This window comes from Pandoraea communis (assembly GCF_902459745.1).
Lineage (GTDB): Bacteria > Pseudomonadota > Gammaproteobacteria > Burkholderiales > Burkholderiaceae > Pandoraea > Pandoraea communis.
In genome coordinates this window covers 171,885-965,636 of the sequence record NZ_CABPSJ010000002.1, presented here as the reverse complement: position 1 = coordinate 965,636, position 793,752 = coordinate 171,885, and the positions used below count along the sequence as shown (strand labels likewise).

The 793,752-nt window shown below is 61.6% G+C and carries 710 protein-coding genes, 13 tRNA genes and 12 pseudogenes (1 of these 735 cut by a window edge); 430 read left to right on the top strand and 305 right to left on the bottom strand.

All coding sequences use genetic code 11. The annotated features are described in order from the left end of the window. Positions 1-479: pseudogene (locus PCO31110_RS10800) on the bottom strand (allantoicase); the annotation flags it as partial. 86 nt (positions 480-565) lie between these two features. Then, entirely contained in the window at positions 566-1,897 is a 1,332-nt protein-coding gene (locus PCO31110_RS10795) for a C4-dicarboxylate transporter DctA (RefSeq protein WP_010805280.1), read from the bottom strand. A gap of 368 nt (positions 1,898-2,265) precedes the next feature. On the opposite strand from PCO31110_RS10795, the gene PCO31110_RS10790 reads away from it, so the two are divergent. From PCO31110_RS10790 to PCO31110_RS10765, 6 genes are all read left to right on the top strand, one after another. After that, a complete protein-coding gene (locus tag PCO31110_RS10790) occupies positions 2,266-3,027 on the top strand; it encodes a FadR/GntR family transcriptional regulator (protein WP_010805279.1) in 762 nt (253 codons plus the stop codon). A 194-nt stretch (positions 3,028-3,221) separates the two neighbouring features. Next, positions 3,222-4,367, top strand: a complete 1,146-nt coding sequence (carA, locus tag PCO31110_RS10785) for a glutamine-hydrolyzing carbamoyl-phosphate synthase small subunit (RefSeq protein ID WP_010805278.1) — start codon at positions 3,222-3,224, stop codon at positions 4,365-4,367. A 45-nt stretch (positions 4,368-4,412) separates the two neighbouring features. Further along, positions 4,413-5,081: a leucine efflux protein LeuE gene (gene leuE, locus PCO31110_RS10780; protein WP_010805277.1), complete on the top strand. Its 669-nt coding sequence runs from the start codon at positions 4,413-4,415 to the stop codon at positions 5,079-5,081. An 18-nt stretch (positions 5,082-5,099) separates the two neighbouring features. Then, entirely contained in the window at positions 5,100-8,342 is a 3,243-nt protein-coding gene (gene carB / locus PCO31110_RS10775) for a carbamoyl-phosphate synthase large subunit (RefSeq protein WP_010805276.1), read from the top strand. A gap of 289 nt (positions 8,343-8,631) precedes the next feature. Next, positions 8,632-9,108: a transcription elongation factor GreA gene (gene greA, locus PCO31110_RS10770; protein WP_010805275.1), complete on the top strand. Its 477-nt coding sequence runs from the start codon at positions 8,632-8,634 to the stop codon at positions 9,106-9,108. Continuing rightward, positions 9,092-9,607 (top strand): DUF4149 domain-containing protein, encoded by a 516-nt coding sequence (locus PCO31110_RS10765; RefSeq protein ID WP_010805274.1) that lies wholly within the window; start codon positions 9,092-9,094, stop codon positions 9,605-9,607. The genes greA and PCO31110_RS10765 overlap by 17 nt, the downstream gene beginning before the upstream one ends. 136 nt (positions 9,608-9,743) lie before the next feature. On the opposite strand, the gene yhbY is transcribed toward PCO31110_RS10765, so the two are convergent. After that, positions 9,744-10,244 carry a ribosome assembly RNA-binding protein YhbY gene (gene yhbY / locus PCO31110_RS10760; protein ID WP_150690395.1) on the bottom strand — a complete coding sequence of 167 codons (501 nt, stop codon included), beginning with the start codon at positions 10,242-10,244 and terminating at the stop codon, positions 9,744-9,746. Positions 10,245-10,383: 139 nt separating this feature from the next. Between yhbY and PCO31110_RS10755 the strand changes: the two genes are divergently transcribed. From PCO31110_RS10755 to phoR, 11 genes are all read left to right on the top strand, one after another. Then, positions 10,384-11,034: an RlmE family RNA methyltransferase gene (locus tag PCO31110_RS10755; RefSeq protein ID WP_150690394.1), complete on the top strand. Its 651-nt coding sequence runs from the start codon at positions 10,384-10,386 to the stop codon at positions 11,032-11,034. A gap of 119 nt (positions 11,035-11,153) precedes the next feature. Beyond that, positions 11,154-13,028 carry an ATP-dependent zinc metalloprotease FtsH gene (ftsH, locus tag PCO31110_RS10750; RefSeq protein WP_010805271.1) on the top strand — a complete coding sequence of 625 codons (1,875 nt, stop codon included), beginning with the start codon at positions 11,154-11,156 and terminating at the stop codon, positions 13,026-13,028. A 421-nt stretch (positions 13,029-13,449) separates the two neighbouring features. Further along, a complete protein-coding gene (gene folP / locus PCO31110_RS10745; RefSeq protein ID WP_010805270.1) occupies positions 13,450-14,229 on the top strand; it encodes a dihydropteroate synthase in 780 nt (259 codons plus the stop codon). A gap of 193 nt (positions 14,230-14,422) precedes the next feature. Beyond that, positions 14,423-15,766: a phosphoglucosamine mutase gene (gene glmM, locus PCO31110_RS10740; protein ID WP_150690393.1), complete on the top strand. Its 1,344-nt coding sequence runs from the start codon at positions 14,423-14,425 to the stop codon at positions 15,764-15,766. Positions 15,767-16,242: 476 nt separating this feature from the next. Further along, entirely contained in the window at positions 16,243-17,277 is a 1,035-nt protein-coding gene (gene pstS / locus PCO31110_RS10735; protein ID WP_010805268.1) for a phosphate ABC transporter substrate-binding protein PstS, read from the top strand. A 136-nt stretch (positions 17,278-17,413) separates the two neighbouring features. Continuing rightward, positions 17,414-18,388: a phosphate ABC transporter permease PstC gene (gene pstC, locus PCO31110_RS10730; RefSeq protein ID WP_010805267.1), complete on the top strand. Its 975-nt coding sequence runs from the start codon at positions 17,414-17,416 to the stop codon at positions 18,386-18,388. Then, a complete protein-coding gene (gene pstA, locus PCO31110_RS10725; RefSeq protein ID WP_010805266.1) occupies positions 18,389-19,285 on the top strand; it encodes a phosphate ABC transporter permease PstA in 897 nt (298 codons plus the stop codon). 60 nt (positions 19,286-19,345) lie between these two features. After that, positions 19,346-20,128 (top strand): phosphate ABC transporter ATP-binding protein PstB, encoded by a 783-nt coding sequence (gene pstB / locus PCO31110_RS10720; protein WP_010805265.1) that lies wholly within the window; start codon positions 19,346-19,348, stop codon positions 20,126-20,128. 22 nt (positions 20,129-20,150) lie between these two features. Next, entirely contained in the window at positions 20,151-20,858 is a 708-nt protein-coding gene (gene phoU, locus PCO31110_RS10715) for a phosphate signaling complex protein PhoU (protein WP_010805264.1), read from the top strand. A 36-nt stretch (positions 20,859-20,894) separates the two neighbouring features. Then, positions 20,895-21,596, top strand: a complete 702-nt coding sequence (gene phoB, locus PCO31110_RS10710) for a phosphate regulon transcriptional regulator PhoB (RefSeq protein ID WP_010805263.1) — start codon at positions 20,895-20,897, stop codon at positions 21,594-21,596. Positions 21,597-21,687: 91 nt separating this feature from the next. After that, positions 21,688-23,028, top strand: a complete 1,341-nt coding sequence (phoR, locus tag PCO31110_RS10705) for a phosphate regulon sensor histidine kinase PhoR (protein WP_010805262.1) — start codon at positions 21,688-21,690, stop codon at positions 23,026-23,028. A gap of 179 nt (positions 23,029-23,207) precedes the next feature. On the opposite strand, the gene ppk1 is transcribed toward phoR, so the two are convergent. After that, positions 23,208-25,325 (bottom strand): polyphosphate kinase 1, encoded by a 2,118-nt coding sequence (gene ppk1, locus PCO31110_RS10700; RefSeq protein ID WP_051126321.1) that lies wholly within the window; start codon positions 25,323-25,325, stop codon positions 23,208-23,210. A 152-nt stretch (positions 25,326-25,477) separates the two neighbouring features. Here ppk1 and ppx point away from each other — a divergent pair, with 152 nt between their 5' ends. Continuing rightward, positions 25,478-27,004, top strand: a complete 1,527-nt coding sequence (gene ppx / locus PCO31110_RS10695; protein ID WP_010805260.1) for an exopolyphosphatase — start codon at positions 25,478-25,480, stop codon at positions 27,002-27,004. 120 nt (positions 27,005-27,124) lie between these two features. On the opposite strand, the gene PCO31110_RS10690 is transcribed toward ppx, so the two are convergent. After that, positions 27,125-27,952: a GNAT family N-acetyltransferase gene (locus tag PCO31110_RS10690; protein ID WP_036663018.1), complete on the bottom strand. Its 828-nt coding sequence runs from the start codon at positions 27,950-27,952 to the stop codon at positions 27,125-27,127. Between the two features lie 187 nt (positions 27,953-28,139). After that, positions 28,140-28,616, bottom strand: a complete 477-nt coding sequence (locus PCO31110_RS10685; protein WP_150587144.1) for a SixA phosphatase family protein — start codon at positions 28,614-28,616, stop codon at positions 28,140-28,142. Positions 28,617-28,795: 179 nt separating this feature from the next. Here PCO31110_RS10685 and PCO31110_RS10680 point away from each other — a divergent pair. After that, a tRNA-Pro gene (locus PCO31110_RS10680) sits at positions 28,796-28,872 on the top strand. A gap of 268 nt (positions 28,873-29,140) precedes the next feature. Here PCO31110_RS10680 and PCO31110_RS10675 read toward each other — a convergent pair. The 4 genes and pseudogenes from PCO31110_RS10675 to PCO31110_RS10660 all read right to left on the bottom strand — a co-directional run. Continuing rightward, positions 29,141-29,443, bottom strand: a pseudogene (locus tag PCO31110_RS10675) (integrase core domain-containing protein); the annotation flags it as partial. A 31-nt stretch (positions 29,444-29,474) separates the two neighbouring features. Beyond that, positions 29,475-30,740: a beta-ketoacyl-ACP synthase II gene (gene fabF / locus PCO31110_RS10670; protein WP_036662243.1), complete on the bottom strand. Its 1,266-nt coding sequence runs from the start codon at positions 30,738-30,740 to the stop codon at positions 29,475-29,477. Between the two features lie 44 nt (positions 30,741-30,784). Beyond that, a complete protein-coding gene (locus PCO31110_RS10665; RefSeq protein WP_150690392.1) occupies positions 30,785-31,984 on the bottom strand; it encodes a multidrug effflux MFS transporter in 1,200 nt (399 codons plus the stop codon). Next, positions 31,984-32,805 (bottom strand): thioesterase family protein, encoded by an 822-nt coding sequence (locus tag PCO31110_RS10660; protein WP_150690391.1) that lies wholly within the window; start codon positions 32,803-32,805, stop codon positions 31,984-31,986. The genes PCO31110_RS10665 and PCO31110_RS10660 overlap by 1 nt, the downstream gene beginning before the upstream one ends. Positions 32,806-32,879: 74 nt before the next feature. Here PCO31110_RS10660 and PCO31110_RS10655 point away from each other — a divergent pair, with 74 nt between their 5' ends. Together PCO31110_RS10655 and PCO31110_RS10650 are read left to right on the top strand one after the other, a co-directional pair. Next, complete coding sequence (locus tag PCO31110_RS10655) at positions 32,880-33,887, top strand: GlxA family transcriptional regulator (RefSeq protein WP_150690390.1); 1,008 nt, start codon at positions 32,880-32,882, stop codon at positions 33,885-33,887. 71 nt (positions 33,888-33,958) lie between these two features. Further along, positions 33,959-34,529 (top strand): annotated as a pseudogene (locus tag PCO31110_RS10650) (transposase). Between the two features lie 23 nt (positions 34,530-34,552). Here the strand turns inward: PCO31110_RS10650 and PCO31110_RS10645 are convergent. Further along, positions 34,553-36,337, bottom strand: coding sequence for a sensor histidine kinase (locus tag PCO31110_RS10645; RefSeq protein WP_174979476.1), 1,785 nt, complete (start codon positions 36,335-36,337; stop codon positions 34,553-34,555). 176 nt (positions 36,338-36,513) lie between these two features. Then, positions 36,514-37,236, bottom strand: a complete 723-nt coding sequence (locus PCO31110_RS10640) for a response regulator transcription factor (protein ID WP_150690388.1) — start codon at positions 37,234-37,236, stop codon at positions 36,514-36,516. A 327-nt stretch (positions 37,237-37,563) separates the two neighbouring features. Between PCO31110_RS10640 and PCO31110_RS10635 the strand changes: the two genes are divergently transcribed. Then, on the top strand, positions 37,564-43,674 hold the full coding sequence (locus tag PCO31110_RS10635) for an autotransporter outer membrane beta-barrel domain-containing protein (RefSeq protein WP_150690387.1): 6,111 nt from the start codon (positions 37,564-37,566) through the stop codon (positions 43,672-43,674). A 60-nt stretch (positions 43,675-43,734) separates the two neighbouring features. Here the strand turns inward: PCO31110_RS10635 and PCO31110_RS10630 are convergent, their stop codons facing one another. Further along, positions 43,735-44,760: a serine hydrolase gene (locus PCO31110_RS10630; protein WP_150690386.1), complete on the bottom strand. Its 1,026-nt coding sequence runs from the start codon at positions 44,758-44,760 to the stop codon at positions 43,735-43,737. Between the two features lie 327 nt (positions 44,761-45,087). On the opposite strand from PCO31110_RS10630, the gene PCO31110_RS10625 reads away from it, so the two are divergent. From PCO31110_RS10625 to PCO31110_RS10590, 8 genes are all read left to right on the top strand, one after another. Further along, complete coding sequence (locus tag PCO31110_RS10625) at positions 45,088-45,540, top strand: MarR family winged helix-turn-helix transcriptional regulator (RefSeq protein ID WP_010804654.1); 453 nt, start codon at positions 45,088-45,090, stop codon at positions 45,538-45,540. Between the two features lie 28 nt (positions 45,541-45,568). Then, positions 45,569-46,132: an isochorismatase family protein gene (locus PCO31110_RS10620; RefSeq protein ID WP_150690385.1), complete on the top strand. Its 564-nt coding sequence runs from the start codon at positions 45,569-45,571 to the stop codon at positions 46,130-46,132. A 2-nt stretch (positions 46,133-46,134) separates the two neighbouring features. After that, positions 46,135-46,464 carry a hypothetical protein gene (locus PCO31110_RS10615; protein ID WP_010804652.1) on the top strand — a complete coding sequence of 110 codons (330 nt, stop codon included), beginning with the start codon at positions 46,135-46,137 and terminating at the stop codon, positions 46,462-46,464. 5 nt (positions 46,465-46,469) lie between these two features. Continuing rightward, a complete protein-coding gene (locus PCO31110_RS10610) occupies positions 46,470-47,714 on the top strand; it encodes an MFS transporter (RefSeq protein WP_010804651.1) in 1,245 nt (414 codons plus the stop codon). A gap of 272 nt (positions 47,715-47,986) precedes the next feature. Next, a complete protein-coding gene (locus tag PCO31110_RS10605; RefSeq protein WP_150690384.1) occupies positions 47,987-48,706 on the top strand; it encodes a secretin and TonB N-terminal domain-containing protein in 720 nt (239 codons plus the stop codon). Further along, complete coding sequence (locus PCO31110_RS10600) at positions 48,703-49,215, top strand: RNA polymerase sigma factor (protein WP_010804649.1); 513 nt, start codon at positions 48,703-48,705, stop codon at positions 49,213-49,215. The genes PCO31110_RS10605 and PCO31110_RS10600 overlap by 4 nt, the downstream gene beginning before the upstream one ends. Before the next feature lie 117 nt (positions 49,216-49,332). Then, positions 49,333-50,334: a FecR family protein gene (locus PCO31110_RS10595; protein WP_150690383.1), complete on the top strand. Its 1,002-nt coding sequence runs from the start codon at positions 49,333-49,335 to the stop codon at positions 50,332-50,334. 239 nt (positions 50,335-50,573) lie between these two features. Further along, entirely contained in the window at positions 50,574-62,816 is a 12,243-nt protein-coding gene (locus PCO31110_RS10590; protein ID WP_174979474.1) for a filamentous hemagglutinin family protein, read from the top strand. A gap of 93 nt (positions 62,817-62,909) precedes the next feature. Here PCO31110_RS10590 and PCO31110_RS10585 read toward each other — a convergent pair whose 3' ends face one another. Continuing rightward, positions 62,910-63,842, bottom strand: coding sequence for an aromatic alcohol reductase (locus PCO31110_RS10585; RefSeq protein ID WP_010806339.1), 933 nt, complete (start codon positions 63,840-63,842; stop codon positions 62,910-62,912). Between the two features lie 37 nt (positions 63,843-63,879). Between PCO31110_RS10585 and PCO31110_RS10580 the strand changes: the two genes are divergently transcribed. The 8 genes from PCO31110_RS10580 to PCO31110_RS10545 all read left to right on the top strand — a co-directional run bounded on the left by PCO31110_RS10580 (position 63,880) and on the right by PCO31110_RS10545 (position 82,540). Next, positions 63,880-64,365, top strand: coding sequence for a winged helix-turn-helix transcriptional regulator (locus PCO31110_RS10580; RefSeq protein WP_150690381.1), 486 nt, complete (start codon positions 63,880-63,882; stop codon positions 64,363-64,365). A gap of 187 nt (positions 64,366-64,552) precedes the next feature. Further along, positions 64,553-65,284 carry a TonB family protein gene (locus tag PCO31110_RS10575; RefSeq protein WP_150690380.1) on the top strand — a complete coding sequence of 244 codons (732 nt, stop codon included), beginning with the start codon at positions 64,553-64,555 and terminating at the stop codon, positions 65,282-65,284. After that, positions 65,281-65,787 carry an RNA polymerase sigma factor gene (locus PCO31110_RS10570; protein WP_150586899.1) on the top strand — a complete coding sequence of 169 codons (507 nt, stop codon included), beginning with the start codon at positions 65,281-65,283 and terminating at the stop codon, positions 65,785-65,787. The genes PCO31110_RS10575 and PCO31110_RS10570 overlap by 4 nt, the downstream gene beginning before the upstream one ends. A gap of 127 nt (positions 65,788-65,914) precedes the next feature. After that, positions 65,915-66,907, top strand: coding sequence for a FecR family protein (locus PCO31110_RS10565; RefSeq protein WP_150690379.1), 993 nt, complete (start codon positions 65,915-65,917; stop codon positions 66,905-66,907). Between the two features lie 305 nt (positions 66,908-67,212). Further along, the gene (locus tag PCO31110_RS10560) at positions 67,213-79,854 is read left to right on the top strand and encodes a filamentous hemagglutinin family protein (protein WP_150690378.1); all 12,642 of its coding nucleotides are present in this window, start codon (positions 67,213-67,215) and stop codon (positions 79,852-79,854) included. Positions 79,855-80,127: 273 nt separating this feature from the next. Further along, complete coding sequence (locus PCO31110_RS10555) at positions 80,128-80,757, top strand: hypothetical protein (RefSeq protein ID WP_150690377.1); 630 nt, start codon at positions 80,128-80,130, stop codon at positions 80,755-80,757. A 938-nt stretch (positions 80,758-81,695) separates the two neighbouring features. Further along, positions 81,696-81,908: a 30S ribosomal protein S21 gene (rpsU, locus tag PCO31110_RS10550; RefSeq protein ID WP_010806331.1), complete on the top strand. Its 213-nt coding sequence runs from the start codon at positions 81,696-81,698 to the stop codon at positions 81,906-81,908. A 158-nt stretch (positions 81,909-82,066) separates the two neighbouring features. Continuing rightward, positions 82,067-82,540 carry a WbuC family cupin fold metalloprotein gene (locus PCO31110_RS10545; protein WP_150690376.1) on the top strand — a complete coding sequence of 158 codons (474 nt, stop codon included), beginning with the start codon at positions 82,067-82,069 and terminating at the stop codon, positions 82,538-82,540. A gap of 255 nt (positions 82,541-82,795) precedes the next feature. On the opposite strand, the gene PCO31110_RS10540 is transcribed toward PCO31110_RS10545, so the two are convergent. Further along, positions 82,796-82,870: transfer RNA gene (locus tag PCO31110_RS10540), tRNA-Arg, on the bottom strand. Between the two features lie 170 nt (positions 82,871-83,040). Between PCO31110_RS10540 and PCO31110_RS10535 the strand changes: the two genes are divergently transcribed. The 4 genes from PCO31110_RS10535 to PCO31110_RS10520 all read left to right on the top strand — a co-directional run bounded on the left by PCO31110_RS10535 (position 83,041) and on the right by PCO31110_RS10520 (position 86,647). Next, entirely contained in the window at positions 83,041-84,102 is a 1,062-nt protein-coding gene (locus tag PCO31110_RS10535) for a site-specific integrase (protein WP_150690375.1), read from the top strand. Positions 84,103-84,514: 412 nt separating this feature from the next. Continuing rightward, a complete protein-coding gene (locus PCO31110_RS10530) occupies positions 84,515-85,459 on the top strand; it encodes an endonuclease/exonuclease/phosphatase family protein (protein WP_150690374.1) in 945 nt (314 codons plus the stop codon). Beyond that, on the top strand, positions 85,452-85,889 hold the full coding sequence (locus PCO31110_RS10525; RefSeq protein WP_150690373.1) for a hypothetical protein: 438 nt from the start codon (positions 85,452-85,454) through the stop codon (positions 85,887-85,889). Before PCO31110_RS10530 ends, PCO31110_RS10525 begins: the two co-directional genes overlap by 8 nt. 410 nt (positions 85,890-86,299) lie before the next feature. After that, on the top strand, positions 86,300-86,647 hold the full coding sequence (locus PCO31110_RS10520; RefSeq protein WP_150690372.1) for a hypothetical protein: 348 nt from the start codon (positions 86,300-86,302) through the stop codon (positions 86,645-86,647). A gap of 114 nt (positions 86,648-86,761) precedes the next feature. Here the strand turns inward: PCO31110_RS10520 and PCO31110_RS10515 are convergent, their stop codons facing one another. The 10 genes from PCO31110_RS10515 to PCO31110_RS10470 all read right to left on the bottom strand — a co-directional run bounded on the left by PCO31110_RS10515 (position 86,762) and on the right by PCO31110_RS10470 (position 94,506). Beyond that, entirely contained in the window at positions 86,762-87,034 is a 273-nt protein-coding gene (locus tag PCO31110_RS10515; protein WP_150690371.1) for a hypothetical protein, read from the bottom strand. Between the two features lie 263 nt (positions 87,035-87,297). Next, positions 87,298-87,531 carry a hypothetical protein gene (locus tag PCO31110_RS10510; protein WP_150690370.1) on the bottom strand — a complete coding sequence of 78 codons (234 nt, stop codon included), beginning with the start codon at positions 87,529-87,531 and terminating at the stop codon, positions 87,298-87,300. A 1-nt stretch (position 87,532) separates the two neighbouring features. Beyond that, positions 87,533-88,312, bottom strand: coding sequence for a rolling circle replication-associated protein (locus PCO31110_RS10505; protein WP_150690369.1), 780 nt, complete (start codon positions 88,310-88,312; stop codon positions 87,533-87,535). Positions 88,313-88,466: 154 nt separating this feature from the next. Next, on the bottom strand, positions 88,467-90,134 hold the full coding sequence (locus tag PCO31110_RS10500; protein ID WP_174979469.1) for a type II secretion system protein GspD: 1,668 nt from the start codon (positions 90,132-90,134) through the stop codon (positions 88,467-88,469). Beyond that, on the bottom strand, positions 90,131-91,189 hold the full coding sequence (locus PCO31110_RS10495) for a zonular occludens toxin domain-containing protein (RefSeq protein WP_150690368.1): 1,059 nt from the start codon (positions 91,187-91,189) through the stop codon (positions 90,131-90,133). Before PCO31110_RS10495 ends, PCO31110_RS10500 begins: the two co-directional genes overlap by 4 nt. A 5-nt stretch (positions 91,190-91,194) precedes the next feature. Next, positions 91,195-91,494 (bottom strand): DUF2523 family protein, encoded by a 300-nt coding sequence (locus tag PCO31110_RS10490; protein WP_246189794.1) that lies wholly within the window; start codon positions 91,492-91,494, stop codon positions 91,195-91,197. Between the two features lie 7 nt (positions 91,495-91,501). Further along, positions 91,502-93,076, bottom strand: coding sequence for a hypothetical protein (locus PCO31110_RS10485; protein WP_174979467.1), 1,575 nt, complete (start codon positions 93,074-93,076; stop codon positions 91,502-91,504). 266 nt (positions 93,077-93,342) lie between these two features. Then, positions 93,343-93,591 (bottom strand): hypothetical protein, encoded by a 249-nt coding sequence (locus tag PCO31110_RS10480; protein WP_217427237.1) that lies wholly within the window; start codon positions 93,589-93,591, stop codon positions 93,343-93,345. A 47-nt stretch (positions 93,592-93,638) separates the two neighbouring features. Beyond that, the gene (locus PCO31110_RS10475; RefSeq protein WP_150690366.1) at positions 93,639-93,914 is read right to left on the bottom strand and encodes a hypothetical protein; all 276 of its coding nucleotides are present in this window, start codon (positions 93,912-93,914) and stop codon (positions 93,639-93,641) included. 283 nt (positions 93,915-94,197) lie between these two features. Continuing rightward, complete coding sequence (locus PCO31110_RS10470; RefSeq protein ID WP_039374511.1) at positions 94,198-94,506, bottom strand: hypothetical protein; 309 nt, start codon at positions 94,504-94,506, stop codon at positions 94,198-94,200. Positions 94,507-94,623: 117 nt separating this feature from the next. On the opposite strand from PCO31110_RS10470, the gene PCO31110_RS10465 reads away from it, so the two are divergent. Continuing rightward, the gene (locus PCO31110_RS10465) at positions 94,624-94,902 is read left to right on the top strand and encodes a hypothetical protein (RefSeq protein WP_052241018.1); all 279 of its coding nucleotides are present in this window, start codon (positions 94,624-94,626) and stop codon (positions 94,900-94,902) included. A 417-nt stretch (positions 94,903-95,319) separates the two neighbouring features. Here PCO31110_RS10465 and PCO31110_RS10460 read toward each other — a convergent pair whose 3' ends face one another. The 3 genes from PCO31110_RS10460 to PCO31110_RS10450 all read right to left on the bottom strand — a co-directional run bounded on the left by PCO31110_RS10460 (position 95,320) and on the right by PCO31110_RS10450 (position 97,629). Further along, positions 95,320-95,568 carry a hypothetical protein gene (locus tag PCO31110_RS10460; RefSeq protein WP_150690365.1) on the bottom strand — a complete coding sequence of 83 codons (249 nt, stop codon included), beginning with the start codon at positions 95,566-95,568 and terminating at the stop codon, positions 95,320-95,322. 434 nt (positions 95,569-96,002) lie between these two features. After that, complete coding sequence (locus PCO31110_RS10455) at positions 96,003-97,040, bottom strand: nucleotidyl transferase AbiEii/AbiGii toxin family protein (protein WP_150690364.1); 1,038 nt, start codon at positions 97,038-97,040, stop codon at positions 96,003-96,005. Further along, the gene (locus PCO31110_RS10450) at positions 97,033-97,629 is read right to left on the bottom strand and encodes a DUF6088 family protein (RefSeq protein WP_150690363.1); all 597 of its coding nucleotides are present in this window, start codon (positions 97,627-97,629) and stop codon (positions 97,033-97,035) included. The genes PCO31110_RS10455 and PCO31110_RS10450 overlap by 8 nt, the downstream gene beginning before the upstream one ends. Before the next feature lie 2 nt (positions 97,630-97,631). Here PCO31110_RS10450 and PCO31110_RS10445 point away from each other — a divergent pair, with 2 nt between their 5' ends. Beyond that, a complete protein-coding gene (locus PCO31110_RS10445) occupies positions 97,632-98,078 on the top strand; it encodes a hypothetical protein (protein WP_150690362.1) in 447 nt (148 codons plus the stop codon). Positions 98,079-98,721: 643 nt separating this feature from the next. On the opposite strand, the gene PCO31110_RS10440 is transcribed toward PCO31110_RS10445, so the two are convergent. After that, a complete protein-coding gene (locus PCO31110_RS10440) occupies positions 98,722-101,904 on the bottom strand; it encodes a DEAD/DEAH box helicase (protein WP_174979465.1) in 3,183 nt (1,060 codons plus the stop codon). 735 nt (positions 101,905-102,639) lie between these two features. Between PCO31110_RS10440 and PCO31110_RS10435 the strand changes: the two genes are divergently transcribed. From PCO31110_RS10435 to PCO31110_RS10425, 4 genes are all read left to right on the top strand, one after another. Next, positions 102,640-103,944, top strand: a complete 1,305-nt coding sequence (locus tag PCO31110_RS10435; RefSeq protein WP_150600356.1) for an SIR2 family NAD-dependent protein deacylase — start codon at positions 102,640-102,642, stop codon at positions 103,942-103,944. A gap of 555 nt (positions 103,945-104,499) precedes the next feature. Beyond that, a complete protein-coding gene (locus PCO31110_RS25655) occupies positions 104,500-104,673 on the top strand; it encodes a hypothetical protein (protein WP_174979461.1) in 174 nt (57 codons plus the stop codon). Positions 104,674-104,986: 313 nt separating this feature from the next. Further along, positions 104,987-105,268, top strand: coding sequence for an amidase family protein (locus PCO31110_RS10430; protein WP_370855821.1), 282 nt, complete (start codon positions 104,987-104,989; stop codon positions 105,266-105,268). Between the two features lie 265 nt (positions 105,269-105,533). Further along, positions 105,534-105,974, top strand: a complete 441-nt coding sequence (locus PCO31110_RS10425) for a universal stress protein (protein WP_306439158.1) — start codon at positions 105,534-105,536, stop codon at positions 105,972-105,974. Positions 105,975-106,188: 214 nt separating this feature from the next. On the opposite strand, the gene PCO31110_RS10420 is transcribed toward PCO31110_RS10425, so the two are convergent. Genes PCO31110_RS10420 through PCO31110_RS10410 form a run of 3 tightly spaced genes read right to left on the bottom strand, consistent with a single transcriptional unit; the run spans position 106,189 to position 107,932 of the window. Then, entirely contained in the window at positions 106,189-107,034 is an 846-nt protein-coding gene (locus PCO31110_RS10420) for an MBL fold metallo-hydrolase (RefSeq protein WP_150690360.1), read from the bottom strand. A gap of 18 nt (positions 107,035-107,052) precedes the next feature. Beyond that, positions 107,053-107,379 carry a hypothetical protein gene (locus tag PCO31110_RS10415; RefSeq protein ID WP_150690359.1) on the bottom strand — a complete coding sequence of 109 codons (327 nt, stop codon included), beginning with the start codon at positions 107,377-107,379 and terminating at the stop codon, positions 107,053-107,055. Between the two features lie 7 nt (positions 107,380-107,386). After that, complete coding sequence (locus PCO31110_RS10410; protein WP_150690358.1) at positions 107,387-107,932, bottom strand: sugar ABC transporter; 546 nt, start codon at positions 107,930-107,932, stop codon at positions 107,387-107,389. A gap of 165 nt (positions 107,933-108,097) precedes the next feature. Here PCO31110_RS10410 and PCO31110_RS10405 point away from each other — a divergent pair, with 165 nt between their 5' ends. From PCO31110_RS10405 to PCO31110_RS10340, 14 genes are all read left to right on the top strand, one after another. After that, on the top strand, positions 108,098-108,997 hold the full coding sequence (locus PCO31110_RS10405; protein ID WP_010806324.1) for a LysR substrate-binding domain-containing protein: 900 nt from the start codon (positions 108,098-108,100) through the stop codon (positions 108,995-108,997). A 259-nt stretch (positions 108,998-109,256) separates the two neighbouring features. After that, positions 109,257-110,054: a GntR family transcriptional regulator gene (locus tag PCO31110_RS10400; RefSeq protein ID WP_010806323.1), complete on the top strand. Its 798-nt coding sequence runs from the start codon at positions 109,257-109,259 to the stop codon at positions 110,052-110,054. 20 nt (positions 110,055-110,074) lie between these two features. Then, positions 110,075-111,286, top strand: coding sequence for an ABC transporter substrate-binding protein (locus PCO31110_RS10395; RefSeq protein ID WP_010806322.1), 1,212 nt, complete (start codon positions 110,075-110,077; stop codon positions 111,284-111,286). A 4-nt stretch (positions 111,287-111,290) separates the two neighbouring features. Continuing rightward, the gene (locus PCO31110_RS10390) at positions 111,291-112,163 is read left to right on the top strand and encodes a branched-chain amino acid ABC transporter permease (protein WP_010806321.1); all 873 of its coding nucleotides are present in this window, start codon (positions 111,291-111,293) and stop codon (positions 112,161-112,163) included. Between the two features lie 16 nt (positions 112,164-112,179). Next, positions 112,180-113,196 (top strand): branched-chain amino acid ABC transporter permease, encoded by a 1,017-nt coding sequence (locus PCO31110_RS10385; RefSeq protein WP_150690357.1) that lies wholly within the window; start codon positions 112,180-112,182, stop codon positions 113,194-113,196. Next, positions 113,189-113,947: an ABC transporter ATP-binding protein gene (locus tag PCO31110_RS10380; protein WP_150690356.1), complete on the top strand. Its 759-nt coding sequence runs from the start codon at positions 113,189-113,191 to the stop codon at positions 113,945-113,947. The genes PCO31110_RS10385 and PCO31110_RS10380 overlap by 8 nt, the downstream gene beginning before the upstream one ends. After that, positions 113,944-114,654, top strand: coding sequence for an ABC transporter ATP-binding protein (locus tag PCO31110_RS10375; RefSeq protein WP_036661642.1), 711 nt, complete (start codon positions 113,944-113,946; stop codon positions 114,652-114,654). The genes PCO31110_RS10380 and PCO31110_RS10375 overlap by 4 nt, the downstream gene beginning before the upstream one ends. Before the next feature lie 4 nt (positions 114,655-114,658). Further along, complete coding sequence (locus tag PCO31110_RS10370) at positions 114,659-115,927, top strand: 3-isopropylmalate dehydratase large subunit (protein WP_150690355.1); 1,269 nt, start codon at positions 114,659-114,661, stop codon at positions 115,925-115,927. Positions 115,928-115,949: 22 nt separating this feature from the next. Continuing rightward, positions 115,950-116,498, top strand: coding sequence for a LeuD/DmdB family oxidoreductase small subunit (locus PCO31110_RS10365; protein ID WP_150690354.1), 549 nt, complete (start codon positions 115,950-115,952; stop codon positions 116,496-116,498). Beyond that, entirely contained in the window at positions 116,492-118,186 is a 1,695-nt protein-coding gene (locus tag PCO31110_RS10360; RefSeq protein WP_010806315.1) for a hydantoinase B/oxoprolinase family protein, read from the top strand. The genes PCO31110_RS10365 and PCO31110_RS10360 overlap by 7 nt, the downstream gene beginning before the upstream one ends. Then, the gene (locus PCO31110_RS10355) at positions 118,183-120,255 is read left to right on the top strand and encodes a hydantoinase/oxoprolinase family protein (protein WP_150690353.1); all 2,073 of its coding nucleotides are present in this window, start codon (positions 118,183-118,185) and stop codon (positions 120,253-120,255) included. The genes PCO31110_RS10360 and PCO31110_RS10355 overlap by 4 nt, the downstream gene beginning before the upstream one ends. A 22-nt stretch (positions 120,256-120,277) precedes the next feature. Then, a complete protein-coding gene (locus PCO31110_RS10350) occupies positions 120,278-120,895 on the top strand; it encodes a cysteine hydrolase family protein (protein WP_150690352.1) in 618 nt (205 codons plus the stop codon). Further along, a complete protein-coding gene (locus PCO31110_RS10345) occupies positions 120,892-121,101 on the top strand; it encodes a hypothetical protein (protein ID WP_246189809.1) in 210 nt (69 codons plus the stop codon). The genes PCO31110_RS10350 and PCO31110_RS10345 overlap by 4 nt, the downstream gene beginning before the upstream one ends. Further along, the gene (locus PCO31110_RS10340) at positions 121,101-121,961 is read left to right on the top strand and encodes an isocitrate lyase/PEP mutase family protein (protein ID WP_150690432.1); all 861 of its coding nucleotides are present in this window, start codon (positions 121,101-121,103) and stop codon (positions 121,959-121,961) included. Before PCO31110_RS10345 ends, PCO31110_RS10340 begins: the two co-directional genes overlap by 1 nt. 109 nt (positions 121,962-122,070) lie before the next feature. Here the strand turns inward: PCO31110_RS10340 and PCO31110_RS10335 are convergent, their stop codons facing one another. Continuing rightward, positions 122,071-123,294, bottom strand: a complete 1,224-nt coding sequence (locus PCO31110_RS10335) for a CaiB/BaiF CoA transferase family protein (protein ID WP_010806310.1) — start codon at positions 123,292-123,294, stop codon at positions 122,071-122,073. A 245-nt stretch (positions 123,295-123,539) separates the two neighbouring features. Between PCO31110_RS10335 and alaS the strand changes: the two genes are divergently transcribed. From alaS to PCO31110_RS10310, 5 genes are all read left to right on the top strand, one after another. After that, a complete protein-coding gene (gene alaS / locus PCO31110_RS10330; RefSeq protein ID WP_150690351.1) occupies positions 123,540-126,164 on the top strand; it encodes an alanine--tRNA ligase in 2,625 nt (874 codons plus the stop codon). A 360-nt stretch (positions 126,165-126,524) separates the two neighbouring features. Further along, complete coding sequence (locus tag PCO31110_RS10325) at positions 126,525-127,781, top strand: YbfB/YjiJ family MFS transporter (RefSeq protein WP_150690350.1); 1,257 nt, start codon at positions 126,525-126,527, stop codon at positions 127,779-127,781. Between the two features lie 92 nt (positions 127,782-127,873). After that, positions 127,874-128,644 (top strand): class II aldolase/adducin family protein, encoded by a 771-nt coding sequence (locus tag PCO31110_RS10320; protein WP_150690349.1) that lies wholly within the window; start codon positions 127,874-127,876, stop codon positions 128,642-128,644. Positions 128,645-128,758: 114 nt separating this feature from the next. Beyond that, a complete protein-coding gene (locus PCO31110_RS10315) occupies positions 128,759-128,953 on the top strand; it encodes a 4-oxalocrotonate tautomerase (RefSeq protein ID WP_150690348.1) in 195 nt (64 codons plus the stop codon). A 90-nt stretch (positions 128,954-129,043) separates the two neighbouring features. Then, positions 129,044-130,159, top strand: coding sequence for a threonine aldolase family protein (locus tag PCO31110_RS10310; RefSeq protein ID WP_150690347.1), 1,116 nt, complete (start codon positions 129,044-129,046; stop codon positions 130,157-130,159). A gap of 31 nt (positions 130,160-130,190) precedes the next feature. Here PCO31110_RS10310 and PCO31110_RS10305 read toward each other — a convergent pair whose 3' ends face one another. Then, positions 130,191-131,486 carry a chloride channel protein gene (locus PCO31110_RS10305; protein WP_150690431.1) on the bottom strand — a complete coding sequence of 432 codons (1,296 nt, stop codon included), beginning with the start codon at positions 131,484-131,486 and terminating at the stop codon, positions 130,191-130,193. 237 nt (positions 131,487-131,723) lie between these two features. Here PCO31110_RS10305 and PCO31110_RS10300 point away from each other — a divergent pair, with 237 nt between their 5' ends. Together PCO31110_RS10300 and PCO31110_RS10295 are read left to right on the top strand one after the other, a co-directional pair. Beyond that, the gene (locus tag PCO31110_RS10300; RefSeq protein ID WP_010806303.1) at positions 131,724-132,254 is read left to right on the top strand and encodes an NUDIX domain-containing protein; all 531 of its coding nucleotides are present in this window, start codon (positions 131,724-131,726) and stop codon (positions 132,252-132,254) included. Positions 132,255-132,343: 89 nt separating this feature from the next. Next, entirely contained in the window at positions 132,344-132,571 is a 228-nt protein-coding gene (locus tag PCO31110_RS10295) for a sulfurtransferase TusA family protein (protein WP_010806302.1), read from the top strand. A gap of 75 nt (positions 132,572-132,646) precedes the next feature. Here PCO31110_RS10295 and galU read toward each other — a convergent pair whose 3' ends face one another. Both galU and PCO31110_RS10285 read right to left on the bottom strand, forming a co-directional pair. Beyond that, complete coding sequence (gene galU, locus PCO31110_RS10290; protein ID WP_010806301.1) at positions 132,647-133,531, bottom strand: UTP--glucose-1-phosphate uridylyltransferase GalU; 885 nt, start codon at positions 133,529-133,531, stop codon at positions 132,647-132,649. A 29-nt stretch (positions 133,532-133,560) separates the two neighbouring features. After that, positions 133,561-136,422, bottom strand: a complete 2,862-nt coding sequence (locus PCO31110_RS10285) for a valine--tRNA ligase (RefSeq protein ID WP_010806300.1) — start codon at positions 136,420-136,422, stop codon at positions 133,561-133,563. Positions 136,423-136,533: 111 nt separating this feature from the next. On the opposite strand from PCO31110_RS10285, the gene PCO31110_RS10280 reads away from it, so the two are divergent. Continuing rightward, positions 136,534-138,855 carry a UvrD-helicase domain-containing protein gene (locus tag PCO31110_RS10280; RefSeq protein ID WP_150690346.1) on the top strand — a complete coding sequence of 774 codons (2,322 nt, stop codon included), beginning with the start codon at positions 136,534-136,536 and terminating at the stop codon, positions 138,853-138,855. A 78-nt stretch (positions 138,856-138,933) separates the two neighbouring features. Here PCO31110_RS10280 and PCO31110_RS10275 read toward each other — a convergent pair whose 3' ends face one another. The 3 genes from PCO31110_RS10275 to PCO31110_RS10265 all read right to left on the bottom strand — a co-directional run bounded on the left by PCO31110_RS10275 (position 138,934) and on the right by PCO31110_RS10265 (position 141,246). Then, positions 138,934-139,743, bottom strand: coding sequence for a BPSS1780 family membrane protein (locus tag PCO31110_RS10275; protein ID WP_150690345.1), 810 nt, complete (start codon positions 139,741-139,743; stop codon positions 138,934-138,936). 31 nt (positions 139,744-139,774) lie between these two features. Beyond that, entirely contained in the window at positions 139,775-140,746 is a 972-nt protein-coding gene (locus tag PCO31110_RS10270) for a homoserine kinase (protein WP_010806297.1), read from the bottom strand. 128 nt (positions 140,747-140,874) lie between these two features. Next, positions 140,875-141,246, bottom strand: coding sequence for a hypothetical protein (locus tag PCO31110_RS10265; RefSeq protein WP_246174911.1), 372 nt, complete (start codon positions 141,244-141,246; stop codon positions 140,875-140,877). A gap of 364 nt (positions 141,247-141,610) precedes the next feature. Here PCO31110_RS10265 and PCO31110_RS10260 point away from each other — a divergent pair, with 364 nt between their 5' ends. After that, complete coding sequence (locus PCO31110_RS10260; RefSeq protein WP_010806295.1) at positions 141,611-142,846, top strand: YeeE/YedE family protein; 1,236 nt, start codon at positions 141,611-141,613, stop codon at positions 142,844-142,846. A gap of 124 nt (positions 142,847-142,970) precedes the next feature. Here PCO31110_RS10260 and PCO31110_RS10255 read toward each other — a convergent pair whose 3' ends face one another. Beyond that, positions 142,971-143,705: an LOG family protein gene (locus tag PCO31110_RS10255; protein WP_036661637.1), complete on the bottom strand. Its 735-nt coding sequence runs from the start codon at positions 143,703-143,705 to the stop codon at positions 142,971-142,973. Here PCO31110_RS10255 and polA point away from each other — a divergent pair, their 5' ends adjacent. From polA to PCO31110_RS10235, 4 genes are all read left to right on the top strand, one after another. Next, positions 143,706-146,444, top strand: a complete 2,739-nt coding sequence (gene polA / locus PCO31110_RS10250) for a DNA polymerase I (RefSeq protein WP_150690344.1) — start codon at positions 143,706-143,708, stop codon at positions 146,442-146,444. A 209-nt stretch (positions 146,445-146,653) separates the two neighbouring features. Next, positions 146,654-148,027: an NAD(P)/FAD-dependent oxidoreductase gene (locus tag PCO31110_RS10245; protein ID WP_010806292.1), complete on the top strand. Its 1,374-nt coding sequence runs from the start codon at positions 146,654-146,656 to the stop codon at positions 148,025-148,027. Between the two features lie 228 nt (positions 148,028-148,255). Beyond that, the gene (locus PCO31110_RS10240; protein WP_010806291.1) at positions 148,256-149,131 is read left to right on the top strand and encodes a dienelactone hydrolase family protein; all 876 of its coding nucleotides are present in this window, start codon (positions 148,256-148,258) and stop codon (positions 149,129-149,131) included. A gap of 197 nt (positions 149,132-149,328) precedes the next feature. Further along, entirely contained in the window at positions 149,329-150,138 is an 810-nt protein-coding gene (locus PCO31110_RS10235; RefSeq protein ID WP_246189793.1) for a ZIP family metal transporter, read from the top strand. Positions 150,139-150,254: 116 nt separating this feature from the next. On the opposite strand, the gene PCO31110_RS10230 is transcribed toward PCO31110_RS10235, so the two are convergent. The 3 genes from PCO31110_RS10230 to PCO31110_RS10220 all read right to left on the bottom strand — a co-directional run bounded on the left by PCO31110_RS10230 (position 150,255) and on the right by PCO31110_RS10220 (position 153,529). Next, positions 150,255-151,139 (bottom strand): sulfurtransferase, encoded by an 885-nt coding sequence (locus PCO31110_RS10230; protein ID WP_150690343.1) that lies wholly within the window; start codon positions 151,137-151,139, stop codon positions 150,255-150,257. A gap of 158 nt (positions 151,140-151,297) precedes the next feature. Next, positions 151,298-152,152 carry a DMT family transporter gene (locus PCO31110_RS10225; protein WP_150690342.1) on the bottom strand — a complete coding sequence of 285 codons (855 nt, stop codon included), beginning with the start codon at positions 152,150-152,152 and terminating at the stop codon, positions 151,298-151,300. A gap of 261 nt (positions 152,153-152,413) precedes the next feature. Further along, positions 152,414-153,529: an aromatic ring-hydroxylating oxygenase subunit alpha gene (locus PCO31110_RS10220; RefSeq protein ID WP_010806287.1), complete on the bottom strand. Its 1,116-nt coding sequence runs from the start codon at positions 153,527-153,529 to the stop codon at positions 152,414-152,416. A 227-nt stretch (positions 153,530-153,756) separates the two neighbouring features. Between PCO31110_RS10220 and PCO31110_RS10215 the strand changes: the two genes are divergently transcribed. The 4 genes from PCO31110_RS10215 (at position 153,757) to folE2 (ending at position 158,148) form a co-directional block, all read left to right on the top strand. Continuing rightward, entirely contained in the window at positions 153,757-154,026 is a 270-nt protein-coding gene (locus tag PCO31110_RS10215; RefSeq protein WP_150690341.1) for an exodeoxyribonuclease VII small subunit, read from the top strand. Between the two features lie 97 nt (positions 154,027-154,123). Continuing rightward, entirely contained in the window at positions 154,124-155,029 is a 906-nt protein-coding gene (locus PCO31110_RS10210) for a polyprenyl synthetase family protein (protein ID WP_144265715.1), read from the top strand. 198 nt (positions 155,030-155,227) lie between these two features. After that, positions 155,228-157,141, top strand: coding sequence for a 1-deoxy-D-xylulose-5-phosphate synthase (dxs, locus tag PCO31110_RS10205; protein ID WP_010806284.1), 1,914 nt, complete (start codon positions 155,228-155,230; stop codon positions 157,139-157,141). 197 nt (positions 157,142-157,338) lie between these two features. Then, the gene (gene folE2, locus PCO31110_RS10200; RefSeq protein WP_010806283.1) at positions 157,339-158,148 is read left to right on the top strand and encodes a GTP cyclohydrolase FolE2; all 810 of its coding nucleotides are present in this window, start codon (positions 157,339-157,341) and stop codon (positions 158,146-158,148) included. Positions 158,149-158,233: 85 nt separating this feature from the next. On the opposite strand, the gene tsaD is transcribed toward folE2, so the two are convergent. After that, a complete protein-coding gene (tsaD, locus tag PCO31110_RS10195) occupies positions 158,234-159,265 on the bottom strand; it encodes a tRNA (adenosine(37)-N6)-threonylcarbamoyltransferase complex transferase subunit TsaD (protein WP_010806282.1) in 1,032 nt (343 codons plus the stop codon). Positions 159,266-159,354: 89 nt separating this feature from the next. Here tsaD and PCO31110_RS10190 point away from each other — a divergent pair, with 89 nt between their 5' ends. From PCO31110_RS10190 to PCO31110_RS10165, 5 genes are all read left to right on the top strand, one after another. After that, a complete protein-coding gene (locus PCO31110_RS10190; RefSeq protein WP_150690340.1) occupies positions 159,355-160,605 on the top strand; it encodes a BaiN/RdsA family NAD(P)/FAD-dependent oxidoreductase in 1,251 nt (416 codons plus the stop codon). A 372-nt stretch (positions 160,606-160,977) separates the two neighbouring features. Continuing rightward, positions 160,978-161,427: a GatB/YqeY domain-containing protein gene (locus tag PCO31110_RS10185; RefSeq protein WP_150690339.1), complete on the top strand. Its 450-nt coding sequence runs from the start codon at positions 160,978-160,980 to the stop codon at positions 161,425-161,427. 69 nt (positions 161,428-161,496) lie between these two features. After that, positions 161,497-163,380, top strand: a complete 1,884-nt coding sequence (gene dnaG / locus PCO31110_RS10180; RefSeq protein ID WP_036661730.1) for a DNA primase — start codon at positions 161,497-161,499, stop codon at positions 163,378-163,380. A 63-nt stretch (positions 163,381-163,443) separates the two neighbouring features. After that, positions 163,444-166,068 carry an RNA polymerase sigma factor RpoD gene (gene rpoD, locus PCO31110_RS10170; protein WP_370855820.1) on the top strand — a complete coding sequence of 875 codons (2,625 nt, stop codon included), beginning with the start codon at positions 163,444-163,446 and terminating at the stop codon, positions 166,066-166,068. A 28-nt stretch (positions 166,069-166,096) separates the two neighbouring features. Then, positions 166,097-166,172 (top strand) — tRNA-Ile (locus PCO31110_RS10165). Positions 166,173-166,361: 189 nt separating this feature from the next. Here PCO31110_RS10165 and PCO31110_RS10160 read toward each other — a convergent pair. Next, complete coding sequence (locus PCO31110_RS10160; protein WP_150690336.1) at positions 166,362-167,375, bottom strand: alpha/beta hydrolase; 1,014 nt, start codon at positions 167,373-167,375, stop codon at positions 166,362-166,364. Between the two features lie 49 nt (positions 167,376-167,424). Next, positions 167,425-167,544 (bottom strand): annotated as a pseudogene (locus PCO31110_RS26015) (organic hydroperoxide resistance protein); the annotation flags it as partial. Positions 167,545-167,707: 163 nt separating this feature from the next. Between PCO31110_RS26015 and PCO31110_RS10150 the strand changes: the two are divergent. After that, positions 167,708-168,574 carry an AraC family transcriptional regulator gene (locus PCO31110_RS10150; protein WP_306439156.1) on the top strand — a complete coding sequence of 289 codons (867 nt, stop codon included), beginning with the start codon at positions 167,708-167,710 and terminating at the stop codon, positions 168,572-168,574. A 164-nt stretch (positions 168,575-168,738) separates the two neighbouring features. On the opposite strand, the gene PCO31110_RS10145 is transcribed toward PCO31110_RS10150, so the two are convergent. Next, positions 168,739-170,079, bottom strand: a complete 1,341-nt coding sequence (locus PCO31110_RS10145) for an aminotransferase-like domain-containing protein (protein WP_150690335.1) — start codon at positions 170,077-170,079, stop codon at positions 168,739-168,741. A gap of 214 nt (positions 170,080-170,293) precedes the next feature. Between PCO31110_RS10145 and PCO31110_RS10140 the strand changes: the two genes are divergently transcribed. Continuing rightward, complete coding sequence (locus PCO31110_RS10140) at positions 170,294-171,154, top strand: DMT family transporter (protein WP_010806272.1); 861 nt, start codon at positions 170,294-170,296, stop codon at positions 171,152-171,154. Positions 171,155-171,212: 58 nt separating this feature from the next. On the opposite strand, the gene PCO31110_RS10135 is transcribed toward PCO31110_RS10140, so the two are convergent. Continuing rightward, entirely contained in the window at positions 171,213-172,346 is a 1,134-nt protein-coding gene (locus PCO31110_RS10135; RefSeq protein ID WP_150690334.1) for an agmatine deiminase family protein, read from the bottom strand. A gap of 160 nt (positions 172,347-172,506) precedes the next feature. On the opposite strand from PCO31110_RS10135, the gene PCO31110_RS10130 reads away from it, so the two are divergent. From PCO31110_RS10130 to PCO31110_RS10115, 4 genes are all read left to right on the top strand, one after another. Continuing rightward, positions 172,507-173,391: a LysR family transcriptional regulator gene (locus PCO31110_RS10130; protein WP_010806270.1), complete on the top strand. Its 885-nt coding sequence runs from the start codon at positions 172,507-172,509 to the stop codon at positions 173,389-173,391. Between the two features lie 252 nt (positions 173,392-173,643). Further along, positions 173,644-175,530 carry a methyl-accepting chemotaxis protein gene (locus PCO31110_RS10125; protein WP_150690333.1) on the top strand — a complete coding sequence of 629 codons (1,887 nt, stop codon included), beginning with the start codon at positions 173,644-173,646 and terminating at the stop codon, positions 175,528-175,530. Between the two features lie 183 nt (positions 175,531-175,713). Further along, on the top strand, positions 175,714-176,070 hold the full coding sequence (locus tag PCO31110_RS10120) for a GFA family protein (protein WP_036661632.1): 357 nt from the start codon (positions 175,714-175,716) through the stop codon (positions 176,068-176,070). A gap of 242 nt (positions 176,071-176,312) precedes the next feature. Continuing rightward, complete coding sequence (locus PCO31110_RS10115; RefSeq protein ID WP_010806267.1) at positions 176,313-177,914, top strand: methyl-accepting chemotaxis protein; 1,602 nt, start codon at positions 176,313-176,315, stop codon at positions 177,912-177,914. Positions 177,915-178,113: 199 nt separating this feature from the next. Here PCO31110_RS10115 and scpC read toward each other — a convergent pair whose 3' ends face one another. Then, positions 178,114-179,610, bottom strand: a complete 1,497-nt coding sequence (scpC, locus tag PCO31110_RS10110) for a succinyl-CoA:acetate CoA-transferase ScpC (protein ID WP_010806266.1) — start codon at positions 179,608-179,610, stop codon at positions 178,114-178,116. 193 nt (positions 179,611-179,803) lie between these two features. Here scpC and PCO31110_RS10105 point away from each other — a divergent pair, with 193 nt between their 5' ends. Continuing rightward, on the top strand, positions 179,804-180,721 hold the full coding sequence (locus PCO31110_RS10105; protein WP_010806265.1) for a LysR family transcriptional regulator: 918 nt from the start codon (positions 179,804-179,806) through the stop codon (positions 180,719-180,721). Here the strand turns inward: PCO31110_RS10105 and PCO31110_RS10100 are convergent. Further along, complete coding sequence (locus PCO31110_RS10100; protein ID WP_150690332.1) at positions 180,660-181,217, bottom strand: hypothetical protein; 558 nt, start codon at positions 181,215-181,217, stop codon at positions 180,660-180,662. The two genes, PCO31110_RS10105 and PCO31110_RS10100, sit on opposite strands and share 62 nt — an antisense overlap. Positions 181,218-181,475: 258 nt before the next feature. Here PCO31110_RS10100 and PCO31110_RS10095 point away from each other — a divergent pair, with 258 nt between their 5' ends. After that, positions 181,476-183,029 carry an EAL domain-containing protein gene (locus PCO31110_RS10095; protein ID WP_174979459.1) on the top strand — a complete coding sequence of 518 codons (1,554 nt, stop codon included), beginning with the start codon at positions 181,476-181,478 and terminating at the stop codon, positions 183,027-183,029. Positions 183,030-183,344: 315 nt separating this feature from the next. Continuing rightward, positions 183,345-183,611, top strand: coding sequence for a hypothetical protein (locus tag PCO31110_RS10090; protein WP_010806262.1), 267 nt, complete (start codon positions 183,345-183,347; stop codon positions 183,609-183,611). 103 nt (positions 183,612-183,714) lie between these two features. Here the strand turns inward: PCO31110_RS10090 and PCO31110_RS10085 are convergent, their stop codons facing one another. Beyond that, complete coding sequence (locus tag PCO31110_RS10085) at positions 183,715-184,362, bottom strand: hypothetical protein (RefSeq protein ID WP_174979457.1); 648 nt, start codon at positions 184,360-184,362, stop codon at positions 183,715-183,717. A gap of 655 nt (positions 184,363-185,017) precedes the next feature. Here PCO31110_RS10085 and PCO31110_RS10080 point away from each other — a divergent pair. Both PCO31110_RS10080 and PCO31110_RS10075 read left to right on the top strand, forming a co-directional pair. Then, the gene (locus tag PCO31110_RS10080) at positions 185,018-186,373 is read left to right on the top strand and encodes an MFS transporter (protein WP_150690329.1); all 1,356 of its coding nucleotides are present in this window, start codon (positions 185,018-185,020) and stop codon (positions 186,371-186,373) included. Positions 186,374-186,536: 163 nt separating this feature from the next. Continuing rightward, a complete protein-coding gene (locus PCO31110_RS10075; RefSeq protein WP_174979455.1) occupies positions 186,537-187,751 on the top strand; it encodes a multidrug effflux MFS transporter in 1,215 nt (404 codons plus the stop codon). 139 nt (positions 187,752-187,890) lie between these two features. Here the strand turns inward: PCO31110_RS10075 and PCO31110_RS10070 are convergent, their stop codons facing one another. Beyond that, entirely contained in the window at positions 187,891-190,251 is a 2,361-nt protein-coding gene (locus PCO31110_RS10070; protein WP_150690327.1) for a cytochrome P450/oxidoreductase, read from the bottom strand. A 321-nt stretch (positions 190,252-190,572) separates the two neighbouring features. On the opposite strand from PCO31110_RS10070, the gene PCO31110_RS10065 reads away from it, so the two are divergent. The 3 genes from PCO31110_RS10065 to PCO31110_RS10055 all read left to right on the top strand — a co-directional run bounded on the left by PCO31110_RS10065 (position 190,573) and on the right by PCO31110_RS10055 (position 194,314). Next, positions 190,573-191,478 carry an IclR family transcriptional regulator gene (locus tag PCO31110_RS10065; RefSeq protein ID WP_010806257.1) on the top strand — a complete coding sequence of 302 codons (906 nt, stop codon included), beginning with the start codon at positions 190,573-190,575 and terminating at the stop codon, positions 191,476-191,478. Between the two features lie 231 nt (positions 191,479-191,709). After that, positions 191,710-192,582, top strand: coding sequence for a 4'-phosphopantetheinyl transferase family protein (locus PCO31110_RS10060; protein WP_150690325.1), 873 nt, complete (start codon positions 191,710-191,712; stop codon positions 192,580-192,582). 127 nt (positions 192,583-192,709) lie between these two features. After that, complete coding sequence (locus tag PCO31110_RS10055; RefSeq protein WP_150690324.1) at positions 192,710-194,314, top strand: ABC transporter substrate-binding protein; 1,605 nt, start codon at positions 192,710-192,712, stop codon at positions 194,312-194,314. Between the two features lie 56 nt (positions 194,315-194,370). Here PCO31110_RS10055 and PCO31110_RS10050 read toward each other — a convergent pair whose 3' ends face one another. From PCO31110_RS10050 to PCO31110_RS10035, 4 genes are read right to left on the bottom strand one after another with little or no spacing between them, the layout of a single operon-like run. Next, positions 194,371-195,261, bottom strand: a complete 891-nt coding sequence (locus PCO31110_RS10050; RefSeq protein ID WP_150690323.1) for an NAD(P)-dependent oxidoreductase — start codon at positions 195,259-195,261, stop codon at positions 194,371-194,373. Beyond that, positions 195,258-197,003, bottom strand: coding sequence for a dihydroxy-acid dehydratase (gene ilvD, locus PCO31110_RS10045; protein ID WP_150690322.1), 1,746 nt, complete (start codon positions 197,001-197,003; stop codon positions 195,258-195,260). The genes PCO31110_RS10050 and ilvD overlap by 4 nt, the downstream gene beginning before the upstream one ends. Positions 197,004-197,042: 39 nt before the next feature. Continuing rightward, on the bottom strand, positions 197,043-197,822 hold the full coding sequence (locus tag PCO31110_RS10040) for an SDR family NAD(P)-dependent oxidoreductase (RefSeq protein WP_150690321.1): 780 nt from the start codon (positions 197,820-197,822) through the stop codon (positions 197,043-197,045). Then, on the bottom strand, positions 197,819-199,147 hold the full coding sequence (locus PCO31110_RS10035) for an MFS transporter (protein WP_150690320.1): 1,329 nt from the start codon (positions 199,145-199,147) through the stop codon (positions 197,819-197,821). Before PCO31110_RS10035 ends, PCO31110_RS10040 begins: the two co-directional genes overlap by 4 nt. Positions 199,148-199,424: 277 nt before the next feature. Here PCO31110_RS10035 and PCO31110_RS10030 point away from each other — a divergent pair, with 277 nt between their 5' ends. Continuing rightward, on the top strand, positions 199,425-200,390 hold the full coding sequence (locus PCO31110_RS10030) for a LysR family transcriptional regulator (RefSeq protein WP_150690319.1): 966 nt from the start codon (positions 199,425-199,427) through the stop codon (positions 200,388-200,390). 170 nt (positions 200,391-200,560) lie between these two features. Here PCO31110_RS10030 and PCO31110_RS10025 read toward each other — a convergent pair whose 3' ends face one another. The 13 genes from PCO31110_RS10025 to PCO31110_RS09965 all read right to left on the bottom strand — a co-directional run bounded on the left by PCO31110_RS10025 (position 200,561) and on the right by PCO31110_RS09965 (position 211,865). Next, positions 200,561-201,352 (bottom strand): DNA adenine methylase, encoded by a 792-nt coding sequence (locus PCO31110_RS10025; protein WP_150690428.1) that lies wholly within the window; start codon positions 201,350-201,352, stop codon positions 200,561-200,563. A 150-nt stretch (positions 201,353-201,502) separates the two neighbouring features. After that, positions 201,503-202,180, bottom strand: a complete 678-nt coding sequence (locus PCO31110_RS10020) for a DUF7338 family protein (protein WP_150690318.1) — start codon at positions 202,178-202,180, stop codon at positions 201,503-201,505. Continuing rightward, complete coding sequence (locus tag PCO31110_RS10015) at positions 202,177-202,545, bottom strand: phage tail protein (protein WP_150690317.1); 369 nt, start codon at positions 202,543-202,545, stop codon at positions 202,177-202,179. The genes PCO31110_RS10020 and PCO31110_RS10015 overlap by 4 nt, the downstream gene beginning before the upstream one ends. 112 nt (positions 202,546-202,657) lie before the next feature. After that, the gene (locus tag PCO31110_RS10010; RefSeq protein WP_150690316.1) at positions 202,658-204,124 is read right to left on the bottom strand and encodes a phage tail protein; all 1,467 of its coding nucleotides are present in this window, start codon (positions 204,122-204,124) and stop codon (positions 202,658-202,660) included. Between the two features lies 1 nt (position 204,125). Further along, a complete protein-coding gene (locus tag PCO31110_RS10005) occupies positions 204,126-204,761 on the bottom strand; it encodes a phage tail protein I (RefSeq protein ID WP_150690315.1) in 636 nt (211 codons plus the stop codon). Continuing rightward, on the bottom strand, positions 204,754-205,860 hold the full coding sequence (locus PCO31110_RS10000) for a baseplate assembly protein (protein WP_150690314.1): 1,107 nt from the start codon (positions 205,858-205,860) through the stop codon (positions 204,754-204,756). The genes PCO31110_RS10005 and PCO31110_RS10000 overlap by 8 nt, the downstream gene beginning before the upstream one ends. Beyond that, positions 205,857-206,210: a GPW/gp25 family protein gene (locus PCO31110_RS09995; RefSeq protein ID WP_150690313.1), complete on the bottom strand. Its 354-nt coding sequence runs from the start codon at positions 206,208-206,210 to the stop codon at positions 205,857-205,859. The genes PCO31110_RS10000 and PCO31110_RS09995 overlap by 4 nt, the downstream gene beginning before the upstream one ends. A gap of 45 nt (positions 206,211-206,255) precedes the next feature. Then, positions 206,256-206,510 (bottom strand): CV_2116 domain-containing protein, encoded by a 255-nt coding sequence (locus PCO31110_RS09990; RefSeq protein ID WP_150690312.1) that lies wholly within the window; start codon positions 206,508-206,510, stop codon positions 206,256-206,258. A 49-nt stretch (positions 206,511-206,559) separates the two neighbouring features. Then, positions 206,560-207,162 carry a phage baseplate assembly protein V gene (locus PCO31110_RS09985; RefSeq protein WP_150690311.1) on the bottom strand — a complete coding sequence of 201 codons (603 nt, stop codon included), beginning with the start codon at positions 207,160-207,162 and terminating at the stop codon, positions 206,560-206,562. Then, complete coding sequence (locus PCO31110_RS09980; protein WP_246189807.1) at positions 207,159-208,343, bottom strand: phage late control D family protein; 1,185 nt, start codon at positions 208,341-208,343, stop codon at positions 207,159-207,161. Before PCO31110_RS09980 ends, PCO31110_RS09985 begins: the two co-directional genes overlap by 4 nt. Next, a complete protein-coding gene (locus tag PCO31110_RS09975) occupies positions 208,340-208,546 on the bottom strand; it encodes a tail protein X (protein ID WP_150690309.1) in 207 nt (68 codons plus the stop codon). Before PCO31110_RS09975 ends, PCO31110_RS09980 begins: the two co-directional genes overlap by 4 nt. Then, positions 208,546-209,457 (bottom strand): phage tail protein, encoded by a 912-nt coding sequence (locus tag PCO31110_RS09970; RefSeq protein WP_150690308.1) that lies wholly within the window; start codon positions 209,455-209,457, stop codon positions 208,546-208,548. Before PCO31110_RS09970 ends, PCO31110_RS09975 begins: the two co-directional genes overlap by 1 nt. Further along, positions 209,457-211,865 carry a phage tail tape measure protein gene (locus PCO31110_RS09965; RefSeq protein WP_150690307.1) on the bottom strand — a complete coding sequence of 803 codons (2,409 nt, stop codon included), beginning with the start codon at positions 211,863-211,865 and terminating at the stop codon, positions 209,457-209,459. The genes PCO31110_RS09970 and PCO31110_RS09965 overlap by 1 nt, the downstream gene beginning before the upstream one ends. 28 nt (positions 211,866-211,893) lie before the next feature. On the opposite strand from PCO31110_RS09965, the gene PCO31110_RS09960 reads away from it, so the two are divergent. Next, positions 211,894-212,133, top strand: coding sequence for a hypothetical protein (locus PCO31110_RS09960; RefSeq protein ID WP_150690306.1), 240 nt, complete (start codon positions 211,894-211,896; stop codon positions 212,131-212,133). A 59-nt stretch (positions 212,134-212,192) separates the two neighbouring features. On the opposite strand, the gene PCO31110_RS09955 is transcribed toward PCO31110_RS09960, so the two are convergent. From PCO31110_RS09955 to PCO31110_RS09840, 25 genes are all read right to left on the bottom strand, one after another. Then, positions 212,193-212,498 carry a phage tail assembly protein gene (locus PCO31110_RS09955; protein ID WP_150690305.1) on the bottom strand — a complete coding sequence of 102 codons (306 nt, stop codon included), beginning with the start codon at positions 212,496-212,498 and terminating at the stop codon, positions 212,193-212,195. A gap of 172 nt (positions 212,499-212,670) precedes the next feature. Next, on the bottom strand, positions 212,671-213,195 hold the full coding sequence (locus tag PCO31110_RS09950; protein WP_150690304.1) for a phage major tail tube protein: 525 nt from the start codon (positions 213,193-213,195) through the stop codon (positions 212,671-212,673). 2 nt (positions 213,196-213,197) lie between these two features. Next, a complete protein-coding gene (locus PCO31110_RS09945) occupies positions 213,198-214,628 on the bottom strand; it encodes a phage tail sheath subtilisin-like domain-containing protein (RefSeq protein ID WP_150690303.1) in 1,431 nt (476 codons plus the stop codon). Between the two features lie 3 nt (positions 214,629-214,631). Beyond that, positions 214,632-214,856: a hypothetical protein gene (locus tag PCO31110_RS09940; protein WP_150690302.1), complete on the bottom strand. Its 225-nt coding sequence runs from the start codon at positions 214,854-214,856 to the stop codon at positions 214,632-214,634. Continuing rightward, complete coding sequence (locus PCO31110_RS09935) at positions 214,853-215,317, bottom strand: Gp37 family protein (protein ID WP_150690301.1); 465 nt, start codon at positions 215,315-215,317, stop codon at positions 214,853-214,855. The genes PCO31110_RS09940 and PCO31110_RS09935 overlap by 4 nt, the downstream gene beginning before the upstream one ends. Next, complete coding sequence (locus PCO31110_RS09930) at positions 215,317-215,751, bottom strand: gp436 family protein (RefSeq protein ID WP_150690300.1); 435 nt, start codon at positions 215,749-215,751, stop codon at positions 215,317-215,319. The genes PCO31110_RS09935 and PCO31110_RS09930 overlap by 1 nt, the downstream gene beginning before the upstream one ends. Before the next feature lie 7 nt (positions 215,752-215,758). Next, entirely contained in the window at positions 215,759-216,055 is a 297-nt protein-coding gene (locus PCO31110_RS09925; RefSeq protein ID WP_150690299.1) for an Acb2/Tad1 domain-containing protein, read from the bottom strand. Between the two features lie 2 nt (positions 216,056-216,057). Next, entirely contained in the window at positions 216,058-216,390 is a 333-nt protein-coding gene (locus tag PCO31110_RS09920; RefSeq protein ID WP_150690298.1) for a capsid cement protein, read from the bottom strand. After that, positions 216,387-216,731: a hypothetical protein gene (locus tag PCO31110_RS25885; RefSeq protein WP_217427274.1), complete on the bottom strand. Its 345-nt coding sequence runs from the start codon at positions 216,729-216,731 to the stop codon at positions 216,387-216,389. The genes PCO31110_RS09920 and PCO31110_RS25885 overlap by 4 nt, the downstream gene beginning before the upstream one ends. Before the next feature lie 8 nt (positions 216,732-216,739). Next, positions 216,740-217,663, bottom strand: coding sequence for a major capsid protein (locus tag PCO31110_RS09910; protein WP_150690297.1), 924 nt, complete (start codon positions 217,661-217,663; stop codon positions 216,740-216,742). A 9-nt stretch (positions 217,664-217,672) separates the two neighbouring features. Beyond that, positions 217,673-218,800 (bottom strand): peptidase, encoded by a 1,128-nt coding sequence (locus tag PCO31110_RS09905; RefSeq protein ID WP_150690296.1) that lies wholly within the window; start codon positions 218,798-218,800, stop codon positions 217,673-217,675. A 191-nt stretch (positions 218,801-218,991) separates the two neighbouring features. Beyond that, positions 218,992-219,510, bottom strand: a complete 519-nt coding sequence (locus tag PCO31110_RS09900; RefSeq protein WP_150690295.1) for a phage virion morphogenesis protein — start codon at positions 219,508-219,510, stop codon at positions 218,992-218,994. Next, positions 219,507-220,358 (bottom strand): phage head morphogenesis protein, encoded by an 852-nt coding sequence (locus PCO31110_RS09895; RefSeq protein WP_150690294.1) that lies wholly within the window; start codon positions 220,356-220,358, stop codon positions 219,507-219,509. Before PCO31110_RS09895 ends, PCO31110_RS09900 begins: the two co-directional genes overlap by 4 nt. Then, positions 220,351-221,817, bottom strand: coding sequence for a DUF935 domain-containing protein (locus PCO31110_RS09890; protein ID WP_150690293.1), 1,467 nt, complete (start codon positions 221,815-221,817; stop codon positions 220,351-220,353). The genes PCO31110_RS09895 and PCO31110_RS09890 overlap by 8 nt, the downstream gene beginning before the upstream one ends. After that, a complete protein-coding gene (locus PCO31110_RS09885; protein ID WP_150690292.1) occupies positions 221,817-223,337 on the bottom strand; it encodes a hypothetical protein in 1,521 nt (506 codons plus the stop codon). The genes PCO31110_RS09890 and PCO31110_RS09885 overlap by 1 nt, the downstream gene beginning before the upstream one ends. Beyond that, positions 223,334-223,879 (bottom strand): DUF3486 family protein, encoded by a 546-nt coding sequence (locus PCO31110_RS09880; RefSeq protein ID WP_150690291.1) that lies wholly within the window; start codon positions 223,877-223,879, stop codon positions 223,334-223,336. The genes PCO31110_RS09885 and PCO31110_RS09880 overlap by 4 nt, the downstream gene beginning before the upstream one ends. After that, positions 223,879-224,190: a hypothetical protein gene (locus PCO31110_RS09875; protein WP_150690290.1), complete on the bottom strand. Its 312-nt coding sequence runs from the start codon at positions 224,188-224,190 to the stop codon at positions 223,879-223,881. The genes PCO31110_RS09880 and PCO31110_RS09875 overlap by 1 nt, the downstream gene beginning before the upstream one ends. After that, the gene (locus PCO31110_RS09870; protein ID WP_246189792.1) at positions 224,183-224,500 is read right to left on the bottom strand and encodes a hypothetical protein; all 318 of its coding nucleotides are present in this window, start codon (positions 224,498-224,500) and stop codon (positions 224,183-224,185) included. The genes PCO31110_RS09875 and PCO31110_RS09870 overlap by 8 nt, the downstream gene beginning before the upstream one ends. 55 nt (positions 224,501-224,555) lie before the next feature. Then, positions 224,556-224,729 carry a hypothetical protein gene (locus PCO31110_RS26335; protein WP_442417703.1) on the bottom strand — a complete coding sequence of 58 codons (174 nt, stop codon included), beginning with the start codon at positions 224,727-224,729 and terminating at the stop codon, positions 224,556-224,558. Then, positions 224,662-225,069: a hypothetical protein gene (locus PCO31110_RS25880; RefSeq protein WP_217427273.1), complete on the bottom strand. Its 408-nt coding sequence runs from the start codon at positions 225,067-225,069 to the stop codon at positions 224,662-224,664. Before PCO31110_RS25880 ends, PCO31110_RS26335 begins: the two co-directional genes overlap by 68 nt. Then, the gene (locus tag PCO31110_RS09860; protein WP_246189791.1) at positions 225,066-225,815 is read right to left on the bottom strand and encodes a transglycosylase SLT domain-containing protein; all 750 of its coding nucleotides are present in this window, start codon (positions 225,813-225,815) and stop codon (positions 225,066-225,068) included. Before PCO31110_RS09860 ends, PCO31110_RS25880 begins: the two co-directional genes overlap by 4 nt. Beyond that, positions 225,793-226,140, bottom strand: coding sequence for a putative holin (locus PCO31110_RS09855; RefSeq protein WP_150690288.1), 348 nt, complete (start codon positions 226,138-226,140; stop codon positions 225,793-225,795). The genes PCO31110_RS09860 and PCO31110_RS09855 overlap by 23 nt, the downstream gene beginning before the upstream one ends. A gap of 120 nt (positions 226,141-226,260) precedes the next feature. Then, positions 226,261-226,776, bottom strand: a complete 516-nt coding sequence (locus PCO31110_RS09850) for a hypothetical protein (RefSeq protein WP_150690287.1) — start codon at positions 226,774-226,776, stop codon at positions 226,261-226,263. A 59-nt stretch (positions 226,777-226,835) separates the two neighbouring features. Continuing rightward, positions 226,836-227,720, bottom strand: coding sequence for a hypothetical protein (locus PCO31110_RS09845; protein ID WP_150690286.1), 885 nt, complete (start codon positions 227,718-227,720; stop codon positions 226,836-226,838). Then, a complete protein-coding gene (locus tag PCO31110_RS09840; protein ID WP_150690285.1) occupies positions 227,720-228,226 on the bottom strand; it encodes a helix-turn-helix transcriptional regulator in 507 nt (168 codons plus the stop codon). Before PCO31110_RS09840 ends, PCO31110_RS09845 begins: the two co-directional genes overlap by 1 nt. A gap of 76 nt (positions 228,227-228,302) precedes the next feature. Between PCO31110_RS09840 and PCO31110_RS09835 the strand changes: the two genes are divergently transcribed. The 18 genes from PCO31110_RS09835 to PCO31110_RS09750 all read left to right on the top strand — a co-directional run bounded on the left by PCO31110_RS09835 (position 228,303) and on the right by PCO31110_RS09750 (position 240,507). Then, the gene (locus PCO31110_RS09835) at positions 228,303-228,542 is read left to right on the top strand and encodes a DNA-binding protein (protein ID WP_150690284.1); all 240 of its coding nucleotides are present in this window, start codon (positions 228,303-228,305) and stop codon (positions 228,540-228,542) included. Between the two features lie 389 nt (positions 228,543-228,931). Then, entirely contained in the window at positions 228,932-229,408 is a 477-nt protein-coding gene (locus PCO31110_RS09830) for a hypothetical protein (RefSeq protein WP_150690283.1), read from the top strand. A 2-nt stretch (positions 229,409-229,410) separates the two neighbouring features. After that, entirely contained in the window at positions 229,411-229,719 is a 309-nt protein-coding gene (locus PCO31110_RS09825) for a helix-turn-helix domain-containing protein (protein ID WP_150690282.1), read from the top strand. Between the two features lie 10 nt (positions 229,720-229,729). After that, positions 229,730-230,662, top strand: coding sequence for a hypothetical protein (locus PCO31110_RS09820; RefSeq protein ID WP_150690281.1), 933 nt, complete (start codon positions 229,730-229,732; stop codon positions 230,660-230,662). Between the two features lie 3 nt (positions 230,663-230,665). After that, a complete protein-coding gene (locus PCO31110_RS09815) occupies positions 230,666-232,465 on the top strand; it encodes a DDE-type integrase/transposase/recombinase (RefSeq protein WP_150690280.1) in 1,800 nt (599 codons plus the stop codon). Further along, the gene (locus PCO31110_RS09810; protein WP_150690279.1) at positions 232,462-233,751 is read left to right on the top strand and encodes an ExeA family protein; all 1,290 of its coding nucleotides are present in this window, start codon (positions 232,462-232,464) and stop codon (positions 233,749-233,751) included. Before PCO31110_RS09815 ends, PCO31110_RS09810 begins: the two co-directional genes overlap by 4 nt. Positions 233,752-233,881: 130 nt before the next feature. Beyond that, positions 233,882-234,079 carry a hypothetical protein gene (locus PCO31110_RS09805; protein WP_150690278.1) on the top strand — a complete coding sequence of 66 codons (198 nt, stop codon included), beginning with the start codon at positions 233,882-233,884 and terminating at the stop codon, positions 234,077-234,079. Further along, the gene (locus PCO31110_RS09800; RefSeq protein ID WP_150690277.1) at positions 234,076-234,360 is read left to right on the top strand and encodes a hypothetical protein; all 285 of its coding nucleotides are present in this window, start codon (positions 234,076-234,078) and stop codon (positions 234,358-234,360) included. Before PCO31110_RS09805 ends, PCO31110_RS09800 begins: the two co-directional genes overlap by 4 nt. Further along, the gene (locus PCO31110_RS09795; RefSeq protein ID WP_150690276.1) at positions 234,360-234,842 is read left to right on the top strand and encodes an HI_1489 N-terminal domain-containing protein; all 483 of its coding nucleotides are present in this window, start codon (positions 234,360-234,362) and stop codon (positions 234,840-234,842) included. The genes PCO31110_RS09800 and PCO31110_RS09795 overlap by 1 nt, the downstream gene beginning before the upstream one ends. After that, positions 234,835-235,302, top strand: coding sequence for a hypothetical protein (locus tag PCO31110_RS09790; RefSeq protein WP_150690275.1), 468 nt, complete (start codon positions 234,835-234,837; stop codon positions 235,300-235,302). The genes PCO31110_RS09795 and PCO31110_RS09790 overlap by 8 nt, the downstream gene beginning before the upstream one ends. Then, positions 235,303-235,917, top strand: coding sequence for a DUF3164 family protein (locus PCO31110_RS09785; RefSeq protein WP_150690274.1), 615 nt, complete (start codon positions 235,303-235,305; stop codon positions 235,915-235,917). It begins immediately after the preceding gene. A gap of 1 nt (position 235,918) precedes the next feature. Next, positions 235,919-236,128, top strand: coding sequence for a hypothetical protein (locus PCO31110_RS09780; RefSeq protein WP_150690273.1), 210 nt, complete (start codon positions 235,919-235,921; stop codon positions 236,126-236,128). Then, on the top strand, positions 236,125-236,400 hold the full coding sequence (locus tag PCO31110_RS09775) for an HU family DNA-binding protein (RefSeq protein WP_150690272.1): 276 nt from the start codon (positions 236,125-236,127) through the stop codon (positions 236,398-236,400). Before PCO31110_RS09780 ends, PCO31110_RS09775 begins: the two co-directional genes overlap by 4 nt. A 58-nt stretch (positions 236,401-236,458) precedes the next feature. Beyond that, the gene (locus PCO31110_RS09770; protein ID WP_174979449.1) at positions 236,459-237,169 is read left to right on the top strand and encodes a DUF2786 domain-containing protein; all 711 of its coding nucleotides are present in this window, start codon (positions 236,459-236,461) and stop codon (positions 237,167-237,169) included. Further along, on the top strand, positions 237,166-237,744 hold the full coding sequence (locus PCO31110_RS09765) for a gp16 family protein (RefSeq protein ID WP_150690270.1): 579 nt from the start codon (positions 237,166-237,168) through the stop codon (positions 237,742-237,744). Before PCO31110_RS09770 ends, PCO31110_RS09765 begins: the two co-directional genes overlap by 4 nt. 2 nt (positions 237,745-237,746) lie before the next feature. Then, positions 237,747-238,130, top strand: coding sequence for a Mor transcription activator family protein (locus PCO31110_RS09760; protein WP_246189790.1), 384 nt, complete (start codon positions 237,747-237,749; stop codon positions 238,128-238,130). 559 nt (positions 238,131-238,689) lie between these two features. Beyond that, positions 238,690-239,256 carry a hypothetical protein gene (locus PCO31110_RS25650; RefSeq protein WP_174979446.1) on the top strand — a complete coding sequence of 189 codons (567 nt, stop codon included), beginning with the start codon at positions 238,690-238,692 and terminating at the stop codon, positions 239,254-239,256. A 447-nt stretch (positions 239,257-239,703) separates the two neighbouring features. Further along, complete coding sequence (locus PCO31110_RS09750) at positions 239,704-240,507, top strand: MetQ/NlpA family ABC transporter substrate-binding protein (protein WP_010806248.1); 804 nt, start codon at positions 239,704-239,706, stop codon at positions 240,505-240,507. A gap of 414 nt (positions 240,508-240,921) precedes the next feature. Here the strand turns inward: PCO31110_RS09750 and PCO31110_RS09745 are convergent, their stop codons facing one another. Then, positions 240,922-242,094 (bottom strand): multidrug effflux MFS transporter, encoded by a 1,173-nt coding sequence (locus tag PCO31110_RS09745; RefSeq protein WP_150690269.1) that lies wholly within the window; start codon positions 242,092-242,094, stop codon positions 240,922-240,924. Positions 242,095-242,243: 149 nt separating this feature from the next. On the opposite strand from PCO31110_RS09745, the gene PCO31110_RS09740 reads away from it, so the two are divergent. Together PCO31110_RS09740 and PCO31110_RS25645 are read left to right on the top strand one after the other, a co-directional pair. Beyond that, positions 242,244-243,113 (top strand): LysR family transcriptional regulator, encoded by an 870-nt coding sequence (locus PCO31110_RS09740; RefSeq protein ID WP_150690268.1) that lies wholly within the window; start codon positions 242,244-242,246, stop codon positions 243,111-243,113. Between the two features lie 337 nt (positions 243,114-243,450). Then, positions 243,451-243,612: a hypothetical protein gene (locus PCO31110_RS25645; RefSeq protein WP_168162869.1), complete on the top strand. Its 162-nt coding sequence runs from the start codon at positions 243,451-243,453 to the stop codon at positions 243,610-243,612. Positions 243,613-243,640: 28 nt separating this feature from the next. Here PCO31110_RS25645 and prpR read toward each other — a convergent pair whose 3' ends face one another. After that, positions 243,641-245,746, bottom strand: coding sequence for a propionate catabolism operon regulatory protein PrpR (gene prpR, locus PCO31110_RS09735; RefSeq protein WP_306439153.1), 2,106 nt, complete (start codon positions 245,744-245,746; stop codon positions 243,641-243,643). Between the two features lie 344 nt (positions 245,747-246,090). Here prpR and prpB point away from each other — a divergent pair, with 344 nt between their 5' ends. The 5 genes from prpB to PCO31110_RS09710 all read left to right on the top strand — a co-directional run bounded on the left by prpB (position 246,091) and on the right by PCO31110_RS09710 (position 253,583). Beyond that, a complete protein-coding gene (gene prpB, locus PCO31110_RS09730; protein WP_010806244.1) occupies positions 246,091-246,981 on the top strand; it encodes a methylisocitrate lyase in 891 nt (296 codons plus the stop codon). Positions 246,982-247,009: 28 nt separating this feature from the next. Beyond that, positions 247,010-248,161: a bifunctional 2-methylcitrate synthase/citrate synthase gene (prpC, locus tag PCO31110_RS09725; RefSeq protein ID WP_150690267.1), complete on the top strand. Its 1,152-nt coding sequence runs from the start codon at positions 247,010-247,012 to the stop codon at positions 248,159-248,161. A 137-nt stretch (positions 248,162-248,298) separates the two neighbouring features. After that, the gene (gene acnD, locus PCO31110_RS09720; protein ID WP_010806242.1) at positions 248,299-250,908 is read left to right on the top strand and encodes a Fe/S-dependent 2-methylisocitrate dehydratase AcnD; all 2,610 of its coding nucleotides are present in this window, start codon (positions 248,299-248,301) and stop codon (positions 250,906-250,908) included. An 11-nt stretch (positions 250,909-250,919) separates the two neighbouring features. Beyond that, on the top strand, positions 250,920-252,110 hold the full coding sequence (prpF, locus tag PCO31110_RS09715) for a 2-methylaconitate cis-trans isomerase PrpF (protein ID WP_010806241.1): 1,191 nt from the start codon (positions 250,920-250,922) through the stop codon (positions 252,108-252,110). Between the two features lie 24 nt (positions 252,111-252,134). Beyond that, the gene (locus tag PCO31110_RS09710) at positions 252,135-253,583 is read left to right on the top strand and encodes a bifunctional 2-methylcitrate dehydratase/aconitate hydratase (RefSeq protein WP_010806240.1); all 1,449 of its coding nucleotides are present in this window, start codon (positions 252,135-252,137) and stop codon (positions 253,581-253,583) included. 108 nt (positions 253,584-253,691) lie between these two features. On the opposite strand, the gene PCO31110_RS09705 is transcribed toward PCO31110_RS09710, so the two are convergent. Next, a complete protein-coding gene (locus tag PCO31110_RS09705) occupies positions 253,692-254,843 on the bottom strand; it encodes a glycerate kinase (protein ID WP_150690266.1) in 1,152 nt (383 codons plus the stop codon). A 547-nt stretch (positions 254,844-255,390) separates the two neighbouring features. On the opposite strand from PCO31110_RS09705, the gene PCO31110_RS09700 reads away from it, so the two are divergent. The 4 genes from PCO31110_RS09700 (at position 255,391) to glpK (ending at position 260,116) form a co-directional block, all read left to right on the top strand. Beyond that, positions 255,391-255,894, top strand: coding sequence for a hypothetical protein (locus tag PCO31110_RS09700; protein ID WP_150690265.1), 504 nt, complete (start codon positions 255,391-255,393; stop codon positions 255,892-255,894). A gap of 131 nt (positions 255,895-256,025) precedes the next feature. Beyond that, positions 256,026-256,859: a DeoR/GlpR family DNA-binding transcription regulator gene (locus tag PCO31110_RS09695; protein WP_010806237.1), complete on the top strand. Its 834-nt coding sequence runs from the start codon at positions 256,026-256,028 to the stop codon at positions 256,857-256,859. Between the two features lie 185 nt (positions 256,860-257,044). Next, positions 257,045-258,583, top strand: a complete 1,539-nt coding sequence (gene glpD / locus PCO31110_RS09690; RefSeq protein ID WP_150690264.1) for a glycerol-3-phosphate dehydrogenase — start codon at positions 257,045-257,047, stop codon at positions 258,581-258,583. Positions 258,584-258,613: 30 nt separating this feature from the next. Further along, complete coding sequence (gene glpK / locus PCO31110_RS09685) at positions 258,614-260,116, top strand: glycerol kinase GlpK (protein WP_150690263.1); 1,503 nt, start codon at positions 258,614-258,616, stop codon at positions 260,114-260,116. A 735-nt stretch (positions 260,117-260,851) separates the two neighbouring features. Here the strand turns inward: glpK and PCO31110_RS09680 are convergent. Together PCO31110_RS09680 and PCO31110_RS09675 are read right to left on the bottom strand one after the other, a co-directional pair. Then, positions 260,852-261,556 (bottom strand): fumarylacetoacetate hydrolase family protein, encoded by a 705-nt coding sequence (locus tag PCO31110_RS09680; RefSeq protein WP_010806234.1) that lies wholly within the window; start codon positions 261,554-261,556, stop codon positions 260,852-260,854. Between the two features lie 123 nt (positions 261,557-261,679). Continuing rightward, on the bottom strand, positions 261,680-262,099 hold the full coding sequence (locus PCO31110_RS09675) for a VOC family protein (protein WP_010806233.1): 420 nt from the start codon (positions 262,097-262,099) through the stop codon (positions 261,680-261,682). 181 nt (positions 262,100-262,280) lie between these two features. Between PCO31110_RS09675 and PCO31110_RS09670 the strand changes: the two genes are divergently transcribed. Beyond that, positions 262,281-263,207, top strand: a complete 927-nt coding sequence (locus PCO31110_RS09670; protein ID WP_010806232.1) for a LysR family transcriptional regulator — start codon at positions 262,281-262,283, stop codon at positions 263,205-263,207. Here PCO31110_RS09670 and PCO31110_RS09665 read toward each other — a convergent pair. From PCO31110_RS09665 to PCO31110_RS09650, 4 genes are read right to left on the bottom strand one after another with little or no spacing between them, the layout of a single operon-like run. Then, entirely contained in the window at positions 263,192-264,715 is a 1,524-nt protein-coding gene (locus PCO31110_RS09665; RefSeq protein ID WP_150690262.1) for an efflux transporter outer membrane subunit, read from the bottom strand. The genes PCO31110_RS09670 and PCO31110_RS09665 overlap by 16 nt on opposite strands. Before the next feature lie 7 nt (positions 264,716-264,722). Next, a complete protein-coding gene (locus PCO31110_RS09660; RefSeq protein ID WP_150690261.1) occupies positions 264,723-265,865 on the bottom strand; it encodes an ABC transporter permease in 1,143 nt (380 codons plus the stop codon). Further along, positions 265,862-266,854, bottom strand: coding sequence for an ABC transporter ATP-binding protein (locus PCO31110_RS09655; RefSeq protein WP_150690260.1), 993 nt, complete (start codon positions 266,852-266,854; stop codon positions 265,862-265,864). The genes PCO31110_RS09660 and PCO31110_RS09655 overlap by 4 nt, the downstream gene beginning before the upstream one ends. Further along, positions 266,851-267,816, bottom strand: coding sequence for an HlyD family secretion protein (locus PCO31110_RS09650; RefSeq protein ID WP_246189789.1), 966 nt, complete (start codon positions 267,814-267,816; stop codon positions 266,851-266,853). Before PCO31110_RS09650 ends, PCO31110_RS09655 begins: the two co-directional genes overlap by 4 nt. Before the next feature lie 199 nt (positions 267,817-268,015). Here PCO31110_RS09650 and folE point away from each other — a divergent pair, with 199 nt between their 5' ends. Beyond that, entirely contained in the window at positions 268,016-268,582 is a 567-nt protein-coding gene (folE, locus tag PCO31110_RS09645) for a GTP cyclohydrolase I FolE (protein ID WP_010806227.1), read from the top strand. A gap of 91 nt (positions 268,583-268,673) precedes the next feature. Here folE and PCO31110_RS09640 read toward each other — a convergent pair whose 3' ends face one another. The 5 genes from PCO31110_RS09640 to PCO31110_RS09615 all read right to left on the bottom strand — a co-directional run bounded on the left by PCO31110_RS09640 (position 268,674) and on the right by PCO31110_RS09615 (position 274,692). Further along, positions 268,674-269,237, bottom strand: a complete 564-nt coding sequence (locus PCO31110_RS09640; RefSeq protein WP_010806226.1) for a YbhB/YbcL family Raf kinase inhibitor-like protein — start codon at positions 269,235-269,237, stop codon at positions 268,674-268,676. Between the two features lie 180 nt (positions 269,238-269,417). Then, the gene (gene cydB / locus PCO31110_RS09630; protein ID WP_150690259.1) at positions 269,418-270,416 is read right to left on the bottom strand and encodes a cytochrome d ubiquinol oxidase subunit II; all 999 of its coding nucleotides are present in this window, start codon (positions 270,414-270,416) and stop codon (positions 269,418-269,420) included. 38 nt (positions 270,417-270,454) lie between these two features. Then, positions 270,455-271,900: a cytochrome ubiquinol oxidase subunit I gene (locus PCO31110_RS09625; protein WP_150690258.1), complete on the bottom strand. Its 1,446-nt coding sequence runs from the start codon at positions 271,898-271,900 to the stop codon at positions 270,455-270,457. Between the two features lie 248 nt (positions 271,901-272,148). Beyond that, complete coding sequence (locus PCO31110_RS09620) at positions 272,149-272,820, bottom strand: DUF1345 domain-containing protein (protein ID WP_010806223.1); 672 nt, start codon at positions 272,818-272,820, stop codon at positions 272,149-272,151. A gap of 63 nt (positions 272,821-272,883) precedes the next feature. Next, positions 272,884-274,692, bottom strand: a complete 1,809-nt coding sequence (locus PCO31110_RS09615; RefSeq protein ID WP_150690257.1) for a type II CAAX endopeptidase family protein — start codon at positions 274,690-274,692, stop codon at positions 272,884-272,886. Positions 274,693-275,198: 506 nt separating this feature from the next. Between PCO31110_RS09615 and PCO31110_RS09610 the strand changes: the two genes are divergently transcribed. Continuing rightward, positions 275,199-276,587, top strand: coding sequence for an MFS transporter (locus PCO31110_RS09610; RefSeq protein WP_010806221.1), 1,389 nt, complete (start codon positions 275,199-275,201; stop codon positions 276,585-276,587). A gap of 116 nt (positions 276,588-276,703) precedes the next feature. Next, positions 276,704-277,666: a LysR substrate-binding domain-containing protein gene (locus PCO31110_RS09605; protein WP_150690256.1), complete on the top strand. Its 963-nt coding sequence runs from the start codon at positions 276,704-276,706 to the stop codon at positions 277,664-277,666. Here PCO31110_RS09605 and PCO31110_RS09600 read toward each other — a convergent pair. Next, entirely contained in the window at positions 277,612-278,418 is an 807-nt protein-coding gene (locus tag PCO31110_RS09600; RefSeq protein ID WP_150690255.1) for a class II aldolase/adducin family protein, read from the bottom strand. The genes PCO31110_RS09605 and PCO31110_RS09600 overlap by 55 nt on opposite strands. Before the next feature lie 126 nt (positions 278,419-278,544). Beyond that, positions 278,545-279,426, bottom strand: a complete 882-nt coding sequence (locus tag PCO31110_RS09595; RefSeq protein WP_246189788.1) for an isocitrate lyase/PEP mutase family protein — start codon at positions 279,424-279,426, stop codon at positions 278,545-278,547. 360 nt (positions 279,427-279,786) lie between these two features. On the opposite strand from PCO31110_RS09595, the gene PCO31110_RS09590 reads away from it, so the two are divergent. From PCO31110_RS09590 to mnmH, 4 genes are read left to right on the top strand one after another with little or no spacing between them, the layout of a single operon-like run. Further along, complete coding sequence (locus PCO31110_RS09590) at positions 279,787-280,329, top strand: cytochrome b (protein ID WP_246189805.1); 543 nt, start codon at positions 279,787-279,789, stop codon at positions 280,327-280,329. An 8-nt stretch (positions 280,330-280,337) separates the two neighbouring features. Further along, positions 280,338-281,831 carry a glycosyltransferase family 2 protein gene (locus tag PCO31110_RS09585; RefSeq protein ID WP_370855826.1) on the top strand — a complete coding sequence of 498 codons (1,494 nt, stop codon included), beginning with the start codon at positions 280,338-280,340 and terminating at the stop codon, positions 281,829-281,831. 39 nt (positions 281,832-281,870) lie between these two features. Continuing rightward, positions 281,871-282,497, top strand: a complete 627-nt coding sequence (locus PCO31110_RS09580) for a tetratricopeptide repeat protein (protein WP_150690254.1) — start codon at positions 281,871-281,873, stop codon at positions 282,495-282,497. Continuing rightward, positions 282,494-283,597 carry a tRNA 2-selenouridine(34) synthase MnmH gene (gene mnmH / locus PCO31110_RS09575; RefSeq protein WP_150690253.1) on the top strand — a complete coding sequence of 368 codons (1,104 nt, stop codon included), beginning with the start codon at positions 282,494-282,496 and terminating at the stop codon, positions 283,595-283,597. Before PCO31110_RS09580 ends, mnmH begins: the two co-directional genes overlap by 4 nt. Here mnmH and PCO31110_RS09570 read toward each other — a convergent pair. Beyond that, on the bottom strand, positions 283,533-284,366 hold the full coding sequence (locus PCO31110_RS09570; protein ID WP_010806213.1) for an AraC family transcriptional regulator: 834 nt from the start codon (positions 284,364-284,366) through the stop codon (positions 283,533-283,535). The genes mnmH and PCO31110_RS09570 overlap by 65 nt on opposite strands. A 138-nt stretch (positions 284,367-284,504) precedes the next feature. Then, the gene (locus PCO31110_RS09565; protein ID WP_010806212.1) at positions 284,505-285,395 is read right to left on the bottom strand and encodes a LysR substrate-binding domain-containing protein; all 891 of its coding nucleotides are present in this window, start codon (positions 285,393-285,395) and stop codon (positions 284,505-284,507) included. A gap of 173 nt (positions 285,396-285,568) precedes the next feature. Between PCO31110_RS09565 and PCO31110_RS09560 the strand changes: the two genes are divergently transcribed. From PCO31110_RS09560 to PCO31110_RS09520, 9 genes are all read left to right on the top strand, one after another. Beyond that, a complete protein-coding gene (locus PCO31110_RS09560) occupies positions 285,569-286,633 on the top strand; it encodes an ABC transporter substrate-binding protein (RefSeq protein WP_150690252.1) in 1,065 nt (354 codons plus the stop codon). Between the two features lie 22 nt (positions 286,634-286,655). Next, positions 286,656-287,762, top strand: a complete 1,107-nt coding sequence (locus PCO31110_RS09555; protein WP_150690251.1) for an ABC transporter ATP-binding protein — start codon at positions 286,656-286,658, stop codon at positions 287,760-287,762. Beyond that, positions 287,759-288,697, top strand: coding sequence for an ABC transporter permease (locus PCO31110_RS09550; RefSeq protein ID WP_010806209.1), 939 nt, complete (start codon positions 287,759-287,761; stop codon positions 288,695-288,697). The genes PCO31110_RS09555 and PCO31110_RS09550 overlap by 4 nt, the downstream gene beginning before the upstream one ends. Positions 288,698-288,709: 12 nt before the next feature. After that, the gene (locus tag PCO31110_RS09545) at positions 288,710-289,525 is read left to right on the top strand and encodes an ABC transporter permease (protein WP_150690250.1); all 816 of its coding nucleotides are present in this window, start codon (positions 288,710-288,712) and stop codon (positions 289,523-289,525) included. Positions 289,526-289,528: 3 nt separating this feature from the next. Further along, positions 289,529-290,629, top strand: coding sequence for an NAD(P)/FAD-dependent oxidoreductase (locus PCO31110_RS09540; RefSeq protein ID WP_150690249.1), 1,101 nt, complete (start codon positions 289,529-289,531; stop codon positions 290,627-290,629). Further along, on the top strand, positions 290,607-290,915 hold the full coding sequence (locus PCO31110_RS09535) for a (2Fe-2S)-binding protein (protein WP_010806206.1): 309 nt from the start codon (positions 290,607-290,609) through the stop codon (positions 290,913-290,915). Before PCO31110_RS09540 ends, PCO31110_RS09535 begins: the two co-directional genes overlap by 23 nt. Then, a complete protein-coding gene (locus tag PCO31110_RS09530) occupies positions 290,912-292,345 on the top strand; it encodes an FAD/NAD(P)-dependent oxidoreductase (protein WP_150690248.1) in 1,434 nt (477 codons plus the stop codon). The genes PCO31110_RS09535 and PCO31110_RS09530 overlap by 4 nt, the downstream gene beginning before the upstream one ends. Before the next feature lie 58 nt (positions 292,346-292,403). Continuing rightward, the gene (locus PCO31110_RS09525; protein ID WP_010806204.1) at positions 292,404-292,760 is read left to right on the top strand and encodes a RidA family protein; all 357 of its coding nucleotides are present in this window, start codon (positions 292,404-292,406) and stop codon (positions 292,758-292,760) included. Between the two features lie 228 nt (positions 292,761-292,988). Continuing rightward, positions 292,989-294,089 carry a sensor domain-containing diguanylate cyclase gene (locus PCO31110_RS09520; protein WP_150690247.1) on the top strand — a complete coding sequence of 367 codons (1,101 nt, stop codon included), beginning with the start codon at positions 292,989-292,991 and terminating at the stop codon, positions 294,087-294,089. Between the two features lie 65 nt (positions 294,090-294,154). On the opposite strand, the gene panV is transcribed toward PCO31110_RS09520, so the two are convergent. After that, on the bottom strand, positions 294,155-294,826 hold the full coding sequence (gene panV / locus PCO31110_RS09515; protein WP_010806202.1) for a pandorabactin biosynthesis transcriptional regulator PanV: 672 nt from the start codon (positions 294,824-294,826) through the stop codon (positions 294,155-294,157). Between the two features lie 334 nt (positions 294,827-295,160). On the opposite strand from panV, the gene PCO31110_RS09510 reads away from it, so the two are divergent. The 7 genes from PCO31110_RS09510 (at position 295,161) to PCO31110_RS09480 (ending at position 303,731) form a co-directional block, all read left to right on the top strand. After that, positions 295,161-297,134 carry an AMP-dependent synthetase/ligase gene (locus tag PCO31110_RS09510; RefSeq protein ID WP_010806201.1) on the top strand — a complete coding sequence of 658 codons (1,974 nt, stop codon included), beginning with the start codon at positions 295,161-295,163 and terminating at the stop codon, positions 297,132-297,134. A 17-nt stretch (positions 297,135-297,151) separates the two neighbouring features. After that, entirely contained in the window at positions 297,152-298,003 is an 852-nt protein-coding gene (locus tag PCO31110_RS09505; RefSeq protein ID WP_370855825.1) for an ABC transporter ATP-binding protein, read from the top strand. A gap of 52 nt (positions 298,004-298,055) precedes the next feature. Continuing rightward, positions 298,056-298,970 (top strand): branched-chain amino acid ABC transporter permease, encoded by a 915-nt coding sequence (locus PCO31110_RS09500; RefSeq protein WP_010806199.1) that lies wholly within the window; start codon positions 298,056-298,058, stop codon positions 298,968-298,970. A gap of 55 nt (positions 298,971-299,025) precedes the next feature. Next, positions 299,026-300,102, top strand: coding sequence for a branched-chain amino acid ABC transporter permease (locus PCO31110_RS09495; RefSeq protein ID WP_010806198.1), 1,077 nt, complete (start codon positions 299,026-299,028; stop codon positions 300,100-300,102). An 81-nt stretch (positions 300,103-300,183) separates the two neighbouring features. After that, on the top strand, positions 300,184-301,509 hold the full coding sequence (locus tag PCO31110_RS09490) for an ABC transporter substrate-binding protein (protein ID WP_150690245.1): 1,326 nt from the start codon (positions 300,184-300,186) through the stop codon (positions 301,507-301,509). A 97-nt stretch (positions 301,510-301,606) separates the two neighbouring features. Further along, the gene (locus PCO31110_RS09485) at positions 301,607-302,419 is read left to right on the top strand and encodes an ABC transporter ATP-binding protein (RefSeq protein WP_010806196.1); all 813 of its coding nucleotides are present in this window, start codon (positions 301,607-301,609) and stop codon (positions 302,417-302,419) included. Between the two features lie 73 nt (positions 302,420-302,492). Beyond that, positions 302,493-303,731, top strand: coding sequence for a phenylacetate--CoA ligase family protein (locus PCO31110_RS09480; RefSeq protein ID WP_150690244.1), 1,239 nt, complete (start codon positions 302,493-302,495; stop codon positions 303,729-303,731). A gap of 201 nt (positions 303,732-303,932) precedes the next feature. Here the strand turns inward: PCO31110_RS09480 and PCO31110_RS09475 are convergent, their stop codons facing one another. From PCO31110_RS09475 to PCO31110_RS09440, 8 genes are all read right to left on the bottom strand, one after another. Next, complete coding sequence (locus tag PCO31110_RS09475; RefSeq protein ID WP_150690243.1) at positions 303,933-304,478, bottom strand: hypothetical protein; 546 nt, start codon at positions 304,476-304,478, stop codon at positions 303,933-303,935. Between the two features lie 119 nt (positions 304,479-304,597). After that, the gene (locus tag PCO31110_RS09470; RefSeq protein WP_010806193.1) at positions 304,598-305,449 is read right to left on the bottom strand and encodes a hypothetical protein; all 852 of its coding nucleotides are present in this window, start codon (positions 305,447-305,449) and stop codon (positions 304,598-304,600) included. A gap of 305 nt (positions 305,450-305,754) precedes the next feature. Beyond that, positions 305,755-308,340, bottom strand: a complete 2,586-nt coding sequence (gene acnB, locus PCO31110_RS09465; protein WP_010806192.1) for a bifunctional aconitate hydratase 2/2-methylisocitrate dehydratase — start codon at positions 308,338-308,340, stop codon at positions 305,755-305,757. Positions 308,341-308,880: 540 nt separating this feature from the next. Further along, positions 308,881-309,936 (bottom strand): AI-2E family transporter, encoded by a 1,056-nt coding sequence (locus tag PCO31110_RS09460; protein WP_010806191.1) that lies wholly within the window; start codon positions 309,934-309,936, stop codon positions 308,881-308,883. 232 nt (positions 309,937-310,168) lie between these two features. Further along, positions 310,169-311,737 carry a DUF1254 domain-containing protein gene (locus tag PCO31110_RS09455; protein ID WP_150690242.1) on the bottom strand — a complete coding sequence of 523 codons (1,569 nt, stop codon included), beginning with the start codon at positions 311,735-311,737 and terminating at the stop codon, positions 310,169-310,171. 119 nt (positions 311,738-311,856) lie between these two features. Next, on the bottom strand, positions 311,857-312,156 hold the full coding sequence (locus PCO31110_RS09450) for a YXWGXW repeat-containing protein (protein ID WP_081636167.1): 300 nt from the start codon (positions 312,154-312,156) through the stop codon (positions 311,857-311,859). 162 nt (positions 312,157-312,318) lie between these two features. Further along, the gene (locus tag PCO31110_RS09445) at positions 312,319-313,194 is read right to left on the bottom strand and encodes an acid phosphatase (protein WP_306439151.1); all 876 of its coding nucleotides are present in this window, start codon (positions 313,192-313,194) and stop codon (positions 312,319-312,321) included. 252 nt (positions 313,195-313,446) lie between these two features. Next, positions 313,447-313,809, bottom strand: a complete 363-nt coding sequence (locus tag PCO31110_RS09440) for a hypothetical protein (protein WP_010806188.1) — start codon at positions 313,807-313,809, stop codon at positions 313,447-313,449. A gap of 808 nt (positions 313,810-314,617) precedes the next feature. On the opposite strand from PCO31110_RS09440, the gene PCO31110_RS09435 reads away from it, so the two are divergent. From PCO31110_RS09435 to PCO31110_RS09415, 5 genes are all read left to right on the top strand, one after another. Then, positions 314,618-315,406 carry a response regulator transcription factor gene (locus PCO31110_RS09435; RefSeq protein ID WP_150690241.1) on the top strand — a complete coding sequence of 263 codons (789 nt, stop codon included), beginning with the start codon at positions 314,618-314,620 and terminating at the stop codon, positions 315,404-315,406. Positions 315,407-315,737: 331 nt separating this feature from the next. Further along, complete coding sequence (locus PCO31110_RS09430; RefSeq protein WP_174979444.1) at positions 315,738-317,240, top strand: EAL domain-containing protein; 1,503 nt, start codon at positions 315,738-315,740, stop codon at positions 317,238-317,240. Positions 317,241-317,488: 248 nt separating this feature from the next. Continuing rightward, the gene (locus PCO31110_RS09425) at positions 317,489-318,343 is read left to right on the top strand and encodes a helix-turn-helix domain-containing protein (RefSeq protein WP_010806185.1); all 855 of its coding nucleotides are present in this window, start codon (positions 317,489-317,491) and stop codon (positions 318,341-318,343) included. Next, the gene (locus tag PCO31110_RS09420; protein ID WP_010806184.1) at positions 318,340-319,197 is read left to right on the top strand and encodes a helix-turn-helix domain-containing protein; all 858 of its coding nucleotides are present in this window, start codon (positions 318,340-318,342) and stop codon (positions 319,195-319,197) included. The genes PCO31110_RS09425 and PCO31110_RS09420 overlap by 4 nt, the downstream gene beginning before the upstream one ends. Before the next feature lie 419 nt (positions 319,198-319,616). Continuing rightward, positions 319,617-320,756 carry a helix-turn-helix domain-containing protein gene (locus PCO31110_RS09415; RefSeq protein ID WP_174979442.1) on the top strand — a complete coding sequence of 380 codons (1,140 nt, stop codon included), beginning with the start codon at positions 319,617-319,619 and terminating at the stop codon, positions 320,754-320,756. A gap of 6 nt (positions 320,757-320,762) precedes the next feature. Here the strand turns inward: PCO31110_RS09415 and PCO31110_RS09410 are convergent, their stop codons facing one another. Together PCO31110_RS09410 and PCO31110_RS09405 are read right to left on the bottom strand one after the other, a co-directional pair. Continuing rightward, positions 320,763-323,420: an AAA family ATPase gene (locus PCO31110_RS09410; RefSeq protein ID WP_306439150.1), complete on the bottom strand. Its 2,658-nt coding sequence runs from the start codon at positions 323,418-323,420 to the stop codon at positions 320,763-320,765. Positions 323,421-324,154: 734 nt separating this feature from the next. Then, positions 324,155-324,742 (bottom strand): BPSL1445 family SYLF domain-containing lipoprotein, encoded by a 588-nt coding sequence (locus PCO31110_RS09405; protein ID WP_010806181.1) that lies wholly within the window; start codon positions 324,740-324,742, stop codon positions 324,155-324,157. 899 nt (positions 324,743-325,641) lie between these two features. On the opposite strand from PCO31110_RS09405, the gene PCO31110_RS09400 reads away from it, so the two are divergent. Together PCO31110_RS09400 and PCO31110_RS09395 are read left to right on the top strand one after the other, a co-directional pair. Continuing rightward, complete coding sequence (locus PCO31110_RS09400) at positions 325,642-326,556, top strand: SphA family protein (protein WP_246189804.1); 915 nt, start codon at positions 325,642-325,644, stop codon at positions 326,554-326,556. Positions 326,557-326,571: 15 nt separating this feature from the next. Then, complete coding sequence (locus PCO31110_RS09395) at positions 326,572-327,021, top strand: YMGG-like glycine zipper-containing protein (RefSeq protein WP_010806179.1); 450 nt, start codon at positions 326,572-326,574, stop codon at positions 327,019-327,021. A gap of 48 nt (positions 327,022-327,069) precedes the next feature. On the opposite strand, the gene PCO31110_RS09390 is transcribed toward PCO31110_RS09395, so the two are convergent. Then, on the bottom strand, positions 327,070-327,675 hold the full coding sequence (locus PCO31110_RS09390) for a chloramphenicol phosphotransferase CPT family protein (RefSeq protein WP_174979439.1): 606 nt from the start codon (positions 327,673-327,675) through the stop codon (positions 327,070-327,072). Positions 327,676-327,809: 134 nt separating this feature from the next. Between PCO31110_RS09390 and PCO31110_RS09385 the strand changes: the two genes are divergently transcribed. Together PCO31110_RS09385 and PCO31110_RS09380 are read left to right on the top strand one after the other, a co-directional pair. After that, entirely contained in the window at positions 327,810-328,517 is a 708-nt protein-coding gene (locus PCO31110_RS09385; protein ID WP_010806177.1) for a hypothetical protein, read from the top strand. A 185-nt stretch (positions 328,518-328,702) separates the two neighbouring features. After that, positions 328,703-329,164, top strand: coding sequence for a GNAT family N-acetyltransferase (locus PCO31110_RS09380; RefSeq protein ID WP_150690236.1), 462 nt, complete (start codon positions 328,703-328,705; stop codon positions 329,162-329,164). A 193-nt stretch (positions 329,165-329,357) separates the two neighbouring features. Here PCO31110_RS09380 and PCO31110_RS09375 read toward each other — a convergent pair whose 3' ends face one another. Then, complete coding sequence (locus PCO31110_RS09375) at positions 329,358-329,912, bottom strand: cytochrome b (RefSeq protein ID WP_036661608.1); 555 nt, start codon at positions 329,910-329,912, stop codon at positions 329,358-329,360. Between the two features lie 222 nt (positions 329,913-330,134). Here PCO31110_RS09375 and PCO31110_RS09370 point away from each other — a divergent pair, with 222 nt between their 5' ends. Further along, positions 330,135-331,010, top strand: a complete 876-nt coding sequence (locus PCO31110_RS09370) for a cation diffusion facilitator family transporter (protein ID WP_010806174.1) — start codon at positions 330,135-330,137, stop codon at positions 331,008-331,010. A 77-nt stretch (positions 331,011-331,087) separates the two neighbouring features. Beyond that, the gene (locus PCO31110_RS09365; protein WP_010806173.1) at positions 331,088-331,324 is read left to right on the top strand and encodes a hypothetical protein; all 237 of its coding nucleotides are present in this window, start codon (positions 331,088-331,090) and stop codon (positions 331,322-331,324) included. 114 nt (positions 331,325-331,438) lie between these two features. On the opposite strand, the gene PCO31110_RS09360 is transcribed toward PCO31110_RS09365, so the two are convergent. Beyond that, entirely contained in the window at positions 331,439-332,344 is a 906-nt protein-coding gene (locus PCO31110_RS09360; protein ID WP_174979436.1) for a LysR family transcriptional regulator, read from the bottom strand. A gap of 166 nt (positions 332,345-332,510) precedes the next feature. On the opposite strand from PCO31110_RS09360, the gene PCO31110_RS09355 reads away from it, so the two are divergent. Beyond that, a complete protein-coding gene (locus PCO31110_RS09355; RefSeq protein ID WP_150690235.1) occupies positions 332,511-334,025 on the top strand; it encodes an MFS transporter in 1,515 nt (504 codons plus the stop codon). A 106-nt stretch (positions 334,026-334,131) separates the two neighbouring features. On the opposite strand, the gene PCO31110_RS09350 is transcribed toward PCO31110_RS09355, so the two are convergent. Next, positions 334,132-334,815, bottom strand: coding sequence for a glutathione S-transferase (locus PCO31110_RS09350; protein WP_010806170.1), 684 nt, complete (start codon positions 334,813-334,815; stop codon positions 334,132-334,134). A 147-nt stretch (positions 334,816-334,962) separates the two neighbouring features. Here PCO31110_RS09350 and PCO31110_RS09345 point away from each other — a divergent pair, with 147 nt between their 5' ends. The 7 genes from PCO31110_RS09345 (at position 334,963) to PCO31110_RS09315 (ending at position 343,355) form a co-directional block, all read left to right on the top strand. Continuing rightward, the gene (locus PCO31110_RS09345) at positions 334,963-335,538 is read left to right on the top strand and encodes a TetR/AcrR family transcriptional regulator (RefSeq protein ID WP_150690234.1); all 576 of its coding nucleotides are present in this window, start codon (positions 334,963-334,965) and stop codon (positions 335,536-335,538) included. A 548-nt stretch (positions 335,539-336,086) separates the two neighbouring features. Next, a complete protein-coding gene (locus PCO31110_RS09340; RefSeq protein ID WP_174979434.1) occupies positions 336,087-337,112 on the top strand; it encodes a BMP family protein in 1,026 nt (341 codons plus the stop codon). A gap of 2 nt (positions 337,113-337,114) precedes the next feature. After that, positions 337,115-338,695 carry an ABC transporter ATP-binding protein gene (locus PCO31110_RS09335; RefSeq protein ID WP_150690232.1) on the top strand — a complete coding sequence of 527 codons (1,581 nt, stop codon included), beginning with the start codon at positions 337,115-337,117 and terminating at the stop codon, positions 338,693-338,695. A gap of 20 nt (positions 338,696-338,715) precedes the next feature. Beyond that, positions 338,716-339,783, top strand: a complete 1,068-nt coding sequence (locus tag PCO31110_RS09330) for an ABC transporter permease (protein WP_168162865.1) — start codon at positions 338,716-338,718, stop codon at positions 339,781-339,783. Next, positions 339,780-340,715 carry an ABC transporter permease gene (locus PCO31110_RS09325; RefSeq protein WP_010806164.1) on the top strand — a complete coding sequence of 312 codons (936 nt, stop codon included), beginning with the start codon at positions 339,780-339,782 and terminating at the stop codon, positions 340,713-340,715. Before PCO31110_RS09330 ends, PCO31110_RS09325 begins: the two co-directional genes overlap by 4 nt. Before the next feature lie 143 nt (positions 340,716-340,858). Further along, positions 340,859-341,932 (top strand): cyanuric acid amidohydrolase, encoded by a 1,074-nt coding sequence (gene atzD / locus PCO31110_RS09320; protein WP_010806163.1) that lies wholly within the window; start codon positions 340,859-340,861, stop codon positions 341,930-341,932. A 13-nt stretch (positions 341,933-341,945) separates the two neighbouring features. Continuing rightward, the gene (locus tag PCO31110_RS09315) at positions 341,946-343,355 is read left to right on the top strand and encodes an amidase (RefSeq protein WP_010806162.1); all 1,410 of its coding nucleotides are present in this window, start codon (positions 341,946-341,948) and stop codon (positions 343,353-343,355) included. Between the two features lie 43 nt (positions 343,356-343,398). Here the strand turns inward: PCO31110_RS09315 and PCO31110_RS09310 are convergent, their stop codons facing one another. Further along, positions 343,399-344,277 carry an IclR family transcriptional regulator gene (locus tag PCO31110_RS09310; RefSeq protein ID WP_010806161.1) on the bottom strand — a complete coding sequence of 293 codons (879 nt, stop codon included), beginning with the start codon at positions 344,275-344,277 and terminating at the stop codon, positions 343,399-343,401. A 412-nt stretch (positions 344,278-344,689) separates the two neighbouring features. Here PCO31110_RS09310 and PCO31110_RS09305 point away from each other — a divergent pair, with 412 nt between their 5' ends. Next, positions 344,690-346,000 (top strand): hypothetical protein, encoded by a 1,311-nt coding sequence (locus PCO31110_RS09305; protein WP_150690231.1) that lies wholly within the window; start codon positions 344,690-344,692, stop codon positions 345,998-346,000. A 135-nt stretch (positions 346,001-346,135) separates the two neighbouring features. Here the strand turns inward: PCO31110_RS09305 and PCO31110_RS09300 are convergent, their stop codons facing one another. Next, a complete protein-coding gene (locus PCO31110_RS09300) occupies positions 346,136-348,472 on the bottom strand; it encodes a WD40 repeat domain-containing protein (RefSeq protein ID WP_150690230.1) in 2,337 nt (778 codons plus the stop codon). Positions 348,473-348,755: 283 nt separating this feature from the next. Here PCO31110_RS09300 and PCO31110_RS09295 point away from each other — a divergent pair, with 283 nt between their 5' ends. From PCO31110_RS09295 to PCO31110_RS09270, 6 genes are all read left to right on the top strand, one after another. Continuing rightward, positions 348,756-350,264 carry an amidase gene (locus PCO31110_RS09295; protein WP_010806158.1) on the top strand — a complete coding sequence of 503 codons (1,509 nt, stop codon included), beginning with the start codon at positions 348,756-348,758 and terminating at the stop codon, positions 350,262-350,264. Positions 350,265-350,320: 56 nt separating this feature from the next. After that, a complete protein-coding gene (locus tag PCO31110_RS09290; protein WP_010806157.1) occupies positions 350,321-351,640 on the top strand; it encodes an MFS transporter in 1,320 nt (439 codons plus the stop codon). 151 nt (positions 351,641-351,791) lie between these two features. Continuing rightward, positions 351,792-352,523 (top strand): iron-containing redox enzyme family protein, encoded by a 732-nt coding sequence (locus PCO31110_RS09285; RefSeq protein WP_010806156.1) that lies wholly within the window; start codon positions 351,792-351,794, stop codon positions 352,521-352,523. A 102-nt stretch (positions 352,524-352,625) separates the two neighbouring features. Beyond that, positions 352,626-354,080: an aldehyde dehydrogenase family protein gene (locus tag PCO31110_RS09280; protein ID WP_010806155.1), complete on the top strand. Its 1,455-nt coding sequence runs from the start codon at positions 352,626-352,628 to the stop codon at positions 354,078-354,080. A gap of 31 nt (positions 354,081-354,111) precedes the next feature. Next, positions 354,112-354,591, top strand: a complete 480-nt coding sequence (locus PCO31110_RS09275) for a GlcG/HbpS family heme-binding protein (protein ID WP_150690229.1) — start codon at positions 354,112-354,114, stop codon at positions 354,589-354,591. A gap of 18 nt (positions 354,592-354,609) precedes the next feature. Next, entirely contained in the window at positions 354,610-355,641 is a 1,032-nt protein-coding gene (locus PCO31110_RS09270) for a 2Fe-2S iron-sulfur cluster-binding protein (protein ID WP_150690228.1), read from the top strand. Between the two features lie 105 nt (positions 355,642-355,746). On the opposite strand, the gene PCO31110_RS09265 is transcribed toward PCO31110_RS09270, so the two are convergent. After that, complete coding sequence (locus PCO31110_RS09265) at positions 355,747-356,676, bottom strand: ornithine cyclodeaminase family protein (RefSeq protein ID WP_150690227.1); 930 nt, start codon at positions 356,674-356,676, stop codon at positions 355,747-355,749. A gap of 235 nt (positions 356,677-356,911) precedes the next feature. Between PCO31110_RS09265 and PCO31110_RS09260 the strand changes: the two genes are divergently transcribed. From PCO31110_RS09260 to PCO31110_RS09240, 5 genes are all read left to right on the top strand, one after another. Then, on the top strand, positions 356,912-357,223 hold the full coding sequence (locus PCO31110_RS09260) for a 2Fe-2S iron-sulfur cluster-binding protein (RefSeq protein ID WP_010806151.1): 312 nt from the start codon (positions 356,912-356,914) through the stop codon (positions 357,221-357,223). 358 nt (positions 357,224-357,581) lie between these two features. Beyond that, positions 357,582-357,857, top strand: a complete 276-nt coding sequence (locus PCO31110_RS26010; protein ID WP_150584070.1) for a 2Fe-2S iron-sulfur cluster-binding protein — start codon at positions 357,582-357,584, stop codon at positions 357,855-357,857. Further along, a complete protein-coding gene (locus tag PCO31110_RS09250; RefSeq protein ID WP_150690225.1) occupies positions 357,851-358,816 on the top strand; it encodes an alpha/beta hydrolase in 966 nt (321 codons plus the stop codon). The genes PCO31110_RS26010 and PCO31110_RS09250 overlap by 7 nt, the downstream gene beginning before the upstream one ends. A gap of 212 nt (positions 358,817-359,028) precedes the next feature. Next, complete coding sequence (locus PCO31110_RS09245; RefSeq protein ID WP_246189786.1) at positions 359,029-359,661, top strand: GntR family transcriptional regulator; 633 nt, start codon at positions 359,029-359,031, stop codon at positions 359,659-359,661. Positions 359,662-359,971: 310 nt separating this feature from the next. Continuing rightward, positions 359,972-360,961, top strand: coding sequence for a lysozyme inhibitor LprI family protein (locus tag PCO31110_RS09240; RefSeq protein ID WP_036661595.1), 990 nt, complete (start codon positions 359,972-359,974; stop codon positions 360,959-360,961). Positions 360,962-361,039: 78 nt separating this feature from the next. Here PCO31110_RS09240 and PCO31110_RS09235 read toward each other — a convergent pair whose 3' ends face one another. Then, positions 361,040-361,954, bottom strand: a complete 915-nt coding sequence (locus PCO31110_RS09235; protein WP_150690224.1) for a LysR substrate-binding domain-containing protein — start codon at positions 361,952-361,954, stop codon at positions 361,040-361,042. Positions 361,955-362,313: 359 nt separating this feature from the next. Between PCO31110_RS09235 and PCO31110_RS09230 the strand changes: the two genes are divergently transcribed. The 4 genes from PCO31110_RS09230 to PCO31110_RS09215 all read left to right on the top strand — a co-directional run bounded on the left by PCO31110_RS09230 (position 362,314) and on the right by PCO31110_RS09215 (position 366,938). Further along, entirely contained in the window at positions 362,314-363,531 is a 1,218-nt protein-coding gene (locus PCO31110_RS09230) for an MFS transporter (protein ID WP_246189785.1), read from the top strand. 25 nt (positions 363,532-363,556) lie between these two features. Next, the gene (locus PCO31110_RS09225) at positions 363,557-363,937 is read left to right on the top strand and encodes a cupin domain-containing protein (protein ID WP_010806144.1); all 381 of its coding nucleotides are present in this window, start codon (positions 363,557-363,559) and stop codon (positions 363,935-363,937) included. 127 nt (positions 363,938-364,064) lie between these two features. Then, positions 364,065-365,393: an NAD(P)/FAD-dependent oxidoreductase gene (locus tag PCO31110_RS09220; protein WP_010806143.1), complete on the top strand. Its 1,329-nt coding sequence runs from the start codon at positions 364,065-364,067 to the stop codon at positions 365,391-365,393. A gap of 111 nt (positions 365,394-365,504) precedes the next feature. After that, entirely contained in the window at positions 365,505-366,938 is a 1,434-nt protein-coding gene (locus tag PCO31110_RS09215) for an NAD-dependent succinate-semialdehyde dehydrogenase (RefSeq protein WP_150690223.1), read from the top strand. A 141-nt stretch (positions 366,939-367,079) separates the two neighbouring features. Here PCO31110_RS09215 and PCO31110_RS09210 read toward each other — a convergent pair whose 3' ends face one another. The 3 genes from PCO31110_RS09210 to PCO31110_RS09200 all read right to left on the bottom strand — a co-directional run bounded on the left by PCO31110_RS09210 (position 367,080) and on the right by PCO31110_RS09200 (position 372,294). Continuing rightward, positions 367,080-370,055: an FAD-binding and (Fe-S)-binding domain-containing protein gene (locus PCO31110_RS09210; protein WP_150690222.1), complete on the bottom strand. Its 2,976-nt coding sequence runs from the start codon at positions 370,053-370,055 to the stop codon at positions 367,080-367,082. Position 370,056: 1 nt separating this feature from the next. Continuing rightward, complete coding sequence (locus tag PCO31110_RS09205; protein ID WP_150690418.1) at positions 370,057-371,085, bottom strand: DUF1338 domain-containing protein; 1,029 nt, start codon at positions 371,083-371,085, stop codon at positions 370,057-370,059. 534 nt (positions 371,086-371,619) lie between these two features. Continuing rightward, positions 371,620-372,294: a GntR family transcriptional regulator gene (locus PCO31110_RS09200; protein ID WP_174979431.1), complete on the bottom strand. Its 675-nt coding sequence runs from the start codon at positions 372,292-372,294 to the stop codon at positions 371,620-371,622. A 363-nt stretch (positions 372,295-372,657) separates the two neighbouring features. Here PCO31110_RS09200 and PCO31110_RS09195 point away from each other — a divergent pair, with 363 nt between their 5' ends. From PCO31110_RS09195 to PCO31110_RS09170, 6 genes are all read left to right on the top strand, one after another. Then, a complete protein-coding gene (locus PCO31110_RS09195; RefSeq protein WP_150690220.1) occupies positions 372,658-373,410 on the top strand; it encodes an ABC transporter substrate-binding protein in 753 nt (250 codons plus the stop codon). A 92-nt stretch (positions 373,411-373,502) separates the two neighbouring features. Then, a complete protein-coding gene (locus PCO31110_RS09190; protein ID WP_150690219.1) occupies positions 373,503-374,162 on the top strand; it encodes an amino acid ABC transporter permease in 660 nt (219 codons plus the stop codon). Continuing rightward, complete coding sequence (locus PCO31110_RS09185; RefSeq protein ID WP_150583960.1) at positions 374,159-374,890, top strand: amino acid ABC transporter ATP-binding protein; 732 nt, start codon at positions 374,159-374,161, stop codon at positions 374,888-374,890. Before PCO31110_RS09190 ends, PCO31110_RS09185 begins: the two co-directional genes overlap by 4 nt. Then, the gene (locus PCO31110_RS09180; RefSeq protein ID WP_150690218.1) at positions 374,883-376,247 is read left to right on the top strand and encodes an FAD-binding oxidoreductase; all 1,365 of its coding nucleotides are present in this window, start codon (positions 374,883-374,885) and stop codon (positions 376,245-376,247) included. The genes PCO31110_RS09185 and PCO31110_RS09180 overlap by 8 nt, the downstream gene beginning before the upstream one ends. 467 nt (positions 376,248-376,714) lie before the next feature. Then, positions 376,715-376,927, top strand: a complete 213-nt coding sequence (locus PCO31110_RS09175; RefSeq protein ID WP_010806134.1) for a DUF1059 domain-containing protein — start codon at positions 376,715-376,717, stop codon at positions 376,925-376,927. A gap of 241 nt (positions 376,928-377,168) precedes the next feature. Then, on the top strand, positions 377,169-378,560 hold the full coding sequence (locus PCO31110_RS09170) for an FAD-binding oxidoreductase (protein WP_010806133.1): 1,392 nt from the start codon (positions 377,169-377,171) through the stop codon (positions 378,558-378,560). A gap of 126 nt (positions 378,561-378,686) precedes the next feature. On the opposite strand, the gene PCO31110_RS09165 is transcribed toward PCO31110_RS09170, so the two are convergent. Further along, positions 378,687-379,400 (bottom strand): GntR family transcriptional regulator, encoded by a 714-nt coding sequence (locus PCO31110_RS09165; protein ID WP_174979428.1) that lies wholly within the window; start codon positions 379,398-379,400, stop codon positions 378,687-378,689. Positions 379,401-379,756: 356 nt separating this feature from the next. Between PCO31110_RS09165 and PCO31110_RS09160 the strand changes: the two genes are divergently transcribed. From PCO31110_RS09160 to hydA, 5 genes are read left to right on the top strand one after another with little or no spacing between them, the layout of a single operon-like run. After that, positions 379,757-380,767 (top strand): ABC transporter substrate-binding protein, encoded by a 1,011-nt coding sequence (locus PCO31110_RS09160; RefSeq protein WP_010806131.1) that lies wholly within the window; start codon positions 379,757-379,759, stop codon positions 380,765-380,767. Positions 380,768-380,782: 15 nt separating this feature from the next. Further along, positions 380,783-381,682, top strand: coding sequence for an ABC transporter permease (locus PCO31110_RS09155; RefSeq protein WP_081636158.1), 900 nt, complete (start codon positions 380,783-380,785; stop codon positions 381,680-381,682). A 26-nt stretch (positions 381,683-381,708) separates the two neighbouring features. Then, the gene (locus PCO31110_RS09150) at positions 381,709-382,497 is read left to right on the top strand and encodes an ABC transporter ATP-binding protein (protein ID WP_010806129.1); all 789 of its coding nucleotides are present in this window, start codon (positions 381,709-381,711) and stop codon (positions 382,495-382,497) included. A 60-nt stretch (positions 382,498-382,557) separates the two neighbouring features. Then, on the top strand, positions 382,558-383,286 hold the full coding sequence (locus tag PCO31110_RS09145; protein WP_010806128.1) for a maleate cis-trans isomerase family protein: 729 nt from the start codon (positions 382,558-382,560) through the stop codon (positions 383,284-383,286). Then, positions 383,283-384,767: a dihydropyrimidinase gene (gene hydA / locus PCO31110_RS09140; protein WP_150690217.1), complete on the top strand. Its 1,485-nt coding sequence runs from the start codon at positions 383,283-383,285 to the stop codon at positions 384,765-384,767. Before PCO31110_RS09145 ends, hydA begins: the two co-directional genes overlap by 4 nt. A 107-nt stretch (positions 384,768-384,874) precedes the next feature. On the opposite strand, the gene PCO31110_RS09135 is transcribed toward hydA, so the two are convergent. Continuing rightward, positions 384,875-385,786 carry a LysR family transcriptional regulator gene (locus PCO31110_RS09135; RefSeq protein WP_150690216.1) on the bottom strand — a complete coding sequence of 304 codons (912 nt, stop codon included), beginning with the start codon at positions 385,784-385,786 and terminating at the stop codon, positions 384,875-384,877. A gap of 344 nt (positions 385,787-386,130) precedes the next feature. Here PCO31110_RS09135 and PCO31110_RS09130 point away from each other — a divergent pair, with 344 nt between their 5' ends. From PCO31110_RS09130 to PCO31110_RS25640, 8 genes and pseudogenes are all read left to right on the top strand, one after another. Next, complete coding sequence (locus PCO31110_RS09130) at positions 386,131-386,979, top strand: cysteine hydrolase family protein (protein ID WP_150690215.1); 849 nt, start codon at positions 386,131-386,133, stop codon at positions 386,977-386,979. Positions 386,980-386,991: 12 nt separating this feature from the next. Further along, entirely contained in the window at positions 386,992-388,056 is a 1,065-nt protein-coding gene (locus PCO31110_RS09125) for an ABC transporter substrate-binding protein (RefSeq protein ID WP_150690214.1), read from the top strand. A gap of 1 nt (position 388,057) precedes the next feature. Beyond that, on the top strand, positions 388,058-388,849 hold the full coding sequence (locus PCO31110_RS09120) for an SDR family NAD(P)-dependent oxidoreductase (protein ID WP_150690213.1): 792 nt from the start codon (positions 388,058-388,060) through the stop codon (positions 388,847-388,849). Positions 388,850-388,861: 12 nt separating this feature from the next. Continuing rightward, entirely contained in the window at positions 388,862-390,337 is a 1,476-nt protein-coding gene (gene allB, locus PCO31110_RS09115; protein WP_150690212.1) for an allantoinase AllB, read from the top strand. A gap of 48 nt (positions 390,338-390,385) precedes the next feature. Further along, positions 390,386-391,255, top strand: a complete 870-nt coding sequence (locus PCO31110_RS09110) for an ABC transporter ATP-binding protein (RefSeq protein ID WP_246189784.1) — start codon at positions 390,386-390,388, stop codon at positions 391,253-391,255. Further along, positions 391,252-392,034, top strand: coding sequence for an ABC transporter permease (locus tag PCO31110_RS09105; protein ID WP_150690210.1), 783 nt, complete (start codon positions 391,252-391,254; stop codon positions 392,032-392,034). The genes PCO31110_RS09110 and PCO31110_RS09105 overlap by 4 nt, the downstream gene beginning before the upstream one ends. Before the next feature lie 27 nt (positions 392,035-392,061). Beyond that, positions 392,062-392,487, top strand: a complete 426-nt coding sequence (locus PCO31110_RS09100) for a DUF3830 family protein (protein WP_150690209.1) — start codon at positions 392,062-392,064, stop codon at positions 392,485-392,487. A 146-nt stretch (positions 392,488-392,633) separates the two neighbouring features. Beyond that, positions 392,634-392,765 (top strand): annotated as a pseudogene (locus PCO31110_RS25640) (citrate-proton symporter); the annotation flags it as partial. Positions 392,766-392,813: 48 nt separating this feature from the next. Here the strand turns inward: PCO31110_RS25640 and PCO31110_RS09095 are convergent. Further along, positions 392,814-393,653: an SDR family NAD(P)-dependent oxidoreductase gene (locus PCO31110_RS09095; RefSeq protein WP_150690208.1), complete on the bottom strand. Its 840-nt coding sequence runs from the start codon at positions 393,651-393,653 to the stop codon at positions 392,814-392,816. Between the two features lie 98 nt (positions 393,654-393,751). Between PCO31110_RS09095 and PCO31110_RS09090 the strand changes: the two genes are divergently transcribed. Continuing rightward, positions 393,752-394,129 (top strand): MerR family transcriptional regulator, encoded by a 378-nt coding sequence (locus PCO31110_RS09090; protein ID WP_036661583.1) that lies wholly within the window; start codon positions 393,752-393,754, stop codon positions 394,127-394,129. A gap of 192 nt (positions 394,130-394,321) precedes the next feature. Here the strand turns inward: PCO31110_RS09090 and PCO31110_RS09085 are convergent, their stop codons facing one another. Further along, positions 394,322-394,852: an RBBP9/YdeN family alpha/beta hydrolase gene (locus PCO31110_RS09085; protein ID WP_150690207.1), complete on the bottom strand. Its 531-nt coding sequence runs from the start codon at positions 394,850-394,852 to the stop codon at positions 394,322-394,324. A 124-nt stretch (positions 394,853-394,976) separates the two neighbouring features. Between PCO31110_RS09085 and PCO31110_RS09080 the strand changes: the two genes are divergently transcribed. Further along, positions 394,977-395,435, top strand: a complete 459-nt coding sequence (locus tag PCO31110_RS09080) for an Lrp/AsnC family transcriptional regulator (RefSeq protein ID WP_036661580.1) — start codon at positions 394,977-394,979, stop codon at positions 395,433-395,435. 105 nt (positions 395,436-395,540) lie between these two features. Here the strand turns inward: PCO31110_RS09080 and PCO31110_RS09075 are convergent, their stop codons facing one another. Further along, positions 395,541-396,953 carry an MFS transporter gene (locus tag PCO31110_RS09075; protein ID WP_051126142.1) on the bottom strand — a complete coding sequence of 471 codons (1,413 nt, stop codon included), beginning with the start codon at positions 396,951-396,953 and terminating at the stop codon, positions 395,541-395,543. A 96-nt stretch (positions 396,954-397,049) separates the two neighbouring features. On the opposite strand from PCO31110_RS09075, the gene PCO31110_RS09070 reads away from it, so the two are divergent. After that, on the top strand, positions 397,050-397,922 hold the full coding sequence (locus PCO31110_RS09070; protein WP_150690206.1) for a LysR family transcriptional regulator: 873 nt from the start codon (positions 397,050-397,052) through the stop codon (positions 397,920-397,922). 116 nt (positions 397,923-398,038) lie between these two features. Here PCO31110_RS09070 and PCO31110_RS09065 read toward each other — a convergent pair whose 3' ends face one another. Continuing rightward, on the bottom strand, positions 398,039-398,476 hold the full coding sequence (locus PCO31110_RS09065) for an Rrf2 family transcriptional regulator (protein ID WP_010806113.1): 438 nt from the start codon (positions 398,474-398,476) through the stop codon (positions 398,039-398,041). 82 nt (positions 398,477-398,558) lie between these two features. On the opposite strand from PCO31110_RS09065, the gene PCO31110_RS09060 reads away from it, so the two are divergent. From PCO31110_RS09060 to PCO31110_RS09040, 4 genes are all read left to right on the top strand, one after another. Then, a complete protein-coding gene (locus PCO31110_RS09060) occupies positions 398,559-399,533 on the top strand; it encodes an alpha/beta fold hydrolase (RefSeq protein WP_150690205.1) in 975 nt (324 codons plus the stop codon). Between the two features lie 765 nt (positions 399,534-400,298). After that, positions 400,299-400,655: a hypothetical protein gene (locus tag PCO31110_RS09050; protein WP_150690204.1), complete on the top strand. Its 357-nt coding sequence runs from the start codon at positions 400,299-400,301 to the stop codon at positions 400,653-400,655. A gap of 796 nt (positions 400,656-401,451) precedes the next feature. Next, a complete protein-coding gene (locus tag PCO31110_RS09045) occupies positions 401,452-401,877 on the top strand; it encodes a hypothetical protein (protein WP_010806110.1) in 426 nt (141 codons plus the stop codon). A 624-nt stretch (positions 401,878-402,501) separates the two neighbouring features. Next, positions 402,502-403,467, top strand: a complete 966-nt coding sequence (locus PCO31110_RS09040; protein ID WP_150690203.1) for an alpha/beta hydrolase — start codon at positions 402,502-402,504, stop codon at positions 403,465-403,467. A gap of 283 nt (positions 403,468-403,750) precedes the next feature. Here the strand turns inward: PCO31110_RS09040 and PCO31110_RS09035 are convergent, their stop codons facing one another. Continuing rightward, complete coding sequence (locus tag PCO31110_RS09035) at positions 403,751-404,647, bottom strand: LysR family transcriptional regulator (protein WP_010806108.1); 897 nt, start codon at positions 404,645-404,647, stop codon at positions 403,751-403,753. A 117-nt stretch (positions 404,648-404,764) separates the two neighbouring features. On the opposite strand from PCO31110_RS09035, the gene PCO31110_RS09030 reads away from it, so the two are divergent. From PCO31110_RS09030 to PCO31110_RS09020, 3 genes are all read left to right on the top strand, one after another. Then, positions 404,765-405,694 carry an NmrA family NAD(P)-binding protein gene (locus PCO31110_RS09030; protein WP_150690202.1) on the top strand — a complete coding sequence of 310 codons (930 nt, stop codon included), beginning with the start codon at positions 404,765-404,767 and terminating at the stop codon, positions 405,692-405,694. Continuing rightward, complete coding sequence (locus PCO31110_RS09025; protein WP_150690201.1) at positions 405,691-406,854, top strand: epoxide hydrolase family protein; 1,164 nt, start codon at positions 405,691-405,693, stop codon at positions 406,852-406,854. Before PCO31110_RS09030 ends, PCO31110_RS09025 begins: the two co-directional genes overlap by 4 nt. Positions 406,855-407,384: 530 nt before the next feature. Then, the gene (locus PCO31110_RS09020; RefSeq protein WP_010806105.1) at positions 407,385-407,927 is read left to right on the top strand and encodes a cysteine hydrolase family protein; all 543 of its coding nucleotides are present in this window, start codon (positions 407,385-407,387) and stop codon (positions 407,925-407,927) included. A 112-nt stretch (positions 407,928-408,039) separates the two neighbouring features. Here PCO31110_RS09020 and PCO31110_RS09015 read toward each other — a convergent pair whose 3' ends face one another. The 4 genes from PCO31110_RS09015 to PCO31110_RS09000 form a co-directional block, all read right to left on the bottom strand. Further along, the gene (locus PCO31110_RS09015) at positions 408,040-408,501 is read right to left on the bottom strand and encodes a MarR family winged helix-turn-helix transcriptional regulator (RefSeq protein ID WP_010806104.1); all 462 of its coding nucleotides are present in this window, start codon (positions 408,499-408,501) and stop codon (positions 408,040-408,042) included. Next, positions 408,498-408,911: an ester cyclase gene (locus tag PCO31110_RS09010; protein ID WP_010806103.1), complete on the bottom strand. Its 414-nt coding sequence runs from the start codon at positions 408,909-408,911 to the stop codon at positions 408,498-408,500. Before PCO31110_RS09010 ends, PCO31110_RS09015 begins: the two co-directional genes overlap by 4 nt. Positions 408,912-409,241: 330 nt before the next feature. After that, the gene (locus PCO31110_RS09005) at positions 409,242-410,096 is read right to left on the bottom strand and encodes a GNAT family N-acetyltransferase (protein WP_150690200.1); all 855 of its coding nucleotides are present in this window, start codon (positions 410,094-410,096) and stop codon (positions 409,242-409,244) included. Between the two features lie 333 nt (positions 410,097-410,429). Next, positions 410,430-411,884, bottom strand: a complete 1,455-nt coding sequence (locus PCO31110_RS09000; RefSeq protein ID WP_150690199.1) for an amidase — start codon at positions 411,882-411,884, stop codon at positions 410,430-410,432. 147 nt (positions 411,885-412,031) lie between these two features. Here PCO31110_RS09000 and PCO31110_RS08995 point away from each other — a divergent pair, with 147 nt between their 5' ends. The 3 genes and pseudogenes from PCO31110_RS08995 to PCO31110_RS25870 all read left to right on the top strand — a co-directional run bounded on the left by PCO31110_RS08995 (position 412,032) and on the right by PCO31110_RS25870 (position 413,398). Beyond that, positions 412,032-412,940 carry a LysR family transcriptional regulator gene (locus tag PCO31110_RS08995; protein ID WP_010806100.1) on the top strand — a complete coding sequence of 303 codons (909 nt, stop codon included), beginning with the start codon at positions 412,032-412,034 and terminating at the stop codon, positions 412,938-412,940. 26 nt (positions 412,941-412,966) lie between these two features. Continuing rightward, positions 412,967-413,227 (top strand): annotated as a pseudogene (locus PCO31110_RS25875) (site-specific integrase); the annotation flags it as partial. Beyond that, positions 413,201-413,398, top strand: coding sequence for a hypothetical protein (locus PCO31110_RS25870; protein ID WP_217427281.1), 198 nt, complete (start codon positions 413,201-413,203; stop codon positions 413,396-413,398). The pseudogene PCO31110_RS25875 and the gene PCO31110_RS25870, both read left to right, overlap by 27 nt. A gap of 3 nt (positions 413,399-413,401) precedes the next feature. On the opposite strand, the gene PCO31110_RS08985 is transcribed toward PCO31110_RS25870, so the two are convergent. Further along, on the bottom strand, positions 413,402-414,097 hold the full coding sequence (locus PCO31110_RS08985) for an ArsR/SmtB family transcription factor (RefSeq protein WP_150690198.1): 696 nt from the start codon (positions 414,095-414,097) through the stop codon (positions 413,402-413,404). Positions 414,098-414,263: 166 nt separating this feature from the next. Between PCO31110_RS08985 and PCO31110_RS08980 the strand changes: the two genes are divergently transcribed. Next, the gene (locus PCO31110_RS08980) at positions 414,264-414,638 is read left to right on the top strand and encodes a nuclear transport factor 2 family protein (RefSeq protein WP_010804315.1); all 375 of its coding nucleotides are present in this window, start codon (positions 414,264-414,266) and stop codon (positions 414,636-414,638) included. Positions 414,639-414,771: 133 nt separating this feature from the next. Here PCO31110_RS08980 and PCO31110_RS08975 read toward each other — a convergent pair whose 3' ends face one another. From PCO31110_RS08975 to PCO31110_RS08955, 5 genes are all read right to left on the bottom strand, one after another. After that, the gene (locus tag PCO31110_RS08975; RefSeq protein WP_010804314.1) at positions 414,772-415,521 is read right to left on the bottom strand and encodes a TonB family protein; all 750 of its coding nucleotides are present in this window, start codon (positions 415,519-415,521) and stop codon (positions 414,772-414,774) included. Continuing rightward, complete coding sequence (locus PCO31110_RS08970) at positions 415,518-415,910, bottom strand: ExbD/TolR family protein (RefSeq protein WP_010804313.1); 393 nt, start codon at positions 415,908-415,910, stop codon at positions 415,518-415,520. Before PCO31110_RS08970 ends, PCO31110_RS08975 begins: the two co-directional genes overlap by 4 nt. A gap of 9 nt (positions 415,911-415,919) precedes the next feature. Next, the gene (locus PCO31110_RS08965; RefSeq protein ID WP_010804312.1) at positions 415,920-416,591 is read right to left on the bottom strand and encodes a MotA/TolQ/ExbB proton channel family protein; all 672 of its coding nucleotides are present in this window, start codon (positions 416,589-416,591) and stop codon (positions 415,920-415,922) included. 67 nt (positions 416,592-416,658) lie between these two features. Beyond that, complete coding sequence (locus tag PCO31110_RS08960; protein WP_150690197.1) at positions 416,659-418,998, bottom strand: TonB-dependent receptor; 2,340 nt, start codon at positions 418,996-418,998, stop codon at positions 416,659-416,661. Positions 418,999-419,113: 115 nt separating this feature from the next. Beyond that, complete coding sequence (locus PCO31110_RS08955; RefSeq protein WP_150690196.1) at positions 419,114-420,604, bottom strand: alkaline phosphatase family protein; 1,491 nt, start codon at positions 420,602-420,604, stop codon at positions 419,114-419,116. Positions 420,605-421,080: 476 nt separating this feature from the next. Between PCO31110_RS08955 and PCO31110_RS08950 the strand changes: the two genes are divergently transcribed. After that, positions 421,081-421,761: an acid phosphatase gene (locus PCO31110_RS08950; RefSeq protein WP_174979425.1), complete on the top strand. Its 681-nt coding sequence runs from the start codon at positions 421,081-421,083 to the stop codon at positions 421,759-421,761. 5 nt (positions 421,762-421,766) lie between these two features. Here PCO31110_RS08950 and PCO31110_RS08945 read toward each other — a convergent pair whose 3' ends face one another. Continuing rightward, positions 421,767-423,209 carry a sensor histidine kinase gene (locus PCO31110_RS08945; RefSeq protein ID WP_150690195.1) on the bottom strand — a complete coding sequence of 481 codons (1,443 nt, stop codon included), beginning with the start codon at positions 423,207-423,209 and terminating at the stop codon, positions 421,767-421,769. Continuing rightward, on the bottom strand, positions 423,196-423,936 hold the full coding sequence (locus PCO31110_RS08940; protein ID WP_010804307.1) for a response regulator transcription factor: 741 nt from the start codon (positions 423,934-423,936) through the stop codon (positions 423,196-423,198). Before PCO31110_RS08940 ends, PCO31110_RS08945 begins: the two co-directional genes overlap by 14 nt. A gap of 260 nt (positions 423,937-424,196) precedes the next feature. On the opposite strand from PCO31110_RS08940, the gene PCO31110_RS08935 reads away from it, so the two are divergent. Then, positions 424,197-424,814 carry a DUF3841 domain-containing protein gene (locus tag PCO31110_RS08935; RefSeq protein WP_174979423.1) on the top strand — a complete coding sequence of 206 codons (618 nt, stop codon included), beginning with the start codon at positions 424,197-424,199 and terminating at the stop codon, positions 424,812-424,814. A 64-nt stretch (positions 424,815-424,878) separates the two neighbouring features. Here PCO31110_RS08935 and PCO31110_RS08930 read toward each other — a convergent pair whose 3' ends face one another. The 5 genes from PCO31110_RS08930 to PCO31110_RS08910 are packed head-to-tail and all read right to left on the bottom strand — an operon-like array spanning position 424,879 to position 430,815. Beyond that, complete coding sequence (locus PCO31110_RS08930; RefSeq protein ID WP_010804306.1) at positions 424,879-426,258, bottom strand: 2-hydroxycarboxylate transporter family protein; 1,380 nt, start codon at positions 426,256-426,258, stop codon at positions 424,879-424,881. A 48-nt stretch (positions 426,259-426,306) separates the two neighbouring features. Then, a complete protein-coding gene (locus tag PCO31110_RS08925) occupies positions 426,307-427,674 on the bottom strand; it encodes a short-chain fatty acid transporter (RefSeq protein WP_150690193.1) in 1,368 nt (455 codons plus the stop codon). A 55-nt stretch (positions 427,675-427,729) separates the two neighbouring features. Then, a complete protein-coding gene (locus PCO31110_RS08920) occupies positions 427,730-428,623 on the bottom strand; it encodes an amidohydrolase family protein (protein ID WP_010804304.1) in 894 nt (297 codons plus the stop codon). A 51-nt stretch (positions 428,624-428,674) separates the two neighbouring features. Beyond that, positions 428,675-429,880, bottom strand: a complete 1,206-nt coding sequence (locus tag PCO31110_RS08915) for a CaiB/BaiF CoA transferase family protein (RefSeq protein ID WP_150690192.1) — start codon at positions 429,878-429,880, stop codon at positions 428,675-428,677. A 50-nt stretch (positions 429,881-429,930) separates the two neighbouring features. Further along, a complete protein-coding gene (locus tag PCO31110_RS08910) occupies positions 429,931-430,815 on the bottom strand; it encodes an HpcH/HpaI aldolase/citrate lyase family protein (RefSeq protein WP_150690191.1) in 885 nt (294 codons plus the stop codon). Between the two features lie 103 nt (positions 430,816-430,918). Here PCO31110_RS08910 and PCO31110_RS08905 point away from each other — a divergent pair, with 103 nt between their 5' ends. The 3 genes from PCO31110_RS08905 to PCO31110_RS08895 all read left to right on the top strand — a co-directional run bounded on the left by PCO31110_RS08905 (position 430,919) and on the right by PCO31110_RS08895 (position 432,778). Then, a complete protein-coding gene (locus tag PCO31110_RS08905; RefSeq protein WP_150690190.1) occupies positions 430,919-431,818 on the top strand; it encodes a LysR family transcriptional regulator in 900 nt (299 codons plus the stop codon). Positions 431,819-432,261: 443 nt separating this feature from the next. After that, on the top strand, positions 432,262-432,447 hold the full coding sequence (locus PCO31110_RS08900) for a BrnT family toxin (protein WP_150690189.1): 186 nt from the start codon (positions 432,262-432,264) through the stop codon (positions 432,445-432,447). Beyond that, complete coding sequence (locus PCO31110_RS08895) at positions 432,434-432,778, top strand: BrnA antitoxin family protein (RefSeq protein WP_150690188.1); 345 nt, start codon at positions 432,434-432,436, stop codon at positions 432,776-432,778. Before PCO31110_RS08900 ends, PCO31110_RS08895 begins: the two co-directional genes overlap by 14 nt. A gap of 409 nt (positions 432,779-433,187) precedes the next feature. On the opposite strand, the gene PCO31110_RS08890 is transcribed toward PCO31110_RS08895, so the two are convergent. Beyond that, positions 433,188-433,790 (bottom strand): hypothetical protein, encoded by a 603-nt coding sequence (locus PCO31110_RS08890; RefSeq protein WP_150690187.1) that lies wholly within the window; start codon positions 433,788-433,790, stop codon positions 433,188-433,190. A 402-nt stretch (positions 433,791-434,192) separates the two neighbouring features. Here PCO31110_RS08890 and PCO31110_RS08885 point away from each other — a divergent pair, with 402 nt between their 5' ends. Then, positions 434,193-434,954: an AbiU2 domain-containing protein gene (locus PCO31110_RS08885; RefSeq protein ID WP_150690186.1), complete on the top strand. Its 762-nt coding sequence runs from the start codon at positions 434,193-434,195 to the stop codon at positions 434,952-434,954. 409 nt (positions 434,955-435,363) lie between these two features. On the opposite strand, the gene PCO31110_RS08880 is transcribed toward PCO31110_RS08885, so the two are convergent. After that, complete coding sequence (locus tag PCO31110_RS08880; protein ID WP_150690185.1) at positions 435,364-436,338, bottom strand: nucleotidyl transferase AbiEii/AbiGii toxin family protein; 975 nt, start codon at positions 436,336-436,338, stop codon at positions 435,364-435,366. Further along, complete coding sequence (locus PCO31110_RS08875) at positions 436,310-436,726, bottom strand: DUF6088 family protein (protein ID WP_150690184.1); 417 nt, start codon at positions 436,724-436,726, stop codon at positions 436,310-436,312. Before PCO31110_RS08875 ends, PCO31110_RS08880 begins: the two co-directional genes overlap by 29 nt. A gap of 367 nt (positions 436,727-437,093) precedes the next feature. Between PCO31110_RS08875 and PCO31110_RS08870 the strand changes: the two genes are divergently transcribed. Both PCO31110_RS08870 and PCO31110_RS08865 read left to right on the top strand, forming a co-directional pair. Next, entirely contained in the window at positions 437,094-438,014 is a 921-nt protein-coding gene (locus PCO31110_RS08870) for a tyrosine-type recombinase/integrase (protein ID WP_246189782.1), read from the top strand. A 76-nt stretch (positions 438,015-438,090) separates the two neighbouring features. Beyond that, a complete protein-coding gene (locus PCO31110_RS08865; protein WP_217427272.1) occupies positions 438,091-439,845 on the top strand; it encodes an AIPR family protein in 1,755 nt (584 codons plus the stop codon). A gap of 196 nt (positions 439,846-440,041) precedes the next feature. On the opposite strand, the gene PCO31110_RS08860 is transcribed toward PCO31110_RS08865, so the two are convergent. Beyond that, positions 440,042-440,131 (bottom strand) — tRNA-Ser (locus tag PCO31110_RS08860). Between the two features lie 315 nt (positions 440,132-440,446). On the opposite strand from PCO31110_RS08860, the gene PCO31110_RS08855 reads away from it, so the two are divergent. Then, positions 440,447-442,171, top strand: coding sequence for an acyl-CoA synthetase (locus tag PCO31110_RS08855; protein ID WP_246189781.1), 1,725 nt, complete (start codon positions 440,447-440,449; stop codon positions 442,169-442,171). A 117-nt stretch (positions 442,172-442,288) separates the two neighbouring features. Here the strand turns inward: PCO31110_RS08855 and hemW are convergent, their stop codons facing one another. The 3 genes from hemW to rph are packed head-to-tail and all read right to left on the bottom strand — an operon-like array spanning position 442,289 to position 444,863. After that, positions 442,289-443,509: a radical SAM family heme chaperone HemW gene (gene hemW / locus PCO31110_RS08850; protein ID WP_150690183.1), complete on the bottom strand. Its 1,221-nt coding sequence runs from the start codon at positions 443,507-443,509 to the stop codon at positions 442,289-442,291. Positions 443,510-443,514: 5 nt separating this feature from the next. Further along, positions 443,515-444,132, bottom strand: coding sequence for an RdgB/HAM1 family non-canonical purine NTP pyrophosphatase (rdgB, locus tag PCO31110_RS08845; protein WP_150583939.1), 618 nt, complete (start codon positions 444,130-444,132; stop codon positions 443,515-443,517). A 2-nt stretch (positions 444,133-444,134) separates the two neighbouring features. Further along, the gene (rph, locus tag PCO31110_RS08840) at positions 444,135-444,863 is read right to left on the bottom strand and encodes a ribonuclease PH (RefSeq protein ID WP_150690182.1); all 729 of its coding nucleotides are present in this window, start codon (positions 444,861-444,863) and stop codon (positions 444,135-444,137) included. A 211-nt stretch (positions 444,864-445,074) separates the two neighbouring features. Between rph and PCO31110_RS08835 the strand changes: the two genes are divergently transcribed. The 4 genes from PCO31110_RS08835 (at position 445,075) to PCO31110_RS08820 (ending at position 449,459) form a co-directional block, all read left to right on the top strand. Next, entirely contained in the window at positions 445,075-446,004 is a 930-nt protein-coding gene (locus tag PCO31110_RS08835; protein ID WP_174979420.1) for a YicC/YloC family endoribonuclease, read from the top strand. A gap of 5 nt (positions 446,005-446,009) precedes the next feature. Then, positions 446,010-446,687: a guanylate kinase gene (gene gmk, locus PCO31110_RS08830; RefSeq protein ID WP_010804295.1), complete on the top strand. Its 678-nt coding sequence runs from the start codon at positions 446,010-446,012 to the stop codon at positions 446,685-446,687. A gap of 90 nt (positions 446,688-446,777) precedes the next feature. Continuing rightward, positions 446,778-446,984 (top strand): DNA-directed RNA polymerase subunit omega, encoded by a 207-nt coding sequence (gene rpoZ, locus PCO31110_RS08825; protein WP_010804294.1) that lies wholly within the window; start codon positions 446,778-446,780, stop codon positions 446,982-446,984. A 60-nt stretch (positions 446,985-447,044) separates the two neighbouring features. Then, on the top strand, positions 447,045-449,459 hold the full coding sequence (locus tag PCO31110_RS08820; protein ID WP_010804293.1) for a RelA/SpoT family protein: 2,415 nt from the start codon (positions 447,045-447,047) through the stop codon (positions 449,457-449,459). A gap of 91 nt (positions 449,460-449,550) precedes the next feature. Here the strand turns inward: PCO31110_RS08820 and greB are convergent, their stop codons facing one another. Continuing rightward, positions 449,551-450,111, bottom strand: a complete 561-nt coding sequence (gene greB, locus PCO31110_RS08815; protein WP_010804292.1) for a transcription elongation factor GreB — start codon at positions 450,109-450,111, stop codon at positions 449,551-449,553. Between the two features lie 200 nt (positions 450,112-450,311). Between greB and PCO31110_RS08810 the strand changes: the two genes are divergently transcribed. Further along, positions 450,312-451,211, top strand: a complete 900-nt coding sequence (locus tag PCO31110_RS08810; RefSeq protein WP_150690181.1) for a pirin family protein — start codon at positions 450,312-450,314, stop codon at positions 451,209-451,211. Between the two features lie 87 nt (positions 451,212-451,298). On the opposite strand, the gene PCO31110_RS08805 is transcribed toward PCO31110_RS08810, so the two are convergent. Then, positions 451,299-453,806 carry a cation:proton antiporter domain-containing protein gene (locus tag PCO31110_RS08805; RefSeq protein ID WP_150690180.1) on the bottom strand — a complete coding sequence of 836 codons (2,508 nt, stop codon included), beginning with the start codon at positions 453,804-453,806 and terminating at the stop codon, positions 451,299-451,301. A gap of 174 nt (positions 453,807-453,980) precedes the next feature. On the opposite strand from PCO31110_RS08805, the gene trxA reads away from it, so the two are divergent. The 15 genes from trxA (at position 453,981) to PCO31110_RS08730 (ending at position 471,658) form a co-directional block, all read left to right on the top strand. After that, complete coding sequence (trxA, locus tag PCO31110_RS08800; protein WP_150690413.1) at positions 453,981-454,832, top strand: thioredoxin; 852 nt, start codon at positions 453,981-453,983, stop codon at positions 454,830-454,832. Between the two features lie 46 nt (positions 454,833-454,878). Further along, complete coding sequence (locus PCO31110_RS08795) at positions 454,879-455,256, top strand: cupin domain-containing protein (protein ID WP_010804289.1); 378 nt, start codon at positions 454,879-454,881, stop codon at positions 455,254-455,256. Then, entirely contained in the window at positions 455,253-455,840 is a 588-nt protein-coding gene (locus PCO31110_RS08790) for a P-loop nucleotide/nucleoside kinase family protein (RefSeq protein WP_010804288.1), read from the top strand. The genes PCO31110_RS08795 and PCO31110_RS08790 overlap by 4 nt, the downstream gene beginning before the upstream one ends. 354 nt (positions 455,841-456,194) lie before the next feature. Further along, complete coding sequence (locus PCO31110_RS08785) at positions 456,195-457,100, top strand: amino acid ABC transporter substrate-binding protein (RefSeq protein WP_174979417.1); 906 nt, start codon at positions 456,195-456,197, stop codon at positions 457,098-457,100. Between the two features lie 265 nt (positions 457,101-457,365). Beyond that, positions 457,366-458,340: an amino acid ABC transporter substrate-binding protein gene (locus PCO31110_RS08780; RefSeq protein ID WP_010806574.1), complete on the top strand. Its 975-nt coding sequence runs from the start codon at positions 457,366-457,368 to the stop codon at positions 458,338-458,340. Between the two features lie 329 nt (positions 458,341-458,669). Continuing rightward, the gene (gene kdpF, locus PCO31110_RS08775; protein ID WP_064675054.1) at positions 458,670-458,762 is read left to right on the top strand and encodes a K(+)-transporting ATPase subunit F; all 93 of its coding nucleotides are present in this window, start codon (positions 458,670-458,672) and stop codon (positions 458,760-458,762) included. Next, positions 458,759-460,564, top strand: a complete 1,806-nt coding sequence (gene kdpA / locus PCO31110_RS08770; RefSeq protein WP_150690178.1) for a potassium-transporting ATPase subunit KdpA — start codon at positions 458,759-458,761, stop codon at positions 460,562-460,564. The genes kdpF and kdpA overlap by 4 nt, the downstream gene beginning before the upstream one ends. A gap of 28 nt (positions 460,565-460,592) precedes the next feature. Next, on the top strand, positions 460,593-462,719 hold the full coding sequence (gene kdpB / locus PCO31110_RS08765; protein ID WP_150690177.1) for a potassium-transporting ATPase subunit KdpB: 2,127 nt from the start codon (positions 460,593-460,595) through the stop codon (positions 462,717-462,719). Between the two features lie 78 nt (positions 462,720-462,797). Further along, the gene (gene kdpC, locus PCO31110_RS08760; RefSeq protein WP_150690176.1) at positions 462,798-463,382 is read left to right on the top strand and encodes a potassium-transporting ATPase subunit KdpC; all 585 of its coding nucleotides are present in this window, start codon (positions 462,798-462,800) and stop codon (positions 463,380-463,382) included. A gap of 182 nt (positions 463,383-463,564) precedes the next feature. Further along, a complete protein-coding gene (locus tag PCO31110_RS08755; RefSeq protein WP_150690412.1) occupies positions 463,565-466,408 on the top strand; it encodes a DUF4118 domain-containing protein in 2,844 nt (947 codons plus the stop codon). Then, complete coding sequence (gene kdpE, locus PCO31110_RS08750) at positions 466,401-467,111, top strand: two-component system response regulator KdpE (RefSeq protein WP_010806579.1); 711 nt, start codon at positions 466,401-466,403, stop codon at positions 467,109-467,111. The genes PCO31110_RS08755 and kdpE overlap by 8 nt, the downstream gene beginning before the upstream one ends. Positions 467,112-467,412: 301 nt before the next feature. After that, positions 467,413-467,730, top strand: a complete 318-nt coding sequence (gene sugE, locus PCO31110_RS08745; protein WP_010806580.1) for a quaternary ammonium compound efflux SMR transporter SugE — start codon at positions 467,413-467,415, stop codon at positions 467,728-467,730. 268 nt (positions 467,731-467,998) lie between these two features. Beyond that, positions 467,999-468,574, top strand: coding sequence for a DUF4126 domain-containing protein (locus tag PCO31110_RS08740; protein ID WP_036662784.1), 576 nt, complete (start codon positions 467,999-468,001; stop codon positions 468,572-468,574). 7 nt (positions 468,575-468,581) lie between these two features. After that, positions 468,582-471,131, top strand: coding sequence for an ABC transporter permease (locus PCO31110_RS08735; RefSeq protein WP_246189780.1), 2,550 nt, complete (start codon positions 468,582-468,584; stop codon positions 471,129-471,131). A gap of 128 nt (positions 471,132-471,259) precedes the next feature. Further along, complete coding sequence (locus PCO31110_RS08730; RefSeq protein WP_174979494.1) at positions 471,260-471,658, top strand: group II truncated hemoglobin; 399 nt, start codon at positions 471,260-471,262, stop codon at positions 471,656-471,658. Between the two features lie 151 nt (positions 471,659-471,809). Here PCO31110_RS08730 and PCO31110_RS08725 read toward each other — a convergent pair whose 3' ends face one another. Next, a complete protein-coding gene (locus PCO31110_RS08725; RefSeq protein WP_150690174.1) occupies positions 471,810-472,865 on the bottom strand; it encodes a hypothetical protein in 1,056 nt (351 codons plus the stop codon). Positions 472,866-472,891: 26 nt separating this feature from the next. Next, a complete protein-coding gene (locus tag PCO31110_RS08720; protein ID WP_150690173.1) occupies positions 472,892-473,329 on the bottom strand; it encodes a hypothetical protein in 438 nt (145 codons plus the stop codon). A gap of 359 nt (positions 473,330-473,688) precedes the next feature. On the opposite strand from PCO31110_RS08720, the gene PCO31110_RS08715 reads away from it, so the two are divergent. Next, positions 473,689-474,420 carry an alanyl-tRNA editing protein gene (locus PCO31110_RS08715; RefSeq protein ID WP_150690172.1) on the top strand — a complete coding sequence of 244 codons (732 nt, stop codon included), beginning with the start codon at positions 473,689-473,691 and terminating at the stop codon, positions 474,418-474,420. 55 nt (positions 474,421-474,475) lie between these two features. Next, complete coding sequence (locus tag PCO31110_RS08710) at positions 474,476-475,087, top strand: DUF924 family protein (protein WP_010806587.1); 612 nt, start codon at positions 474,476-474,478, stop codon at positions 475,085-475,087. An 18-nt stretch (positions 475,088-475,105) separates the two neighbouring features. On the opposite strand, the gene PCO31110_RS08705 is transcribed toward PCO31110_RS08710, so the two are convergent. The 11 genes and pseudogenes from PCO31110_RS08705 to PCO31110_RS08655 all read right to left on the bottom strand — a co-directional run bounded on the left by PCO31110_RS08705 (position 475,106) and on the right by PCO31110_RS08655 (position 483,709). Continuing rightward, positions 475,106-475,603, bottom strand: coding sequence for a DUF2062 domain-containing protein (locus PCO31110_RS08705; RefSeq protein WP_168162907.1), 498 nt, complete (start codon positions 475,601-475,603; stop codon positions 475,106-475,108). Between the two features lie 262 nt (positions 475,604-475,865). Beyond that, positions 475,866-476,462 (bottom strand): LOG family protein, encoded by a 597-nt coding sequence (locus PCO31110_RS08700; RefSeq protein ID WP_010806589.1) that lies wholly within the window; start codon positions 476,460-476,462, stop codon positions 475,866-475,868. 3 nt (positions 476,463-476,465) lie between these two features. Then, positions 476,466-477,137, bottom strand: a complete 672-nt coding sequence (locus tag PCO31110_RS08695) for a TetR/AcrR family transcriptional regulator (RefSeq protein WP_036662779.1) — start codon at positions 477,135-477,137, stop codon at positions 476,466-476,468. Between the two features lie 141 nt (positions 477,138-477,278). Continuing rightward, a pseudogene (locus tag PCO31110_RS08690) lies at positions 477,279-477,674 on the bottom strand (diacylglycerol kinase); the annotation flags it as partial. A 77-nt stretch (positions 477,675-477,751) separates the two neighbouring features. After that, on the bottom strand, positions 477,752-478,786 hold the full coding sequence (locus PCO31110_RS08685; protein ID WP_010806592.1) for a glycosyltransferase family 4 protein: 1,035 nt from the start codon (positions 478,784-478,786) through the stop codon (positions 477,752-477,754). Positions 478,787-478,960: 174 nt separating this feature from the next. Next, positions 478,961-479,887 carry a UDP-2,3-diacylglucosamine diphosphatase gene (locus PCO31110_RS08680; protein ID WP_370855824.1) on the bottom strand — a complete coding sequence of 309 codons (927 nt, stop codon included), beginning with the start codon at positions 479,885-479,887 and terminating at the stop codon, positions 478,961-478,963. A 179-nt stretch (positions 479,888-480,066) separates the two neighbouring features. Further along, entirely contained in the window at positions 480,067-481,023 is a 957-nt protein-coding gene (locus PCO31110_RS08675) for an esterase/lipase family protein (protein ID WP_150690170.1), read from the bottom strand. Next, a complete protein-coding gene (locus PCO31110_RS08670) occupies positions 481,020-481,592 on the bottom strand; it encodes an RDD family protein (RefSeq protein ID WP_150690169.1) in 573 nt (190 codons plus the stop codon). Before PCO31110_RS08670 ends, PCO31110_RS08675 begins: the two co-directional genes overlap by 4 nt. 248 nt (positions 481,593-481,840) lie before the next feature. Next, positions 481,841-482,689: a DUF3106 domain-containing protein gene (locus PCO31110_RS08665; RefSeq protein ID WP_174979414.1), complete on the bottom strand. Its 849-nt coding sequence runs from the start codon at positions 482,687-482,689 to the stop codon at positions 481,841-481,843. A gap of 22 nt (positions 482,690-482,711) precedes the next feature. Beyond that, a complete protein-coding gene (locus tag PCO31110_RS08660; protein WP_010806094.1) occupies positions 482,712-483,140 on the bottom strand; it encodes a DUF3619 family protein in 429 nt (142 codons plus the stop codon). Further along, the gene (locus PCO31110_RS08655) at positions 483,137-483,709 is read right to left on the bottom strand and encodes an RNA polymerase sigma factor (RefSeq protein ID WP_010806093.1); all 573 of its coding nucleotides are present in this window, start codon (positions 483,707-483,709) and stop codon (positions 483,137-483,139) included. Before PCO31110_RS08655 ends, PCO31110_RS08660 begins: the two co-directional genes overlap by 4 nt. Before the next feature lie 449 nt (positions 483,710-484,158). Between PCO31110_RS08655 and PCO31110_RS08650 the strand changes: the two genes are divergently transcribed. The 7 genes from PCO31110_RS08650 (at position 484,159) to PCO31110_RS08620 (ending at position 492,308) form a co-directional block, all read left to right on the top strand. Then, positions 484,159-485,928, top strand: a complete 1,770-nt coding sequence (locus tag PCO31110_RS08650; protein WP_010806092.1) for an acetolactate synthase 3 catalytic subunit — start codon at positions 484,159-484,161, stop codon at positions 485,926-485,928. 84 nt (positions 485,929-486,012) lie between these two features. Then, positions 486,013-486,504 carry an acetolactate synthase small subunit gene (ilvN, locus tag PCO31110_RS08645; RefSeq protein ID WP_010806091.1) on the top strand — a complete coding sequence of 164 codons (492 nt, stop codon included), beginning with the start codon at positions 486,013-486,015 and terminating at the stop codon, positions 486,502-486,504. A gap of 78 nt (positions 486,505-486,582) precedes the next feature. Further along, positions 486,583-487,599: a ketol-acid reductoisomerase gene (ilvC, locus tag PCO31110_RS08640; RefSeq protein ID WP_010806090.1), complete on the top strand. Its 1,017-nt coding sequence runs from the start codon at positions 486,583-486,585 to the stop codon at positions 487,597-487,599. Between the two features lie 389 nt (positions 487,600-487,988). Then, a complete protein-coding gene (locus PCO31110_RS08635; RefSeq protein WP_010806089.1) occupies positions 487,989-488,624 on the top strand; it encodes a phosphatidylserine decarboxylase in 636 nt (211 codons plus the stop codon). A gap of 157 nt (positions 488,625-488,781) precedes the next feature. Beyond that, on the top strand, positions 488,782-489,660 hold the full coding sequence (locus PCO31110_RS08630; RefSeq protein WP_010806088.1) for a CDP-alcohol phosphatidyltransferase family protein: 879 nt from the start codon (positions 488,782-488,784) through the stop codon (positions 489,658-489,660). A gap of 194 nt (positions 489,661-489,854) precedes the next feature. After that, positions 489,855-490,340, top strand: coding sequence for a peptidoglycan-binding protein LysM (lysM, locus tag PCO31110_RS08625; RefSeq protein ID WP_010806087.1), 486 nt, complete (start codon positions 489,855-489,857; stop codon positions 490,338-490,340). A gap of 423 nt (positions 490,341-490,763) precedes the next feature. Then, the gene (locus PCO31110_RS08620; protein WP_010806086.1) at positions 490,764-492,308 is read left to right on the top strand and encodes a 2-isopropylmalate synthase; all 1,545 of its coding nucleotides are present in this window, start codon (positions 490,764-490,766) and stop codon (positions 492,306-492,308) included. 107 nt (positions 492,309-492,415) lie between these two features. On the opposite strand, the gene PCO31110_RS08615 is transcribed toward PCO31110_RS08620, so the two are convergent. After that, entirely contained in the window at positions 492,416-492,919 is a 504-nt protein-coding gene (locus PCO31110_RS08615; protein WP_036663201.1) for a hypothetical protein, read from the bottom strand. Positions 492,920-493,139: 220 nt separating this feature from the next. Between PCO31110_RS08615 and PCO31110_RS08610 the strand changes: the two genes are divergently transcribed. The 7 genes from PCO31110_RS08610 (at position 493,140) to PCO31110_RS08580 (ending at position 498,289) form a co-directional block, all read left to right on the top strand. Next, the gene (locus tag PCO31110_RS08610; RefSeq protein ID WP_051126346.1) at positions 493,140-494,414 is read left to right on the top strand and encodes a branched-chain amino acid ABC transporter substrate-binding protein; all 1,275 of its coding nucleotides are present in this window, start codon (positions 493,140-493,142) and stop codon (positions 494,412-494,414) included. A 294-nt stretch (positions 494,415-494,708) separates the two neighbouring features. After that, positions 494,709-494,978: a 30S ribosomal protein S15 gene (gene rpsO, locus PCO31110_RS08605; RefSeq protein WP_010806083.1), complete on the top strand. Its 270-nt coding sequence runs from the start codon at positions 494,709-494,711 to the stop codon at positions 494,976-494,978. Between the two features lie 303 nt (positions 494,979-495,281). Beyond that, a complete protein-coding gene (gene pnp, locus PCO31110_RS08600; protein WP_150690167.1) occupies positions 495,282-497,438 on the top strand; it encodes a polyribonucleotide nucleotidyltransferase in 2,157 nt (718 codons plus the stop codon). Between the two features lie 184 nt (positions 497,439-497,622). Continuing rightward, positions 497,623-497,698: transfer RNA gene (locus PCO31110_RS08595), tRNA-Ala, on the top strand. Positions 497,699-497,862: 164 nt separating this feature from the next. Continuing rightward, a tRNA-Glu gene (locus PCO31110_RS08590) sits at positions 497,863-497,938 on the top strand. 98 nt (positions 497,939-498,036) lie between these two features. Further along, positions 498,037-498,113 (top strand) — tRNA-Asp (locus PCO31110_RS08585). Between the two features lie 99 nt (positions 498,114-498,212). After that, positions 498,213-498,289 (top strand) — tRNA-Asp (locus tag PCO31110_RS08580). 240 nt (positions 498,290-498,529) lie between these two features. On the opposite strand, the gene gudD is transcribed toward PCO31110_RS08580, so the two are convergent. The 11 genes from gudD to wrbA form a co-directional block, all read right to left on the bottom strand. Further along, positions 498,530-499,858 carry a glucarate dehydratase gene (gene gudD, locus PCO31110_RS08575; protein WP_150690166.1) on the bottom strand — a complete coding sequence of 443 codons (1,329 nt, stop codon included), beginning with the start codon at positions 499,856-499,858 and terminating at the stop codon, positions 498,530-498,532. Positions 499,859-500,091: 233 nt separating this feature from the next. Further along, a complete protein-coding gene (locus PCO31110_RS08570) occupies positions 500,092-501,444 on the bottom strand; it encodes an MATE family efflux transporter (protein WP_150690165.1) in 1,353 nt (450 codons plus the stop codon). Between the two features lie 12 nt (positions 501,445-501,456). Then, positions 501,457-503,187 carry an ArnT family glycosyltransferase gene (locus PCO31110_RS08565; protein WP_150690164.1) on the bottom strand — a complete coding sequence of 577 codons (1,731 nt, stop codon included), beginning with the start codon at positions 503,185-503,187 and terminating at the stop codon, positions 501,457-501,459. 307 nt (positions 503,188-503,494) lie between these two features. Then, entirely contained in the window at positions 503,495-503,761 is a 267-nt protein-coding gene (locus tag PCO31110_RS08560; protein WP_010806078.1) for a type B 50S ribosomal protein L31, read from the bottom strand. A 185-nt stretch (positions 503,762-503,946) separates the two neighbouring features. Further along, positions 503,947-504,798 carry a M90 family metallopeptidase gene (locus tag PCO31110_RS08555; protein ID WP_051126344.1) on the bottom strand — a complete coding sequence of 284 codons (852 nt, stop codon included), beginning with the start codon at positions 504,796-504,798 and terminating at the stop codon, positions 503,947-503,949. 75 nt (positions 504,799-504,873) lie between these two features. Beyond that, a complete protein-coding gene (locus PCO31110_RS08550; protein WP_150690163.1) occupies positions 504,874-506,451 on the bottom strand; it encodes an MFS transporter in 1,578 nt (525 codons plus the stop codon). A gap of 39 nt (positions 506,452-506,490) precedes the next feature. Continuing rightward, positions 506,491-507,012, bottom strand: coding sequence for a MerR family transcriptional regulator (locus tag PCO31110_RS08545; protein ID WP_150690162.1), 522 nt, complete (start codon positions 507,010-507,012; stop codon positions 506,491-506,493). Between the two features lie 201 nt (positions 507,013-507,213). Continuing rightward, positions 507,214-507,594: a hypothetical protein gene (locus PCO31110_RS08540; RefSeq protein WP_150690161.1), complete on the bottom strand. Its 381-nt coding sequence runs from the start codon at positions 507,592-507,594 to the stop codon at positions 507,214-507,216. A 631-nt stretch (positions 507,595-508,225) separates the two neighbouring features. Further along, positions 508,226-509,647 carry an FAD-binding oxidoreductase gene (locus PCO31110_RS08535; RefSeq protein ID WP_010806073.1) on the bottom strand — a complete coding sequence of 474 codons (1,422 nt, stop codon included), beginning with the start codon at positions 509,645-509,647 and terminating at the stop codon, positions 508,226-508,228. Between the two features lie 69 nt (positions 509,648-509,716). Further along, positions 509,717-510,175, bottom strand: coding sequence for a DUF2069 domain-containing protein (locus tag PCO31110_RS08530; RefSeq protein ID WP_010806072.1), 459 nt, complete (start codon positions 510,173-510,175; stop codon positions 509,717-509,719). A 68-nt stretch (positions 510,176-510,243) separates the two neighbouring features. After that, positions 510,244-510,831, bottom strand: a complete 588-nt coding sequence (wrbA, locus tag PCO31110_RS08525; RefSeq protein WP_010806071.1) for an NAD(P)H:quinone oxidoreductase — start codon at positions 510,829-510,831, stop codon at positions 510,244-510,246. Between the two features lie 156 nt (positions 510,832-510,987). On the opposite strand from wrbA, the gene PCO31110_RS08520 reads away from it, so the two are divergent. Further along, on the top strand, positions 510,988-512,349 hold the full coding sequence (locus PCO31110_RS08520) for a YihY family inner membrane protein (protein ID WP_246189779.1): 1,362 nt from the start codon (positions 510,988-510,990) through the stop codon (positions 512,347-512,349). Here PCO31110_RS08520 and PCO31110_RS08515 read toward each other — a convergent pair. The 3 genes from PCO31110_RS08515 to PCO31110_RS08505 are packed head-to-tail and all read right to left on the bottom strand — an operon-like array spanning position 512,339 to position 514,814. Then, on the bottom strand, positions 512,339-512,662 hold the full coding sequence (locus tag PCO31110_RS08515) for an Mpo1-like protein (protein ID WP_150690160.1): 324 nt from the start codon (positions 512,660-512,662) through the stop codon (positions 512,339-512,341). The two genes, PCO31110_RS08520 and PCO31110_RS08515, sit on opposite strands and share 11 nt — an antisense overlap. Before the next feature lie 32 nt (positions 512,663-512,694). Further along, entirely contained in the window at positions 512,695-513,510 is an 816-nt protein-coding gene (locus PCO31110_RS08510) for an alpha/beta fold hydrolase (RefSeq protein ID WP_010806068.1), read from the bottom strand. Next, positions 513,507-514,814 (bottom strand): O-acetylhomoserine aminocarboxypropyltransferase, encoded by a 1,308-nt coding sequence (locus tag PCO31110_RS08505; RefSeq protein ID WP_150690159.1) that lies wholly within the window; start codon positions 514,812-514,814, stop codon positions 513,507-513,509. Before PCO31110_RS08505 ends, PCO31110_RS08510 begins: the two co-directional genes overlap by 4 nt. A gap of 401 nt (positions 514,815-515,215) precedes the next feature. Here PCO31110_RS08505 and PCO31110_RS08500 point away from each other — a divergent pair, with 401 nt between their 5' ends. The 3 genes from PCO31110_RS08500 (at position 515,216) to aroC (ending at position 518,866) form a co-directional block, all read left to right on the top strand. Further along, positions 515,216-515,671 carry a CBS domain-containing protein gene (locus PCO31110_RS08500; protein ID WP_010806066.1) on the top strand — a complete coding sequence of 152 codons (456 nt, stop codon included), beginning with the start codon at positions 515,216-515,218 and terminating at the stop codon, positions 515,669-515,671. Beyond that, on the top strand, positions 515,668-517,587 hold the full coding sequence (locus PCO31110_RS08495; protein WP_150690158.1) for an MFS transporter: 1,920 nt from the start codon (positions 515,668-515,670) through the stop codon (positions 517,585-517,587). Before PCO31110_RS08500 ends, PCO31110_RS08495 begins: the two co-directional genes overlap by 4 nt. 175 nt (positions 517,588-517,762) lie before the next feature. Next, positions 517,763-518,866: a chorismate synthase gene (aroC, locus tag PCO31110_RS08490; protein WP_150690157.1), complete on the top strand. Its 1,104-nt coding sequence runs from the start codon at positions 517,763-517,765 to the stop codon at positions 518,864-518,866. Between the two features lie 96 nt (positions 518,867-518,962). Here the strand turns inward: aroC and PCO31110_RS08485 are convergent, their stop codons facing one another. Both PCO31110_RS08485 and PCO31110_RS08480 read right to left on the bottom strand, forming a co-directional pair. Continuing rightward, complete coding sequence (locus PCO31110_RS08485) at positions 518,963-519,277, bottom strand: MliC family protein (RefSeq protein ID WP_150690156.1); 315 nt, start codon at positions 519,275-519,277, stop codon at positions 518,963-518,965. Between the two features lie 127 nt (positions 519,278-519,404). Then, on the bottom strand, positions 519,405-521,075 hold the full coding sequence (locus PCO31110_RS08480) for an electron transfer flavoprotein-ubiquinone oxidoreductase (protein ID WP_036663117.1): 1,671 nt from the start codon (positions 521,073-521,075) through the stop codon (positions 519,405-519,407). A gap of 179 nt (positions 521,076-521,254) precedes the next feature. Here PCO31110_RS08480 and PCO31110_RS08475 point away from each other — a divergent pair, with 179 nt between their 5' ends. From PCO31110_RS08475 to PCO31110_RS08465, 3 genes are all read left to right on the top strand, one after another. Further along, entirely contained in the window at positions 521,255-522,031 is a 777-nt protein-coding gene (locus tag PCO31110_RS08475) for an SDR family oxidoreductase (protein WP_010806061.1), read from the top strand. A 178-nt stretch (positions 522,032-522,209) separates the two neighbouring features. Continuing rightward, positions 522,210-523,274 carry a TRAP transporter substrate-binding protein DctP gene (gene dctP, locus PCO31110_RS08470; protein WP_010806060.1) on the top strand — a complete coding sequence of 355 codons (1,065 nt, stop codon included), beginning with the start codon at positions 522,210-522,212 and terminating at the stop codon, positions 523,272-523,274. Positions 523,275-523,453: 179 nt separating this feature from the next. Next, positions 523,454-523,867, top strand: coding sequence for an acyl-CoA thioesterase (locus PCO31110_RS08465; protein WP_256380705.1), 414 nt, complete (start codon positions 523,454-523,456; stop codon positions 523,865-523,867). Positions 523,868-523,927: 60 nt separating this feature from the next. On the opposite strand, the gene PCO31110_RS08460 is transcribed toward PCO31110_RS08465, so the two are convergent. Beyond that, positions 523,928-524,473, bottom strand: a complete 546-nt coding sequence (locus tag PCO31110_RS08460; protein WP_010806058.1) for a PAS and helix-turn-helix domain-containing protein — start codon at positions 524,471-524,473, stop codon at positions 523,928-523,930. 231 nt (positions 524,474-524,704) lie between these two features. Between PCO31110_RS08460 and PCO31110_RS08455 the strand changes: the two genes are divergently transcribed. Then, positions 524,705-525,403 carry a CoA transferase subunit A gene (locus PCO31110_RS08455; RefSeq protein ID WP_010806057.1) on the top strand — a complete coding sequence of 233 codons (699 nt, stop codon included), beginning with the start codon at positions 524,705-524,707 and terminating at the stop codon, positions 525,401-525,403. A 23-nt stretch (positions 525,404-525,426) separates the two neighbouring features. Continuing rightward, entirely contained in the window at positions 525,427-526,065 is a 639-nt protein-coding gene (locus PCO31110_RS08450) for a CoA transferase subunit B (protein WP_150690155.1), read from the top strand. Positions 526,066-526,268: 203 nt separating this feature from the next. Here PCO31110_RS08450 and PCO31110_RS08445 read toward each other — a convergent pair whose 3' ends face one another. Continuing rightward, positions 526,269-527,060 (bottom strand): 3-hydroxybutyrate dehydrogenase, encoded by a 792-nt coding sequence (locus PCO31110_RS08445; protein WP_150690154.1) that lies wholly within the window; start codon positions 527,058-527,060, stop codon positions 526,269-526,271. Between the two features lie 163 nt (positions 527,061-527,223). Between PCO31110_RS08445 and PCO31110_RS08440 the strand changes: the two genes are divergently transcribed. The 15 genes from PCO31110_RS08440 (at position 527,224) to PCO31110_RS08370 (ending at position 544,378) form a co-directional block, all read left to right on the top strand. Beyond that, positions 527,224-528,102, top strand: a complete 879-nt coding sequence (locus tag PCO31110_RS08440) for an alpha/beta fold hydrolase (RefSeq protein ID WP_036663114.1) — start codon at positions 527,224-527,226, stop codon at positions 528,100-528,102. Between the two features lie 65 nt (positions 528,103-528,167). Continuing rightward, on the top strand, positions 528,168-528,524 hold the full coding sequence (locus PCO31110_RS08435) for a RidA family protein (protein WP_010806053.1): 357 nt from the start codon (positions 528,168-528,170) through the stop codon (positions 528,522-528,524). A 47-nt stretch (positions 528,525-528,571) separates the two neighbouring features. Continuing rightward, positions 528,572-530,869 (top strand): RelA/SpoT family protein, encoded by a 2,298-nt coding sequence (locus PCO31110_RS08430; protein ID WP_010806052.1) that lies wholly within the window; start codon positions 528,572-528,574, stop codon positions 530,867-530,869. Between the two features lie 188 nt (positions 530,870-531,057). Continuing rightward, a tRNA-Val gene (locus PCO31110_RS08425) sits at positions 531,058-531,134 on the top strand. A gap of 237 nt (positions 531,135-531,371) precedes the next feature. Next, entirely contained in the window at positions 531,372-533,279 is a 1,908-nt protein-coding gene (thrS, locus tag PCO31110_RS08420) for a threonine--tRNA ligase (RefSeq protein WP_010806051.1), read from the top strand. Between the two features lie 52 nt (positions 533,280-533,331). Then, entirely contained in the window at positions 533,332-533,850 is a 519-nt protein-coding gene (infC, locus tag PCO31110_RS08415; protein ID WP_072633239.1) for a translation initiation factor IF-3, read from the top strand. A gap of 176 nt (positions 533,851-534,026) precedes the next feature. Further along, complete coding sequence (gene rpmI, locus PCO31110_RS08410; protein ID WP_010806049.1) at positions 534,027-534,224, top strand: 50S ribosomal protein L35; 198 nt, start codon at positions 534,027-534,029, stop codon at positions 534,222-534,224. A 25-nt stretch (positions 534,225-534,249) separates the two neighbouring features. Further along, on the top strand, positions 534,250-534,609 hold the full coding sequence (gene rplT / locus PCO31110_RS08405) for a 50S ribosomal protein L20 (RefSeq protein ID WP_010806048.1): 360 nt from the start codon (positions 534,250-534,252) through the stop codon (positions 534,607-534,609). Between the two features lie 128 nt (positions 534,610-534,737). Beyond that, positions 534,738-535,751 (top strand): phenylalanine--tRNA ligase subunit alpha, encoded by a 1,014-nt coding sequence (pheS, locus tag PCO31110_RS08400; protein ID WP_010806047.1) that lies wholly within the window; start codon positions 534,738-534,740, stop codon positions 535,749-535,751. 86 nt (positions 535,752-535,837) lie between these two features. Next, positions 535,838-538,276, top strand: coding sequence for a phenylalanine--tRNA ligase subunit beta (gene pheT, locus PCO31110_RS08395; protein WP_010806046.1), 2,439 nt, complete (start codon positions 535,838-535,840; stop codon positions 538,274-538,276). Between the two features lie 64 nt (positions 538,277-538,340). Next, positions 538,341-538,733: an integration host factor subunit alpha gene (locus PCO31110_RS08390; RefSeq protein WP_036663111.1), complete on the top strand. Its 393-nt coding sequence runs from the start codon at positions 538,341-538,343 to the stop codon at positions 538,731-538,733. A gap of 79 nt (positions 538,734-538,812) precedes the next feature. Further along, the gene (locus tag PCO31110_RS08385) at positions 538,813-539,205 is read left to right on the top strand and encodes a MerR family transcriptional regulator (RefSeq protein ID WP_150690153.1); all 393 of its coding nucleotides are present in this window, start codon (positions 538,813-538,815) and stop codon (positions 539,203-539,205) included. A gap of 383 nt (positions 539,206-539,588) precedes the next feature. Next, complete coding sequence (locus PCO31110_RS08380) at positions 539,589-541,859, top strand: bifunctional diguanylate cyclase/phosphodiesterase (protein WP_010806043.1); 2,271 nt, start codon at positions 539,589-539,591, stop codon at positions 541,857-541,859. Between the two features lie 463 nt (positions 541,860-542,322). Next, positions 542,323-543,906 carry a sensor domain-containing diguanylate cyclase gene (locus tag PCO31110_RS08375; protein ID WP_010806042.1) on the top strand — a complete coding sequence of 528 codons (1,584 nt, stop codon included), beginning with the start codon at positions 542,323-542,325 and terminating at the stop codon, positions 543,904-543,906. 229 nt (positions 543,907-544,135) lie between these two features. Further along, positions 544,136-544,378 carry a hypothetical protein gene (locus tag PCO31110_RS08370; protein WP_246189778.1) on the top strand — a complete coding sequence of 81 codons (243 nt, stop codon included), beginning with the start codon at positions 544,136-544,138 and terminating at the stop codon, positions 544,376-544,378. 91 nt (positions 544,379-544,469) lie between these two features. Here the strand turns inward: PCO31110_RS08370 and PCO31110_RS08365 are convergent, their stop codons facing one another. The 4 genes from PCO31110_RS08365 to PCO31110_RS08350 all read right to left on the bottom strand — a co-directional run bounded on the left by PCO31110_RS08365 (position 544,470) and on the right by PCO31110_RS08350 (position 546,439). After that, a complete protein-coding gene (locus tag PCO31110_RS08365; protein ID WP_010806040.1) occupies positions 544,470-544,664 on the bottom strand; it encodes a rubredoxin in 195 nt (64 codons plus the stop codon). A gap of 191 nt (positions 544,665-544,855) precedes the next feature. After that, positions 544,856-545,164: a hypothetical protein gene (locus PCO31110_RS08360; RefSeq protein ID WP_010806039.1), complete on the bottom strand. Its 309-nt coding sequence runs from the start codon at positions 545,162-545,164 to the stop codon at positions 544,856-544,858. Positions 545,165-545,593: 429 nt separating this feature from the next. Continuing rightward, positions 545,594-545,914: a hypothetical protein gene (locus tag PCO31110_RS08355; RefSeq protein WP_010806038.1), complete on the bottom strand. Its 321-nt coding sequence runs from the start codon at positions 545,912-545,914 to the stop codon at positions 545,594-545,596. 87 nt (positions 545,915-546,001) lie between these two features. Next, positions 546,002-546,439, bottom strand: coding sequence for a hypothetical protein (locus tag PCO31110_RS08350; RefSeq protein ID WP_150690152.1), 438 nt, complete (start codon positions 546,437-546,439; stop codon positions 546,002-546,004). A 302-nt stretch (positions 546,440-546,741) separates the two neighbouring features. Here PCO31110_RS08350 and PCO31110_RS08345 point away from each other — a divergent pair, with 302 nt between their 5' ends. Beyond that, positions 546,742-546,975 carry a DUF3717 domain-containing protein gene (locus PCO31110_RS08345; protein ID WP_010806036.1) on the top strand — a complete coding sequence of 78 codons (234 nt, stop codon included), beginning with the start codon at positions 546,742-546,744 and terminating at the stop codon, positions 546,973-546,975. Position 546,976: 1 nt separating this feature from the next. Here PCO31110_RS08345 and PCO31110_RS08340 read toward each other — a convergent pair whose 3' ends face one another. The 4 genes from PCO31110_RS08340 to PCO31110_RS08325 all read right to left on the bottom strand — a co-directional run bounded on the left by PCO31110_RS08340 (position 546,977) and on the right by PCO31110_RS08325 (position 551,791). Beyond that, positions 546,977-549,622 carry a sensor domain-containing protein gene (locus tag PCO31110_RS08340; protein WP_150690151.1) on the bottom strand — a complete coding sequence of 882 codons (2,646 nt, stop codon included), beginning with the start codon at positions 549,620-549,622 and terminating at the stop codon, positions 546,977-546,979. 198 nt (positions 549,623-549,820) lie between these two features. After that, positions 549,821-550,039, bottom strand: coding sequence for an RNA-binding S4 domain-containing protein (locus PCO31110_RS08335; RefSeq protein WP_010806034.1), 219 nt, complete (start codon positions 550,037-550,039; stop codon positions 549,821-549,823). A 77-nt stretch (positions 550,040-550,116) separates the two neighbouring features. Next, positions 550,117-550,698 (bottom strand): TMEM175 family protein, encoded by a 582-nt coding sequence (locus PCO31110_RS08330; protein WP_150690150.1) that lies wholly within the window; start codon positions 550,696-550,698, stop codon positions 550,117-550,119. A 34-nt stretch (positions 550,699-550,732) separates the two neighbouring features. Further along, entirely contained in the window at positions 550,733-551,791 is a 1,059-nt protein-coding gene (locus PCO31110_RS08325) for a GGDEF domain-containing protein (RefSeq protein WP_150690149.1), read from the bottom strand. Here PCO31110_RS08325 and PCO31110_RS08320 point away from each other — a divergent pair. Beyond that, positions 551,790-552,098: a hypothetical protein gene (locus PCO31110_RS08320; protein WP_150690148.1), complete on the top strand. Its 309-nt coding sequence runs from the start codon at positions 551,790-551,792 to the stop codon at positions 552,096-552,098. The two genes, PCO31110_RS08325 and PCO31110_RS08320, sit on opposite strands and share 2 nt — an antisense overlap. A gap of 49 nt (positions 552,099-552,147) precedes the next feature. Here PCO31110_RS08320 and PCO31110_RS08315 read toward each other — a convergent pair whose 3' ends face one another. Then, positions 552,148-552,714 carry a flavin reductase family protein gene (locus PCO31110_RS08315; protein ID WP_010806030.1) on the bottom strand — a complete coding sequence of 189 codons (567 nt, stop codon included), beginning with the start codon at positions 552,712-552,714 and terminating at the stop codon, positions 552,148-552,150. A 499-nt stretch (positions 552,715-553,213) separates the two neighbouring features. Between PCO31110_RS08315 and PCO31110_RS08310 the strand changes: the two genes are divergently transcribed. Continuing rightward, positions 553,214-553,852, top strand: coding sequence for a glutathione S-transferase family protein (locus PCO31110_RS08310; protein WP_010806029.1), 639 nt, complete (start codon positions 553,214-553,216; stop codon positions 553,850-553,852). 20 nt (positions 553,853-553,872) lie between these two features. Here the strand turns inward: PCO31110_RS08310 and PCO31110_RS08305 are convergent, their stop codons facing one another. Further along, positions 553,873-554,349, bottom strand: a complete 477-nt coding sequence (locus tag PCO31110_RS08305; RefSeq protein ID WP_150690147.1) for an OsmC family protein — start codon at positions 554,347-554,349, stop codon at positions 553,873-553,875. A 198-nt stretch (positions 554,350-554,547) separates the two neighbouring features. Further along, positions 554,548-555,417 (bottom strand): IclR family transcriptional regulator, encoded by an 870-nt coding sequence (locus PCO31110_RS08300; RefSeq protein ID WP_150690146.1) that lies wholly within the window; start codon positions 555,415-555,417, stop codon positions 554,548-554,550. Between the two features lie 297 nt (positions 555,418-555,714). On the opposite strand from PCO31110_RS08300, the pseudogene PCO31110_RS08295 reads away from it, so the two are divergent. From PCO31110_RS08295 to PCO31110_RS08255, 10 genes and pseudogenes are all read left to right on the top strand, one after another. After that, positions 555,715-556,441, top strand: a pseudogene (locus tag PCO31110_RS08295) (ABC transporter ATP-binding protein); the annotation flags it as partial. A gap of 98 nt (positions 556,442-556,539) precedes the next feature. After that, a pseudogene (locus PCO31110_RS26250) lies at positions 556,540-556,809 on the top strand (TOBE domain-containing protein); the annotation flags it as partial. Further along, positions 556,802-557,707, top strand: a complete 906-nt coding sequence (locus PCO31110_RS08290; protein ID WP_010806025.1) for an ABC transporter permease — start codon at positions 556,802-556,804, stop codon at positions 557,705-557,707. The pseudogene PCO31110_RS26250 and the gene PCO31110_RS08290, both read left to right, overlap by 8 nt. Before the next feature lie 42 nt (positions 557,708-557,749). Next, on the top strand, positions 557,750-558,544 hold the full coding sequence (locus PCO31110_RS08285; RefSeq protein ID WP_010806024.1) for an ABC transporter permease: 795 nt from the start codon (positions 557,750-557,752) through the stop codon (positions 558,542-558,544). Positions 558,545-558,565: 21 nt separating this feature from the next. Beyond that, on the top strand, positions 558,566-558,952 hold the full coding sequence (locus PCO31110_RS08280) for a (2Fe-2S)-binding protein (protein ID WP_150690144.1): 387 nt from the start codon (positions 558,566-558,568) through the stop codon (positions 558,950-558,952). Next, positions 558,945-560,369, top strand: coding sequence for an FAD/NAD(P)-dependent oxidoreductase (locus PCO31110_RS08275; RefSeq protein ID WP_150690143.1), 1,425 nt, complete (start codon positions 558,945-558,947; stop codon positions 560,367-560,369). Before PCO31110_RS08280 ends, PCO31110_RS08275 begins: the two co-directional genes overlap by 8 nt. Then, positions 560,362-561,498, top strand: coding sequence for an NAD(P)/FAD-dependent oxidoreductase (locus PCO31110_RS08270; RefSeq protein WP_150690142.1), 1,137 nt, complete (start codon positions 560,362-560,364; stop codon positions 561,496-561,498). Before PCO31110_RS08275 ends, PCO31110_RS08270 begins: the two co-directional genes overlap by 8 nt. 79 nt (positions 561,499-561,577) lie before the next feature. Beyond that, positions 561,578-562,624 carry an ABC transporter substrate-binding protein gene (locus PCO31110_RS08265; RefSeq protein WP_010806020.1) on the top strand — a complete coding sequence of 349 codons (1,047 nt, stop codon included), beginning with the start codon at positions 561,578-561,580 and terminating at the stop codon, positions 562,622-562,624. Between the two features lie 233 nt (positions 562,625-562,857). After that, on the top strand, positions 562,858-563,610 hold the full coding sequence (locus PCO31110_RS08260; protein ID WP_150690141.1) for a YoaK family protein: 753 nt from the start codon (positions 562,858-562,860) through the stop codon (positions 563,608-563,610). A gap of 33 nt (positions 563,611-563,643) precedes the next feature. Further along, the gene (locus tag PCO31110_RS08255) at positions 563,644-565,221 is read left to right on the top strand and encodes a GGDEF domain-containing protein (protein WP_150690140.1); all 1,578 of its coding nucleotides are present in this window, start codon (positions 563,644-563,646) and stop codon (positions 565,219-565,221) included. 33 nt (positions 565,222-565,254) lie between these two features. Here the strand turns inward: PCO31110_RS08255 and PCO31110_RS08250 are convergent, their stop codons facing one another. Continuing rightward, positions 565,255-566,343 (bottom strand): helix-turn-helix transcriptional regulator, encoded by a 1,089-nt coding sequence (locus PCO31110_RS08250; RefSeq protein WP_150690139.1) that lies wholly within the window; start codon positions 566,341-566,343, stop codon positions 565,255-565,257. 239 nt (positions 566,344-566,582) lie between these two features. On the opposite strand from PCO31110_RS08250, the gene PCO31110_RS08245 reads away from it, so the two are divergent. Then, positions 566,583-566,942 (top strand): hypothetical protein, encoded by a 360-nt coding sequence (locus tag PCO31110_RS08245; protein WP_010806016.1) that lies wholly within the window; start codon positions 566,583-566,585, stop codon positions 566,940-566,942. A 16-nt stretch (positions 566,943-566,958) separates the two neighbouring features. Here PCO31110_RS08245 and PCO31110_RS08240 read toward each other — a convergent pair whose 3' ends face one another. After that, positions 566,959-567,204: a hypothetical protein gene (locus PCO31110_RS08240; protein WP_010806015.1), complete on the bottom strand. Its 246-nt coding sequence runs from the start codon at positions 567,202-567,204 to the stop codon at positions 566,959-566,961. Positions 567,205-567,553: 349 nt separating this feature from the next. On the opposite strand from PCO31110_RS08240, the gene PCO31110_RS08235 reads away from it, so the two are divergent. From PCO31110_RS08235 to PCO31110_RS08225, 3 genes are all read left to right on the top strand, one after another. Further along, positions 567,554-569,560, top strand: coding sequence for a DUF2849 domain-containing protein (locus tag PCO31110_RS08235; RefSeq protein ID WP_150690138.1), 2,007 nt, complete (start codon positions 567,554-567,556; stop codon positions 569,558-569,560). Then, a complete protein-coding gene (locus PCO31110_RS08230; RefSeq protein ID WP_010806013.1) occupies positions 569,550-570,023 on the top strand; it encodes a DUF934 domain-containing protein in 474 nt (157 codons plus the stop codon). Before PCO31110_RS08235 ends, PCO31110_RS08230 begins: the two co-directional genes overlap by 11 nt. Before the next feature lie 757 nt (positions 570,024-570,780). Next, positions 570,781-571,488, top strand: coding sequence for a VIT1/CCC1 transporter family protein (locus PCO31110_RS08225; RefSeq protein WP_010806012.1), 708 nt, complete (start codon positions 570,781-570,783; stop codon positions 571,486-571,488). Between the two features lie 130 nt (positions 571,489-571,618). On the opposite strand, the gene PCO31110_RS08220 is transcribed toward PCO31110_RS08225, so the two are convergent. The 20 genes and pseudogenes from PCO31110_RS08220 to PCO31110_RS08125 form a co-directional block, all read right to left on the bottom strand. After that, entirely contained in the window at positions 571,619-572,068 is a 450-nt protein-coding gene (locus tag PCO31110_RS08220; protein ID WP_150690137.1) for a hypothetical protein, read from the bottom strand. A 637-nt stretch (positions 572,069-572,705) separates the two neighbouring features. Continuing rightward, a complete protein-coding gene (locus tag PCO31110_RS26000) occupies positions 572,706-573,806 on the bottom strand; it encodes a tyrosine-type recombinase/integrase (protein ID WP_150690136.1) in 1,101 nt (366 codons plus the stop codon). Positions 573,807-573,808: 2 nt separating this feature from the next. After that, the gene (locus tag PCO31110_RS08210; RefSeq protein ID WP_150690135.1) at positions 573,809-574,030 is read right to left on the bottom strand and encodes a DUF4224 domain-containing protein; all 222 of its coding nucleotides are present in this window, start codon (positions 574,028-574,030) and stop codon (positions 573,809-573,811) included. 422 nt (positions 574,031-574,452) lie between these two features. After that, complete coding sequence (locus PCO31110_RS08205) at positions 574,453-575,502, bottom strand: DNA-methyltransferase (protein ID WP_150690134.1); 1,050 nt, start codon at positions 575,500-575,502, stop codon at positions 574,453-574,455. A 127-nt stretch (positions 575,503-575,629) separates the two neighbouring features. Continuing rightward, positions 575,630-575,851, bottom strand: coding sequence for a hypothetical protein (locus tag PCO31110_RS08200; protein ID WP_150690133.1), 222 nt, complete (start codon positions 575,849-575,851; stop codon positions 575,630-575,632). Next, on the bottom strand, positions 575,848-577,338 hold the full coding sequence (locus PCO31110_RS08195) for a phiTE_015 family protein (RefSeq protein ID WP_150690132.1): 1,491 nt from the start codon (positions 577,336-577,338) through the stop codon (positions 575,848-575,850). The genes PCO31110_RS08200 and PCO31110_RS08195 overlap by 4 nt, the downstream gene beginning before the upstream one ends. Continuing rightward, a complete protein-coding gene (locus PCO31110_RS08190) occupies positions 577,331-577,534 on the bottom strand; it encodes a hypothetical protein (protein WP_150690131.1) in 204 nt (67 codons plus the stop codon). The genes PCO31110_RS08195 and PCO31110_RS08190 overlap by 8 nt, the downstream gene beginning before the upstream one ends. After that, positions 577,531-578,664: an RNA-directed DNA polymerase gene (locus PCO31110_RS08185; RefSeq protein ID WP_246189776.1), complete on the bottom strand. Its 1,134-nt coding sequence runs from the start codon at positions 578,662-578,664 to the stop codon at positions 577,531-577,533. The genes PCO31110_RS08190 and PCO31110_RS08185 overlap by 4 nt, the downstream gene beginning before the upstream one ends. Before the next feature lie 234 nt (positions 578,665-578,898). Next, positions 578,899-579,261: a four helix bundle protein gene (locus PCO31110_RS08180; RefSeq protein ID WP_150690129.1), complete on the bottom strand. Its 363-nt coding sequence runs from the start codon at positions 579,259-579,261 to the stop codon at positions 578,899-578,901. A gap of 11 nt (positions 579,262-579,272) precedes the next feature. Beyond that, positions 579,273-579,731: a DUF1566 domain-containing protein gene (locus tag PCO31110_RS08175; protein WP_150690128.1), complete on the bottom strand. Its 459-nt coding sequence runs from the start codon at positions 579,729-579,731 to the stop codon at positions 579,273-579,275. A gap of 30 nt (positions 579,732-579,761) precedes the next feature. Then, positions 579,762-580,115, bottom strand: coding sequence for a DUF1566 domain-containing protein (locus PCO31110_RS08170; RefSeq protein ID WP_150690127.1), 354 nt, complete (start codon positions 580,113-580,115; stop codon positions 579,762-579,764). 24 nt (positions 580,116-580,139) lie between these two features. Continuing rightward, positions 580,140-580,817, bottom strand: a complete 678-nt coding sequence (locus PCO31110_RS08165; RefSeq protein WP_150690126.1) for a putative quorum-sensing-regulated virulence factor — start codon at positions 580,815-580,817, stop codon at positions 580,140-580,142. Beyond that, positions 580,817-581,317, bottom strand: coding sequence for a siphovirus Gp157 family protein (locus PCO31110_RS08160; RefSeq protein WP_150690125.1), 501 nt, complete (start codon positions 581,315-581,317; stop codon positions 580,817-580,819). Before PCO31110_RS08160 ends, PCO31110_RS08165 begins: the two co-directional genes overlap by 1 nt. Positions 581,318-581,322: 5 nt before the next feature. Then, a pseudogene (ssb, locus tag PCO31110_RS08155) lies at positions 581,323-581,655 on the bottom strand (single-stranded DNA-binding protein); the annotation flags it as partial. Beyond that, the gene (locus PCO31110_RS08150) at positions 581,655-582,272 is read right to left on the bottom strand and encodes an ERF family protein (protein WP_150690123.1); all 618 of its coding nucleotides are present in this window, start codon (positions 582,270-582,272) and stop codon (positions 581,655-581,657) included. The pseudogene ssb and the gene PCO31110_RS08150, both read right to left, overlap by 1 nt. Before the next feature lie 81 nt (positions 582,273-582,353). Beyond that, positions 582,354-582,554: a hypothetical protein gene (locus PCO31110_RS08145; RefSeq protein WP_150690122.1), complete on the bottom strand. Its 201-nt coding sequence runs from the start codon at positions 582,552-582,554 to the stop codon at positions 582,354-582,356. Between the two features lie 187 nt (positions 582,555-582,741). Continuing rightward, entirely contained in the window at positions 582,742-583,017 is a 276-nt protein-coding gene (locus PCO31110_RS08140) for a hypothetical protein (protein ID WP_150690121.1), read from the bottom strand. 39 nt (positions 583,018-583,056) lie between these two features. Further along, a complete protein-coding gene (locus PCO31110_RS08135) occupies positions 583,057-583,416 on the bottom strand; it encodes an Lcl C-terminal domain-containing protein (RefSeq protein ID WP_150690120.1) in 360 nt (119 codons plus the stop codon). A 487-nt stretch (positions 583,417-583,903) separates the two neighbouring features. Then, positions 583,904-584,209 carry a hypothetical protein gene (locus PCO31110_RS08130; RefSeq protein WP_150690119.1) on the bottom strand — a complete coding sequence of 102 codons (306 nt, stop codon included), beginning with the start codon at positions 584,207-584,209 and terminating at the stop codon, positions 583,904-583,906. Between the two features lie 23 nt (positions 584,210-584,232). Beyond that, entirely contained in the window at positions 584,233-584,916 is a 684-nt protein-coding gene (locus tag PCO31110_RS08125) for a S24 family peptidase (protein ID WP_150690118.1), read from the bottom strand. Between the two features lie 80 nt (positions 584,917-584,996). Between PCO31110_RS08125 and PCO31110_RS08120 the strand changes: the two genes are divergently transcribed. The 38 genes from PCO31110_RS08120 (at position 584,997) to PCO31110_RS07930 (ending at position 612,343) form a co-directional block, all read left to right on the top strand. After that, on the top strand, positions 584,997-585,260 hold the full coding sequence (locus PCO31110_RS08120; protein ID WP_217427271.1) for a transcriptional regulator: 264 nt from the start codon (positions 584,997-584,999) through the stop codon (positions 585,258-585,260). Next, the gene (locus tag PCO31110_RS08115; protein WP_150690116.1) at positions 585,257-585,484 is read left to right on the top strand and encodes a hypothetical protein; all 228 of its coding nucleotides are present in this window, start codon (positions 585,257-585,259) and stop codon (positions 585,482-585,484) included. Before PCO31110_RS08120 ends, PCO31110_RS08115 begins: the two co-directional genes overlap by 4 nt. Further along, positions 585,481-585,687: a hypothetical protein gene (locus PCO31110_RS08110; protein ID WP_150690115.1), complete on the top strand. Its 207-nt coding sequence runs from the start codon at positions 585,481-585,483 to the stop codon at positions 585,685-585,687. The genes PCO31110_RS08115 and PCO31110_RS08110 overlap by 4 nt, the downstream gene beginning before the upstream one ends. An 80-nt stretch (positions 585,688-585,767) precedes the next feature. After that, positions 585,768-586,178, top strand: coding sequence for a recombination protein NinB (locus PCO31110_RS08105; protein ID WP_150690114.1), 411 nt, complete (start codon positions 585,768-585,770; stop codon positions 586,176-586,178). Continuing rightward, positions 586,150-586,689, top strand: a complete 540-nt coding sequence (locus PCO31110_RS08100; RefSeq protein ID WP_174979411.1) for an NUMOD4 domain-containing protein — start codon at positions 586,150-586,152, stop codon at positions 586,687-586,689. The genes PCO31110_RS08105 and PCO31110_RS08100 overlap by 29 nt, the downstream gene beginning before the upstream one ends. Beyond that, the gene (locus PCO31110_RS08095; RefSeq protein ID WP_150690112.1) at positions 586,686-587,045 is read left to right on the top strand and encodes a Ref family recombination enhancement nuclease; all 360 of its coding nucleotides are present in this window, start codon (positions 586,686-586,688) and stop codon (positions 587,043-587,045) included. The genes PCO31110_RS08100 and PCO31110_RS08095 overlap by 4 nt, the downstream gene beginning before the upstream one ends. Then, positions 587,045-587,812, top strand: a complete 768-nt coding sequence (locus PCO31110_RS08090; RefSeq protein WP_150690111.1) for a hypothetical protein — start codon at positions 587,045-587,047, stop codon at positions 587,810-587,812. The genes PCO31110_RS08095 and PCO31110_RS08090 overlap by 1 nt, the downstream gene beginning before the upstream one ends. Beyond that, a complete protein-coding gene (locus PCO31110_RS08085; RefSeq protein WP_150690110.1) occupies positions 587,805-588,548 on the top strand; it encodes a hypothetical protein in 744 nt (247 codons plus the stop codon). Before PCO31110_RS08090 ends, PCO31110_RS08085 begins: the two co-directional genes overlap by 8 nt. Continuing rightward, a complete protein-coding gene (locus tag PCO31110_RS26245) occupies positions 588,545-588,916 on the top strand; it encodes a RusA family crossover junction endodeoxyribonuclease (protein WP_150690109.1) in 372 nt (123 codons plus the stop codon). Before PCO31110_RS08085 ends, PCO31110_RS26245 begins: the two co-directional genes overlap by 4 nt. 9 nt (positions 588,917-588,925) lie before the next feature. Further along, entirely contained in the window at positions 588,926-589,435 is a 510-nt protein-coding gene (locus PCO31110_RS08075; RefSeq protein WP_150690108.1) for a hypothetical protein, read from the top strand. Then, the gene (locus PCO31110_RS08070; RefSeq protein ID WP_150690107.1) at positions 589,435-589,803 is read left to right on the top strand and encodes a hypothetical protein; all 369 of its coding nucleotides are present in this window, start codon (positions 589,435-589,437) and stop codon (positions 589,801-589,803) included. The genes PCO31110_RS08075 and PCO31110_RS08070 overlap by 1 nt, the downstream gene beginning before the upstream one ends. 485 nt (positions 589,804-590,288) lie before the next feature. Continuing rightward, on the top strand, positions 590,289-590,723 hold the full coding sequence (locus tag PCO31110_RS08065; RefSeq protein ID WP_150690106.1) for a hypothetical protein: 435 nt from the start codon (positions 590,289-590,291) through the stop codon (positions 590,721-590,723). Positions 590,724-590,725: 2 nt separating this feature from the next. Next, positions 590,726-592,234 carry a PBSX family phage terminase large subunit gene (locus PCO31110_RS08060; RefSeq protein WP_150690105.1) on the top strand — a complete coding sequence of 503 codons (1,509 nt, stop codon included), beginning with the start codon at positions 590,726-590,728 and terminating at the stop codon, positions 592,232-592,234. A gap of 14 nt (positions 592,235-592,248) precedes the next feature. After that, positions 592,249-592,578 carry a hypothetical protein gene (locus PCO31110_RS08055; protein WP_150690104.1) on the top strand — a complete coding sequence of 110 codons (330 nt, stop codon included), beginning with the start codon at positions 592,249-592,251 and terminating at the stop codon, positions 592,576-592,578. A 12-nt stretch (positions 592,579-592,590) separates the two neighbouring features. Beyond that, positions 592,591-594,240 carry a phage portal protein gene (locus PCO31110_RS08050; protein ID WP_174979409.1) on the top strand — a complete coding sequence of 550 codons (1,650 nt, stop codon included), beginning with the start codon at positions 592,591-592,593 and terminating at the stop codon, positions 594,238-594,240. Further along, positions 594,237-595,025 carry a phage head morphogenesis protein gene (locus PCO31110_RS08045; protein ID WP_217427270.1) on the top strand — a complete coding sequence of 263 codons (789 nt, stop codon included), beginning with the start codon at positions 594,237-594,239 and terminating at the stop codon, positions 595,023-595,025. Before PCO31110_RS08050 ends, PCO31110_RS08045 begins: the two co-directional genes overlap by 4 nt. Before the next feature lie 73 nt (positions 595,026-595,098). Then, a complete protein-coding gene (locus PCO31110_RS08040) occupies positions 595,099-596,472 on the top strand; it encodes a DUF2213 domain-containing protein (protein WP_150690102.1) in 1,374 nt (457 codons plus the stop codon). 10 nt (positions 596,473-596,482) lie between these two features. Then, on the top strand, positions 596,483-596,971 hold the full coding sequence (locus PCO31110_RS08035; RefSeq protein WP_150690101.1) for a structural cement protein Gp24: 489 nt from the start codon (positions 596,483-596,485) through the stop codon (positions 596,969-596,971). A gap of 3 nt (positions 596,972-596,974) precedes the next feature. Continuing rightward, positions 596,975-598,006, top strand: coding sequence for a major capsid family protein (locus PCO31110_RS08030; protein ID WP_150690100.1), 1,032 nt, complete (start codon positions 596,975-596,977; stop codon positions 598,004-598,006). Between the two features lie 3 nt (positions 598,007-598,009). Next, positions 598,010-598,378, top strand: a complete 369-nt coding sequence (locus tag PCO31110_RS08025) for a hypothetical protein (protein ID WP_150690099.1) — start codon at positions 598,010-598,012, stop codon at positions 598,376-598,378. 14 nt (positions 598,379-598,392) lie between these two features. Continuing rightward, on the top strand, positions 598,393-598,809 hold the full coding sequence (locus PCO31110_RS08020; protein ID WP_150690098.1) for a DUF4054 domain-containing protein: 417 nt from the start codon (positions 598,393-598,395) through the stop codon (positions 598,807-598,809). After that, positions 598,797-599,258 (top strand): hypothetical protein, encoded by a 462-nt coding sequence (locus tag PCO31110_RS08015; RefSeq protein ID WP_150690097.1) that lies wholly within the window; start codon positions 598,797-598,799, stop codon positions 599,256-599,258. Before PCO31110_RS08020 ends, PCO31110_RS08015 begins: the two co-directional genes overlap by 13 nt. Then, complete coding sequence (locus PCO31110_RS08010; protein ID WP_150690096.1) at positions 599,255-599,659, top strand: hypothetical protein; 405 nt, start codon at positions 599,255-599,257, stop codon at positions 599,657-599,659. The genes PCO31110_RS08015 and PCO31110_RS08010 overlap by 4 nt, the downstream gene beginning before the upstream one ends. Beyond that, a complete protein-coding gene (locus PCO31110_RS08005; protein WP_150690095.1) occupies positions 599,656-600,219 on the top strand; it encodes a phage neck terminator protein in 564 nt (187 codons plus the stop codon). Before PCO31110_RS08010 ends, PCO31110_RS08005 begins: the two co-directional genes overlap by 4 nt. 3 nt (positions 600,220-600,222) lie before the next feature. Continuing rightward, positions 600,223-601,722 carry a DUF3383 domain-containing protein gene (locus PCO31110_RS08000; protein WP_150690094.1) on the top strand — a complete coding sequence of 500 codons (1,500 nt, stop codon included), beginning with the start codon at positions 600,223-600,225 and terminating at the stop codon, positions 601,720-601,722. Between the two features lie 9 nt (positions 601,723-601,731). Then, positions 601,732-602,163 carry a phage tail fiber protein gene (locus tag PCO31110_RS07995; RefSeq protein ID WP_150690093.1) on the top strand — a complete coding sequence of 144 codons (432 nt, stop codon included), beginning with the start codon at positions 601,732-601,734 and terminating at the stop codon, positions 602,161-602,163. 16 nt (positions 602,164-602,179) lie between these two features. Beyond that, the gene (locus PCO31110_RS07990) at positions 602,180-602,599 is read left to right on the top strand and encodes a hypothetical protein (protein WP_150690092.1); all 420 of its coding nucleotides are present in this window, start codon (positions 602,180-602,182) and stop codon (positions 602,597-602,599) included. Positions 602,600-602,797: 198 nt separating this feature from the next. Next, positions 602,798-604,624 carry a phage tail tip lysozyme gene (locus tag PCO31110_RS07980; RefSeq protein WP_150690091.1) on the top strand — a complete coding sequence of 609 codons (1,827 nt, stop codon included), beginning with the start codon at positions 602,798-602,800 and terminating at the stop codon, positions 604,622-604,624. Continuing rightward, the gene (locus PCO31110_RS07975) at positions 604,624-605,355 is read left to right on the top strand and encodes a phage baseplate protein (RefSeq protein WP_150690090.1); all 732 of its coding nucleotides are present in this window, start codon (positions 604,624-604,626) and stop codon (positions 605,353-605,355) included. The genes PCO31110_RS07980 and PCO31110_RS07975 overlap by 1 nt, the downstream gene beginning before the upstream one ends. Continuing rightward, positions 605,352-605,651: a phage baseplate plug family protein gene (locus PCO31110_RS07970; RefSeq protein ID WP_150690089.1), complete on the top strand. Its 300-nt coding sequence runs from the start codon at positions 605,352-605,354 to the stop codon at positions 605,649-605,651. Before PCO31110_RS07975 ends, PCO31110_RS07970 begins: the two co-directional genes overlap by 4 nt. Further along, positions 605,648-606,514 carry a baseplate hub protein gene (locus PCO31110_RS07965; protein WP_150690088.1) on the top strand — a complete coding sequence of 289 codons (867 nt, stop codon included), beginning with the start codon at positions 605,648-605,650 and terminating at the stop codon, positions 606,512-606,514. The genes PCO31110_RS07970 and PCO31110_RS07965 overlap by 4 nt, the downstream gene beginning before the upstream one ends. Then, entirely contained in the window at positions 606,504-607,241 is a 738-nt protein-coding gene (locus PCO31110_RS07960) for an oxidoreductase (protein ID WP_150690087.1), read from the top strand. The genes PCO31110_RS07965 and PCO31110_RS07960 overlap by 11 nt, the downstream gene beginning before the upstream one ends. Beyond that, positions 607,241-607,591, top strand: a complete 351-nt coding sequence (locus PCO31110_RS07955) for a contractile injection system sheath initiator (protein WP_150690086.1) — start codon at positions 607,241-607,243, stop codon at positions 607,589-607,591. The genes PCO31110_RS07960 and PCO31110_RS07955 overlap by 1 nt, the downstream gene beginning before the upstream one ends. A gap of 9 nt (positions 607,592-607,600) precedes the next feature. Then, entirely contained in the window at positions 607,601-608,821 is a 1,221-nt protein-coding gene (locus PCO31110_RS07950) for a baseplate J/gp47 family protein (RefSeq protein ID WP_150690085.1), read from the top strand. A gap of 4 nt (positions 608,822-608,825) precedes the next feature. After that, positions 608,826-609,482, top strand: coding sequence for a DUF2612 domain-containing protein (locus tag PCO31110_RS07945; RefSeq protein WP_150690084.1), 657 nt, complete (start codon positions 608,826-608,828; stop codon positions 609,480-609,482). A 3-nt stretch (positions 609,483-609,485) separates the two neighbouring features. After that, on the top strand, positions 609,486-610,994 hold the full coding sequence (locus tag PCO31110_RS07940; protein WP_150690083.1) for a hypothetical protein: 1,509 nt from the start codon (positions 609,486-609,488) through the stop codon (positions 610,992-610,994). Between the two features lie 9 nt (positions 610,995-611,003). Beyond that, positions 611,004-611,834: a glycoside hydrolase family protein gene (locus tag PCO31110_RS07935; protein WP_150690082.1), complete on the top strand. Its 831-nt coding sequence runs from the start codon at positions 611,004-611,006 to the stop codon at positions 611,832-611,834. Positions 611,835-611,845: 11 nt separating this feature from the next. Then, positions 611,846-612,343, top strand: coding sequence for a DUF4376 domain-containing protein (locus PCO31110_RS07930; RefSeq protein ID WP_174979406.1), 498 nt, complete (start codon positions 611,846-611,848; stop codon positions 612,341-612,343). Positions 612,344-612,351: 8 nt separating this feature from the next. Here the strand turns inward: PCO31110_RS07930 and PCO31110_RS07925 are convergent, their stop codons facing one another. Further along, the gene (locus PCO31110_RS07925) at positions 612,352-613,464 is read right to left on the bottom strand and encodes an acyltransferase family protein (RefSeq protein ID WP_150690080.1); all 1,113 of its coding nucleotides are present in this window, start codon (positions 613,462-613,464) and stop codon (positions 612,352-612,354) included. A gap of 223 nt (positions 613,465-613,687) precedes the next feature. Here PCO31110_RS07925 and PCO31110_RS07920 point away from each other — a divergent pair, with 223 nt between their 5' ends. The 3 genes from PCO31110_RS07920 to PCO31110_RS07905 all read left to right on the top strand — a co-directional run bounded on the left by PCO31110_RS07920 (position 613,688) and on the right by PCO31110_RS07905 (position 615,231). Then, positions 613,688-613,990, top strand: coding sequence for a hypothetical protein (locus tag PCO31110_RS07920; RefSeq protein ID WP_150690079.1), 303 nt, complete (start codon positions 613,688-613,690; stop codon positions 613,988-613,990). A 264-nt stretch (positions 613,991-614,254) separates the two neighbouring features. Then, positions 614,255-614,743 carry a hypothetical protein gene (locus PCO31110_RS07910; RefSeq protein WP_150690077.1) on the top strand — a complete coding sequence of 163 codons (489 nt, stop codon included), beginning with the start codon at positions 614,255-614,257 and terminating at the stop codon, positions 614,741-614,743. Further along, a complete protein-coding gene (locus PCO31110_RS07905; RefSeq protein WP_150690076.1) occupies positions 614,740-615,231 on the top strand; it encodes a DUF2514 family protein in 492 nt (163 codons plus the stop codon). Before PCO31110_RS07910 ends, PCO31110_RS07905 begins: the two co-directional genes overlap by 4 nt. Before the next feature lie 79 nt (positions 615,232-615,310). On the opposite strand, the gene PCO31110_RS07900 is transcribed toward PCO31110_RS07905, so the two are convergent. Further along, a tRNA-Pro gene (locus tag PCO31110_RS07900) sits at positions 615,311-615,387 on the bottom strand. Positions 615,388-615,619: 232 nt separating this feature from the next. On the opposite strand from PCO31110_RS07900, the gene PCO31110_RS07895 reads away from it, so the two are divergent. Then, on the top strand, positions 615,620-617,308 hold the full coding sequence (locus PCO31110_RS07895; RefSeq protein ID WP_150690075.1) for an AMP-binding protein: 1,689 nt from the start codon (positions 615,620-615,622) through the stop codon (positions 617,306-617,308). 66 nt (positions 617,309-617,374) lie between these two features. Here PCO31110_RS07895 and PCO31110_RS07890 read toward each other — a convergent pair whose 3' ends face one another. Further along, positions 617,375-618,148, bottom strand: coding sequence for a sulfite exporter TauE/SafE family protein (locus PCO31110_RS07890; RefSeq protein ID WP_150690074.1), 774 nt, complete (start codon positions 618,146-618,148; stop codon positions 617,375-617,377). 433 nt (positions 618,149-618,581) lie between these two features. Between PCO31110_RS07890 and gshA the strand changes: the two genes are divergently transcribed. Continuing rightward, a complete protein-coding gene (gene gshA / locus PCO31110_RS07885; RefSeq protein WP_281350616.1) occupies positions 618,582-620,270 on the top strand; it encodes a glutamate--cysteine ligase in 1,689 nt (562 codons plus the stop codon). A gap of 106 nt (positions 620,271-620,376) precedes the next feature. Here gshA and PCO31110_RS07880 read toward each other — a convergent pair whose 3' ends face one another. From PCO31110_RS07880 to PCO31110_RS07860, 5 genes are all read right to left on the bottom strand, one after another. After that, a complete protein-coding gene (locus PCO31110_RS07880) occupies positions 620,377-620,700 on the bottom strand; it encodes an AzlD domain-containing protein (RefSeq protein WP_010808797.1) in 324 nt (107 codons plus the stop codon). After that, on the bottom strand, positions 620,697-621,509 hold the full coding sequence (locus PCO31110_RS07875; RefSeq protein WP_246189774.1) for an AzlC family ABC transporter permease: 813 nt from the start codon (positions 621,507-621,509) through the stop codon (positions 620,697-620,699). The genes PCO31110_RS07880 and PCO31110_RS07875 overlap by 4 nt, the downstream gene beginning before the upstream one ends. Positions 621,510-621,729: 220 nt before the next feature. After that, positions 621,730-624,237, bottom strand: coding sequence for a penicillin-binding protein 1A (locus PCO31110_RS07870; protein ID WP_010808799.1), 2,508 nt, complete (start codon positions 624,235-624,237; stop codon positions 621,730-621,732). 239 nt (positions 624,238-624,476) lie between these two features. Beyond that, positions 624,477-625,109 (bottom strand): LysE family translocator, encoded by a 633-nt coding sequence (locus PCO31110_RS07865; RefSeq protein ID WP_150690072.1) that lies wholly within the window; start codon positions 625,107-625,109, stop codon positions 624,477-624,479. A gap of 91 nt (positions 625,110-625,200) precedes the next feature. After that, a complete protein-coding gene (locus PCO31110_RS07860) occupies positions 625,201-625,503 on the bottom strand; it encodes a hypothetical protein (protein ID WP_010808801.1) in 303 nt (100 codons plus the stop codon). 313 nt (positions 625,504-625,816) lie between these two features. Here PCO31110_RS07860 and PCO31110_RS26150 point away from each other — a divergent pair, with 313 nt between their 5' ends. Beyond that, positions 625,817-627,439, top strand: coding sequence for a methyl-accepting chemotaxis protein (locus tag PCO31110_RS26150; protein WP_150690071.1), 1,623 nt, complete (start codon positions 625,817-625,819; stop codon positions 627,437-627,439). 132 nt (positions 627,440-627,571) lie between these two features. Further along, positions 627,572-627,988 (top strand): hypothetical protein, encoded by a 417-nt coding sequence (locus tag PCO31110_RS07850; protein WP_150690070.1) that lies wholly within the window; start codon positions 627,572-627,574, stop codon positions 627,986-627,988. Between the two features lie 118 nt (positions 627,989-628,106). Here PCO31110_RS07850 and PCO31110_RS07845 read toward each other — a convergent pair whose 3' ends face one another. Together PCO31110_RS07845 and PCO31110_RS07840 are read right to left on the bottom strand one after the other, a co-directional pair. Next, entirely contained in the window at positions 628,107-629,831 is a 1,725-nt protein-coding gene (locus PCO31110_RS07845) for an NADPH-dependent assimilatory sulfite reductase hemoprotein subunit (protein WP_150690069.1), read from the bottom strand. Between the two features lie 80 nt (positions 629,832-629,911). Next, a complete protein-coding gene (locus tag PCO31110_RS07840) occupies positions 629,912-631,750 on the bottom strand; it encodes an assimilatory sulfite reductase (NADPH) flavoprotein subunit (protein WP_150690068.1) in 1,839 nt (612 codons plus the stop codon). 541 nt (positions 631,751-632,291) lie between these two features. Between PCO31110_RS07840 and PCO31110_RS07835 the strand changes: the two genes are divergently transcribed. From PCO31110_RS07835 to PCO31110_RS07805, 7 genes are all read left to right on the top strand, one after another. Beyond that, the gene (locus PCO31110_RS07835; RefSeq protein ID WP_144265730.1) at positions 632,292-635,153 is read left to right on the top strand and encodes a 2-oxoglutarate dehydrogenase E1 component; all 2,862 of its coding nucleotides are present in this window, start codon (positions 632,292-632,294) and stop codon (positions 635,151-635,153) included. Positions 635,154-635,242: 89 nt separating this feature from the next. Further along, a complete protein-coding gene (odhB, locus tag PCO31110_RS07830) occupies positions 635,243-636,505 on the top strand; it encodes a 2-oxoglutarate dehydrogenase complex dihydrolipoyllysine-residue succinyltransferase (RefSeq protein ID WP_010808807.1) in 1,263 nt (420 codons plus the stop codon). Between the two features lie 103 nt (positions 636,506-636,608). Then, a complete protein-coding gene (gene lpdA, locus PCO31110_RS07825) occupies positions 636,609-638,039 on the top strand; it encodes a dihydrolipoyl dehydrogenase (RefSeq protein ID WP_150690067.1) in 1,431 nt (476 codons plus the stop codon). A gap of 94 nt (positions 638,040-638,133) precedes the next feature. Beyond that, positions 638,134-639,231 carry a cell division protein ZapE gene (gene zapE / locus PCO31110_RS07820; RefSeq protein ID WP_010808809.1) on the top strand — a complete coding sequence of 366 codons (1,098 nt, stop codon included), beginning with the start codon at positions 638,134-638,136 and terminating at the stop codon, positions 639,229-639,231. Positions 639,232-639,845: 614 nt separating this feature from the next. Then, positions 639,846-640,469 (top strand): DUF2939 domain-containing protein, encoded by a 624-nt coding sequence (locus PCO31110_RS07815; protein WP_010808811.1) that lies wholly within the window; start codon positions 639,846-639,848, stop codon positions 640,467-640,469. Between the two features lie 38 nt (positions 640,470-640,507). Continuing rightward, positions 640,508-640,981, top strand: a complete 474-nt coding sequence (locus tag PCO31110_RS07810) for a DUF2147 domain-containing protein (protein ID WP_051126169.1) — start codon at positions 640,508-640,510, stop codon at positions 640,979-640,981. A 188-nt stretch (positions 640,982-641,169) separates the two neighbouring features. After that, positions 641,170-641,652 carry a DUF2147 domain-containing protein gene (locus PCO31110_RS07805; protein ID WP_010808813.1) on the top strand — a complete coding sequence of 161 codons (483 nt, stop codon included), beginning with the start codon at positions 641,170-641,172 and terminating at the stop codon, positions 641,650-641,652. A 261-nt stretch (positions 641,653-641,913) separates the two neighbouring features. On the opposite strand, the gene PCO31110_RS07800 is transcribed toward PCO31110_RS07805, so the two are convergent. From PCO31110_RS07800 to PCO31110_RS07780, 5 genes are all read right to left on the bottom strand, one after another. Beyond that, entirely contained in the window at positions 641,914-643,158 is a 1,245-nt protein-coding gene (locus PCO31110_RS07800; RefSeq protein ID WP_150690066.1) for a collagen-like triple helix repeat-containing protein, read from the bottom strand. Positions 643,159-643,191: 33 nt separating this feature from the next. Then, positions 643,192-643,923, bottom strand: a complete 732-nt coding sequence (locus tag PCO31110_RS07795) for a MarR family winged helix-turn-helix transcriptional regulator (protein ID WP_010808815.1) — start codon at positions 643,921-643,923, stop codon at positions 643,192-643,194. 67 nt (positions 643,924-643,990) lie between these two features. Continuing rightward, positions 643,991-645,172: a collagen-like triple helix repeat-containing protein gene (locus tag PCO31110_RS07790; protein ID WP_010808816.1), complete on the bottom strand. Its 1,182-nt coding sequence runs from the start codon at positions 645,170-645,172 to the stop codon at positions 643,991-643,993. Positions 645,173-645,441: 269 nt separating this feature from the next. Continuing rightward, on the bottom strand, positions 645,442-647,025 hold the full coding sequence (locus tag PCO31110_RS07785) for a collagen-like triple helix repeat-containing protein (RefSeq protein ID WP_246189773.1): 1,584 nt from the start codon (positions 647,023-647,025) through the stop codon (positions 645,442-645,444). A 31-nt stretch (positions 647,026-647,056) separates the two neighbouring features. Further along, positions 647,057-647,338, bottom strand: coding sequence for a hypothetical protein (locus PCO31110_RS07780; protein WP_150690065.1), 282 nt, complete (start codon positions 647,336-647,338; stop codon positions 647,057-647,059). Positions 647,339-648,215: 877 nt separating this feature from the next. On the opposite strand from PCO31110_RS07780, the gene PCO31110_RS07775 reads away from it, so the two are divergent. From PCO31110_RS07775 to PCO31110_RS07700, 16 genes are all read left to right on the top strand, one after another. Further along, positions 648,216-648,401 carry a Flp family type IVb pilin gene (locus tag PCO31110_RS07775; RefSeq protein WP_010808819.1) on the top strand — a complete coding sequence of 62 codons (186 nt, stop codon included), beginning with the start codon at positions 648,216-648,218 and terminating at the stop codon, positions 648,399-648,401. A gap of 160 nt (positions 648,402-648,561) precedes the next feature. Continuing rightward, on the top strand, positions 648,562-648,771 hold the full coding sequence (locus tag PCO31110_RS07770) for a Flp family type IVb pilin (RefSeq protein WP_010808820.1): 210 nt from the start codon (positions 648,562-648,564) through the stop codon (positions 648,769-648,771). A 19-nt stretch (positions 648,772-648,790) separates the two neighbouring features. Then, the gene (locus PCO31110_RS07765; protein ID WP_081636189.1) at positions 648,791-649,264 is read left to right on the top strand and encodes an A24 family peptidase; all 474 of its coding nucleotides are present in this window, start codon (positions 648,791-648,793) and stop codon (positions 649,262-649,264) included. A 192-nt stretch (positions 649,265-649,456) separates the two neighbouring features. Continuing rightward, complete coding sequence (locus PCO31110_RS07760) at positions 649,457-649,933, top strand: TadE/TadG family type IV pilus assembly protein (protein ID WP_010808822.1); 477 nt, start codon at positions 649,457-649,459, stop codon at positions 649,931-649,933. 128 nt (positions 649,934-650,061) lie between these two features. After that, positions 650,062-651,081 (top strand): Flp pilus assembly protein CpaB, encoded by a 1,020-nt coding sequence (gene cpaB / locus PCO31110_RS07755; RefSeq protein WP_150690064.1) that lies wholly within the window; start codon positions 650,062-650,064, stop codon positions 651,079-651,081. Between the two features lie 146 nt (positions 651,082-651,227). After that, positions 651,228-652,562 carry a type II and III secretion system protein family protein gene (locus PCO31110_RS07750; protein ID WP_010808824.1) on the top strand — a complete coding sequence of 445 codons (1,335 nt, stop codon included), beginning with the start codon at positions 651,228-651,230 and terminating at the stop codon, positions 652,560-652,562. 74 nt (positions 652,563-652,636) lie between these two features. Next, complete coding sequence (locus tag PCO31110_RS07745; RefSeq protein ID WP_150690063.1) at positions 652,637-653,977, top strand: hypothetical protein; 1,341 nt, start codon at positions 652,637-652,639, stop codon at positions 653,975-653,977. Between the two features lies 1 nt (position 653,978). Next, entirely contained in the window at positions 653,979-655,346 is a 1,368-nt protein-coding gene (locus tag PCO31110_RS07740; RefSeq protein WP_150690062.1) for a TadA family conjugal transfer-associated ATPase, read from the top strand. Then, the gene (locus tag PCO31110_RS07735) at positions 655,343-656,266 is read left to right on the top strand and encodes a type II secretion system F family protein (RefSeq protein ID WP_010808827.1); all 924 of its coding nucleotides are present in this window, start codon (positions 655,343-655,345) and stop codon (positions 656,264-656,266) included. Before PCO31110_RS07740 ends, PCO31110_RS07735 begins: the two co-directional genes overlap by 4 nt. 19 nt (positions 656,267-656,285) lie before the next feature. Further along, positions 656,286-657,317 (top strand): type II secretion system F family protein, encoded by a 1,032-nt coding sequence (locus tag PCO31110_RS07730; protein WP_246189772.1) that lies wholly within the window; start codon positions 656,286-656,288, stop codon positions 657,315-657,317. A gap of 2 nt (positions 657,318-657,319) precedes the next feature. Beyond that, on the top strand, positions 657,320-658,390 hold the full coding sequence (locus PCO31110_RS07725) for a tetratricopeptide repeat protein (RefSeq protein WP_150690061.1): 1,071 nt from the start codon (positions 657,320-657,322) through the stop codon (positions 658,388-658,390). 70 nt (positions 658,391-658,460) lie between these two features. Continuing rightward, positions 658,461-659,051, top strand: a complete 591-nt coding sequence (locus PCO31110_RS07720) for a DUF3613 domain-containing protein (RefSeq protein WP_010808830.1) — start codon at positions 658,461-658,463, stop codon at positions 659,049-659,051. Between the two features lie 42 nt (positions 659,052-659,093). Continuing rightward, on the top strand, positions 659,094-661,160 hold the full coding sequence (locus PCO31110_RS07715) for a pilus assembly protein TadG-related protein (RefSeq protein ID WP_174979403.1): 2,067 nt from the start codon (positions 659,094-659,096) through the stop codon (positions 661,158-661,160). Between the two features lie 108 nt (positions 661,161-661,268). Continuing rightward, the gene (locus PCO31110_RS07710) at positions 661,269-662,666 is read left to right on the top strand and encodes a sigma 54-interacting transcriptional regulator (RefSeq protein ID WP_010808832.1); all 1,398 of its coding nucleotides are present in this window, start codon (positions 661,269-661,271) and stop codon (positions 662,664-662,666) included. A gap of 323 nt (positions 662,667-662,989) precedes the next feature. Next, the gene (locus tag PCO31110_RS07705; RefSeq protein WP_081636186.1) at positions 662,990-663,718 is read left to right on the top strand and encodes a DUF2968 domain-containing protein; all 729 of its coding nucleotides are present in this window, start codon (positions 662,990-662,992) and stop codon (positions 663,716-663,718) included. A 433-nt stretch (positions 663,719-664,151) separates the two neighbouring features. After that, positions 664,152-666,044 carry a potassium transporter Kup gene (locus PCO31110_RS07700; RefSeq protein ID WP_174979400.1) on the top strand — a complete coding sequence of 631 codons (1,893 nt, stop codon included), beginning with the start codon at positions 664,152-664,154 and terminating at the stop codon, positions 666,042-666,044. Between the two features lie 173 nt (positions 666,045-666,217). Here PCO31110_RS07700 and PCO31110_RS07695 read toward each other — a convergent pair whose 3' ends face one another. After that, positions 666,218-668,572 carry a Tex family protein gene (locus PCO31110_RS07695; RefSeq protein ID WP_150690059.1) on the bottom strand — a complete coding sequence of 785 codons (2,355 nt, stop codon included), beginning with the start codon at positions 668,570-668,572 and terminating at the stop codon, positions 666,218-666,220. Between the two features lie 105 nt (positions 668,573-668,677). Here PCO31110_RS07695 and PCO31110_RS07690 point away from each other — a divergent pair, with 105 nt between their 5' ends. From PCO31110_RS07690 to PCO31110_RS07680, 3 genes are all read left to right on the top strand, one after another. Next, positions 668,678-669,574 carry a hypothetical protein gene (locus PCO31110_RS07690; RefSeq protein WP_150690058.1) on the top strand — a complete coding sequence of 299 codons (897 nt, stop codon included), beginning with the start codon at positions 668,678-668,680 and terminating at the stop codon, positions 669,572-669,574. Between the two features lie 114 nt (positions 669,575-669,688). After that, positions 669,689-669,892 (top strand): YdcH family protein, encoded by a 204-nt coding sequence (locus PCO31110_RS07685; protein ID WP_010808837.1) that lies wholly within the window; start codon positions 669,689-669,691, stop codon positions 669,890-669,892. A gap of 119 nt (positions 669,893-670,011) precedes the next feature. Beyond that, on the top strand, positions 670,012-672,237 hold the full coding sequence (locus PCO31110_RS07680; RefSeq protein WP_036661872.1) for an ATP-dependent DNA helicase: 2,226 nt from the start codon (positions 670,012-670,014) through the stop codon (positions 672,235-672,237). Positions 672,238-672,313: 76 nt separating this feature from the next. On the opposite strand, the gene PCO31110_RS07675 is transcribed toward PCO31110_RS07680, so the two are convergent. Together PCO31110_RS07675 and PCO31110_RS07670 are read right to left on the bottom strand one after the other, a co-directional pair. After that, complete coding sequence (locus PCO31110_RS07675) at positions 672,314-673,033, bottom strand: glutamine amidotransferase (RefSeq protein WP_010808839.1); 720 nt, start codon at positions 673,031-673,033, stop codon at positions 672,314-672,316. Between the two features lie 132 nt (positions 673,034-673,165). Continuing rightward, the gene (locus tag PCO31110_RS07670) at positions 673,166-673,993 is read right to left on the bottom strand and encodes an outer membrane protein assembly factor BamD (RefSeq protein WP_010808840.1); all 828 of its coding nucleotides are present in this window, start codon (positions 673,991-673,993) and stop codon (positions 673,166-673,168) included. A 21-nt stretch (positions 673,994-674,014) separates the two neighbouring features. On the opposite strand from PCO31110_RS07670, the gene PCO31110_RS07665 reads away from it, so the two are divergent. Continuing rightward, positions 674,015-675,175 carry an RluA family pseudouridine synthase gene (locus tag PCO31110_RS07665; RefSeq protein WP_010808841.1) on the top strand — a complete coding sequence of 387 codons (1,161 nt, stop codon included), beginning with the start codon at positions 674,015-674,017 and terminating at the stop codon, positions 675,173-675,175. Continuing rightward, entirely contained in the window at positions 675,156-675,977 is an 822-nt protein-coding gene (gene pgeF, locus PCO31110_RS07660) for a peptidoglycan editing factor PgeF (RefSeq protein ID WP_370855819.1), read from the top strand. The genes PCO31110_RS07665 and pgeF overlap by 20 nt, the downstream gene beginning before the upstream one ends. A 27-nt stretch (positions 675,978-676,004) precedes the next feature. Here the strand turns inward: pgeF and PCO31110_RS07655 are convergent, their stop codons facing one another. Beyond that, complete coding sequence (locus PCO31110_RS07655) at positions 676,005-676,244, bottom strand: hypothetical protein (RefSeq protein ID WP_150690057.1); 240 nt, start codon at positions 676,242-676,244, stop codon at positions 676,005-676,007. 194 nt (positions 676,245-676,438) lie between these two features. Between PCO31110_RS07655 and phaC the strand changes: the two genes are divergently transcribed. From phaC to phaR, 4 genes are all read left to right on the top strand, one after another. Next, positions 676,439-678,289, top strand: a complete 1,851-nt coding sequence (phaC, locus tag PCO31110_RS07650; RefSeq protein ID WP_246189771.1) for a class I poly(R)-hydroxyalkanoic acid synthase — start codon at positions 676,439-676,441, stop codon at positions 678,287-678,289. Between the two features lie 60 nt (positions 678,290-678,349). Continuing rightward, positions 678,350-679,531, top strand: coding sequence for an acetyl-CoA C-acetyltransferase (locus PCO31110_RS07645; protein WP_150690056.1), 1,182 nt, complete (start codon positions 678,350-678,352; stop codon positions 679,529-679,531). A gap of 182 nt (positions 679,532-679,713) precedes the next feature. Beyond that, positions 679,714-680,454 (top strand): 3-ketoacyl-ACP reductase, encoded by a 741-nt coding sequence (locus PCO31110_RS07640; protein ID WP_010808846.1) that lies wholly within the window; start codon positions 679,714-679,716, stop codon positions 680,452-680,454. A gap of 161 nt (positions 680,455-680,615) precedes the next feature. Further along, complete coding sequence (gene phaR, locus PCO31110_RS07635; RefSeq protein ID WP_010808847.1) at positions 680,616-681,203, top strand: polyhydroxyalkanoate synthesis repressor PhaR; 588 nt, start codon at positions 680,616-680,618, stop codon at positions 681,201-681,203. A gap of 316 nt (positions 681,204-681,519) precedes the next feature. Here phaR and PCO31110_RS07630 read toward each other — a convergent pair whose 3' ends face one another. Both PCO31110_RS07630 and PCO31110_RS07625 read right to left on the bottom strand, forming a co-directional pair. Then, positions 681,520-681,774: a hypothetical protein gene (locus tag PCO31110_RS07630; protein ID WP_081636187.1), complete on the bottom strand. Its 255-nt coding sequence runs from the start codon at positions 681,772-681,774 to the stop codon at positions 681,520-681,522. Positions 681,775-681,776: 2 nt separating this feature from the next. Next, the gene (locus PCO31110_RS07625) at positions 681,777-683,018 is read right to left on the bottom strand and encodes an alkaline phosphatase family protein (RefSeq protein WP_150690055.1); all 1,242 of its coding nucleotides are present in this window, start codon (positions 683,016-683,018) and stop codon (positions 681,777-681,779) included. 739 nt (positions 683,019-683,757) lie between these two features. On the opposite strand from PCO31110_RS07625, the gene rimO reads away from it, so the two are divergent. From rimO to PCO31110_RS07605, 4 genes are all read left to right on the top strand, one after another. Then, complete coding sequence (rimO, locus tag PCO31110_RS07620; RefSeq protein ID WP_010808850.1) at positions 683,758-685,125, top strand: 30S ribosomal protein S12 methylthiotransferase RimO; 1,368 nt, start codon at positions 683,758-683,760, stop codon at positions 685,123-685,125. Next, positions 685,125-686,060: a sugar kinase gene (locus PCO31110_RS07615; protein ID WP_150690054.1), complete on the top strand. Its 936-nt coding sequence runs from the start codon at positions 685,125-685,127 to the stop codon at positions 686,058-686,060. The genes rimO and PCO31110_RS07615 overlap by 1 nt, the downstream gene beginning before the upstream one ends. A gap of 203 nt (positions 686,061-686,263) precedes the next feature. After that, positions 686,264-687,445, top strand: a complete 1,182-nt coding sequence (gene bktB, locus PCO31110_RS07610; protein WP_010808852.1) for a beta-ketothiolase BktB — start codon at positions 686,264-686,266, stop codon at positions 687,443-687,445. A 53-nt stretch (positions 687,446-687,498) separates the two neighbouring features. Then, a complete protein-coding gene (locus PCO31110_RS07605) occupies positions 687,499-688,716 on the top strand; it encodes a cystathionine beta-lyase (RefSeq protein WP_150690053.1) in 1,218 nt (405 codons plus the stop codon). Between the two features lie 67 nt (positions 688,717-688,783). Here PCO31110_RS07605 and serB read toward each other — a convergent pair whose 3' ends face one another. From serB to mfd, 8 genes are all read right to left on the bottom strand, one after another. Beyond that, entirely contained in the window at positions 688,784-689,671 is an 888-nt protein-coding gene (gene serB / locus PCO31110_RS07600; RefSeq protein ID WP_150690052.1) for a phosphoserine phosphatase SerB, read from the bottom strand. Positions 689,672-689,793: 122 nt separating this feature from the next. Further along, positions 689,794-690,819, bottom strand: coding sequence for a GlxA family transcriptional regulator (locus PCO31110_RS07595; protein ID WP_150690051.1), 1,026 nt, complete (start codon positions 690,817-690,819; stop codon positions 689,794-689,796). A 50-nt stretch (positions 690,820-690,869) separates the two neighbouring features. Continuing rightward, positions 690,870-691,436, bottom strand: coding sequence for a cysteine hydrolase family protein (locus PCO31110_RS07590; protein ID WP_150690050.1), 567 nt, complete (start codon positions 691,434-691,436; stop codon positions 690,870-690,872). 157 nt (positions 691,437-691,593) lie between these two features. Continuing rightward, the gene (locus PCO31110_RS07585) at positions 691,594-692,619 is read right to left on the bottom strand and encodes an ornithine cyclodeaminase family protein (protein ID WP_150690049.1); all 1,026 of its coding nucleotides are present in this window, start codon (positions 692,617-692,619) and stop codon (positions 691,594-691,596) included. A gap of 96 nt (positions 692,620-692,715) precedes the next feature. Then, positions 692,716-693,744 (bottom strand): threonine/serine dehydratase family protein, encoded by a 1,029-nt coding sequence (locus tag PCO31110_RS07580; RefSeq protein WP_010808858.1) that lies wholly within the window; start codon positions 693,742-693,744, stop codon positions 692,716-692,718. A 106-nt stretch (positions 693,745-693,850) separates the two neighbouring features. Next, complete coding sequence (locus PCO31110_RS07575; protein WP_010808859.1) at positions 693,851-695,137, bottom strand: MFS transporter; 1,287 nt, start codon at positions 695,135-695,137, stop codon at positions 693,851-693,853. Between the two features lie 228 nt (positions 695,138-695,365). Beyond that, positions 695,366-696,583 carry an acetylornithine deacetylase gene (argE, locus tag PCO31110_RS07570; RefSeq protein ID WP_010808860.1) on the bottom strand — a complete coding sequence of 406 codons (1,218 nt, stop codon included), beginning with the start codon at positions 696,581-696,583 and terminating at the stop codon, positions 695,366-695,368. A 225-nt stretch (positions 696,584-696,808) separates the two neighbouring features. Then, positions 696,809-700,273, bottom strand: a complete 3,465-nt coding sequence (mfd, locus tag PCO31110_RS07565; RefSeq protein WP_150690048.1) for a transcription-repair coupling factor — start codon at positions 700,271-700,273, stop codon at positions 696,809-696,811. Positions 700,274-700,381: 108 nt separating this feature from the next. Between mfd and ispD the strand changes: the two genes are divergently transcribed. Further along, positions 700,382-701,104, top strand: coding sequence for a 2-C-methyl-D-erythritol 4-phosphate cytidylyltransferase (ispD, locus tag PCO31110_RS07560; protein ID WP_010808862.1), 723 nt, complete (start codon positions 700,382-700,384; stop codon positions 701,102-701,104). Between the two features lie 63 nt (positions 701,105-701,167). After that, positions 701,168-701,689, top strand: a complete 522-nt coding sequence (ispF, locus tag PCO31110_RS07555) for a 2-C-methyl-D-erythritol 2,4-cyclodiphosphate synthase (RefSeq protein ID WP_051126171.1) — start codon at positions 701,168-701,170, stop codon at positions 701,687-701,689. Positions 701,690-701,794: 105 nt separating this feature from the next. On the opposite strand, the gene PCO31110_RS07550 is transcribed toward ispF, so the two are convergent. The 4 genes from PCO31110_RS07550 to ompR form a co-directional block, all read right to left on the bottom strand. Then, positions 701,795-702,322, bottom strand: a complete 528-nt coding sequence (locus PCO31110_RS07550) for a carboxymuconolactone decarboxylase family protein (protein ID WP_010808864.1) — start codon at positions 702,320-702,322, stop codon at positions 701,795-701,797. A gap of 59 nt (positions 702,323-702,381) precedes the next feature. Next, a complete protein-coding gene (locus PCO31110_RS07545) occupies positions 702,382-702,930 on the bottom strand; it encodes a peroxiredoxin (RefSeq protein ID WP_010808865.1) in 549 nt (182 codons plus the stop codon). Positions 702,931-703,165: 235 nt separating this feature from the next. Beyond that, the gene (locus PCO31110_RS07540; RefSeq protein WP_010808866.1) at positions 703,166-704,506 is read right to left on the bottom strand and encodes an ATP-binding protein; all 1,341 of its coding nucleotides are present in this window, start codon (positions 704,504-704,506) and stop codon (positions 703,166-703,168) included. 180 nt (positions 704,507-704,686) lie between these two features. After that, positions 704,687-705,412: an osmolarity response regulator transcription factor OmpR gene (gene ompR, locus PCO31110_RS07535; RefSeq protein WP_010808867.1), complete on the bottom strand. Its 726-nt coding sequence runs from the start codon at positions 705,410-705,412 to the stop codon at positions 704,687-704,689. A gap of 169 nt (positions 705,413-705,581) precedes the next feature. Between ompR and PCO31110_RS07530 the strand changes: the two genes are divergently transcribed. From PCO31110_RS07530 to PCO31110_RS07520, 3 genes are all read left to right on the top strand, one after another. After that, complete coding sequence (locus PCO31110_RS07530; protein WP_144265732.1) at positions 705,582-705,911, top strand: hypothetical protein; 330 nt, start codon at positions 705,582-705,584, stop codon at positions 705,909-705,911. A gap of 96 nt (positions 705,912-706,007) precedes the next feature. After that, entirely contained in the window at positions 706,008-707,726 is a 1,719-nt protein-coding gene (locus PCO31110_RS07525; RefSeq protein ID WP_150690047.1) for a DUF1800 domain-containing protein, read from the top strand. 87 nt (positions 707,727-707,813) lie between these two features. Next, the gene (locus PCO31110_RS07520) at positions 707,814-709,040 is read left to right on the top strand and encodes a DUF1501 domain-containing protein (RefSeq protein ID WP_150690046.1); all 1,227 of its coding nucleotides are present in this window, start codon (positions 707,814-707,816) and stop codon (positions 709,038-709,040) included. Between the two features lie 126 nt (positions 709,041-709,166). On the opposite strand, the gene hpnD is transcribed toward PCO31110_RS07520, so the two are convergent. Beyond that, positions 709,167-710,033: a presqualene diphosphate synthase HpnD gene (gene hpnD, locus PCO31110_RS07515; protein WP_010808871.1), complete on the bottom strand. Its 867-nt coding sequence runs from the start codon at positions 710,031-710,033 to the stop codon at positions 709,167-709,169. A 294-nt stretch (positions 710,034-710,327) separates the two neighbouring features. Here hpnD and PCO31110_RS07510 point away from each other — a divergent pair. Together PCO31110_RS07510 and PCO31110_RS07505 are read left to right on the top strand one after the other, a co-directional pair. Beyond that, positions 710,328-710,414: transfer RNA gene (locus PCO31110_RS07510), tRNA-Leu, on the top strand. A gap of 188 nt (positions 710,415-710,602) precedes the next feature. Further along, entirely contained in the window at positions 710,603-711,607 is a 1,005-nt protein-coding gene (locus PCO31110_RS07505; protein WP_150690045.1) for a tyrosine-type recombinase/integrase, read from the top strand. A gap of 303 nt (positions 711,608-711,910) precedes the next feature. On the opposite strand, the pseudogene PCO31110_RS25630 reads toward PCO31110_RS07505, so the two are convergent. Continuing rightward, positions 711,911-712,081, bottom strand: a pseudogene (locus PCO31110_RS25630) (helix-turn-helix domain-containing protein); the annotation flags it as partial. A 1-nt stretch (position 712,082) separates the two neighbouring features. Here PCO31110_RS25630 and PCO31110_RS07495 point away from each other — a divergent pair. Beyond that, a pseudogene (locus PCO31110_RS07495) lies at positions 712,083-712,448 on the top strand (sigma 54-interacting transcriptional regulator); the annotation flags it as partial. Here PCO31110_RS07495 and cynR read toward each other — a convergent pair. Continuing rightward, complete coding sequence (cynR, locus tag PCO31110_RS07490; RefSeq protein ID WP_150690044.1) at positions 712,414-713,304, bottom strand: transcriptional regulator CynR; 891 nt, start codon at positions 713,302-713,304, stop codon at positions 712,414-712,416. The pseudogene PCO31110_RS07495 and the gene cynR overlap by 35 nt on opposite strands. A gap of 152 nt (positions 713,305-713,456) precedes the next feature. On the opposite strand from cynR, the gene PCO31110_RS07485 reads away from it, so the two are divergent. From PCO31110_RS07485 to PCO31110_RS07470, 4 genes are all read left to right on the top strand, one after another. Then, complete coding sequence (locus tag PCO31110_RS07485; protein WP_036661880.1) at positions 713,457-714,116, top strand: carbonic anhydrase; 660 nt, start codon at positions 713,457-713,459, stop codon at positions 714,114-714,116. Positions 714,117-714,179: 63 nt separating this feature from the next. Further along, positions 714,180-714,650, top strand: a complete 471-nt coding sequence (gene cynS, locus PCO31110_RS07480) for a cyanase (RefSeq protein ID WP_150690043.1) — start codon at positions 714,180-714,182, stop codon at positions 714,648-714,650. 145 nt (positions 714,651-714,795) lie between these two features. Then, positions 714,796-715,275 carry a nuclear transport factor 2 family protein gene (locus PCO31110_RS07475; RefSeq protein WP_150690042.1) on the top strand — a complete coding sequence of 160 codons (480 nt, stop codon included), beginning with the start codon at positions 714,796-714,798 and terminating at the stop codon, positions 715,273-715,275. Positions 715,276-715,607: 332 nt separating this feature from the next. Further along, positions 715,608-716,510 (top strand): hypothetical protein, encoded by a 903-nt coding sequence (locus PCO31110_RS07470; protein ID WP_150690041.1) that lies wholly within the window; start codon positions 715,608-715,610, stop codon positions 716,508-716,510. 255 nt (positions 716,511-716,765) lie between these two features. Here the strand turns inward: PCO31110_RS07470 and PCO31110_RS07460 are convergent, their stop codons facing one another. Beyond that, positions 716,766-717,725, bottom strand: coding sequence for a LysR family transcriptional regulator (locus tag PCO31110_RS07460; RefSeq protein ID WP_150690040.1), 960 nt, complete (start codon positions 717,723-717,725; stop codon positions 716,766-716,768). A gap of 309 nt (positions 717,726-718,034) precedes the next feature. Here PCO31110_RS07460 and PCO31110_RS26145 point away from each other — a divergent pair, with 309 nt between their 5' ends. The 4 genes from PCO31110_RS26145 to PCO31110_RS07445 all read left to right on the top strand — a co-directional run bounded on the left by PCO31110_RS26145 (position 718,035) and on the right by PCO31110_RS07445 (position 721,095). Next, a complete protein-coding gene (locus tag PCO31110_RS26145) occupies positions 718,035-718,157 on the top strand; it encodes a hypothetical protein (protein ID WP_281350615.1) in 123 nt (40 codons plus the stop codon). A gap of 118 nt (positions 718,158-718,275) precedes the next feature. Continuing rightward, a complete protein-coding gene (locus PCO31110_RS07455; RefSeq protein ID WP_150690405.1) occupies positions 718,276-719,712 on the top strand; it encodes an NAD-dependent succinate-semialdehyde dehydrogenase in 1,437 nt (478 codons plus the stop codon). 13 nt (positions 719,713-719,725) lie between these two features. After that, positions 719,726-720,097 carry a carboxymuconolactone decarboxylase family protein gene (locus tag PCO31110_RS07450; protein ID WP_150690039.1) on the top strand — a complete coding sequence of 124 codons (372 nt, stop codon included), beginning with the start codon at positions 719,726-719,728 and terminating at the stop codon, positions 720,095-720,097. Beyond that, entirely contained in the window at positions 720,094-721,095 is a 1,002-nt protein-coding gene (locus tag PCO31110_RS07445) for an NAD(P)H-quinone oxidoreductase (protein WP_150690038.1), read from the top strand. Before PCO31110_RS07450 ends, PCO31110_RS07445 begins: the two co-directional genes overlap by 4 nt. 302 nt (positions 721,096-721,397) lie before the next feature. Here the strand turns inward: PCO31110_RS07445 and PCO31110_RS07440 are convergent, their stop codons facing one another. After that, positions 721,398-721,793: a winged helix-turn-helix transcriptional regulator gene (locus tag PCO31110_RS07440; protein WP_150690037.1), complete on the bottom strand. Its 396-nt coding sequence runs from the start codon at positions 721,791-721,793 to the stop codon at positions 721,398-721,400. 117 nt (positions 721,794-721,910) lie between these two features. Here PCO31110_RS07440 and PCO31110_RS07435 point away from each other — a divergent pair, with 117 nt between their 5' ends. Next, entirely contained in the window at positions 721,911-722,333 is a 423-nt protein-coding gene (locus tag PCO31110_RS07435) for a nuclear transport factor 2 family protein (protein ID WP_150690036.1), read from the top strand. Between the two features lie 184 nt (positions 722,334-722,517). On the opposite strand, the gene PCO31110_RS07425 is transcribed toward PCO31110_RS07435, so the two are convergent. The 7 genes from PCO31110_RS07425 to PCO31110_RS07395 form a co-directional block, all read right to left on the bottom strand. Beyond that, the gene (locus PCO31110_RS07425; RefSeq protein WP_246189770.1) at positions 722,518-724,029 is read right to left on the bottom strand and encodes a sensor domain-containing diguanylate cyclase; all 1,512 of its coding nucleotides are present in this window, start codon (positions 724,027-724,029) and stop codon (positions 722,518-722,520) included. A 479-nt stretch (positions 724,030-724,508) separates the two neighbouring features. Further along, the gene (locus PCO31110_RS07420) at positions 724,509-725,045 is read right to left on the bottom strand and encodes a hypothetical protein (protein WP_010808137.1); all 537 of its coding nucleotides are present in this window, start codon (positions 725,043-725,045) and stop codon (positions 724,509-724,511) included. Between the two features lie 851 nt (positions 725,046-725,896). Then, entirely contained in the window at positions 725,897-726,094 is a 198-nt protein-coding gene (locus PCO31110_RS07415; RefSeq protein WP_010808136.1) for a hypothetical protein, read from the bottom strand. A 271-nt stretch (positions 726,095-726,365) separates the two neighbouring features. Further along, on the bottom strand, positions 726,366-726,647 hold the full coding sequence (locus PCO31110_RS07410; RefSeq protein WP_010808135.1) for a hypothetical protein: 282 nt from the start codon (positions 726,645-726,647) through the stop codon (positions 726,366-726,368). 80 nt (positions 726,648-726,727) lie between these two features. Next, a complete protein-coding gene (locus PCO31110_RS07405; RefSeq protein ID WP_010808134.1) occupies positions 726,728-726,940 on the bottom strand; it encodes a cold-shock protein in 213 nt (70 codons plus the stop codon). Positions 726,941-727,239: 299 nt separating this feature from the next. Further along, entirely contained in the window at positions 727,240-727,560 is a 321-nt protein-coding gene (locus tag PCO31110_RS07400; protein ID WP_010808133.1) for a hypothetical protein, read from the bottom strand. Between the two features lie 247 nt (positions 727,561-727,807). Further along, complete coding sequence (locus tag PCO31110_RS07395; protein WP_150690035.1) at positions 727,808-728,431, bottom strand: hypothetical protein; 624 nt, start codon at positions 728,429-728,431, stop codon at positions 727,808-727,810. A 119-nt stretch (positions 728,432-728,550) separates the two neighbouring features. Here PCO31110_RS07395 and PCO31110_RS07390 point away from each other — a divergent pair, with 119 nt between their 5' ends. Both PCO31110_RS07390 and map read left to right on the top strand, forming a co-directional pair. Beyond that, positions 728,551-728,805, top strand: a complete 255-nt coding sequence (locus PCO31110_RS07390; protein WP_010808131.1) for a ParD-like family protein — start codon at positions 728,551-728,553, stop codon at positions 728,803-728,805. Beyond that, positions 728,805-729,635 carry a type I methionyl aminopeptidase gene (gene map, locus PCO31110_RS07385; RefSeq protein WP_010808130.1) on the top strand — a complete coding sequence of 277 codons (831 nt, stop codon included), beginning with the start codon at positions 728,805-728,807 and terminating at the stop codon, positions 729,633-729,635. Before PCO31110_RS07390 ends, map begins: the two co-directional genes overlap by 1 nt. A 35-nt stretch (positions 729,636-729,670) precedes the next feature. Here the strand turns inward: map and PCO31110_RS07380 are convergent, their stop codons facing one another. The 6 genes from PCO31110_RS07380 to PCO31110_RS07355 form a co-directional block, all read right to left on the bottom strand. Further along, a complete protein-coding gene (locus PCO31110_RS07380; RefSeq protein WP_150690034.1) occupies positions 729,671-730,498 on the bottom strand; it encodes a hypothetical protein in 828 nt (275 codons plus the stop codon). Between the two features lie 212 nt (positions 730,499-730,710). Continuing rightward, complete coding sequence (locus tag PCO31110_RS07375; RefSeq protein WP_010808128.1) at positions 730,711-731,832, bottom strand: HPP family protein; 1,122 nt, start codon at positions 731,830-731,832, stop codon at positions 730,711-730,713. A gap of 568 nt (positions 731,833-732,400) precedes the next feature. Beyond that, positions 732,401-733,960 (bottom strand): efflux transporter outer membrane subunit, encoded by a 1,560-nt coding sequence (locus PCO31110_RS07370; RefSeq protein WP_150690033.1) that lies wholly within the window; start codon positions 733,958-733,960, stop codon positions 732,401-732,403. A gap of 12 nt (positions 733,961-733,972) precedes the next feature. After that, complete coding sequence (locus PCO31110_RS07365) at positions 733,973-737,158, bottom strand: efflux RND transporter permease subunit (RefSeq protein ID WP_150690032.1); 3,186 nt, start codon at positions 737,156-737,158, stop codon at positions 733,973-733,975. A gap of 101 nt (positions 737,159-737,259) precedes the next feature. Further along, positions 737,260-738,609 carry an efflux RND transporter periplasmic adaptor subunit gene (locus PCO31110_RS07360; protein ID WP_246189769.1) on the bottom strand — a complete coding sequence of 450 codons (1,350 nt, stop codon included), beginning with the start codon at positions 738,607-738,609 and terminating at the stop codon, positions 737,260-737,262. Continuing rightward, positions 738,606-739,544 (bottom strand): alpha/beta hydrolase, encoded by a 939-nt coding sequence (locus tag PCO31110_RS07355; protein ID WP_010808124.1) that lies wholly within the window; start codon positions 739,542-739,544, stop codon positions 738,606-738,608. Before PCO31110_RS07355 ends, PCO31110_RS07360 begins: the two co-directional genes overlap by 4 nt. A 240-nt stretch (positions 739,545-739,784) precedes the next feature. Here PCO31110_RS07355 and PCO31110_RS07350 point away from each other — a divergent pair, with 240 nt between their 5' ends. The 3 genes from PCO31110_RS07350 to PCO31110_RS07340 all read left to right on the top strand — a co-directional run bounded on the left by PCO31110_RS07350 (position 739,785) and on the right by PCO31110_RS07340 (position 742,425). Continuing rightward, positions 739,785-740,798, top strand: coding sequence for a LysR family transcriptional regulator (locus PCO31110_RS07350; protein WP_010808123.1), 1,014 nt, complete (start codon positions 739,785-739,787; stop codon positions 740,796-740,798). Positions 740,799-740,812: 14 nt separating this feature from the next. After that, the gene (locus PCO31110_RS07345; protein ID WP_150690031.1) at positions 740,813-741,343 is read left to right on the top strand and encodes a GNAT family N-acetyltransferase; all 531 of its coding nucleotides are present in this window, start codon (positions 740,813-740,815) and stop codon (positions 741,341-741,343) included. 170 nt (positions 741,344-741,513) lie between these two features. Then, entirely contained in the window at positions 741,514-742,425 is a 912-nt protein-coding gene (locus PCO31110_RS07340; RefSeq protein ID WP_150690030.1) for a bifunctional GNAT family N-acetyltransferase/nucleoside diphosphate kinase regulator, read from the top strand. 109 nt (positions 742,426-742,534) lie between these two features. Here the strand turns inward: PCO31110_RS07340 and PCO31110_RS07335 are convergent, their stop codons facing one another. The 8 genes from PCO31110_RS07335 to cphA (PCO31110_RS07300) form a co-directional block, all read right to left on the bottom strand. Then, positions 742,535-743,326, bottom strand: a complete 792-nt coding sequence (locus PCO31110_RS07335) for a nucleotidyltransferase domain-containing protein (protein ID WP_174979397.1) — start codon at positions 743,324-743,326, stop codon at positions 742,535-742,537. A 101-nt stretch (positions 743,327-743,427) separates the two neighbouring features. Then, positions 743,428-743,958, bottom strand: a complete 531-nt coding sequence (locus tag PCO31110_RS07330) for a GNAT family N-acetyltransferase (protein WP_150690029.1) — start codon at positions 743,956-743,958, stop codon at positions 743,428-743,430. Positions 743,959-744,216: 258 nt separating this feature from the next. After that, positions 744,217-745,236, bottom strand: coding sequence for a hypothetical protein (locus PCO31110_RS07325; RefSeq protein ID WP_174979395.1), 1,020 nt, complete (start codon positions 745,234-745,236; stop codon positions 744,217-744,219). 403 nt (positions 745,237-745,639) lie between these two features. After that, the gene (locus PCO31110_RS07320) at positions 745,640-746,392 is read right to left on the bottom strand and encodes a PA3715 family protein (RefSeq protein ID WP_150690028.1); all 753 of its coding nucleotides are present in this window, start codon (positions 746,390-746,392) and stop codon (positions 745,640-745,642) included. A gap of 69 nt (positions 746,393-746,461) precedes the next feature. Further along, positions 746,462-747,082 carry a class I SAM-dependent methyltransferase gene (locus PCO31110_RS07315; protein WP_150690027.1) on the bottom strand — a complete coding sequence of 207 codons (621 nt, stop codon included), beginning with the start codon at positions 747,080-747,082 and terminating at the stop codon, positions 746,462-746,464. Positions 747,083-747,159: 77 nt separating this feature from the next. Then, positions 747,160-747,561 (bottom strand): RidA family protein, encoded by a 402-nt coding sequence (locus PCO31110_RS07310; protein WP_150690026.1) that lies wholly within the window; start codon positions 747,559-747,561, stop codon positions 747,160-747,162. A 262-nt stretch (positions 747,562-747,823) separates the two neighbouring features. Further along, on the bottom strand, positions 747,824-750,403 hold the full coding sequence (gene cphA, locus PCO31110_RS07305) for a cyanophycin synthetase (protein WP_150690025.1): 2,580 nt from the start codon (positions 750,401-750,403) through the stop codon (positions 747,824-747,826). 150 nt (positions 750,404-750,553) lie between these two features. Then, positions 750,554-753,187, bottom strand: a complete 2,634-nt coding sequence (cphA, locus tag PCO31110_RS07300; RefSeq protein WP_150690024.1) for a cyanophycin synthetase — start codon at positions 753,185-753,187, stop codon at positions 750,554-750,556. 297 nt (positions 753,188-753,484) lie between these two features. On the opposite strand from cphA (PCO31110_RS07300), the gene PCO31110_RS07295 reads away from it, so the two are divergent. The 3 genes from PCO31110_RS07295 (at position 753,485) to PCO31110_RS07285 (ending at position 757,387) form a co-directional block, all read left to right on the top strand. Continuing rightward, positions 753,485-755,914, top strand: a complete 2,430-nt coding sequence (locus PCO31110_RS07295) for a cyanophycin metabolism-associated ABC transporter (RefSeq protein ID WP_010808113.1) — start codon at positions 753,485-753,487, stop codon at positions 755,912-755,914. An 18-nt stretch (positions 755,915-755,932) separates the two neighbouring features. Beyond that, on the top strand, positions 755,933-756,400 hold the full coding sequence (locus PCO31110_RS07290; RefSeq protein WP_150690023.1) for a cyanophycin metabolism-associated DUF1854 family protein: 468 nt from the start codon (positions 755,933-755,935) through the stop codon (positions 756,398-756,400). A gap of 78 nt (positions 756,401-756,478) precedes the next feature. Next, entirely contained in the window at positions 756,479-757,387 is a 909-nt protein-coding gene (locus PCO31110_RS07285) for a recombination-associated protein RdgC (protein ID WP_010808111.1), read from the top strand. Between the two features lie 85 nt (positions 757,388-757,472). Here the strand turns inward: PCO31110_RS07285 and PCO31110_RS07280 are convergent, their stop codons facing one another. Next, positions 757,473-758,192 (bottom strand): SDR family oxidoreductase, encoded by a 720-nt coding sequence (locus tag PCO31110_RS07280; protein WP_150690022.1) that lies wholly within the window; start codon positions 758,190-758,192, stop codon positions 757,473-757,475. Positions 758,193-758,397: 205 nt separating this feature from the next. Here PCO31110_RS07280 and PCO31110_RS07275 point away from each other — a divergent pair, with 205 nt between their 5' ends. Then, the gene (locus PCO31110_RS07275; protein WP_150690021.1) at positions 758,398-758,994 is read left to right on the top strand and encodes a TetR/AcrR family transcriptional regulator; all 597 of its coding nucleotides are present in this window, start codon (positions 758,398-758,400) and stop codon (positions 758,992-758,994) included. A gap of 29 nt (positions 758,995-759,023) precedes the next feature. On the opposite strand, the gene PCO31110_RS07270 is transcribed toward PCO31110_RS07275, so the two are convergent. Next, entirely contained in the window at positions 759,024-759,929 is a 906-nt protein-coding gene (locus tag PCO31110_RS07270; RefSeq protein WP_010808108.1) for a LysR family transcriptional regulator, read from the bottom strand. A gap of 178 nt (positions 759,930-760,107) precedes the next feature. Between PCO31110_RS07270 and PCO31110_RS07265 the strand changes: the two genes are divergently transcribed. The 3 genes from PCO31110_RS07265 to PCO31110_RS25625 all read left to right on the top strand — a co-directional run bounded on the left by PCO31110_RS07265 (position 760,108) and on the right by PCO31110_RS25625 (position 762,010). Further along, entirely contained in the window at positions 760,108-760,821 is a 714-nt protein-coding gene (locus tag PCO31110_RS07265) for an SDR family oxidoreductase (RefSeq protein ID WP_010808107.1), read from the top strand. Positions 760,822-760,846: 25 nt separating this feature from the next. After that, on the top strand, positions 760,847-761,638 hold the full coding sequence (locus tag PCO31110_RS07260; RefSeq protein ID WP_150690020.1) for an SDR family NAD(P)-dependent oxidoreductase: 792 nt from the start codon (positions 760,847-760,849) through the stop codon (positions 761,636-761,638). 222 nt (positions 761,639-761,860) lie between these two features. Continuing rightward, complete coding sequence (locus PCO31110_RS25625) at positions 761,861-762,010, top strand: hypothetical protein (protein WP_168162894.1); 150 nt, start codon at positions 761,861-761,863, stop codon at positions 762,008-762,010. Positions 762,011-762,110: 100 nt separating this feature from the next. On the opposite strand, the gene PCO31110_RS07255 is transcribed toward PCO31110_RS25625, so the two are convergent. Beyond that, entirely contained in the window at positions 762,111-762,299 is a 189-nt protein-coding gene (locus PCO31110_RS07255; protein ID WP_010808105.1) for a hypothetical protein, read from the bottom strand. 352 nt (positions 762,300-762,651) lie between these two features. Here PCO31110_RS07255 and minC point away from each other — a divergent pair, with 352 nt between their 5' ends. The 3 genes from minC to minE are packed head-to-tail and all read left to right on the top strand — an operon-like array spanning position 762,652 to position 764,527. Then, positions 762,652-763,404, top strand: coding sequence for a septum site-determining protein MinC (gene minC, locus PCO31110_RS07250; protein WP_010808104.1), 753 nt, complete (start codon positions 762,652-762,654; stop codon positions 763,402-763,404). 43 nt (positions 763,405-763,447) lie between these two features. Further along, on the top strand, positions 763,448-764,263 hold the full coding sequence (minD, locus tag PCO31110_RS07245) for a septum site-determining protein MinD (RefSeq protein WP_010808103.1): 816 nt from the start codon (positions 763,448-763,450) through the stop codon (positions 764,261-764,263). A 9-nt stretch (positions 764,264-764,272) separates the two neighbouring features. Beyond that, complete coding sequence (minE, locus tag PCO31110_RS07240) at positions 764,273-764,527, top strand: cell division topological specificity factor MinE (RefSeq protein WP_010808102.1); 255 nt, start codon at positions 764,273-764,275, stop codon at positions 764,525-764,527. Positions 764,528-764,676: 149 nt separating this feature from the next. On the opposite strand, the gene PCO31110_RS07235 is transcribed toward minE, so the two are convergent. The 7 genes from PCO31110_RS07235 to PCO31110_RS07205 all read right to left on the bottom strand — a co-directional run bounded on the left by PCO31110_RS07235 (position 764,677) and on the right by PCO31110_RS07205 (position 774,970). Continuing rightward, on the bottom strand, positions 764,677-765,729 hold the full coding sequence (locus tag PCO31110_RS07235) for a DUF1571 domain-containing protein (RefSeq protein ID WP_246189768.1): 1,053 nt from the start codon (positions 765,727-765,729) through the stop codon (positions 764,677-764,679). Position 765,730: 1 nt separating this feature from the next. Further along, positions 765,731-767,470, bottom strand: a complete 1,740-nt coding sequence (locus PCO31110_RS07230) for an AMP-binding protein (protein ID WP_150690019.1) — start codon at positions 767,468-767,470, stop codon at positions 765,731-765,733. Between the two features lie 106 nt (positions 767,471-767,576). Continuing rightward, positions 767,577-768,896, bottom strand: coding sequence for an acetyl-CoA C-acetyltransferase (locus tag PCO31110_RS07225; protein ID WP_010808099.1), 1,320 nt, complete (start codon positions 768,894-768,896; stop codon positions 767,577-767,579). Then, positions 768,893-769,849, bottom strand: coding sequence for a MaoC/PaaZ C-terminal domain-containing protein (locus tag PCO31110_RS07220; RefSeq protein ID WP_150690018.1), 957 nt, complete (start codon positions 769,847-769,849; stop codon positions 768,893-768,895). Before PCO31110_RS07220 ends, PCO31110_RS07225 begins: the two co-directional genes overlap by 4 nt. A gap of 2 nt (positions 769,850-769,851) precedes the next feature. After that, on the bottom strand, positions 769,852-771,279 hold the full coding sequence (locus PCO31110_RS07215; protein WP_150690017.1) for a 3-oxoacyl-ACP reductase: 1,428 nt from the start codon (positions 771,277-771,279) through the stop codon (positions 769,852-769,854). 46 nt (positions 771,280-771,325) lie between these two features. Continuing rightward, positions 771,326-773,824, bottom strand: coding sequence for an acyl-CoA dehydrogenase (locus PCO31110_RS07210; protein WP_370855822.1), 2,499 nt, complete (start codon positions 773,822-773,824; stop codon positions 771,326-771,328). A 315-nt stretch (positions 773,825-774,139) separates the two neighbouring features. Continuing rightward, positions 774,140-774,970: a TetR/AcrR family transcriptional regulator gene (locus PCO31110_RS07205; RefSeq protein ID WP_246189766.1), complete on the bottom strand. Its 831-nt coding sequence runs from the start codon at positions 774,968-774,970 to the stop codon at positions 774,140-774,142. A gap of 438 nt (positions 774,971-775,408) precedes the next feature. On the opposite strand from PCO31110_RS07205, the gene tig reads away from it, so the two are divergent. From tig to PCO31110_RS07165, 8 genes are all read left to right on the top strand, one after another. Next, on the top strand, positions 775,409-776,749 hold the full coding sequence (gene tig, locus PCO31110_RS07200) for a trigger factor (RefSeq protein ID WP_010808094.1): 1,341 nt from the start codon (positions 775,409-775,411) through the stop codon (positions 776,747-776,749). A 126-nt stretch (positions 776,750-776,875) separates the two neighbouring features. Then, a complete protein-coding gene (gene clpP / locus PCO31110_RS07195; protein ID WP_150690401.1) occupies positions 776,876-777,529 on the top strand; it encodes an ATP-dependent Clp endopeptidase proteolytic subunit ClpP in 654 nt (217 codons plus the stop codon). Between the two features lie 235 nt (positions 777,530-777,764). Beyond that, on the top strand, positions 777,765-779,045 hold the full coding sequence (clpX, locus tag PCO31110_RS07190; protein WP_150585532.1) for an ATP-dependent Clp protease ATP-binding subunit ClpX: 1,281 nt from the start codon (positions 777,765-777,767) through the stop codon (positions 779,043-779,045). 193 nt (positions 779,046-779,238) lie between these two features. Then, positions 779,239-781,659 carry an endopeptidase La gene (lon, locus tag PCO31110_RS07185; protein WP_010808091.1) on the top strand — a complete coding sequence of 807 codons (2,421 nt, stop codon included), beginning with the start codon at positions 779,239-779,241 and terminating at the stop codon, positions 781,657-781,659. Positions 781,660-781,935: 276 nt separating this feature from the next. Further along, positions 781,936-782,238 carry an HU family DNA-binding protein gene (locus tag PCO31110_RS07180; RefSeq protein ID WP_484555863.1) on the top strand — a complete coding sequence of 101 codons (303 nt, stop codon included), beginning with the start codon at positions 781,936-781,938 and terminating at the stop codon, positions 782,236-782,238. A gap of 56 nt (positions 782,239-782,294) precedes the next feature. Then, a tRNA-Val gene (locus tag PCO31110_RS07175) sits at positions 782,295-782,370 on the top strand. A 16-nt stretch (positions 782,371-782,386) separates the two neighbouring features. Then, positions 782,387-782,463: transfer RNA gene (locus tag PCO31110_RS07170), tRNA-Asp, on the top strand. 81 nt (positions 782,464-782,544) lie between these two features. Continuing rightward, a complete protein-coding gene (locus tag PCO31110_RS07165; protein ID WP_150690015.1) occupies positions 782,545-784,467 on the top strand; it encodes a SurA N-terminal domain-containing protein in 1,923 nt (640 codons plus the stop codon). A gap of 55 nt (positions 784,468-784,522) precedes the next feature. On the opposite strand, the gene PCO31110_RS07160 is transcribed toward PCO31110_RS07165, so the two are convergent. After that, positions 784,523-785,167 (bottom strand): arylesterase, encoded by a 645-nt coding sequence (locus tag PCO31110_RS07160; protein WP_150690014.1) that lies wholly within the window; start codon positions 785,165-785,167, stop codon positions 784,523-784,525. A 52-nt stretch (positions 785,168-785,219) separates the two neighbouring features. Here PCO31110_RS07160 and PCO31110_RS07155 point away from each other — a divergent pair, with 52 nt between their 5' ends. Next, positions 785,220-785,912 carry an ABC transporter ATP-binding protein gene (locus tag PCO31110_RS07155; RefSeq protein ID WP_010808087.1) on the top strand — a complete coding sequence of 231 codons (693 nt, stop codon included), beginning with the start codon at positions 785,220-785,222 and terminating at the stop codon, positions 785,910-785,912. A gap of 87 nt (positions 785,913-785,999) precedes the next feature. On the opposite strand, the gene pgi is transcribed toward PCO31110_RS07155, so the two are convergent. The 3 genes from pgi to PCO31110_RS07140 all read right to left on the bottom strand — a co-directional run bounded on the left by pgi (position 786,000) and on the right by PCO31110_RS07140 (position 790,994). Then, positions 786,000-787,682: a glucose-6-phosphate isomerase gene (pgi, locus tag PCO31110_RS07150; RefSeq protein WP_246189765.1), complete on the bottom strand. Its 1,683-nt coding sequence runs from the start codon at positions 787,680-787,682 to the stop codon at positions 786,000-786,002. Between the two features lie 132 nt (positions 787,683-787,814). After that, positions 787,815-789,476 carry a bifunctional ADP-dependent NAD(P)H-hydrate dehydratase/NAD(P)H-hydrate epimerase gene (locus tag PCO31110_RS07145; RefSeq protein WP_036662579.1) on the bottom strand — a complete coding sequence of 554 codons (1,662 nt, stop codon included), beginning with the start codon at positions 789,474-789,476 and terminating at the stop codon, positions 787,815-787,817. Between the two features lie 243 nt (positions 789,477-789,719). Then, complete coding sequence (locus PCO31110_RS07140) at positions 789,720-790,994, bottom strand: D-amino acid dehydrogenase (RefSeq protein WP_010808084.1); 1,275 nt, start codon at positions 790,992-790,994, stop codon at positions 789,720-789,722. 253 nt (positions 790,995-791,247) lie between these two features. Here PCO31110_RS07140 and purL point away from each other — a divergent pair, with 253 nt between their 5' ends. Further along, a protein-coding gene (gene purL / locus PCO31110_RS07135) for a phosphoribosylformylglycinamidine synthase (RefSeq protein WP_150690013.1) crosses the window boundary here: on the top strand, positions 791,248-793,752 show its 5' portion. The gene runs 1,527 nt beyond the window's last position; 2,505 of the gene's 4,032 nt are visible here — the first part of the coding sequence; its start codon is at positions 791,248-791,250; the stop codon falls past the right edge of the window.

Here is a 793,752-nt window from a genome sequence, read left to right as displayed (position 1 = left end):
TCGGGGTACAGGTTCACACGCACATGGGTCGCCGCACGCGGGTTGATGATCGCGTGGTAGTGATGCGAGTTGCCCTGCAGCGTGGTCGAGGCGAGCAGTTCGAACCATTCGGCCGCCTCGCCCGGTGCGCCATCCGGGCTGTAGCAGCCCTCGAGCGACGCCGCGGGCGGGAAGTTGCCGGTGAAGTGGCTGGTGTCCAAATCGACGCCGAACAACACGCCCGGACGCGCGAGCTTGACCACGCACCAGTCGTAGCCGTTCACGCGCTTGCGACGCGTCTCCCAACCATCCATCCACTTGCCGTTGTCGTCGTATTTGCCGGGGATGAAGACGGCCGGCTCAGGATTGAGCATGCGCTCTTTGGCCGCGAAGAATTCGTCGCTGGCCTCCAATGCCTGCGCACCCAGGCGCGGATCGGCCAGATTGACGTAACGGCGCACGAATTCCGGTGCGTTCGGATCTTGCGGAACGAGGGCCATGTTGCTTTTCACTCCAGATAAAGGTGCCGACGTCTCGCGTCGGCAGAAGATTTGTTCGATTTCACTCTCGGCTTACGCCGCGATGTTTATGGCGTCACCGCTGCATTGGTCGGGGCATTGCCCTCTGTGCGATCTTCCGACGACGCTGCCATCGGCTCGTAGGGCAGGGCGCCATCGAGCACTTTGTGTGCCCTCGCAAAGTCGACGTCTTTTTCCCATGCCGCCACAACGAGCGTCGCCACGCAGTTGCCCAGCAGGTTGGTAATGGCCCGGGCAATGCCAACGAACCAGTCGACCGGCAAGATCAAAACCAGGCCAATGACGGGGATCGCCGGGATGGCCGCGAGCGTCGCCGCCAGAATCACAATGGCCGACCCCGGAATGCCATGCGCCCCCTTGGACGTGAGCAAGGACACGAGCACTACAAGGATCAGGTCATGCATGGATAACGGTGTGTTGGTCGCCTGGGCAATGAAGATGACCGCAAGCGTCAGGTAGATGGAGAAGCCGTCGAGGTTGAAGGAGTACCCCGTCGGCACGACCAGGCCTACCGTCGACTTCTTGATGCCCATCCACTCGAGCTTGCGCATGATCGCGGGCAACACAGCATCGGACGACGCCGTGCCCAACACGATGGACAACTCTTCGCGGAAGTATTTGATGAACTTGAAGATGTTGAAGCCCGCCAGACGCAATACGCCCCCCAACACTACGGTGACGAAGACGAAACAACTCACGTAGAACACGAGCACCAACAAGCCCAATTGCTTGAGCGATGACGCACCGTATTTGCCCGTGGTGAAAGCCACCGCGCCCAATACGCCCAGCGGTGCCAGCCGGATGATGAATGCCATCACGCGGAAGAAGACATGGCTCAGGTCTTCAATGAATCGCGCCACCGGACGGCCCCGCTCGCCAAGGGCCGCCAACGCGCAGCCGAACATGACCGAGAAGACGAGGATCTGCAGAATGTCACCCTTGGCAAAGGCGTCGGTAATGGTGTTGGGAATGATCTTCAACAAGAAGCCAGCGGTGTCTTTCAACCCCTTCGCATTCTCGGTGTACGCCGCCATCGCGCTCGGATCGAGACTGCGAATGTCGATATTCATTCCCTCGCCCGGCCGTGTCACCCATGCCAGCACTGCACCGATGACCAACGCGAAGGTGGTGATGATCTCGAAGTACACGACGGCCTTGATTCCCACTCGGCCAACTTTGCGCAAATCACCCGCACTCGCCATGCCACTCACAACCACACAGAAGACGATCGGTCCAATGACCATCTTGATCAGCTTCAGAAAGCCATCGCCCAACGGACGCAACGACTCTCCCAACTGCGGAAACCAAATACCAAGCGCCACACCCGCTATCAACGCAATGACGACTCGGCCAAACAACGAACGGAACAGCTTGGGCATGGTTTGTCTCCTCTGCCTGCGCAAATCACTCTCTCGGATTTCGCGATTTCTATGTCGGACGGACTGCTCTCGGGGGCTGATTTCTGTACGGCAACATCACCTTGGCGCGCTCGGCACCCGCCAACACCAGCAAGGCTTTCAAACAAGTCATACCGGTCTGACCAGTGATGTTATGGGGAATATTAGAAAGCCAATATAGTCCGGTCAAGACGCGGCTTCTGAGGGGATTCCCTATGGAAGGGCGAATTTCCACGGTCGCTTCGTCGAGTGTGGCGATATCCCCTGCACAACGGCTGCCGGAGCGCGTGAGGGGATATTTGGCGTCGTACAATGCACCATACGTATCCCCGCATTTTTTGTGAGGCCTCATGAAGCATTCGGCGCATGCCGTAACCGACGCCGCCGTCGTCACTATCCGCGAGCGCATTGAACGTCAGGTCTATCCGGCCGGCGCCATGCTTCCTTCGCAGCGCCAACTCGCCGAGGAGCTGGCCATTAGCCGCGCTTCGCTGCGCGAAGCCCTCTCGACGCTCGAGGCGCTCGGCATGGTGGCCATCCGCCCCGGCAAAGGTGTCTATGTGAACGACGCCTCGGCGCGCAGGGGCGTTGCCTGGCGGTTCGCCGACCAGATCTCGCTCGCCGACACGTATCAGCTGCGCTATGCACTCGAAGGTTTCGCCGCCCGGCTCGCCGCTCATGCCGCCAGCGCCAGCGAAATGGAATGGCTCACGGATAACGTCGAAACGATGAAGGGGGCGCTAATTGACGGCGACGTCGATACCGCCGCGCAACTCGATTTCGCGTTCCATCTGCGCATTGTGGGACTCGCGGGGAACGCCGCCATTGCCGATATCCTGCGCGGCAGTACGGACATCGTCATGGAAAGCCAGCGCCTGCCGTTCTACCAACGTGAACTGGTGCTTTCCACCTATCATGAACATCTGGAGATCCTCGACGCCCTGCGACGCCGCGACGGCGCCGCCGCAGGGGCCGCGATGGAGCGCCATATCGTGCTGGCAGCCCAGCGGGCGGGCATTCATTTCCCTATCCCCTCTGCGTATTCGTCAGCCGGCGGCCTCTCCCTCCGGGAGAACGCAGAGCGTACTGATGCGCGACACGTTCAGCTTTGAGATGAATGGGATTTGCGCTATACTTTGAAGGTTTTAGTCATTTAACCCTCACCCTAGCGCCTACCCGCCTGACATCTCGTCCGCAGTCCGAGCATCCGCTGTGCGCATATTCCGCGCAATTCCGGTGCCCGCGCTGATGTCATCGCGGCGGACGATGGAGCTGGCAGCCGGGGTGAACCCTTCAGGAGTTTCCCGTGCTGCCGTCATTCCCACCCGCCATTCTCGCGCTCGCTGACGGCACGGTCTTTCGTGGGTACGCCATCGGCGCTGCCGGTCACACCATCGGTGAAGTCGTGTTCAACACGGCCATTACCGGCTATCAGGAAATCCTCACCGACCCCAGCTATGCGCGTCAGATCGTCACGTTGACGTATCCGCACATCGGCAACACGGGCGTCAACGGTGAAGACGTCGAAGCCACGAAAGTCCATGCCGCAGGCCTGATCATCAAGGATCTGCCGATCCTCGACTCGAATTTCCGAGCCAACAAGACGCTCTCGCAATACCTGAAGGATGAAGGCGTCGTTGCCATCGCCGGCATCGATACGCGCCGTCTGACCCGTATTCTGCGCGAGAAGGGCGCTCAGAACGGTTGCATCCTTGCCGGGGAAGAAGCCGATGAAGGCAAGGCCATCGCACTCGCCCAATCCTTCCCGGGACTCGCCGGTATGGATCTCGCCAAGGTCGTCTCGACCACGCAGAAGTACTCGTGGACAGAAACGGAATGGCGTCTGGGCGAAGGCTACGGTGAGCAGAAAGACCCGAAATTCCATGTGGTCGCTCTCGACTACGGCGTCAAGCGCAACATTCTGCGCATGCTCGCCGAACGTGGCTGCAAGGTCACCGTGCTGCCCGCCCAAAGCTCGGCCGACGATGTGTTTGCCCTGAACCCGGACGGCGTGTTCCTCTCGAACGGCCCCGGCGACCCCGAGCCGTGCGATTACGCCATCGCCGCCACGAAGACGTTCCTCGAGCGCCGCATCCCGACCTTCGGTATCTGCCTCGGCCACCAGATCATGGGGCTGGCCGTCGGTGCCAAAACGCTCAAGATGAAGACCGGCCACCACGGTGCCAATCACCCGGTCAAGGATCTCGCGACCGGTCGTGTGGTGATCACCTCGCAAAACCACGGCTTTGCCGTGGATGCGAACAGCCTGCCGGCCAATGCGCGCGTCTCGCACGTTTCGCTGTTCGACGGCACGCTGCAAGGCTTCGAGCTGACGGATCGCCCGGCATTCTGCTTCCAGGGGCACCCGGAAGCCTCGCCGGGCCCGCATGACATCGGCTATCTGTTCGACCGATTCGTGCAGTCGATGGTCGACGCCAAGCAGCCCGCGTAAGCACAGGCTCGACGAGACTCGGATAAGGATAAGGACGCGCGCATCATGCTCGGAAACTCGATCGGCATCGTCAACCTCTGGACCTATCTGGCCGGCGTGGTGGTGGTCATTCTGCTGCCGGGACCGAACTCGCTCTATGTGCTGTCGGTGGCAGCCCAGCGCGGTGTTCGTCACGGTTACGCAGGGGCTTGCGGCGTGTTTCTCGGCGACACCATCCTCATGACGCTGGCAGCCGCCGGCGTGGCGTCGCTGCTGCACGCGCAGCCGGCGCTGTTCTTCGTGGTGAAGTATCTCGGTGCGGCCTACCTTTGCTGGATGGGCCTGAACATGCTGCGCGGCGCGCTCGCCAACGCGCGAGCCGCGCGGGCGAATGAGGGCGCAGCCGTTGTGGCGCCCAAGCCGGTGGATGCAGACCACCCGTTCAAGCGCGCACTGTTCATCAGTCTGCTGAACCCGAAGGCAATCCTGTTCTGCGTGTCGTTTTTCATCCAGTTCGTCGATCCGGGCTACGCCTACCCCGCCGTGTCGTTTGCGGTGCTGGGTGTGATCGTGCAGACCTGCAGTTTCCTGTATCTGAGCACGCTGATCCTGGCCGGTTACCGCCTGGCCGAGCACTTCCGGCAACGTCGCCGGTTGAGCGCCGGGGCAACCGGCGGCGTGGGCGCGCTGTTCGTCGGCTTCGGTGTGAAGCTCGCGACCGCGACGCTGAGTTAAATTTTTGTTGAGAACGTTATGCCAAAGCGCACAGACATCAAGAGCATCCTCATCATCGGCGCCGGCCCGATCATCATCGGTCAGGCATGCGAATTCGACTATTCCGGCGCACAAGCCTGCAAGGCACTGCGCGAGGAAGGCTACAAGGTCATCCTGATCAACAGCAACCCTGCCACGATCATGACCGACCCGGACACGGCCGATGTGACCTACATCGAACCGATTACTTGGGAAGTCGTCGAGCGCATCATCGCCAAGGAACGCCCGGATGCCATCCTGCCGACGATGGGTGGCCAGACCGCGCTTAATTGCGCGCTCGACCTGCATCGCCACGGCGTGCTCGACAAGTACAAGGTGGAACTGATCGGCGCGTCGCCGGAAGCCATCGACAAAGCCGAAGACCGTCTGAAGTTCAAGGACGCGATGACCAAGATCGGTCTCGGTTCGGCCAAGTCGGGCATCGCCCACTCGATGGAAGACGCCCTCGCCGTGCAGGCCCAGATCACGGCTGAAATCGGCGGTAGCGGCTACCCGATGGTAATCCGCCCGTCGTTCACGCTCGGCGGCTCGGGCGGCGGCATTGCCTACAATCGCGAAGAATTCGAAGAGATCTGCAAGCGCGGCCTCGACCTCTCGCCCACGCGCGAACTGCTCATCGAAGAGTCGCTGCTGGGCTGGAAGGAATACGAGATGGAAGTTGTGCGCGACCGCGCCGATAACTGCATCATCGTTTGCTCGATCGAGAACCTCGACCCGATGGGGGTCCACACCGGCGACTCGATCACTGTCGCACCGGCCCAGACGCTGACCGACAAGGAATACCAACTGCTGCGTAATGCATCGCTGGCAGTGTTGCGCGAAATCGGCGTGGAGACGGGCGGCTCGAACGTCCAGTTCTCGATCAACCCGAAGGACGGCCGTATGGTCGTCATCGAAATGAACCCGCGTGTGTCGCGCTCTTCGGCCCTCGCCTCGAAGGCGACTGGCTTCCCGATCGCGAAGATCGCCGCCAAGCTGGCGATCGGTTACACGCTCGACGAACTGCGCAACGAGATCACCGGCGGAGCCACGCCGGCCTCGTTCGAACCGACCATCGACTACGTCGTGACCAAGGTGCCGCGCTTTGCCTTCGAGAAGTTCCGCGAAGCCGACCCCCGCCTGACGACGCAGATGAAGTCGGTTGGCGAAGTGATGGCCATGGGCCGCACGTTCCAGGAATCGTTCCAGAAGGCCATGCGCGGTCTGGAAGTCGGCGTGGACGGTCTGGATGAAAAGTCGACCGACCGCGACGAGATCGTTGCCGAAATCGGCGAGCCGGGCCCGGACCGTATCTGGTACGTGGGCGATGCATTCCGCCTGGGGATGAGCCTCGAAGAGGTGTACGCCGAGACGGCCATTGACCCGTGGTTCCTCGCCCAGCTCGAAGCCATCGTCAAGAAGGAACAGGCACTGGCTGGCCGCACACTGGAAAGCCTGACGACCGACGAACTGCGCTTCCTCAAGCAGAGCGGTTTCTCGGATCGCCGCCTGGCCAAGCTGCTCGGCACCGACCAGACCGCCGTGCGCCGCGCCCGCATCGCACAGAAGGTGCGCCCGGTCTACAAGCGTGTGGACACCTGTGCCGCGGAGTTCTCGACCAACACCGCTTATATGTACTCGACCTATGAGGAAGAGTGCGAAGCCCAGCCGACCAACAAGAAGAAGGTCATGGTGCTGGGCGGCGGCCCGAACCGTATTGGTCAGGGTATCGAGTTCGATTACTGCTGCGTGCACGCGGCCCTCGCGCTGCGTGACGACGGGTACGAGACCATCATGGTCAACTGCAACCCGGAAACGGTGTCGACGGACTACGATACGTCGGATCGTCTGTACTTCGAGCCGGTGACGCTGGAAGACGTGCTGGAAATCGTCGACCTCGAAAAGCCGGTCGGCGTGATCGTGCAATACGGTGGTCAGACCCCGCTCAAGCTCGCCCTCGATCTCGAAGCGAACGGTGTGCCCATCGTCGGCACGAGCCCCGACATGATCGACGCCGCCGAAGACCGCGAGCGCTTCCAGAAGCTGCTGCATGATCTCGGTCTGCGTCAGCCGCCGAACCGTACCGCCCGTGCCGAAGACCAGGCGCTGAAGCTCGCCGCCGAAATCGGTTATCCGCTGGTTGTGCGTCCGTCGTACGTGCTGGGTGGCCGTGCCATGGAAATCGTCCACGAACCGCGCGACCTCGAGCGCTACATGCGCGAAGCCGTCAAGGTGAGCAACGACAGCCCTGTGCTGCTCGACCGCTTCCTCGACGACGCCATCGAGTGCGACGTCGACTGCATCTCGGACGGCACGGATGTCTACATCGGCGGCGTGATGGAGCACATCGAACAGGCGGGCGTCCACTCGGGCGACTCGGCTTGCTCGCTGCCGCCTTACTCGCTGTCGGCCGAGACGATCGCCGAACTCAAGCGTCAGACGGCCGCGATGGCCCGTGCGCTCAACGTGGTAGGCCTGATGAACGTGCAGTTCGCGATTCAACAGGGCAGCGGCGTCGACACGATCTACGTGCTGGAAGTGAACCCGCGCGCGTCGCGTACGGTGCCGTATGTCTCGAAGGCGACCGGCCGCCAACTGGCCAAGATCGCCGCTCGCGCGATGGTTGGCCAGTCGCTCAAGTCGCAAGGCGTGACGAGCGAAGTGACGCCGCCGTACTTCAGCGTCAAGGAAGCCGTGTTCCCGTTCGTGAAGTTCCCGGGCGTCGACCCGGTGCTCGGACCGGAAATGCGCTCGACGGGTGAGGTGATGGGTGTCGGCCGCACGTTCGGTGAGGCGCTCTTCAAGTCGCAACTGGCTGCTGGCTCGCGCCTGCCGGCCTCGGGTACGGTGCTGCTCACGGTCAAGGATGCCGACAAGCCGCGCGCCGTCGAAGTCGCGCGCATGCTGCACGCGCTGGGCTACCCGATTGTGGCCACGCGCGGCACGGCGGCAGCGATCGAAGCGGCCGGCATCCCGGTGCGCGTGGTCAACAAGGTGAAGGACGGTCGTCCGCACATTGTCGACATGATCAAGAACGGCGAGATTGCCCTCGTGTTCACTACGGTGGACGAGACCCGTACGGCAATTGCCGATTCGCGCTCGATCCGTATGTCGGCACAAGCACACAAGGTCACGTATTACACGACGATCTCGGGTGCCCGTGCGGCAGTGGAGGGCCTGAAGTATCTGCAGAACCTCGAGGTGTACGATCTCCAGGGCCTGCACGCTTTGCTGCCGGCCTGAATGCCCGCCCGCCCGAGGCGGGTAAGCGAGGGATATGCCCGGGCGTGGTTCGCTACCCTGGGCGAAGTCTCAAAAATATGGCGCGCACGCCGGGGAACCGATCTCCGTCGGTGGCGACCAATGCTCCATCTATAGCGGAATGCCACGCTGCCAGCCCTCCGGTTGGCAGCGTCGACAACTCTGCTACACTAACGCCACATAGGTGTCACAGCCGCGGTCAAGCGGCGTTCGCGAAAAGTGCGAATGCGGCTTTGCTGCGGCAATTTTTTTGTCTTTCGGAACAACGCGCATGAGTACCATTCCTCTGACCAAACGGGGCGCGGAGCTGCTCAAGGAAGAGCTGCACCGCCTGAAGTCCGTCGAACGTCCGAACGTGATCACTGCGATTGCTGAAGCCCGTGCGCAGGGTGATCTGTCGGAAAACGCGGAGTACGACGCCGCGAAGGAGAAACAGGGTTTTATCGAGGGGCGCATTGCCGATCTCGAATCGAAGCTCTCAGCGGCCCAAATCATCGATCCGTCGGTACTCGATGCCGAAGGTCGCGTGGTGTTTGCCGCCACGGTCGAACTCGAAGACCTCGAGAACGGCGGCACGGTTCAGTATCAGATCGTGGGCGACGATGAAGCCGATCTGGAGCACGGCAAGATTTCGGTGAGTTCGCCGATCGCGCGGGCGCTCATCGGTAAGTACGCAGGCGACGTGGCCGAAGTGCAGGCCCCGAGCGGTGTGCGTGAGTACGAGATCATCGATGTCCGCTACGTCTGACGTGACGTCAACTGGCGGCGCGCCGCGGCTCGAACGTCTGTTCCGCCTGATCGCGACCGTCTGGTGCGGTAGTCAGTGGGCCATCGGCTATATCGTTGCGCCCACGCTCTTCGTCGTGCTGGAGTCTCGCACGATGGCCGGCACGGTCGCGGGCCGGCTGTTTCACACACAAGCCTGGCTGAGCCTGGTTTGCGGAGTGCTGCTGGTCTGGCTCGCAACGGCACTTATCGCCCGCACGAGCGATGCCCGCGCTGCGCGCTGCTATCGCGGCCTGCGCTGGCTGGCGGTAGCGATGATGGTCTGTGTGCTGGTCAGCTGGTTTGGCTTGCAGCCATTCATGGCGGATCTGCGTGCACAGGCGCAAGCGTCCGGTGTTGAGATCGGTCAGTCGCCCTTTGCTGCGCGCTTCGGCATGCTCCACGGCATTTCCAGCGGTATTTATTTGCTGCAAAGCCTGCTTGGCATTGCGCTGATCTGGCGTCAGCCGGTACGCGGCTAAATGCCGCAGGGCGCGCGACGGTGCGGGCTTCACGGCTTGCCGCCTAATCGCGACACCCAATAAAAAACGCGCCCGACGATGTCAGGGCGCGTCTTTTCGAGGGCTGGCGGAACGTGCTTGATCCGCCGCCATCTGCTTAGTCGTTGCGCTGGCGCTTGACGCTGGTCTGGCGCTTTTTGGCGCGCTTGACGATACCACCCGCGGTCATGCGCTCGTTGCCGGCGACGGTGACTTTCTTGACTGTGGGGCGACGTCCGGCGTTGGTGCTGCTCTTGACGACCGTGACGGTACGCGGAGCACGGCCCTTGACCGTTGCGCCAGTGCCGCTGGTTCTGCCGCGAACCGGCATTTCCTTTTCGTCCGGCGTGGGGCGGTACAGGACAAGCAGCTTGCCGATGTGTTGCACCGGCGCTGCACCGAGTTGGTCGCAGATGGATTCGTAGATGGCCACGCGCGCGTCGCGTTCGTCGCCGAAAACACGCACCTTGATCAGTTCGTGGGCCTTAAGGGCGCCGTCGATTTCCTTGAGCACCGCCGGCGTCAAGCCGTCGGCGCCGATCAGAACGACAGGATTCAGCGCATGGGCGGCGGAGCGCAAGTCGGCGCGTTGCGCCGGGGTCAGGGTCAAAGCGGGCATAGAAGACAGACGAGACAAACGAGTTAGGATGCGCCCGCAAACGGTGGCCGGAACGCCTGTAGCGACTGCTGGCTGGCTAACGGATTTTGGGCGCGCAAGGGCGTATTATCCTGCAAATTCGCAGCGTTTTTGAAGAATTATGGCAAAAAACCGTTTCAGCCACGCGTGGCTGCACGATCACATCAACGATCCCTACGTCAAAATGGCGCAGCGCGAAGGCTATCGGGCCCGCGCAGCGTACAAACTCAAAGAGATCGACGAGCAGGACCGGCTGATCAAGCCGGGCCAGATCATTGTCGACCTCGGGTCGACCCCCGGCAGCTGGAGTCAGTACGCGCGCAACAAGCTCGCGGGCGGCAAGCGGGTCGAGGGGGGCATCGACGGCACCATCATCGCGCTGGATATTCTGCCGATGGAGCCGATTGCCGACGTCCACTTCCTGCAGGGCGATTTCCGCGAGGACAGCGTGCTCGAGCAGTTGGAAGAAATTGTGGCGGGACGCAAAGTTGACCTTGTAGTTTCCGATATGGCCCCCAACTTGTCGGGTGTGGCATCGGCCGATGCGGCGCGAATCGAGCATTTGTGCGATCTCGCGTTGGATTTTGCTCAGCGCCACCTGAAACCAGAGGGGGCATTACTGGTCAAATGTTTTCACGGCAGCGGCTATAGCCAGATTGTCGAAAAGTTCAAACATCAGTTCAAAACGGTGGCGCCGCGTAAGCCCAAGGCGTCACGGGACAAATCTTCCGAAACGTTCATTCTCGGTCGGGGTCTGAAAAATCCGGGTTGATGCCCGTCAAACCGGCGCACTGGCGCTATGGTGGCGGTAGAGAATCACTATGGCGGTGCGCCTTCGAGTGGATTAGAATGAATTCTTGGCGCGAAGCGATTTCATGAAGGAGCAACGCTTTGAACAATAATATGTTTTCCAAAGCGGCGGTGTGGTTAGTCATCGCGCTGGTCTTGTTTACTGTTTTTAAACAGTTCGACAAGCCGCACGTCCAGGAGGGCGTGACGTACTCCCAGTTCATGGACGATGCCAAGAACGGCAAGATCAAGAACGTGGTGGTGCAGGGGCGCAGCCTTCAGGTGACGCCTAGCGACGGCCAGAAATACACCATCGTGTCGCCTGGCGACATCTGGATGGTGGGCGATCTCATGAAGTACGGCGTTCAGGTCTCGGGTAAGGCCGACGACGAACCGAACGTGCTCATGTCCGCTCTCTACTACCTCGGACCTACGTTGCTGATCATCGGCTTCTGGTTCTACATGATGCGACAGATGCAGGGCGGGGGTAAGGGCGGTGCCTTTTCCTTCGGTAAATCCCGCGCGCGTCTCATCGATGAAAATGCCAATCCGGTCACCTTTGCCGATGTCGCCGGCTGCGACGAAGCCAAGTACGAAGTCGGCGAACTGGTCGACTTCCTGAAAGATCCTCAGAAATTCCAGAAGCTGGGCGGCCGTATTCCGCGCGGTGTGCTGCTTGTCGGCCCGCCGGGAACCGGTAAGACGTTGCTGGCGCGTGCTATTGCCGGCGAAGCCAAGGTGCCGTTCTTCAGCATCTCGGGCTCGGACTTCGTGGAAATGTTCGTCGGCGTGGGGGCTGCCCGTGTTCGCGACATGTTCGAAAACGCGAAGAAGCAGTCACCCTGTATCGTGTTCATCGACGAAATCGACGCCGTCGGCCGCCATCGTGGCGCCGGCATGGGCGGCGGTAACGACGAGCGCGAACAGACGCTGAACCAGATGCTCGTCGAGATGGACGGCTTCGAAGCCAACTCGGGTGTGATCGTGATCGCCGCGACCAACCGTTCGGATGTGCTCGACAAGGCGCTGCTGCGTCCGGGCCGTTTCGACCGTCAGGTCTACGTCGGTCTGCCGGACATCCGCGGCCGTGAGCAGATTCTGAAGGTGCACCTGCGCAAGGTGCCGATCTCCAACGACGTTGATGCATCGGTCATTGCACGTGGTACGCCGGGCATGTCGGGTGCGGATCTCGCGAACCTGGTGAACGAAGCCGCGTTGTTCGCGGCGCGCCGTAACAAGCGCATCGTCGAAATGCTCGACTTCGAAGATGCCAAGGACAAGATCTTCATGGGTCCGGAGCGCAAGTCCGCCGTGATGCGCGACGAGGAACGCCGTGCGACGGCGTATCACGAGTCGGGCCACGCCGTGGTGGCTATGCTGTTGCCGGAGGCCGATCCGGTGCACAAGGTGACGATCATCCCGCGTGGTTGGGCATTGGGCCTGACGATGCAGTTGCCGGAACACGACAAGTACTCGGAGTATCGCGACACGATGCTCACGCAGATCGCCATCCTGTTTGGCGGTCGTGCGGCAGAGGAAGTGTTCATCAACAAGATGTCGACAGGCGCTTCGAACGACTTCGAGCGTGCCACCAAGCTTGCACGCGACATGGTGACCCGCTACGGCATGTCGGACGCCCTGGGCCCGATGGTCTATGTCGATACCGAGCAGGATTCGGTGTTCGGCCGGATGTCGTCGAAGTCGGTGTCGGAAGCCACGCAGCAGAAGGTCGACGGCGAAGTCCGCCGCATTTTGGACGAGCAATACGCGTTGGCCAGAAAGCTGCTGGAAGACAATCGCGACAAGGTCGAAGCGATGACCCAGGCCCTGATGGAATGGGAAACGATCGACGGCGAGCAGATTGGCGACATCATGGACGGCCGTCCGCCGCGTCCTCCGAAGAGCGGTTCGGCGAACGGTGGTGCGTCGGGTGGCAATCCGCCGCTCAAACCCAGCAACACCCCGGCGACCGTCTAAACGGACGCCTTGGCAGGCGAAAGTGCTGTCATCCCAGAAAGACCGGCCTCTCGCCGGTCTTTTTGCATTCTGGGGCAGTGTTGCCGGCGGCTGAGTGCGGCCATACCAGGGATGTGGGTAAATTCGGTGTTACGGAGTGTTTCCGCCGTCGATACGGCGGGCGATTCCGGTAACATTACGGCCATACGCCAATGCCCGGTGCCCCGGGCGCGCAGATCCGTTCTCCGCGAATGGGCTGCTCTATACGTCTTACTGAGCTACGAGCTTCCGAATGTCCTCCGAGCAGTCGCAACCCATGCTTTCTCCCCCTTCTGGCACAGATGACATCGCAGTGTCGGGTGAGACATCCGATACCCCGGTCAAGTCCGACTCGCTGGCATTCGGGCCACGATTCCGGCTCGATGCCCGCCGGGTTCACGTCATGGGCATCCTGAATGTGACACCGGACTCGTTTTCCGACGGTGGCAAGTTCGTCGCCCGCGACGCCGCGCTGCGCCATGCAGAGCAGTTGATCGCCGACGGTGCCGACATCCTGGACATTGGCGGTGAGTCGACCCGCCCAGGTGCCGAGGCGTTGCCGGAAGACGCCGAACTCGAGCGTGTGGTGCCGATTGTCGAAGCGTTGCGCGACTGTGGCGTACCGCTGTCGATTGATACTTACAAACCGGGCGTCATGCGAGCCGTACTGGCCGCCGGCGCGGACATGATCAACGATATCTGGGGATTCCAGCAGCCGGGCGCTATCGACGCAGTGCGCGACAGCGAGGCGGCGCTGTGCATCATGCACATGCTGCACGACCCCAAAACCATGCAGGACGCGCCGATCTACACCGATGTCGTCACCGAAGTTGCGGCCTTCCTCGACGGCCGGGTGGACACGTTGCTCTCGGCGGGTGTTGCGCCCACGCGCCTGTATCTGGACCCAGGATTCGGCTTCGGCAAGAGTCTCGCTCATAATCTCGCCTTGCTCAAACACTTGCGGGTGCTGTCGCGCGATGGCCTCCCGTTGCTCGTCGGGATGTCGCGAAAGCGGATGCTCGGCGAAATCACGGGACGCCAGTCGCCGCAGGAGCGCCAGGTGGCAAGCGTTGCCGCCGCGATGTGCGCCGCGCAGCAAGGTGCCGCCATCGTACGTGTACACGACGTCGCCGAGACGGTCGATGCTCTCAAGGTGTGGCAAGCCGTGCGCGACGCCGAGTAAGGCCGACGCGGGCTGCGTCGATCAGACCACGGCGAACCCGGCAAAATCGGACGGGGACCGAGCGGGGACGCATGTCATGGAAAATGGCGGTGCGGTACCGCATCGTCCGATGACACACGGTACGAAGAAAACGAAAGACGCGCGCGTACGAATCGTCAACCGGCGCGACGTATCAACAGGGAACAATGCAACAATGAAACGACGCTATTTTGGAACCGATGGTATTCGCGGCACGGTGGGCGAGAGCCCGATCACGCCGGATTTCGTGCTGCGGCTCGGTTATGCGGCTGGGCGCGCGCTTGCGGGGAGTCAGACGACGGGCCGCCCGACCGTATTGATCGGCAAAGACACGCGTGTTTCCGGTTATATGCTCGAAGCCGCGTTGGAGGCCGGATTCGCTGCCGCAGGCGTCGATACCATGTTGGCGGGCCCGATGCCTACGCCGGCGGTGGCGTACCTCACGCGGGCGTTGCGTCTGGCAGCAGGTGTGGTCATCAGTGCGTCGCACAATCCGTACCACGACAACGGCATCAAGTTCTTCTCGGCAGACGGCAACAAGCTCCCGGACCAGACCGAGCTCGAGATCGAAGCTGAGCTGGACAATCCGATGACGTGCGTGCGCTCCGAGCAGCTTGGTAAGGCACGCCGCCTGGATGACGCGGCGGGCCGCTACATCGAGTTTTGCAAGAGCACGTTCCCGAATGAATTCGACCTTCGGGGCATGAAGATCGTGGTCGATTGCGCCAACGGCGCGGCATATCACATTGCCCCGCATGTGTTCCATGAGTTGGGCGCCGAAGTCATCGCGATCGGCAACCACCCGAACGGCTTCAACATCAACCAGGACTGCGGCGCGACGGCACCCGATGCACTCATGCGCGCCGTCCGGGCAAATCACGCAGATCTCGGCGTAGCGCTCGATGGTGACGCTGATCGCCTGCAGATCGTCGACGGGGCAGGGCGCCTCTATAACGGCGACGAACTCCTGTATCTGCTGGTCAAGGACCGTCTGGACAGCGGTGGTGTGCAGGGTGCGGTGGGCACGCTGATGACCAACATGGCGGTGGAAGTCGCGCTCAAGGGGTTGGGCGTGCCGTTTGTGCGCGCCAAGGTCGGTGACCGCTACGTGCTTGAGCAACTGTACAAGCACGGCTGGCAGATCGGCGCGGAAGGCTCCGGCCACATCCTGTGTCTGGACAAGCACACCACGGGCGACGGGATCATCTCGGCCCTACAGGTACTCGCGGCCATTCGCCGCGCGGACAACAAGCCGCTGGCGAAATTGCTGGATGGGGTGCGTCTGTTCCCGCAGCACATGATCAATGTACGCACGCCAGCTGGGTACGATTGGCAGAGCGACAGCCGTCTGGTCGCCGAGCGTGATGCCATCGAGGCCAAGCTGGGAGACACGGGGCGCGTGCTGATCCGTGCTTCGGGAACCGAGCCGGTGCTGCGCGTGATGGTCGAGGCGAGAGAGGATTCACAGGCCTCTTCCTTCGCCCAACAACTGGCAAACATCGTCAAAACGGCGGCATGATCGGTCTTTGACCTCAGCGGCCGTCACCGTGTGTGGCGGCAGGCAATGGCTTCTCCCGGACTCAACGAACGACCTCTTCCTGGCGGCAGCCCTTCTGGCGGCTCGCCCATATCGTTCGTATCGCCAGATTCCCAACATGGCAATGTACTGCGCCGTACGTTCACATTTGTGACAGCGCGCGCTGCGCATTGTCAGACCAATTCCGACACTTCTTCGTCATTGTCACGAGGCTGACACGCGTGCCGAACACGCGTCTTGCATCCCCAAAAACGCTGGGGGAGCACGCCGAAACCCGCGCCAATCAACGATCTTAGGAAGTCCTCATGGGCGGAGGGGAAGTGCATGCAATGTGACGATTCCGAGGCGGCTCTGTGACGCGAATATTGTGAGGTTTCGAAAATGACACATTACTGTCACATTCTGAACCTATTCTTCGAATCATCCACACGCTGTACCACACCAACTCGGAGAAATCCATGAAGCTGATGAAGACTGCGATTGCCGGCCTGGCTGGCGTTCTGTTCGCCGCTGGCGCGATTGCGGGCGAGATTACCGGCGCAGGCAGCACGTTTGCTGCTCCGATCTACACCAAGTGGGCCGACGCTTACCAAAAGTCGACCTCCAACAAGGTCAACTATCAAGGCATCGGTTCGTCGGGCGGCATCAAGCAAATTCAGGCAAAGACCGTCGATTTCGCCGGTTCGGACGCTCCGCTGACCGATGAAGAGCTGGCCAAGCAAGGCCTGTTCCAGTTCCCGACGGTTGTCGGCGGCATTGTGCCGGTCATCAACGTGCCGGGTGTGAAGGCGGGCGAGTTGGTCCTGTCGGGCGAAGTGCTGGGCGACATCTACCTGGGCAAGATCAAGAAGTGGAACGATCCGGCCATCGCCAAGCTGAACCCGAAGGTCAAGCTGCCGGATACCGATATCGCCGTGGTTCGCCGCGCCGACGGTTCGGGCACGAGCTTCGTGTTCACGAACTACCTGTCGAAGGTCAACGCCGAATGGAAGAGCAAGGTTGGCGAAGGCACGACGGTCAACTGGCCGACGGGTACGGGTGGTAAGGGCAACGACGGCGTCGCCGCCTTCGTGCAACGTCTGCCGGGCGCCATCGGCTATGTCGAGTCGGCCTACGCCAAGCAGAACAAGCTGACGTACACGGCCCTGACGAACGCGGAAGGCAAGACGGTCGAGCCGACCGCCGAGACGTTCGCTGCCGCTGCCGCCAAGGCCGAATGGTCGAAGACGTTCTACCAGATCCTGACCAACGAGAAGGGCGACAAGTCGTGGCCGATCGTGGCTGCCACCTTCGTGCTCGTGCACCAGAAGGCTGATGCCGGCAAGGAAGCGCAAAGCGCCGAAGTGCTCAAGTTCTTCGACTGGTCGTTCAAGAACGGCGTGAACACGGCTAAGGAACTGGACTACATTCCGCTGCCGGAAGCTGTTCTGAAGCAGATCCGTGCTGGCTGGAAGGCGAAGGTTGCCGAGTCGGCCACCAAGGCTGGCATCTAAAGCACCTTGCAGGTGCCGGGCAATGCACTGTTGTGTTGCCTGGCACCTCAAAACCGGCAATATCCGCGCCGCCTGTTCCGAAGCCCGAACTCCGATCTGGCAACGGCTGGCGGCGCGCTCACGCTGAGACGACATCATGGCAGAAGCCACCAGTTCCCTCGCAACACCGGGCGCGCAGCGCGCTCCGTCTTCCGTAGGCGACTTTCTTTTCGCGATGCTGACTCGCGGCGCCGCTCTCGTCACACTGCTTTTACTCGGTGGCATCATCGTGTCGCTGATCATCAGCGCGCTGCCGTCGATTCAAAAGTTTGGCTTCGCCTTCCTGTGGACGAAGGACTGGGATCCTCCTGCAGAACAATTCGGCGCGCTCGTGCCTATCTACGGCACGATCGTCACGTCCATCATCGCCCTCTTCATCGCCGTGCCTGTGAGCTTCGGCATTGCCCTGTTTTTGACTGAACTCTCGCCCGTGTGGCTGCGCCGCCCGCTCGGCACGGCCATCGAGCTGCTCGCTGCCATCCCGAGTATCGTCTACGGGATGTGGGGCCTGCTGGTCTTCGCCCCGATCTTCAGCCAGTACTTCCAGAAGCCGCTGGGTGCGCTGCTTGGCAATGTGCCGGTGATCGGTGCGCTGTTCCAGGGCCCGCCGCTCGGCATCGGTATCCTGCCCGCCGGCGTGATCCTCGCGATCATGATCATTCCGTACATCGCCTCGGTCATGCGCGACGTGTTCGAAGTCACGCCCGTGCTGCTCAAGGAGTCGGCCTACGGCATTGGTTGCACGACCTGGGAGGTGATGTGGCGCGTGGTGCTGCCCTTCACGAAGACGGGTGTCATCGGCGGCGTCATGCTGGGCCTGGGCCGCGCGCTCGGCGAAACCATGGCCGTCACCTTCGTGATCGGCAATACGAACTTGCTCGATAACATTTCGCTGTTTTCGCCGGGTAACAGCATCACCTCGGCACTTGCCAATGAATTCGCCGAAGCGGGCCCCGGCCTGCACACGTCGGCGTTGATGGAACTCGGTCTGATTCTCTTCTTCATCACCTTTGTGGTGCTGGCGCTGTCCAAGCTCATGCTGCTGCGCCTGGAAAAGGGCGAAGGTAAATAAATGACCCAACAAGCGCTCGAATTGGAAACGCCGGCAGTGAAGCCCACCGACGCCTTCACCCGCGTGCGGTTGCAGGCCTACCGCCGCCGCAAGAACATCTTTGCGATCGCGATGTCGCTCGCGGCGATGGCCTTCGGCCTGATCTGGCTGCTGTGGATTCTCTACACCACGCTCTCGCTGGGCATCGGCGGCTTGTCGCTGTCGCTGTTCACCGAAATGACACCGCCGCCGAACACGGCAGGCGGGGGCCTCGCCAACGCCATCGCGGGCAGTGTCGTGATGGTCGGTGTGGCCACCCTCGTCGGCACGCCGCTGGGTGTTCTGGCCGGTGTGTATCTGGCGGAGTACGGCCAGAAGTCGTGGCTCGCCAGCATCACGCGCTTCATCAACGACATTCTGCTTTCGGCCCCGTCGATCGTGATCGGTCTGTTCGTGTACGCGCTGGTCGTGGCGCAGATGGGTCACTTCTCGGCCTGGGCCGGCATCATCTCGCTCGCGCTGCTACAGATTCCCATCGTGATCCGTACTACGGAGAACATGCTCAATCTGGTGCCGAACAACTTGCGTGAAGCCGCATTCGCGCTGGGTACGCCGAAGTGGCGCATCATCGTCAAGATCACGTTGAAGGCATCGATTGCCGGCATCGTGACGGGCGTGCTGCTGGCCGTGGCGCGTATCGCAGGCGAGACGGCCCCGCTGCTGTTCACGGCGCTCTCGAATCAGTTCTGGTCGATGAACCTGAACCAGCCGATGGCCAACCTGCCGGTCACGATTTTCAAATTTGCCATGAGCCCGTTTGCGGAGTGGCAGGCGCTTGCCTGGGCGGGTGTGTTCATCATCACGCTCGGGGTGTTGTTCCTGAACATTCTGGCGCGCACGCTGTTTGCCAAGAAGTAACCGGCAATGCGAGACGGCACAACGCTACGACACGACGCAAACCTGACGGTTGAGACGAACATGACGAATCCGACGCAAGAAATCAAACTGCCCTCGAAGATTGAAGTCAAGAACCTGAACTTCTTCTACGACAAGTATCACGCGCTCAAGAACATCAACCTGCGCATTCCCGACCGCAAGGTCACGGCCTTCATCGGCCCGTCGGGTTGCGGCAAGTCGACGCTGCTGCGCACGTTCAACAAGATGTACGCCCTGTATCCGGAGCAACGCGCCGAGGGCGAGATCAATATGGACGGCGAAAACCTGCTGACCGCGAAGCAGGACATCGCGCTGCTGCGCGCGAAGGTCGGTATGGTGTTCCAGAAGCCCACGCCGTTCCCGATGTCGATCTACGACAACATCTCGTTCGGCGTACGTCTGTTCGAAAAGCTCTCGCGCTCGGAAATGGACGACCGCGTGGAGTGGGCGCTGACCAAGGCGGCATTGTGGAGCGAAGTCAAGGACAAGCTACAACAGTCGGGCTACGGCCTGTCGGGCGGTCAGCAGCAGCGTCTGTGCATTGCACGTGGCATCGCGATCCGTCCGGAAGTGCTCCTGCTCGACGAACCGTGCTCGGCGCTCGACCCGATTTCCACGGGCCGCATCGAAGAACTGATCGCGGAACTCAAAGACGACTACACGGTGGTGATCGTCACGCACAACATGCAGCAGGCCGCCCGTTGCTCGGACTTCACAGCCTACATGTACCTGGGCGAGCTGATCGAATTCGGCGAGACCGAGAAGATCTTCATCAAGCCGGACCGCAAAGAGACCGAAGACTACATCACCGGCCGTTTCGGTTGATGCCCACGAGGAAACCCGCGACATGAACGAAAAACACCTTTCCAGCCAGTTCGACTCCGACCTGAATCAGGTTTGCTCGCGCGTCCTTGAAATGGGCGGCCTGGTCGAATCGCAGATTGTGACGGCCATGCAGGGCCTCAATACGTTCGACCGCGGCCTGGTCGACGAAGTGATCGCCAACGAGCATCGTCTGAACACGATGGAAGTCGAGATCGACGAAGAGTGCAGCAAGATCATTGCCCGCCGCCAGCCGACGGCACGCGATCTGCGCCTGTTGCTCTCGATCTCGAAGTCGATTACCAACCTCGAGCGCGCCGGCGACGAGGCCGAGAAGATCGCCAAGTGTACGCGCCGCCTTCTCGAAGATGGCACGGCGCAAAGCGTGAACTTCGCCGAAATCAAGCTTTCGGGCGAAATGGCCGCGCAGTTGCTGCGCCGCACGCTGGACGCGTTTGCGCGTCTGGACATCGTGGCGGCTGCCGAGATCGTGCGTGACGATAAGGCCATCGACAATGAGTTCCGTGGCTTCGTGCGAAAATTGGTGACGTACATGATGGAGGATCCGCGCACCATCTCGGCCGGCCTGGATTTCCTGTTCATTGCCAAGGCCATCGAGCGTATCGGCGATCATGCCAAGAACATCGCTGAATTCATCATTTACATCGTCAAAGGCACTGACGTCCGGCACATTTCGCGCGAAGATCTGCAGCGAAAAGTGCAGGGCGAATAAAAGGCCGGACATTATTGAAGGTTTGAGAGGGAACCGATGCCTAGCAGCATTCTGATCGTAGAAGACGAACCGGCGATTTCCGAGTTGATCTCCGTTAATCTGCAACACGCGGGTCACTACCCGATCCGGGCATACAACGCGGAGCAGGCGCTCACGCTTATCAGTGACGTCCTGCCGGATCTCGTGCTGCTCGACTGGATGCTGCCGGGCAAGTCGGGCGTGACGTTCGCGCGCGAGTTGCGTGCGAACGAGCGCACCAAGCACGTGCCGATCATCATGCTCACCGCGCGCAGCGAAGAGCAGGACAAGGTGATGGGGCTCGAGATCGGTGCGGACGATTATGTGACCAAGCCGTTTTCGCCGAAGGAACTGATGGCGCGTATCAAGGCGGTGTTGCGCCGCCGCGCGCCGCAGTTGACCGAGGATGTGGTAAGCGTGAACGGCCTGAAGCTCGATCCGGCCACGCACCGTGTGACGAGTCATCAGTCGAGCGGTGACATCAAGCTGGATCTGGGGCCGACGGAATTCCGGCTGCTGCACTTCTTCATGACGCACCCGGAGCGCGTGCACAGCCGCTCGCAGCTTCTCGATCAGGTATGGGGCGATCACGTATTCGTGGAGGAGCGCACGGTGGATGTGCACATCAAGCGTCTGCGTGCTGCGCTCAAACCGGCGGGCCACGATGCTATGATCGAGACCGTACGCGGCAGCGGCTACCGTCTGACGAAGTCGGTCTGAGGCATCGCGCCTCGTTTTCGGTTGAGACCTGCCGTGCCAATGCCGCCGCTGCCCGATGGGCGGCGGGCGGCACTCCTCCTGTGCATCGTCTATGAATATCATCTGGGCCCGTGCGCTGGCATTCCTGATCCTGCAAGCGGCCATTTCGGTGGCTGTCGGCTGGCTTTTTGGGGCAAGTGCAGGCTACGTTACCGCCATCGTTCTGCTGGTGACGCAGCTTTTCTTCAACGTCTATCATGCCCAGCGCCTCTGGCGTCTGCTCGACGCCCCGGTCTATGGCGAGGTGCCAAGTGCACTTGGGCTGTGGGGCGAAATCTATTACCGGCTGCACAAGCTGGCCAAACGCTGGCATAACCAGGTGAAGCAGGTGGAACAACAGCACGCGCGTTTCATTCAGGCGATCCAGGCATCGCCCAATGGCGTGATCATGCTCGACGAGCATAATCAGATCGAGTGGTGCAATGCGATTGCCGAGACGCACTTCGGCATCGATGCCAAACGAGACCTGCGTCAACAGATCACACACCTTCTGCGCACGCCGGCCTTTGTGCACTACTTGTCGTCGGAGCGCTACGATGAGGCGCTGCTCATGCATCACATGGGCGAGAAGCATAACAACGTGCTCTCGATGCAGGTGTTCCCGTACGGCGACAACCGCAAGCTCATCATCTCGCTCGACGTGACCGATCTCGAGCGCACCGACGCGATGCGCCGGGACTTCGTGGCCAACGTCTCGCACGAACTCAAGACACCGCTCACGGTGCTCTCCGGGTTCCTTGAGACGGTCGGTGAGTTGCCACTCTCGCCAGAAGAGATCCAGCGTTATGTCGAGATCATGCGTCAGCAGGCGTCGCGCATGCAGAACATCGTGAACGATCTGCTTACGCTCGCCAAGCTCGAAGGCAGCGGCAAGCCGCCGTCTGACGACAGGATCGACATGGGCATGCAGATGCGATCGCTGCGAAGCGACGCCGAAGGGCTCTCGCAAGGGCAGCATGTGATCGAAGTGAGCGTAGCCGACGGGCTCGATCTACGCGGTGCCGAAGGCGAGTTGCACAGCGCGTTCAGCAATCTCGTGAGCAACGCGATACGCTATACGCCCCAGGGGGGCAAGATCCAGATCGAGTGGGCGGCCACCGACGACGGCGGCGCTCGCTTCGTCGTCATCGACTCGGGTCTGGGCATTCCGGCAGAACACATTCCACGGCTCACCGAGCGCTTCTATCGCATCGATCGCAGCCGCTCGCGCGATACGGGGGGCACCGGCCTGGGCCTTGCGATCGTCAAGCATGTGCTGACGCGTCACCAGGCCGATCTGCGGGTGACGAGCGAGGAGGGGCGCGGCAGCACGTTCGCGATCTACTTCCCGCCGACGCGGGTGGTGCATCGCGCACCGATCGAAGCGGCCCCCGGTGTGGCCGTGAACGAGTAAGCGCAGGCGGCAGACGCGAGCCCCGGCAAACCCAAAGGGGACAAAAGGCGTTCGATTTCACGGTCGGACGCCTTTTTTGCTTGAACCTGGGATGCGCGGCGGCGGGGCGCGATCCGATAATTAAAGGGGGCTTTCGGCCCCCTTTCCTTGTTGTGGCAACGACTTGTGCGGCCGGCCGATCAGTTGCTGGTTTGTTGTACGTGTTTCGCCACTTCCGCCATCAACGCCATCTGGCTGTTGAACGGCCGCTTACCGGGTTTGCGGCGCACGTAGCTGCCGTCCGGACGCATCAGCCACGAGGCCGTATTGTCGCGCAAGTGAATCATCAGGCCCTCGCGAATCACGCGGGTCTTCAGGCGCTTGTCTCGCACCGGGAAGGCCACCTCCACACGACGGAAGAAGTTGCGTTCCATCCAGTCGGCGCTGGAGAGCATGACTTGCTCGTCACCGTTCGCATAGAAGTAATAGATGCGATGGTGCTCGAGAAAGCGCCCGACAATCGAGCGAACGGTAATGTTCTCCGACAATCCCGGTACACCGGCGCGCAGCGAGCACACGCCGCGCACGATCAGATCGATTTTCACGCCGGCGCGCGACGCCTTGTACAGTTCGGCAATGATCGTCGGCTCAAGCAACGCGTTCATTTTCGCGATGATGCGTGCCTTCTTCCCCGACACCGCCGCTTCCGTCTCGCGACGGATCGCCTCGAGCAGATGGGTGTGCATGGTGAACGGCGACTGCCATAGCCCGTTCAGGTGCGTCTGACGGCCAATCCCGGTCAACTGCTGGAACACGACGTGTACATCGGAGCACAGGGCTTCGTCGGCGGTCATCAGACCGAAGTCCGTGTACAGACGCGCGGTGCGCGGGTGATAGTTACCCGTGCCGAGGTGGACGTAACGCTTGAGGAACGTCTTCTTGCCCTGGCGGGTGCGGCGCACCACAAGGAGCATCTTCGCGTGGCACTTGTGGCCGACGACACCATAGACGACGTGTGCACCGACCGCTTCGAGGCGGGCGGCCCAGTTGATGTTCGTCTGCTCGTCGAAGCGCGCGAGCAATTCCACCACGACCGTGACTTCCTTGCCGTTGCGCGCCGCTTCCATGAGGGCGTCCATCAGTGCGGATTCGTTACCCGTACGATAGATCGTCTGCTTGATCGCCACGACATCGGGGTCACGTGCGGCCTGCAACAACAGTTCGAGCACGGGCTGGAAACTATCGTAGGGGTGATGCAGCAGCAGATCGCCCTGGTCGATGACATCGAAAATCGCAAGCGAGGCGCTCATTCGCTTGGGCAGCGCGGGCACGAACGGCACGAACTTCAGGTCCGGGCGGTCGACCATCTCGGGCAACGGCATGAGGCGCACGAGATTCACTGGGCCTTTCACGCGATAGCAGTCCGAGTCGGCCAGACCGCACTCGGTCTGAAGGCGTCGCACGAGGCGCGACGGGGCGCCGGCATCGACTTCGAGGCGTACGGCATCGCCAAGGTGCCGGGCCGGGAGTTCGCCTTGCAGCGCGGTGCGCAGGTTGGTGATTTCGTCTTCGTCGACGAACAGATCGCTGTTACGCGTGACGCGGAACTGGTGGCAGCCTTTGGCCGTGAGTCCCGGGAACAGTTCGCTGGCGAAGCGCAGCATGAGCGAACTGAGCAGAACGAAGCTGTTGGGCAGGGGGGCGAGCGCCGGTGGCATGGGTACCAGACGGGGCAGGGCGCGCGGCGCTTGAACGATGGCGAGTTCGGCGTCGCGGCCGAAGGCGTCCTTGCCTTCGAGTTCGACGGCGAAGTTCAGACTCTTGTTGAGTACGCGCGGGAACGGATGCGCCGGATCGAGTCCGATGGGGGTGAGCACCGGCACGAGTTCGCGCAGGAAGTAGTCGCGGGCCCATTCGACCTGTGCGTCGTTCCACTGGCCGGAGGGGTGAAAGGCGATGCCCTCGGCCTCCAGACGCGGCATCAGGCCGTCGAACATGGCGTATTGCTTTTCGACGAGCGCCTGTGCCCGGGCGCAGACTTGCGTGTAAACTTGCTGAAACGTCATGCCGTCGGGCGTGAGCATGCCCGGATTTTCGCGCATCTGCTCTTTTAGTCCGGCGACGCGGATTTCGAAGAATTCATCCATATTGCTGCTCACGATACAGACGAAGCGAAGACGTTCTAGTAGTGGCGTGGCCGGATCGGCCGCCTGGGCAAGGACACGTTCGTTAAATGCCAGGATGCCCAGCTCGCGGTTGAGCAGCGGGTAATTCATAGTGGACGTGCGAAAGACATGGGATTGGCGTGAATTCTTCATTCGTATTGTTACAGTTATATGACATTCACATTTGTCAACGACGTGTCATATTCGATTTGTAACTTATTCGTCATTTATTTGTCGAGTGCGCGTCATGCATTTGATGTGAGGCATTGCGCACTTCGGCACTCTTCGCTCAGGCGCACCCCTACATGAGTACCCCATCGCCCTTGCTTGCGGCCGTCGATCTCGGCTCGAACAGTTTTCGCCTGATCATCGGCCGCGTGGAGGAGACATCCGCCGGTACGCAGATCTATCAGGTCGATGCGCTGCGCGAGCCGGTGCGACTTGCGGCCGGCCTGAACGCCGAGAAGTATCTCGATCATCCGTCGCAACAACGCGGCTGGGAGGTGCTCAAGCGTTTCGGAGAGCGGCTGCGCGGGTTTCATCCCGATCAGGTACGCGCGGTTGCCACGAACACGCTGCGAGTCGCCAAGAATGCGCAGGACTTTCTGGGTGAGGCGCAACGCGCACTCGGGTTTCCTATCGAAGTGATTGCCGGGCGGGAAGAGGCGCGTCTGATTTACGCGGGTGCGGCGCACTCGGTGCCCACTTGCCCGGGCAACCGGCTGGTGGTGGATATTGGCGGCGGCTCGACGGAGTTCATTATCGGGCAAGATTACGAGCCGCTGATCATGGAGAGCTTATATATTGGCTGCGTGAGCCACAGTCGTCTGTTTTTCCCGAGTGGCAATGTTGACGAATACGCGATGAAGCAGGCTGAATTGGCTGCTCGCCGCGAGATTCAGATTATTTCTGCGACGTTTCGCGAGGCGGGTTGGTCGCAGGCGATAGGCTCGTCCGGCACGGCCAGGGCATTGGCCGAACTGCTCGAAGCCAACGGCTTCAACGACGGCGGGGTGCATGGGCTCACTCGCGGCGGCCTCGAGCGGCTCAAGCGGGCGCTCATCAAGGCCGAGAATGCCAACCGTCTGAAGCTCGCCGGGCTCAAGCAGGATCGTATTCCCGTGCTGCCGGGTGGCTTGTCCATCATGCTCTCCGTCTTCAATGAACTCGAAGTCGATCATATGGAGACGACCGACGCGGCGCTGCGGCTCGGCGTCATGTATGACCTGCTCGGACGTACGCAGCATCAGGATATGCGTGCCGTCACCGTCGAGCAGTTCGTGCGCCGTTATGGCGTTGATCGCTCGCAGGCCGAACGGGTCGGGAATCTGGCGGTTTCGCTGTACCGTCAGTTGCCGATCGATGTGGTCGAGGGTGACGACGATCAGGATGATCGCCGCGAGGGAGGGGAGGCGTTGCTCAACTGGGCGTCGTCGCTGCATGAGATGGGCTTGTCGATCTCGCACAGTGCGTATCACAAACATTCGGCCTATATCGGCAGCAACGCGGATATGCCGGGATTTTCACGGCCCGATCAAACAAGGCTGGCGGAGTTGTTGCTTGGGCATGTGGGCAAGCTCGGCAAGCTCGCGTCGCAGGCGCAGCAGGTCGATTGGCAATTGCTGTTCTGCCTGCGGTTGGCAGTACTGTTTTGTCGTCGTCGCACCGATGCGCTGCCGGACAGTATCGAGGTCGAGCGTCTCGACGACGGCTTTCAGATATCGGTGCCGCGCGTGTGGATCGATGCCAATCCGCTCACCGATTACAGCCTGCAACGCGAAGCGCAGGAGTGGGAGAAGATCGGCATGCGTTACAAGGTGGTGTACGCCTGAAGCGTTGCGACTGCGCCGTCCTGCCCTCTGGGGCGGCGGCTTGGAAAAGGAAAAGCCCGGCAGAAGCCGGGCTTTTTTGTTCTCATGCGAGGACGAAACAACTTGGGGGGATAGCCTATGTCAGGCTTGTTTGAGTTTGCTCACGAGTTCCGGGCCGAGGAAGTGGCGCGCGTAGCGCGGATTGATGTCGGCGAGACGGAACAGTGTGAGGAAGTCGGCGGTATTGAAGTCGGGGTCCCATGCCGGAGCGCCGCAGATGCGGGCGCCGAGGCGCAGGTATCCTTTGACCAGCGCGGGCGGCTCGACGTCGAGCGTCGATTGCAGCTCATCGACTGGCAGGGCGATACGCGGCACGGCGTGGTATTCGGCCGGGGCCATGGCGGTGTCTTGCAGCTTGCGATAGAGGCTGGCGGCATAGTGGCCGCCATCGGCCATCGGCACGCTGGCGCAACCGAGCATCGTCTCGAGGCCATTGCGCAGCATGTACTCGGCCAGACCGCTCCAGAGCGCCATGATGACGGCGCCGTTGCGGTAATCCGCGTGCACGCATGAGCGGCCCGTCTCGAGCATCTTCGGGCGCAGGTGGTCGAGACGCGAGAGATCGAATTCCCCTTCGGAGTACAGACGACCCAGGCGGCTGGCCTGAGACGGGGGCAATACGCGGTAGGTGCCGACGACCTTGAGCGAGTCCTGATCGCGCACGATCAGGTGGTCGCAGTATTGGTCGTATTCGTCGACGTCCAGACCTGCCGGGCCCTTGACCGAGGCGCCCATTTCTTCTGCAAAGACCTGATATCTCAGATGTTGTGCTTCCCGAAGCTCGCTTTCATCGCGTGCCCACGCCACAGCCAGATTCGGTTTGACAGGCGTTTCAGGGCGAGGAAGACGCCTCCGCGACGTGGGGGTCAGCGAAGAGAGCGGCATAGTGGGGTTCGGCAGGTCGCGCATAAAGGCCCTTTTTTTGACGGTCGCGTTGCGACGTACTTTAAAAAGCATCAATGTCGATTCCGTGAACGGTAGGCGACAATTCTATGACAAAACGCGCAGTGTCATGAGTCAGGTCCCGCTTCTGATGCCTTGCAATGCCCGGTTCATGCGGGTTTGCGGAGAGTCCCGCTGTGATATCGGGGGAGGGTCAAAGAAGATCGGGGTTGATGACGGCGCGCACCACGACCTGACTTTCGTCTTCGCGGCGGCGCGAGGATAGCCACCAGATGCCGCCTTTCTTGATGGTCCAGTAGGCTTCCTGGCCGCTTAGCAGCAGGGCGGCGAGTTGGCCGAGGGCGGGCTGGTGGCCGACGATGACGACGGTCTGATTGGCGCCGGGCCACCCGATGGCGCCGAGTAAGGTCATGGCGTTCGCGCCGGGTGCGAGATCACGCACGATACGCGGCGTGGGGGTGAGTGCCTGAGCGGTCTGGACGGCGCGCACGGCGGGGCTGGAGAGGATGAGCGCGTCGTCGGGCAGACGAGCACGCAGCCACTCGGCGGCTTTATCGGCCTGTTTGCGGCCGCGGTCGGTAAGTTCGCGAGCCAGATCGGCTTGCGCACTCAGGGCGAGGGCAGCCGGCAGGTTTTCGGCGTCGGCGTGACGCCAGAGAATCAGATTCATTGACACGGGTTCGGACATGGAGAACCTCCCACTATGGCGGGGTTTCGTGGCGCTGGCGTGACCACGGATGAGACATCCATGGAACCTCCATTGTGCCAGCCACCGCCGGGAAAGTGCCTGCGTCGCGTGTGACTATTTGACGCGGCGCGCGGAACCGACTAGAATCTTTCCTCTTTAGTCGGAGCGTAGCGCAGCCTGGTAGCGCATCTGATTTGGGATCAGAGGGTCGTAGGTTCGAATCCTATCGCTCCGACCAGCAGGATCAAGGGGTTACACGTTTCGGCGTGTAACCCTTTTCTTTTCCCCTCTTCATTACCGTCCTGTTACCGGAAAAACGGTTGGAACAGCGCCAAACGTCACAGGCCCTAGTCGAACCCCGTCGAAGTTAGTGTCTTGCACTTTGCCAAGTTTGACGTTCGTCTATCAGCCTTATTGATCGTTGGCGAGCGTGTCACGTAACCGGCATACACGAGAGCGCAGCGCCGCTGCAGAAGTGATCTGACGGATTTTCGTACCACTGGAGTCTAGAGATTCACGGCCCCGGTGGTTGAACTACATTCGCTAGCCCGGCGAAATTCTGCCGGGGTCAGGTACTGCAAACGCGAATGCGGACGCACTTCGTTGTAGTGATTCCGCCAGTCCTCGATCACAATCTTTGCCTCGATCCGGTTTCGAAACCACTCCATCGCCAAACATTCATCACGGAATTTTCCGTTGACGCTTTCGTTGGTGCCGTTCTGCCAAGGCTTGCCCGGATCAATCAACGCTGTCTCGATCCGCTCCTGGACCGCCCACTTCAACAGCGCCGTGCTGACAAATTCCGGCCCGTAGTAAGTGCAGAATATAACGCGGTGCGCTTCATTGGTATTTCTTGAAAAGCACGCTGGCGTTCACCCCACCAAAACCAAAGCCGTTTGACATGGCATAGTTGATCTCCATATCTCGCGATTTTCCAGAAACGATATCAACTGTCTCTGCTTCTGTATCTGGGTTTTCGAGATTTAATGTTGCGGGAGCTATCTGATCACGCACCGCCAATGCAGTGAAGATTGCCTCTACACCTCCTGCCGCACCAAGCAAATGGCCGGTAGAGGATTTCGTTGCAGAAACCGCCGGGCCTGGCGTTCCTGCAAAGACAGACTTGATCGCGCGAAGCTCACTCCGGTCTCCCATAGGGGTAGATGTCGCATGTGCATTTAGGTGTTGCACATCGGCGGCAGAGATTCCAGCTTGACGCAACGCAATTTCCATCGCACGGCGGGCACCACCTCCGTCATCGGGGGTTGATGTCATGTGATACGCATCAGCACTGGTGCCATAACCGACTAGTTCGACGATGGGATCGGCTCCACGCTGCAATGCGTGTTCAAGGCTCTCAATAACTAGCACCCCGGCCCCTTCTGCAATGACAAAACCATCGCGCGCCTGATCGAAGGGGCGCGAGGCTTTGCGTGGCATTTCAGAAAAGTCCGTCGATAGTGCTCGCGCTGCCGCAAATGCGCCGATGCTGACGCGATCAATGCAGGCTTCAGCGCCCCCACACAACGCAATATCCGCTTCCCCGGCGCGAATTAGCCGCGCCGCATCCCCAATGGCCTGCACGCCAGCAGCACAGGCCGTTACGGGTGCGCCAAGCGGCCCTTTGAACCCGTGTTGAATTGAAACCGCGCCTGCCGCCATGTTGGCGAGGAAGCTGGGGATCGTGAATGGCGAAAGACGACGAGGTCCTCGAGATTCAGTAGTGCGGACAGCATTAGCAATGGCTCCGAATCCACCAATGCCTGATGAAATGATGGTTGCTGTTCGCAATTTTTCATGTTCGCTGGCTGGCTTCCACCTCGCTTGCTCCAATGCCTGCTTTGCAGCCACCAAAGCGAACAATATGAAGCGATCCATCTTACGCTGCTCTTTCAGCTCTACCGCATGATTGGGTTCGAAGCCTGCGGTATATTGTTCTGAATAGTCGGGCACCACTCCCGCGACTTTGGCTGTAATTCCATCAACAATGACCTGTGGTAGTGAAACGACTCCACTATGACCAGCAAGCAAACTACTCCAAGCATGCCGCACATCGCATCCTAGAGGCGAAACAATCCCCATCCCTGTCACAACAATACGTTTCATTCAATGCCCATATAGGTTAGTTATTGAGATTCGGCGACGCACATTCAGGTTTTGGCATCGGGTGAGAGTGGATTTCTTCTGGGTACCAGCAGGCACAACAGCGCCAAACCCATGCCTGCTGCCAGTACCCTGCCAAGGGATTGATAAGTCGGAAAATCTAGCTCCGATATCGTGGTGATGGCCAAGGTTGCCATGCCCATTTGAAGGAATCCCAGCAAGGCAGATGCGGCGCCAGCCTGAGTACCGAACGGCTGAAGCGCCATCGCTGTTCCAAGCGGATTCAGTAGACCCGCACCAAACAGGAACACGCTGATAGATATGCTGAAGTGGAACAACCCCATTGAGCCGCTCAATAAAGCAGTACCACCAGCCAGTGAGATGGCACTGCCTGCCATAGCGATAATAGGTACACCCCAACGAGCTGCCAGTTTGGGAGCCACCAGCCCGGCGGCAAAAACAACAAACACTGTGGTTGCGAAGAAGTAGCCCAATTCGACTGGGGTTAGCGTCAATCCATCCATCAAGATCACCGGGGTGGCAGCGAAGAAAGCCATCAAGCCGCCGGATGTCAGACCCACAGCCATTGCAGGCGCAATAAAGCGGATGTCGCTCAGTAACTGGAAGTAGTTGGCGAAAGTGGCTGTGAAGGACACCTTGTGGCGCGCAGTACGAGGATGCGTTTCGCCGACACACGCCGTGTAGAGGAGTCCGATCAAAACGGTTAGTACCGCAACAAGCAAGAACACACTGCGCCAACCAGCCACACTGCTCAGTAGTCCTCCTGCCAGCGGGGAGAACCCGGGTGCCGCTGCCATTGCAACCATGATGAACGACAGTGCTCGGGATAGCGCCATGCCCTCAAAGCGATCACGAGCGATCGAGCGGGCCAGCACCGATGGTGCGCAGGCACCGATCCCCTGAATCACTCGGCCCAGGATCAGCCATTCCAGCCGCATGGCCAGTGCACAAATAATGCTGCCGATGGTGAGAGTGACCAGACCACTCAGCATCAGACCTTTACGACCCAGGCGATCGGAGAGCGGGCCGACGACCAACTGCCCCAAAGCAAAGGGAATGAAAAAGGCGCTAAGCGTGATGCCCAAGCTCTGGGCAGAAACAAACATCGAGCGCCCGATCTCGGGAAAAGCGGGCAGAACAATGTTGGTCGCGAGCGTCGCCAGAGCGGCTAAGCTGGCCAATACACCCAAGCCGCCGCGATTAGATGATGCAGCTTGTTGCGCCATCAATGCACCTTACTGCTGTGCGTTTGATCCAACATAACGCGCAACTGCTCAGCTGAACCGATGTGTGCGCCATCAGGTGTCCATGCATTGAGGCGCTCCAGAAGCCAACCATCACTTCTGCAAACATCAGTGCGCGCACGCAGCAGTACCCAAGGCGAAACTGCATGGGCCAGTTGACTGCCGGGGGTATCCGAGAACATGACGGTAGGCAAAGGCAGCGGTGCTGCACGCACCGCTGCATAGGATGGTGGGAGTGCGTCCATTAGCATCACCAGTCGTGCTTCGTCGGGAGGGAGATCGTCGGCAACAAGGCGCAACCAGGCCATGAGTTCCGGTTCTGCTCCACCACTGAACGGTCGGACGTTACCCACCGCTCGGATTTCGGTGTGGTGTGCGAAAGGTGCAAACTCGAGCGGTACACTGAAAACCGGGCACTGCGACCACGGCGGCACTACAGGCATTCGGGGAGTAAAGGTTTGCGCAAACCTCTGCTGGGGTTCGGCGAACACCGCACTGGCTGATATAGCGACATGGCCTTCTTGGATCGCACCGGCATCCAGCCAGGATACGGTTTTCCCTTGGCAGGGTTCGTGCGCCTCCAGAATGAACGGAGTCCGTAAGGCACGGCGGAAGCGTGCCGAGATTTGTTGCAAGACACGTCCCTGCGATTTGTCACGCACTGCGCCCGTCAGCAGGCTCGATGTCAAACCACCATGAAGGCCACCAAACCTCCACCACGACGAGTCCAGCTTGACCAGCGTGCCAGGTCTTGATGCCTCATGGATTTGCGCAATTTGCGCATTTTTATCAATGATATTCATACCTAAAATAGTAGGTAGCTGACTCCTTTCCCGGAAGTGGCAAGAATGACTATATTCGGTCTAAAATTGCCACTATGATTACTCATCTTGCACTCAACGGTGTCACTGAAAGCTGCCTAGGCGTAGGAATTGATATCGTCAGTTCAGCCGCACACTTGGCTGACAACCGCACGACCCATGCTCCACACGCTGCCAGACTGCTCCGCCAGCGTGTTGTATCGCTTGATGGTCATCCAGTCCGATCTGGCGCTGGTCGCTCCATCTCAGTCGATGGCGCACTCAGTTTGCGAGGTATTGGCGCTTCAGATGTTCTGGTGGTGCCAGGCTGGTTCGCAGCCACCGAAACGTCGATTGAGGAATTACTGTCTCGGGACGAAGCTCAACGTGTGACAGCATTTTTAGAACGTGCAGCGGCAAAGGGAGTCATGCTGGCCGCATCCTGTTCTGCGACGTTTATGTTGGCTGAAACAGGCGTATTGGATGGGCAACGAGCGACAACAACTTGGTGGCTTTCCTCTGTGTTTGCGCGCCGTTTTCCCGCTGTTTCCCTGGCAGCAGATCGGATGGTTGTTCAGGCTCCCGGCGTACTGACGGCTGGTTCGGCTTTCGCCCATGCAGACTTGATGCTAGCTGTCATCGCGCGCATTGCTAGCCCTACACTGGCGCAGTGGGCAGCCCGTTATTTGGTATTGGACAATCGCTCCTCCCAATCACACTATATGGCGATAGAGCACCTTCGTGTGTCTGACCCAGTCTTGCAGAAAGTCGAGCATTTCATTATCAACAACATCGACCGACAGATCACGCTGGAAGAACTGGCCTCTGTCGCCGCTATTTCGCCAAGAACGCTGGCAAGGCGCATGCACACCGGGCTTGGCATGACGCCGAACGAACTTGTTCAACGCCTGCGTGTGTCACATGCAACACATCTTTTGGAAACTACCAGTGTTTCAGTGGATGACGTCGCAGCTCGTGTTGGTTATGCCGATCCTGCGGCATTTCGGCGCGTTTTTCGGCGTTTTGCTGGCAACTCACCGCGAGGTAGACGTTTGCAAAGTGCAGAGCTTCATCAAGACAATTGATACCCGACGTCTCCCCCCGATTTGAGTAGCGCGGCGATTTAGAGTCCAATCACGTAGTCAGGAGATTGGACATGAAGAAGAGATTCACCGACGAGCACATCGTCGGCTTCCTGCGGGAAGCCGAGACGGGAATACTGGTCAAGGAACTATGCCGCCAGCACAGCTTCTCCGAAGCCAGTTACTACCTTTGGCGCAGTAAGTTCGGCGGCATGAATGTATCCGACGCGAAGCGGCTGAAGGATCTGGAGGCCGAAAACGCCCGGTTGAAGAAACTGCTGGCGGAATCGCGGCTGGAGAATGAGGTGACGCGCGAGGCGTTGCGAAGTTTGCCGCAAGCGATCCGTACCGACAACGGCAAGGAATTTTGCGGTCGCTCAATGCTGAGCTGGGTGCACGAGCGAGGCGTAAAACTGTTCCCTGATCGAGCCGGGCAAACCCAACCAGAATGCCTACATCGAATCGTTCAACGGACGCTTCCGGGATGAATGCCTGAACGAACACTGGTTCACCAGCCTGCCGTATGCCAAGGTGGTGATCGAGGCATGGCGACGCGAATATAACGAGGAGCGGCCGAAGAAATCACTGGGCGGATTAACGCCGGCAACCTACGCCCGGAACCCGGCGGAAAAGCAGTTACATTAACCCTCGGACTCTAAAGCTCAGTGCTACTGAAGACGGGGGGACGTCGGGTGGTCGATTTGCACCATCACAATCGTCGCATTGTTCTCCCGCCGCAACGCGAGCGAGCCGCCCAATCGTTGCGCACGCCGGTGCATGCTGTTGAGGCCGGTGCCGTGAAGGTGTCCGCCCTCCGGGGTATCGGCATTGATTCGCACGCCGTTCATGTCGAAACCGACACCGTTGTCTTCGACGTGTAAGGTGATCTGGCCATCGTCGTGCCGCAGTTCGACAATGACCCGAGTTGCTCGCGCGTGCTTGAGCACGTTGGTGAGCGCTTCCTGAAGAATGCGCAGCAACTCCAGCGATTGTGCGGCGCTCAGCACGCATTGCGTGATGCCGTCGAGCCGCCAGATGCACTCGATGTTCTGGGTCTCGAAGAGCACCGAAATCCGGTGCCGCAATGGGGCAATTTGTTCGGCGAGCGCCAGTTCGCCTTGCTGATGCGTTGCCGCCGTGTCGATGACGAAACGCAGTTCGTCGCGCATCTCCTTGAGCAATCCAAGAAAGCGTGCCGGCGGCAACGTGTGCGGCGCATGTTCGATGGCCGCGATGCTCGAAACCAACGCCCCACCAAGGCCGTCATGCAGATCGTGTGCGAGATCCAGCCGCTCGGCGAGGCGTGCGTTGACGACTTCGAGTTCGTGCTGGCGATTGAGTGTATGTGCCAGTTCCTCGCGCGCGTTATCGATGCCAACGCGCAGCTCGTCATTGAACTGCGCGATTCTCCGGGAATTTTCGGCAAATCGTTTCGCCAGTACGATGGCCATGCCGATCATGAGCACCTGAGACGTTTGCGTCGTGTAATAGACGTTCGATGCAAGCACGCCGAAATACACCAGAAAATCATGGGTGCCAGCGACCACGAAGGTCAACGCGCACATTGAGACGATGCGTTGCTCCAGCCTTCGCTCCCGCCATGTGAGGATGAAAAGCAGCACGCAACTCGCCAGATAAGTCACGCCGGGGACGATGGCCCAGAGCGCGCGCGACGTCTCGATGCGATCATGCGGCATGACGATTAGCCAGATCGCCCCGGCGCCGAACGTTGTCCATAACAGCGCTTCGGTGCGCGGCATGCGTCGGCCGCAAAAGCGCAGTACGTACATCGTGAAGCTGCCGCAGTAGGCCAGAAATGCGATGGAGACGAAGATCTCCCATGCGTCGTTCGTTGTAAATGGCCAGGGCCGGGTGACCACCTGATTGACCGCGTAGAGCCACCAGGTGAGCGACATCACACTGAACCAGCCGTAGGCCGTTTCATTGCGGCGATACAGCCAGAGCATCAACACGAGTATCCCCAGGGTGAGGGTGATCGCGAGACTGAAGAGTTGCAGATCGCGCCGCACCCATTGCTCCCGCTCGTAGCGCTCGTGAACGGTGTCGGGTGCTCCCCGGACGATCGGGCCGAGTCCCGGGCTGTACGCGGCAAGGCCTGAGACGCGCACGAGCATCGTATTCACGCCGGGGCGTAGCACCGGTGCGTCCAGGACCCCGTACCTCGGCGTATTCCATGCCCGCGTGAGCGGCTCGACAAGCGAGTTGTCGCGCAAGATCAGCACATCGTTCAGATAGACCGCACCTGCCATGTTCATGTATTCCAGCAGCAGTCCGCGCGGCTGCGGGTTTGCCGGTTCGCGCCATGTGAGCCGATACCAGACCACGCCGTTATAGCCGGGCCAGCGGCGTGTCCAGACATCGGGCAGCGTGACATTGGTCCAGCCGGTTTCGGGGGCGTGGGCGGCGCGCCAGTTGGCCCCTGTGGGGTTCATGCCCGTGACGCTGTCGCTTGTGGCGCGTACGGCCTCGATGCGATCGAACGTTAGTGTGGTGTTGTCGGCCGGGCGTGTTTGCCCTTGTGCGGTTGCGATGCCCGGGACTAGACCAATAAGACAGAGCAGAGACAGCGATCCGGCCAGCGCAACATGGATCGTGCCGATCCGCAGGGTCAGGGCAACAAGCCGAAGGTACGCGCTTCGAACACAGCTTGTGTGCGCGAGTTGACCGCGAGCTTCTTGTAGATGTTTTTGATGTGGCATGCGACCGTGAGACTGGAGATATTGAGCAGTGCTGCAATCTCGCGGTTCGTCATGCCCTTGGCGACGAGCCCGAGAATCTCGATTTCTCGCGGGCTCAATGCTGGCACGGCCTCGGCCGTTGGCGGCTCACCGGTGCCAGGCGCCGCCCCCGGTGAGCGTGGCGCCGGTCGGCTGACCCCGACAAGGCTAAGAATATGCCTGGCAACAAACGGATCGATCGGCGCGCCCCCGCGCAGCGCGCTGCGTATCGAGAGCGCAATTTCCTCGTCGTCGCGCTCCTTGAGCAAATACCCGGTCGCGCCTGCCCTTAGCGCACGCACGATGATCTGCTCCGTACTCCACGCGGAGATTACCAGAATCGGAAGCGCGGGATCGCTGTCATGCAACTCGCCGATCAGATCGACGCCGCTGCCGTCCGGCAGGCCGACATCGACGAGTATCAGCGCGAACGGCGTGCTCGCCAGATGCTGACGCGCTTGCGCGAGGCTCCCGGCCAGGCAGACCGTCTCATTCCTGTAGCCCAGCGATTTGAGGATGCTGCTCATGCGCGTTTGCGTGGCCGGATCGTCTTCCACGAGCAATAACGGCCCGGGGAGCACCGGTTCGGTATCGACTGGCGGGTTGACAGGCATGGCGTAGGGTTCCAGAGGATGAGTAAGGGGAATGTCGTGCAAATTAGCGCACCGCCATCGTAGCGCCCATCCCCAAAACAGGGTAGGCATGGCTCGCATTTACTCAATTCGGGGGATGCCGGACGCCGCACATCGAATGCTACGTTTCGCACAAACGGGTTCGCGCTGCGCAAGGCTCGGTAATACGCGCACGACATCGATATGACATGGGGTGCAAATCCGGGCATTGGACAAACGCTTTCGGATCGGGGGGGCAGCGTGGGAGATCGGTTTTCCGCACGGGCGACGCCGGGTCGCCTCAGGGCAATCTGCGGTGTGGCGGGGCTCATGCTCGCAGGGCCAGCCGTCGCACAGACGTCGGGACCGTTGTTCCTCGACTATCGAGGCGCCACGGGCGGTTGCTGTTACGACTCCAATGGCGCGGATGGCGAGCCCGGTCAGATCGACGTCGAACGCACCCTCACGGGCCTGAACATTCTTTCGACAGGCGGGGCGACCGGCGTCGCTGTCGATGTGAGTGGTGGTAATGGTGGCAACGGCGACGATGTCAGTGGCCGCGATCACTGGGGCGGCAGCGGCGGTTTCGGGCGCATCGTCGACTTCGTTCTCGCGCAAAGCACCGTCGTGAGTAACGGTTTCGGCGTCTCCGTACTGTCCAAAGGGGGAGATGGCGGTCTGTGGGGCAATCGCGGCCATGGCAACGGCAATGGCGGGAACGGAAATTTTGCACGCCTTACGCTCGACGGCGGCTCGGTGAGCGCTATCGGCTACGGGCTGTCGGCGCAATCGATCGGAGGCAATGGGCAGACCAGTGCGATTCCGTGGGGAGCCGGCGTGAATGCTGGAGTCGGGGGAAATGCCGGAGACGCCAGCGTGGTCGTGCGTGGCGGGGCCGTCGTCACCGCGAGCGCAAGCGGCGGCAACGGTGGTGCGGCCATTCGTGCCGAGTCGCTGGGCGGACAGGGTGGATTGGGGATCGATGACTGGGAAGGCGGCTATGTGCTCTCCGGATGGGGCGGTAACGCCGGTAATGTCACCGTGTCCATCGCGGACGGCACCGTGACGGCACACGGCGACGGCGAAGTCGGCGTGCTCGCGCGCTCCGTAGGCGGTAACGGGCCGAAACGAATGAGCGATAGCACGGACGTCAAAGGGTCCAATGGCGGTAACGCCGGCACCGTCACGCTCACGAATGGTGCGGCGATTACGACCGATGGGGCCAATGCGCCGGGCATTGCCGCCTATAGCCTGGGGGGCGACGGCGGCGATGGCGGCGGCGGTGTCACCGGGAACGGATTTCAGGGCGGAGACGGCGGAACGCCGGGATCCGTCACGGTCACGAATACCGGCAGCATCGTGACACGAGGCGTCGGCGCGATGGGTATCCGGGTCGCTGTGATCGGGGGCGCAGGCGGCAACGGCGGCGAATCCGGACCCTGGTCGGGACATGGTGGCAATGGCGGCTCGGGCGGTAACACCGGAAGTCTGGCGGTCGATATCAAAAACGACGGCACGATCATGACCATGGGGAATGACGCCGTCGGTATCCTGGCGCACGCGGTCGGGGGCGGGGCGGGTGGCGCCGAACTGAGTCAGGGGATCATGAATATCGGCGGCGGGTCGGGTGGCAACGGCGGACTCGGCGGCAACATTTCGGTCGGCAGCAACGGCTCGATTTTCACGACCGGTGATCAGAGCCCCGGCGTGCAGGTGCAGAGCATTGGCGGCGGTGGCGGGCACGGTGGCGACGCTGACACGACCGGCATCATCGTCGGCATCGCCACGGGTGGCCATGGCGGTGCCGGTGGAAATGGCGGTAACGCCGTCATGGATCTGGGCGGCGCCATTTCCACCGCCGGCGCGGGCTCGACCGGCATTCTGCTGCAAAGCGTCGGCGGTGGCGGCGGTGCCGGTGGGTCTTCCCGCGCCATGACCGTCGGTGTTGGGCTTGGCGTCGCTGTCAGTCATGGCGGCAGCGCCGGTGGTGGCGGAGCGGGCGGCCTGGCGCATCTCACGCTGGAAGACGGGAGCAGCATCACGACGCAGGCCGCCGCAAGCGATGGCGCCGTCGTGCAAAGCGTCGGCGGCGGCGGGGGCTACGGCGGACTCGCCAGTTCGGCAACGCTCACCATCGCACCGGATCTCGGCCCGGAGGTGCCTACCGCCACGCTCAGCCCGCACGTCTCGATCGGAGGTCGCGGCGGCGACGGCGGCGGAGGAGGAATAGCGCAGGTCGACAACAGCGGCGGCATCTGGACGCAGGGCGACAAGAGTGTCGGCATTCTCGCCCAGAGCATCGGAGGGGGCGGCGGTGCCGGGGGAAGTGCTGCCGCCGCGCTGCGGGCGCAATCGATTGCCGCGCCGAACAGTCGCTTCAACATCAGCGTGGGCGCGACAATCGGTGGTGCCGGCGGTGGCGGGGGCGACGGCGCGGCCGCTTTGGTGACCAATAATATCGATGGCAGCGTGCTCACGACCGGCGATCACTCGTCGGGCATCGTCGCGCAAAGCATCGGTGGCGGCGGTGGCGTGGGCGGCATGGTGCAACAGGAAACCGCGAAGTCGTTTGGCGCCACGCTCGGCGCGCCCGGATCGGTTCAGGGGCTGTTGCAGACGATTGGCAATTGGCTGATGCGTCCCGGCAATTCGATGAATGTGGCGTTCGGTTCGCTGACGGTCGGTGTGGACGTTCGCGTGGGTGGCTCGGGCGGTCAGGGCGGGGCCGGTAACGCAGCCACCGTCAGTAACTACGGTCGGGTGACGACGTCGGGCGACGGCTCGGCGGCCATCGTCGCGCAGAGTATCGGCGGCGGGGGCGGTCAGGGCGGCACTGCTGCATCGACCAGCGTATCGAGCCTGCTTTCGAGTCTGGATAGCCTGTTGGGCGTAATGGCCGGCAAGGTCGGCACCTATTTCAACGTCTCGCCCAACGTCGGGACGAATGTCGCCGTCGGTGGATCGGGGGGCTGGGGTGGCGATGGCAGGCAAGTGAGCGTGCTCAATACCGGCACGTTATCCACGAATGGGTTCGGCGCGCCGGGCATCCTGGCGCAGAGCGTGGGTGGCGGTGGCGGAACGGGGGCAGCGACGTCGCAGAACCTTGAGCTTTTTCTCTCAAATTGGGCACCTAAAGATGCGCCGGGGATCATTAATGAGGTAACCCGCATCATCGACCTGCTTGGCTCGAATCTCGCCAGCGCGCAGCACAGCGTCAATGTCAGCGTTGGCGGGCGGGGTGGCAGCGCGGGAAGCGGGGGGCTGGTCAATGTCGACGCCAGCGATCCCGCCAGCCGCATTCAGACCCGTGGTGACAGTTCGCCGGGCATTCTCGCTCAAAGCATCTCCGGCGGGGGCGGGCAGGCGGCCGCGACGGATTACACCTTCGGCGCGAGCAGCCTCGGCGCGGCTGCCGGATCGACGTCGCCGGCCCTGTCGCTCTCCCTCGGAGGAGCGTACACCGGTAATCCGGCGGGCAACGCGGGACAGTTCGCTCATGTGAACGTCAAGAGCGGCGGCGTGATCGCCACACAGGGCGTAGATTCGAGCGGCGTCGTTGCGCAAAGCATCACGGGCGGCGGGGGAGCGGCAGCGGTCGGCCTTACGGGGAACGCGAGCACGCACCTCGCCGCTGGCCAGCAGGTCGCCGCCCCCGTCATCACGCTGGGCAGTACCCTGAGCGGTGCGCTGTCGCCGTCGAGCATGAACGGTGCACCCGTTTCGGTCGTTAGTTCCGGCAGCGTCTACACGAGCGGTGTGCTCTCGCATGGCATCCTCGCGCAGTCCGTTGCGGGCGGCGGCGGCGCTGCGGGAATGACCGTCGGCGCGCAGGTCGCGTCGTTGCTCGGCGGGGCGGTCGTCAAGCTCGGTGCGTCGCCAGCGGGGGGCAGCAGTCTGCAAGCCAACGCCGGGAGCGTCAGTGTCGATCTGACGAACCTTGCGGTAACGCAGGCAGTACTGTCGACGCAAGGGGCGCTATCTTTTGGCGTACTCGCGCAGAGTATCGGCGGTGGCGGCGGGTATGTCGCGCTCGTTCAGGGCGGCAATCCGTTCGCGTTACCGGTCACGAGCCTGACACTGGGTGCGCAGGGCGATACGTTTGGCAGCGGTGCCGACGTCAATGTGAACGTCGCACGTAACGTCGCGGTGCAAACGCTCGGTCAGGATGCGCATGGCATCGTTGCCCAAAGTGTCGGCGGGGGCGGGGGCATTGCGGGGGCGACCACCGCGCCGGGACGCGTCACGCTGGCGTCGGTCAACAATTCCGTCACGCGCTCGGGTGCAAATGACGGCGGCACGGTGGAAGTGGCTGTCGATGGCGGCATCCGAACCCACGGTGACGGCGCGGCAGGCGTGCTGGCGCAGTCCGTGGGCGGCGGTGGCGGTATCGCAGGCGATGCCGCCGCAGTGACTTACGGTCTCGACATGGTGCGACAGGCCAACGTCTCCGGCGCGGTGGGGGCGGGCAACACTGTGCAGGTGAGTACGAGTGGCAGCGTGGTGACCTACGGCGCGAATGCCCCGGCCATCCTTGCGATGAGTCTTGGCGGCGGGGCGGTGTTCAGCGACGGCGGCGTATGGCTGAAACAGCCGGCGAGCGCGAGTGGCAACGCGGGCGGCGCGATCGACGTGACGCTTCAACCGGGCAGCGTGGTCGGCGCCATGGGCGCAGGCTCTCCCGCGATTGCGGCGATCAGCATGGGCAACGCGGGGGCCGGCTCAATGCAAGGCAAGCCGATCGGCGTGACGATCGGCAAAGGCGCGAGCGTGGTGGCCAATGCGACCTCGGGCATCGGCATTCTGGCCATCAATACCGATGGTGTGAATGTCGAGAACGCTGGCACGGTGTCAGCCGCAACGGCCATCGTTTCGATGAGCAAGGCGAGTGTCGCCAACAGTGGCGTGATGCAGGGCAATGTGCAACTGACCACCGACAGCACGTTTCTGAATCGCGTGGGCGGTGAGTTACGCACGGCACGGTTGCTCTCGGCCGGGCTGACGCAAAACTACGGCACGATCAGCCCCGGTGGTCCGGGCGTGTTCCAGGCGTCGCAAGTGTATGGAGACTTCAGGCAGACGGGCACCGGCATCTACGCGCCCGACCTCGATTTCACCAACCACAACAGCGACTTCCTGGCGGTGACGGGCGCATTGACGTTCGGAGGCAGCGTCGTGCCGATCCTTCGCAATCCGGTCAAGAACATCTGGCTTGGCATCGGGCACTTCGACAAGGCGCCAACTGGTGAGACGGCCGTCGCAAAGAGTACGGCGCTAGTCTTCGACTATCGGATGAAGGATCACTATGGCGGCTCGCAGGATCCGCTGATATCGGTGGACGCCAACTTCCGGCCGCCGGGCGTGTCGCTGAATACCAATCAGGCGTCGTTCGCCGACTTTCTACAGACTCACTGGGATGCGGGCATGGTCGAGGCCGGACCATTGTTCCAGCCGTTCGTGAGCGCGGGCGATGCGGCGTCCTACCGCAAGACGCTGGACGTACTCTCCGGGGCGGCGACGCTCATGCGCGCGGGTTCCCGGGGGCATGAGAACTACGACTTCCTGAATCGATTGATGAGCTGCCCGCAGTTCGTCACCAATGGCACACGTATGGGTGAAGGGAGTTGCGTCTGGGCTCGCGTGATCGGCACCCGTGCCGATCGATTCGATACGGCGGACGACGTGGGTTTTCGCAGTCAGCAGGTGACGTATCAATTCGGGGCACAGAAGGAAATTGCGCATGACTGGTTTTTCGGCGGATCTGCGAGTTACGTCGTGACGCATGCCCGCTCGTCGGATCGCTCGCTGGACGTATCGAGCGATGGCTTTCGGGGCGGGCTGACGTTGAAGCGGCAGATGGGGCCGTGGCAAATCGCGCTCGCCGTGCTGGGCGGCTACGAGAGTGGCACGCAGAATCGAACGATCGCTTATCCGGGCGCGTCCGCGCAAGCGACGAGTCGGCCGGACGCCTTTTTCGTCGGCGCGCGATCCCGGTTGTCCTATCAGTTGAACCATGCCGCCTGGTACGTGAAGCCTTATACCGATCTGGACGTCGTGTACGACAGGAATTCGGCTTACCTCGAAAGCGGCGCCGGTGTGTTCGATCTTGCGATGCAAAGCGAAGGGCGCACAACGGCAGTGCTGAGTCCTGCCATCGAGGTGGGCGCACGTCTCGACTATCGCGGCGTGACTGTGCGTCCCTATCTGTCTGCGGGGATGAGTTTTGCGTCGAAAGGGGATGTGAGCGTCGAGGCGTCGCTCGTGCAGTTCCCGGGTGCGGCGTTTCGCATTACGTCTTCACAACCGCGTGTCTATGCCAACTTTGCGCTCGGGGTCGAGTTGCTGTCGTCGAAAGGGCTTGAGGTCCGTGCGGAGTACAACCTTCGCACGGCGGCGTCGCAAACGGTACAAAGCGCCGCGTTGCGGCTCGCGAAGCACTTCTGAATGCGGATGGCCGGCGCTTCACGGTCCCGGACGACTGTCCGGAGCCGATCTGGCGGGCGCTCAGACGGAATTCGTGGCTGCCTTGAGTACGTCGCTGACCGCCGAGATGAATTCGTCGGTGCGCTCGACGCTTGTCTTGTCGCCTTGCCAGTTCGACGTGAAGCTGAACGTCACGGGCGTTTTGCCCAGGAACATCTGTCCGGCGAAGCACAGAGCGTGGAATTTCTCCCAGTCAAGACTGCCGCCCTTGCCGTAGGCGAGCAGCCCTTGGGGCACGGCCATCCACACCGCGTCGGCCATCGCCGAGATTCGCTTGAACTCGACGAGCGACGTTGGCTTCGCGAAGACTTTTCCCGCGAGGGTTTGCTGGTACCAATTCACGAGATCGTTTGCCGAACTGGTCATCGATTGCTTATCGTTGATGACATCGGTGCGAGAAACGAGAGGACGATTGTCGTAATAAACCTTCTCGTTGTGCGCCAGTTTCTGCATGCCTTCCCAGCCGAGATCGACGCCCGATGGCGCGCCCGCCAGATAGGAAAAGAGGATGCGTGTGGAATCGGGGATGCGCACCGTGTTCAGTCCCATTCGCCTGACGAGTTCACGCACGCGCGCCGGTCCGACGGCGGCCAGCGAGATGTCGGTGCCGATATTGTCGCTGTGCGAGATCATCGATTCGAGAGCGGTGCGGTATTGCGTCTGTCCGCTCAGACCGATGAACACCGGACTGCCCGGCGTGCGCACGGCGTCACTGACGGTGCACAGTTGTGTGCCGGAGAGTTGATTGCGGCCGGACTCCACGTCGAGCAGGAACTGGCCGAGGATGTAAGTTTTGACAGCACTGCCAACGAACAGGAGTTGCTCGGGCGCGTAGCCGGCACGCCAGCCCAGTCCTTCTGGCGGGGTTGCCACCACGAGACAACTTGTCGTTTTCGGCGAGAGGGCGGCAAAGCGATTGATGGCGGCGTCGAGATCTGCGCGTCCGGCGGCGATGGCGCTGGTTGCCGGTGACAGCAATGCCGGTGCCGCGAGCGACGCCGCCGTGAGCTTCAGCGCCTGTCGGCGGGTTGGACGAAATTCGGTCATCGCGAGGGTCTCCTTGACAGGGAACGATGTTCAGCGTGCCGCGTGTTGTTTGCCGGTGCGGCGAGGCCGGGGCAACGTTAGCACGCAGTCGTCGCTGTCGCGATCCCTCATTTTGGGTAGGCAGATGGTGCGATGGAATTTCGTACGACGGCAGTTTCGATGCCGGTATTCAATGACGCAAGTGCATGCTATTGGCGGGTGCGTTTCGTTGTGAATGACCGAGACGTCGAGCCAATGTGGTTGTTACATGAACGGTTCGGTCACGCATATACACATGTAACCTGTACATATTATCTGTACAGGTTATCTGTATGATATTATCCGCGCATGGTCAAACAATCACACACATCCGAGACTCTCAGGTTGGCCGCCTTGGCGGGTGAGCTGCGCATTTCCCTGAGCAAACTGGTTCGACGGGTGCGGGAGCAAGCGCATCCGGGCGACTTCACATCCGCTCAGAAGTCGGTGCTTCTCCGTCTGGATCGTGACGGCCCTGCAACCGTCTCAGCCCTCGCGCGGGCGGAGAGCGTGCGTCCTCAGTCCATGCGTATCACGGTAGCCGGTCTGGAGGCGACGGGGGCCGTGAGCGGCGAACCCGACCCGACCGATGGCAGGCAAACCCTGATCTCCCTGACGCCCGATTTCCGCAAAACCCTCTACGCCAGTCGGGCCGCCAAAGAGGATTGGCTGTTTCGTGCCCTGCAAACGCAGTTGTCTCCCCAAGAACAGGACGCACTCGCGGACGCGGTGAAATTGCTGCAGCGGCTCGCCGACTTCTGAGTGATTCCAGCACCCTTTCAGGATAGCTATGGCCATCACCACGCTCGATCCGAACACTGCCCTTATCATCGTCGACCTGCAAAAGGGTATCGTCGGCTTCCCCTTCGTTCACCGCATAGACAAGGTCGTGGAACGCACGCGAGCGTTGCTCGACGCGTTTCGCGCACGCGGCTTGCCCGTCGTGCTCGTCAATGTCGCCGGTGGCGCACCGGGCCGCACTGAGCAGCCTCGCCGCAGTGAACCGTTCCCGCCCGGATGGACTGATCTCATCCCCGAACTCGACCAACAGTCTGGCGACATCGTCGTGACGAAGCAGACCTGGGGCGCGTTCGCCAGCACTGACCTCGAAGACCGGTTGAAGGCACGGGGCGTCACCCAGGTTGTCGTCACGGGCGTCGCCACCGGAACCGGTATCGAGGCGACCGCTCGCCAGGCATATGAGCAGGGATTCAACGTCACTCTGGCCATCGACGCCATGACCGACGCGCGCCTCGAGACGCACGACTACAGCATCAAGAATGTCTTCCCGAGGCTGGGAGAAACTGGCACCGCCCAGGAAATCGTCGATCTGCTCGGAACGAGGAACGCCTGAAAATGGAATGGCTGCATCTCGTGTCCTATTTCTTCGGCGGTGCCTTTCTCACGAACGCGGTGCCGCATTTCGTCAGCGGTGTGATGGGAAAGCCGTTTCAGAGCCCGTTCGCCAAGCCGCCGGGGCAAGGGCTTTCGTCTCCGACCGTGAACGTGCTCTGGGGCTTTTTCAATATCGTCGTCGGCTACGTGCTCGTCTGCCGCGTCGGCGATTTCGAATTGAAGATCACGGGCGATGCCGTTGCGTTCGCGCTCGGCATTCTGGTCATTGGCCTGCTTTGCGCGCGGCTATTTGGCCGCCTGCACGATGGTCATAGGCTCGAGCGTTCCTGAGCGCAATGACCTCCGGTGTCTTTCGTTCGCTAAGGGGCTACAACTATCGGGTCTGGGCGGTCGGCGCGTTGGTTTCCAACGTGGGCACCTGGATGCAGCGAGCGGCTCAGGACTGGCTGGTGCTGACTCAACTTACGCACCATAGCGCTTCGGCCGTGGGTACGGTCATGGCGCTCCAGTTCGGGCCGCAGCTTTTGCTACTGCCCTGGACGGGCTTCGCGGCAGATCGCTTCAACCAGCGCAAGCTCCTCATGGCAACTCAGGCAACGATGGGCGCGCTTGCCTTGGCATTGGGAGGGCTCACCGTCGCGGGCGCCGTCCAGCTCTGGCATGTCTATCTATTGGCTTTTCTGTCCGGTTGCGCGGCAGCCTTCGATGCGCCCGTGCGCCAGACCTTCGTGGCAGAACTGGTCGGCGACGCGGATCTGTCGAACGCCGTTGCGCTCAATTCGACCTCGTTCAACGCCGCGCGGATGATCGGGCCTGCGGCGGCCGGCGCGGTCATCGCTTCGGTCGGCACCGGCTGGGCTTTCCTGATCAACGGTGCCAGTTTTGTTGCGGTTCTCGCCTCCTTGTCGTTGTTGCGCGTCTCCGAACTGCGTCTCAGCGCGAGGGCTCGCCGCAGCAAGGGCGGCTTCACCGAGGGATTTCGCTATGTCTGGTCCCGGCCGGACCTCAAGGCAATCCTGGTCATGCTGTTCCTGATCGGCACATTCGGCCTTAACTTTCCGATCTTCATCTCGACCATGGCCGTGGGGGTCTTCCACACCGATGCGCGCGGCTATGGTCTCTTGTCATCGATCATGGCCGTTGGCACGATCTCGGGCGCTCTGCTTGCCGCTGGTCGTAGCAGCCCGCAGTTCGTGTCGCTATTGATCAGTACCCTGTCTTTCGGACTGGGCTGCACGTTGGCCGCCATCGCCCCGAACTATTGGCTGTTCGCTGGCGCGCTGGTCGTCATCGGGGTGGCCGCCCTGACCTTCACCAACACGACCAACAGCCTGATGCAGCTCTCGACCGAGCCCGCCATGAGAGGGCGGGTGATGGCGCTGCGCCTGGGTATCGCACTCGGGGGCACCCCGATCGGGGCTCCGATCGTGGGCTGGGTCGCCGACCATGGCGGCCCGCGCTGGTCGCTCTGTGTCGGTGCGGCATCGGGTTTTGCTGCGGCCGTCGTGGCCGCTTACGCGTTGCGCCGGCAGGTTCATCGACCTCGCCAATGTCACCTCGAAGGGCACGGCCTTCCCTGATACGGCCGATGCGGGCCGACTGCCCGCCAGCAACGTGTTCCCCTTGCCATCGAATGCCAGTCGCGGGGTGTAACAGAATTGTCGTACTCCGATGTCATCATCCGTATTTTCCAGAGTTGCGTGCTGCATGGGCGACTGACGCGTGCCGTCCGGCGCGCAGCGAGGCCGGCGCTTTGCCTGACGCGCTGTCTTTTCGGAAGTCGGGAGCATGCATCTTGCGTCTGTACTTGCCTGGTCTACGCCGCTGTGGGGGGCTGCTACTGGTGTTGAGCGTGGGGACGACGCCCGCGCGAAGTGCGCCGGTCGATGCCTTCGCCGGTGCCGACGGTGAGCCCGGACGGTCTGCCGTGCCGGCAATCACCGTGCAACAAACGCCGAAGTCCGGCGCCGAACCCAAGTCGTTCTTCTTCGATATTCCTGCGCAGCCACTGGCCGATGCCCTGCAACGTTACGCCATGATCTCCGGCCGTCCCGCTCTCTTTAGCAGTGCTCAGGTGGCCGGCCTCACCTCATCGCCCGTACACGGCGAGCTTCCGGCCGACACCGCGCTGGAGCGTTTGCTGACGGGCTCGGGGCTCACCGTCCAGCGCGCCCGGACGGGTCCCGCAGAAGCGTTCGTACTCAAGGCGTCGACGACCGAGTCGTCGTCGCCGAGCTACGACGCGCCGGCCACTGCCTATGCCGGCCGGGTGCAGGCGGGCGTCTGGGCTGCGCTTTGTGCCAATACGCTCACCCGGCCGGGGCAATACCGAACGCTGCTGCGTTTCGAGATCGATGCGACGGGGACTCTGCGTCAGGCCCGTCTACTGACATCGACCGGAGAGCGCAGGCGCGATGCTGCTGTGCTCGGGGTGCTGGCAACTGTGCGCATTGACGGCGCGCCGCCTCCGGATCTGGCGCAACCGCTGACGATGGTGTTGCTGCCACGCGACCCTGACCACGCCGACGCATCCCCCGTTTGCCGGTCGCAGGGCAAGGACGGTCATTCATGACCGAGAATGTCAGACCCCTGCCCGAGTACCTCACCCGGCACTACCACAATCTGAAGCGCCGTCTCACACGCCTGCTCGGCAACAGCGATCTGGCGGGCGACGCCTTGCACGACGCCTGGGTCAAGCTGCAAACGCAGGAGCCGGGAGCGAGCGAGACGGTACAGAGCCCGGGCAGTTATCTGGTACGTGTGGCCGTCAATATCGCGCTCGACGCACAGCGCAAGCAAAGCCGTTCGCTTTCGTTCGACGAGGTCGATACGTTGATGCATCTGTCGGACACGGCGCCCGGCCCCGCACGCGTTGCGGAAGATCGGTCGGAACTCGATGCCCTCATGCAATTGATGGAGCGGCTGCCTGAACGGCGTCGTCAGGTGCTGTTACTGGTTCGATGGGAAGGATTGCCTCAAAAAGCCGTGGCCGAGCGCCTGGGGGTTTCGCTGCGCGTTGTCGAGAACGAGTTGCGCCGTGCACACGATTTTCTGGACGAGAAACTGAAAGCCAAAAAATAATTGAGGGATTTGAGGGGTGCCGTTCGTCCACACATTGGCGGCATCCGGAGATGCGCAGTTCCGCGACATCGATACCGCTAAATTGCCTGCCTTTGGCATGGCGCCCATTTTGACGCAATGAATACACGCGACACTCATTCAGCCTCCTCTTCGGACGACCTGCAACGGCAGGCGCGCGTCTGGCTGCGGCTGCTGGATTCCGGTGACGTGACCGAAGTCGATGCACAAGCCTTTCGTCGCTGGCTCGACACGAGCGCCGATCACAAGGCGGCCTTCAACACAGTGAAGCACCGCTGGGCGACACTGCGCACGGCAAGCGGCATGTATGCCGATCGGCATCCGAATGCGATTCCGGCACCGGCGCCCGCTCGTCCTGCACGGCGGCAACCCTCGGCGGGGCGTCGTGCGTTCATCGGCGGCGCGGTGGCAGTAGGGGCGGCGGCGGCCGTCGCAGGGTTCTATCCGGACGTGTTTCGCCGCACCCTGCCGGACCCATGGGGGGGCGACGAACGTACCGCCGTGGGCGAGCAACGCACGCTGACGCTGGCGGCACAGACCGTTGTCACGCTCAACACGCAGACCCGCATCCGGCAAAGCGTGCACAACGGCAAAACGGTGAGCATGACGCTGCTCTCTGGCGAGGCCGCCGTCGATCTGGGGGGGGTGGCCGAACCGTTTACGATGTCCGCGGGCGCGGGCAGCGCTCGCGCGCATGACGGACGCTTCGAAGTGCGGTATCTCGATGGCAAAGCTTGTGTCACGTGCATCGACGGCTCGGTGCAGGTCTCCCATCCGGCAGGCAAGCGCGCCTTGCAGGCGCGTCAGCAGGTGGCCTACAACGACCACGTGATTAGCGATGTCGGCAACGTCAATGCACAAGCGGTGAGCGCATGGCGCCGAGGCGAACTGGTGTTCGACCAGATTCGCCTTGTCGATGTCGTCGCCGAGATCAATCGCTATCGCGCCGGGCGCGTCGTGCTCGTGAGCGAGGCCGCCCGAAATCAGCGGGTAACGGGACGTTTCCGCATCGCTTCGCTCGACGCCGCGCTATCACAACTGGAGAGCACATTCGATCTGAATGCCAGGTCATTGCCGGGAGGACTGCTGATTCTGAGCTGACGGTCTCTTGTGCGGAAGTGCCGCCATCTGGCTGCGTGCAGCACGCAGCGTTGATCGATTCGACGACGGCATTTCGCAGGTATCGATGATCGGGAAATAGTTGAGGGTTTTCGCAATACCCATTCGTCTTAGCGACTCGGGAAGCCAACACAACGCCAAAAGCGGCGATGTGCACGTTTCCGACGGGACGCCAATGGCGAGTTTGCCGGGAACGATCAACTATTAGCGAGGATTCGGGCATGAGCATGCGTGGACGCGAAGGGGCAACGGCAATGCAGAGCAGCGGTTGCAGAAACGGCATAGGACGTAAGCGCCGTTCACGCAGGGTGGCCCCCGTTGCTCAGGCAATCACGCTGCTTCTCACCACGATGGGGGCAGCGCATGCGCAACAGGCGTTCAGCAACGCATGGTTTGCCGCCCGCGGTGCCGCACAGGCAACGGCGTCGCAAACGGGGCGTCTGCCGAACGGCATGCCGGTCACGTCGCTGATGGACCCCACGGCGCAGCAGCAACAGGCCAACGCGCAGTTGCAGCGCTCGATTGCGAACCTGAGTTCGGCCGCACAGAACATCGCGGCAATGCAGGCCGCACAAGCCAATGCGCGCGCGGCAGCGGCGAGCAGCGATACGACCATCCCCGATGGCCTGACCGAAGGCGGCCTGAAGGTCGACACGAACAGCCTGACCAAGGGCTGGATCAACGCTCAAGCGCCGACGCAGACGAGCGCCAACGGCAAGACCCACGTCAACATCCAGCAAACGGCCAATAAGGCAATCCTGAACTGGGAGACGTTCAACGTCGGGCGCAACACGTCGGTGAACTTCGCACAGCAAAGCGACTGGGCGGTGCTGAATCGTGTGAACGATCCGCAAGCGCGTCCGAGCCAGATTCAGGGGCAGATTCACGGCGACGGCACCGTACTGGTCCTGAACCGTAACGGTGTGATCTTCGGCGGCACGAGTCAGGTCGATACGCGCAATCTGGTGGTCGCGGCGGCTCGCATGAGCGACGCGCAGTTTCAGATGAACGGGATCTACGGCGCGAACGGCACGACGCCGACGTTCACCGATGCGCTGGGCAAGGTCGAAGTGCAGGCGGGGGCGAATATCACGACGCGCACGCCGACGTCGGTGACGCAAGGCGGTGGCTACGTGCTGCTGCTGGGCAATCAGGTGAGCAACGCGGGGACGATCGTCGCACCGCAAGGACAGGTGGCGTTGGCCGCAGGCGACAGCTTCGTGATACGCAAGGGCGTGGGCACGGACGCGAACACGCCGTCGACCACCCGCGGTAACGAAGTGTCGCCGCAGTTCGTGGCACAGAGTACGGCGGGCAAGGTGGTGAACAGCGGCTTGCTGATGTCCCCGGAAGGCGACATCACGCTAGCGGGCCGCGACGTGCAGCAGTTGGGCACGGCGGTGTCGACCACGACGGTGAACACACGCGGCACGATTCACCTGCTGAACTCGGCGAGCGACACGCTGGGCAAGGTGACGTTGGGCAGTGGTGCGCTGACGTCGGTGCTCATCAGCGACAACGGGGCGACGGCGCTCGACAGCCAACGTGCCGCGTTGATGCAGGATTCCGCAAAACAGGACAGCCTGCGCGCCGGCATGTCGTCCGGACTGTTCGACAACTTGTCGAGACTCTCGGATCGTCGCGATCAATCGCGCGTCGAGATCGTGAGCGGCGGTAATGTCGAGTTTCAGGGCAATTCGCTCACGCTCGCGACCGGTGGCCAACTGGCGGTGAGCGCCACGGGTCGCAGTTTCGTGGCAAACGGGGCACAACTGGATGTTTCAGGCGCGGTCGGCGTGTCGCTGTCGATGGACAGCAACAACGTCAAGATCAACGTGCAAGGCAACGAGCAGCGCGACGCACCGGGCAACCGCGACAACACGGCACTGAACAATGCGAACGTCTACATCGACCGCCGGCGTCTGATCTACGTTCCGGCGTCCGTGGGGGGCTACGCGAACGAGCGTTGGTACACCGCCGGAGGTTTGCTGGAAGTTGGTGGCTATCTGGCCAATCAGACGCACGGCATTGGCGAGTGGGCCGCGCAGGGCGGCACTGTGACCATTGGCGGCAACGAGGTGGTGACGCAGAAGGGGGCGCTCATCAACCTGTCGGGCGGCTCGCTCAATGTGCAGACGGGCTATCTGAATCATACGTGGCTCAAGGGCGTAGACGGTCAGCTCTACAACGTCAACACTGCGCCATCGAACGTGCTCTATACGGGTGTCTATAACGGCTTCGAGGTGGAGCACCGGCGTTGGGGCAAGAACCTGACCGAGTCGTACGCCAGCCCGCTCATCGCGCCTACGCGCGTGCTGCAAAACGGCTACACGGTCGGGCGCGACGCGGGCCGGCTGTCGATCTCGGCACCGACGGCCGTGCTCGAGGGCGATGTGGTCGCCAACGTCTACACCGGCCCGGTGCAGACGCAGGCACGTCCGTCCGGGCTCACCGACGGCTACACCCTCAGCCAGTTCGCCGTACCGCGTGCCGGTTCGCTTACGCTTGGCCAGTACACGGGCGTGGGCCGCACAGGGGCCTTCGCGACGGATGTCGTGATCGGCGACATCAACGACATCACCAACGGGATGAGTGTGGGCGACACGCTCACGGATACCCGCAAGAACACAGTGTGGCTCGATGCCTCACGATTGAATCAGACACGCTTCGGCGAGATCGATCTGGTGACGGCCGGTACCATCGGCGTGCGCTCCGATCTTCAACTCGACAACGGCGGACGTCTGGCGCTGTCGGCGCCTTCCGTCGACGTGATGGCCAACCTCTTCGCGCCAAGCGGCACGGTCGCGATTGCCAATCAGTTCCTCAAAGCTGGCGATCAGTATGCCACCGTACTGCTCCCGGCCGACGGTGCCGTGCACCTGACGCTGGCGCCCGGCTACCGCATCAGCACACGCGGCGTCTGGGTGAACGCCGCGCTCGACCCGGATACCACGTCGCAGGTCACCTATCTCAACGGCGGCAGCGTCACATTCGATTCGACTGGCGACCTGACCATCGGCAGCGGCAGTGTGATTGATGTGTCCTCGGGCGGCGCTATTCTTGCGGGCGGCAAGACGAAGGGCGGCACGGGCGGTAACGTGACCCTGATCGCGGGCGACGGTATCGTCGGCAAGAGCGTCGGCACGCTGACCTTCGACGGCACCGTGGTGGCCTACGGCGTGAACGGCGGCGGCACGTTGACGCTGTCCACCCCCGACAGCATCCTGATCGGCAATAGCGCCGGTGTAGCGGGCGGTACGCTTGCGGCAGGCACGCCAGCCCCGGTGTCGGTGAAGCTCGCCCAGACGCTGACCATCCCCGCAGGGACGCCGTTACCGATGGATCTCGTTGAAAAGCACACGACGATGGTCTACGACACGCCGTTACAGGTCGACGTCACGATGTCTGCGGTGCCGGTCGGCGCGACGCTGATGGATTGGATCGTGCCGACGGGGCTCATTCTCAAGTCGAAGGACTTCAACAACCAGGACGTCTACTACTTCGCCGGAGATACGCTTCCGGCAGGGACGGTTCTCTCCGGTTGGGGCGGCAACGGAGTGTTCCTGAAGGGTACGGTCGTGCCGTCGAACGTCTTCCCGAACGGCGTACCGGTCAATCCCTATCAGTTCGTCTTTGCCGCAGGCTCGGTGGTGTCGGTGCCGAAGACCTACGACGTGGGGGCCATCCTGCCTGCAGGCACGTCGCTCGCGCAGACGATCGCCGTCACGCCAGTGCCGACCTTCAACACGGGCACATCGGGCAGCGGGAGTTCGCTGTTCAACGCGGGCTTCGCCAACTACGACATCAATGGCGGACACGGCGTGCGCGTCGACAACGGCGTGGCCCTCGCGCCGGTCATGCCCGTCTACCGCTTCACGGCCGACAGTATGAAGGCCGTGACCGGCAGCGATCCGTCGAAAGCGTTGGCTCTGTGGACGCCGCCGCTGTTCGCGGAAAACCCGCAGACCGATACGATCTCGCAACGCGCGGGCGCGAGCATCGCGCTGCGCTCGCTGACCAAGGACGAACAAGGCAATCCGTCGGGGGGCACCGTCGCCATCGCACCGGGGGCGTCGATCACGGTCGATCCGGGACAGAGCATCACGCTCGACGGCTTCGGTCAGATCACGGTCGACGGCGCATTGAACGCACGTGCGGGCAAGATCAATCTCATCGGCGACGCCGATGGCGCGTTCCCCACGTCGCGCAACTTCGACGAGAACGGCGTCGTTCGCGGCACCTCGCTCTGGCTCGGCCCGAACGCGAAGCTCGATGTCTCGGGACTCGGCTATACCGCACTTGACACCAATGGACGCACCTACGGCACCGTGTTCGACGGCGGCACGATCAACCTGAGTGGCGGTACGTCGTTCGTCGTGATTCGTCCGGGGGCGGAGCTCAATGCCGATGGCGCTAGCGTGCTGGTCGACACAGCAACGGTGACGGGCCAACCGGCCAACGCCAGCGGCCGTATGTCGCGCGTGTCCAACGGCGGCGCGATTGCCGTGAGTTCCTTCGCAGGCAGCTATCTCGACGGAAATCTGCACGCGTTCTCCGGCGGCGCCGGTGCCTCTGGCGGCGACCTGTCCGTGTCGATGCTCACGCCGTTCTACCCGGATCAGGCGGGTCTGATACCAAGCAGCGTGCTTGTGCCGAGCACACTCACGGTGACGCAGTCGCGCCCGGAGGCCCCCGACCTGAGCGGCCCGGGTGCACCGGTCGCGGCGTTGCCCCTGGGCCGCACGAGCGTGAGCGCCGACATGGTCAAGGGCGGCGGCTTCAGCTCGCTCTCGCTAACGTCAGGCGATTACATGATGTTCAAGGGCGACGTATCGCTCGCCCTCGACAAGAGCCTCAAGCTCAACGCCAACGCCTATACCTCCGGCGAGCAGTTGGTGGCGGGTGACGATCCGGCCGCGAAGGCTACCGGCAATACGGTGCGTCTGGCGGCCCCGTATGTCCTGCTGAGCGGCACGCGCGTTGCGCCGCCGGACGGGGTACGCAGCGGTTCGATCGCGAATCCCGGCGCCTCGGGGCGTCCGACGACGGCGACGTTCGAGATCGATGCCAACCTCATCGACGTGCAAGGGCCGGTGATCTTCTCGTCGTACAGCAGCTATTACGACTCGGTGAACTACGTCAACGTCGATACGTCGTCGCCAGGCTTCCGTAACACGCGCCTCGTCAGCCAGGGCGACATTCGCTTCCTGCCGACGCCCTCGATGCAGCAGGGCACCACGTTGATCACCTCGTGGGATATGGACCTTGACGCCGCACAGGTGTATCCGACCACCGGTGCGGTGGCGAACATCGTCGCGGGGCAGCAGCGCAACAGCGACTTCGCGGGCACGCTGACCCTCGGGCGCACCACGGCTGTCACACCCGACGCACCGCTGTCCGTCTTCGGCATGCTGTTCCTGTCGGCCCCGAACGTGCGTCAGGGGGGCGTATTGCGTGCGCCGTTCGGCAAGCTGCTGATCGGCCCGACGACGGCCGCGCTGCAAGGCGCGAGTGTCTACACCAAGGACATCGAGTTCCTGCCCGGCAGTCTGACGTCCGTGGCAATGGACGGCATGACCGTGCCCTATGGCGGAACTGTCGACGGTGTGACCTACACGTACAACGGTACGGCGCTTGCCCCGCTCATCGGCAACGGCATCGGGCTCACCTATACCGCAGGCGGCTCGGGCATTTCGCTCGAAGGGCTAACGATGCGCGTCGACAGCGGAGCGGTGCTCGACCTGTCGGGCGGCGGCACGATTGCGGGGGCAGGCTTCGTCTCGGGGCGCGGCGGCTCTGTCAACGTGCTCAACACGCCGCTGGTGAACGCTAACCCGACGATGAAGCTCAGTAAAGCGAGCGACAAGGTGTATGCCATCGTGCCGGGCTACACGTCGGCCTACGCCCCCATCGCCGCAGAGAATGGCGCGGGCGATCCTGCGGTGGGGCAACGCGTCACGATCGGTGACGGCGTGCCCGGCCTGCCCGCAGGGACGTACACGCTGCTGCCGTCGAACTACGCGTTGTTGCCGGGTGCGTACCGCGTCGAAATCGGCGGCACCGGACAGCACCTGCCTGCGCTTGCGACGGCTGCCGGTAATGGCACGTATCTGGTGTCCGGTTACACGAGCATCGCCAACACATCTGCACGCAGCCAGTTGCCCTCGACCGTGCTCGTCACGCCCGGCACGGCGGTGCGCAAGTACTCGCAGTACAACGAGCAGAGCTACGCCGACTTCATGACCGCGCAGATCCGGCAGTTCGGCGGCCTGGCGCCCATGCTGCCCCGCGACGGCAAGGGGCTCGGGTTCACCTTCGACGTGCCGTATGCGCCGGACCCGATGCCGTCGACGAGTGTGCTGTCATTCAACGGCAAGGCACTGTTCCAGCCTGCGGCCGGTGGTGTCGCGGGGCAGGTGGCCGTGCTCAACATCGGCGAGATTACGACGGGCGATGTGACGCCGGGCTTCAATGGGCTGTCGGTCAATGCCGCGTCCCTGAACGCCATTGGTGCGCCGCGACTGAGTATCAACGGCACGGTTGGCCCGATCGATGGCGTCTTCGTGTTTCAAACGAGCCCTCAGGCGAACGATCTCTACGTGCGTGACGGTGTGACGCTGAGCGCGGGGGAAATCTACCTCGTCGGCAACAACCTGAACATTGGCAACGGCGTGACGCTGACGACGATCGGGCGCGGTCCGGCGACCTTCGATACCGCCTCGACCGGCATGCTGTTTTCCCCGGGGACTGCGACCGTGTTGGGGTTGTCCAACGGTGACATCCAGTTCCTCGGATCGTCGCAGAGCGCCGGATCGATCAACATCGGTGCAGGCTCGGGCCTGTATGCCGAGGGAACGCTGGCATTCGCCACCAACGGCGCGTCGAACATTGACGACAGCGCGCGCTTCGGCGCACGCAATATTGCGCTGGCAGTGGGCACTTTGAACGTGGGTGATGCCGCGCAAGTCGCGGCCGCAGGTAATCCGGCGGGCGTGGTGTTCAACCAATCGGTACTCAACACGCTGCTGCAAGGCGACCCGACGCACGGTGCGCCCGCGTTGCAACGGCTCACGCTGAGCACCGCGAACTCGATCAACCTGTTCGGCAGCAACGGTCTCGATACGCGCGGGACGGGCGTCAATCTGGTGCTCAATGCCTCGGCCATCTACGGCGTCGGTGCCGTGGGCGATCAGGCGGTCGTGGCGGCCGATCGCATCACGTGGAACGGTGTGCAAGGTGTCGGTGCACCGGCGATTGCCGCCGGTGGCCCGGGCACCGGGAATGGGTCACTGCAATTCATCGCGAAGGAGATCGATCTCGGTCATGTCGAGACGCTCGACACATCCAACGTCACGCGCACGATCTACGGTTTCAACGACATCAACTTCGCTGCGAGCGACAGGGTCGTCTCGGCCGGACGCGGCGCGCTGTACGTCTATCAGGCACCCGGCACGCAAGCGGGCGACGTCTTCGGCCAGAGCGGCACGGGCGGCAATCTCACGCTCACCACGCCGCTGCTCACCGGTGCGGCGAAGTCGATCATGAACTACACGGCGGGCGGCACGCTGAGCGTTGTCGCGCCGGCGGGCGCGGCACCGGCTACGGCAACGACGACCGTCGCTGGCGCCGAGATCGATCTGTCCGGCAACAACGTGAATCTCGGCAGCACGGTGCTCCTGCCGAGCGGCAAGCTGGCGGTCGACGCGGCGAACGACATCGTGCTCGACGGCATCAGCCGCATCGACCTGAGCGGCCAGCCGACGGTGATCCAGACGGCGACGGCGTATGGCTTCGGCGGCACCGCAAGCTTCAGGAGCGCGCAAGGCAACCTCCGTCAATTGGCGGGATCGGTCGTCGACGTGTCGGCGAAGCAGGCCGATGCGGGCACCGTGTCGTTCGACGCGGCCAAGGGGACGCTGTCGTTGGGCGGCAGCCTGCTGGGCAAGGCCGACGACGGCTTCACCAGCGGGGCGTTCGGCGCCACGGCCGGCACCTTCGCGGACTTCGGCGGACTGAACGCGTTGCTCACACAGGGGGGCTTCTTCGCGTCGCGCAGTTTCGATCAGAAGCTTGGCGATCTGGTGGTCGGCAATGGCGTGAAGGCGCACAGCATCGGCATCTCGGCCGACGGCGGCACGCTGACGGTGAACGGCAGCGTCGACGCGTCGGGCGCCGCACCGGGCACCATTCGTCTGTCGGGCGGCAACGGACTGACGCTCGGCAGCAGCGCCGTGCTCGACGCACACGGCACGATTTTGCAGGTCGACAGCTACGGAGCGCCCATCGAAGCGAAGAATCGCGGGCATGTCGAACTCACGGCTGCCGGTGGCACGCTCACACTCGCGCCGGGGGCCGCCATTGACGTGAGCACGCCGGGTGCGAAGCACTACGGCGACATCATTCTGAATGCCATGCGCACGGCGGAGACGTCGGGCGATATCGCGATCGACGCCGCAGGTCCGCTGACGATTCGCGGTGCCGACAGCGTGGCGCTGAACGGTGTGTGGACGTACACACTGCCGTCGGGCAGTGTCATCACGCAGAGCACGATGGACGGCTACGACGCCGCGAGCACCGCATTCATCGACACTGCGACGGGCAACGGCGCGCTGACGGCGCGCACGGCGGGTCTTGCAGCCTACGGCAACGTGTATCACCTGCGCCCCGGCGTGCAGATCGCTTCGCTGGGCGACCTCGCAACCTCGGGCGACATCGATCTCGCGAAATACCGCTACGGCTCGGGGGCTGACCGCAATCCGTCGTCGGCAACGTACGGCGCAGGCGAGCCGATGGCGCTCGTGTTGCGTGCCGGCGGCAATCTGAGGGTCGACGGCAGCATTTCAGATGGCTTTATGGGCACGGCGGCGGGAGCGCCGGTCTTCTCGGCGGTGACGCCCACGACGTTCTCGACGGATACGGCGCACTTCGCAAAGCAGGGCTCGTTACTTTGGAGGTTGCTCCCGAGCAACGTGATGGAAGTGAGCGACTCCGCCGGTTGGGTTGTGCCTACGCTGAATACGGGAGGTGCCCTGCCGGCACCGTTCCGGCCGATGTCGGCCGACGGTACGACTTATGCCACCGGAGCGGTGATTCCTTACGGCACGAAATTGACCAAGTTGTACGTACCCGTGGGGGCCGAAACGTCGGCGGCGAACAGTCTGAAGCTTCAGACGGACCCCGGTTCGCCCGCCGCCTCGGCCACATCTGCACGCGCCACCATGCTCGCGCCCGGCATGCGCTCGGCGTCGCTGCGCCTGGTGGCCGGTGCCGATCTGGCGGGCGCCGACCAACGCGCGTTGCTGCCGGTGGCGGCGCTGGGCGGCAGCGGCAATCTCACGCTGAGCGATAGCGTCTACGACCCGTCGCAGACCGGCACGTTCTTCAGTGTGCTGCGTACCGGCACGGGCGGCCTCGACCTGCTCGCCGGGGGCAGCTTCAGCGAAGCGACGCCGTATGGCGTCTATACGGCAGGCACGCAGGCGGCGCCGATTCTGGCTGCTGACGGCCACAATCCGTACAACCTGCCCGGCATTGCGACCGGCAACCTGCTTCAGGCCTGGTACACGGAGCACGGCGGCGATCTGTTGCTTCAGGCGCAGCAGGACGTGACCGGCAACATCCAGATGACGAACAACCCGCTGCGCTACGTGAACAGTAATCTGGTGGGGAACTGGCTGAACCGGCAGGGCGGTGGCGGCGCAACAACGGATCCGACCGCGTGGTCGATCAACTTCGGCTCGCTCGCGAAGACGGACGCTTACACGACCGGCCTGCAACTCATTGGCTTCCAGGGCATCGGTACGCTGGGCGGCGGCAACCTGACGGTGATTGCCGGTCGAGACGCGGGCGTCACCTCGGCAACGGCGGGGGGGCTCGTCTCAACGGGCCTTGATCTTGCCGTGGCATCGACAGGCCGGGTGCTCGCCGACGGCTCACTCGTGCAGACCGGCGGCGGTGATCTCACGCTCAAGGTCGGCGGCATGCTCAACGGGGCGCCCCCGATAGCCGCCGCCGGCTTCCTCCGAGACTACTACGGTTCGCTGAGCGCATTGCGCGGCAATACGTCGGTGAATGCCGGTTCGGTCGGCAGCATCGCCGTGGAGACGGGCGGCGTCAACTGGACCACGTACGATCCGCGCGCTTCCGATCCCAACGCGATCAAGCTGACGTCGCGAACCAAGGGGCCGACCGTGCTGACCGGCGACGGTATCGCGAACGTTACCGCGCGAGGGGATCTGGTACTCGGCGGGGCGGGCGACGCGGGCATGTCGATTCTCACCGATATCGCAGGGGGGTATTACACGAATGCATCGGGCGCCGTGACGAAGAGCGGCTTCACGAAGTTCAGTCTGTGGACGCCGTCCACGGCGCTCAACCTCCTCTCGGCCGGTGGTGACGTTGCGCCCTTGTCGGGGGCCAGCGGCAGCGACAGGCAGAACGCGCTGGGCTTCTATCCGGGCAGCCTGAGCGTTGCGTCGCTCAACGGCGACATCCGGTTCGGCGACGGTTCGATCGAGCTGATGCCGTCGCCGGTCGGGCAACTTCGGGTGCTCTCGGCCGGGTCGATCTATGGCGGCGGCCTGTCGATTGCGATGTCGGGCGCCGACTACGCGAGCGTCGCGACGCCGGGCCATCCGTTCTTCGCTTCGTTGGACGGCTTCAGCCTTACGACACTGACGAACGCCTCCATCAACGCCGGAACACGCATCAATTCGGCCAGTCCCCTCGCGTTTGGCGAGGACTATCCGTCGGGCAATCTGCACGCGCAGGATGCGACGCCCGCCCAGATCTATGCGGGCATCGACATCGACGATTTGCAGATCGGAATGTCGGTCATCCGCAACCGGACGGCATCAAGCGGATTCATCCCGGATCACGGCATCTGGTACGTTGCCGCCAAGCCGTTCGAGGTCATCGCGGGCCGCGACATTGTGGGCACGGGCACTGTGCCGAGTACGTTCCTCAATCAATCTGCCAGCGACGTCTCGCTGATGCAGGCCGGGCGCGACATCATCTATCAGTCGGCGAGCATCGTCGGCCCCGGATTGCTTCAGGTGCAGGCGGGCCGCAACGTCTATCAGGGCTACTACGGCCAGTTGCAGAGCATTGGCGACGTGACGCATCCGGCCAACGCCAACGGCGGGGCGGGGGTTTCGGTGCTTGCGGGCGTGGGGGCCAATGGCCCGGACTACACGCGATTCGCACGCCTGTACTTCGATCCGGCGAACCAACTGGCGAGCGGTGCACCGCTGGCCGACAGCGGCAAGGTCGTGCATGCCTATGGCGACGAACTCGTCACGTGGCTCCAGAGCCGCTTCGGTTACCAGGGCGCGCCGTCGGACGCACTCGCGTACTTCCTCGCATTGCCGCAGAAACAGCAAGGGGTGTTCGTGCGTGACGTCTACTTCAAGGAGTTGCTGCTGGGCGGGCGCGAGTACAACGACGCCACCAGTCCGCGTTATGGCAGCTATCTGCGCGGCCGCGAAGCCATCGCGACGTTGTTCCCGACGAGCGACGCGCAGGGCAAGCCGATCACGTACGACGGCGCGATCACGCTGTTCAGCAGCGTGACCGGATCGACCACCGTCAACGGCAAGCCGGTTCCCGTGACGACCGACGCCACGGTGAGCACCAACTTCGGCGGCGCCATCCAAATGCTGAACCCGGGCGGACGCACGCTTGTCGGCGTGGAAGGGGTGACGCCGGGGGCGAACGCGGGCGTCGTCACGCAGGGCGAAGGCGACATTCAACTCTATAGCCGGGACAGCATTTTGCTGGGCCTGTCGCGCGTGATGACGACCTTCGGTGGCAGCATTCAGGCGTGGTCGGCGCAGGGCGATATCAACGCCGGCCGTGGCGCAAAGACGACCGTACTCTATACGCCGCCCAAGCGCGTGTACGACGACAGCGGGAACGTGACGTTGTCGCCATCGGTCCCGTCGAGCGGCGCCGGCATTGCCACGCTCGCGCCGTTGCCGGAAGTGCCGCCGGGTGATGTCGACCTCGTGGCGCCGCTGGGCACGATCGATGCGGGCGAGGCGGGGGTGCGGGTGTCGGGGAACGTCAACTTTGCCGCGCTCGCCGTCGTGAACGCCGCGAACGTGCAGGTGCAGGGCAAGTCGACGGGCCTGCCGGTGATTGCGGCAGTCAACGTCGGTGCGCTCACCAACGCAAGTGCAACGGCCGCGCAGGCGGCTTCGGCCGCGCAGGATGCGGTGGCACGTGAGCGTGTCGCACAACGCCAGAACACGCCGTCGATTTTCTCGGTACGGATGTTGAGCACGGGGGCCGGCGCTAACGACGGCACAGGGGGCAGCGACACGCCACCCGCATCTCGCGTGCGAGGCACGCTTGGCTATGACCCATCGAGCCTTCTCCAACTGGTGGGCAGCGGCAACCACGTCGATCCACGTCAGCTTGCGCGGCTTACCGATGAGGAGCGTCGCGCGTTGAACACGCATTGAGCCGGCATGGGGCGGCGCCGCCGGGAAAGAACGGTGGCGCCGCCGATGGTTTCCGTGTCCACGGGCGGTGGGGGCATCCGTCGGCGCCTGTGATCACGACATCCGATCATTGCCGCGGTCCCGCCATTCGCGCAACCATGTCGCGAGATCTGTGACCGGCATGCCCAGTTTGTCGTTGAGTGTCTGGTTTTTCGGCCAGGCAACGCCATCGTTCCGCGCGAAGGCAACCCGGTACTTGCGCATCACGTCGTCGGGATGCGCCGCCGCATCGGCTTTCAGTTGCGGCACGCGCCAGAGTTCCCGTTTGAAGGGACGGCCAAGCACGGTCTCCAACGTGTCGGCGAGTTCGCGATAGGTGAACGTGTCGCCCGCCAGATACACGACCTTGTCATCGAAGGATGGCCGGGACGACGCGATCAGGGCGGTCAATCGGCCGATGTCGTGCGGCGTCGTGACGGTCAGCTTGTAGTCCCAGTCACCCAGTGCGTGCACGGTGTCCTGTTCGAGGTCCACCAGACCAAATGCCGGCAAAATGACGAAACTGGTGAACATCCCGGTCGACACAATCGTCCAGCGTACTTTGTCCTGATTGCGCAACATCTCGCGCACGTCCAATTGCTCATCCCAGACATCCTGGCCGCTGCCCCGGCCGACGACGTCGTAATCCACGCCGAATTGCCAGGGGATGTAGTGAGCAACCCCTGCGGCCAACACGGCAGCGGTGATCTTGCGTTGAGTGCCGAGGCCACCGACGAAGCCGGTGCAGCAGATGATCTGGTCGAATGCAGAGAAGACGGTGGCCAGCGCTTCCTCGCTGGCGGCGGCGAGGTCCACCTCGGCAACGTCGATTCGAAGCTGGCGCATCATGGCGACGGAGGCGGCGTTGGCACCCGGGCGCAGCAGAACGCAGACGGAGGTCACTTGGCCTGCATCGCGAAGTCTGGCGAGTTCGCGTAACACGCTCGCACCGAGTTCCCCTGCACCGAGCACGAGGGTGGGGCCTTTCGGCGGGATTTGATTGGGCATTTGCAACTCCTGTTGAGTTGCGAATAATAGGAGCGTTATGGACCCGCGAGAAGAAGGCACACCCGTGATACCGCCGAAGACGCCCTCATTTGACGAACTCCTGCGACAGTCGCAAGAGGCTTGCGACGCACTGAGCACAGACGACGACGGCCTCAAGCGCGAGATACTGACGCATGCGGGGAATCGCTGGTCGCTGGGTGTGGTGCATGCCTTGGGGGTGGCGGGCACGTTGCGCCACGCGGCGCTTGCGCGCAGGCTCGATGGCGTGACGCAACGCATGTTGACGAGGACCTTGCGTCAGTTGGAGCGCGACGGTTTGATCGTCAGGCACGACCATGGCGAAGTGCCGCCGCGCGTCGATTATTGTCTGAGCGAGTCAGGACGAGGACTGCTGGTGGGCATGCTCCCGCTCTGGCGATGGGTTATCGACAATGCGGCCGGTTTTCGCGATGCCCGGCAGCGATACGACGAGAAATCGCCATCGAAGCATTCGTCGCCAGAATTGTCGCGGCGGCAGGAATAGTTTGCTTTTACCCGCTACCCGTAGCTGTCAAGATTCCATTCGGCCCACGAACTTTTTGCAGACCTTAAAACACGGCGCGCAATGCCGTTTGTCACCGAAATTTCATGTCGGACAAGTAATCTGACTCGCATTTGCCAAAGGTTTGGTTCACGCGGCCCTTGGTGTTTGGACGGGCGCGCGACAGAAGATGACAGCTGATCGGGCATCGACAAGTTGGCTGGCGCTGGCGGGATGTTCGATTTTCCTGGCGCTGACTTCGGCGATTTCGCCGGTGCGTGCGAACCCCGCAATAGGGCAGGTCGCGCCAGTGCAGGAGACCGAATCACGCATCGACTTCGATATTCCGGCGTTAGCGCTGACCGACGCGCTCCAGCGTTATGGCGCCACGGCGCGTCAACCGGCGCTCTATCGCAGTGAAATCCTCGCGGGACAAATCTCAACGGCCGTTCAGGGCAGATATTCGCCCGAGGCCGCCCTGCATAAATTGCTCGAAGGCACGGGCCTGACGGCCGAGAAATTCAATATGGGGCAAGGCAGCGCGTTCATCCTGAAGTCAGCGAGTGATAGTGCCGCCGTGCCGTCGCCCAATGGGCTGGGCAATCTGACCGGCTATCCCGGATTTGTGCAGGCACGCGTCTGGCAGGCGTTGTGTGGCAACCCGCTGACCGTGCCCGGCCGCTATCGTGCCGTGCTGCGCTTCGAGCTTGACGCCTCCGGGCACATCCAGCATCCCCGCCTGATCGGCTCGACGGGCGACCGTCGCCGGGACATCGCAGTACTCGAAACGCTACGTGACCTCCGAATGGACGCCGCACCGCCCAAGGACATCGCGCAACCCGTCACGATGTTGCTGCTGCCGCGCGATGCCGAATTCGGCATGTCGTGCGACGCCGACCCGGCAGCCAGGGCGGGCTCATGAGCGACGACACGCCGCCGATGGTGCTGGTGGACTATCTTACCAAGCACTACACCACGCTCAAGTCGCGCATGACACGCCTGCTGGGCAACGGCGATCTCGCCGGCGATGCGCTTCAAGACACCTGGCTGCGCGTGCACAGTCGCGAGGAAGACGAGCCGATCCATAGTCCGGCAGGCTACCTGTTGCGCATGGCCGTCAATATCGCCGTCGACATACAGCGCCGTCAGGGGCGAGCCCTGCCGCTCGACGAAATCGCCGAACTCATGGACATGGCCGATCCCTCGCCCGGACCGGAGCAGATCGCGGAGGCACGCTCCCGCGTGGAGGCGCTGCGTCAGTTCATCGACGCCATGCCCAAACGGCGTCGCCAGATTGTGCTGATGGTTCATTGGGACGGACTGGAACAAAAGGAAGTGGCTCGTCGGCTCGGCGTTTCGCTGCGCACGGTCGAGTCTGATCTGAAGCGGGCGCACGACTACCTGATCGCCCGGAAAGACCGATGATGAAAATAATCTGCGGTTCCCCAGGGGGATCGTTCGTCCTTGCATATGAGGCCAAATTTCAGGCAGCCCGCCTGCCACTCGTGCATGCCAGATCCTTCCCGGATGGCGCAGTCTATGGGGAAAACGCGTGAGTTCCGCTGACGACAACCGCGGCCCGTCGTCGGGCGACCTTGAGCGCCAGGCATGGGCGTGGCTGCGTCGTCTAAGCTCGGGTGACGTGACGTCGTGGGATGCCGACGCGTTCAAGCGCTGGCTGCACACCAGTCCGGCGCATCACGCTGCCTTCAGCGAGGCCAGGCAGGCGTGGGCGTTGATCAAGCCCGCCGCGCGCGAGGTGCTGGTGAGCAATCCCGAAGCGGCCCGGCAGCATGTGCGCGCGCTGAATGGACCGAATCTCGGCCGCCGCGCGTTTCTCGGTGCGGCCGCGAGCGCTGCCGTGGTCGCCGGCGTTGCCGTGCTGCATCCCCCTGCCGGCCTTTGGCCCGCCCCGGCAGCGTGGGGGGCCGATTTCCGCACGGCGACCGGCGAGCAGCGCACGATCTCGGTGGCGTCGAGGGTGAACGTCATGCTCAATACCGAGACCAGCATTCGCCGGGAAACCGCAGGTGCGAAAATGGTCGGTATTCGGCTGCTGACCGGGGAGGCTGCGGTCGATGTGGCGGCGGGCGGTGCCGCCTTTGCCGTCATCGCCGGTGCGGGGCGCAGCGAAGCCAATGCGGGACGTTTCGAAGTGCGCCGTCTGGCCAGCGGTGTTTGCGTGACGTGTATTGACGGGGCCGTGAGCGTCGATCACCCCGCCGGCCGCCATGTCTTGAGGGCCGGTGACCAGACCGTCTACGACGACGCGACGGTTGGTCGCGTCAGACGTGTCGCGGTGGCCGATGTCTCCGCATGGCGCAACGGTATGCTGGTGTTCCGCGAGACGCCGCTCAGTCAGGTACTCGACGAGATCAACCGTTACCGGCGCGGCAGGGTGGTGCTGATGAACGCATCGCTGCGCAGCCAGCCCGTGAGCGGGAGCTTCGACATTACGTTGCTGGATATGGCCGTGGCGCAACTGGAGCGCACGTTCGGCCTGAATGCCCGCGCTTTGCCGGGCGGATTGGTCGTACTTTCCTGACGTCTTCGCAGCGACGTGGCCGCCATGTCGTGTCGCTGTCTCTTACAGAAAAAATTCTTCGAAATATTCTGCGGGTGGATGGGTTCGCCGTTCGTCCTTGAGCATGGGGTTGCGTTGTCATCATGACGATACGTCGTGGGTGTCCGGCGTACCCCGATGAACAGGACTTCCCGGCACGGGGCGGGCGGTCGAGTGGTATGGACCCTTTACCGGCAGGATTTGAGATGAGCACACGCGGTCACACGGGCGCAGCACGAAAATTACGGTATCCTAAACAACTGAGAAACGTGTTTCGTGCAGCACCGATGACGCGTGCTATTGCCATGGCGCTGGCGACGGGCGGCATGTTCGTCGAGGCGCATGCGCAACAGGCTTTCAGCGCAGGTTGGTTCGCCGCTCGGGGCGCTGCACAGAATACGGCGACGCAGACCGGCAGACTGCCTAACGGCATGCCAGTTTCATCGTTAAATACGCCGTCCGAGCAACAGCGTCTTGCGAACGTTCAACTGCAACGCTCCATCGATAATCTGGGCATCACTGCGCAGGCCATCGCGGCGCAGCAATCGATGCAGTCCGCCGCCAGACAGGCCGCGCAGAACGACGCCTCAGTGCCGGACGGTTTGACCGCCGGCGGCCTGAAAGTCGACTCCAACAGCCTGACGCAGGGCTGGATCAACGCCAACGCGCCGACCCAGACCGTGTCCGGCGGCAAGACCACGGTGTCGGTGCAACAAACCGCCGACAAGGCCATTCTGAACTGGGAGACGTTCAACGTCGGCAAGAACACCACGGTCGCTTTCGAGCAGCAGCGCGACTGGGCGGTGCTCAATCGCGTGAACGATCCGAAAGCCCGGCCGAGCGTGATTCAGGGGCAGATCAAGGCAGATGGCACGGTGCTGATCGCCAACCGGAACGGTGTTGTGTTCACGGGGTCCAGCCAGATCGACACGCGAAATCTCGTGGCGGCGGCGGCCAACATCAGCAACGACCAATTTCAGAACAACGGCATCTATGGTGTCGGGGCCAGCACCCCGACATTCACCGGGGCTGCGGGCAAGGTGGAGGTATTGGCCGGTGCGCAGATCGCGACGCGCGCACCCGGCGCGTCGACCGACGGTGGCGGATACGTGTTACTGCTCGGTAAGGAAGTGCACAACGCAGGAGACATCGCCACGCTCAAGGGGCAGGCGGTGCTGGCGGCAGGCGACAGCTTTGTCATCAAGCGCGGTGTCGGGACCAACAGCAACCCGGCGTCGACCACACGCGGCAGCGAGATTACGCCGCAATTCGCCGCCAACAGCGCGGCCGGACTCGTGACCAATTCGGGCCTGATCATGGCTCGCGAGGGCGATGTCACGCTCGCCGGGCGCGATGTCCAGCAAAACGGCGTGGCAATTGCCACCACATCGGTCAACACGCGCGGCACGATCCATCTATTGGCCGTGGGGGCCGATAGCAAGATCGCCGTTGGGCGCGGGGCGGCGACCGCCATCGTGATCGATGGCAACGGCAGCGCGCTGGACAGTCAGCGCAGCGCCTTGCTCGGGCCGCCCGTCGAGGGGGCCTACAACATTACACCGGTCGACGACCGTCGCGACCAGTCGCGTATCGAGATTACCAGCGCGGGCACCGTCGACTTCCTGCAGGACTCGCTGACGCTTGCGACCGGCGGACAGATCATCGTCAACGCGGCGACACGCAGTCTGGTGCGCGACGGCGCCCAACTCGATGTCTCCGGTGCCGTCGGCGTCAATCTGTCGATGGAGAGCAATAACGTCAAGGTCAACGTTCAGGGCAACGAGCAACGCGATGCACCGGGCAATCGCGGCAGCAAACTGCTCAACAGCAATGATGTGTGGATCGACCGCCGCAAAGTCGTCTTCGTTCCAAAGGGCACGAACGGCTACGACAGCGACCGCTGGTACACGGCAGGCGGCCTGCTCGAAGTCAGCGGCTACCTCGGTACCCAGGGACATAGCGTTGGCGAATGGATGGCACAGGGTGGCACGCTGACCTTCGGCGGCGCGGACGTCGTTACGCAATCGGGGTCCAACATCAATTTGTCGGGCGGCACGTTCAATGTGCAGACCGGCTATCTGAAGCAGACTTGGCTCAAGGGTGCCGACGGAAGTCTGTACGAAGTATCGAAGGCCCCGGCCGACCTGCTTTACACCGGCATTTACAAGGGCTTCGAGGATGTCCACGCCCGCTGGGGTGACCGCGCGACCCGCTACTACGCCACACCGCTCATCGCGCCGTCGACACGCCTTGAGAATGGCTACACGGTCGGTCGCGACGCCGGGCGACTCTTGGTCTCGACCAAGAGCGCGGTGCTCGAAGGCGGCATTGTCGGCAACGTCTTCCAGGGTGCCCGGCAGACACAAGCCCCGGCACCGGATCTCGACGGGTACAACCAGTCGCAGAACACCGTCGCACGTCAAGGGCAGTTGATCGTCGGCAAGTATCAGTCGATGTACGACAAGACCAGCGGCCTGCTCTACGACAACCTGAGTGCGGTGATGAACGAGGTCGACTTGCGCGACACGCAAGCGCGCGTTGCGGCCGGGTTGGATCTCACCACGGCGACACCCGCTGAGCGTCAGGGCAAGCTGGTGCTCGACACGTCGCAGCTCAACGGCTTTTCGCTCGGCGCGATACGGCTTGCCGCCAAGGACCGTATCGAGGTCGGCGGCGACCTTCAGGCCGCGTCCGGCGGTCTCGTCACCTTGTACGGCAACGACGTGGCGGTGAACGCCAACGTGAGCGCGCACGGCGGCCGTATCCAGATTGGCAGTCTGCTCAGTCAGATGGATACGAACGGTCTTGTCAACACCGTCGTCAATTCCGTCGCGCCCGTGGGCAACGTCACCCTGGCCCAGGGCGTGAAACTCGATGCGAGCGGCCTGTGGAGCAACCTGGTGACGAACCCGGACCGGATCGACGGTCTGCCGTATCGCGATGGCGGCAGCGTTGTCATTCGCGGCAGTGGCAACGTGAGGCTGGGGCAGGGCAGTCTCATCGACGTTTCCTCGGGGGCGACGCTCGCGAGCGACGGTAAATTGCAAGGCGGGCGCGGCGGCGATGTGACGCTGGCGGCAACAGGCGACAACGCAACGCTTGCGCTGGGGTCCGATGCCGACCTTCGTGCCTATGGCTTCGGCGGTGGCGGCACATTCGACGTGCTCTCGCAGAAGGTACTGATCGGCGATGCACTCGCAGCGCCGGATGCGGGAACCCTGACGCTCGGCGGCGACTTCTTCAACAAGGGGTTCTCCAATTATCGGGTGAACGGTGCGGTAGGCCTGAGCGTGAGCGATGGCGCGCATGTCGATGTAACGATGCCCGTCTATCGACGTGCCGACGAAGCGCGCGATCTGACGACGGCAAACGACCTGCGCGACAGGTTCACGGTGTGGACTCCGCAGTTGTATCAGGAGAACGCTGCCAAGGCGGTGCTCACCCAGCGCAAAGGCGCGAGTCTTGCCCTGCAAACCGGCAACTACCTCTCGACGGCGCAGGACATGGCGACGGCGCAGTTGGTCATTGGAAAGGGCGCTGTCGTCAGCGTCGACCCTGGCCAGTCGATCGCATTGAGCGGCATCGGCCAGATCACGGTGAATGGCACCTTGGACGCCTGGGGCGGCAACATTACATTGGGCGACATGAAGGACAATGCCGTGGTGGCCGAGACGGTCAACGCGCACGGGCATGCCCGCTCGATCTGGATTGGCGAGAGCGCCGTGCTGGACGTGGCGGCCCGGGCGGCGACGGCGAGCGACGCGCGTGGCAATCCCTACGGACTGGTGCGCAACGGCGGCAATATCGTCATCGGCGCAGAGATCGATCATGTTACCGGTAGCGCGACAGGCACGCACCTGTTCGTCGTCGTGCGTAACGGTGCCGTACTCGATGCTTCCGGCGCGCAGGCGAAGCTCAACGTCGACGGTCAGGGCGTAAGACAGGTCACGACCAACGGCGGCAATATCTCGATTGCGTCGAACAATGGCCTGTATCTGGACGGTGCGTTCAGAGCGGCTGCCGGTGGTGCTGGTGCGACGGGGGGCACATTCTCCGTTGCGCAGGTGAGTGCGGCCTATCTGAAGCAGGCGGCGACCGAGCGCGTGCTTGCATCGCGTGAATGGACTGTTGAGCAAGTCCAGAGTGAGGGCCCCTTGCACGGCATGCTGACGCCCGCACAGGCCGCCGCCGCACTGACTTATGGGTACGGCCGATTGTCCGTGGCACAGATCGAGGCAGGTGGCTTCGATAACTTTTCCATCCTCGGGCAAGTTGGATTTTCTGGCGATGTTTCGCTCAAGCTCAACCAGAATCTGCAGATCTACGGCGGCCTCACGACGGCGAAAGGCGCTGCCGCGCCGTCGAACGTCCACCTCGATGCGTCGTACCTGCGTCTGGCTCAGGCACGTTTGAATGCTCGGGACGGGTACGTCGTCCCGGGCGAGGTAACGCCTGCGCCGCGCCCGCTCATTGGCAAACTGGATGCGAAAGCCAACCTCATCGACGTTCGCGGCAGGGTGGCCGTCGACGCCGGTAACATTGAGTTGACCAGCCGTGGCGACTTGCGGTTTATGCCCACCAGCGACGGTTGGAATGGCGGGGAGCCCGTCACGGTGCTGGCCGGTCCCGGAGACATCACGCTTCGCGCCGCGCAGTTGTACCCGGGCACCGGTGCAGGTGCTGCGGTCAGGGCCGGCTACAGTGTTGTCAAGGGTCTGGCCGGCTACGACCCGGCGCGTAAGCTGAGCGTCGCACGCACCACTGATGTCATTCCGGAGCTCCCGTATTCGGCATTCGGTTCGCTGTCGTTGCTGGCCGCGAACGTGGAACAGGGCGGTGTGGTCCGTGCACCATTGGGACGCATTCAGCTTGGCACACCGGGTTATGACGGCGCGAACAGCCTGGCCGTCCGTCTTTTGCCCGGCAGCGTGACATCCGTGAGTGGTGCCGGTCTCACCATGCCCTATGGGGGCACGCTCGACGGTCAAAGCTGGACTTACAACGGCAAGGACGTCACCTTCCAGGGCGCGGGCGGCGTTGCCGGCTTGGTATTGGCGGGGAAGTCGGTCAGCGTTGAGCGCGGCGCGCTGGTCGACCTTTCGGGCGGTGGCGACCTCATGGGTGCCGGCTTCGTGTCGGGGCGAGGCGGTTCCACCGACGCGCGCTTCTATCCGCTGATGCAGGTTGGTGCGAATGGCGGATTCGTCTTGCCGGATTCGAAGACCAACCCGGTCTACGCCATCGTTCCTGGCGTGCAAAGGGCCTACGCACCGTCGGCAGGCGGCACTGGCGATCCGGCCATCGGCCGCCAGATCACTATCGGCGCGGGCGTGCCCGGTCTGCCCGCAGGCACCTACACGTTGATGCCTTCGACTTACGCGCTGCTGCCGGGCGCGTTCCGCGTGGAAATCAACGGACGTGCGGGACAAGGCGCGGGCGCATCGGCGCAGGCCATGCGCAACGGCTCGTGGTCCGCTTCCGGAACCCTGTCGACGGCAGGCACCGGGTCTCGCGACAGTCTTGCCAGCCAGATGATCCTGACACCGGCGAATGTGTTGCGTACCTACTCGCAATACAACGAGACCGACTATGCCACGTTCGCGATAGCCGATGCGGCGCGGCGCGGTATTCCGCGTCCCGCGTTGCCGGTCGACGCCAGAACGCTTCAGTTGGCGCTACAGCCGGGCGACGGTGCCAATGCCTTCCGTTTCGATGGCACGGGCCGTTTCGATGCGGCGCAAGGCGGCTACGGCGGCACGGTGTCGGTATTGACGCCGATAGGAAGCGCTGGGATTCAGGCGCTGGAAGTCGTGGCCGCGAACGCCAACGCCACGCCCGGATTCCGGGGCGTCACGCTGCGCGCGGACAGCCTGAACAATATCGGCGCGTCACGCATTGTGCTTGGCGGTATGCCAGCGACAACCTATGGTCAGGGGGGCAACTACATCAGCTTCGGCTATGACATGCCCGAGCAGCTCTATTTGCGTAGCGGCGCGATATTGTCGGCACCGGAGGTGTTCCTCGTGGCGGCGGATAATACCGGAAATCCGCTCGCGGGTGGTCTGATTCGCGTGGAGCAGGGGGCGGGCATCAACACGCTCGGCCGGGGCAAGGTCGCTTACGACGCGAACGACGGATTCATCTATCAGGCAAACGGCTATGTACTCGCGGCGTCCAACGGGCTGGTGAATCTCTTGCCGTCCAGTGCTGCCGCGCGAGGGGGGATCGAGATAGGCAACTGTCCCGGTGGCGCATGCACCGGCACGACAACGCTCTATTCCGAAGGCACGATCGCTGCCGCAACGACCGGCTCGTTCACGCTCGACGACGCTGTGCGCTACGGCACGCGCAATCTCACGCTTGCGGTGGGCGCCATCAACGTCGGTACCTCGCAAGCGCTTGCCGAAGCGCAGGCGAACGGTACTCGCGCGAACGGTCTGGCGATGAACCAGAGTCTGATGGACCGACTGCTGCGCGGCGACACGTCGACAGGTGCCCCGGCATTGGAGACGCTGACACTGAGCGCGGCGAACAGCGTCAACTTCTACGGCGACGTCACGCTCGATACCTACGACAAGACAACCGGCAAATCCGTGCTGAGCCGTCTGGTGCTCACCACGCCGGCCATCTACGGGCAGGGCAATGCCGCGACGGCGGCCACTATCCGTACCGCTAACTTGATCTGGGGCGGGGCGCAGAGCGAGCCCGGCGCCGTGATCACCAACGGGGCAGGCACCGGCAGCGGCGCGTTGAATCTGGAGACGGAGCGCTTCGAGTTCGGTTTCGGACCGTTCTCGCAACCAAGCAGCATCAAGTCGTACGACCGTCTGGCGCTGGGTTTTGCCAACGTCAACATCAGCGCCAGCGATCGCGTGACGTCGAATCACAAGGGCAGTTTGTCCGTGTATCAGTCAAAGGGCGCCTATGACGCGTTGAGCGGCTTCCAGTACAGCGGCGGTAACCTGAACCTGACGACGCCACTCATGACGGGGGCGGCCGGTTCCTCGAACCGGATCACCGCTGGCGGCGCGGTTTCCGTGGCGGCGCCCGCAGGTGCGGTGCCGGTCGATCGCTCGCGGGATATCGACGCGCTGGGCGCAGATCTGACACTGCACGGGGATAGCTTGCGCGTGGCGACGGCCGTGGTGCTGCCTGGCGGCAAGCTCACGCTGATTGCCGATAAGGATCTGACGCTGGCCGACGCCGCGCAGATCGATCTGGCAGGGCGCAAACGCAGCTTCTTCGACGTCGACAAATTCACCTGGGGAGGCGACGTTGTGCTGGAGAGCCGTGGCGGCAACATCTTCCAGTCAGGCGGGTCGACCATCGATCTGTCCGCCGTCAACAGCAGCGCGGGCACGCTAAAGGCCATCGCCCTGGATGCGGCAGCGGGGCAAGTGGATTTGGAAGGCCGGATTCTCGGCAACAGCAGCGGCCGCTACGATGCCGCCGGCACGTGGGTCCCGTTCATGCCGGGCAGAGTGGAGATCCGTGCGCAATCGCTGGGCGCCGGGTCGCCGGATGCGCAGTTCGCGGCGCTCAACACGCGGCTGAACGACGGTGGCGTGTTCGGCGGGCGCAGTTTCCAGCTCAAGCGCGGCGACCTGACCATCGGCAGTGAACTCAAGGCGGGCGACGTCAACGTGTCGGTCGATAACGGCAGTCTGACCATCGCCGGCATGATCGACGCCAGCGGCGAGCGTGTCGGGTCGATCCGGCTCGCGGGGAAAAACGGTCTCGCGCTGGCCGATACTGCAGTGCTCGACGCGCACAGCACCGTATTGCGCGTGGACAGTTACGGCAAGATCATCGACAGTCCGAACCGAGCCATCGTCGAACTCAGTTCGGGCAATGGCACCCTCACCCTGGGGCGTGGCGCACAGATCGACTTGCGTCACGGCACGAATGCGGCGTTCGGCACGGCAGCGGGGCAGAACGACGGCGTGCCGCGCGGCACGCTCACGCTGAACGCGCCGCGCCTGGGGAGTCAGGGCAGCGTGGGCGATGCCGATGCCGCCACCTACGGTGACGTTGCCATCGACGCTCGCAGCGGTCTGACCATTCGCGGGGCCAAGTCCATTGCACTGAACGGCATGCAGCGGTACGACGACGCCCCATATGCCACGCTCAAGGATGCCAATGGCAACGTCCTGCTCGATGTGAACGGCAAGCCGGTGCTGGAACTGGCGGCCGGCGGGCGCCCGTATCAGGTGATCGATCAGGCGTACATGGACGGCAAGCACGCAGACAGTACGACCTTCATCGACCACTCACTGGCCAACGGCAATTTGCTGAACGTGAAGATGGCGGGGCTCAATAACGCCGACTACCTCGGCGCGTTGCATTTGCGTCCCGGCGTGGAGGTTGTGAGCAAGACCGCCGACGGCGACATGATCGTTCGCGGTGACCTCGATCTGTCGGGCTATCGCTACGCGAGCCTCAATCCGCTCTCGGCGAAGACCAACGTCTACGGTTCTGGAGAGGTGGGCATGCTCACCGTGCGGGCGGGCGGAAATCTCGATATTTTCGGCAGCATCAACGATGGCTTCTCGCCGCCGCCGATCACCAAGGACGATAACGGGTGGAAGCTGCTGCCGGGCATGAACTTCGGCGGAGACGACATCGTCGTGCCGGGGCTGGGCGTGACGCTGGCCGACGGTACCGCGTTCCCCGCCGGGGCGATCCTCAACTACGACTTGCCGATCAAGGGCGTTGTCATACCGGCCGGTACGCGCATGCCGGTGACAGTGACGCTCGACGCGCCTCTGACATTGCCCGCCGGCACGGTACTCACGGGCGCCGTGCGCGACAGCGCGGGCAATGTCTTGTTTGCGGCTGGCACGCTGCTGAAGACGTCGGTAACGCTTGCCGCCGATTCCCGGATCGACCCTGGCTCGGTGTTGCCGTTGGGCGTGAGCGCACGCGCCATGCTCTGGCCTAAGGGCGTGCCGTTGCTAGGAACACCTGATCCGGGCGAAGGCGATCTGAAACGAAACGTGGTGTTGCTCAACGGGGCACAGGCGCTTGCTGCGGGGGCGGTGATCCCGTCAGGTACCGACGTGAAACTGCTCGCGGGGGTCGACTCAATCGAGCTGCGTCCGGAGATTGCCGGCCGGCAAGGCAAGTCGTGGGCCATTGCCCAGATGCTGCCCGAGGGATCTCAGTCGTGGTCGCTGCGGCTGGTCGCGGGGGCCGATACAACTGCGGCCGATAGCCGGATCGTACAAACGCGTCCGGTGCATGGGGACCTGCGGCTGGCAGACAGCCACTACGGCATGTACGGCAAGGGTGTGCCACCCAAAGGGGTTCAGTACTGGACGCAGGAGGCGGCGGATTTGGGGATTGACGGCATTGTGGCAGGCGAAAAGATCGACGAGGCCCTGCTCAAAAAGCTGGGTGTCGACTCCTCCGTCGATGATTTCTGCTCGGATTCACCGGCATATTGCGTCCTCAAGGTCAGCTATACGTGGACGCAGCAAGGGATCGACGAATGGGGCGATCCGTCGCTCCATGTGGGTGACGTGCTGGACCCGGTCAAACTCGGCTGGCCGACGATGTGTGATGAGAACCCGGGGTGGTGTACCGCGCCGGGCATGACGTACAACTACTACGCGACGAGTCAGCGCTTCAGCGTCTTGCGCACTGGCACGGGCGATCTTGAATTGCTCAGTGGCGGCAACATGCGAATGGACTCGTTGTACGGTGTCTACACCGCCGGTACGTCGTCGGCCAAGACTCGCCCGGATGATCCGTACAACCTGCCGCGAGCGAGAAGTGCGGCCGGCACCGTGCTCAACGAGCCCGCAGGCAACAATGAAGCGTTTGTCGACGGTGGCGCCGACAGTGTGTATCGCGCCTGGTATCCCGATCAGGGCGGCAACCTGTCGCTGCGTGTCGGCGGCAATCTGACGGGGTCGATACTGCAACCGAGCGCGTGGATCAGCCAGCGGCCGCTTCCGGGCGACGGCGGGTACGACAGCGCCAGTGTCAGCAACTGGTTATGGCGTCAGGGCAGCGATGGCGTGGCCACCGGCACCCAGGCGCAACCGACGGCGTGGTGGATCAACTTCGGCAGTTTTGTCAGCGCATTTGGCGGGGGCGTGAGCCGACTGATCGGCTTTACAGGGTTCGGGACGCTGGGCGGGGGCAATCTGACGGCGCAGGTCGATGGCGACGCAGGGCAATTGACGAGGCTTGTCGGCAGTCGTTTCTCTGAGGTGGTGAACCCGCGCCCACAAGGGCTGGTGCTGGCTGTTGCGAGCACCGGCCGTGTCGCGGCGGACGGCAGCATGACGTTGACCGGTGGCGGCGACCTCGATTTGCGCGTGAGCGGCGCGGTGAATCCTGTTGGCAGTAATTCTCTCGACCACGCGAACGGCGTGGTCAGCAACCTGCGCGGTCACACCGAGATCAAGGCCGGCCAACTGGGTACGATCGACCTCGTCTACGGCAACGCGTGGTTACAACATACGGCGGGCGAGACCCGCGCGTTCGATCCCTTCCGATCCACGCGTGGCGACATGAGAGGCGGATTCACGTTAGTGCCGGGGGATTCGACGTTCAACCTGTCGACCCTGTCGGATCAGGTCACGCACGACGTCGCCGATCCCGGCCGGCTTCCAATGGACTATGCCTCGCCGTATATCAGCAAGACGGGCATTTACGGTAGCGGCTGGAGCTGGTTCACCTTGTGGACGGATCGCACGGCCATCGATATGGTCACCGCGGGCGGCAACCTCACGCCGGTCAACACCTCGGTCGGCACGTTGACGGATGAGGCCGTGATGTATCCGTCGACGCTGCGTGCTGTAGCGGCCAGTGGCAGCCTCTACTACAGTAAGCCGGGGCTCGTGCAGGGCACCACTAACGACGGGTTCCCGGTCTTGCTGGCACCGTCGTCTACGGGTGGTCAGTTGCAGTTCCTCGCCGCTGACTCGATCTATGCAGGGGGCTTCACGGTCAGCCAGTCCGGGGCGTCGAAGCGCGCGATTGCGACGCCGCAACGGCCCGCGTATCTGTCCTGGTTGCTGCCCGTGGGTGGGTCGATGGCACAGACACCGGACGCCACCAATCTTTCTGGCGACGGTAATCGCGCGGGGCTCGGGATGTTCCCGCTGTTCGCATTCGACGCGAATTCTGCGACGGGGCAACCGAATGCCGGCGCGATCCCGGCGCTCTTCTATGCCGTGGATGGTGATCTGGTTGGGGTGAGTACCGGGCGGATCATCAAGTTCGCCGGCACAGGCACTTTCTTCGAGCGGGAACCGCGGCGCGGCCGCACCTGGTATGAGGGTGCACAGCCGGTCCGGATGCTGGCGGGACGCGACATCGTGCGAAGTGGCAACCTGCTGCTTGAGGGAGGCTCTGGGGCCATTGCAAGCGGTTTCGATTTGAGCTACACGGGCAATCTGTTCGTTCATAACAACGCGACCGACGTGTCGGTCGTCTCTGCCGGACGCGACATTCTCTATAGCTCATTCAACGTCGCCGGTCCGGGCACGCTGGATATCAGCGCCGGGCGCAACATTCTGATGGAAGACCGTGCTGCGGTGACCAGCGTCGGACCTGTCACGACAGCCGATACGCGTCCCGGTGCGAGCATCGCCATGCAGGCGGGTGTGGGTGCCAAGGGGCTGGATTATCTCCAGTTCGTGAAACCCTATCTGGACCCGGCCAATCTGGCGCGCACCGGCGTGCCGTTGGCTGATCAGGCGGGCAAGGTCGTGAAGACCTACGAAGCGGAATTGGCGACGTGGCTGGCCGAACGTTACGGCTTTTCGGGCACCGGAGACGAAGCCCGCGCGTACTACCTCGGATTGCCGGCGGAGCAGCAGAGGGTTTTTGCGCGCGATGTCTATTTCGCCGAACTCAAGGCTGGCGGGCGCGAGTACAACGATCCGGCCAGCCCGCGCTACGGCAGCTTCCTGCGCAGCCGCAATGCCATTGCCGCGCTTGCCCCGGACACCGATGCGAATGGCAATCCCACGGCGTACGCGGGCGACATTCTGATCTTCCGGGGGAATCGGGTGATCTGGGACCAGCAGAATCAGGTGAACATTTATGACCCGCGCAGTGGCTACATCCGCACCAACTACGGCGGGGGCATTCAACTCCTCACGCCGGGCGGGCGCCAGGTCTTCGGTATCGAGGGCGCGGCGCCGCCGGCAGAGTCCGGTGTGCTTACGCAAGGCGGCGGCAATATCGAGATGTTCTCGCGCGGCAGCATTCTGCTCGGCCAGAGCCGGATCATGACGACCTTCGGAGGCGGCATTCTTGGCTGGTCGTCGGAAGGGGATATCAACGCGGGGCGCGGTTCGAAGTCCACAATCGTCTATACGCCGCCCAAGCGTGAATACGACCAGTGGGGCAACGTGAAACTGTCGCCGCAGGTGCCGAGCACCGGCGCGGGGATCGCCACACTCAACCCGATTCCGGAGGTGAAGCCGGGCGACGTCGATCTGCTGGCGCCGCTAGGGACGATCGATGCCGGCGAGGCGGGGATTCGGGTATCGGGGAACATCAATCTGGTGGCGCCGCAAGTGGTGAACGCAGCGAACATCCAGGTGCAGGGGAAGTCGACCGGCATTCCGGTCATCGCTGGCGTGAACGTGGCGGCACTCACCAACGCGAGCGCCAGTGCAGCGCAAGCCGCCTCTGCCGCGCAGGACGCCGTGCAGCGCGAGCGAAGCGCCGCGCGTGCATCGCAGCCGTCGATCTTCACGGTGCGTACGTTGGGGCAGGGGAATGCGCCGGAAGCAGGGGCAGACGCCGGTAAGGTCTTGCCGCTGCGCTCGCCGTTGTCGCCCGAGACGGTGCGCTACAGCGCCTCAAACCCGGTGCAGATCGTAGGGCTGGGCGAGAAGGTCGATCCGGCGCTCTGGGCACGTCTGAGCGACGCGGAACGCCTGGCGTTGCGGCAGGACCGATAGGCGGTGGGTGAAGCGTGGTCATCGAACTGGCGCTCATGCGGGCCTTCGTGGAAGCGGACATCCGTTTCGCGATTCCGGCCATCGTGCAATAGCTTGCTTAAGCGTTCGAGCCTCCGGGGGGGGGCGTGTGCACCACACACTAGACGCCCGGGGGGCTCGAGCCTGCTGGCATAAGCATTGCGGCGTGGTAGGATCGCTCGTGTCCACGTGATTCGGTTCGTGGCGTCGATCCAATCCGGTCCCGTCTCGAGATGGGGACTTCAGGAGGCCAGTATGTCTGCAGAGCAAAAGACGTTACATCGCGGGTTCACCATCATCACCGTTCTCGAACGCCTATCGAAGGGTCGTGCACGGTTGTCGGCCAAGGTGCTCGCCAGCGACGAAGATCACAAGCGACGCCTCGGCGGAAAAAAGCTCCTGCAAGCCAAGCGCTGGTTCGATCACTTTGCGGATGATCTGGCAGCGCCGGTCATCGCCGGACTCAAGCACACCATCGATCTGGAGTTGGCCGCCGCCGCGAAGACCGCATCGGAGACCCCTGCTAAGCCGGCAGCTCCCAAGGCTTCCAAAGCCGCCAAGCCGGCTAAACCTGCGAAGGCCGTGAAGGCCGCCAAGCCGAAAAAAGCGGCGAAGGCGGACAAGCCTAATAAGGTGGTGAAGCCGGGCAAGACGTCCAAAGTTGTCGCTGCGACGAAGTTGGTGCAAGGGCCGAGAGTGGGCAATGGTTCGCCCGCCGCCGTAGGTGCAGCCAATGGCGCGGCACCGGCAAAGTCGGCGAGAACGGCCAAACCGGTCGCGACCGGCAGTGTCGCGAAGACGCGTAAGCGCACTGCGTCGTCGGCGCCCGTCGGAACATCGGCACCCAAGCCGCTCAAGACGGCGCCGGGTCGTAGCACGACATAGCGTCTTACGAGGGCGAGCGGCGCATATCGGGAACGATTGCCGCATTCATGTGCGGACTTCGTCGCGGACGTGTCAAAATGCGCCCGCTTTGCGATCACCAGCGGTGCTTTTTCCTTCGCAGGAAAGCACCGCTAGTCATTTAATAAGCACTCCATTGCATATGCAGTGGAAGCAAGTGCTACCTGCTGAGCGGTTTGGCCTTCATCGACAGCGATGGCAGCGTGGGTGGTACAACGGCGCTCCCGGGCATCACCAAGAGCACGAAGCCGCGTTGTTGGTTCCAGTCAACGCCAAGGGGAGTGCCCTCGTTGAGCAAGCGCACGGAGATGTACCTGACGGGTGTCGACCAGCGCGCAACGGGTGACGCTACCCCATCGTGGCCGCGATGGACGACGGGCACCGGCGCGCCGTCGCAAATCGCCGTCGTCGCTGGCATGCGTCACAAGTTTCAAGGCGGATTTCAGGCCGATTCGCACCGCATTGTCGGCATGACCGGAGGGGGGAGGCCGAAGTCATTCATCCGGTTGCAAAGGGCTCCGCCGCTTGCCGGCGGGGTCTGTTGTGTATCGGGGAAGGCCAATTCGTGTGCATTTCACTCACTTTATGTGTATAATCACGACCTTGTCCAAAATTTGGGCAAGTGCGGGGAGTGGTGCTCACTGACGAACGATGAGTATCTGCTTCGCCATCAATCAACCGTTCAGCCAGTCTGGAAGGCGCGATGCGGGTTCGCGGTAGCGAGCGAGGCGTCGAATGCCAATCGGGAGATCGCAGAGGAGGTGAGTCGCGGTCCCGCCGGATGTGGTGTAGTGCAGTCCGTAGCAAGTCCGTTCGTCGCGCCTGGCAGGAGGAGTCTCCGGCAGGGCGGGGAAGGGTATCTTTGCTCGGTAAGTTAAATATCCGGCTCGAATGAGCCGAATCACTATTCGAGATATTGCATGACCAAGATCGTTATCAAAGACGGTGAACCCGTTGAAGTTGCACTGCGTCGTTTCCGTCGCGCTATCGACGGCACGGGCCTGATCAAGGAAGTCAAGGCACGCGCTGCTTACGAAAAGCCGACGGCTGAGCGCAAGCGCAAGAAGGCCGCTGCCGTGGCCCGTCTGCGTAAGCGTCTGCGCAGCCAAACGCTGAAGAAGAAGATGTACTAAGCACGTCGTTGCGCCGATGGCGCAGTGAAGTGTGAAGTCAAGAACCCGCCGCGAGGCGGGTTTTTTTATGGACGGAAGCGGCGTATCGATTTGCTACACTCGTGGCCGTCGCTGCCACGCCGCGATCCTTTTATCCCCTGACTCCCCACGATTCCGATATGAAAACGTTGACTTTCGCCGCACTCGACGTGCTGACGCAACAAGCCGAGCAGTCGCCGCGTGCGCGCATGAACCAGAACCTGCACGAGTCGCTGGAAGATCCGATTCAGCGTCTGGCCATCGCGATGGAGCCGGCAACGTACATTCGCCCGCATCTGCATCGCCAGACGTGGGAGTTGCTCACGGCCCTGCGCGGCCGTTTTATTGTGCTGACGTTCGACGAGGCGGGTATCGTCACTGACCGCAAGGTGCTCGGAGAGGGCACGAGCGTAACGGAGATGCCGCAGGGCACCCATCACACCGTGCTGTCGCTGGATGCGGGGGCGGTGATTTTCGAAGTGAAGCATGGCCCGTACCGACCGTTCGTCGAGTCCGATTACGCGAGTTGGTCGGCACCGGCAGACACCCCCGAAGCCACAGCGTTCATGGCGTGGGTCAAGACGGCACAAGTGGGTGAGCGCTGGACAGCCTGATGCCCGATAGCGCTTCTACGGCGCGCAATTCGATGGCGCCGTTGAGGCGTCAGCGCGTCCAGCCTTGAAGCTCGATGGCCGTGGCGAGCAGCGCTGTGGCCGCCTAGTCGATCGCACTACACCAGTCGATCCAGTCGACGGTTTCGGGTGGGATAGCGTTTGACTTGCTGTTGCCGCTGCGACCCCGAAGGCATAGGCCCACTTTGCCGATTTGACACAAACGTGTCACAGGGAACGCTGAAAGCCTTATCTGGCTGGTCCCCCCGACAGGAATCGAACCTGTATCTAGCGCTTAGGAGGCACTCGTTCTATCCATTGAACTACAGGGAGAGACTGCATTCTATCCATTAGCGCGATGTCCTTTGAAATCAAGGGCATCGCCTTATTTCACGGGGCTTTCCGGCTCATCGTGATACCCCTACCGTATCACTCCAGATCACTCCGCAACCTGCTGTTTCACGTCGCCATTGCTACACTTTTGCTACAGCAAGGAGGCGACAGTGGCATCGATTGTGCAGGTAGGAACGCGTTGGCGCGCTCAAGTTCGACGCGAGGGAAAGAGTATAGCAAAAACGTTTCGGACGAAGGCGCAGGCCTCCACATGGGCACGCGAAATTGAGGTAGCGGTTGATGAAGGCAGGAATCTGGACAAGGTGTCGGCCAAGACGCTGCTGCCGGCGATCATCGCGCACTACCGGATTTTGCGTGAGGAGTCGAAGCGTCCGGTTCGGGACAAATCTACTGAGGATTACACGCTGAAGCAGTTAGCCGAGCACTTCAGCGGGGTCTCGATAGCCGAGCTTACGCCGAAGACGCTTGTGAAGTTCGCTCAGGCACGGCATAGGGCCGGGGCTGGGGCGGCTACCGTCAACATGGATATTTCGAAGCTCGGGACGGTGCTGCGGCATACGTCGAGCTTTTTGGATTTCGACGTGCCGGACGTTATCGGCAAAGCTCGGCCAATGCTTCATCACCTGAGGTTGATCGGGTCGTCGGGGAAGCGGGAGCGTCGACCGACGGCCGATGAGATCGCGAGAATCATAGCGTGGGATCGGGAGCATCCGGAATACACGTTGCCGTTGGCCGACGTCATCGAAATCAATGGACAGTCGGGGTTCCGGCGTGGCGAAATTTTCCGCATCGAATGGCGTGATTTGGATGAGATCAACCGGATGGTGCTCGTACGTGATCGCAAGGATCCGCGCAACAAGGTCGGGAATCATGAATGGGTGCCGCTGATTGGGACGTCGTTAGATGTGATTAAGCGGCAGGCACAGATTGAGGGTGAGGCGCGTATTTTTCCGTTTTCGCCTCAGACGGCCAGCAAGTATTTTAAGATGGCATGCGATTCAAAAGGCATCATAGATCTGCATCTGCACGACTTTCGCCATGAGGCGACCAGTGCTCTATTTGAAGCAGGTTGGGGGATTGCCGAGGTCGCAGGCGTTACCGGTCATAAGGACTGGCGACATTTGAAGCGCTATACCAACCTCCAACCTGAAGATCTCGCTGAGAAGGGAAAGCTTCTTCCATTCAAAAAGAATCGCAGCGCCAATGGTTAGTGCGAGTTGGCATGACGCCTGCCGTTCCGACATCCGGATGCCCCAATCTCAGGAAATGCAGGCAACTCAAAAATATCTTTTCAAAGTATGTTGTTATGCAGATTTTCCTAGCGATAGGCGTTGCATTATCGGATTTGGATGCACACTGGTTGCCAGTCTCGAGCTGGCACGTTCATCAGGTTTGATTCGTTGATCCTTTGGTGAACGTCAACTTCCGACCCTGAACTGCCTTTTCACCAAATAGGAACACGAAGGCTGCTTGCGAGACCAAGCGGCCGTTCGTACTTAGTTGGATGTCGGATACGGTAAGTGGGCGGCTCGGGCTGGCTCGACTCCGAACGGCGCAAAGAAGTGCGCCATAATGTCGATTATGGACGTTTTTTTTGGGGGGGGTGGCACCCGAGACGACCGAATGAGTGACTTCGCTAACCAACAAAGCCCCAAAGTTATGCAGGTATCGATGATCTGGTGGAATACGAGCCTTTCTCCGACCGCCAGGCCCGGACGCTCCACGCAAGCGGACCGAGACACTGCGTTTGGGATGATCGATCTATTCGCCGGAACCTTATCCATCGACGTGATTTGCCTTGGCGAGATGTCGGCAGATGACGTGGTCGCTATGCGGGCGGCATGCTCTATATCTGAGTATTCGATTTACGAGGGTTTTTCCCGCGCGGGCAGGAGTGCCTTTGATGTTTGTGTGCTTTATCGAACGGCTGCTCTCCTTTTGCTCGATCATAACGAAGTAGTAAGTTTCAGCGGCGGAAGCACTCTGAAGGTTGGTCAACGTATCGATTTTGGAGTGGCAGACAACGAAACCTTGATCCATATATTCGTCTCGCACTGGCCAAGTCGGTTGTGGTGTGATGAAAATCACATTGACCGGCACCGGTTGGGCATGCAGCTCCGGGACGCTGTGGACGGGATTATCGGCGCTGACAACTCGGCCCACGTTATCGTGATGGGGGACTTCAATGACGAACCATTCGCGAAATCGTTGGAAGGACATTTGAAAGCAACTCGCGATCGCACACTTGCCTCGCGACGCCGTCACCTAATGTACAACCCGTTTTGGCGGTACATGGTGTCGAACGTTCCATACTCGGGAGAATCCTCGGAACTGCCATCTTATGGCGGCAGTTACTATTACAAATCGGGCGGATTAACCAAATGGCATACGTTTGATCAAATTATATTCTCTTCGTCATTTCTTGGTAATTCCAAGTGGCATCTGAGGGAGGATGCCGTAAGGGTCGTGGATATACCGTTCTATACCGAACTGGTTAAAGATGATGATAAATTATTTGATCATATGCCTGTGTTTGCACTTATTGAAAAGGTGATTTTAAATGGTTGATTTTACGAAGCATTTAAATATTGGCCTCGACGCAGCGAAGACCGCCGAGGATAATCGAGCGGAAATTGATGCCGTGTTTGATGAATTAAACAAGCAACTGCTTGCCGCCACAGAAGGCAAGGTTCAAATTCAACGTAAGGAATTCCGGGATGGTTGGCAGTTCACCAAAAATTTTCAGCCGGTGACGTATTTTGCTTTGGCAGTTTGCTCAACCATTCCAACGGTGAACCCTACAGAGATTGCAAAATGGAATATGGCACGCTCCGGCTATCCGTGCGAAATCGAACTCGCAGGGAATGGTAAATGGTACTGCGAGGACAGAAAGGGGCTGGAAACAGCGTTTGGAACGCTGCTGCAAGACCCGTTGGTCGGTGAGACTATCCAGAAATATATGCGTATGCCTGATCGCCGAAACTCAGCGGAAAGTTAGCCCTATAGCTCGGTTCTGCGTCATCTCCGGCGCGGCGGAGGCACCTCAGGAGCCAGTTCGTCAGCATTTCCAGCGGATAACCGCACCCTGGTCTTTGCAGGAGACCGCACCGCTAAGCCTAGGGTATCTTCTTTCCAGCGCCAGCCACTCATTCAACGGGTTCAACAACAAGCTTAAACAAAAACTTGAAGGCTGGTCGCCGGGCATCGCGGGTACGGGTGTCTGTTTCCGCAGCATAGCGGTTGTCCGAATGTCCAGACGTCATTGGATTCCAACGTCGGTTGTTGGCCGGATGCCGCCCCGCGCCGCTCGACGAAACCTTCGTGCGCCCCCCCCTGCGACCACCCGGATTTCTCCTAAGCCGTCATTCGTGTTAGTGTAATCCACCCCCTACCGTTCCGGTTTCTGCAATGGCTTATCGACTGCACATCGAACGTGATCCGTCCATCTCGCTGGATGAATGGCGGGCCGCTATCCTCGGGCAAGCCTCTTTAAAGGAAGACGAGCGCCCGGTAACGTCGGTGAATCCAGTGACGGGCGAAAGGATTTCGATTCCGGGAAGACCTGGCGATGTCGCGGTCCTTGTCAATGGCGAGTGGATCAAGACCTTTAGCTGGAATCGTGGCTGTGCAAGTTTCAACGCGCCTCGGAATCTATCCGCAGTCGATCCAACGATGGCTGCGGCTATGCAACTGGCCGTGACGCTTTCTGCCGTCGTCCGGGGCGATGAAGGCGAGGCCTACCCGCTTGCTGGCTAAATTCCGCCGGCCGCTGCTCTGCGACGGGCGACTTCCGACTGTGGATTCAACCGGTCACTCAATCCCGTGCAGAGCACTACTTATCCGGTTTGTTTCTTGCCGCCAATGAAGATCTCAAATCACAAGTTTTCTTAACTTAGCGACTTTTTTCGCCAGCAATCCAAATTCCAGCGGTTGAACTGCAAAGGAATCTGATACTTGTCGTGAGAACCCAAGCAAGCTGAGCTTTGCTTGGGTAATGTCACCAGTTTGTATCGCGGCAACTATCTTCTCTGTAATCACTATAAGCCTTGAAAAGTCTTCTGTCGCTTTCACATCACCGCTCTCCGTAGTTGCTTTCCGGTAAGCCTCGAGCGCAACTGAGATTTCATTGATAAGTGATTGCATATTGAAACGCTCCGGGAATCGCGGAGGATGTTTAGTTAAAGTGAGTCGGCCTCATCGGATGAAGTTCCGAGTTGGTAGTAGTAATTCCTGCGCACTGCCAAAGCTAATATTGTCGATGATTCCAGAGACAGGGTCGACCGGTTGAATCCACAGCCGAGAGCCGACATGCGAAGTGCTTCGTAAATTTAACCCACGTCGGGCAATTGATTTACTGCTGGGCTATCCGGATGAGCAACTCGGACTCGGATAGCCCTTCCGATCTGTCATGCACCGTAGCGAACAATTGCGTCTTGAGCAATCGAGTCGAGATAGGTAGCGATGGCCTCGTATGAGGCGAAGCGTCTGCCTCCTTCCACGTAAGTTGGAACGGGGAACGTGTCAGCGCTTATCTGATTGCGGATGGTTCCTTCCGCAACGCATAGCAGTTGCGAGAGCTGGGCTACACCCAGTCTCACACCGTACCGCTCAAGGATGTACGCACGAGTAAGCAAGCTCATGTCAGTTCTCCTTCGTGGCTAGCCAAAAGCACCCGAGATGCTGGTTCCAAAATGCCTGGCAGTGGGCCAAGCTTGCGCCGACTTCCTGTGCCGCTTCGAACGCAATGACGATGGCCTTCACCGGGTCGTCGCTCAGGATATGGTCGATTGGATGACGCTCCGGGATAACGATTCCTCGGCTTGACCAATAGCGCTTCTCGTTCATCTTGTGCTCGGCAAAGTCCTTGGTCAGATATTTGCCGAGGTAGGCCGCCAGCTTGTGATGCTGACCTTTCTGACGAAATGGATTTCGGACATTGACGTTGCCATTGTCTTCGCCAACGATGGATATCCAGATCGCGCGGAGCACCCGGTAGTTCTGCCGTCCCTTTACCGCGATGTGTAGATGCCACGCGCCCCGTTTCTGACGTTCCGGGACTGCGACGTACTGGAAATCCTGAATCTTGTTCAAGCGGCGGCGTAGAGCGTCGAAATGGCGCTTCAGGCGATCCTTGTCCTGCATGTTCTCCCGGTAGGTCAGCGTAATCATGCGATCTGCGCCAATGGCCTTACAACGCAATCTGACTTGTTGTTTGGCTCGTTTGGCTGCCGCCATTTGGTTATCTTCCGAATTTTCTGACTCGCCGCGCTTCGCTTTTGGCAGGGTGTGAAGCCTCTGAGCGCCCATGTAGCGGTCGAATCGGGTGACGGTGACCTCGACCTGACCCTCTCCAAAATTTCGTCCCCTGATGATCCACTCTCGTCGGAAGGCGGAATCGTTCACTAAACTCGGTTCTTGCATGGCAGCTCCTTTGTCATGTGTCATCGCGGAGAAGGCGTTGGCCCCGGTGTTCTGCATCGGGGCCTTTTTTCATCCGGATCGAAGTCGAAGTGTTTCTGTCCTGGCTGGATGTGCTTTGCCACCTCCTTTCTCGTTAAGTGTTACGGATATAAATTTAGGGCGCGCTTCGCGCGCCCCCGCCGTCCTCGACCCTGCGGGCGGCGGCGGTCGCGCGAAGCGTCGGTCTTCCTTCGATCCGCGCCACTTTGTCGGCGGGAGCGGAAAGACGGTTTTCAATGAGAGGAGGTGTGGCCGGCGGCGGCACTTCGGCGGGCGTCTGAGGTGTTACCCGCTGCTCGGTCGCGCGGGCCGCGCTGAGTCGCGCGTCAACGGCCCGGACGTTGCAGGTGCGTCCGTGGGCATCCCTGGCTTCGGCATCGGCGCCGACACTCCCGACGCTAGACGTCCTGACACGCTCCACCTGGAGGACGAGAAGGATCTCCGTGTTCGAGGCCGCATCGGCCTGGCTATCGAGGAATCGAGGCAGGAAGGACAGCCCCGTGGTGTTGTCGGACGCCTTATTGGTTGTCAGTCCGCCAATCAAGATGATGTCGCCATCCCGCGAACTGATTTCGGTGCTCACTTCCCGGGTGTTCAGCGTTGGTGACTTGTTGACGCCCGTCGTCGTTTTCACGAAGTCGCTGATTTGCTGCGAGACGTGCAGATCGATAACGCAATCCTTCACGGTCGGCCGCAACTCGAAGATGACGCCGGACGAGTGGTATTCGACTGATTGAACCGGTTCGCCGCCGCCGCGAGGGTAGGAGACGGATTTCAACACGGGGACTTTCTGCCCCACGGTGAGCTTTCCACGCGAGCCGGAGCGAATACGCAGGTTGGGGCTGTTGATGACCTGAAATCGTGTGTCTTTCGATAGTGCCGAGAACACCGTGTCGAGATCGCCGGCTGTGATGCGTACCGAGTTGCTTAGTCTCTCGCCCGTTACCTGTATGGACAGTCCTAAGCCCTTGGAGAGCAGCTCCAGGGCGAGTTGAAACGCGGAGCCGTGCTCGCTGCTTTGGGTGACCTCGTAGGCCATTGCTCGCACTGCGACTTCACCGACCGGCGTATCGACTCGCGGTAGTAACTCCTTGAGCATCAGAATTTCGGCTTTCGTCCCACGGAAAACGAGCGTGTCGCCTTTCTGGTCAATGAGCATCGCCGCAGAACCGTCGGGGATGTTGCCGCCCGCTCGTCCCTCGGGTGGGGCGGGGACTTCCCGGTTCACGGTGAACTGGCCTCGAAACACTGGCCTGACAAGATTGGCGAGATAGGCGGTGTCTCGATATTGGGGGCGATAGACGTAGGTGGATTGCGGTTCCGCATCAATGCCAGCGCTTGATCGCTTGAACACGAAGTCGACACCCTGGCGTCTTTCGATGCCGAACCCGAGCGAATCGAGAAACGCGATGAGGAACGCACGTAAGTCGCCGCGTCTCGTATCAAATCGCATCGAGACCATCCGCTGGTCATCGAGCACTTCGGGGGAAATGACGTAAGGCGTCTTGATAGCTTCCCCATAGAGCAACGAGACGAGCTGCGCCACATTGACGAACTGGAAGTCGAATTTTCCGGATGAGGGGCTCGGCCTTAATCGAGGGGGCGGGACACTTGCGTTGGTCCAGTCGGGCAAGGGGCGGCGCTCGATATTGTCCCGAGTCTCCGGGCCGTCATCGTGAAGGGCTGGCCCTCGGTAATCGATGGGAGCGGGCACGATGCGCGGCTCGTCCGCAAACGATTGGGTTGCAGCGATCAACATCGCGCCAGCGAATAGGGGCTTCATCGCGATTCTCCGAAGAGCTGGGATGCGGGCTTTTGCCCCGACCATGCAGTGACCTGTTGACCGTCGACCTCACCGATGATCCCGAGGCCGCTATTGCGAAATGCAGATGAGGGCTCGACGCGTAAGCGCCCCGCGTTATCGCTCAACACGACGTAACGCTTTCCAGCGACTGAATACCGTCCTGCGACACGCCATCTCTCGCTGAGCTGCGGTAGGCGGGGTGCAGACTCCAACGCTGTGTTCGCCAAGGCCGACAGGTTAGCGTTCGATTCGACCGTATTGGACGGTGATGCCTCTGTTTTTGGATGAAAGAATCGCCAGAGGAACACCCCGACGCCGATCCAGCAGCCCACGAAAAATACGGCGGTCACCCACAGCTTGGGATTGCGCAGCATGTTTTGCCGGGAATCGATGGCGCGCTCTTTCCCTTTGCCGCCGGCATACGACTGATACAGCGGAAAAATGGCTTTGTCGTATGTTGTGGTCGTGGTCCCCAGTCGTGCCGCCTTGGTGATCCTGCCGCCGCCGAACATCTCGACGCGATAGCGATTGCCCAGCCCCAATTCCTTGAGCTTCTTCGTGACGAACGTGACTTCGATCACCGAGCGCAACTGCCGGTGGAGATCCGTGATCGACTGGATCATCAACGCGACGTCGCACGAAACGCCCGTTTCCAGATGTACGTAATGTCGATGCATGCGGAAGAAGCGCATGTGCTCGGGGCTGATCTTGTGCGAGACGGACCAGAACTCCCACGCCTCATCAATCGCCACTAGATCGCCTGCTTTGACGATTGAGTCGAGGTCCGGCCTCGTTTCGTCGGGAAAGAAGCCTGCCTTGAGAACGTCTGCGTTTGAAATAGGAATCAGCGGGCCAAGCGTTGTCGGGTCTGCTTTCTTCACGTCTGTGCAGTAAGCGTGAATAGCGTCCGCGTTGATGCCGTCGACATTGGTCACCACACGTCGACCGGCTAAAACCGCGGGCACGATGACGCTGCTAACGACCTCATAGCTCTTGCCCGATCCCATCAAGCCTGTGTAAGCGTTGATTGCCATGGCGCTTACCCAATGATCGGCAAACGCCGGATGAGAAAGCGCGCTGCCATGGCGCTGATGATCATGGGCGCACCTTGTGAGACGGCAAACAGGTCGAGCCAATACCAGACCCCGGTAGGGATGCCCGAAAACGCCTCGTTAAGCTTTGACACCTGCGGGAAGAGGTTGCTCGATTTGAGGGCGACGACAAATTCGCTGACGACATACCAGAGCGCGAAGAATGTCGCCCACTTGACCACCGACGCGCGGAACATAAAGCCCAACGCGGTGTTAAGAACGCTCGCGATAATGGCAAACAGCGGCATGGGGACCTCAGGCGGAGAGAACAATCAAAAGCGCCATGACCGCGAAGGCGGCGATCATCACCTGGCGAAGTTGTGGCCCAATGCGCTCGACAATTTCGCAGTGGGCATCGATTGGAATGGTGCGATCGAAGACTTGGAACGTTGTGCGCGGACACGCAGCGCCGTGCGAGGGCATCGTCCAGGCTTTGAAGTCGGCCGTCAGCCCCAAGATCGGATCGATGATCATCTTTGCGGTGGGCGTTTCTTCCAGTTTGGGCTTATCCACTTCGGGGGCGTCACCTAGCCCCATATCGACCTTGACTCGGTTGCCGATGTTGACAGTTGGGCGGTTGACGACATTCACGTCCTGGACGCCCTCGGTGTTCCTGTTGCGGCCGGTGCTGGGCTCTCCCTCTTCATCGGGATCGCGCGCGGGGTTCGGGTCTATTTCTGGATCGGGCTTCGGCGTGACGCGCGGATCTGTTTCGGGATCAACCTGCGGGCTTGGATCTTCGCGTGGGCGGATTCGAGGAGATATCGGCACCGTCTTGATGTCCGGCGGATTGGCGGGCTCGAATACGTCGCCGATGTGCGGTACTTCCTTGGGATTCTCTTTGACCCATATCACCACGTCCTCTTCGGTGACGGGCTCCGAGTCGCGATAGGGGAGTCCTGCATAGTCAGGCGCTTCTGCCGCTTGCTGCCACGATTCATCGACAATGTCGGCGAGCGTCTTGGGGCTGATCGGCATCTTCATGAGTTCCCGGTTCATGCCAGCGCGCGCCGAATCCAGATCGGGGTAAATCGATTCTGTTGTCATCCGGTTGAGTCCGTAAAAGGCGTCGCGGCTGATGTCGAAAACAGCGGGATTCAGTTCGAGTGTCACCCATTCATGCGGCGCGGGACAAAAGGGCGGGGCGTCGTCGTAGCAGGGTCGGTGTTTGTTCGTCCACATGCGTTCGGCAAAGCCTGCGAACTCGCCGTAGTCATCGAACGTCTCGATGATTTTCAGTTGCAGATCTGTATCGCCAGGCTGGAACAGCCAACGTGTGCGCAGTTCCTCCAACTCAGATATCGACGTGAAGGGGATGCGAATCCCGTGTTCTGGATAAGACAAGGCGATGCCGGTGGACTCTGGCGGCAGTAGTGGAAATTCGTGACATGCGACTCGGGTATTCGTGGGTGAGCATCCATGCGTTCGATACACATGTGCCCCGAGGCGTCTGAGAGTTTCGAAAAGCGGTTCGTGGGAGGGAGACGTCTGGAAGTCCGGGTAGGACGGTAACTTCACGGGTTCCTTGCGTGGGAGCTTGCTCGCGAGCGCAACGGAGCCGTCATAGGTCTGTCCGATAGCGACCTCAGCGTCGCCCAACGTTGCGATCAATTGGCTACCCGCGCCGACTATGCCGAGCCCCGCGAGGATCGTCAGCCAGACGGGTGCTCCAGCGAGGGACAGGCCGATGCCCGCGCCAGTTGAGACGACGTTTAACGCCGTGCTCGATGACGAGATCGCTTCTAACGTCGCAATAACGCGAGCGTCGTTGGCCGCGAAACCTCGGGAGGCTGCTATCCGCGTAATGACGCCAGCGATGGCGCGATTCATAGCGAAGTTCGCGACGGGGAGCGCTTGCGGTATTGCCGGCTGTGGTGCGAGGAGCGCAAGTAGCGCTAGGGTCACCATCGTTCGTTTCATCGTTATCCCCGCAATCCTTGAACGACGGCCCATCCGCATACGATTCCCCAGACGAAGAAAGTCAGATCCCACAGTTCTTGCGTCGGCATGATGGTCTCCGGCGAGTTATACGGTGCCCCGTGCTATGTGGCCGAGCGCTCGACACGCGCGATGGAGCGCTCGGGCATGCTCAGTGGTTAGCCCTTGATAACGCCGAGCACGATCTTTGCGCCGCGTAGCGTGGCGTACACGGTGACCAGCGACAGGGCGACCGCAAGGATTGCGGCGGTGGTGGAGCCCATGTTGATACCGTTGGTTAGCGAGGACAGGTCAGGGCCGCCACCTCCACCGCCATCTGCCTTAGCCAAGCAGGACGCCGTACCCAACGTAATGCCGAGAGTCGTTCGCGTGACAATCGAGCGAAGGTGTTGAAGTGCTTCTTTCATGGTTACTGACTCCAATTGAGATGCCGGGATGCGCCCGGCGCGCTGGCTCAACCTCGGCGGATGAAGCCGAGGAGTGCGCCCACATGGACACTTACGAACCAAAGTCCAACGACGGTTGTGAGTGCCAATGTCCAGAACCCCGCCATCTGCACGGTGTCGAGTGAGGTGGCGGGTGCATGTGCTTGCGCGATCGAGGGGGCGACGGAGACCAACGTGAACTGCTCGCCGTTCTCTGGCGGGCAGAGTTCGCGGTCGATGGCGGTAACCGCCATAGGTGGGCGAGTGGGTTGGCAGGCCAGCAGACGGATGGTTTGGTCTGTCACGCGCAGCCTCCCTGTGTACATTGCTGGCCCTTCGCCGCGCGAACGCATTTAGGAAGCGGGTGGCCGTCGTAGTCCGAGATTCGGGCGGCGAGCGAAAGCCTTTGCTTGGCGCGTGCCGGGCCGAAGCCGTTGCACAGGCTGAGTGAGAACTGACGGAACATCGCAACCCCCGATTTCCATCACCACTATTGAGCTGTGACGGTGTTAAGAATCTGGCGGGGGGGCCGGATATAGAAGATGAGTTATCGGCGTCTACATGAAGACGCGACGCAAGGCAGAAAAATCAGGTTGTGGATTTGCCGGAAGTTGCGGGGCGCGCGCCGCTCGCACAGGGATGCAGGGCTACAATGCGCGGAACTAGATGGCCGTCCATCGACTGAGAAAAGGCGAATTCCGCGAGGTATTCGCCTTTGGTCGTTTCTTTGAGACCGTCCGGCAGCATGACTCGGCCGACGACGGCTTGATCGCCTTCGCTTGTCGATTGGTAGAGCACGCACTGTGCGGTGCGCATGTCGTAGGGACGACCCGTCTTGCTTGAGATGCCTTCGAGTCGAGTGACGTCGATGATGATGAGCTTTTGTTTGCTGGTCATAAGGTCACCGGTTGCATGTGAGCGGCAGCAGGGGAATCCGAGCTACCGATGCCTAGAAATTAGACATGCCTAAAGTATAGGTTTCCATGTCTGGAACGTATTTGGGGAAATTCCGAGATGCGCGAGCGTATCTGCGAACTCATTGAGCACGTCGCCGACGCCGACCGATGTTGGCGGGAGATGGAGGACTTCACGGGTATCCCGTCGAAGCGGTGGCAGAACGTCTCGCGAGGTCTGCAACGCCCGACATCCGAGATGATTGAAGCCATTGGCGAAGTCTGGCCGCAGTTTGCTTTCTGGTTGGTAACGGGGCGCACGGACGAGGCGAGCGGGCATATCTCACCTGCCCTGGAGCAAGTGGCTCGGGACTTAAACAAAATCCGGAAGGCTGGGTAGTCGCAGCTAAGGTGCTAAACCGATGGTTGCAGCGGCGCTAAGCCGCGAGAACGTTTCATGGAAGTGTCCCCGTTGCCTCGCTGAGGTGGAGAGCGCCAATCAGGTGCTGGGGGCGACCGGCAGTTGTTCTACTTGATGTCGTCGCTTTACGTTGGAAGGTGCACGGCGAACGCAATGTGGTGGCAGCAATGCGATATCACTGCGTTCTGTGCGGTTGAGCCGCTAAGGAAAACAGCAAGATCGTTCATCGGCTCCCCGGCAAGCTGCCGGTTAGAAGTGTCGTTGCCCGTCGCAGTCACTCTCCGGACGTGGCTCGTCATGCTCGAAGGCCTTGTGCCACGAGCATGTTCACGGGCGCAGAAAGCAAAATGCCTCTCGCAATGAGAGGCATCAAGTACGTGGTGAAGCGTAACGACTTCAAGAAAGCAGGAGCGGTGCGTTTCCTGCAAAACTCAGATCGTCATCTAACTGCTGCGTTACATCGAGAACCTCGTCTGCGAGGTCGCCCAACTGCTCAAAGTATGCGTTGGTGAATTCCGAGGGGATGGCTTCTGCACTTTCTTGATTGGCCGCGACCATGCAAAGTGCGACAAGACGTTCCGACAGGCAGTGCAGTTTGTCGAGGGAATCGCGAACAGCGACAGGGGTAGATACGAGAGAGGTCATGCTGTGTCCTCATGCTAACCGTTTCAATCCTGCCCCTCGTGAGACGAGAGGGGGTGGGCAGGCACTGGACTGGGTTAGCGGACCGCTGTTCAGTAGGATTAGGCGGCACACCCGAAGGTGTCCCAGCCCAGGCCTGCCCGTTGGCTTTCGAGGGCATGCATGAGACCGCACACGAAGCCGCGATACATTGCGGCTGTGTGCCCTACGGAACGATCGGACCGCTAAGTCCGGCCACGTTTGGGACGTGACGAGAACAAGCTTACAGAGACCACTCGCATGCAACAAGAACGCAAGCGGCGAATTATGCGAGATATGCGCGAATTCGGAATGGTCTTAGGGGAAGGTAAGGATATTTCCCCCGAGAGCCATATTTGAGTGATGGCGCACAAGTGACGCGGGGCCTTGCGCTCATTGACTCAATACGTGTGTGGTGCTCAAGCTGCGTAGGTGCTGGATGTGACTTGATTCAACATATCTTGGATGGCTTCGCACTTACTCATCAGCACATCAAACGTCACGTTCCCTTCGACCAGAACGTCGTCCTCGATCATGGCGCGATAGTCCGTCAAAAGCGCGTCCTTTGCTGGCCCTTCCGGCACGATTCGCAGACCTCCTGATACGGCCTGTCGATAATCGATGACGTTTCCATCGCTGTCTTTTTCGATGAAGAAACAGGACTTATGGTCGGCGACCATCGCGGCGACATCCGTATCGGAGAGAATCGCACCGAATTGACTGCTATCGGCAATCGACATTAAGTCGTGCCAGTGACGCGCATAGCGCTCGCCTCGGATTCTTCCTTGCGCGCAATAGACGTGGGCAGCGGTTGCCTTTTCCCAGAACGTCCGGGACAAGTTCATGACGAGTGGGCTTGCTTCAGGGAATGAGACGCTATCCAAAATCCCGTCCATATCGCATCGCACGGGCATTTCGGTGTGAGGCTCTCCGGTTGCGCGTCCGCCGAATTCCAGTCTGACGGCTGGGGCTACATACCCCGTTCCGCTTGCAAGCGCCGGGTAACTGAGCAAAACAGTGTCCGTGCAGTCTTCGGCAAGTCCGACCGTTGCGTCGAGCCCTTCGCGGGTGAGGCCGTCGCTGATAACAGGGAGCACCTGTTCATTGATCCACGTAGGAAGTGCGCGCCGGACGGCGGCTGTCCATTTGCTGGACTGGCTGCGGCTTGATGGAAGCGATGCGCCCTCCGGGACCAAATCCGGAATCAAGCGGCGGATGTCGTATGTGAGGTCAACGTCTTCGGAAAAGCGATCAATGAGTTTGTAAGCCTTGGATAGAGATGTTCCACCCTTGAAGGTGAGGTCCATTGCTAACGCCGACGTGAACAGCGCGCGCAAGACCCACACCACCCATACGTCTTTTTCCAACAGATGAGCGGGCCTGCCGGTCTGCGCGCTGGAAAAGGCTAAGGCTTCGTATTGCTCGTCAGTGCTGAGATCAAAGTAATACTCAGCCACGTAACGACTCCTGTCCTATTGCCTTCGCCATCCAAGATGGAAGGGCCGCGCGTGCGGAAGTGAGCGTGTTCCAGTCGTCTGCCGACAATCGCTTATGGAGCGCGCTCAACGACTTGGTCACGTGGGCTTGACCCATCCACGCCAGTGCCCGCACCGCGTCTCCCGCCGTTCCGCTTCCTAATGCAAGCATCCATTGCGGGGCATGCTTTATCGCTACCACCGACCGTCCGAGCCGAAGTTTCCGGTTTCGACCAGACGATAGAAATACCTCACGAGTCGGGACCTGCTGCGTAAGTCCGAGGGCATTTGCCGAATTTGCGCCGTGAGACACCACGACTTCGCCAGACTTCTCCGCGAACGCACGTACAACCTTTTCGGGCGCCGGTGGGCGAGTGCCAAACCTACCCGGAATCGGTGAAACGTACACGCCACGGGCTACACGAAGAAGCTCGCCAGATTTCGTAAGACGCGAAAACGCCTGATCAATAGCCGCTCGACTTCCCAAATGCAGGAATTCCTTGGGCGACAGGACGCCGCCCTCAGAAAGCGAGCTGGCGTGCAGGCGAATGGTTTCGGGTAGCTTAGTCATCGATGAGCTCCATTTTGTCAGATATTATACTTCAGTTTCTGACATTCAATCCGTGGCTTCCGAGTCACTGTGGCGCGCTCGCCTGCTTTGCGACTCACGCGAGTGCGGTCATTGCGCTCGGCATCCTAATTTCGTGGCTTTTGGAGGAGGTCGATATGCGCGACAGAATCAAAGAGATCGTCGATACGGTCGCCCCGCGCCATCGTAGGTTCAAGGCGCTAGAGGAACTGAGTGGAGTGCAAGCTCAGACCTGGCGCAGTATTTATGACGGGCGTCAGTGTGCGACGGAGGAGGCAATCCTTGCGCTCTGCAAGAACTGGCCGAAATATGCGTATTGGCTGGGAACGGGAATGACAGATGAGGATCACGGTCATTCATCGCCGGTATTGGAGCGAGTGGAGCGTGATCGCGAGACGTTGTGTAATTTCGGGGGGGGGGGCGCCGATTGAGGTGAGTGCAAAAAGGAGATTCGGGGCGAGGGGAGGTTCTGCCTCGCATTGAGATTTCTTACGAGCCGATGCGATTTTCGTCCAGCTCGCGGCGTTCGGGCGCAACGCCGCGTCGGTTGCATTCATTTAAGAAAATCTGCAAAGAATGCTCACTTTCACTGCGCAGAGTCTTCAGGTCGCGCGCATAAAAGTCAGCCCCTCCATTCAGTCCGATGAATTCCCCCTGAACATGTCCATTTCGTGGACATAGGTAACGATGGCTGCCATGCCGCCAATAGTGATTGTGTCAGTCATTTTTCATTTCTCATGAGGCGTGAGAGCCATTGTTCATAATCCTTCCGGAATCTAGTGGGAATTCGGCGGTAAGTACACCGGGGCGCAACCTTCGTTGTTTCCGACGCTTGGTGTCCTTGGCGGCCTGTTTTCCCTGCGGTCGAGCGTTTCCGTGCTGTATGTTAACGCCGCTTCACGAAACCGAACGCGGCGGGTCGCATCCTTGGCACCCGATCTATCACGTGGCAACGAATCAATGCCGACTGTATGCAATTTCACTCTCGTAATAATGGTTCGTTGCACCGTTGCGACTTCCCGCCACTGGGAACATGATCCAAGCTAACGTTGGCTGCAAAAATCTGACTTCGGCTTAACTCCCAATGAACTCAAAATCGCAGTCATAGGTTTCGCGCAGGTAGAGCTCTGTCACGCCGAGCAGCTCCAGTTGCGAAACGCTAATGTCCGCATTCGACACGCCTGGTTGAACAACGACGACCTTCAACACGAGTCGATGCGACATGAGAGATCGAGCAACTGTTGACAGCATCTGAAGATTGCCGCGCTCAAACCGCGTCCCACCAGTACGCTGTCGTTTCACCTCGCGGTATTGCAGATGCTTGAAGAGCCGCTCGGGATCGCCTCTCCAAAATGCACTTCGCTGCGCTTGTCCGCAGACGACGTACAAATCGTCGACACGAGCACCCGCTTCATCTTGCTTAGAGTATTTGCAGTGGTAAAACGTTACTTCGACATGCGCTGCGTGCACTTTGACCCCGACAACGTCGGCCATCTCCCCCGAGCCATCGTCGTCAAATACGATGTCGACTGCGTCTCCTCCCATGCGAGCAAGCAGGTACTCAATAACCCTCCGTTGAATCGATTCCGGGTCCTTTTCAACTCCCTGCGATTCCTTCCGCAAATTGACGCCGTCCCAGTTCCACGTAGTTAGGCGCCCTCGGTCGAATGCAACTCGTCGCTCTGTCGGAGGCAGCTTGAACAGCTCGTTGCGCACAAGCGTAGAGCCGTCAGCGAAATACAGTGTTGGTGGCTCTGAACCAAACCACTGGTCGAGTGACTCACGCTTACGCCCGATCACTATATATGCGGCGCTTCCTTCAACAAGTACGAAGCTCAGATCATCCGCGACGAAACGCACCTCGTAGACTGAGTCGCCGTCAGGTGTTCGCAGGCGGATACGCAACGGACCATCTTCGGCATATGAGTCTGGCTGGAGATCTACGTCGAACAATGCACTTGAAATGCCGTCAATCTCGATGTCTACTGCGTCCTCTCGCCGATGAAGCATTTCGTCACTCCAATCGACTCCGAGAAGCGCTGACACCGGTCTAGCTTGCACAACCTCTGGGATCACTACATTTCGAAAGATATCCTCAGTAGAAATGTTGGGATCGATTAACTTTGCTCCTATGTTGTGGCACCACTGGACCCATTTTGCGAGGTCATGTGCGATGCGATGGGACCATAGGCGCCCTTTCTGAGAACAACCTACATTGACCTTCTCCCCTGCTTCATAACCGCGTCCAAAGAGGTTGGACTTTGATCTGTTTTGCCTCAACGCCATTGCCAAGGCGGCTCCGACGTCTGAACCGGAATACATGGAAAACTGTACAGCTTTGCTTATCAAGTGGCGGAGGCCAAGATTCATAATGAGGAATCTGTTAACGCCATGCAGTGACTTAAATATCTGTTCGCCTCTGATGAGATTTGCGTCAGGCCCACAGACTGCGCGAGCCAGATCCTCGTGCACCGTTGAATTATCCGTACTATTGATAAACAAAAGCCGTTGCTGCTCGCTCCAATGCAATACAAAAACATTCCAGGTAGTATTTTTCAAGTCGCGAACATCGCCCCACGCGACCTGCTCCTGATCTTTCGTGACAAATACAGCCACCCGCTCCGCAGCATTTAGGAATGGCCCCGCGTACATCCGTGTGGACTTGATCACCTTGCCGATGTCGGCCGGCTCCCACCTGTGACCTGTGCGAAAAACCACTGCACTCATTTTGGGGGCGATGTTCTGCAAGGCAACCTCGGGAGCAGCCTCGCCGAATCCATCCAGAAATTCGGCGCGCCTGATTTCGTCATCGGTTGCGCCCTCACTCAGCACCCGAAGTAACTCATTCCATTCAGCGTCCTCAGCATAGAGTGACTTCAGCCGATCGCTGACCGCGACATCCGCGATGTTTGCGACGACTGTCGCGTCTCCGATAGCGTTGTCGGCCGATCGCGTAAAGCGTCCGGTAAACTGGAGCGTGATTGCAAGACTCTTATGCATGTCGTGAAGGGCCGCCACCTTCAACTGCGGCATATCGAAGCCCTCACCAAGCATGTCTACGCAAACGATTACTCGCGACTCTCTGGATCGCAGTGCCGCTAAGCTGGATTGCCGTTCGTTTTGAGTTTGCTCACTATGGACAAGCAGTGGTTGAAAGTCCCTAGCATGCTCAGAATAGATGCGATGGATTGCCTCAGCCCGAGAAATTGTTTGGACTCTGGCCATTAACACATGATCATATCCCGCAGCCAGATCTTCACGAAGTGCAGAAACTGCCTCATTCATGATTCGGTGATCCGCGCGGTCATTGTTGTATTCGACAAGGGGACGAAACTTGATTGGCTTGAAGTACCCTTCTGCCTGTGCTCGTCGAAGCGGATAGTTGAAAATTACCTTGCCATCAACTAATTTTCCGTCTGTGCGGAAGGGGGTTGCGGTGAATTGGAGAACGGGCTTATCACCAAAGTGCTCCCGAAAGGATGCCCACGTTGTCGCAGAGACGTGGTGCGCTTCATCGATGAACATGTGGGACGCCCATTCCACAAGAGCATCCCTATGTCTTACTCGACTGCCCGCAGCAATCCGCATGGTCGCCACGACCACGTTACAGCGCTGAAGAAGACCCTGAAATGCTTCCGCCTCACGCGGCATTTTTTTTAAGAAGCAAACGACGGGCGGCTCCGCGTGGGAACTTACGACGCCAAACTTCTTCAGCCATCCCAAATTGACGAACTTGGAGCCAATTTGATCGCGTAATGCATCGCTGGGCACGAGTACCAATAGGCGCGGTATGCGCTGTGCCACAAGCAAGCTGAGCATCGTTTCTGTCTTGCCCGTCCCTGTTGGCATGACAACGGTTGCGGGCTTTACGGACGCCTTCCAATGTCCCAGCGCTGCATGCAAGGCCCCCAATTGCGGAGCGCGCAAACCTGGGAGGATCCGTCCGCCCTCGACGCTACGCTCCTCTTTGTAGTGAAATGCGTCGTCCCAACTGTCGATGACTCGCTGCGCTCTAGCGCGGCTGTCGTCCAAACGCTCGTCTTTAATATTCAACGGCTTCGGATCGGCCCACCTGGTGGGTTGGCCCGCCAAGTTCCAATCCGAATGCTCTGCAGGTACATCAACGGTATCCGTCAAGACCAACAAGCGACCCACATCGTCGGGCTTTGCGATGGTCTTTGTCGAGATTGCAATCACCTCGCCACCAACGCTATCGAGAGTGGCGTAGTTTCTCCGGCGTCCTTGGGCCGGAGTCACTGTCACTTCCTGTTGGGTTGAATCACTTGAAAGCTGAACGACCCGGTTCCCCTCAATGAGCGAATGAACCGCATATATAGGTGGAATTGAAACATTTTTTCTGAACGTCACACGCATCCCCTTTTTCACGCCCTGGTGAGGCGCGATCGGTTTGTCGCCCGACGAAGATTAATGGCGTCTCCGTCGTATAGTTCCAACTGTCGGTGGCGATAGGGCCAGAATTTAACATCTCCGAGTCGCATACTGGGAAATTTATTCGAACTACAAACAATAAATTAAAATATAGTTCGCATCAATCGAAAATCTTAGTCGTAGTTGCTTGGCACCTTGAGCGGGGCGAGTGCTCCCGCGCGCCTATCCCGGAGAATGTGGGGGGCAGGAGGTACGCGTCCATGCCGACTGTCCTTGCCGAGCTGATGCAGTGGCCTTCTCAGTCATTCCGGTCGCCAGATAGTCGTCAGTATTGCTGAAGCAATTGATTGCGCGAAGTCATGCTGCCCTTCATCGCCCAAACGGGGACAAGTTGAACCCAAGGACTTCGCATTCTCTGCCTGCGCAGACTGCTCGTTTTCTTCGGCCAAGGAGGGTGATTCCCCTTCCTACTTGGTATCGGTGTGCCTTGGGTTGAAAATGACATATCGCTGTATCAAGGCTAATTTTTTCATTTGTGCCATGATTTGTATGGTTGTTTGGATTTGTCTTATATCAAATTAAGAATTTATAGTGAGGTGTGGGGTGAGTGCATTTTTTGAAATTGCGTATGCGGCTGCTTCTAATAGTCTCTGTTTGTTTACTGGAACTGGATTTTCTAAGGCGATAACCAACAACAAGGCGCCTAGCTGGAGGGAGTTGTTGGAGGGTTGTTGTGATTTGCTTCCTGATCCGGACGGGGTTAGAAATGCCTTGTTTCCAGTCGATGGAAAGAATCAACTTAGCCTGGAGGAGGTTGCGCAGATAATATTCATAAAGTGTTGCGATGTAGGAGTGGACCTGAGAGGGGAGATCGCAAAAGGTATTGCGAGTATTGATTTGGATGGTGATAATTCGGTAATTTCAGAATTTCTTGAAAAAAATGCGGCAAGAATTGTCACCACTAACTATGACAAGCTTGTCGAGCGCTTAGTCAGCGAAAATCTATGTCATTCTCTGTCTCCGGGTTTGCCGATACCGAGATCCATGGCGAAGACGAAGGTGTATCACCTCCATGGATCTGTCGACTCACCCGCCAATATGGTGGTAACGTCTGATGATTATTTTAGGTTTATTAATTCTGAATCGTATTTTTCCAGAAAATTAAGTACGCTCCTTCATGAAAATACAGTGGTAATTATTGGTTATTCATTGGGTGACACAAATCTCAAGGCGATTCTTAGTGATTATCGAGGTTTTTCTAGAAGTCATGTCATTGGTGGAAATGTTTTCTTGGTTTCGAGAGGGAAGGTTGATCGTCATGTCAAAGACTATTATTCGCATTGCTATGGCATAAGGGTGCTTGATGGATTGGGTGTTCATGATTTTTTTCGCGCCGTAAGTTCTGAGATGAATGCGGCAAGAGATCGATCTGGACCTTCTGTTGGAAATATCAGAAAAGTAATATTTGATGGGGCGAAATATACCGACGATTATTTGAAGAAAGAAACTTCGTTTTTTGATGTGGTCGCATCGGTTTCGGCGATCGGGAAGAGTATTAATGATCCGCTTATTGTGCGAACTCTCGGGGAGGTTATCGAAGCGAAAATTCGACTGACAGGCGAGGATGGTGCATGGACTCAGTATGAACATCTTGCGCGATGGCTTATTTATCTCGGAACGATATTGGAGCTTAAAGGTACATCGGTGGAGCAACTGGTATTGGATGCAGTTTTGAGGTCGATGAACAGAATGTCGTCGGGGCAGGTTTACGGATATTCTTGGTATGCCTATAAGTCTTGGGACGGGGGGTGGTCAAATTTGATTTCTTCAAATCGAAGCCTAATACGACGTTATGTGGAATCGCATACGACTGACCGGGATGCGCTTGAAATTGTGGGGCGTGGATGATAAGGACAGTAGGTGCGTCGGGGTAACGGTCATTCGACATTCGACCTTCACGCACAGCCAACAAGACAGCCGTAGAAAAGATTTGATGATCCACTTCAGTCGGGAATGGTGTTGAGGCCCTGCACGTGACTCGGTCTTAGCAGCGACCTAATGGCGTTGCTTAGATCGGACGGTCGATTGCTCAGCCAGACTGGACATCACGCGTGTGGCGGCTTGAGTGGCTGACCCAATAATGGTTGGCACGTTTTTCAGACCTGGTGTCCGCTAAATTGGCGGGCGGTAGGAAGTGCCCACGCAGACAGATCACGGCAACGTGATCGAAGTATGGCCTGAACGCTCGCCGGGCTAATGTGCGGTGAATTTGCTTGGGCAGGCCGCGAATTGGATTGCTGGGTTGACTAACTTGTTTGACTGAAAGTGTCCACTGCCTGGGCGGCACTCTAGTTAGTTCGGCGGGAGAGGGGGGGCGAAGCGACCAAACGTCTAGCCGCATATCTAGCGCCACATTCGAATACGTATCGTGCGCTCGTCGAGCAGGCCAACGTCCGAATAATCATGGTGACTGCCGAGACAAAAATGCTGCTTCAGCGCTCGCAAGTTCCCGGTCCTGAGCGTCCAAAAACCGAACATTTCACCCGAGAAAACAAAGGCATTTTTAAGGTTGTCGGCACAAATCACAGCGGTATACAAGTGCTACAAATTTGCTACAGCAAATTCGAAATCCCTTGAGAATCAGTTATTTATCTTGTCATTCTATTAACTGAACTACAGGGAGAGACTGGATTCTATCCAGTAGCGCGACGTCCTTTGAAATCAAGGGCATCGCCTTATTCTACGGGGATTTCCGGCTGATTGTGATACCCCTAACGTATCACGCCAGATCACCCCGCAACCTTCGGTTTCACGTCGCCCTTGCTGCAGATTCTCTACTGCAAGGAGGCGATACAGATAGGAACGCGTTGGCGCTCAGATACGACGCGAGGGCAAGAGTATAGCAAAAACGTTGCGCACGAAGGCACAGACGGTAGCCTGGAGGCGCGAAATGGATAAGGTTATTGATGACGGCCGAAGCCATCAATGCCGCGTCGCTGGCGTACCGTTTTTGGTCAAGGATATTGCAGTTGCCATGAGCGGTAAGCGGCTGGAGCTAGGAAGCCGGCTCTCCAGCGGCGTTGTCGCCCTGTCGGATTCGTGGCTCATGTCGCGGTTCCGCGCAGCCGGCGCCGTCCCGCTTGCGCATGCCACCGATGCCACCGGGTCGATCCGGGTGCCAGCAAGCTACAACGGCTTGTTCGGACTCAAGCCGACTCGCAGGGCAGCTTGAACGCGCACGGCCGTGAATCAATCGGTAACCCGCAGTTTTGGGCGGGACACCGCACCTCTTGGCGGAAACCGGCATTGGATACCGTTTGGTGGGTGTGACGTGAACCATAGTCGGCGTGAAAGTGCAATTTCTACGTTTTTTTTGAGTCAATCACCATCTTGGGCAGGCATCCGGCACCGCCAATTTTGATTGGTTTTTTACGGGGTGCGCTCGTGCGTTTATGCCATCCTTGCACTGTCCTTGCTTCAATGAAGTTGAAAACTAAGTGGTGTGTAACCGGAGGTCGATTGTGCTAAGACTGCTTATTCCTGTGCTCGGAACTCAAGGCGCAACGGAGGCCGCACGTCACGGTGCATTCATGTTCACCGAGAGATGTGTGTCCGACGTTGAGATTATCGAAGTGCTTGATGACGTGACCCATAGCCGTGCTGTTGCGTTTCATTCGTTGGGCGCATTGCATCGACGAGAAAAGCAAGCGGCACGCGATGCGCTAATGCAAACTCGGGCGATTCTCGATGATGCAGGCGTTCCATATACGTGGAAGCGCGTGTTCGGGCCAGCCGAGCGAACCATTGCCCAATATGCTGCGCAGGTGCATGCAGATATCGTGGTGCTTGACGCAAGTCATCTCGGTTTCTTTCATCGGTGGGCAGTCCTCGCCAGGCTCTGGCGCTTTACTTCAACTCCAGTAACGATGCTTCACTAACGTGTGAGGTCAATAGCTGACACCGCCGCCGATAGGTGCATAAACGAGATTCTGGAAACTCGAACCACGAGCAAGGCACCGGGACGGGCTCGTCTTTGCCAGGATTGCTCAATCCGCGCGTAGGTTAGATCCCTTCCGGCAATATGCGCGCGGTAGCTTTTTCACATGACCTTCTCACACTCGAGGCGGATCGCAGCCTCTCGCCACCATCGCTTTAGGCTTCGGTCACGTAAAGCAGGTCGTATTCGCTCCGCGTCCGCTTGATTCTCGCGAAGCCGAGTTCGCCCAAATGCATGCCCGCGATCAGAAGTCCCTCCGAACTGACCATGTCCAGAAGCCTCGATCGTGTGGTGGCTGCCCGTGTGGGGTCTTGATCGAATGCAATCGATACGTCGGGGCGTTCAATCTGGATGTGAGGAAAATGCACGACATCCCCCCAAACCAGCAAGCTTTGATCCCGAGATTCGACGAGGTATCCCGTGTGTCCATCGGTGTGCCCCGGCAATGACATCGCGCGGATGCCGGGAAACACCTCCCCATCATCGAAAGTCCGCAGCCTGTCGCCGTAGCCATCGAACACCTGACGGGCTATCCGGAAGTTGCCGCGTGCCCGCTCGCTCGCACGACTGAGATTTCCCTCATCCTGCCAAAATCCGACCTCACGCCGATGAGCGACCAGCTCCGCGTTCGGGAAGGCAATCTGTCCGGCGGCATTCACGAGTCCCCCGACATGGTCGGGATGAGCATGTGTGAGCAGGATCGTGTCGACCGAGGATGGTTCGATACCGGCGAGCAGCAGATTGTCTTTCAGACGGCCGCCCCATTGTTTGATACCGCCAGCCCCCCCATCGATGAGGATGGTGCGGCCCGCGCCGCGTACCACATAGCAGTTGATATGCACGGCGTCGGGCACCGTCTGCCCGGCATCACGTTGCATTCTGGACGCTTCGGACGCCTCGATATTCGAGAGGAAGTCGAGGCTGGCGGTGAGGTAGCCATCGCTGATCGCGGTAACGGTGAAATCGCCAACTTGCTGGCTCGGAAAGGCAGAAACGGACACAACAATTCTCCTGATCGACTAATTTCGGGCGTGGATGCTCGGCGCCGCATAGCCAAAACAACGAATGCGTGCCGTGAGACCTGTGCGGCGGGCAATGGCCCTTTCCAAGCCTTCCATGAACTGATTCATTACCGCGGGCGTGCGAAACGTCTCGAGGCGATACTGGATTTCCGCAAAGACGGGATGGCCGTGTCCATGCCGAACATCCAGATAGATGACGTGAACGTTTTCGAGTTTGGCCTCGAGGACGTTCGTACAAAGCTCGACACAGTCGCGGGAAAGCCCGGCAAGGCTCTCCCCGGAAGGCATGCTGCCCGCCTCGATATGGAATGTGACATTCGGCATTGCAGACCTATTTCGTCGACGCTGTCGAAAGAGCGCGGGGGCTTGTCAGTTGCTCTGTCATCGGTGCGTATAGATGAAGGCCATCGGCGATGCTCTCGACAAGCGGAGCGTTTGCCCGCGAAATAACGGCGAGCCAGCGGTGCTCCGGAAACTTCTCCAACGCAACGGCGTGCATGGCCAGCGGCGCGAGGCCCATTCGAATCAGAGGATCGGGGCCACTTGAGCAAAGCACGAGGATTTCATCGGCACCGACCGCTGGCGCAAGACCGATATCGCTATACAGATTTCGGTGCCAGTCGGTGATGTGTTGCTGCCACCTCGCAAAATTGCCACCACCTTTCTGACGATATTCCTCTCCCGTCAGCACTTCCATGCCGTCAATCGTGTGGATGGCGAGATAGACGGGGCAACCGTCGCTCATCGACCGGAAGCGTTGCGATGTGTGAAAGCCGGTGACCGAGATCAGGGCGGGCAGCTTTTCAAGGCTGTAGAAGTCGTTCCATTCGGCTTCGCTGTGGGCGTCGGCGAAGCTGCATTCCACGGTGTAGATCATCAGATTGTCCTCTGTGCCGGATGAGCACCTTGCTGCGAAAAATGCATCATCAGTGCGGTAACGTAATGGTAGTCTGGTGTTTTCAGTGTTTATAGCGAATTAAAGTCAGCCTTCAGTGATGTTTGCTCAAGCTGACTCGAGCGCGTTTGAATCGACGAGACCCCCATGCCACGTAAAATTCCCAGCAACTCAGCGCTTCTGGCATTCGAAGCGGCGGCTCGACACGGCAGCTTCGCCCGCGCCGCCGAGGAGTTGGCACGCACCGAGGGCGCAGTCAGTCGTCAGATTGGCCGGTTGGAGGCGTTCTTGGGGGTTGCGCTGTTCGAGCGAGTGGGAAATCGGGTGCGCCTCGCACCTCACGGCACGCGGTACGCGGTACAGGTTCGGGAGATTCTGGACCGGCTGGAGCGGGACAGCCTGTATCTGATGGGACAACCCATCGAGGGGGCGAGCATCGATATTGCCGCCAGTCCCACCTTCGCTACCCGTTGGCTCATTCCCCGGCTGAAGCGCTTTCAGCGCGAGTATCCGAACATTACCGTGCATATCGCGGAACGTATGGACCCTTTCCTTCTCGCGGGGAGCGGTTTCGACGCGGCCATCCATTTTGAACATCCCGCATGGGCGGGGATGCATCTGCATCGCCTGCTGGAAGAGATTCTTGTGCCGGTTTGTAGCCCGGCGCTCCTTGCCGATGCCGGTGCAAACACATCGCTCGATGCGTTGCCACTGCTTCACAGAAGGCAGAATCCGGATGCCTGGCAGAGGTATGCGCAAGCGTCAGGCATCGTGCTTACCAACCCGGCGGTGGGCGCGCGTTACGATCTCCACGTCATGCTGATAGAAGCCGCACTAGCCGGTTTGGGGGTGGCGTTGGTGCCGCGTCTGTACATCGGCGCCGAGCTTGAGCAAGGCCGATTGGTCGCGCCCTGGCCAGACGGCAAGGTGCTCACCAAGAACTTTTGCCTTGTGCTTCCCGAGCCGATTGAATTGAGTGAGAGGCCGGTTCAGGCATTTTCGAAATGGATTCTGGAAGAGGCTCGCGGCTCGGGAATTTCCCGATAGAACAACTGCGCTCGCCATTTGTTCCATTGACGCTAGAAATCTTCATCGGTGCGCCACCCACGAACTCGTGGCCGCTTCTGAAAACGATTGCGGCGCAGCCTTGAAGCATGCTGCGCCGCAACCTGGAAACCCTTGCGGCGCCTGCGTTTGCGGGCCGCCTTCCGGTAATGCCGAATGCCTTAGGTGTTTTCCCGATAGAACATTTTGTCTGTCGCTTTGTTCTATTGACCGGACATTATGACACTTCCAGAATCGCCGCATGGATACCTCACTACCGCTTCCGAAGTACCACCAGATCTATCTCGTGCTACGCGAGCAGTTGCAGGAGGGACGTTTCGATCGCGACGGCGTGCCGGGCGAACACGTGCTGGCCGATCAGTTCAGCGTGGCGCGTATCACCATTCGCCGTGCGATGGAAATGCTGGTGGCCGACGGTCTCGTCGTGCGTCGCCCGGGACTGGGAACGTGGCCGTTGCATGCCGGGCAACGCACCGGCGGCAAGACGCCGGGCATCTCCCGCGAGAAGGCGCATCTGACCGGCTTGCTCGAGAACATCGTCAACATGGGACTGCGCACGAGCGTTTCGGTGCTCGAATCGAGTGTCGTGGGTGCGAGCGATGCCGTTGCCGACGCGTTGGCGCTGGAACTCGGTGCGCCGGTCTACAAAAGCGTCCGCGTACGCAGCACGCAGGCTGGCCCCTTGTCGTACATCACAACACATGTGCCCCAGGGGATCGCCGAGATCAATCGCGAAGAACTTGAGCGCAAGCCGCTGCTGATGCTGCTCGAAGAAGCCGGTGTCGAACTCGGCGGCGCGACGCAAACCATTTCCGCTCGCCTGGCCGATGCCGTGGTGGCACGCCATCTCGACATTGCCGTCGGCTCTGCGTTGCTGGCGGTCACGCGCCTCGTGCGCGACGTGTCCGAGCGTCCCGTGCAACTGTTGCAAGGCCTGTATCGCCCCGATCGCTACCAGTACCAACTTCAACTCTCTCGTGTCGGCAATATCGACGCGAAGGTCTGGGTCAGCGAAGAACTGTCTGCCCAATTCCACTGATCACGTCCGGAGAATCGTCAATGAGTTCGCGTCGCACGTTCCTGCGTCAGTCCACTGCCATGGCCGCGCTCGCTGCCACTTCCAGCGCACCATGGCTCGCGCACGCCGCCGGCAAGCCGGTCAAGATCGGTGTGCTGCATCCCGTCACGGGAGCGCTGGCCTACTCCGGCCAGCAGTGCCGTCTCGGTGCGCTGCTCGCCATTGACGACATCAATGCCGCAGGCGGCATCAAGTCGCTTGGCGGCGCGCCCATCGAGGCGGTGCTCGGCGACGCGCAGTCGCGCCCGGAGGCCGGGTCGGCGGAAGTCGAGAAGATGAACGAGGCGGGGGTGTCGGCCATCGTCGGTGCTTATGCGTCGGCGATCTGTCTGGCGACGACGCAAACGGCGGCGAAATATGGCCTGCCGCATGTCGTTGACGTGGGTGTGGCCGACCAGATCGTGGAGCGCGGCCTGACGAACACCTTCCGTTTTGGCCCCGGCTACCGCATGTGTTCGCTGCGCGCGGTCGACGATCTCGCCGCACTCAACAACGCCGCCGGGAAGCCGGCCAAGACGGTGATGATCGTGCACGAAGAGTCGCTCTTCGGTACGGGCACGGCCGCGCTGCTGCAAAAGGAACTGCCCGCACGCGGTTTCGAGATCAAGGAAGTGATCAAGCACGCCAACCCGACGCGCGACTTCAATAACATCGTGCTGCGCATGCGCTCGGTGAATCCGGATATTGTGATTCCGGCGAACTACTACAACGAATACGCGCTACTGCTGCGTGCGATGAAGCAGCAGAAGGTGCAGCCCAAGGCGATCTACTCGGTGCTCGGCGGCGCGGCGTCGAGCTACAAGTTCCTCAAGGAGTTTCCGGACATCGCCGACGGCATCATCGACTGCAACCATTGGTTCAATCCGAAAGACCCGCGCGTTGCGACGCTCAAAGCGCGCACGCAAGCCAAGGGAGCGTTCTTCAGCTACGAGGTCTTCATGACCTACACGGCGATGATGCTGCTGGCCGATGCCATCGAGCGCGCCAAATCCGTCGATCGCGCGGCGATTACGGCGGCACTCGCATCGAGTTCGTTCAAGGACCACATCATGCCCTACGGCCCGACGAAGTTCGTCAACGGGCAGAACACGGGCGCACAGCCGCTGCTCACGCAGGTCTCGCGCGGCGACATCAACGTGATTCTGCCGGACACCTATCGTCAGGTGGCGCCGATCTTCCCGCTCAAGGCCTGATGCGATGTTCGACCCGGTCATTCTCCTGTCGGCCGTGCTCAACGGGCTCACCACGGGGGCGGTGTACGCGCTCATCGCCCTGGGCCTCACGCTCGTGTACGGCGTGCTGCACATCATCAACTTCTCGCACGGCGCGGCGTTGATGATTGCGCTATACGCCGTGTGGCTGCTCAAGGAAAAGCTCGGCATCGATCCGTATGTTGCGCTGCCGTTCGTCACGCTAGGCATGTTTGCGCTTGGCTACGGCTTGCAACGGTGCGTGATCGAGCGTGCCAGCCACGGCAAGGACGAGAACATTCTGCTCGTCACCCTCGGGCTTGCCATCGTGCTGGAGAACCTCGCGCTGGTGTGGTTCAAGTCCGATACGCACACTATCGACACCCCTTACACGCTCGCCACCGTCGACATCGGCCCGGTCATGCTGTCTGTGCCGAAGCTCGTCGCCTTCGGCGGCGCGTTGGCCGCGGCGGCGTTGCTCTTCTGGATCATGCGGGCGACGGATCTCGGCCGTGCGATTCGTGCCGTTGCCAGGGAGAAGCACGGCGCGAAGCTCATGGGGATCGACGTCGAGCGGGTCTACGCGCTGTCGTTCGGCATCGGTATGGCGTGTGTGGGCGCGGCGGCTTGTTTCCTGATGCCGACTTACTACGTCAACCCGCAAGTGGGCAGCGGCTTCGTGCTGGTGGCCTTCACCATCGTGGTGCTCGGCGGCATGGGGAGCTTCGCCGGTGCACTCGCCGGGGGGCTGCTCATCGGTGTGGTCGAGTCGCTGGGCGGGTTATGGCTGGGCGATTCGCTCGGGCAGATGGGCATCTTCGCCATTTTCATCATCGTCGTGCTGCTGCGTCCGCAGGGCTTGTTCGGTGCGCGCGCGTGAGCGGGGAGAGCAAGCGATGAGAGACCTTCGTTGGATCGTGCTGTTCGGTGTCGTGATCGCGGCGCTGCTGGCCACGTTGCAATCGGGCGTGTGGCTGTCGTTCGTGATGATGACGCTCTACACCGTGCTGTTGTCGCAGTCCTGGAACATTCTGGGCGGGTTCGGCGGACAGTTGTCGTTCGGGCATGCGCTCTTCTTCGGCGTAGGCGCCTACGCGCAAGCGATTGCGCAATTGCGATGGGGCTGGAGCCCGTGGCTGGCGATGCCGTTCGCCATCGCGATGGGGACGGTGGTCGCCGTCGCCATCGGCGCGATCACGTTCCGCTACGGCCTCAAGGGGTCGTACTTCGCGCTCGTGACGCTGGCCTTCGCGGAAGTCTTCCGGATTCTCGCGGTGTCGCTGCCGTTCACCGGGGCGGGCGTGGGCCTGATGGTGCCGTTGCATCAGAGCGTCGGGAATCTGCAATTCGCGTCGCCGCGTGGCTATGCGGCGCTTCTGCTTGTCTTCGTGATGGCCGCGCTGCTCGTCACGGCCTGGCTGCGGCATTCGCGTTTCGGCGCGTGGCTGCAGGCCGTGCGCGACAACGAGAACGCAGCGCGTGCGGTCGGCGTGAATCCGCTGCGCGTGAAGCTCGGTGCAATTGCGCTCTCTGGCGCATTCATGAGCGCGGCGGGCATGTGCTACGTGCAGATGTTCCAGTACATCGACGCGGGCATTGCCTTCGGCTCGACGATCTCGGTCGAGGCACTTGTCGGCGTGATCGTGGGCGGTTTGGGCACGCTCTGGGGGCCCGTGCTGGGCGCGGCGGTGCTGTATGCGCTGGGCGAGTTCACGCGAAATCTGTTCGGCGAGTTGCCGGGGCTGTCGATGGTGATCTATGGCGTGGTGCTGATTGCGATCGTGATGTTCCTGCCGCGCGGCATTACCGGCGCGGGGGCATCGGTGCGCCGGGTGCTGGGAATGGACAAGAAGACGGTTGCCGCGCCTGATGCGCAAGCGGCCGCCACGCATGAGGAGAATGCCCGTGTCTGAGGCGCTGTTGAAGGCCGATGGCCTGTCCATTACGTTCGGCGGCCTCAAGGCCGTTCAGGACGTGAGTCTCGTCGTCAAACCGGGCACGCTCACGGCACTCGTCGGCCCGAACGGTGCGGGGAAAACGACGCTGTTCGGTCTGCTCTCCGGATTCCTGACGCCAACGGCGGGCCGCGTCGAGTTTCAGGGACGCGACATTACGGGACAAGCCCCGTTTGAAACTGCGCGCCAGGGGCTCACGCGTACCTTCCAGATCGTGCAGCCGTTCGGTGCGCAGACGGTGCGCGAGAACATTGCCGTGGGCGCGCATCTGCATCGACGCGAGCGCCGCGCAGCGCTGCGCGAGGCTGAGGAAATCGCACTTCGCACGAACCTGCAGGCGCAGTTGGACAAGCCCGCCGCCGACCTGACCGTCTGCGGTCGCAAGCGGCTCGAACTGGCTCGTGCGCTGGCAACGCGCCCGCGTCTGTTGCTGCTCGACGAAGTGCTCGCGGGCCTTAACCCGAGCGAGATCGACGAGATGATTCCCGTGGTGCGCGAAATCGCCGAGAGCGGGGTGACCGTGCTGATGATCGAGCATGTGATGCGCGCGGTCATGAGTCTTGCGGAGCATGTGTGGGTACTCGCGCAGGGCAAGCTGATTGCCGCCGGTACGCCGCGCGAAGTCACGTCCGATGCCGCCGTAATCGAAGCCTATCTGGGACACGGTGCAGCGGCGCGGCTCGCTGCGCAGTCGGGCGGTGCGCAATGAGCCATTTGTTGGAAGTGGAAGGCTTGCGCACCGGCTATGGCCGCGTCGAAGTGCTGCGCGGCGTCGATCTGAGCGTGGGCGCGGGCGAGATCGTGGTGCTGCTCGGCAGCAACGGCGCGGGCAAATCCACGCTGAACAATACGCTCTCGGGCATTAACCCCGTGTGGGCCGGACGCGTGCGGTTCGACGGGCACGACCTCACCGGGCGTCATTACCGCGACGTAGTGAAAGCCGGGCTGATACAGGTGCCGGAAGGCCGCCGCATCTTCCCCAACCTGAGCGTGCGCGAAAACCTGATGCTGGGGGCGTTCGCCCGTGGCCGCGCGTCGCGCGAGCAAAGTCTGGAGCGCATGCTCGATCTGTTTCCGCGCCTTCGAGAGCGCATTGCCCAGCCCGCCGGCACGATGTCCGGCGGCGAGCAGCAGATGCTGGCCATCGGCCGCGGCCTGATGGCCGAGCCGCGGCTGCTCATTCTCGACGAACCATCGCTGGGCCTCTCGCCCCTGATGGTCGAAGAACTCTTCACGCTGATCGCCCGCTTGCAACACGATGGCCTGTCGATCCTGCTGGTCGAACAGAACGTGGGGCAGTCGCTGGAAACGGGCCAGCGCGGCTATGTGCTGGAGAACGGCGCGATCCGTCACAGCGGCACGTGCGCCGAGTTGCTGGCGAGCAGTGACCTGCGCCGCGCCTATCTCGGAATGTGAGGGAATGACCGTGACTCAAACGCTGACGCAAAAACTGCTGGCGGCCGCCTGTGGCCGCGACGAAGTCGCCGGGGGCGAGATCGTCACTTGTCGCGTCGATCTCGCGATGTTTCACGATTCCAGCGGCCCGCGCCGTCTGCAACCGATGCTCGAATCGCTGGGCGCACAGTTGTGGGACAAATCGAAAGTGGTACTCGTCATCGATCACTACGTGCCGGAATTCGACGACGAATCGCGGCGCATCGTGCGCATCGCCCGCGACTGGGCGAGCGCGCAGGCGCTGCCCAACGTCTACGACTCGGTTGGCATCTGCCACGTGGTCGTGCCCGAACACGGCCATCTGCGCCCCGGCATGTTCTGCGTGGGCGGCGATTCGCATTCGCCCACCGGCGGGGCGTTCGGCGCTTATATGTTCGGCATTGGCAGTACCGAAATGCTGGGCGTCGCCGTCTCGGGCGAGATCTGGGTCAAAGTGCCGGAAACCCTTCAGATGCGCTGGGACGGACGTCTGGCCGACGGTGTGACCGCCAAGGACATGATGCTGCACATGATCGGCCGCTTTGGCATGAATGGCGGACGTTATCAGGCCATCGAATTCTGTGGCGAGGCCGTGCGTGCGTTGTCGATGCAGGAGCGCATGACGCTCTCGAACATGAGCGCCGAACTTGGCTCGCAGGTTGGGCTGATTGCACCCGATGCGACCACGCTCAACTACTTACGCTCGGCTGGCGTGAGCGCCGCTATCGACGTCGAGCGCTGGCAGTCAGATGAGGGCGCCGCCGCCGAAGTGCATTCGTTCGACGCCAGCGCACTTGCCCCGCAGGTGGCCGCGCCGCACAGCCCTGCCAATACGCGCGGCGTCGGCGAATTCGCCGATGTCGCGGTCGACGTCGCTTATCTGGGCGCCTGCACGGGGGCAAAGCTCGAGGACCTGCGCGCGGCGGCCCGCGTGCTGCGTGGCAAGCGCGTGGCCGACGGCATGCACTTCGTCGTCGCCCCGGCCTCGCAGCGAGATCAGGCGCAGGCGGCTCGTGAGGGCGTGATGGACGTGCTCACGGCTGCCGGTGCGCAGGTGCTTGCCACTACCTGCGGTGCCTGTGCGGGATACGGCGGCTCGATTCCCGAAGGGGCAACCGTCGTGTCGAGTACCGCCCGCAATTTCAAGGGGCGCATGGGGGCGGAGACGGCGCAGGTCTATCTCGGCTCGCCCTATACGGTGGCGGCGGCCGCGCTCACTGGCCGCATCGCCGACCCGCGCGACTTGCTCGCCTGACTTTGTTCGTCACACGTTTTCCATGACCACCCCAACCACGACTGTTGATCCACGCAGCACCTTGCATCGCGCCTGGGTCGTCGGCGCCGATATCGATACCGACGCGCTCGCGCCGGGCGCTTACATGAAGTTCGGCATCGACGAGATCGCGCGCCATTGCCTGCATCGCGTTCGCCCCGAGTTTGCGGCGAGCGTGCAGGCGGGCGATGTGCTCGTCGCCGGCCCGAACTTCGGCATCGGCTCGTCGCGCGAGCAGGCGGCGGCGGCGCTGGTTCATCTCGGCGTGCGCGCCGTCATTGCGCCGTCGTTCAATGGTCTGTATTTCCGCAACGCCTTCAATGTGGGGCTGTTGCTACTGACCTGCGCCGACGCGCATCGCATTGCCGAGGGCGAAGCCCTGCGGCTCTCGCCGCGCGAAGGTTTCGTCGAGCGCGCCGACGGCAGCCGGCTCGCCTGCGAGACCGTGCCGGACTTTCTGCTCGACATGGTCGACGCGGGCGGGCTGCTCAACCTGCTCAAGCGGCGCCGTACGGCACCCCACGCGACATCCAACGGAGTTTCCTCATGCTAGATCCCGTCACTTTGGCGGTCCTCAAGGGCCGTCTGGAGCAGATCGCCGACGAAATGGACGCGACGCTTTACCGCAGTGCGTTCAATCCCATCATTGCCGAGGCGCATGACGCCTGCCACGGCATCTACGACGCCGCCACCGGTGCCACGCTGATTCAGGGCAAGTCGGGCCTGCCCGTCTTCGTCGGTGCGATGGCCTTCGCCGTGCAGGCGGCAGCGCGCGCGGCGGCAGAGCGCGGCGGCATGGTCGATGGCGATGTGTGGCTGTTCAACGACCCCTACGAGGGTGGCACCCACGCCAACGACTTCAAGCTCGTGCGTCCGGTGTTTCGCAATGGCAAGCTGTATTGCTTTCTGGCGTCGGCCGCGCACTGGCACGACGTGGGAGGTGCGGTGCCGGGCAACTACAACCCGGCGGCGACCGAGTGCTGGCAGGAAGCCGTGCAGATTCCGCCGGTGCGCATCGTTCGCGGCGGTGAACTCGATGCCGACGTGCTCGCGATTCTCAAGGCGAACACGCGACTGCCCGACAGCCTCTGGGGCGATCTGAACGGCCAACTGTCGGCGCTGACCCTCGGCGCACGACGTCTGGCAGATCTGCTCGACGAATACGGCGACACGACGGTGCAGGAGGCCCTGGGCCAACTGCGCGAGCGTGCCGTCAAGCTCATGCGTGCGCATGTGGCCGCGTTACCCGATGGCGAGTACGTCTACCGGGACATGCTCGATAACGACGGGGTGCGCGATGTGCCGCTCACCATCGCGTTGCGCATGCGGGTGCAAGGCGAGACGCTCACGCTCGATTTCACCGGAACGTCGCCCGCCTGCATGGGGCCGGTGAACATTTCCCGGGCGACGGCGATCGCCGCCTGCTACGTGGCGCTCAAACACCTGTTCCCGGATGTGCCGGCCAACGCGGGCGTGCTGGACGCGGTGCAATTCGAGCTGCCGGAAGGGTCGGTGATTTCCGCACAGCGCCCGCGCCCCGTGGGCGGCTATACCGAGACGATCCTGCGCATGATCGATGTGATCTTCTGTGCGATGGCCAAAGCCGCGCCGCAACGCGCGATGGCGCAGGCATACGGCACGATCAATGCCTTGTCGATCGCGGGCTATCGCACCGACGAGGCACGTCGAGGCCAGCGCTGGGTGATGTTCAGCTTCTTCGGCGGCGGCCATGGCGGCCACATGGATGGCGATGGCCTGTCGCACGGCAACGCGCCGATTTCGACCGCCACGATTCCGCCCGTCGAGATTCTCGAGGCGGCCTATCCCGTGCGTTTCACCCAGTGGGCGCTGCGTCCCGATTCGGCGGGCGATGGGGAGCATCGGGGCGGACTGGGCGCGATCTACGAGATCGAACTGCTGGAAGACAGCGCAGAAGCCTTCGTGTTCGGCGAGCGCGGCCGCTCGGCGCCGCAAGGCATTGCGGGTGGTCAGGCGTCGGTGCCGAATGTGTTCCGGTATCAGAACGACGGCGAGTGGCGCACGCCGCCGATGGCTTCGAAGATGCTCGGCATCCGGCTGGCGCGCGGCGAACGTGTGCGGCTCGAGACGCCGGGGGGCGGTGGCTACGGCGATCCTGCCCGGCGCGACGCGGCAGCGCGCGCGCATGACCGGGCGATGGGGTATGTGACGCAGGTGGCGGATGCCGCGACCGGCAAGGCAACGAAGGAGCAACAGGCATGAGCACAGCAGCAACGACCGGGGCCCCGCTGATCGTGGGGGTCGATGTGGGCGGCACGTTTACCGATTTGTTCGTGCTCGACGAGGCGGCCGGTGCGGCACGCATCGTCAAGGTGCCATCGACGCGCGGCGAGGAAGCGCGCGGTTTCATGAACGGCATTGAACGTGTCGGCGCCGCCGCCGAGACGGCAGGCGCGGGGGCTATCGCGACCATCGTGCACGGCACGACGGTCGGCACGAATGCACTGCTCGAACGTAAGGTCGCCCGCACCGGCATCATCACCACGACCGGCTTTCGCGACGTGCTGGAGATGCGCCGTCGCGACCGTCCCGCCACATGGGGGTTGCGCGGCGACTTCACGCCGATCGTGCCGCGCGACCTGCGCATCGAAGTCGATGAGCGCGTGCTCTCGGACGGCACGATTCACACCGACGTCGACATCGCTCAGGTCGAGTCGGCGGCGCGTGCGCTGCTCGAAGCCGGTTGCGACGCCGTGTGCGTGTTCTTTATCAATGCGTATGCCAACCCCGGTAACGAACAGCGGGCGGTCGCGGCGGTTCGTGCCCTCTGGCCTAACGGCTATGTGACGGCGGCGACGGAAGTGTTGCCCGAGATTCGCGAGTTCGAGCGCTGCTCGACCGCCACGCTCAACGCGGCGCTGCAACCGGTGGTAGGCAGTTATCTCACGCGGCTCGAGCGTGACCTGAAGGCACAAGGGTTCGGCGGCGAACTGCTCGTCGTGCAGAGCAACGGGGGCATCATGTCGCGGCAGACCGCCAGCGATGTCCCGGTACGCACCGCGCTCTCCGGGCCGGCGGCCGGCGTGATCGCGTGCGCGGCGATTGCGCGCGCGGCGGGCTTCGCCAACGTTGTCACCGGCGACATGGGCGGCACGTCGTTCGACGTCTCGCTCGTGGCGGGCGGCGAGGCATCGCTCTCCGCACAGACATCCATCGAGTTCGGCATGGTGGTGCGCTCGCCGATGATCCAGATCGAAACCATCGGGGCGGGCGGTGGCTCAATTGCGTCGGTGGACGCAGGCGGCTTGCTGCAAGTCGGGCCCGAGTCGGCGGGCAGCATTCCGGGTCCGGCCTGCTACGGGCGCGGCAATCTGCGCCCGACCGTGACCGACGCCAACGTGTTGCTCGGACGCATTGCCGCCGACCGGCCGCTGGGCGGCGGCTTGCTCGACAAACTCGACGCGGGCTTGGCGGCACAGGCCATTGGCGAGCACGTGGCCGCGCCGCTGGGGTTGGAGGTGCATGCGGCGGCGGAAGCCATTCTGACGGTGGCTAATGCCAAGATGGCCGGGGCCATTCGTGTGGTGTCGATCGAACGGGGCCACGATCCGCGCCAGTTTGTCTACATGCCGTTCGGTGGCGGCGGTGCGTTGCATGTGTGCGCCATGATGCGCGAGGTCGGTACGACCACAGGGATCGTGCCGCGTTACCCCGGCGTGACCTCGGCGCTCGGTTGCGTGATGGCCGACATGCGTCACGACAGCGTGCAGACACTCAATCAACCGCTTGCCGCCCTCGATGTCGAGGACCTCCTGGCCCGTGTGGAGGCGCTTGCTGAGTCTTGTCAGACGCGTCTGGATTCGGCGGGCGTGCGTTTCGAATCGGTGCGAGAGGCCATCGAACTCGACATGCTCTACGTCGGCCAAAGCCACACCGTACGTGTGCCCGTGTTGCGCGATGCGCTGCATCGCGAAGGCATCGCGCAGGCCTTCGACGTTGCCTATCGCGAGGCGTTCGGCGGTGCGCTCGACGGGATTGCGGTGCGCATCATGAATCTGCGCTACGCCCGCATCGGTGTGCGCCCGAAATTCGATCTCGCGGTGCTCGCACCGCAGGCCAGCGCCATGCCGGCGCCGCTGGGTACGCAACGTGTCTACCACGCGGGACAGTGGTGGGATGCCGTGCGATATGCGCGTCTCGATTTGCCGGTCGGTGCGACGGTGCCGGGCCCCGCAATCCTTGAGCAACCGGATACGACGATCTGGCTGGAGCCGGAATTCTCGGGGCGCGTCGACGCGCTGGGCAACCTGCTCATCACACGCAGCGCTTGAGCACGGGTACCGGAGAGACGACATGAGTCAAACCCTCAAGCTCGACAGCACTCGCACCGCGCTCATCATCGTGGACTTGCAGAACGACTTCATCACGCCGGGCGGCGCGTACGACCGCGGGGGAGCGGCCACACCGCAGGCGCAGGCGCTTCCCGCGCGGGTGGCGCCGGTGGCGGCATCGCTAAAAGCGGCGGGCGGTTACGTCGCCGCGAGTCAGTTCACGCTCTGGCCCGATGCGAACGGCGAGCCGATGATCTCCCCGCACCTGAAACAGCTGCGGCCTTTTCTGAGGCGCGGTGACTTCGTGGCCGGCACGCCGGGACACGCCACGGTGGATGCCCTCGCGGGCCACGTCGACATGTCGGTGTGGAAGGTGGCTTATTCGGCGTTCTTCAACACGCAGCTCGACTGGGTGCTGCGTCGCGCAGGCGTCGAGACCGTAGCGGTGTGCGGCATCGTGACGAACGGCGGCGTGGCGAGCACCGCACGCGACGCGCATATGCGCGATTACCGTGTGCTCGTGCTCTCGGACGGTTGCGCCGCTCCCACGCCTGCCGCGCACGACGCCGCGCTTGCCGATCTGTGCACGGTAAGCGAAGTCCTGACTTGCGAGGCCTTCGTGGGCCGGCTTGCCGCATGAGCGCGCCGGTGATTCGTCATGGCTTGCCGCCAGTGGACGATCTGTCGCACGCCGGTGGCGCGGCGCGCGGCGTGTCGGGCAATGCCGTCTCGGGCTATCTGTCGGGCAACGGCCTGCGCTCGGCCGTCGCGGGCGGCTTTCTCGCAGCGCATACGGCAGCCGATGTGCTCGCGGCCCAATCACCTTCTCAGGAGACCTCCGCATGATGACCTCGCCGTCTCTCAAACAGCGCCTGGGCGGCGGTGTGCTGCTCGCCCCCGGTGTCTACGACGCGCTGTCCGCGCTCATTGCCGCTCAGGCGGGCTTCGAGGCGGTGTATCTGTCGGGCGCGTCGATTGCCTACACCCGGCTCGGGCGCTCGGACATCGGGCTGACGACCTATCCGGAGGTGGAAGACACGCTCGCCCGGATTGCCGAGCGCGTCGACATTCCCGTGATCGTCGACGCCGACACCGGCTTCGGCAACGCCCTCAACGTCAAACGTACCGTGCGAGGCTTCGAGCGTGCCGGGGCCGCGATGATTCAGTTGGAAGATCAGACCTTTCCGAAGCGCTGCGGCCACCTCGACGGCAAGGGCGTGGTGCCGGTGCAGGAGATGATCGGCAAGGTGCGCGCGGCGGTCGATGCTCGTCACGATGCGCGCACGCTGATTCTCGCGCGAACGGACGCCGTGGCCGTCGAAGGTCTCGATGCGGCGCTCGATCGTGCCGAGCGTTATCTGGAAGCGGGGGCCGATGCGCTGTTCATCGAAGCGTTGCGCAGTCCGGCGCAGATGGCCGTGGCGTGCGGGCGATTCGCGCAGCGCGTGCCCTTGCTTGCCAATATGGTCGAAGGCGGCAAGACTCCGGTGCAAAGCGCGCAGGCGCTCGCCGATATCGGCTTCCGTATCGTGATCTTCCCGGGCGGGACGGCACGTGCTGTCGCCAGCACGTTGCAGGGGTACTACGCCAATCTGCACGCGCAAGGCACTACGGCCGCATGGCGTGAGCGCATGCTCGACTTCGATGGCTTGAATGCGGTGATCGGCACCCCGGCGCTGCTCGCCGAGGGCAAGCAATACGAATAGACGGGCAAGGCGGGCGATATCCGTGTGGAAAATCGGCGCGTGACGTGGGGCTCGCCGGTAAAGCAGGGCCTGCCGCGATCGGCTTCGCGTCAGGCCCTTTTCATGGGCGTCAGACGATGCTGTCGCCGCGCAACTGCGCGATCTTCGTGTCGTCGAAGCCCAGGCGTTCACGCAGAATTTCGTCGCTGTGCTGGCCCAGCGTAGGCGGGGCGCTACGGGCAATGGGCGGGGTCTCGCTCATCTTCATCGGGCTGGCGACGAGGCGGGCCACACCGCCCGAGGGATGCGGCAACTCCAGCGCCATCTCGCGCGCGATGACCTGCGGATGTGCGAACACTTCCGGCAGCGTGTTGATCGGGCCGCACGGCACACCGGCGGCTTCGAGCTTGTCGATCCAGGTGTCCTTGCCGAACTTGCGCACCATTTGCGCGAGAATCGGCACGAGCGTATCGCGGTGACGTACGCGCGATGGGTTGGTCGCAAAACGCGCGTCGTCGGCGAGCGCGGGCGCTTCACCTGCTTCGACGAACTTGCGGAACTGCCCGTCGTTGCCCACCGCCACGATGATCCAGCCGTCGTCGGCCGTCTGGAAGGTCTGGTACGGCACGATGTTCGGGTGCGCATTGCCCCAACGCACGGGCGGCTTCCCGCTCGCCAGATAGTTGGTGTTCATGTTGGCGAGCATGGCGACCTGCGTGTCGAGCAACGCCATGTCGATGTACTGACCCACGCCCGTGCGGTCGCGGTGGGTGAGGGCGGCCATGATCGCGAGGCTTGCATACATGCCCGTCATCAGATCGGCAATGGCGACGCCTGCCTTCTGAGGACCGCCACCCGGCAGGCCGTCGCGCTCTCCGGTGATGCTCATGAAGCCGCCGATGCCTTGCACGATGAAGTCGTATCCGGCGCGCGACGCGTGTGGGCCACTCTGACCGAAGCCCGTGATCGAACAGTAGACGAGATCCGGTTTGATGGCCTTGAGCGACGCGTAGTCGAGGCCGTACTTCGCGAGTTGCCCGACCTTGTAGTTCTCGACGACGACGTCGCTTTGCGCGGCGAGTGCGCGCACGATCGCTTGCCCTTCCGGGCGCGAGATGTCGAGTGTGAGCGAGCGTTTGTTGCGGTTGGCCGCGAGATAGTAAGCGGCCTCCTGGGTGTCGTTGCCGTCAGCGTCTCGCTGATACGGCGGCCCCCAGCTACGGGTGTCGTCGCCCACACCGGGACGCTCCACCTTGATGACGTCGGCCCCCAGATCCGCCAGATTCTGCGTGGCCCACGGCCCGGCCAGTACTCGCGAAAGATCCAACACCCGGATATGGCTCAGCGCGCCCATCGTATTCGTATCTCCTGTGCATTCGTCGTGGTTCGGGGTCGTCGGCATCGCGCGGAACGATGTTTTGCAATGCGGAACTTCTGGGAAGGAGTCTACGTCCTGCCGTTCTCTGCTGACCAGCGTCGTTTCGCAGTGCGGTTGGCGGCGCGACGCGGTGACTGGATCGATTTCCCGTATAATCAAAAGTTTGCAAAATACCCACCAGGCTTGGCTTAGCTCGCCCGGTCCCCACGCTCACGCAGCCTATGAAAGTCGCAGACATTCGGGAAAAATTCCTCAACTTCTTCGAGTCGAAGGGGCACACCATCGTGCGCTCGTCGAGCCTCGTGCCGTCCAATGACCCAACGCTGCTGTTCACGAACTCCGGCATGGTGCAGTTCAAGGACGTCTTCCTCGGTCTCGAAACGCGCCCTTACAAGCGCGCGACCACGGCCCAGCGCAGTGTGCGCGCGGGCGGCAAGCACAACGATCTGGAGAACGTCGGCTACACGGCGCGTCACCACACGTTCTTCGAAATGCTGGGCAACTTCTCGTTCGGCGACTATTTCAAGCGCGAAGCGATTCAGTACGCCTGGGAATTGCTGACGGAAGTGTACAAACTGCCGAAGGACAAGCTCTGGGTCACCGTCTACAAGGAAGACGACGAGGCCTACGACATCTGGGCGAAGGAAGTGGGCGTGCCGGTCGAGCGAATCATCCGCATCGGCGACAACAAGGGCGCGCGCTACGCCTCGGACAACTTCTGGCAGATGGCCGACACCGGCCCGTGCGGTCCGTGCTCGGAAATCTTCTTCGATCACGGCGCCGACGTGTGGGGCGGCCCCCCCGGATCACCGGAAGAAGACGGCGATCGCTACATCGAGATCTGGAATCTCGTGTTCATGCAGTTCAACCGCGACGAGCAGGGCAACATGACGCCGCTGCCCAAGCCCTGCGTGGATACCGGCATGGGGCTGGAGCGTATCGCGGCCGTGCTGCAACACGTGCACAGCAACTACGAAATCGACCTGTTCCAGCACCTGATCAAGGCCGCGGGCCGCGAGACCGGTGTGACCGATCTCAACGCGAACTCGCTCAAGGTGATTGCCGATCACATCCGCGCTTGCTCGTTCCTGATCGTCGATGGCGTGATTCCGGGCAACGAAGGCCGCGGCTATGTGCTGCGCCGTATCATCCGCCGCGCGATCCGTCACGGTTACAAGCTCGGCTGCAAGAAGCCGTTCTTCTACAAGCTCGTACCGGATCTGGTCGCCGAGATGGGCGCCGCTTATCCGGAACTGGCGCAGGCGCAGCAACGCGTGACCGACGTGCTCAAGCAGGAAGAAGAGCGTTTCGGCGAAACCATCGAGAACGGCATGGAGATTCTCGAAGGGGCGCTGGCCGATCTGGCCAAGCGCGGTGTGACCACGCTCGACGGCGAACTCGCCTTCAAGCTGCACGACACGTATGGCTTCCCGCTCGATCTGACGGCCGACGTTTGCCGCGAGCGCAGCATCACGGTCGACGAGGCCGCGTTCGATGCCGCGATGGCGCGCCAGCGCGAGCAGGCCCGTGCCGCGGGCAAGTTCAAGATGGCGACGGCCCTCGAATACACCGGCGACAAGACCCGCTTCCAGGGCTACGACAAGCTGATGCTCGAAGGCGCGAAGGTGACGGCGCTCTACGTCGACGGCACGAGCGTGGGTAAGCTCTCTGCGGGGCAACAAGGTATCGTCGTGCTCGACACCACGCCGTTCTACGCCGAGTCTGGCGGTCAGGTGGGCGATCAGGGCCTGATCGTCGCCGGCGGTGCGCGTTTCGGTGTGTCGGACACGCAGAAGATTCAGGCTGACGTGTTCGGCCACTACGGCAAGCTGGAATCGGGCGAACTGAAGGTGGGCGAGGCTGTTACGGCGCAGGTCGATGCCGTGCGCCGCGCTCGCACCGTTCGCAACCACTCTGCCACGCATTTGATGCACAAGGCGCTGCGTGAAGTGCTGGGGGCTCACGTGCAACAGAAGGGCTCGCTCGTCGACGCCGACAAGACGCGTTTCGACTTCGCACACAACGCCGCGATGACCGCCGAGGAAATCCGTCGCGTGGAAGACATCGTCAACGCGGAAGTCCTGACCAACGTGCCGACGCAAGCGGCCGTGATGTCCTTCGACGATGCCGTCAAGGGCGGTGCAATGGCCCTGTTCGGTGAGAAGTACGGCGACGAAGTGCGCGTACTCGATATCGGCACGTCGCGCGAACTGTGCGGCGGCACACACGTGACGCGCACCGGCGACATTGGCCTGTTCAAGATCGTGATGGAAGGGGGCGTGGCTGCCGGTATTCGTCGCGTAGAAGCCATCACCGGTGACAACTCGGTGCGTTTCGTGCAGAAGCTCGACGACCAGGTCAACGAGGCCGCCGCTGCGCTCAAGACTCAACCGGCCGAACTCACTCCGCGTATCGCGCAGGTGCAGGAGCAGGTCAAGTCGCTCGAGAAGGAACTGGCGGCGCTCAAGTCGAAGCTCGCTTCGAGCCAGGGTGATGAACTGGTCGAGAAGGCCGTCGACGTGAACGGTCTGAAAGTGCTGGCCGCGCAACTCGAAGGTGCCGATGTCAAGACGCTGCGCGAGACGATGGATAAGCTCAAGGACAAGCTCAAGAGCGCGGCCATCGTGCTCGCGGCTGTCGAGGGCGGCAAGGTCAGCCTCATTGCCGGCGTGACGGCCGACGCGACCAGCAAGGTCAAGGCCGGCGAGTTGGTCAACTTCGTCGCGCAGCAAGTCGGTGGCAAGGGCGGGGGCCGTCCTGATATGGCGCAAGCTGGCGGTACCGACCCGTCGCAGTTGCCGCAGGCGCTGGCCGGCGTGCAGGGTTGGGTCGCAGGCAAGTTCTGACGATCCGGTAAGGGCGGCGGCGCAGGCTGCCGCTCCGGTTCGATGGGCAGTCTCCGGCGATTCGCCGGGATGGCTTGAGCAAAACGCGCACTTCGGTGCGCGTTTTGCATTCGGGGAGCGGATAACCCCGTGCCGTCGGGTGGCCTGATGAACAAACGATACAATTTCAGTATTTGAAAGGATACCGAAGCAAATGGGCTCAGTATTTCACGGGCGTGAGGGGCACAGCCACACCCGGATGGCAATGGCTGCCATTGCCCTTCATGATGCAGGGGAACCTCCGCTTTCCGTGATGGTTTGCATGTAAAGTATTCGGAAAGTTGCGCGCACCGGCGCCCGGTTTCCCACATAGTTATCGTCATGCCAGCCACACTCACCGATTCCGACAGAGCCGCCTCGTTGCACCAGCCTTCGCCTGAGCGCGCAGCGTGGCGCATTGCGCTGTCCTGCATGCTTGCGCTAGCCATTGCCATGGGCATCGGGCGCTTCGCCTTTACGCCGATGTTGCCCCTGATGCTGCAAGAGCGGCTCACCGATATTCAGCACGGCAGTTGGCTCGCTTCCCTCAATTACGCAGGGTACTTCGTTGGCGCGTTGTCATGCATGTGGCTGCGCTTCACGCCGACGCTCATCATCCGTTTTGCACTCGCTGCCACCGTCGTGTTGACACTGGCGATGGGGCTGCTCGAGTCGTTCGCCGTGTGGGCCGTCGTGCGTACGCTCGCGGGGGTGATGAGTGCCTGGGCGATGGTGTTCTCGGCCGGATGGGGTTTCCGCAAACTCGGTGAATTGCGCATGCCGAGTCTGGGGGGCGTGATCTTCGCCGGCCCCGGGGCCGGCATCGTGGTGACAGGCTTGCTTGCGAGCGTGAACAGCTCGCTGGCGTGGCCCGCACGCGGCGGCTGGCTGCTGTGCGGCGTGCTTGCACTAGCGTTGCTCGCGGTGATCTGGCGCACGTTCGCGGCCGACGCGCCCGAGGCCGCGAAGACGGCCCACGCCGCCAAATCCTCGGGCGGTACACCGGGGCAGGCCGCGGCACATGCCATCAATCATGGCAGTGGCGAGAGTGTCATCCCTGTCACGGTGCTCTACAGCTTCGCCGGCTTCGGTTACATCATCACGGCAACGTTTCTGCCGGTGATCGCGCGTCAGGCCCTACCGGGCTCGGCGTGGCCGGACCTGTTTTTCCCGCTGCTCGGCCTGATGGTCATGCCGGGGGCGATCATTGGCGCGCGTGCGCCGCTTGCCTGGGACAATCGGCTGCTGCTCGCCGCGTGCTACGTCATGCAGGGGTTGGGGGTAGGAATCGGTATCGTACTGCCGAACGTGGTGGGATTCGCGCTGGGCAGCGTGCTCGTGGGGCTGCCGTTCACGGCGATTACCGTGTACGCAGTGCGCGAGTGCCGGCGTCTGCGTGGGGACAATGCCAATGGCTTGATCGGTTTGGTGACGGCATCCTATGGCATCGGCCAGATCGTCGGGCCGTTGGCGGCTGCGCCACTGGTCGCGGCCACTGGCAGCTTCACGGCAGCGCTGCTGTGCGCGAGCGGCGTGCTCGTGCTCGGTGCGATCGGCTTCGTGTGGGATTGGCGGCGCTCGCTCAAGCACGCACTCTGATTCTCGCGCGCAGTGCCGCTGTCGCCGCCCTCGCTATCGCGATTGACGTCTGACGTCTGCCGATCCGACATCTTCATCCTCTGGGGCTCTCTATGTCTTTTACCCTGCGGGCGGGCAAAAAGGCCGCCACCGCCACGAGCGACGCCGAGCACCAGATGCGCGTCGATCTCGCGGCCTGTTACCGCCTCGTTGCGCTGCACGGCTGGGACGATCTCATCTACACCCATATCTCCGCGATGGTGCCGGGCGAGCCGGGGTACTTTCTCATCAACCCGTTCGGTCTGGCATTCGACGAAGTGACGGCATCGAATCTCGTCAAGATCACGATCGCCGGCGAGATCGTGGGCGAGAGCGAACACCCCGTGAACGTGACCGGATTTGCGCTGCACGGCGCCGTGCATGCGGCGCGTGCGGATGCCGTGTGTGTCATGCATTTGCACAATACGGCCGGCGTTGCGGTGTCGATCCAGCCTCACGGATTACTGCCGATCTCGCAGCACGCGCTTCGCTTTCACGAGCGTATCGGCTATCACGACTACGAAGGTCTGGCGTTTTCACCGTCGGAGGGGGAGCGGCTCGTGGCGTCGCTCGGCCCGTATCCGGCCATGCTGCTGCGCAATCACGGCACGCTCACGACCGGACGCACGGTGGCCGAAGCCTTCGTGCTGATGGCCACGCTGGTCAAGGCGTGCGAGATCCAGTTGCAAGCATTGGCGGGCGGTATGCCACCTCATCTGCCGAGTGCCGCCGTGCAGGACAAGACTGCCATTCAACTCGAAGACGGTGGTGCTATCGAAGGTGTGCTGGAGTGGCCTGCACTGCTACGCAAACTGGATAGAATAGACGCCTCGTTTCGCGATTGACCGCCGCGCAGGTGCGATGTCGGGAGCGCAGGGAAGGCTGGCAGGCTTTGCCCGAGGAAGGGGATGGGCGGCGGCGCCGCCCATCTTGATAACGACATGAGGAGATAGACGGCAATGCCAACGTTTCACGTCGAGATGTTCGAGGGGCGCTCGGTCGAGCAAAAGCGCGCATTCGTCAAAGCTGTCACGGAAGCGGCAGTGAACACGATCGGTTGCTCGGCTGAGTCCGTGGACATCATCATCACCGACATCAAGCGCGAGAACTGGTCCACAGCGGGTACGCTTTGGTCGGACCCGCGTCCCGAGTAAAACCGAGTGAGCCGGTGAGCGCCGCTGGCGCCGCCGGTAGGTCTGGGGCGGGGAGACTCACGGCCTCCCCGCCGTATCGAAGAGGTTGTCATGTCGCAAGTCCCGTCCGTATCGAGTCTTCACGCCACCGCCCGTGCCGCCGCCGGCAGCGAACCGGCACAAACGCCGCAACACTTTGCGTCGGATAACTACGCCGGGATTTGCCCCGAGGCGCTGCACTATCTGATCGAGGCAAATGCCAGCGGTCACGAAGTTGCCTACGGCGACGATACCTGGACGCAGCGCGTATGCGACGGCATTCGCCAGTTGTTCGACACGGACTGCGAGGTTTTCTTCGTCTTCAACGGCACGGCCGCCAACTCGCTGGCGCTGGCGTCGTTGTCGCAGTCGTATCACTCCGTCATCTGCCACGAACTGGCGCACGTCGAGACCGACGAGTGCGGTGGACCCGAATTTTTCTCCAACGGCGCGAAGCTGCTCACCGCGCGCGGCCGCGAGAACAACGGCAAGCTCACGCCGGATGCCGTCGAATCGGTGATCAACCGGCGCTCGGACATTCACTTCCCGAAACCCAAGGTCGTCACGCTCACGCAGGCGACCGAAGTCGGCACCGTCTACTCGGTCGACGAGATCAAGGCGATCTCGTCGGTGGCCCGGCGGCGCAATCTTCGCGTGCATATGGACGGCGCTCGCTTCGCCAATGCCGTCGCAACGCTGGGCTGTCATCCGGGCGATGTGACCTGGCGCGCGGGCGTGGACGTGCTTTGCTTCGGCGGCACAAAGAATGGCCTGCCGGTAGGCGAGGCCGTGGTGTTCTTCAATCGCGCGCTGGCCGAGGACTTTGCGTATCGGGTGAAGCAGGCAGGGCAGTTGGCGTCGAAGATGCGCTTCATTTCCGCACCTTGGCTTGGCATGCTGGAGGACGACACCTGGCTGCGCAACGCACGTCACGCCAACGCCATGGCGCAACTGCTCGCGCAACGCCTTCGCGATGTGCCGGGCGTATCGCTGATGTTCGAGACGCAAGCCAACGCCGTGTTCGCGGAATTGCCGTTGCATGTGATCGAAGCGCTGCGCGCCAAGGGCTGGCGCTTCTACACGTTCATTGGCGCCGGTGGTTGCCGTTTCATGTGTGCGTGGGATACCCGCCCGGAAACAGTCGAGCGTCTGGCCGCAGATGTCCGGGAACTGAGCGCGAAGGCGTAATCGATTCTCCGGCGCGGGCCGGCGGCGCGATTCATGCCTGTCGCGGCGCTGGTATCGCAGGCGTGAGAAAGCGGTGTGCCAACGTGTGATAGAACGATGGCGCGATGGCTTTCGACACCTGAGTCGAGAGCAATGCAACGGCCATGAGAGGAATCACCATCTGATGGCCGTCGATCATCTCCATGACGATCACGAACGACGTAATCGGCGATTGCGTGACCGCCGCCAGATACCCGACCATACACAGCGCGGCCATCGCTGGCAGCGGTATCGCCGACGTGACGTGAGCCATTACGTTGCCGAGCCCGGCGCCGATGGCGAGCGACGGCGCGAAGATGCCTCCGGGAATCCCCGACAGGTACGATACACATAGCGCGGCGAATTTCAGCAGGGCGTAGAGCGGCGAGAGCGCCGCATGCGACTCGAGCAGGCCGCGCGCTTCCGCATAACCGCTGCCGAAGGTCGTCCCTCCCGAGACCACGCCGATCACGGCAATGGTCAGCCCGCACAGAAACGCGAAGCGCACCGGGTACGTCCGGCGAAGGCTCACCAGCGACGCGGGCATCCAGCGCGCCACGTTGAGCATCAGCCAGCCGAACAGGCCACCTGCGACGCCCGTCAGCAGGCTGGCGGCAATGAGCACGGGGATCAGCGCCCAGTGGAATTCGGTGAGCGCCTTGATTTGCCCGAAGTACAGATAATTGCCTTGCAGTCCGAGTGCCACGACGCCGGAAAAGATGATGGCCGTGATGAGTGTGCCGCTGTTCCGGGCAACGAAACTTCGGCTCAATTCCTCGATGGCGAACACCACACCTGCGAGCGGCGTATTGAACGCGGCCGCCAGACCTGCCGCTGCGCCGGCCAGCGTCAATTGACGCTCGATGTGCGCGCTGCTGCGGCGATAGCCATGACGCATGGCATACATCAGCGAAGCGCCGATCTGCACCGTCGGCCCTTCGCGGCCAATGGTGAAGCCGCAAAGAATGCCGAGAAACGAGATCGCAATCTTGCCGACCATGATGCGCAGCGACAGCAGCGATTTCGACAGCCGCGAATCTTGCAGCGTGGCGATGACCTGCGGAATGCCGCTGCCTTCCGCGCCACGGAAGAACTTCTGCGTCAGCCAGATGGCCAGCGCAGCGCCAAGCGGCGTGACGATCAGCGGCAGCCAGGCGCCATGCGACAGCATGCGCTGGAACAGTTCGAAACCGAAGTCGATGAGCTTGGCGTACGCAACCGAGACCAGACCCACGAGCACGGCGCCGAGCCAGAACACACCGTAGTTATGCCAGAGGCGCCGCGAGCGATTGACGCCCCGTCTGGCCAGACGCGCCGATAACGACGGCGGCGCGAGGGGAGGTGTCGGCGAAGGCGACGGCGGTGGCGAGGCAGACTCGGTGTTTGGCGGGATAGCTGACACTTGGTCGTGAGCGAAGGGTGAAAGACGTTAGCCGATTATACGCCCCGGCCCTTATGGGCTTGGTCTTCAGACGTCTTGGATAGTTCTGAATGTGCATCCCGTCATGAGTTCATTTAAGATATTCGAATTCGCGGAAGAACGATCATGAACGAACTAATTTTCTGTCCCCGCTGTGCCTCGCCGCTCGACTCGCGTGATGTCGCCGGGCGTATTCGCCGCGCTTGTCCGGATACCGCTTGCGGTTTCGTCCACTGGGACAATCCGTTGCCGGTGGTTGCCGGCCTTGTGGAGTATCGCGGTCAGATTCTGCTGGCGCGCAACGCCGCGTGGACCGAGGGCATGTTCGCGCTCATCACCGGATTTCTCGAACGCGACGAAACGCCTGAAGATGGCCTGCGGCGCGAGATCAAGGAAGAGACCAATCTGGAGACCGACGCGATTTCGCTGCTCGGCGTCTACGAATTCATGCGCAAGAATGAGTTGATCATCGCCTATCACGCGGTCTGCGATGGCGATATTCGTCTATCGGAAGAGCTGGCCGAGTTCCGTCTCGTGTCGCCGGAGCGGGTGCGTCCGTGGCGCGCGGGCACCGGACATGCGGTGGCCGAGTGGTTGCGCCGGCGCAACCTGCCGGTCGAATATGTCGATTCGGCAAAGCTGTCGATTGCGGGCTGACGGCGTGGTGCGGCGACTACGGTAGAATCGCGGTTTGCAGGGTGAACCTGGCACAAGATTCGCACAAGACTGACAAGAGGGACATGAGCATGGAATTTCAGAAAGAAGTCGACGCGAGCGGTCTGAACTGCCCGCTGCCGATCCTGCGTGCCAAGAAGGCGCTTGCCGAAATGCAGAGCGGCGAAGTGCTGCACATCATCGCCACGGATCCCGGTTCGGCGCGCGACTTCAGCGCATTTGCCAAGCAAACCGGCAACGAACTCATCGAGTCGCGTGAAGAGGGCAAGACGTTCCACTTCCTGATGCGCCGCCGCTGATCGCACCGCATCGCGCGGGCATAAAAAAGCCGACGGACATGCCGTCGGCTTTTTCTTTGGTGCGGTGCCTGACGCTTACATGACAGCGCCGTGCGACTCGCGCAGGTACTCGCGGAACGCGTCCTTCAGCTCCGGGTGACGCAGCGCAAATTCCACCGTCGCCTTCAGGTAGCCGAGCTTGCTGCCGCAATCGAAGCGCTTACCCTTGTAGCGGTATGCCAGGACAACCTCGTCGTGCATCAGTTTCTGGATGGCATCCGTCAACTGAATCTCGCCACCTGACCCCGGATCGATCTCGCGGATGCAATCGAAAATGCGCGGACGCAGCACATAGCGGCCGACGACACCCAGATTCGACGGTGCGTCTTCCGGTGCCGGCTTCTCGACGATACTCGTCAGCTTGACGATGTCCTTCTCGCCCCACTCGTTGCCCGCGACGATCCCGTACGACCGGCTTTGCTCGATGGGAATCTCTTCCACGCCGATGATCGAGCTGTGATACTGGTTGTACAGATCGACCATCTGCTTGAGCACCGGCGGATCGCCGTCGAGCAAGTCGTCGGCGAGGATGACCGCGAACGGCTCGTCGCCCACGAGCTTTTCCGCGCACAGCACGGCATGCCCCAGACCGAGTGCCTTGGGCTGACGCACGTAGAAGCAGTCGATGTGCGGCGGCTTGATCGAATGCACGACGTCGAGCAGTGCCTGCTTGTTCTTGGCTTCCAGTTCCGCTTCGAGTTCGAAGGCCGTGTCGAAGTGATCTTCGATCGCGCGCTTGTTACGGCCCGTCACGAAGATCATCTCGGTAATGCCGGCGGCCGCCGCTTCTTCCACCGCGTACTGAATCAGCGGCTTGTCGACGATGGGCAGCATTTCCTTCGGGCTCGCCTTGGTCGCCGGGAGGAATCGGGTGCCGAGGCCCGCAACGGGGAACACGGCTTTGGTCACGAAGGTTTTCATTGGTATCTCCCTGGTGGATGTCGAGCGTCTCAGGCCGGCAGGCGAGCCAGCTGGGCCTGCAACTTGCCGAGAACGGCTTCAAAGTCGACCAATCGTTGCTTCTCGAGTTCCACGACGTTCGCAGGCGCGCGGGCCACAAAGCTCTCATTGGAGAGCTTGCCGTGGCACTTTGCGATTTCGCCTTCGAGACGTTTGACTTCCTTGCCGAGGCGCTCGCGCTCTGCGGCCACATCGATCTCGACCTTCAATGCCAGCTTGTTCGCGCCCACCACGGCGAGCGGCGCACCGGCAGCCTGCGCGTCGAGCGTGGCTTCGTCGTCCAGCACCTGCACCTCGGAGAGCTTGGCGAGCGTTTGCAGATACGGCGCGATCGACGTGAGGAATGGCACGTCGCCCGCGACCAGCAGCGGCACGCGTTGTGCCGGCGACAGGTTCATTTCGCCTCGCAGATTACGGCACGCGTCGACGGCCGCCTTCAACTGCTGCATCCAGGCTTCGTCGCCTTCGTCGATCTTGCTCGTGTCGGCCACCGGGTACGGCTGCACCATGATGCTGGCTTCGCCTGCGGCCTTGTCCGCCGGGTAGCGGCCGGCGAGCGGCGCCACCTTCTGCCACAGGGCTTCGGTGATGAACGGAATGATCGGGTGGGCCAGACGCAGCACCGTTTCCAGCACGCGCAGCAGGGTGCGGCGCGTGGCGCGTTGTTGCGCCGGGGTGCCGTTCTGGATCTGCCACTTGGCCAGTTCGACGTACCAGTCGCAGTACTCGTCCCACACGAACTTGTAGATCGTGCTGGCGATGTTGTCGAAGCGATAGTCGGCAAAGCCCTTCGCAACGTCGGCTTCCACGCGTTGCAACAGCGATACGATCCAGCGGTCGGCGCGCGAGAAGTCCAGTTGACCGTCGGGGCCGCAATCGCCCACGCACGGCGCCATGCCGCAGTCCTGGCCTTCGCAGTTCATCAGCACGAAGCGCGTGGCGTTCCACAGCTTGTTGCAGAAGTTGCGATAGCCTTCGCAGCGTGCGAGGTCGAAGTTGATGTTCCGGCCGAGCGTGGCCATCGACGCGAACGTGAAGCGCAGCGCGTCGGTGCCGAACGGCGCAATGCCATCCGGGAATTCCTTGCGCGTCTTCTTCTCGATGCTCGTCGCCTGCTTCGGGTTCATCAGGCCGGTCGTGCGCTTGGCGAGGAGGGTGTCGAGCGACACACCGTCGACGATATCGAGCGGATCGAGCGTGTTGCCCTTCGACTTGGACATCTTCTGGCCCTCGGCGTCGCGCACCAGACCGTGCATGTACACGGTCTTGAACGGCACCTTGCCGGTGAAGTGCGTGGTCATCATGACCATGCGCGCCACCCAGAAGAAGATGATGTCGAAGCCGGTCACGAGCACCGTCGACGGCAGGAAATGCTTCAGTTCGGGCGTCTCTTGCGGCCAGCCGAGCGATGAGAACGGCACCAGTGCCGACGAGAACCACGTGTCGAGCACGTCTTCGTCGCGCCTGAGCGCGCCGGTATAGCCGTTCGCGCGTGCCTTCCCGGCAGCTTCCTCTTCCGTCCGGGCGACGTAGACATTGCCCGCATCGTCGTACCATGCGGGAATCTGGTGTCCCCACCAGAGTTGACGCGAGATACACCAGTCCTGAATGTTCTCGAGCCACTGGTGATATGTCGTCGCCCAGTTTTCCGGCACGAACTTGATCTCACCGTCGCGCACGACGTCGAGAGCGACTTCGGTGATCGACTTGCCCGGATGGAACGTGCCTTCCGGCGCCGGCTTGCTCATCGCGACAAACCACTGGTCGGTAAGCATCGGCTCGATGATCGTGCCGGTGCGATCGCTGCGCGGCACCATCAGCTTGTGCGGCTTGACCGATTCGAGCAGCCCCTGAGCGTCGAGGTCGGCCACGATCTGCTTGCGCGCCTCGAAACGATCCAGTCCGCGGTACTTTTCCGGGGCATTCTCGTTGATCTTCGCGTCGAGCGTGAGAATGTTGATCTGCGGCAGGTTGTGGCGCTGGCCCACGGCGTAATCGTTGAAGTCGTGCGCCGGCGTGACTTTCACCACGCCCGTGCCGAATTCAAGATCGACGTAATCGTCGGCGATGATCGGGATTTCACGATCGGACAGCGGCAGCTTGGCCATCTGCCCGATCAGGTGCTTGTAGCGCTCGTCTTCCGGATGGACCATCAGGGCTACGTCGCCGAGCATCGTTTCGGGGCGCGTGGTGGCGACCGTGAGCGAGCCCGAACCGTTAGCCAGGGGGTAGCGGATGTGCCACAGCGAGCCTTCCTCTTCCTCGCTGACCACTTCCAGATCGGACACTGCGGTGAGCAGGACCGATTCCCAGTTCACGAGACGCTTGCCCCGGTAGAGCAGCCCTTGCTCGTACAGCGTGACGAACACGTCGCGCACGACGCGCGACATCTTCTCGTCCATCGTGAAGTATTCGCGGCTCCAGTCGATGGAGGCGCCCAGACGGCGCACCTGACGTGTGATCGTGCTGCCCGACTGTTCCTTCCACTCCCAGACGCGCTCGACGAACTTCTCGCGGCCGAGATCGTGGCGCGAGACCTTCTCGGCGTCGAGCTGGCGTTCGACGACGATCTGCGTGGCGATGCCCGCGTGGTCCGTGCCCGGCACCCAGAGGGTGTTGGCCCCCTTCATACGGTGGTAGCGGGTGAGGCCATCCATGATCGTCTGGTTGAACGCATGACCCATGTGCAGCGTGCCGGTAACGTTCGGCGGCGGCAACTGGATGCTGAAATCTTCGCGGGCGTCGTCGAAAGTCGGCCGGGCATAGCCTCGGCGTTCCCATTCGGGGCCCCAGTGGGCTTCGACGTCCTGCGGCTCGAAGCTCTTGGCAAGCGTATTGTCGCTGTCGCTCATGGATTGGATGGACCGTGTAATGCGTGAAACCCTGAATTATAAAAGATTCGGTGCCGTTTCCGCGGTGCGGCAGGATTTATAATCGGGCTTCACTCGAAATTCCCTCCCGACATGCCCGATCTGTTAGCGAATCTGAACCCCGAACAACTGGCCGCCGTGACCCTCCCGGACGAGCCAGCCCTCATTCTCGCGGGCGCAGGTTCCGGCAAGACGCGCGTGCTGACCACGCGTATCGCCTGGCTGATACAGCAGGGCCATGTCGGTCCGGCCGGTATTCTGGCGGTGACCTTCACCAACAAGGCGGCCAAGGAAATGCAGGCTCGTCTGGGGGCCATGCTGCCGATCAGCCCCCGCGCCATGTGGATCGGCACCTTCCACGGGCTGTGCAACCGCATGCTGCGCGCGCATTTCCGCGATGCCGGGCTGCCGCAGAGCTTCCAGATCCTCGATCAGGCCGATCAGCTCTCTGCGATCAAGCGAATGATGAAGGCGGCGAATGTCGACGATGAGAAGTATCCGCCGAAAAACCTGCAGTATTTCATCAATAACGCCAAGGAGCAGGGCCTGCGCCCTCACGAGGTCGAGGCCAACGACGCCTTCAACCAGAAGTTCGTCGAGCTGTACACCACCTATCAGGCGCAGTGCCAGCGCGAAGGGGTGGTCGATTTTGCCGAATTGCTGCTGCGCTGTTTCGAGTTGCTCAAGCATAACGAACCGCTGCGGGTGCATTACCAATCGCGCTTTCGTCACATTCTCGTCGACGAGTTCCAGGACACGAACAAACTCCAGTACGCATGGCTCAAGATGCTCGCAGGGTCGAACGCCGCAGTATTTGCGGTGGGCGACGACGATCAGAGTATTTACGCCTTTCGTGGTGCCAACGTCGGCAATATGGCCGACTTCGAGCGCGAATTCCGCGTTCGGCACATGATCAAGCTGGAGCAGAACTACCGGTCGCACGGCAACATCCTCGACGCCGCCAATGCGTTGATTTCGAATAACGCACGGCGTCTGGGCAAGAATTTACGCACCGATGCGGGGCATGGCGAGTTGATCCGGGTCTACGAAGCCGCGACCGACTTGCAGGAGGCGAGCTGGCTGGTCGATGAAATCAAGGCGCTCGTTGCACAGGGGCTGTCGCGTCAGGACATCGCCATTCTGTATCGTAGCAATGCCCAGTCGCGGGTGATGGAGCACGCGCTGGTGGGCGCGGGCATCGCATATCGTGTGTACGGGGGGCTGCGCTTCTTCGAGCGTCAGGAAGTCAAGCATGCGCTGGCATATTTGCGTCTGATCGAGAATCCGAACGACGACACGGCATTTGCCCGCGTCGTGAACTTCCCGACGCGCGGGATCGGCGCACGGTCGCTGGAGCAACTGGCCGACGCGGCGCGTCTGTACAACTGCTCGATGTACGCCGCCGTGCCCTATATGACCGGCAAGGCGGGCACCAATCTGACGGCCTTCGTCCGGTTGATCGAGCAGATGCGTCAGGACACTGGGCGCCTTACGCTGCCGGAGGTCGTCACGCACGTCATCGACGCGAGCGGGCTGATCACGCACTATCAAACCGAGAAGGAAGGTCAGGATCGCATCGAGAACTTGCAGGAACTGGTGCACGCCGCCACGGCGTTTATCGCCGAGGAAGGCTATGGGCTCGACGCGCCGGCGCGTCTGATTGCCATGCGTCCTGCACTGCCGGGCGCCCCGGATATCCTGGCCTCGCCCGATGGCGTGGTGGACGCCGACACGCCCGTGGAGATGACCCCGCTCGCCGGTTTCCTGTCACACGCCTCGCTTGAGGCCGGGGACAATCAGGCCGAGGCCGGGCAGGACGCCGTGCAACTCATGACGGTTCACGCGGCCAAGGGGCTGGAATTCACGGCGGTCTTTGTCACCGGGCTGGAGGAGGGACTGTTCCCGCACGAAAACAGTGCGCTCGAACTCGACGGCCTCGAAGAAGAGCGCCGGTTGATGTATGTGGCGATCACGCGGGCCAAGGAACGGCTGTATCTCTCGTTCACCCAAAGCCGCATGCTGCACGGTCAGACACGCTACAACGTGCGTTCGCGCTTCTTCGAGGAAATCCCGGAAGCGGTGCTGAAGTTCCTGACGCCGCGTGCGCAATCTGGTGCGCGTCTGGGGCAAGCCGAGCCGGCGTGGGGGCGCGACTGGTTCTCGCGTCCGCAAGTGGGCGCAACGAAGCAGGACGAATGGGTGGCGACAAAGTCGGAGCAGGCGCTTGCCGACCGTTCGCGCGCGTCGGAGACCGGCTTCAAGCTGGGGCAGGGGGTCTTCCACACCAAGTTCGGCGAGGGCAAGATCATTGGGCTCGAGGGGGCGGGCGTGGAAGCCCGTGCGCATGTGAAATTCGGCCGACATGGCGAGAAGTGGCTCGCACTGGCCGTCGCGAAGCTCCAGCCGATCGAGTAACGACGGCGTCTTACCCATGACAAAGGGCACCCGAGGGTGCCCTTTGTTTTGCCGGTCGCTTGTCTGCGCTGTCTGCGGTTATGCCTCCGGCGGCGCGACGTTCGGATCGATGGCGCCGATTTCCTGCACGCCGAAGCAGCCGCGATAGGTTGCATAGAACGAGCAGTACAGCACGGCCGTGAACAGGATCGAGTACGGCATGAGTATCAGCATTGCGTACTGATGAACGCCCATCGCGGCCATCGTCAGCGCCACGATCAGCGGCAGCACCGTGGCGACGACCGCCGTGCACAGCCCGTAGACGAAGAAGGCACGCAGGTTGCGTACGCAGGCCGTCCAACTGAAGAAGAGCGCCTTGACGGGCGTGACGTCGTGCCATGCCACGAGCACCGGTGCGAACCAGAACATCATCGCCACCGGAACGTAGGCCACCGCTGCCGCCAGCATCGCCTGGCCCATGGAACCGTTCACGAGCGACTCTTCGCTGATGCGGCCGCCGAAGAGCATCTTGTTCAGCAGATCGCCGCCGTCGAAGAGTGCCGAGAACAGGAACACCGCAGCCATCGCCACAATGTAATAGCCGCCCAGGATCAGCAGGCGGCGCGAAACCTCCTTGCCGTGACCGCGAAAGCCGTCGAGCAGCACGTTCGGCAATACCTGTTTGCTCTTGATGATGTCACGGCAGGCGGCCATGAAGCCGACGGACAAGCCGGGGATGAACAGCAGCGGCAGGAACGCGCCCACGACCGGCGGGATCGACAGCAGCATCACGCCAAACAAATAGGCGAAGAGCAGCGTCAGAATGGCGAGCGGGTTCTTGCGGAATAGCCAGATACCCTGGCGCAGCCACACATAACCACTCTTCGGCGGGACTTCAAGCAATTGCATAGGGTTCGAATGACTCCGATAGGACGTCAGGTTACAGCCACGGGATGGAAACGGCTTCGATGCGTTCGCGCAGGATTCGTTCGAAATGCCCCGGATCGTGCGGCTTGAGCATTTCGGCCTCCCGCGGCAAGTGAAAATCATACAGGCGCGACACCCAGAAGCGCAGCGCTCCCGCCCGGAGCATATCGCGCCAGTGCGACGCTTCGATGCTCGTGAGCGGGCGCACCGTCTCGTAGGCGCGCAGCATGGCATGCACGCGAGCCTCGTCGAGCACGCCGGTCGACAGGTCGCAGCACCAGTCGTTGACCGTTACGGCCAGATCGAACAGCCACTTGTCGCAACCTGCGAAGTAGAAATCGAAGAATCCGCCCAGGCGGGGCGAACCGTCTTCGGCCATGTCGAACAACACGTTGTCGCGGAACAGGTCGCAGTGGCAGGGGCCGGCCGGCATCTCGCGATAGTCGGTCGACGCGAAAAACGCCTCCTGATGCGCCATCTCGCTTTGCAGCAACGCGCGTTCCGCGTCGCTCAGGAACGGCATGACTTCGGGCGTCGCTTCGCGCCACCACGGCAGGCTGCGCAGGTTGGCCTGCTCGAGCGTGAAGTCTCGTCCGGCCAGGTGCATGCGCGCGAGCATCGCGCCGACGTGCGTGCAGTGTGCCGGCGTGGGCGCCAGTTCGGAGCGTCCCGCCAGCTTGGTGACGATGGTCGCCGGCTTGCCGTTCAACTCGCCCAGGATCTCACCCGTGCGATCGGGAATCGGATCGGGCACCGGCACGCTGTGATGCGCGAGGTGGCCCATCAGTTGAAGATAGAACGGCAACTGCGTCGCGGTGAGCTTCTCGAACAGCGTCAGCACGAACTCGCCGCGCTCGGTCGTCAGGAAGTAGTTGGTGTTTTCAATGCCGGAGCTGATGCCCCGGAAATCGAGAACATTCCCCAAATCGTAGCGTTGCAGCCATTGTTGGAGTTGCTCGGGCGAGACGGAAGTGAAAACGGCCATGCGTGCGTTGAGTGGAGGTGTCTCAGACAAACGGCCCGTGCACGTGCAGCGGGCCGCTGAATCAAGACATACAGGAAGCTGGCGTGCCGCCAGGCGGCACGCGGGGGTGAGTCAGATTACCAGAGATGTCAGAACTTCAGACCGACAGACGGCAAGCGGTCGTTTTGCGACGTGTTGTCGCGCGCTCGCGGCGAGTTGTCCGGTGGCGTGGTCAACTGGTAATTGGTGCCGAATCGTGAGTGGACATCGATCTCCGTCGGCTTGCCGCGATCGCGATACTCGGTCACGGTCGTGCCTTGGTCGTTGACGTAGTAGCTCGGCTTGCGCTCCTGGTTGACGTCCACCGACGAGGTGCTGGTGGCAGCGGCGCGGGCGTCAGCTTCGCGTTTGGCGGCTTGCGCGGCGGTTTCCTTGCCATCCTGGGCAAATGCATGGCCGGTGAGCAACAGGCCGGCACCGAACAGCAGGGGCAGGGCACGGGAAAGGCGCGTTTTCATCATTATTCTCCGAGGGCGGGAACGCATCCGCGACGTTGGGGCAAGCCGGGGCGGCGCAGCGGGTTCCAATATGTCCATTCTATCAAACGTCCCCCGCTTCGCATCGTGAAATCGCGTTGAATACGCCGTGGTTCCTTGCCTGCGGGGCGGTGCTGCATTCCGGGAGGTCGTTTCAAGGGGCTTGAGCGGGGGCGTGGGCGAGTGGTCCGGCCGGCCGGGAGCACGCGATCGCTATCCGCTATATTCCTTCCGGTAATAAGCGAATCACGAAAGGGTCGTTTTCCTCACTGCTGTGTTCTGGCATCCTCCAACGTCGTCTTGATGGGTGGCCGCGTGCCGCCCATCTGCATTCTGGAGTCCGCAATTCATGTCTTCTTCCGCTGCTTCCGCCGTCGTCAAAACGGCCCCGCCTTCGCCGTCCGCATATAACGCCCGTCCGCTCGCCATTGCGCTGGTGCTGATTGCCGCCGGCATCGCCTATCTGCAAGCCACCGTCGGCCCGAAGCAGGCCGCGTTGGCCGGTGTGGGGGCGCTGCTCGGTGTGGCGCTCTATCACGCCGCGTTCGGCTTCACGTCGGCATGGCGTGTGTTCATTGCCGATCGTCGCGGTGCGGGGCTGCGTGCGCAGATGGTGATGCTCGCCGTCGGCGTCCTGCTGTTCTTCCCTGCGCTGGCCGACGGAACGCTCTTCGGTAACAAGGTCGTCGGACTCGTCTCGCCGGTTGGCGTGTCGGTGGCGTTCGGCGCTTTTATTTTCGGCGTTGGCATGCAACTCGGCGGCGGCTGCGCGTCGGGCACGCTCTACACGGTGGGCGGCGGCAGCACGCGCATGATCGTCACGCTGGCCGCCTTCATCGTCGGTTCGGTGGTCGCGACGGCGCATCTGCCCTGGTGGGAATCGTTGCCGCATATCAAGCCGGTCTCACTGGTCAAGGTGTGGGGGCTGTGGCCCGCGCTTATCGCGAATCTCGTGCTGTTCGCTGCGATCGGCGCCTTCACGTTGTGGGCGGAAAAGCGTCGTCATGGGCGGGTCGTCGGCGTGCCGATGACGCGTAGTGCGAAGGGCACGCCTGCGCTCTTGCGTGGCCCGTGGCCGCTGTTGTGGGGGGCGTTGGCGCTGGTGCTGCTGAACTACGCGACGCTGGCGCTGGCCGGTCGTCCGTGGGGCGTGACGTCGGCGTTCGCTCTCTGGGGCGCCAAGGCCTTCATGGCGCTCGGCGTCGATGTGGCCTCGTGGCCGTACTGGGCGAAGCAGGTCAACGTGCTGAATGCACCGGTCGCACAAGACGTTACGTCTGTGATGGACATCGGCATCATTCTCGGGGCGCTCGCCGCCGCGTCCATCGCCGGCAAGTTCGCTCCCGTGTGGAAGATCCCCGTGCGCTCGCTGATTGCGGCCGTCGTGGGCGGGTTGCTGCTCGGTTACGGCGCGCGTTTGGCGTACGGCTGCAATATCGGGGCGTATTTCAGTGGCATTGTTTCGGGCAGCCTGCACGGCTGGCTGTGGCTGGTGGCAGCGTTTTTCGGCAATGTGTTCGGCACACGCCTGCGTCCGCTGTTCGGTCTGGCGGTGGAAACCACCCCGCGCGAAACTGGCTGCTGATCGACACAAGGCCTCGGCAGATCCCGTGTCTGCCGAGAAAACGGCGCCCGTGATAACGCAAACCCCCAAGCGTTGGACATGAATCCAACCCTTGAGGGTTTTTTCATGGCGAAGATTGTCGCGATTACAGGTAGAACATCTTCTCGCTGGTTTCCGACTCGGGCTCGATGCGGCCTTCATAGAAGGCGAACACGGCCTTGAGGATTTCGTCGGGATCGTCAATGACCTTCACCAGGTCGAGATCCTTCTCGCCGATGAGTCCCATCGGCAACATCGTCGAGCGCACCCAGTCGAGCAACCCCGTCCAGAACTCCGTGCCCACGAGAATCACGGGGACATGACGCGACTTCTGCGTCTGGATGAGGGTGAGGACTTCGGACAGCTCATCGAGCGTACCGAAGCCGCCCGGCATGATCACGAAGGCATCCGAATTCTTCACAAAGGTGACCTTGCGTGTGAAGAAGTGACGAAAGCGCAGCGAGATGTCCTGATACTGGTTGCCCTTTTGTTCGTGCGGCAATTCGATGTTCAGACCCACGGTCGGCGAGGCGCCGCCATGTGCGCCCTTGTTGGCCGCTTCCATAATGCCGGGGCCGCCGCCGGAGATCACCGCAAACCCGTTGTCGGAGAATTTGCGGGCGATGGTCATCGTTAGTTTGTAGAACGGCGATTTCGGTTTGATACGCGCGCTGCCGTAGATGCTGACGGCCGGCCGGATCTCGGACAGGTACTCGGTCGCCTCGATGAACTCTGCCATAATCGTGAACATCTGCCACGACGCGCGCGCTTTTTTTGCGGTGGCGCGCTCATGGTCTGCCAGCATGCGCAGACTGGGTATCTCTTTTCTTCTCTTGGTCATATGTCGGAACAGCAAAGTCTGGAAGGTAAGACGCTCTTATTGGTCGATGGTTCGAGTTATCTTTATCGAGCCTATCACGCCCTGCCGGATTTGCGCGGCCCCAACGGCGAACCCACCGGGGCGCTGCACGGCATCGTCAATATGCTGCGCCGCATGCGTAAAGACGTACATGCAGAGTATAGCGCCTGCGTTTTCGACGCCAAGGGCAAGACGTTCCGCGACGATTGGTACGCCGAATACAAGGCGAACCGTCCGTCGATGCCGGAAGATTTGCGCGCGCAGATCGAACCCATTCACGAAGCCGTGCGCGCCATGGGCTGGCCGCTGTTGATGATCGACGGCGTGGAAGCCGATGACGTCATCGGCACGCTCGCGAAGCAAGCGGCCGCGCGAGGCATGCGCGTGGTGGTCTCCACCGGCGACAAGGATCTGGCGCAACTTGTGAACGATCACGTGACGCTCGTGAACACGATGACCAACGAGACGCTCGACGCCGCTGCGGTTGCCGCGAAATTCGGCGTGCCGCCCGAGCGCATCGTCGATTACCTCACCCTGGTGGGCGATACGGTCGATAACGTGCCGGGTGTGGAAAAATGCGGACCGAAAACGGCCGTCAAGTGGCTCACGCAATACGGTGATCTCGACAACCTCGTCGCGAATGCGGCGGAAGTGAAGGGCGCGGTAGGCGAGAATTTGCGACGTGCTCTCGACTGGCTGCCTATGGGACGCAAGCTCGTGACGGTTGCGCTCGACTGCGATCTCGCGCCGCAGGTCACGTCCATCGAAGCCAGCTTGCAGACGCAACCCGAAGACACCGAGACGTTGCGCGATTTCTTTGCGCGTCACGGCTTCAAGACGCTGCTGCGTGAGGCAGAGGCCGCTGCCGCCACGCAGGCTGGCGAGCAGGCACCGGCGCCCGCGGCCGACACGATCGAACGTCAGTACGACGCCGTGCTGACGTGGGAACAGTTCGACGCATGGCTGAAGATCATCGAAGCGGCGGAACTGACGGCGTTCGATACCGAGACGACGTCGCTCGACGCGATGCAGGCGCAACTTGTCGGTCTCTCGTTCTCGTGCGAGCCGGGGCGTGCGGCTTATATCCCGGTGGCGCACCGCGCACCGGGCGAGGTCGAACAATTGCCGCGTGACGAAGTTCTCGCGCGCCTGAAGCATTGGCTCGAGAGCCCGGACCACAAGAAGGTCGGTCAGAACCTCAAGTACGACTCGCATGTGCTCGAGAACTACGGCATCAGGCTGGGCGGCATCGAGCACGACACGCTGCTCCAGTCATACGTGGTCGAGTCGCATCGCAGCCATGACATGGACAGTCTTGCGTCGCGTCACCTCGGTGTGACGACGATCAAGTATGAGGATGTGTGCGGCAAGGGCGTCAAGCAGATCGGCTTCGATGAAGTCGGCATCGAACAGGCCAAGGCATACGCTGCGGAGGATGCCGACATCACACTGCGTTTGCATCGCGCGCTTTATCCCGATGTGGCGCGTGAAGCCACGTTGGAGTTCGTCTACAGCAGCATCGAAATGCCGACGGCGCGTGTGCTCCAGCGCATGGAGCGCAACGGCGTGCTCGTCGATACCGCTCGCCTCGCCGCGCAAAGCGACGAAATCGGCCACAAGTTGATCGCGCTCGAAACCGAGGCGTATGCATTGGCCGGGCAGCAATTCAATCTGAATTCCCCTAAGCAGATCGGCGACATCTTCTTCACGCAATTGCAACTGCCGGTTGTCAAGAAGACGGCCAGCGGTGCCCCGTCGACCGACGAGGAAGTGCTTCAGAAACTGGCCGAAGATTATCCGCTGCCGAAGGTGTTGCTCGACTATCGTGGCCTCGCCAAGCTCAAGTCGACCTATACCGACAAGCTGCCGAAGATGGTCAATCCGTCGACCGGCCGGGTGCACACGAACTACGCACAGGCGGTGGCGATCACCGGACGTCTGGCATCGAACGATCCGAATTTGCAGAACATCCCGGTGCGCACGGCCGAGGGGCGTCGCATTCGTGAAGCGTTCATCGCCCCGCTGGGCAGTCAACTGGTATCGGCCGATTATTCGCAGATCGAACTGCGCATCATGGCGCATATCTCCGGCGACGAAAGCCTGCTGCGCGCGTTCGCCAACGGTGAGGACATCCACCGGGCGACGGCCGCGGAAATCTTTGCCGTCACGCCGCTCGAAGTCTCTTCCGAGCAGCGTCGTTACGCCAAGGTCATCAACTTCGGTCTGATCTACGGCATGAGCGCGTTCGGGCTGGCCGCGAACCTCGGGATCGAGCGCGACGCCGCCAAGCAGTACATCGATCGTTATTTCATGCGTTACCCCGGCGTCGCACGTTACATGGACGAGACGCGCAAGAGCGCCAAGGCGCGCGGTTACGTCGAGACGGTGTTCGGCCGCCGGCTGTGGCTGCCGGACATCAACGGGGGCAACGGGCCGCGTCGCCAGGCTGCCGAGCGGGCGGCGATCAACGCGCCGATGCAGGGCACCGCCGCCGATCTCATCAAGCTCTCGATGATCGCCGTACAGCGCTGGCTGGACGACAGAGGCTTGCAGACGCGTCAGATCATGCAGGTCCACGATGAACTCGTGCTGGAAGTGCCCGATCACGAACTGGCGGAAGTTCGCAAGCGTCTTCCGGAACTGATGTGCGGCGTGGCAAAGCTGCGCGTGCCGCTCGTGGCGGAGGTGGGCGTTGGCGAGAATTGGGAACAGGCGCACTGACGAGGTTGGCTGGGCTGGCGCCTAAAGTGCGTGCGCGATACAAGATGCAGCGCGCCTTGGCTGCCGCCGCGCTCGGGTTCTTGCAATAGCGGGAATAGAGATGCGGGCATACCCGAAGTCCGCACTCTGCGGTAAGGTGATCGCTATCGCCGGGGCGGCAGTGACCGACCGGCTGGACGGTTTTCCAAGCACAGGGAGTTATCGTGAGTGTGCATCGCATCGTTGTGGTCGGCGGCGGCGCCGGCGGTCTGGAGCTTGTCACCCGCTTGGGCGACAAGTACGGGCGTGGCAAGGACGTTCAAATCACGCTGGTCGACCGTTCGCTGTCGCACATCTGGAAACCGCTGCTGCATGAGGTCGCCGCCGGTGTCATGGACACCGCGACGCACCAGCTCTCGTACGTTGCTCAGGCCAATTGGCATCACTTCGAGTTCGCCGCAGGCGAGATGATCGGGCTGGATCGCGCTGCCAAGACGATCCGACTGGCGGCCGTGCCGGCGGCGGCTGACGAAGGCGAGGGCGATCTGCTGCCAGAGCGTACGTTGCCCTACGACACGCTTGTCCTCGCCATGGGTAGCACCACCAACTTCTTCGGTGTGCCTGGGGCTCAGCAAAACACTATCGCACTGGATACGGTCGAGCAGGCCGAGCGCTTCCGGCGTCGCCTGATGGCGGCCTGTGTGCGCGCACAGAATGATTCGGAAACACCGGCGGCACAGCATGCCGGCGTGAACGAGGTGCCCGAAGGCACGCAAGGCGGTGAGCGCTTGCCGGCCCCGGGGCGTCGCAAGGTCAACCTCGTCATCGTCGGTGCAGGCGCCACGGGCGTGGAGCTTTCGGCGGAGCTGCGCAACACGGCGGAAGTCCTTCGCTCCTACGGCCTGAAGCTCGATCCGCGAAAGGATGTGGGCATTACCATCATCGAATCGAGTCCGCGCATTCTGAAGGCGCTGCCTGAGCGTGTGTCCGGCGCGGTTGCCGGATTGCTCGGCAAGCTCGATGTCGACATTCTTTGCGGCGATTCGGTCGCCGAGGTGCGCAAGAACGAGGTCACGACTACCGGCGGAAAGGTGTTGCCCGCGGATATCACGGTCTGGTCGGCGGGGATCACGGCCCCGCCGGTGCTCGGTACGTTGGGGCTTGCCGTCAATCGTCTGAATCAGATTGAGGTCTTGCCGACGTTGCAAAGCAAGACGGATTCGGACATCTTCGCTTTTGGCGACTGCGCGAGCTGCGAATGGCCGGAACACGGCTTTGTGCCGCCGCGTGCGCAAGCCGCGCATCAGCAGGCGAGTTTTCTGGTCAAGGCCATTGATGCCCGGCTCAAAGGGCAAAGCTTGCCGGCATTCACCTATCGCGATTTCGGATCGCTTGTCTCGCTGGGCAAGTTCAGCGCGGTGGGCAATCTGATGGGCGGCCTGATCGGTGGCAGCATGTTCATCGAAGGGCTCTTCGCCCGGGTGATGTACACGTCGCTCTATCGCATGCACGTGGCGGCGCTGCATGGTGTCTGGCGCATGATGCTCGATACCATTGCCAATCGTCTGCGGCGTTCCACCGTACCGCGCGTCAAGTTGCATTGACGTTGGCCGCAGGGGGGGCGAGCGTGCCGTCCCTGCCTTGCGCCGGTCTTCCTCTGCTGGACGTGTGCGGTTTCGGATAGATCCGATCATCGGCGCGCCAGTGTCCGAGTGCATGCGCGCGCCCTCTCTAGTAATATCCGAACGTCCGGCCCGGATCGACGATTCCCGTCTTTTCCGTTGGCGGTTTCCCGGCAATTCTTCTACCGACGCTTTTCTCTGGAGTGCGACATGTCGCAAGCGGATCTGGATAGTCTCGTGCCCGAAGTGGCGCCGCGCAATCGCCGCGATTTTCTGAAGACCGCCGCTGGCTCGGCGTTTGCGCTGGCCGTGCTGCCGGTGGCTGCCGAAACCATCACCACCGACACACAAGGGCTCGACGCGGGCGAGGTCATGCTGACCGTGCCGGGCATCAAGATGCCGGTCTACTACGCGAAGCCTGCCGGTAAGACGCATCTGCCGACCGTCGTCGTGGTCTCGGAGATCTTCGGCGTACATCAACATATTGCCGACATCTGCCGCCGGTTCGCCAAACTCGGCTATCTGGCGCTTGCGCCGGAATTGTTCGCGCGCGCGGGCGATCCGCAGTCGCTGGGGACAATTGCCGAGATTCAGTCGCAGATCGTCTCGAAGACGCCGGACAAACAGGTGCTGAGCGATATCGATGCGACGGTCAAATGGGCGGTGGCCAATGGCGGCGACGAGAAGCGTCTGGGCATCACCGGTTTCTGCTGGGGCGGTCGCGTGGCATGGCTTTATGACGTCCACAACCCGAACGTGAAGGCGGCGGTGGCCTGGTACGGGCGTATCGTCGGCGACAAGAGTGCCGACTTCCCCGAAAATCCGATCGATATCGCAGGCAAGCTGCACGGGCCGCTGCTCGGTCTGTACGGTGGCAAGGATGCGGGTATTCCGGTCGCGAGCGTCGAGCGGGCGCGCGAGGCCCTTGCCAAGGGCAACGCGGCATCGAAGGGGTCGGAACTGACGGTGTTCCCGAATTCGGGGCACGCCTTCTTCGCCGACTACCGGTCGAGCTATGTCGAGGCCGACGCGAAGGCGGGCTGGACGCTGGCGTTGAACTGGTTCCGCAAGCATGGTGTGGTCTGAGTTGCGGGGGCTGCGGGTGGGCCGTCGGGTTTGTTGAGTCGTTCGAGCGTATCGGGGGACGTCGAACGTCTTTGCGCTGCGCGAGCCGACGGTTTGCCTGTAACGGTAAAAGCTGGTTAAATCGCCGGCTTGCCTGCGGGAGAATCACCATCGACACCATCTTCTTATTCATCGTTATCGCCACGCTGGCTTCCGGCGTGCTGAGCCTTGCCGGGGCGGCGTCGCTGTCGCTCGGCCTGCTCTCCAGGCTCATCGACAAGATGGTGAGTTTCTCGGCGGGCGTGCTGCTCGGCACGGCGCTGTTGCATCTGCTGCCTGAGAGTCTGGAGTCGCACGTCGACGCGCACGTCATCACGCGCTGGCTGTTGGGCGGGTTGCTTGGGTTCTTCCTGCTGGAGAAGCTCTCGCTCTTGCGCCACAGCCACCATCACGAGGGCGACGGGCATCATCACGAGCATGGGCACGATGCCCACGAGGCGGGCAAGGGCGGCTGGATGATTCTGGTTGGCAGCGCGATTCACAACTTTGCCGATGGCGTTGTGATTGCGGCGGCGTTTCTGGCCGATCCGCGTCTCGGGGTGGCGGCAACGGTGTCGATCACCGTCCACGAGGTGGCGCACAAACTCGGCGACTTCATGGTGTTGCTCAATGCGGGTTTCAAGCGCCGCAAAGCATTGGTGCTGACGCTGGCGTCGAGCCTGACGGCGCTGGCGGGCGGGGTGCTGGGCTACTTCATGCTCGACCGTCTGCAGAGCCTGATCCCGTATCTGCTGGCGCTGGCGGCGAGCAGTTTCATCTACATCGCCGTGTCGGACCTGATGCCGCAGATGCAGCGTCGGACGTCGCCGCGCGATGCGCTGCCTCAGATCCTGTTGATCGCTGTCGGGCTGACGCTGGTGGTGTGGCTCAACGGTCACGATCATGAGCACGAGCACGGACACGATCGTAAGGACGGTGGCAGTGCTCTTGCGATGTCCGCATCAGCGACGGGCAAGTCGCCGCATTGATGGGATAGCGTGGCGCCCGCTATTTGACGCCGGGCCGCGCGAAGCAAGAAAGAAGGGCGTCCCTCGGGACGCCCTTTGTCATTGCTGCTGGCGCTTCAGAGCAGCCGCTGCGTGACTTACGGTTGCGCTCCGGTGGCGACCGGACGGCGCTTGTCGGCGCACCACTCGCTCCAGGATCCTGGATAGAGGCTGGCGCCGTGAAGCCCGGCGACCTCCATCGCGAGCAGGTTGTGGCAAGCCGTCACGCCTGAGCCGCATTGCGAGATGACCCGCTCCGGTTGGCGATCCTTGCCGATGACTTGCATGAAAGCTTCGCGAAGCGTGGCGGCGGGCTTGAAACGGCCGTCAGGGCCGAGGTTGTCTTCGAAGCATCGGTTGACCGCACCAGGAATGTGGCCGCCAATCGGGTCGATGGTTTCGTTCTCGCCGCGATAACGATCCGCTGCGCGGGCGTCGATGACCAGACGTTCATGCGAAGTCAGATTGCGTTCGACGGCGGCCGCGTCTGCGGTGGTGGCGAGTGGCTCGCCCGGGCTGAAGTCGCCGGCCGGCGGTGTTTCGGGCGGGGCGGCGTCGAGCTTGAAGCCCGCCGCTTCCCAGGCTTGCAGGCCGCCGTCGAGCACCGCAACGGATTCGTGGCCGAGCCAACGAAGCAGCCACCACAGGCGGGCGGCATACCTGCCGCCTTGTGCGTCATAGGCGACGGCCTGCTGGCCGTTCGACAATCCGCAGTCGGCAAGGTAGCGTACGAGGGCGTCGCGATCGGGCAGCGGATGGCGGCCGTTTTTGCCCGTCGTCTTTCCGGACAAATCGCGCTCGAGGTGGGCGTAAAACGCACCGAAGATATGGCCGTCGACATAGGCGGCTTCGCCAGCCGCCGGATTGACGAGGTCAAAGCGGCAATCGAAGATGACCACCGGGGCGCCGCCGCCGGCGGCGGTTTGCATCAGCGCATCGAGATTTTGCGGACTGATGAGCGTGGTGAAGTGCGTATGAATCATGACGTCTCCGCAGACGGGCGTGGGGGAATCGTTCAGCGGGAACTGACCGAACCGCTTGCCGGACGCATAGCGCGCATAGCCCTTGGGGGCGCTATCGGCGGCCGGGAGCCGTTGCCAAAAATACCGCGGCGCCCTGGTGTGACGCCCGGCGGCTGCAATCAGGCGGGCGCCGACGGCCGTCGCAATGCGGTCATGCCGCTCACCACAATCAGCAGCATGCCGATCCAGCCGGCCAGTGCGGGCCAATCGTCCCAGACAAGCATGCTGACCAGTGTAGCGAAGATTACGCCGGAATATTGCAGATTCGCAGTGACAAGGGTGTTGCCCAGACTGAAGGCCCGGGTGAGTGCCGTTTGCGCGATGAGTGCTGCGAGGCCGATACCCAGCATCAGCGCGGTGCCGCGCCATGTCAGCGCATGCATGCCTTCGACGGCAACCCAACCGAGGCCCAGCAACACGCCACCGAGCGAGAAATAGAAGACGATGCGCCAGTCGGGCTCACCTGCCGCCCCCAGCTCCTTGACCTGCATGTACGCCACGGCTGAGAACACCCCCGAGACAACACCGGCGACGCCGCCGCCCCAGGCCTGACTGTCGATGGTCGGCTGAAGCAATAGCGCCACACCGACAAATCCCGCAAAGATCGCGGCGACCAGACGGAAGTCGGTACGCAGGCTGCCGCGCATCGCGGCGGTCGCCATGACAATCAGCGAAATCCAGATCGGCGACATGTAATTGAGCGTCATCGCTGTGGATAGCGGCAATTGTGTGAGCGAATAGAACCAAAGGCCGAGCGAGATGACACCTGCGGTGCTGCGTTTGACGTGGGCGCCAAGGTGGCGAGTCCGGAGCGTCTGGCCTCGCATGCCGGTAATTGCCAGCAAAACGATGACGCCGATAAGACTGCGGTAGAGAACGATTTCGCCGGTGTTGTATTCGTTTGCCGCAAGTTTGATGAAGAGCCCCATCAACGTGAACATGAAGGCGGAGACCAACATCCAGAGCGATTGCATGGCGAATTGTGGCCGATTGACGGCGAAAAGGCGCGTTTTGTGCTGAACGCGGGTGACGCGCGCGGCATAGATCGTTGCCGCAGGGTCATCGTTGAAGCATGGCGACGATTCTAACGAAAACGGCGGGCCCATGGCCCGCCGTTCGGCGAAAGTTCGGCAAATATTTAATTCAGTCTCGCCAGTACCACATTGCCGCCTGCGCCGTCCCCAAACGGATGCGCCTGCTTTCTCACGCAGTGAGATGCTTCTGGAGGAAGCTGTTTAGAAGTCACCCATCTGGCGACGCAGGAATTCGTGGAAATGCTGCATGCCGTCTTCCATCGGACTCTGGTACGGGCCGACTTCCGACACGCCGCGCTCGAACAGGGCGCGACGGCCTGCATCCATGCGTTCGGCGATCTCGTCGTCCTCGCGGGCGGTTTCCATATAGGCGGCACGCTCGGCCTCGATGAATTCGCGTTCGAAGAGCGCGATTTCCTCGGGGTAATAGAATTCGACGATGTTTGTCGTCTTCTGCGGGCCGCGCGGAATGAGCCACGACACCACCAGCACATGCGGATACCACTCGATCATCAGGTGTGGGTAGTACACCATCCAGATCGCGCCGAAGTCGGGCGGAACGCCTTCGCGGTAACGCAGCAGCACATCGTGCCAATCGCGGTAGATAGGGCTGCCCGGCTTGGCGAGACCTTCATGAACGCCTACGGTCTGGACGCTGTACCAGTCGCCGAACTCCCAGCTCAGGTCTTCGCACGAGACGAAGCTGCCCAATCCCGGGTGGAACGGCACGACATGATAATCCTCGAGGTAAACCTCGATGAACGTCTTCCAGTTGTAGTTACATTCGTGCACTTCGACGTGATCGAACATGAAATTCGAAAAGTCGAGATGGTGCTTCACGCCCAGACGTGCGAGATCGGCTTGTACGTCGCGGCCTTGCGCTTCGAACAGCAGTCCGTTCCAGCGTTGCAGCGGGAACTTGCTCAGGTTAAGGCATGGCTTTTCGGGGAAATGCGGCGCGCCGAGCAGTTCGCCCTTCGTGTCGTAAGTCCAACGATGGAGCGGACATACAATGTTGCGTGCATTACCGCGCCCATTGAGCATGACCGCCTGACGATGGCGGCAGACGTTCGAGAGCAGTTCGATGCCACTATGCTCGCCCGCGCCATTGCGGACCAGCATGCGACCTTCCTGCTCGGCCGGCAGCGCGAAATAATCGCCCGCTTCCGGCACCATCAGTTCGTGGCCTACATACCGAGGCCCGTATTTGAATAGGACTTCACGTTCGCGGGCGAGGAGCGCCTCGTCGAAATACGTGTAGACCGGCAATTGGCTCGAGGCCGGTTTCAATTGCAAAGCGCTGCTTAGATTGGACATTCCCACTCCCGTCGAGCTTGAAAGCAGTGAACAACCCAACCATCGAAGAATCGATTTAGGGAACCGACGATTATACCCGGTATGGGCTGTCGGGGGCACCTAAGTCCATGATTTGCGTTAAATAATGTCCGAGAATTGTCATCCCCGACGGTTTTGAGGCAATTTACGCCCTGCGAGGTGGCGTGCTTTTGCCGTAAAATGGAACATTCGACCTGAATTTTGCGTTTATGGCCAAGACTGCAAAGTCGCAAGACGCGGCACCCGAGGTGCCGCAGGACCTGCCCGAGACCTATGAGGCGGCGCTTGCCGAGCTGGAAAAGCTGGTGGGGCGCATGGAGGGCGGCGAGCTGGGGCTGGAGGAATCGCTCGGTGCATACCGGCGGGGGGCTGTGCTGGTGAAATATTGCCAGGGCCTGCTCGAGAAGGTGGAGCAGCAGGTCAAGGTGCTGGAAGGTGAAACGCTCAGGCCGCTCGAGGCGGCGCGCGACGACTTCTAACTGTCCGGCTACGGCAAGGCGACCCACGACCCAACGCGTCCCGAGGTGGCCCCCGGGGCGACTCAATAACACGCACGGCCTGAAGGGTACGTGCAGGATGAAGACGATGGCGGATCAGAATATCAAGACCTGGATGCAGGCGGTGCAGGCCCGTGTGGAGCAGGCGCTCGATGCCGCGCTGCCCAAGGCAGCCGATGGCGGCTCGGCGCGACTCAACGAGTCGATGCGTTACGCGGTGCTCGGTGGCGGCAAGCGGGTGCGCCCGCTGTTGTGCTTTGCGGCCGGCGAAGTGACCCAAGCCAGCGAGACGGCCCTCGACCGTGCCGCATGCGCCGTGGAAATGATCCATGCCTATTCGCTGGTGCACGACGATCTGCCGTGCATGGACGATGACGATCTGCGCCGCGGCAAGCCGACGGTGCACGTCCAGTACGACGAAGCCACCGGCCTGCTCGCGGGCGACGGTCTGCAAACCCAGGCATTTGCGTTGCTCGGCGAAGCCACGGGGGATCTGAGTGCTGCGCAGTCGCTCGCATTGGTGCGCGAACTGGCGATGGCCTCGGGCGCGCTCGGTATGGCGGGCGGCCAGGCGATCGATCTGGAGAGCGTCGGCATCAAGCTCACGCAGCCGCAACTGGAAAACATGCATCGCCTGAAGACGGGGGCGCTGTTGCGTGCCTCGCTGCGCATGGGAGCGATCTGCGGCCGTGCGTTGTCGGACGACGAAACGGTTGCGCTGGATGCCTATGCGGCAGCCGTGGGATTGGCTTTCCAGGTGGTGGACGACATTCTCGATGCGACGGCCGATTCGGCTACGCTCGGCAAGACGGCAGGCAAGGACGCCGCGAACGACAAGCCGACTTACGTGTCGCTGATGGGGCTTGAGGGCGCACGGGCATACGCGGAAAAACTGCGTGCCGACGCCCATGCGGCGAGTACGTCGCTCGGCAATGCGGATCGCTTGCGCGCTTTGGCCGATTACGTGGTGGATCGCATCAACTGACCGGCGGATTGCCGGGCTGGCAAGTTTCGAGGCGGCCCCCCAGCAGCACAGGATCATGAGATCCGGGGGCGGTTTGCAGTAGACATAAGCAAGGGGCAAGGAGGGTCGGCGCGATCTCCCCACAGAACGCACCGGCAGGAGATCGGGATTGGCCCACTGGGGAGGCCGCCCGATAAAACGCCTATATATGGAACGACGATGTACGAACTTCTAAATACCATCGATGACCCGGCCGCATTGCGGCGTCTGGAGCGTCGCCAACTTGCGCCGTTGGCCGAAGAGTTGCGCGCCTTCGTGCTCGAAAGTGTGTCGCGCACGGGGGGGCACTTGTCGTCCAACCTCGGCACGGTCGAGTTGACGATCGCGCTGCACTACGTGTTCAACACGCCGGAGGATCGCATCGTCTGGGACGTGGGCCACCAGAGCTATCCGCACAAGATCCTGACCGGCCGTCGCGATGCGATGGGTTCGCTGCGTCAGCTCGGCGGCATTTCGGGCTTCCCGAAGCGCGACGAGTCGCCGTACGACACGTTCGGTACGGCACACTCGAGCACGTCGATTTCGGCGGCACTTGGCATGGCGCTGGGCGCGCGCACGAAGGGCGAGAGCCGCTTCGGCATCGCCGTGATCGGCGACGGCGCGATGACAGCCGGTATGGCGTTCGAGGCGATGAACAACGCGGGGGTTCACGAAGACGTGCCGCTGCTGGTCATCCTGAACGACAACGACATGTCGATTTCGCCGCCGGTGGGTGCGCTCAACCGCTACCTCGCCCGTCTGATGTCGGGCCGCTTCTATGCGGCGGCAAAGAAGGGCGTGGAGAAGGTGCTGAGCGTGGCGCCGCCGGTGCTGGAATTGGCGCGCAAGTTCGAAGAGCATGCGAAGGGTATGGTCGTGCCTGCGACGATGTTCGAGGAATTCGGCTTCAACTATATCGGTCCGATCGACGGTCACGATCTCGACTCGCTGATTCCGACGCTTGAGAACATCAAGAATCTGAAGGGGCCGCAATTCTTGCACGTGGTCACGCGCAAGGGGTACGGCTACAAGCTGGCCGAGGCTGACCCGGTGCTGTATCACGGTCCCGGCAAGTTCAACCCGGCGGAAGGTATCAAGCCGAGCACGAACAGCAAGAAGACGTACACCCAGGTGTTCGGCGACTGGCTGTGCGATATGGCCGCAGCCGACAAGCGTGTCGTGGGGATCACCCCCGCCATGCGCGAAGGCTCAGGCATGGTCGAGTTCGAGAAGCGCTTCCCGGAACGTTATTACGACGTTGGCATTGCCGAGCAGCACGCTGTGACGTTCGCGGGCGGTATGGCGACCGAAGGCCTCAGGCCGGTCGTCGCCATTTACTCGACGTTCCTGCAACGCGGCTACGATCAATTGATCCACGATGTCGCGCTGCAAAATCTGCCGGTCCTCTTCGCGCTTGATCGTTCGGGCCTTGTGGGTGCGGATGGTGCAACGCACGCGGGCGCTTACGACATCGCTTATCTGCGGTGCATCCCGAATATGGTCGTGATGGCGCCGTCGGACGAGAACGAATGCCGCCAGATGCTCTACACCGGTGTGCAGATCGACGGCCCGTCGGCCGTGCGTTACCCGCGCGGCGCCGGTACGGGTGCCGTCATCGAGCAAACGATGACCGCGCTGCCGATCGGCAAGGGCCTCGTGCGCCGTGAAGGTCGGGCGGAAGCCGGGCGTCGCGTGGCGATTCTGGCGTTCGGTAGCATGGTTGCCCCGGCGCTTGCCGCTGCCGCACAACTGGACGCGACCGTAGCCGACATGCGCTTCGTCAAGCCGATCGACGATGAACTGATCGCACGACTGGCGCAGACACACGATTACCTCGTGACGGTGGAAGAGGGGAGCATCATGGGGGGCGCGGGTTCGGCCGTTGCGGAATCCCTGCTCGCCGGTGGGGTTACTCGGCCCGTACTACAATTGGGCCTGTCCGATCGCTTCATCGATCATGGCGATCCGGCGGCGCTGCTGTCGGCCGAGGGACTCGACGCGGCGGGTATCGCGAAGTCGATCTGTGCGCGCTTCGACCTGTCGCTGGGAGCCTCTCGGGCAGCTGACAAGGTCACGACGAAGCTCGTCGCCTGAGCGTCCGGTAGTCCCGAATATCCGAACGATCCGGCTTGCGCGCCGGATCGTTTCGTTTTGCGTTACGTATTTTCCGTCCCGTGCCGGGGCTCTCCGGCACGTTCCCGATGACACTCGCCGGAGGCCCGCGAGCCGTGCGTCGGATACGTTTGCCCATTGCCTCCCCCCAGTCGGCTTGCCGGCAAAGAAGGAAATAGATGAATCAGATGAACCCCGCTTTCGTCATGCCGGACGTGCAGAGCACCGTCGATACCCGGCAGATTCCGATTCAACGCGTTGGCGTGCGCGGTGTGCGTCACCCGTTGTCGGTGCGTTTGGCCGATGGCGACGCACAAGCCACCGTGGGCTTGTTCAATCTCGATGTCCATTTGCCTGCCGATCAGAAGGGCACGCATATGTCGCGTTTCGTGGCGCTGCTCGAGGCGCATCGTGCGCCGCTGGATGTCGCTGGCTTCCGGGCCATGCTCGACAGCATGCTGGATAAGCTCGAGGCCGAGGCCGGTCGCATCGAAGTGACGTTCCCGTATTTCATCAACAAGACCGCACCGGTGTCGGGTGTGCAGAGTTTGCTGGACTACGAGGTGACGCTCACGGGTGACGTGCGCAACGGTCAGACGCGCGTGTGGCTCAAGGTGCTCGTGCCGGTCACGAGCCTGTGCCCGTGCTCGAAGAAGATTTCGCAGTACGGTGCGCACAACCAGCGCTCGCACATCACCATCGACGCGGAAATCGCGGGCGACATCGCCGTCGACGAATTGGTGCGCATGGCCGAAGAAGAAGCGTCCTGCGAATTGTGGGGGCTGCTCAAGCGTCCGGACGAGAAATACGTGACCGAGCGCGCCTATGAGAATCCGAAGTTCGTCGAGGATCTGGTGCGCGACGTGGCAACGCGTTTGAACGACGAGCCGCGGATTGTGGCCTACGTGCTTCAGGCAGAGAACTTCGAGTCGATCCACAATCACAGTGCTTACGCCGTGATCGAGCGCGACAAGCGCGTGGCAGCTTGAGGTTGCGGCACCTTCCGGAGCGCGCTGCAAAAAAAGACCGCTCCTGGGAGCGGTCTTTTTATTGGACGGTTCCCCGGAAGGGGTGTCAGATGTTGCGCACGATGTCGGCAAGGTCCCAACGCGGGCGGACGGTGTAGGCGTATTCGCTGTCCGCTTCGTCCGGCCAATGCTTAAGGCGCATCGCGCCGGCGAAGGCGATCATGGCCCCGTTATCCGTGCAAAATGCGAGGTCGGGGTAGTGCACGCGATAGCCGCGTCGTCGGGCCGCTTCGTTGAGCCCCGCGCGAAGCTGTGCGTTGGCGCCGACGCCGCCGGCGACGACGAGCGTCTTCATGCCGGTCTGCTTGAGGGCGGCCATTGACTTGGCGACGAGTACGTCGACGATCGCGTCGACAAAGCCTCGCGCGAGATCGGCCTTTTCCTGCTCGCAAACATTGCCGTCGAGCTTGCGCACTTGCGTGAGCACGGCAGTTTTCAAGCCGCTGAAGCTGAAGTCGAGGTTGCCGGAGTGCTTCATCGGGCGTGGCAGGTCGTAGCGTCCCGGTGTGCCGAACTCGGCCAGACGCGAGACCGCCGGACCGCCCGGATAGCCGAGTCCCAGCAGTTTGGCGGTCTTGTCGAAGGCTTCGCCCGCAGCGTCGTCCAGCGTTTCGCCAAGCATGGCGTACTGGCCGAAGGCGCGCACTTCCATCAACTGCGTGTGACCGCCGGAGACCAGCAGCGCGACGAACGGGAAGTCGGGGGCGTCCGGGGCGAGCAGCGGGGAGAGCAGGTGGCCCTCGAGATGGTGCACGCCGACGACCGGGCGATCGAGCGCGAAGGCAAGCGCGTTCGCGACGCTTGCGCCCACCAGCAGCGCGCCGGCAAGGCCGGGGCCTTGCGTGTAGGCGATGGCGTCGACTGCGCTGAGCGGCTTGCCGGCCTGCGCGAGCACCTCTTCGGCCAGCGGCAGCGCACGACGAATGTGGTCGCGTGACGCCAGCTCGGGCACCACGCCGCCATATTCACGGTGCATGGCAATCTGCGAATGCAGCGCGTGCGAGAGCAGGCCGGCCTCCGTGTCATAGAGGGCGAGCCCGGTTTCGTCGCAGGAGCTTTCAATGCCTAGAACCAGCATGGCGTGAGGGGAGGCGCGGAGCGTCATTAAGAGGGATAACTGGCAAGTATACCAGTCGACCTTACCGCCCGCCGGTTACAATGCGCGCCATGGAAAAGTTCGATGTAGCGATTGTGGGCGCTGGCGCGGCCGGCCTGATGTGCGCGGCGGTGGCCGGGCAGTTGGGGCTGCGAGTGGTGCTCATCGATCACGCGACGCGTCTGGCCGAGAAGATCCGGATTTCAGGCGGCGGGCGCTGCAATTTCACCAATATCAATGCCGGGCCGGCCAACTACCTGTCCGAGAATCCCCGTTTCTGCCGCTCGGCACTGGCGCGCTATACGCCGCGCGACTTTCTGGATTTGCTTAAGCGTCATCGTATTGCGTGGCACGAAAAGCATCGCGGGCAGCTTTTCTGCGACGACAGCGCCGAAGACATCATCGAGATGCTTCGCCAGGAGTGCGCTGCGGGGCACGTGCACTGGCGGATGCCCTGTGCTGTCCACACCGTTGCCTATACGGAGGCGGGTGGGGCGCATCGGTATCATTTGACGACCGATGCGGGGCATATCGCGGCAAAACGGCTCGTGATCGCGACGGGTGGCCTGTCGATCCCAAAAATCGGCGCGACGGACTGGGGCTATCGCATCGCGCGTCAGTTCGGTCTGGAGATCGTTGAACCGCGCCCGGCACTCGTGCCGCTCATGTTCGACGCCTCGACGTGGGCGCCCTTCGCAGGGCTGTCCGGCTTGTCGCTGGAAGTCGAGGTCAGTACGGGTAAGGGGAAGGAAGCCGGCAGCTTCGTCGAGGATCTGCTGTTCACGCACCGGGGATTATCCGGGCCCGCCATCCTCCAAATCTCCAGTTTCTGGACGCCAGGACAACCTATTACGCTGGATCTGGCGCCATCGTCGGACATTGAGGCGGCATTGTTCGAGGCCAAGGCGACGTCTAAGCGTCAGTTGGCCAATTTGCTGGCGCAATGGGTGCCGGCGCGTCTGGCAGACGCTTGGGTGGCCAACAGCGGACTCTCGCCGCAGGCACGTGTGCAAGAGTTGCCGGACAAGGCGCTGCGCTCGCTCGCCCAGACGTTTTCGGGGTGGACGCTCAAACCATGCGGCTCAGAGGGCTGGCGTAAGGCGGAAGTCACGCGCGGCGGGGTCGACACGCGGGCGCTTTCCTCTGCAACGATGGAGGCCCGCACGCAGCCGGGGTTGTACTTCGTCGGGGAAGTCGTGGACGTGACGGGGTGGCTCGGCGGTTACAACTTTCAGTGGGCGTGGGCCTCGGCGGTGGCTTGTGCCCGGGCGATGTCCGAAAGCGTTCAGGCCAGTCAGGCAGGAGAGAACGCACTGTCGTAGACGGCCACTCCCGGCGTGTGATACGCTCCCACCTTCGTGGAGACGACGCATCAATGGTTGTTTTCGGGACGTTTGTGACGACAGTTCAGGACGCCTCGGAAGCATTGCCGGGGGATTTGCGTCTGACACGTCACCGGCCAAACGGACGTTCAGCGTCTGAGCCGGGGCGGGTCTAGGTCTCCGGCGTGCCCGCTTGTGATCGCGTTTGTGATCGTCTCCCCAAGCGGGTTTTTGTGCTTTCTGCCCCCCGGTTGCGTCTGCGCCAGCTTATCGGCTGCGGCCGCGCACGGTGAGTGCCAGGCGGCAGTCGCCCTTTTCTTTGGGGCGGCATGCACTACACTGAAACGTATTCGAATTCCGGAACCCCTGCTCATGAGTCTGAAAGAACGCATCAACGAAGACATGAAGACGGCCATGCGTGCCAAGGCCGCCGACAAACTGGGGACCATCCGGCTGCTGCTCGCGGCAATCAAACAAAAGGAAGTCGACGAGCGCATCTCTCTGGACGATGACGCAGCGGTTGTTGCTATCGTCGACAAACTGATCAAGCAGCGAAAGGATTCCATCAGCCAGTTCCAGGCTGCCGGCCGTACCGATCTGGCCGACAAGGAGGCTGCCGAACTCGAAGTGCTCCGGGTCTATATGCCGCAGCAGCTTTCGGCAGACGAAGTCGCGCAAGCGGTCAAGGCCGCCGTGGCGCAAACCGGCGCTGCCGGTCCGCAGGACATGGGCAAGGTCATGGGTGTGCTCAAGGGCCTGTTGGCCGGTCGGGCTGACATGACGGCCGTGTCCGCGCAAGTGAAGGCGGCGTTGGCTGCGTAATTCTGTGGTGCGGCAAGTTGCCGTCGTTTGCGCGACGGCGCGTCACCGCATCGCGATGGCATCGATCCAGTGATTCCCCAGTCGTTCCTGCAGGACCTCCTCAACCGCGTCGATATCGTCGAGGTGGTGGGTCGCTACGTTCAGTTGAAGAAAGGCGGGGCGAACTTCATGGGGCTATGCCCCTTTCATAACGAGAAGTCGCCCTCATTTACGGTGAGTCCCACCAAGCAGTTCTATCACTGCTTTGGGTGTGGCGCGCACGGCAGCGCGATCAGCTTCCTGATGGAGCATGCCGGACTCGGATTTGTCGAAGCTGTCGAGGAGTTGGCCCGCAACGTCGGGCTGGATGTGCCGCGTGAAGCGCCGATACCTGGCGCGCCGGCACCTGCCGCGCAACGGGCGCAAACCCTTGGTCTGGTCGACGTCATGACGCGTGCCTGCGACTACTACCGCAAACAATTGCGAGGAGCGCCGGTCGCCATCGAATATTTGAAGCGGCGCGGGTTGACGGGTGAAATCGCCGCGCATTTCGGGCTGGGGTATGCCCCGGATGCCTGGCAGAACCTTGAGGCCGCGTTTCAGAACTACCGTGACGATCAGTTGCTCGACGCCGGTCTCGTCATCGAGAGTGAGAAGGGCGAGGGGGGCGGCGCGAAGCGTCGTTATGACCGTTTTCGCGACCGGATCATGTTCCCGATCCGGAACACGAAGGGGCAGGTGATCGCCTTCGGCGGACGAGTGCTGGACAAAGGTGAGCCGAAGTATCTGAACTCGCCTGAAACACCGCTTTTCAGCAAGGGTAGTGAGCTGTACGGCCTGTTCGAGGCGCGCACCGGTATTCGCGACGCGGGCTACGTACTGGTAGTGGAAGGGTATATGGATGTGGTCGCGCTGGCGCAGCTTGGGTTTCCGCAGGCGGTGGCTACATTGGGTACGGCGTGCACGCCCATGCATGTCCAGAAGCTGTTGCGCCAGACCGAGACGGTGGTGTTCAGCTTTGACGGTGACGCGGCGGGCCGCCGGGCGGCACGCCGTGCGCTGGAAGCCTGTTTGCAGCATGCGGATGACAACCGGAGCTTCAAGTTCCTGTTCCTGCCCAGCGAGCACGATCCGGACAGCTACGTGCGTGAATACGGCGCGAACGCGTTTGCCGAAGAGGTGTCGCGAGCCATGCCGCTGTCGCAGTTCCTGATTGGCGAAGTGACGGCCGGTAAAGAGATGCATCAGCCCGAGGGCCGGGCGCGTGCGCTGTTCGAGGCGAAGCCGCTGCTGCAGCAGATGCCGGCGAATGCCCTGCGAGGGCAGATTCTGCATGCGCTGGCCGAGCGGGTGGGTAGTTCGGTAGAGGAAGTGGCTGAGCTGTGCGAGTTGCAGATCAGCGTGGCGCGCCGGCAGAACACGTGGGACAAGGCGCCGGCCAAGCGCGAGAAGCGGCGCGTGATGGGCACCGAGCATCGGGCACTGCAGAACCTGCTGATGTTTCCGGTGCTCGGAAACGAATTGACCGAAGAAGAGACCAAGATTTTGCAGGATGGACGTCACCACGCCGAGATTTTCTCGGAGGTGCTGGCGCATTGTCGCGAAATGGGAGCCCAGGCCGATTTCCGCTTCATGTCGGATCGGTTGCGGGCATCGCCGAACTGGGCGAGTTTCGACGACATTATTCGCGAAATCCTCGCGTTCGAAGAGAACGCTCGCGACCTGCTGTTGTTCGACCCGGCCGATGAGGCGCAGGTCGAGCGTCGCGAGGAACAGATTGCACTGCGGCTCACGGAGTTGCGAAGCGCGATTCGGCGTTTGCAATACGATGGGCTGTGCGAAGCGCTGGAGACGATTTTCAAGCGGCCGTCATTGACGTCCGATGAATTGCGCCATGCTCAGGCGCTGTCGCGGCAACGCGACGAATTGAAGCGGTTGCTGGCTCCGGTCGGCACAGGAGGCGCGCGAAGTTGAGGTAAGCCCGCGTGCTATAATGGAAAGTTTTCAGTGGGCTGTTTTCTGGCAAGCGAGATCGCTATGGCAAAGATGACAACGACCAGCGGAAAAAAGACGGTTATCCCTTCACCGAAGGCAAAGCGCGCGACAAGCGCGGCGGCGGCGTCTGGTGGGAAGGGGGCGTCTCGCTCCGCAAAAGCTGGCGTTGCCGTAAAAGCTGGCGCGGTTGCGCAAGCCAAGACGAAAACGGCCAGCCAGGCAAGTTCGGCGAAACGTACTACGCAAGTTAAGGCAGCCGCCGGCGCAACGAAGACGACCGGCAAGACGGCTGCGAAGGTGACCGATGTCACCAAGCGCAAGAGTGCGACCGCCGCGACGGTGGGGGCTGCGAAAGCGGCCAAGCCGACGGTGAAGTCCGAGCCATCCGTCAAAGCGACGACGACGGCAACGACTGCGAAGGCGACGGCAGGCGGGAAACCGCAAGCCCGACAACCCGCTGAAAAAAGCGCGAAGAGCGCAACCACCGCCAAGGCGTCGACCTTGGCGGGCCGCAGTACGCCTGCGACGCGAGTCCCACGCAAGACCGGGGCTTCAAGCAAACCCGAGGCAGTGGAAGTCACGCCGGCAGCAGTTGCACTTACCGTCTCCAAGACGCGTGGCAAGGCCGCGAAGACCGCCGCTTCGGGAGGGCAGAACGTTGCAGCGAATACTAATGATCAACCCGTGAACGAAGATCAGACCAAAGTGGAAAAGCAGAAGGCGCGTGATCGCCGGGCAAAAGAGAAAGCACTGCTCAAGGACGCATTTTCCTCGCACCAGCCCGGTACGGCCGAGGAACTTGAGGAGCGTCGCGGCAAACTGAGGACACTGATCAAGCTGGGCAAGGAACGTGGCTTCCTGACCTTTGCAGAGATCAACGACCACCTGCCTGACGACGTGGTGGAGGGCGACGCGCTGGAAGGCGTGATCGCTACGTTTAACGACATGGGCGTGGCCGTCTACGAGCAGGCGCCGGATGCCGAAACGCTGTTGCTCAACGACAATGCGCCGAATGCCGCGACGGACGACGAAGTTGAGGAGCAAGCGGAAGCGGCCCTGTCGACCGTCGATTCCGAGTTCGGCCGCACGACCGATCCGGTGCGTATGTACATGCGTGAAATGGGGACGGTTGAGCTGCTGACGCGCGAAGGCGAAATCGAGATCGCCAAGCGCATCGAGGAAGGCCTGAAGCACATGGTGCAGGCCATTTCCGCGTGCCCGACGACGATTGCCGAGATTCTGGCAATGGCCGAAAAGGTCGAACGTGAAGAAATGCGCATCGACGAAGTGGTCGATGGCCTGATCGATCCGAATGCGGATGCCGTTGCGGCAGCCGCCTCCGAAGACGAGGATTTCGACGCGGATGCGGAGGAAGAAGCGGAAGAAGAGGAAGCCGAATCGGACGAGGAAGACGACAGCAGCAGTGGTGCTGCTGCTTCGGCTGCGCAGGTCGAGCAGCTCAAGCGTGACGCGCTCGCCAAGTTCTCCGTGATCGCCGAGTGGTTCGGCAAGATGCGTCGTGCGTTCGAGAAGGAAGGTTATCAGTCGAAGCCGTATGTGAAGGCGGGCGAAGCCATCCAGATGGAACTGATGACGATTCGCTTCACGGCGCGTACGGTCGAGCGTCTATGCGACACGCTGCGTTCGCAAGTGGACGAAGTGCGGAACATCGAGCGTGCGATTCTGAACATCGTGGTCGACAAGTGCGGCATGCCGCGTGCGGATTTCGTGCAGCGTTTCCCGGGCAACGAAACCAATGTCGACTGGATCTACACCGTTGTGGCCGACAACAAGGCTTACAGCTCGGTGGTGGAACGTAACGTGCCGGCCGTGCGGGAACTGCAGCAGAAGCTGATCGACCTGCAGGCGCGTGTGGTGTTGCCGCTCACGGAACTCAAGGACGTCAATCGCAAGATGGCCGAAGGTGAGCGACGTGCGCGCAAGGCCAAGCGCGAGATGACCGAAGCGAACTTGCGTCTGGTGATTTCGATCGCGAAGAAGTATACGAACCGCGGCCTGCAGTTCCTGGATCTGATTCAGGAAGGCAACATCGGCCTGATGAAGGCGGTGGACAAGTTCGAATACCGTCGTGGTTACAAGTTCTCAACGTACGCGACGTGGTGGATTCGTCAGGCCATTACGCGTTCGATCGCTGACCAGGCACGTACCATCCGTATTCCGGTGCACATGATCGAAACGATCAACAAGATGAACCGGATTTCGCGTCAGATTCTGCAGGAAACCGGTGTTGAGCCGGATCCGGCGACGCTGGCCGAGAAGATGGAAATGCCGGAGGACAAGATCCGCAAGATCATGAAGATCGCGAAGGAGCCGATCTCCATGGAAACGCCGATCGGTGACGACGACGATTCGCACTTGGGTGATTTCATCGAAGATACTGGCACGGTAGCACCTGCTGACGCCGCATTGCATGGTAGTATGCGCGACGTCGTGAAGGACGTGCTTGATTCGCTGACGCCGCGCGAGGCCAAAGTGCTGCGCATGCGTTTCGGTATCGAGATGAGCACGGATCATACGCTTGAGGAAGTGGGCAAGCAGTTTGACGTGACGCGCGAGCGTATTCGTCAGATCGAAGCCAAGGCGCTGCGCAAGTTGCGTCACCCGAGCCGCTCCGACAAGCTTAAGTCGTTCCTCGAAGGCAATTGATTGCTGTTGAGCGAGCGCCGGTAGTTGCGGGCCGTTAGCTCAGCGGTTAGAGCAGGGGACTCATAATCCCTTGGTCGCTGGTTCGAACCCAGCACGGCCTACCAATATCTACGCGGCTTTCCGGCCGTTCTTTGAAGATGCTCACCCTTTGTGGTGGGCATTTTTTTTGCTATGTACACATTCAGCCGGGGATGGATGGGAATGATAACGTTGGCATGCCGGGTTGACCTCTGAGAGGTTAAACGAAAAACGTCAGACAAGGCCGAAAAGCGGCCTTGTCTGACGAAATCAAGTTAACGCAAACGGGCCTTCAGCTCTTCGCTGGCTTGGTGCAGAGCCGCGCGAGTGGTTGGCAAATCGGCCAGCGCATTGAGCAGGCCGAAGTCGTGAATCATGCCGTTGTAGCGGGTCGCGACCACATTCACGCCAGCGGCGTCCAGCTTGCGGGCGTAGGCTTCACCTTCATCGCGCAGCACGTCTTTCTCGGCCGTCTGGATCAGCGTCGGCGGGAGGCCCTTCAGCTGTTCCGGCGTCGCCAGCAGCGGCGAGGTGTAAATTTCCTGGCGCTGCTTCGGGTCGGTCGTGTAAGCATCCCAGAACCACTTCATCATGTCCTTGGTCAGGAAGTGGCCGTTGGCATACGCATCGTAAGACGCGTTCTCGAAGTTGGCGTCCGTGACGGGCCAGAACAGCACCTGCGAACGCAATGCGGGCGAGCCCTTGGCTTTAGCCATCAGCGCCACCACTGTGGCCATGTTGCCGCCCACGCTGTTGCCCACAATGGCCAGCCGCTTTCCGTCCACGTTGATCTGCGCGCCGTTGTCGGCCACCCACTTTGTGGCAGCGTAGATCTCGTTGATTGCCATGGGGTAACGCGCCTCGGGCGAAGGAGTGTAGTTCACGAAAATCCCCACCGCGCCGGAATCGGCAACCAGGTCGCGTACGAAGCGTTCGTGCGTCGGGAAGTCGCCCAAGATCCAGCCGCCGCCGTGCACGAAGATAAACGCGGGCAGCACGCCTTTGGCGCCTGCGGGGCGAACGATGTTGAGCACGATCTGCTTGCCATCGGCGGTGATGGTCTTCTCGCTCACGTCTGCAGGCGGCAGCTTTGCCCCCTTCTGCGCGCTGACAAGTACCTGACGAGCATCGGCAGGCGCCAGCGTCTCCAGTGGCTGGCCACCGCCCTTAGCCAAGGCTTCAAGGAAGGCTTGGGTATTGTGTTCGACACCCGGGCTACCTGCCGCCAGAGACAGGGTGGATGCCAGAGCCATCGCGGAAGCGGCAATAAGTTTGTGTGTGACTTTCATGTTGCTAATCCTTTAGTTGAGGGGTTGACGATGAAGGAGACCAGGAGACTCAAACGAGGCTCAAGCGCACATCGATGTTGTTGCGCGTCGCGTTGGAGTGCGGGCAGACGATGTGGGCCTTGTCGACCAACGCCTGGGCTTGTTCACGAGGAAGACCAGGTGCGCTGATGAGATGGCGCTCCCTTCGCGACCATCGGTCGCCTGGGCGTGGTACAGAATTTTTTCGATCGACACGATGTACTCCTTGTGACTTGAGGGGTGAGTAGTGCCAAGCGGCAGGACGAACTGTAGAACTGGAATAAGTACTTTAAGTCTCGTAAAATACGAAAAACTTGATACAGAGTTCCAAATTGATCGAAGCATGCACTGACCGCTTGGGGGCATTGCTGAACCACTTCCCAGTAAGCGCGCGTATGTTCCATTCGGGCGCCATGTGTGGCATCACCGACTTCTCTGCCCCACTCGAGGGAGGGCAGATGCATCTGGTCAGGAGAGGGGCGATGGAGGTCATTCATCCGGGACGCCCCGCGCTTCAGGTGAGCGTTCCGAGTCTGCTGCTCTATCCGCGCCCCATGTCCAGGCGCTTTGTTACCGACGCCCAGCGTGGCGCAGACCTGGTCTGTGCAGATCTTCAATTCGATGGTGGAATTTCAAATCCGGTGTCGGCTGCGTTGCCCGACGTCATATGCGTAGCGCTGGATGACGTCGATGGTGCCGATCAAGTGCTGACACTGTTGTTCGATGAAGCATTCGGCAACAACTGCGGTCGGCATGTACTGATCGACCGGTTGTTCGAGGTTGTGTTAGTGCAGGTGTTGCGGCACCTGATGGAGACGGGGCAGATCAGCGGTGGCATGATGGCCGGCTTGTCGCACCCCAGGCTGCGCAAAGCCCTGGTGGCGATGCACGAGCAACCGGGACAGGAATGGTCGCTGGATACACTGGCTAGCATCTCGGGGATGTCGCGTACCGTGTTCGCCAACAGTTTTCGCAGTGTTGTTGGCTGTACCCCCGGTGCTTATCTTCAGGGGTGGCGTATCAGGTTGGCGCAGCAGGCATTGCGACAGGGGCGACCGCTAAAGGTGATCGCGATTGAGGTTGGCTACGGCAGTGAAGCCGCGCTTTCCCGCGCATTCAAGGCGCAATGCAGTATGACGCCACGGGAATGGCGAAACTTCACACTCACTTCTCGAGAGTGAAAGGCACCGCAGATGCACTTCTTTCTCCATCATTGGAGAGGCCCCGTTCAGATCACTGCATCCGCCAATACCGGCTTAGCGTGCTCAACTTTTTTGTTGCATAACGTTGATATGAACTCTTCATGGGTTCCATGGCACTTCCCGATGGGAATGAACGGGAGCGCCTACAGGTCCCGGTGGCTGAGAACGACCTGCTTCACGGATTGCAGCGCTTGGCGGAGTTTCGGGATGTCGACCGAACCCAGCGCCAGCCGTATCGCTTGCGTGCTGTGAGACGACGTAGCAAAGGGTTCTGACGTCGACACGGAGATGCCCTGTCGCATCAGTGCCATGGCCACCAGATCCGCTCTGACCTCAGGCTCAAGCGGCAGCCAGAGGAAATACGACGACGGGTGCCGCACGAGCGACAGGCCCGACAAGATATTCGCTGCAATTGCCTGCCGCAACGTCGCGTCTTGCCGCTTTTCCTCTTCAAGCCGCGCGACCGTACCATCGTCGATCCACCCGCAAGCGATGGCCGTCATCACGGCGGGGGCGTTCCAGGTTGTAGCCCTCACGGTACGTTCCATTGCCGGTATCCACGTCTTGGGTGCCGAAGCAAATCCAAATCGCAGCCCCGTCGCGACACTTTTCGATAGCCCGGAAACATACACCGTTGTCTCCGGCGCCAATGCGGCGAGAGGCGGCGGCGGGTTGTCCGCAAGAAATGCATAGGCGGCATCTTCGATGATAACGAGTCCATGTTTCTGCGCTATTTCGACCAGACGCTCACGCCATTGAAGGTCCAGAACCCAGCCCATCGGGTTGTGCATTGTCGGCATCGCATAGACCGCGCGAACCCGTCGTTTGACGCAGAGGCTCGCCAGCGCATCCAGGTCCGGGCCCGTCGCGGAGATCGGCACCGGTACCAGTTCCAATCGATGCACGTCGGCCAGCACTTTGAATCCGGGGTAAGTCAATGCATCTACGGCGACTACGTCGCCGGGTTTCAGCAACGCCATGACGGCGACCGTCAGACCATGCTGGGCGCCGTTGACTATCAACACATCGGAACCTTCAACGGTCAGGCCCCGGCACGCGAGATGACGTGCCACGGCGGCTCGTTCTATTGGTCGTCCGCTGTGCGGCTGATATCTCAATGCCGCTTCGAGGTCGCCGGAGGACGCGAGTTGCCGCAACGCAATTCGCAGCATGTCGGTTTGGCCCGGTAGCGAAGGGTAGTTGAAATTCAGGTCCACCGTGCCCGCCGCCACAAAGTCCTGTTGGTCAATTCCATGGCCGCTCGGAAGCGAGATGTCTCGCACGAAGGTGCCTCGACCCACTTCCCCACTGACCAGCCCCATTGCCTCCAGCTCGGCAAACACACGGGTCGCCGTGACCAGCGCGAGCCCCTCCCTGGCCGCAAATTCTCTGTGGGTCGGCAGGCGAGCGCCGGGAAGCAGCCGCCCCTCTTTAATCTCCGCAGCGATTGCATCGACGAGCGTCTTGTAGCGAGCTTTTCCCATCGTCAAATGTATCCATGACAATTATTTCACTTGTGCTGCACATCGCCCATACAATGCACGCGCGCATCTCAGGTTTCAAGTTCTTGGGAGATATTTACCGACCCAATTCCCCCGGAGCGCGGCGAGAAGCAGAGACGAGAAGCAGAGACGTGAATGCGCCGATTTTGACATTGCGCTTTGGCCGCCGCGCTCGCGCCGGCTCACGGAGAGGGAAGTGGATAAGTCAACGAGCGGTTGGGTAAACGGTTCTATTGGCGTCGCGATATTTGCCGGGTCACTGCCAGCGACACGTGTTGCGGTGAAGGACTTCGATCCGACGTTCCTGACGTGTGCACGAGCCACGATCGCCGCATTGCTGAGCCTGGCGTTACTCGTACTGCTCAAGCAGCGTCGACCGGACGTCAAGGACCTGCCATCGCTAGCGCTGACTGCGCTGGGCGGTGTGGTTGGTTTCCCATTGCTGACGGCGCTGGCCCTGCAACATGTCACCTCTGCGCATTCGATCGTGTTTCTCGGGCTGCTTCCGCTTTGCACTGCGGCATTCGCGGTTTTGCGCGGAGAGCGCCCGAAGCCCTTGTTCTGGGTGTTCTCCGTCATCGGAAGCGCGTTCGTGGTCGGCTATGCGCTCATGGGAGGCGGTGAAGCGTCGCTCGCCGGCGACCTGCTGATGCTCGCTGCCATCGTCGTTTGCGGCTTGGGCTATGCCGAAGGCGCGCGCCTTTCGCGCAAGCTTGGCGGCTGGCAGGTCATTAGTTGGGCGCTGGTCCTGTCGCTGCCGATGATGCTGATCCTCGCACTCTTTACGCGCCCCGATTCGTTTGCGCACGTGAGCGGCCCCGCCTGGTTCAGCCTCGGTTACGTGTCGATATTCAGCATGTTGCTCGGCTTCGTCTTCTGGTATCAAGGACTCGCACAGGGTGGCATTGCCGCAGTCGGTCAGCTTCAATTGTTCCAACCCTTCATGGGGCTCGGGCTTGCCGCGCTGTTGCTTCACGAGAGCGTGAGCTGGACGATGCTGATCGCAACGCTGGGCGCTGTTGTCTGCGTTGCCGGGGCAAAAAAATACGCTAAGTAGTGCTACTCCGCGATGTCAAGAAAAGCCGCTTGCGGATGCGCTCCCTGCGCACCGCGCATCAAACGGGTTGCTGCTGCGTAGTACAGTGAATGCCGCCCCCACCATTCGCGATTCCGTCGACGTTGAGTTGCACGATATCGTGTTTGGGGAAGAGATCGCGTAACTTGTCTCTCGTGCTCCTGTCGGTCTGCGTGTCACCGAATTGCGGTGTGATGACGGCGCCGTTGCACACGTAGAAGTTGATATATCCGGCCGCAAACGTGTCCGATTCGTAGGTGCTGCGCACACTATTCGGGCCGGGGAGCGCGACCACTTGCAGCTTGCGTCCTGCGGCATCCGTCGCCTGCCGCAAGATGTCCAGATGGCGCATCGTGACGGCATGTTCGTAGAACGAGGTGTCGTTTTCCAGGTGCGCGACGACCACCCCGGGCCGCACGAACCGCGCGTAGAAGTCGGTGTGTCCGTCGGTGATGTCCTTACCGGCGATCCCCGGCAACCAGATGATCTTGCGCACCCCGAGAAGCCGCCTCAATTCCGTTTCGCACGCTGACTTGCTCACGCCCGGGTTGCGATTGCGGTTGAGGACACAACTCTCCGTGATGATGGCCGTGCCTTCGCCGTCGACCTCGATGGCGCCACCCTCGAGCACGAGCGGCGTGCCCAGCACGCGTTCCCCGGCCTTTCGAACGACGAATTCGGCCACTTCGGCGTCGTTCGCGTGAGACTGTTTGGCCCCCCAGCCGTTGAAGTTGAAGTTGACGCCGGCCTTTTCGCCATGGCGTGTGCGGACGAAGACGGGGCCTGTGTCACGTATCCACAGATCGTCGATGGGGTGCACGATCAGGTTGACTGCGTTGCCGCACATGCGCTGCGCGGCGTCATAGTCCTCCTCGCACACCAGCATGTTGACCGGCTCGAAGCTGCCGATGCTCTTCGCTATACCGGCCAGTCCCTCGCGTGCCGCTCGTTGCAGGCGACGACCCCAAAGGTCTTCGCCCGCGCCGAACGCCATCCATGTAGCGGCGTGCCGCTCGCCCTCATCCGGCATGATCCATTCCGGCGTGTCGCTACCCGTCGTGCCGGGCGTCAACGCACTCGCATTTCCGGCAAAACTGCCGGCCGCGGCCCCTGCCAACAACGTCGCGCCCGACGCTGCCAATCCATTTTTCAGAAACCCACGCCTTGTTTGCATTGCCCCGTTCTCTTGAGAATTGCCGCACGACGCCGCCATCGAGTGACCGCTTGTGCGCTGGCGAGTCTGGCAGTTCACGCAGTTTGAGGCGCATGACCGATAACGAAAAACGATATTTCTTGCTATTATTAATTAGTTTTTCTCATATCTCGGAGGGGCCATGAGCCGGCAGCGAATTCCATCGCTAAAGTTATTGATGGGCTTTGAAGCGGCCGCCCGCCATGGGAATTTCTCCCGCGCGGCGGATGAACTGCACGTTAGCCAATCGGCGATCAGCCATCAGGTGCAGCAACTGGAAGAGGAGGTCGGGCAGCCGCTGTTCCGGCGAGTGGGGCGAGGGGTGGAGTTGACGGTGGCGGGCGAAGTACTCCAGCGCAGCATTCAACGGTCGGTGGGGACGTTGCGCAGCGGGCTGGACCGTATTGCAACGTATCTCGACCCTGGCCTTGTCGTTATCGCCGGTCCGGCGGAGTTGCTGCACGGCTGGCTGAGTCCACGTATCGATCAACTTCTGGCGCGCCATCCGGCGCTTTGCCCGATGTTGTCGACCGACGATTCGGCACGATTCATCGACGAGACCGATATCGACATCGCTATTGGCGACCGGCCGCTGCAGCAAGCCGGCCTGACGGAAGTCCCTTTCCTGAAAGACGAGTGGGTGATTGTCGCGAATGAAGTGCTGGCCGGACGCTTGGCGGATCTCCCGCAAGCGCAGCACCCCGAGCATGCTTCGCTGGTTTGCCTGGAAGAGAGTTTCACGCGCGACGACACGGCCGCGCTATTTCGCAATCAACTGGCGCCGTTTCGCAAACATGCGATCTATGACGACGAACGTCTTCTGCTCGACGCAGCCCTGCGCGGCCGCGGCATCGCTTGTCTCTCTCGTCTTGTGGCCGACGAAAGTCTGGCGCAAGGACGCCTGCATATCCTTGCCGGTTATCCGCGCATCGAGGGAGTCACGTGGTGGGTGTCCCGGGTCGCCGGCGAGCCACGCTCGCCGGTAGTGACCGAGGTCTTCGACTGGTTGATCGAGGCCGCGCAGTAATCCGGCGTGCGGTGCCAATTTTCACCGCATACAATTCGTATCCCTGATTTTTCGCCATCCATAACGACACGTACGCGCGAGCGCGCGTTGTTGTGGTCAATTCACATACGAATTTCGGGGTTAACACCTAAAGTTCCACCGGCGCAGGCCGTAAGTCACAAGGTGGAACCCCCACCTCGTGGAGCCGGTGGCCTGGGCGCTGGCTTCTGTCTTTTGACCCCCCCTAGCCGCAGGCCTGCCTGTCCAGACAGCATGACAGTATCTTCGCTTAGAACACGCATCATCCTGATCGCGTGTGCCACCGTTATTGGTGCACTGATCCTCTCCGGCATTACCACGTACGTCATCGTGCGCAGCAGCATGATGTCGACCATCGCCAACACGCTCGACGCCGTTGCACGCGGTAACACGCTCGCCGTGGAACGCTGGGCTGCGGCCAAGGGCCAGTCGGTCGTGGGCACAGCTGCCGCCGTCGAAAAGGGCGAGCAGGGCGTGGCGCTCACCAAACTGCTTGGCGCTACGAACGGTTTTCCGATCTCCAGCATTGGCTGGAGCGACAAGTCGTATTTCTCCAGCGGCCCCACGCCGCCCGACTACGATCCGACGGTGCGTCCCTGGTACAAGGGGGCGACCGGTGCGGGCAAACTGACGGTCGTCAAGCCGTACGCCGATATCGCCTCTGGCAAGCTGTACGTATCTTTTGCCGCGCCTATTCTGCGTGACGGGCAAACGCTCGGTGCCGTGAGCGGCGCTGTGCCGCTCGACGCCGTGCAGGAAGTCGTCAAGGCCGTGCACCCCACACCGTCGAGCCTCGCGTTCGTGGTCTCGCGCGACGGTCTTGTCATTGCGCACCCCGATGAGAAACTCATGCTCAAGCAGTCGAGCGATCTTGCTCAATCGCTCACCCCCGAGGCGCTTGCCAATCTGGAGCGTGCGACCGAACCGATGGAGGTCGATCTCAGCGGTGCCGCCAAGCTGCTCAAGGTGCAGCCGGTGCCGGGCACCGACTGGCTCTTCGTCGTCGCCCTCGATAAAGCCGAAGCCACGGCCGGCCTGTCACGCGTGTTGAGCGCCACGATCATCGCACTGATCGTGCTGACCCTGTGCGCTATCGGGATCGCAAGCTTCTTCACGTCGCAAGCCTTCCGCCGTCTGTCGCAAGTGCGCGATGCGATGGATACCATCGGTTCGGGCGGTGGCGACCTGACGCACCGTCTCGACGTCGTCGGTCACGACGAAGTCGCGCAGATTTCGCGCTCGTTCAATGCTTTCGTGGACAAGATCAGCACGGTGATGATCGATGTGCGTGCCGGTGTCCATGGCATGACGTCGGCGACGAGCGAGATCGAGATGGGCAATCGCGATCTGTCGCAACGCACGGAAGCGTCGGCAGGCACGTTGCAGGAAACGTCGGCGGCGCTGACCGAACTGACGGCCAGCGTCAGGCAGACGGCCGAAGCGGCCGAGCATGCCACGCGTCTGGCCAACGACGCGAGTGAAGCGGCCGCGCGTGGCGGCGATGTCGTCACGGGGGCCGTGACGACGATGAGCGAAATTGCACAGTCGTCCGAGCGCATTACCGAGATCATCAGCGTGATCGACGGCATCGCCTTCCAGACGAACATTCTCGCGCTGAACGCAGCGGTCGAAGCGGCTCGGGCCGGTGAGCAGGGGCGCGGCTTCGCTGTGGTCGCAGGCGAAGTGCGCACGCTGGCGCAACGCAGTGCAGCCGCCGCGCACGAGATCAAGACGCTCATCGAAGCGTCGGTGCAGAACGTCAAGAGCGGCACGCAACGTGTGCAAGCGGCGGGCGATACGATGGGGGAAATCGTCGACGGCATCTCGCGTGTGCGCCGTCTGATCGGTGAGATCCACAGCGCCGTGACGGAGCAAAGCACCGGCATTAGCCAGATCGATCGCAGCGTGGCGGAGATGGACCAGTCGACGCAGCAAAATGCGGCACTGGTCGAAGAGTCGGCGGCAGCTTCGGCGATGCTCAGCGAACAGGCGCGTAATCTGGCCGACACGGTCGCGCTGTTTCAACTGCGCGAGCACAGCCGTCACGGCATGACCGCAGTTCGCAACTACGCCAACGGCTCGCGCGATCCGCATCGTGACGAACCGGCGCTGGCCGCCTGAGCCGGCGTTTTGCACTAACGCTTCACGTTCCTCCTTGGCGGGGCCGGCGCTGTTGCCGCCGGCTATCGCCAGTCCGCCGGATTTTGTCGCAAAATAGAGCGCACTGCCGGCGGACTTCTCCTCGCAGATTCTTCGCATTTTATTTTCGCCGGCCAAGTCCTCGACATTATCGGGAGATACGACATGGCGAATCAGCAATATTCAGGTGGATGCCATTGTGGCGATTTGCGATTTACTGCAAATATTGATTTATCCAAAACAATTGCGTGCAATTGTTCAATTTGCAAAAAGCGTGGACTGATTCTCGCTTTTTCACCGATTTCCGAGTTCTCGCAAACGGCAGGTGTGGGAAAGGCACGGGAATACCTTTTCAATAAGCACGTCATTCGTCACCAATTCTGTCCGACCTGCGGTGTTGAAGCGTTCGCCTTTGGCGAAATGCCGGATGGGTCGAAAATGGCAGCCGTCAATGTTCGCTGTATCGATGGCATCGATCTGGATACGGTGCATCCGACGCCCTTTGATGGCGCCAGCAAGTAGGCCGCGCTGGCCACGCCGGATACCTGCCCGGAAAATTAGCGCCGCGTCGAAAGGCGCGGTGATCCCTTGCACCATTGCACAGTAATATCCGAATTAATAGATTAAGAAATATATTTCTATGGATATTATTGAAAATATCAAAAGCCATTGTGTGAGAATTCTGTAGTTATTGGCTAAAGATTTTTGAATGATTGCCCGTTATGCGATGTGATTGTTGTTGTTTTATCGAATACGGAGCGGGCATGAAGTTCTTGGACAGTCTCAAAATCGGCACACGCTTGAGCATCGGGTTTGCCGTCACGTTGGTTCTGCTGTGCGTCGTGGGGGGCATGGCGGTATTCCAGGCGTCACGTATTTACGGTGGCACTCGCGATCTTGCCGACAACTGGTTGCCCAGCGTGCAGGTGCTGGGTAACGTACAGACTGCGGCCAACTCGGCCCGCCGGGCCACGCTCGGCACGCTGCTCTCGGCGGGCGACGGTATGCAGGTTGAGCAGATGAAGCGGCGTCAGGCAGCCATCGATCTGATGAACAAGACGCTCGACAGCTACAACAGCTTGGTGGCATCAAGCGAAGATCGCCGCGCCTACGATGCCGTGCGCGAGGCGTGGGCGAGCTATCTGGAGATCGACAATCGCGCCGTCGAGCTGGAAAAGGGCGATGATGCTGCCAAAGAGCAGGCGCGCGCGCTCATCATGACCGACGCCTTCAAGCGCTTCGCGGTTCTCAGCGACAGGCTAGTCGAGCACGTGGCCGTAAATCGCGCCGGTGCACAGGCGGCGAGCGACGCCGCAGCGAACGAATACCGCACGGCGTTCATTGCCGCTATCGTGCTGATCTTGTTGTCGCTGGGCGTCAACATCGTTATTGCGCTGGTCATCACCCGTTCCATTACCGTGCCGATCGGCCGCTGTGTGGATATCGCGCAGACGGTGGCACGCGGCGATCTCAGTTCGCGTATCGAAGTGCGCGGAAAAGACGAACTCGCCCAATTGCTGGGTTCGTTGCGGGACATGAACACGAAGCTGGCGCAGGTCGTGGGGCAGGTGCGTAACACCAGCGAGAGCATCGCGACCGGTTCGGCACAAATCGCCGCAGGCAATACCGACCTGTCGTCACGCACCGAACAGCAGGCAGCGTCGCTCGAGGAGACGGCGGCGAGCATGGAAGAACTGACGACCACGGTCAAACAGAACGCCGACAACGCGGAGCAGGGCAACGTGCTTGCGTCGAACGCATCTGACGTCGCCCGGCGTGGCGGCGAAGTGGTGCGTCAGGTCGTCGAGACGATGCGCGAGATCTCCGAAGGTTCGACCCGCGTGTCGGACATCACGAGCGTGATCGAAGGCATTGCCTTTCAGACCAACATTCTGGCGCTTAACGCCGCCGTTGAAGCAGCGCGTGCCGGTGAGCAGGGGCGAGGCTTCGCTGTGGTCGCGGGGGAAGTGCGCACGCTTGCCCAGCGCAGTGCCAATGCCGCGAAGGAGATCAAGGAACTGATCGACGCGTCGACGCGTCAGGTCAGCGACGGCACGAAACTCGTCGCCGAGGCGGGCAGCACGATGGACGAGGTCGTTCGCGCGGTGAAACGCGTGACCGATCTGATGGCGGAAATTGCCGCTGCGTCTACGGAGCAGCGCACGGGCATCGAGCAGGTCAATCAGGCCGTCATGCAGATGGATACTGTCACGCAGCAGAACGCCGCGCTGGTGGAGGAAGCTTCTGCCGCCGCGCAGTCGATGGCGGCACAATCGGGTGGTTTGCGTGAACTGGTGTCGATCTTCACGCTCGAGGGTACAACCCATCAGCATCAGGCCCATCTTGCTCAACGGCTACCGGCCTGAAGGGCATTTGCAAAGCGGGAAAAAGTGGCTCGCCAGCGAGCGCTGGCGAGCCGCGAATGCCTGAACACTCTCTCACCAGCGTTCGGCCCACAGGACCGCATGCGTCCTATGTTCTTCCCGGCAACGGTCTTTGCCGCCGACGCCGGTCGATCAGTGTCCGGCACGCCTCGCCCCCCGGCGTCGGCGACCGGCACCGACGTTACTTCCCTGCCAGCATCGAGCCGCGCTCGCGCAAGTTGACGTGCATGTCGAACGCGCGCTCCAGCGCGTGCGGCGTCTGTCCGCCGTAGCGCAGCGCGTCGCGATAGTAGTCGCGCAGAACCTCCCGGTAACTCGGGTGTGCGCAGCGATCGATCACCAGATTTACGCGCTCGCGCGGGGCCAGTGTGCGCAGGTCGGCGAGACCTTGTTCGGTGACGATGATGTCCACATCGTGTTCGTTGTGGTCGACATGCGGCACCATCGGGACGATGCTCGAAATCTTGCCGTCCTTGGCAATCGATTTGGTGGCGAAGATCGCCATGCGAGCGTTGCGCGCAAAATCGCCCGATCCGCCGATGCCGTTCATCATGTGCGTGCCGCCGACATGCGTGGAATTCACGTTGCCGTAAATATCCGCTTCGAGCGCGGTATTCAGGGCAATCAGCCCCAGCCGGCGGATGACTTCCGGATGGTTGCTGACCTCCTGCGGGCGCAACACGAGCTTGTCGCGATAACGCTCCAGATGTTTGAACACACGATCCTGCACCGCTTGCGATACCGTGATCGACGAGCCCGACGCGAACACCATCTTGCCCGCATCCATGAGTTCGAACGTCGAGTCCTGAAGCACCTCCGAGTACATCGTGAGGTCTTCGAACGGCGAGTCGATGAAGCCCGTGAGCACCGCATTGGCAATGGTGCCGATGCCCGACTGAAGGGCAGGCAGCGTGTGCGGCAGGCGGCCACGCGAGACTTCGTGCTGGAAGAACTCGATGAGATGGCCGGCAATGCGCTGCGTGTCGGCATCGGCCGGGAGGGCATTGGAGGCGCTGTCCGGGGTGTCGGTAATGACGATGGCGGCAATCTTCTCCGGCGCAATCTTCACCACGTTCGTGCCGACACGATCACGCACGTCGACGATAGGCAGCGGCCCACGGTGCGGACGCTGCCCCGGAATCCAGATGTCGTGCATGCCCTCGAAGGCGAGTGGCTGCGCGAGATTGATCTCGACGATGACCTTTTCCGCCAGGATCGCAAAGCTCGCCGAGTTGCCGACCGAGGAACTCGGCACGAGTCCGCCGTCTTCGGTGATGGCGACGGCTTCAATGACCGCCACGTCGAGCTTGCCGAACTGACCGGTGCGCAGAAATTCCACCGTCTCCGACAGATGCTGATCGACGAACATCACCTCGCCGCGATTGATCGCGTTGCGCAGTGTCGTGTCGACCTGAAACGGCAGGCGCTTGGCGAGTACGCCAGCTTCGGTGAGTGTCTTGTCGGAATCGTGCCCCAGCGATGCCCCGGTGATCAGCGTGATCTTCATCGGGTGGGTCTTCGCCCGCTTGGCCAGTGCAATCGGCATGTCCTTGGCGTCGCCGGCGCGGGTGAATCCGCTCATGCCGACCACCATGCCGTCGCCAACCAGCTTTGCAGCGTCGTCAGCGCTCATCACCCGGTCGCGTAGCGACGCCAGGCGGATGCGGTCTTCAAACATCGTGATGCTCCTCGTCTCTCTTATATTCAAATCTCTTGATCGGCGCGGTCACCAACGATGCGGCCCTGCGCGCTTGATTCGAAGTGTATTGACCCATCGGTCACATTTCCAATATATTGAAAGCGTAGTTTACATACTTTTTATGTATTGTCGGTGCAAACCCCGGCGGGGCAGGGCTGACAGGAGGGTTGTGATGGAATTGCGGCATTTGCAATATTTCATTGCGGTGGCCGAAGAGCGCCATTTCACGCGAGCCGCCGCGCGTGTCGGGATTCAGCAACCGCCGTTGAGTTTGCAGATTCGGCAACTCGAGACGGAACTGGGCGGCCCGCTATTTGTGCGCCTGCCGCGCGACGTGGTGTTGACGGAGTTGGGCGAGGCGTTCCTGCCCGAGGCGCGGCAGATTCTTGAGCGGGTGGCGCGCGTGAAGCGTCGCATGCAGCAGATTTCGCGCGGCGAGGCGGGGCAGATCCGTATCGGATTCGCGGGCGCAACGTACTTCGAGCCGCGCATTCCGGCGTGGATTCGTGACTTCCGTGCGCGGTATCCCGACGTTCAACTGCATCCGCAGCAGAGCAATACGGCGAGTCTGCTGACGGCGTTGCTGGACGAGGCCATCGACGTCGCGTTCGTGCGTACGCCGTTCGAGGTGCCGGAGGGTATCGTCAGCGTGCCGGTTGTCGACGAACCGATGATGGTGGTGCTGCCGCTGGGGCATGCCATGTGCGCGCGCGAGCGTGTGCCGCTTGCTGCGCTCGCACAGGACGAGTTCATTCTGCTGCCGCGAGAGATCAGTCCTGCACTGTACGACCGCATTATCGCAGCCTGCGAGGCGGCGGGTTTCCGGCCGAAGCTGGGGCAGGAGGCGCCACAGATCACCTCCATCGTGCCGATGGTGGCCGCGGGGTTCGGGGTGTCGCTGGTGCCGGCGTCGGTGAGTCAGATCCGCACGCCCGGTATGGGCTTCTGGCCGATCGAAGGTGATGTGCCGCTAGCGCCGATCAGCCTCGCCTATCGCGCCGACCACGGCTCGGCAGCGCTTGACCGGTTCATTGCGATGGCACCTGCAGATTCGCCTGACAGTGGTGACAGCGCATCGCCTGCACCTTGATCGTTCCGGCGCAGAACGGGCATGCTTTTTCGTCGACGCTCGGGGCAGCACCTTCGTTGGCTGTCGGCCCGTTTGCCAGACTAACCATGTTGTGCGCCGGGGGCGTGGCGGCCGAGGGTTGCGCCGGAGCGAGCACCACGCCTTGCCTGGCGCGGCCGGTGCTTGGGATGTCGCCATGGGCATCGTAGCCGCGCTGGCCGGGGCCGGGCGCGGCGTCGGCGCGCGTGGGCAGCCAACCGTCAGCGCGCAACTTGCCGATAAGCAGCGGCTGGATCATCAGCGAATAGAGCAGGCAGGTGGCGGGTAGCGAAATCGCCAGTGCCGAATCCCGCCAGATCAAGGCGGGGCCAATGGCGAGAGCGGTCCAGATGAGCGCATGCCACGCGAAACCGTAGGCCAGTAGATACACCGGACCCAGGAAGAAGGCACCGACGCACGACATGTACGTGATCTCGACAACATCGCCGTCCGCCGGATTGCGAAATTTGAGCATCATGTCGAACGATCATGAAAGGGGGGAGTCTGCAACGTTACGCCGGCACCGACCCCATTTCGTCCCCCCTCCAACATGGGCTTCGGCCGTGCTTGCCGGGGCGCTGCGCAGCGCATATTGAGACCGGCGGATCACGCAAACGCCTGTGGCGCGCGCCCTGCTGACCCATCGTGTGGCAATCCGATACATCGGGCAGGGGGTGCGCTACACTGGCGGCCGTGCCCTGTATGGGATACAGGGCGTTACGCGGACGCGACTGCCATGCAAACGCTCAGAAGACTGACCCGCTGGCTGCCGGTGCTGACCGGGAGCATCGCGGGCATGTTGGTCATGTTGCTGGTGGGGCAGATCGTGCAGACTCGCGTCGACGACTTCCGCCTGCGCGCCTACGTGCACGAAATCATGGGTTTCATGAGCGATGCTTCGGTGTCCAGCCGTAATGCGTTGCTCAGCGCGATGTACAGCGACGCCGTGCCCTGTACCGACGCCGACATTCTGGCGCTGCGTCGCGTCGCCATGCGCAGCCCCTATTTCCACGATATCGGCCGGGTTCACGGTTCCCGGCTGCTGTGTTCGGCTGTCGCGGGACGGCTCGCTCCGGAGCCCGAGCTGCCGCCGCCAAGTCATGAAACGCGCAACGGCTTGAAGCTCTGGCGTACGCTGACCGGTTTCGTGACGCCCGGCGTGCAGGTCAATGCCACGGGCATGGGCGATGTGGTGGTGTTCAGTCCGCCGGTCTTGCCGGAGCGGCTTGCGACACCGCCGAGCGGCTTCGCTTCTGTCGCGTCGACGAGCGATATGAGTTTCCAGTTCTGGAGCGCCGGGCTGTTCGAGGACCAGCAGCGTATTACGCTGGGCGCCACGTCGCCATGGCTCGAGATCGGACCGTTGCGCCGCTATTCAACGTGTTCGGAGCTGGTGGACGTGTGCGCGTCGGCGGTCTACGTGTCGTCGCAGATCCTGGCCAATCCGCTGGGTCTCATGCTGGCGTTGACGATTGGCGCATCGGCGGGTGCGTCGATGGGCATGGCGTGGCGTTCGCGCCGTCGTTACCGTATGTCGATCGATTGGGTGACGCAGCAAGCCGCCGAGTCCGGTGGCATCAGTGTTGTGTATCAACCGTTGGTGCGATTGCGTGACCGCAAGGTCATCGGCGTGGAAGCGCTGGCACGCCTGAACGACAGCGCCGGTGCGCCGATCTCGCCGGACATGTTCATTCCGATTGCCGAGCGTCGGGGGGTGATCGGGCTGATTTCGCGGCAGGTCGTGCGCCGCGCGTTGATCGATATGCACGGGCGCGCGCTGGCCGATCCCGAGTTTCACATCAGCGTCAATCTCGCGACGACGGACATCGTCGACAGCACGTTCCACACCTATCTGAATCACATGTCGGCGTCTGTGCAGGTGCCACGCGCGCAAATCGTGCTGGAGATTACCGAGCGCTCGACAGACAACATGAAACGCCTCAGAGAGGCTCTCGACCGTTTGCGTGTCGATGGTTATCAGATCCATATCGACGATTTTGGAACGGGATTCTCGAACCTCGCCTATCTGTCGACGCTGAATGTCGACGCGCTGAAAATCGATCGCATGTTCACGCAGTCCATTGGCAGCGATACCGTGGGCAGCGCCATCGTCGACCAGATCTGCAAGATGGCGGCGCTACTCAAGGTCGATGTCATTGTGGAGGGGGTGGAAACCGAGGCGCAGGCCGACTACATGCTGGCGCTGTTTCCCGAGGCAATCGGGCAGGGATGGTTGTTTGGCAAAGCCGTGCCGGCCGAGGATTTGCCATGCGAGGTGGGCGATGGCTGAAGGGCGTAAACCTGCCATTGATTCAGCGACCCCCCCCGAGATTTTTACTTGCCGGGCTGGGTGTCGAATGGCCGGCAGTCAGCAGAAATTTTTGTGCCGCATCAGGCAAATTACCGAGAATAACGACAACCATTCGGGACTAAAGTGAAATGACCGTGGTTCTGATGTGCCCCCGACCTCCACGGACTATCCGGCTCGCCGTCATGGCGGGCCGCTTTTTTTCTATCGTTTGTCGCGGTTCGTGTACATGTTAGGATTTCCCAAAAAACAGCGTTGGGAGACAGGTCCATAGCTGTCGCACTATCGAGGGGACATATGACTGATTCGTATCATTTTTCTTGGCATTACGTGAGCAACACACCGCCGGGGCGTCCGTTCGAGCTGGCCGGGGCGATTACGCCGCGCGCCGACGAACGCTTTGACGGCGCTGTTGATGCCTATTGCGATGGGCAGTACATCGGCCGTTGCGAGTTCTCGAGCATCGACGCGCATGACGCGTCCGAGGCGGCCCAGCAAATCCGAAAACGTATCGAGCTTCGCATCGAGGATCGCGTGGCCCGCGAAAACTCGACCTCGCACTGAGTCGTACCGAGAGCGCTCCCGACCGTCACGCTAGGCATTGCACGTAGCGCAGCGCCACACGTTTATCAAACGTCAGCCAGTTATGCGCATGACGCGGAGCCGTTCAGCGCCAGCGATGGCAGCAGCGGCCGCCCCATCCACCCCAGCCACGCCCCCACGAAAACGAAACCGACACGTTGCTGACCCAAGGCGACGCGCCGAACGCCGGGTAAAACGGTGCATAGGCCGGATACGTCGCATAGGCCGGATAGACGGCGTACGCGGGGTAGGCCGAATACGCTGGATATGCCGGATAGGTCTGATAAGTCGGGTAGGCGGGATACGCCGGATAGGACACATATCCCGGGTCTTGTGCGTACGCGACGCTGCCGGACGGTGCTCGCGACGTAGGCGGCACATAGTCCGGCGGAACGGGCGAGCCGTTTGGATAAAGGGGGGCGCGTGGCGTTTGCTGCGCTGGCGGCCGGTAATCCGGTGGCACCGGATTACCGTTCGGATAACGCTGAGGCGCGACCGTGCCGACGGGCGGCGGCGGCGCTAGCGACGACTTCACGGGTGCGGTCGAGACACTGGGCGTGGGTACCGGCGCGGTCGAGACTTCTGCGGCGCCGGGCGCACCCGGCGCAGCGCGCATGGCTTGCGGCGCGACAGGGTTCGGCGAGAGCGTGAGCGCACCTCCCGGATACTGCACGACATAGCAGCCGGCGAGCGGCAAAACACAAAGCAGAGTGGAGAGTGGCGCGAGTTTCATGGCAGCGAGTGTAGCGCAGGCAGGCCCGCTGTCAGTGATGTCGCCGACGCACTCGCATTACGATCTATTGCCGCTGGGGCGAGGTCTCACGGGACCGACAGGTAAAAAAAACGGCCAGCAATTTGCTGGCCGTAAAATCCACCAGGAGGAGGTGGAGGAGACAGGTGTAACTATATCAGGGAAATCCCTAGATGGGTTAACCTCTGCCAAAAAAATCTGTAGAAAAACCACAACTGCGACAATTCACCGCTTTTTTCCCTGGCAATCACTCAATTTCACGCCCTGTATAGCCTTTGGGCGCATTGACCGGGCGTCGTCTCGTTCTCCGTATGGAGAAAAACCACAGACTCAGGCCCCGTTCGCCGATGCCGGTCTATCCGGCGCTGGTCGGACAGCCTCGCACGCAAGCACGCATCCTCCGGGAATCTAAGTGTTAACACCAAGCATTGAATTACGTTCGGCGGGATAAACTTCCGCAAAGCGTAATTTTGTGCGCGAGAGGATTCGGCAAATCCATCCTCTGATCGCGATGCATGAAATGCCCTGAATGCCCGACCGGGGCGGCAGGGTGCCGGAAGCGAGGCAACGACTGGAGAAGCCGGCGCCTCGACCGGGTACGCAATGACACGAAGTTGCGAGAACGTTTGGAGACAGGATGAAAGCAGCAGAAGTGAATGTGGGCAAACTGATCGACGAGAGTCGACTGGGCGCCTATCAGTGGTGGGTCATCGCGTTGTGCGCGATGTGCCTGGTGGTGGATGGTTTCGACGTCCAGGCCATGGGCTACGTCGCCCCTGTGGTAATCCGCGAGTGGGGCATTGCCAAGGAAACGCTCTCGCCAGTGTTCGGTGCGGGGTTGTTCGGCATGTTGGTCGGGTCGCTCACGTTTTCGGCGCTGGCCGACAAGCTGGGCCGCCGTCCGGTGCTGATCGGTGCGACGCTGTTTTTCTCGGTGTGCATGATCCTTACCGGTTTCGCCAACACGATCACGGAGTTGGTCGTCTGGCGCTTCGTGGCCGGGTTGGGGCTGGGGTGCATCATGCCGAACGCGATGGCGCTCGCCGGTGAGTACAGCCCGCGTCGCATTCGCGTGTCGCTCATGATGATGGTGTCGTGCGGCTTCACACTGGGCGGTGTGGTCGGTGGCCTCATCACGGCCGCGATCATTCCGAGTCTGGGCTGGCGCGCAGTGTTCTATATCGGCGGGGCCATCCCGTTGGTGCTCGGCATGCTGATGTGGATTTCGCTGCCCGAGTCGATCCAGTTCCTGATGTTCAAGAAGAGCGACGGCGCGCGTATTCGCAAGCAGTTGCTGCGCGTGGCGCCCAACGCCAACGTGCCAGCCGACGCTCGCTTCGTGCTCGACGAGCAGAAGGCGAAGGGCGTGCCGTTCATCGAACTGTTCAAGGACGGTCGTGCCCGCGTGACGCTGCTGCTGTGGGTCATCAACTTCGCCAATCTGCTCGACATGTACTTCCTGTCGAACTGGCTGCCGACGGTGATTCGCGACGCCGGTTATTCGACGCAGGTCGCCGTGATGGCGGGCACCGCCCTGTGGGCCGGCGGTGTGATGGGCACGCTGCTGCTCGGCCGGGTGATCGACCGTGTGGGCTTCACTAGCGTGTTGGCGGTCACCTTCCTGATCGCGATTGCGGCTACGGCGGCCATCGGCAACCCGGTGGTGATGGTGTCGATGGTTGCGGTGTTCATCGCCATCTTCTTCGCGGGTTTCTCGATCATCGGCGGACAACCTGCGCTTAACGCGCTGGCCGCGACTTACTACCCCACGTCGCTGCGCTCGACGGGCATCGGCTGGAGCCTCGGCATCGGCCGGATCGGGTCGGTGCTCGGCCCCGTGCTGGGGGGAGCGCTGATGCATCTGCAATGGTCGTCGTCGTCGCTGTTCCTCGCGGCGGCGGTGCCGGCATGCGTGTCGCTGATCGGTGTGCTGGCCATTGCCCGCACGCAGCGCAACAACGGCGGCACGCTGCGCACGGCCGCAGCCAACTGAGGGTGGCGCCGCAGTGCAGGCCGCGCCATAAGCCGCGGTTAAGCGTGCGATAACCATCGAGTATGAAAGTGCGGCGCCCGCCAGCGTTATCATGGCGGGCGCCGCTGTTTTCGCGGCGTCATCCACGGCGCGGCGGGCTTCGCGCCGAATCATCATAACGATAATGACATCGACGTCCGAACTCTCTCCTGCGTTGCCCTCCGAGCGTGTGTTGCTCGGCATTCTCGGCCTGTTCATGATGATCGCGCCGGCGTCCACGGACATGTACCTGCCGGGGCTCGTGACGATGCGCCACGAGTTGGGCGCGAGCGCCGCGGCCACGCAACTCACCCTGTCGTACTTCTTTCTGGGATTCGCTTTCGGACAACTCGTGTGGGGCCCGCTTGCGGATCGCTTCGGGCGTCGCCGGCCGATGGCGGCGGGGATCGCGCTGTACATCTTCGGCACCATCGGATGTGCGTTCGCCGACAGCATGGAGCACATGATGATGTGGCGCTTCGTGCAGGCGCTCGGCGGGTGCGCCATGCCGGTGATCGCGCAGGCCATCGTGCGCGACGTCTACGGGCCGCGTCACAGTGCGCGCGCCTTTTCGATCATGTTGCTGGTGATGAGCGTGGCGCCGATCGTGGCACCGCTCATCGGCGGACAGATGCTGCGCTTCACCTCGTGGCGCGTGATCTTCGGCATTCTCGCGGTGTTCGGTGTGGGGGCAATGGCGGCGCTGTGGCGCCTGCCTGAGACCGGTGCCGTGCATGCGCGTCAGGCGGGCGGCCCGCGTGCCGTGGCAGCGTCTTACTGGCACCTGTTGCGCGACCCGCAGTTCGTCGGCTACATGGTGGCGGGCGGTGCGGTCTTCGGCGCGTCCTTCACGTACATTACCGGCACGCCGCTGGTGTACATGGAGTACTTCCATGTCTCGCCGCAATTCTTCGGCGTGCTCTTCGGCATCAACATCGTCGGGATGGCATCGGTGACGATGTTCAACTCGCGCCGCGTGGGGCAGGTGGGGCCCTATCGATTGATGCGTCTCGGCATCATCGGGTGCGCCATCGTGACGTCTGTGTTGTGTGCGACGGTGTGGTTGGGCGTCGCGTTGCTGCCGGTGATGGTTGCACTGCTGTTTCTGTTCATGTCGCTGCGTGGCGTCATCACCGCGAACTCGGTGGCGGGGGCGCTGGCCAATCATCCGACCCGCGCCGGCGCTGCGGCGGCGCTCGTCGGCAGCGTGCAGTACGGCTTCGGCTTCGCTGCAGGCGGCCTGTTGGGTGTGCTCAACGACGGCTCACCACGCCCGCTCGCGACCGTCATGTGCGGATTCTCGGTGTTGGCCCTCATCGCGCTACTGACGATGCTGCGCAAGCCTCAGCACGCGCATTGAGTGCGTCGGGAAACGCTCGGCGTTTTCGTGTCGTGCCGCATGTATTTTCGTTTCACGAAGTCACCGCGACACGCGGCAAAAAAAGGGGGGCGCCGCAGTGAACTGCACCCCCCGTACTTCCGCAGACCGATGCCGCAGCTTACAACGCCAGCACCAGTTTCTTGCCGCAGGCGCGTGAGCAGCAGGACATCATCTTGGTGTTCGCGTCGCGCTCGGCGCGCGTGAGCACCACGTCGCGGTGATCCACGTCGCCCTCCAGCACCTGGACCTCGCACGAGCCGCACAGACCCTCCTCGCAGTCGCTCTGCACGTCGATGTTCGCCGCGCGCAGTGCCGTGAGCAACGTTTGGTCTGCCGGCACCGTGACCGTAATGCCGGAATCCTTGAGCGTGACCTCGAACGCGTGCTCCTTTTCGGGGTCCAGCGTGCCCAGTTGCGACTGGAAGTGTTCGACGCGCAACGTGTCGTCCGGCCAGTGCGCGCAGCATTGCGCCAGACTATCGAGCATGCGCAGGGGGCCACAGGCATACACTTGCGTGCCGTCTCGCGGCGTTGCGAGCAGGGCGGCGTAGTCGGCACGCTGTCCTTCGTCCTTCACCCACAGATGCAGGCGATCGCCATGCAGCGCCTGAAGCTCGTCGATCAGCGCCATCGTGCGGCGGCTGCGCCCGCTGTAATGGATTTCGTAGTCGATACCCAGCGCCTTCGCGCGCCGTGCCATGGCGGCGATCGGCGTGACCCCGATGCCTCCAGCCACGAAGATCGCGCGCGGCGTCGTTTCATCCAGCCGGAAGTGATTGCGCGGGCCGCGAATGCGCAGACGGTCGCCGCTTTTCACTTGCGTGTGAACCCAGTTCGAACCGCCGCGGCCTTCCGGCTCATGCAGCACGGCGATTTCGAGCGCGCCCGCGTCCGACGGATCGCCGCACAGCGAATACTGACGTGAGAGCCCCGTGTCGCCGCATTCGATGTCGATGTGCGAACCGGGTGCCCAGCGCGGCATGGCGCGGCCGTCCGGAGCGACGAGACGCAATTTGATGATGCCCTCGGCGGCCGGGGTGACCGACTCGACCACGACCGGACGCGTCACGCTGTGGCCCGACGGTTCGCCGATGCGCACGGGCGACTGACGTGTCAATACGGCCGGATCCTGGCGTTCGGGGTTCTGCGCCGGGTCCCACTCGACCCATACATGCTCGGGGCCCCGGAACGACGTGTTAGGCACGTAGGTAAACGCCTGCTCCGCGAGCTTCATATGCGGCAGGCGGCGGGTGAATTCCTCGAGGAAGATCTGCATCTCCATGCGGGCGAGATTCTTGCCCATGCACTGGTGCGAGCCGTAACCGAACGTGAGCTGATCGCTGGCGTTTTCGCGGCGGATGTCGAACAGATCGGCGTCGGCGAAGTGCGCTTCATCGTGGTTGGCAGACGACGTCACGATCAGCAGTTTCGAGCCTGCGGCGATGTCGATGCCGCCGATATTCACGTCCTTCGTAGCCAGACGACGCCACGCGGCGACCGAACCGTTGTGACGCAGGCACTCTTCCACCGCGTTCGGAATCAGCGACGGGTCTTCGCAGACCTCGCGCCACACGTCCGGGTGCTGGAGCAGCAGCTTCATTGCGTTCGCGGTGGCGTTGGCCGTCGTTTCGTGAGCCGCCACAATGCCTGCCATCATCATCGAATGCAGATACGAATCGGTAACGACCTCAGGGTGATCCTTCTGCTTGCGAATGCCGTACTGCATCCAGCCAGGGCCGTCCGGGTTCTGACGCATCTTGTCGAGAATCTTGCCCGCGAGTTGCCAGAAGTTGCCGACGGCGTGGGCCACGGCCACTTGTTCTTCGGGCTTCGGGCGTCCCCATGTGTTGACCGTGTGCGCGATGGAGTACTCACGCAGCTTGTCCATGTCCTCTTCCGGCACACCGAGGAAGTGCAGCGCTACCGTGAGCGGGACTTCCCACAGCATCTGGTCGACGAGATCGGCGCGGCCATCGTTGATGAAGCGGTCGACGTACTCGCGCGCGAGTTGGCGCACCAACGGCTCGTGATGCTTGAGATGCTCGGGCGTGAAGGGTTCCATCAGCACGCGCCGGCGCGGCATGTGCGCCGGTTCGTCTTCGTTGACGAGCGTGCGATTGAGGGCGAATCCATACGACGCCAGCACAGCATTCGCTTCCGGTCCCGTCGGTGTAATCTTTTCGAGCGCAATCGACGGGCTGAAGGTGATGTTGTCGCGGAAGATCGCTTTGATGTCGTCGTAGCGCGTCACCACCCAGTAGCCGAGCTTCGGGCTGTAGAACACCGGCTCCTGATCGCGCGCCCAGCGCACGTACTCGGGAGGGTCTTGCTGATAGCCGTCTTCGAACGGATCGAAGTCTGCCGCACCCGCGCTCACCGGGCAGCCATTGGGGGCTTTGTCGATAGCGGTTTGATGAAACGGGCAGCCGCCGGCGCTCGCGGCGGCAGTGTCGGGGGTGGGGGAAGTCGTTTGGCTCATCCGTTCACGCTCTCTGGGTCGGGTGCGACGACGGCCATGCAAGGCTCGTGACGACACACGCAATGAAACAAGTGTAGAGGAGCGGCTCGCGATCTTGCGGCGAGTGTGCGAGCACACTGGCGCATGAATCTGACGAGTGCGTCTCCTCATCTCGATGTGATATGCCCCGGATGCCCGACAATCGCGAGCACAGAGAGCGTTCACATTCTCTGAATCTGATAAGCGTAAATATAATACGCATTGCGTAAATTAGTGGACTGGGGTTAACCTCTAGGCCCGTCGATGCCGGGCGAAAGCGATTTGCATCATAAAATCTCGCCGATGACCACAAGCAAACGACCCACAGCTGGCCGCCCGCGCAGTGCGGCTGCGCCTTCCGGCGTGACGGACGGCCTCGCGGCATCCGGCACCGATGCCATCGACGCGCCTCGCGAGCGCGGCCGCCGACAACGCGTACAGTCGGCCGAAACCGGCATGGTCGTGCTCAAGGGACTGGCCCGCCTGGGCGGTCGCGCGAGCCTCACCGCGCTTGCCTTGCACGTGCAGCAGAGTCCCGCCAAGGTTCACCGCTATCTGATGAGCCTTGTGGAAGAGGGGCTCGTCGCGCAGGACGCCGACTCGCAGCACTATCATCTCGGGCTTGAGTCCATGCTCATCGGCGTGGCAGCCATGCGCCAGGCCGATCCGGTGCGGGCTGCCGAACCGGCGCTCGTGCGCTTGCGCGAGGCGTTCGACGTGACCTGCTTCATTGCCGTCATGGGCAATAAGGGGCCGACCATCGTGCGTTTCGAAGAGCCGGGTCTGCCGGTGACGATCAATGTGCGTATCGGTTCCGTGATGTCCGTCCTCTGGTCTGCGGCGGGGCGCGTCTTTCTTGGATGGCTCGACGATCCTCAGGTACTGGCGATGGCCGAAGGCGAACTGGCAAACGCCACGCCGGAGCAGCGCGCGCAGCTCGATGCGGCCGATCCCATCGGCACGCTCCGGGCGTCGGTGCGTGCCGCGCAGGGGGCAAGCGTGCGCGACACCAACCTGACCGGCATCAGTGCGCTGGCCGGCCCGGTCTTTAACTATGACGGCCGTCTCGTCGGCGTGATTACCGCGCTCGGCGCCACCGGCGGATTCGACTCCCGAATGGATGGCCCGATCGGCGAAGCCGTACGCCGGGAAGCGTTGGCCGCCAGTCATTCGCTGGGTTATCGCCCGCCGTTGCCGGCCGGTGCCTGACCCGTCAGCGCTTCACGACCCTCCGTCGCTATGCCGCCGCCGCCCTCGCGGCTGCCGGCTCATACCGCCCAATCACACTCCCGCGCCAGTTCCAGTCTGAGCCTCGCACGCTTTCCTGTGGACCCATGTGCTATTATTTGATAATGATTCTCATTAACAAATTAACGGCCGCCGATGACGTTGGGCACAGGCAAGACCTGTCGTCGGAGACCTCGCCTGTGGAGGTCGTAAATGCTGATGTTGAAACGAACCGTCGATCCGGCACCGCGGGTGGCATCGATTCCAACGCCTTCCATGACGTACCTGCCGTTAGGGCAGTTCGGTCAGGGGGAGCGCAAGCTGACCGGTGGCGCGCAGCATCGTGCGCTGTCGGGCAGCGATAGGGAGGCGGTGGATAACGTTGGTGAGCATCCTCTGGCGGTGCCACGCACGTTGCTTCGATGTGACGGTGACGAAATGTGGTTGTGGCGCTTTCTGCTGGCCGGGCGCCCCTTCGGGGCTACGGGCGCGACCACCGGCGGACCCGACGACGGCGCGACATGGTTGTCGGCGGCCGAACATTCGCTCGCCCGCCGGCTGCCGCGTGCACAGATGCGCCATCGTTTCCTGTCGGAGCGCATCGCGCTGCGCTGGATTCTCGGCCGCTGGTTCCGCTGTTCTCCCGCACAAGCCCCTGTCCCGGCGCCCACGCCTGGCGGTTCGCCGCTGGAATGCGAGGGACCGCACGGCAAGGTGTGGGTCGACATGGCGCACGCGGGTTTGTGGTTGTTCGTCGCGCTGGGGCAGGGGCCGGTGGCACTGGCCGTGCATGCCCCGACGCCGGTCGGGCCGGACGACGGCGCGCGGGTGAGCGCACAGCCGGGCGATCCGTTCGCCGTGGCGCGCGATGCCGCGCATCGTTTGTGTCTGGCGCGTCTGGCGGGCGACGCAGAAGCGCTGGCGCCGGGCGTCGGCGTGCCGTTGCTGGCGCACCCCTACGTGAGCGTGCCCTACGCGGGCCGTACACGTTATCTGTACGACATGTCGGTCAGTTCGCGGCTAACCGTGGTGGCGGCGCGCGACAGCATCGTCCACCGGATGCGGGTCTTCGGTTGGCAGAATTGACCTCCGGCTTCAGGGTTCGAGACGGCCGATATAAGCATATGCGGCGGCGCAAAGGCAGTTGTCCTGAATTTGCGCTATTCTGGCCCGTTGTTTGCCAACCGTCATCGACTTCCTGGAGAAGAAGCTCATGCACCGTCGCTCGCGTCGTACTCTCGCTGCCGTTCTGACTGTCCTTTCCCTGCCGCTGGTGCCTCTCGCAGCGCACGCCAAGGCCCTTACCGTGTGCACCGAAGCCAGCCCCGAAGGCTTCGACGTCGTGCGCTACAACTCGCTCACCACGACCAACGCGTCTGCCGATCCGGTGTTCAACCGGCTGGTCGAATTCGATGCCGCGCAAGCGAAAGTCGTGCCGAGTCTGGCGACCAAGTGGGACGTCAGTCCCGACGGCCTGATCTACACGTTCACGCTGCGCCCGAACGTGAGCTTCCATAGCAACGACCTCTTCAAGCCGACGCGCGCCTTCAATGCCGACGATGTCGTCTTCACGTTCGATCGCATGCTCAACGACAACGCGCCGTGGCACAAGCTCACGCCGTCGGGCTTCCCGCATGCGCAATCGCTCTCGCTGGGCAAGTTGATCAAGTCGGTGCAGAAGGTTGACGACAACACCGTTCGCTTCACACTGTCCGAGCCGGACGCCGTGTTCCTGTCGATGCTGTCGATGGGCTTTGCGTCGATCTATTCGGCCGAGTACGCAGACAAGCTCATCGCCGCCAACAAGACGGATGAACTGAATGCGCGTCCGATCGGCACCGGCCCGTTTGTGTTCCGCAGCTATCAGAAGGACAGCGTTGTGCGTTTCGACGCCAACGCGTCGTACTTCGGCGGCAAGCCGGCTTCGGAACGCCTGATCTACACGATCGTGCCCGACGCCGCCGTGCGCGCGCAGAAGGTGAAGGTTGGCGAGTGCCAGATCGCACTGTCGCCCAAGCCGCTCGACGTGCAGGCCGCGCGGGTAGACAAGGCCCTCAAGGTCGTGCAGACGCCCGCCTTCATGACGGCATTCGTCGCCATCAACACGCAGCACAAACCGCTGAACGACGTGCGCGTGCGTCAGGCGCTGAATCTGGCGTTCGACAAGCCCAGTTACGTCAAGCAGGTGTTCGAGGGCACGGCCACGCCAGCGGTCAATGTGTATCCGCCGAACACGTGGAGCTACGCCAAGAGCGTGGCTGACTATCCGCACAACATCGAGAAAGCGAAGAAGCTGCTCGCCGACGCCGGTTTCCCGCAAGGTTTCGAAACGACGATCTGGACGCGTCCGGCCGGCAGCCTGCTCAACCCGAACCCGCGCGTGGGCGCAGAGATGTTGCAAAGCGATCTGGCGAAGATCGGCGTGAAGGCGCAGATCAAGACCGTGGAGTGGGGCGAGCTGATTCGCCGTGGCAAGGCGGGCGAGCACGACCTGCTGTTCATGGGCTGGTCGGGGGATAACGGCGATCCCGATAACTTCCTCACGCCGCAGTTCAGTTGCGCTGCCGTGACCTCGGGGACGAACTTCGCGCGCTTCTGCGACGCCAATCTCGACAAGCTGATCGGCGACGGTAAGCGCACGCCCGATGTCGCCACGCGTACCGCCAAGTACCAGGCGGCGCAGAAGACGATCAAGGACGATGCGCTGTGGATTCCGCTGGCCCATCCGGTGGCCGCGGTGATTACGCGCTCGGAGGTCTCGGGGTATCAGGTGAGCCCGTTCGGCCGCCAGAACTTCGCGACGGTGCAGGTCAAGTAAGTTCTCAGTCACGACTGGCCATGCCCCGCGACGGGCATGGCCGCTTCAGGTCATCGTCACGCTTGCGGCGAACTCTCGGCTTCGCCGATCCGGAAAATCTGGGACAGATCCCAATCCGCCATGCCGCGTTGCGCGGCGTCGTTCAGCAGACGGCGCACCTCGGGCAGCACGCGTTGCACCGTAGCGCTCGTGTGGGCCAGTTCTGCAATCGCATCGAGATCCTTGAGCATTACGCGAACCGTACCGGTGGCATGCGCCGGGGGGGTCACCATGCGCGGCCACAGTGTTTGCAGCAGGACGGAATCGGCCCACCCCCCTTGCAGCGCCGACGGTACGGCCGACGTATCGATGCCGCTGCGTTTGGCTAGCAGGAAGGCCTCCGCCAGCCCTGCGAGTGTGGTGGCGACGATGGCCTGATTGGCCAGCTTCGTGGTCTGGCCTGCGCCGGTGTCGCCCATGCGTGTCACGCGTGAGGAGAATGCGCGCAGTACCGGCGTGATCGCTTCGACAGCCTCTTTCGGACCCCCCGCCATGATCGCCAGCGTGCCGGCCTCGGCACCGGCCGTGCCGCCGGACACGGGCGCGTCGATCCATACGCTGCCGGTCGTTTCGTGCCAGCGCTTGGCGAGGGTGCGGGTCAACGCAGGCGAGAGCGTCGAATGATCGACGAGAAAGCGCGGCGGCGTGGCCGCATGCACGAGCCCGTGCTCACCGAACACCACGTCCTCCACCGCCTTGCCGTCACCGAGACAGAGCAGCGCCATATCGACGCATTCACCGAGCGCCTGCGGGGTGACGCAGGCCATTGCGCCGGCATCGGTCAACGCGGCCAGTTTTGCCGCCGAGCGGTTCCAGACGGCGACCTCGTGTCCGGCGGCGAGCAGCCGCCGCGTCATGGGTTCGCCCATGCGGCCGATACCGCAAAAACCTACGCGTGGGGTAGTCATCGATTCGTGTCCTCGTGGGTTGGCGTCTCCCCGAGCAAGGCTTCGTAGGGCCATTCCACGGCACCCGAGTGCGTCACGGCGCCGAGCTTGGCGGGCCGCACGAGCGCTTCGTACTTTTCCAGCACGCCGCCCAGTCGTCCGCGCACGAACGGTGGGGTCTCGGCGGCGCGTGCCGCGAGTGCCTCGTCGGAGAGTTCGACGTCGAGCTTACCCTTGATTGCGTCGATGTGGATGCGGTCGCCATCGCGCAGCAAACGGATCGGCCCGCCCGCCGCCGCCTCGGGGCCGACGTAGCCGATGCACATGCCGCGCGTCGCCCCGGAGAAGCGGCCGTCGGTCAGCAGCGCCACCTTTTCGCCCATCCCTTGCCCGTAGATCGCTGCGGTCACGCTCAGCATTTCGCGCATGCCCGGCCCACCCTTGGGGCCTTCGTTGCGAATCACGAGCACGTCGCCTTCGCGGTACGTGCCTGCCGACACCACCGCCATGCAGGCTTCCTCCGTTTCGAATACGCGCGCGGTGCCCGAGAACACCAGTTGCTTCAGGCCGGCGGTCTTGAGTGCGGCGCCATCGGGCGCAAGGTTGCCGCGCAGCACGACCAGCCCCGCGTTTGGCGAGAGCGGTTCGGTATGCGGCTTGACGACGCGGCCGTCGGGGCCGGGAAACGCGCGCAATGCGATGTCGAGCGTCTCGCCGCTCTGCATGAGCGTGTCGCCATGAATGTGGCCGCCGGCGAGCAGGGCGTTGAGCACCGCAGGCACTCCGCCGACGTGGTGCAGATCGACGGCCAGATAGCGGCCGCCAGGCTGCATGTCGCCGATGAGCGGGGTGCGGGCGAGGACTTCGGAGACGTCGTCGAGCGTGAACGGGATGCCGGCTTCATGCGCGATCGCAGGAATATGCAGCATGGCGTTGGTCGAGCCACCGGTGGCCGCCACCGCCGCGCAGGCGTTTTCCAGACTCTTGCGCGTGACCAGATCGCGCGGCAACGGCCCGCCGTTGCGCAGGGCGCGCATGACGTTTTCTCCTGCGCGCCGGGCAATGGCGATGCGCTCGCTATACACCGCAGGCACCATGGCCGAGCCCAGCGGCGCGAGGCCGAGAACTTCCGCCACCATCGCCATCGTGTTCGCCGTGAATTGCCCGGGGCACGAACCGGCCGTCGGCGTGCAGCGCTTTTCGATGCCGTGCAACGTGTCGGGCGTCATATCGCCACGCTGCGCCGTGCCGACGGCTTCGATGGCCGTGAGGATGGTGGCTTGCGAGCCATCCGGCGCCACGCCGGGCAGCATCGCGCCGCCGAACAGGAACACGCCGGGGACGTTCACGCGCACCATGCCCATCAGAATGCCGGGCAGCGTCTTGTCGCAGCCGGCCACGCCAACGAGCGCGTCGTAACAATGCGCGCGCACGAACAACTCGACGCTGTCGGCAATCGTCTCGCGCGACACCAGCGAGAAGCGCATGCCGGAGTGATTCATCGAAGTGCCGTCCGACACCGAGATCGCGGAGCCGCGAATCGGTACGCCTCCCCCGGCGGCCACGCCAAGCCGGACGTTGTCCGAGATCTGGTTCAGCGACATGGAACAGGGTGTGTTTTCGCCAAACGTATCGACGATGGCGACGAACGGCTTTTCGATGGCGGCGTCGTCGAGGCCGGTGGCGCGCAGAAACGCGCGGTGCGGCGTGCGCGTCACGCCTTCCGTTACGGTGCGGGAGCGGTGCTTGTGCAAATCTGTCATGGGGGGGCTTCCTTAAGTTGTGTCGCGTGCCGTTGCCGCTCACGTGTTCAGCAGCAAGCCATTCTCGATGGCGATCACCTGACCGGTCATCGCGGGCGCGTGAGCGGCGAGGAACCAGGCGAGGTCCGCGATTTCCGACGGCTGAGAGACTCGCTTGAGCGGCGCGTTCTCGCGCATGCCGTCGACCACGCGGGCGTAAGCATCGTCGCCGAGCACGCGTCGCAGCAGGCCGTCGTCGACCATGCCCGGCGCAATGGCGTTCACGCGCACGTGCGGGGCCAGATTGCGCGCGAGCGAGAGCGTCAGCGAGTTGACTGCCCCCTTGGACGCTGCATAGGCAATCGACGAGCCCGTGCCATTGAGCGACGCGAGCGACGAGATGTTGACGACGGCGCCCGACGATGCGCCTGCCGCCCTGTTGCGCAGCAACGGTGCGGCGGCACGCGTCATTTGAAACATGCCGATCAGGTTGACGCGGTAGACGCGTTCGAACTCGACGTCATCGATGGCGTCGAGGTCCCCGTGCGGAATCACGCGCGTTGTGCCAGCGCTGTTCACGAGGGCGTCGAGCCGCCCCCATTGCGCGCCGACCGCATCCGCCATGCGACGGCAAGCCGCATCGTTGCCGACGTCGGCATCGATGACGAGCGTTTGCGCACCGGCGTCGCGGCATTGCGCGGCCACCGATTCTGCGGCGTCGCGGGTACTGTCGTCGAAGTTGTTGATGGCCACGGCCCAGCCGTCGCGTGCGAAGCGCAGGGCCGTGGCGGCGCCGATACCGGTGGCGGCACCGGTCACGAGGCAGACGGGAAAACTCATGCGCGACTCCGTTGCGGCCTCAGCGACAGCACGATGAAGGCACCGCCGACCAGCGCGCACGCCAGCACGATCATGCCGGGCAGCAGTTGTCCGGTACTGTCTTTGAGAAAGCCGATGACATACGGGCTGACGAAGCCGGCGAGGTTGCCGGTCGAATTGATCAGCGCGATGGCGGCGGCTGCACCGGCACCGCCCATCATCGCCGTGGGAATGCCCCAGAAGACCGGCGCGATCGAGTTGATGCCGATGGCGGCCACGATGAGCGCAGCCATCGACCACCACAGGTGCTGGGCCAGCAACACCGAGGCCAGCATGCCTACGGCACCCAGCAGGCAGCATATGGCCACATGCACGCGGCGCTCGTTGCGGCGATCGGCGTGACGAGCCACCAGAATCATCGCAACCGCGCTGATGAGCGAGGGCACCGCCGAGAGCAGCCCGATGTTGCCGAGATTGGCAACGCCAGCGGCGCGGATCATCGTCGGCAGCCAGAACACGAGGCCGTAATTGCCCATCGCGATGCAGAAGTACAGCAGGCCGAGCAACCAGACCTTGCCGTTGCGGAACACCTCCCGCACGCTCTGATGGACGCGGGTGCTGTCGTCGGCGGCGAGATCCTGCGCGAGCAGGCGCTTCTCGTCCGCGTTCAGCCATTTCACCGTTTCGATCCGGTCCTGCAACACGAAGAACGCGGCGATGCCCACGAACAGCGATGCAATGCCTTCGATCAGGAACAGCCATTGCCAGCCGGCGAAGTCGTGCAGACCGCCGAAGTGCTGCATGATCCAGCCGGACAGCGGTCCGCCGATCGCGCCAGACACCGGAATCGCCACCATGAACATGGCAATGATCTGCGAGCGTTTGTTCGACGGGAACCACTTCGATAGATACAGCACGATGCCGGGGAAGAAGCCGGCTTCGGCTACGCCAAGCAGGAAGCGAAGCACATAGAACGAGGTTGGACCCTGCGTGAACATCGTCAGGCAGGAGATGATCGACCACGTGACCATGATGCGGGCGATCCACATGCGCGCGCCCACGCGGTGCATGATGAGGTTGCTCGGCACTTCGAAAATGAAATAGCCGAGAAAGAACACGCCGGCCCCGGCACCGTAGACGGTTTCGGACAACGACAGGTCCGAGAGCATCTCCAGCTTCGCGAAGCTCACGTTCACGCGGTCGATGTACGCGACGATGAACGAGAGAAAGAGGAACGGGATGATGTGCCAGGTCAGCTTCCGATACAGCGCGTCGCGCTGCGTCGGGTCCAGGGCGGCGTTCGCGCCGGCATGCGGCCGCGCGCCGCCGGAAAGGGACGTGCTCATGAGTGTTGTCTCCATGGATGCGTGCCGTTCGGCACGTCGAGTTATTGAGCAGCGTGACTCGCGTTCGGTTATGTGGTGGTGTCTCAATCGGGAGCCGCGCGGAGTGGCGCCGAATTGACCCATACATCACGGGGTGCCCGCTTGGCAGTGCTGCTCGATCGAAGGGTAAGGGGGAGCGGACGCCACGGCAAATCACAGTTTGCACTCGCGTCATTACCATTTGGTTATGATGTCGGCGTTCTGCCTCGCGCAGCGCTACGTCATTCCGACGCCCGCCATGTCAACCACCGATAATTCGATAGAGCGCTTTTTCCGCAGTGGCCTGAAGCTGGGTCATCTGCGCATTCTGGTGACGCTGGGGGAACTGCGACAGGTCACGCGCGTGGCTGCGGCGTTTCATGTCACGCAGCCGGCCATCTCCAAGCAGATCGCGGAGATCGAAGAGGCCCTGGGAGCGCCGGTCGTGCGTCGCGTGGGGAACGCCGTGGAGCTGACGGGCATTGGGCGCGTACTTGTCGAGCGAGGCCGCGAGATTCTCCGGCAAATCGAACTGGCGCGGCGCGATGTCAGCGCACTGACCGCCGGAACGGCCGGCCATGTGCGTTTCGGTGCCGTGGTGACGATTCCGCAGCCGTTGATAGCCCATGCGGTCGAGCTGTTCACACGGCGCGCACCGACCGCGTCGTTCTCGTTCGTGGAAGCCACGCTCGACCGTCTGCTCAAGATGATGGACGAGGGCAATCTCGATCTGGCGCTCGGACGCAATCGTGTGACCGGCCATTTGCCTGTCATGCGTCACGAATCGCTGCACCATGAGCCGTTCGTTTTCGTGGTCGGCACGCGCCATCCGCTGGGCGGCCACGATAGTGCCGAAAAGCCTGTCGCCTGGGAAGACTTGCAGGAGGTGCGCTGGATCACGCCAATGCGCGGCTCGCCGGCGTTTGCGACGATGGTGGAGATCCTCGCCGAGCACGGGGTGACCTTGCAGCGTCCGGCCATCGAATCGAGTTCGCTGGCATTGAACCTCTCGCTGCTGCGAGGCGGGGATTTTGTCTCGATCCTGCCGTTATCGCTCGCCCGGCGCTACGTGCAGCGCGGTTCGATGCGCGTGTTGCCGCTGCCGCCGCTCGGCCCTCTGGGTGAGGCAATTCTCTACTGGCGGGAAGATACGACGACGCCCGCCGCACAACTCTTCGCCGCATGTCTGCGCGAGTCGTCTGCCGAATTGATCGAAGCGAATTGAGACGATCGGGGGGAGGGGCGCGGCGGCTGGTGCGCGTCGCGTTCGCCGGCCGACGCTGAAGCGCGGCGCGACAAACCAAGCGTGTTTCGCGCGATAAATGGGGTGTGATGTATTTTCCAGCATTTGCAAGAGAATTTCACGCCCCACGCATTCAACTTCGCCTGATCGGATCAGAATAGGCCGCCAAACACCTGCGCTTCCCAATTCATGATGACCAGTTCTTTACTGGTCTGAGGCGTACCGCGTGCGTTGGCCACCGAGTACCGGATGTCCAGCTCCGCGATGTGTAGGCTGGCGAAGGCATCCCGGATGTCGGGGTGATCGTTTATGGACAACATCACCTTGCCTTTGCACTCGCGCATGATCGCAGCCATGCGCTCATACTCCCCAAACTCGAACGGCACGCCATACCCCTCCGTCTGCCAGTAGGGAGGGTCGAGGTAGAAGAACGTATGCGCGCGGTCGTAGCGGCGCATGCAGTCATGCCACGACAGGTTTTCGACGGTGGTGCCAGCTAGGCGCAAGTGGGCCGCCGAGAGCTGTTCTTCGATGCGTAGAAGGTTAACTGTCGGGGCGGTCGTCGCGGTGCCGAACGTCTGCCCGTCGATCTTTCCGCCGAACGCGTGGTGTTGTAGGTAGTAGAAGCGCGCGGCGCGCTGTATGTCTGTCAGCGTTGCCGGCGACGTCATCTTCTGCCATTCAAATACCTGTCGACTGGAAATCGCCCATTTGAACTGGCGAACAAACTCTTCGAGGTGATGTTGTACAACCCGGTAAAGGTTCACCAACTCGCCGTTGATATCGTTGATTACCTCGACGTGAGCGGGAATCGGGCGCAGAAAATAGAGGGCTGCCCCGCCACAGAACACTTCCACGTAGCACTCATGAGGCGGAAAGAGCGGTAGCAGCTTGTCCGCGAGACGGCGTTTCCCGCCAAGCCACGGGATGATGGGTGTTGCGATGTGCATTTATCGTGCGTCATATGTGATAGGCTTACGCCGCCTCTGCAGGGGTACGCGGCCTTTGCCTAACTTGCAGGACTCTTCTGCGAGGGCGGGATGCGGCCGGTGTTAGCGCACCGTCCGCATCGCCGCGTCTTTTCTTCTAAATTACTACGCCACCGAAACGCGCCGCTTGAAGGGGTTGTATGTGGCGCATACGGGAATCTGCCAAGCCGGGCCCCACGGCGTTTCGCGCCAGGTGCTGCCCAACCAGTAGTTCCACGCCTTCCAGCCGATCTTCGCTTCGCCGAAACGCCCGTGGTAGTAGAAGTTCACGCCATTGCCCACGGCGAAGAACAGCACCAGGTCGTCCTGGTCGATGTTTGCCAGGACGCGCCAAGTTGACGCGTCAAAGGTGAGCCCGAAGAGCCAGTAGTCCAGTCCATAAGCGGGGTTGCGCAGAAGCCAAAGCATCCGAGCCACATAGCGCATATGTGGCGGCTTGCCCCACGCGGCCGGGAAGTAGCCGTCCTTCCACCCGGCGTCAATCGAGGCATCGAAGGTCTGAAACCAGCGCAGCCAGCGCGGCAAGTTGCCGTCGTCATCGGCGAGCAGCACCGCCCACCAGTTCACGCACAGCACGGCAACGACGACGCCCGCCCAGGTTGCAACGGCATAGGCGGGATACGCGATGACCGCGATGATCACGAACAGGCGGCGAGCAACCGAGTCGGACGGTGTGCTGGCCGTCAGGCCGCGATCGAGCAAGGAGGTCGCGACGGCAATGGTCGTGCACTTCGCAGCGAACACAATGGCAGCGTATAGAACGCAAAGGACGGTGGCGATCATTGACCTTCCTCGGGCGTTCCGGCAACTCCAGTGGACACCTCAGGAGCCGTTTCTGTCAGCCACGGAGGAATGGGGCCACCGCCATGATAGGTGACGCTTTCACCGCTGACGTCCACCGCCGCGCCGAGCTGGTATTCGTGGCCGGTGTGGGCGACATAGAGCTTTTTTCCGCGATGGTCTTCCACGACCGACCATGCGGCTCCATCCCACATCGGCACCATGCCACCTTCAACGGTCGGCGGTTGCGCTTCGACTGCGCCGTAGGGGACGTTGAAATCGCCGGGCGACAGGTAAAGCTCATACGCCATCGTCGGGTACAGGAAAAAACCGACTTCGTCGGCTTGATAGACGACTTTCGATTCCATTACACATCCTTCGAGGTTAGTTCAAATGCCGATGTGGGATCACTGGGACGAACCAAAATCCGCGCCATGAACCCCGCGTAAGCGGCGTTGCATTTGCTGTGACGCGGCCGCTTTACGCATGGAGGCGCGGGTGATAAGCGACGTTGACGCCTCTTGTCTCGGTTCCACCTGTCGGGCCTGTTGCCCCTTGTCCGACCGCGAACGAAAACGGTGCCGTTCCTCCAAAGGGGCCGCCATTATTTACCCCTTCGTGAGCATGTGATTTAAACGCATCGAGCTGATTCGACGCGAGGGTTCGTTCATTTCCAGTGTCTTTGTCGGTGCCGGTATATCTGCGGAACTGGTTACGAAGGTCTGGACAACGAAAGCTGTCGCCACCAAGATCCACGAACTTGTGCATGCCGGCAGTCCAAGCGCCGGATGTAACAACCAGACCGTTTTCTTGTGCGTAGCCCCACAGCCCGGCGTATGCCGTCTTACTTAACGTGCCGCCCACGGCATCGACCTCACTGGCCAGCGGCGTGACCGTGTGCCCGTCGAGCGGGCGGCCGCAAAGCGGGGAACGATAGCCGGTGAAATACTGGCTGGCCGCCCAGACCCAAACCTCCGCAACTTCGGCGACGACAATCGGGCCGACATTACTAGTCGGTAAGGCCAAAATCGAGTAGACCTTTGGGTAACCACTCAGCACAGCGAGCGCTGATGTAACAAACGCCGTATTGGCAATCTTGCGACTGCTGTCGCCGGCGGCCTGGTCCGGCGCATTCTGGCCTCCTACCCATTGGAAGGCGAGCAGTGTCGTGCCGAGCACAATGGCACCGTCCGTCTTGAGCATCCACAGGGTGTCCGCATTCAGCGTGCCGGACTCCACGGGAATCACCGCGCCGGAGGTGAGCTTCGCTGCGCTGTTGGCGTCCGCCGCGCGCGCCCATGCACCTGCCCCGGCCACGTAGATGCCGTTCTCAGCGCCAGCTGCTTGGTCTTTTACCAGCACACGATCGCCTGCCGCGAGCGCCACGTCATCGACCGGGCCGAGGCCCGTAAGGACGATTGGGCCTGTCGTGGCCGCCCGAACCGATTGCTTGCTGTCCAGCTTGGCCAGTTCGTCACGGACGTAATCGATGACATAGGCGCGCGGCGCCATCACCACGGAGTTGTCGACGAGCAACGTGACGCTGGCGGCATTGCTCGTCTGAAAGATGGTGCGCACGTAGAACTGCTTGCCGCTACCGCTGGCCAGCATCGGTTTGATGGACTCGGGATACTTACAGATCGCGTAGAGAACACCGGTATCGGTGTAGATGCCAACCTCTCGGATTGTCCAGCCTCCGACGTCGTCGGCTAGCCAGCCTTCGCACACAAGCCAGTTGGGGTTGTTGGGGTCTTGCAAAAGCGCGTTAATCGGCTGGCGATGAACCTCGCGCCGCAGCGCCGTCGCAGTCGGATCGGGGTTGTAGACGGCTCCGTTGCCGTCGCCGAAGGCCATCGTCGTCAGCGTGATGGGCTTGTTCTGAGCTTTTTGCTGAGCCTCATAAGCGAGCCCGGCGTTGGTCAGAATGGTGTAGTAGTCCTGAGCCACGTCAGTTCTCCAATGGGTAAATCGTGGTGATCTCGATGGTTTGCTGGCCGTAGCCAATGAACACGGCACCGCTTTGCTCGACGCCGTCCAACTGCAGCGGATATACGGTTGTCAGCTCGCCGCCGAGCGTCGCGGCCGCGATCACGGGCACGGGACTGCGCACCGTCAGGTACAACGTGAGTGCCTCGAGGTGGCTGCGCACGTTCTTGTACTCGTTGACCAGCGCGACGAGCGCGTCGTAGGTCGACTCGTCAATTCCGCGGTCAGACAGGTCCACGTCGATACGGAAGTGGAACGGCTGGCCACCGTACTCAAACCACTCGGCGATCTGACCGTTGAGGGCCAGCGTTTCTAAAACCTGTTGAATGGCCCATTTCGTGCCCTTGAACCGGTGCAGCTCGATTGCCCGCTTGAGAAACAGGCGACGCTCGTCGTCGTTGCGGGCAAATTGCCAACCTTCACCAAGGATGTGGAACTGGTCCGCGAGTACCGGCAACGCCGACGTATTGACGGTGTCCACGAGGTAGACCAGGAGCGGTGACAGATCAATGTCACTGATTCGAGCCGCCAGTTGGCCGAGCACGCGAAAGCGCTCGTCGCTGGCCAACGGAGGCGGGAGCAACCGCGAATCAGCCATCGACCGTCTCCGAAACGGTGATGTTGATTCCTGTGCAGCGCGCCCACTCGTTCTCCGCGAGCACCAGCTTGGACGGTGAGGCGCGCACGATGTCGTAAACACCGGTGACCTTCAAGGCAACGTCCACCTGCACCGGCACGATGTCACGGCCAAGACCGGCCGCTCGATCTGCTTTATAGGTTTGGGCTGCATCATTCGCCTGCGCGACCACGCTGGCCACGTCAGTGTCCTTGTAGAGCACCAGCTGGGCCTCGATCGCGTAGTCGACGGGCGTCGGGGCAAGCGCCTGCACCTGGTCGGTCAACGGGCGCACGCGGTCGGCCGAACACTTCGCTTCGACCAGCGCCAGCATGTTGGCATCGGGCAATCCCGTGGTGAGCAGCGGGTAAAGCTTGACCACGCCTGGCGTGGGGGACAACACGGCCACGTCGACGATGCTCTGGTGCGCGCTTTTTGCGTGGAACACGTAGGCTAGGCGGCTGCCAGCAGTGCTGAACGCTTCCGGCGCCAGCTTGATACGTTCCCGCAGGCGGTCGTTTTCCTCTTCCTCGACGCCGCCGTCGGTCACCGCGATGTTGGTGACGGTGACTTCAATGTCGCCCAACTCGTCGACCAGGTTGTTGATTTGTCCAGGCTGCCAGCCATTCCCCACTGAGCCGGGCTCTTCACAGGTGGCCGCCGTGTCTACCGAAAGCTGCCCGGCCACCAGCGTCACGTCGTTGTCGGTAGCGAATGTCGCGGTGCCGTCGCCACCCTCAACGCGGGTGCCGGCCGGGATCAAGAGATCAGTGGCCAGCGCAGTCTTCACGGCGAAGCGCATCGGGGTCATCGCCGACTGCGCCGGCAGGCGAGTGACACCGACGAGCTCGCCCAGATAATCGAGCATTGGCGCGCGGGCGTAGTGCACCAGGCTCTGTTTGGCCGCTTCCTGGATGCCGACGCGCACCAGTGTTTCCCGATAGGCGATAACGTCGATGAGCAGCCGCTCGACTTGGGCGGGATAGAGGGTCTTGCCGGAGAGCGACTCGTATTGAGCGACGATTTCGGCGGTAATGACCTGTGGATCTCGTTCGATGAAACTCGGCTCGGGAAGGCTCACAGACGCACCTCCGTGTCGCGCTCAACGCCGTCAGCCAACTTCCAACGTACCTTCAAGGTCATTTGCGCCTGATCGATCGCAGGCGTGACCTTGAGCAGATGGCAACGCGGCTCCCACTGTCGGATTGCATCGACGGCTTCGCGCACCAGGTGGGGCACGGCCTGGTCGATGGGGTAGTCGATGTAGAGATGTACGTTCGAGCCGAAGTCGGGACGATGCGGATCGCTGCCTTTCGGCGTGCGGAGGATCACGCGGATGGCCTGGCTGATGTCTGCCTCCGCCTCGACAACGTCGAAGCTACCAAGCGCAGGTTGCCAGTGAACGGAGGAGATGTCGGATAGCCGGGTCATGCAGCTATCGTGCCGCGATGCCCGGCTAGGGGATATTAATGCGGTTTAGAACCGCTCGAGATTTACCAGTGCGCCGGTGCCGCGATCCAGATGGCCATCGATCATGGCTCGCGCACATTCGATTCCGGCTGCGATCGCTTCTTGTTCGGTCCCAAAGAACTCTTGGGAAGTTGCCGGTTCTGGCTGCGGCCCGTCGTGCCCCGATCGGCGGATTAGGCAGCGGACGCCCCAGCGGCGAATGTCGTCAAAATAGGGGCAGTCCGGTTGGATGTCGTAACCACGATAGCGAATGGTCTTCATGAATCCTCCTTTTTAAGTGAGAAGACCCATTCAGTCTACTGTCACGACTTCAGTGCGTGTGGTGGTTTGAGTTGCCCCCACTGTCCATGATCGTGCCCGTCGCTGCGACATCGCCGTCGATATTCATGTTGCCCTGGATCTGGGCGCCGGCCCCGCCGGACACCGCTAGACCACCTTGTCCGGTCATCTTTCCCTTGACCAGCAAGTTGCCCGTCAGCTCTGCATCAGCGGTGTCCAGCGTGACTTTGGCACCGGCCTTGAGCAGGATTTCCGTGCTCGCTTCCACTTCTACGCGTCGAACGCCCGTGACCGCCAAAACGCCGGCTTCGCGATCGTACTCGAGCAGAGCGCCATCCTTGAACCGCATCGCGAACTTGTTCGGGTCGGTGACTGGAGGCGTGTCGGCGGACGAGTAAATCGCGCCGAGAATGACCCCATCCTCGCCACGCACATCAAGCAAGACAGCCACCTGCTCGCCGATATCGTAGGTCCAGCAGGCTTGGTCATCCTGTGTTTTCGGGTAGGCGATGGGCAACCACATGGTGCGCATATTATCGAGATCGGGCAGCCGTACCCGCGCGAAGCCCGGCCGGGAAGCGCTGACCGTGCCAAATTTTAAAGTGGCACCGAATTCTTCAGTGGTTTCCGTCATTTCTTCTTGGCCATCTGATTGTTTCCAACCACGCCGACCTGTCCATCAGCCGTGGTTCCGTACACCTTGAGGCCCTTGCGGGCACTTGCCTTGGTTGTGCTGGTTCCGTTCCCAGCCTTGACCGGCAGCGCTACGCGCTTGATCTCCATCTCGGTGGTATAGCCAGCGCCGTGATCGAGTCGGTGATGAGCCGACTCGACAAGGTATTTCCCGGAGAGCTTTCCGCAGTTCGCCAGCTCGACGGTCGTGCCAGCGACAATCTTGGGATTGCCATACACGGTGAAGTTACCTGCGGTTTGCTGAAGGTTTGCCGCGTCGAGAGCCGCCTGCGTCTTCGTCTGGAGTGCGGCCTTGGATCCTCGCGCACTGAATTTCAGCGTATCGCCGCTCGCAGATTGGCCCGAACGCTTTTTCGTGCTCACCGTGGTCTGGCCAACCTCCGCGACGTCGTCCCCCTTCACACCGTAGACCACCAATTTTTTCGTCTTCGGATCGTGATATTTGCCCTTGGCGGCCTGGTAGACGTCCTTGATCTTGTCGCGCATTCGAATGGATTGCAGGTCGCTCACCTTCAGCGTCGCGACTACATCGGTCTCACGCAAATTTGCCAGCTCGGTGAAAACCAGCTTGGTGCCGACAATCTTGAAGGCATACCCGTACTCGCGCGCGAGGCGCGTCAGGAACTCCACGTCCCGCTCCTGATACTGAGTGACCCGATCGATTCGGATGTCTCTGATTTTCCCGACGAGCGTGAGCTTGTTACGTTTGGCGATGCGCTGCGCGATTGCGGCCAGCGTAGTGCCCTCATATGCTCGCCCGGCGCGGGTACGAACGGATTTCTTCACCCCGGTGGCCAAGGCACGAATCGTCACGATTGCCGGCGGATGCGCAAACTCGATTTCGTCGATCTCAAACGTCCCGCAGGGCAGCAGCGGATCGCCACGGTACCCGATCTTGAGGGACAGTGAGTCACCTTTGCCTGGGTACCACTGCTCGATCCAGCGGCCGTCCGCATCCTCCAGTTCGACGGCCAACTCGTCGGACTGGCCGTCCAGGTAGTCGGTGTACGTCACGGAGCGCACATAGGGCGTGATGTCGTTGGTGATGTTCTTCTGTTCGTAGGTGAGCACGAATACCGGGTGCGGAACCTTGGCCGTGGTCGTGGCCGATTGATCATTCATCGCATCCACGGCGGGAGATCCTCTGACAAGTCGGTTTGTTCAATCACCGGGATCGACAACCGCAGGCCGCTCGGAAGCATCGGCGCCAGCAGAACGTGCGGATTGGCAGCCACGATGGCTTCATAGGCGAGGGGATCGCCGTAGTATCGGTTGGCGAGCTGATCCCAACGCTCGCCCTCAGTCGTGATGTGGATCAGGTACATCAGATGGCCCTCGCGATGACTTTGGCGGCCAGCTTACTGATGCTCGGCGCGGCAGACTGGAGAGCGCTCGACGCCGTCGAGAGCTGCCCACTCAGGTAATCGACTCGACCGCCGATGTTAGCGGCACTGACCGAGCTCAGTGCCCCCTGTGCACTGCGGACTGCACTAAGAGCGTTATCGCTGGCACGCAATACGCCTGAGACGCCGGGAAGCTGGCCAGACAGGCCGCTTAACGTCGGCGAGAGCTTTTCCAATGGACCAGCGACCTGTTTCACGCTCGTCAGCAGCCCAGGCACCCGCCCCAACGCGGCGAGTGGGTTTGCGGCCAACTTTTGTGCAAGCCGAGCGCCATCGACGGCGACGCGCAGGGCCGATTGCGCCTGGTTGGCGTAGGTTACGGCCTGACGTACACCCTCGCGGACGGTTGCCGTAGCGCTGTCGAGCGCACTGGCCGCAGCGTCGTCGACCGGCAGCGCCTTGGCGTCGGCCGGCGGTGGATTCGGCTGGACGGCGGGCGGTTTAAGCGGATTCTTCTTGTCGCCAACGAACTCGCGCAAGGTGATACCGGCCTCGAGCGCGACGAGCGTGCCTGCTTTGTCCGTATGCTTGCTGGTGGCTTGCACGCTGGTCAGCACGAACCAGCCTTTGTAGTCACCATTGCCCAGTACCAACGCCATTGCCTGGTGGCCGGCAAGCGCCGTCTTGAGCTTCACGAGCTCCGCTTCCGGATCACAGTAATATTGGTGAAAGGCGAGCTGAATCCGGATCTCGTCGAGCTTGTCACCGATAAACTGCAGGCGGGGCTTTCCTTCGATCAGCGTATGCTCGGCGAAGTCGGCGCCGAATTCCGATTCGAAACCGTCGAAGTACGTGATCAGGTCGAATTGAACGTCCCCCAAGAGTGCAAACATCAGTAGGCCCTCCGCGCTTGCTGCCCGGTCACCCGTTTGATCATCTGCTCCAACTCACGCAGCGATAAATTGAGCGCCTCCGTGACCTGGGTCTTCGTCGACTCGGGCGAGCCACCCTGGACGTGAATCGTGGGACTGAAGTGGATCGTGGTCCCGGCAGCGCCGGCACCAGCGGCTGACGAACTGAGTCGTCCTGATGCAATATGTTGAGTCGCCACAGCGGCGGCCGTATCCGAGGCCATGCCGGCGGCAGCCCTCGAGGCGAGCCCCGCCGACCGCCCGATACCAAGCGCAGCCCCTTGCGCGATGTTGTCGCCAAAGCCCATGAACACGCGAGACGGGGATCGGATGCCCAGCGTGTTGGCGAACCAGCCTTTGATGTCCGAGCCGAACGAGACGATGCTGTCGCGCGCCGCCGAGATTTTCGAAGACACACCACCGACCAAGCCGTTGATCAGATCGGCGCCGGCCGAGAAGAACCGATCCTTCATGCCCTTGAGCCAATTCCAGCCAATCACGATTGCTGACTTGACCTTGTCCCAATTTTTCCAAACGAGGTAGGCGGCAACGCCGATCGCGGCCACGGCCAACCCGAGCGGGTTCATGAGCATTGCGCGACCGAGCCAGAGAAATGCCTGGCCAGCGATACGCAAGCCCGACAACAAGTTTCCAGCAAGCAGACGGCCGAGGAAAAGCGCGCCTCGCCCGAGCGAGAGCATCCAGCCCCCGAGGCGGCCGAAAACGCTCGCCAGTTTGGTTGCCGTCTGCGCCCCGGCGCCGAACAACTGGAATACGGTGGCAAGGCGCGACGAGCCTCCGAGCACCAACGCGCGCATCAGTGTCCATTTGGCAGAAACGGTCGTGAATGCGGTGCCGAGGAGGTTCAGCGGGGATTTGACGAAGAAATTCAATCCCCAGCCCAGGGCAAGGGTGGCGACCTTCAGGCCAACGATGCTGACGGCAAAGCCAGCTACTGCGCGGACAACACCAGGATGAGCTTTCACGAATAGCTCAACTTTTTTTGCCATCGGCGTTAAGGCATCAAGCAACCCCGTCAACGACGGCATCAGTTCCTTCCCAACCGTGATACCAAGGTCAGCAACGCTCGTATTGAATCGCTCCCAAGCCTTGGTGGCGAGTTCTGCGCGCTTGCGGTAGTCCTCGTCGATGGTGCCCATCGCTTCCTGGCTACCCATCTTCTTCTTGTTGTCCTGGTACTTGTCCCAGCCCTGGCGCATGGCCAGCAAATGGTTGATGGTCTGAATGTCCTGGAACACTTCGTTCAGGCCGAAGCTTTCCATCAAACGGCGTTGGGCCTCTTCGTCTCCCTTCGCGCCGGCTTCCTTCCATTGCTTCATGAACCCGTCACCTCGCGACGAGATGAACTTCTGCGCAATCTGCAGAGATGCTTCATAGCTGGAGTAGCCATCGGAGACGAGGTTTTGCATCGACTTCTGATAGTCCACGCCCGCCTTCGAATAAGCGTCGATGGTGTGCTTCGCGTTCATATGCGAGAGCCAGTTGCGAAGGTTGGTCACGGCTTCGTCACCGGAACCAGCACCTTCGCGGCCGACCTCAAGACTGGCGATGATCTGCGTGAGTGCGTCTTGCCCCTTGATGCCCTTCGACGCGAAGGCCGCGGTCATCTCGGGCAGCGCTTTGGCCATATCCTTGAGTTCGAAGCGACCGAGTTTGCCCCCGAAGGCAGCGCGGTTGAACGCCTCCTTGAGGGCTGCATCGCCTTTGATGCCCAGGGTCTCAGACAGCGAATAGACCATACCCGCGAGGTCTTTCATGTCCGCGTTCGTGGCAGTGGCGACCTTGCCCAGAAGGCCGGAATACTCACCCGCCTTGTTGGCGTCCATGCCCGCCGCAACCAAGGTGCCGACGCCTTCCAGAATCGCCGCGTGCCCCTGATTGGTGGACAACGCTGCTTGGCGGATCGCCTCGCCGACCTTGAACTCTTCCTGTTTGGTCAGGTTCCCGGTAATGGCGATGTCGCGCAGCCCGGCCTCGAAGGTCGCTGCCTGCTTGACTGCCCCGATGAGAGGGGCGGCCGTTGCTTTGGCCGTGAGGTATGTCCCCACCATTTCGCCACCCAACCCCATGCGTTGCTGCCGCAGCGCGTCGCCGCGGGCAAGTTGAGCAGCCAGGGCGACTTGCTTGGTCGTCAATGCATCCATCGTTGTGCCGAGCCGCTCGTATTGGCGGCGCAGCTCGCCGACATTGCGCATCGGATGTGCCATTGCGCGCGACATGACCTCGCCAAGCCGGGTATGCTTGACCCGCAGGTCGTCGGCGACTCTGCCAAGGTTCGACATGGTCGTCTTGGCGCCGGCGAGCGCGGTGCCGAAGCTGGCCAGCATCGTCGCGCCGATCTTGACACCAACGTAGAACTCACTTGCCATGTGGATACCTCGGAATTAGGATGCGGCTATGGACATCGAAACCCTCGCCAAAACCATTGCCTACGTTGTGATCACGGCGCTTTCAGTGGCGCTCGGCGTATGGCTGCTCATCGAGCTGCCCCTGTGGGCCGCGCCGTTGATGTTCGGCGTCGCCGTGTTTTTTGGGTTGGTTTTCTTGGGACCGTTAATCGCCATCGCGGCGTTTTGTGTCGCGGCCCTCATCAAAGCAGCGGCGTGGCTGGTTAGCCATCGCCGTGCTCGCGTTTGATTTGCTGACTGGCGTCGGTCACCCAGCCACAGAATTCATCGACACTTAGCTGGTCAATCTCACTCGGCTGCATCCGGAACCACCTCGCCAGCAGGCTCTGCCCCGACCGCAGGTTTTCCTTTGATACCCACAAATTCCAGAAATCGGGCCTTCACCGCTTGGTAATCGGCTGCGTCCATCTCGTCCAGATCTTCGGGCACGAGATTGCACATGCGCGCGACGCCGTTCAGTTCGAGCGACACCTCGCTCCCGCCGCTTTGCTCGCCTATAGCCTTCAGATCCTTGACCTTGAGTCGGCGGATCGTGACGGCGCTCAATTTCTGACCTGCTGCCGTCGTGAACGGGTACTGAAGCTGGATCTCCATGAGATTTCCTTTGCGTGTGGTGAATGAATGAGCTACACGAAGGATTCTCAGTCAGTGCGAGGACGCAGTCAGTTAATCTGCTTTACCAAATGAAAAGGCCCACCGAAGTGGGCCGTGGGGTGAAGCGCCAGTTTGCGCAGTTTCGCAAACTGCTCAGTCTGAGTGGGACGGGTCAGGCACCCGTGTTGCTGCGGTAGTCTGCCAGCATGTCCTCCCCGTTGACGCGGAAGATGTTGGCCATATAGTCCAGCTCGAGCACCTCTTCACCGTCGATGACCTGTTTGATGTAGGTCGCACCGAACGCCGAACTGAATTCCGCATTTTCGTGCTGCTTGAAGGTGCCCAGCGGGTTCTTCTTGAACATGACCGTCAGGAACGTCACCAGGCTGACCTCCTGGATACGTCCCTGTGCGCCGTATGTCTCGATGTTGGAGCGGCACTGAAGGGACGCGGCCTTGAACGGGTTGGCGACCGTCTTGGCCACGTCCTTGTACAGCGAGTTCCACTTCACTTCGCCTTCGAGCTTATCGAAGCCGGCCGGCAGTTCGATCTTGCCCACCATACCGAGCGCCTTGTGCTCTTGCATGATGGCCGAAATGTCGGGCAGCTTGATCTCTTCCGCGCGGCCGAGCAGTGAGTTCCCGTCAACGTAGATGTTGGCGTTCGTGATGCGGTTGATTTCGATCTTGCCGGCCATGATCAGTTACCTCCCTTCAGGGTCAGCAGATATTCCGAGGTGATCTCGGTCTCAAACGTGAGCCGCTCGAGCGGCGGCGGCACAGTGAATTTGTAGCTGATGAGCAGATGCCCATTGGCCAGCTCGGTCTCTTCGTTGCGGGCTGGGTCGAACCAGGCTTTGAAGCCGAGCAACGCGCCGTCGCCGATGAGCTTGCGGCCGTACCCGTTCACGGACTCAGTCAGCGCGTCAATCAACGCCTGATTGATCGGCATATCGATGTACTGCTGACTGAAGTACCGCAGAGACTCATTGATCACGTCAGCCGTGCGCCGGACGTTCTCGAAGTTGCGCATGTGCGTGACCGTCGGCCACGCAGCAGTACGGTTACCCCAGAGACGGAAGCCCGACCCATAGCTGGAGAAGATCGTGGTGATCCCTTGCTCGTTGAGCAGATTCACCTCGGACTGCGGGTCGTCGATCATTGCCGAGAGCTGCCGCTCCACGCCTGTCACGCCGGCAATCTCTTGGTTGGAGCTCGACCACCAGAAACCCTTTTCCAAGTCGATCTTGGCACGCAGCCCTGCAGCTCGAGCGGACAGCGGCTCGAGGCGCTCTGCGTTCGTCACGGCGTCGTACACCTTCACGTGCGGATAGCACAGACGCACACGGTCGCTCGATGTATTGAAGTTGATGGTGCCCATCGGACCGCGACCTGCGATCGCCTGCGCGTAGGTGGTGCCGATCGGCGCATCGATATAGGCCACAGCGTCGAGCTGGTCGGCCATGGCGATCATTTCGGTGGCGACCGAATTCTGCGTGCAGAACGCCGGCGAAATCAGGATCTTGGCGAAGAACCCGAACAGGTTGTAGGTGTCCTTGAGCGCCTTGATACCCGTGCGTACGCCTGCAGCGTTAACGGCACCGATGATGTCGGCGGCCGTGACCTTGGTCGGGTCCGCGTAATCGTAGCTGGCCTTCACGCTCGCGCCTGCAGCGATGCCGCCGCCCTTGACGCGGGTCAGCGTCCCCGTGAGCGGGTCGGCCGAATAGTCGGTGCCGAGAACGTGCGTCGTGTTTCCATCGTTGCTCTTGACGACGAGCGAGGCCACGGCCCCATGAGCCAGGCCCACCCGATCGGTGGACGCGTCGAAGGTGACCGCCTCGCTGGGCACAGCCGTCTTGTGAATCGCCGGATCCAGCACGTTAACGACGATGACGGTGCCCGCGCCATGATCGTAGATCGCGTCGAGCGCCTGCGGAATGGTGAAGCCGGGAAGCTGCGAACCGAACGCGGCCGCATCCTTTTCCGACAGTGACAGCGTGGCCACGTTGACGGGGCCGGTCGGTGCCGTACCGATCAGCCCGATCACTGCCGATTTGACGGTACGGACCGGGCGCGGTCCATTCTCGACCTCGATGGTTTCCACACCATGCAAGTAGTTTGCAGCCATCGCTTACTCTCCTTTGGCAGCGGTTCCGTCCGCGCTGACAGTCGCACGTGCGGCAGGCTTACCGCCCTGTTTGACCGGGGTCAGGTGACCCAAGGCCAACAGGGTCCGTGTGTATTCGTGGGTTTCAGGCAGGTCGACTTCCTCCCCGGTATGGAGCATCACCTCCTGATGCTCTTCGCCGTTGTGCAGCGTCACGCCGCTCGTCGGCCCGCTGTAGCGGAATTTCATGCATCCTCCTCGTAGGTCACCTCAGTCAGAGGTGTTTCAGTGTTGACGTCAGCGTCCTCAACCAGCATGGCTTCGGAAGCTACGTCCACGGCGTACTGCCACAAGCCTGCCGTCTCTCCCAAGAACTTCTCCGACACTGCCCAGACCTTGCGGCAGTCGGGTGGGCGGAACCCCACCAATGCAGCACGCACGAGGTCCACCACGTCGACGGCGCCGCCCTTACCGTTGAGCTGACGCAAGATCACGGTGACCGACAGCTTCACGGTGCGCGGCTGTGCGATGTAGGTGACGTCAACCGTCTTATCGAACTGGCTCCCCAGGTAACTGACTAGGAGCGCGCCCTTGGGATGGTTCAGTCGATACTCCGAAGGCTTGTCGGGGAAGTACTCCGCAGCCAGGTGTGGCAGCTTCACGGCTAGGCGCTTCACGACCGCGTCGATGATCTGCAGCGTCGTGGCCATCAGTAGCGATCCAAGATGTCAGCGCTGAAGCGGCGGGGCTTCGCCCGCACCTTCATTTCGCCAGGCTCCGGCGCTGCCTCGCCAGTGGGAGTGCCAATCGTGAGTTTCGCGTCCCGGATTGCCTCAAGCATCTGCAGCGCGGACTTGTAAGTGCGCGTGACGGCATCCGGCAGTTCCGCGCCTTCAGGCCGGCGTGCATACAGCCAATGACGTGCCAAATTGACGGTCATGTCTTTCACAACAGACGGGACCGGGTCGAGGGGCAGGTTGTAGCGCCCGCGAAGATGGGCATCGACCAACTCTTCCGCCTGCCTGACGGCTTCCTCGACCACCGCCTGGTTCATGGCGGTGGCCGACTCGTCGTCGTTGGATAGCCAGATCAGCGTCTGCGCCGGGATGGCCAGTTGCAGGTCGGCGAGCGAGCAGTAACGCATGACCACCTCAGAATGTGGTCGGCCGGGCCACGGCGCGGGTCAGCGCCATGAAGCCTTGCTGCAGGTGGTCCTGGCCAATCGTCAGCCAGCGGTCGGTTTCGTAGGCTTCGTCGCTGACCGCCACCAACGTCTGGTCGCCGACCTGGACCGGCTCGCCGTCGATCTTGAAGGCTGGCAGCCGGCCGCGCAGCGTCTCGACGAGCGCGCCGACCTCGACGGCCTTGGTTTTCACCTCGTTCATCAGCGAGATCTCGTCTTCCGTCAGATCCCGATAGCCGGCAATGCGCTTGTGCTGGTTCTCCATGCTCAGATGCTCCGCACGATACGAATGAGGTCGCCAACGGCGGCAGCACTGTCCCAGGCGTAGCCGTTGGAAGCACCGGCAGCCTTCGTCACTGCACGGCCGCTGGCGTCCGACTCGACCTCCGCGCCGGCGGCGATCGCGCCGCCTGCCTCAACGAGGATTGCGCCGAGGATGTTGGCGGGCGCCACACCGCCTGCCTCGGTGTCAGCCTCGACGACACCCAGCGCTTTGGCACCAGCCGCGCAGACGGTGCCGTCGAAGGCGACGAAACGGCGACGGATCAAATCCGTCGCGGCGATGACCGAAGTGGTCAGTACAACCTGCTGCGTTTTCATTGCTTACCTCCGGTCGACGAACTGTCCTTCTTGGCCGCCTCGGTCGCAGCCTTGTCGGCGGCGGCCTTTTCATCGGCGGCTTTCTTTGCTGCAGCCTTCTCGGCCTCGGCATTCTCTGCAGCAGCTTTCTCAGCTGCTGCCTTTTCTGCCTCGGCCTTCTCAGCAGCGGCCTTTTCGGCAGCAGCTCTCTTCGCTACATCGCCCTGGTTCACAACCGGCTCGAGATAGCGGCGAAGCTTGTCTGCTGCCGTATCGTCGAGCGCGACTTCGCCGCCTTCGGGGACGCGTTGGCCGTCGTGATGCAGATCGATGCCATGCACGCGATAGGTTCGAGTGTTCATGGGCGGCCTCATGCGTTCGTGTCTGCGATCAGATAGCCGGCATCGGCGCCAACCACCACGGGCTTGTAGACGTCGGTGTGGCGCACGAAGCGCACCTTGCCGCCTTCGGCGTCGTACTTATCCGTCTCCGGCATGCCCTTCTTGCGCAGGGTGTAGCCGAAAGACGGCTCTTCGTAGTCGGCGGCGCGGTCGGCGCTCGGCTTGGCCACGTAGGCGAGGATCATGTTGTCGCCCCATACGTCGCCCGTCGCGCCGTCGCCGGCGAGTGCCTCGCCGATCGAGATGTCGTTGATGCCGAAAAGCATGCGCAGATGCTCGAGCGTGACGAGCTTGCGCTCGTTGCTGCCCAGCGCAGCCTGCAGCTTCGTGTGGAACTTGAGCGATTGATAGACCGAGGCACCCATCACAATCGTGTTGGGGCGAATACCGATGCGGCTGCGCACGACTTCCTTGGCAGTTTCCACGACGGCTACCGGATCCCCGCCGTTATTGCTCCACTGGCTGGAGCCCGACAACGCAAGCTTGCCGCCCGGCAGGTAAGTATTGGCGCTCTGAGCCAGCGCGGCGCACGCCCACTCGCGGCGAAGATCGATCGCGTCTTTGACGCGCTTGGCGGCACGCGCTTCGGCGTCAAACATCGACTCCTGCTGCTCGCGGTAATCGACCGGATATGCCAGGTCGTGTTCGCGCAACACTACGTCGAGCGAATCGACGTCGTCCGGCGTCATCACGTTGGACTTGGCGCGGATCGCGCGCTCGGTTTCCCACAGGCGGAATGCTTCCTTGCCGAACAGCGGCACGATTGCGCCTTCCTTGTCCGACGGAGCGATCGGGAACAGCGCTTCGCCGATGTACTGTGCGTTGCGATAGCCGCGTGCGATATTGGTCAGGACCGGGTCGACTACCCGGAGCTGACGGAGACGGTCAACCATGTTGGCTCCTTAATTGGTGATGAGCTGGCGTGCGGCCTGCTCGTAGGGAATTCCCTTCTCGGCCGCCAATTCAGTGGCGCGCACGTGCAGGGTGAGGCGCTCGGGATCGGTCGACTTTTCGGCAAACTCGGCCACGTCGGCGCGGCCGCCGGTGCCCGACTTGTCCTTGGTGGCGGATTCACCAAACTCGACGACCTTGGGCAAATCGGCGAGGAACGTCTTGAAGGCATTTGCCAGCGGCTGCTTGGCATCGCCTTCGCCGAACTCCAGCGCCGTCTCGCTCTCAGCAAAGTCGAGGAACGCGACAACGGCGGCTTTGTGCTTCGGGGCAAGCGTGCCGCCCGTGACGAGTTGCTCGGCATAGGCCAAGTGGTCGTCGTGGCGCTTCGCGGACAGGCTTGCTTTCTCGCGAGCGGCAGCGGCCTCCAGTTGTTTTTTGAGCTGGGCGTTTTCGGCCTCCAGTCGGGCCTTTTCCTCGGGCGTCACAGCATGCTTCTCCTGTTGAGGTAGATGGGGCGGGGAAATCGTGGACTCGGCGAACGCCGGATCGGTGTCCAGGCTGTCCTGGCGTGCAGACTCTCGCATCGCCTCGATCTGCCAGTCGGGCGCGACCTGGTCAGCGGCTTCTTGACCGAACTTCGCCAGGAGCCATTCGCGCATCCGGCGCCACAGTGAGGCGTTGGTGTCCATGCCCCAGTCGCCGAACTCGATCACGCCGGTCTCCGCGTCTGCGAACTCAGCGGGCTTGAGACCCTTTACTGCCGGCGGCTGGGCGCCGAGAAAGGCGACATGGCGCAAGTAATAGACGCCAGGCACCGGATTGTTCGGAGCGTCGGGAACGTAGAAGCTGGCGCTGATCTTCTTGTAGCGCCCAGCGTCGACGATCTCGGCAAATGCGGCATCGACCTGGTGGGGCTCAGCCATCAGCCCGTCAGCGCCGACCGACACCGATCGCACCCAGCCGTAGGCCGGAGCGTCGTGCTTCGGGTGGCCGATGACGATGGGTGCCTCGTGTTTGGCAGGGTCGTATGCACGAGCGCTCGCCTCGAGGTCGGACTCGGAGAAGTCGAGCGTCACACCACTCATCGTGGTCTGGCGGCCGGACTTGAAGATGTGGAGGTGTCGGGTAGCAGTCATGCCGCCATATTCGGCGACAGCGCGAAGGCGGTCTTTTAATCGCCTTTACAATTCCGAGGCGCTGGGCGGGCAGCGTGGGAAAGATCGGCCGGCGTTGTGCGCACCAAGCCTTTATAAAACCTTCAGACGGGGCGCTCGCGACGCTTGGCTATCGTTGCGTGCCCCCGTTGTCCGAAAAGCCGTCCTAGCGGTTAAACACCGGCCGCCGCTTTCAGGTGCCGGAGGATGGTTCCGAGAACCGCGTCGGTGGCTTCAGGCTGCAGCGCGCCGTCGCTTGTCACAGGCAGAAATGGTCGAGCAGGAATATCGGAACCGGGGTGGTTGACGGACGCCAGGACGCGGCCGCCGAAGGCCAGTGCCTTCTTGGCACGCGGACGGATCACATGTGGCGAGGTCTTGCCGCCGAGTTGGTGGATCCGCGCGTAGACGACGTTGCTGCCGATCACCACGGTATTGGCATTGTGGTCGGTGGTAACGGATGCCGCCAGCCGACCGCTCTTCTGAAGCGTAACGCCGGCCTCCGACTTTGCCCTCCCACTCGGCGTCCAACGCGGACGGCCTTCGGCCTCAAAGTTCTCTTCGACGACGCTCTCAAGCGTCGCAGCGATCTTCCGCATCGCCGGCGTCATGTCCGATGCCGCTGATGCCAGGTGCTTAAGTCCGGCCTGGAGTCGGGAGTCGTCGATGTCGATTCGAACAAACTCGCTCATACAGCCCCCGCCAGTTCCTTCTCTGCCAAGGTGGCCAGATCGCCGACATAGCGTTTGATGTCAGGAACCCACGCGGCTGCGCCGGGGTTGTAGCTCCAACCGACGTCCGGTGAAATCACAATCTTGCGCTTGCCGGTCGGGTCGTCGGGATGGGCCGTGGTGTAGGTCGTGACCTCGCGCATTTCGCCGGTCTTTTCGGAGAGCAAGCGCATGGCAGTGCCCAACTTGCCTTCGGACGAATCGATAGTGATTCCGCGAACCTCGATGTCGTCGGCCGACAACGCAACGACACGGCAGCGGCATCCCCACCCATTGGGCGGATAGAAGGACGACCAGAACGGGTCGTCATACCGGAAGACTTTGCCGTTCAAGGCCCGATGGCTGGGCCGAGTTCGGCTGTCGAGGATTGCGACGTACTTCCAGTAGGGCCTATCGTCGACGTTCTCGAGCTGGCGTTGGAAGCGCCCAGCCATGTAGGCCGTTTGCACGTTCGCGCGAAAAATCGTCTGCAGCCGCCACGGACTGCCTAGCTGAACCTGACTGACCTCACCCGTTTCTGCGTCGACGTGTTCCTTGCGCCCCCACCAGCCTTTGGCCTGCAATACTGGCGTGAGCTCCTGAGCAAACCACGCCGCAGTCTTGCCTTCAGTCAGCACTTTCTGCAATGCGTCGCGGATGTCCTGCAGGATGTCCAGGCGCGTTACTTTCGCCACGGTAAAAGCCTGCGCCTGGGCTTCCTGCCATAGCTCCTGCCAGTCCCAAGTGATCGCATAGCCCTTGCGCTGAAAGTACGCGATTGCGTCCTGGGGCGGCAAACTCATGGCATGGGCGAGATTGATCTCAGGCATGCAGGATTCCCCAGAGCTTGGCCGTGAAGATGACCCGCGCGAGGCGTTGTTGCAGGCCGGCGGCGTCCATCGCCGGATACAGCTCGGCGAGCAAGCCCAGCAGCTCGTCGGGCTGCGCACCTTTCGCAACCCGCTTTAAGAGCGGTGCAAGCATCGTTTGGGCGTTGGCGTTCATAGCATCGGCTGAGAGCGAATCCAGCGCCCGGTCGATGGCGTCCTGGTCGGGCGCATCGTCGGATTCGGCGAACTCAGCCGATCGCGTTCCGGGCGGAGATGATTCGGCTAGATCGCCATCCTGAAGATCGTAGGCGCGTTTGAAGTACGCCGAGGTGAGCTTCGCTCCGGCCTTGACTAACTTTTCGTCGCGCTCGGCCAACATTTGGTCGACCTCTTCCTGCTCCCACAAGGAAAACACGGGGCGCGCGCCATCGTTGAAGTTCAACTCACACACCCAGCGAATCAGGGTATTCACGGCTTCTTCGACAATAGCCTTGTCACCGTCTCGGATGTCGCGCGTCACCTCCAACCCGGCCTGGGCCGAGGCGCGATTCGAGCTCGCTTCGGTGGTTTGGTTCTGTCCCAGCAGCGCAATCGATACTTCGGAGCGACAGAAGTGCAGGAGGCGCTCGTAGACGTCGGCGTTATTGGCACCGTTGGCCGCTTCCTTGATCTCCACGCTGGAATCGTCGGGGATCACCGCAACAGCGTCCTGCACCATGTCCTCGAGGCGATCGAGCAGTTGATTGGTCTCGCCGTCAGATGCGCTGCGCGGATGCTTGCCGATCACCCAGGGGGCGCCGTACTTCTCGGTGAACTGCACCCAGAACTTCAGGCCGCCTTTCTTGAAGGTGGTCGGCCAGAAGCACATGGACAAATCCGCAAACCCATAGGGGTTGTCGTAGCTGGCGTCCTGACGAGGCACGAGAAACTTACGCGGCGGCAGTTCCTCGCCCTTGATCTGGCTTTGCTTCGTGCGCAAGCGCAACTGATTGCCTTCGTCGTACACAAACCAATCTGCAGGTTTGCCAACAACGTCGACGGGCACCAGGTAGCTTCCGACCTTGCCCCACATCACCTCCATCGGTTGATACCCGTAAAGGACGGCATCCAACATCTCGGTCAAGATGCGAGACAGATCGAGATCCGCGAAGATCGCCTCGATCGACTTGGCCACACGACTTTTTGCCTTTTCTCGGTCCAGCCCCCACTCAAGCGCTTTCACTGCAGCCTTGCGCCGACGAATGCATCCGCCAACGTGCGCATCGGCGCGCAGTTCCCGATAGACCTTCAAGTCCTTTCCGAGCATCTTGAGCACGGGATCCGGGTTCGGCAGGTACATGCCGAGGGCGTGGAAATCGATGCTGCGCCCACGTGTCGCGATCTGGTCAGACAGCGACGTGCTCGGCTCGGCGAACTGCACAAACTCGGTGGGGCTGACCCACATGCCTTTGGCTCTCATCAATACCCCTGTGTGATCTTGGTGCCGGCGCGACGTCGCCGCGATTTCACCGCCACCGGCCCGTTGTTGATCTCGCGACTGGCGAAATAGGCGAGCGCTACCGCCACGGCAGCGTCGCCGTGACGCTTGCCCTTGTCCTCGCCAGTCGTGCGAGTGTCTGGAATGCGTGGAACCCCCTTGACGACCTGCACGGCCCGCAAGTCCGCCAGCACGTCGGTGTCGCGCGGCAGACCGTCGAGCGTGCCGTCTTCCAAGGCCGCCTTGACCGGGGGCATATGCTCGCGATACCAGCCCTCCGACAGCATCACCTGCTGGATCCGGCTTGCGCCGTAGCGCTGCATGGCGACCTCGGCCAGGTACTGCCCGTTACCGCGCGCGTCGAACGCGCCGCCAGTGAAACGAGGCAAACGGTCAAGCAAGTAGAAGGCGATTTGCTCCTGTTGGCGAAACGGCACGTTGCGTAGCTCGACGATGAACGGCACGCGTCGCACCAGGTTCTGCGCTTGAACCAACGGCACATGAACAGTCAGATCACCGGTTCGCCCGAAGTCCTCGCCGTTGAAGGAAATGGCTTCGGGCGGTAGCGTTCCCAGCAGCGGAGCCATCTGCGCTTCCAACCAATCGCGGCACTCGGCCGCACGGATGTGGTCGGGCAGTACTTCGAACCCTGATGCGCACTCCCAACGCAGCACCGGCGTATCTCCAGACATGCGCGATTCGATCAACGCGCGAGACAACCAGGCGCCACCCGAGTTGGCTGGTACGCAGTCCAGTTCTTCCTGAGCGCCATCGCCATAGAACGCATAGACGTCGGCCATCCAGGCCGCCTCGTCCGATGTAGCCCATTCTTTGCCCAGGCGCAGGCATACGCGTCGGTAAAGTCCATCCGACACCGCGTCCTTGAAGGTGATGCGGTGCACCTTGCCCTTGCGCTTTCCGGATCGGATGTCCTCGACGAGCTCGTTGAACGGGTTATCGGTGCCGTTGTGGGTGGAAATGACGCGAACGCGGCCGCCCCAGATCAGCATGGCCAAGGCTGCTTTGAGCAGCTCGTCCAACTGGTCATGGAATGCGGCTTCGTCGATCACGATCGTGCCCTGGCGGCCGCGCAGGTTGGACGGCCGGCTGGTGAGCGCCACGATACGGAAGCCAGAAGCCGGGAAGCGGATCGTGAACGTCTTGATGTTCTTGTCAGCGTCATCGTCTTCCCAGAAACCCTCTTCGATCTCCGACGCTGCATGATGGAACGCTCGTGCCCACATCGCGCATGCCTGGATGTACTCGATGGTCATGTCCTGGTTGTACGCGATGTAATACACATTCTGGCCACCGGCTGATCGATTGGCCGCCGCAGTAAGGACGTTGTCGGCAGCCTCGCCCCACGTGAGGCCCGTGCGGCGGCTCTTCTCGATGACTTTCAGAGGCGATTTGTCCGCCACCCAGCGTTGCTGATATGCCATCAGCACCGGCGGCGCGTCGGCGCTCGCAGTATTGGGAAGGCGGGCAGGAATGGGATTCATCCGGCGATCCCCAGAATTTCGCGGCGCAACGCGTCAACCGATTCCGCTGACAGGCCACCTTTCTTCGCAATCTTCTCAACATTCGCGGCGGCAGCCTCGGCCCGCGCCTGGATCTCCAGGCGGAACTTCTTCTGATTCACCGAAGCCCGTGCGAGCGTGGCGATATTCTTCGCTGCGCTGGACAACAGGCCGATCCGCTCAGCCGGATCTATGTCTTCGTCTCCGGCCTCCTGCAGATTGACGATGCTCTCGAACAACTCCGTTTGCACCAGTGCGATGACGGCCTCGGAACGGGCGTCCTGATCATCGGCCGCGCCCTCGGTGAGAAATCGCGCTGCCTCCGTACTGGCCTTGATTGCCGCGAAGCGCCGTTCGATCTTCTGGCCATGGCGATGAATCGCCGACTTGCTGATCTGGTAACCCTTCGTCCGCAAGATCTCTTCCAGCGCCTGATAGCCACTGAAATTGCTTTCCGCGAGGGCGCGCTCCAGCCAACGTCGCACGTCATCCGGCAGGCCGTCAATGCTTGAGCGGCGCGCCATTATTCGCTCCAGTACTTTTCCGGCCGTGCGATACCAGGCGCACAGTCAATGGTGTACTCAGCGATGTCGACGCCGTAACGGGTCAGGTCGGCGAACCACGCGCCCGAAGGCGACTTGTTCAAATCGACGAGGCGACGATCGGCCAGATAGTCGAGCTCGCGCCGGACTTCGAGCGCCGTCGTATCGGGGTAGATAGCTCTCATGACCTCAAGCAGAAACTGCTCGTTGCTAGTGTGCGGACGGGCCTTGTCCAACGTACTGATGAGGTTCCAGCGCATCGATTCACGTCGGACTTTCGTGTGGTCAACCATGGTTTGCTCCCTTCATTTGAACGACCTCGAGCTTGTTATAGAGCGCGTCCAGCTTGGCCTCGATTACCGTTTGTCCACGGACATAGTCTTCACGTCGAACGTACTGCAGCGGTAGATCCGCCTGGAATCGCATGAAGTCGCGCTCGAGGCGCGACACGGTTTCGGCCTCCTTGCTGAGTTGGAAGAGCAGCGTCTTGATCTGTTCTTCCTGCTTCAGGTCACGCTCGGCCTGCCGGCGCTCAATCTGCGAGAGCAGCATCTTGCCCGCGCCAAACATGAAGCCCAGGAACGCCCCGAGCAGCGAAAGCATCTGCCAAAACTCCACCTGTACGGTCATTCGCAGGTTCCCCCGTATTGTTGAAAAATCATCGGCGCGTTGTGGCCCAGTCGACCAGGTCAATGAATCGCCCCGCGCAGGCGCCATAAAGGTCGTACATCGCTTTCAGTGCGAGGGCCACGTCATCGGCAGCATCACTTGCCGGAGCTGGCGGCGGCGGGCACGCCGTCGAGTACTCCGCCGGAAGCGGCTGCGGCGGCACGATCACGGGCGGCGTGGATGAGGTACATGCTGTCAGCGTCAAAACGGCAACCAGCACGGCTACCGGCAGTCTTGGAGAGCACATCGCGTAGCTCCTTAGTGGATTTCTGGTCCTGGGCGTTACGCAACGCGAGTGCATTGCGCATGTCACGGCTGGCCGCCTGGCTGTCCTGGATCAGGTGCTGGCTTGCGTCGATCAGGCTCGACAGGTTCTGCATGGTCTTTTCGGCTGCCTGGGCTTGCTGTGCATTCGCTTCGACGTGGCGGCCGAAGAAGAAGCCACCCACAGCCGCGCACAACATCAAACACAGGGCGATCAAAGCTACTCGTTCGCGCGTCATGTGCAGCTCCCACGGCCCCAGCCAGCCCGGACGTACACCGGCTCGAGCAGTCGCAGAATCCGACGCGGGTACGCACGGTTCTCGCGCCAATTAGCTTCGGATCGTCCCGCGTTGACGGTCTCGACGGCGCCAAACCATTGACCGGCGTCCTTGCCAGCGCGCCGCGCGGCAGCTTCGTCGCGGATGACCCATCCGAGGCCGCCGTTATAGGCGGAAAGCGTCTTGGCCATACGCTCGCATGGCGCTGCGGCGCCCACACGCTGCCACAGGTGGTGGTCATAGGTCACCAGTGCGCGCAGGCTCCAGCCTGGATTGAACGGCTGTCCGTCGGCGAGCGCGGGATAGACTTGAGCGATCCACGCCGCCGTCGCCGGCATGAATTGCGCCATGCCCTGGGCACCGACGTGAGACACGGCGTTGGGGCGCCAGCCGCTCTCCTGGTGCAACTGCGCAGCAAATGTCGCGACAGGCGCATCGATGCCCCAGATTGCGCGCGCGGCGCGGGTCAGATCGGCGCGATATTGCATTGCCGTCGCGGGAACCTGAGCGGCGGCCGGATGACCGAAGAACCCACCCCAATAGAGAAGGCCGGCGAACGCTCCCCATCGAAGGGATGCGAACCAGAAATTGACGCGTGCACGCAGGGATTCTCGGTGTTTGGCTACGCAAACCCTGAGTGAGAACAGCGCCACGGCAATCCAGACGATCTGCGGCGTGCCCATGTCAAAGCCCCAGCGCGACGCCAATCACGACACCTGCGACGATGGTGGCGCGGCGCAGCATGGCTGCAGCAAATACGAGCCGGTAGCCGTCTACGACGGGATAGTCCGCCTCGTTCCAAGGCTCGTCAGTACCGTGGCGCCAGTCCAACTGCAGATAAGCATCGGGACGAGCGTACGGAAAAAGGCCGCGATCGAGCCAGTACGCAACCACGGCCGCCAAACTGATGAGGCTCAGCTTGTACAGTGCGACCGGCAACTGCTGGGGAGAGACGAGCGCAATCGCGATGATGAGAAGCACCGCAGCGGCCAACCAGCCGAGCATGCGGGGAAACCGTTTTGTGAAAGGCATATGCCCCTCCTGAAATGAATATGCCGCCATGATCGGCGGCATTTCAGGAGGGGTCTTTTAATCAGGTTTAGAGAGCGCCGTAGGCTTTGGATCGCAATACGCGCGCCTTGTCCGAGGGCGCTACTCCGATTCGCTGTCCGGTGCCGCCTTGATGCGGAAGTCGAGTTGCGCTTTTTTCTTGTTTGGTTGGACCGTATACGCCAGACCGGCGTCTGCGAAGTAGACGCCTTCCGCCAGTTCGCCGTCCAGTCTACGCTGAATGAACGTGCGTAGCTCTTCCACACTGAGTTCCGGATCAGCCGACAGGGCGGCCGCTACAATCGCCTCGTTACACATGGCATCCGAGCGACACGATACCGCGATGGAGCTCATCATGTTACCGTCGTCCACACCGACACCTGTCACCGTGATACCAGGAGCGATGCTCGCGCTAAGATTCCCCGACCTAGCGGGCCAGCGTGGCATTCTGGGTTTCAGCCGCAGCACTTGGGCCGCGCGGTTGAAGCCCTCAGAAAATTCCGTGGGCGTCATGCCGATATACACGGACTCGGTGTCAGCAGAGGCCACGGAAGATGCCAGCAGCAGCCCTATCGCCACGAGGGAAGCCCCGAAGGTCCATTCTTGTTTTGGTCTCATAAATTATCGCTGTGGTGACTGAACTTGAATGTATGCGTGAAACGGCACGGCCCGTCGATCTAATCGGGCGCCGACCATTGTGGCCCGCTCTTCGGCTTACGCACAATCGTTGAGGACTTACGTTGTGACGCCGACTTCGCTGCTTCCGTCGATGCGAGTGGCTGCCACTCGGGACGGCGTCCATTTCCCATCGAGACGCACTGAATGTCTGGCGCTTGAGGGTTGTCGATGATGCTGCCAAGGGAGTAAGGCTTGCCGCCGAACGAGCAGCCATTTAGTGCGGACCTTGCAGCAATTGCTTGCTGCCGAAACGCATATGTCCCGTACCCACCTGCGGCTGCAACAGTTAGAGCGAGCAGCGCCCAAATCCGAAGGCGACGCGCACTATGTCTCACATTAGCCAAGTCGCTAACCGCTGCCTTGTTCCGCTCATTTATCAGTGAGACTTCGTCAGCGGCCTCCATCAGGCGGGAATACTTGCTCTCAGACGCCTCCAAATCGCGCGCCTGGCTTTTGAATCGCTTTTCGAGGCTGGTGTACGCCTGATGGTATTGGACGAGCTTAGTCTTTAAATCGTCTCTCTCCGCGATGGCAGAGGAAAGTTGGTCCGCCAAAAGCCTAAGTTTGGTGGTCAGGTCTGGATCGTTTCCCGCCGAGGCAGCCTGACGTTTGAGTTGAGCGTTCGATAGCAGAAGCTGGAGGATGGCCTCGGTGGGCTTGAGCTGCTCAATGCTCATCTCCTCAATATTGTCGTTCCCCAGAATTCGGTGAATCGATGTCCAAGTTTGCTTCCCCGACTCACCGTACTCGTCCTCGAGTTGTTTGACGTAGTTGTTTAAGGAGCGACGTTCATCCTTTGTTAGCGGTCGCCCCTTCGCGTGGTGGTGATTGACGATGTCACGCCCCGCAACTTCCCCGACCTGGCCATGAAATTCTTGTGTCATTACTTACCTTTCCGCCCCTTGCCGTTATTCACGATGTCTCGGCCAGCGATGTCCCCCGTCGGAGCTTGGTGAAATACCTGCATTGAGCCCTCATACCTGGCCCCCTGCTGTGGGTCAGATATCGTCGCAGGCTTGCCGCACAGTTTCACGACGGCCTTAGCCAGCTGCTGTGCATCCAATTTGTTGTCCAAGGACAGCAGTTCGACCGCATCGAGCACGGCCTGATGGACTGCCGCCTCTCCAATCCCACCGCCGCGACGCTCCCCGGTCACGATGTACTGAATGTCTGCGCCTGCCGACGCAAACGCACCAAGTTGCTGAGCCGTGGGAAACGTGTTGCCGGCCTCCCATTCTGCATAGGCGCGTCTCGAAACGCTCGCCAAGCTCGCGAACCCTTCCTGGTTTAACCCCAAGCGTTTCCGCTCCTCCTTTAGTCGATTGCCAATCATGAAGAAAACACCCCAAAAAATGACTTGACTTGTGAAGTTATCTTCACAATAATTCACTCACACCGTCCAACCACGAACGGCAACTTAATCGGCACTCTGCAAAGTGCCGGCCGCCCCTCGCAAGGAGCCTGCCATGAAACTACGTACTGCTGATGAAGCCCGTTCCGAGCTTCAATCCAAAGGCATCTCGATCACCCAATGGGCCATCGCCAACCGCTTTTCCCCGAATCTGGTTTTCGAGGTGTTGGGCGGCCGCAAAAAGTGCGTCCGAGGTCAAGCCCACGAGATCGCTATCAAGCTCGGCCTCAAGGCCGGTGAAATCTGCAGCGACCCTGCGAAGGCGCTCGCGCCCCTGCATCGCCGTGCCGCGTGAGACCGGCCATGTACGACCGTTTCGGCTTTCCGTTTAACGCTCCGTTGATAGGCGAGCCGCGCGTGCCTCATCCAGTTGCTCGCAAAGCCATGCCAGAGTCGGCCGTGCTTCCGTGTTCACTGTGTGATTCTGCGGCCAGCGTCGCTCCCGCAGAGACGCTTGGAGACTCGATGCGTCAAAGCCATCCTGCGTCTCTAGAGCCGCGACAAGAGTGAGCCAAGCATGGGCAAGTGCGTTGACCTGACCTTCAAGTTGTTTAATGCGGCGGCTCTCGTCCATGAGTGCATTCCTGTTCGGATTATCCGCTGTCAATCCTACATCCTGCAAATTGGTTTCGACAGTTGCAAATGCTGCCTTTGTTTGGAAGTTGTGCTTTTGAGGGGACTCCAATGAGCCGACGCAATTGGAAACACATCCAGCCGACGTCGCTGCGCCAGGCATTGGAACTGTGCAAAGACCACGCGAAGGAGCGCCACAACCTCTCCGTGGAGCGCATCGCTGAGCGCATGGGCCTTGCCGATCATTGGGCGCTTTACAAGTGGTTTCAGAACGGCCGCATGCCGTTGAACCTTGTCCGGCCGTTCGAAAGCGCCTGCGGCATCGACTTCGTCACCCGGTGGCAGACGGCCAGCGCGGGAAAGCTGCTCATCGATATGCCGTCAGGGCGGAATGCCGACGCTGCCGACATCCAAACGCTCCAGGAGACGCTCAACACTGCGGTCGGGCACCTCCTGCAGTTCTACAGCGGGAAGTCCGAGGCGGCCGACACCCTGGTTGTCATTCAGAAGGCGATGGAGGGTCTCGCCTGGCATCGAGGGAACGTCGAGAAGCACGCCCAACCCGAACTGGACCTGTGCGGAGAGTGACGATGAAAGACACGCCGAAAACCGCACAGTCCGCAGGCAAGGTGCTCGAGGTTCTGAACGTGCTCCTGGGCCACTTTGCTCATGGGCTTACGCCTACCGAGTTGTCGAAGGCGACCGGCCTAGAACCCAGCGCGATCACGCGATACGTGGCAACGCTCGAGGAAAAGGGTTTTGCCGAACGTATTCCAGAGACGGGACGCATTCGCCCGTCATCGCGTCTCGCCCAGCATGCGGTGGGCATCCTCCGCTCGCTTGATTCTGCTCGGCAGCGAATCGACGAGATTACCAACCGTCTGACCACTCAACTCTAAGGAGAACTCAATGGCCCGAAAGCCGCTACAGACCGAGAACACCGCAGTGGTGGTGACCGACGCTGACACCCCGGCGCTGCCCGCGATGCGTGAGGCCGCCAACCAGCTCGCCGTCATGCATGAAGAGCGTCAAGCCACTGTGCGCGCCGTTGCGACCCAACTCGGCTACCAATTGCCCGCCGACTGCACCGATCCCGATCTGATTCAACGGGATATCGCGGCCAATATGCGGCGCAGCGTGGAAGCTTGTCTCGAAGTCGGACGCGGGCTACGGGTGCTGAAAGAGGCGTGCGAGCACGGTCAATTTATGTCGCGCCTGGAGGCACTTGGCATCGACAAGTTTGTGGCAAGCCGCTTTATGCAGTCCGCAGCCAAGTTCTCAAAGTTGCCGTCAAACGCAACTTTGAAAGCCGTAGGCAACCAGACCAAGCTGTTTGAGATGCTTGTGCTGGACGACGAGCAGATCGAAGAGTTGGAGCTTACCGGCCAGACCGGCGAATTGAAGCTCGACGACATCGCCACCATGAGCGTCAAGGAACTGCGCGCAGCCTTGCGGGAAACCCGCGAGAACGCTGAGGCGCAGTCCCGTCTGCTTGCCGACAAGAACGCCAAGATCGACGAACTGGCCGCCAAGATCAACACCAAGAAGCCCCGCGTACAGGCGCCTCCGCCCGACGTGGAAGGCCAGGAAATTCGCAAGGAGGCCAGCCAGTTCGCCTTCGAAGCCGAGTCGGTCGTTCGCGGCAAGCTGCGCGCCGCCTTCCAATCGCTCGCTGAACATGCCGAGAAGCACGGCATGGCTCATGACGACTTCATGGCCGGCCTGCTGTGCCAGGTCGAGGTGTCGGTCAAGCAGTTGCGCGGCGAGTTCGGCGTCAAGGACGCCCCGGACGGAGATGAAATTCCGGACTGGCTGCGCACTGGCGAAACCACCGAGGAATAACACATGAACGCCGTCCTGACCGAACGATTAGTGGCCGTGGCTCACGCTGCTCGCAAGGCCGGGCATGGCGGCAAAGGGGCGATCTACGATGCCGCGTGCTGCGAGCTGCGGATGTCGCGCGCCACGCTGCTCAAGAAGCTCAAGGAGGTATCAGTCATGTCGCAGCGCAAGCGCCGCTCGGACGCCGGACAAAGTGCGTTGACGAGAGACGAGGCCATGATGATCTCTGCCGTGCTGATGGAGTCGACGCGAAAGAATGGCAAGCGGCTCTACTCGGTCGCCGATGCTGTCGAAACGCTGCGGGCCAATCAGATGATTCGTGCCGAATACCTCGACGACACGACTGGCGAACTGCGTTCTCTGTCAGAAAGCACCATCCATCGGGCGTTGCGCATGTATGGAGTGCATCCTGACCAGCTACTCGCACCCGCACCGGTTACTGAGCTAGCCAGCTTGCATCCGAATCACGTCTGGCAGATCGACGCTAGTCTGTGCGTGCTGTACTACCTGAAGCCTTCGGCCGATGCGCGCGCCAACGGCCTGCGCGTCATGGACCATGCTGAGTTTTATAAGAACAAGCCCAAGAACATCGCCCGCATTGCTGCTGACCGGGTGTGGAGCTACGAGATCACGGATCACACCAGCGATTGGCTCTACACGGAGTATGTGATGGGGGCCGAATCAGGGGAGAACCTTTGTTCGGTGTTGATCAACTCTATGCAGGAGCGTGTAGGGGCTGACTTGCTCCACGGTGTGCCACGCATCTTGATGCTGGACGCTGGCTCAGCCAACACAGCATCCATGACACGCAACCTTTGCCGCTCGCTGGGCATCGAGATGATCGTCCACAAGGTCGGCAACGCGCGGGCCACCGGCCAGGTGGAGAACGCTCGGAACATCATCGAGCGCAAGTTCGAACCAGGTCTCAAGTTCCAGCCCGTCAACAGTCTGGAAGAACTGAACACCTTGGCCAGGAAGTGGCGCATGCACTTCAATGCGACGGCTGTTCATCGGCGCCACGGGCAGACCCGCAGCCAGGCATGGATGGCAATCCGCGCCGATCAACTGATCAAGGCACCCTCGGTAGACGTGTGCCGCGAGCTGGCCGTGGCCACGCCGGAAAGCCGCAAGGTGACACCGAAGCTGCGCGTGCCGTTCCAAGGGCGCGAGTACGACGTTTCTACTGTGCCGGGCGTGATGGTCGGCGAGAAAGTAATGGTCACGCGCAATCCCTGGCGCGACGACGCTGCGCAGGTGGTGCTCGTAGGCGAGGACGGTCACGAGGTCTTCCACGTGGTCAACGAGGTTAGGAAGACGGAGTTCGGCTTCAGTGCTGATTCGGCTGTCATCGGCGAGAGCTACAAGCGCCACGCCGAGACGCAGGCGCAGAGCGCGCTCAAGAGCATTGAGCAGTTGGTCACGGGCACAGAGAGCCAGGCAGCTGCGGAGGCGGCGCGAAAGGCCAAGTCCCTGCCATTCGGCGGCCAGTTCGACCCGTACAAGCATATCGACGACGCCACGCTGCCGACCTACCTGCCGCGCCGAGGGACTGCTCATGACCTGGTCGCGCCGACGATCGAATTGCCACCGCTTTCGCATGTTGACGCCGCCAAACAGATCAAGGCGAGGGTCGAATCCGCAGGTGGGAAGTGGACTGCCGAACGCTTCCAATGGCTGCAACAACGCTATCCGGCAGGTGTTCCTCAAGACCAGCTCGACACGATCGTTGCCGAGCTTTCCGGCCCCAAAGCGGGCCATCAGAAACCGCTGCAACTGCTGCGTGAAGCGGCTGGAGGTGAATGATGCTGAAGCTGAAGAACGTGCTGGCCCAGGCCACTTGCAAACAGGCCGATCTGGCGAAAGCCCTGAATGTCTCTCAAGCCACGGTCGCGCAAATCGTCAATCACGGCGAATGGCCCAAGAGCCTCGACGAACTTGATCTCAAGGAGCGCATCCTCGACTTTCTTGAAGGGAAAGGTGTTGCGCGGAACGTGCTCGAGAGTGCCTTTGAAGAGGTCGACGCGACCGACGTGCGCGAACGAGTTCACGCGTTTCTCGCCGACATCGGTGTCGATCCGTCTGATCTGCCCAAGGTTCTTGAAGCACAGGTGAGCGAGCCGCGCGCCAACGCGGCCCGCTCGGTCACCAAGTCGAAATCCGCTATCGAGTCCAACCCGGAGGAATCTATGTTACTGCGCAAACAAACCCTTTATCCAGCGGCACGCAAGCACTTCAGCCTGTTTCGCGACCCGTTTCAGGATGATATCCAGGCGGCAGAGGACATGTATGTCAGCCCCGACATTCGCTATGTACGCGAGGCAATGTTCCAGACAGCCAAGCACGGCGGGCTGCTCGCCGTCGTGGCGGAAAGCGGTGCCGGCAAGACCACGCTGATGCGCGACCTTGAGGATCGCATCGTTCGTGAGAATCAGCCCATTCTGCTGATCAAGCCGTATGTGCTCGCGATGGAGGACAACGACCAAAAAGGGAAAACCCTCAAGTCAACCCACATTGCGGAGGCATTGATGGCGGCCGTTGCCCCTTTGGAGAAGCCCAAGTCGAGCCCGGAAGCACGCTTTGCGCAATTGCATAAGGCACTGCGCGAGAGTCACACCGCAGGGTACCGGCATTGCCTGGTGATTGACGAAGCGCACGCGCTGCCGATCCCGACAATCAAGCACCTGAAGCGCTTCTTCGAACTGGAGATGGGCTTTAAGAAGCTGCTCTCGATCATCCTGATTGGCCAACCCGAACTGAAGGCCAAGCTTTCGGAGCGAAACCAAGACGTGCGGGAAGTGGTCCAGCGGTGCGAAATGATCGAGCTGGCGCCACTCGACGGCGCTCGCCTGGAGGAGTACCTCAAGTTCAAGTTTGACCGTCTGGGCAAGCAAATCGGCGAAGTGATTGACCCCAGCGGCGTTGATGCGCTGCGCGCCAAGCTGACGATCACAAGCACGCGCAGGGACCGCCCCGAGACGGTGTCTCTGCTGTACCCGCTCGCCATTGGCAATCTTTTGACGGCCTGCATGAACCTCGCCGCAGAGATCGGCTCGCCCACGGTGACTGCCGACGTCGTAAAGGGGGTGTGAGATGGGGGCCTCGTTGACCGTAGTTTCGCCGCCGGTATCGCAAGCCCAAGAGTGCGTCTGCCGAGTGTTCAACGCCGGGCTGACGGATCGCTTAGGAGCCGCGAATTGCGCGGCGCGCGCTTTGCGCGGCATGGGCTACCGAGTCGTCGGGCAGATTCTCTACCCGGAGCGTGGCAACCGTCCCGAGCTTCGCATTGCTCGCGACCGGCAAACGTCGATCGGCCCGTTGCTGGACCGCGCCGGCGAGCGCCTGTGGCGCAAAGAAGGCTGCGTGACACGCGGTTATGCCGTGTTCCAGGGCGTGACCGTCACGTGGGAGGACGCATGAGCGAATCGGCCGTCACGATGTGCCCTCCGTTGGCAAATCCCGACGCAATTGAGAGCGTCCCTGAGCTTCGGGCCGAACTGCATCGGACGAACGGCAGCGTGCTGCAATTGGCCGGCGAGCTGCACGAACTGCGGCATGTTCTGCATGGGGTCTCGCAAAGCCTCGCTCGCGTCGTCTTCCTGCACATGCACGGGCACCACGAAGCTGTGGCGAAGGAGCTCGATGCGATCGTCACCAATCACGTCAAAGTGATGCACAGGCCGCAGGGAGGGATGCATTGATGCGCACTCGCTGCCCGAGCTGCGGCACGACGCTTTCGCTCGATGCCCTGGTAGCACACGACGCTGCGCGTGAGGCGCTCGCGTCCGCATTCAAGCTGTCGGGCCAGATCGGCTCGGCGCTGGTGCGATATGTGGCCCTGTTCCGCCCGGAATCGCGGGAGCTGACGATGGACCGCGTTGCGCGCCTGATTGGTGATCTGCTGCCGGACCTGCAAGCGCAGCGCATCACCCGCAACGGTCAGGCATACGACGCACCGCTGGAAGCATGGGTGTGGGCGGTAGAACAGGCGCTCGCCGCTCGTGATGCGGGTCGCCTGACGCTGCCTCTGAAAAGCCACGGCTGGCTTTACGAGGTCATCAGCAACTGGCGGCCGCAGGCCGGTGCTGTGCTCGCTGCTGGTGAGCCTCGTGTCACCCCGTCGAAGGGGCAGTCGAAGACCCTGTCGGCCATCGCCGCCCTGGAGGAGCGTGCCCGTGGTTGAGAAGTGGGTCGAGCGGGAAGTTTCACGCGGCCTGCAAGGGTTGGTTGCCCTTCGACTGCCTGGCGGTCCCGCAGAGGACAGCGTGACTCTCACGCTGGATATCTGGCTCGCCGCGATCGAGGACTTGGCGTCGTCTTGGAGTGAGGATGCCGATGAGCAGCGGATACGACGGGCATTCCGCACTCTGTACCGCATCTGCGATCGCTGGCCGCCGCCGAAGTTGTTCCTGGACAACCTCGGCAACCGGGATCCGCCGCGGGCGCTTCCTGCGCCGGACCTGACCAAGGAGGAGCGGCAGCGGAATAGCGCAAGGATCCGAGAAGCCGTGGCTCTGTTGGCACGAAGTAAATCAGCCGAGCAAAACGAGCTGCAGCGGCAACAAAACATTGCCAAGGTTCGCGTGTTTCACGAACGCCTGGCCAGCAGTAACTCAACGCAATCAGAGAGCAAGGAGCACTAGATGAGCGAAACGATTCCGGCCGGGTATTGGCGCGACGGGGAAGGACGGCTGATCCCCGAGAACATGGTCAAGCCGATCGACAAGGCACGAGACGCATTGGTCCGCGAGCTGGTTGAGCGCGCCAAGTCCGCGTCGACAGTGCTGGCTGATTTCAAGGCGAAAGCGTTCGGCGACATCGGAGCGTTCGTCGAGATGTCGGGCGAGCAGTACGGCGTGAAGCTCGGTGGTGTGAAAGGAAACGTCACGCTGCTGTCGTTCGATGGCCGGTTCAAGATCGTCCGGCAGATCCAGGAGCACCTGGTGTTCGACGAACGCCTGCACGCGTCAAAGCAGTTGATTGACGGGTGCATTCAGACGTGGACTGAAGGCAGTCGAGACGAGATCAAAGCGCTCATCAATGACGCCTTCCAGGTGAACAAGGAAGGAAAGATCAATACAGGCCGTGTTCTCGGATTGAAGCGTTTGAATATCAACGACGAGAAATGGCAGCGCGCGATGCAGGCGATCGCCGATAGCGTGCAGGTAGCCGGTAGCAAGCCCTATGTGCGCATTTACGAACGTGTTGGCGACACCGACCAGTATCAGCCGATCGGCCTCGACGTCGCGGCGGTGTGACATGAGCAAAGCCACCGGAACCGTGACTGTGAAACGCAGCCGCAACGGCACGACGATTCGAGCCACTGGCACCGCCGCTAATGCGCTCTTCGAGGCAATGGTGCAGCAAGTCGCGGGCGCGACAACGTCCCTCGGGGCGGCGGATCGTAAGCCGTCGCCGTCGAAAGCATTTACCACCAACCAGCAGTCAAAACGAAAGGAAAAGCAATGAACAAGCAAGAACTCATCAAGCATCTGGCAGCCGACGCTGATGTCAGCAACAAGCAGGCTGAAGCTGTGCTCAACTCGCTCAGCGCGGTTGTTCTTGAGCGTGTTCGGGCAGGTGAGCAGCTCGTGATTACTGATTTGGGCAAATTCGGTGTTGTGGAGCGTGCGGCGAAGGTCGGTCGCAATCCGAAGACCGGCGAATCGATCCAGATCGCCGCGAAGCGGGCACCGAAATTTACGCCGGCCAAGGCACTCAAGGATGCGGCCGCCAGGTAAGCCTTTGCCTCAAGCTGCTCGCTCGCGGGCAGCTTCGGGAAACGGTTTGACGGAGACCATGATGACGAGCGATCACAGCAAGATTCTGGACAAAATCAAGAAGTGCCTGGCGCTCTCGGCCAGCTGCAACGAGCATGAAGCCGAGGCGGCCCTTCGACAGGCCCGCAAGCTGATGGAGGTGCATGGCCTGACCGAAACACACCTGCATGCGGCTGCGGCCGAAGAGCGGCGGGCGAAATCTGGCGCAAAAACTCACCCATCCCGATGGGAAACGCTGCTGGCGCAGCACGTCGGCGACGCCTTTACCTGCGCAGTGATCTTCTCGTCGAGTGGATGGGGCGCGTCTGGGCAGTGGTGTTTCATCGGTTGCGGCGTAGCCCCGGAAGTGGCCGGCTATGCGTTCTCGGTGCTGTGCCGACAAGCCAAACGGGCACGTGCGCAGCATATTCAGCAGCGCCTTGGACGCTGCAAAAGCGCCACGAAGACGCGCCGGGCCGACCTTTTCAGCGAAGGCTGGGTACGCGCCGTGGCCGGGACCATCGCGGCTTTCTCCTGCAGCGACCGGGAAAGCGAGGCCATTGAAGCGTATATGACGGTTCACTACCCATCCGTCAAGGAACTGAAGACACGCGACCGCAATGGCGGCCGGACGCTGCGAGATCACGAGTACGGTGACTACGCGGCCGGCCGCGCGTCGGGACGCGACGCCAAGCTGCACCGGGGCATCGGTGCGACGGCCCAGCCGTTGGCTCTGGAGTCTGCCCGATGAGCCAGCCTGCCGATCGCCAGCGCCTCATCCGCCTGGTTCATGTCGCCAAGCGTGACCTTTCGATGGATGACGACACCTATCGCGAGATTCTGCGACGCGTTGGAAAGCGCGCGTCCAGCGCGGAGTTGAGCGTTCCAGACTTGGAGCGCGTGTTGGAACATATGAAGCGCTGCGGCTTTAAGGTGCGTTCCAAAGCGAAGCCGTCTCGCGCGTTGGCGCAAGATCGGCAGAGCAAGAAGATCCGGGCGCTTTGGCTGTTTCTTCACCAGTTACAGGCGGTAAAGAATCCTTCTGAGGAAGCCTTGGCTGCCTACGTTAAGCGCATAGCAGGCGTGGATGCCCTGCAGTGGATCGATGGCGAACAGGCGGAGCGCTTGATCGAGACCATGAAACGCTGGGCGATGCGGTTCCTGCCGCAAGCCGTCAGAGACATGGTGCCGCAGGTGGGGCAGATATCTGACGTGGAGAAGGCGCAGTTGAACGCAGCGCTGAGCCGAGCGTTTGCGTCGGGCACGTTCGACCCGATGCATGCCGCCTGGGATCGTTTGAACGACATTTTGACGCGAGGGAGATAGATATGGTCGAGGGTGCCTTCCACGATAGCCGCCTGAAGGGCGATTTCAAGAGCAAGGGGCCGGAGCTACTGATCGATCTGGCCGATCAGTGCGTGCTGGTTCTCCAGGAGAGCGCGGGCCTTGATGCCGACAAGGCAACTCAGGTCGGTAGGGAGATTGCAGATCGTATGGCCGCACATTGGGGCGGGCAGAACATTTACTTCCCGATGGGCCTGTCGTACAAGCTCTCACAGCGCGACCGCCAGATCTACGACGACTTCAATGGTGCGAACCACAGCGAGCTCGCCCGCAAGTATGGGGTCTCCCTGCAGTGGATCTACAAGATCGTTAAAACGGTCCGTCAGGAGGAGATGGCTCGGCGCCAAGGGGACATGTTCGCTGAGTAAGAGACGGGCCAATCGTGGCCCGTTCGTATTTTCACCCGCTGCAAGTCATTTTTAGTGGGGCCGTCCGGGTTCTTCCCATATCATCCCGGTTAGTCCCATTTATCTTTCGTCCCCCGGTCAAATATCTCAACGTCTCTCACGACGCTTCGTCTGCCCGTCGGGTGCCGGCGCGGTGACCTACGTTGTAAGCGTTTCAAGAACGATACGTTTTCAGCAGATGTCCTTCCGATGTCTCGTAAGTTGAGTTATTAATTCTTTTTTAATCAATGGGTTGAGTTGTCTGGCACGGAATTCGCGTATGTGAATCGTGTATGGCGAAGCGCCAACCCGGAATTCCCGCAAGCCGTTGGCAAGGTGTTCCTGTGCATCAACGCACGGGCCGGCCGACTATTGCCCGCGATTTTTGCTGATGCGCTCACGCCGTAACGCAGAACCTTCTGGCGGGGTTCTGCGTGTTCCGAGGTGAGAGTGAGCGTGCACGGGGAGGGGACCATGAACGGGTTCAAGGCGACTTTGGTGGGGGCTGCGGCGGTAGCCATGCTGTGTGGTATTTCGATCAATGCGTCGTATGCCGCTGGCGGTGGCGGCGGGCGCGGTGGAGGTGGCGGCATCGGTTTCGGCGGTGCAGGCGGATTCGGCGGACTCGGTGCATTCGGTGGCCCCAGCGGCCCCGGCGGGACAGGCGTTGGCGCGGGCGCCGGGATCGGTGGCGCAGGCGGTTGCGGCTGCGGCAGTCACGGGGGAGGTCCCGGTGGTGGTGGTGGTGGTGGTGGTGGTGGTGGTGGTGGTGGTGGCCCCGGCGGTGGCGGCGGCCCTGGTGGTGGTGGCGGTCCCGGCGGTGGCGGCGGCCCCGGTGGTGGTGGTGGCCCCGGTGGTGGTGGTCCCGGTGGTGGTGGCGGCCCCGGCGGTGGCGGCGGCCCCGGTGGTGGTGGCGGTCCCGGCGGTGGTGGTGGCCCCGGCGGCGGCAGTGGTCCCGGTGGCGGCGTCGGCGCCAGCAGCGGTGGTGGCGGTGGCGTTGGTGCTTCCGGACCCGGCGGTCGCGGCATTGGTGGCTCAGCCGGTGGCAATGGGCTTGCAGCCTTCGGTGGCCCCAGCGGTTTCGGTGGCGGAGGGGGGTGTTCAATGAATGGACAGAACGGCGAGGAGCCATGCCCCTGAGCCAAGGGTGGGCAGCCTGCACGTGCTCGGCACCGCATGTGCAGGGGCTGTTCCGCAATTCAACGGTATAGCGAGTCTCACAGGTTAATCGTCGGTTCCTGATACGACCGGCTGGCGGCGTAGCCGCCGGCCGTGCCTTCCCCCCGGCCCGTGATCAGGCTGCTCTCCCGGCGATACGCCCTCTCGGTGATCCGAGAGGGCTTTTTTTTGCGATTTTCCCTGCCTATCGAAACGAGCGGGGGGATATGGAAATGCCGATTATGTATTTCGCGTAAACCCGCATCTATGGCAGCATCCGGGGTCTGGGTTGCGCGGGAGGCTAATGGCCGCCTGCGACCGCAGCGGGCCTGTGAGGCCCGTTTGATACCGAACAGGTGCTCAAGAGGCGCCAGATAAGTAAAAGGAGAAATCGCACATGCTGTCCCGTCAACTGATCAATGCGTTCCTCGGCGCCACGTTTGCGCTGGCATCCCTCGGCGCTGCGGCCCAGACGGCCGACAAGCCTCTGAAAGTCGGCACGATGGCCGGCTCGGACGCGCAGATCTTCGAAGTCGTGAAGAAGGTGGCACACCAGCGCGGCCTCGAAATCAAGATCGTCGAGTTCAGTGACTACGCACAGCCGAACGCCGCACTCGACGCGGGCGATCTGGATGCCAATGGCTTCCAGCACAAGCCGTTCCTCGACAGTCAGATCAAGGACCGCGGCTACAAGATCGTGAGCGCCGGTCTCACGTACGTCTCGCCGCTGGGTTTCTACTCGAAGAAGTTCAAGTCGCTGGGGGATCTGCCGAACGGCGCAAAGGTCGGTATCCAGAACGACCCGTCGAACGGTAACCGTGCCCTGCTTCTGCTGCAAAAGGAAGGCCTGATCAAGCTGCGCGCGGGGCTCGACGGCAAGAACGCCACGCCGCTGGACATCGTGCAGAACCCGAAGAAGCTGAAGATCGTGGAACTTGAAGCCGCGCAACTGCCGCGCGCGTTGCCGGATCTGGCCGCCGCGTCGATCAACACGAACTTCGCTGCGCAAGCCGGTTTGGTGCCGCAGCGTGACGCCATCGCCATTGAAGACCTGAAGGGTCCGTACGCCAATCTGATCGCCGTGCGCGCGCAGGATGCGAACAAGCCTTGGGTCAAGCAACTGGTCGACGCCTATCACTCGGATGAAGTGAAGAAGTTCATCGAAACGCAGTTCAAGGGCGCGCTGATTGCAACGTGGTAAGCACTGACGCCGCTTTCGATGCGCATTGCGCGCATCGTTCGAGGTCAATGAAGAACCGGGGTTTCGACCCCGGTTTTTTTATTTCAGGCTGACGCCAGCACCGCACCTCACTGGACTACGCCGCAGCCCGATATAGCAGTCTAGTCATAGGCCACGACCCCGCCAGCAGTCCAGTTTGCAACAACGCCGTATTCGTGGACGCTTCGCGTGTGCTGCCCACGTAAAGCGCTTGACGCCGCAGGCGTGGCGCCGTGCTGCCAGAATAGTCGCTGGCAGCGCTTGCCGCACAAGCGCTGGAGGCCAAAGATCATTGAAATTGGCGCGACCTCAAAAGACGAAGCCCCGCGCAGTGCTGAAACCCCGGAAGAGAAACCTGTGAGAAGTGCGAAACGCTTGAGGCGTACCTGATGGTTCTCAGGCCGTGCCCGTCCGGCGTCCAGGCCATGGCAGACAGGTGGACAGCGCGATCAGGCCTAGCACCAGCACCGTGCCGCCAAGCACGCCAAGGCTGGTGCCGAAGGCCGCGCTGACACCCATTGCCACCAGCGCGGCGCTGCCGATCTGACAGAACCCTACCAGTCCCGACGCGGTCGCCGCATGCCCGTGCTCGCTGGCAATGGCTCCGGACACGGCCAGCGACAGCGACGATCCATTGGCGAGACTGACCAGGCACATCGGCATCACGACTGCGACCGCGCCATGTAGCCCCAATGCCACTACGGCCAGGAATGCGACACCGCCAAGCACGAAGCACATGATGCCGGCCGCGTGGATGCGATCGTAGGGCCAGCGATCAAGCAAGCGCTTGGCCAGCAGGTTCGCACAGATGATGCCGGCCGTCAGCGGCAGGTACAGCCAGCCGCTTTGTTCCTCGCTCAAGCCTTGGCGCGCAAAAAGAAACGGCGATTGGGTCAAGTAGACGAACCAAGCGCAATAGATCGCGCAGACTACCAACGTATAGCGGCGAAAAGTCCGGTCGCGAAGAACATGGTTGAAGCCGGCAAAGGGAGAGGTGCGGGCACGGGCAGTTGTGGGGAGCGTTTCCGGTAGCTGCGTCATCACCATCAGTAGTGCCGCGACACCGAACGCGGAGACGAACAGGAAATCAGACCGCCAGCCGAAAGCCGCAGCCAGGTGCCCGCCTATGGCCGGCGCCAGGGCTGGCGACAGCGACACCAGCGGGTAGATCACCGCATAGACCTTGGCGGAGGTGCGCTTGTCGCAGGTGTCGGCGATCAGGGCGCGGCCAATGACAAGGCCCGCAGCCGCGCCGACTGCTTCCAGCATGCGCCAGGCCAGGAACCCGTTGTAGGTGGCGGAGGCGGCACAGCCCACCGAGCCGGCGATATAGAGGGCGATGCCGGCCAGCAGTACGGGCTTGCGGCCACTGCGGTCCGACAGTGGCCCGTAGGTCAACTGGGCGATTGCCAGTGCTAGCAGGTAGAACGAGATGGTCTGCGGCATTTGCCAGTCGGCGACGCCAAACTCCGTGGCCATGCTTGGCATGGCGGGCAGATAGACATCCGAAGCGATCAGGCCGAAGGCACTCAGCATGGCGACGGTCAGAATGAACGATAAGCGAGGCATGGCAGTTCCCGGCAGCCAGCCAGTCGGGCGGGCTGCGCGTCAAAGGTTCAGAAGGGATGGACGCCATGTTACGGAGATGCCTTTCATGTGAAAATGCACAAAACAGCAACCTATGGCTGCATATTTGCAGCATCGGCAATGAGGCAGCAATGAACTGGGACGACGTGCGGGTATTCTTGGCAATTCAGCGCGCTGGCACCTTGCGTGGGGCGGCGCAGCAACTGGCCATCGACCAGACCACGGTGGGCCGGCGTCTGACCGGATTGGAGCGGGCGCTGGGCAGCCGGCTGTTCCTGCGCACCACGGGCGGCCTGGTGCTGACCGACACCGGCCAGGAAGTGCTGCGCGTGGCTGCGAACATGGAGCGCATGGCAGTCTCCTTCGAGCGCCGCGGCGAAGGTGCCGATGCGCGCGTGGCCGGTGAGGTGCGCGTGACCACCACCGACGCGCTGGCGGTGGACTTTGTGGTTCCTGCCATTGAACGCCTGCGCGCCAGCCATCCTGAGGTACGGGTGATACTGAGCACCACGACGCGGCTACTCGATCTGGCGCGGCGGGAGGCCGACATAGCTGTACGTACGCTAAGGCCCGAGCAGCCGGATTTGATCGTTCGCCAACTCGGCTGCTGGGAAGTCGGCCTGTACGCCACCCGAAGCTATCTGGCAAAACATGGCGAACCGCAGCCCGGACAAGGCCTTGCGAACCACGATATTGCACTTTACCAGCAGGGTGTGACCGGCCGGCAGGACGATACGCTGGCGGGGGAATCTAGGGCACAGGGTCGCGTGGTTGCCGAACTGGATTCGAGCCTGATGCTCGCGACCTTCGTGCGCGCTGGCCTGGCCATAGGCGAGTTACCCGAGTACCTGGCCCGGCGCGATCCCGCGCTGGTGCGGCTATGGCCGCAGCGCCGTCGGGCCAGGCCCTACGAAACGTGGCTGGTGTTGCACCAAGATTTGGCGCGCACGGCCAGAGTGCGTGTCGTCGTGGAGGCGATCACATCGGCGTTTGCCGATTGAGCGTCAGGCATGGGCAAGCCACATAGTGGCTTTGGGGCGCGACGGCCAAGAGGTTACGATGCCGCGACAAGCTTGCCATCTGCAGGCAATAGTTCCCGATGCAGTGCGACCCGGCTGTCTTCCGCGATGCGCTTATATGGCGCCTAGCCCACGAAGTCGCAGCTCCGCAAAGTTGCGCTAACCTCGCGTCCTGCATACGTTTCTGGTCTTCAAGAAAATTCTCGCGAATGACTTGATGCCGGTCATTTTTTATGGCGTCGCCATCAAGGGAACGGGATGCAGGCGTGAAAACGATTGACTAGAATGGAAACACATTCCCAACCGATAGGAGGCCGCCATGTCCACGCTCAACCTTTCGATGATGCTTGTGGCGCTGCTCGTCGGCTTCGCCATCGGCATGGCCGTCGATCATTTCTGGGTGACGCATCACGATGAGCCGTCCGAGCACAAGCGCCTGGACTGGCACGAGATGTGGGATCGCATCCGTCACCAACATTGACGGCAGGGGTGCATCGGCTCAATGAGGCTCAGCCGCCGCTGGTGTCGCGAAGTTTGCGCCAGAGCGTCGAGCGGCTGATGCCGAGCGCTTCGCAGGCGGCGTTGCGCTCGCCACCGCACGCCGCCAGCGTAGCGTGAATGCGGGCGAGTTCCTCTGCTGCGCGTCGGGCTCGGCCCGACGGGGGCGCCGTTGTGCCGGTATCGGCCTCATCGACGCGAGTTTCCGGGTAATCCTGACCTTCCATTTTTCGTCCGTTGTTCGCTTTTGAAACATCGGACGATGTGATTTCCAACTCTGGCGCAATCTCGATCAATCGCGCGCGACCGATTTCCCGCGCGTCGACGACGTCGGCGCACACGACCGCAATGCGCTCCAGCAGATTCTCCAATTCCCGCACATTCCCCGGCCAGCGATAGGTGGCCAGCAGCGGCAGCAGCGATGCCTGCAGCGCATCGACGCTCATGCGCGCCCCGGCGCGAGCGAGCGCCCGTTCGAGAAAGAGGGGCGTGAGGCGCGGCAGGTCGTCCATGCGCTCGCGCAGCGGCGGCAACACCATGCGCAGAATGTTGAGCCGGTAGTAAAGGTCTTCGCGAAACAGTCCGGCGGCAACTTGCTGTCGAAGATCGCGGTGCGTGGCGGCAATCACGCGCACGTCGCACGGCACGGGCTCGGTCGCGCCAAGACGCAGCACTTCACGTTCCTGCAAGACCCGCAACAGACGTGTTTGCAGCGGCATCGGCATCTCGCCGATCTCGTCCAGAAAGAGGGTGCCGTTGTGCGCCGTCTCGAACAGACCTGCCTTGCCGCCGCGCCGGGCGCCGGAGAATGCGCCGTCTTCATACCCGAACAGTTCGCTTTCGAGCAGCGTTTCGGGAAATGCGGCGCAGTTGATGGCGACGAACGGGTAATCGCGCCGCCGGCTGGCGTTGTGAATGCCCTGCGCGAGCAGCTCCTTGCCAGTGCCGCTCTCGCCGTGGACGAGCACGGTCGAATCGGTCTGTGCGTAGCGGCGTGCCAGCGTGCGCACTTGCGTCATCGCTGCCGAGTCGCCGATCAGATCGTCGAGGCGGTAGCGCGCCACGAGATGCCGGGGGCGATGACGCGAGCGCAGCGAACGATCCACGCGCGCGAACGACTGCGAGTCCTGGCAGGTGAGCAGAGCACCCGTTAGCGTGCCCTGATCGAGCAGCGGAATGCGGTTGACGACCCACGTCTTGCCCGCCATCGAGACAATGGCCTCGAGTTCCGCGCTCGCGCTCTCCAGCGTACGGGCAATGTCGAGCGCAGGCGCAATGGCATCGAGCGGACGGCCGACGGCGTCGGCAACGGTCACGCCGAGCATGCCTGCCATCGACGCATTGATGGCTTCGATGCGTCCGTTCAGATCGACTGACGCCACGCCTTCGTGCAAATGCCGCAGCACGGTGTCGAGCCGTTCGCGCCGCTGGGCTTCGATACGCCCGAAACGCGCAACTTCGAGGGCGGTATCGAACGCGGCGCGCACCGAATCCTGCGAGTAGAGAAAGACGCCCGTGAGTCCGGCCCGCTCGGCCAACTCTGTCACAAGGCCGGGGCCGACGATGACTTCCACGCCTTCGTCGCGCAGCCGGTGCACGAGGTCTTCAGCGTCGTGGGCGTCGAAATAGGCGTGCTGCGCAATATCGAGGTGAAAGGCGCTCTTGAAGCGCTCGAACTCGGGCGCAGGCCGCGCATAGGACACGAGCGCAATACGTGAGGCAGGCGAGGCAGACGAGGGTGGGGGCAGGGTGCGGCGTGCCCTTGCCAGCGCATGCATCACGTCGAAGCCGGTCACTTTCACCAGCACCACGGGCAGGGCAACGCGCTCGCGCAGAAATGCGCCGTTCGATCCGGCTGCAACGATGCCGTCGACGCTGCCGGCGGGCAAGCGTTCCAATGCCTCGATGACCGCTTCGTAGCCTTTGTCGATGATCTGCACATCGGCTTGCGCGGCGTAGTCGGGCACGATGTCGCGGTACAGCTCGCCGAGCTTGCTGATACCCACCGCCCAGATCACCGGCTTGCGCATGGCAGCCACAGGTTGGGCGAACCCCACACGGGCACCGCTCGCGGCGGAAGCCGGCAGGCGGGGTGGCAAATCGGCGGCGTTGGACATGACGTAACTCATCGGTAATCTTGCGGCGGGGGACTGCTGAGGCTGCGGGGAAAGATAAGCGTATTGTAGCATGATGCGACGTGTCGTTTCATAATTGGTTTCAAAATGAAACAAAATGCAACATGAGTGAAACGCATCAAGCGACAATCGGCTTGACGTAAACGTGACTTCCGCAAAGAATTTCTGCTGACAAATGAACGCGTTAGGTGCGCGACAACGATAACGGCGTGCACGCCGGAGCCCGGCTGGCACGTCCATTGCTATTGAAGTACCCGTAACTCAACCCAAGTGCGATTCGGCGACGTCAGACTGCCGGTCGCGCACAACACGACCGAGGGACTCAAGTGACGCAAACCATTCGTTCGGCCGGCGCCGCCTTCCGCGAGGCCGTCAAGACCGAGCAACCGTTGCAGGTTGTCGGCGCTATCAATGCCAACCACGCCTTGCTCGCCAAGGCGGCTGGTTTCAAGGCGATCTATCTGTCCGGCGGCGGTGTGGCGGCAGGCTCGCTCGGCCTGCCCGATCTGGGCATCTCCACGCTCGACGACGTGCTGACCGATGTGCGCCGTATCACCGATGTCTGCGATCTGCCGTTGCTGGTCGACGTCGATACCGGCTTCGGTCCGTCGGCGTTCAACATTGCGCGTACGGTGCAGTCGCTCATCAAGTTCGGCGCAGGCGCCATGCACATCGAGGATCAGGTCGGCGCGAAGCGCTGCGGCCATCGCCCCGGCAAGGCCATCGTGAGCCAGCAGGAGATGGTCGACCGCATCAAGGCGGCAGTCGATGCCCGCACCGACGAGAGCTTCGTCATCATGGCGCGCACCGACGCGCTGGCCGTGGAGGGACTTCAGGCCGCCATCGATCGCGCCTGTGCGTGCGTTGAAGCGGGCGCCGACATGATTTTCCCGGAAGCGATGACCGAGTTGCCGATGTACCGTCAGTTCTCCGACGCCGTGAAGGTGCCGGTGCTCGCGAACATTACCGAGTTCGGCTCGACGCCGCTGTTCACCGTGGAAGAGTTGAAGAGCGCGCAGGTCGGTCTGGTGCTGTACCCGCTCTCGGCGTTCCGCGCCATGAACAAGGCGGCGGAGAACGTCTATCACACGATTCGTCGCGACGGCACGCAAAAGGCCGCACTCGACACTATGCAAACGCGCGCCGAACTCTATGAGAGCATCGGCTACCACGCTTATGAACAGAAGCTCGACGCTCTGTTCGCCCAACAGAAATAACCGAATCCCTGATCCTGGAGGAAAGAGCATGAGCGAGACGACTGCCACTGGCTTCAAACCGAAGAAATCCGTCGCCCTGTCGGGGGTGACCGCCGGCAATACCGCCCTGTGTACCGTGGGCCGTTCGGGCAACGATCTGCACTATCGCGGCTACGACATTCTGGATCTGGCCCAGACCTCGGAGTTCGAGGAAATTGCGTATCTGCTGGTGTACGGCAAGTTGCCGACCGTGGCGGAGCTGCGCGGCTACAAGGCCAAGCTGAAGTCGCTGCGCGGCTTGCCGGCTGCCGTCAAGGACGCCCTCGAAACCGTCCCCGCCGCCGCGCATCCGATGGACGTGATGCGCACAGGCGTCTCGGTGCTCGGCACCGTGCTGCCGGAGAAGGACGACCACAACGTGCCGGGCGCACGCGACATCGCCGATCGGCTGATGGCCAGTCTCGGTTCGATGCTGCTGTACTGGTACCACTACAGCCAGAACGGCGTGCGCATCGATGTCGAGACGGACGACGACAGCATCGGCGGTCACTTCCTGCATCTGCTGCACGGTGAAAAGCCGTCGGATTTGTGGGTGCGGGCGATGCATACCTCGCTGATCCTGTACGCGGAGCACGAGTTCAATGCGTCCACGTTCACGGCACGCGTGATCGCGGGCACGGGCTCGGATATTCACTCGGCGATCACCGGCGCCATCGGCGCGCTGCGTGGCCCGAAGCACGGCGGCGCGAACGAAGTGGCTTTCGAGATTCAGAAGCGCTACGACTCGCCCGACGAAGCCGAGGCCGATATCCGCAAACGCGTCGAGAACAAGGAAGTGATCATCGGCTTCGGTCACCCGGTCTACACCGTGAGCGATCCGCGTAACAAGGTCATCAAGGAAGTGGCGCACGAACTGTCGAGAGATCAGCAGAACACAAAGATGTACGACATTGCCGAGCGCCTGGAATCGGTGATGTGGGACGTCAAGAAGATGTTCCCGAATCTGGACTGGTTCAGCGCCGTGAGCTACCACATGATGGGCGTGCCGACCGCGATGTTCACGCCGTTGTTCGTGATTGCGCGCACGTCGGGCTGGAGCGCACACATCATCGAGCAGCGCATCGACAACAAGATCATTCGTCCGAGCGCCAACTACACGGGGCCGGAAGATCAGCAGTTCGTGCCGATCGAAAAGCGCTGAGATTGCCCGACCGGGCATGCCTTGCCCGCACGGCCCGGGATGGCGGCGACAGGATCTGTGCCGCCGTCCCGGATGTCCACCAAACAGGCACATTGTTTGAATACCGCCACAGGCCGGGCCGACACTTTCCTCACATGATGAACACCGAATACCGCAAAACGCTGCCCGGGACGTCGCTCGATTACTTCGACGCCCGCGCTGCCGTCGAGGCCATTGCGCCGGGCGCTTACGACACGCTGCCCTACACCTCGCGCGTGCTGGCCGAAAACCTCGTGCGCCGCTGCGATCCCGCGGCGCTTACCGATTCGCTCAAGCAACTCATCGAGCGACGCCGCGATCTCGATTTCCCCTGGTTCCCTGCGCGCGTGGTGTGTCACGACATTCTCGGCCAGACGGCGCTCGTCGATCTCGCCGGTCTTCGTGACGCGATCGCCGCACAAGGCGGCGATCCGGCGCTGGTCAATCCGGTGGTGCCCACGCAACTCGTCGTCGATCACTCGCTGGCGGTCGAATGCGGAGGCTTCGATCCGGATGCGTTCGCGAAGAACCGTGCCATCGAAGACCGTCGCAACGAAGACCGCTTCGACTTCATCAACTGGACGAAGCGCGCGTTTCGCAATGTCGACGTGATTCCCCCCGGCAACGGCATTCTTCACCAGATCAACCTGGAGCGCATGAGCCCGGTGATTCAGGTGACGGACGGCGTGGCGTACCCCGACACCCTCGTGGGCACCGACTCGCATACGCCGATGGTCGATGCGCTGGGCGTGATCGCCATCGGCGTGGGCGGTCTGGAAGCGGAGAGCGTGATGCTCGGACGCGCGTCGTGGATGCGTCTGCCCGATATCGTCGGTGTGGAACTGACGGGCAAGCCGCAGCCGGGCATTACGGCGACCGATATCGTGCTGGCGCTGACCGAATTCCTGCGCAAGGAAAAGGTGGTGTCCGCTTACCTCGAGTTTTACGGCGAGGGTGCCGCCAACCTTACGCTGGGCGACCGCGCGACGATCTCGAACATGGCGCCCGAATTCGGTGCCACGGCGGCGATGTTCTACATCGATGCGCAAACGATCAAATACCTGAAGCTCACCGGCCGCGACGATGCCCTCGTCGCCCTGGTCGAAACCTATGCGAAGCAGACCGGTCTGTGGGCCGACAGCCTGACGAAGGCGCGGTACGAGCGCGTGCTCACGTTCGATCTGTCGAGCGTCGTGCGCAATATCGCCGGTCCGTCGAATCCGCACAAGCGCGTGCCGACGAGCGAGCTGGCCGCACGCGGCATCAGCGGCAAGGTTGAGAACGAACCGGGCCTGATGCCCGACGGTGCGGTCATCATCGCGGCCATCACGAGTTGCACGAACACGAACAACCCGCGCAATATGATTGCCGCCGGGCTGTTCGCGCGCAACGCCAACCGCGCGGGCCTCGTGCGCAAGCCTTGGGTCAAGAGTTCGCTGGCGCCCGGCTCGAAGGCCGTCACGCTGTATCTGGAAGCCGCCGGGCTGCTGCCGGAGCTCGAAGCGCTCGGCTTCGGCGTCGTCGCCTACGCCTGCACGTCGTGCAACGGCATGTCGGGTGCGCTCGACCCGGTGATCCAACAGGAAATCATCGAGCGCGATCTGTACGCCACGGCCGTGCTCTCGGGCAATCGCAACTTCGACGGCCGGATTCATCCGTATGCGAAGCAGGCGTTTCTCGCGTCGCCGCCGCTGGTGGTGGCTTACGCCATTGCCGGGACGATCCGTTTCGACATCGAAAAGGACGTGCTGGGTGTCGATGCCAACGGCAAGCCCGTGAGGCTTGCCGACCTGTGGCCGAACGACGAGGAAATCGACGCGATCATCGCAAGCAGCGTCAAGCCGGAACAATTCCGCCGCGTGTACGAGCCAATGTTCGCCGCCTCCGTCGTGCATGGCGAGCCGGCCGAGCCGCTGTACGACTGGCGCGAGAAGAGCACCTACATCCGCCGTCCGCCCTATTGGGAAGGGGCGCTGGCCGGTGAGCGCACGCTGCGCGGCATGCGTGCATTGGCGGTGCTGGGCGATAACATCACGACCGATCACCTCTCGCCGTCGAACGCGATCATGGCCGACAGCGCAGCCGGCGAGTACCTCGCGAAGATGGGGCTGCCGGAAGAGGACTTCAATTCGTACGCCACGCACCGGGGCGATCACCTGACGGCGCAGCGCGCCACGTTCGCCAATCCGACGCTCAAGAACGAGATGGTCGTGGTCGACGGGCAGGTCAAGGCGGGGTCGCTCGCGCGCATCGAGCCGGAAGGCAAGATCACGCGCATGTGGGAAGCGATCGAGACGTACATGACGCGCAAGCAGCCGCTCATCGTGATTGCCGGGGCCGATTACGGTCAGGGGTCGTCGCGCGACTGGGCGGCCAAGGGCGTGCGTCTGGCGGGCACCGAGGCGATCGTCGCCGAAGGCTTCGAGCGCATTCACCGTACCAATCTGGTCGGCATGGGGGTGTTGCCGCTCGAGTTCAAGCCGGGCACGAACCGCAAGACGCTGGGCATCGACGGCAGCGAAACGTTCGACGTGATCGGTGAGCGCAAGCCGCGCGCGGATCTCACGCTGGTCATTCACCGCCAGAAGAAGGACGGAAGCAGCGAGCATGTGGAGGTGCCGGTGACCTGCCGTCTGGATACCGCTGAAGAAGTGTCGATCTACGAGGCGGGCGGCGTGCTGCAGCGCTTCGCGCAGGACTTTCTGGAATCGTCGCAGGCGGCCGCCTGAGGAGAGATGTGATGGCGCATCAGCCACAAATCCGCATTCCCGCCACCTATATGCGTGGCGGCACCAGCAAGGGCGTGTTCTTTCGCCTTCAGGACCTGCCCGCCGCCGCGCAGGTGCCAGGCGCGGCGCGCGACGCGCTGCTCATGCGCGTGATCGGCAGCCCGGACCCGTATGGCAAGCAGATCGACGGCATGGGCGGGGCGACGTCGAGCACGAGCAAGACGGTCATCATCGCGAAAAGCGAGCGGCCGGGGCACGATGTGGACTATCTGTTCGGCCAGGTGTCGATCGACCAGAAGTTCGTCGACTGGAGCGGCAATTGCGGCAATCTGTCGGCGGCCGTCGGCCCGTTCGCGATCAGCGGCGCACTGGTCGATCCGGCGCGGGTGCCGCGCGATGGCGTGGCCGTCGTGCGTATCTGGCAGGCCAACATCGGCAAGACGATCATTGCGCATGTGCCGATGACGAACGGTGCGGTGCAGGAGACGGGGGATTTCGAACTCGACGGCGTGACGTTCCCGGCCGCCGAAGTGCAACTCGAATTCCTCGATCCGGCCGCCGAGGAAGACGGTGAGGGCGGTGCGATGTTCCCGACCGGCAATCTCGTCGACGATCTCGAGGTGCCCGGCGTAGGCACCTTCAAGGCGACGATGATCAACGCCGGCATTCCGACGATCTTCCTCAATGCGGAAGACATCGGCTATCGGGGCACCGAGCTGCAGGACGCGATCAACAGCGATCCGAAAGCGCTCGCGATGTTCGAGACCATCCGCGCGCACGGCGCGATCCGCATGGGGTTGATCAAGGACGTGTCCGAAGCGGCAACGCGCCAGCACACGCCGAAGGTCGCGTTCGTCGCGAAGCCGGCCGGTTATACGGCGTCGAGCGGTAAGGCCGTGAATCCCGGCGACATCGATCTGCTGGTGCGTGCCCTGTCGATGGGCAAGCTGCATCATGCGATGATGGGTACGGCGGCGGTCTGCATCGGTGCGGCGGCGGCGATTCCGGGTACGCTGGTCAATCTGGCCGCCGGTGGCGGCGCGCGTAACGCGGTGCGCTTCGGGCATCCCTCGGGCACCCTGCGCGTGGGCGCGGAAGCGAAACAGGAGGGCGGCGAGTGGACGGTCACCAAGGCCATCATGAGCCGTAGCGCCCGAGTGTTGATGGAAGGCTGGGTGCGTATTCCCGGAGACGCGTTTTGACAACGTAATGACAGGAGGTAGTCGATGTCTGCCGGTATCTCGAACGTGCGTCCTTCTCCCGACAAGGTTCTCGCGGACATTGTCGACTACGTCCTGACCTATGAGATCCGCAGCGATCTCGCCTTTGACACCGCTCGCAACTGCCTGATCGATACGCTCGGGTGCGGTTTCGAAGCGTTGTCCTATCCGGCCTGCACCAAGCTGTTGGGCCCCATCGTGCCGGGTACGGTGGTGCCGAACGGGGCGAAAGTCCCCGGCACGCCGTATCAACTCGATCCGGTGCAGGCAGCGTTCAGTCTGGGCGCGATGATTCGCTGGCTCGACTTCAACGACACCTGGCTGGCCGCCGAATGGGGACACCCGTCCGATAATCTCGGCGGCATTCTCATGACGGCCGATTGGCTCTCGCGCACGGCGGTGGCGCAGGGGCAGCCGCCACTGACGATGCGTCATGTGCTTGCCGCCATGATCAAGGCGCACGAGATTCAGGGCTGTCTGGCGCTGGAGAACTCGTTCAATCAGGTCGGCCTCGATCACGTCGTGCTGGTGAAAGTGGCGTCGACGGCGGTCGTCGGCGAAATGCTCGGGCTTTCGCGCGACGAACTGATCAACGCGCTCTCGCTTGCATTCGTCGACGGACAGAGTCTGCGCACATACCGTCATGCCCCTAACACCGGTAGCCGCAAGTCGTGGGCGGCGGGCGATGCGACGAGCCGCGCCGTGCGGCTCGCGCTGATGGCGCGCACCGGCGAGATGGGCTATCCGTCGGTGCTCACCGCCAAGACCTGGGGCTTCTACGACGTGCTGTTCAAGGGCAAGCCGTTCGCATTTCAGCGCCCGTACGGTTCGTATGTGATGGAGAACGTGCTGTTCAAAATTTCCTTCCCGGCCGAGTTTCACGCACAGACGGCCGCCGAGGCGGCAATGACACTTCACGGCCAGTTGAAGGCGATGGGGCGTACCGCGCAGGACATTCGCTCGGTCAAAATTCGCACGCATGCGGCCGCGATTCGCATCATCGACAAGCAGGGACCGCTCGCCAATCCGGCCGACCGCGATCACTGCATTCAGTACATGGTGGCGGTGCCGTTGCTATTCGGGCGTCTGACGGCGGCCGATTATGAGGATGCCGTCGCCGCCGATCCTCGTATCGATGCGTTGCGCGCGAATATCGTCTGCGAGGAAGACCCGCAGTTCACCCGCGACTATCACGATCCCGACAAGCGTTCGATTGCCAACGGGCTGAGCGTCACGCTGACCGACGGCACCACGCTCGGCGAAGTGCTGGTCGAATACCCGATCGGCCACATGCGCCGCCGTGCCGAGGGGATTCCGCTGCTCGTGGAGAAGTTCAAGACGAATCTGGCGCGCCGCTTCGCTGCTCGCGCACAAACGCGCATCCTCGACATCGCGCTCGATCAGCAACGGCTGGAGGCGATGCCGGTGCACCAGTTCGTGGATCTGATGGTGTGACGGGGCTGACTCGCCACGAGCCCCCGCTTGTCAGCCAATGTCGAGCCGCCCGGTGCTCGGCATCGCCGAATCGCCGGATGAGGCGAGTGTAGCGACGGTGCGTGCGGCTCAGCCCTTGTGGGTATAGCGCAGGCGAGTCATCTGTTCCGCGCTGTCGGCCAGCAGACCGGCCGCATCGGCAATCGCCTTTTCCAGCGTGGTGGGGCCGAACGTCAGCGAGAAGCATCCCGAGAACACGCGCGAGAGACTTTCCAGCGCGCTGCGATCGATCGCGCCCGAGAGCAGCGATGCCGCCGCCCCGGCCTTGATCGCCACCTGGGCGGCAATCATCGGCGTCTTGCCCGAAAGCGTCTGCCCGTCGCTGCGGCCTTCGCCGGTAATGAGCCAGTCGGCGCCTTCCACCGCTTGCGGCAGTCCAACGCGCTCGGCCACCACTTCCGCCCCGGAGCGGAACTGCGCCCCGAGCAAATGCAGCGCGAAGCCCAGACCGCCAGCCGCACCGGCGCCGGCGCGGCTGGCCGCCTCGTTGGCACTGAACGCTCGATGGGCATGCCCGGCGAAATGGGCGATGGCACGGTCGAGCGGTTCGACCTGTGATTCGCTCACGCCTTTTTGCGGCCCGAAGATCGCCGTCGCGCCTTGTGGGCCGTTCAGCGGATTGTTCACGTCGGACATGGCGATCAGTTCGCAGTCCTTCAGACGGCCATCGAGCCCGTTCAGGTCGATCGATGCGACACGATGCAGCGCCGCAGGCACCGGCTGCACGGCTTCGCCCGATGCATCGAGCAAACGCGCGCCGAGACCGACGAGCAGACCCGCGCCGCCGTCGTTCGTGCTGCTGCCGCCCAGACCGATGAGCACGCGGCGCGCACCGGTATCGAGCAGGGCGCGCACCAGTTCGCCGAGGCCGACCGTCGAGCGCTCGGCCACCGGTGTCTGCATGCCGACGGGGTCGGTGATGCTCACCACGTTGGCGCTTTCCAGCACGCCGGTGCCGTCGGGCATGATGCCGTACTCGGCGGTGACCGACGCCTGACCCGCACCACGCACTGACAGCGGCACACGTCGACCGCCTGCGGAGAGCAGGGCGTCGAGCGTGCCTTCGCCGCCGTCGGCCATCGGGCGCAACCGCAGTTCGGCTTGCGGCAGCGCGCGAGCGATGCCGGACGCGATGGCGCGCGCGACTTCCGGAGCACTCAGTGAACCTTTGAACGAATCGGGGGCGATGACGATGATCGGGGCTTGCGCATTGCTGGACATGGAAATCGGGACAGTCGCAAAAGTGGATACGGGTTGGCTGGGCTCACATGCGCCACGTGTGGCTATCGGTCCGCTTGTTGTTCTCGCTTATGGCGTACCGGCCGGATGATTGATCCAGGGCTCGGCGGGCGGGGTGGCACGTCGGCTCGCAGCAGGGTCGGGCGCGAGGCGGTGCGGCGCAGTGTGACAGAAACCTGCAATATACGCGATTCGGGCCAGCGCGCATTGCGCGAATTGCCATGCTATGAATAACACGAGTAAGATGAGCGCCAACTGGCGATCCGTCGCCCGATCAGCCGTGTGGCCCGCAATGCGAGGCGCGGGGCGCGCGAGGGTGACGGCATTACCAGAGCAGACCGAACAAATCGGCGCGGGTTGTGGCCTGACACGAGCGCAAAAGACATTGCGTGGCCAGCAGCCCACCAGCTCAGCAGAGATAAGGCGCCGGAACCAGATACCAAACTGTCGTCACAACGATGCCCGGCTTGCCGCGGCAGCCGGAAGACATGGCGCGTGCGACGGCCATTAGCAAGTGTGGAGCGGGGGCATGAACCGGGGCAAAGACAGGAATTCCGGCACGACGCGTGCGGCGCGGCGCGGTGCTACGGGGGCGGTTGCCGCAGCGAGTGTGACGCTCGCTGTGTTGCTGGCCGCATGCGCGCAAACGCCGCCCGTCGCGTCGTGCAACGATCCCCCCGTGGGCAGCGTCGCCGACGTTGCACCGGAAAACGTAAAAGTCGAGACGTTGCCTGCCTATCGGGATACGGTCGACGACGCGCGCAGTAACGGTGCCGTGTGGCAAGGTTCCTCGAAGAAGGCGTTTGCCAGCGTGAGTGCCTGCACGGCGCGTCTCTGGAAGAAGCAACTGCCTTATGCCCGCCTGCAACGGCAGAAAGCCGGCACCGGTCAGACGCTTCAGCTCTCCTCGCAAGACGACGGCATTCTCGCCATTCTCGATCTTGCACCGCACAAGCCGGGCAGCCAGGGTTCGCTCTATCTCGGGTCGACCGGCCCGCAGTCGCTTGCCGACGCCGTGCGCCAGTGTCTCTGACCCTCGTGCGACGCCGATAGCGGCCGCAGTGTCATGCCGCTGTCACGGCGGCGTCATACAACGGCGGGGTATCATGACGGCGAACGTGCCGCCGGCTGGGCGGCACGAAGGCTTTTACCGTGTGCGTGCCGATGTCCCATACCGAATCCGCCGAATCCATTGATGTCTCAGAGGGACTCTCCTCTGCTGGCGATGCCGGGCAGGCCTCGCTGAACCCGCGCCAGCAGGCGCTTTTCGACGCCGTTCGCCGCGACGGCTTTCTTACGGTCGACGAACTGGCTGCGCGCTTCGATGTGACACCGCAGACCATCCGGCGCGACATCAATTTTCTGGCCGAGCGCAAATGGGTACGCCGCTACCACGGCGGGGTTGGCCTGCCGGGCGGGGCGGAGAACGACGCCTACGACGCCCGTCAGACGCATCTGGCCGATGAAAAGCGCCGCATCGCCGTACGCCTCGCGGAACAAATCCCCGATCATGCGTCGATCTTCATCAATCTGGGCACCACGACGGAAGCCGTGGCCCGGGCGTTGTCTCGTCATCGCGGCTTGCGCGTCATCACGAATAACCTGCACGTCGCGGCCATGATGAGCAGCTACGCCGACGCCGAGGTCATCATCACCGGCGGCGTCGTGCGCGCCCGCGACCAGGGCGTGACCGGCGAGGCCACGCTCGACTTCATCCGTCAGTTCAAAGTCGATTTCGGCATCATCGGCATCTCCGCCATCGACACCGACGGCACGCTGCGAGACTTCGACTATCGCGAGGTCCGCGTGGCCGAGGCGATCATCGCGCACTCCCGCACCGTATTTCTGGCGGCCGATCACAGCAAGTTCGGACGTCCGGCGCTTGTCCGGCTGGGGCACCTGTCTCAGATCGACGCCCTGTTCACCGATCGCCCGGTGCCCGAAAGCATGGCGCAGGTGATCGCCGAGGCGGGCACGCTGGTACACGTCGCGGACTGACACGCGTGGCGGTCAGGGGCAGGTGCGAACTCGCACATTCGGGCAGGGAAATGCGCGAATTCGAAACTCAAACGACGTGATCTGCTAAAATCCGAGTATATATGTTCGAAAACGAATTTGATTGAACGTAAACGAACATTTTCAAACTTTCTCTGATTTAACGCCCATCACACGGGAGTGACGACGTGCAGACATCCACTCAATCGCCATCGGACAACCTGCTTGCCCCTTATGACCTGCTGGTCGTGGGCGGGGGGATCAACGGGACGGGCATTGCGCGCGACGCCGCCGGTCGCGGTTTGCGGGTGTTGCTCGTCGAGCAGGACGATCTGGCGTCTCATACTTCGTCGGCGAGCACCAAGCTGATTCATGGCGGTCTGCGCTATCTCGAGTACTACGAGTTCGGTCTGGTGCGCAAGGCGTTGCAGGAGCGCGAAGTGTTGCTGCGTGCCGCGCCGCACATCATGTGGCCGCTGCGTTTCGTGATGCCGCATATGCCGAATCTTCGTCCTGCGTGGCTGATTCGCGCGGGCCTGTTCCTTTACGATCACCTTGCCCGACGCGAAATGCTGCCCGGCTCGCGCGGTATCGATCTGCGCCGGCATCCGGCGGGTGCGCCGCTGCGCCGTGACCTGTCGCGTGGTTTCGTCTACTCGGACGGCTGGGTGCAGGACGCGCGTCTGGTCGTGCTCAACGCGCAGGACGCCGCCGAGCGCGGTGCGACGATCCTCACGCGCACGAAGCTCATCGGCGCGGATCGCGGCGAGCACATGTGGACGGCCCAGCTTGAGACGCCCGAGGGCACGCACCAGACCGTGTTTGCGCGGGCCATCGTCAATGCTGCCGGGCCGTGGGTGGGGCATCTGCTGGGCGACGTACTGCGTCAGAATGCGACGCATCGCGTGCGTATGGTCAAGGGCAGTCATATCGTGACGCGCAAGCTGTTCGATCACGATCACGCCTACATCTTCCAGAACCCTGACAAGCGCATCATCTTCGCGATTCCCTACGAGCGCGATTTCACGCTGATCGGCACGACCGATATCGAGTATCACGGCGACCCCGCGCAGGTCGCGATCGACGACGACGAGATCGTGTATCTCTGCCGGTCGGCCAGCGAATACTTCACCAAGCCGATCGTGCCTGGCGATGTCGTCTGGACTTATGCGGGCGTGCGGCCGTTGATGGAAGAAGAGGTTTCGAACCCGTCGGCCGTCACGCGCGATTACAAGCTCGAACTGGACGCGACCGGCAAGCGCGCACCGCTGCTTTCGGTGTTCGGCGGCAAGATCACGACATACCGTCGTCTCGCGGAAGAGGCGATGTCGCATCTGCATGGCCCGCTGGGCTTCACGCATGGCGACTGGACGGCGGGCGCGCCGCTGCCGGGCGGCGACATGGCCGAGCCGGATGCGGGGGTTTTCGAAACGTCGCTGCGCGCCCAGTTGCCGTGGCTGCCGCCGGCGCTGGCGCATCGTTACGCGCGCACGTACGGAACACGCACCCATGTGCTGATTGGCGAAGCGAATTCGCTCGACGCTCTGGGGCAACGCATCTGCGGCGATCTGTATGAAGCCGAGCTGCGCTATCTTGTGCAATACGAATGGGCGCGCACGGCGCAAGACGTGCTGTGGCGCCGGACCAAACTCGGTCTGCATGTCGGCAAGGACGGCGAAGCCAGCGTACAGCGATGGTTTGCACAGCACATGGAAATGGCTGCCTGACGCCCGCAGAAAAAACAGGAGACAAGCGCAATGGCAGGAGGAGCGTACATCCTCGCGTTCGACCAGGGCACGACCAGTTCGCGAGCGTTGCTGTTCGATCGTGATGGCCATGTCGTGGCGACCGCGCAGAAGGAATTCCGTCAGATCTATCCGCACCCCGGCTGGGTGGAGCACGATCCGCGCGAAATCTGGTCGACGCAGGCCGGCGTTGCCGCCGAAGCGCTGACACATGCGGGCCTGGGCGGGAGCGACATTGCTGCCATCGGCATCACGAATCAGCGCGAGACGACTGTCGTGTGGGATCGCCGCACAGGCGAGCCGGTATACAACGCCATCGTCTGGCAGGACCGCCGGACGGCGGATTTCTGCGATCAGTTGCGTGCGCAAGGCAAGGAAGATCTTGTCGCCAGCCGCACCGGACTGCGTGTCGATTCGTACTTCTCCGGCACCAAGATTCGCTGGATTCTCGATAACGTCGACGGCGCGCGCGCCGCCGCCGAAGCGGGGCACCTCGCCTTCGGCACGATCGATAGCTGGCTCGTATGGCATTTGACGGGCGGCAAGCTGCATGTGACGGATGTGTCGAACGCATCGCGCACCATGCTCTTCAACATCCACACGCTCGCGTGGGACGACGAACTTCTCGCGCTGCTCGACGTGCCGCGCAGCATGTTGCCGGAGGTGCGCTCGTCGAGCGAAGTGTTCGGACATACGGCCACGCCACTGTTCTCCGTGCCGGTGCCGATTGCGGGCATCGCAGGCGATCAGCAGGCAGCCCTCTTCGGGCAGATGTGTCTCTCGCCAGGCATGGTGAAGAACACGTACGGCACGGGCTGCTTTATGGTGATGAACACCGGCAGCAAGCCGCAGGCGTCCAGTCATAACCTGCTCACGACGGTGGCTTGGAAGATCGGCAATCGGGTGGACTATGCGCTGGAGGGCAGCATCTTCATCGGCGGTGCGGTCGTGCAGTGGTTGCGTGACGGGTTGGGCATCATCCGTCACTCTCGCGACGTGGAAGCGCTCGCGACCAGCGTGCCCGACGCCGATGGTGTCGTCCTCGTGCCGGCATTCGCCGGGCTCGGCGCACCGCATTGGCAGCCACGCGCGCGGGGCACACTGTTCGGCGCGACGCGCGGCACCACCGCCGCCCATGTGGCGCGTGCGGCACTCGACAGCATTGCGTTTCAGACGCTCGACGTCTTGCGCGCGATGGAAGCCGACGCCGGTTTGCATGTGTCGGAGTTGCGGGTCGACGGTGGCGCAGCGGCCAACGATCTCCTGATGCAATGGCAGGCGGATTTGCTGGGGGCGGACGTGGTGCGTCCCAGGGTCATCGAGACGACTGCCGCAGGTGCCGCCTATCTCGCCGGACTCGCAGTGGGATTCTGGCCGGATATCGACGCGCTGCAGCGCCAATGGCAGCTACAGCGGCGCTTTTCCCGCAAGCTCTCCGAGAGCGATGTCGATCGTGCTGTCAGGGGTTGGCAGCGCGCGGTGCGTGCCGCCAAGGTCTGGGCGGAAGAGGGCTGAAGCCACCTGACGAGGGTTGGCTTCAGCGTAAGGCTCTTCCGGGCGCCACATGGCGCCGGTCTCCGGCGGCATCGTGCCGCCGGTGCCGCCAACTCGCGCACCGCTCGCGCGGCTGACGGCGGGCTGACTTGGCCGGACTCGCAGGCGCGAGCGACCGGGCGCAGGGACCTAGGGCGCAAGGCCCGGTGCGGCGCATTTGCATGATCCCCTCCCTGAACATTTCCCATCGTCCGACGTCAATCGGTCACTGGTGCAGTCCGTCCGCGTCCGGGGCGCTCCCGGCGAGGGATTGGCATCGGGCGTGCCGGGGCCATGTGGCGTGCATGACTTGATTCCCGAGGCGGTCGACTCGGGCGAAGAGACTTTCCCGGAGGCGGACGGCTTGCATCCTTACCGATGCGAGAAGCATGCCAATGGCTGCAACTCATTGAATCGACAGGGAAGTTCAATGTTCGAAACGGGCTGTGCTCAGCCTTTCGGACGAAAACGTTTCAGGAATGAAAGGTGAGGGGGACGTGGTGCGCGGGACGGAGCATGGCGCTGCAGGGGGCATCCGTTCAAGGCGTCGGATGCCGCACCGGTGACGGCAAATTAGGCAATGCACTTGACACTCAATGCTGGCGGGCGTTTGCGCCGCCGGCCGAGTACTTATGCAAAGGGTTATCAACAGTAGCTGTGGATATCCTTGCCGGTCTGCCGGTGCGGAACCTGCAAAATCAGTCGGACGACGATGGGTCAGGCCGCGGGCTTCTTGCCGATGGTGAAAGCGATCTCGCCCACGCCTGCCACACCGGCGCTGACCTTGTCGCCGGGTTCGAGCGGCCCGACGCCCGCAGGCGTGCCGGTGAAGATCAGATCGCCCGCCGCGAGCTTCACGCTGCGCGAGATCTCGGCGATGAGGTCGGGCACCGACCAGATCAACTCATTGAGATCGCCGGTCTGACGATTCTCGCCGTTCACGTCCAGCCACACGCGGCCTTGCTTCGGATGACCGACTTCTGCCACCGCGTGGAGCGGGCCGCAGGGTGCCGAGGCGTCGAACGCCTTGCCCCAGTCCCATGGACGGCGCGTGTCTTTGGCCTGTTGCTGGAGGTCGCGGCGCGTGAGATCGACGCCGACACCGTAACCCCACACCAGCGACAGCGCATGGCTGGCATCGACGTTCTCGCCGTCGGCGCCAATGGCGACGACCAGCTCGATTTCGTGATGCAGCTCGCTCGTGAGCGGCGGGTAGGGCAGTGTGCCTTCGGCGGCAACGACGGCGTCGGCCGGCTTCATGAAGAAGAACGGCGGCTCGCGATCCGGATTGCTACCCATCTCGCGCGCGTGCGCGGCGTAGTTACGGCCGACGCAGAACACGCGGCGCACCGGGAAACGAGCGTCGCTGCCTGCGACGGCGACCGACGCCTGAGGCGGGGCCGAAATAACGAATTGGCTCATGAGAAGACTCTTGGCTGAAACGAAACAATAACCAACAAAACACAGGCGCCACCACACGACGGCGCCTTGAATACCCTCACGCCTACCGGCGCAAGCGACAGTGGAGCGGCATGACGCACGGCCTCACTTGGCGAAGACCTGCGACAGGTCGGCAAATGCTTTGAACTCCAGCGCATTGCCCGCCGGGTCGTAGAAGAACAGCGTCGCCTGCTCGCCCACCTGTCCGGCGAAGCGAATATGCGGTTCGATCACGAAACGGGTCCCGGCGGCGCGCAGACGATCGGCCAGCGCATGCCACGCGGGCATGTCAAGGATAACGCCGAAATGCGGGACGGGAACCTCGTCGCCGTCGACCGGATTCGTGATGCGCTTGCCCGCCTCGTCCGGCGAGAGATGCGCGACCAGTTGATGCCCGAAAAAATCGAAATCGATCCAGTGATCCGAACTACGGCCTTCGGCGCAGCCCATCACGCCGCCGTAGAAGCGGCGGGCCGCTTCGAGGTCATCGACAGGGAACGCAAGATGAAAGAGCGGTGTAACCATGTGGGACTCCGGCGCAATGTGGGGTTGAACGAGATTCGAATGCCGCGTGGTCTCGCGGAGGTCTTTTTTCCTTGTCCATCGGCGGGCGGAACGGCCTCGCCGATTTGCTGTAGATTCTATCCATCGATAAAAATAATCAGAAACGAATAATTCAACCGCTCAGAAACAAAATTTTCGATCAATGATCCGTTACCTGAAAACCTTCGTCACGGCAGCCGAAACCGCTTCGTTCTCGGCGGCGGGCGCGCGTCTCGGACTGACGCAGTCGGCCGTGAGCGCACAGATTCAGCGTCTCGAAGAGGATCTCGGCGTGCAGCTTTTCGAGCGAACCGGACGCGCCGTGTCGCTCTCGGACGATGGCCGCCGCCTGCTCGCGCAGGCGCAAGGGGTGATCGCCGGGTATCAGGCCATGCGCGGCGAGGCCGGGACGCACGACGCGCAAGCGGCACTGGCGCCTATCCATGTCGGTGCGATCCTCACGGTGCAGCTTGGTTTGTTGCCGGGGGCGGTGCAACGCTGGACGGCGCTCGGGGCGATGCCGCATCTGAACATCGTGCCGGGCATGTCGGTGCAATTGCTGGGGCAGCTCGACGCGAAGGAACTCGATTTGGCGGTGATGATCCGGCCACGCATCGGGGTGCCCGCCGATATGAAATGGCTCACGCTCATGCAGGAGCCTTACGTTGCCATCGCGCCGAAGGGGACTCGCGGTACGGTGGCCGATTGGGTGGCGGAGATGCCCTTCGTGCGCTACAACCGGCGCTCATACGGCGGCGATCTGGTCGAACGATACCTGCGACGGCACCGCTTCTGGGTGCGCGAAGGGGTGGAACTGGACGAGCCCGAAGTCATTCTTCGCCTGGTGCGTGCGCGGCTGGGATGGTCGATCGTGCCCGCGACGCTCATCGGCCTGCCCGTCGACGGTCAGGCTGCGGGGAAGGCGGGCAAAGCCGGCGCGGCAGCTGTTCATGGTGTTCAGGTGCTGCCGCTCTCCGGCGCGCCGCTCACACGCGAGCTGGGCGTACTCGTGCGTCAATCGGCGCTCAAACGTGCGCCGGTTGCCACGTTGATGACATGTCTCGCCGATGAAGCTCAGTCCCTGGGATAGGTTCCGGCCCTCGATTCGACCGGCGCCGTCGTTGCCCCGCCCAGCGCTTGCCAAAGCGCGGCCGTGTCTGTCAGACGAGCCCCTTGTGCGTCGAGCCGGGCACGAGTGGCGTCGAGTGCCTGCCGTTGCGCGTCGAGTAGCGAGAGATGGCTGATGCCCCCCACGCGATATCGCTCGCTCGCTATCCGGAACGCCGCTTCCGCCCGGCGGGCGGCATCGTCACGGGCGGTGAGGGCGGCAGCGTCGGCCTCCAGCGCGCGCATGGCGTCGGCGACTTGCGCGAGGCCGAGCAGCACGGTGTCCTGATACGACGCCAGTGCGGCGTCGTAAGCCGCGAGCGCCGAGCGCCGTTGCGCGTGCAATTCGCCGCCGCGAAACAGCGGCTGGAGCAGGTTCATCCCGAGGCTCCAGATGTTGACGCCGTTACCCAGATCGGCCGTTCGCATACGCTGGGTGCCGAAGCTGCCGGAGAGCGTGAATTGCGGGTAAAGATTCGCAGTCGCCACGCCGACGTCGGCGCTTGCCTTGTGCAGCAGGGCTTCCGACGCGCGGATATCCGGGCGTCGCTGGGCCAATGTCGATGGCAGGGAAACGGGAACCGTCTGCGGCAGTGTCAGGCCGTTGAGATCGATGACGGGGGACGTGAACGCCCCCGGTGCCTGACCGGTCAGGCGAGCCAATTGATGATCGTATTGGGCGATCTGCAAGCGCAGCGTGGGTAGCTGCGCTTCGGTCTGCGCAACGAGCGCGGCCTGATTCTCGACGTCCAGCAGTGCGACTCCCCCCGCACGTTGCCGCGCGCGCGTGATATCGAGCTGTGCCCGCTGTGCGCTCGCCATGCCTTCCAGTGCCGAGAGCTGGGCTCGTGCACTGGCTTGCCGCAGGGCCGCCGTCACCACATTGCCCGCGAGCGAGAGCCGGGCGGCTTCCGCTTCGAAGCGCTGGTAGTCGATCTGGGCGGCCAGACCTTCCAGCACGCGTCGATTCCCGCCGAAGACATCCAGCGTGTAAGCGATGTTGACACTCGCGTTGTACAGGGTGAAAGGCCCGGGGCTCGGCACGCTGGTGATGCCGAACGATGCGAGATCGACCTGCTCGCGTGTGCCGGAGAGCTTCAGATCGGCCGACGGCAGCAATCGCGCACCTGCTTGCGCGCGGTAGTCTTCCTGCGCCTGACGCAACTTGGCCTGCGCTTGTCGCAGGGTCGGGCTATCGGCCAGGGCCTGGGCGACGAGCGCGTCCAGTGCGGGTGAGCCGAAGCGGGTCCACCAATGCGATGGCACGTCGTCCCCGGCAACGAGCGTTTGCGCCGCACCCTGTGCGCCGCCGGTTCCGGCGGTCGACGAGAGTTGCGTGGCGGTCGTGTATCGAGCAACGTCCGTAGGTTCCGGCGTGTGGAAGTCCGGCCCGACCGCGCAGGCAGCGAGCGTTGCGCCAAGCCCGAGCGCGAGCCATGGCAATGCGCTGCGGGCAGGGGAGTGACGACGCGCACGGTGGGCAACTCTCATGATGGCCTCAGTCGAGCGTTCGTTTGTAGAACCTGACGGCCACCGCCATGAGCACGGCGGAGAAGACCAGCAGCGGCCACAGGTCATGCCAGGCATCGCCCCATCCGTTGCCCTTGAGCAGAATGCCGCGAATGAGCCGGTTGAAATAGGTGAGCGGCAGAACATTGCCAATGGCCTGTGCCCACGCAGGCATGCCGCGAAACGGGAACATGAAGCCCGAGAGCAGCATGTTCGGCAGGAAATAGAACACGGTGAGTTGCATGGCCTGCAACTGATTCTGCGCGAACGACGAGAGCGCGATGCCCACCGTGAGATTGGCCGCGATGAAGACCAGGGCCGAGAGATAGATGGCAATCACACTGCCCTCGAACGGCACGTGAAAGACGAAACGCGCGGCGATAAGAATAATGCTCGCCTGAATCAGGCCGATGGCGATGTACGGCACGATCTTGCCCGTCATGAGTTCGACGGGCCGCACCGGCGTGGCGAGCAGATTTTCCATCGTCCCGCGCTCGCGCTCACGCACGATGGCGAGCCCCGTCATCATGGCGAGCGTCATCGTCAGAATCACCCCCATCAGCCCGGGGATGATGTTGTATTGCGTGATCCCCTCAGCGTTGTACAGCCGGTGCACCTGCACGTCGAACGGGCTCTGCCCGCCAGCGAGCGGCGCGAGCGGGCCGGTCAGATCTTTTTGCGCGACCGATTGCGCGATGGCGGGTAGCGCACCGAGTGCCGAGGCCATGGCCATTGGGTCTGTCGCGTCGGCCTCGATGAGTACCGCGGGCCGTTCGCCGCGCAACAACCGTCGCGTGAAGTCGGCGGGGATATTCAGCACGAACTGAACACGGCCCTGTGCCAGCGCGGCGCGTCCCGCTTGCTCGCTCGTGAGCCTCTCAGTCACGTGGAAGTACGCCGAGTGCTCCATCGCCGCCACGAAGCTGCGTGTGAATTCGCTGTCGTCGGCAATGATCACCGCAGTGGGCATGTGCTTCGGATCGGTGTTGATGGCGAAGCCGAAGAGCGTCAGTTGCACGAGCGGCACGCCCACGATCATCGCGAAAGTCACGCGGTCGCGGCGCAGTTGCAGGAACTCCTTGCACACAATGCTCCACCACCGCGCGATGGAGAACCCCTGCAGCGTGCTCATGCGTGGTCTCCGAAGTTGTCCTTCGCGTGGCTCATCAGGTAGATGAAGACGTCTTCCAGGCTGGTGTCGATGGGGGTGACGCGCAGCCCGCGTGCCCCCGCCAGTTCGTGCAACACCTTGCCGAGCGTGCCGGCGTCCGGCCCGCTGACGTGCAGCGCGTCGCCGAACGCGACCGTCTGCGCCACGGCGGGTTGTGCGCGCAGTTCGCGCGCCAGATTGACGAGATTGTCGGCGTGTACCGTCCATGTCGACAGGTGCTGGCTGTCGATGATCTCCGACGCCGTGCCCTTCGCGAGCAACTCGCCGTAGGAGATGTAAGCGAGCTTGTGGCACCGCTCCGCTTCGTCCATGTAATGCGTGCTCACGAGCACGGAAATGCCGCGTGAGGCCAACTCGTGCAGTTCCTCCCAGAAGTCGCGCCGGGCGCTCGGATCGACGCCGGCGGTCGGTTCGTCGAGCAGCAACACCTGCGGCTCGTGCAGCATGCATGCCGCGAGTGCGAGGCGCTGTTTCCAGCCGCCCGAGAGTGAGCCGGTCAACTGCTTTGCGCGGCCTTTCAGGCCGAGCCCTTCAATGGCGCGATCGACCGCTTCGCGCCGGTTCGGCATGCCGTACACGCGCGCAACGAAATCCAGATTCTCGCGAATCGTCAGGTCTTCCCAGTACGAGAAGCGTTGTGTCATATAGCCGACCTGACGCTTGATTTGCGCGCTCTCGCGGACGATGTCGAAGCCCAGGCAGGTGCCGCTGCCCGAGTCGGGCGTGAGCAACCCGCACATCATGCGGATGCAGGTCGTCTTCCCGCTGCCGTTCGGGCCGAGAAAGCCGAAGATCTCGCCGCGCCGCACTTGCAGCGATACGTTCCGGACGACGTGCTTGTCACCAAAGTGCTTGTTCAGTCCGTTCACGTCGATGGCGAGATCTCCATGACCGTCGCGACTGCCTCGCAACGCAGCGGTATCGGGCGGCGTCGCGTCGCGGCCGTTCATGGGCGCGTCACCTGCACCGGCTGTCCCGGATTGAGCTTGGCGGCGTCTGCCGGGGCGGGGCGGGCTTCGATCATATAGACGAGCTTGTCGCGCGTGTCGTTGCTGTAGATGACCGGTGGCGTGTACTCCGCCTGATGGGCGACATAGGTGATGCGGGCGTCGACACCTGCGCCGCATCCGTCGCAGGCAATATGCACCGTTTGCCCGGCACTCAGGCTGCCCAGCACGGTCTCCGGCACGAAGAAGCGGACCTTGATGTTCCCCGGCGGCAGCAGCCGCAGCACGGGGCTGCCTGCCGCAACCCATTCGCCAACGCGATACATCGTGTCGTACACGTGCCCGGCAGCACTCGCCCCCGGGTGCTTCTGCGCGAGCTGCCAATCGGCCTGCGCAAGCGAGGCACGCGCCGCGTCGACTTGCGCTGCCTGGGCTTGCCGCTGAGCTTCGCGGCCCGGCAGCCTCGCCACAGCGAGGCTGCTTTGCAGTTCCTGTACGTGCGCGGTGCTGCTGCGTGCATCGGCACGGCTGGCGTCGAGTTGCTCGCGGGAAATGCCGCCTGCGGCGTATTGCGCCTGATCGCGGTCGAACTGGGCGATCGACTTGTCGCGCACGGCGATGGCCTGCTTGAGTTGCGCGGCCGATACCGCGATTTCGTCGGGACGTTTGCCGGTGTCGAGATCGCGCAATTGCGCTTCGGCGCTGGCGAGCGTCTTGCGCGCGTGGGCTTGCGCGGCAAGCTCGAACGTGGATTCGAGATCGAAAAGGGCGTCGCCCGCCTTGACCTGCTGGCCGCGCCGGACCGACAGGGTCTGAAGCGTTCCGGCCTGCGAGGAGGCGACATAGACAAACTCGCCTTCTACATAGCCTTGCCATGGCGCGGGGCCATGATCGCCACAGCCGGCCAGCGCGGCCGTGACGGCAAGGGTCGTCGCGGTAGTGCACATGCGAGTGTATGCCTGCATGACACGCCTCGTGCGTTGCGGTTGTCCGCTGCCACCTTAGCGCAAAAGCGCCGGAGCGATCAATCCGGGGCAATCGGGGTGAGCGCCATGCGCGCACGGGGACTCTCTGCTATTGTGTGCGCACATGTCCGGCAGCGCACGGGGCGCGCGAGCCGTAGCGGCGCAGCGCACCGGACTTCATGCAAGGAGCTTGATTGATATGTCTCACGACACGTTCGACGAAAACGACTGGAAGCGATTCCTGAAACACATCGGCGAAGACCCGAACCGCCCCGGCCTGCACGAAACGCCGTCGCGTGTGCAAAAAGCATGGCGTCAATGGACGGCCGGCTATGCTCAGGATCCGGCCGAAGTACTCAAGGTTTTCGAAGACGGGGCGGAGCAGTACAACGAATTGATCGTCGTGCGCGGCATCCCTGTCTATAGTCATTGCGAGCACCATCTCGCACCGTTCTTCGGCAAGGCGACGATCGGCTATCTGCCCAATGGCAAGATCGTCGGATTGTCGAAGCTCACGCGTCTGGTCGACTGCTTCGCCCGCCGCTTGCAAGTGCAGGAGCGTCTGACGACGCAGATCGCCGAAGCGCTGATGACGCATCTGCAACCGAAGGCCGTCGGTGTGGTGGTGTCGTGCCGTCACATGTGCATGGAAAGCCGTGGCATTCGCACGGCGGGTGAGGAGACGGTGACGTCTTCGATGCTTGGCGAGTTGCAGCCCAATCTGGCGTTGCGCACCGAGTTCCTCGCGCTCGCTCGCGACAATTGATCGCGCAGCGGTAAGCGGATAAGAAAAAGCGCCGGCGGGACACTCCCTGCCGGCGCTTTTTCTTTGTGGCGTGTCGGGGCGTTCGACCGGCTTACCGGCCGTAGCGCGCCACGATGGTCGAGCCGTTCAGCGTATGACCGGCGAGCGCGGCGGAAAGCCCGTTGGCGTCGAGCCCTGCCGGCAACTGACCCGGTTCGATATCGGTTGCCGTTACCGTGATGATGTAGTGATGCGGTGTATCGCCGACTGGCGGGCAAGCGCCCCGATAGGCCATCGCGCCGCTGACGTTCTTGCCGACGGTGACCTGCCGTCCGGTTTCGTTACCCGCGCCAGCGGCGAGCGACGAGACCGTGGCCGGAATGTTGTAGGCGACCCAATGCACGACACCGCCGCCCTTCGCACCGTCGGGGTCCTTCATTGTGACGACCACGCTGTGCGTGGCTTGGGGCAGATTCTTCCATTCGACAGGCGGACTGACATTCTTCCCGCCGCACTCGCCCAGTCCGGCATGAATCGCGGGCAGCAGGCCGCCGTCCGCAAACGCGCTCGACGAGACGCTCATGCCTTCGGCCCGCGCCGTACCTGCGGCGAGCGCCATCGCGACAGCCGCCACGCTTGCCGCGCACGTCGCGCCTGTGGATGAAAGCCATTTCATAAGCGTGCCTCCTATTTGGCAGATGCAATGATGAGTTTGAATGGTAGTGCAAGCAGTGCCGTGCCCGCTACACCGGCACACCATAGGGCGATAAACCACCCCCAGCGAATCAGGGTCTGCTGCCACGGGCTGCGTACGACAGCCCGTTCGCGCTGCCTGCGCGCTGCGGGGCGAACGAGATCAGTGATGGTACGCATCGTGAGTCACCTTGCCGCGGAATACCCAGTAGGCCAGCATCGTGTAGGCGATGATCACCGGAATGATGAAGGCCGCACCCCATAGCGAGAACGACAGACTCGAATGCGGCGCGGCGGCGTCCCGGAGCGTGATGCCGGGCAGAATCGCATAGGGATAGGCGCTGATGAGCAGACCGCTGTAGCCGAGAAACACGAGGCCGATGGCGAGCCAGAACGGTGTCGCGTCGTGTGCACGGCGCAGCACCCGGCGCATGGCGAGCGTGGCGCCCCCGACGAGGAACGGCACCGGCAGGCATCGCCAGAACCACTGGTCGTCGAACCAGCGCTCGGCCACGAGTGGCAGTTGCAGCGGTGTCCACAGCGAGACGATGGCCATGGTCGCCACGAGCGCCAGCGTTAGCGGCCAGGCGAGCACACGCATGCGGCGCTGCAAATCGCCCTCGGTCTTGCCGATCAGCCAGCATGCGCCGAGCAACGCATACGTCACGAGCAGGCCCAGGCCGGTGAACAGATTGAAGGCTGTGACCCAGGCAAAAGCGTCTCCCGCGAACTGGCCGTTCTCCACCGGAATGCCGGACAGATACGCACCGATTGAAACGCCCTGAAAGAACGTCGCCCCGGCCGAGCCGCCGATGAAAGCCAGATCCCACCACTGCCGGGTGCGGCGTGACTTGCCGCGAATCTCGAACGCTACGCCGCGAAAGATCAGGCACACCAGCATGAACACGAGCGGCAGATACAGCGCCGAGAGCAAAACCGAGTAGGCCATTGGAAACGCGGCGAGCAAGCCGGCGCCGCCGAGCACGAGCCAAGTCTCGTTGCCGTCCCAGACCGGGGCGACGGAGTTCATCATCGTGTCGCGTTCGCGCGCATCGGGGAAGAACGGAAAGAGAATGCCGATGCCGAGGTCGAAACCGTCGAGCACCACGTACAGAAACAGGCCGAGGGCAATGATGGCGGCCCAGGCTAAGATCAGATCCATGAAATTCTCGCTAAGGTCGATGTCGTGTCGGGCGACGATCAGGTCGCGTGCGCTCGGTCGGTATCCATCCGTCCGGACAGGCCCGACAGGGCTGGCGCAGTTTGCGGCACGAGGTGTGCGTCGTGCGGCGCATGGCCGTTGCCGGAGGCCGTCGACGGATCGCCGGGCAGTACCGGGCCGCTGCGCAGAATCTTCAGCAGGTAATACACGCCGGTGCCGAACACCAGAAAGTAGGCCAGCACCAGAATCAGCAGCGAGACCTGCACCTGTTGGGCGCTGACAGGCGATAGGGCATGCGCGGTGCGCATCACCCCGTAGACGACCCACGGCTGGCGCCCGGCCTCGGTGGTGACCCAGCCGGCGAGCAGGGCTACGAAGCCGGTCGGCGAGAGCACGAGCATGGTGCGGGCGAAGCTGCGCGATGTGAAGAGCGTGCCGCGACGGCGCAGCCACACTGAGGCGAGTGCTGCGGCGATCATCGCCAGGCCAAGGCCGACCATGATGCGAAAGCTCCAGAACACCAACGGCACGTTGGGGCGTTCGTCCTTCGGAAACGCCTTCAGGCCGCGAATCTCGCCGTCCCAGCTATGCGTGAGGATGAGGCTGCCCAGATGCGGTATTTCGAGCGCGTAGCGTGTGGTTTCGGCCTCCATGTCGGGCCAGCCGAACAGGTTGAGCGGGGTGCCACCGGTCTTCGTCTCCCAAAGCCCCTCGATGGCGGCGAGCTTGGCGGGCTGATGCTCCCGCGTGTTCAACCCGTGAAAATCGCCCACGACGGCTTGCAACGGCGCGAAGATCAGCAGCAGCCACATGGCCATCGAGAACATCGTCTTGACGGCCGGATCGCGACGGCCGCGCAAGAGATGCCAGGCGGCGGTGCCCGCCACGACCAGCGCGGCCACCACGAACGCGGCGATGCTCATGTGCGCCAGTCGATACGGGAAGGACGGGTTGAAGATCACGTCCCACCACGACAACACGACCACGCGGCCGTCGACGATTTCGTAGCCTTGCGGCGTTTGCATCCAACTATTCGACGCGAGGATCCAGAACGTCGAAATCAGCGTGCCGATGGCCACACACAAGGTCGCGGCGAAGTGTGCACGCGGACTCACGCGATTCCAGCCGAACAGCATGATGCCGAGGAAACCGGCTTCGAGGAAGAACGCCGTCATCACCTCGTAGGCGAGCAGCGGACCCGTGACCGCACCGGCGAAGCTCGAAAAGCCCGACCAGTTGGTGCCGAACTGGTAGGCCATCACCACGCCTGAGACCACGCCCATGCCGAAACAGACGGCAAAGGCCTTCGACCAGAAGCGGCAGAGATCGAGATAGTGCTGCTGACGTGTTTTGAGCCAGAGACCTTCGAGAACGGCGATGAAACTCGCCAGACCGATGGAGACAGCGGGGAAAACGATGTGAAACGAGACCGTGAACGCGAATTGCAGGCGTGCGAGGTCGAGGGCTTCCGGAACGGCAGTCATGTGGCGCTCTATGTATGCAAATTAACCCTGTCTTGTATGGCGTCAATATTTATAAAGCGCCATTTGTTTGCATGCATGTTAGAGGTTGCTGCGTTGCAGCACGCGTGACAAGTCGTCACATGTGGCGCATTGACGCGGCATGCGAGAGGCTGTCGATCGGCGCTACTTGTATGTTTTTCAAGGGATTTATGTGGGCGTCCCGTGCGACGTCATGTCACACGGGGGCGCGGTGCCGCGAGGGCCGTGTCTTAGCTGAGCAGTCCGGCGCCGATATTGATCGACAGCCCGAGTACGGCCAGATTGAAGAAGAACGAGAGGATCGCCTGTGCGAGCGCGGCGCGTCGCATGCGGCGCGATTTCAGCGCAACGTCGGCGGTCTGCGACGCCACGGCGATGGTGAACGAGAAGTAAAGGAAGTCCCAGTAGTCCGGATCGCAGTCGCGGTCGGGCCATGCCAGTGCATAGGGCGATTCCGTGTCCGTGAAGTACAGCCGTGCGTAGTGCAGCGTGTAGATCGTCGGCACGAGAAACCAGCCGGCGATGAGTGTGGTTGCGGCGAACAGGACATGTTCGGATGTCTGGTGCGGGATGCCGGATTTGGCCCCGGCAAGAATGTGGACGATGGCGGCCACACTCGCAATGGCCGACAGGCTGACTACGCTGAGCACGACGGCGGCGCTCTGGTCTTCTTGTTCGGCGAAGCGCTCGATGCTGCGTTTGGGCGCGGTGACCATCATGAGCCAGATCATCGCGAGATAAGACCAGGCGCCCGCGTTCCAGCCGATCAGTGTGCGCGTGACGGCACTGGGCTCGCCTTTCACGACAATCTGAACGAACAGACCGGCAATGACGCCAACGACGATGGCAATGAGCAATCGAGGGTGGAAGCGAACCAGATGCGGGAAGAGCTTGGCATTCATGAAAGATGTCCGAACGGTGACGGCGGGCGGTTCGATTATCCACCAACGCCGTCACTTGCCCGATTAACGGGACAGCACTAGCACGACGAAAATCGTATTGATTGCCGCGTGCAGCACGATGGGGGCGGCGAGGCCGCGTGTTTTCTTCGCCAGCCAACCGGCCGTAAGCCCGATCAGTAGATAGAAGAGGAAACGCCGGGCGTCGACGTGAACGGCAGCGAAGATCGCCGCTTGCCACAGGTTCGAGGCGAAGAAGCTCATATGACGCGTCAGGCCGCCCAGCAGACAGCCGCGGAAGACGAATTCCTCGACAATCGGCACCGCGACGGCAAGCAGCAACAGGGCGAGCCACGTACCGCCCAGTTGCGCCGCACCGCGTGCGATCCCCTCGGCCCATTGAGGCACCTGCCCGCCAGCCGGCCCGTGGCGCGCGGCCAACCAGCCACCGAGCGCAGCGAGCGCGACGAGGATGACGGGCCAGATGAACCATCTCGCCTTCCACTTGCCGGTGCCGAGCCACTGGCGCCAGCCAAAGCGCCATAGCGTCGCGCACAGGGCAAGCGCGATGACGCCGAGCGTCACGGCGTGCGCGATGGCGAGCCTGGGCTCCAGCAGCGGCATGTTGTTACCGACCCGCAGCGTGAATTGCCCCACCATGAGGACGGGCACGATCCCCGTGATCACGCAGAGCGCCGCCAGACCATACCAGGCGTGGCGCAGACCGATGCCGTCGAACAGCGGAGCGGTCGGGCGTCCCTTGCGCGCGCGTACGGTGCCGACATAGTGCACGGGGAACATCAGCAGGCCCGGCGACAGGGCGACGAGGAGCACGCTGCCGACGAGCGTGGCCAACAGTGAGAGGAAGACCAGTCGAAACGCTGCGGCGGGTTCTATCGTTAGCAGCACCCCATACGATTGGGAGAGCGGCCAGAGGTTGCCCTTCTCGTGTTCGAGCGATGCCTGGAGGGCGGCTTCCGTCGCCTTGACATCGCCGGCGGCGAGACCGACCTGCAGGCGAAGGGCGCGATTCTGGGGTGTCTCGTTGGCGCCTTGAGGCGACGCGGCCAGCGCACGCTGCGCGCCGGTCGCGTCGCCTGCCTGAAGCAGGGCACGCGCACTCGCGTGCGGATCGACCTTCAACCCCGCCTTCTGCATGCGCTGCAGCACCTCGCGCGCCGTGGTGCCCGGCAGTACGTCGTGCGCGGTATTGATCCATGAATTCGCGACCCATGGTGTCTTGGGCACAGGGGCATTCATCAGCAAACGCTTTGCCTCGTCCTTTCTGCCCGTCGTTGCGAGGTAGCGAACGGCGCTCAGCAGCACCGGGGTATCCGGTGCCAGCCTGGCGGCTTCCACTGCCTGCAAACCGGCATTGCGCGTGTCTTGTGTCGCCTGATACGCGCTGGAGAGGGCGGCATGCAGACTCGCGCGATCCTTCTCCGGCCAACGCCCGGCCGTGGGCAGGAGGGCAGTGCCCTGCGCAATCGCTGCCTTGCCATAGACACCCTGTAGCAGATACAGCGCGACTTCCGGTACCTCCGAAAATCTGGCTTTCAGATTCTGCTGACACGCTTCCAGGTCGTTCTGGGCTTGCCCGGCCCATCGCAACTCGTCCGACCAGGAGAAGTTCTGCATGAACCGGCAGCGCGCCATGGCGAGCGCGGCGTCGTCGGGCCGGGCGCGCACGGCAGCGGTGTAGTCCGAGACGATCTGACGATATTGGGTGAGAGAGGCGGCGTCGACCTGCTTGGACGTCTCGTCGAGGTTCAGCAGGCCCTGAGGCGGCGAGGCGGTGGCTTGTGCGGCGTCGAGATGCGCAAGTGGCGAGAAGCCGAGCGCCGCGACCACTAGACAGAGAAGGGTGCGGTACACGCGAGAGGTCCAGGAATGTTGTTGTCGCTCACCGCCGGAAACGCGGCCAGCCTGAATGGGAATAACGACCGATAGCGGGTGAACTGTAGCGTAGCCCCTCGGTAATGGCAGGTCAGAGCGGGCAGGTCAGAGCGGGCACAGATGTGGTGCGCCGCCGCATCGCCATGCGGCATTGTGCCCGTTGCCGTGTCACCGGCGGTGTGACAGGCACGCTGCGGCGCACTGCGCATGACACGCCGCCATGACGGATCGATCAGGTGCAGGGCCTTGCGTTGCGGGGCTTGGCGAGGAATGCGCGCCTGCCGTGCCGGCACATGGCACGCCACTTGCTAACCCTTGCATAAGGCCAAAGGCGGCCGAGTGAAGACAAGCGAATTTTCTGCACCGCATTCATGCCCCCGCGTCAGCGGGGACTTCGGGGCAACGGCGTCCCGAAGCCATAGGCCTGTTCACAGGCGTACGGCTTCGGGACGCTTTTTTTTTAGCATACGAACACGAGGGTATCCATGAGCACGCTCACGCAATCGTTGAAAAGTGGCAACTGGCGCGCGCTGGTTGCGTGTTTTCTCTACTTCGACACGGGTTTCACCGTCTGGGTGATGCTCGGGCCGCTGGCGCCGTTCATCGGTAAAGACATCGCGATGACGCCCGCGCAAACCGGTTTTCTCGTGGCCGTGCCGGTGTTGGGGGCCGCCATTCTGCGCGTCACGCTGGGCAATCTTTATCAGGCTTTCGATGGCCGCAAGATCGCGTTGATGGGCCTTGCACTCTCGGCCATTCCGTCTGTGGTCTTGCTGCTCATGCCGGGCACGCCGTCGTACACGCTGCTGCTGGTGCTCGGCGTGCTCCTCGGCATTGGCGGGGCGAGCTTCGCCGTAGCGTTGCCGATGGCAGGCAGCAACTATCCGCCGAAGGTGCAGGGGCTGGTGCTCGGTCTCGCTGCGGCGGGCAACATCGGCGCCGTGCTCGATGGCTTCATGTTCCCCGGACTGGCCGAGCACTACGGGTGGGCGCATGCGGCGGGTGCCGCACTGCCGTTGCTCGCCCTCGCCGCGTTGGCGCTGGTGTTCTGGGCGAAGGATCAGGGGGTGAAATCGGGCAGTGCACCGCGCGCGTTCACGAGCTTCATCATCAGCGTGTTCGGTCTCGTTGCACTCGTGCTGTGCGTGCATGCGGGCGCTTTCGGTGAAGGCAAGGCCGGTGTGCTGTTGCTGCCGGTGCTGGGCGCGCTGCTCGCGATTGCCGTGCTGCCGCGTCACTATCGCGGCGTGCTGGCCGAGCGCGACACGTGGGTCATCATGCTGGTCTACAGCATCACGTTCGGTGGTTTCGTCGGCATGTCGTCGTATGTCACCACGTTGCTTATCTCGTTGTATGGCATGCCGCGTATCGAAGCGGGTCTGTTCATGTCGCTGCTCGCGTTTCTCGGCGCGCTGGTACGTCCCATCGGCGGTTTGGTTGCCGACAAGATTTCCGGTGTGCGTGCGCTCGTGCTGCTGCTCGCGGCGATTTCGGCCATCGACCTGATCTTCGCCGCGTGGATGCCTCCGCAAGGGGCCGGTATCACCCTGCTCGTGCTGGTCTACGTGTGCTTCGGTCTTGGCAACGGCGCGACGTTCCAGCTCGTGCCGCAACGCTGGCAAGGCAAGACGGGCCTGATGTCGGGCATCATCGGCGCCGCCGGCGGTATCGGCGGCTTCTATCTGCCGGTGATCATGGGCATCGCGAAGGAGTCGACGGGCAGCTATCAGATGGGCTTCGCCACGTTCGGTGCATTGGCGGCGCTGGCGTTCGTGCTGGTCGTTGCTCTGCGCACGCACTGGATGTCGTGGGCACTGCCCAAAGAAGTGGCTGGCGGCGCTGTCCTCGCGGGGGGCGTGGCGCACGTCGAGTAAGCGCGGTGCGCATATTCCACGCGGCCCGGCGATGCTTCGGCACGGCGGGCCGTTTTGTTTCCCCGCGACGCATCGCATAGACTGTCGGGCAAGATCGTATTCCCGCAGGAGACACCATGCGTCTGGGCGTTCCCAGCCTCTCGGCGTTGCAGGCCTTCGAGGCCAGCGCCCGTCATCAGAATTTCGCGCAGGCCGCACAGGAGCTTGCACTCACGCATGGCGCCGTCTGCAAACGCGTCGGCGAACTCGAGAAGCATCTCGGCGTGGCGTTGTTCGAGCGCGTGAAGCAACGGCTGGTCCTGACACCGGCCGGTGCGGAATACGCCAAGCGCATTCGCGTGCATCTCGACCAGATTCGACGCGACACACTCGACGTCGTTCAGCAAGGGCAGGAGACGGCGCTGGAAATTGCCGTCGGCGTGACATTCGCCGCGCAATGGCTGATTCCACGGCTGGACGATTTCTACGCAAACACGCGCGACGTTCGCCTTCACATTCTCGGGCGCGATCAACCCGTGTTCTTCGAAGACTCCGCGTTCGACGCTGCGATCTACTTCAGCACGCGGCGCTGGCCCGGCATGCCGGGTACCGCGCTCATTACCGACGATTCTCTTATGCTTGTCGCGGCACCCCGTCTGCTTGAGGGGCAGGCGTCGCTCTCGCTGGAACAGATCGCCGCATTGTCATGGATCTGCCCGCGCGACCTGCCTCGCGTGTGGGACGACTGGCTCGCGTCGCTGGGCATGCACGACGCGTCCACCGTCGGGCAGGACGTCAAACCCCTGCGCAGCGAACAGCGTTACGACATGTTCATCATGGCGATCAACGCGGCGGTGGCGGGGCTTGGCATCGCTTTGCTGCCGCGCGTGCTGATCGAGCGCGAACTGGCCAGCGGCATGCTGGTGCAGGCGCATCCGCATACGCTCGCCAATCCGCAGACCATTTACTTCTCCTATCCGGCGCAGCGCCGCGACTGGGCGCCGTTGCGCCAGTTCGACGTCTGGTTGCGTCAGGTGGTCGAGGCTTATCGGGCAGACAACGCCGACAGATCAGGGCTTTCGCGCAGCACCTGTTCGTAGAGGCCCTGATAACCCAGCCACGCCACATAGTCGGAGCCGAGCAGACGATACACCTCGCGGGCTTCGCTATCGGGGAGCACTTCAAGCGGGCCTGCCGCCTCGGCGAGCAACTGCACTTGCGCGCATCGCTCCATCGCGAGAAAGCGATAGGCCGCAGCGTCGACCGACGAACCCACCGTCAGCAACCCGTGATTGAGCAGCACGGCGGCGCGCTTGTGTCCCATCGTCCGAGCGATGCGACGGCCCTCGTCGGCACCGAGCACGAGCACGTCGCCGCGAAACAGCACGTGGTCGTCGTAGAAGAGGCAGGCTTCCTGATTGATCGGGGCCAGTGGGCGTGTGCGTGCCGAGAAGGCGCGTCCGTGGGTGGTGTGCGTGTGCGCGGCCGCCGTCACATGGGGCAGGGTGGCGTGAATGCCGGCATGAATCGCCATGGCTGCGGCATTGACCGGACCTTGGCCGTGATGCAGGCCACCCGCCTCGTCGACGAGAATCAGATCGTCCGGATGAATCGACGAGAAGTGCTGCGCGTAGCGATTGACCCAGAAGCGGTCGTGAAACTCGGGATCGCGCACGGTGATGTGGCCGGCGATACCCTCGGCGAGACCGAAGCGCGCGAAGATCCGGAACGCCACCGCGAGACGCAGCTTCCGGTCGGCGCGTTCGTCCTCGACGTTATCGAACGCACGCGGCTTGGGCAGGGGGGCGCCAAGTGGCGTGGGAATGGCAAAAGCCTCGTGCGGCATGTTCATTGGGACGCTCCGTCGGGTGGGGATGCCGTGCATGCCGAGTCCGGAAGACGTCGTGGCGCGGCGCATCGGCTGACAGCGAATTGTCCGGGGACGGGCGCGGCTCGTCTATCGACGAAAAGTCACTGGTCATGTACTTGCCGCGCCGGTTGCCGTCATGCGCGGCGTATGGACAATCCCGGGGAATGACTCGCCCGGCCGGAACAGTCCGTTGAGCGTCGCGCCGCTGGCTGCGCCATCGAAGCCGTCGAAGCGGCCTTCGGCAAGTGCCGTCGCCGCATGGATGAAGCCGCCCCATGCGGCGCGGGCAAGCGCACCGCCGACGCTCACGCGCCGCACCCCGAGGTCGGCCATATCTTGCAACGTCAGCGGCGACGTCGCCCCGATCAGCACGTTCACCGGCTTGGGCGCGACGGCTGCGACGACAGCCTGAATTTGCTCGACCGACTGAATGCCCGGTGCATACAGGCAATCGGCACCCGCTTCGGCATAGGCTTGCAGGCGCGCAATGGTGTCGTCCAGATCGGGCACGCCGGCGAAGAAATTCTCCGCGCGGCCAATGAGGAGCGTGTCGCCACCGGTCTCGTCGATAGCGCGGCGGGCGGCCTTCATGCGCGCGGCCGCTTCGTCGAGCGGGAAGAGCGGCGCGTCGACATTGCCGGTCGAGTCTTCGATCGACAACCCGGCAACGCCCGTTGCCACAGCCATCTTGACGCTCTGCGCCACATCATCGGGCGTTTTGCCGAAGCCGCTCTCGAAGTCGGCGTTGACCGGCAGATCGGTGGCGTCGACCAGGGTTCGCAAATGTGCGAGTACCGTGTCGCGCGTCACGCCGTTGTCGGGATGCCCCGTCGACCAGGCAAAGCCCGAACTGGTCGAGGCGATGGCCTTGAAGCCGGCGTGTTCGAGATACCGGGCGCTGCCCGCGTCCCACGGATTCGGGATCACAAAGCAACCGGCGAGGTGGAGTTTGCGAAAGGCGGCGCGTTTTTCTGCGGTGCTGCGTGGCATGGTATGTCTCCTTGATGAGGGCGCAGTTCCTTGCACGCTGCGCGCGGAACTCCCGATCATCGCGGTTTTGCGCGGGGCTCGCAAGGCAGATCAGGGGGCATGTGAAGCGTAATGCCGACTGCCGGACGTTTTTCGCGTGTCGAACCGGGATGGAGGGCTGCGCGTGCACTGTAACCGGCCGTAACAACCATTTTTTGCGGCAACGCGGGAATAAGCACGATTCAACTCGCGTTATGCAATCATCTCCACTGTATTTTCAGGATGTCCGACGTGAGTGCCTCACCTCCCCCAGTTTCTTCCGTGTCTGCTCGCAAGCCCGGCGTGACGTTGTATGAAGACGTCAGGTACACCCGTGTGGCGATGCTGCTGCATTGGGCTGTCGCATTGTTGATGCTCGGCAATGTCGCCATCGGTCAGACAGTCGCGTTGCTGTCCGATGCCACGCTCGAGAAGATCGACGTGCGCTTCTGGATCGATCTGCACAAGTCCATCGGCATCACCGTGCTGGGCCTCGCGATACTGCGCATTCTGTGGCGTGCGACGCACCGTCCGCCGGCACTCTCGCAAGTCTTTGCTTCGTGGGAGCGTGCAGCCGCGCATCTGGTGCATTGGTTGCTGTATGTCGTCATCTTCGCGCTGCCGCTCTCGGGCTGGGCGCACGACTCGGCGTGGGTGGCGGCATCGACGCACCCACTGGTGCTGTTCGGCAGCGTGCCGTTCCCACGCATGGGTTTCCTGATGGCCATGAACGATGCGAGCAAGGACTACTGGCACGGGCTGCTGGGTAACGTTCACACCTACTGCGCCTATAGCTTGTACGTGCTGCTGGCGTTGCATATCGGTGGTGCGCTCAAGCATCAGTGGATCGATCGTCACCCGGTGCTCGGCCGGATGCTGCCGTGAGCACCGGCATGACGATGAAAGCGTCGCGGCTCGACGCGGCACGCGAGGCGCACTCGCCGCGCTTCACGCTGCCGCCGACGCCGTTCGCGAGTTGGTTCGTGCATACCGGTGTGGCGGTGCTGTGGTGCCTGTTGTTCGCGCAGGCGTTCTTCCTCAAGGGGGTGTTCGCCTGGGGGACCGGGGTGGCCTACGTCGTATATGACACGGCGCTGCTCGCGTTCGTGTTTTGGCAGGCATGGCGTCTGATGCGTCCCGATCCCGAGGAGACAGCGGCGCTGGCGAGTCACGATGCCGCCAACGTTCGGTTGACGCTCGGCGTCGTGGTCGCGGCGCACAACGAGGCGGCTGCACTGCCGGTGACGTTGCGTGCGCTCATGGCGGGATGCAGGGTGCCCGACGCTATCGTCATCGCCGACGACGGATCGCAGGATGGCACGGCGGCGCTGCTTACCGGTGAATACGGTCTCACGGACCCTGGCCAGGGGGGGCTCAGTGCGCCGAGCCGCCGCTACCCGAATCTGCGATGGCTGCGCGTGCCGCACGGTGGCAAGGCGCGTGCGCTCAACGCGGCGCTGGTCGGCATGGAGACGGACGTCGTGATGACGGTCGATGCCGACACGTTGCTCGACATCGGCGCGTGTGCCGCGATGCACGACGCGTTTGCGCGTCGCCCGAAGCTGGTGGCGGCGACCGGTGTGCTCACCCCGGTGTGCGGCAACACGGCGAGCGGGCGTGTGTTGCAGTTTTTCCAGACGTACGAGTACATCCGCAACTTCGTTTCGCGCTTTGCCTGGATGCGCGCAGACGGCCTGCTGCTGATCTCGGGGGCGTTTGCCTGTTTCCGCCGCGAGGCAGTGCTGGCCGTGGGCGGATTCGACCCGGCGTGCCTGGTCGAGGATTACGAACTGATCCATCGCCTGCGCCGTTATTCGGTCACGCATGGGCTGGGATGGGAGGTTCGCGTGGTGGGCGGTGCGCAGGCGATCACCGACGCCCCGGGCACGCTGACGAGTTTCCTTCGTCAACGGCGTCGCTGGTTTGCGGGGTTTCTCCAGACGCAATACTGGTATCGCGATATGGTCGGCAACGGCCGTTACGGCAATCTGGGACGTTGGATGCTGCCGGTGAAGGCATTCGACACGCTTCAGCCGATCTACGGTCTTACCGCTTTCGCGCTGCTGGTGACGTTCGTGTGCGAGGGGCATTACGGTGTGGTGCTGCCGGTGTCGGGCATCATCCTTGGCAAGATCGTGCTCGATCTCGGCTTTCATCTCTGGTCGGTGCACGCCTATCGGCGCTGGACTGGGCGCCGCACGGGCACGAGCCTCGGGCTGGCGTTTTTCGCGGCCGTGCTGGAGCCGTTTTCGTTCCAGTTGATGCGTCACACGGGGGCAGCGCTGGGGTGGGGCCATTTCCTCACCGGACGCCAGCGTTGGGGAGTTCAGGTGCGACGCGGTATCCTGTCGAGCGAGCGCGAGACGGAGGTGTCTCGCGACAGGTGATTTTCCGGCAGTGTCCTTTTTCCGATGATTCGATCTTCGATGTGGTTGGCCATGGTGTGCGCGCTCGGCGGTGTGTTGAGTGCCGGGTGCAGCGCGCCCGAGCGCAGGCCGTCCGGTCCCGACTATGCCGCACTGGGAGGCGCGGCTGAAGTGCGTGGCGACTGGGATGGCGCGCGACGCGCCTTCGGGCAGGCGGTACTGGTGGCCGATCAATCGGGCTGGCCGGCATCGCAACGCGCGGCCATTCACTTCGACTACGGCCGGGCGCTGGGCGTGACCTGCTACTACACCGAGGCCGAACGAGAGCTGAGCCTCGCTTACGATCTCGATATTCTGACAGCCCGTTATCGGTATCCGGCACTCATCGAGCTGGCGCGGCTGTCGCTGGTGCAGCGGCAATTTTCACAATCGGCGAAGTACTTCGGCCGGGCGCTGGGTTCGCTCGATCGCATGGAGGCGGCGCGCAAGGTGCCGTACGCGTACGTCGAGGTACTCGACGATTACGCGCTGGCGTTAGGCGGCGCGGGCGATGCCGAAGCCGCCACCCGCATCATTGACCGTGCGGCGAAGGTGCGCGCCGGTCTGGACGACGCGCCACCGGGGCAGGCGAGTTCGCGCACGCCGTACGGCGCGCATTGTGGCCAACTGGCGGCGGGGGCACGATGAACTTCCTCCGCGTTCCCCTGGAAAGCGCCGGCGACTTCGACGAAATCATCGATGTTCGCACCCCGCTCGAATTCGCCGACGACCACATCCCCGGCGCCATCAATGCGCCGGTGCTCAGCAACGAGGAACGGGTAATCGTCGGCACGATGTACAAGCAGGTGTCCCCATTTGATGCCTCGCGCGTGGGCGCGGCCATGGTCGCGCGCAACATCGCCACGCATCTCGAGACGACTTTCGCCGACCGGCCGCGCAATTGGCGTGCGCTCGTCTATTGTTGGCGAGGCGGCATGCGTTCCGAGTCGATGACCGTCATCATGAACAAGATTGGTTGGCGCGCACGCCAGCTCGAAGGCGGTTACAAGGCCTACCGGCGTGATGTCGTGGCGTCGCTCGACGCGCTGCCGCCCACGCTTGATTACATCGTGCTGGCGGGGCACACGGGCAGCGGCAAGACTCGCCTGCTGCATGCGCTGGACGACTCAGGGGCTCAGGTACTCGATCTCGAGGCGCTCGCCATGCATCGCGGTTCCGTGCTGGGCGCAATGCCGGACGTGCCGCAGCCCTCGCAGAAATCGTTCGATACCGCGTTGATCGGCGCGTTGCGTGGTTTCGACCCGAAGCGGCCGGTGTTCGTCGAAGCGGAGAGCCGCCGGATCGGGCGCATTACCCTGCCCGAGTCGCTGATGACTTCGCTGCGCGGCTCGACGGTCTGTGTCGAGGTGAGCGTTTCTCTCGAGGAGCGTGTCGATCTGTTGCTGCAGGAGTACGGCCATTTGTTGGCGTTGCCGGGCCACTTCCGCACACAACTGCTTCGGCTGGTGCCGCTTCACGGACGCGCCGTCATCGATCAATGGCTCGCGTTGTTCGACGCTGGACAGCAACGAGAACTGTCGGAAGCGCTCATCACGAGACACTACGATCCCGCGTATTCGCGAAGCGCTCGAAAGATGCTGCCGGGGCTGGCGACAGCCATCCCGTTCGGGTTCCATCCGGGGGCGCAAGACCTGCGCGCGCAGGCGCAGGCCTTGCTCGCACTCATTTCACCAGCAGACAGATCCGGGTGCGCAACTGCGCCGGAGGCGTCGAGCGGGGATCGTTGAGATATTGCTCGAACATCGGGAAGTCGGCGGGCTCCAGGCCACTGTTTGGCAGCCATTCCGAAAACAGCCACTGATAAGGCCGGTTCATCTCGTTATACGGCCCGGTGTACGTCAATACCGCACAGCGCCCGGCGGGAATCTCGAAGCGTTCCAGATCCTTGCCGACATCGGCGCCGGCGGGTACGGACACGCCCGCTAATGAACGCAATTGTTCGACGGGTACCTGTTCGGGATCGTCGAGGTAGACCCCGAAGCCGGTGGCGTCGGGGTGGGCCAGCCCGTGGGCCGACGCGAGCATGAACGCGCGCACGAACACGGGGCCGATTTCCTGATAGCTGCCGCTGTGCTTGAGCACGGCGAGGGTTGTGGCGGGGAACGACTCGACGGCGATCGGATACATGATGAGCTCCTTGGGATCGATGGGGCCGGAGCGAGCGTCGCGGTAGCGTCCCGGCGGCATGCCGAAGAACGTGCCGAAGGCCCGGTTGAAGGCCGCATCCGACGCATAGCCGGCCCGCGACGCCACAACACGCATCGAATCCTCAGACCCGGCCAATGCCACCGCCGCACGATGCATGCGAATGCGCTGCACCGTGGCGTTCACCGTCTCACCGAGCAATGCGCGGTAGATCCGATGAAAGTGATACGGCGACAGACATGCCAACTCCGCGAGGTGGTACAGATCCGGCGTACTGTCCGGATGACTGGCAAGCCATGCCAGCACGGGCTCCATGCGTTGGGCATATCGAAGACGGGTCTCGGGTTTCATTTGCGCTCCTTGGACGCCAATGTATCGTCGGACGATTTGCCGATTTTGCGATTTATGGGGTTGGGCTATCGCTGTTGGCCAAGCGTGTCTCAATCGTGCGGTGTGTCAGGCAAGGGCTGTGCAAGCGGGGCCGCTGGCTCAATCGCCGAACTGCTCGATCATGCGCTGCTTCGTATAGTCGACGAAGGCTTTCGCGAGTTGCGAGGGCGGGTGCTGTGTCGAGGTGACGAGCGAGAAGCCCGATAAGACGGTCGGCTCGAACGGTTTGACGACGACGCGCCCCGCGGCATACCGGGCCGTGATCTGATCGATGATCGCCACCCCCGCGCCGTGTTGCACCAGCACGCAAATCGCTGCGGACAATTGCGACTCCGCACTCATCACCCGGTCGATCTGCCGCTCGGCGAAGATGCGGTCGATATACATCCGCCCATCGAATTCCTTCGGATACGACACAAACGACTCGTCGCGCAAATCTTCGGGATGGATCACATCTCGGTTAGCGAGGCGATGGCCGAGCGGCAGGATGCACCGCATGGGGGCACGGTGCAGCGTCTCGACGTTCACGCCGGCATGGGTGAGCGGATGGGCGATGAAACCGACGTCGCAACGGCGCCCGACCACCATATCCACCACGATGCTCGACGCGTGAATCAGCAGCGTGGTGCTGACACCCGGATGCTCGCGCATGAAGCCGGTCAAGGTCCTCGGCAGGAATTCCAGCGCGAGGGCAGGCGCGCCTGCGATATGCAGCGAGCCGCGCCGCAGCGACTTGATCTGCTCGGCGGTTTGCGCAATGCGGTCGATGCCCGCAAACGAGCGCTCCACTTCCTCGAACAGCACCAACGCTTCGGGCGTCGGGTTCAACCGGCCGTTGATTCGGTCGAATAAGGAAAACCCTACGTCGGCTTCCAGATCGTTGATCAGGCGCGTGACCGCCGGTTGCGAGATGTGAAGCATGTCGGCCGCGCGGGTGACCGTCTGGCGCAGGATCAGCGCGCGAAATGCCTCCAACTGCCGGATCTTCATCGAAACCTCATCTGCACCACCCCCATAACATTTGCGTATGGTTGGGTTAAAAAAAGTGATTTGACGGTGAGTGTGTCGAAAATGACTCTACGAAAACCACGCAATAGTTTGATTTTTTTCGTAATGCCGGGCCATAACATCACATAACACTGCATCACGCAAGGAGCTTCTCGATGAAGACTGTCGTTCCCCAAACGCTTCGCAAGCTTGGCCGCGCCGCCGTATCGATCGGTGCTGCCGGACTGGTACTCGGTGCCACGACCGCTTATGCCGACACGACGCTGTACGTCGGCGCCTATGGCGGTTCGTTTGAACAGATGCTCAAGAAGGACGTCATTCCCGGTTTCGAACGGGCGAACCCCGGCACCAAGGTGGTGATCGTGCCGGGCGATTCGACGACGACCCTCGCCAAGCTTCAGGCGCAGAAGGGCAAGGCCGGCATGGACGTGGTCTTCCTTGACGACGGTCCGATGTATCAGGCCATCCAGATGGGCTTCTGCGGCAAGCTCGCCGACGCACCGGTTTATCAGGATCTTTACGACATCGCGAGATTCAAGAGCGGCAATGCCGTGGCAGCCGGGCTGATCGCGACGGGGATCGCCTACAACACGCGTCTGTTCCAGTCGAAGGGCTGGCCCGCGCCAACGTCGTGGAAAGAGCTCTCCGATCCGAAGTACAAGGGCAAGCTCGTGATGCCGAGCATCAAGAACACCTACGGCTTGCATGCGTTGCTCGTCGAGTCGAAACTCAACGGCGGCAGCGACGCCAACATCGATCCGGGTTTCCGTGAGATGGAGAAGATTGCGCCGAACGTGCTGTCGTTCGATCCGTCGCCGGGCAAGATCGCCGAGCTGTTCCAGGCGGATGAAGTCGGCATCGCCGTATGGGGCAACGGCCGCGTGCAAGCGCTGCGTCAGCAGGGCATTCCGGTCGAATTCGTGTATCCGAAGGAAGGCGCGGTAGCCCTTAGCATGGCGATGTGTGCAGTCGATAAGTCGGCCAACGACGCGCTTGCGCAGAAGTTCATTCAGACGATTCTCTCGCCGCAGACGCAAGCCATCCTCGCCGAAAGCCAGGGGGTTGCGCCGTCCAACAAGAAGACCCAACTGTCGATGGCCGTTGCGGCACGTGTGCCGTCGCCCGCGCAGATCGACAAGCTCGTACGTGTCGACTGGGACATCGTCAATGCCAAGCGCGCCGAGTGGACGCAGCGCTGGAACCGTCAGATCGAGCGTTAAGGCGCAAGGGATCACAAGCGTCATGAGCACTCCATATTTGCGTCTCGAGCAACTCGGCAAACGCTTTGGCGACACCGTCGCGGTCGAGGGCGTCGATCTTTCGATCGAGCAGGGCGAGTTCATCTCCCTGCTCGGCCCGTCCGGTTGCGGCAAGACCACCACGTTGCAGATGATCGCCGGGTTCGTCGCCCCGAGCACGGGCCGCATTCTGCTCGAGGGCCGCGACCTCACACCGGTGCCGCCGGAAAAACGCGGCCTCGGTATCGTGTTCCAGAGCTACGCGCTGTTTCCGCACATGACCGTGGCGCAGAACGTGGCTTTCGGTCTCGACATGCGCCGCGTGGACCCTGCGCAGAAGCAACGCCGTGTGCAGGACGCTCTGGAGCTGGTGCACCTCGGCCAGCATGCGCAGCGCTACCCCCGCGAACTCTCGGGCGGTCAGCGTCAGCGTGTGGCGCTCGCCAGGGCGCTGGTGATCGCGCCGCCCGTGCTGCTGCTCGACGAGCCTCTGTCGAACCTCGACGCGAAGCTGCGCGAGCAGATGCAGGACGAGTTGCGCGCCATTCAGCGCAAGGTCGGCACGACCACCATCATGGTCACGCACGATCAGGCCGAGGCGCTCGCCATCAGCGATCGCGTGGTGTTGCTCAACGCCGGACGTGTGGTGCGTATCGATACGCCGCACGACGTATACGAAGACCCGCAGGCCACGTTCGCTGCGCACTTCATCGGGCAGACCAATCTCATCACCGGTCACCTCGACATGCGCGGCGGCGTGGCCGTGCTCGATGCGCAAGGGCACCGGCTCGCCGTGTCGCCTGCGCACGCGGGCCCAGTGTTGGCGGGCGGCGCGAGTGGGGCAACCGGGGCGAAGGGGGCGAGCGGCCCGGCAACGTTCAGCTTGCGGCCCGAGCGCATTCGCCTGACGTCGGCGACGGCGGGCCGGCTCGCCGGCCGCGTGGGGCAGCGTAGCTTCCACGGCAATCACTGGGTGCTCACGGTGTCCACGGCGCTCGGTGAACTGCGAGTGCTCGTATCGAATGACGGTGTCGTTGCCGCGAACGATGGCGAGGCGGTAGGGCTCGATTGGGCCGATGACGCGCTGCGTCTCGTGCAGGAGGGCGCATGAACGCCGCGACGTCTAGGCCATCGGGCGTCCCCGCCGTGCCGGACGCGAATGCGGCCGCGACGGTCTCGCCCGAGATCGCCAGCCAGCGGCGGGCCGCCTGGGCGCTGGTCATGCCGGCGACGATTTATTTCCTCGTGCTGCTGGCGGTGCCGCTCGTACTGACGTTCGTGCTGAGCCTGCATGGTTTCGATCCGAATCTGGGGGGGATTCTGCCGACAGTCTCGTTGCAGCACTATGTCGACATTCTGACGGACAGCTATTTCTACGAGATCTTCCTGCGCACGTTGCTGCTGTCTGTTGGTGTGACGCTTCTGTGTGTGCTGGTCGGTGTGCCCGAGGCATATTTCCTGTTCCGCATGCGCGATCCGTGGCGTTCGCTCTGTCTGGTGCTGGTGCTCGGGCCGCTGCTGATCTCGGTCGTCGTGCGCACGCTCGGCTGGTCGATCTTGCTAGGGCGTGAAGGGCTCGTGAACGCGGTGCTCGTGAAGCTGGGGCTCGTCGATCATCCGTTGCAGATGCTCTTCACGATGGGCGCGGTCACGGTGGCGCTCGTCCACGTGCTCGTGCCGCTCATGGTGCTGTCGGTGTGGACCTCGCTCACCCGGCTCGACCCGGCGGTGGCGCACGCCGCGCGCTCGCTCGGTGCAGGACGCGCGACGGTGATGTGGCGCGTGGTGCTTCCGCAGATTACGCCGGGCATTCTCTCGGGCAGCCTGATCGTGTTCGCGCTGACGGCGAGCGCCTTCGCCACACCTGCGCTCATTGGTGGACGCCGCCTGAAAGTCGTAGCGACCACGGCTTACGACGAATTTCTCGGCACGCTGAACTGGCCGCTGGGCGCTGCCATCGCCATCGTGCTGCTGATCGTCAATGTGGCCATCATCAGCGGGTATAACCGCGCACTCGAGAAGCGCTTCACGCGTCGTCTCGGCTGAGGAGGAGGGCATATGAATCGGCAAGATCCTCAGTACGACCGTAACGGTGCGGTGGCGCTCGCGTTCCATGTGCTGTTCCTCGTCTTCATCCTCGCGCCGCTGGTCGTGGTGTGTCTGGTCGCGTTCACGCCGGACAACTTCCTGTCGATCCCGACGGCGCACTTTTCACTGCGTTGGTTTTCGTCGTTGATGGGCGATGAGGACTTCCAGTCGGCGCTGCGCACAAGTCTGTGGCTGGGTGTGACATCGGCCAGCGTGTCGACGGCGTTGGCGGTGCCCACGGCGATGGGGCTGGCACGCTACCGTTTCCCGGGGCGGGATGCGATCAATTCGTTCTTGCTCTCGCCGTTGATGATTCCGCCGGTGGTATTGGGCATTGCCCTCCTGCGGCTGTTCACGCTGCTCGATATGGGCGGATCGTTCGTGAGCCTCGTGGCTTGCCATGCGCTGCTGATCTTCCCGTACGCGCTGCGCCTTATCATGTCGGCGCTCGTCGGGCAGGCCGACGAAGCGGAGCGTGCAGCGCGCTCGCTCGGCGCAGGACGCTGGACGACATTTCGCCGCATCACGTTGCCGGCGATTCTGCCGGGGGTGGCGGGCGGCTGGGTGCTGGCGTTCATCAACAGTTTCGATGAGCTGACGGCCACGATCTTCGTCACGTCGCCCACGACGATCACGCTGCCGGTGCGCATCTACATGAACATGAGCGAGACGGTCGATCCGAGCGTGGCGGCGATCTCGACGCTGCTTATCGGGCTGACGCTGGCGGTGATGTTGCTGCTCGATCGCATCTATGGACTGAACAAGGTTCTGGTTGGAAATCACTAAAACATGCAAAAGACATACGATATCGCTGTCATAGGCGGCGGCCTCGTCGGCATGGCGATCGCCTACGGGCTCGCCAAACGCGGACAACGCGTCGTCGTTTGCGATGGCGAAGATAATTCGCTGCGTGCCGCACGCGGCAACTTCGGACTGGTCTGGGTGCAGGGTAAAGGCAGTACCTGCACGGACTATGCACGCTGGTCGTTGCACTCGGCCAACACATGGCAAGGCTTTGCCGACGAGTTGTTCGCACGCACCGGCGTGTCCGTCGGCTTTCAGCGGCCGGGCGGCTTCAACATCGCGCAAACACCGGAGGAACTGGCGGTCAAGGTCGAAAGCATGCGCAAGTTGCAGGAAGCCGAGCCTGCGCTGGTGTACGAAGTGCTCGATCATGACGCGCTGGCCGAGCGCCTGCCGGCAATCGGCTCCGATGTGGCGGGCGGCATCTATTCCCCGAACGACGGTCACGTCAGCCCGCTGTACACGTTGCGCGCGCTGTTCGCCGCATTTGAACAAGCGGGCGGCGAGTATGCGCCGAACGGGCGTGTGACCGATATTCGTCAGATCGGCAGCGCGTTTCGCGTGAGCACGGGCGATACGTCGTTCGACGCCGGGCGCGTAGTGCTGGCCGCCGGTCTCGGCAATCGCGATCTCGCGCCGATGGTGGGGCTGAGCGCACCGGTTAAACCGCTGCGGGGCCAGATTCTCGTGACCGAGCGCGTCAAGCCGTTTCTCTCGTATCCCACGATCTATGTGCGCCAAACCGTCGAGGGTTCGGTGATGCTCGGCGACTCGGCCGAAGACGTGGGCTTCAACGACGGCGTGACACCGGACGTGCTCGCGGATATCGCGCGGCGCGGCATTGCGCCGTTCCCTTTGCTCAAGAACGTGCGCGTGGTGCGTGCCTGGGGGGCGTTGCGCGTGATGACGGCCGACGGTCTGCCGATCTACGAGGCCTCCGAGGCTTGCCCGGGTGCGTTCCTCGCGACCTGCCACAGCGGCGTCACGCTGGCCGCTGCCCATTGTGAAACCATCGCGCCATGGATTCTCGGCGCGCCGCGTCCCGCGCTTCTGGATCATTTCTATGCCAAACGTTTCGCTGCTTAAGTCGCTGGCGCGCAAGGATAGCGCGACGGTGCGGATATTCATCGAAGGCACCCCGGTTGATGTACCGACCGACATGAATGTGGCCGCCGCCTTGCTCTTGGCGGGCGTGACGGCTTGCCGGACCACGCCCGTGACGGGCAGCGAGCGTGCGCCGTTCTGCATGATGGGCGTGTGCTTCGACTGTCTCGTGGAGATTGACGGTGTGCCGAACCGGCAGGGGTGCATGACACCCGTGCGTGAGGGCATGCAGGTGCGTCGAATGGATGGTGCGAGGAGTGTGGCATGAGCACGAAGATCGTGGATTTGTTGGTGATAGGCGCCGGCCCCGCCGGGTTGGCGGCGGCATTGGAGGCAAAGCGTCATGGGCTCGCGCCGCTGGTGGTCGATGAAAACGGGCTGCCCGGCGGTCAGATCTATCGCAACGTCAGCCGCTCGCCGCTGGCCGACCCCGCGGTGCTCGGACCGGACTATCTGCGCGGACGTGCGCTCGTCGATGCGTTCGCCGCCGCCGGCATCGCTTATTGGCCGCAGACGCTCGCCTGGCAGATCGGCGGCGACAGACGGGTGTCCGTCACGCGGCAGGGCGCGGGCGGCGGAACGCTGCAAATCGAAGCCGGTGCCATCGTGCTTGCGAGCGGTGCGCAGGAGCGGCCGTTCCCCATTCCCGGTTGGACGCTGCCCGGTGTCATGGGCGTGGGCGCAGCGCAAACGCTGCTCAAGGCGTCGGCGCTGGTGCCCGATTCGCCTGCGGTGCTGGCCGGGTGTGGCCCGTTGCTTTATCTGTTTGCGTGGCAACTCATCAATGCCGGTGTCCCGGTGCGTGCCATTCTCGACACGGCTGAGGTCAGCGGGCGACGCGACGCCTTGCGTCATGCAGGCGGGGCCTTGCGGGCGCCGTCGTACCTGATGAAGGGTTTCAAGCTGCTGCGCGCGATTCGTGCAGCCGGTGTGCAGCACGTCAAGCATGTGGAGGCGTTGCGCGTGATCGGTTCCACGCAGGCCGAAGGCATCGAGTATGTCGTGGACGGCCGCACGGCGCGCATCGACACGGCGCTGGTGCTGCTGCATCAGGGCGTGATTCCGAACACGCAGATCACGCGCTCGATCGGTTGCGAGCACGAGTGGGACGAGGCGCAGTTGTGCTGGCGTCCGAAGACAGACGCCTGGGGCGAGACAAGCTTGCCGGGCATCTTCGTGGCCGGTGATGGCGCGGGGATTGCCGGGGCGCTGGCCGCAGAGCCGTCGGGACGGCTCGCGGCCGTCCAGGCCGCCGTGAAGCTTGGCAAACTCGACGACGCGAAGCGCGACTCGCGCACGCTTTCCCTGCGCCGTGAACTGTCGGCGCACACGGCGATTCGTCCGTTTCTCGACGCGCTGTACCGGCCTGCACAAGCCTTCCGCGCACCGGCAGACGACAGCACCATCGTGTGCCGCTGCGAAGAAGTGACGGCGGGAGATGTGCGCCGCATGGCGGGGCTGGGCTGTGTCGGCCCGAACCAGACCAAGAGTTTTTCGCGTTGCGGCATGGGCCCGTGTCAGGGCCGCTTCTGCGGTCTGACGGTCGCGGAGCTGCTGGCGCAAGCTCAGGGCTGCGCGGTGCCGGAAGTCGGTTACTACCGGATCCGTCCGCCGATCAAGCCGGTTACGCTGGGCGAGTTGGCCACTGCGGTCGAGGCCCCCGAATTCCTGAGCGAGCGCGCGGGCTTCCCCAAGTAGGTGAGGCAGGCTCGCGCCTCTCATCTGCTTCTTTTTATTCTCTTTGGAGACGTGGTTAATGAGCGATATTCAACGCCATCACACGAATGCACGGATGAGCCGTGTCGTGGTGCACAACGGAACGGTCTACATCGGTGGCCAGACGGCCGACGATCGCAGCCAGGACATCACCGGACAGACGCAGCAGGTGCTCGCGAAGATCGACGGGTATCTGAAAGACGCCGGTATCGATAAGTCGCGTCTGCTGTCGGCGCAGGTCTGGCTCAAGGACATCGAGTCCGATTTCGCCGGCATGAACGCCGTGTGGGACGCCTGGACGAGCCCGGGCAATACGCCCACGCGTGCCACCGTCGAGTCGCGTCTGGCGGCTGCCGACCTGCTCGTCGAGATTGCCGTGATTGCCGCCGCGAAGTAATCGGCAACACCGAGCGTCGTTTGCACGTTGGGCCCGCAGTTGTCTGCGGGCCCTTTTCATGAGGCGTGCGCCCCGGATTTCGTGATACTCAGGTAAACGCATTGGTGAATTTAATGCGCTCGTTGGTTGGCGTTGCGCGGGGTTCGCAAGAACGCGGTGCAGGCATAATGCGCAGGCCGCCAGGCGATGCCACTTTCCTAAACCGATGACGCCTCAGACGTTGATGAAATGACGGACCAATCGACAGACCAGGCCACGCGCGCCGAATCGCAAAGGGGGCGAGACTTCTCGCGTCGCGTGCTGGGCCTGCGCAGTCTGGGCTGCGCGCTGAGCGCCATCGCCGTTTTCACGGTGTTTCAATCGACGGGGGCGTCGCACCTCGCCTATGGCGTGTGGGCCCTCAACGCCTTCCTCTGGCCGGCCTTTGCCCATGCTCTCGCCATGTCGGCGGTCGATCCGGTCGTGGCGGAGCGTCGCAACCTGTTGTGCGATTCCGCGTTCGGCGGGGGCTGGGTCGTGGCGATGCACTTCAGCGGCGTACCGTCGGCCGTTCTGATCTCGGTGTTGCTGATGCACAATGCATCGGCAGGCGGCTACCGGCTGCTGCGCGATGGCATTCTGAGCATGATGGCCGGCGGTGTACTCGCCGGCATCTTCCTCGGTTTCGTGTTCAGGACCGAGATCGAATTCCCGGAGTTGCTGGCGAGCTTGCCGCTGCTGCTGATCTATCCGACGCTCGTCGGGCTGGCCAGCTTTCGGCTGGCGAAACGTCTCTCGAAAAGTGAGCGCGCATTGCGCCGGATCAGCGATCAGGACGATCTGACGTCGCTGCTCAATCGCCGATCGTGGATGCGGGCGTTGACGAACTGCTATGCCGACAAACGGACCGGCAGGTCGGGGACGGCAAGCATTGCGCTGATCGATATCGACGGGTTCAAGGAGATCAACGATCTCCATGGGCATCTCCAGGGCGATTCGCTGATTCGAATTCTCTCCGACGTGTTGTCGAGAGAATTGGGCCGTCACGACGTGATCGGCCGTTACGGCGGCGACGAGTTCTGCGTTCTGTTCGACGGGCAAGCGGCCGAGAAGGCTCGCAAGAAGCTGGAGCGGGTGTGTGCGGTGTTTGCCGGGGCCACCCGGGGTCTCGACACGTCGGGCAGCGTTACCCTGAGCGTTGGCGTCGCCAATTTCGACGGGGATCTCGTCTCGCCCACCGCGTGGCTGGCACTGGCCGACGGCGCGCTCTACTCGGCCAAACGTTCGGGAAAGGACTGTGTCGTCATTGCGCGTGCCGGCAGCGGGTTAGCAGGGGCCGTGCTGCGGTAGTGACGCGGGGCTCGGCAGCGTGACGGTCGTGAGCGGCACGCGGGCGCGCTCAGCCGCCGCCGTATCTACATCCCGAATTCGCGCAACCCCTCCAGATCGAGAATCGTCAGCACGCCATAGTCCACCTTCACCAGTCCGGCTTGCTCCAACACCTTGAGCGCGAGGTTGACGCGCTGACGCGACACCCCGGCGAGATAACTCAGTTCTTCCTGCGAAATCTGCACGGTGTTGTCGTCGGATGGGTACAGGGTCGGATTGAACATCGACGAGAGCGAACGCGCGACGCGGGCATCGGTGTCGAGCAAGCGTTCGTGCTCGACGGCCGCAATGAACTGACCGAGACGTTCATTGAGTTGAAGTGTCAGAAAGCGGTTGAACGGAATGCTGGTATCGAGCAACCAGTCGAACGTGGCAATCGGCATGTGAGCGACGACCGAGTCGCGCAGCGCCATCACATCGTACTTCCGGATCTCGCGCTTGAGTACCGACCCTTCGCCGAACCATGCGCCCGCAGGTACGCCCGTAAACGTCACGGACTTTCCGCTGGCCGACGCCGTCGCAATTTTCACCAAACCTTCGATGACACCGAACCAGGCGTGCGTGGGGTCGCCCTTGCGGCACACGTAGCCGCCGTTCTCGACAGGCCGCACCTGAATTTCCGCCACCACGCGTTCGCGCTGCGCTGGCGTCAGTCCTTGCGCCCATACGCTGCGCTGCAACAGGGTTTCGAGCGACATATAGGGATTTTCCCTTGATTGTCATCCGGGTGACAAATCCGCCGTGAGCCATGAGGTATCTTCGCCTTGCCTGGTAGCGCCGAGACAAGCATTCATGGCGGTTCGTACACGACGCCGAAGCACAAGTATAGAAGCTGCCGACTGCCGGGCATAGCCGTTGTCGCTCCGTATTGCAGACTTTCGCAGACTCAAGCAGGTCACCGAATAAAAGCGTCGTTCAGAGACGCAACTCGCAATAGAAAACTAGAGAGCGTGCCACACGCACGCGCGCCGACCGAGCCACGCCACTCCCCCTCGACAACCGTCGAATCGTGGCGAGACACAGGAGACAGGCATGCAGGAGCGGACCACTTTCCCGCGTTTATTGCTGGCCCATGCCGCGACGCACGGCGCCCGCACGGCGTATCGGGAAAAAGATCTGGGAATCTGGCAAAGCTGGAGCTGGCAGGAGGCCGCGCATGAAGTCCGGATGCTGGCTTGCGCGCTGGCGGCAGCCGGATTCAAGCGGGGCGACAACCTCGCCATCGTCGGCAATAATCGCGTGCGCCTGTATTGGGCGATGACGGCGGCACAAGCGCTGGGTGGCGTGGCCGTACCGTTGTATCAAGACGCCGTTGCGGCCGAAATGATCCACGTGCTCGAAGACGCCGAAATCGATTTCGCCATCGTCGAAGACCAGGAGCAAGTCGACAAGCTGCTCGAGCTGCGTGAGCACGTGACGCGCCTGTCGCACATCATCTACGAAGACCCGAGAGGGCTGCGTAACTACGACGCCGCAGGTTTGCAGTCGTATGCCGCCGCAGTGGAGCAGGGCCGCGACTTCAACGCCAGACATCCGCGCTACTTTGACGATGCGGTAGCGAGCGTCGATCCGGACGACACGGCGACGATTCTCTACACGTCGGGTACGACGGGGAAGCCCAAGGGCGTTTGCCATTCGCACGCCGGTCTGATCGGCGCCGCGTTTCACGGCAGTGCTTTCGATAGACTCGCCCCCGGCGACGAGGTGCTGTCGTACCTGCCCATGGCATGGGTCGGCGATCACCTATTTTCCTACGCACAGGCTTTGGTAGCGGGCTTCACCGTCAATTGTCCCGAATCGCCAGAGACGGTCGCCACGGACATGCGCGAGATCGGGCCGACTTACTACTTTGCGCCGCCGCGCGTTTATGAAAACGTGCTCACGCAAGTGATGATCCGCATGGAAGACGCGAATCGTTTCAAGCGAAAGATGTTCGCGCATTTCATGGACGTGGCGAACCGGTGTGGTGCGGCGGTGCTCGACCGGCGTCCTGTGCCGCTGCTCGACAGGCTGCAATACGCGCTGGGCAATCTTTGCGTGTACGGGCCGCTGCGCAACACGCTCGGCATGAGCCGGATTCGCACGGCCTATACCGCCGGGGAGGCCATCGGCCCGGATCTGTTCCGCTTCTATCGCGCAATCGGCATCAACCTGAAACAGTTCTACGGGCAGACGGAGACGTGTGCGTACGTTTGTCTGCAACCGGACCGTCAGGTGCGATTCGACAGCGTGGGGCCGGTAGCGCCGGGCATGGAAATCAAGATCGCCGATAACGGGGAAGTGCTGGTGCGCGGTGTGGGATTGCTCAAGGAGTACTACAAGCGGCCCGACGCCACGCGCGAAGCCCTCGACGAGGCCGGATACTTCCGCACGGGCGACGCCGGCATCATCGACGCGGACGGTCATCTGCGCATCATCGATCGTGCCAAGGATGTGGGCAAACTCGCTTGCGGGTCGCTGTTTGCGCCGAAGTACATCGAGAACAAGCTCAAGTTCTTCGCGTACATCAAGGAGGCGGTTGCGTTTGGCGACGGTCGTGATGGCGTGTGCGCGTTCATCAACATCGACATGGATGCCGTGGGCAATTGGGCGGAGAGGCAAAGCCTTGCCTATGCAGGGTATGTCGACCTCGCCACTCATTCACGTGTTGCCGAACTGATTCTGGGGTGTGTGGACGCCGTGAATGCGGATCTCGCCAAAGAGCCGGCATTCTTGGCGGCGCAGATTCGGCGCTTCGTGATCCTGCATAAGGAACTGGACCCGGACGACGACGAACTCACACGCACGCGCAAGGTGCGTCGCGCGTTCATCGCGCAGAAGTACGACGTGCTGGTCGATGCGTTCTATTCGGGCAAGTCGACACAGTTCATCGAGACGCGCGTGAAGTTCGAGGATGGGCGCGAGGGCAGCGTGAGCGCCACGCTCACGATACATCCCGCGCGCGTGGTCGGTGCCCGCTCGCCCGTCGACGACCCTGCGCCTGTGAAATTGCGCTGCGCCGCCTGACATTCGCAACGGCCCTCATCGGAACTCAGCCAGGCGCTGCCAGGCACTTCGCAGGAGAAGGCATGAACGACAACCGCAAAACCGGCGACATCTTGCTCGATTTGCAGCACATCAGTCTGTCGTTTGGTGGTGTGAAGGCGTTGACGGACATCTCGTTCAACGTTCGGGAGCACGAGGTCCGCGCGATCATCGGCCCGAACGGTGCGGGCAAGAGTTCGATGCTCAACGTGATCAATGGCGTTTACCACCCGCAGCAAGGCACGATCGTTTTCCGGGGACAGGTGCGGCAGCGCATGCATCCGACGTCGGCCGCGCGTCAGGGCGTGTCGCGCACGTTCCAGAACATCGCGCTGTTCAAGGGCATGACGGTGCTCGACAACATCATGACGGGACGCAACACCCGGATGCGCTCGGGGCTGCTTGCCAGCGCGATCTGGTGGGGGCGTGCGCGCCGGGAGGAAATGGCCAATCGCGCCAAGGTCGAGGAGATCATCGACTTCCTCGAAATTCAACACATCCGCAAGACACCGGTCGGACGACTGCCGTATGGCCTGCAAAAACGCGTCGAGCTGGCGCGCGCGCTTGCAGCCGAGCCGGAGCTGTTGCTGCTCGACGAGCCGATGGCCGGTATGAACCTCGAAGAGAAGCGCGACATGTGCCGCTTCATTCTGGAAGTCAACGAAGAGTTCGGCACGACGATCGTGCTGATCGAGCATGACATGGGCGTGGTGATGGATATCTCCGACCGGGTCGTGGTGCTCGATTACGGCAAGAAGATCGGCGACGGCACGCCTGCCGAGGTCAGAGACGATCCGGAGGTCATTCGTGCCTATCTGGGCGCCGCACAGGGCATGCCCGCTGCGGCATGACAGGTAGAGGGTAACCGTCGCTCGGCGACGCGATGGCAACTTGGAGACATCGATGCAGTTCTTTCTGGAAATCCTGATCGGCGGGTTGCTCTCGGGGGTGATGTATTCGCTCGTTGCGCTCGGTTTCGTGCTGATCTTCAAGGCATCCGGCGTATTCAACTTCGCGCAGGGCGCGATGGTGTATTTCGCGGCGCTCTCGGTGGTCGGCTTGATGGAGCGCGGCTTGCCACTGTGGCTGGCCGCCATCGGCGCGTTCGGCGTCATGGTGCTGGTCGGGGCCGCCACGGAGCGTTTCGTGCTGCGAAAGCTGGTGAACCAGTCACCCATCACGTTGTTCATGGCGACCATCGGCCTGTCGTTCTTCCTCGAGGGACTGGCGCCACTGTTGTGGGGCAACGAGGTGCGCCCGCTGTCGCTGGGCATTGTCGATGAGCCGATCGCATCGATCATGGATTCGACGGGGGTACTCGTCAGCAGCTTCGATCTGGCTGCGGCGGGCATCGCGGCCGTGCTGGTGGCGCTGCTCGCGCTGTTCTTCAAGGTGACGAGCATTGGCCGCGCGCTGCGCGCGGTGGCCGACGATCATCAGGCAGCGCTCTCGCTGGGTATTCCGTTGCAGCGGATCTGGGTGGTGGTGTGGAGCGTCTCGGGGTTCGTCGCGCTGGTGGCTGGCATGCTCTGGGGCTCGCGCAACGGCGTTCAGTTTGCCCTGACGATGACCGCGCTCAAGGCGCTGCCCGTGTTGATCCTGGGCGGCTTCACGTCGATCCCCGGCGCAATTGTCGGCGGGTTGATTATCGGCGCGGCGGAAAAGCTCGCGGAGATCTACGTGCCGCAATTGCTGCAAAGCCAGTTTGGCGGGAATTTCGGGGGCATCGAGGGCTGGTTCCCGTACGTCTTCGCATTGCTGTTCCTGCTGGTTCGCCCAGAAGGGTTGTTCGGCGAGCGGCACATCGATCGGGTCTGAGCCGCCGGTATTCCACTCGGGACGTACGCGCACGCATTCATCGCAGAGGCCATACATGTTCTATCGCGAAGCTGGGCAGTTCAAGACATCTTACGAAGCCGACAGTCAGATTTTCCCGATCCGGCAGGACCGGGTTGCCGTGTGCACCGTGCTCGCCATTGCGTTCGGCGTGCTGCCGTGGATTGCCACCGAGTATTGGCTGACGGCGATTCTGGTGCCCTTTCTCGTGTTCTCGCTCGCCGCGCTGGGGCTCAATCTTCTGACGGGCTACGCCGGGCAACTGTCGCTGGGCACGGCAGCGTTCATGGCAGTCGGCGCGTACGCGTCGTATAACTTTCAATTGCGCATCGAAGGCATGCCGATTCTTGCGTCGTTCGCCCTCGGGGGTGTTTGCGCGGCACTCGTCGGCATTGCGTTCGGTCTGCCGTCCTTGCGCATCAAGGGCTTCTATCTGGCGGTCGCCACGCTTGCGGCGCAGTTCTTCGTGCTGTGGGTGCTGACGAAGTTTCCGTGGCTCTCGAACAATAGTTCGTCGGGCGTGATTACCGCGCAGAAGATCTCCATTCTTGGCGTGGACGTCGACACGCCGGTGCGCAAATACCTGTTCGTGCTGGGTGTCGTGACCGTCATGGCGCTTGTGGCGAAGAATCTGGTGCGCTCCCACATCGGCCGCGCCTGGATGGCGGTGCGCGACATGGACGTTGCTGCCGAAGTCATCGGCATTCCGCTAATGCGCGTCAAACTGCTGGCCTTCGCGGTGAGTTCGTTCTATTGCGGCGTGGCCGGCGCGCTCTACGCCTACTGCTACCTTGGTTCGGTCGAACCGGATGGCTTTTCGCTCGATCTGTCCTTTCGTATCCTGTTCATGATCATCATCGGCGGCGTCGGCAGCATTCTCGGCAGCTTTCTGGGGGCGGCCTTCATTCTGCTGCTGCCGATTCTGCTCGACAGCACGTTGCCCGCGATCGCCACGTTCCTGCATTTGCCGTTCACCAACGCCACCGTCTCGCATATCCAGTTGATGGTCTTTGGCGGTCTCATCATCTTTTTCCTGATTGTCGAACCGCACGGGCTGGCGCGGCTTTGGCAGATTGCTAAGGAGAAGCTGCGCATCTGGCCCTTCCCGCATTGAGATTCGGCTGGCTCGTGCACCGGGAGTTGCGCGCTGCCAGACACGTTTTGCCATGAATAAAACCACAGATGGAGACACAGCATGAACACGAAAAACTTGGCGGTCTCGTTGGGTACGGCGCTCGTGCTCGGCATCGGGAGCGTGGGCGCATCGTTCGCGCAATCGAACGACCAGTTCATCGCCCTTGCCGACTATCGGGTCGGGCCATATGGCGCGAACGGGCAATCGTTCTACGGCGGTTTCATCGACTATCTGCAATACGTGAATCTGAAGAATGGTGGCGTCAACGGCGTCAAGCTGACGTGGGAGGAGTGCGAGACCGAGTACAACAACGCCAAGGGCGTGGAGTGCTATGAACGTCTCAAGGGCAAGAACCCGGTCACCAAGGGCACGGCGTATCACGTCATGGCGACGGGGATTTCCTACGCGCTGATCGACAAGACGGCAACCGATCAGGTGCCGCTGGTGATGATGGGCTATGGCCGCACCGATGCCGTGGATGGCACGGTGTTTCCTTGGGCATTCCCGCTGGTGACGACGTATCAGATGCAGGCGTCGGCCATCATCAAGTTCCTCGCGAGCAAGAACGGCGGGTCGCTCAACGGCAAGAAGATCGTCTTTCTGTATCACGACTCGGCCTATGGCAAGGAGCCGATCGTCGCGATGCAGGCGGAGTCGAAGATCAACAAGTTCAACCTCATCGAGATTCCGGTCGCGCACCCAGGTAACGAACAGGGTGCGCAATGGCTGCGTATTCGTCAGGAGAATCCCGACTACGTGGTGTTCTGGGGCTGGGGCGTGATGAACCAGACGGCGCTCAAGGCCGCGCAAAAGGTCGGCTATCCGCGCGAGAAGATCGTCGGTAGCTGGTGGGCCGGCTCCGAAGAAGACACGATTCCGGCGGGCCCGGCGGCCAAGGGATACATGAGCGCGACGTGGAACGTGGCAGGCAAGCAGGTGCCAGTCATCGCCGACATCGAGAAGGTGGTCTACGGCGCGGGCAAGGGCAACATGCAAGACCCGTCGAAGGTCGGCTCGGTGCTGTACAACCGTGGTGTTTCGGCGGCGGTGGCGACGGTCGAGGCGCTCAACACGGCGCAGAACAAGTTCGGTAAGGGCAAGGTCATGACGCCGGTGCAGGTGCGCTGGGCGCTCGAGAACCTGAATATCGACGCCGCCCGGCTCAAGGCGCTGGGCGCGACCGGCCTGCTGCCCGACATCAAGACGAGCTGCGAGGATCACGAGGGATCGGGCAAGGTGCGCATCCAGCAATGGGACGGCGCCAAGTGGGTGCTCGTGTCGGACTGGATCGAGGGTAACCGGCGTCTGATTCACCCGCTTTTCGAGGCCTCGGCCAAGCAGTACGCCAAAGAGAAGGGGATGACGCCCGCCTGCTACAAGATGTAATCGACGCCTTCGCCCGCGTGGCAGCGCGCCACGTGGGCGAAGGCTGACGAACCATGGCCGGTGGATGAACCCGGCAGCATCGATTCCGGAGTTATGCATGGAAGCGAGTTTGCGCGTCAACAATATCGAAGTCATTTACGACCACGTCATTCTCGTGCTCAAGGGGGTGTCGCTGATCGTGCCGGAGGGCAAGATCGTGGCGTTGCTCGGGGCCAACGGGGCGGGCAAGAGTACGACGCTCAAGGCGATTTCGAACCTGCTTCACGCCGAGCGCGGCGAGGTCACGAAGGGCACGATCGACTATCGCGGCGAGCGGGTCGAGAAGCTCACGCCGAACGGTCTGGTCAAGCGCGGGGTGATTCAGGTGATGGAAGGCCGTCACTGCTTCGGGCATTTGACCATTGAAGAGAATTTGCTGACGGGCGGTTATGTGCGGCATGCGTCGCGCAGTGCCCAGCAGCATGCGCTGGAACGCATCTATGCCTACTTCCCGCGCCTGAAGACGCGCCGCAAATCGCAAGCGGGTTACACGTCGGGCGGCGAACAGCAGATGTGCGCGATCGGGCGCGCCATGATGGCGCAGCCGTCGATGATATTGCTCGACGAGCCGTCGATGGGGCTCGCGCCGCAGATCGTGGAAGAGATCTTTGCCATCGTGCGCGACCTGAACCAGCGCGAGAACGTCAGCTTCCTGCTGGCCGAACAGAACACGATGGCGGCGCTGCGTTACGCGGACTATGGCTACATCCTCGAAAACGGCCGGGTGGTGATGGACGGCGATGCGGCGTCGCTGCGCGATAACGAGGACGTCAAGGAGTTCTACCTGGGAATTGCCAAGGACGGCGCCAGTAGCGCCGGGAGCTTCCGAAACGTCAAGAGCTATCGACGGCGCAAGCGCTGGATCGCCTGAGCAATTGCGCGCTTGCGTGTTTGCGAGATCGAATGAGTGGCTGACTGTTAATCCTCAACGTATTTCCGTCAATATGAACGATTACTTCGACACGCTGGAAACCCGTGCGCCGGAGGTTCGCGAGAAGGCACTGCTGGCGGCGTTGCCGGCGCACGTGTCGCATGCGCAGACGCACGCGCCGTATTTCACGCAGGTGCTGGGCAACGTCGATGCGAAGGACATCGGCTCGCGCGATGCACTGGCCTGCCTGCCTGTGACGCGCAAGTCGGATCTGTCGGCGTATCAGGTGCGCCGCCCTCCGTTCGGCGGGATGAACGCAACGCCCCTGGGCGGTCTGGCGCACGTGTACCAGTCGCCCGGTCCGATCTACGAGCCGGACGGCCGCGGCAGTGACTGGTGGCGCTTTGCGCGTGCCATGTTTGCCGCGGGCTTGCGCGCGGGCGATCTGGTCTATAACACGTACTCGTATCACTTCACGCCGGCCGGGATGATGATCGAGACGGGCGCTGCCCGGCTGGGATGCTGCGTATTTCCGGCCGGGGTCGGGCAGACGGAGATGCAGCTTGCCGCGATTCGTCATCTGCAACCCGTGGCGTATGCCGGGACGCCGTCGTTTCTGAAGATATTGATCGAGAAGAGCGAGGCGGCCGGAGCGGATATCGGCTGCATTCGTCGGGCGACGCTCTCGGGCGAGGCATTACCGCCATCGTTACGCGATTGGTTCAAGACGCGCGGCATTACGGCACGGCAATTGTATGGCACGGCCGATCTGGGATTGATCGCGTTCGAGAGCGACGCACAGGCGGGATTGATCGTCGACGAGAACGTGCTGGTGGAGCTGGTGGAGCCGGGTGGCACGAAACCGGTGCCGGACGGTGAGATCGGTGAGGTCGTGGTCACGAACTTCAATCCGGACTATCCGTTGATTCGTTTCGCGACGGGGGATCTGTCGGCGGTAGAGGCGGGAATCAGCCCGTGCGGGCGCACCAATATGCGGCTCAAAGGCTGGCTCGGCCGCGCCGATCAGACGGTCAAGGTGCGCGGTATGTTTGTGCACCCAGGGCAGATCGGCGAGATCGGCAAGCGGTATCCGGAGTTGGTTCGCCTGCGGCTGCGAGTGGAAGGGCGGATTGGCGACGATCGGATGCGGCTGATTTGCGAGACGAACGCCGCACCGCCCGAAGGGCTGGCTGCGCGCGTGCAGGAAACACTCCGGGATGTGACCCGGTTGCGCGGCGAGGTCGATTTTGTCGCCGCCGGGACACTGCCGACCGATGGGAAACTGGTCGAGGACGCGCGGGCTTACGATTGATTTGCCGTCCGTTGTGCACAAGTAGCATCAACGAACGTGCTGCGGTCGTAATAGGTCGCAGCACGGTGATATGGGATTGGCGCCATCGCCCCGCAAGCGGTCAACAGGCCGATGAGGGCAAAAAGATTCGGATGGATAAGAAACCAATCGATGGCGGATAGCCGATTCGAAAGGTAGATCCGCCCAGGTGCGGCCAATCACTTATTCACTGCGCGAAAGTTCGTGAGGCTTGCATCCGGATTCATTGCTATGAACGATACTCATGCCCGGCACTAGCCCGAGTTTGGCAGAGTCGCCTGTCGGTACCGTGAGAATCATCCGGATTTCCTCCGCCTGGCCCTGCCAGATGCTTTTGATTTCCCTCCATTCCCATGTCCCTGCTGGATTCGTGATGGACTGATCTGTCGCGGTCACTGTGGGACTTCCGTACTGTTTTACCAGAGCGTATTGCTCGTTTGCGTAATTTGCGGCTGTAAAAGTGAGGGACTTCGAGACCAGCGAAAGACCTGTGGTACAGAACACCAAATGGTAAGTGTCCAGCGCGCCCGTATTGGGGTCACGCCGATGAATGAACACGCCTCCAGGCTTCTCGTCGAGCGTGTCGCCGCGAGCTTTGGCTTCGCGCAATACGTCCTCCTTCTTGTTGCCGCCAACGAAGCCCCAAGCCTCGAAAGCCGTCGCCTTCGAGGCTTGGCTCAGCAGGCCTAGCGCGACGAAGGCAAGTGCGCACATGTTCTCTTTGATCATCGTATTGGAAAGGTCTATGGCCGCGGGTGGGCGGTGCCGGAGTCGAATTGCCACCAGTCCCGCCGTACCACAATCGTTTTGATTGTATTTGGCGCCAACCCGCGTTTGCGAGGCGCCACTTATTTATTGGTCGTCGCCGAAATCCCTGTGAGGACTGTCGGTGCTACAAAAGTAACGTAATCCTGCCCGCGGTGCTGGCCAATCTGCTGAAGAAAGCCACGGAACTGCGCAGACTTATCGGTAGTCTTCTTTCCCAGCTCAGAGTCGATCTCAAAGCCGAAATAGGTCGGAATGACCTCCTTGTCCTTCACGGCCCACTGGATGACTTCCGTGACGGATTTCACACCGTCATATTGTCGGTGGAGATTGGCGATGTCGTTGGCATATCGCTGCTGATAGCTTTGCCTCGATCCTTCCAGCGACGCGGTATTTGTACCGGAATTGGCCTTGTCGAGTTCTGCCTGATAGCGCTCGACTTCAGACACGGCGTAAGCCCTTGAGGCATCCCACACCTGCTTCGCCTTCAGCGCCGAAGGGCCATCCATGCCGGCCATCTGGGCCTGACTCTTTTCGTCGATTTGCCGCAATTCGGCCTTTTTCTCTTCGAGGAGCTTCGTATAGCGAGCCGCATCGCCTGCCGCGCCTTCAATGGCTTTCCCGAGATTGTCGTTGCTGGCTTTGAGATAGCCGTTGATCTCGTCAATCTGCGCATCGCGAACCTTGTTCAACTCGGCGACGGCGTCGTTCAACTCGCAGCGATATTCAACCGCCGTGCGATTGCTGCTGTCTTTGAACGTTTTCCAACTAATGCTTTTGCAGGCGGCACGTTCGGACAATGCCGAGCCGTAAGTGTGCGTCGTGTCGACGGGGTCGTTGGCGGCTTTCACCTGACCGATTTCGGAGTCCTCGCAACCCGCCAGAAGGACGCAGAGCAGTGCCGCAGCGACACCATATCGTAATCTCAGATTCATTTCTTCCGCATTTCATAAAAGACGACGGCCCCATATCTCCTGCGGCGGGGATGCACGAGATCCCGGTCGCAGGAGATATGGGGATTGCTACGGGCCGGCATTGATGCCGAACCGTCTGAGAGATAACGGCATTTTTCTGCGGATGTTTAATACACCTGATGATCTGCCTGGCACGCCATCGGCGGGCGCGCGCAGTCATCGCATCCATAAAAAAATGGCGTCGAGAGCGGAACGCTCCGGACGCCATTTGATCGTGATGCGACGGTGTGACGGCGCAAGTCCCGCGCCGTCACCCAGCTTCACACTTACATCTGCACCGTGTCGGCGACTTCCTTGAAGTCTTCGATCTGGTCGAAGTTCATGTACTTGTAGATCTTGTCGCCGTTGGTGGCGAGTACACCCATGTCGGCCATGTACTCTTCCTTGCTCGGAATCTTGCCCAGACGCGAGCAAATCGCGGCGAGTTCGGCCGAGCCAAGGTACACGTTCGTGTTCTTGCCGAGACGGTTCGGGAAGTTGCGGGTGGACGTCGACATGACCGTCGCGCCTTCGCGCACTTGTGCCTGGTTACCCATGCACAGCGAGCAGCCCGGCATTTCTGTACGGGCACCCGCCGTGCCGAAGACACCGTAGTGACCTTCTTCCGTCAATTGCTTCTGATCCATCTTGGTCGGCGGGGCAACCCACAGCTTGACCGGAATGTCGCGCTTGCCTTCGAGCAGCTTGGACGCCGCGCGGAAGTGACCGATGTTGGTCATGCACGAGCCGATGAACACTTCGTCGATCTTCGCACCGGCCACGTCCGACAGGGTTTTCACGTCGTCCGGATCGTTCGGGCAGGCCACGATCGGCTCGTGGATGTCGGCCAGATCGATCTCGATGACCGCGGCGTATTCCGCATCGGCATCCGGCGAGAGCAGCTTCGGATCGGCCAGCCATTGCTCCATCGCCGCGATACGGCGTTGCAGGCTGCGCGGGTCTTGATAACCTTGCGCGATCATCCACTTCAGCAGCGTGACGTTGCTGTTGAGGTACTCGATGATCGGTTCCTTGTTCAGATGCACCGTGCAACCGGCGGCCGAGCGCTCGGCGGAGGCGTCCGAGAGTTCGAACGCTTGCTCGACCTTCAGGTCGGGCAGGCCTTCGATTTCGAGGATGCGGCCCGAGAAGATATTCTTCTTGCCTTGCTTGGCAACGGTCAGCATGCCTTGCTTGATGGCGTACAGCGGGATCGCATTGACGAGATCGCGCAGCGTGACGCCGGGCTGCATCTTGCCTTTGAAGCGGACCAGCACCGACTCCGGCATGTCCAGCGGCATCGTGCCGGTGGCGGCCGCGAAGGCGACCAGCCCCGAGCCTGCCGGGAAGCTGATGCCGATCGGGAAACGCGTGTGCGAGTCACCGCCGGTGCCCACCGTGTCGGGCAGCAGCATGCGGTTCAGCCACGAGTGGATCACACCGTCGCCCGGACGCAGTGCGATGCCGCCACGCGTGCTGATGAAGTTCGGCAGGGTCTGGTGCGTCTTCACGTCCACCGGCTTCGGATAAGCGGCGGTGTGGCAGAACGACTGCATGACGAGATCGGCCGAAAAACCGAGGCAGGCCAGATCCTTGAGTTCGTCGCGGGTCATCGGGCCGGTGGTGTCTTGCGAGCCGACCGAGGTCATCTTCGGTTCGCAGTACGTGCCCGGACGAATGCCCTGACCTTCGGGCAGACCGCAGGCGCGGCCAACCATCTTCTGCGCCAGCGAGAAGCCGCGGCCGCTGTCGGCCGGCTGCTGCGGCAGGCGGAACAGGGTCGACGCGGGCAGACCAAGGGCTTCGCGAGCCTTGGCGGTCAGGCCGCGACCGATGATGAGGGGAATACGGCCACCGGCGCGCACTTCGTCGAACAGCACGTCGGACTTGACCTGGAACTCGGCGATGACTTCGCCGTTCTTCAGCGCCTTGCCTTCGTACGGGCGCAGTTCGACCACGTCGCCCATTTCCATCTTCGACACGTCGAGTTCGATCGGCAGGGCGCCGGCGTCTTCCATCGTGTTGTAGAAGATCGGGGCGATCTTGCTGCCCAGGCACACGCCACCGAAGCGCTTGTTCGGGATGAAGGGGATGTCTTCGCCCGTGAACCACAGCACCGAGTTGGTGGCCGACTTGCGCGAGGAGCCGGTGCCGACCACGTCACCCACATAGGCGACCAGATGACCTTTTTCCTTGAGCGATTCAATGAACTTGACCGGGCCGCGCTTGCCGTCTTCTTCCGGGGTAATGCCGGGGCGTGCGTTCTTGAGCATCGCCAGCGCGTGCATCGGAATGTCCGGGCGGGTGGTGGCGTCCGGGGCCGGCGACAGGTCGTCGGTGTTGGTCTCGCCCGTTACCTTGAACACGGTAATGGTCAGGCTTTGCGGCACTTCCGGACGGCTCGTGAACCATTCGGCGTCGGCCCAGCTCTGGAGCACGGCGCGCGCATTGGCATTGCCCTTGTCGGCCAGTTCCTTGACGTCATGGAACTGATCGAACATCAGCAGGGTTTTCTTGAGGGCGTCGGCGGCGACGGTGCCGACTTCGGCGTCCGGCAGCAGTTCGATCAGCGGCTGGATGTTGTAGCCGCCCAGCATCGTGCCGAGCAGTTCGGTCGCACGGGCACGCGAGATCAGCGCGCAGCGGGTCTCGCCCTTGGCAACTGCGGCAAGGAAGCCTGCCTTCACGCGAGCGGCTTCGTCCACGCCGGCGGGCACGCGATGGGTGATCAAGTCGAGCAGGGTCTGCGCTTCGCCAGCCGGCGGGTTCGTCAGCAACTCGACCAGTTCGGCAGTCTGCTGTGCCGTCAGCGGCAGGGGAGGAATACCAAGCGCGGCGCGTGCGGCCACGTGAGCACGATAGTTTTCAAGCATGGGGAGACCTGCTGTGTTGCGTTTCGGGGGAAGGCTGTTCAGGCCTCCAAGGCTATACCGGGCGCTACTTTGATCGTGATTTTAGTCTCGACGCCGCGTCTCGTCAAACGTCTTATATCTTATATAAGAGTTCGGCGAGGCGAGCGTTCGTCGTCCGACGGTCGCCGTGACTTGACCTCATTTGCCGAGCAGGACTTCGATGCCGTGTTCAGCCCCGGCGGATTGTCGCGGGATACGGCCATCGTCTATGGGCCTCACGAGGGGGCTTTGAATTATCTGTTCTCGCCATTGAGTTCCGGTGCGAGTTGCCAGACGCGGGGCGATCTGTCTTGTGCCGGGGAGATGCCCCCATTACCCTTGTTTCTGACTACTGCGCAACTCGATTCGAATGGATTGAGGCTGGCGGGTAGTTCTCCCCTGCGGTTTACCTCGACCGCACTTCTCCCTACCGGCCCCCAGGTGGTAGGGAGCCTACGCCGCCTCTTTCAGGGGCGGTTTTTTTTGCCCGGCGCATGGCAGTCCGATCGGCTCGCCGGGCGTTCACTTTTTGGCGGGGGACGGCGGAAGCACGGCATCGGGGGCGCCGTCGTGCGATATGAGAATCGCCAGCCATCTTGAGCTTTCAAACTGCGCGGCGATGACCATCACGAGGACGGTCAGTGGCGTCGAAAGAATGGCGCCGGGTACCCCCCACACCAGCGTCCAGATCCCCAGTGCGAACAGTCCGACCAATGGGTCCGTGTTCGTGCTTTTCGCCTGGAGCTTGGGGAGCACGAGATTGTGGGCAATTTGGAAAATGGAAAGGGTGAGGACAAACACCCCGAGCGGCACGGTAATCGAATCGCTATGGAGCGCGGCAAATAGTGCGGGCACAACGCTCGCTACGAACGGTCCCACGACGGGCATGAACGCGAGAAAAAACACTGTGACTGCCCAGAATGCGGTATTGGGCAGTTCGGCAATCCGGAAGACCAGCGCGGAGATGACGGCAATCGCCAGGTTGATGGCCGTCTGAGAGATCAGATAAGCCTGTACGCCATGCACGATCTTGTTGAGAACGATGCGCTGCGAATTCGCTCTGGCCTCGCTCGTCGTGATCCGCAGTATTTTCGGCTCGGTGTTCGTCATTGCCCCAAGCAGCATGAACACGAGAAACATCAAGGTAAGAAATGCCATCGACACGGCGTTTCCCACCCAGGCGGCAAGGCTGTGCTCGAGTTTGGGGAGATCGATCAACCCGATAACGGTTGCGAGATCGAATTTCCGCCCGAAGCCCACGGCGGCAGACCGAATGAGGCGGTCGAGTTGAGCGGGGAGGTCGGGGGACTGCTGGATGAGATCGCTGATGCCCTGGAGCGTGATGATGAAGATGCTATAGGCGGTGAACCCCACAATCGCTGCGGTAGCCACCAGGATCAGCCATTTGGGCGCTCGCGGAAGGAGGCGCACGACCACGGAGACGATGCCCGAAATCAGAATTCGCAGGAGTATGGCGAGAAAGAACGGGATGAGTACCGGGCGAAGAAAATACAGGGTTGCCAGACCTGCGGCTACGCCTGTAGTTGTCTGTGCAACGGACCCGGGTGTTGTTGTCATGATGGATTTTCTTAACGGTCAAGGCAGAAAACGCGCCTCTGATCGCGCGTCTTTCGTCCGCAAGAATATCAGGCTAATTTATTTCGGGGTGATGGCATCGGCGATGCGGACTGGCGGGGGCGTGCGCGTGGCGAGGCGCACAAAAACAGGGGCCGCCTCGCTGCGTCGGCAGCCGGCGGCCCCTGTCGTCACTCACATCCTTTCGCGGATGACTCCGCTCACTGGCTCGCGCTTACTTCACTTCCTCGATCTCGCCCGGCTTCCACGTCTTGTCGAACCATGCATCGAGGGGGCCGTACAGTCGCAAGATCGTGAACCAGCCTTTGCCCGGCACCGTCTGCGTCCAATTGGCCTCTTTACCTTTGGGCGCCTCGGGCCCGAAATACAGATCGACTGACCCGTCGGCGTTGGCGATCAACTTGTCACGCTTGTTGTTCTTGCTGGGGAACGGTTGCGAGGTCTGAAGCTCGGAGCGGGTCTGCGGATCGTAGAGAACCACCGACCAGAAGTCCTTAGCCGGCACGCCATTGGGAATGCGGAGGCGGTAGTGCTTCGCGCCGTCGAGAGGCTTGCCTGCCGCATCGGCGCTGGCAATCGCATACTGCGAACCCTTGCCGACCAGTTTCGCAGCCATCGCAGGCGTGTTGACCGTGGCGACATAGAAGAAGCTGGTACGTGCATCGAGGTCGCGGCCCGAGAGACCGTCGCCGCCCAGCCAGCGATAATCGTCACCGATAAAGCCGGATCGCCACGCACTATTCGGATACAGCGCGGCGCGCGGATCGCGACTGCGGAAGCTGATGGCACGCGCGGTGGCGTTACCGACGGCGACCGCATCGGTGAGAATCTTCGTCATCCGCTCGTCGGGGGCGAATGTCTTGCCCTTGCGGATGCCAATCGAGGCGACCAGTCCACGCAGTTCGGGATCGATGAAACCGATAGGTTCCTTCTGGATGACGTGATCGAGTTCCTCGAAGAACGCGAAGGTGTTGGCATGCACCGTGTTGAGGGCTTGTTTCGAGGAGTTGATGAACTCCATCTTTGGCGGGTTCTTTGCGCGGCTCAGCGAGTAGACCTTGAAACCTTCGCGGAACATCTTCGATGCCGCGTCGGGTTTGCCGTCCACCAGGAATCCGCGCAGGACCACGAAGTTCACATAGGAGGGTGAGCGCGAGATGTAGTACTCGCCACCGTCCTTCACATCCTTGGGGAGTTTGCCCGTGTAGTCCGGGGGCACGATCAGGTACTTGCCGCCCTTGCCGCGATCCGGACCGGGGGCGCCCATGTCGACGACGAAGCGGAAGAACGCGTCGTTGACGGTTCCCGGACCGCTGCCCGGCGGCACCTCGACCACGGTCGGGCCGTCGGTCTGCAGATCGAGCATGGAGAAGGCGTAGACCGTGTCGGTGTTGGCGGTGAGCAGAAGCGGATTGGAGTCGGCCAGTTGATCGTAGATCGTGGCCTGGTTGCTCTTGGTCGCCCCGAGCGCAACGCTTGACCGGCGGATCGCTTCAATGCTCGCGGCAGGCATGAGATTGAGGAACACTTCCACGCCGCGCAGGAAGTCGAGGTTATCGAAGGCCAGTTTAGCCGTGTCTTCCGTCGGAATACCGTCGGCAAAGTTGAGCGTGCCAATTCGGGTCTGGACCGTATTGGGTGTCAGCACTTCCTGCGGGATGTAGGTATTGAACCCTCGCGTCGGCGCTGCTCCATCGGGAGCCTTTTGCGCGTAGGCGCCCGGGGCACATAGCGCCCCAATGAGCGTGGCGGTAACAAGGCTACGGGTACGGTTGAATATCATTCACTTCTCCAACACTAGAGTTGTTGCTAAAGAGATGCTTGTTTCGAGCTGCCGGCATTCGCGCTTGCACGAGCACGGCAAGAGCGGCTGAGGCTGCCGCTCGGTCTTGTTGGCGGCGTTCAGTTCCAGTGGCCGGGGATCCAACGCCAGTTCGCACCGAACCGGATCCAATGGCCGGGTATCCAGTGATGCCCGACTCGCACCGGTTGCCAGTGCCCGGGCTCCCAGACATACCCACCCGCCGCCCAGCGCCAATGGCCGGGGTCCCAGACATATCCCGCACGAGCCGCAGGCACGACTTCCACTCGTGCGGCGGGCGGTTCGTGGGGCGCGATGATAACCGCCTCTGCAACGGCAATGCCGCTGGCGAGCGTGAGGACTGCCGCGCCTAGCCACGCACAAAGGGACTTCCTTGTCATAACGTCTCTGTTTCCTTGTTGATTGCCGGCGGAATCGGGTTGCGCTGAATTCCGCCATCGGAGATCGCTCATACGTCGATAGCGAGTCCGATAGTGGGGCGCGAAGCCCCATCTTTCGGTGCTCTCGCGTTGACCATCGAGCGAGGGCATCCGATCGATTGGTTACTGATCAGACAAGGCCGCTTCTTCTGCGCCGCAGTTGAGTGCAGAGGCAGAACCTTGGGTTCTCGCGTTCTGAGCTTCCTTGCGCGCGGCCTTCACGTCGGCAAGAAATGCCGCATTGGTATGAAGTTTGGCCACCGTGGCGGCGCCCATGGTGCGTCCCGCATCCACGTCGCTTTGCCAATGCGCATTGCAGACGACTCGGCTTTGACCGAACTCCAGGCCACGCTTGAACAGCGTATCGGCTCGCTCCGGGCTGATTTCGGTCAAGACCAGCGCCCATGCCCAGCCGGCCGCGGTGTGGCCCGACGGGTATGAGCCGTCATGGCGCAGCAACGGTTCCTGCTCCGGCATACAGGTGCCTTCGTTGTGAACCACGAAGGGGCGAGTGCGGTTGTATTTGTTCTTGACGCCATAGGTGGACATCCCCGCATCGGTCAGTACTCGCTCCATCAGGTGATACAGACGAGGGGTCTTCTTTTGATCGATGTCGACGCCCATTGCGCAGGAGAAGTTCTTGGCCGGCTGCGGAAACACGAGGTCGGCGTCGAGACGCGCGATCTCCGAGCGCGCTTTGCCGCGCAACGGCACGGTCGCTTCCCTTGCGGCTTCGTCTCGGGCCAGTGCAGCGCTGCCGTCGGCAGGCGGCGGTCCGAGCAATTCGAGACTGTTAGGTAAGTCTTTCTGCGGGAGATAGCCGGGCGCGAATTTGAAGTGCGGATCGGTGATCTTCGGATTCGGCGAGCTGTCCGAAGCGGTTGCCGTCGCACAGACAACGCTCAGGAGCGCAGCGCCGAGCACGTACGTCATCTTATGATTTTCTAGGCGCATAGAGGATGGTTCTCGTTTCAATGTGATTGAGAATTGATCGCGCATCGAGCATCCGGTATTCGCTTTTTGCGGCAATGAAAGAGGGTGGTTTATGTTGTTCTTGTGAAAAACCGGCGGCAAACCACTCAGTGGATTTCTTTATGGCAGTTGTCCCTCGACTGTACTCCGGGAGCTTTCGAGAGAAACGGGGTTGGGGGTGAAATGAGTCAAATTGGTATCAAGAATGAGACGAAATCGAGGGGTGGTCGCTGCGGCGGACAACAGACCGGGCTTCCCGAGATTTTCCGAGTGCCATCGTCAGACCGACGGTACCGCTTGCATGGCAATCAGGAATTTCGTGACCTTCGCGGTTTTCGGGTCCATCAGACATTCGAACGAAAACGTGCGCCATCCTCCGTCGTATCGCGCCTGACCGGTGCCAACCAACTTGTCGCTGCGAATCAGGCTGAGACTGTTGGGGTCATCGGTGCCGAGGAATACGCGATCCACCCCCTTGAGCTTGCCGTCAAAGGCCGCCAGCGCTTTCTGACGACAGATGAACTCGGCGACCTGCTTCGCGCGCGGCCACCCGCGGGCGACCGCACGGTCGCTCGGCGAACGTAACCCGGTGATGCTCGCATCGATCACGCGTTGCTGCGCCGGCGACACAATGGCTTCCATCGGTTGTCCGGAAGTGGTGGCATCAAGGGGCGCGCAGTAGCCCAGCGAAGCCACAACGAGTCCGCATACGCCAAGGAGTGATCGCTTGCACATGAAATCAACAGCCCTATCAAGAGAATTGAGACATCCGTGGGGACCAACCGACATGGGACGTGCGCAGGCTCCGGAGTCCGATGCCGACACCGGTGAGGAAGATGTCGCTATCGCGATCGGACCTCGACCTCACCCGTGACCCAAGCGAGCTTCGCCCCGCCATCGTTTCGAAAACGAATGAATGCGCGGGCGCGTTTTGCGAGGTGCCGCTGCTCACCACGGACGGCCCGCAGAGGGTGTGCAGCATGTGTTTTCCGTCAACCGCAGCGGGTTGCGCATGCGGCTCTGCGCGTGTCACGACATCGACTGGATAGCGAACACCGAGCAGATACGTCGTCGTATCGATGCTTCGGTGCGTGCGCACCCAATTGACCCGAAATGTTGCCGCTCAGTGGGGCGAGAAACAGCCCTTTGAGTGATTTGACGTCTTATTGCGCGGACGGATATTTGGAAAATCGATCTCGATTTTTGATCCGTTCACCCAGTCAGCCGGAGGGCCTTTTCAATGGTTCGGAGCGCGCGGCTAAGCAGAAAATCAAATACTGGCAGCCAAGTATCAAATGCGCCGTTCATTTCCTGAAGGTATAAAGCGAATCGTCTGAACTTGCCGGATCGCGCTGACGGAAGATCCAACGAGGGGCGGGCGTGAAATATTCGGGCTGGGCTTGCTCGCGCGCTGGCGTAAGGTTCCGTGCGATGAGCGGGAGGACAAACGGTGTTTGCATTGATACTGACTGCGTCGGCGTTTCTCGACACGAACGCGTCGCCAGTTGTGGGGCCGTCAAGCGGAGACCACTCGAAAGTCGAGACGCTCGTGCGCTCGATAGTTGAAGACGGGCATTATGTCCTGACGTTTAACGTGCTCGAAAAGGCCCTGGTGGCTATCGAGAAAGGGATTCCCGACGTCGTCATCATAGATCTGAGGCGTGCGCACTGGACCTCGCTCGATCGGATCAGTGTCGTGCATCTCAGGAATCCTTCAGTTCCACTTGTGGTGATTGGCGTTCGAATGACGGATCACGAGGTCGTGATGGCCCTTGACGCCGGCGCCAGCGAATGTGTCGATGCCGCATGCGCCCCCCCGGTTTTCCTGGCACGCCTGCGTGCGCTGGTTCGCCGGTCGCTGCCGATCACAATGCGCCCCACGCGCATCAATATTGGTGCCTACGATCTATGCAACACCTCACGTTCGGTGTTGGTGGCGGAGCAAGCTGTTGTCCTGACGGAACTTGAGTTCGATGTCGCCTGGACACTCTTTTCCCACTTCGAGAAAACCGTCTCGAGAGAAGCGCTCTTGCGAAATGTCTGGCGCCTGAATGTTGACCGGGAAACGCGGCGCATCGATGTACTGGTTGTCAGACTACGAAACAAGCTGAAACTCAGCGCAACGGGTGAGCTGCAACTTGCCGCCGTGCGTGGGCAGGGGTATCGGATTTTTCGCTCGGCCAAGCACTCCGACGAGGATCGCGAGTGGCCCCCTGCGTTGCCGAGAACGTGGCAGTGAAGGTCGATCAGCCGTGCCGATTTCGTAACGGCATGGCGGAGAACCGTCGCCCATGGACGGCTCCGCAACCGATTGCAGACGCCGGCGCGTTTTTTCTCGGCAGGGGCGCGATGCGGTGCGGAAATTCAATACCGTTCTTGTATTTGTCAAAGATAGCAGCGGGGGACATTCAATAGGCTTGCGTGACAGGAGGTGTTGGCAAAAAAGTCGCAGATCCTGATCATCCATCGAGCTTATGCCAGGGGGGGACGTGCAAACGAATGTGGCGGGAAGACCTGCGTTTCCTCGGCATTGGCACCTCTGGCTCGCCATCTCTGCTGGCGTTGTTCCCATGATCGCAGCGGTCTGGCTCGCGTATTGGCATGCGAGCCGTTCTTTGGACGACGAAGTCCAACTGCAAGCACATCGTGTCCTTGTTCACGTTGAGTGGATATTGGGCAACGCCGCAGAGGCGGCCGCCCGGGTGCGTGACGAGGCAGGGAAAAGTTGCGACGACGTGGTGCTGGACCTGCGCAAGCAGGTCAACTCGGTGCTGTTCGTCAGGTCGGTCGATTTGTTCGTCGATACCTCTGCTGTCTATTGCAGTTCCTTGTATGGCACCTATCGCCGCGAACGCGACGTCTCGGATTACGTCGACGGGCGCCTGCAAATCCTTCCGCACAGCGGAGCCGTTCCTGACTCCACACTCTTCCTATATCGGAGCGCAGTGCGAGGCCGTGGTGCGATTGTCGCTATCGACGGACGGCACGTTCGCGATGTGCTGGGGCTGATGGCGCGTGACGGAATCGACATGACGGTTCATGTGGGCGCGGTGTCCATCGGAAAGGATGGACTCATTTCGGTGCATTCGGACGCCCCCGCCAGCACGGTGGTTATGCGTTCCAAACGTTTCCCTGTGCTTGTCCGTGCAGAGAGTCCCCGGCTGGAGCTTGCAAGACGGGTGATCTCCGATTACGCCGGATTGCTGATCGCATTCGCGGTACTCAGCGTGTTTCTCGGGAGCGTTGTCAAGCGCGGATTAGCTGCCGTAAGTTCTCGTCGTCATGAAATGGTAAGAGCATTGCAGTTCGGTGAGTTCGTGCCCTATTTTCAGCCGCTGGTTTGCGCAGACGACGGGCGCTGGATTGGGGCGGAGATCCTCGCTCGGTGGCTCCATCCGAAAGAGGGCGAGGTGATGCCGGACAGTTTCATTCCGCTGGCCGAGTCGAGCGGGCTAATCGTGCCGATGACGCGAGCGTTGTTCCGCGCCGTAGGAGAAATGTTGGCCTCCGTGGATTTGCCGCCGAATTTCCGGCTCAGTTTCAACGTGAGCGCGCGACACATGAGTGAGCGATCGATCATCGCGGATTGCGACGCTTTGCAGGCGGTGTTGGGCAAAAGTCGCGTGCAGCTCGTGCTCGAAGTTACGGAGCGAGATCTGCTGGGCTCCGAAATCGACACCATGGAGATATTCGACGCATTGCACGCGAGAGGCATAAAGATTGCCATCGACGATTTCGGTGTCGGGCATTCGAGTCTTGGCTATCTTCGCGATTTCGATATGGACGCCGTAAAAATCGACAAGACCTTCGTGGCGAAGATTGGCGGAGGGGCGCTCTCTCAGCGAGTGCTCGACAGTATCCTCGAGATGGCAATGAAGCTCGGCCTGATTATCATCGCGGAGGGAGTCGAGACATCGCGGCAGCGAGATTACCTGTGTGAGCGCGGAGTGCCGATTCTGCAAGGCTATCTGTTTGGCCGTCCCATGCCGATTCACGTGTTTGTTCCCCGCCTGGCTGAACGGTGCCGTGCGGATGCCGGGCAGGCGGCGAGCCCATGCCCCGCCGTTTTGTAAGCAGACTTTCTCTTGCACAGCGGAGGATGGAGACAAAAAGAACCGAATTCTGAGACGCCAGGGAGAGTCATGCTCCCCCATGTTGACGACAATGCTCTCACGATCCACGAGGCGCCATTCGGCCCGATCGATCATGTGCGCGCCTACCACTGATTCCTGAACGGTGGTGGCGTGCCGTCAGGGAAAAACGGACCTATCGGCTTTTCTATGGCGAGAGTGTCCGGCTTGTGTCAAACGGGGGACGTGCCATGCAATTGCAATCACAATCCGAGCGTTATGTGATGGTCGATGGCGGAATCGGTCACATAACGTGCATCAAGGATGGCGTGCGTTTGAGCGGCGTTAGCCTTCGCGTGGTGCGAAGTCTTACCGAAGCCCTGAGGGGCTGCGCGTCGGACGACCTGCCCGATCTGGTGCTTGTCGGTGTTCGCGATTCGAATGTCGACGCGATTTCGGGATGCCGCGAGGTGTTGCGCCAACATGACGCATCGATCATCGCGTTTGGACCTGCGCAGGCCCCGGCGCTGCGGGTGCGGTGTTTCCGTGCCGGCGCCGTCGATTACATCGACACCGATGCATCCCCCAAAGAGTTGGACTTGCGCATTGGGATGCATCTCAGGACGCGGCCTGAGTTTGCCGTTGTGCCGGCATCTCGGAATAGTCTGGACATCACGGGCTCGCGCAAGCAGGAAATCTATCATCTGGCCGTGAAGTACCTTGCTCAAACCGAGATCGGCAACATCTCGCAACAGGTGCTGGCCTCGCGTATCGGCGTGTCGGTGGGGCACCTCGATGCCGCCTTTCGAAGTGTTCTGGGCTGCAGCATCGTACGGTTTCTCAAGCGGCGCCGGATCGATCTTGCCACCGTGTTGCTCAAGGGAAGCGATATGAGCGTGACGGCCATCGCCGAACTTCTGGGGTTTTGCGATGGCGCCAACTTCGCGACGGCGTTCAGACAGGACGTCGGGCAGTCGCCATCCGAATACCGATATGCTTCGAGCGACGAATGCCGGAGCGGGAGCGGCCTGCGCGCGCAGGATTGGCGCACAGAGACGTGCGCACCGCAAGGGAGGACGCTTGGGTATGCCGGGGCGACGTCATGACGAGCCCGTCAGCCCCTTCCGGGCCGCATGCGTCGCAAGGTGAGGGGGGCGGGTTCTCCGCCAATACAGCAATTCGTTCCACCCTCTGGCTCCTGACTGAGCGCCCTGCAGCGTTTGCCGACGTGGTTGACGAACTGCGCGCTCAGCTTTTCGACGTGCGGGAGGTGTGCGACGGCTGGACGAGCTACTACGAGGCGCTGGTTTCTCCGCCGACGGCCTTCGTCGTCGACGGCGCCCTCCGCGCGATGGATGCCAGGGCGTTTTGTTGCCTGATGGGCGGTGCGCCGCGCCTTCGTGGCGTACCCGTCATCTATGTCGATGCCGAAGCGGCCAGCGAGGCTCGCAGCCGCGCGCTGGCTTCCGGTGCATCTGACTGCATTGTCTTTCCCTTCATGCCCGAGGAATTGATTGCGCGATTGCGTGTGCAACTGCGAATTGGGCGCGGTGTTACCGATCCGGTCGAACGCGAACGGGTCGATCGCGCGTCGCGAAGCACGCGTACGGTGATGACACTGATCAACGGCGGCCGGATCGCCGACATGAGTGCGAAGGCGTTGGCGAGCGCCGTTGGTGCAAGCGATCGTCGCTTATCGCGAGACTTCAAGGATAAGTTGGGCGTTTCGGTGTCCGAGTATCTGCGGCGGGAAAAACTGGCGCGCGCGGCGTGGCTGCTGCAGCACTCGGGCATCTCGGTGACGGATGTTGCGCACGAGGTCGGCTTTCGGAGTCCGTGCAATTTCAGCGTCGCATTCAAGAAGCACACTGGCTTGACACCCTCAAAATTCCGCGCGCTTCGGCAGTGCCGGGCCGCGGATAAAGATGAGGACGGCAGCTCACCGTCTTCCGATAACTGAGCGGAGCCACTTACGTCCGACGCCGGAGCCCTCCCGAAGGGGGCCGAAGCCGTCTGTGTGCCCTGTCAATACCCCCCCGGCGAGACGGCATCGACCGAATCGCATTCTCTCGCTTGCCGTGTTAAATTCCGCATAATACGCATGCGTAGCTGTAATACGACGCTGGCCGCAATGGCTCGGCCGATGGGCATAAGCGCGGCGATTCGGGGCTTGCCCGAAGATGATGGGGTGCGATCCGAAGCATCAGGCGTTGGCCTCGAGACTTAGCGGGTCAAATTGCATGGTGTTTGCCCCAGTTGCCAGCGAAGCGGCTTCCCATGTGGACACTTCGAAAATGACGTCTTCTTGCTCGGCATATTGGGCGTCGGCATTAAGGAAACCAAGGCATGCCCACCAACTCCGGAGCGGACGCATTCGGCTTGCAGTCGACCGACGGCGTTACGTTTTCCACGGCCTATCTCCCTCCCGAGGATCGTGACGAGGCTTGCCGCCTGCTCATCAGCCCTTTTTTCGACGCCCGTCATGTCAAAAGTGAAAAAGGGGGCAGCCTTGAAGGGGCGCTGACATCGACACATGTCGGCAGGTTGCTGATAGGTGAGACGGCGTTCAATTCGCAGCGGCATGAACGGAGTCGGAAGCTGACATTGAGCAGCAGTCTCGATCAGTACCTGATCCAACTGTTCATTTCCGGTTCGCTCGATGGCGATTTCGAAGGGGTGCCCGTTGCGGTGCGTCCGGGCGATATTCTCGCCATGGATCTTTCGCGCGTTGTCAACACACAGGTTAGCCCAGGCGCGACGGTGTCTCTGGTGATCCCGCGCGAGGCAATCGACAAATCCACTGGCGGGCGCAGCATCCACGGTACCGTTCTCAAGGCTGAATACGCTGTCACCCGTTTGCTCGCCGGATTCCTCGCCAGCCTGTCGGACGTGGCCGCCGAGATTGACAGCGAGGAAGCACCCGGTGTGGAGAGTGGCGCGTTGAATCTGCTTGCCGAGATCCTCGCCAAGAAGTCGGAATCGACGTGGTTCAACGAAGACTCGGCGCTCTCGCGCGTGCTGCGCAGTCAAGTGCTTTCATACATCAATGCCAATCTCACGTCGCCTTCCCTGGGGCTGGATGCCATCATCATGCGCTTTCGTGTCTCACGTGCGCATCTCTATCGCATTTTCGCGGCTGACGGCGGCATCGCGACGGTGATCCGTAACAAGCGGCTGGATGCCGCTTATCGCGCATTGACGCTCGGGAACGGACGGGGTGCGCTGTCCATTACCCGTCTCGCGCATGACCTGGCATTCTCGGGGAGTAACCATTTTCTACGGGCGTTCCGGGCACGTTTCGGGGTGACGCCGAGCGAGGCGCGAGAACTGGCTTTCTCATTCGAGCTTGCCGACCAGAGCGTTGCGGGCTTGTATACCCACCTGTTGAATTACGCAAACCCCGCATCGGAGCATCTGGCCCAGCAAACCGCTGAGGCCTCGGTACGATTGAAGAAGCTGAAACCCTTTCCCGACGATTTTCAGGGTGCCGGGGGGAGTGCCTTCATGACACCGGATTGATGCCGGCTACTCGTGGCGCGCGGGCCCACCTGCCGCAACGTCGATGGCAAGCAGACCGTCTTGCGACAGTGAAAGACCGATTCGCTGCGCTGCCTCTCCCGAGGTACGCCTGACCAGAATCTCCCGGGCAATCGTGGGCAAGACTTGTTGGTTGATGTGGGCGTCGATGCCGCGCGCGCCGGTATCTCGTGCGAGACACTGCTGCGTCAACGTCGTCACCAGCGATTCGGCTACGGATAACGTCATCCCGTGCTTCCCTTTCAGGTGCTCCGCGACCTTTGCGAATTTCATTTGAGCGACCTCCCGGAGCGCTGACCCATCCAAAGGACGGTACACAAGAGGTTGCACGCGTTCGAGAAGGGCGGGCGAGAAGTGTGTTGACAACACCGGTCGAACCGCGTCGAGCAGTATGTCGTGGGGCGCGTCCGCTTGTTCGGCGGTGATCGACTCGATCGTTTCGCCCCCGACACTGGACGTCATCAGGAAGACGCAGTTGCGGAAGTCGATCGTGCGTCCCTGCGCGTCGTGAGTCACGCGCCCATCGACCACTCGGCAGAGTATGTCCAACACCTCGCGATGGGCATTCTCCAGCCCATCAAGCAGGACAACGCTGTACGGCCGTTGACGCACCGCCTCGGTCAGCACACCCTCCCGGCCATATCCGGCATCGCCCGGCAGTGGTCCCGTCAAGCGGGAGGCGGTGCGGGCTTCGTGGTATTCGGACATGTCGAGGACGATAAGCGCGGCCTGACTGCCGAACAGGATGTCCGCCAGTGCCAATGCCGTCTCGGTCTTTCCCACCCCGGATGGCCCGGTCAGCAGAAAGACCGCTGACGGGGCACGCTCCGGCTTGAATCCGGCATTGGCGGTCCGAAGGTTTTCGGCGAGCACCCGCAGGGCGTCGTGCTGTCCCGCTATCCGTGATCTCAATGGCGTGTCCAGCGCGAGGAGATCATGTGACTCGTCCATTGCCAAATTGCCGACAGGAATCCCCGTCCACTCGGCGACCACCTGAGCGACTACCTGTGCGTCAACGTCAGCGGACACGAGCGGGGTCGTGTCCTGAGCCTGCGCTTGTGCCAGCGCTTCGCAAGCGAGCGCCAACGCGTTGGCGTTGCGCATCTGAGGCGCTGCGTCGCGCTGCGCCCGTATGGCATCGGCAAGCTCGCGCTCGGTAGCGCAACGGGCTCGAACGTCATTCACCTCAGCCCTTGCCGCATGAAGGGAGATTTCGATGTCCTTCAACCGTTTGGACGCGCCGGCTCCCGCTTCGGCAATATCGAATTCAAGTGTCGCCTGCTCGATTTCTAGTGCACTGACTGTTGCCGAGGCTCGCTGAAGGGCCGCCGGTGCGATGTCGAGCGCCATCCTCACGCGCGCGGCCGCGGTATCGAGCAGATCAAAGGCCTTTTCCGGCAACTTCCGCGTTGGAATATAGCGACGCGCGAGCTTGACTGCTGCCACCAGCGCGTCGTCCCGCACATGGACCCGGTGGAACGTTGCGTAGTGCCACTTGAGTCCGCGCAACATCAGGCATGCGTCGTCGTCGTCCGGCTCGTCGACCCGAATGATCTGACAGCGGCGAGCCAAGGAGGCATCGTGTTCGAAGATCGCTTTGTATTCCGCCCACGTCACCACGACAATGGTTCGTATGTCGCAACGTGCCAGTGCGCGCCTCAATAGATCGATTGCGTCTGCTTCATTTGTCGAATTACAGGATCTCGATAGCGTGTGGACTTCGTCGATAAACAAAATCACAGGCTCGGCGCTCGCCCGCGCCGCGTCGATTACGGCGTCAAACCGCTGCCCGAATCCGGTGTCTCCTTCGATACCCGGCAGCAACGACCCGAGGGAAAGCGTCAGAATACGCACGTCGCGAATGACATTCGGCACGTTGCCGCTCGCCACGCGTAACGCCAGCCCATCGACCAAGGCCGTTTTTCCCACCCCGGGATCTCCCACCAAAATCAGATTGTTTTTTCGGCTCTTGGCGAGGACCTCGATCATTTGCTGGATCTCTCGATCACGCCCGAAGACGGGATCGAGTTCCCGGTTTCTCGCTCTCTTCGTCAGATCGGTGGTGTGACGTGCCAGCGGGTCCGCCGATGCCAAGCCCATGCCGTAGGCCGCTGCCGGCATGTATGACTGCGCCGTGGACGCCATGTCCTGCCCGAATGTCGTTTGAAGCATTGAGTCGACTATCGCTGAGGGCGCGCTGAGGGGCGACGGCGTTTCGCATGTGTGGGCGCCGAGCTGCGAGAGAAGTTTGTCGATTTGAGCGCTGTTGAAGCTCAATAGCGGCCAGAGCGAGGGGGCACGCAGCACGTGTGGTGCATCAACGATGACCTGGAGCAAATGGGCGGAGCGGATAGGCCATTGGGCATTGTCCACGCAGGCGTGCAGCAGGCTCACGAGTTGCGACGACAGGCCAGGATCTTTTCGCAGATTGCGCGGCAGGCGGTCGATGGTGGACATCAGCACATCCCAGAGAACATCCACGTCGATGCCGTAGTGGCCCATGATGGCGGGGATATCGCCGTCACCTGCCTCAAGGAGCGCGAGCAACCAGTGCTCGACGGTGATTTCGTCTGAAAGTCGCAGCTTGCACAGACTCGCGGCCGCCTCGAGCGCCATCGCACAGTGAGTATTGAGGCGTTGCAGCACGAGAGTGGTATCGCGAGATGTCATGTCAGGCATGCAAGAATTTCGGGGGAGGGCGAGAGACTCCACAAGCTTACGAAGCGAGCCTAAGAGACGCGTCGGCAAACCAAACAGCTCCCGCCGGAAAAAACGTTACCCCGACGTGCATCGCGCTTGGTGGGCGCTTTCGGCTCGGAATGGGTCAAACGCCATAGTTCACCTTAGCAACGCTGGTTACACCATGCCTTTGAACTTTTGCAAAGGTTGTTTGATCTCGATCTCTATCGTGATCTGCTCGAATTCCGCTAAGGAAAATCGGACGTAAGTCCTTCGTGTGACAGTCTTGACGGGGGAGGGACGTCAGTGGCATCGCTTCTGTCCAGTTGGTGGTGGACGTATCGGCCGTATCGACGGGCGCCGGCGTTTGATATGCCTGAGATGACGGTTGACTTGCGTTGAGCGGGAGGGCAAACCGTGACTTGGGCTGTGGCTGCGAACACAGCGTTGCGCTGAACCGTTCACCGATTCTTGCGCGGGCAGGGTGGGGGCGTTTCGAGACTGGTGACGCGTCGGCGCATGTGCGCGCGAGCGATAACCACGCTGTGAGGCCAGAGGTTCGCGGGCTCACGACAGAGCCCGCGACCCCGATTGGGCCATACGGGGCGAATGCGCAAATCGCGGTGATGCCGAGTGGCAAGATCGCCGACATTTGCGCAGGGCCCAGGCACGGCACCGAAGCGCATACGCTTGCTGTAGCGTCAGAGCTTGAGCTTCGTGACCTTCGTTCCGTTGATCGACACGTCGCCCATCAGGCCAGTGTTGGTCATCACAACAACCTGGACCGGTGCGGTGGCCGTGGTTGTGTCGACTGCGCCGTTTGCACCCACCTTCACGAGCGCGACAGACGCGCCTGCGCCGGCGGCCCAGCCGTCCGAATGGCGGAACTCGTCGAGCGCGCTCTGCGTCATGAACAGGAAGACGATCGCCTTCGACTGCGCGCCGGCCTGAAGACCGACCGACAGCGACGACGTGTTGTAGTAACCGACGGTATCGCCGCCAATGCGCAGGGCGCCGTTACCGGATTGCGCACCGACGATGAAGCCCGCCTGGATCACTTCCGGGAAGACCAGCACGCCGCGCGACTTCGAGACAAGTTCACGTGAGCCCTTGACGGTGGAATAGAGGCGCGTCAGCGTTGCATCGACGCTCGCGTCGATCGCCGAACCTTTGGATGCGCTGGTCGCGGCGGTATCGGGCTTGTCGCCGGTGGTGGTGCAACCGGCAAGCGCTAAGCTGCCGACGACAAGCGCTGCCGCGACCATCAGCATGGATTTCCGTTTTTGCATCGTTATTCCCTATCAGTTGTGATATGCAATCGGTTGGTCTTCACCGCGAAGACTGAAAATGTGAACGAGGTGATCGGGAGTCCATCGCAATCGTTGGCAAGATTGCGCATCACCCATTCGTTCATAAAAAATACGGAGAAATCGTGTTTCACAACGATTCATCCTAAGCGACAGGTGACTGGCGATTTGAATGCGGCGTTCAGTCACTTGGACCACTGGCCCACGAGCCTTTTTGCTGCTCTGCCATCAGCGCGTCTTATTCTGTCACGCGGCCCCTGCGGCACAAGATCTCACCGTCTCATTTTCCTCTCGAATTTGTCTCGTCAGACCGCCTGGTGCTTGTTTTTACACACAATTTGACACATTCTGATCCGACGTTTCCCGTGTGTAGCCTTGATCTGAGTGCCTCGTTTGCCGTGTGCGTGCTCGCCTTTGATTTGGCTCGAGCGTCATCGTCTATCGCGCGGGCACGAGAGGTTTTTTGTTTCAAGCGATTGGGCTATAGTTGAGATTCAAACAAGAATGACATTTATTCAAATGCGGGCCTTTCGTACTTCGTCTATTTTTCTCGCACGAAAAGGCAGGTGTCTCAATTGACGGCAATCGATGTGTTCGCGCGGATCGCAATAGGGCAATTGCGGCCGGCTTTGAGACAGTATTAATACGCTTGCCACGGATTCGGCAGCGCGACATCGCCCGTTTCAGGCAAGCCTGCGCTGGCAGCCTTCAGCTTGATGCCGACCCCCTCCATTTCCATGAATTTTCGACCAACGCCAGGCAAACGCCCGGCCTTGATGCATGAGGACTTTCTCGTGATGCCACAACGTCTGTTTCGCCGGATTTCACCAAAGGCGGCCTCGCTCCGGCGGCCAGTTTTCGCGCTTGGCGCTGCGGTGTCCATGTTGGGCGCAGCCACTCACGCTCACGCCACAGAGGGCGCGCTGGGGCGCCCGATCACGGGCACTGCCGTGCAGCCCAGCATCGGGATCGTGTCGCCCCAGCCGATCTGGATCGCGAATCTCTCCCAGATCTATTTCGACGGGAGTATCGGCGGAAACCGGCAGGTACCGGTGGCGGGCAAGACTTCGCTCGGGCTTGACGCGCAGGTTGCCCTCACGCTCGCCACGCTCATGAAGACCTGGGACACCGGCACGGGGGCATGGAATTTCGCATCGAGTTTCACGTTGCCGTATATGTGGACCAGTGTCACGGCATCGCTCGGGGTGGGCGGACGCAACGCGGCTGCCTCGCAGCGTGCGTCCAACCTGTTCGATATCAGCTTTGCGCCGATCATCGCCGGCTACCATTTCTCGCAGACCGATCATATTGCGCTCTCGCTCAACGTCTGGGCGCCGACCGGGCGCTATGACTCGAACGCGCTGGCCAATACGGGCCTGAACAATTGGACCTTCATTCCGCAGGTGGCCTATACGAAGTTAGTGCCGTCATATGGGCTGGAGTTCGATGTGGTTGCCGGCGTGCAGTTTTATACGCGCAATAACGCCACCGGTTATCAAAACGCGCCATTGTTCACGCTTGATGTGATGGGGATGAAGAAGTTCTCGAATGGTCTCGGCGTCGGCCTTGTCGTGGGCACGACACAGCAGCTTGGCAACGACACCGGTTCCACCGCCGATCGCCTGGGTGGCTTTCGTGGTCAGGACGTGGCACTCGGGCCGATCGTGACCTACGACACCAAGATCGACGGCAAGCTACCGCTCTCGTTCTCGGCTCGCTGGGTGCCGACCGTTTCGAGTACTAACCGCTTCAAGAGCACGCAGACGTTCATGGCAACGGGCACGCTCATCTTCTAGTAACAGGAAATTCTCATGAGATTTGTGATATTGGCGTTGGGTCTGACGCTTGCGGCCTCCGCATTCGGCCAGAAGCCCTCCGTCTATCCGGGCCACGGTCAGAGTCCTGAGCGGCAGGCGAGTGACGATGGCGCATGCTACGGATGGGCCAGGCAGAACACTGGCATCGATCCGGCAGTGGTCGCGGCGCAGGCGGCGCCTCCGCCGGTACCGGTGGGTGGCCACGTAAGGGGGGCTGCCCGTGGGGCGGCGGCGGGTGCTGTCGTGGGTGAACTTGGGCACAACGACGTGGGGCATGCTGCGGCGGTCGGGGCAACCGTGGGTGCCGTTGCCGGCGGTGCGCGAGCGCGTGGCCGCTATGCCGCCGAAACCCGGATGGAGCAAAACGCCAAGGTGTCGCAGATGGATACGTACTGGCGTGCCTACGGGGCGTGTATGGAGGGGCGTGGCTACACGGTTAGGTGATGCTGCGAGGTTCTAACTTACGGAAGGGGTGCCCGCCACCACCGGCAACTATTGGCCGGTTTTCGTCAAGTTTGCGTTGCCGAAAAATTGGTGGTGCATCTTTGCGAACGCAGTGGGAGCCGGTCGGCGCTGTAACCATTTCAGTACGGACTGACCGCAATCGAGTACGCTCGAAGACGACGTGTCTACGACGTGATCATAGTGCCGGTTAGCGTGAATCGAGTCGAATTGAGACTTGGCCAAGCCGATCTTGCGGTTACCACGCTTAAGTTCGCGCTCGGTCAATATTTCGAGCGAACAAAAGACGCCGACTGTAAGGACCGGGAGACCGGTCAAGTCCTCTAGCATGTAGTGCCACGCATCGGATGAAAGGACGTGATCGACGATCACAGCCTGACCATGCATGGAGAAGGTCGCGGCCGTGGCATTGATGGCTCTACAGAGCGCGGCCGCGCGAACCTGTGTCACCTGCTTCTCGACATCCCAATAGTTAGCCGGCTCCATGTTTCGGAACGCGTCCAGCTCGATGTGCAAATGATGTTCGGCCAAGTTCTCACACAAATACCTGGACAGGGTGCTTTTGCCGGCACTGCTCGGACCGTTGAGCACAATGATGGTCCCATAGGGGGGATGCAGCATTTCCGTGATCGGCATTGACGTATCCATCGGTGGCCTGCGAACGCAGGCGGCGGTTCAAGTGTCGACGAACCGGATCGCGGTGTCGACCGGTTGAATCCGCCCCCAGCCAGAACGGACGCTCAGCAAACTGAGGCAGCAGGGAGATAGCAGTGGACGAAGCCTTCGAGGTGGTTACAGACATCGCGGACATCTCGCGACTGAACGAGCAACTTGCGAAGCAATTGCGTGCGACCCTCCAATACAAGGAGAGCCGCGAGATATCCTACCCGGCCGGTCACCACACCGGCACGGTGTACTTCGAGGCGCGGGCAGGCACCAGCGTACGAGCTTGGTCACCGCATGTCGCGCCGGACAAACTGCTTAACCTCGTGCTTTTTGCAGAACCCGGAAGTCCGAAGTGGATCGAGATCGCCGTCCAGTTGAACTTTCCGGCTGGCACCTATAACCGGCGTACGGCTGGTGCCTTTGTCAAGGATGGCCGGGGCGACATCTTCGTGGCGCATCGGGGCAAGCTGACAAAGGGCAATGCGGGGACTCCAAAGGACAAGGTCTTCCGCGAGTTCGCCGCCTCCACCGTCGAGGCTGCGGACAACGGCAAGACCTCCAGGGTCATCCTGATTGGCGGGTTGAAAGCGCCAGACCTTGCCGACCGGCTGTGGGCGTTCGCTGAGGAGGCCCGAGAGGTTGCGGCCCGGCCGAGTGATGCGCGGCATGGCGATGGGCAGAGTCGGTCGACAGGCGAAATCGTCGTTGGTGGTTCTGGTGGGGCAAGTGAGGCCGATGCAGGCGGCCAGCGGGCTGCGTCACCCGCGGAGCGCCTTCTGATGTCGCGGGGCTACTTCCGAGTATTTTGGTGAGGGCGCAATAGAAGGGCATGGAGGCGGCAGGCGAACCGTAGTCCATGGTGCGGTTGTCCGGGCCATGGCGCTTTTTACGCGCAACGCCTGGCTACCCGTTACAAAAACTCCCGCACCATGACTGAGATACACTGACTCGGACTTACATTGAGAAATTGCCTTGGGCAACAAGGAGAGTGCGCTCCATGCGATTGATATTTGCTCCCACCAAGGACTCCGATGCCGAGACATTGGTGCGGATTCGCATTAGCGCCATGCAGGAAAGTCTCGAGCGAGTCGGACGGTTCGACCCGCAACGGGCGCGAGACCGCTTCCTTTCAAGTTTTGAGCCGTCGCAATGCAAGTTCATTATTGTTGACGGCCAGCAGGTCGGCTTCGTATCAATGACCCTCGCCCCCGACCATATAGCGCTAGACCATCTCTACATCACACCCGGCAATCAACGAAAGGGCATAGGAGCCCTGGTCCTGGCGTCGATCTTTCGGCAAGCCGACGAAAAGTCTTTACCCCTCACTGTAGGGGCTCTCAGAGATAGTGACTCCATTCGCTTTTATATGCGGCATGGCTTCACGAGGACAGGAGAATCCGACTGGGACATATATTTCATTCGGATTCCAATCGACAATAAGCTAGAAAGTCTGCGCTGAGGCTCAGTATCGGGGGCCGCTGTGGCGCAGCCCCCTCAATGCGCAACACGGACCTGATGCGCGGATTTCTGACATTGACCCAGGCGATTAGTGTCCTGATCAATGGTGTCTCCCCCAGGGCATTTATTCAAACGTCTCGCAATGGCATTGAGTGTCGCTTGCGAGTACATCGAGAGCGGGGGAGTCCGGATCATCATTCGATCGAGCCCCACTTCTTACTGGAGAGAGGGAGCATTCGTTCCATGACGCCGTCCCGCAGAATCAAACGGTGATACAGAGCGGCGAGAACATGAGTCCCGACGATTCCAAGCAGAATGTACGATCCATAGACATGAATGTCGCCCATCGCATGACCAAGCGTCGAGCCTTCTGTCGATAATGAAGGCAACGTTACGGCACCGAACAGGTGAACCGCATAACCGCGCGACGAAGCGTTGATCCAGCCCATAATGGGAACGGCAAACAGCAAGACGTAGATCGCCGCATGCCCGGCTCCGGCAAGTGCGTTCAATAGTGGCGTGTTTGCCGCACTCTGTACCGGGTGAGTCATTCGCCACAGTAATCGCGCCAACACCAGTGCAAGCAGGGCAGTCCCAATAGACAGATGCCATCCGACCAAGCCGACGGGTAGGGTTCCCCGGTGGATATCCGGCATCGTCCACGCCACCGTATATTGGGCTATGAGCAACAGCACCATGACCCAATGAAATGCTCGGGCAACAACGCCGAATGAAGTTCGCTTATTCACTATTCAACCTTCAGTTTGAGTGGGTAGTGAATTATGCATTTATTAAGCTTAGTGAAGAATTAGGTCGTTCAAGAAATTTGCTTTTTGTAATTGCGCATAGGAACGATTATCAGTACCAAAAACGTTTTAATATCATGTGCTTGAAAAATTCGTGACTTTAAAATATCGTTCGCTTCGCCGGGAAAAAGCCACTGTCCACCCAACCCCGTGCGAAGGGAAATTATGGATCGTCACGATGCAGCAACACGCAGCACGCTAGTCAGCGTTTGGGTCAATCTTGTTTTGTCGATCGCCCAAGTGGCTATCGGGCTGCTGGCCAGGTCTCAGGCGCTTGTAGCTGACGGCATTCACTCTCTTTCCGATCTGATTTCGGACTTCCTTGTGATCGCGGCCAACCGCCAAAGCAGGCTGGCCCCTGACGCCAATCATCCCTACGGCCACCACCGATTCGAGACGGCAGCTTCGTTGCTTCTTGGTGTGCTCATGCTTGGCGTTGCGGCTGGTATCGGATGGACGGCGGTGACCCGCTTGCTCAGTCCGGCTTCCATTCCTGTGGTTCACGCGTCGGCTATCTGGGCTGCCGCTCTCGCGTTGCTCGCGAAGGAGTTGCTGTTCCGTTACATGCTCACGGTTGGCCGGCGTGTCGACTCGAAAATGCTGATTGCGAATGCGTGGCATGCAAGATCCGATGCGGCTTCGTCGCTCGTGGTGCTGGCCGGCATTCTTGCGAACGCATTCGGATTTCCCTTGGGGGACCCGATCGCTTCCCTGATTGTCGCGGCAATGGTCGCGCGAATGGGGGGGCAGATTGGGTGGGCCGCGATGAGCGACCTCATGGATCACTCAGCCGCCGATGAAGCAATATTGGCAATCGAACATGCGGTTGCCGGCGTGAGTGGCGTGCGCGGATTTCACGATCTTCGTACGCGCACCGTGGGCGATTTTGTCCTCGTCGACATTCACATCGAGGTGGACGAATTCCTGTCGGTGCGAGATGGCCACCAGATCGCAGAATCCGTGCATCACCGACTCAAAGCGATACCCAAAGTCCTGGACGTCATGACGCACGTGGATCCGGTGCCGGCAGCGCGGCTTTGATCTGCACGCCATACGTGCGAGCTAGGCGCGTTTCCAGCAATTGAATCACAGCGATAGATCCCAACGGAGACAACGTCATGAAATGCGCCACGATGCTCGCCGCGTCACTCAGGCAAATCTGGCCATTGCTAGCCGTTCGTTTGCGACTTAGCCTGCGCGTTGCTTGTCGCGGGGCCTTGGTGATGCAGATCGCGGCACTTGTCGCGATTTTTGTGTTTCAGGTGCCGGAGGATAGTTTCACAAACGACAGCTTTCGGGCTTGGGCGGCCATTGTCCTAATCACCTCGGTCGCCTTCTTCAATGTTGTCGGTTAGCCGTGTGACACTCAAAATCGGCTTGGCGTGTGTGTTCGATCCCGGCCGGCTTTGGCCGGGGGAGGGGGGCAGACGCCCTCTTTCAAGCAACCCGCTGTGTGCCCACACGTTGCATCAATCGAGTCGACTGGGCGGAATCTGTGTGGCAAGCGCTTCAATCGCAAACCGCGTCTTCGATGGCAGATACGGTGTGTCCGGCCAGACCACGTGAATGTCCAGTGGCCGTGCGGCGCAACGCTCGCGCACGGCAACCAGTTCGCCCGTGGTGACGTAGTGCGACAACAACCAACAGGGCAACTGCACGAGCCCCAAACCGTCGCGCCCCGCGTCGGCGATGGCCTGCACGTCGTCCATGCTGAGTTGCCCGCAAATTGGCAACGCCTTCGCCATTCCATCCGGTTCGAGCACGGTCCAGGGCATCACCGCGCCCGCACGTGCATACGTGACACCGACGTGGCGGGCAAAGTCTTCCACTGCCACCGGCGCGCCGTGCTGGGCAAGGTACGACGGCGCCGCTCCGATGCTCTGGTTCTGGACACCGATGCGACGAGAAGCCAGTCGCCCTGCGCCGCCCACATCGCCAATGCGTACGGCCAGATCGAATCCCTCCTCGACCAGATCCACCGCGCGATCTGAAAACGAAATGTGGACCTGTAGCTCAGGGTGCTTTCTAGTCAGGGCGAACAACACGGGGGCGACGCAGCGGTGACCAAAGGCAGTGGGTGCGCTCACGCGCAACCGGCCACGCGGCTCACTCGCGCCGCTCTCGAGTTCCGCCTCGCCAGCATGAAGCTCCGCTAGTGCCCGAACGCATCGGTCGTAATAGGCCCGTCCCGCCTCCGTTAACGCCTGGTTGCGCGTCGTGCGATGAAGCAGCCGTGTGCCCAGTCGCGCCTCAAGCCTGGTCACGACCTTGCCGACCGCGGAGCGCGTGATATGCAGCCGTTCGGCCGCCTCCGTAAAGCTGCCAGCTTCGACCACTTGGACGAAGACATCGACGCCATCGAGTTTGCCAATCAATTGGGGCCTCCATAGCCTCATTGCTGGGAAAAAACTTCAGCAATGGGGAATTTATCTCCCGATATAGTACCTGTAACCTCCGGCGTTGGTTGCTTGTCAGCCGCTCGCTGCTCCGCCTCGCACGGCCGCTATCGCCCTGCGGGTCAATCTAATCCCGACGGCTCTGATGAAACATTCCCTAAACAACAAATTGGCCCTCGCGGCGGTCTGTCTCACGGCGCTGATGTTCGGCTTGGAAATTTCCAGCGTTCCTGCCGTACTGCCGACCCTGGCCGCCGACCTGCATGCCGACTTCAAGGCGCTCCAATGGATCATGAATGCCTACACGCTGGCCTGCACTACCGTGCTGATGGCGACTGGCTCGCTGGCGGATCGATTCGGCCGCAAACGCGTCTACGCGATCAGCATCGTGCTGTTCGCGATCACGTCGCTGGCGTGCGGCCTTGCTCAGACCACCTCGGTGTTGATCGTCAGCCGCTTCCTGCAAGGGGTGGCCGGTGGAGCCATGCTGATCTGTCAGGTGGCGATCCTGTCCCACCAGTTTCGAGAAGGACGCGAGCGCAGCCGGGCGTTCGGTGTATGGGGCATCATCTTCGGCATCGGTCTCGGCTTCGGCCCGATGGTCGGTGGCGCAATCGTTGCGCTTACCGATTGGCCCTGGGTCTTCCTCGTACATGTGCTGATCTCGATGGTCGCGCTCTGGCTCACGGTGTCAGGCGTGCAGGAGTCGCGCGATCCGCATGCGCAAACGCTCGACATCGGCGGGATCCTCACGTTGTCGATCTCGAGCTTTTGCCTCGTGTACTTCATTACCCAAGGCGCGGCTCTTGGCTGGGGAAGTCGGCCCGCGCTGAGCATGCTGCTATCAGCGCTCGTCAGCTTCGTCATGTTCGTTGTCATCGAGATGCGCACCGAGCGCCCAGCGTTCGATTTTTCGGTGTTCCGGATCCGCGCATTCTCGGGCGCTATGTTCGGCTCGATGGGAATGAACTTCAGCTACTGGCCGTTCATGATCTATCTGCCGATCTACTTTCACGGTGTGCTGGGTTACGACGGCCTGGCTGCCGGACTAGCCTTGCTGAGCTATACATTGCCGACGTTGGTGGTGCCGCCGCTCGCCGAACGCCTCGCCGCGAAATACGATGCGAAGCGTGTCATTCCGCTCGGCATGTTCACCATCGGTCTTGGCTTCCTACTGATGAAACTCGGAACTGGCGCTCCCTTCGCGGGCTGGCTGGCAATGCTGCCAGGGTGCGTCCTGTGCGGCACCGGCCTTGGTCTAACGAATACGCCGGTCACGAACACGGCGACGGGGGCCGTTTCGCCGAATCGTGCGGGCATGGCATCCGGTATCGACATGAGCGCACGCCTGATCAGCCTGGCGATCAACATCGCCGTGATGGGATTCCTGCTTCTCGAAGGTGTTCACAGCGGGCTTGCCCGGGCATTGCCGAAGGAGTGGGATGCCGCAACCTCGCAGCGGCTCGCTGAGCAGGTTGCAGCCGGTGAATTTGCAGGGCTCACGACCAGCACGGATCTTGCAATGGCACACGCAGCGCTCGTCCACGGTTTCGAGTGGGTGATGCTCTACGGCATGGCTGGTGCCTGGCTTCTGGCACTGCTCAGCCGAGTCGCCTTCGGAGTGAGCCCCAAGATGTCGGCTCAACGCGTTGAGCCTTGAGGCCTCGCCAAACTATCACTTGCCGGGGAGATGGGGTATCTCTCCCGGCGACTTGGCTTTGCAATCCAAGATGGGCTATTCATCACGGTCGGCCAAGGCTGCGATGTCAGGCGAACGCCGGCTGGTTCTTGACGCTCGGGCGTTCCAGCATTCTCGTGTACCAAGCGAGAAGGGCTTCGCACTCCGCAGGCACGGACAGCTTCACGATCGACGCAAAGACCAGAGCGCCAATGAGGGTGATATCGGCCATCGAGAAGGCATCCCCGGCGACAAACATTTGCTTTTTCAGAATGCCGTTGAAGTAGCGCATGCCCCTCAGGGCTTTGTCGCGCTGACGCCCCCCCCATTCGGGGTTCTGATAGCGTTCGACGTCGGGCCCAAGCCCTGGCGTGGCATGGTGGAAATAGACACTGATGGCATCGAGCACCTCCAGCTCGGCGCGCTTACTCATCATGTGGATCACGCCCTTTTCAAGCGGTGTCTTGCCGGTTAGCGTGGGTGCGCCATCGAGCGTATCGAGATATTCGGTAATGGCGGTGCATTCGGCGATGCAGGCGCCGTCGTTGAGTTCGAGGACCGGCAGCGTGCCCGAGTAGTTTTTCTCGGCGATGAACTCGGGTCTTTTGTGTTCCCCCTTGTAAAGATCGACCATCACGAACTCGACGCGCGATTGCAGATTTTTCTCGGCTAGGGCGATACGCACGCGTGTCGGATAAGGCCCTTTTGGAAAATCGTAAATCGTCATGATCGGGAGCGTGGTTACGTCAAAATTGGTGGTGCCGGAAGTCATATTTGCCTCGCTGTGCGCTCTGTTACGCGGGATTGGACAATATGGGGAGGTCATTGTCCGTGATGTCTACCTAACGTTCGTTAGGTTAACGGTAGCGGCTATACTCTCCTGCGTCAACAGTCATTCCAGTTTGTGGAGGCGGTAGTAGTGAAGAACAATTCAGGCTTGAACTCCAGGGAGCGAATCCTGGTGGCTGCCACAAAGATTGCGCAGGCGCACGGCTACAGCGGCTTGAATTATCGTGAGCTCGCTGAGGATATCGGCATCAAGCCCGCGAGCATCTACCATCACTTCGCAAGCAAGGCCGATCTCGGCGCAGCGGTGGCGAGGCGTTATTGGGAGAGTTCAGCCGCGACCCTGGATGCGCTTTTGGCCGAATCCGCAGATCCGATCGACTGCCTGCGCCACTATCCCGATACCTTTCGCAAGGCGCTTGAGAGTGGCAATCGCATGTGCCTTTGCAGCTTCATGGCTGCGGAATCTGATGACCTGCCGGAAATGGTGATGAAAGAGGTCCAGACCTTTGCCGATGTGAATGTGGCGTGGCTGAGCCGGGTGCTATCCGCCGCGGCCGTGGTCAGCGCTGAGGATAGTGAACGGCGTGCTCGCGCCATCTTCGCAGCCGTCGCTGGGGCTCAGCTCATCGCCAGGAGCCGCTCGGATATTTCTGTCTACGACGGGCTAATTGAAAGCTATCGCGTTGCTGGTCTTCTGCCGGCATAGCAGTCGCGATGCCGTAGCCGGATATCGTCCGAAGGTTCACTTCGCTATTGAAGGACGCCGCCGCCACATGAGAAAACTCCTGGGCCGGCGCTGACGGCAAGCACGGTCTGTACGAGTACACGCACACGCTCTCGCTTCCAGCCTGATGCGGCCGGAGCGGCAATCATCTTCCCGGTTTCGCCGAACGCGATCAGCGACACGTCGTCATCTTCGACTTGGCCTCGCAGATACCGAGTTTCCCTATTCCTCGCAAGACACGGTGTAGCTCGAACACCGCGCGTCAGTTCGAGCGTGACCTTCCCCATTTTCGCCGTATTACTTTTCCAGTGGCGTCCCGGTGAACGGAGATTTCATCCGGGAAACAATGTAAGTAATTGATTGTTATTGAAATTGTTTGCGTGCTTCCGCTCGGTGAAATGACGTCCCGCGACGAATTTTTAGCGACTTATATTGGCCCTGTCGGGTGCATGGGGCGCAATCAAAGCGCGCTCGAAAACCGTCAAATTTTCCACACACGGTACATCGCTATGTTCAATAAGCAAAATGAAGTGCGTTCCTGTCAAAGCCTCGCCCGACGTTTGACGCAGGCGTTCATCCTGGGGCTTACCGGGATGGCCGTGGTTTCCGCTTCGGCGTTTGCTGCAGAGAAGGCCGCGATTCTGTTGCCCGGTAGTATCAACGACCAGAGCTGGAACGCGCAGGGTTACGCGGGGGTGAAGCAACTCAAGGCCATGGGTTGGGACGTCGCTTACTCGGAGAACGTCCAGCCTGCGGACATGGCGCAGGCCATGCGCGACTACGCACGTCAGGGCTATAGCCTGGTCATCGGTCATACCGGGCGCTTTCAGTCGGCGGCGCAAGCCGTTGGCCCGCGCTTTCCGAAGACGTTGTTCGTGGTGGGCTCCGGCTCGGCCGGATCTGGCAAAAACGTGACTTCGGTCGACTTCGACAACACACAGTTCGGCTATCTGGAAGGTGTACTGGCGGCACGAATGAGCAAGACCGGCAAGATCGGGTCGGTGAACGGCCTTGAGGGCCTGCCTAATGTGGTCGCTCAGGTCGGTGCATTCCGTAAAGGGGCCAAGAGCGTGCGGCCGGACATTCAGGTCAAGGTGATCTATGTCCAGGATATGGAGGACGCCGGCGCGGCCAAGGAAGCGGCACTGTCGCTGATCGCGTGGGGAGCCGACTTTGTCACTGGCAAGTTGAATGCGGGTCAGTCCGGGATCATTGCCGCGGCGAAGGAGAAAAATGTCTACGCTGCCGGCCGTTCGGTGGCTGACACGGTGCTCGCGCCGAAGAATGTGCTGACGAATATCGTCGAGCAATGGGGCGATATGTACGCCGCTGTTGCCGATTCGGCAGCGCACGGCCCGAAGGGCGGGGAATATCGCTTGTACGGCCTGAATAGTAAAGGAAGCACGGGCGCGCAACTCGCCTACCAACCGGGACAGCAGTTCAACCCCGTGGTACCGGCCGCCATCTCGCAGGAGTTGGGCGACGTCGAGAAAAAGTTCGCTTCCGGCAATCTGAAGGTTACCGTGACGCCGCAAGACGCGCGCGGCGGACTGTAACGATGACGAGCGTGCAGAGCACGGCGGGCAACCCGCCGTTGCGGCCCATTCTCGAGCTGCAGAAGATATGTAAGCGGTTTGGCGCTGTCGTGGCCAATGACAGCGTCGATCTGGTCGTGCCTCGCGGGCGCATCGTTGCACTGCTCGGCGAGAATGGGTCGGGAAAGAGCACGCTGATGAAGCTGGTGTTTGGCATCACCCGTCCTGACAGCGGGGTGATTCTATTCAAAGGGCGAGAGCTCGCGGGGCATGACCCGCGCGATGCGATTGCCGTGGGCATCGGCATGATTCATCAGCATTTCATGCTCGTCGAGTCGATGGCCGTCGTGGACAACGTCATGCTCGGATGGCCCGCATCCGGACGCTGGCTACGCCGCGCAAAGATGGCGGAATTGGTCAGGAAGGCCAGCGCCCGCTACGGTCTGGAACTGGACCCCGAGAGTCTCGTCTCGGACCTCTCTTTTGGCCAGCGTCAGCGTGTCGAGATCGTCAAGGCGATCCTGCGCGGCGCGGATCTGCTTATCCTGGACGAACCCACCTCCAACCTGAGCGCACCTGAGGTGAAGAGCCTCACCAAGATCATGCACGTGTTCAAGGAGGAGGGGCGGTCGGTCATTTTCATCACCCACAAACTCGGGGAAGTGATGGAAGCCTGCGACGAGGGCATTGTCTTGCGCTCAGGCAGGGTGGCGAGCAAGTTTGTCGTAGCTCACACTCATCGATCCGAGCTTGCCCGTCTAATGGTCGATCGCGATATCGACGAGCCGACGCGTCGCGCCGAATTTGGCAATCGCGAAACCGTGCTTCAGGTTCGCGGCCTCACCGTCGCGGACAAGCTCGGCCAACCGCGGATCAACGACGTGAATTTCGAGTTGCGCCGCGGCGAGATTCTGGCGATTGCCGGCATCGATGGAAACGGTCAGACGGAACTCGCCGAGGCGCTTGCCGGACTGCGCCGGAGGAGGCGCGGTTCGATCACGCTCGATGGCGTCGACATCTCCGATATGGGGGCACGCGGCCGCCTCGCGGCAGGTATTGCTTATGTGCCAGTCGATCGTGCCCACACGAGCCTGATTCCTGCAATGACAGTCGAAGACAACCTCGCGATTCGAGATTTCTCCCGAAAGCCATTCAGCAAGGGGGCAATGCTCAATCGCAAGGCGTTTCGCCGTCGTGCTCAAGAACAGATCGCGGCGTTCCGGATTGCCTGCCCGGGGCCCGAGGGCATTGCCGGCGCGTTGTCCGGCGGCAATCAGCAAAAGATCGTGCTGGCGCGAGAGATAGGGCGAGAGCCACGTGTGCTGATCGCGATGCAGCCGACATGGGGCCTCGATCCGGGGGCGACGAGGTTCGTCGTGGACCGGATTCTGGCGCTTCGCGATGCCGGCGCGGCCGTCATCTACATTTCGGCAGAACTGGAAGAGGTGCTGATGCTGGGAGATCGCATCGGTGTATTGAGCGCGGGGCAATTGAAGGGCGTCGTCGCTCGCGAGCACGTCGATCTGACGCAGATCGGCATGCTGATGGCCGGGGCAGACGAGATGCCGGAACGTTCGAAAGCCATGGAGGGTTCGTTGACGTGATGAGCACCGAAGAGCCTACGATGGCAATTACCCGGCCAGAACCGCTGATCGACCGCATCTTGCAGCACCTCACGCTGGCTCGCGCCCTTAGAGACGCGATCCTTGCCGTTCTCCTCGCGTTCGGCCTGACGGCGATCTTCATCATGATGTCGGGGCACAACCCGGCGGTCGCATTCTGGCATATGGCGATCGGTGCATTTGGGTCGGCCGATGCAGTGGCCTTCGCCTTGAACAAGAGCGCGCCATACATCCTCGCGGCTGCCGGTATCGCCTTGTGTTTCCGCGCCCGCATCATCAGCATCGGTGCAGAAGGACAAATTGCCGTCGGCGGGATCTGCGCGACATGGGCGGCATTGCATACCGGCGATCTGTCCGGCCCGTTACCGCTTCTGATGTCACTGCTGAGTGCGGCCATCGGGGGAGCACTCTGGGCTTTCCTCGCGGCAGCGCTGCGAATTTGGCGAGGTGTCAATGAGGTCATCTCGACACTGATGCTCAATTTCGTGGGCCTTCTGCTGGTGGGTGAGGTGCTCAATGGTCCAATGGGCGAGCCGGGGGCCGGGTTTCCCCAATCCCCGGTGGTTCCGGATAGCACGTTCTTGCCGCTGCTGATTTCGAATACCGATCTGACGATTGGCATTCTGCTGGCAATCTTCGCCTGCCTGGCCGTAGCCTTTCTGCTGTGGAGGACCCCCTTCGGATTCGGCGCTCGCATGCTCGGTGCGAGTCCGTCGGCCGCTCGCTACTCGGGGGTGTCGCAGACACATGTCGTCATCGTTGCAATGTTGATCGCCGGCGGATTGGCCGGTGTCGCGGGGGCGATCGAAGTGCTCGGCGTGCAATCTCGCCTGATTGAAGGCTTTTCCGTCGGCTTCGGTTTCAAGGGGGTCGCTGTGGCGCTGCTGGCCGGACTGGACCCGCTGGCGGTCATTCCGGCGGGGCTGTTCTTTGGCTTCGTCGAGGCTGGCGCCCTCGCAATGCAGCGAGACATTGGCGTGCCGTCGTCACTTGTTTATGTGCTTCAAGGACTGACGATGGTGTTTGTGCTTTGCGCACGCGGGCTGGACCGGAGGCATAAGCGCGTATGAACCTCTTTCTCGACACGAACGTTGCGGCCGGACTGATTGCTTCCACGGTTCGCATTGCCACGCCGCTGATGTTCGCCGCGCTTGGCGCGACACTTTGCGAGGCCGCGGGAACCTTCGGCGTCTGCGTGGAAGGCATGATGTTGATGGGCGCGTTCTCGGGCGCGGTTGTCGAATACCTCAGCGGAAACTACATGGCCGGCCTTCTGTTCAGTGCATTGGGCGGTGCAGCCATTGGATTGATCATGACCGTCGTCACCGGCAGGTTCCGAACCGATCACATGGTCACGGGGCTATCGGTCAATATCCTGGTTGCAGGTGTGACGAGCTTTGCGCTTCGCGCCCTCTTTGGTGGACGTGCACCGAATCTGCAACTTCCTACGCCTGGCCCGGTGTTGATTCCCGGCTTATCGAAGCTGCCCGTCATCGGCCCCGGCCTGTTCCATCAGACATTGCTGACCTATGTCGCCTTTGCCTGTCCCTTCCTGCTTCACCTTCTGATGCGACGCACACAAACCGGGTTGTTGGTTCGTGCCACGGGCGAAAACCCGTCGGCGGTCTTCGCTGCCGGGTCCAACCCAGCCGCCGTGCGGGGTTGGGCGCTCATTGCCGCCGGGGCATTTGCCGGTGTGGGCGGCGCGGCGTTGGCGCTGGATCAATTGGGCACCTTCACCGACGGGATGACCAACGGCCGGGGATTCATTGCGCTCGCCGCCGTGTTGATCGGCCGCTGGCGGCCGGTGCCCGTCATGCTCGCCTGTCTGCTGTTCGGCGCGAGCAATGCCGTCGGTCTCAATATGCAGGGTTGGGGGCTGTCGACGAGTTCCTATGTGATCCAGATGGCCCCGTATCTGATGGCGCTCGCCGTCCTGTGTTTCTTCGGCCGTGCTACGCGCATGCCGTCTGCATTGGGCACGGCGATTGTCCGTCATTGATCGTCCATCGTCAGATATCGATAGACCGCCCGTCTTCACCGTTGATGCCTCGATGTCGTATTGGGAGAGGTTGGGCGCCACATCCGACGTATTTCGTATTCCGTAATCCGATGAAATTCATATCGATCTTTTAGGAACCTCTGATGAAGATCCATCTGCATAAAATTCCCATGATGTCGCCGAGCGATACGTCGGTGCTGGAACGCCTGATCGATAGCGGCGATATCGATCCGTCCACGATCGTTGCTGTCATTGGCAAAACTGAGGGCAATGGCGGCGCTAACGATTTCACGCGAGGGTTTGCCACGCAGTCATTTCAACTGCTGATTGCGAGCAAAATGGGCGTTTCGCGCGACGCCATCGCGAGCCGGATTTGCTTTGTCTGGTCGGGCGGCACGGAAGGGGTGCTATCGCCTCACGCAACCGTCTTCACGCGAGTCGATGACGATGGCGCTACAAGTTCCAACGGTGCGGCACGACTCGTTCTGGGTGTCACCGTAACCCGAGATCTTCTGCCCGAGGAAATCGGCACGCTCAGGCAAGTCGAGCTGGTTGCGGAGGCGGTACGTGGCGCGATGCTTCAGGCCTGCATTTCGGATCCCAGGGACGTCCATTACGTGCAGGTCAAAGGACCGTTGCTGACGCCGGCCCTCATCGCCGATGCAGACAAGCGTGGTAAGCCGATCGTCACCCGCGACGCGAATGCATCGAAGCCGTATGCGCGGGGCGCAACCGCGCTGGGGGTTGCCATCGCGCTCGACGAAGTGGATGCCTCCGGCGTGTCGAACGAAGCGATTGCGAAACGGCTCGAGCTGTACTCGTCGGTCGCGTCGACATCGGCGGGCGGGGAGCTGAGAAATTGCGAGGTACTCCTTTTCGGCAATTCACCACGGTCGACGAGCGATTTCTCGATTCGTCATCGTGTGTTGAATGACGTCATCGACGCGAATACTGTCCGGGATCTGATTGGCGATGCGCCAGGCGGCGCCGTTGCCGCGATCTTCGCAAAGGCCGACGCGAGTCCTGACGGCCGGATACGCGGGTGGAGAACCACGATGCTGACCGACGCCGATATCAACTATGAGCGCCACGCGCGTGCCGCGCTAGGGGCTGTAATCGGATCGATCACGAGCGACCCGGCGATCTTCGTTTCGGGCGGGACGGAGCATCAATGCGCGCCGGGAGAAATGCCGATTGCCGCCATCATTCGTCACTAAGTCGGGGATCCCTTTGCCGAAAGACGATCAGTTGTGGACCTATTCCGCCAGCGAACTGGCGACGGGGTTCGGGCGAGGCGAATACACGCCGATCGACGTTCTGGAGAGTGTCATCACTCGCATGGAGGGCATCAATCCACGCATCAACGCGGTGGTTACGACGGATCTTGATACCGCGCGCATCGCTGCGAAGGCGAGCGCGCAGCGATGGCGCAATGGCTGTCCGTCAGGCGCGCTGGATGGGGTTCCGATGACCGTCAAAGACAATGTCCCCGTGGCGGGAATGCGTGCGACGTGGGGGAGCGAACTTTTCGGCACCTACGTTCCGAGCGAGGATGAGTTGTGCGTGGCGCGTTTGCGTGCGGCGGGAGCCGTCATTGTGGGGAAGACGAATTGCCCCGAACTCACCGTGCAGGGATATACGGACAATGCGATTTTCGGGCTCACCCGGAATCCCTTCGACCTGGATCTGACGCCGGGCGGCTCGAGCGGCGGGGCCGTGGCTGCGGTCGCCGCAGGCATCTGCCCGATTGCGATCGCGACGGATGGCGGAGGATCGATTCGCCGGCCTGCGTCGTATACGGGACTCATCGGTATGAAGCCCTCGCGGGGCCGGGTTGCCCGTGCGGACGGCTTTGCCGCCATTCTTCATGACTGCGAGGTGGTCGGCCCCATTGCCCGTACCGTAGCGGACGTGCGCCGCGTGATGGAAATCATCGGCCGCCCCCATTTCCGCGATCCGCTGTCTGTGCTCCTCGCCGATGATGCTTACGAAGCGGCCTGCCCGAAGCCATGTCGAATTCTCTACTTGCCGGAGTTCGGTTCATCGCCGGTCGACCGTCAGATTGCCGATAGCGTGGCACAGGCCGCAGATCTGTTGTCGTCGCTGGGACATCGCGTCGAAGCCGGGGCGGTGCCATTCGACATCGACGCGCTCGGAATGGCATGGACGACCATCAGCCAGACCGGTCTGACGTGGTTGCTGAAGCGACATTCCAGCGGGGGAAATCGCGTGGGCGCTGATATTCAGGCAATGTACGAGGCCGGTAGCCGCTTACGGGCCGAGCAGTACTACGAGGCACTGGCGATGCTGGCGGAACTCAAATCCACACTCGCCGAGCTTTACGAAGCCTATGACCTGATCATGTCCCCCTCTGCCGCCGCAATGCCATGGCCTGCCGGCGAAGCGTTCCCAAACATCATCGACGATCAGCCTGTGGGGCCGCGCGGGCACGCGATCTTTACGGGGTTCGTCAACATGTCAGGTTGCGCGGCAATCAATTTGCCCTCGGCACCCAATGCGCGAGGCGTGCCGATCGGTTTTCAGCTCGTCGGCCCGGTGGGCGCCGACAAGTTGCTTTGCGACATCGGCGAGCAATACGAAAGTGCATTTCGTCCGCCACGTATTTGGCCTTTGCGCTAGGTCCGCTTGCCGTTATCGGGTGTCGGTGTCTCGGGCAAGGCCATCAACTGCATGTGACAGTCGACATGCGGGCGGAAATGATGGCCTTGACCTCGGCAGGCAGACGGCCACCGATGGCGGCCGTGACTTCGGCGGCAGCTACCATCACCGATTTGCTCAAACCGTCCAGGCGTTCGAGCGTGACGCGAAGCGTCGGGCCGACTACGGAGATCGCGGCGATGGGCAGCGAGAACTCGTTGAAGACTGGTGCCGCAATGCACCTTAACCCGATAGCCACCTCTTCGTTGTCGACGGCATATCCCGTCTGGCGAATTTCCCGCAGCGCTGAGTGAAGCGCAGTGCCACGATTAATCGATTGCGGTGTCAGACGCGGGAGGCCTTGCTGGACCAATTGCGTGACGCGCTCCGGGGGCAACCACGCAAGAATCGACTTTCCCATGGCCGTGTTCGCGAGCGGTGAGCGCTGCCCCGGACGACAGATGGCGCGCATCGTCTGCTTGCTCTCGATCTGATGCAACAGCAGGATTTCGTCCTGATCGAGTCCTCCGACATTCACCGTCTCTCCGACGATATCGCGCAGACGCCGCAGCATAGGCGTTGCGATGGCGACCATGTCGCGGCGCTGCATGAACGCCGACCCGACGGCAAAACACTGCGGGCCGATTCTCCACAGATTTTTCTCCGATTCGAACACCACGAAGCGTCGCTGCTGAAGCGTTGTGAGCAGTCGATGAATCGTCGGGGCGGGCAGGCCGCTGCGCTCGGCAAGATCGACGAGCCGGTAGCCGTCGTCATCTTCCGAAAGGATTTCCAGCACGGTGAGCGCTCTCGATAGCGCCTGAACGGAGGACTTATCTTCGCGCAGGATGGGTTCCACCTTGCGTGATGCGTCGTTGCGAGACTTTCCGGGGAGCAGTGCCATACGCGTTATACCGAAAGTTGCCGCGCGCGATCCCGAAGCGCAGGCGATACCGCGTACGGTCGGTGAGGGGGCGACGGGGTTTGACAGCTATCGGGGAAAAGCAAGCAAACAACGTGCCTTCGTATTTCCGTGAAAAAGCCGTCGATTTGCACCACGGCAGTGGCGTGTGCGTTGTCATTGACCCGTTACAGGGAACGGGATGCACCACAAGCGAACATGGTGTCGGGCGGCACGTGGCGTCCAACGCATTTTTTCTCTAACTATATGAAGTGGCGAGGTTTTTTCGGCGGACTTCCATCCTGCGAAATGTCGAATGTGTCGTGATTCTGGCTCGTTAATTTACAGCGGGTCCTTTGACAGTCGAACTGCTGACAGAGGGGTCAACAATCACACAGAGCAGACCAACTCAATCATGAATGTCAAATCGGAAGCCACGCTTCGCCGCACCATGTTTCCTTGGCTCGCAACGGCATTGATCGTCGCGCCGACGCTCGCGTCGGCGCAGGTGCTGGAAACATGGCAGCCTCCGGAAGCCAGCAGTCTTGCGGGGCTCTTCACGCAAGGCCATGTCTCGGGGGATGTGCGCGCGTTCTACTACGGCGCGCACAATGCGTTCTATAACAAGGGACTCAACCAGAACACGATCAATTACGGCGGTGGCTTGACGTTGCAATCGGCGTCGCTCTACGGCATTTCCTTTGGCGTGAGCGCATACGCTTCGCGTCCCTTGCTTCACCCGTCAGACTCGTCTCGCGTAGATGGCAGTCTTGGGCCGTCATTCACGACACTCGGCGAGGCCTATGTCCAGTACCGGAAGTCGCTATTTACGGCGACGGCGGGGAATCAGTCGTTCGACGTGCCGTTCATCTCACCGTACGACTACCGCATTGCGCCGCAACTGTTTCAGGGGGTCTCGGGCAGATACGGCACGAAGGACAATTACATCGAGGCCTTCCGGATGTTCCGTTGGAAATCGTGGACCAGCGACTCGTTCACCGACAGAACGGCTTACAACTCGGACTTCGATGGCGGCTCGACGATTGGCATGAAGGGCACGCCGGGCTTTTACGGTGCTGGCGGTGCCGGTAAGCAATCGTTTGGCGCTTACGGTGTGGACGGACAGGCGTGGTACGTGAACTACATGAACTATGCGCGAATGTTCTATGCAGACGGCCATGTGTCGCTGAACGAGGGTGTGCTTCAACCGTATGCGGGCATTCAGGTCGCGTATGAGAACGGTGGTGATAGCAATCTTCTGGGGCGCATTCGCAGTCAGGTCTACGGCTTTCAAGTCGGCGTGAAGCACAATTCGTTGAATGTCTCGCTGGGCTACGACTACACAAGGCCAGACGCCAACGCCTACCAGAATGGCTCGCTGGTGACGCCCTATGCCCATAACATGTCATCGGGACCGTTCTTTGCCCAGCCGTTCATCACCAGCACGCAGGATTTGGGCGCTGGCAGGGCTTATGGGCTGTCGATCAGTGGCAAGCCTGTGGACAACCTGACGCTAGGCACCCAGTACTCGTTCATGGATCTCGTGAGCACCCCTGGGGCGCCGAGTCTGAATCAGTCCGAGTACCTGGTGTACGTCATGTACAACTTTCAGGGAAAGCTGAAGGGCTTCAGTATCGTCGACTTCTTCGCCTATCAGTCGTCACCGGCCAAGCCCGCAAAGTTCTTCCAGAATCGCTTGCAGCTTCAGTATGCATGGGGCCAATAATGAGTTCACCCGGCAGACGATAGTCTGCCGGGGCGTTAATAGCCCGATGCGCCGGGACTCAGGCGGGGGCGTGAGGCCGGAAAGTGCCTTGATGCCGGCGGCTGTCCAGACCGGGACGCCTGGGCGGCTCAGTCATCAAACACCGCATTTGCTCATCATCCCGGCGACTTCCCTCGTCAGCTGCGCCTCCCAGCGTTGCAAGATATAGACGCACACGGCCGACGAGTGGATGCCTTCGCATGGCCAATTCAGTGGCAGCGTGCCCGTCTTTGCCTTCTGGATGCTGTTGCCGCCACCGTCGGTCTGGTTGGCCGTCTGCGCGGCCTGATTGGCGGCGTCGTCGAGTTCCGCAATGCGTTGGTTGACGGTCGCCATCGTGACGCCTTTGCGACGCATGTCCGCCAGCGTCTCCGGTACGGAGGTTGTGAGGATCGCCTGCCGCGCCTGTGCCAGATCGCTATTTGTGTAAGCCCGCAGGTTCGGTGCCAGATAGCTGAAGTCGCCGCGACATTCCGGGGATGCGCTCCCGCCTTTGGCTGCGCCGGATGTCGCCGCACTCGTCTTGAGCATCACGCCGGGCCCTGTCGCCGCGGCATCTGCCCGCACTGCCCGCCGTGCGGGCAATTTGCTCTGAGGTACCTGCACCAGACTGCCGTCTTGCAACGTAATCGATGCGTTACGAAGTTCGAGAAAGTCCTCGTCGACGACGCCCAACTGGCCCTTGACGTTCAGTGATGTCATGCCGTCCAGCCGCCGGGCCTGCGCGCTGGGCATCGGCACACCGATCGGCACGCCCTGATAGGTGCCTGAGAAATAGCTACCGTCCGCGTTGTAATCGTGCACGGCAACTTCCATCTCGAAGGGCTGCGCGAGTTTCGCGACGCGATTGCGGTACTCGGCCGTCGTTTCGTATTTGTCTTTCTGGAGCGACTTCAGGAACGTGGCGTACGCATCGCCTTTGCCGTTTGCGCTCGATTGCGCGAAGCGCGTGATCCGGATCGGTTTGACCTTGTTCCATTCACCTGCCTCGGCCAGCGTGTAGGCCACCGTTGATCCGCGCAGCCGTCCAGCCGGCTGTTGCACCAATTGGCCAGTCTTGCTATCGAACACCTGCGCAAAATCGTCATCGCGGTCATCGCCGTAAGCCGGGTTGCCAACGATCACGTACTGGCTGCCCGGGGCTGTGGGTCGCGCGCTTACGTAGTCGCCGCGTACCTTCGTCGTCACTGTCCTGCGGACCTGCAGCGTATCGGGATCGAGCAGCGTCAACTGCCCCGACTTGCCGTCCATTACCGCCGCGAAATCGCCGTCGCGAAAGAACCGGCCCGGAATATTGAGTGCCTGCAACCGGCAGTTCGGCACGTCGACACTTGCCGGCGGCGTACTGATGCTGACACGCCCTTGTTTGTCGGCGCTGAGCCAGCCGTCGTTGCGCGGCAACTCGCACAGCAACTTGTTGGCGCGCACATCCCAGACCCTGAACGGCATCGTCTTTTCAGGCTCGCCGCCGTTTAGCCAGGAGACCGCGTAGCGTCCGTCTTCGACGACGACGTACACCGCTGAGGCATATTCGCTGCCCTTGCGGCCATCGCCCGAAAACGACGCTGTCTGCTGGCCGTTGACGTAAATCGACACCTCATTGCCACGCTGTACGATGACCTGGAACTTGCCGTCTTTCGTCAGGCGAGGGTCGCAGCGATTGGCCGCCTGTCCGCTGAGATCCATCTGGGCGATCGGCTTGCCGCTGGTGTCGTAGAGTGCGACCTGATGACAGACGTTCGGCGAGAAAGTTTGGTGACTGCCGTAAATGCGGTTTTCATACGCATATACCGACCATCCTTTCGGCCACGACATCAGCACACGCCCCTGGAGATCGACCAGTTCGACGCCGATGGTCATGCCGGAAATGCCAGTGATGAGAAGGGATTGATTCCCTGCGAAAGAGAGGACGACGGATGAATCCGGTTTGGGCAAGGTGTAGACGACACGCTCCGCGCCACCTGCGAATGGCCGCACGACGACCTGATTCGATGTGTTGACGTACGCCAGAAGACTACTGTCCTGTGAAACAGCCGGTGACATACGGGACATGATGCCCACCTCGCCGCCGCTCGAAGCCGGGTTACGCTCGAGCAGCTTGCGATTAATGACCAGATGGCTTGCCCATTCCGGCGGCGGCGCGAGCGCGGCGAGTTCCTGGGACGAGGCTTGCGCACGCGCCGCCGCAGCGCGCTGACGCTGATCGTCCTCTTGCTGCTTTTTCTGGGCATCAGCGGCGTCGCGCCGTGCTTGCTCGGCCGCTGCCTGTGCCCGGCGGTTCGCATTGTCACGATCATTCTGGTCAAGCACAGTCTGCAATTGCTGCAAACTGCGCATGACCGCGCCGACATCGGCTGCCAGCGCAGCGGATGAGCCGAGTGCGAACACAGCAGCGAGGCCAACCACATTGGCCGCGATTCGTTTCGTTTTCATTGACATTCTCCTGTCGCGTACGCTGCGCGATCACCTTGGCAGCCGAAGCCTACGCTATGCGATTATCTCGTCGCGCGACGCCTGTTGTACTCATCCATTTGAAGGATGCGAAGGTATCGCGCTGCGCGCCCACACCTGCCCCCGATGCTATATAAGCAAGCTTTATCTTGGGTATCGGATCGGAAGCCGCCGCTGTGGTTTACGCACAAACCCTGATCGGCAAGTGACTTGACAGCGTAAATTTGTCCATCGATGGTATACAGAATACTGAATTGGGTGTTCCATGATGACAAATTCCACGGCCGCCGCGCGCGCTCCCGGTGAAGCTTCGGGGTCGACGCCATCCGCTGTCAACTGGCATTACGCGACGATTTCCGCGGCTCAGGAGGCCCTGCGACGAGGGGAAACCACGTCGACGGATCTCGTGGCTGCGTGTGAGACCGTCTGGCGCCAGTCCAATCCGCAACTGAACGCGGTTGTCGTGAGCGATTTCGATCAGGCCTATGCGGTGGCGCAGGCGCGTGATGCGGAACTGCGTGCGGGCAGGGTCCGAGGCCCTTTGCACGGGGTGCCGTTCACGATCAAGGAGTCGTTCGACGTCAAGGATTGGCCGACCAGCGTTGGTGATCCGGCATTCGCGGACAACATCGCGGTGCGTCACGCCAGCGTTGTTCAGCGGTTGACAGACGCCGGGGCCGTCCTGCTCGGTAAAACCAACGTGCCGATCTGGCTGCGTGACTGGCAAAGCTACAACGATGTTTACGGCACGACGCGCAACCCGCACGATACCTCGCGCACACCGGGTGGGTCGTCCGGTGGCAGTGCCGCCGCCGTCTGCTCGGGCATGGCTTTCTTCGACGTGGGCTCGGATATTGGTTCATCGGTCCGCAACCCCGCCCATTACTGTGGCATCTTTTCGCACAAGAGCACCCACGGTCTGGTGCCTCTTGACGGTCACGGGCTGCCGGGCGGAATGACATTTCCCGACATTAACGTTGCCGGGCCGCTCGCACGAAGCGCTAACGACCTCGAGTTGGTGCTCTCGGCCATTGCCGGCCCGACCGCCGACGCTGCCTGCGCCGTCCGTTTCGAGTTGCCTCGGTGCGACGCCAGCGATCTGAGCCAGATCCGCTTCGGCATTCTGCCCAACCATCCGATTGCCGAAGTCGATGCACAGGTGGAGCAGTGCATCGTGGCGCTCGGAAAAGACCTCGAGCGACGCGGAGCGACCGTGGTGTGGAATGCGCGTCCGTCGCTGGACGCTGGCGAGTTGCTACGCGTCTACATACTGATGCTGCGCGCGGCCACCTGCGGCTATCTCGGAGACGACGCCTTCGCGGCCGCCGTCTCCGCCGCCGCCGAGGTGCCGGAGGACGACATGCGTTATGCATCGCTCCAATATGTCGGGGCCGTCATGCGGCATCGCGACTGGCTCAAGCTGCAACCGCTGCGCGAGCGCTTTGCCGCCGCCTGGCGCGCGCTATTCGAGCAGGTCGACGTGCTGTTGTGCCCCGTGGCCGCTACGCCGGCGTTCACGTTGAACGAGACGGGCGCACCGTGGCAACGCACGCTGGACGTCAACGGACAGGCGCAGCCACTCACCACACAGATTTTCTGGGCCGGTCACTCCGGTCTGTGCGGCTTGCCCTCGAGCGTCGCCCCGGCAGGGCGCACTGTCGACGGGCTGCCCGTGGGCGTTCAGATCGTGGCCCCGCTGTATCACGACCTGCGCTCGATCCATGTAGCCAGACTGCTGGAAGCCGCCGGCTACGCCTTTGTACCTCCCGCCTGACACCCCGGAAATCCCCAATCCCCACAACACCACGACAACCTAAGGAGGACACCTTCATGTCCTGGCTCAACTCACTGTCGAAAAACGAGAAGCGCGCTTTTGCCGGCACTTTCATCGGCCATACGGTCGACGTCTACGACTTCATGATCTATTCCTTTCTCATCCCGGTGCTGTTGACGACCTGGAGCATGAGCAAGGCAACTGCCGGCAGCATCGTCACCTACACACTGATTGCGTCGCTCGTAGGCGCCATCGGGGCAGGCCTGCTGGCCGACCGCTACGGACGCGTGCGCATTCTTCGCTGGACCATCGCACTGTTCGCGCTGGCGTGTTTCGCCTGCGGTCTCGCCAACTCGCCAACGCAACTGGCCGTGCTGCGAATTATCCAGGGGCTGGGTTTCGGCGGAGAGTCGTCGCTGTGCATGGTGCTCGTGATGGAGACGATTCGTAATCCCGCGCATCGCGGCAAGTTCTCGGGCTTCACCGCCAGCAGCTACTCGTTCGGCTGGGCGCTGGCGGCACTGGCCTACAGTGTGATCTTCAGCTGGCTGCCGCCTGACTGGGCGTGGCGGGTTTGCCTGTTCATCGGTGTGGCGCCTGCGTTGATGGTGTTCTGGCTGCGACGCAATCTCGAGGAGCCGGAGGCTTTCACGCGCACGCTGGCCGAACGAAGCCAGACGAGCCCGCTCAAGACGATCCGCAGCGTATTCAGCGGGCGTCTTGCTGCGCGCACGTTCCTGTGCAGCCTGCTCTCGGGCGGCATGCTGGGCGCCTACTATGCCATTGCGACGTGGATGCCTACCTGGCTCAAGACCGAGCGAGGGCTCTCTGTCACAGGCACCGGCTTGTGGCTGGCGATCACGATCTGCGGATCGATTGTCGGCTACGCCATAGGCGCGTGGAGCACCGACCGGCTGGGGCGTCGTCCGACGTACATCCTGTTCGCACTCGGGGCGTTCGTCATGAGCATTGCGTACATGCTGATTCCCGCGCCCATGCCCGTCATGATGGTGCTGGGTTTCCTCATGGGCGTGCTGATGCAAGGCACCTTCGCGGGCGTGGCGGCGACAATCTCGGAGACTTACCCGCACGAGATTCGCGCGACCGGCTACGGTGTGGCCTATAACGCAGGCCGCGTCATCGGTTCTGTCTTCCCGTTCATGGCAGGCTGGCTGGCCAGCGGTCACACGACACTCACGCTCGCGATTCCCATCGTTGCCGCTGTCGGGTACGGTTTTGTCATCGTCGCAGCCTTGATGTTGCCCGAGACGAACGGCATCGAGCTGGACGCCATCGACCCCGTCAAACCCAGCGCAAACCCGGCACCCACCGTTGAGCATCCGATGTCGCACGCCGTTCGCAACGCGGCCGACTGATGATTTTCCTCACGCCTCACCGGAGCACCGCACTCAGGAATTTGTTGTATTGGCATTTTCGTTAAAACTGTATACAGTGTACAAAAATGCAGATCGAGACCCGGCGTCCATGAACGCAGCGGGTTATCCACCTGAAATCAAGGAGTAAGACATGGCAGAACTGATGGATCGCGAGACCTTCCGCGCAGCACTCGAAGAGGCAATCAAGGGCAAGAGCGCGAACAAGGCACCGTTCAGCATTGCATGGGCAAGCGGCAAGCTGTCGCGCGCGCACCTGGCTCGTTGGGCTGAGAATCACTATCACTACGTGGGCCCGTTCGCCGATTACCTCGGCTATCTCTACGCCCGTACGCCGGACCACATGACCGAAGCGAAGGATTTTCTGCTCGCGAACATGTACGAGGAGGAAATCGGGGGAGACCGCCACACCGATCTGCTGATTCGCTTCGCCGAAGCGTGCGGCACGACGCGTGAGCGTGTGGTCGATCCTGACAACATGTCGCCGACCACGCGCGGCCTGCAAAGCTGGTGTTATGCGGTGGCGATGCGTGAAGACCCGGTGGTCGCCGTTGCAGGCCTTGTCGTCGGCCTTGAGTCGCAGGTGCCGTCGATCTATCGCAAACAGACGCCCACGTTGCGCGACACGTACAAGTTCACCGACGAGGAGGTCGAGTTCTTCGATCTGCACATCGTGTCGGATGAGATCCACGGCGAACGCGGCTACCAGATCGTGCTGGAGAACGCGAATACGCCGGAACTGCAGCAGCGTTGCCTGAAGATTTGCGAGATCGGCGCACAAATGCGTCTGCTCTATACGACGGCGCTCTACTACGACTATGTCGAAAAGGAAGTCCCGCTGCCCGAGCTGGGTCTCGCGGCCTGAGCGACGCCCGGCAGCCCCGTGCCCCTGCGCGGCCCCCTCCGGGAGGAGGGGGAAGCGATGGGGGCGCGGGTCTTCAAGCCTCTTTGCAGGATTGCTGCACTCATGACAACCGTTCCAACGTTCTTGAATTACATCGACGGCGAGTGGTGCCCGAGCCGATCGGGCGCCACCTTTGAAAACGTCAATCCAGCCGATACCCGTGACGTGGTCGGTCATTTCCAGGCATCGGGCGAGGCTGACGCACAAGCCGCTGTGCGTGCAGCCGCATCGGCGTTCGCCGACTGGAAACGCCTCTCGACGAGCGCTCGTGCGAAGCTCCTGCTGAGCGCCGCCGCCTATCTGGAAAGTCATGCCAAGCGTTTCGGTGAAGAACTCACACGCGAGGAGGGCAAACAAGTGGGCCTCGCGACAGACGAGTTCATGCGCGCCGCACAGACGCTTCGTTATTACGCGATCGAAGCCCAATCGTATGGCGGGGAAACCTTCCCGAACGACGACGCCGGCATGACGGTGTATACCGTGCGCGAACCGCTGGGTGTCGTGACGGTCATTTCGCCGTGGAACTTCCCCGTTTCGATTCCCGCCCGCAAGATCGCGCCTGCGCTCATCTGCGGGAACACCGTGGTGTTCAAGCCCGCATCGGATGCGCCGCTGAGCGGACTGCGTCTGACCGAAGCGTTTGTGCAAGCCGGGATTCCCAGAGGCGTGTTGAACTTTGTCACGGGAAGCGCTTCGGCGGTCGGCCCGGTATTGACTGGCGCGCGCGAAGTGAAGGCGATCTCGTTCACCGGATCGACGGCTGCCGGCGAGCAGATCCATCGGGCAGCCTCGCTTTCCACGCGCACGCAAATGGAACTCGGCGGTAAGAACCCGTTGATCGTGCTCGACGCAAAGGACATCGATCGCGCCGTCGACCTCACGATCAAGGGGGGCTTTTCGCTGACCGGGCAGGCGTGCACCGGCACAAGCCGCGTGCTGGTCGCTCGCGAGATCCGCGCGGCCTTCGTCGAACGCCTCGCGGCCAAGGCGCAAACACTCAAGGTTGGCAACGGTCTGGTGTCCGGCATGGATCTCGGCCCGCTCGCGACGGCGGGACAACTGCGCACCGTGCTCGATTACATCGAGATCGGCAAGCGTGAAGCCACCTTGGTCTGCGGCGGTCAGCAACTCACCCACGACGGGTACGCGCATGGCTATTTCGTCACGCCGGCCATCTTCGCCGACGTGCCGCGCGATGCGCGTATCGCGCGGGAGGAGATTTTCGGTCCGGTGATTGCCGTGATCGATGTCGACGGCTACGACGATGCCATCGCCGTCGCGAACGACAGCGACTACGGTCTCGCGGCCTCGCTCGTCACGCAGGACGCCGGCCTGATGCACCGCTTCGCGAATGACATCGAAGCCGGTACGGTCAAGATCAATCGCACGACCACCGGCAATCTGGTCAATGCACCGTTCGGCGGCATCAAGCAATCGAGCACGGCCACGTTCCGCGAGTCCGGACGCGACGGGCTCGAGTTCTATCTGCAAATCAAGACCGTCTATCGCGGCGTCTGACGAGCGTTTTCCACGACATCTCTTATTAGCCATGAAGCCATTTCTCAAACTCGAACTTGCCGAAGCCCGGCACATGATTGCGGCAGCCGTTGCCCGCTCGCAGGAGATCGGCGTCCTCGAATCGATCTGTGTGGTCGACGAAGGCGGCTTTCCGCTCGCGCTGGAGCGCATGGATGGTGGCCGCGTCACCGGGCCGCAGATCGCCTGGAACAAGGCCTTCACGGCCGCAGGTCACAAGCGCTCGACGCATTTGTTCACCACCCCCCCCAACGGCCCGGCGCTGCCAGGCAACGAGGCCTTCGGCATTCAGTGGAGCTTTGAAGGGCGCTTTGCAGCCTTCGTCGGGGGGTTCCCCATCGTGGTCGACAGTCAGGTGGTCGGCGGCATCGGCCTGTCGGGCGGCAACGGCGAGCAGGACACACAGGCCGGGCTCGCGGGTCTTGCTGCGTTGCAAGACCTGCTGCGTCAGAGCGGACGCGAGGTGCTGGTTCAGGCCGACATCAAGCTCTGACCCCGACGCGAGGTGCTCGTGAACTATCGGATCACATGGATCGAAGCCGAGTGCAGCTTCGAGGCCGCTTCTGACGAAACGGTGCTCGAAGCCGCTCGGCGAGCGGGCGTAGTACTGCCATCGGAGTGCGAATTCGGCGGTTGCGGAACCTGCCGGGTGAAGGTGCAGCAGGGCCGCGTGCAGTACGAGGAACTGCCACCCGCGCTGTCGCAGGAGGAGGTGGACGCCGGCTACGCCCTGTTATGTCAGGCGTACCCGGCCTCGGATCTCGCCGTCAGTACCGAGCGCACGCTCGCCGCGCCAGCACCGGCGCGGCGTCGTAAGGCCAAGGTCATGAGCACCGCACCGCTGAGTGCCGACGTCACTCGCCTTGTGCTCGCTTTCGCCGACGATGAACCGTGGGCATTCCGTCCGGGACAGTACGTCAACATTCTTCCGGGCGATGCCGGCCCGCGTAGTTTCTCGATTGCGTCGAAGTCCGAGGCTTTGGACGCACCGTCCCGGTTTGAGCTTCATATTCGCCGGATCGATGGGGGGTACTTCACACAGACGCGCCTGAGTGCGCTGCGCGCAGGCGACATGCTCGACGTGGAAGCCCCGCTGGGCGGATTCGGCTATCACGAGGACGACTACCGGCCAATCGTGATGGTGGCGACAGGCACGGGGATCGCGCCGCTGCGCAGTATGCTCGCCGAGATGCTCGCCAGTGGTGATGCGCCGCCGATCGATTTGTACTGGGGAGGCCGCACGCAGCACGCTCTCTATCTGCACGACGAATTGACCCGACTCGCGGCGCAGTACGAGGATTTCCGCTACGTGCCCGTACTCTCGCGGCCGGATGCCGCGTGGCCCGGAGCCCGTGGATACGTGCAGGATGCCGTGCTGGCGGACCATCCCGATCTGTCTGAGCACGCGCTTTACCTGTGCGGCTCGCCGGTCATGATCGCCGATGCCAGCCGTGCTTTCGTCGCCAATGGCGCCAGTGTGCGCTATTTGTATGTCGACAGCTTCACGTTCGGGCATTCGTCAACGGTGGAAGCCGCCGCCTGAACGGGGAAGGGCAGGGGAAGACAGACGCCAAGGGGCAGGCGATGCCTGCCCCGCTTCTCAATCCGATCGATCCGATGATCCGATTGATCTGACACGCCGGCGAAGTCAGATACTGCGGTCCATGAACGTCTTGTACGCCAGTGCTGCGAGCGCCACGTCCTGCAAGCCGAATCCGACCGCCTTATAGACAATGATCTCGTCGTCGCTCTGGCGACCCGGCGCTTTGCCTTCGAGAACATCCCCCAGTTCGTCGAGGCTGTCCCAATTCACCAGCCCCGGCGCTGCCAGCACCAGATCGCCAGCCTCCTCATGCGCCTGATCGCGCAACTCGACCACAATGCGACTGGCGCGCTCAAGCGTGGCATCGTCGGTCTCCCGTGAGTGCGGCAGGCTCGATCCTATGGCTGCGACGAGTGTGCCCGGCGTCAAGGCCCGGCCGTCGAAGAGCGGGGTTGTCGAGCGGGTTGCCGTGACGATCACGTCGGCACCTTCGATCGCCTGAGTGGCCTCGACGGCGTGCGCGGTCAAGCCACGCTCGCCATAAGCCTCGTTGAGTGTGTTGGCAAGTGCTGCATCACCTTCGATGCCCACGATGCGAAGCGACCTGATGTCCGTGAATTGTGCCAGCGCGTGCGCATGGGCGCTGCCTTGCACACCGGTGCCGAAGATCGTCGCTGTTTGCGCACCGTCTCGAGCAAGTGCTCGCACGGCAAGCAGGGTAGTGGCCGCTGTGCGCAAGCGCGTGATCGCATTCGCATCCAGCGTGGCCAGGCACCGGCCGTCGGACGCGCGGAACAGCACGATGACGAAATTGAATTGACCGCGGATCGTGGTGTAGATCTTTGCGCCAGCCACGTCGGCGCCGCTCAGCACTGCGCCGAGCGTGCTGAGCTTGGTCCCCCCGGCCTCGGTACGTATCCGACGCTGGACGGCGGCAGTGCCGCGAGCCAGTTCGCGAAAGGCACTCTCCAGTGCGGGAATTGCCTGCTTGAAGCCGATGAGTTCGTCAATCTGTGAATCGGTGAGATGGATCATGACGTGAGGTCCGGTGGATTGGATAAGACGCAACTTAGAATACAGTATACATAAATTCAAACTCTCTCGAATTTTCCCGAAGCTCGGCATTCGGAATAACCCGCGAATACGGGAATTTCGCAAAGAGAGGCGCGCGTTGAATTTATTTTGGTATACAGTATCCACAAATGCGCTACACTTTCGCCAAAAGCCTTACTGCGTTGAGGCCGGGGCGTTTCAGGTAACAGGAGGAAGCATGCCAGTCGTCGTATTTCGCAGGAGCGGGCAGACGTACCGGGAAGAAGTGAAGGCCAACACCAATCTGGTGGTTCGCGCGGGCATCAAGCAGTTCCCGTTCCCGCATTTGCGGTACGAGTGCGGCATGGGCAAATGCGCGCATTGCGCATGCCGGGTGTTGGCGGGGCAGGAACATCTGCCAGCCCCCAACTGGAAGGAGAAGAAGCAACTGGGTGACCGGCTTGACGCGGGTTATCGGCTGGTCTGCCAGTTGTGGATCGAACACGATATTGAACTGGAGCAGGGGGACGATCTGCCGGCGGCGCGCTGAGCGGCATCGGAAATCAGGCTACCCGCAATAAGGAAAGGGCATGTACATCGTACTTACGAGCCGGCCAGGCGAGTATCGCAGCGAGCCGACCCCGGGCATTACCCCCGTAGAAACTCACGACTACTACTACGGCACGCGCCATGTCGCTGCGTTTGTCGTCGCAAAACTGGACGCTCAGGCAAGGGTGCGGATCGTCGAAGAGGCGGCACCGCAAGGCGTGAATCTGGTGCCGACAAAGTTCTACGAGACATTCGAAAGTGTGTCCGAGGCGGTTGCCTCTCTGGAGGCGTTGGTCGGGCACGAGCACGCACAGGCACGCCTTAGCCGCCGTAATGCCGAGCCACCGGTTGCGGCAACGATCCGGATTACATTTCTGAACAACGGCGGCAAGACGGTCGAGGCGCAGCCGAACAGCAATTTGCTGCGCGTTTCCTTGCGTGAAAAGGGGGGGATTCCGTTTAAATGTGGCGGCGGATTGTGCGGCACCTGCCGTTGCAGGGTGGAAGCCGGCCGTGAACATACCGACGAGGTTAAGCAGAAGGAACGGCGTCACCTGAGTCCCGAAGAAATACAGAACGGGTATCGGATGGCTTGCCAGACCTTTATCAACGGCAATGTGAGCGTGTCATGGTGAGCCATTCAAGTGTCGCGATGGCCCCGTTCGGGGCACTCTCACCCGAGCAGCAACGCCAGATGCTCGCCCTCGGCCCGCGCTGGAATGACGACATCATCGCCCACCGCAAAGCGGTTATCGACTGCTACACGCCACTTCTGGCGAGCGCCGAGAAGAGTCCCCATGTCGAGCGCGATCTGGCCTACGGCATGAACGCGCGTCAGGTACTCGACGTTTTCGAGCCGGTAGATGCAGGTCAGGCGGGCAGGGCGGATGAATTGCGCGAGGCTGTCCTGTTCGTGCATGGCGGCGCGTTCGTGCGTGGCAACAAGAGCGTCAACGGGGAGGTCTATGACAATGTTTGCCACTGGTTCGCGCGGCAGGGCTTCGTTGCGATCAACGTGGAGTACCGTCTGGCCGACGAAGCGCCGTGGCCAGGCGGTGCGCATGACGTTGCCCAGGCCATTGCCTGGGTACATCAGCACGCCGCGCATTGGCGAATCGATCCGTCCCGCATCTTCCTGATTGGCCATTCGGCGGGGGGGACGCACGCGGCGAGCTGCCTGTTCGACCCCGTGGTGACACAGACGCGCGACAAGCAGCCCGGCGACGTGGCAGGGCTCGTGCTGATCAGTGCACGTCTGTTCGCCGACGTCGATCCGCGCAACCCGAACGCGGGGCCGGTGCGCACCTATTTCGGCACGGACGAGGCACGTTATGCCGAGCGCTCTCCACTTACGCACGCCGCGCGCCATCCGGTGCCGGCGATGATCGCGATTGCCGAATACGAGAACCGGTTTCTCGATGATTATGGCGCGGCGTTTTTCCAGCGCTTGCTGCGACAACGTGGCGTTGCGCCCCGTTTCGTGCAGATGCGCGGGCATAACCATACCTCGATCGTTGCGCACTTCAACTCGGGCGAAGAGTGGTTGGGACGGGAGATTCTGGCCTTTATGGCGTCGGTGCCACGCCATTCTTGATTGGGAGGGGCGGTCGGGTAAGTTGATGTCGCACAACAGGTGTCACTTTAAGCGCCGTGTACAGTCTACAAAATGCCGTGCGCTGCTAGAATGCGCTGATGAATAAAACGCCGTGATCTGGCGCGTCATGCGTCGATCAGCGCCATCAAAGGTTTGTGGAGATTGGAAATATGGTGCGGGGAGCCACAGGGGCAAACGGGCGCGAGCCGATCATGCACCAGCAGCTTTCGGATCTGGTGATTGCCCGCTTGCGCGAGTCGATCACGTCGGGCCAGTACAAGCCGGGCGACCGGCTCGTCGAGGGCCGGATTGCCGATGAGCTGGATGTATCGCGCGTGCCTGTGCGAGAGGCGCTGCGGGCGCTGGCCGTCGAAGGGTTGGTAGAAGTGCGCCCGCGCCACGGCGCCGTGGTAGCGTCGTTCGACCCGGCGTCGGCCCGCGAGATGGTGCAGATTCGCGCCACGCTCGAGGGGCTTAACGCGCGTCTGGCTGCCGAGCGTTGCACGCCGGAATTGGTCAAGCGTATTGAAAAAGTCCTGCAAGAAGGCAACGCCAAGGTCGCCGCAGGGGAGACGGCGGGGTTGCTCGAACTCAACGCGCGTTTTCACGATCTGCTTTACACCGCAGGCGCCAACTCGATGCTTGCCGAGCTTATGCGCTCGCTGCGCGATCGCTCTCGCATGCTCTTCGTCAATACGAACGACGAAGAAGTTCGCCTCACATGGGAAGAGCACGCGGCGATCCTGCGCGCAGTCCAATCCGGTGACGCAGCATTCGCTGCACTCCTCGCCGAACGTCACGTCACCCGCGCGGCTCAGTACTATCTCGATCATCTGGCACGTTGATGCGTTGCAGTGCGTCGGTCGTCGGTTGACGCACCTTGAATTTCTTGTGCCTGTTCCGTATTGAGGGGCGCGCTAAGAGTAGTGTCTGCGGCCCCAATGATGTACTACAAAACAGTTGCCGGCGACCGGAATCAGGATGGCGCACGCCATCCTGAGGTGTATGACGCCGGCAATGAGACGAACGTACTAAGGCCGGCAACGTGAGGCAGATTGAACGGCGTGCCGGCAGCATGGGATTGAACCGACCGACGCATGAGTACGCACGAGGAATACTGCCGTGAAAAGTTGCTTTTGCCGCTGGGTGCTCTCCATGTCAGTTGTCGCGAGCCTCTTGGAGCCACTCGCCAGTCACGCCGCAAGCTTTGATTGCACCAAGGCTGCGTCAGCCACGGAGAAGGCTATCTGCGCCGACGCCAAATTGTCGAAGCTGGATAGCGACCTCGCCGTCGTCTGGAAAAGCGTCTCCCGCGCGTCAGGCACGCCATCCTTGATGGCGTCCCAACGGCAGTGGCTAAAGCGTCGCGATACCTGCGGCGCTGATGTAGCATGCCTCAGCGCACGTTATAACGAACGTTTAGCCGCACTCGCAGGTAACCCTGATACGTCAGTCAATCGCTGGGCCCAGACGTGGCATCTGGATAGCCATTACCCCGGTGTCGGTGGAACCCTGACCTTCACAGGTCAGCTCCCGCGTCTGCATTTTGAAATCGCCGGCTACAACGGCGGACACGCCGGAGGGTATGACGGAGACGTTGTTGTCCAGGGAGAGGGCGCAAGCTATCAGGCGAATGGGTGCGGCCTTAACTTCAAGCGCTCAAGCGATCACGTCGTAGTCACGCAGGAGGGTGATCCCATGGCTTGCGGGCAAGCCATGGGCGTTGACTACAGTGGGACGTACATCACCACTTCGCGGCTCGCTAACGAGCCGGAAGCGGATCTATTGTCCCTTAAGGTATTGGATAACCCTCGCCAGAACGTCGCGGCGCGCGCGCTACTGAGGAATGACTATCAATCGCTTGTCGACACCATCAACATGAGCGAGGGAGAGCGTCCCGACTTGGACCATCTCGGTGCAAAGGTAGACAGTTTCTTTGTACGTGGACTGGCCCCGACTAACGCCTCCATTGTCATGAGTCGAGGCGAAGAACTGTGGATCGGTCTGCTCGCCTTCGATGCCAATGGCAGGACGCGCATGCGTTATTACACCAACGTCGCGGCGTGGAAGACGATGGTGCCCAAGACGATTCAGCGGTGGCACGACACTATCGATACGGCTATACCCATCGACCGGATGCCATGAGGGCGCCGCCTGGCAGCATCTGGGATGCCGCCCGCCGTCGAGCGTGGCGCGCGTAGCCTCCAGGGCACTGTGAATCTCTCACGCAGCGCTCGTTGCCTCGGAAAGACGGAACTCCTGCTGCAGCCATTCCGAAATCATCCGAACAGTTGCTCGACGCGAACTCCGTCGAGACATCGCGATCCACGTCGATTCCCTCGCCGGAATAGATAGGTGCGGGAAAGTCACCACACCTTGAGCGTGCTCAAGATAGGACTGCCTTACCAGGCCGATGCCCAAGCCTGCCTTCACTGCCTCAAAAACCAAGCTGCTGTCGGGAAACTGCCGAACGTTCAGAGTGCTCGCATCCGCATTGTTGTCCTTGAAGTGCTCGCACCACTCCGCCCACCCGTGCTCCCAGTTTTCCTGCAAGGCAGTGACTCCGGAGAGCGAACGAAAGTCACGGTTTGCAAGCATGTCGGCACCGATAGAGCCCTTCGCAGCGACGGGCACCATGCTGTCGTGGCAGACCTCGAGGGACACGAGACCTTCGAGGTGCTTATTTCCGTGTCGAACAGCGACATCCGCTTCGCCGGCATCCAGATCACGATATGCATAGGACATATCGACGTGAATACGGATTTCTGGAAAAACGGCCTTCAGTTTCTCCAGTCGGGGCAACAGCCATCGAGTCGCGAAAGCCGGGCTGACGGTCACGATTACATCGTTTGCCGATTCCGCTCTTGTGAGCGCTCGCGTCGCCTGGCGAACCGATGAAAAAGCGGCGATGACTTGCATTGCATAGGCTTGACCAGAAGGTGTCAGTGCGATACGGCGTCCGTCGCGAGTGGTGAGCTTGACGCCGAGGAATTCCTCGAGCTGCTTCAAGTGCTTCGATATCACCGTGTGGGTAACGTATAACTCCGCCGCCGCGGCGGTAACGCCACCTAAGCGTGCGACTGCCTCAAAGGCACGAAGGGGCAACATCGGGGGGAGCGTTGTATGGTTTTCCTTCATGGTGCTTCCTGGCGCGAGCGCGATGGCAGACCAAACGTCGTGGACGACATGACTACGGCAAAAAAGTCCGCTAGTGGATTTATGCGAACTTTACAGTCCCTCGACCATTGCGCACAACAACATGTGCGCCAGATGCACATGTTGCGGTAAAAAATCAACTATTTGCCATCAATTTGCCATGCTACTTTGGCCGCACTCGAAAGGCGGCTCGCAGGCAAGCTGTCCGCGCAAGCCTTCATCGACTCCGTAGTCAGAACGGGGCGGTGCATCCCAGTTGAATTGCTTACTACAAGACCATGTATCTCGACACAACTCAAACACGAGAGACGACGCATTCAAAGTCGAAAACGCGAGAAATCGTGGCAGCAACCATCGGCACGTTCTTCGAATGGTACGACCTGCTCCTATATGCCAGCTTCGCTGTAGTGCTATCGAAACTGTTTTTCCCTATGCAGGACCCATCAGTCTCGATGGTGCTGACGCTACTGACGTTCGCGTCGTCTTACCTCATAAGGCCTCTGGGGGCAATCGTTATTGGCGGATACGCTGATCGGGCAGGGCGTCGAGCCGCATTGGTACTCTCCTCGATACTCATGGCTATCGGCACCTTCATGACAGCAGTACTTCCGACCTATTCACAGATCGGGATTGCTGCCCCGGTTATGCTGGTCATCGCGCGGCTTATCCAGGGCTTTTCCGCAGGCGGCGAGTTCGGCAGTGCCAACACGTATCTGACCGAGCAGAATTCAACGAAGCGGGCGTTCTTTGCCAGCTTCCAGTTTGCAAGCACCGGTGCCGCCATCGTTGCAGCGTCATTATTCGCGTATGTCCTGAACAATCACTTGGATCGTGTTGCCCTTGAGGGCTGGGGCTGGCGAATTCCTTTCTTGATCGGCTTGCTCATTGCGCCCGTCGCATACTACATCCGGCGCAACGTGGAGGAATCGCCGGAATTCGAGGCGGTCTCACCGAGCCGTAATCCTTTATCCGAGACCCTTCGTAGCGATAAATGGCGCTTGATCGTTGGGGCAGGCATCGTTTGCAGTGGAAATGTTGCGAGCTACGTCAACATCTACATGCCGACCTATGCGATTACTCAACTCCACTTGCCTGCTACGTCAGCATTCATCGGCGGAATCGGCGGGGGCATGGTCAGCGCCATATTTCCCCTGCTCGGTGGACATCTGGCTGATCGCTTCGGCGCGATTCGCGTCATGGCGATCGCACTGACGGTTGGCGCGTGCGGCATCTACCCCGCTTTCCTGTGGCTTACAGCGCACCCGTCGGTCGGCGCTTTGGTACTGGTACAAGCTGCGATGAGCCTTGTCTTCTATAGCTTCTACTACGCGCCAGCCGGTTCTGTGCTTAGTCAGCTTTTCCCCGTCTCTCGCAGAACCACAGGCGTTTCGATAAGTTACGTCGCGTCGCAGACGCTATTCGGCGGCATCACACCGCTGATTGTCAACCTGCTAATCAGCAAGACCGAAAACCCCATGATGCCGGCGGCGTATCTATGTGCCATCGCGCTCATAAGCGGCTTCGCCCTGCTTGCGGCGAAGCGCTTGAAAATCGACTAAATCCACTGTTTATCCTCGAGACAATATGAAACCAATCAGTTTGGACAGACTTCTCAAGATCGAGACCGCACGAATGCCGGCGACGGTTAGCTATCCTGCCGACGACATGCGCATCAATGGAACGCCCAGGCGAGCAAGCACCCCTGTGATCGACTTCCAGGCCGGATCCGCCGGCGTCGGGTTCTGGGAAGCGGAGTTCGGTGCCTGGAAATTCGCATATCCATTGGATCGCAGCGAAGTTTTTCACGTCTTGAAGGGCACCTTCTCGCTTGAAGGCGAGAACGCGCCACGCCAAGAGTTCACTGCCGGAGATACAGGCGTTATCCCCGCAGGATTTGTCGGCACGCTTAGCGTGTTGGAAGCCGTTCGAAAGATGTACGTTCTTCTTCCCCGCGCCGCTCGCTAAGCCTCGGTGCGTTAATCGCACGATGTCTTCGGAAGAGGGCGAGGCAGGTTTTCAACACGCGTGGCAAATCCACTCAACGAACAACAGGATCGACACATCATTTCGATGTTTTTGTCGTGAATAGAGAATGACGTCACTTATCGGTAGTTTTCCATCCGACCCAACCCTTCCTCAATCGTCCGATGTCGTCGTCATCGGCGCAGGTATTGTCGGCCTTTCTACGGCCCTTGAGTTGGCGAGAAAGGGGCTCAAAGTCGCAGTGGTGGAGAAGGGACTCGTCGGCGCGGAGCAATCGAGCCGAAACTGGGGGTGGGTGCGGCAATTGAATCGCGACTTTCGGGAATTGCCGTTGATGAGAGCAAGCAAAGACCTTTGGGAGGGCTTTGCGGCAACTACAGGGCATGACACCGGGTTCCGTCGAACGGGGCTGCTATTTGCCGCATCCGACGAAAAGTCGTTGAGTGAGTATCAACATTGGGTGGATGGCGCGAAAGACCGAGGTGTCCACGCTGACCTGCTCACACCCGCCCAAACCAAGGCCGCGCTCTCCAGCACCAACCAGTCCTGGCGGGGTGCCATCTATTGCAAGGAAGATGGCATGGCCGAGCCGTCGATGGCGCCGCTTGCCATTGCGAAAGCCGCGCGCGACCTGGGCGTCTCGTTCCATCAGGAGTGTGCAGCCCGCGGCATGGAGAAATCTGCCGGAAGGGTCTCAGCGGTAGTGACCGAGCGAGGTGTTATCAAGACCGGCGCCGTGGTCGTCGCAGGCGGGGCATGGTCTTCCATGTTTTGCGCTTCGCTGGGACTGCGACTCCCGCAGGCATCCGTGAACGCGACGGCGATGCGAGTGACATCCGAAACCAGAATGGTTGACTGCCCAATTGCGACCTCCACATTCTGCTTGCGGCCGAGATCCGACGGCGGATACACGCTGGCCTTATCGGGCCGGGGAACGCTCGATCTGGCGCCTCGCGGGCTCTTGTACGCGCGACAGTTTCTGCCCACTTACCTGCGCCGTCGAAAAGGGCTCAAGGTTCGCATCGGGTCGGCTTTTTTTCGCGGGCCAGGCGCGTTTGGCCGTTGGTCCCTCGACAGAGCGTCGCCGTTCGAAAGCATGCGCATTCTGGATCCCGGCCCCGATACGACACTGATTAGCGCCGCGCTCGCCTCCTTGATCGACGCTTACCCAGCCGTCAAAGGCGTGCGTATCGCCAACGCATGGGGAGGCGTGATCGATAGTACGCCCGACGCCATTCCCGTCATCTCCAGCGTTTCGAAAATTCCGGGGCTGTTTCTTTCCACTGGATACAGCGGCCACGGATTCGGGCTGGGACTCGGGGCAGGGCGACTGACGGCAGATCTTGTCGCGAACGACACGCCCATCGTCGATCCATATGCATTCCGGTACTCACGCTTTTTTGATGGCACCGCACTTGGCGGGCCCAGCGGAATGTGATTTCCCTGAAACCATCTATGGACGAGACACGCGTCCTCCTTATTAACAAACGGATGCTCGCGTGCACGCGGTGCCCGCCGTTGTGAGACAGCGTAAATACAGGGGTGTGACATGAGCTACATCGATACGAAATTATTCATCGACGGTCAATGGTGTGATGCACTTGACGGTGCGACGATCGCCGTGACAAACCCTTCGACAGGCGAGACGATCGGCTTTGTCGCACGGGCGACGAAAGACGATCTCGAGCGGGCGGTCTCTGCCGCCGCCAGAGGTTTCGCCGAATGGCGCAACGTTCCCGCCATCGAGCGTGCGAAGATTATGCGACGTGCGGCAGCGCTCTTGAGGGAGCGTCGCGACGACATCGCCCGATTGCTAACGCAAGAGCAAGGTAAGCCGATCGGAGAGGCCCGTGTCGAGATTTCTTTCGCATCCGACATCATCGAATGGTTTGCGGATGAGGGATTGCGGATTTATGGAAGGATCGTCCCGCCGCGAAGTGCAAACGTTCAGCAAACTGTCCAGAAAGAACCGGTTGGCCCCGTCGCGGCATTTACCCCTTGGAATTTCCCGGTCAATCAGATCACCAGAAAGCTGTCCGCCGCGCTGACGACCGGCTGTTCGTTCATCGTGAAGGCTCCCGAGGAAACACCGGCGTCTGCGGCAGCACTCATCGGCGCATTCGCTGACGCCGGAGTGCCCGATGGCGCCATCGGGCTGGTATTCGGCGATCCGGGCGAAGTGTCGCAGTTTCTGATTTCCCACCCAATCATTCGCAAGATCACATTCACCGGCTCCACCGAAGTCGGCAAACATCTGGCCGGCCTCGCTGGCCGGCATATGAAGCGCGCGACAATGGAGCTAGGCGGTCATGCGCCCGTTATCATTGCTGCGGACGCAGACGTCGATGAGGCGGTGCGGGTTCTGGGCGCGTCGAAGTTTCGCAACGCCGGCCAAGTATGTATTTCGCCGACGCGGTTTCTGGTGCATAACAGTTTGCGCAGCGATTTCACGGCGGCGCTCGTTCGATACGCCGATCAGTTGCAGCTTGGCGACGGTCTTTCCGAGGGGACGTCGCTAGGCCCCTTGGCGAACGAACGGCGGTTATCTGCTATGAAAGCCATCGTTGACGACGCTCGTCGCGTTGGCGCGACCGTCGCAACCGGCGGCTATCAAGTCGGGACGCGCGGGAATTTTTTCGCGCCGACGGTGCTTGCCGACGTTCCGTTGGCGGCATCGGTGCTGAATGATGAACCGTTTGGCCCTATTGCAGCCGTCCGAGGTTTCGAGACATTGGACGAGGCAATCGCCGAAGCCAACCGATTGCCTTTTGGTTTGGCGGGATACGCCTTCGCTCAGCGCTTGAAAGATATTCAGAAAATCTCCAAGGATCTGAACGTCGGCATGCTGTGGATCAATCAAGCCGCGACGCCTTGGCCGGAGATGCCGTTCGGGGGCGTAATGGATTCGGGCTACGGCTCCGAAGGTGGCTCGGAAGCGTTAGAGCCGTATCTGGTTTCGAAGGCGGTTACGGTCAAATGGTGACGCTGATGGCTTACACCGTGCGGAGCGGGCAAAGCATGCCGTCACATTGAAAAATCGATGGGCTACCCGGTGGTATCGACGACGCCAGAAGGACACGAAGGTCCTCTGGCGCGTCTGAGAGATTTACGGTGATGTGCCGTCTTACGATGCTCGCGTCAACTCGCTCGCAGGCGAGCCCACCGTTGGCGCAACGGGTGTCGTTGTCGCCAGGGCTTTAGATGCGAGTTGGGCGACGTGCATTGGCGTTTTTCCTGTGCCGTGTGCTATCTGCTCGCGACAACTGAATCCGTTGGTCAGAATGACGGTGTCTGCCGGCGCGTTGCGCACCAAGGGAAGCAGCTTGCTTTCAGCGATTTTCATCGATAGATCATAGTGTTTCGCACTAAATCCGAACGATCCCGCCATTCCGCAGCATCCCGTGTCGAGCAGTTCCCACGTCACGCCGAGCTTGTCCAGCAACGTTGTGTCTCCTTTCATGCCGAACAGTGACGTTTGGTGGCAGTGCCCATGCACGACCACTTTAGCGTCGAGCTTCGGCCAGTCGAAGTCTGCGCGGGCCACAAAATCCGAGAAAAGGAATGTCTGCTCCGATAGCATCTTTGCCATCGTGTCATCGGGCAATTGCTTGAGCAATTCGTCCTTAAAGACGGACAGGCAGCCGGGCTCCAGCCCGATGACGGGCACACCTGCCCGGACATCGCTTGCCAGTTCATCGACGGCGCTGCGCAGCAGTGATTTCGCCGCGTCCAGAAGTCCGTAGTCGTAAAGCGGACGGCCGCAGCACAACCGCTTGCGTGGTACTACCACTTCATAGCCGATCCGGGTCAAGACATCATGCGCGGCCGTAGCGATCTCCGGAGAAAAGTGATCGTTGAACGTATCGATCCATAAAATGACCCGCTTGGACGGGTTCGAAACGTTGCGGCCTCTCGCCGCGCCTCGACGGCTCGCCAGCGCCCTGAACGTACGTGGTGCAAATGCAGGCAGATTGCGCTGGGGCGCGACGCCGGCAAACCATTTGCCGATACGAGCAAAGGGGGGACTTGAAATCAGGAAGTTCGTCAATCGCGGAAGACGACTTGCCAGGGGCGCCCATTGCCCGATTCTCCCCATGACCATCGCCTGCCTCGGACGCCGATGGTTTTCGTAGTAGTGTGAAAGGAACTCCGCCTTGTATGACGCCATGTCCGTATGCGTCGGACATTCCGACCGGCATCCCTTACAGGCAAGACAGCCGTCGAGCGCTTCCTTCACTTCCCGGCTGTTCCATCCGTCCGTAATGACTTCGCCCTGGAGCATTTCCCAGAGCAGATGCGCGCGACCACGTGTGGAGTACATCTCCTCTCTCGTGGCGCGGAAGCTGGGGCACATCGTGCCGCTATCGAGCGACCGGCATTTTCCCATCCCGATGCACCGCTCGACTGCGCGTTGAAGGCCGTCTCCTTCCGGGCTGGTGAAGTTCAGTTTGGTCGTCAAAGTGACTGGCTTGTAAGACGGCCCCATCCGCAGATTCTCGTCGGCACGATAGGCGTTCACGACCTTACCCGGATTCAACCGGTTTGCCGGATCCCAGATAGCTTTGAATTCCTCCATCGCCCGCATGATTTCCGGGCCGTACATAATGGGCAGAAATTCGGCTTTTGCCTGACCATCGCCATGCTCGCCGGATAATGAGCCTCCAAAGTCGACAACGAGCTGCGCTGCCTCCCGCAGGAAGCTTCGCCACGTCAACACGCCTTGCGCGGAGCGCACGTCGAAGCTAATGCGCGCATGAACACAGCCGTCGCCGAAGTGGCCGTAGAGAGAGGTTTCGTAGCCATAGCGGTCGACAAGCGCCTGAAACTGCCGAAGATAATCGCCAAGTCGCAACGGGTCGACCGCCGCATCTTCCCAACCGATCATCGGATCTGGCGTCGACGGGTCGATCGACAATGCCACAGCAGAAGCGCCGGTCTCCCGGATCGACCAAATCTTCTGTTGCTTCGCCCTTTCCTCGACGACGAACCCGGTGACGCCGGGGCCACCCCGGCCGGCCGAAAAGTACGCGTGGGCGTCGTTGGCCTGCCTGACGGCATCGGGCAACGTGTCTGCGCCGAACTCCAGCACAACCCATGCATCCCCTGGCGGCAACAACGCTATTTCGTCGGTCTTCAGCGAGCGCGCCTGCAGTCCGCGGATGATAGCCCGGTCGAGCCCTTCGATGGCTATCGGGGAGAAGCGATTGAAATGAACCACGGCGTCGGCCGCCGTATAGATATCGTGGAACCCGAGAACGAGCAGTACACGACATGACGGGCTATGCACGAGACGAACTTTCGCCCGAAGCGTGACCGCGCAAGTTCCCTCCGTGCCAACCAGCGCGCGCGCGACATTGAACCCATTCTCAGGCAGAAGCTGGTCGAGATTGAAGCCCGACACTCGTCGCTTTATCTGCGGGAACTCGGCGCGAATGCGCTTCGCGTACCGGTCTCGAAGATCGCGAAGCTTGCGGTAGATATCGCCGCGCCGTCCACCTTGCAAGATGATGTCCTCGAGTTGGGCTTCGGTCGTAGGCCCAACCCAGAACCGCGCGCCATCGTAAGTGGCAATTTCGAGCGCCTCGACGTTCTCGACCGTCTTGCCCGCCATTACGCTATGCGCGCCGCACGAGTTGTTCGCAATCATTCCGCCAAGCGTGCAGCGACTGTGGGTCGCCGGATCCGGCGCGAACGTGAGGCCGTGTGCCTCTGCCGCGTCGCGCAGGGTGTCGCAGACGACGCCAGGCTCAACGATTGCCGATCGACTCTCGGGGTCGACTGAGACGACCCGGTTCACGTACTTGCTTGCGTCCGCCACGACCGCCACATTCACGCACTGCCCGTTTTGCGACGTGCCGCCGCCGCGTGTCAGAAATGGAACATCCATTCTGCGACACACATCCAGTGCCGCTGCGAGGTCATCGACATCTGCGGGAACGACAACGCCAAGAGGAATCTGGCGATAGTTCGATGCGTCAGACGCGTAGGCGGCCTTTGACCCGGCATCGAAACGGACTTCGCCTCGAATCGCCGTCCGAAGCTCGGCTTCAACTGTCTGAAGCAAGCGCTTGCTTGCTTGAAAAGGAGTGGCTTCTTTCACGTCACTTGGCGCCGTTGGCGGTCATCTTGAAGATGCCGGTTGCATTGCCGGCATCGAAGCGCAGGTCGGTCTTCCAGGCTCGTTCTGCTTTGTCGAATTCGCGTTTGCGCGTGATGAGTTCATAGAACGAACCTGGCACGTCCCGCGTTACGGTTTTACCGTCGGCGGACTTGAATTCGCGCTTTATCGTGTCTGCGCGATAGGCCGTTTGGAAAACCCGCCCCGAGCGAGACTGCTCAACATCCGGCTTCATCGGACGGCCCTTCGCCTTCTCGGCATCCGATAACGCGAACACGTCGTCTACGCGATCGGTGGCATGATTGAAGGCGTTTCCTTCCGTCGCGATCCACGCCATCTCGGCCGACTCTCGCAATAGCGTCTCATAGTCCACTTCGCTGGGATTGTCGTGCTGGCGGGCGAACGCGCCGACGACCACAGGCAACGGCGCCTGCGCCGTCGCAAGCGGCAGCGAGCCGTCGCGTTCGAGCTCCGACAGTTGCGAAACGGCAATTGGCGTCAGTGGGTCCTTCGATGATTCGAGAACGTTGGTCACCGCGGCTTGGAACGCCGGCGAGAATCGCTCGGGGTGCAACTCGCTGACGAAAAACTGCGCGATCTCATCGGGCGCATCTTCGTGCGCGTAAGCTCGGCCTGTCATCCCAAGTTTGTCCAGCGGATAGCGCCCATTGAGCCGGAATCCCAGCGGACGCAGAATTCTCGTGAAAGCCGCTTCCCCCGGCGGCAACGCTCCGTGATGCGGCCAGCGAACAGTGCGCAACGCACCGTGATCGAAATACACCGAGCCACCGTTCGCCACGGCTTCTGTCGTGTAGGCGTATCCGTTCGGCGAGCGTTGCAGCAGGTCGTCAAACAGTGCCATGTTCATGGCCTGAGCGAGTTCGGCGCGCGTGACCGTGCCAGCTTCCCAGTCTTGTATGGCGGACGGCATGTTGAGCGTTGAGAACAGGCGCTCGGCTTTCTCGAGGCCGAGGAGCTCCAGTAACAGCCGTTCTACGTTTGCATTGCGCATGACTACATTTCTCTCTGAAGAAACGCCGCACCGGGGCGAATATGGGGTATCGGCGAGCCGTCGAGACTGAAGCGATCGCCACGCTTTCAATGATTGAACTTCAACACGCCTCACAAATCGATGCGAAATGTGACGCCATTTGGACGAGCGTTTATCCGGCGCTGCGACATCTGGGTGAATTTATATATTTAGGGTTCCGATATTTTTTGAAATCAGGTGATTTCCTCTCGGGTGTGCGAAAAATAGCACGGAGAAATCAAGTCATAAAGTGCAATTTTGTCGAGCATTTGTGCATTATTTGCACGTGTTTTTCTTGCGCGACGAACGTACAGTGACACCGTTCTAGCACGGCTCTCTGACGATATTGTCTCGGGCCGGGGCGCGTGCTGACGGGGGCATGTCAACGCCGTTGGCGTGCTCCAACCACAGGCTGCTGATTGGCGATCACGATGACGCACGACATTGCCAGTCGTAGATGTTGGGGGGAGTGCTCCGAATCGGATTCCGTCACGCCGTTTGGCATGTCGCCGCACGCTATGCCTTGCGTCGACGGTGCCCGTAGTGAAGGTCGACGACGCCCCGAATGTGATAAATCATCTCTGCAACACCGATTGTCTCGTCGCGCCGCTCGAGTGCACTAAGCACACGAGAATGCTCGTCGATCGAATATTCGATCCAGTTCGGTGCACCGTATTCACGGCCGCGTGTCAGGCAACTCTTTTCATGTATGACCGTCAATTGCTGTAGCAGAAGTGCATTGCCCGCGCCCTCCGCGATTGTCAGATGGAACGCCGTATCAAGCGCCGAGAACCGCTGCAGATCGGCGCTTTTGAAGGCGTCGTTCTGTTCGGCAATCAGTTTTCGCAGCCGGTCAATGAGGGAGTCGTCAGCGCGTTCTACGCATAGCCGCACGGCAGTCGCTTCCAGGCTCTCGCGCACTTCATAGAGGTCGCGGATATCGCTGGGCGTCAGCTCCTTCACTTGATAGAAGCGGCCATCGCGTTCGATGAGGCCGTCATCGAGCAACTGGCGGAGTGCTTCGCGCACCGGCGTGCGGCTAACACCGTAATTTGACGCCAGTTCGACCTCCTGCACTGGAGTACCCGCCAGCAATCGCATTTCCAAGATGTCTTTTTTGATGCTCGTGTAAACGTTGCCGCCTAGCGGCCGCTGCCCCACAACTTCCGGGATCACGCCATTTTCAGACATTGCTTCCCTCGCTATAGCCATTGGTCGGTCCATTCTTGCACATTGCGTGTATACCGAAAATATACAAGCATCGTAAACGAGTAATTAAAACGCATTATTTTCGCTTGTTTTCTTTTTTCTTATTTGTAATTGTATACCCAGCGCGTTTGGAATACGCGCCGTCTCTGACAAAAAGGCCGACCATCAGTTAGGCAATCAGGGCTGCCGATATACATTGCTTGCATGCCGACCATGCCTTCGATTGCTTCGGAGTTCTATCGCCAATTGGCACGTTCGGTCACGCCTGATTGCTTCCTGACGGCGTGTCCTCGCCGCTCGCGCGATAGGCGTTTGCACTAACGACTCTGAAGAAGGACTTTGGAAATGAAAAAGCTGAGCAAGTTTTTGGTGGGCGTCGCTCTGGTCGCGGGGGTTATCTCGAGCGGCGCCGCTAGCGCCGAGACATTGAAGGTGGGCTCAACGCCCACCGGGGTACCGTTCACCTTCCTCGACACGTCGACTGAAAAAATCACCGGCGTTATGGTCGATATCATGGCCGCGGTTGCCAAGGAGGCTGGTTACGACGTCACGACCGTGCCGCTTGCGTGGTCGGCGCTCATTCCCTCGCTTACGACGGGCAAGATCGACGTGATTGCTGCGGCGATGTTCATTACGCCAGATCGTGCCAAGGCTGTCGATTTCACCGACCCCGTTTATCAGTATGGCGAAGGGGTGATCGTGCCGAAGTCGGACACGAAGAACTATGTCAGTCTGGCCGATCTGAAGGGAAAGGTGGTCGGTGCGCAAATTGGGACACCGTTTCTGAAAGCGCTTCAAGATTCGGGGCTGTTCGCTGAAGTCAGGGTCTACGAGACGCTTCAGGATCTGATGCGCGACGTCAATACCGGCCGCCTGGATGCTGGCGTTGCCGACTTTCCGATTGTTGCCTATCAACTCTCGCACGGCGGCTTCTCCAACACGCGGCTCGTCACGAGCTATAAGGCTGTCATGCCCGGTCAAGTCGGTATCGCAGTTGCAAAGGGACACCCGGAACGCATCGCGAGGCTCAACGTCGCTATTGCCAAGGTCAAAGCCGATGGCCGGATCTACGCCATCGTGAAGAAGTGGGGATTCTGACATCCGGCTCGCCGGCGCGATTTTCGCGTCGGCCTTTGGGCCGGTTTGTTACGGGCACATTCCTGCGAGCTTCGGCAATAGGACCTTGATTCATGCAAAATTTTTTCCATTATTCAGTTGAATTCCTCCCGATTCTTTTGCGGGGGGTGAAGCTGACGATCGCCGTCACGGTAGGCTCGCTCATCCTCTCGACCCTGCTTGGCATGGTATGGGCGTTGATGCGCGTATCCGGGGTGCGCACGCTTGATCTCATCGCACGCTGCGTCATCAATTTTCTGCGTGGCGTGCCGATCATTGTCCAACTCTTCGTGATCTATTTCGTTCTGCCGGAGCTTGGCATATCGCTAAGCGCGCTGAATGCGGCGATCTTCGGGTTGGGTATAGCCTATTCGGCATATCAGGCCGAGAATTTCCGCGCGGGCATTCAAGCGATCGATAGGGGGCAGTTGGAAGCCGCTCAGTCGATCGGCATGCGCCACACGATGACGATGCGCCGTGTGATCCTGCCGCAGGCGTTCCGCATTGCGTTGCCGCCCTACGGCAACACCATGATCATGATGCTCAAGGATAGCTCGCAGGCGTCGACCATCACCGTCGCCGAGCTGGCAATGCAAGGCAAATTGATTGCCACTTCCACTTTTCAGAACGCGACAGTCTTCACGTTGGTCGCGGCACTCTATCTGGTGATGTGTATTCCACTGTTCCTGCTCGTCGGTCGGATGGAAAAGAAGCTCGGGAGCGGACGCAGATGATTGAGCTACAGGAAGTTCATAAGAGTTACGGCGCACTTCAGGTCATCAAGGGCGTGTCCGCCTCGGTATCAAAGGGTGAGGTTGTCTGCCTGATTGGGCCGTCCGGGTCGGGCAAGTCGACTATCCTCCGCTGCATCAATGGCCTTGAGACATATCAGAGCGGCACGATCGAGATCGAGGGGCGCAGGATCGACGCGACGCACCGGTCGATCGCGGAAATTCGCACGAACGTATCGATGGTATTTCAGCGATTCAACCTGTTCCCGCACCGAACTGTGCTTGAAAACGTCATCGAGGGGCCGGTATTTGTCAAAGGCGAGCCGAAGAAGGAAGCGATCGAGCGCGGACGTAGCCTGCTCGACCGTGTGGGCTTATCCGCCAAGGAAAACGTATATCCGACGCAGTTATCGGGCGGTCAGCAGCAACGTGTGGCCATTGCACGGGCCCTTGCCATGCAACCCAAGGCGATCCTCTTCGACGAGCCAACCTCGGCACTGGATCCCGAACTCGTCGGCGAAGTCCTTGCGGTCATGCGACGCCTCGCCGACGAACAAATGACCATGATCGTGGTAACGCACGAGATGGGTTTTGCGCGCGACGTTGCGGATCGCGTGCTGTTCCTCGACGGGGGCATGATCGTGGAGCAGGGGACGGCCAAAGAAGTGCTGGGCAACCCGCAACATCCGCGTACTCAGGACTTTCTCAAACGAGTGATCGAGCATGTCTAATTTCAAGACGTCAAGCGTAGACGACCGAAGTCAGCTCGCTTCTCAGTATTCTGGATCCGGGACGTCCGGCAACCTTTTTCCCTTGGCTCCAGCATTGTGGGCCGATACGGCGGTGCCTGCCGTCTCCACGCCTGCGCTCGGCGAAAGCACAACGGCCGACGTTGCGATCATTGGTGCCGGCTACGCGGGCTTGTCGGCCGCCTACCATCTCGCCAAGCACGGCGTGAGCGTTGTCGTGCTGGAATCTCGCGAGCCTGGCTGGGGTGGTTCCGGGCGCAACGGCGGGCAGATTATTCCTGGCCTCAAGTACGATCCGGACGAACTGGAGGCGAAGTTCGGTGGTGAGGCTGGGCGCGCGGTGGTCGCTTTCGCGGGATCGACGACGGAACATGTGTTCAGGCTGATCGAGACCGAGAAGCTGGCGGTGCCGCACGTTCGCAACGGCTGGGTTCAGGGAGCCCATAACGAAAAGGCAATGAAAACGGTCGAAACGCGCATGAGTCAGTGGACACGGCGCGGTATGACGGGAGCCCGCCTTCTCGATGCCGCTGGCGTCCAGCAACTGCTGGGCACGAACGCTTACAAGGGGGGCTGGCTGAATCCCCATGGCGGCGGACTTCAGCCGTTGAGCTACGCGCGAGAGCTGGCCCGCGTGGCGATCGGCGCTGGCGCGAAGGTCCATGGCCTGACCCACGTGACCGGCTGGCGGCGTGAAGGCAGTGCGTGGAAGGTCGACACGAAGCAAGGGGCTCACGTGCTGGCAAAGACCGTGATGGTATGCACCAACGCCTACACGCGCGAGCTCTCCCCGCAATTGGCCAGCACGGTAATCACGCCGAACTCTTACCAGCTCTCCACGGTTCCGCTGACGGCGGAGCAGGCAGCGAGCGTGCTACCCGAAGGGCATGTATCGTCGGACACTCGCAATCTGCTGCTGTATTTCCGCAAGGATCATACGGGCCGCTTGCTCATGGGCGGACGAGGCCCATTCCGTCAGCCCAGGTTGAAAAGCGATTGGGCGCATCTCGAACGCGCTGTCTGGAAGATGTTTCCGCAGTTGCAGGGAATTGCGTTTGACCATAGATGGTGCGGCCATGTGTCGATAACACGCGATTTCATACCACATCTGCATGAATCGGAACCAGGTTTGATCGTCAATATTGGCTGCATGGGCCGTGGCGTGGCGCTCGAAACGGCCATGGGAGCGGCGCTGGCTCGCTACTATGTCACTCGCGACGAGAGGGCGTTGCCCTTTCCCCTGACCCGGATCTCGCGGATACCACTCCATGGTCTGCAGCAGCTGTATCTTGCTGCGGTTGTCAGTTGGTATCGCATGCGCGATGCGGGGCTGATCTGAGTGCACGTCGCGGCAAGCTGACTTTTTTCGGTTCACCATCCCGTTCGGGAAGGGGACTCAGCCGCTGGGTGCCGAACCGGTCAGCGTTTCATAGCCCCTTGTTAGCCGCGGATAGTCGCTAACAAAACCACATCATCGCCAGGACGGCTCGCCGAGGCATCGAGAAGAACGATCGACTTGGCGGGCGTCGTTGGGTTGTTGAGCGCGCACATGCCGGGCCAGACCCATCTCGCTTTGCTCTGTCTTGGTTGTCCCCTCATCCGCGCTCGACGTGTCGATGGGCTTTGTTTGCGGAGCCTGGCGCCGTAGCCTCGGCGCCGCTTCACATCCGCCACCCGCGACCTATACTTTTTGAATGATTTCGTTCGCGGAAAGGAGGCGCAACGGTGCTCAACGGACTTCGCGGAACATTGCGCGCAGTCATCCACACAAACCCTGCCTATTTCTTTTCGTACGAGGAGAAAATCATGGCTCGCAAATACATCGATTGCCGGGAATTCCCGAGCGAAACGAACTGCTCCGTCGCGCTGAGCGCCGATTCCGAAAGCGAGTTGCTGGAAGCGGCCGTGCAGCATGCGGTTACGGTTCACAAGCATGCCGATTCGCCGGAGTTGCGTTCACAACTGAAGACGCTTTTCCATGACGGCACCCCACCAGTAGAAGCACCGCGTCGCGGGTAAAGCGCTCGCTGTCCGATTGACGAGCGTTCACATGACTCCCTCAATTGCCAACGCCTGATCCTCGTTGACCATAGCCGCCTATCGTCGCCGTGGCGACAATGCCTTCTTCACAGATTAGCGACGCAGAGTCACCGATGGCGACGCGTATTGTCGTCCTCTTTTGACGCGGGCAAAGCCTTCGAGATTTGTCGAGTCTCCCTGTGATTGCCTCGGATATGGTTCACACGGCATGAGGTGTTTCATGGCCAAGCTATCCAACAATGCAATCGAAGCACTAAGCGCGGCGACCAGAGGCCAGGTGTTGCGGCCGGGGGACGTCGATTTCGATCAGTCGCGACGTCTCTGGAATGCCATGATCGACCGCCGCCCAGCGGTGATCGTGCGCTGTGCCGGCGTTGCTGACGTTCGCCGCGCGGTGGCCTTCGCGCGCGATAACAACTTGCCGCTTGCCGTGCGCGGAGGCGCGCACAACATCGCCGGTACGGCGGTCTGCGACGACGGACTGATGATCGACCTGTCGCCGATGAAATCGGTGCGTGTCGATCCGGCTGCGCGTCGCGCCTACGTTGAACCAGGAGCCACGCTTCGCGATTTCGACCACGAAGCACAGGCGTTCGGGTTGGCGACACCGCTCGGTATCAACTCGACTACCGGCGTGTCGGGCTTGACGCTCGGCGGCGGGTTCGGTTGGCTCAGTCGTAAATACGGAATGACGGTCGACAATCTCATCTCGGCGGATGTCGTCACCGCCGACGGGGAACTGGTTCACGCCGCTGCCGACACGCATGAAGACCTCTTCTGGGCGATTCGCGGTGGTGGAGGCAATTTCGGCGTCGTCACGATGTTCGAATTCCGGCTGCACCCCGTGGGTCCGGAGGTGTTCGGTGGCCTTGTCGTACTGCCGATGGAGCAGGCGAAAGAGGCGCTCAAGAAATATCGCGTTGCCGCGAACGAAATGCCGGACACACTCTCCGTATGGGCTGTGCTGCGCCTTGCACCGCCGCTACCGTTCCTGCCGGAAGATGTCCATGGAAAACCGGTTGTCGCTTTTGCAAGCTGTTACACCGGCGCTCTCGAAGACGGCCCGGCAGCGTTAGAGGTCGTGCGCCGCTTCGGTACCCCATACGGAGAACATCTCGGCCCGATGCCGTATGCGATGTGGCAACAGGCGTTCGATCCGCTGTTGACCCCCGGCGCCCGAAATTACTGGAAATCGCACAATCTCGCCGAATTGCCGGATGGGTTGCTGGACGTGCTGATCGATGCCATTGGCAAGCTACCGTCGCCGCAATGCGAAATCTTCTTTGGGCAGATCGGGGGGCAGACAGCTCGCTATCCGGTGGATGCTACGGCCTATCCGAGCCGCGATACACAATATGTCATGAACGTGCACGGACGATGGGACGACGCGAACGACGATGCGCGATGTATCGCATGGGCGCGCGCATTTTTCGAAGCGGCCGCGCCCTTTGCGCTAGGTAGCGCGTACGTCAACTTCCTGACGCAGGACGAAGCGGAGCGTATCGGTGCCGCCTATGGTCCGAACTACGAGCGTCTCGTCGCAGCGAAAACCCGATATGACCCGCACAACCTGTTCCGTCACAACCAGAACATCAAGCCTTCCCATCGCTGACGTCGACGCGCCAGACGCATTGGGTGCGTCGATTACGCGCTACCGTTCTTTTTTGGGGGGGGCTATCTCCAGCGGCCAACGCTTCCCCCCCCCCCCCCCCCACTTGCGAAACCGTATGTCAACGTCTCAGGAAAAGATCGCCTCGATATCCGGCGAAGCCTCCTTAATCACCCCGAAGTTCAACGTCGCCTCGATATGCTGCAGATGTTCAAGCATGCACGCGGCCGCGCGTGCTCCGTCGTGCGCTTCGATCGCGTCGATCAGATCGTCGTGCTCGTGATGCGGACAGGCCGGTGCGTTCGGTTTGTCATAAAGGGTGATCACCAGGCACGTGAGCGGCGCGAGTTCGCGCATCATGCGTACCAGAATCTCATTGCCGACCATCTCGGCGACCAATACGTGGAATTCCCCCGACAGCCGGATGATCGCCGGCCTGTCGTTGCGCTTGCGTGCGTCGCCTTCGAGCTTGACGTGTTTGCGTAGCGCCCGGACCTGTGCGGGCGTTGCCTGTTCGCTAAGGAGACGTGCCATCTCCGGCTCGATCATGCGGCGTGTGACGAACACGTCACGCGCCTGCTCGACGCTCGGGCTCGCGATAAACGCGCCGCGATTCGGCACCAGTGTGACGAGCCCCTCATGGGCGAGCTTGTTCAATACCTCACGTATCTTTGTGCGGCTCACGCCGGAAACTTCCGCAAGCCTTTCTTCGATCAGTTTGGTGCCGGGCGCGAGCCGATGTTCCAGCACTGCCTTCTGGATGCGCGCGTAAATCTCCTCGTTCGAATAAGGCGTTCGAGGTTCGGTGCTTCTGCTGGCGGGTGGCGTAGATGTACGGGGCAAGATAGGTCTCGTCACTGGATGTCTGGGGCAATGATAGAACAATCGGCGATATTTTTGTGTACATAAGGACGTCTGACCATGACGGTACTCGCGGTCGCTTTGCCCCAACCTGGGAAGCGTGCACCGCGATGCAGCACCAGGCGCACCACCGCGAAACACTGCGGATGGAAGTGCCGCCACTTGTTCGGTCAGTGAACGCTTATTCGACTACGGCTCGTGCCGGGCATTTCGCAAAGCCTGCAAAGCGAATACATAGTCAATAAATTTTGCATACAAAACGTCATAATATTGTTGGCACAAATATTGCGTATGACTTCGGCACGCCACCCGGCGGACATATTCGAGGAGAAGCATCCATGTTTCGTCAAGCATTGCTCGTTGCCGCGTTTGTCGGCCTCGCCATCACGTCACCGGTTCATGCGCAGTCCAGCGGTGCGGCGCCGGAAGTGAAACTCGGTTTTGCGAAATGCGCGCAGTGTCTGTCGATGGCGCTGGTGCCGCAGTTCACGAAAACCGTGAAGATCGACGCCATCAACTTCACTTCCGGCAATGACGTGCTGACCGCGCTCGTCTCTCGCAGCGTCGACATCGCACAGGTCACGTATCTGCATTTCGTCACCGCGCTGGATCGCGGGCTCGACGTGGTCGCGGTATCGGGTCAAGTGAACGGCGGCTCTGCGATCGTGATGCGCAACGGGCTCAACCTGAAGCAGGACGACTGGGCAGGCTTGAAAAAACTTGTCGACGATGCCAAGGCGAAGGGCACGCCGTTGAAGATCGCCGCCTCGCGCGGCAACGCACAAGACCTGCACATGCGCGGCGAATTGCAGATGCACGGTATCGATCCGAACAAGGACGTGCAGTTCATTAACATCCCGAATCCGGCCGACCACGTGGGCGCATTGCAGCGCGGCGAGATCGATCTGGTCTGCTCGGTTGAACCGTTCGCGTCGCAGATTCGTTTGTCCGGCGCGGGCAAGCTCTTCAACTTCCCGTACGAGCAGGCCGCCGGCAAGCTCAGCAATCTGATCGTCACGCGCTCGGACATGATTAAGGATCACCCGGAAGAGGTGAGGGCGACGGTCGCTGCGGTGGTCAAGATGGTCGACAGTCTGAAGACCGATAAAACGGCCTGGCTCGATTCGATCAAGAAGTACACCGCGCTCGATAAAACGGTGGCCATCGAGTCGCTGAAGAACGCCTATCCGGACTACCACATGTACCGCACACAGACGGTCGCCATCGCGAAGATGATGAAGGATCTGCGCTACGTCTCGACGGATGTGACGGGCGGCATCGAAAAGAACATGAACTACACCTTTCTAAGCGAAGCAACCGGTCAGCCGAAGACGGCGTTGGGCTACTAAGTCAGGAGGACACTCATGTCTCGAGTTTCTGCCACGGGCGCGTCCGCAAAGCCTGCTGACGCAGCCTTCGCCAACCGGAGAACCCAATTGGCGCTTACGTTCGCGAAGTCGGGCGCACAGGCGCGCGCCGGCTTCATCAGGTGCTTCGTGCCGGTCGTTCTGATCGTGTTCTGGGAAGTGTTTTCGCGCTCCGGAATCATTCCGGCCTCGTTACTGCCGGCGCCGTCGCGTGTGATCGTCACCTGGGCCGACTGGCTGTTTGCGACCGACGGGTCATCACAATCCTACAGCGGACGTTGGTTCTTCGACGCCGCAGCGAGCCTCACGCGCGTGTTGTCGGGCTACGCGATCGCCGCCGTGTCCGGCATCCTGCTTGGCATTGCGATCGGCTGGTGGCGCTGGGTCGAACAGGCCGTGGAGCCGACGCTGCAGATGCTGCGGCCGATTCCGCCAGTCTCGTGGATTCCGCTCGCGATCATCTGGTTCGGTATCGCCAACAAGCCGGCGATTTTCCTTGTGTTTCTCGGTGCGTTCTTCCCCATTCTGATGAACACGATCCACGGCGTGAAAGCCGCCGATCGCAACCTGATCCGAGCGGCCGCGATGATGGGTTCGACGCAACTGCAATTGCTGCGCTTCATCATCCTGCCGGCTGCGCTGCCGAGCATCTTCGCCGGCTTGCGCATCGCGATCGGCTCGGCATGGATGCTGACGGTGACCGCCGAAATGGTCGCGGTGAAGAGCGGACTCGGCTACGCGCTGTGGGACTCGTATTACTTCCTACGTTACGACCTCGTGATCGCGGCGATGGTGAGCATCGGCCTGCTGGGCTACCTGTCCGATCTCGGCATGAAGCGCCTGATGGGCGCCGTGCTGCACTGGCAACACCGCGGCGCTAACGCCGGCCATCGCTGAACGCGAGCAATCGAAGGAGTCTGATCATGTCCTACGTCGAATTCGACGATATCACCAAGGTTTTCGCCGATGCGAAGCGTGGCACGAACCTCGTCACGCTCGATCACGTTTCGTTGAGTCTGGAGAAAGAGGCGTTGCTGTGCCTGCTGGGCCCGTCGGGCTGCGGGAAGTCGACCTTGCTCAATATGATCGCCGGTTTCGAGAAGCCCACCAGCGGCACGGTGCGCGTCGCCGGCCGCGCGGTGGATGCGCCCGGTGCCGATCGCGGCATGGTTTTCCAGCAGGCCACGCTGATGCCGTGGTTGCCGGTGTGGGAGAACGTCGCGTTCTATCACAAACTGCAGGGCCGCTCGAAGAAAGAGCGATACGCGCTCGCCCAGCCGTATATCGACCTCGTCGGCTTGACGGGCTTCGAGCATCACTATCCGGCGGAGCTGTCGGGCGGGATGAGTCAGCGCGTCGGCATCGCGCGCGCGTTGCTGCTCAATCCTGGCGTGATTCTGATGGACGAGCCGTTTGCCGCGCTCGACGCGCAGACCAAGTCGGAGATTCAGGAAGAACTCGTCACGATCTGGCAGAAGTCGCGTTCGACGATCGTGTTCGTCACTCACAGCGTCGATGAGGCCTTGCTGCTCGGCACCCAGGTCGCCGTGATGACGCATCGGCCCGGCCGTATTCGCGAGCTGATTCCGGTGGATTTGCCGCGGCCGCGCGATATCACGTCGCCGCGTTTCAACGATCTCAAGCGGCACGTGCTGGCGCTGATCCGCGAAGAAGCCGCAGCGGCCAACCGGCTCGCGCGGGAGGCCGCCTGACCCGGATCGCTGGTCGCCTGTTCCAATAATCGAGACCATCAATCATTTGCATCGATCAACATGACTGCACGCATTCTGCTTGGCATGCTCACGCCGTCGTCGAATACGACGCTTGAGCCCGTTACTTCCTCCATGCTCGACGGGCTGCCCGAAGCGAGCGCCCATTTCGGTCGCTTTCGTGTCACGGAGATAGCATTATCGCAACAGGCGCTCTCGCAATTCGACGACAGCGAAATTCTCGCGGCCGCCGAATTGCTGTCTCACGCGAAGCTCGATGTGATCGGCTGGAATGGCACCTCGTCCGGCTGGCTCGGTTTCGACGCCGACGAACGGCTATGTGAGCGCATCACTGAGCGCACCGGTATTCCGGCTTGCACCTCGGTGCTCGCGCTGAACGAAATCTTCACGATGACCGGCGTGCGCCGTTTCGGTCTCGTCACGCCGTATCTCGACGATGTGCAGGAGCGCATTATCTCGAACTACGCGACGAGCGGCTTCGAGTGCGTGGCGGAGCGGCACTTGCGCAAGCAGGACAACTTCTCGTTCTCCGAGGTGAGCGACGACGAAATCCGCCGCATGGTGCGCGAGGTCGCCGAGGCGAAGCCGGATGCGATCACGATCTTCTGCACCAACCTGCGGGGCGCACCGCTCGTCGAGGAACTGGAGCAGTCACTTGGCATTCCGGTGTACGACACGATTGCAACCGTGGTCTGGAAGGCGCTGCGCCTGACGGGCACGGATCCGTCGCGCGTGCGCGGTTGGGGGCGGTTGTTTACGGAGGTCGCATGAGCGATGACGTGTGCCTCGACCTCGTCGTGCGCAACGCCCGCATCGCGACGGGCTCCGACGTATTCAACGCCGACATCGGCATCGCCAACGGCGTGATCGTCATGCTCGGCGCGCAGTTGCCACGCGGCGCGCGCGAGATCGACGCGGCAGGGCGATGGGTGCTGCCGGGCGGCGTCGACGCGCATTGCCATCTCGACCAGCCGACCGGAGACGGCTCTGTGATGGCCGACGACTTCGCAAGCGGCACGCGTTCGGCCGCCTGCGGCGGTACGACGACGGTGATTCCATTTGCCTGTCAGCAGCGTGGCGGCACCTTGCAGGCGGCCGTCGACGATTATCATCGGCGCGCGCAAGCGCTTGCGCTGATCGATTACGCGTTTCATCTGATCGTTACCGATCCTACGCCGGATGTGTTGGAGCGCGAACTGCCCGCCCTGATCGCGCGTGGCTATACGTCGTTCAAGATATATATGACATACGACGCGCTCAAACTGAACGACCGGCAGATCCTCGATCTGTTGGCGATCGCGCGACGCGAGCGGGCGATGACGATGATCCATGCCGAGAACGCCGACTGCATCGCCTGGCTGACGGAGCGCATGCTGGCGCGCGGCCTGACGGCGCCGTCGTATCACGCGCTCTCGCGTGTGCCGGTGGTCGAGCGCGAGGCGACGCACCGGGCGATTTCCCTATCGGAAATGCTCGATACGCCTGTGCTGATCGTGCACGTATCCGGACGCGAGGCGATCGAGCAGATCCAGCAGGCGCAGTGGCGCGGTGCGCCGATCTACGCCGAAACCTGCCCGCAGTATCTGTTCCTGACCGAAGACGATCTCGCCCTTGAAGGCTTCGAAGGCGCGAAGTGCATTTGCAGTCCGCCGCCGCGCGATGCGGCGAACCAGAACGCCGTATGGCGCGCACTCGATCATGGTGTGTTCAGCGTTTTTTCATCGGACCACGCGCCGTTTCGTTTCGATGGCCCGCATGGCAAGAAGGCGTACGGCGAGCAAGCCACATTCGACAAGGTGCCGAACGGCATCCCCGGTCTGGAGACGAGGCTCGCGCTGCTGTTTTCCGAGGGCGTGCTGGCGGGGCGTATCGATGTGAACCGGTTTGTCGAGATGACATCGACCGGGCCGGCCAAGCTGTATGGCCTGCACCCGCGCAAAGGCACGATCGCCATTGGCTCAGACGCCGATCTGGTGATTTGGGACACGTTCGAGCCGCGTCCTATCCGCAATGCGGATCTTCATCATAACGTTGACTACACGCCGTATGAGGGGTGTCTGGTGCGCGCGTGGCCGGGCATCACGATTTCGCGCGGCGATGCCGTGTGGCAGCGCGATACCGGATTCGTTGCCGATGTGCCAGGGCGCGGTCAGTTTTTGCCGTGTGAACGGCCGGTGGCGTTACACCGGTCGCGACGTGAGCGGAAGACTGGGGGAAGCGTATTTCCGTGGCTTGAGGCGTTGGGGATGTAGGGGCCTTGGTCGTCCATCGCCGTCCATCATCGAAAATCACAGAAGACTGCGACCGTCCGGTATAGCCGGTTGCGAGGTAAGGGAAAGAGCGCCGCGCTGGCACTTCGCTACGTGCCGTGTTCGACGGCGGCTCTTTCGAGTTCAAGTTTGAGATGCTCAATGAACGAATAGGCGATCACCGGCAATTGACGGCCGCGCAGGGCCGCCAGTGCCAGCTTGCCCTTTGGGAAACTCCGATCCTCGATATCGCGCGAAGCGAACGGGCCACCGTCGTTTACCGCGCCGACAGAGATCTGGAAGCTGAGGGCCTGCTCGTACTGTAGATAGCCACGCAAGAATTCAAAGCTGTTGCATTCGACGACGGGTTGTAGCCTGAACGAACGCCGTGAAAGAAAGCGGTCGAGCAGTTGCCTGCCGCCGATTTCCCGGTTCGGCATGACGAGCGGATAGTCTGCGCAATCCCGCAGCTTCAGCGGTCCGGGCACCTTGGCGAGCGGATGGTCGCGATGCATGATCACGCACAATCGTTGCTCCAGCTCAACGATGCGCTCCAGATCCGATTCGTCTGCCAGATTGAAGATCAACGCCAGATCCGTATCGAAATTTCTCAGTGCGCTCAGTGCCTGCACGTGATCCGTCACACGTATCTGAAAACCCACCAGTGTGTGGCGCTCCCGAAACGACGCGACCACCTTCGGCAAAAATGTCGGCGCCAACGCCTGGCTCACGACCAGCCGTACCGAGCCACGGCGCAAACCCTGCAAATCTTCAATTTCTGACCTGACGCGCTCCAGATCGGCCGAACTTGTCCGCACGTAGTGAATGAACAGCTCGCCCGCAGCCGTTAGCCGCATACCTCGCGGCAGCCGTTCAAAAATGGCCGTGCCAAGCTCATCCTCGATGTCCTGAATCCTTCTCAACACTGCAGAAGGTGCGACATGCAGGCGTTCCGATGCTTGCCGCACGGACCCGGTGCGGGCGACTTCGTCGACGTAATGGAGAAAGCGCAGGTGGTTCATGATTGGGTACGCCGCTACTGAAGATTCCGTTCAGCCCCATCTACAGGCTAGCCCGGCACATGAGGAAAATGCACCGAGAGTGCGCTTCTTTGCTGCCTGATAGGGCATGACGCACCGGCAAGGATCGCCGCTAAGGCATCAAGGCGAAAGCGCAGAACATCACCATGCCGGGTGTGCACTGTCCGACGGCTGCCGGATCCGCGAACCGGCACCGGAACCGAGCGTGCCCTTCGACGTGTGGCCATTCGGCGCATCGCCGACTGTTGCCGATACGGCAACGGTCGGCTGCTAAAAAGGCTACTTCTGTGGGCGGAGTATGGCACGCATGCTGCATTGGAAGCAGCATGAAAAAGAAAACCCTCCCCTCATCCGCACAAATATCCCCAGCTATAGACGAGTTTGCTTGTGGCCCGTCTGTCCATAGCGCGTGGACCGTCAACGGCTCACACATCAGTCTTGTGCGTCGCGTGGTGAAGCCGCGCCCCGTCGCAATGGATGCCGCGCCGCAGCCGATCGAGATTGACGTCGCGCGTAGCGCTCTCATCGTGATCGACATGCAAAACGACTTCTGTCACAGCGATGGCTGGTTCGCCCAGAAAGGCGTGAGCGTCAAAGCCGCGCGCAAACCGATCCCTGTCATTGCCGGACTGTTGCCAACGTGGCGCAAGGCCGGAGGCAACGTCGTCTGGCTGAACTGGGGCGTTCGCGCGGATCTTCGCAATCTCAGCGCTACGGTGCAATTCAAAGGCAAGCGCTCGCACGACGGCGTGGGCTATGGCGACACGTCACCGATCGATCGAGGCCCTGCGCTTGTGCGGGGTGAGTGGGGGGCGCAGGTCGTCCAGGAGCTTACGGTCGCATCGACGGATATCTCGGTGGAAAAGCACCGCCTCAGCGGCTTCTGGGACAACGAACTCGATTCGATCTTGCGCAATCTCGGTGTCACGACTCTCCTGTTTGCGGGCATCAACACCGATCGCTGTGTGTTCTCGACGCTGCAGGACGCGGCGTTCATCGGCTACGACTGCGTGCTGCTCGAAGACGCGTGTGCCACGTCGTCGCCCGCCTATGTGACACGCGCCATTCATTTCATCGTCAAACAACTGCACGGATTCGTCTCGCGTGCCGATCGCCTGGTCGAATCGCTCTCGACCCAACCGCAATCGACTGAACCGCATTCAACCAAACGATAGGAGTTCATGGTCATGTTTCACCACATTCGTCGCGCATTCGCGACCGCGATACTGGCCGGTGGCGTCGCCATCGGCACGTTGCCTGGCACGGCGCACGCAGACACGCCAATCAAGGTGGTGCTGAACTGGAAGTACGAAGGCCCGCAAGCCTGGTTCTTCCTCGCACAAGATCGTGGCTATTTCAAGCAACAAGGGCTCGACGTCACGTTCGACCAAGGCGAAGGTTCGAGCGCATCGATCCCGAAGGTTGCGGCCGGCGCGTATCAGGCGGGCTTCGGCGATCTCAATGCGGTCATAGAAATGGCAGCCAAAGACCCGGCGCGTGCACCGGTTGCGGTGGACGTGCTGTACAACACGCCGCCATTCGTCATCGTCGTGAAGAATGACAGCCCGATCAAAGTGCCCGCCGACCTCGCCGGAAAGACCGTCGGCGCACCCGCCAACGACGGCGCGCTCAAGCTTTTTCCGGCCTTTGCCCGCCTGACAAAGATCGACGCGTCGAGCGTTCATATCACCAATATGGCGCCCAACCTGCGTGAACAGATGCTGATGCGCGGCCAGGTCGATGCCGTGTTCGGCTACGCGACAACCATAACCTTCAGCGCCAAGGCCATGGGCATTGATGCGTCGCGCGATCTGCGGTTCATCCGCTACGGTGACCACGGCGTGGACCTTTACTCGAACACCGTGTTCTTCGCGCGCGATTTCGTCAAGGCGCATCCGGATGCGGTACGTGGTTTTCTTGCGGCGTTGAATCACGGCATTCGCGACGTCATTGCGAATCCCGATGCAGGCGTCGATGCCGTGATGAAACGTGAACCACTGCTCAATCGCGACGTGGAAAAGCAGAAGCTGTTGGCCACTATGCGCAACGATATGAGCCATCCGGAGATCGCGAAGCTCGGTCTGGGCGACGTCGATCAGACCCGCCTGAAGCGTGGTATCTCGACGATCGTGGATGCCGGGAAGCTGCAACGCACGCCAACGCCGGCCGAAGTATTCGACGCCAGCTTTTTGCCTCCGCGCGCGGATCGTCCGTCGGCGATGTCCGCTCGCTCCGATCTTGCCAGGAACTGATATGAACCTGAACCTGAAAAACAAAGTCGCCATCATCACGGGGCCAGCAAAAGGCATGGGCCGTGCCGTCACGCTGGCATTCGCCGCACAAGGCACGAAGCTGATTCTCACCGGCCGGGATACGGCTGCGATCGAACGGGTGGCTGACGAAGTGCGCCGCATGGATGGGGAGGTCATCGTTGTGCGATGCGATCTCACCAACGGTGCAGATACCGATGCACTGGCGGCGAAGGCGCTTTCCACTTTCGGCCGGATCGACGTACTGGTGAACGTGGCAGGCGGCTCGGGCCCGATCGGCAAGCGGGGCTGGGAGACGACGGAAGCCGAGTTCGACGACATTCTTCGCGTGAATGTGACCGGGGCCTTCAATGCGATTCGCGCCGTGATGCCGGCGATGATCGAACAACGCTACGGCAAGGTCGTCAACGTCGGTGGCACGTTCGGCATGCGCGGTCGCGCCGGCCGCATGGCGTATTCCGCGTCGAAGTGGGGGCTGCGCGGCGTCACCAAGAGTTTTGCGCTCGAAGCGGGCGTGCACAACATCAATGTCAACTGTGTGGCGCCCGGGATGGTGGACGGTCCACGTTTTCGCGAGAAGGTTTGCGCGGAGATGGCCTGCTCGCTGGGGATCAGTCTCGAGCAGGCGATGGAAAAGCACGCACAGGATTACGCACTCAAGCGGGTTTCGACCGACGAAGACGTTGCGAACGCATGCCTGTTCCTCGCAAGCGACGTATCACGACAGATCACGGGCATCGACCTGCCGGTAGACGGCGGTTGGGCAATGCTCTGAGGGGAGAAAAAGATGAGTCAGATCGATCTAGTGATTCGCGGCGCGAAAATCGTGTCGCCGGACCGAATCATCGAGGCGTCGGTCGCGATCGACGGCGAGAACATCGTGGCGGTCGGTCACGACGATCTCATGCCATCCGCTCGCGCGGAACTGCATGCCGATGGGCTGTATCTGTTGCCGGGGGCGATCGACAGTCATGTGCACTTCCGTGATCCCGGTTATGCGCACAAGGAAACGTGGCAGACGGGGTCCGCTGCCGCGGCATGCGGAGGCGTCACGACGGTGTTCGACATGCCGAACACAAAGCCAGCCACAGGCACGCTCGACGCGCTGCAAATGAAACTGCGTGCGGCGGAGTCGTCGTATGTCGATTTCGGTATTCACGGGCTGCTGGGCGACGACACCATCGATCGGATCGAGGCGCTGATCGACGGTGGCGTGACGAGTTTCAAGGCCTTTGTCGGCAACACCTTCGGCAACCTGCCTGCGCCGACAGACGGTGCTTTGCTCGAGGGGTTCGAGAAGCTCGCGCCTCTGGGCATTCGCACGGTTGTGCATGCGGAGAACTCTTCCATTCTGTTCCGCCGTCAGCAGCGCATGCAGGACGCCGGTCGCATCGACGCGCTTGCGCATCTTGCCGCACGTCCCGCCGTCGCGGAGATCGAGGCCATCACGCGCGTGCTGACACTCGCTGAATGGACCGGTGCTCGTGTACACATCGCGCATCACAGCTCGGCGGATTCGCTCTTCGTGCTGCGTGATTTCAAGCGGCGCGGTGTCGACGTGACGGCAGAAACGTGTCCGCAATACGTGCTGCTGAATACCGACCACATGCGCAAGCTGGGCGGGATCATGCGGCTGAACCCGCCGATCCGTGACGCGCGCAATAACGATCCGCTTTGGGAAGCCTTGCTCGACGGCACGATCGACATGATTGCGACCGACCATGCGCCGCACACACCTGAAGAGAAGACCAGCGCGAACATCTGGGAGTGTGACTGCGGCTTCCCCGGCGTCGAAACCCAGATGGCATTGATGCTGACCGAAGTCAATCGGGAACGCGCAACACTGATGGACTACGTGCGCTGGAGTGCGGTCAACCCGGCGAAAGCCTGGGGCATCTACGGGCCGAAGGGCGTCATTGCACCGGGGGCGCATGCCGACATCGTCATCGTCGACATGAACCGCGCGGGCGTGCTCTCGCAAAACCAGTTGCAGAGCATCAGCAAGATATCGCCCTGGCATGGACGCGCGGTAAAGGGTTATCCGCTGCACACGCTCGTTCGCGGACGTTTCGTCATGCGCGACGGAAAGCTCGTGAAGGAAGCCGCCGGCTGGGGCAAGTCGGTGAAGCGCGTGCAGATGATGCCCACACCGAGAGCACGCAACACCGAGCATTACATCAGCGCCATTCTCGAGACGCCGGAAGGCGTGCGTCCGACCGCCGAGCCGGTCGACGTTGGCAGCGTGTTCGGCAATACCTTGTAATCCGAGCCGCCCGCGGTCGTCGCGGGGGGACTTCGAGAAGGAATCAACGTGAATCAATCCTTGATTGACCTTTCGGACGTATGCGTGCGCTACGGTGGCGAGGGCGGCACGATCGCACTCGAGCGCACACGCCTGCAGATCGAGAAGGGGGATTTCGTGGCGCTGGTCGGACCGAGTGGCTGCGGCAAGTCGACCATCCTCAAGCTCGTCGCAGGGCTGATCAAGCCCACTATGGGCGCCGTGATCATTGGTGGTCGTGAGTTGGGGGCGGCAGGCACGGAGAAGACGCGCATCGGTCTCGCGTTCCAGAATCCGACGATGCTGCCGTGGCTGACCATTCGGGAAAACGTGATGGTGCCGCTCAAGATCGTGGCGCCGTTTCGTTCGCAATATGCGCGCAAGAAGAAAACGGAGTTCGCAGACCGGGCGGAGGCGCTGCTCGCGCAAGTCGGGTTGAAGGACTTCGGGCACAAGCGGCCGTGGCAACTGTCGGGCGGCATGCTGCAACGCGCATCGCTATGCCGAGCGCTGATCCACGAGCCGGACTTGCTGCTGCTCGACGAACCCTTCGGCGCACTCGATCAGTTCACGCGTGAGGAACTGTGGGACATCATGCAGGCATTGTGGATAAAGGCACGTCCAACGGTGCTGCTGGTGACGCATGATTTGCGTGAGTCCGCCTATCTCGCGAATCGCATTTGCGTGATGAGTTCGAGGCCCGGTCGCATCCTTGAAGAGCGTGAGGTGGTGTTCGATCGCCCGCGCACGCTCGAAGAGAGCTACGCGCCGGAGTTCGCGGCGCTCGTGCAACAACTGCGCATGCGTATCGCCGAAGCACGCTCTACCGTAGCGCCTGCAACGCCATCGCAGGTGGCCTTGTCGCCCATGCCGGTCTTTCAGACGCCGGAGGAAGTATGAAGACATCCTCGCACCGATTGCGCCGCAACCTGCTGTCCGCCGGCGCATTGATCGGATTCTTCTTGATCTGGGAGCTGGCCTGTCTCGTATTCCACGTCTCCGATCTGGTGTTGCCGCGTCCGAGCCAGATCATCGTCGACATGGTCGTGAAGATGCCGCTGTTGTGGCCGCATGTGATGCAGACGTTGGTGACCACTGTGCTGGGTTTTGCATTAGGCGTGGCTGCCGGCGTTTTCATCGGTGTCGTCATTGGCTCGTCGCGCGTGGCCTACGACGCAGCCTATCCCCTGCTGGTGGGATTCTCCAGCATCCCCAAAGTCGCCGTGGTGCCTATCTTCGTCGTGTGGTTCGGATCGGGCACAGTACCCGCCGTGCTCACCGCAATGATCATCAGTGTCTTTCCGGTCGTCGTGAATGTCGCCACCGGGTTGGCTACGACGGAACCCGAACTTGAGGACGTCCTGAAGGTACTCGGGGCGAGCCGCACCGACGTACTCTGGAACGTCGGGTTGCCGCGAGCTTTACCGTATCTCTTCGCGTCGCTGAAGATTGCTATCACGCTTGCGTTCGTGGGCTCGGTGTTGTCCGAGACCGTGGCATCGAATAAAGGCATCGGCAACGTCATGATGATCGCGAGCGGCAATTTCGACGTGACGCTTGTGTTTGCCGGCCTTTTTATCCTCGCGATTCTGGGCGTTGTCCTTTACGCGATCTCCGCACTCGTGGAACAAAGACTGACTGGCTGGACGCACCGCAAATCCGATGGCGCGTTGACGTGATCGATATCGATAAGGAGAAGAACCTGCATGGCCCGCATACGTATGACATCTGCCGGATTTGTGTTTGAAGCCGAGACGAATCCGGATGCTCCCGAGACGGTGAGCGCTTTCCTGTCCCTCTTGCCGTACCGGCAGAAACTGATTCATGTTCGCTGGAGCGGCGAGGGATGCTGGGTCCCTCTCGGCGAGTTCAGGCTTGAGAACGATGGCAAACCTGTCGGCTTTGAGAATCACACCAGTCACCCGTCGGTGGGTGACATCCTATTTTATCCAGGTGGCTTCAGCGAGACGGAGATCATCCTGGCCTATGGTTCCTGTTCATTCAGCAGCAAGATGGGGCAGCTTGCAGGCAATCACTTCCTGACGATCGTCAAGGGTAAGGAGAACCTTCGGCCGTTGGGCGTCGAGGTTCTATGGGGGGGCGCACAGGACGTTCTTTTTGAGTTGATGTAAGCGCCAAGGCCTTTCTCAATAGCGCAGGGAGCTATACGTTTCGTTTTGACAATATGATCACGTATGGGTCTCCGTCCATGTAGTGAAATCTCACCAAGGCGACTTTTGCTGACGGGAGTTACCAGTTCGGCAAGGTGACCGGATATCTTGGCGTGCCGCTGTGGTTCTCGTTCTTCTTCGGCATGTATAACGGCGCGATGGTCGCCGCGCTCACCGAAGTGATGCTGGTCGAAGTGCGCGTCGCGGGCTTCTCGTCGGCGTTCAGTCTAGCGCTGGCGGCATCCTCGGCCTGATAGCTCATGTGCCCGGCGCGCACATCATATTGGTTACCGTGGGGGGGCTAGCCGTTTCGGTGTCGCGTCGAGTTCGCGAGATTGCCTCGGTCTGAGGATTCTTTCAACGAGTCGAGCGACGCCTTGGCGACTCAGTAACCTGGGCAAATTGGCAAGGAGCCGGTTTTGCGTCCCGACAACGCGATGGCTTCTGTTACGGTCCACGGCCCGGAACGCATCCTGAATCACCTTGGCAATAGGCATTGGCGTCCCGACGGCCGCCTCCTGAGCGCCAACCACGTCAAAGAAGCCGGTTTGCGTCGCACCCGGACACAAGGCGACGACCCGGACCCCACGATGGCGGTTCTCCGCCCAAACAGCTTCGGAAAACGAAAGCAGGAACGCTTTCGTGGCACCATAGACTGCCATGTACGGGTCGGGCTGAAGTGCTGCCGTCGATGCAACGTTGACGACCACGCCATCCGATTTCGCCAGCATTCCCGGCAAGACAAGGTGAGTCAACCCGACCGCCGCCACGCAGTTCACCTGTATTTCATCGCGTTGACGCGACAAAGGGATTGTTTCGAAGCGCCCGTATGCTGCAAAGCCAGCGTTGTTGATCAATACATCGACGATTGTCCCTGATGCTTTGATGTTGTCGGCGATTGCGTCTACCGCACCGGATGCGCTCAGGTCGGCAGTCAGAAAATCTGCTTCGCACGCAAAGTCGCGTCGCAATTCTTCCGTGAGATCGCGCAGCTTGTCGTGCGAGCGTGCGACCAGCAGAAGTTTGGCGCCCCGTTCTGCTAGCGCGTATGCAAATGCCCGTCCGATCCCGGATGATGCACCAGTGACGAGTGCGGTCTTTCCGCGAAAGTCGAAGTGAGTGGTCATGACGTGCTGAAGGAGTGAAAGACGAGTAGGACTGTAAACCGTTGACTATAGACAACGGTCAAGTCCTAATGTGGGTTCACGATTTCGATGGAGGCGGCATGCGCATTGGTGAATTATGCAAGCAGGCGGGTGTATCTCGCGATACGGTTCGCTACTACGAAAGATTGGGGCTGTTGGAAACGCCAACGCAACCTCACGCAACGAATACCTACAAGCGCTATTCCGCAGTTTCGTTGCAGCGGATTCGACTGGTGATCCACGCCAAGGCGTTGGGTTTCACACTCGCCGAAATTCGCAAGGTTATCGAAGTGTGGGATAGCCCGGGTTTTGACACAGGGCAGAAGGTTGCATGTCTACAGAGAAAACTCGAGGAACTCGAGGAAAAGAGTCGGGCGTTGAGCGCCCTGCGGGTAGGGCTGCGGAACGCCTTGGATAAAGTTGGCCAGAAGTGTGAGGACACAGAAGATGTCGAATGAGGCCGGACGGACGCGTTGCACGCGTCATTGAGCCAGAAAGCCGACCTCGACGTTCGCAATCGCGTTGCGGGTCAGACGCCGGAGCCGACCGTACTTCGATCTCAGCGTGTATTTATTACCGTGGTCGATCAAATGCGAACGTCGCGTAGACGATGCGCCGGGACGAGGCCGGAAGCCGTTTAAATAACCTTCCTAGCCCAGCGATTGCAGCAGTCTGAATCCTTCGGGCCAATCGCCCAGGTTGCTCTCTGCATTGAGATGTCCTCGCTCTCCAACTTCGACAAGCTTGCTGCCCCACGCTTTCGCGCAGCGACCTGCGTGCGCTACGCTGCCGTACGGGTCGTTGGAACTGGATACAACGATAGTAGGAAAAGGTAGCTGTTTCGATGGCAAAGGAGCAAATCCGGTTGCGGCCGCCACGGGAAACGCCGATGCAGAAGGATCCGGCACTGCGACGAGCAGCGCCCCACGAATTCGGGGCGAATATCGGCTCGCCCAATGCGCCACCGCGAGGCATCCGAGGCTGTGCGCCACGATGAGAGTGTCGTCGCCGCTTTGCGACAATTGATGTTCGATTGCTGATACCCAATCGTCGCATGCAACCTGATCCCAGTCTTCGACAACGAGTCGCTGCCAGTCGGGATGCGATGCCTCCCATACACTTTGCCAGTGCAGTGGGCCGGAATTTCCAATACCGGGAACAACGAACACGGGGTAGACCATTTGCTAACGCTCCATCATTGAATGAGCCTCCAGTGTAAAAGCGCACGAATTCTGGCAACATCCAAAATCAAATGAACTAACGGCCTCAACCCGTCAAATCGACGGAAGTTGCCAGACTGCACAAATGAAACCTAAGCGGATAGCGTTGGACCGGCTGGATTGGCGAATATTAGAGGCTCTTCAGAGCAATGCGCGTATCAGCAACACCGAACTTGGCAAGCAGATCGGACTTTCGCAACCCGCCGTCACTGCCCGTATAAAGCAACTCGAGGAGCAAGGGGTAATCGAAGGTTATGCGGCACGGATCAATCCCGGTCTCGTCGGCCGTGGGATTGCAGCCATCGTCCGGATCAGGACCACGCATGCCCAGATCAAACATTGCCTGAATGCTTTCGAAGCAATGCCCGAAATCATCGAGGCGCATCGCATCACAGGCGAAGACTGCTTCGTGGTACGGATTGCGGTCGAAGACATGGCGCAACTGGAGGTGGCGATCGACACGCTGGCGAAGTTCGGGCCGGTGACCACGGCTGTCGTGCTGGCGAGCTATCCCCCGAAGGCGATCCGCGGATCGCCACTTTGAGCGGCTGCTATGTAGAGAGGCGGACATCTGCTGAGGGTTGCGGCCAGTGGCGCAAGACCGCTTCCGGTCAACATCAGCCTGCGGCGTGCCACCACGCCATGACATTCAAATGTCCGCTTCGAGGCTGCCAGCGGCCACACCCGGCCGAGCGGTATGCCTCTCCGTATTCAGGTTTCGTAAGGCTATCGCGGCCCCCACAAGCAACAGCAGGGCGGAAGTCACTAGTGCCTGCTCGACGCCGTGCATGAACAGCGCTGTCTCCGTGTGACGTACAAAGAAGCCGAACAGTGCGACGCCCATCACCCCTCCGATCTGGCGGGCCGCGTTCAGCAAGCCGGATGCGACGCCCGACTGCGTGCTGTCTACCGCAGCAAGCATCGCGTGGGTGATAGTCGGAATGGTAAGCGCAACGCCGCTGCCTGCTAGCAGCATCGGCAATGCGAGCACCCAGAGAGACTGCGCGGAGAGCGCCGGTATCATCGCCAGATACCCGGCTGCGGAGATCAGCATGCCAGCCGTTGCCAGTGCACGCGCGCTGATCCGGCTGGCCAGTCGCCCCGCGACGATATTCATGACCATCAGGATGCCCATCATCGGAAGGAATGCCACGCCTGTCCGTACCGGCGTCATATGCCAGATCGTCTGAAAGAGCAGGCTCAACGCGAAGACGACACCGTAGAAGGCGAGGTTCAGGATTACGCCAATGCCGGTTGTGCTTAGAATCGTCCGGTTCCGCCACAGTGCGGGCGGCAGCATCGCGACGGGGTTGCGCGCTTCGAGCCGGACGAACGCGAGGCCCGATGCAATGCTCAGTGCGAGCGCGCCGAGAATGACTGGGCTCTGCCAGCCAAGGGCGCTGGCTTCGGTCAGTGCGTAAGTGAACGCGGCCAGCGTTAGCGCACCCGCCAGTTGCCCAGGAACGTCCAGATTGCGGTCGCGTTGCGCATCGGTGCCGGGCGCGAAGCGCCACGTCATCCAGATGCCGACGATGCCGACAGGCACATTCACCAGGAAGATGCTGCGCCACCCGAGCGTGGTGACGAGCAACCCGCCAATCACCGGGCCGGCGGCCAGCGCGATGCCGCCGCCGGCCCCCCACCAACCGATCGCCCGGCCGCGCGCGGCTGGGTCATGGAACGCCAGCCTCAGGATCGCCAGCGAGTTCGGCACCAGCAGCGACGCGCCTATGCCCTGGACGAGACGCCATGCCAGCAAGGCCTCCAGGGACTGCGCGAGGCCGCAGCCGATCGACGCTAGCGTGAAAATCGCGTAGCCAGCCATGAATATGCGTTTGGTGCCGAGCCGGTCGCCAAGTGCGCCTGCCATCAACAACGATGACGCGAAGACGAGCGCGTACGCGTTGACGACCCATTGCAGGCCCGTGACGTTCGCGCGAAAGACGGCCCGCAATGCGTCAAGCGCGACATTGACGACACTGACGTCAATCAGCACGACGACGAAGCCAAGGCATGTCGCAATCTGGACCAAGTGGGGACGGCGCCTTGATGGGGTATGCATGGGGAATCCTTCGAATACGAAAGGTTGCAGTGTAGGGAACCTCCTTCTGTGCGAATATTCCGTAAACTCGCACGGCTAATTGGAGAAAACGCACCGATGTTCGACTGGGAGAACCTGCGCTTTTTCATCGCCATCGCACAATCGGGCAGCATCTCGGCGGCCGCGCGCCGGCTGAAGGTCGATCATGCGACGGCCAGTCGGCGCTTGAGCGCGCTCGAAGCCGAACTGAACATGCGCCTTGTCGACCGGATGCCACGGGCCTGCCGGCTCACCGCCGCGGGCCAGCAGGTTCTCGAAGTGGCTGAGAAGATAGAGGAGAACTCGTTCTCCATCGAACGGCTCGCGCTGGCGGAACAGGCGCCCATGCAGGGCACTGTGGTGATCAGCGTGCCGCCTGTCCTCGCGAATAATCTTTTTGCAAAGCACTTGCATCTGTTCGTGCAATTGCACCCGGGCATTCGGTTGGCGATTGCCAGTCAAGCACAAAGTGTGTCGCTGGGACGTCGCGAGGCGGACATCGCGATACGCTTGTTCCGCCCCGAGGAGCCTCAAAACGTAACGCGCAAACTCGGCGAAATGCCCTTTGCGCTATATGCAAGCCGGGAATATGCATCGGCATCGAACCCGAACGAATGGGCATTTATCGGATACGAAGCGCAATACGCTGAGATGCCGCATCAAAAGTGGCTTCAATCGATTGCTCAAGGTCGCCGCATTGTTTGCGAAGTGAGTGATATCACCATGCAGCACGCTGCTGCCCGCACGGGTATCGGTGTTGCCGGCCTGCCGGTGTTTATCGGCGAGAATGATCCTTCGTTGCAACCTCTACCATTCGACGGTGAGCCGTTTCGGCGCGAAATCTGGCTGGTCGTGCATCCTGACCTAAGGCGTTCTCAAATGATTCGCGCGGTCGTTGACTTCGCTGTAGACGTTGTCGGTAAGACATTTGGGCCGATTTCCGGGCGCTAGCACAGACTTCACGTCCGCTTGCGGGCTGGAAGCTGACACACGTCATGCCGCAAATCGCTATCGGCCAGGGGCTTGATGCTTGCCTCCATTGCCACCCATGCCGTTGGTCCGCGAGATCACCGACTCGTTTTGCGCGGCTTTGACGACGTCACGTCGTGCGCGATCTCGGAGAGTCGCTTGTCACCAAGCAATTGAAGCAACGTATTTTCCGCTGAACCCAACGCCTCATTGATGTGGCGATTTACCGCCGCCTCCACCGGACAAGTGTGATTGTCTTCGGCTAGGCCGATCACAAACGGCGCGGTATGTCCAATGGCCTCGTAGACATCTCTCACCGTAAGATCATCGAGGTCACAGGCGAGCGCCCAGCCTCCGCCTGGACCACCAGTCGACTTTACGTACCCCGATTCGCGTAACGCAGCCATCGTTCGGCGGACAAAGACGGGGTTCGTATGCAGCATCAGCGCAATCGTCTCTGAGGTGGTCGCGCCTCCTCGAAGATGCATGTGGATGAGGATGTGCAGAAGTCGAGCCAGTCTGGTATCGCGTTGCATATTCTGAAGCTTGGTAATGTGCAACTTTTGATGTTACGCTATCTCGGGATCCTTGTGTGCATACATCTCTGCCAGAGCAACCATGACCGCATACCGTCAAACCTTTATTGAAGCAAACGGAATTCGCCTGCATGTCGCTGAACAGGGCGACGGCCCGTTGGTGCTCCTTTGCCACGGCTTTCCTGAGACCTCGCATGCTTGGCGCCATCAACTGGCGGCACTTGCGCACGCCGGCTTCCGCGCAATAGCACCGGATCTGCGTGGCTACGGATCAAGCGAATGCCCAACGGCAATTGGACAGTACACAACGTTAGACGTTGTCGGTGATCTGGTGGCGCTCGTTGACATTCTCGGAGAACGCGACGCAGTTGTTGTGGGAAACGATTGGGGTGCAACCATTGCCTGGCAAGCCGCGTTGCTTCGGCCTGACCGCTTTCGCGCTGTCGTTGCGCTCGGGGTGCCAATGATGGGTCGCGCGCCGATGGCGCCGAGCCGGCTTTTTCCGCAGACCGACCAAACGTGGTTCTATACGCATTACTTTTCCGAACCTGGGTTGGCCGAAACCGAACTTGAGCGTGACGTTGCCGCGACATTGCGCAAGATCTATTTTTCCGCATCAGGCGACGTCGGAGCCCGCGACGTAAATACGCCCAATCCATTCGGACTTGTGCCGCGGAACGGTGGACTCCTTGACTCTCTGATTGATCCGCCTTTGTTGCCCGCGTGGCTCGCACCCACCGACCTCGACAAGTTTGTGCAAGCATTCAGCATTTCCGGCTTTCGCGGTGGATTGAATTACTACCGCAACCTCGATCGCAATTGGGAAGTGCAATCGGCTTTCGAGGGCCTGCTCGTCGAGGTTCCCGCCCTGTACCTTGTCGGCGAGCGAGACACAGGTCTGGCAATGCCAGGCATGCACGAAATTATCGACGGCATGCCCCTGATCGTGCCCAGGCTGTCGGCTTCTCGGGTCGTTCCGCGAGCAGGGCATTGGCTGCAACAGGAGGCGCCGGATGTCGTCAACGCGGCATTGATTGACTTTCTCCGCGATCTTTGATGTACACGGCGCGATCTGACGGCTCAACTACGGTTAGCGGCCATTCCGCCCGCAGAACGGTATGTCGGAGAAGGGGCGGAAACCGCCATTCCGGAGTGTCTTTAGACGGCCAGAAGCAGTCACCCATCCTAGGCTAAGATAAGCGTGATGCGTCGATCGATTCAGCCCTGAGGAATACATCTGCATAGAAAACAACTTCGGCCCCACACCCATTTTCATACCAATTCGCTTCAACCAACGCGGCAGTCTGGATCGAAGCTATTTGTCGGGATTGTTAGCAAATGAGTTCACCATCGATAGTTCTTCCGCTCGAACGCCCATACGACGAATTCTCTCCTGGCGAATCATTACCTCGTGAGATTGTCCTGGCTGGGCTGAGATGGCCAAGTGAGTACTGGCGAAACTTGGCCATACGCTGGATTGAGCAGGGGGCGCCGTTGGACACTGAGGTCGCTGATTTGCTATTCACCATATCGGAAGATAGACGGGGCTGCTCTCAGCGTCTCCGTCAGCGTGCGTTCGCGCTGAGAGTCAAATATCTACGCGGCAACTAAGGCAAAGCAGCCGTGGGATCGTTTCTCAACTCTACGTTGCATCACCCACTGGCTCCACGCGCTCATCTGGCTTCTCTGCGGTGATGTCCGCTTCGGCCACGACCGGCCATTCGACATCAATACCTGAATCGTTGACAATCACCCGCATCACGTTGAGTGGAGCTGCAACAGAATGGGAATACTCTGGACGGTTTGGCCGCTTGACTCTGAAATGAAGACTTGGCTACAGGAGCTTGCGGTTCCACACCCCAACGTCTCGTCTCGCTTTCCGACCGGATGCGAGGTCAAGGCCGCCTTATCCCAACTTCATGGCTTCAATGTGGAAATTCGAGACAACGGAATCGGCTGCATTTGGCAGGCTTCTATTGTCTCGGAACTCGGTGGTGACAAAGGTGAATGGACTCTGCTTAACATCAACGAGTATTCAGGTGATCAGGAGCCGCAGCAACTCTGGTTTGAAAAGGGCCGGGAATCGCTGATAAAGACCGTTCTCTGTCACCTTGCAAAGAATACAGGTCCGCTTGTGCTAATTGATGACGCCAGCAGCCAGCCACAGGTCATAGATTGATTTGGTGCCACGCACCGACGTCCTCGACTTTTCGGTGGGCCGACTTTCCGTAACGGGTCGCAAACCGCCCGCCGCGGCCGGCAGCAACCGGCCATTTTCGATCGCTCGACCTCGGGACGTAAATCGTCGAAAATTGAAAACCAACTATGAAGGATTCAACTCCCGGCGAAAAATTCACGAAACGCGACTGTATTGACTCAGATTTTTTTAACGAGATAGTGATAAATTAGTAGCCCCTAAAAATTTGACAGAAAAGAATGAAATGGACACCCCTGCCTCAAGGTGAGAGAGGCTCGCCAAAGTGGCTCAAGACGAGCCTGACTTTGCTCTGTCGGTTCCTGTTCGGACTTCTGCTAATGGGTGCGCTTGCGCTTGTTGTGGTGCATGTATTTGATATCCCGATTAAGTTCAATGCGATTCGGGTGGTTTCGCTATTTCTCCTTGCTGGTGGCCTGCTCTCGATCATAGACACGTGGCGTACTTGGTTCTTTCGCCTAGCTGGCAAGACTCGATTTTCTCCGCCGGTGCTATATGGCTACCCAGGATGGCGCGCTGTCATCCAATCTCAGTTTGTTAGCGGATGCTTCCTAATTGGATTCGGTTTGCTACTATTTTTTGCTTCGTGACGCACCAACGAGAGTTTAATAAAATAATGATCATATCGATCGAGATCAATAGCCTTTTTTCAAAAATTTAAATAACCGGTCGTTTTTCATCGGGTTAAACGCCATTTCTGGGTTGTGGATTCAACCGGTCGACGCAACCTCACCGTTACAACTACGGCTACGATTAACCAATGCCGAAGTTCGCAAGCGCCATGGTAAAGCCTATTTTGACGGTCCTACTGAAGGGCCCATTTCCGGACATTTTTCGCTTCGTCGAGGCGTTGCTCGAGCAGCTTGGATTTTCGCTTGCCAATCCGGAAACTGGGCGAGTAACTCACTGGAGCGACGACGGCGAGCAGATCGCGATACCCCGTGACATGATCACTAACCAAGCTTCTATGGCGACTCCGAAGAACGTTCAGTTTTGGGGCGCTAGCAACGAAGACCTATTTGTGTCTTGGGTCGATGCGTCTTCTGGGTGGTGGTTTTCCTTTCACCTGGACGGCATCACCCCGGAGTTGAAGGTTGCGTTGACGGCTGCAATTTCGAATTCAGTCCTGGTTGAATTAACGCGGCAGTACGAAGATGAGTGCGCCTTTAGGATCGATTTCGACTAACTTTTCAATCGGGAATTCGGCCAGAATAATTGCTTGAGCAGGTCGGCAATGTACGCCTCAGCGACCGATTTCTGCCGAAGCGGAGGGCTGTTCAGGGGCGAAAACAGGCATCCGACTGATGTCCGTTACCGGCCATGAAGGGACAGTCGACGGTGCCTCCTACGTCGTCAACAATCTGGAAGCGGTCAACGCATCGTCCTCAGGAGAAAGGAGCTAGGGATGCAAGCTTCGAACCACCCGCGTAGCGCGCAGCTTTGGAGGCGCACGCTGTCCGGCTGTCTCCATCGGTCTGTCGCTCTGCCGGACAGTTTGCGCCACATCTGTCCTAACGACATATCGGCTCTCGGGCTGCTTTTCTTCGCGGCGTTTCGAGGAACGGTCGACGAAGCTGGGCAGACCGAAGCTCAATATGCGTTAAAGGCATCGGCGATTCTTGGAGGACGGTATGGCCAATGGATCCCCGAGGCGTCGCGGACCTTGGAGCAGACGGACGCACTCGTGTCAGCGTGGGCGGTGCTCGCCTCGTCTCGGCGACCAAGGGACACCGGTCGGGGCTCCAACCCGGTTGGCAATCAATGGCCGCCTTGTGGGTGGTTTGGACGCTCGTAGAGGACATGAATGGGTATGCTCGCGACTATCGCATTGGCTGCTGCTATCCAATCGGGAATTCCATCGCTGACGGTGCAGGCGAACGTCGAGGCGCCGGGTCCCGCAGGGCCTTTGCAAGGCACACTACTATCGCCTGGGAATCAAGGCGGTCAAGTGGTTCTGATCGTGCCGGGTTCGGGGCCAACCGACCGGAACGGCAATGGCCCCAATGGGCTTCGAGCTTCGACGTACCGATTGCTCGCCGACGGACTTCTAAGTCATGGCGTCGCGTCGGTTCGAATCGACAAAAGGGGCATGTACGGTAGTGCATCGGCGATACCTGATGCAGACGACGTCACGCTCGACGACTACGCGGCGGATGTTCACTCGTGGGTGACGACCATCCGAATGCGCACAGGTGTCTCCTGCGTATGGGTGCTGGGCCATAGCGAGGGCGGATTGGTGGCGCTGGTAGCCGCACAGCACACGGCCGACATTTGCGGTTTGATTCTGTTATCCACAGCCGGACGCCCGCTCGGAAAGGTATTGAGAGAACAACTTCGATCTAACCCTGCGAACGCTCCTATCTTGGAAAATGCGATGTCGGTACTCGACACCCTCGAAGCAGGGCAAACCGTAGACGCGTCCAAAATCGATCCCTCACTGATGCCGTTGTTCAGGCCGCGAGTGCAGCGGTTTCTCATGAGCGAATTGGCAGTTGAACCAACGACCCTTCTGGCAGGTTACAGAAAGCCAGTACTGATTGTGCAGGGGTTGCAAGATCTTCAGGTCGGCCCCGGAGATGCGCAATTGCTGAAGCATGCAGATCCCCGGGCGGAACTCGTGCTCATCGCCAGTGCAAATCACGTCCTCAAGGCGGTACGAGCGCAGGACCGGACAGACAACGTCGCCGCTTATTCGGACCCAAATCGTCCCTTGGCCGATCATGTCGTCGAAGTGATTTCGGCGTTCGTGCAGAATTCGGCGGCGGCCCATCGTTAAGCGCGGCAATCAAATTGTTTGACGATGCCTTCATTGAACTGCAGGGTAAGGGATTGTCCAGCGATGAACGTCCGCTTCGGAGAAACGCGGCGGACCGTTGTGGGTCGCAAACCGTCCGTCGCGACCGTCGGCAACCGGCCAGTTTCGGTCAGTCGACCGGCGAAAGGAGCCGGACATTCGAAGGTCCGCTACACGCAGCTAAGCGACGTTCAGTCCATGATTTTTTTCCTCGGGTCAATTGCCGGTATCGATGCCACGGCGCTCGTTTGGCGGACGACAGTTGCTAGTCGCGCGAGGACGTTAGCTTGACTGTATCAAGGTGACCAATAAGGGCATCAATGAAAGCGCGGACCTTTGCTGACATGCTGCGGTGAGTCGGATACAGCGCGTGAAGCTCAATCGGTTCCCGTCTCAATGACGGAAGTACCCGCACCAGGGTACCTGCCGTCAAGGCGGGAGCTGCGAGGTAGCTTGGAAGAAAACCAATCCCGCCACCGCCTTCAAGAACAATCTTCTGCGCAGCCGCGTCCGGGATGATTGCCGAACCGCGCGGGTGTAGGGCCAATTCCGTGTGGCCATCCTGAAAGACCCAACTAGTGGGGGCCTCCCGAACGACGAGCCTATGTCCATGAAGTTCATTTGCCTCCATCGGGACGCCCGATCGCGATAAGTAGGATGGACTTGCGCATAGCCACAATTCGACAGGTGGCAGTCTGCGAGCGATGAGCGACGAGTCAGGAAGTGTACCGACGCGCACCGCTACGTCGATACCTTCGCGCGCGATGTCAACGTAATTTGAGTCCGTGGTCAGCTCGACGGTAAGTTCCGGATAGCGGTCTAGAAAGTCAGGCAGCATGGGCGCAATGAGTCCCTGTGCGAACGATTGCGTTGTGTTAATACGTAGCAGCCCGTGTGGCTCCCCCGCGTAACCATCGATGATCGCCTGTGCTTCCTGCAGGTCGTGAACTACCCGCGACGCGTAGGGCAGTAGCAGTTTTCCCGCGTCAGTCAGCCTGAAGTGTCGTGTGGACCGGTCGAAGAGCGCTGATCCAATTTCCGTCTCCAATCGTAAGAGCGCCCGGCTTACGGATGATTTGGGGGACTTCAGCGTCCGTGCCGTGCCTGAAAGGCTTCCGCTGTGAGCTAATCGGAGAAATATGATGAGGTCGGCCTGGTCCATTTCGTGTCGTTTTCCGGAACAGCGAGTCGCGATTAAGCTATCTTATATTCAAACGTGGAACGCCCTAGACTTCTCCCTGACGCCCTACACCGCGCGTCACGACGAACCGAGGGAGATATGGAAAACACACACGCGAGCTATCTGGTCGCCGGCGCCGCCGGCGGTCTGGGTCACCGAATCATCGATGCGTTACTTCGCACACGGCCCGGCAGGAAGATCCGTGCGGGTGTTCGAGGCGGTTCAGCAGGCAAACACGGCAATCGGGCAAGGGTGTGGATAGCGAACGGCGTAACCGTCGTCAATATGGATCTGGACGACCCGCTCAGCCTCAAGCACGCCTGTGCAGGCGTCGGTACCGTTATTTCAGCAGTGCAAGGTGGCCCTGACACCATCATTGATGGCCAGTCCCGGTTGCTTGAAGCAGCGCTCGCGACGGGCGTTGGGCGATTTGTTCCGTCGGACTTTTCTGAGAACCTGTTCTCGATTCCTGAAGGCATTAACCCTTACCTCGACATGCGGCGGACCTTCGATCGCAAGGTCGCCCCAAGTGGCATCGGCTATACCCACATCCTGAACGGTGGATTCATGGAGGCGGTGTTCTCCAACCCCGGCCTGATCGACGCCGACGCGGGCACGATCACTTACTGGGGCGACGACGAAGTGCTTCTCGATTTCACCTCCATGAACGACGTTGCAGCATGGACAGTGGCTGCCGTTGAGGATCCGGTGACGGTTAACAGGATGGTTTCCGTGGCAGGCGACCGTCGCACCATTGCCCAGATTGCGGGTGACTATGCAACAGCAACGGGCAACGCGCTTCGTCCGGTACGCCGAGGGTCGATTGCGGACGGATATGCCGAACTACGGCAAATGGCGAAAGCCGGTGCTCATCCGATGGCAATGCTGCCGCTCCTGTATCTGCTACCGATGATGTCGGGCGAAGGGACTTTGTGCGACATCGCAAATGACCGATATCCGACAGTGCGACCAACATCGCTCCTCGACTTCATGAAACGTCACTACATTACCAGGGGTAGCAAGCGATGATTGATCTGATCAAGCCGTTTCAGCTCAATGTGTCTGAGCGGGAGCTGACCGAGTTGCGTGAGCGACTGCAGCGGGTGCGCTGGCCAGACCGTGAAACCGTCAATGACACGAGCCAAGGTCCGCAACTTTTAAAGCTGCAGGCACTCGTCGCGCATTGGATAGAGGGTTACGACTGGCGTCGCTGCGAGTCGATGTTGAATGACTTCGGACAGTTCAAGACGACCATTGACGGCTTGGACATCCATTTTCTTCACATTCGGTCACCTGAACCTGATGCGATTCCCTTGCTGATGGCGCATGGTTGGCCCGGCTCTGTGCTTGAGTTCCGCAAGGTGATAGCGCCGCTTACCAATCCCAGCGCACAGGGCGATGATCCGAGGCAGGCGTTTCACCTTATCATTCCGTCGATGCCGGGATTTGGCTTTTCCGACAAGCCAGGTGAACCCGGGTGGGACATGTCGCGCATTGGGCGTGCTTACGTTCAGCTGATGCGACGGCTTGGCTACGACCGTTGGGCTATGCACGGTGGTGATTTTGGCGCAGGAGTGACCGACGAAATCGCATCACTGGCGCTCCCCGAGCTAATCGGTATCCATCTGAACTTCGCGATGTTCATGCCCACGCAAGACGAAATGCGCGACGCTACGCCGGATGAACAGAGAATGCTCGACAGTGCCAGGTATTTCTGGAGCACGCTATCCGGATACGCTCAACAGCAGCAGACGCGACCGCAGACGATAGGCTACGCGCTCGCAGATTCTCCAGTCGCGCAGGCAGCGTGGATTTACGCAATGTTCCAGGACACGTGTGGTACGGCAGGCAACGCAGAAGCTTCCTTCACGCTCGACGAAATACTCGACGACGTCATGTTGTATTGGATACCCAATGCGTCAGCTTCGTCGGCTCGACTTTATTGGGAATTGAAGCGATCCAACTGGTCCTCTGCGGCTCGCACCGATCGTCCAATTGGCGTGCCGTCTGGATTCACCATGCTTGCCGGCGAACAGGTGCGTAAATCGCGACGCTGGATTGAACAACGCTACAGCGATGTGCGGCACTTCGCTGAGCACGAGCGGGGCGGCCACTTTGCCGCGTTGGAAAATCCGCATGCTTTGGTAGGCGATATTCGCTCGACCTTCGCGAGCCTACGCGATAGCTAACCCAATGGCATGCCTGCGTCGAAACGATGTTCGGGTACTTCCTTCATGCGGCAATTAGCTGAGGGTGTCGACGAGGCAAATAGGCTGATTACTTGTCCATCGACTTCGCCTGCGGGAATGACCGTTATTATCCGGAGAGCAGCCTTAGGCTTGGCGCCCGGCTGATGGGCCGAACTGGGTCGGAAACCGCCATTCCGGAGTGTCTTTAGACGGCCAGGAAGCGATGTTCGCGGCCTGCCCATCGACGTTCAAACGGCAGCTATGGTGCCATCCCGGCCTGTCGCCGCCAGTCCAATCGACCGAGCTTAATTGTGATGCAACGGTCGTTGACGCCTTGAAGCGGTTACTGCATCATGCATGACATGAACTTCCTCGCTCTCACTACCACTACCATCACCACGACCGCTTATGGCGGGCCGTGAGGTCGGTGCGCGAGTTTCAAATATCGTATCGCCCCAAGGCCCCGCCAGTGATGGACGGGGCCTTGAAGTTTCTCCGTGCGTCACTGGCAACAATCCAGGAGAAATGCAATGCAGGGTCCTCAGCCTCAACGCCGCGCCCTCTTAATCGTTGACATGCAAGTCGGACTGTTTAATGGCCCAGAAACGCCTCACAACGGGCCGCAAGTTCTTGCCAACATCAACCAGTTGATCGAAAAGGCTCGCCGAGCCGGTGCTTCAATCTTCGTTGCGCGACATACCGGCCCTCAAGGTTCCCCCATTGAGCCTGGGAGCCCGCTGACACAACTACTGCGAGATTTGGCCGTTGATGCGATGACGGACGCCGTATTCGACAAAAACCGGCCTAACTGTTTTTTAGGCACTGGACTGGCGGACTCGCTCCGGGATGCATCCGTTAACGAGTTGGTTATCGTCGGAATGAAAACGGAATACTGCATCGACGCAACTTGTCGGGCAGCAGCGGATTTGGGATTCCAACCTTTGCTGGTGGCCGACGCGCATACCTCCATGGACACGCCGGTGTTGTCTGCGCGAAACATTATCGACCACCACAATCGGACATTGAATGGCCCCTTCGTGAGACTTGTGAGCACGGCGGAATGCGAGTTTTAGTGATCCGTGATGGCGAGTGGAATCACCGGGATTTGCGGGGGGCGCGTCGTCTAGCGCTTCCGATTTTGCGGTAGCCCCTAGTTAGCGATAACGGGGGCGCCACGAGGGGGCATTAGTCAATCAGCTTCTGAAGTGTTCCAACGGCAACTTCCAATAAAGCACGCTCTTCGCGGCTGAGTTTCCTGATCAGTTGATCAGTAAGCCATTGCGAACGTGTGGTTCGCTCATGCGCAATCTGTGCGCGTCCTTTATCGGTCAGGTTCACGATGTAAGCGCGGCCGTCTTCAGTGTCTTGCCTCAGGGTTGCCACCCCTTGTTCGACCATTTTCATTACGATCACCCGCATAGTTTGATGAGTCACTGCCCGGCCCACGGCGAGTGTTGAAATACTGACAGGGCCAGCGCGCTCCAGCAGCGAAAGTGTCTCGCTCTGCGCATTCGAGTGCGTACCAGTTTGCTCGCGGACAACCTTAACGAGGCGGCTTACGACATCACGAATCGACTCTCCTAAGGATGCGGCATCTTCGGTCTGGACGGGGAGAGAGTCAGCTCGACCCACTTTGCGAGCGCTCATTGTTTGTGAAGTCGCGCAACGACGGCGGCAAGCGTATTCACACCCCAATGTTCGACGTACCGTCCGTCCCGAACACGGACGATGTCGATTACATCGATTGAAATATTCTCGCCGGTGGCCTCCACGCCAAGCAGCGGCCCGACATGCTTGCCAGAGATCGACTTTCGCGTCGTGACCTTATCGCCGTCGCACAGTTGCTCATGAATGTGGACCTTCATGCCCCCGATCGCCGGGCGCAGCACGGAAGCAAACGTCGCCCACATCGTTTCGGCGCCTCGCGTCGCCTCACTCGGTGCCGACCAGTTGATGAAGTCGGGCGCCATGAGCGCCTCGAAGCTTTCCCGATTGCCATCACGGATGACTTCGTAATTGAATCGCTCGACAACAGCTTTGGGGTCATTGCTGTGCATGCCAGTCCTCAACATTTTTCATACATTCGTTACATTCCGCAGACGGGTACGCGAGGATAATATACAGCGATGCTGTATATTTCAAGTGTCTGACCACCTCAGGTCGATCTGCGCATGACCAATCCGCCTGACTATTGACGTCTGATACGGGGGAGGTTGCTATTGCGGCCGAGCGGCCGCTCTAGAGAGCGTCAACTGACCGAATTGGGCCGCGTGTTGTCGATCGCCCCCAATGGAGATCGAGCCGCCGATGCGATTTGCACGGGGCAGCGTGCGGCCAGTTGCCGTCACTCCGGGCCATCATGCCGTAGACGCTCCGTCAGCAGCCCATCACTTTGCGTCGGTCGGTTTGACGAAGGGTTTCACCAGCGTTGCCTTGGTGTAAGCAAGTCTGAAGCCAGCCCGTTCCGTGTTTCGAGCGCTGACGTTCTGAGCCCGTGCGGTGACGCTCGCCAACGTGCAACCCGCCTCCCGGGCGGCGGACAATCTCGCACGGATCAGCGCAAGTTGCACGCCTCGGCCGCGATAGTCAGCGTGCGTGCTGGCGATGTAGAGGTGCGCGATCTTACCCATCGGACTGTCAATCACGCTCATACCCGCGGTACCTGCGATGTGCCCGTCAAGCGTTGCGACAAAGCGTGTCGTATCCGTTCGTGCAGCAGCGATGATGGCGAGCGCTTCGAGCAGGGCCCGCGGCCGAGGCTTGGCTTGCATTTCGAATGCAGATACCGAATGCGACACAAACGCGCTCTCCGCGACGGATCGGCCGCTCACGATTTCAATCCCGGCAGGGGGCGGAACCTCAAAGTCATCGCCCCCCAGTTCACGGACATAAGTGTTGCTGAACGCATTTACCACATATCCGCGCGCCGATAAAACATCAAGCGTGGAAGGGACGGCGTGAGGGCATGCATCGATTTCGACATCGAGCGATCGCGCACCGTATTCCGCTTCAAGTTGCTCGATCGCCTCATCGCTGACGGCGACACCCATCCCGAGTCCCGTAACGTGATTCAGTTTTCGTCCGAAGGCATTGTCGGTCAACGCAGCGATCCCACCGCAGACGTTCAATGCGCAAACGTCTTGTCGCTTCGTGACGCTGCGAAGCGTTGCCACCTGTTGCGCCAAATGCCGCGCCTCGACAAGTTCCAGCGAATGGGCGACCTCAGGTCCGGTCAAAATCATGGCGAGCGCATCCGAGAAAGTCTGAATATCTGCAATTTACCACCGGCATGTTTACCGCGGGTATCTGACTCAGAGGATCACGTTCCCCACTTGCCCCAAGACCCTGACGGCGATTGGCTTTTCCCAAATGACCGTTCGGGGTCGGGAACAGTGGTTCCCGAACGACGGTAGACGGCTGCGGATTCAAGCGGCCGCTTTGCAATCGAAAGCTGCCGACCGGATAGCAAGTTGGCGAGTTGTCTCGCTGCGAAGGCATGCGGGTGCATTCGCGTGAGAACGCAAGTGAAAGCGGGCGGACCGAGCCGCCCGCATGACACACGCTCGCTGTCGCTATTACGCCCGACGTCCCGCCCAAACTACGGGCCGTCGATTGATCCACGGCCGCGCGCGTTCGAGCTGTCCTGCGAGTCGCAGCAATTTATCTTCGCGCGCGAATGCTCCCGCGAACTGCATCCCGATCGGCAAACCCGTTTCTGGATGACTTGCTAGCGGTACCGACATCGCGGGAACACCGGCAACATTGAACGGTGGGGTAAAAGGCGAATGCCGGAATACTCGCTGCGTCCATTCGAGGCCGTTCATCGATTCCGCGCCCTTGCCGTATTCTCCAACGCGCAGCGGCATTTGCGGCAGCGTCGGCGTGAGCAGCACATCGAAGTCTTCGAACCAATGCCCGACAGCTCGCGTCACAACGTTGCGCATCGCCAGCGCAGCGGAAAATGCGGATGCCTTTTCTTCCTTGCCATAGCGATAACAGGCCAATGTGGTGGGCTCCAGCGTTGTCTCATCAATCGGGCGTCCCGTCGCCGCAGCCAGGCCTTCGATCCAGCCCACCAGCGTCGCCGTCCAGATCGTCGCGTTCATCTGCACGAGCGCATCCCACGACACGCCAAGTGACGGCCGTGCTTCGTAGACCGTGTGGCCGAGGTCCTCCAGGAGCCGCGCCGTCGATCCTACCGCTGCCGCGATAGCCGGGTTGGTTCGATCCGCGCTCCACGGATCAATCATCATGCCAATCCTGAGTTTGCCCGGTTCGCGGTCGACCTGCGACAGGAAGCTGTGCTCCGGCGCGGCGGTGAGGTAAGGCTCGCCGATCGCCTGTCCCTGGATCGCATCGAGTAGCGCGGCGCTGTCCCGCACGCTCCGGCTCACGCCCAGTTGCACGCCGAAGCCTGCAAAGATTTCGTCGAAGGCTGGCCCGTTCGAGCTGCGCCCGCGCGTCGGCTTGAGTCCGAACAAGCCGTTGTAGCTTGCTGGCACCCGGATCGATCCGGCGGCATCGGTGGCATGCGCCAGCGGGACGGCGCCGGCTGCGACTGCCGCAGCCGCTCCACCGCTCGAACCACCGGCGCTTAAGTCCGGCTGCCAGGGATTGCGCGTCGCGCCCTGCAGCGTGGATTCAGTGGTCGTGCTGAACGCCATTTCGGGCGTAGCCGTGCGGCCAATCGTGACGAGTCCGGCTGCGCGGAACCGCGACATGAGCCACGAATCCGACGGGGCGACAACGCCGCTGGAGAGCCGGCTTCCTAGCTCCAGCCGCTTACCGCTCATGGCGACCGCAAGATCCTTGACCAAAAACGGTACGCCAGCGAGCGGACCGTTGCAGAGTTCCGGGCAGCCTCCGCTATCGCTGGCCGGCCAGTGCTCGATAATCGCGTTGATCGCCGGATTGACTGCTTCGATCGCCGAACGGGCGAGTTCGGCAAGCTCCGCCGGCGTGACTTCGCGGTCGGACACGCGTTTTGCGAGCCCGATTGCATCGTGACTTGTGTATTCGCTGAGATTCATTTGCGCCTCCAGGTTGAAGGCGACAAGATATTCCAGGCCCGTGCCGGCGATTAGCCCGTGCTGCCAGCAAGGATTGAGCCATCAGCGGCACAATCTCTATGCTAGTCTCGATCCATCAACAAACGCTCAGTCGGGATACAGTCGTCGATGACCAGGGACCTCAACGACACGCTTATCTTTATTCGCGTCGTGCAATCAGGCAGCTTTACGGCGGCAGCGATCGCGTTGCAGATTCCCAAGACGACGGTCAGCCGGCGAGTGCGGGAACTCGAGGCGCACCTCGGTTCACGCCTGTTGCACCGGACCACGCGCAAACTGCGTTTGACCGAGGCGGGTACGGCTTACTTCGAGCACTGCCGCAGCATCTCCAGACAGCTCGACGAGGCGGAGAATGCCGTGCAGCGCATTCGCGGCACGCCAGCAGGCTGGCTGCGCGTGACGCTGCCGTATTCGTTCGGCGTCACGTGGATCGCGCCATTGATTGCCGGATTCTGCTCTCGCTATCCCGATGTGCGGCTCGATATTCTGGCGACGCATGTGCCATTGGATCTTTTCGACGACGAAGTGGACGTCGCTCTACGTCTTGGCGTCCTTCCCGATTCCAGTCTTGTGGCGCGGCGGCTCGGGACCTTTTCGACTTCGGTCTACGCGAGTCCCGCGTACATTGAACAGCATGGCTCGCCAGCCGCTCCCGATGAACTCCGGCTCCATCCTTCACTCGCCCTTCATCAGGCACGCACCGACAGCGGCTACACCTGGCCTCTGCGCAAGCCGGGACGGAAGTCGACTCACTATTCGCTTGAACCGGTGATCGTTGCCAGCGACCCCGCGCTTATTCTTGACGCCGCGCGCGCCGGAAAAGGGTTGTTGCTGGCGATGGATGCCAGCATGGCCCCCGAAGTCGAGGCCGGGCGCTTACTGAGAGTGCTGCCCGAATGGATAGGTCCCCCGCAAGATCTGAATGCGCTGTTCCCGCGAGAGCGGGTTCCGTCGCCCAAGCTGCAAGCTTTTCTGAATTACCTCAAAACGCAATTGTGTTTCGACGATACGACGTGACAGACATTGAAGGCCTTCGCGTTCGACGAACGGCGGTAATGCAACAGAAGACGCAACGACCGGCTCAGTTTGAGATCTCGGAGCAGACTCCTCAGAGCCTTGACGCATGGATTAGGGCGCGGGGTTTGAAGGCTACCAACGATCTGTTCCCAAGCCGATTGCATGCGTCGCCGCATCTGTCGACACGATAATATGCCCGAGCGGTTTATCGGTGGATCACATCGATCGGACTCGACGATACGGCGTACGGCGTGCATACGATGCGCCGCACCAAGACTTCGCTGGTGACCTGTCCTGAGAATCTCGTACCAAAGAAATCTGGAGATAATGGCCTTGACCGGATGCGTCGCTCGATCCGGCGGCTCGAAGAGGCAAAGTTCGATACCTCGCATGATGCGCACATAGGGCGAAGACGGAGAAACGTCATCGACCGAATTCACGTGGATAAAAAAACGTGAGCTTCATGCCAGTCCCAGAAGCTTACGAAACATCTCGTTTCCCTTTGGGGTGATGCTGACAAGACGAGACTTCGGCGAGCGCACGATCCAGTTCTGATCGATGTAGAGTCTGAGCATATGCGTCCCTAGCGCGCCGCCCAGATGCGGTTGCCGCTGCGTAAGGTCGGCACATGGCCGAGCGAACACGCGACGTTCTCCCTGCGCAGAAGCCAGATCAATGCCAAGCGCGCCCAACTGCTGCTCGCCGAGCCGGGTAGCGACTAGTTCGGCACCGTGGCGTCGCAACCAACGCGCCCTCGTCATCGACGCGAGTACGCCCACCGCGAGTTCTCCTGCCAGATGGTCATAGCAGGTTCGGGCATGCATGAATGCTTCGGTCGGCGAGCGCGTTGATCCAAGGCACTGTGGCAGACCTAACTCCGTCCCCGATGCCAGCGCAGCCATGCTCTCGATCATGCATGCCACGTCGGTGTTGGCAATTCGGAAATAGCGATGGCGCCCTTGTGCTTCGACGGCCAGCAAGCCGCCCCCGACGAGTTTCGTCAAATGGGCGCTGGCCGATTGCGCCGATATGCCTGCCTGATAAGCCAACTCGCCCGCCGGGCGAGCCGATCCGTCAATCAATGTCCACACGATTCTCGTGCGTGCTGTGTCAGCGAGGAGTCTGGCGACCCGTGCGATATCAGGCGTATCGTCCATAGTTCATCGTCCGATGAAACGTTCGCGAGTTTGTTTCGTCGATACTAGCACTACCATCCCTTGCGGAATTGCCCTGTGATTAGGTCGAGCCAGTCTACGGACTGGCTCATTGCCGCACGCGAGAACAACACTTCACACATTTCACTCATGCAGGAAGGAACGCGACATGGAAACCGACAGCATTCAGCATGCTTTGCAAACCTACTTCGACGTGATGTACGAATGTGATCTGAAAAAATTCGATCAGGTATTTCATCCGTCCAGCTCACTTTTCACCATGAAGAATGGCGAGTTCAACCTGCGCCCATTTGCCCAGTACCGTGAAGAGATCGCCGCTCGAACGCCGCCAAAGAGCGTGCAGCAACCGCGCGTGGATGAAATTCTGCAGATCGGGGTGCTGTCATCCGAAATCGCGTTTGCGCAGGTTCGCGTTCGCATCTTCGAGAAGGTCTACGTCGACAACCTTAACCTGCTTAAATTCGACCAGCGCTGGATGATTGTCGCAAAAATTTTTCACCACGCGGAAACGATCAATCCCTAGCGTGCACTTGCGGAGCACCGTCCGCAAAAGTCAGTCGCTGCTACCGGGGTGAGCAAGGAAAACTGGCGGAGGCGGTGGCTTACCATGGTTCGCAGGCAATCCAGGTGCGCCATCGGACCTCACGCCCCAAGCCTCACGTTTCTCTAAATATGACACGCACTTTGAACGCATGTGGCGTCCCCGCCAGACTCGGCGGCGCAGAGGGCATCGCGGCCCGTTGCACTGCGGCAATGGCGGCTTCATCGAGTGTTGCAACACGCCCTGGGTGGGTGACGTGTACGTTCGAAACCCTTCCGTCCATATAGACGAACTCGACGTCTATGCTTGCCGCCAGCCCCATTCCCCGTAACGCCGCCGGATAGACGACAGCCGCCTGCACGGCCGCGCGCAACTTGGCAACGAACCGCTCGTCGGGACCGGAACTGGTGGCTACTGGCGGTGCGGGGGGCAAGGCTGGGGGAGCTGCGGACGGCGCTGGTGGGGCGTCCGCACCGCTCACCGTCTCGATCGGTGGCGCTTCGACATTTGCTGTAGCGCGAGGCACCTGCGCCGGCTTGCGGACGTGCGACGTGTCAGGTTTCGGTACGACTTCGCGCTTGAGGGGCGGTAAAGGCAACTTGGCAGGCTCGGCGGGTTTGGGGGCCGGCGTGGGCGTCGCTTCCGGTTCCGGCACGAGCATCGATAGCATCACCGGGGCATCGGTGCTAACCGTTTGCGGGGTCGGCGTGCCACTGGCGAGCCATCCTGTCGTCACCCCCAACAGGATCGCCTCCACCGCTAACGCTACCGCCATGGCCCGCCAGGGCCAGCGCCCGGTGTGCGGCGTCATCGGGGACGTCGCATTGCGCGAGGGGAGGGCGTTGGCCACGTCGATCGTCATCATGATGCCTCTTTCGTCGCAATCCCGATCTGCGTCACACCCGCCGTTCGGCAGGCGTCCATCAAACGGGTCAACTGCTGGACGTTGGCGGTCTTTTCACTGGCGATGGTGACCACCGTATGCTCAGGGTCATGCGCGCGCAGGCTGGCAGTCAGGGCGTCAAGCGTGACCGGTTGGTGATCGGCTTCGACGCTACCGTCCGCATGCAACGCAACGAGCACTTTGGGGTGCGGCAGGTCTTGCGCGGTCGAGCTTCCCGGCAACTTGGCCGACATGCCCACCGACGGCATCATTTTGAGCGTGATCATGATGAAGAACACCAGCAGGAAGAACATGATGTCGATCATCGGCACGACTTCGATGCGGGTTTTTTTCGTTTCGAAATATCGCATCGCAGACTCTCAGGCCGAAGCACGTTCGTGACGCAGCACCACACCCGCCGGCTCCTGGGCCTGCTTCGCAACGTAATGCCGGTTGAGCAGCAGACGCTTGAGCGTATCCATTTGATGGACCGTCTGACGCACGGTGTCTTGCATGCCGTTGAAGAACCACAAATGGCTCATGGCGATCGCCAGACCGCATGCGGTCGCGATCAGGGCTTCTGCCACCCCCGACGTCACGCGCGTGGGATCGCCGCCGGACGCGCCGAGCACGTCGAACGCGTGGAACATGCCGACGATCGTGCCGAACAAGCCCAGCAGCGGCGCAACGGTGATGACCGTATCGAGCACCCACAGGCCGCGATCGATGCCCGGCACTTCCAGGTAGATCGCTTCGTCGATGGCGGCTTCCATATCGCCGTCGTGCGAGCGTTTGAGATTGTGTGCGTACGTGTCTAGCAGATGGCCGTGCGGCAAGCCCGCGGCAGCCGCGCGCAATTCGTCGGCGTCGTGTACGTCGACGACGGGCAGTGCGCTCACAGCCTCGACAATGCGCTGGCCGCGGCGGAACGTCCGGCGCAGGCGCAAACCGCGATCGACGATCACCGTGATGCCGACGAATGCCAGCAGCGCCATGAGATAGAGCGTGCCACCCGAGGACATCGCCAGTTGATTGAATTGAGTCAGATTCATGAAAAATTCCCTTCCGCAGAAATGAACGCCGGCCGCATGATCATGCGGCCGGTGATTGGGGTGCCGATCAGATCTCGGCGCGCAGGTTGACGTAGACGCTGCGGCCCGGCACGAAGTAGTAGAGGAACTGGTTCGCGTCGGTCCCCTTACTGGTATCGGTCGCGGCGGGTCCGAGGTTGTCGGTAATGCGATGCGTGTCAAACAGGTTGTCGATGCCGAACGACACGCGAACCTTCTTGAGTACCGAGCTGAGGTTGGTAAAGTCGCGCGCGATCATCATGCTTGTGACGTTATACGGGCCGACCTTGTAGATCGAGCCGTCAGCCGCCCCGTTGCTGCCTTGATACATCGAGCCGACGAACTTGGTGTTGATGCCCGCGTGCCACGGCCCCTGATCGAAATTGAGCGCGATGGCGGCCGTGTACTGCGGGACAAACGAAATTCGCTGACCCGATTTCCAGATCTGCGAGCCCGTGCCGTCCTGCGTGTACGTGGCGTTGTTAAGCGATCCGTTCGCGTAGAACGAGAAGCCGCTGCCGAGCAACACGTTGCCTTCGGCTTCGACGCCGGTGTAGCGCACGCCGCCGGCGTTGAAGTAGGTGGCGTTCGCCCCCGAACCATTCTTCGTGATGTAGTTGCTGAACTCGATGAAGTAGGCATCCGCATTGAACGTAAAGCGATCCGCCTTGAACACCGTGCCGATCTGGTACGCCATCGACGTTTGCGGATTGACGTTGTTGTTGCCCGCCGGATTGGCGGAGTACAACGTGTTCAGGTTCGGCCCGAGCGCGCCGCGCGAGACCTGTGCATAGCCCGACCACAGCGACGTGAAGCGATAGTTGACGTCCAGGCTTGGCAGCACGCTGTTCCACGACTTGCTAGCCGACGTCCCGGGCAGGTTGTTCTGCAACACGCTGGCCGACAACGAGCGCTCGAAGTGTTGGTAGCGGATGCCCGGTGTGACGGTCAGTGCATCTGTCGCTTTCCATGCGTACTGCGAGAACGCCTGAGCGGTGTTCACCTCATCGACCATGTCGTAGTAGGTGTTGCCGTAGGTGGCGTTCTGTTTGACCGACTGGCCGGTCGTGGCGTCGTACGCGAAGCGATTGCGCGGATTGCGCGTGTGCTCGACCCAGAAGCCGCCCGTGAACGTGCCGTAGGTGCCGGTGTGCGTCGCACTCAGCGTGTCCCCGTACGTTCGGTACTCGTTGAGCTTCAGCGCGCCGGCAATGTCGGAACCCGATTGCCCCGCAGAGAAGGGCTTGGCAGCACTCAATGCGGAGAGTGGCGACGACGTGTTGTCGCCGTTCAGTTCGTGGCTCAGGTTGTAGTAGTAGTACGTGTAGAGCTTGTTGTTCAGGCTCCACCCGCTGTCGAAGTCGTGTTTGACGTCGAGGTAGGCGAACTCGGTGTTCTTGTCCTGATAGTTGTAGCCCCAGTAGTTCGGGCTCTTCGGGTCGCCGTTCAGGCCGTAGTTGTAGCCGTTCTGGGCCACCTGGTTGAGCGTGGCGCCGCCCGGGTTATTGAAGTGAATCTTGTCGTACGCGTAGACCCACGTCACGAGCGTGCTGCTGCCGATCGGCGTTACGCCTTTGAGGAAGATGTTCGTGTTGCGTAAGCCGCTGTTGCTCAACGCGCCGTTCGAGTCGGTGCGCTGGACGTTCAGGAAGATGTTCGAGTCGAGCAGGCCGGGCATGATGCCCGTCGTCACGCCGAGGTTCTCCTGCCACGTTGCGTGCGAGCCGATGGTTTGCGAGTACTCGATCTTGCGCGTCGGGCTGAGCGTGGGCGAGAACAGGTTGACCGAGCCGCCAAAGGTTGCGTAACCGAGTGTTGTGGCGTTGCCCGGGCTGCGATCGATGGTGACACCGCCGATGGTCGCCGCCGGGAAGTACGAGGTCGTATGGTGCGAGAAGTCGTTGGTGTCGCCAAACGGAATGCCGTCGTACGTTACGTTGAACTGCCCGTCCGGAAAACCGCGCAGTGTCTGGTTCTTCGCTTCCGACAGGCCAAGGCCGTTCGGCGACGAGCTGCTGTAGCTCGGCGCGATGCGCAGAATAGTGCCGTAGTCGGCCTGCGGGTTGATCTGATTGGCGATGTAGTCGCTACTGATCTGCGTTTGCGGCGAAGTCGCTTCGAGTGGCGCTTGCGTGAGCGCTTTTGCGGCGGCCTCTGTCGGTGCCTTACGCGACTTGGTGGCCGTGACGTTGACGGGGGCACCGATATCGGAGGCGGAGACATCGCCAATGTCGGTGATTGGCGAGGCGCTCTGGGCATGAGCTGTGCTTGCCAGCACCGCTAGCGCGATGGCGGTGAGCGTCAGGTGTGGCGCGCTAAGGGCGAAGGCAAGACGGACGGGACGAGCAGGATGCGCATGGCGCGGGTTACGCAACGTCTGAAGTTTCATGGCTTGGGTGCGTTCTCTTTGGAAGTTGTGCCGGCCAAAGATGGCCGGCGGCCCTGATACATCGTGTTAAGTCGTGGTGAGTCGTGATAAGTCGGTGTTGGGGCGCGACGGCGCCTCAGTCGGCCGTTGTGCGGAAAACAATGCCGGGCAGCGGGGCGGTGGCTTCGCGGCGCACGGCGTCGAGCGCGCCAGGCTTGAGCGCCAGCGCCTGAAGAAGCGTCGGGGCGACCTGACGCGTCGAGACCGGCGCATCGACCTCCTGTGCTGCAATGTCCGGACGGGAGATCAGCAGCGCGACGTGGCGGTCGTCGTCATGAAAACCGCCGTGCTCGGCGACCTTCGTGCCGTGCGTGTAAATGACGCCGTACGTCGTCTCGATGGCGATATCCGGCACACGGCTGTCCCGACCGATGCGCCCCCAGCCCTCCGGCATGTCATTGCCCGCATACACGTGTTCGATGCCCAGCGCTTTGGCGTTGGCTCGCAGCGCCTCGACGATGGTCTGCGTCGTGCGAGGCTGTTTGAGCCACAGCAAGCCGACGTCGTCGAGCGTGGCTTTGGCCAGGGCACCCGGGGCGCTTTGCGCGACGACGTCGAGCACGCGCTTGCCGTCGATTCGGCGAAGTTGTCCTGGCGTGATCGGCGATTGACCATGCTTCGCGGCAATCACGACAAGCGTGGAGGTCTCGAGATGACGTGCGGCCAGCGCGCTGAGCAGGCGTTGCAGCGAGCCGTCGATCTGGTCAAGTGCCTTGCCGATCGCGTCTCCCGGCATGGCATGCGCATCGCGGTAGCCGTCGCCCGACTTCTGCGCCACGCTCAACTGCTGAAAATTCATGCCGAACAAACGCGGTACGCCCGGCGACCCGCTGCCACCGCTGTCGCGGCCCTCAATCTGATGGAGCAACGCGTCGACCTTCAAGTTGTCGTAGGCCGGGAAGGCGGCGAGTTTCTCGCCGACGGCAGCGATCTCCGGCGTATAGAGATCGTCGACCCCTTGTCCGCTTGGACCGTGCACGAAGTCGTAGGCGAGATGTTTGTCTGCCCAGGCGGTGCGACCACCGGCGGCGCGCACGACTTCGAAGACGGTGTTCGTGCGCATATAGTCATGCGGGTAGACCGGTGCACAGTGGCGAGCCGGGTCGCGCGGCAAACGGGTGGCTTCGATGGCGCCGCCGCCGTCGATGCGTTTCGGATCGTGATCGATCGAATCGTCGTAGACGACTTCGGCGCCGGGGCCGCGAGCCGTCGTGCAGGATTCGCCGGCCGGTACGAGCTTGCGGTCGAAGCTGTCGTCGTAGTACACCCCGGACGTGGCGGGGCTGGCGCCGCTGACGAGCGCCACCATCCCTGGGAACGAATCGGACGGCACGGGTGTCAGTGCGTTTCGGTACGTCACGCCGTGACGGGCGAGGGAGGCGAGTGCAGACCCTGGATGCGACGCTACGTAGCGTGCCAGATCCTGGTCGTGCATGCCGTCAATGCTGATCAGCAGGACGCGCTCAGCCGGCGAGAGGCGGGTGGGGTGGTCGGCATACGCCGCCACCGGAACCAGCATGGCGCAAGCGAGCGCCAAAGTTGGGGTAATGCGAAAAGTCGTCGGCATTGTGGGGATCGTGCTTCGTCGGCGCAGGGGGCTCGGTTGAATGGACCGGCGTACTCGCCGGTGGTCAGCGAGGCGAACTGTAGGGGACGCCCGTGATGCACAGATGAAGCAAAGCTTGCCAACATGAACGCCGGATTCGGCCACCGTATCGCCAAACGTTTTGAAATTGATGGAGAGGCTATCGCTGTGGGGGCCTCCCAGCGAGGCAGGCCGCGTGCGGCAGCACTTGCGGCGCTTTGTGAACCTGTCCGGGTGGAAAGGTTTGCGCCTTTGCCGAGTCACGGATGGCTCGTAGCCTCCTTGCGTTCATGAACCGATCGACCTTCCTGTGTCGATCGCGATGACTGACTCGACCATTCGATCCCCGAAGGAATGAACCAATGCTTTCTGTCTTAACGCGCAATAGACGCGCCTTCGCATCCGCAGCACTGCTTCTTTGTGCGCTGCACGCGGTGCATGTGGGCGCCACGACATCTGTGGCACCTGAGGTAAATGCCACAACCGGGGGCGATGTTGTTAACGCCGGCTATCTGGCCGCGATGGCCCCGGATCTGACCGTGCTTGTCGCGCCGCCCCCCGCGCCCGGCAGCGTCACTCAGGCAGACGATCTGCGTCAGGTGCTGGTGCTGCAACACTCACGCACTGCTGCGCAACTGGCGCTTGCCGACGGCGACACGCACAAGAGCGTGTTCCGCTTTGCAGATGTTGTCGGTGCGGGCTTCCGCGCGGATCGGCTGCCGTTCACGGAGATGTTTTTCAAGCGTCTGGCGAAGGAGGGCGCTGCCCCGCTCAAGGTGGCGAAGGATTACTGGAAGCGTCCGCGTCCGTACAACGTCAGCGCCGAGGTGCATCCTGGCATCGTCACTGAAGGCACTTCACCGAGCTACCCGAGCGGACACGCGACGTTCGCCTATCTGACTGCCGTGGTGCTTGCCGAGATCGTCCCGGAGAAGCGCGCGGAAATTTTCTCCCGCGCCGATGCTTACGCGCAGGGCCGAGCGTTGGGCGGCGTGCACTATGTGAGCGATGTCGAGGCCGGCAAGGTGAGCGGCACCGTGATTGCCTCTGCCATGCTTGCCAATCCGTCGTTTCGGGACGATCTCGTCAAGGCGACGCGCGAGACGCGCGAAGCATTGGGACTGCCGCCGTTGCGATAAACAGGTCAGGCGCTCGCGATGCCGGTCGAGTGGGGCTCGCACGCAGGCGCGGGCGAAGCGTCGGATGTTGGGTGGGCGGCCGGTGCCGCTGCGAAACGCAACGCGACGCGGCAGCCGGGCTGGGCGTCGTCGATTCGCATGACGGCGCTATGAATGCGGGCCGTTGCCGCGACGACGCTCAGCCCTAATCCGTGGCCGGGCGTTGGCATGCCGCTTACGCCCGCGCCACGATAGAACGGCCGCAGAACGGCGTCGCGCTCGATGCTGGCAATGCCCGGACCGGTGTCACACACCTCCACCATGGCGTGTTGCAGCGTTGCCATGACACGCAAGTGCACGGTGCCACCCGACGGGGTGAATTTCAATGCGTTGTCGAGCAGGTTCTGAATCGCGCCGAAGATCAGATCGCTGTCGCCAAGCACGGGAGCGCTGCGTTGCGTTTGCACGGTCAACGTCACCGCGCGCGCTTCGGCAAGCGGCTCATAGAGATCCACGACATCTTCGACAATGCGGGCGAGGTCGACCAGACGGAAGTTCTCCCGGCGGGCGTGAGCGTCGATTTCAGCGATGCGAAGCAGGGCTGAGAAGCGATCGAGCACGTGGTCGGTCTGCTCAAGGGCACGCTCGACCGCCGCATCGTAATCGCCGACGGAGGTTGCGCCACGGCGCACGCGCTCCAGCCCTGCGCGTAGGCTCGTCATCGGTGTTCGCAGATCGTGGGCAATCCATGCGCACACGTCACGTAGTTCCGATACGAGGCGCTCGATGTCGTCGAGCATCGTGTTGACGAAGCCCACGAGCAGGTCGATGTCGTCGCGACGGCCACTTGTCGGAAGACGGCGCGTAAAGTGACTGGAAATGATGTCCTGACACGACTCCCGCAACTGACGAACGCGCTGGTTTGCCGCGCGATGCAATGCATATCCACACAGGGCGCCGAGCAGAATCGTCGCGAGCAGGCCGCCGGTGGCGACGCGCACCAGCATATGATCAAAGCGGTCGATATCGTCGACGGCCTGCCCGACGATTACCCGGTTGGCGTCGGGCATAGTGGCGATCATTGCGCGGTAGGGGCGTGCCCACGCCTGGCCTTCCTTATCGACGACGGTCTGCGTGTAGCGATAGGCTTTCCAGTCGGGCACATCCTTTGGCAGCACATCGATATTCCCGGCCAGCCGCTGACCGCTGGCGGTGAACAGGCCGTAGGGGCGTACATTGGCGGCGTCGCGACGGCTGCGTTCCGAGATATTGGTCCGTGCGTCGGCCGCCGTGCGCCGGATAAGCTGGTTGCTTTCGCGTTGCAGCCGGGCGTCGACGAGATCCGTGAGGTAGCCCATCGTGAGCCAGTAGACCACCGCGAACAGCGAGACGACCGACACGATGAAGATCGCGAAGATGGGGCCTGCGCCCCACAGACTGCGCAAAAAGCTGCGTTCAGTCGTCGGCATGGAGGACGTAGCCGGTGCCGCGAACGGTGTCGATCATGGCCGAGCATGCGCCATCGAGTGAAATCTTCTTGCGCAAGCGCGCGATATGGACGTCGATGACGTTGGTCTGCACGTCGTGCTGGTATTTCCATACAGATTCGAACAACAGCGCACGCGTGACGACCTGATTGGCGTTGCGCATCAGATACTCGAGCAGGCGCATCTCGCGAGGCTTCAGTGAGACGGGCACGCCTGCGCGCGTCACGGTGCCGTTGTCTCGATCGAGGTGCAGGTCACCCACACGCAGGCTGGCGCCGGTGTCCGTATCGCTATGCCGACGGAGCAGCACATCGATACGCGCCGTCAGTTCGTCGAAGCTGAAGGGTTTCGTGAGGTAGTCGTCGGCGCCGTTACGCAGGCCGCGCACACGTTCATCGGCGGCGCCCAGTGCGGAGAGCACCAGGACAGGTGTCTTGATACCGACGTTGCGGGCCGTGGCGAGGATCGACATGCCGTCGATTTCGGGCAGTAGACGATCGAGAACGACGCAGTCGTACTGGCCGTGCAGCAGGCGTTGCAATCCCTCTCCGCCGGCACGTGCAAGTTCGACCGTGAATCCGTGCTCTCCAAGCGCGGAAACAAGTTCGTGGGCGACCTTGGCTTCGTCCTCAACGACGAGAATGCGATGGACGGACGAGGCCGAGCGGGCGGTGTAGGGTTTGTCGGCGTTCGTGGCGATTGTGCCCATAGCTCGCGTTCAGATCGAAGGGGAACACATGACTATATGGCATTTGCGTGAACAAACCGTGACGGTGTGAGCGATCGCAGCGATGGCCGCGCTGGCGGCTATTGCGATGCGGAACTCGTGTTGACGATCGTTGCCGAAACGGTACTTCCCTTGGGCTCCCTGGCGAAGTACCGAGCGGCCCGATGAAAGGGGCTGCCCCACCTTCTGCGCGATACTGTGCGCGTCCAAGTCAAAGTTGCTTCTCTATGGGAAAAATACCTATGCCGACAGTGGACAGTCACACGCAGTTATGGACGTTTCAACATATTGCGCAATTAAACGCCTTGCTGCGAGATGGCGTGGTGTACGGGGATTGGAAGAATATCGATCCGGCTTGCGAGGAAGCGTATCGGTACATGTGTCGAGTAATGGGAAATTACGGATTGGATTGTGGGGATGCGCCTCCAATCTGGGCATGGCACTCGTGTTGCGCGGCTGGGAAAGCGCCTGATAGCGAGGTTGCGACGCAGCTTCTCAGTCTCTCGCAGCTTGCTGAAAATAACATCGTATTGCTTTCGCTAGCGTGCCCCGATGACCAGTATTTACTCTCCGATTACCACCAATGGTGTGATTGGGTTTACTTTCCATCACTGGCGGATGAGAGTAACTGCATTTTGGAAATGACACGGTTGGAAGATGACGAGAAAGCGCATCGAGTTTTTGGCGTTGATCTTACGTCCGTCGAAGATGACCTGGTTCAAGCAACACTGCCTATTGTCCGAAAAGAATGGCTGAGACAAGTTCATCGTGTTGAATTGGGCGGAGAGGGCGTCCAGTTCAGGCGTTTTGCCGATGCAATCGGCACCGATACGCCATCCTGTCGTTCTTCTTTCGCGTGAGGGTGAGCGTGGTGCAAATGGTGCGCCAACAGACTGTCCGACGAGGCCGCCGGCGCGAACGAAATCAGTGAATCCATGCAAAAGCGGCAAGCGCCATCATTACTGTGACGGCGCCGCCGATACGTGTCGCAATCTGCGCAAACGGCATCAATTCCATTCGATTGGCGGCGGTCAGAATCGCGACATCGCCTGTGCCACCCAGGCCGCTATGCGTTGCATTGACGATCGCGGCCTCGATCGGATACATGCCGACCAGTCTGCCGACGACGAAACCCGTCACCACGAGCGTCAGCACCGTTGAAACCGCAGTGACGATATTGACCCAGTGAAATGCCGTGACGATTTCACCCCATGGTGTCATTGCGACGCTGATTGCGAACATGAGTGGATACGTCACCGCGGTCGAGAAGAAACCATACATGAAACGCGCGCCGCCGCGAACGCGCGGTGACACGACCTGGAACAGTTGCGCAGCGACCACCAGAATCAGCATCACAACCGGCGCGGGCCAGTCGAACAGTTGATGACTGAGCACGCCGAGCAGATACAGCGCAATCGCCGTGGCACCCGCAGCGGCAACAGAACTCACGTCGACCTCGAACGATTGTGGCGCGTTGCGTATTGCTGCGTCGTCGGCACGGTTCGCGACGGTCAGACGGCCGTTGCCCGTCCAATGCGGCTTGCGTGTTCCGAGATAGCTCAACAGGCCTGCGCAACAAATGGCGGCGATATTGCCGAGCATCACGGCGGACAGCGCTTGCGCGAACAGCGGTCCCTGTTCGACACCCATGATCTGCGCATAGCCCGCCGACAACGGCAGTGCGCCTTCACCCACACCGCCGGCCATGATTGGAACCACGACCATGAACAATGCGTGCCGGAGGTCCATGCCAAGTGCGACGCCGACCCCGGTACCGACGCATGCCGCCGCAATGGAGCCTATGGCGACCGGAATGAAGATGCGCGCGAAGCCCCTGATCAGCGTCTCGCGGTCCATGCTGAGTACGCTGCCGACAATGATTGCGGCGATGAACAGATAGAGGAAATTCGACGACTTGGTGAAGTCGGTGACGGCCTTGACGACCGGCGCCGGCATCACCTTATAGTAGACGAGCATCGACGGAATGAACGCCGCGAAGATAGACGTGGCGCCGATGTGGCGAATCCAGGGAATGCGCTTTGCGAGCTCGGCGCATGTGAAGCCACCGACTGCAACGAGTGCAATACCGGTCGGTAGATCTGACGGCAGCTTACCGCGCAGGGTCATCGCCGCAAGCACTGCGAGCAGCACGAAGTAGACCGGCGCCGGCAACGATCCGATACGTGTATCGAAGATCGCCCACCAGCGATCCTTCAATGCTGCGGGGCCGGGCGACGAATCCGTTGCCGTTGCTGCCGTTGAATTCGGTCCGGGAGTGCCTTGCTGCGTTATCACTGCTTTCATCGAATTGTCTCCGCTCATAGTTGTAGCCGGTGAGGGCGCTATCGATCGTTATACGAGTAGCAGCAGCGCGGCGCCGTACACGAGTGCGCCTACCACGAAGGTCATTACGGTGAAGCCGAGTACGCGCTGTACGCCAATACCCGCCATCGCGACGACTGGGGCGGCCCAGAACGGCTGCAGCATGTTCGACACCTGCTCGCCCATCGCGACTGCCATCGTGGTCGCTGGCACCGACGCGTGCAGCGCGATTGCGGCCGGTACAACGAATGGTCCCTGGACGGCCCAGTGACCGCCACCGCTCGGAATGAAGAACGTGACGATCAGCGAGCACACATAGCTCCAGAACGGCAACGTGTGCGCATTCGAGATAGCGATGAAGAAATGCGAGATCACGTCCGGCAATCCGGTCGCGTCCATCATCCCCATGATTCCGCCGTACAACGGGTACTGAAGCATCATCGAACCGGTCTGCTTTGCCGCATTCTTGACGGCGTCCGCATAGGCGAGCGGATAGCCATGTAGGACCACGCCGGCGATGAACATCACGAATATCACCGCGTTCACGCCTGAAAATGCCAGATGTTCGACGCGCGCGAGAATCAGAAACGCAATGCCCGCAGCACCAATGAAGGCGCTGCCAAGCCACGAATGTTCGATCCAGCGCGCGAAACTCAGCTTGCCGGCCGGGCGTTTGCGTGGCGGAGCGTCGGGATGCGCCTCCGTGTCGAGCACGACTGCGTCTTCGTCAGACGGTTTGAGCCACGCGAACACGAACGGCATCACGATCAGCATGACGATCGTCGGCACGAGGTTGAAGCTAGTGAACACCGTGCTGCTGAACGGCAGCACCTGTCCGGTCAGCTTCTGCACGACGTTCATCGCGCCACCGGGCGTGGATTGCGCGAGTACGATGGAACTCGAAATGCCGCTTGCCCACACGACCCAGCCGGAAAAACCCGCTGCGACGATCCACGCGAAATCCACTCGCATCCGTTTTGCCACTTCGCGCGCGAGCAACGCGCTGACCACGAGCCCCAGGCCCCAGTTGCAGAACGACGCAATCGCGACGAGTACGAACGTGAGCGTCGCCGCCTGCACAGGCGTGCGCGCGACCGATACCAGCGCCTTGAACATACGCTGCACAAGCGGCGCATGCGCGAATGCATGACCGGTCACGAGGACTAGCGTGATCTGAAAAGCGAAGGTCAGAATATTGAAGAAGCCCTTGTACCACCCGCCGATCAGGTGCGAGGCCGACGCATGCGGCGCGAACGCGACCGATAGCAGGGCGACCACGACGGTGATCAGGATGGCGAGCACGAACGGGTCCGGGATGGTCCGTTCGAAAAGCCGGATGGTCGCTTCGGTGAAGCGGGTCTTGCGTACGGTTAGCGGGGCAGCGGCTACGGGTTTCATCTTGTGTCTCCGAGGAATCTTGTAGGTGACGCGTTCTATGCGCGTTCGGGGGGATTCAGGCTGTGGTGGCCGAATCCGTTCGAGGGGGGAAATCGTATAGCGTCGCGGCGTTGTCGACCAGAATACGGTCGCGAATGGCATCGTCGCCGGTCCATGTGCCGAGCAGATCGAACAGCCGCGCGTCGTCGGGCTTGTGCGATTCGGTCGTGTGCGGCCAGTCGCTGCCCCACACGAGGCGCTCGGGAAGCGTGTCGATCCACGCGCGCACGGTCGGGGTGATGTCTGCGTAGTCGTTGGCGATGCCCGCCACGGAGTCGAGATACGGCCCGGAAAGCTTGACCCAGACACGACCGGAATCGGCCAGATCGCGCACGATGCCGAACGCCGGATGCGACGCACCGTCGGGCATCGGCAGACGCGCCAGATGATCGAACACAATGCTCGAAGGCAGGCGCGCCAGCATCGCCCGATGCTCGACGATCTGTGCGGCGGTCCAGTGCAGTTGCACGTGCCAGCCGAGTTCCGCGACACGTCGCGCGAGCGGCTCGACCATCTCGAAGGTGACGGCGGCGTGGGCGGGTGTGTACAGCGTGAAGCGGATGCCGCGAACGCCGCCGTCGTGGAGCGCGGCGAGTTCCTTATCGGTGACCGCTGGCGTCAGCACCGCGACACCGCGTGTCCGGTCTTGGCCTAGGCGCTGGATCGCGTCGAGCGTGACGCGGTTGTCCGTGCCGTAATTACGCGGCGTCACGACGACTGTGCGTTGGGTGCCGGTTCTGCGTTGCACGTCGAGATAGTCGGTGACGGTCGCGTGCTCGGGGAAGTTCGCCTGATTCGCGCCATCCGCGAGGAAGCGGCGGTCGTAGATGTGCATGTGCGAATCGCACGCACCTGCCGGCGCTCTGTTATGCGGCAGTTGCGCGTTATCGTTGCGCTGTGGCGTGTCCATCGTCGTCTCCGTTCTATGTCGCGCGATACCCATGCGTCACCGAAAGTCCGCTTACAGCACCGCGCGCCTTGCACGCAGCGCGGCGATCCTATCGTCGCTCCAACCGGACTCGCGCAGTACGGCATCCGAATGCTGGCCGAATGCGGGCGCGGCGAGCGGCGTGGGGGCGGTCGTGTCGCCAAAGCGGATCGGCTGGCGGAAACCCCGGTAACGTCCGACACCCGGATACTCATAGGTCGCGACCATGTCTTCGGCCAGCACCTGCGGATCATCGAACATGTCTTCGATGCTGCGCGCAGCGGCAGAAGGTACAGCATCGCCGAACAACGCCTCCCATTCGAGCGCGCTGCGCGCGGCGAGTGCCGCATGCAGTTGCGGCACGATTTCGTCGCAGTGCAGCGCACGCTTGCGCACGGAGTCGTAGCGTTCGTTGCTCGCGAGCGCGTCGAGACCGGTTTTCTCGCAGAGTGCTTGCCAGAAATGCGGCGTGTTCGCGGAGATGTAGAGATAGCCTTCGCGGGTTGGGTGAATGCCGGTAATGCCACCTGAGCGCATATCGCGGCCGATGTCCTTCGGTTCGCCTTCGGCCCAGATCATCCGCGCGGATTGCATTGTCAGCGCGCTGCGCAATAGCGACACGCCGACGTACTGTCCCGTGCCTTTGCGCTCGCGCTCGAAAAGCGCCGACGACACGCCTGCGGCGACCATAGCCGCAGCGTAGTAATCGACCACTGAGCCGTACAGGATCTCCGGCGGCCCGCCACGCTTGCCTTGCAGCATGCACATGCCGCTCATGGTTTGCAGCACCTGGTCGTAGCCGGCCTTGTCCTTGTTCGGACCGGTTTCGCCGTAACCGGTGACCGCGCAATAGATCAGGCGCGAATTGACCTCGCGAAGCTGCTCGTAAGTCATGCCGAGGCGCGCAGGCACGCTGGGGCGAAAGTTATGGACGAGCACATCGGCGGTCTTGACGAGTTGCATCAGCACGTCGAGCGCTTCGGGCTGTTTCAGGTCCAGCACGAGACCGCGCTTGCCGCGATTCACGCCGAGAAAGGCGCGGCTCTCGGCTTCGAGCGTGGACGGGTACTTACGCAGGTTGTCGCCGGAGGGCGGCTCGATCTTGATGACTTCGGCACCCTGATCGGCGAGCAGCGTACAGCCGTACGGACCGGCGATGTAGGCGCTCAGGTCCAGCACGCGAATCCCCGCCAGCGGACCTGTTGCGGCGGTTTCGGCTGCGTGGGACGAACGTTCCATGATTGGCTCCATCGGTATGGGGTTGGGGGAGGCTCGGCAGCGCAAGGCGTTCAGCGGCTGCCTGGTGGCCTGTTCAGCAGCCCGAGGCGCGCGGCATCGCGAACCAGCACGCGCGCCCGTTCAACGAACGGCGCATCGATCATCTTGCCGTCCACCACATAGGCGCCGACGCCATTCGCATCGGCTTCTTGGGCCGCTTCGACAACGCGCAGCGCATGCGCGATGTCGTCGTCGGAAGGGCGGAAGACTTCGTTCGCGAGCGCGATCTGGCTCGGATGAATGCAGCTCTTGCCGAGAAAACCCATCGACCGCGCGAGTTGCGCCTCTGCACGAAAACCTGCTTCGTCCTTGATATTGGCGAAGGCCGAGTCGTACGCGAACACGCCGGCCTCGCCAGCCGCGATGCGCAGGCCGAACATGGCCTGCTGAATGGCTGACGGTTCACGACGCGCAATGCCGAGCGGCTCGAACAGATCGCCAAGCCCGAGTTGCAAACCCGCGACGCGCGGATGCGCAGCGGCGAGTTCGGCCGCACGGTGAAACGCCTTCGGCGATTCGATGTTGAGCAGCAGCCGGATCGGCGTTGTTACGCCATTGGCGGCTTCGGCGCGTTCGAGCGCGGCCACGGCAGCGAGCACATCGCTGGCGGATTCCGGTTTTGGCAGATTGATCAGATCGAGACCGCGTTGTGCGACGGCGTTGATATCCGCGCTGAAATGCGGCGTGTCGAGTGCGTTGACGCGGATTATCAGCACCTTTTGCTTGCCGGTGACGAGATTGGAGCCCAGCAGTTCACGCAGTTCTACGCGTGCTTGCGGTTTGCGCTCGGCGACGACCGAATCTTCAAGGTCGAAAGACAGCGCATCGGCGGCGCTCGCGAATGCCTTCGCGAACAACTCGGGGCGCGAGGCCGGCACGAACAGTTTGCTTCTCATGTCTTCGCTTTCGGTTTCAGACTTATCGGAAGCCAGTCTAATTCCGGGGTGAAATTAGATAAACTATCTGTATCTATCTTCAAATGGTAGGGAAACTATCGTTATGGACGTCACCTTTCTGGCCAATCTTTTACTGATCGTCGATAGTGGCTCGATGGCGGAAGCCGCGCGCCGGATCGGAGTGACGCCGGCTGCGGTCGCGCAGCAGGTTCAGGCGCTGGAGCGCGAACTCGGTGTCGAGTTGCTGGTGCGCTCGGGGCGTACGGTGACGCCGACCGAAGCAGGCCATCGGGTGATCGAACGCGCGCGCGGCCTGGTGCGCGAATTCTCGGAGCTGAAGGCTTTTGCGCTGGAAGGCGAAGCAGCGGGCGAATTGCGGATCGGAACGATTACGACCGCACTGCTGAGTCTCGTGCCTGATGTCTTGTCGGGTTTTGCGGCATCGTTCCCGCACACAAACGTGCTGATTCGCGCGGGAACATCGATGGAACTCTATGAAGCGCTGCAGCGTGGCGACGTGGACGTCGCTGTCTGCCTGCACCCGGCGTTCGCGTTGCCGAAGGCGTACAACTGGCATCTGCTGCGCGAAGAACCGCTCGTCGTCCTCGCGCCGTCACGTCTCGCCGCGCACGCGCCTCACGACCTGCTGGCGCGCGAGCCGTTCATTCGGTACGACCGCTCGCTTGGCGGTGGCAAGCAGGCGGATCAATACCTGCGCGCGGCGAAGATCGTGCCGCACGAACTGTTCGAACTGAACTCGTTGATGGCGATTGCGATGATGGTCGATCGCGGACTCGGTGTGTCGCTTATGCCGGATATCGTTTCGCCGCTAACGACCCATCTGAATGTCGCAAAGCTCTCGCTGCCGGTGCAGACGGAGCCGCGTCGATTTGGCGTGCTGTGGCATCGGGCGTCGCCGCGCGGGCGTCTGATCGGGGGCTTTCTGGCTTGTGCCGATGCGGTGCTGGAAAGCGAGCGGAAGGGGGCGGGAGGAGTCATATGATGCGGCAACGCAAATGACCGCTTCAGATTTACCGGAGGGCGTGAAATGCCGGAAATTTCTAATTCAAGGTGTTCGGGTATCCGGGGGGGCGCTTATCCGGAGCCGAGGGGGCGTCTCACTGACATTGGTCAGTAGCCACTACCACTGCAAACAAAGAATTCTGGCGGAGGCGGTGAGATTCGAACTCACGGAAGGGTTACCCCTTCGCTGGTTTTCAAGTCTTACTGGGAAATCGTTGTGGAGGAAGGGGTTAGGGGAGGTTTTGCTTCGAAAACGGGAGGACGTGAAATGCCGGAAACCCGCGTGTTTACTGGGGGTGGAAAACGGGTTGCGGAGCAAAAGTTGGAGGGATTTGGAGGCGTGCGGTCGGGAAACTTCCTGATTTATTGTCGCCACAAAAAATAGTTGATGGGCGAGAATTTTTGTGAGTACAATAAATGCCCATGGATATCAGTTTCGACCCGGCGAAAAGTGACCGGAATGTGCAGGAACGGGGTTTGCCGTTCACGATGGCCCAGGACTTCGAATGGGACAGCGCGGTGGCCTTCATGCCTCGCGCAGAAAAAATACACGTCGTCAGCTTGCGCAAGGCGAATCCGCGAGAGGTGAAACGCTATGCCCAAACTTAAGCCGGGAACCGTCCTCCCTACACCGGCTGAGGATGCCAAGATCAAAAGGCAAATGCGTCAGGATTCGCAGAATCCCGAATGGACGAAGAGGGACTTCGCCAGGGCGCGGCCTGCGAGTGACGTGTTGCCGGGGATTGTTGGCGAAGAGGCTGCCGAGAAACTGCTCAAGCCTCGCGGTCGACCCAAGGCCGAGGTGACGAAGGAGCGAATTAACATTCGGCTGTCGCCGGAGGTCGTTGCGTACTTCAAGGCGTCTGGTAGCGGTTGGCAGACGAGAATCGATGCGGCGCTGCGGCAGTTCATTGCGGAGCATCGGCATTTGGTGCGATGAGAGTTGCCGAGATATTCTCCCGCGACCGACGCGTCGATACGTTCGCATGGTTCTTTCGAAATCTCTCTCATACTGAACGAATTGCCAGCCAAACCCGTCTTGAAGCGATTCGTAGGCTGGGAACGCTGTAGCCTATGCGCAGCCGACAGGCGGAATCCCGGCTGGTGAGGGAGGGCAACTTGCTGGCTGGTCTGCGGGTGGCAGTGATGGTTGCGCCTCGAAACCCATCGTTGCCGTCACGATGTGACGAAGGACCGAAACGGGTCGAGAAGCAGACGCTGGTGATCGGCTGCAATCGGCTGTGGATGCGGACATTCGTCAGGGGGTCCAGAGATCGCCAAGGTGGCGAACTTCGTCTTGGATAAGTTCTATGCGTCAGCACAATAAAAAGGAGCGTAAAGCCCATTTTTTACGAGTGGAAGACTCCGCCATTGCCGTCAAACTTGACTAAGAGATCATGAATTCTGGCTACCTCCTCAACAATTGGCTGGACCTCGTATCGCTCACCTAGCACTTGAAAAATGCCTTCCTTCAAGTAGTAAGCCCTGAAGATGTGATGAGGCACATCCGAGTCTTCAGGCTCAGGAAGAATAAGGCTAGGAAAGATGTATCCGACTATCCCCTCTTGAAGATAAAGATCAAGCCGCTCGTCAAAGTGTTCAATCGAATTTCTTAACGCCCTATTCATCAAGGGGCTGTCGTCCTTTACACCAAAGACCTTTGACAAATACTGTCCGCGATCCCTGTGGATGGTCTTCTTGTCCGTTCCCTTCATACCTTCACGCGACGGGAAGAAGTATCGCGATATAGCCCCAGACTGGTTGACGACGTTCTGCAAGCAGTCCAGTAATAAGTCCTTCTTCTCTTGCGGATCAATCTCCCCAACTGAGATCTTCTTGATGATCTTTTCTGCAATGCTGCACGACTGGAAAGCAGAGGTCGTATTGAAGAGCATCGACTGAATGTAGAACGCCTGGTGCGGCGTCCAGATACTAAATGCCTCGTCTTCCATCCCTTATCTCGCCCTATTCATGTTCAAAATTTAGCAGTTCATATACCGAAGAATAGTGCCTAGAGGCACCGCTGGGTCAATCAAAGTTTCCTCTTGGTCGAAAGCGACCCGTCGCAAACGTCAGTAATCGGCCATGAAGCGACGCTCGTTCAACGAAGACGTACGGCTGAAACTCGACGCGTTTCGGTCATTCGATTCACTTGTCGTCGGCTACTGGAAGCTGCTCTCAAAGACTCCGGCCTCACGGCTGACCCGAAAACCGAGCCGAGCCTCTGAGTTTTCGTTTGCTCCCGGCCTGCTTTCGCTCAATCACGGGAGCAGCCGCTGGATACACGGAGTTGCACTTGGCTAAACCATGCATCTCCGCGCTCTTATCAAAAGATTAGCTCGTGGACAACTCAGATGGACGATACCCGATCAGAAATCGAAGAATTGAAACGAATCGTCGACACCGCCCGACAGGAGATCGAACTGTCGGTTATGTTCCATGAGACTTGGAAACCCGCAGCATATGACGGCGCGCTCCAAGCACGAATAGGGACGTCCTATGCGGCGCACGCCTTCCAAATCATTCGCTTGTCGCTGCGTCGTGAACTGTTATTGGCGCTGACACGTGTGTGGGACACCAACAAACAGGCTGTGCGAATGAGCCTGATCGCCGATCGCCTACAGAACAAAAAATTGTTCGAAGAACTGGTTCAAGAACGTGCTAGGCGCTTCGGCCTCAGTTCTAAGTTCGCTCCCGACGCGATGAGAAACACGCTGACGCCAAGGCGCGATGAGATACTGGAATTGATCGGCAAATACAGTGCGAACGGCGCCAGCTTCGAGGTCCTAGAGAAGCTTAAAATGCTTCGCCACCAGCATCTAGCCCATCGGCAATTGCCCAGAGCCCCGGTTGGGCCCACGGAATCGCATACGGCAGCGCTGCATCAGGAGGAGGGTGCGCTACCTGTTTGGGCCACCGACGACGAGATTGAGACCTTCTACCAAGACAACCTCAAAATCATGCGGCTGCTGTTGAGTGTCGTTTTGGGCATGGCCTACGATCTGTCGGAGGCAACGGAAGTCTACGAGCACCATGCAAAGTACTTCTGGGCGTCAGCTCGTGGTGAGCGCACCGAGGGCCACCCCGACTATCGTCCGCCGCCGACCGGCGTCTGAGTAAAGGTGAACGCCAATGAGTGCACATCCACCCGCGGCGATACCGCAGACACCTGATGCTCGACTAGCGCGCCGCCAGGCACTACCGAATTGCGCGATTATCCGCAATATTGCTTTTTACTACGCTGGCTGGGTCAGCGAAGATGGCCGAGAACGAAGACGTTGCAGAGCTGAGTTTGAGGGGATTCGGTTCGGTGGTGCGGAGCACTTCCCCTCCGACGCCGGTTGACGACGCGCGTTAATTTCGGAGCTGGTCTCGCGTGATCGACTTCTTCATCATCTACGAGTGTGGGTTGCCTCGTGACTACACTCGGAAATTCGTGTGATCGTCCGGCGCCGTGAGCTGAATGAAAAAGGGGACCGAAGTCCCCTATGGTGTTAAGCGGCTTGAGCAGCGGATTCGGCGTCGTTAGGTGCGTTTGACGGCCGGCAATGTGCTGAGCAGTGTTTGCGCTGCGGTCCTGAACACACCAAATGCAGCGTCAAACGACGGCCGGTCGTCGCCGTAGATCAACGGGACCAGCTTGGTTGCATACTCATCAATGGTCTGCTTATCCTGGCCGACCGTTTCCAGGGCTTGGCTCAGACACTCGGCCGGATTCGCGCAAAATGCAGCGTGTCGAGTAAATTCGCCTTGATCAAAAGCGACCAGGTCTTTGAAATGCTTGGTTGCCCGCTCAACCGCAGTTCCGTCTGCCGCCACGATGCACCAGGTATCGTAGATATGGCGGACCAACGCGTCATCCCAGTTGTCCCGCACGCCGGCACGATGTTCGGCGAAACGGCGAAGGAACGAGAGTACCTTTTCCCCCAGGGTTTCCTCCACGGCTACACATTGCATCGTGAAAGGCGTCGCGTCTTGGGTTGCCAACTGGTAGGCCAAATAGCCAAGCGTTTGCTGTGACGTTGCGAAGTAGGGCGTGCGAGTCGTGAATTCGAGCTTCAAATGCGGGCGCAGACTTGTGGCAGCCGCGTATTGGGGGTTGTAATGCCAACCGCTAGCAAAAAATCCGTTCGCGTTGCGTGCCACCATCTCTTCGGGGATTTCAGAAAATCCGAGTCCGATCATGCAGTCAGCGATCTTGCGTTTGAGAGCAGATAGATGACTCTTCAGTTGGTTTTGCGAAAACCCGTGGTTCGGCGCAAGCACTACCTTCAGATCAATGTCTTCCGACATTCTTTTGATGATGCGATGCGCCTTTGAGAGACTCGTGCCGCCGCAGAATACCAACTGTAAGCTTTCGTGTTCTATAGACGCCAGGGCGCGGAGCGCGTCGCTGACGTGAATGTCTTTCTCTAGAATTGCGGCGGAAATGCCATCAAGATCCTGCTCTATGATCAACGCGTCGATGAGATCACGTTGATCCTTGGAAATTATTTTCATATCGAATGATTTGCCGGCCAAACCCGAGCTTGCGGGCGATGCGGCGGTTCCCCGTATTGATGACAACACTCGTTGGCAACTGAGTGGTGTCACCAGCGTTGTAGGCGGCGACCATTCTGCTCGGGTATGTCCTAACGCCAAGCCTCCTGAGCGCCTGCGGTGCCAGGACTTCGACCGGACGCACGGGGATTGGTTTGCCGGACAGGACACTAGGTTTGGCCTTGGCGTACACCCCGACGCCTAATTTGACGATCGTGCCGTCGCCAACCAGCTCCCGCAGCGCGCGGCTAAGTTGTGCCTCGCTTCCCATTTGCGCGAAGTCGGCCCGCAGAAAGACATCCGCTTTCCGCTTACGGAGCGATGTTTTCAGTTTGTCTCGCAGGCTCATGGTACTCTCCTTCGTGGCGCGGTGGTTATTGCAAGCGATTGATTTGTATCGACAAATTAAATCTGGTGACGATCACTTTGTAGTGTAGCACAGGCGTCATTTTCGCGAGCGGAAGACCGTCGCCCGACCATTCGCCGCGTCGGCAAGTGTAAGCAATTGGAGTCGCGTGAAAGCCCGCTCCTGGTCGGGGCGGCTACCCCGTGTGCTGGAGGGCGGGCATGGGGCCTAGGCCGAGTGTGAATCTGAACCTGCCGAAGGGAATGCGGGCACGGAGGCAGAGAAGCGGCCGGGTCTTCTACTACTACGACGCTGGCGGCAAATCCCGTTAGGCCCGGACTTCGTACAAGCTGTTCGCAAATGGACCGAGTTGGAAGCTGACGCGAAGCCGATTCACCGTCGGCTGATGACGTTTCGCTACGTAGCAGAACGGTATGTCCGCGAGGTTCTGCCGACGAAGGCGTTGAGTACCCGTGAGGGTGACCGGCTGATGCTTGCGAAGCTCTATGCCTTCTTTGACGACCCGCCAGCTCCACTTGACGAGATCAAGCCGATCAATATCCGCCAGTATTTGGACTGGCGTGTGCGGAGCACTGTAGACGCCCTGCGCGCTGGCGGAAAGGAAGTCAAAGGTACGGAAGGGCAGGTGCGTGCGAATCGAGAGAAGGCCCTGTTCTCGCACATCTGGAACAAGGCTAGAGAATGGGGCTACACCGATCAGCCGAACCCGTGCGCAGGCATCAAGGGATATCGGGAGCGTCCAAGAGACGTGTACATCGAGGATGACGAATATCGCCTTATTCACAAATACGCTCGCCAGCCTTTGCGCGACGCAATGGACTTGGCGTACTTAACTGGCCAGCGTCCATCTGATGTCCTCCAGATGAGCGAGTGCGACATTTCAGATGGTTGTCTGATAATCCGGCAGAAGAAGACAAAAGTTAAACTGCGAATCAGCGTGTCGGGAAGACTTAAGGCGCTCCTTGCCAGGATTGCACACCAAAAGATCGACCATAACCCTCGCAGTTTCTTCTTGGTTGTCAATGAGCGCGGGCGACGGGTTGGCCTCAAGTCAATTCAATCAATGTTTGTTGAGGCTCGTCAAGCAGCTGGGCTCTTTGAGCCGAAAAAGTACCAATTTCGTGATCTTCGGGCGAAAGCAGGAACGGACAAAGCTGAAGATATGGGGGATATCCGGGCTGCGCAAAAGCAATTAGGGCATTCCTGTGTCACGACGACGGAGCGCTATATGCGTAATCGTCGTGGCGAAAAAGTAGAGCCGACGAGATGAGGGGGCGAAACGAGTCGGGGGCGAGTCGGTATAGATGTCTGGCGTCAGGTGCTACGCACAGTGGTTGAAATAATATATGTCATGTGTCGTAGTCCATGCCGAAATGATATTATCAAAATTTACCTTGATCTGCGAGTTACTAATTATGTCGTCTTTGAAAGTTAGCCAGATAAAATCGAAGATCAGAGCGATGTTTGAGCCTCATCTTGATCTTAATGATGTTGGAGTGAATGACTCCGAACGTGATCAAAAGATTCTAAGTCGCTGCCTTGCCGCTCTCGCTATCTATCTGCAGACTGGTTGCTCGGAAAAGGAGGCGGCGGAGTCGGTTTGGGATGGGGCGGATGACAATGGTATCGACGCAGCATATTTCGATCCATCAGATCTGCGGGTCGTGCTGGTGCAATCGAAGTGGATCAACAAGGGGGCTGGAGAGCCAGAGGCTAAAGATTTGGGGGCATTTACGAAGGGCGTACGTGATTTGGTGGAGCAGGACGATACAGGATTTCACCCGCGGCTTCACTCAAAATTCGCTGATATTGCTCTGAGGCTTAGCAATCCAGGGACCTCAATCCACTTGGTCGTAGTGTCTACGGGCGCAAGTGAGCTTGCAAAGCATGGGGCAGGGGTAATCGCTGCGATATTGAAAGATCTGAATGGTGAAGATCCCGATGCGATCGCGACTAGTCAAATCGTAGGGCTTAGCGAAGTATATGGTGGCCTGGCAAATGATATTTCTCACAATAACGTATCGTTGGAGTCGACAATTCTTGAGTGGTCTTACATCGCAACGCCGTATCCGGCATATTTTGGACTAGTTGACGGCCTGCAATTGAAAGAGTGGTGGAGGACTCATGGAAAGGGGCTTGTGTCACTTAATATACGGCACTCCTTGGGTAGTACCGATGTCAATAACGAAATCAAACAGACGGCTTCGTCTGCTCCGGAAAAGTTCTGGTACTTTAATAACGGAATAACGTTGGTCGCTAATGAGGCATTGAAGGCGCCTGCTGGAGCCGCGTCACGAGCTGCTGGGGTTTTCTCGTTGAAAGGTGCGTCGATCGTGAATGGTGCGCAGACTGTCAGTTCACTTGCCAAAGTGGAAGATGACACGAAGTTGGGGAATGTTCGTGTCCCAATTCGGGTCATTCTCTTAAAGGGAGCGCCGGATGGATTTGGAAACGAAGTTACTCGCACAAATAACCTGCAAAATCGAGTCGAGCCGCGCGACTTCGTTGCGCAAGATCCTGAGCAGAAAAGGTTGCGCCAGGAAATGGCGATTGAAGGGATTGATTATCAGTTTGTTAGATCTGATGAAGCGGCTTCGGTAACTGCAGCATGCGAGTTGGTGGAGGTGACAACCGCTCTTGCATGTGCAGCAGGTGACGCAAATCTCGCGGTTCAAGTCAAGACGGGGATCGGTAGGTTTTTTGCGGATTTATCGAAGGCACCTTATAAGACGATTTTCAATCCAAGTGTAAGTGGTGCCAAAGCATTCAACGCAGTTTTCATGAATCGCATTATTGAGAAATGGATTGAGAGGAAGAAGGGCAGTGTTCAGAAGCGAAGCGGTCCTGCATGGGGGGCACTGATTCACGGTAATAGGATTTTGTCCGCAGCGGTGTTTAGCCGTTACGGAGTTGATAAGCTGATGCAGCCGATCGGAGACTTTGGTTCAAAACTTGCCGTTCCAGAGCTTGAGGTGATCTGCGAGGACGTGTATGAGAAGCTCGTCGCTGGGATCGAAAAGCACTACAGCGGTAAATTTCTCGCCGTGCTCTTTAAGAATCCATCAATGAGCAAACACCTCTTCGACCTCGCTAGGGCGTAGTTTGTAACTGGGAGGGGGGGCTTCGGAACTCTGTATGCTGCTAGACCGGCTTGTGGTCCAATTCCTTGGAACGGTTGCGCATGAGAGCCGGCGAGGGGGGGGCGAAATGCAGCGCGTTTTGCGGAGCACTCCCAAAATAATTGCGGAGCACCGCTCACAAAAGTCAGTAGCTACTATCGGGAAAACCTAAGAAAACTGGCGGAGGCGGTGAGATTCGAACTCACGGAAGGGTTACCCCTTCGCTGGTTTTCAAGACCAGTCCATTAAACCACTCTGGCACGCCTCCGGGGCGTTGCGCACGACTGCTTGTCGCGGCATGGGGTGCCGTCTGAGGCGACGGCTTGGGATGCGGGCGGTCCGGGAGAATCGGCGTCGGTATTCCGGCGCAGACCAGTACCGCACGGCAGCGGGCATTATACCCGCTCATCTCGTCATGTGAAGCCCTTCCTGCGTCAAAATCGCCTCGCATCCCGCTCAAATCCTAGCGTTTCCCTCATCACCCCCTTGTTTTGTCTGCGTCCGGCATGCATCATGCTTCAAGACGTGCGGTGAACGCCCCCCGCGTTACCGTGCGAGGCCAGACATGACCCGGAGACACCGCATGGATGCCGACACCTCCCGCGATTCCGCCCAAGAGACGTCAAATGACGCCAGCGGCGAACGCGCGACCGATGCCCCGACTGCCAATACCTTCTCCTGGCAGATCCCCACCCTCTACAACATCGGCGTCGATGTCTGCGATAAATGGGCCGATGGCTCCAACCGCCTCGCGCTCATTCACGAAAGCGCAGACGGCTCGCACGTGCGACTCACGTTTGACGTCCTCAAACGACTCTCGAATCAACTCGCCAACGAATGGCGCGCCCACGGCGTCAAGTCAGGCGACCGCGTCGGCATTTTCCTGCCCCAATCGCCCGCCACGCTCGTCGCTCACGTTGCCGCCTACAAACTCGGTGCCATCGCCGTTCCCCTCTTCACACTATTCGGCCCGGAAGCGCTCGCCTATCGCCTGCAAAACTCCGGCGCCGCTGTGCTCGTCACCGACCTCTCCAGCATCGGAAAAATCGACGACATTCGCGCCGAAATCCCAGACCTGCGCCTCGTCTATGTCGTCCACGACGACCTCCCCGAAGCCCATCATCATGTCGCCGACGATCAGGACTGGGGTGTCGCCGAAGACGGCCTGCTCGCGCTCTGGCCCGCCATCGCCTCGCGCGATACGCATTTCGAACCCGTGCGGACCCGCGCCGACGCCCCCGCGCTCATCATCTACACCTCAGGCACCACCGGCAAACCCAAGGGCGCGCTCCATGCGCATCGGGTGCTGCTCGGCCATCTGCCGGGTGTGGAGACGTCGCACAACGGGTTTCCTCAGGAGGGCGATCTGATCTGGACGCCCGCCGACTGGGCCTGGATCGGTGGACTGCTCGACGTGCTGCTGCCAGCCCTGCATCACGGTGTGCCGGTGCTCTCGCGCCGCTTCGAGAAATTCGATCCCGTCGCCGCGTTCGATCTGATGGCGCGCCACGGTGTGCGCAACACTTTCCTCCCGCCGACGGCGCTCAAGATGCTACGCACCGTCCCGTTACCACGTGAGCACTGGCCGCTGCAACTGCGTTCGGTCGCCAGCGGCGGCGAGTCGCTCGGTCCCGAGCTGCTGACATGGGGACGCGAGCATCTCGGCGTCGACATCAACGAGTTCTACGGGCAGACAGAGTGCAACATGGTCGTCTCGTCATGCGCCGCAGCGTTTCCCGCGCTGCCCGGCGCCATCGGACGCGCCGTGCGCGGTCACGATGTCACCATCGTCGATGACGACGGCAACCCGCTTCCCGTGGGCTCAGTCGGCAACATCGCCATCGCCCGGCCCAACCCGGTCATGTTCCTCGGCTACTGGCACAACCCCGACGCCACGATGGAGAAGTATCGCGGCGACTACCTGCTCACGGGGGACTCGGGATTTGTGGACGAGCAGGGCTACATCACGTTCACCGGCCGCTCGGATGACGTCATCACCAGCGCCGGTTATCGCATTGGTCCCGGCCCCATCGAAGACTGCCTGATCCGGCATCCGTCAGTGCAGTTCGCCGCCGTGATCGGAGAGCCCGACGAGCTTCGTACCGAAATCGTGAAGGCGTTTGTGGTGCTTCGCGAAGGGTGTGCGCCGTCCGACGAACTAGCCAAGGAGATTCAGGACTTCGTGAAGACCCGTCTCGCGGCGCATGAATATCCACGCAAAGTCGTCTTCCTGCCGGAGTTGCCGATGACGGTCACCGGCAAGATCATCCGTAAGGCGTTGCGTGAGATGGGCTCCGCACTAGGGTGATCCCAACGTGCTGCGGCTCAAGCCAGCGAGTCTGGAGAGGGAGGTGCGCCGCGCGACGGTGCATTTCTCTTGGGCACGCGTCGCCGCCGGGGGAGGGGCGAGTGCTGCGTCGGACAGTTACTTCCCATCGCGCTCCAGAAACATCGCCTGAAGGTCGTTAAGGAACCGCTGACCCAGTTCGGTCGGGGCAATGCGTTGCGGATCGTCAACGAGCAATCCTTTGTCGACACCCGCCGCCAGCGCCTTGGCAATCTTCGCCATCGGCAAGCCGGTGCGGTCCGCAAAAAGCTCGCTCTTCACGCCATCGGTCAGCCGCAACGCGTTGAGCATGAACTCGAACGGCAACTCGCGCACGTCGACCTCGCGCTCATCCTGAACGGCATTGCCCGCCGCCGCCGCTTCCATGAACCGTTGCGGATGCTTATGCCTGATCTGCCGCAACACCCGGTGCGGGAACGAAATCTTGCTGTGCGCGCCCGCGCCGATGCCAAGATAGTCGCCGAATTCCCAGTAGTTCACGTTGTGCTTCGCGCGACGATGCGGCTGGGCATACGCCGACACCTCGTAATGTCCGTAACCCGCCGCCGCCGTGCGCTCGGCAATCCAATCCTGCATGTCCGCCGCCGTATCGTCGTCGGGCACCGTGGGCGGATATTTGTGGAACTGTGTGTTCGGCTCGAGCGTGAGGTGATACAGCGACAGGTGCGGGGGCGAGAACGACAACGCCGTCTCCACATCCTGCTGGCATTGCGCCAACGTTTGGTTCGGCAACGCAAACATGAGATCGAGGTTGAAGTTCTCGAAGTTCGCCTGCGCGATCTCGATGGCATGACGGGCCTCGTCGCCATCGTGAATGCGTCCGAGCGCCTTCAGATGCTCGCTGTTGAAGCTCTGAATGCCGATGGACAATCGATTGATGCCACTCGAACGGAAGCTGCGGAACTTGTCGGCTTCGAAGGTGCCGGGGTTCGCCTCCATGGTGATTTCGGCGTCGGCGTCGAGCGGCAGCAGCGCGCGCAGATCCGACAGCAGACGGTCCAGCCCCGCAGCCGACAACAGGCTCGGCGTGCCGCCACCAATGAAGACCGTGTGCACCGGACGCCCCCACACCAGCGGCAATGCCTGTTCCAGATCCTGACGCAGCGCGTCGAGATAGGCTTGTTCCGGGAATGCCTGTGCACCGCCGTCGCCACGCCACTCGTGCGAGTTGAAGTCGCAATACGGACACTTACGTACACACCACGGAAAGTGCACGTACAGCGACATCGGCGGCAACGCCGGCAAGCTGATCTTGCCGGGCCGCAGGAAGTTCTGCACGGGCAGCACGGACTCATTCATACCGCTCACGCCTCCCGGCCCAATTTTTCCAGCAGCACGCGCAATGCGCGCGCACGGTGGCTGTGGGCGTTCTTCACGGCAGGATCGAGTTCGGCCGCCGTCTGATTCAGCGAGCGGATGAGGAAGTGCGGATCGTACCCGAAGCCATGCGCGCCACGCGGCGTGTCGATGATCTCGCCATCCCAACGCCCTTCGGCAATGATTGGCTGCGGATCGGCAGCATGACGCACCAGCACGAGCGCCGCATAGTAATAGGCGTCGCGGTAGCCGGGGGTGTCGGCATGCGGGGCGAGTTGCTCGATCAGATGACGGTTGTTTGCAGCATCCGACTTCTCGCGTCCGGCGCGGGCCGCGTAACGGGCGGAATACACGCCCGGTGCGCCGCCAAGGATCGGCACACACAGGCCGGAGTCGTCTGCCAGTGCGGGCAAGCCGGTCGCCGCCGCCGCGTGCCGCGCTTTCGCCAGCGCGTTTTCGACGAAGGTCACGTGGGGCTCGTCGGCTTCGGAAACGCCAAGCATCCCCTGCGGCACCAACTCGATGCCGAGCGGCTCGAACAACGACGCGAATTCGCGCAGCTTGCCTGGGTTGTTCGACGCCAGCACGATCTTCTGCATCGTCATCGTCAGACTCCCAGTGCGCGCTTCTGGGCGTCGATCAATTGACGGATGCCGGTGTCGGCCAGATCGAGCAGCACGTTGCTTTGCGCGCGCGTGAACGGCGCGCCTTCGGCCGTTCCCTGAATTTCGACGAAACCGCCTTCGCTCGTCATGATGACGTTCATGTCGGTATCGCACGCGGAATCTTCAGCGTAATTCAGATCGAGCACCGGGTGGCCCTGATACAGCCCGACCGAGACTGCGGCGACGTGCGCGCGTATGGGCGACGACGCAAGTTTGCCCTCGGCGATGAGCTTCGAGACGGCGTCGTGCGCCGCGACGAACGCGCCGGTGATCGAGGCGCAACGCGTGCCGCCGTCCGCCTGAATGACGTCGCAGTCGATCTGGATCGTGCGTGGACCGAACTTCTCGAGATCGAACACGGCGCGCAGCGAACGGCCGATCAGGCGCTGGATTTCCTGCGTGCGGCCGCTCTGCTTGCCACGTGCCGCTTCCCGATCGCTGCGGGTGTGCGTGGCGCGCGGCAGCATGCCGTACTCGGCGGTGAGCCAGCCCTGGCCGGCGTCGCGCAGGAAGCCTGGCACTTTCTCTTCAACGCTGGCGGTGCAGATGACCTTGGTTTCGCCGCACTCGATCAACACCGAACCTTCGGCGTAACGGGTGTATTGGCGGGTAATGCGCACGGGGCGCAGTGCATCTAGCGCACGGCCGTCCGGGCGGGTGATTTGCGTCATGAGTGAATGTCCTGCGAGGTGAGTTTATGCGGCAATACCCGAATGGTATCGCTAAACGCGTCAAGCTTGGCGCCGCCGCCCGGCGCGGCGTGCCGATTCCGGAGCGTCGGGCGGGAAAATGCGATAATCGCGTTTCATCCATGCATGCGAATCCGATGGCTGCTTCACCTCGCTGAAGAACTGTCACGAGGCAGTGGTACCGGACACCCCGATGAAAGACAACAACATCTACAGTATGACTGGCTACGCCAGCGTCACGCGCGACATTGCGCATGCCGATGGCGCCGCAGGCGCGAGCGTGTCGGTCGAATTGCGCACGGTCAATTCGCGCTTCCTCGATCTGGCATTCCGCATGCCCGAAGAAGCGCGTGCGTGCGAGCCGGTGCTGCGCGAAGCGCTCACCGCCAAGCTCTCGCGCGGCAAGGTCGATATCCGCATCAATGTGCAGCGTCCCGAGAGCGGCACGAACGGTGCGCTCAATCTCGACGCCGTCAAGCAACTCTCCGATCTCGAAAAACAGGTCCTCTCGATTTTCCCGGACGCGGAACGCATGCGCACCGGCGAAATCCTGCGCTGGCCGGGCGTGCTCGGCGAAGAGTCGGTGACCGCCGAAGCGCTGCGCGATGCCGTCATTGACGCAGGCCGCACCGCCATTGGCGATCTCGTCGATGTCCGCAAGCGCGAAGGTGCACAGCTCAAGGCCAGCCTTGTCGAGCGCATCGAGAACATGGAGAGAATTCTCATGGTCCTGCAGCCGCAGGTGCCGGAGCTGATCGCGCGCCATCAACAGAAGATCATCGATCGCTTGCAGGAAGCGCTGGGTATCGTGCTGCCGGAAGGCTCGGCCGCACCCGGTAAGGACGAAATCGCCGAGCGCATTCGTCAGGAAGTGACGATGTACGGCGTGCGTATCGACGTTGCGGAAGAACTCACGCGTCTGGACGCTCACCTGAAGGAAACCCGCCACATCCTCGATAAGGGGGGATTGGTCGGCAAACGGCTGGACTTCATGATGCAGGAGCTCAATCGCGAAGCGAATACGCTCGGCTCGAAGGCCGCCTCGAAGGAACTCGCCGACGCGTCGATGGAGCTGAAGCTCTATATCGAGCAGATGCGAGAGCAAGTGCAGAATCTGGAGTAACTCGCATGACCCCGCAATCGCAAGTCCCGCCCTCAGCCTTGCACGCCGAGTATCCCGGCAACCTGTTCATGGTGGTCGCCCCTTCGGGCGCGGGCAAGTCCACGCTCGTCAACGCACTGCTCGCGCAAGATAGCGAGGTGTGTTTGTCGATCTCGTGCACGACGCGGGCACCGCGTCCGAACGAGGAAGAGGGTGTGCATTACAACTTCATTTCGGTCGAGCAATTTCTTGAGCGCCGCAAGCGTGGCGAGTTTCTGGAAAGCGCCGAAGTGCACGGCAACTATTACGGCACGTCGCGCGTCTGGATCGAAGATCAGATGCGCGAAGGTCGCGACGTTTTGCTGGAGATCGACTGGCAGGGTGCGCAGCAGGTGCGCAAGCGCTTTTCGAATGCGGTCGGGATCTTCATCCTGCCGCCGTCCATCGAGGCCCTCGAAGAGCGGCTGAAAAAGCGAGGCACCGACGAGCCGAAGGTGATTGCACGACGTCTGCTGGCGGCCGGCGGCGAAATCGCCCACGCGCCTGAAGCGGACTTCATCATCATCAATGACGAATTCCAGCGCGCGCTCGATCAACTGCAATCGGTCTTCACCGCAGTGCGTCTGCGCTTCGCTTCGCAGTACGCCCGGCACAAGACGTTGTTCACCGATCTGGACATCCACGCGCTGAACGAGCACCAGTAATATCCAAGCATTCGTCGGCGGCGCTCGCGTTTTGCGCGAGTCTGCGCCGGCTGCGATAGAATACGCCTTATATCAAGAAGGAACCCCCTTATGGCCCGTATTACCGTTGAAGACTGTCTGAAAAGAATCCCGAATCGCTTCGAGCTGGCACTCGCCGCGACCTACCGCGCTCGTCAACTCGCGCAAGGTCACACCCCGAAGCTCGAGAACAACAAGGACAAGCCGACCGTTGTCGCGCTGCGCGAAATCGCGGCGGGTCAGGTGGGCATCGAGATGCTCAAGAAAGTGCCGCTCTGATCTGGAGACTGCACTGATGCGATGTGACGTTCCGGGCCGCTCGACGATGCAGGTACACGTATGAGTCATGCGAAATCACCGGCCGCGTCCATCGCTGCGGATGAACCCAAAGCGGGGGAGCCCAAGCCCGAACGCAAGAAAAAGAAGGGCGAAAGCGCCACGCGGCAGTACATCGACGCGCTGCTAGAGCAGTCGTACCGGCACCTGTTCGGTCCGACGGCAACGCCTGAGCAGCCGCGTAAGCACGAAGTCGTTTCGATTGCCCGTCTGAAGGGCATGCTTGGGGAGTACCTCAAGGAAAACGACCTCGCGCAAATCAAAGAGGCATTCCAGTTCAGCGACGAGGCCCACCTAGGCCAGTATCGCCAGAGCGGACAACCCTATATCACCCATCCCGTCGCCGTTGCCGAGATCTGTGCCGAGTGGAAGCTCGATGCACAATCGATCATGGCGGCGCTGCTGCACGATGTGATGGAAGACCAGGGCGTGACCAAGGCCGAACTCGCCGAGCGATTCGGCCCGAAGGTCGCGGAACTGGTCGACGGCCTGTCTAAACTCGACAAGATGGAGTTTCGCAGCCGGGAAGAAGCCCAGGCCGAGAGCTTCCGCAAGATGCTGCTGGCCATGGCGCGCGACGTTCGCGTCATTCTCGTCAAGCTCGCGGACCGCCTGCACAACATGCGCACGCTGGGCGTCACGTCGACGGAAAAGCAGCGTCGTGTGGCGCGCGAGACGCTCGACATCTACGCGCCCATCGCGCACCGTCTGGGCCTGAACAATACTTATCGCGAGCTGCAGGATCTGAGCTTCGCGAATTACCATCCGCGTCGCTACGCCGTGCTCGACAAGGCCGTGAAGGCCGCGCGCGGCAACCGGCGCGAAGTGGTCGGCAAGATCCTCGACGCCGTCGAGAAGGCGCTGACGGACGGTGGCGTGAGCGCCGACGTCTTCGGCCGCGAAAAGACGCTCTTCAGCATCTACAACAAGATGCAGGAGAAGCAACTGTCGTTCTCGCAGGTGCTCGACGTTTACGGCTTCCGTGTCGTCGTCGAGTCGAATGCGCAGTGCTACCTGGCGCTCGGCGTGTTGCACGCGCTCTACAAGCCGGTGCCGGGCAAGTTCAAGGATTACATCGCCATTCCGAAGGTCAACGGCTATCAGTCGTTGCATACGACGCTCGTCGGCCCCTTCGGTACCCCCATCGAATTCCAGATTCGCACGCGCCGCATGCACGAGATTGCGGAAGCGGGCGTGGCCGCACACTGGCTGTACAAGAACGGCGGCGCGGACATGAACGATGTGCAGAAGCATGCGCATCAATGGTTACAGTCGTTACTCGACATTCAGAGCGAGACCGGCGATTCGACCGAATTCCTTGAACACGTCAAGATCGATCTGTTCCCGGACGCCGTCTATGTCTTCACGCCCAAGGCGCGCATCATGGCGCTGCCGCGCGGCGCAACGGCCCTGGACTTTGCCTATTCGGTCCACAGCGATCTGGGAAACCAGTGTGTCGCCGTCAAGATCAACAACGAGTTGTTGCCGCTTCGTACCGAGTTGAAGAATGGCGACATCGTGGAAGTCATCACCGCGCCGTATTCGAAGCCAAACCCGGTCTGGCTCGGGTTCGTGCGCACGGGCAAGGCGCGCTCGGCCATTCGTCATTACCTCAAGACGATGCGGTTTGCCGAGTCGGTACAACTTGGCGAACGTCTGGTGGAGCAGGCGCTCAAGGGCTATGGCCTGACGATGAGCGAGATTTCGCCGGAGATCTGGGACAAGCTCGCGCAGTGGACCGGCAACAAGGACCGGCAGGACATCTTCGCCGATATCGGCTTGGGGCGTCGGGTGGCGGCGGTTCTGGCCAAGCGTCTTGCCGTGCTCTCGTCGGGCAAGGAAGGCGAGAACGATATCGACAGCCCGGACGATCCCGATTCGCCGCGTACCGGCGATGAGAATGTCGGACCGCCGGTGCTCATCACGGGCACGGAAGGCATGTCGGTGCAGTTCTCGGCCTGCTGTCGACCGATTCCAGGCGACGCCATCATGGGCTATATCGGCATTGGTCTGGGGATGGCGATCCATACCACCGATTGTCCGATCGCACGCCGTATTCATCGCAAGGACCCGACCCGCTGGATTGACGTGGCATGGGCACCGCAGCCAGGGCGTTTGTTCGATGTGGGTATCAAGGTGCTCGTGCATCACAACCGCGGCGTGTTCTCGCGGGTGGCGGCCGACATTACCGCGTCGGATGCCAACATCGCGCATATCAGCATGGATGAAGTGGTGCCGGACGAATCGGCAACATTGCGCTTCCTCATCCAGGTAAGCGACCGCGTGCATCTGGCCAATGTGATGCGTCGTATTCGCGTGAATCCGGATGTGATGCGGGTGGCGCGCGAGCGCCCGAGCGAACGCCATCATGAAGAACTGCGTGCCTTGCGTATGGCGCGCGAACGCGGCAACTTCTGACGAGACGGCCGGCGCACGCCCTCAATCGAGGCGCGCCGGCAAAGTCTGCACCGCTATTCTCAGACCCCGAAAGGCTTTGCGAGCGCCGTCATCACGTCGACGGCGGGTAGCGTACGTCCAGAATCTCGATCTGTTCGAGCCCTGCCGGGGTGCGCAGGGGCACTGTGTCGCCGATCTTCGCTTTGGTGATCGCGCGGGCGATCGGTGAAATCCAACTGACGTGCCCCCGGTCGAGATCGACCTCGTCGATGCCGACGATCATGATCGTGTGCTCGTCGCCCTTGGTGTCGGCATAGGTCACCTCTGCCCCGAAAAACACCTGGTCGACGTTTTCCTGACGGCGTGTGTCGACAACCTCGGCATTATCGAGACGTCGCGTGAGAAAGCGAATACGACGGTCGATCTCGCGCAGACGCCGCTTGCCATAGATGTAATCGCCGTTTTCCGAGCGGTCGCCATTGGACGCCGCCCACGACACGATTTTCACGACTTCGGGCCGCTGATTGTCGATGAGATCGAGCAATTCGTCCTTCAGGCGACGATAACCGGCCGGCGTGATGTAGTTTTTGGTGCCTGCCGGAATTTCCGGGGCACCGGCGTCGAGATCGTCATCGTCGTCGCCGCTGTCTTCCTTGACGAAGGCTTTGTTCATAAGTCCATGCACACGACGCGCGCGTACGGAAATGGGTTTCGGGATTCATGCATTATAGGTTCGATGCGCATCGAGCATGCACGCAAGCCCACAAGCCGGATTCGCCGCCTGGCAATCATGCTCAGGTGTCATGGAATGGGCCGCCAATGTCCTCTACAATCGGGGCACAACGCCCCACATGACTGCAGGAGAGCAGCGCCATGACAGATTCCACGAGTCCCTTTCTCGCCGTGCTCAAGCCGCATTTGAGCGATATCGGCGCTTTCACCGTGCAGCGGAGTCTGCCCAGTCTGCCGTTCAAGACGGTCGGGCCGTTCATCTTCTTCGATCACATGGGCCCGGCCACACTGGCGCCGGGGCAGGGCATGGACGTGCGTCCGCATCCGCACATCGGACTGGCGACCGTCACCTACCTGTTCGACGGGGAGATCTGGCATCGCGATAGTCTTGGCAGCGACCAGCGCATCACGCCGGGCGCGGTGAACTGGATGACGGCAGGACGCGGCATCGTGCACTCGGAACGCACGCCGCAAGACGTGCGGGCGCGCGGCGGCGACGTGCACGGCATTCAGACGTGGGTCGCGCTGCCGCAGGCCGACGAAGAGACGGAGCCCTCGTTTGCGCATCACGAAGCGGCCTCGCTGCCGGATATCTTTCTGCCGGGCGTGCATATGCGTCTGATTCTTGGGGAAGCATTCGGCAAGAAGGCGCCGGTGAAGGTGTTCTCACCGATCTTTTATCTGGCCGTCGACATGGAGCCTCACGCGGCGTTCGTGCTACCGCCGGAGTATGCGGAGCGCGCGGTCTACACCGTGCAGGGCGAGGTGACGGTGAACGACGAGGTATTGCCGGAACAGCGTATGGGCGTACTCGCACCGCACGCCGATGTGCGCATCGAGGCGGGCGACAAGCCAGCACGGCTGATGCTGCTCGGTGGCGCCCCGCTCGACGGTGACCGCTTCATCTTCTGGAACTTCGTGTCGTCGAGCCGCGAGCGTATCGAACAGGCCAAGGCGGCCTGGACGGCCCAGCAGATGGGTACCGTGCCCGGCGAGACGGAGTGGATTCCGCTGCCTGAGCGCAAGCCGTCCGCGAATTAAGTCGATTTCCCGCGTTCCCGCGCTTGCTGCCGACGCCATCGGCCGCAGGCGTTTTTTATTAGGGCACGGGCAGTCGCGGGCGACGTGTCACGCACTCAGCACAATGACCGAACAGCGGCGATCCTCCAGCAGCCGGTGCGAGATCGCCCCGAAGTTGAGGCGGTCGCCGAAACGCGGCTGCACGCCGAGTACGAGCAGATTGTGTTCGCCGTCATGGATCTGATGCAACACGGCTTCGTCGACCTCGCCCCCCGCGAGCAGGCGAGTGCTCAGCTTCACGCCATTACGTTCCGCCAGCGCGTGCAGGTTTTTCATCATCGCAGCTTCGGCGGCGTCCGGACGCAGTGCGCGCGCACGCCAGCGCTGGTGCGGCATGCCCGGCGCGACGCGCGCTGAGACGTGCAGGGCCGTGACGGGCGCGCTCGCTGCCCGCGCCAACGTGATGGCGAGCTCGGCCGCATGCCTCGAGTAATCGGTGCCCGAGACCGGTACGAGGATGTTTAGCGGCGCGTCGGGGTGACGGATATGGTCGCCATGCGCGAGCACAATGCCGATGGCGCCATCGAACGCCTTGGTGAGCGCAAGGACACCCGTGGGCAGGGGGAGCGGCGGGACGTCTGAATCCGATTCCTTGCCGGGCGCGTCGAAACCAGCGATGACGAAGTCGTAGCCCTTGGCGATTTCGTCAGAAATCCGGGTGGCTTCGTGGCTGCTGTCGGGGTGAGACGCCTCTTGTTCGTGCGCAGTGTACGATGGATCGCTCGCGCCGAAATCGCCTTCCTCTGCCACCTCGCTCACGCGTTTTTCGTCGCCACCCCTGGTCTTGCCTTCCTTGACAGGTCCGTGCGGTAGTTCGGGGGTCTTTGGCGGAGACTTGCCCGTGCGCTCGCGCATCACCAGTCGGGAAGCCTCGCGTGCGTGGTTCTGGCCCGCGTCGTTTTCGACACCCGGCGTGCCGGGCACACGCGCGACCGCCAGCGTGGCTGCCGCGAGGGCGATGTCGTAGGCATCGCGTCCCGCGCCTTCGTCGTCGGGGCCTTCATTGTTCTTGTCGTTATCACGGCTTTCGTGTTCCTTGCCCGGTTTGTGTTTTCCTGCGGCGGGGGCAGACGGCTGCGTGTTCTCCACCGTCTTGCTCACCTCGCGTGCCGTCTTTCCACCATCGGTGCTGGCAGGCGCAGGCGCCAGCACCGTCGTGAGCGTGCCGCGCACCCCCGCCGTCAATCCGGCGATCCAGGCGGCGAAGCGCCCGTTGGCGCTGCCGTCCACGACGGCCAGAATGCGTTCGACGTTCGGCAGGAAGTCCTTCTCTTCGGCGGCCTCCTTCTCCAGTCGTGCCTTTTCCTGTTCGGAGAGCGGAATGCGGACGAGCGCGCGTCGCAGCACCGGTGGCATGATGAGCGTAGTGACCAGCGCCATGATCACGATCATGGTGAATAGGTCCTCGCTGAGGACGCCGAGCGACAGCCCGATGCTTGCCACGATGATTTCGGTTGAGCCACGTGCGTTCATGCCGGTCGCAAGGGCCAGTGCTTCAGTCGAGGACATGCCGCCGAGGCGTCCGCCGATGAAGCAGCCGGAGAATTTGCCGATGCTGGCGATCAGGATCAGCCCGGCGACCAGTCCAAGCATGCGCCAGTCGAACAAGATCGTCAGATCGACCGACAGGCCCGCTACGCCGAAGAACACAGGGGCGAAGAGGGCGACAATGAGCCCGCGTAGTTGCGCTTCGATCTGATCGGTGAGAATGGACGACTGTCCGATCATGATGCCCGCCATGAAGGCGCCCAGCGCGGTATGCACGCCGAGTTTGTCGGTCGCGAGTGCGAGCACGAAGGTGATGACGAGAATCGCGCTGAGCACGGGCATCTCGCTCGTGAAGCGGTCGTTCGTCCAGCGCATCGCCACGGCAACCGCGCGTTTGCCCACGGTGAAGCACAGCACGACGAACAGCAACGTGCCGCCGAGACTAAACGACAGGTGTCCGAGATCGATCGAGCCGCTTGCGCCCAAACCGGCAATGGCGGCGATGATGATCCAGCCAGTGGTGTCGTCGAGAATGGCGGTTGCGAGAATGATCTGACCGATGTTGCGGCGCAGGTAGTTGACCTCGCGAATGACCATCGCCACGACTTTGACCGACGAAATGGAGAGCGCCGTACCGAGGAAGAGGGAGGTGACGAGCCTCGCCTCGGGGTGCGGCAGCAGGTTGTCGGGTAGATGCCAGCCGAGTGCGAACCCGCATGCGAAAGGGATCAGCATGCCGCCTGCGGAGGCGAAGACGGCCATTCGCTTCATGCGGCGAACGAGGCCGAGATCGGTTTCCAGCCCGGTGGATAGCAGAAGCAGCAGCACACCTAGCTCGGAGACCGCGTCGAGCATCCTTTTCTGGGCTTCCGAGTCGGGGAAGACGGCATGCTGCCAGGCGGGCATCAGCGTGCCGAAGACAGACGGGCCAAGCAGCACACCGGCGAGCAACTGGCCCATGACCGCCGGCTGCCGCAGGCGCTGCATCCCCTCGCCGAGCAGACGGCCGACGAGTACCAGCAGAAGGAGTTGGGTGAAGAAGATTGCTGTGCCGTGGCCTGAGTGCATGTGCCTCCCTGCCCGTCGTGGGACGGCGCGCACACGGGACGGGAACCCGGGGCGCTAACGCGCGTCTGTACCGATTTGCCCAGTTTTGCGATTACCATGCTTCAAGCTGGCGGCCATATTCGATGCGTGACGGCCGCTGTTGACGCAATTTACCATGCTCAATAAGAACCTATGATCGATACCAACCTCGCCAGTTTCGACGCCGACGTGCTGGCCGTCTCGCATCAGGTGCCTGTGCTGGCAGACTTCTGGGCGCCGTGGTGCGGCCCATGCAATATGCTCGGCCCACTGCTGGAGAAGCTGGAGACCGAAGGGCAGGGCCGCATTCGTCTGGTGAAGATCAATGCCGACGAGAACGCACAGCTTTGCGCGGAGTACGGTGTGCGCAGCCTGCCGACCGTGGTCGCGTTCGTCAATGGCGAGCCTGTCGACCAGTTTGTGGGGGCGTTGCCGGAGGGGCAGTTGCGCGCGTTCATCGATCGCGTTGTCCCGAATCCGGCGGAGATGGCTCGCCGGGTGGCACGCCAGGCTTTGCAGGAGGGCAAGCCGGAGGTCGCACGCGACGCGTTGCAGGCCGCCCTCGCGCTAGATCCCGCACATGACGACGTGCGTCTTGATCTGGCCGACGTGCTGCTTGGTATGGGCGACGTCGAGAGTGCACGCACCGAACTGACGTTGCTTTCCCCGCGCACAGCGGCCAGCGGCGACGTTCGCATCGCAGCCCTGAACACGCGTATCGCGGCGGCGGAGCAAGCGAGCCATTTGCCGCCTGCGCAGGCGTTGCTGGCGCGTGTGGCAGCAGCGCCGGATAACTTGCAGGCACGGCTCGACCTCGCGAATCGCTATCTGGCGGATCACGCCTACGAGCCCGCATTGCAGACGCTGCTGGAGATCGTTCAGCGCGACCGTGCGTTTGGCGACGACGCCGGCCGTAAATCGATGCTGGCCATTTTCGAGGCCTTATCCGAGACCGACCCGGCCACGGTCGCCGCATGGCGGCGCAAGCTGAGCGCGGCGCTTAACTGAGGCAAATTATCTGAGGCACATCCTTTTCAATACGGACTGTACGCTGATGACTGCTCCTTCTCTGATTACCTTCGCTCCCGATCAGGCGGGCGAAGCCGTCTTCGACCATCCTGCTGAAGCCCGCCGCGTGAGCGGTAATCCGCAACGCGTGACGCGTCCGTTCTACACCGACGCGCTGGGCGAGTTCGATTGTGGTGAATGGACGTGCGAGCCCGGCGCGTGGCGCATCGCCTTCGGCGCGCATCGTCAGGAGTATTTTTCGGTGATCGAGGGGCGTATTCGCATCAGCGACCTCGACGGTAACGCCTCGGAATTCGGGCCAGGCGATGCCTGTGTGATCCCGGCCGGTTTTGAAGGGGTGTTCGAAGTGGTGGAGCCGGTACGCAAGCATTTCGTGATGTTCGAGCGCAAGACGCAATCATGACGCGCCTCATTTTCTTCTGTGGTCACGCGGGGGCAGGCAAGACGACGCTCGCCAAACGGCTGATCCGCCCACTGATCGCCCGTAGCGGGGAAGCGTTCTGTCTGCTCGATAAAGATACGCTTTACGGTGCTTACAGCGCAGCGGTGATGGGCGCACTGACGGGCAATCCGAACGATCGCGACAGTCCTCTGTATTTGCAGACGCTGCGCGAACCGGAGTACGCCGGGCTGTTGGAAACGGCGCGAGAGAATCTGCGCCTCGGCGTGAACGTGCTTGTGGTGGGACCGTTTTCCCGTGAGTTGCGTGAAGGGTTGCTCTTCGACCGCGCGTGGCTCGATATCGATGACGATGTCGGGGTGCATGTCGTTTGGGTGGATCTCGACGAGGCTCACGCGAAGGCGCGCATCGAGAGCCGGGGGAATCCGAACGACGCTTATAAGCTCGCGCATTGGGACGCGTACCGCGTACGTCGGATTTTGCCGCCCGCAGCCGCGTTCCCCGGCTTGATTCGTTTCGACAACACCGCCCCGACGCTGGACGACGACGAGCAGTTGCTGCAAACGCTGCTGGCGCAGACACGCTGATCGTTGAAATTTGTTCCAAGGGAAAAGTCTTAAAACGCGTTTTGCGGGGGGAGGGCGCGGCGCGTGCGTTGCTAAGGTAGGGGCACTTTCCTCCCTGTGCCCACGCCGATCATGTCCCTGCCTCTTTGCCCGTTGTCTTCGCCTGCGGCCAGTGTCGTGGGCTTCTGTAGAAAATTCCTTCATGTTGCCCTGAGGTCGGTGGCCGGGTTGGCGGTCGTCGTCCCGGTCATGGCGCACGCCGGAGGGCCGCCGGTGCCGGGGTTGCCCCGGATCAACACTGTCGCGCTCCCGCTATCGGCAGCGGATTCGCCAGCATCACGCGATAGTGCCGTCACGCAAACGGTGGCGTCGGACGTGGCCCCAACGCTGGCGCGCATTCGCGAGCGTGGACGCATCGTGCTCGGCTACCGGCAGACCGCCGTCCCTTTTTCGTATGTCGACGCAAAGGATCGACCGATGGGGCTGGCATGGGCGCTCTGTCAGCGCATCGTCCCCGCGCTGCAGCGCGAGCTGGCAATGCCGGACCTGCGCGTTACGCCCGTGCGAGTGATCGAGCAGATGCGCGGGCCGATGATCAAGAGCGATGCCATCGACATCGATTGCGCCCCGTCGACGGTCACCGCAACACGTGAGCGGCAGGTGGCTTTCAGCCTTCCGTACTACGCGGCCAACGTTCGCCTCATGGTCCGGCAAGGCGCAGGGATCAACTCCATCGACGACCTTCGCGGGCTTCGGCTCGCCGTTGTGCAAGGAACGACGGCCGAGCGGCTCGTACGCGCCCAGCACGTCCGCACAGGCTTCCAACTCCTCTTGGCACGCGACTATGCCGACGCGTTCCGCATGCTGCGCGAACATCGTGCTCAAGCCCTCGCGCTCGACGACGTGCTTCTCGAAGGCCTGCGCGCTACTAGCAAATCGCCGGATCTGTTTCAAATCGTCGGGCCGCCGCTGTCGAACCAACCCGAGTATTACGCGCTGGTTCTGCCTAAGGATGACCCGGTTTTCAAGGCGCGCGTGGACGCCGCGCTCGCCACGCTGTTCCGCAACGGCGATATGGCCAAGCTCCAACGCGAGTGGTTTCAGACCGCCGTACCACCCTTTGGGCACAGCCTGAATGTCCAACCGTCCGCCGAGGTGCTCGCAGTCTGGAACGCCGGGGCCCGCTTTGGTACCCCCTCCGGCGAGGGGCTCGATACCAGCCCCAACGCTAACCTCACAGGACACGGCGCTTTGACCACCCCCTATCCCCCCGGGAGCTAGGCCGCTGTTCACATTCGACTCACCCCCCCCCGAACTTGCTCACCACACGTCATCGCCCCCCAACGACGGATCGGGGCCCCTTTCCGCCTCTCAGACATAAACCCAACTCGCTGCAGAAAGGGGCCCCAATCCGTCTCTCCCGATTCCCTCCGTTTCTTGTCCTTTCTCTCTCGCTTTTTCATAAGCTAATGACTAAGGTTTCTTTGCCCTCCATCCACCATGTCTGTAAATTCCTATCGTGCTGATAATTTGATAGGAATTTGCTGTGAACGGTTTCAAGGAAGTCAACTGGAAAGGCGTCGCCAAACGCGCCGCATTGGGCCTCACCGTCTGGCTCGCCGCCCAAGCCGCCGTCTCCACGGCTATCGCTGCAACCACCAAAGCTGACGCCCCGGTTGTCGCACTGCCTTCCGTGAACGGTGACCTCACCGGTACCCTCAAGAAGATCCACGACACAGGCCTTATTACCCTCGGCTACCGCGAAGCCGCCATTCCGTTCGCCTATGTCAACGATAAGGGCAAGCCCGTCGGCTATACGATGGATCTCTGCTACGCCGTTGTCGATGCAGTGAAGACGGCCCTCAATATGCCCAATCTTCGCGTGCGTGAAATGTCCGTCACCCCCCAGAACCGCATTCCCCTCGTGAAGAACGGTACGGTGGACCTGGACTGCGCGCCCAATACGATCACACCGGAACGCGCCGAACAGGTCGGCTTCAGTCATCCTTACTATGTTTCAGAGGTTCGCCTGCTGGTGAACAAGAAGGACAACATCCGGGGACTGGATGACCTCAAGGGCCAAAATCTCGTGGCGTCGGCCGGCTCCACCGGTGAACGCCTGGCCCGTCTTCAAGCCGAGAAGGGCGGCTTCCGCGTGATCCCCGCCCGCGATCACGGCGAATCGATGATGACCCTCGAAACCGGTCGCGCCAAAGCCTTCGCGCTCGACGACGTGCTGCTTGCCGGCCTGCGGGCAACCGCGCGCGAACCGGGCGACTTTGCCATTGTTGGAGCGCCCCTGGAAACGGAACTCAATGCCCTGATGCTGCGTCGCGATGATTCGCAATTCAAACGTTTTGTCGACACGACGCTCGCACATGTGTTCAGTTCCGGCGAGATTCGCCGCATTCAGCGCAAGTGGTTCCAACAACCCATCCCCCCGCGTAACGTCAACCTGAACCTCGAACCGAGCAAGGAAGTGATCGAGGTCTGGCATAAGGGGTCCCAAGTGACCGAGTGACGCGCCCCTGAGGCGCGGGCGGCATGAGATGTCCGCCGCGTCCGCCCCCACTGCCGGCCCCAAGCCCGCCTATATTGATATGGGCGGGCTTTTTTTGTTTACACGTTGTTTACACGCCCTTTACCCCTTTTGTCCCCGTCTTTACGCGTCGATCCGTATCTTTCACTGCACGGCTGGCATGCGCATGCGAGGGCGCGTCGCGTCCGTGGCACGCCGGCCGCCACACGATAGGGAGTTGTCATGGACTGGTTATATCTCGGCGTCATCGCGGTGTTCGCTGCCACGACCGTCGGCTTTGTCGCGTTCTGCGCGTCGGTAGGGGGGCAGCAATGACAGCCATGTACTGGCTGAGCGGCGGACTCACGCTCGCGCTGCTCGTTTATCTCGTCTACGCGCTGTTCAAGCCGGAGGACTTAGCATGACACTCAACGCCTGGATCCAGCTCGGCATCTTCCTCGTCGTGCTGCTGGTGCTGGCGCGCCCGCTCGGTCGTTTCATGGCCGACGTACTCGCCGGCGAATCTCGCGTGAACCGCTGGTTCGCGCCGCTGGAACGCGGGCTGTACCGCCTTTGCGGTATCGATCCCGAAAAGGAAATGCACTGGCGCGCCTACGCGCTTGCACTGATCGGCTTCAATGCCCTCGGCGCGTTAGCGGTCTACGCGCTGCAACGCTGGCAAGTCTGGCTGCCGCTCAACCCCCAAGGGTTCGGGGCCGTCTCGCCCGATTCGTCGATGAACACGGCCGTGAGTTTCGTGGCAAACACGAACTGGCAAGGCTACTCCGGCGAATCGACCATGAGTTATCTGACGCAGATGCTCGGTCTGGCCGTCCAGAACTTCATGTCGGCCGCCACGGGTATCGCCGTGGTCATCGCACTCATTCGTGGCTTCGCTCGCCACACAGCACAGACGATCGGCAATTTCTGGGTCGATATGACTCGCATCACGCTCTACATTCTGGTGCCGCTGTCGGTGGTTATCGCCGCCGCTTTCATGAGCCAGGGCGTGATCCAGAATTTCGACGCCTATAAGGACGTGGCCACGCTGCAGGCCACGCACTACGACAACCCGGTGCTCGGCCCAGACGGTCAGCCGAAGGTCGACGCTGCAGGCAAGCCGGTGACAACGCCCGCCGTGACGCAGACGCAAACGCTGCCGATGGGGCCGGTCGCCTCGCAGGAAGCGATCAAGATGCTCGGCACGAACGGTGGCGGCTTCTTCAACGCGAACTCGGCTCACCCGTATGAGAACCCGACGCCACTGTCGAATTTCCTGCAGATCCTCGCGATCTTCCTGATCCCGGCGGCGCTGTGCACTACGTTTGGACGCATGGTCGGCGATCGTCGTCAGGGCCTCGCGATTCTCGCCGCCATGACGATTGCTTTCTCGATTGCAGCGGTCGCTACGGTGTCTGCCGAGCAAGCCGGCAATCCGGTTTTGACAACGCTCGGTGTCGACCAGCAAGTGAGCGCCACGCAGGCCGGCGGCAATATGGAAGGCAAGGAGACACGCTTCGGTATCGTCGCGTCGGGCATTTTTGCGACGGTAACGACGGCCGCGTCGTGCGGTGCCGTCAACGCCATGCACGACTCGCTCACGCCGCTGGGCGGCATGGTGCCGATGTTGCTGATGCAGTTGGGTGAGGTGGTGTTCGGTGGGGTCGGCTCGGGTCTGTACGGCATGCTCGTCTTCGCGATGCTCGCGGTGTTCGTGGCCGGGTTGATGATCGGCCGCACGCCGGAATACCTCGGCAAGAAGATCGAGGCGTTCGAGATGAAGATGGTCGCCGTCGCCGTGCTCATGACGCCGTTGCTCGTGCTGTGCGGTACCGCGCTAGCGGTGCTCGTCGCGGCGGGGCAGGCAGGTGTTGCAAACCCCGGCACACACGGCTTCTCGGAAATCCTCTATGCCTATAGCTCGGCAGCGAACAACAACGGCAGCGCATTTGCCGGTCTGTCGGCCAACACGCCGTTCTACAACAGCACGCTGGCGATCGCGATGTGGTTCGGCCGCTTCTGGGTGATCGTGCCGGTGCTGGCGATCGCCGGTGCACTCGCACGCAAGAAGCGCATTGCCGCCACGTCGGGCACGTTGCCCACGCATGGCCCGCTGTTTGTCGTGCTGCTGCTCGGCACGGTGCTGCTGGTGGGCGCGCTCACCTACATCCCGGCACTTGCACTCGGTCCCGTCGCCGAACATCTGGCGATGATCGGTGCGCATTGAATAATGAAGTGAGGCATTCGAGGCACTCATGAATCAAACCTCAGGAAATACTGTCACCCGGCCGGCAGGCGAAGGGCACGCATCGGCCACCAAGTCGATGTTCGACCCCGCCATCGTGAAGCCGGCCATCGTCGACTCGTTCCGCAAGCTGCACCCGATCACCCAGGCCAAGAATCCGGTGATGTTCGTGGTGTATGTCGGCAGCCTGCTCACGACCGTGCTCTTCGGCATGGCCGTCGCAGGTCACGCCGAGGCGAGCGCGCCGTTCATCCTCGCGATCACGCTCTGGCTGTGGTTCACGGTGCTGTTCGCGAACTTCGCAGAAGCGCTGGCGGAAGGCCGCAGCAAAGCGCAGGCCGCGTCGCTGCGTCAGGCAAAGAAGAACGTGCCGGCCAAGCAACTGCGCGCCGCCCGTCGTGACGCGGAATGTCTGGTGATCGATAGCGCCAGCCTGCGTCGCGGTGACTTCGTACTGGTCGAAGCCGGCGACGTGATTCCGGCCGACGGCGATGTGGTGGAGGGCGTGGCATCGGTCGACGAATCGGCCATCACGGGGGAGTCTGCCCCGGTGATCCGCGAGTCGGGCGGTGATTTCTCGGCCGTGACCGGTGGCACGCGGGTGCTCTCGGACTGGATCGTCATGAAGGTGACGGTCAATCCGGGTGAAGCGTTCCTCGATCGTATGATCGCGATGGTCGAAGGCGCGAAGCGTCAGAAGACGCCGAACGAAATCGCCCTCACGATCCTGCTCGTCGCGCTCACGCTGGTGCTGCTGCTCGCCACCGCTACGCTGCTGCCGTATTCGATCTACAGCGTGTTCGTCATGCAGGCGGGGCGTCCGGTCACGATTACGGTGCTCGTCGCGCTGCTGGTGTGTCTGATTCCGACGACCATCGGCGGGCTGCTCTCTGCCATCGGTGTGGCAGGGATGAGCCGGATGATGCAGGCGAATGTGATCGCCACGTCGGGCCGCGCCGTGGAAGCGGCCGGCGACGTCGACGTGCTGCTGCTCGACAAGACCGGCACGATCACGCTGGGCAACCGTCAGGCGTCGCAGTTCGTGCCCGCACCGGGTGTGGATGAGCGCGCGCTGGCCGATGCTGCGCAACTCGCGTCGCTGGCCGACGAAACGCCGGAAGGCCGCAGCATCGCGGTGCTCGCCAAGCAACGCTTCAATTTGCGCGAGCGCGAAATGAGCGGTCTGCACGCTATCTTTATCCCGTTCACCGCGCAAACGCGTATGAGCGGTGTGGATCTGGTCGACAAGCAGATTCGCAAGGGCGCGGCCGACGCGGTCAAGCGTTATGTGGAATCGGCCGGTGGCCTGTGGCCGGTCGCGCTGGCCACTTCGGTGGACGAGATCGCACGCCGCGGCAGCACGCCGCTGGTGGTAGCCGAGCAAGACGCGCAAGGCACTCGCGCGTTGGGTGTGATCGAGTTGAAGGACGTGGTCAAGGGCGGTATTAAGGAGCGATTCGCCGAGCTGCGCCAGATGGGCATCACGACGCTGATGGTCACGGGCGATAACCGCCTCACGGCTGCCGCCATCGCGGCCGAAGCCGGTGTTGACGATTTCCTCGCCGAAGCGACGCCGGAAGCCAAGCTTGCGACGATCCGCAAGTATCAGGCCGAAGGCAAGCTCGTGGCGATGACCGGCGACGGCACGAACGATGCCCCGGCGCTCGCGCAGGCCGACGTGGCCGTGGCGATGAACTCGGGCACGCAAGCCGCGAAAGAGGCCGGCAATATGGTCGACCTGGATTCGAACCCGACCAAGTTGATCGAGATCGTCGAGATCGGCAAGCAGATGCTGATGACGCGCGGCAGTCTCACCACGTTCTCGATCGCGAACGATGTGGCGAAGTATTTCGCGATCATTCCGGCCGCATTCGCCACCACGTACCCGCAACTCGACGCGCTCAACGTGATGCGTCTGGCGAGCCCGTCGTCGGCGATTCTGTCGGCGGTGATCTTCAACGCGCTGATCATCGTGGTGCTGATTCCGCTGGCGCTCAAGGGCGTGAAGTACCGCCCGCTCGGGGCCGCGACGCTACTGCGCCGTAACCTCGTGATTTACGGTCTGGGCGGGATTCTGGTGCCGTTCGTAGGTATCAAGGCCATCGACATGATCATCGCCGCGATGGGTTGGGCCTGATTACGGGCTTCCGGGCGCGTTTGCCCACAGGGGCCGCGCGTCCGGGCCTCATTGCTGAAACTCTAAGGAATAGACGTCATGAAATCCCTCTTGCGCCCGATGCTGAGCCTGTTCGTCGTGCTCTCGGTCATCACGGGGCTGGTGTATCCGCTGGTCGTGGCCGGCATCGGCCGGGCGGCGTTCTCGCGCGAAGCCACCGGTAGCCTGATCTACAAGGACGGCCGTGCCGTTGGCTCGTCGCTGATCGGCCAGAACTTCGACGAACCAAAGTACTTCTGGGGGCGTCTGTCGGCCACGGCGCCAATGCCCAATAGCGGCGCGGCTTCGGGCGGCTCTAATTTCGGCCCGCTCAATCCCGCCCTCGCCGACGCCGTGAAGGCCCGCATCGCCGCGCTGCGCGACGCCGACCCGAGCGCCACGCTGCCGGTGCCTGCCGATCTGGTGACGGCGTCCGCCAGCGGTCTCGATCCGCAAATCAGCCCGGCGGCCGCAGACTATCAGGTCGCTCGCGTGGCCAAGGCGCGTGGCCTCGCGCCCGATGCCGTGCGCTCGCTCGTGGCACGCTACACCGAAGGCCGCCAATGGGGCATTTTCGGAGAGGCACGGGTGAATGTTCTGAAGCTCAACCTCGCGCTGGACGGACTCGCACCCGGTAGCGTCTGAAAAGGGCATCCGCTGACGGGGTAGGCCGGTGAATCGCTGGTCTTGCCCGACGGCCTGCGGTAGATTGGCGGCACGCCCCGGCGCGTGCCGCTTTTTGCATCGCCGGGCGACCGGTGATTTGATTCTTGCCACGCCATATGGCGTGGCTCGCGCCTTCATAGTGGACTGATCCGATGGCTGGCATGGAACGCCCCGATCCCGACGAATTGCTCGACAAGCTGCAACGCGACGAAGCGCGCGGCCGGCGTGGCCGGCTGAAGATTTTCTTCGGTGCGTCTGCGGGGGTCGGCAAGACGTTTGCGATGTTGCAGGCGGCACGCAAGCTCAGCGACGAGGGCACCGACGTCGTCGTCGGTGTGCTGGAGACGCATGGCCGCGAAGAAACGGCGCGCTTGTTGGACGGGCTGGAAACCTTGCCGCAGAAGGCGGTCGAGTACCGTGGCCGTGTACTGCGGGAATTCGATCTCGACGGCATGCTTGCACGCAAACCGGCCGTGGCGCTAGTGGATGAACTGGCCCACGCGAATGTGCCGGGCGAGCGCCACATGAAGCGTTGGCAGGATGTGCAGGAGCTGCTCGATGCCGGCATCGACGTGTACACCACACTCAACGTGCAACATTTGGAGCGGTTCAACGACGTAGTCGGTCAGATCACCGGCATTCGCGTATGGGAGACGGTGCCCGATCGCATCTTCGATCTTGCCGACGAGGTGAAACTGGTCGATCTGCCGCCAGACGAACTGCTTGAGCGAATGCGTGAGGGCAAGGTGTACATGGCAGCGCAGGCCGAGCGCGCCGTGCGCAATTTTTTCCGCAAGGGCAACCTGATTGCCTTGCGCGAACTGGCGCTGCGCCGCACCGCCGATCGTGTCGACGCGCAGATGCGCGAATACCGCGCCGATCAGTCGATCAGTCAGGTCTGGCAGGCACGTGAGCGGCTGCTCGTCGCCGTTGGGCCGGGGCCGGAAGGTGTGGCGCTAGTGCGTTCGGCCGCGCGGCTGGCGGCAAGCCTGCGTGCCGACTGGCTGGCCGTGCACGTGGAAACCCCAGCGATGCTGCGGCAATCGCCGGCGCGTCGCGAAAGCACGTATGCAACGCTCAAGCTCGCGCAAGAACTCGGCGCGGAAACCCTCACGCTCGACGGCGCGCAAGCCGCTACCACGCTGCTGGCCTATGCGCAGATGCGCAATGTCTCGAAGCTGGTGGTCGGGGCAAGTGGCGCGCGGCGTTGGTGGACCGCGCGCACGCCGCTGCATGAGCAACTGTTGCGGCTCGCGCGTGGCGTCGATGTCGTACTGATCGGGCCAGCCGCTGGCGACTCGGCAGCAGACAAGCGCGTCGTGCGCGGAGACTGGCGCGACTGGTTCGAGACGGCGCCTGAGTTGGAACTGGTCGGCGGTCCGTGGCGTGCTTATGCGTGGGCCGTCGGTATCTGCGGCGGCGTGTCGCTCGTTGCGGCGGAACTCACGTCGTTCCTCGATCTGGCCAATATCGCGATGCTGTATCTGCTCGGCGTGATCGTCGCCGCCATGCGGCTGGGTCGCGGGCCGGGCGTACTCGCTTCGTTTCTGTCTGTGTTGGCGTTCGACTTTTTCTTCGTCCCGCCGAAGATGTCGTTGTCGGTGTCGGATACTCAGTATCTTCTGACGTTCGCCGTCATGCTGACCGTGGCGCTCGTCATCAGCCATCTGACAACAAGCCTGCGCTTTCAGGCGCGGCTGGCCACGTGGCGTGAGCGTCGTACGGGCGCGGTGTATGCCATGGCCCGCGAACTGGCGGCGGCGCTCACGACGCCACAGATCGTGGAGATCGGCTCGCGCCACGTGCGCGAAGTGTTTCAGGCGCGTGTGGCGCTATTGTTGCCGGACAGCCAGGGCAGCGTGCGTCAGCCGGTGGAGAACGCGCGGGCAGAGACCATGCCTGCCCATATCGACACCGACGTTGCACAGTGGGTCTACGACCGTCAGCAGGCCGCCGGGCAGGGCACGAACACGTTGCCGGCATCCGACGCCTACTATCTGCCGCTACGCGCCCCCATGCGCACGCGCGGCGTGCTGGTGGTTGCGCCGGAGCCGGACGGGGGCGGCACGATCGACACGCCGGAGCAGCAACGTCTGCTCGATACGTTCGCCGCACAAATCGCTCTGGCGCTAGAGCGCGTGCATTACGTCGAGATCGCGCAGGATGCACTGGTGACGATGGAGTCGGAGCGGCTGCGCAATTCCTTGCTCTCAGCGATCTCGCACGACCTGCGTACACCGCTCACATCCATTGTGGGTTTCGCGAGTATGCTCAGTCGCAATGCACAGACACCCGGCCCGCTGCGCACCGAACTCGTCGATGCCATTCACGAGGAAGCGCAGCGCATGACCGGTCTCGTGACCAATTTGCTCGACATGGCGAAGTTGCAAGCGGGCGGGGTGCAACTCAACCGTCAGTGGCAGATGCTCGAGGAGGTGGTCGGCACATCGCTGCGCGCCAGCCGCCGGGTGCTTGCCGGGCATGTGGTCACGACCCAACTGCCCGCCGACCTGCCGCTACTGCGCTTCGACGCCGTGCTGCTCGAACGACTATTCACCAACTTGCTGGAGAATGCGGCGAAGTACTCGCCCGCAGGTTCCCATATCGAAATTGCTGCGCGCGTGCACGGCGACGACGTTGAAGTGAGTGTGAGCGATGATGGTCCCGGCCTGCCTCCGGGCATGGAGGGCCGTATCTTCGAGAAGTTCATGCGAGGTGAGAAGGAGTCTGCCAAGCCCGGTATCGGACTCGGGCTTGCGATTTGCCGCGCCATTGTCGAGGCGCATGGCGGTAAAATTCATGCCACCAATGTGCCTGACGGTCACGGTGCCCGGTTCGTCTTTACGTTGCCGGTGGAGACGCCGCCGGTGGCCCCGGACGCGCCCGAAGGCGTCGGCGAGGACGAGTCGAATATGACCGAGATGAACGACGTGAGGCCCACGAAGGACGAAGGCTCGCCGTCGTCCCGCTCTCCGGACCCCAACGCGACAGAAGAACATGAGTGAACCCACCATCACCATCGTGGTGATTGAAGACGAACGACAGATTCGACGCTTTCTACGCACCTCCCTGGAGGCCGAAGGCATGGTCGTGCATGAGGCGGAAGCCGGACGGCAGGGCATGGTCGAGGCCGCCACACGCAAGCCCGATCTGCTCATCGTTGATCTGGGCCTGCCGGATATCGACGGCGTAGAGGTCATCCGGGAAGTGCGAAGCTGGACTGACATGCCGATCATCGTGCTGTCCGCCCGCAATGAGGAAGCCGAGAAGGTGGTGGCGCTCGACGTGGGTGCCGACGATTACCTGACCAAGCCGTTCGGGGTGTCGGAACTGCTCGCACGAATTCGCGCGCAATTGCGGCGGCACCATCGTGGCGGCAACTCGGAGACGCTCGATGAGGCGTTTTCGTTCGGCGATATCCATATCGATCTCGCAAGACGCAAGGTCACGCGTGCGGGCGAGCCTGTCCACCTCACGCCTATCGAATACCGGCTGCTGGTCACGCTGGTACGGCATGCGGGGCGCGTACTGACGCATCGGCAATTGCTCAAGGAAGTGTGGGGCCCTTCGCATGTAGAGAGCAACCACTACCTGCGCATCTATATGGGGCACCTGCGCCAGAAGCTGGAGGCCGATCCGGCTCAGCCTCAGCACATCCTGACCGAGACGGGCGTCGGTTACCGGCTTGAGGTCGAGGCGATCGGGTGACCAACTGACCGGCAACCGGATGATGCTCGCCCGCCAGTGCTTGGCGGCACGGTAACGCGCCACTCAATGCCCCTGTGATAGGTGAGGCCTACGGCGATAAGGCGCTGGCTTTGTTAAAATCGCGGTGTTCCGTCCGGCGTGTCTGGCGATCTCCCTTGCGGTGATGTGCCGAGCTGCGGTTACGCGACGTCGGCGCTGCGCCATTTCATTCGACATCCGATGGAACCCATTGCCAGGACGGCCTGGCAATCGGCTCGCTTTTCTTCCGGGGACGACCCCGATTTTTTCATCGGAGTCAGTCATGGCCTGGATCCTTCTCGTCTTTGCCGGTTTGCTCGAAGTGGCATGGGCCGTTGGCCTGAAGTACACGCAAGGTTTTTCGCGTCTTGTGCCATCGGTCTTCACGATTGCGGCTATGGTCGGCAGCGTCTGGCTGCTGGCGCTCGCCGTGCGTTCCCTGCCATTGGGTACCGCGTATGCCATTTGGACCGGCATCGGCGCCGTCGGCGCTTTCGTCCTGGGCATCGTGCTCTTCGGGGAGTCGGCGTCTGCGGCCCGCATCGCCAGCGTGACGTTGATTCTGGCGGGGCTCGTCGGGCTGAAGCTGACGGCAGCCTGAGGGCGCGCCCGGGCTGGCTCGGACCGAACCATATCCTCAACTTTCGGCACCAGTGGTGCGTTGCCGTAACGCGCGGCATAATGGCGCCGTAGCGGTCGAATTACCTTTCGGTGGCAGTCCGGCGGCAAGGGAGCGTCTCCGGTCTTCACCGGTCACTTCAGTCCGGATGGCGTGGCGGTAATGCGTCTTGCCGGTTGGCCGCTATCGCGTCGGTGGTCTGAGGCGCGTGATCGTGCGACGCCGTCATGTCGGCGGCAGCGAGGTCACCATGCTTGAATCGATTGCGTTGGGCGCAGGGCTGTCGTGGGGCAGCGGTCTGCGGTTGTACCTGACGGTGTTCTGCGCGGGACTGGCGGCGCGTCTGGGCTGGTTGCATCTGCCGCCGTCGCTGATGGTGCTGACGTCGACGTGGGTGATTGCCACGGCCGGTGTGCTGGCTGTCATCGAGTTCTTCGCCGACAAAATCCCTTTCGTCGATAGTGCCTGGGACGCGGTGCATACCTTCATCCGCATTCCTGCCGGGATCGTGCTGGGGGCGGCGGCGCTGGGACAGATGGACCCGACGGTCACGGTGCTGGCCGGTCTGACGGGCGGTGCGCTGGCGGGAACGGCGCATCTGGCCAAAGCGGGTAGCCGCGCGCTGATCAACACGTCGCCGGAACCTTTCTCCAATGTTGCGGCCTCAGCCGGCGAAGATATCTCCACGGTGGGCGGACTGGCGCTTGCGTTTTTCCTTCCCGCCGTTTTTCTCGTAATGTTGCTGGTCTTCGTCGTGCTGGCGTGGTGGTGGCTGCCCCGCGTCTGGCGCGGGTGGCGCTCGTTGCTGGCGCGGGTCAAAGGATAGAGGAACGATGGGGTTCACTGAGGTTGCCCGCCAGGCATGGCGGATGTTCCTGCGCGACTGGCGCGCGGGCGAGCTGCATCTGCTTCTCGTGGCGTTGTTGCTGGCGGTCGGCGCACTCTCCAGCGTAGGTTTTCTCTCGGATCGGATGCAGGGTGGGCTCGAGCGTGACGCGCGGCAGATGCTTGCCGCCGATCTCGTCGTTCGCAGCGACGCCCCGTTGTCATCCGAATTCACCCGTCAGGCGCAAGCCGACGGGCTGACGATGGCCGTCGTCGCCAATTTCCCCAGCATGGCCAGTGCCATTGCGCAAAGCGGACAGGTCGGCGCGAGCCGTCTATCGTCGCTCAAGGCCGTCAGTGACGGCTATCCCTTGCGCGGGCGCGTGCGTACCGCACCCGATGCGGGCGGCGGCACGCCGGATGCTCCCGCCGCCGGTATTCCCGCGCCGGGCACGGTCTGGGTCGATGCCGCATTGCTCGACGCCCTGCATGTCAAACCCGGCGAGTCCATTCGTGTGGGCAATCGGACATTGCGCATCGCGGCTGTCATTACGCGCGAGATGGATCGTGGCTATGGCTTCGGATCGCTGGCGCCGCGCGTCATGATGCGCTTCGACGAACTGCCGTCGACGGGCCTCGTGCAGTTCGGCAGCCGCATCACTTATCGCCTGTTGTTGGCGGGAACAGACGCTCAGGTTGGCAAGTTCGCGGCGTGGGCGCGTCCCGCGGCGGAACAGGCCCGTGGCGTGCATCTCGAATCGCTGGAAGAAGGGCAGCCGCAGGTGCGTCAGACGCTCGATCGCGCCGAACGATTCCTGTCGCTGGTCGCATTGCTCGCTGCCGTGCTGGCGGCGGTGGCCGTGGGCATCGCCTCGCGTCGTTACAGCGAGCGCCATCTCGACGCTTGTGCCGTGATGCGTTGTCTGGGACTTTCGCGCCGCGCCCTGCGCGGCATGGTGACGTTCGAATTCATCGGACTGGGTCTGATTGGCGGCGTATTGGGCGTCGCGCTTGGCTATGCGGCGCATTGGGCGCTGCTGGCGCAGTTGGGGGACGTGATACCGGCGGGGCTGCCCGCACCGACGTGGCGTCCGGCGCTTTTCGGCCTGACGAGTGCGCTGGTTATGCTGCTGGGATTCGCTTTGCCGCCGTTGCTCCCGCTGTCGGAGGTCGCACCGCTGCATGTGCTGCGTCGCGACGTGGTGGGAGGTGCCCGGCGGCAAGGATGGCTGGCGTATGGCGCGAGCGCGCTCGCCTTCGGCGCACTGTTGCTGTTCGCCGCACGAGACCTGCGCCTCGGCGCGATGGTGGCCGGTGGTTTCGTTGCCGGCGCAGTCGTGTTCGGCGTGCTCGCATGGCTTGCCATTCGCGTGCTGGCGGCCTTGGCACGGCGCCCAGGTGCCGCAGGCGGGGCGATGGGCGGTATCGGATGGCGCTATGCGGTGGCGGGCCTGCGCCGTCGTGGCCTCGGCAGTGCCTTGCAGGTGGTGGCGCTCGGGCTTGGCCTGATGGCGCTGCTGCTGCTTGCCGTCACGCGAAACGATCTGGTCGCGGGCTGGCGTCAGTCGAGTCCGCCGGATGCGCCGAACCGCTTCGTCATCGATATCCAGCCTGGACAGGATGCACCGGTGCTCTCGCAACTTCGCGCGGCGGGGCTGCCTGATGTACAACTCTCCCCGATGATTCGCGCGCGTCTGACTGCCGTCAACGGCAAACCCGTGACGGGCGAGCGCTACACGGAAGAGCGAGCGCGGCGTCTGGCCGAGCGCGAGTTCAACCTGTCGTACACAACCGGGTTGCCCGACGGAAATCGCGTGACGGCCGGGCAGTGGTACGGCGACGCGACGACGCCGCAGATTTCGATGGAAGAAGGCATCGCGAAGACGCTGGGTCTGAAGCTCGGCGATACGCTTCGCTTCGAAGTCACGGGGCAGACCATCGACGCGCCGATCACGAGCCTGCGCAAGCTGGACTGGGGCTCGATGCGCGTGAATTTCTTCGTGGTGATGCCGCCCGCCGCGCTGCGCGATTTCCCGATGACCTGGATCACCTCGTTCCATCTCGAGCCGAAGCAGCAGCGCGTGGCCGACGCGTTGGTGCGCGATTTTCCCAACGTGACGGTGATCGACACAGGCGCGTTGCTCGCACAGATCCAACAGATTCTGTCGCAAGTGATCGATGCGGTGCAGGCACTCTTTCTCTTCACGCTCGCCGCAGGCGTGCTGGTCTTGTACGCTGCGCTTGCCGGCACGCGCGACGAACGGATGCGCGAGAGCGGTATTCTGCGCGCGCTGGGGGCCTCGTCGCGGCAACTGCGCGACGTGCATCTGGCGGAGCTGGTAACGGTTGGCGCGCTGGCCGGACTGCTGGCCGCGCTGGGGGCCGGTGCACTCGGCTGGGCACTGGCGCGTTACGTCTTCGAGTTCGCGCTGAACTTCAATCCGTGGCTGCCGGTGCTGGGCGTTGGTGCCGGCGTGCTATGTGCGCTGGCCGGCGGATGGAGTGGCCTGCGCGCCGTGCTGCGCCAGTCGGCGCTGCGCACGCTGCGCGAAGTCTGACGCACGCGAGGGGCGCGGCATTGTGCCGCGCCCGGGCGGATGGCCGACGATGGCAGACGTTGTGGGCCTCGGGCACAATAGCGGTCATGACGACCGAAAACACCCCTCAAACCTCTCAGGCAGACGACATGCAGGATACGCCTGCGCAACCGACGGCCTTTTCCCTGCTCGGCGGCGAGGATCGCGTACGCGAGCTTGTCGACCGTTTCTACGATTTGATGGACCTGGAATCGGAGTTCGCCGGTATTCGCAGCATGCATCCGGAGGCGCTTGGCGGGTCGCGCGATAAGCTCTTCTGGTTCCTGTGCGGGTGGCTGGGCGGCCCTAACCACTACATCGAACGATTCGGGCATCCCATGCTGCGCGCTCGCCATCTGCCGTTCCCGATTGCGACGAGCGAGCGCGACCAATGGCTGCGCTGCATGGCGTGGGCCATGCAGGACATCGGCGTGGAAGCGTCGTTGCAGGAGCGGCTCATGCAGGCGTTTCATGGCACTGCCGATTGGATGCGTAACCGGGCCGGTTAATCGCACTGCCGTGTCAACCGACGGTTAGGTGAAGCCCTATGGGCGTGTGTCGGAAGGGCGGACTCGCCCTTCCTGCGCCGCACACGAGCGTCACGGCGTTGAGGGGGCATGCGTGAGCAGGGCGCTGAAACGCAATGCTCACGCGCGTGGCTTACGGTTGTGGACTCTCCGTTCGTGCCGGGGTCTCCGGCGCATCGTGAAACTCGTCGTCCGAAGCGTCCGAAACGTCCGAAACGTCCGAAACGTCCGAAACGTCCGAAACGTCCGAAACGTCCGAAACGTCCGAAACGTCGATGACGGCATCGAAGAATTCGTCATCGTCGCCAGAAGCCAGGGACGCGGTGTCCACGATATCCGCGTTATTGGATTGGACTGACGGCTGTGCTGCGTTTCCGTTCGGCACTCGCGGAACGACCGTGACGCCATCCAGTATGTAGTCCACGGTCGGTCGGGGCGCCATATGCACGTAGGCTTGATCGTCTTCCAGCACAACAAAGTTCACACCGGCCTCTGCCGCGACGATTCTATCCATTGACGCTCGCCTTTCACGACCGTCAACGATCGTTCCCAACACTCGGTTTTGCACGAAGTCGGCGGCCGTCGCCACACCGTCGGCGATCGCGGTGCTTGCATCTTCATTCGCAGCGTCTTTCAGCCATGTGGGCACGGATATGCCCAACGACTCGAGCAATGGCGCGGCACCGTTGTGCACGGCGCCGAACACCAGCGGACCGTTGGTGGCGGCCATGTTCAGCGCTCCACCGTATTCTTGCAGTGCGTTGCTACCCATCCAATGCCCTATCGTCTGGAAGACATTCGTATCACGAATGTCGGTGCCCGGGATGTCGGGCGAGTTGTTGAATTTCGTGACGGCAAGGATCAGGTTCGCAATCTGTACGGTGGCTGAAATGGCATGAAGCGGAATATCGACATACTCTTTCCAATCGTGGTCCATCGTGGCGACGGCAACACCCAGCGCCGTGGTCTTGGCGATGACGTTGACGACATGGCCGACGAGGGCAGCATTGCGCGCGCCGCGATGCGTTTGCACGGTGCTCTGAAACTCTTCCCAACGCCCCGCCATCAGATCCTTGGGCGCTTCCGGCATGGTGATTTGCACCTGGGCGTTTCCACCCGCGTTCGCGGTGTAGGAGACTTGAGGGACGTGAGTGGGCTGAATGGAGCGCGAGGTATTACCTATCGTCATGAGAATCTCCCGGAGATGAGTTGGCGTTAGATCGTGGCGAGAAATCGTTCGGCGTCGGCGCCGACGTCGGCATAGGCCGCGTTTTCCCGGGAGGTCTCGAGGGCGTGCAAGGCCAGGTCGCGCGCGAGCGCAGCGTCGCCCAGCTTCGCCAGGCACTGGGCGCAAATCAGCATGGGTTGGGGGGCGTCGGGCGTGAACATCGACACCGTGCCGAGCGGCGCGATGGCGAGCGCGTATTCTTCTCGCGCGAAGTGCGCGTAGCCGATCAGCTTGTTTACGCTGATGTCCAGCGGACGTTCCTTGAGGAGTGGATAGAGCCGATGGAGCGCCGCTTCATAATCGGCGGCGTTGTAAGCGTCGCGCGCTTCCTGATAGCGCAGGGTGGCAGTGTCGATGGGCGCTGAGCGCGCAGGCCCGGTGACGCCGCAGCGGGGGGGCTGGGGGGTGTATCGCGTGGAGTGCATGAGAGTGGCTTTCCGGTTTGCATCGTTTCGGATTGATGAGCACGCAGGGGGTGCTCGGACGAATGTTATGGTCGACGCCATAACCGTCTCTTTCGAATCGTGGACAACAATGTCGTCTGCCCTCTATGCGTCAACGTATTGGGAAAAACGGGGTGTCACGCGCCCCGCGTATGCCCAATTTGACGACGTTGGGCCAATGCTGTGAAACCTTTGCACGGTGGCGGCACCGGCGGTGTCCGCTACAACGAAGACATGCCCGTAAGCACGCAACGACCGTACCGGCGCTTCGGCGCCGGATTGTCTCTTGTCACGAATGCGTAGTTCGCGCGACGATAGAGCGTTAAATAAGGAGACGCCCCATGACTACCGAAGCCCTCTTTCGCCAAGATGCCTATCTGCGCCAGTGCGAGGCGCGCATCACGCATATCGACGAGACCGGGATCATGCTCGATCGCACCGTGTTCTATCCACTGGGCGGCGGGCAAGCGGGAGATGCAGGGGGCTTCGTCCTTGCGGATGGCACAAGACTGACCATTGCCGACACGCGCAAGTCGAAGCAAGAGGGCGCGACGCCCGACGACGCGGTGCATGTGCCCGCCGAGGGGCAGGAGGACTGGCTGGCGCGTGTGTCCGTTGGCGACACTGTGCGTGCCGAAATCGACTGGGAGCGGCGCTTCCGCCATATGCGTTTTCATACGGCGTCGCATCTGATGTGCGCCGTGCTGCCGCATCCGGTCGACGGGTGCAGCATTACGACGGAGTACGCGCGACTCGACTTCGTCACGAACGAGCCGATCGAACGCGAGACCGTCGAAGCGGGATTGGCGGCGTTGGTGGCGGTGGCACGGCCGGTGGCCATCGACAGCATTAGCGACGAGGAGATGGCTGCGCGTCCCGAACTGGTGCGCACGATGAGCGTGAAGCCGCCGGTGGGGCTGGGACGTGTGCGCCTGGTGCGCATCGAGGGGATCGATCTGCAACCTTGCGGTGGTACGCATGTGGCCAACACGGCGGAGATTGGTGCGTTGCGCGTGGCCAAGATCGAGAAGAAGACCTCACGCACGCGCCGGGTGGTGTTGGCATTCGCCTGAGTCTGGCATCATGCGAGCCATCCCCTCCTGTTCTCTCCCCGTATCAGGACTATTGATGGCGACTCCGGCAGCAGACATTTCTCCGCAAGCACAACCCTGGCAAGCCGTGCTCGATTTCTGGTTCGGCACCCCGGATTCTCCGGAGTACGGCCTGTCGCGCCCCGAGTGGTTTCGTAAATCGGAGGCGTTCGATGAAGAGATACGTACCCGCTTTGGTGCGCTGCATGCCCGGGCGCTCGCTGGGGAATTGGCAGACTGGGCGCAGGCGCCGATCGGTGCCTGCGCGCTGATCGTGGTGCTCGATCAGTTTTCCCGCAATCTGTTCCGGCATCAGGCGAAAGCGTTTGCGGGCGATGCGCTCGCGTTGGCCGTCGCGCGCCGTTTGGTAGCGGCCGGCGGCGATCAGCGTTTGCCAACCGCGCAGCATCGCGTGTTTGTCTATCTACCGTTCGAACACGACGAATCGCTGGAGAGTCAGCATCTCTCGCTCGCGTTGTACGAGCAACTGGCGAAGGTGTCGGGGCTGGTCGATAACCTCGATTACGCGCGCAAACACGCGGTTATCATCGAGCGTTTCGGACGCTACCCGCATCGCAATGCGGCATTGGGGCGTGCCTCGACGCCGGAGGAAATCGCTTTTCTGAAGGCGCCGGGTTCGTCGTTCTGACGACGACCGGCGTTGCGCTCAGGCCCGGCGGCGCTGCCGCCATTGGATCGCGTAGTATCCGATGACATAAGCGAGCAGACTGCCGACGACGGCACAGGCGGTGAGGCCTGCCGCCAGATACAGCGTCGCGGTGCCGAAGTCGAAATGCTTCAATTGGGACCAGAGGCTCTCGCTGGCCCGCGCGGCGGCGGCCACCGTTGCCTCGATCTCCGCTTGTGGCGACCAATCGAACATCCAGCGGCCCAGACGATGCGCCCCCAGGTAGACGAAGGGCGCCGTCAGCGGATTGGTCACCAGCGTGCCGGCAGCAGCGACGAAGAGGTTCCCGCGTAGCAACGCCGCCACGAGAATGGCCACCAGCATCTGACCAAACGGAATCAGAATCCCGAAAAATACGCCGCACGCCAGTCCGATGGCCACGCCACGCGGTGTGGGCTGCCACAAGCTACGGCGCAGCAGCAGGCCGGCATGCGGGCGCAGCCAGCGTGAGCGCAGCAGCCGCATTGGGCGAAGCATCTTTAACATCATGGGCAGGTTGCTCGTCGAGGAATGTGTTGACCCAGGCGGGCGTGAGGCAGTGGCGTGTGTGAATTACCCGCACGCAACGGATGTCTGAGTGCTGCGTGCCAAAGGAGTTCAATGGCGAGGCGAGGGGACGCTGTGCGCGATGGCCTGGTTTGGCAGGCCTAACGGCTGAATAACGGCAGGATAACGGCCGGGAGAGGGGAATGCTGGCGCTGCGCAGCGGAGGTGCTGCGCAGCGATCACGCCGATACGCTCAGACTTGCGTACGCTGATGCGCCCAGCGATCGACTTGCGACGGTTTGAAGTGTCGCATTGTCTCGAGCAGCGTCTCGGGCGATGCGGCGACTTGCAACTGATCGAGCTGCGCGCCCTTGAGGAACTGTTCCGTCACCATCGATTGGAGGAACACCATCAGCGGGTCGTAATACTGCTCGACGTTGAGCAGACCGATCGGTTTTGCGTGGTAACCGATTTGCAGCCACGTGAAGACTTCGAACAGTTCTTCGCACGTGCCGATGCCACCCGGCATGGCGATGAAGGCATCCGACAGGTCGGCCATCATCTGCTTGCGCTGGTGCATGTTCTCGACGACGTGCAACTGCGTCAGCCCGGTGTGACCGACTTCCTTTTCCATCAGCGCTTTCGGAATGATGCCGACGACCTGACCGCCATGGGCCAGCACGGCGTCGGCGATGATGCCCATCAGCCCAACCTTGCCTCCGCCGTACACGAGGCGAATGCCGGCTTCGGCCATGCGACGGCCCAGCTCACGTGCTGCCTCGGCATACGCGGGACGCACGCCCGTGGCGGCGCCGCAATAGATACAAATGGATTTGACTTCTGACGACATGCTTTACTGCGCTCCCTTGGATGCTGATGCCTTGCGCGCCATTTCATCGTACATCGCGCGCGCGTGGCCCTTCAGATAGGGCGCCATTTGCGAGAGGATGTGATAGCTCGCCTGATGCAGCCCGGCGCCGATTTCTTCCGGATCGTTGTATTTGCGCGGGTTCATCACGAATTGATAGGACAGCCAGTACGTGGAAAGCACCACCATGTTGGTGGTTACCACGTCAATCTGCTCCGGCGTGATCTCCATTTCCCCGTCGGCTACGAGCAGGTCGCACATCTCGCGTGCGAAACGCCGTTTGTGGCCCACGATTTGCTTGAAGTGTGTCTCGAGCGTTCGATTGCGCGCGAGCAGATCGTTCAGGTCGCGATAAAGGAACCGGAAGCGCCACAGAAATTCGGACATGTACTGGAGGTACGTTCCGACTTCGTCAAGGTCTGGCTTGTGGTCGTCAGGCAGCCGCAGTCGCCGTTCGATTTCCTGTTCGAACTGCGCAAAGATGCTGTTGATGATGTCGTCTTTGTTGCGGAAGTGATAGTACAGATTGCCGGGGCTGATTTTCATCTCCTCGGCAATCGTGGTGGTCGTTACATTCGGTTCACCGATTTCGTTGAAGAGTCGTAGCGACACTTCAAGAATTCGTTCGCGGGTTCGGCGTGGCGGCTTTGCTTCCATGTCTGTCGGCCCCGGTTAGCGGCAAGCTTGGCGAAGGATGTTCTCCGCTTGCGTCTATCAGTTGAATATCAAGTATACGGCGACCGATTATACCCGGCAGCCGCGTACTGCCAAGCATGGGGGAGGGGGCCCGGAGCGATATCAGAAAAGCGCCGTACGTACCAGAGCGACGATGACGGGCCCGGCGAGCGAGACCCAGGTGAGCAGGCAAAATCCGAGTGCGACGAGGACCGCCGCACTCCCGAAATCCTTCGCGCGCTTGGAGAGTTCGTGCCGTTCGAGCGAAATGCGGTCGATGGCGGCTTCGATGCTGGAGTTGACCAGTTCGATGATGAGCACGAGCAGAACCGAACCAATGAGCAGTACGCGCTCGACGGCGGTGACGTGCAGGAAGATTGCTGCCGGCAGGAGGATGGCGGCGAGCGCCAGTTCCTGCCGGAAAGCGCTCTCTTCGAACACGGCGAACTTGAAGCCGGACAGGGAGTACTTCAGGGCGCGCCAGGCGCGCATGATGCCCCGGTTGCCCTTGTACGGATTCGGCTGTTTGTCGCGTGGCGGCGGGTGATCGATGAACAAGCGTCAGGTTCCTCGCCGCAACGGGCTCTGGAGGTGGATCAGATCGCGGGCGCGAGCGACGGCTCGGGCTTGCGCGGATGCAGATGCGAGACGAACTCTTCGGATGCTGCCTGCCACGAGAACCGCTCAGCCCAGGCCCGTGCGCTTGTGCGCGAGACTTTCAGCGCGTCGAGGCAGGCTTCGCGCAAATCCTCCCGCAGTGCGCCGGCGTCGCCTTCGGGACAGCCGTCGAGCACGTCGATCGGGCCGGTCACCGGATAGGCCGCCACTGGCAGGCCGCAGGCCATCGCTTCGAGCAGCACGAGACCGAAAGTATCGGTGCGGCTCGGGAAGACGAACACGTCGGCCGACGCATAGACCTTCGCCAGCTCAGGCTGTGAGAGCATGCCGAGGTAATTCACGTCGGGGTAGCGCGAGCGGAGTTCGGCCAGTTGCGGCCCTTCGCCCGCGACCCACTTCGAGCCCGGCAGATCCAGCTTCAGGAAGGCTTCGATGTTCTTCTCCACGGCAACGCGTCCCACGTAGAGGAAAATCGGATGTGCTGAATTTAGCACATGTGAATCCTGCACACGGAAGATGTCGAGGTCGACGCCGCGCGTCCACAGCACCACATTCCGGAAGCCGTTCGCTTCAAGGTCGCGCTTGACCACAGGCGTCGGCGCCATCACGGCACGCGATGGCTTGTGAAACCAGCGCAAAAAGCGATAGGTGGTGTTCAGCGGAAGGCCGAAACGCGCCTGCACGTACTCGGGAAAGCGCGTGTGGTACGCCGTGGTGAACGGGAAGTCGTTCCGTATTGCCCATTTGCGTGCGGCCATGCCGAGCGGGCCCTCGGTGGCGATGTGAAGGGCGTCCGGGCCGAATTCCTCGATGCGGCGCGACACGCGGCCGCCGACGAAGAACGCAAGGCGAATTTCCGGATAGGTCGGGCACGGTATGGTGCGGAATTCCTGAGGCGTGAGCAGCTCGACGCGATGGCCTGCGGCTTCCAACTGTGCGCGCGTGTTCTTCAACGTGCGAACCACGCCGTTGATTTGCGGATCCCAGGCGTCGGTGATGATCATGATTTTCATCGGGCGCTCCTTCGCGCACATGGTGCGCATCGGTGACACACGCGCAGCCGCGCGTGAGGGGGGCGCACGCGCGGCAATACTCTGCCGTGTGTGCGAACAGGGTTATCGACCCGGTCTCGCTCGAATGGCCGCGATCACGGGGTTGAGGGAGCAGACAATGCCCGTACAGTCCGGTCAGGCGCTGACCGGCGCGGCTTTCACGCTGGCTTGCACGCGGCGCTTTTGCGTCCAGTGGACGATACGAAGTTCGCCTTCCGTCGTCTCGACGAGTGCGGAAAGACTTTCGACCCAGTCGCCGTCGTTGCAGTAGAGCAGGCCGTCGATCTCACGAATCTCGGGCTTGTGGATGTGACCGCACACGACGCCGTCGCAACCGCGCCGCCGTGCCTCGTCGGCCATGACATTTTCGAACGCGGAGATGAAGTTCACGGCATTTTTCACCTGATGCTTCAGGTACTGCGACAGCGACCAGTACGGGAAGCCGAAGCGCGTGCGCACGCGATTGAACCAGCGATTGAGCAGCAGCGTGAGCGTGTAGAGCGAGTCACCCAGATACGCGAGCCACTTGGCGTGCTGAATGACGCCGTCGAACAGATCGCCGTGTGTGATCCACAGGCGCTTGCCCGAGAGCGTGGTATGAAACGCCTCGTCGCGCACTGCAATGTCACCGAACGCCAGTCCGCAAAACTGACGCGCCGCCTCGTCGTGATTACCGGGGACGTAAATCACCTGCGTGCCCTTGCGTGCGCGGCGCAGCATCTTCTGCACGACATCGTTGTGTGCCTGCGGCCAGTGCCAGCCTTTGCGCAGATGCCAACCGTCGATGATGTCGCCGACCAGATACAGGTAGTCGGACTCGTGGTGGCGCAGGAAGTCGAGCAGGTATTCCGCCTGGCAGCCTTGCGTGCCGAGGTGAATGTCCGAGAGCCAGATCGTGCGGTAGCGGGTAATGCCTTCGGGGGGCGGGTCGAGCGGATCGGGGGTGTCGGGCGGCAGATCGATCGTGGAGGGCGGCGTGGCGGGGGGGCTGGCGGGCGGGGCGGCAGGGCGACCCGGCGGAGTGTCTGCAAAGTGACCGGCGCGAGCCGCAGGTGTTGGGATCGGCAACTTGAAGGTGGGTGTCGTCGTCATAGCGGCTCGCACGTCGCGTTGAACATGCGTGCATTGCGCCATGACTTCATGAAGGGACGATGACAGTCACGCGTGTGTCGCGAAAGTGTCTTGAGACGTCGCGGCGATGCGACACCGCCGGTCCGCCTCGTGCGCTGACGACGCCCGATTCAGACGTTGTGGCGCAGTCCTTGCGCTACGCGCTCCAGCGTTTCGAGCACCAGCGCGCGGGAACGCGGGTGCGTGCCTAGCGACACGTGTCCGAGCCGGTCCAGCGCGATGTTGCGCGCGCCGGGCAGCACCGAGGTGCGAGTGGGATAAACAACGTTGTCGTGGAGCGTGTAGATCGACGTGATGCGAGCGCGTTCCGCGTCTGTCTCACGGTCCGCGAGCGCCACGAGCCACTCGCTGCCGAGGCGCATCTGGCGAACGTTCTGGCCAATGCCGTGGCGCGCGTGCAAGGTGCCGAAATGCGGGGAGCCGAGCGTGATGGTGTGCGCGACGGGCAAGGTCGGATAGCGTTGCAGGCAGGCGCGCGCCGCGATGCCTCCCATGCTGTGGCCTACGATGACGACGGGCAGCCGCGTGCGCTCGGCAAGCGTTTGCGCGGCGTTCGCGATGCTGGCCGCGTAGTCGTCGATGCCGCCGAATATCGGTCCGAGATTGACGGCGTCGCAGTGATAGCCGGCATCCGCCAGATGGCGCGAAAAACGCAGCCAGAATGCTCGATTGCAGCCATAGCCGTGCAACAACAGTACCGCGACGGGGCGTGCCGGGCCGTTGGGAGAAGGCAGTGGGGCGGCGCTGCGCCAGGGTTGGTAGAGGTCGAGCAGCAGAATCGACGCCGCACATTCGTACGCCCATACGGCCGCATTTGTGCCGGCCGGTGTGCGCCGCTCGGGCGTCGGGTCACCGTGCGCGGCCATGATGAAGCCGGCGGCCAGGCCGGTGGCGTGCGAGACCGGCAGCCACAGGACTGTCCAGAGCACGGTTGTCCAGGGGCTGTGCCACGTGACCCAGGTCGCGATGGCGACGACGATGGACAGTGCGATCTCGATGCCGCCGTAGATCAGATGCGGGCGTGACGCGCGCTGCATAGGGCGGTAGGCCGGTGTCGGCGAATTCATTTGCCGAGCACGCTGACGAGACGCGTGCCGGCGAGCCGGTCGTGAACGAATTGGTGATCCGGTATCACGCGCATGGCCAGCGCCCAGAGCACGACCCAGCCGGCGAGCGATGCGACACTGCTCCAGCCGGTGAACCCGAGCGCCCAGTCGAGCGCCATGGCAGGCAGCACCCACAGCCATGCGAGCATGTATCGCAAGACGGCGCGGCCGGTGCGCACCGGTTGGCCCTGCGTGTCGACCAGACGTATCTTCCAGGTCTTCATCGCCAGTGTCTGGCCGCCGTGGGTCCAGAACCAGACGAAGTACGCGCCAAGCACAAGGAACAACCAGGTTTGCATTGCGTGGCGATACATCAGGCCGCTGCGCTGCTGGGTCAGGGCGCTGAAAAGGTATCCGGCGAGAAAGAGCACGCCGAAGAGCAGCAGGGATTCGTAGACCATCGAGAGCAGGCGGCGTCGCAGCGTCGGCACTGCGTAGCCGTCTGGCGCAGCACCGGCAGGCGTGCGCGGCGAAGTGGCTGCGCCGGACGAGCGAGGCGGCGTGGCGGGCTGGGTGGCGGAGTCGGTCATCGCGATGTGGTCTGGGATCTTTCTGTCGGGTGCCCGGCGTCGCGCCGATGCCGTTCAATGTGTCAATGCGCCCGCGCGGCGCATCATGCGGCGGGCCTGTCGAGCCATCTGTCGCTCATTATGCGGAAGAACGTGCCGATGGGCCAGTCAGGCGCGCCTGACCCGCCAGGCTCAGGAATGCAAACGGCCGCCCGAAGGCGGCCGTGGCGGCAAGACGCTGGCTGACGGCGTGGGTCAGTTGGCGTGCATCAGTTGTGGTGATAGATCTCGGAGTTGAAGACCGTTTCGCCGTTCTTGTCGCTGTTCGCGGCCCCTGTGCTGGCGGCGCCGGTGCTGACACCCGCTGGCACCGACGCTGTTGTCGGCGGTGCCGGCATCGGTTGTGCGGCCGCCGGTGCGGACGCAGCCGAAGGCGCCGGGCTCGGCAACACGCCGTTCTTGGCTGCGGCGGCGTTTTCCTTGCGATGCACGGCGGCATACGGATTCTTCACGCCGGTGCGGCCCGACGGCGGCGCACTGACCACGTTGGGATGGTTGGCCTGCTTCTTGTCGTCGGCAGCAAGGCGCTTCTTCTGCTCTTCCGTGAGCTGTTGATACTGCTGCCATACCTGCGCCTTGCGCTCGGGCGGCAGGGTCTTGGCGTTCTGATAGCTCTCGCGCGCCAGTTTGCGCTGCTCGGGCGTCAGGCGCACCCAGTCGGCCATACGGTCATGCAGACGTTTGCGGCCCTCGGGCGAGAGCGTATGAAAGCGCTTGGCGATCTCGATCCACTTGTCGCGCTGACGCTCGTTCATGCGATTCCAGTCCTGCGCGAGCGGGGCAAGGGCTTCCTGCTGGCTCGGTGTGAGCTTGCTCCAGAGGCCGCCGGGCGACGGGAGTGCGGCGGCCGGGGCGCTGCCCGGCGCTGCGGCGTCCGTCGTGAGACTGCCGACCGGTGCACTGGCCGGGCTGGCGGCGCCGGGAGCCGAAGTGCCGGAGATAAGTGGCGGCACGTCGGACACCGGCTCCGGGGCTTGCGAGCGGCGCAGCACGGCCGTGCCGGCGAGCGCGGCCACGATTAGCGCGGCGACCAGAAAAAGTACGTTGCGTCGCGTCACAGGTCGGTCTTGAGTGAGGGAACTACTGGGCACGCTTCAGATACGCGTTGAAACCGTGATCGGCATAGGCCGACAGCGGCAGTTCGTCGCTCAATACGGCAGCATCGATATCTGCAAGATCCTGAATGTGCTGCTGATGTTCCCAGTACGCGACACCCGCCAGACCGATCACCAGCGCGGCGAGCGGCCACAACAGGCCCAGACGGCCCAGTTTGTCGAGCGCGCGCCGCGGCCCGCCGATCTCCGGCGACTGCACGGCGCCCACACCCGCGAGCACCAGCGCCGGTTGCACAACGGCGACCGGTTCCGGCTTTTTGCGGGCGAGCGCCTCCTGGCGAGCGGCGGCCAGCCGGGCCGCAATATTCGGCGACGGCGTATCGGACGCTTCATCCAATGCACGCCGCACGCGATTTGCGAAGCGGATTTCCCTCGTTTCCAGATCGTGACTCATAACCTGATCCCTTTTACCTTCAACGCCTGCGCCAACGCGTGTGTAGCACGCGAACAGTGCGTCTTGACGCTGCCCTCCGAACACCCCATCGTGGCGGCGGTCTCGGCAACGTCCATGTCTTCCCAGTAACGCATGAGGAAGGCTTCTCGTTGACGTGTCGGTAGTTTCTGTATTTCCGTCTCGATGATCGAGAGGATTTCGGCACGCGAAACGGAATCTTCGCTGCTCTCGGTTTGCACTGACCCATCCTCGCCCAGCAAGGTTTCCAACGGGTCGAAATCATCGCGTTCGTCGTCGCCGGGGCCGGCGAGATTCGAAAATAGCGTGACCCAGGTGTTGCGCACCTTTTGCCGACGAAAATAGTCGTGGATCGTGTTCTGGAGGATGCGCGTGAACAGCAGCGGTAGGTCGGCCGGCGGCTTGTCGCCATACTTCTCGGCCAAGCGGATCATCGCATCCTGAACGATATCGAGGGCGGCCTCGTCGTCGCGAACGGCATAGACGGCCTGCTTGAAGGCGCGCCGTTCAATGCCCGCGAGAAAATCCGCCAGTTCCTTGTCAGATGCCATCCGGTGGGGTACACGCAGCGTCAACCGCTGCGCCTGTGAAATGCCGTGTAAGCGTAAAGATCACGTAAAGTTCGCGTAGTCGGAGCGGATGCTACCAAAAACGCGCTTCGCTGTAACCGCTTTTGCTTCCGGTAGTGTCACATGACGACGGCGCCGGGCTCGCCAGGTTCCTGCCGTGTAAAGATTGTGCACCAGCGTGGGGCGGCTCGGCGTGCGATGTGGGAAATTCTGCGCGCCCGACTTCGCAATCATGCTGCAAATGCCTAAACTCGCTTGACCATTTTGCTGCAAACCGGTAAGGTTGCCAGTTCGCAATATCTGTGATTGTCTCAATATCGGCACGCCTATCCGGGGTGTCCATCATTCAGACGCGCAGCTTGAGCCCGAACCACAAGTTCGCGGGGAGAGCACCCGATCAAAATTTTTGCCGAAACTTTGAAAGGTCGACGATGAACATGCCAAGCGCGGAATTCTCCGAGGCGGAAGCTACACGCCACCAAAATACTTCCGAAGACATGATCGGCGCCGAGATTCTCGTGCGCTCGCTTCAGGAAGAGGGGGTCGAACATCTGTGGGGTTATCCCGGCGGTTCGGTTCTCTACATCTACGACGAACTCTACAAGCAGGACAAGATCCAGCACATTCTGGTGCGCCATGAGCAGGCAGCCGTGCATGCGGCAGACGCTTATTCGCGTTCCACCGACAAAGTCGGCGTGTGCCTCGTGACGTCTGGCCCCGGTGTGACCAATGCGGTCACCGGCATTGCCACGGCGTATATGGACTCGATCCCGCTCGTCATCATTACCGGGCAGGTGCCTACGGCCGCGATCGGCCAGGACGCCTTCCAGGAATGCGACACGGTCGGCATCACGCGTCCGTGCGTCAAGCACAACTTCCTCGTGAAGGACGTGCGCGATCTCGCTTCCACCATCAAGAAAGCCTTCTACATCGCCAAGACGGGCCGTCCGGGTCCGGTGCTGGTCGATATTCCGAAGGATGTGTCCAAGGCGCGCTGCCGCTTCGAGTATCCGAAGTCGGTGTCGCTGCGCTCGTACAACCCGGTCACGAAGGGCCACTCGGGGCAGATCCGCAAGGCGATGAGCCTGCTGCTCTCAGCCAAGCGTCCCTATATTTACACCGGCGGCGGCATCATTCTGGCCGACGCATCGAAGGAACTGAACCAGTTCTGCGACCTGCTCGGCTATCCGGTGACCAACACGCTCATGGGCCTGGGCGGGTATCGTGCGAGCGATCCCAAGTTCCTCGGCATGCTGGGCATGCACGGCACGTACGAAGCCAACATGGCCATGCAGCACTGCGACGTGCTCATCGCCATCGGTGCGCGCTTCGACGACCGCGTGATCGGTAATCCGGAGCACTTTTCCGAGCGGCCGCGCAAGATCATTCACGTCGATATCGACCCATCATCGATTTCCAAGCGTGTGAAGGTCGACATTCCGATCGTCGGCGACGTGAAGGAAGTGTTGCGCGAAATGATCGAGAATCTGCAAACGGCAGAACATGGCCCGGACACCGAGGCACTGGCTGACTGGTGGAAGCAGATCGAGGAATGGCGCTCGCGCGATTGCCTCGCGTTTGATCGCCAGAGCGAGATCATCAAGCCGCAGCATGTGGTCGAGACGTACTGGAAGCTCACCGACGGCGATGCCTTCGTGTGCTCGGACGTCGGTCAGCACCAGATGTGGGCCGCGCAATACTATCGCTTCAACAAGCCGCGCCGCTGGATCAACTCGGGCGGTCTGGGCACGATGGGCTTCGGCCTGCCGGCTGCCATGGGCGTGAAGATGGCGCATCCGGATGCCGAAGTCGCGTGTATTACTGGCGAAGGCTCGATCCAGATGTGCATTCAGGAACTCTCGACGTGCTTGCAATACCGCACGCCGATCAAGATTCTGTCGCTCAACAACCGCTATCTGGGCATGGTTCGCCAGTGGCAGCAGATCGAATACAGCAAGCGTTACTCCAGTTCGTACATGGACGCGCTGCCTGACTTCGTGAAGCTCGCCGAGGCCTACGGTCATGTGGGCATGCGCATCGAGAAGTCGTCGGACGTCGAACCGGCACTGCGAGAGGCGTTGCGCCTGAAGGATCGTACGGTATTCATGGATTTCCAAACGGATCCCACCGAAAACGTCTGGCCGATGGTCCAGGCGGGCAAGGGCATCAGCGAGATGCTGCTCGGTTCGGAAGATCTGTAAACAGAGGCGCGCGCGCCGTCAGTCGCCGCCGCTATGGCCGGCGCGGGTGCGACGTCCCCACACTAGGACAATCCGGGATACACCATGAGGCACATTATTTCTGTTTTGCTTGAGAACGAGCCGGGCGCGCTGTCGCGTGTGGTCGGGCTCTTCTCGGCTCGTGGCTACAATATTGAGACGCTCACCGTCGCGCCGACCGAAGACCGGTCGCTCTCGCGCATGACGGTGGTCACGACAGGCTCCGACGACATCATCGAGCAGATCACCAAGCACCTGAACCGGCTCATCGAAGTGGTGAAGGTGGTCGATCTGACCGAAGGGGCGCACATCGAGCGCGAGCTAATGCTCATCAAGGTTCGCGCTGTGGGCAAGGAGCGCGAAGAGATGAAGCGGATGTCGGATATTTTCCGCGGCCGCATCATTGACGTTACTGAAAAGACCTATACGATCGAACTCACCGGGAATTCGTCGAAGCTCGACGCCTTCATCGAAGGGCTCGATCGTACGGCGATTCTCGAGACGGTTCGCACCGGTGGCTCGGGCATCGGGCGCGGTGAGCGCATCCTGAAGGTCTGATCGGCAGCGGCAACGCGGTAAGCGGATTTCGATCCATTCTGATTTCAGTTATTTTTTGGTATTACGGGACAATTCCAAATGAAAGTTTTCTACGACAAAGACGCCGACCTCTCCCTCATCAAGGGTAAGCAAGTCACGATCATCGGTTACGGCTCGCAAGGCCACGCCCACGCGCTGAACCTGAAGGACAGCGGCGTGAACGTGACGGTTGGTCTGCGCAAAAACGGCGCTTCGTGGAACAAGGCTGTCAATGCCGGCCTGAACACCAAGGAAGTGGCGGAAGCCGTGAAGTCGGCCGACATCGTCATGATGCTGCTGCCGGACGAGCAGATCGCCGACGTGTACAAGAACGAAGTGCACGCCAACATCAAGGAAGGCGCTGCACTGGCCTTCGCTCACGGCTTCAACGTGCACTACGGCTGCGTGATTCCGCGTGCCGACCTCGACGTCATCATGATCGCCCCGAAGGCCCCGGGCCACACGGTGCGCTCGACGTACTCGCAAGGCGGCGGCGTGCCCCACCTGATCGCTGTGGCACAAGACAAGTCGGGCGCGGCTCGCGACATCGCGCTGTCGTACGCTGCGGCTAACGGCGGCGGCCGTGCCGGTATCATCGAAACGAACTTCCGCGAAGAAACCGAAACCGACCTGTTCGGCGAACAGGCCGTGCTGTGCGGCGGTACCGTCGAACTGATCAAGGCCGGTTTCGAAACGCTGGTCGAAGCCGGCTACGCGCCGGAAATGGCCTACTTCGAGTGCCTGCACGAACTCAAGCTGATCGTCGACCTGATCTACGAAGGCGGCATCGCCAACATGAACTACTCGATCTCGAACAACGCCGAGTATGGTGAGTACGTCACCGGCCCGCGCGTCGTGACGGAAGAGACGAAGAAGGCGATGAAGCAGTGCCTGACCGACATCCAGACCGGCGAGTATGCCAAGTCGTTCATCCTGGAAAACAAGGCTGGCGCCCCGACCCTGATCTCGCGTCGCCGTATCACGGCTGAACACCAGATCGAGCAAGTCGGCGGCAAGCTGCGCGCGATGATGCCGTGGATCGCCAAGAACAAGCTGGTCGACCAGTCGAAGAACTAAGCACGATGCCCGTATGATGCGTACGCCCAAGCGTGTCCGGGCGTACGCATCGCCGGCGGGCGGTATCGCGGGGTGAGCGCCTAGCGTGCGTCACATGCGCCAAGCGCGTCACTTCGTGAGCCGTTGCTCTGGGCCGTCCGTTTTGCCGTAGCCGTCGCTACGGCAAGGCGGGCGGCTTTTTTCATGGTGGCGCCGAATCGAATCGGCCGCGCGCCGGGGGAATTGCCGGGCACTGTGGCCTGCTTTGCCTTTGTGACGCGAACGTGTCGATTGGGGAAAATGTGTCGCCGTGCCGCGCGCATTGCTACAATGCCGCCACGCCACGGTTTGGCCCGAAGCAGGTCGACCCGCTTACTTAACCGTTTTACCAAGGACGCGAGTTCAATCGCATGAATTATCCTCACCCGATCATTGCCCGCGAGGGCTGGCCCTTCCTGGGCATCGCCGTCGCCGTCGCGCTCGTCGTGCATTTCATGGCCGGCGTGTTTTGGGCCGCGCCGTTCTGGGTGATTGCCCTGTTTGTTCTGCAGTTTTTCCGCGATCCGCCGCGTCAGGTGCCGCAACAGGCAGGCGCCGTGCTCTCGCCGGCCGATGGCCGTATCGTGGCGATCGAAACCACGCAGGACCCCTACGCAGGTCGTGAAGCGCTGAAGATCAGCGTGTTCATGAACGTCTTCAATGTTCACTCGAATCGCGCCCCGGTTGACGGCACGGTGACCAAGGTGGAATATTTCCCCGGGCGCTTTTTTAACGCCGACCTCGACAAGGCATCGCTCGAGAACGAACGTAACGCTCTGGTGATCGACGTGGGTGGCCAGATCGTGACGAGCGTACAGGTCGCCGGGCTCATCGCGCGCCGCATCCTGTGCTACGTGAAGCCGGGCGATACGCTCTCGCGCGGTCAGCGTTATGGTTTCATCCGTTTCGGCTCACGTGTCGACGTGTACCTGCCGCTGGGCTCGCGCCCGCGTGTGGCGATCGGCGACAAGGTGTCGGCCACCTCGACGATTCTCGCCGAGCTGTAAGGCGAGCCGTACCTCGAACTTCGGCCGCGAGCCGCGGTGCGACCTCAGGTCGTGCGTCGCGGAGCCGCGGCCTGCAACTGCTTTCGCTTCTCACGTTCCAATAGCGGTGATCCGTCGCGGGTTCGCCCGCAGTCTCAGCATCGTCAAGGAGGTATAGATGCCGGAAAACCATCGCGGCCGCTTGCGCAACAACGTCAGGCATCTCTCGCCATTCGGCCGTCACAAGAATCCATCCGCAGAGCCATCGATGAACGAAGACCACGACCCGGGTGTGGAGGACGATCTGCCGGTGCGTCCGCGCAACCGCGGTATCTATCTGCTACCGAATGCTTTTACGACGGCCGCGCTGTTCTGCGGCTTCTTCGCGATCGTGCAGGCGATGAATGACCGCTTCGAGCAGGCCGCCATCGCCATCTTCTTCGCCATGGTGCTCGATGGCATGGATGGGCGCGTGGCGCGCATGACCAACACGCAGAGCGCATTCGGTGAGCAATACGATTCGCTCTCTGACATGACCTCGTTCGGCGTTGCGCCGGCGCTGGTGATGTACGAATGGATTCTGCACGAGATCGGCAAGTGGGGCTGGCTCGCGGCGTTCGTCTACGTGGCGGGCGCAGCGCTGCGGCTCGCGCGCTTCAATACGAATATCGGCGTGGTCGACAAGCGCTTCTTCCAGGGGCTGGCGAGCCCGGCTGCGGCGGCGCTCATCGCAGGCTTCGTGTGGATCACGATCGACAACAAGCTGCCGGTGAACGTCTTCTGGATGCCCTGGGTGGCATTTGGCCTGACGATCTACGCGGGCATGTCGATGGTGTCGAATGCACCGTTCTACAGCGGCAAGGCGCTCGACGTGCGCCAGCGTGTGTCGTTTGGCGTGGTACTGCTCTTCATGGTCGGCTTCATTCTGGTGTCGTCCGATCCGCCGCTGGTGCTCTTCGGGCTGTTCTGCCTGTATAGCATTTCCGGCTACGTGCTCTGGGGATTCCGCTTCCTCAAGGGCCGCCGGCAGCGCATTTTCGGTGAAGTCGACGAATAAGTGAGCGGATACAGGGGCGTCTCGGTACGCCCCTTGTCACATCTGTCTGTCAGTGTTGCCGGGAGAGTGTGCACGGCGATGCTGTAGTCTTGCGAATGCAGGCTCGACGTCCCCCCCCTTGGCCCGGACGTATCATGGCAAATTTGGCCGGTTCCGGCGCCATTTCCACTGTTCTACGTGACGAAGGAGAAATCATGGGCATTCTGGACTTCGTGAAAGAAGCAGGCGAAGCGCTGTTGGGCAACAAGGCGCAGGCCGCCGAGGCCCCCGCACCGGGCCCCGATGCGGACGACGCCAACCGTAAGGCTGCCGACGCCATCGAGAACTACATCAAGGCGCAGAATCTGGACGCCACCGGTCTGACGGTGACCTTCGACGGCGCGTCGCGCACGGTGACCGTATTCGGCGTGGCCGCCGATCAGGCGACCAAGGAAAAGATACTGCTGTGCTGCGGCAACGTGAAGGGCGTCGAGAAGGTGGACGACAAGATGTCGGTGTCGACGGCTTCGGCCGAGGCGACGTTCCACACCGTCGAGAAGGGCGATACGCTGTCGGCCATCTCGAAAAAGGTCTACGGCGACGCCAATAAGTACAATGCCATCTTCGAGGCCAACAAGCCAATGCTCTCCAGCCCGGACAAGATCTATCCGGGGCAGGTGTTACGCATTCCGCCGGCCTGATCCGGTGCTTGTCTCGTGATTCCAAGCCCGGCCCCGCGCCGGGCTGTTTCATGGGGGCGGCCGGTGCAGCGCCTGCGCCTGTGCACGCCCGTCTGCACGCGGCTCACGGCCCGCGCCGCGCGTTGCGAAATCACCCGATTGCGACTATATTGGCGCTCATGATTTCAGGCGTCATCCCGGCTTCGGGCCTTCCTCTCGCACCGCCAACGCTATGCCGCTATGCAGTTTGCGGCCATGCCTGCACGCGCGTCGCGCGCTGATTCCCTCCCGGTAGTTGCCCGCCCGTACGACGATCCTCTGCCTTTGTGGCTTGTGCCATGACGCAATGCCGCTGGCGCAAGGGCGTTCTTCGGCATGCGGATACGCCCCCCAAAGACATCAAGAACAAACTGAACCCCTACAAGATCCCCACAGGAGAAAGTCATGGCCGATAAGCTGATCATTTTCGATACCACCTTGCGCGACGGTGAACAGTCGCCGGGCGCGTCGATGACGCGCGATGAGAAGATTCGCATCGCCCGACAACTGGAGCGTCTGCGCGTGGATGTCATCGAAGCGGGCTTCGCCGCCAGCTCGAACGGTGACTTCGAAGCCATTCAGGCCATCGCCGGCATCGTCAAGGACAGCACGGTGTGCTCGCTCGCCCGTGCGAACGATCGTGATATTGCCCGTGCCGCCGAAGCGCTCAAGGGCGCGAATTCGTCGCGTATTCACACGTTCATCGCCACGTCGCCGCTTCACATGGAGAAGAAGCTGCGCATGAGCCCCGATCAGGTGTTCGAACAGGCGAAGCTCGCGGTGCGCTACGCCCGTCAGTTCACGGACAACATCGAATTCTCGCCGGAAGACGGAAGCCGCTCGGATCTGGATTTCCTGTGCCGCGTGCTCGAAGCGGTCATCAATGAAGGCGCGACGACCATCAACGTGGCCGATACCGTCGGCTATGGCGTGCCGGAGCTCTACGGGCAACTCGTGCGCACGCTGCGCGAGCGCGTGCCGAATTCGGACAAGGCTGTCTGGTCGGTCCACTGCCACAACGACCTCGGCATGGCCGTGGCCAATTCGCTGGCGGGGGTGAAGTTGGGCGGTGCGCGTCAGATCGAGTGCACGATCAACGGTCTTGGCGAGCGCGCCGGCAATACGTCGCTCGAAGAAGTGGTGATGGCGCTCAAGACACGTAAGGATTACTTCGGTCTGGAACTCGGCATCGATACGACGCAGATTGTGCCGGCCTCGAAACTCGTCTCGCAGATTACCGGCTTCAATGTGCAGCCGAACAAGGCGGTGGTGGGGGCGAACGCATTTGCTCACGCCTCGGGCATCCACCAGGACGGCGTGCTCAAGGCGCGCGACACCTACGAGATCATGCGCGCGGAAGATGTGGGCTGGACCGCGAACAAGATCGTGCTCGGCAAGCTCTCTGGCCGCAACGCGTTCAAGCAGCGTTTGCAGGAGCTGGGCATCGAGATGGAGTCGGAGCAGGATGTGAACGCCGCGTTCACGCGCTTCAAGGAATTGGCCGACCAGAAGTCCGAAATCTTCGATGAAGACATTCTGGCCATCGTCTCGAACGAAGCGCAGGCCGAGCGTGGCGAGCATTTCTATCTTGTGTCGATGGCACAGCACTCCGAGACGGGTGAGCGCCCGAGCGCCCGCGTGGTCTTCACCGCGCAGGGCAAGGAGTTGGTCGGCGAGGCCGACGGCAACGGCCCGGTCGATGCCGTGCTCAATGCCATCGAGTCGCAGGTGCAAAGCGGTGCCGAACAACTGCTGTACTCGGTCAACGCCATTACGACCGGCACCCAATCGCAAGGCGAGGTGACGGTACGCCTGTCGAAGGCGGGGCGCATCGTGAACGGCGTCGGCACGGACCCGGATATTGTGGCGGCGTCGGCCAAGGCGTATCTGTCGGCGCTCAACAAACTGTATTCGAAGGCCGAGAAGCTCAACCCGCAGCTCACGCCGTGAGCGATGGGCTGCGGCTATCGCGTTGATGGCCGAGCTATCTGACAAAACGCCCGCATCCGGAAGTCCGGCATGCGGGCGTTTTGTTTTGCGCAGCGCCTGATGTGCGTTCAGAACAAGTTGTTGTCGCGCTTCTCGTGCAGCGGGTCGGGGCTGATCTGCGTGGTTTTGACAATGCCCTCGGCGTCGAAATAGAAGTTCATCAGAGAGAACCAGACATCGTCCTGCTTGAAGCGATACGACCAGACTTCGCGCTTCATGAGCGGAAAGTACGACGTCTCGACCGGCTCGCCGAAGTGATGCAGGATGTCGGTCTTCGTCCACTTGTCGATTTCGACCTTATTGAATTCCTGCGTCGAGAGCACTTGCGTGGTGCCTAGTAGACGGCCCTGCGCATCGAAGTCCGCAGCGATGGTCTCTTCGCCGAACGGCTTGGTGGGGTAGAGCCAGCGGGTGACGCCAGGGGCGAGCGGGTAGACCTCCCTGGGCTTGCCCAGTTGGGCCTGGACTTCGGCCTGCGACGCGCTCGGTGGTAGTTGCTGCCACGGGGGCGTGAAACAGGCGGTCAGCGACAGGGTGAGTGCGCCCGCCGCGAGCCAGCGCAGGGCGGCGATGGGGCGCAGGGCGCCTGAGAGGACGGCGGATGATTTCGGGCGTGCGATGCGCGCGCGTGCCTGGGGCAAATGCTTCATGGGTGGCCTCGCGTCAGTGGAAAAAGGCCGCAGGGCGGCATGCCGATAGCATACCGCTGTGCGCCGCATCGTGGGGCGTCTCGGCTTGCCGCATGGGGGCCGGGACGTTATGATTCGCGCCGAGACAGTCAATGGGGCCTCGATGAAAGTTCAAGTCTTGCTGGTGCGCTCGTGCGCGGTTTTGTGCGCTGTCGGCCTGTTGGCAGCGGCCAGTCTTGTGCACGCGGCGCCGCCGATCCGCCTTGCGCTCATCGAAGGGATGAGCGGGCCTTTCGGCAACGCTGGCGCCATGGTCGAGCGCAATCTGCGCTTTGCGATCGATCGCGTGAACGCACGTGGCGGGGTGAAGTTGCGCGATGGCGCGCATCCGCTGGAGTTGACGGTGTTCGACAGCAAGGGGGCCGTGGAAGAGAGTCTGGTGCAGCTCAAGGCCGCAGGCGATCTTGGTATTCCGTTCGTCTTGCAGGGCAATAGTTCGGCGGTCGCATCGGCGTTGATCGACGCGGTCAACAAGCGAAACGCCCGCGAGCCGGGACAGCGCATGCTGTTCTTCAATTACTCGGCCGTCGATACGGCACTCACCAACGAGCAGTGCAGCTTCTGGCATTTCGCGTTCGACGCCAATGCCGCCATGCGCATGCAGGCCCTGACCGAAGCGATCAAAGACGACGCGAGCATTCAGAAGGTCTATCTGCTGAATCAGGATTACAGCTTTGGCCGGCAGGTCGCCGGGCTTTCCCGTCAGATGATCGGCGCGAAACGTCCGGACGTGCAGATTGTGGGCGAGCAGTTCAGCCCGGTTGGGCGCGTGAAGGATTTCACGCCCTATCTCGCGCGAATTCGCGCCGCAGGCGCCGACACGGTCGTGACGGGGAGCTGGGGCAACGATCTGACGCTGCTCGTCAAGGCCGCGCGCGAGCAGGGGATGGAACTCAAGTTCTATACGTTCTACGGCAATGCGCTTGGCGCGCCGGCGGCGTTGGGCGAGGCGGGCGTGGGGCGGGTGTATGCCGTGGCCGAATGGCATCCGAACGTAGGTGGCGAGGCGTCGGACGCGTTCTACAAGGCGTTTCGCGCGCGCTATCCCGAGGCGCGCGACGACTATGCGCTACTGCGCATGAGCGTGATGATCGACATGATTGCCGCTGCACTGGAGCAAGCGGGAACGACCGATGTGACGATGGTGGCGCGTGCGCTCGAGAATCGCCGGGTTCGCGAGGCGCCGGCGGACGCCTGGATGCGCCCGAACGATCACCAGATGATCGAACCGCTGTATGTCTCCGTCATGCGCCGTGCGGGAGAGCCTGGTGTGAAGTTCGACAACGAAGGTTCGGGCTTCGGGTTCAAGACGGTAATGGAGTTGCCCGCGAGCAAGGTGTCGCTGCCCAGTACCTGCCGGATGGCTCGCCAGCGCTGATACGGCAGCGAGGAGGAAGGTGTTGGAGGGCGCCTACGTTGATTTGTCGCAATTTTTAGGATAATCGGCCAGGATTTTTGCGATTATTCAGGGAATGTCCCGGTTTTCGACGCCCGAATCCGGCGGTCAGGCCCGTCCGAAGCGGCGAGACGTGGAAAAATGTGGCGTCTGGATACCAACTCCCGTATAATCGCGCACTTGCAGTTTTGTTTATGCGTGGCAATGCCGCGCATGTTTTTGTAAGTTCACGGCACGGCCTTTCTTCCGTGACCGCATGTCTCCAAAGGAAATGAAATGACTGTTGAAACCACCAAGAAGTCGGACGTCGTGGCGCAATTCGCCCGGGCCGCCAATGACACCGGATCGCCCGAAGTGCAAGTTGCGCTGCTGACCACGCGCATCAACGAACTGACGCCGCACTTCAAGGCACACATGAAGGATCACCACAGCCGCCGCGGTCTGCTGCGCATGGTGAGCCGCCGCCGCAAGCTGCTCGATTACCTGAAGGGCAAGGATGCGGACCGCTACCGCGCCCTGATCGAGAAGCTGGGCCTGCGTAAGTAAGCGATTACGATTACGACGAGATGCCTGTATCAGCGTGCTGATGCAGGCATTTTGTTTTTGGGCACTGCCTGACGGATGTCATGAGGACGTCTTTCAGGCCGTCAACCCGGCAGTTGTGCCGGGTGCTCGGTTTACGGGGCCTCGTCGGCAAGCAGGGCTTGTGTCATTCCAGGGTCGCCTCTGACACGCACGGCAACGCGCCGAGCAACGCTGGAATGGCATAACACTCCCCCCTGTAAGGCGTCGGGATCACCCCGGCAGCGATATCGCGCCGCTGCTGCATTCGCGCGATTCGATATAGGAGTGCAAATGTTCAATAAAGTCGTGAAGTCTTTCCAATGGGGACAAAACACGGTTCGCATGGAGACCGGTGAGATTGCCCGTCAGGCATCCGGCGCTGTGCTCGTCGATATGGACGATACCGTCGTGCTCGCCACGGTTGTTGGTGCCAAGAAGGCCAAGGCAGGTCAGGATTTCTTTCCGCTGACCGTCGACTATCTGGAAAAGACTTACGCCGCCGGCAAGATCCCGGGTGGCTTCTTCAAGCGTGAAGGCCGTCCGTCGGAGAACGAAACGCTGACGTCGCGCCTGATCGACCGTCCGATTCGCCCGCTCTTCCCGGAAGGCTTCTACAACGAAGTCCAGGTCGTGGTGCAGGTTGTCTCGCTGAACCCGGAAGTGCCGGCCGATATTCCGGCCCTGATTGGTGCTTCGGCCGCGCTGGCCATCTCGGGTCTGCCGTTCAACGGCCCGGTCGGTGCTGCACGCGTTGCCTACGTCGACAGCCAGTACGTGCTCAACCCGTCGCGTGAGCAGATCGCCAAGTCGAAGCTCGACCTGGTTGTCGCCGGTACGGAACAAGCCGTGCTGATGGTCGAGTCGGAAGCACAGGAACTGCCGGAAGACGTGATGCTGGGCGCTGTGGTGTTCGGTCACGAGCAAATGCAAACGGCCATCAACGCCATTCACGACCTCGTGCGTGACGGCGGCAAGGCCGAGTGGGATTGGGCCCCGGCGGCCAAGAACGACGCACTGATCGCACAAGTGACCGAGCTGGCCGAAGGCCCGCTGCGCGCCGCTTACCAGACGCGTGAAAAGCAAGCGCGTACGCAGCAACTGCGTGCCGTGAGCAGCGACGTCATCGCCAAGCTGGGCGAAGCCGCCACCGCCAAGGGCGAAGCGGCTCCGGACGATATCGAAGTCGGCAACATGCTGTTCGATCTGGAAGCCAAGATCGTGCGTAGCCAGATTCTCGCAGGCGAGCCGCGTATCGACGGCCGCGACACGCGCACGGTGCGCCCGATCTCGATTCGCACCGGCGTGCTGCCGCGTGCTCACGGTTCGGCGCTGTTCACGCGCGGCGAAACGCAGGCACTCGTGGTGGCCACGTTGGGCACCAAGAGCGACGAGCAGATCATCGACGCGCTGCAAGGCGAGTACCGCGATCGCTTCATGCTTCACTACAACTTCCCGCCGTTCTCGACGGGTGAAACGGGTCGCGTGGGTTCGCCCAAGCGTCGCGAAATCGGTCACGGCCGTCTGGCCAAGCGCGCGCTCGTGGCGTGCCTGCCGGGGGCAGACGATTTTGGCTACACCGTGCGTGTCGTGTCGGAAATCACCGAGTCGAACGGTTCGTCCTCGATGGCATCGGTGTGCGGCGGTAGTCTCGCCATGATGGACGCGGGTGTGCCGCTGACCTCGCCGGTTGCCGGTATCGCTATGGGCCTGATCCTCGACGGCAACAAGTTCGCCGTGCTGACCGACATTCTCGGCGACGAAGATCACCTGGGCGATATGGACTTCAAGGTGGCCGGTACGTCGAATGGCGTGACCGCGCTGCAGATGGACATCAAGATCCAGGGCATCACGAAGGAAATCATGCAGGTCGCCCTGGCACAAGCCAAGGAAGGCCGTTTGCATATCCTCGCCAAGATGACGGAAGCCCAGTCGGGCGTGCGTACGGAGCTGTCGGAATTCGCGCCGCGCATGGTCACCATCAAGATCAACCCGGAAAAGATCCGTGACGTGATCGGTAAGGGTGGTTCGGTGATCCGCGCGCTCACGGAAGAAACCGGCACGAGCATCGATATCTCGGACGACGGCGTGGTGACGATCGCCAGCCCGAGCGCTGAAGGTATTGCCGAAGCGAAGCGTCGCATCGAGTTGATTACGGTGGAAGTCGAAGTCGGTCAGGTGTACGACGGTACCGTGCTGAAGCTGCTCGAGTTCGGTGCGATCGTTTCGGTGCTGCCGGGCAAGGATGGTCTGCTGCACATCTCTGAAATCGCCAACGAGCGCATCAAGGACATCAACGAGTACCTGAAGGAAGGTCAGTTGGTGCGCGTGAAGGTGATTCAGCAGGACGACAAGGGCCGTCTGCGCCTGTCGCACAAGGCACTCACCGACGAAGAAAAGCAGGGTGGCCCGGTGCTGGTCAAGCGCGAAGGCGAAGCCCAGTAATCGGGTATGGGTACGATGCCCGGCGGCGTGTCTTGTGCACGCCGCTAAGCAAAGGAAAAACGGCGGCTCTCTGGAGGCGCCGTTTTTTTATTCATCGCACGGATTTGCAAAATAATGCGGAAAAAATGCGAGAAGGGTATTTACAGGAAATGGGTTTGTCATTAGAATCTCATTTCTCTGTTCGGGGGGTATAGCTCAGCTGGGAGAGCGCTTGCATGGCATGCAAGAGGTCAGCGGTTCGATCCCGCTTACCTCCACCACGGATTCAGAAGCTTGAGTTTCAAGTTGCGTCGGACGAGCAAGATTCTTGCAAAAACGCCGCAAAAAACTTGAAAATAAAGCTTCACAAGCGAAGAAATGTTGTTTAGAATAGCGTTCTTCGCGAATTGCAGTAAAGCGAAACAGACAAAGTTTTGACGATTTTGTCCCCTTCGTCTAGAGGCCTAGGACATCACCCTTTCACGGTGAGTACAGGGGTTCGAATCCCCTAGGGGACGCCAGAATTGGTGCCGGTAGCGAGTCGGTGTCAGTTTGAAAATGCCAAGCAGTTGGTGGCGTAAAGCCCGCTGAAAGTCAGGCGGGTTTTTTTGTCGGTTTTGGAGCGGTAGTTCAGTTGGTTAGAATACCGGCCTGTCACGCCGGGGGTCGCGGGTTCGAGCCCCGTCCGCTCCGCCAAAACCTACGAAGTTCGGGAGTCTGCGCGTGAAAACGCGGCGATGCCGAACAATAAGCAGGAAAGCAAAGTGAGTGACATCACGATGCTGTAGCAAGTTTGGAGCGGTAGTTCAGTTGGTTAGAATACCGGCCTGTCACGCCGGGGGTCGCGGGTTCGAGCCCCGTCCGCTCCGCCAAACGAAGAAAGCCCAGGCTGATGCCTGGGCTTTTTTTATCTCTCGATGCGCCTGTTTCGAAGCCTCGCAGCGAGGTATTCCGGAGCGCGCCGATGTGTGATCTTCCCCGGTAATGTTGTCTTCGCAATGCATGCGGGTTTTTTGCGTTGTTTTGAAAAAATCCGCAATTCAGGCGCATTGTCGTGTATCGACGACAGGGTGAGGTGGACTTTCAGGCCGCGACACCCTGACGCCATTCGGTCAGCGCACGAGGCAGGGCTGCTTCGGATCGAATTTCCAGTTAGGAACGAGATACTGCATGGCGACGCTGTCGTCGCGCGCACCGAGGCCGTGCTCGAGGTACAGGGCGTGGGCGGCTTCCACTGCATCCATATCGAGTGTGACCCCGAGACCCGGCGCAGTCGGCACTTGAACGTTGCCGCCGACGATTTGCAGCGGGTGCTTCGTGAGGTGCTGACCGTCTTGCCAGATCCAGTGCGTGTCGATGGCGGTGATCTTGCCGGGGGCGGCTGCCGCGACATGTGTGAACATCGCGAGCGAGACGTCAAAGTGATTGTTCGAGTGCGATCCCCATGTCAGGCCCCAGTCGTGACACATCTGCGCGACGCGCACCGCCCCCTGCATCGTCCAGAAGTGCGGGTCGGCCAACGGAATGTCCACAGACTGCAACTGAATCGCGTGGCCCATCTGACGCCAGTCCGTTGCAATCATGTTGGTCGCCGTCGGCAAGCCCGTTGCGCGACGGAATTCCGCCATGACTTCGCGACCGGAATAGCCATTCTCGGCGCCACATGGATCTTCGGCGTACGCGAGCACGTCGTGCTTGTCGCGGCATAGGCGCACCGCTTCGGCCAGCGACCACGCGCCATTCGGATCGAGCGTCACACGTGCCTGCGGGAAGCGCCTGGCGAGCGCGGTGACCGCTTCGATTTCCGCGTCGCCATCGAGCACGCCGCCCTTGAGTTTGAAGTCCTGGAAGCCATAGCGAGCGTGAGCGGCCTCTGCGAGACGTACGACTGCCTCGGGCGTCATGGCGACTTCCGTTCGCACGCGTTCCCAGTCGTCGCGCGCGGCGCGATTATCGGCGTAGGGGAGGTCGGTGGCGCATCGATCGCCGATGAAGAACAGATAGCCCAGCATGGCGACTTCGCTGCGCTGCTGTCCTTCACCCAGCAGTGCGGCCACCGGCACCTCAAGGTGTTGGCCCAGCAGGTCGAGCAGCGCTGCTTCGAGCGCCGTTACGGCGTGGATCGTCGTGCGCAGGTCGAACGTCTGCAAGCCGCGCCCACCTGAATCGCGATCGGCGAAGACGCGACGTGTCTGACCAAGCATCGCCTGAATGTTCGCGACCGACTGACCGACCACATAGGGACGTGCGTCTTCGAGCGTTTGGCGGATAGCTTCGCCGCCGGGTACCTCACCCACACCGGTGTGACCGGCACTGTCCTGAAGCAGGATCAGGTTGCGCGTGAAGAAGGGGCCGTGTGCGCCGCTCAGGTTCAGCAGCATGCTGTCGCGGCCGGCGACGGGGACGACGCGCAGATCGGTGACGATGGGGGTTCGGCTCATGGCGGGTAGACGTTGATCAGACCAAAGGGAATGGAGCGTTGCGACGTACGATCTTGTTGTATGTCGTCAGACAACATTCTATGGAAAGTTGACCGGAATGCCTTTGCGGGTTTACCCGTTTTCGCCATGATGGCTGGAATTGGCCGGTCGGAATACGGAATGCTGCCGGAATTTTCGTTCGCGACAATCATTGCCATGTTGTCGTACAACGAATGGATTCGCCGGCTACGGCGTCATTGGACTTTGACCCGGACCACCCAATGCAGATAGAGAAGCAAGCCTACAGCGGCGATGGCGATACTTGCGGTGTTGGCGAACCAGAAGCCCGCCGCGCCATACAGCCACTCGGGCGTAAGACCGCCGACGTCGAAGCCCAACACATATCCACCCCCCAGGCCAACGCCCCAGAGCGATACGGCGTAGATGAGGGTCGGGATGACTGCCACCTTCCACGCGCGCAGCACGAAGACGGCATTCACTTGCAGGGCGTCGAATACGTGGTAGAGCGCGACGATGGCCAGCAAGGGCGTGGCGACCACCGCGACCTGCGGATCGGACGTATAGGCTGCGAGAATCAGCGGGCGGCAGAACCACATGAGGGCAGCCAGTATCAGGCCCAACGTGCCGGCAAACTCCACACCCCGGCGTCCGATCAGGCGTGCCAGCGGGAAGTCGCGCGAACCGATGGCCTGCGCGGTGAGCGTCGCCGTCGCAATGGCAATCGACATGGGCAGCATGTACATGAGGGCGCCGAGGTTTGCGGCGATCTGATGGCCGGCCAGCGTTACGTCGCCCAGTCGGGCAATGAAGATCGCCATGAACGAGTACGCCGTCACTTCGATCAGATAGCTCAACCCCATCGGCACACCCAGCTTGAGCAGTGCGCGAATGGCCTGCCAGTGCGGCCAGCAGAAGCGGGCGAAGATGCCGAACTCGCGTAGCTTCGCGTGACGCGCCATCAGCGTGAGCCCCAGTGCGCAAGACACCCAGTTGATGGCGGTCGTGGCGATGGCGCAGCCGGTGCTGCCGAGGGCTGGAATGCCGAGTCGCTCGACGCCGTATATCAGCACAAGATTTAGCGGCACTTTCAGCACCAGCCCCGTCACCTGAATAATCATGACGATGCGAGGCTGTGCCACGGCCGTGGACAGCGAGGAATACACGCGAAAGAGCAGGGCGGCGGGCAGCCCGAACGCGAGAATCTGAAGATAGGCGCTCGCGCGGGCTTCGAGTTCGGGTGTCGCTTCGGAGAGTTGCAGAATGAACTGCGGATGCGACAACAACAGAAAGCCCGGTGCCGAGAGGAACAGGGCGAGCCAAAACGCCTGCCGGACTTCCTCGCCAATGGCTTCACGCTCCCCTGCACCGAAGAGTTGCGCGGCAATCGGAGACAGGGCGACGAGAATGCCCATCAGGCCGACATACACGGTGATGTAGATCGACCCGCCGAGCGCGAGCGATGCGAGATCGAACGCCGATGCACGACCGACCATGGCCGTGTCCATCACCCCGAAGGCGATGACGGCCAACTGGCCGATCAGAACTGGCCAGGCCAGCCCGGCAATGCGCTTGACGTCATGCCACATGGCGCTATGTGATTAGCGCGGACGTGTGGCGCGGCGCCACGGACGCTCTTGCAAAACGTAGAGGCGGAAACGCTCGTCGCGGTCGGCCGCGCGGCGGCCTTCCCAGAGTTGACGCCATTCATACGGCGCGAGCGACAGCGGTTCGCTGTAATCCTGGGAGTCCTGGCGCAGCAGCACATCGCAATCGTCGTTGGCCGAGCCGAAGCGCATCTTGCCGAAGTAGGCGAACGAGGCGAGCTGAGCGTCGCCGACGCGCGCGGTGCGAATGCAGGTGTAATCCGCCGGCAGATGCGCGGCGATTTGTGCTGCCACGTCGCGGTACGTTCTGCCATAGTTCACGACGGGCAGCCACAGCGTCATGAGCAGCACCCACATGAGCGTGGTTCCCCCCGACGAGAGCACCACGCTGCGCCACAGTACTTTCGGGCTACGCGATACGCGCCATGCCACCAGCGCTACCCAGGCACCCGTCACGAGCAGAGCGCTAAACAACGTGATCCAACTGAATTCGGGTTGGAAGCCGGGAACTAGGCGTCGAAGGTTGCGCGCCGTGGATGCCGGAAACCCCGTGATACCTGCGAGCCAGACGATCCAGACGAAGCCGGCCAGCACGGTGAACGACAGCACGGCGAACCAGTCGATGGCGTTGACCGTGCCCCGCTTGAGTGTGGGCAGGCCGAACGCGGCGATGATCGACAGAGGAGGCAGGGCGAGCATGAAGAGCTGGTTGCCCTGATGAGCCTGGAGCACGATCAGCACGAGAATCGCGATCGTGAAGGCCAGTGCGATCGCGATGTGCGGTGCGCGTCGCAGACCGCGCCACGAGTGCAGCGACCACGCAGCGAGCGGCCATGCGGGCCAGGCGAACAACGCGAGGTTCTTGGCGATATAGCTAAGCGAGTGGAGTGTCGGGCCACTGAACGCGTCTACGCCGATATCCGCCCACTCGCCGAGCCAGGGGCGGGCGCCGTCGGCAAATTTGAGTGCGGCGAGCGGCCACGTGCACGCGACGAGTAGCGTTATCGGCGTGGAGACCAGTAGCAGCATGCGCAGGGGCAGGGCGCGACACACCAAGGCGGTGGCAACGCCAGCGATCCAGAGCGAGAGCGTCATCAGCGGCGACGACGCGAGCGCCATGCCGCCCAGCGCGAGACCGAACCACACGGCGCCCTGGCGCGGCTTGTCGAGGCTGCGTACGAGGCCGTAGATGGCCATCGAGATGAGCGTGAGCTGACCCACTGCCGACGTCGTTTCGTGCCCGCGCTCAGTCAGCCCGAAGCAGGCGAGCAGAATCAGCAGTGCGCCGTCGGCGAGGGTGCGGCCGTAGTCGCGCGGCTCGGGTTCGCCGCCGAACGCGTATTTAAAGGGTTGCACTTCCGGGCGGCGACCGAGCAGGTAGGTGCCGTACCAGATGAACGTGCAGGTCATGTAGAAGCAGAGGCCGGTGACGATGCGCGCGGCATCGGGCGCGTCAAGCCATGAGAAAGTGCGAATGGCGAGCGCACCGAGCCACGAGACGAGCGGGCCGCTGTCGTAGATGGGTTTCCCGGCGATATTCGGCAGCAACCAGTCGGACAACTGACCGTGCGCCATCGTCCACATGACGCCGAAACCGGCGGCGTCTTCGTTCTTCCACGGGTCGCGACCGAACAACCCCGCCAGCACATAGATGACACAAATGGCGATCAGCAGCGAACGCGGTAGCGCACTGGTGGCAGAGGCGGTAATGCGAACTCGTTTCATAGGCCGGACGACAGAGCCGGCACAGCGGCCGGATCGGGAAGACTTAGGGGGCGAGCCGGAACTGGCTCGGGGATGAAATCTGGGGTGAAGCTCGGAGTTACGCTACAGGAGCACTCGGGGACACCGCAAAAGCCGACAGTATGACAGTAACCGGTGCCGCGGCGCAGGCCAGACCCAACAAAAAAGGGCAGCCTGAGCTGCCCCTTTCCGATGCTTTTCACAACGCTGGGGTGTTGCCCCTGATGTGCTGGCCCGCCAGTGCTTGCCGGGCCCCGCATCGCGTCGTCTGGCGCGTCGCCGATGAAACTCAGGCGATCTTGCCGCCGGCGCGGTTGCCGAACTTCTGGCGGAACTTGTCGACACGGCCGGCCGTGTCCATGATGCGCTGTTCGCCGGTGTAGAAGTTGTGCGAAGCCGACGACGTTTCGATCTTCACGAGCGGGTAGGTCTTGCCATCCTTCTCGGCGGTTTCCTTGGTGTGGATCGTCGAGCGGGTGATGAATTCGAAGTCGACGCCGGGCGTCATGTCGCGGAACAGGACTTCGCGGTAATCCGGGTGGATGCCTTCTTTCATGATGTACCTTGGGTTAAGTCGGTAGCCAGTCTGCGCGGGAGGACGTTGCCTGGGTTGATTGCCCCAGGAGGCGTCCCGTTGGCCCGCTAACGCCGTCACTGTCATGCGACTGGGAAGGCGTCAACCACTTTCCGGGTGAGTAAAACGCGCATTATGCCATGAAAACAGTGACTTTCGCAAAGTTTTCATGGGGTTGCGGCTGGCGCGGGCGACATGCCGGCAATGGCTTCGCCGCCGCTGCCGGGTGCCGCCGCCGGATCTTGCAGGAAATAACGCGAAAACAGCGTATACAGGGCCGGATATTCGTCGCGGAAAGCCTCCGGGGCGACGAAGAAGGCCTCGGCGCAAACGGCGAAGAATTCCGATTCGTGCTCGGTGGCATACGGGTCGAGAAGCGAGGTCGAGGCGAAGGCGTCCCAGCGATCGTCGGGAACGTTGGCCACATGGTGACAGAACTCCTCATAGGCAGGGTCGAAGACATTGCACCAGACTTCCGGTGTCAGGTCGCCATGCAGGCGCCGCAGCATCGGCGGCACGCCGTCCGCATCGCCGGCTTCCATATCGATTTTGTGAACGAACTCATGGATCACGACGTTGTACGCCAGCACGTCGCGCGCCTGAACATCTTGCCACGACAGGACCACGGGGCCGCCCTCCCATGCTTCGCCGCTCGCTTCCTGTTCGACGTCGTGCACGACCCCCGCTTCGTCCTGCACGGTCTTGCGAATGAGGAATTCGCCCGGATACAGCACGATGCCGGTCCACCCGCGATACAACGCACTCGGGAGATTGAGAATCGGCAGGCACGCTTGCGCCGCAACCGATACGCACATCGCTTCGGTCAGCGGCAGATCATGCGCAGTCGAAAAGTGCTTGCTGGCCAGAAAGTCGGTTGCGAGTTCGCGGAGCTTGCCTAGTTCGGCCGGGCTGCGACGCGCGAGGAACGGTAGTGCATTCACGACCTCGAGCCAGAGGGCGTCGTCGATGGCCGTGCGCGCGGGAGAACGCCGGAGGCGGGCAAGCAGGGTCTTGAGCATGACGAAAGTGGCCGGAAATTTGACGCCGCAGCGACGGATCGCGCGGTGCATTCGTGCATCAATGGCGCATCGATTCTAATTTAGCCGCTTTTGAATTGCCGCAAAGATTGCACCGCACAGCGCAACGATGGCGACGAAGTGAAAGTCGTCGATAAGCGACAGGAACGACGCTTGTCGCTGAATCATTTGGGCAATCTGGGCGAGTGCGGCCCCATGTGCCTGCGAGGCGGCTACGCCGGCGTGGGTGAACGCATTGGCAAGCGAGTCGAGCGTCTGAGTGAAGACCGGATTGAACGGATTGGCCATTTCCGTCAGGCGAGTGCGATGCAGCGCTTCCCGATGCTGGTCGAACGCCACGATGGTCGACACGGCGAACGAGCCGGAAAGCTGACGCAGAATGTTCTTCAACCGGTAGCCGTGCGCGAAGCTCTCGTGATCGAAGGTGCGAAAGGTCAGGTTGGCCACCGGCAGCACGGTGAAGATGCCAAACACGGCCTTGAGCGCGAGTACGCCATAGAGTTGTGACTGACCGGCATCGGGCGGCATGGCGCCGAGCCACAGGTTGGTGGCGATCGTCATCGCGAAACCACTCACGATCAACAACTTCTTGTGCGTGATGAATTTGGCGACGTGGAAGTACGCCAGCAGCAGAAATACGGTGAGCAGCGCGGAGTCACCGAGCAATTGGCCGGTGCGCTCGACCGTGAAGCCGAGCCCTTGCTCGAGCATGTGCGGCATCAGATAGCTTTGCGTGTTTGCCAGATAGTAGTAGGCCACGTACAACACCAGTCCGACCTGAAACTCACGCCGGCGCAACGATTGCAGGCGGATGAGCGGTTCCGGATGTTGCCACTGGTGATAGCCGAACCACACGAGGGCGCCCACGCCTGCGACCGTCAACAGTGGCAGCCAAGGTGTTTGCAGCCACTGCGAGTAGCGCATCTCCTGGAGCACGACCTGAAACGCACCCATGGCGAGTGCGAAGGCCATGAACGGTGCAAACGGGTAATTGCCGCCAGTGACGCGATCGCGCAGGCGGCCCACGTCGGGTACGGAGAGCCACGTAAGCCCCGCGAGCAGCACGGCGGGCGGTGCGGTGCACAGGAACAGCGTGCGCCAGGTGTAATCGGAGACGAGCAGTCCGCCGACGAGCGGCGCGGCGGCCGAGCCGGTGAACAGCAGCAGGGCGAACGTTTGCACAGTCTTGCCGCGGTGTTCCGTCGGCATGCTCACTTGCGCGAGAATGCGGCAGGAACTCATCCAGCTTCCCGCGCAAAAGCCCTGACACGCCCGGGCGATCACGAGCTGCGTCACGCTTTCGCTCGTTCCCGCGAGGATGGCGCCGCAAGCATAGAGCAGCAACGACGCCGTCAGATACCGGCGATAGCCGATGCGCTCGACGAACCACTGCTGTTTGAGGATGGCGAGGACCGATGCAATGCCATAGGCGGTCGTCATCCACACGAATTCTTTGGGCGAGGCGTCGACGCCGCCCGCAACGTAGACGGCAAAATACACCAGCAGCGCGTTCTCGAAGAACTCCAGCCCCGGGATCAGGCCGAGGGCGTAGCGGTAGGCCTCGATGCGCATCGGCCGCAGCGGGTTGGATGGCGGCGAGGCAGCGGAACCGGTCGGCGGGGCGGCAGATGTCATGACGAGCGACGGGGGCGATGTGCGTCGGCGGGCGAGGTGTCAGGCAGACGAATGCTTGCGGATTCGCGCGGCGCGCTCCGCCAGCAGTTCGTCCGCAGACACGCCGCTAAGGCGCTGCTCGATGTATTGCAGGTCGTGCGCGATCTGTGCTTCGAGCTTTTCCGCTTCGCGCAATTCGCGGCGCACTTGCGCCGTGCGTTCGCGTAACGTGCCGAGCTGCGAGTGAAGGGCGTCACGAACGACTTGCAGATCTTCCTCGTTCATGCGCGATTTGCCCGATTCGACCAGACGCATCGGGCGCTTGAGCATCTCAGTGATCGCGGCGATCGAGAAGCCGAGCGAGCGCATGCGCAGAATTCGCCCGAACGTTGCGAGATCCGCCTGGGTGTACATGCGGTAGCGTCCGCCGCTGCGTGCCGGCACAACGAGATTGAGTTCCTCGTAATATTTCAGCGTGCGCGCCGTCACGCCAAGCGCGGCGGCGGCCTGACCGACGGTCAGCAGATGCGTGTCGTCTGACGGTGTTTCCGTCGATGACTGGGGCGCGAGATCTGTGGGCATGGGCTTGCCTCCGATCGGAAGATGAACGGAATGCTAGCACAACCTGTACGTGAACGTATAGGTGTGAGTCAGCGTCGCCACAAAGCCGCTTGTTGCGGGGGACGGAAATGCATCGGCCCGGCCGGCGCTGACGCGTGAACGTCTTTGCCGGCCGGGCCGAAATCTGTAGCGGTTCGGTTTGAGCGACAGAACTGCGGAGCGTTAGCGTGTCGCCATATTCGGCGCAGTCTCCCAGCGAATGGCGCGCACGCCCGGCGTATCGCCAAGCGTCGAGACAAGGTGAACGAGCGCCGCGCGGCGGCTGCGCTCGCAACGCAGCACATAGTCGAGTTCCAACAGATAGCCTCCCGAGCGTTCGAGGCGGGACGTCGTCTCCGGTGTGATTTTCTGGGCGCGAAGGGCGTGGCGCACCTTGGCGTCGATGGTGTCTGCCTTCGACGCGAGCGTGAGCACGACAAGCCGGTATTGCGGCGACGCGAGTCCGTTAGCCTTCGTGACGAGGGCGTTCGATGCGCTCGAGGCGGGCGTTAGCCGGGCACGGGCGCGATCGAACAGTGTAGGGATAAGCATGTGCAGCGTCATGGTGTCCTCCTGAATCAAGGGCCTGAGACGGTGGATGCCGGGGCTTGGCGATGCATTGCAATGCGCGCAGACCTCGCGGTCCGTCAGGACGCACGAAGCGCGCGGCGCGCACGACCATGCATGAATTCGACGCAAGCGTCGGCAGGCTTTGCACGCTGTTGGCTGCCGGTGAATCGACGCGGAGCCAAACAGATGTGCCAAACGTGCCATGTTCAGGATGTGCGAACACATCCATCCATCGCTGAACTGCGGTCAGGGGTGCGGAAAACGGGATCGTCTCGTGAGGTCGCCGGTGGCTGCGAGGCCATCGGGAATCGATGCGATCAATGCACTACCGCTGCGGCATAAAGACCGGCAGCGGCAGTCGGTGACGACTGCGGGTTACCGGGCTAACGCCTCGCCGGGCATTGCCGACGCTTGCGTGCTACTAGAGCAACTGCCCACGGAAAACTCCGTCGTAATTGGAAAGATGACAGTTTAGTGATTTGAGGCGCATCTGTAAAGAAAGTGACGGGATTTCGCGGCGTTTTGTCGAGAAATTGACGATATTTCTTCCGATTTTGATATTTTTTTGTGATTTTTCGGTAATTGTCGCCTCGCGCCAGCGAGCGAGGACGGCAACCGACGGTATTCAGTCGGGCAGCACCTTGCCCGGATTCATCAGTCCGAGCGGGTCGAAGGCGGTTTTGAGCGTACGCATCAATGCCAGTTCGATGGGGGACTTGTACTTTGCCGAGGCGTCGCGCTTGAGTTGTCCGAGGCCATGCTCTGCGCTGATGCTGCCGTGATGGGCATGCACGCTGTCGTGAACTGCTGCAGTCACGGCCGACTGGTATTGACCAAGGAACGCAGCGGGATCGATGTCTTCGGGCGCCATCACGTTGTAATGCAGATTTCCGTCGCCCAGATGGCCGAAGGTGACCATGCGCGCGCCGGGTGCAAGGCGTTGAACGAGTGGATCGGTGGCGTCGAGAAATGCGGGCACCTGAGACACCGGCACAGCGATGTCGTGCTTGATGTTGAGCCCGGTCGCCGACTGGGCGAGCGGAATGCTCTCTCTCAGGTGCCAGAGCGCGTTCGATTGAGCGAGGCTGTTCGCGACGATGGCGTCTCGAACGATGCCCTGGTCGACGGCGGCGCTGAGCAAGCGCTCGAGCAAATCGCGGGCATGGGCCTCGCTCTCGTTGTCGGAGAGTTCGAGCAGCACGGCTTGTGTATAGCGATGCGTGAACGGGTAGCGTTGCTGCGGGAAGACCTGGGCCACGAGCCGGAGGCAAAAGTCCGACATCAACTCGAAGCCCGTGAGCAATGGGCCTGCCATGCGTTGCGCCAGATTGAGCAGCGCCAGGGCCTGCGCCGGGCTGTCCAGCGCGGCGAGCGCCGTCATACGAGCGGCGGGTTGCGCGAAGAGCTTGAGCGTTGCCGCCGTAATCAGCCCGAGTGTGCCCTCCGCGCCGATGAACAGGTCGCGAAGGTCGTATCCGGTGTTGTCTTTCCGCAGCCCGCGAAGACCGTCCCAAAGCTCACCTTGTGGTGTAACCACTTCCAGGCCGAGGCACAGTTCGCGTGCGTTGCCGTAGCGCAAGACGGCGGTGCCGCCCGCATTCGTCGCAAGATTGCCGCCGATAGTGCAACTTCCTTCTGCCGCGAGGCTCAACGGGAAAAGCCGCTGCGCCGCCGCTGCTGCCGCCTGCACGTTGGCGAGGAGGCAGCCCGCTTCGGCGGTCAAAGTCATGTTATCGGCGTCCACCTGCCGGATGCGGTCGAGACGGCGCAGACTGATGACCACCTGGCGCCCGCTCGCGTCGGGGGTCGCGCCGCCGGCGAGGCCTGTATTGCCGCCTTGCGGCACCATCGGCACGCCGTGCGCGACGCACAGACGCACGAGTGCGGCGACCTGCGCGGCATCGGCAGGGCGCAGCACAGCCAGTGCATGCCCTGTATAGCGTTTGCGTTGATCGACGAGGTAGGCGTCGGTGTCGGCGCTCTCGAGCAGAACGTGGTCGCGGCCCAGCAGGTCGCGGCATGCGGTGAGGAAGGGGGCGTTAATCATGGCTGAGGGGCTTCGCACCAATCATGCGGTTTGCGATATTGCACCGCGTGGCGCCGGTGAGGCGCAGGGCTATCGTGCTGCCGCGGCACGGGCTTTCGCCGCCCGTTTGAAGGGCCGCAGATAAAAGATCGTCGAGAAGAAAAATACGGCGGACAGTGCCGTTTCGATCCATGCGAGCGAGGCCGACGGACCCGTATCCGTCATGCCGCGCACCACGCCTTCCGCGAGAAACAGCAGGATGAACATGCTCGACCACTGCAGCGTATACAGGTTGCCGCGCAATACGCCGCGTAGCGGCAACAGCAGAAGCAGCGCTTTGAGGACCAGCCAGGAGCCGCCAGGACGCAGCGGCGCGAGCCACAATTCCCACGCAACCGACAGCGCGATCAACGCCAGCAGACTTGCAATGCTCAGTCGACGCAGCCCCTGCGCGGCGTGTGGCGCGGCAGGCCTGGCGAGCGTCTGGGGCGGCGCGCTCGTGTTGCGGGCGTTGGCGCCTGGGGGCAGGTCGGGCGGAGTGGCAGTCATGGGCTTGTCTCGTGGGCCGGAACTACTGCGAAGACGCGGACTCGATGCGGACGGCGCGGCGTAAGCGCTTATTCTGCCAGCTTGGTGGCCGCGCGTGCGAGTCGCGCGCCGAGTGCCGACGCCAACTGACGCTCGTCGGCGGAGAGCGGGTTGCCGTCATGGGCGAAATGCGTGGCACCGTAAGGCGAGCCGCCAGTGCGTGTGCTCGATAGCGCGGGCTCCGTATAGGGCAGGCCCATCAGCAACATGCCGTGGTGCAGCAGCGGAATCATCATCGATAACAGTGTGCTTTCCTGGCCGCCGTGCAGGCTGGCGCTGGACGTGAAAACGCACGCGGGTTTCCCGGCAAGTGCCCCCGAGAGCCATTGCGGCGTGGTGCCGTCGAGAAAGTACTTCAGTGCGGCGGCCATGTTGCCGAAGCGCGTGGGTGACCCGAGGGCGAGTCCTGCGCACTCTTCGAGATCGCGCAATTCGACGTAAGGAGGACCACTGTCCGGAATATCCGAAGCGCTGGCTTCGCACACGGTCGACACGGCGGGGACGGTTCGCACTCGTGCCTGTGCGCCGGGCACACTGTCGATGCCGGCTGCGATGCACTGTGCGAGCTGTGCGGTGGTGCCGTGACGGCTGTAGTACAGGACGAGGATTTCAGTCATGAAGTCGAATTGGCTGAGGCAAGGAGGCAAACCTGTCTGAGCCTCGGGTCTTGGGTGAAAAGCAGGCGAAAAGTGCGGGTATTATAGGGCGTTCCTATTGGCGTTACGGTTCGGGCGAGCGCCTGCCGTGCCAACCTTCTCATTCAGGAGCCCGATTTGCTCAAACTGTCCCGCATCAACTGGAATAACGTTCGCCAACTGCTGAGATACGCGCTTGCGCGGGCTCAGGACGACCGGATTCCGCAAGTTGCGGGCAGTCTGACGTTCACCTCGATCCTGTCGATCGTACCGCTATTCGCCGTGACGTTCGCGCTGTTTACAGCCTTCCCGATTTTCAATTCGTTTCGCGATGCCTTGCAGGGGTTCCTGCTCGAGCATCTGATGCCCGAGAGCGTCAACGCACAGATATTCAACTACCTGAACCAGTTTGCATCGAAGGCAAAAAGCCTGACCGCGTTCGGTCTGATTGGTTTGCTGGTGACGGCGGTGCTTACGTTGATGACAGTGGAATCGGCATTCAATGTGATCTGGCGCGTGCCGCGTCCGCGAGCACTGGCACAGCGTCTGCTCATTTACTGGAGTCTGCTCACGCTCGGTCCGTTGCTGTTCGGGGTGAGCTTGTCGATCAGTTCCTATGTGTTCACGCAGTCGATGTCGTTGGTCAGTACACTGCCGCCGGCCGTGGCATCGCTGCTCAGCTTGATTCCGCTTGCGCTGACCAGCCTGGCCTTCATGCTGATGTATCTCTACATGCCGAATTGCAAGGTGGACTGGCGCGATGCGTTGGTCGGCGGGGTTGTGGCGGCGCTGGCGTTCGATCTGACAAAGCGCGGCTTCGGCATGTACATCCGGCAGTTCCCGACTTATACGGCGGTGTATGGCGCATTTGCCGCAGTGCCGATCTTCCTGCTGTGGATTTATCTGTCGTGGCTGGTGGCGTTGCTGGGTGCAACGATCACTGCGGTCCTGCCCGCGCTGCGTCTCGGCCATTTTCAATATCCCCGGTTTCCGGGCAGCGATCTGCTCGATGGCCTGACGCTCATTCATCTGCTCAATCTTGATCGCGAAAATGGCGGTGGCGGCCGCACGATGGCGCAACTGGCGAACACCATGCGAACAAGCCTCGATCACGCCAGCGATTTGCTCACCCGGCTCGAACGCATGGGGTGGGTGGGCCGGCTGACGATGCAGGCGTCTGCTGAACGTTGGCTGCTGCTCGCGAACCCGCGCACGACGACACTGGCGCCGCTGGTCGCGCAACTGGCGCTCAACGTCGACGAGTTGGCCCGGCAAATGGAGCGCCATGCACTCGACGGCGCCCACGTCGCCGAGATACTGCGCGAAGGCAAATGGGACGTACCGCTCGTCGACGCGTTACCGCGTGCCGTCACGATCGACGACGACGGCATCGACCCGCCGGTCGAAAGGGAGTCAGGCCGTCATCAGGAGGGCCAAGCGGGGCCGGCGACGCATGAAGGGCATGAGGGGCCGGAGGGGCACCAGAGCGCTAGAGCTTGATGCGACCCAGGCAGATATCCCGAAACATGACCCAGTCGCCCATCAAACTGTAAAGCGGATGGCGAAACGTGGCGGGCCGGTTTTTCTCGAAGAAGAAGTGGCCCAACCACGCGAACGCGTAGCCGCACACTACCGCAGCGAGCAGCCACCACGGGTTGCCTGTCACGGCGAACGTCACCAGAAAGCCAATCACTCCCCATGAGCCGCCGAAATGCAGGCGGCGGCAAATCGGGTTCCGGTGCTCTCCGAGATAGAACGGATAAAAGTCCGAAAACCGGTGAAACCGCGGTGCGGCATCGTGCGTATCCGGCATGACAAGCCTCCTCGTTAGCGAAGGTGACGCGCTCAGTGTCGCATGAATCGCACGAGGGCATCGAGCAGGGCGTCCGGCTGCTCCGTCATGATCGCGTGCCCCGCATTGACGATCTCTACTGTGACCGGCGCCCCCGCTTCGCGCAGGGCGTCCAGCAGCGCTTGTGCCGCGCGCGGTGGCGTCATCTGATCGTGTTGTCCCAGCACGGCGAGTACAGGACATGTGACCCGTGCGGCCGTCTCCGTCCCCTTATCGTAGCGGTTGCACGCTTCGAAGTCGGTGAGAAACACTTTGGCGGGATTACGCTGCGACACCCGCTCCATCAACCGCTGATTGCCGCCCCACGTCCAGAAGCCTGGGCCGGGCGCCGAGGGCTTGGCGGCGAGTGTGCTGTGCGACCACGCGTTGACAAGGGCAATGGCCTCGGGCTCACGCTCGGCGGCCGCTTCGAGCAGGGCGTCGGAGACCTTCATCGGATAAGCGGTGCCCACCAGGGCAATGCGCGACACGCGTTCGGCATGACGTGCGGCGGCGTCTAGCGCAATCAGCGATCCCATGCTGTGCCCGACCCATGCGGCGTTACCGACGCCAGTGGCGTCGAGCACGGCAACCACCCAATCGGCCATTTCGCCAATCGTCTTCAACGGGGCGCCCGTGCTGCGGTGATGGCCGGGCAGATCCAGCGCGAGCACGTTCATGCCGTGATGCGCAAGGTATCGGCTCTGTAACCCCCATACGCTGTGATCATGCTGCGCGCCATGCAGAAAAACGACCGTTGGTTGCCCAGGATCGATCGACTTCCCGGCGGTGTAGGCATAGACGTTCTTGCCTGCGATGTCGAGGTTCATCGGGCTTGCCCCTTGGCTGAGGATTTGACGGCCGCTTTCAGGCCACGCTTGAGGTCTTGAATCAGGTCGTCGGGGTCTTCCAGGCCGATCGACAGGCGTACGGTGCCCTCCCCGATACCGGCCGCAGCGAGTGCTGCCGGGTCCATGCGGAAATGCGTGGTGGAAGCGGGGTGAATGACGAGCGAGCGTGCGTCGCCGACGTTGGCCAAATGCGAGAAGAGTTTCAGAGACTCGATGAAGCGGCGTCCCGCCGCGCGGTCTCCGTTCAGATTGAAGCTGAATACGGCGCCCGCACCGCGTGGCAGCAGACGTTTGGCCAATGCGTAATCGGGGTGTGATGGCAGTTCGGGGTAGGCCACGCTCGCCACGGCCTCGTGCCCCGCGAGGAACGCCACCACACGACGCGCATTGTCCACATGCCGCGCCATGCGTAGCGGTAGCGTTTCGATGCCTTGCAGCAGTTGCCAGGCCGCCTGTGGATGCAGGCACGCACCAAAGTCACGCAAGCCCTCGCGCCGCGCGCGCAACAGGAAGGGAGCGACGGAATTCTCTTCCGCGAAAACCATGCCGTGGAATCCGTCATACGGCTCGGTCAACTCGGGGAATTTACCGCTTCTCTCGAAATCGAACGTGCCGCCGTCGATCAGAATGCCGCCGATGGTCGTACCGTGACCGCCAAGAAACTTGGTGGCGGAGTGATACACGAGATCGGCGCCGTGATCGAATGGCCGGATCAGCCAGGGCGTTGTGAACGTGCTATCGACCAGCAAGGGCACGCCGGCATCATGAGCGATCTGGGCGACTTGAGGAATGTCGAGGACGTCGAGCCCCGGATTGCCGAGCGTCTCACCGAAGAACAGCCGGGTTTCGGGGCGCACGGCGGCGCGCCACCCATCCAGATCGCCAGGGCGGACAAACGTGGTCTCGATGCCGAAACGGCGCAGCGTGTAATGCAGCAGATTGTGCGAGCCACCATACAGCGCGCCTGATGCCACGATGTGCGAGCCTGCCCCCATCAGCGTGGCAATGGCAAGGTGCAGCGCGGCCTGACCGCTCGCCGTCGAGATGGCGCCGGCGCCATTTTCCAGCGCGGCCATGCGCTCTTCGAAAACGGCATTCGTCGGATTGGAAATGCGCGAATAGACATGCCCGGCACGTTCCATATTGAAGAGGGCGGCCGCCTGATCGGTATCGGAGAACACGAACGACGTGGTCTGATAGATCGGGGTGGCCCGCGCTCCCGTGACCGGGTCGGGGGCAGCCCCGGCGTGCAGGGCGAGTGTGTCGAAGTGCGGTGCTGACATGTCGGAGAAGGCCTCGCAGTTGGCTTGACGTTGACTTGGCGCTGACTCGTGATGCGGACTTTACGTATACGGCAATGCTAGCACCACCTTCGTGCGCACTGACAGGCTTTGCAACCCTCGTCAGGCAAATGACGGTGTTGTCCGATGCGGGAGGCACGGCAATGTCCGAGCGCTGGCAAGGAATCGGCCGAAAACCCGCGTCACACGGACATGTGCGCGTCTTACGCCTTTCCTTTTCAGGCGCTTTCCGATAGCATCCTTTGAACATGTTCTAATAACTATTTGCGCGGAGACAACGGCGTGCGCGCCAGCGTTCCGTCTCGCAAGCCGAAGTCTGGCAATACGTCCGGTGGCAGCGTTCCGCCACGATTGCCCGAGTATCACAACGAGGAGTGTGTGCCATGCGTGTGTCTGACATCCTGCAAGTAAAGGGCAACACCCTTTTCACCGTGACCCCGGAGACGTCGCTGGCCGATGCCGTCGACGCGATGGCGGAACACGACATCGGCTCGCTCGTCGTGATGGAGTACGGCGATCTCGTGGGCATGCTCACGTTCCGCGAGATCATCAATACGATCAGCAAGAACGGCGGTACCGTGGGCGGCTCCACGATTCGCAAGGTCATGGACGATCATCCGCTCACCTGTACCCCGGAGACGGATGTGAACGAAGTGCGGCGCATGATGCTCGAGCGTCACGCACGCTATTTGCCGGTCATGGACAACCGCACGCTCATGGGTGTGATTTCCTTCTACGATGTGGCACGGGCGGTCGTCGAGGAGCAATCCTTCGAGAACCGCATGCTCAAGGCCTACATTCGTGACTGGCCGGCCGAGGAAGCGGAAAACGCGAAGTGAGTGAGGCCAGCCAGCGCGGGGCACGCGGCGAGGGCCACCAATCACGTCTGCTGAAAGAACGACGCTTTGCGCCGTTCTTCTGGACGCAGTTTCTGGGCGCGATGAACGACAACGTGTTCAAGATCGCGTTCACGTCGCTTGTCACCTACCACGCCTCCCTCTTTGAGAACGTCGACGGCAAGACTGCGGCATTCCTGATTTCGGCCATCTTCATCGCGCCATTTCTCCTGTTTTCTGCGACCAGCGGCCAGATTGCCGACAAGTGGGACAAGGCGCGCCTGATCCGCTTCGTCAAGACACTCGAGATTGCCATCATGGCTGTCGGTGCGGCCGGTTTCATCTGGGCGAGCGCGCCATTGCTGTTCGTCTGCACATTCCTGATGGGGCTGCACTCCACACTCTTCGGGCCGGTGAAGTATGCGTATCTGCCGCAGCATCTCGCCAATCACGAATTGGTCGGCGGTAACGGCCTGGTTGAAATGGGCACGTTTGTGGCGATTCTGATCGGCACGATCATCGGTGGCGAGATTGCGGGAGGTGGAGCAGGTTCGCTGCCGTGGCTCGGTGGTGTCTGCCTTGGGTTGGCGTTGTTGGGGCGGCTGGCATCAACGTGGGTGCCGCAAACGCCTGCTGCCCAGCCGGACCTGCGTATCAACTGGAACCCGTTTACCGAGACGTGGAGGAATCTGCGCATCGCGCGCACCGACCGAGCCGTGTTCCAGAGCCTGCTCGGCATCTCCTGGCTTTGGTTCCTCGGGGCAACCTTTCTCGCGTCTTTTTTCAACTTCGCGCATGACGTGCTGGGTGCCGACCCGGATGTCGTCACCTTGCTGCTTGCCATGTTCTCCGTCGGGATCGGCGTCGGCTCGCTGCTCTGCGAGCGGCTCTCGTCCGGCAAGGTGGAAATCGGACTGGTGCCCTTCGGCTCGATCGGCATGACCGTGTTTGCGGTTGATCTGTACTTTGCCAGCCGGGGAGGAGCCGGTGGGGCTGCACTCCAGACGGTCGGGCAGTTCGTCTCGCAGCCGGCACATTGGCGAATTCTGGCCGATCTGTTCCTGCTGGCGATGTTCGGTGGTTTCTATAGCGTGCCGCAGTATGCGCTAATTCAGAGCCGCAGCAAACCGTCGCACCGCGCGCGCATCATTGCCGCGAACAATATTCTCAACGCGTTGTTCATGATCGTGTCCGCGCTCATGGCGATGGCGCTCACGAGAGCCGGATTCACCATCGATCAGTTGTATCTCGTTACCGGCATTCTCAATGCGCTGGTCGCGGTCTATCTCTACACGTTGCTTCCGGAATTCCTGATCCGCTTCGTGATGTGGATGCTGTTGCACACCCTCTACCGTATCGATGTCAAAGGGGCCGACCAGATTCCGGATGAGGGCCCGTGCGTGCTGGTCTGCAATCACGTGAGCTTCGCCGACGCCGTGGTCATCGGTGCGTCGATCCGGCGACCGGTTCGTTTTGTGATGGACCATCGGATTTTCCGTATCCCGGTGTTGTCGTGGTTCTTCCGAACGGTGGGAGCAATTCCGATTGCGCCTGCACACGAGGACGCAGGGGGGCTCAATAAGGCCTACGAGCAGATCGCAAAGGCATTGGCGGCGGGCGAGGTCGTTTGTATCTTCCCCGAGGGGAAACTCACGGCGTCGGGTGACGTGCAGGTGTTCCGTCAGGGCGTGCAGCGCATTATCGAGCGTAGCCCGGTGCCGGTCGTGCCGATGGCGCTACGTGGGTTGTGGGGCAGTTTCTTCTCACGGCACGGCGGTGCGGCGATGACGCGTCCGTTCAAGCGCGGCATTCTGAACCGACTGGAGCTCGTCATTGGGGCGCCGGTGGCACCGGCCCAAGCTACGCCGGAAGCCCTGCGCGAAAAGGTGCTCAAGCTTCGCGGCCCGTGGCCGGTCTGACGGACGCCTGGAGAAACGCGTCGCGTCGATCGGATTTCTCTCAGAGGGCGTCAGAATGGCGCCCAAGATGCTGCTATTCGGGCCTTTGACGTCACGGTGTGCTGCACAGGGCGGCGCGGTCCGGAGGGATCGCTGGCATAATAGGGCCTCCGCCTCATCCGAACCTGATCCCCGTATGTCTGGCAATACGCTTGGAACCCTGTTTACCGTCACCACTTTTGGCGAATCGCATGGCCCGGCCATTGGCTGTGTCATCGATGGCTGCCCGCCGGGAATGGCGCTCACGGAAGCCGACATTCAGGTGGAGCTGGATCGCCGCCGCCCTGGCACGTCGCGCCATGTCACGCAGCGTAACGAACCGGACGCCGTCGAGATCCTCTCGGGAGTGTTCGAAGGTGTCACGACGGGCACGCCGATCGCGCTGCTCATCCGTAATACCGATCAGCGCAGCAAAGACTACGGTAACATTGCCCAGACGTTCCGTCCCGGACATGCCGATTACACCTATCTGCAAAAGTACGGCGTTCGCGATTATCGCGGAGGTGGCCGCTCGTCGGCACGCCTGACGGCACCGGTCGTGGCCGCGGGCGCGGTCGCCAAGAAGTGGCTGGCTGAACGGTATGGCGTACAGGTGCGCGGCTGCATGACACAGATCGGTGACGTCGAAATACCACAGACCGATTGGTCGCAGGCGTCGCAAAACTCGTTTTTCGCGGCTAACGCGGAAGTTGTTCCGCAACTTGAAACCTATATGGACGATCTTCGCAAAGCCGGAGATTCCGTCGGGGCCAAGCTGCGTATCGTGGCGACGGGCGTTCCGGTTGGGCTGGGCGAGCCGCTGTTCGACCGTCTGGACGCGGATATTGCTCACGCGATGATGGGGTTGAACGCCGTCAAGGGCGTTGAGATCGGGGCGGGTTTCCGTAGCGTTACGCAGAAGGGATCGGAGCACGGCGACGAACTGACCTCCGAAGGCTTCGTCGGGAACAACGCCGGCGGCATTCTGGGGGGTATTTCCACTGGGCAGGACATCGACGTCTCGATCGTGGTCAAGCCCACATCGAGCATTCGTACGCCGCGTCGTTCGATCGATGTCACGGGGCAACCGTCGACGGTGGAGACTTTCGGTCGTCATGACCCGTGCGTGGGCATTCGCGCAACGCCGATTGCCGAAGCGTTGCTGGCGCTCGTGCTGATCGATCATGCCCTGCGCCACCGAGCCCAGTGCGGCGATGTGCAGGTCAACACGCCAGTCATCGCGGCACGCGCGCCGGAGTGAAGATGCTGGACTGGCGGTAAGCGAGGCTCCCGCTGGGGCGCAGCCAATTGCAGGAACGCAAAACGCCAGACGAATTGTCTGGCGTTTTTTTATGCCCTACGCCTTGCATTGCGTGATCGGGTGTTCACCTCTGGCTGTGTAGAGCGTACCTTCCGGTCCCTTGCTCCACCAGATGAGGGTGGGGCCGACGTGCTTTTCCCCGCTTGCGGCCCGTGCCGGCTTGAGCACCTCGCGCTTGCCCATCCAGTACAGCGTAACGTTGCCGCCGAGGTTGTGATCGTCATAGACGACTAGCGCGACGTGCGCGTTATCGCACAGGTAGGCCACTGACTTGGCTTGCACCGCGCCGCAAGTGAGTGCGAGGGTGCCCGTCAGCGCGACACCCGACAGCCATACGGAAGTTCTCGACATCGTGCCTCCTTACCAATGACGTTGATTCGAATCCGACGTGAGCGCGATTCAGCGGGCAGGTTGCGCAACAGCGTGTCACGGGCAGTCTGCAAACAAAAACCGCCGGACGAACCGGCGGCAATCGACATCACATATTCGGGTAGTTCGGCCCGCCACCGCCTTCCGGTGTTACCCACACGATATTCTGCGTCGGGTCCTTGATGTCGCAGGTCTTGCAGTGCACGCAGTTCTGCGCGTTGATTTGCAGACGCTCGGAGTCGTCGTCGTTCTTCACGAACTCATACACACCCGCCGGGCAATAACGTTGCTCCGGGCCCGCGTATTCGGCCAGATTGATACCGACCGGCACGCTGGGGTCCTTGAGCGTCAAGTGTGCCGGCTGGTTCTCTTCGTGGTTGGTGTTCGAGATGAAGACCGACGACAGACGGTCGAAGGTGAGCTTGCCATCCGGCTTCGGATAGACGATCGGTTGGCATTGCGCTGCCGGCAGCAGACATTCGTGATCGGCCTTCTTGCGGTGGATCGTCCACGGCATCTTGCCGCCGAGCAGCTTCTGTTCGATGCCCGTCATGAGCGTGGCAACGGTCAGGCCCTTCTTGAACCACTGCTTGAAGTTGCGCGCCTTGTTCAGTTCTTCGTGCAGCCACGATTGCTCGAACGCCGCCGGGTAAGCCACAAGCTCGTCACGCTGACGCTCAGCGGCCAGCGCGTCGAAAGCAGCGTCGGCGGCCATCATGCCGCTCTTGATGGCGGCGTGACTGCCCTTGATGCGGCTCACGTTGAGGAAACCCGCCTCGCAGCCGACCAGCGCGCCGCCCTTGAAGACGAGTTTCGGCAGCGCCAGCAGCCCGCCCGCCGTGATGGCACGTGCGCCGTATGAGACACGCTTGCCACCTTCGAGGAAGTGGCGAATCGACGGATGCGTCTTGTAGCGCTGAAACTCCTCGAACGGCGACAGATACGGATTGCTGTAGTCGAGACCGACGATAAAACCTACCGCGACCTGATGGTTCGGCAAGTGATAGAGGAACGAGCCGCCGTAGGTTTGGGAATTGAGCGGCCAGCCGGCCGTGTGGATCACGAGGCCTTCCTTGTGCTTGGCCGGATCGATTTCCCACAGTTCCTTGATGCCCAGGCCGTAAGCCTGAGGATCGCGACCATCGTCGAGGTTGAACTTGCGCATTAACTGGCGGCCGAGACTGCCGCGCGCGCCTTCCGAAAAGATCGTGTACTTCGCGTGCAGCTCCATGCCGAGTTGGAAGTTCTCGGTCGGCTCGCCGTCCTTGCCAACGCCCATGTTGCCGGTCGCCACGCCCATGACTGCGCCATTTTCGTCGTACAGAATCTCTGCGGCGGGAAAGCCCGGGAAGATTTCGACGCCCAGCGCCTCGGCCTGCTGACCAAGCCAGCGCACGACATTGCCCAGGCTGATGACGTAGTTTCCGTGATTCTGGAAGCAGGCCGGCAGCAGCCACGACGGGGTGGGGGTTGCACCCGTCTCGTTCAGGAACAGGAAGCGATCTTCGACGACGGGGGTGTCGAGCGGCGCGCCGAGTTCCTTCCAGTTCGGAATCAGTTCGGTCAGTGCGCGCGGGTCCATGACAGCGCCCGACAGAATGTGGGCGCCGATCTCCGAGCCTTTTTCCAGCACGCAAACGGAGATTTCCTTGCCTGCTTCCTGCGCACGTTGCTTCAAACGGATAGCCGTGGACAGGCCGGCCGGACCGCCGCCAACGACGACGACGTCATATTCCATCGACTCCCTCGGGCCGTACTGCTCAAGCAGCTTGGGATCCATTGATGCTCCTGTTATAAACGTTAGAATTCGTGGGTGCGGCCATTTTCCGGGAATGGAGAACACCTCGCAACCGCATATTAATAGCACGATCGTTCGGTTTGGTAGGTGGGAAGCTCTAGCGGCGGGCCTTGGGGCGGTGCCGTTTTTCAATAGGTGTGCGGGCTTGAGGGGAGACGACGATGGGGCGTTCGCTGAATCTGGAAGGCAAAGTGGCGATGGTGACCGGGGCATCGAGCGGACTCGGCATGCAGTTTGCCAAGGTGCTCGCGCAGGCCGGGGCCAAGGTCGTGCTTGCCAGCCGCCGTGTGGAGCGGCTCAAGGAGTTGCGCGCGGAGATCGAGTCGCAGGGCGGTGCTGCGCACGTCGTTCCGCTGGACGTCACCGACTACGACAGCATTCGTGCTGGCGTGGCGCATGCCGAGACCGAGGCAGGCGCTATCGATATTCTCATCAACAACTCGGGGGTTTCGGCTCAACAACGGCTGGTCGACGTCACGCCTCAGGAATACGACTACGTCCTCGGCACAAACACCCGAGGGACCTTCTTTGTGGCGCAGGAAGTCGCCAAGCGCATGATTCGGCGCGCCAAGGGCGATCCGCAGCGTCAGCACCGGATCATCAATGTGGCGTCGGTGGCGGGACAGCGGGCGATTTCCATGCTCGGCGTGTACTGCATCAGCAAAGCGGCGGTCATCCATATGACGCGCGCGATGGCGCTGGAATGGGGGCGCTTCAATATCAATGTGAACGCGCTATGTCCGGGTTATATCGACACCGAGATCAATCACGAGCATTGGCAGACCGAGGCCGGTCGCAAGCTGATTCAGATGCTGCCGCGTCAGCGCGTGGGCGAGCCGAGCGATCTTGATGGGTTGATTCTGCTTCTGGCCTCGGACGACTCCAGATTTATCAACGGCTCGATCATGACCGTCGACGATGGCCTGGCGATTGGCTGAACCTTGTCAGGGCGAGTGTCGTGACGATTCGGGCGATTGCGCAGGCCGGGTGCAATGCGGCAATCCGGGAATGTCCGAGGCAGTCAGCCTCGTGAGCACGAGCGCATAATTTGCCGATGCTCACGGGGTCGAGAAGGGCGTCGCACTGACGTCGTACCCCGATCATCTTGGGGACACCATGCGTAATCAAGGCTGGCGGGGGCTCGTCGGAGTCGCGCTTGCCCTCGCCGTCATCGCACTGCCTGTGGCCGCGCAACCTTATAAAGCCGAATACTCGCTGTCGATCGTGCCCGATGCCGGCACCCCTTGGGGCAAGGGCACGCAGCTGTGGGCAGACATGGTGCGCGAGCGGACTCGCGGACGCATCAACATACGGCTACACACGGGCGCTACGCTCGTCGGTGGCGATCAGACACGCGAGTTCACGGCGTTGCGCCAGGGCGTCATCGACATGGCGGTCGGCTCGACGATCAACTGGTCTTCGGCCATCCCCGAATTCAACGTCTTTTCGCTGCCATTTCTGTTGCGTGGCTATCGGTCGCTCGATGCGCTCACTCAGGGTGACGTAGGGCGTGAGCTGTTCCGCCGTGTGGAAGAGCAGGGTGTGGTGCCGCTGGCATGGGGGGAGAACGGTTTCCGGCAACTGAGCAATTCGCGCCGCCCGATCCGCACGCCCGAAGACATGCGCGGTTTGCGCTTCCGTGTGGTCGGGTCATTGCTGTTCAACGACATTTTCACGGCGTTGGGGGCGGTGCCGACCCAGATGACGTGGAGCGAGGCCATTCGGGCGATACGCGCGCGCAAGATCGACGGTCAGGAAAATCCGCTGACGATCTACAACAATGTGCGACTCGATACGTTGGGGCAACGCTACATCACGGTATGGGATTACGTGGCCGATCCCATCGTGTTTGTGGTCAACCGGCAGGTCTGGGATAGCTGGTCGCCACAGGATCGCGACATCGTTCGCGATGCAGCGATGGAGGCTGCACGCTTCGAGGTGACGTTGGCACGAGAAGACCTTCTGAACACCGGGCGCGGTACATGGGAGGATCTGGAGGCGCGCGGCGTGAAGGTTACGCGACTCACGCCTGAGCAGCGTCAGCGCTTCGCCGAAGCGACGCGCGCCGTCTATATGAAATGGAAGGTGCTTGTCGGCCGCGATTTGGTCGAGAAGGCGGAGGCTGCGGTCAAAGACGACACCACAGTCAGCAAGCCGCACGATATTGGCGTGCGCAAGTAGTTGTGCGTTGCTTCGGAAACCTCCGAGGCAATGCTCTCACGTCATTCCGAAAAGGCCGCCGTTTCGGGCAAATCGTGGCGTCTTGCTGCACGCCTATCCATCCGAAGCGCTACACTTTATCCCCATGACGCCCTGTCATCGCACGACAGGGCGTTGATTTTCAATATGGGGAATTTGCAGTGTCATCAGAATACAAAGAAGTCTTTCGTATGCGCATGCCCATTCGCTGGGGCGACATGGATGCCTTCGGGCATGTCAACAATACCGTGTACTTCCGGTACATGGAGCAGGTGCGTATCTCGTGGCTGGAAACCCTGAATATCGCGTCCGAAGAAAGCTCGACGGGGGAGGGGCCGGTCATTATCAATGCGAATATGACGTTCCTGCGCCAGTTGCGCTATCCAGGCGATATCGATTGCCGCATGTTTGTGGGCGCACCGGGGCGAAGCAGTGTCGACACGCGTTTCGAGTTGCGCCGCGCCGATACGCCTGATGTGGTGGTTGCCGAGGGCGGTGCGAAGATCGTCTGGGTGAACTACAAGGAAGAGAAATCGGTGCCGCTGCCGGAAGCGGTGCGAGGGCTGATGGCGTGAGATCGGTCCGGTGGGCGTAACGATGCGCGGAATTCGGCACCTCGCCCGCCTTCACTCAGGTCAGTTTCCGAGCAGACGCTGCACGAGTTCCGTCGCCGTGCCCGCGCCGTACTTCTGCATCAGACGCGCACGATAGATGTCGACGGTTCGCGGGCTGATGTCGAGAATCTTGCCGATTTGTTTGCTGGTCTTGCCTTGCACGAGTTGCGCCGCGATTTCGCGCTCGCGGGCCGTCAGCGCTACGGCGACGCGGCGTGTGGCTGACATGTCCTCGAAGGTCCAGAGACCGGCGGCGTGGGGGTCTTGAACGTCGAGCGATCGGCCCGTCACGTGGCACCAGAACAGTTCGCCGTTGGCGCGACGCATGATGCGCTCGTCGGCGTAGACGCCTTGCGTGCTCATGATCGGTGGAATACGCTCGCCAATGCGCTCGAACTCTTTCGGTGACGGATAAAGCACCTGGAACGACTGACCGATGAGGGTTTCGTGTTCGTAGCCGAAGATCTTGCCAAGTTGACGATTGCAGTCCTCGATGATGCGCTGGCGAGAAATGACCAAGCCGACTGGCGCGATGTGAAAAGCTGTCTGATAGTCGAACGTCGGCATGGGGGCGGTGCAAGTCCGGTCGGGCCGCGTGCCGGTGCAACACCAGTATGGCTGCGGCTCGATGCGCGGAAAGATATGTAATTTCACGTATTGTGCCCCATTTGCACGCCACCGTAAGCTCTATGGTTGCATGAGGTGCGTTGCCCCGGCGATTCGCGAGGTGGCGCAAGCCTCGCAACGCGCAAGAGCGCGACATAATTTCAATTCTCAACCGAGGGAAAGGGACAAACGATGAACAAGGTATACGCCAGCGCCAAGGAGGCGCTTGCCGGTGTCGTCGCGGACGGGCAAACGCTCGCCGTTGGTGGCTTCGGCCTGTGTGGCATTCCGGAGGCCCTGATCGCCGCGCTGCGCGACTCGGGCGTGAAGGGGCTCACCTGTATCAGCAACAACGCCGGGGTGGACGGTTTTGGTCTGGGGCTGCTGCTCGAGACGCGTCAGATCAAGAAAATGATTTCCTCGTACGTTGGCGAGAACAAGGAGTTCGAGCGCCAGTATCTGGCCGGAGAACTCGAACTCGAATTCACGCCGCAGGGCACGCTGGCTGAAAAGCTGCGCGCCGGCGGTGCGGGTATTCCGGCGTTCTTCACGAAGACCGGTGTGGGTACCGTGGTTGCCGAAGGCAAGGAAACGCGCGAATTCGACGGCGAGACATACGTCATGGAGCGCTCGCTGCGCGCCGATGTCGCGCTTGTGAAGGCTGCCAAGGCCGATCGTGCCGGTAACCTCGTGTTCAATCGCACCGCCCGCAACTTCAATCCGATGGCCGCCATGGCTGGCAAGATCACGATCGTTGAAGTCGAAGAGCTGGTCGATACCGGTTCGATCGACCCGGACGACGTGCACCTGCCCGGTATCTTCGTTCAGCGCATCGTGCTGAATGCACATCCGGAAAAACGCATCGAACAACGCACGGTACGTGCCAAGTAAGCGCCGAGATCAAGGAGATAACCATGGCATGGAATCGTGAAGAAATGGCTGCGCGTGCGGCGCGCGAGCTGGAAGACGGCTTTTACGTGAACCTCGGAATCGGTTTGCCCACATTGGTGGCGAACCATGTACCCGAAGGCATGGAGGTCTGGCTGCAATCGGAGAACGGCCTGCTCGGTATCGGACCGTTCCCGACGGAAGACGAAGTCGACGCCGATATGATCAACGCAGGCAAGCAGACGGTCACGACGCTGCCGGGCTCGTCGATTTTCTCGTCGGCAGACTCGTTCGCGATGATCCGCGGCGGCCACATCAATCTTGCGATCCTCGGCGCGATGCAGGTCAGCGAGAAGGGCGATCTTGCGAACTGGATGATTCCGGGCAAGATGATCAAGGGCATGGGCGGCGCAATGGATCTGGTTGCCGGTGTTGGTCGCGTGGTCGTGCTCATGGAGCATGTGGCCAAGGGCGACGCTCACAAGATCCTCAAGGCCTGTGATTTGCCACTCACCGGCGTTGGCGTGGTCAATCGCATCATTACTGACCTCGGTGTGATCGACGTGACGCCGGATGGCCTGAAAGTTGTCGAACTGGCGCAGGGCGTGACGAAGGAAGAAATTTCGCAGAAGACCGGGGCACCGCTCGACACGAGCGCTGTCTGACGCTTTGGCGGTGTGCCTATCATGTCATCGTGCCTGTCGCATTCAGGCGTGGCGCTTTGATAAGCCGCTTTGCTGAGGGTTACCGTGGCCGTTGAGCCCGGTGATCGGTGGAAGGCAAAACGGGCGGGGAAATTCCCCGCCCGTTTTGTTCTTGTGGCGTCGGCAAGCCTTCTGAAATGCCTGAGTCCCGGCGCTTGCCGTGATTACTGTGCGACCCAGCCGCCATCCATGTTCCATGCCACGCCGCGCACCTGCGAGCCGGCGTCGCTGCACAGAAAAACGGCCAGTGCGCCAAGTTGTTCTGGCGTCACGAACTCTCCGGAAGGCTGCTTTTCGCCCAACAGCGAGCGTTTCGCTTCGTCGCCGGAAAGATGCTCGCGCGCCGCGCGATCGTCGATTTGCTTCTGCACAAGCGGTGTGAGCACGAAGCCCGGGCAGATGGCATTGGCCGTCACCCCCGACTGCGCGTTTTCCAGTGCGGTGACTTTCGTCAGGCCGACGATGCCGTGTTTGGCCGCGACGTACGCCGATTTGCCGGCCGAACCCACGAGTCCGTGTACCGAGGCGATGTTGATGATCCGTCCCCAGTTGCGCTGTCGCATGCCGGGCAAGGCAAGCCGCGTGGTGTGAAATGCCGACGTCAGGTTGATCGCGATGATCGCATCCCATTTGTCCGTCGGAAAATCCTGAATCTCCGCAACGTGCTGAATCCCCGCGTTGTTGACCAGAATGTCGACGCCGCCGAAATCCGATTCGGCATATTGCATCATCGCCTCGATTTCGCTGGCACGGCTCATGTCGGCACCGTGATACCCGACCTGAGTGCCCGTGCGGCCAGCCCTCGCCGCGGCGTCGGCAATGGCCTTGCTCGCGGCGTTGGCGTCGCCGAAACCGTTCGTGATGACGTTGGCTCCCTGTACCGCGAGCGCCTGAGCCATGCCCAGACCTATGCCACTGGTCGAGCCGGTTACGAGGGCGATTTTTCCTTTCAGCATTGCATCGTCTCCGTGCGGATGAAGGGTGAGGGATTTATCCGATGTCGATGAGCGTGTCCGCGAACTGCGGTTGGATGCGTCTCATGAGTCGCCTCATTCTAGCTCACGCTTCCTGGCAGGCGCGGTAGAATTCGGGTCTGGAAACCGATCCGATGAGTCTGCCATGTCGAGCCACGTGCCACGTCTGTCGAACGTTCAATGTCTGAGTCCGTCTGGATTGCATCGGATGGCCTACACGGAATGGGGTGACTCTGAAAATCCACGCGTGCTGGTGTGCGTGCACGGACTCACGCGATGCGGTCGCGATTTTGACACGCTGGCGAAGGCACTCGCGAACGACTACCGTGTCATATGTCCGGATGTGGTCGGGCGCGGGCAGTCGTCGTGGCTGGCGAATCCAGCCGGTTATGTCGTGCCACAGTATGTCTCCGACATGGTGACGTTGATTGCGCGGCTCGGTGTGTCTTCGGTGGACTGGTTCGGCACGTCGATGGGCGGCCTGATCGGCATGGGGCTTGCAGGCATGCCGGATACGCCAATTCGCAGCTTGTTGCTCAACGATGTGGGGCCGCATATCGACGCTCCTGCGCTTGCTCGCATCGGTCAGTATGTCGGGATACCGAAGCGATTCGCTTCGTTGGACGAGGGCGCGGATTACCTCTGGTCGATCTCTTCGGCATTTGGGCCACACGCGCGCGAGGAGTGGCTTGCGCTGTGCGAGCCACTGCTCAAGGCCGAGGGTGACGGCTATGTATTGCGCTACGATCCGTCGATTGGGGCCGCATTTTCGGGGGTTCCGCCAGACGCCATCGCGGCGGGCGAAGCGATACTCTGGGCGTCGCTTGCGGCGTTTTCTGGGCGTACGCTGGTCGTGCGCGGCGAGCAGTCGGATTTGCTCTCTCGCACAACGCTCGAACAAATGCTGGCGCACGCGCAACACGCGCGCGCCGTGGAAATCGCCGGTGTGGGACACGCGCCGACGTTTGTGCATGCGGATCAGATCGAGATCGCCCGCCGATTTTTTGACGGATACGCGGACTGACGCTCGCCTGATGGCGCTGTGCAGGGGCGGTCCGAAGTTTAGAAGAACACGAGGAGTTTTACATCATGGCAGTACAACGTTTCTACGTCGAAAAGCGCTGGTCGGACATGGCCGTGCATAACGGCACCGTTTATCTGGCCGGGCAGACGCCCGATGATCGTTCGCAGGACATGGCGGGTCAGACGCGTCAGGTGCTCGCGCATATCGACCGTCTGCTCGCGGAAGCGAACAGCGACAAGTCGTTGATTCTCTCCTGCCAGATCTACATTTCGGACATGAAGTATTTTGGTGAAATGAATCAGGTGTGGGATGAGTGGGTGCCGGCCGGCAATGCACCTCCGCGTGCCACGGTGCAGGCGTTGCTCGCCGACCCTGCCATGCTCGTTGAAATCGTGGTCGTGGCGGCTCAGCGCGAAAGCTGAGGGCTCGACCCGCATCATCAGGGGCGCTTGTCGCCCCGTGCTCCGACATGAACCAACATCAAGCACCGACATCCGCAGGCACTCATTCAACAACGGCGCCCGGTGCTACAAATCCGGTAACGGGTGGGGGCGAGGCACAACTGCCCGCCACGCTGGCCGATGCGCTCGCGTTTGCCGAGAAGCTATGCGCGGCACACGTCCTCTCGTCGGGCGAGCCGATCATGGCGCATGCGCGCGGCATGCTCGCGATTCTCGATACGCTTCGCGTGGATGAGGCGACACATCAGGCGGCGGCGTTGTTTTCGGCCGCCGAGTTTCTGCCGGATGCGCAAACCACGTTGACCCAGACCTTCGGTGCAGAAGTCACCGCGCTCGTGATCGACGTGCGCAAGCTGCAACGGCTCTCCGGCGCGGGTTCGCGCGCTGCTCAGGCCATGCCCTCCGACGGGCGCGATCGCGACGCCTCGGCCGAGCGCAAGTCGCAGGTCGAAGGGTTGCGCAAGATGCTGCTCGCGTTCGCGCAGGACATCCGCGTTGTGATGATCCGCCTGGCATCGCGTCTGCAATCGCTGCGCTGGTATGCGGCGCAGAAGAAGGCCCCGCCTGAGGACATGCCGCACGAGGTGCTCGAGATCTACGCGCCGCTCGCGAACCGCCTGGGTATCTGGCAACTGAAGTGGGAACTCGAAGACCTCGCGTTCCGCTTTCTCGAGCCGGTCACGTACAAGCAGATTGCCAAGCTGCTCGAAGAAAAGCGGGTCGAGCGCCAGACGTTCATCGAGGGGGCAATCCAGCGTCTTCAGGACGAATTGGCGCGCGCGGGCGTGAAGGCCGAGGTGTCCGGGCGACCGAAGCATATCTACAGCATCTGGAAGAAGATGCGCGGCAAAGCGGTCGATTTTGCCGAGCTGTACGACGTGAGAGCGTTTCGCGTGATCGTCGACGACATCAAGGATTGCTACACGGTGTTGGGCATCGTCCATAACCTGTGGCAGCCGATTCCGAAAGAGTTCGACGATTACATCTCGCGTCCGAAGCCCAACGGTTACAAGTCGCTGCATACCGTGGTGATCGGTGACGACGGGCGGGCGTTCGAAGTGCAGATCCGAACGCACGAAATGCACCACTTTGCCGAGTACGGCATTGCAGCCCATTGGCGTTACAAGGAGGCCGGGCAGCGAGGTTACGGCGGCGCGTTCTCGGCGAACGAGGCCTACGACGAGAAGATCGCGTGGCTGCGTCAGCTGCTGGCGTGGAAGGACGACGTGGCCGATACGGTCGGCGCGGAAGGTGCCGTACAGCCTTGGGAGCAACTCAAGCGTGCGACGATCGACGACCACATCTATGTGCTGACGCCGCAGGCACGCGTGATCTCGCTGCCGCAAGGTTCGACGCCGATCGATTTCGCCTATCACCTGCACTCGGAACTGGGGCATCGCTGTCGTGGCGCGCGTGTCGACGGTGCCATGGTGCCGCTCAATACGCCGCTGCACAACGGACAGACGGTCGAGATCGTGACGGTCAAACAAGGCGGTCCGTCGCGCGACTGGCTCAACGCGCAGTTGGGGTATTTGCAGAGCCATCGGGCACGTCAGAAGGTGCGCCAGTGGTTCAATACCATCGACCTTGAGGAGACGATTGCTCAGGGGCGGGCGCTCATCGACAAGACGTTGCAGCGCGAAGGCAAGACGTCGGTCAATCTGGAGGAGCTGGCGACCCGCCTGGGATTCCGAACGCCGGACGATCTCTATGCGTCCATCGCCAAGGATGAATTCAGCCTGAGGCACGTCGAGCAGGCGCTTTCGGGCAATCTGCCGGGGCCGGAGCCTCGTGACGAGGACACGCTCGTCGCGAAGAAGAGTCTCGATACGAGCGTGACTCAGGGGGCCAAGAGCGGGGTGCTGGTGGTCGGCGTCGGCGCATTGCTTACGCAATTGGCCAAGTGCTGCCGGCCGGCACCGCCCGACCCGATCGTGGGGTTCGTCACACGGGGCAAGGGCGTGTCGATCCACCGTCAGGATTGCGCGAGTTTTCAGTCCATGAAGGCGCGCGCGCCCGAACGAGTGATCCAGACTGCCTGGTCGGCCGATGTGCTCGAAGGGCGCGGCGTGGCGGCGTATCCGGTGGACATTCAGATCGAGGCATCGGACCGTCAAGGGCTGCTGCGTGATATTTCGGAAGTGTTCTCACGCGAGAAACTCAACGTCACGGGCGTCAGCACGCAGTCGCGAGGGGCTCAGGCGTTCATGCAGTTCACCGTGGAAGTGCGCGATGGCGGACAGTTGCAGCGGGCGCTTGCGCAACTCGCCGGGGTGGCAGGCGTGGTGTCGTCGCGTCGACGGTAAACGGATTTTGGCGGGATTGACGGCGGGCCGATGTCTGGTCGGTCAGGCGAGAAAACGAGTGGGCGAGGGAAGGGGATTGTGCGAGGGAATACGCGCAAACGCCTTGCCTGATGCGTTTTTTCTTCGGCAGGCACAATAATCGCTTGGCGGTCTGCGGAAACCTTGCTAGAATCTCGTTCTCTTGCAGTAGGCTCGTAGCTCAGCTGGTTAGAGCACCACCTTGACATGGTGGGGGTCGTTGGTTCGAGTCCAATCGAGCCTACCAACGAATTTGATGCATGACAGTCCGCGAGACCCCGCAGACACAGACGCTGGAAAAACACTCATGTTCATGATCGCCCGAACTTTCACAGTGGTGAAGGTGCGACGTTAAGTCGAGGGTGTTTTTCGTCTGGATGTAAGGAATGAAGAGACGGCCTCGACGATAGTCGAGGCCGTTTTTTTTCGTGGTTTGCCGCGTGGCGTTTGCCGCGCGTGACGTTTTTGCGCATGGGAGTGCGACATGATTTCGGTACGTTTGCCTGACGGTTCGCAACGCCAGTACGAAGCCCCTCTGACGGTGGCACAAGTCGCGGGTTCGATCGGCACGGGTCTGGCCAAGGCGGCCCTGGCGGGGCGTGTTGACGGCAAGCTCGTCGATACGTCTTATCTGATCGATCGCGACGTGAGTCTCGCCATCGTGACGGACAAGGACGGCGATGGCCTGGACATCATCCGCCACTCGACCGCCCACTTGCTGGCGTACGCCGTCAAGGAGCTGTTCCCCGAGGCGCAGGTCACGATCGGTCCGGTGATCGAGAATGGCTTTTACTACGACTTCTCGTTCCACCGCGCCTTCACGCCGGAAGACCTCGATGCCATCGAGAAGAAGATGCACGAACTGGCCAAGAAGGACGAGCCGGTAACGCGCGAAGTGCTTTCGCGCGACGACGCCGTGCGCCTGTTCATGTCGATGGGCGAGAAGTACAAGGCCGAAATCATCGAGTCGATTCCGGCAACGGACGAAATCGGTCTCTACCGCGAAGGTAAGTTCGTTGACCTCTGCCGTGGTCCGCACGTGCCGTCGACGGGCAAGCTCAAGGTTTTCAAGCTGATGAAGGTCGCCGGCGCGTACTGGCGCGGCGACGCCAAGAACGAGCAGCTTCAGCGCATCTACGGCACGGCCTGGACGAAGAAGGAAGATCAGGACGCGTATCTGCACATGCTTGAAGAGGCGGAGAAGCGCGATCACCGCAAGCTCGGCCGTGCGCTGGACTTCTTCCACATGCAGGAAGAGGCGCCGGGGCTCGTCTTCTGGCACCCGAAGGGCTGGACGCTCTGGCAGCAAGTCGAGCAGTACATGCGCCGCGTCTATCGCAGCAACGGCTATCAGGAAGTGAAGGCCCCCCAGATTCTCGACCGCACGCTCTGGGAGAAGTCGGGGCACTGGGATAACTACAAGGACAACATGTTCACGACGGAATCGGAGAGCCGCGCCTACGCGCTCAAGCCGATGAACTGTCCGGGGCATGTGCTGATTTTCAACTCGGCGCTGCACAGCTACCGCGATCTGCCGCTTCGCTACGGCGAGTTCGGTCAATGCCACCGCAACGAGCCGTCGGGTGGTTTGCACGGCCTGATGCGCGTGCGTGGCTTCACGCAGGACGACGGTCATATTTTCTGTACGGAAGACCAGATTCTCGACGAGTGCGTGAACTACACGGCGCTGCTGCACGCTGTGTACAAGGACTTCGGTTTCACGGACATGATTTACAAGGTCGCTACGCGTCCTGAACATCGTGTCGGGTCGGATGAGAATTGGGATAAGGCCGAATTTGCGCTGATGGAATCGCTGCGCCGTTCGAACTGCGAATTCGTCATCGCCGAGGGCGACGGGGCGTTTTACGGCCCGAAGATTGAATACACGCTCAAGGACGCGCTCGGCCGCCAATGGCAGTGCGGCACGATGCAGGTCGATTTCTCGATGCCCGAGCGCCTGGACGCCGAGTATGTGGCCGAAGATAACAGCCGCCGCCGCCCGGTCATGCTTCACCGCGCGATCCTGGGTTCGCTCGAGCGTTTTATCGGTATTCTGATCGAGCACCATGCTGGTGCAATGCCGGTCTGGCTCGCGCCGGAGCAGGTGATTGTGATGAATGTGTCCGAAAAAACGGCCGATTACGCTCAAGAAGTGACGAAAAAGTTGCAAGAACAAGGGCTTAGGGCTCGTAGCGATTTGCGCAACGAGAAAATTAGCTATAAAATACGCGAGCACTCCATGCAGAAAGTTCCCTATCTCGTCGTAGTGGGGGACAAGGAGCAGGAGGCGAATACGGTAGCCGTGCGTGCCCGTGGCGGCGTGGATCTGGGTGTGATGCCCGTTGACGCGCTCATCGAACGCCTTGCGCAGGATTGCGCGACGTTCCAATAACGCCTGTCGGACAGCGCGGCTAAATTTTTGACTTTTTTCGAGGATATGCAACATCGCTACCGATAAGTCGCATCGCATTAACGGCGAAATTACAGCGCCTGAAGTGCGTCTAAATGGCGTCGACAATGAGCCACTTGGCATTGTGAAACTGGCAGAGGCTTTCCGTCTGTCCGAAGAGGCTGATGTCGATCTGGTGGAAATTGCGCCGACCGCGAATCCGCCGGTTTGCCGTCTGATGGATTACGGCAAATTCAAGTACTCGGAACAGAAGAAAGCGCACGAGAACAAGCTGAAGCAGAAGGTTGTTCAGATCAAGGAAGTCAAATTCCGGCCTGGCACCGACGACGGCGACTACAACGTCAAGTTGCGCAATCTGAAGCGGTTCCTCGAAGACGGTGACAAGACCAAGATCACGCTGCGTTTCCGCGGTCGTGAGATGGCCCACCAGGAAATCGGCGCTCGTATGCTGGAACGTCTGAAGTCCGATCTCGAAGAGGTTGGTCAGCCGGAACAGATGCCGAAGATGGAAGGCCGTCAGATGATCATGGTCATCGCGCCGAAGAAGAAGTAATGCCGTGGCGGTGTCGAGCGACACCGCCGGGTGGTAAGGAATTGCCGTCATCGCCCGTAAGGGCGTGACAGCGATGCAGGGTGCAGTTAGGCCCTGAACACAAGTGATCCCGGGTTCTACAAGGGGCGCGATTTTGGCGTCACACCTGTGATCATGTTAAAAACTCGGAGTTTTTCATGCCTAAGATGAAAACCAAGAGCGGTGCCAAGAAGCGCTTTCGCGTGCGTCCTGGCGGTACCGTCAAGCGTGGTCAGGCCTTCAAGCGTCACATTCTGACGAAGAAGACCACCAAGAATAAGCGTCACCTGCGCGGTGCCGTCGGCGTTCATGAGTCTGATCTGAACTCCGTACGCGCAATGCTGCCCTTCGCTTAAACCCCGACTTAGATAGGAGAGAAACATGCCTCGAGTCAAACGTGGGGTCACCGCACGGGCCCGCCATAAGAAAGTCATCGCTGCAGCCAAGGGTTTCCGCGGCCGCCGCAATAACGTCTTCCGCATCGCCAAGCAAGCGGTCATGCGCGCTGGGCAATACGCCTATCGCGATCGCCGCAACAAGAAGCGCGTGTTCCGCGCTTTGTGGATTGCGCGTATCAATGCAGGTGTGCGTCAGCACGGTATGACTTACAGCGTGTTCATCGCTGGTCTGAAGAAGGCCTCGATCGAACTCGACCGCAAGGTGCTGTCCGACATGGCCATCAACGACAAGCCGGCGTTTGCCGCGATTGTCGCTCAGGTGAAAGCCGCCGTCGCAGCCTAAGCTGTAAATAGCGTATAGCGCGTTTTACCGCGCGCCATTCGCCAGGAGGGGGGCTCTCATCGGAGCCCCCTTTTGTTTTTCGCTTGTCCATGCGGCCATCCCGACCGCCTAACTTGAGTCTGTAGCATATGGATCTGGAACTTATCGTCAGCGAAGCGCAGCGTGCGTTCGCCGCCGCTCCCGACGCCGCCGCGCTGGAAAACGAGAAAGCCCGCTTTCTCGGCAAGACCGGCCAACTGACCGAGTTGCTCAAAGGCCTCGGCAAGCTCGATCCCGAAGCGCGCAAGAGCGAAGGCGCACGGATCAATGCGGCCAAGCAACAGATCGAAGGCGCCCTGCAGGCGCGCCGCCAGGCCATGGCCGATGCGCTGCTCGACGCGCGCCTGTCCGCCGAGGCCATCGACGTCACGTTGCCCGGCCGAGGCCTGGGTGCTGGCAGCCTGCATCCCGTGCTCAATACCTGGGAGCGCGTTGAGCAAATTTTCCGTTCCATTGGTTTCGACGTGGCCGACGGCCCCGAAATCGAAACCGATTGGTTCAACTTCACTGCATTGAACAGCCCGGAGAACCATCCGGCGCGCTCGATGCAGGACACCTTCTACGTCGATGGTAACGACGATGCCGGCAAGCCGCTGCTGCTGCGCACGCACACGAGCCCGATGCAGGTGCGCTACGCGCGCATGAACAAGCCGCCCATCAAGGTGATCGCGCCGGGGCGCACGTATCGCGTCGACTCCGATGCTACGCACTCGCCGATGTTCCATCAGGTCGAGGGTTTGTGGATTGCCGAAGACATCAGCTTCGCCGACCTGAAGGGCGTGTACACCGATTTCCTGCGCAAGTTCTTCGAACGCGACGACATTCAGGTGCGTTTCCGTCCGTCGTACTTCCCGTTCACGGAGCCGTCGGCCGAAATCGACATGCAGTTCGAAACCGGCAAGAACGCCGGCAAGTGGCTGGAAATCTCGGGCTCGGGGCAGGTGCATCCGACAGTGGTGCGCAATATGGGGCTCGACCCGGAGCGTTACATCGGCTTTGCTTTCGGCTCGGGGCTTGAGCGTCTGACGATGCTGCGCTACGGCGTTCAGGATCTGCGCCTGTTCTACGAGAACGACCTGCGCTTCCTGCGCCAATTCATGTAATCGATGCCGATGGCCCCGGGCTGGCGCGCGAAGCCGCTGCCACCGGGCTTTCGGAAGTGAAGACTTAACTGCGAGCGAACTGATCCATGCAATTCTCTGAATCGTGGCTGCGTACCCTGGTCGACCCGGATTTGTCGACGGACGCGTTGGCGCATGCCCTGACGATGTCCGGGCTCGAAGTCGAGGAAACCGACCCGGTCGCCCCGCCTTTTACAGGTGTGGTGGTGGCTAAGGTGCTCGAAGTCGCCCGTCATCCGGATGCTGATCGTCTGAATGTTTGTCAGGTCGACGCCGGCACTGGCGAGACGCTCACCATCGTGTGCGGCGCACCGAACGTGGCACCTGGCATCAAGGTACCGTGTGCGACCGTTGGCGCTGCGTTGCCCCCGGCCGAAGCCGGCGGTGCGCCGTTCCAGATCAAGATCGGCAAGTTGCGCGGTGTGCAGAGTTTCGGCATGCTGTGCTCGGCACGTGAGCTGAAGCTCTCGGAAGACCACGCCGGCCTGATGATTCTGCCGGAAGATGCGCCGGTCGGCATGAACATCCGCGAGTATCTCGATCTGGACGACACGGTATTTGTCGTCAAGCTCACGCCGAACAAGGCGGATTGTCTGTCGTTGCTCGGTATCGCCCGTGAAGTCGCCGCGATCACCGGCGCACCGCTCAAGGATCTGCCGGGGCAGGGCGCGCAGGTGGCAACGATCGCCGATACGTTGCCGGTACGTATCAGTTCGCCGGAAGGCTGCGGACGTTTCGGTGGCCGCATCATTCGTCACGTGAACGCTGCCGCTGCGTCGCCGCGCTGGATGGTGGAGCGCCTCGAGCGCGCCGGCCAGCGCAGCATTTCCGCGTTGGTCGATATCACCAACTACGTGATGCTCGAACTGGGTCAACCGCTGCACGTCTACGATCTGAACCGTCTGCAAGGCGGGATCGACGTGCGCTTCGGCCGTGCGGGCGAGACGCTCAAGTTGCTCAATGAACAGACCGTGACGCTCGACGAGAGCGTGCTCGCCATTACCGACGCCAGCGGCCCGATCGGCCTTGCCGGCATCATGGGCGGCGACTCGACCAAGGCGGGTCTGGAAACGCAGAATATCTTCCTCGAAGGTGCGTTTTTCTTCCCGCAGGCGATTCAGGGCCGTGCGCGCAAGTACAACTTCACCAGCGACGCGTCGCATCGTTTCGAGCGTGGCGTCGACTTCGCAGGCAACGTGCGTGCGCTTGAGCGCGCCACGCAACTGGTGCTCGAGATCTGCGGTGGCCAGGCGGGGCCGCTTGAAGATCAGGTCGCGAAGTTGCCCGAGCGCCAGCCGGTGAAGATGCGTGTCGCGCGTGCCATCAAGATTCTGGGCGTGCCGGTCTCCGAGCAGGAGATGAGCGCCATTTTCACGCGTCTCGGTCTGCCGTTCACCTTGCAAGACGGTGTGTTCGACGTCACGCCGCCGTCGTATCGCTTCGACATCGAGATCGAAGAAGATCTGATCGAAGAAATTGCGCGCATTTACGGTTTTGATCGTATTCCGGCCAATCCGCCGGTTGCTGCGAGCGCCATGCGTCCGACGCAGGAAGGCCGTCGTTCGCAACATGCCGTGCGCCATGCCGTGGCCGCGCGCGATTACCACGAGACGGTCGGCTTCAGCTTTGTCGATGTCGAGTGGGAAGCGGACTTCGCCGGTAACGACAACCCCATCAAGCTGCTCAATCCGATCGCCAGTCACCTCGCGGTGATGCGCTCGACGCTCATCGGCAGCCTGATCGCGACTACCCGCTACAACCTGAATCGCAAGGCATCGCGCGTTCGTGTGTTTGAAATCGGCCGCACGTACCATCGTGACAGCACGGTGGCCTCGGGTGAACTGAGCGTTGGCGGTTACCGTCAGCCGGTCACGGTGGCGGCGCTGGCGTACGGTCCGGTGCTCGAAGAGCAATGGGGTGCTGCAACGCGTCAGGTCGACTTCTTCGACGTGAAGGGCGATCTCGAGGCGCTGTTGTCGCCGCGTACGGCGCGCTTTGTGAAGGCTGAGCACCCGGCGTTGCACCCGGGACGCAGTGCGGCGATCGAGGTCGGCGGCAAGCGCGTCGGATTCATTGGCGAGTTGCACCCGCGTTGGCAGCAGAAGTACGATTTGCCGCAGGCGCCGGTGCTATTCGAGATCGAGGCAGAGGCACTTTTCGTGCGTGATGTCGCGAGCTACGAAGACATCTCGAAGTTCCCGCCGGTCACGCGCGATATCGCACTCGTGGTCGATCAGGCGCAGCCGGTGCAAGGGCTGCTTGACGCCATGCTGGCCGCGCGTGACGACGATCCGGCATGCAGCGTGGTGCAATCGGTACGGTTGTTCGACGAGTTCCGGCCGAAGGCTGGCGCCGCGTCGGGCTCGCTTGGTGCGCAGGACAAAAGCGTGGCATTTCGTGTTACTCTGCAAGACCCCTCGGGTACGTTGCAGGACGAGACGGTCCAGGGCGCCATTAACGCACTGGTACAACGGGTAGAAGGGTTTGGCGCACGTTTGCGCGCCTGAAAACTCAGTAAAAGATCCGGTTGCGAGTAGACCATCGCACTGTCATCGCCATCGCGTGGGACGTATGAACGAAATGAATCCTGGTGAATTTGAAGCCATGCTCGCGGCGCAGCGCATCGCGCTGGGGCGCGGCGAAGTGAACGAGGTCTCGACCGAGGCGCCGACGCTGACCAAGGCCGAACTGGCCGAGTTGCTCTTCGAGCACGTTGGTCTGAACAAGCGTGAAGCGAAGGATATGGTCGAGGCGTTTTTCGAATCGATCCGCGACGCGCTTGAGTCGGGTGACAGCGTCAAACTGTCCGGCTTCGGTAACTTCCAGTTGCGCGACAAGCCGCAACGGCCAGGTCGGAATCCGAAAACCGGCGAGGCCATTCCGATTGCCGCACGTCGCGTCGTCACCTTCCACGCCAGCCAGAAGTTCAAGTCGATCGTCGAATCTGGCGCGGTGAGCAAGTAAATCCCGGCCGCCGCTTCTGTGGCGGCCGTTGGTTTTTTCGTCCGCAGTCTAACCGTCGTCCGATTCCGCCAACGCCGCGATGGATCACGTTGCCTTGCCGCCGATTCCCGCCAAGCGTTACTTCACCATTGGTGAGGTGAGCGAGCTGTGTGGTGTCAAGCCGCACGTACTGCGCTATTGGGAGCAGGAGTTCACGCAACTGCGCCCGGTCAAGCGGCGCGGTAACCGCCGTTACTACCAACACCATGAAGTCCTGCTGATCCGGCGTATCCGGGAGTTGCTCTATGAGCAGGGCTTTACCATCAATGGTGCCCGTAACCGCCTCGAAGCCGACTCGCCGCGTGGCGCTCGTGCGTCGGGCGGTGCTGCCGCAGAAGGCGGCGCGCCAACGGCGGACGAAGTCCACGCTGTGCTTGACGTTGCCGACTTACGCCGTAGACTTGAATCCCTCCTTGATCTGCTCAAGTCATGAGCACGTGGCACGTCGAAGACTGACGCGTCTCTTCTTTTTCAGCGTTTCCCGAGCCATTTGTCACTCCGCAAGGCGCCGCGGCCTGTCGGGCCATTTGGCAGGCCGGCCTCGTACCTCGGGATTCTCCTAATGCAGTGGGGGGCGAATTGTCCGTAATCCGAGATATGGCCCCGTTGGATGGGCAGGGCCGTGTTCGTCTGGCATGATGAGCGCGATACATCCCCCGGTTGAGGGGATGTCGAACGACTTCCGGGGGCGCTGCGCTTGCCTTACACTTGCCGAAAACGATGGCGTCCGTCAGTGACGCCCGCTGGATCCTATTGATAACCGGGCCAACATCGACCTTCTGCGCGGGGGCGCGAAGGCTGAAAGGATCTCGATCTATGGCGGAACCGAGCACGACGGGGGCACGGCGTTGGCGTTGGGCTACGTCCTATCGCGCAATTGGCGCGATTCTGATTTTCGGTTTCCTGATTCTGGTCCTCGTCTGGACCGCTGTGCTTTGGCGCATCTCGATCGAGCACAATGCCGTTCTGCGCGATACGGCCGCCTCGGCATCGACCGTGGCCACTGCGCTGGAGCAGCAGACGCTGCGTGCTATCCGTCAAGTCGATCAGATCACCCGGTTCGTGAAGTACGAGTACGAGCGACGTCGTGGCGGCTTCGATCTGACACGCACGCTGACCGAAGGGATCGTCACGGATCGTTTCATGGTGCTGGTCAGTGTGGCCGATGCCAAGGGCGACGTCATCGCGGCAACGATGCCCGGTAGCACCGGAGTGAACATTGCCGACCGGGAGCATTTCCGGGTGCATCTGGATACCGCGAGCGACGGCCTATACATCAGCCATCCGGTCTTCGGTCGCGTCTCGCACAAGTGGGTTCTCCAGTTCAGTCGGCGACTGAACAACCCCGACGGCAGCTTCGCAGGGGTGGTCGTCGTGTCGCAGGAGCCGAGTTACTTCACCGCCGATTTCTACACGAATGCCGTGCTCGGCCAATTCGGACAGATCGCCGTGATCGCCGATGACGGTGCGCTGCTCGCGCGCAGCACCGGTGCGAGCGTGGCGATTACCGGCATGGGGGAGTTGCCGCCTTTCGCGACTGAGCAACGTAACTCCGGCGTCCAGCGAGATCCCATCGACGGCATCGAGCGCATCGTGGCGTACCATCATCTGCGCGACTATCCGCTGGCGGTGCAAGTCGGCTTGTCGGTGGACGAGGGACTGGCCGAGTACCGGCACGTGGAGCGCGTGTATCTGACGATGGCGACTTTCGTGTCGGTCGCGCTCGTTGTGTTCTTCGCGCTCATTGCTTACCTAATGCAGCGACTCATCGGCCGCGACCAGCAACTCACGCGTCTGATTTCGTACGACGCGCTTACCGGACTTCCCAACCGCTATGCGTTGATGCAGTCGCTACGACGCGCATTGGCCGATCCCGATCGGGTCGGCAAGGTTGCGTTGCTTCACATCGATCTCGACAACTTCAAGAGCGTGAACGATACGTTGGGCCACGCGCAGGGCGATGAGATCATCCGCCAGGTGGCCGAGCGCTTCGCGCCACGCATGCCGCCGGGCGCCATGCTGTCCCGTTTTGCTGGCGATGAGTTCATGGTGTTGCTCGAAGATGACGATGCAGCGGTGCAAGCCGAACCCCTCGGCGAGATGCTGCTTGCCGCCCTCAAGGCGCCCATGGTGGCCGACGGCACGTCGTTTGCGCTGCACGCGAGTATCGGTGTGACGTTCTGGTCCAAGGCCGACGAGACTGAGGAGGATCTCATCAAGAAGGCGGATCTCGCCATGTACTCGGCGAAGGAAGCCGGCAAGAGCGTGGTGCGTGTCTATACACAGCAGATGACATACCAGGCCCATCAGCTTGTCGTGTGGGAGCGCCAGATGGAGCAGGCGCTGGCCAACGGCGAGTTCTTCCTCGCCTATCAGCCCGTCGTGGCGCTTGAGGCCGACTGCGTGCGCGGCGCGGAGGCATTGATTCGCTGGCGTCACCCGGAGCGCGGCGTGCTGAGCGCGGGCGAGTTCATCCCGTTGGCCGAGACGACCGGGCAGATCGTAGCGATCGGCGAGTTCGCGCTGACGCAGGCGTGCCGTCAACTGAAAGCATGGCGCGGCACGCCGATGGCGTCGCTGCGGCTTGCCGTGAATGTCTCGTCGGTGCAGTTCTGGCGCGGCGACATTGGTGAGCTTGTCGAGCGCCTCATGAAGGAATATGAGATTGAGCCGAATCGCCTTGAACTGGAAATCACCGAGTCGGTGATGATCAAGAATCCGGCGCTCGTGGAAATGAAGATCGAGCAATTCAAACGAGCGGGCGTGCGTATCGCGCTGGACGACTTTGGTACCGGCTATTCGTCGTTGTCCTATCTGACGCGCTTTCCTGTCGATACGCTCAAGGTCGATCGTTCTTTCGTGGAGTCGATTCCCGATTCGTCACGATCATGTCTCATGATTTCGAACATCGTCAACATTGCGCGCTCGTTGGGCATCGAATTGATCGTCGAAGGTGTGGAAAACGAGCGGCAACTGGATTGGCTGCGCCATTTCGTGCCACTGTGCGCGCAGGGCTATTTGTTTTCCCGGCCGGTGGAAATCGAACTGCTCGATTCGGTAGTCTCCCGTTTCGGTATTTGCCAATGAAACGGTCGTAAACGAAAAGAATGTATTCAGCTAATTAATAGATTAAATAGGCGCTCGCAATAAATCGACCGTCTGTCGGTTTTTCCTGCGGATTCATCGTCGGAGTGCTATAGAATTATCCGGTCTTCGCGATGATGTCCAACGGTGCGTGCGCATGGCTGCGCGCCGTAGCCAGCAACGCTCAGAGGTGAGGGCGGCAGGTTGTCAACAGCTTGCAATTGTCGGGGTGGACAATGCGAGGTAGCCAGGATCCGAGGGCTCGGGGCGCGACAAGCCAGGGATCCGGAACGAGGAAAAGAGTTCGACGCGCAAATCAGAATTGGCGGGAATTTGCCGGCACTAGAGATGCCAGTCGCGACCAGAGCTTCTGTCCGGGGAATAGACAGAGACGCGACTCGAAAGAGGTGGATGCTTTGCCAACGTAAGAAGTATAAAAATATTAGAACGAGCGTTTGATTTTCGGATGAGGATAAAGCATTGGCTTTATGCCGTCTGCGTCTCGGTCGGCGTGCTGGTCGCCTGCTGGGTTGCGGCGGACAGGACTGCCACGTCGTTGGTCGGCGACAAGCTCGCACAGAGTGTCGACGCCGCTCAAACGGTGGCCGACCGGGTCGCCGACGGCATGATTCACGCGATCAATACGGATCTGGCGATGGTGCGGGCCATTCCCTCAACATTGGCCGAGGTGGATCTGCTGCGTGATGTCCTGCGCCCGGCGCGCGGCGGCGTCGCAGACGCCGAGGTCGTGGCCCGTGCCAACGAATTTCTGAGGGGAGCTCAGGGATACTTTGGCGTCGATCGGGTTTGGGTGATCGACACGCGCGGCGTATGCGCGGCTGCGAGTAATTTCCGTGATACGCCGTCGCCCATCGGCCAGTCGGTGGCCGATATGCCGTACGTCACCAATGCGCTATTGGGCGCGCGTTTCGAGAGCTACGCCGCAGGCTGGGAGCCTCAGGCGCCCGGCCTGTATTTCAGCGCTCCCGTGTATCGCGATGGTGTTCTGATCGGTGTGGTGATGACCAAGATCGGACTCACGCGCCTGCGTCATTGGGTGGGCAGCGGCGAGTCGTTCGTTACCGACGGCAACGGCGTGGTCATCATGGCGAACGACCCGCGCTTCGAGAATCGCTTCATGCTGGACGGCAAGGTCGGGTCGCTGTCCGATGCCGAGCGTCTGGCGCTGTACCAGCGCAACGACTTCGCGCGCATGCCGATCTCGCAGTTCAAGCGAGCGCCTGGCCGCTCGAATGCCTGGGTGCCGCAGGACTTGCTCGACCGGATGTCGGAGTTCGACGAGTTCCGCAAGCCCTTTGTCATCACGTCGCGCCCAAGCTCGAGCAACGATCTGATCGTCTACGCCGTGGAACAGGTCGACGCCTGGGAAGCGCTTACCCGGCAGCACGCCAAAGACCTCGCGTTGTGTTTCCTGCTCTATCTGGGGGGGGTCGTTATCGTGGCGCTCGCCGGATGGACCTACTGGCGCGAGCGTGTGAAGCATCGCGAGACGCGCCTGTCGAACGAGGAGCTGCGCGCGGTGAACAACCAACTGGCGTTCGAAGCCAGTTACGACGAATTGACCGGAAGCCTCACGCGCCGTTACTTTTTCCATCGCTTCGATCAGTTACTGGAAGGGGTGCAACGCAAGCATGACCCGATGAGCCTCATCGTGGCCGATCTGGATCACTTCAAGTCGATCAACGACACCTACGGGCATGCCATTGGCGATCAGGTGCTGTGCCGTTTTGTGCTCGTGTGTTCGTCGACGCTGCGGGGTGACGATCTGATCGGTCGCATCGGTGGTGAGGAATTTGCGATTCTGCTTCCGGGAGCCAGCGAGCGCGATGCGCTACGCGTGGCGGACCGCATCCGCGAGCGCTGTAAGCGCGAATCGCTTGAGGGCAGCGAACCGCCGCTGCGCTTCTCGGCGAGTTTCGGCATTACCGAGTGGCAGGAAGGCGATTCGCCGATGAACATGATCGAGCGGGCCGACATGGCGTTGTATCGCGCCAAGCGTGCCGGTCGCGACCGCTGCTGGGTGTTCTGATTCGAGAGGTGAGGCCCCGGTGCCGGCCAAGAGCTGCCAGCGCGCGATATTCCATCGACGTTACCAATGTCACGTTTGGTAACCAAAGAAGGGCCACTTCACCGCGCATTTCATGGAAACTCGCTTGTCTAACGAGTCAGGCAGGCGCGGTGATGATCGATGACATGCCGAAGATCCGGCGTCAATCTCTCCGCGCGAGACTCGAATGACTCATGCGGGAGGTTTTATCGTGAAACGCTTACTTATGCTGGCCGGCGGCACGGCTGTCGTCGTGATGATGGCCGGTTGTGTTGCCGTGCCGTACGGCTCACCGGCGTACGGCTACTACGACAATTATGGCTATGCGCCGGGCTACGATGCGGGATACGCGCCCGGCTATGTCGTGCCCGCGCCGGTGGTCACCTTCGGTGTGTCGGGCGGCTACGACCGTGGCTGGCGCGGCCGAGGTCGGGGATGGGGCTGGCATCACTGATGCCGTGCCGGCGGCTTTGCCCGCAGCACGAGCGCCAAACCAGCATGAAACCGGCATCAAACCGGCATCAAACCTATCGCGGCTGTCAGACTCAGAACTCCGACAGCACGAAATCTTCCTTCGAAACGTCGCACTCTGGGCAGCGCCAGTCAGCGGGCACGTCGACCCATCGGGTGCCGGGGGCGAGGCCGTCATTCGGTGCGCCTTCGGCTTCGTTGTAGATCCAGCCGCAGATCAGGCAGATCCAGCTCTTGAATTCGATCGGGGTGTCCAGCGTGGTGGTCATGGTGTCGGATCAACAGGGAAAACTTGGGCGACCCGCATTGTAAGGCACGTATCGGACAGCGTCCTGCTCGCGGGCGATGGTTCGCACGCAAAGTTAATCCAGATCAATTGACGGGAAGCTTTGTGGCGCGGAAGGGCGCCGCGGAAGAAAAAAAGGAGGGCGCGCGCCGGCGGAGACCGGCGCGACAGCTTTTACCAGTGAATCTGGTTGAGGAAGATCGGCGCCATCTGTGCAAGCGAATTGAGCAGCGACATGGCGGTATCGCGATGCGACACCTCCCGCCACAGCCGGCTTTCCTTGACCACACGCTCGCGGTCTTCCGGCGTTTTCACCTCGGGCGAGCGCAGCGCTTTGATCAGGTCGATGACGGAGGCGCGATCAACGGTTTCGGTGACCGAGTGATGCGCGAGCAGATCGTCCAGATGGACGCGCTCGGCCTCGGTAAGCGGGGCGTCGGCAGGCGAGGATGAAGTAACGGACGGTTTGTCGGATTGGGTCATACGAGACGGTTCTCCCGAAGTCACTGAAAAGCGAGACGGCCGCTGAGCCGCAGACCCTGCGAGGGGTCTCAAGTCATGCATGGCGAGGTATCGCGTGACTCCATCATAGGCCGATTCGCTTGCACTGCGAACCCTGCCCTTGGCGAGAAACCTCATGTTTTCGGGCAATCCGGCGGGTCATTTCCCGCCGGATTGCGCCATGTCAAAGCCATGACATCTCCGCACAGAAGCGGGGCAAAACGTCAAGTGTAAAAAATTTATCCAAGGCTGATGACGAAACGGGCAATCCTCTTGACAGCCTGTGGTAGCGGGCGTTTCGGAGGGGTCTCGCCGGGTTATCCAGTGGGTTATCCACAGAAGCTGTGGGTAACTCATCGATGCACGCTTTGTCGCCTGACGGTGTCAGCCCTGTGACTCGCCCGTGAACTGTCACCGGAATAGCGGACGCAGCATGAGCAGCGCAAAGAAGAGCGCGACACCCACGGGCAACAGCCCCGTGAAGAATGCGGGCCACGGCATGCGACCCCGGCGGCGCGCGCCGAACGACGAAATCAGCCCGGCGCAAAGGCACAGGACACCGACGCCCCACGTAGGATGCGGGCTTTTGAGCACCCACGCGGCGGCGGCTAGCAATCCGACCCAGGCGAGTGGCACGGCGCCGGGCGGCGGCGGTGTGACGTTGGCCGGTGCCGGTTTGGCGTGACGCGACTTGTCGGACGGGGTGGGGGTATCAGGCGTATTGGCGGGCATTGAGATTCCGGAAAATCTGGGCGTGCGAGGCGTTAAGTCAGAGATGCACGCGAAAGACGCAGCATAACAAACGTCGTCCGCCGCCGCTCAGGACATGAGGCCGTGCAAGGCGCTTGTACCGGAGTGCCGTGAGGTGGCGTGCCTGTCATCGGCGGGGGCGCCCACATACCAGACGTTCGTCGAGTCGGTGTCACGCGTCGGCGCGAAGGCAGGGGGCATCGCGCAGCGGTCGTCGAGGTCGATGTATTGCTTGCGGACGATGGCGTTTGCCGCTGCCATCGGTGCGACGACGCCCGGCAGCGTGAAGAGGCGAGGTCTGCCGTGCGCATCCGGTGTGGCATGGATGGCAACACACGGTTGATGAAACGGATCGGTGGGGGCAGTGACGGTTGGCGGCATCGATTGCGCGCGGACGCGAGCGAAGCCGGGTGCGATGAGTAGACAGAACGCAATGAGACCGTACCGTAGCGGCGCGGCAACGTGCAGAGCGGGCAGCATCTGGGGTGTGGCGTGTCTCGGCGGCATGGCTGGCTCCGTCGGGGCGATCATGGGGATACCTGTGCAGCGCGAGCATCGCAAACCGCTGCACGGCGTTTCCCGGACCCTCAAGCCAATATCGTGCCGGAATTCGTAAACTTATGATTTTTATTGATTTTTTTATGTCTTGCGGAACGCGTGTCCAGTTTGCTCCGCATCAAGTGTTGCAGTTCCGAAACGCGCGCCTGAGAATCGGGCCATGTGCAGAGTGCAACGCAATGCGATTTTCAGCGTTCCCAGATGCTGTATATAATTACAGTATTCAACTCCACGGCGAGACAGAACCTCTCATGAAAGCCAATTATTCCATCGCCGAAATCGAGCAGGCGATCAACTACTGGACGGGCCATCAGGCCGCCGATAGTCATTGGTCGCTGTGTCAGTCGGCGCGCGCGCTGGCAGACGTCTATGGCGAGATGATCTATCGCCGCCAGACAAGTATTGCGGCCGACTTGCTCAACGCCGAACAGAGTCAGGCCATCGAGACGGCGCTGCACCAGATGGAGCTGGGCCTCGCGCCGTGATTCAGGAGGCTACGGGATTCGGGGCGCGTTGTCGTGCCGACCACCGTTCGAGCCAATGTTCGAGGTCGCCCGCCGACAGCGCGGGGGAGAACAGATACCCCTGTGCCACGCGATAGCCCTGAGCGACGAGCAGATCCCGCTGGGCTTCGTCTTCCACGCCTTCCGCCACCACCGTGAGATGCAGATTGCGCCCGATGCTGATGATCGCGCTGGTCAGGGCACGCACCGTCTCGTCGCGCGTGATGTCGTGCACGAAACTGCGGTCGAGTTTCAGTTCCGAGACCGGCAGCCGGCGCAGGTAGCTCAGGCTCGAGTAACCCGTGCCGAAGTCGTCCAGCGACAGACGCACGCCGATGCTGTGGACCTCGTCGATGATGCGCAGCGTGCTCGGATTGTGGTCCATCAGTACGCTTTCCGTGATCTCGATGGCCAGGCAGGAGGGGGGCAATCCATGATCGGCGAGTGTCTCGGCAATCATGCGCGGCAGGTCGTGATCGTGGAAGTTGGTCGGTGAGAGATTGACCGACACATTTGGAATGCCCACGCCGCGCCGCCGCCAATCCGCCAGTTGACGGCATGACTCGCGCAACGTCCACATACCCAGTTCGCCGATCAGCCCGCATTCTTCAGCCAACGCAATGAAGCGCGACGGCGATACCTCGCCGTGCAGTGGATGCGTCCAGCGGGTCAGCGCCTCGGCACCGTACACCGATTCGTCGAGCAGATTGATTTGCGGCTGGTAGAAGAGCTGGAGTTTCCCGCGCCGCAGGGCGTCGCGCATGGCGGTCTCCAGCTCGAGCCGCTCCTGCGCGTGGATGTTCATGTCTTCGTTATAGAAGCGCGCGCTGCCCGGGCTGGTCATCTTCGCCTGATACATCGCCATGTCGGCGCGTTGCAGCAACAGGTCGAACGCCTTGCCGTGATTCGGATACAGGCTGATGCCGAAGCTGCCCGAAGGCACGAGCGTCACGCCATCGATCTGGCACGGTGCGGTCAGCGCGCTGCGCATGCGTTCGATGGCGATATCGAGCCGTTCGGGGTCGCACTCCGTGAGCACAGCCACGAACTCATCGCCCGACAAGCGCGCGACGATATCCGCGCCGCGTAGCGAGCGTCGCAGGCGCTGGGCGATCGTGCGCAGCAGCACGTCACCCGCCTGATGGCCCAGCGAGTCGTTGATCTGCTTGAAGCGATCCAGATCGATGAAGATGACGGCCATGCGCGTGTTCAGCTCGTCTGCGCTGGCGATGGCCTGGGCGGCGAGCACGCCGAGCATGCTTCGATTGGGCAGACCGGTGAGGCTGTCCGAGAAAGCCAGTTGACGGATGCGCGTGCGCGATTCATCCCGCTCGAAGGCCAGCTTGCACAGATGTACGCACACGTCGACGAGCCGTTCATGCAGGGCGTCCGGGCCGCGCACCGTACGGTAATAGAACGCGAGTACGCCGAGCACACGTCCGTCGTTCGCGATGATCGGCATGGACCACGACGCGGCCAGCCCGAATTCGGCAGCCATGCTACGGAAGTTGGCCCAACGCGGGTCGTTCGCGATGTCGGTCACGATCACTGGCCGTGCCTGAAAGGCCGCCGTGCCGCAGGTGCCCACATTCGGCCCGATGGCGATGCCGTCGATGATCTGGTGATACGGCGCGGGCAAGCTTGGCCCCGCCTGGGGGCGCAACCGGCCCTCGGCATCGACCCGCACGACTGAGGCCAGAACCTCGGGGGCGATCTGCTCCAGTTCCCGGCAGATGAGCGTGAGCACTTCTGCGAGCGGCGCATCGCGCACCATCGCGGCGAGCGCCTTGTGTTGCAGCACTTCCTGGATCTTCGATTGCGTGATGTCGGTGAACAGCACCACGGCGTTGAGGAGCTTGCCGTTCGCATCGAGAATCGGGTTCGTCACGACCGAGGCCCACAGCGGATGATGTTGCGCCGTGCGTACGAGCACTTCGCAGTGACAGCTTCGGCCGCCGCTGGCGGCGACGAGACAGTCTGCAAGCGCCTGCCTGACGTCGATGGCCGATGAGCCATCGGAGCGCTCACCCACATGTGTCGTGCCAAACTGGCCGGACGGGACGTGGACGGACTGGCCGATCACCTCGCTCGCGGCGTAACCCAGCATGCGCGTGAAGCCTGCGTTGATATAGCGCACGCAGCCGTGCGCATCGGTGATGAGCACGGCGTTGTCGGTCTCGTCGACGCCGAGCGACAGCAGATGGAGGCGCGCGTCGTCGGCCGCCTGACGCTCCACGCGGGCGGTCACATCCACTGCGAGCTTGATGACGAAGGCGAGCTTGCCGGTGTCGTCGAATACCGGGTTGTAGGTCGCTTCGAGCCAGATGGCTTCGCCGTCGTGACGACGGCGGCGCACTTGTCCGGTGTGCGAGCGTTGGGTGCTGATGACTTGGGCGAGGGCGTCGCCGCAGGTGGCGTCGCCCGGTTCGCACAGCATGGTGTGCGGCTTGCCGATCAGGTCGGCGCGCGCGTAGCCGAACACGCCCAGCAGCTTGTCGTTGACGTCGACGATGATGCCGTCCGGCGTGAGCGTGAGCATGCCCAGCGAGCGGTCGAGCGCCGCTAGCAGCGCTTCGCGCCCAGGGGCCGGTGTGGTGCCGGTGGCGGACGGTGAACCGGGCACGACCATCGCAAGGGCCTCCTCGGACGTCCTTCGATCATTGTCGGGGGTGACTTGAGCTGACACGCCAAAACGCTTTCAAGTATAGCGACCTGCGACAGCAGGCTCACATGGGAGAAACCGGGAGAGCGTCGGACGGCGACGCCTTGCCGGGGCAGGCAACACGACAGCGGGTGGGGGCGGGAGGCCGCGAGCGGCGCGTCGGCGTCAGGCTGCCTTGACGCGGATTCGCACGCCGTCGACCGAAACGGTCTGGCCGGCGCGGATCTTGCAGGTTTTGCGGGTCTCGATCTGGCCGTCGACGCTGACTACGCCGTTGGCGACCATGACTTTGCCCGCGCCGCCCGAATCCACGAGACCGGTGAGCTTGAGCAAGTCGTTCAGGGCGACGAATTCGCCCGTGAGTTCAAAAGTTACGTTTTGCATGATGAAGCGGATACTACGTAAAAACCCGATGCCCGTCGACTGTTGCCGTGCATCGTTCGGAGGGGGGCGCAGCCGTCTCACGACCTGAGGACGTGCTCGATCCGGCGATCGGGAATCAGCCATACGGCGGCGACCAGTGCGTACAGTACAAGCGAGACAGCCGGCACCACGAACGCCAGACCGATGGCCAGTGCGTAGGCCACCACCGACAGCTTGCCCTTGGCGTCGCGCCCCAGGGCGGTGGCGAGTTTCGCGTTACCGCCTTCTTCATGCACGGCCAGCAGGGTTCGCGTGAGGATGTAATACGCCATCGCCGCCATGAACAACACAATGCCGTAGAGCGCCGTCGGCCACGCGGTGAAATGGTTTTCGCCCAGCCAGTGCGTAACGAACGGGACCAGCGACAGCCAGAAAAGCAGGTGCAGATTGGCCCAGAGCACGCTGCCCGAGACCCGCTGCACGACATGGAAAAGATGGTGATGGTTGTTCCAGTACAGGCCAACGTAGACGTAGCTCAGGATGTAGGTGAGGAATGTCGGCGCAACCGGCAGGAGGTCGGCCAGTTCGCTGCCGTGCGGTGCTTTCATCTCCAGCACCATGATCGTGATGATGATGGCGATCACACCATCGCTGAAGGCTTCCAGTCGGCTTTTACCCATCGTGCTCGTCGCTTTCGTTAGTCGCGGGTTGGGATTACAGCACCGCCGCGCGGTTGCGGCCGGCCTGCTTGGCGGCATACAACGCTCGGTCAGTCCGTTGGAGCAGCGTGCCGAAATCGGCGTCGTCCATGGCGAGGCTGCTGATGCCGATGCTCGCAGAAAAGCGCACCGGTCCGTTAGGCCCGGGCACGCTGGCATTGCCGATGGCGGTGAGCAAACGCTCGGACGCCTGCATCGCGCGTTGTGCATCGGCCTCGGGCAGCAGTACCGCGAATTCCTCACCGCCGAGACGGCCGATCACAGTACCCTTGCGCAGCGTTGCTCGCAAGACCAGCGTCAACTCCGCGATGACGCGGTCGCCTATCGCATGCCCCCAGGTGTCGTTGACCCCCTTGAAATGATCGATGTCGAGCATCAGCACGGACAGGCGCCGTTGCTGCGCGCGGGCGGCAGCGAACTGGCGTTCGGCCTGCATGAGGAAAGCGCGGCGGTTGAGCGCGCCGGTCAGGCCGTCGCGCATGGCCATGTCGCCGAGCACCCGGTTGACACGACGCAGTTCGAGTTCGTCCACGACGAGCGCCGACAGATCGGCGAGCAGGGCGCGTTTCTCGTCGTCGAGCGTGCGGGGCCGGCGGTCGATCACGCACAGTGTGCCCAGACGATGCCCTTCCGGCGTGCGCAGCGGCGCGCCTGCGTAGAAGCGGATGTTCGGCTCTCCTGTCACCAGCGGGTGGTCGGCGAAGCGCCGGTCGGCACGCGCGTCGGGCACGACGAGCACGTCGTCGTCGAGAATCGCGTGCGCGCTGAAGGCCATCGAACGCGGCGTCTGCGCAGCATCGATGCCCTGACGCGCCTTGAACCACTGGCGCGTTTCGTCGATCAGCGAGATGAGTGCGATTGGCGTGCCGAGCAGGTGAGAGGCCAGCCGCACGATGCGATCGAACGCCGGCTCGGGCGGCGTATCGAGAATCTCATAACGGCGCAGTGCCGCGAGACGCTCCGCCTCGTCGAGACTTGCTCCGCCAGTTGGCGCGAGCCGTGAGAGGGACGCGGGTACAAGCGGTTCGTGCGAATGGATTCCGGAGGCGGTCATGTCGTGGCGAGCGGGCAAGGCCCGGCGGTTGGACGACAGCATTGCTGCGGGCGAGGGCTCAGGCCGCGAGTTCGGCAACGGCCCGAATGGGGATGCTGACTTTGCAGGCGGCTTGGGGGATGCGGGCGATCCGGGGGGGAACGATGGCGTTCCCCAGGTCCTGTCATCGCCGGCACCGGTCGTGTCGAAAGCGTCGCTAGCGGCGTCAATTCTGCCGCGCCTGTCTGCGCTTGGCAAATGCGACGGCATCGAACCGATTGCACCGTTCGTGCGCCAGAGGGCACGAGCGGCGAGCGTGAGGGCGTGAGCGCCATCGCGTTTGGGGTCGGCGTTGTCTGCGGCGGGCAGAGAATGGCTCATGGCTTGACTTCGAATGCTTCGCCGGTTGCGAAGAAGTTACCGCCGGCGACGTAATGAAGACTGCGCGACACGCCGGGCTCGAACTGCCAGTGCCCGTCGCGAAACGCGCGCGGATCGGCCCAGGCCGCCACGACCTCGCCGAGAAACAGATCGTAGCGATCCTGATTGTGCGGCTCGGGAATCACGCGGCATTCGAGCCACGCGAGGCATCCGTCGATGAGCGGTGCGGCGATTTGTGAGCCATCGAAGGCCTGCACGCCGGTGCCGTCGGCGAACTTGTCGGTATCGCGCCCGGAGATCGAGCCGACCGCCAGTGTTTCACGGGCGATGTCGCGCGCGGGCACGTTCAGCGAAAACTCGCCGGAGGCTTCGACCAACTCGCGCGTGAGTGTGTTGCGGTCGATGACGACGGCGACTTTCGGCGGCGAGAAATCCAGCGGCATCGACCAGGCGGCGGCCATGACGTTGCGGCGTCCGTCATGAGCACTTCCCACAAGAACGGTCGGTCCATGGTTGAGCAGGCGATAGGCTTTGGGAAGTTCGACGGGCAAGCGTTCGGTCATGGCGGGCATTCGGCAGACGAGGTGTGATATCAGGCGGCCATGATAGCGCGGCCGGGAAAAACCGATGGTGCCCACGACGAAGGCCGACACTCGAAAAAGGCGGCCCGCAGGGTGAACTGCGGGCCGTACAAAACGGCACGGTGCGGGGAGCGCGTGCCGGATCAGATGCCAATGCAGTATTTCATGTGTTCGTCCTAGTCGAGTCCCCATGCTATGCGGGGAAGCGCCTCCTATACTGAGGCGGAACACGCCACGTTGAACCGGCATTTATCGCATCGGAGACACTCGCTGAGTGCATCGCGAACCCAGGGCGCGAAGCAGGTCGATGCGCCGACAAGCGACACGCTCGACGCCGGTGCGGCCGCCCCCCCCGGGAACAATTCGCTCGAGCCCGAGGCGATGAAGTAACATTTTCGATGACGTGACGGCGGCGATCCGGGCGTTTCCGGCCGAACCAGGGCCACCGGCACTTCACGAGACGATGGACTGGAGACACGACATGACGACGGACCGGCGCATTACGTTCTTTCACGCTCCCAATACCCGTTCTTCGGGAGTGCTCGTGCTGCTCGATGAACTGCAGGCGGAGCACGATCTTCAACTGCTGCGCTTCGCGACCGGCGAGCAACGCGGCTCTGAGTACCTCGATCTGAATCCGATGGGGAAGGTGCCGGCGATCCGCCACGGCGATGCGATCGTCACAGAACAGGCGGCCGTCTATATGTATCTCGCCGAACTCTATCCGGAGAAGGGGCTGGCGCCGATGCCGGGCGATCCGCGTCGCGGGCCTTATCTGCGCTGGATGGTCTTCTACGGCTCTTGTGTCGAGCCGGCGGTGGTCGACAAGTCGCTCGGGCGCGAAAGTGCCGAGCGCTCGCGCTCCCCGTATGGCGACTATGATTCGGTTATGTGGACGCTTGAGCGGCATTTGTCGCAGGACGCCGGTCCATGGTGGCTGGGCGAGTCGTTCACGGCGGCCGACGCGTTGTGGGGCAATGCGATGCATTTCCTCACGCAGTTCAAGCTCGTGCCGGAGACGCCGTCCGTAAAGGCGTACGTGGAACGCTTTCGCGCCCGCGAGTCGTTTGCGCGGGCGCAGCAGCGCGATGCGGCGCTGGCCAAGCAGCTTGCGGCTTAATTGAGTCGACGCCGCCTGACTTAGCCCGGCAGAACGTCGATGCGCGGCTCGCAGTCGATGGGGAAGTTGACCGAATTGGCGATGTAACACCTGGCGTGCGCCTCATGATGCAGTTCGGCCGCGAGCGCGGCGTTGCCTCCGGCGCGAATCGTAACGTGCGGGCGCAACAGGATGCGCGTGAAACGGCCTTCCTGCGCCGTGTCGATCATGGTGCCGATCGCATCGTCGACATATCGCTCGACGACCACGCCAGCTTCGGCGCAGAGGTGCAGATACCAGAGCTTGTGACAAGCGCTTGTGGCCGCCACCAGCAGGTCTTCGGGATTCCAGCGCGCGGCGTCGCCGCGAAAGGCGGGATCGGCCGAGCCGGGGATCGTCGGCTTGCCGTCGGCGCGAATCTCGTGATTGCGCCCGTACTCGCGATAGCCTGACGTACCGCTGCCCTGATTGCCGGTCCACTCGACGCCGATCCGGTACTGATGTTCGCCTGATGCCATGTCATGTCTCCGCAAAGGGGTCGGCAGTCAATGAGGTTGTGGGAATTTCCGGGCGCGAGAGTGTTGCCGAACCCCGCCCGCGATTCTCGCAGTTGTGCGTGATCCCGGCTGGCCATTTTCGGCCATCAATAAATGCGACCCGGCCCGGCGATTCACCGGATCGGCGCTACCTGCCCGGTGTGCGCACTCTCGGCGGCGTCAGGCCAGCGGCTCGGTCGTCAGTGCACGTGTGAGGCCGTGCATCGGGCGGCGCATCGCCACATCGAACGGATTGGTTTGCGGGCCGATCAATTCAGCCTGACGCCGAAGCAATTCCACGACCATCGGCAGACGATCCTGAGACAGCCGCGCGGCCAGCGTGCCCACGCTCAGTGCGGCGACGGCATGCCCGGTGCGGTCGAACACAGGAACCGCCACTCCCGCCATGCCATCGAGCACGCCGCTATTGCTGCCGGCATAGCCCAATTGACGTACGCGTTCGATCTCGGTGCGCAGATAGACCTCGTCGAGCACGCCGTAGCCACGTAGCCGCGGCACGTTGAAACGAATGATCTCTTCGCGCTCGGCTTCCGGCAGGAAGGCGAGAATTGCCAGACTCCCCTGACCGACGCCCAGCGCCACGCGTCCGCCGATGTCGCCGGTGAAAGAACGAATGGGGAAGGGGCCTTCGCACATGTCGAGACAGACGGCGTCGAAGCTGCTGCGCACGAGCAAGAAGATGGTGTCGCCGAGGCTCGCGCAAAGGCGCAGCAGCGACGGGCGGCAAAGGGTGCGCATGCCGCTCGGGTTACCGGCCTGCGCGGCCATCGCGAAGAAGTCGATGCTCAGCCGGTAGAGCTTGGACGTTTCGTCCTGCTCCACCACCTGCTCCGCGATGAGCGCGTGCAGAATTCGATGCACCGTCGCTTGACTGAGGCCCACGGCTTTGGCGATGTGGGTAACGCGCTCACCCTCGGGCTTGGCGTCGCCCAGCGCACGGATGACGGCAAAGGTGCGTTGCAAAATGCCCGCGCCAGCGATTTCCAGCGTCGACGACTTCGACGCACGGGGCGAATCGGAGGTGTTCATCAGAGTCTCAAATATTCCGTCAAACGAAATATTAGCGTAACCCGACGTTGCTTGAAAACTGGCTTGCCTAACCGAAACACGAAAAAATACCCACTATTCGCCGTAAGTTAGGGATTATCCCGAGGCGGTGATGCGAAACGAAATCACGTGCCGATCGGTTAAGTATTCCGCCAAACGAAATAATCATAAAATTTATCTCATTTCGCGGAATCGTTATCTTGCGACAGGGAATTTGGCTCGCTACTGTTCGATGCAATTGCATTTCTTGCGGCGTGCACGCGCCCGAAGGTAGTGACCATGTCTTTCCTGACCTTGACGGATGTATCCAAAACGTTTGGCGAGTTGAGCGCTGTCTCGAACGTCAATCTCTCGGTGGAAAAGGGCGAGTTCGTCTCGCTGCTCGGCCCTTCGGGCTGCGGCAAGACCACCACGTTGCAGATGATCGCGGGCTTTGTCGAAACCACGACCGGGCGCATTACGCTCGACGGGCGCGACATTACGCACATGCGCCCTAACAAGCGCGGACTCGGCATCGTGTTCCAGAGCTACGCGCTGTTTCCGCACATGACGGTGGCGGACAACGTCGGCTTCGGTCTCGAGATGCGAGGTGTGGACAAGGCCGAGCGTCGGGAACGGGTTCGCGAGGCGCTCGCCCTTGTGCGCCTGGACACCCTCGGTCATCGCTTTCCACGCGAACTCTCCGGCGGTCAGCGTCAGCGCGTGGCGATCGCCCGCGCGGTCGTGATCGCGCCGCCCGTACTACTGCTCGACGAGCCGATGTCCAACCTCGACGCCAAGTTGCGCGAAGACATGCAGTTCGAGTTGCGCTCGATCCAGCGCAAGATCGGCACGACCACCATCATGGTCACGCACGACCAGTCAGAAGCGCTGTCGATCAGCGATCGCGTGGTGGTGATGGAAGCCGGGCGCATCACGCAGGTCGACACGCCGTACCGCGCATACGAGCGTCCGGAAACGCCGTTCGTCTCGCAATTCATCGGCAAGGCCAACATGCTGGCCGGGCGTGTGACCGCGCGAGACGATGAACATCTGCATATCGAACTGGGCGCGCAACTCATGCAGCGTGCATCGCTGGCGGATCTCTCGGTCCAGGATCGCGGCATGGCGGTGGGCGACGCCATCACCATGTGCTTGCGCCCGGAAAAGGTGCGTTTGTGCGCGCCATCGGCGGGCCGTCTGCCGGCCACGGTCACGAGCCGCTTCTTCCTCGGCAGCCAGTGGTTGTACCGCGTAGACAGCGCGCTGGGCGAAGTGCTCGTGTGTTGCCAGAACGAAGGCGGCGAGCCGCTGGGCGAAGGTGCGCCGGTTGGTCTGGACTGGCAGGCGGAAGCGGTTCGCTTCGTCTGTGCGGGAGCGCGCGCGAATGGCTGAGACGCTGCAAGTGCCGCGCGCCGACGCCGCGCCCGCCACGCGTGCCCCCTGGCATGCGTTTCTGCCCATGTGGGTCATGAGTGCCCCGGCCATGCTGTTGTTCGTGGCGCTGGTGCTCATCCCGCTGCTCATGACGTTTGCGCTCACCTTCTATCAGTTCGATCCGGCGAGCGGCCCGATTGCCGCGTTCCAGTTCGAGAACTACAAGGAAGTGCTGTTCGACTCGTACTTCCACACGATCTTCGTGCGCACGTTCGGCATCTCGCTGACGGTCACCGCGGTGTGCGCGGTGGTAGGCACGTTCGAAGCCTATGTGCTCTCGCGCATGGGAGACCCGTGGCGCTCGCTTTTCTTGCTGGTGATCCTCTCGCCGCTACTCGTGTCGATCGTGGTGCGCGCATTTGGCTGGAGCATGCTGCTCAGCTCCGGTGGCCTGATCAATCAGGCGTTCGGTCTGCTCGGTATGGGGCCGTACAAGATGGAGTACACCAACTTCGCGATCGTCGTCGCACTCGTGCACGTGATGCTGCCGTTCATGGTCATTCCGGTCTGGACATCGCTGCAACGCCTCGATCCGCAGACGGAGAACGCCGCGCTGTCGCTGATGGCCTCGCCTGCGACCACCCTGCGCCGCATCGTGCTGCCGCAACTGGTGCCGGGCATTCTGTCGGGCAGTCTGATGGTGTTCGGTCTGTCGGCCAGCGCGTTTGCGATCCCGAGTCTGCTGGGCGGACGCCGCCTCAAGGTTGCCGCCACTGCCGTGTACGACCAGTTCCTGAGTTCGCTGAACTGGCCGCTGGGCGCGACCATCGCCGTGCTGCTGCTCGCGGCGAACCTGATCGTGATGCTGACGTACTACCGCCTGCTCGAGCGCCGCTATTCGCGCAGCATGGGTTAAGGCCAGGGCACGTCTCCCGCAGAACAGAACCTATTCGCCATTATGCGTAAAAACAGTCCTCTGGCGCTTGCGTTCCATACGCTCGTCATCCTCTTCGTCCTCGCGCCGATGATCATCGTCGTGCTGGTCGCGTTCACGCCGGAACAAACGCTCTCGCTGCCTACGCGCGGCGTGTCGCTGCGCTGGTTCCGCGCGATTCTCGACTATCCCGATTTCATCGCGTCGTTCTTCACCAGCCTGAAGCTGGCGGTCCTCTCGGCCACGCTCTCGCTGGTGATCGCGCTGCCTGCGGCACTGGCCATCGGCCGATCGCGCTTTCCGGGGCGTAACTTCCTCAACGGCCTGCTGCTCTCGCCGCTGGTGATTCCGGGCCTTGTACTCGGCATCGCACTGCTGCGTTTCTTCGCGATGCTCGGCATGACCGGCTCGTTTGTGTCGCTGACCTTTGCACACATGATCGTCGTGACGCCGTTCATCATGCGCCTCGTGCTGGCGTCGATCAGCGGGCTCGACCGCAGCGTCGAACACGCGGCGGCGTCGCTGGGCGCAGGTGCATGGACGACCTTCCGGCGCGTGACCATGCCGATGATTCTGCCGGGCATTACCGGCGGCTGGCTGCTCGCGTTCATCAACAGCTTCGACGAACTGACGATGTCCGTCTTCCTCACGGCGCCGCAAACGGTCACGCTGCCCGTGCGCATGTACATGTACGCGACCGAGTCGATCGATCCGATGATGGCGTCCGTCTCGGCGCTGGTCATTGCCGTGACACTGGGCGCGATGCTGCTGCTCGACCGTGTCTACGGCCTGAACCGCATCCTGATCGGCCAGCATTGAACGCGCGCTAAGCAGATTCTCATGACCCGCTCTTTTCATTCTTCGCCAGACTCACGCGCGCCTGGTCATTCGCAACTGACCCGTCTTGCCGAAACGTCGCGCTCGCCTGTCACGTTCTATCTTGACGGCGAGCCAGTGCAGGCGCTTGCGGGCGATACCCTGCTCACGGCCATCCTCACGCATCAGCGTCATGTGCGCATCAGCGAATTCAGCGGCACGCCACGCGCAGGCTTTTGCCTGATCGGCGCGTGCCAGGACTGTTGGGTGCGTTGCGAATCCGTGCCTGTCGCAGGGGGCAACGCGCAGCTTTCGCGTCTGCGCGCCTGCACAACGCCGGTACACGAGGGCATGCGTATTCTGACCCGCGCGACCGAAGCCAATGCGGTGCACGGAGGCTCGCATGACTGAGCGTTCCGAGATCGTCATCGTGGGCGCAGGCCCTGCCGGCATACGTGCAGCGCAGACGCTCGTGGCGGCCGGTCTGCATCCCATCGTGCTCGACGAGAACATTCGCTGGGGCGGGCAGATTTACCGGCAACCCCCGGCGGGGGCGGGGTTCACGCGAACCAAGCAGGCGCTGTACGGCTTCGAGGCCGCCAAGGCCGACGCCATCCACAACACAATGGCGGCGCTGTTGCCGCAGATCGACTATCGACCCGAGACACTGGTCTGGGCCTGCGATCCGAAGCAACTCCACACAATGCACGGCGGCCGCGAAAAGCCGGTGCCGTTCACGCATCTGATCGTTGCGAGCGGCGCGACCGATCGCGTGCTGCCGTTGCCGGGCTGGACGTTGCCGGGCGTGTACACGCTGGGCGGCGCGCAAGTGGCGCTCAAGGCGCAGGGCTGTGCCATTGGCGATCGCGTGGTGTTCGCGGGCACCGGGCCACTGCTGTATCTCGCGGCGTACCAATATGCGAGGGCCGGTGCGAACGTGGTGGCCGTGCTCGACACTAGCGCGTTCGCCAGCCAGGTCAAGGCCACGCCACGCCTGCTGAATCAGCCGGCCACCTTCGCCAAGGGCCTCTATTACGTGGGATGGCTGCGTGCGCACGGTATCCGCATCGAACAGGGTGTGACGCTCGAAGGGGTTGACGGCACGGCGGGGGTGCGGGCGATTCGCTGGCGGCGCGACGGCCGCGAACACACGCTCGAATGCAGCGCGGTCGGATTGGGCTTTGGCCTGCGCCCCGAGACGCAGCTGGCCGATCTGGCCGGTTGCCGTTTCGTTTTCGACGAACTCAATCGATGCTGGCTGCCCGAGCGTGACGCGGCTGGCCGCAGTTCGCAACCGGGCATCTATCTGGCAGGCGATGGCGCGGGTATTGCCGGCGCAGACGCGGCCGAACTCGCGGGCCGCCGCGCGGCACTGGCCTTGCTCGAGGATCTCGGGATCGCGTCGCCGGTGACTCCCGACGCCCCCGATGCAGCCGTCATCGAACGCAAGCTTGCCGGTATTCGCCGCTTTCGCGAGGGGATCGAGCAAGCGTTCGCAATGCCGGAAGATCCGTCGGTGCATTGGCCCGACGACATGCTCGTTTGCCGTTGCGAAGAAGTCGATGCACGCACGTTGCGCGATTGCGTGCGCCATGACGGCGTTACCGAAATCAACCGGCTCAAGGCGCTCACGCGGGTGGGCATGGGGCGCTGTCAGGGCCGTATGTGCGGCGAGGCGGCGTGCCATCTGCTGGCGCAGGCGAGCGGGCAGACGCTTGCACAAGTGGGGCGTCTGCGCGCGCAGGCCCCGATCAAACCGATTCCGATTGCACGGATGCTGTTCGACGAGAACGTTGCGGCCATCCCCGAGGAGGCGCGCGATGAGTGAGACCTTGCATTACGACGTCGTCGTCGCCGGTGGCGGGTTGGTGGGGGCATCGGCCGCGCGAGCGCTGGCCGAGCGCGGTTTGCGCGTTGCGCTGTTCGAGCGGCGCTATTGCGGCGCGCAGGCCAGCGGCGTGAACTACGGCGGCGTGCGCTGTCAGGGGCGTCCGGAAGAACAACTGCCGCTCGCGATGCGCGCGCGCCGGATTTGGGATCGTCTGCCTGAGCTGATCGGCATCGACGGCGAATTCGTGCGTTCGGGCCATCTGCGTCTTGCCCGTCGCGAGAGCGATCTGGCGCCGCTCGACGCGTGGTCGGAAATGGCGAGCCGTTACGGTCTGGCCACAACCGTATTGCGGGGTGCCGAGTTTCGCCGGCGCTTTCCGTGGCTGGGCGACGGTGCGATCGGCGGCTCGCTGTGCATGAGCGATGGGCATGCGAATCCGCGTCTGGTGTCGCCGGCCTTTGCGCGTGCGGCCCGTGCGCTGGGCGCCGACGTGCGTGAGCGCACCCCGATCACGTCGGTGGTTCACGATGGCGTGCGCTTCCAGCTCACGGCCCAACCCGCGCAAGGTGACGCGTTGCATGTGTGCGCCGACTGGCTGCTCAACACTTCCGGTGCCTGGGCGAATCATATTGCCGGCACGTTCGGCGAGCACGTGCCGATGCATGCCATCTATCCGAACATGTGGGTGACCGAACCGCTGCCGAAGTTCGTCGCCCACAATCTCGGGGTGTACGGCGGCGGGGTATACGCGCGTCAGGTCGAGCGCGGCAACTGCATCATCGGTGGCGGACGCGGCACCGGCGACGGCGAATACGCCCAGCCGTCGGCCGACACCACGCGCGCGGTGATGCGCGAGGCCTGCGCGTTGCTGCCGGGGCTGCGCAACGCGTTGCTGATTCGCACATGGAGCGGTGTGGAGGGCGAGACGCCCGACAACAACCCAATCATCGGCATGAGCCGCACGACACCGCGTCTCGTGCACGCCTTCGGCTTCTCGGGCGGTGGTTTCCTGCTGGCCCCCGGCGTTGGCGAAGTCCTCGCCGATCTGGTCGCGAGCGGTGAGACGGCAACACCCATCGAGGCATTTGCCGTCGACCGGTTCGCACCGGTCACGGCCGAGGCATGACACGCAAACGAATCCCGTACGTTCAGAGTCCGTCCCAAAAACTACATTCCTTACCCCTGGAAACGCAAGGAGAACCACGATGAAGCTATCCCGAAAGGTCGTCATGTGCGCTGCGGCGCTGGCATTGGGCGCGAGCAGCGCGGCCTGGTCGCAGACCAAAACGCTCTACATCGGCATGAATGGCGGCCCGATGGAAAAGGCTTACACGAGCCAGGTTTTCCCGGCGTTCGAGAAGGCCAACAACGTGAAGGTCGTGGTCGTGCCGGGCACGTCGTCCGACGTGCTGGCCAAACTGCTCGCCAACCGTAACAGCCCGCAGATGCATGTCGTGTTTCTGGACGACGGCGTGATGGCGCGCGCGATCAGCATGGGCGTATGCCAGAAGCTCGACGATTCGCCTGTGCTCAAGGAACTGATGCCGTCTGCCCGCGTGAAGGACGACATGGGCGCCGGCGTGCAACTGGGCATGACCGGTATCGGCTACAACACCAAGCTCTTCAAGGACAAGGGCTGGGCCGCGCCGACGTCGTGGAGCGACTTCGCCGATCCGAAGTACAAGGGCAAGGTTGTGTTCCAGTCGGCATCGAGCAGCACGTTCGGTCTGCACGCCTTCCTCGCGCTGAACCGCATCTGGGGCGGCAGCGAGACGAACGTCGAGCCGGGTTTCACCAAGTGGGCCACAACCGTGGGGCCGAACGTTGTCGAGTACATCCCGAACTCGGCCAAGCTCTCGGAGATGATCCAGACCGGCGAAGCGGCCATCTTCCCGCTGACCCCGACGGCCGTGAGCGACTTGCAGGACAAGGGCATTCAGGCGGGGTACGTCGCGCCCAAGGAAGGTGCGGTGCAGTTGCTTGTCGACCTGTGCGTGGTGAAAAACAGCCCGGACAACGCCATGGCGCAGAAGCTCGCGCAGTACCTGCTGTCGGCTAAGGGCCAGTCGCTGGCGGCCGCTGCCGGTGCCTACATTCCGACCAACACGCAAGCGAGCGTGCCGCCCGCGATGCAGAAGCGTCTGGGCAAGATCGACGATCTGGTCAAGCACCTCAAGACCGTGGATTGGGACGCCATCAATCAGCGTCGCGCGCAGTGGGATCAGCGCTGGAACCGTCAGATCGAGCAGTAATCTCGACGCGGTTGCCTCGTGCGGGCGTGTCAGTCGCCTCGACAATGAAGAACGCCGGGCCTGTGGCCCGGCGTTTTTTTTCGTCCCGATTTCTCACGCAGGCAATAGCACTCGATCCCGTTTCCTTTCCCTTCATAGGGCATGGGCCGCGCACGGGGGCGCGATATAGCCGTTGATATAGCGTCAACGCGCATTAGAATACCGCTTGTGCCCAGCTTTTGAACTCATGCGCGATGCCGATCAACTACCTACGTGGATTCACCCAGCCAGTACGCACGGAAGCGGCGAACCGGCGTCTGGGCTGCTCGCTCGCGTTCGTGGCCGGCGCGGCGAATGCGGGCGGTTTCCTCGCTGTCGGGATGTACACGTCGCATATGTCGGGCATTGTCGCGGCGCTCTCCGACAATCTCGCGCTCGGGCAACTCGTGCTCGTGCTTTCCGGTTTGAGCGCCTTGATGTCGTTCCTGCTGGGTGCCGTGACCTCGACCGTGCTGGTTCATTGGGGACGGCGCCACCATACGCATAGCGAATACGCCGCACCGCTGATGTTTGAAGCGGTGCTGCTGCTGACGTTCGGTGCGATGGGCGCCAATCTCGAACACCACCGCGTGCTGTACGTGCCGGCCACCGTGAGCTTGCTGTGCTATGTCATGGGGTTGCAAAACGCCATCATCACCAAGATTTCCCGGGCCGAGATTCGAACGACGCATGTCACGGGGCTGGTGACCGACATCGGTATCGAGCTGGGTAAGCTGGGCTACTGGAACCGGCCCGGTGTCGCGCGCGAGCTGCCGCGCGTGATGGGGGACCGGCAGAAGCTGCGTTTGCTCTGTTCGTTGCTGGGTATGTTCTTCCTGGGCGGGCTGGCAGGCGCGCTCGGCTTCAAGTATCTCGGTTTCTCGGCGACCATTCCGCTTGCATTGGTGCTCGTTACGCTGGCCATCGTGCCGTTGCTCGACGACATTGCACGACGACATCCTCACTGACCTCAGCGCTCGCATTCCATCAGGCCAATAACTATGACTACACGCTTGAGTGTGCCCGGTCTGCGGACGTGGGTTGGACGCCGGCGACGCGCCCTGTTCGACAAATTTGACGACTATCCATCGATGGTCGGCATCGTGGGCACCGTCATTGCGCTGGCGATTCTGATCGGGGTGGCGATGCTATTGCGCGCCGACCGGCAAGCCCGCTACGACCACGCGCTCGAGCGGGCCCAGAGTGTGGCGTCTGTCGTGGCGGTGAGTCTGGGCGGAAATATTGCGATCTACGACACGCTGCTCAAGGACATGGTGCGCGAGGCCGAGGATTCGCAGTTGCCGCTTTTTCCCGAGCGGGTGCGCGACCGGGTGCGTTTCGGGCAGACGCTGAGCCGCGACTTTCTCTATGACGCGTATGTCGTGAACAAGTCAGGGCGGATTGCTGCGCCGCTCGATCCCGTTCACGACAAGACGGTGAATGTGGCCGACCGCGATTATTTCCGCTCCCATGAAGCGAATCCGTCACTGGGACTCTATATCTCGCAACCTTACGCGTCGCGAACGCATGGCGGCGTGCTGTCGGTGGCGCTCACCCGCCGCATTTCCGCTGAGGATCGTTCGTTTGCCGGTGTGGCGGTCATCGCGTTGCGGCTTGATCGGCTGGGCGCGCAGGCGAACGTCAGCGATTCGTCCGACCTGAAGAGCATCGACGTCGTGGAGGAGAAGGGCACCGTGCTGGCGTGCAGCCCGTGCGAGCGAGCCAGGCCGGGAACGCTCGTCAATCTGCCGGGAAATGCGACGCGCGAGCAGAATCTGACGGCGGCACTCTCGTTTCCCGAGGGCGCGCGCGCCACGGACTACCGGTCGGTACGTGTGCCGGGCGCATCGATGTATGTGGTGGTGACACCGTCGACGCGGGCGCTCGAGCGTGAGTGGCGCCGTCACGCCCTGATATTCGGCTCGATAGCGACTATCTGTGCGGCAACTCTCATCGCAGGCTCGTGGTTGCTCGTTGCGGCGATTCGCACGCGCGCGAGCACGGCGGCACGGCTCGTGAACCTGTCCGTGACCGATGGCCTGACGGGGCTGAGCAACCGGCGTGCACTCGACGCCAAGCTCGCACGCGAGTGGCGACGCGCAAAACGCTCGGGCAGTCCGTTCTCCGTCCTGTTCGTGGACATCGATCATTTCAAGCACTTGAACGACGAGTACGGCCATTCGTTTGGCGACAGCGTATTGCGCGCCGTCGCGAAGAACATCGGCGGCCACATACGACGCGAAGCCGATATGGTGGCGCGATACGGAGGCGAGGAGTTCGCGGTGGTCTTGCCCGATACGGATGCCGCAGGCGCGGCTGCTGTGGCCGAGCAGGTTCGCCGCGACGTGGAGCGTCTGCACATTGCCCATGTGGGCAGCGCAGCGGGCCAGATCACGGTGAGCGTTGGTGCGGCGACGGGTGTCGCGGGCGCATGCGACAGCGCCGATGCTGTGCTGAAGGCGGCCGACGAGCAGCTTTTCATCGCGAAGCAAAGCGGCCGCAATCGTGTCAGCACCATCGTGCTGCGCGAGCCGGACCTTTCCGGTGACGAGGTGGGGAAGGCGGGCGACGTGTCGTAAAGGGGTGCGCCGAGGCGTGCACCGCCCCGGTGCCTACGGCACCAGCATGGTAGCAAGTCGCAGCAGTTCCCCCTGACGATGGCAGCCCGTCTTGCGCAGAATGGCCGATAGCTGGGTGCGCAGCGTGCTGGTGCCCAGGCCCAGCACCTCGCTGCATTCGCCGATCGTCAATCCCGCGACAAGATGATGGAAGAGGCGGGCTTCGGCTTGCGTCAGCGAAAAATGCTGGCGCAGAGCGGTTTCGCCTGGAACATTGAAGATGCTGCGCCGTTCGATGCGCACACCGACTGCTGCGCGCAATCCGTGATTCATCTGACGGCCAAGCGGGCGCAACGTCGTCCGGTAGGCATGTCCCCACGAGTCGGGCAGGACCAGCGACGCGGGTTGTCGGCTGACGCTGACCTGCCGGAGAGAATTCATCAACCGGTTTTGCCATTCGGGCTGGCGATGCACGAGGCGGCGCTGCTTGAGCATGAGCTGGCTGTCATTGCCGCCCAGCAGTATGTCGAGCCCCGGTGCACATTCCAGCACCCATCCGTCGGGCGATGCAATGAGAAAGCCCTCGAGGGTGGGATCGAGCATCTGGCTGAGTGCGTCGAGGCTCGCCCGGGCGGCCGCCCGCCGGGCCGCGAAGGCCGCGGCAAGCTGGCGTTCGTACGCCGCGATCTTCGCAGTGTTAGCGAAGGTCGGCTCGACGACATGCGTGCGCTGGATGCTCAGGGCAGTGAGGGTATCGTCGTCATTGCAGATCACGACGCCGACCAACTGTTGGAGTTGATTTGGCCGCATGAACTCGTTCCAGAACACGCGGTCGTTTTGTGATTCGTGTTTGAGCGCGATGGACGAGTCGAACCAGGTGCCGGCCGGGGCGTCCCAGAAGCGGCGGGTAGAATCGTCGTATTGGTAGTAAAGCTGAGCGTATTCCTCGATCAACCGGGCTTCGTGCCCGGACTGTTCGACGAAGCGAACCGAGCGGCTTTGTTTGTCATGACACAGGAATGTGGCGGCGTCCGCGCCGAGAAACTCGCGTGCAGTGTGCACGACATCGAGCCAGTCTGCGCCTCCGGCGCCGACCGCCCGGACCGCATCCGATGCCCGCCGAAAACTGACGTCGTTCGACATGAGATTCCCCCGTGGTCACGGTATTTCTGCCGAGCCTGAGGCTCGATTTTTGCGAAGTGTAGCAGAATGGGCTGTCGAAATTGAGAGGGGCGTCAACTGTGATTTATGCAGGCGACAAGGTGTCTCGTCGCTGCGACAATGCAGCCATATCGGGAAGGCGGAATGTGATCGGGAAGCCTCGATGCAGGCGCGTCCCGGAACAGATCCAAGACATCCAACACGTCAAACGGGGGGTAACCATGCGCCATCGCCAATTCATTGCCGCCTGCCTGTGTCTGGCGGGGGCCCTGATGTTTGGTGAAGCGAACGCACAGTCATATCTGGGCGCCGGAGATCTCGGCAGCATACGGCAGACGAATCAGACGCCGGCTGTCAGTCCGGCAGTGTCGGCGCTGGGCGGCCGCAGAGACAGTGTGATGGACGCTCAGAGTGCCAGCGCGACCATCAATCGCACGGCAAGCGAGCGTAACGGTCCGGCCACTGGCCCGAGCCAACAGGAACTGGAGGCGACGACCCGTGCGCTCGATACGCGAAATCTCCAGCATCCGCGTCAGACGCGTTCGTTCGATAGTCTCCCGCCGTTGTCGCGGCCGGAGTGATCGGGCAGGGACGCGCTTACTCCGCCATGGCGGGAATGGCGCCTTCCTGAAACAGGATGCGTGGCGCGTCCATCGTGCCGTCTTCTTCATCGACCAGCACTTCGTAGGCGGCGATGCCGGCGAACCCGGACGCCATCGATTGCGCAATACGCACCGCGCCGAACTCGGTGCTCGCCTGGCGCAACTCGCCGGGCTGAAGTACGCCATCCTTGTTCTTACGGTAGGGCACGACGATGAACTTGATGGATTTGGCGTCGCTCATGGTGTCACTCGCGATGAAGTTGTGATGATTGGAAATGTAGCATGACTACTGTATAAAAATACAGGTATTTTTGCGGCAAATTGGATGCCATGAAATCGCGTTATCGCGTCGATACGGGCATGGCTTGAAGCTGACGCGCGAATCCGTGCGGCCAGGATGGTGTGCCCGCGGTACTTCCGTCCCATCGGCCGAATCGACGGCTGGGCGCTGTCTGGCGGGGCTGTGCAGCCCAAACAACGTCACGTAATGAGTAAATAACTACTAAATGGTCGTATATTCCCGTGCCTCTTGATAGCCTGCCGGTCGACTCGCGACTTGCGACCAAAACTAAAAGCATTGAGAGCGTGGAATGAATGCAGGCAACCTGATTTCGGCAAACCGGCTGCACGATGGCTTGGTCGTGTGGCTGGACAAGCAATACAACTGGGTGGATGACCTGACGCAGGCACACGTGTTCGACGCGCAGGAACTCGACCAGGCCCAGGCGGCTGCGCAGGAGGCACAGGCGGCCAATCTGATCGTCGATCCCGTGCCGCGCGCGGCGGAGGTGGGCGAGGCCGGCCCCGTCCCGGTGGATTTTCGTGAGCAACTGCGCTCGCGTGGGCCGTCGGTTCGCGAAGACCTTGGCAAGCAGGCGGGGGAAGACACGGTGCAAGCGGCGCTGGCGCACGCCCCCGCGTTGACCGTGGCGCCGGAACATGCCGGCATCTATCGTTATGACCCCTCCGAGCGCGAGTTCCTCAAGGACCGCGCCAAAGCGTTCGGCCAGCAGGTTGCCCGGCGTCTGAGCGGTGAACTTAGCGAAGACGCATTCAAGGTCTATCGCCTGATGAACGGCCTGTACCTGCAATTGCATGGCTACATGCTGCGCGTTGCCATTCCGTACGGAACGTTGAGCGCGATCCAGTTGCGCCAGCTCGCCTATGTGGCGAACCGTTTCGACAAGGGGTACGGCCACTTCACGACGCGCCAGAATCTTCAGTTCAATTGGCCGACGCTCACGGATTCGCCCGAGATCCTGTCGAAGCTCGCCGACGTCGATCTGCACGCCATTCAGACGAGCGGCAACTGCATTCGCAACGTGACGACCGATCAATTCGCCGGCGCGGCGAAGGACGAAGTCGTCGACCCGCGCGTGTATGCAGAGATCCTGCGTCAGTGGTCGACGGACCATCCCGAATTCACGTATCTGCCGCGTAAGTTCAAGATCGCGATCACGGGCGGTCAGACCGATCGCGCTGCCGTGCGTTTTCACGACATCGGCATTCTCGCGCGGACGAACGAACGCGGCGAAGTGGGCTTTCAGATTTACGCGGGCGGTGGCCTGGGACGCACCCCCATCGTGGGCACGCTCGTGCGCGAGTGGTTACCTGAGGCTGACCTGCTGCGTTTTGTCGAGGCCATTCTGCGCGTGTACAACGCGCTGGGGCGTCGCGACAACATCTACAAGGCTCGCATCAAGATCCTCATCAAGGAGATGCAGCCCGCGAAGTTCATCGAGATGATCGAGGAAGAGTTCGCACGCATCGCACTCTCGCATCGCCCGCTCAGCGACGAAGTCGTCGCAGCGATTCGCGGCCGTTTCATCGTGCCCGAGTTCGAAACGCTGCCCGAGACATCGAACGCGTTTGCACAAGCCTACGAGCGCGACATCGAATTCCGTCGCTGGGTCGACACTTGCACGCACGAGCACAAGGTGCCGGGCTACATCAGTGCGGTCGTCTCGCTCAAGCCGGCGAGCGGCATCCCGGGTGACGCCAGTTCGGCAGAAATGCTGTTGCTGGCGGAACTGGCAGAGCGCTATTCGTTCAACGAGCTACGTGTGACGCACGAACAGAATCTGGTGCTGCCACATGTCAAGCGCGACGAACTGCATGCGCTGTGGACGCGTCTGAAAGCAGGCGGACTGGCCACGGCCAACATCGGGCTGATTTCAGACGCCATCGCGTGCCCTGGCCTGGACTATTGCGCGCTGGCCAACGCGCGCTCGGTGCCGGTCGCGCAACGTATCGCGCTGCGATTCACGGAAGAGCAGCAGCGCGATATCGGTCCGGTGACACTCAACGTGTCCGGTTGCATCAACGCTTGCGCGCATCACCACGTCGCGCATATCGGCATTCTGGGTGTCGACAAGGCGGGCAAGGAAAACTATCAGATCACGCTGGGCGGATCAGCCGATGAGAACGCTGCGGTCGGCAAGATTCTCGGTCCGGGCGTGACATACGAGGCTGTGCCCCAGGTGATTGAGAACATTCTCGGTCGTTATCTTTCGTTGCGCCACGAGGGGGAGCGCTTCATCGATACGCTCGGACGCGTCGGGGCAGAAGAATTCAAGGGAGCTTTGCATGTTGATTGATCGAAACGGACTACCTGCCGCAGACGTTTGGACTTATCGCGGCGCGGACGAGCCGGTCACCACGCAGACGCGCAGCAAGGACGTGTTGCCGCTCGACGCATGGCTTGCCGCGAACGAACAGGGCGCGGCACCGGCCGGTATCCGTGTGCAGGGCCACGACGATCCGGCGCGCATTGCGGCCCTGTTGCCACAACTCGAACTCATCGTGATCGAGTTTCCGAAGTCGCGCGATGGACGGGGTTTCACGCTGGCGAAATTCCTGCGCGAGAAGTGGCATTTCGAAGGCGGGATTCGGGCGGCCGGCCCGTTGCTGCCGGATCAACTGGCGATGTTGTGGGCGTGCGGCTTCGACAGCTTGCTCTCGCCTACGGACGTACCGACGTCGCGCTGGCACGAGGCGGCGCTGGCGGCGCAAGGTCGCGCCACGCGGCCCCGCACATTGCTCGAACGCCTGACCGCCTGAGATCCTTCTGATAGTTCCGCGACCGGTGTCTTCCGGTCGCGTCTGCTCCGCCGGGGCCTTCCCTCGCGGGATCGCGCCTGTCGTGCAGGCAATTGGTTAGCGTTGCCTGCCACGACGAGCACCAAGTCAGACAGGTCAGCGAGATGGGGGCCGATCGGCTGACCATTTCACCCGTCCTTCCGACCACGCTCCATACCACGTCAGTCCCTCTCGGCTGATCGCACTTATCGGAACAAGATCGCTAGTGTTAGCTAGGGGCGACTAACCGGCGATGAGCGACAAGCCATAGTGGAGAAGCGCTGTTGCGCCTTTGACAATTCCGACTATTGCACCGGTTGCGACGGCGCACTTTGTGCCCAGATAAGCGAACGCTGCGAAAGGCATGATGTACCTCCAGATCTGGAGACGTGCTGTTGAAGAAAGTTGCTTTTGACTTGAGGCCAGAATAGCGACGTTCCAACTCACGGTCACCTGAGATAAATCGCAGTTTCAGTCGCGTGGCTTATCCCGCCACCAGTCCGTATCTTCTCCAGCAGGCGGCAGGTAGCCGATGGTCCTTTTGCAGATATAGAATTGGGCAAACGACACGGGGAGAAGCGGTATGCGGAGGCTCATCGGGGGACTGCCGATGGTTGCGCCGGTCGCGGTGCTGCTTCGCCACTACGTCACGCGCCACAACACACAGGTTCGCATGCCTCCCGGACGTCCTGCCCGAACAGGATTGCCCAAAGCTGCTTTACATGGATCGGAATCTAAAATGACAAAGTTTCAGCGTCGCGCCCATCGTGAACGTCACCGCACCGAACATATCGGCTGGCTGCGTGCCGCCGTCCTTGGGGCCAACGATGGCATCATTTCCACGGCCAGTCTGGTCGCAGGTGTGGCCGCGGCCCATGCAAGCCACGCCAGTATTGTGACCACGGCCGTGGCGGGATTGGTGGCAGGCGCGATGTCCATGGCTGCCGGCGAGTTCGTATCGGTCTATTCGCAGGCCGACACAGAAAAGGCGGATCTGACGCGTGAACGTGAAGAACTCAAGAACAGCCCCGATGCAGAGCATCGGGAACTGACGGCCATCTATGTGCGGCGTGGCCTGGATCAACAGCTCGCGGATCAAGTCGCAACACAATTGATGGCGCACGATGCGCTGGGTGCGCATGCGCGCGATGAACTGGGCATCTCGGAGACGTTGAGCGCGCGTCCGTTGCAAGCGGCATTGGCGTCGGCCGGGAGCTTCGCCGTGGGCGCAGCCATGCCGCTGGCTGTGGTTCTGCTGGCACCGGAGCAGAGCCTGCTGTATTGGATCGTGGCGACATCGATTCTCTTCCTGGCCCTGCTCGGCGTTGCCGCCGCCGCCGTTGGCGGAACCCCCCTCTTCAAAAGTGCCCTGCGCGTGGCTTTCTGGGGCACGTTCGCTATGGCGGTGACAGCGGGCGTGGGGGCCGTGTTCGGCACTACTGTTTGATGTCAGTGCAGCAAGGGGGCAATAACGAACTACGGCCCGCGCCGGAACATGAACTCTCCATTCGCTCGGCAGATATCGAGGGCGAACGAAATGGGAATAACCCAGTATTCACTGACTCGCGGGAATTCGTTTAAAGACGAGGGCGATCTGCGCGAGGTTTGGGCACGGCTGGGAGGTCCGCCATCATGGCGCGAATACTCTCTCTGATCACCTTGTCCCGAGTTTCGTCAATGTCGCGCGTGGATGCCCCCTTCGGCTGAAGGGCCGCAGTATTGAAGCGTTCCAGAGGCACGAGTCCACCCGCACGGCTGGACACATTGATCTTCGGGGAGACACCGGATGTGGCTGTGCACACGATATCCCCCCGGGCTGCGACCGGCGTGCAATGGTAAATCAGGACGATCTCGTACTGGTTCGCGGGAAAGCGCTTCAAGTATTCGGGGGTGATGAGATCGCTTATCAGCGCCGCTAAATCCGCAGACTTACCATCGCCGAAGTAAGTGAGGGTGAATTCACCGGCTGCGGTAGCGCCAAAGGATGTGCAAAGCAGCGTCAGCAACAACGCGAGTTTCGATTTCATGCAGGGTTCCCCGTTGGATTCAAACGTCTCGAATGCTGTCGCGTCCTGCGAGGGCCGCTACGTGCGCTAAAGCCGACGCATCTCCCTTGATTCAAAAGATTGAGGTTCGCAGTTCGCCAGTGAGCGCTATGGCTCTCGATCTGCCGCCTTTCTTGGCCCGTTCCTTCGCGGAGCGCAGATCTGTGGGGCATAATCGCCCACATCGGCGGTTCGCGGCGAATGACGCGACGAGGTCGGTAAGGATTGGTATGACGACTGGCTTTGCGCTCGATGGATGGGGCTCGGCCGTTTTTTGACGTTATCTGATGTCTCGCATATGAGTGCAAGGACTGCGCCAAAATCTGCGTAGTAGTCCTACGCGCCAGCAAAAATACTAGAAAGTTTCTAATATACCGACCGGCTTGCACAAAATTTCGGCGCCACGAAAAAACCCGCACAGCCAAAGACTGTGCGGGTTCAATTCCTGGTCGGGGCGAGAGGATTTGAACCTCCGACCACCTGCACCCCATGTCGCACGTTAACCCTATTAATTCATATGGTTACGTGATTTTGTCTAACTTGCTGATTAAATTCTGTGCACGCAATCATGCGGGTTTGAGACGCATCAAAATGCCAAGTTAGACAGTAAAATGCCTCATCAAGCATGCTTTAAGGGCACCGGGGATACCCGTTCCACTTGCCGAGATTTGGTGTAGTGCGCTGTCATCTCAGCGGTCGTATGCCCACCCAGAGCTTGAGCGGCGGCAGCACCTTCGAGCCGCTTCATGTCGGTCAATGCCTTGGCGCGCAAGTCGTGGAAGTGCGTGTCCCTTAAGAACTGCATATCAGGGACTATGCCAGTCTCTATGCAGGCTTTCTCGTATGTCTCGCGGGCTCTCTGGCATGCACGCTTCCATGCCGATTGCGCCCCGCTGTATGTGAATCTGTTCCCGGTCTGGGTGCATATCACAGGGCCTATCGCCTTCACTTTCCCGCCCTTCGCGCGGTCGATGGTGGCCCTTAGATCTGATGTCATTTCCACTAGCATGCGCACACCGCTCGAATTCACAGTCTTGGCAGGCTTGAAATAGATCCCTTCGTCGCTCACGTCCTGCCAGTTGAGTGACAAGAGATCGCTGATGCGCTGTGCAGTCTGATATGCAAGATCAATCAGACAAACAATCGTCTGACCTGAGTCGGTCTCTCGTCCGTCTCGCCCGAGCAAAACGGCAGCCTTGATCGCATCGAACTCGGCATCGGTAATATACCGATCGCGCTTGCGCTCGATTGCTCCCTCTACCTCGCTGGCCGGATTGCTATCGCGCAAGCCCTTGCGAACTGCGTGCGCGAACAACAACGAAAACAGTGCGCGGTACTTGTTGCTGGTATTCGGTTTAGCCTCGAAATGTTTGTCGAGAAAGCGGGCGATGTGCGTAGGTTTAACGTCGGTCACTTGCCACTCGTCGTCAAACTCGCTACGAATGAACGTCGCCATGCGCCGGTAATCCTCTCGTGTGGAAAGAGCGTACTTACCGAGCTTTTTTAGGAGCCAGTCGTCTATCAGGGCTGGCATCGTATCAACCGGTATAGCATCCGCGTCGCGCGTGAACTTCGCCAGTTCCCCATACAGCGTCGTGAGTCCATCCGAAACGCGGCACAATTTATGCCATTTACGGCGCGCGTCTACAAACCACCAGGAACCGTGCTTTTCGTACACGCGTGACGGGAGAGGGGAGGCGTTCTTGCGTCGTCCGATCATTGTTAGGCTGCCTTGCGATCAGATTTCAATTTAGGTTCTTTGCGCGCCGGTGGCTGCTTCGCCGCCCCAGCACCAACGATATGGTGGCGCCATACTCGAACGCTCCCGTCGGGACGCCGATCTGCGGGGATGCCGGCTCGTTGCAGGGCGGCGAGTTGCTTGATGTGCTGCTTGTAGCCAGTCGCCTCAACTATCTCGTTTTCGGTAAGGGTCAGCGGTTCCATGTAAGTCCCTCAATTTACTTTTCCGGCCGCTCACACCAATCACAGTCCCATTTCGGCGCGATCCCATGCGGACATGCGTTGTGCTCATCATCGTATTCGGCTTCTGGCTCGTTCCAGTTGTCGTCATGCTCGCTCATCGTTCAATACTCCCGCATTACGACAGGGTAATGCTTTCGGTAATAGGTAAGTTGCTCCTCAGTTACCGGTGTCCCGCCTACCCATTCAAAGACCGCCTTTCTCAATCTATTTCGCGTGACCCTGATAAGTGGGGTTCTGGGGAAATTTTCTCCCGTCTGCATCCCCCAAACTGGATCTTCATAGGCTTGATAGAACCGGATGTAGCTCGTTTTCATCTAGGTTCCATTCCTTCGCAGTAACCCGCAGAATCTTTTCCAGTGCTTCGGCCGTGGCCGGGTGGGTGGTCATGCTGTTTCCAGTTGCAGGCCCGGTTGTCGAGTGCGATCGCGTTGCAGGGCGAAGTACTCGGGGTTGAGTTCGCACCCGAGGTAATGGCGTCCGAGGCGGCCGGCAACCTGCGCGACGGTACCGCTGCCCATGAACGGGTCGAAGACGATATCGCCGGGCCGGCTGCCGGCGAGCACGCAGGGCTCGACCAGTGCTTCCGGGAAGGTGGCGAAGTGGGCGCCGTCAAATGACTGCGTTGGGATAGTCCAGACACTTCGTCGGTTGCGCGTGTCGACTAGATCCTTCACTGCCGCCGAGAACGACGCGTTCTGCTTCACGCGCGGCTTGGCCACCTTGTCATACCCGCGCCCGAAACCGACGCCCGTGCCCGGGTAGCGGCCTGTCAAGTTCCGATGCCCACCAGGCGAGGTGTCCCATCCGCTCGGCGCTGCCTTCGGGTTCACGCCTGCGCCGCGCGCGTGTGCGCCGCCGCTCACCGGCTCTTGCATAGCGTCGAAGTCGTAGAAGTACCGCTCACTCTTCGTCAGTAGGAACAGGTATTCGTGCGCCTTAGTGCAGCGATCGCGGATGCTCTCGGGCATCGGGTTGGGCTTGTGCCAGATGATGTCCTGTCGCAGCCACCAGCCGGCGTCCTGAAGGGCGAACGCGAGGCGCCATGGCTGGCCGACCAGATCTTTTACTTTCAGGCCGTTTGCGTTCACGCGCCGGGCACCTGCGGCGTCACCGCTGCGGGTCGTCCAACCGCCGACATCGGCTGTCTTGCTTGCGCCACTTGCGGCCGACGTTCCGGCGTTGTAGCTGTCGCCCATGTTGAGCCACAGCGTGCCGTCGTCGGCGAGCAACTGCCGGCACAGTTCGAACACCTCGGCCATATTGTTCAGGAACTCGGCCAAGGTCGGCTCGAGGCCAAGCTGGCCAGCGACGCCATAGTCGCGCAGACCCCAGTACGGCGGACTCGTCACGATGCATTGCACCTTCACGCCTTCGGCGATCAGCATGCGCATGGTGTCGCGGCAGTCGCCCAGAATGATCTCGTTCTGTCTCATGAGCGGTCCTTTGCGAGTTTTTGCCACGCTCGTTTGAATCGTTTGACTTTGGCCACGACAATCACGCTAATAAATAGGCACGTTATGGACGATCCAACGACGAATCCAAGTAGAAATGACGTCAAGTTCACGATTTCCGCTCCTCCGCTGCCTGAGAGGTGGCTACTGCCTTGTCGTACATAGCGAGAAGCCGCTGCTGCTCCTTTCGGCAGATGTTGATGATTCGATTGGCGGCAGTGTGGCTCCCCGTTCCGCCGCAGAGCGCGCCACTCTCCAAAATCGATATCACAGCGTGTAACACATGCAAATTGGTCTTGGCTTGCGCTGCATCTTCGATGAAGTTTTTCACGCATCCCCCTTCGCCTTGGCGGGAATGGAGGCCGGGTCCACGACAGTCTCATCCACCTCCCGAATGACCTCCTCGGGACTATCGAACAGTGACCACCGGTAGTAGGTATAGATGCGCAGGAATTTTCGCCACCGCTCCGCATCCTTGAGATCCCCGCCATCCGCCGACAGCGCGGCGCGGGCTTGCCATGCGAGCCATGCGCTATGGGTTTCGCCATGCGCGTACTCGCTCGGGTCGTCGGTTTCTCTTTTGAACCAATCCGATTCAGCGGGCATCGCTGCGGCTTCGTACCAACGCTCAAACGCCTCCCGCTCATCCCCGCCCACCTTCGCGTGATAGCACTCCTTGCAAGCGCCATCGTCTACGCCGTGCGGGCATTCATCGTCGGCCTTCGCGGGAGACGTGAGCCTCAGATATGCATCAAGCAACTCACCGGGATCTTGGAATCCTGCCGCTTTTATGGAGGCGTAGTCGGCCTGATGCATTTCGAGTTCCGATTCCTTCGCGGGAGACGTGAGGGCGGCAGTTTTTGCGAGCCACGAATCACCGCCATTCAGGTAGCTTCGCAAGTCAGCCGTGACGTCCATATCGCGCGTCGATTCCTCATAGCGGCATCGCTCGCACACAGAAATCCCGCCGTCCAAGTGTTCGAGGATTGCATGCAGGACTTTCCTATCGCCCACCTGCTGCGCATCTGCGGCGTCCATTTCAGATAGATATTTTGCCAAGGCGCACGCGAAGTCAGCAGCGAGTCGTTCTTTGATGTACCGACCGAAATCATGGCGCTTGAGACGCCTTGCGAAGAACTCGGCAACGAATGCACGTCCGCCTGTGCTGGTGCGGATATCGTGATCGCCGATAGCCTGCGGCGGATCTGCGAGGAGCGGCAAAAATTTCGCTGACCGGATTTGTTCAGAACGTACTTGAGAAACAACGTCGCATAGGCTGGCTTGTTTGGCAGCACTATCGCCGTTCAAAAGCACGTCCAACTCGCGCACGAGTCGATCAATATCAGCGCGCTCGCCGCCATTCACGGGTGCGGCGCATGCGAGAAGGGCGCGCACTTCCGTCATGAACTGCTCGAACATGTCATCCGAGTTTGCGATACAGTTCCAGCGGCTGCGCAGTGCGATTTCATCGACGTTATTGCTGCCATTCACGGGCGCGGCGTCACCAAATACAAGGGGGCGAAGCGTATAGCCCGCGCATTCGGCCGCTTTCCGCGAAGCCGGATCTACGACGGTAGAAACCATATGCACGCTGTCGAAAACTGCCCACGCCACCACCTCTTGCCCTGCGCTCTGTGCGGCTGGCGTGGGGGCGGCGGCGAGCGCATCAATCAGTCCCTGTGCGATGAATGTCAGGTCATTCGCCAGCAGCCCTTTTGCTTCCATCCACGCAGGCCCACCGGAGCGCCGCTGCACCTCGGTAATTCGGCCCACGGCTTCGCGGATCGCATCAAACGTCACGGTCTTGTGGTCAGGCATTCTCGTCTCCAGTATCAAGAGGGCAATGGCGACCGGTAGCCTTCGGCTCGTTGTCGCGGATCTGTGGGCAATCGGCGTGCCAGCACTCGCCGTCGCGACTGGCCGCGCACCGTCGCAACGGCTTGAGCATCTCCACCACAGAAGGCGGCGCAGGATCGGTATTCAGCCCTTTGGGGCGGGGGTCGTAGGGGCTCATGCTTTGCTCCTGTAGGCTTTGGTGAGGGCGGCGCTGACTGCATGGCCGCGCTGACGGGCGATGTTGGCGATTTCAGATCGATGGTGATGGCCCGACGGCGATTGCCGCAGTAGGCCGAAATAGCTGTTCGTGGCCTGATAAACGTCGGCGGCGGGAATCTCGGTCAAGCGCGCTGCCGCTTGCCGCCGCGTCCGGGGCCGGATTGTTCGGTGCCACGGCTTGAGGAGGTGGCCGACGAAATCGATTCCTCGATCGACTGGCTGCATGATCGTCTTCGTCGGATTTAGGCGAGCGTGTAGCCGATCTGGCAGGAATGCATCGATGCGGGCATGTGCCTCGTTCAGCCATTGCGGTGACTCGTGGACGAGAACGAAGTCGTCCACGTACCGGACATACCTTGGCGCGCGGATCTGATGCTTCACGAACTGATCCAGCGCGTCGAGGTAGATGTTCGCAAAGAACTGGCTCGACAGGTTGCCGATGGGGAGGCCCAAATGTGCTGGCTGCTCCATCAGACGTTTGTGCTTCGGAACCTTGGCAAGCAGTTCCGGGCGGCAGCGCATGTCTACGTTCTCGCGCGGGTCGTGCCACAGCACCAGCTTGGTCAGCAGGCGCCACCACTTGGACGGGATCTTTGCCATCACCTGACGATGTAGCACCCGCTTGTCGATGCTGACGAAGAAGTTGGCGAGATCGCATTTCAGGTAGAAAGCTGGTTTCGACCAGTTCTGCGTACAGCTTCGCACCTGACTTTCCAGCCGCTTTGCCGCATACAACGTGCCCCTGCCCGGAATGCAAGCACATGAGTCCGCTACAAACGAGGCGTAGAAGGGCGGCGAGATGCGGTTGTAGAGCAGGTGATGGACGATCCGGTCTCGGAAGTCTGCCGCCCATACCTCGCGCGGCTTCGGCCTGGTAATGACAAAGCAGATCGACCTTCCGGGGCGATACGAACCGTCCATCAGCTCGTCGTACAGATCCCGTAGATTGCGCTCTAGGTTCAATTCGAACGCGAGTGCGTTGCCGGAGTTGCGCTTTGTTCGCCGGCAGTCGAAATAGGCATCGACCAGCTCGGCGAACGTAAAGCCGTCGTTCTCTGCTGAATCCCAATCTGCGGACGGCCACCGCACGCAACCGGTTGTTCTGGTTGTTGTAGTTCTGGTTACCATTGTTGAAGTTCTGATACCAGGCGAAGCCGTAGAAGTCGCGCTATCCACGTCACCTAGCCGAAGGCATACCGATCAGCCAGGAAACTGCGCCGGACCAGCCACGGCCACCGCCGTCGGTATCCGTTGTGCGCCTGTCGGTGCCCTCGTGAGGCAGCGGCGTGACCAGATTGAAAAGAGCGCTCAGTCGCTTAGGCCTTAACCTTGGCGAAGCGGGCGCTTTGCGGAACTGCTTTTCCAGCCGTTGGCCTGTTTCCCGATGCTGGTCGTCTGCTCGATCGCGCCTGCGTAAGCGGGCCGTGAGATCAGCCGCTTGTCGACGCAAAGCCGCAGCAGCAGTTCGATGACCTGCTGGCGCTCGAGCAACTCGGTCAGGTGAGGTGACTTGTCCGTCGCCACGTTCGCCCGAAAGACCAGCACCATGATCTCGATGCATTCCACGCTGATCTTCTCGCCAATCGATCGCTTGAAGTCGCGGGGCATGTTCTTGACCATATCGGTGACGCTATCGAGCAGCGTGTATGCCGCCCGATAGATGGGGAGTTGTGTGTGCTGGGCCACGGCTCAAATGGCTAAATGATTGAAGGAATAAATCTGCGGACGGCCACCGCACGCAACCGGCTGAGCTGGCTGTCGCAGGTCTGGCCACCATTGTGGAAGTGCTGATACCAGGCGAAGCCGTCTTCATGCTCCTCACCAGACCAATACCAGTTGGTTGAGAACTCGCCCTTAAGGTTGGCGTAGAGCAGGGCCTGTTCCTGCCGGGTCGGCAGTTCGCCGCCCTTGCTCAAGGCCCACTCGCGCGCGTCGGTGAAATCGACGTCTTCCGTCTCGCCGGCGAGTTTGATCAGGTAGTGGCGAAGTGTGCCGTCTTCGTTCAGCACAACCCCGGCGAAGCGCTCGCCGGCAGCGAGCGGGATCACTGTGTCATGAATGCGAATCTCGGTGCCCTTTGCCTGTTCCTTGAACCGCTCGATCAACTGACCGAGTTCGGAATGCTTGGCCTCGATGGCCTCAAGCGTGATCGTCATTGCGATGCTCCGTTGAAATGGGTGAATGACTTAATTTTTGAATCTGCGGACGGCCACCGCACGCAACCGGTGGCTCTGGAGGCTGCAGCCCTGGTAACCACCGTCGAAGTACTGATACCAGGCGAAGCCGTCACCGGCATCCTCGTTGCTCCAGTACGCCGCCGCTTCGAACAGATCCTTGTGCTTTGCGTACGCGACAGCCTGTTCAGGCCGCGTCATCAAGTCAGCGCCAAGGGCCTTTGCCCAGTCCAACTGCTCTTGCCATTCGGCGCGCTCGTTGTTGATCGCGACGATCACGGTGTGTTCGACGTCACCGTTTGCGTCAACGAAGCCGCAAAGGTAGGTTTCGCCCTCATTGAGCGGCGGGATTACGACCTGAGTCATGGAGTGCTCCTGTGGTTGGTTAGATCAAGCGGTCTTGCTTTCCAGCGCCTTACGCAAATACGGGTCGACATCCGTCTGACGCAGCAGCCACGCGCGGTAGTCGTAGGGGATGTCCTTGATCGGCGTTCCCGCGTGTTTTCCGAAGGGCATGCGGGTCGGGATGCGTGCACGTTCGGAGAACTGATATACGTCTTCCCACGTCTTCAGGTCTTCGCCGCAATGTTCGATGATCGCGAACAGGACTCGAGCGCAGAGATAGCAGTCAGCCAGCGCGTTGTGCGCATCACGAAGTTCAAGGCGCACTGCTTCGAGATCGGTCGACAGCATGTAACTCAACGAACCAAGCGTGTGCGAGTCCGCTTCGGGCCACAGGAAACGTGCCATCGCGAGGGTACAAATTCGCTTGACGTTGAGCGATCCAGCTACCTTCCAGTCGAAATCGACGTTGTGCCCAATCATGTACTCGATGTCGTTCGGCAAACGGAACTCGGTGTTCGGCGGCGATCCCACCAGATCAGACGGCAAGATATGATGAACGGCCATTGCGCAGAAGGTGATCGCCTGGTCAGTGCTGTATCGCTGAAGGAAGACGTCTCTCGGTGCGTGCACGGCAATGTCATCGCTCATTGCCAGCCAGGCCGCCTCGATCAAGTGAGGATCGTTGGCGCTCGTGGTTTCGGTGTCGAAGATATATGCCGACATCACTTGATCTCTAGGCGCGTTTTCTGTTCGAGATGGGCGCCCGGGACAGCCTCGCCAGCCTTCAGAACTTCTTTCAGCTTCTCTTTGTCGAGAACGGGAGGTGGCGGTTCGGGTGTCTTCAGGAACGATGGCGGGACTTGCTTTTCATCATCGATCACCAGCGACTGCGGGTTCTTGCGGATCGAGAGTACGAAGTAAGGCGACTCGATCTTCTGGATCTTTGCGTGCTCCATGTTCGCCTTCAGGTATTCCTTCACGTGCTCACTCTTCTTACGGATACCCTTGGCGCGCTCGATCATCAGCTTCGCTTGCTCTTCAATGGCGGCTGCGCTCGATTCCAAGTTGCGCGCAAACATGGCGACGTTGACGGACTTGGTTTCGAGGTCGCCGCTGATCGATTCGAGCGTATCGTTGAAGGTTGCTTCGTCCAACCCGAGTTGTTCAAGCTGGTCGAGCTGTGCGCGGTACTCGCCCGCGATAGTGAAAAGACTGAGGGTCATCGTTCCTTGCTCCCAAGCATTTGCATTTGATCAGCGATGATTTCCGTGCTGTATTGGTCTTGGCCTTGCTGGTTCTGCCATTTCCGAGTCCTAAGGCGTCCCTCTACATACAGAGATGACCCCTTGCGAACATGTTCTGATACGACTTCGGCGAGCCGTCCGAAGAACGCGATGCGATGCCATTCGGTAGATTCCTTCATCTCTCCCGATGATTTGTCCTTGTATTTGTCGCTAGTAGCCAGACGGATATTGGTAATCGCATCACCGTTGCCGGTATATCGGGTTTCGGGGGCCGCACCAACATTGCCGACCAAAATAACTTTGTTCACGGATGCCATTACGCGGCCTTCTTGAGTTCGGACATTCGACGGTTGAACGTCTCGTTGGCAGTAGCCTTTTGCTCCTTCGTGAGTCCGTTCATGATCTTCACGAGTTCGGCTACCGTTTCGGCTGACTCCATGCGATTCATCGCATCGGAGGCGATTTCATCCGGATCTTGGGGCGCGTTGTTCTTTTGTTGGCGACGAGAATCCGATTTGCGCTCGGACGAACCCTCGCCAGCAACATTCGACCCCGCATTGCCGTCGTCATCGTCTTGATAGAGACCGGTGATCGACGCAAGGGCATATCTCCGGCCGTATGTGATCGCTGAGCCATACCCTTGCGGGTCTTGCTTCGGAAGGGGCATAACAAGCGTGTCTTCAATCCACTCCCCCGATGAATGAATCAGCCGAGTGGTCAGGTGAAGGCGACCATCGTCCGAAGGGGATGGGGTTTGGATGAAGGCGATTCCAGCGTCGTTGAGCGCCGGTTTAACCGCGTCGACTACCGAAGCAAGGTCTGCATACTTGTTCTTAAAATGGGCATTCGTCGCATCCTTTGTCGCGAAGGTGATTGCCTTCTGCGCGTTCACCAATGCGGCGGATATGTTCGTCAACTGCTCGCTCGTCTTCATGTCGTGCTCCGGAGGTTTCGTACCATTCCAAATATTCAAGGGCGCCTACTTCAGCCCACCATTGCGGGTCCATAACCCACCTCAAGCGATCCGAGTGCCGCAGTTGTTGTAGCGGCCCTTGGCCGGCGCGTGCGACTTGTGCAGCATCCAGTTAGAGCCTAGGGCTTGCTTCGACTTCTGAGCCAGCCCTGCGAGCCAGCATTCTTGGCGCTCCGCATCTGTCAGCATTGAGCAGTCGAAAGTCAGCAGGTCAACGTTCTTCGGAATAGAAAGATCGGTCATTTGAAACTCCCGAAAGTCGGATATGCGAAGGCGTCAGCACACTGAGCAGCGACACCAACCAGAGAAAGAAGGGCAACGAGAATCAGAAACCCGGCGTAGGCGATGGAAATTTCGCGCGACACTTTGAATTGAGGGCAGTCCTCAGAACAATGTCCGGCTTGGCCACAGCGAAAGCAGTAGTCCTGGATCATTCGCGCACCTCTTCTTCAATAAAGACGCTGATCTCTGCTTCGAATGCGGAAGACATGATTTCTCCGGCACGCTTGGCGTCTTGTCTGATCAGGGCGTTTTGCAGTTCGCAATACGCGCCATAGTTCTCATCAAGAAGGCGCTGCAACGCATTGATTGCATCGGCCGACTCCGCGGCACGTTCTCGCGCGGCTGCCAGCAGGTCTGCCGCGTCTTGTTGGCGCAGGTATTCGCCGAGATCCTGCGTTGCCACGCAGGGAAGAGGTGCGTTCATGGTGATTTCCTCCGCGAGACGCTGGGAGAAATTAATGAATTACTGAATGGGCAATCTGCGGACGGCCACCGCACGCAACCGGTAGTACTGGCTGATGCCGCTCTGGCTACCATTGAGGAAGTACTGATACCAGGCGAAGCCGTCTTCATCCTTCTGGTTCGACCAGTACCAATCCTTCTTGAAGCGATCCGAGTGATTCGCATAAAGCAGCGCTTGCTCGACGCGATTTGGCAAATCGCCGCCAGCTTCTTTCGCCCATTTCATCGCCTCAGTCCACGTCTTTTCGACGTCGCCGGGCAGAAGAATGACGTGATGGCCAGCGCCGTCAGCATTGGTGATTGATCCGATGTAGACCTCGCCTTCGGCCAACTGAGAAATGATGCTTTCACGTGCAGTCATGGATATCTCCTTGTGTATACGGGGCTGCTCTCACCTAGAAAGCAGCTTCGAATACATCTCACGCAGTGCCCCGGCTACACCCGGTCTAACCGGCTCCGGGGTCATCTGCGGTTTTGTGCCGATTACGACGCCATCGGACACACATACGGCTGTCTTGCATCAGGTCCGTCACCCTGACTCACGACGCAGATCGCGCCGACCGGTTGCTCCGCTTACGCGGTCCCGGCTTTGCTTCGGTTGTTAAAGAGCGGTTGCCACTTGGGCGGCTCGCTGTTCGGTGAGCTTGAAAACAAGTCTACAAATTAATTTGTAGAAAGGCAAGACAAAAATACAAACGAATTTGTAACAACGGGCGGATGTAGGGGCTACGCGTCGCCATGGGAGGCTTGGGGGGGATTTAGGGGGGGGGAGAGGGGGAGACGCCGATGTCGGCTTAGACAGGCAACAAAAAACCCGCCGAAGCGGGTCTTATGAGAGATTCATCGGGTCAGCGACAATCTCTCTTGAGGCTTTCGCTCACTTGGCTTGACGTAACCTTGCTTGAGTAAATGGCAGAGACCGCGTTTCTCCAATTTGCACGATCCTCGGAGGTAGATGGCATCTGCTTAAGCACCTTATCGACGTTTTCCTGTGCCTTCGATAGCGGTACTCCATTGTCGCGCCACATAGCGGTAGCCGCCACCGTCTGAGTAAGGAGATTGCAGTCAGATGGAAGTTTTGACTGCGCGAAGGCAGTCGCAGTAAAGACTAGAGTGACAAAACCTGCCGCGACCATCACAGCTATTTTCTTCATGTCATTTCCTCGCAGAGCCCATCTTAAGTCTTCATAAAGGCGCTTCTTCGCGCTCGGCCCGCCACTAGTTGCAGGCTATGAACGTCGCTGCGTTTTAGCGTGAGGGGGGCATAGCCGTTGTTAATCGAAAGCAACTGAAGCTCATCGTCTCTTAGCCAATTCAACTGCTTCAGCAGTTTTCTTCCGTCGACGCAGATAACAACTACGTCGTCGCCATCCTGGGGCTCAATGCTGGGTTCGATTACAACGAACTCCCCAGCGCGATACCTCGGATGCATTGAATCCCCGCGAACGCGAAGCGCATATACATGCGGATCGGATGAAGGGTATTCGACGTAACCGTCCCCGAATCCAACTGGATACGCAAACTCTTCGAGTGCTCCTTCCTTGCCTCCCATTACCTCTCCGACAACTGGGACTAGTCGCCCCATTTTTAGGTCTGGCGCCGGCTCCACTTCTTGCAGCGGCTCATTTTTGTTCCTGGGCGGACTTCCTGTTCCGTATGCAAGCCAATTGACGTCGCATCCGAGAACCTCGGCTATCCGGGGTAGGAACTTGCTGCTTTTTGCATTCTTGTTTGGATCAAGCAGGTGCTGGATGTTCTGAGGTGAACAAGGGACGAGCCGTGCCAGACGGCTTTGATCCCTCGCCACATCAAATTCAGCGGCTGTCATCGCCAATGCTAGGCGCTCATAAAGGAATTTCATACAAACGATTTTGTAGGATCGGCTTGCAAATTTGTCTGTAGAGTGCTACAAATATATTTGTAGACAACATGGGCATAGCCATGACAACCAACCCTATTGAGATTGCCGTTGGAATCTTCGGCTCGCAGACCGCGATGGCTGATCGTCTCGGCGTGAAGCAACAGACCATTTCCAACTGGATCGCGAGCTGGAATAAGGGCGATCTGAACCTCGACGCAAAGCTCTGCTACCGAATCGAAGTCGATACAGGTGGTGCCGTCACTCGTCAAATGCTTCATCCCGCAGATTGGATTGCAATTTGGCCCGAACTTGCGAGTGCTTCTTCCTTCCAGGTGACCGCATGAAAAAGCGAGCCGAATTTCGCAACGAAGTAAAGACACGTCTGCGTGATCGTGCATATGAAGCCCTCCAGCATTTCAAGGTTGTGCAGGGCATAGAGAGCGACTCCACCGCGATGGCCCGCATTACTGAGCAGTTCTTGCTCGGTGCTGTAGGTACTTTGCCAGCCGATCTGATTGGGGTCAGTGACGATTCGGGCCGAAGTGTCCCACGCCGGGTGGCTGTATGAGCGATGACCAAATCGTCTCTGCGAAGCTGCCGATCCCCGAAGCGGCGGACTTAGCCACGCGAGCAGCGGCTGAGGGTATCCCCGCTGATGAATATTTCGGCATGCACATCCTGAAAAGCGCATACGGCGTCCTTCACCCGAAGGTAGTGCCGCACTTGCTGCGTCCTAAGCAGGGACAAAGTGTCCCGAATGACGAGGAATGACCATGCTCGAACTCATCGTCTACTGCACTCCGCTTCTGGCTATCGCCATCCCAACCTACCTGATGTTCTGGAGGTGAAGTGTGGCTGCCCTCTACCGAGAATTCCGTCTTGATCGCCGTGGTGTCCTTCCAAATCTGATCGCTTTCGTGAAGGCGAATGCGCTTGCCTGCTTCGAGCGAGGTGAGCCCATCCGCCTGATCGTGACGACGGACGAGAAGAAGCGAAACGTGCAACAGAACAAGAAATTGCATGCCATGTTGCAGGAAATTGCCGACAACGCGTGGTGGAACGGTCGTCAGTACCCGATGGAGTTCTGGAAGGAATACTATCGCCGCCGTTTCCTTTTGAAGGACGAATACCAGCTCGACGACGGCGGAATCATTCATGTCTATTGGTCGACTGCTGATCTGTCGGTTGGTCATTTCGGCGAACTCATCGAGCGCATTCAAATGGAGGCTGCCCATGACTTCGGCATCGATTGGAACCTCTGAAGTATGGAAGCCAGTCTCGATCTGGGGCGGCAAGTACGAGGTTTCTTCCCTCGGGCGCGTTCGCAACACCTCGTCGCAGCAGTTTATGAAGGCGTGCGTGAATAACCGAGATGGGTATTTGTGCGTCTACGCGTGGGTGGATGGCAAGACCGTCTGCCGCAATGTCCATCGCCTTGTCGCCGAAGCTTTCCTTCCCAACCCCGATGATCTTCCTTGTGTGAATCATCTGAACGGCGACTACCTAGATCCTAGAGTGGCGAATCTTGAGTGGTGCACGCACCGTCAGAACACGCACCACGCCATCAACTCCCTCGGGCGCACGTTCGCACAGAATTTGCGCTGCGGCAAAGGCGTGGAGTCCGGTGCGAGCCGACTTTCCGATGCGGATGTTCGATCCATCCGGCGACTCGCCTCGACCGGGCATGCGCAGAAGGACATTGCGGAGCGATTCGGTATATCGAAGTCGAACGTAAGTGCGATCGTTCGCCGCTTGACGTGGAGTCACGTATGAAGGGCCGCGCCCCTACCAAAGCCCAGAAGGCTTTCTGGGATCTCCTCGCGCGAGAGATCGGTTGCGTCGCATCTCGCATGGATGGCTTCTACGACCCGGTCTGCTCTATCCATCACATTGACGGCCGAACGAAGCCCAACGCGCATTGGCTCGTCCTTCCGCTGTCGGCCGGCAACCATCAAGACGGCACGGGAGCGCCTGGGCGCATCGCTGTCCACCCCTACAAGGCCCGCTTCGAGAAGCGCTATGGCGCGCAGATGGATCTGCTGCGCTGGTGCATCGAGTGGCTACAGCAACGAGACATGGAAGTCCCTGACGGCGCGTTGATCGCTGCGGGGATGATCGGGAGCACGTAATGGACTGGTTCCGGATGTACTCGGAGTTTGCTTCTGATCCGAAGGTACAGATGATGAGTGAGGCCATGCAGCGTCGTCTCGTCATGCTCTTTTGCCTGCAATGCAGTAACGGCATTGAAACGTTTCATGTAACGGAGCGTGAAACATCGATTGCGTTTGCGATGCGTGTTTCTGAGCAGGAACTTGCTGAAACAAAGGACGTTTTCATGCGCCGCGGCTTCATCGATTCCGACTGGAATTTGCTCAACTGGAGCAAGCGCCAATATGAGTCGGACTCAAGCACAGAGCGCGTCCGCAGGTATCGAGAGAAGCAGAAACAACAGGCTGAAACGAATGAAACGTTACCGAAACGTTCCAGTAACGCACTAGAACAGAACAGAACAGATACAGAACAGAAGAAAGAAGAAGCTAACGCTTCTTCAGCGCCGAACGCGATTGCGCTCGACGCTCATGGCAAGTGGACCGGCATTTCCGATGTGCAGCGTTCCACATGGTCTGAAGCCTATCCAGCCCTCAGCCTGGACGCGGAGCTTTCGAAAGCTGCCGCTTGGGTCATTGCCAACCCGAAAAACAAAAAATCGAACTACGCCCGCTTTCTGACGAACTGGCTTTGCCGTGCGCAGGATGCGGCGCCTACCGTGAGAGCCGCAGAGGCACGTGGTCGGTTCAACGGTGTTCCCATGCCTGCCCAGCGCGATGCAGACAACGCGGCGGCCAAGGCGTTGCTATTCGGCCATAAGCCACAACACGAGGTGATCGATGTCTGAAGACGATTTCGATGCGTTCGCGGAACTGCTTGACGCCGCATATTCGCTTCATGGGAAGTCACTTGCACCGACTGCAAAGGCGATGTTCTTCCGTGCCTTGATGCAATACCCGTTGGCCGTTGTGCGCCAGGGCATTGATGCAGCGATCAAAGACCCGGTGCATGGTCGCTTTGCCCCGAAGCCTGCCGACATCATCGCGCAGATTTCTGGCAACGACGGTCGTCCGGAGGCTGACGAAGCGTGGTCGATGTCGCTGGCCGCGTTGAGCGAACAAGACACCGTGGTCTGGACGTCTGAAATGCAACAAGCGTTCGAAATCGCTCGTCCAGTACTCAACGCCGGGGACAAGATTGGCGCGCGGATGGCATTTAAGGACGCTTACACGCGGCTTCTTTCGCAAGCTAGAGCGCAAGGAGCACGGGTGCAATGGTCTGCATCACTTGGGTGGGATAAGGAGTCAGCAGAAGTCGTTTTGCGGGAGGCGCAGCGTATTGGGAGACTTCCTGCACCGGCAGTGGCTGCTTTGCTTCCGCCCCCGCTTGATGAAACTCCACCGTCGGAAAAGCAGCTTGAAGGGCTCGCTCAGGTTAAGGCGTTCGCTGCAACGTTGGTTTCTCCGCTTGAGCGCAAGCGTAAAGAACGAGAAGAGGCAGAGAGGGTTCGCAGAGAAGCCGAGGAATCCCGTAAGGCTCAGTTTGCTGAAGCAGTCGCTTCCTATGAAGGCGCTAAGCAATGAAAAACCTTTCTCTTGAACTTCCGATGCCGCCTAGCACAAACCGAATCTGGCGGAATGGAAGTGGTCGCAACTATCGGTCGGCGGAATACATGCGCTTTATCAGAGCCGTCAGTCTTGCCGTAGTGGCTGCCGGCGCCCCTACTTTCGGAGATAGGCGCCTAGAAGTCCATATCCGTTTGCACCCAGCTACTCGGGCGCGGCAGGACATCGATAACCGAGTGAAGGCTTGTTTGGATGCATTGACACATGCGGGAGTCATGGACGACGACTCGCAAGTTGATGTGCTGATCGTTGACCGAGGTCAAATTGTGAAAGGTGGGATGTCGGTCGTTAGTTTGACGGTCATTGAGCCGTCGATTACCTGTTGAGAGGGTGAAATGACAATACGCCATTCATGGAACCAAGAGCAGAAGGACGCGCTGCGGGACATGTGGAAGCGCAAGGCATCCACGAAGGAACTTACTGAACATTTCGGAATAAAAATGAGCGCTATTTGCCGACGTGCTCGGTGTATGAAGCTCGGGCCGCGTGGTGGAGAAAGCCCGACAGACATGGTGCGCAAGTCGCTTGAGAAGCTAAAGCGGGCCACGCTCCGCGACATCGAGAAAGCTACAGGCCTTTCGCATAACGCTGTTGATCGAGCTATTGCGCGCTTGACCGAGAACGAGGAAGCCCAGGTTGTCGGCACTCGTAAGGTGAGCGCTGGCCGTGGCCACACGAGCACCGTAGACGCCAGAGAGTACTCCCTTGTCAGTGATGAGGATTGCATCTCGGGTGGATTGCGCGGTGACGGTGCTCCACGAGTCAACCGGATCAAGCATCGCGCCGGGTCGATGCCAATTCCACCTCGTCACGAAATCATGGCGGCTTGGTTTGGAGGGATGTGATGAACGCACAAATCAAAGCTTGGATTTCATTTGCCGTGCCGACGGGACTCGAAGCGGCATTTTTCGTGGCTTGGAAAGGGTTCGATATTCAGGCCGCAGGGAATGTCCTCATGTTCTGGATCTGGTTCATGTCGATCCTTGTCACGCTGGCGTCCATCGTTGTCGATCCGTTGCCTCCCAAAGCATATTCCAGTGTTCGAGCAGTCTTGGCAGCTATTTCCATACTCGCATTGGCCGGTTCGCTCGCGTGGTTTGGTCACTTTGTGACCGCTGCGATTTACGTCTTCGGACAGCTTTGCGCATGGAGTTACGTGGAGCGCGGCAGGAAGAAGGGTAACGAATCGGCAGAGGTCAAGGGGGCGAGATGAACCCTATCAAGGTCTTCGTAATAGGCGCACTGGCCCTCGTGGTTCTGTGCGTCACAACCGCACTGCGGATGATTCCCTGAAGGGAGGGTGTATGGGACGGCCACCGGCAGATTACACGTTGTCACCCGAAAACGTCTTCTCACGCATGGCACCTGGGCGGTTCTATACGTCATACAAGGTTGCCGACAAGATGAAGGTTCGCAACGCCGCGATCCTGCCGATCCTGAATGCTCTCGTGGCTCAAGGCCGCATAGAAGAGCGTCCCACCCATACAACCCCGCGCTATCGGCGTCCCGATCTGACTGTGAAGATGCCAAAACATCGAGGGGATACCAGTGTCGCCACCCCGAGAGTCATTATCAACCTGAAAGGGGAGATATCCGGGTACGACATTGAGATAAAGCGGCGCCAAGAACTGTGCATGATGGTGCGGAGATAGGCCGTAAGCACGGTTGATATACGGAAACTTTTAGGAAACGAAGCCTGTGGCAGATACCAATGTCGCTACCCGATTTACTTCGGATAACCAGCCGGCCAAGCGTCGCGGTAAGACTCCGAAGACGCTGCTTCTTGAGGCGCTCAAGAACGAGGCCGGGATTGATGAGGCGGCTTTCTATGAGCTTATCGTGCGACGCGCTATCACTGGCGAAGATCCGATGCTGACGCGGGAGATCCTTGCACGACTACAGCCCATTCACAAAGCAACATTACCGGACGTTCAGTTTGAAATACCGAGAGGGACTGCCCCGGTAGATAAAGTGGTGGCTATCATCGACGCGGTAGCGGACGGGAAATGCCCGCCCGATGTTGGCGACATGATGATCGGGATGATTAAGAACATGCTCGATATCTACAACGTGACGGAGTTGGCTGAGAAGGTGCGGCGGATCGAAGAGCGGCTAGGGGAGTTGGGGCAATAGGCATGGCCGCTCGCGTAACGCTGGCGCGCATTGAGCGGCTTGAGCGTGTGTCCGAGAGCATGAAACAGGATGACGCACCGCCGGTCTTCGGGATTTGCGACATGGATCGCAACGTCCTGCGTTGTCGCGACGTGCGAGGGGAATTGACTGATGCGGCGCCAACCGTCCTCATCGGTGAACGCCTAGAGCCGTTGCTATACAAGCGACGTCTGAAGATTGTTGTTGGTGGTCGGGGATCGATGAAGACACGAACTATCGTGTCGATTCTCGTTGGAAAGGCGAAGGTTCAGCGGGAACGGGTTCTTTGTCTGCGTGAGATTCAGAACTCTATCGAGGATTCTAGCAAGGCTGAGTTAGACGATGAAATCGAGCGGCGCAGCCTTGGAAAGACGTTCCTTACTCGAAAGAATTCGATCATTGTTCCAGGCACGCGCAGCAGGTTCATGTTCCGGGGCATGTATCGAAACATTCAAGCGATTAAGGGTATTTCGGGGGTAACGACCGCGTGGATTGATGAGGCTGAGAACATTTCGCGCGCTTCGTTGGACTATTTGATGCCGACGATCCGCGAGCCGGGATCCGAAGTCGTCATATCGTTCAACCCGAACAAGGAGCATGACCCGGTTTATGCGGATCTTGTCGCGCCTTACGAGGACCAGTTGGCTGCCAATGACGGCGTGTACGACTCTGGCGACCCTGATGGCGTGCTCATCATAATTTGCAACCACAACCACAATCCGTGGCTGCCGAAGGAATTGGCGATTCAGCGCGACCAGATGCGGGCGCGGGATCTGGACCGGTACAACTGGATTTGGGAAGGCAAGTTTAACCGTAAGAGCGACGAACTCATATTCTCTGGCAAGTTCCGTTTTGCAGCTTTCGAGACGCCGGCTAATGCTCGCTTCTTCTTCGGCGCCGACTGGGGCTTTGCACAGGACCCGACGACGCTTAATCGTGCCTTCGTGCAGGGCAACACTCTGTATATCGACTACGAAGCTAACAGCCATGCTCAGAACAAGGGCGCCGGCGTTGACCTAGATGAGATTTGGAAACTGTTTGCCGGTAAGGATCGGATGAGAGGAACGCAATCCTTGCAGTGGAAACCGTCTGACGACTTGAAGTTTCCAGGCATCCCAGGCGCTCGCGTGTGGCCCATAAAGGCTGACTGCGCTCGTCCAGAGACGATCAGCCTAGTCAAGAAGCAGGGGTTCAACATCTCGGCGGCTGAGAAGTGGGGAGGGTCGGTCGAGGACGGCATAACGTTTTTGCGTGGCTTTGATGAGATCGTTATCCATACCCGTTGCGTGAACACCATCAAGGAATTTGAGAACTACTCATACAAGGTCGACAAAATTACTGGTGAGATCCTGCCGGTGATCGTGGACAAGTGGAATCACCACATCGATGGTATCCGTTACAGCATGGATGGGTTCATCCGAGGCCGTACTGGATTGAAAATCAACCCTGACGCGGCTATGGCCGCAGCCCGCGCTTCTATGGCGCATAGCTAAATTTGGAGTTCATCATGGCAAAGGCAGATTCGATCGATCAGAACGCGGACGCAACGGATGAAAAACTAGCGGTGTCTGTGAAGATTGATGCGAGCGAAGCTCAGGCGGCAATTCAGGCTGCGATTGGCGATTCCGTGATCATTACCGCTGATTCGCATGCGGGCGCGGTCGAGCGCTTCGCTGGGCTGCATGCCTTCATCGCTAAGGTCGAAGGCATTGAGGCTGCGGCCGTGGATCGCCTGCGGGAAGATTTGAACGCAATCGGTGATTTGCTCGGTCTGCACTCGAAGGCTTCCGCCAAGGCTGAATCGACGGGTGATTACAAGGCATCGGATCTTTCGTAAGGGATGATAGGCATGGTCACGACAACCAATAAAGTAGCGGCCGTGCCGACTACCCCTGAAAAAAAGAAGGGGCTTAACATCCGCCCCGACGCTGCACAGAATCTGCTTGCGTTGGCGAAGATGCACATGTCGGCGGATGGGTCGATCACTACGCCTGAAGATTCAGCAAGAGCCAAATTTGAGCCGTATCAGCCTGCTCCCGGTGTAGTGCCCCAGGGTGTAATGGATCGCCACCCCAACCGGAAGGGTGGACAGGCGCAGATTGCGATGGACGGCGTATGCAATGGTATGGCCCATGTCCTCGGGAATTTCCGAAATTCGCAGACCGTCAACGGTTCTGAGTTCGTTGGCTATGGGGTACTTGCGCTGCTTGAGCAGCATCCGCTTATCCGGGCGCCAATCGAAGCCCGCGCTGACGAAATGGCTAGAGAGTTCGTGGAATTGTTCTCTACGGAGCAGGAAGCGCTTGAGGACGATCCTGATCGAAAGGACGAAATCAAGGATCGCATTCGTCAGATTCAAGAGGAAATGGATCGCCTGCACGTCAAGAAGCGATTCCGTGATGCTGAGGCCAAGACTGGCTATGCCGGCGGCTGCATGCTCTATATTGACATGGGGAACGACCCCGACGATGAGGCGGAACTGAAAACGCCTCTTGTCATGGACAAGGCTAAGCTCCAGAAGGACGGCAAGCCTCGCATCAAAGCTCTTAAGCTGATTGAGCCGATCAATGTCTATCCGGCTCCATACAATGCGGACAACCCGCTCAAGGACAATTTTTACCGTCCCGAGTCGTGGTATGTGATGGGGCGGGAGACGCATTCGACGCGGCTGCTTCACTTCGCTGACAACATCCCCCCTGTGCTGCTGAAGCCTGCCTACAACTTCTTCGGCATCCCGCTCGCCCAGATGATGATCGATTATGTCGACAAGTTCGATACGGCTCGTGTGGCTGCCGCTGATCTGGTCGACAAATTCTCGCAGAACATCATCAAGACTGATATGACGCAGATTTTGAGCGGCGGCGGTGCTGAGTATGGTAGGGATCTAGCTTACCGGGCAATGATGTTCAGCCAGCAGAAGCACAACCGATCTCTCCTGACGATTGACATGGAGAAGGAAGAATTCGTTCAGGTCAACACCCCGTTGTCTGGTGTTTCGGACATCGTATTCCAGGCAATGCAGTTCCTTGCCGGGGTAGCTCGAACTCCCGTGACCAAGTATTTTGGCCTGTCGCCCACTGGGCTGAGCGCTACCGGCGAGTTCGATATGCGCAACTGGTATGACTTTTGCGCCGGCAAGCAAGCGTCGAACTGGGCTGATAACCTCGCTAAGGTGCTCGATATCATCATGATCGGGCTTTGGGGAGAGGTAGATTCAGCCATCAAATCCCGCTTCCTGTCGCTCTACAAGCCAGACCCCGAGCAGACGGCTCGCGTCAATAAGCTCAACGCTGAGACGGGCGATATTCTGATCGCGAACCAGACTATTTCTAGAGAGGAAGAGCGCCAGCGTGTGGGTAGCGATCCCTCGTCCGGATATGACGCTCTTGACACGGACACATTGCCTGATGCTGTTCCCACTGATGACGACGATCCAGACGCAACAGGTACCGGTGGCGAGGAAGAGGATGATGACCTTCCCAACGGTGGCGCCAAATGAAGAAGCCGCGCCCCAAGATTCGGGGCGTCCAGCCTAACCTCGGCGTAGAGCAAGCCTATCGCGCCAAATTGGACAACCTTGTCCGGCAGATGCAGCGTTCCTATCTCTACTGGCTACGTGCCCGGTATAGAGAGAATGAGGACGCTATCGCGATGGACGACAGCCCATCGTCTAGCCTCATGTCTGAGCTTGCGAGCCTATCTAGGCAATGGAAGAGAATGTTCGCGAAGCGGGCAAGTCAGTACGCCAGGGAGTTTGTCGCTGGCGTCGATAAGCATTCGACATACGCGCTAAAGAAAGAGGCGGCGAGGGTCACTGGTCTGTCGGTGTCTGTAAAGGACACGCTTACGTCCAACGACGTCATGCAGGCGCTCATCAAAGAGAACGTGAGCCTGATCAAGTCCATCCAAAGCGAATATCACACCCAAGTTGAGGGGATTGTGATGCGCAGCGTATCGAATGGGCGGGATCTATCGGCCATGACTGATGATCTGCAGAAGCGCTATGGCGTCACTCGTCGCCGCGCCAAATTGATCGCTAACGACCAGAACAACAAGGCGACGTCGAACTTGATGAGGGTTCGACAGGCCGATTTGGGGATCACCCAAGGACGTTGGTTGCATACAGGTGGCGGCAAAGAGCCGCGTCAATCGCATGTCCGCGCTAGTGGGAAGGTCTTTGATCTGAGCAAGGGCATGTATCTCGACGGCAAATGGACGATGCCCGGGGAGGAAATCAACTGCGGCTGCACATGGGAGCCGATCATTGAAGGGGTAAACGACTGAATTAGGCGTGATGTGGCGTTTTCTGGTGTCTATGATGCTGCTCAATCGCATCAGGCATAGAAGGTAACAGGGGATGCCCATCAAGCCCGAATTGATCGCAATGGACCGTGAATCGGTTCGAACCGTCGATAAGGACGGTCGCCTGCACGTCTCCGAAACGAACATCTCCAAGGCTGGTGTCAATCCCTATTGGGGATACGAAATTCCGGGATATCAAGACCTCGGACTTGACCCAGACACCATCTATCAAGTCTTTCGGCCGCCAGAAGAACTAGAAAAGGCCGCATCGACGTTCAACAACATTCCACTGTTGGCGAAGCATATCCATGTCTCTTCGTCCAAGCCCGAGAAAGAGAAGCAAATCGGAACGGTCGGGAGCAACGCGCGCTTCGATGGTGAGTACCTGAAGAACAGCATTGCCGTCTGGGATCAGGACTATATCGACCGCATCAACGACGAATCGCAACGCGAATTGTCCAGCGCATATCACTACACCGCCAGCAAGAAAAAAGGTGTCTACCATGGTCAGCCATACGACCTAGTGATGACGAATATCCACGGAAATCACGTTGCAACTGTCGTTGAAGGACGGGCCGGGCCGGATGTACTGGTCGCCGATTCTGCAATCTCTACTCCTGAAAAGGTGGCTAGTGTGAAACTCAACCAAGCTCAGAAGAAGGCGCTTTCGGCCCGTCTCGCGCAAGCTGTAGCCGCACGCGGCAAGACGAAATCGTTCATCGCCAAGGACGGAATGATCGACGCCGAAGCGATCGAAAACACGCTCATCGAAGCACTCGCGGCAACGCAAGCCGAAGAAGGAAAAGACAGTGCTGATCCAGGCGCGAAGGATCCGGACGACCCGGACGGGCGCCGCAGTGATCGCGGCACGGCCGCCGACGAAGACGACATGGGCGCGAAGCTCTTGGCAGGTCTGAAGAAGCTCATCGCAGATTGTGAAGGCGGCGGCAAGGACGAGGACATCGATGACGATGGCAACTCGGATGCCGAAGATGAAGAGGCCGATAAGTCAGACGTCGACAAGCCGGCAAAGGACAACGCATCGACGGCCACGTCGACCGAAGGTGCCCGCAAAACTGAACCTGCGAAGGGTGCTATGGACGCCAAGACCATCCGTAAGGCCGTGACGCAAGAAGTCGCCGCCGAACTGCAAGGGCGCTTCCGCGCTGCCGGTGAAGTCAAGCCGCTTACCGGCGAGATCGATGCGATGGCTTTCGACTCTGCGGAAGACATTTACGCCTACGCCATCAAGGCCGCAGGCAAGGATCCGGCCAAGTATGACCGAGCAGCCTACAAGGGCATGGCTCACATGCTTGTCGAGCATTCAAAAGCTCCGGCAGTTTCGCCGGCCATCGCCGCTGATGCGGCCAACGCCGAAAAGTCCTTGACCGAGCAATTCGCCGGTCTGGCTAGCATCAAGCAACGATAAGGAGCGCACCATGAGTGGCTTTCAGACTTCCGTCAACCTGCTTCCGCAGATCGGCATTTCGGGCGATCGCTCGACCGACAACCCGGAATCGGTCCTCTCGCGCATTGCGAACACGGTCCTGACAGTCGGCACCTTCGTGTGGCCGCTGTCGTCCGATCCGGTGAACCAAGTGACGCAAAGCGGTACCGGTTCACCGCTGGGCTTCGTCAAACGCGATCAGCAAGGTCTTATCACGGCATTCCTCGGCCAAGCGTCGATGCAGATCCCCGCAGGCCAGACGGCTCAAATCTCGGAGGGCGGCGAATACTTCGTTCTCGCTCCTGCTACTGCGACTGCCGGTCAAAAGGTGTTCGCAACGCTCGCCGATGGAACGTTGCAGTTCGGTGCCAAGGGGGCAACGATCTCCGGTGCCATCGAGACCAAATTCGTTGTATCGCGCGGCGGTGCATCGGGCGCGATCATCGAAATCTCCACTCACAGCCAACTGGCGGGGGCATAAGAAATGAGCCAAGCACAAGTCAATCTCCTGCGCCAGTACGGCATTCACTTCGCGCATGGCGCGGAGATGCTGACGGACGCTAAGCGTACCGAACTGGCGCTTGCCATGGATGCTGTGACGCCAGGACCGCTGGTTACGGTGCAGAACAACGGCGTGCCGCAGTGGATGACGAACTATGTCGATCCGCGCGTCGTACAGATTCTGACTGCCCCGATGCGTGCCGAAGAAGTGGCCGGTGGAGCGGTTCAGAAGGGCGACTTCGCGACCGACACGTCGACGTTCTTGTCGGTGGAATCGACCGGCGAAACTGCGCCCTACGGCGACATGGCCGGCAACGGTCGTTCGGGCCACAACGCGAACTTCCCGCAGCGCCAAGCTTATCGCTCGCAGACCATCACCGAGTGGGGCGACAAGCAAATGGAGGTGGCTGCCAAAGCGCGCATCGACTACGCGGCACAGCAGCAAGCCGCTTCGGCACTGACGCTGCGCAAGAAGGAAAACTTGATCTATCTGTTCGGCGTTGCCGGCCTGCAAAACTACGGGCTGACGAACGACCCGGATTTGCCGACGCCGGTTGCACCAGGTACCGGTGCTGGTGGCAATACGTGGAAGCTGAAGACGAGCGATGAAATCTTTGCAGACTTCGAGACCGTTTTCAACAACCTCGTTACTGCAGCAAATGGTCTCGTGGATTCCGACACGAAGATGGCCGCAGTTCTTCCTCCGGGAGTCGAGGCGAACCTGACCAAGCAGAATAGCTTCGGTCAGGTGTTGAAAGATCGTCTCAAGCTTTCGTTCCCGAACCTTCGCTTCGTTAAGGTTCCGGAATACGCAACGCTGGCCGGTGGCAATCTGTTCCAACTCATCGCCGAAGACGTGGAAGGTCAGCCGACCGTGGAAGTAGCGTTCAACGAACGTTTGCGCTCGCATGGCGTAGTTCGTCGCCTGTCGAGCTTCGCCGAGAAGAAGTCAAACGGTGCATGGGGCGCGATCTGGTATCGCCCGGTGTATTGCCAATCGATGCTGGGGGTTTAAGACATGGCCGGTGAAACGAAATCCACGAGCAAGCTCGTCGTCTTCTGCAAGCTCCCTTCGGGCATTGCTTTCCCGCTATCGAATGGTGAGCAACTGGTTCTGAAGGGGTGGAACCACAAGGGGGCCATCGCGGCCGCTGATGGTTCTGGTCATGGTGTCACGTATGGCGTCGATCCGGACGCGTGGGCTGACGTGAAGAAACGCTACGCCTCGCATCCGGTGATCGCCAATGAAGTTGCGTTCGCACAGGATCAAGCTAAGGCGGATGAAGGTGTTGAGAAGGCGCAAGAGCAGACCGAAAAGGTTGGCTTGGAGCCGATCAACCCGGAGGCTGACGCTTCGAAAGACGACGGCAAAAACATCGAAGCCTAACGAGGGAGTCGGCGATGGCGAGTGGTGTTGTCGAGTTCAACTATACGGAATGGCTTGCGATGTTCCCGACATTTTCGTCGGTGTCTGAATCGTTAGCTACGTCCTATTTTGGTATGGCCGAACTCTTTCTGAACAACACCGACGCCTCGCCGGTTTGTAACGTCGATGTACGCAAGACGATGTTGTATTTGATTACTGCCCATATCGCATTCCTGATGGGACGTGCGATGGCAGGTGATGGTAGTGGCGCAGCAATCGTTGGGCAGATGACGAATGCTACGGAAGGAACCGTAACGGCTGGGATTGCAGCATCTAACAGCCAGAACGCCGCCTATTGGAATCAGAGCCAGTACGGAGCGATGTACTGGCAAATGATACTGCCGTGGCGAAGCTTTCAAATGTATCCGTATGTGCCGGTATGTCGACACTAAAAGTCGCCGGTGGCGCGAAGCTGGACGAGGCGCTGACCCAAATCCTGAACAAGCACAAGAAAGGGCTTGCAGTCGGGATTCTTGAGGGTTCGACATATCCGGATGGTGAGTCGACAGCGACGGTTGCATTCCTGGATGAGTACGGCTCGGAAAACAGCCCCCCACGTCCTTTCATGCGCATCACTGCCGACACGAAGTCTGATCTTTGGGTTAAGGCACTCGCGGCTCGTCTGAGTGCGGGAGACGATGCCGAGACCGCGCTTAAGACGGTTGGGGAATTGGCGGTTGCTCACATGAAAGGTGTCATAGCGTCAGGCGTTGGCCCCCCGAATGCACCAAGCACGGTGGAGAGGAAAGGCCACGGGCAGACGCTTCGCGATACGAAAAACATGATGAACTCGATTGCTTACGAGGTCGTTGATACGGACGGGAAGGGAGGCAGGGAATGAACCTTCATGGAATAGCTTCCGGCCTCGTGTCGTCTATCAACCCGTTTGTTGCGGCCACGATCAAGCAGTCGACAGGTTATACGACGAACCCAGACGGTACGCGAATTCCTGCCTACACGTCCATTCCGGTTTCTGTGCAGGTGCAAGCGCTCGATGCTGGTCGTCTTCAACATCTCTATGAGCAAAACATCACGGGTGTTCTGCGACGCGTGTATCTGAACGGAAACTTCCAGAGCGTTTTCCGTGTAGGCAAGGGCGGCGGCGATCTCTTTGATTTTGGTTCTGGTGCGGGCATGCCAGTCGTCTTGGCGAACACTCGTTGGTTGGTAGTGCAGGTTTACGAAACGTGGCCGGATTGGTGTTCCTTGGCTATCCAGTTGCAATTGGATAAGCAGCAATGAGCGCGACGATCTCGATCACTCAAACTGACGTGATGACGGCTGTTCGTTCGTTCTTGCTGGGCGTCGTTCCTAATGGCGTAGAGGTGGTGCAAGGCTACGACAATCGCCTTCCTGCGCCGACAGGGCCGAACTACGTTCAGTTCTGGATGATCGGCAATACGCGGCTTGCAACCAACTGGAATGACTACGTGGGCAACACACAGCCGTTGCCCGCACCGCAGGACGGAAAGATGCAGGCCCGAATGGGGACAGAAGCACGAGTGCAAATCGACTTCTATGGACCGGCAGCTCAGGAATATGCGGACATGGTAGCGACGCTTTGGCGCGATGAGTACGCATGCCAGGCGTTTGCTGCCATCAATCCCGAAATCCAGCCGTTACATGCCGACGATGCGAAGAACATGCCGATTGTCGACGGCGAATCACAGTATGAACAGCGCTTCATGGTTGAAGCGCTTTTGCAGGTCAACTCAGTAACAACCGTTCCGCAAGACTTTGCCGAAGAACTCGCCATCGAGGAATTCATCAACGTCGACGCGGCTTACCCTCCCGGAGCCTAAACCATGTCGATCCCGGCAAGCCAAGTAGTCAACGTTATTCCCCAGGTGGTGAGCGCGGGCGGCTCCGCGCTGGTCATGAATGGGGTGATGCTCACGAAGAGCGCTGAGATCCCGTTTGGTGTTCTCAATTGGTACGCCGGCGCAACGTCGGTGGGAAATGCATGTGGACTTACATCGCCTGAGTACGGTGCATCAGGGGTGTATTTCAAAGGCTTCACGAACTCGGATGCACTCCCCGCACAACTCGGCCTATTCCGCTACGCCGATGTGGCGCTTGCTGCTCAATTGCGCGGGGCATCGCTCGCTTCGATGACGCTTTCACAGCTTCAGGCGTTGTCGGGTACGCTGACCTTCACGATTGATGGCACTGCTGTGACATCTGGCAGTATCAACCTTGCCACTGCTACCAGCTTTTCCAACGCGGCAACGATCATCGCGGCTGCGTTCACGGGCGCCAAGGTGCCGACGGTAGCTTTCGATTCGATTCAATCGTGCTTTGTGTTCTCGTCGCCCACGACGGGTGCGACCACATCTAGCATGACCTACGCAACCGGCACCCTTGCGGCCGGTTTGCTGTTGGGGCAGACAAACGGCGCGATCCTCAGTGCCGGCGCAGATGCGGACACGCCGGCCACCGCAATGCAGAGGCTTATCAAACTCTCGCAAAATTGGGTGACGTTCACCACGATGTGGGAGCCAGACGTCGCTACCAAGTTGGCATTCGCTGCATGGGAAGTCGCGCAAAACAAGCAGTATGCATATATCGCGTGGGATACCGACGCCAGCCCGACCACATCGAGCGCTGCGACGACTTCGTTTGGCTATCAAGTCGATGCAGCAAATGACGATGGTGTGTGCCCGATTTGGGTTCCTGCCTCGGTCGGCGTTCTTCGCGCCGCGTTCATCATGGGATCGACTGCTTCTATCGATTTCAATGCGACGAATGGCCGGATCACATATGCCTTCAAGTCGCAGGCAGGAATGACGGCGGATGTCACGGACGTTGATATCGCTAACAACCTGAAGGCCAACGGCTATAACTATATCGGCCAGTACGCGACCCGAAACGACGGGTTCATTTGGTTGATGCCGGGGTCGGTAGCCGGCCAATATGACTGGCTTGATGCATACATCAACCAGATTTGGCTTAACAACCAATTCCAACTGGCATTGATGACGCTGCTCGATCAAGTCAAGTCTATTCCGTACAACAACGATGGATATGGCTTGATTCGACAGTCTTGCATGGATCCGATCAACGCAGCATTGAACTTCGGTGCGATTCGCAATGACGTACCGTTGTCGGCCCAGCAGGCCGCAATCGTTAACAACGCGGCCGGCGTCGCGATCGATAAGACTCTAAGCGCCCAAGGCTGGTACTTGCAGATTCTTCCGGCGTCCCCTCAGGTGCGTGCAGCGCGTGGTACGCCGCCGATGAAATTCTGGTACATGGACGGCGGCAGCGTGCAGCAGATCACCATGAACAGCATCCTTGTCCAATAAGGGGGAACCATGCCTTCGATTACCTCGGCAAACGCCAAGTTTGTCCTGTCTGTTGCCAACTTCCTGCCGATTCCGCAGACGCTCAAGGGTTACGCTTCCGATACAGCTTTTACTGGCGATGACGTGACAACGAAGGAAGTCCAAAAGGGTGTGGACGGCATCATTTCGGCCGGCTGGCTGCCGCAATTGCATGTCCAGACCATCGAATTGCAGGCCGATTCGCCGTCTCTGTTGCTGTTTGAGCAGTGGTGGCAGGCTGAGAACTCGCAGCAAGAATCATATTGGGCGAGTGGAACCATCCTCGTTTCCTCGATCGGCAAGCTATACACCATGAATAACGGTGTTCTGTCGCGCATCAAATCGATGCCTGGGGCACAAAAGGTATTGCAGCCGTTCGCATACCAGATCACCTGGGGCGATGTCATCGTCTCTCCGGTCTGAGAAAGGAGCATAAAACATGGCGCGCAAGGAAGTTGTAATCACCATCGACGACAAGAGCCGAGACAACGGCAAGACGTTCAAGATCGTGGAAATGGATGCGGTCAATGCGGAGCGCTGGGCTCTGCGGGCTCTGTTCGCCCTAATGGGGGCCGGCGTCGAGGTTCCAGACGATATAGGAAAGTCGGGCATGTCCGGTCTGTTTGCTATCGGCCTACAGGCGCTCGGGAAGTTGCCGTTTCATGTGGCCGAGCCACTGCTCGAAGAGATGTGGGAATGCGTTCATATCATCCGTGATACGCGCCATCCTGAAATGTCATTCAAGCCGACCGAAGACGATGTGGAGGAAGTGTCGACGCGTCTGAAACTGCGCACGGCAGTCATGAAGCTCCATCTTGATTTTTTTACAGCCGCCGCCGGCTCGACCTCCCGAGGGTAATGGGTGGCGGCGAGTATGTAGAGACACTTTCGTGCCCTAACGTCTCAGACGCGATTGATCTTGTTACACGCTCTAGGTATGCAACATTCGGCGAACTGTCTACGGTCTTGGGGACGCAAGACCTATACGATCTTGTTGAGATCGTCATAGTCAGCAGCCATAACGAGCGCGCAATCCAAGCGCGCAGGGATGCGGCGAATGGCCACAACAATCGTTGACGCTCTGGTTATAACGCTCGGACTTGATCTTTCCGGCTTCAAGAAGGGGAAGCAGGACGCTGCGAAAATCACGTCCGAGATGACAAAGGAGCAGATTAAGGCCCTTAAGAAAGCCGAATCTGCTGCGAAGAAAGCCGCCAAGGAGCAGGAAGAGGCCAACAAACGCGCGAAGGAATCGTTCACCAAACTTCGTAACGAAGTGTTAGCCCTAGCTGCCATATTCACTGGCGGCGTCGGGATCAAGAACTTCATCGAGGAAACAATCGGCAGTGCGGTCAACTTGGGCTACATGTCCAAGAACCTGCAGATGTCCACGACCGATCTCGCCGCGTGGCAGAACGCCGCACGTCGCGCCGGTTCGTCCGCTGAAGGAATCACGGCGGCGTTGTCTGCATCTCAGCAGGAAGTCGCCAAGTTCAAGATTGGTCAGGTAACAGAAGGTGTGCAACAGTTCTTCCGCTGGGGTGGAAACGTCAGCGAATTGAAGGACGGCAACACTTATCTTCTCGCGCGAGCCCGCATTATCCAGAACATGTATCGGACTGATCCGGGACGTGCGCGGCTTGTAGCCCAGCAGATGGGGGTGTCTGATAGTGAGTTCAACTTTATTCGACAAGGCCCGGCGGCGATCCTTGCGCTAGTTGATGCACAAAAAAAGAACTCAGCAGTCACCGATGAAATGGCTCAGAAGGCCCAAGAGCTTCGCAATAAGTGGCTCGACCTGACGGATCGCTTCAAATACACCGGGACTGTGGTTCTCCTCGAATTGATGCCGGTTCTTGAGCAACTGGCAGGCAAGTTGATGAAGGCTGCCGAATATGCAGCGGACCATAAGGAGGACATTGTCGAGTGGGCGAAATCCGCTGTTACGGCAATTGAAGACCTCGTTCAATGGGCGGACAAAGCCGCAGAGTCCGTAGGCGGCTGGAAAAATGTTCTCATTGGCCTGGCCGCGCTGAAGGTGCTATCGATGGCGGCGAACCTCTTAAAGCTCGCCGGCGCATTCCGGGCACTTGCTGCGGGGATTGGTGCGGCCAATGGTACTGCGGCTGGGGGCGCCCTTATCGGATTGCTCACCAATCCTGTTTTTCTCGGAGGGATGTTGTATTCGTCCGGCTTGAATAAGGGCGAAGACGAATATCTGAAGGATCGGCTTGGGGTGTCAGGCGGGGATGCGTCAGATCGAGCGCAATACATGATGAATGCGTTTCAGAAGTCTGGATACTCGCGCGCTCAGGCCGCAGGAATCGTCGGTTCGACGATTCAGGAAAGCCAACTCGATCCCAACGCAAAGAACAAATCAAGCGGCGCATTTGGTATCGGCCAATGGCTCGGGTCTCGAAAGAAGGACTTCGAAAAGCTGTTCTCTCAGAAGATCGAGGATTCGTCATTTGAGCAGCAGGTCGATTTCATGATCTGGGAACTCAAGAACACGGAGAAGCGTGCAGGCGATGCCATCAAGGCCACGAAAACGCCCGGTGGGGCCGCCCTCATTCATTCGAATGACTATGAACGCCCGGGCGAGGCCGAAGCAAACAACGAGGCTCGGATTCGATATGCAAAGCAGGTATTCGAAGGAAACGCCCGTACAGATGCCGGCGCCGTTGGCTCCAATGCCTCACAGGCTGCTGCCGCCTCTGTGAACAACACCAGCAATAGCACGCAAACGAACTCGACGCACTTCCACGGCCCCATCCAAATCACCGCGCCGACATCGGATCCAGCCGCCTTTGCGAATGCTTTCAAGAGCGAAGTGCGTAAGTACTCGTTCACGATGCCGCAAGCAAATACGGGAGTGACCCCCTGATGGCTCTCGATTTCATTTCCGTCCCGAAATTTCCCAGTATTCCGGCACTTCCAGGCGTGCCGCCATTGGCTCGTGGCGCTGCGGTAAGCGTGGTATCGGCAATCAACGATGGGCCGTTGAATATTGTCTCTGGGCTGGGGCTGTCAGCGCTTTCGTCGATCTTGTCGTCGCTATTTGGCCCAGGCGCGTCCTCCCTCGTCTACGGGGTATTTTCGTCTGACGGAACGTCATTTTTAGAGCCTGATTCTATCCTCGCATTCGACTATACGAACGAATCCAGATTGCCTGACTACCCAGTCGAGCAAGGGTCTTTCGAGACATACAACAAGGTCGACACACCGTACATAACGCATCTGCGGATGGTTAAGGGAGGTTCCAGTTACGAGCGCGCGCAATTCTTGCTGCAATTGGAATATTTGCGCAAATCGACCGAGCTGGTAACGGTCTTGACGCCAGAGCGTCCTTACGTCAACGCCAATGTGGTGGCTTATCGATATGGCAGGGATAGTCGTCAAGGAGTTGCATTGGTCATTGCGGACGTGGCAATTCAAGAGGTTCGTCAGGCCCCAGCGGCGCAATTCACCTCAACGGAAGAGCCTGCTTCAGAGGACACCTTCAGTTTGGGTCAAGTACAGTCTCAGGCGGTTTCAGCCGCTAACTCAGTTCTGTTCGGCCCGGTATCAACTGTACTTGGAGCAAACGGCCTTCCCAATGTGAGGGGGCTGTTATGAGAACGGTCCCGCTTCAGGCGCTTGCTTCGCAGGCAATCACGATCATCTTGGGCGGCCAGAATTGCCGGATCAAAGTCGATCAGAAGCGCACGGGGATGTTCTTCTCGCTCTGGATCAACAACGTCGCTCTCGTGACTAGCGTGCAGGCCAGAGATCGAACGTTATTGGTCAGACAACCTTACCTAGGATTCGTGGGTGATCTCTCGTTTTTCGATACCCAAGGCACCGACGATCCTGAATATCAAGGGCTTGGCACGCGTTGGTTCTTGAACTATATCGAGGCGGCCGACAAATGAGCCTGACCAAAAAGAAGATCGACATCACGATCACGCTCGCTGAGGGGCAGTTCGGAGAGACCGCTGGCAATCAAGTGAAGCTAACGGGACTGCGGGTTTCTGCCGAAATCCAGTCCTATGGAGGTGAATCTCAGCCTCAAGCCCAATTGCGGATCTTTGGTGTGCCGTTATCGATCATCAATCAGATTACGGCGATTGGCCCCATCAATTCAGCGATCCTGTTCAAAAACTCTGTCCTTGTTGAGGCTGGCGACGATGAGACGGGCATGCGTACCGTTTATCAGGGCTCAATCTGGCAGGCATGGGGAGAGTTCGACCAGCAGCCGTACACGCCGCTGAACATCATTGGTTTGGGCGGTCTCGACTATTCGTTATCGCCTGCGAAACCGACAAGTATTCAGGGGGCAGCAGACGTTGCAGAACTCATGCGAGGATTCGCAAATACGATGGGGCTCGCGTTCGAGAACAACGGCGTGTCTGTTCAGCTTTCTCATCCGTACCTGCAAGGGTCTCTGATGAATCAAGTTAAGGACTGCGCCGAGGCCGCAGACATCAATTATGTCATCGACCGTGGGACGCTCGCCATTTGGCCTGCCGATGGCACCAGACCAGAACCAGAACCGCCATTAATTTCACCAACGACAGGCATGGTTGGATATCCGAAATTCGCGTCCAACGGGCTGATGGTTTCGGCCTATTTCAATCCGAACTTCAAGATTGGTGGCGTGGTCACTGTCGAAAGCCAAATTCAAGCGGCATGTGGGAATTGGCGAGTCCTACAACTGACCCATTCTTTGGCCTCAGAGACGCCGAGCGGCCCCTGGTTCTCCAACCTCATGGGGGTGCCGAACTATGTCGACTGAGGATATTGGATATCGGGGAATCGGCCGCGCTGTCGACGCGGCGCCTGGGTTCAATGAAATGCGGTTCGTGTTCATGTCACTCATGGCTCGCATGTCTTTTTGCACTCTGGTCGAGGTAAAAGGCGTTACGAATGCAGGTGGGATATCGCCAGTCGGCTTCGTAGATGTGCAGCCATTGATCAATCAGACCGATGGCCAGGGGAATGCCATTGAGCACGGCATCATTTACGGCATCCCATATATGCGCATTCAGGGCGGCAGCAACGCCATCATCATTGATCCCGTAGTCGGGGATATTGGGATGTGCTCGTTTGCTGACCGGGATATTTCGGTGGTGAAAAACACGAAGGCACGGGCAAATCCGGGATCGAAGCGCAAGTTATCCAAGGCCGACGGGATATACACCGGTGGATGCCTCAATGGCACTCCATCCCAGTATGTGCGCTTTGCCGATGGCATTGTCGAACTGATCGGAACCAACAACCTGAACGTGAAGGCCCCCAACGTAGCGATTACCGGCGATTCAAAGGTAAGCATCATCTCGCCAAATATCGCATTGAACGGAAATCTGACGATGGCGGGGGAGACCGGAGGTTCTTCGGAGGCTACGCTTACGGGTAATTTCAATATCAATGGCTCGATCAAGAACAACGGCAAGAACATCGGAGACGTTCATACGCACAACGGCGTACAGCCGGGGAGTGGCAATTCTGGGGACGTTAACTGATGAACACGATGCTTCTCGATCAAGAGATTTGGGATGTATGCCTTGACGCAAATGGTGACTGGGCGATGGCCTCGGATCCCTACGCGCTTGCGCAGGATGTTGCTAGTGAACTAAAGACCTTCTTGGGTGAGTGCTACTACGACACTTCGGTTGGCATTCGCTACAAAGAAGACATCCTCGGCAAACTTCCGCCGATTTCATTGGTGCGTTCGCAAATGGAAACCGCTGCTCTTCGTGTTGTCGGAATACGAACCGCTCAGTGCGTTTTCGATTCGTTCAGCAATCGGGCACTTTCTGGCTATGTGTTGTGTTCGACGACGGCCAATCAGACCTTCAAGGTCATGTTTTAAGAGGAAATCATGGCGGGCACTTCCAGCGTACCGGGGATCGATTGGCAACCGACAGGGCCGGTTCTGCCTGCTGAGAGCGACATCCTCGCTGGCGTCCAGCAGGATATGAATGCCGCGTTTGGCGGCAATATGAGTTCCAATCTTAGTGCGCCGCAAGGACAGGTCGCGCAATCCACGACAGCGATTGTTGGAAGCAAGAACGATGACATCCTTTCTGTGGTTAATGGGATGGACCCAGACCTAGCATCAGGGCGTATGCAGGATGCTATCGGGCGCATTTACTTCATCGACAGAAACCCGGCAGAACCGACTACTGTGACGGCAACCTGTGTCGGCTTGGTTGGTACGGTGATTCCGACAGGTGCCCGAGCTATTGCGACAGATAACAACGTCTACATTTGCACGCAGGCAGGAGTTATTCCCGCATCAGGCTCGATAAATTTGGCATTCGCATGCCAAACAAACGGCCCTATCGCATGCCCAGCGGGTTCATTAAACCGGATCTATCAGCAAATCCCCGGATGGGACACGATCAACAATCCTGCAGATGGGATATTGGGAACAGATGTCGAATCACGGGCCGATTTCGAATATCGGAGACGGCAGTCAGTAGCGAAGAACTCCAGCGGAATGGTCCCGTCCGTGCGAGGGGCAGTACTCGGCGTCGCTAATGTTCTTGATGCCTATGTTACCGACAATGGGTCTGGATCAAGCGTTGTCATCGGCGGCGTAACGCTGATTCCGCACTCGCTATATGTGTGCGTAGCCGGCGGGGCTGCGCAGGACATCGGCAATGCGATTTGGTCGAAGAAGGCCCCCGGATGTGATTACAACGGGAGTACCACCGTTACAGTCCATGACACAGATGGATACACCGCACCTTTCCCACAATACACCGTCAAGTTCCAGATCGCGGCGAGCCTGCCGATCTATTTTTCAGTGAACATTGTTGATAACGGTACATTGCCTGCTGATATCGAAACACAGGTGAAGACGGCGATCAAAAAAGCATTCAGTGGGTCGGACGGCGGCCAACGTGCCAGAATTGGACGCGACATGTTAGCCAGTCGCTATTACGGTCCGGTTGAGGCCATCGACGAAAATCTTGAGCTTGATTCGATCTACATTGGCACGTCTGCCAACCCAACAAGTGGAAACCGCATAGCGGTGAATATCAACCAGATTCCGACGATCGATGATGCGGACATCACGGTAAATCTCATCTCCTGATGCCATGCAAAACGTTCAGCAAACCATCCTCTCACAATATTCGAACGCTCCGACGCTTAATCAGCTAATCGAGAGCATGAACGGGTATGTCGACCCCACTGCGGATATTGACGCTTTTTTCACCATGATGTGGGACGTCTCCACGGCTGTTGGGAAGGGGCTAGACAATTGGGGAAAGATTGTCGGCCTCCCTAATGGGCGCCTGCTGCAGATACCTGGTACGGAAGTGTATTTCGGCTTTGATGAGGCAGGTGTAGCGAGTGCGCGGCCCTTCGATAACGGCGTCTTCTTCAATGGCACCGTTCCGATGCAGAACTACTATCTCTCCGATGACGCGTTCCGAACGCTGATTATGGTTAAGGCGCTCGTGAACATAACGGATTGCTCGATTCCCAGTATCAACGCACTGCTCCAAAGTCTATTCAAAGGACGCGGGCGGTGCTACGTCATCGACAATGGGAATATGTCGATGCGCTTCACTTTCGAGTTCTATCTTCAACCTTTTGAGGTGGCTATTCTTACGCAATCTGGGATCTTGCCGCGCCCGACTGGCGTCGATTTCAGTTACATACAGGTGCCTGTCCCCAATGTGTTCGGCTTCTTCGAGGCTGGAATCGAGAGCGCGGCTCCGTTTGACCAAGGGTCGTTCTACGAGGCGTAAGACATGAAAGCTACCGATATTCCAGTAACAAAATTGCCGCTTGCATTTGCGGCAAATGGTGCCAAGCAGACGATTCCTGAGGCAAGCCAAATCGGGGTAGTCGATGGCCGAGCATCGCTTAACGACGGTTTCCCGCCGCTCACACGTACTCCGATTGCCGCAGGTGGTGTGCCGCCTTTCGGAACCGACATGAATGGCATTCTCTTCATGGTGTCTGCCTGGACTCGATGGCTGAACGCCGGCGGTCAGGTTGGCTTCGATGCGACATTCTCGGCAGATACAAACGTCGATGGCTATCCGATGGGTGCGGTTCTGGCGCGTGCGGACGGAATGGGATTCTGGCTGAGTTTGATGGACAACAATACATCGAACCCCGACAGTCCCGGTGCAACTGGATGGGCGCCCCTAGAATCGTATGGCATATCTCCCGTCACTGGGCTGACTACGGGCACCGTGACGCTAACTCCGGCCCAGTATGGTCTACCGATCATCACCTTGGCAGGAGCATTGACTGGTAATGTTCAGTTGGTTTTCCCCGCGACGAAGAATCAGTGGCTAATCATCAACAACACCACTGGCAACTTCTCGGTCACGGCCAAAACGGCGGGCGGAACCGGGGTAATCGTTCAGCAGGCCGGATCGGCAAATATTTATGGTGATGGGGTAAATATCGTATTGCCGCCTGCGCTGCAAGTCGGCACTGCAACGCAACCGCAGCACGCGGCGCAATTGTCGCAGCTTGTAGGCGTACAAGGTGGCTTCAAAAACCTCAAAATCGCAGCGCAGGGTGCTAACAACTCTTCGGCAGTCGTCACGGTTGACGAGATCATGCTCGAAACGGCGACAAACGTCGTTACGACGGCACGCGGGGTCAGCGTAACGATCAATTCGGCGGGGACTGTTGGGCAGCCCAATAGCTTGAGCACAGGCACGCTCGCAGCTAATACATGGTATTACGTTTGGGTTTGGTACAACGGGACGACCGTTTGCGGGACGTTGGACCCGAGCGCCACGGTGCCTACTGCTCCTGCCGGATTTACGGGGGGCTACCGGGCGCGCGTCGGTGCAGTGCGCACGGATAGCTCGGGCAGTAAATACCTATTGCAGACGTTGCAATACGGGCGGAAAGCGCAGTACGTTGTGAACACTGCTTCAGGTTCGAATGTCCCCTATCTGCCTGCTCTGGCATCGTCAGTCACGGGGAACCCGGATACACCCACCTACACTGCACTTGCTGTGGGGTCTTTTGTACCCCCGACCGCAAGCGAAATCGACCTCGTAATGAAGGCCGGATCAACTGGCGGTCATTCAATTTGTGCGCCCAATAGTTCCTATTCGAGGGCAACTTCTACACTTGATACGCCGCCGATGGTGATTTGTATTTCTGGGTATGGTCCGGCGCCGATTGTTACGCGTGCTTTGATTACGTTGGAAAGTACCAACATATATTACGCCAACAACGATACGACTTACGGTGTGTTGTGTTGTGCTGGATGGGTTGACAATCTTTAAGGTCCTTTGATGCTCATCAACAAAACCGCCGCAATCTTCAAGCCGTTCGCCGTCGAGAGTTCGGTGGTGTTCTTCAATGGCCGACTCTTGGTTATGTACATTTCGCGCGTTCCGCGCCTGTCGTCTACTCTCGTCGCAGCGGATTACTTTACCGGCGAGATTGTCGCGTCAGCGCCTGCCAACGATTTGACGCTCGGATGCGCACTGGTTATCGGCACTCGCCTGCACTATTGGGGCACGCGGAACGTTGGTCCAGCGGGCAATAGTATCTGGCACATGTATACCGACGACCTCGTAACGTGGAGCATACCGGATCAAGCATGGGCTGCTGGAGATCCGAGACAGAAGATTTTCAACACGTCGGTGTGCTTCGATCCCGATGCCAATCGTTACGTGATGGCATATGAGACTTCGGAGCCGTATTACGGTTACGTTGACTTCAACATTCGCTGGCTAGTCTCGACAGATCTTGTCACCTGGGCGCCTTACGGCAACGTATTCGGCTCGGATCGCTACGTCGCATGTCCCCGCATCGATTACTCGAATGGGTACTACTACATGCATTATCTCGTCACGGAATCGGGTATCTACAAGACGCGTGTCGCCCGGGCGACAGATCCCTGTTCGACGTGGACTGAATCGACCAAATACGCATTGACGCCGACGCTTCCGGATGAGCTTACGAATACGTCCGACATCGATTTCTGCGAACTGGGAGACAACCTGTATTTCACCTATGCCGCTGGCGATCAAGGTATGAGCGCCACGAACGCTATGGATTTGAAACAGGCATTCGCATGGGGTACTCGGGCCGCGTATCTGACATCGTTTTTTTCGTAAAGGACAACACCATGGGCTACGCGATTAACCAATCGAATGGGTTCCGTGCCATCGACTCTGCTTCCGACTGCAATTCTGGCGAGACCTATTATGACGCACTGCCAAGCCCTTGGCCTCCGGCACCGACACTTAGCGAAGCGCAGAAGTCGCAAAGCGATGTGATCGATTCGGCCTACTTGGTTGCGGCACAGTTGGACGTCTCTTACACGACCGCCGCTGGCGTGACCAAAACGTATCAGGCCGACTGCGACGAATCGACTGGCTTTGACAGTCAAAGCGTGCTGCTCAAAGCCGTGACCGGATACGCCCTAGCGGGCGCGGTACCGCCCGGCTTCTTCTGGAAGTCCGCTGACAACACATTGGTCCCGTTCACGCTCGATGACCTGAAGGGCCTTTACTCGGTCATGCTCTCGCAAGTGAGTGAGGCGTTCGCTAAGCGGGCAACGCTGAAGTCCAATATCGCTGCGGCGAAGACGATTGCGGCCGTCGAAGGGATTACTTGGGAGTGACACTAGGCCTACTTGCCCAACTCGACTTTGGGTTCGGGCAGACTTCTTGCGCGGCGTGAGAAATATGGGCGTTCTAGGATGAAATAAGACACGATTGCTATAGCGACTGCTGTTCCAAGGATTTGAATGTAGCGCATCAGAATTTCGCCAAACGATGTCGCAGGCGGAAGCTCATTGAAAAGTGTGCCGATCACGACAGAGTGAACGAGGTACAGCGAATAGCTAATCTTTCCTATCGCACGAATTGGGCCGAAACAAAGAATTTTTCTCGTCGTGCTACCTGAGACAAACGATTCCCGGATCAGAACGGAAAAAAGCAGCGACACCACAATGTAATATCCACCGTCCATAGTGAGGGTGGTTATCCGCTGCCATTGATGCAACCAAAGCGACATCATCGCCAGCAAAGCTAGGAAGGCAGCCCCGGCGACCATATTGGACCTCCTGATGCTATGCGTCGGATGGGAAAATTCCGGGCGAATCGCTAGGCTGACGCCAATCAGAAACGCTGCGAATCTTCCGAGATCAATAGGATTTATGCCCGAGATATGGTTGGACACCACGCTAGTCGCTACGGCGAGCAGGGTTGTCACTATAAGAAGTAGCCAACCCTTTGCGTTAAACACCTTGGCGCCGAGGAAAATCAGCACGTAGAAGACCCATTCCCACGCAAGTGACCATGTTACGTCATTGAGGGTCGGGGTACTCTGGATGAGCGGGGCGACAAACGTTACGTTCGATATGAACGTAAGCACATCCCATGAGTGCGTGACGTAAGCGATGTATAGGCATACGGCCAAGTGCGCAGGCAGCAGACGTGATATCCGGTGCTTGATAAATGTTGCGCGCTGTTGCTTGCCCGATATCGAGCGGAAAATCAGATATCCGCTGAGGATAAAAAAGAGATCGACGCCAATTTGCCCGGCGCGAAAGAGTGACACGATGCTGTGTGCTACACCATTCGGTGACAGGAAGTAGTTCGTGCTTGCGTAAATGCCAGTAAAGTGGAACGTGAAAACCACGAGAATTGCGAACCCCCGCAAGCCATCGAACGCGTCGATGTGAGTCGACGATGCGGGCGATTCTTTCCCTGAAGGTGATCCATCTCGGTTTTTTGTCATGAATTCACTATTTACGCAGCCGCTAAAGCTGTGAATCTTACATCGAATTCCTACATACCTTCCATTTCTAGGGGTATTTGGCGACGAGTCACCAATTCATCCTAGCGTTTCAGAGCCAGGCCACCTTCGGGTGGCTTTTTTGTTTTGGCCGCATCGAGTCTCTGCGTTCACGTTTTGAGGTGTCTACGATTACGAGGAAATCGAGATACAGCAAGGAATAACGATGGACGACCAGACGACGTTGTTGGTGAAGATTGGAGGTTCCGCAGCGTTCGGGGCCGCCGTCGCACTCAAGTTCATTCCGGGGAATTGGTGGCAGCGCGGGCTCTCGTTCGGGGCGAGCCTAGGAATTGGCTGCCTTGTTGGCGGGTTCGTGGCCGAGAAGTACACGATCATACCGGGAAGCATCACACACATGCTTGCAGTAGCAACGGCGGCGGTGTTCGGGCTATCGCTCGTGAGCAATTTGATGCAGCAGATCCCGGAATGGCTGGCGGCTGCCCGTCGGAAGATTCTCGGGAGCTAACCATGCTGGCCGCAATCAATCTTATTGCTAACTCTGTGATTTTTTCGTTATCTCTGTGGGCCGTTTTGACTCATCGAGTACCTACGCGAAGTGGTGGGGCTGTAGTTCTGTTGATCGTCAATTCCGCTGCAATCGGCAATATTGGATCGCCCCTTGCCTGTCATAGCGCGCCAGAGGTGACTCTCAATGTAGCCATTGCCATAGCGTCCCTGTGGGGCTTCTGGCAACTCCAAATCCGACGCCGATTCTTCAAGGAGCTAGGCCATGACGCCCGCTGATGCGTTGTCCAATGCTATCAATCCGGCGCTGGCGCTGTTGCCGCCATTCATGACCAGCGATAAGGCTCGGATAGAACTCTTGTCCATCGGTTTGCAAGAGTCGCATCTTACTTTTCGGCGACAGATGCCGACAGGGCCAGCGCGTGGATTGTGGCAGTGCGAACAAGGTACGCAGGCATCGCGCGGTGGAATCTGGGGACTCTATCTGTTCAAGGGAACGAGCGGCTATCTCAGCGATCTGTGTGCCGCCCGTAAGGTTGCGTATGACCCTGTAGCTATCTATAGCTCGCTGGAGTCAGACGACATTCTCGCCGCAGGATGTGCCCGGCTGCTGCTCTACACCGATCCACAGCCGTTACCCGATGTAGACGACGTGGAAGGCTCATGGGGTCTGTATCTTCGCGTATGGCGCCCCGGAAAGCCCCGCCCGGCAGAGTGGCCCGCAAATCACACCGCTGCAATGGGGGCGCTATGACTATCCTTGATCCGCGCGTATGGGGCGCCTTCCTGCTCGCCATGGCATTTGCTCTCGGCGGCGGCTACTGGAAGGGCCATCACGACGCCGACCAGTCAGCCACTGTCGCCGCCCAAGCGAAGCAAATCAAAGACCTTTCCGATTCTAACAACTTCTATCGCCAGACGACTCAAACGCTGACTAGGATCTCAACCGATGCTAAAAAATCTGCTGACACTGCGGGCATTGCGGCTCGCACCTCTGATGCTGCTTATGAACGGGTGCGCAAGCAGCTTGCCGAATATACCGCCGCCGCGCGACATTCCGCCGCTTCCAGCGGAAGCGCGCCAGCCGGAGGGGGAACAGATCCCCTCGATATGCTCGCAGGGCTGTTCAGCCGGGCTGACAAAGCTGCGGGAGAACTCGCTGAATTTGCTGACGCTGCCCACATCGCAGGGCTTGCCTGTGAGCGCAGTTACGACGCGTTAACGGTGATCGAGAAGAACTGATTGGCGTGCCAAGTTAGACACTCGGCATCAAGTTAGACAAAAGGCCCGACGAGCAGAACTCGTCAGGCCTTCTATTTCCTGGTCGGGGCGAGAGGATTTGAACCTCCGACCACCTGCACCCCATGCAGGTACGCTACCAGGCTGCGCTACGCCCCGTGAGAAATGCGTCGTTTAGATGCATTGCTCGAAAGCAGGCGATTATAGCAGAGCTTTGCGCGGGAAAGGAAGGGGGGATGCGCATCGCCCGCATATTTTTTACATCACGCGCCGATAGTACGGCGTAGGCGGCCGACAAAACCCCATGATGGTTATTCCGGATGTTGAATTCGGGGGGGCTTACGATAATGGAATTCTGCCTAATCCTGCCCGTCCGGGCTCGGAGCAAGCGATGCCGCAAATCCTGGGGTTCGAGGCCGCGCGCGATCTTCTTCTCGCGCAGCGTACCCACTACGAGGTGGCGTACCGTGATTTTCGCTGGCCGGTTCTCTCTCGCTTCAACTGGGCACTCGATTTTTTCGACGCCCAAGCCTTAGACAACGATCATCCCGCACTCTGGGTTGTCGAAGAGGACGGTCGCGAGACGCGCCTGTCCTTCGCCGAGATGTCCGCACGCTCCAATCGAGTCGCCAATTTCCTGCGCGAACAAGGGGTGTCGCGCGGCGACCGCGTGCTACTCATGCTCCCCAATCAGGTCGAACTCTGGGACCTCATGCTTGCTTGCATGAAGCTCGGCGCCGTCATGATTCCCGCGACGACCCTGCTCACCGCAGGCGATCTCGCCGACCGGCTGGAGCGCGGCCGTGTTCGCCACGTCGTCACCACCGCCCGCGACGCCCTCAAGTTCGCTCATCTACCCGGCGACTACGGCCGCATCGCCGTCGGCGACAACCCGCCCGAAGGATGGACGCCACTTGCGCCTGCTTACGACGCCTCGGATCAATTCACCCCCGACGGCACCACGCTCGCGACCGATCCGCTGCTGCTGTACTTCACCTCCGGCACCACGTCACGACCCAAGCTCGTGTTGCATTCGCATCAGAGTTACCCCGTCGGTCATCTCGCCACGATGTATTGGCTTGGCCTGCAACCAGGCGACATTCACTGGAACATCAGCTCGCCGGGATGGGCGAAGCATGCCTGGAGCTGTTTCTTCGCGCCTTGGAACGCGGGCGCGACCATCTTCATCTACAACTTCTCGCGCTTCGACGCACGTGCCGCGCTGGAGACAGCGACACGCTGCGGCGTCACCACGCTGTGCGCGCCGCCCACCGTCTGGCGAATGATGATTCAGGAAGATCTGACACGCCACGCAGGGAAGTTCCGCGAACTGATCGGCGCTGGCGAGCCGCTCAATCCCGAAGTGATCGAGCAGGTCAAGCGCGCCTGGAAGATCACGATTCGCGACGGCTACGGCCAAACCGAAACGTGCTGCCAGATCGGCAATTCCCCGGGACAACCGGTGAAGGCGGGAGCGATGGGGCGTCCGATGCCGGGATATCGCGTCGTGCTGCTCGATCACAACGGCAATGAGGCCGACGAAGGCGAGATCGCGCTCGTTCTGTCGTCGCGTCCGACCGGATTGATGCAGGGATATGAAGACGACAGGGAAAAGACCGCCGAGGCCATGCGCGACGGCTACTACCACACGGGTGACGTCGCCATGCGCGACGAGCGCGGCTACTTTACTTATGTGGGCCGGGCGGACGATGTCTTCAAGGCGTCGGACTACCGCATCAGCCCGTTCGAGCTGGAAAGCGAACTGATCAAACACCCTGCCGTGGCCGAGGCCGGTGTGGTGCCGAGCCCCGATCCGGTGCGGCTTGCCGTGCCGAAGGCGTTCATCACCCTGCGCGCAGGCTTTCACGCCGACGATACGCTCGCCCTCGACATCCTGCGCTTCTGTCGCGATCACCTGGCGCCATACAAACGTATCCGGCGCATCGAATTCTGCGATCTGCCGAAGACAATCTCCGGCAAGATTCGTCGCGTCGAACTACGCCGTGCAGAGGAAGGACGTGATCCGCAAAGCCGTCGGGCGATGGAGTTCTGGGACGTCGATTTCGCCGATCTCAAATGATGCCCGCGCGTCCGAAGCGTGGACGCGCGGCGGCCGTCCCGCCGTCCCGCCATCGCGCTGCAGCATTCAGCGCATGTGCTGAATCACCAACTCCGCGCCCAGCATCGCCAACCCAACAAAGAAACAGCGGCGAAACACCGTCGCGCTGACGCGAGTCCGCACCCACTGGCCGAAGAACATGCCGCCAAGCGCGGGCGCCAGCGCCAGAAGCGACACGCCGATCGCGTGGCCGTGGAAGATGCCGTCGTGCGCCAGACCGGCGGCAAGCGCCACCGTGGATACGGTAAACGACAGACCGAGTGCCTGCACCAGATCGTCCTTGTCGAGATCGAGCGCTTGCAGAAACGGTACGGCTGGAATGACGAACACGCCGGTCGCTGCCGTCACCAACCCGGTTATGACGCCGATAACGCCGCCGAGCGCGCTTACGCGTGCGCCAGGCCAGCTTTTCGGCACATGCAGACGTACTGCCGCGAGTCCCAGTACGGCGTAAGCGAGCAGCGCCACGCCCAACGCCATCCCGGCAAAATCGCCCCCATTGGCGAGCCATCCGCCGCCCGCCCATGTGCCGATACCGATGCCGATCAACATCGGCCACAGGCGCTTCGCCAGTGCGGCAAAGCGCGGGCCCGCCAGTAATTGCCAGACGTTCGTCACAAGCGACGGCACGATGAGCAGCGCAGCCGCTTCGGCGGTCGGCATGGCCAAGCCAAGCAACCCTACGGCCACTGTCGGCAGACCGAGACCGATCACGCCCTTGACAAAGCCGGCGAGCAGGAAGGTGAAGAGTCCCAGCGACAGCAAGGGAACGAGGTTGGTCAGATGTTGAGTATTCATCATGACGCCAGTATCGACGTGCCGCGACGGGTCGCCAATGCGGCTTTCGCGCAGGCGGACTCAGGCAGACGCTGAGGCTGCGCCGGTCGTTGTCGTCACGCGTTCTGTCCTGCCCGGCACCGGCTCTTCGGTGGGTAGGTCAAGGTGTCGGATGATCGCCATTCATCGTGCATTCAGGTGCGTTCATCGCTCAACTCGCGTGAGTCGGCCTGCACGCCGGAACTGATGCGCGGGATTGAGGCGGCGTCCGGCGCGCTTTGGCGTTTTCAGTTATGCTCAGGCCAAATTCGCGCCGTGCCGCGCATCGAGCGTGTCCCCCGGAGTTCCGGCTCCGGCGGTCGCGCCGTTGCCGTCGGCACCCCGTAGAACCCCCATACGCCGCCGAATTTGCACCGGTCATGGCCTCGTGCCGTGAAGGGTGCCGGCGACGAAAACCATGCCAAAGCATTGCGCCAGTCCAGAGGGATGGAAGTTGGAAAAACAGAATCGTCAACACGAACAAACCGCTCACACCGGACAACATGCCGGCCACGCGCTGCTTGACCGGCGCCTGGCACTTATCATGCAACCCGCGCATCGTGCGCTGCTCGGTGAGGGCCTGTCCGGCATCGAACGTGAAACCTTGCGCGTCGAAGACAACGGCGCGCTTGCCCTGACGCCGCATCCGCGCGCGCTGGGTTCCGCATTGACCAACGAAGAGATCACGACCGATTACTCAGAAGCGCTGCTCGAGTTCATCACGCCGCCTCAGCACGACGCCGCCGACGTTATCGCGCGTCTGAACGAAATCCATCAGTTCGCCTATCGCAAGCTGGGCGGGGAGTTGCTGTGGAGCGATTCGATGCCGCCGGCACTGCCGCCGGAAGACGTGATTCCTATCGCCGACTACGGCACGTCGCACATCGGCATGCTCAAGCATGTCTATCGCCGCGGCCTTGCCCTGCGTTATGGCAAACCGATGCAATGCATCGCAGGCATTCACTACAACTTCTCGCTGGCCGAACCCGTGTGGGAACTGCTGCGCGAAAGCGAAGGCGTCAAGGACTCGGCCCGCGACTATCAATCGGCCCGCTATGTCGCGCTTATCCGCAATTTCCGCCGCTATAGCTGGCTGCTGATGTATCTGTTCGGCGCCTCGCCGGTGCTGCACGCGGAATTCCTGCGCGGCCGCCAGCATGGGCTGGAATCGTTCGACGAAGGTACGCTCGGCTTGCCGTACGCGACCAGTCTGCGCATGAGCGATCTGGGCTATCAGAACAGCGCGCAGTCCGAAGTTTCGCCGTGCTACGACTGCCTGCCCAGCTACATCGATGCGCTCACGCAAGCCGTAAGCCAGCCGCATCCGGCCTATGAAGCGCTCGGCACCAAGCGCGACGGCGAATGGATTCAGCTCTCGACCAACCTGCTGCAAATCGAGAACGAGTTCTATGCCACCATTCGTCCCAAGCGAGTGACCTACAGCGGTGAGCGTCCGGTGCAGGCGCTCGCGCGCCGTGGTGTGCAGTACGTTGAAGTTCGCTGCATCGATATCGATCCGTTCCAGCCGGCGGGCATCGATGTCGATACGGCACGCTTCATCGACGCCTTTGTGCTGTTCTGCGCATTAGAAGACAGTCCGTCGTGCTCGAACGCCGAGAACATGGAGAACCGCGACAACTTTGCTCACGTCGTCAAAGAGGGCCGCAAGCCGGGCCTCGTGCTGCATCGCGGCGGTCAGGCGATCACGCTGTTCGATTGGGCCGAGGCGCTGCTCGATCGCATCGACCGCACGGCCGCCGCCTTCGACGCACAGCGCGGCGGGGCACACTACGCGCATACGATGTCGCTGCAACGGGCGAAGGTGCAAGACGTCTCGCTCACGCCGTCTGCGCGTGTGATGGCCTCGCTTGAGCCACTGCGCGGCACGAAGGGCGGTGCGTTCCAGGCGTTTGCGCTCGCGCAGAGCAAGCGTCATGCGCAGACGCTGCGCGACATGCCGCTCGATGCAAGCGTGATCGAGCACTTCGAGACACTGGCTCGCAAGTCGCTCGACACGCAGGCCGAACTGGAACGCACGCAGGTGGGTGATTTCGACGCGTTCGTCGCCGCCTACCGTGCAGGCACGCTCGGTACGGTCTCCGTCTGACGCACGGTTTGCCATGTCATGAAAAAAGCGCCTCTCGGGGCGCTTTTTTCTTAGGCGTGATTTCTAGGGGGCGACGTGCGCGATGCGCGCCATGCACACCCGGCGGTCATCCCAACACACCCAACTGCCACGTAAAGAAGACGGCGAGTCCCGCGCCGATGGTGAGTAACTGGTGACGCGTCGCGGCACATACCGCAATCGCCACCAGTGCCGCCACGAGTTGGGGATTGCGCCACGTCAACTCGAGCCCGTTGCCATGCGGCGCGAGCGTCATCGGCACGATGATTGCCGTGAGCACCGTCACGGGGACGAACGAGAGCGCTTCGCGCAGCCATTCGGGAAAGCGCACGCGGTCACCCAGCACGAAGATGCCCGCCTTGACGGCAAAGGTGACGATCGCCATGCCAAGAATGGCCAGCACGTAGTTCATTGCGCACCTCCCGTGGTGGTTTCCTGCGAGCGCAGGCGGGTGCGCTCATCCGGGGTATCCGTGCCCAGGACGCCATCTCGCTTTCCGGTGCGCGACGCCCGCCCGCCATCACGACGCTTCGCGTGCAACGTCAGCATGCCCGCAGCGATCCCGAGCGTCACGGCGACAAGTAAGCCGAGCTTGTACGGCAAGCCCTGACACAGATACGCGCTCGCACCGGCAACGACCGTCGCGATGGCCCACGGCATGCGGGCCATCTGCGGCACGATGATCGCGATGAACGTGGCGACCATCGCGAAGTCGAGGCCGAGCGTCTGCAAGCGCGGGAAAGCGGCGCCGAACAACAGGCCGGCAAGTGTCCACAACTGCCAGTTAAGGTACATCGACAGGCCCGAGCCGAAGAAATACCACTGACCCATGGGGTCGTCAGGGTGCCGGTGGAAATGGCTGCTGGTCACGGCGAACGTCTCGTCCGTCAGGAGGAATCCCAGCAAGGCACGCCAGCGCAGATTCAGATGCCGCACGTGGGGCAACAGGTTTGCGGCATACAGCATGTGACGCAGATTGACGATCAACGTCGTTGCCCACAGAACGACATAGCCCACGCCGGTCGCGAAGAGGCCCGCGGCGATGAACTGGCTGGACCCGGCGAAAACGGTGAGCGACATGAGTTGACCGTGCCACGTCGCCAGGGGCGTGGTGGCCACCAGCGCACCGAAGATCAGGCCGAACGGGGCCGCGCCGACGATCATCGGCAGGGTATCGCGGGCACCTGCGGCAAAGCTGGCCGCACGGGATGAAACCGGCATGGTGAGGGCTTTCCTGAGGGGAAAAGGTGAGTGATAAGTCTGTCGAGGATAGCGCCTGCGCCGCGTCGCGCGCTTGTACGTTCTTGCGCTAGCCCCAAGAAGGCGCGAAGCCGGGGGGAGGGCGGATGCAAGAACGGCCACCTGTGGGTGGCCGCGCGTGCATGGCGCCCGGATTCGGCGAACGTCTGTCAGCTTGTGCGGGCAGACGTCGCACAGTAGGTCACGGACGCTTGAACATATCGAGGATGCGCGCTTTCTCGTTGGCGTCGACGCCCCCCGGCGATGGGGGCTGACCGGAAGCCGGCGGCGGGGCCGCGGGCGATGGCGAATTGTTGCCAAAGAACGGCAGCGAGAAGCCACCGCCGTTGTCGTCGATACCGATGCTCGCGACGAAGCCATTGCCCGGCAACTTGTCGGTCTCGTAAAGCTCGCCGTTCACGACGCTGACGCCTTCAGGCATTGCCATCTGTTGCTGCGGCACGCCGTTCAGCGCCACGCCCATGTACTTGGTCCATACCGGTAGCGCCAGTTGCGCACCGAACTCACGGCTGCCAAGCGTCTTGGGCTGGTCGAAGCCGAGCCACGCCACCGCGACGAGCGAATGCTGATAGCCCGCGAACCAGCCGTCGAGGGCGTCGTTGGTCGTACCGGTCTTGCCCGCCAGGTCGGTACGCTTGAGCACGTTCGTGCCCGAGCCCGTTCCGCGTTGCGCCACGGTTTGCAGCAAGCTGTTCATAATGAACGCGTTCGGCGCAGAAATCGCGCGGGCGGCGTTCACTCCGGCGATCACGGGCGTGGCCTTGTTGAGCACGTTGCCGCGTGCATCCCGGATCTCGCTGATCAGATACGGTGCAACACGATAGCCGCCGTTGGCGAACACCGCGTAGGCACCGGCCAATTGCAGCGGTGTGGTCTGCCCGGCACCCAGGGCCATCGGCAGATACGGCGGCACCTTGTCGGCATCGAAGCCAAAGCGCGTCGCATATTCCTGCGTGTACTGCGTTCCCGCGAATTGCAGCAGACGGATCGCCACGAGGTTCTTCGAGCGTTGCAGGCCTTCGCGCACGGTCATCGGGCCGCTAAAGGCGTCGTCGTCATGCGGGTCCCACACCTGACCGCCGGTCTGGGCGGGCGGCAGGTTGAGCGGGCCGTCCAGCACCATCGTCGCCGGACTCACGCCTTTCTCGATCGCGGCCGAGTACACCACGGGCTTGAACGTCGAGCCCGGTTGACGCCATGCCTGCGTCGCGCGATTGAACTTGCTCTGATTGAAGTCGAAGCCGCCGACCAGCGCACGGATGGCGCCGTCGTCCGGCGAGAGCGAGACGAGCGAGCCTTGTACTTCCGGCAACTGCACAATGCGCCACTTGGCGCGCGCGTCTTTCATCACACGGATGATCGAGCCCGGACGGATACGTACCTTTTCACCGGCCTTGGCCGAGAGGGCAGACGCCGCGAAACCGATGCCGTCGCCATTGACGGTGACCGCATCGCCCGAGAGCGGAATCGCGGTGACCTGCGACGCGCTGGCGGCCACTACCACGGCCGCGACCAGATCACCGTTGTCGGGATGTTCAAGCAGCGTGTCTTCGATCAGTTGCTGGCGGTCGGGCATCGCCGCAGGCAGTTCCACATAGCCTTCCGGGCCGCGGTAGGCATGACGGCGTTCGTAGTCGAGCACCCCCATGCGCACCGCTTCGTAAGCCGCTTGCTGCTTCTTCGAGTCGAGCGTGGTGATGACGGTCAGGCCGCGCGTGTAGGTGTCGTCCTTGTATTCGTCGTACACGGCCTGACGCACCATTTCGGCGACGTATTCGGCATGCACGTTGTATTCGTTGCCGGAGGTACGCGTGCGAATCGGCTCGTGCAGGGCGTCTTCGTACTGATTGCGCGAGATATAGCCCAGATCGAGCATGCGCTTGAGGATGTATTCCTGCCGGATCTTCGCGCGCTTCGGGTTGACGATCGGGTTGTAGGCCGACGGCGCCTTGGGCAGTCCGGCCAGCATCGCCGCCTCGCCGAGCGTGATGTCCTTCAGGTCCTTGCCGAAATAGATGCGGGCCGCGCTCGCGAAGCCGTACGCGCGTTGACCCAGATAGATCTGGTTCATGTACAGCTCGAGAATCTTGTCCTTGGACAGGGCCGATTCGATCTTGTAGGCGAGCAGCATTTCGTAGATCTTGCGCGTGGCCGTCTTCTCTCGCGAGAGGAAGAAGTTGCGCGCGACTTGCATCGTGATCGTACTGGCGCCTTGCGCCGCGCCGCCGTGCAAGACGTCGGACACGCCCGCACGCAGAATACCGATGAAGTCGACGCCGCCATGATCGTAGAAGCGATAGTCCTCGATCGCGAGCACGGCCTTCTTCATGACATCGGGAATCTGGTCGATGGTGACCAGGCTGCGACGCTCTTCGCCGAACTCGCCGATCAGCACGTTATCGGACGTGTAGATGCGCAACGGCACCTTCGGCCGGTAGTCGGTGATGACGTCCAGCGGCGGCAGGTTCGGGCGCATGACGATCAGCGCGTACCCGGTGAGCAACGCGCCGACGATGGCCAGGCCTGCCAACGTGACAAGGATGGCGGCGAAAGTGCCGAAGCCACGTTGTCGACCGGGGCCAGATGGCGAGGCGACGTGGGCAGACGGTGCCTGGGGCGGAATGATGGGGGAGTTGCGGTGCGCCGGATCAGACGGCGCACGAGGCGGCAAACAATGCTTCAAGGACATACCCAACGAAAATTGCAGGATGGGAACAGGCCAGCCGGCCTAGCGCTGCGTGGATCCCCGCCGCGCGGCGAAATCGGTGCAGTATGCCACGCCCGGCGCAGCACCCTCCAAAAAAATGGGGGCGCCGGCACGGCAAACCGCGAGACGTTGGCGTGGTGAGGGCGCCGGAGGGCTCCCGGGCCGGTCCAGAGCGACGAAGTCAATGAACGGGACACGCCTGGGCAGTACCGGTCGCTTGCTCAGCGACGCGCTTCAGTGGCCATGCGCACGGCCAGCGCACCAAGCACACAGCCCATCAGCCAGCGCTGGATGCGCAGCCACGCCGGGCGTTGCCCAAGGAACCGGGCGATGCTGCCGGCGCACAGGGCGACCGACGCATTGACTGCCACGCTGGCGACGATTTGCGTCGCGCCCAGCACCAGCGATTGCGTGAGCACACTGCCGTGCTCCGGATGAACGAACTGCGGCAGCAGTGCGAGATACAGCATGGCGATCTTCGGATTGAGTACCGAAGTAAACAGGCCCATCAGGAACAGACGGCGATTGCTGTCGCGATCGAGCGCGCGCACCTCGAACGGCGACCGGCCGCCCGGTTTGAGCGCCTGCCAAGCCAGCCAGAACAGGTAGATCGCACCGCCAAAGCGCAACAGGTCGTAGGCAAACGGCACGGCGAAGAGCAGGGCGGTGATACCGAACGCCGCGCACATCATGTAGAAGACAAAACCCAAGGCCACGCCACCCAATGAGACGAGCCCTGCGGCCGGCCCCTGACACAGCGAGCGCGAGACCAGATACATCATGTTCGGTCCCGGCGTCAGGGCCATGCCGATGGCGACCAGCGCGAAGGCCAGCCAGGTCGAGATTGCAGGCATTTGGATTGCGTCTCAAAAGGGCAAGCTGCAAGATACCACGCCCGTGTGGTGACCGCCTGATGAGTGAAGTCGGGGGGCGTACGGGGCGAATTCACCCCAGCCGTTTGAGAAAAACGGTCATTTCCTTCTCGGCCTGCCGGTCGCCGTGCGCCTGCGCGGCGGCAATGCCGCGCGTCCACGCGTCGCGGGCACCATCAATATCGCCTGCCCCCTGCCGTGCCTTGCCCAACAGCTTCCACGCCGCCGTGTACGCGGGATCGAAGGCCACGCAATGGGTCAGATGCACCGCTGCAACGGTGAAGTCCTGGGCGTCCAGATACGCTTTCCCGAGCCCGAAACGCAACAGCGCGTTGTCTTTGCCGGCGGCCAGCAGTTTCTCAAGTCCTTCGATCATGTTTCGAATATATCAGATGAATATATAAAAAATGACATAAGATCATGCCCACTTCCCCGAGTCACCGGCCGTGTTGAGTTGTTTTTCCCCGGCGTCTTCTGTTTTGGCTTGCAAAACAAGCGCCGAGCGGTATCCTCGTGTGCCGACCCCTTGATTTGCGTCAATCGGACGTCTGCCAATGGCTTGGCGTGTGGGCACGTAAACCCGCAGGATGCTCAAGTCTGGCGTGCGACGCGCCGATGTGACAAGTATTACCGGCCCGAAAGAGGCCGGGCCGGGGTGGGAAAACCACTACATAAGACGGAGACAACACATGTTGCGTAGCTTCTCGATCAAGGCGCGCCTGAGTATCACGATGGCGCTGTTAGCTGCATTGTTGATTCTGTTGGGCGCGCTCGGCATTGCCGGTATGACACGCACCGGAGATGCGCTTCGCGAGACGTATGCCAATCACCTTGCCGCCACCGTGGCGTTGGGCAAGGATAACGCCACGCTTGCGCGCACTCGCGCCATTCTCGATCGCGTAGTGCTTCATCCCGAATCACCCGATGCCGACAAGGTGGCCGCCCGCGCCCGAAGCATGATCAAGGAAGCGAACGCCGCGTGGGCGGCGTATCAGGCGTTGCCGCATGGCGAGCAGGAGAAGCGTCTGGCCGACGACGTTGCGGCGCGCCGCGCCACGTTTTTCGATCAGGGGATGGACCCGATGCTCGCCGCCATCGACGCGCGCGATCGTACGGCGATGGACGACCTCACGATGAACGTGCTGCCCAAGCACTATGCCGCACTCACCACGGCCAGCGATGCGTTGGCTGCTTACAAGATGAAGCTCGGGCACGACACGTACGAAGCGTCCATGTCGGAACTGGCGGCGTTCCGCTGGCTGAGTATCGGCGCGACCGTGCTCGGTGTGCTCATGGCCATCGCCTGCTACTTCTCGCTGCGCGGCGCGATCATGCGCCCGCTCGGCGAAGCCCTGGCGACCTTCGAGAACATCGCCGCCGGTCAGCTCGACAACGCGGTACAAGTGCGCGGCAAAGACGAAATGTCGATGCTCATGCGCGGGCTCGACACGATGCAGTCGCGCCTCGCCGGCACGATTCGCGGCGTGCGCCGAAGTTGCGATGCCATGGCCACGGCCACGGCGGAGATCTCGGCGGGCAATACCGATCTGTCGGCCCGCACCGAGCAGCAGGCCGCTTCGCTGGAGGAAACGGCGTCGTCGATGGAGCAATTGACCGCGACCGTCAAACAGAACGCCGACAATGCCCGCCAGGCAAGCCAACTGGCGGTCAATGCCTCGGACATCGCGGCGCGCGGTGGTCAGGTCGTTGCCCGTGTGGTCGACACGATGCAGGGAATTTCGACGAGTTCGTCGCAAGTCGTGGACATCATCAGCGTGATCGACGGTATCGCGTTCCAGACCAATATTCTTGCGCTCAATGCCGCTGTGGAAGCGGCCCGCGCAGGCGAACAGGGACGCGGCTTCGCCGTGGTGGCGGGCGAGGTGCGCACGCTGGCACAGCGCAGCGCCACGGCCGCGCGCGAGATCAAGACGCTCATCGAGGCGTCGGCGCAGAAGGTGGCCGATGGCTCGACGCTCGTGGCTGAGGCCGGCCGCACGATGGACGACATTGTTCAGGCCGTGCACCGCGTGACCGACATCATGGGCGAGATCTCGGCGGCGTCCGATGAGCAGAGCGGCGGCATCGAGCAGGTGAATCAGGCCGTCACGCAGATGGATACCGTGACGCAACAGAACGCCGCGCTCGTGGAGCAAGCCGCTGCGGCCGCCGCGTCGCTGGAGGATCAGACGAGCGCGCTGCGCGAGGAAATGGCGCGATTCCAGTTGGGCGACGAAGGTCCCGCGCATGGCGGGGGGCGACGCCCTGCCTTGCATGCCGTGGGGGCAGCTTCGCTTTCGCTGGCCGCATGAGTCGCACGATGCACGCCTGACGAAGACGCCGCGAGCGGGCCCGGCGAGCCCACAGGGAGGGCGGGTTCATGGCGGCGACGCGCCGAACCGGGTACCATTGCCCATCTTTTGCTCAGTTGAGGGTGTCGAAGTATGAAGCGAGTGGCGCGGATGGCGGCGGTGACGATTCTGGTCGGCGTAGCGGCTGGCATGGCTGGATGTGGCCCGATCAACCAGATGAGCCGGCCCGATCCGGCAACGGGTCGACTGCTCGACCAGGGAACCGAGGCCGATCGCTTCATGGTGCTCAACTGCATTTATCACGGCTGGAACGAGTTGTCGCAGAATGTCGACTCGACGTCGTATGCCCGTCAGGGCGCCGACCGCGTGCGTGTCTATCGCGGTCGGGATGCTCAGGGCACGGCCATCTACAACCCGTATGTCGACATCATGCAAGGCGGTTTCGGATCGCGTATTCAGTATTACGAAACACCCGGCAGCAACCTGCCGCGTGACTACGAGAAGACCGTCAGGCGCTGCATGGTGCCGTACTCCGGCGGCACCGACTGACGGTCGATACGTCGCTGAAGACTGCGAAGCAGTGGGGCGGTGCATCGGCAGTCAGCGATTCAGCAGTACCGGAGCCCCGGCGAGTCTTGCCGGGGCTTTTCTTTGGTACAGAGGGAACTCAGCCGTGAAAGTCCTCGCGGGCTTCCACCACTTCCTTCACCACACCCTGACGCACGAGAAAATCGCCGAATTTCTCGCTGCCGTCGCGCTCCAGGGCATAACGCTGAAAGAGCGGCGTGAGTTCGGCAACGATCTGGTCCTCGCTGAGAGACTCTTTATATAACTTGTTCAACCGCTGACCGTGGAAGCCCGCGCCCAGATACAGGTTGTACTTGCCCGCCGATTTGCCAACCAGACCGATCTCGGCGAGATAGGGACGCGCACAGCCGTTCGGACAACCCGTCGCACGGATAGTGATCGGCTCGCCCGCAAGCCCGGCATCGTCGAGCACTTTTTCCAGCCGTGTGACGAGGCCGGGTAACGCGCGTTCGCTCTCGGCCAGCGCCAGACCGCAGGTCGGGAACCCGACGCACGCCATCGAATTGATTCGCAGCGCGCTTTGATGTTGACCGTCGAGCAGGCCGAATTGCTTCACGAGTGCTTCGATCTGCGGCTTCTTCGCGTCGCTCACCCGAGCGACGATCAGGTTCTGGTTGGCCGTAATGCGAATGTCGCCGTCATGCACGCCGGCGATCTCGCGCAGGCCGGTCATCAGGCGGTAGTCGTCCCAATCCTTCACCCGGCCGTTCTGAATGAAGAGGGTGAGATGCCACAAGTCGTCGGCGCCCCTGAGCCAGCCGTACTGATCGCCATTGGTCGTGAACCGGAACGAGCGGGCTGGCGCGAGAGACCAGCCGAGATAGCGGTTGAGTTCTTCCTTGAACCATTCCACGCCCCGGTCGTCGATCGTGTACTTCAGGCGGGCGTGCTTGCGGTTCGTGCGGTCGCCGAAGTCCCGCTGCACGAGCAGCACCTTCTCCGACACCTCAACAATGCGATCTGCAGGGATATAGCCGATGACAGTCGCCGTGCGGGGGTACGTCGCCGCGTCGCCGTGCGTCATGCCCATACCGCCGCCGACGCTCACGTTGAAGCCTTCGAGTTTGCCGTCGTCCCCCACGATGGCGATAAAGCCCAGATCGTTGGCGTAGAGGTCGACGTCGTTGTTCGGCGGAATTGCGATCGCGATCTTGAATTTGCGTGGCAGATAATGCTTGCCGTAAATCGGCTCGTGATCTTCCTTGCCCTCGCCCAGACGCTTGTCGCCAAGCCAGATCTCGCGATAGGCCGTGGTTTGCGGCAGCAGGTGCCGGTCGATTTTCAGGCACCAGTCGAGCGCCTCGGCGTGGGCGGGGGAGAGGTGCGGATTGTTGGAGACGAGCGTGTTACGGTTGACGTCGCCGCACGCGGCAATACTCGTCATCGCCACTTCGTCAATGCCCCTGATGAGCGGGCGCAACTGGTGCTTGAGCACGTTGTGATACTGCACCGTCTGGCGGGTGGTCAGGCGAATCGTGTTGCCACCGTACTTCTGCGCGAGTTCGTCGAGCTTGAGCCATTGCGCCGGCGTGCATACGCCGCCCGGCATGCGCAGGCGGATCATGAACTGGTACGCCGGTTCGAGTTTCTGCTTCTGACGTTCGCCGCGCAGGTCGCGATCGTCCTGCATGTAGGAGCCGTGAAACTTGAGTAGTTGGGCGTCCTTCTCGAAGATGGCGCCCGTGAGCGGGTCGGCCAGACCCTCGGCAATCGTGCCGCGCAGGTAATGGCTGGCGTCCTTGATCTTCTCGACCTCGGAGCGCGCCGCCGGTGGGGCGGCGCTGGTTTGCGTAGGTTGCGTCATGTGGGCTGCTGTCTCGGTGAGCGCGGGGTGTCGTGCTGATGGGGCTTGCCGCTTCCGGTCTTGTCTGGCGCGCGCGACGGTCAGTAGACGTCGCGCTGATAACGCTTTTCGCGTTGTAACGTCTTCATATACTCGGCCGCAGCATCCTGCGTCAGCGCGCCGTGTTCCGCGACGATGTCGATCAGCGCGGTGTTCACGTCACGCGCCATCTGGTCGGCGTCGCCGCACACATACAGGTGCGCGCCTTCCTGCAACCATGCATACAGGGCTTTGCCCTGCTCGCGCATGCGATGCTGAACATAGACCTTGTCTTCAGCGTCGCGTGAGAACGCGAGGTCGATCCGGGTGAGCGCGCCGTCTTTCACGTAGCGCTGCCATTCGCGTTGATAAAGGAAGTCGGTGCGGAAGTTGCGGTCGCCGAAGAAGAGCCAGTTCTTGCCCGGCGCGTCCAGCGCCTGACGCTCCTCGACGAAGGCCCGGAACGGCGCGATGCCGGTGCCCGGGCCAATCATGATGACGGGCGCATTGGTATCCGACGGCAACTTGAAATTGCGATTGGCTTCGATGTAGACCGGCACGGTCTCGCCTTCGCGGGCAACGTCGGCCAGATATGTCGACGCCACGCCACGGCGTGAACGGTCGTGGCTTTTATAGCGCACCGCGCCTACGGTGATGTGCACGGCGTCCGGATTGGCCGCCAGACTCGACGCAATCGAGTACAGACGTGGCTGGAGCGTACGCAGGGTACCGACAAACTCGGCCGCCTTCACCTTGCGGGCCGGGAACTGGCGCACGACGTCGAGGACGTCGCGTCCATGCAGGTAATCGCGCAACGCCGTTTCGTTGCCGGCAGCGAGCAGCGCCTTGAGTTCGGTCGCGTCCGTGAGGGCCGCGTATTTCTCCAGAAATCCGCGCGACAGCGTGGTGATGTCGTAAGCGCGCAGGAAAGCGTCGCGCAGGGACAAGGTGCTGTCCTGTGTGGTCGTGGTGGCCTGTGGGTCCAGGGCAAGCGTGTCGATGAGGTCGTCGACCAGCACGTCGTCGTTCGTCACGACGACGCCTAACGCGTCGCCCGGCTCGTAGGTGAGGCCAGACCCTTCGAGCGAGAGTTCGACGTGATGCACTTCCTTCGACGAGCCCCGGCCCGACAGCGTGATGTTCTCGATCACGGTGGCCTCGAACGGGCGCTTGCGACTGTATTGACTCGATGCGGCGGCAGACGGCGTACCGCTTGTCAGGGCGGCAAGGGTCAGACTCTCGGCCGACCCAATGCCCTTGGCGGGCGAGGGGGCTGCCGGTGCTGCCACGCGCTTGAGCGCCGCGACGGCGTCTTCGATCCATTGCTCGGCCGGTGCGTCGTAGTCGACGTCGCTATCGACACGGGCGACGAGGCGCTCGCCACCCAGTTCGCCCAGCCTGATATCGAAGTCTTTGCCGGCCTGGCAGAACTTCTCATAGCTCGAATCGCCCAGCCCAAGCACCGCAAAACGCGTGCCTTCGAGCTTGGGTGCCTTCGCGCCATGCAGGAAATCGTAAAAATCGCGGGCGTCGTCCGGTGGCTCGCCTTCGCCTTGCGTCGACACGGTGACGAGCAGCAACTTGTCGGTCTTCAGACGCGACGCCTTGTAATCTCCCATCGCAAACAGATCGACCTTGAAGCCCGCGTCTACCGCTCGCGCCTTGGCGTGCTCGGCGACTTCCTGGGCATGGCCGGTTTGCGAGCCGTACAGAATGGTCAGGTGCGGTGTGGCGGCGCTGGCCGTGGCGAATGCCGGCGACTGCGCACCCGCATGCCGCACCGAGTGATTGATGCCGGCGAGAAACCCTCGCACCCACGCGAGCTGCTCGGTGGAAAGGCCATCGACCAGTTGGCTGAGCAACAGGGCCTGCTGGGCGTTAAGCGGCGTCGTCTCTTGCATGTCGTTCCTGACTCCAGGGGCCGGACCTGTGTGGAAGCCTCGGCGGGTCAGCCCCGTCAAGCCACCCCCGATGGACCGGCAAGGGGATACTCAACACCATATCGGCTGGTCTTTAGAAATTAAAATAATAAAATTTAATTTTTATATATCCAATTCTCATATTGGAATAAGGCGCGGGGGGAGGGCGGCTCTGGGAGGCATCGTGAGAATGCGCGCGATGACGGCACGTTCGCGGTCAGTTCGCGCGTAGGTGATGCGAAATCGGGGCCGGATGTGCGCATGGCGGTCCAGCGGCGAACGGGCGTTCGGCCACGGGCGGCGCGCTGTCTGCAACGCATGCGGCGGGCACGCCGCAAGTCCCCGTATGACGGCTTTCCCGCTCGGTGGGGGCCAGGAAAACGTGCTATGCTCCTCGCCGTGATTGATCAGGTCCTTCCAAGCACCACTTGATTCTCGCAATCCGCTAATCGGTCAGGCCGTGTCGCGGAAGGTTTCGTAACCCGCTATTTCTCGAGACACTCGTAGAAAAGGTGAGCGCAAAATGAGTTTGATGGAACAATTCCAAGCGAACTCGTACCTCTTCGGTGGCAATGCCCCCTACGTCGAAGAGCTGTACGAATCGTATCTAGATAATCCGGCTTCGGTGCCGGACAACTGGCGCCAGTATTTCGACGCGCTGCAAAACGTTCCCGCTGTTGATGGTTCCAACGCCAACGACGTGGCTCACGCCCCGATCGTGGAGTCGTTCGCCCAGCGCGCCAAGGCCAACGCCTTCGTGTCGCGTGCCGGTGCTTCCGACCTGGCCGTGGCCCGCAAGCAGGTGCACGTGCAGTCGCTCGTCGCCGCCTACCGCTTCCTGGGCGCACGCTGGGCCAATCTGGACCCGCTCAAGCGTCAGGAACGCCCGGCCATTCCGGAACTGGAACCTGCGTTCTACGACCTGACCGAAGCCGACATGGATAGCGTGTACTCGGCCGAGAACACGTACTTCGGTTTCGAACAGGCCAGCCTGCGCGACCTGCTCAAGTCGCTTCGCGACACGTACTGCGGCTCGATCGGCGCCGAGTACATGTATATCAGCGACCCGGTGCAAAAGCGCTGGTGGCAAGAGCGTCTGGAGAAGGTGCGTGCAACGCCCAACTTCACCGCTGAAAAGAAGAAGCACATCCTCGAACGCCTGACGGCCGCTGAAGGCCTCGAGCGTTACCTGCACACCAAGTTCGTCGGCCAGAAGCGCTTCTCGCTCGAAGGCGGCGAATCCTTCATCGTGGCGATGGACGAACTCGTCCACCACGCCGGTGCCAAGGGCGTGCAGGAAATCGTGATCGGCATGGCCCACCGTGGCCGTCTGAACGTGCTGGTCAACACCCTCGGCAAGATGCCGTCGGACCTGTTTGCCGAATTCGAAGGCAAGCACGTCGACGACCTGCCGGCCGGCGACGTGAAGTATCACAAGGGTTTCTCGAGCGACGTCTCGACGAGCGGTGGCCCGGTCCACCTGTCGCTGGCGTTCAACCCGTCGCACCTTGAAATCGTGAACCCGGTGGTCGAAGGCTCGGCCAAGGCCCGTATGGATCGCCGCGGCGACGCCGATGCGGCCAGCGTGCTGCCGGTGCAAGTTCACGGTGACGCCGCGTTCGCGGGTCAGGGCGTCGTGATGGAAACGCTGAACCTCGCGCAAACGCGTGGTTACGGCACGCACGGTACGGTGCACATCGTCATCAACAACCAGATCGGCTTTACCACGTCGGATCCGCGTGATGCGCGTTCGACGACGTATTGCTCGGATGTGGTCAAGATGATCGAAGCGCCGGTGCTGCACGTGAACGGCGACGATCCGGAAGCGGTCGTGCTGGCCATGCAACTGGCGCTCGATTTCCGTCAGGAATTCAAGAAGGACGCCGTCGTGGACATCGTTTGCTACCGCAAACTGGGTCACAACGAGCAAGACACCCCGGCGGTCACGCAGCCGCTGATGTACAAGAAGATTGCCCAACACCCGGGCACGCGCGCACTGTACGTCGAGAAGCTGGTCACGCAAGGCGTGATCACTGCGGACGAAGGCAATGGCTTCGTTGCGGCTTACCGCAAGGCCATGGACGACGGTCATCACACCATCGACCCGGTGCTCTCGAACTACAAGAGCAAGTACGCGGTTGACTGGGTGCCGTTCCTGAACAAGAAGTGGACCGATGCCGGCGACACGGCTGTGCCGCTGAACGAACTCAAGCGTCTGGCCGAGCGCATCACCACGATCCCGGCGAACTTCAAGGTTCACCCGCTCGTCGAGAAGGTCATCAACGACCGTCGCAAGATGGGCGCGGGCGAGCAGCCGCTCGACTGGGGGATGGGCGAGCATCTGGCGTTCGCGTCGCTGGTCTCGTCGGGCTTCGCTGTGCGCCTGACCGGTCAGGATTCGGGCCGTGGCACGTTCACGCACCGCCACTCGGTGCTGCACGACCAGAACCGCGAGCGTTGGAACGACGGTACGTACGTGCCGTTGCAACACGTGGCCGACGGTCAAGCCAACTTCACGGTGATCGACTCGGTGCTGTCCGAAGAAGCCGTGCTGGGCTTCGAATACGGTTACTCGACCGCCGAGCCGAACACGATGGTGTTGTGGGAAGGCCAGTTCGGTGACTTCGCCAACGGTGCACAGGTCGTGATCGACCAGTTCATCTCGAGCGGTGAAGTGAAGTGGGGCCGCGTGTCGGGCCTGACGATGTTGCTGCCGCATGGCTACGAAGGCCAGGGTCCGGAGCACTCGTCGGCACGTATCGAGCGCTACCTGCAACTGTGTGCCGACACGAACATGCAAGTGGTCCAGCCGACCACGCCGGCACAGATCTTCCACTTGCTGCGTCGTCAGATGATCCGCCAGTTGCGCAAGCCGCTGATCGTGTTCACGCCGAAGTCGCTGCTGCGTCACAAGGAAGCTGTGAGCGATCTGTCGGAACTCGCCAAGGGCGGCTTCCAGACGATCATCGGCGAAACCGATGCTTCGATCGACGCCAAGAAGGTCAAGCGCGTTGTCGCCTGCTCGGGCCGCCTGTACTACGACTTGATTGCTCGCCGTCGCGAAGAGAAGTTGAACGACGTCGCGATCATCCGCGTGGAACAGCTCTATCCGTTCCCGCACAAGGCGTTCGAGAGCGAACTGAAGAAGTACGAAAACCTTGCCGAAGTGGTGTGGGCCCAGGACGAGCCGCAAAACCAGGGTCCGTGGTTCTACATCGAGCACCACCTGATCGAAAGCATGAGCGCCGGTCAGAAACTGGCTTACGCGGGTCGCGCGGCCTCGGCCTCGCCTGCCGTGGGCTACTACGCCAAGCACTACGAACAGCTCAAGCAGTTGCTCGATACGGCTTTCGGTCGCCTCAAGGGCGCGACCGTGGTGCAGTAACCGGTTAGGTCTTTCAGCGGTCGTCCTCCCCCAAGGACGGCCGCTGCCGTATTTCCGAATTGAACGTTTATCGAATCCAGGATCCAGAAATGGCCATTGTTGAAGTCAAAGTCCCCCAGTTTTCCGAGTCGGTTTCCGAAGGCACGCTGCTCGGCTGGAAGAAGAAAGTCGGCGAAGCCATCGCCCAAGATGAAACCGTGATCGAAGTCGAGACCGACAAGGTCGTGCTCGAAGTGCCGGCGCCCGCCGCTGGCGTGATCGTCGAGGTGAGCGCCGGCGAAGGCGACACCGTGACGTCGGAACAGATCATTGCCAAGATCGACACCGAAGCCAAGGCAGGCGCTGCCGCACCGGTCGCCGCGAAGCCGGCGGAAGCCGCTGCGCCGGCCGCCGCTGCCCCGGCCGCGGCTGCCGCAGCCGGTGGTGCTTCGGGGGGGATCGCCAGCCCGGCCGCTGCCAAGGTGCTGGCCGAGAAGAACCTGTCGGCGACCGACGTCGCCGGCTCGGGCCGTGACGGTCGCGTGACCAAGGGCGACGCCCTGGCCGCTGGCGCCAAGCCGGCTGCCGCCGCTTCGTCGGTTCCTGCACCGGCACCGCGTGCCGCGCTGCCGTCGGTGTCCGCCCCGGTGGGCCGCGACACGTCGCTGGAAGGCCGTCCGGAACAGCGCGTGCCGATGTCGCGTCTGCGCGCCCGTATCGCCGAGCGCCTGCTGCAATCGCAACAGACCAACGCCATTCTGACCACGTTCAACGAGGTCAATATGAAGCCGGTGATGGATCTGCGCAACAAGTACAAGGACAAGTTCGAGAAAGAACACGGCGTGAAGCTGGGTTTCATGTCGTTCTTCGTCAAGGCCGCTGTCCACGCGCTCAAGAAGTACCCGGCCGTGAACGCTTCGATCGACGGTAACGACATCGTCTATCACGGCTACTTCGACATCGGTATCGCTGTCGGCTCGCCGCGTGGTCTGGTGGTGCCGATCCTGCGCAATGCCGACCAGATGAGCCTGGCCGACATCGAGAAGAAGATCGCCGAGTACGGCAAGAAGGCTGCCGACGGCAAGCTGTCGATCGAAGAAATGACCGGCGGTACGTTCTCGATCTCGAACGGTGGTGTGTTCGGCTCGATGCTGTCGACCCCGATCATCAACCCGCCGCAATCGGCCATTCTGGGCGTGCACGCCACGAAGGACCGCGCTGTGGTGGAGAACGGCGAGATCGTTATCCGCCCGATGAACTACTTGGCCATGAGCTACGACCACCGCATCATCGACGGCCGCGAAGCCGTGCTGAGCCTCGTCGCCATGAAGGAAGCGCTGGAAGATCCGGCTCGCCTGCTGCTCGACCTGTAAGCGTTAGCGCGCACTGCGCGGTGTTGGCCGGCCACGCGCTGCATGCGCCATGTGGCCGGCGCACCGCGCCTTTCCCTGCCGTCAACCTTCACTGAGTCTCAAAATGGCAAATAAAGAATTTGATGTAGTCGTTATCGGCGCTGGCCCTGGTGGGTATATCGCCGCCATTCGCGCCGCGCAACTTGGCTTCTCGGTCGCTTGCATCGAAAAGTGGACCAACCCGGCCGGCAAGATGGTGCTTGGCGGCACCTGCCTGAACGTCGGTTGCATTCCGTCGAAGGCCCTGCTGGCCTCGTCGGAAGAGTTCGAAAAGGTCGGTCATCATCTGGCCGAGCACGGTATCACCACGTCGGGTGTCGAGATCGACATCGCGAAGATGCTCACGCGCAAGCAAGGCATCGTCGACAAGATGACGGGCGGTATCGAGTATCTGTTCAAGAAGAACAAGATCACGTGGCTCAAGGGCCACGGCAAGTTCACCGCCAAGAGCGACGGCGGTTACCAGATCGACGTGTCGGGCGAGGCTCCTGAGTCGGTCACCGCCAAGAACGTCATCATCGCCACGGGTTCGAAGGCGCGTCACCTGCCGGGCATGCCGGTCGACAACAAGCTCATCTCGGACAACGAAGGTGCACTCTCGTTCGACACCGTGCCGAAGAAGCTGGGTGTGATCGGCGCTGGCGTGATCGGTCTGGAACTGGGCTCGGTGTGGCGCCGTCTGGGTGCCGAAGTCACCGTGCTCGAAGCCATGCCGGAATTCCTGGCCGCCGCCGATGCGGGCGTTGCCAAGGAAGCTGCCAAGCAGTTCAAGAAGCAGGGTCTGGACATCAACGTCGGCGTGAAGGTCGGCGAAGTCAAGACCGGCAAGAACAACGTCACCGTGAACTACACGGACAAGGACGGCACCGCCAAGACGCTCGACGTCGACCGTCTGATCGTGTCAGTCGGCCGCGTGCCGAACACGGACAATCTGGGCCTGGAAAGCATCGATCTGTCGACCGACGAACGCGGCTTCATTCCGGTGGACGACCACTGCCGTACCAAGCTGCCGAACGTGTACGCGATCGGTGACGTGGTGCGTGGTCCGATGCTCGCGCACAAGGCCGAAGACGAAGGCGTGCTGGTCGCCGAAGTCATTGCCGGCCAGAAGCCGCACATCGACTACAACTGCATTCCGTGGGTGATCTACACGTCGCCGGAAATTGCCTGGGTCGGTAAGACCGAGCAGCAGTTGAAGGCCGAAGGCCGTGAGTTCAAGCCGGGCCAGTTCCCGTTCGCGGCCAACGGCCGTGCGCTGGGCATGGGCGCGTCGGACGGTTTCGTGAAGGTGCTGGCCGATGCCAAGACCGACGAAATCCTCGGCGTGCACGTGATCGGCCTGAACGCTTCGGACCTGATCGCAGAAGCCGTGGTGGCCATGGAATTCAAGGCCGCGTCGGAAGACATTGGCCGTATCTGCCATCCGCACCCGTCGCTGTCGGAAGTGATGCGTGAGGCTGCCCTCGACGTCGAGAAGCGCGCGCTGAACAAGTAAGCCGCTTTACGCTGACGTGTATGAACAAAGGCGAGGTAACTCGCCTTTGTTTTTTCCTGATTTTCTCTGCCCCCCCGGCCCGTCGCCGCACCGCATGAACGTTCGCGAATATTACCAACAAGAATTGGCCGCGCGCGGCTATCAGTCCGATGAGGCGCAGGAGCGCGCCGTCGAGCGTTTGCAGCAGTGCTATGACGAATGGGCGGCTTACAAGGCCAAGCGCTCGAATAGCCTCAAGAAGTGGCTCGTGCATCCCGATCTGCCCAAAGGCGTGTACCTCTGGGGCGGCGTGGGTCGCGGCAAGAGCTTCCTGATGGATAGTTTCTACTCGGTGGTGCCGTTGCAGCGTAAGACGCGTCTGCATTTTCACGAGTTCATGCGCGAGGTGCACCACCAATTGCAGGCGCTCAAAGGGCAGCCCGATCCGCTCGATGAGCTGGCCAAGCGCATTGCCAAACGATATCGCCTGATCTGCTTCGACGAGTTTCACGTCTCGGATGTGGCCGATGCCATGATCCTGCACCGCCTGCTCGCCGAGCTGTTCAAGAACGGTGTGCAGTTCGTCATGACATCGAACTATCGTCCCGACACGCTGTACCCGGATGGCCTGCATCGTGATCGTGTGCTGCCCGCGATCCGTCTGCTCGAAGAGAAACTCGACGTGCTCAATGTCGATGCCGGTGTCGACTATCGCCGCCGCACGCTGGCGCAAGTGCAGGTGTACCACTATCCGCTCGGGAACGAGGCCAACCGTGCACTGCGCGCGGCGTTTGCCGAGATCGCCGGGGTGCCCGACGAGAGTCCGCTGCTGCATATCGAACAGCGCGAGCTGAAAGCCCTGCGTCGCGCGGGCGGCGTCGTGTGGTTCGACTTCCATACGCTGTGTGGCGGCCCGCGTTCGCAGAACGACTATCTCGAACTGGCTAACCGCTTCCACACCGTCGTGCTGTCGGATGTGCCCAAGATGACCCCGCGCATGGCCTCGGAGGCGCGTCGTTTCACATGGCTCGTCGACGTGTTCTACGACCACAAGGTCAAGCTGTTGATGTCGGCAGAAGTGCCGCCAGAGGAACTGTACACCGAGGGTACGCTGGCCAACGAATTTACGCGCACGGTGTCGCGTCTCGTGGAGATGCAGTCGCTGGAGTATCTCGAGGCACCGCGCCGCGTGGTGGATACGTCGCTCACCTGAGCGCACACCGCAATCACCGCGACGTCTGCGGCGCCGGGGAGATGCCTGCTATGGCTGGCATGAACGCTTAGCGCCCATTGCGATCGCGCTGACGCTGTCTCGGGTCGGGCGAGGGCGACGGCGGTGCCGATGGCGGCGGTTGCCGCTGTTCGCGGATATGGTTGTAGATATCGCCGCGCAAATCGCCCTGCGGGCGCACTTCCTGCTGCTGCGGCGCTCGTGATGGTCCGGGCCGTGCGCCACCATGGTTGTCGCCTCGCCCGTCTGGACGATCGGCCGCTTGTGCGAACCAGCCTTGGAAAAAGCGGCCGTCCGACGACGATCGGGCCGATGCGCAAAAAGCGGCACCGGCCAGCATGACGAAACACATTATCCGGACAAGTCGAGTGTGACGCATGTTGCCACCTCCTTGTCAGTTGAACTGCCGCGTGCCGCACACATGTCTCGCCACCCGGATCGGCGTACGCCGGTATGTGTCGCGGTCTTGCCGCTATGCTTTGAGAGTAAGAGGACGCAAGCCGGCGTGCTGTAATGATTTGTAAAGCAATGTAAGCCAGCAGGTGGGGGGGTGGTATGTCGCCTACCATGCGCTGTTTGATCGATGGAGTTTTACGATGCGTAAGCTGTCAATTGCCGGCATTTCCATTGGAGCGCTGGTTGTGGTGCTGGGGTTGCTCTTCGGTACGCCGTATTACACCTTGTGGCGCGCGCGCGACGCCGCCAACGCCCGCGATGCCACGGCATTGTCGTCGTATGTGGACTATCCCGCAGTTCGGGAGAGTCTGAAGATGAGTTTGCATGACGAACTCACGCGCCAGATGGACAAACAACGCGGCAACGCCTTCGGCGCGCTGGCGCTCGCGCTGGGCGGTTGGGTGTCGGATCGCGTGGTCGAGGCGTTGCTGACGCCGGAGGCCGTGGCCGCCATGCTGCGCGGTGACAGCACGGGACTGCCGCCGGCACCGGATGCCCCGGCCCCGCACGATGCGGCGCCACAGCCGCCGCAAGCGCAGAGCCGTTCACCGCAGGCACCCTCGGCGGGTAGCGAATCGAGCCCATCGTCACCCTCGGGTAATGAGCCGCCGCGTACTATCACGCGAACCAAGTTTCAGGATTTCAGTCACTTCCTTGTGCATGTGTCGCGCAGTGACCGTCCGGAGCGCGTCGTGACGTTTACGCTCACGCGCCGCAATCTCGTGCAGTGGCGTCTGACCGCGATTGCCTTGCCGCCCCTGTAATCGTCAATCTCATTCTTGTCTCGGGTACGTAGGTCATCTTGAAAGCGATTTTGAATGCATCGTTGTGGCAACGTCTGTGCGTCGCCGTTGCCTTGTCGGGCAACATGCTCTTCGCGATGGCGGCTGCGGACATGCCGACGCCTGTCGGTGTATGGCGAATCGTCGACGAAACCGGCGACCCGAAGGCGCTTATCACCATCTCCGAGAAAGACGGTGAATACATGGGGGCACTGACCAAGAGCCTCGGCAGGAGCGACGCGCTCGAGCGTCGCTGCAATGACTGCACCGATTGGCGCAAGGGGAAGAAGCTTCAGGGGTTGCAAATCATTCGCGGCCTGCGCAAAGCTCCGGAGAGCGACGAATACACCGGCGGGAGAATTCTTGATCCGGACAGCGGCAGCGAATATGGCGTCAAGATGCGCGTTGTCGACGGCGGCGAAAAGCTCGAAGTTCGAGGCTATTTCGGTATCTCGCTGCTAGGCCGCACGCAGACCTGGATACGGGAGCAGTAACGTTGCCTCCCGGCGCAATTGTCGGCATCGATCAGAGGAACGGAGCGCTTCTCGGCTAGAGGACTTCCTCAGCACGGCGTCACGCCTTTGGCGTAATCTTCAAAGCGACTCGCGCATGCGGCCGGGTGGCAATGGCGGCTATCGCGAGTCCTACGACAATCAATTCCGTATCCGGGAGGATGACAACCATGAAGCAGATTTCTAACGCGACGTCGTGGCGACGTCTGGGTGCTCACGCGCTCGTCGCAGTGGCGCTGTTGGGGGGTGTGGCCAAAGCGGCAATGGCGGGCGACGATGCATCGCCGATCGGCGTATGGAAGACCATCGACGACAATACCGGCAAGCCGAAAGCCCTCGTGACGATTTCGGAGAAGGATGGCGAATACGTCGGCACCATCACCAAGGGGCTCGGCGAAAGCGATGATCCGGAGCGCGTGTGCTCGGCCTGCACCGACGCACGCAAGGGCCAGAAGATGCTCGGCATGCAGATCATTCGCGGCGTGCGTAAAGACGGCGACACGTACGGCGGCGGCAAGATTCTCGATCCGGAAAACGGCAAAGAGTACAACTGCAAGATGACCGTGGTCGACGGTGGCAAGAAGCTCGATGTTCGCGGCTTCATCGGCATCTCGTTGATCGGTCGCACGCAGACGTGGATCCGCGATCAATGAACGTGCCGTAGCGGCTTCGGTGCGACGCGCGTCTGCGCAATCGCCCAAAATACAAAACCCCGGACGCGATGCAGTCCGGGTTTTTTTACGCGCTTTTTCTACCGGCCTCCGCGCATTCGACGCGGCATGTCGTTCAGGGCGCAGACACGACAAAGCCCGGGCAGTGTCGCTTCACTGTCCGGGTTTGCCGTCGTCATTGGGGCCTGCACCCCGCCGACGCCCCCCCCCTCGCGATTCTCTTCGGTGTCTCGATGCCTCGCGTTACCTGCCGAGTCCGCCGAGTCCCCCCAGCAAACCTGTCACGGGTGCGAGCAGGCCACCTGCGCCGCCCGCGCCACCGCCGCTCGCGCTGGCCAGCGTCGTCAAGGGGGCGGTGACGGTGCTCAGCAGGGTGGTGACCGGCGCCAGCGCATTACCCGCGCCGCCGCTGCCGCCGCCCGCGGTGTTCGTCACGCCACCCAGCAGGCCAGTCACTGCGCCGAGCGGATTGCTGCCGGACGAGCCTGTCGCACTCGTGAGTCCACCGAGCAAGCCGGTGACGCTGCCCAACGGATTGCCGCCGCTCGCCGTCGTGGGCGTCGCGGTGGTATTGCCGATGTTGGCGAGCACGTTGCCAAGCGCATTCGGATTCGCGGTGCCGGTCGCGCCGGAGAGCAGCCCGCCGGCACTCGTCACAGTGTTGCCTAGCGCCGCGAGGGGGGTGCCGAGGCTTGCGACGACGGCGTTCGGTGCTGCGTCCTTGACCTGGGTGCCCACCGAGTTCAATGCCCCGCCCAGCGTGCCGAGCAGGCCGGCGACAGGCGCGCCGAGACCGGTGGTGTTGCCGACTGTCTGCGTCGTCGTTACCACCGTATTGGTAATCGGCGAGATCGCCGACGAAAGCGCCGTTGTCGCTTGCACGACGGGGGCACTGGTGAGGGCTTGAGTGAGCGCCGCGCCACCTTGCACACCCCCCTGACCGACGGTGGCGACGGCGGTACCGAGCACACCAGTGAGCGTATCGGCGGGCGTGTTGGCAAGCGGGCCGCTCTTGCCGATACTGGCGACGCCGCCGCCCAGCGATACCCCGGCTTTGCCGAGATCGGACACCACACCGCCCGTACTCGCGAGCGTGATGCCGACCGGATCGGTGCCGGACTTACCGAGTTGACCGAGCCCGTTGCCGATACCGGTACCCAGATCCGTGACGGCGTTGCCGGTTTGCGTGAGCGCGCCGCCGAAGCCTTGTGTGGCCTGCGGCGACACCCCGGGAATCGTCGTGCCCGAGACCTGATTGCCGATGGCACTGACCACCGAGCCGACCGAGGCGGCCACACCATTGCTGGTGGTCGCCGGAGTCGTCGGATTCGTAGGATTGGCCGGCGAGTTCGGATTCGTCGGGTTCGCGGGGTTGGCCGGGGTGTTGGCCGTGGCCCCGCTGCCGCCTCCCGAGCTGGAGCAGCCGGTAACACTGACGATGCCCGCCGCCATCGCAGCAAGCAACGTGGGGCGCAGAATCTTCGACATGACGTTTCTCCTCGTTAAGGCACTGCCGCGCGCTCAGACCTTGGTCGACGCGCCCCGGCTGTTCGAGACAAGACCGGCGATGTCCTGATCGGCCTCGAAACGAAGACGGAAGGTTTCGCTCTTCAGGGTGCGGATGCTCTGCACCAGGAAATCGTGAATCGCGGCGAGTTCGCTGTGGTCGTACGCGGCACTCACTGCGGTGAGCTCACGCGACACCGAGGACAGGAACTGCTCGATCTGCGCACAACGCGCTTCGATGGGGTGAATCATCACCATGCGGCGATCGTGCGGATTTTTCTCACGCTCGACAAAGCCTGCACGTTCGAGCCGGTCGATGACCGTGGTAATGCCGCCGGAACTCACACCCATGAGTTCGGCGAGTTGGCCGGCAGTGATCGATTCGAGTTCGAGAATCAGATCGAGGGCGTTCAGATCGGTGACGTTCAGGCCGAGCTGTTCGGCAAGCGCCGAGTGATAGAGCGCGGTGTACACGGCGAGCCGGCGTCCGAGCGAGCGGACGATGCCGGCGACAAGTTCGTTTCGGTTCGTATGTCGATCGCTCATGGTGCCGTGCGTTGCGTTGAGCGGGGAGGCAGTCGACGTCGCCCCGGAGGCGGCACTCGACTCGGTGCCGTACGTGTGATGGCTGTGGCCATTCGCGAAACCGTCGCCGGTTTCGCGCACTGCCACGGGTTCGGAAATTTGCGGGGCGGATTCGCCATGACCGCGCATTAGAACGCCGGTGTCGGGAATGAAGCGGGCCATGGCATCTCCTTATCGATGACTCGGGTGGTGCATGCGCGCAGCGCGCAATGCAACGTTGGGCGGGCGATTACTTGCCGACGCTCGCCACACTGCCGAGCAGGCCGGTGACTGGCGCAAGCAGAGAGCCGAGACCGCCGGCCGCACCCCCCGAGCTGCCGCCGGCTGCGCCCGTCACCCCCGAGAGCAGGTTCGTGACGGGAGCCAGCGGGCTGCTGCTGCCGCCCGATGCGCTGCCGCCGCTCAGACCGCCGAGCAGGCCCGTGACGGGGGCCAGCGGGCTGCCGCCGCCCGAGCCGCCAAGTCCGCCGAGCAGGCCCGTGACCGAGCCGAGCGGGTTCGACGCGCTGCCCCCGCCACCTGCCGTGGTCGTGCCGAGATTGCCGAGCAGCGAGCCGAACGGATTCGACGAGCCAGTGGATGTCTGACCATTCGCGAAGCCACCGAGGCCGGAGACCGTGTTGCCAGTGGCGATCACCGTGTTACCCAGTGCGCCGACGACTGGATTCGGCGACGTGCCCTTGATCGTCGAACCGACGGTGTTGACCGTGCCGCCCAGTACCGTCAGCAGGTTCTGCACTGGACCGCCGAGGCCCGTGGTGTTACCCACGGTGCGCGTGGTGTCCGACAGCACATTGGTGATTGGATTGACGGCGGCCGAGAGGGTGGAAGTGACCTGCGTCACCGGGCCGCCCGAGAAGGCCTGTTTCAAAATCGCACCGCCGGCGATGCCGCCTTGACCGACGGTACCGACGACGTTGCCGAGTGCACCGGTGAGCGTATCGACCGGGGTGCCGGCGAGCGGGCCGCTCTTGCCGATTCCGGCGACACCGCTGCCCAACGACACACCCGCCTGACCCAGATCGGTGACAACGTTGCCGGTGCTGGCGAGCGTGATGCCCACCGAGTCAGCGGAGGTGCCCGATTGACCGAGGCCATTGCTCACACCATTGCCGAGGTCGGTGACGGCTTTGCCGGTATTCGAGAGTGCACCACCGAAGCCTTGCGAGGCTTGCTGCGAGACGAGCGGCAGTTGGGTGTTGGCGACCTGATCGCCCAAGGCGCTGACGATGTTACCTGCGGAGCTCACGACGCCGCCTGCGCCGCTCGCCGTTGTGCCGACTGCGTTTGGGGTACCCGTGACACCGGTCGAGGTAGCGCCGCTGCCGCCACCGCCGCTGGAGCAGGCGGTGAGGGCGATGACGCCGATGGCGGCCGAGGCCAGGAGGGTGCGTTGAAGTGCGTTGGACATGATGGCTATCTCCCTTGATCGTTCTGAATGTTTGCCGGCGACGTGTCGCGCGGTGAGGTGGTGACTTCCACTTGAGGAACCGGGGCCGCTCGCTGTGATGCCATTGTGTGAGCGCGGCGTGTGGGGTGCGCCGGAGCCGGACTTGCCTGGCCCGATGCGTGGGCATCGGGGCGAGGGCCGGATCGCGGCGGTCGCAGACGGGCGGAGGAATCGCGCGGGTCATGATCGAGCGGCCATCTGGATGACGTCGTCGGGTCTTGGGCCCCGGCTTACTTCTTTGCGCCGAGCAGCCCGCCAAGCAGGCCGGTCACTGGTGCGAGCGGGCCGCCGTTGCTGCTGCCCGAACCCGTGGCGCCGCCGACCGCACCCGTCACGGCGCCGAGCAGCGAGGTGACCGGTGCGAGTACGCCACCCGAGGCCGAGCCGCCCGCACCCGCCGACGTGCCACCGGCGCTTGCCGAAGCGCCTGCACCTGCCGGAAGCGAGCCAGCGAGGCCGCCCGTCAAACCGGCGACGAGGTTCGTGACCGGGGCGAGCGGGTTGTTGCCCGAGGCACCGCCAACGGCACCGCCGAGGCCGCCTGTCAAACCGGCGACGAGGTTCGTGACCGGGGCGAGAGGGTTGCTGCCCGAGGCTCCGCCAGCGGCGCCGCCGAGGCCCCCCGTCAGCCCGGCGACGAGGTTCGTGACCGGGGCGAGCGGGTTGCTGCCCGGGGCACCGCCGGTGGCACCACCGAGCGCGCCCGTCAGGCCCGACAACAGGTTCGTGACTGGGGCGAGCGGGCTTGAGCCGGTGCCGCCACCGAGACCACCAAGGCCACTCAGGGCCGAGGTGAGCGGGGCGAGCGGGTTGGCGCTCGTCGGGGTGCCGTGAACGACGCCGCCAAGGCTGGCCACCGTGTTGCCGACCCCCGCGACGATGCCGCCGACGTTAGCCGCGATCGGGTTGTTGAACTGACCGCCGATCTTGGTGCCGACACCTGCCAGACCCCCGCCGACCTGAGCCAGCAAACCTGCGACAGGCGTACCGGCACCCGTGGCGTTGCCAAGCGTTTGCGTGGTGTTGGTCACAACGTTCGTGATCGGGTTGATGGCCGACGAGAGCGCCGACGTCAGTTGTTGCACCGGACCGCTCGTGATGGTTTGCGTCAGTCCGCCGCCGAGGGCTTCACCTGCCTTGCCGACCGACGTCACGACGCCGCCGAGCAGCGTGGTAACGCCGTTGACCGGCGTGTTACCCAGCGGCCCCGTCTGGCCGAGGCCTGCGACGGCGCTGCCCAGTTGCGTGCCGGCCGTGCCGAGGTTCGAGACCACACCGCCTACGCTGGCGAGCGTCGGATTGAGCGGGTCCTTTACCGAACCGAGCTTGCCCAGACCGTCGGACAGGCCGTTGCCGAGCGTTTGTACGGCGTTGCCGGTGGAGACAACGGCACCCGCCAGACCACTTTGTGTTTGCGAACTGAGCAGCGGCAGTTGGGTGCCGGCGAGCGTCGTGCCAACGCTGCTGACGGTCTTGCCGACTTGCGTCACGACCCCCGTGCTGGCCGTACCGGCGACGGTGCCGATTGGGTTGGTCGCAACGCCCGTGCCGCCATCCCCATTTCCGTTGCCATTGCCATTGCCGTTTCCATTCCCGCCGCCGCTACCGTTGCCGCCGGTCCCCGAACCGTCGGGGACAGTGCCGGCGCCCGTGCCGCCGCCACCGCCGGAGCCAGCGGTGGTGCCAGCGGTGGTGCCACCCCCATCCCCGAGAGAGCCGCTGGTGCCACCCGAGCCGGAGCTGGCGCAACCGGTCATCGTAATGACGGCGAGAAGGCAGGCGGAAGCGAGAAGGTTGCGTTGGAAGTTGTTCATGGTGGTGTCCTCTATCTGGTCTATTTGGTATTCAGACGAGCGCGTCTTGCGCGGCCAGTCGGGCGTTCATGCGTTGTGCGATGAGTGCGAACAGGAGCGCGTTGACCACTGCGCTATCGGGGCCCGTCATCGCCTGGGCCGAATTCGTGTTGCCGGTGCTGCGAGCGTTGGCTGCGTCGGTCGGTGTGGCGGTGGCGCGTACGCCACCGCCTTCTGCACCGCCCCTCCCTGGGCTTGCGCCTCTACGATCGTTTTCGGCAGCAGCGCTGCGCTGCATCGCCGCGATGCGTTGCCGCTCGGCTGCGGGCTGCATCGTTTGTTTTGTATTGCCAATGATCATGGTGTCCCCCGGCGATCTTTAGCGTTGCGATGCAGGGATATCCGCAAGAGCTGTGCCAATCTCTGAATTCAGGTTTGAATAAGCCTTCTAGTTTTCTGGGTAATTGGCTGAAAGCCTGTATTTATTTGCGTTTCAGAAAACAAGAATCTTTTTGATCGAGAGATCGGTGGTCGTCCGAAGAAGGTGGGGCAGGGTTAACGCCATCGGGAAACAGCGAATTTCAGGTGAATTGCTGTTCCCGTTACGGGGTGTGTTACGGAGAACGTTACGTAACGCCACTGGCGAAATTGACTTTGGAAGGTGGTGAATATGATGGGGTGTGAGCGATTCGGGTAATACCCGAGCGGAGAAAACGATGCGCGCGCCGTAATTGGAAGTAGTAGCGCGCGACGCTTGGCTTTTTCCGGATCAGACGCGCAATGAATGAATAGTTATTTAAATAGGTGCTGCGCGTATGGGTAGCTGTCGCCTTGAGGTGTGTGGTGCTGCAATAATCATGGTTTTCCCTCATGAGGGTTGCATTACCTGGTTTTGGAGTATTGTTTGGGCAACCTGAGTAACGCTTTATTGCGTTTTTGAGGGTGATTGGAAGTAATGCTCTATTTTTTGTGTTTTAGATTAAATTAGCATCGAAAAAAATAGCACGCCGCAGCAAAGGCTGTTCCAACAAGTAAAGAAATGTTGGCGTGCAACATAAATGAGGTTCGCAAGCCTTATGGCGCAGTGAACCCGAGGCCGAAGTCAAGAGTTAATAAGCGAAATGGCGAGCCAATGCCACACGACCGCAAGGCCGGTGACTTCTCGTCATGCATGCCAGCGGGCGCCTGGCACCTATTTGAGGGAGGGTGATATGAAACTCAGCAAGCGTTTTCGACTATTTGCACGCGACGAGCGAGGCGTGACGGCACTGGAGTACGGCATCCTCGCCGCAATCGTAGCGGTGGTGATCGGCGGCACGGTCTACGGCAGCCTGACTACGACGTTCAGTCAGATCTTCTCGAAGTTGTCGTCGGCGGTGACATCCGCGGGTGGCTGACGCGTTTGTCTTGCGGGCCGTATGAAGCCAGTCAGCAGTAACAAGTGCCAGCATGCAATGTGCATGCAACCCAGAGACACGCTGGCGATATAGGGAAGGACACCGTTCGGTTGACGGCGTCATTCAGCGCGATGAAAGGCTGTATTCGCGAGGGCGAATCATGCGAATCATGCGGGGCAGGCAAGCAGGCGGGGCCGGGCGGCAGCGCAGACTGTCGCGGCAAAGCGGTGTCACGGCGCTTGAGTACGGCATTCTGGCCGCCATCGTGGCAGTGGTGATTGGCACAACGGTGTTCACGAATCTCACCGACGTGTTGTCAAGCGCCTTCAGCACGGTGACGTCGGCGGCCACGTCGGCTGCCTCTCATTGATGCGAGATACGCTGTGCTGATGCTGTTGTGGTTGTTATGCGTGCCAATTGTGATCACCGACCTGATTGCACGTCGTATTCCGAATGTCTGGCTACTGTGTGTGGGGGCATTGGCACTGGTCTGGATTGCGTGGCGGGCATGGCATGGCGAGCCTCGGGTGTTGTGGGTGCACGGATTGGGTGCCCTTCTGGGATTGATCGTATTGCTACCTTTCTGGTGGCGCGGCGTAATGGGAGGCGGCGACGTCAAACTCTTTGCGTTGATCGGTCTGGTGGCGGGTTATCCGGCGCTGCTGCCGGTGTGGTGTCTGGCCAGTGTCGCCGCTGGCGTACATGCGCTGGTGCTGTTGACGGGACGGTTGAAGTGGCTGGCACATGGGTGCGACGCGCTGAGCGCCTCGCGTGTCTGGCAACGGGTTTTGCACTGGCGGGCCGGGCGTATCGGATTGCCCTATGGGGCGTATCTGGCCGCAGCGGCGCTGGTGGTGAGGTGAGCGCAGGAGGTGCGGCGCGGCAGAGCAGGGCGTGAGCCGCGTGGAACAAGAGGTAAAGAAGCGCAGAGGTGACGAGTGTTGCTTCAGGCAGCACCGCAAAACGGGAGGCGCGGGCGACGCCGCGCAAATGGGTTGTACCAATGCGTCGCCAAACACGGCCACAGAGTGCCGTGCGCGACGGGGAGTGTCGTCATGAAATGGTCTGGGGCACAGGCAGGAGCAAGGCTGCGATGCGCGAACTCGCGCGGCGTCGCTGCACTGGAATTCATGCTCATCCTGATGATTCTGCTGCCCGCGTTTTATGTCGCCGTCTCGTTCTCCATCAATATCCTTGCCCGACAGATGCTCACCCAGGCGGCCTCCGAGGCCGGCCGGGCGATGCTGCGCGCCGGCACGATGTCGCAGCGTCAGGCCTACGCCACGCAGGCGATCAACAGCACGCTGACCTGGCCGTCGGCATCGGTCGTGACCGCCAGTTTCGCGTCGGACGCGAGTGCGCCATGCCCGGCGTCGGCCACCAACAGCAGTTCGCAATGCATCGTACGCGTTACGTTGACGTTGACGCAGCCGATGACTGTCAGTTGGCCTGGGCTGACTAACCTGGTGCCGCAGAACATTGTGGGTACCGCAGCCATCACGCTGGATACGTCTACGCTGGGCGGGAGTTGAGCCGGGGTTGAGCAGATGTTGAATTCGTAGCGCAAGCGACAAAGCGATGTGAGGTTTTGCCCGTTGTCATGCCGCCGGTCCGCCGGCGTCCCGCAAGTTGTGACTGAACGGCCGACAGGCCCCAAGCCATGAACAAAGCCACCAAGATTATTGCTGCTGTGCTGGTTGTTGCCGGCGTGCTGCTGGCGCTCTTTGCGCTGCGCCTCGGGACGACTAACGCACCGGCGCCGGCCACGGCACCGTCACCGGTGACACAGACGCTCACGCAGCGTTATCCGGCCGTGGTGGCGGCCAAGTCGCTTTCGCCGGGCCAACCCATCGGCGCAGACGGCGTGAAGCTCGAACAGTTCGATAGCCAGACGGTGGGCGCCTTCACGAACCCGGCCGACGTCGTGGGACGGGTGCCGCTCGTTGCCCTCGCAGCCGGTGTGCCTGTCACGCAAAACACGCTCGCCCGCGGCCTGGCGTTGCAGCTCGCAACCGGCGAGCGTGCCGTGGCCATTCCGGTGACCGAAACCGTCGGTGTCGGTCACCGCATCCGTCCGGGCGACTACGTGGACGTCTTCTTCACCATGAAGACCACGCAACCGGCAGGAACGCCCGGGGGGCTGATCGACGATACACAGTCGCGTCTGCTGGCGTCTCGCGTGCGGGTGCTGAGCTACGGCAACGCATCGCTCGACGATGTAACGCCGCCACCCGCCGCGCCGAGCGTGGTGTCTACCGTACAGGCCGCGACGACCACGCCGCCACCGCAGCCTGCACCGGCCGGGAATACTCAGCCGCCCATGCCGGCGACCGCTGCGGTCGTGGCCGTGCCGGTGGCCGACGTCAACCGTGTGGTACTGGGCACACAGCAAGGCAAGATCATGCTGGCACTGCGCAATCCGGGCGACGATGCCACGCCCGACACGTCGCTGTTCCCGTCGCCACCGCCGGTGCTCGCAGGGAAGTCTGGGCTGAAGGGTGACGACAAGGCGGCGCTCGATACGCCAGAGAACCGGGCCTACGCGGGAATTGCCACGACAGGGCTCGCCGGGGAACCGGTGCGCCGGACAGCGGCCGCACCTCGCGCACCGGGCCGAAGTGGCGGTGGCGGCACGATCGAGGTCGTGCGCGGCGCGGAGCGCACCACGGCGTCTTATTGAAACGACTGAACTTGCTGATGTAGCAGATGTTGTGACGTTGGATGGGAAACGCTACGCCATATAACCGACACAGTGACCGATACAGCCACGCCATGATCAGAAGCCAGGTTCGCACTGCCAGACGAGAGACCAGACGGGTCACGGGAATGCTGTTGTGCTTTGCCGTGCTCATCGTGTGCGGCGCCACGGTAGCGGCGCGTCTGGCCGACGCGGCCGATCCCGTCTCGAGCGCCGGGGCGCGCTCGCTGACGCTGGGCGTTCACGAGCAGCGCGAACTGCAAGTGCCGGGATCGCTCGAGCGCGTCGCCGTGGCGGATCCGGCCATCGCCGACATCGTTGTGCTCAAGGGCACGGGCGGACGGCGCGGCTCGGTGCTGGTCGTGGGCAAGAAGGCCGGCATCACGCAGGTCGCTGCGTGGCCGCGCGGCGGCGACCCGGTGCGCTGGGAAGTCCATGTGACGGGCGATCTTCAGAGTGTGTTGGGCGACACCGGCAGCGCCACTGTCGACGCGCGCGGCAACGCGGCGCTCATCAAGGGCCATGCGAACACCATCATCGAACATAGCGGGTTGCAATCGGCGGCGGTCGATGCCACAGGTAAAGGTGGCGTCGTCGTTGACCGCTCGACGGTCGGAGATACGGGGGTGGTGCAGGTCGACGTGAAGATCGTCGAAATCAATCGCAACATCCTCAATCAATTGGGGGCGAGCTTCAGTGCGTCGAAGAAGACGGGCTCGGGCAGCTTTGGCGTGACCTCGGCGCTCAGCTCCGCGTTCGGGGGCACCAACGGATCGAGCGGCGTGGCGAACTTCGGTTCGTTCTTCGGCTCGATCACCCGGGGCGCATTCAGCATGTCGGCCGAGATCGATCTGTTGCAATCGAACGGCCTCGGCCGGGTGCTTGCCGCACCGACGCTGGTGGCCCTCTCGGGGCAGAGCGCGAGCTTTCTCGCCGGTGGCGAGATCCCGGTGCCCCAGTCGGGCGGCCTCGGCACGACCACGATCGTCTACAAGCCGTTCGGGGTGGGCTTGACCGTGACGCCGACGATTCTCTCGCCGAACCGCATTGCACTGAAAGTGGCGCCCGAAGCGTCGGACATCGACTTTACGAACGCCATCGTGACCGACTCGACACAGATTCCCGCGATCACCACACGTCGCGCGGACACGACCGTCGAACTGGGCGATGGCGAGAGCTTCATCATCGGTGGCCTGATCTCACGTACGACGACGTCTGCGGTCGACAAGGTGCCGCTGCTCGGCGATCTGCCGCTCATCGGTGCGTTTTTCCGCAATCTGAAGTACAGCAGCGCCGAGAAGGAGCTGGTCATCGTCGTCACACCGCATCTGGTGAAACCCGTGGCCCGTGGGGCGGACATACCGCTGCCGGGCGATACGCGCGAGCGCCGTCCGGGACCGGTCTGGGGGGCTTACCTGATGGGCGTGGCAAGCGACAGCGAATTGCCGGGTTTTTCGAAGTAGCGCCGACACCGGCAGGAAAGCGGCATCGAGCGGATAACAGCGAGAGCCGGGACAGGGCAGCAAGGAGTGCACAAATGAACGCACCGACGCGAATACTGGACACCATGACAGAGTTGCATCGCTTCCTTTTTTGCAGTGCGCATGCCGGCCACGGTCAGTGGCTCTCGGCGGCGCTGAGCGAAGAGGGCGTCGTGCTCCAGGAGGCCGACCGTCCGGCGCAATTGCAGCAACGCATCGGCGATCTCGACCCGCAGGTCGTGCTGCTCGATTTCTCCGGAGAGCCGACGGAGCACACCGGCGATAGCCCTGACGGGGGCATTGCCGCGGCTACCGAACTCGCACACATGCTCAAGCGCGTGGCACCCAAACTGCCGCTGGTGGCCGTGGGTTCGATGGTGCGCGCCGACGGCATGAAAGCGGCCATTCGCGCCGGGGTGCACGATTTCATCGACATGCATTCGACGCACGAAGAGGCGCTCGAGGTCATCCGCCGGGTCGTCGAACAGACGCCCACGGTCAACGTTGCGTCACCTCAACGGCACGGCCGTTTCGTGGTGCTCCTTGGCGCGCGAATCGGTGTCGGATGCAGCACGCTCGCCGCACACGTGTCGCAGCTCGGTCAGGAACTGTCGGTGGGGGGGCATCCGGAGAGGACCGCCAAAGCGGCGAAGGCAGCGAACCACAAGGACGACAAGTTCGATGCGTCGCTGCTCGGTCATGTCGCGTTGCTCGATCTTGGGTTGCCCGCGGGCGATGGCATGCTGTATCTCAATACGCAGAGCCAGTTCAGTTTCGCCGAGGCGGTGCAGAACCTGCGGCGATTTGACGAGACCCTCGTGCACACTGCCGTCTCGCACGCGTCGAGCGGTCTGGCCGTACTGCCGCTGCCGCTCGATCTCGGCGACATGCGCAGCGTGGCGGCTGCCGACGCACTCGCGCTGACCGACCGTTTGCGCGCGTTCTTCGATCTGATCGTGGCCGATCTCGGCGGCTTTTCGAATCCGGCATTCGTGGCGAGTCTCGTGCGCGCGGCCGACGAAGTCTGGCTCGTGGTCGATCAGAGTGTGGGCGCGATTGTCTCGCTCGCCTCGCTGCTGCGTGATCTCGAAGAGAAGAGTGTCGAGCGCGATCATCTGCACTTGGTACTCAACCGCTACGATCCGCGTTACGGCATGGCCGCCGACCAGATCGCCAAGCGCTTCGATGTGCCGCTGCTCGCCACGTTGCCCGATCGCCCGCTGGCGATGCTCTCGGCGACCAACCAGGGAAAACTGATTCTCGATACCGCGCGCGGCGACCCGTATGTGCGCGCGTTGCAGCCGCTCGTCGAACGGTTGCTCTTGGCGCAACACGCCAGGGCCGCAGCGCAGCGTCAGTCCTCGGGCTGGCTGGGCCGAATCATCGGAAAGCACTGATATGACCGACTCCATTGAATTTGCCGACGACAAGCGTGCGTTTGCCAATTCGCAGCAATTTCAGGACATCAAGACCGCTGCGCACGAACATCTGCTTGCGCGGATCGAGGAACTCGGCGCCGAATTCGGGCGTTGGAGTCGCAGCGCGATCCAGCAGTTTGTCGATCTGGAGATGGACGGCTTCGTGCGTTTGCGCCGTATTCCGATCAACGAATCGGAACTACGCCAGATATCCGATGCGCTCACGAAAGAACTCGCCGGTTTCGGCCCCATCGAAGATCTGCTCGCAGACCCGGCGGTGGAAGACATTCTGATCAACGGCTACAACGACGTCTATGTTTCGCGCCACGGCGTGCTGGCGCGCGAAGCGTTGCGCTTCTCGGACAACCAGCATCTGCTGCGCATCGTGCGCCGCATTCTCGCGCCTATCGGCCGTCGTCTCGACGAGTCGAACCCGATGGTCGATGCGCGTCTGCCCGACGGCGGGCGTCTCAATGTCGTCATCGAACCGTTGGCGGTGGACGGGCCAGTCGTCTCGATTCGCAAGTTCCGCAAAGACCCGCTCAAGCCTTCCGACCTGCTCGCGCTGGGCAGCTTCAACGAAGAGATTTACGGTCTGCTCGACGCGGCGGTGCGCTCGCGTTGCAACATTCTCGTGTCAGGCGGTACCAGCTCGGGCAAGACATCGCTGCTCAATGCACTGGCCAGCTTCATTCCGGCGATCGAGCGCGTCGTGACGGTCGAAGACACGGCCGAGTTGTCGCTCAATCACCCGCACGTGGTGCGGCTCGAGTCGCGTCAGGGCGGCTTCGACGGATCGGGCGAAGTGACGATTCGCGATCTGATTCGCAACAGCTTGCGGATGCGTCCCGACCGGATCATCGTGGGCGAAGTGCGCGGCTCGGAAGTGCTGGAAATGATGCAGGCCATGAATACGGGCCACGAAGGATCGATGGCGACGATTCACGCCAATTCGCCGCGCGAATGTCTTTATCGTCTCGAAATGCTGGCGGGCTTTGCCGGGTTCCAGGGCAGCGAAAGCAGCCTGCGCCGGCAGATCACCAGCGCGCTCGATTTCATCGTGCAGATCGGTCGTCTGTCGAGCGGGCGCCGGCGCATTCTGTCTATTACCGAAGTCACCGGCGTGTCGGACACGGTGATCTCCACGCAGGAGCTGTACCGCCACGAATCGGTCGTTGGGCCCGATGGCGAAGAGAAGGACCGCTGGATCTCGCTCGGTATCCAGCCGCACTCGCCGAAATTGCAGCGCTACAAAGAGCAAACGCGCAATGCGGCAGCCGCAGCGCAATCTCAGAGCAATACGCCGCCGGATTCGGGCGGTGGCGGCTTCTTCGGACGCCGGCGATGAATCCCGTCGTGCTGTGGGTCATCTGCATCGCTCTGCTGCTGATCGCGGCAGGGCTGGAACTGTGGCGCCGCACGCAAAAGCGCGTGAGAGATCAGGCGACGAGCGCGTTTCTCGAGCAGCAGCTCGCGAATAACGCGCCGCGATTTTCCGCCGGCGAAGGGGCCGCTTCCCGGGCGCCGCGCCGCAAGTCGTTGCCGTGGGAGTTCTTCTTCGAGCGCGCGGGTGTCAAACCCGATCCGATGTTCTACACGTTGCTCATCGCGCCGGGGGTGTTGCTGGCATTCGTGTTGTGGGTCTGGCAGGGGCCACTCTCGGCCATCGTAATCCTCACGCTGTATGTCGCCGGGAATGTGCTGCGTTACGGGGTCAAGGCGGCGCGCCGGCATCGCAACATCGTGCGCCAGTTGCCGGTATTTCTCGATGGCATGGTGCGCATGCTGACCGTCGGCAACAGTCTGCCGGCCGCCTTCCAGACGGCTTCGACCAACGCCGACATGCCGCTGCGCGAGTTGCTCGAACGGGCAGTGCGCCAGGTGCAGGCGGGGGTGGATCTGGACGTGGCGCTCAAGCAGATCGCACGTGTGTATCAGGTCGAAGAGATTTACCTGTTCGCGTCGGTAGTCGATCTGTCCACTCGCTTCGGGGGGCGTGCCGACCAGATCCTGTCCCGTATGTCGGGCTTCATGCGCGATCGCGAGCAGGCGCAGGCCGAGCTGTATGCGTTGTCGTCCGAGACCCGTCTGTCGGCATGGGTGCTGGCCGCACTGCCGATCATCGTCAGTGCGGTGCTGATGCTGCTGAATCCGAAATTCTTCGAGCCGATGTTCCAGGAGGCTGCCGGCATGAAGTTGCTGGGAATCGGCACGGGGCTGGAAGTGGTCGGTGGCTTCGTGTTGTACCGGCTGGCCAAATCGCTGTGAGCGCGGGGGACCCAACGAGATGAACCTGTCCTTGATGTTGTCCGATAGGCACCTGTGGATGATGCTGGGCCTGTTGATGGTCGCGGCGGGGCTGCTGTTGGGCGCGTCGGCCATTTTGCTGCGTGCGATGCGCCAGGGCCGTAGCGAACGCATGATCGATCAGGTACTGGCAAGCCGTCAGCAACAGGCGCTGGCGGCGCTGCGTGCCGCGAGCGCGCCGAGCGGGCTGGGGGGGACGCGCGGCGATGATGGGCTGGAGACGATCGAGGGCGGACAGCGAGGGTGGCGCACGCTGATCGACCGTGCGTCGGCGCTTGGCAAGCAGTGGTCGGAGACACGTCTCGGGCAGCATCTGATCGCGGCCGAGGACCGGTTGCTACTCGCACAGTGCGGCTACGACAGTGTGCGGGCCAAGTCGCTCTTCCTGTTTGTGCGGGTAGCGCTGGCGGTGACGCTGCCGTTGCTCGTCTGGTTGTGGCTGCCGGGTGGCGGCGGGCTGAGCACGATCCTGCGGCTGATCGGCGCTGCCGGGGCAGGGTTGCTCGCACCGAAGTTCTACATACAGCGAAAGGCGGGTCAGCGCCGTCGCGATTTGATCGAGGAACTGCCATTGCTCATCGATCTGTTGCGCTTGCTGCAAGGCGTGGGGCTGTCGATGGATCAAAGCCTGTACGTGGTGGTTTCCGACTTCCGTGAGGTGCTGCCGATCTTGTCCAGGGAGCTTGAAAACGCCAATCGCCAGCACGCCTCCGGGCGGGGGCGCGAGGCGTCGATGGGCCGGCTGCGCGAGGTCTACGACAACGACGATCTGCGTGCGCTCGTACGGCTTATCGTGCAGGTCGAGCAACACGGCGGTGCGGTGCAGGAACCGTTGCAGCAGTTCAGTGACCGCCTGCGGGAACAACGCCGTCAGACGATGAAAGAGCGCATCGGCAAGCTCACCGTGAAGATGACGCTGGCGATGATGCTGACCCTGCTGCCTGCGCTGATGCTGGTGGTCGCCGGGCCGGCCATCCTGTCGCTGACCAAATCGATGGAGGCCATGCAGTGACCATGCCAATCTCGACACACCACCTCTCGGGCGCCGCGCTGGCAGCCGGCGTTCAATACAAACCCAAGGCCGGGCGCGCGGTAGCGGGTTCGCTGACCGCCTTGCTGTGTGCGGCAACGCTGGCCGGATGCGGCGGTCCGCACATTGGCGGATATGGCGCGCCGTCGGCCGCCGCGCTGATGCAGGCGCAACAGAACGACGAAGAGAAGGCCAAGGCCGCTAAACCGGATACGCGCGAGTTGTATCTGTCGATGATTCGTCAAATGCAGGAGCAGGGTTCATATTTTGCGTCGCTCGCCCACATCGATCAGTTCCGGATTCAGTACGGCTCGGCACCGGACGTCGACATTCTCCGGGCCGATGCCTTGCGTGAGACAGGGCAACCGGATGCCGCCGAGCAGGCCTACCGCACGCTGCTGAGTGGAAACGAGGCCGCAGCGGCGTGGCATGGCGTGGGACTGGTTGCGGCGCAGCGCAAGGATTACGCTGGGGCGGCGCAGTCGCTGCGCGAAGCGGTGTCTCGCGCGCCGACGGAGGCGTTCTATCTGAGCGATCTCGGTTTTGCGTTGCTGAACAACGGCGACACCGGGGCGGCGCGCGTGCCGCTGGCTCAGGCCGCCGAGTTACGGCCGGACAGCCGCAAGGTACTCAGCAATCTGGCGGTGTACCTCGTGGTGACGGGCGAGCGCTCGCGCGCGGACGACATGATGACGCGCGCGAAGATGCCGCAGGCCACGCGCGACGCGATCGACAAGCTCGCTGCGGATATCCGCGCACAGGGGAAAGCACGCCGTGCTGCGGCCGCGCATGCTGCTGCGCAGGCCGCAGCCACGATTGCACCGCCCATGTCAGCCGCGGCGACCGCGCAGGGCGGGGCGGGAAGTGCCGTTGTGGCTGGCGCCGCCGGCGGCCCGGTCGTCGTGCGTCTGACATCAGGCAGCGAACCGGGCACGGGACAAACGAAAACGCAGGTCAAGGCGGCAGCGGCGGACGCCACGCTGGCGCGCGCGAGTGACGCCGCCCGCAGCGATATGCCGACGTCGATGCTCGATCGTTTCGGCCATTCGCAGTGAGGCAGTGCCTTCTTCATTCATGCACGGCGCAGACCACTAGACAAGAGTCGCGCAATATCAGGGAGACGCGATGATGGCAGTCCAGAATTGGCAAGGAAAGCCGGGCTCCCGGCTGCTGGGCGCGGCGCAGCTTACCGTGGCCGTGTCCGTGCTTTGGGCCGGGGCGGCTGCGGCGCAGACCAATGCGCCGATCACCGGATCGATGGGCGGCGCAGACGCCCGCAACGTGGCGGCACCGGCGCAGACGGCCCCCGTGGTGCAACCCATGCCGGCGGCAGGAGACGCAGGACAGGCACAAGCGGCGCAGACGGCACAAGCCGCGGCGCCTGCGGCACAGCCCAGACGTGTGCCGCGAAACGTGGTTCGCCGCGATACGCCGTTGCGCGTGGGGGAGCACGCTCGCGGCGGCATGCTTGGCGACGAGACCGAGGCCTTGCTTGCGCTGCAAGCGAGCAATCTGGCAGCCGGGCCGGGCTTGCCGATGCTGGGTTCGACCGCCTCGCGTGCCTACAAGCGCTATCTGGATAGTTTCACGTACCCGATTCCGCAGTTCTATCCAACGATGATCCAGACCGACGGTGGAAGCGGCGCAGGGGGGAGCGGCGGTGGTGGCAGCGGTGGCGCTGCCCCCGGAGCCACGGGGGCTGGCGCGAGCCAGTGATGCGCCATGATATTGCGTGCGCGTGTGCGCAAATCGGCGCGTATGACGCCTCCCGGCGGGCGGCAGCGCGGGTCGGTGCCGATTTTGTCCTTCATCTTCCTGATCGTGGTGCTGATTCTCGCGTTCGCCCTCGATGCAGGCAACGTGTTCATGCAGCGCCGAAATTTGCAGCGCGCCGCAGATATGGCGGCGCTCGCGGGAGCGCAAACGCTTCCGGGGTGTGCCAACGCCACATCTTTCGCTGCCGTTGCCTCGGCAAACGCGAAAGCGAACATCAACTCCACGGCGTTGCAGGTGGCGTCGTCGTGCGGTGTCTGGACGTCGCCTGCGGCTAACGCCACGGGACCGGGAACGTTTGTCCCGGTGACCTCGGGCAATGCCGCGAGCGGCAACGCGGTGTCGGTCACGCTGTCGATGGCGGTGCCGTCGTTCTTTCAACTCGTTGGCACACGTACGGTCACGGCGACCGCCATCGCGCGCAAGGCGCCAGCCGTCGTGACGTTCACGGTCGATTCGGGGTTGCTGGCGCTAAATTCAAGTAATTCACTCTTGGGGCCTTTGCTCGATGCGCTCGGATTGAAAACGCAGGACTATATATTGGCGAGGCAACAACTCGCTGGTGTGACCATTACACCGCAAGGTTTGTTACAGGCGCTCGGCGTGCCGGTTACGGGGGACATTTCGGTCGGGACGATCAATGGCGTACTGGCAGTCCAGAAGCTGACCGTCAGCAAGCTGCTCGACGTGACGAAAACGGCACTGGCGACGCAAAACGGTGCACTGTCGGCGTCGGTCTCGTTGATGAACAACCTCATTAACGTATTCAACAACGGAACTGGCCTTAAGAACGGAACGGGCAATGCGCTGGACTTGCCGGTGCAGTTGTTTGGAACAGCGACCAGTCCTGGCGTTTTCGCCAACATCGATATGCCTGGCGTGAGCACGGCAAATGCGCTTACCGCTAACGTCGCGGTTGCCGATCTCATTACGGCTGCGATCTTTGGAGGTACCGGGACCAGCGGCTTCTCGATTCCAATCTCGTCACCGACCCTTGGCGTGACGGCAAACGCAAACGTGGTCTCCCCACCTCAGATCGGCATCGGGGGAATCGACGCACAGGCTACTGCTGCGCAGGTGAGATTGATGCTCAATGTCAGTACTTCTGGGAGCCTGCTTGGCGGGGTACTCAACGGGGCTAATACCTCTCTCTCGCTCCCGCTTACGATCGAGGTCGCACAGTCAACTGCTAAGGTGACGGCGTTGCAATGTGGTGCCACACCTTCGGCAACGTTTGAGGTCACGTCAGGATTAGTGAACGTATGCGTAGGAACCGCACCGGGTGTCAACATGGCGACAAACACCGCCAGTTGCACCACGCTCATGACATCACCCGCGAACATCGCGACTTTACTTGGCCTGGTTACCGTGAGTGCGAACGTCAATGTTTCTCCTGTGACGAATGCATTATCGGCCGTAACGATCAGTGCCCCGTTTCCGCAAAGCTCACCGCCGCTTGGCTCTACCCTGAAACTCTCTCAACTTGTTCCTGCACTGGTTAGTGGTTTGATACTGAGTGTAGGGAGTAATGGGGCTTCGGATTCAACGACCATTGCGAACGGCTTGGTTTCCAACGTACCAGCCAGTGCAACTAGTTTGACCATTTCGACAATCAATTCATTTCTCTCCAATGCCGCAAAAGGGTTGAAGGCGACTGCGGAGGGACTCGAGGCGACGCTTGGCGGTGTATTGACGCTTAATGGACCTCAAATGGCTAACGGGGTTGCGGCGTTGATTAACGGGGTGCTCAGTACTGTTGGAGGACTTGTAACCGGTCTGCTCGGGGTGTTAAGCGATGGGGTCTGCAATTCGTTCATATTCCCCGACGCAGTGAAGAGTTGTCGCGTTGGGGCTGTATCTGGCTCCATCGGTACGAGCAACATCGCTCCAATTCTCGGTAGCATTTTGTACACGCTGCTCAATCCATTGCTTACACCGTTGAGTGACTTGCTGAATTCTCTTGTCTCGTCGTTGGGCATCACGCTCGGCATGACGACGGTGACGGTCGATAGCATCAACTGCCAGAACGGCCTGGTACAACTGGTGTATTAGCGGGGCCCCACACGGCGGGGCCTCATCCGAAGCGCAGACGAAGCAGGACAGGAACATTGAACTTCACCATGACGAACGCCGAAGGCGGTTGTCGACCAGCGGACAAGCATGAAAAGCAAGCCAGTACGTGAAGATCTCGACGTGTATGTGTGGGAAGGCAAGTCGGACATTGCCGACCGTGTGGCGCATTGCCTCGCGAGCTTCGACATGGAAGTCATTCGCGCCGACGGCATCGATCTGTCGCGCGAGCGCACCAAGACGCGTCCGTCCATCGCGGTGGTCAGCGTGTCGGTGATCGAAGGCGCATCGACCAACGCGCAGGAGTGGCAACTGGGCCACGGCATGCCCGTGATCTGGGTCGCGACCACACCGCGCGAGAGCGATCCGCGTGTGTATCCGCCCGAGTACAGCAACATCCTCACGCTCGACTTCTCGGGGGCGGAGCTGCGCACGCTCATCTTCAAGCTCTCGAGCGCCATTGCGCAAGCCGACCGTGCCCCGGCACCGGCCGACCCGCTTGTCGCGCAATCGAGCGCCATGCTCGGGCTGCTCGCCGAGGTGGACGCCTTCGCCGACTGCGATTCTAACGTCCTCATCCATGGCGAGACCGGGGTGGGCAAGGAGCGCATCGCCCGCCTGCTGCACGACAAGCAGAGTCACTACGGGCAGGGGCCTTTCGTTGCCGTGAACTGCGGCGCGATTCCCGATGGCCTGTTCGAGTCGCATTTCTTCGGGCACGCCAAAGGGGCCTTCACCGGTGCCCTCTATTCGCACAAGGGCTATTTCGAGCAGGCCAACGACGGCACGCTCTTCCTCGACGAAATCGGCGACCTGCCGCTGTATCAGCAAGTCAAGCTGCTGCGGGTGCTTGAAGACAGCGCGGTGACGCGTCTGGGCTCGGCGCAACCGGTGAAGCTCGACTTCCGCCTCGTCGCGGCCACCAACAAGAACCTCAAGACGATGGTGCGCGACGAATTGTTCCGCGCCGACCTGTTCTACCGGCTCGCCGTCATCGAGTTGCATATCCCGAACCTTGAAGCGCGTGGGCCGGTCGATAAGCTGGCCGTCTTCACGACCTACCTCGGCAAGGTGGTGGGCGACAGCGAAGCGGGCGCGCAAGTGCCGCCCTGGCTGCGTGAGCTGGTCGAGGGGGGCGTGTTTCCCGGTAACGTGCGCGAGATGCGCAATATCGCCGAGCGCGTCGGCATCATCTACCGGCAACTGGGCGGCTGGGACGAACGGCGCATCCGTCCGATCTTCGACGCGCTTTCGATTGGCACCGCCGTACGGGGCGACGACTCGTCACGCGGCGGGGCGCTGAACGAGCGCGCCCGTTGGGACGTCACCGAGCGGGCCCGCATCGTCGCGGCGCTCGATGCCAATGGCTGGCGGCGTCAGGATACGGCCAACGCGTTAGGCATCAGCCGCAAGGTGCTGTGGGAGAAGATGCGCAAATATCAGATCCTCGGCAACGATTCGGAACTAGCCAACGAGTACGAGGCGTGAGGGGCTCCGTGTTTTGCGTGGGCAACGGCTCGATTTTCGTTCGCATGACGGGATTTGTCTGACAAAGAAGTTCCGTTCGTAGGAACTGGCGCGGACCCCGTAGTTGCGTGGTATCAACAGATGAAATCTAGCGGGCACAATTACGCATTCCCTGCTTGGAAGAGCGCGTCGCAATGGATAGAATTGTCGGCTGTTGCGGGCATGCGGTTATCATTCCACGAATACGCAGGTCTCAGATCCTCGGAACGGAGTCCGGGGTGGCGATTGAATGCGACGAATAAGGGTCGTGAAACGATCCGGTCGATAACAGGAAAACAGATCAGATGAAAATCAGTGATTGCCGGGGGCGGTTTTGGTTGGGCGTGGGGGTGGCATGCCTGGCAGCCTGGGGAACGTCAGCGGGCGCTGCAGATGCCGTCAGGGATGTGACCGGCGCGACGCCCGCTCAGCTCGCGGCTCCGGCAGTGCCTGCGCAATCGGCCTCGGCTCCGGCGGCGGCCTCGGGGGCGATTCAGGAACTGCGCGATCGTATCCAGAACAAGGAAGTCACCGAACTTCGCACCACGTACAACGGCCGCTACGGCGCGAGCCTGTTGTTCTATCCCCAAACGATGGGCTACTACGTTGCCCTGTTCCATGAAGGGCAGTTCTGGCGCGTTGTGAAGGTGAACAACGAGAAGAAGGCCGAAGCGTTGTATGGCGACTTCGTCCGTCAGACGCAGGTGCTTGCCGACGTTGAAATCCGCCGCATCAAGCTCGAAGCCCAAAAGACGATGATGGAGCGCCAACTCGCCGTAAGCGAAGCGCGCCTGAACGCGGTGCAGAGCGACCTGGCGATCCAGCGTCAGCAGGAGCAGGCGCTGGCCCAGAACCAACAGGCCGTGCGGGAGCAGGCTGCGGCACTGGAAACGGAACGTACCGCTGCGCGTATTCGCCTGACGGACCTGCAAGGCCAGATTCGTTCGTTGGAAGCCGAGCAGAATAGCGCCGACTCGGATCTCGTGCGCTCGATCAAGGGCACCGGCAACCGCAAAGCGACGCGCCGTCATTAAGTGCGTTGCCCGTCGACCGGTCGTCGGGCGACGTCTCAAGACATGAGAAAGCCGCCTTCGGGCGGCTTTTTTCATGGGTGAATGCGTCATGGTTTGACCCGCAGACGCCCGCCCGGTGGGGCTGCGCTGCGTTGCGCGCACGGCCGCTACACGCAATTGCGGCGACTGTCGACATACGAATCGCACATGTCTGACATATGTCTCGCATTTGCAACTCGAACTGCGGTGCCGCGCACGCTATGGCGCTGCATGACAGGGAGGCTAAACCCTTGCTGTGACGTGCTGGTCACGGGGCGCGGCTCGAATTATCCTAGTGAACCATGTCATGTAAGACATCCGGCACTCAGCACCTGTCCGGACTGGCGAGGGAACCGGCGCCCAGTTAGAATAGCGCCCATTTTGTGCAGCGCAATAAAGCGATTACCCAAACCTTATGACGCAAAACATACGACACGGGCAGCGCCCTCAGGCCATGCCCGCGCTCATGGTGGCGGCCATCGGCGTGGTCTTCGGCGATATCGGCACCAGCCCGCTCTATGCGCTCAAGGAATGTTTTGATCCACAGCATGGCATTCCGTTTACTCCACAAGCTGTGTTCGGCATCATCTCGCTGATCTTCTGGGCACTGGTGATCGTTGTTTCCCTTAAGTACGTGCTGTTCGTGATGCGTGCGGACAACCGTGGCGAAGGCGGCGTGCTCGCGTTGATGGCGCTCAGCCTGCGCAGTGTGCGTTCCGGCAGCAGGTGGGCATCGGTGCTGATGATGCTCGGTATGTTCGGTGCCTGCATGTTCTACGGCGACGCGGTCATCACCCCGGCCATCTCCGTGATGTCGGCGGTCGAGGGGCTGGAGATTGCCGCACCCTCGCTCTCGCGCTTCGTGCTGCCGATCACCATCGTCATTCTCATCGTCCTGTTCTCGATGCAGAAGTCGGGTACGGCCAAGGTCGGCCGCCTGTTCGGGCCGGTAATGGTGACGTGGTTCGTGATTCTTGGCGTGCTCGGTGTGTACAACATCGTCGCGGCGCCCGAGATCATGAAGGCGATCAATCCGTACTACGGCATCCATTTCATTCGCACACACGCGCTGCAAGCCTATATCGTGCTCGGCTCGGTGTTCCTGGTGCTGACCGGTGCCGAAGCGCTGTATGCCGATATGGGGCACTTCGGGATTCGTCCGATTCGTTTCGCGTGGACGGCGCTGGTGTTCCCGGCACTGGTGCTGAACTACTTTGGGCAGGGCGCGCTGCTGCTTACGAATCCGAAAGCCATCGAGAACCCATTCTTCCTGCTGGCTCCGGACTGGGCGCTGCTGCCGCTGGTGATCGTGGCGACGGCAGCCACCGTGATTGCCTCGCAGGCCGTGATCTCGGGGGCGTTTTCGCTCACCAGTCAGGCGATTCAGCTCGGTTACGTGCCGCGCATGAAGATCATGCATACGTCCGATCGTGAGATCGGACAGATCTACATGCCGATGATCAACTGGGCGCTACTGCTGGTCATCATCTGGATCGTGCTGGCGTTCAAGTCGTCGAGCAATCTGGCGGCGGCATACGGTATCGCCGTGACGACGACGATGGTCATCACGACGATTCTCGCTTGCGTGGTCATGGTCAAGGTCTGGAACTGGAACAAGTTCCTGGTGGCGCTGATCATTACCGGCTTCCTCGTGGTCGACTTCGCGTTCTTCGGCGCGAACCTGATCAAGGTGGAAGAGGGCGGTTGGTTGCCGCTGGCGCTGGGCGCGTTCCTGTTCTTCATGCTGATGACGTGGCACAAGGGGCGTCAATTGCTGCGCGAGCGCACGGCGGCCGACGGTATTCCGCTAGGGCCGTTCCTGCAAGGCCTGCTCGCGCATCCGCCGCATCGTGTGGCGGGCACCGCGATTTATCTGACCGGTGGCAACACGCAGGTGCCCGTGAGTCTGCTGCACAACCTCAAGCACAACCGCATCCTGCACGAGCGCACCATTTTCCTGACGTTCCGGACGGTCGACGTGCCGTACGTCGAGGACGCCAACCGGATCGAGGCCAAGGATCACACGGGTGGCCTGTACAGCGTAGTTGCCACGTTCGGTTTCAACGAGACGCCCGACGTGAAGGAAGTGCTGCATCTGCTCGAAGCGAAGACGGACATGCACTTCGAGCTGATGGATACGTCGTTCTTCCTCGCACGCGAGACCGTTGTGCCGACGAAGCTGCCGGGCATGTCGATCTGGCGCGAACGCCTGTTCGCATGGATGCATCAGAACGCAGCCAAGCCGACCGACTTCTTCAGCATTCCCGCGAACCGCGTGGTTGAGTTGGGAACGAAGATCGAGATTTGATGGCGGTGCTGCGCCTTCTCGATGAAGGTGCTGCACGAAGTAAAGAAGAAGCCGGTGGCGCGCAATCTCCACCGGCTTCTTTTCGTCTGGCCGAAAAATAAAAGGCCCGCGATCCGAAGATGGCGGGCCTGTCGCGGCGCGCGGGTGACGCACCGCTCTACGGCACGCTTTGCCTATCGCTTGAGCTTGGCGAAAGCGGCTGCCATGGCGCTCACCGTTTCCGGTTCGCGTTGACGGCCACCGCCACCGCCGCCACCGCCACGATGGCCGCCGCCGTTACCGCTTCGCGCGCCGCTACCACCGCTGCTGCCCGGACGGTCGGAGGCGCCGGCGACCGGCAGATCGTCGTTCAGCCGCATGGTGAGCGAGATACGCTGACGGCGCGGATCGACTTCGAGCACTTTCACCTTCACGATGTCGCCGGCCTTCACGACTTCGTGCGGATCTTTGATGAACTTCGTCGACATGGCCGAGACGTGCACCAGACCGTCCTGATGCACACCGATGTCGATGAACGCGCCAAAGGCGGCCACGTTCGTCACCACGCCTTCGAGTTGCATGCCCGGCTTCAGGTCGCTCAGCTTCTCGACGCCTTCCTGGAACGTTGCCGTCTTGAATTCCGGTCGCGGATCGCGGCCCGGCTTTTCAAGTTCGCTCAGGATGTCCTTCACGGTCGGCAGGCCGAAGCGTTCGTCGACGAATTCGTTCGCCGAGACGCTGCGCACGACCGAGCCGTTGCCCATGACGTCGCCGATAGTCTTCTTGATCTTCTCCAGAATACGTTCGACGACCGGATACGCTTCCGGGTGGACCGACGAGCGATCGAGCGGGTTGTCGCCGCCGTTCACGCGCAGGAAGCCGGCGGCTTGCTCGAAAGTCTTGTCGCCAAGGCGCGGCACCTTCTTGAGCGACTCGCGGTTCGGGAAAGGACCATTGCTGTCGCGGAAGTCGACGATGTTCTTCGCGAGCGTGCTGTTCAGACCCGAGACCCGGGCGAGCAGCGGCGCCGATGCCGTGTTGACGTCGACGCCCACGGCGTTCACGCAATCCTCGACAACGGCATCGAGCATGCGCGCCAGTTCGCGCTGGTTCACGTCGTGCTGATATTGGCCCACGCCGATCGCTTTTGGCTCGATCTTGACGAGTTCGGCCAGCGGGTCTTGCAGGCGGCGGGCGATAGACACCGCGCCGCGCAGCGACACGTCGAGTTCGGGGAATTCCTTCGCCGCGAATTCGGAAGCCGAATACACCGAAGCGCCTGCCTCGGAGACAACGATCTTCTGGAGCTTGAGTTCAGGGTGACGCTTGATCAGCTCGAGGGCGAGCTTATCGGTCTCACGTGAGGCCGTGCCGTTACCGATGCTCACCAGTTCCGCGCCGGTGGCGGCCGCGATCTTCGAGAGTCGCGCGAGCGAGCCGTCCCAGTCGCGACGCGGCTCGTGCGGGTAAATGGTGTCGGTGCCCAGCAGCTTGCCCGTGGGGTCGACTACGGCCACCTTCACGCCGGTGCGCAGGCCAGGGTCCAGGCCGATCACGCCCTTCGGGCCGGCGGGGGCTGCGAGCAGCAGCGCCTTGAGGTTGCGCGCAAACACGCGAATGGCCTCGTTCTCGGCGCTTTCGCGCATCTGCGTGAGCAGTTCCGACTCCAGATGGGGCTGCACCTTCACGCGCCAGCACCAACGGCAAACGTCCGCCAACCACTTGTCGGCGGCGCGGTTCTGCTGGCGAACGCCGAAGTGCCCGGCGATCACGCCTTCGCACGGGTGCGGGATCTGGGCATCGAGTTCTTCGCCCAGGCCCAGTTTGACCATCAGAATGCCAAGGTTACGGCCGCGGAAGAGGGCGAGCGCACGGTGCGACGGCACCGCAGCGATCGGCTCGGCGTAGTCGTAGTAATCGCGGAATTTCTCGCCTTCCTCGCTTTCCTTGCCTTCGACGACCTTCGAGGACACTACACCCTGATTCCACAGGTAATCGCGCAGCTTGCCGAGCAACTCGGCCGTTTCGCCAAACTGTTCGGACAGGATGTCGCGAGCGCCATCGAGCGCGGCCTTGATGTCCGCCACGCCTTTTTCGGCGTCGACAAACTTGGCAGCTTCGGTTTGCGGGTCGAGCGTCGGGTCGGCGAGCAACGCCTGCGCGAGCGGGTCGAGACCGGCTTCGCGGGCGATTTGCGCGCGAGTGCGGCGCTTCTGCTTGTAGGGAAGGTAAAGATCTTCGAGCGTTTGCTTCGTTTCAGCCGCCTCGATGGCGGTGCGCAGTTCGTCGGTCAGCTTGCCTTGCTCTTCGATACTTGCCAGGATCGCGGCACGGCGCTCTTCCAGCTCGCGAAGATAAAGCAGGCGCTCTTCCAGCGTGCGCAACTGCGTGTCATCGAGGTTGTCGGTCACTTCCTTGCGGTAGCGAGCGATGAAGGGCACGGTGGCGCCTTCGTCCAGCAGTTGCACGGCGGCGGCGACCTGACGCGGCTGCACGCTGAGTTCGTCGGCGATGCGTTGAACGATCTGAAGGGCTACGTTTTGCGTCATGAGTGTTGCGAGTTACCCAAGTGCCAGGAGCGGGGCATTTTGCCATAAACCGCGGGCGCGTCCGGGCAGGCAATGCTAAAATTTGGCATCACTCTGCTCAACTTCATGATTTCCTTCGAAAAATTGTTTTCGTGCCTGTATTCACGCCATCACGTGCGTGTGTCGCTGAGCGCGGTTGGGGCGTTCGGCGTCATGACGGCGGCGGCCGTTCTGCCCGGCGCGTCGTTCGCACAGGGGCTCTCGGCTGCCGAGGCCGCCGGCCGTACGACCGAACAGCTCCGGGTGCCGCATGTCCCGTTCGATGCCACGGCCGATCGCACGCCGTCGCCGGCCAGCAAAGCCAGTGCCGCCGCAGCCGCCGAGGACGATCGACCCGTTGCCTACGACGACCAGCTCGATCTGCATCCTGCCGATGACGACTTCGCCGGTCGCCATGCCCTGCTCGATCGTCAGCGCGCCTGGATCGACTATCGCTTCGAGCAAGCGAAGTACGACTGTGCATCGAAGTTCTTTGTGAACTACTGCATCGATAACGCTCGCGACAAGCAGCGCGAAGCGCTGAAGGCCGTGCGCAGCCAGCGGCTGGTGCTCGAAGATCAGGAGCGCCGTGCGCGTGCGCAGGAGCGCGACGAGCGTCTGGCGGAAAAACGCGCTCAGACGGCGGCTGAAGCGCCGCAGCGCGCCGCAGAGCGTGCAAAGAACGTCTCGGATTACGAGACCAAGCAGGCCGAGTATCAACAGCGCGTGACCGAGCGAACGGGGCAGGCCCCGCAGCGTGCGGCTAACGCTGAACAGTACAATGCCAAGCAAGCCGGACAGCAACAAAAGCTCGACGAGGCGAAGGCAACGGCGGCGCAAAAGGCGGCTGAGCGCGAAGAGAACGTGCGCAAGTACAACCAGAAGCAGCAGGACGCCATCGAGCGCCAGAAGAAGTCCGACGAGCGCCGCAAGGAATCGCAATCGGGCGACTCGCCGGCGAAAAAGACGTTGCAGGGACAATGAACGATGGCCAGGCCGGCGGCGCTGTGCGCCGTGCGGCCTGCGATAGCAGCGTTTGTGTCCTTCACCCCTTCCGCAGGAACCGGAACATTTGAGAGTTGCAGGAGAGTTGCCACGATGCAGCATGATCTTCACTCCATTGGGCGTCGCATCATCGAGTTGCAGATAGAGCACCGGGATCTGGATTTTCTGATCGACAAATTGCTGACGGAGCCCGCGTACGACGAACTTCAGGTCACCCGGCTCAAGAAGCGCCGTCTGAAAATCAAGGACACGATTACCCTGCTGCAAGTGCAGCAAATGCCGGACCAGCCCGCCTGAGCGGGTGCCCCGCGCGACGTTCGCGACATTCACCCGGACGTTCACGCAGTTTCTTTCCATTGCCGGCGTCGTGAATCCTGTTGGTGGGATCTGCGGCGCCCTTGAGTTTTCTTGCCGTTTTGACCGATTCCGCCGCCGCATCCAGCGATTCTCCCGATATCTCCCCAAGCCCCGACGCGCCCACTTTCCACGGACTCAAGCCGCTTGCCGCAAAACGCGAGCGCGAGTTGCAGGAAATCTTCGGCGACGGCGGGATGCTCGCTCGCGCGATCGACGGCTATCGCTCGCGCGAGCCGCAGACCGAGATGGCGCGCGCCGTGGCCGCAGCCATGGACACGCACGACACGCTGATCGCCGAGGCGGGAACGGGCACAGGCAAGACCTACGCCTATCTCGTGCCTGCCATGTTGTGGGGCGGCAAGACGATCATCTCGACCGGCACCAAGCATTTGCAGGATCAGATCTTCGCGCGCGACATTCCCACCGTGCGCAAGGCGCTCGCCGTGCCGGTGACGGTGGCCATGCTCAAGGGTCGTGCGAACTACCTCTGCCATTACTATCTGGAGCGCACCCAGCAGGAAGGGCGCTTTGCTTCGCGCCACGAAGCGGCGCAGTTGCGTGAAATCGTGACGTTTGCGCAAGTCACGCACAGCGGTGACAAGGCGGAGTTGGCGTCCGTGCCCGAGAACGCGCCGATCTGGGCGCAAGTCACGTCCACCCGCGATAACTGCCTCGGTCAGGAGTGTCCGCGTTACAAAGATTGCTTCGTGATGCAGGCGCGCAAGGAAGCGCAGCAGGCAGACCTCGTTGTGGTCAATCATCACCTTTTCTTTGCGGACGTGATGCTGCGCGACACCGGCATGGCCGAACTGCTGCCGAGCGCGAACACGGTGATCTTCGACGAAGCGCACCAGTTGCCCGAGACGGCCACGCTCTTTTTCGGCGAGACCGTGTCGACGGGGCAGATGCTCGAACTGGCGCGCGATTGCGTGGCGGAAGGGCTGATTCATGCGCGCGATGCGGCCGATTGGGTCAAGCTCGGTGCGAATCTCGAGCGGGCGGCGCGCGACGTGCGTCTGACGTTCGGGCAAGACAATACGCGCATGTCGGTGGCGCAATTGGCGGACGATCACGAGTTGTTCGGCGCGCTCGACGGTGTGGATGTAGCGTTACTGGACATAATCGAGACGCTCCAACATCAGTCCGAGCGGGCCGAGGCGCTGGCGACGTGCTTGCGTCGTGCGCTGGAGTTGCATCAGCAGCTAGAGCGTTGGCAGACGGGGGCGACGCCGCCTGTACCCGGCGAGCAGCCGTTGCCATTGCTGGACCCGGACGCGCCGCGCGTTACCGACAGCAAGCGCGAGAAGGCCGCCCGCGCCCGTGAGGCGGAAGCTGCGCGGCTTGCCGTCGAAGCCAAGGCGGCGCAGGACAACGCGACAGGCGAAGGCAGGGCGGAAAAGACATACACGCCGCCGGAGACCGTGCGCTGGATTGAAGTGTTTTCGCAGGCGGTGCAGTTGCATCAGACCCCGCTGTCGATTGCGCCGATCTTCGCAAAACAACGGGCCGGTGCGCCAAGAGCCTGGATCTTCACGTCGGCCACGTTGTCGGTGAAGGGCAACTTCATGCACTACGCGGCGCAATTGGGCCTCGATGCCGGCAAGTCGCTCTCGCTCGCCAGCCCCTTCGATTATCCGAACCAGAGTTTGCTGTACGTGCCGCGCGGATTGCCGCAGCCATCCTCGCCGGGATTCACCGACGCTGTGCTCGACGCGGCTTTGCCTGTGCTGGAAGTGAGCGGCGGGCGGGCCTTTGTCCTGTGTACGACATTGCGCGCGGTGAACCGGGCGGCTGAGCGTCTGCGCGAGGAGTTCGACCGCCGTGGCTGGCCTTATCCGCTGCTTGTACAGGGCGAGGCGAGCCGCACCGAGTTGCTCGACCGATTCCGTGCGCTTGGCAATGCCGTGCTCATCGGCAGCCAGAGTTTCTGGGAAGGGGTGGACGTGCGCGGCGAGGCGTTGTCGCTCGTCATCATCGACAAATTGCCGTTCGCGCCGCCGGACGATCCGGTGTTGGCCGCGCGGCTCGATGCGCTCACGAAGAAGGGGCTCAGCCCGTTCGCTGTGCACCAGTTGCCGCAGGCGGTCATTACGCTCAAACAGGGGGCCGGGCGCTTGATCCGCTCGGAGGGGGATCGCGGCGTGCTGATGATCTGCGATCCGCGTCTGGTCGACAAGCCTTATGGGCGACGGATCTGGCAGAGCCTGCCGCCGTTCAAGCGCACCCGTGAACTGCCTATCGTGCGCGGTTTCTTCGATGAGATCGCCGCCGACGCGGACAGTTGATTCGCTGACGTTCAGAGAGAGCGGCCAGACGGAGGCGTCTGGCCCTCACGACCGTGCGAAGTACTACGGTCCCGCGTCAGGCCGGCATCGCATCCAGCCAGCGCCCAATGACCGCCGGGGCCACGTCGGACAATCGAGCGTGGTGCTCGCGTGCCTGAGCGCGCAACGCGACCGGATCGATCTTCGCGGCACCCAATTCGCAAGCGTGCCCCACCAACCAGGCTTCGATGCGCGCGGCGTCGGCTTCCAGATGGAATTGCAATCCCAAGGCATGCGTGCCTGAAGCGAAAGCCTGATTCTCCCCAATCGCAGTGCGCGCCAGATGCTCGGCACCGGCCGGGATGTCGAACTGATCGCCGTGCCAATGAAGCACGCTGGCATCGCCCAGTGCCGCCAACGGGGACGTCTGCCCGGCATCGGTAAGCGTCAATGGGGCATAACCGATCTCTTTCACGCCGAGCGGATATACCTTCGCGCCCATCGCGCGTGCCATCAGTTGCGCGCCGAGACAGATGCCGAGGATCGGTGTACCGGCATCCAGGCGCGCTTTCACCAACGCCAGTTCCTCTGCGACAAACGGGTGTATCGCTTCATCGAAGGCACCGATCGGTCCGCCCAGCACGACGACCAGATCGGGCGCGAGAACATCGATCGAACGCAGATCGGCAAGCGGTGCGTCCACGTAGGCAATGGTGTAGCCTCGTTCGGTGAAGTACGGTGCGAGCGTGCCGAGATCTTCGAAATGCACGTGACGCAGGGCGAGCAATGTCTTGCGGGAGGCGGGGGAAGCCGTCACGAAACCATCTCCAGGTAGGAAGCCTTCACATGCATGTCATGACGGCTTCGGTAGCAGTGGAACACTGAGCGGAAACAAAAAGCCCTCGCGAGCGAGGGCTTTCCGGCGAGGCAATCGGACAAGGGCAGCGGTTTAACGCCAGATCTGCCACCAGGACTTCTTGTCGCTGCCGTCGCCGTCGATGCGACGGCCCACGGTCAGATAGCCGCTTTTCGGATAGGTCTTTTCCATCACGCGGCGGGCATCGTCACGCAGTTCGGTCATGCCGAGTTTGTCGTAAGACTTGATCATGATGCCCAGTGCATCTTCCAGCGCGGGCGCCTGATCGTAGTCCTGCAACGCGGTCTGTGCGCGGTTGACGGCAGCGAGGTAGGCGCCACGACGATAGTAGTACTCGGCGGCGTGCACTTCATGAGCGGCCATGGCGTTCACAGCATAGCGCATGCGCAGGGCGGCGTCGTTCGCGTACTTGCTGCTCGGGTAGTGCTCAACCAGATACTTGAAGCTGTCGTACGCCGCGCGCAGTGCCTTCGGATCGCGTTCGCTGAGATCCTGGCCCGAGAAACGGCCTAACAGACCCAGATCGTCGTTGAAGTTGATCAGGCCCTTGAGGTAATAGGCGTAATCGATCGACGGGCTGTCCGGATGCAACCGGATGAAGCGGTCGACGGCGGCGAGGGCCTGCGCCGGCTCGTTGTCCTTGTAATAGGCGTAAGCCGTATTGATCTGCGCTTGCTGCGCGTGCGGGCCGAACGGGTCGCGCCCTTCAAGCAACTCGTAATACTTGGCGGCCTTAGTGTAGTCGCCGCTATCAAAGCTGTCCTTGGCTTCCGAGTATAATTTGTTCGTCGACCAGCCGGCCGTTTCGTCGACTTTCTCCGGCAGAATGCCGCAGGCGGCCACGCTGCCGACCACGAAGGCGGCCAGCGTCAGATGTTTGACAAGTTTCAGGGCTTGCATGCTCGTTAGCTTCACTTCTCGATGACCCGTTCAATTCTGCCGGATTATAGCGTAACCGCCTCATTCGCCACGGAAAATGCGGAGGATTCGTCTGACGACGACCTCGACTTGCTTCCGGAGGCGCTCCCGAGTCCTCCCCATGGCCCGCTTTCCGGGGCTTCGCCGGCCGGCTCCGCATTGTCGGACGGGGTTGGCGTCAATGTGCCGCTCAGCGCCACGCTTCCCGACGCACTGGCTGGAGAGCGTCTGGACAAAGCGCTCGCGCAGTGTTTTCCTGAATATTCCCGTAGTCGTTTGCAGGCGTGGGTCGAAGACGGCCGCGTTACGCTTGACGGCGAGACGGCAAAAGTTCGCCAGAAAGTGGCGGGCGGCGAGGCTGTCCTCATCACCCCGGCTGCATTGCCCGAACAACTCGCCTTCGCGCCGGAGCCCGTGCCGCTCGACGCCATTTATGAGGACGCGACGCTTGCCGTGTTCAATAAGCCTGCAGGTCTGGTCGTGCATCCGGCGGCAGGCAACTGGTCCGGGACATTGCTCAACGGCCTGCTGCATCGCTATGGTCAGGCGGCTGCCGATTTGCCGCGCGCGGGCATCGTTCATCGGCTGGACAAGGAGACGTCGGGCTTGATGGTCGTAGCACGCACGCTGATCGCGCAGACCGATCTGGTTCGCCAGTTGCAGGCGCGTACGGTCAAGCGGCACTACGCCGCGCTGGTGTGGGGGCGCCCGCCGCAGCGCACCGTCGTGGATGCTCCCATCGGCCGCGACCCGCGCGAGCGCACCCGCATGGCCGTGGTGCCGGGGCAAGGCGGTAAACCGGCGCGTACGCGTGTTGTGACCGTTGCCAGCGCAGAATGGGACGGTTCCCCGGTGTCTTTGGTCCTTTGTTCACTGGATACGGGGCGTACGCATCAGATTCGCGTCCACCTCTCGCATCTGGGGCATTCTTTACTGGGCGACCCGCTATACAAACCCCGTCACAAGCGCCCGGCATTGCCGGGCAATTTCGCACGTCAGGCGTTGCACGCCTGGCGATTGGGGTTGATCCATCCCGACGGCGGCCGTCCCATGCACTGGCAAGCCCCGCTGCCTGACGACATGCGCGATCTCATGGCCGCGATCGGACTCGAATTCGATTTCTCAATGCTTCCCGACTCGCTCGATGACTTCTTCCCTGCCTGAGCAAGACTCGATGCCCACGGACTGGATCGTCCCCGACTGGCCCGCCCCCGAGAACGTTCGCGCTGTGTTTACGACACGTGCAGGTGGCGTGAGCCAAGGGCCGCAAGCCACGTTCAATCTCGGTTACAAGGCAGACGACGATCCTGTCGCAGTACACACTAATCGTGCGTTGCTCGCGGCCCGCACGGGCGTGCCGTCGGCGTGGGTGGCGCAGGTTCACGGTCCCCGCGTGGTCGATGCACAAGCGGCCCTCGAAGCATCGGATGCCGGCGATCCGCTGCAGGCTGACGCCAGCGTCACGAACGCGGCAGCGCTGGCGAGCACAGTCATGGTGGCGGATTGCCTGCCGGTGTTGCTATGCGACGCGCAGGGGCGTGCGGTAGGCGCTGCACATGCCGGTTGGCGCGGGCTTTGTGCGGGGGTGATCGAGCAGACCGTGCGGGCGTTGCGTGCCCGTTTGCCGCAAGGCGGGGCCGATGCGCAGGTCATGGCATGGCTCGGTCCTTGCATCGGCCCGCAGGCGTTCGAGGTCGGTCCGGAAGTGCGCGAGGCGTTTCTCGCTGCGGCGACGCCGGACGAAAGAGACGCGACGGAAGCCGCATTCATTGCGCGTGGGGCGGCCGGCATGGGAAAGTCGCTGGCGGATTTGTGTGCGCTTGCTCGTTTGCGGCTTGCCCGCGAAGGTGTGACAAGCGTGTCAGGCGGGCAGTGGTGCACGGTCGGCGATCCGGCGCGTTTCTATTCGTACCGGCGTGATCGAACGACGGGGCGCATGGCTGCGCTGATCTGGCGCACTGCATGACACTGTTCATGCAGGCTTGAGCGAGACTCACTCAACGCGGTCGTGTGTGTGGGTGGGCTCGCGATCTGAAGAGAATGTCGTTTGCGCGGTTGCGTCATCGGGTCGCATCTTGCGGGTGCGTCGTGCACGGCTTCCCGCGATGTACAACCCTAGCAACGCCGGGCCGAGCCCGCCGGCCAGAAAGATGATGAGTCCCACCCAGGCGGAGGGTGTCGTGATGGCAACCATCGCGATAACGTAGAGCCAGCCGAGAATGACGATAAACATCGGGACAAACGCGCATTCAAAAAAAGGTGGGGCGACGGGACAATGCGCTCTGGACGTTCGCCGCAAGCATTGACACACCTGCGCGCGCACGCAAGAATGCTTCACAGGCGGGGCGCATCGCTTATAAAGCGAAGCACGCTGCCGCGTTTCGGGCGCCGGCCCGTGAACGCAACGGACGTGACACTCAGGCTATCATGAATCGCGCCAGTGCCAACTTCGATCCGGCCTCGTTTGCCGCCTCGTTTGCTCAGCAGTTTCCCTCCGCTTCGCTCTCCGCTCAGGACATGTCGCAGTGGTTCAAGGCCGCGCAACAACTGTTCGGGGCTTTGCCGGGAGCTGCCGGCCCGTCGTTCTCTGCTGCCAATGGGGCAGCGAGTGCCGCGAATCCGTTCGCGGGACTCTTCGAGCTTTTCAACAAGGCGGGCAGCTTTCCGCCACCGACGTCGTTGCACGTCGATCCGACGCGTCTGAACGCACTTCAGACGGAATACGCGCGTGAATTTTCCGAACTTGTCGCCAGCTTCAATCAACCCGGTCTGGACACGGCGCCTGCATTAGGCGACCGGCGTTTTGCGGGGGACGGCTGGCGTAATCCGCTTTACGCGTTGCCCGCGGCGCTCTATCTGCTCAACGGGCGCTTCCTGATGCGCATGGCCGATCTGGTCGACGCGGATGCCAAGACGCGTGAACGGATTCGTTTCGCGGTCGAGCAATGGGTGGCGGCCAGTTCGCCGGCCAACTTCATTGCGACCAATCCGGATGCGCAGCAGCGCCTCGTGCAAACGCACGGCGATAGCCTGCTGAGCGGCATGCAGCACATGCTTGTCGACATGGGCAAAGGCAAAGTGTCGCAGACCGACGAGGCCGCATTCGAAGTCGGCCGCAACGTGGCGACGACCGAAGGCGCCGTGGTCTTCGAGAACGACCTGATCCAGCTCATTCAGTACAAGCCGCTGACGCCGACGGTGCACCAACGCCCGTTGCTCGTCGTGCCGCCGTGTATCAACAAGTACTACATCCTCGATCTGCAACCCGAGAACTCGCTGATCCGCTATGCGGTGGAGCAGGGGCATACGGTGTTCGTCGTGTCCTGGCGTAATCCCGACGCGTCGCTCTCGCACAAGACGTGGGACGACTACGTGGGTGAAGGGCCGATCGCAGCGATCAACGTCGTTCGCGAAATCGGCGGACAGCCGCAGATCAACGCGCTCGGTTTCTGCGTCGGCGGGACATTGCTCGCCGCTGCACTCGCCGTGTTGGCGGCGAAGGGACAAAAGGGCGGCAAGTCACCGGTGGCGAGTGTGACCTTGCTGACGACACTGCTCGATTTTTCCGATACCGGCGTGCTGGATGTCTTCGTCGACGAGCCGCATGTGCAGTTCCGCGAGCAGACGATCGGGGGCGGGCTGGGTCAACCGCCGGGCCTCATGCGCGGCGTGGAATTGGCGAATACGTTCTCGTTCCTGCGTCCGAACGATCTGGTCTGGAATTATGTGGTCGACAGCTATCTGAAGGGCAATGCGCCTCAGCCGTTCGATCTGCTGTACTGGAACGGCGACGGCACCAACCTGCCGGGACCGATGTTCTGCTGGTATCTGCGTCATCTTTATTTGCAGAACGAACTGAAGCGGCCTGGCGTGGTGCAGACGTGCGGCGTGCCTGTGGATCTGGGGACGATCGATGCCCCGGCCTACGTGTTCGGCTCGCGCGAAGATCACATCGTGCCGTGGACCTCCGCGTTCCGGTCGTTGCCGCTGCTGGGCGGTGAACGCCGCTTCGTGCTGGGCGCGTCGGGTCACATTGCCGGCGTGGTCAACCCGCCGGCGAAGAAGAAGCGCAGCTACTGGCGCAACGACGATGTCGGTGTCGACTCAAGCGACTGGCTCGCCGGCGCGACGGAGCACCCCGGCAGTTGGTGGAGCGACTGGAGCGAGTGGCTGGCGGGCTACGCAGGAAAACGCGTCAAACCGCCAAAAGCGTATGGTAATGTTGCTTATGCACCCATCGAACCGGCGCCTGGCCGCTACGTCAAAACCAAGGCGTGAGCGAGTGGCAATTCAAGGGAATCCCCCTGGTTCGACTCATTTGAAAGCGAGGAAAGAGACATGACGGATATCGTGATTGTGTCGGCTGCGCGCACCGCAGTCGGTAAATTTGGGGGCTCGATTGCCAAGGTGGCAGCGCCGGATCTGGGGGCCATCGTGATCGATGAGGTTCTCAAGCGCGCGAAGCTCAAGGGCGAGGACATCAGCGAAGTCATCATGGGCCAGGTGCTGACCGCAGGGTCGGGGCAGAACGTGGCGCGTCAGGCATCGATCAAGGCGGGGTTGCCCGCGATGGTGCCGGCCATGACCATCAACAAGGTGTGCGGATCGGGTCTGAAGGCCGTGATGCTCGCCGCCAACGCGATCGCAACGGGCGACGCCGACATCGTCGTGGCCGGTGGGCAGGAGAACATGAGCGCCGCACCGCACGTGCTGCCGGGCTCGCGCGACGGCTTCCGTATGGGCGACGCCAAGCTGATCGATACGATGATCGTCGACGGCCTGTGGGACGTGTACAACCAATACCATATGGGTATCACGGCCGAGAACGTCGCCAAGGAGTACGGCATTACCCGCGAAATGCAGGATGCCTTTGCTGCGGCGTCGCAAAACAAAGCGGAAGCGGCTCAGAAGGCCGGGCGTTTCGACGCCGAAATCGTGCCGGTCTCGATTCCGCAGCGCAAGGGCGATCCGGTCGTCTTCAAGACCGACGAATTCGTGCGCCATGGCGTGACGGCCGAGTCGCTTGCTGGCCTGAAGCCCGCGTTTGCGAAGGACGGCACGGTGACTGCGGCAAACGCCTCGGGCATCAATGACGGCGCCGCCGCTGTCGTGGTGATGTCGGCCAAGCGCGCCGAGCAGCTGGGGCTTACGCCGCTCGCACGCATCGTGGCTTATGCGAACGCGGGTGTCGATCCGTCGGTGATGGGCATCGGTCCGGTGCCGGCTTCGCAGCGTTGCCTTGCGCGTGCAGGCTGGAAGGCGAGCGATCTGGATCTGATGGAAATCAACGAAGCGTTCGCGGCGCAGGCACTGGCGGTGAACAAGCAGATGGGCTGGGACACCTCGAAGATCAACGTGAATGGTGGCGCGATTGCCATCGGTCACCCGATCGGGGCGTCGGGCTGCCGTATTCTCGTGACGCTGCTGCATGAAATGGCGCGTCGCGACGCCCGTCGCGGCCTGGCCTCGCTGTGTATCGGCGGCGGCATGGGCGTGGCACTGGCCGTTGAGCGCGTCTGACGCGCGGCCGAATCGCAGCGCAAAAGAATCGAATCGGCATCGCCCGTGCGTGCAACGCGCACGGGTTCATGCCGGGGTAGTCAGGAGACGAAAGGGTCGCGCGGGAACGCGTGGCCTGCGCGTCGGTCAATCGGCAGTCGCAACGGGCGGCAGATATGCCGTTATTTAGGGGGAAGCGTTCCATGACTCAACGCATTGCATATGTGACAGGCGGGATGGGCGGTATTGGTACGTCCATTTGCCAGCGGCTGTACAAGGATGGCTTCCGGGTCGTGGCAGGGTGCGGTCCGAATTCGCCGCGCCGCGTGAAGTGGCTGGAAGATCAAAAGGCGTTGGGCTTCGATTTCATCGCGTCAGAAGGTAACGTCGGCGATTGGGAATCGACCAAGGCTGCGTTCGACAAGGTGAAAGCCGAAGTCGGCGAGGTCGACGTGCTGGTGAACAACGCCGGCATCACGCGCGATATCGTCTTCCGCAAGATGACGCGCGAGGATTGGGATGCGGTCATCGATACCAACCTGACGAGCCTGTTCAACGTCACCAAGCAGGTGATCGAAGGCATGTGCGAGCGCGGCTGGGGCCGCATCATCAACATTTCGTCGGTCAACGGACAAAAGGGGCAGTTCGGTCAGACGAACTACTCGACGGCCAAGGCCGGGATTCACGGCTTCACGATGGCGCTGGCGCAGGAAGTGGCGACCAAGGGCGTGACGGTCAATACCGTGTCGCCAGGCTACATCGGAACCGACATGGTGCGCTCGATTCGTCAGGACGTGCTCGACAAGATCATTGCGACGATCCCGGTCAGGCGCCTGGGCGAGCCGGGCGAGATCGGCTCCATCGTGGCGTGGCTGGCATCGGACGATTCGGGCTTCTCGACGGGCGCAGACTTCTCGCTGAACGGCGGCCTGCACATGGGTTGAGCGGTAATGGGGCGGGGGCCGGCGAGGGCCGAAGTGAGCCGCGCGCCCCATTGAGGGTTAGGGCTTTGCCGCATAGCAGCAAACGTCCTAGAATCGATAATATGTGACTAACCCCGACCGTCGGTCGGGGAAGTCCTTCATAAATGCAGGAAACCCACCGCATGACCGCGAGCAAGAAGACTGACGAGCGCCTGATCAAAAAGTATCCGAACCGGCGTCTGTACGATACCCAAACCAGTACGTACATCACCCTTGCCGATGTGAAGCAATTGGTGCTTGAGACCGAGGAGTTCAAGGTCGTCGACGCCAAGACGGGCGAGGACCTGACCCGCAGCATTCTGCTGCAGATCATTCTGGAAGAAGAGACCGGCGGCGTGCCGATGTTCTCGAGCGCCATGCTGTCCCAGATCATCCGCTTCTATGGCCATGCGCTGCAAGGGATGATGGGCACGTATCTCGAGAAGAACATCCAGACGTTCATCGAAATTCAGAACAAGCTGGCCGATCAGTCGAAGGGCATCTATGAAGGCGCCGCCTTCAACCCGGACGTCTGGGCGCAATTCATGAACATGCAGGCGCCGATGATGCAGGGCATGATGACCAACTACATCGAGCAGTCGAAGAACCTGTTCGTGCAGATGCAGGAGCAGATGCAGAGCCAGGCGAAGAACATGTTCAGCACGTTCCCGTTCCCTGGAACACCGGGTGCACCCGGTGCACCGGGCAAGGACCCGAACAAGAAGCCCTGAATGGTTTGGCGACGTTGCGATGTGGCACGGGGCGTACATCGCAACGAGAGTTGGATTGGACTGCGGGCGAACGAGGTGAAGATTACGCGGTTCTTCGCTTCTGGCTGAGTTGCAGCGGTTTCTGCGCTCCAGGGCATTGCCGGACACGCAGACAGAATGGTTGAGGCCCTTTCCGTTGCTTTGCGGGTCGTCGTCACGCTGATGAACGATGGTGTAGCCGTCGGGCGGGGTGTTGTGAGCAACCTTTGCAACGGCTGGCGTGCCTCGCATCAACACGCGACCCGCCAGGTTGGCCTATCTGGCCTCAAGACGGCCGTCACGTATGGCGCAACCCGTCACTGCGCCGGGCTTTCCGGTGTCTGTCTCGCTCTGCCAGCAGCAGCGGCATCAGTTCCTCGATGTATTTCTTGGCATGACCAAGCGTGACCACCTGTTGGAAGCGCTGATGCCCCTTATCGCGCCCAACCAGGGCAATATGGGCTTTCCTCAGTACGTGCAGGTAGGCCATAAGACTGGTGCCGTCGCGCAGAGGCTTGTTGTTGCGCGGATCCGGGGAAGGTGCTTGGGCCATGTTCAGATCCTCTGAGGGCAGTCAGTGCGGCAGGTCGTTGTGATCAGGGGCAGCAGATCCCTGGCGTTCCGGTCGCGGTCGGTCAGCGGCGAAAGACCGAACAGGCGCTCGACGGTTGCGAGTACTGAGGCGTGGTCATACACCGTGTGATCCACCTGGCCTTGCGCTACCCAGGGCGATACCACGATCGCGGGGACGCGCACGCCGTAGACATCGAACAGGAATCCATTTTTGTTCAGGGTCGAGGCCGCACCGTCGTTCGGCGGGGGCGCGGTGCCGGGGTTGACTGAGTCGTAGAAGCCGCCGTGTTCGTCATACAGGATCACTAGCAGGCTGCTCTCCCAGATTGGCGAGTTGCGAATCGCGTTGTAGACGCGGGCCGCGAGCTGGTCGCCGCCGGTTAGACCGTCCATCGGATGCTGCGAGCTTCCGCCCTCGTAAGTGTGGTGCACGATATCGCCGTAGTCCGGCTCGATAAATGTGTAGTGGGCGGTATAGCCTGCCGCGAGATCGGCCTCGAAGTGCGACAGGTCGTCGATGTCGAAGAAGCTAATGCCTTTGATGGACGAGACCTGCGGCACGCGCCCCAGAAGTGAGCCCGAGTCATCCTGGTAGAGGCGGTACTTGAGGTTGGCCAGCGCGTCGAAGATCGAACCGTTCGGGTAGACGAAGCCGTCCAAAGTCTCCCATTCGTTTATTTCGGCAGAGGTCGGCGAATGGTCGAGGCCCGCCGAGGACGCACCATGCACGAAATACCGGTTCGGCCAGGTGGGGCCGGGCACCGACGAGCGCCAGCCGTCACACAGCATGAACTGTGTCGCCAGCTTGTATAGCGCGGGCGACTGACTGGCGGTGTTGATACCCAGCATGATCTTGCCCACGTCGGCGGTCTGTGGTGGATTGCCTTCGGAGTGGGTCGTCGCGTAGTTCGAAGCGAAGCCGGAGTTATTGACCGGCGGGTAAGCTCGTCCGTTCGGGGGCGGGACGCCCGCACCGCAAAGCTGTTCGATCACGTCCGTGAACTCATGTCCGGGGTCGGTGGGCATCTGGTCGGGCGCGTCGCGGCCAAACGGATAGTCAGTGCTGCCGTAGGCGTTGGCATTCCCGGACGTGGCCGCGACGATGCCGGGTATGCCCGACAGTCCAAACAGGTGGTCGAACGATCGGTTCTCCAGCATCAGCACGAACACATGCTGGATGGGAGTCTGGGCCGGTGCGGATGCGATCGATGCGTTTGCATTCATGAATGCCTCCTCCTGTCGCTTGTCGGCCCTCGACTAAGGGTTGCAGTTCATTAAAGCGTCCACTTGCGTAGTGCGTGGTGTTGATCCCGGGCCTCGGCGAGAGCGTCATTCCCATGGAGCATTTGTACATTCAGTATTTGAGCTCCGACATCGATTGCCGAGTCATCTTCGATTTTTTTCAGGTCGGTCAAATCGCTGCAGATTGAAGGTCTTCCGCATTGATCGTCAATGGATCAGCGCGTACCAGGCAACACGATGGCTTTTGTGCGCGGCCCTTCAGCGTTCCCGTCTCACATACCGTTCGTAGTACGTTGAGTGAGTTTTTATAAAAGCACACGACGAACGTTATTTCAAGAAGTGGAGCAGAGGGCGCAGGACTCACCGGTAAGACGATCGCCCGGCACACGGGCGCGAATGTCCCTGCATGGCCGGTCACGTCTCCCTGTCTTCAGCATCGCTCGAGCGCAGAACGCTTTGTCATTGTCGGCATGAGTCGCCTGCGGGAGCCCACGGGGTGGACATCGCAACGATAGTTGGAACGCGCCGCGGGCGAACAAGGTAAAATACGCGGTTCTTCGCCGCAGGTCAGGTCTTGCGGCGGTTTCGGCGGCAAGCGGTTTTTCGCGTTCCCGGGCATTGCGTTGGCATTGCCGGTGACGCAGACGGAATGGCTCTGAGGCCTCTCCGATGTTTCGCCGCTCGATCGTCACACGTATTTACTAGATCAGGATTTCGCCCCATGTCCCGCCCATTGCCCGCCGGCACCCCTAAAGTCGGCTTCGTTTCGCTCGGCTGCCCCAAGGCTCTGGTCGACTCCGAGCAGATCCTGACCCAACTGCGCGCCGAAGGTTACGCCATCTCCGGTACCTATGACGGCGCAGACCTCGTGGTGGTCAATACTTGCGGCTTCATCGACGACGCGGTGCAGGAAAGCCTCGACGCCATCGGTGAGGCGCTCGCCGAGAACGGCAAAGTGATCGTCACCGGTTGCCTGGGCGCGAAGAAGGACGCGGCGGGTCAGGACATCGTGAGCGCCGTGCACCCAAAGGTGCTGGCCGTGACCGGCCCTCACGCCGTGGGCGAAGTGATGAGCGCGGTGCACCTGCACCTGCCCAAGCCGCACGATCCCTTCTCGGATCTCGTGCCGCCGGCCGGGATCAAGCTCACGCCGCGCCACTACGCGTATCTGAAAATCTCAGAAGGCTGCAATCATCGCTGCACGTTCTGCATCATCCCGTCGATGCGAGGCGATCTCGATTCGCGCCCCGTCGCCGAAGTGATGCTTGAGGCCGAGAATCTCTTCAAGGCCGGCGTGAAGGAGTTGCTGGTGATCTCGCAGGACACCAGCGCGTATGGTGTCGATGTGAAGTACCGCACCGGTTTCTGGGCGGGCCGTCCGCTCAAGACCCGCATGACCGAACTGGTGACGGCGCTGGGCGAACTGGCCAAGCAGTACGGCGCGTGGGTGCGTCTGCACTATGTGTATCCGTACCCGCACGTCGACGAAATCATTCCGCTGATGGCGCAGGGCCACATCCTTCCGTATCTCGACGTGCCCCTGCAACACGCGCATCCGGACGTGCTCAAGCGCATGAAACGTCCCGCCTCGGGCGAGAAGAATCTCGAGCGCATTCAGGCGTGGCGCAAGGTGTGCCCGGACCTGACGATTCGCAGCACGTTCATTGCCGGGTTCCCCGGTGAGACCGAAGCCGAATTCGAGTATCTGCTGGATTTCCTGCGCGAGGCCGAGCTGGACCGCGTGGGCTGCTTTGCCTATTCGCCGGTCGAGGGTGCGAAGGCCAACGAACTGCCGGGCGCGTTGCCCGACGAAGTTCGCGAAGAACGTCGCGCGCGCTTCATGGAAGTGGCCGAAGCGATTTCGGCGGAGCGCCAGCAGCGCAAGGTCGGCACCACGATTCAGGTCATTGTCGACGAGATCAACCAAGACGGCGGCGTTGCCCGTTCAGCGGCGGACGCCCCGGAAATCGACGGCCTCGTGTACATCGAACCCACGCCGAAGGCGGCCAAGCGCCTGAAGGTCGGCGAGTTCGTGAACGTGACCGTGACCGGCGCCGATGGCCACGACCTGTGGGGTGAGGTGGCCTGATGACGCAAGCGGGTCCGTCCATTCCGCAAGTGCTCGCCATGGGAGAAGCCATGGTGGAATTCAATCAGTCGCCCGACGATGCCCGTCGGTACTTGCAGGGCTTCGGCGGCGACACGTCCAATTTCGTCATCGCGGCGCGTCGTCAAGGAGTGAGCACGGGTTTCGTGAGCGCGGTTGGCGATGACCTCTTCGGCCGCATGCTGCTCGATCTGTGGCGTGAGGAAGCGGTCGATACGCGTTACGTTCGCGTTGATGCGCAAGCGCCGACCGGGGTCTATTTCGTATCGCACGACGAGAGCGGGCACCATTTCGATTACCTGCGCGCGGGTTCCGCTGCCAGCCGTTATCACGCACAGGACCTGCCGTGCGAGGCGCTGACGGGGGCATCGTTCCTGCATCTGTCCGGCATCAGCCTGGCGATCAGTGTGAGCGCCTGCGACGCCGCCTTCGACGCCATGTCGAAGATCCGTGCCGCTGGCGGCAACGTGTCGTTCGATACCAATCTGCGTCTGAAGCTGTGGCCGTTGACCCGCGCTCGCGCCACGATGCGCGAAGCGTTCAGTCTGACCGACGTCTGCCTGCCGAGCTGGGACGACGTGACGGCCATCACCGGACTGGAAGATCGCGACGCCATCCTCGACGAGCTTCTCTCCCATGGGGTGAAGGTCGTGGCGCTCAAGCTGGGCCGCGAGGGGTGCTATGTCGCCACGCCGGAGGAACGTCGTATCGTCGCGCCATACCCGGTGCAGGCGATTGACGCCACTGGGGCAGGCGACTGCTTCGGCGGCGCGTTCGTGGCCCGCCTGGCGCTGGGCGACGATCCGTTCACCGCGGCACGCTACGCCAACGTGTGCGCCGCATTGTCGACAACCGGATACGGCGCGGTCGCGCCCGTGCCGCGTGCGGAGCAGGTGCTCAGGCAATTGGCGGGCTGAGGGTTGAGCCTCGTCAGCGCATGACCGGGGCACAATCGTTGCCCCGGCGCTTCCAGCAGTCCCAGCGAGCGACGGGCGGCGCACGACCGTGCTGCCCCCGGCACCAACCACCTCATCGAAGTTTCCCTCCACAGACCCTGCCATCGCGGTAACCCCCATAGCGCTATACTCGTTGCGAACTGATATCCACCAGGAGAAGAGACATGCAACGAGAGGTCGTGATCGTCAGCGGTGTGCGCACTGCCATTGGTGATTTTGGCGGCAGCCTGAAGGATTTCGCGCCGACGCAACTTGGCGCCATCGTCGCACGCGAGGCCATGGCCCGCGCGAAGGTCAGTGGCGAGGACATAGGACAGGTCGTGTTCGGTAACGTCATCCATACCGAGCCGAAAGACATGTATCTGGCGCGCGTGGCGTCCATCGAGGCAGGGGTGAGCCAGAACGCGCCCGCGATGACCGTGAACCGCCTATGCGGCTCAGGTCTGCAAGCGGTGGTCTCCGCAGCGCAGTCGATCCTGCTGGGTGACACCGACATCGCGATGGCAGGCGGTGCCGAGAGCATGAGCCGCGCGCCGTACGTCATGCCGGGTGCCCGCTGGGGCACGCGCATGGGCGAATCGCGTCTCGTCGACATGATGCTCGGCGCGCTTCACGACCCGTTTGCCGACATCCATATGGGGGTGACGGCGGAGAACATCGCGAAGAAGTGGGGCATCACGCGCGACGATCAGGACCGTCTGGCTGTCGAGTCGCATCGGCGTGCTGCGCACGCGATGGCGGCCGGCTATTTCAACGATCAGATCGTGCCGATCGCGATCAGGTCGAAGCAGGGTGATATCTCGTTCACGACCGACGAGCACGTGCGCGCCGGTTTGAGCATGGAAGACATGGCGAAGCTGCGCCCCGTGTTCGAGAAAGACGGTACGGTGACCGCCGGTAATGCTTCAGGACTGAACGATGCCGCTGCGGCCCTCATCCTGATGGAGCGCGCGCAAGCCGAGCGTCGCGGTGCCAAGCCGCTGGCACGGCTGGTGAGCTACGCCCACGCCGGTGTCGATCCGAACTATATGGGGATTGGCCCCGTGCCGGCGTCGCGCAAGGCGCTGGAGCGTGCGGGTCTCAAGGTGGATGACATCGACGTGGTGGAAGCCAACGAGGCGTTCGCGGCCCAGGCATGCGCGGTCACGCGCGATCTCGGCTTCGATCCGGCCAAGGTGAACCCGAACGGTTCCGGCATATCGCTGGGGCACCCGATCGGCGCCACCGGTGCGCTCATCACGGTCAAGGCGCTGTATGAGTTGCAGCGCATCGGTGGCCGTTACGCGCTGGTGACCATGTGTATCGGCGGTGGGCAGGGCATTGCAGCCGTGTTCGAGCGCGTGTAAGTTACACCCCGGGGGCCGGCGGTGTTGCCGGCCCGAGCCATTCCGGAGCCGTGATGACGCAAGACAACCGCAAGCCCCTCGATACGCCGGAAGCCAACGGCTGGCACTGGCAGACCAATATTCTGCATGCCGACACACAATTGCCCGCAGGGTTTGCCGCCATGCCGGTGCCTGTCGCCCGTGCGTCGACGGTGATTTTCCCCGATCTGGCCGCCATGCGTGCGCTCGACTGGAAGAACGACAGCCAGTGGCGCTACGGCCTGCATGCGACGCCGACATCGATGGAGTTGATGCGGCGTCTTGCGGCACTCGAAGGCGGCAAGCATTGCCTGCTGTTCCCGTCTGGCCTCGCGGCCATTTCCAATGTGTACTTCGGCCTCGTCAAGAGCGGCGACGACGTGCTCATTCCCGACAATGCCTACAGCCCGAATCGTGAGCACGGCGACTGGCTTGCCGAATCGTTCGGCATCACGGTGCGCTATTACGATCCGATGATCGGCAACGGCATCGGTGCACTGATTCAACCCAATACGAAGGTGATCTGGCTCGAAGCGCCGGGTTCGGTCACGATGGAAGTGCCGGACGTGCCGGCCATCGCACGCGCTGCGCGCGAGCGCGGTGTGCTCACCGCCATCGACAACACCTATTCGGCTGGCCTGGCGTTCCGCCCATTCGATCACGGCGTGGACATCTCGGTGCAGGCGCTGACCAAATACCAGTCGGGCGGCAGCGATGTGCTGATGGGCGCTGTCGTGACCGTCGACGACGACGTGCACCATCGTCTGAAGCGCGCCCGCATGCGTATGGGTGTGGGGGTGTCGGTCGACGATTGCAGTCTCGTGCTGCGCAGCCTGCCGAACATGCAACTGCGCTTCGAGGCGCACGACCGCGCTGCGATGACACTGGCTACATGGCTGGAAACGCGCCACGAGATTGCGGCGGTGCTGCACCCGGCATTCGAGGACTGCCCGGGTCATCAGCATTTCCGTCGCGACTTCTCGGGGGCGGGCGGTCTGTTCTCCGTGGTGTTCGACGAGCGCTACTCGCAAGCGCAGATCGATGCGTTCATCGAAGCGCTACGCTTGTTCAAGATCGGCTTCAGCTGGGGCGGGGCGCACAGCCTTGTCGTGCCATACCGCGTGCCGTCGATGCGTACGGCAACGCCGTGGCCGCATAAGGGCGCGTTGGTGCGCTTCTACATCGGTCTCGAAGACGTGCGGGATTTGCAGGCGGATATCGAGGCGAGCCTCAAGGCGCATCTCGGCGCCTGATGTTGCGATCCGGGGCGGAGGAACGGCTCGCGGATTGCGCAAGCCGTGTCCGCCCGGGGGGGCACGTTCAGTTCTTGCGGAACAGTGAGAGCAGACCGTCCAGCCCGGCGTAATTGAATGCGACGGAGGCCTTCTCGCGCACCACGGGTTTGGCACGGAACGCTACCGACAACCCGGCAATCGCCATCATCTGAAGGTCGTTCGAGCCGTCGCCCATAACAATGGCCTGATCGGGACGGATGCCGAATTGGGCCGCCACTTCGGCCACCGTGCGCGCCTTCACTTCGGCGTTGACGATCTCTCCCAGCACACGACCGGTGAGCTTGCCGTCGACAATCTCCAGCGTGTTGGCGCGGGCGACATCCAGATTCAGACGCGTCTTCAGGCGTTCCGTAAAAAAGGTGAAGCCACCCGACACCAGCAGCGTGCGAATGCCGAGCGACTGCACGCCGTGCAGCATGGTCTGCGCGCCGGGCGAGAGTTGCAGGCGCTCGTCGAACACCTTCTCCAAAGCACTGGCATCGAGCCCCTTGAGCAAGGCTACGCGGCGCGTGAGACTTTCGTTGAAGTCCTTGATCTCGCCGCGCATGGCGGCCTCGGTGATCGCCGAAACTTCCGCCTTCAATCCGCAGAAATCGGCGATTTCGTCGACGCACTCGATGGTGATGAGCGTGGAGTCCATATCCATGGCCACCAGCTTGAAATCCGTGAGACGGCGCTGGCTGTCGACGAGTACGGCATCGACCTCGTGCTGCTGGGCAAACGCATGCATCGCGGTGCGCAGGGCCGGGCTGTCGGGGACATCGGCGATGCGCGCCGCACCCGGCGTAAACGTGACACTGGCACCGGGCACGAGTGCACCGACGGCGGCTTGCAGGTGAGGCGGGAATGCCGTAGCGGGAGCGGCGGGCGTGGCGGGTGAAGCGCTGCCCAGAATGACGAGGTCGTTGGCCATCTTGAAGTCGAGAGTCTTGCGTTTTACGTGCGACCGACATTCTACCGGGTTGCGGCGGCCTCGCGCCGGTTTCCCGGACGGGCGCGAGATTCCGGATGCCGATCCGTCGCACGGGGCGCGCCTCAGCCGTCGTTAGTGGCGCGACGCGCGTGGCTCGGCGGAAGTGCCTCGAACTTGTGCCAGACGCGCCGTAGATGGCGGCTGGAGCCGAAACCGGTGCGCTCGGCAATGCGCTCCAGATCGAGATGGCTGTTGCCGAGCATCTCGCGCGCGAGCGCGATGCGCAGTCGATGCAGATAGTCGATGGGCGCGACGCCGGCATGTTCGCGGAAGAGTCGCGTCACGTGCCGTTCGCTCGCGCAGGCGATGTCGGCCATGGTGGCGAGTGTCCAGTCGTGGGCGGGATCGGCGGCGATGGCGTCCTGTACCCGATGCAATGCCGGGTGCAGGTGATTGCGGCCTTCGAGCCAGGGGGACAACTGCGGGTCGGCGCCGGCACGCCGCGCGTAGACGACCATCTGGCGCGCCACCGCAGCCGCGCACAGCGGGCCGGTGGCGTTGGCAATGAGGGTGAGCATCAGATCCAGCCCGGTGGTGACGCCGGCGCTCGTCCACACGTTCCCGTCATGCACGTAGAGCCGGTTGTCCGCTACGCGCGCACTTGGGGCCAGTGCGCGCAATTCGTCGCAACTGCCGTGATGCGTGGTGCAGGCGCGCGTATCGAGCAGTCCCGCGCGTGCGGCCAGCAGCGCGCCCGTGCAGATGCACGCCAGTTGGTGCGTGGGGCGTACCACTTGCCGAAGCCACGCAACGGCGCGGGCTTCGGCGTCTTCTGCCGGGGCGTCCGATAAGTTGGATAAGTCCGTCATCGTGCCATCGTCCGTCACTTGCTCCGGCAGTGGCTTCTCGACGGTGCCCGCGACGACCAGCCAGGCGTCGTCGGGCACGTCGCCTGGCAGCACGTCCAGCGGCGAGAGGCGCAGGCCGATGGAGGTGGCCACCGAGCGCTGTGTGCCGACATAGCGCAACACGAAGCGCACGTCGTCCTGCTGATGATTGGCGATGCGCAACGCCTCGGCCGGCGCTGCGATGTCGAGCAGCAGCGTATTGGGCATGACCAGCAGATAGACGGGTTGCAGTCGTGGCATCGCAGCAGGCCTTCAGGACAAATTCGGACAACGTCGGCTCGAGAGCGACATTACACCGCCGCGAGCGCTTCCTCAACCGTCACGATACGGGCGAAGCGGTCGACGAGGACCGTTTCGGTGCGCTCCTTGAGGTCGGCCACCGACAACTCGCGTCCGGTGCGCGGGTGTTGCATCGGGAAGGTGAGGGTGGCTTCCGTGACGAAGTCCACTTCGTAACCCGCATCGGACGCCGCACGGGTCGTCGTCTCGCAGCATTGCTCGGTGCGGATGCCGGAAACGATCAGACGCGCAATGCCATGTTCGACGAGCCACGCGCCGAGGGTGGAGCCGGCCAGCGCGCTGTGCTTCACCTTGTCCACCGTGAATACCGGGGCGATACGAAGTTCTTCGAGCGTGCGCACGAAGCCCGAGTCACGCGAGAACACGCCCGAATCGATATGGAACACCTGCACGACGGGGACGCCACGCGCCACCGCACCGTCGACGAGCGCTTGTTGCCGGCTGAAGTACGTGGCGAGATCGTCTTCGCGCCAGTACGGACGCTGACGGAACGATTCCTGGGCGTCGATGACGAGCAGGGCGGTGCGGGACGTTTGGGCGGTTTGATTTTGCGACATGAGCGACTCCGTTAGGTTGGGTGACGGTGAGGCCATGTTACGAGGCGATCAGGGACCACGACAGACCGCTTGCAGACCGGAATCGGACGTATCCGGACATCAACGGTCGATGCCGGTCAAACCGATCGAATGCCCCGAATGCCGGATAGACAGGCGTTCAGATCGCGGCGTGCGTGCCAATGCCGGCGGCTTGCGCCCGCTGATACAGCGCGGCGGCGAGTGCGACGTCCTGCGCCCCCATGCCGAGCGACTTGAACAAGGTGACGGCTTCGGCGTTGGTGCGCCCGGGATGCGTGCGAATGACCAGTTCCCCGAGGTCTGCAAGCAGGTCCTCCGGTCCGATACGGCCTTCGGCGGCAGCCGCCAGATAGTCGCCGGACTCGTTGATCGTCGATTCACGCCGGTCGACGAACAACCGGGCTCGCGCCATGAGCATGGTATCGGCTTCACGATGACGAGGTGTGCTGCTGCCCACCAGATTGACGTGTGTGCCCGGCGCGATCCAGCCGGCTTGCAACACCGGGTCCGTTGCGTTCGTCACCGTCACGACGATATCGGCGTCGCACACGGCCGCTTTCGCGCTCTCGGCGGCTTCGAGGGGGAAGCTGTAGTTCGACTGTTCCTTGTCGACGAAAGCCTGTGCCGTGGCGAGCGAGCGGCTTGCCACATACACGTGCCGCAACGGGCGCGCCGCCGCGAGCGCCGCGAGATGCCAGTGCGCCTGATGACCTGCCCCGATCAGGGCGAGGCGAGAGGCGTCGGGGCGGGCGAGCAGACGTGTCGCCAGTCCGGTCACGGCGGCGGTGCGAATGCCGGTGATCTCCGCCGCGTTCATGACGGCGAGGAGTTCGCCCGTCTCCCCGCTCATCAACAGAACGCAGCCCTGATGCGGGTCCTTGCCGTGCGCGCTGTTGCCGGGAAAGAAGGTGCCGACCTTGGCGCCATAGACCGGCATGCCGGCCGCAGCGCTGCCGAGGAATGCGGGCATCATGCCGAGCATGCCTTTTGCGCCGAGCGCTTCCGGCGCACGGATGATCTGGCGCAACGGCAGGTGAATCTGCCCACGGGCGAGCGCGCCGAACATGTCGGACATGACGGGGATCGCGTCGGCCACGGGCATGAGCGCGGCGATTTGCGCAGCGTCGAGCAGCAGAACGGGGGGCGTTAAGGAGGTGGCGGACATGCGAGTTCCTTGTGAACGTGCGGGCAGTGGCCGAGGCGCCAAGCGAAGACGCGACCGTCAGGTCGCGTCAGGCGTTTCGTCAGAGGGGGAAGGCGTTCAGCCGTTCGCTTCGGCTGCGAGCGCCGCTTCGATGTGGCGGTTGAACGTCGCCGTGTCGGTGTTGGTGCCGCACAGCAGCACGCCGACGCGCTTGCCCATGAGTGTCTCGCGCAGCGGTCCCATCAGCGCGGCGGTCGCCGCCGCGCAGGCGGGTTCTACAGCCAGCTTCAATTGACGGAACAGGGTGAGCATGCCCGCGCGCATCTGGTCGTCGGTGACCGTGACCAACTCGTCGACATGACGGCGGCACAGCGTATAGCTGTACAACTCTGTGTGCGGTGCCATCAGGCTGTCGGCGATACCGGTCATCGGCCCCATCTTGACAGTGCCGCCTGCAGCGAAGCTCTGTGCCATGGCGTCGGCACCGGCCGGTTCGACCCCGTACACCTTCACGTGTGGCGCGAACAGCTTGAACGCGGTGGCTACACCGGCAATCAAGCCGCCACCGCCGATGGGCACGATCACGGCGTCGAGGTCGGGGGCTTGCTTCGCCCATTCGTAGCCCAGCGTGGCCGTGCCGAGCACCGTGCGGTAACCGTTGAACGGATGCACGAAGTAGCGGCCTTCTTCCTGTTCGACGCGCTTGACCATGTCGAACGCTTCGTGAACGTTGTCAGCGAGTATCAGTTCCGCACCGTATTCACGGCACAGCGAGGAACGTGCCGGGCTGGCGGTCTTGAGCATGATCGTCTTGGCGCCGATGCCCGTTGCTCGCGCGGCGTAGGCCACCGCCACGGCGTGGTTGCCGGCGGACACGCACGTCACGCCCGCCTTGCGCTGCGCTTCGTCAAGTGAGAGCAGGTTCGAGAACGCCCCGCGCGCCTTGAACGTGCCCGACGCCTGCAACAGTTCGTACTTGAATGTCACCTGGGTGTCGCCGAGCGTCGGAAAGTCACGGCGGGTGAATACCGGCGTCGTTCGCACATAAGGAAGCAGCTTCTCGTGCAAGGCGGCGATGGCGTCTTTCGTCGGCGCGGGTTGCCCGTCGATGGTTTCGGCGTGCAGGTCGTGGGTCGATTGCGTCACTTGGGCGTTGTCTCCTTAGTCGTGAAATGCCGGGAGGGGGCGCACACCGGTGAGCGGATGTGCGCCGCGGCTCCCGTAGCCGCTTGGCGTTGCCGGGCTCGATGGTTCAGCGAAGGCCGAGCTTGCGGCTGCGCAGCAGCGCGGTAATGCTGATGACGGCAGCGAAAATCAGATAGAAGCTCGGCGCGAGCTTGTTGCCCGTTGCGCCAATGAGCCACGTGATGATAAACGGTGCGAAGCCGCCGAACACCGTTGCTGCAATGTTATAGCTCAGAGAGAGGCCCGTGGTGCGCACCTGTGTCGGGAACAATTCGGTGAGCAGTGCGGGCAGGGCGCCGAAGTAGGTCGTCATCAGCAGGCCGAGCACGATCTGGAACACCATCAGCGAGCCGAACGTCGGATTCGCATCGAGGAAGCGGAACATCGGGTAGACGAGTACCAGCAATGCCACGGCGGCGGCGAGCATCGGCTTGATCCGGCCGTGCGTATCCGACCAGTGGCCGACGATCGGTGCGACGATCAGTTGCACGACACCCGTGAGCAGCACGGCTGAGAATGCGGCCGAGGACGGCAGACCCAGTTGCTTGACCGCATACGTCGGCATGTAGAGCACCAGATAGGTCGCGACGGTGGCCATCACGACCACGCCGATGGCGAGCAGCAGGCGTTCCTTTTGGCTGGCAAACGTATCGCGCAGGGGGTTTTGCGTGGGCTCGATGTCCAGGAACTCGGGTGTCTCGTCCAGACGGCGGCGAATGTAATACGCCACGGGGCCGATCAACAAGCCGAAGAAGAAGGGGACACGCCACCCCCACGACGCCATCGCTTCCGGCGACAGATTGCCGGTGAGCAGCGCGCCGAAACCTGCGGCGAGCAGCGTGGTGAGACCTTGCGAGGCGACCTGCCAGCTCGAGAAGAAGCCGCGACGTTGCGGCGCGTGCTCGGCGAGGAACGCCGTGGCGCTACCGAATTCGCCGCCGGCCGAGAAGCCCTGCACCATGCGGGCGATGACGATACCCACCGGCGCCAGCACCCCGATGGAGGTATACGTCGGCATGAGCGCGATGAGCAGCGTGCCGACCATCATCAACAGAATCGACAGCGTGAGCGCGGCTTTGCGGCCGGCGCGGTCGGCGTAGGCGCCAATCACGATGGCACCGAGCGGGCGCATGAAGAACGACACGCCGAACGTGCCGAGCGTGAGCAGCAGCGACACCGTGTCGTTGCCGGTCGGGAAGAACAGTTTCGCGATGGTCACGGCGAAGAAGCCGTACACCACGAGATCGAACCACTCGAGGGCGTTACCGATCGATGCGGATACGATCACACGCCAGGCGTGCGGGGTGGTGCGGGCGGACGGGGCCGTCGCGTTGGGGGCTGCGCTTGCACTCATGGGCGAGATCTCCAATACCTTGTCTGGCGTATGTGCTTTGTTATCTTGCGAAGGGATGTCTTGTGCGCCTTTGCAATAGACGTCTGTGACTGTGTACGGCGTGCTGCTTTGTTGCCTTGCGCGATGCCGGACCGGCGCCGCCAAGGCAACGGGCCGCATCCCGCTAGCGGAATACGGCCCGGTAAGGTGACAGCCGGCGCCTTGGCCTGAAATGATTCAGGCGTCGGTTCAGGCGTCGACGGTATTGCTGCGAATCAGCTTGCGCAGGAACGACTCGCACTGCGCGATCTGTTCGAGCGACACGAACTCGTTGGGCTTGTGCGCCTGCTCGATATTGCCAGGGCCGCATACGATCGACGGCACGCCCGCCAGTTGGAACTGACCGGCTTCGGTGCCGTAGGCGACCTTGCGCTTGTCGGTGTCCTTGGTCAGGGCGCGCACGAGTTGCGTGATGGCGTCCTGCTCCGAGGCGTCCAGCGCCGGGGCGGCGGCAATCCGCTTGAACTCGATGCCGGCGTTCGGATGCTCTTTCTGCATCTTCGGCACAAGCTCGTCCAGCGCGTATTGCTGAATGCGCTGGAAGATGCCTTCGGCGTCGACGCCCGGCAGATTGCGGTATTCGAAAACGAACTCGCACAGTGCCGGAATCGTGTTGAGGGCGATGCCGCCCGAGATCGTGCCGGTCTGCGCCGTGGTGAACGGCACGTCGAACAACTCGTCGAACGGACCGTTCTGCTTGAAGTGATCGGCCAGATCGCGGATGTAGCAGATCAGACGTGCCGCGTATTCAATGGCGTTCGAGCCCTTCGGCGTGAGCGACGAGTGCGCTGCGTGACCGCGCACACAGCACTGGTAGGCGTTGATGCCCTTGTGGGCGACGATCACGCGCATGCTCGTCGGCTCGCCGACGATGCAACCGTCCGGGCGAATGCCGCGCTCGCGCAGCTCGGCCAGCATCACGGGCGCGCCCACGCAACCGATCTCTTCGTCGTAGGAAAAAGCGAAATGGAACGGCGTCTTGAGCTTGGCGTCGCGCATTTCCGGCAGCATCGTCATGACAGCGCCGATGAAGCCCTTCATGTCGCAGGTGCCGCGGCCATACAGGTTGCCGTCGCGCACCACGGGCTTGAACGGATCGGTATCCCACGGCTGGCCGTCGACCGGCACCACGTCGGTGTGACCCGACAGCACGATGCCGCCCTGGGTGTTGCCGTCAGCGGCGGGCAGCGTCACGAACAGATTGGCCTTGCGCTTGGTCGCGTCATACGAGAGCCACGGCTCGACACCCGAATGCTTGAGGCTGTCGCGCACCGTCTCGATCAGGCCGAGGTTCGATTCGCGGCTGGTGGTATCGATGCTGACCAGCTTCGTGATCCAGTCGAGCGATGCTGGCTGGGCCTCGCTGGCGGCTTGCGGCGCGATGGCTTGAGGGGAAGCGCTTGTCATTCGAATCTCCGGGAATCTTCCAGTCATACGTACTGGGAAATGGTACTCAAAAATAATTTAGAGGTAAAAGATTGTGTGAACAACCATTCCTGCCTCGCGGGAATTTGCGCGCCGGACGGGGGTTTGTCTGGATGCGCTTGCCCGGCGAACGACTGAAATTGCTGCGGTGCACACCGGATTCGAGGTCTTTTCGAGCGTTTCGGTGTGCCGTCGCTGCCGGGGGTGTCAGGCGGCTTTTGCGCCGGGTGAGCCGAGGGCTCGCAACGTCTCCTTGATCGCGCGCACGCGGTCGGTCAGTTCTGCGTGTTTCACTTCGATGCGCAGTTTGTCCTGCCCGGCGAGTTTGATGTGGCGATGCTTCTGCACCAGTTCGATGATGCGCATCGGGTCGACGGCGGGCGTCGGCTCGAATTGCAGGGCAATGGCTTCTTCGCTCGCATCGATCTTCACAATACCCAGCGGCTTGGCCAGCAACCGCAGACGGTGCGTCTCGATGAGTGCCTGCGCCTGTTGCGGCAACTTGCCGAAGCGGTCGACGAGTTCTTCCTGCGTCGTGTCGATGGCATCGGGATTCGTGCCGTTGGCGAGCCGCTTGTAGAGCGAGAGACGCTCCTGCACGTCGCCGCAGTAATCGCTTGGCAGAATGGCCGGGACGTGCAGATTGATCTCGGTCGTCACGGCGAGCGGTGCAGTGAGATCCGGCTCGCGGCCGGCTTTCAGCGCACTCACCGCGTCGGCCAGCATATCGGTGTAGAGCTGGAAGCCGATTTCATGGATTTCGCCCGATTGTTTGTCGCCCAGCACTTCGCCCGCGCCGCGAATTTCGAGATCGTGCATGGCGAGGTAGAAGCCCGCGCCCAGTTCTTCCATCTGCTGAATTGCTTCGAGACGGCGTTGTGCCTGCTTGGTCAGGGCCTTCGGATCGTGCACGAGCAGATAGGCGTACGCCTGATGGTGCGAGCGGCCCACGCGGCCACGCAACTGGTGCAACTGCGCGAGACCGAACTTGTCGGCGCGATGCATCAGGATAGTGTTGGCGGTCGGCACGTCGATGCCGGTCTCGATGATGGTCGTACACAGCAGCACGTTGGCGCGCTGTGTCACGAAGTCGCGCATCACGCGCTCGAGATCACGCTCGTGCATCTGGCCGTGGGCGACCACGATGCGGGCTTCGGGCACAAGGGCTTCCAACTGAGCCTTGCGGTTCTCGATGGTCTCGACTTCGTTATGCAGGAAATACACCTGCCCGCCACGCTTGAGTTCGCGCAGCATGGCTTCGCGAATTACACCATCTTCCTCGCGTCGCACGAAGGTCTTGATCGCCAGGCGCTTCTGCGGCGCGGTGGCGATGACCGAGAAGTCGCGCAATCCTTCGAGGGCCATGCCGAGCGTGCGCGGAATCGGGGTGGCAGTCAGTGTGAGCACGTCGACCTCGGCGCGCAGTGCCTTGAGGGCCTCCTTCTGACGCACGCCGAAGCGGTGCTCTTCGTCGATGATGACGAGGCCCAGGCGCTGGAACTGGATGTCGTTCGAGAGCAGCTTGTGCGTGCCGATCACGATATCGACCTGTCCCTCGTTGATCGCCTTCACACTCGCGTTCACTTCCTTTGTGGTCTTGAAGCGGGAGAGTTCGGCGATGCGCACCGGCCAGTCGGCAAAGCGATCGGAGAAGGTCTGCGCGTGTTGTTCGGCGAGCAGCGTGGTGGGCGCGAGCAGGGCGACCTGTTTGCTGTCGAGCACGGCAATGAAGGCGGCGCGCAAGGCCACTTCGGTTTTGCCGAAGCCGACATCGCCGCACACCAGACGGTCCATCGGACGACCGCTGGTCATATCGCTCATGACGGCGGCAATCGCGGCCGCCTGATCCGGTGTTTCCTCAAAGCCGAAGCTGTCGGCAAACTTCTCGTAATCGCGCGGCGACAACTCGAAAGCGTAGCCCGAGCGCGCGGCACGGCGGGCGTACAGGTTGAGCAGTTCCGCCGCCGTATCGCGGATCTGCTGTGCGGCCTTGCGCTTCGCCTTCTCCCATTGGCCCGAACCGAGGGAGTGCAGTGGCGCGGTGTCGGGGTCGGCGCCGCTGTAGCGCGAGATCAGGTGCAACTGCGAGACCGGCACATACAGTTTGCTCGCGCCCGAGTATTCGAGATGCAGGAATTCGGTTTCACCTTCGCCGAGATCCATGCTGACCAGGCCCTGATAGCGGCCGATGCCGTGCTGGCTGTGAACCACGGGGTCGCCGACCTTGAGTTCGGCAAGGTCGCGCACCATCGAGTCGACCGACGTCGCCTGTTCCTGGCGGCGCTTGCCCGCGCGGCGCGCAAGTCCTTCGTACAGCTCGTTTTCGGTGATGAACGCGAGGTTTTCGGCCGGCAGCAGGAAGCCGGCGGCCAGCGGGGCGACGCCGATGGCGAAGCGCGCGTCGGACGTCAGGAAGTCTTCGAGCGACTCGACCGTGGAGGGGCGCAGATCGTTGTCGTGCAGCAGTTGCAGCAGCGTCTCGCGGCGGCCGGCCGAATCGGCGCCCAACAGCACGCGCGCCGGTGTACGGGCCAGATAGGCGCGCAGCGCGGCGAGCGGGTCGTCGGCGCGGCGATTGACCGCCAGCGGCGGCAGCGGGGCGGCCCAACTGCCATCGCCCGGTGCGGGCAGCGTCAGCCGTGCGAACGGCTTGGCGAGCGCGAAGAAGTCCTGGTCGAGCAGGAATAATTGCTCGGGCGGCAGCACCGGACGCTCGCGATCATGCGACAGAAAGTTGTAGCGCTGGCGCGTGTCGTTCCAGAAGCGGTGGATCGCCGCGTCGAGATCGCCCACGAACACCAGTTGCGCGTCGGCGGGCAGATAGTGGAACAGCGTGGCCGTTTCTTCGAAGAACAGCGGCAGGTAGTACTCGATGCCTGCCGAGGGCACACCGCTGCCGATGTCCTTGTAGATCGGACTGCGGCTCGGATCGCCTTCGAAGACTTCGCGCCAGCGGCCGCGAAATGCCGTGCGCGCGGGTTCGTCGAACGGGAATTCGCGCCCCGGCAGCAGACGGACTTCCTTGACCGGATACAGGCTGCGCTGCGTGTCGGGATCGAACGCGCGAATGCTGTCGACGGTATCGTCGAACAGATCGAGGCGATAGGGCAGTGCCGAGCCCATCGGGAAGAGATCGATCAGCCCGCCGCGTACGCAGTACTCGCCGGGGCGCATCACCTGACTCACATGCTCGTAGCCCGCGAGCGTGAGTTGCGACTTCAGCCGGGCCTCGTCAAGACGTTCGCCCTGCGTGAAGAAGAACGTGTAGGCCGCCATGAAGCTTGCCGGCGCCATGCGATAGAGCGCAGTGGTCGCGGGCACCAGCACGATGTCGCAGCGCTTCTCGCCGAGATCGTGCAGGGTGGCAAGCCGTTCGGACACGAGATCCTGGTGCGGCGAGAACGTGTCGTAGGGCAGCGTCTCCCAGTCGGGCAGCAGCCGCACGCGCGCCTCGGGTGCACACCACTTCAGCTCCTGCTGCAGGCGCAGGGCGTCGGTGGCCTGGGCGCACACGACGGCGAGCAGCGGCAGGCGCTCGCGATTCTCTTCGAAATAACGGGCAATGAGCAGGGCGTCACTGGACGCGTGCGAGCCGGCAAAAGCGTAACGCTGTCCCGCTTTCACGAGCGGCACAGGCACGGTACTACGGGATAAGGCGTTGGCGGAGGACATAGGAAAACGTTGCAGAAATGGCAAAGCACGGGGCTCCACTCGCATGGGGCCCCGTGACAGTCAGCGTCTATTATAAAATCCCTGCTTTATCCTTACCTGCGTTTTATCGTGAGCGACCGACTTTTTGCCGTCATCCCGTGTGCCGGGGCCGGTGTACGCGCCGGGGCCGACGTGCCCAAGCAATACCGAAGCGTCGGCGGACGTGCCATGCTTCACTATGCCCTTGCCGCATTCGACGCCTGTTCCGAGTTCGCTCAGACCGTGCTGGTGCTGGCGCCCGACGACGATCACTTCGACGGGCGGCGCTTCGGCACGCTGCGCTTTGCGGTGCGCCGTTGCGGCGGCCCGTCGCGCCATGCGTCGGTCCTTGGCGGCCTGCAGGCACTCACCGAGTTCGGGGCGCAGGACAGCGATTGGGTGCTTGTGCACGATGCTGCACGTCCTGGCATCACTCCTGCGCTGATTCGCGCACTCGTCGAAGCGCTGCGCGACGATCCGGTCGGCGGCATTCTCGCGTTGCCCGTGGCCGATACCCTCAAGCGTGAGCAGGCGCCGGCCGAGAAGGGCGGGTTGGCCGCCGTACAGACCACGGAATCGCGTGATGGGCTGTGGCAGGCACAGACGCCCCAGATGTTCCGCCTTGGCATGTTGCGTCAGGCGCTGGAAGACGCGCTTGCTTCGGGAGCCGAAGTCACGGACGAGGCCAGCGCCATCGAGCGTATCGGCCTCACACCGAAACTCGTTCGCGGCAGCCTGCGCAACTTCAAGGTGACATATCCCGAAGATTTCGTGCTTGCCGAAGCATTCCTCGGTGCGGCCAAGTCCGCGTGAAGGCGCAGTGATTACCGGCTGCATTGATCTGACGTACTGTTTTTTCGCATTTGGCGATTCCCCATGACTGAACCCGCTGTTTCCAATGTCTCGCTCGCTACGTTGTTCAAGCTCCGCATCGGTCAGGGCTACGACGTGCATGCCCTCGTGCCCGGCCGCCCGCTCGTGATGGGGGGGGTGACGATTCCGTTCGACCGCGGCCTGCTGGGCCATTCGGACGCCGACGTGCTGCTGCACGCCATCACCGACGCCGTGCTCGGTGCCGCGGCGCTGGGCGACATCGGGCGTCATTTCCCTGACACCGATCCCACGTTCAAGGGCGCAAACAGCGTTGTATTGCTCAAGGAAGCCATGCGTCGTGTGCGCGAGCATGGCTATGAGATCGTCAACGTGGACTGTACGGTCATTGCGCAGGCGCCGAAGCTCGCACCGCATATTGCCGCCATGACCCAATCGATTGCCGATGCGCTGGGCATCACCGCCGGTCAGGTGAACGTGAAGGCGAAGACCAACGAGAAGCTGGGCTATCTCGGCCGCCAGGAAGGGATTGAAGCACAGGCGGCGGCATTGCTCGTCGGGCGCTGAGCGCCGGTCAGACCCAAAGCAAAACGGCGCTACCGGACAAAGCCGGTAGCGCCGTTTTGTTTTTGATGGCTCGCGCAGTGTCGAGGCACCGCGCCAAGCCTTACCTTACGCTGCCTCGGCGGCGAGGACTTGCGCAGCGGCGTTGATGACAGCGGCGATACGGCCGACGTCACGCAGTTGCGCGGTGCTCATCCCATGCTCGGCGGCGAGCAACTGAAAGTGCGACTGCACGCAGAAGTGGCACTTGCCGATGATGGACGCCGCCAGGGCATACATCTCGAAGCGACGCTGATCGACGCCGCCTCGCGTGGCGTAGCCGTTCATGCGAAGTTGGGCCTTCTCGTTCTTGAGTTCGGCGTTATCGGCCATCTCGAGGTACGGATACCACGTGTTGTTCATGCCCATGAGCGCGGCGGCGGTCAACGCGCCTTCAAGCTCTTCCGGGGACAATACGCCGGCTTCGCGAATCGCCTTGATGAGCGGCTGGCTCTTGGCCGCGAAGGCGGCCGCGAGGGCCACACCAACGGCGTCGTTGCCTTCCAGCGAGGAGCGGGCGATCGTGCCGTCGAGGTTCAGGCGAATGTCCTTGGCGTAGTCAGGGATCTGCGCCTTAATCGCGGTGATGAATTCCATAAATTTCTCCTATTGCTTTGGGCTGAAAAAGCCCGCTTGCGCGGGCTTCGAGACGACGCTTACAGCGTTGCACCGCCGACCGCGCGGTTGCACGGGCAGAGTTCGTCGGTTTGCAGGCCGTCCAGAATACGCAGAACTTCTTCCGGGTTACGGCCGACGTTCAGGTTGTTCACCGAAACGTGCTGAATGACGTTGTCCGGGTCAACGATGAACGTTGCACGCAGGGCCACGCCGGCTTCCTTTTCACGCACGCCGAGTTGGTCGATCAGAGCACCCGTGGTGTCGCCGAACGAGTAGTGGTTCAGCTTGCTCAGGTCCTTGTGCTCACGGCGCCATGCCAGTTTCACGAATTCGTTGTCGCCCGAACCGCCGAGCAGAACAGCGTCACGATCTGCGAAGTCGTTGGCCAGCTTGGCGAACTCAACGATTTCGGTCGGGCACACGAAGGTGAAATCCTTCGGGTAGAAGTAAATGATCTTCCACTTGCCCGGGAACGAGGCTTCGGTGATCGTTTCGAAAGCCGACACACCGTTTTCTTCGTGGTTGTTGAAACCGGGCTTGGCAGCTACTACCGAGAACGCTTCGAGTTTGTCGCCGACAGTCTTCATCGATTTACTCCTAAATTAGTGCGGTTTATGTCGAGATGTCACAGGTACATCGCAACCAGCAACTGACCGGGATCATGCGATCCCGGTCAACCAAGGCAGTATACGCTATCAAATCAATGGCGGCAATAGTTTATTTTTATGCCGGGGATAGTTAAATCAAATCCCGTCGATAGGATGTTGTGTGATGCTGCGCGGAAGAAGCCTTGAGCATAGCCAAATTCCCGCGCGATCACATCTATTTAGCAAGCGGGAATGACACGATGATTTCAAGGCCGGTGCCCGGACGAACATTGCGCAGCGAGGCGATGCCTTTGTAGCGTGTGGCAATGCGCTGGACGATTGCCATGCCAAGGCCGGTGCCGTCTGCCTTGGTTCGTGCCGTGTCCACCCGATAGAACGGGCGGAAAACGAGGGCCAGTTGCTCCTCGGGAATGCCGGGGCCGGTATCGCGCACACGCATCTCGACGCGTTCACCGAGCACGCGCGTCGTGATGTGAACGTTGGCGATGTCGGTCTCGGCGTCGCGGCCATACTTGCGCGCGTTCTCGAGCAGGTTCGTGAGCAGGCGCTTGAGGTCGGTGCGCTCGGCCAGCACTGCGGTGGCTTCGGCAAGTTCGATGGTGACGTTGAGGTCTTCCCTGCCGTCGAACGAGGTGGCGGTCTCGCGCACGATATCCGACAGGTCCAGCGCCTGCATCGTGCGCGACGCTGGGCGGGCGTAATCGAGAAAGCGGCCGATGATCTCGTCCATTTGCTCGATGTCGCTGATCATGTCGCGTTTGACGTTCTCGTCGGACGGACTCATCTCCGTCTCCAGCCGTAGCCGGGCGAGTGGTGTGCGCAGGTCGTGCGAGATGCCGGCGAGCATCAGTGCCCGGTCGGCTTCGAGGCGCTCGAGTTCGTCCACCATCTGGTTGAAGCTGCGGTTGGCCTCGGCGGCCTCGCCCATGCCGCGCTCGGGCAGCGGATCGGGGCGTTGCCCTTCGCCGATGGCACGAGCGGCGTGGGCGAGCCGGGCGAACGGCCGGTTCACGATCGCGGTAATGAAGGCGGCGCCGATGAGCGAGAGTGCCAGCGCGAAGGTCCCCCAACTGAAGAGTTGAAGGCCGGTGGCCGTGTCGATCCGGTCTTGCTCGATGGCGACCCAGTAGTCGTCTTCGTCGATCTTGAAGCTGATCCACATGGCCGGGATCTCGTTGACCGAGGCGGCGATGATCGTGTCCGTGCCAAGACGCCGTTGCACGTCGCGCACGATCAGATCCTGCACCACGCCGCCCGGCTGCTTCTCGACCTTGTCTGCCGGTTCGCGCGGATACACGCGGATGCCCTCATTGCTCTCCAGATCCTGGAGCAATGCGCGGCGCAGATCGGGTTCGGAATAGAGCAGGGCGGTGCGCGTGAGCTTGACGATCGACACGAGCTGCTGCGCAACCCGTTGTGCGCGCGGCTCGCGTTCGATCACGCGAAAGCTCTGATACCAGGCGGCCAGACTGACGCCGATAAGCAGTGCGATGAGGAAAAAGGTACGCCAGAAAAGACCGCCGAACAGCCCGCGTACCATCCGGATCGGATGCATGGGGTTGCTCCGTCTAAAGCGTGATTTGTGCGTGCCCGCAGGCCCGGTGTGCCGGATGACGGGGGGCGGGACGAAGCGCGACGTGCGGCATGAGATGCGACGTGAAACAAGACACGACGCCGGTGCGCGAGCTTGTTGCGACCGGCGTCGTTTTGCAGCGTGAGACGCGAAGGTGGCCGATCACGCGCCGCCGTCCGGAATGAACACGTAGCCGAGGCCCCAGACGGTCTGAATGAAGCGAGGGCTGCCCGGGTCCGGTTCAATGAGCTTGCGCAGGCGCGAGATCTGCACGTCGAGGCTGCGGTCGAACACTTCGTATTCGCGCCCCCGTGCGAGTTCCATCAGCTTCTCGCGGGACAAGGGCTGGCGCGGATGGCGCGCGAATACCTTGAGCACCGAGAACTCGCCCGTCGTGAGCGCGATTTCCTGACCGTTTTTGGTGAGCGTGCGCGTGGCGAGGTTCAGGGCGAAGTCGCCAAACTCGAACGTCTCCATGGTTTCGCTGGGTGCGCCGGGAAGTTCAGGCGGCGCCTGACGGCGCAATACGGCATGAATTCGGGCGACGAGTTCGCGCGGATTGAAGGGCTTCGGCAGATAATCGTCGGCGCCCATTTCGAGGCCGACGATACGGTCGACATCCTCGCCTTTGGCCGTTAACATGATGATCGGCGTGCGGTCATTCGCGCCACGCAGGCGGCGACAAATAGAAAGACCGTCTTCACCGGGGAGCATCAGGTCCAGCACGAGCAGATCGAAGCGCTCGCGTACCCAAAGCTTGTTCATGGCCGTTGCATTTTCGGCCACAAAGACATTGAAACCCTGTTCCCCGAGGTAACGACGTAACAGGTCGCGCAGGCGCGGATCGTCGTCGACAACCAGAATTTTGGGAGAATTTTTGTTTTCCATGCCACGTATCTTAGCCCGAAATGTTGCGAACTGAGGAGGCCGCCAAAGCGGGTTACAAAGGGTTACACAATTTACCCTACCCCTTGTGCGCTGACCATAGGCAGTGGGTACACTTGCACCCCTGCCAGGGCGAAAACCTGCCGCATGGCATGAAGGACATACGCACAAGATGAGATGGGCTGCTGAGTTGACGCTACTGTTCGGGGGAATCATGCTCTGGGGACACCTGGGTGTGACGTATGCCCGTCCCGTGGCCCATTTCAGCACGCAATCTCATGGCGTGAGTCCGTCTGGACAGCAGCGCTCGGTGCCAGCGCCGTCGCCTCGCAATCCGTCGAAGAATGGGCAGTCGCAGGGGGATACCTCTGCCGAGCGCCGCAACGACGATCTGCAGAACACGCCGCCGGGCCGCCGTCCGAATGGTCATATGTCGCCGGAAGACCGGCGCTTGCTTCGTCAACATATTCAAGACGCTGTGCGCGAGTTGTACAGTCACTAGCATGACGCGCACTACGTTGGTGCCAGATCAGTTTCGGAAACGTCGCCAAACGCTTCTCCCAAAACGCCAGTGATGTCACTTTGACGCGAGCGTCCCATGAAGCCGAATCCAACATCGCCAGCCGCTGTCGACGCTGGCTTTTTTTGCGCTCGCCGCAAGCGTAACGAGAAGGCGAGGGACCAGATCGCACCGCCGCCGTTACTATCCGTCTACCTGAAACCGCTCGCCTGCCGGCGGCTCGTGCGGGGCTTGCTCGCCGCCTTTTGGCTGGCGTCGCCGTTGGTGGTCCACGCTGCGGGGGCGAAGCACGCGGGCGTGACGCATACGGCGCGTTCGACGTCGACACATGCAACGAACACTGCCGTCGATCCTTCGACGCGTGCCCTTACAACCGACGACGCTCGCTACCTCCTCACCCGCACCGGCTACTCACCCGACGCTCGCGAACTGGCGCCATTCGTCGGATTGACGCGCGCGCAGGCCGTCGACCGCCTGCTGGAGCAAACACGCCGTACTGCCGTGACGCCACCCCCCGCATGGGCGGCCGATCCGCCGCTCTATGGCGCGCCTGTCAAGAACATGACCGACGAGCAGCGCCGTGAGCTGAACCAGCGACGTGATCGCATGGCGGCGTCGCTGCCTGCCTGGTGGGCACAGGAGATGGCGAGCACGCCGTCGCCGCTCACTGAGCGCATGACGATGTTCTGGCACAACCACTTCGTGTCGAGCGACGACAAGGTTCGCGAGCCGGTCGTGCTTTACCGTCAGAACGTGCTGCTGCGTGCGAATGCGCTGGGCAATTTCGGCGTGTTGCTGCACGAGGTGTCGAAGGACCCGGCCATGCTCGTCTATCTCGATGGTGCGGGCAGCCGGAAGGGGCATCCGAATGAGAACTTCGCGCGTGAGGTCATGGAGCTGTTCACGCTGGGCGAGGGGCATTACACCGAGCAGGATGTCCGTGAGGCGGCGCGCGCCTATACCGGCTGGAGTATTGATCGGCCGACGATGAGCTATGTCTGGCGCGCCAATGTTCATGACGTGGGCGCGAAGACCGTGCTGAACCAGACCGGCGACTTCGATGGCGACCAGATGCTCGACATTTTGCTGGCGCGTCCGGAGACAGCGACGTTCATCACCGGCAAATTGTGGCGCGAGTTCGTATCGCCGACGCCTGAGCCGTCGCAGGTTCAACGTGTGGCGGGCGCCTTTCGCGCGAGCGGATACGACATTCGTGTAGCGATGCGTGCGCTATTGCTGACGCCTGCCTTTTGGGATGCACGAACACGGGGTACGTTGGTCAAGTCGCCGTCGGAGTTCGTGACGGACACCGTGCGCGAGTTCGACATTGGCTACGACGATCCGCAGATGCTGGCTCAGCAGATGCGGGCACTTGGGCAGGACCTGTTTCGTCCGCCGAATGTGAAGGGGTGGCCCGGCGGCGATGCATGGATCGACAGCACTACGTTGCTGGCGCGAAAGCAGTTCGTGGAGCGCATGTTCCGGGCGACGGAGAACGCGAATGCCGGTGGACCGTCGATGGTGTTGCCGTCGTCGGCGGCGAGTTCTGGTGTGCAACGCACGGCGCTTCGTCCTGCGGCAGCGATGCCGAGAACCGTCGCGGGCGTGCGTTTCGATCTATCGCGCTGGCTGCAACCTTACGCGCTGGGGCCGGTCGACGTTCCGGATGAGAGGGCGCGCGAGGCGTTGCAGCGGGCGGTGTTGCCGTTCGCGCCTGCGGTGCCGCAAACGGCCGGCGTGAACAGTGCAGCCTATTTGCAGGCGTTATTGATGGACCCCGCCTATCAATTGAAGTGATGAAGTGATGGCGGGCCGCACGGGATGAGTGTCATTGGGCGACGTCTGCGTATCCATTCGTACGGGACTAGCCGTGAGAGGTGTGAGATGCGTCGACGCGATTTTCTGACTTTTGCCGGTGGCCTTGGTGCTGCATGGCTGGCACCAGGGCCGGTCTTGGCGGCTGCGCATGATCTGTCCGGGACACTGCCGGGGGCGGGCGGGAACTACGGCAATCTGCTGATCCTGATCGAACTCAAAGGTGGCAATGACGGGTTGAACACCGTCATTCCCTATGCTGACCCGATGTATGCGAGTCTGCGCCCGAGTATTGGCATCAAGCGTGAGCAGGTGGTGCAACTGGACGGGCGTAGTGGCTTGCATCCGGAGATGCGTCCGTTGTTGCCGATGTGGCAGGCGAAGGAGTTGGCGATCGTGCAGGGTGTGGGGTATGCGCAGCCGAATCTGTCGCACTTCCGGTCTATCGAGATATGGAATACGGCGTCGCGTTCCGACGAGTATTTGCGCGACGGCTGGTTGTCGCGCGCGTTTGCGGAACAAGCGGTGCCACCGGGTTTCGACGCCGATGGCGTGATTGTGGGCAGTGCGGAGTTGGGCCCATTGGGCGGTGGTGCCCGGGCAGTGACGTTGACCAATCCCGCGCAGTTCTTGCGGGATGCGACGCTGGCGTCGGCGAATGCGGTGCAGGTGAGCAACCCGGCGCTCGCGCATGTGCTGCGTGTGGAGAACGACATCGTGAAGGCGGCGGACGGACTGCGGCCGCGTCAGGGACAGTACGTGCTGCGCACGCCGATGCCGCAGGGGGCGTTCGGTAACGTGGTGAAAACTGCGCTGCAGGTTGTTGCGGCGGCGGACTCTTCGGCGGGCGTGCCGCTGCCGGGGCGCGGCGTTGCTGTGTTGCGTCTGACGCTCAACGGCTTTGATACGCATCAGAATCAACCGGGGCAGCAGGCGAATCTATTGCGTCAGTTGTCGCTGGGGATGATGGCGTTGCGGGCCGGGCTGACCGAGTTGAATCGTTGGCAATCGACGATGATCGTCACGTACGCGGAGTTTGGCCGGCGTCCGCGCGAGAACCAGAGCCAGGGGACGGATCACGGGACGGTGGCGCCGCATTTCATTGCGGGCGGGCGTGTTCGCGGCGGCCTCTACGGGGACGTGCCGCGATTGGATCGGCTCGATGGGAATGGCAATCTGCCATTTGCCGTCGATTTCCGCGAAGTGTATGCGACGGTGCTGCAGCGCTGGTGGGGGCTGAATCCGCAGACGGTGTTGAGTGGTGCGTTCAAGCCGCTGGATGTGTTACGGGTTTGAGGTGCTGGCGCGGTGGGGCTTGGTGTTGTGCTGGTGAGCAGGGGATGGTTGCTGTGTGCGTTTGCGGGATCCGCGAATCGTCAGGGCGAAGTCGCGGATCTGCGAACGGAAGCGGGGCGGTGGGTCTCAGCGAGCGCGCCAGGCGCGCCAGAATTTGCGTAGCGGTGTGAGATCGATGCGCTGGTGCAGCACCTGATAGTCGCTGGCGGCGACCTCATCCATCAATGCCAATTGCAGTGCGGCGAGGGCGAGCAAAGGCTTTTGCTTGCGGCGGTCTTGTTTGGGGATGGCGGCGGCGGCTTCGGCGATGGTCTGACGCGCACGGGCGTGTTGGAACTTCATGAGTTCGATGAAGGCTGGCGAGTACTTCCCGTTTTGCAGATCGGCGGCGGTGACGCCGAAGCGTTGCAATTCGTCGATGGGGAAATAGACGTAGCCGGCGCGTGCGTCGACACCTGCGTCGGTGACGCGGCGGCCGAGTGTGATGGCGTGGCCGAGGGTGCGGGCAAGCGCGGGGGTTTGCGGGTCGTCGAAACCGTAGATGTGCGCGACCAGTTCGGCGGGGGCACCGCCGGCGGCGTCACAATAGTGCGAGAGGCCGGCGAAGTCGAGATAGCGCATCTGGGAGAGATCCATCTCGGCACCATGCAGCACGGCTTCGAATGAGGCGCGTGCGATGTGGGTGTTTTTGACGACAGGGGCAAGTGCGCGCGTGACGGGGTGTGCGGGGGTGCCGGCGAAGAGTCGCGCGAGTTCCTGGCGCCACCAATCGAGTTTTGCGTGAGCGACGCCGGGGTCGTGGACGGCGGCGTGAATATCGGCGACTTCCTGGCAGAAGGCATGGGCGGCGTAGGCGGCGTCGCGTTTGGACGGCGGCAGTTGGAGCAGCGCGTAATAGAGCGCGGAGCCGGCGGGGCCGGCTTTCTGGCGGCAGTAGTCGCTGGCTTGCGCGGGGGTGCCGGGGGAGTCGTCGGCGGTCTCGTGGGGTTGCATGCGAATGGGGGTATCGGTTTGGCCAGGTGCCCGGATGTCGGTGCGCGGGCGCGCAACCGGGGGCAAGAGCCATGAATTGGTGCGAATTCTAGCATTGCGGGCCTGGGGGCGGGCGTGAGGGAGATGGCGTTGTAAGAGATTGCCGGTCAAATGCACATCATGTAGAATGCTCGCCTGCTTTGACGCATGCAGCGGGGCGACGAGTCGCCCCTTTTCATGTCCGCCAGGACACGCATGCCGTCAACCCGATGCCGGGATGTCGTTTCCCCATAAAGGTGACGACGCCCACGGGCTGCGAGGATGGCGAAATTGGTAGACGCACCAGGTTTAGGTCCTGACGCCCGCAAGGGTGTAGGGGTTCGAGTCCCCTTCCTCGCACCAACTCCCCGTTTTGGCATCGGTTTCGTAGGTCTCACTTCTTCCCGCAAAAACTCGCAAACGCTCGCCGAATAAGCCGGGTAGGGATTTTTGCGTCGATTCTGATTGTTCCCCACTTGCTCAAAAACTCACCTCTTCGCACCTAAAATCGTGTCGGGTCCCCCATTTTTTACCCGAGGTTTCCCCACGAAATGGCATCGATTCAGAAGGTGGCAAAGGGCTGGCGCGTGCAAGTGATGGTTGATGGGCAGCGCGATAGCAGGACGTTTGATACGAGAGCGGCAGCGATGGCGTGGAGCGCGCAACGAGAGACGGAGTTGCGGTCGATTGCCAGCGGGGCAGGGAGTAAGACGCTGACGGTTGGGGATGTGCTCAAGGAGTATGAGCTGAAGGTGACCCACACGAAGCGTGGCGCGAGATGGGAGAGGTTGCGTTTGCCCCTGATCGGCGGCAAGGAGATCGGCGGACGGAAATTCAAAGACATCAAGTTGATCGACCTTCGGCCAAGCCATATCGCGGCTTGGCGGGACGTGCGGATGCGTGAGGTGTCGGGTGCGTCCGCGTCACGGGAAATGTCGCTGATGTCGCACGCGTTCCTGGTGGCCCGGAAGGAGTGGGGCTGGCTGGTGACGAACCCGATGGCGGATGTGAAGCGCCCGCCGGACCCGCCGGGGCGGGAACGGTTGATTTCGCAAGAGGAAATCGAGTTGCTGCTTGCGAGCCTGGGCTATGAAGAGGGACTGCCCGTAGAAACGCCGATGCAGCGTGTGGCAGTTGCCTTTCTGTTCGCGATAGAGACGGCGATGCGCTCTAGCGAAATCCTGGCTCTTACAGCCTCGTCGGTGAACTACCACGGCAAGTTCGCACGGCTCCCAATGACGAAAAATGGCACGGCACGCAACGTGCCGCTGTCCTCCCGCGCGATTGAGCTTCTGAAGATGCTTCCGGCGGTGCCGAAAGGCGAATCGCTATTCGCCTTGTCTGCGTCGAGCCGCGACGCGCTATTTCGGAAGGCGCGAGACAGATCACAGATCCCGGATGTGACGTTTCACGATACGCGACACGAAGCCATCACTCGCCTAGCGAAGAAATTACAATCGTTAGATCTCGCTAGGATGACTGGCCACAGAAACATCTCTGAACTGATGACGTATTACAACGCGACGGCAACAGATATAGCGGGACGCCTCGGCTAATAGCCGCGGAGATACTGAATGCGCAACATTCACTCCGGGAGTCGCGATTTCACCAGATCTGGGATTAGCAAAATTGCCCGTTGATTATGCGGGGGACGGGCTTTTTTCTCTTGGGTATTGGGTAAGAGCGTCCGCTGTCGACCCAACTGAGACGTTCGCAACGACTGTGATGCTGTGACAGGTCTGGGGCAATCACCGGTCATTCGGATTCCAGACGACGCGACAAAGTTGCTGGACCGATATAAACGTTATCAGGATTGAGCCCCATAAATTACGATGATTTGTTTGCGGCTGCTGCTAAGTTTATCTAAATGAGTTCGTGTTGACTCCGAGTAGCGACAGAAAAAGCCGGGCACGATGTGAATGGCCAGACAGCGGACGCTGACGCAGCTTGTGATACAGCGTCTTTTTCGAGATGCCGAGCGCATGGCTCGCCTCGGCGACGTTGCCGGTGTGACGCCGCTGCATGTCTTGGGAACGCACGCTGGAACGGCTCGGCGCGAACGAGTCGATTCCCGTCGATTGCCGCGTGATCGCGGCATCGAAGGCCGATCTCGTGGCGCTGGCCGCCGAAGGCGGTTTTCGCGCGGATCTGCTGTATCGGCTGTACGTTGCGCAGATCGGGCTGCCGCCGTTGCGCGAGCGCCGCGAAGACGTGCCGCTGCTGCTCGAGCACTTCGTGTGGCGGCGGCACGTCGCTTCGCAACAACCCACGCCGGTGGTGTCGGCATCGCAGGTGTCGGAGTTAACGGAGCGCGCGTTGCGTGTTGATCTCTTCGCTTTGCGCGTCACGTACGCGATCTCCATCAGCGTCGGAAGTTCTTCGTCAATTCCGTCAACACCTGGACGAAGGCCTTGCTCGCCGCCGTCCGATACGCGTCCTTGCGTTGCAGCAGCACAGCCGTGCGCGCCTGCAGCGGCGGGTCGAGCAGCACGGGGTGCAGCGCGGTATGCTCGCGCGCGATGCCATCGGGCAGTACGGTTGCGAGCTGCCCACGCCGCACGATCTCGACGATCGCACTGATCGAACTGACCTCGATGGCAACCTGCGGGCGGATCCGGTTCTGCGCGCAGTATTCGTCGATGTAACGCCGCGTCGCGAACGCTTTGTTCAGCAGCACCAGCCGTTCGTTGGCGAAGTCCTGCGCGGACAGCGGCTTGCGGCGCGTCGCGCGCGCATGGCCTCCGCCGACGACGAGGCTCAGCGTCTCGCGAAACAACGGCTCGCTTTCGATTTCCGCAGTGTGGACGGGCTCGAACGCGATGCCGGCGTCGAGCCTGTCATCGGCGAGCTGCGCTTCGATCTGATCCTGCGTGATTTCCTGAATGTCGATCGCGATGCCGGGATGCAGGCCATAAAAACGATCGATCACGGGCCCCACGAGATACGCCGTGAAGGTCGGCGTCACGGCAAGGCGCAAATTGCCGCGGCTCAGTTCGCCAACGTCATGTATCGCCCGCACGCCCGCATCCAGATCCTGTAGCGCGAGCTTCGCATAGCGCATCCACGCCGCGCCGGCATCCGTGAGTTGCACGTTCCGCCCCGAACGGTCTAGGAGCTGCGTGCGCAGCGTGTCTTCCAGTTGCCGTATTTGCTGCGACAGCGTGGGCTGTGAAACGTGCAGCGCCTCGGCGGCGCGTGTGAAATTGCGGTGCTCCGCGACGGCCAGGAAGTAACGGATATGACGCAACAGCATGGTGAATCTCCTCGTCCTCGATAACTATTGGTGATTCCTATGGTTAGCATCATAAACCCGTCTTGGACACTATGACGGAACAGGTCCATTCTCTGTCCAACGCACCGCACTGACCGACACGGCAACGAACGCCAGATTGAATGGAGCTGACCATGCAAGAGATCATCGACGGTTTTCTGAAGTTTCAGCGGGACATCATGCCCGCGCGCAGGGAGTTGTTCCGCAAGCTGGCCACCAGTCAGACGCCGCGCACACTGTTCATTTCCTGTTCCGATAGCCGCATGGTTCCCGAACTGGTCACGCAGCGCGAACCGGGCGATCTGTTCGTGATCCGCAATGCCGGCAACATCGTGCCTTCGTTCGGTCCTGAGCCCGGCGGTGTGTCGGCAACGGTCGAATATGCGGTGGCCGCGCTCGGCGTGACGGATGTGGTGATATGCGGCCACTCGGACTGCGGCGCGATGACGGCCGTCGCGACGTGCAAGTGCCTCGACCATATGCCCGCTGTCGCGAACTGGCTGCGCTACGCCGACTCGGCGAGGCTCGTCAACGAGGCGCGTGAACATGCGGGCGAGCGCGAGCGCGTCGACTCGATGGTGCGCGAGAACGTCATCGCCCAGCTCGACAACCTCAAGACCCACCCCTCAGTTGCACTGGGACTCGCGCAAGGCCGCCTAAATTTGCACGGATGGGTCTACGACATCGAATCCGGCTCGATCGACGCGCTCGACGCCGCGACCCGCCAGTTCGTGCCGCTCGCTGCGCATCCCGATGTCACCGCGACGCCCGCCGAGTGCGTGGCTGCGCTCTGATTCCCGGCTTGTCACACCGACTGTCGATCTCACCAGGTTGATTTTTACCCAAGGAGCAACATCATGACCCAATCGCAAGTCACACCGAACGCACGCGAAGCATTGACGGAAACGATCGTCGACGCGAAGGTGCGCAAGAACCTCACCTTCGAAGCCATCAACGAAGGCACGGGCTTGAGCCTCGCATACACGACAGCCGCGCTACTCGGTCAGCATGCGCTGCCGGAGAATGCGGCGAAGCTCGTCGCCGAACGCCTCGGGCTCGACGCCGCCGCCGTTCGCCTGCTGCAAACCATTCCCGTGCGCGGCAGCGTTCCGGGTGGCGTGCCGACCGATCCCACCGTCTACCGCTTCTACGAAATGGTGCAGGTGTACGGCTCGACGTTGAAGGCGCTGGTTCACGAGAAATTCGGCGACGGCATCATCAGCGCGATCAACTTCAAACTCGATATCCAGAAGGTGCCGGACCCTGAAGGCGGCGAGCGTGCCGTCATCACGCTCGACGGCAAGTATCTGCCGACCAAGCCGTTTTGAACCCATGATGCAAAGACGAAAATTCTTACTGAGCACCGGTGCCGGGCTTGCTTCGGGCGGCCTTGCCCTCTCGGGTTGCACGATGACGGGGCCGCGCTCCACGTCGAGCACCAGCAACGCGCTGTACCCCACAAGGAGATCCGAAATGACTTCACCCGCAGCAATTCGCCCGCCGCTTCCCCCGTTCACGCAGGAGACGGCCATCGAGAAAGTCCGTCTCGCGGAAGACGGTTGGAATTCGCGCGACGCCGCCAAGGTCGCGCTCGCCTATTCGCTCGACACGAAATGGCGCAATCGCGCAGAGTTCGCGAACAATCGCGCGGAAGCGCAGGCGTTCCTCGAGCGCAAATGGAAGAAGGAACACGAGTATCGTCTGATCAAGGAACTGTGGGCGTTCGGCGGCAATCGCATTGCCGTGCGCTACGCCTACGAATGGCACGACGACTCGGGCAACTGGTTCCGCTCCTACGGCAACGAGAACTGGGAGTTCGGCGAGGATGGTCTCATGCAACGTCGCTATGCGTGCATCAACGACATGCCGATCAAGGAATCGGAGCGCAAGTATCACTGGCCCTTGGGCCGTCGGCCGGACGATCATCCGGGACTGAGCGAGTTGGGACTTTGAAGCCCGGATCGTTACAGCCGCGATGAGCGATTAGCGCCCAACAATCCAGTGGCGACGAATGACGGATTGTTGGGCGTGCGCCGGCGCGCCGTCGGGATGCAGCGACTTAAATGTCGTTGAATTATTCGCGACTTTTCGTTTTCTCCTCTTGGGTGAAAGTATGATTTGTGTCCGGTGTCAGGTCTGAGCTGCAAAGCAGTCTTCCAGATCGCCGGTCTGCGGAATCGACGATCGGCCGCAGTTGGCTAAGGGGACACTCTCCTTACCGCATATTCGCCCTATACGGGTGAAACACAAGCTACCTAGAAGCATCACTACCCGTAAGGAAAAACATGCAAGGGACCATCGCCCAAATCGTTGCGCTAGTTCTCGAAGGAAACGCTGTGTTGCGAGATGTCGACTCCCCTGGCATGGGTATGGAGCACAGTGCGAACACATTCTGCGAATTCGTTCACTTTGTGGATTTGGACAAGACGCCGACCGGCTGGTCCGAACGACAAATTGCTGCTGACCCGACCGCATGGTTCCAATACCTGAAGGAGCATGGTTTTATGGAGTTGAGGATGTCGCATGGGCCATCAAATGATCCCAATGTCGATGGGGTGGCAGTGACCGACAGGATGCTTGTAGGTTTCGTTGGCGGCGGCGGGGTCTGGTCCGTGCAAGCTAATAAGCCCAATAGTTCCGACTATTGGGCGGCTCGCTGGGTTGTTGGTGACCAGCAGAGCGCCGACAGGCGAATATGGCGAGTGACCTACGGACGAGTGGCGGGGAACCGACCGCCAAGCGAAATCGAGCAAGTCGATCTTCAGTCGCTTCGCGACCAGTTTTGCGATGTCCTTATGCGAGTCGAAGCATTCGCAACTCAAAAGCGGCTGGACGGCTTCGCAGCTTGCTTTGCCAGAGGGTTGGAGGATCTTTCCGCAGAGTCGCCGATTCACGGTTTCCATAAGGAATTTGCCAACGCCTCTCTTATTTCGAGGGAGGCGATCCAACTTCTTTCGGCCGCTCAGTCCTCGTGGGTTTTCGGAGGTATGGGGTCATGGAATGACCTTGGCTTTGATGGCGAAGATCAAGCGACATATGAATCCTTGTCGGAAGCGCTCTATCGCATTTCAAACCGAGCCATTGTGGCCGCAACAAACACCTCTGCCATGGGGAGTATTTGTCGAGCGGCTTCTACGCGTAACAGCGTTGGTCCTATGAAACGACCATGGTGGAAAATCTTCGGTTAAAGGGTGCGCTTTCGACTCGGATCAAGGGGCCGTGAATCTCTAGACGCCCGTGGTACGAAAAAATCAGTCAGGTCAATCACTCGCCTGGCGAAGACGCTACCGCCGTTGGATCTAGCTAGGATGACCGGGCATAGAAATATCTCTGAGCTTATGACCTATTACAACGCGACGGCAACAGATATAGCGGGACGCCTCGGCTAATAGCCACGGAGACACTCCGGAGCCGCAATTCCACATGATCGAGCGCCGACCGGATCATAGGCTGTCCACGCCACCCTCCGGTGTGGTCTCAATACCCAGCTCTTTTGCATATGAATCCAGTTGCTCTCCGACATGAACTTTTAGCACGTCAACGAACCGCTTAATCTTCGCGTCCACAAACTGCCGGGATGGGTAGACCGCATACACATTGCGTTCATAAGTGTGAAAATGCGGCAGGACACGAACGAGCGTTCCCTGGCGCAGGTCGTTGATTGCGGAGAATGCTGCAAGCAATCCAATTCCAGCGCCGTCACGCAGCGCGACGGCCATCGCCTCCATGTCATTCACGCTGAAATGCGGTCCCGAGGGCCGGAAGACCATAGTGTCCGATGCACTCTTGAGATGCCATTCGTCTGGCGCGTAATCCACCGTGCTTAGCAGCACGCGCGCGTGATCGGCCAGATCCTCCGGCCGCTCGGGCGCAGGATGTTGCGCCAGATACGCAGGCGAGGCAGCCAGCACACAATGACTGCCTCCGATCTTCTGGCTCACATAGGCAGAATCGGGCAAAGCTCGTGCAATCACGACAGCCAGATCAAGCTGTTCTTCAAGGAGGTTGGGCATGCGTTGCGAGAGCAGTACGTCGACTGAAACTTCCGGATACGCCTTGCGGTAAGCAAGCACCGCCCGCGTCACAAGCTCACGCCCAAGTCCCGGCACGGCGTGTACGCGCAGCGTCCCTCGCGGCTCAAGCAACGCGTCACGTGCCTCGGCTTCGGCATGCTCGATTTCAGCCAGGATAGAGACACTACGCTCGTAAAAGCGGCGTCCCGCATCGGTGACGACGAGGCGTCGGGTGGACCTTTGCAATAGTCGTGTATTGAGCCCTTCCTCGAGCACGGAAACGGCACGCGAAACATTGCCGACCGTAGTATCCAGGTAATTGGCGACGGCGGTGAAGCTGCTCATCTCCACGACCTTCACGAATACCGACATGTTGTAGACCTTGTCCATTCCGATTCTTCCCGATGAGATTTCATGATTCTCTCGGCATTCGCACCCGACCGGTCGAAAGCCACACCACACGCAAGCCCAGCATCATACGCCGGGTTTTTTAAGGGAAGCACCGGGCATAGAAGCGCTCTGACGCTTCAGCGGCGAGGAAAAAGCACGATCGTTCAATAGCGGCAAGGCATTTTCCCTCCAGCAGAAAGAATCATTCTTTGCAGCCCCACTAAAACCAAACAGACTTCGCGTCTAGACTTCGTTCTGCAGTCAGGCACTCGTTGCACCCTTCCCGATTCGAACGCCGCCCCACGATACATGAAGCGCATTCTTTCGACGCCCATACTCGCCGCCGAGAATACAGGCGCTTATGGCGCACAGGCGTCCGACACGACGATCAAGGTCTGGGCGGTCGAACCCGTCGGCCGCACCCGGCAGTAATACGACTCAGCCAACTGCGCTGCTCATCCGAATCAGCTGATCGAATTTCGCCTATCGCGCATGAAAGTCAAGCAAATAGTATGGATTGCTAATTAAGTATTTATATCGAGATAATGCCATGAACTCAGTCTACGATCCCCTGTACCTGTTCATTGACGGCGAATGGATCGCCGCAAACAAACGCGAAACCGTACCCGTCATCAACCCGGCCACGAGAGGCGAACTGGGCCGCGTGCCGCTAGCGACCACTAGCGATCTGGACCACGCGCTGAGTGTCACGCGCCGTGCGTTCGACGTCTGGCGCAACACAGTTCCCGCTGAACGCGCCCGCATCCTTAGGCGCGCAGCAGAACTCATGCGTGAACGCGCGCCGCACATTGCCGAAATGATGACTCTCGAAGAGGGCAAGCCACTTGCTGAGAGCCGCGACGAAGTGCTGCGCGCCGCTGAATACTTCGAGTGGTTTTCGGAAGAGGCGCGTCGCATCGATGGCCGAGTGGTGCCCTCGAATCGCCCCGGCGTACAGCAGCTCGTGAAAAAGCAGGCAATTGGTCCGGTGGCTGCGTTCACACCGTGGAATTTTCCGGCCATTACGCCGGCGCGCAAGCTTTCGGCGGCGCTCGCAGCTGGTTGTAGCGTGATCATCAAGCCGGGCGAAGAAAGCCCCGCCACTGCACTCGCACTAGCCCGCGCGCTCGACGATGCGGGTCTTCCCAAAGGGGTGCTGCAAGTCGTGTTCGGCGTGCCCGACCAAGTCTCGAAGCAACTTATCGCATCCCCGGTGATACGCAAGGTCACTTTCACGGGTTCGGTGCCGATCGGTCGTCTGCTCTCGGCACGCGCTGCGGAAGGCGTCAAGCCCATCACACTCGAACTCGGTGGCCACGGTCCCGTACTGGTATTTGACGACGCCAACGTGGAGAGGGCCGCCGTCGAAGGTGCGGCCAACCGGTTCCGCGGCACCGGCCAGATCTGCATCTCATCGACGCGCTTCCTGGTTCAACGCGGTGTTTACGACGTGTTCGTTGAACACTTTGTGCGGGCAGCAAGGGCACTTAAGGTAGGCAACGGCATGGATCCCAACACTCAGGTTGGCCCGCTTGCCAATCCTCGGCAACTCGCGAAGATGGAAGAGCTGGTGGCGGACGCAGTGGCACGCGGCGCCAAAGTGCTGGCAGGCGGCAAGCGCATTGAAGGCGAAGGCTACTTCTTCGAGCCGACTGTTCTTGCCGACGTACCGATGGATGCACGCGTCATGCACGAGGAGCCGTTTGGTCCGATCGCCGTGCTGATGCGCTTCGAGACACTCGAAGATGGTCTGGCCGAAGCGAACCGCCTGCCGTATGGACTGTCGGCCTATGCGTTCACGCAGAGTGCTCGCACCGCGATCGACGTGGGTGACGGACTGGAAGCCGGGATGATCGGTATCAACCAGTATCGCATCGTCGCAACCGAACTGCCATTTGGCGGCATGAAAGAAAGCGGCCACGGTTCGGAAGGGGGAGTCGAGGGCATCGAGTACTACCTCACACACAAATTCATCAGCCAGGCCTGAAAGGAGAGTCGTCATGTCCCATGAAAATTTCACCAAACCTCGCGAAGCGGCGCGCGCTTTCACGCCCAAACTCGCAGAGTTCGTCGATACCACGCTCTACCCGCAGATCTGGAGCGACCCGGCTCTGTCGCTGCGAGACCGCAGCCTCGTGACGGTCGCCGCGCTGATCACGGGCGGCTATCTCGACGAACTGCCCGCGCATCTGCGCCGCGCTGTAAATAATGGCGTTACACATGAAGAACTGTCCGCTGCCATCACGCACCTCGCGTTCTACGCGGGGTTTCCGGCAGCGATCTCGGCATCTGCCTTAGCGCAAGACACGCTTGCGGCGCAGCACCCAAGCGGCTCCGACACACCTCACACTACACAGGAAACATCAGCATGAAAGCCATCACATTCAAGGAATTCGGCGAAGCGGACGTGCTCCAGCTTGCCGACGTGCCAGTGCCCGAAGTGCGCCCCGACGATTTGCTGGTGCGGGTGCACGCCGCTGGCGTGAACCGCGCCGACCTCACTCACCGCACAGGCGGCTACGGCCGGCCCAACTTCGGAGACTCAACTATCATGGGTCTTGAAATAGCGGGCGAAGTCATTGAAACCGGCAGCGCAGTACAGGGCTACAAAGTGGGTGACCGCGTGATGGGCGTGGTGGGCGGCGGCGCGTATGCAGAGATAGCGCGAATCGACTGGCGCATGGCCATGCCGATTCCCGCCTCGCTCGACTATGTGCGTGCAGCCGCGATTCCTGAAGTGTTCGTTACGGCGCACGAGGCAATGCTGCATCTGGGTGGGCTGCAGCGCGGCGATTCGGTACTGATTCATGCAGCGGCGGGCGGCGTCGGTTCGGCCGCGGTGCAACTGGCCTACGCGTCGGGTGCCAAAATCTTCGCTACGGCAGAAGGCAGCAAGCTTGAACGCGTCGTACAACTCGGCGCCGACGTGGTCATTGACTACCGCACTGAAGATTTCGCCGAAGTCATAAAGAAGACTACGAACGGCCGAGGCGTTGACGTCGTGATTGACTTCGTGGGCGCACCATATTTCGCGCGTAATGTGGCGACGCTTGCTAATGGCGGACGGTTGGTTCAGGTCGGCATTCTTGGCGGCGGCGGTCAGGTGGGCGTCGATCTGGAGCAGATCCTTTATCGCCATTTGCAGATCAAGGGAACGGTGATGAAGTCGCGCCCACAAAACGACAAACACGCGATGGTACGACGTTTTCGCGAGCATTGGCTCGAACGCTTCGACGGTGGAGCCCGTTTGGAGCCGGTCGTGGACAGCACTTTCTCGCTCGCGCGGGCTGGGGATGCGCATCGGCGCATGGAGTCCGCCGCAAATATTGGAAAAATCATCCTGACCATGGGGGCAGGGGACTTGGGGTGATGCACGTGGCCGCTGTCGATTCGATACTCGCGGGAAAAAAATATGCGCCCCGCACGTTGTATGGGCAGAGGTCACGCATCGAGCATTGCCGGGAAGTGAGAGTGCTTGCGGAGATGGACGGCCGCAGTCGACTCACTTCCAGATGTTTGAAATCGCAACATCCGTCGGTTGCGGGTGCGTCTGTGGGCATCCCCGGCTTCGGCATCGGCGCCGGCACTCCCGACGCTAGACGACCTGACGCCGGTCGGAAAGGAGATAGCCGACGTGAATACGACGAGACTCGGCTGCTCCGGTGTCAAACGCTACCTCATGTCGTATTTCCGTTGTGCATCCCTGACTTGCTCCCAGTTGCCCTTGGCCCAATCAACCAGTCCTTGCGTCGGGGCCAGTAGGCTCTTTCCGAGATCCGTCATCTCATACTCGACGCGGGGCGGCACCTCAGGAAACAGCTCGCGAATTACCAAACCGTCACGTTCGAGATTCTTCAGGGTCGAAGAGAGCATCCTTTGCGAAATCCCCGGAACCGCACGTTCAAGTACGGAGAATCGAGCGCGCCCCCCAAGAAGATCGAGCGAAAGCACGACGAAGATCGTCCATTTGTCGCCAATTTTCGTTAGCAGTTCTCGAACCGCCATCGGGTCGGTGCTTCTACAGATCGCGGCAGGGTCCAGTTGGCTGACTTTGGTCGACTGCTTCATAACTTACCTCAATGTTAGTAACTGAAGCTAAAGTGCCTTCTTCCTTGATGCTAGCTTCCGATCTATATTCGGCTCTCATTCTGTAAGCAACATATCAAATAGAGCAAGGAGTCCGGCATGCCGAAATCGAAATATGCGGTCTATAGCGCCGCTGCCCCATATTTCAATCTGGTTCGAGGAGCACTCGGCGAGCTTGTCGACGGAGAGCACTTTTTCGACATCGTTGACGACGACGTCATTTACGAAGTTCTTTACGATCTGGGGTGGCCGCGCGTCATCAAAGGACGAAACGACCTGATGGCTGCGTTCAGAGGCTACGTCGACAACATCTCGCTTCAGTCTGCCGATCAGTTGATTACCCACAAGACAGACTCCGGCTGCGTCATCGAATACGAGGTTCATGGCACCATTCTCGCGACTGGCGTGAAATACAACAATCGGTTCTGCTCGATCATCGAGATCAAAAACCGAAAGATCACGCACTGGAGAGACTACATGGACTCCCATGCAGCCTGGAACGCAATGACCGGGAAGAGATAGAAGCGAAGAAGTTGAAGCAAATCCTAATGATTGAGGCGAGCACGAGAGGGGAGGACTCGATGAGCCGAGCGGTCGCCGATACGCTCGCAGCACGGCTCATCGAACGCTATCCGTCGGCAAAGCTCATACGCCGCGATTTTGGCCGCCCAGCGTCTGCCGCGACCGCCACACCAAGGCGTGTAAATCAACTCTGGGGCTGAGCCGGTGCGCCAATATCACCTGAACAGACGACAGCGTTCCTTCCGCTCCTCTTGGCCGCGTACAGCGCCCGATCGGCTGCATTTGTCAATTCATCCAGCGACATGGGATGTGAGCGTCGACCGGTCGCGCATCCGACACTGACCGTGAAGGGCGGAATTGCCGCAGTGGTCACAGTCGGTCGCCCATGTTCCACTTCGAAACGTATTGCTTCGGCAATCTGAGCTGCGCCCGCTTCGTCCGTGTCGGGTAACACCACAACAAATTCTTCCCCGCCGTATCGGGCCGCGATATCGCCTCGACGGCGCGTGTGACGATTGATACACGTCGCGAGATGCTGCAATGCAAAGTCGCCCCGCGCATGGCCGTGAGTGTCATTGTATTTTTTGAAGTGATCCGCATCGACGAACAGCAACGACAGGCAACCATCGTGGCGCTGAAGTCTGGCCCATTCGTTTTCGAGTATCTCGTCGAGGGCACGACGGTTCTTGAGCCCTGTTAGCGCGTCGGTTTGCGTCAGCTCCGTAAGCCGCACCTGCGTCTTTACATGGTCCCGCAGTGCAAACGCAAGCAACCAGACCGCAGCACAGAATGCCAGGCTAACGAACGATGCCGAGATCCCGACTATCCATGACAACTGTTTCCATGAGGCCAACACTTCGCTTTCCGCCGGCGCGACAACGGCGATGAGTGGCGTGCCGGGAACGCGTTGGAATGTATATAGGCGAAGTACGCCGTCAAAGATCGAGCGAGCCGCATAAAACCCGGAATCCTGATTCACCATACGCGGAAATACTGCGGACTTACCCAGATTGATCAACTCGGTCTGGCTGCCCGGAGGATTTCTGGTCACCAGGGTGCCGTCCGTGCGTACGATCGCCGTGACACCGTTTGGCCCCACGTCCAGTTTTGCAAGAAGTTGTCTGAAATAGTCGACGTCAATAGCGACAACCGCTATCCCACCGAATGACCCGTCGGGCTTGTTCATCCGTCTCGAGATGGCAACTGACTGTGCGCCCGCCCGCGACCGCGCCTGGTAGACGGATGACACATAGAGCCCGACATTCGCCGACTGGCGATGAACAGTGAAATAGTCCCGGTCGCTGAAATCCCATATATGGGTGCTGGAACAGCAACCGTCGATCACGCGACCCTGATTGTCTGTGATTCCCATGCCGGTGACGTATTGGGCAGCGGTCCGGTCGAACAGCAATTCGTGACGCAACTCAGGATCCATGCTTTGGACCACAGGCTTGTCCAGCGCGGAAATGACGGCGAGAAGCGAGTTATTCGACGTTTCAATCGTCCTGGCAATGTTGCTGACCAACACGGCCGTGACGTTTCTGGACGTTTCATGGGCATGTTCGACGGCGGCCTCACGGGAGGCAAGAAGCGTGATCAGGCTGATCGCCAATACGCAGAATGCCATCAGACTACCGAGTATGCCGACGATCAGAGGATGGCGGCCGGCGAGAACGGCCAGTTTTCCGATGGTCATGGAAAGAGACACGGTACTGTTCTGATGATTGCACTCGACCCTGTCAACGTTGTCCCGCCGTCACGGCGGTAGCGTCTGGGCGGGGTAAGCGGGGGCAGCGGTAAAGAATGGACAGGGTTTTGTCGGTAGTCGATGACACGGTTAACGGCAGAGGTCGAAAAAAATGGACCCCCCGAGCCCATCTGGCGGGCAATTTTCCGGCGGCAGTTTACCTTGGTTAGGGCTGGGGGGAATATCTGGAGAACGGCACCGACAGGCTTGTCCGTTACGCCGCATCACGCACGAAAAATACGTCAAGTCAGTTCAACCCCACTCAAATTTGCCCAATATTCTACTCATAACAACGCCGCGCTACCGCCGCGGTCGGCTGGCGACTGTGGATTCAATCGGTCTATGCAACGCACCGATGAAATCGTTGGGCGGGTGTTTCGTAACCTGGTGTTTTCTTCGAACGTCCGTTCGAATAGAAGCGTGTGTGATCACGCCACACGTTCCCAAGCGGTAAAGTTCGCATTTCCGGTGGAGCCCATTGCTTCGATCACGACCTCGTTATCAAAACCGCGAAGCCGTTCCTGCATGGCGTTAAGAAGCCTGCGGTCACTGTCGGCGTGTTGAGGGTAGGTAAGCTCGAGGTCGTCACCGACGTAAAGGTCCCAGAAAACATCGTCAACGGCAGGCCCCTCGTCCGTCGTTCTGATCACGATCTTTGTCAACACATTCCAATTCACCGACCGGGTGTGCCCATCCGGGAAGGTGACCGAAATGGCCTCATCGTCGTGCGTCACTGTGACCGCACCGCCATTGCCCGCCACTGCGCTCTCCGTTACACGCGTTCGTATGGGCAGGAGTCGCAAAACGAAATAGATGGCAGCAAGGCCAAAAAGGCTTATCCCGATAAGTCTGACGGCGTCGCTCGTGTCGGGTGACGTGCTCAGAAATCCGACGGCCGCGAATGCCAATCCGGCCAGTAAGCGGGCGAAACCGCCCCATTTGGTTGATTTCGAGTTGGTTTGCATCGGCAGTCACAAGGAGTACTTCGGTTGTCGATCACGAAGGTAAAGCTGGCACAACGAAGTTTCCCGGGGTATTCGCAAATTCGGATGCGCGCTGACCGTGTTCGGGAAAACTGTCGCCGCTCGAAAACAGTCGAGTCAGCAATGTTGGTCGTTAGTGGGCAATTCTCCTCGGCCGAGGAACTTGCGCGGACGGTCGGGGCTTCTACGCATCGAATGTTACGGTATTGAGGTCAGACATTCTCGTCCTCCAGGGGCCAATGGGTCAGACGGATCAGCCTATCGGTAAAATGGCGGCCGGATGGCGCGAAGATGTTGCTTCGTGTCCGGATCATTTTGAGGATCTCACCCATGCGAAAACTCACTTTCCTGTTCCTCGCCTGCACGGTCTTGCTCGCAAGCTGTGCTGTGTACGTTCCTGATGACGGTCCCCATGGCGGGCGCGGTGGCCCCGGCAATGGTTTCTGCCCGCCGGGACAGGCGAAGAAGGGGAACTGCTGACGAAACTGACGTGACGGGCGCCGGCATCCGGCATTGGCAGCGATGAATGGCGGCGAGAAGGCGGTAATGGTGGGTGGGGTGGCTATCTATCCGTCGAAGAACCATCGCTCAGATGGTGATCCCCGTTATAGACAAGGTGTCGATGCTGCCACGACAACAGGGGCATCGAAGACGCCGATGCCCCCGCTTTCGAGCGCGAGATAGGCGCCCGTCGTCAGATGCGTTCAGAGAGATTTCCGCCATTCATCCGCATCCGGGCCGCGCTTGGGGTGCGGCTCGGAACGCGTCACCTTGACTGCCAGGCGAGCTGCGGATTCATGTCTTACAGCCGTCTCAAGTGGACCGCTGAAAGCTCACCACGACGGCCGCACTGCATAGGCGTTCCGGCAGTACGAGCGACCAAACTGTGTCGGCTCGAAATGCTTCCCGACCCGGTGGATCAGTTCGCGAGCAAGAAGGGCATTGATAACCGCATCGGAGGGCTGTTTGGCGCTCTTTTCTGCGATGCGCTGAAGTGCGACGGTGATGGCCTGCGTCGAGAGGGTGAGCATGACATGCTCCTGTAAAAGTTCTATGGACCCTTAGGGCCTTCTTTGACAAGCGTGCTTCTCAATTGGGCGATTTGCGTTCGCCATTACCGGACAAGGAAAACCATCTCGAGATTCGGCGATGCTGGGCCAGTTTGGTCGCAAGGCTCCTGTGGCTCAATGCAATCGCATACGCCACGGCGGCGACAGAGAAAAGTCTGGTGCTATCTGGCGGCAGGTATCCGGTGTATAGAAACCAGTTCGGGGCGATGGCCATGGCGATCTCGGAGTTTGCTCAGGATTCGACAAGCCCGTCGCGGACGATGTCGTCAATCAGCGACTGCGCGTAGTTATTTCCCGCACGTCGCGCTTCGCCAATGGAGTCGAACGGCAGACTCTCCAGACGAAACACTTTGGGATCAGTGGACGACGTCGGATCTTCCAGCGTGGTTCGGGAGATTCGAACGGATACTCCGAACGTCCGGTCGTGCTTTCGCTCGACCGAGTCAGCGTCTTGATGGCGGAATACGAACGTCTCTAGGCGGAAGCCCCTGTAAAACGGGATTACGTAGGCCATACTGCCTCCGGCTGTGCGAACCCCCACGGCCACAACGCACGCAGTGGCGGTGACATGAAGGAACCCGCAAAGGGGACTAATTAGGTCGGCTTGATGTTCGAAGCCTGCAAGCCCTTCGGGCCGCGCGTGACGTCAAATGAGACGTGCTGATTTTCCTGAAGGCTTCGGAATTCAGTGCGTCCTTGCGGCTGAATTTCCGAAAAGTGCGCGAACAAATCGTCGCCACCGTCATCCGGCTTGATGAAGCCAAAGCCTTTGCTATCGTTGAACCACTTAACAATTCCGGTACTCATGCGAACTCCTGGTTTTCCCGGCGTGCAGCCATCGCGGAATGCATGGGGCAGCGCCAGTGGCGGACAAACAAGAAATTCAGAGATCGGAAGTGTCTCGCAAAGATCGGTGAGATCGACGCTGGATCGATAAAAGTCAGACTTGATGTTCGATCAGCTACTTATACGCGGATTTGACCGACAAAACAATACTTTTCGGCGCGCGTAGCGAATGTCTCGTTTGCCCGATGACTCGCCATCGAAGGGGCGCGATGCCCCTCCACCCGCAGCTTGTCGTCACCGCGAGGCGCTGCCACTCATGATCATCCTTTCACGATTGGCGGCTTTCCCTTGCCGGGCGAATACAGGATGAGACTCGGGGTGATCAATCGATCCGACGACACCACCGCGTGCGCATACGTATCGAAGTAGATCGCGTTTTCGGAATCTGCGACGTGGCGCTTTTGTATTTCTTTGCTTGACTCGCACCACTCGAAACCCAGGTACTTCTTCTGCTGATAAAACCAGACGACGTGTCCTTCGCGGGCGAGCGACCGGGGAATGACCAGTGCCGCATCCTGCCTGCCTGGTGTCATGTCAGTGTCGTTCGTTGGGGCGTCGTCGGTATTGCGCGAATCGTTCATCGAGATCTCCTGCGCTTGAAGTGCTCCGGGGGCCACTTCGATCATCGCAGCTTTGCCGATACCCGCGTTTCAGTAACTTCCGAATTGATCGACATTTCAGTAGAGGTGTCCATCGAGCCCGACGGGCGAAAAGCCCGCGATATGCGGGGGGCGCGATCGTGACAACGAACAGGGCCGGCAGCACGAGAACGCCCGGTTGCAATATCGCGGGGAAGTATGACGGCAGCAGCGATAGCAATGGAAGACACTAGGCGAGGCAGACGATGGCAGGTTCGCGGTTCGTCCATGCGTCTCGAGTTGCCCGGTCGTGGCAAAGATAGACGATCGGCAACAGCAGCCACGCCAGATCGTAATGAAGGATGTACGGCTGGATCATCAGCGTAGCAATGACCGCGGCCGCTGCCTTGACTTCGAAGCGAGCGCTGCGGGTCCAGAGCCGGAGCGTCACGAGCGTGACGGGGATGGCAACGGCGGCATGTACGGCATACGCCACGGGTCCGCTGCCCCCGAGGCGCCTGACGGTGGCGAACACCGATGGCATCGCCCGCACGACGCCGCCCGAGGTGTTTTCGGTGACAGTCGCGTTGAACCACGATGCCGCCTCGAAGCACTTGATCCAGAGGGGGATGCCTACGACGCAAGAGCTTACGTAAGACAGGGCGTAAGGGAGCAGGGCGAGTGGGTAGACCAGTAACTGGAACGTCGGGGGATAGACCCACGGTGCATAGCGACCGGGGAACATGCTGTCCTCGAGTTCGACAATCTTGAGCAAGTCGAACGCCGCTATGGGGCTGTCGTGCAGCGCCCAGCGGCATGATGATAATCGAACCGCCCCCGGTTGCGTGCCGGCGACAATTGCCGTCTCGCGCATGACTGCCTGTGCGCCACCATGACATCCGGGTTATCTCTCAATGACGATTAGACGAGACAAGTCCGCGTGAGTCTGATAATATACGTTTTGTAGTCATTTCATATATAAAGGTCCGCAACATGGGTATCGTCAAGATATCGGAGCAAATGCATGAGGCGCTGCGCAATACCAGTGGCGCGCTCAGTCGCTCGATCAACGCGCAAGCCGAGCATTGGCTGCGTGTCGGCATGCTCGCCGAACTGAATCCCTCGCTGAGCTATGGCGAAATTTGCCGCAAGCTTATCGAATCCGATGCGGCATCGGCCGGTGAGGCCGGTGCCATCGCTCCCCCGGCAACCGGTGCTCCTGTCACCGTATTCAACAAGGTGGCGTAATGGTGCGCGAACACGTTGTTATTCACTCGAAAGAAGAAATCGCCTCGTCGCGTCGCGCAGGTGAAATGGCTGCACAGGTGCTCGCGATGCTCAGCGAGCACGTCAAGCCGGGCGTCACGACCGATGAACTCGATCGCCTCTGCCACGACTTTATCGTGAACGAACTGAAGGCGGTCCCCGCGAACATCGGCTATCACGGCTATCCGAAGACGGTGTGCGCATCGGTAAACCACGTTGTCTGCCACGGCATTCCCGGTGAAAAGAAGCTGCATGACGGCGATATCGTGAACATCGACGTTGGTCTCATCAAGGATGGCTGGTTCGGCGACACGAGCCGCATGTACTACGCTGGCAAGCCAAGTATTCTCGCCAAGCGTCTGGTCGACACGACTTACGAAGCGATGCTCGCGGGCATTCGTGCGGTGCGCCCCGGCGCAACGCTCGGTGACGTTGGTTATGCGATTCAGTCCGTGGCACACCGGGAAGGCTTCAGCATCGTGCGCGACTATTGCGGGCACGGTATCGGCACCACGTACCACGACGATCCGCAAGTGTTGCACTACGGACGTCCGGGCACGGGGCTCACACTGCGGCCGGGCATGATCTTCACCATCGAGCCGATGGTCAATGTCGGCAAACCGGATACGAGGCAACTGGCGGACGGCTGGACTGTGGTGACCCGCGACCGCTCGTTGTCGGCGCAGTGGGAGCACATGGTGACCGTCACCGAGACGGGCTTCGAGGTTCTCACCCAATGGCCAGACGGCCTGGGTGAATACGCCCGCTTCGGCACGCTTGAAAGCAGCGCGGCCACCGCCAACGCCGCCTGATTTCGAAGGATGCACTGGGGCGCGGTGTTCGCGCCTCAGACATCGTCCGGCGCGTCGTCGAGCGTTAGCAGATGGTCGGCGAAGCGGTGGTACAGCCAGCCGGAAACGCTGGTGGCGACCGCGACCCACGCGATGGAGAGCGCCGTTTGCAGGATCAGCGTGCCGAGCACGACGGTCGTGGCCGCCGGGCTGAAGTGCAGAACCACCGCGAACAGAATCGTCACGATCACACCGGCAATGATCAATGGCAGGATGGTGCCGAGCGTCGTGCCGAACATCACCCAGAAGTGCCCGCGAGAGTCTTGCCACGCCGCGCGCCAGCGCTTGCTGCGTCCCGCACCAATCTGCGGAAAGATCAGCGACACGCGAATCAGCACGAAGCCTAACGCGCACATCAACAGAACGAAAAACGTGCTGAGCGCTGCATAGGAATCGCTGCGTCCCGCCGCACGCAAGGCGAATGCGACGCAGAAAGCCGCAATGAACCACACCACGGCGAGGCTGACGCAGATCTGGATCGACGTCCAGAGGTAGCGCCAGAGATCGCGCCCATACCAATGGGCTTGCCGCGCAGCGTCGGGGCCGAGAACTGTGTAACGCACCACATGGACGGCGAGTACGGAAAACGTCACGATGTTCACGAGCACCACACCGAATGACATGAGCGCAAGGCGCAGCCGGAAGACGGCGGGTTCGCCGGTTTGCGCCGCCGTGAGCGCGAGTTGCTTGAATGAGACGCCAAGCGCCGACGTGACGAGCAGGACGATGGCAATTGTCAGACATAGCAAAGGACGATTGCGTAATGCGTTGAAGCCGTCGCGCCATGCTCCTTTGAAACACTGCTTGAACGTAATCGGTTCCATGTTTCCCCTTGAGCGAATATCGCTTCGTTGATCGAAGCTGTCAGGCGTGAGTGCGTCACGACGCCGCCATTCTTGCAGATCGGCTCAGGACTGACAAATGCACTCGCTGGCGTGGTGTCGCCAGGAGCGCCGGATGTGAGGGGCAGAAGAAGGGGCGGGATTGGATACCCGCGACGCGCAATGCGTATCGCGGGCGGCGCTTCGGGGACGCGTCAGGCCGCCATGACCTTGCGGAGGACTTCGGCATGCGTGACCACACCGATGAGTCTTGCCGCGTCGTCCAGCACGGGCAGTGTGCCGTGCCGTTGCATCATGAGCAGCGGCAGCAGTTCCGAGAGCGGCATGCTGGCCGTGGCGGTTTTCAGATTTCCCTGCATGAGATCGCGCACTGCCGGGCGTTGTCCCGCACCGATCGCGACGCCGAATCGCGGCCAACGCTGACGTTGCGCGCGACGCGTATGAAGGGCATGCCGCGTTACCAGCCCGATCACGCGTGCGTCGCCGTCAACGACCGGCAGGGCTTCGAGTCCGTGACGTTGCAACAGACGCCATGCCGCAGGCGCTTCGTCAGTGGCCCGAACCTTCGCCAGCGGTGCCGACATGACATCGGCGCAGGTCAGCTCGCGGGCGCGTCGCGCATAAGCTTCGCGTTGCGTATCGCGCAGCAGGCTGGCCAGATCTTCGGCGGAAATGTCGAGCATTTCGCTGTGACGGGCGAGCGCTTTTTCCGCATCGGCAGTCGTGACGGGAATGGCTGCGGCATTGACCCGTCGGGCGGGGGCTTGTGCGCGAACGGCATGGGGATAGCGATGACCGGTGAGGGCGTGATATCCGATGGCGGCGCCTAGCAGTAGCACCGACTGCAGCGCAATCGGCTCGAGCACGAAGCCGTAGCCGAGCGAGTGAACGGCCGGGCCGCCAAGCACTGCGGTCAGCGCGACGGCGCCCGACGGCGGATGCACGCAGCGCAACGTAAACATCAACGCAATGGAGACGCCGACCGCCGTGGCGGCTGCCACGACAGGCGATGGGATGAACGTCGCGCACGTCACGCCGACGAAGGCCGCCACCAGATTGCCACCGAGAATCGACCAGGGCTGGGCGAGGGGACTGGCAGGTACGCCGAAGAGCAGCACGGCAGAGGCGCCCATCGGCGCCACCAGCCAGGGGACGTAGGTGGCCGGGCCGAGCATCCAGAGCGTCAGGCCACCGGTCAGCGCGATGCCGCACAGTGCGCCGACGCCCGCGCGAAGTCGTTCTTTCCAATGTACGGCCACCACGGCAGGCAGAAAACCGGCCAGCCAATCCCTCACGTCCCGTCGAGTCACTGCCATGTCGTCCCTCTCCATCGGCCGCACCGATTGGTGGCGACGTCTTGATATTTTGCGCATGATATATCGTATATCGATGGATTGGGGGGCAGGAGGGCGTGATTTTAATGCTGCGGCGCAGCGAAATCATCGAGGGCACGCAGGTTGCGGCGAAATGATGCACCAAATCAAGGAAAACGAGACGTCAAAGGCGCGGGACTTGCTGAGGAAAAGTCCGGCGGGTTTCAAACGAGGGGGGCACGGGGGGGAGCGATGTTTGGTGAAAGTGGGAACCGTCTGTCCGTCCTGCCATCTCGGCGATAAAAAAATGCCCGGCCATGCCAATTCAGGCATGCGCCGGGCGAGCAGGGACGCAGGGAAGAAACCTTTCCAGTACTTACCAACCGATGACCGGGTGCATCGAAACCGGCGGCGTGCTTGGCGCACGTCGGGGGCGGGTCGGCGCGCCACTCGTCTTGGGGGACACGAGTGCGGCCGCCGGTTCGATGCGTCCGATGCTGCGTGACGGCCCGGTACTTCGAGCGCGTCACGCCTGTCTTGCCGACGTTCTATCGAGTTACGTTGATGCCAATCAGCGTGCGGCCACGGTGGCATTGCTGCCGGGCGTGGCTGCCGCGGCCGCCGCAGCGGGAGCAGGCGTCGCCGGCGCGTTGGCCGCCGGCACCCCCCCCCAGCCGCCGCCGAGGGCGCGGATCAGGTTGACGGTCGACACGGCTTGCGCACCCGCAAGCTGGACGGCGCTGCGTTGCGACTGCAGCACTGTGCGCTCGGCATCGATGACGTCTAGGTAAGCAATCGAGCCCTCCTGATACTGCGTGCGCGAAAGTTGCGCGGCACGGTTCGACGATTTCACGGCGTCATCCTGGGCGCGCGTTTGTGCCGCAAGCAGACGCAGGTTCGACAGGTTGTCTTCGACTTCCTGGAACGCCACGAGCACCTGTTGACGGTAGTTCGCCACGTCCTCTTCGTACTGAGCACGGGCACGCGACAGATTGCCGCTGCGTGCACCGCCGTCGAAGATCGGCATCGAGAGCAGGCCGCCGACCACCGGACCCAGCAAGAACGTACGGCTCGACCAGTTGAACAGGTCGCCCAGGGTGGCGGCCTCGAAACCGCCCGAGCCGGTCAGCGAGAGCGACGGGAAGAACGCCGCTTTCGCAACGCCGATGCGCGCGTTCGCGGCGGCCATCGCCCGTTCGGCCGCTGCGATATCCGGACGCCGTTCGAGCAACGCCGACGGCAGTCCTGCGGGAATGCGCACCGCGACAGGCACGAGCGGCGACGGCGCGAACGTGAATTCCGCCGGCGTCTTGCCGAGCAGGATGGCCAGGCTGTGTTCAGACGCTGCGCGCAGGCGGGCGACGGCCAATGCGTCGGATTGCGCCGTGGCCAGTTCGGCCTTGGCGCGTGCCACGTCCAACTCGCCGATATCGCCTTCGGTAAAGCGTCGTTGCACCAGCTTGAGGGCCTCTTCGCGCAGCGTTACCGTCTGCGTGTACAGCGCCTGTTCGGCATCGAGTTCGCGCAGGTTGAAGTAGTTCTGCGCGACGTCGGCTTGCAGCGCGAGCTGCACCGAGTGGTACAGCGCTTCGCTTTGCTCGGCGTCTGCACGGGCGGCAGCGACGTTATCCGACACGCGCCCGAACAGATCGACTTCGTAGCCGACGCTCGCTTGCGCCCGCCACAGGGTGAACGGCGCGATATTCGTGCCGTCCGGCTGAAGCTGCGAGGCCGGCGAGACCTTCTGACGCGTGGGACCGAACCCGGCGTCGAGCGTCGGGAAAAGGGCGGCACGGGCCTGACGCTGCACACCGCGCGCTTGCTGCACGCGGGCGGCGGCGGCCTTCAGGTTCTGGTTGGCGGACAGCGCGTCTGCTTCGAGCTGGTCGAGCGTGGCGTCGCCGAACACCTTCCACCATTCGCCGCGCGCCATGGCCTCGGAGGGCTCGGCGGTCTTCCAGGTCCCGGCTTCACTGGCCGGGAGTGTGGCTTCCTTGAAGGCCGTCGGTGTGCCTTTGTCGGTCACCGTCGGCACTTCGTACGTGGGGGCCATCGAGCAGCCCGCCACCACCAGCAGGGTGGCGAGCAGGCCCGAGACACCCAGACTGCGTTTCATCCATTGCGATTGCATGATTGGCATCCTTCAGACTTCGGCCTTGACGTTGGCGGGCATGGTCGACGCGTGCGCACTATGCAGCGGCTTCTTGCCTGCCAGCGTGCGGAGCAGCACGTAGAACACCGGCGTCAGGATCAGACCGAAACCGGTCACCCCGATCATGCCGAAGAACACGGCCACGCCCATGGCATGACGCATTTCCGAACCGGCACCGCTCGACGTCACCAGCGGCACCACACCCATGATGAACGCGATGGACGTCATCAGAATCGGGCGCAGACGCAGACGGCTTGCCTCGATGGCGGCGGCGATTGCGGTACGGCCTTGCATTTCCAGTTCCCGGGCGAATTCCACGATCAGAATTGCGTTCTTCGCCGACAGCCCCACCAGCACCATCAAACCGATCTGCGTGAAGATGTTGTTATCGCCCCGCGTGAGCCAAACCCCGAACAGCGCAGACATGATGCTCATCGGCACGATCATGATCACGGCCAGCGGCAGCGTTAGGCTTTCGTACTGCGCGGCCAGCACCAGGAACACCAGCAGCACGGAGATCGGGAACACCCACAGCGCCGAATCGCCCGCGAGAATCTGTTGATACGTCAGGTCGGTCCATTCGAACTTCACGCCGCGCGGCAGCGTTTCTGCGGCAATGCGTTCCACAGCGGCTTGCGCCTGACCCGACGAGTAACCTGGGGCCGGGCCCCCGTTGATGTCGGCGGCGGTGTAGCCGTTGTAACGCACTACCATTTCCGGACCGTACGTCGGCGAGACTTTCACCAGCGACGAGAGCGGCACCATGTCGCCATTGCCATTGCGCGTTTTGAGCAGGCCGATGTCATTGGCGTGTGCACGGAACGGCGCGTCGGCTTGCACACGAACCTGATACACGCGACCGAACTTGTTGAAGTCGTTCACGTACAGCGAGCCGAGGTAGATCTGCATGGTGTCGAACACGTCGGTGATCGGCACGCCCAATTGCTTGGCCTTCACGCGGTCGAGATCCACGTTCAGTTGCGGCACGTTGATCTGGTACGACGAGAACGTCGGGCCCAGTTCCTTCGTCTGCGATGCCTTCTTGATGAACGCCTGCGTGGCGTCGTTCAAGGCTTCGTAGCCGAGTGCACCGCGGTCTTCGACCTGCAGCTTGAAGCCGCCGAGCGTACCGAGACCCAGCACCGGCGGGGGCGGGAACACCGCGATGAACGAGTCCTTGTTCTTCGAGTATTCGCCATTGAGTTTCGCCGCGATGGCAGCGGCCGACAGCGACTTGTCCTTTCGCTCGCTAAACGGCTTGAGCGTGACGAACACGATGCCTGCCGACGACGAGTTGGTGAAGCCGTTGACCGACAGACCGGGGAAGGCGATGGCGCTCTTCACGCCAGGCGTCTTGAGCGCGATCGCGGACATGTCGCGGATCACGGTCTCGGTGCGGTCGAGCGACGCGCCATTGGGCAACTGCGCAAATGCGATCAGATATTCCTTGTCCTGCGCCGGCACGAAGCCACCCGGAACGACCTTGCCCAGCAATACCGTCACGCCCAGCAACACGGCGAAGATCGCCATCATGACGGCCTTGCGGCCAATCACGCGGGTCACGCCGTGCCCGTATTTCTCCGAGCCGCGATGGAACACGCGGTTGAACGCGCCGAAGAAGCCACCCAGATAACGGTTCATCTGGCGCGTGAGCCAATCCGGCTTGGCGTGATGGTCCTTGAGCAACAGGGCGGCCATGGCCGGCGAGAGCGTGAGCGAGTTGAATGCCGAGATCACCGTCGAGATGGCGATGGTCATGGCGAACTGCTTGTAGAACTGCCCCGTCAGGCCCGACATGAAAGCGAGCGGCACGAACACGGCGACCAGCGTAAGGGCGATGGCGATAATCGGACCGCTCACTTCCCGCATCGCCTGATACGTCGCCTCCTTCGGCGACAGTCCGGCCGCGATGTTACGTTCCACGTTTTCGACGACCACGATCGCATCGTCGACCACGATACCGATGGCGAGCACCATCCCGAACAGCGACAACGCATTGATCGAGTAGCCGAAGCCCAGCAGCAGGGCAAACGTCCCCACGATCGACACCGGCACGGCGAGCAGCGGAATGATCGACGCACGCCACGTTTGCAGGAACACGATCACCACCAACACCACCAGCGCAATGGCCTCGAGCAGTGTGTGCACCACGGCGCTGATCGACGAGCGCACAAATTGCGTCGGGTCGTACTCGATGCGGTACTCCACACCCGGCGGCATATCTTTTTGCAGATCGGCCATCGCCGCGCGGACATCGTCCGAGATTTGCAGCGAATTTGCCCCCGGAGCCTGATTGATACCAAGGCCCACGGCCGGCTTGTTGTCGAGCAACGAGCGCAGGCTGTAGGACGAGGCGTCGAGCTGCACACGGGCCACGTCGCTCAGATGCGTGACGGCGCCATCCGGCGAGGTCTTCAGGATGATGTCGCGGAACTCTTCTTCCGTGTTCAATCGGCCGCGCGCATTCACGTTCAGTTGCAGCGGCGTATTCGGGCCGGTCGGCGTCGCGCCGATCACACCGGCGGCAACCTGCACGTTCTGCTCGCGAATAGCTTTCACCACGTCCGATGCGGTCAGGCCGCGCTGGGCGACCTTGGCCGGATCGAGCCACACGCGCATCGAGTAGTCGCCCGCTCCCCACAACTGCACTTCACCCACGCCCTTGATCCGCGAGAGGCGATCCTTGACGTTGATGAGCGCGTAGTTGCGCAGGTAGGTCATGTCGTAACGGTCGTTCGGCGAGATCAGGTGCACCACCATCGTGAGCGTGGGCGAGGACTTGATGGTCGTCACGCCAAGGCGCTGCACGTCGTCGGGCAGGCGCGGCAGCGCTTGCGAGACACGGTTCTGCACGAGTTGCTGCGCCTTGTCCGGATCGGTGCCCAGACGGAAGGTCACGGTCGTGGTGAGGTTGCCGTCGCTGTTGGCCTGCGACTGCATGTACAGCATGTTTTCCACGCCGTTGATCTGCTCTTCGAGCGGCGAAGCCACCGTCTCGGCGATCACCTTCGGGTTGGCGCCGGGGTACTGGGCATGCACGACGACCGACGGCGGGACCACTTCCGGGTACTCCGAGATCGGCAACTGGAACACGGCGATCAAGCCGGCCAGTAGCGTGATGACCGAAAGAACCCCCGCAAAGATGGGTCGGTCGATAAAGAATTTTGAGATGTTCATGACGAAAGTCTGGGGTGTCGTTCAGCGTGCAATGAATACGTGTGCCTGCACGCGACTTACGAACGGTATGAACGGTATGCGCGTTACGAACACTGAGAACGTTAAGAGCGCGACGCCGTCTTCGTCACCGCACCCGTCTGGGCTGCGGCCGAATGCGTTGCGGCACCATCCTTGCTGCGGGTCTGCGAAGTCTGCTGCGCGGTGTCGGCGTTGTTCGCGGCCGGCTTGGCGGTTTTGCCCGCTGCATCGGCGGTATCGCTTGCGGCGACTGCGGTGGCGCCCGCATCGTGGGTATCGCCGGTGTCGCCAGCCATTTTTACGGTCTTCGGCGAGACCGTGTCGCCCGGACGCACGCGTTGCAGACCGTTCACGACGATGCGCTCGCCATCCTTCAGACCCGAGGCGATTTCTACGAGACCGCCATGACGCTCGCCCAATTGAACTTCGCGGTACTGCGCCTTGTTTTGCGGGTCGACGACCATCACGAACTTCTTGCTCTGGTCGGTGCCGATGGCGGCTTCGTCCACGAGCAGTGCCGGATGGGGTTCGCCGCCCCCCACGCGAATGCGGGCGTACAACCCCGGCAGGAGCGCGCCGTCGGTGTTGTCGAAGCGCGCACGCACGCGGATCGTGCCCGACGTGGTGTCGAAGCGGTTATCCACGGAATACACGGTGCCCTTGCGCGAGTAGCCCGTTTCGTTGGCAAGGCCCAGATCGACGGGCACACCGCTCGTTTTGGCCGTGTCGCGCGAGAGATAACGCAGATAGGTCTGCTCGTCGACGTCGAACGCCGCGTAGATCGGCGAGACCGACACTACCGTGGTCAGCGCGGGCGATTGCGCACCGGCCGACACGGTATTGCCGACCGTAATCTCTGCACGCGATACCCGACCGGCGACCGGCGCCACGATCTGCGTGTAGCCCAGATTGATGCGCGCCGTCTCCAGCGCCGCCTTCGCCGCCTTCACGTTGGCTACGGCTTCGCGCGCGGCGTTTTCCTTCTGGTCGAAGTCCTTCTTCGCGATGGCGTTATCCGCGATCAGGCGCTGCGCGCGTGCGAGGTCGGTGCTGGTGAAGACGTCACGGGCCTGCGCCGACGCGAGTTGCGCCGCCGCACGGTCGACTTCGGCCGCATACGGGCGCGGGTCGATCGTAAAGAGGGCGTCACCCTTCTTCACGAGTTGACCATCTTTGAAATGCACGGCGGTGATGGTGCCCGACACGAGTGGCTTGATATCGACGCGATCCACTGCGTCGAGCCGGCCGGAATAGCTCTGCCAGTCGGTCACGGTGCGCGAGATCACGTTGGCCACATCCACTTCCGCAGTCGGCATGACTTGGGCAGCGGGCGTGCTGGCGTCGACGCGCACGACGGTGAGCGTGCCGATGGCCAGGAGCGCCAGCGTGGCGGCGGCGGCAATGAGTACAGGTTTGCGAGCGAGGGTGGTCATTGTTGAAAGCTCCGGGATCGGATGGACTCACTGGGTAGAGCCGGCGGCGGGGGTGCCAGCCGGCGTGTCAGGAACGCGGCCACTTCCCGCAACGCGGCGGGCAGAGCGGCCAGGCCGTGGTGGGAAGCGCTGCGATGGCGCGTGACCTGTGTCGGCACGCCGGCCGCGATGAGTTCGGCAGCGTACTTTTCGGCTTCGACGTGCAGCAGGTCGTGTTCGGCAGACGCGATCAACGTGGGCGGCAGGCCCGCGAGACGGCGCGATTCGAGCGGTGCGGCATACGGGTGCAAGCGCTGCGTGGCATGCGGCAGGTAGGCGCGATAGCATCTGGAACACTCGCTCGCTTCGATATCGCTGGGCGTGCGGCCATCGGCCAGGCGCGTCATGCTGGGGTCGAGCAGCGGGGCGAGCAGCACCTGTGCGGAAACGGCCACTTCGCCGCGATCGCGCGAGATCATCGTAAGCGCCGCAGCAATGTTGCCCCCGGCATCGTGACCGACTACGGCCAACCGGCGCGGGCTTGCGCCGTAGCGGCGGGCGTGGCGTTGCAGCCAGAGTGCGGCGCACCAGGCGTCTTCCGGTGCGGCGGGGAACGGGTGTTCCGGGGCGAGCGAATAGCCGACCGAGACGACCAGTGCGGGGACGTGCAACGCCAGATAGCGCGCGGCGACATCGCCGTCGTCGAGCGAACCTTTGCAGAAGCCGCCGCCGTGGAAGTACAGCACCGTGGGCAGATGCGCCTCGAGCGGCACCACCACGCCGGGCTCGCCGGCATGCTCATGGTCCGCGCCAGCGGCGGGGACGGTGGGCCGGTAAAGGCGCAGCGTTACCGGACCCACATGGCCGGCGATGCTCACCTCTTCGATGCGCAGTCCGTCTTCGGTGCGGTGCGTTTGCCCCGATCGTCCGGAATGCGACTTGGCGTTGGCTGACATATGACTTTGGGTTCGCGCGAGCGATACCCCTCTCATGACATTCGATGGAGCGAAGTCTAGAGGCCACGGACATTAGGATAAACGCCTATAATTTGGCAACACTGTTCGGTCAGCTCGACTAATCGATGGCGGCCTTATGGGCATTGGCTTATGACTTCGACCAATATGCATATGCATGGGGGCGGGGACACACAATGCCGGATCGGTCAGTGCAACAGCGCTTTTGAATGGGGAAACATCATGGATCGCTTGCAAGCGATGCAGGTCTTCACGCGAGTGGTCGAGGCAAACAGCTTTTCACGCGCGGCCGACAATCTCGGGTTGCCGCGCACCTCGGTGACCACGATTATTCAAAACCTTGAGGCACATCTGGGCACGCGGCTGCTGCAACGTACGACCCGCCGGCTTAACCTGACGCCCGATGGCGCGGCTTATTACGAGCGCTGCCTGCGAATCCTCGCGGATATCGAGGAGACGGAATCGTCGTTCCGCGAGAGCAGCCAACGCGTGCGCGGCAAGCTGCGCGTCGACATGCCGGGCTCGCTCGCCAAGCTTGTGGTGCTCCCGTCGTTGTGCGAGTTTCACGACCGCTATCCGGAAATCGAACTCATGGTCGGCATGGGCGATAAGCCGGTCGATCTGATTCAGGAGGGGGTCGATTGCGTGTTGCGCGTTGGCACACTTCAGGATTCGAGCCTCGTCGCGCGGCGCGTGGGCTTGTTCCAGAGCTTGACGTGTGCGTCACCGGCGTATCTGGAGCGCATGGGCATGCCGCATACGCTCGACGACCTGCAACGCCACACGGCGGTGCATTACTTCTCAAGCCGCACGGGACGCGTCGTCGAGGAGCAGTTCCTCGTGGACGGCAAGGAAGTTGAAATCAACATGCAGGGGGCCATCGCCGTCAATGACGCCGAAGCCTATCTGCAACTGGGGCTCGCGGGCTTCGGCACGGTGCAACTGGCGCGCTTCATGGCGCTTCCGTATCTGCAATCCGGCCAACTGGTCGAGGTGCTGCATCAATGGAAACCGCCGCCCATGCCGATTTCGGCGGTGTATCCGCATAATCGTCATTTGTCGCCTAAAGTCCGCGTATTTGTAGACTTCATCGCTGAACTCTTTGAGCGTTGCCCGCTGCTGCAAGGGCTGGACGAGACCGCCGGGCAGTGCAAGCCGACGGTGGCCGCGACCGACGCCGACGGCCGCTGGGCGTCGTACGGTACCGAAATGGCGCCACAAGAGGTCGTGGTTTGACGAGGATGGGAACGATGGCGGAGGTGCGCATTCGCGTCGCCACGCCAGACGATGCGCCAGCACTGCCGCGAGTTGACCGGAGTGCGGGCGAATTGTTTCGTCTGCTACCGGAACTGGCTTGGTTGGCGGACGGTGCGGGGATGCCGGTGGCTCGGCATCGCGAATTGATCATGAAGGGCGTGGCTTGGGTGGCCGTCGATCAAGATGACAAGCCCGTAGCGTTTCTCGAAGCCGAGGTCTTTGGCGACGAATTGCACGTGTGGGAAGTGTCCGTGCATCGCGATTGGCAGTCGCGCGGACTGGGACGCGCGTTGATGGCTGCGGCGTCCGAGCATGCGGCACACACGGGACTGGCGGCGCTCACGCTGACGACGTTTCGAGACGTGCCCTGGAACGAGCCGTTCTATACCCGGCTGGGCTTCGTGCCGATTGCCGCGCCAGATCTGAGCGAACGGCTCAGGAAGGTGTTGGCGCACGAGGTGGCCGCCGGGTTGCCCGAGGCGCGGCGCTGCGCAATGCGCCAGAGGGTTATGCCGCGCCGTTGAGGATGTGGCCCTGCGCGAGAGGCTGGAGTTCCAGACGCTCGCGCAACCTTATCTGGTCAGGTTGAAGGTCTCGGCCCGCGCGGACTGTCTTAGAATGGACGCTTTGTCGAAAGAACCGTCATGGCCGTAGCCATGAAAGGCTTTTATTCTTGCAATCAAGTGTGGTGAAGATGAGCAAGCCTTTCATTTCTCTGTGCCCGGAGATCACTCGGGCAAACGCGCTGAATTTGATGGATTGGTTGGAAGACGAGGGCGTCATCCGCTATCTGAGCGATTCACGTCATGTCTCCCGGTTCATCGAACAAGTCGTGGATCGGGTCCAGTTGCCGATCCTCACCCATCTGTTTAATCAAGGCGGCCGGTTCTTCATGGCGTACGACCGGCATGACAAGCCGGTGGGCTTCGTGCGCCTCGTCAAGACGGGGGCGGACTGCGAGATTGTCCTGGTCATCGGAAACCGCGACAACTGGGGCCGTAAGCTCGGTGGCAGCGCCTTGCGTGAAGGCATGAAGTTCGCCTTCTTCGACATGCGAGCCGAGAAGGTCATCGCCAAGATCCACATAGATAACACGCGCTCGTTGAAGGCCTTCCTGCGTTGTGGCTTTCTGCTCGACAGTGAAACCCCTACGATGAAGTTATATGCGATGACTTCAGAGCGCTATCTGCAGCGCTTGCGCGAAGGCGCTTTGGGCGACCCTTCTGAGATCTACATCACTGAAATCGACCAGAACCGGCTCAGGAATCTGGTGGCGCTGGAGCAAGGCGCTGATGTGGTTGAACTGGAGCACGAGATCGAGCGAGCCATCGTCGTCGATGCTCGGCAGGTGGCGCGGGATGTGATCACGATGAACTCCAGGGCCGTGCTGCATCTGGACGACGAGAAAGTGGAAGTGGACCTGGTCTACCCGCAGGACGCGGACGGCAGCGCCCGGAAACTGTCCGTTTTCTCCGGCGTCGGCACCGCGATTCTGGGCTACAAGGAGGGCGACGCCATCGACTGGCGGATTCCGGACCGGACCCGCTGCATTCGGATCGAGAAAGTGCTTTACCAGCCGGAAGCCGCGGGCGATTTCCACCTGTAGATTCGCTACGCGATAGCGACAGATTGCGTTTGGGCGCTTGAGCGAGCGCCTGATTCTAATGTCAGGCAGCCCCTTCTAGTCTGCGATGTTCGATAGATCGTTTTTGACCCTAAGTTGCCGTCGATAGGCGCTGATGTTCGCACTGCATCCAGCCAATGACGCGCGACAGGTTGACGTTGAAAAGTGTTGCTGAGGTCTGCGGTGCTCTTGCCTGCGTCAGGAAAAACTCCAGCTGGTCGGCCATCTTCGGGTACCCCGCGGAGAAATGACTGACGTGCTCTTCCAGCGTGCGAGGCCAAAATGGATCCGAGCTGGTCCTGAGTATATTTGTCGAGCGAATCAGCTTCCTTGCGGCTTCTTTCATGAGGCGACTTTCTGTGTCAGGGTGACTGGCGCCGGCGATGCGATGAGCATGTTCGTTCAACACTTGGAAGTAGTCGCCGTTCACGGATTCTGCAATAGCTCGTGAGGGGATAAAAGTATCGAATCTTTGGGCAAGATCGTTCCCGTGAACGCATCGACACTCATGTTTCAGCCAATAACCCCAGCTGTACAAATTGGCGGGATTCAGTACGTCCGCACGTGTCCCGATGTCGAAGTCAATTTTTGCTACCTCAAAGTGACACGCTTCCAGACCTTGGCGCAGTGTCTCGATGCGCGGGCTTTCCTGTGCCGACGGCTGACGCGTTAGCACGAGGGTCAGATCAAGATCTGATCGGCCTGGTACAGCACATCCACGTGCGACGCTACCGTAGAGATAAAGACCATCCAGCAGTTCATCCAACCCTGACGCAATGGATTCGCATGCATCTGCGACAAGAAGCGCAAACTCCGGTTGAATCGGCATGTCGCCAAGCACCGGGATCGTCGATGCGGGATATGAGTCTCTAGAATTTTCCATCTGCGCGAACCAATGTCCCGATGTGTGCCTCCGTACCAGCTGTGGGGAAGGGGAACGAACGCTTTGGGGTGAAGCTCGCCACCGTCGCACAACATATTTCGCTACTCGCCGCGTGTCGATTGCTTAGGTATTCGATAAATGACGGACATAAATTTCGGTGTCTCGCGTCGTTCTATGATGACACCACCGAGAGATTCGGCGATACGGCGGCTCGAGTTGTTTTCTTCAGCTACCGGGTACGTGAAGCTCTCGCTGCCAAGGGCCAAGCTTGCCCACATCGCAACAAGGGCAACAGCTTCACGGCCAAAGCCTTGTGCGTGGAAGTCTTCTCGAATCCAGATTCCTAATTCCGCGCTGGTACTCGTAACACCATGGAGTCCGGCTAACCCAAGGAAATTCCCGGTAGCCTTTTGACGGATTGCGAATGTGAAGTCCGTCCCGTCGGCGATCGTTAACAACCAACCTTGCCAGATGCGATCAAATGTCTCTCTGTTCGCCGGTGGCTCCCATGATATGAAGCGGGTAAGCGAAGGGGTAATGCAGCGAAATGAGTCGTCAGCATCATCAATCGAGAATGGCAGAATCGAAAGCCGTTCTGACTCAATGTGGATTTCATCCGGACGTAACAGCACTTTTCCCCCGATAGCCTACCGGTGTCTTCGGATTGTGGACGAACGGTCTCTGTCGAACGTCGCTTGCGGGCCACCTAGAGCTATTCGTAAACGGTTGAATCCACAACCCAACGCGGTCACTCGTGCGGGCACGTTTGCCGAAGAGTATTCGGCCCGGTCGATTGCTATTCCGTGACCTGCCGCCGTCGCAGCAAAAGCGGACGTCCGGACGTTGAAGTAACCGGTTCGTGTTAGCGAGTCCGTTTGATTTGCTTGTTATCAAGCCTCTTCCGGACGAAAGAACGGCAAATATCCAGCCTGAAATCCATTGGCAAGTGCATGGATTTTATATATCAAACATTTTTTTCTGTTGGTAAGAATGCTCTCGATTACCGGAATGAATTTAGCATGGCTGCTCATATTTTTTTTGTAATCGTAATCCGCTAGCGTTGCAGCTATCAGATCAGGTATTCGATTGAAAGAGTCATACCATACACTGCCTGTTTTTTCGGGTAGCCCAAAGACGAATTTTTCCGTGTAATTGCTGTCGTTTGACGACATTAGATTGTGGAATAAATTATTGGCCAAATCAAAGATTACAGGCATAGAGAATTTTGCTATTTTGTGGTTTAACATGTTGTCTCGATCAGAAAACCAGCCAATAGTTTCAATTTTCGTTGATTTGCAAACTTGAAATGTTACGTATGCAATTAGATTGGATACTATTTCAATATTCCTTATATTTCGTAGGTTGCTTCCCTGCTTTGATACTTCGTCAAGTAGAGTTTTGTAGGCCTTTTGTAGGCGTATGTAGTTTTCATTTGCGCCTTCGTTTTTTATCCACTGATTGACTTGATTGATAGCCGTCTTGTAGCAAGTCTTTAGAGCCTCACGTTCGTTAAAAGGATCTAATTTCATGTTTTTATCCATTAGTATGGATATATTCAAAATTTCGCTTTCGTTAATAAAATGCAAAAATTCAGAATTTACTTTTTTTAAATTTTTTATGTCTTTGAAGGATAATTTGTCAACTAAGTCGCCGATATCAAGAAAGTTTTTGGTGTAAGGGAGGATGGAAAATGTGATTGCATCGTTGGGCTTTTTTTTGTCGTTAAGTGCGTAATCACTGAAAATCATCCACTTTGATATATTTTTATTTTTATTGAAAAAATCTAAAAACAAGGTGTGACTGTGGTGGTTAAATGTTTCGTCTAAATGAATTAGGAAATTATGCATAACAATTCCGGATTTTGACTCGCCGGGGTGAACCATTTCATGCTCTTCCGTTATTGCTTTCATATTTATTTTTTGTCGATTATATCGGTTTTATAGCGTTGGTATGATTGGGTAAGCGATGGGCGGCGCTGCGGTGCAATTTTTAAACGGTGTCTGTGTTAAATGGCTGGGCGTGAATATAAGAAGCTCCCTAACTAGAGCGTCTGCAAGAAGGACTAAGGTTCTATCTAAACCTGTCGTACGAGCTACAGCATCTGAGTGTCCGCGAAGGCCGACAATGCGACGCAGGTACATAAATTTCAATGACCGCCTGCGAAGTGGGGCGGCCGTCTGAACGTCTTAGCGAAGCGTCTAACGAAGGTCATTTCATGGCCGAACACGGCTACTACCGTACCCCGGCCTCAAGCACTCGCCACCCACTCCCACGCTTTATCAAATCCGCCTTGCGTGCCAACAGACCGGCGACTCAACTTCCGCTGAGCGTCTTGGGCACCGGATACCGCTCGCCGTCATATTCAAGGGTGACGTTGGGCCGTTTGGACGTGCTTTCCTTGCTTGCGCAGTCGTTGCGTGTCGGCTTGTTCGTCGTTGTGACCGTTTTCTCGCTGACGACGAGCTTGGCATAGCCGTCCTTGCCTGCCGGGCCGACGGAGATGCTGCGCGAGGTGTCGGCGAAGCTGCCCGCACAATTTCCATCCCATTCGCCGCCGCCTGTTTGTGTCGCGAGTTTGTCGACGACCTTGCGCAGCTTCGCGCCATCCATCACATACAGGCTCAACGCGCTTTGCGAGAAGGGATTCACGCGCGACGACCCTTCAAAGTCGGTCCGTACGCCAAAGGCCAGCACCTGCGGCGTCAGGCGCCAAGGCGCCGTGTCGAGCGAAATGCTGCGCAGTCTGACGGCATCCGACACCAGTGCAGACGTTTCGAAGCGATGGGCAACGATTTTCCCCGTCTGACTGTCAGTCACCAGCACATCCACGTCATACACCTTGTCGTCGTCGGTGCGGCCTTTCTGCGGCAAGGGCAACGCGACCAGCGTGAGCGCCGGATTCGCAGGCCACACTTTGCAACTCGCGAGATCGGCATCGAGTGTGCGGCCCGGGTGCAGGGTATTCGTCCAACCTTCCAGACGATCGCGGCAATCCGCTTGAGCCAGCAACGGCAGACTAAGGACGGCACACACGGCAAGTGAACGAGCGATGACGGAACGGGGCATGTCGGATCAATGAAAGGTAGAGGGAATGGCCCAGCGAAAGCGAGTGAGCTTTTTTTCTGATGTGAGACGTCAGTCAGCTTCTTTACGGCACAGGCAGTAGATGAATTTCTGCGTCGCGCCCCACGGCGTCTGGTGTTCCTCACGCGCCTTTCGTAACAGGGTGAAGGGCGCGCCGAATTCCGCGTGAAGGGCATCCGGACTGTATCGCATGACCGGCAGTCCGCTGCATTGCTCGAGACCGTCCTCGGCAAATGTGGCAACGATTACCAGCCCTCCCGGCTTGACGGCGCGCAGCACCGCGCGCACATAGGCGTGGCGGTCTGCTTCGCTGGTGAGGAAGTGAAAGACGGCGCGGTCGTGCCACACGTCATATTTCTGGACGGGCAACTCGACACGGGTAATATCGCCCGCGATCCATGACACCGAGTCCCCGCCGGCGCCGAGGCGTTCGCGCGCAACGGCAAGCGCGGCTTCGGACAAATCCAGGACGGTGAGGTGACGGTAGCCGTGGCCAAGCAGATCGTCGACCAGCGTGGACGCACCGCCGCCGACATCGATGATCTCGGCGCCTTTCTCGATCTCGGACTGCGCGATGAGCGCCACCGACTGGCTCGCGTGCTCCTGAAACCAGCTCACGTTGGTCGAAGCTTTCGTTGAATAGACCTGATTCCAGTGATCTTTGGATTGCATAGGAACGCTTCCGTGTTGGGCCGGCAGTACCCCGTCAATTGCCAAAATGCGCTTACGTTGCCGGCAAGTATAGAGGCTCAGGTGTTCTCACGTTGGACCGCGACACACTTGATTTCGACCAGCAACCCCGGATGAGCCAGCTCGGATACCCCGATGGTGGTCCATGCACACATGCCGCGCGGAAATCGTCGATTCTTGACCTCGCGAAACACAGCCATGTGCCGCGACATTTCCACGTGATAGGTCGTCATGTCCACCACGTCGTCGAACGTGCAGCCAGCCGCCGCGAGCAGTGCCTGTAGATTGTCCCAGCATCCTTCGAACTGTGCTTCGGGGTCGGCGATGACCTCCATCTCCGGCGTGCGCCCGACCTGTCCGGCACAGAACACGGTGGTGGCCACGCGCACGGCGGGCGCGTATCCGGCGCGCTCGACAATACGCGTCATCGACGGGGGAACAATCACTTCACGATCGGGCATGTCACTCACCTTATTTGTAGGGTGAACGACTATAAACCGGGCGGCGCTCGATGGCCCGCCACGCTTTGTCGCACTTACCGCGCCGAGAGCGCGTGCGTGATCCTCGCGAGAGACGCGAACGGCTTGATGAGCGGGATGCGAGAGGGGAGGAAAACGGGAAAGAAAACGGGAGGCAAGACGGGCACCGAGCGCGCAATCTTGTGCGGTCAGTGCCCGATCAGAGGGCAGGGTGGCAGGAACGCCGGAGCGATCCTGCTGCCGTTCAGCGAGCGCTGGCCTCTGCCACACGTTGCGCGATGTGCGCGAGGGCTTCGTCTACCTGATCGATGAGGATCAGGCACAAGTCTCCCGGTTGCAGCCGTGCGAGTGCGGTGTCGATGGCCACGAACTCGCCGTGAATCTCCTCGACATGGCTCGCACGCTGCGCATCGACCAGACCTTCGCGCAGCAGTCGCAGCACTTCGCCGTCTTCGCGGCCGCGCTGGCATTGATCCTGATACAGCAGCACGTCGTCGAACGCGTCGCCGAGGATCTGCGTCTGACGGCGAATGTCCTCGTCACGACGGTCGCCCGCCCCCGAGATCACCACCGAACGGCGACGCGCAGGCATCGTTTCCACGGCTTGCGTGAGCGCGGCAATGGCGTCCGGATTGTGACCGTAGTCGGCAATCACGGTGGCGCCCTTGTAGTCGAACACGTTGAAGCGTCCCGGCGCGGTGCCTGCGTCATTCACGAACGTGGCCAGTCCGGCGCGGATCGTTACCGGATCGATATTCAGTGCCCAAGCTGCACCGATGGCAGCCATCGCGTTCTCGACCTGAAAACCGATGGTGCCGCCGCGTGTGAGCGGAATCGCGGCCAGTGCGTAGCGCGCTTCTTCGCTGCCGCGCGCCGTCACGATGTTGCCGCTGTCGACATAGACCACACGTTTGCCCGTTGCGCGATGCGTGGCGAGCACCGGGTGCGAGGCGTCCAGTGCGAAGAACGTGACGTCGCCCGGGCAGGCGTCTGCCATGCGCGCGACCATCGGATCGGCGGCGTTGAGCACGGCCATGCCGCGCGGCGCCACATTGCGCACGATCACGCTCTTGAGCACGGCAAGATCTTCCACCGTGTTGATGTACGACAGGCCCAGGTGGTCGCCCATGCCGATGTTCGTCACCACGGCAACATCGCAGCGGTCATAGGCCAGCCCCTCGCGCAGCAAGCCGCCACGCGCGGTTTCGAATACGGCCGCGTCCACGTCCGGGTGCATCAGCACGTTGCGCGCGCTGCGCGGGCCGCTGCAATCGCCCGTGTCGATACGCTCGCCGCTGATATAGATGCCGTCGGTGCCGGTCATGCCCACGCGCAGCCCCTGCTGGGCGATGAGGTGGGCAATCAGACGAACCGTGGTCGTCTTGCCGTTCGTGCCGGAGACCGCCACGACCGGGATGCGGCCGTCGTCACCGTCTTCGAACATCGTCGAGACGATGGCTTCGCCGACCGCACGGCCCTTGCCGTACGACGGCTGAAGGTGCATGCGCAGTCCCGGCGCGGCGTTGACTTCCACAATGCCGCCGGCCTGATCTTCGAACGGCTTGATGACGGTCTCGCACACCGCGTCGACACCGGCAATGTCCAGCCCCACTTGCTGGGCCGCCGCGACGGCGCGCGCCGCAATTTCCGGATGAACGTCGTCGGTCACATCGGTGGCCGAGCCGCCGGTCGACAGGTTGGCGTTGTTGCGCAACACGACACGCGCACCGGCTTCCGGCACGGAGTCGGCGTTCAATCCTTGCTTGGCGAGCGTGGCGAGTGCGATGTCGTCGAAACGGATCTTGGTGAGCGACGTGGCATGGCCCTCACCACGGCGCGGGTCGGCGTTCACCGTCTCGACCAGTTGTCGAACGGTGTGCACGCCGTCGCCTGTGACTTGCGGCGGATCGCGACGCGCTGCCGCTACCAGCTTGTTGCCGATCACGAGCAGACGGAAGTCGTGGCCCGGAATGTAGCGCTCGATGATAACGTCGCGGCTGATGTCCTGCGCGACCTCGAAGGCCTTCTCGATTTCTTCGCGCGTGCGCAGACGCACGGCCACGCCCTTGCCCTGATTGCCGTCGCGCGGCTTGACCACGACCGGTGCATCGATTTCCTGCACCAGCTTCCACGCATCTTCGACATTGCGAACCGTGCCGCCCAGCGGCACCGGCACACCGGCAGCGTGCAGCAGGGTCTTGGTCAGGTCCTTGTCCTGCGCAATCGACTCGGCCACGGCCGATGTGCGGTCGGTCTCGGCCGCCTGAATGCGGCGCTGTTTGCTGCCCCAGCCGAATTGCACCATCGAGCCTTCGGTCAGACGGCGGTACGGAATGCCGCGTGCCACGGCGGCATATACGATCGAACCGGTCGACGGGCCCAGACGCACGTCTTCATCCAGATCGCGAAGACGATAGAGGGCGTCGGCAAGATCGAACGGACCGTCTTCAAGGGCGGCGTTGATCAGTTGTTGCGCCAGTTCGAAGGCGAGGCGGCCGACCGGCTCTTCGCTGTACTGCACCACGACCTGGAACGTGCCCGGCTCGATGGTCGGCGTGGTTTGGCTGAACGTCACCGGGCAGCCGGCCGCTGCTTGCAGTTGCAGCGCAGTGGTGGCGAGGGCGTCGGCCAGCGACGCCGGACGCTCTTCGGCATCGGGCGTGAACGCCTGCAGCGCGGGAAAGCGTGCGCGCAGTCGAGCCTCGAAACCGGCCAGATTGCCGATCGAATGTTCCAGATCGGTGCACGTCACGATGGCCTCGATGGCGGTGTGACGGCTCCAGAGGTTCGGCCCGCGCAATGCGCGGATACGGGAGACTTCCATAAATTGCAATCCCTGTCTGTCCACTTCGCGTCCCTATATAGCGGATGGTTGGCGAGAAAAACGACTGTGGCTTGGGTATTCGGCGCTATCTATATATAGGGCGGGCGGCGACAGAGATCTCTGCACGCCGCCGCTCGCGACCGACTCGACTCAGGCAGCCAGCGCGCGCATTGGCTGGCCCATCCACTGATGTACCAGGTCGAGCATGGCGGTGGCGCCGCCTTCATCGGCCTGTAACACGAGCAGATCGCCGCTCACGAGTTGAGCCAGTGCCGCTTCGGCAGCAGCACGACGCTCGGTGGCATCCGTGACCAGCACTTTGCGGCCGGTCGCGTCGATGCCCGCTCGCAGTTGTGCACGCGACTCGGCCAGCGGGCGCTTGCGCGCGACGCTCAGGTCGTCGCACAGCACCACACGGTCGAACGTTTGCGCCAGCAGCTTGCCTTCGGCCTGCAAGTCTTCGTCCATACGATCGACACCCGGGCCGTACACCGCGATGCGGCGCTCGGCAGGCAGCTTGGCCAAGGCTGCCGCGAGGGCCGTCAGGGCGGGGGCGTTGTGGGCATCGTCGACGATGACCGTCGCGCCTTGCTTTTCGAACATCGTGAAGCGGCCCGGTGCATCGACCTGACCGACGTCGAAGGTGGTCACGCCGGTACGCAGCACATCGAGGGCGACCCCCATCGACCAGGCGGCAGCCACGGCGGCAAGCACGTTCTCGATCTGGAAATCGACGCGGCCAGCGTAGGTCAGCGGCATGTTGGCGGTGGCGCCGACGGCGGTTCCTTCCGTGCCGGTGGCCAGCACGACCTGGCCGTTGCGCACGAAGACCACGCGCTTGCCTGCGGCGCGATGCGCCACGATGGCCGGCAGGTGTTCGTCCAGACCGAAGAAGATCACGTCGCCATCGCACAGCTCGGCCATTTCCACGACGAGCGGGTCGCGCGCATTGAGCACGGCCACGCCATCGGACAGGACAACGTCGATTTGTGTGCGCATCACGCTGAACATACGGTCGACGTCTTCGACGAAATACTGGCCCAGATGGTCCGGGCGGTCGATGTTCGTCACGATGCCGACCTGACAGCGATCGTAGGCAAGGCCTTCGGAGAGGATGGCGGTGTTGTCGTTCTCGAAGACGGCTGCGGTTACGCTGGCGTTCATCAGCACGCGGTGCGCGGCGTCCCAATTGGCACGGTCGCCGCTCTGAACCAGACGTTTGTCGAGGAACAGGCCGTCGCTGCAAGCCAGGCCGGTGTGTTCGCCCGCCAGTTGCAACAAATGCGTGAGCAGACGCGCCGTAACCGTCTTGCCGTTGGTGCCGGTGATGCCGACAATCGGAATGCGCCCGGTGTCGCCATCGGGGAACAGATGGTCGACGATGGCGCGCCCGACCGGACGCGGTGTGCCATCGGCCGGTTTCAGGTGCATGAGCAGGCCCGGACCGGCGTTGACTTCGACGATGGCGCCACGTTGTTCCGCCAGCGGGCGGGAAATGTCTTCGGCGACCAGATCGACGCCGGCGATGTCCAGACCCACGATGCGTGCGGCCAGCGACGCATGCGCGGCCACGCTCGGGTGCACGCGGTCGGTCACGTCGAAGGCGACGTTGCCGTTGCGCTGGATCAGAACGTTCTTGCCTTCGGGCGGCACGGCATCGGCGTCGAAACCCTGACGCTTGAGTTCGAGGCGCGCGGACGAATCGATGCGCACGCGATTCAGCGGCTGATCTTCAGCGCTGCCGCGACGCGGATCGCTGTTGATCTGCAGTTCGATGAGTTCCGAGACGGTGTGCTTGCCGTCGCCAACCACCGAGGCCGTTTCGCCCATGGCGGCGGCCACGACACGCCCACCCACCACCAGCAGGCGGTGCTCGAGCCCCGACACGAAACGCTCGACGATCACGCCGTTGCCTTCTTCGAGGGCCACTTCAAATGCCGTGGTGACCTCGTCTCGTGTGGCGAGATTGATGAACACGCCGCGACCATGGTTGCCGTCGTATGGCTTGACGACGACAGGCAGGCCGATGTCTTGCGCGGCGTCCCATGCGTCGTCGGCGCTCTCGACCAGACGGCCTTCCGGTACGGGCACGCCGCACGACTCGAGCAGTTGCTTGGTCAGGTCCTTGTCGCGCGAGATGCTCTCGGCGATGGCGGGGGTGCGGTCGGTCTCGGCAGTCCAGATGCGACGGGCGGCTGCGCCGTAACCCAGCTGCACCAGATTGCCGTCGGACAGGCGGATATGAGGGATGTCGCGGTCGTCGGCGGCGTCGACGATGCACGCCGTGCTCGGGCCGAGACAATGTTTGTCGACCAGGCCACGCAAGTTTTCGACGGCGGCTTCCACGTCGTAGGGGCGGTCTTCGATGGCTGCCATGACCAGATCGCGGGCGGCAAACAGGGCCGCGCGGGTCACGTCTTCGTGCCAGGCGCGCACGATCACCTTATAGACGCCGGTGATCGGGGTTTCACGTGCCTTGCCGAAACCGCCGGGCATACCGGCTAGGTTTTGCAGCTCCAGCGTGACGTGTTCGAGAATGTGGCCGGGCCACGTACCTTCACGCAGGCGCTGGAGGAAACCGCCGCGCTCGCCGATGCTGCAGCGGTGCTCGACGAGGGAGGGCAGCCACTCGGACAGCCGCTCAGGGAACCCCGGGATCTTGTTGGACGGGAACTCCTCGAGTTCGCCGATATCGACCCATGCCTCGAGCACCGGCCGATATGTCCACATATTCGGGCCGCGCAGCGACAGGACATCGAAAATCTCAATGTCTTTCTTTTTCATTCTTAAGGCTAATTCACGCGTCAGGGCTGGGTTCGGAGAAGCCGGCGAGGCCGATTTCAGGCGGCTCAGCCGGTCGCGCTCTTACAGTTAACTGGTTACTTAACGTAAAAATCCGTAAACGGTTGACCGTCGCAACAATATTTCCATGCTGCACCGTGTCATCGGGGAACTCCGCGCCGCAAAAGGCGTCGCTGTGGTTATACTTGCGGCAATTTCGCGGATTGACAGGGAAAGTCCGCCTCGTTTTTTCTTCGTTTGCCTCGATGTCCGCCCCTTGAGGACACGTCTGCCGCAGCAATGACCGACACCTCCGCTTCTGCGGCATCCTCTGCCGCCACCTCAACAACATCGTCCGAGAGCAGCCCTTCCGGCGGTACTGCTTCAGCGTTATCCGTTTCCGCTCGAAATGCCGCCGCCGAGTCCTGGTACGCGGAGGTTGCCGCGCAACTGGCCGATGGCGAGACCGTACTGGCCTGGCTGGCCGTCGATCTCGACGCGCAACTGCACTTCGCCCGCGGCGTGGTGGTTGCCACCGAGCGCCGGCTGCTGGCGCGCGAGGCGCGTCGTGACGCGCAAGGCAGTGACACCGAATGGCAGTCGTGGCCGTATCGCGCCGACCTGTCGCTGACGCACGCCGATCACGCGGGCGTTGGCTCGCTCGAGTTGTGCGACGCCCGCGAGAAGCTTGCCTGCTGGCGCTATACCCTTGGCCACAACCCGGCGGCGCTCACGCTGATGGACACCGTCGCGCGCCAGCGCGAGGCGCTAGTGGCGGGGCACACTGTCAGTCATGAGCAGGACGTTTCGGGCACATGCCCGATCTGTCAGGCCGAACTGCCGCCCGGCACCGACGAGTGCCCGCAATGCAACCCGGAGGTAGAGGCCCCATCGTCAACATGGGCATTGCTGCGTCTGTGGCGTTTCGCCCGTCCGTATCGTTTTGAACTGCTCGCCGGTTTCCTGCTCACGTTGTGCGCCACGGGCGCGACGTTGATCCCGCCGTATCTGACGATGCCGCTCATGGACAACGTGTTGATTCCGTTCCAGAACGGTCAACCCATCGATTACCACCTGGTGGGAATTTACCTGTCGGGTCTGTTGGGGGCAGGGCTCGTGGCCTGGACGCTGGGCTGGGCGCGGACGTATCTGCTGGCGAAGGTGTCGGAGCGTATCGGCGCCGACCTGCGCACGGCCACTTACTCGCACCTGCTGCGGCTCTCGCTCGAGTACTTCGGCGGCAAGCGCACGGGCGACCTGATGGCGCGCATCGGTTCGGAGAGCGACCGCATCTGCGTGTTCCTCTCGCTGCACTTGCTCGACTTCGCCACCGATGTGCTGATGATCATCATGACGGCGGTCATTCTCGTGTCGATCAACCCGTGGCTGGCCGTGGTCACGCTGGTGCCGCTGCCGTTCATCGCCTGGCTGATTCACCTGGTGCGCGATCGCCTGCGTCACGGCTTCGAGAAGGTCGACCGGATCTGGGCGGAAATCACCAATGTGCTCGCCGACACGATTCCGGGCATTCGCGTGGTGAAGGCGTTTGCGCAGGAGAACCGCGAGGTCGCGCGCTTCAGGGAAGCCAACCGGCATAACCTCGTGGTCAACGACCGCGTGAACAAGGTGTGGTCGTTGTTCTCGCCGACCGTAACGTTCCTGACGGAAGTTGGCCTGCTGGTGGTCTGGATATTCGGCATCTGGCAGATCTCCAAGCATGAGATCACCGTCGGTGTGCTCGCGGCATTCCTGACCTACATCAGCCGCTTCTATACGCGTCTCGATTCGATGAGTCGCATCGTGTCGGTCACGCAGAAGGCCGCCGCAGGCGCCAAGCGCATCTTTGACGTGCTCGACCACGTCTCGAACGTGCCGGAGCCGGTCAACCCGGTGCATCTGAAGGAAGTGAAGGGCGCCATCGACCTGCGCGACATCGGTTTCCGTTATGGCAACCGTTCGGTGATTCGCGGCATGGATCTGCGCATCGCACCGGGCGAGATGATCGGTCTGGTCGGTCACAGCGGGTCGGGCAAGAGCACGCTCGTCAACTTGATCTGCCGCTTCTACGACGTGGCCGAAGGTTCGATCCAGATCGATGGCGTGGATATTCGTGCGCTGCCGGTCTCCGACTTCCGTCGCAACGTGGGTCTGGTGCTGCAGGAGCCGTTCCTGTTCTTCGGCACCATTGCCGACAATATCGCGTACGGCAAGCCGGAGGCAACGCGCGACGAGATCGTGGCGGCTGCCCGCGCGGCGCACGCCCATGAGTTCATTCTGCGGCTGCCGCACGGTTACGATTCGTTGGTTGGCGAGCGCGGGCAGGCGCTCTCGGGCGGTGAGCGTCAACGCATCTCCATTGCGCGTGCGTTGCTGATCGACCCGCGCATCCTGATTCTCGACGAGGCGACGTCCTCGGTCGACACCGCCACCGAGAAGGAAATTCAGAAGGCGCTCGACAACCTCGTCAAGGGCCGCACGACGATTGCCATCGCGCACCGGTTGTCGACGCTGCGCAAGGCCGACCGGCTCGTGGTGCTTGATCGCGGCAAGATCGTCGAGGTGGGGAACCACGACGAACTGATCGCTCGCGAAGGCGCGTACTACAAGCTCTATCAGGCGCAACAGCGCAATGTCGATACAGATGTCGATGCGGTTGCCGAGTCGGCCGAAGCCGCCGCCACGGTCGCTGCGGTGAGCGCCGCACCGGCCCAGCCGCTATCCGTCAACTGAACGTTCGCGAAGACACTCATGCAGATCGATTTCACTTTGTCGCGCAACGCCTTTGGCCGTCTGGTGCTCACGGATGCCGACGGCATCTCCCACGAAGGCGTGGTGCCCGTGCGGGCGTTTCCGATTGCCGCGCCCGACGATGGCCTCGCACTCGTGAGCATGGAAGGGCGCGAGCTGGTCTGGCTCGATTCGCTCGACGTGCTGCCTGCGGCCATGGGCGCGCTGCTGCGCGAAGAACTTGCCGCACGCGAATTCATGCCCGAGGTGCAGCGCATCCTGGGCGTGTCGACGTATGCCACGCCAAGCACCTGGACCGTCGAGACGAACCGGGGCGAGACGTCGTTCGTCTTGCGCGGTGAAGAAGACATCCGGCGTCTCGGTGGTCAGACGTTGCTCATCTCCGACAGTCACGGTATCCAGTTCCTGATTCGCGACGCCGCCAAGCTCGACAAGCCGAGCCGGAAGATCCTCGATCGCTTTCTCTGACACGATTCGTGCGACGGAACTTCGCCGGACCTCGCAGCACTGGTAAAATCGCTCTTTTGCTTTTTGCGGTGATGCCCGATGTGGTTCAAGAATCTCCAGTTGCACAGAATTCCTGCCGGTTGGTCCATGAGCGTCGCGCAAATGGAAGAGGCGCTCGAGAAGCACGCCTTCCGCGAGGGCGGCAGCCTCGAAATGCAAGTGCAGGGCTGGGCGCCGCCGCGTGAAGGCGGCGAACTCGTGCACAGCATCAATCGTCAGTTCCTGCTGGCCTATCGTGCCGAGAAGAAGCTGCTGCCGTCGACCGTCGTCAATCAGGTTACGCGCGCCAAGGCGGTCGAACTCGAAGAGCAGCAAGGCTTCAAGCCGGGCCGCAAGCAGATGAAGGAACTCAAGGAGCAAGTGACCGACGAGCTGCTGCCGCGGGCGTTCGGCATTCGCCGCGACACACGAGTGTGGATCGATCCGGCCAATCGCTGGCTGGTGATCGATGCGGCATCGCCCGCCAAGGCCGATGAAGTGCGCAGCCTGCTCCTCAAGACGCTCGATATCACGCTCGAGAACGTGGAACTCAACGAAGCCCCCGTGTCGGTGATGACGTCGTGGCTTGCCGGCAACGACGCGCCGGGCGGCTTTACCGTCGATCAGGACGTGGAACTGCGCTCGAACACCGACGAGAAGGCCGCCGTGCGTTACGTGCGCCACCCGCTCGACGGGGCGGATGTGCGTCAGCACATCGAAGCGGGCAAGCGCTGCACCAAGCTCGCGATGACGTGGAATGACCGCATCTCGTTCGTGCTGACCGACGCGTTCGTGATCAAGCGCGTGACGCCGCTCGACATCATCAAGGACGCTGCCGACCCGACGGCCGAAGGCGAGGCCGAGAAGTTCGACGCCGACGTCGCATTGATGACCGGCGAACTCGCTCGCATGCTCGACGATCTGATCGAAGCCGTGGGTGGTGAGCGTCAGATGGATAAGGCTGCCTGACGCGACCCGTTGTAAGTCACTACAACGCAAACGCCGCGATACCTCAAGGGTGTCGCGGCGTTTTTGCGTTTGGTGCGACGTTACCTCACGACTGCGCGCGTGCTGCGGCCGGGTCCAGCAGATAGACGCCGTGCGAGAGCGCCTGCCTGACCTGACGTGTGCCTTCGTCGACGGACACTTCCTCTTCGCCGGCCTCGATGGCCTCAAAGGCCTGACGCACCACATCGGATGGCGCGCTCTTCTGCGCATCGAAATCCCGCGTGAGGTCGGTGTCGATGTAGCCCGCGTGCAAGCCCACCACCTGCGTTTGCTGTTCGCGCAACGCCTGACGCAGACCATTGGTCAGCGACCACGCGGCTGACTTGGTGATCGCGTATTCGGGAAGCACGCTCGAACTGATCCAGCTCACAATCGACAGCACATTGAGCAGGGCGCCGCCACCATTGCGTCCCAGCGTGCCGGCAAACGCCTGCGACATGGCCAGCACGCCGAACAGGTTCGTCTCCAGCGTCTCGCGCAGTGTCTCGGCCGAGCCCGTGTGAGTCAGACCCTGCGTGACACGGGCAATGCCGGCATTGTTGATGAGCAGCGTGACGTCGCCGGCCAGCAAGGCCGCGGCCGCCACGTCTTCCGGATTGTTGACGTCCAGCTTGACCGGGATGACGCCCGGCAGCGTCACCTTGGACGGGTCGCGGGACCCTGCATACACTTTCTTCGCGCCACGGTCGAGCGCCTGTTTCGCAAACTCCAGTCCCAGGCCACGGTTGGCGCCCGTGACGAATACGACGGCATCTTTGATCTTCATTTCAGAACTCCAGCAAGGGATAAGGCCGCGCCACTCATGGAGCCAGCGTGCGGTTTGGACTATACTGCATGACAATTGTGATCGCCATCGTCATGCCTTGATGCATTGTGGCAAGTCGGATGTCGTTATGTCAATGGTGATTGACATTGTCTTTTTAGATGACGGTGATAGCCGCGATTGCGCAGGCGGACATCGGGAGTAGCAAATGGGTATTTCCAGAGAGCAGGCTGCGGAAAACCGCGAGGCGATTGTTGCGGCGGCCGAGCGGTTGTTTCGCGAGCATGGTGTCGACGCCGTGGGTCTGACGGCGCTCATGAAGGCGGCCGGCTTCACGCAAGGTGGCTTCTACAACCATTTCAAGTCTAAGGACGCACTTGTCGCGGCTGTGATGGCGCGCGCAGTGGCGGCCAGCGAAGGGGCGCTGGAGGGCGGCGATGCGGCATCGGGGGCGGCACTCTCACTCGGAGAGCGCGCCGAGCGGTATCTGTCGACAGCCCATCGGGATGACGTTGCGTGCGGCTGTCCGATGGCGGGATTTGCGGGAGACGCCCCGCGCATCGGCGACGAGGCGCAGGCATGCTACGCGAAAGGATTGTCGGACGTGATCGCCCGGATGACGGCGGCGGGTGTCGAGCAGGGGGTGAGTCCGGCGCAAGCGAGGCAGTCCGCGATGGCGCGCTTCGCGCAGATGGTCGGCACGCTCGTGCTCTCGCGCGCGGTCGTGAGCGCGGACCCCGCGCTGGCGGATGCGCTATTGGCCGCCGGGCGCCAGGCGCTCAATGGGAACCCTGCCAGCGACTGAGCGTGCGGCCGTGCGGTGAGGTTGTGTCGTCAGCGCTGCGGCCAGCGCCACGTCGCGCGCAGCGCATCGCGCAGAAAATCCACGAACGCTCGCGTGCGCGGCGCGAGGTGGCGGCTATGCGGGTACACGGCATGGAGCGGCGACGCCGGGATCTGCAGCGACGGCAACACGCGCACAAGGCGGCCCGCTTCGATATCGTCTCCGACATCCCAGATGGACTTCTGCGTGATGCCTGCGCCGTGCAGCGCCAGTTCGTGGGCGGTGTCGCCATCGTCGACGACATACGTGTCGCGGACTTGAATTCGCAGCGTTTCGGACTGCCATACGAATCGCCAGTCGCCGTGCGGGGCGTGGCCGAACAGAATGCAGTCGTGCTGTAGCAGATCACCCGCGTCCTGTGGCGTACCGCGCCGTGCCAGATAATCCGGGGACGCCACCAGGACACGGTAGTTCGGCGCCAGTTCCTGGGCGACGAGGCTGGAGTCGGGCAGGGTGCCCACGCGGATGGCAACGTCGATACCGTGCGCGACCAAATCGACCCAGAGATCGCTCAGTTCGAGGTGTACCTTCAGATCGGGATGCCGTTCGCGAAACGCGATCAGCAGCGGGGCGAGGTGGCGGCGTCCGAACGCGCGCGGGGCGCTGATCCGAAGCACGCCGCCGACCGTGCCCGCCTGACGCGTCATCAGCCGCTCGGTCTCACGGATCTCCGCCAGAATGCGCTGGCAGCACGCGTGAAATACCTGTCCTTCCTCCGTTAACGCCTGCTTGCGCGTGGTGCGATTGAGCAGGCGCACGCCGAGGCGCTGCTCGAGCAGCCCAAGCCGTTTGCTCACGACGGCAAGCGAGAGCCCCAGCTCACGCGCGGCAGCCGACATGCTGCCCGTGGCAACGACCCGGTCGAAGAGGGTGAGGTCCAGCGTCTGGTCGATCATCGGGGTCTATTCTCAATAATTCGAAGAGAGTCATTCAATTTTTTTGGGGATTATCGTTCGTTGTGGCGAGGATCACAATGGCACCGTGACATCGCGAGCCGGTGCTGGCTCCCAGCGGCCGGGCGTGTGCCGATGTCGTTTTTCCTTCATCTTCCCGATTATTTTCCGGAGCCTCATCATGTTCAATTTCGAAGGTCAGCGCGTGTTGGTCATTGGCGGTAGTTCCGGCATCGGCCGTGCCGCAGCACAGGCATTCGCCAAGGCCGGCGCAGCGGTGACGATCGCTTCGAGACATCAGGCCAAGCTCGACGAAGCGCTCACCACCATCGGCACGACCGCTCGCGCCGTTGTGCTCGACACGGAAGACGTAGCCGCTGTCGAGAAATTTTTCGCCGATCACGCCCCGTGGCAGCATGTGGTCGTCTCCGCCGCGCAAACGCCGACCGGGCAAGTCCGCAAGCTGCCGCTGGAAGACGCGCACGCTGCTTTCGACAGCAAGTTCTGGGGCACGTATCACGTTGCGCGATATGCAAGAATCGAAGCGGGCGGCTCGCTCACGCTGACGTCGGGCTATCTGAGCGTACGTCCGAGCACGGCGTCGGTCGTGCAGGGCGCAATCAACGCGGCGGTCGAAGCGTTGGGTCGCGGGCTGGCGCTCGAATTGTCCCCGGTGCGCGTGAACACCGTCTCGCCGGGCCTGACGGTGACGCCGTTGTGGAACAAGCTGGCAGAGGCCGATCGCGAAGCGATGTATCGCAACGCGGCCGAGCGCTTGCCGGCGCGTCGTGTGGTGGCTGCCGAAGACGTCGCCAACACGATTCTCTATCTGGCAGGTACACCGAGTGCGACCGGCAGCACTGTGCTCATCGATGCAGGCGGCGCGATCGCCTGACGTTCACCGTTCTGGAGACTGACTTATGAATATCGATCTGAAGGAAAAGGTAGCGCTGGTCACGGCATCGACGGCAGGCATCGGTTTTGCCATTGCCCACGGCCTGGCGGCAGCAGGGGCCACGACTCTCATCAACGGGCGTTCGAAGAAAGGGGTGGACGCCGCCGTTGCAAAGCTGCGCGAGGCCCTGCCCGATGCTCAGGTGCGCGGTATCGCTGCGGATCTGGCGACGGCCGAGGGTTGCGATGTGCTTGTGTCCGCCGTGCCCGACGTCGACATTCTCGTGAACAACGCGGGCATCTTTGGCCCGCAGGACTTCTTCGAGGTTCCGGACGAGGTCTGGCAACACTTTTACGACGTCAATGTCCTGTCGGGCGTGCGGCTCTCTCGCGCCTATTTGCCCGGCATGGCAGATCGTAACTGGGGGCGTGTGATCTTCATTTCGTCGGAGTCCGCACTGAATATTCCCGAGGACATGATTCACTACGGTATGACGAAGACGGCGCAACTGGCCGTGTCGCGCGGTCTGGCCAAGCGCATGCGCGGCACGGGGGTGACGGTCAACGCCGTGCTGCCCGGCCCGACGCTCTCGGACGGCATGATCGAGATGCTTCACCAAGCGGGCGTTCCTGCGAATGCTGACATGACACAGGCGGCCGCCGAGTTCGTGCGCGCAAACCGCCCCAGTTCGATTATTGGACGGGCGGCCACCACGACGGAAGTGGCGAACATGGTGGTTTATGTTGCATCGCCGCAAGCGTCGGCCACGACCGGGGCGGCGCTGCGTGTCGATGGCGGAGTTGTCGACTCGCTCTGAAGCGATGCTCGGATGGCCGGCCGCCCGACCAGTGTCAGGTGGCCATCATCGCCGTGTCAGGTTGAAAATGTTGCGCTGCAGGAACGCTCCGTCATCAACGGTGCAGACATCTTGATGTAACGCAAACGCCGTATACCCGAAGTACTTTCGGGTACCTATTTCGATAGGGATTGCCTAGAATTGAGATGTGCCATCCCGCCGTGTCGAAGTTAGGAGGCCACTATGCTGACCGGGAGCTTGATTGCAATGTTGGTGATTGTGCTGGTCGTCGGCGCTGCCGTCGCCTGGCTGGTGGATCGCAACTGGTGCCGGGAGCACCCGTCAGCGCGCCACACGTGGCGCCGTCAGCGTCGTGACATCCGGCATGGTTGAATCTTGTTGGACCGATCGGGGAACATCCCCCCGCAAATGAAAAGCCCGCCTTCCGGCGGGCTTTTTGTTACTACAGACACCTCAACAGCAGGCTGGGCGCTCAGGCAACTGCCTGAAGGACATACTTGCCCTGGACAGTCAGGCGCGGGGACTTCTCACCCGAGGCCAACTCTTCCCACTCGATCAGTTTGCTTTCAAGCAGCGATTCGAGGTCCGGGCGATTATGCTCCACTTGCTCAGGAGCGTCCTTGACCAGCATCAGGGTGGCAAATTCATGATGACTCAGCATCGTCGTCTCCCGGTTTGCGGTTCCACAGGGGGGGGTCCCTCGTCAGGGACTTTAAGGATAGGTCACGAATATGGCGCTTGCGCGACAAAATTCGTACTTTCGATGCTGCCATGCAGCACTTTTCGGGTTGGACTTTTCCACGGCCAGGATAGGCTTTCGTGATGACACCCAGATGTCAATCGGATAGCATTTCCCTACGCCGAAAACGTATTCAAAATGCACATTTTGCTGCGTCGCAGCAATGGCGATATTTGTGCAAATCACCGCTTCATCCCGCTTATTTGCGGTTTGCTCGCATGCAAGGGGCGGTAGAATGCCCAATTTGCCAGCAATTCGCGCACAACAACCTGACATGCCGCAAAAGAAAACGCCGTACTTCGAGTTACGCAGCGGTGCTGTAGATACCCTGCATTTCGTTGTCAAGACGCCGCAACTGGACACGCTGCGCACTGAATTGGCGCAACGCTTCGAGGCGACCCCGGAGTTCTTTGCGGGCGACACGGTCGCCATCGACGTTCGGCGTCTGGCCGGCGACGAGCGGGTTGCCGTGCCCGCGCTAGCCGAAATGCTGGCCGAATTCCGTATGAAGCCGATCGGTGTGGTGGCCAACAGCGAGCAAACCGATTGGGCCGTGGTAGAGGGTCTGCCTCGGCTGGACAGCCACGAACGCCGCATCTCGCGCGCGCCGCGCGAGAGCGAGGCAGTCCCCGAGCCGGCCGTGGAACCCGCCGAAGCGGCACCTGCGCAAGCGGCGCCTGACACTGGCGCGATTGCCTCGACCATCATCGACAAGCCGTTGCGTTCGGGCCAGCAGGTCTACGCAAAGGGCGATTTGATCATCCTCGATTTGGTCAGTTACGGTGCCGAGGTGATCGCGGAAGGTAATATTCACATTTACGCGCCGCTACGGGGGCGGGCGCTGGCAGGGGTGAAGGGCAAGCTCGATGCGCGCATCTTCTGTACCTGTCTGGAGCCTGAGCTGATTTCCATCGCCGGTATCTACCGGACTGGCGAGTATGCGCTGCCGCCCGATGTACAGGGGCGTTCGGTGCAGGTGCGGCTGGTAGACGACAAACTGATTTTCGAGCCCCTCGGGCTCAAATGATTCGTAGCTAAATTCATCCTCAAGTTTGGGAAGGCATCGACAGATGGCAAAAGTGATTGTGGTGACCTCTGGCAAGGGTGGTGTCGGTAAGACGACGACCAGCGCCAGCTTTTCCGCCGGCCTCGCCTTGCAGGGGCACAAGACGGCAGTCATCGATTTTGACGTCGGCCTGCGCAATCTCGATCTCATCATGGGTTGCGAGCGCCGCGTCGTGTACGACCTGATCAACGTGATTCAGGGCGAAGCAAACCTTAACCAGGCGCTCATCAAGGACAAGGCCTGCGAGAACCTGTTCATCCTGCCCGCCTCGCAGACACGTGACAAGGAAGCACTCACGCAAGCGGGTGTCGAGAAGGTCATCAAGGACCTGACCGACATGGGCTTCGAATACATCGTGTGCGATTCGCCGGCCGGTATCGAGTCGGGCGCATTGCTCGCGATGCATTTCGCCGACGAAGCGCTCGTGGTCACGAACCCCGAAGTGTCGTCGGTGCGCGACTCGGATCGCATTCTGGGTATTCTCTCGTCGAAGACGAAGCGCGCCATCGAAGGCAGCGAACCGATCAAGGAGCACTTGCTCATCACCCGTTACAACCCGAAACGTGTCAACGACGGCCAGATGCTGTCGCTTGAGGACATCCAGGAAATTCTGCGAATCAAGCTCATCGGCGTGATTCCGGAGTCGGAGTCGGTGTTGCACGCCTCCAACCAGGGCACGCCGGCGATTCATCTCGACGGCACCGATGTGGCCGACGCCTATCGCGACGTGGTGAGCCGATTCAAGGGCGAAGACAAGCCCATGCGCTTTACCGACTATCAAAAGCCGGGGTTGTTACAGCGCATCTTCGGCTCGAAGTAAGGAGCGCCCATGTCCTTCCTGTCTTTCCTCCTGGGGGAGAAGAAAAAGACCGCCGCCGTTGCCAAAGAGCGCCTGCAGATCATTCTGGCGCACGAACGCGCGGGCTCGTCGCCGCCTGCAGACTATCTGCCGGCCCTGCAACGCGAGCTGGTCGCCGTCATCTCCAAGTACGTCAAAATCGCACAAGACGACATCAAGGTCAGCGTCGAGCATCAGGACAACCTGGAAGTGCTCGAAGTGAAGATCGAACTGCCGCAGACCTGAACGGTCGGGGCAGGCCGGCACCGGCGAGACATCGCAGGTGCCGGCAGATGATGTTCGGCTAAGCGAAAGCCCGCCACCCTCGATGCAGGGTGGCGGGCTTTCGTCGTGCCTGTGCAGCTTATGCGCGCCGGTCACCGGCGCACCTCGCGTCAGAACTTGTAGTCGGGGCTCTTGGGATCGAACGTCGCGTCGGTCCATTGCGCCTTGCGCACTTTCTCGAAGCGCATTTCTTCGACCTTCTGCCCTGTCGCGTCCCAGGCTTCGATGCCGCGAGGGCGTCCCGTCTTCAGATCGATCAGGACACGCGATTTGTTGGCGTAGTGTTGAGGCGGGCCGGACGGTGCATCCCACTCCAGTGCCAGCATGCGCACGCCGTTCGATTCGGAAACCGAAATTCTCGCGGGCTTCTCGGGCAGTCCGGCGGCGCGGAAGCTGCGGCCGTCATGGGCAACCTGTTCCGCAATGAACGCGAAGCCGAGATCGCGCACTGTGTGATTCGATTGCGAGCGCGCGAGCGTGCCGTCGATACTGCTCCAGATCGAGGCGAAGCCGAGAATGCCGCCGAGATGGCCGTACATCTCCTTTGGGCGCTTCGTCTCGTCGTAGATGATTTCCTGCCCTGAGTGGGCGCCGTCGGGCAGCCACTTTGCGTAGATCTGCAATGGCTTTTCGCGAATCTTCACGAGCATGCGGTCGGGCGTCGTCTGCCACTGGTCATTGATGCGCTCGTGGCGCGTCAGCTCGTATTGGTACTCGGGCAACGCGGCCGACTCGGCTTTCAGAAACCGGACGAGGGCGTCGGCTTGAAGCGCCTGCATGCGTGCGACGATGTCGTCGTCGCTCATCTTTGCCAACTCGCCGCTCTTGACCGCGTGCGACAGCCACTGCGCTTGCGCGGCAACGGGCAAGGCGGCCAGTCTTGATACTTCGACGTCGGCCGGCGATGCCGCGTTGCCTGCCGCATTTGCGCCGGGCGCAGCGGGTGCCGAGGCACCTGTGACGGTATTGGTCTGGGCCACGGCGTCGCGCGTGCTCAGTGCGCCGGCAACGAGCGCCGCGGGCAGCAGCGCGAGCGACAGTGCGACACGATGCATCGTGGCCGTTGGCAGGGGCAGGCGAAGCGCAAGGCGGAGGTGAAGGCGAAGGCCGCGCACGCGACGGCAGACGATGCTGACGGTACGGAAAGCAGGGTGCATGGCCATGTCATTGGTCTCCTTGCGTCGATGCCACCGGCTCGCGCAGTTCGCGCCGCAGGATCTTGCCGACGGTTGTCTTGGGCAGTTCGCCTTCACGGAATTCGACGATGCGCGGTACCTTGTAAGCGGTCAGGTGCTGGCGGCAGTGGGCCAGCATCGCTTCGGCGCTCAAGGCGGGATCTTTTGCCACGACCACGAGCTTCACGCGCTCGCCGGCGATCGGATCGGGCACGCCGACCACCGCCGCTTCGCGCACCCCAGGATGCAGCATCACGACATCCTCGATCTCGTTCGGATAGACATTGAAGCCCGACACCAGAATCATGTCCTTCTTGCGGTCGATGAGGCGAACGTAACCACGCTCGTCCATCACACCGATGTCGCCGGTCATCAGCCAGCCGTCGGCGTCGAACGTCTTGGCGGTGTCTTGCGGCCGCTGCCAATAGCCGCGCATGACCTGCGGGCCGCGCACGCACAATTCGCCCGGCTCGCCCAGATCGGCCCATGTGCCGTCGTCACGTTTGAAGCGCACGTCGGTCGACGGTGCGGGCAGACCGATGGAGCCGGTGAAATCGAAGGCGTCCATGTGCGCGATGTCGACCGGGTTCATCGTGACGATGGGCGAGCATTCCGTGAGGCCGTAGCCCTCGATGATCGGCTTGCCGGTCACTTGCTTCCACTGATCCGCAATCGCGCGTTGCGTCGCCATGCCGCCCGCCAGCGACAACTTCAATCTGGAGAAATCGCGGGCGCAAAAGTCGGCATTTTCAAGCAGGCCGTTGAACAGCGTATTCACGCCTGTGACGCCGGTGAACGTTTCGTGGCGGATGATGTAGACAACCTTCTTCACGTCGCGCGGATTCGCAATCAGGATGTTGCGTCCGCCAAGACTCATGAACACCAGACAGTTCACCGTGAGCGAGAGGATGTGATACATCGGCAGCAGCGACAGATTGACCTCGATGTCGCCGTCGAGCTGATCGGCCGCCCACGCCTCGGTCTGGAGCAGGTTGGCCAGCACGTTGCCGTGCGTGAGCATGGCCCCCTTGGCGACCCCTGTGGTGCCGCCCGTGTACTGAAGGAAAGCGAGGTCGTCGCGCGCGAGGGGCACTGGGGAGGGCGTATGCTTCGCGCCCTCGGCAAGCGCCCGGCGCAGCGATATGGCCTGCGGCAGATCGTAAGCCGGCACCTGCCTGGCCACCTTGCGCATGAGAAAGTTGACGAAGTGCCCCTTGACGTTCGCACCGGGGCCCAGCAAGTCGCCGATCTGCGTGAGGAGCACGTGGCGCACGTCGGTGCCGGGAATCGCCTCCTGTACTGTCCTGGCAAAGTTCTCGAAGACGACGATGGTGTGCGCACCGCTGTCCAGCAACTGGTGTTTCAATTCGCGAACGGTGTAGAGCGGATTGACGTTGACGACCACGGCGCCCGCGATGAGCGAGCCGAAAAGGCAGATCGGATACTGGAAGCAGTTGGGCATCATGAGCGCGACGCGCTCACCCTTCTTTACGCCCTGGGCTTGCAGCCACGCGGCGAACGCATACGCCTGACGGGCGACCTCGGCATAGATCATCTCGCTGCCGAGACTCACGAACGCGATGCGTTCCCGGTATTTGTCGATCCACTCGTCGAAGGCCTGCACGAGCGACGTGTAACGGGTCACGTCGATGTCGGCCGGCACGCCGGGAGGGTACGCGTTTAGCCAGACTCGTTCCTGCTGGACAGCTTGATCCATCGTTGTCTCCATTCATAGGCACAGACGCCCGCGGCCGATGGGTTGCTCTGCTGGCAACGCGCATCCGTGCGCAGGGCCGTGCTTTTCGGCTGCCCCTTTACTGCTTGCTCCTTTGTTTTTATCGTTCCAGCATCGCGACCACGCCTTGTCCGCCGGCCGCACAAATCGAGATGAGACCGCGCCCGCCGCCACGTTCGGCCAGCAGCTTGGCAAGGGTGGCGAGAATGCGGCCGCCGGTCGCCGCGAACGGGTGGCCGCAGGCGAGCGAACTGCCGTTCACGTTCAGCCGTTGCCGATCGATGCTGCCCAACGGCGCGGTCAGGCCGAGTTTGTCCCGGCAGTATTGCGGGTCCTCCCACGCTTTCAGGGTGCAAAGCACCTGCGCGGCGAATGCCTCGTGAATTTCGTAGAAGTCGAAGTCCTGCAACGTGAGCCCGGCCTGAGCCAGCATGCGCGGCACGGCGTACGCGGGCGCCATGAGCAGGCCTTCGCGCTGCGTCTCGTCGGGGTTGAAGAAGTCGACGGCCGCCGTTTGCGAATACGTCAGATAGGCGAGTACCGGGATGTTGTGTGCCCGCGCCCAGTCTTCGCTCGCGAGCAATACGCACGACGCGCCATCGGTGAGCGGTGTCGAGTTGCCCGCTGTGAGCGTGCCCGTGGCACTGCGGTCGAACACCGGCTTGAGGCTGGCGAGTTTCTCGAGCGTGACGTCGGGCCGCAGGTTGTTGTCGCGTTGCAGGCCGAGAAAGGGCGTCATCAGATCGAGAAAGAACCCGCGCTCATACGCGGCGGCGAGATGTTGGTGGCTCGCGAGCGTGAGTTCGTCCTGCGCGGCGCGTTCGATCTGCCAGCGCTTGGCCATCAATTCGCAATGCTCACCCATCGACAGCCCCGTGCGCGGCTCGCCATTGCGCGGCAACGCCGGGCGGAACAACATGCCCGGGCGCACCTTCGCGAGTGCGCCGAGCTTGCCGCCGGTGCTGCGCTGCCGGTTCGCTTCGAGCAGAATCTGCCGGAGCTTTTCGTTCACGCCCATGGGGGCGTCCGACGCCGTGTCGACCCCCCCGGCAATGGCCACGTCGATCTGACCGAGCGCGATCTTGTTGCCGGTGAGGATCGCCGTCTCGAGGCCCGTGCCGCACGCTTGCTGGACGTCGTAGGCGGGGGTCTGCGCGGCGAGCGTGGTCGACAGGACGGATTCGCGCGTCAGATTGAAGTCGCGGGCGTGCTTGAGGACTGCCCCGGCGGCGACCTCGCCCAGACGTTGCCCATGCAGCGCGAAACGGTCGACAAGGCCCTGGATCGAGGCCGTCAACATGTCCTGATTCGATGCCGTGGCATAGGCCGTGTTCGACCGGGCGAACGGGATGCGGTTGCCACCGAGAATGGCAACGCGACGCAAGGCAGGGGCCGGCGCGGTGGGTTTGAGGGCGCTCATGAAGGGTCCGTAGCGAACGTGTTGATGGAGGGCGACGTGCCCGGCGCGGCCTGCCACCGTGCGCGCAGATGCGGGACAGCGCCCGCCGCGTCGCGCAGCTCGACAACACTGCGGTGCGGATCGCACCAGAGCGTGGCTTCTCCGGGCAGCAGCAGCGGTGTCTTGAATTCCACGAGAAGGTCGAGGCACCGCTCGTCGGCGGGCAGCACCGCGGCGAGCGTTCGGGCGAAGCTCCACATGCCGTGAATGATCGGTCGCGGGAAGCCGAACCACTTGGCAGTGATCGGCCAGAGGTGGATCGGGTTGTAATCGCCGGAGACGCGCGCGTACTGACGGCCGAGGTCGCCCGGTACCCGCCACGTGGCAGTCTTCACGAGCGACGGGCCTGCGCTTAGCTCGGCGCGATAGGGGGCGCCAAGCGGGGCGCGTACGCCGGTGCGCAGGTACAGGCTCTCGCCCGACCACACGACTTCGCCTGCGCGGCGGGCGGTGGTGAGCACCGTGAAGACCTGCCCCTTGTCATGTGCGTACAGCGGGCCGCACCGCACGTCGAGGTCCAGCCGATCCCCCACGGCGAGCGGCGCGTGGGTACGGACGCGATTTGCCAGATGCACCATGCCGAGCATGGCGAATGGAAACGCGCGGTCAGTCATCAACAGCATATGCAGCGGGAACGCGAGCAAGTGCGGCCACGTGGGCGGGACACCGTGGGCGTCGGTAAAGCCGCATAAGCGCGCATAACGAGCGATGCCGGCCGCGTCGAGCGCGACATTGCGGCGCCCGAACGCCAGCGGGGGCAGCGATTGCGCCAGCGCCGGTTTGCGGGACGACAGCAGTGCGCGCAGATACAGATGAAGCGGTGAGGGCGGACGCGTGACATTGATGGCGGTCTGCTCCGTCGGCGTGGCGGGCGGCACGGTGTCCTGCGGATCGCGCGGGCGGTCGTTGGCCATGGTCATGCTCCCAGCAGGCTCTGACCGCAGACACGCACGACCTGTCCGGTCAGCGCACCGGAGGCCGGATGTGCGAGCCACGCGATGGCCTCGGCGACGTCGACCGGCTGGCCGCCCTGGCCGAGCGAGTTCATGCGGCGTCCGGCTTCACGGATGGCGAACGGTACGGCGGCGGTCATCTGCGTTTCAATGAATCCGGGGGCGACGGCGTTGATGCTGATGTGGCGCTCGGCGAGCACCGGCGACCAGGCTTCCACCATGCCAATCACGGCCGCCTTCGACGCGGCATAGTTCGTCTGCCCGCGATTGCCCGCAATGCCGCTGATCGACGTCACGCCGACGATCCGGCTGTTGGCACGCAGCACGCCTGCGTCGAGCAGCGCGGCGTTAAGCCGTTGCGGCGCACCGGCGTTAATGTCGAGCACGCTCTGCCATTGCGCCTCGCTCATGCGCACGAGTGTCTTGTCGCGTGTGATGCCGGCGTTATGGACGAGGATGTCGAGGCCGCGCGGTGCGTGCGCCGACAGATGTGCCAGCAGCGTGACGCCCGCCTCGGGCGCGGCGATGTCGCATGCGAGGGCGCTACCTTCAAGACGCGCCGCTACGGCTTCGAGTGGCGCCTGTGCGGCCGGGATGTCGATGCACACGACATGTGCGCCGTCGCGTGCCAACACGGTGGCAATGGCTTCGCCGATGCCGCGTGCGGCGCCGGTCACGACCGCGACTTGCCCGGCGAGCGGGCGCTGATCGCGCATCGGTGGCGTTTCGAACACAGGGTCCTGCAAGGTGACAGCTTGCCCGCTTACATAAGCGGCGCGCGGTGACAGGAAAAAGCGCAACGTCGAGTGCAAGGCTTCGCGCGCGCGTGGCGCGACGTAAAGCAACTGCGCCGTAGCCCCGCGTTTGAGTTCCTTCGCAAGCGAGCGCACGAAGCCCTCAAGCGCTCGCTGTGCAACGCTGGCTTGTGGCGTCGGCGCCAGCGATGGCGGCAAGCCCAGCACGAGCACCCGCGCACAGCGGTCGAGCGTCGCGAGGGTGTCGTGGAAGAACGTGTAGAGCGCACTCAGCTCGCCGGTGTCGGCGATGGCGCTGGCGTCGAACAGCAGGGCTTTGGGACGCACCCCTTCGTTCGGATTGAAGCGTCCGCTCATCGTGCCCGCCTTGTTGGCGTACGAAATCCAGTCGAGTCGCGCCACGTGGGCAAGGCTGGGAACACCAAGCCAATGCAGTTCGCGGGCCAGGCCGGGCAATAGCGGCGCGTCTGCCGCGCCGCCCACGACGGCGAGCGGCGCTGCAATCTCGCGTGTCACGGTGTCGCCGAAGGGCGGCATGCGCTCAAGCGGCACGGGGCGCGGCAGCCCCAGCGCATCGGCCAGACGGCTGCCTACGGCGGAGTTGGCGAAGGCTAGGTATCGGTCGGACGTCGTCACGGCGCGTAAATCCTCAGAGTGATGGGCAGACGTGGCATGGGCTGGCTCAGGTGGTGAGTGCTTCGCCGGCCGCTTCCTGTTGTTGGGCGTGTTGCATGTCGGCGAGGCGTCCGAAGTCGGCAGGGAAGTCGTCGACGGCCACCGCGCGTGCGGCGTAGTCGGCGTATTGGGTGAGCACCCGGCGCTCGTCGTCGCTCACAAGTTGCAACGTTGCGGCCTGGTCCACCCACGCCGTGAATTCGGGCAGGCTTTGCGGCATCGCCGGCAGACGGCCTTCCTTGATCGCGATGCGCAGACGCTGCTCGATGGCGGTGACCTGCGGCGTCATCTGGAAGACGATCTCGCCATAGGCAAGCCCGTCGATTTCAACGCGTGGCGAGTAGCTGCCTGCGATGAGGCGCTCGCGCGCGTCGCCCGGCGTTTGCATCAATTCGGCCACTTGTGTCGCGAGCGCATCGGACGGCTTGGCGTACGGCAGGCCGAGCGGTGCGAGTTTCCAGTGCATCCACCAGGCGACAACGCCCGACGGGTAGTTCGCCAGCACGCCTTCGAAGGCTTCGCGTGCCTGCCAGAGTGCGTCTTGCGCGGCCCAATGCACCAGTGGCAGATCGGCTTTCGGACGGCCTTCGTCCTCGAAACGCTTGAGCGTTGCGGTGAGCAGGAACAGTTGCGAGAGGATGTCGCCCAGGCGGCCCGTGATGCTCTCGCGACGCTTGAGCGAGCCGCCGAGGACCGCCATCGAGACGTCGGACGCAATCGCAAGCAGTGTCGACATGCGATTCGCGGCACGATAGTAGGGATGCAGCTCGGGCGCGGCATTCGACGGCACGGCAGAGAACCGGGCGTGCGTGATGCCATGCAACGCGCCGCGCGCGATGTTGCTCGTCACGAAGGTCAGATGGCCGAAAAGGGCGTCGTCGAATGCGCGCACGGCGGTAGCGTGATCTGCGGTCTGCGCCGCAGCGAGTTCTTTGAGCACGTACGGATGGCAGCGGATGGCGCCCTGACCGAAGATCATCAGGCACCGCGTCATGATGTTGGCGCCCTCGACCGTGATCGACACCGGAATTTGCTGATAGGCGCGGGCGAGGAAGTTGTTCGGGCCCATGCAGATGCCTTTGCCCGCCACGACATCCATGCCGTCGTTCACCACTTTGCGCGCGCGCTCGGTCACATGATATTTCGCGATGGCGGAAATCACCGAGGGCTTCTCGCCAAGATCGACGGCGAGCGCTGCCATGCGGCGTGCCGCGTCCATTGCATACAAATTACCGGCCATGCGGGCGAGCGCTTCCTGCACGCCTTCGAACTTGCCGATCGGCGTGCGGAACTGACGGCGCACCGCAGCGTAGGCGCCCGTAGCGCGCACCGCGATCTTCGAATAGCCGACGTTCGACGACGGCAGCGAGATCGCACGGCCAGCCGCGAGACACTCCATCAGCATCCGCCAGCCTTTGCCCACTTGGGCCTGACCGCCAATGACCCAGTCGAGGGGGATGAAGACATCCTTGCCGGCATTCGGGCCGTTCTGGAAAACGGCGTTCAGCGGCCAGTGGCGGCGGCCGATCACGACGCCCGGATGGTTGGTCGGGATCAGTGCGCAAGTGATGCCCGGCTCGTCGTCGTCACCCAGCAGATGGTCGGGGTCGAGGGCGCGGAACGCCAGGCCCAGCACCGTCGCGATCGGGCCGAGGGTAATGTAGCGCTTGTTCCATGTGACACGGAAGCCCAGCGTTTCACGGCCGTCATGTACGCCGCGGCAGACGACGCCAACGTCGGGAATGGCGGCGGCGTCAGAGCCCGCGTAAGGGCTCGTGAGCGCGAAGCAAGGGATCTCTTCGCCCTTTGCCAGACGCGGCAGGTAGTAGTTCTTTTGCGCCTCGGTGCCGTAGTGCAGCAGCAGTTCGGCCGGGCCGAGCGAGTTCGGCACCATGACCGACACGGCGGCGGCGGAACAGCGCGACGCCAGCTTCATCACCACTTGCGAGTGCGCATAGGCGGAGAATTCGAGACCTCCGTAGCGCTTGGGGATGATCATGCCCAGAAAGCCGGCATCCTTCGCGTATTGCCAGGCTTTCGGCGGCAAGTCTTGCCAGACTTGTGTGCTTTCCCAGTCGTTGGACAGATCGCACAGATGTTCGACCTCGTGTGCCATGAAGGCCTGTTCTTCGGCAGATAGGGCGGGCGCGGGCAGCGCCATGAACTTCTGCCAGTCGGGGCGGCCGGAGAACAGATCGGCGTCCCACCAGACGGTGCCGGCTTCAATGGCGTCTTTTTCCGTCTCCGACATTTCCGGCATGATCGTGCGGAATTTGGCGAGCATGGGCGCGGTAACCCATGCACGGCGCCATGGGCCGATGCTCAGGATCAACGCTGGCAAGACGAACACGATGGCGAGGACGACAGTCGTGACCGTTCCCGTCAGTGCCGCCGCTGCGCCTGCGCCAACCCATAGCGCCGTGGCGATGAGCCATTGCCAGGCATGCGCGCGATAGAAAAGCAGGGCGGTCACGCCCACGACAAACGCGAGAATCCATGCGGCCATCATTTTCTCCTCCCTTTCGGTTCAGCTTTCCCGCAAGCGCTGGGCGTTATACCGGTGATGGCGGATACGCCATGTCCGGCAACTGTGGGGGCTGTCGTCTTTGTGCCATCTGCCGGTGATCGCTGGCATTGCGCCCGGTCCAAACCGGCGACGGCGTTATTATTGGATCGCTCGGCGACCGGTTGGTGCGCCGAGAATTCAGGTGACGCGTCGAAGATGCGAATGCAACTCGTGAAAGTCGTTGGTGCAGCGCGCCTGGCGCACGGCGCGGCGATCCTTCCGGAACGCCTTCAGGCGTTTGCGCGGGGCTTACGCTCAGGCGTTCGCGAACGCGCGGTCGTTGTCTCCGGAGGCTGGCCCGTGGCCTTCGTCCCGTGGTGCCGGGGCGAGGTGCTCTGTGCCATGCCCGGCCTCACGCGGAGGGGTGATATTGGCGTCTTTCGCAAGCGCGAAGACGGCGGCGAAGCTCGCCAGTTGCTCCTCGCCCGGCATCGGTGCCTTGAGCGCTGCCACCATGAGCGCGGTGAGTCTTGCGACGACCTGCAAGTCGCCCATCGGCTGGCCTTGCGCAAAGGTGTCGATCAAGCGCGATGTGTCGGTGCTCGCCAGCACGCCGGACAGCGCCTGCAGGGCGAAGTGCAGCCGCCAGCCCAGTTCCTGGCGCGGCAGCTCGGGCAAGGCGCGCGCGAAGGCCTCGAAGAATCGCTCGAACACCGGGGCGTAGTGCCGTTGCAGATAATCGCGGATGAACGGGGACGGATCGGCATAGACACGCCCGAGCAGACGCAGGAACGCCGGGCCGCCGATATCGCGATGATGGGAAATGGCCAGGGCAGGGATGAACATCGCTCCGAGCACGTGCTCGCACGTTAGCTGCGGTGACGGCCAGGTGGCTTCGGCCCGGGTCAGCAATGCGAGACGTTCTTCGTTGAGCCGGTCGAGCCGTCGCGAGAGCATGGCCTGAAGCAAGGTTTCCTTGCTTCCGAAGTGATAGTTGACGGCAGCCAGATTGACCTCGGCGCGTGACGTGATCTGGCGCAGGGACATGGCTTCGTAGCCGAATTCGATATAAAGATCTTCTGCGGCATCGAGGATGCGCAGCTTGGTATCGCCAGCTTGTCGGCCGGCCGAGAGGCGTAAGCTCACGACGATCCCCCGTTCAGTAGGACGCGGCACAACGCCACGTCGAGTCAATGAACCGATGTTTCATTCAAACGTTCGATTGAATCCTAGAACGCCAATGGACGTCTCCCAAGATCTTTTTGTGGACGTGGCCCTCTAAAGCGTTGTTCCGCCCAATAGGGACGCGCCTGACGTGGCAGATGGCGCCGGGAAGGTGCGCGAAGGCAAAATGGTCCGATTTCCCTGATTTCCGGCCGGAAAGTCTGGAGACCGGACAATAGTTTGCTAAAATGTCCCGCTTTGTGTGCAAAACCGTTTTGGGGCTACCCCGATTTGTCGGGGGCGGAGGGAAGCCGGCGTTACATCGCCGGTTCCGGCCCAAGGTTGATTAACTGACTGGGTCCGCTTGCGGCATTCCCTCGCCGCAACACAGAACGACCCTCTGGATGGACGAATATCCTCATGACTATCGCTGTTGAAAACCTCGGCAAGCTCGAGCGCCGCTTTACCATCGCCCTGCCCAAGCAGGAAGTCGAAAAAGAAGTCGCAGCTCGCATTCAAAAGCTGTCGAAGACGGTTCGCATGCCGGGCTTCCGTCCGGGCAAGGTGCCCCTGAAGATGGTCACCCAGCAATACGGTGGTCAGGTCGAAGCCGAAGTCGTGAGCGACAAGGTTGGCCAGCAATTCTTCGAAATCAGCAAGGAACAGGATCTGCGTGTGGCAGGCCAGCCGCGCTTCGCGCCGAAGGCCGATGCTGCCGACACCGAATACGCATTCGACGCCACGTTCGAGATCTACCCGGAAGTCAAGATCGGTGATCTGGCCGCCGCGGAAGTCAGCCGCACCACGACCGACGTCTCGGAAGCCGAGATCGATCGCACCATCGACATCCTGCGCAAGCAGCGCGTGCACTATCACGTGCGCGGCGAAGCTGGCGCCCATGGCGACGGCGGCGCGGTGGAAGCCAAGGATGGCGACCGTGTGACGGTCGACTTCGTCGGCAAGATCGACGGTGAAGTGTTCGCTGGCGGTAGCGCCGAAGACTTCGTCTTCGTGCTGGGCGAAGGCCGCATGCTGCCGGAATTCGAGAAGGCTACGCTGGGCCTGAAGGTCGGCGAGTCGAAGGAATTCGAACTCAAGTTCCCGGACGAGTACCACGGCAAGGAAGTGGCTGGTAAGACCGCCACGTTCACCGTCACGCTGAAGAAGGTCGAGTGGGCGCACCTGCCGGAAGTCGACGCCGAGTTCGCCAAGTCGCTCGGTATCGCGGATGGCAGCATCGAAAAGATGCGCGCCGACATCAAGGAAAACCTGTCGCGCGAAGTGAAGCGCCGTACGCAGGCCCTGCTCAAGGATCAAGTGATGAACGCATTGATCTCCGTGGCAGAGCTGGAAGTGCCGAACGCGCTGGTCGCTCAGGATCAGGAGCGCCTGGTGGCGATGGCTCGTCAGGACCTCGCACAACGCGGCGTGCCGAACGCTGGCAACGTGCCGATCCCGGCGGAGATGTTCAAGGAGCAAGCCGAGCGTCGCGTGAAGCTGGGTCTCATCCTGGCTGAGCTGGTCAAGCAGAACGACCTGCAAGCCAAGCCGGAGCAGATCAAGGCCGAAGTCGAAGAGTTCGCGAAGAGCTATGAAGACCCGCAAGAAGTCGTCCGCTGGTACTATGGCGATCAGCAGCGCATGGCGGAAATGGAAGGTTTTGTCGTCGAGAACAACGTAGTCGAGTTCGTCATGGGTAAGGCCAAGGTGACCGACAAGCAAGTCAGCTTTGAAGAGCTGGCTGGCAACACGCAGTCCTGATCGAGCGCGACACGACCAACTGAGCCGCCGCGGCCGCAAGGCCGTGGCGGTTCTTTTCCAAATGGCCTCCGGGCCTCCTCCCTGCGGCGCGCAAAACCATCTCGATAGAAGGGTCGAACCGATATGATTACCCGTTCCGAATTGCTCGCCCAACTCGCCTCCCCGACGCACAACTCCGCCCTCGAGACACAAGGCCTTGGCCTCGTGCCGATGGTCGTCGAGCAAAGTGGTCGTGGCGAGCGCGCTTACGACATTTACTCGCGACTCCTCAAGGAGCGCATCATTTTCCTGGTGGGCGAGGTCAACGACCAGAGCGCGAACCTTGTCGTCGCCCAGTTGCTGTTCCTCGAGAGCGAAAATCCGGACAAGGAAATCTCGATGTACATCAACTCGCCGGGCGGTTCCGTCTCGGCGGGGCTGGCGATTTACGACACGATGAAATTCGTTAAGCCGGCGGTCTCGACGCTGTGCCTGGGCATGGCCGCGAGCATGGGCGCATTCCTGCTCGCTGCCGGCGAAAAGGGCAAGCGTTTTGCGCTGCCGAACGCGCGCATCATGATTCACCAACCGCTGGGCGGCGCCCGCGGTCAGGCGTCGGACATCGAGATTCACGCCCGGGAAATCCTTTTGCTCAAAGACCGATTGAATCAACTGCTCTCCGACAACACCGGTCAGTCGCTTGAAGCCATTGCGCGTGACACCGATCGCGACAACTTCAAGTCGGCGGCCGATGCTGTCGAGTATGGGTTGATCGATCGCGTGCTGGAAAAGCGTCCCTGATTCGGTCTCGAATTCAGGGCGCCTGAGGGTAACATGGCTGGCGCGACACCGGGTGTTTTCGTCTCGAAAGACCGGGTGATCGCGCCAAGTCTTTGTCGTAAAAGGGAATTTAGGGTTGTCGCGGGTGGGCCACACGCTCGCGCGGCATGGCGTTACAATGCAATTACGTATGCCGCGTTTGCCGCCCCCGACGGGGGACGACCGGGGCGCAAATTGCTAGCAGGCTGACACAGATATGGTGGATAAAAAAAGCACTTCCAACGGCGAAAAGCTGCTCTACTGCTCCTTCTGCGGAAAGAGCCAGCACGAGGTCAAGAAGCTCATCGCAGGTCCGTCCGTGTTCATCTGCGACGAGTGCATTGATCTGTGCAACGAGATCATTCGCGACGAGGCCGCAGCAGCCGAAGATGAGAGCGGCAGTGGTGGCAAGTCCGATTTGCCGTCACCGCAGGAAATTCGCGAGAGTCTCGATCAATATGTGATCGGCCAGGACCGCGCGAAGAAGATCCTGGCGGTTGCGGTCTACAACCATTACAAGCGACTGAAACACCTCGGCGACAAGCGCGACGAGGTCGAGCTGTCCAAGAGCAACATCCTGCTGATCGGGCCGACCGGTTCGGGCAAGACGCTGCTTGCGCAGACGCTCGCGCGTTTGCTCAACGTGCCCTTCGTGATTGCCGACGCCACTACGCTGACCGAAGCCGGTTACGTGGGGGAAGACGTCGAAAACATCATCCAGAAGCTGCTGCAGAACTGCAATTACGAGATCGAGCAGGCGCAGAAGGGCATCGTCTACATCGACGAAATCGACAAGATCAGCCGTAAGTCGGACAATCCGTCGATTACGCGCGACGTGTCCGGCGAAGGCGTGCAGCAAGCGCTGCTCAAGCTCGTGGAAGGGACGATGGCGTCGGTGCCGCCGCAAGGTGGCCGCAAGCATCCGAACCAGGATTTCATCCAGGTCGACACGACGAACATCCTGTTCATCTGCGGCGGTGCGTTCGATGGCCTCGAGAAGATCATCATGAACCGCACCGAGAAGACGGGTATCGGTTTCGGCGCGACGGTCAAGACTGGCGAAGAGCGCGACGCTGGCGAGTTGCTGCGTGACGTCGAACCGGAAGATCTGATCAAATTCGGCTTGATTCCTGAGTTGATCGGCCGTCTGCCGGTGGTTGCCACGTTGGGTAAGCTTGATGAGGACGTGTTGGTGACCATCCTCATCGAACCGAAGAACGCTTTGGTCAAGCAGTACCAGCGTCTGTTCATGATGGAAGGGGTGGAGCTGGAAATCCGCCCGGCGGCGCTGCATGCGGTGGCGCGCAAGGCCATCAAGCGCAAGACCGGTGCGCGTGGCCTGCGTTCGATCATCGAACAGGCGCTACTCGAAGTTATGTACGAGCTGCCGTCGCTCAAGGGCGTTACCAAGGTGATTCTGGACGAAAACGCGATCAGCGGCGACGGAAAGCCGCTTTTGATCTACCAGGAGTCACCCAAGGTTGCCGGCTCCAATTGAACGGTCAACTCAGTGCTACCCGAAGCCGTTCATGGAAACATGGACGGCTTTTTTTCCTTCATACTAGTGCCACGGGCAATGAAACCCCGAGTGGTGCAACTTGTCGGCGAATGGGCTTTCCGTCCCTCTTGTAATTCTCGCCGGCGGCCTCAACTAGCTGGAACACAACGGTTCGTTAAATATGGGGAACGAGATGTCAGGCACCCAAATCCTCCCGCCCGAAGCGATTCAACTGCCCCTGTTGCCTTTGCGCGACGTGGTCGTGTTTCCGCACATGGTGATTCCCCTTTTCGTGGGGCGTCCGAAATCGATTAAAGCGCTTGAAACCGCCATGGAAGGCGGCAAGCACATCATGCTGGTCGCGCAGAAAGCCGCGGCCAAGGATGAGCCTACGTCCAAGGATCTCTACGAGATCGGTTGCGTGGCGAACATCCTGCAAATGCTCAAACTGCCCGATGGCACCGTCAAGGTGCTGGTCGAGGGGATTCAGCGCGCTCGCACCCTGAGCGTGGATGAGGAAGAAACCCAGTTCACGTCGGAAGTCATGCCGCTCGAACCGGATGACGGCAACTCGCCGGAATCCGAGGCCCTGCGTCGTGCGATCGTGGCGCAGTTCGATCAGTACGTGAAGCTCAACAAGAAGATTCCGCCGGAGATCCTGACGTCGCTGTCGGGCATCGACGAGGCGGGTCGTCTGGCGGATACCATCGCCGCTCACCTGCCGCTCAAGCTTGAGCAAAAGCAGAAGATTCTCGAGATGTTTCCGGTCATCGAGCGCCTTGAGCATCTGCTCGCGCAGCTCGAGAGCGAGATCGACATCCTTCAGGTCGAAAAGCGTATCCGTGGCCGCGTGAAGCGCCAGATGGAGAAGAGCCAGCGCGAGTACTACCTGAACGAACAGGTCAAGGCGATCCAGAAGGAACTAGGCGAAGGCGAAGAAGGTGCGGATCTCGAAGAACTCGAGAAGCGCATCAAGGCCGCGCATCTGCCGAAGGAAGCCAAGAAGAAGGCTGACGCCGAACTCAAGAAGCTCAAGCTGATGTCGCCGATGTCGGCCGAAGCCACCGTCGTGCGCAACTATATCGACACGCTGGTCGGTTTGCCGTGGCGCAAGAAGAGCAAGGTGAACAACGATCTGTCGAACGCCGAAAAGGTGCTCGACGAGGACCACTTCGGTCTCGAGAAGGTCAAGGAACGCATCCTTGAGTATCTTGCCGTGCAACAGCGCGTGGACAAGGTCAAGGCCCCGATCCTGTGCCTGGTCGGGCCCCCCGGCGTAGGTAAGACGTCGCTCGGTCAGTCGATCGCGCGTGCGACGAACCGCAAGTTCGTGCGCATGGCGTTGGGCGGCGTGCGCGACGAGGCTGAGATTCGTGGCCACCGTCGCACGTACATCGGGTCGATGCCGGGCAAGATTCTGCAGAGCCTGTCGAAGGTGGGGGTACGTAACCCGCTGTTCCTGCTCGACGAAGTTGACAAGATGGGCATGGACTTCCGGGGCGACCCGAGTTCCGCGCTGCTCGAAGTGCTTGATCCCGAGCAGAACCACACGTTCTCGGATCACTACGTCGAAGTCGACTTCGATCTGTCGGACGTGATGTTCGTGGCCACCTCGAACTCGCTGAACATTCCGGCGCCGTTGCTCGATCGTATGGAAGTGATTCGCCTGTCGGGCTACACGGAAGACGAGAAGGTCAACATCGCCCAGCGTTATCTGCTGCCGAAGCAGAAGAAGAACAACGGGTTGAAGGAAGGCGAGATCGATCTGACGGAATCCGCGATTCGCGACATCATTCGCTACTACACGCGCGAAGCCGGTGTGCGTTCGCTCGAGCGCGAGATCTCGAAGATCTGCCGCAAGGTCGTGAAGATGCTGTTGCTCAAGAAGGTCGATGGTTCATCGATCAAGGTCGATGCGAGCAATCTCGACAACTTCCTGGGCGTGCGCAAGTTCGACTTCGGTCTGGCCATGAAGGAAAACCAGATCGGTCAGGTCACGGGTCTGGCGTGGACGGAAGTGGGCGGCGATCTGCTGACCATCGAAGCTGCGCTGATGCCGGGCAAGGGCAACATCATCCGCACGGGTTCGCTCGGCGACGTGATGAAGGAGTCGGTCGAAGCGGCACGTTCGGTGGTGCGTTCGCGTGCCCGTCGCCTTGGTGTGACGGACGAGCAGTTTGAGAAGAAGGACATCCACATCCACGTGCCGGAAGGTGCGACGCCGAAGGACGGTCCGTCCGCCGGTATCGCAATGACAACGGCGCTCGTCTCGGTGCTCACCGGTATTCCGGTGCGTGCGGATGTGGCAATGACCGGTGAGATCACGCTGCGCGGCGAAGTGCTGCCGATCGGCGGTCTCAAGGAGAAGTTGCTTGCGGCTCACCGTGGTGGCATCAAGCTCGTGTTGATTCCGGAAGAGAACGTGAAGGATCTCGCGGAGATTCCCGATACGGTCAAGAATGCGCTGGAGATCGTGCCGGTGCGCTGGATCGACAAGGTGCTCGAACTGGCGTTGGAGCATGCGCCGGTGCCGCTGCCGGAAGAGGAAGCGAAAGCTGCACCTGTCGCGCCGAATGCGGATACCAGCGGCAAGCAGGACGTCATCAAGCATTGACGCTCACATTTCGTTTGGCGCGACGGCATTTTCTTCGTCGCGCCAGATCGAAAATGGGCAAAAAGCTCGGGGTTTTCCCCGGGCTTTTTTTATTCACGCAAAGTGCTCGAAAATGGTGACCGGAATGCGCAGATTCAGGAGTGCTTCCTATGCCGCCAAAGGGGCGTAAAACGGCGCAAAACGGCTTGACATCAGGGTTTGCGGCTTGTCTAATGGCAAAGCCAGCGGACCTCGCAGATCAATGTCAAGGCGCGCAAAGAGCGCCTCCGCGGCTCAATCGCCTACTATCCTTGCAAGGGGGTTACAGTGAATAAGACGGAACTGATCGATCATATCGCGGGTGAGGCAGATATCTCGAAAGCTGCTGCCGGTCGAGCACTTGATGCATTGGTGGGTGCAGTAAAGAAAGCGTTGAAGAAGGGCGAGCAGGTGACGCTGGTCGGCTTTGGTACGTTCCACGTCGCGAAGCGCGCGCCGCGCACGGGGCGCAATCCGCGCACTGGTGCAGCGATCAAGATCAAGGCAGCGAAGGTTCCGAAATTTCGCCCTGGCAAAGGTTTGAAAGATACGTTAAACTAACGAGCTTTCCTGCTTCGGCGGGAAACGGTAACAAGAACAACGCTTGAATCGGGAACGGGTGCTTAGCTCAGTTGGTAGAGCGGCGCCCTTACAAGGCGTAGGTCGGGGGTTCGAGCCCCTCAGCACCCACCAGTTCCAGATATCTTGGGGAGCGGTAGTTCAGTTGGTTAGAATACCGGCCTGTCACGCCGGGGGTCGCGGGTTCGAGCCCCGTCCGCTCCGCCAAATTGTGAAAAGGCGAACTTCGGTTCGCCTTTTTTGCCATATGACGTCCTAAGACGCTCTAGACGACTTTTCCGATTTCGTATGTTCGACTTCATCCGCCGTCATCAACGCTTGGTCCTCATCTTCCTGACGGTGCTGATCGTCCCGTCGTTCGTGGTGTTCGGCGTTCATGGCTTGCAAGACTACGCCGCGGATGCCAGCACGATCGCCAAGGTGGGCGATCAAACCGTGACACGTCAGGAGTACGACAGCGTGCTTCGCGCGCAGACCGAGCGCATGCAGCAAATGTTCGGTGGCGCTGTCGATGCGAGCCAGATCAACACTCCCGAAATGCGCAGTGCTGTGCTCGATAACCTGATCCAGCAGAAGCTGCTCACGCAGGAAACCCTCAAGAAGAATCTGTCGGTGCCCGACGCGCAAGTGCGTGAGGCGCTGCTCGCCATCCCCGCGATTGCGCAACTGCGCCGTCCAGATGGCTCGATCGATCAGGCCAAGTACGAGCAACTGCTGTCAGCACAGAACCTCACGCCGCAACGACTTGAAGCGCAAATCCGTTTCGAACTGGCATCGAACCAACTGCCGGCAAGCGTGCAGGCAAGTGCCATGTTGCCGAAGGCGGTGCTCGATCGTTTCGCACAACTGCGTGCCCAGCAACGTGACGTCGCGGTGCTGAATTTCCCGGCCTCGGACTTCGCGGGTAAGGTCGTGCCGACGCCACAGCAGATGCAGGCGTACTACGATGCGCATAAGGCCGCGTTCCAGACGCCGGAGTCGGCCGAGATCCAGTATGTTGTGCTCGACCCGAAGGCCATGCCGGCATCGGCGCAGACGCCTGCGAGCGACGACGTGCTGCGCAAGATGTACAACGACAACCTGAAGCAGTACACGACGCAGGAAGAGCGTCGCGCGTCGCACATCCTGATCGCATCGCCGGCCGATGCCTCGCCGGCAGATCACGCCAAGGCGAAGGCCAAGGCCGAAGCGCTGCTCGCGCAGATCAAGCAGAACCCGAACGACTTCGCCAAGCTGGCCAGCGAGAATTCGGAAGATCCGGGTTCGAAGGCCAACGGGGGTGACCTCGGCTTCTTTGCGCGCGATGCGATGGTCAAGCCGTTTGCCGATGCTACATTCGCGCTCAAAACCAGTGGTGACGTGAGCGATGTCGTGAAGAGCGACTTCGGTTATCACATCATCAAGCTGACGGGCATCAAGCCGGCGCAAACGAAGTCGTTCGATGAAGTGAAGGGGCAGTTGGCCGATCAGTATCGCCAGCAAGAATCGGCGAAGGCGTACGCCAAGCTGGCCGATCAGTTCACCAATGCGGTGTACGAGCAACCCGACAGCCTGCAGCCGGTGGCCGACCAGCTGAATCTGAAGGTGTTGTCGGCGAAGGTCACGCGCACGCCGGACCCGTCGCAAGCGCAAAGCCCGCTGGGTAACGAGAAGTTGCTCAAGGCGGTGTTTGGCGACGAATCCCTCAAGAACAAGCGAAACACCGAAGCGGTGGATGTCGGTCAGGGCGTGCTGGTGTCGGCTCACGTGGTGAACTACCATCCGGCCGCAACGCCGCCGCTCGCGCAGATCGAGGCCCAGGTCAAGGAGAAAGCGGTTGCCGATCTGGCGGATCAGGAAGCCAAGAAGGTCGGCGAAGCCAAGCTCGACGCGCTGAAGAAGGGTGGCGACGCGGCGTTCGGTGCTGTGCAGACCGTTTCGCGTGACAACCCGGGCAAGCTGCCGGCAACCGCGTTGACCGCAATCTTCGCTGCCGATACGGCCAAGCTGCCGGCGTATGTCGGTGTGGCGCTCGGCGAAGGTCAGGGCTATGCGGTTTATCGCATCGGCAAGGTGACGCAACCGGCTGAACAGGATGCACAGCGTCTTGCCGCCGAAGCACAGCAGCTCAACCAGCTGGCCGCTCAGGCCGAGTGGAATGCGTGGCTGGGTGACCTGCGCGTTCGCTCGAAGGTCAAGGTCGTCCATGACGTCACGAAGGCAGGTTCGTGATCGATTGATCGATATCTGGATGCAAAGGAAAACGCGGCCAATCGGCCGCGTTTTTTTATGCGCCGGACTTCGGTGTCCGGGAGTCCGCCGCTTTGGCAGGAGGTTTGCCGGCGGGTTTGAGCAGCGGCTTCACCGTTGGCCAGACGTTCTGCAGAATTTGCGGATGTGCCTTGGCCAGCGGGTGAATCTGGTCTTGCTGGAACCAGTCGGGGTGTTCGATCACGCCGGCAAGCAGAAAGGGCACGTAGCCCGTCTTCTCTTGCTTTGCGACTACGGAAAACATATTGAAGAACTGTTCGCTGTAGTCCGGGCCGTAGTTGGGAGGAATGCGCATGCCGACGACGATCACCCGGCTGCCCGTCTTGCGTGCGGCGGCGATCATCTCAAGCAGGTTCTTGCGTGTGAGATCCAGCGGAATGCCGCGCAGGGCATCGTTGCCGCCTAGTTCGAGGATCGTGACGGCGGGGCGATAGCGTTCGAGCAATGGCGTCAGACGGGAACGTCCGCCGCTCGTGGTGTCACCACTGATACTCGCATTGACGACGTTATAATCGAAGCCGCTTTGCGTGATCGTCTGCTGCATCAGATTGACCCAGCCGGCGCCGCGCGCGATGCCATATTCCGCAGAAAGGCTGTCGCCCACGACCAAAATCGTCGGTGCGCCCGAACTTGCCGCGCTCGCCGCGGTCCCTGACAGCATGCACCAGCCTACGAGGGCTGAGGCGGCCAATTTCAAGAACTCTCTTCTTGCCATGTCGTTTTCCGAAAACGTAATTGAAGTGCGGGGTCTGGGCAAACGGTTGCGTGACGCCACCGGTGAACTAGTCATTTTGCAGGATATCGATTTCTCCGTCTCGAAGGGGCAGAGCGTGGCAATCGTCGGCGCATCGGGGTCGGGGAAGTCGACGCTGCTTGGCTTGATGGCAGGACTCGACACCGCGACCGATGGCGCCATCACGCTGCTGGGCAAGTCGTTGGGCGATCTCGACGAAGAGGGCCGCGCTGCGCTGCGACGTGGCGCTGTCGGATTCGTCTTCCAGTCGTTCCAGCTCATGCCGCATCTGACCGCACTCGAGAACGTCATGCTGCCGCTCGAGCTGTTGGGTGAGACACATGACGTGCGCAATCGTGCGGTCAAGTTGCTCGAGCAAGTTGGATTGGGCGCGCGACTGACGCATTATCCCAAACAACTCTCGGGCGGCGAGCAGCAGCGTGTGGCGTTGGCGCGGGCCTTTGTCACGAAGCCTGCGGTGCTATTTGCCGACGAACCCACGGGCAGTCTCGACACGGCCACAGGCGAGCGCGTCATTGACCTCATGTTCTCGCTCAACGAGGCGAGCGGTGCGACGCTGGTGCTCGTGACGCACGATCTGGCGATTGCGCAACGTTGCGATGCGACGGTGCAGCTCGCCGGCGGGAGACTGGTCAACGGCACTTCGGTTTGACGAACGGACGGAAGGGGGCGAGCGTACCCGCCGTCGTCGCGGCCACCGCAGCAATCGGCAGCGGCGTGGAGAGAGGTTTCGAGGCCTTCAGCCCTTCGCTTTCAGGGCTTCGCCCGCCATGCGAATCAGCGAGGTTGTAGAGGCGTCGTGCGCGTCCGGCTTGAGCGAACCCAGATCGGCGAGTTCGGGTTCGATCGCACGGCAGAGCGTCTTGCCCAGTTCAACACCCCATTGATCGAACGGATTGATGTTCCAGATGGCGGCCTGCACAAACACCTTATGTTCGTAGAGCGCTATCAGCGCTCCCAGGCGTTCGGGCGACAACTTGTCGATCACTAGCGTGTTGCTCGGCCGGTTGCCATCGAACCGGCGTTGCGCACCCAGCGGGCCGCCGGCCTGTTCAGCAGTTGCCATCGAGCCGCCCTGCAGCAACGCTTCGCTTTGCGCAAAGCAATTGGCAAGCAGTTTGCGGTGATGATCGAGATAGTCCCGTGCGTCGTACTGCGGTTCGAGTACGGCGATAAAGTCCACCGGCACGAGGGTCGTGCCCTGATGCAGCATCTGAAAGTAAGCATGCTGGCCGTTCGTGCCCGGTTCGCCCCAGATGATCGGCGCGGTTTGCCATGCAACAGGCGCACCGTCGATTTGTACCGACTTGCCGTTGCTTTCCATGTCCAGTTGCTGGAGATACGGTGGCAGCTTCTGAAGTGCGTCGGTGTAAGGCGCGATGGAAAGCGTCTGAGCGTCGAAGAAATTCCGGTACCAGACGCCGATCAGGCCGAGCAGCACGGGCATGTTGGCTTCGAGCGGCGCGCTGCGGAAGTGTTCGTCCATCGCATGGGCGCCGGCGAGCAGTGCATCGAAATGCCGAGCGCCCAGATACAGCATGATGATGAGTCCGATCGACGACCAGAGCGAATAGCGACCGCCGACCCATTCGCCGAACTCGAATACGTTCTCGCGGCGAATGCCGAACGACGTGGCTTCTTCCACGTTCGTCGACACCGCGACGAAATGCCTGCCGAGTTCGCTCTCTGGAATGCCGTTTGCGACGAACCATGAGCGAATCGTGCGTGCGTTGGTCATCGTCTCCAGCGTCGTGAACGTCTTCGAGCAAACGACGACCAGCGTGGTCTGCGGATCAAGCAGCGGCAGTGTACGCGCGAGTTCCGTCGGATCGATGTTGGCGATGAAGTGCGCGCTCAGATCCCGGCGGCCATAAACGGCCAGCGCGTCGCACACCATGCGTGGCCCCAGATCCGAACCGCCGATGCCTACGTTGATGAGATGCTTGATACGCTTGCCGGTCGCACCGACCCATCTTCCGTCGCGCACGCTTTCGCTGAAAGCACGCATGCGCTCGAGTGTTTCGTGCACGCCGCTGCTGACGTCGCTCGTGGCGTCGCGAAAGACCATGCCCTTCGGCGCGCGCAGGGCAATGTGCAATGCTGCCCGGTTCTCCGTGACGTTCACATGTTCGCCGGCCCACATGGCATCGCGTTTGGCCGGCAGGTTGCATTCACGTGCGAGATGGGTGAGCAGCGTGCGCGTCTTTTCCGTAATGCGGTTCTTCGAATAATCGAGATACAGGCCGGCCGCATGCAGAGAGAACTGTTCGATGCGTGCGTTGGCGCCTGCGCCGGAGAACCAGTCGCGCATATGCTGGACGGCGATTTCGTCGCGGTGCGTGAGCAGGGTACGCCAGGCGGGGAGTTGATCCAGACGAGCGGAAGGCGCGGATGGCTTGTACGGCATGTGCGATATGGGCATTTCGATTATGCGAAGTATAACGGGAGTCGCAGCGCAATCGCGCTGAAATGCGGCGATGGGCGATCTCGACGCGACCGCGCAGATACGCGGCAAGGCATTTCAGGCGGAATTGGCGCACGACCCGTGGCGTGATCAGGCGAAGGGCGTCGCACGCGTTGCTTCGTTCAGCAGATCAGCCAATTCGGCACGCATGGCAGGCAAGAGTTCCGACGCCGTCAATCCCGCAGGCCCGGCACCCGCGCGCACGCAGCGCTCGGCGCCCCGGCCATGCAACCAGACGGCAGCCAGTGCCGCCTGCGTTGCGGGCATGCCCTGCGCCAGCAGCGCGCCGATGGCGCCGGTGAGCACGTCGCCCGTGCCAGCCGTGGCCAACCCCGCATTCCCCGTCGTGTTGATCCAGGCCTCGGTCCCGTTGTCGATCACGCTGCCGGAACCTTTGAGCACGATAGTTGCGCCGAAATGCTGAGCGAGCGCGCGGGCGGAAGCTAGCCGATCCGACTGGATACGGGCGACGTCGCACCCTGCCAGACGCGCGGCTTCGAGGGGATGCGGCGTTAAAACGGTGGGCCCGGCGCGACGACGCACGCGCTCGGCAAGCGACGGCTCGGCGGCAAGCAGATTGAGGGCATCGGCATCGATGACCAGCGGCGTGTGCTCGAGTGCGAGCGCGCGCGACAGGCACGCGGCAGACGCCGCGGAGGTCCCAAGCCCAGGGCCGACGGCGACGGCTTGCATCGTCGCAAGATCGAGGTTTTCGGCGCGACGCAGCATCAGTTCCGGATGCACTGGGTCCCAGGCAGGTGCGTCGTGCGCGACAAACCCGACATAGACACGCCCGGCGCCCGTCATCAGGCCGGTACGTGCGGACAGCAGTGGCGCGCCGACCATGCCTTCATGGCCGCCGAGCACGGCCAGCGATCCGTAACTTCCTTTGTGGGACGCGTGATGCCGTTGCGGTAGATGGGCGACAAACGCGCTGGGTGCGCTCGTCGTGATAAGGCTGCCATCGGGAAGTGCGGCTTTTGTCGTTGCCAGCACCTCGTCTGCACCCAAGGAGGCAACAAGTACCTCGCCGGCGACGTCTCGGCCAATACCGGTGAACAGTCCGGGGCAGGCGCCGAGCATTGCCATCGTGACGTCGGCGCGAATGGTCGGCCCGCCAGCGACGCCGGTGGCCGCGGCCAGCCCGCTGGGGATGTCGATGGCAAGCACGGGCGTGCCTTGGGCATGCGCATGGGCGACGTTCCCGACAAGCGCGGCGGCGGCGCCGTCTAGCGGGCGCGCCAGACCGATGCCGAACAGTCCGTCGACGATCCAAGCGTAGGCCGACGGCTCGGGCCAGGTCTCAGGTGCGGGACGCACCGGTACGCCGCAGGCAAGGGCGTCGGCGAGCGCCCAGCGCGCGTCATCGGCCGTCGGCGGCGCCAACTGCCAGACATCGACCAGCACGCCGCGCCGGTGCAACTCGCGCGCTGTGACATAGGCGTCGCCACCATTGTTGCCGGGGCCGGCGAGGAGCAATACGGGCTGACGCCCCGCGCTCGCAAGCGCAGGCAGGCGTCCAAAAAGCCACTCGGCGAGCGCAGCCCCTGCGCGGGCCATCAGCGTATGCGCCGCCAGTTTGGCGGCCGCGGCCCGTTCGACATCGCGCAACGTGCCGGGAAGATGCAAGTCGAGCGCGACCGTCGCGCAAGCTTTCCCGAGGGCAGCGCCGGGGCGTGGCCCCGGAGGGTGCGCCAGCGGGCTCTGGATGGCAGCGGCGGCGGGAACGTTGACGTGCAGAGAATCGGACATGGCGGGCGAAGCTCCCGGTAGCAAATGCGGCGAGCGCAGCACGGCAAACAGGTGTGCTGCATGCATATCTGCAGATTATGCCGTCATCGTACCGTTCTGCCTGCCGGTGTGAATCCCGATATCGTGTCGGTTTACTCCGACACGATATCGGTGGTGATGCGCCGATCAACCCGCCACCGTTGGCGGGGCGTCGGTGCGAGGGCCCGGCCAGGGCGGCCCTCGTCATGGGACAGGCTGTGGCGACTAGTGCGTATAACGCGCGAGCGTCAGCCCGTTCAGATCGATTTCCGGCGCTTGACCGGAGATGACGTCGGCCAGCACGCGACCGGAGCCGCAGGCCATCGCCCAGCCGGTCGAGCCGTGGCCAACGTTCAGGAAGATGCCGGGCAGGTGCGTGGCGCCGAGCAGCGGCGGGCCGTCCGGAAGCATCGGACGTGCGCCCACCCAGGCGCGCGCCTCGCGGTATCTCCCCGCCCCAGGGAACCAGTCCGTCGCCACCTTGTACAGCGTGGCGATGGCGCGTTCGCGCAGCACGAGTTCGGCGTCGCCCAGTTCGGCCGTTCCGGCAATGCGCAGACGGTTGCCTTGCGGCGTGATGGCGGTTTTGTACGACTCGTCCATCACGGCAATGCGCGGGCTGAACAGTTCGGTCTTGACCGGCACCGTGATCGAGTATCCCTTGATCGGCCAGAGCGGCAGATCGATGCCCAGCGGGCGTAGCAGCGCGGTACTGGTCACGCCCGCCGCGATCACCACGGCATCGGCTTCGAGCGTTGCGCGCTGGGCCGTTTGCACGGTGCTGGCCGTCTCGACGGTGACGCCAGTACGGCCCACGTTCGGGCGCACGGACAATACAGTCGTCTCGGTAGTGAGCGTCACGCCCATTTCCCGCGCGATCTGGGCGAGGCGCTTGGTGAAGAGCGGGCAGTTGCCGGTCTCGTCGCGCGGCAGGTGCAGGCCGCCTGCCAACGGGGCATCGGTCGACAGCGCAGGTTCGAGCTTGCGGCACTCATCGGCGGTGAGCAAACGATGCGGCACCTCGTTTTCGGTGAGCATCGCACGCGCCGGCTCGTTCATCCTGATTTCGCGCTCGGTACGGAACAGTTGCAGGTAGCCCTGCGTGTGCTCGTATTCGAAGACGTGGGCCTCGCGCAACTCGTGCAGGCAGCGCTGGCTGTAGAAGGCGAGGCGTTGCATCCGTTCGCGATTGGCGCGGTACCGGTCGAGCTTGCATTCGCGCAGCCAGCGGGCCGCCCAGCGCCACGTTCCGGCCGACAGGCCGGGCCGGAAGATGAGCGGACTGGCCGAGCTGAACATGTAGCCCAGCAGCTTGCGCGGCATGCCGGGGGCCGCCCAGGGCGTGACGTACCCTGGCGCGATGACGCCCGCATTGCCGAAACTGCTCTCTTGCGCAACCGTGCTGTTACGCTCGACGAGCGTGACCGTGTGCCCCGCAGCGGCCAGATAGTAGGCAGTACACGTGCCGATGACCCCGCCGCCGATAACGATGACCTTCATTCCCAACCGTCTGGTGTGTGGCGAACGCCCGTTCGTTCGCTTGTTAGTGTCGTTTTTTTCCGTGCCGTCACCGGATAACCGGTTTCGCGGCCCGTGTTGGTTACGGGGCGCATAGGTTACCAGAGAGATGCCTTCCCAGGGCGGGAGGCTGCCATAACGTGTGTCGCGCGCTCGGGTATAAGCCAGGGTAAGCAGGGTATAATCCCGGTTTGCCGTTCCCCCGCGTTTTGTACGCCTCGCCTTCCGTCCGTTCATGACTCACATTGCCTGCTTCGCCGGCGCCTTGGCGCTTTCCGAATTCCGCCAGCAACGTCTTCTGAAGACCCTGCAAGCCATCGACAGTTCGATCGTGCGTGTCGACGCCCGCTACGTTCATCTCGTAGCCAGCGCCGAACCTCTTTCGCGCGAAGACGTGGCTCGCGTCGCCGGTTTGCTCACTTACGGTGAGCCGGTAGGGGAAGAGCCGGTCGGCGACCAGTTGCTGGTGATCCCGCGTCTGGGCACGATTTCGCCGTGGGCGAGCAAGGCGACGGATATCGCCCATAACTGCGGCATCGATCACGTGCGCCGTATCGAGCGCGCCGTCGAATATACGATTGGTGTGAAGCCGGGCCTGCTTGGCGGCAAGAAATCGTTGCCCGCCGACGTGCTCGCTCGGGTCGCAGCTGTGCTGCACGACCGAATGACCGAGACGGTCGTGGCCACGCGCGGCGATGCCGAGGCACTCTTTGTCGAACTGCCGGCCAAGCCCCTGCAGACCGTCGACGTGATCGGCGCCGGGCGCAGCGCGCTCGAAGCCGCCAACCGCGACCTCGGCCTGGCGCTCGCCGACGACGAAATCGAGTATCTGGTCGATGCCTTCAGGGGACTGAAGCGCAACCCGACCGACGTGGAACTGATGATGTTCGCGCAGGCCAACAGCGAACATTGCCGTCACAAGATTTTCAATGCGGAGTGGACCATCGATGGTCAGGCGCAGGACAAGTCGCTGTTCCAGATGATCAAGAACACGCACCAACTGCACCCGCAGGGTACGGTGGTGGCGTATTCGGACAATGCTTCTGTGATGGAAGGCGCCGAAGTGGAGCGGTGGTATCCGCGCGGTGCCGATGGCAAGTATGGCCGCAGCGTCGAACTCACGCACACGCTGATGAAGGTCGAGACGCACAATCACCCGACGGCGATTTCGCCGTTTCCGGGGGCGTCGACGGGCGCGGGCGGCGAGATTCGCGACGAAGGCGCGACGGGCCGTGGCTCCACGCCGAAGTCCGGTCTGACCGGCTTCACCGTGTCGAATCTGGCGCTGCCGGACGCCCGCGAGTCGTGGGAGAACGACCGCGACGTGGCCGTGCCGCCGTCGCTGCGCAAGCCCGACGACACCGGCACCGACTACGGCCGTCCGGACCGTATCGCATCGCCGTTGCAAATCATGATCGACGGCCCGCTGGGCGGTGCCGCGTTCAACAACGAATTCGGCCGTCCGAACCTCGGCGGCTATTTCCGTGCCTACGAACAGAATGTGGGCGGTCGCGTGCGCGGCTATCACAAGCCGATCATGATCGCGGGCGGCTTGGGCAACATTGCTGCACAGCACACGCACAAGCACGATTTGCCTGCCGGCACATTGCTCATCCAGATCGGCGGCCCGGGCATGCGCATCGGTATGGGCGGCGGCGCCGCCAGCTCGATGGCGACCGGCACGAACACGGCCGAACTCGACTTTGATTCGGTGCAACGCGGCAACCCCGAAATTGAGCGCCGTGCTCAGGAAGTCATCAACTGGTGCTGGCGTCAGGGCGAAGCCAACCCGATCCTGTCGATTCACGACGTCGGCGCGGGCGGTATCTCGAACGCCTTCCCGGAGCTCGTCGATGGCGCGGACAAGGGCGCACGTTTCGACCTGCGTCAGGTCCAGCTCGAAGAGTCGGGCATGTCGCCGGCCGAAATCTGGAGTAACGAAGCGCAGGAGCGCTACGTGCTCGCGATCGCGCCGGACAGTTTCCCGGCTTTCCAGGCAGTCTGCCAGCGTGAGCGTTGCCCGGTGGCTGTGATCGGTATCTCGACGGCCGAGCGTCAACTGAAGCTGGTCGACCCGATGCATCCGGAGTCGCCGGACCCGGTCGACATGCCGATGGACGTGCTGCTCGGCAAGCCGCCGCGCATGCACCGCGACGTCTCGCGCGTGAAGGCGGAGCTGCCGCCGGTGGACGTGACGGGCCTGTCGCTGGACGACGTGGCGCGTGCCGTGCTGCGTCACCCGACGGTTGCCAGCAAGTCGTTCCTTATCACCATCGGCGACCGTACCGTGGGCGGCCTGACGGCGCGCGACCAGATGGTCGGTCCGTGGCAGGTGCCGGTGGCCGACTGCGCCATCTCGCTAATGGATTACGCCGGTTATCGTGGCGAAGCCATGACGATGGGCGAACGTACGCCGCTGGCCGTGATCGATGCCCCGGCATCGGGCCGTATGGCGGTCGGTGAAGCTATCACCAACATTGCGGCGGCGCCGATCGCGTCGCTCGACCAGATCAAGCTGTCGGCCAACTGGATGGCCGCATGCGGCACGGATGGCGAAGACGCGGCGTTGTTCGATACGGTCAAGGCCGTCGGCATGGAACTGTGCCCGGCGCTGGGACTGTCGATTCCCGTCGGCAAGGATTCGCTGTCGATGCGCACCAAGTGGGAAGACGCGGGCCGCAGCAAGGACGTGGTCGCACCGGTCTCGCTGATCGTGTCGGCCTTCGCGCCGGTGGAAGAC

Excerpts from the sequence above, each read along its gene's own strand:
- PCO31110_RS10795 (WP_010805280.1), bottom strand. The coding sequence starts at position 1,897 with ATGCCCAAGCTGTTCCGTTCGTTGTTTGGCCGAGTCGTCATTGCGTTG.
- PCO31110_RS10790 (WP_010805279.1), top strand. The coding sequence starts at position 2,266 with ATGAAGCATTCGGCGCATGCCGTAACCGACGCCGCCGTCGTCACTATC.
- leuE (WP_010805277.1), top strand. The coding sequence starts at position 4,413 with ATGCTCGGAAACTCGATCGGCATCGTCAACCTCTGGACCTATCTGGCC.
- carB (WP_010805276.1), top strand. The coding sequence starts at position 5,100 with ATGCCAAAGCGCACAGACATCAAGAGCATCCTCATCATCGGCGCCGGC.
- greA (WP_010805275.1), top strand. The coding sequence starts at position 8,632 with ATGAGTACCATTCCTCTGACCAAACGGGGCGCGGAGCTGCTCAAGGAA.
- PCO31110_RS10765 (WP_010805274.1), top strand. The coding sequence starts at position 9,092 with ATGTCCGCTACGTCTGACGTGACGTCAACTGGCGGCGCGCCGCGGCTC.
- yhbY (WP_150690395.1), bottom strand. The coding sequence starts at position 10,244 with ATGCCCGCTTTGACCCTGACCCCGGCGCAACGCGCCGACTTGCGCTCC.
- PCO31110_RS10755 (WP_150690394.1), top strand. The coding sequence starts at position 10,384 with ATGGCAAAAAACCGTTTCAGCCACGCGTGGCTGCACGATCACATCAAC.
- folP (WP_010805270.1), top strand. The coding sequence starts at position 13,450 with ATGGGCATCCTGAATGTGACACCGGACTCGTTTTCCGACGGTGGCAAG.
- glmM (WP_150690393.1), top strand. The coding sequence starts at position 14,423 with ATGAAACGACGCTATTTTGGAACCGATGGTATTCGCGGCACGGTGGGC.
- pstS (WP_010805268.1), top strand. The coding sequence starts at position 16,243 with ATGAAGCTGATGAAGACTGCGATTGCCGGCCTGGCTGGCGTTCTGTTC.
- pstC (WP_010805267.1), top strand. The coding sequence starts at position 17,414 with ATGGCAGAAGCCACCAGTTCCCTCGCAACACCGGGCGCGCAGCGCGCT.
- pstA (WP_010805266.1), top strand. The coding sequence starts at position 18,389 with ATGACCCAACAAGCGCTCGAATTGGAAACGCCGGCAGTGAAGCCCACC.
- pstB (WP_010805265.1), top strand. The coding sequence starts at position 19,346 with ATGACGAATCCGACGCAAGAAATCAAACTGCCCTCGAAGATTGAAGTC.
- phoU (WP_010805264.1), top strand. The coding sequence starts at position 20,151 with ATGAACGAAAAACACCTTTCCAGCCAGTTCGACTCCGACCTGAATCAG.
- phoB (WP_010805263.1), top strand. The coding sequence starts at position 20,895 with ATGCCTAGCAGCATTCTGATCGTAGAAGACGAACCGGCGATTTCCGAG.
- phoR (WP_010805262.1), top strand. The coding sequence starts at position 21,688 with ATGAATATCATCTGGGCCCGTGCGCTGGCATTCCTGATCCTGCAAGCG.
- ppk1 (WP_051126321.1), bottom strand. The coding sequence starts at position 25,325 with ATGAAGAATTCACGCCAATCCCATGTCTTTCGCACGTCCACTATGAAT.
- ppx (WP_010805260.1), top strand. The coding sequence starts at position 25,478 with ATGAGTACCCCATCGCCCTTGCTTGCGGCCGTCGATCTCGGCTCGAAC.
- PCO31110_RS10690 (WP_036663018.1), bottom strand. The coding sequence starts at position 27,952 with ATGCGCGACCTGCCGAACCCCACTATGCCGCTCTCTTCGCTGACCCCC.
- PCO31110_RS10685 (WP_150587144.1), bottom strand. The coding sequence starts at position 28,616 with ATGAATCTGATTCTCTGGCGTCACGCCGACGCCGAAAACCTGCCGGCT.
- fabF (WP_036662243.1), bottom strand. The coding sequence starts at position 30,740 with ATGAAACGTATTGTTGTGACAGGGATGGGGATTGTTTCGCCTCTAGGA.
- PCO31110_RS10665 (WP_150690392.1), bottom strand. The coding sequence starts at position 31,984 with ATGGCGCAACAAGCTGCATCATCTAATCGCGGCGGCTTGGGTGTATTG.
- PCO31110_RS10660 (WP_150690391.1), bottom strand. The coding sequence starts at position 32,805 with ATGAATATCATTGATAAAAATGCGCAAATTGCGCAAATCCATGAGGCA.
- PCO31110_RS10655 (WP_150690390.1), top strand. The coding sequence starts at position 32,880 with ATGATTACTCATCTTGCACTCAACGGTGTCACTGAAAGCTGCCTAGGC.
- PCO31110_RS10645 (WP_174979476.1), bottom strand. The coding sequence starts at position 36,337 with ATGAACCCCACAGGGGCCAACTGGCGCGCCGCCCACGCCCCCGAAACC.
- PCO31110_RS10640 (WP_150690388.1), bottom strand. The coding sequence starts at position 37,236 with ATGCCTGTCAACCCGCCAGTCGATACCGAACCGGTGCTCCCCGGGCCG.
- PCO31110_RS10635 (WP_150690387.1), top strand. The coding sequence starts at position 37,564 with ATGCTCGCAGGGCCAGCCGTCGCACAGACGTCGGGACCGTTGTTCCTC.
- PCO31110_RS10630 (WP_150690386.1), bottom strand. The coding sequence starts at position 44,760 with ATGACCGAATTTCGTCCAACCCGCCGACAGGCGCTGAAGCTCACGGCG.
- PCO31110_RS10625 (WP_010804654.1), top strand. The coding sequence starts at position 45,088 with ATGGTCAAACAATCACACACATCCGAGACTCTCAGGTTGGCCGCCTTG.
- PCO31110_RS10620 (WP_150690385.1), top strand. The coding sequence starts at position 45,569 with ATGGCCATCACCACGCTCGATCCGAACACTGCCCTTATCATCGTCGAC.
- PCO31110_RS10615 (WP_010804652.1), top strand. The coding sequence starts at position 46,135 with ATGGAATGGCTGCATCTCGTGTCCTATTTCTTCGGCGGTGCCTTTCTC.
- PCO31110_RS10610 (WP_010804651.1), top strand. The coding sequence starts at position 46,470 with ATGACCTCCGGTGTCTTTCGTTCGCTAAGGGGCTACAACTATCGGGTC.
- PCO31110_RS10600 (WP_010804649.1), top strand. The coding sequence starts at position 48,703 with ATGACCGAGAATGTCAGACCCCTGCCCGAGTACCTCACCCGGCACTAC.
- PCO31110_RS10595 (WP_150690383.1), top strand. The coding sequence starts at position 49,333 with ATGAATACACGCGACACTCATTCAGCCTCCTCTTCGGACGACCTGCAA.
- PCO31110_RS10590 (WP_174979474.1), top strand. The coding sequence starts at position 50,574 with ATGAGCATGCGTGGACGCGAAGGGGCAACGGCAATGCAGAGCAGCGGT.
- PCO31110_RS10585 (WP_010806339.1), bottom strand. The coding sequence starts at position 63,842 with ATGCCCAATCAAATCCCGCCGAAAGGCCCCACCCTCGTGCTCGGTGCA.
- PCO31110_RS10580 (WP_150690381.1), top strand. The coding sequence starts at position 63,880 with ATGGACCCGCGAGAAGAAGGCACACCCGTGATACCGCCGAAGACGCCC.
- PCO31110_RS10575 (WP_150690380.1), top strand. The coding sequence starts at position 64,553 with ATGACAGCTGATCGGGCATCGACAAGTTGGCTGGCGCTGGCGGGATGT.
- PCO31110_RS10570 (WP_150586899.1), top strand. The coding sequence starts at position 65,281 with ATGAGCGACGACACGCCGCCGATGGTGCTGGTGGACTATCTTACCAAG.
- PCO31110_RS10560 (WP_150690378.1), top strand. The coding sequence starts at position 67,213 with ATGACGCGTGCTATTGCCATGGCGCTGGCGACGGGCGGCATGTTCGTC.
- PCO31110_RS10555 (WP_150690377.1), top strand. The coding sequence starts at position 80,128 with ATGTCTGCAGAGCAAAAGACGTTACATCGCGGGTTCACCATCATCACC.
- rpsU (WP_010806331.1), top strand. The coding sequence starts at position 81,696 with ATGACCAAGATCGTTATCAAAGACGGTGAACCCGTTGAAGTTGCACTG.
- PCO31110_RS10545 (WP_150690376.1), top strand. The coding sequence starts at position 82,067 with ATGAAAACGTTGACTTTCGCCGCACTCGACGTGCTGACGCAACAAGCC.
- PCO31110_RS10530 (WP_150690374.1), top strand. The coding sequence starts at position 84,515 with ATGAGTGACTTCGCTAACCAACAAAGCCCCAAAGTTATGCAGGTATCG.
- PCO31110_RS10525 (WP_150690373.1), top strand. The coding sequence starts at position 85,452 with ATGGTTGATTTTACGAAGCATTTAAATATTGGCCTCGACGCAGCGAAG.
- PCO31110_RS10520 (WP_150690372.1), top strand. The coding sequence starts at position 86,300 with ATGGCTTATCGACTGCACATCGAACGTGATCCGTCCATCTCGCTGGAT.
- PCO31110_RS10515 (WP_150690371.1), bottom strand. The coding sequence starts at position 87,034 with ATGCAATCACTTATCAATGAAATCTCAGTTGCGCTCGAGGCTTACCGG.
- PCO31110_RS10510 (WP_150690370.1), bottom strand. The coding sequence starts at position 87,531 with ATGAGCTTGCTTACTCGTGCGTACATCCTTGAGCGGTACGGTGTGAGA.
- PCO31110_RS10505 (WP_150690369.1), bottom strand. The coding sequence starts at position 88,312 with ATGCAAGAACCGAGTTTAGTGAACGATTCCGCCTTCCGACGAGAGTGG.
- PCO31110_RS10500 (WP_174979469.1), bottom strand. The coding sequence starts at position 90,134 with ATGAAGCCCCTATTCGCTGGCGCGATGTTGATCGCTGCAACCCAATCG.
- PCO31110_RS10495 (WP_150690368.1), bottom strand. The coding sequence starts at position 91,189 with ATGGCAATCAACGCTTACACAGGCTTGATGGGATCGGGCAAGAGCTAT.
- PCO31110_RS10490 (WP_246189794.1), bottom strand. The coding sequence starts at position 91,494 with ATGCCGCTGTTTGCCATTATCGCGAGCGTTCTTAACACCGCGTTGGGC.
- PCO31110_RS10485 (WP_174979467.1), bottom strand. The coding sequence starts at position 93,076 with ATGAATCGCGCCATCGCTGGCGTCATTACGCGGATAGCAGCCTCCCGA.
- PCO31110_RS10480 (WP_217427237.1), bottom strand. The coding sequence starts at position 93,591 with ATGAAAGAAGCACTTCAACACCTTCGCTCGATTGTCACGCGAACGACT.
- PCO31110_RS10470 (WP_039374511.1), bottom strand. The coding sequence starts at position 94,506 with ATGACCAGCAAACAAAAGCTCATCATCATCGACGTCACTCGACTCGAA.
- PCO31110_RS10465 (WP_052241018.1), top strand. The coding sequence starts at position 94,624 with ATGCGCGAGCGTATCTGCGAACTCATTGAGCACGTCGCCGACGCCGAC.
- PCO31110_RS10460 (WP_150690365.1), bottom strand. The coding sequence starts at position 95,568 with ATGACCTCTCTCGTATCTACCCCTGTCGCTGTTCGCGATTCCCTCGAC.
- PCO31110_RS10450 (WP_150690363.1), bottom strand. The coding sequence starts at position 97,629 with ATGACTAAGCTACCCGAAACCATTCGCCTGCACGCCAGCTCGCTTTCT.
- PCO31110_RS10445 (WP_150690362.1), top strand. The coding sequence starts at position 97,632 with ATGAGCTCCATTTTGTCAGATATTATACTTCAGTTTCTGACATTCAAT.
- PCO31110_RS25655 (WP_174979461.1), top strand. The coding sequence starts at position 104,500 with ATGGTGACTGCCGAGACAAAAATGCTGCTTCAGCGCTCGCAAGTTCCC.
- PCO31110_RS10430 (WP_370855821.1), top strand. The coding sequence starts at position 104,987 with ATGGATAAGGTTATTGATGACGGCCGAAGCCATCAATGCCGCGTCGCT.
- PCO31110_RS10415 (WP_150690359.1), bottom strand. The coding sequence starts at position 107,379 with ATGCCGAATGTCACATTCCATATCGAGGCGGGCAGCATGCCTTCCGGG.
- PCO31110_RS10410 (WP_150690358.1), bottom strand. The coding sequence starts at position 107,932 with ATGATCTACACCGTGGAATGCAGCTTCGCCGACGCCCACAGCGAAGCC.
- PCO31110_RS10405 (WP_010806324.1), top strand. The coding sequence starts at position 108,098 with ATGCCACGTAAAATTCCCAGCAACTCAGCGCTTCTGGCATTCGAAGCG.
- PCO31110_RS10400 (WP_010806323.1), top strand. The coding sequence starts at position 109,257 with ATGGATACCTCACTACCGCTTCCGAAGTACCACCAGATCTATCTCGTG.
- PCO31110_RS10395 (WP_010806322.1), top strand. The coding sequence starts at position 110,075 with ATGAGTTCGCGTCGCACGTTCCTGCGTCAGTCCACTGCCATGGCCGCG.
- PCO31110_RS10390 (WP_010806321.1), top strand. The coding sequence starts at position 111,291 with ATGTTCGACCCGGTCATTCTCCTGTCGGCCGTGCTCAACGGGCTCACC.
- PCO31110_RS10385 (WP_150690357.1), top strand. The coding sequence starts at position 112,180 with ATGAGAGACCTTCGTTGGATCGTGCTGTTCGGTGTCGTGATCGCGGCG.
- PCO31110_RS10375 (WP_036661642.1), top strand. The coding sequence starts at position 113,944 with ATGAGCCATTTGTTGGAAGTGGAAGGCTTGCGCACCGGCTATGGCCGC.
- PCO31110_RS10370 (WP_150690355.1), top strand. The coding sequence starts at position 114,659 with ATGACCGTGACTCAAACGCTGACGCAAAAACTGCTGGCGGCCGCCTGT.
- PCO31110_RS10365 (WP_150690354.1), top strand. The coding sequence starts at position 115,950 with ATGACCACCCCAACCACGACTGTTGATCCACGCAGCACCTTGCATCGC.
- PCO31110_RS10360 (WP_010806315.1), top strand. The coding sequence starts at position 116,492 with ATGCTAGATCCCGTCACTTTGGCGGTCCTCAAGGGCCGTCTGGAGCAG.
- PCO31110_RS10355 (WP_150690353.1), top strand. The coding sequence starts at position 118,183 with ATGAGCACAGCAGCAACGACCGGGGCCCCGCTGATCGTGGGGGTCGAT.
- PCO31110_RS10350 (WP_150690352.1), top strand. The coding sequence starts at position 120,278 with ATGAGTCAAACCCTCAAGCTCGACAGCACTCGCACCGCGCTCATCATC.
- PCO31110_RS10345 (WP_246189809.1), top strand. The coding sequence starts at position 120,892 with ATGAGCGCGCCGGTGATTCGTCATGGCTTGCCGCCAGTGGACGATCTG.
- PCO31110_RS10340 (WP_150690432.1), top strand. The coding sequence starts at position 121,101 with ATGACCTCGCCGTCTCTCAAACAGCGCCTGGGCGGCGGTGTGCTGCTC.
- PCO31110_RS10335 (WP_010806310.1), bottom strand. The coding sequence starts at position 123,294 with ATGGGCGCGCTGAGCCATATCCGGGTGTTGGATCTTTCGCGAGTACTG.
- alaS (WP_150690351.1), top strand. The coding sequence starts at position 123,540 with ATGAAAGTCGCAGACATTCGGGAAAAATTCCTCAACTTCTTCGAGTCG.
- PCO31110_RS10325 (WP_150690350.1), top strand. The coding sequence starts at position 126,525 with ATGCCAGCCACACTCACCGATTCCGACAGAGCCGCCTCGTTGCACCAG.
- PCO31110_RS10320 (WP_150690349.1), top strand. The coding sequence starts at position 127,874 with ATGTCTTTTACCCTGCGGGCGGGCAAAAAGGCCGCCACCGCCACGAGC.
- PCO31110_RS10315 (WP_150690348.1), top strand. The coding sequence starts at position 128,759 with ATGCCAACGTTTCACGTCGAGATGTTCGAGGGGCGCTCGGTCGAGCAA.
- PCO31110_RS10310 (WP_150690347.1), top strand. The coding sequence starts at position 129,044 with ATGTCGCAAGTCCCGTCCGTATCGAGTCTTCACGCCACCGCCCGTGCC.
- PCO31110_RS10300 (WP_010806303.1), top strand. The coding sequence starts at position 131,724 with ATGAACGAACTAATTTTCTGTCCCCGCTGTGCCTCGCCGCTCGACTCG.
- PCO31110_RS10295 (WP_010806302.1), top strand. The coding sequence starts at position 132,344 with ATGGAATTTCAGAAAGAAGTCGACGCGAGCGGTCTGAACTGCCCGCTG.
- galU (WP_010806301.1), bottom strand. The coding sequence starts at position 133,531 with ATGAAAACCTTCGTGACCAAAGCCGTGTTCCCCGTTGCGGGCCTCGGC.
- PCO31110_RS10285 (WP_010806300.1), bottom strand. The coding sequence starts at position 136,422 with ATGAGCGACAGCGACAATACGCTTGCCAAGAGCTTCGAGCCGCAGGAC.
- PCO31110_RS10280 (WP_150690346.1), top strand. The coding sequence starts at position 136,534 with ATGCCCGATCTGTTAGCGAATCTGAACCCCGAACAACTGGCCGCCGTG.
- PCO31110_RS10275 (WP_150690345.1), bottom strand. The coding sequence starts at position 139,743 with ATGCAATTGCTTGAAGTCCCGCCGAAGAGTGGTTATGTGTGGCTGCGC.
- PCO31110_RS10270 (WP_010806297.1), bottom strand. The coding sequence starts at position 140,746 with ATGGCCGTTTTCACTTCCGTCTCGCCCGAGCAACTCCAACAATGGCTG.
- PCO31110_RS10265 (WP_246174911.1), bottom strand. The coding sequence starts at position 141,246 with ATGATGAAAACGCGCCTTTCCCGTGCCCTGCCCCTGCTGTTCGGTGCC.
- PCO31110_RS10260 (WP_010806295.1), top strand. The coding sequence starts at position 141,611 with ATGTCTTCTTCCGCTGCTTCCGCCGTCGTCAAAACGGCCCCGCCTTCG.
- PCO31110_RS10255 (WP_036661637.1), bottom strand. The coding sequence starts at position 143,705 with ATGACCAAGAGAAGAAAAGAGATACCCAGTCTGCGCATGCTGGCAGAC.
- polA (WP_150690344.1), top strand. The coding sequence starts at position 143,706 with ATGTCGGAACAGCAAAGTCTGGAAGGTAAGACGCTCTTATTGGTCGAT.
- PCO31110_RS10240 (WP_010806291.1), top strand. The coding sequence starts at position 148,256 with ATGTCGCAAGCGGATCTGGATAGTCTCGTGCCCGAAGTGGCGCCGCGC.
- PCO31110_RS10230 (WP_150690343.1), bottom strand. The coding sequence starts at position 151,139 with ATGATTCATACGCACTTCACCACGCTCATCAGTCCGCAAAATCTCGAT.
- PCO31110_RS10225 (WP_150690342.1), bottom strand. The coding sequence starts at position 152,152 with ATGCAATCGCTCTGGATGTTGGTCTCCGCCTTCATGTTCACGTTGATG.
- PCO31110_RS10220 (WP_010806287.1), bottom strand. The coding sequence starts at position 153,529 with ATGTCCAATCTAAGCAGCGCTTTGCAATTGAAACCGGCCTCGAGCCAA.
- PCO31110_RS10215 (WP_150690341.1), top strand. The coding sequence starts at position 153,757 with ATGGCCAAGACTGCAAAGTCGCAAGACGCGGCACCCGAGGTGCCGCAG.
- PCO31110_RS10210 (WP_144265715.1), top strand. The coding sequence starts at position 154,124 with ATGAAGACGATGGCGGATCAGAATATCAAGACCTGGATGCAGGCGGTG.
- dxs (WP_010806284.1), top strand. The coding sequence starts at position 155,228 with ATGTACGAACTTCTAAATACCATCGATGACCCGGCCGCATTGCGGCGT.
- folE2 (WP_010806283.1), top strand. The coding sequence starts at position 157,339 with ATGAATCAGATGAACCCCGCTTTCGTCATGCCGGACGTGCAGAGCACC.
- tsaD (WP_010806282.1), bottom strand. The coding sequence starts at position 159,265 with ATGCTGGTTCTAGGCATTGAAAGCTCCTGCGACGAAACCGGGCTCGCC.
- PCO31110_RS10190 (WP_150690340.1), top strand. The coding sequence starts at position 159,355 with ATGGAAAAGTTCGATGTAGCGATTGTGGGCGCTGGCGCGGCCGGCCTG.
- PCO31110_RS10185 (WP_150690339.1), top strand. The coding sequence starts at position 160,978 with ATGAGTCTGAAAGAACGCATCAACGAAGACATGAAGACGGCCATGCGT.
- rpoD (WP_370855820.1), top strand. The coding sequence starts at position 163,444 with ATGGCAAAGATGACAACGACCAGCGGAAAAAAGACGGTTATCCCTTCA.
- PCO31110_RS10160 (WP_150690336.1), bottom strand. The coding sequence starts at position 167,375 with ATGAAAGTCACACACAAACTTATTGCCGCTTCCGCGATGGCTCTGGCA.
- PCO31110_RS10145 (WP_150690335.1), bottom strand. The coding sequence starts at position 170,079 with ATGGGAAAAGCTCGCTACAAGACGCTCGTCGATGCAATCGCTGCGGAG.
- PCO31110_RS10135 (WP_150690334.1), bottom strand. The coding sequence starts at position 172,346 with ATGCAAACAAGGCGTGGGTTTCTGAAAAATGGATTGGCAGCGTCGGGC.
- PCO31110_RS10130 (WP_010806270.1), top strand. The coding sequence starts at position 172,507 with ATGAGCCGGCAGCGAATTCCATCGCTAAAGTTATTGATGGGCTTTGAA.
- PCO31110_RS10125 (WP_150690333.1), top strand. The coding sequence starts at position 173,644 with ATGACAGTATCTTCGCTTAGAACACGCATCATCCTGATCGCGTGTGCC.
- PCO31110_RS10120 (WP_036661632.1), top strand. The coding sequence starts at position 175,714 with ATGGCGAATCAGCAATATTCAGGTGGATGCCATTGTGGCGATTTGCGA.
- PCO31110_RS10115 (WP_010806267.1), top strand. The coding sequence starts at position 176,313 with ATGAAGTTCTTGGACAGTCTCAAAATCGGCACACGCTTGAGCATCGGG.
- scpC (WP_010806266.1), bottom strand. The coding sequence starts at position 179,610 with ATGTTTGAAGACCGCATCCGCCTGGCGTCGCTACGCGACCGGGTGATG.
- PCO31110_RS10105 (WP_010806265.1), top strand. The coding sequence starts at position 179,804 with ATGGAATTGCGGCATTTGCAATATTTCATTGCGGTGGCCGAAGAGCGC.
- PCO31110_RS10100 (WP_150690332.1), bottom strand. The coding sequence starts at position 181,217 with ATGATGCTCAAATTTCGCAATCCGGCGGACGGCGATGTTGTCGAGATC.
- PCO31110_RS10095 (WP_174979459.1), top strand. The coding sequence starts at position 181,476 with ATGCAAACGCTCAGAAGACTGACCCGCTGGCTGCCGGTGCTGACCGGG.
- PCO31110_RS10090 (WP_010806262.1), top strand. The coding sequence starts at position 183,345 with ATGACTGATTCGTATCATTTTTCTTGGCATTACGTGAGCAACACACCG.
- PCO31110_RS10085 (WP_174979457.1), bottom strand. The coding sequence starts at position 184,362 with ATGAAACTCGCGCCACTCTCCACTCTGCTTTGTGTTTTGCCGCTCGCC.
- PCO31110_RS10080 (WP_150690329.1), top strand. The coding sequence starts at position 185,018 with ATGAAAGCAGCAGAAGTGAATGTGGGCAAACTGATCGACGAGAGTCGA.
- PCO31110_RS10075 (WP_174979455.1), top strand. The coding sequence starts at position 186,537 with ATGACATCGACGTCCGAACTCTCTCCTGCGTTGCCCTCCGAGCGTGTG.
- PCO31110_RS10070 (WP_150690327.1), bottom strand. The coding sequence starts at position 190,251 with ATGAGCCAAACGACTTCCCCCACCCCCGACACTGCCGCCGCGAGCGCC.
- PCO31110_RS10065 (WP_010806257.1), top strand. The coding sequence starts at position 190,573 with ATGACCACAAGCAAACGACCCACAGCTGGCCGCCCGCGCAGTGCGGCT.
- PCO31110_RS10060 (WP_150690325.1), top strand. The coding sequence starts at position 191,710 with ATGCTGATGTTGAAACGAACCGTCGATCCGGCACCGCGGGTGGCATCG.
- PCO31110_RS10055 (WP_150690324.1), top strand. The coding sequence starts at position 192,710 with ATGCACCGTCGCTCGCGTCGTACTCTCGCTGCCGTTCTGACTGTCCTT.
- PCO31110_RS10050 (WP_150690323.1), bottom strand. The coding sequence starts at position 195,261 with ATGACTACCCCACGCGTAGGTTTTTGCGGTATCGGCCGCATGGGCGAA.
- ilvD (WP_150690322.1), bottom strand. The coding sequence starts at position 197,003 with ATGACAGATTTGCACAAGCACCGCTCCCGCACCGTAACGGAAGGCGTG.
- PCO31110_RS10040 (WP_150690321.1), bottom strand. The coding sequence starts at position 197,822 with ATGAGTTTTCCCGTCTGCCTCGTGACCGGTGCCGCCACCGGTATCGGC.
- PCO31110_RS10035 (WP_150690320.1), bottom strand. The coding sequence starts at position 199,147 with ATGAGCACGTCCCTTTCCGGCGGCGCGCGGCCGCATGCCGGCGCGAAC.
- PCO31110_RS10030 (WP_150690319.1), top strand. The coding sequence starts at position 199,425 with ATGTCAACCACCGATAATTCGATAGAGCGCTTTTTCCGCAGTGGCCTG.
- PCO31110_RS10020 (WP_150690318.1), bottom strand. The coding sequence starts at position 202,180 with ATGATCGCCACCGTCCTTTGCGTTCTATACGCTGCCATTGTGTTCGCT.
- PCO31110_RS10015 (WP_150690317.1), bottom strand. The coding sequence starts at position 202,545 with ATGGAATCGAAAGTCGTCTATCAAGCCGACGAAGTCGGTTTTTTCCTG.
- PCO31110_RS10005 (WP_150690315.1), bottom strand. The coding sequence starts at position 204,761 with ATGGCTGATTCGCGGTTGCTCCCGCCTCCGTTGGCCAGCGACGAGCGC.
- PCO31110_RS09995 (WP_150690313.1), bottom strand. The coding sequence starts at position 206,210 with ATGACCCGGCTATCCGACATCTCCTCCGTTCACTGGCAACCTGCGCTT.
- PCO31110_RS09990 (WP_150690312.1), bottom strand. The coding sequence starts at position 206,510 with ATGAAGACCATTCGCTATCGTGGTTACGACATCCAACCGGACTGCCCC.
- PCO31110_RS09985 (WP_150690311.1), bottom strand. The coding sequence starts at position 207,162 with ATGACGGAAACCACTGAAGAATTCGGTGCCACTTTAAAATTTGGCACG.
- PCO31110_RS09980 (WP_246189807.1), bottom strand. The coding sequence starts at position 208,343 with ATGAATGATCAATCGGCCACGACCACGGCCAAGGTTCCGCACCCGGTA.
- PCO31110_RS09975 (WP_150690309.1), bottom strand. The coding sequence starts at position 208,546 with ATGTACCTGATCCACATCACGACTGAGGGCGAGCGTTGGGATCAGCTC.
- PCO31110_RS09970 (WP_150690308.1), bottom strand. The coding sequence starts at position 209,457 with ATGTTTGCACTCTTGGGGGACGTTCAATTCGACCTGATCACGTACTTC.
- PCO31110_RS09965 (WP_150690307.1), bottom strand. The coding sequence starts at position 211,865 with ATGGCAAGTGAGTTCTACGTTGGTGTCAAGATCGGCGCGACGATGCTG.
- PCO31110_RS09960 (WP_150690306.1), top strand. The coding sequence starts at position 211,894 with ATGGACATCGAAACCCTCGCCAAAACCATTGCCTACGTTGTGATCACG.
- PCO31110_RS09955 (WP_150690305.1), bottom strand. The coding sequence starts at position 212,498 with ATGGAGATCCAGCTTCAGTACCCGTTCACGACGGCAGCAGGTCAGAAA.
- PCO31110_RS09950 (WP_150690304.1), bottom strand. The coding sequence starts at position 213,195 with ATGGCCGGCAAGATCGAAATCAACCGCATCACGAACGCCAACATCTAC.
- PCO31110_RS09945 (WP_150690303.1), bottom strand. The coding sequence starts at position 214,628 with ATGGCTGCAAACTACTTGCATGGTGTGGAAACCATCGAGGTCGAGAAT.
- PCO31110_RS09940 (WP_150690302.1), bottom strand. The coding sequence starts at position 214,856 with ATGAAATTCCGCTACAGCGGGCCGACGAGCGGCGTGACGCTGCACAAC.
- PCO31110_RS09935 (WP_150690301.1), bottom strand. The coding sequence starts at position 215,317 with ATGGCCACGACGCTGCAGATCATCGACGCGGTCGTGAAGCGCCTAGCC.
- PCO31110_RS09930 (WP_150690300.1), bottom strand. The coding sequence starts at position 215,751 with ATGCGTTACTGCTCGCTCGCCGACCTGCAACTGGCCATCCCGGCGCAG.
- PCO31110_RS09925 (WP_150690299.1), bottom strand. The coding sequence starts at position 216,055 with ATGGAGAACCAGCACAAGCGCATTGCCGGCTATCGGGATCTGACGGAA.
- PCO31110_RS09920 (WP_150690298.1), bottom strand. The coding sequence starts at position 216,390 with ATGAAAACGCAGCAGGTTGTACTGACCACTTCGGTCATCGCCGCGACG.
- PCO31110_RS25885 (WP_217427274.1), bottom strand. The coding sequence starts at position 216,731 with ATGAACACTCGAACCTATCGCGTGCATGGCATCGATCTGCATCACGAC.
- PCO31110_RS09910 (WP_150690297.1), bottom strand. The coding sequence starts at position 217,663 with ATGGTTGACCGTCTCCGTCAGCTCCGGGTAGTCGACCCGGTCCTGACC.
- PCO31110_RS09905 (WP_150690296.1), bottom strand. The coding sequence starts at position 218,800 with ATGACTGCTACCCGACACCTCCACATCTTCAAGTCCGGCCGCCAGACC.
- PCO31110_RS09900 (WP_150690295.1), bottom strand. The coding sequence starts at position 219,510 with ATGAGCGAGTTTGTTCGAATCGACATCGACGACTCCCGACTCCAGGCC.
- PCO31110_RS09895 (WP_150690294.1), bottom strand. The coding sequence starts at position 220,358 with ATGCCTGAGATCAATCTCGCCCATGCCATGAGTTTGCCGCCCCAGGAC.
- PCO31110_RS09890 (WP_150690293.1), bottom strand. The coding sequence starts at position 221,817 with ATGAGAGCCAAAGGCATGTGGGTCAGCCCCACCGAGTTTGTGCAGTTC.
- PCO31110_RS09885 (WP_150690292.1), bottom strand. The coding sequence starts at position 223,337 with ATGAATCCCATTCCTGCCCGCCTTCCCAATACTGCGAGCGCCGACGCG.
- PCO31110_RS09880 (WP_150690291.1), bottom strand. The coding sequence starts at position 223,879 with ATGGCGCGCCGCTCAAGCATTGACGGCCTGCCGGATGACGTGCGACGT.
- PCO31110_RS09875 (WP_150690290.1), bottom strand. The coding sequence starts at position 224,190 with ATGGTTGACCACACGAAAGTCCGACGTGAATCGATGCGCTGGAACCTC.
- PCO31110_RS09870 (WP_246189792.1), bottom strand. The coding sequence starts at position 224,500 with ATGCTTTCGCTGCTCGGGGCGTTCCTGGGCTTCATGTTTGGCGCGGGC.
- PCO31110_RS25880 (WP_217427273.1), bottom strand. The coding sequence starts at position 225,069 with ATGACGCGCGAACGAGTAGCTTTGATCGCCCTGTGTTTGATGTTGTGC.
- PCO31110_RS09855 (WP_150690288.1), bottom strand. The coding sequence starts at position 226,140 with ATGCCTTTCACAAAACGGTTTCCCCGCATGCTCGGCTGGTTGGCCGCT.
- PCO31110_RS09850 (WP_150690287.1), bottom strand. The coding sequence starts at position 226,776 with ATGAGACCAAAACAAGAATGGACCTTCGGGGCTTCCCTCGTGGCGATA.
- PCO31110_RS09845 (WP_150690286.1), bottom strand. The coding sequence starts at position 227,720 with ATGACACAAGAATTTCATGGCCAGGTCGGGGAAGTTGCGGGGCGTGAC.
- PCO31110_RS09835 (WP_150690284.1), top strand. The coding sequence starts at position 228,303 with ATGAAACTACGTACTGCTGATGAAGCCCGTTCCGAGCTTCAATCCAAA.
- PCO31110_RS09830 (WP_150690283.1), top strand. The coding sequence starts at position 228,932 with ATGAGCCGACGCAATTGGAAACACATCCAGCCGACGTCGCTGCGCCAG.
- PCO31110_RS09825 (WP_150690282.1), top strand. The coding sequence starts at position 229,411 with ATGAAAGACACGCCGAAAACCGCACAGTCCGCAGGCAAGGTGCTCGAG.
- PCO31110_RS09820 (WP_150690281.1), top strand. The coding sequence starts at position 229,730 with ATGGCCCGAAAGCCGCTACAGACCGAGAACACCGCAGTGGTGGTGACC.
- PCO31110_RS09815 (WP_150690280.1), top strand. The coding sequence starts at position 230,666 with ATGAACGCCGTCCTGACCGAACGATTAGTGGCCGTGGCTCACGCTGCT.
- PCO31110_RS09810 (WP_150690279.1), top strand. The coding sequence starts at position 232,462 with ATGATGCTGAAGCTGAAGAACGTGCTGGCCCAGGCCACTTGCAAACAG.
- PCO31110_RS09805 (WP_150690278.1), top strand. The coding sequence starts at position 233,882 with ATGGGCTACCGAGTCGTCGGGCAGATTCTCTACCCGGAGCGTGGCAAC.
- PCO31110_RS09800 (WP_150690277.1), top strand. The coding sequence starts at position 234,076 with ATGAGCGAATCGGCCGTCACGATGTGCCCTCCGTTGGCAAATCCCGAC.
- PCO31110_RS09795 (WP_150690276.1), top strand. The coding sequence starts at position 234,360 with ATGCGCACTCGCTGCCCGAGCTGCGGCACGACGCTTTCGCTCGATGCC.
- PCO31110_RS09785 (WP_150690274.1), top strand. The coding sequence starts at position 235,303 with ATGAGCGAAACGATTCCGGCCGGGTATTGGCGCGACGGGGAAGGACGG.
- PCO31110_RS09780 (WP_150690273.1), top strand. The coding sequence starts at position 235,919 with ATGAGCAAAGCCACCGGAACCGTGACTGTGAAACGCAGCCGCAACGGC.
- PCO31110_RS09775 (WP_150690272.1), top strand. The coding sequence starts at position 236,125 with ATGAACAAGCAAGAACTCATCAAGCATCTGGCAGCCGACGCTGATGTC.
- PCO31110_RS09770 (WP_174979449.1), top strand. The coding sequence starts at position 236,459 with ATGATGACGAGCGATCACAGCAAGATTCTGGACAAAATCAAGAAGTGC.
- PCO31110_RS09765 (WP_150690270.1), top strand. The coding sequence starts at position 237,166 with ATGAGCCAGCCTGCCGATCGCCAGCGCCTCATCCGCCTGGTTCATGTC.
- PCO31110_RS09760 (WP_246189790.1), top strand. The coding sequence starts at position 237,747 with ATGGTCGAGGGTGCCTTCCACGATAGCCGCCTGAAGGGCGATTTCAAG.
- PCO31110_RS25650 (WP_174979446.1), top strand. The coding sequence starts at position 238,690 with ATGCGTCGTATGCCGCTGGCGGTGGCGGCGGGCGCGGTGGAGGTGGCG.
- PCO31110_RS09750 (WP_010806248.1), top strand. The coding sequence starts at position 239,704 with ATGCTGTCCCGTCAACTGATCAATGCGTTCCTCGGCGCCACGTTTGCG.
- PCO31110_RS09745 (WP_150690269.1), bottom strand. The coding sequence starts at position 242,094 with ATGCCTCGCTTATCGTTCATTCTGACCGTCGCCATGCTGAGTGCCTTC.
- PCO31110_RS09740 (WP_150690268.1), top strand. The coding sequence starts at position 242,244 with ATGAACTGGGACGACGTGCGGGTATTCTTGGCAATTCAGCGCGCTGGC.
- PCO31110_RS25645 (WP_168162869.1), top strand. The coding sequence starts at position 243,451 with ATGTCCACGCTCAACCTTTCGATGATGCTTGTGGCGCTGCTCGTCGGC.
- prpR (WP_306439153.1), bottom strand. The coding sequence starts at position 245,746 with ATGTCCAACGCCGCCGATTTGCCACCCCGCCTGCCGGCTTCCGCCGCG.
- prpC (WP_150690267.1), top strand. The coding sequence starts at position 247,010 with ATGAGCGAGACGACTGCCACTGGCTTCAAACCGAAGAAATCCGTCGCC.
- acnD (WP_010806242.1), top strand. The coding sequence starts at position 248,299 with ATGAACACCGAATACCGCAAAACGCTGCCCGGGACGTCGCTCGATTAC.
- prpF (WP_010806241.1), top strand. The coding sequence starts at position 250,920 with ATGGCGCATCAGCCACAAATCCGCATTCCCGCCACCTATATGCGTGGC.
- PCO31110_RS09710 (WP_010806240.1), top strand. The coding sequence starts at position 252,135 with ATGTCTGCCGGTATCTCGAACGTGCGTCCTTCTCCCGACAAGGTTCTC.
- PCO31110_RS09705 (WP_150690266.1), bottom strand. The coding sequence starts at position 254,843 with ATGTCCAGCAATGCGCAAGCCCCGATCATCGTCATCGCCCCCGATTCG.
- PCO31110_RS09700 (WP_150690265.1), top strand. The coding sequence starts at position 255,391 with ATGAACCGGGGCAAAGACAGGAATTCCGGCACGACGCGTGCGGCGCGG.
- PCO31110_RS09695 (WP_010806237.1), top strand. The coding sequence starts at position 256,026 with ATGTCCCATACCGAATCCGCCGAATCCATTGATGTCTCAGAGGGACTC.
- glpK (WP_150690263.1), top strand. The coding sequence starts at position 258,614 with ATGGCAGGAGGAGCGTACATCCTCGCGTTCGACCAGGGCACGACCAGT.
- PCO31110_RS09680 (WP_010806234.1), bottom strand. The coding sequence starts at position 261,556 with ATGAGCCAATTCGTTATTTCGGCCCCGCCTCAGGCGTCGGTCGCCGTC.
- PCO31110_RS09675 (WP_010806233.1), bottom strand. The coding sequence starts at position 262,099 with ATGGTTACACCGCTCTTTCATCTTGCGTTCCCTGTCGATGACCTCGAA.
- PCO31110_RS09670 (WP_010806232.1), top strand. The coding sequence starts at position 262,281 with ATGATCCGTTACCTGAAAACCTTCGTCACGGCAGCCGAAACCGCTTCG.
- PCO31110_RS09665 (WP_150690262.1), bottom strand. The coding sequence starts at position 264,715 with ATGAGAGTTGCCCACCGTGCGCGTCGTCACTCCCCTGCCCGCAGCGCA.
- PCO31110_RS09660 (WP_150690261.1), bottom strand. The coding sequence starts at position 265,865 with ATGAGCACGCTGCAGGGGTTCTCCATCGCGCGGTGGTGGAGCATTGTG.
- PCO31110_RS09655 (WP_150690260.1), bottom strand. The coding sequence starts at position 266,854 with ATGAACGGCCGCGACGCGACGCCGCCCGATACCGCTGCGTTGCGAGGC.
- PCO31110_RS09650 (WP_246189789.1), bottom strand. The coding sequence starts at position 267,816 with ATGCAGGCATACACTCGCATGTGCACTACCGCGACGACCCTTGCCGTC.
- folE (WP_010806227.1), top strand. The coding sequence starts at position 268,016 with ATGTCTCACGACACGTTCGACGAAAACGACTGGAAGCGATTCCTGAAA.
- PCO31110_RS09640 (WP_010806226.1), bottom strand. The coding sequence starts at position 269,237 with ATGAAATGGCTTTCATCCACAGGCGCGACGTGCGCGGCAAGCGTGGCG.
- cydB (WP_150690259.1), bottom strand. The coding sequence starts at position 270,416 with ATGGATCTGATCTTAGCCTGGGCCGCCATCATTGCCCTCGGCCTGTTT.
- PCO31110_RS09625 (WP_150690258.1), bottom strand. The coding sequence starts at position 271,900 with ATGACTGCCGTTCCGGAAGCCCTCGACCTCGCACGCCTGCAATTCGCG.
- PCO31110_RS09620 (WP_010806223.1), bottom strand. The coding sequence starts at position 272,820 with ATGAATGCCAAGCTCTTCCCGCATCTGGTTCGCTTCCACCCTCGATTG.
- PCO31110_RS09610 (WP_010806221.1), top strand. The coding sequence starts at position 275,199 with ATGAGCACGCTCACGCAATCGTTGAAAAGTGGCAACTGGCGCGCGCTG.
- PCO31110_RS09605 (WP_150690256.1), top strand. The coding sequence starts at position 276,704 with ATGCGTCTGGGCGTTCCCAGCCTCTCGGCGTTGCAGGCCTTCGAGGCC.
- PCO31110_RS09600 (WP_150690255.1), bottom strand. The coding sequence starts at position 278,418 with ATGAACATGCCGCACGAGGCTTTTGCCATTCCCACGCCACTTGGCGCC.
- PCO31110_RS09595 (WP_246189788.1), bottom strand. The coding sequence starts at position 279,426 with ATGCCACGCAGCACCGCAGAAAAACGCGCCGCCTTTCGCAAACTCCAC.
- PCO31110_RS09590 (WP_246189805.1), top strand. The coding sequence starts at position 279,787 with ATGCTGCTGCATTGGGCTGTCGCATTGTTGATGCTCGGCAATGTCGCC.
- PCO31110_RS09585 (WP_370855826.1), top strand. The coding sequence starts at position 280,338 with ATGACGATGAAAGCGTCGCGGCTCGACGCGGCACGCGAGGCGCACTCG.
- PCO31110_RS09580 (WP_150690254.1), top strand. The coding sequence starts at position 281,871 with ATGTGGTTGGCCATGGTGTGCGCGCTCGGCGGTGTGTTGAGTGCCGGG.
- mnmH (WP_150690253.1), top strand. The coding sequence starts at position 282,494 with ATGAACTTCCTCCGCGTTCCCCTGGAAAGCGCCGGCGACTTCGACGAA.
- PCO31110_RS09570 (WP_010806213.1), bottom strand. The coding sequence starts at position 284,366 with ATGAAACCCGAGACCCGTCTTCGATATGCCCAACGCATGGAGCCCGTG.
- PCO31110_RS09565 (WP_010806212.1), bottom strand. The coding sequence starts at position 285,395 with ATGAAGATCCGGCAGTTGGAGGCATTTCGCGCGCTGATCCTGCGCCAG.
- PCO31110_RS09560 (WP_150690252.1), top strand. The coding sequence starts at position 285,569 with ATGAAGACTGTCGTTCCCCAAACGCTTCGCAAGCTTGGCCGCGCCGCC.
- PCO31110_RS09555 (WP_150690251.1), top strand. The coding sequence starts at position 286,656 with ATGAGCACTCCATATTTGCGTCTCGAGCAACTCGGCAAACGCTTTGGC.
- PCO31110_RS09550 (WP_010806209.1), top strand. The coding sequence starts at position 287,759 with ATGAACGCCGCGACGTCTAGGCCATCGGGCGTCCCCGCCGTGCCGGAC.
- PCO31110_RS09545 (WP_150690250.1), top strand. The coding sequence starts at position 288,710 with ATGAATCGGCAAGATCCTCAGTACGACCGTAACGGTGCGGTGGCGCTC.
- PCO31110_RS09540 (WP_150690249.1), top strand. The coding sequence starts at position 289,529 with ATGCAAAAGACATACGATATCGCTGTCATAGGCGGCGGCCTCGTCGGC.
- PCO31110_RS09535 (WP_010806206.1), top strand. The coding sequence starts at position 290,607 with ATGCCAAACGTTTCGCTGCTTAAGTCGCTGGCGCGCAAGGATAGCGCG.
- PCO31110_RS09530 (WP_150690248.1), top strand. The coding sequence starts at position 290,912 with ATGAGCACGAAGATCGTGGATTTGTTGGTGATAGGCGCCGGCCCCGCC.
- PCO31110_RS09525 (WP_010806204.1), top strand. The coding sequence starts at position 292,404 with ATGAGCGATATTCAACGCCATCACACGAATGCACGGATGAGCCGTGTC.
- PCO31110_RS09520 (WP_150690247.1), top strand. The coding sequence starts at position 292,989 with ATGACGGACCAATCGACAGACCAGGCCACGCGCGCCGAATCGCAAAGG.
- panV (WP_010806202.1), bottom strand. The coding sequence starts at position 294,826 with ATGTCGCTCGAAACCCTGTTGCAGCGCAGCGTATGGGCGCAAGGACTG.
- PCO31110_RS09510 (WP_010806201.1), top strand. The coding sequence starts at position 295,161 with ATGCAGGAGCGGACCACTTTCCCGCGTTTATTGCTGGCCCATGCCGCG.
- PCO31110_RS09500 (WP_010806199.1), top strand. The coding sequence starts at position 298,056 with ATGCAGTTCTTTCTGGAAATCCTGATCGGCGGGTTGCTCTCGGGGGTG.
- PCO31110_RS09495 (WP_010806198.1), top strand. The coding sequence starts at position 299,026 with ATGTTCTATCGCGAAGCTGGGCAGTTCAAGACATCTTACGAAGCCGAC.
- PCO31110_RS09490 (WP_150690245.1), top strand. The coding sequence starts at position 300,184 with ATGAACACGAAAAACTTGGCGGTCTCGTTGGGTACGGCGCTCGTGCTC.
- PCO31110_RS09485 (WP_010806196.1), top strand. The coding sequence starts at position 301,607 with ATGGAAGCGAGTTTGCGCGTCAACAATATCGAAGTCATTTACGACCAC.
- PCO31110_RS09480 (WP_150690244.1), top strand. The coding sequence starts at position 302,493 with ATGAACGATTACTTCGACACGCTGGAAACCCGTGCGCCGGAGGTTCGC.
- PCO31110_RS09475 (WP_150690243.1), bottom strand. The coding sequence starts at position 304,478 with ATGATCAAAGAGAACATGTGCGCACTTGCCTTCGTCGCGCTAGGCCTG.
- PCO31110_RS09470 (WP_010806193.1), bottom strand. The coding sequence starts at position 305,449 with ATGAATCTGAGATTACGATATGGTGTCGCTGCGGCACTGCTCTGCGTC.
- acnB (WP_010806192.1), bottom strand. The coding sequence starts at position 308,340 with ATGCTTGAAAACTATCGTGCTCACGTGGCCGCACGCGCCGCGCTTGGT.
- PCO31110_RS09460 (WP_010806191.1), bottom strand. The coding sequence starts at position 309,936 with ATGACAACAACACCCGGGTCCGTTGCACAGACAACTACAGGCGTAGCC.
- PCO31110_RS09455 (WP_150690242.1), bottom strand. The coding sequence starts at position 311,737 with ATGATATTCAACCGTACCCGTAGCCTTGTTACCGCCACGCTCATTGGG.
- PCO31110_RS09450 (WP_081636167.1), bottom strand. The coding sequence starts at position 312,156 with ATGACAAGGAAGTCCCTTTGTGCGTGGCTAGGCGCGGCAGTCCTCACG.
- PCO31110_RS09445 (WP_306439151.1), bottom strand. The coding sequence starts at position 313,194 with ATGCGCGATCAATTCTCAATCACATTGAAACGAGAACCATCCTCTATG.
- PCO31110_RS09440 (WP_010806188.1), bottom strand. The coding sequence starts at position 313,809 with ATGGAAGCCATTGTGTCGCCGGCGCAGCAACGCGTGATCGATGCGAGC.
- PCO31110_RS09430 (WP_174979444.1), top strand. The coding sequence starts at position 315,738 with ATGATCGCAGCGGTCTGGCTCGCGTATTGGCATGCGAGCCGTTCTTTG.
- PCO31110_RS09425 (WP_010806185.1), top strand. The coding sequence starts at position 317,489 with ATGCAATTGCAATCACAATCCGAGCGTTATGTGATGGTCGATGGCGGA.
- PCO31110_RS09420 (WP_010806184.1), top strand. The coding sequence starts at position 318,340 with ATGACGAGCCCGTCAGCCCCTTCCGGGCCGCATGCGTCGCAAGGTGAG.
- PCO31110_RS09405 (WP_010806181.1), bottom strand. The coding sequence starts at position 324,742 with ATGCAAAAACGGAAATCCATGCTGATGGTCGCGGCAGCGCTTGTCGTC.
- PCO31110_RS09400 (WP_246189804.1), top strand. The coding sequence starts at position 325,642 with ATGTTGGGCGCAGCCACTCACGCTCACGCCACAGAGGGCGCGCTGGGG.
- PCO31110_RS09395 (WP_010806179.1), top strand. The coding sequence starts at position 326,572 with ATGAGATTTGTGATATTGGCGTTGGGTCTGACGCTTGCGGCCTCCGCA.
- PCO31110_RS09390 (WP_174979439.1), bottom strand. The coding sequence starts at position 327,675 with ATGCCGATCACGGAAATGCTGCATCCCCCCTATGGGACCATCATTGTG.
- PCO31110_RS09380 (WP_150690236.1), top strand. The coding sequence starts at position 328,703 with ATGCGATTGATATTTGCTCCCACCAAGGACTCCGATGCCGAGACATTG.
- PCO31110_RS09370 (WP_010806174.1), top strand. The coding sequence starts at position 330,135 with ATGGATCGTCACGATGCAGCAACACGCAGCACGCTAGTCAGCGTTTGG.
- PCO31110_RS09365 (WP_010806173.1), top strand. The coding sequence starts at position 331,088 with ATGAAATGCGCCACGATGCTCGCCGCGTCACTCAGGCAAATCTGGCCA.
- PCO31110_RS09355 (WP_150690235.1), top strand. The coding sequence starts at position 332,511 with ATGAAACATTCCCTAAACAACAAATTGGCCCTCGCGGCGGTCTGTCTC.
- PCO31110_RS09350 (WP_010806170.1), bottom strand. The coding sequence starts at position 334,815 with ATGACTTCCGGCACCACCAATTTTGACGTAACCACGCTCCCGATCATG.
- PCO31110_RS09335 (WP_150690232.1), top strand. The coding sequence starts at position 337,115 with ATGACGAGCGTGCAGAGCACGGCGGGCAACCCGCCGTTGCGGCCCATT.
- PCO31110_RS09330 (WP_168162865.1), top strand. The coding sequence starts at position 338,716 with ATGGCAATTACCCGGCCAGAACCGCTGATCGACCGCATCTTGCAGCAC.
- PCO31110_RS09325 (WP_010806164.1), top strand. The coding sequence starts at position 339,780 with ATGAACCTCTTTCTCGACACGAACGTTGCGGCCGGACTGATTGCTTCC.
- atzD (WP_010806163.1), top strand. The coding sequence starts at position 340,859 with ATGAAGATCCATCTGCATAAAATTCCCATGATGTCGCCGAGCGATACG.
- PCO31110_RS09310 (WP_010806161.1), bottom strand. The coding sequence starts at position 344,277 with ATGGCACTGCTCCCCGGAAAGTCTCGCAACGACGCATCACGCAAGGTG.
- PCO31110_RS09305 (WP_150690231.1), top strand. The coding sequence starts at position 344,690 with ATGAATGTCAAATCGGAAGCCACGCTTCGCCGCACCATGTTTCCTTGG.
- PCO31110_RS09300 (WP_150690230.1), bottom strand. The coding sequence starts at position 348,472 with ATGAAAACGAAACGAATCGCGGCCAATGTGGTTGGCCTCGCTGCTGTG.
- PCO31110_RS09295 (WP_010806158.1), top strand. The coding sequence starts at position 348,756 with ATGATGACAAATTCCACGGCCGCCGCGCGCGCTCCCGGTGAAGCTTCG.
- PCO31110_RS09290 (WP_010806157.1), top strand. The coding sequence starts at position 350,321 with ATGTCCTGGCTCAACTCACTGTCGAAAAACGAGAAGCGCGCTTTTGCC.
- PCO31110_RS09285 (WP_010806156.1), top strand. The coding sequence starts at position 351,792 with ATGGCAGAACTGATGGATCGCGAGACCTTCCGCGCAGCACTCGAAGAG.
- PCO31110_RS09280 (WP_010806155.1), top strand. The coding sequence starts at position 352,626 with ATGACAACCGTTCCAACGTTCTTGAATTACATCGACGGCGAGTGGTGC.
- PCO31110_RS09275 (WP_150690229.1), top strand. The coding sequence starts at position 354,112 with ATGAAGCCATTTCTCAAACTCGAACTTGCCGAAGCCCGGCACATGATT.
- PCO31110_RS09265 (WP_150690227.1), bottom strand. The coding sequence starts at position 356,676 with ATGATCCATCTCACCGATTCACAGATTGACGAACTCATCGGCTTCAAG.
- PCO31110_RS09260 (WP_010806151.1), top strand. The coding sequence starts at position 356,912 with ATGCCAGTCGTCGTATTTCGCAGGAGCGGGCAGACGTACCGGGAAGAA.
- PCO31110_RS09250 (WP_150690225.1), top strand. The coding sequence starts at position 357,851 with ATGGTGAGCCATTCAAGTGTCGCGATGGCCCCGTTCGGGGCACTCTCA.
- PCO31110_RS09245 (WP_246189786.1), top strand. The coding sequence starts at position 359,029 with ATGCACCAGCAGCTTTCGGATCTGGTGATTGCCCGCTTGCGCGAGTCG.
- PCO31110_RS09240 (WP_036661595.1), top strand. The coding sequence starts at position 359,972 with ATGTCAGTTGTCGCGAGCCTCTTGGAGCCACTCGCCAGTCACGCCGCA.
- PCO31110_RS09235 (WP_150690224.1), bottom strand. The coding sequence starts at position 361,954 with ATGAAGGAAAACCATACAACGCTCCCCCCGATGTTGCCCCTTCGTGCC.
- PCO31110_RS09225 (WP_010806144.1), top strand. The coding sequence starts at position 363,557 with ATGAAACCAATCAGTTTGGACAGACTTCTCAAGATCGAGACCGCACGA.
- PCO31110_RS09220 (WP_010806143.1), top strand. The coding sequence starts at position 364,065 with ATGACGTCACTTATCGGTAGTTTTCCATCCGACCCAACCCTTCCTCAA.
- PCO31110_RS09215 (WP_150690223.1), top strand. The coding sequence starts at position 365,505 with ATGAGCTACATCGATACGAAATTATTCATCGACGGTCAATGGTGTGAT.
- PCO31110_RS09205 (WP_150690418.1), bottom strand. The coding sequence starts at position 371,085 with ATGCGCAATGCAAACGTAGAACGGCTGTTACTGGAGCTCCTCGGCCTC.
- PCO31110_RS09200 (WP_174979431.1), bottom strand. The coding sequence starts at position 372,294 with ATGTCTGAAAATGGCGTGATCCCGGAAGTTGTGGGGCAGCGGCCGCTA.
- PCO31110_RS09195 (WP_150690220.1), top strand. The coding sequence starts at position 372,658 with ATGAAAAAGCTGAGCAAGTTTTTGGTGGGCGTCGCTCTGGTCGCGGGG.
- PCO31110_RS09190 (WP_150690219.1), top strand. The coding sequence starts at position 373,503 with ATGCAAAATTTTTTCCATTATTCAGTTGAATTCCTCCCGATTCTTTTG.
- PCO31110_RS09185 (WP_150583960.1), top strand. The coding sequence starts at position 374,159 with ATGATTGAGCTACAGGAAGTTCATAAGAGTTACGGCGCACTTCAGGTC.
- PCO31110_RS09180 (WP_150690218.1), top strand. The coding sequence starts at position 374,883 with ATGTCTAATTTCAAGACGTCAAGCGTAGACGACCGAAGTCAGCTCGCT.
- PCO31110_RS09175 (WP_010806134.1), top strand. The coding sequence starts at position 376,715 with ATGGCTCGCAAATACATCGATTGCCGGGAATTCCCGAGCGAAACGAAC.
- PCO31110_RS09170 (WP_010806133.1), top strand. The coding sequence starts at position 377,169 with ATGGCCAAGCTATCCAACAATGCAATCGAAGCACTAAGCGCGGCGACC.
- PCO31110_RS09160 (WP_010806131.1), top strand. The coding sequence starts at position 379,757 with ATGTTTCGTCAAGCATTGCTCGTTGCCGCGTTTGTCGGCCTCGCCATC.
- PCO31110_RS09155 (WP_081636158.1), top strand. The coding sequence starts at position 380,783 with ATGTCTCGAGTTTCTGCCACGGGCGCGTCCGCAAAGCCTGCTGACGCA.
- PCO31110_RS09150 (WP_010806129.1), top strand. The coding sequence starts at position 381,709 with ATGTCCTACGTCGAATTCGACGATATCACCAAGGTTTTCGCCGATGCG.
- PCO31110_RS09145 (WP_010806128.1), top strand. The coding sequence starts at position 382,558 with ATGACTGCACGCATTCTGCTTGGCATGCTCACGCCGTCGTCGAATACG.
- hydA (WP_150690217.1), top strand. The coding sequence starts at position 383,283 with ATGAGCGATGACGTGTGCCTCGACCTCGTCGTGCGCAACGCCCGCATC.
- PCO31110_RS09135 (WP_150690216.1), bottom strand. The coding sequence starts at position 385,786 with ATGAACCACCTGCGCTTTCTCCATTACGTCGACGAAGTCGCCCGCACC.
- PCO31110_RS09130 (WP_150690215.1), top strand. The coding sequence starts at position 386,131 with ATGAAAAAGAAAACCCTCCCCTCATCCGCACAAATATCCCCAGCTATA.
- PCO31110_RS09125 (WP_150690214.1), top strand. The coding sequence starts at position 386,992 with ATGTTTCACCACATTCGTCGCGCATTCGCGACCGCGATACTGGCCGGT.
- PCO31110_RS09120 (WP_150690213.1), top strand. The coding sequence starts at position 388,058 with ATGAACCTGAACCTGAAAAACAAAGTCGCCATCATCACGGGGCCAGCA.
- allB (WP_150690212.1), top strand. The coding sequence starts at position 388,862 with ATGAGTCAGATCGATCTAGTGATTCGCGGCGCGAAAATCGTGTCGCCG.
- PCO31110_RS09105 (WP_150690210.1), top strand. The coding sequence starts at position 391,252 with ATGAAGACATCCTCGCACCGATTGCGCCGCAACCTGCTGTCCGCCGGC.
- PCO31110_RS09100 (WP_150690209.1), top strand. The coding sequence starts at position 392,062 with ATGGCCCGCATACGTATGACATCTGCCGGATTTGTGTTTGAAGCCGAG.
- PCO31110_RS09095 (WP_150690208.1), bottom strand. The coding sequence starts at position 393,653 with ATGACCACTCACTTCGACTTTCGCGGAAAGACCGCACTCGTCACTGGT.
- PCO31110_RS09090 (WP_036661583.1), top strand. The coding sequence starts at position 393,752 with ATGCGCATTGGTGAATTATGCAAGCAGGCGGGTGTATCTCGCGATACG.
- PCO31110_RS09085 (WP_150690207.1), bottom strand. The coding sequence starts at position 394,852 with ATGGTCTACCCCGTGTTCGTTGTTCCCGGTATTGGAAATTCCGGCCCA.
- PCO31110_RS09080 (WP_036661580.1), top strand. The coding sequence starts at position 394,977 with ATGAAACCTAAGCGGATAGCGTTGGACCGGCTGGATTGGCGAATATTA.
- PCO31110_RS09075 (WP_051126142.1), bottom strand. The coding sequence starts at position 396,953 with ATGCATACCCCATCAAGGCGCCGTCCCCACTTGGTCCAGATTGCGACA.
- PCO31110_RS09070 (WP_150690206.1), top strand. The coding sequence starts at position 397,050 with ATGTTCGACTGGGAGAACCTGCGCTTTTTCATCGCCATCGCACAATCG.
- PCO31110_RS09065 (WP_010806113.1), bottom strand. The coding sequence starts at position 398,476 with ATGCAACGCGATACCAGACTGGCTCGACTTCTGCACATCCTCATCCAC.
- PCO31110_RS09060 (WP_150690205.1), top strand. The coding sequence starts at position 398,559 with ATGACCGCATACCGTCAAACCTTTATTGAAGCAAACGGAATTCGCCTG.
- PCO31110_RS09050 (WP_150690204.1), top strand. The coding sequence starts at position 400,299 with ATGAAGACTTGGCTACAGGAGCTTGCGGTTCCACACCCCAACGTCTCG.
- PCO31110_RS09045 (WP_010806110.1), top strand. The coding sequence starts at position 401,452 with ATGCCGAAGTTCGCAAGCGCCATGGTAAAGCCTATTTTGACGGTCCTA.
- PCO31110_RS09040 (WP_150690203.1), top strand. The coding sequence starts at position 402,502 with ATGCTCGCGACTATCGCATTGGCTGCTGCTATCCAATCGGGAATTCCA.
- PCO31110_RS09035 (WP_010806108.1), bottom strand. The coding sequence starts at position 404,647 with ATGGACCAGGCCGACCTCATCATATTTCTCCGATTAGCTCACAGCGGA.
- PCO31110_RS09030 (WP_150690202.1), top strand. The coding sequence starts at position 404,765 with ATGGAAAACACACACGCGAGCTATCTGGTCGCCGGCGCCGCCGGCGGT.
- PCO31110_RS09025 (WP_150690201.1), top strand. The coding sequence starts at position 405,691 with ATGATTGATCTGATCAAGCCGTTTCAGCTCAATGTGTCTGAGCGGGAG.
- PCO31110_RS09020 (WP_010806105.1), top strand. The coding sequence starts at position 407,385 with ATGCAGGGTCCTCAGCCTCAACGCCGCGCCCTCTTAATCGTTGACATG.
- PCO31110_RS09015 (WP_010806104.1), bottom strand. The coding sequence starts at position 408,501 with ATGAGCGCTCGCAAAGTGGGTCGAGCTGACTCTCTCCCCGTCCAGACC.
- PCO31110_RS09010 (WP_010806103.1), bottom strand. The coding sequence starts at position 408,911 with ATGCACAGCAATGACCCCAAAGCTGTTGTCGAGCGATTCAATTACGAA.
- PCO31110_RS09005 (WP_150690200.1), bottom strand. The coding sequence starts at position 410,096 with ATGATTTTGACCGGACCTGAGGTCGCCCATTCGCTGGAACTTGTCGAG.
- PCO31110_RS09000 (WP_150690199.1), bottom strand. The coding sequence starts at position 411,884 with ATGAATCTCAGCGAATACACAAGTCACGATGCAATCGGGCTCGCAAAA.
- PCO31110_RS08995 (WP_010806100.1), top strand. The coding sequence starts at position 412,032 with ATGACCAGGGACCTCAACGACACGCTTATCTTTATTCGCGTCGTGCAA.
- PCO31110_RS25870 (WP_217427281.1), top strand. The coding sequence starts at position 413,201 with ATGCGCCGCACCAAGACTTCGCTGGTGACCTGTCCTGAGAATCTCGTA.
- PCO31110_RS08985 (WP_150690198.1), bottom strand. The coding sequence starts at position 414,097 with ATGGACGATACGCCTGATATCGCACGGGTCGCCAGACTCCTCGCTGAC.
- PCO31110_RS08980 (WP_010804315.1), top strand. The coding sequence starts at position 414,264 with ATGGAAACCGACAGCATTCAGCATGCTTTGCAAACCTACTTCGACGTG.
- PCO31110_RS08975 (WP_010804314.1), bottom strand. The coding sequence starts at position 415,521 with ATGATGACGATCGACGTGGCCAACGCCCTCCCCTCGCGCAATGCGACG.
- PCO31110_RS08970 (WP_010804313.1), bottom strand. The coding sequence starts at position 415,910 with ATGCGATATTTCGAAACGAAAAAAACCCGCATCGAAGTCGTGCCGATG.
- PCO31110_RS08965 (WP_010804312.1), bottom strand. The coding sequence starts at position 416,591 with ATGAATCTGACTCAATTCAATCAACTGGCGATGTCCTCGGGTGGCACG.
- PCO31110_RS08960 (WP_150690197.1), bottom strand. The coding sequence starts at position 418,998 with ATGAAACTTCAGACGTTGCGTAACCCGCGCCATGCGCATCCTGCTCGT.
- PCO31110_RS08955 (WP_150690196.1), bottom strand. The coding sequence starts at position 420,604 with ATGCCGACGACTTTTCGCATTACCCCAACTTTGGCGCTCGCTTGCGCC.
- PCO31110_RS08945 (WP_150690195.1), bottom strand. The coding sequence starts at position 423,209 with ATGCCGACGACTGAACGCAGCTTTTTGCGCAGTCTGTGGGGCGCAGGC.
- PCO31110_RS08940 (WP_010804307.1), bottom strand. The coding sequence starts at position 423,936 with ATGGGCACAATCGCCACGAACGCCGACAAACCCTACACCGCCCGCTCG.
- PCO31110_RS08935 (WP_174979423.1), top strand. The coding sequence starts at position 424,197 with ATGCCGACAGTGGACAGTCACACGCAGTTATGGACGTTTCAACATATT.
- PCO31110_RS08930 (WP_010804306.1), bottom strand. The coding sequence starts at position 426,258 with ATGAAAGCAGTGATAACGCAGCAAGGCACTCCCGGACCGAATTCAACG.
- PCO31110_RS08925 (WP_150690193.1), bottom strand. The coding sequence starts at position 427,674 with ATGAAACCCGTAGCCGCTGCCCCGCTAACCGTACGCAAGACCCGCTTC.
- PCO31110_RS08920 (WP_010804304.1), bottom strand. The coding sequence starts at position 428,623 with ATGGACACGCCACAGCGCAACGATAACGCGCAACTGCCGCATAACAGA.
- PCO31110_RS08915 (WP_150690192.1), bottom strand. The coding sequence starts at position 429,880 with ATGGAACGTTCGTCCCACGCAGCCGAAACCGCCGCAACAGGTCCGCTG.
- PCO31110_RS08910 (WP_150690191.1), bottom strand. The coding sequence starts at position 430,815 with ATGAGAAGCAAACTGTTCGTGCCGGCCTCGCGCCCCGAGTTGTTCGCG.
- PCO31110_RS08905 (WP_150690190.1), top strand. The coding sequence starts at position 430,919 with ATGGACGTCACCTTTCTGGCCAATCTTTTACTGATCGTCGATAGTGGC.
- PCO31110_RS08900 (WP_150690189.1), top strand. The coding sequence starts at position 432,262 with ATGGATATCAGTTTCGACCCGGCGAAAAGTGACCGGAATGTGCAGGAA.
- PCO31110_RS08895 (WP_150690188.1), top strand. The coding sequence starts at position 432,434 with ATGCCCAAACTTAAGCCGGGAACCGTCCTCCCTACACCGGCTGAGGAT.
- PCO31110_RS08890 (WP_150690187.1), bottom strand. The coding sequence starts at position 433,790 with ATGGAAGACGAGGCATTTAGTATCTGGACGCCGCACCAGGCGTTCTAC.
- PCO31110_RS08885 (WP_150690186.1), top strand. The coding sequence starts at position 434,193 with ATGGACGATACCCGATCAGAAATCGAAGAATTGAAACGAATCGTCGAC.
- PCO31110_RS08880 (WP_150690185.1), bottom strand. The coding sequence starts at position 436,338 with ATGAAAATAATTTCCAAGGATCAACGTGATCTCATCGACGCGTTGATC.
- PCO31110_RS08875 (WP_150690184.1), bottom strand. The coding sequence starts at position 436,726 with ATGAGCCTGCGAGACAAACTGAAAACATCGCTCCGTAAGCGGAAAGCG.
- PCO31110_RS08865 (WP_217427272.1), top strand. The coding sequence starts at position 438,091 with ATGTCATGTGTCGTAGTCCATGCCGAAATGATATTATCAAAATTTACC.
- PCO31110_RS08855 (WP_246189781.1), top strand. The coding sequence starts at position 440,447 with ATGGATGCCGACACCTCCCGCGATTCCGCCCAAGAGACGTCAAATGAC.
- hemW (WP_150690183.1), bottom strand. The coding sequence starts at position 443,509 with ATGAATGAGTCCGTGCTGCCCGTGCAGAACTTCCTGCGGCCCGGCAAG.
- rdgB (WP_150583939.1), bottom strand. The coding sequence starts at position 444,132 with ATGACGATGCAGAAGATCGTGCTGGCGTCGAACAACCCAGGCAAGCTG.
- rph (WP_150690182.1), bottom strand. The coding sequence starts at position 444,863 with ATGACGCAAATCACCCGCCCGGACGGCCGTGCGCTAGATGCACTGCGC.
- PCO31110_RS08835 (WP_174979420.1), top strand. The coding sequence starts at position 445,075 with ATGAAAGACAACAACATCTACAGTATGACTGGCTACGCCAGCGTCACG.
- gmk (WP_010804295.1), top strand. The coding sequence starts at position 446,010 with ATGACCCCGCAATCGCAAGTCCCGCCCTCAGCCTTGCACGCCGAGTAT.
- rpoZ (WP_010804294.1), top strand. The coding sequence starts at position 446,778 with ATGGCCCGTATTACCGTTGAAGACTGTCTGAAAAGAATCCCGAATCGC.
- PCO31110_RS08820 (WP_010804293.1), top strand. The coding sequence starts at position 447,045 with ATGAGTCATGCGAAATCACCGGCCGCGTCCATCGCTGCGGATGAACCC.
- greB (WP_010804292.1), bottom strand. The coding sequence starts at position 450,111 with ATGAACAAAGCCTTCGTCAAGGAAGACAGCGGCGACGACGATGACGAT.
- PCO31110_RS08810 (WP_150690181.1), top strand. The coding sequence starts at position 450,312 with ATGACAGATTCCACGAGTCCCTTTCTCGCCGTGCTCAAGCCGCATTTG.
- PCO31110_RS08805 (WP_150690180.1), bottom strand. The coding sequence starts at position 453,806 with ATGCACTCAGGCCACGGCACAGCAATCTTCTTCACCCAACTCCTTCTG.
- PCO31110_RS08795 (WP_010804289.1), top strand. The coding sequence starts at position 454,879 with ATGACTGCTCCTTCTCTGATTACCTTCGCTCCCGATCAGGCGGGCGAA.
- PCO31110_RS08790 (WP_010804288.1), top strand. The coding sequence starts at position 455,253 with ATGACGCGCCTCATTTTCTTCTGTGGTCACGCGGGGGCAGGCAAGACG.
- kdpF (WP_064675054.1), top strand. The coding sequence starts at position 458,670 with ATGACAGCCATGTACTGGCTGAGCGGCGGACTCACGCTCGCGCTGCTC.
- kdpA (WP_150690178.1), top strand. The coding sequence starts at position 458,759 with ATGACACTCAACGCCTGGATCCAGCTCGGCATCTTCCTCGTCGTGCTG.
- kdpB (WP_150690177.1), top strand. The coding sequence starts at position 460,593 with ATGAATCAAACCTCAGGAAATACTGTCACCCGGCCGGCAGGCGAAGGG.
- kdpC (WP_150690176.1), top strand. The coding sequence starts at position 462,798 with ATGAAATCCCTCTTGCGCCCGATGCTGAGCCTGTTCGTCGTGCTCTCG.
- PCO31110_RS08755 (WP_150690412.1), top strand. The coding sequence starts at position 463,565 with ATGGAACGCCCCGATCCCGACGAATTGCTCGACAAGCTGCAACGCGAC.
- kdpE (WP_010806579.1), top strand. The coding sequence starts at position 466,401 with ATGAGTGAACCCACCATCACCATCGTGGTGATTGAAGACGAACGACAG.
- sugE (WP_010806580.1), top strand. The coding sequence starts at position 467,413 with ATGGCCTGGATCCTTCTCGTCTTTGCCGGTTTGCTCGAAGTGGCATGG.
- PCO31110_RS08740 (WP_036662784.1), top strand. The coding sequence starts at position 467,999 with ATGCTTGAATCGATTGCGTTGGGCGCAGGGCTGTCGTGGGGCAGCGGT.
- PCO31110_RS08735 (WP_246189780.1), top strand. The coding sequence starts at position 468,582 with ATGGGGTTCACTGAGGTTGCCCGCCAGGCATGGCGGATGTTCCTGCGC.
- PCO31110_RS08730 (WP_174979494.1), top strand. The coding sequence starts at position 471,260 with ATGCAGGATACGCCTGCGCAACCGACGGCCTTTTCCCTGCTCGGCGGC.
- PCO31110_RS08725 (WP_150690174.1), bottom strand. The coding sequence starts at position 472,865 with ATGACGATAGGTAATACCTCGCGCTCCATTCAGCCCACTCACGTCCCT.
- PCO31110_RS08720 (WP_150690173.1), bottom strand. The coding sequence starts at position 473,329 with ATGCACTCCACGCGATACACCCCCCAGCCCCCCCGCTGCGGCGTCACC.
- PCO31110_RS08715 (WP_150690172.1), top strand. The coding sequence starts at position 473,689 with ATGACTACCGAAGCCCTCTTTCGCCAAGATGCCTATCTGCGCCAGTGC.
- PCO31110_RS08710 (WP_010806587.1), top strand. The coding sequence starts at position 474,476 with ATGGCGACTCCGGCAGCAGACATTTCTCCGCAAGCACAACCCTGGCAA.
- PCO31110_RS08705 (WP_168162907.1), bottom strand. The coding sequence starts at position 475,603 with ATGCTTCGCCCAATGCGGCTGCTGCGCTCACGCTGGCTGCGCCCGCAT.
- PCO31110_RS08700 (WP_010806589.1), bottom strand. The coding sequence starts at position 476,462 with ATGTCGTCAGAAGTCAAATCCATTTGTATCTATTGCGGCGCCGCCACG.
- PCO31110_RS08695 (WP_036662779.1), bottom strand. The coding sequence starts at position 477,137 with ATGGAAGCAAAGCCGCCACGCCGAACCCGCGAACGAATTCTTGAAGTG.
- PCO31110_RS08685 (WP_010806592.1), bottom strand. The coding sequence starts at position 478,786 with ATGAAAATCATGATCATCACCGACGCCTGGGATCCGCAAATCAACGGC.
- PCO31110_RS08675 (WP_150690170.1), bottom strand. The coding sequence starts at position 481,023 with ATGAATTCGCCGACACCGGCCTACCGCCCTATGCAGCGCGCGTCACGC.
- PCO31110_RS08670 (WP_150690169.1), bottom strand. The coding sequence starts at position 481,592 with ATGACCGACTCCGCCACCCAGCCCGCCACGCCGCCTCGCTCGTCCGGC.
- PCO31110_RS08660 (WP_010806094.1), bottom strand. The coding sequence starts at position 483,140 with ATGAGTCACGATCTGGAAACGAGGGAAATCCGCTTCGCAAATCGCGTG.
- PCO31110_RS08655 (WP_010806093.1), bottom strand. The coding sequence starts at position 483,709 with ATGGCATCTGACAAGGAACTGGCGGATTTTCTCGCGGGCATTGAACGG.
- PCO31110_RS08650 (WP_010806092.1), top strand. The coding sequence starts at position 484,159 with ATGAACATGCCAAGCGCGGAATTCTCCGAGGCGGAAGCTACACGCCAC.
- ilvN (WP_010806091.1), top strand. The coding sequence starts at position 486,013 with ATGAGGCACATTATTTCTGTTTTGCTTGAGAACGAGCCGGGCGCGCTG.
- ilvC (WP_010806090.1), top strand. The coding sequence starts at position 486,583 with ATGAAAGTTTTCTACGACAAAGACGCCGACCTCTCCCTCATCAAGGGT.
- PCO31110_RS08635 (WP_010806089.1), top strand. The coding sequence starts at position 487,989 with ATGAATTATCCTCACCCGATCATTGCCCGCGAGGGCTGGCCCTTCCTG.
- PCO31110_RS08630 (WP_010806088.1), top strand. The coding sequence starts at position 488,782 with ATGCCGGAAAACCATCGCGGCCGCTTGCGCAACAACGTCAGGCATCTC.
- lysM (WP_010806087.1), top strand. The coding sequence starts at position 489,855 with ATGGGCATTCTGGACTTCGTGAAAGAAGCAGGCGAAGCGCTGTTGGGC.
- PCO31110_RS08620 (WP_010806086.1), top strand. The coding sequence starts at position 490,764 with ATGGCCGATAAGCTGATCATTTTCGATACCACCTTGCGCGACGGTGAA.
- PCO31110_RS08610 (WP_051126346.1), top strand. The coding sequence starts at position 493,140 with ATGAAAGTTCAAGTCTTGCTGGTGCGCTCGTGCGCGGTTTTGTGCGCT.
- rpsO (WP_010806083.1), top strand. The coding sequence starts at position 494,709 with ATGACTGTTGAAACCACCAAGAAGTCGGACGTCGTGGCGCAATTCGCC.
- gudD (WP_150690166.1), bottom strand. The coding sequence starts at position 499,858 with ATGAGCCGAACCCCCATCGTCACCGATCTGCGCGTCGTCCCCGTCGCC.
- PCO31110_RS08570 (WP_150690165.1), bottom strand. The coding sequence starts at position 501,444 with ATGTGGCATGACGTCAAGCGCATTGCCGGGCTGGCCTGGCCAGTTCTG.
- PCO31110_RS08565 (WP_150690164.1), bottom strand. The coding sequence starts at position 503,187 with ATGAAACGAGTTCGCATTACCGCCTCTGCCACCAGTGCGCTACCGCGT.
- PCO31110_RS08560 (WP_010806078.1), bottom strand. The coding sequence starts at position 503,761 with ATGAAAGAAGGCATCCACCCGGATTACCGCGAAGTCCTGTTCCGCGAC.
- PCO31110_RS08555 (WP_051126344.1), bottom strand. The coding sequence starts at position 504,798 with ATGCTCAAGACCCTGCTTGCCCGCCTCCGGCGTTCTCCCGCGCGCACG.
- PCO31110_RS08550 (WP_150690163.1), bottom strand. The coding sequence starts at position 506,451 with ATGACATCTGCCGCCCCGCCGACCGGTTCCGCTGCCTCGCCGCCATCC.
- PCO31110_RS08545 (WP_150690162.1), bottom strand. The coding sequence starts at position 507,012 with ATGCCCACAGATCTCGCGCCCCAGTCATCGACGGAAACACCGTCAGAC.
- PCO31110_RS08540 (WP_150690161.1), bottom strand. The coding sequence starts at position 507,594 with ATGACGCTGCACATGCTTATCCCTACACTGTTCGATCGCGCCCGTGCC.
- PCO31110_RS08535 (WP_010806073.1), bottom strand. The coding sequence starts at position 509,647 with ATGATTAACGCCCCCTTCCTCACCGCATGCCGCGACCTGCTGGGCCGC.
- PCO31110_RS08530 (WP_010806072.1), bottom strand. The coding sequence starts at position 510,175 with ATGACTGCCACTCCGCCCGACCTGCCCCCAGGCGCCAACGCCCGCAAC.
- wrbA (WP_010806071.1), bottom strand. The coding sequence starts at position 510,831 with ATGACTGAAATCCTCGTCCTGTACTACAGCCGTCACGGCACCACCGCA.
- PCO31110_RS08515 (WP_150690160.1), bottom strand. The coding sequence starts at position 512,662 with ATGCCGGATACGCACGATGCCGCACCGCGGTTTCACCGGTTTTCGGAC.
- PCO31110_RS08510 (WP_010806068.1), bottom strand. The coding sequence starts at position 513,510 with ATGAACCTCGACATCGCAGGCAAGAACGTCTATGCCTACACCGCCGGG.
- PCO31110_RS08505 (WP_150690159.1), bottom strand. The coding sequence starts at position 514,814 with ATGTCAGCACCGCACTTCGACACACTCGCCCTGCACGCCGGGGCTGCC.
- PCO31110_RS08500 (WP_010806066.1), top strand. The coding sequence starts at position 515,216 with ATGCGTGTGTCTGACATCCTGCAAGTAAAGGGCAACACCCTTTTCACC.
- aroC (WP_150690157.1), top strand. The coding sequence starts at position 517,763 with ATGTCTGGCAATACGCTTGGAACCCTGTTTACCGTCACCACTTTTGGC.
- PCO31110_RS08485 (WP_150690156.1), bottom strand. The coding sequence starts at position 519,277 with ATGTCGAGAACTTCCGTATGGCTGTCGGGTGTCGCGCTGACGGGCACC.
- PCO31110_RS08480 (WP_036663117.1), bottom strand. The coding sequence starts at position 521,075 with ATGGATCCCAAGCTGCTTGAGCAGTACGGCCCGAGGGAGTCGATGGAA.
- PCO31110_RS08475 (WP_010806061.1), top strand. The coding sequence starts at position 521,255 with ATGGGGCGTTCGCTGAATCTGGAAGGCAAAGTGGCGATGGTGACCGGG.
- dctP (WP_010806060.1), top strand. The coding sequence starts at position 522,210 with ATGCGTAATCAAGGCTGGCGGGGGCTCGTCGGAGTCGCGCTTGCCCTC.
- PCO31110_RS08460 (WP_010806058.1), bottom strand. The coding sequence starts at position 524,473 with ATGCCGACGTTCGACTATCAGACAGCTTTTCACATCGCGCCAGTCGGC.
- PCO31110_RS08455 (WP_010806057.1), top strand. The coding sequence starts at position 524,705 with ATGAACAAGGTATACGCCAGCGCCAAGGAGGCGCTTGCCGGTGTCGTC.
- PCO31110_RS08450 (WP_150690155.1), top strand. The coding sequence starts at position 525,427 with ATGGCATGGAATCGTGAAGAAATGGCTGCGCGTGCGGCGCGCGAGCTG.
- PCO31110_RS08445 (WP_150690154.1), bottom strand. The coding sequence starts at position 527,060 with ATGCTGAAAGGAAAAATCGCCCTCGTAACCGGCTCGACCAGTGGCATA.
- PCO31110_RS08440 (WP_036663114.1), top strand. The coding sequence starts at position 527,224 with ATGTCGAGCCACGTGCCACGTCTGTCGAACGTTCAATGTCTGAGTCCG.
- PCO31110_RS08435 (WP_010806053.1), top strand. The coding sequence starts at position 528,168 with ATGGCAGTACAACGTTTCTACGTCGAAAAGCGCTGGTCGGACATGGCC.
- PCO31110_RS08430 (WP_010806052.1), top strand. The coding sequence starts at position 528,572 with ATGAACCAACATCAAGCACCGACATCCGCAGGCACTCATTCAACAACG.
- thrS (WP_010806051.1), top strand. The coding sequence starts at position 531,372 with ATGATTTCGGTACGTTTGCCTGACGGTTCGCAACGCCAGTACGAAGCC.
- rpmI (WP_010806049.1), top strand. The coding sequence starts at position 534,027 with ATGCCTAAGATGAAAACCAAGAGCGGTGCCAAGAAGCGCTTTCGCGTG.
- rplT (WP_010806048.1), top strand. The coding sequence starts at position 534,250 with ATGCCTCGAGTCAAACGTGGGGTCACCGCACGGGCCCGCCATAAGAAA.
- pheS (WP_010806047.1), top strand. The coding sequence starts at position 534,738 with ATGGATCTGGAACTTATCGTCAGCGAAGCGCAGCGTGCGTTCGCCGCC.
- pheT (WP_010806046.1), top strand. The coding sequence starts at position 535,838 with ATGCAATTCTCTGAATCGTGGCTGCGTACCCTGGTCGACCCGGATTTG.
- PCO31110_RS08390 (WP_036663111.1), top strand. The coding sequence starts at position 538,341 with ATGAACGAAATGAATCCTGGTGAATTTGAAGCCATGCTCGCGGCGCAG.
- PCO31110_RS08385 (WP_150690153.1), top strand. The coding sequence starts at position 538,813 with ATGGATCACGTTGCCTTGCCGCCGATTCCCGCCAAGCGTTACTTCACC.
- PCO31110_RS08380 (WP_010806043.1), top strand. The coding sequence starts at position 539,589 with ATGGCGGAACCGAGCACGACGGGGGCACGGCGTTGGCGTTGGGCTACG.
- PCO31110_RS08375 (WP_010806042.1), top strand. The coding sequence starts at position 542,323 with ATGAGGATAAAGCATTGGCTTTATGCCGTCTGCGTCTCGGTCGGCGTG.
- PCO31110_RS08365 (WP_010806040.1), bottom strand. The coding sequence starts at position 544,664 with ATGACCACCACGCTGGACACCCCGATCGAATTCAAGAGCTGGATCTGC.
- PCO31110_RS08360 (WP_010806039.1), bottom strand. The coding sequence starts at position 545,164 with ATGACCCAATCCGACAAACCGTCCGTTACTTCATCCTCGCCTGCCGAC.
- PCO31110_RS08355 (WP_010806038.1), bottom strand. The coding sequence starts at position 545,914 with ATGCCCGCCAATACGCCTGATACCCCCACCCCGTCCGACAAGTCGCGT.
- PCO31110_RS08350 (WP_150690152.1), bottom strand. The coding sequence starts at position 546,439 with ATGCCGCCGAGACACGCCACACCCCAGATGCTGCCCGCTCTGCACGTT.
- PCO31110_RS08345 (WP_010806036.1), top strand. The coding sequence starts at position 546,742 with ATGAAAGCCAATTATTCCATCGCCGAAATCGAGCAGGCGATCAACTAC.
- PCO31110_RS08340 (WP_150690151.1), bottom strand. The coding sequence starts at position 549,622 with ATGGTCGTGCCCGGTTCACCGTCCGCCACCGGCACCACACCGGCCCCT.
- PCO31110_RS08335 (WP_010806034.1), bottom strand. The coding sequence starts at position 550,039 with ATGCAAAACGTAACTTTTGAACTCACGGGCGAATTCGTCGCCCTGAAC.
- PCO31110_RS08330 (WP_150690150.1), bottom strand. The coding sequence starts at position 550,698 with ATGGGTAAAAGCCGACTGGAAGCCTTCAGCGATGGTGTGATCGCCATC.
- PCO31110_RS08320 (WP_150690148.1), top strand. The coding sequence starts at position 551,790 with ATGTCGTGGCGAGCGGGCAAGGCCCGGCGGTTGGACGACAGCATTGCT.
- PCO31110_RS08325 (WP_150690149.1), bottom strand. The coding sequence starts at position 551,791 with ATGACCGCCTCCGGAATCCATTCGCACGAACCGCTTGTACCCGCGTCC.
- PCO31110_RS08315 (WP_010806030.1), bottom strand. The coding sequence starts at position 552,714 with ATGACCGAACGCTTGCCCGTCGAACTTCCCAAAGCCTATCGCCTGCTC.
- PCO31110_RS08310 (WP_010806029.1), top strand. The coding sequence starts at position 553,214 with ATGACGACGGACCGGCGCATTACGTTCTTTCACGCTCCCAATACCCGT.
- PCO31110_RS08305 (WP_150690147.1), bottom strand. The coding sequence starts at position 554,349 with ATGGCATCAGGCGAACATCAGTACCGGATCGGCGTCGAGTGGACCGGC.
- PCO31110_RS08300 (WP_150690146.1), bottom strand. The coding sequence starts at position 555,417 with ATGAACACCTCCGATTCGCCCCGTGCGTCGAAGTCGTCGACGCTGGAA.
- PCO31110_RS08290 (WP_010806025.1), top strand. The coding sequence starts at position 556,802 with ATGGCTGAGACGCTGCAAGTGCCGCGCGCCGACGCCGCGCCCGCCACG.
- PCO31110_RS08285 (WP_010806024.1), top strand. The coding sequence starts at position 557,750 with ATGCGTAAAAACAGTCCTCTGGCGCTTGCGTTCCATACGCTCGTCATC.
- PCO31110_RS08280 (WP_150690144.1), top strand. The coding sequence starts at position 558,566 with ATGACCCGCTCTTTTCATTCTTCGCCAGACTCACGCGCGCCTGGTCAT.
- PCO31110_RS08275 (WP_150690143.1), top strand. The coding sequence starts at position 558,945 with ATGACTGAGCGTTCCGAGATCGTCATCGTGGGCGCAGGCCCTGCCGGC.
- PCO31110_RS08270 (WP_150690142.1), top strand. The coding sequence starts at position 560,362 with ATGAGTGAGACCTTGCATTACGACGTCGTCGTCGCCGGTGGCGGGTTG.
- PCO31110_RS08265 (WP_010806020.1), top strand. The coding sequence starts at position 561,578 with ATGAAGCTATCCCGAAAGGTCGTCATGTGCGCTGCGGCGCTGGCATTG.
- PCO31110_RS08260 (WP_150690141.1), top strand. The coding sequence starts at position 562,858 with ATGCCGATCAACTACCTACGTGGATTCACCCAGCCAGTACGCACGGAA.
- PCO31110_RS08255 (WP_150690140.1), top strand. The coding sequence starts at position 563,644 with ATGACTACACGCTTGAGTGTGCCCGGTCTGCGGACGTGGGTTGGACGC.
- PCO31110_RS08250 (WP_150690139.1), bottom strand. The coding sequence starts at position 566,343 with ATGTCGAACGACGTCAGTTTTCGGCGGGCATCGGATGCGGTCCGGGCG.
- PCO31110_RS08245 (WP_010806016.1), top strand. The coding sequence starts at position 566,583 with ATGCGCCATCGCCAATTCATTGCCGCCTGCCTGTGTCTGGCGGGGGCC.
- PCO31110_RS08240 (WP_010806015.1), bottom strand. The coding sequence starts at position 567,204 with ATGAGCGACGCCAAATCCATCAAGTTCATCGTCGTGCCCTACCGTAAG.
- PCO31110_RS08235 (WP_150690138.1), top strand. The coding sequence starts at position 567,554 with ATGAATGCAGGCAACCTGATTTCGGCAAACCGGCTGCACGATGGCTTG.
- PCO31110_RS08230 (WP_010806013.1), top strand. The coding sequence starts at position 569,550 with ATGTTGATTGATCGAAACGGACTACCTGCCGCAGACGTTTGGACTTAT.
- PCO31110_RS08225 (WP_010806012.1), top strand. The coding sequence starts at position 570,781 with ATGACAAAGTTTCAGCGTCGCGCCCATCGTGAACGTCACCGCACCGAA.
- PCO31110_RS08220 (WP_150690137.1), bottom strand. The coding sequence starts at position 572,068 with ATGAAATCGAAACTCGCGTTGTTGCTGACGCTGCTTTGCACATCCTTT.
- PCO31110_RS26000 (WP_150690136.1), bottom strand. The coding sequence starts at position 573,806 with ATGATCGGACGACGCAAGAACGCCTCCCCTCTCCCGTCACGCGTGTAC.
- PCO31110_RS08210 (WP_150690135.1), bottom strand. The coding sequence starts at position 574,030 with ATGGAACCGCTGACCCTTACCGAAAACGAGATAGTTGAGGCGACTGGC.
- PCO31110_RS08205 (WP_150690134.1), bottom strand. The coding sequence starts at position 575,502 with ATGAGACAGAACGAGATCATTCTGGGCGACTGCCGCGACACCATGCGC.
- PCO31110_RS08195 (WP_150690132.1), bottom strand. The coding sequence starts at position 577,338 with ATGCCTGACCACAAGACCGTGACGTTTGATGCGATCCGCGAAGCCGTG.
- PCO31110_RS08190 (WP_150690131.1), bottom strand. The coding sequence starts at position 577,534 with ATGAGCCCCTACGACCCCCGCCCCAAAGGGCTGAATACCGATCCTGCG.
- PCO31110_RS08175 (WP_150690128.1), bottom strand. The coding sequence starts at position 579,731 with ATGACGATCACGCTTGAGGCCATCGAGGCCAAGCATTCCGAACTCGGT.
- PCO31110_RS08170 (WP_150690127.1), bottom strand. The coding sequence starts at position 580,115 with ATGACTCAGGTCGTAATCCCGCCGCTCAATGAGGGCGAAACCTACCTT.
- PCO31110_RS08165 (WP_150690126.1), bottom strand. The coding sequence starts at position 580,817 with ATGTCGGCATATATCTTCGACACCGAAACCACGAGCGCCAACGATCCT.
- PCO31110_RS08160 (WP_150690125.1), bottom strand. The coding sequence starts at position 581,317 with ATGACCCTCAGTCTTTTCACTATCGCGGGCGAGTACCGCGCACAGCTC.
- PCO31110_RS08150 (WP_150690123.1), bottom strand. The coding sequence starts at position 582,272 with ATGAAGACGAGCGAGCAGTTGACGAACATATCCGCCGCATTGGTGAAC.
- PCO31110_RS08145 (WP_150690122.1), bottom strand. The coding sequence starts at position 582,554 with ATGACCGATCTTTCTATTCCGAAGAACGTTGACCTGCTGACTTTCGAC.
- PCO31110_RS08140 (WP_150690121.1), bottom strand. The coding sequence starts at position 583,017 with ATGAACGCACCTCTTCCCTGCGTGGCAACGCAGGATCTCGGCGAATAC.
- PCO31110_RS08135 (WP_150690120.1), bottom strand. The coding sequence starts at position 583,416 with ATGACTGCACGTGAAAGCATCATTTCTCAGTTGGCCGAAGGCGAGGTC.
- PCO31110_RS08130 (WP_150690119.1), bottom strand. The coding sequence starts at position 584,209 with ATGAAGAAAATAGCTGTGATGGTCGCGGCAGGTTTTGTCACTCTAGTC.
- PCO31110_RS08125 (WP_150690118.1), bottom strand. The coding sequence starts at position 584,916 with ATGAAATTCCTTTATGAGCGCCTAGCATTGGCGATGACAGCCGCTGAA.
- PCO31110_RS08120 (WP_217427271.1), top strand. The coding sequence starts at position 584,997 with ATGACAACCAACCCTATTGAGATTGCCGTTGGAATCTTCGGCTCGCAG.
- PCO31110_RS08115 (WP_150690116.1), top strand. The coding sequence starts at position 585,257 with ATGAAAAAGCGAGCCGAATTTCGCAACGAAGTAAAGACACGTCTGCGT.
- PCO31110_RS08110 (WP_150690115.1), top strand. The coding sequence starts at position 585,481 with ATGAGCGATGACCAAATCGTCTCTGCGAAGCTGCCGATCCCCGAAGCG.
- PCO31110_RS08100 (WP_174979411.1), top strand. The coding sequence starts at position 586,150 with ATGACTTCGGCATCGATTGGAACCTCTGAAGTATGGAAGCCAGTCTCG.
- PCO31110_RS08095 (WP_150690112.1), top strand. The coding sequence starts at position 586,686 with ATGAAGGGCCGCGCCCCTACCAAAGCCCAGAAGGCTTTCTGGGATCTC.
- PCO31110_RS08090 (WP_150690111.1), top strand. The coding sequence starts at position 587,045 with ATGGACTGGTTCCGGATGTACTCGGAGTTTGCTTCTGATCCGAAGGTA.
- PCO31110_RS08085 (WP_150690110.1), top strand. The coding sequence starts at position 587,805 with ATGTCTGAAGACGATTTCGATGCGTTCGCGGAACTGCTTGACGCCGCA.
- PCO31110_RS26245 (WP_150690109.1), top strand. The coding sequence starts at position 588,545 with ATGAAAAACCTTTCTCTTGAACTTCCGATGCCGCCTAGCACAAACCGA.
- PCO31110_RS08075 (WP_150690108.1), top strand. The coding sequence starts at position 588,926 with ATGACAATACGCCATTCATGGAACCAAGAGCAGAAGGACGCGCTGCGG.
- PCO31110_RS08070 (WP_150690107.1), top strand. The coding sequence starts at position 589,435 with ATGAACGCACAAATCAAAGCTTGGATTTCATTTGCCGTGCCGACGGGA.
- PCO31110_RS08060 (WP_150690105.1), top strand. The coding sequence starts at position 590,726 with ATGGCCGCTCGCGTAACGCTGGCGCGCATTGAGCGGCTTGAGCGTGTG.
- PCO31110_RS08055 (WP_150690104.1), top strand. The coding sequence starts at position 592,249 with ATGGCAAAGGCAGATTCGATCGATCAGAACGCGGACGCAACGGATGAA.
- PCO31110_RS08050 (WP_174979409.1), top strand. The coding sequence starts at position 592,591 with ATGGTCACGACAACCAATAAAGTAGCGGCCGTGCCGACTACCCCTGAA.
- PCO31110_RS08045 (WP_217427270.1), top strand. The coding sequence starts at position 594,237 with ATGAAGAAGCCGCGCCCCAAGATTCGGGGCGTCCAGCCTAACCTCGGC.
- PCO31110_RS08040 (WP_150690102.1), top strand. The coding sequence starts at position 595,099 with ATGCCCATCAAGCCCGAATTGATCGCAATGGACCGTGAATCGGTTCGA.
- PCO31110_RS08035 (WP_150690101.1), top strand. The coding sequence starts at position 596,483 with ATGAGTGGCTTTCAGACTTCCGTCAACCTGCTTCCGCAGATCGGCATT.
- PCO31110_RS08030 (WP_150690100.1), top strand. The coding sequence starts at position 596,975 with ATGAGCCAAGCACAAGTCAATCTCCTGCGCCAGTACGGCATTCACTTC.
- PCO31110_RS08025 (WP_150690099.1), top strand. The coding sequence starts at position 598,010 with ATGGCCGGTGAAACGAAATCCACGAGCAAGCTCGTCGTCTTCTGCAAG.
- PCO31110_RS08020 (WP_150690098.1), top strand. The coding sequence starts at position 598,393 with ATGGCGAGTGGTGTTGTCGAGTTCAACTATACGGAATGGCTTGCGATG.
- PCO31110_RS08015 (WP_150690097.1), top strand. The coding sequence starts at position 598,797 with ATGTCGACACTAAAAGTCGCCGGTGGCGCGAAGCTGGACGAGGCGCTG.
- PCO31110_RS08010 (WP_150690096.1), top strand. The coding sequence starts at position 599,255 with ATGAACCTTCATGGAATAGCTTCCGGCCTCGTGTCGTCTATCAACCCG.
- PCO31110_RS08005 (WP_150690095.1), top strand. The coding sequence starts at position 599,656 with ATGAGCGCGACGATCTCGATCACTCAAACTGACGTGATGACGGCTGTT.
- PCO31110_RS08000 (WP_150690094.1), top strand. The coding sequence starts at position 600,223 with ATGTCGATCCCGGCAAGCCAAGTAGTCAACGTTATTCCCCAGGTGGTG.
- PCO31110_RS07995 (WP_150690093.1), top strand. The coding sequence starts at position 601,732 with ATGCCTTCGATTACCTCGGCAAACGCCAAGTTTGTCCTGTCTGTTGCC.
- PCO31110_RS07990 (WP_150690092.1), top strand. The coding sequence starts at position 602,180 with ATGGCGCGCAAGGAAGTTGTAATCACCATCGACGACAAGAGCCGAGAC.
- PCO31110_RS07980 (WP_150690091.1), top strand. The coding sequence starts at position 602,798 with ATGGCCACAACAATCGTTGACGCTCTGGTTATAACGCTCGGACTTGAT.
- PCO31110_RS07975 (WP_150690090.1), top strand. The coding sequence starts at position 604,624 with ATGGCTCTCGATTTCATTTCCGTCCCGAAATTTCCCAGTATTCCGGCA.
- PCO31110_RS07970 (WP_150690089.1), top strand. The coding sequence starts at position 605,352 with ATGAGAACGGTCCCGCTTCAGGCGCTTGCTTCGCAGGCAATCACGATC.
- PCO31110_RS07965 (WP_150690088.1), top strand. The coding sequence starts at position 605,648 with ATGAGCCTGACCAAAAAGAAGATCGACATCACGATCACGCTCGCTGAG.
- PCO31110_RS07960 (WP_150690087.1), top strand. The coding sequence starts at position 606,504 with ATGTCGACTGAGGATATTGGATATCGGGGAATCGGCCGCGCTGTCGAC.
- PCO31110_RS07955 (WP_150690086.1), top strand. The coding sequence starts at position 607,241 with ATGAACACGATGCTTCTCGATCAAGAGATTTGGGATGTATGCCTTGAC.
- PCO31110_RS07950 (WP_150690085.1), top strand. The coding sequence starts at position 607,601 with ATGGCGGGCACTTCCAGCGTACCGGGGATCGATTGGCAACCGACAGGG.
- PCO31110_RS07945 (WP_150690084.1), top strand. The coding sequence starts at position 608,826 with ATGCAAAACGTTCAGCAAACCATCCTCTCACAATATTCGAACGCTCCG.
- PCO31110_RS07940 (WP_150690083.1), top strand. The coding sequence starts at position 609,486 with ATGAAAGCTACCGATATTCCAGTAACAAAATTGCCGCTTGCATTTGCG.
- PCO31110_RS07935 (WP_150690082.1), top strand. The coding sequence starts at position 611,004 with ATGCTCATCAACAAAACCGCCGCAATCTTCAAGCCGTTCGCCGTCGAG.
- PCO31110_RS07930 (WP_174979406.1), top strand. The coding sequence starts at position 611,846 with ATGGGCTACGCGATTAACCAATCGAATGGGTTCCGTGCCATCGACTCT.
- PCO31110_RS07925 (WP_150690080.1), bottom strand. The coding sequence starts at position 613,464 with ATGACAAAAAACCGAGATGGATCACCTTCAGGGAAAGAATCGCCCGCA.
- PCO31110_RS07920 (WP_150690079.1), top strand. The coding sequence starts at position 613,688 with ATGGACGACCAGACGACGTTGTTGGTGAAGATTGGAGGTTCCGCAGCG.
- PCO31110_RS07910 (WP_150690077.1), top strand. The coding sequence starts at position 614,255 with ATGACGCCCGCTGATGCGTTGTCCAATGCTATCAATCCGGCGCTGGCG.
- PCO31110_RS07905 (WP_150690076.1), top strand. The coding sequence starts at position 614,740 with ATGACTATCCTTGATCCGCGCGTATGGGGCGCCTTCCTGCTCGCCATG.
- PCO31110_RS07895 (WP_150690075.1), top strand. The coding sequence starts at position 615,620 with ATGCCGCAAATCCTGGGGTTCGAGGCCGCGCGCGATCTTCTTCTCGCG.
- PCO31110_RS07890 (WP_150690074.1), bottom strand. The coding sequence starts at position 618,148 with ATGATGAATACTCAACATCTGACCAACCTCGTTCCCTTGCTGTCGCTG.
- gshA (WP_281350616.1), top strand. The coding sequence starts at position 618,582 with ATGCCAAAGCATTGCGCCAGTCCAGAGGGATGGAAGTTGGAAAAACAG.
- PCO31110_RS07880 (WP_010808797.1), bottom strand. The coding sequence starts at position 620,700 with ATGAACTACGTGCTGGCCATTCTTGGCATGGCGATCGTCACCTTTGCC.
- PCO31110_RS07875 (WP_246189774.1), bottom strand. The coding sequence starts at position 621,509 with ATGCCGGTTTCATCCCGTGCGGCCAGCTTTGCCGCAGGTGCCCGCGAT.
- PCO31110_RS07870 (WP_010808799.1), bottom strand. The coding sequence starts at position 624,237 with ATGTCCTTGAAGCATTGTTTGCCGCCTCGTGCGCCGTCTGATCCGGCG.
- PCO31110_RS07865 (WP_150690072.1), bottom strand. The coding sequence starts at position 625,109 with ATGCCTGCAATCTCGACCTGGCTGGCCTTCGCGCTGGTCGCCATCGGC.
- PCO31110_RS07860 (WP_010808801.1), bottom strand. The coding sequence starts at position 625,503 with ATGATCGAAGGACTTGAGAAACTGCTGGCCGCCGGCAAAGACAACGCG.
- PCO31110_RS26150 (WP_150690071.1), top strand. The coding sequence starts at position 625,817 with ATGTTGCGTAGCTTCTCGATCAAGGCGCGCCTGAGTATCACGATGGCG.
- PCO31110_RS07850 (WP_150690070.1), top strand. The coding sequence starts at position 627,572 with ATGAAGCGAGTGGCGCGGATGGCGGCGGTGACGATTCTGGTCGGCGTA.
- PCO31110_RS07845 (WP_150690069.1), bottom strand. The coding sequence starts at position 629,831 with ATGACGCAACCTACGCAAACCAGCGCCGCCCCACCGGCGGCGCGCTCC.
- PCO31110_RS07840 (WP_150690068.1), bottom strand. The coding sequence starts at position 631,750 with ATGCAAGAGACGACGCCGCTTAACGCCCAGCAGGCCCTGTTGCTCAGC.
- PCO31110_RS07835 (WP_144265730.1), top strand. The coding sequence starts at position 632,292 with ATGAGTTTGATGGAACAATTCCAAGCGAACTCGTACCTCTTCGGTGGC.
- odhB (WP_010808807.1), top strand. The coding sequence starts at position 635,243 with ATGGCCATTGTTGAAGTCAAAGTCCCCCAGTTTTCCGAGTCGGTTTCC.
- lpdA (WP_150690067.1), top strand. The coding sequence starts at position 636,609 with ATGGCAAATAAAGAATTTGATGTAGTCGTTATCGGCGCTGGCCCTGGT.
- zapE (WP_010808809.1), top strand. The coding sequence starts at position 638,134 with ATGAACGTTCGCGAATATTACCAACAAGAATTGGCCGCGCGCGGCTAT.
- PCO31110_RS07815 (WP_010808811.1), top strand. The coding sequence starts at position 639,846 with ATGCGTAAGCTGTCAATTGCCGGCATTTCCATTGGAGCGCTGGTTGTG.
- PCO31110_RS07805 (WP_010808813.1), top strand. The coding sequence starts at position 641,170 with ATGAAGCAGATTTCTAACGCGACGTCGTGGCGACGTCTGGGTGCTCAC.
- PCO31110_RS07800 (WP_150690066.1), bottom strand. The coding sequence starts at position 643,158 with ATGTCGAAGATTCTGCGCCCCACGTTGCTTGCTGCGATGGCGGCGGGC.
- PCO31110_RS07795 (WP_010808815.1), bottom strand. The coding sequence starts at position 643,923 with ATGGCCCGCTTCATTCCCGACACCGGCGTTCTAATGCGCGGTCATGGC.
- PCO31110_RS07790 (WP_010808816.1), bottom strand. The coding sequence starts at position 645,172 with ATGTCCAACGCACTTCAACGCACCCTCCTGGCCTCGGCCGCCATCGGC.
- PCO31110_RS07785 (WP_246189773.1), bottom strand. The coding sequence starts at position 647,025 with ATGAACAACTTCCAACGCAACCTTCTCGCTTCCGCCTGCCTTCTCGCC.
- PCO31110_RS07780 (WP_150690065.1), bottom strand. The coding sequence starts at position 647,338 with ATGCAGCCCGCAGCCGAGCGGCAACGCATCGCGGCGATGCAGCGCAGC.
- PCO31110_RS07775 (WP_010808819.1), top strand. The coding sequence starts at position 648,216 with ATGAAACTCAGCAAGCGTTTTCGACTATTTGCACGCGACGAGCGAGGC.
- PCO31110_RS07770 (WP_010808820.1), top strand. The coding sequence starts at position 648,562 with ATGCGAATCATGCGGGGCAGGCAAGCAGGCGGGGCCGGGCGGCAGCGC.
- PCO31110_RS07765 (WP_081636189.1), top strand. The coding sequence starts at position 648,791 with ATGCTGTTGTGGTTGTTATGCGTGCCAATTGTGATCACCGACCTGATT.
- PCO31110_RS07760 (WP_010808822.1), top strand. The coding sequence starts at position 649,457 with ATGAAATGGTCTGGGGCACAGGCAGGAGCAAGGCTGCGATGCGCGAAC.
- cpaB (WP_150690064.1), top strand. The coding sequence starts at position 650,062 with ATGAACAAAGCCACCAAGATTATTGCTGCTGTGCTGGTTGTTGCCGGC.
- PCO31110_RS07750 (WP_010808824.1), top strand. The coding sequence starts at position 651,228 with ATGCTGTTGTGCTTTGCCGTGCTCATCGTGTGCGGCGCCACGGTAGCG.
- PCO31110_RS07745 (WP_150690063.1), top strand. The coding sequence starts at position 652,637 with ATGAACGCACCGACGCGAATACTGGACACCATGACAGAGTTGCATCGC.
- PCO31110_RS07740 (WP_150690062.1), top strand. The coding sequence starts at position 653,979 with ATGACCGACTCCATTGAATTTGCCGACGACAAGCGTGCGTTTGCCAAT.
- PCO31110_RS07735 (WP_010808827.1), top strand. The coding sequence starts at position 655,343 with ATGAATCCCGTCGTGCTGTGGGTCATCTGCATCGCTCTGCTGCTGATC.
- PCO31110_RS07730 (WP_246189772.1), top strand. The coding sequence starts at position 656,286 with ATGAACCTGTCCTTGATGTTGTCCGATAGGCACCTGTGGATGATGCTG.
- PCO31110_RS07725 (WP_150690061.1), top strand. The coding sequence starts at position 657,320 with ATGCCAATCTCGACACACCACCTCTCGGGCGCCGCGCTGGCAGCCGGC.
- PCO31110_RS07720 (WP_010808830.1), top strand. The coding sequence starts at position 658,461 with ATGATGGCAGTCCAGAATTGGCAAGGAAAGCCGGGCTCCCGGCTGCTG.
- PCO31110_RS07715 (WP_174979403.1), top strand. The coding sequence starts at position 659,094 with ATGACGCCTCCCGGCGGGCGGCAGCGCGGGTCGGTGCCGATTTTGTCC.
- PCO31110_RS07710 (WP_010808832.1), top strand. The coding sequence starts at position 661,269 with ATGAAAAGCAAGCCAGTACGTGAAGATCTCGACGTGTATGTGTGGGAA.
- PCO31110_RS07705 (WP_081636186.1), top strand. The coding sequence starts at position 662,990 with ATGAAAATCAGTGATTGCCGGGGGCGGTTTTGGTTGGGCGTGGGGGTG.
- PCO31110_RS07700 (WP_174979400.1), top strand. The coding sequence starts at position 664,152 with ATGACGCAAAACATACGACACGGGCAGCGCCCTCAGGCCATGCCCGCG.
- PCO31110_RS07695 (WP_150690059.1), bottom strand. The coding sequence starts at position 668,572 with ATGACGCAAAACGTAGCCCTTCAGATCGTTCAACGCATCGCCGACGAA.
- PCO31110_RS07690 (WP_150690058.1), top strand. The coding sequence starts at position 668,678 with ATGATTTCCTTCGAAAAATTGTTTTCGTGCCTGTATTCACGCCATCAC.
- PCO31110_RS07685 (WP_010808837.1), top strand. The coding sequence starts at position 669,689 with ATGCAGCATGATCTTCACTCCATTGGGCGTCGCATCATCGAGTTGCAG.
- PCO31110_RS07670 (WP_010808840.1), bottom strand. The coding sequence starts at position 673,993 with ATGCAAGCCCTGAAACTTGTCAAACATCTGACGCTGGCCGCCTTCGTG.
- PCO31110_RS07665 (WP_010808841.1), top strand. The coding sequence starts at position 674,015 with ATGACCCGTTCAATTCTGCCGGATTATAGCGTAACCGCCTCATTCGCC.
- pgeF (WP_370855819.1), top strand. The coding sequence starts at position 675,156 with ATGACTTCTTCCCTGCCTGAGCAAGACTCGATGCCCACGGACTGGATC.
- PCO31110_RS07655 (WP_150690057.1), bottom strand. The coding sequence starts at position 676,244 with ATGTTTATCGTCATTCTCGGCTGGCTCTACGTTATCGCGATGGTTGCC.
- phaC (WP_246189771.1), top strand. The coding sequence starts at position 676,439 with ATGAATCGCGCCAGTGCCAACTTCGATCCGGCCTCGTTTGCCGCCTCG.
- PCO31110_RS07645 (WP_150690056.1), top strand. The coding sequence starts at position 678,350 with ATGACGGATATCGTGATTGTGTCGGCTGCGCGCACCGCAGTCGGTAAA.
- PCO31110_RS07640 (WP_010808846.1), top strand. The coding sequence starts at position 679,714 with ATGACTCAACGCATTGCATATGTGACAGGCGGGATGGGCGGTATTGGT.
- phaR (WP_010808847.1), top strand. The coding sequence starts at position 680,616 with ATGACCGCGAGCAAGAAGACTGACGAGCGCCTGATCAAAAAGTATCCG.
- PCO31110_RS07630 (WP_081636187.1), bottom strand. The coding sequence starts at position 681,774 with ATGGCCCAAGCACCTTCCCCGGATCCGCGCAACAACAAGCCTCTGCGC.
- PCO31110_RS07625 (WP_150690055.1), bottom strand. The coding sequence starts at position 683,018 with ATGAATGCAAACGCATCGATCGCATCCGCACCGGCCCAGACTCCCATC.
- rimO (WP_010808850.1), top strand. The coding sequence starts at position 683,758 with ATGTCCCGCCCATTGCCCGCCGGCACCCCTAAAGTCGGCTTCGTTTCG.
- PCO31110_RS07615 (WP_150690054.1), top strand. The coding sequence starts at position 685,125 with ATGACGCAAGCGGGTCCGTCCATTCCGCAAGTGCTCGCCATGGGAGAA.
- bktB (WP_010808852.1), top strand. The coding sequence starts at position 686,264 with ATGCAACGAGAGGTCGTGATCGTCAGCGGTGTGCGCACTGCCATTGGT.
- PCO31110_RS07605 (WP_150690053.1), top strand. The coding sequence starts at position 687,499 with ATGACGCAAGACAACCGCAAGCCCCTCGATACGCCGGAAGCCAACGGC.
- serB (WP_150690052.1), bottom strand. The coding sequence starts at position 689,671 with ATGGCCAACGACCTCGTCATTCTGGGCAGCGCTTCACCCGCCACGCCC.
- PCO31110_RS07595 (WP_150690051.1), bottom strand. The coding sequence starts at position 690,819 with ATGCCACGACTGCAACCCGTCTATCTGCTGGTCATGCCCAATACGCTG.
- PCO31110_RS07590 (WP_150690050.1), bottom strand. The coding sequence starts at position 691,436 with ATGTCGCAAAATCAAACCGCCCAAACGTCCCGCACCGCCCTGCTCGTC.
- PCO31110_RS07585 (WP_150690049.1), bottom strand. The coding sequence starts at position 692,619 with ATGTCCGCCACCTCCTTAACGCCCCCCGTTCTGCTGCTCGACGCTGCG.
- PCO31110_RS07575 (WP_010808859.1), bottom strand. The coding sequence starts at position 695,137 with ATGAGTGCAAGCGCAGCCCCCAACGCGACGGCCCCGTCCGCCCGCACC.
- argE (WP_010808860.1), bottom strand. The coding sequence starts at position 696,583 with ATGACAAGCGCTTCCCCTCAAGCCATCGCGCCGCAAGCCGCCAGCGAG.
- mfd (WP_150690048.1), bottom strand. The coding sequence starts at position 700,273 with ATGTCCTCCGCCAACGCCTTATCCCGTAGTACCGTGCCTGTGCCGCTC.
- ispF (WP_051126171.1), top strand. The coding sequence starts at position 701,168 with ATGACTGAACCCGCTGTTTCCAATGTCTCGCTCGCTACGTTGTTCAAG.
- PCO31110_RS07550 (WP_010808864.1), bottom strand. The coding sequence starts at position 702,322 with ATGGAATTCATCACCGCGATTAAGGCGCAGATCCCTGACTACGCCAAG.
- PCO31110_RS07545 (WP_010808865.1), bottom strand. The coding sequence starts at position 702,930 with ATGAAGACTGTCGGCGACAAACTCGAAGCGTTCTCGGTAGTAGCTGCC.
- PCO31110_RS07540 (WP_010808866.1), bottom strand. The coding sequence starts at position 704,506 with ATGCATCCGATCCGGATGGTACGCGGGCTGTTCGGCGGTCTTTTCTGG.
- ompR (WP_010808867.1), bottom strand. The coding sequence starts at position 705,412 with ATGGAAAACAAAAATTCTCCCAAAATTCTGGTTGTCGACGACGATCCG.
- PCO31110_RS07530 (WP_144265732.1), top strand. The coding sequence starts at position 705,582 with ATGAGATGGGCTGCTGAGTTGACGCTACTGTTCGGGGGAATCATGCTC.
- PCO31110_RS07525 (WP_150690047.1), top strand. The coding sequence starts at position 706,008 with ATGAAGCCGAATCCAACATCGCCAGCCGCTGTCGACGCTGGCTTTTTT.
- PCO31110_RS07520 (WP_150690046.1), top strand. The coding sequence starts at position 707,814 with ATGCGTCGACGCGATTTTCTGACTTTTGCCGGTGGCCTTGGTGCTGCA.
- hpnD (WP_010808871.1), bottom strand. The coding sequence starts at position 710,033 with ATGCAACCCCACGAGACCGCCGACGACTCCCCCGGCACCCCCGCGCAA.
- PCO31110_RS07505 (WP_150690045.1), top strand. The coding sequence starts at position 710,603 with ATGGCATCGATTCAGAAGGTGGCAAAGGGCTGGCGCGTGCAAGTGATG.
- cynR (WP_150690044.1), bottom strand. The coding sequence starts at position 713,304 with ATGCTGTTGCGTCATATCCGTTACTTCCTGGCCGTCGCGGAGCACCGC.
- PCO31110_RS07485 (WP_036661880.1), top strand. The coding sequence starts at position 713,457 with ATGCAAGAGATCATCGACGGTTTTCTGAAGTTTCAGCGGGACATCATG.
- cynS (WP_150690043.1), top strand. The coding sequence starts at position 714,180 with ATGACCCAATCGCAAGTCACACCGAACGCACGCGAAGCATTGACGGAA.
- PCO31110_RS07475 (WP_150690042.1), top strand. The coding sequence starts at position 714,796 with ATGACTTCACCCGCAGCAATTCGCCCGCCGCTTCCCCCGTTCACGCAG.
- PCO31110_RS07470 (WP_150690041.1), top strand. The coding sequence starts at position 715,608 with ATGCAAGGGACCATCGCCCAAATCGTTGCGCTAGTTCTCGAAGGAAAC.
- PCO31110_RS07460 (WP_150690040.1), bottom strand. The coding sequence starts at position 717,725 with ATGGACAAGGTCTACAACATGTCGGTATTCGTGAAGGTCGTGGAGATG.
- PCO31110_RS26145 (WP_281350615.1), top strand. The coding sequence starts at position 718,035 with ATGAAGCGCATTCTTTCGACGCCCATACTCGCCGCCGAGAATACAGGC.
- PCO31110_RS07455 (WP_150690405.1), top strand. The coding sequence starts at position 718,276 with ATGAACTCAGTCTACGATCCCCTGTACCTGTTCATTGACGGCGAATGG.
- PCO31110_RS07450 (WP_150690039.1), top strand. The coding sequence starts at position 719,726 with ATGTCCCATGAAAATTTCACCAAACCTCGCGAAGCGGCGCGCGCTTTC.
- PCO31110_RS07445 (WP_150690038.1), top strand. The coding sequence starts at position 720,094 with ATGAAAGCCATCACATTCAAGGAATTCGGCGAAGCGGACGTGCTCCAG.
- PCO31110_RS07440 (WP_150690037.1), bottom strand. The coding sequence starts at position 721,793 with ATGAAGCAGTCGACCAAAGTCAGCCAACTGGACCCTGCCGCGATCTGT.
- PCO31110_RS07435 (WP_150690036.1), top strand. The coding sequence starts at position 721,911 with ATGCCGAAATCGAAATATGCGGTCTATAGCGCCGCTGCCCCATATTTC.
- PCO31110_RS07425 (WP_246189770.1), bottom strand. The coding sequence starts at position 724,029 with ATGACCATCGGAAAACTGGCCGTTCTCGCCGGCCGCCATCCTCTGATC.
- PCO31110_RS07420 (WP_010808137.1), bottom strand. The coding sequence starts at position 725,045 with ATGCAAACCAACTCGAAATCAACCAAATGGGGCGGTTTCGCCCGCTTA.
- PCO31110_RS07415 (WP_010808136.1), bottom strand. The coding sequence starts at position 726,094 with ATGCTCACCCTCTCGACGCAGGCCATCACCGTCGCACTTCAGCGCATC.
- PCO31110_RS07410 (WP_010808135.1), bottom strand. The coding sequence starts at position 726,647 with ATGGCCTACGTAATCCCGTTTTACAGGGGCTTCCGCCTAGAGACGTTC.
- PCO31110_RS07405 (WP_010808134.1), bottom strand. The coding sequence starts at position 726,940 with ATGAGTACCGGAATTGTTAAGTGGTTCAACGATAGCAAAGGCTTTGGC.
- PCO31110_RS07400 (WP_010808133.1), bottom strand. The coding sequence starts at position 727,560 with ATGAACGATTCGCGCAATACCGACGACGCCCCAACGAACGACACTGAC.
- PCO31110_RS07395 (WP_150690035.1), bottom strand. The coding sequence starts at position 728,431 with ATGCGCGAGACGGCAATTGTCGCCGGCACGCAACCGGGGGCGGTTCGA.
- PCO31110_RS07390 (WP_010808131.1), top strand. The coding sequence starts at position 728,551 with ATGGGTATCGTCAAGATATCGGAGCAAATGCATGAGGCGCTGCGCAAT.
- map (WP_010808130.1), top strand. The coding sequence starts at position 728,805 with ATGGTGCGCGAACACGTTGTTATTCACTCGAAAGAAGAAATCGCCTCG.
- PCO31110_RS07380 (WP_150690034.1), bottom strand. The coding sequence starts at position 730,498 with ATGGAACCGATTACGTTCAAGCAGTGTTTCAAAGGAGCATGGCGCGAC.
- PCO31110_RS07375 (WP_010808128.1), bottom strand. The coding sequence starts at position 731,832 with ATGGCAGTGACTCGACGGGACGTGAGGGATTGGCTGGCCGGTTTTCTG.
- PCO31110_RS07370 (WP_150690033.1), bottom strand. The coding sequence starts at position 733,960 with ATGCAATCGCAATGGATGAAACGCAGTCTGGGTGTCTCGGGCCTGCTC.
- PCO31110_RS07365 (WP_150690032.1), bottom strand. The coding sequence starts at position 737,158 with ATGAACATCTCAAAATTCTTTATCGACCGACCCATCTTTGCGGGGGTT.
- PCO31110_RS07360 (WP_246189769.1), bottom strand. The coding sequence starts at position 738,609 with ATGACCACCCTCGCTCGCAAACCTGTACTCATTGCCGCCGCCGCCACG.
- PCO31110_RS07355 (WP_010808124.1), bottom strand. The coding sequence starts at position 739,544 with ATGTCAGCCAACGCCAAGTCGCATTCCGGACGATCGGGGCAAACGCAC.
- PCO31110_RS07350 (WP_010808123.1), top strand. The coding sequence starts at position 739,785 with ATGGATCGCTTGCAAGCGATGCAGGTCTTCACGCGAGTGGTCGAGGCA.
- PCO31110_RS07345 (WP_150690031.1), top strand. The coding sequence starts at position 740,813 with ATGGCGGAGGTGCGCATTCGCGTCGCCACGCCAGACGATGCGCCAGCA.
- PCO31110_RS07340 (WP_150690030.1), top strand. The coding sequence starts at position 741,514 with ATGAGCAAGCCTTTCATTTCTCTGTGCCCGGAGATCACTCGGGCAAAC.
- PCO31110_RS07335 (WP_174979397.1), bottom strand. The coding sequence starts at position 743,326 with ATGGAAAATTCTAGAGACTCATATCCCGCATCGACGATCCCGGTGCTT.
- PCO31110_RS07325 (WP_174979395.1), bottom strand. The coding sequence starts at position 745,236 with ATGAAAGCAATAACGGAAGAGCATGAAATGGTTCACCCCGGCGAGTCA.
- PCO31110_RS07320 (WP_150690028.1), bottom strand. The coding sequence starts at position 746,392 with ATGCCCCGTTCCGTCATCGCTCGTTCACTTGCCGTGTGTGCCGTCCTT.
- PCO31110_RS07315 (WP_150690027.1), bottom strand. The coding sequence starts at position 747,082 with ATGCAATCCAAAGATCACTGGAATCAGGTCTATTCAACGAAAGCTTCG.
- PCO31110_RS07310 (WP_150690026.1), bottom strand. The coding sequence starts at position 747,561 with ATGCCCGATCGTGAAGTGATTGTTCCCCCGTCGATGACGCGTATTGTC.
- cphA (WP_150690025.1), bottom strand. The coding sequence starts at position 750,403 with ATGGAAGTCTCCCGTATCCGCGCATTGCGCGGGCCGAACCTCTGGAGC.
- cphA (WP_150690024.1), bottom strand. The coding sequence starts at position 753,187 with ATGAAAAAGAAAGACATTGAGATTTTCGATGTCCTGTCGCTGCGCGGC.
- PCO31110_RS07295 (WP_010808113.1), top strand. The coding sequence starts at position 753,485 with ATGACCGACACCTCCGCTTCTGCGGCATCCTCTGCCGCCACCTCAACA.
- PCO31110_RS07290 (WP_150690023.1), top strand. The coding sequence starts at position 755,933 with ATGCAGATCGATTTCACTTTGTCGCGCAACGCCTTTGGCCGTCTGGTG.
- PCO31110_RS07285 (WP_010808111.1), top strand. The coding sequence starts at position 756,479 with ATGTGGTTCAAGAATCTCCAGTTGCACAGAATTCCTGCCGGTTGGTCC.
- PCO31110_RS07280 (WP_150690022.1), bottom strand. The coding sequence starts at position 758,192 with ATGAAGATCAAAGATGCCGTCGTATTCGTCACGGGCGCCAACCGTGGC.
- PCO31110_RS07275 (WP_150690021.1), top strand. The coding sequence starts at position 758,398 with ATGGGTATTTCCAGAGAGCAGGCTGCGGAAAACCGCGAGGCGATTGTT.
- PCO31110_RS07270 (WP_010808108.1), bottom strand. The coding sequence starts at position 759,929 with ATGATCGACCAGACGCTGGACCTCACCCTCTTCGACCGGGTCGTTGCC.
- PCO31110_RS07265 (WP_010808107.1), top strand. The coding sequence starts at position 760,108 with ATGTTCAATTTCGAAGGTCAGCGCGTGTTGGTCATTGGCGGTAGTTCC.
- PCO31110_RS07260 (WP_150690020.1), top strand. The coding sequence starts at position 760,847 with ATGAATATCGATCTGAAGGAAAAGGTAGCGCTGGTCACGGCATCGACG.
- PCO31110_RS25625 (WP_168162894.1), top strand. The coding sequence starts at position 761,861 with ATGCTGACCGGGAGCTTGATTGCAATGTTGGTGATTGTGCTGGTCGTC.
- PCO31110_RS07255 (WP_010808105.1), bottom strand. The coding sequence starts at position 762,299 with ATGCTGAGTCATCATGAATTTGCCACCCTGATGCTGGTCAAGGACGCT.
- minC (WP_010808104.1), top strand. The coding sequence starts at position 762,652 with ATGCCGCAAAAGAAAACGCCGTACTTCGAGTTACGCAGCGGTGCTGTA.
- minD (WP_010808103.1), top strand. The coding sequence starts at position 763,448 with ATGGCAAAAGTGATTGTGGTGACCTCTGGCAAGGGTGGTGTCGGTAAG.
- minE (WP_010808102.1), top strand. The coding sequence starts at position 764,273 with ATGTCCTTCCTGTCTTTCCTCCTGGGGGAGAAGAAAAAGACCGCCGCC.
- PCO31110_RS07235 (WP_246189768.1), bottom strand. The coding sequence starts at position 765,729 with ATGGCCATGCACCCTGCTTTCCGTACCGTCAGCATCGTCTGCCGTCGC.
- PCO31110_RS07230 (WP_150690019.1), bottom strand. The coding sequence starts at position 767,470 with ATGGAGACAACGATGGATCAAGCTGTCCAGCAGGAACGAGTCTGGCTA.
- PCO31110_RS07225 (WP_010808099.1), bottom strand. The coding sequence starts at position 768,896 with ATGAGCGCCCTCAAACCCACCGCGCCGGCCCCTGCCTTGCGTCGCGTT.
- PCO31110_RS07220 (WP_150690018.1), bottom strand. The coding sequence starts at position 769,849 with ATGGCCAACGACCGCCCGCGCGATCCGCAGGACACCGTGCCGCCCGCC.
- PCO31110_RS07210 (WP_370855822.1), bottom strand. The coding sequence starts at position 773,824 with ATGGCCGCATGGATTCTCGCGTTTGTCGTGGGCGTGACCGCCCTGCTT.
- tig (WP_010808094.1), top strand. The coding sequence starts at position 775,409 with ATGACTATCGCTGTTGAAAACCTCGGCAAGCTCGAGCGCCGCTTTACC.
- clpX (WP_150585532.1), top strand. The coding sequence starts at position 777,765 with ATGGTGGATAAAAAAAGCACTTCCAACGGCGAAAAGCTGCTCTACTGC.
- lon (WP_010808091.1), top strand. The coding sequence starts at position 779,239 with ATGTCAGGCACCCAAATCCTCCCGCCCGAAGCGATTCAACTGCCCCTG.
- PCO31110_RS07165 (WP_150690015.1), top strand. The coding sequence starts at position 782,545 with ATGTTCGACTTCATCCGCCGTCATCAACGCTTGGTCCTCATCTTCCTG.
- PCO31110_RS07160 (WP_150690014.1), bottom strand. The coding sequence starts at position 785,167 with ATGCTGTCAGGGACCGCGGCGAGCGCGGCAAGTTCGGGCGCACCGACG.
- PCO31110_RS07155 (WP_010808087.1), top strand. The coding sequence starts at position 785,220 with ATGTCGTTTTCCGAAAACGTAATTGAAGTGCGGGGTCTGGGCAAACGG.
- pgi (WP_246189765.1), bottom strand. The coding sequence starts at position 787,682 with ATGCCCATATCGCACATGCCGTACAAGCCATCCGCGCCTTCCGCTCGT.
- PCO31110_RS07145 (WP_036662579.1), bottom strand. The coding sequence starts at position 789,476 with ATGTCCGATTCTCTGCACGTCAACGTTCCCGCCGCCGCTGCCATCCAG.
- PCO31110_RS07140 (WP_010808084.1), bottom strand. The coding sequence starts at position 790,994 with ATGAAGGTCATCGTTATCGGCGGCGGGGTCATCGGCACGTGTACTGCC.